The sequence below is a fragment of the Saccharomonospora glauca K62 genome (assembly GCF_000243395.2).
GTDB lineage: Bacteria > Actinomycetota > Actinomycetes > Mycobacteriales > Pseudonocardiaceae > Saccharomonospora > Saccharomonospora glauca.
The window spans coordinates 2970524-3830561 of record NZ_CM001484.1; the positions used below are offsets into that span (position 1 = coordinate 2970524).

General features: G+C 68.6%; 802 protein-coding genes, 9 tRNA genes, 6 pseudogenes, 3 CRISPR repeat arrays and 3 riboswitches. Of the genes and pseudogenes, 334 read left to right on the forward strand and 483 right to left on the reverse strand.

Translation table 11 applies throughout. The features are described 5' to 3' along the window. Positions 1-323: 323 nt before the first annotated feature. The 16 genes from tyrS to infC all read right to left on the reverse strand — a co-directional run bounded on the left by tyrS (position 324) and on the right by infC (position 16961). Entirely contained in the window at positions 324-1595 is a 1272-nt protein-coding gene (gene tyrS / locus SACGLDRAFT_RS13880; RefSeq protein ID WP_040919996.1) for a tyrosine--tRNA ligase, read from the reverse strand. A 105-nt stretch (positions 1596-1700) separates the two neighbouring features. Then, positions 1701-2339 (reverse strand): DNA-3-methyladenine glycosylase, encoded by a 639-nt coding sequence (locus SACGLDRAFT_RS13885; RefSeq protein ID WP_005465443.1) that lies wholly within the window; start codon positions 2337-2339, stop codon positions 1701-1703. A gap of 44 nt (positions 2340-2383) precedes the next feature. Then, positions 2384-3787: an argininosuccinate lyase gene (gene argH, locus SACGLDRAFT_RS13890; RefSeq protein WP_005465444.1), complete on the reverse strand. Its 1404-nt coding sequence runs from the start codon at positions 3785-3787 to the stop codon at positions 2384-2386. Positions 3788-3871: 84 nt separating this feature from the next. Then, positions 3872-5077 (reverse strand): argininosuccinate synthase, encoded by a 1206-nt coding sequence (locus SACGLDRAFT_RS13895; RefSeq protein ID WP_005465445.1) that lies wholly within the window; start codon positions 5075-5077, stop codon positions 3872-3874. Beyond that, positions 5070-5627: an arginine repressor gene (locus tag SACGLDRAFT_RS13900; protein WP_005465446.1), complete on the reverse strand. Its 558-nt coding sequence runs from the start codon at positions 5625-5627 to the stop codon at positions 5070-5072. The genes SACGLDRAFT_RS13895 and SACGLDRAFT_RS13900 overlap by 8 nt, the downstream gene beginning before the upstream one ends. Next, complete coding sequence (gene argF, locus SACGLDRAFT_RS13905) at positions 5624-6550, reverse strand: ornithine carbamoyltransferase (RefSeq protein ID WP_005465447.1); 927 nt, start codon at positions 6548-6550, stop codon at positions 5624-5626. The genes SACGLDRAFT_RS13900 and argF overlap by 4 nt, the downstream gene beginning before the upstream one ends. Before the next feature lie 3 nt (positions 6551-6553). After that, positions 6554-7741: an acetylornithine transaminase gene (locus SACGLDRAFT_RS13910; protein ID WP_005465448.1), complete on the reverse strand. Its 1188-nt coding sequence runs from the start codon at positions 7739-7741 to the stop codon at positions 6554-6556. Continuing rightward, entirely contained in the window at positions 7731-8660 is a 930-nt protein-coding gene (argB, locus tag SACGLDRAFT_RS13915) for an acetylglutamate kinase (protein ID WP_005465449.1), read from the reverse strand. Before argB ends, SACGLDRAFT_RS13910 begins: the two co-directional genes overlap by 11 nt. After that, on the reverse strand, positions 8657-9808 hold the full coding sequence (gene argJ / locus SACGLDRAFT_RS13920) for a bifunctional glutamate N-acetyltransferase/amino-acid acetyltransferase ArgJ (RefSeq protein ID WP_005465451.1): 1152 nt from the start codon (positions 9806-9808) through the stop codon (positions 8657-8659). Before argJ ends, argB begins: the two co-directional genes overlap by 4 nt. A 31-nt stretch (positions 9809-9839) precedes the next feature. Then, positions 9840-10868: an N-acetyl-gamma-glutamyl-phosphate reductase gene (gene argC, locus SACGLDRAFT_RS13925; RefSeq protein ID WP_040919067.1), complete on the reverse strand. Its 1029-nt coding sequence runs from the start codon at positions 10866-10868 to the stop codon at positions 9840-9842. A gap of 217 nt (positions 10869-11085) precedes the next feature. After that, entirely contained in the window at positions 11086-13605 is a 2520-nt protein-coding gene (gene pheT, locus SACGLDRAFT_RS13930) for a phenylalanine--tRNA ligase subunit beta (protein ID WP_005465454.1), read from the reverse strand. Continuing rightward, a complete protein-coding gene (gene pheS, locus SACGLDRAFT_RS13935; protein ID WP_005465455.1) occupies positions 13606-14673 on the reverse strand; it encodes a phenylalanine--tRNA ligase subunit alpha in 1068 nt (355 codons plus the stop codon). A 115-nt stretch (positions 14674-14788) separates the two neighbouring features. After that, complete coding sequence (locus SACGLDRAFT_RS13940) at positions 14789-15595, reverse strand: TrmH family RNA methyltransferase (protein WP_005465456.1); 807 nt, start codon at positions 15593-15595, stop codon at positions 14789-14791. After that, positions 15592-15969 (reverse strand): 50S ribosomal protein L20, encoded by a 378-nt coding sequence (gene rplT, locus SACGLDRAFT_RS13945; protein WP_005465457.1) that lies wholly within the window; start codon positions 15967-15969, stop codon positions 15592-15594. The genes SACGLDRAFT_RS13940 and rplT overlap by 4 nt, the downstream gene beginning before the upstream one ends. 64 nt (positions 15970-16033) lie before the next feature. Next, positions 16034-16228, reverse strand: a complete 195-nt coding sequence (gene rpmI, locus SACGLDRAFT_RS13950; RefSeq protein WP_005457906.1) for a 50S ribosomal protein L35 — start codon at positions 16226-16228, stop codon at positions 16034-16036. Between the two features lie 115 nt (positions 16229-16343). Further along, on the reverse strand, positions 16344-16961 hold the full coding sequence (infC, locus tag SACGLDRAFT_RS13955) for a translation initiation factor IF-3 (protein WP_085978106.1): 618 nt from the start codon (positions 16959-16961) through the stop codon (positions 16344-16346). Positions 16962-17173: 212 nt separating this feature from the next. On the opposite strand from infC, the gene SACGLDRAFT_RS13960 reads away from it, so the two are divergent. Then, positions 17174-17569: a DUF1844 domain-containing protein gene (locus SACGLDRAFT_RS13960; protein ID WP_005465460.1), complete on the forward strand. Its 396-nt coding sequence runs from the start codon at positions 17174-17176 to the stop codon at positions 17567-17569. A 12-nt stretch (positions 17570-17581) separates the two neighbouring features. Here the strand turns inward: SACGLDRAFT_RS13960 and SACGLDRAFT_RS13965 are convergent, their stop codons facing one another. The 3 genes from SACGLDRAFT_RS13965 to SACGLDRAFT_RS13975 are packed head-to-tail and all read right to left on the reverse strand — an operon-like array spanning position 17582 to position 20396. Next, positions 17582-17959: a RidA family protein gene (locus SACGLDRAFT_RS13965; protein ID WP_005465461.1), complete on the reverse strand. Its 378-nt coding sequence runs from the start codon at positions 17957-17959 to the stop codon at positions 17582-17584. 29 nt (positions 17960-17988) lie between these two features. Continuing rightward, positions 17989-18723 carry a response regulator gene (locus SACGLDRAFT_RS13970; protein ID WP_005465462.1) on the reverse strand — a complete coding sequence of 245 codons (735 nt, stop codon included), beginning with the start codon at positions 18721-18723 and terminating at the stop codon, positions 17989-17991. Positions 18724-18740: 17 nt separating this feature from the next. After that, a complete protein-coding gene (locus SACGLDRAFT_RS13975) occupies positions 18741-20396 on the reverse strand; it encodes an ATP-binding protein (protein ID WP_005465463.1) in 1656 nt (551 codons plus the stop codon). A gap of 173 nt (positions 20397-20569) precedes the next feature. Here SACGLDRAFT_RS13975 and SACGLDRAFT_RS13980 point away from each other — a divergent pair, with 173 nt between their 5' ends. Then, entirely contained in the window at positions 20570-21877 is a 1308-nt protein-coding gene (locus tag SACGLDRAFT_RS13980; protein WP_040919072.1) for a cation:dicarboxylate symporter family transporter, read from the forward strand. 105 nt (positions 21878-21982) lie between these two features. Here SACGLDRAFT_RS13980 and uvrA read toward each other — a convergent pair whose 3' ends face one another. From uvrA to SACGLDRAFT_RS23005, 3 genes and pseudogenes are all read right to left on the reverse strand, one after another. Then, complete coding sequence (uvrA, locus tag SACGLDRAFT_RS13985; protein ID WP_005465465.1) at positions 21983-24841, reverse strand: excinuclease ABC subunit UvrA; 2859 nt, start codon at positions 24839-24841, stop codon at positions 21983-21985. Between the two features lie 54 nt (positions 24842-24895). Then, positions 24896-25786 (reverse strand): acyltransferase family protein, encoded by an 891-nt coding sequence (locus tag SACGLDRAFT_RS13990; protein ID WP_232283964.1) that lies wholly within the window; start codon positions 25784-25786, stop codon positions 24896-24898. Between the two features lie 68 nt (positions 25787-25854). Continuing rightward, positions 25855-26127, reverse strand: a pseudogene (locus tag SACGLDRAFT_RS23005) (hypothetical protein); the annotation flags it as partial. A gap of 76 nt (positions 26128-26203) precedes the next feature. Here SACGLDRAFT_RS23005 and SACGLDRAFT_RS13995 point away from each other — a divergent pair. After that, positions 26204-26881, forward strand: coding sequence for an MBL fold metallo-hydrolase (locus SACGLDRAFT_RS13995; protein ID WP_005465466.1), 678 nt, complete (start codon positions 26204-26206; stop codon positions 26879-26881). A gap of 234 nt (positions 26882-27115) precedes the next feature. Here the strand turns inward: SACGLDRAFT_RS13995 and SACGLDRAFT_RS14000 are convergent, their stop codons facing one another. Then, positions 27116-27508, reverse strand: a complete 393-nt coding sequence (locus SACGLDRAFT_RS14000) for an NUDIX hydrolase (protein ID WP_005465467.1) — start codon at positions 27506-27508, stop codon at positions 27116-27118. Between the two features lie 211 nt (positions 27509-27719). Between SACGLDRAFT_RS14000 and SACGLDRAFT_RS14005 the strand changes: the two genes are divergently transcribed. Continuing rightward, positions 27720-28307 carry a MerR family transcriptional regulator gene (locus SACGLDRAFT_RS14005; RefSeq protein ID WP_005465468.1) on the forward strand — a complete coding sequence of 196 codons (588 nt, stop codon included), beginning with the start codon at positions 27720-27722 and terminating at the stop codon, positions 28305-28307. Positions 28308-28338: 31 nt separating this feature from the next. Further along, a complete protein-coding gene (locus SACGLDRAFT_RS14010) occupies positions 28339-28992 on the forward strand; it encodes an RES family NAD+ phosphorylase (protein ID WP_005465469.1) in 654 nt (217 codons plus the stop codon). On the opposite strand, the gene SACGLDRAFT_RS14015 is transcribed toward SACGLDRAFT_RS14010, so the two are convergent. Beyond that, positions 28985-30931 carry a S9 family peptidase gene (locus SACGLDRAFT_RS14015; protein ID WP_005465471.1) on the reverse strand — a complete coding sequence of 649 codons (1947 nt, stop codon included), beginning with the start codon at positions 30929-30931 and terminating at the stop codon, positions 28985-28987. The genes SACGLDRAFT_RS14010 and SACGLDRAFT_RS14015 overlap by 8 nt on opposite strands. 41 nt (positions 30932-30972) lie before the next feature. Then, positions 30973-31989 carry a TerC family protein gene (locus SACGLDRAFT_RS14020; protein ID WP_005465473.1) on the reverse strand — a complete coding sequence of 339 codons (1017 nt, stop codon included), beginning with the start codon at positions 31987-31989 and terminating at the stop codon, positions 30973-30975. Positions 31990-32298: 309 nt separating this feature from the next. On the opposite strand from SACGLDRAFT_RS14020, the gene SACGLDRAFT_RS14025 reads away from it, so the two are divergent. From SACGLDRAFT_RS14025 to SACGLDRAFT_RS14035, 3 genes are all read left to right on the forward strand, one after another. Next, entirely contained in the window at positions 32299-35166 is a 2868-nt protein-coding gene (locus tag SACGLDRAFT_RS14025; protein WP_005465474.1) for an alpha/beta fold hydrolase, read from the forward strand. Further along, on the forward strand, positions 35163-36113 hold the full coding sequence (locus SACGLDRAFT_RS14030) for an ABC transporter permease (RefSeq protein WP_005465475.1): 951 nt from the start codon (positions 35163-35165) through the stop codon (positions 36111-36113). The genes SACGLDRAFT_RS14025 and SACGLDRAFT_RS14030 overlap by 4 nt, the downstream gene beginning before the upstream one ends. A gap of 132 nt (positions 36114-36245) precedes the next feature. Then, positions 36246-36626: a VOC family protein gene (locus SACGLDRAFT_RS14035; protein ID WP_005465476.1), complete on the forward strand. Its 381-nt coding sequence runs from the start codon at positions 36246-36248 to the stop codon at positions 36624-36626. Between the two features lie 10 nt (positions 36627-36636). Here the strand turns inward: SACGLDRAFT_RS14035 and uvrB are convergent, their stop codons facing one another. Continuing rightward, a complete protein-coding gene (gene uvrB, locus SACGLDRAFT_RS14040) occupies positions 36637-38796 on the reverse strand; it encodes an excinuclease ABC subunit UvrB (protein ID WP_040920000.1) in 2160 nt (719 codons plus the stop codon). 95 nt (positions 38797-38891) lie between these two features. Between uvrB and SACGLDRAFT_RS14045 the strand changes: the two genes are divergently transcribed. Then, on the forward strand, positions 38892-39416 hold the full coding sequence (locus SACGLDRAFT_RS14045) for a DUF402 domain-containing protein (RefSeq protein ID WP_005465478.1): 525 nt from the start codon (positions 38892-38894) through the stop codon (positions 39414-39416). A gap of 69 nt (positions 39417-39485) precedes the next feature. Here the strand turns inward: SACGLDRAFT_RS14045 and coaE are convergent, their stop codons facing one another. After that, positions 39486-40685 carry a dephospho-CoA kinase gene (coaE, locus tag SACGLDRAFT_RS14050; protein ID WP_005465480.1) on the reverse strand — a complete coding sequence of 400 codons (1200 nt, stop codon included), beginning with the start codon at positions 40683-40685 and terminating at the stop codon, positions 39486-39488. Between the two features lie 113 nt (positions 40686-40798). Beyond that, positions 40799-42274 carry a 30S ribosomal protein S1 gene (gene rpsA / locus SACGLDRAFT_RS14055; RefSeq protein WP_005465481.1) on the reverse strand — a complete coding sequence of 492 codons (1476 nt, stop codon included), beginning with the start codon at positions 42272-42274 and terminating at the stop codon, positions 40799-40801. 268 nt (positions 42275-42542) lie between these two features. Between rpsA and SACGLDRAFT_RS14060 the strand changes: the two genes are divergently transcribed. The 3 genes from SACGLDRAFT_RS14060 to SACGLDRAFT_RS14070 are packed head-to-tail and all read left to right on the forward strand — an operon-like array spanning position 42543 to position 45164. Next, positions 42543-43391 carry a class I SAM-dependent methyltransferase gene (locus SACGLDRAFT_RS14060; protein ID WP_040919076.1) on the forward strand — a complete coding sequence of 283 codons (849 nt, stop codon included), beginning with the start codon at positions 42543-42545 and terminating at the stop codon, positions 43389-43391. Further along, on the forward strand, positions 43388-44266 hold the full coding sequence (locus SACGLDRAFT_RS14065) for a GNAT family N-acetyltransferase (RefSeq protein WP_005465484.1): 879 nt from the start codon (positions 43388-43390) through the stop codon (positions 44264-44266). The genes SACGLDRAFT_RS14060 and SACGLDRAFT_RS14065 overlap by 4 nt, the downstream gene beginning before the upstream one ends. 19 nt (positions 44267-44285) lie before the next feature. Next, a complete protein-coding gene (locus SACGLDRAFT_RS14070; protein WP_005465485.1) occupies positions 44286-45164 on the forward strand; it encodes a GNAT family N-acetyltransferase in 879 nt (292 codons plus the stop codon). Positions 45165-45203: 39 nt separating this feature from the next. Here SACGLDRAFT_RS14070 and SACGLDRAFT_RS14075 read toward each other — a convergent pair whose 3' ends face one another. Together SACGLDRAFT_RS14075 and polA are read right to left on the reverse strand one after the other, a co-directional pair. Beyond that, complete coding sequence (locus SACGLDRAFT_RS14075) at positions 45204-45806, reverse strand: Rossmann-fold NAD(P)-binding domain-containing protein (RefSeq protein WP_005465487.1); 603 nt, start codon at positions 45804-45806, stop codon at positions 45204-45206. A gap of 84 nt (positions 45807-45890) precedes the next feature. Next, complete coding sequence (polA, locus tag SACGLDRAFT_RS14080) at positions 45891-48596, reverse strand: DNA polymerase I (RefSeq protein WP_005465489.1); 2706 nt, start codon at positions 48594-48596, stop codon at positions 45891-45893. Positions 48597-48680: 84 nt separating this feature from the next. Between polA and SACGLDRAFT_RS14085 the strand changes: the two genes are divergently transcribed. Continuing rightward, entirely contained in the window at positions 48681-49124 is a 444-nt protein-coding gene (locus tag SACGLDRAFT_RS14085; RefSeq protein ID WP_005465490.1) for a PaaI family thioesterase, read from the forward strand. 235 nt (positions 49125-49359) lie between these two features. Further along, the gene (locus SACGLDRAFT_RS14090; protein ID WP_005465491.1) at positions 49360-50742 is read left to right on the forward strand and encodes a hypothetical protein; all 1383 of its coding nucleotides are present in this window, start codon (positions 49360-49362) and stop codon (positions 50740-50742) included. 7 nt (positions 50743-50749) lie between these two features. Here the strand turns inward: SACGLDRAFT_RS14090 and SACGLDRAFT_RS14095 are convergent, their stop codons facing one another. Next, a complete protein-coding gene (locus SACGLDRAFT_RS14095) occupies positions 50750-51364 on the reverse strand; it encodes an ANTAR domain-containing response regulator (RefSeq protein WP_005465492.1) in 615 nt (204 codons plus the stop codon). A gap of 209 nt (positions 51365-51573) precedes the next feature. On the opposite strand from SACGLDRAFT_RS14095, the gene SACGLDRAFT_RS14100 reads away from it, so the two are divergent. Then, positions 51574-51647 (forward strand) — tRNA-Leu (locus tag SACGLDRAFT_RS14100). Between the two features lie 164 nt (positions 51648-51811). On the opposite strand, the gene SACGLDRAFT_RS14105 is transcribed toward SACGLDRAFT_RS14100, so the two are convergent. The 17 genes from SACGLDRAFT_RS14105 to SACGLDRAFT_RS14180 all read right to left on the reverse strand — a co-directional run bounded on the left by SACGLDRAFT_RS14105 (position 51812) and on the right by SACGLDRAFT_RS14180 (position 64382). Next, positions 51812-52801 carry an HNH endonuclease gene (locus SACGLDRAFT_RS14105; RefSeq protein WP_040919078.1) on the reverse strand — a complete coding sequence of 330 codons (990 nt, stop codon included), beginning with the start codon at positions 52799-52801 and terminating at the stop codon, positions 51812-51814. A gap of 40 nt (positions 52802-52841) precedes the next feature. Then, on the reverse strand, positions 52842-54254 hold the full coding sequence (locus tag SACGLDRAFT_RS14110) for a tyrosine-type recombinase/integrase (RefSeq protein ID WP_005465494.1): 1413 nt from the start codon (positions 54252-54254) through the stop codon (positions 52842-52844). Continuing rightward, the gene (locus tag SACGLDRAFT_RS21945; protein ID WP_005465496.1) at positions 54254-54445 is read right to left on the reverse strand and encodes a helix-turn-helix transcriptional regulator; all 192 of its coding nucleotides are present in this window, start codon (positions 54443-54445) and stop codon (positions 54254-54256) included. The genes SACGLDRAFT_RS14110 and SACGLDRAFT_RS21945 overlap by 1 nt, the downstream gene beginning before the upstream one ends. A 122-nt stretch (positions 54446-54567) precedes the next feature. Continuing rightward, on the reverse strand, positions 54568-56013 hold the full coding sequence (locus tag SACGLDRAFT_RS14115) for a DUF3631 domain-containing protein (protein ID WP_005465497.1): 1446 nt from the start codon (positions 56011-56013) through the stop codon (positions 54568-54570). Continuing rightward, positions 56013-56321, reverse strand: coding sequence for a DUF4326 domain-containing protein (locus SACGLDRAFT_RS14120; RefSeq protein ID WP_005465498.1), 309 nt, complete (start codon positions 56319-56321; stop codon positions 56013-56015). Before SACGLDRAFT_RS14120 ends, SACGLDRAFT_RS14115 begins: the two co-directional genes overlap by 1 nt. After that, a complete protein-coding gene (locus SACGLDRAFT_RS14125; protein ID WP_005465499.1) occupies positions 56321-57199 on the reverse strand; it encodes a bifunctional DNA primase/polymerase in 879 nt (292 codons plus the stop codon). Before SACGLDRAFT_RS14125 ends, SACGLDRAFT_RS14120 begins: the two co-directional genes overlap by 1 nt. Positions 57200-57231: 32 nt before the next feature. Then, positions 57232-57654: a hypothetical protein gene (locus SACGLDRAFT_RS14130; protein ID WP_005465500.1), complete on the reverse strand. Its 423-nt coding sequence runs from the start codon at positions 57652-57654 to the stop codon at positions 57232-57234. A 231-nt stretch (positions 57655-57885) separates the two neighbouring features. Then, complete coding sequence (locus SACGLDRAFT_RS14135) at positions 57886-60099, reverse strand: FtsK/SpoIIIE domain-containing protein (RefSeq protein WP_005465501.1); 2214 nt, start codon at positions 60097-60099, stop codon at positions 57886-57888. Then, positions 60096-61265: a hypothetical protein gene (locus SACGLDRAFT_RS14140; protein WP_005465503.1), complete on the reverse strand. Its 1170-nt coding sequence runs from the start codon at positions 61263-61265 to the stop codon at positions 60096-60098. The genes SACGLDRAFT_RS14135 and SACGLDRAFT_RS14140 overlap by 4 nt, the downstream gene beginning before the upstream one ends. Continuing rightward, a complete protein-coding gene (locus SACGLDRAFT_RS14145) occupies positions 61265-61606 on the reverse strand; it encodes a hypothetical protein (protein WP_005465504.1) in 342 nt (113 codons plus the stop codon). The genes SACGLDRAFT_RS14140 and SACGLDRAFT_RS14145 overlap by 1 nt, the downstream gene beginning before the upstream one ends. Continuing rightward, positions 61599-61814 (reverse strand): hypothetical protein, encoded by a 216-nt coding sequence (locus SACGLDRAFT_RS14150; protein ID WP_005465505.1) that lies wholly within the window; start codon positions 61812-61814, stop codon positions 61599-61601. Before SACGLDRAFT_RS14150 ends, SACGLDRAFT_RS14145 begins: the two co-directional genes overlap by 8 nt. A gap of 1 nt (position 61815) precedes the next feature. After that, positions 61816-62070, reverse strand: coding sequence for a hypothetical protein (locus SACGLDRAFT_RS14155; RefSeq protein ID WP_005465506.1), 255 nt, complete (start codon positions 62068-62070; stop codon positions 61816-61818). A 131-nt stretch (positions 62071-62201) separates the two neighbouring features. Further along, the gene (locus SACGLDRAFT_RS14160) at positions 62202-62462 is read right to left on the reverse strand and encodes a nucleotide exchange factor GrpE (RefSeq protein ID WP_005465507.1); all 261 of its coding nucleotides are present in this window, start codon (positions 62460-62462) and stop codon (positions 62202-62204) included. Positions 62463-62478: 16 nt separating this feature from the next. Further along, positions 62479-62733, reverse strand: a complete 255-nt coding sequence (locus tag SACGLDRAFT_RS14165) for a hypothetical protein (protein ID WP_005465508.1) — start codon at positions 62731-62733, stop codon at positions 62479-62481. A gap of 31 nt (positions 62734-62764) precedes the next feature. Then, the gene (locus SACGLDRAFT_RS21580) at positions 62765-63568 is read right to left on the reverse strand and encodes a DUF4097 family beta strand repeat-containing protein (protein WP_005465509.1); all 804 of its coding nucleotides are present in this window, start codon (positions 63566-63568) and stop codon (positions 62765-62767) included. Positions 63569-63621: 53 nt separating this feature from the next. Further along, positions 63622-64086 (reverse strand): DUF3307 domain-containing protein, encoded by a 465-nt coding sequence (locus SACGLDRAFT_RS14175; protein WP_005465510.1) that lies wholly within the window; start codon positions 64084-64086, stop codon positions 63622-63624. After that, positions 64086-64382 (reverse strand): hypothetical protein, encoded by a 297-nt coding sequence (locus SACGLDRAFT_RS14180; RefSeq protein ID WP_005465511.1) that lies wholly within the window; start codon positions 64380-64382, stop codon positions 64086-64088. The genes SACGLDRAFT_RS14175 and SACGLDRAFT_RS14180 overlap by 1 nt, the downstream gene beginning before the upstream one ends. A 114-nt stretch (positions 64383-64496) precedes the next feature. Here SACGLDRAFT_RS14180 and SACGLDRAFT_RS14185 point away from each other — a divergent pair, with 114 nt between their 5' ends. After that, entirely contained in the window at positions 64497-64847 is a 351-nt protein-coding gene (locus SACGLDRAFT_RS14185) for a GntR family transcriptional regulator (protein ID WP_005465512.1), read from the forward strand. Here the strand turns inward: SACGLDRAFT_RS14185 and SACGLDRAFT_RS14190 are convergent. Further along, positions 64828-65031: a hypothetical protein gene (locus SACGLDRAFT_RS14190; RefSeq protein ID WP_005465514.1), complete on the reverse strand. Its 204-nt coding sequence runs from the start codon at positions 65029-65031 to the stop codon at positions 64828-64830. The two genes, SACGLDRAFT_RS14185 and SACGLDRAFT_RS14190, sit on opposite strands and share 20 nt — an antisense overlap. A 164-nt stretch (positions 65032-65195) precedes the next feature. Between SACGLDRAFT_RS14190 and SACGLDRAFT_RS14195 the strand changes: the two genes are divergently transcribed. Continuing rightward, positions 65196-65939 carry a helix-turn-helix domain-containing protein gene (locus tag SACGLDRAFT_RS14195; RefSeq protein ID WP_005465516.1) on the forward strand — a complete coding sequence of 248 codons (744 nt, stop codon included), beginning with the start codon at positions 65196-65198 and terminating at the stop codon, positions 65937-65939. 13 nt (positions 65940-65952) lie between these two features. Continuing rightward, complete coding sequence (locus SACGLDRAFT_RS14200) at positions 65953-66429, forward strand: NUDIX hydrolase (protein WP_005465517.1); 477 nt, start codon at positions 65953-65955, stop codon at positions 66427-66429. On the opposite strand, the gene SACGLDRAFT_RS14205 is transcribed toward SACGLDRAFT_RS14200, so the two are convergent. After that, on the reverse strand, positions 66417-66968 hold the full coding sequence (locus tag SACGLDRAFT_RS14205) for an HD domain-containing protein (RefSeq protein ID WP_040919090.1): 552 nt from the start codon (positions 66966-66968) through the stop codon (positions 66417-66419). The two genes, SACGLDRAFT_RS14200 and SACGLDRAFT_RS14205, sit on opposite strands and share 13 nt — an antisense overlap. Positions 66969-67148: 180 nt before the next feature. Between SACGLDRAFT_RS14205 and SACGLDRAFT_RS22305 the strand changes: the two genes are divergently transcribed. Then, complete coding sequence (locus SACGLDRAFT_RS22305) at positions 67149-67886, forward strand: hypothetical protein (RefSeq protein ID WP_005465518.1); 738 nt, start codon at positions 67149-67151, stop codon at positions 67884-67886. Positions 67887-68189: 303 nt separating this feature from the next. Here SACGLDRAFT_RS22305 and SACGLDRAFT_RS23090 read toward each other — a convergent pair. Both SACGLDRAFT_RS23090 and SACGLDRAFT_RS14210 read right to left on the reverse strand, forming a co-directional pair. Beyond that, positions 68190-68623, reverse strand: a pseudogene (locus SACGLDRAFT_RS23090) (tyrosine-type recombinase/integrase); the annotation flags it as partial. Further along, the gene (locus tag SACGLDRAFT_RS14210; protein ID WP_005465519.1) at positions 68616-69149 is read right to left on the reverse strand and encodes an HD domain-containing protein; all 534 of its coding nucleotides are present in this window, start codon (positions 69147-69149) and stop codon (positions 68616-68618) included. The gene SACGLDRAFT_RS14210 and the pseudogene SACGLDRAFT_RS23090, both read right to left, overlap by 8 nt. Positions 69150-69344: 195 nt before the next feature. Here SACGLDRAFT_RS14210 and SACGLDRAFT_RS14215 point away from each other — a divergent pair, with 195 nt between their 5' ends. Next, complete coding sequence (locus tag SACGLDRAFT_RS14215; RefSeq protein ID WP_157608812.1) at positions 69345-70472, forward strand: pentapeptide repeat-containing protein; 1128 nt, start codon at positions 69345-69347, stop codon at positions 70470-70472. A 123-nt stretch (positions 70473-70595) separates the two neighbouring features. Here SACGLDRAFT_RS14215 and SACGLDRAFT_RS21950 read toward each other — a convergent pair. Next, positions 70596-71410 (reverse strand): IS5 family transposase gene (locus SACGLDRAFT_RS21950; protein WP_005465521.1). Its coding sequence is split into 2 segments (ribosomal slippage): positions 70596-71068 and positions 71068-71410, totalling 816 coding nucleotides; the frame shifts between segments, so codons are not numbered across the junction. 624 nt (positions 71411-72034) lie between these two features. Between SACGLDRAFT_RS21950 and SACGLDRAFT_RS14230 the strand changes: the two genes are divergently transcribed. After that, on the forward strand, positions 72035-72931 hold the full coding sequence (locus SACGLDRAFT_RS14230) for a F510_1955 family glycosylhydrolase (protein ID WP_005465522.1): 897 nt from the start codon (positions 72035-72037) through the stop codon (positions 72929-72931). Positions 72932-72989: 58 nt separating this feature from the next. Here the strand turns inward: SACGLDRAFT_RS14230 and SACGLDRAFT_RS23095 are convergent, their stop codons facing one another. Continuing rightward, on the reverse strand, positions 72990-73430 hold the full coding sequence (locus SACGLDRAFT_RS23095; RefSeq protein WP_083852959.1) for a DUF305 domain-containing protein: 441 nt from the start codon (positions 73428-73430) through the stop codon (positions 72990-72992). Between SACGLDRAFT_RS23095 and SACGLDRAFT_RS22950 the strand changes: the two genes are divergently transcribed. The 6 genes from SACGLDRAFT_RS22950 (at position 73337) to SACGLDRAFT_RS14255 (ending at position 79376) form a co-directional block, all read left to right on the forward strand. Then, a complete protein-coding gene (locus tag SACGLDRAFT_RS22950) occupies positions 73337-73651 on the forward strand; it encodes a dienelactone hydrolase family protein (protein WP_269727359.1) in 315 nt (104 codons plus the stop codon). The genes SACGLDRAFT_RS23095 and SACGLDRAFT_RS22950 overlap by 94 nt on opposite strands. Next, entirely contained in the window at positions 73599-74246 is a 648-nt protein-coding gene (locus tag SACGLDRAFT_RS23100) for a dienelactone hydrolase family protein (protein WP_408640258.1), read from the forward strand. Before SACGLDRAFT_RS22950 ends, SACGLDRAFT_RS23100 begins: the two co-directional genes overlap by 53 nt. Positions 74247-74551: 305 nt before the next feature. After that, complete coding sequence (locus tag SACGLDRAFT_RS14240) at positions 74552-75172, forward strand: TlpA family protein disulfide reductase (protein WP_408640248.1); 621 nt, start codon at positions 74552-74554, stop codon at positions 75170-75172. Between the two features lie 968 nt (positions 75173-76140). Next, positions 76141-76506, forward strand: coding sequence for a BlaI/MecI/CopY family transcriptional regulator (locus SACGLDRAFT_RS14245; protein WP_005438330.1), 366 nt, complete (start codon positions 76141-76143; stop codon positions 76504-76506). Then, the gene (locus SACGLDRAFT_RS21965; protein WP_005465525.1) at positions 76503-77456 is read left to right on the forward strand and encodes a M56 family metallopeptidase; all 954 of its coding nucleotides are present in this window, start codon (positions 76503-76505) and stop codon (positions 77454-77456) included. The genes SACGLDRAFT_RS14245 and SACGLDRAFT_RS21965 overlap by 4 nt, the downstream gene beginning before the upstream one ends. 603 nt (positions 77457-78059) lie before the next feature. After that, positions 78060-79376: a multicopper oxidase family protein gene (locus SACGLDRAFT_RS14255; protein WP_232283965.1), complete on the forward strand. Its 1317-nt coding sequence runs from the start codon at positions 78060-78062 to the stop codon at positions 79374-79376. Positions 79377-79907: 531 nt separating this feature from the next. On the opposite strand, the gene SACGLDRAFT_RS14260 is transcribed toward SACGLDRAFT_RS14255, so the two are convergent. Together SACGLDRAFT_RS14260 and SACGLDRAFT_RS14265 are read right to left on the reverse strand one after the other, a co-directional pair. Then, entirely contained in the window at positions 79908-80444 is a 537-nt protein-coding gene (locus SACGLDRAFT_RS14260) for a DUF2269 domain-containing protein (RefSeq protein WP_232283966.1), read from the reverse strand. Further along, positions 80441-80659 (reverse strand): hypothetical protein, encoded by a 219-nt coding sequence (locus tag SACGLDRAFT_RS14265; protein ID WP_005465527.1) that lies wholly within the window; start codon positions 80657-80659, stop codon positions 80441-80443. The genes SACGLDRAFT_RS14260 and SACGLDRAFT_RS14265 overlap by 4 nt, the downstream gene beginning before the upstream one ends. 76 nt (positions 80660-80735) lie before the next feature. Here SACGLDRAFT_RS14265 and SACGLDRAFT_RS14270 point away from each other — a divergent pair, with 76 nt between their 5' ends. Further along, positions 80736-81371, forward strand: coding sequence for a TetR/AcrR family transcriptional regulator (locus SACGLDRAFT_RS14270; RefSeq protein WP_005465528.1), 636 nt, complete (start codon positions 80736-80738; stop codon positions 81369-81371). Between the two features lie 212 nt (positions 81372-81583). On the opposite strand, the gene SACGLDRAFT_RS14275 is transcribed toward SACGLDRAFT_RS14270, so the two are convergent. Beyond that, a complete protein-coding gene (locus SACGLDRAFT_RS14275; RefSeq protein ID WP_157606919.1) occupies positions 81584-81745 on the reverse strand; it encodes a DUF305 domain-containing protein in 162 nt (53 codons plus the stop codon). 109 nt (positions 81746-81854) lie between these two features. On the opposite strand from SACGLDRAFT_RS14275, the gene SACGLDRAFT_RS14280 reads away from it, so the two are divergent. Then, the gene (locus SACGLDRAFT_RS14280) at positions 81855-82634 is read left to right on the forward strand and encodes a cytochrome c biogenesis CcdA family protein (protein WP_005465529.1); all 780 of its coding nucleotides are present in this window, start codon (positions 81855-81857) and stop codon (positions 82632-82634) included. 346 nt (positions 82635-82980) lie between these two features. Here the strand turns inward: SACGLDRAFT_RS14280 and SACGLDRAFT_RS23105 are convergent, their stop codons facing one another. Continuing rightward, positions 82981-83130, reverse strand: a complete 150-nt coding sequence (locus SACGLDRAFT_RS23105) for an MYXO-CTERM sorting domain-containing protein (RefSeq protein ID WP_408640249.1) — start codon at positions 83128-83130, stop codon at positions 82981-82983. On the opposite strand from SACGLDRAFT_RS23105, the gene SACGLDRAFT_RS14285 reads away from it, so the two are divergent. Beyond that, complete coding sequence (locus SACGLDRAFT_RS14285) at positions 83129-84058, forward strand: C40 family peptidase (RefSeq protein WP_005465530.1); 930 nt, start codon at positions 83129-83131, stop codon at positions 84056-84058. The two genes, SACGLDRAFT_RS23105 and SACGLDRAFT_RS14285, sit on opposite strands and share 2 nt — an antisense overlap. A 530-nt stretch (positions 84059-84588) precedes the next feature. Here SACGLDRAFT_RS14285 and SACGLDRAFT_RS14290 read toward each other — a convergent pair. From SACGLDRAFT_RS14290 to SACGLDRAFT_RS14305, 4 genes are read right to left on the reverse strand one after another with little or no spacing between them, the layout of a single operon-like run. Continuing rightward, a complete protein-coding gene (locus tag SACGLDRAFT_RS14290) occupies positions 84589-86913 on the reverse strand; it encodes a heavy metal translocating P-type ATPase (protein ID WP_005438313.1) in 2325 nt (774 codons plus the stop codon). 23 nt (positions 86914-86936) lie between these two features. Beyond that, complete coding sequence (locus SACGLDRAFT_RS14295) at positions 86937-87890, reverse strand: hypothetical protein (protein WP_005438312.1); 954 nt, start codon at positions 87888-87890, stop codon at positions 86937-86939. 29 nt (positions 87891-87919) lie between these two features. Then, a complete protein-coding gene (locus SACGLDRAFT_RS14300) occupies positions 87920-88126 on the reverse strand; it encodes a heavy-metal-associated domain-containing protein (RefSeq protein WP_005465531.1) in 207 nt (68 codons plus the stop codon). A 34-nt stretch (positions 88127-88160) separates the two neighbouring features. Next, complete coding sequence (locus SACGLDRAFT_RS14305) at positions 88161-88442, reverse strand: metal-sensitive transcriptional regulator (RefSeq protein ID WP_005438300.1); 282 nt, start codon at positions 88440-88442, stop codon at positions 88161-88163. Positions 88443-88573: 131 nt separating this feature from the next. On the opposite strand from SACGLDRAFT_RS14305, the gene SACGLDRAFT_RS14310 reads away from it, so the two are divergent. The 4 genes and pseudogenes from SACGLDRAFT_RS14310 (at position 88574) to SACGLDRAFT_RS14325 (ending at position 90701) form a co-directional block, all read left to right on the forward strand. After that, positions 88574-88774: a ferredoxin gene (locus SACGLDRAFT_RS14310; RefSeq protein ID WP_040919100.1), complete on the forward strand. Its 201-nt coding sequence runs from the start codon at positions 88574-88576 to the stop codon at positions 88772-88774. Positions 88775-88791: 17 nt separating this feature from the next. Beyond that, positions 88792-90129 (forward strand): annotated as a pseudogene (locus tag SACGLDRAFT_RS14315) (NAD(P)/FAD-dependent oxidoreductase). Between the two features lie 120 nt (positions 90130-90249). Beyond that, positions 90250-90456 (forward strand): heavy-metal-associated domain-containing protein, encoded by a 207-nt coding sequence (locus tag SACGLDRAFT_RS14320; RefSeq protein WP_005438294.1) that lies wholly within the window; start codon positions 90250-90252, stop codon positions 90454-90456. A 2-nt stretch (positions 90457-90458) separates the two neighbouring features. Continuing rightward, positions 90459-90701 (forward strand): CDGSH iron-sulfur domain-containing protein, encoded by a 243-nt coding sequence (locus SACGLDRAFT_RS14325; RefSeq protein WP_005438292.1) that lies wholly within the window; start codon positions 90459-90461, stop codon positions 90699-90701. On the opposite strand, the gene SACGLDRAFT_RS23110 is transcribed toward SACGLDRAFT_RS14325, so the two are convergent. From SACGLDRAFT_RS23110 to SACGLDRAFT_RS14370, 9 genes are all read right to left on the reverse strand, one after another. Then, positions 90642-91703, reverse strand: a complete 1062-nt coding sequence (locus SACGLDRAFT_RS23110) for an HAD family hydrolase (RefSeq protein ID WP_082245282.1) — start codon at positions 91701-91703, stop codon at positions 90642-90644. The genes SACGLDRAFT_RS14325 and SACGLDRAFT_RS23110 overlap by 60 nt on opposite strands. 739 nt (positions 91704-92442) lie before the next feature. Then, complete coding sequence (locus SACGLDRAFT_RS14335) at positions 92443-93072, reverse strand: TlpA family protein disulfide reductase (protein ID WP_005465533.1); 630 nt, start codon at positions 93070-93072, stop codon at positions 92443-92445. Beyond that, positions 93069-94361, reverse strand: a complete 1293-nt coding sequence (locus SACGLDRAFT_RS22530) for a cytochrome c-type biogenesis protein CcmH (RefSeq protein WP_232283967.1) — start codon at positions 94359-94361, stop codon at positions 93069-93071. The genes SACGLDRAFT_RS14335 and SACGLDRAFT_RS22530 overlap by 4 nt, the downstream gene beginning before the upstream one ends. A 13-nt stretch (positions 94362-94374) precedes the next feature. Then, a complete protein-coding gene (locus SACGLDRAFT_RS14350) occupies positions 94375-96345 on the reverse strand; it encodes a heme lyase CcmF/NrfE family subunit (RefSeq protein WP_005465535.1) in 1971 nt (656 codons plus the stop codon). Next, positions 96342-96725 (reverse strand): cytochrome c maturation protein CcmE, encoded by a 384-nt coding sequence (locus SACGLDRAFT_RS14355; RefSeq protein ID WP_232283968.1) that lies wholly within the window; start codon positions 96723-96725, stop codon positions 96342-96344. Before SACGLDRAFT_RS14355 ends, SACGLDRAFT_RS14350 begins: the two co-directional genes overlap by 4 nt. A gap of 29 nt (positions 96726-96754) precedes the next feature. Further along, complete coding sequence (locus tag SACGLDRAFT_RS22955) at positions 96755-96877, reverse strand: tumor necrosis factor receptor family protein (RefSeq protein WP_005438282.1); 123 nt, start codon at positions 96875-96877, stop codon at positions 96755-96757. A gap of 4 nt (positions 96878-96881) precedes the next feature. Next, positions 96882-97601: a cytochrome c biogenesis protein CcsA gene (gene ccsA, locus SACGLDRAFT_RS14360; protein ID WP_005438281.1), complete on the reverse strand. Its 720-nt coding sequence runs from the start codon at positions 97599-97601 to the stop codon at positions 96882-96884. Then, the gene (locus tag SACGLDRAFT_RS14365; RefSeq protein WP_232283969.1) at positions 97601-98239 is read right to left on the reverse strand and encodes a heme exporter protein CcmB; all 639 of its coding nucleotides are present in this window, start codon (positions 98237-98239) and stop codon (positions 97601-97603) included. Before SACGLDRAFT_RS14365 ends, ccsA begins: the two co-directional genes overlap by 1 nt. Before the next feature lie 41 nt (positions 98240-98280). Then, a complete protein-coding gene (locus SACGLDRAFT_RS14370; protein WP_005465537.1) occupies positions 98281-98964 on the reverse strand; it encodes an ABC transporter ATP-binding protein in 684 nt (227 codons plus the stop codon). Between the two features lie 143 nt (positions 98965-99107). Here SACGLDRAFT_RS14370 and SACGLDRAFT_RS14375 point away from each other — a divergent pair, with 143 nt between their 5' ends. The 8 genes from SACGLDRAFT_RS14375 to SACGLDRAFT_RS14400 all read left to right on the forward strand — a co-directional run bounded on the left by SACGLDRAFT_RS14375 (position 99108) and on the right by SACGLDRAFT_RS14400 (position 105860). Beyond that, positions 99108-99848, forward strand: a complete 741-nt coding sequence (locus SACGLDRAFT_RS14375; protein ID WP_005465539.1) for a cytochrome c biogenesis CcdA family protein — start codon at positions 99108-99110, stop codon at positions 99846-99848. 533 nt (positions 99849-100381) lie between these two features. Continuing rightward, a complete protein-coding gene (gene lpqS, locus SACGLDRAFT_RS23155; RefSeq protein WP_456300010.1) occupies positions 100382-100759 on the forward strand; it encodes a putative copper homeostasis (lipo)protein LpqS in 378 nt (125 codons plus the stop codon). A gap of 97 nt (positions 100760-100856) precedes the next feature. Further along, positions 100857-101981: a PLP-dependent cysteine synthase family protein gene (locus SACGLDRAFT_RS14380; protein ID WP_005465540.1), complete on the forward strand. Its 1125-nt coding sequence runs from the start codon at positions 100857-100859 to the stop codon at positions 101979-101981. Next, positions 101978-103240, forward strand: a complete 1263-nt coding sequence (locus SACGLDRAFT_RS14385) for an MDR family MFS transporter (RefSeq protein WP_005465541.1) — start codon at positions 101978-101980, stop codon at positions 103238-103240. Before SACGLDRAFT_RS14380 ends, SACGLDRAFT_RS14385 begins: the two co-directional genes overlap by 4 nt. A gap of 531 nt (positions 103241-103771) precedes the next feature. Beyond that, a complete protein-coding gene (locus SACGLDRAFT_RS14395; RefSeq protein WP_005465542.1) occupies positions 103772-104350 on the forward strand; it encodes a DUF305 domain-containing protein in 579 nt (192 codons plus the stop codon). 137 nt (positions 104351-104487) lie between these two features. Continuing rightward, complete coding sequence (locus SACGLDRAFT_RS22320; protein WP_157608818.1) at positions 104488-104631, forward strand: hypothetical protein; 144 nt, start codon at positions 104488-104490, stop codon at positions 104629-104631. Positions 104632-104751: 120 nt separating this feature from the next. Next, positions 104752-104910 (forward strand): hypothetical protein, encoded by a 159-nt coding sequence (locus SACGLDRAFT_RS22535; RefSeq protein WP_005438269.1) that lies wholly within the window; start codon positions 104752-104754, stop codon positions 104908-104910. Continuing rightward, complete coding sequence (locus tag SACGLDRAFT_RS14400) at positions 104907-105860, forward strand: M56 family metallopeptidase (protein WP_005465543.1); 954 nt, start codon at positions 104907-104909, stop codon at positions 105858-105860. Before SACGLDRAFT_RS22535 ends, SACGLDRAFT_RS14400 begins: the two co-directional genes overlap by 4 nt. A gap of 169 nt (positions 105861-106029) precedes the next feature. Here SACGLDRAFT_RS14400 and SACGLDRAFT_RS14405 read toward each other — a convergent pair whose 3' ends face one another. From SACGLDRAFT_RS14405 to SACGLDRAFT_RS14425, 5 genes are all read right to left on the reverse strand, one after another. Further along, positions 106030-107232, reverse strand: a complete 1203-nt coding sequence (locus SACGLDRAFT_RS14405) for an aminotransferase class V-fold PLP-dependent enzyme (protein ID WP_005438263.1) — start codon at positions 107230-107232, stop codon at positions 106030-106032. Then, positions 107229-108041 (reverse strand): amino acid ABC transporter ATP-binding protein, encoded by an 813-nt coding sequence (locus SACGLDRAFT_RS14410; RefSeq protein WP_005438261.1) that lies wholly within the window; start codon positions 108039-108041, stop codon positions 107229-107231. The genes SACGLDRAFT_RS14405 and SACGLDRAFT_RS14410 overlap by 4 nt, the downstream gene beginning before the upstream one ends. Further along, positions 108038-108685, reverse strand: a complete 648-nt coding sequence (locus SACGLDRAFT_RS14415; RefSeq protein ID WP_005465544.1) for an amino acid ABC transporter permease — start codon at positions 108683-108685, stop codon at positions 108038-108040. The genes SACGLDRAFT_RS14410 and SACGLDRAFT_RS14415 overlap by 4 nt, the downstream gene beginning before the upstream one ends. Before the next feature lie 8 nt (positions 108686-108693). Continuing rightward, positions 108694-109521, reverse strand: a complete 828-nt coding sequence (locus SACGLDRAFT_RS14420) for an ABC transporter substrate-binding protein (RefSeq protein WP_005465545.1) — start codon at positions 109519-109521, stop codon at positions 108694-108696. Between the two features lie 368 nt (positions 109522-109889). Then, positions 109890-110372: a hypothetical protein gene (locus tag SACGLDRAFT_RS14425; RefSeq protein ID WP_005438253.1), complete on the reverse strand. Its 483-nt coding sequence runs from the start codon at positions 110370-110372 to the stop codon at positions 109890-109892. Between the two features lie 401 nt (positions 110373-110773). Between SACGLDRAFT_RS14425 and SACGLDRAFT_RS14430 the strand changes: the two genes are divergently transcribed. The 3 genes from SACGLDRAFT_RS14430 to SACGLDRAFT_RS14440 all read left to right on the forward strand — a co-directional run bounded on the left by SACGLDRAFT_RS14430 (position 110774) and on the right by SACGLDRAFT_RS14440 (position 112560). Continuing rightward, the gene (locus SACGLDRAFT_RS14430) at positions 110774-111172 is read left to right on the forward strand and encodes a DUF6153 family protein (RefSeq protein WP_005465546.1); all 399 of its coding nucleotides are present in this window, start codon (positions 110774-110776) and stop codon (positions 111170-111172) included. A gap of 84 nt (positions 111173-111256) precedes the next feature. Then, positions 111257-111862, forward strand: coding sequence for a DUF305 domain-containing protein (locus tag SACGLDRAFT_RS14435; protein ID WP_005465547.1), 606 nt, complete (start codon positions 111257-111259; stop codon positions 111860-111862). Between the two features lie 101 nt (positions 111863-111963). Continuing rightward, the gene (locus tag SACGLDRAFT_RS14440) at positions 111964-112560 is read left to right on the forward strand and encodes a DUF305 domain-containing protein (RefSeq protein ID WP_005465548.1); all 597 of its coding nucleotides are present in this window, start codon (positions 111964-111966) and stop codon (positions 112558-112560) included. A gap of 94 nt (positions 112561-112654) precedes the next feature. Here the strand turns inward: SACGLDRAFT_RS14440 and SACGLDRAFT_RS22790 are convergent, their stop codons facing one another. Beyond that, positions 112655-112945 carry a hypothetical protein gene (locus SACGLDRAFT_RS22790; protein ID WP_040919105.1) on the reverse strand — a complete coding sequence of 97 codons (291 nt, stop codon included), beginning with the start codon at positions 112943-112945 and terminating at the stop codon, positions 112655-112657. Between the two features lies 1 nt (position 112946). On the opposite strand from SACGLDRAFT_RS22790, the gene SACGLDRAFT_RS23010 reads away from it, so the two are divergent. The 11 genes from SACGLDRAFT_RS23010 (at position 112947) to SACGLDRAFT_RS14495 (ending at position 122412) form a co-directional block, all read left to right on the forward strand. Next, the gene (locus SACGLDRAFT_RS23010; protein ID WP_040919107.1) at positions 112947-113213 is read left to right on the forward strand and encodes a hypothetical protein; all 267 of its coding nucleotides are present in this window, start codon (positions 112947-112949) and stop codon (positions 113211-113213) included. A gap of 207 nt (positions 113214-113420) precedes the next feature. Beyond that, positions 113421-113549: a hypothetical protein gene (locus SACGLDRAFT_RS22960; protein WP_269727380.1), complete on the forward strand. Its 129-nt coding sequence runs from the start codon at positions 113421-113423 to the stop codon at positions 113547-113549. A gap of 332 nt (positions 113550-113881) precedes the next feature. After that, positions 113882-114229: an NADH-quinone oxidoreductase subunit A gene (locus SACGLDRAFT_RS14455; RefSeq protein ID WP_005465549.1), complete on the forward strand. Its 348-nt coding sequence runs from the start codon at positions 113882-113884 to the stop codon at positions 114227-114229. Further along, entirely contained in the window at positions 114220-115455 is a 1236-nt protein-coding gene (locus SACGLDRAFT_RS14460; protein WP_005465550.1) for a DUF4779 domain-containing protein, read from the forward strand. Before SACGLDRAFT_RS14455 ends, SACGLDRAFT_RS14460 begins: the two co-directional genes overlap by 10 nt. Further along, positions 115448-116392 (forward strand): NADH-quinone oxidoreductase subunit H, encoded by a 945-nt coding sequence (locus SACGLDRAFT_RS14465; protein WP_005465551.1) that lies wholly within the window; start codon positions 115448-115450, stop codon positions 116390-116392. Before SACGLDRAFT_RS14460 ends, SACGLDRAFT_RS14465 begins: the two co-directional genes overlap by 8 nt. 17 nt (positions 116393-116409) lie before the next feature. Further along, on the forward strand, positions 116410-116973 hold the full coding sequence (locus tag SACGLDRAFT_RS14470) for an NADH-quinone oxidoreductase subunit J (RefSeq protein ID WP_005465553.1): 564 nt from the start codon (positions 116410-116412) through the stop codon (positions 116971-116973). Then, positions 116970-117275 (forward strand): NADH-quinone oxidoreductase subunit NuoK, encoded by a 306-nt coding sequence (locus SACGLDRAFT_RS14475; RefSeq protein WP_005438241.1) that lies wholly within the window; start codon positions 116970-116972, stop codon positions 117273-117275. Before SACGLDRAFT_RS14470 ends, SACGLDRAFT_RS14475 begins: the two co-directional genes overlap by 4 nt. A gap of 5 nt (positions 117276-117280) precedes the next feature. Beyond that, complete coding sequence (locus SACGLDRAFT_RS14480) at positions 117281-119128, forward strand: proton-conducting transporter transmembrane domain-containing protein (protein WP_005465554.1); 1848 nt, start codon at positions 117281-117283, stop codon at positions 119126-119128. A gap of 23 nt (positions 119129-119151) precedes the next feature. After that, on the forward strand, positions 119152-120645 hold the full coding sequence (locus SACGLDRAFT_RS14485; RefSeq protein ID WP_040920017.1) for a complex I subunit 4 family protein: 1494 nt from the start codon (positions 119152-119154) through the stop codon (positions 120643-120645). Position 120646: 1 nt separating this feature from the next. Further along, a complete protein-coding gene (locus SACGLDRAFT_RS14490; protein WP_005465556.1) occupies positions 120647-122065 on the forward strand; it encodes an NADH-quinone oxidoreductase subunit N in 1419 nt (472 codons plus the stop codon). 167 nt (positions 122066-122232) lie between these two features. After that, positions 122233-122412 carry a hypothetical protein gene (locus SACGLDRAFT_RS14495; RefSeq protein ID WP_040919111.1) on the forward strand — a complete coding sequence of 60 codons (180 nt, stop codon included), beginning with the start codon at positions 122233-122235 and terminating at the stop codon, positions 122410-122412. Positions 122413-122675: 263 nt separating this feature from the next. Here SACGLDRAFT_RS14495 and SACGLDRAFT_RS14500 read toward each other — a convergent pair whose 3' ends face one another. Next, the gene (locus tag SACGLDRAFT_RS14500) at positions 122676-123329 is read right to left on the reverse strand and encodes a vitamin K epoxide reductase family protein (protein ID WP_005465557.1); all 654 of its coding nucleotides are present in this window, start codon (positions 123327-123329) and stop codon (positions 122676-122678) included. Continuing rightward, positions 123326-123997, reverse strand: coding sequence for a DsbA family protein (locus SACGLDRAFT_RS14505; protein WP_005465558.1), 672 nt, complete (start codon positions 123995-123997; stop codon positions 123326-123328). Before SACGLDRAFT_RS14505 ends, SACGLDRAFT_RS14500 begins: the two co-directional genes overlap by 4 nt. Before the next feature lie 129 nt (positions 123998-124126). Here SACGLDRAFT_RS14505 and SACGLDRAFT_RS14510 point away from each other — a divergent pair, with 129 nt between their 5' ends. Then, positions 124127-124489, forward strand: coding sequence for an ArsR/SmtB family transcription factor (locus tag SACGLDRAFT_RS14510; protein WP_005465560.1), 363 nt, complete (start codon positions 124127-124129; stop codon positions 124487-124489). A gap of 69 nt (positions 124490-124558) precedes the next feature. Here the strand turns inward: SACGLDRAFT_RS14510 and SACGLDRAFT_RS14515 are convergent, their stop codons facing one another. Continuing rightward, on the reverse strand, positions 124559-125467 hold the full coding sequence (locus tag SACGLDRAFT_RS14515; protein WP_005465562.1) for a sterol desaturase family protein: 909 nt from the start codon (positions 125465-125467) through the stop codon (positions 124559-124561). A 48-nt stretch (positions 125468-125515) separates the two neighbouring features. Then, positions 125516-126286 carry a helix-turn-helix transcriptional regulator gene (locus tag SACGLDRAFT_RS14520; RefSeq protein ID WP_005465563.1) on the reverse strand — a complete coding sequence of 257 codons (771 nt, stop codon included), beginning with the start codon at positions 126284-126286 and terminating at the stop codon, positions 125516-125518. A gap of 183 nt (positions 126287-126469) precedes the next feature. Between SACGLDRAFT_RS14520 and SACGLDRAFT_RS14525 the strand changes: the two genes are divergently transcribed. The 7 genes from SACGLDRAFT_RS14525 (at position 126470) to lnt (ending at position 133983) form a co-directional block, all read left to right on the forward strand. Beyond that, positions 126470-126868, forward strand: a complete 399-nt coding sequence (locus SACGLDRAFT_RS14525) for an ArsR/SmtB family transcription factor (protein ID WP_005438222.1) — start codon at positions 126470-126472, stop codon at positions 126866-126868. After that, complete coding sequence (locus SACGLDRAFT_RS14530; protein ID WP_005438220.1) at positions 126865-128838, forward strand: heavy metal translocating P-type ATPase; 1974 nt, start codon at positions 126865-126867, stop codon at positions 128836-128838. Before SACGLDRAFT_RS14525 ends, SACGLDRAFT_RS14530 begins: the two co-directional genes overlap by 4 nt. Further along, the gene (gene lspA / locus SACGLDRAFT_RS14535) at positions 128835-129338 is read left to right on the forward strand and encodes a signal peptidase II (RefSeq protein WP_005438219.1); all 504 of its coding nucleotides are present in this window, start codon (positions 128835-128837) and stop codon (positions 129336-129338) included. The genes SACGLDRAFT_RS14530 and lspA (SACGLDRAFT_RS14535) overlap by 4 nt, the downstream gene beginning before the upstream one ends. Before the next feature lie 601 nt (positions 129339-129939). Then, on the forward strand, positions 129940-130440 hold the full coding sequence (locus SACGLDRAFT_RS22330) for a hypothetical protein (RefSeq protein WP_157606507.1): 501 nt from the start codon (positions 129940-129942) through the stop codon (positions 130438-130440). 156 nt (positions 130441-130596) lie between these two features. Next, a complete protein-coding gene (locus tag SACGLDRAFT_RS14545) occupies positions 130597-131259 on the forward strand; it encodes a TlpA disulfide reductase family protein (RefSeq protein WP_005438217.1) in 663 nt (220 codons plus the stop codon). Then, positions 131256-132035 carry a cytochrome c biogenesis CcdA family protein gene (locus SACGLDRAFT_RS14550; RefSeq protein ID WP_005438216.1) on the forward strand — a complete coding sequence of 260 codons (780 nt, stop codon included), beginning with the start codon at positions 131256-131258 and terminating at the stop codon, positions 132033-132035. Before SACGLDRAFT_RS14545 ends, SACGLDRAFT_RS14550 begins: the two co-directional genes overlap by 4 nt. Before the next feature lie 316 nt (positions 132036-132351). Next, positions 132352-133983, forward strand: coding sequence for an apolipoprotein N-acyltransferase (lnt, locus tag SACGLDRAFT_RS14555; RefSeq protein WP_005438215.1), 1632 nt, complete (start codon positions 132352-132354; stop codon positions 133981-133983). Positions 133984-134201: 218 nt separating this feature from the next. Here the strand turns inward: lnt and SACGLDRAFT_RS14560 are convergent, their stop codons facing one another. Next, complete coding sequence (locus SACGLDRAFT_RS14560) at positions 134202-134483, reverse strand: DUF4158 domain-containing protein (RefSeq protein WP_005438214.1); 282 nt, start codon at positions 134481-134483, stop codon at positions 134202-134204. Positions 134484-134673: 190 nt separating this feature from the next. Further along, positions 134674-135757 (reverse strand): annotated as a pseudogene (locus SACGLDRAFT_RS14565) (IS110 family RNA-guided transposase). Between the two features lie 375 nt (positions 135758-136132). Here SACGLDRAFT_RS14565 and SACGLDRAFT_RS14570 point away from each other — a divergent pair. From SACGLDRAFT_RS14570 to SACGLDRAFT_RS14595, 6 genes are all read left to right on the forward strand, one after another. Further along, positions 136133-136540: a signal peptidase II gene (locus tag SACGLDRAFT_RS14570; RefSeq protein WP_005438210.1), complete on the forward strand. Its 408-nt coding sequence runs from the start codon at positions 136133-136135 to the stop codon at positions 136538-136540. Positions 136541-136869: 329 nt separating this feature from the next. Then, entirely contained in the window at positions 136870-137217 is a 348-nt protein-coding gene (locus tag SACGLDRAFT_RS21990) for a DUF1707 SHOCT-like domain-containing protein (protein ID WP_157608820.1), read from the forward strand. Between the two features lie 484 nt (positions 137218-137701). Then, positions 137702-137890, forward strand: coding sequence for a hypothetical protein (locus SACGLDRAFT_RS22335; RefSeq protein WP_157608823.1), 189 nt, complete (start codon positions 137702-137704; stop codon positions 137888-137890). A 30-nt stretch (positions 137891-137920) separates the two neighbouring features. Then, on the forward strand, positions 137921-138166 hold the full coding sequence (locus tag SACGLDRAFT_RS14580; RefSeq protein WP_005465566.1) for a hypothetical protein: 246 nt from the start codon (positions 137921-137923) through the stop codon (positions 138164-138166). Next, a protein-coding gene (locus SACGLDRAFT_RS21995) for an IS5 family transposase (protein ID WP_005463988.1) occupies positions 138159-138967 on the forward strand; the annotation gives its coding sequence in 2 pieces (ribosomal slippage) (positions 138159-138501 and positions 138501-138967; 810 coding nt in all). The genes SACGLDRAFT_RS14580 and SACGLDRAFT_RS21995 overlap by 8 nt, the downstream gene beginning before the upstream one ends. An 814-nt stretch (positions 138968-139781) precedes the next feature. After that, on the forward strand, positions 139782-140375 hold the full coding sequence (locus tag SACGLDRAFT_RS14595) for a hypothetical protein (RefSeq protein ID WP_040919115.1): 594 nt from the start codon (positions 139782-139784) through the stop codon (positions 140373-140375). 330 nt (positions 140376-140705) lie between these two features. On the opposite strand, the gene SACGLDRAFT_RS14600 is transcribed toward SACGLDRAFT_RS14595, so the two are convergent. Continuing rightward, on the reverse strand, positions 140706-141050 hold the full coding sequence (locus tag SACGLDRAFT_RS14600) for an ArsR/SmtB family transcription factor (protein WP_005465569.1): 345 nt from the start codon (positions 141048-141050) through the stop codon (positions 140706-140708). A 56-nt stretch (positions 141051-141106) separates the two neighbouring features. Between SACGLDRAFT_RS14600 and SACGLDRAFT_RS14605 the strand changes: the two genes are divergently transcribed. Next, complete coding sequence (locus SACGLDRAFT_RS14605) at positions 141107-142330, forward strand: MFS transporter (protein ID WP_005465570.1); 1224 nt, start codon at positions 141107-141109, stop codon at positions 142328-142330. Between the two features lie 79 nt (positions 142331-142409). Here the strand turns inward: SACGLDRAFT_RS14605 and SACGLDRAFT_RS14610 are convergent, their stop codons facing one another. Next, entirely contained in the window at positions 142410-143600 is a 1191-nt protein-coding gene (locus SACGLDRAFT_RS14610; RefSeq protein WP_005465572.1) for a glycoside hydrolase family 64 protein, read from the reverse strand. Between the two features lie 238 nt (positions 143601-143838). Further along, the gene (locus tag SACGLDRAFT_RS14615; RefSeq protein WP_005465573.1) at positions 143839-144138 is read right to left on the reverse strand and encodes a YrhK family protein; all 300 of its coding nucleotides are present in this window, start codon (positions 144136-144138) and stop codon (positions 143839-143841) included. Between the two features lie 600 nt (positions 144139-144738). On the opposite strand from SACGLDRAFT_RS14615, the gene SACGLDRAFT_RS14620 reads away from it, so the two are divergent. The 4 genes from SACGLDRAFT_RS14620 to SACGLDRAFT_RS14635 all read left to right on the forward strand — a co-directional run bounded on the left by SACGLDRAFT_RS14620 (position 144739) and on the right by SACGLDRAFT_RS14635 (position 151604). Beyond that, positions 144739-145440 carry a WXG100 family type VII secretion target gene (locus SACGLDRAFT_RS14620; protein ID WP_005465574.1) on the forward strand — a complete coding sequence of 234 codons (702 nt, stop codon included), beginning with the start codon at positions 144739-144741 and terminating at the stop codon, positions 145438-145440. 112 nt (positions 145441-145552) lie between these two features. Then, a complete protein-coding gene (locus SACGLDRAFT_RS14625; protein ID WP_051036215.1) occupies positions 145553-149347 on the forward strand; it encodes an RHS repeat-associated core domain-containing protein in 3795 nt (1264 codons plus the stop codon). Continuing rightward, positions 149344-149829, forward strand: coding sequence for a hypothetical protein (locus SACGLDRAFT_RS14630; protein ID WP_005465576.1), 486 nt, complete (start codon positions 149344-149346; stop codon positions 149827-149829). Before SACGLDRAFT_RS14625 ends, SACGLDRAFT_RS14630 begins: the two co-directional genes overlap by 4 nt. A 626-nt stretch (positions 149830-150455) precedes the next feature. Then, positions 150456-151604: a hypothetical protein gene (locus SACGLDRAFT_RS14635; protein WP_005465578.1), complete on the forward strand. Its 1149-nt coding sequence runs from the start codon at positions 150456-150458 to the stop codon at positions 151602-151604. A 330-nt stretch (positions 151605-151934) separates the two neighbouring features. On the opposite strand, the gene SACGLDRAFT_RS22000 is transcribed toward SACGLDRAFT_RS14635, so the two are convergent. The 17 genes from SACGLDRAFT_RS22000 to SACGLDRAFT_RS14700 form a co-directional block, all read right to left on the reverse strand. Next, positions 151935-153794: a hypothetical protein gene (locus tag SACGLDRAFT_RS22000; protein ID WP_232283971.1), complete on the reverse strand. Its 1860-nt coding sequence runs from the start codon at positions 153792-153794 to the stop codon at positions 151935-151937. 92 nt (positions 153795-153886) lie between these two features. Continuing rightward, on the reverse strand, positions 153887-155026 hold the full coding sequence (locus tag SACGLDRAFT_RS22005; protein WP_005465580.1) for a 5'-methylthioadenosine/S-adenosylhomocysteine nucleosidase family protein: 1140 nt from the start codon (positions 155024-155026) through the stop codon (positions 153887-153889). Continuing rightward, a complete protein-coding gene (locus SACGLDRAFT_RS22010; protein WP_005465581.1) occupies positions 155023-155754 on the reverse strand; it encodes an NUDIX hydrolase in 732 nt (243 codons plus the stop codon). The genes SACGLDRAFT_RS22005 and SACGLDRAFT_RS22010 overlap by 4 nt, the downstream gene beginning before the upstream one ends. A 198-nt stretch (positions 155755-155952) precedes the next feature. Next, positions 155953-156753: a tryptophan-rich sensory protein gene (locus tag SACGLDRAFT_RS14640; RefSeq protein ID WP_232283972.1), complete on the reverse strand. Its 801-nt coding sequence runs from the start codon at positions 156751-156753 to the stop codon at positions 155953-155955. 194 nt (positions 156754-156947) lie between these two features. After that, complete coding sequence (locus SACGLDRAFT_RS14645; RefSeq protein WP_005465583.1) at positions 156948-157928, reverse strand: ADP-ribosylglycohydrolase family protein; 981 nt, start codon at positions 157926-157928, stop codon at positions 156948-156950. Between the two features lie 80 nt (positions 157929-158008). After that, positions 158009-158917: a tetratricopeptide repeat protein gene (locus SACGLDRAFT_RS14650; RefSeq protein WP_005465584.1), complete on the reverse strand. Its 909-nt coding sequence runs from the start codon at positions 158915-158917 to the stop codon at positions 158009-158011. Continuing rightward, positions 158917-161238: a WD40 repeat domain-containing protein gene (locus tag SACGLDRAFT_RS14655; protein WP_005465585.1), complete on the reverse strand. Its 2322-nt coding sequence runs from the start codon at positions 161236-161238 to the stop codon at positions 158917-158919. Before SACGLDRAFT_RS14655 ends, SACGLDRAFT_RS14650 begins: the two co-directional genes overlap by 1 nt. Beyond that, positions 161205-162530 carry a serine/threonine-protein kinase gene (locus SACGLDRAFT_RS22805; RefSeq protein ID WP_005465586.1) on the reverse strand — a complete coding sequence of 442 codons (1326 nt, stop codon included), beginning with the start codon at positions 162528-162530 and terminating at the stop codon, positions 161205-161207. The genes SACGLDRAFT_RS14655 and SACGLDRAFT_RS22805 overlap by 34 nt, the downstream gene beginning before the upstream one ends. Position 162531: 1 nt before the next feature. Then, positions 162532-163161: a DUF7019 family protein gene (locus SACGLDRAFT_RS14660; protein ID WP_005465587.1), complete on the reverse strand. Its 630-nt coding sequence runs from the start codon at positions 163159-163161 to the stop codon at positions 162532-162534. A gap of 131 nt (positions 163162-163292) precedes the next feature. Next, entirely contained in the window at positions 163293-164090 is a 798-nt protein-coding gene (locus SACGLDRAFT_RS14665; RefSeq protein WP_040920025.1) for a PIG-L family deacetylase, read from the reverse strand. A gap of 182 nt (positions 164091-164272) precedes the next feature. Continuing rightward, complete coding sequence (paaE, locus tag SACGLDRAFT_RS14670; protein ID WP_005465588.1) at positions 164273-165358, reverse strand: 1,2-phenylacetyl-CoA epoxidase subunit PaaE; 1086 nt, start codon at positions 165356-165358, stop codon at positions 164273-164275. Between the two features lies 1 nt (position 165359). Continuing rightward, entirely contained in the window at positions 165360-165860 is a 501-nt protein-coding gene (gene paaD, locus SACGLDRAFT_RS14675; protein ID WP_005465590.1) for a 1,2-phenylacetyl-CoA epoxidase subunit PaaD, read from the reverse strand. After that, positions 165854-166756: a 1,2-phenylacetyl-CoA epoxidase subunit PaaC gene (gene paaC, locus SACGLDRAFT_RS14680; protein WP_005465591.1), complete on the reverse strand. Its 903-nt coding sequence runs from the start codon at positions 166754-166756 to the stop codon at positions 165854-165856. Before paaC ends, paaD begins: the two co-directional genes overlap by 7 nt. A gap of 14 nt (positions 166757-166770) precedes the next feature. After that, positions 166771-167067: a 1,2-phenylacetyl-CoA epoxidase subunit PaaB gene (paaB, locus tag SACGLDRAFT_RS14685; RefSeq protein ID WP_005465592.1), complete on the reverse strand. Its 297-nt coding sequence runs from the start codon at positions 167065-167067 to the stop codon at positions 166771-166773. Further along, on the reverse strand, positions 167064-167996 hold the full coding sequence (gene paaA, locus SACGLDRAFT_RS14690) for a 1,2-phenylacetyl-CoA epoxidase subunit PaaA (RefSeq protein WP_005465594.1): 933 nt from the start codon (positions 167994-167996) through the stop codon (positions 167064-167066). Before paaA ends, paaB begins: the two co-directional genes overlap by 4 nt. Next, positions 167993-170059 (reverse strand): phenylacetic acid degradation bifunctional protein PaaZ, encoded by a 2067-nt coding sequence (gene paaZ / locus SACGLDRAFT_RS14695; protein ID WP_005465595.1) that lies wholly within the window; start codon positions 170057-170059, stop codon positions 167993-167995. The genes paaA and paaZ overlap by 4 nt, the downstream gene beginning before the upstream one ends. Before the next feature lie 91 nt (positions 170060-170150). Then, complete coding sequence (locus SACGLDRAFT_RS14700; RefSeq protein WP_005465596.1) at positions 170151-171020, reverse strand: 3-hydroxyacyl-CoA dehydrogenase family protein; 870 nt, start codon at positions 171018-171020, stop codon at positions 170151-170153. A gap of 138 nt (positions 171021-171158) precedes the next feature. Here SACGLDRAFT_RS14700 and paaI point away from each other — a divergent pair, with 138 nt between their 5' ends. From paaI to SACGLDRAFT_RS14730, 6 genes are all read left to right on the forward strand, one after another. Further along, positions 171159-171542 carry a hydroxyphenylacetyl-CoA thioesterase PaaI gene (gene paaI, locus SACGLDRAFT_RS14705; RefSeq protein WP_051036262.1) on the forward strand — a complete coding sequence of 128 codons (384 nt, stop codon included), beginning with the start codon at positions 171159-171161 and terminating at the stop codon, positions 171540-171542. Positions 171543-171561: 19 nt separating this feature from the next. Beyond that, the gene (gene paaK / locus SACGLDRAFT_RS14710) at positions 171562-172908 is read left to right on the forward strand and encodes a phenylacetate--CoA ligase PaaK (RefSeq protein WP_005465600.1); all 1347 of its coding nucleotides are present in this window, start codon (positions 171562-171564) and stop codon (positions 172906-172908) included. A gap of 23 nt (positions 172909-172931) precedes the next feature. Continuing rightward, positions 172932-173549: a TetR/AcrR family transcriptional regulator gene (locus tag SACGLDRAFT_RS14715; RefSeq protein ID WP_005465601.1), complete on the forward strand. Its 618-nt coding sequence runs from the start codon at positions 172932-172934 to the stop codon at positions 173547-173549. A 109-nt stretch (positions 173550-173658) separates the two neighbouring features. Further along, positions 173659-173958, forward strand: coding sequence for a hypothetical protein (locus SACGLDRAFT_RS22810; RefSeq protein WP_232283973.1), 300 nt, complete (start codon positions 173659-173661; stop codon positions 173956-173958). Between the two features lie 397 nt (positions 173959-174355). After that, positions 174356-174982 carry an HNH endonuclease family protein gene (locus tag SACGLDRAFT_RS14725; RefSeq protein ID WP_005465602.1) on the forward strand — a complete coding sequence of 209 codons (627 nt, stop codon included), beginning with the start codon at positions 174356-174358 and terminating at the stop codon, positions 174980-174982. Positions 174983-175073: 91 nt separating this feature from the next. Next, a complete protein-coding gene (locus SACGLDRAFT_RS14730; RefSeq protein ID WP_005465603.1) occupies positions 175074-175598 on the forward strand; it encodes a hypothetical protein in 525 nt (174 codons plus the stop codon). A 117-nt stretch (positions 175599-175715) separates the two neighbouring features. On the opposite strand, the gene SACGLDRAFT_RS14735 is transcribed toward SACGLDRAFT_RS14730, so the two are convergent. Next, on the reverse strand, positions 175716-176354 hold the full coding sequence (locus SACGLDRAFT_RS14735; protein WP_005465604.1) for a TetR/AcrR family transcriptional regulator: 639 nt from the start codon (positions 176352-176354) through the stop codon (positions 175716-175718). A gap of 44 nt (positions 176355-176398) precedes the next feature. Between SACGLDRAFT_RS14735 and SACGLDRAFT_RS14740 the strand changes: the two genes are divergently transcribed. Then, positions 176399-176935, forward strand: coding sequence for a GNAT family N-acetyltransferase (locus SACGLDRAFT_RS14740; protein ID WP_005465605.1), 537 nt, complete (start codon positions 176399-176401; stop codon positions 176933-176935). 15 nt (positions 176936-176950) lie between these two features. On the opposite strand, the gene SACGLDRAFT_RS14745 is transcribed toward SACGLDRAFT_RS14740, so the two are convergent. Beyond that, entirely contained in the window at positions 176951-178345 is a 1395-nt protein-coding gene (locus SACGLDRAFT_RS14745; RefSeq protein WP_005465606.1) for a helix-turn-helix domain-containing protein, read from the reverse strand. Positions 178346-178922: 577 nt separating this feature from the next. On the opposite strand from SACGLDRAFT_RS14745, the gene SACGLDRAFT_RS14750 reads away from it, so the two are divergent. The 6 genes from SACGLDRAFT_RS14750 (at position 178923) to SACGLDRAFT_RS14775 (ending at position 184603) form a co-directional block, all read left to right on the forward strand. After that, a complete protein-coding gene (locus SACGLDRAFT_RS14750; RefSeq protein WP_005465607.1) occupies positions 178923-179390 on the forward strand; it encodes a helix-turn-helix transcriptional regulator in 468 nt (155 codons plus the stop codon). A gap of 8 nt (positions 179391-179398) precedes the next feature. Further along, positions 179399-180046 (forward strand): ImmA/IrrE family metallo-endopeptidase, encoded by a 648-nt coding sequence (locus SACGLDRAFT_RS14755; protein ID WP_005465608.1) that lies wholly within the window; start codon positions 179399-179401, stop codon positions 180044-180046. Then, complete coding sequence (locus tag SACGLDRAFT_RS14760) at positions 180046-181200, forward strand: MAB_1171c family putative transporter (RefSeq protein WP_005465609.1); 1155 nt, start codon at positions 180046-180048, stop codon at positions 181198-181200. The genes SACGLDRAFT_RS14755 and SACGLDRAFT_RS14760 overlap by 1 nt, the downstream gene beginning before the upstream one ends. A gap of 9 nt (positions 181201-181209) precedes the next feature. Beyond that, entirely contained in the window at positions 181210-181836 is a 627-nt protein-coding gene (locus SACGLDRAFT_RS14765; protein ID WP_005465610.1) for a phosphatase PAP2 family protein, read from the forward strand. An 84-nt stretch (positions 181837-181920) separates the two neighbouring features. Next, entirely contained in the window at positions 181921-182790 is an 870-nt protein-coding gene (locus SACGLDRAFT_RS14770) for a HalD/BesD family halogenase (RefSeq protein ID WP_005465611.1), read from the forward strand. A gap of 31 nt (positions 182791-182821) precedes the next feature. Continuing rightward, positions 182822-184603 (forward strand): choline/carnitine O-acyltransferase, encoded by a 1782-nt coding sequence (locus SACGLDRAFT_RS14775; protein ID WP_005465614.1) that lies wholly within the window; start codon positions 182822-182824, stop codon positions 184601-184603. A 55-nt stretch (positions 184604-184658) separates the two neighbouring features. Here the strand turns inward: SACGLDRAFT_RS14775 and SACGLDRAFT_RS14780 are convergent, their stop codons facing one another. The 5 genes from SACGLDRAFT_RS14780 to SACGLDRAFT_RS14800 form a co-directional block, all read right to left on the reverse strand. Then, complete coding sequence (locus tag SACGLDRAFT_RS14780) at positions 184659-185804, reverse strand: ABC transporter permease (protein WP_005465615.1); 1146 nt, start codon at positions 185802-185804, stop codon at positions 184659-184661. Beyond that, positions 185804-186685, reverse strand: a complete 882-nt coding sequence (locus tag SACGLDRAFT_RS14785) for an ABC transporter ATP-binding protein (protein ID WP_005465616.1) — start codon at positions 186683-186685, stop codon at positions 185804-185806. Before SACGLDRAFT_RS14785 ends, SACGLDRAFT_RS14780 begins: the two co-directional genes overlap by 1 nt. An 86-nt stretch (positions 186686-186771) precedes the next feature. Beyond that, positions 186772-187476, reverse strand: a complete 705-nt coding sequence (locus SACGLDRAFT_RS14790) for a response regulator (RefSeq protein WP_005465617.1) — start codon at positions 187474-187476, stop codon at positions 186772-186774. A 16-nt stretch (positions 187477-187492) separates the two neighbouring features. Next, a complete protein-coding gene (locus SACGLDRAFT_RS14795) occupies positions 187493-188830 on the reverse strand; it encodes a sensor histidine kinase (protein ID WP_083852963.1) in 1338 nt (445 codons plus the stop codon). Between the two features lie 96 nt (positions 188831-188926). After that, entirely contained in the window at positions 188927-189430 is a 504-nt protein-coding gene (locus SACGLDRAFT_RS14800) for a Pycsar system effector family protein (RefSeq protein WP_005465620.1), read from the reverse strand. 378 nt (positions 189431-189808) lie between these two features. Here SACGLDRAFT_RS14800 and SACGLDRAFT_RS14805 point away from each other — a divergent pair, with 378 nt between their 5' ends. Continuing rightward, positions 189809-190879, forward strand: coding sequence for a hypothetical protein (locus tag SACGLDRAFT_RS14805; protein ID WP_005465621.1), 1071 nt, complete (start codon positions 189809-189811; stop codon positions 190877-190879). Positions 190880-191098: 219 nt separating this feature from the next. Further along, the gene (locus SACGLDRAFT_RS14810; RefSeq protein ID WP_005465622.1) at positions 191099-191869 is read left to right on the forward strand and encodes an endonuclease I family protein; all 771 of its coding nucleotides are present in this window, start codon (positions 191099-191101) and stop codon (positions 191867-191869) included. A 13-nt stretch (positions 191870-191882) separates the two neighbouring features. Here the strand turns inward: SACGLDRAFT_RS14810 and SACGLDRAFT_RS14815 are convergent, their stop codons facing one another. The 5 genes from SACGLDRAFT_RS14815 to SACGLDRAFT_RS14835 form a co-directional block, all read right to left on the reverse strand. Further along, on the reverse strand, positions 191883-195176 hold the full coding sequence (locus SACGLDRAFT_RS14815) for a glycosyltransferase (RefSeq protein WP_005465623.1): 3294 nt from the start codon (positions 195174-195176) through the stop codon (positions 191883-191885). A 9-nt stretch (positions 195177-195185) separates the two neighbouring features. Next, on the reverse strand, positions 195186-196238 hold the full coding sequence (locus SACGLDRAFT_RS14820) for a putative sodium/potassium/calcium exchanger (protein WP_005465624.1): 1053 nt from the start codon (positions 196236-196238) through the stop codon (positions 195186-195188). Then, on the reverse strand, positions 196235-197281 hold the full coding sequence (locus tag SACGLDRAFT_RS14825) for a glycoside hydrolase family 18 protein (RefSeq protein ID WP_005465625.1): 1047 nt from the start codon (positions 197279-197281) through the stop codon (positions 196235-196237). The genes SACGLDRAFT_RS14820 and SACGLDRAFT_RS14825 overlap by 4 nt, the downstream gene beginning before the upstream one ends. 357 nt (positions 197282-197638) lie before the next feature. Next, on the reverse strand, positions 197639-198118 hold the full coding sequence (locus tag SACGLDRAFT_RS14830; RefSeq protein ID WP_005465626.1) for a DUF4383 domain-containing protein: 480 nt from the start codon (positions 198116-198118) through the stop codon (positions 197639-197641). 143 nt (positions 198119-198261) lie between these two features. Continuing rightward, positions 198262-199389, reverse strand: coding sequence for a glutathione-independent formaldehyde dehydrogenase (locus tag SACGLDRAFT_RS14835; protein WP_005465627.1), 1128 nt, complete (start codon positions 199387-199389; stop codon positions 198262-198264). 216 nt (positions 199390-199605) lie between these two features. Between SACGLDRAFT_RS14835 and SACGLDRAFT_RS14840 the strand changes: the two genes are divergently transcribed. Both SACGLDRAFT_RS14840 and SACGLDRAFT_RS14845 read left to right on the forward strand, forming a co-directional pair. Next, positions 199606-200721: a WD40/YVTN/BNR-like repeat-containing protein gene (locus tag SACGLDRAFT_RS14840; protein WP_040920029.1), complete on the forward strand. Its 1116-nt coding sequence runs from the start codon at positions 199606-199608 to the stop codon at positions 200719-200721. Next, the gene (locus SACGLDRAFT_RS14845; protein WP_005465629.1) at positions 200718-201014 is read left to right on the forward strand and encodes a MoaD/ThiS family protein; all 297 of its coding nucleotides are present in this window, start codon (positions 200718-200720) and stop codon (positions 201012-201014) included. The genes SACGLDRAFT_RS14840 and SACGLDRAFT_RS14845 overlap by 4 nt, the downstream gene beginning before the upstream one ends. Before the next feature lie 8 nt (positions 201015-201022). Here SACGLDRAFT_RS14845 and SACGLDRAFT_RS14850 read toward each other — a convergent pair whose 3' ends face one another. The 10 genes from SACGLDRAFT_RS14850 to SACGLDRAFT_RS14895 form a co-directional block, all read right to left on the reverse strand. Further along, the gene (locus tag SACGLDRAFT_RS14850) at positions 201023-202273 is read right to left on the reverse strand and encodes a cytochrome P450 (RefSeq protein ID WP_005465630.1); all 1251 of its coding nucleotides are present in this window, start codon (positions 202271-202273) and stop codon (positions 201023-201025) included. A 248-nt stretch (positions 202274-202521) separates the two neighbouring features. Further along, positions 202522-203706: a tRNA uracil 4-sulfurtransferase ThiI gene (gene thiI, locus SACGLDRAFT_RS14855; RefSeq protein WP_005465631.1), complete on the reverse strand. Its 1185-nt coding sequence runs from the start codon at positions 203704-203706 to the stop codon at positions 202522-202524. A 54-nt stretch (positions 203707-203760) separates the two neighbouring features. Beyond that, the gene (locus SACGLDRAFT_RS14860; RefSeq protein WP_232283975.1) at positions 203761-204729 is read right to left on the reverse strand and encodes a metallopeptidase; all 969 of its coding nucleotides are present in this window, start codon (positions 204727-204729) and stop codon (positions 203761-203763) included. A gap of 487 nt (positions 204730-205216) precedes the next feature. Beyond that, positions 205217-206125 (reverse strand): methylenetetrahydrofolate reductase, encoded by a 909-nt coding sequence (locus SACGLDRAFT_RS14865; protein WP_005465634.1) that lies wholly within the window; start codon positions 206123-206125, stop codon positions 205217-205219. Positions 206126-206201: 76 nt separating this feature from the next. After that, positions 206202-207659 (reverse strand): adenosylhomocysteinase, encoded by a 1458-nt coding sequence (gene ahcY / locus SACGLDRAFT_RS14870; RefSeq protein WP_005465635.1) that lies wholly within the window; start codon positions 207657-207659, stop codon positions 206202-206204. A gap of 36 nt (positions 207660-207695) precedes the next feature. Continuing rightward, positions 207696-211244, reverse strand: a complete 3549-nt coding sequence (gene metH / locus SACGLDRAFT_RS14875; protein ID WP_005465636.1) for a methionine synthase — start codon at positions 211242-211244, stop codon at positions 207696-207698. Positions 211245-211246: 2 nt separating this feature from the next. Continuing rightward, a complete protein-coding gene (locus SACGLDRAFT_RS14880; RefSeq protein ID WP_005465637.1) occupies positions 211247-212224 on the reverse strand; it encodes a carbohydrate kinase family protein in 978 nt (325 codons plus the stop codon). Positions 212225-212360: 136 nt separating this feature from the next. Continuing rightward, the gene (gene metK, locus SACGLDRAFT_RS14885; RefSeq protein ID WP_005465638.1) at positions 212361-213560 is read right to left on the reverse strand and encodes a methionine adenosyltransferase; all 1200 of its coding nucleotides are present in this window, start codon (positions 213558-213560) and stop codon (positions 212361-212363) included. A 60-nt stretch (positions 213561-213620) separates the two neighbouring features. Beyond that, on the reverse strand, positions 213621-215330 hold the full coding sequence (locus SACGLDRAFT_RS14890) for a glycine/sarcosine N-methyltransferase (protein ID WP_005465639.1): 1710 nt from the start codon (positions 215328-215330) through the stop codon (positions 213621-213623). A 1011-nt stretch (positions 215331-216341) separates the two neighbouring features. Then, a complete protein-coding gene (locus tag SACGLDRAFT_RS14895; RefSeq protein WP_005465640.1) occupies positions 216342-217190 on the reverse strand; it encodes a hypothetical protein in 849 nt (282 codons plus the stop codon). 301 nt (positions 217191-217491) lie between these two features. On the opposite strand from SACGLDRAFT_RS14895, the gene SACGLDRAFT_RS14900 reads away from it, so the two are divergent. Further along, positions 217492-218379 carry a helix-turn-helix domain-containing protein gene (locus SACGLDRAFT_RS14900; RefSeq protein ID WP_040919129.1) on the forward strand — a complete coding sequence of 296 codons (888 nt, stop codon included), beginning with the start codon at positions 217492-217494 and terminating at the stop codon, positions 218377-218379. 360 nt (positions 218380-218739) lie between these two features. On the opposite strand, the gene SACGLDRAFT_RS14905 is transcribed toward SACGLDRAFT_RS14900, so the two are convergent. Then, positions 218740-218970 carry a helix-turn-helix domain-containing protein gene (locus SACGLDRAFT_RS14905; RefSeq protein WP_040919132.1) on the reverse strand — a complete coding sequence of 77 codons (231 nt, stop codon included), beginning with the start codon at positions 218968-218970 and terminating at the stop codon, positions 218740-218742. A 571-nt stretch (positions 218971-219541) separates the two neighbouring features. On the opposite strand from SACGLDRAFT_RS14905, the gene SACGLDRAFT_RS14910 reads away from it, so the two are divergent. The 3 genes from SACGLDRAFT_RS14910 (at position 219542) to SACGLDRAFT_RS14920 (ending at position 221566) form a co-directional block, all read left to right on the forward strand. Next, on the forward strand, positions 219542-220351 hold the full coding sequence (locus SACGLDRAFT_RS14910) for an IclR family transcriptional regulator (RefSeq protein WP_005465643.1): 810 nt from the start codon (positions 219542-219544) through the stop codon (positions 220349-220351). An 82-nt stretch (positions 220352-220433) separates the two neighbouring features. Further along, the gene (locus SACGLDRAFT_RS14915; RefSeq protein WP_040920030.1) at positions 220434-220691 is read left to right on the forward strand and encodes a GntR family transcriptional regulator; all 258 of its coding nucleotides are present in this window, start codon (positions 220434-220436) and stop codon (positions 220689-220691) included. A gap of 347 nt (positions 220692-221038) precedes the next feature. After that, a complete protein-coding gene (locus SACGLDRAFT_RS14920) occupies positions 221039-221566 on the forward strand; it encodes a CGNR zinc finger domain-containing protein (protein ID WP_005465645.1) in 528 nt (175 codons plus the stop codon). A 15-nt stretch (positions 221567-221581) separates the two neighbouring features. On the opposite strand, the gene SACGLDRAFT_RS14925 is transcribed toward SACGLDRAFT_RS14920, so the two are convergent. Continuing rightward, complete coding sequence (locus SACGLDRAFT_RS14925; protein ID WP_005465646.1) at positions 221582-221956, reverse strand: STAS domain-containing protein; 375 nt, start codon at positions 221954-221956, stop codon at positions 221582-221584. Positions 221957-222350: 394 nt separating this feature from the next. Between SACGLDRAFT_RS14925 and SACGLDRAFT_RS14930 the strand changes: the two genes are divergently transcribed. The 9 genes from SACGLDRAFT_RS14930 to SACGLDRAFT_RS14970 all read left to right on the forward strand — a co-directional run bounded on the left by SACGLDRAFT_RS14930 (position 222351) and on the right by SACGLDRAFT_RS14970 (position 231960). After that, the gene (locus SACGLDRAFT_RS14930) at positions 222351-223151 is read left to right on the forward strand and encodes a SigB/SigF/SigG family RNA polymerase sigma factor (protein WP_005465647.1); all 801 of its coding nucleotides are present in this window, start codon (positions 222351-222353) and stop codon (positions 223149-223151) included. Positions 223152-223247: 96 nt separating this feature from the next. Beyond that, positions 223248-223802: a (2Fe-2S)-binding protein gene (locus SACGLDRAFT_RS14935; RefSeq protein WP_005465649.1), complete on the forward strand. Its 555-nt coding sequence runs from the start codon at positions 223248-223250 to the stop codon at positions 223800-223802. Further along, positions 223799-224791, forward strand: a complete 993-nt coding sequence (locus SACGLDRAFT_RS14940; protein ID WP_040920031.1) for an FAD binding domain-containing protein — start codon at positions 223799-223801, stop codon at positions 224789-224791. Before SACGLDRAFT_RS14935 ends, SACGLDRAFT_RS14940 begins: the two co-directional genes overlap by 4 nt. Next, positions 224788-226911 carry a xanthine dehydrogenase family protein molybdopterin-binding subunit gene (locus SACGLDRAFT_RS14945; RefSeq protein ID WP_005465651.1) on the forward strand — a complete coding sequence of 708 codons (2124 nt, stop codon included), beginning with the start codon at positions 224788-224790 and terminating at the stop codon, positions 226909-226911. Before SACGLDRAFT_RS14940 ends, SACGLDRAFT_RS14945 begins: the two co-directional genes overlap by 4 nt. A gap of 10 nt (positions 226912-226921) precedes the next feature. Continuing rightward, entirely contained in the window at positions 226922-227767 is an 846-nt protein-coding gene (locus SACGLDRAFT_RS14950) for an SDR family oxidoreductase (RefSeq protein ID WP_005465652.1), read from the forward strand. 35 nt (positions 227768-227802) lie between these two features. After that, positions 227803-228135, forward strand: a complete 333-nt coding sequence (locus SACGLDRAFT_RS14955; protein ID WP_005465653.1) for a DUF3140 domain-containing protein — start codon at positions 227803-227805, stop codon at positions 228133-228135. A 67-nt stretch (positions 228136-228202) separates the two neighbouring features. Then, on the forward strand, positions 228203-228718 hold the full coding sequence (locus SACGLDRAFT_RS14960; protein WP_040919134.1) for a hydrogenase maturation protease: 516 nt from the start codon (positions 228203-228205) through the stop codon (positions 228716-228718). A gap of 78 nt (positions 228719-228796) precedes the next feature. Further along, on the forward strand, positions 228797-229543 hold the full coding sequence (locus SACGLDRAFT_RS14965) for a beta-phosphoglucomutase family hydrolase (protein WP_005465655.1): 747 nt from the start codon (positions 228797-228799) through the stop codon (positions 229541-229543). Then, the gene (locus SACGLDRAFT_RS14970; RefSeq protein WP_005465656.1) at positions 229540-231960 is read left to right on the forward strand and encodes a glycoside hydrolase family 65 protein; all 2421 of its coding nucleotides are present in this window, start codon (positions 229540-229542) and stop codon (positions 231958-231960) included. Before SACGLDRAFT_RS14965 ends, SACGLDRAFT_RS14970 begins: the two co-directional genes overlap by 4 nt. An 8-nt stretch (positions 231961-231968) precedes the next feature. Here SACGLDRAFT_RS14970 and SACGLDRAFT_RS14975 read toward each other — a convergent pair whose 3' ends face one another. Then, positions 231969-232166, reverse strand: coding sequence for a hypothetical protein (locus SACGLDRAFT_RS14975; RefSeq protein WP_005465658.1), 198 nt, complete (start codon positions 232164-232166; stop codon positions 231969-231971). Positions 232167-232194: 28 nt separating this feature from the next. Further along, positions 232195-233163, reverse strand: a complete 969-nt coding sequence (locus tag SACGLDRAFT_RS14980; RefSeq protein WP_040919135.1) for a Ppx/GppA phosphatase family protein — start codon at positions 233161-233163, stop codon at positions 232195-232197. A gap of 220 nt (positions 233164-233383) precedes the next feature. On the opposite strand from SACGLDRAFT_RS14980, the gene SACGLDRAFT_RS14985 reads away from it, so the two are divergent. Next, positions 233384-234052, forward strand: a complete 669-nt coding sequence (locus SACGLDRAFT_RS14985; protein ID WP_005465660.1) for a class F sortase — start codon at positions 233384-233386, stop codon at positions 234050-234052. 10 nt (positions 234053-234062) lie between these two features. Here the strand turns inward: SACGLDRAFT_RS14985 and SACGLDRAFT_RS14990 are convergent, their stop codons facing one another. After that, positions 234063-235730, reverse strand: a complete 1668-nt coding sequence (locus SACGLDRAFT_RS14990) for a DUF885 domain-containing protein (RefSeq protein ID WP_005465661.1) — start codon at positions 235728-235730, stop codon at positions 234063-234065. A gap of 34 nt (positions 235731-235764) precedes the next feature. On the opposite strand from SACGLDRAFT_RS14990, the gene SACGLDRAFT_RS14995 reads away from it, so the two are divergent. Then, entirely contained in the window at positions 235765-236934 is a 1170-nt protein-coding gene (locus SACGLDRAFT_RS14995) for an AsnC family protein (RefSeq protein ID WP_005465662.1), read from the forward strand. Between the two features lie 60 nt (positions 236935-236994). Here SACGLDRAFT_RS14995 and SACGLDRAFT_RS15000 read toward each other — a convergent pair whose 3' ends face one another. The 20 genes from SACGLDRAFT_RS15000 to SACGLDRAFT_RS15095 form a co-directional block, all read right to left on the reverse strand. Further along, a complete protein-coding gene (locus SACGLDRAFT_RS15000; RefSeq protein WP_085978108.1) occupies positions 236995-237921 on the reverse strand; it encodes an RluA family pseudouridine synthase in 927 nt (308 codons plus the stop codon). After that, a complete protein-coding gene (gene lspA / locus SACGLDRAFT_RS15005) occupies positions 237918-238541 on the reverse strand; it encodes a signal peptidase II (RefSeq protein WP_040920033.1) in 624 nt (207 codons plus the stop codon). The genes SACGLDRAFT_RS15000 and lspA (SACGLDRAFT_RS15005) overlap by 4 nt, the downstream gene beginning before the upstream one ends. Positions 238542-238617: 76 nt before the next feature. Then, positions 238618-240096: a potassium/proton antiporter gene (locus SACGLDRAFT_RS15010; RefSeq protein WP_005465665.1), complete on the reverse strand. Its 1479-nt coding sequence runs from the start codon at positions 240094-240096 to the stop codon at positions 238618-238620. A gap of 10 nt (positions 240097-240106) precedes the next feature. Next, complete coding sequence (locus SACGLDRAFT_RS15015; protein WP_005465666.1) at positions 240107-240406, reverse strand: DUF167 domain-containing protein; 300 nt, start codon at positions 240404-240406, stop codon at positions 240107-240109. Between the two features lie 10 nt (positions 240407-240416). Further along, positions 240417-243599, reverse strand: coding sequence for an isoleucine--tRNA ligase (ileS, locus tag SACGLDRAFT_RS15020; protein ID WP_005465668.1), 3183 nt, complete (start codon positions 243597-243599; stop codon positions 240417-240419). 332 nt (positions 243600-243931) lie between these two features. Continuing rightward, on the reverse strand, positions 243932-244768 hold the full coding sequence (locus SACGLDRAFT_RS15025) for a hypothetical protein (protein ID WP_005465669.1): 837 nt from the start codon (positions 244766-244768) through the stop codon (positions 243932-243934). 67 nt (positions 244769-244835) lie between these two features. Further along, the gene (wag31, locus tag SACGLDRAFT_RS15030; protein ID WP_005465670.1) at positions 244836-245681 is read right to left on the reverse strand and encodes a DivIVA-like cell division protein Wag31; all 846 of its coding nucleotides are present in this window, start codon (positions 245679-245681) and stop codon (positions 244836-244838) included. Between the two features lie 49 nt (positions 245682-245730). Beyond that, positions 245731-246000 carry a YggT family protein gene (locus SACGLDRAFT_RS15035; RefSeq protein ID WP_040920035.1) on the reverse strand — a complete coding sequence of 90 codons (270 nt, stop codon included), beginning with the start codon at positions 245998-246000 and terminating at the stop codon, positions 245731-245733. A gap of 47 nt (positions 246001-246047) precedes the next feature. Next, positions 246048-246674, reverse strand: a complete 627-nt coding sequence (locus tag SACGLDRAFT_RS15040) for a cell division protein SepF (protein ID WP_005465672.1) — start codon at positions 246672-246674, stop codon at positions 246048-246050. 83 nt (positions 246675-246757) lie between these two features. Continuing rightward, complete coding sequence (locus SACGLDRAFT_RS15045; RefSeq protein ID WP_005465673.1) at positions 246758-247492, reverse strand: YggS family pyridoxal phosphate-dependent enzyme; 735 nt, start codon at positions 247490-247492, stop codon at positions 246758-246760. Continuing rightward, a complete protein-coding gene (gene pgeF / locus SACGLDRAFT_RS15050; protein WP_005465674.1) occupies positions 247489-248193 on the reverse strand; it encodes a peptidoglycan editing factor PgeF in 705 nt (234 codons plus the stop codon). Before pgeF ends, SACGLDRAFT_RS15045 begins: the two co-directional genes overlap by 4 nt. A gap of 70 nt (positions 248194-248263) precedes the next feature. After that, complete coding sequence (gene ftsZ / locus SACGLDRAFT_RS15055) at positions 248264-249586, reverse strand: cell division protein FtsZ (protein WP_005465675.1); 1323 nt, start codon at positions 249584-249586, stop codon at positions 248264-248266. Positions 249587-249996: 410 nt separating this feature from the next. Further along, the gene (locus tag SACGLDRAFT_RS15060; RefSeq protein WP_005465676.1) at positions 249997-250806 is read right to left on the reverse strand and encodes a cell division protein FtsQ/DivIB; all 810 of its coding nucleotides are present in this window, start codon (positions 250804-250806) and stop codon (positions 249997-249999) included. A 13-nt stretch (positions 250807-250819) separates the two neighbouring features. Then, a complete protein-coding gene (gene murC / locus SACGLDRAFT_RS15065) occupies positions 250820-252244 on the reverse strand; it encodes a UDP-N-acetylmuramate--L-alanine ligase (RefSeq protein WP_005465677.1) in 1425 nt (474 codons plus the stop codon). Between the two features lie 33 nt (positions 252245-252277). After that, positions 252278-253423, reverse strand: coding sequence for an undecaprenyldiphospho-muramoylpentapeptide beta-N-acetylglucosaminyltransferase (gene murG, locus SACGLDRAFT_RS15070; protein ID WP_408640259.1), 1146 nt, complete (start codon positions 253421-253423; stop codon positions 252278-252280). A 156-nt stretch (positions 253424-253579) separates the two neighbouring features. Next, positions 253580-255085, reverse strand: a complete 1506-nt coding sequence (gene ftsW / locus SACGLDRAFT_RS15075; RefSeq protein WP_005465679.1) for a putative lipid II flippase FtsW — start codon at positions 255083-255085, stop codon at positions 253580-253582. Beyond that, positions 255082-256458, reverse strand: coding sequence for a UDP-N-acetylmuramoyl-L-alanine--D-glutamate ligase (gene murD, locus SACGLDRAFT_RS15080; RefSeq protein WP_005465680.1), 1377 nt, complete (start codon positions 256456-256458; stop codon positions 255082-255084). The genes ftsW and murD overlap by 4 nt, the downstream gene beginning before the upstream one ends. Before the next feature lie 8 nt (positions 256459-256466). After that, entirely contained in the window at positions 256467-257552 is a 1086-nt protein-coding gene (gene mraY, locus SACGLDRAFT_RS15085; protein ID WP_005465681.1) for a phospho-N-acetylmuramoyl-pentapeptide-transferase, read from the reverse strand. Between the two features lie 70 nt (positions 257553-257622). Further along, entirely contained in the window at positions 257623-259086 is a 1464-nt protein-coding gene (locus tag SACGLDRAFT_RS15090; protein ID WP_005465682.1) for a UDP-N-acetylmuramoyl-tripeptide--D-alanyl-D-alanine ligase, read from the reverse strand. Beyond that, positions 259083-260678, reverse strand: a complete 1596-nt coding sequence (locus SACGLDRAFT_RS15095; protein WP_005465683.1) for a UDP-N-acetylmuramoyl-L-alanyl-D-glutamate--2,6-diaminopimelate ligase — start codon at positions 260676-260678, stop codon at positions 259083-259085. Before SACGLDRAFT_RS15095 ends, SACGLDRAFT_RS15090 begins: the two co-directional genes overlap by 4 nt. A gap of 228 nt (positions 260679-260906) precedes the next feature. On the opposite strand from SACGLDRAFT_RS15095, the gene SACGLDRAFT_RS15100 reads away from it, so the two are divergent. Next, entirely contained in the window at positions 260907-262082 is a 1176-nt protein-coding gene (locus SACGLDRAFT_RS15100; RefSeq protein WP_005465685.1) for a hypothetical protein, read from the forward strand. On the opposite strand, the gene SACGLDRAFT_RS15105 is transcribed toward SACGLDRAFT_RS15100, so the two are convergent. From SACGLDRAFT_RS15105 to SACGLDRAFT_RS15115, 3 genes are read right to left on the reverse strand one after another with little or no spacing between them, the layout of a single operon-like run. After that, positions 262055-264814, reverse strand: a complete 2760-nt coding sequence (locus SACGLDRAFT_RS15105; RefSeq protein ID WP_005465686.1) for a bifunctional acetate--CoA ligase family protein/GNAT family N-acetyltransferase — start codon at positions 264812-264814, stop codon at positions 262055-262057. The two genes, SACGLDRAFT_RS15100 and SACGLDRAFT_RS15105, sit on opposite strands and share 28 nt — an antisense overlap. Positions 264815-264823: 9 nt before the next feature. Further along, positions 264824-266005, reverse strand: a complete 1182-nt coding sequence (locus SACGLDRAFT_RS15110) for an acetoin utilization protein AcuC (protein WP_040920043.1) — start codon at positions 266003-266005, stop codon at positions 264824-264826. 50 nt (positions 266006-266055) lie between these two features. Then, positions 266056-266907 (reverse strand): sulfurtransferase, encoded by an 852-nt coding sequence (locus SACGLDRAFT_RS15115; RefSeq protein WP_005465689.1) that lies wholly within the window; start codon positions 266905-266907, stop codon positions 266056-266058. 95 nt (positions 266908-267002) lie between these two features. Here SACGLDRAFT_RS15115 and SACGLDRAFT_RS15120 point away from each other — a divergent pair, with 95 nt between their 5' ends. Together SACGLDRAFT_RS15120 and galE are read left to right on the forward strand one after the other, a co-directional pair. Continuing rightward, positions 267003-267701, forward strand: a complete 699-nt coding sequence (locus SACGLDRAFT_RS15120) for a metal-dependent transcriptional regulator (protein ID WP_005465690.1) — start codon at positions 267003-267005, stop codon at positions 267699-267701. A 497-nt stretch (positions 267702-268198) separates the two neighbouring features. After that, complete coding sequence (galE, locus tag SACGLDRAFT_RS15125) at positions 268199-269197, forward strand: UDP-glucose 4-epimerase GalE (protein WP_005465691.1); 999 nt, start codon at positions 268199-268201, stop codon at positions 269195-269197. On the opposite strand, the gene SACGLDRAFT_RS15130 is transcribed toward galE, so the two are convergent. Beyond that, positions 269169-270299, reverse strand: a complete 1131-nt coding sequence (locus SACGLDRAFT_RS15130) for a DUF4192 domain-containing protein (RefSeq protein WP_005465692.1) — start codon at positions 270297-270299, stop codon at positions 269169-269171. The two genes, galE and SACGLDRAFT_RS15130, sit on opposite strands and share 29 nt — an antisense overlap. A 140-nt stretch (positions 270300-270439) precedes the next feature. After that, positions 270440-272188, reverse strand: coding sequence for a Xaa-Pro dipeptidyl-peptidase (locus tag SACGLDRAFT_RS15135; protein WP_005465693.1), 1749 nt, complete (start codon positions 272186-272188; stop codon positions 270440-270442). Positions 272189-272462: 274 nt separating this feature from the next. On the opposite strand from SACGLDRAFT_RS15135, the gene SACGLDRAFT_RS15140 reads away from it, so the two are divergent. Continuing rightward, positions 272463-274496, forward strand: coding sequence for a prolyl oligopeptidase family serine peptidase (locus tag SACGLDRAFT_RS15140; RefSeq protein ID WP_005465694.1), 2034 nt, complete (start codon positions 272463-272465; stop codon positions 274494-274496). Here SACGLDRAFT_RS15140 and SACGLDRAFT_RS15145 read toward each other — a convergent pair. The 4 genes from SACGLDRAFT_RS15145 to SACGLDRAFT_RS15160 form a co-directional block, all read right to left on the reverse strand. Beyond that, entirely contained in the window at positions 274486-275259 is a 774-nt protein-coding gene (locus SACGLDRAFT_RS15145) for an SDR family oxidoreductase (protein WP_005465695.1), read from the reverse strand. The two genes, SACGLDRAFT_RS15140 and SACGLDRAFT_RS15145, sit on opposite strands and share 11 nt — an antisense overlap. A 126-nt stretch (positions 275260-275385) precedes the next feature. Next, entirely contained in the window at positions 275386-277092 is a 1707-nt protein-coding gene (locus tag SACGLDRAFT_RS15150; RefSeq protein ID WP_005465696.1) for an ABC transporter ATP-binding protein, read from the reverse strand. Then, a complete protein-coding gene (locus tag SACGLDRAFT_RS15155) occupies positions 277089-278924 on the reverse strand; it encodes an ABC transporter ATP-binding protein (protein WP_005465697.1) in 1836 nt (611 codons plus the stop codon). The genes SACGLDRAFT_RS15150 and SACGLDRAFT_RS15155 overlap by 4 nt, the downstream gene beginning before the upstream one ends. Continuing rightward, entirely contained in the window at positions 278921-279829 is a 909-nt protein-coding gene (locus SACGLDRAFT_RS15160; RefSeq protein ID WP_005465698.1) for an alpha/beta hydrolase, read from the reverse strand. Before SACGLDRAFT_RS15160 ends, SACGLDRAFT_RS15155 begins: the two co-directional genes overlap by 4 nt. 93 nt (positions 279830-279922) lie before the next feature. Between SACGLDRAFT_RS15160 and SACGLDRAFT_RS15165 the strand changes: the two genes are divergently transcribed. Next, a complete protein-coding gene (locus tag SACGLDRAFT_RS15165) occupies positions 279923-280963 on the forward strand; it encodes a helix-turn-helix domain-containing protein (RefSeq protein ID WP_005465699.1) in 1041 nt (346 codons plus the stop codon). A gap of 66 nt (positions 280964-281029) precedes the next feature. On the opposite strand, the gene SACGLDRAFT_RS15170 is transcribed toward SACGLDRAFT_RS15165, so the two are convergent. Both SACGLDRAFT_RS15170 and nrdR read right to left on the reverse strand, forming a co-directional pair. Then, positions 281030-283891 (reverse strand): vitamin B12-dependent ribonucleotide reductase, encoded by a 2862-nt coding sequence (locus tag SACGLDRAFT_RS15170; protein ID WP_005465700.1) that lies wholly within the window; start codon positions 283889-283891, stop codon positions 281030-281032. Between the two features lie 54 nt (positions 283892-283945). Next, positions 283946-284425, reverse strand: coding sequence for a transcriptional regulator NrdR (nrdR, locus tag SACGLDRAFT_RS15175; protein WP_005465701.1), 480 nt, complete (start codon positions 284423-284425; stop codon positions 283946-283948). Between the two features lie 839 nt (positions 284426-285264). On the opposite strand from nrdR, the gene lexA reads away from it, so the two are divergent. Beyond that, positions 285265-285984 (forward strand): transcriptional repressor LexA, encoded by a 720-nt coding sequence (gene lexA / locus SACGLDRAFT_RS15180; protein ID WP_005465702.1) that lies wholly within the window; start codon positions 285265-285267, stop codon positions 285982-285984. A gap of 100 nt (positions 285985-286084) precedes the next feature. Here the strand turns inward: lexA and SACGLDRAFT_RS15185 are convergent, their stop codons facing one another. The 5 genes from SACGLDRAFT_RS15185 to SACGLDRAFT_RS15205 all read right to left on the reverse strand — a co-directional run bounded on the left by SACGLDRAFT_RS15185 (position 286085) and on the right by SACGLDRAFT_RS15205 (position 291429). Then, positions 286085-287152: an NHL repeat-containing protein gene (locus SACGLDRAFT_RS15185; RefSeq protein ID WP_005465703.1), complete on the reverse strand. Its 1068-nt coding sequence runs from the start codon at positions 287150-287152 to the stop codon at positions 286085-286087. A 15-nt stretch (positions 287153-287167) separates the two neighbouring features. Beyond that, positions 287168-288613: a GTPase HflX gene (hflX, locus tag SACGLDRAFT_RS15190; RefSeq protein ID WP_005465705.1), complete on the reverse strand. Its 1446-nt coding sequence runs from the start codon at positions 288611-288613 to the stop codon at positions 287168-287170. Between the two features lie 365 nt (positions 288614-288978). After that, positions 288979-289815: a diaminopimelate epimerase gene (gene dapF / locus SACGLDRAFT_RS15195; RefSeq protein WP_005465706.1), complete on the reverse strand. Its 837-nt coding sequence runs from the start codon at positions 289813-289815 to the stop codon at positions 288979-288981. 10 nt (positions 289816-289825) lie between these two features. Further along, entirely contained in the window at positions 289826-290728 is a 903-nt protein-coding gene (miaA, locus tag SACGLDRAFT_RS15200; protein ID WP_005465708.1) for a tRNA (adenosine(37)-N6)-dimethylallyltransferase MiaA, read from the reverse strand. Continuing rightward, entirely contained in the window at positions 290725-291429 is a 705-nt protein-coding gene (locus SACGLDRAFT_RS15205; protein WP_040919142.1) for a class III extradiol ring-cleavage dioxygenase family protein, read from the reverse strand. Before SACGLDRAFT_RS15205 ends, miaA begins: the two co-directional genes overlap by 4 nt. Positions 291430-291602: 173 nt before the next feature. On the opposite strand from SACGLDRAFT_RS15205, the gene SACGLDRAFT_RS15210 reads away from it, so the two are divergent. After that, positions 291603-292967, forward strand: a complete 1365-nt coding sequence (locus tag SACGLDRAFT_RS15210; RefSeq protein ID WP_005465713.1) for a DUF349 domain-containing protein — start codon at positions 291603-291605, stop codon at positions 292965-292967. Between the two features lie 45 nt (positions 292968-293012). Here SACGLDRAFT_RS15210 and SACGLDRAFT_RS15215 read toward each other — a convergent pair whose 3' ends face one another. Both SACGLDRAFT_RS15215 and miaB read right to left on the reverse strand, forming a co-directional pair. Beyond that, a complete protein-coding gene (locus SACGLDRAFT_RS15215; protein ID WP_005465714.1) occupies positions 293013-293504 on the reverse strand; it encodes an Rv2732c family membrane protein in 492 nt (163 codons plus the stop codon). Then, positions 293501-294997, reverse strand: a complete 1497-nt coding sequence (miaB, locus tag SACGLDRAFT_RS15220) for a tRNA (N6-isopentenyl adenosine(37)-C2)-methylthiotransferase MiaB (RefSeq protein ID WP_005465715.1) — start codon at positions 294995-294997, stop codon at positions 293501-293503. Before miaB ends, SACGLDRAFT_RS15215 begins: the two co-directional genes overlap by 4 nt. Before the next feature lie 253 nt (positions 294998-295250). On the opposite strand from miaB, the gene SACGLDRAFT_RS15225 reads away from it, so the two are divergent. The 4 genes from SACGLDRAFT_RS15225 to SACGLDRAFT_RS15240 all read left to right on the forward strand — a co-directional run bounded on the left by SACGLDRAFT_RS15225 (position 295251) and on the right by SACGLDRAFT_RS15240 (position 298558). Further along, positions 295251-295979, forward strand: coding sequence for an amino acid ABC transporter ATP-binding protein (locus SACGLDRAFT_RS15225; protein WP_198283572.1), 729 nt, complete (start codon positions 295251-295253; stop codon positions 295977-295979). Positions 295980-296032: 53 nt separating this feature from the next. Further along, positions 296033-296950, forward strand: a complete 918-nt coding sequence (locus SACGLDRAFT_RS15230) for a glutamate ABC transporter substrate-binding protein (protein WP_005465717.1) — start codon at positions 296033-296035, stop codon at positions 296948-296950. A gap of 103 nt (positions 296951-297053) precedes the next feature. Further along, the gene (locus SACGLDRAFT_RS15235) at positions 297054-297701 is read left to right on the forward strand and encodes an amino acid ABC transporter permease (protein WP_005465718.1); all 648 of its coding nucleotides are present in this window, start codon (positions 297054-297056) and stop codon (positions 297699-297701) included. Further along, entirely contained in the window at positions 297698-298558 is an 861-nt protein-coding gene (locus SACGLDRAFT_RS15240) for an amino acid ABC transporter permease (protein ID WP_005465719.1), read from the forward strand. Before SACGLDRAFT_RS15235 ends, SACGLDRAFT_RS15240 begins: the two co-directional genes overlap by 4 nt. Positions 298559-298627: 69 nt before the next feature. Here SACGLDRAFT_RS15240 and SACGLDRAFT_RS15245 read toward each other — a convergent pair whose 3' ends face one another. From SACGLDRAFT_RS15245 to SACGLDRAFT_RS15260, 4 genes are all read right to left on the reverse strand, one after another. Then, positions 298628-299383: a succinate dehydrogenase/fumarate reductase iron-sulfur subunit gene (locus tag SACGLDRAFT_RS15245; RefSeq protein ID WP_005465722.1), complete on the reverse strand. Its 756-nt coding sequence runs from the start codon at positions 299381-299383 to the stop codon at positions 298628-298630. 1 nt (position 299384) lies between these two features. Beyond that, complete coding sequence (locus SACGLDRAFT_RS15250; RefSeq protein WP_005465723.1) at positions 299385-301301, reverse strand: fumarate reductase/succinate dehydrogenase flavoprotein subunit; 1917 nt, start codon at positions 301299-301301, stop codon at positions 299385-299387. A gap of 63 nt (positions 301302-301364) precedes the next feature. After that, positions 301365-302213: a hypothetical protein gene (locus SACGLDRAFT_RS15255; protein ID WP_232283977.1), complete on the reverse strand. Its 849-nt coding sequence runs from the start codon at positions 302211-302213 to the stop codon at positions 301365-301367. Next, positions 302200-302490 (reverse strand): hypothetical protein, encoded by a 291-nt coding sequence (locus SACGLDRAFT_RS15260; protein ID WP_005465726.1) that lies wholly within the window; start codon positions 302488-302490, stop codon positions 302200-302202. Before SACGLDRAFT_RS15260 ends, SACGLDRAFT_RS15255 begins: the two co-directional genes overlap by 14 nt. 274 nt (positions 302491-302764) lie before the next feature. On the opposite strand from SACGLDRAFT_RS15260, the gene edd reads away from it, so the two are divergent. From edd to SACGLDRAFT_RS15275, 3 genes are read left to right on the forward strand one after another with little or no spacing between them, the layout of a single operon-like run. Continuing rightward, positions 302765-304642 (forward strand): phosphogluconate dehydratase, encoded by a 1878-nt coding sequence (edd, locus tag SACGLDRAFT_RS15265; protein ID WP_005465727.1) that lies wholly within the window; start codon positions 302765-302767, stop codon positions 304640-304642. Further along, positions 304639-305283, forward strand: a complete 645-nt coding sequence (gene eda, locus SACGLDRAFT_RS15270; RefSeq protein ID WP_005465728.1) for a bifunctional 4-hydroxy-2-oxoglutarate aldolase/2-dehydro-3-deoxy-phosphogluconate aldolase — start codon at positions 304639-304641, stop codon at positions 305281-305283. Before edd ends, eda begins: the two co-directional genes overlap by 4 nt. 47 nt (positions 305284-305330) lie before the next feature. Further along, positions 305331-306773, forward strand: coding sequence for a lipase maturation factor family protein (locus SACGLDRAFT_RS15275; protein ID WP_005465729.1), 1443 nt, complete (start codon positions 305331-305333; stop codon positions 306771-306773). Positions 306774-306874: 101 nt separating this feature from the next. Here SACGLDRAFT_RS15275 and SACGLDRAFT_RS15280 read toward each other — a convergent pair whose 3' ends face one another. The 3 genes from SACGLDRAFT_RS15280 to SACGLDRAFT_RS15290 form a co-directional block, all read right to left on the reverse strand. After that, the gene (locus SACGLDRAFT_RS15280; RefSeq protein WP_005465730.1) at positions 306875-307393 is read right to left on the reverse strand and encodes a regulatory protein RecX; all 519 of its coding nucleotides are present in this window, start codon (positions 307391-307393) and stop codon (positions 306875-306877) included. A 16-nt stretch (positions 307394-307409) separates the two neighbouring features. Then, a complete protein-coding gene (recA, locus tag SACGLDRAFT_RS15285; RefSeq protein WP_005465732.1) occupies positions 307410-308447 on the reverse strand; it encodes a recombinase RecA in 1038 nt (345 codons plus the stop codon). A gap of 199 nt (positions 308448-308646) precedes the next feature. Next, on the reverse strand, positions 308647-308841 hold the full coding sequence (locus tag SACGLDRAFT_RS15290) for a DUF3046 domain-containing protein (RefSeq protein WP_040919144.1): 195 nt from the start codon (positions 308839-308841) through the stop codon (positions 308647-308649). A gap of 54 nt (positions 308842-308895) precedes the next feature. On the opposite strand from SACGLDRAFT_RS15290, the gene SACGLDRAFT_RS22965 reads away from it, so the two are divergent. Beyond that, positions 308896-309018: a hypothetical protein gene (locus SACGLDRAFT_RS22965; RefSeq protein WP_005465735.1), complete on the forward strand. Its 123-nt coding sequence runs from the start codon at positions 308896-308898 to the stop codon at positions 309016-309018. A 7-nt stretch (positions 309019-309025) separates the two neighbouring features. Here SACGLDRAFT_RS22965 and SACGLDRAFT_RS15295 read toward each other — a convergent pair whose 3' ends face one another. Continuing rightward, positions 309026-310945, reverse strand: coding sequence for an Hsp70 family protein (locus tag SACGLDRAFT_RS15295; protein ID WP_005465736.1), 1920 nt, complete (start codon positions 310943-310945; stop codon positions 309026-309028). Between the two features lie 140 nt (positions 310946-311085). On the opposite strand from SACGLDRAFT_RS15295, the gene SACGLDRAFT_RS15300 reads away from it, so the two are divergent. The 3 genes from SACGLDRAFT_RS15300 to SACGLDRAFT_RS15310 all read left to right on the forward strand — a co-directional run bounded on the left by SACGLDRAFT_RS15300 (position 311086) and on the right by SACGLDRAFT_RS15310 (position 317122). Continuing rightward, the gene (locus SACGLDRAFT_RS15300) at positions 311086-315729 is read left to right on the forward strand and encodes an ATP-dependent helicase (protein WP_005465737.1); all 4644 of its coding nucleotides are present in this window, start codon (positions 311086-311088) and stop codon (positions 315727-315729) included. Positions 315730-315799: 70 nt separating this feature from the next. Continuing rightward, a complete protein-coding gene (gene def, locus SACGLDRAFT_RS15305) occupies positions 315800-316300 on the forward strand; it encodes a peptide deformylase (protein WP_005465738.1) in 501 nt (166 codons plus the stop codon). 126 nt (positions 316301-316426) lie between these two features. Continuing rightward, positions 316427-317122, forward strand: a complete 696-nt coding sequence (locus SACGLDRAFT_RS15310) for a hypothetical protein (RefSeq protein WP_005465739.1) — start codon at positions 316427-316429, stop codon at positions 317120-317122. A gap of 12 nt (positions 317123-317134) precedes the next feature. On the opposite strand, the gene SACGLDRAFT_RS15315 is transcribed toward SACGLDRAFT_RS15310, so the two are convergent. Both SACGLDRAFT_RS15315 and SACGLDRAFT_RS15320 read right to left on the reverse strand, forming a co-directional pair. After that, entirely contained in the window at positions 317135-317899 is a 765-nt protein-coding gene (locus SACGLDRAFT_RS15315) for a maleylpyruvate isomerase family mycothiol-dependent enzyme (protein ID WP_005465741.1), read from the reverse strand. Beyond that, the gene (locus SACGLDRAFT_RS15320) at positions 317896-318363 is read right to left on the reverse strand and encodes an SAV_6107 family HEPN domain-containing protein (protein WP_157608825.1); all 468 of its coding nucleotides are present in this window, start codon (positions 318361-318363) and stop codon (positions 317896-317898) included. Before SACGLDRAFT_RS15320 ends, SACGLDRAFT_RS15315 begins: the two co-directional genes overlap by 4 nt. 363 nt (positions 318364-318726) lie before the next feature. Here SACGLDRAFT_RS15320 and SACGLDRAFT_RS15325 point away from each other — a divergent pair, with 363 nt between their 5' ends. Both SACGLDRAFT_RS15325 and SACGLDRAFT_RS15330 read left to right on the forward strand, forming a co-directional pair. Further along, positions 318727-319293: a YbaK/EbsC family protein gene (locus tag SACGLDRAFT_RS15325; protein WP_040919146.1), complete on the forward strand. Its 567-nt coding sequence runs from the start codon at positions 318727-318729 to the stop codon at positions 319291-319293. After that, the gene (locus tag SACGLDRAFT_RS15330; RefSeq protein WP_005465744.1) at positions 319290-319856 is read left to right on the forward strand and encodes a GNAT family N-acetyltransferase; all 567 of its coding nucleotides are present in this window, start codon (positions 319290-319292) and stop codon (positions 319854-319856) included. Before SACGLDRAFT_RS15325 ends, SACGLDRAFT_RS15330 begins: the two co-directional genes overlap by 4 nt. A gap of 6 nt (positions 319857-319862) precedes the next feature. Here the strand turns inward: SACGLDRAFT_RS15330 and SACGLDRAFT_RS15335 are convergent, their stop codons facing one another. Continuing rightward, positions 319863-320327, reverse strand: a complete 465-nt coding sequence (locus tag SACGLDRAFT_RS15335) for a DUF3237 domain-containing protein (protein ID WP_005465745.1) — start codon at positions 320325-320327, stop codon at positions 319863-319865. A 59-nt stretch (positions 320328-320386) separates the two neighbouring features. Continuing rightward, on the reverse strand, positions 320387-321310 hold the full coding sequence (locus SACGLDRAFT_RS15340; protein ID WP_005465747.1) for a DMT family transporter: 924 nt from the start codon (positions 321308-321310) through the stop codon (positions 320387-320389). 257 nt (positions 321311-321567) lie between these two features. Here SACGLDRAFT_RS15340 and SACGLDRAFT_RS15345 point away from each other — a divergent pair, with 257 nt between their 5' ends. Next, entirely contained in the window at positions 321568-322932 is a 1365-nt protein-coding gene (locus tag SACGLDRAFT_RS15345) for a sodium/hydrogen exchanger (RefSeq protein WP_005465749.1), read from the forward strand. A 23-nt stretch (positions 322933-322955) separates the two neighbouring features. On the opposite strand, the gene SACGLDRAFT_RS15350 is transcribed toward SACGLDRAFT_RS15345, so the two are convergent. Next, entirely contained in the window at positions 322956-324617 is a 1662-nt protein-coding gene (locus SACGLDRAFT_RS15350; protein WP_005465751.1) for a DUF885 domain-containing protein, read from the reverse strand. A gap of 67 nt (positions 324618-324684) precedes the next feature. Here SACGLDRAFT_RS15350 and SACGLDRAFT_RS15355 point away from each other — a divergent pair, with 67 nt between their 5' ends. From SACGLDRAFT_RS15355 to SACGLDRAFT_RS15375, 5 genes are all read left to right on the forward strand, one after another. Beyond that, positions 324685-325770 (forward strand): polyprenyl synthetase family protein, encoded by a 1086-nt coding sequence (locus SACGLDRAFT_RS15355; protein ID WP_005465752.1) that lies wholly within the window; start codon positions 324685-324687, stop codon positions 325768-325770. Positions 325771-325816: 46 nt separating this feature from the next. Further along, entirely contained in the window at positions 325817-327325 is a 1509-nt protein-coding gene (gene crtI / locus SACGLDRAFT_RS15360) for a phytoene desaturase family protein (protein WP_005465753.1), read from the forward strand. Between the two features lie 11 nt (positions 327326-327336). Continuing rightward, positions 327337-328125: an LLM class F420-dependent oxidoreductase gene (locus tag SACGLDRAFT_RS15365; protein ID WP_005465754.1), complete on the forward strand. Its 789-nt coding sequence runs from the start codon at positions 327337-327339 to the stop codon at positions 328123-328125. Between the two features lie 58 nt (positions 328126-328183). Continuing rightward, complete coding sequence (locus tag SACGLDRAFT_RS15370) at positions 328184-330958, forward strand: helix-turn-helix transcriptional regulator (protein ID WP_005465755.1); 2775 nt, start codon at positions 328184-328186, stop codon at positions 330956-330958. Between the two features lie 147 nt (positions 330959-331105). Further along, entirely contained in the window at positions 331106-332023 is a 918-nt protein-coding gene (locus SACGLDRAFT_RS15375) for an alpha/beta hydrolase family protein (protein WP_005465756.1), read from the forward strand. Positions 332024-332033: 10 nt separating this feature from the next. Here the strand turns inward: SACGLDRAFT_RS15375 and SACGLDRAFT_RS22025 are convergent, their stop codons facing one another. Continuing rightward, entirely contained in the window at positions 332034-332291 is a 258-nt protein-coding gene (locus SACGLDRAFT_RS22025) for a CGNR zinc finger domain-containing protein (RefSeq protein WP_332306638.1), read from the reverse strand. On the opposite strand from SACGLDRAFT_RS22025, the gene SACGLDRAFT_RS23020 reads away from it, so the two are divergent. Then, positions 332267-332803, forward strand: coding sequence for a hypothetical protein (locus tag SACGLDRAFT_RS23020; RefSeq protein WP_040919147.1), 537 nt, complete (start codon positions 332267-332269; stop codon positions 332801-332803). The two genes, SACGLDRAFT_RS22025 and SACGLDRAFT_RS23020, sit on opposite strands and share 25 nt — an antisense overlap. On the opposite strand, the gene SACGLDRAFT_RS15385 is transcribed toward SACGLDRAFT_RS23020, so the two are convergent. Continuing rightward, the gene (locus tag SACGLDRAFT_RS15385; protein ID WP_005465757.1) at positions 332772-333140 is read right to left on the reverse strand and encodes an Rv2175c family DNA-binding protein; all 369 of its coding nucleotides are present in this window, start codon (positions 333138-333140) and stop codon (positions 332772-332774) included. The two genes, SACGLDRAFT_RS23020 and SACGLDRAFT_RS15385, sit on opposite strands and share 32 nt — an antisense overlap. A 111-nt stretch (positions 333141-333251) precedes the next feature. Here SACGLDRAFT_RS15385 and pknB point away from each other — a divergent pair, with 111 nt between their 5' ends. Then, positions 333252-335231, forward strand: coding sequence for a Stk1 family PASTA domain-containing Ser/Thr kinase (pknB, locus tag SACGLDRAFT_RS15390; protein WP_005465759.1), 1980 nt, complete (start codon positions 333252-333254; stop codon positions 335229-335231). Between the two features lie 134 nt (positions 335232-335365). Then, complete coding sequence (locus tag SACGLDRAFT_RS15395; RefSeq protein ID WP_005465760.1) at positions 335366-336703, forward strand: wax ester/triacylglycerol synthase family O-acyltransferase; 1338 nt, start codon at positions 335366-335368, stop codon at positions 336701-336703. 8 nt (positions 336704-336711) lie between these two features. Here SACGLDRAFT_RS15395 and SACGLDRAFT_RS15400 read toward each other — a convergent pair whose 3' ends face one another. The 4 genes from SACGLDRAFT_RS15400 to gltB all read right to left on the reverse strand — a co-directional run bounded on the left by SACGLDRAFT_RS15400 (position 336712) and on the right by gltB (position 345488). Further along, positions 336712-338115, reverse strand: a complete 1404-nt coding sequence (locus SACGLDRAFT_RS15400) for a class II 3-deoxy-7-phosphoheptulonate synthase (RefSeq protein WP_005465761.1) — start codon at positions 338113-338115, stop codon at positions 336712-336714. Positions 338116-338227: 112 nt separating this feature from the next. After that, positions 338228-339214, reverse strand: a complete 987-nt coding sequence (locus SACGLDRAFT_RS15405; protein ID WP_005465762.1) for a trypsin-like serine peptidase — start codon at positions 339212-339214, stop codon at positions 338228-338230. 107 nt (positions 339215-339321) lie between these two features. After that, a complete protein-coding gene (locus SACGLDRAFT_RS15410) occupies positions 339322-340827 on the reverse strand; it encodes a glutamate synthase subunit beta (RefSeq protein ID WP_005465763.1) in 1506 nt (501 codons plus the stop codon). A 98-nt stretch (positions 340828-340925) separates the two neighbouring features. After that, positions 340926-345488, reverse strand: coding sequence for a glutamate synthase large subunit (gene gltB, locus SACGLDRAFT_RS15415; protein WP_005465764.1), 4563 nt, complete (start codon positions 345486-345488; stop codon positions 340926-340928). 263 nt (positions 345489-345751) lie between these two features. Continuing rightward, positions 345752-345894, forward strand: a riboswitch (cobalamin riboswitch). Positions 345895-345997: 103 nt separating this feature from the next. Between gltB and SACGLDRAFT_RS15420 the strand changes: the two genes are divergently transcribed. The 3 genes from SACGLDRAFT_RS15420 to SACGLDRAFT_RS15430 are packed head-to-tail and all read left to right on the forward strand — an operon-like array spanning position 345998 to position 348779. Next, a complete protein-coding gene (locus SACGLDRAFT_RS15420) occupies positions 345998-346936 on the forward strand; it encodes an ABC transporter substrate-binding protein (protein WP_005465765.1) in 939 nt (312 codons plus the stop codon). Positions 346937-346938: 2 nt separating this feature from the next. Beyond that, a complete protein-coding gene (locus SACGLDRAFT_RS15425) occupies positions 346939-348006 on the forward strand; it encodes a FecCD family ABC transporter permease (RefSeq protein ID WP_005465766.1) in 1068 nt (355 codons plus the stop codon). Continuing rightward, positions 348003-348779 carry an ABC transporter ATP-binding protein gene (locus SACGLDRAFT_RS15430; protein WP_005465767.1) on the forward strand — a complete coding sequence of 259 codons (777 nt, stop codon included), beginning with the start codon at positions 348003-348005 and terminating at the stop codon, positions 348777-348779. Before SACGLDRAFT_RS15425 ends, SACGLDRAFT_RS15430 begins: the two co-directional genes overlap by 4 nt. 30 nt (positions 348780-348809) lie before the next feature. Here the strand turns inward: SACGLDRAFT_RS15430 and lgt are convergent, their stop codons facing one another. The 6 genes from lgt to SACGLDRAFT_RS15460 form a co-directional block, all read right to left on the reverse strand. After that, entirely contained in the window at positions 348810-349841 is a 1032-nt protein-coding gene (gene lgt / locus SACGLDRAFT_RS15435) for a prolipoprotein diacylglyceryl transferase (RefSeq protein ID WP_051036266.1), read from the reverse strand. An 88-nt stretch (positions 349842-349929) separates the two neighbouring features. After that, the gene (gene trpA / locus SACGLDRAFT_RS15440; RefSeq protein ID WP_005465770.1) at positions 349930-350715 is read right to left on the reverse strand and encodes a tryptophan synthase subunit alpha; all 786 of its coding nucleotides are present in this window, start codon (positions 350713-350715) and stop codon (positions 349930-349932) included. Further along, a complete protein-coding gene (trpB, locus tag SACGLDRAFT_RS15445; RefSeq protein WP_005465771.1) occupies positions 350712-351968 on the reverse strand; it encodes a tryptophan synthase subunit beta in 1257 nt (418 codons plus the stop codon). Before trpB ends, trpA begins: the two co-directional genes overlap by 4 nt. Further along, a complete protein-coding gene (trpC, locus tag SACGLDRAFT_RS15450) occupies positions 351947-352756 on the reverse strand; it encodes an indole-3-glycerol phosphate synthase TrpC (RefSeq protein WP_005465772.1) in 810 nt (269 codons plus the stop codon). The genes trpB and trpC overlap by 22 nt, the downstream gene beginning before the upstream one ends. Positions 352757-352912: 156 nt before the next feature. After that, positions 352913-353458 carry a Trp biosynthesis-associated membrane protein gene (locus SACGLDRAFT_RS15455; RefSeq protein WP_232283978.1) on the reverse strand — a complete coding sequence of 182 codons (546 nt, stop codon included), beginning with the start codon at positions 353456-353458 and terminating at the stop codon, positions 352913-352915. Between the two features lie 28 nt (positions 353459-353486). Continuing rightward, complete coding sequence (locus SACGLDRAFT_RS15460) at positions 353487-355040, reverse strand: anthranilate synthase component I (RefSeq protein WP_005465774.1); 1554 nt, start codon at positions 355038-355040, stop codon at positions 353487-353489. Between the two features lie 85 nt (positions 355041-355125). Between SACGLDRAFT_RS15460 and SACGLDRAFT_RS15465 the strand changes: the two genes are divergently transcribed. After that, a complete protein-coding gene (locus tag SACGLDRAFT_RS15465) occupies positions 355126-355773 on the forward strand; it encodes a TetR/AcrR family transcriptional regulator (RefSeq protein WP_005465775.1) in 648 nt (215 codons plus the stop codon). 6 nt (positions 355774-355779) lie between these two features. Here the strand turns inward: SACGLDRAFT_RS15465 and hisI are convergent, their stop codons facing one another. Together hisI and hisF are read right to left on the reverse strand one after the other, a co-directional pair. After that, complete coding sequence (gene hisI / locus SACGLDRAFT_RS15470) at positions 355780-356139, reverse strand: phosphoribosyl-AMP cyclohydrolase (RefSeq protein WP_005465776.1); 360 nt, start codon at positions 356137-356139, stop codon at positions 355780-355782. Beyond that, positions 356136-356909 carry an imidazole glycerol phosphate synthase subunit HisF gene (gene hisF, locus SACGLDRAFT_RS15475; RefSeq protein ID WP_005465777.1) on the reverse strand — a complete coding sequence of 258 codons (774 nt, stop codon included), beginning with the start codon at positions 356907-356909 and terminating at the stop codon, positions 356136-356138. Before hisF ends, hisI begins: the two co-directional genes overlap by 4 nt. Before the next feature lie 128 nt (positions 356910-357037). Between hisF and SACGLDRAFT_RS15480 the strand changes: the two genes are divergently transcribed. Both SACGLDRAFT_RS15480 and SACGLDRAFT_RS15485 read left to right on the forward strand, forming a co-directional pair. Continuing rightward, a complete protein-coding gene (locus SACGLDRAFT_RS15480) occupies positions 357038-358852 on the forward strand; it encodes a hypothetical protein (RefSeq protein WP_005465778.1) in 1815 nt (604 codons plus the stop codon). Between the two features lie 39 nt (positions 358853-358891). Further along, positions 358892-359293, forward strand: coding sequence for a PPOX class F420-dependent oxidoreductase (locus SACGLDRAFT_RS15485; RefSeq protein WP_005465779.1), 402 nt, complete (start codon positions 358892-358894; stop codon positions 359291-359293). A 24-nt stretch (positions 359294-359317) separates the two neighbouring features. On the opposite strand, the gene priA is transcribed toward SACGLDRAFT_RS15485, so the two are convergent. The 6 genes from priA to SACGLDRAFT_RS15515 all read right to left on the reverse strand — a co-directional run bounded on the left by priA (position 359318) and on the right by SACGLDRAFT_RS15515 (position 363756). Further along, complete coding sequence (gene priA / locus SACGLDRAFT_RS15490) at positions 359318-360049, reverse strand: bifunctional 1-(5-phosphoribosyl)-5-((5-phosphoribosylamino)methylideneamino)imidazole-4-carboxamide isomerase/phosphoribosylanthranilate isomerase PriA (RefSeq protein WP_005465780.1); 732 nt, start codon at positions 360047-360049, stop codon at positions 359318-359320. 35 nt (positions 360050-360084) lie between these two features. Continuing rightward, positions 360085-360714: an imidazole glycerol phosphate synthase subunit HisH gene (gene hisH, locus SACGLDRAFT_RS15495; RefSeq protein WP_005465781.1), complete on the reverse strand. Its 630-nt coding sequence runs from the start codon at positions 360712-360714 to the stop codon at positions 360085-360087. Positions 360715-360723: 9 nt separating this feature from the next. Next, positions 360724-361908, reverse strand: a complete 1185-nt coding sequence (locus SACGLDRAFT_RS15500; protein ID WP_005465782.1) for an MFS transporter — start codon at positions 361906-361908, stop codon at positions 360724-360726. A 68-nt stretch (positions 361909-361976) separates the two neighbouring features. Continuing rightward, a complete protein-coding gene (locus tag SACGLDRAFT_RS15505) occupies positions 361977-362990 on the reverse strand; it encodes a PHP domain-containing protein (RefSeq protein WP_005465783.1) in 1014 nt (337 codons plus the stop codon). After that, entirely contained in the window at positions 362987-363496 is a 510-nt protein-coding gene (locus SACGLDRAFT_RS15510) for a metallophosphoesterase family protein (RefSeq protein ID WP_005465784.1), read from the reverse strand. The genes SACGLDRAFT_RS15505 and SACGLDRAFT_RS15510 overlap by 4 nt, the downstream gene beginning before the upstream one ends. Positions 363497-363504: 8 nt before the next feature. Then, positions 363505-363756, reverse strand: coding sequence for a hypothetical protein (locus tag SACGLDRAFT_RS15515; protein ID WP_005465785.1), 252 nt, complete (start codon positions 363754-363756; stop codon positions 363505-363507). 258 nt (positions 363757-364014) lie between these two features. Here SACGLDRAFT_RS15515 and SACGLDRAFT_RS15520 point away from each other — a divergent pair, with 258 nt between their 5' ends. Next, positions 364015-365928 (forward strand): VanW family protein, encoded by a 1914-nt coding sequence (locus SACGLDRAFT_RS15520; RefSeq protein ID WP_005465786.1) that lies wholly within the window; start codon positions 364015-364017, stop codon positions 365926-365928. An 82-nt stretch (positions 365929-366010) separates the two neighbouring features. Beyond that, positions 366011-366202, forward strand: a complete 192-nt coding sequence (locus SACGLDRAFT_RS15525; protein ID WP_005465787.1) for a DUF5302 domain-containing protein — start codon at positions 366011-366013, stop codon at positions 366200-366202. 117 nt (positions 366203-366319) lie between these two features. Here SACGLDRAFT_RS15525 and SACGLDRAFT_RS15530 read toward each other — a convergent pair whose 3' ends face one another. The 4 genes from SACGLDRAFT_RS15530 to SACGLDRAFT_RS15545 all read right to left on the reverse strand — a co-directional run bounded on the left by SACGLDRAFT_RS15530 (position 366320) and on the right by SACGLDRAFT_RS15545 (position 370225). Continuing rightward, on the reverse strand, positions 366320-367393 hold the full coding sequence (locus SACGLDRAFT_RS15530) for a Glu/Leu/Phe/Val family dehydrogenase (RefSeq protein WP_005465788.1): 1074 nt from the start codon (positions 367391-367393) through the stop codon (positions 366320-366322). Between the two features lie 174 nt (positions 367394-367567). Next, positions 367568-368236: an enoyl-CoA hydratase-related protein gene (locus SACGLDRAFT_RS15535; protein ID WP_005465789.1), complete on the reverse strand. Its 669-nt coding sequence runs from the start codon at positions 368234-368236 to the stop codon at positions 367568-367570. 208 nt (positions 368237-368444) lie between these two features. Continuing rightward, on the reverse strand, positions 368445-369404 hold the full coding sequence (locus SACGLDRAFT_RS15540; protein WP_005465791.1) for an electron transfer flavoprotein subunit alpha/FixB family protein: 960 nt from the start codon (positions 369402-369404) through the stop codon (positions 368445-368447). 35 nt (positions 369405-369439) lie between these two features. Next, on the reverse strand, positions 369440-370225 hold the full coding sequence (locus SACGLDRAFT_RS15545; protein WP_005465792.1) for an electron transfer flavoprotein subunit beta/FixA family protein: 786 nt from the start codon (positions 370223-370225) through the stop codon (positions 369440-369442). Positions 370226-370419: 194 nt separating this feature from the next. Here SACGLDRAFT_RS15545 and SACGLDRAFT_RS15550 point away from each other — a divergent pair, with 194 nt between their 5' ends. The 4 genes from SACGLDRAFT_RS15550 (at position 370420) to SACGLDRAFT_RS15565 (ending at position 374304) form a co-directional block, all read left to right on the forward strand. Next, positions 370420-371289, forward strand: a complete 870-nt coding sequence (locus SACGLDRAFT_RS15550; RefSeq protein WP_005465793.1) for a DegV family protein — start codon at positions 370420-370422, stop codon at positions 371287-371289. Positions 371290-371368: 79 nt separating this feature from the next. After that, positions 371369-371737: a hypothetical protein gene (locus SACGLDRAFT_RS15555; protein WP_157608827.1), complete on the forward strand. Its 369-nt coding sequence runs from the start codon at positions 371369-371371 to the stop codon at positions 371735-371737. Positions 371738-372013: 276 nt separating this feature from the next. Then, positions 372014-372790, forward strand: a complete 777-nt coding sequence (locus SACGLDRAFT_RS15560) for a class I SAM-dependent methyltransferase (protein WP_005465795.1) — start codon at positions 372014-372016, stop codon at positions 372788-372790. Beyond that, positions 372787-374304, forward strand: a complete 1518-nt coding sequence (locus SACGLDRAFT_RS15565) for a 1,4-alpha-glucan branching protein domain-containing protein (RefSeq protein WP_005465796.1) — start codon at positions 372787-372789, stop codon at positions 374302-374304. Before SACGLDRAFT_RS15560 ends, SACGLDRAFT_RS15565 begins: the two co-directional genes overlap by 4 nt. Here the strand turns inward: SACGLDRAFT_RS15565 and SACGLDRAFT_RS15570 are convergent. Further along, positions 374279-376039: a glycoside hydrolase family 2 protein gene (locus tag SACGLDRAFT_RS15570; protein WP_040919153.1), complete on the reverse strand. Its 1761-nt coding sequence runs from the start codon at positions 376037-376039 to the stop codon at positions 374279-374281. The genes SACGLDRAFT_RS15565 and SACGLDRAFT_RS15570 overlap by 26 nt on opposite strands. Before the next feature lie 70 nt (positions 376040-376109). On the opposite strand from SACGLDRAFT_RS15570, the gene SACGLDRAFT_RS15575 reads away from it, so the two are divergent. Further along, a complete protein-coding gene (locus SACGLDRAFT_RS15575; protein WP_005465798.1) occupies positions 376110-377357 on the forward strand; it encodes a glycosyltransferase family 4 protein in 1248 nt (415 codons plus the stop codon). Positions 377358-377539: 182 nt separating this feature from the next. On the opposite strand, the gene aceB is transcribed toward SACGLDRAFT_RS15575, so the two are convergent. After that, positions 377540-379144, reverse strand: coding sequence for a malate synthase A (aceB, locus tag SACGLDRAFT_RS15580; RefSeq protein ID WP_005465799.1), 1605 nt, complete (start codon positions 379142-379144; stop codon positions 377540-377542). Positions 379145-379179: 35 nt separating this feature from the next. Continuing rightward, complete coding sequence (gene aceA / locus SACGLDRAFT_RS15585) at positions 379180-380466, reverse strand: isocitrate lyase (RefSeq protein ID WP_005465800.1); 1287 nt, start codon at positions 380464-380466, stop codon at positions 379180-379182. Positions 380467-380683: 217 nt separating this feature from the next. Here aceA and SACGLDRAFT_RS15590 point away from each other — a divergent pair, with 217 nt between their 5' ends. Next, positions 380684-382111, forward strand: coding sequence for a short-chain fatty acyl-CoA regulator family protein (locus SACGLDRAFT_RS15590; protein ID WP_005465801.1), 1428 nt, complete (start codon positions 380684-380686; stop codon positions 382109-382111). A gap of 196 nt (positions 382112-382307) precedes the next feature. On the opposite strand, the gene SACGLDRAFT_RS15595 is transcribed toward SACGLDRAFT_RS15590, so the two are convergent. Beyond that, positions 382308-383063, reverse strand: coding sequence for an acyltransferase (locus SACGLDRAFT_RS15595; RefSeq protein ID WP_005465802.1), 756 nt, complete (start codon positions 383061-383063; stop codon positions 382308-382310). 50 nt (positions 383064-383113) lie between these two features. On the opposite strand from SACGLDRAFT_RS15595, the gene SACGLDRAFT_RS15600 reads away from it, so the two are divergent. Together SACGLDRAFT_RS15600 and SACGLDRAFT_RS15605 are read left to right on the forward strand one after the other, a co-directional pair. Continuing rightward, entirely contained in the window at positions 383114-384076 is a 963-nt protein-coding gene (locus SACGLDRAFT_RS15600; protein WP_005465803.1) for a nucleoside hydrolase, read from the forward strand. Between the two features lie 90 nt (positions 384077-384166). Further along, positions 384167-385306, forward strand: a complete 1140-nt coding sequence (locus SACGLDRAFT_RS15605) for a C40 family peptidase (RefSeq protein ID WP_040919156.1) — start codon at positions 384167-384169, stop codon at positions 385304-385306. A 128-nt stretch (positions 385307-385434) separates the two neighbouring features. On the opposite strand, the gene SACGLDRAFT_RS15610 is transcribed toward SACGLDRAFT_RS15605, so the two are convergent. Together SACGLDRAFT_RS15610 and SACGLDRAFT_RS15615 are read right to left on the reverse strand one after the other, a co-directional pair. Next, positions 385435-385845, reverse strand: coding sequence for an arsenate reductase ArsC (locus SACGLDRAFT_RS15610; RefSeq protein ID WP_005465805.1), 411 nt, complete (start codon positions 385843-385845; stop codon positions 385435-385437). 55 nt (positions 385846-385900) lie between these two features. Beyond that, on the reverse strand, positions 385901-386254 hold the full coding sequence (locus SACGLDRAFT_RS15615; RefSeq protein WP_005465806.1) for an ArsR/SmtB family transcription factor: 354 nt from the start codon (positions 386252-386254) through the stop codon (positions 385901-385903). 82 nt (positions 386255-386336) lie between these two features. On the opposite strand from SACGLDRAFT_RS15615, the gene SACGLDRAFT_RS15620 reads away from it, so the two are divergent. Next, positions 386337-386762 carry an ArsI/CadI family heavy metal resistance metalloenzyme gene (locus SACGLDRAFT_RS15620; RefSeq protein WP_005465807.1) on the forward strand — a complete coding sequence of 142 codons (426 nt, stop codon included), beginning with the start codon at positions 386337-386339 and terminating at the stop codon, positions 386760-386762. Between the two features lie 404 nt (positions 386763-387166). Here the strand turns inward: SACGLDRAFT_RS15620 and SACGLDRAFT_RS15625 are convergent, their stop codons facing one another. The 7 genes from SACGLDRAFT_RS15625 to glgP form a co-directional block, all read right to left on the reverse strand. Beyond that, on the reverse strand, positions 387167-387586 hold the full coding sequence (locus SACGLDRAFT_RS15625; protein WP_005465809.1) for a VOC family protein: 420 nt from the start codon (positions 387584-387586) through the stop codon (positions 387167-387169). Between the two features lie 10 nt (positions 387587-387596). Then, positions 387597-388100, reverse strand: coding sequence for a helix-turn-helix transcriptional regulator (locus tag SACGLDRAFT_RS15630; RefSeq protein ID WP_005465810.1), 504 nt, complete (start codon positions 388098-388100; stop codon positions 387597-387599). A 172-nt stretch (positions 388101-388272) separates the two neighbouring features. Beyond that, a complete protein-coding gene (locus tag SACGLDRAFT_RS15635) occupies positions 388273-389463 on the reverse strand; it encodes a THUMP-like domain-containing protein (RefSeq protein ID WP_005465811.1) in 1191 nt (396 codons plus the stop codon). Between the two features lie 9 nt (positions 389464-389472). Then, positions 389473-390450, reverse strand: a complete 978-nt coding sequence (locus SACGLDRAFT_RS15640) for a class I SAM-dependent methyltransferase (protein ID WP_005465812.1) — start codon at positions 390448-390450, stop codon at positions 389473-389475. Position 390451: 1 nt separating this feature from the next. Then, positions 390452-391231 (reverse strand): enoyl-CoA hydratase/isomerase family protein, encoded by a 780-nt coding sequence (locus tag SACGLDRAFT_RS15645; RefSeq protein WP_005465813.1) that lies wholly within the window; start codon positions 391229-391231, stop codon positions 390452-390454. Between the two features lie 77 nt (positions 391232-391308). Further along, complete coding sequence (locus SACGLDRAFT_RS15650) at positions 391309-392130, reverse strand: ABC transporter ATP-binding protein (RefSeq protein WP_005465814.1); 822 nt, start codon at positions 392128-392130, stop codon at positions 391309-391311. Between the two features lie 46 nt (positions 392131-392176). Continuing rightward, on the reverse strand, positions 392177-394732 hold the full coding sequence (glgP, locus tag SACGLDRAFT_RS15655; RefSeq protein ID WP_005465815.1) for an alpha-glucan family phosphorylase: 2556 nt from the start codon (positions 394730-394732) through the stop codon (positions 392177-392179). Between the two features lie 133 nt (positions 394733-394865). On the opposite strand from glgP, the gene SACGLDRAFT_RS15660 reads away from it, so the two are divergent. Further along, entirely contained in the window at positions 394866-396311 is a 1446-nt protein-coding gene (locus tag SACGLDRAFT_RS15660) for a neutral zinc metallopeptidase (RefSeq protein ID WP_005465816.1), read from the forward strand. 59 nt (positions 396312-396370) lie between these two features. Here SACGLDRAFT_RS15660 and SACGLDRAFT_RS15665 read toward each other — a convergent pair whose 3' ends face one another. After that, the gene (locus SACGLDRAFT_RS15665) at positions 396371-397333 is read right to left on the reverse strand and encodes a tetratricopeptide repeat protein (RefSeq protein WP_232283979.1); all 963 of its coding nucleotides are present in this window, start codon (positions 397331-397333) and stop codon (positions 396371-396373) included. Positions 397334-397400: 67 nt separating this feature from the next. Continuing rightward, positions 397401-397703 carry an MTH1187 family thiamine-binding protein gene (locus tag SACGLDRAFT_RS15670; RefSeq protein WP_005465818.1) on the reverse strand — a complete coding sequence of 101 codons (303 nt, stop codon included), beginning with the start codon at positions 397701-397703 and terminating at the stop codon, positions 397401-397403. A gap of 99 nt (positions 397704-397802) precedes the next feature. Between SACGLDRAFT_RS15670 and SACGLDRAFT_RS15675 the strand changes: the two genes are divergently transcribed. Next, entirely contained in the window at positions 397803-398303 is a 501-nt protein-coding gene (locus SACGLDRAFT_RS15675) for a MarR family winged helix-turn-helix transcriptional regulator (protein WP_005465819.1), read from the forward strand. Between the two features lie 46 nt (positions 398304-398349). On the opposite strand, the gene SACGLDRAFT_RS15680 is transcribed toward SACGLDRAFT_RS15675, so the two are convergent. The 3 genes from SACGLDRAFT_RS15680 to SACGLDRAFT_RS15690 form a co-directional block, all read right to left on the reverse strand. Continuing rightward, positions 398350-398721 (reverse strand): DUF3817 domain-containing protein, encoded by a 372-nt coding sequence (locus SACGLDRAFT_RS15680; protein WP_005465820.1) that lies wholly within the window; start codon positions 398719-398721, stop codon positions 398350-398352. A 153-nt stretch (positions 398722-398874) separates the two neighbouring features. Continuing rightward, complete coding sequence (locus tag SACGLDRAFT_RS15685) at positions 398875-399966, reverse strand: ABC transporter permease (protein ID WP_005465821.1); 1092 nt, start codon at positions 399964-399966, stop codon at positions 398875-398877. After that, positions 399963-400892: an ABC transporter ATP-binding protein gene (locus SACGLDRAFT_RS15690; protein WP_005465822.1), complete on the reverse strand. Its 930-nt coding sequence runs from the start codon at positions 400890-400892 to the stop codon at positions 399963-399965. The genes SACGLDRAFT_RS15685 and SACGLDRAFT_RS15690 overlap by 4 nt, the downstream gene beginning before the upstream one ends. Positions 400893-400988: 96 nt before the next feature. Between SACGLDRAFT_RS15690 and SACGLDRAFT_RS15695 the strand changes: the two genes are divergently transcribed. Then, positions 400989-402035 (forward strand): class I mannose-6-phosphate isomerase, encoded by a 1047-nt coding sequence (locus SACGLDRAFT_RS15695; protein WP_005465823.1) that lies wholly within the window; start codon positions 400989-400991, stop codon positions 402033-402035. Positions 402036-402479: 444 nt separating this feature from the next. Here the strand turns inward: SACGLDRAFT_RS15695 and SACGLDRAFT_RS15700 are convergent, their stop codons facing one another. Further along, the gene (locus tag SACGLDRAFT_RS15700; RefSeq protein WP_005465825.1) at positions 402480-402968 is read right to left on the reverse strand and encodes a carboxymuconolactone decarboxylase family protein; all 489 of its coding nucleotides are present in this window, start codon (positions 402966-402968) and stop codon (positions 402480-402482) included. A 17-nt stretch (positions 402969-402985) separates the two neighbouring features. Here SACGLDRAFT_RS15700 and pdxR point away from each other — a divergent pair, with 17 nt between their 5' ends. Further along, on the forward strand, positions 402986-404401 hold the full coding sequence (gene pdxR / locus SACGLDRAFT_RS15705) for a MocR-like pyridoxine biosynthesis transcription factor PdxR (RefSeq protein WP_005465826.1): 1416 nt from the start codon (positions 402986-402988) through the stop codon (positions 404399-404401). Here the strand turns inward: pdxR and SACGLDRAFT_RS15710 are convergent. Next, positions 404391-405569, reverse strand: coding sequence for an acetyl-CoA C-acetyltransferase (locus tag SACGLDRAFT_RS15710; protein WP_005465827.1), 1179 nt, complete (start codon positions 405567-405569; stop codon positions 404391-404393). The two genes, pdxR and SACGLDRAFT_RS15710, sit on opposite strands and share 11 nt — an antisense overlap. 149 nt (positions 405570-405718) lie before the next feature. Between SACGLDRAFT_RS15710 and mce the strand changes: the two genes are divergently transcribed. From mce to SACGLDRAFT_RS15725, 3 genes are all read left to right on the forward strand, one after another. Then, the gene (gene mce / locus SACGLDRAFT_RS15715) at positions 405719-406183 is read left to right on the forward strand and encodes a methylmalonyl-CoA epimerase (RefSeq protein ID WP_005465828.1); all 465 of its coding nucleotides are present in this window, start codon (positions 405719-405721) and stop codon (positions 406181-406183) included. Between the two features lie 169 nt (positions 406184-406352). Further along, positions 406353-407489 (forward strand): coiled-coil domain-containing protein, encoded by a 1137-nt coding sequence (locus tag SACGLDRAFT_RS15720; RefSeq protein WP_040920057.1) that lies wholly within the window; start codon positions 406353-406355, stop codon positions 407487-407489. A 75-nt stretch (positions 407490-407564) separates the two neighbouring features. Further along, on the forward strand, positions 407565-408014 hold the full coding sequence (locus SACGLDRAFT_RS15725) for a universal stress protein (RefSeq protein WP_005465831.1): 450 nt from the start codon (positions 407565-407567) through the stop codon (positions 408012-408014). A 72-nt stretch (positions 408015-408086) separates the two neighbouring features. On the opposite strand, the gene SACGLDRAFT_RS15730 is transcribed toward SACGLDRAFT_RS15725, so the two are convergent. The 4 genes from SACGLDRAFT_RS15730 to SACGLDRAFT_RS15745 form a co-directional block, all read right to left on the reverse strand. Beyond that, a complete protein-coding gene (locus tag SACGLDRAFT_RS15730) occupies positions 408087-409820 on the reverse strand; it encodes a DEAD/DEAH box helicase (protein WP_005465832.1) in 1734 nt (577 codons plus the stop codon). A 182-nt stretch (positions 409821-410002) separates the two neighbouring features. Beyond that, a complete protein-coding gene (locus tag SACGLDRAFT_RS15735; protein WP_005465833.1) occupies positions 410003-411244 on the reverse strand; it encodes an aldehyde dehydrogenase family protein in 1242 nt (413 codons plus the stop codon). Between the two features lie 101 nt (positions 411245-411345). Next, positions 411346-412110: a M50 family metallopeptidase gene (locus tag SACGLDRAFT_RS15740; RefSeq protein ID WP_005465834.1), complete on the reverse strand. Its 765-nt coding sequence runs from the start codon at positions 412108-412110 to the stop codon at positions 411346-411348. Between the two features lie 71 nt (positions 412111-412181). Next, entirely contained in the window at positions 412182-413084 is a 903-nt protein-coding gene (locus tag SACGLDRAFT_RS15745) for a DNA-3-methyladenine glycosylase family protein (RefSeq protein ID WP_005465835.1), read from the reverse strand. Between the two features lie 400 nt (positions 413085-413484). Between SACGLDRAFT_RS15745 and SACGLDRAFT_RS15750 the strand changes: the two genes are divergently transcribed. The 5 genes from SACGLDRAFT_RS15750 to SACGLDRAFT_RS15770 all read left to right on the forward strand — a co-directional run bounded on the left by SACGLDRAFT_RS15750 (position 413485) and on the right by SACGLDRAFT_RS15770 (position 417637). Next, positions 413485-414276, forward strand: a complete 792-nt coding sequence (locus tag SACGLDRAFT_RS15750; protein ID WP_005465836.1) for a ribosomal RNA small subunit methyltransferase A — start codon at positions 413485-413487, stop codon at positions 414274-414276. 77 nt (positions 414277-414353) lie between these two features. After that, positions 414354-414962: an oligoribonuclease gene (gene orn, locus SACGLDRAFT_RS15755; protein WP_005465838.1), complete on the forward strand. Its 609-nt coding sequence runs from the start codon at positions 414354-414356 to the stop codon at positions 414960-414962. Positions 414963-415030: 68 nt separating this feature from the next. Beyond that, positions 415031-415106, forward strand: a tRNA-His gene (locus SACGLDRAFT_RS15760). Positions 415107-415622: 516 nt separating this feature from the next. Beyond that, positions 415623-416489, forward strand: a complete 867-nt coding sequence (locus SACGLDRAFT_RS15765; protein ID WP_005465839.1) for a 3-hydroxybutyryl-CoA dehydrogenase — start codon at positions 415623-415625, stop codon at positions 416487-416489. 2 nt (positions 416490-416491) lie between these two features. Then, positions 416492-417637, forward strand: a complete 1146-nt coding sequence (locus tag SACGLDRAFT_RS15770) for an acyl-CoA dehydrogenase family protein (protein ID WP_005465841.1) — start codon at positions 416492-416494, stop codon at positions 417635-417637. 75 nt (positions 417638-417712) lie between these two features. On the opposite strand, the gene SACGLDRAFT_RS15775 is transcribed toward SACGLDRAFT_RS15770, so the two are convergent. Beyond that, positions 417713-418096, reverse strand: a complete 384-nt coding sequence (locus SACGLDRAFT_RS15775; RefSeq protein WP_232283980.1) for a hypothetical protein — start codon at positions 418094-418096, stop codon at positions 417713-417715. Positions 418097-418206: 110 nt separating this feature from the next. Continuing rightward, entirely contained in the window at positions 418207-419406 is a 1200-nt protein-coding gene (locus SACGLDRAFT_RS15780) for a L,D-transpeptidase (RefSeq protein ID WP_005465843.1), read from the reverse strand. A 214-nt stretch (positions 419407-419620) separates the two neighbouring features. Here SACGLDRAFT_RS15780 and SACGLDRAFT_RS15785 point away from each other — a divergent pair. Together SACGLDRAFT_RS15785 and SACGLDRAFT_RS15790 are read left to right on the forward strand one after the other, a co-directional pair. Beyond that, positions 419621-419693 (forward strand) — tRNA-Lys (locus SACGLDRAFT_RS15785). A 158-nt stretch (positions 419694-419851) separates the two neighbouring features. Beyond that, complete coding sequence (locus SACGLDRAFT_RS15790) at positions 419852-420646, forward strand: pentapeptide repeat-containing protein (RefSeq protein ID WP_005465844.1); 795 nt, start codon at positions 419852-419854, stop codon at positions 420644-420646. A gap of 7 nt (positions 420647-420653) precedes the next feature. Here the strand turns inward: SACGLDRAFT_RS15790 and SACGLDRAFT_RS15795 are convergent, their stop codons facing one another. Further along, positions 420654-420842: a PspC domain-containing protein gene (locus SACGLDRAFT_RS15795; protein ID WP_005465845.1), complete on the reverse strand. Its 189-nt coding sequence runs from the start codon at positions 420840-420842 to the stop codon at positions 420654-420656. A gap of 134 nt (positions 420843-420976) precedes the next feature. Between SACGLDRAFT_RS15795 and SACGLDRAFT_RS15800 the strand changes: the two genes are divergently transcribed. Then, positions 420977-421741 (forward strand): SDR family NAD(P)-dependent oxidoreductase, encoded by a 765-nt coding sequence (locus SACGLDRAFT_RS15800; RefSeq protein WP_005465846.1) that lies wholly within the window; start codon positions 420977-420979, stop codon positions 421739-421741. 4 nt (positions 421742-421745) lie between these two features. On the opposite strand, the gene SACGLDRAFT_RS15805 is transcribed toward SACGLDRAFT_RS15800, so the two are convergent. Both SACGLDRAFT_RS15805 and SACGLDRAFT_RS15810 read right to left on the reverse strand, forming a co-directional pair. Then, the gene (locus SACGLDRAFT_RS15805) at positions 421746-422330 is read right to left on the reverse strand and encodes a class I SAM-dependent DNA methyltransferase (RefSeq protein ID WP_005465847.1); all 585 of its coding nucleotides are present in this window, start codon (positions 422328-422330) and stop codon (positions 421746-421748) included. A gap of 4 nt (positions 422331-422334) precedes the next feature. Continuing rightward, complete coding sequence (locus tag SACGLDRAFT_RS15810) at positions 422335-423468, reverse strand: hypothetical protein (protein WP_005465848.1); 1134 nt, start codon at positions 423466-423468, stop codon at positions 422335-422337. Here SACGLDRAFT_RS15810 and SACGLDRAFT_RS23115 point away from each other — a divergent pair. Next, positions 423442-423852, forward strand: a complete 411-nt coding sequence (locus tag SACGLDRAFT_RS23115) for a hypothetical protein (protein WP_408640250.1) — start codon at positions 423442-423444, stop codon at positions 423850-423852. The genes SACGLDRAFT_RS15810 and SACGLDRAFT_RS23115 overlap by 27 nt on opposite strands. Here the strand turns inward: SACGLDRAFT_RS23115 and SACGLDRAFT_RS15820 are convergent. Beyond that, on the reverse strand, positions 423816-424346 hold the full coding sequence (locus SACGLDRAFT_RS15820; RefSeq protein ID WP_198283509.1) for a DUF5336 domain-containing protein: 531 nt from the start codon (positions 424344-424346) through the stop codon (positions 423816-423818). The genes SACGLDRAFT_RS23115 and SACGLDRAFT_RS15820 overlap by 37 nt on opposite strands. A gap of 39 nt (positions 424347-424385) precedes the next feature. After that, positions 424386-425033, reverse strand: a complete 648-nt coding sequence (locus tag SACGLDRAFT_RS15825) for a hypothetical protein (RefSeq protein ID WP_005465850.1) — start codon at positions 425031-425033, stop codon at positions 424386-424388. 122 nt (positions 425034-425155) lie between these two features. On the opposite strand from SACGLDRAFT_RS15825, the gene SACGLDRAFT_RS15830 reads away from it, so the two are divergent. Then, positions 425156-426985 carry an AMP-dependent synthetase/ligase gene (locus SACGLDRAFT_RS15830; protein WP_005465851.1) on the forward strand — a complete coding sequence of 610 codons (1830 nt, stop codon included), beginning with the start codon at positions 425156-425158 and terminating at the stop codon, positions 426983-426985. A gap of 65 nt (positions 426986-427050) precedes the next feature. On the opposite strand, the gene SACGLDRAFT_RS15835 is transcribed toward SACGLDRAFT_RS15830, so the two are convergent. Beyond that, complete coding sequence (locus SACGLDRAFT_RS15835; RefSeq protein WP_005465852.1) at positions 427051-427974, reverse strand: SDR family NAD(P)-dependent oxidoreductase; 924 nt, start codon at positions 427972-427974, stop codon at positions 427051-427053. A gap of 359 nt (positions 427975-428333) precedes the next feature. On the opposite strand from SACGLDRAFT_RS15835, the gene SACGLDRAFT_RS15840 reads away from it, so the two are divergent. From SACGLDRAFT_RS15840 to SACGLDRAFT_RS15860, 5 genes are all read left to right on the forward strand, one after another. Next, entirely contained in the window at positions 428334-429521 is a 1188-nt protein-coding gene (locus SACGLDRAFT_RS15840; RefSeq protein ID WP_005465853.1) for an MFS transporter, read from the forward strand. An 867-nt stretch (positions 429522-430388) separates the two neighbouring features. Then, positions 430389-431576 carry a GGDEF domain-containing protein gene (locus SACGLDRAFT_RS15845; RefSeq protein ID WP_051036268.1) on the forward strand — a complete coding sequence of 396 codons (1188 nt, stop codon included), beginning with the start codon at positions 430389-430391 and terminating at the stop codon, positions 431574-431576. Between the two features lie 100 nt (positions 431577-431676). After that, complete coding sequence (locus SACGLDRAFT_RS15850; RefSeq protein WP_040919171.1) at positions 431677-433854, forward strand: phospholipase A2; 2178 nt, start codon at positions 431677-431679, stop codon at positions 433852-433854. Between the two features lie 407 nt (positions 433855-434261). After that, positions 434262-435734, forward strand: coding sequence for an LCP family protein (locus SACGLDRAFT_RS15855; RefSeq protein WP_005465856.1), 1473 nt, complete (start codon positions 434262-434264; stop codon positions 435732-435734). Positions 435735-435959: 225 nt separating this feature from the next. Beyond that, the gene (locus SACGLDRAFT_RS15860) at positions 435960-436427 is read left to right on the forward strand and encodes a helix-turn-helix domain-containing protein (RefSeq protein WP_005465857.1); all 468 of its coding nucleotides are present in this window, start codon (positions 435960-435962) and stop codon (positions 436425-436427) included. On the opposite strand, the gene SACGLDRAFT_RS15865 is transcribed toward SACGLDRAFT_RS15860, so the two are convergent. Beyond that, entirely contained in the window at positions 436390-437898 is a 1509-nt protein-coding gene (locus tag SACGLDRAFT_RS15865) for a flavin-containing monooxygenase (RefSeq protein WP_005465858.1), read from the reverse strand. The two genes, SACGLDRAFT_RS15860 and SACGLDRAFT_RS15865, sit on opposite strands and share 38 nt — an antisense overlap. Positions 437899-437978: 80 nt before the next feature. On the opposite strand from SACGLDRAFT_RS15865, the gene SACGLDRAFT_RS15870 reads away from it, so the two are divergent. Further along, the gene (locus SACGLDRAFT_RS15870; protein WP_005465859.1) at positions 437979-438593 is read left to right on the forward strand and encodes a TetR/AcrR family transcriptional regulator; all 615 of its coding nucleotides are present in this window, start codon (positions 437979-437981) and stop codon (positions 438591-438593) included. Positions 438594-438792: 199 nt separating this feature from the next. Next, a complete protein-coding gene (locus tag SACGLDRAFT_RS15875) occupies positions 438793-439197 on the forward strand; it encodes a hypothetical protein (protein ID WP_005465860.1) in 405 nt (134 codons plus the stop codon). A gap of 43 nt (positions 439198-439240) precedes the next feature. On the opposite strand, the gene SACGLDRAFT_RS15880 is transcribed toward SACGLDRAFT_RS15875, so the two are convergent. Continuing rightward, entirely contained in the window at positions 439241-439462 is a 222-nt protein-coding gene (locus SACGLDRAFT_RS15880) for a DUF3618 domain-containing protein (RefSeq protein ID WP_005465861.1), read from the reverse strand. Positions 439463-439584: 122 nt separating this feature from the next. Between SACGLDRAFT_RS15880 and SACGLDRAFT_RS15885 the strand changes: the two genes are divergently transcribed. The 5 genes from SACGLDRAFT_RS15885 (at position 439585) to SACGLDRAFT_RS15905 (ending at position 444221) form a co-directional block, all read left to right on the forward strand. Next, positions 439585-439658, forward strand: a tRNA-Leu gene (locus SACGLDRAFT_RS15885). Between the two features lie 340 nt (positions 439659-439998). Beyond that, a CRISPR array of direct repeats spans positions 439999-440393; the repeat unit is 28 nt; unit sequence GTCGGCCCCGCGCACGCGGGGATAGTCC. A 285-nt stretch (positions 440394-440678) separates the two neighbouring features. Then, the gene (locus SACGLDRAFT_RS15890) at positions 440679-441890 is read left to right on the forward strand and encodes a helix-turn-helix domain-containing protein (RefSeq protein WP_005465862.1); all 1212 of its coding nucleotides are present in this window, start codon (positions 440679-440681) and stop codon (positions 441888-441890) included. 192 nt (positions 441891-442082) lie between these two features. Next, positions 442083-442358 carry a hypothetical protein gene (locus tag SACGLDRAFT_RS15895; protein WP_005465863.1) on the forward strand — a complete coding sequence of 92 codons (276 nt, stop codon included), beginning with the start codon at positions 442083-442085 and terminating at the stop codon, positions 442356-442358. 206 nt (positions 442359-442564) lie between these two features. Further along, positions 442565-443791 (forward strand): helix-turn-helix domain-containing protein, encoded by a 1227-nt coding sequence (locus tag SACGLDRAFT_RS15900; protein WP_005465864.1) that lies wholly within the window; start codon positions 442565-442567, stop codon positions 443789-443791. A gap of 217 nt (positions 443792-444008) precedes the next feature. Continuing rightward, a complete protein-coding gene (locus SACGLDRAFT_RS15905; protein ID WP_005465866.1) occupies positions 444009-444221 on the forward strand; it encodes a hypothetical protein in 213 nt (70 codons plus the stop codon). Positions 444222-444632: 411 nt separating this feature from the next. After that, positions 444633-445270: direct repeats of the CRISPR family, unit length 28 nt; unit sequence GTCGGCCCCGCGCACGCGGGGATGGTCC. A 196-nt stretch (positions 445271-445466) separates the two neighbouring features. Here SACGLDRAFT_RS15905 and SACGLDRAFT_RS15910 read toward each other — a convergent pair. Then, positions 445467-445772 (reverse strand): hypothetical protein, encoded by a 306-nt coding sequence (locus SACGLDRAFT_RS15910; RefSeq protein WP_040919177.1) that lies wholly within the window; start codon positions 445770-445772, stop codon positions 445467-445469. Here SACGLDRAFT_RS15910 and SACGLDRAFT_RS15915 point away from each other — a divergent pair. The 3 genes from SACGLDRAFT_RS15915 to SACGLDRAFT_RS22035 all read left to right on the forward strand — a co-directional run bounded on the left by SACGLDRAFT_RS15915 (position 445765) and on the right by SACGLDRAFT_RS22035 (position 447947). Next, on the forward strand, positions 445765-445980 hold the full coding sequence (locus SACGLDRAFT_RS15915; RefSeq protein WP_005465868.1) for a hypothetical protein: 216 nt from the start codon (positions 445765-445767) through the stop codon (positions 445978-445980). The genes SACGLDRAFT_RS15910 and SACGLDRAFT_RS15915 overlap by 8 nt on opposite strands. A 183-nt stretch (positions 445981-446163) precedes the next feature. Further along, on the forward strand, positions 446164-447342 hold the full coding sequence (locus tag SACGLDRAFT_RS15920; protein ID WP_005465869.1) for a helix-turn-helix domain-containing protein: 1179 nt from the start codon (positions 446164-446166) through the stop codon (positions 447340-447342). A 203-nt stretch (positions 447343-447545) separates the two neighbouring features. Beyond that, the gene (locus SACGLDRAFT_RS22035) at positions 447546-447947 is read left to right on the forward strand and encodes an RING finger protein (RefSeq protein WP_005465870.1); all 402 of its coding nucleotides are present in this window, start codon (positions 447546-447548) and stop codon (positions 447945-447947) included. A 317-nt stretch (positions 447948-448264) separates the two neighbouring features. Next, a CRISPR array of direct repeats spans positions 448265-448536; the repeat unit is 28 nt; unit sequence GTCGGCCCCGCACACGCGGGGATAGACC. A gap of 112 nt (positions 448537-448648) precedes the next feature. On the opposite strand, the gene SACGLDRAFT_RS15930 is transcribed toward SACGLDRAFT_RS22035, so the two are convergent. Then, entirely contained in the window at positions 448649-450175 is a 1527-nt protein-coding gene (locus tag SACGLDRAFT_RS15930) for an exo-alpha-sialidase (RefSeq protein ID WP_005465873.1), read from the reverse strand. 356 nt (positions 450176-450531) lie between these two features. On the opposite strand from SACGLDRAFT_RS15930, the gene SACGLDRAFT_RS22540 reads away from it, so the two are divergent. Beyond that, on the forward strand, positions 450532-450705 hold the full coding sequence (locus tag SACGLDRAFT_RS22540) for a hypothetical protein (protein WP_005465874.1): 174 nt from the start codon (positions 450532-450534) through the stop codon (positions 450703-450705). Positions 450706-450717: 12 nt separating this feature from the next. Here SACGLDRAFT_RS22540 and SACGLDRAFT_RS15935 read toward each other — a convergent pair whose 3' ends face one another. Beyond that, positions 450718-452322 (reverse strand): FUSC family protein, encoded by a 1605-nt coding sequence (locus SACGLDRAFT_RS15935; RefSeq protein ID WP_040919181.1) that lies wholly within the window; start codon positions 452320-452322, stop codon positions 450718-450720. Positions 452323-452368: 46 nt separating this feature from the next. Between SACGLDRAFT_RS15935 and SACGLDRAFT_RS15940 the strand changes: the two genes are divergently transcribed. Beyond that, positions 452369-452875: a MarR family winged helix-turn-helix transcriptional regulator gene (locus SACGLDRAFT_RS15940; RefSeq protein WP_005465876.1), complete on the forward strand. Its 507-nt coding sequence runs from the start codon at positions 452369-452371 to the stop codon at positions 452873-452875. 243 nt (positions 452876-453118) lie between these two features. On the opposite strand, the gene SACGLDRAFT_RS15945 is transcribed toward SACGLDRAFT_RS15940, so the two are convergent. The 5 genes from SACGLDRAFT_RS15945 to SACGLDRAFT_RS15965 all read right to left on the reverse strand — a co-directional run bounded on the left by SACGLDRAFT_RS15945 (position 453119) and on the right by SACGLDRAFT_RS15965 (position 458656). Further along, on the reverse strand, positions 453119-454105 hold the full coding sequence (locus SACGLDRAFT_RS15945) for a glycoside hydrolase family 25 protein (RefSeq protein WP_005465877.1): 987 nt from the start codon (positions 454103-454105) through the stop codon (positions 453119-453121). 219 nt (positions 454106-454324) lie between these two features. Continuing rightward, positions 454325-455563, reverse strand: a complete 1239-nt coding sequence (locus SACGLDRAFT_RS22345) for a DUF5685 family protein (protein ID WP_005465878.1) — start codon at positions 455561-455563, stop codon at positions 454325-454327. Positions 455564-455604: 41 nt separating this feature from the next. Further along, the gene (locus SACGLDRAFT_RS15955; protein ID WP_005465880.1) at positions 455605-456456 is read right to left on the reverse strand and encodes a universal stress protein; all 852 of its coding nucleotides are present in this window, start codon (positions 456454-456456) and stop codon (positions 455605-455607) included. 496 nt (positions 456457-456952) lie between these two features. Further along, positions 456953-457156, reverse strand: a complete 204-nt coding sequence (locus tag SACGLDRAFT_RS15960; protein ID WP_005465881.1) for a cold-shock protein — start codon at positions 457154-457156, stop codon at positions 456953-456955. Between the two features lie 246 nt (positions 457157-457402). Further along, positions 457403-458656: an ABC transporter substrate-binding protein gene (locus tag SACGLDRAFT_RS15965; protein ID WP_005465882.1), complete on the reverse strand. Its 1254-nt coding sequence runs from the start codon at positions 458654-458656 to the stop codon at positions 457403-457405. A 230-nt stretch (positions 458657-458886) separates the two neighbouring features. Between SACGLDRAFT_RS15965 and SACGLDRAFT_RS15970 the strand changes: the two genes are divergently transcribed. The 3 genes from SACGLDRAFT_RS15970 to bcp all read left to right on the forward strand — a co-directional run bounded on the left by SACGLDRAFT_RS15970 (position 458887) and on the right by bcp (position 460297). Continuing rightward, the gene (locus SACGLDRAFT_RS15970) at positions 458887-459069 is read left to right on the forward strand and encodes a hypothetical protein (protein ID WP_005465883.1); all 183 of its coding nucleotides are present in this window, start codon (positions 458887-458889) and stop codon (positions 459067-459069) included. Positions 459070-459256: 187 nt separating this feature from the next. Continuing rightward, the gene (locus SACGLDRAFT_RS15975) at positions 459257-459793 is read left to right on the forward strand and encodes a hypothetical protein (protein WP_005465884.1); all 537 of its coding nucleotides are present in this window, start codon (positions 459257-459259) and stop codon (positions 459791-459793) included. A gap of 24 nt (positions 459794-459817) precedes the next feature. Continuing rightward, positions 459818-460297 (forward strand): thioredoxin-dependent thiol peroxidase, encoded by a 480-nt coding sequence (bcp, locus tag SACGLDRAFT_RS15980; protein WP_005465885.1) that lies wholly within the window; start codon positions 459818-459820, stop codon positions 460295-460297. A gap of 84 nt (positions 460298-460381) precedes the next feature. Here the strand turns inward: bcp and rdgB are convergent, their stop codons facing one another. The 13 genes from rdgB to clpS all read right to left on the reverse strand — a co-directional run bounded on the left by rdgB (position 460382) and on the right by clpS (position 468683). Continuing rightward, on the reverse strand, positions 460382-460993 hold the full coding sequence (gene rdgB, locus SACGLDRAFT_RS15985; protein WP_005465886.1) for an RdgB/HAM1 family non-canonical purine NTP pyrophosphatase: 612 nt from the start codon (positions 460991-460993) through the stop codon (positions 460382-460384). After that, positions 460990-461766 carry a ribonuclease PH gene (gene rph, locus SACGLDRAFT_RS15990; RefSeq protein WP_005465887.1) on the reverse strand — a complete coding sequence of 259 codons (777 nt, stop codon included), beginning with the start codon at positions 461764-461766 and terminating at the stop codon, positions 460990-460992. The genes rdgB and rph overlap by 4 nt, the downstream gene beginning before the upstream one ends. A gap of 67 nt (positions 461767-461833) precedes the next feature. After that, positions 461834-462604, reverse strand: coding sequence for an MBL fold metallo-hydrolase (locus SACGLDRAFT_RS15995; protein WP_040920071.1), 771 nt, complete (start codon positions 462602-462604; stop codon positions 461834-461836). A gap of 39 nt (positions 462605-462643) precedes the next feature. Further along, on the reverse strand, positions 462644-463441 hold the full coding sequence (murI, locus tag SACGLDRAFT_RS16000) for a glutamate racemase (RefSeq protein WP_005465891.1): 798 nt from the start codon (positions 463439-463441) through the stop codon (positions 462644-462646). Further along, on the reverse strand, positions 463438-464043 hold the full coding sequence (locus SACGLDRAFT_RS16005; RefSeq protein ID WP_005465892.1) for a rhomboid family intramembrane serine protease: 606 nt from the start codon (positions 464041-464043) through the stop codon (positions 463438-463440). The genes murI and SACGLDRAFT_RS16005 overlap by 4 nt, the downstream gene beginning before the upstream one ends. Positions 464044-464153: 110 nt before the next feature. Further along, positions 464154-465104 (reverse strand): PLP-dependent cysteine synthase family protein, encoded by a 951-nt coding sequence (locus SACGLDRAFT_RS16010; protein WP_005465893.1) that lies wholly within the window; start codon positions 465102-465104, stop codon positions 464154-464156. Between the two features lie 10 nt (positions 465105-465114). Then, on the reverse strand, positions 465115-465393 hold the full coding sequence (locus tag SACGLDRAFT_RS16015) for a MoaD/ThiS family protein (protein WP_005465894.1): 279 nt from the start codon (positions 465391-465393) through the stop codon (positions 465115-465117). 69 nt (positions 465394-465462) lie between these two features. Further along, on the reverse strand, positions 465463-465930 hold the full coding sequence (locus tag SACGLDRAFT_RS16020; protein WP_005465895.1) for a Mov34/MPN/PAD-1 family protein: 468 nt from the start codon (positions 465928-465930) through the stop codon (positions 465463-465465). Positions 465931-465953: 23 nt separating this feature from the next. Next, entirely contained in the window at positions 465954-466517 is a 564-nt protein-coding gene (locus tag SACGLDRAFT_RS16025; RefSeq protein WP_005465898.1) for a DUF2017 family protein, read from the reverse strand. A gap of 36 nt (positions 466518-466553) precedes the next feature. After that, positions 466554-466820, reverse strand: a complete 267-nt coding sequence (locus SACGLDRAFT_RS16030) for an ATP-dependent Clp protease adaptor ClpS (protein ID WP_005465899.1) — start codon at positions 466818-466820, stop codon at positions 466554-466556. Further along, positions 466813-467835, reverse strand: a complete 1023-nt coding sequence (locus SACGLDRAFT_RS16035) for a P1 family peptidase (RefSeq protein ID WP_005465900.1) — start codon at positions 467833-467835, stop codon at positions 466813-466815. Before SACGLDRAFT_RS16035 ends, SACGLDRAFT_RS16030 begins: the two co-directional genes overlap by 8 nt. Positions 467836-467844: 9 nt before the next feature. Next, positions 467845-468402 carry a DUF2017 domain-containing protein gene (locus SACGLDRAFT_RS16040; RefSeq protein ID WP_005465901.1) on the reverse strand — a complete coding sequence of 186 codons (558 nt, stop codon included), beginning with the start codon at positions 468400-468402 and terminating at the stop codon, positions 467845-467847. Then, on the reverse strand, positions 468399-468683 hold the full coding sequence (clpS, locus tag SACGLDRAFT_RS16045; protein ID WP_005465902.1) for an ATP-dependent Clp protease adapter ClpS: 285 nt from the start codon (positions 468681-468683) through the stop codon (positions 468399-468401). Before clpS ends, SACGLDRAFT_RS16040 begins: the two co-directional genes overlap by 4 nt. 133 nt (positions 468684-468816) lie before the next feature. On the opposite strand from clpS, the gene SACGLDRAFT_RS16050 reads away from it, so the two are divergent. The 5 genes from SACGLDRAFT_RS16050 (at position 468817) to SACGLDRAFT_RS16070 (ending at position 474357) form a co-directional block, all read left to right on the forward strand. Beyond that, positions 468817-470112 (forward strand): nicotinate phosphoribosyltransferase, encoded by a 1296-nt coding sequence (locus SACGLDRAFT_RS16050; RefSeq protein ID WP_005465903.1) that lies wholly within the window; start codon positions 468817-468819, stop codon positions 470110-470112. A 34-nt stretch (positions 470113-470146) separates the two neighbouring features. Next, the gene (locus tag SACGLDRAFT_RS16055) at positions 470147-470725 is read left to right on the forward strand and encodes an isochorismatase family protein (protein WP_005465905.1); all 579 of its coding nucleotides are present in this window, start codon (positions 470147-470149) and stop codon (positions 470723-470725) included. Beyond that, positions 470722-471657, forward strand: coding sequence for a sugar kinase (locus SACGLDRAFT_RS16060; RefSeq protein ID WP_005465906.1), 936 nt, complete (start codon positions 470722-470724; stop codon positions 471655-471657). Before SACGLDRAFT_RS16055 ends, SACGLDRAFT_RS16060 begins: the two co-directional genes overlap by 4 nt. Positions 471658-471907: 250 nt before the next feature. After that, positions 471908-473962, forward strand: a complete 2055-nt coding sequence (locus SACGLDRAFT_RS16065) for an ATP-dependent DNA helicase (protein ID WP_005465907.1) — start codon at positions 471908-471910, stop codon at positions 473960-473962. A gap of 23 nt (positions 473963-473985) precedes the next feature. Continuing rightward, positions 473986-474357, forward strand: coding sequence for a hypothetical protein (locus SACGLDRAFT_RS16070; protein ID WP_005465908.1), 372 nt, complete (start codon positions 473986-473988; stop codon positions 474355-474357). Here SACGLDRAFT_RS16070 and SACGLDRAFT_RS16075 read toward each other — a convergent pair. From SACGLDRAFT_RS16075 to SACGLDRAFT_RS16090, 4 genes are all read right to left on the reverse strand, one after another. Next, on the reverse strand, positions 474354-475130 hold the full coding sequence (locus SACGLDRAFT_RS16075; protein WP_005465909.1) for a peptidyl-tRNA hydrolase: 777 nt from the start codon (positions 475128-475130) through the stop codon (positions 474354-474356). The two genes, SACGLDRAFT_RS16070 and SACGLDRAFT_RS16075, sit on opposite strands and share 4 nt — an antisense overlap. Continuing rightward, entirely contained in the window at positions 475127-476356 is a 1230-nt protein-coding gene (serB, locus tag SACGLDRAFT_RS16080; protein ID WP_005465910.1) for a phosphoserine phosphatase SerB, read from the reverse strand. The genes SACGLDRAFT_RS16075 and serB overlap by 4 nt, the downstream gene beginning before the upstream one ends. Before the next feature lie 40 nt (positions 476357-476396). Further along, entirely contained in the window at positions 476397-478181 is a 1785-nt protein-coding gene (ctaD, locus tag SACGLDRAFT_RS16085; RefSeq protein WP_005465911.1) for an aa3-type cytochrome oxidase subunit I, read from the reverse strand. A gap of 255 nt (positions 478182-478436) precedes the next feature. Continuing rightward, positions 478437-479192, reverse strand: a complete 756-nt coding sequence (locus tag SACGLDRAFT_RS16090; RefSeq protein WP_040920072.1) for an alpha/beta fold hydrolase — start codon at positions 479190-479192, stop codon at positions 478437-478439. Positions 479193-479230: 38 nt separating this feature from the next. Between SACGLDRAFT_RS16090 and SACGLDRAFT_RS16095 the strand changes: the two genes are divergently transcribed. Then, positions 479231-479752, forward strand: a complete 522-nt coding sequence (locus tag SACGLDRAFT_RS16095; RefSeq protein ID WP_005465913.1) for a GNAT family N-acetyltransferase — start codon at positions 479231-479233, stop codon at positions 479750-479752. Position 479753: 1 nt separating this feature from the next. On the opposite strand, the gene SACGLDRAFT_RS16100 is transcribed toward SACGLDRAFT_RS16095, so the two are convergent. Both SACGLDRAFT_RS16100 and SACGLDRAFT_RS16105 read right to left on the reverse strand, forming a co-directional pair. Further along, a complete protein-coding gene (locus SACGLDRAFT_RS16100; RefSeq protein WP_005465914.1) occupies positions 479754-480044 on the reverse strand; it encodes a hypothetical protein in 291 nt (96 codons plus the stop codon). Positions 480045-480099: 55 nt separating this feature from the next. Continuing rightward, positions 480100-481236: an alkaline phosphatase family protein gene (locus tag SACGLDRAFT_RS16105; RefSeq protein WP_005465915.1), complete on the reverse strand. Its 1137-nt coding sequence runs from the start codon at positions 481234-481236 to the stop codon at positions 480100-480102. A 46-nt stretch (positions 481237-481282) separates the two neighbouring features. On the opposite strand from SACGLDRAFT_RS16105, the gene SACGLDRAFT_RS16110 reads away from it, so the two are divergent. Next, positions 481283-481492: an FmdB family zinc ribbon protein gene (locus tag SACGLDRAFT_RS16110; protein ID WP_005465916.1), complete on the forward strand. Its 210-nt coding sequence runs from the start codon at positions 481283-481285 to the stop codon at positions 481490-481492. Between the two features lie 99 nt (positions 481493-481591). On the opposite strand, the gene dhaM is transcribed toward SACGLDRAFT_RS16110, so the two are convergent. The 5 genes from dhaM to nucS all read right to left on the reverse strand — a co-directional run bounded on the left by dhaM (position 481592) and on the right by nucS (position 485710). Continuing rightward, positions 481592-482278, reverse strand: a complete 687-nt coding sequence (gene dhaM, locus SACGLDRAFT_RS16115; RefSeq protein ID WP_005465917.1) for a dihydroxyacetone kinase phosphoryl donor subunit DhaM — start codon at positions 482276-482278, stop codon at positions 481592-481594. Continuing rightward, on the reverse strand, positions 482275-482898 hold the full coding sequence (gene dhaL / locus SACGLDRAFT_RS16120; protein WP_005465918.1) for a dihydroxyacetone kinase subunit DhaL: 624 nt from the start codon (positions 482896-482898) through the stop codon (positions 482275-482277). Before dhaL ends, dhaM begins: the two co-directional genes overlap by 4 nt. After that, positions 482898-483896 (reverse strand): dihydroxyacetone kinase subunit DhaK, encoded by a 999-nt coding sequence (gene dhaK, locus SACGLDRAFT_RS16125; protein ID WP_005465919.1) that lies wholly within the window; start codon positions 483894-483896, stop codon positions 482898-482900. Before dhaK ends, dhaL begins: the two co-directional genes overlap by 1 nt. Positions 483897-483957: 61 nt before the next feature. Next, complete coding sequence (locus tag SACGLDRAFT_RS16130) at positions 483958-484971, reverse strand: hypothetical protein (protein ID WP_232283983.1); 1014 nt, start codon at positions 484969-484971, stop codon at positions 483958-483960. Between the two features lie 79 nt (positions 484972-485050). Next, on the reverse strand, positions 485051-485710 hold the full coding sequence (nucS, locus tag SACGLDRAFT_RS16135) for an endonuclease NucS (protein ID WP_005465922.1): 660 nt from the start codon (positions 485708-485710) through the stop codon (positions 485051-485053). 167 nt (positions 485711-485877) lie between these two features. Here nucS and SACGLDRAFT_RS16140 point away from each other — a divergent pair, with 167 nt between their 5' ends. Then, on the forward strand, positions 485878-486417 hold the full coding sequence (locus tag SACGLDRAFT_RS16140) for an NUDIX domain-containing protein (protein ID WP_005465923.1): 540 nt from the start codon (positions 485878-485880) through the stop codon (positions 486415-486417). A gap of 117 nt (positions 486418-486534) precedes the next feature. On the opposite strand, the gene SACGLDRAFT_RS16145 is transcribed toward SACGLDRAFT_RS16140, so the two are convergent. The 5 genes from SACGLDRAFT_RS16145 to ehuB are packed head-to-tail and all read right to left on the reverse strand — an operon-like array spanning position 486535 to position 490408. Further along, positions 486535-487308 carry an enoyl-CoA hydratase-related protein gene (locus tag SACGLDRAFT_RS16145; RefSeq protein ID WP_005465924.1) on the reverse strand — a complete coding sequence of 258 codons (774 nt, stop codon included), beginning with the start codon at positions 487306-487308 and terminating at the stop codon, positions 486535-486537. A gap of 54 nt (positions 487309-487362) precedes the next feature. Beyond that, positions 487363-488127: an ectoine/hydroxyectoine ABC transporter ATP-binding protein EhuA gene (gene ehuA, locus SACGLDRAFT_RS16150; RefSeq protein WP_040920074.1), complete on the reverse strand. Its 765-nt coding sequence runs from the start codon at positions 488125-488127 to the stop codon at positions 487363-487365. Positions 488128-488155: 28 nt separating this feature from the next. Then, positions 488156-488818 carry an ectoine/hydroxyectoine ABC transporter permease subunit EhuD gene (gene ehuD / locus SACGLDRAFT_RS16155; RefSeq protein ID WP_005465927.1) on the reverse strand — a complete coding sequence of 221 codons (663 nt, stop codon included), beginning with the start codon at positions 488816-488818 and terminating at the stop codon, positions 488156-488158. After that, on the reverse strand, positions 488815-489525 hold the full coding sequence (gene ehuC, locus SACGLDRAFT_RS16160; RefSeq protein ID WP_005465928.1) for an ectoine/hydroxyectoine ABC transporter permease subunit EhuC: 711 nt from the start codon (positions 489523-489525) through the stop codon (positions 488815-488817). The genes ehuD and ehuC overlap by 4 nt, the downstream gene beginning before the upstream one ends. A gap of 22 nt (positions 489526-489547) precedes the next feature. Next, entirely contained in the window at positions 489548-490408 is an 861-nt protein-coding gene (gene ehuB, locus SACGLDRAFT_RS16165) for an ectoine/hydroxyectoine ABC transporter substrate-binding protein EhuB (protein WP_005465929.1), read from the reverse strand. Between the two features lie 438 nt (positions 490409-490846). Here ehuB and SACGLDRAFT_RS16170 point away from each other — a divergent pair, with 438 nt between their 5' ends. Beyond that, positions 490847-491470 carry a LysE family translocator gene (locus SACGLDRAFT_RS16170; protein ID WP_040920075.1) on the forward strand — a complete coding sequence of 208 codons (624 nt, stop codon included), beginning with the start codon at positions 490847-490849 and terminating at the stop codon, positions 491468-491470. 16 nt (positions 491471-491486) lie between these two features. Here the strand turns inward: SACGLDRAFT_RS16170 and murA are convergent, their stop codons facing one another. Beyond that, a complete protein-coding gene (gene murA, locus SACGLDRAFT_RS16175; protein WP_005465931.1) occupies positions 491487-492770 on the reverse strand; it encodes a UDP-N-acetylglucosamine 1-carboxyvinyltransferase in 1284 nt (427 codons plus the stop codon). 183 nt (positions 492771-492953) lie between these two features. On the opposite strand from murA, the gene SACGLDRAFT_RS16180 reads away from it, so the two are divergent. Next, positions 492954-493526: a cob(I)yrinic acid a,c-diamide adenosyltransferase gene (locus SACGLDRAFT_RS16180; RefSeq protein WP_005465932.1), complete on the forward strand. Its 573-nt coding sequence runs from the start codon at positions 492954-492956 to the stop codon at positions 493524-493526. Between the two features lie 68 nt (positions 493527-493594). Here the strand turns inward: SACGLDRAFT_RS16180 and SACGLDRAFT_RS16185 are convergent, their stop codons facing one another. The 14 genes from SACGLDRAFT_RS16185 to SACGLDRAFT_RS16250 all read right to left on the reverse strand — a co-directional run bounded on the left by SACGLDRAFT_RS16185 (position 493595) and on the right by SACGLDRAFT_RS16250 (position 505195). Then, positions 493595-494029 carry a DUF2550 domain-containing protein gene (locus SACGLDRAFT_RS16185; RefSeq protein WP_005465933.1) on the reverse strand — a complete coding sequence of 145 codons (435 nt, stop codon included), beginning with the start codon at positions 494027-494029 and terminating at the stop codon, positions 493595-493597. A gap of 24 nt (positions 494030-494053) precedes the next feature. Next, the gene (locus SACGLDRAFT_RS16190; RefSeq protein WP_005465934.1) at positions 494054-494419 is read right to left on the reverse strand and encodes a F0F1 ATP synthase subunit epsilon; all 366 of its coding nucleotides are present in this window, start codon (positions 494417-494419) and stop codon (positions 494054-494056) included. 131 nt (positions 494420-494550) lie between these two features. After that, entirely contained in the window at positions 494551-495984 is a 1434-nt protein-coding gene (gene atpD / locus SACGLDRAFT_RS16195) for a F0F1 ATP synthase subunit beta (RefSeq protein ID WP_005465935.1), read from the reverse strand. A 3-nt stretch (positions 495985-495987) separates the two neighbouring features. Beyond that, positions 495988-496923: a F0F1 ATP synthase subunit gamma gene (locus SACGLDRAFT_RS16200; RefSeq protein ID WP_005465936.1), complete on the reverse strand. Its 936-nt coding sequence runs from the start codon at positions 496921-496923 to the stop codon at positions 495988-495990. Positions 496924-496933: 10 nt separating this feature from the next. Further along, entirely contained in the window at positions 496934-498580 is a 1647-nt protein-coding gene (gene atpA, locus SACGLDRAFT_RS16205; protein WP_005465937.1) for a F0F1 ATP synthase subunit alpha, read from the reverse strand. A gap of 63 nt (positions 498581-498643) precedes the next feature. Beyond that, positions 498644-499465, reverse strand: coding sequence for a F0F1 ATP synthase subunit delta (locus SACGLDRAFT_RS16210; protein WP_005465938.1), 822 nt, complete (start codon positions 499463-499465; stop codon positions 498644-498646). Between the two features lie 7 nt (positions 499466-499472). Continuing rightward, positions 499473-500015: a F0F1 ATP synthase subunit B gene (locus SACGLDRAFT_RS16215; protein ID WP_005465939.1), complete on the reverse strand. Its 543-nt coding sequence runs from the start codon at positions 500013-500015 to the stop codon at positions 499473-499475. Between the two features lie 46 nt (positions 500016-500061). Next, complete coding sequence (locus SACGLDRAFT_RS16220; protein WP_005458740.1) at positions 500062-500301, reverse strand: F0F1 ATP synthase subunit C; 240 nt, start codon at positions 500299-500301, stop codon at positions 500062-500064. Between the two features lie 122 nt (positions 500302-500423). After that, positions 500424-501206 (reverse strand): F0F1 ATP synthase subunit A, encoded by a 783-nt coding sequence (gene atpB / locus SACGLDRAFT_RS16225; protein ID WP_005465940.1) that lies wholly within the window; start codon positions 501204-501206, stop codon positions 500424-500426. 202 nt (positions 501207-501408) lie between these two features. Beyond that, positions 501409-501942: a hypothetical protein gene (locus tag SACGLDRAFT_RS16230; RefSeq protein ID WP_005465941.1), complete on the reverse strand. Its 534-nt coding sequence runs from the start codon at positions 501940-501942 to the stop codon at positions 501409-501411. A gap of 68 nt (positions 501943-502010) precedes the next feature. Then, positions 502011-503174 (reverse strand): glycosyltransferase family 4 protein, encoded by a 1164-nt coding sequence (locus tag SACGLDRAFT_RS16235; protein ID WP_005465942.1) that lies wholly within the window; start codon positions 503172-503174, stop codon positions 502011-502013. A 70-nt stretch (positions 503175-503244) separates the two neighbouring features. Next, positions 503245-503895, reverse strand: a complete 651-nt coding sequence (locus SACGLDRAFT_RS16240; protein WP_005465943.1) for an L-threonylcarbamoyladenylate synthase — start codon at positions 503893-503895, stop codon at positions 503245-503247. Positions 503896-503944: 49 nt separating this feature from the next. After that, positions 503945-504808, reverse strand: coding sequence for a peptide chain release factor N(5)-glutamine methyltransferase (prmC, locus tag SACGLDRAFT_RS16245; RefSeq protein ID WP_005465944.1), 864 nt, complete (start codon positions 504806-504808; stop codon positions 503945-503947). A 36-nt stretch (positions 504809-504844) separates the two neighbouring features. After that, entirely contained in the window at positions 504845-505195 is a 351-nt protein-coding gene (locus tag SACGLDRAFT_RS16250) for a MerR family transcriptional regulator (protein WP_005465945.1), read from the reverse strand. 52 nt (positions 505196-505247) lie between these two features. Between SACGLDRAFT_RS16250 and SACGLDRAFT_RS16255 the strand changes: the two genes are divergently transcribed. After that, positions 505248-506018: an alpha/beta fold hydrolase gene (locus SACGLDRAFT_RS16255; RefSeq protein ID WP_005465946.1), complete on the forward strand. Its 771-nt coding sequence runs from the start codon at positions 505248-505250 to the stop codon at positions 506016-506018. Then, the gene (locus SACGLDRAFT_RS16260; RefSeq protein WP_005465947.1) at positions 506018-506716 is read left to right on the forward strand and encodes a TIGR03619 family F420-dependent LLM class oxidoreductase; all 699 of its coding nucleotides are present in this window, start codon (positions 506018-506020) and stop codon (positions 506714-506716) included. The genes SACGLDRAFT_RS16255 and SACGLDRAFT_RS16260 overlap by 1 nt, the downstream gene beginning before the upstream one ends. 112 nt (positions 506717-506828) lie before the next feature. Here SACGLDRAFT_RS16260 and SACGLDRAFT_RS16265 read toward each other — a convergent pair whose 3' ends face one another. Beyond that, on the reverse strand, positions 506829-507470 hold the full coding sequence (locus SACGLDRAFT_RS16265) for an NAD-dependent epimerase/dehydratase family protein (protein ID WP_005465948.1): 642 nt from the start codon (positions 507468-507470) through the stop codon (positions 506829-506831). Positions 507471-507625: 155 nt separating this feature from the next. Here SACGLDRAFT_RS16265 and SACGLDRAFT_RS16270 point away from each other — a divergent pair, with 155 nt between their 5' ends. Both SACGLDRAFT_RS16270 and SACGLDRAFT_RS16275 read left to right on the forward strand, forming a co-directional pair. Beyond that, a complete protein-coding gene (locus tag SACGLDRAFT_RS16270) occupies positions 507626-508735 on the forward strand; it encodes a DegT/DnrJ/EryC1/StrS family aminotransferase (protein ID WP_005465949.1) in 1110 nt (369 codons plus the stop codon). A gap of 43 nt (positions 508736-508778) precedes the next feature. Then, the gene (locus tag SACGLDRAFT_RS16275) at positions 508779-509429 is read left to right on the forward strand and encodes a class I SAM-dependent DNA methyltransferase (RefSeq protein WP_005465951.1); all 651 of its coding nucleotides are present in this window, start codon (positions 508779-508781) and stop codon (positions 509427-509429) included. A gap of 15 nt (positions 509430-509444) precedes the next feature. Here SACGLDRAFT_RS16275 and SACGLDRAFT_RS16280 read toward each other — a convergent pair whose 3' ends face one another. The 12 genes from SACGLDRAFT_RS16280 to argS form a co-directional block, all read right to left on the reverse strand. Continuing rightward, positions 509445-510881: an NDP-hexose 2,3-dehydratase family protein gene (locus SACGLDRAFT_RS16280; RefSeq protein ID WP_005465953.1), complete on the reverse strand. Its 1437-nt coding sequence runs from the start codon at positions 510879-510881 to the stop codon at positions 509445-509447. Between the two features lie 134 nt (positions 510882-511015). Next, positions 511016-511984, reverse strand: a complete 969-nt coding sequence (locus tag SACGLDRAFT_RS16285; RefSeq protein WP_005465954.1) for an NAD-dependent epimerase/dehydratase family protein — start codon at positions 511982-511984, stop codon at positions 511016-511018. A 2-nt stretch (positions 511985-511986) separates the two neighbouring features. Beyond that, positions 511987-513222, reverse strand: coding sequence for a class I SAM-dependent methyltransferase (locus SACGLDRAFT_RS16290; RefSeq protein WP_005465955.1), 1236 nt, complete (start codon positions 513220-513222; stop codon positions 511987-511989). Positions 513223-513256: 34 nt separating this feature from the next. Further along, the gene (locus SACGLDRAFT_RS16295; RefSeq protein ID WP_005465956.1) at positions 513257-515851 is read right to left on the reverse strand and encodes an AAA family ATPase; all 2595 of its coding nucleotides are present in this window, start codon (positions 515849-515851) and stop codon (positions 513257-513259) included. A 198-nt stretch (positions 515852-516049) separates the two neighbouring features. Then, the gene (gene prfA, locus SACGLDRAFT_RS16300; protein WP_005465959.1) at positions 516050-517126 is read right to left on the reverse strand and encodes a peptide chain release factor 1; all 1077 of its coding nucleotides are present in this window, start codon (positions 517124-517126) and stop codon (positions 516050-516052) included. A 105-nt stretch (positions 517127-517231) separates the two neighbouring features. Continuing rightward, the gene (rpmE, locus tag SACGLDRAFT_RS16305; protein ID WP_005465960.1) at positions 517232-517444 is read right to left on the reverse strand and encodes a 50S ribosomal protein L31; all 213 of its coding nucleotides are present in this window, start codon (positions 517442-517444) and stop codon (positions 517232-517234) included. Positions 517445-517635: 191 nt separating this feature from the next. Continuing rightward, on the reverse strand, positions 517636-519627 hold the full coding sequence (gene rho, locus SACGLDRAFT_RS16310; RefSeq protein ID WP_040919191.1) for a transcription termination factor Rho: 1992 nt from the start codon (positions 519625-519627) through the stop codon (positions 517636-517638). A 364-nt stretch (positions 519628-519991) separates the two neighbouring features. Further along, positions 519992-520876 carry a homoserine kinase gene (gene thrB / locus SACGLDRAFT_RS16315; RefSeq protein ID WP_005465962.1) on the reverse strand — a complete coding sequence of 295 codons (885 nt, stop codon included), beginning with the start codon at positions 520874-520876 and terminating at the stop codon, positions 519992-519994. Positions 520877-520901: 25 nt separating this feature from the next. Next, on the reverse strand, positions 520902-521993 hold the full coding sequence (thrC, locus tag SACGLDRAFT_RS16320; protein WP_005465963.1) for a threonine synthase: 1092 nt from the start codon (positions 521991-521993) through the stop codon (positions 520902-520904). Further along, positions 521990-523297: a homoserine dehydrogenase gene (locus SACGLDRAFT_RS16325; protein WP_005465964.1), complete on the reverse strand. Its 1308-nt coding sequence runs from the start codon at positions 523295-523297 to the stop codon at positions 521990-521992. The genes thrC and SACGLDRAFT_RS16325 overlap by 4 nt, the downstream gene beginning before the upstream one ends. After that, entirely contained in the window at positions 523294-524733 is a 1440-nt protein-coding gene (gene lysA, locus SACGLDRAFT_RS16330) for a diaminopimelate decarboxylase (RefSeq protein ID WP_005465965.1), read from the reverse strand. The genes SACGLDRAFT_RS16325 and lysA overlap by 4 nt, the downstream gene beginning before the upstream one ends. A gap of 105 nt (positions 524734-524838) precedes the next feature. Then, on the reverse strand, positions 524839-526494 hold the full coding sequence (gene argS, locus SACGLDRAFT_RS16335; protein ID WP_005465968.1) for an arginine--tRNA ligase: 1656 nt from the start codon (positions 526492-526494) through the stop codon (positions 524839-524841). A gap of 103 nt (positions 526495-526597) precedes the next feature. On the opposite strand from argS, the gene SACGLDRAFT_RS16340 reads away from it, so the two are divergent. Both SACGLDRAFT_RS16340 and SACGLDRAFT_RS16345 read left to right on the forward strand, forming a co-directional pair. After that, positions 526598-527467 (forward strand): DUF3105 domain-containing protein, encoded by an 870-nt coding sequence (locus SACGLDRAFT_RS16340; protein WP_005465969.1) that lies wholly within the window; start codon positions 526598-526600, stop codon positions 527465-527467. 3 nt (positions 527468-527470) lie between these two features. Next, positions 527471-528202 (forward strand): DUF305 domain-containing protein, encoded by a 732-nt coding sequence (locus SACGLDRAFT_RS16345; protein WP_005465970.1) that lies wholly within the window; start codon positions 527471-527473, stop codon positions 528200-528202. Positions 528203-528205: 3 nt separating this feature from the next. Here the strand turns inward: SACGLDRAFT_RS16345 and SACGLDRAFT_RS16350 are convergent, their stop codons facing one another. Further along, complete coding sequence (locus tag SACGLDRAFT_RS16350) at positions 528206-529129, reverse strand: cation diffusion facilitator family transporter (protein WP_005465971.1); 924 nt, start codon at positions 529127-529129, stop codon at positions 528206-528208. Between the two features lie 210 nt (positions 529130-529339). Here SACGLDRAFT_RS16350 and SACGLDRAFT_RS16355 point away from each other — a divergent pair. From SACGLDRAFT_RS16355 to SACGLDRAFT_RS16365, 3 genes are all read left to right on the forward strand, one after another. Then, positions 529340-529412: transfer RNA gene (locus SACGLDRAFT_RS16355), tRNA-Arg, on the forward strand. A 260-nt stretch (positions 529413-529672) separates the two neighbouring features. Further along, entirely contained in the window at positions 529673-530977 is a 1305-nt protein-coding gene (locus tag SACGLDRAFT_RS16360; protein ID WP_005465972.1) for an amidase domain-containing protein, read from the forward strand. 39 nt (positions 530978-531016) lie between these two features. After that, positions 531017-531343: a hypothetical protein gene (locus SACGLDRAFT_RS16365; RefSeq protein WP_005465973.1), complete on the forward strand. Its 327-nt coding sequence runs from the start codon at positions 531017-531019 to the stop codon at positions 531341-531343. 365 nt (positions 531344-531708) lie between these two features. On the opposite strand, the gene SACGLDRAFT_RS16370 is transcribed toward SACGLDRAFT_RS16365, so the two are convergent. Together SACGLDRAFT_RS16370 and SACGLDRAFT_RS16375 are read right to left on the reverse strand one after the other, a co-directional pair. Beyond that, entirely contained in the window at positions 531709-532449 is a 741-nt protein-coding gene (locus SACGLDRAFT_RS16370) for a M15 family metallopeptidase (RefSeq protein ID WP_005465974.1), read from the reverse strand. A 248-nt stretch (positions 532450-532697) separates the two neighbouring features. Beyond that, on the reverse strand, positions 532698-533060 hold the full coding sequence (locus tag SACGLDRAFT_RS16375; protein ID WP_005465975.1) for a carboxymuconolactone decarboxylase family protein: 363 nt from the start codon (positions 533058-533060) through the stop codon (positions 532698-532700). A 102-nt stretch (positions 533061-533162) separates the two neighbouring features. On the opposite strand from SACGLDRAFT_RS16375, the gene SACGLDRAFT_RS16380 reads away from it, so the two are divergent. Continuing rightward, on the forward strand, positions 533163-534662 hold the full coding sequence (locus tag SACGLDRAFT_RS16380) for an LLM class flavin-dependent oxidoreductase (RefSeq protein ID WP_005465976.1): 1500 nt from the start codon (positions 533163-533165) through the stop codon (positions 534660-534662). A 91-nt stretch (positions 534663-534753) separates the two neighbouring features. Here the strand turns inward: SACGLDRAFT_RS16380 and SACGLDRAFT_RS16385 are convergent, their stop codons facing one another. From SACGLDRAFT_RS16385 to SACGLDRAFT_RS16405, 5 genes are all read right to left on the reverse strand, one after another. Beyond that, positions 534754-535602, reverse strand: a complete 849-nt coding sequence (locus tag SACGLDRAFT_RS16385) for a transglycosylase SLT domain-containing protein (RefSeq protein WP_005465977.1) — start codon at positions 535600-535602, stop codon at positions 534754-534756. 525 nt (positions 535603-536127) lie between these two features. Then, positions 536128-537297, reverse strand: coding sequence for an MFS transporter (locus SACGLDRAFT_RS16390; RefSeq protein ID WP_157608940.1), 1170 nt, complete (start codon positions 537295-537297; stop codon positions 536128-536130). 125 nt (positions 537298-537422) lie between these two features. Next, a complete protein-coding gene (locus SACGLDRAFT_RS16395; protein WP_005465979.1) occupies positions 537423-537854 on the reverse strand; it encodes a CoA-binding protein in 432 nt (143 codons plus the stop codon). A 28-nt stretch (positions 537855-537882) separates the two neighbouring features. Beyond that, positions 537883-539520 (reverse strand): thiamine pyrophosphate-binding protein, encoded by a 1638-nt coding sequence (locus SACGLDRAFT_RS16400; RefSeq protein WP_005465981.1) that lies wholly within the window; start codon positions 539518-539520, stop codon positions 537883-537885. Between the two features lie 21 nt (positions 539521-539541). Next, positions 539542-540543 (reverse strand): glutathione S-transferase family protein, encoded by a 1002-nt coding sequence (locus SACGLDRAFT_RS16405; RefSeq protein WP_005465982.1) that lies wholly within the window; start codon positions 540541-540543, stop codon positions 539542-539544. 77 nt (positions 540544-540620) lie between these two features. On the opposite strand from SACGLDRAFT_RS16405, the gene SACGLDRAFT_RS16410 reads away from it, so the two are divergent. After that, positions 540621-541988 carry a WS/DGAT/MGAT family O-acyltransferase gene (locus SACGLDRAFT_RS16410; RefSeq protein ID WP_005465983.1) on the forward strand — a complete coding sequence of 456 codons (1368 nt, stop codon included), beginning with the start codon at positions 540621-540623 and terminating at the stop codon, positions 541986-541988. Between the two features lie 139 nt (positions 541989-542127). Here SACGLDRAFT_RS16410 and SACGLDRAFT_RS16415 read toward each other — a convergent pair whose 3' ends face one another. Both SACGLDRAFT_RS16415 and SACGLDRAFT_RS16420 read right to left on the reverse strand, forming a co-directional pair. Next, the gene (locus SACGLDRAFT_RS16415) at positions 542128-543507 is read right to left on the reverse strand and encodes an amidase (RefSeq protein ID WP_005465984.1); all 1380 of its coding nucleotides are present in this window, start codon (positions 543505-543507) and stop codon (positions 542128-542130) included. 41 nt (positions 543508-543548) lie between these two features. Beyond that, on the reverse strand, positions 543549-544466 hold the full coding sequence (locus tag SACGLDRAFT_RS16420) for a D-2-hydroxyacid dehydrogenase (protein ID WP_408640260.1): 918 nt from the start codon (positions 544464-544466) through the stop codon (positions 543549-543551). Positions 544467-544620: 154 nt separating this feature from the next. Here SACGLDRAFT_RS16420 and SACGLDRAFT_RS16425 point away from each other — a divergent pair, with 154 nt between their 5' ends. From SACGLDRAFT_RS16425 to SACGLDRAFT_RS16435, 3 genes are read left to right on the forward strand one after another with little or no spacing between them, the layout of a single operon-like run. Beyond that, entirely contained in the window at positions 544621-545370 is a 750-nt protein-coding gene (locus SACGLDRAFT_RS16425) for a maleate cis-trans isomerase family protein (RefSeq protein WP_005465986.1), read from the forward strand. Positions 545371-545414: 44 nt separating this feature from the next. Beyond that, entirely contained in the window at positions 545415-546164 is a 750-nt protein-coding gene (locus SACGLDRAFT_RS16430; protein ID WP_005465987.1) for a maleate cis-trans isomerase family protein, read from the forward strand. 2 nt (positions 546165-546166) lie between these two features. Further along, the gene (locus tag SACGLDRAFT_RS16435; RefSeq protein WP_005465988.1) at positions 546167-546907 is read left to right on the forward strand and encodes a GntR family transcriptional regulator; all 741 of its coding nucleotides are present in this window, start codon (positions 546167-546169) and stop codon (positions 546905-546907) included. A 3-nt stretch (positions 546908-546910) separates the two neighbouring features. On the opposite strand, the gene SACGLDRAFT_RS16440 is transcribed toward SACGLDRAFT_RS16435, so the two are convergent. Genes SACGLDRAFT_RS16440 through SACGLDRAFT_RS16450 form a run of 3 tightly spaced genes read right to left on the reverse strand, consistent with a single transcriptional unit; the run spans position 546911 to position 553773 of the window. Next, positions 546911-551200 (reverse strand): cation-translocating P-type ATPase, encoded by a 4290-nt coding sequence (locus tag SACGLDRAFT_RS16440; protein ID WP_005465989.1) that lies wholly within the window; start codon positions 551198-551200, stop codon positions 546911-546913. Between the two features lie 45 nt (positions 551201-551245). Further along, complete coding sequence (locus SACGLDRAFT_RS16445; RefSeq protein ID WP_005465991.1) at positions 551246-552301, reverse strand: tartrate dehydrogenase; 1056 nt, start codon at positions 552299-552301, stop codon at positions 551246-551248. An 8-nt stretch (positions 552302-552309) separates the two neighbouring features. Next, on the reverse strand, positions 552310-553773 hold the full coding sequence (locus SACGLDRAFT_RS16450; protein ID WP_005465993.1) for an NAD-dependent succinate-semialdehyde dehydrogenase: 1464 nt from the start codon (positions 553771-553773) through the stop codon (positions 552310-552312). Between the two features lie 178 nt (positions 553774-553951). Between SACGLDRAFT_RS16450 and SACGLDRAFT_RS16455 the strand changes: the two genes are divergently transcribed. From SACGLDRAFT_RS16455 to SACGLDRAFT_RS16470, 4 genes are all read left to right on the forward strand, one after another. Further along, a complete protein-coding gene (locus SACGLDRAFT_RS16455) occupies positions 553952-555211 on the forward strand; it encodes an aspartate aminotransferase family protein (protein ID WP_005465994.1) in 1260 nt (419 codons plus the stop codon). Positions 555212-555245: 34 nt separating this feature from the next. Further along, on the forward strand, positions 555246-555743 hold the full coding sequence (locus SACGLDRAFT_RS16460) for a DUF3830 family protein (RefSeq protein ID WP_005465995.1): 498 nt from the start codon (positions 555246-555248) through the stop codon (positions 555741-555743). A 587-nt stretch (positions 555744-556330) separates the two neighbouring features. Further along, a complete protein-coding gene (locus SACGLDRAFT_RS16465) occupies positions 556331-557713 on the forward strand; it encodes an FAD-binding oxidoreductase (RefSeq protein ID WP_005465997.1) in 1383 nt (460 codons plus the stop codon). 2 nt (positions 557714-557715) lie between these two features. Further along, on the forward strand, positions 557716-559275 hold the full coding sequence (locus tag SACGLDRAFT_RS16470) for an acetolactate synthase large subunit (RefSeq protein WP_005465998.1): 1560 nt from the start codon (positions 557716-557718) through the stop codon (positions 559273-559275). Positions 559276-559527: 252 nt separating this feature from the next. Here SACGLDRAFT_RS16470 and SACGLDRAFT_RS16475 read toward each other — a convergent pair whose 3' ends face one another. Both SACGLDRAFT_RS16475 and SACGLDRAFT_RS16480 read right to left on the reverse strand, forming a co-directional pair. Then, positions 559528-561696, reverse strand: a complete 2169-nt coding sequence (locus SACGLDRAFT_RS16475; protein WP_005465999.1) for a 3-hydroxyacyl-CoA dehydrogenase NAD-binding domain-containing protein — start codon at positions 561694-561696, stop codon at positions 559528-559530. A 16-nt stretch (positions 561697-561712) separates the two neighbouring features. Continuing rightward, a complete protein-coding gene (locus SACGLDRAFT_RS16480) occupies positions 561713-562924 on the reverse strand; it encodes an acetyl-CoA C-acetyltransferase (protein ID WP_005466000.1) in 1212 nt (403 codons plus the stop codon). 125 nt (positions 562925-563049) lie between these two features. Here SACGLDRAFT_RS16480 and SACGLDRAFT_RS16485 point away from each other — a divergent pair, with 125 nt between their 5' ends. The 13 genes from SACGLDRAFT_RS16485 to SACGLDRAFT_RS16545 all read left to right on the forward strand — a co-directional run bounded on the left by SACGLDRAFT_RS16485 (position 563050) and on the right by SACGLDRAFT_RS16545 (position 575590). Continuing rightward, the gene (locus tag SACGLDRAFT_RS16485) at positions 563050-564261 is read left to right on the forward strand and encodes a TetR/AcrR family transcriptional regulator (RefSeq protein WP_005466002.1); all 1212 of its coding nucleotides are present in this window, start codon (positions 563050-563052) and stop codon (positions 564259-564261) included. 109 nt (positions 564262-564370) lie between these two features. Beyond that, positions 564371-565675, forward strand: coding sequence for an acyl-CoA dehydrogenase family protein (locus SACGLDRAFT_RS16490; RefSeq protein WP_198283575.1), 1305 nt, complete (start codon positions 564371-564373; stop codon positions 565673-565675). After that, entirely contained in the window at positions 565672-566880 is a 1209-nt protein-coding gene (locus SACGLDRAFT_RS16495) for an acyl-CoA dehydrogenase family protein (protein ID WP_005466004.1), read from the forward strand. Before SACGLDRAFT_RS16490 ends, SACGLDRAFT_RS16495 begins: the two co-directional genes overlap by 4 nt. 601 nt (positions 566881-567481) lie before the next feature. Then, positions 567482-567838 (forward strand): acetate and sugar kinases/Hsc70/actin family protein, encoded by a 357-nt coding sequence (locus SACGLDRAFT_RS16500; RefSeq protein ID WP_005466005.1) that lies wholly within the window; start codon positions 567482-567484, stop codon positions 567836-567838. 10 nt (positions 567839-567848) lie between these two features. After that, on the forward strand, positions 567849-568922 hold the full coding sequence (locus tag SACGLDRAFT_RS16505; protein ID WP_005466006.1) for a hypothetical protein: 1074 nt from the start codon (positions 567849-567851) through the stop codon (positions 568920-568922). 352 nt (positions 568923-569274) lie between these two features. Further along, on the forward strand, positions 569275-571617 hold the full coding sequence (gene mbhE, locus SACGLDRAFT_RS16510) for a hydrogen gas-evolving membrane-bound hydrogenase subunit E (protein ID WP_005466007.1): 2343 nt from the start codon (positions 569275-569277) through the stop codon (positions 571615-571617). Then, complete coding sequence (locus SACGLDRAFT_RS16515; protein ID WP_005466009.1) at positions 571611-572063, forward strand: MnhB domain-containing protein; 453 nt, start codon at positions 571611-571613, stop codon at positions 572061-572063. The genes mbhE and SACGLDRAFT_RS16515 overlap by 7 nt, the downstream gene beginning before the upstream one ends. Continuing rightward, a complete protein-coding gene (locus tag SACGLDRAFT_RS16520; RefSeq protein ID WP_005466010.1) occupies positions 572060-572443 on the forward strand; it encodes a sodium:proton antiporter in 384 nt (127 codons plus the stop codon). Before SACGLDRAFT_RS16515 ends, SACGLDRAFT_RS16520 begins: the two co-directional genes overlap by 4 nt. Continuing rightward, positions 572440-573840 carry a complex I subunit 5 family protein gene (locus tag SACGLDRAFT_RS16525; RefSeq protein ID WP_005466011.1) on the forward strand — a complete coding sequence of 467 codons (1401 nt, stop codon included), beginning with the start codon at positions 572440-572442 and terminating at the stop codon, positions 573838-573840. The genes SACGLDRAFT_RS16520 and SACGLDRAFT_RS16525 overlap by 4 nt, the downstream gene beginning before the upstream one ends. Before the next feature lie 4 nt (positions 573841-573844). Continuing rightward, on the forward strand, positions 573845-574348 hold the full coding sequence (locus SACGLDRAFT_RS16530; protein ID WP_005466012.1) for a Na+/H+ antiporter subunit E: 504 nt from the start codon (positions 573845-573847) through the stop codon (positions 574346-574348). A gap of 5 nt (positions 574349-574353) precedes the next feature. Beyond that, positions 574354-574623, forward strand: coding sequence for a monovalent cation/H+ antiporter complex subunit F (locus tag SACGLDRAFT_RS16535; RefSeq protein ID WP_232283985.1), 270 nt, complete (start codon positions 574354-574356; stop codon positions 574621-574623). After that, a complete protein-coding gene (locus SACGLDRAFT_RS16540) occupies positions 574620-574964 on the forward strand; it encodes a cation:proton antiporter (RefSeq protein WP_005466014.1) in 345 nt (114 codons plus the stop codon). The genes SACGLDRAFT_RS16535 and SACGLDRAFT_RS16540 overlap by 4 nt, the downstream gene beginning before the upstream one ends. Before the next feature lie 110 nt (positions 574965-575074). After that, on the forward strand, positions 575075-575590 hold the full coding sequence (locus tag SACGLDRAFT_RS16545) for a hypothetical protein (protein ID WP_157608832.1): 516 nt from the start codon (positions 575075-575077) through the stop codon (positions 575588-575590). A gap of 55 nt (positions 575591-575645) precedes the next feature. Here SACGLDRAFT_RS16545 and SACGLDRAFT_RS22820 read toward each other — a convergent pair whose 3' ends face one another. From SACGLDRAFT_RS22820 to SACGLDRAFT_RS16565, 5 genes are all read right to left on the reverse strand, one after another. Continuing rightward, the gene (locus SACGLDRAFT_RS22820) at positions 575646-575777 is read right to left on the reverse strand and encodes a putative transporter small subunit (protein WP_005466016.1); all 132 of its coding nucleotides are present in this window, start codon (positions 575775-575777) and stop codon (positions 575646-575648) included. Positions 575778-575798: 21 nt separating this feature from the next. Next, on the reverse strand, positions 575799-577463 hold the full coding sequence (locus SACGLDRAFT_RS16550; RefSeq protein WP_005466017.1) for a sodium:solute symporter family protein: 1665 nt from the start codon (positions 577461-577463) through the stop codon (positions 575799-575801). A 502-nt stretch (positions 577464-577965) separates the two neighbouring features. After that, positions 577966-578739, reverse strand: a complete 774-nt coding sequence (locus SACGLDRAFT_RS16555; protein WP_005466018.1) for a phytanoyl-CoA dioxygenase family protein — start codon at positions 578737-578739, stop codon at positions 577966-577968. 82 nt (positions 578740-578821) lie between these two features. Continuing rightward, on the reverse strand, positions 578822-579745 hold the full coding sequence (locus SACGLDRAFT_RS16560) for an NADP-dependent oxidoreductase (protein WP_005466019.1): 924 nt from the start codon (positions 579743-579745) through the stop codon (positions 578822-578824). A gap of 183 nt (positions 579746-579928) precedes the next feature. Beyond that, on the reverse strand, positions 579929-581122 hold the full coding sequence (locus tag SACGLDRAFT_RS16565; RefSeq protein WP_005466020.1) for a cysteine desulfurase family protein: 1194 nt from the start codon (positions 581120-581122) through the stop codon (positions 579929-579931). Positions 581123-581281: 159 nt separating this feature from the next. Here SACGLDRAFT_RS16565 and SACGLDRAFT_RS16570 point away from each other — a divergent pair, with 159 nt between their 5' ends. Both SACGLDRAFT_RS16570 and SACGLDRAFT_RS16575 read left to right on the forward strand, forming a co-directional pair. Continuing rightward, complete coding sequence (locus SACGLDRAFT_RS16570) at positions 581282-582376, forward strand: LLM class flavin-dependent oxidoreductase (RefSeq protein WP_005466022.1); 1095 nt, start codon at positions 581282-581284, stop codon at positions 582374-582376. Next, the gene (locus tag SACGLDRAFT_RS16575; RefSeq protein ID WP_005466023.1) at positions 582373-582969 is read left to right on the forward strand and encodes an FMN reductase; all 597 of its coding nucleotides are present in this window, start codon (positions 582373-582375) and stop codon (positions 582967-582969) included. The genes SACGLDRAFT_RS16570 and SACGLDRAFT_RS16575 overlap by 4 nt, the downstream gene beginning before the upstream one ends. 202 nt (positions 582970-583171) lie before the next feature. Here SACGLDRAFT_RS16575 and SACGLDRAFT_RS16580 read toward each other — a convergent pair whose 3' ends face one another. The 4 genes from SACGLDRAFT_RS16580 to SACGLDRAFT_RS16595 form a co-directional block, all read right to left on the reverse strand. Then, positions 583172-584329, reverse strand: coding sequence for an acyl-CoA dehydrogenase family protein (locus SACGLDRAFT_RS16580; protein WP_005466024.1), 1158 nt, complete (start codon positions 584327-584329; stop codon positions 583172-583174). After that, positions 584326-586308 carry an ATP-binding protein gene (locus SACGLDRAFT_RS16585; protein ID WP_005466025.1) on the reverse strand — a complete coding sequence of 661 codons (1983 nt, stop codon included), beginning with the start codon at positions 586306-586308 and terminating at the stop codon, positions 584326-584328. Before SACGLDRAFT_RS16585 ends, SACGLDRAFT_RS16580 begins: the two co-directional genes overlap by 4 nt. A 5-nt stretch (positions 586309-586313) precedes the next feature. Next, positions 586314-587927 carry a carboxyl transferase domain-containing protein gene (locus tag SACGLDRAFT_RS16590; protein ID WP_005466026.1) on the reverse strand — a complete coding sequence of 538 codons (1614 nt, stop codon included), beginning with the start codon at positions 587925-587927 and terminating at the stop codon, positions 586314-586316. Positions 587928-588095: 168 nt separating this feature from the next. Beyond that, positions 588096-588893 carry an SGNH/GDSL hydrolase family protein gene (locus SACGLDRAFT_RS16595; RefSeq protein WP_005466027.1) on the reverse strand — a complete coding sequence of 266 codons (798 nt, stop codon included), beginning with the start codon at positions 588891-588893 and terminating at the stop codon, positions 588096-588098. A gap of 153 nt (positions 588894-589046) precedes the next feature. Between SACGLDRAFT_RS16595 and SACGLDRAFT_RS16600 the strand changes: the two genes are divergently transcribed. Both SACGLDRAFT_RS16600 and SACGLDRAFT_RS16605 read left to right on the forward strand, forming a co-directional pair. Further along, positions 589047-589634, forward strand: a complete 588-nt coding sequence (locus SACGLDRAFT_RS16600) for an SACE_7040 family transcriptional regulator (protein WP_040919202.1) — start codon at positions 589047-589049, stop codon at positions 589632-589634. Between the two features lie 46 nt (positions 589635-589680). Further along, entirely contained in the window at positions 589681-590187 is a 507-nt protein-coding gene (locus SACGLDRAFT_RS16605; RefSeq protein WP_005466029.1) for a hypothetical protein, read from the forward strand. 106 nt (positions 590188-590293) lie between these two features. Here SACGLDRAFT_RS16605 and SACGLDRAFT_RS16610 read toward each other — a convergent pair. Then, a pseudogene (locus SACGLDRAFT_RS16610) lies at positions 590294-591265 on the reverse strand (zinc-binding dehydrogenase). Between the two features lie 406 nt (positions 591266-591671). Here SACGLDRAFT_RS16610 and SACGLDRAFT_RS16615 point away from each other — a divergent pair. From SACGLDRAFT_RS16615 to SACGLDRAFT_RS16630, 4 genes are all read left to right on the forward strand, one after another. Beyond that, entirely contained in the window at positions 591672-592793 is a 1122-nt protein-coding gene (locus tag SACGLDRAFT_RS16615) for an ABC transporter ATP-binding protein (protein WP_005466032.1), read from the forward strand. Then, positions 592793-593689, forward strand: a complete 897-nt coding sequence (locus tag SACGLDRAFT_RS16620) for an ABC-2 transporter permease (protein WP_040920085.1) — start codon at positions 592793-592795, stop codon at positions 593687-593689. Before SACGLDRAFT_RS16615 ends, SACGLDRAFT_RS16620 begins: the two co-directional genes overlap by 1 nt. 26 nt (positions 593690-593715) lie before the next feature. Then, a complete protein-coding gene (locus SACGLDRAFT_RS16625; protein ID WP_005466034.1) occupies positions 593716-597450 on the forward strand; it encodes an ABC transporter ATP-binding protein in 3735 nt (1244 codons plus the stop codon). Between the two features lie 364 nt (positions 597451-597814). Further along, positions 597815-601525: a multifunctional oxoglutarate decarboxylase/oxoglutarate dehydrogenase thiamine pyrophosphate-binding subunit/dihydrolipoyllysine-residue succinyltransferase subunit gene (locus SACGLDRAFT_RS16630; protein WP_005466035.1), complete on the forward strand. Its 3711-nt coding sequence runs from the start codon at positions 597815-597817 to the stop codon at positions 601523-601525. 102 nt (positions 601526-601627) lie between these two features. Here the strand turns inward: SACGLDRAFT_RS16630 and SACGLDRAFT_RS16635 are convergent, their stop codons facing one another. From SACGLDRAFT_RS16635 to SACGLDRAFT_RS16655, 5 genes are all read right to left on the reverse strand, one after another. Continuing rightward, on the reverse strand, positions 601628-603892 hold the full coding sequence (locus tag SACGLDRAFT_RS16635; protein WP_408640261.1) for a heavy metal translocating P-type ATPase: 2265 nt from the start codon (positions 603890-603892) through the stop codon (positions 601628-601630). A 94-nt stretch (positions 603893-603986) separates the two neighbouring features. Beyond that, on the reverse strand, positions 603987-604877 hold the full coding sequence (locus tag SACGLDRAFT_RS16640) for a hypothetical protein (protein ID WP_005466038.1): 891 nt from the start codon (positions 604875-604877) through the stop codon (positions 603987-603989). A gap of 25 nt (positions 604878-604902) precedes the next feature. Beyond that, complete coding sequence (locus SACGLDRAFT_RS16645; RefSeq protein WP_005466039.1) at positions 604903-605109, reverse strand: heavy-metal-associated domain-containing protein; 207 nt, start codon at positions 605107-605109, stop codon at positions 604903-604905. Between the two features lie 53 nt (positions 605110-605162). Next, positions 605163-605444, reverse strand: coding sequence for a metal-sensitive transcriptional regulator (locus SACGLDRAFT_RS16650; RefSeq protein WP_005466040.1), 282 nt, complete (start codon positions 605442-605444; stop codon positions 605163-605165). A 216-nt stretch (positions 605445-605660) separates the two neighbouring features. After that, on the reverse strand, positions 605661-607232 hold the full coding sequence (locus tag SACGLDRAFT_RS16655; RefSeq protein WP_005466042.1) for a S8 family peptidase: 1572 nt from the start codon (positions 607230-607232) through the stop codon (positions 605661-605663). Between the two features lie 284 nt (positions 607233-607516). Between SACGLDRAFT_RS16655 and SACGLDRAFT_RS16660 the strand changes: the two genes are divergently transcribed. Next, on the forward strand, positions 607517-608944 hold the full coding sequence (locus SACGLDRAFT_RS16660; protein ID WP_040919205.1) for a bis-aminopropyl spermidine synthase family protein: 1428 nt from the start codon (positions 607517-607519) through the stop codon (positions 608942-608944). 13 nt (positions 608945-608957) lie between these two features. Here the strand turns inward: SACGLDRAFT_RS16660 and SACGLDRAFT_RS16665 are convergent, their stop codons facing one another. Together SACGLDRAFT_RS16665 and SACGLDRAFT_RS16670 are read right to left on the reverse strand one after the other, a co-directional pair. After that, a complete protein-coding gene (locus SACGLDRAFT_RS16665) occupies positions 608958-609473 on the reverse strand; it encodes a hypothetical protein (RefSeq protein ID WP_005466045.1) in 516 nt (171 codons plus the stop codon). Between the two features lie 128 nt (positions 609474-609601). Continuing rightward, on the reverse strand, positions 609602-610780 hold the full coding sequence (locus tag SACGLDRAFT_RS16670) for an NAD(P)-dependent malic enzyme (RefSeq protein ID WP_005466046.1): 1179 nt from the start codon (positions 610778-610780) through the stop codon (positions 609602-609604). A 337-nt stretch (positions 610781-611117) separates the two neighbouring features. Between SACGLDRAFT_RS16670 and SACGLDRAFT_RS16675 the strand changes: the two genes are divergently transcribed. The 3 genes from SACGLDRAFT_RS16675 to SACGLDRAFT_RS16685 are packed head-to-tail and all read left to right on the forward strand — an operon-like array spanning position 611118 to position 612929. Then, positions 611118-611762, forward strand: a complete 645-nt coding sequence (locus SACGLDRAFT_RS16675; RefSeq protein ID WP_005466047.1) for a dTDP-4-dehydrorhamnose 3,5-epimerase family protein — start codon at positions 611118-611120, stop codon at positions 611760-611762. A 60-nt stretch (positions 611763-611822) separates the two neighbouring features. After that, complete coding sequence (locus SACGLDRAFT_RS16680) at positions 611823-612410, forward strand: histidine phosphatase family protein (RefSeq protein WP_005466049.1); 588 nt, start codon at positions 611823-611825, stop codon at positions 612408-612410. 24 nt (positions 612411-612434) lie between these two features. Further along, on the forward strand, positions 612435-612929 hold the full coding sequence (locus tag SACGLDRAFT_RS16685) for a GNAT family N-acetyltransferase (protein WP_005466050.1): 495 nt from the start codon (positions 612435-612437) through the stop codon (positions 612927-612929). A gap of 39 nt (positions 612930-612968) precedes the next feature. On the opposite strand, the gene SACGLDRAFT_RS16690 is transcribed toward SACGLDRAFT_RS16685, so the two are convergent. Continuing rightward, the gene (locus SACGLDRAFT_RS16690; RefSeq protein WP_005466051.1) at positions 612969-613448 is read right to left on the reverse strand and encodes a hypothetical protein; all 480 of its coding nucleotides are present in this window, start codon (positions 613446-613448) and stop codon (positions 612969-612971) included. 331 nt (positions 613449-613779) lie between these two features. Here SACGLDRAFT_RS16690 and SACGLDRAFT_RS16695 point away from each other — a divergent pair, with 331 nt between their 5' ends. Both SACGLDRAFT_RS16695 and SACGLDRAFT_RS16700 read left to right on the forward strand, forming a co-directional pair. Continuing rightward, the gene (locus tag SACGLDRAFT_RS16695) at positions 613780-614706 is read left to right on the forward strand and encodes a diacylglycerol/lipid kinase family protein (RefSeq protein ID WP_005466052.1); all 927 of its coding nucleotides are present in this window, start codon (positions 613780-613782) and stop codon (positions 614704-614706) included. Positions 614707-614994: 288 nt separating this feature from the next. Next, positions 614995-615249 carry a WhiB family transcriptional regulator gene (locus tag SACGLDRAFT_RS16700; protein ID WP_005466053.1) on the forward strand — a complete coding sequence of 85 codons (255 nt, stop codon included), beginning with the start codon at positions 614995-614997 and terminating at the stop codon, positions 615247-615249. A gap of 193 nt (positions 615250-615442) precedes the next feature. Here SACGLDRAFT_RS16700 and SACGLDRAFT_RS16705 read toward each other — a convergent pair whose 3' ends face one another. Further along, positions 615443-616975, reverse strand: a complete 1533-nt coding sequence (locus tag SACGLDRAFT_RS16705) for a sensor histidine kinase (RefSeq protein ID WP_005466054.1) — start codon at positions 616973-616975, stop codon at positions 615443-615445. Positions 616976-617069: 94 nt separating this feature from the next. Between SACGLDRAFT_RS16705 and SACGLDRAFT_RS23120 the strand changes: the two genes are divergently transcribed. Further along, entirely contained in the window at positions 617070-617144 is a 75-nt protein-coding gene (locus SACGLDRAFT_RS23120) for a 50S ribosomal protein bL37 (protein WP_005466056.1), read from the forward strand. Positions 617145-617215: 71 nt separating this feature from the next. Here SACGLDRAFT_RS23120 and ybaK read toward each other — a convergent pair whose 3' ends face one another. Next, positions 617216-617692: a Cys-tRNA(Pro) deacylase gene (ybaK, locus tag SACGLDRAFT_RS16710; RefSeq protein WP_005466058.1), complete on the reverse strand. Its 477-nt coding sequence runs from the start codon at positions 617690-617692 to the stop codon at positions 617216-617218. A gap of 221 nt (positions 617693-617913) precedes the next feature. Between ybaK and SACGLDRAFT_RS16715 the strand changes: the two genes are divergently transcribed. Both SACGLDRAFT_RS16715 and rsrA read left to right on the forward strand, forming a co-directional pair. Beyond that, a complete protein-coding gene (locus SACGLDRAFT_RS16715; protein WP_198283510.1) occupies positions 617914-618531 on the forward strand; it encodes a sigma-70 family RNA polymerase sigma factor in 618 nt (205 codons plus the stop codon). After that, positions 618528-618866, forward strand: a complete 339-nt coding sequence (gene rsrA / locus SACGLDRAFT_RS16720; protein WP_005466060.1) for a mycothiol system anti-sigma-R factor — start codon at positions 618528-618530, stop codon at positions 618864-618866. Before SACGLDRAFT_RS16715 ends, rsrA begins: the two co-directional genes overlap by 4 nt. A gap of 9 nt (positions 618867-618875) precedes the next feature. Here the strand turns inward: rsrA and SACGLDRAFT_RS16725 are convergent, their stop codons facing one another. Both SACGLDRAFT_RS16725 and SACGLDRAFT_RS16730 read right to left on the reverse strand, forming a co-directional pair. Beyond that, positions 618876-619490 (reverse strand): alpha/beta hydrolase family protein, encoded by a 615-nt coding sequence (locus SACGLDRAFT_RS16725; RefSeq protein ID WP_005466061.1) that lies wholly within the window; start codon positions 619488-619490, stop codon positions 618876-618878. Continuing rightward, positions 619487-620281: an SOS response-associated peptidase gene (locus SACGLDRAFT_RS16730; protein ID WP_005466063.1), complete on the reverse strand. Its 795-nt coding sequence runs from the start codon at positions 620279-620281 to the stop codon at positions 619487-619489. Before SACGLDRAFT_RS16730 ends, SACGLDRAFT_RS16725 begins: the two co-directional genes overlap by 4 nt. A gap of 155 nt (positions 620282-620436) precedes the next feature. On the opposite strand from SACGLDRAFT_RS16730, the gene rsgA reads away from it, so the two are divergent. Then, a complete protein-coding gene (gene rsgA / locus SACGLDRAFT_RS16735) occupies positions 620437-621441 on the forward strand; it encodes a ribosome small subunit-dependent GTPase A (RefSeq protein ID WP_005466064.1) in 1005 nt (334 codons plus the stop codon). A gap of 138 nt (positions 621442-621579) precedes the next feature. Then, the gene (locus tag SACGLDRAFT_RS16740; protein ID WP_005466065.1) at positions 621580-622422 is read left to right on the forward strand and encodes a LolA-like protein; all 843 of its coding nucleotides are present in this window, start codon (positions 621580-621582) and stop codon (positions 622420-622422) included. Positions 622423-622488: 66 nt separating this feature from the next. Here the strand turns inward: SACGLDRAFT_RS16740 and pruA are convergent, their stop codons facing one another. Genes pruA through SACGLDRAFT_RS16755 form a run of 3 tightly spaced genes read right to left on the reverse strand, consistent with a single transcriptional unit; the run spans position 622489 to position 626103 of the window. Continuing rightward, positions 622489-624117, reverse strand: coding sequence for an L-glutamate gamma-semialdehyde dehydrogenase (gene pruA / locus SACGLDRAFT_RS16745; protein WP_005466066.1), 1629 nt, complete (start codon positions 624115-624117; stop codon positions 622489-622491). A 55-nt stretch (positions 624118-624172) separates the two neighbouring features. Next, a complete protein-coding gene (locus tag SACGLDRAFT_RS16750) occupies positions 624173-624685 on the reverse strand; it encodes a DUF6912 family protein (protein WP_198283511.1) in 513 nt (170 codons plus the stop codon). After that, complete coding sequence (locus tag SACGLDRAFT_RS16755; protein WP_005466069.1) at positions 624682-626103, reverse strand: WS/DGAT/MGAT family O-acyltransferase; 1422 nt, start codon at positions 626101-626103, stop codon at positions 624682-624684. Before SACGLDRAFT_RS16755 ends, SACGLDRAFT_RS16750 begins: the two co-directional genes overlap by 4 nt. 74 nt (positions 626104-626177) lie before the next feature. On the opposite strand from SACGLDRAFT_RS16755, the gene SACGLDRAFT_RS16760 reads away from it, so the two are divergent. Next, on the forward strand, positions 626178-626948 hold the full coding sequence (locus SACGLDRAFT_RS16760) for a TrmH family RNA methyltransferase (protein WP_005466070.1): 771 nt from the start codon (positions 626178-626180) through the stop codon (positions 626946-626948). Positions 626949-626951: 3 nt separating this feature from the next. On the opposite strand, the gene SACGLDRAFT_RS16765 is transcribed toward SACGLDRAFT_RS16760, so the two are convergent. From SACGLDRAFT_RS16765 to SACGLDRAFT_RS16780, 5 genes are all read right to left on the reverse strand, one after another. Further along, a complete protein-coding gene (locus tag SACGLDRAFT_RS16765) occupies positions 626952-627710 on the reverse strand; it encodes an ESX secretion-associated protein EspG (RefSeq protein ID WP_005466071.1) in 759 nt (252 codons plus the stop codon). After that, positions 627707-628843, reverse strand: coding sequence for a hypothetical protein (locus tag SACGLDRAFT_RS16770; protein WP_232283986.1), 1137 nt, complete (start codon positions 628841-628843; stop codon positions 627707-627709). Before SACGLDRAFT_RS16770 ends, SACGLDRAFT_RS16765 begins: the two co-directional genes overlap by 4 nt. An 86-nt stretch (positions 628844-628929) precedes the next feature. Beyond that, positions 628930-629568, reverse strand: a complete 639-nt coding sequence (locus SACGLDRAFT_RS22045) for a DUF3558 domain-containing protein (RefSeq protein WP_232284176.1) — start codon at positions 629566-629568, stop codon at positions 628930-628932. 9 nt (positions 629569-629577) lie between these two features. Beyond that, positions 629578-630033 carry a hypothetical protein gene (locus tag SACGLDRAFT_RS16775; protein WP_005466073.1) on the reverse strand — a complete coding sequence of 152 codons (456 nt, stop codon included), beginning with the start codon at positions 630031-630033 and terminating at the stop codon, positions 629578-629580. A gap of 60 nt (positions 630034-630093) precedes the next feature. Next, positions 630094-630495: an HAD-IA family hydrolase gene (locus SACGLDRAFT_RS16780; protein WP_005466074.1), complete on the reverse strand. Its 402-nt coding sequence runs from the start codon at positions 630493-630495 to the stop codon at positions 630094-630096. 165 nt (positions 630496-630660) lie between these two features. Here SACGLDRAFT_RS16780 and SACGLDRAFT_RS16785 point away from each other — a divergent pair, with 165 nt between their 5' ends. Further along, positions 630661-631140: an Rv3235 family protein gene (locus SACGLDRAFT_RS16785; protein ID WP_005466076.1), complete on the forward strand. Its 480-nt coding sequence runs from the start codon at positions 630661-630663 to the stop codon at positions 631138-631140. Here the strand turns inward: SACGLDRAFT_RS16785 and secA are convergent. The 6 genes from secA to mtrA all read right to left on the reverse strand — a co-directional run bounded on the left by secA (position 631137) and on the right by mtrA (position 640347). Continuing rightward, positions 631137-634028, reverse strand: coding sequence for a preprotein translocase subunit SecA (gene secA / locus SACGLDRAFT_RS16790; protein ID WP_040920089.1), 2892 nt, complete (start codon positions 634026-634028; stop codon positions 631137-631139). The two genes, SACGLDRAFT_RS16785 and secA, sit on opposite strands and share 4 nt — an antisense overlap. 186 nt (positions 634029-634214) lie before the next feature. Beyond that, positions 634215-634889 (reverse strand): ribosome hibernation-promoting factor, HPF/YfiA family, encoded by a 675-nt coding sequence (gene hpf / locus SACGLDRAFT_RS16795; RefSeq protein WP_005466078.1) that lies wholly within the window; start codon positions 634887-634889, stop codon positions 634215-634217. A 419-nt stretch (positions 634890-635308) separates the two neighbouring features. Further along, positions 635309-636076 (reverse strand): ComF family protein, encoded by a 768-nt coding sequence (locus SACGLDRAFT_RS16800; RefSeq protein ID WP_005466079.1) that lies wholly within the window; start codon positions 636074-636076, stop codon positions 635309-635311. 75 nt (positions 636077-636151) lie between these two features. After that, positions 636152-637900 carry an LpqB family beta-propeller domain-containing protein gene (locus SACGLDRAFT_RS16805; protein ID WP_005466080.1) on the reverse strand — a complete coding sequence of 583 codons (1749 nt, stop codon included), beginning with the start codon at positions 637898-637900 and terminating at the stop codon, positions 636152-636154. Further along, positions 637897-639648: an MtrAB system histidine kinase MtrB gene (mtrB, locus tag SACGLDRAFT_RS16810; RefSeq protein ID WP_005466081.1), complete on the reverse strand. Its 1752-nt coding sequence runs from the start codon at positions 639646-639648 to the stop codon at positions 637897-637899. Before mtrB ends, SACGLDRAFT_RS16805 begins: the two co-directional genes overlap by 4 nt. A gap of 21 nt (positions 639649-639669) precedes the next feature. Continuing rightward, positions 639670-640347, reverse strand: a complete 678-nt coding sequence (gene mtrA / locus SACGLDRAFT_RS16815; protein ID WP_005466082.1) for an MtrAB system response regulator MtrA — start codon at positions 640345-640347, stop codon at positions 639670-639672. Positions 640348-640500: 153 nt separating this feature from the next. Between mtrA and SACGLDRAFT_RS16820 the strand changes: the two genes are divergently transcribed. After that, complete coding sequence (locus SACGLDRAFT_RS16820; protein WP_005466083.1) at positions 640501-641286, forward strand: IclR family transcriptional regulator; 786 nt, start codon at positions 640501-640503, stop codon at positions 641284-641286. Here SACGLDRAFT_RS16820 and SACGLDRAFT_RS16825 read toward each other — a convergent pair. Then, positions 641271-641942 (reverse strand): dTMP kinase, encoded by a 672-nt coding sequence (locus tag SACGLDRAFT_RS16825; protein WP_005466085.1) that lies wholly within the window; start codon positions 641940-641942, stop codon positions 641271-641273. The genes SACGLDRAFT_RS16820 and SACGLDRAFT_RS16825 overlap by 16 nt on opposite strands. Before the next feature lie 166 nt (positions 641943-642108). On the opposite strand from SACGLDRAFT_RS16825, the gene SACGLDRAFT_RS16830 reads away from it, so the two are divergent. Then, on the forward strand, positions 642109-644442 hold the full coding sequence (locus tag SACGLDRAFT_RS16830) for a hypothetical protein (RefSeq protein WP_040920095.1): 2334 nt from the start codon (positions 642109-642111) through the stop codon (positions 644440-644442). Between the two features lie 4 nt (positions 644443-644446). On the opposite strand, the gene SACGLDRAFT_RS16835 is transcribed toward SACGLDRAFT_RS16830, so the two are convergent. From SACGLDRAFT_RS16835 to SACGLDRAFT_RS16865, 7 genes are all read right to left on the reverse strand, one after another. Continuing rightward, positions 644447-645223 (reverse strand): hypothetical protein, encoded by a 777-nt coding sequence (locus tag SACGLDRAFT_RS16835; RefSeq protein WP_005466087.1) that lies wholly within the window; start codon positions 645221-645223, stop codon positions 644447-644449. Between the two features lie 190 nt (positions 645224-645413). After that, complete coding sequence (locus tag SACGLDRAFT_RS16840) at positions 645414-646328, reverse strand: cation diffusion facilitator family transporter (protein WP_040920098.1); 915 nt, start codon at positions 646326-646328, stop codon at positions 645414-645416. A gap of 214 nt (positions 646329-646542) precedes the next feature. Further along, positions 646543-647784 carry a mannose-6-phosphate isomerase, class I gene (gene manA / locus SACGLDRAFT_RS16845; protein WP_005466089.1) on the reverse strand — a complete coding sequence of 414 codons (1242 nt, stop codon included), beginning with the start codon at positions 647782-647784 and terminating at the stop codon, positions 646543-646545. Positions 647785-647831: 47 nt separating this feature from the next. After that, positions 647832-648923 (reverse strand): hypothetical protein, encoded by a 1092-nt coding sequence (locus SACGLDRAFT_RS16850; protein WP_005466090.1) that lies wholly within the window; start codon positions 648921-648923, stop codon positions 647832-647834. Then, positions 648913-649149: a Trm112 family protein gene (locus SACGLDRAFT_RS16855; RefSeq protein WP_005466091.1), complete on the reverse strand. Its 237-nt coding sequence runs from the start codon at positions 649147-649149 to the stop codon at positions 648913-648915. The genes SACGLDRAFT_RS16850 and SACGLDRAFT_RS16855 overlap by 11 nt, the downstream gene beginning before the upstream one ends. 68 nt (positions 649150-649217) lie before the next feature. After that, on the reverse strand, positions 649218-650573 hold the full coding sequence (locus SACGLDRAFT_RS16860; RefSeq protein ID WP_005466093.1) for a phosphomannomutase/phosphoglucomutase: 1356 nt from the start codon (positions 650571-650573) through the stop codon (positions 649218-649220). 80 nt (positions 650574-650653) lie between these two features. Next, positions 650654-651022, reverse strand: a complete 369-nt coding sequence (locus SACGLDRAFT_RS16865; protein WP_005466094.1) for a DUF3499 domain-containing protein — start codon at positions 651020-651022, stop codon at positions 650654-650656. A 92-nt stretch (positions 651023-651114) separates the two neighbouring features. Between SACGLDRAFT_RS16865 and SACGLDRAFT_RS16870 the strand changes: the two genes are divergently transcribed. Next, positions 651115-651576, forward strand: a complete 462-nt coding sequence (locus SACGLDRAFT_RS16870) for a metallopeptidase family protein (protein ID WP_005466095.1) — start codon at positions 651115-651117, stop codon at positions 651574-651576. A gap of 18 nt (positions 651577-651594) precedes the next feature. Here SACGLDRAFT_RS16870 and SACGLDRAFT_RS16875 read toward each other — a convergent pair whose 3' ends face one another. Both SACGLDRAFT_RS16875 and SACGLDRAFT_RS16880 read right to left on the reverse strand, forming a co-directional pair. Then, positions 651595-653541, reverse strand: a complete 1947-nt coding sequence (locus SACGLDRAFT_RS16875; RefSeq protein WP_005466096.1) for a hypothetical protein — start codon at positions 653539-653541, stop codon at positions 651595-651597. Between the two features lie 278 nt (positions 653542-653819). Then, positions 653820-654143 (reverse strand): WhiB family transcriptional regulator, encoded by a 324-nt coding sequence (locus tag SACGLDRAFT_RS16880; protein WP_005466097.1) that lies wholly within the window; start codon positions 654141-654143, stop codon positions 653820-653822. Positions 654144-654394: 251 nt separating this feature from the next. Between SACGLDRAFT_RS16880 and SACGLDRAFT_RS16885 the strand changes: the two genes are divergently transcribed. After that, complete coding sequence (locus SACGLDRAFT_RS16885) at positions 654395-655165, forward strand: site-2 protease family protein (protein ID WP_005466098.1); 771 nt, start codon at positions 654395-654397, stop codon at positions 655163-655165. A 21-nt stretch (positions 655166-655186) separates the two neighbouring features. Here the strand turns inward: SACGLDRAFT_RS16885 and SACGLDRAFT_RS16890 are convergent, their stop codons facing one another. From SACGLDRAFT_RS16890 to mshB, 3 genes are read right to left on the reverse strand one after another with little or no spacing between them, the layout of a single operon-like run. Next, positions 655187-655948 carry a hypothetical protein gene (locus tag SACGLDRAFT_RS16890; RefSeq protein ID WP_005466099.1) on the reverse strand — a complete coding sequence of 254 codons (762 nt, stop codon included), beginning with the start codon at positions 655946-655948 and terminating at the stop codon, positions 655187-655189. Between the two features lie 5 nt (positions 655949-655953). Next, positions 655954-656373, reverse strand: coding sequence for a hypothetical protein (locus SACGLDRAFT_RS16895; protein ID WP_005466100.1), 420 nt, complete (start codon positions 656371-656373; stop codon positions 655954-655956). Further along, on the reverse strand, positions 656367-657206 hold the full coding sequence (gene mshB, locus SACGLDRAFT_RS16900; protein WP_040919213.1) for an N-acetyl-1-D-myo-inositol-2-amino-2-deoxy-alpha-D-glucopyranoside deacetylase: 840 nt from the start codon (positions 657204-657206) through the stop codon (positions 656367-656369). Before mshB ends, SACGLDRAFT_RS16895 begins: the two co-directional genes overlap by 7 nt. 116 nt (positions 657207-657322) lie before the next feature. Between mshB and SACGLDRAFT_RS16905 the strand changes: the two genes are divergently transcribed. Further along, positions 657323-659098: an ABC transporter ATP-binding protein gene (locus SACGLDRAFT_RS16905; protein ID WP_040919215.1), complete on the forward strand. Its 1776-nt coding sequence runs from the start codon at positions 657323-657325 to the stop codon at positions 659096-659098. Positions 659099-659377: 279 nt separating this feature from the next. Here SACGLDRAFT_RS16905 and SACGLDRAFT_RS16910 read toward each other — a convergent pair whose 3' ends face one another. From SACGLDRAFT_RS16910 to SACGLDRAFT_RS16955, 10 genes are all read right to left on the reverse strand, one after another. Then, positions 659378-660310 (reverse strand): ABC transporter permease, encoded by a 933-nt coding sequence (locus SACGLDRAFT_RS16910; protein ID WP_005466105.1) that lies wholly within the window; start codon positions 660308-660310, stop codon positions 659378-659380. 1 nt (position 660311) lies between these two features. Beyond that, positions 660312-661328, reverse strand: a complete 1017-nt coding sequence (locus SACGLDRAFT_RS16915) for an ABC transporter permease (RefSeq protein WP_005466107.1) — start codon at positions 661326-661328, stop codon at positions 660312-660314. Between the two features lie 170 nt (positions 661329-661498). Further along, positions 661499-663262, reverse strand: a complete 1764-nt coding sequence (locus SACGLDRAFT_RS16920) for an ABC transporter family substrate-binding protein (RefSeq protein ID WP_005466109.1) — start codon at positions 663260-663262, stop codon at positions 661499-661501. 301 nt (positions 663263-663563) lie between these two features. Beyond that, positions 663564-665423: an ABC transporter family substrate-binding protein gene (locus SACGLDRAFT_RS16925; protein ID WP_005466110.1), complete on the reverse strand. Its 1860-nt coding sequence runs from the start codon at positions 665421-665423 to the stop codon at positions 663564-663566. A gap of 213 nt (positions 665424-665636) precedes the next feature. Then, positions 665637-667550, reverse strand: a complete 1914-nt coding sequence (typA, locus tag SACGLDRAFT_RS16930) for a translational GTPase TypA (RefSeq protein ID WP_005466111.1) — start codon at positions 667548-667550, stop codon at positions 665637-665639. A gap of 240 nt (positions 667551-667790) precedes the next feature. After that, positions 667791-668090 (reverse strand): YciI family protein, encoded by a 300-nt coding sequence (locus SACGLDRAFT_RS16935; RefSeq protein ID WP_040920102.1) that lies wholly within the window; start codon positions 668088-668090, stop codon positions 667791-667793. 55 nt (positions 668091-668145) lie between these two features. Continuing rightward, entirely contained in the window at positions 668146-668559 is a 414-nt protein-coding gene (locus tag SACGLDRAFT_RS16940) for an NUDIX domain-containing protein (RefSeq protein WP_005466113.1), read from the reverse strand. A 163-nt stretch (positions 668560-668722) separates the two neighbouring features. Further along, on the reverse strand, positions 668723-669769 hold the full coding sequence (locus tag SACGLDRAFT_RS16945) for an ABC transporter ATP-binding protein (RefSeq protein ID WP_005466114.1): 1047 nt from the start codon (positions 669767-669769) through the stop codon (positions 668723-668725). Beyond that, entirely contained in the window at positions 669769-671412 is a 1644-nt protein-coding gene (locus SACGLDRAFT_RS16950) for an ABC transporter permease (protein WP_005466115.1), read from the reverse strand. Before SACGLDRAFT_RS16950 ends, SACGLDRAFT_RS16945 begins: the two co-directional genes overlap by 1 nt. Then, positions 671388-672458: a thiamine ABC transporter substrate-binding protein gene (locus SACGLDRAFT_RS16955; protein ID WP_005466117.1), complete on the reverse strand. Its 1071-nt coding sequence runs from the start codon at positions 672456-672458 to the stop codon at positions 671388-671390. Before SACGLDRAFT_RS16955 ends, SACGLDRAFT_RS16950 begins: the two co-directional genes overlap by 25 nt. A gap of 24 nt (positions 672459-672482) precedes the next feature. Beyond that, positions 672483-672593: riboswitch (TPP riboswitch) on the reverse strand. Between the two features lie 31 nt (positions 672594-672624). Between SACGLDRAFT_RS16955 and SACGLDRAFT_RS16960 the strand changes: the two genes are divergently transcribed. From SACGLDRAFT_RS16960 to SACGLDRAFT_RS16980, 6 genes are all read left to right on the forward strand, one after another. Further along, positions 672625-672915 (forward strand): 4a-hydroxytetrahydrobiopterin dehydratase, encoded by a 291-nt coding sequence (locus tag SACGLDRAFT_RS16960; protein WP_005466118.1) that lies wholly within the window; start codon positions 672625-672627, stop codon positions 672913-672915. 89 nt (positions 672916-673004) lie between these two features. Then, on the forward strand, positions 673005-673259 hold the full coding sequence (locus SACGLDRAFT_RS16965) for a hypothetical protein (protein ID WP_005466119.1): 255 nt from the start codon (positions 673005-673007) through the stop codon (positions 673257-673259). 75 nt (positions 673260-673334) lie between these two features. Further along, positions 673335-674042 carry a hypothetical protein gene (locus SACGLDRAFT_RS16970; RefSeq protein WP_005466120.1) on the forward strand — a complete coding sequence of 236 codons (708 nt, stop codon included), beginning with the start codon at positions 673335-673337 and terminating at the stop codon, positions 674040-674042. Positions 674043-674050: 8 nt separating this feature from the next. Next, positions 674051-674206, forward strand: a complete 156-nt coding sequence (locus SACGLDRAFT_RS22350; protein WP_005466121.1) for a hypothetical protein — start codon at positions 674051-674053, stop codon at positions 674204-674206. A gap of 70 nt (positions 674207-674276) precedes the next feature. After that, complete coding sequence (locus SACGLDRAFT_RS16975; protein ID WP_005466122.1) at positions 674277-675473, forward strand: phosphotransferase family protein; 1197 nt, start codon at positions 674277-674279, stop codon at positions 675471-675473. A gap of 94 nt (positions 675474-675567) precedes the next feature. Next, a complete protein-coding gene (locus SACGLDRAFT_RS16980) occupies positions 675568-675939 on the forward strand; it encodes a hypothetical protein (protein WP_005466123.1) in 372 nt (123 codons plus the stop codon). 50 nt (positions 675940-675989) lie between these two features. On the opposite strand, the gene SACGLDRAFT_RS16985 is transcribed toward SACGLDRAFT_RS16980, so the two are convergent. From SACGLDRAFT_RS16985 to SACGLDRAFT_RS16995, 3 genes are read right to left on the reverse strand one after another with little or no spacing between them, the layout of a single operon-like run. Beyond that, positions 675990-676655 carry a response regulator transcription factor gene (locus SACGLDRAFT_RS16985; protein WP_005466124.1) on the reverse strand — a complete coding sequence of 222 codons (666 nt, stop codon included), beginning with the start codon at positions 676653-676655 and terminating at the stop codon, positions 675990-675992. Beyond that, positions 676652-678151 (reverse strand): sensor histidine kinase, encoded by a 1500-nt coding sequence (locus SACGLDRAFT_RS16990; protein ID WP_005466125.1) that lies wholly within the window; start codon positions 678149-678151, stop codon positions 676652-676654. The genes SACGLDRAFT_RS16985 and SACGLDRAFT_RS16990 overlap by 4 nt, the downstream gene beginning before the upstream one ends. Next, a complete protein-coding gene (locus SACGLDRAFT_RS16995; protein ID WP_005466126.1) occupies positions 678151-678456 on the reverse strand; it encodes a hypothetical protein in 306 nt (101 codons plus the stop codon). Before SACGLDRAFT_RS16995 ends, SACGLDRAFT_RS16990 begins: the two co-directional genes overlap by 1 nt. Positions 678457-678570: 114 nt before the next feature. Between SACGLDRAFT_RS16995 and SACGLDRAFT_RS23025 the strand changes: the two genes are divergently transcribed. Continuing rightward, positions 678571-678774, forward strand: a complete 204-nt coding sequence (locus SACGLDRAFT_RS23025) for a GNAT family N-acetyltransferase (RefSeq protein ID WP_408640251.1) — start codon at positions 678571-678573, stop codon at positions 678772-678774. Here SACGLDRAFT_RS23025 and SACGLDRAFT_RS17000 read toward each other — a convergent pair. From SACGLDRAFT_RS17000 to SACGLDRAFT_RS17020, 6 genes are all read right to left on the reverse strand, one after another. Next, positions 678698-679108 (reverse strand): class I SAM-dependent methyltransferase, encoded by a 411-nt coding sequence (locus SACGLDRAFT_RS17000; protein ID WP_005466127.1) that lies wholly within the window; start codon positions 679106-679108, stop codon positions 678698-678700. The genes SACGLDRAFT_RS23025 and SACGLDRAFT_RS17000 overlap by 77 nt on opposite strands. A 73-nt stretch (positions 679109-679181) precedes the next feature. Then, entirely contained in the window at positions 679182-679850 is a 669-nt protein-coding gene (locus tag SACGLDRAFT_RS17005) for a VOC family protein (protein WP_005466128.1), read from the reverse strand. A gap of 254 nt (positions 679851-680104) precedes the next feature. Next, positions 680105-681079 carry an ABC transporter permease gene (locus SACGLDRAFT_RS17010; RefSeq protein WP_005466129.1) on the reverse strand — a complete coding sequence of 325 codons (975 nt, stop codon included), beginning with the start codon at positions 681077-681079 and terminating at the stop codon, positions 680105-680107. Between the two features lie 300 nt (positions 681080-681379). Continuing rightward, positions 681380-681586: a CopG family transcriptional regulator gene (locus SACGLDRAFT_RS22825; protein ID WP_083852992.1), complete on the reverse strand. Its 207-nt coding sequence runs from the start codon at positions 681584-681586 to the stop codon at positions 681380-681382. A 46-nt stretch (positions 681587-681632) separates the two neighbouring features. Then, entirely contained in the window at positions 681633-682715 is a 1083-nt protein-coding gene (ychF, locus tag SACGLDRAFT_RS17015) for a redox-regulated ATPase YchF (protein ID WP_005466132.1), read from the reverse strand. Between the two features lie 48 nt (positions 682716-682763). Beyond that, positions 682764-682979 carry a hypothetical protein gene (locus SACGLDRAFT_RS17020; protein ID WP_232283988.1) on the reverse strand — a complete coding sequence of 72 codons (216 nt, stop codon included), beginning with the start codon at positions 682977-682979 and terminating at the stop codon, positions 682764-682766. A gap of 96 nt (positions 682980-683075) precedes the next feature. On the opposite strand from SACGLDRAFT_RS17020, the gene SACGLDRAFT_RS17025 reads away from it, so the two are divergent. Next, positions 683076-684620: a DNA-3-methyladenine glycosylase 2 family protein gene (locus SACGLDRAFT_RS17025; RefSeq protein WP_005466134.1), complete on the forward strand. Its 1545-nt coding sequence runs from the start codon at positions 683076-683078 to the stop codon at positions 684618-684620. Then, positions 684617-685129, forward strand: a complete 513-nt coding sequence (locus tag SACGLDRAFT_RS17030; protein WP_005466135.1) for a methylated-DNA--[protein]-cysteine S-methyltransferase — start codon at positions 684617-684619, stop codon at positions 685127-685129. The genes SACGLDRAFT_RS17025 and SACGLDRAFT_RS17030 overlap by 4 nt, the downstream gene beginning before the upstream one ends. On the opposite strand, the gene SACGLDRAFT_RS17035 is transcribed toward SACGLDRAFT_RS17030, so the two are convergent. Beyond that, positions 685106-688072 (reverse strand): AAA family ATPase, encoded by a 2967-nt coding sequence (locus SACGLDRAFT_RS17035; protein ID WP_005466136.1) that lies wholly within the window; start codon positions 688070-688072, stop codon positions 685106-685108. The two genes, SACGLDRAFT_RS17030 and SACGLDRAFT_RS17035, sit on opposite strands and share 24 nt — an antisense overlap. After that, a complete protein-coding gene (locus tag SACGLDRAFT_RS17040; protein WP_005466138.1) occupies positions 688069-689232 on the reverse strand; it encodes an exonuclease SbcCD subunit D in 1164 nt (387 codons plus the stop codon). Before SACGLDRAFT_RS17040 ends, SACGLDRAFT_RS17035 begins: the two co-directional genes overlap by 4 nt. Before the next feature lie 204 nt (positions 689233-689436). On the opposite strand from SACGLDRAFT_RS17040, the gene rmuC reads away from it, so the two are divergent. Beyond that, positions 689437-690354: a DNA recombination protein RmuC gene (rmuC, locus tag SACGLDRAFT_RS17045; protein ID WP_005466139.1), complete on the forward strand. Its 918-nt coding sequence runs from the start codon at positions 689437-689439 to the stop codon at positions 690352-690354. 181 nt (positions 690355-690535) lie between these two features. Continuing rightward, complete coding sequence (locus SACGLDRAFT_RS17050; RefSeq protein ID WP_005466140.1) at positions 690536-691615, forward strand: DUF6542 domain-containing protein; 1080 nt, start codon at positions 690536-690538, stop codon at positions 691613-691615. 21 nt (positions 691616-691636) lie between these two features. On the opposite strand, the gene SACGLDRAFT_RS17055 is transcribed toward SACGLDRAFT_RS17050, so the two are convergent. Further along, entirely contained in the window at positions 691637-692617 is a 981-nt protein-coding gene (locus SACGLDRAFT_RS17055; protein ID WP_232283989.1) for a 4-hydroxy-3-methylbut-2-enyl diphosphate reductase, read from the reverse strand. A 116-nt stretch (positions 692618-692733) separates the two neighbouring features. On the opposite strand from SACGLDRAFT_RS17055, the gene SACGLDRAFT_RS17060 reads away from it, so the two are divergent. From SACGLDRAFT_RS17060 to glpX, 4 genes are all read left to right on the forward strand, one after another. Continuing rightward, positions 692734-693333, forward strand: a complete 600-nt coding sequence (locus SACGLDRAFT_RS17060; RefSeq protein ID WP_005466142.1) for a lipid droplet-associated protein — start codon at positions 692734-692736, stop codon at positions 693331-693333. Beyond that, the gene (xseA, locus tag SACGLDRAFT_RS17065; RefSeq protein ID WP_005466143.1) at positions 693326-694585 is read left to right on the forward strand and encodes an exodeoxyribonuclease VII large subunit; all 1260 of its coding nucleotides are present in this window, start codon (positions 693326-693328) and stop codon (positions 694583-694585) included. The genes SACGLDRAFT_RS17060 and xseA overlap by 8 nt, the downstream gene beginning before the upstream one ends. An 82-nt stretch (positions 694586-694667) precedes the next feature. After that, a complete protein-coding gene (locus SACGLDRAFT_RS17070) occupies positions 694668-694958 on the forward strand; it encodes an exodeoxyribonuclease VII small subunit (protein WP_005466144.1) in 291 nt (96 codons plus the stop codon). Positions 694959-695053: 95 nt separating this feature from the next. Further along, positions 695054-696112, forward strand: coding sequence for a class II fructose-bisphosphatase (gene glpX, locus SACGLDRAFT_RS17075; RefSeq protein ID WP_005466145.1), 1059 nt, complete (start codon positions 695054-695056; stop codon positions 696110-696112). Between the two features lie 30 nt (positions 696113-696142). On the opposite strand, the gene SACGLDRAFT_RS17080 is transcribed toward glpX, so the two are convergent. Beyond that, a complete protein-coding gene (locus tag SACGLDRAFT_RS17080; RefSeq protein ID WP_005466146.1) occupies positions 696143-697138 on the reverse strand; it encodes an NAD(P)/FAD-dependent oxidoreductase in 996 nt (331 codons plus the stop codon). A gap of 104 nt (positions 697139-697242) precedes the next feature. Between SACGLDRAFT_RS17080 and SACGLDRAFT_RS17085 the strand changes: the two genes are divergently transcribed. Both SACGLDRAFT_RS17085 and SACGLDRAFT_RS17090 read left to right on the forward strand, forming a co-directional pair. Beyond that, complete coding sequence (locus tag SACGLDRAFT_RS17085; RefSeq protein WP_005466147.1) at positions 697243-698640, forward strand: class II fumarate hydratase; 1398 nt, start codon at positions 697243-697245, stop codon at positions 698638-698640. A 38-nt stretch (positions 698641-698678) separates the two neighbouring features. Beyond that, on the forward strand, positions 698679-699182 hold the full coding sequence (locus tag SACGLDRAFT_RS17090; protein WP_232283990.1) for a potassium channel family protein: 504 nt from the start codon (positions 698679-698681) through the stop codon (positions 699180-699182). 12 nt (positions 699183-699194) lie between these two features. On the opposite strand, the gene SACGLDRAFT_RS17095 is transcribed toward SACGLDRAFT_RS17090, so the two are convergent. Then, entirely contained in the window at positions 699195-699761 is a 567-nt protein-coding gene (locus tag SACGLDRAFT_RS17095; RefSeq protein ID WP_005466149.1) for a helix-turn-helix domain-containing protein, read from the reverse strand. 60 nt (positions 699762-699821) lie between these two features. Then, complete coding sequence (locus tag SACGLDRAFT_RS17100) at positions 699822-700397, reverse strand: TetR/AcrR family transcriptional regulator (RefSeq protein WP_005466150.1); 576 nt, start codon at positions 700395-700397, stop codon at positions 699822-699824. Between the two features lie 125 nt (positions 700398-700522). On the opposite strand from SACGLDRAFT_RS17100, the gene SACGLDRAFT_RS17105 reads away from it, so the two are divergent. Both SACGLDRAFT_RS17105 and guaB1 read left to right on the forward strand, forming a co-directional pair. Beyond that, positions 700523-702052, forward strand: coding sequence for an ATP-dependent DNA ligase (locus SACGLDRAFT_RS17105; protein WP_005466151.1), 1530 nt, complete (start codon positions 700523-700525; stop codon positions 702050-702052). 34 nt (positions 702053-702086) lie between these two features. After that, complete coding sequence (gene guaB1, locus SACGLDRAFT_RS17110; protein ID WP_005466153.1) at positions 702087-703526, forward strand: GMP reductase; 1440 nt, start codon at positions 702087-702089, stop codon at positions 703524-703526. Between the two features lie 226 nt (positions 703527-703752). Here guaB1 and SACGLDRAFT_RS17115 read toward each other — a convergent pair whose 3' ends face one another. Together SACGLDRAFT_RS17115 and SACGLDRAFT_RS17120 are read right to left on the reverse strand one after the other, a co-directional pair. Next, the gene (locus SACGLDRAFT_RS17115; RefSeq protein ID WP_005466154.1) at positions 703753-705153 is read right to left on the reverse strand and encodes a PhoH family protein; all 1401 of its coding nucleotides are present in this window, start codon (positions 705151-705153) and stop codon (positions 703753-703755) included. A 372-nt stretch (positions 705154-705525) separates the two neighbouring features. Next, positions 705526-706305 carry an isoprenyl transferase gene (locus SACGLDRAFT_RS17120; protein ID WP_005466155.1) on the reverse strand — a complete coding sequence of 260 codons (780 nt, stop codon included), beginning with the start codon at positions 706303-706305 and terminating at the stop codon, positions 705526-705528. A 96-nt stretch (positions 706306-706401) separates the two neighbouring features. Here SACGLDRAFT_RS17120 and trhA point away from each other — a divergent pair, with 96 nt between their 5' ends. Continuing rightward, positions 706402-707091, forward strand: coding sequence for a PAQR family membrane homeostasis protein TrhA (gene trhA / locus SACGLDRAFT_RS17125; RefSeq protein ID WP_005466157.1), 690 nt, complete (start codon positions 706402-706404; stop codon positions 707089-707091). A gap of 82 nt (positions 707092-707173) precedes the next feature. Here trhA and SACGLDRAFT_RS17130 read toward each other — a convergent pair whose 3' ends face one another. The 8 genes from SACGLDRAFT_RS17130 to SACGLDRAFT_RS17165 all read right to left on the reverse strand — a co-directional run bounded on the left by SACGLDRAFT_RS17130 (position 707174) and on the right by SACGLDRAFT_RS17165 (position 716433). Further along, entirely contained in the window at positions 707174-707908 is a 735-nt protein-coding gene (locus SACGLDRAFT_RS17130; RefSeq protein WP_005466158.1) for an ESX secretion-associated protein EspG, read from the reverse strand. A gap of 2 nt (positions 707909-707910) precedes the next feature. Then, positions 707911-709323, reverse strand: a complete 1413-nt coding sequence (locus SACGLDRAFT_RS17135; protein ID WP_005466159.1) for a hypothetical protein — start codon at positions 709321-709323, stop codon at positions 707911-707913. A 2-nt stretch (positions 709324-709325) separates the two neighbouring features. Then, complete coding sequence (locus tag SACGLDRAFT_RS17140) at positions 709326-709979, reverse strand: DUF3558 domain-containing protein (protein ID WP_005466161.1); 654 nt, start codon at positions 709977-709979, stop codon at positions 709326-709328. Between the two features lie 282 nt (positions 709980-710261). Beyond that, positions 710262-710909: a DUF3558 domain-containing protein gene (locus SACGLDRAFT_RS17145; protein WP_005466162.1), complete on the reverse strand. Its 648-nt coding sequence runs from the start codon at positions 710907-710909 to the stop codon at positions 710262-710264. Next, a complete protein-coding gene (locus tag SACGLDRAFT_RS17150) occupies positions 710909-711406 on the reverse strand; it encodes a hypothetical protein (RefSeq protein WP_005466163.1) in 498 nt (165 codons plus the stop codon). The genes SACGLDRAFT_RS17145 and SACGLDRAFT_RS17150 overlap by 1 nt, the downstream gene beginning before the upstream one ends. A 259-nt stretch (positions 711407-711665) precedes the next feature. Continuing rightward, on the reverse strand, positions 711666-713270 hold the full coding sequence (gene betT / locus SACGLDRAFT_RS17155) for a choline BCCT transporter BetT (RefSeq protein WP_005466164.1): 1605 nt from the start codon (positions 713268-713270) through the stop codon (positions 711666-711668). Between the two features lie 6 nt (positions 713271-713276). Further along, a complete protein-coding gene (gene betA, locus SACGLDRAFT_RS17160; RefSeq protein WP_005466166.1) occupies positions 713277-714941 on the reverse strand; it encodes a choline dehydrogenase in 1665 nt (554 codons plus the stop codon). A gap of 4 nt (positions 714942-714945) precedes the next feature. Further along, positions 714946-716433, reverse strand: a complete 1488-nt coding sequence (locus tag SACGLDRAFT_RS17165) for an aldehyde dehydrogenase family protein (protein WP_005466168.1) — start codon at positions 716431-716433, stop codon at positions 714946-714948. A gap of 173 nt (positions 716434-716606) precedes the next feature. On the opposite strand from SACGLDRAFT_RS17165, the gene SACGLDRAFT_RS17170 reads away from it, so the two are divergent. Next, a complete protein-coding gene (locus SACGLDRAFT_RS17170) occupies positions 716607-717176 on the forward strand; it encodes a TetR/AcrR family transcriptional regulator (protein WP_005466169.1) in 570 nt (189 codons plus the stop codon). A gap of 97 nt (positions 717177-717273) precedes the next feature. Here the strand turns inward: SACGLDRAFT_RS17170 and SACGLDRAFT_RS17175 are convergent, their stop codons facing one another. Further along, the gene (locus SACGLDRAFT_RS17175) at positions 717274-718659 is read right to left on the reverse strand and encodes a 3-hydroxybutyrate oligomer hydrolase family protein (protein WP_005466170.1); all 1386 of its coding nucleotides are present in this window, start codon (positions 718657-718659) and stop codon (positions 717274-717276) included. Positions 718660-718836: 177 nt separating this feature from the next. Between SACGLDRAFT_RS17175 and SACGLDRAFT_RS17180 the strand changes: the two genes are divergently transcribed. Next, entirely contained in the window at positions 718837-719856 is a 1020-nt protein-coding gene (locus SACGLDRAFT_RS17180) for an extracellular catalytic domain type 1 short-chain-length polyhydroxyalkanoate depolymerase (RefSeq protein ID WP_005466171.1), read from the forward strand. On the opposite strand, the gene SACGLDRAFT_RS17185 is transcribed toward SACGLDRAFT_RS17180, so the two are convergent. The 5 genes from SACGLDRAFT_RS17185 to mca all read right to left on the reverse strand — a co-directional run bounded on the left by SACGLDRAFT_RS17185 (position 719857) and on the right by mca (position 726321). Continuing rightward, complete coding sequence (locus SACGLDRAFT_RS17185) at positions 719857-720591, reverse strand: endonuclease/exonuclease/phosphatase family protein (protein ID WP_232283991.1); 735 nt, start codon at positions 720589-720591, stop codon at positions 719857-719859. It abuts the gene before it with no gap. 93 nt (positions 720592-720684) lie between these two features. Then, positions 720685-722607, reverse strand: coding sequence for an acyl-CoA dehydrogenase family protein (locus tag SACGLDRAFT_RS17190; RefSeq protein WP_005466173.1), 1923 nt, complete (start codon positions 722605-722607; stop codon positions 720685-720687). Between the two features lie 192 nt (positions 722608-722799). Continuing rightward, a complete protein-coding gene (locus SACGLDRAFT_RS17195) occupies positions 722800-724812 on the reverse strand; it encodes a thioredoxin domain-containing protein (protein WP_005466174.1) in 2013 nt (670 codons plus the stop codon). A gap of 232 nt (positions 724813-725044) precedes the next feature. After that, entirely contained in the window at positions 725045-725407 is a 363-nt protein-coding gene (locus SACGLDRAFT_RS17200; protein ID WP_005466175.1) for a hypothetical protein, read from the reverse strand. Then, positions 725404-726321, reverse strand: a complete 918-nt coding sequence (gene mca / locus SACGLDRAFT_RS17205; protein ID WP_005466176.1) for a mycothiol conjugate amidase Mca — start codon at positions 726319-726321, stop codon at positions 725404-725406. The genes SACGLDRAFT_RS17200 and mca overlap by 4 nt, the downstream gene beginning before the upstream one ends. 141 nt (positions 726322-726462) lie before the next feature. Here mca and SACGLDRAFT_RS17210 point away from each other — a divergent pair, with 141 nt between their 5' ends. Together SACGLDRAFT_RS17210 and greA are read left to right on the forward strand one after the other, a co-directional pair. Then, complete coding sequence (locus tag SACGLDRAFT_RS17210) at positions 726463-726927, forward strand: DUF4307 domain-containing protein (RefSeq protein WP_005466177.1); 465 nt, start codon at positions 726463-726465, stop codon at positions 726925-726927. Between the two features lie 177 nt (positions 726928-727104). Continuing rightward, complete coding sequence (gene greA / locus SACGLDRAFT_RS17215; protein WP_005466179.1) at positions 727105-727599, forward strand: transcription elongation factor GreA; 495 nt, start codon at positions 727105-727107, stop codon at positions 727597-727599. Between the two features lie 99 nt (positions 727600-727698). On the opposite strand, the gene SACGLDRAFT_RS17220 is transcribed toward greA, so the two are convergent. Then, positions 727699-728169 carry an Lrp/AsnC family transcriptional regulator gene (locus SACGLDRAFT_RS17220; protein WP_005466180.1) on the reverse strand — a complete coding sequence of 157 codons (471 nt, stop codon included), beginning with the start codon at positions 728167-728169 and terminating at the stop codon, positions 727699-727701. Positions 728170-728289: 120 nt separating this feature from the next. Here SACGLDRAFT_RS17220 and hppD point away from each other — a divergent pair, with 120 nt between their 5' ends. After that, positions 728290-729474 carry a 4-hydroxyphenylpyruvate dioxygenase gene (hppD, locus tag SACGLDRAFT_RS17225; RefSeq protein WP_005466181.1) on the forward strand — a complete coding sequence of 395 codons (1185 nt, stop codon included), beginning with the start codon at positions 728290-728292 and terminating at the stop codon, positions 729472-729474. A 49-nt stretch (positions 729475-729523) separates the two neighbouring features. Here the strand turns inward: hppD and ilvA are convergent, their stop codons facing one another. Next, a complete protein-coding gene (gene ilvA, locus SACGLDRAFT_RS17230) occupies positions 729524-730729 on the reverse strand; it encodes a threonine ammonia-lyase (protein WP_005466182.1) in 1206 nt (401 codons plus the stop codon). 119 nt (positions 730730-730848) lie between these two features. Between ilvA and SACGLDRAFT_RS17235 the strand changes: the two genes are divergently transcribed. Beyond that, positions 730849-731118: a hypothetical protein gene (locus tag SACGLDRAFT_RS17235; protein WP_005466184.1), complete on the forward strand. Its 270-nt coding sequence runs from the start codon at positions 730849-730851 to the stop codon at positions 731116-731118. An 18-nt stretch (positions 731119-731136) separates the two neighbouring features. Here SACGLDRAFT_RS17235 and SACGLDRAFT_RS17240 read toward each other — a convergent pair whose 3' ends face one another. From SACGLDRAFT_RS17240 to SACGLDRAFT_RS17250, 3 genes are all read right to left on the reverse strand, one after another. After that, entirely contained in the window at positions 731137-732297 is a 1161-nt protein-coding gene (locus tag SACGLDRAFT_RS17240; protein ID WP_005466185.1) for a cystathionine gamma-synthase, read from the reverse strand. Between the two features lie 100 nt (positions 732298-732397). Beyond that, a complete protein-coding gene (locus SACGLDRAFT_RS17245; protein WP_005466186.1) occupies positions 732398-733696 on the reverse strand; it encodes a hypothetical protein in 1299 nt (432 codons plus the stop codon). Between the two features lie 117 nt (positions 733697-733813). After that, positions 733814-735187 (reverse strand): cystathionine beta-synthase, encoded by a 1374-nt coding sequence (locus SACGLDRAFT_RS17250; RefSeq protein WP_005466187.1) that lies wholly within the window; start codon positions 735185-735187, stop codon positions 733814-733816. A gap of 139 nt (positions 735188-735326) precedes the next feature. Between SACGLDRAFT_RS17250 and SACGLDRAFT_RS17255 the strand changes: the two genes are divergently transcribed. Then, a complete protein-coding gene (locus tag SACGLDRAFT_RS17255) occupies positions 735327-737168 on the forward strand; it encodes a bifunctional metallophosphatase/5'-nucleotidase (RefSeq protein WP_005466188.1) in 1842 nt (613 codons plus the stop codon). A 120-nt stretch (positions 737169-737288) separates the two neighbouring features. After that, positions 737289-738509, forward strand: coding sequence for an acetyl-CoA C-acetyltransferase (locus SACGLDRAFT_RS17260; protein WP_005466189.1), 1221 nt, complete (start codon positions 737289-737291; stop codon positions 738507-738509). A 46-nt stretch (positions 738510-738555) separates the two neighbouring features. Here SACGLDRAFT_RS17260 and SACGLDRAFT_RS17265 read toward each other — a convergent pair whose 3' ends face one another. Together SACGLDRAFT_RS17265 and SACGLDRAFT_RS17270 are read right to left on the reverse strand one after the other, a co-directional pair. Next, complete coding sequence (locus SACGLDRAFT_RS17265; protein ID WP_232283992.1) at positions 738556-739116, reverse strand: LppU/SCO3897 family protein; 561 nt, start codon at positions 739114-739116, stop codon at positions 738556-738558. A gap of 307 nt (positions 739117-739423) precedes the next feature. Then, entirely contained in the window at positions 739424-740272 is an 849-nt protein-coding gene (locus SACGLDRAFT_RS17270; protein ID WP_005466191.1) for a Bax inhibitor-1/YccA family protein, read from the reverse strand. A gap of 321 nt (positions 740273-740593) precedes the next feature. Between SACGLDRAFT_RS17270 and SACGLDRAFT_RS17275 the strand changes: the two genes are divergently transcribed. The 3 genes from SACGLDRAFT_RS17275 (at position 740594) to SACGLDRAFT_RS17285 (ending at position 744017) form a co-directional block, all read left to right on the forward strand. Then, complete coding sequence (locus SACGLDRAFT_RS17275) at positions 740594-742270, forward strand: MSCRAMM family protein (protein WP_005466193.1); 1677 nt, start codon at positions 740594-740596, stop codon at positions 742268-742270. Then, entirely contained in the window at positions 742267-743022 is a 756-nt protein-coding gene (locus SACGLDRAFT_RS17280; protein ID WP_005466194.1) for a class F sortase, read from the forward strand. The genes SACGLDRAFT_RS17275 and SACGLDRAFT_RS17280 overlap by 4 nt, the downstream gene beginning before the upstream one ends. 80 nt (positions 743023-743102) lie before the next feature. Beyond that, the gene (locus SACGLDRAFT_RS17285) at positions 743103-744017 is read left to right on the forward strand and encodes a hypothetical protein (RefSeq protein WP_005466195.1); all 915 of its coding nucleotides are present in this window, start codon (positions 743103-743105) and stop codon (positions 744015-744017) included. 48 nt (positions 744018-744065) lie between these two features. Here SACGLDRAFT_RS17285 and SACGLDRAFT_RS17290 read toward each other — a convergent pair whose 3' ends face one another. Beyond that, the gene (locus tag SACGLDRAFT_RS17290; protein WP_005466196.1) at positions 744066-745076 is read right to left on the reverse strand and encodes an ABC transporter substrate-binding protein; all 1011 of its coding nucleotides are present in this window, start codon (positions 745074-745076) and stop codon (positions 744066-744068) included. Positions 745077-745209: 133 nt separating this feature from the next. Here SACGLDRAFT_RS17290 and SACGLDRAFT_RS17295 point away from each other — a divergent pair, with 133 nt between their 5' ends. Beyond that, complete coding sequence (locus SACGLDRAFT_RS17295; protein ID WP_005466197.1) at positions 745210-745593, forward strand: ATP-binding protein; 384 nt, start codon at positions 745210-745212, stop codon at positions 745591-745593. A gap of 13 nt (positions 745594-745606) precedes the next feature. Here SACGLDRAFT_RS17295 and SACGLDRAFT_RS17300 read toward each other — a convergent pair whose 3' ends face one another. The 5 genes from SACGLDRAFT_RS17300 to SACGLDRAFT_RS17320 are packed head-to-tail and all read right to left on the reverse strand — an operon-like array spanning position 745607 to position 749630. Beyond that, positions 745607-746986: a PP2C family protein-serine/threonine phosphatase gene (locus SACGLDRAFT_RS17300; protein ID WP_005466198.1), complete on the reverse strand. Its 1380-nt coding sequence runs from the start codon at positions 746984-746986 to the stop codon at positions 745607-745609. Then, positions 746983-747990, reverse strand: coding sequence for an ATP-binding protein (locus tag SACGLDRAFT_RS17305; RefSeq protein WP_005466200.1), 1008 nt, complete (start codon positions 747988-747990; stop codon positions 746983-746985). Before SACGLDRAFT_RS17305 ends, SACGLDRAFT_RS17300 begins: the two co-directional genes overlap by 4 nt. Then, positions 747987-748409 carry an anti-sigma regulatory factor gene (locus SACGLDRAFT_RS17310; RefSeq protein ID WP_005466201.1) on the reverse strand — a complete coding sequence of 141 codons (423 nt, stop codon included), beginning with the start codon at positions 748407-748409 and terminating at the stop codon, positions 747987-747989. The genes SACGLDRAFT_RS17305 and SACGLDRAFT_RS17310 overlap by 4 nt, the downstream gene beginning before the upstream one ends. Continuing rightward, complete coding sequence (locus SACGLDRAFT_RS17315; RefSeq protein WP_005466202.1) at positions 748406-748768, reverse strand: STAS domain-containing protein; 363 nt, start codon at positions 748766-748768, stop codon at positions 748406-748408. The genes SACGLDRAFT_RS17310 and SACGLDRAFT_RS17315 overlap by 4 nt, the downstream gene beginning before the upstream one ends. Positions 748769-748775: 7 nt before the next feature. Beyond that, complete coding sequence (locus tag SACGLDRAFT_RS17320; RefSeq protein ID WP_005466203.1) at positions 748776-749630, reverse strand: STAS domain-containing protein; 855 nt, start codon at positions 749628-749630, stop codon at positions 748776-748778. 140 nt (positions 749631-749770) lie between these two features. On the opposite strand from SACGLDRAFT_RS17320, the gene SACGLDRAFT_RS17325 reads away from it, so the two are divergent. Then, positions 749771-750139 (forward strand): STAS domain-containing protein, encoded by a 369-nt coding sequence (locus SACGLDRAFT_RS17325; RefSeq protein WP_005466204.1) that lies wholly within the window; start codon positions 749771-749773, stop codon positions 750137-750139. Next, complete coding sequence (locus SACGLDRAFT_RS17330) at positions 750140-750619, forward strand: ATP-binding protein (protein WP_005466205.1); 480 nt, start codon at positions 750140-750142, stop codon at positions 750617-750619. Between the two features lie 13 nt (positions 750620-750632). On the opposite strand, the gene SACGLDRAFT_RS17335 is transcribed toward SACGLDRAFT_RS17330, so the two are convergent. The 3 genes from SACGLDRAFT_RS17335 to SACGLDRAFT_RS17345 all read right to left on the reverse strand — a co-directional run bounded on the left by SACGLDRAFT_RS17335 (position 750633) and on the right by SACGLDRAFT_RS17345 (position 754078). Further along, positions 750633-751463 (reverse strand): nitroreductase/quinone reductase family protein, encoded by an 831-nt coding sequence (locus SACGLDRAFT_RS17335; protein WP_005466206.1) that lies wholly within the window; start codon positions 751461-751463, stop codon positions 750633-750635. 359 nt (positions 751464-751822) lie between these two features. Next, on the reverse strand, positions 751823-753160 hold the full coding sequence (locus SACGLDRAFT_RS17340; protein ID WP_005466207.1) for an MFS transporter: 1338 nt from the start codon (positions 753158-753160) through the stop codon (positions 751823-751825). Positions 753161-753289: 129 nt separating this feature from the next. After that, entirely contained in the window at positions 753290-754078 is a 789-nt protein-coding gene (locus tag SACGLDRAFT_RS17345) for a DeoR/GlpR family DNA-binding transcription regulator (RefSeq protein ID WP_005466208.1), read from the reverse strand. A 186-nt stretch (positions 754079-754264) separates the two neighbouring features. On the opposite strand from SACGLDRAFT_RS17345, the gene SACGLDRAFT_RS17350 reads away from it, so the two are divergent. The 6 genes from SACGLDRAFT_RS17350 to SACGLDRAFT_RS17375 are packed head-to-tail and all read left to right on the forward strand — an operon-like array spanning position 754265 to position 760301. Next, positions 754265-754960, forward strand: a complete 696-nt coding sequence (locus SACGLDRAFT_RS17350; protein ID WP_005466209.1) for an HAD family hydrolase — start codon at positions 754265-754267, stop codon at positions 754958-754960. After that, a complete protein-coding gene (locus SACGLDRAFT_RS17355; RefSeq protein ID WP_005466210.1) occupies positions 754957-756666 on the forward strand; it encodes a dihydroxyacetone kinase family protein in 1710 nt (569 codons plus the stop codon). Before SACGLDRAFT_RS17350 ends, SACGLDRAFT_RS17355 begins: the two co-directional genes overlap by 4 nt. Then, positions 756666-757127 (forward strand): ribose-5-phosphate isomerase, encoded by a 462-nt coding sequence (locus SACGLDRAFT_RS17360; RefSeq protein ID WP_005466211.1) that lies wholly within the window; start codon positions 756666-756668, stop codon positions 757125-757127. Before SACGLDRAFT_RS17355 ends, SACGLDRAFT_RS17360 begins: the two co-directional genes overlap by 1 nt. Positions 757128-757149: 22 nt before the next feature. Continuing rightward, positions 757150-758193, forward strand: coding sequence for a 2-hydroxyacid dehydrogenase (locus SACGLDRAFT_RS17365; protein ID WP_005466212.1), 1044 nt, complete (start codon positions 757150-757152; stop codon positions 758191-758193). A 2-nt stretch (positions 758194-758195) separates the two neighbouring features. Then, positions 758196-759650, forward strand: coding sequence for an FGGY-family carbohydrate kinase (locus SACGLDRAFT_RS17370; protein ID WP_005466213.1), 1455 nt, complete (start codon positions 758196-758198; stop codon positions 759648-759650). Beyond that, positions 759651-760301, forward strand: coding sequence for a class II aldolase/adducin family protein (locus tag SACGLDRAFT_RS17375; RefSeq protein WP_005466214.1), 651 nt, complete (start codon positions 759651-759653; stop codon positions 760299-760301). It begins immediately after the preceding gene. On the opposite strand, the gene SACGLDRAFT_RS17380 is transcribed toward SACGLDRAFT_RS17375, so the two are convergent. Next, positions 760286-760921 carry a TMEM175 family protein gene (locus SACGLDRAFT_RS17380; protein WP_005466215.1) on the reverse strand — a complete coding sequence of 212 codons (636 nt, stop codon included), beginning with the start codon at positions 760919-760921 and terminating at the stop codon, positions 760286-760288. The two genes, SACGLDRAFT_RS17375 and SACGLDRAFT_RS17380, sit on opposite strands and share 16 nt — an antisense overlap. 577 nt (positions 760922-761498) lie before the next feature. Between SACGLDRAFT_RS17380 and SACGLDRAFT_RS17385 the strand changes: the two genes are divergently transcribed. Beyond that, entirely contained in the window at positions 761499-762887 is a 1389-nt protein-coding gene (locus tag SACGLDRAFT_RS17385) for an MFS transporter (RefSeq protein WP_005466216.1), read from the forward strand. Between the two features lie 82 nt (positions 762888-762969). Here the strand turns inward: SACGLDRAFT_RS17385 and SACGLDRAFT_RS17390 are convergent, their stop codons facing one another. Further along, positions 762970-763854 carry a hypothetical protein gene (locus SACGLDRAFT_RS17390; protein WP_005466217.1) on the reverse strand — a complete coding sequence of 295 codons (885 nt, stop codon included), beginning with the start codon at positions 763852-763854 and terminating at the stop codon, positions 762970-762972. Between the two features lie 211 nt (positions 763855-764065). Between SACGLDRAFT_RS17390 and SACGLDRAFT_RS17395 the strand changes: the two genes are divergently transcribed. Continuing rightward, positions 764066-764557, forward strand: coding sequence for a TspO/MBR family protein (locus SACGLDRAFT_RS17395; RefSeq protein WP_005466218.1), 492 nt, complete (start codon positions 764066-764068; stop codon positions 764555-764557). A gap of 298 nt (positions 764558-764855) precedes the next feature. Here the strand turns inward: SACGLDRAFT_RS17395 and SACGLDRAFT_RS17405 are convergent. The 3 genes from SACGLDRAFT_RS17405 to SACGLDRAFT_RS17420 all read right to left on the reverse strand — a co-directional run bounded on the left by SACGLDRAFT_RS17405 (position 764856) and on the right by SACGLDRAFT_RS17420 (position 767390). Further along, a tRNA-Leu gene (locus tag SACGLDRAFT_RS17405) sits at positions 764856-764932 on the reverse strand. A 28-nt stretch (positions 764933-764960) separates the two neighbouring features. After that, positions 764961-766283 (reverse strand): NAD(P)/FAD-dependent oxidoreductase, encoded by a 1323-nt coding sequence (locus SACGLDRAFT_RS17410; RefSeq protein WP_040919227.1) that lies wholly within the window; start codon positions 766281-766283, stop codon positions 764961-764963. 399 nt (positions 766284-766682) lie between these two features. Next, positions 766683-767390 (reverse strand): uracil-DNA glycosylase, encoded by a 708-nt coding sequence (locus tag SACGLDRAFT_RS17420; RefSeq protein ID WP_005466221.1) that lies wholly within the window; start codon positions 767388-767390, stop codon positions 766683-766685. Between the two features lie 32 nt (positions 767391-767422). On the opposite strand from SACGLDRAFT_RS17420, the gene SACGLDRAFT_RS17425 reads away from it, so the two are divergent. Next, positions 767423-768913 (forward strand): S10 family peptidase, encoded by a 1491-nt coding sequence (locus tag SACGLDRAFT_RS17425; RefSeq protein ID WP_005466222.1) that lies wholly within the window; start codon positions 767423-767425, stop codon positions 768911-768913. A 269-nt stretch (positions 768914-769182) separates the two neighbouring features. On the opposite strand, the gene SACGLDRAFT_RS17430 is transcribed toward SACGLDRAFT_RS17425, so the two are convergent. From SACGLDRAFT_RS17430 to SACGLDRAFT_RS17455, 6 genes are all read right to left on the reverse strand, one after another. Then, on the reverse strand, positions 769183-770139 hold the full coding sequence (locus tag SACGLDRAFT_RS17430; protein WP_005466223.1) for a Ppx/GppA phosphatase family protein: 957 nt from the start codon (positions 770137-770139) through the stop codon (positions 769183-769185). Between the two features lie 10 nt (positions 770140-770149). Then, positions 770150-771652, reverse strand: coding sequence for a lytic murein transglycosylase (locus tag SACGLDRAFT_RS17435; RefSeq protein WP_005466225.1), 1503 nt, complete (start codon positions 771650-771652; stop codon positions 770150-770152). Positions 771653-771764: 112 nt separating this feature from the next. After that, positions 771765-772292 carry a DUF501 domain-containing protein gene (locus SACGLDRAFT_RS17440; protein WP_005466227.1) on the reverse strand — a complete coding sequence of 176 codons (528 nt, stop codon included), beginning with the start codon at positions 772290-772292 and terminating at the stop codon, positions 771765-771767. Next, positions 772268-772783: an FtsB family cell division protein gene (locus tag SACGLDRAFT_RS17445; RefSeq protein ID WP_040919232.1), complete on the reverse strand. Its 516-nt coding sequence runs from the start codon at positions 772781-772783 to the stop codon at positions 772268-772270. Before SACGLDRAFT_RS17445 ends, SACGLDRAFT_RS17440 begins: the two co-directional genes overlap by 25 nt. A 6-nt stretch (positions 772784-772789) precedes the next feature. Continuing rightward, positions 772790-774076, reverse strand: coding sequence for a phosphopyruvate hydratase (eno, locus tag SACGLDRAFT_RS17450; RefSeq protein ID WP_005466231.1), 1287 nt, complete (start codon positions 774074-774076; stop codon positions 772790-772792). 132 nt (positions 774077-774208) lie between these two features. Continuing rightward, complete coding sequence (locus tag SACGLDRAFT_RS17455; protein ID WP_005466233.1) at positions 774209-774736, reverse strand: VOC family protein; 528 nt, start codon at positions 774734-774736, stop codon at positions 774209-774211. 174 nt (positions 774737-774910) lie between these two features. Here SACGLDRAFT_RS17455 and SACGLDRAFT_RS17460 point away from each other — a divergent pair, with 174 nt between their 5' ends. Next, positions 774911-775327 (forward strand): tetratricopeptide repeat protein, encoded by a 417-nt coding sequence (locus tag SACGLDRAFT_RS17460; RefSeq protein WP_005466234.1) that lies wholly within the window; start codon positions 774911-774913, stop codon positions 775325-775327. A 10-nt stretch (positions 775328-775337) separates the two neighbouring features. On the opposite strand, the gene SACGLDRAFT_RS17465 is transcribed toward SACGLDRAFT_RS17460, so the two are convergent. From SACGLDRAFT_RS17465 to mfd, 3 genes are all read right to left on the reverse strand, one after another. Beyond that, a complete protein-coding gene (locus SACGLDRAFT_RS17465) occupies positions 775338-776306 on the reverse strand; it encodes a MazG family protein (RefSeq protein ID WP_005466235.1) in 969 nt (322 codons plus the stop codon). Further along, entirely contained in the window at positions 776303-777283 is a 981-nt protein-coding gene (locus SACGLDRAFT_RS17470; RefSeq protein ID WP_005466236.1) for a hypothetical protein, read from the reverse strand. The genes SACGLDRAFT_RS17465 and SACGLDRAFT_RS17470 overlap by 4 nt, the downstream gene beginning before the upstream one ends. Before the next feature lie 66 nt (positions 777284-777349). After that, on the reverse strand, positions 777350-780949 hold the full coding sequence (gene mfd, locus SACGLDRAFT_RS17475; RefSeq protein ID WP_005466237.1) for a transcription-repair coupling factor: 3600 nt from the start codon (positions 780947-780949) through the stop codon (positions 777350-777352). Between the two features lie 129 nt (positions 780950-781078). On the opposite strand from mfd, the gene SACGLDRAFT_RS17480 reads away from it, so the two are divergent. After that, positions 781079-782296: a PQQ-dependent sugar dehydrogenase gene (locus tag SACGLDRAFT_RS17480; RefSeq protein WP_198283512.1), complete on the forward strand. Its 1218-nt coding sequence runs from the start codon at positions 781079-781081 to the stop codon at positions 782294-782296. Between the two features lie 4 nt (positions 782297-782300). On the opposite strand, the gene SACGLDRAFT_RS17485 is transcribed toward SACGLDRAFT_RS17480, so the two are convergent. Both SACGLDRAFT_RS17485 and SACGLDRAFT_RS17490 read right to left on the reverse strand, forming a co-directional pair. Beyond that, positions 782301-782900 (reverse strand): TetR/AcrR family transcriptional regulator, encoded by a 600-nt coding sequence (locus tag SACGLDRAFT_RS17485; RefSeq protein WP_040920127.1) that lies wholly within the window; start codon positions 782898-782900, stop codon positions 782301-782303. Positions 782901-783043: 143 nt separating this feature from the next. After that, positions 783044-783997, reverse strand: a complete 954-nt coding sequence (locus SACGLDRAFT_RS17490) for an acyl-CoA desaturase (protein WP_040919235.1) — start codon at positions 783995-783997, stop codon at positions 783044-783046. A gap of 158 nt (positions 783998-784155) precedes the next feature. Here SACGLDRAFT_RS17490 and SACGLDRAFT_RS17495 point away from each other — a divergent pair. The 8 genes from SACGLDRAFT_RS17495 to SACGLDRAFT_RS17530 all read left to right on the forward strand — a co-directional run bounded on the left by SACGLDRAFT_RS17495 (position 784156) and on the right by SACGLDRAFT_RS17530 (position 790875). Continuing rightward, positions 784156-784227, forward strand: a tRNA-Gln gene (locus tag SACGLDRAFT_RS17495). Positions 784228-784323: 96 nt separating this feature from the next. Continuing rightward, entirely contained in the window at positions 784324-786048 is a 1725-nt protein-coding gene (locus SACGLDRAFT_RS17500) for a GGDEF domain-containing protein (RefSeq protein ID WP_051036270.1), read from the forward strand. A gap of 43 nt (positions 786049-786091) precedes the next feature. Then, complete coding sequence (glmU, locus tag SACGLDRAFT_RS17505) at positions 786092-787564, forward strand: bifunctional UDP-N-acetylglucosamine diphosphorylase/glucosamine-1-phosphate N-acetyltransferase GlmU (protein ID WP_005466245.1); 1473 nt, start codon at positions 786092-786094, stop codon at positions 787562-787564. Continuing rightward, complete coding sequence (locus SACGLDRAFT_RS17510) at positions 787561-788541, forward strand: ribose-phosphate diphosphokinase (RefSeq protein WP_005466246.1); 981 nt, start codon at positions 787561-787563, stop codon at positions 788539-788541. Before glmU ends, SACGLDRAFT_RS17510 begins: the two co-directional genes overlap by 4 nt. Positions 788542-788826: 285 nt before the next feature. Beyond that, complete coding sequence (locus SACGLDRAFT_RS17515; RefSeq protein WP_005466248.1) at positions 788827-789468, forward strand: 50S ribosomal protein L25/general stress protein Ctc; 642 nt, start codon at positions 788827-788829, stop codon at positions 789466-789468. A gap of 16 nt (positions 789469-789484) precedes the next feature. Next, positions 789485-790084, forward strand: coding sequence for an aminoacyl-tRNA hydrolase (gene pth, locus SACGLDRAFT_RS17520; protein WP_005466250.1), 600 nt, complete (start codon positions 789485-789487; stop codon positions 790082-790084). 147 nt (positions 790085-790231) lie between these two features. Further along, positions 790232-790531: a DivIVA domain-containing protein gene (locus SACGLDRAFT_RS17525; RefSeq protein WP_005466252.1), complete on the forward strand. Its 300-nt coding sequence runs from the start codon at positions 790232-790234 to the stop codon at positions 790529-790531. After that, positions 790531-790875, forward strand: coding sequence for a DivIVA domain-containing protein (locus SACGLDRAFT_RS17530; protein ID WP_005466254.1), 345 nt, complete (start codon positions 790531-790533; stop codon positions 790873-790875). Before SACGLDRAFT_RS17525 ends, SACGLDRAFT_RS17530 begins: the two co-directional genes overlap by 1 nt. 5 nt (positions 790876-790880) lie before the next feature. Here the strand turns inward: SACGLDRAFT_RS17530 and SACGLDRAFT_RS17535 are convergent, their stop codons facing one another. From SACGLDRAFT_RS17535 to SACGLDRAFT_RS17575, 9 genes are all read right to left on the reverse strand, one after another. Continuing rightward, on the reverse strand, positions 790881-792563 hold the full coding sequence (locus SACGLDRAFT_RS17535; protein WP_005466256.1) for a fatty acyl-AMP ligase: 1683 nt from the start codon (positions 792561-792563) through the stop codon (positions 790881-790883). Positions 792564-792588: 25 nt separating this feature from the next. Next, on the reverse strand, positions 792589-794370 hold the full coding sequence (locus SACGLDRAFT_RS17540; RefSeq protein WP_005466257.1) for an ABC-F family ATP-binding cassette domain-containing protein: 1782 nt from the start codon (positions 794368-794370) through the stop codon (positions 792589-792591). Positions 794371-794393: 23 nt separating this feature from the next. After that, the gene (locus tag SACGLDRAFT_RS17545) at positions 794394-795320 is read right to left on the reverse strand and encodes a 4-(cytidine 5'-diphospho)-2-C-methyl-D-erythritol kinase (protein ID WP_005466258.1); all 927 of its coding nucleotides are present in this window, start codon (positions 795318-795320) and stop codon (positions 794394-794396) included. A gap of 36 nt (positions 795321-795356) precedes the next feature. Continuing rightward, positions 795357-796361, reverse strand: coding sequence for a methionine ABC transporter ATP-binding protein (locus SACGLDRAFT_RS17550; RefSeq protein ID WP_005466259.1), 1005 nt, complete (start codon positions 796359-796361; stop codon positions 795357-795359). A gap of 195 nt (positions 796362-796556) precedes the next feature. Beyond that, a riboswitch (SAM riboswitch) is annotated at positions 796557-796646 on the reverse strand. 52 nt (positions 796647-796698) lie between these two features. Beyond that, complete coding sequence (rsmA, locus tag SACGLDRAFT_RS17555) at positions 796699-797556, reverse strand: 16S rRNA (adenine(1518)-N(6)/adenine(1519)-N(6))-dimethyltransferase RsmA (RefSeq protein WP_005466260.1); 858 nt, start codon at positions 797554-797556, stop codon at positions 796699-796701. 43 nt (positions 797557-797599) lie between these two features. Further along, positions 797600-799015, reverse strand: a complete 1416-nt coding sequence (locus SACGLDRAFT_RS17560) for a resuscitation-promoting factor (protein WP_198283513.1) — start codon at positions 799013-799015, stop codon at positions 797600-797602. Positions 799016-799232: 217 nt separating this feature from the next. Beyond that, positions 799233-800090, reverse strand: coding sequence for a TatD family hydrolase (locus tag SACGLDRAFT_RS17565; RefSeq protein ID WP_005466262.1), 858 nt, complete (start codon positions 800088-800090; stop codon positions 799233-799235). Next, the gene (metG, locus tag SACGLDRAFT_RS17570; protein WP_005466263.1) at positions 800087-801886 is read right to left on the reverse strand and encodes a methionine--tRNA ligase; all 1800 of its coding nucleotides are present in this window, start codon (positions 801884-801886) and stop codon (positions 800087-800089) included. The genes SACGLDRAFT_RS17565 and metG overlap by 4 nt, the downstream gene beginning before the upstream one ends. 130 nt (positions 801887-802016) lie before the next feature. Continuing rightward, positions 802017-802421, reverse strand: coding sequence for an SdpI family protein (locus SACGLDRAFT_RS17575; protein ID WP_005466265.1), 405 nt, complete (start codon positions 802419-802421; stop codon positions 802017-802019). A 222-nt stretch (positions 802422-802643) separates the two neighbouring features. Between SACGLDRAFT_RS17575 and SACGLDRAFT_RS17580 the strand changes: the two genes are divergently transcribed. Further along, positions 802644-803234 carry a glycoside hydrolase family 25 domain-containing protein gene (locus SACGLDRAFT_RS17580; RefSeq protein ID WP_005466266.1) on the forward strand — a complete coding sequence of 197 codons (591 nt, stop codon included), beginning with the start codon at positions 802644-802646 and terminating at the stop codon, positions 803232-803234. Positions 803235-803243: 9 nt separating this feature from the next. Here SACGLDRAFT_RS17580 and SACGLDRAFT_RS17585 read toward each other — a convergent pair whose 3' ends face one another. From SACGLDRAFT_RS17585 to rsmI, 3 genes are all read right to left on the reverse strand, one after another. After that, positions 803244-804230: a DUF4185 domain-containing protein gene (locus tag SACGLDRAFT_RS17585; protein WP_040919240.1), complete on the reverse strand. Its 987-nt coding sequence runs from the start codon at positions 804228-804230 to the stop codon at positions 803244-803246. 63 nt (positions 804231-804293) lie between these two features. Next, the gene (locus tag SACGLDRAFT_RS17590) at positions 804294-804608 is read right to left on the reverse strand and encodes a DMT family transporter (protein ID WP_005466268.1); all 315 of its coding nucleotides are present in this window, start codon (positions 804606-804608) and stop codon (positions 804294-804296) included. A gap of 5 nt (positions 804609-804613) precedes the next feature. Continuing rightward, positions 804614-805438 carry a 16S rRNA (cytidine(1402)-2'-O)-methyltransferase gene (rsmI, locus tag SACGLDRAFT_RS17595; protein ID WP_005466269.1) on the reverse strand — a complete coding sequence of 275 codons (825 nt, stop codon included), beginning with the start codon at positions 805436-805438 and terminating at the stop codon, positions 804614-804616. 33 nt (positions 805439-805471) lie between these two features. On the opposite strand from rsmI, the gene SACGLDRAFT_RS17600 reads away from it, so the two are divergent. Next, positions 805472-807043 (forward strand): dolichyl-phosphate-mannose--protein mannosyltransferase, encoded by a 1572-nt coding sequence (locus SACGLDRAFT_RS17600; RefSeq protein WP_005466270.1) that lies wholly within the window; start codon positions 805472-805474, stop codon positions 807041-807043. A 56-nt stretch (positions 807044-807099) separates the two neighbouring features. Here the strand turns inward: SACGLDRAFT_RS17600 and SACGLDRAFT_RS17605 are convergent, their stop codons facing one another. Beyond that, on the reverse strand, positions 807100-808845 hold the full coding sequence (locus SACGLDRAFT_RS17605; protein WP_005466272.1) for a serine/threonine-protein kinase: 1746 nt from the start codon (positions 808843-808845) through the stop codon (positions 807100-807102). A 250-nt stretch (positions 808846-809095) separates the two neighbouring features. On the opposite strand from SACGLDRAFT_RS17605, the gene SACGLDRAFT_RS17610 reads away from it, so the two are divergent. Beyond that, the gene (locus SACGLDRAFT_RS17610) at positions 809096-810997 is read left to right on the forward strand and encodes a propionyl-CoA synthetase (RefSeq protein WP_005466273.1); all 1902 of its coding nucleotides are present in this window, start codon (positions 809096-809098) and stop codon (positions 810995-810997) included. Positions 810998-811115: 118 nt separating this feature from the next. After that, the gene (locus SACGLDRAFT_RS17615) at positions 811116-812738 is read left to right on the forward strand and encodes a beta-N-acetylhexosaminidase (RefSeq protein ID WP_005466274.1); all 1623 of its coding nucleotides are present in this window, start codon (positions 811116-811118) and stop codon (positions 812736-812738) included. A gap of 248 nt (positions 812739-812986) precedes the next feature. On the opposite strand, the gene SACGLDRAFT_RS17620 is transcribed toward SACGLDRAFT_RS17615, so the two are convergent. Beyond that, on the reverse strand, positions 812987-814411 hold the full coding sequence (locus SACGLDRAFT_RS17620) for an aminotransferase class V-fold PLP-dependent enzyme (RefSeq protein WP_005466275.1): 1425 nt from the start codon (positions 814409-814411) through the stop codon (positions 812987-812989). 121 nt (positions 814412-814532) lie between these two features. On the opposite strand from SACGLDRAFT_RS17620, the gene SACGLDRAFT_RS17625 reads away from it, so the two are divergent. Genes SACGLDRAFT_RS17625 through SACGLDRAFT_RS17635 form a run of 3 tightly spaced genes read left to right on the forward strand, consistent with a single transcriptional unit; the run spans position 814533 to position 819321 of the window. Continuing rightward, complete coding sequence (locus SACGLDRAFT_RS17625) at positions 814533-815558, forward strand: tryptophan--tRNA ligase (RefSeq protein WP_005466277.1); 1026 nt, start codon at positions 814533-814535, stop codon at positions 815556-815558. 14 nt (positions 815559-815572) lie between these two features. Further along, on the forward strand, positions 815573-817480 hold the full coding sequence (locus tag SACGLDRAFT_RS17630) for a serine/threonine-protein kinase (protein ID WP_005466278.1): 1908 nt from the start codon (positions 815573-815575) through the stop codon (positions 817478-817480). Next, positions 817477-819321, forward strand: coding sequence for a serine/threonine-protein kinase (locus tag SACGLDRAFT_RS17635; RefSeq protein WP_005466279.1), 1845 nt, complete (start codon positions 817477-817479; stop codon positions 819319-819321). Before SACGLDRAFT_RS17630 ends, SACGLDRAFT_RS17635 begins: the two co-directional genes overlap by 4 nt. An 11-nt stretch (positions 819322-819332) precedes the next feature. On the opposite strand, the gene gdhA is transcribed toward SACGLDRAFT_RS17635, so the two are convergent. The 6 genes from gdhA to SACGLDRAFT_RS17665 form a co-directional block, all read right to left on the reverse strand. Continuing rightward, complete coding sequence (gene gdhA / locus SACGLDRAFT_RS17640) at positions 819333-820676, reverse strand: NADP-specific glutamate dehydrogenase (RefSeq protein WP_005466280.1); 1344 nt, start codon at positions 820674-820676, stop codon at positions 819333-819335. A gap of 454 nt (positions 820677-821130) precedes the next feature. Beyond that, positions 821131-821203: transfer RNA gene (locus SACGLDRAFT_RS17645), tRNA-Ala, on the reverse strand. A gap of 59 nt (positions 821204-821262) precedes the next feature. Then, positions 821263-822111, reverse strand: a complete 849-nt coding sequence (gene sepX, locus SACGLDRAFT_RS17650) for a divisome protein SepX/GlpR (RefSeq protein ID WP_005466281.1) — start codon at positions 822109-822111, stop codon at positions 821263-821265. Between the two features lie 179 nt (positions 822112-822290). Beyond that, positions 822291-822968 carry a GNAT family N-acetyltransferase gene (locus SACGLDRAFT_RS17655; RefSeq protein WP_005466282.1) on the reverse strand — a complete coding sequence of 226 codons (678 nt, stop codon included), beginning with the start codon at positions 822966-822968 and terminating at the stop codon, positions 822291-822293. A 12-nt stretch (positions 822969-822980) separates the two neighbouring features. Next, a complete protein-coding gene (glp, locus tag SACGLDRAFT_RS17660) occupies positions 822981-824249 on the reverse strand; it encodes a molybdotransferase-like divisome protein Glp (RefSeq protein WP_005466283.1) in 1269 nt (422 codons plus the stop codon). After that, positions 824249-825151, reverse strand: a complete 903-nt coding sequence (locus tag SACGLDRAFT_RS17665) for a UTP--glucose-1-phosphate uridylyltransferase (protein ID WP_005466284.1) — start codon at positions 825149-825151, stop codon at positions 824249-824251. The genes glp and SACGLDRAFT_RS17665 overlap by 1 nt, the downstream gene beginning before the upstream one ends. Before the next feature lie 24 nt (positions 825152-825175). Between SACGLDRAFT_RS17665 and SACGLDRAFT_RS17670 the strand changes: the two genes are divergently transcribed. The 3 genes from SACGLDRAFT_RS17670 (at position 825176) to SACGLDRAFT_RS17675 (ending at position 827012) form a co-directional block, all read left to right on the forward strand. Further along, a complete protein-coding gene (locus SACGLDRAFT_RS17670) occupies positions 825176-825787 on the forward strand; it encodes a 5-formyltetrahydrofolate cyclo-ligase (RefSeq protein WP_005466285.1) in 612 nt (203 codons plus the stop codon). A gap of 103 nt (positions 825788-825890) precedes the next feature. Further along, the gene (locus SACGLDRAFT_RS22060; RefSeq protein ID WP_005466286.1) at positions 825891-826193 is read left to right on the forward strand and encodes an FmdB family zinc ribbon protein; all 303 of its coding nucleotides are present in this window, start codon (positions 825891-825893) and stop codon (positions 826191-826193) included. Between the two features lie 174 nt (positions 826194-826367). Continuing rightward, positions 826368-827012 carry an SAF domain-containing protein gene (locus SACGLDRAFT_RS17675; protein ID WP_005466288.1) on the forward strand — a complete coding sequence of 215 codons (645 nt, stop codon included), beginning with the start codon at positions 826368-826370 and terminating at the stop codon, positions 827010-827012. 15 nt (positions 827013-827027) lie between these two features. On the opposite strand, the gene SACGLDRAFT_RS17680 is transcribed toward SACGLDRAFT_RS17675, so the two are convergent. From SACGLDRAFT_RS17680 to SACGLDRAFT_RS17715, 8 genes are all read right to left on the reverse strand, one after another. Next, positions 827028-827213, reverse strand: coding sequence for a hypothetical protein (locus SACGLDRAFT_RS17680; RefSeq protein WP_005466289.1), 186 nt, complete (start codon positions 827211-827213; stop codon positions 827028-827030). A gap of 26 nt (positions 827214-827239) precedes the next feature. Next, positions 827240-827740, reverse strand: coding sequence for a MogA/MoaB family molybdenum cofactor biosynthesis protein (locus SACGLDRAFT_RS17685; protein ID WP_005466290.1), 501 nt, complete (start codon positions 827738-827740; stop codon positions 827240-827242). 549 nt (positions 827741-828289) lie between these two features. Then, entirely contained in the window at positions 828290-829615 is a 1326-nt protein-coding gene (locus tag SACGLDRAFT_RS17690) for a S1C family serine protease (protein ID WP_005466291.1), read from the reverse strand. Positions 829616-829681: 66 nt separating this feature from the next. Continuing rightward, on the reverse strand, positions 829682-830710 hold the full coding sequence (galT, locus tag SACGLDRAFT_RS17695; protein ID WP_005466292.1) for a galactose-1-phosphate uridylyltransferase: 1029 nt from the start codon (positions 830708-830710) through the stop codon (positions 829682-829684). After that, on the reverse strand, positions 830707-831489 hold the full coding sequence (locus SACGLDRAFT_RS17700; protein ID WP_005466293.1) for a DeoR/GlpR family DNA-binding transcription regulator: 783 nt from the start codon (positions 831487-831489) through the stop codon (positions 830707-830709). The genes galT and SACGLDRAFT_RS17700 overlap by 4 nt, the downstream gene beginning before the upstream one ends. Before the next feature lie 105 nt (positions 831490-831594). Beyond that, on the reverse strand, positions 831595-832992 hold the full coding sequence (locus SACGLDRAFT_RS17705; protein WP_005466295.1) for a sensor histidine kinase: 1398 nt from the start codon (positions 832990-832992) through the stop codon (positions 831595-831597). Further along, positions 832989-833678 carry a response regulator transcription factor gene (locus tag SACGLDRAFT_RS17710; RefSeq protein WP_005466296.1) on the reverse strand — a complete coding sequence of 230 codons (690 nt, stop codon included), beginning with the start codon at positions 833676-833678 and terminating at the stop codon, positions 832989-832991. The genes SACGLDRAFT_RS17705 and SACGLDRAFT_RS17710 overlap by 4 nt, the downstream gene beginning before the upstream one ends. Before the next feature lie 47 nt (positions 833679-833725). Beyond that, positions 833726-834376 carry a response regulator gene (locus SACGLDRAFT_RS17715; RefSeq protein WP_005466298.1) on the reverse strand — a complete coding sequence of 217 codons (651 nt, stop codon included), beginning with the start codon at positions 834374-834376 and terminating at the stop codon, positions 833726-833728. A 163-nt stretch (positions 834377-834539) separates the two neighbouring features. On the opposite strand from SACGLDRAFT_RS17715, the gene SACGLDRAFT_RS17720 reads away from it, so the two are divergent. From SACGLDRAFT_RS17720 to SACGLDRAFT_RS17755, 9 genes are all read left to right on the forward strand, one after another. Beyond that, positions 834540-834612: transfer RNA gene (locus SACGLDRAFT_RS17720), tRNA-Arg, on the forward strand. 354 nt (positions 834613-834966) lie between these two features. Further along, entirely contained in the window at positions 834967-835734 is a 768-nt protein-coding gene (locus SACGLDRAFT_RS17725) for an NAD-dependent epimerase/dehydratase family protein (RefSeq protein WP_005466299.1), read from the forward strand. A gap of 205 nt (positions 835735-835939) precedes the next feature. After that, a complete protein-coding gene (locus SACGLDRAFT_RS17730) occupies positions 835940-836395 on the forward strand; it encodes a YbaB/EbfC family nucleoid-associated protein (RefSeq protein WP_005466300.1) in 456 nt (151 codons plus the stop codon). Positions 836396-836398: 3 nt separating this feature from the next. Next, complete coding sequence (locus SACGLDRAFT_RS17735; RefSeq protein ID WP_005466301.1) at positions 836399-836713, forward strand: type VII secretion target; 315 nt, start codon at positions 836399-836401, stop codon at positions 836711-836713. Next, complete coding sequence (locus tag SACGLDRAFT_RS17740) at positions 836710-837411, forward strand: WXG100 family type VII secretion target (RefSeq protein ID WP_005465574.1); 702 nt, start codon at positions 836710-836712, stop codon at positions 837409-837411. The genes SACGLDRAFT_RS17735 and SACGLDRAFT_RS17740 overlap by 4 nt, the downstream gene beginning before the upstream one ends. Positions 837412-837523: 112 nt before the next feature. Beyond that, positions 837524-841261 (forward strand): DUF6531 domain-containing protein, encoded by a 3738-nt coding sequence (locus tag SACGLDRAFT_RS22065; protein WP_157608837.1) that lies wholly within the window; start codon positions 837524-837526, stop codon positions 841259-841261. 20 nt (positions 841262-841281) lie between these two features. Then, positions 841282-841596: a hypothetical protein gene (locus SACGLDRAFT_RS22355; protein ID WP_157608839.1), complete on the forward strand. Its 315-nt coding sequence runs from the start codon at positions 841282-841284 to the stop codon at positions 841594-841596. 503 nt (positions 841597-842099) lie between these two features. Then, positions 842100-842876, forward strand: coding sequence for a crotonase/enoyl-CoA hydratase family protein (locus SACGLDRAFT_RS17750; protein ID WP_005466304.1), 777 nt, complete (start codon positions 842100-842102; stop codon positions 842874-842876). 80 nt (positions 842877-842956) lie between these two features. Further along, a complete protein-coding gene (locus SACGLDRAFT_RS17755; RefSeq protein WP_040919246.1) occupies positions 842957-843415 on the forward strand; it encodes a GNAT family N-acetyltransferase in 459 nt (152 codons plus the stop codon). Positions 843416-843647: 232 nt separating this feature from the next. On the opposite strand, the gene SACGLDRAFT_RS22830 is transcribed toward SACGLDRAFT_RS17755, so the two are convergent. The 4 genes from SACGLDRAFT_RS22830 to SACGLDRAFT_RS17775 form a co-directional block, all read right to left on the reverse strand. Continuing rightward, positions 843648-844562 (reverse strand): hypothetical protein, encoded by a 915-nt coding sequence (locus SACGLDRAFT_RS22830; RefSeq protein ID WP_005466306.1) that lies wholly within the window; start codon positions 844560-844562, stop codon positions 843648-843650. Continuing rightward, positions 844559-845920 (reverse strand): hypothetical protein, encoded by a 1362-nt coding sequence (locus SACGLDRAFT_RS17765; RefSeq protein WP_005466307.1) that lies wholly within the window; start codon positions 845918-845920, stop codon positions 844559-844561. Before SACGLDRAFT_RS17765 ends, SACGLDRAFT_RS22830 begins: the two co-directional genes overlap by 4 nt. Then, positions 845913-846224 (reverse strand): DUF6403 family protein, encoded by a 312-nt coding sequence (locus tag SACGLDRAFT_RS17770; protein ID WP_005466308.1) that lies wholly within the window; start codon positions 846222-846224, stop codon positions 845913-845915. The genes SACGLDRAFT_RS17765 and SACGLDRAFT_RS17770 overlap by 8 nt, the downstream gene beginning before the upstream one ends. A gap of 171 nt (positions 846225-846395) precedes the next feature. Then, the gene (locus SACGLDRAFT_RS17775; protein ID WP_005466309.1) at positions 846396-846977 is read right to left on the reverse strand and encodes a dihydrofolate reductase family protein; all 582 of its coding nucleotides are present in this window, start codon (positions 846975-846977) and stop codon (positions 846396-846398) included. A 102-nt stretch (positions 846978-847079) separates the two neighbouring features. On the opposite strand from SACGLDRAFT_RS17775, the gene SACGLDRAFT_RS17780 reads away from it, so the two are divergent. Continuing rightward, a complete protein-coding gene (locus SACGLDRAFT_RS17780) occupies positions 847080-847643 on the forward strand; it encodes a TetR/AcrR family transcriptional regulator (RefSeq protein ID WP_005466310.1) in 564 nt (187 codons plus the stop codon). 49 nt (positions 847644-847692) lie between these two features. Here the strand turns inward: SACGLDRAFT_RS17780 and SACGLDRAFT_RS17785 are convergent, their stop codons facing one another. Together SACGLDRAFT_RS17785 and SACGLDRAFT_RS17790 are read right to left on the reverse strand one after the other, a co-directional pair. Continuing rightward, on the reverse strand, positions 847693-848643 hold the full coding sequence (locus SACGLDRAFT_RS17785) for a PE-PPE domain-containing protein (RefSeq protein ID WP_005466311.1): 951 nt from the start codon (positions 848641-848643) through the stop codon (positions 847693-847695). Positions 848644-848661: 18 nt separating this feature from the next. Then, entirely contained in the window at positions 848662-849306 is a 645-nt protein-coding gene (locus SACGLDRAFT_RS17790) for a C39 family peptidase (protein WP_005466312.1), read from the reverse strand. Between the two features lie 210 nt (positions 849307-849516). Between SACGLDRAFT_RS17790 and SACGLDRAFT_RS17795 the strand changes: the two genes are divergently transcribed. The 3 genes from SACGLDRAFT_RS17795 to SACGLDRAFT_RS17805 all read left to right on the forward strand — a co-directional run bounded on the left by SACGLDRAFT_RS17795 (position 849517) and on the right by SACGLDRAFT_RS17805 (position 853672). Further along, positions 849517-850482, forward strand: a complete 966-nt coding sequence (locus SACGLDRAFT_RS17795; protein ID WP_005466313.1) for a helix-turn-helix transcriptional regulator — start codon at positions 849517-849519, stop codon at positions 850480-850482. Between the two features lie 89 nt (positions 850483-850571). Then, positions 850572-852062, forward strand: coding sequence for an FGGY-family carbohydrate kinase (locus SACGLDRAFT_RS17800; protein ID WP_005466314.1), 1491 nt, complete (start codon positions 850572-850574; stop codon positions 852060-852062). Next, positions 852059-853672 (forward strand): fucose isomerase, encoded by a 1614-nt coding sequence (locus SACGLDRAFT_RS17805; protein ID WP_005466315.1) that lies wholly within the window; start codon positions 852059-852061, stop codon positions 853670-853672. Before SACGLDRAFT_RS17800 ends, SACGLDRAFT_RS17805 begins: the two co-directional genes overlap by 4 nt. A 120-nt stretch (positions 853673-853792) precedes the next feature. Here SACGLDRAFT_RS17805 and SACGLDRAFT_RS22550 read toward each other — a convergent pair whose 3' ends face one another. Together SACGLDRAFT_RS22550 and SACGLDRAFT_RS22075 are read right to left on the reverse strand one after the other, a co-directional pair. After that, on the reverse strand, positions 853793-854266 hold the full coding sequence (locus tag SACGLDRAFT_RS22550) for a hypothetical protein (RefSeq protein WP_332306641.1): 474 nt from the start codon (positions 854264-854266) through the stop codon (positions 853793-853795). A gap of 241 nt (positions 854267-854507) precedes the next feature. Then, positions 854508-854984 (reverse strand): hypothetical protein, encoded by a 477-nt coding sequence (locus SACGLDRAFT_RS22075; protein WP_157608841.1) that lies wholly within the window; start codon positions 854982-854984, stop codon positions 854508-854510. A 75-nt stretch (positions 854985-855059) separates the two neighbouring features. Between SACGLDRAFT_RS22075 and SACGLDRAFT_RS17810 the strand changes: the two are divergent. Further along, positions 855060-855354, forward strand: a pseudogene (locus tag SACGLDRAFT_RS17810) (transposase); the annotation flags it as partial. 222 nt (positions 855355-855576) lie between these two features. Here the strand turns inward: SACGLDRAFT_RS17810 and SACGLDRAFT_RS22555 are convergent. The 6 genes from SACGLDRAFT_RS22555 to SACGLDRAFT_RS22090 form a co-directional block, all read right to left on the reverse strand. After that, entirely contained in the window at positions 855577-856476 is a 900-nt protein-coding gene (locus SACGLDRAFT_RS22555; protein WP_005466317.1) for a Protein of unknown function (DUF1557), read from the reverse strand. 327 nt (positions 856477-856803) lie between these two features. Then, entirely contained in the window at positions 856804-857076 is a 273-nt protein-coding gene (locus tag SACGLDRAFT_RS22375) for a DUF7683 domain-containing protein (protein WP_005466318.1), read from the reverse strand. Beyond that, positions 857073-857537, reverse strand: coding sequence for a colicin E3/pyocin S6 family cytotoxin (locus SACGLDRAFT_RS22835; protein ID WP_005466319.1), 465 nt, complete (start codon positions 857535-857537; stop codon positions 857073-857075). Before SACGLDRAFT_RS22835 ends, SACGLDRAFT_RS22375 begins: the two co-directional genes overlap by 4 nt. Beyond that, positions 857503-858075, reverse strand: coding sequence for a Hint domain-containing protein (locus SACGLDRAFT_RS22970; RefSeq protein ID WP_083852967.1), 573 nt, complete (start codon positions 858073-858075; stop codon positions 857503-857505). Before SACGLDRAFT_RS22970 ends, SACGLDRAFT_RS22835 begins: the two co-directional genes overlap by 35 nt. 79 nt (positions 858076-858154) lie before the next feature. Further along, positions 858155-858775 (reverse strand): DUF6928 family protein, encoded by a 621-nt coding sequence (locus tag SACGLDRAFT_RS23125; protein ID WP_005466321.1) that lies wholly within the window; start codon positions 858773-858775, stop codon positions 858155-858157. 547 nt (positions 858776-859322) lie between these two features. Next, positions 859323-860038: polymorphic toxin-type HINT domain-containing protein (locus SACGLDRAFT_RS22090; protein ID WP_005466322.1), on the reverse strand; the 716-nt coding region annotated here is incomplete at its 5' end.

An 860038-nucleotide genomic window follows, 5' to 3' on the forward strand; every position in this document is an offset into this window, starting at 1 on the left:
GCAACCCACCCCACCACCAAAACCAGCGATGAAGCAGTCACACCCAACCGGGAAGGCCCACTCTACCACAACCGTGGGAGCTTGGTTCGCCATTCCCCACCGAGTAACCCGCCCCGAACCGCTTTCCGGTCCCGGCCGGTCTCCCCGGCGACGAACAAAAGATTACACCCCCCAAAAAACCCCTCGAACAGGGGGGTCCCTTAAACTGCATCATCGCAGGTCAGAGGCCTAATCGAGGCCTCGAACGGCGAAGGCCACCGATCCGCCCGCCTCGCGGGAGATCGGTGGCCTTCGGTTGAATCGGCCGTCGCGGTCGTCGGTCACTACCGCACGCGAACACCGGCCAGGGTCTTCTTGCCTCGGCGCACCACGAGCCAACGACCGTGCAGGGCGTCCGACAGCTCCGGCGCCCAGTCCTCTTGGGTGATCTTGGTGTTGTTCACGTAGGCGCCGCCTTCCTTCACGGTGCGGCGGGCCGCGCCCTTGCTGTCAACCAACCCGCCGGCCACGAGCAGATCGACGATGGTGGGCCCTTCGGAGAGCTTCACCTCGCCCGTGGGCACCTCGGCCATGGCCGCGTCCAAGGTCGCCGCGTCGAGTTCTCGCAACTCACCACGACCGAACAGCGCTTGGCTAGCGGCGACGACCTGCCGGGTCTGCTCGGGGCCGTGCACGAGGTCCGTCAGCTCCTGCGCGAGCCGACGTTGCGCCTGCCGTGCGGCGGGTCGTTCCTTCGTCGCCGTCTCCAGCTCCCCGATCTCGTCAGCGTCGAGGAAGGTCAACAACTTGAGGCAACGCACAACATCGGCGTCGGGCAGGTTGAGGAAGTACTGGTACCACGCGTACGGCGACGTCATCTCCGGGTCGAGCCACACATTGCCGCCGCCGGTCGACTTGCCGAGCTTGCGCCCCTCCGAGTCCGTGATCAACGGCGTGGTCAGCGCGTGCACCTGGGCGCCGTGCACCCGGCGGATGAGGTCCACGCCGGCGACGATGTTGCCCCACTGGTCGGAGCCGCCCAGCTGGAGACGAACGTTGTAGCGCTCGAACAGCTCCCGGTAGTCCGTCGCCTGGAGCAGCATGTAACTGAACTCGGTGTAGGAGATGCCCTCACCCCCGAGCCTGCGTTTGATCGTCTCCCGCGCAAGCATCGTGTTGATCGAGAAGTGCTTGCCGATGTCTCGGAGGAACGTGGGCACGGTCATCGAACCGAGCCAGTCGAGGTTGTTCACCTCGATCGGCTTCACGTCGGGGTGGTCGAAGTCCACGAACCGAGCGAGCTGGCCCCGAAGCCGGTCGGCCCACTCCCGAACCTGCTCCTCGGAGTGGAGCACCCGCTCGCCGACCTCCCTCGGGTCACCGATCAGGCCGGTGCCCCCGCCGGCCAACAACACCGGACGGTGCCCCGCGTTCTGGAACCGTCGCAGCATGAGCATCTGCACGAGGTGACCGGCGTGCAGGCTGGGCGCCGTCGGGTCGAAGCCCGTATAGACGACGAGCGGACCGTTGTCCAGATCTCGCCGCAACGCATCGAGGTCGGTGGACTGCGCGATCAGGCCGCGCCAGGACAGCTCGTCAAGAATGTGCTCGCTCACGGGCCCCATTGTCCCTACCTCGCGGAACACCACGGTCACGGGGACGGGGCCACGCTTCTTCGACTGAAGTTCAGATGCCCGAGACCGGGGACCCGCCCGCCGGGTTCACAACCGGCGCCGGGCGCGCCCGTTGCGGCGGTACGTACTGACGGCCGGTGAGCCGTCGATCCAGAACCGCCACGGCACGTCCTTCGCGGCGGCCACGCCGACGCGCGGGCCCGACCGGATGGCCTCTCGGCTCACCGGCTCGCCGAGCAGCAACCGCACCGGCGAGTCGGGGTCGGTGAGGTCGAGGCCGTTGTGAGCACGGTCGAGCCCCAGGACGGAGGTCAGCACGGCGGGTCCCTTCGCCACGAGCCCGCCGCCACGCGCGGTGGGGCGCCGGGCCCGAGCGAGTTCCCGCCCCTCGACAATCTCCCCCGCGCGCAACAGCACGGCGCCCGGCTCGCCGTCCTTCAAGCCGACGACGTTGGCGCAGAAGTGCATTCCGTAGACGAAATACACGTAGAGGTGCCCTGCGGGGCCCCACATCACCTCGTTCCGGGGCGTCCGTCCGCGATAGCAGTGCGACGCCGGGTCGTCCAAGCCGCGATACGCCTCGACCTCCACGAGACGGACTCGGACCGTGCCCTGATCACTGCGTGACTCGATCTCGCTGCCCAGCAGGTTCAAAGCCAGGTCCAGCGGATCGATCTCCAATTCCTCACGACGGGCCAACCGCCGTGTCACAGTCTCGTCCGTCACCGCACTCCCCTCGCGACTCACCGCGACCCAGGGTAATGGGCGGCCTACGCCTCCCGCGTCGCCCAGGCCCGCAGCTCGGCCAGTCGGGCCACCAGCCGTTCCCGCTGCTCGGCCACCCGGTTCGGGGCCGTCCCTCCTCGGGCGTCGCGGGACGCCACGGAGCCCTGGACCGTGAGCACCGAACGCACCTCCGATGTCAGCGCGGGGTGGATCGCGGCGAACTCCTCGTCGGTCAGCTCCTCCAGCCCCACGCCGCGGCCCTCCGCGACGCGCACGCACTCCCCGGCCGCCTCGTGGGCGCGCCGGAAGGGAACACCCCGACGGACCAGCCATTCGGCGATGTCGGTGGCGAGCGTGAACCCGGCGGGCGCGAGTTCGGCGAGCCGGTCGGTGTGGAACGTCAAGGTCGCGATCATCCCGGCGATCGCGGGCAGGAGCAGTTCGAGTTGCTCCACGGAGTCGAAGACCGGCTCCTTGTCCTCCTGCAGATCGCGGTTGTAGGCCAACGGTTGCGCCTTCAACGTAGCCAGCAGACCCGTGAGGTTACCGATCAATCGGCCGGCCTTGCCCCTGGTGAGTTCGGCCACGTCCGGGTTCTTCTTCTGGGGCATGATCGAGCTGCCGGTGGCCCACGCGTCGTCGAGGGTCACGTACCCGAACTCGGCGGTGTTCCAGATGATGACTTCCTCGGCGATCCGCGAGAGGTTCACGCCGAGCATCGCGACGGCGAAACAGAACTCGGCGGCGAAGTCACGGGACGCCGTGCCGTCGATGGAGTTGTCCACCGAGGTGGGAAAGCCCAGCTCGTGGGCGACGGCCTCCGGGTCGAGGCCCAGCGACGACCCGGCCAACGCGCCCGATCCGTACGGCGATTCGGCCGCGCGCGCGTCCCAGTCGCGAAGCCTGCCGAGGTCCCGGACCAGCGCCTGGGCGTGAGCCAGCAGGTGGTGGGCGAGCAGGACCGGCTGGGCGTGCTGGAGGTGGGTACGGCCGGGGAGCACGGCGTCGGGATGACGTTCGGCCTGCGCGACGAGGGCCTCGATGACGTCGAGGGTGCCGGACGCCACGCGTCGGGCGGCGTCACGAAGCCACATGCGGAAGAGCGTGGCCACCTGGTCGTTGCGCGACCTGCCCGCCCGGAGCTTCCCACCGAGTTCCTCCCCCGCGCGCTCCAGGAGCCCTCGCTCCAGCGCGGTGTGCACGTCCTCGTCGGCCACGGTCGGGGTGAACGCGCCCGACTCCACGTCCTCGGCGAGTCTGTCGAGCGCGGCGAGCATGTCCGCGAGTTCGGTGTCGGTCAGCAGTCCCGCCCGGTGCAGCACTCGGGCGTGGGCGCGAGAGCCCGCAATGTCGTACGGCGCCAGCCGCCAGTCGAAGTGGGTCGACGCGGACAACGCCGCCATCGCCTCGGCCGGTCCCGCGGAGAACCGTCCACCCCACAGCTTCATCGTGTCCCCTTCCGGGTTACGGGTATCGGTGAGGCCACTCGCACCCACCTGTGGCGAGTGGCCTCACCGTGCCGTGACGTCGCGTCAGTTGTTCTTGCTCTGCTGCCGCTTGGCGGCGATCTTGCTGGGCAGGCCCCAAAGCTGCACGAAGCCCTTGGCCAGCGACTGGTCGAACGTGTCGCCCTCGTCGTAGGTGGCGAGGTTGAAGTCGTACAGCGACTCGTCGCTGCGGCGGCCGGTGACCGTCGCGGTGCCGCCGTGCAGGGTCATGCGGATGTCGCCGGAGACGTGTTCCTGGGCCTTGGCGATGAAACCGTCGAGAGCCTCCTTCAGCGGCGAGAACCACAGGCCGTCGTAGACGAGCTCGCCCCACCGCTGTTCGACCTGCCGCTTGAAGCGGGCCAGGTCGCGCTCGACCGTGACGTTCTCCAGCTCCTGGTGCGCCGTGATCAAGGCGATGGCGCCCGGTGCCTCGTAGACCTCGCGGCTCTTGATGCCCACCAGCCGGTCCTCGACCATGTCGAGCCTGCCGATGCCGTGCGCCCCGGCCCGGCGGTTCATCTCCTGGATGGCCTCCAGGACGGTGACCTCCTTGCCGTCGATCGCCACCGGGACTCCCTTGTCGAAGGTGATGACCACCTCGTCGGGAGCCTGGAAGTGGACGGTCGGGTCCTGCGTGTAGGAGTAGACCTCCTTCGGAGGCTCGTTCCAGAGGTCCTCCAGGACGCCGGTCTCCACCGCGCGTCCCCAGACGTTCTGGTCGATGGAGAACGGCGACTTCTTCGTGACGTCGATCGGCAGGTTGCGTTCCTCGGCGTAGGAGATCGCCTTCTCGCGGGTCCACGCGAAGTCACGCACGGGCGCGATCACGTTCAGGTCCGGAGCGAGTGCGCCGATGCCCACCTCGAAGCGCACCTGGTCGTTGCCCTTGCCCGTGCAGCCGTGCGCCACCGTGGTGGCGCCGTGGTACTTGGCCGCCTCGGCGAGGTGCTTGACGATCAGCGGCCGGGACAGCGCGGACACGAGCGGGTAACGGTCCATGTAGAGCGCGTTCGCCTGCAGTGCCGGGAGGCAGTATTCGTTGGCGAACTCCTCACGCGCGTCGGCCACGACCGCCTCGACGGCACCGCAGTCGAGCGCGCGCTTGCGGATGGTCTCCAGGTCCTCACCGCCCTGGCCGAGGTCGACGGCGACGGCGATCACCTCAGCACCGGTTTCCTCGGCGATCCAGCCGATCGCCACGGAGGTGTCGAGCCCGCCCGAGTACGCGAGCACCACCCGCTCAGTCATTGTCCTTCTCCTCATTCACGTTTGCGTCCGTATTGGACGATCGCTGTGCCAGTGCGGTGAATCGTTCGGCCAGTTCCTTACCGGTCAACGGTTCCCTGGCGATCACGGCGATCGTGTCGTCACCGGCGATCGAGCCGACGACCTCGTCCAGCGCTGCCCTGTCGATGGCGCTGGCCAGAAACTGCGCTGCGCCCGGAGGGGTACGCAGCACCATGAGATTGCCCGAGGCGTCCGCCGAGACCATGAACTCGGCGAGCAGGCGAGACAGCCGGGTCGTGCCGCCCTGCACGCCTCTGACCGGGCTCCCGTCCTCGGGAATCACGTAGACGGGGGCGCCCGAGTCCGCGCCCCTGAGCTTCACGGCACCCAGCTCGTCGAGATCCCGTGACAACGTCGCCTGGGTGACCTCGATGCCTTCCGCCGCGAGCAACTTCGCCAGCTCGGTCTGGCTGCGGATGGCCATGCTCGACACCAGCTCGGTGATTCTCGCATGGCGTCGAGCTCGGTTTATCCCGCCCGTAGCGGTGGCTCGGTAAGACTGCGCGGTCATCGTCGCTCCTGTTGCAGCAACCACACCAGAAGTGCTTTTTGTGCGTGCAACCGATTCTCCGCTTCGTCCCACACCGCGCTGGCGGGTCCGTCGATCACCTCGTCGGTGATCTCCATGCCGCGGTGCGCGGGCAGGTCGTGCAGCACGATGGTGTCCTTGCCGGTCCGGGCGAGCAGGTCGGTGTTCACCTGGTAGGGCAGGAACGGCGTCACCCGGTCCTTGCCGTCGCCTTCCTGTCCCATGGAGGTCCATGCGTCCGTGGTCACCACGTCGGCGCCGTCCACCGCCGCGTGGGGGTCGGTGAACACGGTGGCGCTTCCGCCGGTCTCCGCCGCGCGCTTGGCCACCGCGTCGAGCACGTGGGGAAGCGGGTGGAACCCTTCCGGGGCGGCGACCCGAACGTGCATTCCCGCCGTGACACCCCCCAGCAACAGGGAATGAGCCATGTTGTTGGCTCCGTCGCCGAGGTAGGTGAGCGTAAGCCCCGCGAGCGTGCCCTTGCGCTCACGTATGGTGAAGAGGTCGGCGAGGATCTGGCAGGGGTGGAATTCGTCGGTGAGGGCGTTCACGACGGGAACCGTGGCAGCCGCCGCGAACTCGTCGATCCGTTCCTGACCGAACGTGCGCCACACCACCAGGTCGGTGTAGCGGGACAGCACGCGCGCGGTGTCGCCGATGGTCTCCTCGCGCCCCAACTGCATGGTGCGACCGTCGACGACGATGGCGTGACCGCCGAGTTGGCTGATCCCGGCCTCGAAGGAGAAGCGGGTACGCGTCGAGTTCTTCTCGAAGATCACCGCGATCGTCTTCGGCCCGGCGAGCGCGTCGCCGTACGGCTGTTGCTTGAACTTGGCGGTGAGATCGAGGACCTCGGCCTGCTCACCGGGAGTGAGGTCGTCGTCGCGGAGGAAATGGCGTGGCATGTTTCAGTCGTCCTTCGAAGTGGCGGCGTCGAGGGCCTCTGGTAGTGCGGTGAGCAGGGCGTCGGCCTGCTCTCGGCTGACGATCAACGGAGGTGCCAGCCTGATCACGTCGGGCTGGACGGGATTGACGAGGAAACCGGCTCGCTGAGCGGCCGCGGCGACTCCCGCCGAGGCGGCGCCGTTCAGCACCACACCGAGTAACAGGCCCGTTCCGCGGACCGTGCGCACCAGTGGGTGTTCGAGGCGTTCCACGCCGGCCGCGATCTCCTTGCCGAGTGCCGTGGCGTGGTCGAGCAGGCCATTCGCGGCGATGGTGTCGAGGACCGCGAGCCCCGCCGCGCAACAGACCGGGTTGCCGCCGAACGTCGTGCCGTGCTGGCCGGGCTCGAAGAGGGTCGCGGCCTCGCCGAACGCCAGGCAGGCGCCGAGCGGCAGGCCGCCCCCGAGTCCCTTCGCCAAGGTCACCACATCCGGTTGGATTCCCGCTCGCTGGTAGGCGAACCAGCTTCCGAGCCTGCCGATGCCCGTCTGAACTTCGTCGACCACGAGCAGGGCGCCGTGCCTGCGGGTGATCTCCCTGGCGGCTTTCAGGTAGTCCTCGCCGGGGACCACGACGCCGTTCTCGCCCTGGACGGGTTCCACGAAAAAAGCGGCGGTGTCGGAGTCGACGGCCCGTTCCAGCGCCGCGACGTCGCCGTACGGCACGTGCCGCACACCGGGCACCAGCGGCTCGAAGGGCTCTCGCTTGCCGGGTTGGCCGGTCAGGGCCAGGGCGCCCATCGTGCGTCCGTGGAAACCGCCCTCGGTGGCGACGACGGTGGTCCTGCCCGTGCGCCGGGTCAGTTTGAAGGCCGCTTCCACGGCTTCGGCGCCGGAGTTGCAGAACAGCACCTTGCCGTCCGCGATGCCGGACAGTTCCAGCAGCCGCTCCGCCAGTGTCAGCGCGGGCTCGTTGAGGTAGAGGTTCGAGGTGTGCCCGAGCGTCGCGATCTGTCGGGTCACGGCCGACACCACGGCGGGGTGGGCGTGTCCGAGCGCGTTGACCGCGATACCCGTGACGAAGTCGAGGTAGCGGCGGCCGTCGGCGTCCCACACCACGGCACCCTCCCCGCGGACCAGGTTCACCATCGGGGTGCCGTAGTTGTTCATCATCACGGAACGCCACCGTGCTTGTGCGTCCTCATTGGACATGGCTGTCCCCCTTGCTCGGTACGACCATGGTTCCGATGCCCCTCGACGTGAACACTTCCAGCAACACGGAGTGCGCGAGTCGGCCGTCGATCACGTGCGCGCGGCGCACCCCGCCTCGGATGGCACGCAGGCACGCTTCCATCTTCGGGATCATTCCGCTGGCCAGGCTCGGCAGGAGCTCGGCAAGTTCGTCGGCGTCGATGCGGTCGACCAGGGAGGAGCGGTCGGGCCAGTTCGCGTAGAGGCCCTCCACGTCGGTCAGCACCACGAGCTTCTCGGCTCCCAGCGCCGCGGCGAGCGCGCCGGCCGCCGTGTCGGCATTGACGTTGTGGACGACGCCGTCCGCGTCCGGCGCCACCGTGGACACCACCGGGATGCGGCCCGCGTTCACGATGTCGAGCACGGCGTCCGGGTTCACGTCGACGACTTCCCCGACGAGCCCGACGTCGACGGCTTGACCGTCCACAGTGGCCTTCTTGCGCTCCGCCGTGAAGAGGCGGGCGTCCTCGCCCGAGATCCCCACGGCGTAGGGGCCGTGCGCGTTGATCAGTCCGACCAGTTCCCGACTCACCTGGCCGACCAGCACCATTCGCACGACGTCCATCGTCTCGGGCGTCGTCACCCGAAGCCCGCCTTTGAACTCGCCGTCGATTCCCAAACGGTCGAGCATCGCGGTGATCTGCGGGCCACCGCCGTGGACGACGACCGGACGCAGGCCCGCGAGGCGGAGGAACACCATGTCCTGCGCGAAGGCTCGTTTCAGTTCGTCGTCGACCATCGCGTTGCCGCCGTACTTCACGACGACCGTGGCGCCGTGGAAGCGTTGCAACCACGGAAGTGCTTCGATCAGCACGCCCGCCTTCTCCGCGGCGGTCGCGAGCCGTTCGTCGGCCGAGATGGTGGAGCGTTTGCCCGTCATGTCGAATACGCCGAGTTCTCGTGTACGTATGCCTTGGTCAGGTCGTTGGTCCAGATCGTCGCCGACTGCTGCCCCGCCTTGAGGTCTACGGTCACGGTGACCTCACGACCGGACAGGTCCACGGCGTCCCTGGGTTCCCCCGGCGCGCCACCGCGGCAGATCCATACGCCGTTGAAGGCGACGTCCAATTCGGAAGGCTCGAACGCGGCCTCGGTCGTGCCGACGGCGGCGAGGATACGGCCCCAGTTGGGGTCCTTCCCGTACACCGCGGTCTTGAACAGGTTGCTGCGGGCGATGGCCCTGCCGACCGCGAGAGCGTCGTCCTCGGTGGCGGCGTTGACCACCTGGATCGCGATGTCGTGTTCGGACCCCTCCGCGTCGCCGAGCAACTGCTGGGCGAGGTCGTGGCACACCTCGGTCAGCAAGGCCGTGAACTCGTCGGCATCCGGCGTCTTTCCGGACGCGCCGCTGCACATCAGCAACACGGTGTCGTTGGTCGACATGCAGCCGTCGGAGTCCAACCGGTCGAAGGTCACCCTGGTGGCGGCGCGCAACGCCCGATCCGCCGTCTCGGAGTCGATCGCCGCGTCGGTGGTCACCACGACCAGCATCGTGGCGAGCGCGGGCGCGAGCATGCCCGCTCCCTTCGCCATGCCGCCGATCGTGTAGCCGTCGCCTTCGCGCACGGTCTGCTTGCTGCGCGTGTCGGTGGTCATGATCGCTTCGGCCGCGGCGGCCCCACCCCGCGTCGACAGCTCGGTGACGGCCTTCTCGATACCCGCGGTCAGCTTGTCGCGGTCGAGCTCCTCGCCGATCAGGCCGGTGGAGCACACGACGACGTCGATGGCCCCGAATCCCAGCCGTTGGGCGACCAGCTCCGCCGAGGCGTGGGTGGTCTGGAAGCCGGTCGGCCCGGTGTAGCAGTTGGCTCCGCCGGAGTTGAGCACCACGGCCTTCGCGCGACGATCGGCCATCACCTGCTCGCTCCACAGCACCGGGTTCGCCTTGCACCGGTTGGTGGTGAACACGGCCGCCGCCACGTCGGACGGACCGTCGTTGACGACGAGGGCGACGTCCGGCTTGCCGCTGGGCTTCAGTCCCGCGGCGACACCGGAGGCGCGAAATCCTTGGGGCGCGGTGACCGTCACAGTCCGACCTCCGTGGGATGAGGAACGACCATCATGGGGCGACTCCCGTCATCGGCAGCCCGGTGGTCTCGGGGAGATCGAGGGCGATGTTCATCGATTGCACGGCCGCACCCGCCGTGCCCTTGGTGAGGTTGTCGATCGCGGCCACCACGACGAGGCGTCCGGCGTCGGCGTCCACCGCCACCTGGAGCAGCACCATGTTGGATCCGACCGTGGCGGCCGTCGTCGGCCACGTGCCCTCGGGCAGCACCGAGACGAAGGGCTCGTCACCGTAGGCCTTCTCGTAGACACTCCGCACCGCGTGGGGGGTGGCGTCCCCGGCGAGCGGGGCCGTGGCGGTGGTGAGGATGCCGCGCGGCATCGGGGCGAGTACCGGGGTGAAGGACACCGTCACGGGACGTCCCGCGACCGCGCTGAGGTTCTGGGCGAATTCCGGGGTGTGCCGGTGCGCACCGCCGACGCCGTAGGCGCTCGCGGAGCCCATCACCTCGGACCCGAGCAGGTGCGGTTTCAGGCTCTTGCCCGCGCCCGAGGTCCCGGTCACCGAAACAATCGTCGCCTCGGGCCGGACCAGCCCGGCGGCGAACGCGGGGGCCAACGCGAGCGATCCGCCCGTCGGGAAGCAGCCGGGCACCGCGACCCGCTTCGTGCCGCGCAGAGCCTCCCGGCCGCCGGGCAATTCGGGAAGCCCGTAGGGCCACGTGCCGGCGTGCTCGCCGCCGTACCACCGTTCCCAGTCGGCGGCGTTCACCAGCCGGTGGTCGGCGCCGAGATCGATCACGAGCGTGTCGCTTCCCAGCTGGGCGGCGATGTCCGCGGAGTGGCCATGAGGCAGGGCGAGAAATACCACGTCGTGCCCCGCCAACGTCTCGGGTGTGGTCTCCTGGACGAGGCGGTCGGCCAAAGGCCCGAGATGCGGCTGGTGCTGCCCGAGTGAGGTGCCCGCGCTACTCGCGGCCGTGAGTGCACCGATTTCCACGTCCGGGTGCGCGAGCAGGAGTCGCAACAGCTCTCCACCCGCGTAGCCGGTCGCGCCGGCCACCGCTGCCTTGACGGTCATACGAATGATTATGCATGACCATGCAAACCCAATCAAAGCCGGGCGCACCATCACTCGAAAACTCGAACATATGTTCGATGTTATCGGCGTGACAGTCCTCCCACAGTTCCCGAAAAGGGTGATGCTTCCGTTCGTGGAAGGACGACGGGCGGATGAGTTCGGGGAATAGTCGAGTGGCCGCCCACCGGAGAGGTGAGCGGCCACCGAACCCGCGCTGTCAGCCTCGCAGTACCGCGCCGAAACGCTCACCGGCCAGGGCCACGGCGGCGTCTCGCGCCTTCGTGGCCTCCTCGACGGTCAACGTGCGATCGGGCGCGCGGAACCGCAACTTGTAGGCGAGCGACCGCTTCCCCTCACCGATCTGCTCACCCTCGTAGAGGTCGAACAACGACACGTCCTCCACCAACTCGCCCGCGCCCTCACGCAGCACTGCCGCGAGCGATCGGGCCGACACGTCGGTGTCGACGACGAGCGCCACGTCGAGCAGCACCGGCGGAAACGGCGAGATGAACGGGGCGGGCTTCCGGTCCACCACCGGAATCGCGTCGAGGTCGAGTTCCATCACGGCGGTCCGCTTCGGCAGGCCGAGCTTCTCGACCACCTTGGGGTGCAGCTCACCGGCGTACCCGACGGTGCGACCGTCGATCGACAGCCGCGCGCAACGCCCCGGATGCCACGGCATGACCTCCGCCGCCTCGATGTCGAGGTCCACACCGGAGACCTCGCCCACCAGTCGCGCGGCCTGCACGGCATCGGCCCACGTCGCGGCTTCGCCCTTGCCCCACCAACCGGAGCGGCGCCGCTCACCGGCCAGCACGACCGCCACGTGCACCGGCTGGTCGGGCACCGCCCGCTCCAAAGCGGCGAGTTCGTCGTCGGACGGGCACCGGTCCACGCCGGGGTCCGGTGCGGCGGTCTGCTCCGACCCCGGCAACACCACCTGGCCCACGTGGTAGAGGGCGACGTCCCGGAAGCCTCGGGAGATGTTGCGCTGCAACGTCTCCAGCAATCCCGGCAGAAGGGTGGTGGCCAGCTGGTTCTTCTCCGACTCCAGTGGGTTGAGCACCGGGACGGAACGCCTGCGCGGGTCGTCGTCGGCCAGCCCGAAGTCGTCCCATGTGGACGGCGAGACGAACGGGAACGGGAGCACCTCCACGTAACCGGCCTCGGCGAGTGCCCGCGAGACCGACCGACGGCGACGCTGCGTCGGCGTCAACCCACGCCCCGCGGGGGCCGCGGGCAACACCGACGGGATGGTGTCGTAGCCCTCCAGCCGCAGCACCTCCTCGACGAGGTCGGCGGGCTGCGCGAGGTCACCACGCCAGCTCGGCGGCACGGCGGTGACCACGGCGGTGCCGTCGTCCGCCGTTCCCACGGAGACCTTGCAACCGATCTGGGTCAGCCTGCGCACCGTGACACCACGCTCGAACTTCACCCCGGCGACCCGGTCGGGAAGGTTGATGGGCATGGTGATCGGCGCGGCGGGCTCCACGTTCCCCACGTCGGTACGACCGGGGCGGATGCTGCCGTCGCCGTACTGGCGCAGCAGGCGCGCCGCCACCTCGACCGCGACCGCGCACAGCTCGGGGTCGGTGAAACGCTCGAACCGCCGAGCGGCCTCCGAGAACAAGTTGTGCCTGCGCGCCGTCCTGCTGATCGAGGCCGGGTCCCAGTGCGCGGCCTCCAACAACACGTCGACACTGTCGTCGCGAATTTCCGTGCTCGCGCCGCCCATGGTGCCCGCGAGCGAGATGACCCCGCTGTCGTCCGCGATCACCACGTCGTCCGGGTCGAGCGTGCGCTCGACGTCGTCGAGCGTCGTCAACGTCTCGCCCGGCTTCGCGCGTCGCACCACGAGGTCGCCCTTCACGGACGCCGTGTCGAACGCGTGCAACGGGTGGCCCAGCTCCAACATCACGTAGTTCGTGATGTCCACGGCGAGCGAGATCGGACGCATCCCCGCCAGCAACAGGCGGCGCTGGATCCACCACGGGGTCGGCGCTCCCGCATCGAGGTTGGTGACCCTGCGCAGCACGAAACGGCGGCAGCCCTCCGGGTCCTCGATCCGCACCGGCCACGCCTCGCCCTCGGGCTCCGGCACTTCTCGGTGAGCCGGGTCGCCGTAGGGCACGTCGAAAGCGCACGCCAGCTCTCGCGCGAGTCCCCGCACCGACAACGTGTGACCGAGGTCCGGGGTGGGAGTCAGTTCGAAGACCGTGTCAGCGAGGTCCAGCACCTCACGCGCGTCCGCGCCGGGGTCGGCCGTTCCCGGCGGCAGCACCAGGATCCCGGCGTGGTCCTCGCCGATGCCGAGTTCCCGCGCGGAGCAGATCATGCCTTCGCTGACGTGGCCGTACGTCTTGCGCGCGGAGATCTCGAAGTTCCCCGGCAGCACGGTTCCCGGCAGGGCGACCACCACGAGGTCGCCTTCCGCGAAGTTGGTGGCGCCGCAGATGATGCCGTTCGTCGGCGGCTTGGTGGGATCGGGCTCCTCACCACTCTCGGGGTCGGGGGTGGCCCCCACGTCGACCCGGCAGTAGCGGATGGGCTTTTTGAACCCGGTGAGCTCCTCGATCTCGACGACCCGTCCGATGACGAGCGGGCCCGTGATCTCACCGACGGACTCGACCCCTTCGACCTCGATACCCAGGTTCACGAAGGCGGTGGCGATGTCATCGTTGGTGACATCCTCGCTGAGTTCCAGGTGTTCCCTCAGCCAGCTGGCGGGGACCTTCATTCACGCCTCCGTTCCGAAGGGAAGTGAGAACCTCACGTCCCCTTCCACCATGTCGCGCATGTCCGGGATGCCGTTGCGGAACATGAGAGTGCGCTCCAGCCCCATGCCGAAGGCGAAACCCGAGTAGACGTCGGGGTCGACACCGCAGGCGCGCAGCACGTTCGGATTGACCATGCCGCAGCCGCCCCACTCGACCCAGCCGGGACCGCCCTTCTTCTCCGGGAACCACACGTCGACCTCGGCGGAGGGCTCGGTGAACGGGAAAAAGTGCGGACGGAAACGCGTGCCGGACTCCTCGCCGAACATCGCCTTCGCGAAGGCATCGAGGGTCCCGCGGAGATGGGCCATCGTGAGCCCCTTGTCCACGGCGAGGCCCTCGACCTGGTGGAACACGGGCGTGTGGGTGGCGTCCAGCTCGTCGGTGCGGAACGTACGTCCGGGGCACACGATGTACACGGGCAGCTCGCGGTGCAGCAGCGCTCGCGCCTGCACGGGCGAGGTGTGGGTACGCAGCACGAGGTTGGAGCCCTCGGAGCCCGCGTAGAACGTGTCGGCCATCCGGCGCGCCGGGTGGTCCTTGCCGAAGTTCAACGCGTCGAAGTTGAACCACTCGGCTTCGAGTTCCGGTCCCTCGGCGACCTCGTACCCCATGCCGACGAACACGTCGGCGATCCGGTCCGCGAGCGTGCTGATGGGGTGGCGCGCCCCGCGCGGCACGCGGTCCCACGGCAACGTGACGTCGACCGTTTCCTCGCGCAGCACCCGCTCGTCCCGCTCGGCCTGGAGGACGGCCCGGCGTTCCTCGAACGCGGCTTGCACCTCCTGGCGAGCCTGGTTGACCAGTTTGCCCGCTTCCGACTTCCGCTCTTTGGGCAGCTTCCCGATGGCCCGACGGGCGAGCGAAAGCGGTGCCTGATCGCCGAAGTGCGCAGGCTTGACCGCGGCCAAGGCCTCCAGATCCGCGGCGGCCGCGAATTCCTTCTTCGCCGCGTCGACAGCAGCCCGTAACGTCTCGGGCGCAACCCTGTCGGCCGACTCGGGCTCTTGCTTCTCCAAGGCTTCGGACATAGCTCCTCTAACGTCCGCTCCACATGGGAAGGGCTGTACGCGAGCGAGAGCGCACGTCAGCGATTACATGCGGAATTCTAGGTGAGCGGCGTGAACGACCGCCCGTCACCCTCCGTCAGGAACGGTGCCGGACAGCACTGGCGTAGAGGCACACGGCCGCGGCCGTGGCGAGGTTGAGACTCTCCGCCTTGCCGTACAACGGAACGCGCACCGCACTGTCACTTCTGGCCACCACGTCGTCCGGAAGACCGTGTGCCTCGTTGCCGAACAGCCACGCGGTCGGCCGGTCCAGTTGCTCGGCCGTCGTCAGGTCCGCGTCGGCGTAACCGTCGGCGGCGATCGTGGTCAGCCCGGCACGTCCACACGCATCGAGAACTCGGTCCACGTCCGGTTCCACCGCGACCGGGAGGTGGAAAAGACTGCCGGTGGAGGCTCGCACGCACTTGCCGTTGTGCACGTCGACACAGCGTCCGGCGAAGACCACGGCGTCGGCACCGGCGGCGTCGGCCACCCTCAGCACCGTTCCCGCGTTGCCGGGATCGGCGATGTCCACCAGCACGGCCACCAGACGCGGGGAGCCGGACAGTGCGGCGTGGACGTCGACCGTGACCGTGTCGCACACGGCCACGAGGCCCTGCGGCGTCACCGTCTCGGACAGCAACTCCGCCGCGCGGGCGGTGATCGTGGAGACCGTGGGGGCCTCGGCGACCAGTTCGGGATGCCGCCGCGCCGCCTCCTCGGTGACGAAGAGTTCGTGCACGCGGCCGTACCGCAGTGCCTCTCTGACCGCCTGGGCTCCCTCGGCGAGGAAACGGCCCGTCTCCTCACGGGCCGACCGCCGGGTCAGGCGACGTGCCGCAGCGACCCGAGGCGTTCTGTGGGTGAACGGAACGGCCTCGGGTCGCTGATGCCTGGTGCTCAGGCCGACTTCTTCACGTCGGCGGGCAGGTTCTGCTTCGCCACCTCGGCGAGCGAGGCGAACGCGGCGGCGTCGTTCACCGCGAGGTCGGCGAGGATCTTGCGGTCCACCTCGACACCGGCGGCCTTGAGCCCCTGGATGAAGCGGTTGTAGGTCACGCCGTTCTGCCGGGCGGCCGCGTTGATCCGGGTGATCCACAGCTGACGGAAGTCACCCTTGCGGGCGCGGCGGTCCCGGTAGGCGTAGTTCAGCGAGTGGAGCATCTGCTCCTTGGCCTTGCGGTACAGGCGCGAACGCTGGCCGCGGTAGCCACGGGCCATTTCGAGAGTTGCGCGACGCTTCTTCTGGGCGTTGACCGCCCGCTTGACGCGTGCCACGGGTCCATCCTGTCGTGTCGGGGGGCGCCTGAGGCGCCCCGGTGGTTACGGAGAGGAGCTGGTTTCAGCGGCCGAGCAGCCGCTTGACGCGGCGCACGTCCTGGGCCGCGACGTCGGTGGTGCCCTCGAGCCTGCGGGTCACCCTGCTCGACTTCTTCTCCATGAGGTGCCTGCGGCCGGCCTGCTGGCGCCGGATCCTGCCGCTGCCCGTCACGCGGACGCGCTTCGACATCCCGCTGTGGGACTTGTTCTTCGGCATTCTTACCTCTCTCATACGACAGCACACCGATCACCGGTGTGCTGCTGCGTGGTGGCGTACTGCCGGCGACTTTCGAGTCGACCGTTCGCCGCCCGCCGAAGCGGGCGGCAACCCGTCACGACCCGCTGTTGTTCGCGTTCTTCGTCGCCTTCGACTTCGCCTTGGCGTTCTTGTGCGGCGCCAGAACCATGATCATGTTGCGGCCGTCCTGCTTCGGCTTCGACTCCACGAAGCCCAGCTCGGACACGTCGTCTGCGAGTCGCTGCAGCAGGCGGAACCCGAGCTCCGGCCTCGACTGCTCACGCCCGCGGAACATGATCGTCACCTTGACCTTGTTACCCGCCTCGAGGAAGCGGGACACGTGGCCCTTCTTCGTCTCGTAGTCGTGCGGGTCAATCTTGGGACGCAGCTTCTGTTCCTTGATGACGGTGAGCTGCTGGTTGCGGCGGGACTCACGGGCCTTCTGGGCACTTTCGTACTTGAACTTGCCGTAGTCCATGAGCTTCGCCACCGGCGGGCGTGCCTGCGGGGCCACCTCGACGAGGTCGAGGTCGGCCTCCTGGGCGAGCCTCAGCGCGTCCTCGATACGGACGATGCCGACCTGCTCACCGTTCGGTCCCACGAGGCGTACCTCGGGGACGCGGATGCGCTCGTTGATGCGCGTCTCGGAGCTGATGGGGCCTCCTTGGTCCAAGTGCCGGTCATTGCTGCTGTCTCGACCTGGTGCCCACATGCCACAGGCCCCGACACGCGGCTGGTGTGCGGGGCCCTCGATCCGATCAGCACCCGGAGTACCGGATGCTCGCGCGACCACGGCGACGACATCGCCACTCGCAGTCGCGTGACCGGACCCGGCCACCTGAAGCGGCGACTCGGGTGGGAGCGGGGCTCCACTTGCGGCCCCCGATGCCTCGGAGGCTGGTCGCACGTGGAATCGTACCAGACGTGCAAGACGATTCATTCAACACTTCCGAGCCCGGTGCTGATTCCCGGAATTCCCCGGACTCCGCAGATTCCCCGAACGTTCGCGAACTGCACGCCATCCCCAGCGTGGAGATCATCAGCAGGGCGGCCGTGATGCTGATGTCCGCAGCCGCGGAACGGCTGGGGCTCGCCGACGAGGACCCCGACTCCAGCCCCCTGCGGGACCTGGACGAGGCGAGGCGGCTCATCACGGCGCTGGCCGGCCTGGTGACCGCCTCCGGCGAGTACCTGGGCGCCCACGCGGCTCCCCTGCGGGACGGGCTGCAGTCGCTTCAGAAGGCGTTCCGGGAGGCCTCGGCCGTGCCGGACGCGCCGGGACAGGGGCCGGGCGAGAAGTACACGGGCCCGGTGTACTGACGACGAAGTTCGTCAGTCCAGCACCGCCAGCGCGTCGATCTCCACGAGCAACCCGGCGGGCAGGCCCACGTACACCGTGGTCCTGGCCGGGTACGGCTCGGACACCAGCTCGTTGTACACGGCGTTGAACTCGGCGAAGTGCGCCCTGTCAGTGAGGTAGGCGCGCATCATGACGACGTCGTCGAGCCCGGAGCCCGCCGCTTCGAGTACGGCACGCAGGTTGGCGAACACCTGGCGGGTCTGACCCGCGACGTCCTCGGCGACCCGCCCCGTCGCGGGGTCGACCCCGACCTGGCCCGCAACCTGGAGGATGTTCCCCTTTCGCACGGCCTGCGAGTACGCCGCCACCGGCGCCGGGGCCGCGGTCGTGCGCACCGCGTGCTTGCTCATCGCGCCCTCCTCATCACCCGCGTGTGACGCTACGACGTCTCGGGCGAGGCCCCGAGCCCGTCGTCGCCCCGACCACCGGAGGTGTCGGGGTGTCCGACGGGGACGTAGCGAACCTCGGGGCGCCCGACCGTTCCGTAGTGGGGACGACGGCGGGCTACCCCGTGATCGGCAAGGTACTCGAGATAACGGCGAGCGGTGACACGGGCGACGCCGCTGGCCGCCGCGACGGCGGCGGCCGAGACTCCCTCGCGTGCCTCGGCGAGGACCGCGGTGACCGCGTCGAGGGTGGCGGCGCTCATCCCCTTGGGCAGCGGTTCCCGGCCAGGGGTGCGCAGGGTTTCGAGGACGCGGTCGATGTCGGCCTGACCGCTGGCCTTCCCGAGCCGTGCCACGCGGTCGCGGAACCGCGCGTAGCTGTCGAGTTTGCCTCGCAACGCCGCGAAAGTGAACGGCTTCAGCAGATACTGCACCACCCCGGCGGAGACCGCGCCGCGCACGAGCTCCAGGTCCCGCGCCGACGTCACCGCGATCACGTCCACCAAAGCGCCCGTGGCGCGCAGGGTGCGGCACACGTCCAGGCCGTGCGTGTCCGGTAGGTAGAAGTCGAGCAGCATGAGGTCGACCCGATGCCGTGCGCAGAACCGCACGGCCGCCCTGCCCGAGTGCACGACGCCCGCCACCGTGAACCCCGCGACCCGTTCGACATACGCCCGATGGGCGTCCGCCGCCACCGGATCGTCCTCGACCACGAGCACATTGATCATCCGTGATGCCTCCGCTATCACTCTAAAGAGCTAGCGGCGCGGCGGGACGCTGCGGAAAGAGGAATACGTACCGTGAACACGGCGCCGCTGTCCGCAGCGTTGGCGACGGTCACCGTGCCACCGAGACGACGCACTGTCTGCCCCACGAGCGCCAGGCCGAGACCCCGCCCGGTGTCCCCGCCTCCCGACTTGGTGGACCACCCGCGACGGAAGATCCGCGAGCCGACCGCGGGGTCGATGCCGGGCCCGGAATCGGCGACTCGAATGACGAGCACCTCGTTCTCGGTCTTGACCGTGACCCGGATGGTGGGAGCGCGGTCGGCCGCCGTCTCGATCGCCGCGTCCATCGCGTTGTCGACGAGATTGCCGAGCACGGTGATGAGGTCGCGCGAGTCGATCGCGGCGCTCGTGTCGTCGAGGACGGTGTCGTCCGTGATCACCAGTTCGACCCCGCGTTCGGCGGCCTCGCTCAACTTGCCCAGCAGCAGGGCGGCCAGGACGGGCTCCGAGACCGCGCCCAGCACCCTGTCCGTGAGTTCCTGCGCGGTGCGCAACTCCGCCGTGGCCAGTGCCACCGCCTGCTCGGTGCGGCCGAGTTCCACGAGCGAGACCACCGCGTGGAGCCGGTTGGCCGACTCGTGGGCCTGGGCCCGCAGTGATTCGGCGAATCCCCGTACGGTGTCCAACTCCCCCGTCAGGGACTGCAACTCGGTGTGGTCGCGCAGGGTCACCACGTTGCCCATCGCGCGTCCTCGCGAGCGCACCGGGACGGTGTTGACGAGCAGGACCCTGGTCTCGGTCACGTGCAGCTCGTCGCGCACCTGCTCCCGCGCGGTCAACGTGCGGGCCAGCGCGTCCGCGAGCCCGAGTTCGGCCACCGGGAAGCCGCGCACATCCCCCCGGAGATCGAGCAAATCCGCCGCGGCGTCGTTGTACAACCCGACCCGGCCGTCCCGGTCGACCAGCACGAGTCCTTCCCGCACGGAGTGGAGGATGGCCTCGTAGTAGTCGAACATGCGGCTCAGTTCCTCCGGCGCCACCCCGCGAGTCTGCGCGCGCAGGCGGTTGCTCACCGCCACGCTGCCGACCACGCCCACGAACAGCGCTCCCGCGGCGACCCCCAGCACGAGCGACAGCCTCTGAGCGAGTTCCGTCGAGATCGCCTCCACGGTGATTCCGACGGCCACCAGGGCCACCACGTCGCCGTCGACGAACACCGGTGCGACCGCGCGCACCGACGGACCGAGCGTGCCGGTGTAGGTCTCGGTGAACGCGCGTCCCCGCAGCGCGGGGTCGATGGTGCCGATGAACGGCTCGCCGATGCGGTCGGGGTCGGGATGGGTGTAGCGGGTGCGGTCGCGGTCCATGATGGTGATGAAGCCGACCCCGGTGTCGGCACGGACCCGCTCGGCGAACGGCTGCAACCTCACGCTGGGGTCCGGGAGCGTCACCGCCTCGCGCACGTCACGGGAGTCGGCGATGGTGGCCGCGACCGCGACGACCTCCTCGGCGGCCTTCTCCTCCACGGTGCTCTCGGCGTCGAGGTAGGCGAGCACGGCGCCCCCCAGCACCAGCACGCCCACCACGGCCAACTGCAGGACCAGCAACTGTCTGGCGACGCTCCAGCTCCGCCCGCGGGGGCGGGAAGTACCGAAGCGGGACGAACGGCGCATCGGTTCATGAGAACACACCCCCTCGGCGAGTTTTCACGACCGAAATGAACACAATCGTGACTCGCACGGGATCGGTTCCCATAGTCATCCTGATCCCCCGACAGCACTTCGAGGAGGCAATGTTGCCTGGACCGTCGCCCACGGCCGAGAATCCGCCACGGCGTCGCGACCGGATGCACTACCTGTACCTGGCTGTGATCGCCGCGGTGGTGCTGGGTGTCCTCGTCGGTTTCGCCGCCCCCGACGTGGCGAAGGAGCTCAAGCCACTGGGCACCGGCTTCGTCAATCTGATCAAGATGATGATCAGCCCGATCATCTTCTGCACCATCGTGCTCGGCATCGGGTCGGTCGCGAAGGCGGCCAGCGTGGGCAAGGTGGGTCTGCTGGCCGTCGGCTACTTCCTGCTGATGTCCACCTTCGCGCTGGGCATCGGTCTCGTGGTCGGCAACGTCCTGCACCCCGGTGAGGGTATGGAGCTCGACCCCGCGGCCGCCGCGGCGGCGCAGGAGAGCGCGTCGGAGGGCGAGGGAACGGTCGACTTCCTCCTCGGCATCATCCCCGACACCCTGATCTCGGCGTTCACGGCTGACTCGGTGCTGCAGACCCTGCTCGTGGCGCTGCTCGCCGGGTTCGCGCTGCAGAAGATGGGGCAGGCGGGCCAGCCGATCCTGCGCGGCATCGAGCACATCCAGCGGCTCGTGTTCCGCATCCTCTCGATGATCATGTGGGCGGCGCCCGTGGGCGCGTTCGGCGCGATCGCGGCCGTCGTCGGCGAGACCGGGTGGGACGCGCTGCGCAGCCTGGCCGTCATCATGATCGGCTTCTACGTGACCTGTCTGCTGTTCATCTTCGTGGTGCTCGGAGCCGTGCTGTGGCTCGGCGCGCGGGTCAACATCTTCAAGCTGCTGGGCTACCTCGGCCGGGAGTTCCTGCTCATCGTGTCGACGTCGTCGTCGGAGTCGGCGCTGCCGCGGCTCATCGCGAAGATGGAACACGTCGGTGTCAGCAAGCCCGTCGTGGGCATCACGGTGCCCACCGGCTACTCGTTCAACCTGGACGGCACCGCGATCTACCTGACGATGGCCACGCTGTTCATCGCCACCGCGCAGGGCAGCCCGCTCAGCATCGGGGAGCAGATCTCGCTGCTGGTGTTCATGATCATCGCCTCGAAGGGCGCCGCCGGTGTCAGCGGGGCGGGCATCGCGACCCTCGCGGGTGGTCTCCAGTCGCACCGGCCCGAGCTCGTGGACGGGGTGGGCTTCATCCTCGGCATCGACCGGTTCATGTCGGAGGCCCGCGCGCTGACGAACTTCGCGGGCAACGCCGTCGCGACCGTCCTGATCGGGTCGTGGACGAAGCAGCTCGACCGCGAGCGGCTCTCCCGTGTGCTCTCGGGCGAGGAGCCGTTCGACGAGACGACGCTCGTGGACGACCACGCCCCGGCGTCCGACGCCGACGCCAAGCAGCCGGCCCACGCCTGAGCGTTACGGGTCTCGACACGACGAGGCTCCCGTGGTTACGTCCCTCGTAGCGGAGGTGACCACGGGAGCCTCGTGTCGTGAGTACCCGGTCCCGGCGGGCGGAGGTCAGTTCCGCAGCAGTGGCGCGAGGAACTTCCCGGTGTAACTGCCCTCCGTGGCCGCGACCTCCTCCGGCGTGCCTTCGGCGACGATCGTGCCGCCGCCGGAGCCGCCCTCCGGGCCGAGGTCGATGATCCAGTCGGACGTCTTGATGACGTCGAGGTTGTGCTCGATCACGATGACCGTGTTGCCCTTGTCGACCAGCCCGTTGATCACGCCGAGCAACTTACGGATGTCCTCGAAGTGCAGGCCCGTGGTGGGCTCGTCGAGGATGTAGACGGTCTTGCCCGTCGAACGCTTCTGCAGCTCGCTGGCGAGCTTCACCCGCTGGGCCTCACCACCGGAGAGCGTGGGCGCGGGCTGGCCGAGCCGGACGTAGCCCAACCCCACGTCGACCAGCGTCTGCAGGTGCCGGTGGATGGCCTTGATGGGCTCGAAGAACTCGGCGGCCTCCTCGATGGGCATGTCGAGGACCTCGGCCACCGTCTTGCCCTTGTAGTGCACTTCGAGCGTCTCGCGGTTGTAGCGGGCGCCCTTGCAGACCTCGCACGGCACGTAGACGTCCGGCAGGAAGTTCATCTCGATCTTGATGGTGCCGTCGCCCGCGCACGCCTCGCACCGGCCGCCCTTGACGTTGAACGAGAACCGTCCCGGCTGGTAGCCACGAACCTTCGCCTCGGTGGTGGCCGCGAACAGCTTGCGGATGTGGTCCCACACGCCGGTGTAGGTCGCCGGGTTCGACCTCGGGGTCCGGCCGATGGGTGACTGGTCGACGCGGACCAGCTTGTCGACGTGGTCGAGTCCCTTGACGCGCCGGTGACGTCCGGGCACCTGCCGGGCATTGTTCAGCTTGTTCGCCAGCACCGTGGCCAGGATGTCGTTGACCAGCGTCGACTTCCCCGACCCGGACACGCCGGTGACCGACACCAGGCAGCCGAGGGGGAACGACACGTCGATGTTGCGTAGGTTGTTCTCGCGGGCACCCACCACCGTCAGCTGGCGCTTGGGGTCCCTCGGCCTGCGTACGGCGGGCACGTCGATCGAACGGCGGCCCGAGAGGTAGTCACCGGTGAGCGACTTTTTGTTCCGCACCAATTTCTCGTACGGGCCGCTGTGCACGATCAGACCGCCGTGCTCGCCCGCGCCGGGACCGATGTCGACGACCCAGTCGCTCGCGCGGATCGTGTCCTCGTCGTGCTCGACGACGATCAGCGTGTTGCCGAGGTCGCGAAGCCGCGTGAGTGTCTCGATGAGGCGATGGTTGTCCCGCTGGTGCAGTCCGATGGACGGCTCGTCGAGCACGTACAGCACACCCACGAGCCCGGACCCGATCTGCGTGGCCAGGCGGATGCGCTGTGCCTCCCCGCCGGACAGCGTGGCCGCCGCGCGGTCGAGGGAGAGGTAGTCCAGGCCGACGTCGAGCAGGAAGTGCAGGCGCGCCTGGATCTCCTTGAGCACGGCGCCGGCGATCATGGCCTCGCGGGGGCCGAGCCGGAGCCCGTCCAGGAACTTCGACGCCTCCGCCACCGACAGCGCGCACACCTCGGCGATGGAGAGCTCCCCGAGCTCCTCGTGTTCCAGCGTGACGGCGAGGATCTCGGGCTTGAGACGGGTGCCCTGACAGGCCGGACACGGCACCTCGCGCATGTAGCCCTCGTAGCGTTCGCGCGCCCACTCGGACTCGGTCTGCTCGTGCCTGCGCTCCAGGAAGGGGATGACGCCTTCGAAGTTGGCGTAGTAGGAGCGCTTCCGGCCATAGCGGTTGCGGTAGCTGACGTGGACCTGTTCGTCGACGCCGTGCAGGATCGCCTTCTGCACCTTCGCGGGCAGCTTCCGCCACGGGGTGTCCATCCGGAAGCCCATGGTGGTCGCCAGGGATTCCAGCAGTCGCTGGAAGTACTCCGCGCTCTGCCCGCCCGACCACGGGGCGATGGCGCCTTCCGCGAGCGAGAGCTCGTCGTCGGGCACCACCATCTCGGGGTCGACCTCCTTGCGGACCCCGATGCCGGTGCACTCGGGGCAGGCCCCGTAGGGCGCGTTGAAGGAGAACGACCTCGGTTCGAGGTCCTCGATCGTGAGCGGGTGGCCGTTGGGGCAGGCGAGGTTCTCGGAGAAACCGCGCGTGCGGTGGGGGTCGTGCTCGGGGAGGTCCACGAACTCCAGCTCGACGAGGCCGTCGGCGAGCCTCAACGCGGTCTCGATCGAGTCCGTGAGCCGCTGTTTGGCGCTGGGCTTGACGGTGAGCCGGTCGACGACCACGCCGATGTCGTGCTTTTCCTGCTTCTTCAGCTTGGGCGGGTCGGACAACGGGTGGACCGTGCCGTCCACGCGGACCCGCGCGAAGCCCTGCTGCTGCAGGTTGGCGAACAGGTCCACGTACTCGCCCTTACGCCCGCGCACCACCGGAGCGACGACCTGGAAGCGGGTGCCCTGCTCCATGTCCAGGACCTGGTCGACGATCTGCTGCGGGGTCTGTTTGCTGATCGGTTCGCCGCACTGCGGGCAGTGGGGTTTGCCCGCGCGGGCGTACAGCAGCCTGAGGTAGTCGTAGACCTCGGTGATGGTGCCGACCGTGGAACGCGGGTTGCGCGACGTGGATTTCTGGTCGATCGACACGGCGGGCGACAGTCCCTCGATGAACTCCACGTCGGGCTTGTCCATCTGCCCCAGGAACTGGCGCGCGTACGCGGACAGCGACTCCACGTAGCGCCGCTGCCCCTCCGCGAAGATGGTGTCGAACGCGAGGCTGGACTTACCGGACCCCGAAAGGCCCGTGAACACGATCAGGCTGTCTCTGGGAAGGTCGAGGTCGACGCCGCGTAGGTTGTGTTCGCGGGCGCCACGGACTACGAGGCGATCAGCCACCCGAGATCCCTTCAACTGGTGTGTGGAAGACGCCGGAAGTCGGCCGGCACCATGCTAGGGCGGGCCACCGACAAAAGTGCCGCGAGTGCCGTGTGAGCCGACCGATGGGGTGGGGCGCACCACAGCGGGCGCGGTTCGTCGCGGGGCGAGCCGGCGATACGCCGGGCGCTCGACGAGAACGGTCAAGAGCCAGCCCAGTACCAGGGCCACCCCGGCCACCACCGACAAGCGTAACCACCAGGGCGAGACCCCGGCTTCGGACAGCGTCCTGGCCACGACGTAGCCGATCTGCTGGTGGACGAGGTACAGGCCGTAGCTGATCCCGGCCAGCCAGAAGATGGGGCGACGCAACGAGCGCAGCACGCCGACGCCCCAGTCGGGGCCTCGGGCCGCCGCGCACATCGCCCCGAGCATGAGGGCGAACCCGAGCACGGCGTACCACGGGCCGTGGAAGCACTGGATCACCAGGGCGGTCGCCAGCAACGCGCCGAGCTGCGCCGAGGAGAGTCGACGCTGCTGCCACAGCCAGATCGCCACCCCCGCGGCGAACAGGTACGCCCGGAGCATCCCGGTGGCGGCGGGCAGCACCCCGACATAGTCGCGCACCGCGCGCGCCACCGCGGAGATTGCCATCGCCGACCACAGCACCGGGGGAGCCCCCACTCGCCGGTGCATTCCGCTGCGCCACAGCAGCGCGGCCGCCGCGAACGCGGCCACCTGCACCGGCATGGTCCAGTAGGAGCCGTCGATCCGGTGCCAGCCGTCGGGGTTCCACTCGTGCAGCAGGAACAGGTGCAGCAGGAGATCGTTCAGATCCGGCACGTGCCAGGCGGGCAGGGCGTCCGGCGCGGGCTCCGGCGGCATGATCGGGTCGAGAAACAGCAACCCCAGCAGTCCTTGCTGGTGCTCGCCTCCGTTGAATCGCACGACCGCGTATCGCGACACCACGTAGACCCCAGGAGCACGGCCGCCAGGTAGGCGGGCAGCAGCCGGGCCAGGCGCGTCCGGAACCACCGACCCGGTGCCCCGCGTCGGAGGGCGGGTCCGATGAAGTAGCCCGAGAGCACGAGCAGGGTGATCGTGCCGAACCGGAGGTCGATCCGCACGGGGTACGGCTCGATGCCGGGGATGGTGGACGCGAGACCGGTGAAGTGACCGAGCAGCACCAGCAGGATGGCCACGACCCGGATCACGTCCCAGCTGAACCGGCGGGACGTTCGTGGCACCGGTTCCGAACGGGCCACGACGGTCACGACGACACCCCCGCCCTCATTCGGTGGACACACGCGAAGAGCAGACCCTAGCCGGGGCCGCGTCCCGGCCTGTCTCGGGGGTTGGTACTCGATTGACTACCGTAGGACCGTGAACGTCACGGAGGACTACACCGGCCACGTCGAACCCGGTGGTGCCGCTGCCCGGCGCACGCTCGACGCGCTGACCATCACGAAGGTGTCGGTCGGCCCCATGGACAACAACGCCTACCTGTTGGTGTGCCGCGCCACCAACGAGGCCCTGGTCATCGACGCCGCGAACGACTACGAGCGCTTGTCCGACCTCATCGGACACGGCCCCGACCGTCCGGCCCTGCGCACGATCGTCACGACTCACCAGCACGCCGACCACTGGCAGGCGCTGGGTGCGCTGGCCGGTGCCTACGGCGCCGACACCGTGGTCCACCCCGCGGACGCCGATCCGCTGCCCGTCCCCCCGGACATCCTCGTCGAGCACGGTGACACGATCGCCGTCGGCGAGGTCACGTTGGAGGTCATCCACCTGCGGGGTCACACCCCCGGCTCGATCGCGCTGCTCTACCGCGACCCACAGGGGCACCCCCACCTCTTCACCGGTGACTCGCTCTTCCCCGGAGGCGTGGGCAAGACCACGTCGCCGGAGAACTTCACCTCGCTCATCGACGACGTGGAACAGCGGATCTTCGACCAGCTCCCCGACGAGACGTGGTTCTATCCCGGCCACGGCGACGACTCCACGCTCGGGGCGGAGCGGCCGAAGCTGCCCGAATGGCGTGCTCGCGGATGGTGACCGGCGCGACCGCGCGCTCGTGAGCGTGGACGTCGGGGTGGCGGGGCCGAAGCTTCGTCACCCCGAGGTGTCCGTCCGCCGTCCGGCATCGACTCGCGTGGCGTAGGAGCGGTGCGGCTCCTCTCCCTTCCCCGACCACGCCGGCTCGTCCCCGAAGGCCACCGCGCCGAGCGCGGCGGGGCAGCGATGTCGCCCGCCGAAGGTCGCATGAGGACGAGCGGCCGGCCGTCGAGTTCAGTCGATCTCTCCGCGTTCGGCGAGGACACCGAGGACCCGCCGCCCGGCGGGAGGACAGCGATGCCCGTCGGCCGCTCCCAGCCACGCCAGCTCGGCGATCTCGCGCCCCGGCCGCAACTGGCCGTCGTACCGGGCGGTGTAGGCGGTCATGTGCACCCTGCGTCCGTCGGAGTAGCCGTCGGCGAGTTCGTCGAGCACCGCGAACAAACTGAAGCTGCGCGGGTCCAACTCCACCCCCAGCTCCTCGCGAATCTCCCGGCACAGGCACTCGACGTCGCTCTCGCCCGCCTCCCGTTTGCCGCCGGGAAGGTAGAACTTCTCCTTGCCCCGAGTCCGCACGGTCAGCAGTCGCCGGTCCCGAACGAACACCCACGACACGCTGTCGATCACCTTGGTCACGGGTTCCGACGCTAACGGGACACCGGGCGGGTGACGGTGACGGGGCGTGGGAAGCCTGGACAGAGCAGCTTCGCGAGGGCAGACTGAGCGGGCAGCTACGGAAAGTGTTTAATGTTGTGCGTTGTGTGTCGATTCCGGTGAATTCCCGCGCAACAGGGCGGCAAAAGCGCACGAACCCGCACATCCGGGCTACCCTGGGCGCATGACGACCATCGCCCTCAAAAACGTTCTCGCCAAGGCGGGTCTCAAGGCGGACCCCACCGAGTTTCTGGCGCTGGTCGAAGACGCGGCCAGGCGTTTGACTCCCCCGAGCCCGAACCCGTCGCACTACTTCTCGGCCGAGCAGCGGGCGGCCCTTGAGGATGTGGGGCTCGATCTGAGCCCGACGAGTGACGACGAGCAGGACCACCGGGCCCGGATGGTGGCCGCGCACGCGGTGTTGGCCGACTCCTCCCTCACCGTCAGCGAAGCGGCGTCGCTGCTCGGAGTCGACGACAGCCGTATCCGACACAGATTGAAGGAAGGCAGGCTCACCGGCTGGAAGGCACAGGGTGGGTGGCGGCTGCCCGCGTGGCAGTTCACGTCCAGCGGTGTGCTTCCCGGACTCGACGTCGTGCTGCGCGCCGTGCCCGACGACCAGCCCGTCCTGGTGGTCGCGGCGTTCATGAGCACACCCCAGACCGACCTGGTGATCAACGGTAGACCTGCCACCCCGAGACAATGGTTGCTCGCGGGCGGCGACCCCGAGTTCGTGGCCGAACTGGCCGCCGAGCTCGGCACCCCCGTCTGACCCCAAGTCCCGGATCGGTTAGTCACGGTTCATGGCACGACTGCCCCGGCCGCCGGCGCGGGCCGTACTGGTCAACGCGCTGCGCCCAACCGAAGACATCGTCGCCGTCCACCCCAACACCCGGCTCGTGCGAGTGTTCACCGCTCAGGGCAGGCATCCCCAGCAGTGGAACACCTTCCGCTACACCGGCCCGCTGCCGCACGGACGGTTCGACCCGCAGCAACCCCGGCACGGCGAGATGGTCACCGATCCCCGGAACGGGGTGTTGTACTTCGGGTTGTCGGTACGCACGAGCGTGGCCGAGGTGTACCAGACGACCTCGACGGTCGACCGCAAGACGCGAGGCCCGCACCTCGTGATCGTTCGCCCCGCCCGGACGTTGCGGCTGCTCGACCTGTGCGGCCTGTGGCCGACCAGGGTCGGTGCCTCCCAGGAGATCTCCAGCGGCCCGAAGAAGATCACGCAGGCCTGGGCACGGGCGATCCGCTCCGCCTATCCCGATCTCGACGGCGTCTGGTACCGCTCGTCGATGGACGGGGGCGAACCCGCGGTGTGTCTGTGGGACCCGCCGGCGGGCGGCGCGTTGCCGCCCGTGCCCGATGTCCTGCTCCCCCTCGACCACCCCGGACTGGACGTGCCGTTGTCCAGGGTGTGCGAGGAGCTCAACTACGTCCTGGTCAACTGACCGGCAGGTGCCGCTGCCACCACTCCAGCACGGCGTCGAACCGCTGGACACGGTGACGGGGACGTCCCGAGCGGGTCAACTCGTGGCCCTCGCCGGGGAAGAGCAGCATCTCGGTCTCGCACCCGGCCTTCTTGACCGCGACGAACATCCGCTGCGCCTGTTCGATCGGGCAGCGCCAGTCGTGTTCGGAGTGCGCGATCGCGAACGGGATGGTGATGCGGTCGGCGTAGGTGAGGGGACTGCGCTTGCGTTGTTCCTCCGGATCGTCGCCCACGTAGGCGCCGCTGAAGTACCAGCCGATGTCCGAGCTGCCCGTGAACGAGTCCCACGCGTTGACGGCGCGCTCGCTCCACGCCGCCCGGAAGCGATGTCCGTGGTGCGCGGCGAGCCAGCCGGTCATAAAGCCGCCGTAAGAACCCCCCATCACGCCGACTCGGTCGGCGTCGGCGTCCGGCCTCGTCAACGCGGCGTCGAGCAGGGCGAGGACGTCGTCGGCGTCCACCGTGCCGAGCGCTCCCACGACGGCACGCCCGTGCGACTCGCCGTACCCGGCGGAACCGCGCGGGTTGGGCAGCACCACCAAATAGCCCGCGGACGCGTAGACCTGCGCCTCGTCGAACAGACCCCAGTCGTACTGGGCGAAGGGACCACCGTGCACCACCAGCAACACGGGGTGTGGCCCCTCCCCTTCGGGCACGACGACCCAACCGTGGACGGGATAGCCGTCGGGCGCGGTGGCCGTCACCTCCTCGACGGGCCTGATCCCGGCCTCGCGCAGCGAGGCGGAGAAGTCCGTGAGGGTCCGAACGGAGCCGTCCTCGACGAGCAGGACCTCACCCGTGTCCGTGGGACCCGCCTGCACGACCGCGATCCGATCGCCGTCGACGGCGAAAGACCGCACGGCGGCCCGCTCCCCCGTCACGAGTGGCAAGGTGTCGAGAACGGCGCCGTCCGCGTCGCGCGGCACGCCGCGAAGCTCCACGGCCCCGCGGTGGCGGACGGCGACCAGGACGTCGTTCTCCCTGGGGGCGGGCGGGCCGACCGAGGGGTCGCAGTCGACCGTCTCCGCGTCGGTCAGCCTGCGGGGCGACGTCCTCTCGTCCAGCGACGTCACCCAGAGTCCGGTGTTGCGGGCCACCGGGGTGAGACCGTCGAACTCGGTTCCGTAGAAGAAGACCGTGCCGTCGTCGGTCACCACCGGGTGGGCCGCACCGCCCGGACACCGCACGAGCAGCTCGGGTTCCCCACCGGCGACGGGGATCACGTAGAGGTCCTGGTGCAGCGTTTCCCGAGCGTCCCAGTCCCGTGGTGCGACGACCACCACCCCGGTGCCGTCCGGGGTCCAGCCGGGGTCCTTGACCGAGGTCGCGGCGTCGGTCAGCGGCGTGAGTTCCGCTGGCTCGGAGGAGTCGTCGACCGCGTCGATGTCGACGACGAAGAGGCGGCGGGGCCGGTCGCGGGTGAAGCCCTCGTCGTCGAGGCGGTAGTCGAAGCGGGTGATGCGCCGAGGCCGTTCCCGCTCGGGGCTCAGGACTTCTCCTCCCCCATCGACGGCGGTGCCGTACCGGCCGGGTTCGGGGACGCGCGCGGTGAACGCGATGCGCCGGGAGTCCGGGGCCCACACCGGCGCCCCGGCGCCCAGCGGCAGGGTGGTGAGCCGACGCGACTCACCACCCGAGGTCGGCATCACGTGCAACTGCGGGGCGTCCGTGCCGGTCGCCCGGAGGAATGCGACCCACCGACCGTCGGGAGAGATCGTCGGGGAGGTGTCCCGCTCGCCATGGGTCCACGGCACGGTCTCGCCGGAGTCGAGTCGCACGAGGGAACTGCGGTAGAGGTCGGTCTCCGGGTCGGGGCGAGACACCGCGGTCAGCAGCAGCTCGCCCCGCAACGCCGGGCGACCGGGAATGGCCATGAGGCTGAGATCTGTGGGGCGCATGACCTCGAACCTTAACCCAGCTAATTAGCGAAGGTAACGGATCAACCCTCCCGCGAGGGTTCCCGCTCCTCGTCCGCGGTCGTCTCCTCCTGCGGATCGAGCTTGCCGACGGCCTCCGGGTCGCGCTTGGCCTTCACGAGGCTCGCGATCGTGGTGATGGTCAGCACCGCCACGATCACCCCGAGGGAGGTCCAGTTGTTGATGTTCAGCCACTCGGGCGTGACGTGGTACTCGTGCAGGGCGTGCAGGATGAGCTTCACCCCGATGAAGCCGAGGATGACCGCGAGGCCGTACGACAGGTAGACCAGCTTGGACACCAGGCCGCCCAGCAGGAAGTACAACTGGCGCAGCCCCATGAGCGCGAACGCGTTCGCCGTGAAGACGAGGTAGGCGTTCTGCGTGATCCCGAAGATCGCCGGGATGGAGTCGACGGCGAAGAGCAGGTCGGCGCTGCCGATGGCGACGATCACCACGAACATCGGGGTGAGGTGTCGCTTGCCGTCCTGTTTGACGAGCATTTTGTGGCCGACGTAGTCCGGCGTCACCCGGAAGAGCTTGCGGACCAAGCGCGTCAGCGCGTTCTCGGTGTACTCCTCGTCCTCGTCCTTCTCCCTGGCCGTGTTGATCGCGGTCCAGATGAGGAAGGCGCCGAAGATGAAGAAAATCCACACGAATTCTGCGATCAGCGCGGCGCCGACGACGATGAACGCGGCCCGCATCGCCAGCGCCAGGAGGATTCCGATCAACAACACCCGGTGCTGGTGGATCACCGGCACCCGGAACGAGGCCATGATCACCATGAAGATGAACAGGTTGTCGACCGACAACGAGTACTCGGTGATGTAGCCGGTGAAGAACTCGACGCCCGGATCGTGTCCGCCCAGGACCCACACCCCGATGCCGAAGAGCACGGCGCAGGAGACGTAGAAGATCACCCAGCGCGCGGCCTCACCGGTGGTGACCGCGTGGGGTTTGCGGTCGACGATCACCAGGTCCGCCACGATGAGGACGAGTAGCCCCGCCACCGTGGCAATCCACACCCACACGGGCACGCTCATGTATGCCAACCTCCGGTCAGCGCTCAACGGCCAGTACCGGAGGTCTCTCCCACCGGTTTCTCACCGGTCGACGGCGCCGGGTGTCCGAACGTTGACAGCCGTGTTGACGACGCCGCCGCGAAGGAATACTCCCCTCCACAAACGCTCCCCATCTTGGCGGTTGTGACACTCGATGACCAGTGGCCGTCGGCAGGGTCACCGATGTGAGAGGCGTAAGATCCATCACACGGCGTGCCACGATCGATTCGGTAACCCGGATAAAACGCTCGGAAACCTCCCAATAGTGTTGCGACCGTGCCCCGAATCCTGATGCCTCGCGGCAGACGCGGGCGTTGGCTCGCGCTGCTGTCCGCGGTCGCCGTCCTGGTCGCGGGTGTGCTGGTGTGGGTCGGAACCGACGACCGACCACCCGGTTACACGACACGGGAGGCCGTCGTCGACGTGGCCGCCGCGCCGGGCTCCGACGAGCGCGTGCACCTGGACACCACGCTGTACGTACCCGAGCGGACGCCCGCCCCCGCCGTACTGCTGCCCCACGGTTTCGGCGGTGACAAAAACAGCGTCACCCGTGAGGCCACGGAACTGGCCGAGCGCGGTTTCGTCGTGCTGACGTATTCGGCGAGGGGGTTCGGCCGCAGCACGGGGCAAATCGCCCTCAACGACCCGGACCACGAGATCGCCGACGCCTCACGGCTGCTGGACTACCTGGCCGACCGGCCCGAGGTGCTGCTCGACGCGGACGGTGACCCCCGCGTCGGTGTCACCGGGGCGTCCTACGGGGGCGCGGTCGCCCTGCTGCTCGCGGGCACCGACGACAGGGTCGACGCCATCGCCCCCGTGATGACGTACAACGACCTGGAGCAGGCACTCCTGCCCAACGCCGCGACGAGCGAGGAGGTCGACGACCGCACTCCCGCGCCCGGCGCGTTCTCCGCCGACGGAGTCTTCAAGCAGGCGTGGGCGGGCACGTTGTTCTCGGCCGGGCTCGGCCCCGCGCTGCCCGCCGCACCCGGCGCGGAGGCCCCGGAGCCCGGTGACGAGCCCGAGGAGAGCGAGGACACCGGCGTGTCCCCCGGTACGGGGGGAGCGAGTCTTCCCGTGCCCGGACAACGCCTCCCCGACGGCGAGGCCGGGTCGGGCTCGTGCGGCCGCTTCACTGAGCAGGTGTGTGCCGCCTACACCGACGTGGCCACCGACGGGGTCGCCGAGGAGGAGACGCGGGCCCTCCTCCGGCGGGTGTCCCCGGTGTCGGTCACCGACCGCATCACCGTGCCGACGTTGCTGGTGCAGGGCACCGCGGACACCCTGTTCGGGCTCGACCAGGCGGACGCCAACGCCCGGCAGATCACCGAGGCGGGCGGCGACGTGTCCGTGATCTGGTACACGGGCGGCCACGACGGCGGCGTGCCCGGTCCTCAGTTGCGCGGCACCATCGCCGACTTCCTCCACCACCACCTCACCGGGGAGGGCGAGGACCCCGCCGTCCCCTTCGCCTACGAAGTCCAGGGGGCACTGCGCACCAACGGCTCCCCGTCCGTGCGCGCCGTCGAGGCCGCCGCCTATCCGGGGCTGGCCTCCGAGCCGACCGAGCGGCGGCGGATCGCGCTCGCCGGGGGCGAGCAGGTCGCCCGGCGGCCGCCGGGCGCCACCCCCGCCGGTATCAGTGGCCTGCCCGGCCTGAATCGCGTCGTGGCCAACTCGTCACGGCTCTCCGGCCTTTTCACCATCGACCCACCGGGCCAGGCGGCCACGTTCGTCTCGCGACCGATGGACTCCCAGGTGCTGGTCACGGGAGCCCCGACCGTGAAGCTGAACGTCGCCGCCGCGTCGGAGGAGGCACGGGGCCGGGACGCGGTGCTTTTCGTCAAGTTGTACGACGTCAGCCCCAACGGCTCCCGGACTCTGCCCGGCAACGCCGTCGCCCCCGTGCGGATCCCCTCGCTGCCCGACGACGGATCGCCGGTCGAGGTGACGGTCACGCTGCCCGGCGTCGTCCGGCCGGTCGAGGCGGGACACAGCCTGCAGCTCGTCGTGGCCACCACCGACCAGGCCTACGCCACGCCGACGGAACCGGCGGCCTACCGGATCTCCCTGGCCGGCGACCCGGCGGTCTCCGTTCCCCTGGTGCCCGGCACCACGGTGACCTCCGGATGGCCCGTCGCCCAACTGCTCGGCATCGGCGGCGTGCTCGTCGTGGTCGCCCTGGTGGCCGTGGTCGCGGCGCTTCGGCGCCGGAGGTCGCACCAGGTGGACCCCGACCTCGTCGACACTCCGCTGGTGATCCGCAACCTAACCAAGTCCTACCCCGGTGGGTTGACCGCCGTGAAGGGCCTGTCGTTCCGGGTGGAGCGCGGTCAGGTGCTGGGGCTGCTCGGCCCCAACGGCGCGGGCAAGACCACGACGTTGCGCATGTTGATGGGCCTGATCCGGCCCACCGAAGGCGACATCACGGTGTTCGGTCGCCCGGTCTCCCCTGGCGCGCCGGTGCTGTCCCGGATCGGCTCCTTCGTCGAGGGGTCCGGGTTCCTGCCCCACCTGTCGGGCGCGGCGAACCTCGAACTGTACTGGGCTGCCACCGGACGGCCCGCCGAACAGGCCCACTTCGAGGAGGCCCTGGAGATCGCCGGACTCGGTGACGCCGTCCACCGCAAGGTCCGCACCTACAGCCAGGGCATGCGGCAGCGCCTGGCCATCGCCCAGGCCATGCTCGGGCTGCCCGACCTGCTCGTCCTCGACGAACCCACCAACGGGCTGGATCCGCCGCAGATCCACCAGATGCGTGAGGTGCTGCGTCGCTACGCGGCCACGGGGCGCACGGTGCTCGTGTCGAGCCACCTGTTGGCCGAGGTCGAGCAGACGTGTACGCACGTGGTCGTCATGCATCGCGGCACGCTCGTGGCCTCGGGCAAGGTCAGCGACATCGTGTCCGCCGGCGGGGAGGCCACGTTCCGCGTGGACGACCCGGAGGCCGCGGTGAAGGTCCTGCGCGCCACCGACGGTGTGGTGACCGCACGGGTCGACGGCGACGTCGTGCACGCCGACCTCGACGACATGCCGCGGTCCGCGGCCGTGGCCGCCCTGGTGCGGGCGGGCGTGGCGGTCGAACAGGCGGGCCCACGGCGTCGGTTGGAGGACGCGTTCCTCCAGCTGGTCGGAGAAGGGGAGCAGGAGCGATGAGCAAGGCCGACAAGCCCGGTAACCGCACGGACGAGGGCGTGCACACCGATCCCGCCGCGCTGGAGAACCTCAGCGCGGCGGGCTCCCCCAGTACCGAGGTCGGTCCGGACGGCGGTGTGGTGGGTTATCGGCCCGGCCGGACCCTGCGGCTGGGTGTGGAGCTGCGGCGGCAACTGCGTCGGCGCCGCACCCAGCTGGTGCTCGCCCTCGCGGCGTTGCTGCCGTTCATCCTGGTGGCGGCGCTGGAGATCGGGGACGCCAACCCGAATCGTCGGTCCGGTGGGTTCATCGACCTGGCCACGGCCAGCGCGCCCAACTTCGTCGTGGTGGCAATGCTGGTGTCGGGCTCGTTTTTGCTGCCGATGATCGTCGCCTTGTACTTCGGCGACACCGTCGCCAGTGAGGCGTCGTGGTCGAGCATGAAGTACCTGCTCGCCATCCCCGTCCCCCGGCATCGGTTGTTGCGGCAGAAAGCCGTCGCCTCCGCGCTGCTGTCGGCCCTCACCCTCGCGGTGCTTCCGCTGGTGGCGCTGGTCGTCGGCGTCGTGTGGTACGGGGCGGGCGAGGCGATCAGCCCCACGGGCGACTCCGTGTCGTTCGGCGCGAGCGTGGTGGCGATCGCGCTCGGGACGGTCTACATCGTCGTCCAGCTGTCCTGGGTGGCCGCCCTGGGCCTGTTGCTGAGCGTGTCCACGGACGCTCCGCTCGGAGCGGTTGGCGGCACGGTGTTGGTGTCGATCCTGTCCCAGATCCTCGACCAGATCACCGCGCTCGGCGATTTGCGGGACTTCTTGCCCACGCACTTCTCGTTCGCCTGGATGGACCTGATCGCCACCGACGTCGACTGGACGAACATGGCCAACGGTGCTTTGTCGGCGGTGCTGTACGCGGCGGTGTTCGGGCTGCTCGCGGCGCGACGGTTCGCGACGAAGGACATCACGAGCTGACACCGGCGTTCGCCTCACCCCCGGATCAGGGCTTCGCGGATGGCACGTCCGCCGAGCGTGGGAGACAATTTGAGGACGTATCCGTTCTCGTCTCCACTGCTCGTCCCGCACTCACCATTCGAGGGGTTCGGTATGCCTCGACCGGTTCACTTCGAGATTCACGCCACCGACCCGGAGCGCGCGATCACGTTCTACACCGCCGTGTTCGAGTGGTCGTTCGAACGCTCGGGACCGGAACCGTACTGGCTGGTCACGACGGGTGAGGGACCGGGCATCGACGGGGGTCTCGCGCAACGCGAGGGGCCGATGCCCGATCCCGACGCCAGCGTGAACGCCTTTCCGCTCACCATCGAGGTGTCCGATCTCGACATGCTGACCCGAGAGGTGGAGCAGGCCGGAGGGACCGTCGTGTCCGCGAAGCGACCCATCACGGGGCTCGGATGGATCGCCTACTGCCGCGACACCGAAGGAAATCTCTTCGGCGTGCTCCAACCCGATCCGAGCGTGGAGTGACCGCCTCCGGTCACTGCACTCCGGCGGCGTCCATGCCGCGCAGTTCCTTCTTCAACTCGGCGATCTCGTCGCGGAGCCGAGCGGCCAGCTCGAACTGCAGGTCCCGAGCCGCCTGCATCATCTGCTCGGTGAGCTGCTGGATGAGATCGGCGAGTTCCGCCCTGGGCATGTCGGAGACGTCGCGATCGGCCAGCACGCCCGAGCTGCGCACGCGGTCGCCCTGTTCCGGCTTCTTGCCGCGCGAGGCATTGCGGCCGGAGCCGCCCACCTCGATCTCCTGCTCGGAGTCCTCGGCCTCGCTGTAGACGCGGTCGAGGATGTCGGCGATCTTCTTCCGCAGCGGCTTCGGGTCGATGCCGTGTTCCTCGTTGTAGGCGATCTGCTTCGCGCGCCGCCGGTTGGTCTCGTCGATGGCGTACTGCATCGACTCGGTGATCGTGTCGGCGTACATGTGGACCTGTCCCGACACGTTCCGGGCGGCCCGCCCGATCGTCTGGATCAACGACGTGCTGCTGCGCAGGAACCCTTCCTTGTCGGCGTCGAGGATCGCGACCAGCGACACCTCCGGCAGGTCGAGCCCCTCACGCAGGAGGTTGATGCCGACGAGCACGTCGAAGTCGCCCGAGCGTAGTTGCCGGAGCAGCTCCACCCGGCGCAGCGTGTCGACCTCCGAGTGCAGGTACCGGACTCGGATGCCGAGTTCGAGCAGGTAGTCGGTGAGGTCCTCGGCCATCTTCTTGGTCAGGGTGGTGACCAGTACCCGCTCGTCCTTCTCGGCGCGCACCCGGATCTCGTGCACGAGGTCGTCGATCTGCCCCTCGGTGGGCTTGACGATCACCTCGGGGTCGACCAGGCCGGTGGGCCGGATGACCTGCTCGACGAACTCCCCGCCGGTCTGTCCCATCTCGTACGGTCCCGGCGTCGCGGACAGGTAGACGGTCTGCCCGATCCGGTCGGAGAACTCCTCCCACGTCAACGGCCGGTTGTCCAGCGCGCTGGGGAGGCGGAACCCGTGTTCGACCAGCGTCCGCTTCCGCGAAGCGTCGCCTTCGTACATGCCGCCGATCTGGGGCACGGTGACGTGCGACTCGTCAATGACCAGGAGGAAGTCCTCGGGGAAGTAGTCGAGCAGCGTGGCGGGGGCGGAGCCGGGCGGTCGGCCGTCGATGTGGCGCGAGTAGTTCTCGATGCCCGAGCAGAAACCGACCTGCCGCATCATCTCGATGTCGTAGGTGGTGCGCATCCGCAGGCGCTGGGCCTCCAGCAGTTTGCCCTGCTTCTCCAGCTTCGCGAGCTGTTCCTCCAGCTCGGCCTCGATGCCGCGGATGGCCTTCTCCATCCGCTCCGGTCCCGCGACGTAGTGCGTGGCGGGGAAGATGCGGACCTCGTCGACCTCCTTGACGATGTCGCCGGTCAGCGGGTGCAGATAGTACAGCTTGTCGATCTCGTCGCCGAAGAACTCCACGCGCACCGCGAGTTCCTCGTACGCCGGGATGATCTCCACGGTGTCGCCGCGCACGCGGAAGGTGCCGCGCGCGAACGCCAGGTCGTTGCGGGTGTACTGCACATCGACCAGGGCGCGCAGGAAGGTGTCGCGGTCGACCTCCTCCCCCACGGCGAGGCGGGTGGAGCGGTCGAGGTACGACTGGGGCGTGCCCAGACCGTAGATGCAGGAGACGCTCGACACCACGATGACGTCGCGGCGGGACAGCAGGTTCATCGTGGCGGAGTGCCGCAGCCGCTCGACGTCGTCGTTGATCGACGAGTCCTTCTCGATGTAGGTGTCGGTCTGCGGGACGTACGCCTCGGGTTGGTAGTAGTCGTAGTAGCTGACGAAGTACTCCACCGCGTTGTGCGGGAAGAACTCGCGCAGTTCGTTGGCCAGCTGGGCGGCCAGGGTCTTGTTGGGGGCCATCACGAGCGTGGGCCGCTGCAACCGCTCGATCAGCCACGCCGTGGTGGCCGACTTCCCCGTGCCGGTGGCACCGAGCAGCACGACGTCCTTCTCACCCGCCCGAAGCCTGCGTTCCAGTTCGTCGATGGCCGCGGGCTGGTCACCTGCGGGTTCGTAGTCGCTGACCACCTTGAACCGGCCGTCGGCCCTGGGGATCTCGGAGATCGGCCGGAAGTCCGAGTGTGCGAGTACGGGATGTTCGGTCGCGAAAGCCACGTCTCCAGGGTAGGCGCCCGCACCGACGATTCCGCCTCCGGAACACTCCCCCACGCTCTGGTTCCCGGTGCCCGAATCCACCAGGATGTGCGGGCATGGGCGCACATCCGCCGAAGCGCGAGCGCTTCGATCTGTCCGCAGGCGTCAACATCGACCCCAAGGGCGTCAGCAGAGCCGTGGAGGAGTTCCGGCTGGAGGAGTTCGGACTCTACATGGCCCGGCCCGCTCCCGGCCGACCCCAGTTCCACTACCTCGAATCGTGGCTGTTGCCCGAGCTGGGGCTGCGCGTCACCGACTTCTGGTTCAACCCCGGACACGAGCTGGATCAGGATTTCTACATCGACGTCGTGTCGGTGGAGGTCCACGACACCGAGTGGGCCACCACGGACCTGTACCTGGACCTGGCGGTCCGTGCGGGCAAGCGGGTCACGGTGCTGGACACCGACGAGCTGCTGGAGGCGGTGGCGCAGGGGCTGCTCCCCGTGGACACCGCGCGGGAGGCCCTGGAGCGCACCTACCGCACCGTCGAGGCGCTGACCGCGCACGACTACGACCTGCCTCGGTGGCTGGCGAGCATCGGGATGCCCACGACGTGGCGTCGTCACCCGTCGCTCGACTGATCCCCGCGCGGCTCGTCGAGCTCCGTTCCGGCGAGGGCACCGTGCCGATGCGGTGCCCTCGCCACGAGATCACCGTGCCGGCGTGTCGGGCGTCCACCCCGTGCGCGTGGCCCACTCCTCGGCCCTGCCGAACGCCGCGTTGACCCACGGCTGCTTGTCCTCGGCGTAGCCGGCCACCGTTCCCGAGTCGGCGTGCTCGGCCGCGAGCCGCTTCTTCACCTCGGCGTAGGCGGCGAGCTCGTCCGGGTTCGCCCGCATCCAGTCGCGGAACAACAGCGCCCGCCGCCACGCGGGGGTGCTCTGGACCCGTACGTGCACGTTCGCCGGTCGTGCCGGGTCGGCGCCGAAGTGCAGGTGTTTGGTCCATCGCTTCTCGTCACCGAGCGGCTCGTCCCACCACTCCCCGTCGTCGCGGACGTACCCGGCGTCGGACAGCGGCTCGGCGATCGCCTCGGCGTCGGCCGACGTGGGCACGACGATCTGGAAGTCGAGGACGTCCTTGGCGGGCAGGCCGGGAATCGCGGTGGACCCGATGTGGTCCATCCGCAGCGCCACGTGGCCCACCGCCGCGCGCATCCGCGCCAGGGCGCGTTCGGCCTGGACGGGCCAGGTCTCGTCGGGTGGGGCAAGGACGGGAGAGGCCGGGGGCCGAGGCCGTCGCAGTCGAATGTTCGCCTCGTAGGGCACCAGTCGTTCGGTCCACAGCCGGTCCACCCGCGCGAGCACGGTGTCCCGGTCGCCGCTGTTGTCCAGCCACACGTCGGCCACCGCGCGGCGGGCCTCGGTGGTGGCCTGCGCGGCGATTCGGGCGCGTGCGTCGGCTTCCGCCATGCCACGGGACTCGACGAGCCTGCGCACCCGGACGTCCTCGTCGGCGTCCACCACAATCACCAGGTGGTATCCCGCGGCGAGGTTGTTCTCCACCAGCAGGGGCACGTCGTGGACGACGATCGCGTCGGCCGGGGCCTCGGCGAAGTACTCCACGGTTCGCGCGCCGATCCTGGGGTGCAGGATCGCGTTCAGCCGTTGCCGGGACTCGTCGTCGGCGAAGGCCTTGGCCGCGAGGGCGCCGCGGTTCAACGCCCCGGTCTCGTCGAGGACGTCCTCCCCGAAGGCCGCCACGACCTCGGCGAGCCCTTCGGTGCCCGGCTCCACGACCTCTCTGGCGATCGCGTCGGCGTCGACCACCACCGCGCCGTGCTCGGCGAGCCGTGCGGCCACGGTCGACTTTCCGGCTCCGATCCCACCCGTCAGTCCCACACGCAACATGGGCCGTATTCAATCACCGGTGTCCAGTCCGGAAGCGAAAAGCCTTGAGAAAGAATGTGGCCCCAGTCCACCACGGGACCGGGGCCACGAACTTACGACCGTTCAGGTGCTACTCACGCACCGCCGGACAGCTTCTCGCGCAGGGCCGCGAGCTGCTCGTCGCTGGCGAGCGTGCCGCCCGAGCGCTCCTGGTCGGACTGCGAGGAGCCGTAGCTGGTCTCGCCACCGGCGGCCTCGGCGGCAGCGGCGGCGTTGGCCGCCTGCGCCTCGGCGACCTGGCGCATGTGCTTCTCGTAGCGAGCGTGAGCCTCGGCGTACTGCCGCTCCCACTCCTCACGCTGCTTCTCGTAGCCTTCCTGCCACTCCTGCGTGTCGGGGTCGAAGCCCTCGGGGTAGATGTAGTTGCCCTGCTCGTCGTACTCCGCCGCCATGCCGTACTGCGTCGGGTCGAACTCGGCGTCGGGGCTGTAACCCTCGTTGGCCTGCTTCAGCGACAGGGAGATGCGACGGCGCTCCAGGTCGATGTCGATGACCTTGACCATGACCTCGCCGCCGACCTGCACGACCTGCTCGGGGATCTCGACGTGGCGCTCGGCCAGCTCCGAGATGTGCACCAGGCCCTCGATGCCCTCCTCGACGCGGACGAACGCGCCGAACGGGACGAGCTTGGTGACCTTGCCCGGCACGATCTGGCCGATGGCGTGGGTGCGGGCGAACTGACGCCACGGGTCTTCCTGGGTGGCCTTCAGCGACAGGGACACGCGCTCGCGGTCCATGTCGACGTCCAGCACCTCGACCGTGACCTCCTGGCCGACCTCGACGACCTCGCTCGGGTGGTCGATGTGCTTCCAGGACAGCTCCGACACGTGCACCAGACCGTCGACACCGCCGAGGTCGACGAACGCACCGAAGTTGACGATGGAGGAGACGACACCCTTGCGGACCTGGCCCTTGGCGAGCGCGTTGAGGAACTCGCTGCGGACCTCGGACTGGGTCTGCTCCAGGTAGGCGCGGCGGGACAGCACCACATTGTTGCGGTTCTTGTCCAGCTCGATGATCTTGGCTTCGAGCTCGCGGCCCACGTAGGGCTGCAGGTCGCGCACCCGGCGCATCTCGACGAGCGAGGCGGGCAGGAAGCCGCGCAGACCGATGTCGAGGATCAGGCCGCCCTTGACGACCTCGATGACCGTGCCGCGAACCGGCTCGTCCTTCTCCTTGAGCTCCTCGATGGTGCCCCAGGCGCGCTCGTACTGGGCGCGCTTCTTGGAGAGGATCAGACGGCCTTCCTTGTCCTCCTTCTGCAGGACAAGAGCCTCCACCTCATCACCGACGGCGACAACCTCGGCCGGGTCGACATCGTGCTTGATGGAAAGTTCGCGGGACGGGATGACACCCTCGGTCTTGTAACCGATGTCGAGCAGCACTTCGTCGCGATCGACCTTGACGATGGTGCCTTCCACGATGTCGCCATCGTTGAAGTATTTGATTGTCTTGTCGATAGCAGCGAGGAAGTCTTCCTCCGTCCCGATGTCGTTCACGGCGACCTGCTTCGCCTGGGCGTTCGGGGCGGTGGTGGTGTCGATGGTCATTAGGTGGGTTGCTCCGGTTAGCGGCTTGGTCTCGTGGATGTGCAGTTTGCGTGCGCGGGGTGGGAACGACGATGACGGTCTCAGCAGTTCGGGCAGAACGGCCGCGACATCACCGAATGGTGCGCGAACCCGAGATCCAGCATGTGTCAGCTGGGCCGAAGGCAGCGCGAACCCACTGCGCTGATTGTCATCTTACGCGGAGACGTCGCCCCGGCACAATCAGGGGTCTGCCCCCCGCCACGGGCTACGACACACCGACAATGGCGAGGTGGTCGACACGAACTCTCCCGATCGTCACGCCGAGGCCGAGGCGGTGCTCGGCACCACCGGCGTCGCCCATCGCGACGTGGACGCCGCCGAGGCCACGGCGGCCAATCTGGCCTGGTGGGACGCCGACGCCGACGCCTATCACGACACCCACGGCGACTTCCTCGGCGAGGCCGACTTCGTGTGGTGTCCGGAGGGCCTGCGCGAGGAGGACGCCCGGCTGCTCGGCGACGTCTCGGACGCCGACGTGCTGGAAGTGGGGTGCGGTTCGGCACCCTGCGCCCGCTGGCTCGTCTCCCGTGGCGCGCGGGTCGTCGGGTTCGACCTGTCGGGCGGCATGCTCCGCCATGCCCTGGACGGCAATCGGCGTACCGGCCTGCGTCCGGCGCTCGTGCAAGCCGACGCCCAGCACCTGCCGTTCGCCGACGCCGCCTTCGACGTCGCCTGCTCGGCGTTCGGCGCCATCCCGTTCGTACCGGACGTCGAGGTCGTCTTCCGGGAGCTCTTCCGCGTCCTGCGGCCCGGCGGTCGCTGGGTCTTTTCGACCACGCACCCGCTGCGCTGGATCTTTCCCGACGACCCCGGACCGAACGGGCTCACCGTCACGCAGCCGTACTTCGACCGCACGCCGTACGTCGAGGTCAACGCCGAGGGCCGGGCGACGTACGTCGAGTACCACCGCACCCTCGGCGACTACGTCCGCGCGTTGCACGCCTCGGGCTTCCACCTCACCGACCTCGTGGAACCCGAGTGGCCCGACGGGCACATACGGGTCTGGGGTCAGTGGAGCCCCCTGCGCGGCAAGCTGTTTCCCGGCACCGCCGTCTTCTGCTGTGTGAAACGGCCGTGAGCTTCGCCCGGCTCGACCCGCTGCTGCCCGACGCCGTCGATCCCGGCGAGGGGGAACGGCTGACCGCCACCGTCGCGGGCGGGGGCGAGGTGTCGGCGGTGCTCTACCGCGCCCGGCACGACGGCTGGTCGGCCCTGTGGCATCCGCGCCTGGTGTGGGAGCTGGCTCCGGTGTCCCCGGACACCGGAGCGGACGGGATGTCGGCGCTGCTCACCGCGCTGCGGCGGCGGATGCGCCGGGAGAATCCGGGCCCCGACTCGGCGTGCAGCGTGACCTGGCCCAGTCGTGACCTCGCCGCGGCGGAGGCCCTGGTCTGGCACGGTTTCGCCCCGCGCGCGGTGCTCGCCGTCCGGAAGGCCACTCGCGAGTCCGGCGAGGTCCCCGGTGGTCGCGTGGGCGTGGAGATCAGGTCGGTGGCCGACGACGCCCTCGTGGACGACCTGCGCGAGTTGTGGCTCGCCGAGTGGCGCTACGCCGTCTCGGTCGGTGCGGCGGTGCCGAGGGACGACGCCCCGGAGCTGCTGGAGGGGGCGCTGCGACGGGCGGTGTCGGTGGGCGAGCCGATGTGGGTCGCCGAGGCCGACGGCGTCGTCGTGGGGCTAGCGTTGTGCCGTCACCCCGCCCCGCACCCACGGTTGCCGTCGGGGTCCTGGGCACAAGTGCACACCGTGTCGGTGGCGCCCGAGGCCCGTGGTCGGGGCGTCGGACGCGCGCTGACCGCGGTCGCGCACGAGCGGTTCCGCGCGCGGGGAGCGCACGGCACCTACGTGTTCTACAGTCCCCACAACGCGTTGTCCTCGGTGTTCTGGCACCGCCGGGGATACCATCCACTCTGGACCACCTGGGAGGCTCGCCCCGCGACCGCGGTGCGCTGAGCAGGACACACGGTGCGCGATGACCGACCCGAGCGGCCTGGTGGCCGCGCAGACCCAACGACACGCCTCGCTCGACCCGCTGCTTCCCCCCACCACGGTTCCCGACCGGGGCGACATGCTGGTCGCCACGCTCGCGCGCGGCACGCAGGTCGCCGGCCTGCTCGACATACGCACCGAGCGGGGGCGCCGGGTGTGGGCGTTGACCCCGCTGCTGGGCGACCACGGCGGCGAGGGCATGGAGGCCGTGCTACGTGCTCTGCGCGCCCGGCTCGACCGCACTCCCGTGCCCGCCGACTCGGTGTGCACGCTGGCCTGGCCCAGCCTGGATGCCGATTGCACTCGCCCGCTGCTGGATCACGGCTTGGTGCCCGTGCTCGCGCTGGGTGTGCGTGTCGGCGCCACGCCCCGGAATCCGTCCGGGGCGGCGTCGGTGGCGGTCCGGCGGTCGAGCTCCCGTGACGCCGGGGCCGTCGCACGCCTTGTCCGGCGAGCGGAGCCTTCGCAGCGGTGTTCGTCCCTCGTGCCGAAGAGCTTTCTCGACGGGACCTCGCCGGGCAGCGAGTGGATGGCGGAAAGCGGGTCCCGTACCGGGGAACCGCTCGCGGGCATGATGCGCCTCGGGGAGGCGCATCGGCGGACGCCGGGCTTCGCGAGCCTGCTCCCGGAAGGCAACTGGGGGTGGATCGTTCGGCTCCTGGTCGATCCACGAAAGCGGGGGCGCGGGGTCGGCGGTGCGCTCGTCGCCGCCGCGCACGACGTCTTCGCACGTCGGGGGCTGGAGCGCAGCCTCACCTGGTACAGCCCGCTCGACTCCCCGGCCGCGGCGTTCTGGCACCGGCAGGGCTACCGGCCGCTGTGGACGGTCTGGCAGTGCGAGCCCGCGTCGGCGCTGCGCTGAAGGGCGCGGAAGGAAGGGGGCGCCGGGCGCCCTAGCCCCCTAGCCCGTGGCCGAGAACGGGTGCCTGGGCATCGCGCCGACGATGCCGTGCACCCGGGGACGCGGAATCGCGGGGTACGGACGACGGTGGCCGATCTCGTGTCGCGCCGAGGGCGCGCCCGCGAGCGCCTGCTCCACGGCGGCACGCACTCCCGCGACGATCTCTGCCTGGCCGAGGGGGCGGGTGTCGTCGAACGCGGACACGTCGCCGAGGAAGACGTACTGGGTGGGCCTGCCGGACGGCTGGATCGGCACCGGAGCGGCCTCGGTCATCGACTGCACTTCCACCGCGGGGGCCGTGGGCGACAGCAAGGGTTCCACCGCCTCCAGCACCGGCTCCCGGTAGGCCTCGTGCAGCCACGTGACCAGCAGGTCGATGGGCTCGCCGTCCACCGTCTTCGCCACGCGCCGGGCCAGCTCCTCTGGCTGGTCCCAGTGCGCCTCCACCCACACTGCGCGGCCGGTGGGCGGGATATCACCGTCGGCCGGCACCGGCGCGTACCGCCGGGAAGGAACCACCACGCGCCAGCCGTGGCCGACCAGATCGCGTACTACGTCACTCAACATGCCCGCACCGGCGAGGATCAATGCTGTCGGAGCCATATTTGATATGTACCCGGACGAGCGATTTTTCAACCGGTCGGACGATGTGAGCCCGTTCTCGGCCCCGTGGCTCAGTGGGCTGGTTCAGTGGGCGGCGTCGTTCCACGACCGGCCGAAGCCCACCGACACCTCCAACGGCACCGACAGCTCGTAGGCCGAGCCCATCTCGCGCCGCACGAGGCGCTCCACCTCCTGCCGCTCGCCCTCGGCGACCTCCAGCACCAGCTCGTCGTGCACCTGGAGCAACACGCGGCTGCGCAGGCCCGCGTCGGTGAGCGCGCGGTGCACCCCGAGCATGGCGACCTTGATGATGTCCGCCGCGCTGCCCTGGATCGGGGCGTTGAGGGCCATGCGCTCGGCCATCTCGCGGCGCTGCCGGTTGTCGCTGGTGAGGTCGGGCAGGTACCGGCGTCGACCGAAGATGGTCTGCGTGTAGCCGTCCCTGGCCGCGCGGTCAACCACGCTGCGCAGGTAGTCGCGCACCCCGCCGAAGCGCAGGAAGTACTCGTCCATCAGGCCCCGCGCCTCCTCGGCGGAAATGCGGAGCTGCTGCGACAGGCCGTAGGCGGACAGCCCGTAGGCGAGCCCGTAGTTCATCGCCTTGATCTTGGCGCGCTGTTCGCCGGTGACCTCGGTGGGGTCGACGCCGAAGACGCGCGCCGCCGTGGCCGCGTGGAAGTCGAAGCCCGACTGGAACGCCTCGATGAGCGCCTCGTCGTTGGACAGGTGCGCCATGATGCGCATCTCGATCTGGCTGTAGTCGGCGGTCATCAGCTCGGCGTAGCCCTCGCCCACCACGAACGCCTCGCGGATACGGCGCCCTTCCTCGGTGCGCACCGGGATGTTCTGCAGGTTGGGGTCCACCGAGGACAGCCGGCCCGTCGCCGCGATCGTCTGGTGCAGGGTGGTGTGGATACGGCCGTCGTCGGCGATCGACTTGATCAGCCCCTCCACCGTGGTCCGCAGCTTGGTGGCGTCACGGTGTTCGAGCAGGTACTGCAGGAAGGGGTGTTCCGTCTTCTCGTACAGCGTCTGCAGCGCGTCGGCGTCGGTGGTGTAGCCGGTCTTGGTGCGTTTCGTCTTCGGCATTCCCAGCTCGTCGAACAGCACCACCTGGAGCTGTTTCGGCGAGCCCAGGTTGATCTGCTTGCCGATCACGCGATACGCCTGCTCGGTGGCCTGCTTGACCCGGCTCGAGTAGTGGGCTTCGAGCGTGGTGAGCGCGTCGGCGTCCACCGCGATGCCGGCCGCCTCCAGCTCGGTGATCACCGACAGCAGCGGTAGTTCGATGTCGCGCAGCAGCGCGGTGCCGCCCGTGTTGTCGAGTTCGTCGGCCAGCGCCGACGACAGCTCCAGAATCGCGCGCGCCCGCACCAGCTCGTCGTGCACGACCTGGTTGTCGGCGTCGGTGTCGAGCAACGACAGCTGCCCGTCATTCCGGGTGTTCTCCGCGCGCAGCTCCCGCTGCAGGTAGCGCAGCACCAAATCGTCCAGCTTGAACGACCGCTGTCCCGGCCGCACCAGGTAGGCGGCCAGTTCGGTGTCCATCACCAGCCCGGCGAGCCGCCAGCCGCGGGCGCGCAGGGCGTGCAGCGGCGTCTTCAGCGAATGACCGACCTTGCGGATCTCCTCGTCGGCCAGCCAGTCGGCCAGGGCGCGTTCGTCGTCCTCGGTCAGCGCGGTGACGTCGAGATAGGCTCCCTGGGCATCGGAGGTCGCCAGGCTGATCGAGCTGACGTCGGAGGACACCGACGATCCCGTGGTGACGAACGCCAGCCCCACCGTGGTGCCCGCTCCGGCGTGCTTGGACAGCCAGTCGGCGACCGTGCCGGGTTGCAGGGCCGAGCCCGCGACCTCGAAGCCGGAGTCGGCCTCCGGCTCGGCGTTGGACAGCGACGCGAACAGCCGGTCGCGCAGCACGCGGAACTCCAGCTCGTCGAACAACCGGTGCACGGCGTCGCGGTCCCAGGAACGCACCTTGAGGTCCTCGGGCCCCAGCTCCAGCGGCACGTCGCGCACCAGCTCGGTGAGCTGGCGGTTGAGCATCACGGAGTCGAGGTGGGCCCGCAGCGCGTCGCCCACCTTGCCCTTGACCTCGTCGACCCGGTCGATCAGCTCGGCGAGGGAGCCGAATTGGCGCACCCACTTGGCCGCCGTCTTCTCTCCCACGCCGGGGATGCCGGGCAGGTTGTCCGACGGGTCGCCGCGCAGGGCCGCGAAGTCGGGGTACTGCGCGGGCGAGAGCCCGTACTTCTCCTGCACCCCGGCCGGGTCGAACCGGACCAGGTCGGAGACGCCCTTCCGCGGATACAGCACGGTGACGGAGTCGTTGACCAGTTGCAGCGCGTCGCGGTCGCCGGTACAGATCAGGACCTCGTAGTCGTCGCCGGCCCGCGTGGTCAGGGTGGCGATCAGGTCGTCGGCCTCGTAGCCCTCCTTCGCCAGCACCGGGATGGACAACGCCGCGAGGATCTCCTTGATCAGCTCGACCTGGCCCTTGAAGTCGTCGGGCGTCGCCGAGCGGTTCGCCTTGTAGTCGGCGAACGCTTCCGAGCGGAAAGTCTTGCGCGAGACGTCGAACGCCACGGCCACGTGGGTGGGCGCCTCGTCGCGCAGCAAGTTGATCAGCATGGAGGTGAACCCGAACACCGCGTTGGTGACTTGCCCGGTGGAGGTCCGAAACCGGTCGGCGGGCACCGCGAAGAAGGCCCGGTACGCCATCGAGTGGCCGTCGATGAGCAGCAGCCGCGGTGTGTCGTTCGCAACGGAGGTGTTCTGGTTGGGGCTCACGCTCGTGAGTCTAGGGTGAACGTCCGACAGCCTCGCTGCCCCTCGGCAGCGACTCCGATCGACCCGACCCAGGGAGCCACGCCGGTGACCGAGAACCCGTCCGAGGAGCGGTTGCGCGCCCTCCTGTCAGGCATTTCCCCCGAGATCGCCGAGCAGCAGTTGAACGACAAGCTCGGCATCACGTTCGTGGACCTGACCCCGGAACGCGTCAGCGGCACCATGCCGGTCAAGGGCAACCTTCAGCCCTTCGGGTTACTGCACGGAGGCGCCAACGCCGTCCTGGCCGAGTCGCTCGGGTCGGTCCTCGCTGCGTTGCACGCCGGTCCCGACAGGTTGGCGGTGGGGCTGGAGCTGTCGTGCACCCACCACCGTGCGGTGCGTTCGGGGTCGGTGACCGGGGTGGCCACTCCCCTGCACGTCGGCCGCTCGACGGTCACCTCCGAGATCGTCATCACCGACGAGTCGGGACGGCGTACCTGCACCGCGCGCCTCACCTGCATGGTGCGCGGCCGCAAGCCGAGCGCCTGAGAGGCTCGTCCCCCGCCCTCCCGAGTCCGGGATGGACATTCCGCGGACAGCCGCGAGCGGTACCGTTCGCGATGTCCCCCGACACGGTGGAAACCCGCGCCGCGACGCCTCGCCCGGTCTCGGCGAAAAGCCAGTTCAGCCGGGGAAAGTCGGGTGGCAGCGCCATTTCCGCGCCACGGGGTCGTGACCGTTCGGCGTCTGCTTGCCGCGCCTTCCGGCCGTTAGCCTTGCCGCCATGCCCGCCCACCTGCGTCCCGTCGACCTCGACGAGCCCGCCGCTTCCGGCTATCCGCACTACCGCGAGCTGCTGGGGACCGACCGGCTCTCGCCGCTGCGACTGCCGACCGAGGCGGAGCTCGCCGCTGCGGCGCGCCGGAGTCCGTGGCTGTCGGCCACCCGATCTCTGGCGTTGTGGGTCGGCGACGGACGTGTCGTGGACGACGCGACGGGCGGTTTGGCAAGGCGGGACGCGGCGCTGGCGGTGAAGGAGTTGTCGGCCTCCCGAACCGTGCCCGGCGGGCTCGCGCCCACACCGGTCGAGATCGCGCAGTGGTGGGAGCTCGCCGACGATCTCGGGTTTCTCGACTGCGCCGGGCACACCGCCACCGTGGCGTCCGGTGTGGACTCCTGGCCGGACGGTGACGACGCCACCGTGCTCGGTCTGTGGAAGCAGGCGTTCGCCTCGCTGTGCGCGTGGAGTCTTTCCCTCGACACCGAGTTGGCCGGGGAACCTCGGCTGCGGTTACACGGGGCCGGAGCCACCGTGCTGCCCTTGTTCGCGGCCAGGGAGAGCGGTCTCGGCCTGGCGGAGCTGAGCGCGATGGTTCGTGAGGTCGCGATGCTCGACGCCGACGGCGAGTGGTCGGCGGCGGTCTGGGACCGGTGGGTGGCGGAGCGCGGCGATCCCGCCGAGGTGCTGTACCGGCGGCTGGTTCAGCTGGGCGCGGTGGAGATTCACGCCGGGACGGTGCGGCTGACGGCGTTGGGGTTGTTCGCGCTGTGGTCGGAGATCAAGGCGGAGGTGGACATCCCGCTCCTGCCCGCCGTCGAGCACATGAGCGCGGCCGACATGGTGTCGGTGGCGCTGTTGGGCACCGCCGAACAGGTCGACGCGGAGTGGCGGGCGTGGTCGGCGACCCGCACGGCGGCCGAGGCCGCGAGCGAACTCGCCGCCGTCGCGGTGGCGGGCGGTGCGAGCGAGCGTGCCGCGGCGACCGCGTTGCTCCGAAAACTCGGCCCGGAAGCGCACGAGGTCTGGCACGACCTGCTGGAGGTGCCGGCGCTGCGCCCCTATGCCAAACGAGCTCTGGGCGAGGGTGAGTCGGCGGGGATGAGCCTTACCGACCACGACGTTGCGTGGTTGACGGCCGACATGTTCTGCGATGTCGACGTCGAGCATCCCCCGGACCGGATCGGCGAGCTGCTGGCGGCCACGGTCGCCGCGGGCGAGGAAGGAGTGTTCGACGTGTTGCGGCGACTCGACCATCCCGGCGCGGCCGCCGCGCTCCGCGTGTTCGGCCAGTACCACCCCGACGGGAAAGTCGCGAAAGCAGCACGCAGAGCCGCTTTCACGGCGCGGGCGTCGGCCACGCCGGATCGACCTTCCGGGCCGGGGTGAGCGGGCCTTACTTGCCGATGTTCTCGATGACCGCTTCGGCGACCGCCTTCATGGTGGTGCGCCGGTCCATGGCGGTGCGCTGGATCCAGCGGAAGGCGTCGGGCTCGGTGAGTCCCTGGTGGGTCATGAGCAGGCCCTTGGCGCGGTCGATGAGCTTGCGGGTCTCCAGCCGGTCGTTCAGGCTCTTGACCTCGGCCTCCAGGGCCTGGAGTTCGGCGAACCTGCTGACGGCGAGTTCGATGGCGGGCACGAGGTCCCGCTTGGCGAACGGCTTCACCAGGTAGGCCATGGTGCCGGCCTCGCGGGCGCGCTCGATGAGGTCGCGCTGGCTGAACGCGGTGAGGATCACCACGGGGGCGATGCGGTCACCGGCGATCTTCGCGGCCGCCTCGATGCCGTCGAGCTTGGGCATCTTGACGTCGAGGATGACGAGGTCGGGCTTGAGCTCCGAGGCCAGCTTGATGGCTTCTTCCCCGTCGCCCGCTTCACCGATCACCTCGTAGCCCTCTTCGCGAAGCATCTCGACGAGGTCAAGGCGAATCAGCGCCTCGTCTTCGGCGACGAGAACGCGGCGCTGCGGAGCGGGAGCGGCATCGTTGCTTTCGGTAGCCGCTTCGGTCACCGGATTCCTCCTGGGAACGTTCGACGGGTCTGGATTGGGGCGGTAGTCCGCTACCTCGAGATTACCGGTAATCGAGGGCGCGGTCGGGATGGCGTTCACCACGTACTGTGATCATCCCGAACTCTGATACGGCCGTTGTACAGGCATGTTGCCGTTAAGCTAACCCCGCCGCCACCCGGTGGAGCGACGGGCAGTAAACTACGGACTACGCCCCCGTAGCCCAATCGGCAGAGGCAGCGGACTCAAAATCCGTCCAGTGTGCGTTCGAGTCGCACCGGGGGCACTGGCTGTAACCACACGAAACGGCCCCTCACCAGGCACAACGCGGTGAGGGGCCGTTCTCGTACTGTCCGGCCGTGTCCGGCTACGTCCCGTCGTCACCGGCTGGCTGCGGTCTATTCGCGGTCTCGCGCGTAGGGCAGCTCGCCAGAACGGGCGCGTAGCCGCTTACCGGCTCACCAGCTCTCGGAGCTCGTCCGGCGTCAACCAGGGTGATGTGCGGTGGATCATGCGGTGGCAGTTCGAGCACAGCAGCACGAGGTCCTTCAAGCGGGTTGTCGTCTCTCCTGAGGCGTGCAGCGGGACTGCATGGTGGCACTCGATGTAGCCCTCCCCGCGGTCGCCGTAGACCTTGCCGAAGTCGAAGCCACAGACCTCGCACGCCAACCGATCGTGTGTCTTGAGAAACTCTTCGATCTTGCGCCTCCGTAGCTTCGGGTTGCGCTCCCGAGCCAGGTGACGCCTCTCAAGCAATCGCCCCTCAGCCGCCGCGGGCTCATCGCTCTCCTCCTCGGCAGGCGGATATGCGATCTCCTCGAAGAGGCCACGCTTTGCCCCTTCCCTGATCGCCGCGGCAGCAGCGCGCATCTCGTCAGGCCGTTCAAGGAAGTCCCGCAGCACTTCTCGGTCAATCGCGCCGCCTTTGGTGGGCTTACCGGTGTAGTCGGGATGCCAGGTGGCGATGTCGGCGGTCTTTCTCGAAACCCCGTTCGGGTTCCGGAACTTGGGCCCACGTACCTCCGGTGGGTGCAGCGGAAGGAGCTGTAGCAGTTCTGACAGTTCGTGAATGCGCGGGTCGTCCGCCCACAACCGGTACCAGTTGTTCTCGAACACAAGATCACATGCGAGGATGACTTCGTCCCGCACCCACGCTGGGGGTCGGGACGAAGTCACCTGGAATCCGAGCGCCTTTAGCCTCCTCGCGACCGTCTGCTCACCGCCCGAGAACTCTTGCGCTTGCAGTGGTTCCCGTCCTTCGAGATAGCCATGAGCAACACCGAGTATCGCCTTCGAGTCGTAGCTGTTCCCCTCGTGGAGCAGCAAGTACGAGCGTGCTTGCCCGTACCCGTACTTCGCCAAGAAGTCGTCTCGGCCAATTTGGTCGTGTTCAGCGATCGCTGCGAGCACCGCAGGACGTGTGACGTCGGAAATTCCCATGAAAGCAGGCTAGCTGCGCGAGATTAACGACGTGGCTTGTTCAATCGAGTTCCCTCGGCAAGCCGAGCACGCGGTTGATTCGTTCTCGTGCGGCGTCCTCCTGCCCAGCGAGGACCTTGGCGTAAATCTGGTGCAGGACCGCAACGGAATGGCCTGCCCATTCAGCCACCTGAGTCGACGGCACGCCTGCCGCAAGCCACGTCGACACGCATGCGTGGCGCAAGTCGTACGGCCGCTTTCCAAGCACAGAGGTGTACTCGGCTTCGGTGAGTGCCGTCTTCCGCGCCTTGTCCCACACCCTGGCCACGGTCGATTCGGCAATGTCTCCTCCGACGAGGTTGCGGAAGAGGCGACCGTCCCCAGCCGTTCCATGACGCTCGATGTGTGCGTGCAGCAGCTCGGTGAGCGGCGGAGGGCAAGGTACATGCCTGATCTCGCCCTTCCCCCTCTGCTTGAGCTGCCGCCTGTCCCGGCGCTTCCCGGAATCGGTCCATGCGGCCCCTGCGGTCGGGGCTGTTTCCGAGATGAGCAATTCGCCCCATCCAGAGGACGGGAGCTGTAGGTCTTGCTTGCGGAGCATCGCGGCCTCTTCCGGCCGCAGCCCGGAGTAGTACATGGCTCCGAAGAAGGCGACGAGCATCGGGCCAGAGGACCGGCGAGGCTGTCCGTCGACACGCTGTTCACCAACGGCGGCGAGTAGGCGACGGGCCTGCTCCGGATTGATGACCACGCGCTTGTCGATGGCCTTGACTTCCTTGGGCGCAGTCCACTTGATGTCTCGGAGTCCGTTCACCCGAAGCAGCCGCCTCTCGACTGCGTACTCAAGCGCGTTGTAAAGAACAGCCCGCTTCCGAGCGACCGTCTTGGCCCCCGCAGGCTTGCCGTCCATCCGCAACGCCAACTGTTCGAGCACGCGACGTACAACAGCCGGATCCTCCAGCCGGGAGACCGGCAAGGTGTTCCCGTCGAGCCAGCGCAGCGCCTTCTCGACATCCCTTGGCTTGTCACCAGTTCGCCGCTTGGTGTTGAAGGCCCAGCCAGTCATCGCCCGGCGCAAGACCTTGTCTTCGGGCTTGCCTCGCGCCGATGTGAGCATGGCGAGCGTCGCTGTCGCCATCGTGTCAGCGTTACCGGCACGGGACTTCGCCGCCGCCCGTGGCCACTTCATGTCGATGTACTCCTGAGCGAAAGAGAACCACGGCTTGTCGTCGAGGTCACGGCCGACACTCAGCGGAAGACCATCCGACACGCGGAAGGCCTCCCCTGCCTTCTGCGCAGATACAAGCATGGAACGAAAGCTGTCTGCGAGGGAGCGGGTGGCATACGACTTCGACCGTTCCTTGCCGCCCACCGACCAGCGAACGACATACGACTTGCGCCCTGGCTTACCGTTCTGCGAGCGGCCCATCTTCTCCCTGAGCTGCCAGATACGGACCTCGAAAGTCGTCTCCATCAAGCAGCGGCCTCCTCGGTGTGAGCGTCGAGCCACCGATCGAGATCACTCCGGCGGATACGGATCTCTCCGTTCGGCAGCTTGATGCACCTCGGCGCACGTCCCTTGGCGCGCCACTCGTAAAAGGTTGATCGAGCGATGTCGAGTTCTGCGCAGAGCTGCGCGACTGTGAGTTGTTGACGCTGACCCATTCCTGTCCTTTGCTGCGTGGTGATGCTGGGCAGTGAGCCGGAGATGTCCGCTACAAGCGCTACAAGCGCTACGTGCCTGGTCAGAGGCGTAGCGGATGGTGAGCGTGTAGCGGTTGTTGCCGCTACACGCGCGACGATCGCGAAGGTGTAGCGCTTACATCCGCTACACCCGCCGTGTCCGCTACAGCGCTGACCTGCGGTGTAGCGGCAGTAGCGGCAGTAGCGGCTGCGGGCAGGTAGCGGCTCCAGGCGTCGGCGAGGCCGCCGTCACCGTCGCGCCGGTAGCCCTTGGCTACCGCTCCAGTGGGTTGTCGGATGTTGCCGGAGCGGACGCCGTATTTGCCGAGGAGTTTGCCCAGTCCGCGGGCGTCGAGGGGCTTGCCCTGATACTCGGCCCAGGGTGCTTCGTCGAGGTTGTGTAGGGCGGTGAGGATGTCGGCGGTGGTCATGCGGTCGGTGTCGCGGTGGATGTAGAGCTGGCGGAGGTCGGCGAGGAGGCGGATGCCGAGGCTGTCGGGTTGGGTGGCGGCGTTGGCCACGAAGTACTCACACGCCGCCCGGGCGGTTTCGGGCCAGTGGTCGCCTGCCTCGTCGGCGATGGCGATCAGGGGCCGCCAGATTTCGGCGGAGCGGTCCCGCACCGAGGGCGGCATGGTCGGCCGGGCCGCCCCGACCCGCTCCCCCACGGCGGTCATCCACGCGGCCAGCCGCTCGCGCAGGGGGCGGGCTTCGCGTTCGACGTCTTCTTCCCAGAACTCGGCGACGTGTTCGTCGGCGCGGCGGCGTTTCATGTGCACGGTGATGGCGCGGGTGGTGATGGTGGCCGGCATGTGCCCCGCGATCCCGGCCAACGCGGCCGGGGCGTAGACGGGAAAGCGCTCCACCTTCATCGCGCGGGCGTCGCCCACACAGCGGGCGATGGTGGCCGAGCGCTTGTACCCGGCATTCAGCATCGCGCGGAGGTCTTCGTTGTTGCCGCCGTTCTTCGGGTTGAAGATCGCATCGACCTCGTCGAACAGGATCGTCACCGGCCCGTCGGCCACCATGCGGAACAGTGCCGCGGTGGTGGCCGAGATCGTCATCTCCGGGGCACGGACGAGGAACTGGGCGACCTCGAGCACGCGGGTTTTGCCGCTGCCCGGCTCAGCCGAGTCCAGGATCAGCCGCGGGGTGACGTAGAAGTGGTCGGCGGCGTGGGTGTGGGCATACCAGAGGGCGAGCATGGGGGCGCAGTGCTCGCTCGGGAAGGCGTTGTAGCGGGCCACGAACTCCCGCACCGCATCCAGCACGCTCGCCCCGGACTCCTCCCCCGGCGGGGGCGGCCCGAGCCACGACAAGGGCCGTTCCGGAGCGGCCTCGGGTACCTCGGCACTCGGGGTCGCGCCGCCGTCGGCCACGCTGGCGGTGCCGGTGTGGGTGGCGTGCCAGACGGCCTGGCAGTTCTCGGAGCAGAAGTCCGGTGACGGCGACTCCCCGCGCTCTCGGCCGCACTGCACACACGCGGCGGTGGGGTCGGTGTCCTCGGTTAGGGCGTCGATGGCCGACAGTAGGGGATCGGGTGTGGGCATCAGGCACGCTCCTGGGCGGGCGGGTTGGCGATGGTGAGCAGCACGTCGGCGTGGCAGGGGTGGCCATCCAGCGGGCACCAGCACGCCAGGTCCCGTCCGGCCAACTCGGTCCGGGCGGCGGCGAGCAGGTCGGGCCTGCCGGTGATCCAGGCGCGGTAGCGGGCCACAGCCGCAGCACGAGCGGCGGGGGTGGCTGCGCAGCGGAACGGGTTGCCGAACCGGGTGGGGCGACCCACGTAGACCGCGCCCACCGGAAGTGCCCTGCCCCGGCGCCGCTGTATCCGGCGAGGTCGGTGAGGGGAATGCATTACGCCGCCACCTCCGCATCCGAACGCGACGGCAGGCTGCGGGGCTGGGTGCGGCCCTTGGCCAGCCCGGCGGCGATGACCCGCGTGACCTCGGCCGGGGTGCAGCCGCACTCGGCGGACACGAGGGCGTGGGCGGCATGGGTGAGCTCGGCGCGGGCGTGCTCGGCATCAAGCAGCCCGCCGCCGACGAGCCGCCCCACCCGGTACGCCGCCCGCGACAGCACCTCGTTGTGCCGACCGGGCGGAGCGGAACGCACTTCGTCGCACTCCCCGCGCAACGCGCTGGCGGCATACGCGCTCGGCCGCGCCACCGGCCCCACACCCGCCGACGAGGTAGCGGGCGCGGGACGTTCGCAAAGGACTTGCAGCAGCCAGCCGGGCAGCGGGGCCGGGTCGGTGTCGTCGGCCAGCTCGTATCCGCCCTCGGCCAACACCGAGCCGGGCGCGACGACGTAGCCGCCGCCAGAGCGGGTGTCGATGCGCGGCGCGAGCTGCCCAGCCGTGTTCCGCAGCCGCACCCCCGGCGGGAGCGTGAAGTACAGGTGACGGCCACCCGAGGGCGTGGCCACGGTGTAGGTCGCGGGCAGCTCCACGCCACGCTCGTCGGCGAGCCTGGTGAGGGCGGTGGCACCGTCGACCTCACCGGGCTGCTTGGCGGTGTCGCAGTCGACCACCAACAGCCGCGACGGCCCGGTAGCGAGGCCGATGTTGAACGCGCCGCTGCCCCAGCAGCGCGCGATGCGGTCGCGGTCGATGGTGGCGCGGGCCTCCCACCCCCGGACCGCGGGCCGCTTAGAGGCGGATACGAGGGGGAAGACGTGCCAGCCCATCGCGGCGCAGTACAGCGCCCACTCCCGCAACACATCCTGACTGGACATCGGGGCAACTCCTTCCTCACGCGAGGCCGTGGTCAGAGGTGGATGCGGCCCAGACGGACCAGCTCCGCCGCTCGACGCTCGATGTGCGCCCAGCGGCGGGTGACGAGTGCGCGGGCCTTGCCCTCGGACAGTCCGCCGCCGAGTTCCCGGACCGCGTCGCGGAACAGGCGGATGTCGTGGCTGCTGTGGCCGCGGCGAGCGCGCCCCAGCCTGTTCGCACGCAGCCAGCGGTCTTCGGCCTCGAACCCGGCCCAGCAGCCGATCGCGAACGCCCGAAGCTGCCCGGGCTGCGGGTAGTAGCGGACGTGGCAGGCACCGTCGTCGCCGGTGTGCTCGACTCCTCGGACTTCCAGGCCGCCGTCACGCCACGCCCAGGCGTGCCCGAGTTCGTGGACGGCGATCTGCAACTGGCGGGGGTCGTCGGGATCGCGGCGGGTGGAGAACAGCCAACCCATAACGGGACTCCTATCGTCACTCTGTGTGGCTACAGGTGGGTAGGGGGTGCCGTGGCGACGCGGCTTGGGGAAGCACGTCGCCTGGTGTTGCGGATGCTTTTTGAGGGGCAGGGAACGGTGCGGGAGGGCGCCTCCCCAGACTCCCCGAAGCGGCTTCTCTGCAGGTCACTTCGGGGAGAGCGGTCTGGGGAGGCAGTCGGGGAGATCTCCCCGCCTCCCCAGGTGGCTCCCCTACTCGCTGTCGGCGTCCGGGGTGGTCTCGCCATCCGCGCCGTGATCACGTTCGGTGATTGCGGCGCGGACCCGTTCGGCGCTGACGTTCATGACACCGTGGGACTTGTAAGGCGCGGCGTCGTGCTCGCTGAGGTAGGCGCGCAGACGTTCCAACGTCCAGTCGCCGTAGGTACGGGCGTCGAGCTGGGCGAGCCCGTTGATGACTTCCTGCGTGCGCAGGCGGGACTTGTCGCCGAGCACGGTGGCGATGTCGGCCAGCGGATCACGGGCCTGTGTGGGCTCCTGTTCGGCGGGTTCAATCGCGGCTTCCTCGCGCAGAGCGACGGCGCGCTCGACGACGGGGGTGATCTCGTCGACGCCCTTCTCCTTGCGCACGTAGTGGGAGCGGATCAGGCCGGGTTTCTTGGCGAACCCGGCGGCCATGGCGGTGCCGACGTCCTCGCCCGCGACCAACGTGGTGGCGGAGTATCCGGCCTTGTGCATGCCGGTACCGAGGATGGCGTCGTTGCCTTGGTGATCGTTGATGGCGAAGGCCACCCGATGGCTTGCCGTTTTGGAGATCCCGCGCGGGAGGCTGCCTGCGTCGGCGTCCGGAGTGATCCACAGCATCGTGATCGCGGTCTTGCGGGCCTTCTTGGTGACCTTCAGCGCGAGCTCTTTGGCCAGCTCAGCACGCTTCTTCTCTTCCTTGCTGCCGTTGTGTGGGGTGAACAGCTCGTGCACCTCGTCGAACACGACCACGCGAGGCCGCAGGCGCGGGTCACGCTCGGCGAGTTCGCGGGTGACCTTGGCTTCCTCCCCGCCGAGATCCTCCAGGATCTTGCCGCGTTCGCTGACCTCGTCGACGAGCTCGTGCAGCTTGTCCATCGCGGCTTCGATGTGCTCTACCTCGTCGCCCTTGACCAGGGAGCGCAGCCGCGGCTTCATCGGGTCGTAGTCGACGTTGTAGGCCAATACGTGCACGTCGATGTCGACGAGCGGGTCGAGCATCGCGCCCAGCAGCAGGCAGATGACCAGCGACGACTTGCCCGAGCCCATGATTCCGGCGATCAGGTAGTTGCTCGCCATGAGCTTGGCGATGACCTGCTCGCCTCGGGCGTCGACGGCCACGGGCACGCCCTTGAAGTAGTCGGCGGTGCCCTCGTGCAGCAGCGGCCACTCCGGCACCGGACCGGTGAGCATGCCCTGATCTGCCACCCACAGATCGAGCACGCCGGGCTGGTCCTTCGGCTCAGTGGGCCAGACCTCGATCGGCTTGCGCAGCAGGTTGTGCGCCAGCACGTGCTTGCGCTTGGCGATCTCCTCCACCGGCACCTGCCGCGGCAACAGCAACTGTGTGTGCCAACCGTTGCCGACGCGGGTGGTCGGTGACACCCACCGCGGCTGCCAACCTTCCTTGAACGCCCTGGTCAACGGGCCATACCCGAGCTCGCGCAGCGCGGCCAGAATTGCGCCCTCATCCGGCACCATGTCCCGGCCCGCAGCCTCGTCCCCGGCCACGGTGGTCCACTTCGGTTGCCAGTCCGAGTGCTTGCGGCCCTGGTCCCACAGGTAGAGCACGCCGAGCCCAAGGCCGCCGGTAAGCAGAGCGACACCGTAGGCAGTGCCGAACCACCACAGCCAGCGAATGGCGTCGATGGCCGCGCCGAGCGGTTCGAGCACCATGCCGGCATCTCCGTCGGCGACGGCCAGCACGATGCCCAGCGCGAGCAGCAATCCAATGCCGGAGGCGGCGCAGATGGCGATGGCTTTGGCGAGGTGGGCGGGAGCTTTGAGCCAGTCCATGTGCCGCTCGTGCCGCTGCTGCCGCGCTCGCGCCTCGCGCTCCTCCCACTCGCCGAGGCGGTCCCAGTCGCCCTGGGCCTCGGCGGCCCGCAGCAGCCGCTCGTAGCGGCTCGTGCCGCGCGAGTCCCGTACCCGCCTCGCCACCACAGCCGCCCCGGCGGGGATGTAGAGAGCGTGACGGATCGCCGACTTGGTGCCGGTGACCACATACGGGGCGGAGGCGCGCCGCCACTCGACGGCCTGCTCGGCCATCCGCAACCGGGTCTCCTCGCTGATGTGTGGGACCGGCAGGCGGCGGGTGTTGAACGTCGGCCGCGGGGTCTCGGCCACGATCTCGGCATCGATCACATCGTCGGCCGACTGAGCTTCCGGGCGCAGCGGCACCACAGTGGCGTCCTGTGGCTCGGGGTCGCGCTCGTGGGTCATCGGTCCCCCTTCCGGTTCGCGTTGGTGTTGAACTCATCCCGCAGGCGAGCGGCCTTGTCCTTGCCGCAGCGCATCTCGCGTGCGATGCGGCGAGCCGACCAACGGACGGCGTCCGGGTTGGCCTCGATCAGTGCCTTGAACTCGGCGCGCAGCGCTTCCCAGGGACGCGTCGGGCGTCCGCCGCGGTTCCCGGTTTTCGCAGGTCTATTGCCGTGAGGCGGGGTTTCGGGACGGGGTGTCTCCGCCGTGGCCACGCCCCCACCACTCAGCTCCTCCTGTTGCTCGGCGCGTGCGGTTTCGGCGTCGATCAGTGCGGCGATCTCGTCGTCGAGCACGTCGTGCGGACCTGGGCGATCCAGTGGTGAGACCTCCCGGCGCAGCCGTTCGGCACGGTGGCGGCCAAGGCGATAGACGCCGGGCTCGAACACCAGCCGAGCGGTGCCGTCGGTGCCGATCTCCACGGCAGCATCGGCGATCGCAGCCTCGCGTGCCTGCTCGACCTTGCGGGCGGCCATCCGTTCGATACGGGCCTCGGCCCGCTCCCGCTTCGACCGAGGCTGCCCGGCCACGGCCATTTGATGCAGCAGCACACCGGCGATGGAGACCACGCCCATCACCACCGAGGCATCCCATCCGATGGTGATGCCCTTCAGCGCGTTGAGCCCCGCGGCGAGCCCGGTGGCCAAAGCGACGCCGACTTGAAGCCAGAACACCGACGCACCCGGCGCGGTGCGGCGGCGGTGGTGCACCGCGAACGCACACGCCCACATCGACAACTCGGTCACGACGGGCAGCAGCCAGCCGGTGAACGGCCACGCCGACCCCGCGTAGAGGCGTTCGCCGTAGGCGGCCATGGCTGGAGCGCTCATCACGAATGAGACCAGGGCGATGCTGTAGATGGACAGCGCCACCTTGTTCTCAACCATCGTCGCGGCCACGGCCTTGGCCGCTGCCCGACGAGCTACCTTGCGGGCGGCTTTACGGGCCTCGCGCGCCCGCTGGTCCTTGCGCGCCTCGGCCTTGGCTGCTGCTTGGTCCTTGCGACGCTGCTCGGCCTCCAACTCGCGGTCCCGCCGCCGCTGCTCGGCCTCAGCCAACCGGTCAGCGCGGGCCTGCTCCGCCTTCGCCGCCCGATCCTTACGCAACTCCTCCTTGAACGTGCTCATCAGGCGCTCTCCTCCCGCTCGGTGGCGGACCGGTCGTGGGTGGCGCGGCGGGCGGCCAACTCGGCCCGTTGCTTCTGCCAGCGGGCATCGCTGTCCTGCCGCTGGCGGCGGTAGGCGCGCTTCGCAGCGGCGATGCGAGCGGCCAGCAGGAGCCCGGCAATCGGCAGGGCGGCGGGGTGCCACAGCAGCAGCCCTCCGAAGCCGAGACCGGCGGCGGTGAGAGTTTCGGGCGCCCAGTAGCCGACCTCGGAAGCGATGTCGTCGGCGAGGCTGCGGTAGCCGGGGCGGGCGCGCTCCGCCAGCTCCGCGCTGGCCGGTTCAGGACGGGTCATCTCAGACATGGGCGGTCCTCCTCCCGTGCTCAGTGGTCTCAGAGGTGACGGCGGCGGCCAGGCGGGCGTCGAGGCCGGTCTGGGCGGCCAGCAACAGCCGCGCAGCCAGGGCGAGGGGCCAGCGGATGAGGTGCAGCAGCAGGAACACCGCCAGCGCGGCGGCGAATCCGGCCAGCCGCCAGGGGCCGTGCTGCTGCATGACGTCGAACACCGACATCTCAGGCCACCTCCTTGCCGATGGCCTGGGCGAACAGCGTGGCGCAGTCCCCGCAGTCACACTCCGGTGGGCGCGTGACGGTGTCCAGCCAGGTGCCGTCGAGCGTGCCGCGCCACGACGGGATGACTTCCGGCCTGCCGTAGATGGGCTCGGTGCACCGGCACCGGTAGTCGGCGCATGAGCGGGTGCCGGTCAGAGGGTTGGAGGAGTGCCAGCGGTCCAGATGGCCGCACTCGCACCGGTGAACGATCAACATCACCGATCGCCCCCACTCAGCGGGGCCTCGTTGCTTACCATGGGTGCCTTCCCTTCGAGTTGCTGACTGGTTGGGGAGCCCGGCCCGACGGGCAGTTCTTGGCGGAATGAGGCCGTCGGGCCGGGGCGGTGCTAGAGGGTGGTGGCGCGGTGGCGGGCTTCCTGCCCGGCGGTCATCAGCGCCATGAGCGCGGTGGTGAGGTGCTCCACGGTTGCTGCGCTGATCTGGTGTGCGCGGGCCACCTCGGGTGACTGGGAGTCGGCCAGCACGCGGCGCATCCGCTCTCGCAGGGCGTCGAGTTCGCCCTGAGCGCGGTGGAGGAGTTCGCAGACCTCGTCGACGCGGGCGGCTGCACGGTGCAGGGATTCGATGATCAGACCGATGTCGGACACGGTGGTTTCTCCCGGATCAGTGGTGGTCGGTGAGGGTGGCGGAGTACTGGCGCAGCGCTTCGGCGACGGCGGCCATCCCGCCGCGGGCCGGGTCGCACTGGGCCTGGGCGACACCGGCGGCCTCGACGGCCGGGCCGGAGAGGTCGACCAGCAGGCCGATCGTCTCGGCGATGGCCTGCTCGGTCTCGGCCAGCAAGGCGGTGATCGTCTCGGTCTCGCTGATCATCTGCTGGGCCTCGGCGCGGACGTGCGCGAGATCGGGCGTGCTCATCAGGGGCATCTCCAATCGAGGGTTGAGAGGGTCAGCGGATGCGGCCGGAGACGCTGCGGGCCTGCACGAGGTGGACGTGGCCGCGGCGGGTGATCGAGCCGGACACGGTCTCCACCCGCACCGGAGTTGAGCCGGTGACGGCCACGGCCACCGCGCCGGAGACGGTGGCGATCGAGCCGCCGCTCTGAGCGCCGTGGACGGCCACCGCGCCGGAGGTGGTGTTCAGTGACAGCGGCCCGGTGGTGGTGTCGAGGTGGATCGCGCCGGACACGGTTTGGGCGGAGACGGCCCCGGCCTGCCCGCGCTGGGTGATCGAGCCGGAGACAGTGTCTGCCCGCACCGAGGTGCCGCTGGGCACGGCGACGATCACCCGCACCGCCCCGCCACCAGCCGAGCCGATGGACACGCGATGACCTCCGATGAACACGCCACCACCGCCGACGGTGACGTTGCCGTTGCCGGTGACCACCACGCCGACACCACCGAAGTTCATGTCGCCGCCGCTGTGGAAAGCGCCGCTGAAGGTCTGTGTGACGGTGCGCCCGTTGACGATCGTCGTGACGCTGTTTCCGTGCCCTGAGACCGTCTGCACCACGCTGCCGCCGTGGCCACCGCGGTGGCCTCCGTCCTGGGGCAGCCGCACGATCAGCGTGCTGCCGGACTGGCGCACCTCGGCGCGGCGGATGCGATCGGTGGCCTGCTCGTCCCCGTCGACCATCGGCACCAGCGTCACCGTCGCCCGGCCACCCTGGGTGCAGTCGATGGTGAGCGAGTCCGCCACACCCGAGGCGTGCACCGCATCGATACCGCCGCTGAAGTTCTCTGTCCTGCTCATGCGCAAAGCTCCCTGAAAGTCGTGTAGTCCGTTGAAAAGCCGGAGAGGACCGGTCAGACGAGGGCGGTGGTCAGGGCGGCGGCGAACAGCCACGCCCAGTGCCAGGACTGGTCCAGCACATACGCCCCCGTGCCCAGACTCGGGTTGTCGTCACGTCCCGCCCGCGGAGCACCGAGCCGGTAGAAGTCACCACGGCCCAGCAGCTCGGCCAGCCGCGCCAACGTCGTGCGGCGATCCGCCCAGTAGTGCGTCACCGCGCTGACGATCTGCCCGGCCACGAAGCCACCGACGGTGATCGACAACCCCAACACCGTCCACACCAGGCCCACCGCCAACGCGGTCACCACGGTGTAGGTGGCGACGTGCTTGGCGCAGTTCCAGCGCCCCACCCAACCCGCGCGGCCCTTGTTCCCGGCCTGATGACTGCTCTGCCCCCAGTGATCCACCACCTGATGCGCCACCAACAACGACGGCAACACCACCGCGAACGTCATCGCCGCTTCCAGATCGGCCACCATCACGCCGCCTCCCCACCCAACTCCCCGGCATCCCAGCGCGACGGCAACGACCGCAACACCGCCCGCTCACCCCGACGCGCCGCACGCCACGCCCGCTGCGCATCGGTGAACGAGCGATCCACCCGCACCACCGCCGCGTGCGCCTCGGCCGCCAACTCCCGATCCACCTCCGCCAACAGCCACTCGATCTCCGCGCGCTCCCTCCGCGCTGCCTCCTCCTCGCGCTCCACAGCCACCAGCGCGTCGACCTCGAAGGCCGCCCGCGCCGTGCGATCCGTAATCCGTCCCGTCTTCATCTCGCTCCTTCCGGTTGATGACTTCACTTAACTTAAGTCAGCATGAGTCATACTGTCGCTCCGTCATCCGGGTGAACTAGGTCAGTGAAGGTCATCGCCAGCTAAGATCGGCCTGTGTCGACCGAAGAGCTGGGACTTGCGCGCTACGAGCGCGTAGCTGAAGCCATCCGTCGGGCTGTTCGGACTGGCGAACTGAAGCCAGGCGAGCAGCTACCTGCGAGCCGTGAGCTGGCCAAACAGCACGGCGTCGCGCTGAATACGGCGCAGCGGGCTGTGAACGTGCTCCGCGACGAAGGCTGGCTGGTTGTGCGGCCCACCGTCGGAGCGTTCGTGAGCGGTTCGATTCCTGAGCCCGAAGAGGACTTGCGGCAGGCGGTCTCCGACCTGCAGAAGACCGTCGCGAAGCTCGAAGACAGGCTGTCGCAGGTTGAGGCGTCCATCAGGTCTACGCCACCTGCCGAATAAAGCTCGCCAGCCCGTCGACGACCTCGCCCAGCCAGCCGAAAATGTTCGTTGTCCACCCGGCAGCCTCGCTCGGATGCCGCACAACGATCGCGAAGAGCGCCAAGCCCACCAACCCAGCGATCAACTTGGGCACAATGCTGCTGCCACCCGTCGGCATCGGGATCATGCCGGACTTCTTGCTCATGGTCGCCTCCTGTCGAGTCTTTGTGGCGATTGTTCCCGCCCTGTGATGACTCAAGGAGACCGCGAATCGCCGGACGCTTACACCACGTTCCCGGCGACATCTGAAGACGTCTGAATCAGCGAAAGTGTCCCGAAAACGTCCCGGAACGTCCTAAGGTGACGACCATGGCCAATGATCGACTTCGCACAGCGATGATCGCGGCAGGGGTCACGGCCGAAACCCTCGCGACCAAGGTCGGCGTGGACCCGAAAACGGTCGAGCGCTGGATCGGCAACGAGACACGGAAACCGCATCGCAAGACACAGCAACAGGTCGCGAAGGTGCTCGGTACCCGGGACATCGACCTGTGGCCGGCACCGTCCACCGAGCTGCCGACGAACGGACTCGAGAGCGAGCTCGTGTACCTGTACCCGTCACGCTCATCGATCACTGGAGTGACGTGGGAACGACTGATCAACGGCGTCCGGCAACAGATGGACGTCCTCGTGTTCTCCGGCGCGTTCCTCGTCGAGCAGTACAACCTCGTGCCGATCATCCGCGACAAGGCCGCCCAGGGCGTCCGCTTCCGCTTGCTCGTCGGCGACGAGACCTCACCGGCAGTTATCCAGCGGGCCGTTGACGAGGGCACCCCTGGTGGCTTGGAGGGTCGCGTGCAGATGATGCGCCGTTACCTCGCCGACGTCGCCGGACTCGACGGCGTCGAGGTCCGCACCCACGGCACGATCCTGTACAACTCGCTCTACCGCTTCGACGACGACCTGCTCGTCAACGGCCACGCCCACGGCGGCCTCGCCGGACAAAACCCCGTCATGCACCTCCGGCGCCTGCCCACCGGGCAGATGTGGCAGCACTACATGCGCTCCTTCGAGCGAGTATGGGAGCAAGCAACCCCCGAGCCGACCAGCTAGGAGTCGACCGACCATGGCACGCATCGACTACATCGACGACCCGAACGCCCCCGCCATCAACAGCGTTGTGCCCTCGGTGACCGTCGTCGTCCGCGATGACCAGGGCCGCATCCTGCTCATTCACAAGGTCGACAACGACCTCTGGGCGCTCCCCGGCGGTGGCCACGACCCGGGGGAGCGCATCACCGACACCGCCGTCCGCGAGACCAAGGAAGAGACCGGTATCGACATCGAAGTCACCGGCCTCGTCGGCACGTACACGAACCCGAACCATCGCATGGCCTATCCCGATGGCGAAGTGCGCCAGCAGTTCTCGCTGTGCTTCCACGGCCGCTGGATCGGCGGTCAGCCGCGGCAGGACAACACCGAAACCAAGGCGGTCCGCTGGGTCGACCCCAGCGAACTCGACCGCCTCACCATCCACCCGTCCATGCGTATGCGCATCGAACACGCACTCGACACGAGCCGAACGCAGCCCTACCTCGGGTGAACCCGCGCCAAGCGTTCCTCAGTGCGGACCACGCACTCCTTTAGGATCGGAGCGGCCTTGACCCACGTGCGATGCACCGGGTCATCGGGCGGATAACGCTTTAAAATCTCGGCGATCCGCTCGTTGTACGTCAGAGCCTCGCCACCCGGCCCCGTGGTTAGGTCAGCGGTGACCAGTACATCTAAGATTGAATCAGCGGGGAGGGGGAACTCGCTCAACCCAGTGGACAGGCCACGCTCAGCGGCTTCGAACCTAGCCCCCGAGTGATGAGCGACGAGGTTGACGACCTGTTCTGGCCAGCTCCCTGCGCGCAGATAGCGAGCACCGTCGAGCGGGTGAAAATGAGTGTGCCTGAGCTTCGGCGAGTAGCCGATGTCATGCAGCCAAGCAGCAGCTAGCAGCGTGTCCCGGTCTTGCTCTGCAACAGCTTTGTTGAGCAACTCAGCTTTGGCCGCTACAGCTCGCACATGGTGCCACCGCCGCCCAAGCGGCTCCAGGAACTCCTTCGCCAAATCAGCAGCTTCCCTCACGATATCCACCCAGCCACAGTACCCTAGGGACGATGAATCAAGAAGCGCAGCACTATAACCGCGAGCGTACTTGGAAATAGAAGCTGGGAACTTTTACCAACACCAGCAAACACACAAATCAGCACCTCCACAAAACTATACAGCACACCGGACGCACACCATTTATATAAATCAATAAGGGAATCGCGAGTGAAAATCCTAGCATTCGAGGCAGACCAGGTAAGCGCCGTTGCCGATGTAGTGATGGCGCTAGGATCAGTCGGCGCACTTGCAGCCGCTATCTCAGCCGGACGTGCAGCCTGGCGGAGCCATAAACAGCAATACGAGCAGCTCGAACTAACTCGACAGCAAGTCGAAGCAGAGGCAGAATCCCAGAGAGAACAGCAGGCCAGCAAATTTGACATATGGGCGGAATTGGTAGAAACCCAAAGCAAAAAAGTGCGCGCAATGTTGAGGGTCAAATACTACAATGGAAACCCCAATGCGATAAGAAACATTCACATTTGGTTCAATTTCCTAGAGGCGTCAACAAAGACGCCACCCGAGCTAGCTTCGTTTTTCTACGTAAACCTTGCACCGACAACCGAGCCGAAACGGCTCAACACACTGGAAGACGAGCTCGCCGACTCCCTTTTTAAGTTATTGAAGATCGACGAATCGACAATAATGGACGAAAAGAATACCAAACTAGTGACCACCCTCAAGAACATGTCACTTGGAGTTCAATTCACCGATTCCCGCTCTCAAACATGGATTCGCTGGCCGGACGGCACCCTCGAAAGAAAGAAAGTTTTCACTGACAGCAACGCTAAGAGGCTCGGGTCGAGACCGAGTGCACACAACAAGGCCCGCCCCCGCAATAGCACCGCATATCCGCGAATTCCTCGGCGAATTGGACAAGCCAGAAATCCGAATTGGAGACTTTGACCAGGATCCTTCATCTAATCGTGAAACAAAACCTCATCGGTGCACCCGAACTGACAGCGTCCTCAGCGCGTGCCTACACGGAGTTTATGGAACTACGGATGCCAGCGCGGCCCATACACGGTTCCGCCGCCGGACTAGCTGTCATTACACCTGGTCAGCACACGTTTGGTGATTCCCCTCAAAATCCGTCCAGTGTGCGTTCGAGTCGCACCGGGGGCACTCTCCGTAAGCACACGAAACGGCCCCTCACCAGGCACAACGCGGTGAGGGGCCGTTCGTGTGTTGTCCGGCTGTGTCCGGCCGTCAACCGCTGTTACCGGCTGTCTGTGGACCATGTGTGGACCGGAAAGCATCGGCTGTCGGGCCCGGCGCTCTGTCGATGCGTTCCCTGGCGGTGTCCTCTTGCCCTGCGATGACCTTGGCATGGATCCGGTGGAGGACGCCCACGGGGTGGCCGACCCATTCGGCGACCTGGGTCGAGGACACCCCGGCCGCCAGCCAGATGGACGCAGGCGTGGCGGAGATCGTAGGGGCGCCTGCCGAGTACGGCAGGCGTACTCGGCCTCGGTCAGCGGCGGTGGGCACGGTACGTGCCAGCCCTCTCCCCTACCCCGCTCCTTGAGCTAGCGACGAGCCCGCCGGTCACCGGTATCCGTCCAGGCCGCTCCCGCAGTCGGCGCGGTCCGGGACAACAGCAACTCGCCCCACTCCCGTTCCGGAAGCTGCAGATCAGCTTTGCGCTCCTCGGTGCGAACCACGCACTTTCAGGATCGGGGCGGCCTTGATCCACGTGCGGTGCACAGGATCGTCAGCTGAGTAGCGCTCCAAAATCTCGGCAATCCGCTCGTCGTAGGTCAATCGCTCCCCGCTCGGCCCGGTCGTCAGATCAGCAGTCACCAAAGCATCCATCACAGGGGTGTCCTCGAACGGGAAAACCTCCAACTCGGCTGATAAGCCCCGCTCGGCTGTCTCAAAGCACGCACCCGAATGGTGCACCACAAGGTTGACGATGCGAGCAGGCCAACCCTCTGCCCGGAGATAGCGGCCCCCGTCCAGCGGATGGAACCTGGAGTGCCCGATCGTCGGGGCATACCCGATGTCGTGCAGCCATGCTGCGGCCAGAAGCACGGGCCGGTCTTCCTCATCAACTACAGTGCTGACTTCTTCTGCTCTTGCCGCAACGGACTGAACATGCAGCCAGCGGCGACCCAACGGCTCAACAAGATCCTGGGCGAGGGCGGCGGCGTCCGTAACGAGACTCACTCCTCCACGCTCCCCTCGGCAGGGCTTATCGAATGCAAGTTCCACCGCCAAGGGAGTTGATCGAACCACCTGACTACATGTGATCACCGGAAGCGGCATAGTGCTGTCATGGCATGGCTGTGGTGGCGTCGAAAAGACGCTTCAGACCGGAGACACCGGCCGTTGTCGTGGCGGTGGATAGCGTTCTATGCCGCAATGGCTCTGAGCATCGGCGGTGCAGTGATGTGGTCTTTATGGCCACCGCCATTGAAATCACTGGCTGAAGAGATTAAGGCTCGAGCAAATGCAGTCCAGGTCGGGTTGGTGGCTGTCGGTGCGGCGGGGGCGGCGTTCACACTGTGGCTAGCAGTACGACGGCAAAGCACCACCGAAGAGGATTCACGGCAGCAGCGGATGACCGAGCTCTACACTGCTGCTGTCGAGCAGCTCGGTCATGACAGCGCTGCGGTACGTCTCGGCGCATTGTATGCGCTGCAACGGCTGGGCCAGACCTATCCCGAGCAACGGCGGGCGATTGTCAACGTGTGGTGCGCCTACCTGCGAATGCCGTTTCGCGACCCCGACGCAGACGGCTTGGAGGAAGAAGAGCGCGAAAAGCGCCGTCAGGAGCTTGAAGTACGGCTAACAGTGCAGCGGCTGCTGCGCGAACACGCCCACTCCGGCCCGCACAACGGCAAGCCCGCCTCACCTCGCTTCTGGGGTGATGAGCTGGATGTCGACCTCACTGGCGCCACCCTCCACCAACTCGACCTCAGCGGCTGTCGAATCCACCCAAACACGACCTTCACCGAGGCCACGTTCACCGGCGAGACCTCATTCCTCGAGGCTACGTTCACCGGCGAGACCTCATTCCTCGAGGCTACGTTCACCGGCGAGACCTCATTCCTCGAGGCCACGTTCACCGACCGCGTCTTATTCAATAAGGCCACGTTCACCAGCCACGTCTTGTTCTACAAGACCACGTTCACCAGCCACGCCTGGTTCTACAAGACCACGTTCACCAGCCAAACCTCGTTCAACAGTGCCTCGTTCACCAACGGCGCCTCGTTCACCGAGGCCTCGTTCACCGGCGACGCCGCGTTCCACAGTGCCTCGTTCACCGGCGACGCCCAGTTCGAGGGTGTGGTGGCTTCCTGCGCTGGCGAGCACGTTTGGCCGGTGGGGTGGGAGTTGGTGCCAGCGGATGATGTGGACGTCCCTGAAGGTGGTGATCCGGACGCCACCTGGGGGCGGCTGGTGCAGTTGAACGGGGCGGCAAGCGGTGAGGCGCCGGGCGAGCCGGATGAGGACGTCGAGGGCCCACGGAGACCTGACGTGCCCTAGCTCGGCGGGGTGTGGGTGCTGCCGCATAACGCGTATTGTGTCCACCCGTGCCTGCGACAGAGTCCGGCGCGGCCCCACCCAAGCCGCCCGCTAGGGGAAATCGACGCAGCCTTAGAGCGTGTCTCACTTGGCTTGTTTGAGCTTCTTGAAGCAGGTCAGTGCGGCGGCGAGGGCGAGGAAGCCTTTGAAGGCATCGGCGCGGCGTTCGTAGCGGATGGTCAGGCGTCGGTAACCGGCCAGCCAGGCGATGCTGCGTTCGACGACCCAGCGGTGGCGGCCCAGTTTCTGGCTGGTCTCGATGCCGATGCGAGCCAGGCGGGGCACAATTCCCCGTCGCTGCAACCAGACTCGGCGTTCGGCACTGTTGTATGCCTTGTCGCCGTGCAGCTTGCCGGGCTTGCGGCGGCGAGGTCCGCGGCGGGACCGGATCGCGGGGATGGCGTTGACCAAGGGCTTGACAGCGAACCCGTCCGGGGTGTTGGCCGCGGAAATGCCGGTGGCCAGGGGCAGTCCGCCCCGGTCGGTGAGCACATGCAGCTTCGAGCCCGGCTTGCCTCGGTCGACCGGATTCGGTCCGGTCATAGCGCCCCCCTTTTCGCCCGCACCGCGGCGGCATCCACCACGGCCCGGGACCAGTCGATCAGCCCTTGACTGCCCAGCTCGTCGAGCACCCCCCGGTGGATCCGGGCCCACAATCCGGCCTCGGTCCATCGCAGAAACCATCGATGCGCGGTGGGCACTTTCACCCCGAACGACGGCGGTAACCACCGCCAGGCACACCCGCTGGTGAGCACATACACGATCGCGGTGAACACCTTGCGTGCATCCGCCGGTGCCCGCCCACCACCCTGCGGGCGCTCTCCAGCCTGTGGAATCAGCGGCTCGACCAGCTCCCAGAGCTCGTCGGGAACCAACCGCTGTGACAACGCATCAACCACAGACGATGATCTTGCCCTGAACACCGATCAAGATCCAAACGAGACACGCTCTAAACACCCGTAGCTGGTTGTCAGGAAAAATGCCCAGCAACATGCCATATTCACTCGAACGGACGAATGCGGCAACGCCATGTTCGAGAGCTGGCACTCGGTGGAGGGCCTGAGTGGTATTGGTGCGAGATCCTCCGTAGAGACGGTCAATTCTGGTCAAGGCACCTGTCGAGCTACAGGTGTTGACACGGCTTACCGAACTGTTTGTCGACATTGTTTGTCGGCGCGGGTTGTCGACACTGGCGACCAGTACGCCGTCGCTAGCGATTCCTCACGAGCAGTTACGTCGATGAGTCCGCTCGCCACGTCAAGCAGCCGTAGTGCGTCGTCACGCTCACCGAGTTACGCGTACCCGTGCGTCGCCTGGGCTGCCGTGTCGACTCGCGGTCACGTCACAGCTCGCCGGACGGCGGCGATGGCCGGCAACGAGCTCGCCAGCCCGCTAAGCGCCAAGTGGTCACTCGACGCATCCACGCCGCTACAAAGTCACGAGCCCCGAAGGCGCTGCCTCGCCCGATTCCAACGTCCACTACCCTCCTTAGTACAAGCTTCTGAAGCGGCACAGGTGGGTAGGTGCAGGTGACGAAACCACGGTGGCAAGGCACACGGTTGGCAGTGGTTCTCAGATGGCTCGCGGTGGCAGGATCCGCGGCGCTGCTGGCAGCTGGATGCGGAGCAAGCTCGGACTCCGGTTCTCAAGCCGATCAGCAAGCCGGGTCGCCCAATCTGGGGCACGTTCACGGGCTCGGTATCAATCCGGCGGACGGTCAGCTGTACGTGGCGAGCCATCATGGGCTGTTCCTGGTGACCGAGCAGGACCGGCCGGAACAGATCGCCGGCCTCACCCAGGACTTTATGGGATTCACCGTCGCCGGCCCTGATCACTTCCTCGCAAGCGGGCACCCGGGACCGCAGGATCCGGACTTACCACCCCATCTGGGGTTGACCGAGAGCACTGACGCCGGTCAGACCTGGCAATCTGTCTCACTGTCCGGCGAGGTTGACTTCCACGCGCTGGAGGCCGCACACGGAGCCGTCTACGGTTACGACAGCCAGTCGGGCCAGATCATGGTCAGCACGGACCAACACACTTGGGACCGCCGTGCGGCGCTGTCACTGGCCGACATCGCGGTGTCACCCGCCGAGCCCGAGATCGTTCTCGCCACCACCGAACAGGGCCCGATGCAAAGCACCGACGGCGGGAACACGTTCGCTCCGATCAGTGACGCTCCCATACTGGTGTTCGTGGACTGGCTCGCCGCAGACCGGCTCCTGGGTGTCGCCCCCGACGGCACGGTCTATGCCAGCGGCGACGCTGGCACCAGCTGGACCAAGCAGGGCACCGTGTCCGCGAGCCCACAAGCGATCCTGGCCCACGGCGAGTCCGACGTGTACGTCGCCACCGCCGAGGCCATCCACCGATCCAGTGACAACGGCAAGACCTTCCAGGTGTTCCAAACACTCAACTGAGTCTGCGAGTGGAGTTCCCCGCAGGGTGAGCCGATCAGCCCACCCTGCGGAACTCGAATCAGCGCGGAATGTGATCTTCGATGATCTCCGTCAATGTTTCGATCTCCCGGAGCTGGCCCTGGTACATCGTGTCGCACAGGGCCCGGAGCTTTTCGTGAAACGCCACGTCAGTACAGCGATCAGCACGAGGGAGCAGCGTCAAGTGGTGGCGAATGAAGTTTGTGGACATCAAGAGATCGAAGTCCTCTCCCTCCAGCCCTTCAAGGCGGCGCAGCGTCTGCTCGCCGCCGCGCCCCGCACTCCCGCAAGGTTCCCGACCTAGCTTCGGGAGGCACGGCGAGCACGAGCTTGCGCTGGGAGAATGTTGAGGTTGATCTGCAGGGTGGGCAGCAGTGGAGCGCGACCTTGGCGAAGCAACCCCAGGCTGAGCAAAGTCCCGGGGTGATCGTCCTGCACGAGATCTTCGGGCTGACGTCAGAGATTCTCGAAGTTGCAGCATGCTTCGCCGAACGAGGTTACGTGGCCCTGGCCCCCGACCTGTACAGCGGCGGCAACCGGATTGCCTGCCTCACTCGCGCGATGGCCGAATCGAGCCGTGGTCGGCCAGGAGTCTTCACTGACCGGCTCGAGTCCGCCCGCCAATGGCTCGCACAGCGTCCGGAGGTCGATCACGACCGGCTCGCCGTCATCGGCTTCTGCCTCGGGGCGGCTTCGCGTTAACCTTTGCCGCCACCGATGCGCCCGGTCTCCGCGCAGCTTCAGTGAACTACGGGCACGTACCCACACATCGGGTGCTCTGTCCGGCAGTTGCCCGGTTGTCGCCTCCTATGGCCGCCGGGATCTCGTCTACGGACGGCACGCACACCGGTTGGTCAACGAATTGACCGAGCACGACATCGATCACGATGTCAAAGTCTATGGGGAGGCTGGGCACTCGTTCTTGACGAGAGGACATCACCCGCTCGGCCGGCTGGTCTTCCTCCCGCTGCGCCTTGGCTATCACGAAGACTCAGCGGCCGACGCCTGGATCGTATTTTCCGGTTCTTCGATCGGCACGTACAGGCAGGAACGCAGGACGAGAACACAGAGCCAGAAAGCTCTTAGCTCACCACCGTCCGGGAAGGGAAGCCGGGCAGGACCCGTGAAACTGGGAGTCTGCTCCGCCCGGCGAGGAGATGCACGCTTCTCGGTAACCAGCGCTCAGCGCGGCGCTGTTCGTCACTGGCTTCTCGGCGGTGTTCACCCACCTCGTCCGCACTCGAGCTCTTTCAGGCCCAGAATCTGCAGGCGATCAACCTGGCCGGCAGCGCGCTGATCACCGTCATGGGACTCGCCACGATCAGCCTGCCCTTCCTGCCCCTCACCACCAGGCTGTCCCGAGGCAAAGTCCGCCTCGGCTGGCTTCACCGCCACGCCCGTCGCGACCGAGACCGCCGGAGGCCCTCTCTGTCGCGACGGGGCTCGTCATGATGACGGGCGGCTGAACAGTACTCATGAGCCGAATGCTCGCCATCTACGCACGACTCGGATGGCCACCGATTTGCCCTCTGGATATACTACCCAGGTTAGTATTTCAGGAGGTGCGTGTTGACCAGCGCCGGGCGGTGGACCATTGTCGTCATGATCCTGGCCATAGCCGGTATCGTCGCCCTGTGGCCGAGGACCGGCGACGGCGACGCCGCCGACACTGGCATAGCGTCGGACACCGTACGGTCGGTGCCTCGTAAGGAGAGCGACACCAAACTCACCGAACTGCGGCAGCGCGCGAAGACGAGGCCCTGCCCGAGCCCCGCCCCCGATGCCCCCGCACCCGCGGGGCCGCTGGCCGGAGTCACCACCGCGTGCTTGGGTACTCCTGGCCCAGTGGACCTCGGCGCGACGCTTGCCGGCAAGGCAACCCTGGTGAATGTCTGGGCATCCTGGTGTCCACCTTGCCGAGAAGAGATGCCCGTACTGGACGAGTACTCCGAGCGACCCGGCGCCATTCCGGTTCTCGGTGTCAATGTCCAGGAGGCGCCGTCGGACGGCCTCGCCTTCCTGGCCGACGTGGGCGTACGCTACCCCTCGGTACACGACGGAAAGCGTGCCGTACAGGACGCCTTCCGCGTGCCGCCGGTTCTCCCGCTGAACTACCTCGTACGACCAGACGGGTCGGTCACCAGGATCACCAACCCGCTCGTGTTCCGCAGCCCGGATGAGGTCGAGGAGGCTGTGCGGCGCCATCTAGAGCGAGAGGGATAACAAAACCAGGCAAGCGACGCTGTGTTCCCCTGCACCCAGACTCGTGTCAGTTCCTCTTCTGGGGCAGGTTCGCGCATCCAGCTCCGGGAGCGTTCTCGTACCGATCCGTCAGGACCGCGTGGATGATCATCCGCAGGCGTGCCGAGAGCTTCGGATGGCAAGTCGTCAGCGTCAGTGGGGAAGCCCTCGATTCCGGTGTCAAGACATTCGCCGCCCGGTACGGGATTGGCGCCACCGCATCGCAACGGTCCGCATCACGATCACCCAGTCGAAGGTGGCGCCGTACGCGTCCGCCAGCGGTTCACTTGCGTACGGCGGGCTTTGCGTCTCCTGCCGCACGTCCAGCTTGCCAACTCGCCCTCCAGCGGCAGGACTCGGTAGACGAAGAAGCTCTCTCACCCCCGCTGACGACCGCATCGCAGGACTTGAGTAGTGACCGGGTCCGATCTCCAGGGTCGCGGGATGGATCCTTTCCCGAATGGTGTACCCGTAGTCTGTCCGAAAGGCGAGATGTAGGTCCGAGCGAAAGCCTTCCGCTGACCGGCTGGATTCGCACCTGCCAATCCTGCGACCACCGCTCTTCCGGTTATGCGCTGGGCCTAGCGTCGCAATCGCGCCGAGCTTCAGCTCGTCACGCACAGCTCGTACACTACAAAGAGCAACACGACCCGAGGTGATCAGGAACTCTGCGACAGCCTGCGCGAACTTGCAGCCTATTCCTTCTGGCTGCAGCTTCTTCGCTGGCTCGACCGGGAGGGTGCTGGAGCGGGGTGCCAGGTACGGCTCCAGGCTGGCCTGGTAGCGAAAATCGACGAATCTCAACAAGCAGAACCTCCCGCACCTCGAAGCGGAAGCAGGACTTTATCACTATCCGAGATAGTAGGTACCATCTTTGGTACATGAATCCGACAGCAAACACATGCGCAAGCCGACACCTGACGTAGGATGTCCAGCCATGAGGAGACGTGATGCGCGGGCTGGGTGACCTCGAGGCCGCCGTGATGGACGTGCTCTGGCAAGCCGAGGAACCGATCAAGGTCCGAGAGGTGCTGGAGCAGCTGGACACCGGCAAAAAACTTGCCTACACCACCGTTATGACGGTGCTGGACAACCTGTATCGCAAGAAGTGGGTTGATCGGGAACTGCACGGCAAGGCTTACTACTACGAACCGGCGTTCAGCCGCGAGGAGGCCGCCGTACAGGCTCTGCGCGATGTGCTCGGCGCTTCGGCTGACCGGGAAGCCGTCCTGATGCACTTCATCGCCTCGGTCTCCGACGAGGAGACCGACCTACTACGGAGCGCCCTGCGCAAGAAGCGGATCCGCAGGCGATGACAGCAGCCCTCACGCTGCTGGTAGGCGCGCTCGCCGCAGGCTGGCTCGTTCCAGGACTCCTGCACCGCACTGACCTGCGGCGGCACGACCCGGTACTGCTGGTCGTGGTCTGGCTGCTGTCGATGATCGGGGTCCTTGTCAGCGCCGCCGTGGGCGTGGTCTTTCTGCTACTTCCCAGCCACGGCCCCGGCACGGCGGTACTGACGGCCGTCCACGAATGCTGGGCCGCCATCCAGCACGGCACACCACCCGAGACCGAGAAACTAGCAGGCCTGCTCGGGCTCGCCCTGCTCATCGCGTTCGTGGTCCGGCTTGCCGTTGTGTTCGTCCGCGGGCTCCGGCGACGAGCCCGCGCCCGTGAAGCACACCTGTCGGTCCTTCGTCTGGTTGCACGCGCGGACCCGAACTCACCGGACACGCTGTGGCTCGCCCACGACCGACCACTCGCGTTCAGCATGGCGGGGCGTCCCGGCGTTGTCGTCGCCACCGAAGGACTTGTTCGCCATTTGGACCAGAAAGCTGTGGAAGCTGTCTTCGCGCACGAACGTGCCCACCTCGCGGGCCGTCACCACCTGCTGATCGCCGGGGCCGAAGCACTCCGTGTAGCTATTCCTTTCCTCCCTCTCTTCCGGGATGCGCCGCGCGCTTTGCGCGAGTTGGTCGAACTCTCTGCTGACGCCGTTGCCGTACGTCGCTGCGGAACAGCAGCGGTCCGATCCGCCCTGCGGGACGTGTCCGGTCACGACGCTCCCAGCACGTCGCTCGCGATGGCCCGGTGTGCGGTGGACACGCGCATCGCTCGACTACAAGTAGGCGCTACTTCTCCAACCGGAACTCGTCGCTTGGTCTCCTGTGCGATGGCGGGACTGGCTGCCGGCGTGCTGCCGTTCCTCGCAGGAGCCGGACTTCTCGCGGGCATCGCGCTGATCAGTTGCCCCCCGGTCAGCTGAGCCGCTAACGCGGAGGGCGCAACCCGGCCAAGATCGAGCTTCATCAGTTGACGAATCACGGCTCGTGAGCGCGGACCGCCCGCCGCGGCCAGGAGCGCACACGCAAGGAACCCGTCAACCCATCTGGAGCCACGTCGGTACGCAATCATCACGTTCCAGACCCTCACCATCGTTGGTTCCATAAGCTTCGAGGGTCACGGCCGGTCACACTTCCTTGCAGAATGGGAAACGCGAGGCGTAAGTCACCTCGTACTTCGAGAGTCAGACGATCTACTATTGTGTCTAGTAGATAACGACAGTTCTCCGAACGCCTTGCCATGCTCGGCCCCCGCCTGGAGTGAGGTAGGCCTGATCACCACTTCTGAGGGAGTCATGACACCTGCTCGACCCGGCCGCCCGCACACCGTGTCGCACCTGAGCCGCCGCAGCTTTCTCATCCTCAGTACCAGCGCGGCTGTCGCAGGCCTTGCCGCATGTACTTCCAACGCTGCGGCACCGAGTTCACCGGTTCGCGTCGCGCCGAACTCGCCACTAGTGGCGGCCGCCGAGCGCGATCGCCGGAAAGCTGGGGCTCGCACCACTTCCGTTCGCCTCGATGCCACCGTGGGCGAGGTGGATCTCGGCGGTGTCCAGGTCACAACGTGGACCTACGGCGGTGAGCTACCGGGGAAGGAAGTCCGGATCCAGCGCGGCGACGTCCTTCGGGCTCACCTGACCAACAACCTCCCCCAACCGACGACCATCCACTGGCACGGACTCGCCCTGCGCAACGACATGGACGGGGTCCCGGGTCTGACCCAGCCGGAGGTACCGGCAGGCGCCAACTTCACCTACGAGTTCACGGTTCCCGACGCTGGTACCCACTGGTTCCATTCCCACGTTGGTGTGCAGCTGGACCGTGGGTTGTACGCACCTATCATCGTGGAAGACCCGGCGGACGGTGCCGATTATGACACTGAGCTCGTCGTCGTCCTCGACGACTGGCTGGACGGCACCGGACGCACCCCGGACACCGTGCTGGCCGACCTCATAAAAAACGGGATGAACATGGGTGGCATGGATCACGGGGGGATGCCGGGCATGGACCACGGGGGGATGCCGCAGTCAACGCTGCTCGGTGGCGATGCCGGCGACGTCATTTACCCGCACATCCTCGCCAACGGGCGTATCGCCTCCGCACCACGCTCCGTCACCGCGAAGCCCGGGCAACGAATCCGGCTGCGGCTGGTCAACGCCGCCGCGGACACCGCTTTCCGGGTCGGGGTCCCGGGCGTGCCGATGCGGGTTACGCATACGGACGGCTTCCCTGTGCAACCCCGTGAGGCGGATACGGTGCTCCTGGGCATGGGTGAGCGGGTCGATGCCGTCATCACAGTTCCGGATGACACGGTCCCGGTGCTGGCGCTGGCGGAGGGGCGTGACTCCTACGCACAGGTGATCATCCGAAGTGGGCGGGAAAGCAATCCGGCGGCAAGCGACTCCGCCGCCAAGCAGCTCGAACAACTACCCGTACTTGCCATCAACGATCTCAAAGCCACGGAAGAGGTGACTCTGGCTGACCGGGCACCGGATGTCACGCACACATTGGTACTCGACGGACCGGGCGCCAAGTACGACTGGACTATCAACGGCAAGCCGTACAACCCCGATGACGGATTGCCCATCCGGGACGGCCAGCGGGTGCGGGTTCGATTCGAGAACAAGTCGAGCATGTTCCACCCCATGCATATCCACGGCCACACCTTTCAGATCCTGGGGCGGAACGGCCGAGGGCCCCGCAAGGACACCGCGATCGTGCTTCCCGGAGAAGCGCTGGAGGTGGACTTCGACGCCAACAACCCGGGCCAGTGGCTGACCCACTGTCACAACGCGTACCACGGCGAATCTTCGATGATGACGGTGCTGTCCTACGTTCAGTAGCCACGAGCGGGGCCACATTGCTGCCTCGCATCTGGGTCCGGACAAGACCCGGGTACGGGGCAGCACCAGCAACAGCGGACCCTTCCCTATCAATCTTCACAGCTACTACTAGATTGCCTAGTATGCCGCTGGTAACAGCTTGAGCACGCACCGTGGCGGGACGGAGGATCGATGCGCCCACGGCATCTCGTTCTCTTGCTGTGCGTGGTCGGCGCGCGCCAGATTTTCCTCACACTCGCCCTGGCCAACGACTCGCCAGCCACAACGGCCTGGCGCTCGGGGAGCCTTACCGGCGAGAAGGCTCCTTCGTGTTCGACCGGCTCACCAAGTGAGTCTCAATCTCATCACTGTCTCCAGGAGTTGACCCGCACGAAACCATCACCTGCTCGCCGTGCTCTCGGCCGTTTGTCCTGGCCCCGCCCGTTGTCGACCACAAGTGTTCCTGCTGATTCGACAGCGGGAACACTCCACCTCTTCCCGTATTCGTCCCGCGTGGATGCGGCCATCGCTGCGTCCTGGAGTGCCCTACAGCTATGAATTGTGTACGTGCTCGTGTTGTCCCCGGCGTTGCTCGGTTTGCCTGCGTTGTCCGTACGAGGTCATCCCACGCGGCTTGTACACCGCCAGCACCAGAGCCACGACCAGGAGCGCTAGAGCGAGGATCGCATGCAGGGCAGGCGACGGGTTCCGCACAACGTCGAGATCGGCGGTGGGGTCGGCTGCGACGTCAGCGAAGTAACCCACAGACTGCGTGTAGACCAGCAAGAGGACCGTCGCGAGGACGTTCAGCACGAGTTTGAACAGCACCCAATAGTGGCGGAACACACCCCATGGTGTGCCCAGGGCCGAGACAAGTCCGGTCAGCAGTGACGCAAGGGCCAGCGGGACCAGGACGAACCAGGTGATCGGCTCCATCACCAGATAGGCACCACGAACCGTTTGCGCGTCCCCACTGGTCAAGCCGACGATGGCGAGACCCAGGAAAGCGACGACCGCGCCGAGCCAGCCCACCGTGGTTGCGATATGCACCGTGAGGGCGAGTTTCCGCACGCCGGGCCTCATGTTCATCCGAAGACGGTCTCGCTCACCGCATGGTCGGCAGGGTCGCCGAGTGAGAAGTGACGGCTTGGGCCGTGCTCACCGCCGAAGATCAGCAGAACGGCCAGGAGCACGACCACGAGCAGAGCGATGAGCCCGAACACCTTCACCCAGCGCGGAGGGCCGGCGACCGGCTGGTTATCGCCGCTGGTGCGGTCACCGCTGTTTTTACGGAGCTTGTCCATAGCCGCCAGTTTATCGAGACAGTCTGTCTACAACAAATCAAACTGTCTCCATGTCAACACCTCGTATACTGCTGGCGTGCCGAAGTTGTGGAGCGAGACGATCGAGGCCCATCGTCGCGGGGTACGCGAGGCGATCCTGGACACCACCGCGGCGTTGGCTGCTGAGTACGGGCTGCTGTCCGTGACGATGTCGCAGATCGCTGAGCAGACCGGAATCGGGCGCGCGACGCTGTATAAGTACTTTCCCGATGTCGAGTCGATTGTGCGCGCGTGGCACGAACGCCAGGTCGGCCACCACCTCCACCATCTCGCCGAAGTCCGGGACCGAGCGAGGGAGGCCGGAGAGCGCCTGGAAGCAGTGCTGGAGGCCTACGCCCTCATTCATCAACGGCGCGGACAGCACCAAAGGCACCACCGCCATGGCGCCGAGCTCGCGACATTCGTGCACCGGGACGAGCACGTCTCCCAGGCCGAGCAACAGGTGCTCGACATGATCCAAGGCCTTCTGGCCGAAGCTTCCGAGGCCGGCGATGTCCGCGACGATGTGCCTCTGGAGGAGCTCGCACGCTATTGCCTCCATGCACTGGCAGCGGCCAGCGGCCTACTGTCCGAGGCCGCGGCCCGCAGGCTCGTGGAGGTAGTGCTGGCTGGATTGCGTCCTACGGTTGACTCAACCGACCAGCAGGCAGCTCACGATCGCGATCCCCAGTAGCAAACCGGTCCCGGCGAGGAACGGCAACGTCGCCGCTGCCAGCCCAGCCACACCACACGAGACGACTTTCCATGCTGGCCCTGGAGGCGCGGGTTCTGGACATTCATCACTGTTGGCTTCGAACTCACCCAGACCCCCCTTTACGAGCGATATCGCCTGTCAAGGCCAGGGCTGTGGACGAGTAGCTACAGACCGCTCCCCCGCCGCTCTCCTCAGTTCGGTGCGGAAGCACAGGTCTGTATCTTGCAGATCTCCGCTTCCTGAGCATCGACGATTAGCTGGACCAGTGCCTTCGCCTCGACGTTGCTGTCCTTCTCCGACTCTGTCCCAGCCATGGTGATCACACCCAGGTGCTGTTTGTTCATCGTCTGCACGAAGACCTGGTTACCGGGCAGGGGCCTCACTCCCACCGCCGTCCATCAACTACGCTACTACGGCGGTTAGTAAATTCGGCACCATACGAGACAGCGTTGTGGAACCCAGGTGAACAACCTTACCGACTTTGTCATTTCGGGCCCGATCGTGCTCGCCACCCTGCTCGCGGTAGCCGCAGGGGTCGTCTCCTTCGCCTCGCCATGCGCTATCCCTTTGGTGCCAGGCTACTTGGCCTACCTGGCGAGTCTGACAGGCGCCGATGCTCCACCCGTTGATGCGGACGATTCCCGCGCCTGGAAGGGGCGATGGCGGGTCGCTGGAGCTGCGTTGCTGTTCGTGCTCGGCTTCACCGCTGTTTTCCTCGCCGCTGTGGTAGCGGTACTGGGCGCGGCCGATTTCCTACTGGGCAATGAGGCGCTGCTGCAACGCATCGGCGGCGTGATCACGATCGCCATGGGTCTGGCCTTCCTGGGGATGGTGCCGATCCTGCAGCGCAGTGTGCAACTGCACCACGTACCACGAGGCGGTATCGCGAGCGCGCCCCTCATGGGTGCTGTCTACGGCCTCGGCTGGACACCCTGCCTCGGCCCGACGCTAACTGGCGTCATCGCTCTGGCCAGCGGGACACAAGTGGGCTCCACCACGGCCAGAGGGATCCTGTTAGTACTTGCATACTGCCTGGGACTTGGCTTGCCCTTCATCCTGCTCGCAATCGGTGCGCAATGGGCACTCCGCACAGCAGGCTGGTTACGTCGCCACACACGAGCGGTCCAGATCGTTGGCGGCGTGATGCTGTTGATTGTGGGCTTGCTGTTGGTGACGGGACTGTGGGGTGAAATGGTGGCCTGGCTTCGTGGCCCCATCGCAGGGTTCACCACACCGATCTGATTATTGGGCGGGAATGCGGTTATCGAACCTCTGAAGCCCGATGACGTGGACGATAGCTCGAGGCTGGGCGCCATGCCTGCGCTGCCCAATGGATAAAGGCCGTGCTCGATCGGCAACCTGAACGGGCATCTCACTACCGCAGGTCGGACAGGGCACGGACGGGCCTGATTCAGCAAGCTCCCACAAGGCCACTATCTATCAGCCGCGCCAAAGCGTCCCTCGACATGCCGCTCCCCTCTCAGCAACTTGTCACTATTGCCCGGTTTGACCGACTACTAAGACAGATAGTAGACAAGATCGCCAAGATCCCTTAATGTGATTGCGGACCGAACGGGGCGGTTCTCTGTCAACACCCAAAGGGAGACCCAACAATCGTGACAGCGCACTCACGCCGCTTCACTCCTCGCAAGGCGGCCATCGCTGCCATTGCGGCGACACTCATGCTACCTGCAGCGCCTGCCGCTGCGCAGCCGCAAGACGACACGTCAGACGCCATGGAGCGCTATCAGGAACTTGGCGCGAAGGCCGCAGGCACCGAAGAGGACCTGGCAGAAGCCGAACAAGAACTCGCACGAATGCGCGAGAAGGAGAAACAGGCCAAAACTGCGCTCAATAAGGCAAACCGAGAACTCGAAAAAGCGCAGCGTTCGGAAGAGGCCTCCCAAGGCAAAGCAGACACTCTCATCTCCGCGAGTTTCCGTAACGGCCCCGTCACCACATGGTCAGCCGTACTGGTCAGCGATTCGAGCAAAGAGCTTCTACAAAAAGCGTCAGCACTCGAATACATCGCAACCAAGAACACTGAAACCCTCGATGCCCTGAACGACGTACGAGCGAAAGCCGACGCTGCCCGGAAAGAAGCAGCCGAAGCGGAGAAGCAGGCACGGGAATCAACAGCGGCCGCGGAACGCACGGTCCAAAAACTTCAGCAACTCAAGGCCGACCTTGACGAGGAAATCGAAGCGGTTCGAACAGCTCTGAACGAACTGAGCCCGGCCGAGCGAACTGAGCTCCAAACCGTCCAGGACAACGGTAGCTATCTCGGCCCACCGGGTGCCGCCAACGATGCACTGCAAGCCGCGTTGTCCCGCCGCGGTTCTCAGTACGAGTGGGGGGCAACAGGACCGAGCGAGTTCGACTGCTCCGGACTGACCTCGTGGGCCTATAATCAAGCTGGAATCAACATTCCTCGGACGAGCCGACAGCAATGGACGGCAGGCAGGCCCGTGTCACTCGACTCCCTACTTCCTGGCGACCTCCTTTTCTACGACGACGGAACCGGTGACCCCAGCAAGATCCATCACGTCGGTATGTACGTCGGCCAGGGCAAGATGGTGGACGCGCCCACCGAAGGCCAACTGGTCGACGTGCGGTCGATGAAGGGTGACGGACACCTGATCGGCGCGCGCCGCATCGCTGGCTGAGCAAACAAAAGGGCGATCTCAGCAAGATCAGTCGAGGCCGTTGAGGTTATCGAGGGTTGGGTAAAGCCTGTCCTGAAGGTGGATGTGAAGTCCCTGGAGAAGAAGTCTCGCCAAAGATCATCTTCTTCAGGGACTTCATGTGCTTGCCCATCGTGCCTGCGAGGAAGGCGAGCACCGTTGCAGGTTCCTGGCATCGGCCCAGATTCGGCAGTCACACTCTCATTGCTGGCGACACCCCGAAGATCCACCCAACAAGCCCTCCTTCGCCGCCCTGGACGAGATCAGCTGCCCATCCGCTGACCTGATGGGACTCCTGACGGAAGCGAGCTAACCAGCGCAGCATCGTCATCGAGGGTGCTGCGCTGCTGCTGTCTGGTAACGCGGTCTCACCTGGCTCAGAATCCAGCCCGAACCGGTGGAGGGACCGGGATTGACTAGCTGCACACCATGGGACGCGCGACAGCCGACGGTGACCGCATGACTGTGGCGGTCACCGTCGGCTGTGCAGGTTGTGCCAGCTCTAGCGCCGGTCAAGCTGCGACCGGCTCCTTCACTGGCTTGTCCTCCGACTTCACCGACGGTGGGGTGTCCGTGATGCCGCTGCGGAAGCTCTTCAGGCGCAGGCTGTTGCTCACCACGAACACCGAGCTGAACGCCATCGCCGCACCCGCGATCATCGGGTTGAGCAGGCCCGCCGCCGCCAGCGGCAATGCCGCCACGTTGTAGGCGAACGCCCAGAACAGGTTGCCCTTGATCGTGGCCAGCGTGCGGCGCGACAGGCGGATCGCGTCCGCCGCCACCCGCAGGTCACCGCGCACCAGGGTGAGGTCACTCGCCTCGATCGCGACGTCGGTGCCCGTACCCATCGCCAGGCCCAGGTCCGCCTGCGCCAGCGCCGCCGCGTCGTTCACGCCGTCGCCAACCATCGCCACGATCCGGCCTTGGGACTGCAGCCGCTTCACCACGTCGACCTTGTCCTTCGGCAACACCTCGGCGATCACCTCGTCGATGCCGACCTCGGCCGCGACCGTCTTGGCGACCGCCTCGTTGTCACCGGTCAACAACACCGGCGTCAGCCCGAGCCCACGCAGTTGCGTGATCGCCTCGGCAGAGGTCGGTTTCACGGTGTCGGCCACCACCAGCACCCCGCGTGCCTGGCCATCCCAACCGACGGCGACGGCGGTCTTGCCCTGCGCCTCCGCGGCGGCCTTGGCCTCGACCAGCTCAGGTGTGAGGTGCTGGCTCCAGTCGGCCAGCAACGCGGGGCGACCGACCAGAACCGCGTGCCCGTCGACGACGCCCTGCACACCCAAGCCCTCGAGGTTGGTGAAGTCCGTGGCGGCAGGCAACTGCCCGACCTGCTCGGCCGCGCCCTTGGCGATGGCCTGGGCGATCGGGTGCTCGGAGGCGTTCTCCAGCGCCCCCGCCAACCGCAACAGCTCGTCGGGGTCCACCCCGTCGGCCACGTGGACGTCGATCAGCGCCATCTTGCCGGTGGTGACGGTGCCGGTCTTGTCCAGCACCACCGTGTCCACGCGGCGGGTGGACTCCAGCACCTCCGGCCCCTTGATCAGGATGCCGAGCTGCGCACCCCGCCCGGTACCCACCAGCAACGCGGTCGGCGTGGCCAGCCCCAGCGCGCACGGGCACGCGATGATCAACACCGCGACCGCGGCCGTGAACGCCGCCGACACCGAGCCACCGGTACCGAGCCAGAACGCGAGCGTTCCCACGGCCAGCGCGATCACGATCGGCACGAACACGCCCGAGATCCGGTCCGCCAGTCGCTGCACGGCCGCCTTGCCCGTCTGCGCGTCCTCCACCAGTTTGGCCATCTGCGCCAACTGGGTATCCGAACCCACCCGCGTGGCCCGCACCACCAACCGGCCACCCGAGTTGACCGTCGCGCCGACGACCTTGTCGCCCGGGCCGACCTCGACGGGCACCGACTCGCCGGTGAGCATGCTCTCGTCGACAGCGGAACTACCCTCGGACACCACGCCGTCGGTGGCGACCTTCTCACCCGGCCGGACCACGAAGTGGTCACCCACCGCCAGTTGCTCGACGGGAATCCGGACTTCCTTCCCGCCTCGCAGCACCACGACGTCCTTCGCGCCCAGTTCCAGCAGCGCCCGCAGGGCGGCACCGGCCCGTCGCTTGGACCGGGCCTCGAAGTAGCGCCCGGCGAGGATGAACGTGGTCACCCCGGCCGCGACCTCGAGATAGATGTTGCCGTCGCCGCTCATCCGCTCGATGGTCAGTTCGAACGGATGCGTCATCCCCGGCACACCCGCGCTGCCGAACAACAACGCATACACAGACCAGGCGAAAGCCGCCAGGGTGCCCATCGAGACCAGCGTGTCCATCGTCGCCGCGCCATGCTTGAGGTTCGTCCACGCGGCCCGATGGAACGGCCACGCCGCCCACGTCACCACCGGCGCGGCCAACGTCAGCGAAATCCACTGCCAATAGGTGAACTGCAACGCCGGAACCATCGCCAGCACGATCACCGGCACCGACAACACGGCAGCACCGATCAGGCGATCCCGCAGCGACCGCGTCGGATCATCGTCGCTGTCCGTCGCGGCCGCCGGTTCCCCCGACGCCTCCGGCTGCGGCAGAGCCGCCGAGTAACCGGCGGCCTCCACTTGAGCCACGAGCTGGTCCGGCTCCACGCCATCGGCGTAGACGACCTTGGCCTTTTCCGTGGCGTAGTTCACCGTGGCGGTGACCCCGTCGAGCTTGTTGAGCTTGCGTTCGACCCGGTTCGCGCACGCCGCGCACGTCATGCCACCAATCGCCAGCTCGATCTCCCGGCCAGGGGTCGGCTGTGGGTCTTTCACCTCGGATGTCATTGTGCTACTCCTTCCCGTCCGGATCAGCCGTGGCCGCCGTGGCCGTCGTCAGTGGCGGATGTGGGAGCCGAACCAGTTGCCCGGCCGGCCATGTCGGCTCGCAGGGCGAACTCCGCGGTGCGGACCTTTCCTTCGTGCTGGAAGTCGAAGAACAGCCGGTAGGTACCTGCGGAGGGCACTGCGGCGTGGAAGGTGGTGGTCGGTCCGGATTTCGTGTCGCCGTCGCCCGGTTCACCGTCCGGGTGGACGTGGAGATAGGCGAGGTCACCGCCCCGTAGAGCCACAAGGTGGCCGTAGGCGCCGAGGTAGGGCTGCAGGTCAGTGACCTGCTCACCGTCCTTGGTGACCGTTAGTGTCACCGTGGAGGTCCGACCCGGTTCAAGGTCGCCGCCCAGCCGGACCTCGTAGCCGTCGACCGTCGCGACCCGCGATGGTGCGTAAGTGGCGGGCTGGAATTCGCCCGGCACGGCCAGGTCGACACCGAGCGTGGTGGCCTCGCCGCCGGTTGGGACGAAGTCGGCAAAGGCGCGGTAGCTTCCCGGCTGGTCGACATTGAGCGGCACGTTCCACGTACCGTCGGTCTCCATTTCCGGGTGGACGTGCTGAAACGCGGCGGTGTCCCGCCGCACGACGATCAGGTGCATCCGCTTCTCGTGTTCCACCTCAAAGCGGGTCACTGGCTCACCGTCCGGTCCGACGATCCGGAAGGAGAACTCCTCGTTGTCCCCGGGGGTCAGCGTCGTGCTGGTGGGCGTGAGGGTGTAGCCGCCCCTGGACGACGCCAGCCCGCCAGGCTGGTCGGGGTGCGCGGTCTCCGCGACGGTGCCGCTGTGGGCGTCCCCGTGCGCGGCGTCCTCGTCGCCGTGCGCGCCGGCCGAACCGGCGAAGGGACCGACAGCGTTGCCGATCACCCAGCCGCCACCGGCGACCAGGGCGAGCGCCACACCGTAGGCGGAGAGCTTCCCTGCAGTGTTCATTTCGATCCTCAGGTGAAAGGGCCGCCCGCTCAGGCGGTCAGGCTGTATCCGGCTTTTTCCACAGCGGCGCGCACCTCGTCCACGCCCAGGTCGCGCTCGCTGGTGACGGTGACCTTGCCGGTGGGCAGGTCGACCGCCACGTCGGTCACTCCGTTGATCTCGTTGACTTCCTCGGTCACCGAGAGCACGCAGTGCTGGCAGGTCATGCCGGTCACCGTGTACGTCTGCTGAGCCATCTCTTCTCCTCCTTCTTCGGTCAAACTGTGGTTGTCAGGAGCGCACGAGGCGGGCGATGGCGTCGCTGGCCTCGCGCACCTTCTCCTCCGCCGTGTCGCCGCCCTGGCTGATCGCCTCGGCCACGCAATGCCGCAGGTGCTCATCCATCAGCCCGAGGGACACGGCCTGCAACGCCTTCGTGGCCGCGGAGATCTGGGTGAGGATGTCGATGCAGTACTGATCGTCCTCGACCATCCTCTGCAACCCTCGAATCTGCCCCTCGATCCGGCGCAGCCGCTTGAGGTACGCGTCCTTGTCTCCGGTGTATCCCCGCATCCCACTCCTCCTCTGCGTCGTAACGACCAGGCCATATTACCCCTCGGGGGTACCACCGGGTCAGCCCTGGAGGCGGTGTGCAACTAACTTATACCCTACCCCCGTACCGCAATCAAGAGAAGGTGCAAAGGATGCCGATCACGATCGACTACGACCGCTGCGGGGGACACGGCCTGTGCGCACTGACAGCCCCAGAGGTCTTCCAGATGGATGACCAAGGTTTCACCCGGTATGTTGCCGAGCCCGCCGACAGCGAGCGGGACAACGTCATACAGGCCATCCCGGACTGCCCTGTCCAGGCCATCCGGGTTCTGTCGGAGGGCCAGGCGTGAGGCTGCCGACGCAACGCGTGGTCATTGTCGGTGGAGGCGTTGCCGGGCTTCGAACGGCCGAAGCGCTTCGTCGCAACGGATTCTCCGGTGAACTGGTCGGCGTCAGCGCGGAGAAACAATTGCCGTACGCCCGCCCACCTCTGTCCAAGGCCACGCTGTCCAGCTCCGACTGGGAGTGCGTTCCCCTCGAAACCACAGCCGGGCTGCGCTGGCAGCTTGGCGTCACCGCGTCCGGTCTGGACCTCGAGCATCGCCGTGTCGAGCTCGATGACGGGTCCACCATCGCGTTCGACACGGCGGTACTGGCCACTGGTGCCCGAGCCAGGACGCTGCCCGGCTCGGAAGCCGGGCTGACACTGCGAACGGCCGGCGACGCGAAAGCCCTGCGCACGACCCTCCGAGAGAATCGGGGACATCTCGTGATCGTTGGAGCAGGCTTCATCAGCTCGGAGATCGCCGTCGCGGCACACGCCCTGGGATGAGTGGTCACCATCGTGGACGCGGATCCGGCCCCGCTCACGCGGGCACTCGGATCCGGCCCGGCACGCTGGCTGTGGGAACAGCACCTGGTCCGCAGTGTTCGCACCCGCTTCGGCAACGTGGTCCGGTCGCTCCAGCGCTCGGACACGGAATGCCACCTGATACTCGTGGACCACTCCGTCATCGACGCCGATGCTGTCGTGACCGGACTGGGAGCCGTGCCGAACACGGAGTGGTTGGACGGCAGTGGTGTCGACATCACCGACGGCGTACTCACCGATACCGCGGGCAGAGCTATCACCGCGGCGGGCGCGGTGGTCGAGGGCGTGGTCGCTGTCGGGGACGTCGCACGGACACCGTCCCCGACAGCGGGCGGCCGCGCGGTCCGTCACGAACACTGGGTAGCAGCATCCACCAGCGCGCAACGCGCCGCGGCGACGTTGACCGGGCAGCAGCCACCACGTGAGGCGCCGCCCGTGTTCTGGACCGACGTCTACGAGCACCGGGTACAGGTCGTCGGACATCCGGACGGGGTGGAGTCCCAGCCCGAGCCGGGATCGCGTGGCTTCTGCGTCCGATACGAAGGTGGCGACGGCGCACTGATCGGCGCTGTGGTCGTCAACTGGCCACAGCGGCTCCCGGGTTCTGAGTCGGCAGATCGCACAGACGGCGGTGACGGCATGAGCGAGCTGTGGCGAGCGCATCGTGCTGCCCGGGTCCGTGGCTGGCGACTCTCGGTCGATGTGGCGGTGCGGATCTGCTGTCGGCTCCTCGCCCCCACCATGGTCGCCACCGCCCGCCGCAACGGGCGTCTCGGCAGCCTCAAGGCCTCGATGGAGATGACCGCACCACGCCGCTGCCGCCGATCCGATTGAAGCCAACCCCCAGCGAGAAGCAACTCCCCGGTCAGCACTCGCGGTAAAATCGACCTTGCCGGATTATACCCAACGGGGGTACCGTAACTCCGGCAGAACAATCAAGGAAAGGACGAGACAGTGAGCAACAACGTGTACGTCGTGAAGGGAATGACCTGCTCCGGCTGCATGGGCAAGGTGACGAACGCTGTCACATCCGTGGAGGGCGTCGATGACGTCGACATCGACATCGCCACGGGCGAGGTCACCGTCATCAGCGACGCGTCGGTCGACGCCGATCTCGTCCGCACGGCGATCACCAAGGCTGGCTACGAGGTCGCCGGCTGACCATGGCAGAGGATCAGCAACCGGAAGCCGTTGTGGTCATCAAGGTTGTGGACAACGGGCCGTACCAGGTCAAGGGACCGGTCCGAGTGGTCGACCACGACAACAACGTCGTCGATCTCGGGCCTGGCCGCACTCGACTGCTCTGCCGCTGCGGCAAGTCGAACAAAAAACCGTTCTGCGACGGCTCACATGCCAGAACGGGATTCCAGGCGTCCGAACGACCCACGTCGGACACCGGCACCTGATGCGAGCGGCGGGTGTACCGGGTGGAAGCACCGGCTCACCCGCCGCAAACACATAGCCACGTGTGGCGGCGTTCTTTTATCCCGGCCAGTGTTCGGCAAGCCAGGTGGCGATCGCGTCGTCATTCGCAGCACGGTGGACCGGTCGGCTGGGCACTGAAGCCCAGCTGACCGCGCAGGATGGACCACACGTGCCCAGAGTTGATGCCGCACTCCGGTGATACGCCCGATCAATATGCGGCTGCCGGAAGCCGTAGTCGTTTGAGGGCGAGTGCGTTGACGGCGGAGCATGCCCACTTCGATGTCAAGTTCATGCAGTTCGGCGATCGTGGCCTCCGAGTTTCGCGGGGTGCGTCGGCGATGCCGATGACGCCGGCGGCTACCATCCACGGCGGCGAGCACCGCGGTTCGTCCGCCGTCGGCGAGTTCGTCACGGCGTGCGGCTACCGGTCCTAGGTCGATGCCTTCACGTTCCATCAGCCGCCGGTTTCCGACCACGGCGCGTTTGTCCGCCACGGTAGCCATAGCACCATGACCGGGCACGTTCTCGAAGCGCTCGGCGGATGCGGAATCCGCGCCGCGTTCCTTGGCGTGCCAGACGATCGCTTCGGCCAGCGGGTGCTCGGAGTTCCGTTCAACCGCCGAGACCAACGCAGCAACTTGCCGTCGATTCCGTTTGTGAGCACGTCGATGACTTTCGGGTTCGGCTTTGGTCAGTGTGCCCGTCTTGTCCATCACGACGACCTGGATCCGGGCCGAAGTCTCCAGGGCGATGGCGTTCTTGAACAGCACACCGTGCTTGGCACCAGTCCGGAGCCGACCATGATCGCCGTCGGAGTCGCCAATCCGAGGCGTCCGGGGCAGGTGATCGCCACGACTGTGGTGGCGAACAGGATCGCGGTGATGAACGGGTTGCCGGTGAGTAGCCAGACCGCCCACGGACTTCACCCCAGGTTGCCGTTCCAGTCGCGCTGCGACGAAGTTTTGCTCCGAGCCCCTCAGCATCCCCGCCTACAGTGCTGGCCCCTTGGAACCATTCGAGTGGGAATGCATGCTGCTCACCGTGGTGCCTTCCGCGACGAATGTCGGCCTCGCTGCCCGTACAAGGTCCCGTTCAGTTCAGCCCGTCGACTTCTACGTTCCCCTCTCGGGCGGAAGCCACCCAGGGACCTGCGGCCCACAGCACGGGACGGCAGCCACATCCCGGTGTCACAGTGGTATGGAGCCAAGCGTGGCCGGCGGGACCGGACGTCCCCGGCCTCGGCTCGAAAGCGCTGAGCTACGCCAACACATGCAAAACAAGCACATTCAGCCCCGCGCCTGGATCCGCGACCACAGCAAGGACCTCCTGGAGGCACGCGACTGGAGTTGGCCGTACTGGTTAATCACCGCCGCGCATAGGCGGCTTTCGGGGAGGTCGCTACGAACGATCATCTCGCATGGGCCCCTGCGTGACCCGGGATTACGCTCGCACCATCACCGATGGTGGCGTCGGGCAGGTCCCAAGGGGTTGGGCCCCGCCCGACGCACGGAGGAGCGCTGGAGAGGGGGGAGGATCCAGCACTCACTCCCGTAGTAGCGGCCCGTCACGTGACAGCAACACAAGCCTCAGCACTACTAGACGAGATAGTAGTACCCGAACCGGCCCATGTCACGATGATCGTCGTGTTATCACTGACAGAAAGCCGAAGCGACGAACAGCACAGAAGCACAGGGCTGGTCATCCACCCAGATGGCAAGGAACTTATGACGGCGCGGGCTGGACAGAGCCCTCGATGCGTGACTCCGGGGCGCGACCGGACAGCATCTGGTCAAGGGCTGAGGAGAGCAGCCGATAGTCGGATACTCCAGAGATCTTACCAACGATCGTACCAGTGCGATCGATGAAAAACGTCTCCGGGACGCCGAAGACACCGAAGTCGAGGGCGAGCCTGGAATCGGGGTCAGTCACATAGTGGTATACCTGAGAGTCTCCACGGCCCAACTCGTCGAGGAACGCGACCGCCGCACCGCGCTGGTCCTGGAAATTGACACCCACGAAGGCCACGCCCGCATCCTTGTAGTTGTTGGCGGCAGCGACGAGTGCGGGATGTTCCTCCCGGCACGGAACGCACCACGATGCCCAGAAGTTGACGACGACAATCTGGCCGTGGAGGTCGGCGAGCGAGAGCAATCCCTCGCGTTCCAGGTAAGGCAGGGCCGCACTCGGTGCGGGTTCGCCGATCAGGGGGCTGTCGACCAGGGTCGGGTCCTCGCCGAGCCGGCTGCCGAACACCGCACCGATGCCGATCACGACGATCACGGCCGCCAAGGCGATCCAGCGCACTACCCGCCATCGCCCGGGGCTCTCCCGCATATTGTCCTTTATGGTCATCGTTCTGTCTGCTCCCGGGCACGCGTCATCAGCTGGTCGGCCTCCGCAAGGCGCTCGGGTTCCAGGTCGCCGCGTTCGACCAGACCCTGGAGTATCTCCAGTGCGCCTGCCGGATTCCGGCGCCCGTCGAGCAGGATCCTCGCCTTGTACCACAGCGCGTCCGGCGAGCCCGGTGCGCCGAGCAGCGTCTTGTCGAGAAACCGGAGAGCGGCTTCGGTGTTCCCCATCTTGTGCAACAGCCACGCAGCAGAGGATCGGGCCTGCGGGTCGTCCGGGGCCTGTGTGAGGGCCACGCCGTAGTGCTCGGAGGCCTTGTCGTACTGGCCTTTCTCGACGTAGCGCCTGGCGAGGGCCAGGCGCATACCGAGGACGTTCGGGTTGGCGGCGACCACCTGCTCCATCTCGGCCTCGGTCACCGTCGACAGGTCTCTCGGTGGCTGCGCTGATGAGCTCGGCGCTCCTGCGGGTGATTGGATGACCTCGTTGCCACTGATGAACCCACCCTCGGGCCGCTCGGCCACGTACTGCGGAAGCAGCACTAGGGCCGCGAAAACGGCTACAGCCGTGGCACTCACATAGGCAACGAGCCGGCCTCTCCGGCGCCGCGACGAGCGAGGACGCTGCGCGGTGGTGGTTGTTTCCTCCGGCGGCTGCGTTTCCAGCTCCTCCATGGCTCGCGCGGCGGTCGCCTCGTACTGTCGCCGCAGCCTCACGGCGGCGTGGTTCGGGATCTCGTCATCGGCAACCTGCCGCTCGAGATCGACGATGTCGGCCAGTGCCTGGTCGCGCACCTGCTCGAGCCGCTCCCGCTCGACGCTCATGGCAGGCACCTCCTCCCTGTCGGCTTTGGCCCGCGCCTGCTCGACCGCGCGGGCAACGCGCTCAAGCTGGGCCGGGTCTAGTACATCGTCGCCCGGTTCCGGTGACCGCCGGCCACGGAGGAAAATCAGCACCACAGCACCGACCGCCAGCGCGGCGAACGGCAGCAGCCACAGCGGCAGCGTCTGGCCTTTCGCGGGTGGGTCGAGCAGGACCCAGTCGCCGTAGCGGGCGCGGAAGTAGTCGATGATCTGCTGGTCGGTTCGCCCGGCGGCGACCTGCTCGGCCACCACCGTGCGCATGGCCGTCGCGGTATCGGAGGGGGACTCGGCGATGGACACGCTCGCGCACGTCGGGCAACGCAGCCGCTGCTCGAGCTCGGAGGCCTGATCCTCCGTGCCCGACCAGCCGGTCAGCAGTCCTGCCATCGTCACGCCCAGCAGACTCAGCACGGCCAGCACGATGCTCACCTGAGTCACGCGGCTACGCATCGATGGTCACCCGTTCCAGCGAGTCCTGCCGGCTCGTGCGCTGCGCCCGGCCACTCAGTGCCCAGAAACCGCCTGCGGCCATCACAAAGCCGCCGACCCACAGCCATGCCATCAGGGGGTAGTGGTAGAGGTTGAGCGACACGCGCTCCGGGTCAAACTGGGCGAGGGAGATGTAGATGTCGCGCCCTGGGGTGGTCCAGACGTCGGGCTGGCCGATCGACTGGGGTTGGTTGGGGAAGGTGTTCAGCAGCGGCCGACCGATCCAGACCACCTGATCACCGTCACGAAAGACGATGTGCGCGTCAGTGCTCACTCGATCCGGTTGCTGATGCCGCTCCGTACGATCGAACGTCAGCTCGTAGCCGGCGAACTCGACGGTCTCGCCGCGGTCGAGGGTCACCGTGGCCTTGCTGGCCAAGGCCCCGGACACGGCGATGGTGACGGCGACCAGCGCGACGCCGATGTGGGCCAACTGTCCGCCCCAGTACGCACGCTGCCCACGCAGCAGCCGCGGCACGCCCTTCCAGCGGGGCTTCGGCGCGGTGACGATCAGGTGGCGCACGCTCGCCGCGACGATGCCGACCGCGATGGCAACCACGGCGACCACGCCCGGCGAGCGGATTCCGGCGAGCACCAGAGCCGCCGCAGCTGCGCTGGCGAGTAGCAGCGGAACCCGCAGCCGGGTCCACAACACGCGAGGTGAGGCATAACGGTAAGGGGTGAACGGGCCGATGCCCATCGCCAACAGCAGGGCGAACGCCAGCGGCACGGACATCCGGTCGAAGTACGGCCTGCCGACCGAGACCTGTTCCCCGGTCATGAACTCAACGACGATCGGGTACAGGGTGCCGGTGAGCACGACGAACGCGAACACGGTCAGCAACAGGTTGTTGACCAGGAACACACCCTCGCGACTGGCCAATGACTCCGGCCGTGACGGCGAGGCAATGCGCTCACCGCGCAGCGCGAACAAAGTGAACCCGCCGACCAGCACCAACATGAGGAACCCCAGGAACACCGAGCCAACGCCGGACTCGGTGAACGAGTGCACCGAAGCCACGACGCCGGAGCGGGTGAGGAATGTGCCGAGGATCGTCAACGCGAATGTGGCGATCACGAGCACGAAGTTCCACGCTTGCAGCATCCCGCGCTTGACCTGGACGACAGCGGAGTGGATGAAGGCGGTCGCCACGAGCCATGGGATGAGTGCCGCGTTCTCGACCGGATCCCACGCCCAGTAGCCACCCCAACCGAGTACTTCGTAGGACCACCACGCCCCGAGCACGAGCCCACCGGTCAGGAAGCTCCAGGCGACCAAGTTCGCCCGCCGGGTTCGCCGCAGCCATTCCACGCCACCCTTGCGCAGTAGCAACGCCGACATGGCGAACGCGAACGGCACGGTGAACCCGACGAACCCGAGATAAAGCATGGGCGGGTGGAAGGCCACCATGATGTGGTCGGCCAGGATGGGATTGGGCCCGGGGCCATCCGCCGGTGGGTCAGGCAGAATCTTGAACGGGTTGGCCACGGTGGACACTAGGACGAAGAAGAAGATGTTGACCAGGCCGAGCACGCCGAGTGCTCCTGTGCCCAACCGATCGTGGGTGCTGCGCACCTGCCGCATGACCATGGCCGTGTAGCCGGTGAGGACGAGTGTCCAGAGGATGATGCTGCCGCCCAATGCCGACCAGGCGCTGGTGATCGTGAACAGCAGTGGCGTTGCGCGGGAATGGTTCTCGGCCACGTAGGACACGGCGAAGTTGTCCGTCAGCAGGGCCACTTCGAGCGCACCCATCGCCAGGATGGCACCACCGACCATGCAACCGACGGCGAACCGCAACTGGGTTCGGCGGATCGCTTCGGGGCGCTGCTGAGCGCGGAAGCCGAACAGCGCCAACACGATCGAACCGGACAGGCCCAACAGCGTGCCACCCCAGCCCACCGCGGGAGTCACGACGCTCACGATTTCTCACCATCCGGGGCCGGTGGCTGGTAGTTCTCGTCGTGCTTGACCTTCATCGTGTCGGAGACGAAGACGTCGCCACGCCAGGAACCCTCGAGCACGACGCCAATCCCGGATTGGAACAGCTGTGCTGGCGCGCCGTGATGCTCGATGGCCACCGTGTCGGAACCGGGTCCGGTGCCGGACGTGAGCGTGAACCGCAGTCCGTTCGCGGTCTTGACCACGCTGTCCTTCTCGACGAGCCCGCCGAGCTGGAAGCGGCGTCCGTCGGCGAAGTCGGCCCGCTGAGCAACGGCTTCCTGCGGGGTCAGGTAGTACACCAGATTCTGATTGAGGTTGCCGAAGAACAGCAGGCCGGCCAACACCGCGACCAGCCCCACTCCGGACACCGCGAGCATTCGGTAGCGCTTCACCGCTGCTCTCCCATTCGACGCCGTGCCCGTGCCCACCGATAGGTCAGGCTGATCAAGTACGTCGCCATGGCGAGCGCGGTGGCACCGTAACCGAGTGCTACCCAGGCCCATTCAAACATCAGCTCACGAACCCTTCTCCAACCGCGGAGCCAGCACCGCGTTGCCTGCCAGCTCCCGACCCTCGGCCACTTGCCTGGCCTCGAGCTCTTCCTCCAATGCCTCCAGCCGCACACGCGCCCGGACCATGACCAGGTACAACAGCGTGAAAGCCAACACGTTGACCAACAACGCCGCCAGCATGGTGTGGTCGATGCTCGGATCACCCGGTTTCAGCACAGTCGGAGGTTGGTGCAGCGTTCGCCACCACACCACCGACATGTGCACAATCGGTACTTGCACGAACGCCACCACGCCGAACACAGCCGACCGGCGCGCGCGGGCCACCGGATCAAGGGTCGCTCGCCGCAACGCGAGATAGCCCAGGTAGACGAAGAACATCACCGCCGTGGTCACCACTCGCGGGTCCCACGTCCACCACACACCCCAGGTGGGCTTACCCCAGATCGAACCGAGCACGATCGCCAGTCCGGTGAAGAACACGCCCGCCTCGGCGCTCGCTACGGCTATTCGGTCGTAGCGGGGCTGGCGCCGCCACAACCACGCCGCAGCGGCGCCCGCCGTCACCGCGAAGCTGAGGTAGGCCACCCACGCCGCGGGCACGTGCACGTACATCAGCCGTTGCAGGTTGCCCTGCAGCCGGTCGGGCGGAGCGAGCATCGCACCTGCGATCCCGATTGCCACCACCAGCGCGGTGGCAATCGACAAGCGACGTCCGAACAGCATCACGCGGCCTCCTCCAAGTGCCGGGAGACCAGGCCGAGGGCGACCGCCACGGCCAGGTCGACAGTGAGAATGAGCAGGAGCCACGACCATGGCTGGTGGCCGTACCGCGCGGCCTCCAGGACCTGCGTCGCGCCCAGCAACAGGGGTAGTGACACCGGCACCACCAGCAGCGGCCCCAGAGCGGTGCGACTCGCCAGTCCCTGCGCGAGTGCGTTGGCCAGCGTGCCCAAAAGCGCCAGCCCGACGGCGACAAGCGGGAACACCGGCAGCAGCCAGACCCAGCCGGAAAGGTCCGGGTCGTACAAGATGACCGCGACCGGTATGAGCAGGGCCTCGAATATCAACAGCAGCACCGTGTTCGCTGCCGCTCGCCCGGCCAGGCGCACCGCCGGATGCACACCGAATAGCCGCACCATCGCCAGTTGTGCCGGCCCGTCCACCGCGCTCTGCCGCAGGGTCACCAGCACACCGAACAGCAACATGACCACCCAGTACAGGCCCGGGCCAATCTGGCGGAGCAGGGGGACATCGCTGCCGATGGCCAGCGGGACCAGCAGCAGCCCAGCTGCCCCGAACGGTGCCGTCACCAGCAGCGCCTCTCCGGCCCGTAGTTCCTGCCGCAGATCTTTACGTGCCAATTCAAGACATTGCCGCAGCGCGCCAGGCGTGGTATCCGCGCTCATGCGACCACCGGCCCGGGCTGGACCGGAGTCGCCTGTCCGTCTGCGATCTTTACCACGCGATCCGCCACGTCGAGCAGCCGCGGATGATCGTGCGAGACCACGACGGCAGCGCCACCCCGGGCCCGTACCCGCCCGACGACGGCCTCGACCAACCCTGCCGAGGCCGTGTCCAGACCAGCGTGCGCCTCGTCCAGCAGTAGCAACGCAGGCTCGGTGAGTAGCACCCTGGCCAACTCGGCTCGCCGCTGCATGCCCTGCGAGCACACCTCAGCCCATCGGTCGGCGGCCCCGCCCAAGCCCACCAACTCCAAGGCCTCGTCCGCCTCTCCGTCGCGGTGACCAGTGAGCCTGGCCACGAAGTGCAGGTTCTCTCGCAACGACAACTGCGGATACAACGCCGGGGCGTGTCCTACCAACGCGATTCGCGGGCGCACCGCCGCGCAGGCCGGCGAACCGAGCGTGGCACCGAGTACGCGTCCCTTGCCCCTGGTGGGTGGCAGCAATGTGGCCAGGACCCGCAGCAGTGTGGTCTTTCCAGAACCGTTCGCGCCGATGAATCCGACGGACTCACCCCTGCGCACGGTCAGATCGAGCCCGCGCAGGACCGGCACACGATCGACGTCGACGGAGATGTCCACCAACGACACGACGGCCTCGTCTTCGGTCAATAATTTCGGCATCGATCCTGCTTCGCATGAGCGCTGAGACCGCCGGACGCGAGGCTCAGCACGGTACTGTCTACTATCTTTCGTAGGAGGATACGAGGGCATCCTCGTACCCACCCACCGGGGCCCCAACAGGCAGGAAACGGAGGTCGACGTACGTGGAGTTCTTCGCGCTGGCGTCGCTGGCGCTGGTGGCAGGCTTGATCTCGTTCACGTCACCGTGCACCCTCCCGCTACTGCCCGGTTACATCTCCTACGTCGCAGGCCTGTCGAGGGAGCAGACGGACGCCGGGCGCCTGACTGCCGGCGCGCGCCGTCGCGCGTTGCTCGGAGCCTCGCTGTTTGTCGCCGGCTTCTCCGCGGTGTTCACAGCACTCGGCGCGACATCGTCCGCGCTGGGGCTGCTACTGGCCCAGAACCTACGGACGATCAACCTGGTCGGCGGCACGTTGATCGTGATCATGGGGCTCGCCATGACCGGTCTGCTCAGGATTCCGTTCCTGCACCGCGAGTTCCGGTTCGATCTCAGCAGGTTCAGCCGCGGGCCGGGTGGAGCCTTGCCGCTCGGCGCCGCGTTCGCGTTCGGCTGGACGCCGTGCGTTGGACCGGCGCTCGCGTCCATCCTGGCCACGGCTGCCAGCACCGCGACCGTGGCACGAGGCACACTGCTGCTCCTGGCTTACTCCCTCGGCCTGGGGGTGCCGTTCCTACTGGTCGCCGTGGGAGTGGCCCAGGGCAAGGTACGCCTCAACTGGCTTCGGAACCACTCACGCCGGATCGAAGTCGCCGGCGGCCTTGTCCTCGTCGTCATGGGGATCGTGATGATGACGGGTGGCTGGACCGCCCTCATGAGTCGGATGCTCGGCTTCTACGCACGCCTCGGCTGGCCGCCCATCTGACCACCCGCACGGTACGGACTGCGCGTAGACGAATGCCAGGCGTCGGTCCAGCGTTGTCCGTTGTTCTGACTGTCGCCAAAGCTGTCCGTGTTGGCTCCGGGGCAGGACGGCGACGCGGCGGCAACTCTGCCACGCGAAAGCACTGAGCGGCCTGCCCTCCGCGTGCAGGACAACCCCAGACGTCCGCCCACCGTCCACTCGCGATCTGACCTGCGAGGGATCACACAGAGAATGATCACCTCGAGCGGTCTTTCGCGCCGGCACCCGCACAGGCCGAGAGCGGTCGAGGCCACACGGCCATGGTGGGCTCCCGTTCACGAGAGCACCCCAATCAACGATGAAGGATCGTAGTGAAGGCAGGGCACAAACGCTGCTGCAGGGGTACCCCTCCACGGCGATACCAGGGACCGAACGGGCTAATCCGCTAGGCCGTTTACCCCAACAACACCTCGCGGCTGTTAGTTTTCGTTACTGTGAGATTTCGACTGGCCGCACATCGTCACCACTTATTAGTGGTCGCCGCCGCCTTCGCGGTGCTCGTGCCATTCGTCGCTCTGCACCTGATACTGCTGTGCGAACCCCATTCCCATACCGAGAGTGACCACGGACATAACACAGTGCGCGCGGCCGTTGTCGCGCAGCATTCAGCTCACTTTGGACACTCCGCGAACACCGACTGCCACCCGGGTCATCCCGACCAGCAGCACGTCCTCACCGAGACCGGCCATGCGCTGCCCCGCTCCGAGGGCACGCTCGACGGCCTGGCAGCGCTCGGGGCCCTGGCGATCGCAGTGTCGATCGTCACCCAATCCGGTCCCTGCATCCCGCGGGGCTCGCCGTCAGTAGGCCACCGCACGCACCGACGAACCGGGCGCACCCTGCTTCTCGATCTCTGCATCGCACGGTCCTGAGCGCGCCAGCCGTGCCGAGCACGAGCTCGGCACGGCCACCGGCTGCAGTCCTCAGACCGCTGTTTCTCACCGCATTTCGCGAAGGATCGACACAGGGATGAACCACACACTTCTCAGCACACCGCTGGTGACCTCGTCGCCGGCCCAGCTCCTCAGTCCGGCCGCGCGCTGCCACTCGCCCGGGCATGCCATCGGCAACACGCCCGTGCTGTGGATCGGGGAACCGTTCACCGGCTCCCGCCACGGCTTCTGGGCCAAGCTGGAAGGCGCCAACCCCGGCGGCATGAAAGACCGCCCCGCCTTGCATATGGTGGGCAGGGCCAAGGAACGAGGCGAGCTCGCACCCGGTGCGATGATCGTCGAATCGACCAGCGGCACTCTCGGCCTCGGCCTGGCCCTCGCCGGGATCGTCTACGGGCACCCCGTCACGCTGGTCACCGATCCCGGCATGGAACCGATCATGCGCCGCATGCTCGCCGCACACAACGCCCGGGTGGAGCTCGTCACGCAGCCGCACCCGACCGGCGGCTGGCAGGAGGCGCGGCGCGAGCGCGTCCGGCAGCTGCTCGAGAGCACACCCGGGTCATGGTGCCCAGATCAGTACCAGAATCCGGACAATGTGGAGGCCTACGCCTCGCTCGCCACGGAGCTCATCGGCCAGCTCGGCCGCATCGACATCCTGGTCTGCTCGGTCGGTACGGGCGGGCACTCGGCCGGCATCGCCCGGGTGCTGCGGGAGTTCTGCCCGCACCTGCGGCTCATCGGAGTCGACACCGTGGGCTCCACGATCTTCGGTCAGCCGGCCGCCCCACGGCTGATGCGCGGGCTCGGCTCCAGCATCTACCCCCGCAACGTCGACTACCCCGCCTTCGACGAGGTCCACTGGGTTGCCCCCAGAGAAGCCGTGTGGGCGTGCCGGAGGCTGGCCTCCACCCACTACGCGAGCGGCGGCTGGAGCGTGGGAGCAGTCGCGCTCGTCGCCGGCTGGGCCGCCCGCAACAACGATCCCGACACCCGGATCGCGGCGATCTTCCCCGACGCCCCACACCGCTACTTCGACACCATCTACAACGACGACTACTGCGCCGAGCACGAGTTACTCGGCCCGGCACCTGCCTCCGAACCCGACACGATCGGCACCCCGTCAGAACAGGTGGTGCGGCACTGGACGCGATGTAGTCACGTCGTTGACCCCGTGACAGCGCAGGAGGCCCTCGTATGAGCCAGCTCGTGAGCCAGTTCCGCACGTTCGACCGGCCGAGCAAGCTGTTGATGGTCAACCAGTTCGGCATCAACGTCGGGTTCTACATGCTGATGCCCTACCTGGCCGGCTACCTCGCCGGACCGCTCGGCCTTGCCGCGTGGGCGGTCGGGCTAGTGCTCGGCGTGCGGAACTTCTCCCAGCAAGGCATGTTCCTCGTCGGAGGGACACTCGCCGACCGGTTCGGCTACAAGCCCCTGATCATCGCCGGGTGCGTGCTGCGCACCGGCGGTTTCGCACTCCTAGCCATCGTCAGCTCGCTGCCCGCCCTGGTGATCGCCTCCGCGGCCACCGGATTCGCGGGTGCCCTGTTCAACCCCGCGGTGCGCGCCTACCTCGCCGCCGACGCCGGAGACCGCAGGGTGGAGGCCTTCGCCCTGTTCAACACCTTCTACCAGGGCGGCATCCTGCTGGGCCCGCTCGTCGGACTGGCCCTCACCGCGCTCGACTTCAGGATCACCTGCCTCGTGGCGGCCGCGGTGTTCGGCGCGCTGACCGTGCTCCAGGCACGCGCGCTGCCACAGCACCCGGCCGACCGCGGCCCGGACCGCGGCTCTGTCCTCGCCGAATGGCGAACGGTCGTCGCCAACCGCCAGTTCGTCCTGTTCTCCCTGGCGATGATCGGCTCGTACGTACTGTCGTTCCAGGTCTATCTGGCGCTGCCGCTGCAGGCACAGACGATCGTGGGATCCGAGGCAGGCAGCACCGCCCTGGTCACGTCGCTGTTCGTGGTATCCGGCGCGGTCGCGATCGCCGGCCAACTCAGGGTAACCGCGTGGTTCAGCAAGCGGTGGGGCCCCGGCCGCAGCATCGTCGTCGGGATGACGCTGCTGTCCATGGCGTTCGTCCCGCTCCTGCTCGTCCCCGGCGCCGCCACCGTCGGGCCCGTACTGGCCGGAGCAACCGTACTGCTATCGGCGGCCCTGCTCGCGCTCGGCACGATCGCGGTGTTCCCGTTCGAGATGGACACGGTCGTGCGCCTGTCCCGCAACCACCTCGTCGCCACCCACTACGGCTTCTACAACACCGTCATCGGCGTGGGCATCCTGCTGGGCAACCTCTTCACCGGAACCGTGTTCGGCCTGGCCCACCAAGCCGGGTGGCCACAGCTGATCTGGGCCGGGCTGACCCTCATCGGGGCGGGTTGCGTGCTGGCCCTGCACCTACTCCACCGCAGCCGCCAACTGACCGCCGAGCCGGCCGGGCAACCGATGAGGTAGCCGAGCGCATCGGCAGAACAGCATCGAGACGTCGCTATCCTGGCTGGCATGAGGAGGAGTACGCGCAGCAGTGTGCCGCAGTGGTTGCTGTTGTGCGTGCTCGCTCTCGCAGTGCTCGGCATGCACCATGTCGTCTCGACATCCCACCTGCCCGCAGCCGGAGAGGCCCACGTGGCCGACACCACCCACTCCGGCGGCGCAGCGGAAGGGCACAGCCAGTCGCCCACCGACTCGACGCCGAGCGACCCGGCGCACGACGCACTGCATTTCTGCCTCGCCGTGCTGTTCACTGCTGGCCCTCTGCTCCTGCTCTCCTCGCGGCTGAGGTCCGTACTCCGGGATGCGCGCAGTCTGGCAGCGACCCTACTCTGCTGCGCCCAGGTCCCGCGGACTCGCGAGAGATCAGTGCTCGTGGGGAGAACTCTGCTCACATCCGTCTGCGTTCTGCGCATTTAGAGGTCACGGTTCATCACCCTGACCTCACGACGATCGTCCTCCGACAACGCAGCGCAGAAGGAACCAAGACCACCGATGAAGAAATACCTCATCGGGGCGAGCGCGGCTGCCGTCCTCGCCCTCACAACGGCCTGCGGCACCGGCGATACGTCCGCCGTGGACTCGAGCCGGAGCACGCCACCGACAGCGGCCGGCGAGGCTCAGCAGAGCAGTCACAACGACAGCGACATCGCCTTCGCCCAACAGATGATCCCGCATCACGAGCAGGCAGTGGAGATGGCCGACCTGGCATTGGAGCGTTCCACCGACCCGAATGTGGAAAGCCTCGCTGAGCAGATCACAGGCTCGCAGGATCCCGAGATCCAGCAGATGACCGGGTTGCTGAAGAAGTGGGGCGCGCCTGCAGCCCCCGATAAGTCCGACATGCCGGGGATGATGAGCGGAGAGGAGATGCGGCAGCTGGAACAGGCGACCGGCTCCGAGTTCGACGTCATGTGGCTGCAGATGATGATCCAGCATCATCAGGGCGCGATCGAGCTGGCCAAGACAGAACTGAAGGAAGGCAGCGACGCCGACGCCAAGGCACTCGCCCAGCGCATCATCGAGGCGCAGGACGCTGAAATCCGCGAGATGGTGGGGCTCCTCCCGCACTGACCGCCCCACGGCCGGCTTTCCGCGGCAGGCGTCGCCGGGCTCAGCCACACATTGCCTTGACGCGCTCCCTGGAGCAGGTCCAGGTACCCGGCTCGGCAGCTTTCGCCCCGTAGGATGACTCCCTATGAGGAGGCGCCATGCGCGGGCCCGGTGAACTCGAAGCCACGGTAGTGGAGATGCTCTGGCATGCGGCAGAGCCGATTAAGGTTCGCGACCTCCTGAAGCGGCTGCCGACGATGACAGCCATCCTCACCGTGTTGGCTGCCACACTGCCGTCCTGACGGCACAGCTCGGTCGCCACTCCCCAAACCACTAGTATCGATAGTAGGCCGTTTGACAGGGGATCTCGTTAGCAAGATGGCGGGAGGCGCGATGTTCAGGCTCGGCGGGCGGGACACCCGATGATGAACGTGCTGTGGGGCGCAGACGAGCCCGCCGAAGCCGGAGAGACCTGTTCTGGCAGCACTGAGGGAGCGCTGTGGCGCTTCTTTCACACAGCGTCCAAGCACGACACCGTGCACCTGCGCAACGCGCTCTCCTGGAAGGCCAACGGGCAATGACGCTGGCTTTGGCTCTGCTGGTGGGAACCATCACGGCCGGATGGCTCGTGCCCCAGGGCTTACGACGCGTCGATCTCCGCCGCCGAGACCCACGGTCCCTGCTCGTCGCCTGGCTTGCGTCGATCATGGGTGTCGCGGCAGCCGGGACGGCGGGCGTTGTCCTCCTTTTGACGCCTGGCCACGGGCCTGCCGATTCCCTCACGTGGGCGTTGAACCGATGTCTGGCAGCCTTGCAGCACGGCTCCCCACCACGGTTCGAGGACCTGCTGGGTATCGCCAGTGCCGCCCTGCTGGGGGTTGTCGTCGTGCGCTGCGCTGTCGTCACGGCGCGCGAACTGCTGCGGCTACGGCGGGCAAGCCGCGAACGGCTCTCGGTGCTGCGATTGGCCGGGTGGCCGGATGCGGCCACGCCGAACACGTTCTGGCTGGCGCACGACCGGCCGCTGGCGTTCAGCCTTCTCGGCCGGCCTGGCGTGATCATCGCGACGGAAGGCCTGACCCGGCACCTGCCCGCCGACGCGGTTGCCGCTGTGCTGGCGCACGAGCGTGCTCACCTGAGAGGGCATCATCACCTATTGATCGCGGTTATGGACAGCCTGCGGCGCACGCTGCCGTTCGTTCCGCTATTCCGGCAGGCGCCAGCAGCCATCCGCGAGCTCGTGGAACTAGCCGCGGACATGTCGGCAACTCGAGTGTGCGGCCCCGCTGCCGTCCGTGCCGCGCTGCTGGCTGTCTCCGGGCATGACGCGCCCAGCGTGGCCCTGGCCATGGGGCGCGATACGGTCCGCGTGCGGCTCGCTCGCCTGGAGCATGTGGCGCAGGCACCCGGGGGCGCCCGCAGAGCGCTGTCCTGTGGTGCGGCCGGGGCCCTGGCCACCGCCGTCCCGTTCTTGACCGGCCCGTCGCTGCTGTTCGCCCTGGCGGTGCTGGCCTGCCCGGTCGGCGGCTGACACGACCGGACTCGGCCTTGCCTTGCCCATGGCCTCGGCAACCACAACGGCGTAGTCCGCGGAGAGCCGTACTGGCGAGAGGATTCCTTCGGGCTCGACCGACTCACCCCGTAGCGCGAGCCAGCCTGTCCGCGGCCGCACAAGGACCGCGACGTCCGTCACAGCCCGGCTAACGCCGGGGGCCGATGTCGCGTACTACGTCGCAGAGCATCGCGAGCTCCTCGCAGGTGTTGTAGTAGTGCACCGACGCGCGCACGAGCTCCTCGAGCCCGCGATTCTCCATGTCCAGTCTCGTCGAGGGGGTTCTGGACACACTGACGTTGATCCCGTGTGCGCCGAGCGCGGCTTGCACGTCGGCTGGCGCGACGCCGTCGACCGTGAAGGACACGATCCCGCACCGTTCGACGCCCGCGTCGTGAACTGTGACTTGGGGTAACTGAGCCAGGCTCAGCCGGAGCTCGTCGGCCAGCGCGTATACGCGCCCTCGGATGCGGTCCAGTCCCCACCCGAGAGCGTAGTCGATCGCCGCGCCAAGGCCGAGTTTGGCCGCGTAGTTGCACTCCCACGACTCGAAACGCCGGGCATCGGGACGTATCCGGTACTCGTCGCGAGCAACCCATGTCGCGGCGTGCAGATCGAGCATCGGCGGCGCCAGCTCGTCGAGCACTTCCCGCCGGACGTAGAGCAGGCCCGTGCCGCGGGGCCCGCGCAGGTACTTCCGGCCGGTCATGGACACCATGTCGCAGCCGATTTCGTCGACATCGAGCGACATCTGTCCCGCCGACTGACAGGCGTCCAGCAGGTACAGCACACCGGCGTCTCTGGCGACCTTGCCCACCTCGGCGGCGGGGTTCACCAGCCCACCGTTGGTCGGGACATGGGTCAGCGAGATGAGCCGCACCCGCTCATCGATCAGGTCGCGCAGCCTCGGCACCGAGATCTGCCCGGACTCGCCGTTGGGCACGACATCGACCCGCAGGTTGTAGCGCTGCGCCAGCTGGAGGTAGGCGATGAAGTTACTGGCGTACTCGGCCTCGCTCGTCAGGATCCGATCACCAGGACGGAACGGGACGGAGTAGAAGGCCATGTCCCAGGCCCGGGTCGCACTGTCGACCACGGCGATCTCGTCGGTACGGCAGCCGAGCAGGCGTGCCGCCGAACCGTAGACGTCCTCGATCTCCTCGGCGACCAGCGCTGCGGCTTCGTAACCACCGACACGAGCCTCAAGCTTCAGGTGCGTGACGGTACGGTCGAGCACCGGCGTCGGCATCAGGGCGGCACCGGCATTGTTGAGGTGGACGACGTTCTCGCAGCCCGGGGTCTCCCGCCGCGCTCGCTCCACGTCGAAGGTGTGCACCGCGGCCGCCGTCATATGACCTCCTCACCGACCTGCGCGGCCGGAACGTCCGTGGGCAGTGCTGAGTGATCGACAAGCCGGAGGAACGAGCGCACCCGTTCCTTGGCCGGTGTGGTGAAGAAGGTCTCGGGTGCGGCCTCCTCGACCACCACACCACCGTCCATGAACACGATGCGATCGGCGACGTCACGGGCGAAGTGCGTCTCGTGGGTGACGATCACCATCGTCATCCCATCAGCGGCCAACTCCCGGATGACCTGGAGCACCTCGGCATGCAGTTCCGGGTCGAGCGCCGATGTCGGCTCGTCGAAGAGAACCACCTGCGGCTCCATCGCCAGCGCTCTGGCGATGGCAACCCGCTGCTTCTGGCCGCCCGACAGTCGTGAGGGATACACATCGCGCTTGTCAGCCAGCCCGACCCGGTCGAGCAACCGCTCGCCGAGGGACACAGCCTCGGCGCCCGGCAGCCTCCGCACCTGCCGGGGCCCCTCGATCACGTTCTCAAGGGCCGTCATATGCGGGAACAGGTTGAACTGCTGGAACACCATGCCCGTCCGCTGCCGGACCTGCTGCATCAACCTTGCCCGCCCGCGACGGTCGCGCCGCACACCGCACTGGAAAGCGCAACCGCAGATCCGCACGTGGCCGGCATCAGGTTCCTCCAACAGGTTCATGCAGCGCACCAGTGTGGTCTTGCCCGACCCGGACGGGCCCATGAGCACGACGACCTCACCACGCTCCACCGAGAGGTCCACGCCTCGCAGTACCTCCAGATCGCCGAAGGCCTTGCGGATGCCTGTGAGTTCGATCGTGGCCGTGGTCATGCGTATGCCTTTCCCATTCGCCTCTCCAGCATTCCCTGCCCGACGGACAGCAAGGTGTTGATCAGCCAGTAGAGGGCCCCGATCATCAGGAACGCCTCCATGTACCGGAAGTTCGCGTTACCGATGCTCTCCGCCACTCGGGTGAGCTCCACAACGGTCACGACCGAGGCGAGCGACGTGTCCTTCATCAAAGCGATGAACCGCCCACCCACTGCGGGCGTCGCGATCCTGATGGCTTGCGGGAACACGATTCGGCGGAAGGTCCGCCAGTAGGGCATTCCGATCGAGGAAGCGGCCTCCCACTGTCCTTTGTCGACACCGAGGATGCCGCCGCGGAAGTTCTCGCTGAGGTACGCCCCCGCAAACAGGCTCAGCGCGAGAATCGCCGACGGGATCGGTTCGAGTTGCACCCCGAGCTGCGGCAGACCGAGGTATATGATCATGATCTGAATCAGTAGCGGGGTGCCCCGGAACACCGACACGAACATGATCGCAATACCCCTGAACACTCGAAAATCCGAGATGCGGGCCAGAGCGACGAGGGCGCCCAGCACGGAGCCGAGCGCGAACGACACCACCCCGAGCAACAGGGTCACACCCAGACCTTTGATCAACATCGGGAAAGAATCGACCAGCATGTCCATGGCTGCCCTTACCCCTGCTCCGGCGGTAAGGCATTCAGCTCCGGCACCATGTCCAGCCCGAGCCATTGCTGCGAGATACGACTCAGCGTGCCGTCGGCGATCATGCTCGCGATCGCTTTGTCGATCTCCTTCTTGAACGCGGGAGAGCCCTTGCGGAAGGACATCCCGTTGACTTCACTTTCCAGCAGCTTACCCACCGGCTTGACCGCCAGGTCGTTCTGCTTGGCCAGGTAGCTGCCTTGGAAGCGTGAGACCAGCATCGCATCGGCATTGCCTCGGGCGAGATCAGTCAAGCCCAGCGTCGCGTTTTGGTAGGTCTTGACTTGCGCACCCTGAATCTCCTCTCTGGCGAACTGCTCCTGAGTGGTGCCGGCGGACACGGCCACCACCTTGTCCTCCAGATCGGACAGCGAACCGATGCTACGGTCGCCGCTGGGAACAAAGATCGCCACGCCGTTGACTTGGTACGGCCTGGAGAAGGAAACCTGCTGCTTGCGCTCCTCGGTGATCGTCTGACCGGAGATCACGATGTCGAAGCGCTCCGCTCGAACGCCTTCGATGAAGCTCTGGAAATTTGATGCCACGAATTCGACGTTGTCCACTCCGATCCGGCGAGCCACCTCATGCGCGACGTCGACGTCGTAGCCCACAGGCTTGCCGTCGTCCAGGAAGTTCCACGGCGGATTGGCCTGGGTCAGCGCGACTCGCAAAGTGCCGCTGTCCCGCACGTCCGCCAACACATCGGTGGATCCCCCGCCTGAGCAACCCATGAGAACGGCGCTGGCCATGGTGAGCAGGAGCGCGAGCCCCTTTCTCATTCGCCCGACTTGTGACATTCCCTTGACCTCCCTCTCGGCAGCAAAGCCGCGGCGAGACGGTGCGAGCCAAAGGCCGCCCGTTGGTTCGCCGGTTCGGTCGTGCTTTTCGTCACTCGATCGAGTGACGGAACACTATGCGGGGGTGGGGTATGGAGTCAATGGTCCACCCGAGGGCTTTTCAGAACCAGCGGAGTCGCAAGTCAGACAGGAACGGTCGAGAAATCAGCACACTTTCGGCTGTTCGAACGCATTGTCACTACGGAGACTGTCGGCCGACGTAGCCTGCCGTCCACGACAGCGTCACGGACGGCAGGCTACGTTTTCCGACACCCAGAAGGTGTAGCAGCGGTAGACATCTCGGAGCCGGTGAACCCGCGCGCGGCCGTTCAAGAAGGCCGGCAACCCTCGGTGGCGCACATGCGCCCACGCCACCGTACGACCACGGCCACGAGAAGCGCGGACAGCGAGATCACCGCGAGGACCGGCTGGATGGGTGCCCACACTCCCAACGCACCGGAGACCCCGAGCACGCCGATGACGAGCTTGTTGCAGACCGGGCATCCCACGGCGAACGCCGAGAGCAGCGAAGAACCCAGGACCCGCCTCTGGCCACGGGTGTTCGCGACCTGGGGAACGATCGCGAACCATAGCCCGGTCAGCAAAACCGTCAGAGCCAGAGCAGGGTACTCCCACCAGCGCACCGGGGTCATCCTGGTGAACCAGCCGGTGTCGATCACATCGGTCGGCACACCCACGATGAGGGCGCTCAGCAGCGCCACTCCGACTCCCCTACCCCACCGCCACGGCCGTGTGTCGGCTGCCTCCCGCACCTGCTCGCCGGCAGCGTTGTCGACGTGCTGCAACTGCATCACCGTGCCATCTCCCCTTCCACCGTGGCCCCAAAACTACGATGGTCGATAGTACACCGGCGGTCGCCGGGCAGACGTGAGATGCGCCGGCCTGTCGCAACTACACCGCCTTTCACGACCGACTACCGGCCGCATTGGCCGACTGCGCCGGTTGGCTCGCGCGGCGCCAGGCGCCGCGGCGCAGCAGGCGTAGGCCGTTGAGCCCGACGATGACGGTGGAGCCTTCATGCAGGCACAGGCGTGGTGATCATGGAAGTTCCTACAGTGGCCACAACTTCACCGTGCGCTCGCAGTTCCGGTGACCAGGTTCATGCGACCGAGCACGGGCAAAGGTCATCGAGTCGGCGTGCTTGTACGCTTGGTCGAGTGGTGACGAACGATCCTGTCGATGGAGAGTCACGGTGACGGGCCTGGAACGCCGGAGCGCGCTCGCGCGCTGGCTGCTGGTCTGTTCGGTGTTGCTCGGGCTGGTCCTCATGCACCACGTCGCGAATCAGCACATCGAACACGGTGACCCGTCGGCCACTGTCCAGCAGGTCACCACCGAGCACGACATCGCCGAGCACGACGGTTCGTCAGCACCTTCACACGAAGGCTCATCGGTACTGGCCCATCTGTGCTTCGCCGTGCTCGTCGGGTCGATCGTCCTGCTGATTCCCGTCCGGCTCATCCGCCGATTCCGGGACACCGTCACCAGGCTCAGGCCCCTCGCCGCGCGGACCGGTGGTGGGCGTGCTCCCCCCATCCCCTTACCGGTCCCGGCCGGGTTCGCCTACGACCTCTGTGTGCTGCGGCTGTGATGTCACCACGCCGGGCGAGTTCATCGAGCTCGCGCGGCGTCCCGGCAACACAACAGATCTACCTACACAGAGGAAACAAGCACCATGAAGAAGTCCCTGACTTATGCAGCCCTCGCCACGGCGGTCGCCGCGGCGCTCGCCGCCGGATGCACCGGAGGCACCGAGGGCGCAGACACCACTGGTAACGCCGGCTCCCAGCCCAGCACAAGCGCGTCAGCTGAACAGGCCACCCACAACCAGGCGGACGTGACCTTCGTCCAGGGGATGATCCCTCACCACGAGGGCGCCATCGAGATGGCCGACCTCGCGGAGGGCCGCACCGACAACCCCGACATCCTCGATCTCGCCCAGCGCATCAAACAAGCACAGGGACCTGAGATCGACCAGCTGAACGGCTGGCTCGACGCCTGGGGCGTCAACAACGACATGCCCGGGATGGACCACGGCGACATGGGGCATGAGATGCCCGGAATGGGTGCCGAGGACATGAAGAAACTCGAACAGGCCAACGGCGCCGAGTTCGACCGGCTGTTCCTGGAGTTGATGATCGAGCACCACCAGGGCGCCGTTGACATGTCCGAAACAGTGCTGGACGAGGGCAGCAACCCCGAGGTGAAGGAACTCGCCCAGCAGATCATCGACGCTCAGGAAGCAGAGATCAACGAGATGCGATCACTGCTGGAAGGCTGAGCGCGTTCCACAACACATCACTTCCGGGCCTGCGAACCCACCTACTGGGTGAGTCCGCGGGCCCGGTCTTACGACGACATCCCGACGCGAAGGACCCTCCCTTGCCGCGCACACATCGTGTCCTGCCCTCGCTGGCTCTACTCCTCGTCCTCACCGCGGCATGCGGTGGCACAGGCGAGACCGACACCACCACCTCGACTGCCCCACCGAGCACAGCCCCCACCACGGCGATAGCCGACAGCGATCACAATCGCAGCGACATCGAGTTCGCCCAGGACATGATCCCGCACCACGAACAGGCCGTCGTGGTCGCCGAACTCGCGCTGGAACGCGCGTCCAGCCCCGAGGTGAAAGACCTTGCGCAGCGCATCAAGGACGCTCAGAACCCCGAAAAGAACGCACTACTGGCACAACTGAAGTTGTGGGGCGAAACAGTCACACCGGGCGGCGCGAGCGGCGAACACGACCACTCCCACCTCATGCCCGAGGAGACATTCCAGCAACTCCAGCAGAGCACGGGCCCGGCATTCGACACACTGTGGCTGCAAACCATGATCGAACATCACCAAGGCGCCGTCGACCTCGCGCAAGCGCAACTCCGCGACGGCAGCGACACGCTGACGTCGATGTACGCCCAAGACATCGTCGACCGGCAGAGCAAAGAGATCGAGGAGATGACGGCACTACTGGGCCAGTAGAACACCCGGAGAAAGAACCGCGTAGTCATACCAAGCTACTCATCGCGCAAACCGGTCGGGGTCGAGCGGTCTCAAATCAGGTGGCAGCCCGGCGTTACTGCCGCACTGCAATCTTCGGGTCTTCGATTCGCTGCCGTCCGACACCGACGATGGCCTGGATGAGCAGGGAGGGGCGCGTACCCACGGAGTTGACGAAGATAGTGGTGACCGAGGCTGCCATGGCGACCATCGCCCAGACCGGGTACACCAGGCCGGTCGTGGCGAGCGGGACGCCGATGCCGTTGAACAGAAACGCCAGGGCAATGTTGCCGCGGGTGTGCCGATAGGCGCGGTCGCTGATGTCGCGGGCATCCAGCACGGCACCGACCTGGTCGCGCGGCAGCACGATGTCGGCCGATTCGACGGCGATTCGGTGCCGCCAGCGCGATGCCCACGTCGGCCTGCATCAGCGCGAGGGCGTCATTGATGCCATCGCTCACCATGGCCACACAGGTGCCGTCGGCCTGCAATTCCCGCACGGTCTCGGCCTTACCTTCCGAGCGCACCAGCTCCCGGACCTCAGTGCTCCCGAACTGATCGGCGACCCGCCAGCCAGCACGCTCGCTGCCACCGATATCGCGGCGGCGGCCAAAGCCAACACCTCGTCCTCATGACCGGCGACGGGGCACACGGCGCGGACGGTCGGCTTGCCCTCGGTCAGGTTGCCGGCCTTGTCCCACACGATCCGCCGCACCAGCCGGGAGGTCTGGAACGCCTCGCCGGTGCGCATGACAATCCCACGGTCGGCGGCCACCCCGTGCCGCGCACGATGGCCAGCGGCGCGGCGATGTCGACCGCGCAGGGATAGACCATGTCTCGGCATGATTGAGGCCCCAGTCGAAGGCATCCACCCCGAGTTCAGCGGTGTGTGTGCGATCCGGCTGCTGCTCTTGGCGGGGCCGATCCCAAACGGGACGGTCCGCACCAGCCAGGACGGCGGCGCGTTGTGAACCCCGGCCGACCAGGTCAACGGTCCCTCACAAGCTCTCGCAGCGGGGAGCTACCCCCAAGATCTACGTCACCACCGAGACCGGCATCCACCGGTCGGGCGATGGTAGGCGCACGTTCCCACTGCACTCCCGCTTCGCTGAGCATCGCCTGTGTCATAGCGACGGAAACCCTGTCCCTCCTCCCACATACCCGGGACAATTCGCGCAGAAGAACCGTTCGAGTGCCGCCCGCACCGGGGTGCCACGATGCGTAACACACGGATCGTGAATACTTCCGCCACTGACGGGGAATACCCGTGCCTGGTATTGCATGTCGGCCGAGGGAGTAGCGCATGACCGTCACCGGTGCGCTCGTCTTGCTGGCTGTGGCGTTGGTGGGTGTCGCCGGTCTCTACGGCATCGCTTTCGCCGCCCGTTTGGGCGGCACCAGAGCCAACGTCTACCCGTTCCTCTCCGGACACTCACCCGCCGAGCACGCCGTGTCGCGGTACCACGTCCGTTGGTACACCGTCTCGATGATCTATCTCGTCTTCGATATGGAGATGGTGTTTATGTACCCGTGGACGCTGGTCGTCGCGGAGAAGGGCACGTCGGCGGTCGTGGAGATGTTCGTGTTCCTCGCGATCCTCTTCTCGGGTGTCGTATACGCGTGGCGTGAGGGGGCACTGCGATGGGCCTGACCGAGTGGTTGTTGCGCCACACTCCGCCCCATCCGTTGGTGACGGCCACACCGGGTGGCACCGCCGCCCGGCTCGCCGCCGAACGGGTGCTGCGCGAGCGCGGCTGGCGCGAGGCGGCGAGTCCCGCCGAGGCGAATCTCCTGGTCGTCGCGGGCCCACTCGACGACGACCTGCGGCCGTATGTGGAAGCGGTGTGGGCGCAGATCCCTCGGCCGCGCGCGCGGACGCAGATCGACTCCGCGACTGCCGCACCGTCTGCAGTGGACGCGGCGGTCGCCACCCTCCGGGACGCCGACCTCCAGCGCCACCAGGACGACGACGCACCACCCGAGGGCCATGACATCGGCCATGAGCAGCAGGGACACCAGAGGCACGAGAGCCACGACGCCAGCGCACACGGTAGCCACCACGGCAACGAGGGCGGCAACGACTCCGGGCACCAGCACGATGACGACAGCCAGAACAAAGGCGAAGACCACGTCGGCGGGCACCAGCACCACGACATGGGTCACGATATGGGTGGCATGGACATGCCCGGCAACGTCGCGATGGCCGACCGGGGCGAGGACCGGGACGGGCTCACCCTCGACCGGGTACATCTGCCGCTCGGCCCGGTGCTGCCGGACTGGCCCGCCGGGCTCATCGTGCACAGCACCCTGCAGGGTGACATCATCCAGGACGCGACCGTCGAGACCGTGGGCTGTGGGGGTGCCCCGTACCCTCACCCGTTCTGGACCGGCGACGCCCACCGGGTGGCCGCTTGGCGCCTCGACTCGTGCGCCCGCCTCCTATCGGTCGCGGGCTGGGCCGACGCCGCGGCCACCGCCCGCCGGTTTCGCGACGAGGTGCTGCCCGGCGGCCGGTCGACGCGGCCGGAGAACATAGCCCCGTTGCTCTCGGCATGGGCGCGGCGCGTCCGCCGCTCGCGTGTCCTGCGCTGGTCCCTGACGGGGGTCGGCGTCACGCCTGACGTGCCCTCGACCCCACCGGGATTGCGCGGCGACACGCTCACCCGGCTGTATCGGTGGCTCGGCGACGCTGAGCGAGCACTCACCGGCACCGTTACGCCGTCCGATGAGGACGACCGTGCGCGTGAGGCCAGATGGACGCTCGACGCGCTGCCTGACCTCCTCACGGGGACAGAGTTCGCCCTGGCCCGGCTGCTGGTGGCCAGTCTCGACCCCGACCTCGACACCGTGACCACCCCCAAGGTCGCTCATGGTTGAGGCGATCGGGTGGCCCGGCGCGTTCCTCCTGCCCGTAGTGCTGGGTGTGCTGGCGCTGGCGGCCGCCGCATTCGACGCGCACCTTGCCGCCCGCGCGGCCGGGACCTCGGACACGACCGGGTTCAGCACGGCCGTCACCTCGCCACTGCGGGAGACAGCGGGCCTGCTCGTGCAGCAACGACGACGCACCCTGGCAGCTGACACACTGCTGTGGCGGGGCGCGGGCGTCACGCTGTTCGCGGCGGCCCTGCTCGCGTCTCTCGTCACGCCCCTGGGGCATTGGGCTGTCGGGGACAGCGCCGTCGGCATCGTGTGGTTCAACGCGATGGAAGTCGTCGCCTGGGCGGCGGTGTGGCTGGCGGGCTGGGGCGGCAACTCCGCGTACGGGCTCGTCGGCGGGTACCGGTTCCTGGCGCAGGGACTGGCCTACGAACTGCCGCACATGTTCGTGCTCACCACCGCAGCGATCGGCGCCGGTTCGCTCCGGGTGAGCGACATCGTGACGGCACAGCAGAACCTGTGGTTCGCCGTCTGGATGCCGGTCGCGTTCGCCGTGTTCCTCATCTCAGTGCTCATGATGGCGTTCTTCCCGCCGTTCGATGCGCCACTCGGCCGTGACATCGCCGGAGGGGCGGCCGCCGAGATGTCCGGCGCGGACCGGCTGGTGTTCGGCGCCGGTCGCTGGCTGCTGCTCGTGTCCGGCGCGGCGATGTCCGTGCCGCTGTTCCTCGGGGGCGGCCTCGGCCCGGTACTCCCCGGCTGGCTGTGGTCACTCGTGAAGACCGTGGCGGTACTCGCGGTCCTGGTGTGGGTGAGCCGTCGGCTGCCCACCATCCGCATGGAGCGGTTCGAGGAACTGTCGTGGATCGTCCTGATACCGCTCACTCTGCTGCAGGCTCTGGTCGTGGCCGTGGTCGTCCTGGCCCGCACATCGTGACATGAGGAGGTGGACCGATGTGGACACAGATCGCGTTCTGGCTGTGCGCGGCCGGTGCCGTCATCACCGGAATCCTGGTGTTCCGGGTGGATTCCATGGCCAGGGCCACGTTCTCGCTGCTCGCGTCGTTCGTGTTCGCGGGGCTGGCGTTGCTGCTGATCCACCTGACCTATCTGGGTGTGCTCGTCATCCTCATGATGATCATGGAAATGCTCATCATGGTGGTCTTCATGGTGATGTACATGATGAACCCGGCCGGATTGATGCCCATGAGCATGGTGCACAACCCGAAGGGCTCACTGGGGATCGCCGTCGGGACGTTCGCCTTGCTCGTAGCGGGCATCTACCTCATCGACTGGCCCACGTCGCAGGCCTCACCACCGCCCGACACCACGAGGCAGCTGGGTGAGGCGCTCATGGGCTCAAAGATGCTCGTGATGATGGTGCTCGGGCTGGCCTTGTTCGCCGCGATAGTTGTCACCGTCGTGCTCTCGACCCACCGGGGCCGCTACGACCGCTTCGGCGACCGACTGGACCGCACGCGACCGCGTGACCCCGTGCGCGGAGGTGTCGGCCGATGACGCTGCAGGACTACCTGCTGCTGGCAGCGGCGCTGTTCAGCGTCGGGGTGTACGGCGCGCTGTCCCAGCAGTCCATCGTCATGGTGATGATGGGCCTGGAACTGATGATCAACGGCGTGCTCGTCGGCGGTGCCGGGTTCTGGTACTTCACCTCGCCGGTCCGCCCGGACGGCCAGGTGCTCGTGGCGGTCGCGGTGACCGCGATGGCCATCGAGATGGCAGCCGGGTTCGCCGTGGCCACGGCGCTGCTGCGGGCCCGTGACGTGGACATGACCGACATGGCCGCCGACCTGAAGGACTGACGGGCATGCTGTGGTCACTCTTCGGGCTGCCCCTCGTCGTCGGCGTCGCGCTGCTGTTGGCCGGCCATCGGGCCGACCATCATGCTGCGGTGGTGTCGATCACGACGTCCGTGGTGACGCTGGGAATGTCGATCGCGGCCGCGATCATCCGCCCGGCGATGTCGGTTCCCTACCTGCGCGGCATCACGTTCGGGCTGCGGGTGGACGGGCTCTCGGCGGTCCTCGTGGTGACCGTCGCGGTGGTGACGCTCGCCGTGCTCGTGTTCGCGGCGGGCGAGTTCGGCGCGGGCGAGGCGCAGGCGCGCTACCACGGGCTGATGCTCGTGTTCGCGAGCGCGATGCTGCTGACCGTCACGGCCACCACGCTCGTCACGCTGCTCATGGCGTGGGAGGTCATGAGCGCGATGTCGTACGCGCTCATCGGGTTCCACTGGCGCCAGCGCCGGCGCGCCGCATCGGGCACCGTGGCGTTCCTCGTCACCCGGGCGGCCGATCTCGGCCTCTACGTGGCGGCGGGCGCCGCGCTCGCGGGTGGGGCGAGCGGTCTCACGCTAGACGCGCTCGCAGGACTGCCGGACGGCTGGCGGGACGTCGTGGCCGGGGGCGTGATCCTTGCCGCGGCGGGGAAGTCGGCACAACTGCCGTTCAGTTTCTGGCTGGCCCGCGCAATGGACGGTCCAAGCTCTACCTCGGCGCTGCTGCATTCGGCCACGATGGTGGCGGCCGGGTCGTACCTGCTGCTGCGGCTGGAGCCGCTGCTCGCGGCCACCCCCTGGGCGCCCCCGCTCGTCGCGTGGCTGGGCGCGATCACGGCGCTGGCCCTGGGTGCCGTCGCGGTGGTGCAGACCGACCTCAAGCAGTTGCTCGCCGCGTCGACGTGCTCGCAGGTGGGTTTCATGGTGCTGGCAGCCGGAGCGGGTGGCGTGGCGGCCGGCAGCGCGCAACTCGTGGCACATGCGCTCACCAAGAGCTTGCTGTTCCTGACGGCCGGGGCGTGGCTGATGGCACTCGGCACCAAGCACCTGCCGGATCTGACGGGCGTGGCACGGCGCTACCCGGTGGTAGGAACCACGTTCACCGTGGGCGCGGTGACGCTCGCCGGGCTGCCCCCATTGTCGTTGTGGGCGACGAAGGACCAGGTGCTCACGGCCACAGTGCCGTCCGCACCGGCGCTGTATCTCGTCGGTCTCGCCGCTGCCGCGCTGAGTGCCGCCTACGCGATGCGGGCGGTGACGTTGGTGTGGTCGCCGCCCACGGCGGAACCGCGGTTCGACACCGAGCACCCAGGCACGCGCCGCGTCAGCCGGGCGCAGAGCGTGGTGCTGCCGCCGCTGGCGTCCGGGGCCGCGCTGCTCGGCGTGCTCGCGGTGCCCGGCGTGTGGTCGGCGTTCGCCAGGCTGGTGTCCCACGGCCGGGAAGCCACCCCGGAATGGTGGGAGGCCGCCGTCTCCGCCGCCGTGGCGCTGGCCGCCGCCGCTGCCGCCGTCGCCGTGGTCCGCCTCCGTGGTGACGTGCCGGAGCAGGGCGGGCTGCTGCGCTGGCTGGGTCTGGAAGCATTCGCGCGCGAACGGATCGCCCGTCCCGCCGTGACAACGGGGCAGGTACTCGCCCGGTTCGACGACCAGGTGGTGGCCGGTGCCGTGCGCGGGACGGCCACGCTCGGGTTGCGGCTGGCTCGCATGACGACGCTGCGCTGGGAACCGGTGGTGGGTGGCGCCGTGCGCGGAGTCGCCGGTGGTGTTCGGCGGCTCGGCCACCTCGCGCGCCGTCCGCAGACAGGGCAGCTCCACCAGTACTACGCCGAGATCGCCGTCCTGCTCACGGCGCTGGTCGTGTTGCTGATCGTGTTGTGACCAGGGTCGAAGGTGAGGTGAACGTGCTCAGCGTCGTGGTGTTCCTGCCGCTCGCGGTCGCGGTCGGGCTCGTGGCCATGCCACGGGTGAGTGACAGGGTGGTGCGCTCGATCTGGATCGCGGCCACCGCGGCAGATCTCGCGTTGGTGGTGGCGCTGTGGATCGGGTTCGCGCCGGGGCCGTCCGGATTCGCCTACGAGGTGAACCAGCGCTGGATTCCGACCGTGAGCGCGGGATACCACATCGGCCTCGACGGGCTGAGTCTGCCGCTGGTGGCGCTCACGGCGGTACTGTTTCTCGCCTGCGCGCTGTACTCGCTGCGCCAAACCCACCGGATGCGGGCATTCGCGGCGCTGTTCTTGTTCTTGCAGACGGTGTGCCTAGGGGTGTTCGTCTCCCTGGATCTCATCCTGTTCTTCGTCTTCTTCGACCTGTCCATCGTGGGCATGTACTTCGTGATCGCGCTCTGGGGACACCGCGGCGCGGCGCGCGCAGCACTGATGTTCTTCCTCTACACGTTCCTCGGCTCGCTGGCGCTGCTGCTCGGCTTCATCGGCCTGTACGTGGCCTCCGACCCCCACACCTTCGACATCGTGGCCCTGACCGCGCAAAACCCGCTCGCGGGCGGAGGAATCTTCAGCGTGCTGGTGCTGCTGGCGATCCTGGTGGGCCTGGCCGTGAAGACACCGACGGTGCCGTTCCACACCTGGCTGCCTCCCGCGCACACCGAGGCACCCGCTGCGGGCTCGGCCATCCTCGCCGGGGTGCTGCTGAAGCTCGGCACCTACGGGTTCGTGCGGATCGCAATGCCGATCCTGCCGGGCACCTGGCGTGACTACTCACCGGCCATCGTCGCCATCGGTGTAGCTGGCGTGCTGTACGGGGCATTCGTCGCGTTGGGGCAGAACGACCTCAAACGGATGGTCGCCTACACGTCGGTGAACCACATGGGCTACATCCTGCTGGCTTTTGGGGCGGCCGGGCTGGTCGCGACGTCGGACGCGCAGGCCCACGACCTCGCGGTGACCGGTGCCGTCACACAGATGGTGAGCCACGGGCTCATCACCGGAGCGCTGTTCCTGCTCACCGGGGTGCTTTACGAACGCGGCCGCACCTACGACATGGACGCCTACGGGGGCCTCGCGGCGCGCACGCCCTGGTTCGCCCGGGTCACCGCCGTCGCCGCGTTCGCATCACTCGGACTGCCCGGATTCTCCGGGTTCATCGCGGAGTTCCAGATCTTCACGGGCGCGCTAGGCCCCGTCCCGGTCGCCACGGCACTGGCCGTCGTCGGCATCCTTGTCACCGCGGCCCTGTTCCTGCGCGCCCTGCAGCGGGTCTTCCTCGGACCGGCGCGTGCAACCGGTAAAGGTGACATGGCCGACCTCGCGGGCGCCGAGGCGGCCGCCATCGTGCCGCTGCTGGCACTGGCCGTCCTCATCGGAGTATTTCCCCGGTTCCTGCTGGACGTGATCGAGCCCGCCGCCCGGGTCGTCGGAACGCTGGTGAGCCGCTGACATGCCCCGCACGATGCTCGCCGACCTGAGTCTGATCCTGCCGGAGTTGTTCCTCACCGGCGGTGCCGTGTGCGGGCTGCTGCTGGGCTCGTATCTGCCCCGGCGCTCCCAGTGGCTCGTGGACGCGTTGGCGGGTGTGGTGTGCGTCGCCGGTGTCGTCGCCACCGTGGTGGGCTGGCCGAACGGCGGCACGACGGTGTTCGAGGGCGCCTACGCGCTCGATGTGGCCACGGCTGTGGTGCGCATCGTGGTGCTGGTATCGGTGCTGCTGGTACTGGCGATCTCGGGCGAGTTCCGTGGCCACGCACGGAAAAGCGAGTTCGTGGTGTTGCTGCTGCTGTCCGCGCTCGGCACCATCGTGCTCGCCGGCGCGAACGACCTGCTGCTGCTCGTCGCCGCCTTCCTGCTGGCGAGCGTGCCCCTCTACGCGCTCACCGGGTTCGCGAAGGACTCCCCCGGCACCGAGGCGACCATGAAGTACTACCTCCTGAGCGCACTCGCCGGAACGGTGATGCTGTTCGGGGTGATGGCCGTGTTCGGCGTCGGCGGCTCCACCGGCTACGCCCGACTGGCTGAGACCCTGCCCACGACACCCGCCGCAGCCGTCGCCGCCGGTGCCGTCCTGGTGCTGGCCGGGCCGATGTTCAAGGCGGGCGCGGTACCCGTGCACTTCTGGGTACCCGACGTCACGCAGGGCGCCCGTCCCCCGGTGTCGGCGCTCGTCACCACGATTCCCAAGATCGGTGCACTGGTGGCGGTGTACCGCCTCGTCGCGGCCGTGCTCGCGCCGACGGCGCTGAACTGGCCGCTGCTCGTGGCCGTGGTCGCGGCCGCCACGATGACGCTAGGCAACCTCGCCGCCTTCTTCCAGGACAACGTCCGCAGACTGCTCGCATACTCGACGATCAGTCAGGTGGGCTACCTGCTCATGGCGGTCGCCGCAGCTGGCGCGTCCACCCTCGCGTTGCCGAGCCTGCTGCTCTACCTCGCCGCCTACGCCGTGACGAACCTGGGCGCGTTCGCGGTCGTGGCGGCACTGCCCAACGCCGAGACCCTGACCGACTATCGCGGGCTCGTGCGGCACCACCCCTGGTTGGCGATCAGCCTCGTGGTGTGCCTGCTCGGGCTCGTCGGCACCCCACCCACCGGCGTGTTCGCCGGCAAGCTCACCGTGTTCACCGCCGCGTTCGACGCGGGGTTCGGCTGGCTCGTGGCCGTCGCCATCGCCAACACCGTCGCGAGCCTGTTCTACTACCTGCGCTGGATCGCGCCCGCCGTGCGCCTCGAACCCCTCACGCTGCCGACCAACCACGGAGCCGCCGGCGCCGCCGCGGTCGCGGCCGCCGTGTCACTGGCGCTCGGGCCGCTCGCGGGGCTCGTCCTCGCCCCGCTCGGCCACCCGCTCACTCCGCTGCCGTGACGACGCCCCGCGTCTCTGGCCTCCCGGTAGCAGGCGCCGAAAAAGCATCTCTTAGCCGTGCACGCGCTGGTCAGCGGGTGCACGGCGTATCTCGTCGTCAGCGACCTTGTCGACGAGCAGGGTGTAGAAGGAGGGGATCCGAGAGCACCATCCCGGCCTCGGGCCGGATGGTTGCGCTGCTGATCTTGCTCTACGCCCAACCCCTGGTGAAGATCGCACGGCTGACCACCGATGACGTGCTACGCGGCGAGGACCAGGTTCTCATCCACCTTGGCGACCCACCGACACCGGTTCCGCAGCCCTTTGCCGACGTGTTGCTCGACTACCTCGGAAACCGCTCACCATGACCATCGCGACCAATATGCCTGTGGCTGTGCAACCTTGGCCTGCCCAACATCGATGCCCACACCACCACAATCTGTCAGCCACTCCGTGAGGTACCTGCACCGGTCGTCACGGAATGCTCGGCTACCACCCCGTCCCGGTCGAGGCTCTGGTCGCCGAGTCTGGGGCGATCTGGCAGCGGTAGGCAGGCGGCGACCACAGTCGCAAGGTGAGCTGGCTGTTGTGGCCGCGTGGGGTCTACATGCTGCGCATCCTGTGTTACCCATTAGCCGATCAGGCTGGACCAGTAGGGCCAGAATGCTTGACCGACCAGGGCGATGAGGATGAGGTACCACGTGGTGAGGGCTGCACCGTGGTAGCGGGCCAGCCAGCTTGAGAGCGGGCGCAGCGCTGTCGGGAGCGGGAGGTTTCCGGTGGCGAGGTTGTGCAGGGTGGTGTACCAGAAGATCGGGACGGTGACCGCCCAGACGACCATGCAGTACGGGCACAGGGCGCCGATCTCGTACACGCTCTGCACGAACAGCCAGTGCACAAACCCCACCCCGAAGAGGGTGCCCGCCTGCAGGCCGAGCCAGAACCATCGCGGCAGTCGCGCTCCCGTGAGGATCGTCAGCCCGATGGTCGTGACCACGGGGAAGGCGACCACGCCGATGATCGGGTTGGGGAACCCGAACACCTCCGCTTGTGGTGTCGACATCACCGAGCCACACGACAGGATCGGGTTGATGCTGCAGACGGGAATGTAGTTCGGATCGGTCAGCGAGTTGATCTTCTCGATCAACAGTGCCACCGCGGCGAGCGAGCCGACCGCGCCACCCAGCGCCAGCACCCACGCGGTCGCGCGCGCCAAGAATGAGCGTGTTGCCGGAGCCGCGTTCCGGTCCGGCCCGGATGCCAGCTCCTCTGGTGCGGTAGTCACGGTCGGGCCAGCGCGGACTCGACTGCGGTTCGTAGGTCATCCAGGGACTGTGGTGCGATCATTTCGCCGTTGAGGAAGAACGTCGGGGTGCCCTGGACTCCGAGGGCTTGGCCATCGGCCTGGTCTCGCCGCACGCGGTCCTTGGTCGCCGCGCTGTCCCAGTCTTCACGGAACTGCTCGAGGTCGAGCCCGATCTGCCGCGCGTAGTCAAGGAACACCTCCCGTTGTGGTTGCTTACGGTGGCCCCACTCGGCTTGGTTCTCGAACAGCATCTGATACATGGCCTCGAACTCGCCTTGCTCGGCGGCTGCCTGCGCGGTGCGTGCCGCGAGTTCGGCGTTCGGGTGGCTGGGGATCGGGAAGTACCGGACCACGTAGGTGAGCCGGCCCGCGTACTCCTCGCGGAGCTGCTCCACGGCCGGGTAGGCCGCGCCGCAGGCCTCACATTCGAAGTCGAGGAACTCGACCAGGGTGGCCTTGTCGTCGGAAGCCGAGGACAGTCGATGACTGTCGGGACGGACGAGTAGCTCGGCGTTCGCGTGCTTCCCGTCCGCCTTCGCCGGCGGCGCGGTGTCCGGGCGGGTGACGACCAGCAGGATCGCCACGGCCACGGTGGCCACCGCTGCCAGCACGATCGTGACCTTCAGATTGCGCGTCATCACCCTCATCCTCATCCTCGCCTTGCCTTGGCCGGTCGTTTCCTCATCCTCGCCTTGCCTTGGCCGGTCGTTGGCCGCTCGAGCCCGAACCCTATACGTGCTCGCCCGAACATATTGACGCGCGTTAGTTTGAGCCTCATGAGTGTTGACCGGTGTGAGCTGCTGTGTATCGACTTCGACCATGCGGAGAGCTTGCGTGCGGCGCTTCCGGAGGCCGACCCGCTCGACCGGCAGGCGACACGCTTGCGTGCGTTGGGCGACCCGACCCGGCTGCGGATCGCGCATGCCCTGCTGGTCGGAACCGAGCTGTGTGTGTGCGATCTGGCCTGGATCGTCGGCTCATCGCAAGGACTGGTGTCACACCACCTGCGTCAGCTGCGCGCAGCGGGACTGGTGAGCTCGCGCCGGGACGGCAAGCTGGTGATGTATCGGCTCGCGCCCTCGGGGGAGCAGTTGCTGTCGGCGACCACGGCGCCCGAGGTGGAGGCGGATCCGGTATGAGCGTGGACTGCTGCGGCACCGACGCCGCCTCCTGTAACCACGACCAACGATGAGCAGGCTCGACGTCGGTCAGTGAGGTGCTGCGCCGGGCTTTACCTGGGGCAGTGGGTTTGTGTGTGGCTGGTCGGTGGTGCAAGCCCCGCTGGGGCGGAAGGGTTCGGCGAGTTGGGCGAGGTAGCCGTTGGGGTAGTGCGGTTTGGCGGCCATGCCGAGGTCGTCGCTGGTGAAGCGACGTTCGGGGTCGTAGGAGTAGGTGCGGAGTAGGTGGTCCCAGATCAGGGTGAACAGCCCGAAGTTGACGTCGCCGATGCCGGCCCATTTCAGGTGGTGGAAGCGGTGGGCTTGGTTGAGGGCGAGCACGGCGCGCAGGGGGCCGACTCGGTAGTCGACGTTGGAGTGCTGGAGGAGCAGTTGGACCGCGACGCAGAGGGCGAGGGCGTAGGCGACGCTGGTCGGCAGGCCGAGCAGGATCAGGGGGGCGACTCCGGCGGCGGTTTCGATGGTCTGGTGGAGGGGGTGTTTCATCAGTCCGTTGAAGCCGTAGGCGCGTTTGACGCTGTGGTGCACGGCGTGAAACCGCCACAGGGCGGGGATTTTGTGGCTGGCCAGGCGGACCAGGGTGATGCCGAGGTCGGCCACGAGTACCGCGATGAGCACCTGCACGAGGAAAGGCCAGTCATGGGGCCAGACGCCGTCGATCGAGGCGATGGCGGTGAGAATCGGCAGGGCGGCGACGCTACCGAGGGTGACGGTTTCGTTGACCGCGGCGTGGAGGGCGTCGCGTCGGCTGTCGTCGTGTGAGGTGTTCCAGTCTTGCCGATAGGGCAGGACGCGCTCGGCGGCGAAGGAGCTTGCGATGGCCAGCAGCAGGCCGAGAAGCCAGAGTTTGTGGCCGCCGGAGGAGAGGATGGCGATGCCGGTGCCGTTGATGGCCAGGAGCATGAAGGGCACGTAACCGTATCGGATCAGTGTGCGCATGCTGCTGAGCGTGGCGGCTGAGGACCCCGTGTGGCTTGAACAAACTCGCTAACCACTCACAGCGCGCCGCCGGTGCCAGTGCACGGCCCGGGCCAACCCTGACGGGGCCAGGCCGAACATCTCGTGGCAGACCCGGGTGAGGTGGGCGCTGTCGGCGAACCCGGCGGCGTGGGCGGCCTCGGTGAGTGTGCCGCCTAGCCGGGCGTGATCGATCGCGCGCTGCAAGCGCGCCCACCGCACATACGCGCGAAACGGCAAGCCGAGTTCGTCACTGAACAGGTGACCGAGTCGACTGGCCGAGATCCCCACGGCCGCGGCGAGCCGTTCCAGACGGACAGACTGGTCGAGCATGGTGGGTAACACCGCGATCGCCTGCCGCAGCGCGGGGTGCAACGACACTGGGGCAGGCGCGCCCGCCGGAGCCAGCGTGGCGAGAACCTGGTCGACCATCCCGCTGGCGGAGTCACCGACGGCGAGGCTGGTGTCGAGCAGCGGCTGCGCCGCGGATGCCCACGCGGCCACGGAGCCGACCGGCAACCCGGTGCGCCGTACCCGCGCGGTCAACGCCTGGCCCAGCGCCCCATCAGCATCAACCCACGCCAGCACACCCGCCGCGCCACCAGCGATCTCGTGTTCGGCCCCGGAGGGAATCACCGCCGCACGGCCCCGCCATTCGGCACCAGATCCGTCACACAGCCACACGAGTTCCTCGGTGGCCAGCACGAGCTGCACCGCCGCGTGCCGGTGCCGGTGCGCGTCGCCTACCTGACCGGCGTAAACCAACCGACCCGGCCGCAAAGCCACGGTGCCCTGCCACATCGTCAGCTCCGCGGCGTGCGGCCGGCACACGGCGCGGCGGACCACACCGCCCGCTCACCGACGGCGGCCACGGTCGCCCAGTGGCTGGCGGCGTCGGGCCCGAGAGTTCCCCGGCACGGTCTCGACCTGACTGGTTGATCGCCGAACCTCGATTCCATCATTTCTCCCTGCTATCATCGCCGTATGGCGATAAATACTAGGGACGGATGTCTCGCAGCGAGTGCGGTGGGTGCGGGCCTGGATCCCGCGGTCGCGTTGTTTCACAGCCTCTCGGACGCCACCCGGTTGGCGATCGTGCAGCGCCTGAGCGGTGGGGAGGCCCGGGTCGCCGACCTGATCGCTGAACTGGGGCTGGCGCAGTCGACGGTGTCGGCGCATGTGGCGTGCCTGCGGGACTGCGGGCTGGTGGTGGGCCGCCCGCAGGGTCGGCAGGTGTTCTACAGCCTGGCCCGCCCGGAGCTGATGGACCTGCTGGCCTCGGCTGAGACGCTGCTGGCCGCGACCGGCAACGCGGTGGCGCTGTGCCCGACCTACGGCACCGACACCACCGGCGACACCGAGAACGAGGAGGTCGTGCGGTGAGCGACGCCTGCGGCTGCGGCAGCGACGAACCCCGCACCGGCGAGGAAGAAGAGCACGAACCGGAACGGCTCTGGCAGGTCACCGAACTGCGCTTCGCCGCGATCGCCGGGGTGCTGCTGATCGCCGGATACGCGGTGGAGTGGGCCGGAGCGGGCTCAACACTGGCGCTCGCCCTGAAAGCGCTGGCCTTGGTCGCCGGCGCCTACACCTTCGTGCCCTCCACGCTGAAGCGGCTGGTCAAGGGCAAGATCGGGGTCGGCACCCTGATGACCATCGCCGCGGTCGGCGCGGTGATCCTGGGTGAGGTCGGCGAGGCCGCGATGCTGGCCTTCCTGTTCTCCATCAGCGAGGGCCTGGAGGAATACTCCCTGGCCCGCACCCGCCGGGGCTTGCGGGCGCTGCTGTCCCTGGTCCCCGAGGAAGCCACGGTGCTGCGCGACGGCAGCGAGACCGTGGTGGCTCCCTCGGAGCTGCGGGTCGGGGACCGGATGCTGGTCAAACCCGGGGAGCGCATCGCCACCGACGGCGTGATCCGCACCGGCCGCACCGCGCTGGACGTCTCCGCGATCACCGGCGAGTCCGTGCCGGTCGAAGCCAGTCCCGGCAGTGAGGTGTTCGCCGGGTCGATCAACGGCACCGGCGTGCTGGAGGTCGAGGTCACCACCACCGCCGAGGACAACTCCCTGGCCCGGATCGTGCGGATCGTGGAGGCCGAGCAGTCCCGCAAGGGCGCCAGCCAGCGCCTGGCCGACCGCATCGCCAAACCCCTGGTACCCGGCGTCATGATCGCCGCCGCGCTCATCGCGGGCCTGGGCAGCTTGTTTGGCGACCCGGGCACTTGGATCGAACGCGCCCTGGTCGTGCTCGTGGCCGCTTCGCCGTGCGCGCTGGCGATCTCCATCCCCGTCACGGTCGTCGCCGCGATCGGCGCGGCCAGCAAGCACGGTGTGCTGGTCAAGGGCGGCGCCGCCCTAGAGGCCCTCGGCCGCGTGCGGGGGGTGGCGCTGGACAAGACCGGCACCCTGACCCGCAACCAGCCTGCCGTGGTCGACGTCGCCACCACCGACGGGACCCCGCGCGAGCGGGTGCTGGAGCTGGCCGCGGCGCTGGAAGCCCGCAGCGAACACCCCCTGGCCCGCGCGATCCTCGCTGCCGTCGACGGCGAGACGATCACCCCCGCGGCCGAGGTGGAGGCGGTCACCGGCGCCGGGCTGACCGGCCAGCTCGACGGCCGCCCGGTGCGGCTGGGCCGCCCCGGCTGGCTGGAAGCCGGGCCGCTGGCCACCGACGTGCAGCGCATGCAGCAAGCCGGGTCCACCGCCGTGCTTGTTGAGGACGACGGCCGCGTGATCGGCGCGATCGCCGTCCGCGACGAACTGCGCCCCGAAGCCGCCGAGGTCATCACCCGGCTGCACTCCGGCGGCTACCACGTCGCCATGCTCACCGGCGACAACCACGCCACCGCCACCGCCCTGGCCACCGAAGCCGGCATCGACACCGTGCACGCCGAACTCCGCCCGGAGGACAAGGCCCGCATCATCAGCGAACTGGGCAGCCAGCGGTCGATGGCGATGGTCGGTGACGGTGTCAACGACGCCCCCGCCCTGGCCACCGCCGACCTGGGCATCGCCATGGGCGCCATGGGCACCGACGTCGCGATCGAAACCGCCGACGTCGCCCTCATGGGCGAGGACCTGCGGCACCTGCCCCACACCCTCGACCACGCCCGCCGCGCCCGCCGGATCATGCTGCAGAACGTCGGACTCTCCCTCGGGTTGATCATCGCCTTGATGCCGCTGGCGCTGTTCGGGGTGCTCGGCCTGGCGGCGGTGGTGCTGGTGCACGAGGTGGCCGAGGTTGTGGTCATCGCCAACGGGGTGCGCGCCGGCCGCGCCAAGCCCTTGGCGATCACCCCCGGCGACCGGCAGGCGCCGCTGGTCCCCACTGCGGCGGTGGGGGCGTCCTCGTGACCACCGGTCACCCCGCCCCCGCCACACGGGCACCCCGTGCACGACTCGCGCTGATCGGCGCGGTAGTCGTGCTGGCCGCGCTCGACCTGGGCCTGAAAGCCTGGGCCGAGCGCGGCCTGACCGACGGCCAGGCGGTGGATCTCGGGATCATCCAGCTGCGGCTGGCGTTCAACCCCGGTGTCGCGTTCAGCCTTGGCGACACCCTGCCCGCCTGGGTCGTGCTCACCGTGACCGGGTTGATCACCGCCGGGCTGGGCGTGTTCGCCTGGCGCACGACCCGCACCGCCACCCTGGCCCTGTCGGCGGCATTGGCGATGATGCTGGCCGGCGCGCTAGCCAACTTCATCGACCGTGTCGCCGACGGCGTCGTGACCGACTACCTGCACACCGGCTGGTTCCCCACCTTCAACGGCGCCGACGTGCTCATCACCCTCGGCGCGATCGCCCTCGTGCTCGCCACTATGCACGCCGAACGCACGGTCGAGACCGGTTCGGGGTGATCAGCTAGGACACAGCAAGGTGAGACGCGTCTGGTCCGCCGTGGGCTCGCGCGCTGGCTGGCCTGGTTCATCGTGGCTTGGGACGTCATTGTCATCCGCATCCAGCCGCTCCTGCGCACGACCTCGACGAGAGGGTGCTGGCCCGGCCCGACGCCTTGCCCGTGTAGCGACCCGCTGCCTGGGCTGCGGGTCCAAGGTCGCACTGCCGGCACCCTCACCTTCACCACCCCGACAGGCGAGCGGGTCACGATCGCTCCGCTCGTGCTCGGCTCGCTGATCGACCGCATCCCCGGGGGCTGAGATGTTCCTACTCGTGCAGACCACACCGAACAGCTTGCGGTTGCACACGGCGGCCGGCGCCGATGCCGACCCGGGTGTGGCAGGCGGTGAGCAGCCAGTTCAGCCCTTGCCGCCACTTCGACGACGTCACCGTGGAAGGCGTCGAGCAACGGGCGCAGCAGTCACCTGGCGGCGAGTACCGCAGGATCGTCCCGCTCCGGTGAACAACCGCCGCGAGCGTCGGGCGAGCTTGCACGTCGGTGGTGTCCGCAGTGCGGGGGTGTGGGTCAGGCACCGCCGACCAGCCTTTACCCTCATGCTCGTGCCTGACGGAACGAGCGCCCCAAGGGCCGTGCGAGCTGGCCTCGCGCGGCTCGTCGCCGTGCTCGCCGCGCTCACCTTGGTGGCACTGCTGCAAGGCGCCCTGTGCGGCAACGCGACGGCGATGGCAACGCCCTGCACCCCGGTGCTCGTCTCGGATGCTGAGCACAGCAGTGGCAGCACCCCGGTGCACTCCGCACCACAGCCCGCCGCGGACACAACCGGCGACTGCGTGTCGCTCTTGCTGTCGGGCAACCACCTTCCAGCGCCAACGCAGCCTGCCGCATGGGCCGCCCCGGCCGACACCACGGGATCACCAAATGATCTCGGTGGTGTTGTCGGACTGTGCCTGGCCATGCTGGCGGTGCTGTTCCTACTCGTCTGGCTGCTGCGGCCCGGCGCGGTCACCGCGCCACCACCGCCGACAACCCCGACGCGATTCGCGCACCGGACACGTACCGGCGCTCCCCGGCTTTCGCAACTCTGCGTCCTGCGCACGTAGACGACTCCACGCACGTCCCCACCCTGTCCAGGCAGGACATGCGGTGTCTGACGTCGAGTCGTTGGCCACGTTTGGCCTGCCCAGGTCGCCCGGAGGTACCTTCCCGTGAATCCTTTCCGTATAGCCGTCTTGTCACGCCGACGGCGGTCCGCCACCATGCGGTGCGCTCCCAGCCGCACGCCCCGTCGCCACTCTCAGCACTGGCGCACTAAGTTCCGCCGCAGGATTACCGGAGCCACCGCCGCTGTCGTTTTGGTGGTGGCCAGTGGCTGCGGCCCCGCAACCACTGGCAGCAGCTTCGAGTTCGCCTCCCCCGGCGGCCAGACCAAGATCTTCTATGATCCTCCCGAGCAGCGCGGAGCGGTGCAGCTGTCCGGGGAAAGCCTGACCGAGCCGGGCCGCGAGTTGTCCCTATCGCAATACGCGGGCAAGGTTGTGGTGCTCAACGTGTGGGGCTCTTGGTGCGGACCCTGCCGTACCGAGGCCGATGACCTGGAAACGGTCTATGCCAAAACCAAGGACAGCGGGGTGCAGTTCCTCGGCGTCAACGTCCGCGACGACCGCAGCGCCGCCCAGGACTTCATGACCAACTTCAAGGTCAGCTATCCCTCGCTGTACGACCCGGCCGGCCGGTCGCTGCTGGCGTTGAAGGGCTTCCCCCGCAGCGTGGTGCCCGCCACGATCATCCTCGACCGCAAGCACCGGGTGGCGGCGGTGTTCCTGACCGCTCTGCTGGAGTCCGACCTGCTGCCCGTGGTGCAGCGCATCGCCGCCGAACAACCAGCCGCCTCATCACCCACCACAGGGGGTCGGCCGTGACTCTCACCGACCTGGCCATCACGGGACCGCTGCTGCTGGCCGCGTTGGTGGCCTTCGCCGCCGGCGCCGTCTCCTTCGCCTCACCCTGCATCATCCCCCTCGTTCCCGGCTACCTGGCCTACCTGGCCGGACTGGTCGGCGCCGAGGCACCTGCGGTGCACGAGGCCGAAACGGCCGCGCGCCGCCGTGACCGCTGGCGGGTCGCCGGCGCGGCTCTGCTGTTCGTGCTTGGCTTCACCATCGTGTTCGGCGCGGCCGTGCTCACCGTGCTCGGCGTGTCGGATGCGTTGCTGGCCAACGAACCACTCTTGCAACGCATCGGCGGCGTGGTCACCATCGCCATGGGCCTGGCCTTCCTCGGCCTCATCCCCGCCCTGCAGCGCGACATCCGGCTGCGCCACCGTCCCCAGCACGGCCTGTGGGGTGCACCTGTGCTCGGCGCGGTCTTCGGCCTGGGCTGGACCCCCTGCCTGGGACCAACCCTGGCCGGTGTCATCGCACTGGCCAGCGGCACCGAGGCCGGACCACCGATCTGGCGCGGTGTCCTCCTCGTACTGGCCTACTGCCTCGGCCTCGGCCTGCCGTTCGTACTGCTCGCGGTGAGCGCCCGCTGGGCGGTCACCACCGCCGGATGGCTTCGCCGACACACCAGGGCTGTCCAGATCACCGGCGGGGTCCTGCTGCTTTGCGTCGGTGTACTGCTGGTGACCGGCCTGTGGGCCGACCTGGTCGCCGTGCTACGCGGCCCCATCGCCGGATTCACCACCCCGCTCTAACACCCAGCGGCCCGAATTCTTGAAGGAACGGTGTGCCCATGACCCGGAACATGAAAGCTTCGTCGGGCCATCCTCAGCTGTGGCACCATGTGCACTCCACAAGCCGAAATATTCGGATTTCCCAACCCCAACCCGCTGCTCGGAATCGCCGGTTTCGCCGTCGCCACCACCACTGGAGCCGTGCTGTTATGTGCTCGGGCGCGACGGCACCATCCGTCGCGCCCGAGCACCCCACGCCCTTCCACATTGTCGAGCAGTTCACGCAGACCCTGAGCCGCTCCCTTGCCGACGAGGACACCACCGGAACAGGGCAGAAATGAGCCAGGTGCTCCCCGCGCAGGGGTCGGGCGAGACCGGCACGCAGTCGACCGGCCGTGCGCGGGACGAGAGTGTCGGGGCTTCCCAAGTCAAGCGACGGTGGGTGGTCTCCATCACCAGCGTCGCTGCCGGGGGTCTGCTGCTGGCCGTCAGCTTCCCGCCCCGCCCGTGGTGGTGGCTGGCACCGGTGGCCTTCGCGCTGCTCGGCCTCGCCCTGCGCGGACGCCGCGCCCGGGCCGGTGCCGGCTACGGGTTCGTGTTCGGGCTGGCGTTCTTCCTGCCGCACCTTTTCTGGATCCAGGACTTCCTCGGCGCCGAACTCGGCCCCGTGCCCTGGCTGGCGCTGTCCACGGTGATGGCCGCCTTCGTGGCGGCCGCATGCGCACTGCTGCCCCTGGTCGGCCGGCTGCCCGCCGCGCCGCTATGGATGGCGCTGGTGTTCCTGGCCCAGGAAGCAGTCCGCTCCCGGTTTCCGTTCAACGGATTTCCGTGGGGCCGAGTCGCCTTCGGCCAGGTCGACGGCCCGTTCCTGTCCCTGGGGTCGATCGGCGGCGCCCCGCTGGTCGGCTTCGCCGTGCTACTCACCGGATTCGGGCTGGCCGCTCTGATCGCACACGTCCACGAGCACGGGCTTCGACCCAGCCCGGCGTGGTGTACACCAGTCTCGGCAGCCCTGGTGCCCGTCATCGCCGCGCTCCTGGTGTGGCCCACGGTCGGCACCGAACCGCAAGACGGCACCCGCACCGTCGCCGTTGTGCAGGGCAACGCCCCCAACATAGGACTCGGGCTACTCGGGCAACGCTCCACCCTGCGCCGCCACCACCTCCAGGCCAGTCAGGAGCTGGCGACCCGAATCCGTTCCGGCGCGCTGCCCCGACCGGACCTCGTGGTGTGGCCGGAGACCGCCACCGAGATCACCGGCCCCGATCAGGCCATCGACAACATCGTCGCCGACCTCGGCGCACCGACACTGATCGGGGCGCTGTACCAGCCGCCCACCGGGTCCAGCCAGAACGCGGTCATTGCCTGGGACCCTCACACCGGCCAGGGCCAGCGCTACGCCAAGCAGGAACTGGTTCCCTTCGCCGAATACATACCGCTGCGGTCCATCGCCGCCCTCTTCACTCCGTTCGCCGACACCACAGACCTGACCGCAGGCACCAGACCCGGCGTTCTCGACATCGCCGACACCACCGTCGGCATCGCCATCTGCTACGAAGCCGCCTACGACCACGTCTCCCGCGAAGCCACCAACCAGGGCGCCCAGCTCCTGGTCGTCCCGACCAACAACGCCTGGTACGGCCGCGGAGAGATGACCTACCAACAACTGGCCATGTCCCGTCTGCGCGCCGTCGAACACGGCCGAGCCGTGATCGTCGCAGCCACCAGCGGTGTCAGCGCGATCATCCGGCCCGATGGCAGTCTCGCCCAGATCACGGACATGTTCACCACCGCATCCCTGATCGAAGACGTTCCCCTACGCCACACCACAACCCTGGCCGACCGCCTCGGACCCTGGACCGAACGCGGACTGACCATCCTCGCCGTCGTCGGAATCCTGGCCGCAGCACACTCACACCAGCGTCCCCGTCACGTGGGCGAGATCTCCAGCGACGACGCCACCTCCTAGTAGACAAACGTGATGACTTATAGACGGACTGGTGACCCCGCTGCGGCGAGCACACAGTCGGGCGGACTCGTGCGGCACCGGCGATGCTGGCGGCTCGTACTCGAGCACAGGGCACAGGGTTATGGACGAGAAGACTGCCGTGGACCGCGGGTTCCCGCACCTCGAGCGCTGCGAAGGAGGCGATAACACCTCGCGGACACGATTCAGCGCATGAACCCTCAACACACGCTCTCGCCGATACCAGAATGCTTTGGCATCCACGGCGGCGTTGCGCGATGATCAACGCAATAGCAGGGGTACCCCAGCCGGAACAACACGCTCGGCGCGTCGTGCTCGACCACACGCGCGAGCAGGAACTCCTCCAGATCCTTCCACTCCGTCCGGCCCGCACGGGTCTGCTTCTGCGCCCCGTACCCGGCCAGATCCGCGATCGGAACACCCAGCTGCACCGCAACGCGCCCACGCCGTCCGGAACGAAACCCAGCCACGGCAACGTGCATAGCCGCCTGATCTCCTCATCAGAGAAGAACCTCGTGGACACCCCAGACACCACCCCACCCCCGAAACGATCAGTGACGGGCACATCCTCACCAACAACCTCCGCAGGCCAACACCGGGCCACCAGCCAAGCAGATCATCCACCAGCTACCACGACACCCTGACCAGCACCGACACGGCTAATCGATGCCCCTATGCGTCAAGCGGCTCGTAGTTCGGCGGCCTTGATTTGCTTGCTAGAGCGGTGTTATGGCTGGTGAGAGCCTTGAAGACTTCGCGCGCCAGGTAGCGTTTGAGGCACCGGATGATTTCCCGCTTGGACTTGCCCTCTGAGGTGCGTCGAGCGGCGTAGGTGCGGGTCCTGGCGTCGTTGCTCAGACGACCAATCGCGAACAGATGCAGAGCCCGGTTGACGTCCCTGTTTCCGCCACGGTTGAGCCGGTGGCGGTTGGTCTTGCCGGAGGATGCGGGGATCGGTGAGACGCCGCAGAGGTGCGCGAATGCTCCTTCCGATCGCAGGCGTTCGGGGTTTTCTCCGGCGGCCCGAGCAGCGCGGCGGCGATGTCGGTGCCCACGCCTTTGATCGCGACGAGGTCCGGGGCTGCCTGCTTGGCCAGTTCTGCGATCTGGCCGTCGAGAGCGTCGATCTCCGTGCTGAGCTGCTGATACCGAGTAGCCAGCAACTTCAGCGCGAGTTTGCAGGCTGCTTCCGGGCTGGTGATCGCGCCCGGTCGCATCCGCGCGGCGGTGACGACCAGCTGCGCCATGGACAGCTTCCGCAGACGGTCACGCAGCTGTTGAGGGGCGGTGACGAGCACGGCGCGGAGCTGGTTCGCAGTCTGTGTGCGGGCCTTCATCGCAGAACGGCGGGCGATCCGCAGCGTGCGGATCATCTCCACCGAGCCGTCGGCGGTCTTCGGCTCACCCAGCACAGTGCCGGATTGCACCACGCGGGCCGCGATTTCGGCATCAACCGCGTCGGTCTTGCCAGCGCGCCGGCGGGTTTGCCGGTTCGGCCGGACTACCTCGATGACCTCCAGGCTCTGCGTCCGCAGATGGCGGGCCAGACCGACGCCGTAGGAGCCGGTGCCTTCCAAGCCGAAGCAGTGCAGCACGCCGAATCCGGTCGCCCAGGACACGAGCTGGTCATGGCCGGCGGTGGTGGTGGGACCATTGTGGTGCCCAGCAGACGCCCGAACTGGTCCAGTGCTGCCGCAACATGGATCTCGGAATGCGTGTCGACTCCCACCGTCACGACAACGTCGGCATCCTGCACACCAGCGGGCACGTGTCCTCCTCGCAACTCGATGACCTTCCGGCCAGCACAACCGGTTGCGATGGAGGGCAGAACTACAGTGGGATCGCTCGGGCTCCTATCAGGCCACATCCTCGCCACCGGCCGCGCCGGTGGCACCCGCCCGACCGGTCGACGTATCGCTTACAAGGCACGACAGGCCCCTTGTTTTTCGAGTCAGACCGGCGGGCAAGCACCGGAGATCATCTTGCCTGTAGATGCTCCGCTTAGCGCTAATGGCTGTTCCGTTGTTCCCCGAGGCCGTACCCACACTGCCCGGCGGCACGCCTGTGGCGGCACGGCCCGCGCCGGTGGGGGCCTCGGCGTGACCCGCACCGAAACCCCGGTGACCTCGCGGTGAAAACCTGGACCACCCACGCGCTGGCCGACGGCCACTCCATCGACCTCGGACTGCTCCAGCTGCGCCTGGCCTACAACCCCGGCGTCGCCTTCAGCCTCGGCGCCACCCTGCCCAGCTGGATCGTGCTCACTGCCACCGCACTGATCACCGCCGGGCTGGCGGTCTTCGCCTGGCGGACCGCCCCCACCGCCAACCTCGCCACGCGTCTCGGCCTGGCCACCATGCTGGCCGGAGCCGTGGCCAACCTCGCCGACCGCGGCATCGACGGCGTGGTCACCGACTACCTACACACCGGCTGGTGGCCCACCTTCAACCTCGCCGACGCGCTCATCATCGGCGGCGCCGCGCTACTCATCCTCGCCGCGCTGCACACCACACCAGCATCCACACCGAAAAGGAGATGATCCTGATGCTGACCTACTGCTGCGACGACCCGGGCGGCCCGCCCGAGGCCTGCGGCTACAAATGCTGCTGAACCCACGCCCGGCCGCCCTGTGGACGGCCGGGCGCCATCATGGAAGGTCCTGGATGTGGTATGACCCTGGCCTGCTGCTAACACGCCCTTGCGTCCGTCTCCTCGGCTGGCGCTTCACCAGCGGCAGCCGGCAAAGAGCAGGCGGATACTGGTTAGCAGGCACGCTGACCGAGGAAGCCTCGGGCTCAGGGCGTGTTGCCCCAGGTAACGGCATGCAGGTGGAAGGCAGTCGCCGCGATGGGTTGCATGATGGGCGGTATGATGGCCGGGACACTCGTCTGGGCGATCATTGGCCTGGTGGCGCTAGTGGTCCTTGTCGCTGGTGGCATGTGGGCTGCTCGGAGGCTGCTTGCACCCACTGCACAGCATCGTCTCACCCCGCCACCGCGCCCAGCCGAGCCGATTCGCGAGACATCGGTCCCCGACAGTCAACGTGCCGCGGATGTCGATCGGCAACAGGTCATCGAAACGCTGCAGACGCATGTCGCTGCCGGGCGGCTGACACTGGACGAATTCGAGCAGCGCAGCAATGAAGCCACTCAGGCACGCACCATCGGTGAACTGCGTGCCGTACTGGCCGACCTCCCCTATCAGGCTTTCCGGTAGCGGAAGCCAAAAATCAACTCTTGCGCTTTCACAGGTACGGTCAGAGACCATGGGGCTACTTCCGGTCGTGCGCAGGTGACCAGCGCTGACGTTGTTGTCTGTGTGCGCTACCGGAACGCCCAGCAGCATCACTCAATGGCTGGGTTCGCCCCTCATCACTTAACTTGCCATGGCTATGAGCGAGACAACACGGCCCCGTACGCGGATAGTGCACGAGGCGCACGCGCAGCTGCAGTCGCTGCTCGGCGAAGCATGGACGATCTCCTTCGACGAGCCCCGCAGGCTTGAGGAACGCGCCTCGCGCTGCCCTTCGCGTTCTCCAGTAGGCGGACCGTGTTGCCGATACCCCTGGGGTGACTGAATCCCGTCAATTTCGCCGCGCTCGTGAACGCCGTGCAGCCAAAGCGGACCGCGGCTTCCGAAACGCGGAGTGGAGATTGAGCTGTTCCGGACAGTATGCGACGACGATCCCGAGGATAGTTACGTGTCCTGGCACGCGGAGTGGAGCCTGCAAGGCAGCAGCAGCGGCACCGAGGACAACGACGAAGATCTCACCGTCCTGGTCGACGCGATCCTGGCCGATGTGCACCCGATGGCCGACCGATACGTACTACGGCTGGACCGTCGATGGAGACCTGGAGCAGGGTGGGACGGTCATCGACGCTATCGCTGAGCTGGGCGGGCAGTTGCCGACGGTGGTGACATGACCGAGTTACAGGTCTCCACCAGCCCGCGCATGACCTGGCTGTGGGCACCTGACGAACACGCAGCTCAGCGGGTACGAGAGATCACTAGCGGAAGTTCCGCGACGCATCGGGGCGAGGCGCTCGCGCTGGTCACGGACGTCGGCATCGGCGTGGAGGCTCTGGCGGCGTGTGAGGAGCTTGCTAAGAGCGTGTCTCGTTTGGATCTTGGTTGGGTTGCGGGCATGATCTTGGTTCGTGGTTGATGAGTTGTCGCGGCGGTTGGTGCCTGATGAGCTGTGGGCACTGGTCGAACCGCTGGTCCCTGCGCATCAGGTTCGTCCGCAGGGAGGCGGACGGTCGCGCGTGGATGATCGTGCTGTGTTCACCGCGATCGTGTTCGTGCTGACAAGCGGGTGCGCTTGGCGACACCTGCCACCCAGCTTCGGAGTGAAGGTCCCGACCGCGCATCGTCGCTTCACCGAGTGGACGAAAGCCGGATTATGGCGCAGGTTGCATCGCGCGGTACTCGATGAACTCGGCAGCCAGGGAATGATCGACTGGTCCCGCGCGGTCCTGGACGGAGCCTCCGTCAGGGCCAAAAGGGGGGATCTCTGACCGGTCCCAGTCCTGTGGACCGCGGGAAACCCGGCTCGAAGATCCATGCACTGTCCGACCGGGCGGGACTGCCGCTGGCGGTCGCGATCTCGGCCGCGAACACCAACGACGCGCACGCCCTCAAACCGCTGATTCTGGCCATCCCCGCCGTGAAATCCCGGCGGGGGCCCCGCCGGCGCAAGCCGGACAAGCTCCACGCCGACAAAGCCTACGACCAGGCCGAACTCCGAGACTGGGTACGCAAGCAAGGAATCACCGTGCGCATCGCCCGCAAAGGCATCGAATCCAGCCAGAAACTCGGCAAGCACCGCTGGGTCATCGAACGATGTATCGCGTGGCTGTTCGGATACCGACGATTGACCATACGCTACGAGCGCTACGCCAACCACTTCTGCGCCTTCCTCACTCTCGCCGCAGCCCTCACCTGCTTCAAGAAACTCGCGAAATGAGACATGCTCTAAGAAGCGAATGCACTCTTGGTCGATTGATACAGGAGCTTGCCCTCCGCGAGCCCGGAACGAGGCGAACTCCTGCGAATCAAGAAATAGTTCGGCATGTCCAACAAACTACTGACTTGGTACCCGTGCAGATCTCTAGCTTCGCACCTTCCTCTTCCATGAGGTTATTTATGAGTTCGGCGAGTCATGCACCATGAAGCCACAGCTGTCCCACGAAACCCCATTAATGTCCAAGTCGCCACCTACGGCACATTCCAGAACCGACTCAAAATCCGTCCGGTGCGCATTCGAGTCGCACCGGAGCGCTCTTCGTGGCTACACGAAACGCCTCATCAGACGCAACGCGATGGGGGCCGTTCGCGGTTCGGCCGTCAACCACTGTCACCGATTGTCCGTGGCCCCTGTGGACTGGGAAACCTCGGCTGCTAGACTCAACGCATCTGCCGATGCTCTCGTGCGATGGACCCTTGTCCGACGGTAGCTTCGTCGCAAAACTGGTGCAGCACAACCATGAAATGGCCAATCTATTCAAAATCCTAGGTGGATGCCCTAAAAAACACGTGAACACGCAAACGTGACAGAGACCGTAGGTGGCGTTTACCAAGCACAGAAGCATGCTCAGCCTCGGTCAGTGTTTCCTCACGAGCTCTGCCCCACGTCGGCATGACACCGAGCACACCTTTGAACTCGCTCCCGGCGGTACAGAGCACCAGTGCCACCTGCGATGATTCTCCAAACGCCTTTAATTCACGTCTTCCCTTTTGAAAAAGGAGTGGTCACGTCCATCCCGCCATACGATGCAGCAGTGCTCAACAGCGACGACGTGGTGGCGCTTGTCCGGGACCCCGAGGCCGTGCGGCGCGCGGCCGCTGACGACGTCGTGGTTCGTCGGGGCGCGTGGGCCGGGGGCGGGGACGACGTGGAGAAGTTCCTGCGGTGGGTCGTGGCGGACCTCGGCAGGTGTTCCTCGGTTGTCGTCGAGCACGCCGAGTTCGGCATGTACGGCTCCGGCTACGCGTCCTACGTCGACGTCTTCCTGAGTTGGCGCGACGGCTCCGGGCGTGTGATGGAGGGCGAACGAACCGAGATCCGGGGCTTCGCGCTTGCGCTCTGCCGGTTGGCGCCCGTCGCGGCGCTGTTCGGTGACGTCGGGATCTCCAGGTCCGCGAACGGCTCCTCGTCCCGCTACCTACCAACGCTGGAGCTGGTCCGGGACAACCCCGTTCCGGGCTGGGAGAAGGCCTGCCGAGAGGTGACCGGCGTTCTCGACCGGCATGGCATCACGGTGCTGGATTCCACAGTTCTGCACACGCCCGTCGACCCGACCATCAGCGTCGAGACGAACCTGGCGGCCCCTCCCTACACGGTGTTCGACGCGTGGTTCCACTGGATGGACTGAGCACGTTCGTCGAATCAAAGACGCGCAAGGCAACCAGCCCCTACCCGGTGCTCGTCTTGATCCGAGTTTCGGGTTCCGAATGATTGTCGGAGGCGACATAGCGCTGGGATGACGGGGCCGTGGCGTCGCAAAGCCGTTGCGGAGCGGCGGTTTTGGCCGTGGTGGGCGGTGGGTTATGCCGTCGCCGCGTTGGGCATCGGAGCCGGAGTGACGTGGTGGGTATGGCCTGCCCCGGCGAGGCCGGAGACCGGATCACGGCGGTAACCGAGCGGCCCGAGGCCGCCCTCGAAGGCCGTCACCGACGAACGGCCGAATACACGTCCCGAGGCGTCACGACTCGTCCTTCAGGCCTGCCGGGATCACGCCGCGGTCGGAGGCCGAGAGGTGGATGACGCTGTCGAGCAGCCCGGGGAAACGCTTCTCCAACTCGTCACTGCGAAGCCGGACAAAGCACCGCGTGCCTTCCTCACGGGTCCGCGTGATTCCCGAAGAACGCAGCACCTTGAGGTGGTAGCTCAACGTCGACTTGGCCACCGGCACGTCGAGTTGCCCCCACCCCCGTTCCTCGCCGTCGCTGAGCAGCCGCACCAGTCCCAACCGAACCGGATCGGCCAGAGCGTGGAGCACGGTCGGCAAATCCACGTCCGCCAAGTCGGGGTGCGTTGCAGAAGCCATGCCCGAAGACTACATTACGACGCATTATTCGATGTTCGACGAACATAGGAGAACGCGTGTCGGCTCCCACCTCCGCGAGATATCCCGTCTGGTTACTGGCCTTGTTCGTGGGCATGCTCGCCCTCGGCACCGACGAGTTCGTGATCTCGGGGATCCTGCCCGAGGTCGCGGCCGATCTCGGCGTGTCGCTCGGGTCCGCGGGACAGCTCGTCACCGCGTTCGCCCTCGCGTTCGCCCTCGGCGCGCCCGTGCTCGCGTTCCTCACCGACCGACTCGACCGCAAGAAGCTGTTGACCGCGGGGCTGCTCGTCTTCACGCTGGCCAACCTGGTGGTGGCGATCAGTGACGCGTTCGCGCTCACGCTGGGACTGCGCGTCGTCGCGGGCCTCGCGGCGGCCGTCGTGTCGCCGACCTGCATGGCGATCGCGGGCACAGCCGCGCCCGAGGGCCGCAACGGCCGCTACCTCGCGGTGGTGACGGCGGGGCTCACCGTCGCGTTGTTCACCGGTGTGCCGTTCGGCTCGTTTTTCGGCCACGCCCTCTCGTGGCGCGCCACGTTCGGGCTGATCGCCCTGGTCAGCGCGGTGGTCCTGGTACTGTGCCACTTCCTGACCCCGGCCGTTCCGGGAGGCACGACCACCGGCCTCGCCGCCCGGTTGTCCCCGATCCGCGACAGCCGCGTGTTGTTCCTCGTCGGCGCCATGTTCCTGTCGGGTTGCGGCGGGCTGATGTTCTACAACTACCTCGGCGGCATCTTCACGGCCCGGCTCAACGCCTCGGCGGCCAACGTCACCGCGGCCCTGCTGATCGTGGGGCTCGTCGGGGTGCTGGCGGTCCTCTTCGGAGGCATCCTCACCGACAAGACGGGACCGCGACGAGCCGCCACGTTCGTCCTCGGCGGACACTGCCTCGCGCTCGGTGGCCTGGCGCTCTACCTCGGCAACACCACGGGGAGCGTCACGCTCGCGATCTTCGTCCTCGTCGGGGTGTGGTCGATCTTCGCGTGGGCGTTGAGCCCCGTCATGCAGGCCGGCATCATGGCCGCCTCGCCGCAGCGGGCGATGTTGGCGATGTCGCTGGGTATCAGTGGCCTGTACGGCGGGAGCGCCGTCGGTGCCGCGGTCGGTGGCTATCTGCTCGACCAGCACGGCCCGGCGACGATCCCGGTGGTCGGCACCGTGTTCCTCGCCGTCGCCGTGGTGAGCGCCGTGCTGGGCACGCGCCCCGTCGCCGCGGCGACCGTGACCAATCCCGTTGCCACACAGCAGCCGACGGTCTGACCGGATGCTCGGGGAGCCGACGGGGGTTCACATCAGCTCCCCGAGCACCGTGCCCTCCTCTCGACGCTCCGGCGCCGGCTCAGCGGATCTTGCCGAGGGTGACCGTCAACAGCTCGGGATCGCCGTGGTTGACCTTGCCGCTGTGGTCCTCGTCCGGGTTCGCGCTGACGTCGTCGTAGGCGAACGCGTAACCCTTGCCGTCGGGCAGGTTCTCGTGCACGACGCGGGCGTAGTGGTTGGTGACCGGATGCTGGTAGAAGGTCGCCGGGTCCTCGCCGTGTGGCTGGTGGGGGTTGATCAGCAGCGTCGTCCGGTTGAAGGCCGCGGCGAGGCGGGGCACGATCGCCTTCCGTTCCTCGCTGTCGGTGTCCGGGTTGTTGGCGAACGGGCCGCTGTTGCATCCCCAGATGTCGGCCGTGGTCGGCCTGCCGAAACGTTCCGCGCCGAACACCAGGTCGTCGCCCTCCACACGGCCTTCGACAAGACCGATGTCGTCGCGCTGCGAGTCGATGATCAACGGTTCGTTCGCGTACTTCCGCCAGACCTGGTCGACGTAGTCGTCCAGGTATCCGGTGAACTCCTCCGCCCGGTGGTTCGGGTTGAGCACGCGGAGCACGGTCCCGTTCGCCTCCTGGACGCAGGCCGGCCACGCATCGCCCTGCTCCCGCAACGCCGAGGCGATGCGGTCGATCGCGCCGTCGGGCAGGCCGGGGACCTCCTGGGTCCCGCCCGCGTGCGCAAGGTGCAGACCCACCGGGGCGGCGACGAAGTCGACGTAGCTGATGTTGGCGTACAGCTGCTCGGCGTTGAGCGTGAACTCGGCGAAGGTCCAGTTCTTCCCGAAGTTGGGGTCGGCGTCGGAGACGAAGTTCGGATGCACGACCGCGGTTACGCCGTCGGCTCCCCGCACGGTGAAGAATTCGAGCTTGTCGTCGGTCACGAAGTAGACCCGCGCGCCGTACATGCGGGGCACCACGATCTCGGTCGACCCGTCTACCGGGACGGCGGGGTCCTCCCCGAGCGGCTGGGGCACGGAGCCGCTGGCCGTCGGGTAGTACACGCTGCCGTCGGGGCGGACGAACATCGCCCGTCCGTCCGCGTCCGCCTGACCGGTGATGTAGGCGTAGGCGGTTCTTCCGGAGTTGTTGACCAGCCGAAACCGCAGATTGTCCGGCGCGGCCGTCGCGAACGGGGCGGTCAGCGCTCCGGCCCACAGTGGCGAGCTGAGTGCCGCGGCCGAGATTCCGAGAAATTGCCGACGTGTGACCATGGGATTCCTCCACATGCCGCGTGTCGTGCCGACGAATGTGACAAGCCCGCAGTGTCCCGGCCCCTTCGGGGTGACGGTACCGCCGAAAGTCGTTCCACACGGAACGCACGGTCACCACTCCCGCCGGGCGGGGGACCCACCTTCGAGCGGGCCTGTTCGCCTTCTCGGTTGTGCTGTCGGCCGAGCCCGGTCCCGCTCGATGTCTTACGGGAACGCGGGCATCGCCACGACGGGGGCCTCAGAAGTCGCGTGAGGTCTCGGCGCCGGCACCGCCGACACGACGCAGATGGACCCGCCGGGACAGCCGAATACAGGGCCGGATGGCGAGCTGGATGCTTCCGAGCAGGAAGAGCCACGTGCCGATGAGAGTGGTGGAGTCCCAGAAGAACAGCACACTGCCCACCACGAACCACAGCGCGATGAGCAGGTCGTTACAGATACTGGCGATCTCGTAACGCCGACGCAGGATCAGTTCCTCGTGTCCGAACGTCACCGTCAGCGTGCCACTCCCATCGTCGGATTCCCGGATGTTCGGCATGTTCCCACGGTGCCAGCGGTCCCCCGCTGTCGCAGCGCTGCGCGGGTGAACGACCCGCCGGGAGTGCGCCCCTTCCGGTGATCACATCGGTATCGTCACCCGGAAGGGTGGAGCCCCAGCCGGGTGCCACCGCTTTCGTACGCCGAGCCGCACAAGCCCTGCCCGGCCGTGAACCTCCCCGATCTCCGCTTTCGAAATTCAGGTTTCATATTTCCGGAACGGGAGATAGCGGCGCCACGACGAGCACGACGACAAAGCAGCTCGCGTATCCAGCGCCATGCGTCCATTCGAGTTGTTCGATTGGTTGTTTTCCCTTCCGGGGCCCACACAGCTCGCTACCCTCCGAGCACGAGACGTAAAGCCGTGATGGGACATGGGGGGGGTGGCGGACCGCAGCTTTCTCGTTCCGGATAGCACCGAGGAGCGACTCAAGAAGCCAAAGACCTATCACAAGATGCCGGTCGACCGATCCGAACAGATCATCCCGAAGTCCGTGGAACCATCCGCCCAGTGAGCCCGTCCAAAAAACCGGTTCCGCGGAAACCGACAACGAGGACGGCTACGAGAACCGTTCCTTCCCCGGGGGAAAAGGGCTGGACCATGAGTAACGATTCGTTGGTCGCGCCGGTGGAGTCGACTCGTAAGGCGTGGACCGGCGCCAGCTTGGCCGACAGCGTCGAGGGCCTGGTCACCTCGATCCAAAGCGGGGACTGGGTCTCCGGGGCACTGGCCGGGGTGGGGTTGGGGCTGGAGGTCACCTCCACCGTCCTGGATCCGTTCAGCGCGTTGTTGTCCAACGGGCTGGGCTGGGCCATGGAGTACTTCGAGCCGCTGCGGAAGGTCCTCGACGAGCTGACCGGCATGCCCGACGTGGTGGCTTCCCACGCCGCGACGTGGAACAACATGGCCACGGAACTGGCGGCCATGGCCGAGGACCTCTCCTCCAGCCTGGAAAGCGACCTGCCCGACTGGCAGGGCGGGGCGGCCGAGGCCTACCAGACGATGATGTCCAACAACGTCGACGCCATCGGAGGGCTGTCGGCGATCTCGGCCGCGATGGCCTCGGCCACCGAAGGCGCGGGTGGTCTGGTGCAGATGACCCGCGACATCGTGCGCGATCTAATCGCCGACCTGGTGGCGCGGGTGGTCGTGTGGGCGGCCGAGGCGATCTTCGTGGTGACGATCCCGGTGGTCGCGGCCCAGATCGCCTCCGCGGTGGCCAAGTGGGCCGGCCGCATCTTCTCCTTCGTCACCAGTCTGATCGACAGCCTGACCAACCTGAGCAAGCTTTTAAACGGCTGAGGGGGAGCTCGTGGCCAAGCCGAAAGGAAACACCGGGGGCACCACCAAACCACACGGAGACACCACCACCCACGGCGACAACGGAGGACAAAGACACAGACCCTCCCAACGCATGGGCAACATCGACGCCAGCTCCAGCGTCTCCAAAGCCCAAGACGCCACCTACCAAGCCGCCCAAGGCGGCCGCCCCGGCAACAACAAACCCAACACCAACACCACCACCCCCTCCAACACGACAACAACACCGTCGAAAACCACTCCGGCGGAACTCGACCAACCCGAGAACTCGTCTCCACGGAAACCCGGCGACAGCAGCGGTCAGCATCCCGCGAACCAGGACGGCCCCGGCCAGAAGTCCGAAGGGAACGAGAAGACCGAAAAAGGCGACACCGACCCCATCGACGTCGTCTCCGGACAGGTACTCGATTCCGCCGAGGACCTCACACTCCCCGGCCAATTGCCGTTGATCCTGCGACGTGCTTACGCCTCCGGTTACGACGGTGGCCAGTTCTTCGGCCCCGGTTGGTCGTCGACACTGGATCAACGCATCGAGGTGTCCGACGACGCAATCCGGTATTTCGGGGACGACGCGCAAGTTCTTCGCTACCCGAAGCCCACCGAGCCCGGACAACGTGTGTATCCGGCTCACGGGGCGCGATGGCCCTTGCTCTGGGACGCCGACGGCACGGTTCGGATCGAAGACCCCCACGCGGGTTTGACCCGCCACTTCGCCGCCACCGAGGAATCTCGCCGTGTCAGGCCGATCTCGGCGATGACCAACCGGAACGGCCACCGCATCACTTACCTGTACGACGAGTCCGGCGCCCCGGTGGAAGTCCGTCACGCCGGGGGTTACCGAGTCGCGGTTGACACCGTCCAAACCGAGTCCGGCACGCGAATCGCGGGGCTGCGACTGCTCACTCGTGAGCCCGACAGCCCGGGGATCACCATCCTGCGGTACGGCTACGACCCCGGCGGCCGACTGAGCGAGATCGTGGACTCCTCGGGAGTCCCCCATCGCTACGAGTACGACGACGCCTCCCGGATCACCGCATGGATCGACCGCTCGGGCGGACGGTATCGCTATGAGTACGACGACGCCGGACGCGCCATCCGAGGAACGGGCCCCAACGGGTTCCTCTCCACCAGCCTGCACTACGACAACCGGCGTCGAATCACCACGGTCACCAACAGCCTGGGCCATTCCACCGAATACCACTACGACGCCCACCAGCACGTGGTCAAGATCGTCGATCCGCTCGGGCACACCACGACCATGGAGCGCGACCGGTTCGGCAGGGTGCACGCCAGAACGGACGCGTTGGGCAACACCACCCGGTACGAATACGACGATCACGGCAACGTCGTACGCGTCATCCTGGCCGACGGGACCACCGCGACCACCGACTACAACGACCACCATCAGCCGGTCCGCGTCGTCGGCCCCGACGGTGCCGAGTGGCGTTACACCTACGACGAGCGTGGCAACATCACCGCCACCACAGACCCCACCGGCGCGACAACGACGTACACCTACGACCGACGTGGTTTGCTCGCCGGGTTCACCGATGCGCTGGGGAACACCACGCGAGTACAGTCCGACGCACTCGGACTGGTCGAACGCATAGACGATCCCGCGGGCGGGTTCCTGCGATACCAACGAGACGTGTTCGGCCGCATCACCGAGGCGGTCGATGCCACGGGCCGCACGACACGATACGGATGGACCATCGAAGGCCTCCCCGCTTGGCGGGAGGAGCCGGACGGTTCCCGTGAGCGTTGGAGCTACGACGCGTCGGGCAACGCCATCGCGTACCAGTCCACGTCCGGACACTGGACCACCTTCACCTACACGCACTTCCATCTCCCCACCTCACGCACCGGGCGTGACGGCGGGCGCTACGAATTCACCTACGACAGCGAACTACGGCTGGTCTCGGTCACCAACCCACAAGGCCTCGAATGGCGTTACGAATACGACGCCGCGGACCGGTTGATCGCCGAAACCGACTTCAACGGCCGCCGTGTCTCCTACTCCCCCGACGCCAACGGCAACCTCGTCGAACGCGTCAACGGCGCGGGCCAACGCGTGCGGTACCAGCGGGACGCGTTCGGTCGAGTCGTCAAGCGGTGGGTGGGCGACCGGATCACCACCTTGACCTACGACCGGGCGGGACGACTCGTGCACGCCGTGGGCCCGGAAGCCCGCGTCGATCTGGTACGGGACCCGGTCGGACGCACGATCAGCGACAGCGTCAACGGGCACGCGGTCGTCAGCGAATTCGACGCCGTCGGACGGCGCATCGCGCGCACCACACCGAGCGGGACGACCTCGCGCTGGGACTACAACAGCGTGGGACAACCGGTCTCCTTCTCCAACCATGCCGGTTCGCTGCGCTTCACCTACGACTCCTCGGGCCGAGAGATCACACGCGCCATGGGCGACGCCGCGGTGCTGACCCAGTCGTGGGACCTGGCCGGGCGACTCGCCAGCCAGACGATCACGACCACCGCACGTTCCCGATCGCCTATGGCCACGGCCGACGGACGTCGTGTCATCCAGCACCGCGCCTACCAATACCGCCCGGACGGCACCCCCTTACGCATCGACGACCAACTCCGGGGCGAACGCACCTACAGCCTCGACCAGGTCGGTCGCGTCGCCGCCGTACATGCCGCGAGTTGGCGTGAGCAATACGCCTACGACTCCGCCGGAAACCCCACGTCGTGGCACGTCACCGGCTCGCTCGCGAACGACGAGAACGACGGCCGACGCGAATTCACCGGAACGCTCGTGCGGCGCGCCGGACGAACGGTGTACGAGCACGACGGTCAAGGCCGTGTGATTCGCCGGACCCGTCGCACCCTGTCCGGCAAGGAGAAGACCTGGCGCTACGTCTGGGACGCCGACGACCGGCTCACCGACGTCACCACCCCCGACGGCACGCGATGGCACTACTGTTACGACCCACTCGGGCGCCGGATCGCCAAGCAACGCCTGGATGAGGACGGAAACCCGGTCGAGGAGACACTCTTCTTCTGGGACGGCACCGTCCTTGCCGAGCAGTCCACACGGAATCCGGACGGTTCGGATTCGACCCGCACCTGGGATTACGCCCCCGAGACGTTCCGTCCCGTCGCCCAGACCGATCAGTCCCGCGCGGACGATCAGGAAGCGGTCGACACCGCTTTCTACGCCATCGTCACCGACCTGATCGGGACTCCCACGGAGCTGATCGACCGGGATGGACAGATCGCCGCCGCCCCCACGACCGCGTTGTGGGGGCAGGAAGTCCGGGACGACCACGCGCTCGTCGATTGTCCACTCCGGTTCCCCGGCCAGTACTACGACGCCGAGACCGGCTGGCACTACAACTACACCAGATACTACGACGCGAACACCGGGCACTACACGAGCCCGGACCCGCTCGGCTTGGACGCGGGACCCAACCAGCACGCCTACGTCGAGAACCCGTTGGCGTGGTGGGACCCGCTCGGTTTAAAGAAATCCGATGCGGAAATGCTCGCCGATGCCAAGGCGATCCATGAAGCCGTCAAAGTCGGAAAGTCTGAGATCGGCGCGAGAATAGCTTACAACGGAATGACCGTGGCCACCGGCGAATTCGACGGACGCTACGTCTACACCGTCAATCAAAACCTGACCTCCCCGGCCATGCGAGAAGTAGCGGCAAAACTCGGGTACGAACGAATATCCGGCAAGAAGTACACCGGGCCGAATCAGACCGATGCGGAACAGATCATGCTCAACGCCTACGACAAAGGCGATTTGACACTGAACAACGGAACTTCGGGACGTATCGCTCCCTCGCGTCCCGCCTGCGGCCCCAAACGGCAGGACTGTCGGGGCAGGATAGCCGGGTACCCGAACATCACGCTGATAGAATGACCGACATGCTGCTTTGGGATAGGGAAATGGCCTCGGTGCGGCCCCAGCTCGGCCAACTGACGCCCACGCAACGCTACGCGGCCGCCGTGCAAGCGATCGAAAACACGATGGCCTCGTTCGACCCGCCTATTCCCGACAGTCCGGCCGGCCAGCTCCTGCAGCAATGCTTCGATATCGCTCGTTCCGCGGTGAACGGAAATCACGCGGGGTTGGCGCTGCCCGACGGCGCCGAGGAAGAACTGACATCCATCGTGGCCGAAGGAGCGGAGCCGGGGATCGCGCCCCTCGTCCTCGCCGTCGCCAACTGCTTCGGCCTCCCGGAAGACGGCATGGAAGCCGAACACCTGTACACCGTGCTGAACTATTGCTATGCGGCTGTCGTCGACCGCGCAGGCCTGGAAGAAGGAACGCTGGAGGAAGAACTTAACAACCCGCAATGTCGCGCGGCCATCACCATGCAGAAGGAACTGATCACCGGCTGACGGTCTCCAAGGCCCGGTAGGCCATGGAGACCGTATGCGAGTGGCGGCCCCGCATGTACCGGAAGGGTGATCCACGACTTCCGGTCGCCACCGCGGACGCCACTCGCCCAGGGACCTCACCCTTGGCATGAAGTCCCCACTCGTTCGTTACCCGTGTATCCGTGACAGCGTCTCGCACTTTATCTTCCGGTCATAGCAGAGACTGCTACGCCAACTACCATTCACTTCAACAACGCCGTCCGATGAAAACGAAATCCGCAAAGAACAGCTTCTCGACCGAGCGAAAGAACAAACCCGAACCGCAAACGAAGTCACAGAACTCCACCCGAGAATCACAAAACGGATGGCACCGCTTCGAACGAAGTGGTAGTCGGAAGTGAACCAGTCTCCGAGGATACGGATATCCGAAAAGGCGCGAGACCGTGTGCCCCCTCCCCCGCCTCCCCTGGAGACGTCGACTCCGACCAGCCCCATCTCATGGCACACCCGTCGCCGAGCCGGACACGGGAAGCTCTTGAGCTCCCCGCCGCGACAAGCGCTCATCCGGGCGCACTCGTTGTTTTCGAAACGACCACACCGGAGCGTATCGGTCAGTAAACTGCCCCCGCAGATCAAGGAGGCCCCCATTGACGTACGACCGCAGTGTCCGCGCGCGCCCGATCAAGCTGGCCCTGGCCACATTGCTGGTGGCCGGCACGACAGCCGGGTGTTCCCAGACGATCTCGGGTGAGGCGAGTGCCGACTCGGCCGGTGCGCCGCCGTCGTCTCCCATGACCTCCGAAAGCGAGGAGCAAACCACCGAACCGGCACAATCATCCGTGGTCTACCACCCGACCCTGGAGCCGTTGCTCCCGGCGCTGGAGCAGATGCGGCAGTGGGACCCCTGCGCGATCCACGACATCGACGCGGCCGAGAAAATCTTCGGCGGGCCGACGAACTACCTCGTGCCGATCTCACGTATCGACAGCTGCGATCTGTCGATCGACCACAAGGCCGGAAACGAAGCACTGACCGTGGAGATCGCGCTGACCCGCGAACTACTGGAGCTCTACCGGTCGGGAAGGCTGGAGGACGAGTCGCTGGCCGAACCCATCCCGGTGTATCAGAGCAAGCCCCCGGAAGAGGGTGTCGCGACCTTCGGCACTTCCTGCAGCATGTTCTACGAGGTGGCCGATCCGTACGGGATCAAGCTGGACGTCCTGGCCGTCGACGAGACGCCGCGGGATCAGCTCTGCACCTACGCGGAGGAGTACTTCACCGCCGTGGCACCGAAGATCGTCGATCCGCCGTTGGCGACGGACGGCCTCAGCACTCCCCAAAGGACGATGCTGGGCACCGATCCCTGCCTGGGAACGATCCCCGTCCTGGAGAAGTACCCGAAGGACGACGCCGGGTACGAGACCTACGTCGTCAAGGAGTCGCCCTACCACTGCGCCGTCGAGAGCGACGCCGGGTTCGGCTTGAAAGGCTACGAGGTCGCCTACGACATCTTCGTCGGCGTAGCCACGGACGCCAGGGACATCACCTTCGGAGAGGACTTCCCGGCCCACGTGGATGAAGGCATCACGTGCCAGTACCAGGTCTTCGTCGACCCGTCGATCAAGTTCAATGTGGACGATCCCGACTGGCCGGGTGCCTCGCCGGGAATTCTGATCGGGATGAACGAGTGCGACGACGAACTGGCCGAACAAATGTTCCTCAAGCTGATCGACCAGGAGATCCCTCCCGAGATCACCCCCAGCCCCGACGCGATCAAACTGGGCAAGTACCGCTGAGGTGGCCGGGTCGGAGCCAAGAGGAAAATCCATCACTTAACCATTTCGGCCATCAGACAAACCGGCAAGGTCCTCAAATCCACTGAGTCCTCGGACAACAGTCACCCGACTGCTGACCCGAGGACTCATCCAAAGCAAGTAACAGAAGCGCATGCCACTGGCTTGCAGATCTTACCAGTAAGAGTCACAGACGGAAGCCACAACACGAAAATCACATTGATAAATATTTTTCGATGCGGAGCAATCAGATTAGGGGACCGTATCGCGCCTTGGAAGCTACGAAATTCATCTTTATTTCCCACCCTCCCAATAACACTCCGAAGACACGAACTAATTTCTATGAATCCACTGCTTACCTTCTGCAGCAATACCTTCGAGAACATGTAGAGCCTGGTCGAACCCAAAAGACTCGAGCGTTAGATTTGTTAGATCTTCCGGCCTCTCCTGATCCTTGGAATCTGTTTCCAACAGAGCTGGATCCTCGTCCACAACCTTTATTTTTCTCGGCTCTCCGTTGACCAAAGTCAACTCCAAGCTATGAGGAGTATCCCCACTCGTGATAACTCGCACTGAGGCGACCGCATCGAAACGATAATTTGTTCGCTCAAAACCGTTCAACTGAGACCTCTCGAAGTCTAGCTCAGCCCCAACCTCTCGCACTCCGTCAGCGGTTATCAAGAACAAAAGCATGCTGTACCGAGAATAACGCCACGGACCATATGAGACCCTGGCCCTACGATAAGTTTTAGAAGGAGACTGAAGGAACGTGTAAGCAATAATATCCCTCCACGCCAACTTGTATTCCTTTAAGGCGTGGTCAAGGAAGATTGTCTTGTCAGCATTGAGCCAACGTTCCATTTGTTCATCGGTCGGCTTAGCATGCTCCACCTTACCCTTCCAGCGCCTGTACTCTTTCTCCCGGTTGGCAATTTCTTGCGCATAGTTTTCGAGGTCATCGTCATATCGAATTTTCTCTAGATAAATTGACAAAAAAAGCTGCACAGAAATACCGCCAGAGATGATTAACGCCACTGTTGTCAATCCCGAAAGGACAGGTTCCGCTTCAAAAGCAGATTGAACGACAAAAGACATGCCGGCGAGCGCAAAGAAGATTCCTACGCAGCACTGGAACTTTATTTTGAACGGCGTCCAGTACCGTTCGCGATACTGAAACAGCACGCCTTCTTGCCACTTCTTTCGAACATCACGAACCAGATATCGAGCCAACCATTTAACACTTTCTGGACGAACGCTTTCATTCGAATATAGTTCAATTAATTCGTTTTGGAGAGATCTGCGGACCCCCCTGGTGTCTGCAAACCAAGACTTTCGTTCTGCCTCATCACGGGGAGCATACTTGTAAAAATAGTAGTCAAAGAATTGAACTATGCGCCTGGAGAAATTGTCATCATGCGAGGGTGGAAAACTTACAACTCCGGCAAACTCGTGCTCCTTTCTTCGTAGACGACCTGCTCGAAATTCCCATTCAGCAGCATTTCTAATCCCTACATATAAGCCTCCCATTGCCAGCGGAAAGGCAAATAAAGGAAGCAAACTTCCAGCGGAAAACACTCCCCAGGACAAGTACCCAAACGCGGCAGCAAAAGCTATTGTGGAAAATGCTAAATTAATTTTTTCCGAGAAAGAACTGGACACCAACTCCGGGTAAACAGCCAGTGGAGTGGCAGGATCCGGCTCGAAGAACGCCCATACTCGGTCTTTGCGTTCTTTTTCGGCTGCCACACGATGAGCAGCATCACGCATGTCCGCCCACAACGCGTCCTTGAGTGTTCCATTTAAGAACATCCCGAGATGCTCACCAATCAAGACACGTTGACGATCCGGCAATTCACGCAGCGCCTTTAACTCGGCTTCCGGATCTGACTCCGGGTCTTCCATCCTATTCAACAAGGAACAAATAACATCTATCCCCTGTTTCCATTCGTCTTCAGGATAATCGACCAATAACGCTTGCGCGTGACGTAGCTCCTCTTTCTCATCGCGACCAAGTTCACGATACGACCGTTTACCGAGTTTCGCTAGAAACCAATAAAACCTAGATTCACTGTTGTCATACCCCTCAGCTATTGCCTCGCTTATTAATTCGCTTGCCTTGGAGGGAAGTCCTCCTTTCAAATGGTTTACCCCTTTGCGAAACTTTTCATCAGCAGGCATGTCGGGGGAATTCATGTAAACTGTGGAGTTGTGCACCTGCTCCGCTTGTATGCCAACCGTTGAGTTATCAGTAGCCGTGTTGTGCGTCTCTGGTTTCCGAACGGACATCAAATCCCCCGAATAGCCGCGATCGCAGTAGCAACCTTTGCCGCCAGCTCTGCCATATCCCCGATGAGGCCTCGCAAGCGCTTGAGTGCGAGCATGACGGTGCTCTTTCCTTCGGGCGTATCACGTTTCAACGCTTCGCTAGCCAGGTTCAATTCCGCTTGTGCTGCTTCGTACGTGTCATCGTCAAGGTTTCCATTTGAGTGTTCCCTAACAACCAATTGACGAAGCGCAGTGAGTTGTTCAGCCAAACTTCTATTTGTCGAGTGTTCACTGTCGACACTCATCACGACCGTGCTATTAGTAACGTGTCCAGCTTGAATACCTACTGGGCCAGTCGCGTTATTATTGACCGTATTCCTACCTTGCATCCTGCTCCCCGCCCACGTTTCGGAAGTTTCCTCTGCGATCAGTTCCTGCGCAAGCCTGGCAGCGAAAGCCGCCGCGTTTTCCGCAGCACGCGGTTGCCAATCCGCTATATCGGTTTCAGTCTTGCTGCCGTCCGCGCGGTCGCTGATGCCTCTCACCACAGCCACTTGTGAACCATTCAAATGGCCTGCCTGCGCAACTCCGGCTGCCTCCATTTCGATCGCAATCGCGTCATTGTAATGTTGGCGAATCCATTGCGCCTCATAGGAGATACGCGAGTCGTGAACAATTTCTCCTGCGGCGATAGCGCCGAAGTGGACCTTCGGTTCAGTATCTCGTTGAAGATCGCGCCACCAGTCCCCGTTCATGGCTAAGTGATATGAGATCTGAAGCAGACCGTGTGTCATCTCCCAGACTCGGGGACGCGCTTTGAGTCCATCATCTTCGCTCGTACCCCCGTGGTACGCATAGATGTGCGTCGCTACTACCACATCCCCCAATTTTGTTTTTTCCCATAGCCCCCCGGCCACACCAACAAAAATGACAGCGATCGGTGCAAATTCTGTTATCGCACGCTCAGCAAGTACGGCAGCTGCATGATTCCCCTTGCCCACCAGTCCCAGAGCGATTCTGCACCTCGTGCCCTGGAGGGTTCCCACCTCGAACCGAGTTCCTGCTACATGACGGTGTATCTGCGTGTTCGCCATTCGTCGACGAACGGCCGCATATTCCAAGTCCAAGGCGGTGAGAATCACCACCACCTTGTCGTTCATTGCTTTTCCTCCCCAGTTCCCGTGCGTTCGGGACGCACAATCGGCGGATTGAGCACCGTGCACGGACCTGCTCGGAAAACGCGTGCGGGTCGTCCTCTTGCCGTACGCCGCACCGATCCGGTGGCGACGATGAATCCCGGAACTCCTTGGACCTTGCGGTAGAAATTCCGCGGATCGAGCTGGACCCCCCAGACTGCCTCGTACACTCGCTGCAGGTCGGCAATCGTGAACGTGCTTCCGCAGAAAGCTGTCGCCAGGGCGGTACGCTCGAGTTTTTCCCTAGCACGCTCGACGCCATCGACAAGGATGTCGTAATGGTCGAAGGCCAAGGTGCGTCTCCGACACAGCACCTCTTGGACAGGCACCCAGCTAGCTCCCGCGGCATCAGTACCTGGTGCAGGCTCCGGCAATCCCGGCGCGATCGCTAGATAGGCCACCGAAACGATACGGCCTCGAGGATCTCGTCCCGGATCACCGTAAGTTCCGATCTGTTCGAGGTGTAGCTGAGAGCCGTTCAACCCAGCTTCTTCGAGCAACTCGCGGTGGGCTGCTTCCTTCAATCCCTCGTCTGAGTTGTTGAGAAAGCCACCGGGCAGAGCCCAAGCACCCCGGTACGGCTCTACTCCGCGTTCCACGAGCAGTACCTGCAGGAGCGAGTCCCTGAGGGTCAGGATCACCAGGTCGACGGCCAGCAGAACAGAAGGCGGGGTCCACCGATCTTCGGACATGGACCGGGAGGCTACTTTATTGTCTATCTGACAGAAAGTGGCTTGAGTTCACATCACCCGATAAGGCGAATGGCTTCGGGCGGGCACCTGCCGTATTCATCCGAAGTTGGGGGCCGGGCCGACATCCCCTTCAGACCGGCATTCCATCGCGTAACAGCGAGTCCCCAGCCCCAATGACATCCCGAACCGCGGAAGCCCCTACCCCCGCGCCGTCCTCGTCTCGTCGGCATCGCGCCGGAGTGACCAGACCGTCGTGAGGAGAACGGCCACGGCTCCCACGGCCGTCGCCGCGGACACCGCCCCCGACGGGGTCTCGACCGCGATCCATCCCAGGCCCCACGCCACGGCGGCGGCGAAGCCCACCACCGGACGCAGGCGCACCGTGGCGAGTGCCGCGATTGCCGCCGCGCCGAGTGCGACCACCACCGCGAGGATCGTGGCCACGGTCGAGGAGAACGTGACACCGAGCGCGGCACCGGTCGTCGCCGCGCCGGTCACGGTCGCCACCGTGACCCACCCCGCGTAGATGCCCACCGGCGTGTGCAGCAGAAGCCGGTCGGCCCACCCCTCGGCCGGCCGAGCCGCCAGGCGCGCCAACGCGACGCAGAGCACGACGAGCAACGCCACGATGATCACTTGCGCGGGCACGAACCCTCGCTGGGTGAACGCCACGACCCATGCCGCGTTCAACATTCCGGCCGCGACGAGCCACCAGCCGACACTGCGCTGCACGTCCCGTCGTCGCTGGCGCGGGAGAACGGCCCGCACCGCCAACGCGATGCCGAGGACGTAAATGAGGCTCCAGATGGAGAAGGCGGTACCGCCGGGCAGCAGGATGGTGGGATACGCCCTCGCCACCGAACCCACCGGTTCACCCCACGCTCCGCTGCCGCCGATGGCCCCGGCCACCGTCTGCAGGATCATCGCGGCCAGCAGCGCGAAGGCACGCATCGCGTCGCTGACGCCTGCCTTGGCTCGGGTGCTTTCGTCACCACGCACGAACACACCACCCCCATCGCTTGCGGACTCGTCGGCGCGGCCGCACGGTCGCCCTCATGGGAGCGGGTGCTCGCTCGACCATCGAGGTATTGCCGGTGTGGATCCGTGCCGAGACGGCGGATACGGCATGCCCGAAGGATTACCCGCGTGCCTCGGGCCGAAACGGCCTCGACACTCGGTCCCGCACCGGTGTCTCAGATCCGCTCGGCCAGCTTCTCGATGAGGTCGCGGCACTCCAGCGGACCGAGCCACTCGGGTGGGATCGCCTCCGCCCCGTATCGCGCGCCGAGGAGGTTGCCCGTCAGGGAACCGGTCGAGTCCGAGTCGCCGGAGTGGTTCACCGCGACACGCACCCCCTCCCGCAGATCCGGCGCGCACAGCGCCGCGCACACCGCGATGGCCAGCGCCGACTCACCGGTCCATCCACCGCCGAGACGCTGCTCGATCACTTCCGGCTCCGGGACGCCGGTCCGGGCCAGGGACACCGCCGCCCGCACGGCCCGCTCGGTCTCCCCACGGTCGCCCTCGGAAGCGACTTCGCGAAGGGCCGCGAGACCGGCCTCGACCGCCTCCTCGACCGACGCGCTCGCCACCAGGGCACGCACCATGACGGCGAAGGCCCCGGCGGACAAGTAGCCGGAGGGATGCTGGTGGGTCAACCGGGCCAGATTCCCGGCGAGCGTGAAGACCTCCCGGTCGGACGCCTCGGGCTCCGCCACGAGAGCCACCGGGGCGACCCGCATGACGCCGCCGCAGCCCTTGGAGTCGTTGACCTCCTGCTGTCCCGCGGCGATCTTTCCCAGGGCCGAAAGACACGTCAGACCGGGGGCACGGCGAGCATGCAGGCGTTCGTCGTGGACGAGTTCACCGCTGCGCCTCGCCACCCCACCGCCCTGGGTGGCGTACCAGTCGAGGTAGGCGAGCCGCACTTCCTCCACCGGGTCGGTGCCCCGCTCCCGTGCGCGGAGCAGCCCTTCCAGGGTGAACAGCGTCATCTGGGTGTCGTCGGTGATCGCGCCGAGGCCGTAACCGCCGCGGGCGGTGTAGTCGGTGATGCCCCGAGGCCCGAAGTCCCGCTCGATGTGCTGCCAGGAACGGAACTCGACGGGAGCTCCCAGTGCGTCCCCGGCGGCCCCGGCCAGCAGGCAACCCCGCGCGCTGTCAGTGTCGATCATGACGCTTTCACCTCGTTCCCCTGCCCGAACGGACGATACCCCGCTCGGACCGTGTGCCGACGCCCACGACCGCGCACGCCCTACTCCCGGTTCGCCAGGTCCTCGGCCATCCGGCGCGCTTGGGCGGCTTCCTCGTGTCGTCCCAGGGCCTCCAGGGCCAGCGCTCGATCCCGGTAGATCTCCGGGGTTTCCAGGCCTTCGTCCGCGGCCCGGTCCAGACGCTCCAGCGCTTCCTCGGGACGCCCGCAGGCCAGCAACGCCGCTCCCTCGGCCCCCAACGCGTACTGGAGCAGGGATGCTTTCTCGGCGTGTGTCCGGGTCTCGAACAAGCGGACCGCTTCCCGGCACAGTCGCAGCGCTTCGGTCGCCTCTCCCTTGTCCAGCAGGAGTATGGCGAGGTTCACCCTGGCGGAGGCGTAGGCGGGCTCGGTTTCGATGGCAGTGCGATAGGTGGCGATGGCCTCGTCGAGACGGCCCAGCGCCGAAAGCGCGGTGCCCTTGTCGAACATCGCCTGCACGTTGCCGGGATCGACCCGGATCAGTTCATCGAGCACGGACACGGCCTCGTCCGTGCGCCCCAGGTGGCGCAGCGCCGCAGCCCGGTACAGCAGGGCGGCCGGGAAGAGGGGCCGGAGCCGAAGCGCCGTGTCGAGCGATTCGAGCGCCTCGGCCCATTGCCCCCGCTTCCCTCGAAGCATGCCCTCCTCGTAGGCACGCACCTCGGGCGGGTCCGGCCGCTCGAAGAGCCGTTCCCAGCGCCGCCTGCCGTTCACCATCTTTCCGGCACACCGGGGGCAGCGCGGTCTGCGCCATCCGCCCCCTCGGTTGCGACTGCACCGGTCGCACACCGTGGCTTTGCAGTCGAGGCACATCTTGAACTCGACGGCCCACACCTCGGGTTCCGCCAGCGCCGTCGGATTTCCTCCTCGCAGCCTGCTCATGGAGATCATCCGGCGACATCCCCACTCCGCACACGTCCCGACCGCCATCAGAGGACCCTCCGCTCAATCTCCTCGGACCGCAACCATCCCAATCCCGCGTCGGCCAACGCGTCGAGCAGTGTTCCCACTTCGACGTCTCCCAGTTCCCGACGCGCTCGGAACGCCTTCACATGAGGGGTAGCGGCGTCGTGCCACTCCGCCGGTTCGGGGAACTCGTAGTCCCATTCCAGCCGCCACACCACTGTGTGATCAACCCCCACCGACACCGCCGTCCTCGCGTCCGTGCTGAGTCCGAGCCACACGACTTCGTTGGTGTGGCCCGCCAATGTGCGCAGGCAGGTACCGGCGACGAGGTCCCAGATTCGCACCGTGCCGTCGTCGCCGCAGGAGAGCATGAACCGGTCGTCCGCACACGGCGCGAGCATCCGCACCGCGCCCTCGTGTCCGGTGAGCGTGCGTTCGCATTCTCCGGTGGCGGTCTCGAACACCCGGACGGCCCCGTCCGCGCCCGCCGTGCGGACGACGCGGCCGTCCGCGCTCACCGAAAGCCACAGGGCGGACACGGAATTCGTGGTCAACACGTCGCGGAAGTCTCGGGTGCGCGGGTCCACCACCCACAACAAATTTCGGCCGAACCCGGGGGACATCACGGTGGAGCCGTCCACACTCACCAGGTGCGGACCGACGTGTTCCGGATTTCCGGGCAGGATACGCAGGAAATTCCCGGTGGCCACGTCCCAGACGGCCGCCGTTCCCTTCTCGCCGATCGCGAACACCAGCCGGCCGTCGGGGCTGAACGTGACCTCGTCGATCGCGCCGGGAGCTCCTTTGAGCACTCGCAGACACACGCCCCGGTGGAGGTCCCACACCCGGACCTTCCGCCTGCTGCACGCCGAGACGAGCAGAGCGCCGTCCGCGCTCACCGCCACGGCCTCCACCCTGCCCCGATGGCCTTTCAAGATGGTGCGCAGCCGCCCACTTCGGGTGTCCCAGATTCGGATGGCCCGGTCCGCGCAACCGGCGATGACCGACGTCCCGTCCGGGGTCAACGTTCTGCCCAGCAACTCCGTTTCCTCGCCGTCCAGTGTCAGCAAGCGCAGACCGGTGGTCGAATCCCACACCACGTTGTCGGTGAACAGAGTGGTGCCGTTGCGGCTCAGGGCGTATCGGGTGAGCGCGATGTGGAACAACCAACGCTCGGAATCGCCGGAGACCCGGTGGGGGAAGGCGTGCGGTAGTTCGAACATCTGCCACGCGGTAAGCACCCCCGTGCGCCGCCCCGCGCGGCCGAGTCCGCCCCAGCGGTCGAGCAACTCGGGGTTGCGTTCGTATCCCGGCAGGGCGAGGGCCTGGCGCAGGATCCGCGCGGCCTCGCTCAGCGCGCCGTCGGCCATGCGCCGGTCCGCCCTCCGCAGCGCGCGACGCGCCCTCTCGGCCACGGTCGTGTACTCCGTGGCCGAACGGTGTCTCGGGTAGCTCCAGGGGGCCGTGGGGCCGAGCTTCGGCACCGACAGCGCGACGAGGCGCTCGGAACCGATGACGGCTGTCCGCCCGTCCGCGTCGAGGACCGCGTGCAGGCAGGTCTGGGGCAAGGACCGCACGCAGCGGTCCTCGTCGAGATCCCACACCTGGGTCTCGGTGGGGGTGGAGATCAGCGCGATACGGCCGTCACCGCTGATCGCGTGCGCCTGGGTGTCCTTTGTGCTCAGTGGAAGGGTGCGGAGGCGGACGGCCTCGTCGGTGTCCCACAACTCCGTTCCGTCTTCTCCTCTCACCAAGGCGAATCGGCCGCCCGGTGAGAGGAGCGCGGTCGATCGCGGTAGCCGGAGCACCCTCAGCAACCGTCCGGTGGTGAGGTCCCAGACCCGGATTCGCACGTGGCCGGCCTCCCAGCGCACGACCCGGTTCTCCCCCATCGCCACGCTGATGCGGGTGCCGGTGGTGTGCGGTCGTTGAAGGGTGCGGACAAAAGCGCCGCCGGTTAAGTCCCATACCAGTACCGCGCCGTCGTCGGCCGCCGCGGCGAGGTGGGTGCCCTCGGGGTCCACGGCCACCGAGTACACCGTGCCCGCGTGGTAGGGGAGCCGGTGCCGCAGTGTCCCGGTTCCGGTGTCCCAGACGAGGATCTCGTGGTCCTTCCCGCACGAGGCCAGCACACTTCCGTCGGCGCTCAGGGCGAGATCGTGCACCCTGCCGGGGTGCGCGGGCAGGGTGTGCAGCAGCGATCCCGTGTCGAGATCCCACACCCGCACGACACTGCGGCCCCCGGTGCGCGGGACGAGGTCCGGATTCCCCACGCTGCCGGCACAGATCCGCCCGTTCGCGCTCAGTGTGCTCACGGTGCTCCAGTCCGCTCCGGTGTCGAGCACGATCGGCTCGCGGGTCGGCGAAAGCGCCTCGGCCGCCTCGATCGCCGCCGTGAGGGCACGGGCGTCCTCGGGACCGGCCTCTCGTGCCGCCGAGGACAGCAGCGCCAGGGCGTTGTCCCGGTCGCCCCGCTCCAGGTGCACGAGGCCGAGCAGGTAGTCGTCGATCCAGTCGTCGACGTGGTTCTCCCGCACCTCCTCCAGGCGGGCCACGAGTCGGGCGTCGCTGAGCCGTCCCGTCCGCCAGTGGGCAGGCCCCGGTTGTAGACGGTGTGGGGGTGGTGGGGGTCGGCGTTCAACGCGTCGTCCCACAGGCGCTCGGCGCGGTCGATCTGGCCGAGGTCCAGCAGGGACAGCGCCCGGTTCGACAGTCCGTCGGCGAGCAGTTGGGCGGCGGATGGTCGCCGCCGCGGGTACGGCTGCCCCGCCACCTCCTCGTACAGCGCGGCAAGCTCGTCGGCCACCTCCGCCAGGTCGGAGGGCCGCTCGTCAGGGTCGGGTGCGAAGCATCGGGCGAGCAGCTCCGCCACCGGCTCCGGCATGGGAGGGAGCGCCGGATCGAGGTCGGCGTCCTTGCCGAAGCGGGCCAGCGCGTCACCGGCCAGCGCACCGTCGGTCACCGGTGGTCGACCGGTGAACATCTCCAGGACGCTCACGCCCCACGACCACACGTCGGTCGCGCGGGTGAGGCCGACGGACTCGCCGCTCGCGGCCCGCGCCTGTTCCGGGGAGCAGTAGGCCGGGGTCAGGCCACCACAGCTCACGAAGACCGAGTCCGCGGGGCGTTCCCCCGCGGCGGCCCTGGCACGGGCGAGGCCGAAATCGGTGAGTTTGGCCGTCCCGTCGCCGAGGAGCAGGATGTTGGCGGGCTTGACGTCCTGGTGGATCAACCCGCTGGCGTGGGCGTGGGCGAGTCCCCAGGCGCTCTGGATCGCGACGTCGAGCAGCGCGGGCAGTCCACCGCGATGGAGGCGGCGGGTTCCGATCGCCTCGGCGAGGCTGCCTCCGTCGGCCCACTCGGCGAACACGTGAGGCAGTTCGGGGAGCCTGCGCACGTAGACGCAGTCCACGACGTGCGGATGCGGGGCGAGCTCGACCCAGCGTTCCGCTTCGGCTTCGAAGCCCCGCACGGCCTCCGGGGAGGCGACGAGGTCGGGCCGGGGCACCTTGACCGCGAGATCGACTCCCCATCCCCGATGCCGGACGTGGTAGACCACGCCCATACCACCGCTGGTGATGACGTCCCGCACCTCGTAGAGGTCGTGCACCACCTGTCCGGGAAGCCAGACGGCCATCTCAGTCCGCCAGAGCCACGTAGAGCGGACTGCCCAGCACGACGTGACGGCCGTCGACACGTCCGTGGAGCAGCCGCTTGGCGACGAACTCGACGTTCTGCAGCGGGCCGCGCAGGTTCGCGGTGGCGAGCGCGACGGCCCGCAACGCCTCGTCGTCGGACGCGGTGCCCACCCCGAGGAGGTCGCCGATCTCGGGCTCGGCCGCCAGCCCCTCCAGCAGGTTCGGGGTGACCGAGCGCGGCACCCCCTCGGTGTCGTCCGCCGCGGAGGCGCCCAGGACATGTTTGCCCGAACCACCGAGACCGACGACGATGCCGTCGGACTCGCCCCCGAAGTACACCAACGACGTTCCGTGGAACGGCCCCCACCGCATCGGCAGGATGCCTCCGAAGAACTGTCCCGGCTCCTCGATCGACCCCACGTCGCCGAAGTCGTGCACGTACCGCACGACGCGCTCCAGCCGCGCGATGCGGTCGGCCTTCGACGCCGCCTCGACTCCTCGTTTCGCGCCGAGCAGCGGCAGCGTCACGCTGACCTCGGTGGTGCGTTTCCTCAGCAACGCGGGATCGATCTGTGAAAGCAACATGTCGACCTTGTCATCGCTGATGTAGACGTAGTAACGGAACGACACGGCATCACAGTACGCATCCGAGCCGGGCAGTGGGCGACGTTCTTCTCAAAGCCTTTCGGAATGCAAGTTTCATTTTCCGCAACACTTCGGGGAAACGCCCGGAGTCGCCTTTCCCGGACCTCTATGGACGACTACGCCGTCTCCTCCCGCCAGTAGTCCCTGGCCCCCCACCGGCTCCACTCGACATCGCACTCGCGCGGTTTACTTCCCATGATCCGCGTGACCAGGTCGACGTAGCCGTCGTAGAACAGCCTCCACTTGTTCGCCACGGAAGTGCTCGACAGGTTCGCCGGTCGATTCTCGGAGTCGTAGCCCACCCACCAGGCGCGGTGACAGCCGTCCTCGGCGAGGAAGGCTCGGAGGGCGTCGGCGGTCGCGTAGTGGTCCGGGTGGTCGCCGGGATTGCGGTCGCGGTCGTAGTCCGCGGCGTTGACCCAGGGATGCGCGTTCGTGGCGCCACGGCGTTCGGCCGACACGATCGCGCGCAGCGTGCGGACGAGATCGTCCCACGAAGAGTAGTGCTGGGAGGACAGTGTGGCGGTGGGAAGGCTGTCCAGGCCCGCGATGCGGCCGTCCCGCAGTTTCGCCAGACTCTGGAAGCCGGTCGAGGCGAACCCGCCGCCGTCGACGTTGCCGTCCGGGAGCCGCAGGAAGTAGCCCCGCCAGCTCTCGGCGCGGTAGCACATCACCGTGTGCCCGTTGACGGTGACGGCGGTGGGCGTGAAGTCCTCCGGCCGCGCCACCCGGAGGGAGTCCACGAGCCCGTGCTCGCGCGCCCACCACCAGTCGTCGATGCGCCCCGCGTCCCCGGCGGTGGTCACGATGCTGACCACTTTCACGTCCGGCCAGCGCAGGTCGTTGTAGAGAATGTCCCCTTTGAACAACAACACGTCGTCCGGGTGCCCGCTGATGTGGAAGACGACGTCCACACGAATCACTCCCCCGCGCGCTTCGGTACCGGTCCGGCGGCGACGCCACCTGCAACCGACATCGGTCGAGTGCTCGCGGGGTTGCACTCCCGTCGGTGCGCTCCACTCGAACGGACGCGGCCGTTCGAGTGGCCGGTGACGTCCCGCCTACTCCCGAGGTCCCCCGAACGCCGGGATTCCGGTCAGGTGTCGTAATCCACCACGAGGGTGTCCGACACCGGCAGCGACTGGCATGTCAGCACGAAGCCCTCGGCGACCTCGTGGTCCTCCAACGCGAAGTTGCGGCGCATGTCCGCCTTGCCGTCGGTGACCTTGGCGCGGCAGGTGCCGCAGACCCCGCCCTTGCACGCGAACGGCAGGTCGGGCCGGACTCGCTGGGCTCCTTCGAGGAGGGAGACGTCCCGTGGCAGCGTCACCGTCGTGGACCGGCCGTCGAGCACGACGGTGACCTCACTGGTGAGTCCGGCCACGGGCGCGTCTTCGTGCCGCACGGGCGCGGGCGGGGTGTCGACGAAGAACAGCTCCCAGTGGATGCGCTCGGGCGACACCCCGGCGTCCCGCAACCGCTCCCTGGCCGTGGTGACCATGTCGAACGGCCCGCACAACCACCAGTGGTCCACGCCGGAGAAGTCGCCGAGCACCGGTCGCAGGGCCTCCAGCTTCGCCGGGTCCAGCCGGCCGGTGAACAGCTCCGCCTCGCGCGGCTCCCGTGAGAGCACGTGCACGAGTTCGAGCCGGTCGAGGTAGCGGTCCTTCAGGTCGGCGAGTTCGTCGGCGAACATCACGGTGTCGCTACGCCGGTTGCCGTACAGCAGGGTCACCGTGGACGCCGGGTCGCGCAGCACGGTCGCCGCGATGGACAGCACCGGCGTGATCCCCGACCCGGCGGCGATCAACACATGGTGTCCGGAGGTCGTGGGGTCGGGACAGAACGTGCCCGTGGGCGTGCCGACCTCGATCGCATCGCCCGGCCGCACCTGCCGCACGAGCCAGGTGGAGAAGAGCCCGTCGGGCACCTCTCGCACCCCGATGCGCGGTGCCGCGCCCTCCGGGGCGCAGATGGAGTACGACCGTCGTTCGTCGCGGCCGTCGACCATCCGGCGCAGGGTCAGCGACTGCCCGGCCCGGAAGGCGTACGCGTCGGCCAGGTGGTCGGGAACGTCGAAGGTGATGGCCACCGCGTCCTCACAGAGCCGGGTGACGTCGGCGACGGTGAGCGTGTGGAACTCCCCGCGCAACCGGGACTTCTGACTAAGGGTCGACGTCACCTCAGATCTCCTTGACGTACTCGAACGGTTCGTGGCAGGCACGGCACCGACGCAGGGCCTTGCACGCGGTGGCTCCGAAGCGCGACACCTCCTCGGTGTCCGCCGAGCCGCACCGCGGGCACCGCACTCGCGCGGCGGGCGGCGCGAGCGTCAGCGGAACGGGTCCCGACCGCCGGGGCGCGCGCCCCGGCGGGGCGATACCCGCTTCGGCGAGCTTGCGACGCCCCTCCTCGGTGATCCAGTCCGAGGACCACGCCGGTCGCAGGACGGTGCGCACCTCGACGTCGGGGAAACCGGCTTGCCGGAGCGCGTGCACGAGGTCGTCGCGCATGGTGTCCATCGCGGGGCAGCCGGTGTAGGTCGGCGTGATCGACACGACGACCCGGCCGTCCTCCTCCCGTACCTCCCGAAGCACGCCGAGATCGGCGAGCGTGAGCATCGGCAGCTCGGGGTCGGTCACCGTCTCCGCCACCTCGCGGGCGGTCCGTGTCGGGGTCACCATGTCGCGTCCGGATGGGCTCGGGCCACACTCTGCAGCTCGGCGAGCAGGTAGCCGAGGGCCTCGGTGTGCACGCCGTGGCGTCCACTTCGCCCCGAGACCCCGGGAACGCCGGGGAGGTCGGGGAATTCGAGGGTGGCCGCGCGCAACACCTCGGTCAAGACGTCGTCGAACTCGGCTCGCGCCTCGCTCGGGTCGACCCCGACGCCCGCCGCGGCCATGCGGCTTTCGACCTCGTGGGCGGTGAACAACTCGGGGACGTACGGCCAGACGCTCTCCAGCCCCTCGCGCATCCGCTCGTGGGAGAACTCCGTGCCGTCGCCGAGGCGGACGGCCCACTGGGCCGCGTAGTCGCGGTGGTAGGTCAGTTCCTTCACCGCCTTGTCGGCGACGGCCGCGAGCACCGGGTCCCGCGAGGTGCGCAACCGCTGGAACACCGCGAGCCGCCACGTGGAGAACACCAGCAGCCGCGCGACGAACTCCCCGAAGTCACCACGCGGCAGTTCGGCCAGGCGCACGTTGCGGAACTCGTGCTCGGCGCGGAAGAACGCCAGCTCGTCCTCACCGCGCCCGCTGCCCGTCGCGGCTTCCTCCGCCGCGCCCGCGCGGGTGAGCAGCAGGCGGGCCTGGCCGAGCAGGTCCAACGCGATGTTGGCGATGGCGACCTCGTCCTCCAGCTCCGGGGCGTTCGTGCACCACTCCTGCAACCGGTGCGAGAGGATCAGCGCGTCGTCGCCGAGCATGAGGCAGTACTCGGCCAGCTCCGCCGGGTCCACCGCCTCCGGCACCGTGGTGTCCACTCCGGCCAGCGGGTCGGAGAACCCGGTTCCGAACGCCCAGCGCGTGTCGGGGGAGTCGGTGGTCTCGGTGATGGCCTCGTAGGCGTTGTCGAAGGACATGGCGAACACCCCCTTCACATGTGGGGAACGTCGTCGGGGATGTCGTAGAAGGTCGGGTGCCGGTACACCTTGTCGGCCGAGGGCGCGAAGAACGGGTCCTTCTCGTCCGGGCTGGACGCGGTAATGTCGGCGGCCCTGACCACCCAGATGCTGACGCCCTCGTTGCGGCGCGTGTAAAGGTCGCGGGCGTTGCGCAGAGCCATCTCGGGGTCCGCCGCCCGCAGCGAACCGACGTGCACGTGGTTGAGCCCGCGCTTGCCGCGCACGAACACCTCGTACAGGTCCCAACCGCCCGACCGTCCGCCGGTCATGCCGCCACCGTCCTTTCCGCCCGCTTCGCGGCGTGCGCCGCGGCGGCTTCGCGTACCCACGCGCCGTTGTCGTGCGCGGCCCGACGGCGCGCCAGCCGCTGGGCGTTGCACGGGCCGTTGCCCGAGATGACGCGTTTGAACTCGGCCCAGTCGATCTCGCCGAAGTCGTAGTGGCCGCGCTCGGCGTTCCACCGCAGCTGCGGATCGGGCAGCGTCACGCCCAGCGCCTCGGCCTGCGGCACGGTCATGTCGACGAACTTCTGACGCAGCTCGTCGTTGGTGTGGCGCTTGATCTTCCACGCCATCGACCGCTCGGTGTGCGCCGACTCGGCGTCGGGCGGACCGAACATCATCAGCGACGGCCACCACCAGCGGTTGGTGGCGTCCTGCACCATGCGGCGCTGCTCCTCGGTGCCCTTCATCATCGTCATCAGCAGCTCGTAGCCCTGCCGCTGGTGGAACGACTCCTCCTTGCAAATGCGGATCATCGCGCGTGCGTAGGGCCCGTAGCTGCTGCGGCACAACGGCACCTGGTTGCAGATCGCGGCCCCGTCCACCAGCCACCCGATCACACCGACGTCGGCGAAGGTCAACGTGGGGTAGTTGAAGATCGAGGAGTACTTCTGCTTGCCCGCGATGAGCTTCTCCACCAGCTCGTCGCGGTCGGCGCCCAGCGTCTCGGCGGCGGAGTAGAGGTAGAGCCCGTGGCCGGCCTCGTCCTGCACCTTCGCCAGCAGGATCGCCTTGCGCCGCAACGACGGCGCGCGCGTGATCCAGTTGCCCTCGGGCTGCATGCCGATAATCTCGGAGTGCGCGTGCTGCGCGATCATGCGCACGAGGGTGGCGCGGTAGGCGTCGGGCATCCAGTCCCTCGGCTCGATGCGCTGGTCCTTCTCGATCGTCCGGTCGAAGTGTGTTTGCAGGTTCACCGCTCGTTCTCCTTCGCGACCAGCGTGAGCACGTCGTACTTGGCCACCGACTCGCCGGCGGCGTTGGTGACGTCGGCGTCCCACCGCACCTCGCCGTAGTCGGCGTTCTCCCTCGGGGTGATCTGCTTGCAGGTCAACGTCACCGTGAGCTCGTCCCCCGGCTTGACCGGGGTGAGAAAGCGCAGGTTCTCCAGGCCGTAGTTGGCCAGCACCGGGCCCGGCTCCGGTGAGACGAACAGGCCCGCCGCGAACGACACCACCAGATAGCCGTGCGCGACGATGCCGCCGAACAACGGGTTGGCCTCGGCGGCCGCCCGGTCGGTGTGGGCGTAGAAGGTGTCGCCGGTGAACTCCGCGAAGTGCGCGATGTCCTCGTCGGTCACGGTGCGCGGACCGGCCACCACGGAGTCGCCGATCCGCAGTTCGGCCAGCGACTTGCGGAACGGGTGGACCCCTTCCGAGCGCGGCGCGCCCGGCACCCAGGCGTTGCCCACGGCGGTGAGCACCTTCGGGCTGCCCTGCACGGCCGTGCGTTGCATGTGGTGCAGCACCCCGCGGATGCCGCCCATCTCCTCGCCGCCGCCCGCGCGGCCCGGACCGCCGTGCACGAGCATCGGCAGCGGCGAGCCGTGTCCGGTGGACTCCTTGGCGTCGTCGGCGTCGAGCACCAGCATCCTGCCGTGCCACGGCGCCACCCCCAGCACGACGGTGCGCGCGAACTCCGCGTCGCCGGTGACCACCGACCCCACCAGGCTGCCCCGGCCGCGTGCCGCCAGGTCCACCACCTGCTCGACGGAGGTGTAAGGCAGCAGGGTGGAGACCGGGCCGAACGCCTCCACCTCGTGCGGCTCGGCGCGCTGCGGGTCGTCGGCTCGCAGCAGCACCGGGGAGAGGAACGCCCCGCGCTCGGCGTCGGCGTCGGCGACCTCGACGTGGTCGGGGTCGCCGAAGACGATGCGCCCGGCGTCGCTCAGGGCCTTCAGCGACCGGCGGACCTCCTCGCGCTGTTCGAGGCTGGCCAGCGCGCCCATGCGCACCTCGGGGTTCGCGGGGTCGCCCACGCTGATCCGGCTCAGGCGCTCGCAGACCGCCTGCTGGACCTCGTCGAGCAGCTCGGCGGGCACGAACGCGCGGCGGATGGCGGTGCACTTCTGCCCCGCCTTGACCGTCATCTCGGTGACGAGTTGCTTCACGTAGAGGTCGAACTCGGCCGTGCCGGGCGTGGCGTCGGGGCCGAGGATCGAGCAGTTGAGCGAGTCGGCCTCGGCGTTGAACCGCACGGCGTTCCGCACGATCGTCGGGTGCGCCCGCAGCCGCTGGGCCGTGGCCGCCGACCCGGTGAAGGACACGAGGTCCTGGTCGGTGACGTGGTCCAGCAGGTCGCCCACACTGCCGCACACGAGCTGGAGCGTGCCCTCGGGCAGCAGGCCCGAGTCGAGCATCAGCTCCACGAGCTTCTCGGTGAGGTAGGCCGTCTGGCTGGCGGGCTTGATCAGGCTCGGCACCCCGGCGAGGAACGCGGGCGCGAACTTCTCCAGCGGCCCCCACACGGGGAAGTTGAACGCGTTGATCTGGACGGCGACCCCGCGCAGCGGCGTGCAGATGTGGCGGCCGACGAACGTGCCGCCCTTGCCCAGCGGTTCCACCGGCCCGTCGAGGTACACGGTGTCGTTCGGCAGCTCCCGCTTGCCCTTGCTCGCGTAGGAGAACAACACGCCGATGCCGCCGTCGACGTCGACCAGCGAGTCGCTACGCGTGGCACCGGTCCGCGCCGACAGCGCATACAGCTCGTCGCGATGTTCCCTCAGGTACGAGGCCAACGCCTTCAGCAGCGCGGCACGTTGGTGGAAGGTCAGCTCGCGCAACGCGGGACCCCCCACGCGCCTGCCGTACTCCAGCGCGGCGCCCATGTCGATACCGGTGGAGGAGACGCGCGCGATCACCTCGCCCGTCACGGCGTCGCGCAGGGGCACGCCCTCGTCGGTGGCGGTGTGCCAGCCACCGTTGACGTAGCTGCGCAACAGCCGCGTCGACGACATCGTTGGCGTCGCCTGCGTAACCATCGGGCCTCCTCGAATTACCAACCGAACGTTCAGGAAGTCATGGTAGCGCGGAGTCGCCGCCACGGGAAGGAACGACGACGAGCGCTTTCCTTCAGCTCCAGTCGTAGAAACCACGTCCGCTCTTGCGACCGAGCTCGCCCGCGGCGACCTTGTCGCGCAGCAACTGCGGCGGCGCGAACCGCTCACCCAGCGTGGAATGCAGGTGCTCGGCGATCGCGAGCCGCACGTCGAGGCCCACGAGGTCGGTGGAGCGCAGCGGCCCCATCGGGTGCCGATAGCCCAGCTCCATGGCGTCGTCGATGGCCTTGGCGTCGGCGACCCCCTCCTCCAGCATGCGGATGGCCTCCAACCCCAGCAGCACGCCGAGCCGGCTCGTCGCGAATCCCGGCGAGTCACGCACGACGACGTCCGTCTTCCCCAACGCCCGCACCCATTCCCGCACCCGGTCGGTCACGACGTCACGGGTGGCCGGAGCGGTCACCACCTCCACGAGCGCGGAGGCGGGCACCGGGTTGAAGAAGTGCATGCCCAGGAAGCGGCCCGGCTCCCGCAGCGCCGCGCCCAGTTCCGCGATGGACAGCGAACTGGTGTTGCTGGCCAGGACGGTGCCGTCGGAGACCACGGACTCGGCTCGGCTCAAAACGTCCACTTTGATCTCGACCCGCTCCGGCACGGCCTCGACGACGAGGTCCACGTTCGAGGGCAGCCGAGCGAGATCGCCGGAGACGGTCACGCGGTCGAGCACCACGGCGGGCTCCTCGGCCAGTTTTCCGCGCTCGGCGGCCTTGGCCAGCCCGTCGGACACCCGTTTCCGAGCGGCGTCGGCCGCGGACTCGTCGCTTTCCGCGACGAACACCGTCGCGCCCGTGGTCGCGAACACCTGCGCGATGCCCGCGCCCATCCGGCCACCACCGATCACGCCGACCGAACCGGGCACCGTCACCGTCTTGTCGCCGTCCACAGCGTCCTCCCGCCTCTTGACACCCGAACACCCGCTGGTTTTACTGAGGCCACCTTATTTACCGTCCATTCGGTCAGTCAGCAAGGCGGTGGGCACGTGACGGACCAGAAGCCCGCTCTCTCGGACGCGGCGAAAGCCATGCTCGACGCCGACGTCGCGTCGGCCACGCTCGGCATCACCGTCTCGGAGGCGAAGGACGGCAGGGCCGTCGCCCGCATGCGCGTGACCGAACGGATGGTCAACGGGCACGGCATCGCCCACGGCGGGTACGTGTTCCTCTTCGCCGACACCACGTTCGCGGCCGCCTGCAACAGCCACGGCCCGGTGACGGTCGCGGCGGGCGCCGACATCTCCTTCGTCGCCAGCGCCCGGCTCGGCGACGAGCTGGTCGCCACCGCCGAGGAACGCACCCGCTACGGCCGCAACGGAATCTACGACGTCACCGTGCAGCGCGAGACGCCGCGAGGACGCGAGGTGATCGCCGAGTTCCGGGGCCGTAGCCGCACGGTCGGAAAGATCTGACACCCCGAGGAGTTCCGGCATGACCACCACGCACAACGACGTGCCCAGAACCCGCCGACTCGGCCGCGCCCCGGCCGCGGACGACTTGTCCTCCGCCGAGCGGATGGGAACGGACGAACTGCGGGCCCTGCAACTCGAACGTCTCCAGTGGACTCTTCGGCACGCCTACGACAACGTGCCCTTCTACCGCAGGAAGTTCGACGAGGCCGGGGTCCACCCCGACGACTGTCGTCAGTTGAGCGACCTCGCGAAGTTCCCGTTCACCACCAAGCACGACCTCCGCGACAACTACCCGGACGGCATGTTCGCCGTCCCCCGCAGCCGGGTACGACGCATCCACGCCTCCAGCGGCACCACCGGAACCCCCACCGTCGTCGGCTACACGCAGGAGGACCTCGACACGTGGGCCACCGTGGTCGCCCGGTCGATCCGCGCCGCGGGCGGACGTCCGGGGGACACGGTGCACGTCGCCTACGGTTACGGCTTGTTCACCGGCGGTCTCGGCGCCCACTACGGGGCCGAGAAACTCGGCTGCACGGTGATCCCCGCCTCCGGCGGCATGACCGCCCGCCAGGTGCAACTGATCACCGACCTGCGCCCCGAGATCATCATGGTCACCCCGTCGTACATGCTCACGCTGCTCGACGAGTTCGAGCGCCAGGGCATCGACCCTCGGGACACCTCGTTGCGGATCGGCATCTTCGGCGCCGAACCGTGGACCGAACGGATGCGCCGGGAGATCGAGGAACGGGCGGACCTCGACGCGGTGGACATCTACGGACTGTCCGAGGTGATGGGACCGGGAGTGGCGCAGGAGTGCGTCGAGACCAAGGACGGCCTGCACATCTGGGAGGACCACTTCTACCCCGAGGTCATCGATCCCCTCGACGAGAACGTGCTCGGCGACGGCGAGACCGGCGAGCTGGTGTTCACCTCACTCACCAAGCAGGCCATGCCCATCATCCGGTACCGCACCCGCGACCTCACCGCGTTGCGGCCCGGCACCGCGCGCCCGGCCTTCCGGCGCATGGACAAGGTCACCGGACGCAGCGACGACATGATCATCCTGCGGGGCGTCAACGTCTTCCCCACCCAGATCGAGGAGATCGTGCTCGGCACGGACGGACTCTCCCCGCACTTCCAGCTCCGACTGAGCCGCAAGGACCGCATGGACCACCTGACGGTGGTGGTGGAGGCCGCCGTCGACACCCCCGCCGACCGCCGGGACACCGCCGCGGCCGAGATCGCCGCTCGCGTGAAGGACGGCGTCGGGGTCAGCGTCGGCGTGGAGATCGTCGACCCGGAGACGCTCGAACGGTCCGTGGGCAAGCTCAAGCGCGTCATCGACCAACGACCGGCCACCTGAGCCGACCGAGGATAATGAGGGCCATGACCGAGACACCGCCGAGAAGGCCCGGCCGCCGGGGCAGACCCGGCTACGACCTGGAGTCGCTGCTCGCGGTGGCGGTCGACCTGTTCCACGAACGCGGCTACGACGGCACGAGCATGGAGGACCTCTCCCGCAAGCTCGGCATCACCAAGTCGGCCATCTACCACCACGTTCGGAGCAAGGACGAGCTGCTCCGGCTCGCCGTCAACCGTGGTCTGGACGCGTTGTTCGCCGAGGTGGACAAGCTCGACGACGTCGAGGGCCGCGCCATCGACAAGCTGGAACACCTGGTGCGGGCCAGCGTGCGCGTGCTGGTCGAGCAGTTGCCGTTCGTGACCCTGCTGCTGCGGGTGCGTGGCAACAGCCAGGTGGAACGCGACGCGCTCGCTCGGCGGCGGCAGTTCGACCAGATCGTGGCCGATCTGGTGAGCAAGGCCGCCGCCGACGGGGACCTGCGCCCCGACATCGACCCCGCGATCTCGGCCCGACTGCTGTTCGGCATGGTGAACTCGCTGGTCGAGTGGTACCGACCACGCGGCGGGGTCGGCGCCGACGCCCTGGCCAACATCGTGGCGGCCGTGGCGTTCGACGGGCTGCGGGTGCGCCCCACCCACTGACTCGCTCCCGGCCCTCGTCCCGTACGGCACGCTGTGTCCTTCCCGCCGTCGCGCCATCAGGCCGTCCGCACGCAACCGCGTCAGGTGGTAGGGCATCGCGCGTGACGACGTGAGGCTGGTGGTGCCGGCTCGTCTGCACGAGGACCACTTCGGCCGGTCGGGGTCCCGGAGCAGTGCCGTACTTCCCCAACGCGCGGTACGTCGTCCAGCGCACCGCGCGTTGGAGCGGGTGGGCGGCGAGGTGGTGTTGTCCTCTGTGGTGGGACCGCTGCGGCGGTCCGGGCAGCTCGACCCGGTGGACGGCGAGGTGTGTCTCGGCCGTGGCCGGGGCGGCCACCTCGCCGTCCACCGGGTCACCTACCGGGGCACCAGTCGGTGCTGGTGCACGGAACCGATAGCCGCGTCGTGATCACCGGAGGCGTCCTGGTCCCCGCCGTCCAACCGGTGAACCTCGGACGTCTCCTCCCGGTTCGAGGCCGACCAGGACACGGCACGCCGGACGAGACCGACACTGCTCGACGACACCGCATCCCGGCCCACCTGCCTCACCACCGGACCCCCGGCGGGGAGGTGCTTCCAGTGCCCGCGCCCGCGCACAAGGTGCGGACACCCGTGCACGAGGTGCGGACACCCGTGCATGAGGTGCGGACACCCGTGCATGAGGTGCGGACACCCGTGCACGAGGTGCGGACACGGTGTTCGGCACGGTGCCGTAAACCAACTCCCTACTCTCGGCGGTTCCGCGCGCCTCCCACCGACCTTCATGATCGGGAACGCCCGATCGTGAAGCCGAGGAGAGTGCGCCCGTGCGTCGTCTCGCCGTGGCGGTCGTCAGCGCGACCGTCGTCGCCACCGGACTGTTCGCCCAACCACCCGCCGCCGCCTACCCGCCCACCCCGCCGAGCGAGTCCGTCACCCGCCAACACCTCGCCCAGCTCACGGTCGCCCCCGACGGGTCCATGGACGGCTACGACCGGGACCAGTTCCCCCACTGGTCGTCCCAGAACGGCACCTGCGACACGCGAGAGGTCGTGCTCCAGCGCGACGGCACCGACGTCACCGTCGACGACGCCTGTCAACCGACATCCGGACGCTGGTACAGCGTCTACGACGGGGTATGGCTCTCCGACTCCTCCGACGTGCACATCGACCACGTCGTGCCACTGGCCGAGGCCTGGCGCACGGGGGCTCGCAACTGGAGCCAGAGCAAGCGGGAGGCGTTCGCCAACGACCTCGACTCCCAGCAACTGATCGCGGTCTCCGGTTCCAGCAACACGTCCAAGGGAGACAAGGGACCCGAGGAGTGGCGGCCGCAGAACAGCGGCTATCAGTGCATGTACGCGCGGTCGTGGATCAACGTCAAATACACCTACGACCTCACGGTCTCCGCCGACGAGGTGGCGGCGCTGGAGGACATGCTGGACGCCTGCTGAGCAATTCCCTCAACCACGCCCCGAAACGGCGTCCGCTCCCTAGAATGCCGATGACGTACCCGAAAAGGTGCGCACTGATCTGGGGAGGAACGTGGATTTCCACAAATCACGGACACTGACCTGGTTCTCCTTGACGATGGTCGTGGTCGGCGCCCTCGGAGCGGTGTTGTCCGTGGCATGGTTGGCGGACGAGAACCAACAGCAGGCGAACCTCGTCCTCGTCATCAGCTCGGTCATCCTGCTCGCCGGTCTGCTGGGATTGGCACTCACGTTCGCGCCACTGAAATTGCGCATCGACGAGAACGGTGTGCGCATCCGCAACAGGCGGGAACGCGTGGATCTGCCGGACCCGGTCCCGTGGCAGGTGTTCGACGCCGTCACCATCGAACCCAAACCGGGAGAAAGGGACAAAGATCCCTATCTCGTCGTCTGGCCCAAGGGCCGAGTGCCGGGACTTCCCGAGGAAAGGGCGATTCGGCGAGGCGACGCCTCGGGCTTTCCGTTGGTGCGGGTGAGTGAGCTGACCGAACCCGCGGACCAGTTGATCGGCGCCCTGCGCCACTACGCCGGAGAGCTGTTCCGGGAGACGACGGAACAACGAACCAACAACGCGTGACGGCGCGCCGGGGACAGCCGGCACACCGTCACGCCGCACCGGTTCGGTGCGGACATCGGTGACGGAGCAGCCGAGCGGGAGATTCTCGCTCCGGCCTCCACCGCTACCGCGAGCATTTCACCGGGGCGACCGGGACGCCGTCGCCCCCACCAGGGCCGCCACACCACGACGCACCACGTCCGGCCAGTCTCCCGCGAACCCGCTCACGGCCGAGGCAAGGTGGGGCGACGAGGACAACTCCACCGCCTCATAGCCGGGAGCTCGGGCACCACGGGCGTTCTCGTGGGCAATCGCGTGTCCGGCCACCAACGCGGTGATCGAGTAGGACCGTCCGAGCACCTCGCGGGCGGGAACCCCGGCCTTGGCCAGAAGACGGCACAGTTCGTCGGCCAGCGCCAGATACGACGGCCCCAGGGGCGTGCGCTCCAGTACGAGCGGCGCCGCCCACGGATGCCGCGTGAGGTGACCGAACCAGCCGATCGCCAGCTCCACGACGTCGTCACCGGCGTTGGCGAGCAGGCCGTCCAACTCTCGCCCCAGCACGCGGTCGAGCGCGAGGTCACAAAGGTCGTCGCGGCCCCTCACGTGGCCGTAGAGGCTGGACTGCGCCACGCCGAGCAGTTCGGCGATGCGGCGCATGGACAACGCCTCCGGCCCTTCACCGTCGAGGATCTCGACGGCCGCGTCGGCGAGCGCCGTGCCGGTGAGCACGCGCCTGCGCAGCCGCCCCCTCGGTTCCGCCAGCCAGTAGGACATGGCACCATCCTAGTTAAACGAACATCGTTCGCTTAGGAGCTGCCGTGGGACTCACCGACTTCCTGCCCGTCACCCACGACGGAGTGCTGTTGCGTCCGCTGGCCGAGGCCGACGCCGAGGCTTACGCGGCCGGAACGAAGGACCCCGCCGTGCGGCACTACGCCCATCTGCCCCTGCCCGAGTACACGCCCGAGACCGTGCGCGACCTCGCGCGCGGTGAAGTCCTCAAAGGACTGGAAAGTGGCCGTCTCGCGGTTCTGAGCATCCTCGACGCGGCGACCGAGGAGTTCTTCGGGAGCCTGGTGCTGTTCGACATCACGGAACATGAGGCGGAAGTCGGCTTCTGGCTTTCCCCGCACGCCCGAGGCCGCGGCGTGGCGAGGCGAGCGCTCGCCACGGCGACCCGGCTCGCCCGACGGCTCGGGCTCCGTTCCCTCACCGCCCGCACCGACCCGGAGAACACCGCTTCCCGCCGCACGCTCGAAGCCGCCGGTTTCCACCCCGAGGGAGCACCTCGGCGGAGCACGACCCCGTCGGGCGCCCACGTCACCACCCAGCACTACCGCCTGCCCCTGGAGTGACCGCCGCTGGCCCCCTTAGGTCAGCACATGGGTGCGAGCGGCGAGCCGCCGGATGCCGGGCATCGCGGCCTGTCGCGGGTGGTGAAGCAGGTCGGAGACGAGACGACGCACCGTGGCACGGGTGCGCACCTCGCCCGGTGCGGCACGCTCCGCGGCGAGCAACGTCCGGAACGCGCGGTCCGGTTTGTCCCACTGCGCAAGACACAACGCCACGTCGACGAGGAATCGCGCCCGGCGTTCCGTGTCCGGGAACTGGCCGAGCTGCACGCCCTGCGAGTCGTGGAGGGCCGCCCCCGCGTTGCCGAGCACGTAGTGCGCGGACACACGGTGGCTCACCACGTTGGCGGTCAACGCCGTCTGCCGCGCCGGGTGGTCGGCCAGTCGCACGGCGGTGGCGTCGGCCTCGTCGAGGAGTTCGACGGCCCGCTCCCGGTCCCCACCCCGCGCGGCCGCGTACCCGGCCGAACACAACAACACCCCGTGCAACGCGAGGTGTTCGGGATTCGGTTCCGCGCCGCCGAGGTCGAGCTGGTCGGCCGCGCTCAACGTCAGCTCCTGCGCGCGGTCGTAGTGCCCCGCCCGCCGACACACCGACCCGAGCAACCGCGTCGCCTCCGCGAGGACGAGCGGTTCGTCGGCGGCGGACGCCGCCCGCAACGCCCTGTCGGCGGAAATCCATTCCAGTCCGCTGGCTTCGAGCTTGATCAACGCGCGGGTGGCGAGGTTGTAGGCGTCGGCCACCAACCGGGCCGCGCGCACGCCCCCGAACTGCCGTTGCGCCGACTCGGCGGCGGTGATCAGGTCGGGAAGCCGCGTGGCGAGTTTGACGTACCGGCAGGAATGGAAGTCCTCCCACGCGGACGCCAACGCCGCCCGGAGTTTGTCCGGCGGCATCGGTTCGGCCTCCGGGACGGTGGGGCCGAGCAGAACGACTTCCAGTCGGGTGGCCAGAAACGCCGCGGGATCGACCTCGGCTTCCGCCGCCGCGAAAGCCCCCGGTGCGGCTACCGCGGTTCCCGCCAGCCCCGCCGCGAAAAGAAATGCACGTCGTCGCACCTGACCATCCCCTTTGCGGCCGGAGTTGATGTTATTCCGAGAGACGTGCGTTTCATTTCCGCGGGCGACGGGTCGCTCGTGCTTCGCGGTGCTCAGCCCGAATGCCTCGGCGGGAAGGCCGAGAACGTTGGCGAACCTACGCAGCACGGCCACGTCACGCAATCCTCGGCGGCCGTTCTCGAAACGCGAAATGGTAGAGGCCGAGCAACCGAACTTCTCCCCCAAACGCCCCTGTGACCAGCCCAGTTCCTCACGGGCACGGCGCAGCACGGTCGCGTAGTCACCGCGACTCGCGGCATCCCACAACGCGGGCGACGACCAGTTCGGCACAACGCACCCCCGATACTCACGCACGGTTGGTGGCCTCAGATTAGTTACTTCGCCGCGCTGTGAAGGCGGTTTGCCTAAATGGCACAACTTGTGCCTCACTGGCACAAACCCGTTCCCCCCGGAGGCCGAACCTCCTAACGTCGTTCACGCCCGGTCCGGCGGAACCGCCTCCGACCCCCGTCGCACCGGCCGGCTGGCAGGAGTGACCACGCACCGACCGCCACTCCTCGGCATCGGAACTTCTGCCAGCCCATCCACACTCGTCCGAAGACACAGTCGTATCCACCGCCGGACCCGGCGGCCGAAACCGGAAGCCGTCCCCGGACGTCGCGTAATTCGCTCCTCCCGCCCCGTTCGGCGGGATCAGACCCTCACGGACGAAAAGATCCCCGCGGCGCGCGAGACGACCGGCGCCGTCATGGTGATTGCGGAAGGTCGCGCCACATGACCGGACCATGCGGCACGGTCATGTTCCCCCTTCGACACGACCTCCCACACAAGCACTACTGTTAACAGTTGTTGGCAGTGGTCGTCAACAGTTGTTGCTCGGCGACCCATGCCGATAAGGTCTCAGCAACCGCCGCTGACCCTCGGAGCCCCGATGAGTACGACTCCCACGACCTTCGCCGAGAAGCTGGCCTTCCTCATCGAGACCATGCATCCCGCCTCGCGCGGCCCCTACGACGACGAGGAACTCGCCCAAGCCTGGGGAGTCTCACGACAGTACGTATGGCAACTGCGGACCGGAAGGCGCGCGGAGCCTAGACACAGCGTCGCGATGAAGATCGTCCGATTCTTCGGCGTGCCCGAGGACTACTTCGTCGACGACGACGTCACCGTCGCCGTCATGCGGCAGATCCAGGACCTCATCGATCGACGCGACGGCACCCCGGACGCGGACGATCCCGGCGAGAACGTGGAACTTCGCAGACTGGCCCTGCGCATCCTGGGGCTTTCCACCGACGAACGCGAGCTGGTGTCGAACATGGTGGACAAACTGCGCGCCTACGAGAGCACTCCGCGCCACCGGCGCTCCCGCCGCAAACCCTCCCCCGTCGACCAGGGGTGACGGCGCTCATGCGAGACAATGCCCGGCGAGCGTCCCACGGGGGCGCCTCCCCCTGGTGTGTGCGGGGCGCACCGCACCTCGCCAGGCTGATCGGCCGGTTCTTTCGGAAGGGCGACACGGTGACACGCTCCGACGTTCGACGCCGCTGCGAGGCTCTGGTGGACGAGGTTCTCCGGGCGACGGGAGTTCCCCAGCCGTGGAGCCTCAACGAGTGGTTGGACCGCCTCGAACGCGTCCGAGGACGCGACATCGACCTGTGCGCCCTCACCTGGGCCCCCGGTGACCCCACGGGCGCGTGGCAGAGCCGCCCCGACCACGACCTCATCGCCTATCCCCACAACACCGCGAGCTACCACCAGGACCACATCATCCTGCACGAGATCGGACACATGCTGTTCGAGCACACCGGGCAGTGCGTGTTGTCCGACGAGGAAGCGCGCCGACTCGCCCCCAGCCTGCGCGCCAGCGCGTTCGTCCACCTCTTCGGCCGCACCGCCGTCGCCGAGGAGGAGAACGAGGCCGAGCAGTTCGCCCACCTCCTGCGCGCGCGCGTGGCCGCGCTCTCGGTGCCCCGGTCCCGCCACCACCGCACACCGCCGAACCGCGCCACCGCGGCCACGGTCGCCCGGCTCACCACCGCGTTCGACCGGCCGTGATGGGCACTCTCGTGATGATGGTCGCCGGAACCGCGGCCATCGCCGGTGGACTGACCCGACTCGTGCTGGCGCGCCGGAACCTGACCCCGGCGACCGTGCACCTGTGCGTCGCGGTCGTCGCCGTGGGATTCTCCGCCGCGCTGTCGGCCCCCGCCGTGCTCGCGGTCGCGGCCCACGTCGAACCGGTGCCGAACCTGAGCCGAATGCTCGTCAACGAGGCGGGCATGGTGGCCGCCTGGTGCGTTCACAGCTTGCTCATCCACCTGGTCACCGAGGACGAGACGCGGGCCCGCTCCGCAGTCCGGGTCCAGGCCGCGATCCTGCTGGCCACGCTCACGGCCATGACCGCGCTGTTTTTGTTGGCCGACACGACGTACCGGCCGGACTTCCTGGCGGCCTTCGCCCGCCTTCCCGAGATCTTCGGCTACCTGCTGCTGTTCAGCGGATACGTCGCCTGGAGCCTCGCCCGTTTCGTGCTGCTCATGGGCCGGTACGTGGAACTCACCGACCGGCGCTGGCTCCAACGGGGCCTGCGAGTCATGCAGACCGGAGCGGCCTTCGGACTGGCCTGGTCGCTGCACAAGATCGTGGCCGCCACCGCCGTGTTCGTCACGGGCTCGTCCTATCCGGGTGCGGAGTTCCTCGCCTCGGCGCTGCCCGCCGCGTGCGTCACGGCAGTCGCCGTCGGTCTGCTCCTCCCGGTGTGCGCGCCCCCTCTCGCCCGTCGGGTGGTGGAGCTCACCCGGCTATGGCGTTACCGACGACTTCGCGGCCTGTGGGAGACCCTCTCCCCGGTCATCACGAAAATCCGCACCACCGAACCCCCGGCGACCACGACCGCGTACGAGCGACTGAGCACCCGAGTCGTCGACATTCTCGACGCGCTGTTGGTGCTCTCCCCGTACCGCGACGGGACCACCTCCTCCCGCACGGCCGCTGACGCCGCGCGGGAGGCCGAAGCCGTCGTGCACGCGCTCGCGAGATGGTCGGCCGGGACGGAACCGGTGCGGGAGCAACCCACCGGCCCGGCATCGACGACGGACGTGGACGATCTGGATGGCGAGGCCGCGTGGCTGTGCCGGGTCGCGAAGGCGATGCGACAGCTGCCCGCGCCACCCTCGCCCGACACCACGACGAGCAGTACCACGAGCTGAGAGGAACCCGTGACCGTTCGGACGGACACCCCACCCGCCGCCACCACCCCGCCCGCCACCGGGTCGGTGTGGGCGAAAGTACTGAGCGAGGTCTTCGCCCCCTGGGTGATCGTCATCGCGCTATCGGGCGCGGTGGCGTGGCGCGCCACCGGCGAACCGCTCCCGACGCTGGGGTGGGGCCTCCTGATCGCCGTGACCAGCAGTGTCCTGCCGATGGGCGTCATCGTGTGGGGTGCCCGCCGCGGCCGCTGGGACGGACACCACGTGCGCGACCGCACGGGTCGGCTCGTCCCGTTCCTGACGCTCATCGTGCTGAGCGCCCTGTGCCTGGGGCTGCTGCTGTGGTGGGACGCGCCCCGCATGGTGGTGGCCCTCGACCTCGCGATGCTCGCGGCCCTGCTCGTCAGCGGCCTCATCACGGCCTGGTGGAAGGTGTCGATGCACGCGGCGGTCGCCGCGGGAGCGGTGGTGATCCTGGCCGTCGCGTACACGGCGTGGCTGCTGCCTCTGCTGGGGGTGGCCGCGTTGGTGTCGTGGTCGCGAGTCCGACTCGGGGACCACACGGTCGCGCAGGTCACCGTGGGGACGGTGCTCGGTATCGTCGTGGGCGGAGGAGTCTTCGTCCTCGCCCTCTGACGGCCGTTGCCTTCGCCACACTCGGTAACCGATTGGTCTACAGTTCGTTGAGCTGCCCAACGGCATCGGCGTGTGGAGGAACCCATGAACACTTCTGTCGCCCCGTCGATCGAGCAGGTGGTCGACACGGAGCGGTACCCGTTGTTCCGGCCGGGCAGCGAGGCGTGGCACGCCGCGGTGGCGAAGGTGCGCGCAGACCTCGACCGCGACGGCTGCAGCGTGTTGAGCGACTTCGTCCGCCCGGCCCACCACGACCTCCTGCGACGCGAAGGCGCGAGCATGGCGCCACGCGCCCACGACGACGAGGAGGTCGTCAATGCCTACAACATCCCCGTCGACGCGGACCTGCCCGAGGACCACCCGGCCCGCATCCGACTGCACAAGCGCAACGCGTTCGTGGCCTACGACCACATCCCCGCCGACGCGCTCATCCGCCACCTCTACACCGACGAACACTTCAAACGTTTCCTCGCCGCGTGCGTCGGACTCCCCGAGATCCACGAACTCGCCGACCCGTTGGCCGCGTTGGTGCTCAACGTCGTGCGCCCCGGCATGGACCACCCGTGGCACTTCGACACCAACGAGTTCGCCGTCTCGCTGCTGACGCAGGCCCCGGAGTCCGGCGGCGTGTTCGAGTACTGCCCCAACATCCGTTCGGAGACCGACGAGAACTTCGCCGACGTCCGCGCGGTGTTGACGGGGAAGGGACGGCACCTGGTGCGACGGTTGACCCTGCGCACCGGCGACCTGCAACTGTTCCGAGGCCGCTTCGCCCTGCACCGGGTGACTCCCGTGGAGGGCAACACCGAGCGGCACACCGCGATCTTCGCCTACAGCGCGCGACCCGGCGTGGTGGGCAGCACCGCCCGTACGCGGCAGTTGTTCGGTCGGGTCACCGAGGCGCACCTCGCCGCCGAGGGGCGAACCGTGCGGGGCGATTCGCTGCTGGACTGACCGAGAACACCGACCTTTTCGAGGACCACCCGTGACTCACACCGAACCGACATCCACCTTCGCCTACGAGGACCGGCTCCCCCGTGTCCCCCTGCCGACGCTGGAGGAGACCTGTGACCGCTTCCTGGAGTGGTGCGCTCCGCTGCTGACCGACGAGCAGCGGTCGGTCACCGAAGCGGCGGTGGCCGAGTTCCTGCGTCCCGACAGCCCGGCCCGCACGCTGCACGCCGCGCTGGAGGAGTTCGACGCCTCCGACGGCGTGCGCAGCTGGCTGGATCTCTTCTGGCCCTCCCGCTACCTGGGCAGGCGCGACCGCATCGCGCTCAACGCCAACTTCTTCTTCCTGTTCCGCGAGTCCGAGCACGACCAAATCACCGGAGCCGCCCACCTCATTGCGTCCACAGTAGACTACAAACTGCGGCTCGACGCCGAGGAGATCCCTCCGGTGATCCAGCGGGGCAAACCGCTGTCCATGGAGCAGGTCAGGTACCTGTTCTCCACCACGCGCATCCCCGACCCCCGGCAGGACACCGTCCGCGCCCCCTACAGCGACGCGGAGCCCGGCCCCTCCCGTGCCCGACACGTCGCCGTGTTCCACCGAGGCCACCTCTTCCGCATGGACGTCATCGCCGAGGACGGCGAACCGCTGTCGGTGACCGACCTGGAAGCCGGGCTGCGGGCGATCGTCGACGCGAGCGCCACCCGCGCCGAGTTCCCCGTCGGGCACCTCACCACCAAGGCCCGCGCCGAGTGGGCCGAGAGCCGGGACGCCCTCCGCCGGCTCGACGGCAACGCCGAGGCACTCGACGCCCTGGAGACCGCGCTGTTCTGCGTCTGCCTCGACGACCACACCCCGGCCGACGAGAAGGACGCCTGCGACCACCTGCTGCACGGGGACAGCGGCAACCGGTGGTTCGACAAGTCGGTGTCGTTCATCGTGTTCGCTGACGGCACGGCGGGCATCAACATCGAGCACTGCGGGCTCGACGGCACCACCGTGCTGTCGTTCGTCGACACGGTGCTCACCACGCAACCACCCGCCCGCGAATCGAAGGGCACGCCCGCCGTCAGCCCGATCTCCTTCACCCTCGACGACGCACTGCGAGCCGACATTCGCGCCGCGGGCACCGCGTTCGCCGACTACGCCGCCGCCACGGCGACGAGGACGGTGTCATTCGACGACATCGGCTCCACCCGAATGAAACAGCTGGGCATCTCCCCCGACGCGTTCATGCAGCTGGCCTACCAACTGGCACACAAGCGCGCCAAGGGGTTCGTCGGTGCGACCTACGAGTCCATCGCCACCCGCCAGTACCGGGCCGGACGCACCGAGGCCATGCGCGTGGTCACCCCCGAGGTACTGCGGTTCGTCGAGGTCATGGAGGACCCGGACGCCGACGTCGACGAGCGCGTGACCGCGGTGAAGAACGCCGCCGACAAACACGTCGCGCGGGCCAGGGAGTGCCAGGCCGGAAAGGCGCCCGAACAGCACCTGTGGGAGCTCCAGCTCATCGCGACCCGACGCCCGGAACTCGGCGTGGACCCGAAGCTGCCGCTGTACTCCACGCCGGGCTGGACGATCATGCGCGACGACTACCTCAGCACCAGTTCGGCGCCGTCGGAGCACATCCGGTACTTCGGCTTCGGCTCCACGAGCAGCCACTGCATCGGCGTGGCCTATGTGCTGCTGCCCGACCACGTCAACATCTACCTGAGCACACCGGCGGCGGTCGCCGACGAGATGGCCGCCTTCGCCGACCACCTCACCACGGCGGTCTACGAGCTGGAGGACCTGCTGGACCCCGAGATCTGAACGGAACACGACAAAGGCGGAGTGGGCACCCACCCCGCCTTTGTCGTTCCTCGCCTCAGTCCGCGTGCGACCAGGCCTGCGACAAGGCGACCTTGCCACGGGTCTGCAGCAACGCGCCCGAGTACAGCCGCGCACCGAACATGGTCACCAGCGCCGCGAAGACCGCCATCAACCCGAGCGACGCCACGGCCTCCCACACCTGGGCCTCACCGGCGAACATCCGAGCCGGCATCGCCACGGCCGCCGAGAACGGCACGTACGACAGCACGGTCATCACGGTCTCGTTGTCGAAGAAGAACATCACCCCGAAGTACGGGCCCATCACCAGCATCATCGCCAGGCCCATGGTGGTCCCGAGGTCCTCCTGACGGCTCACCAACGACCCCGTCACCGCCCACAGCGCGGCGAGCAGCAGGAACCCGAGCACCATGAACGGCACGAACCACCCGAGCGCGGGCAGCACCACCGTCAACAGGTCACCGTGACCGCCGGCCCGCAGCGCCAAAGGCGCGACGATCGCCACCACCACGACCTGACCGACGGTCAGCAGCGTGTGGCCCACGATCTTGCCCGCGAGCAGCGCCCGCACCGGCACGGTCGACACGAGGATCTCCACGACCCTGGTCTGCTTCTCCGTCACCGTGCTCTGGGCGATGGCGACCCCACCCATGCCGAACACCAGGAACAGCAGGGCCAGCACCAACACCACCAGGCTCTGCTCGCCGTGCGACACGTCGGAGGTCTCCAGCAGGTCCACCGGCGGCACCGCCCCCAGTCCCGCGACAATCTCGGCGGGTGGGTCGGTCAACGCGACGACCCGCACGCCCGTCACCGACTCGCCCGTCGTGTCGGGCACGACGGCCGCGTCCACCTTCTCCGCGCGCACGAGCTCCTGCGCCGCGGCCACGTCCTCCGCCTCGACGATCTCGGCGTCGAGTTGCTCCAGTGCGGCCCGGACCTCGGAGCCGCCGACCACGGCGACACTCGTCTGTCCCCCACCGAACACGGACGGCAGCACGGACATCGCGAACAGCCCGACCACGATGACCACGAGGCCGATCCAGAAACTCTTGAGCTGCAGGAACGACTTCATCTCGCGTTCGGCGACCAGGCGGGTCGCCGACCAGAACGAGGTGCCACCCGCCTTGCCGGAGTCCTCCACCGCGCTCCCCGCAGATCGCGGCACGGTCGTCGTGCTCATCAGATGGCCTCCTTGAAGATCTCTTCCAACGAGGGCAGCACCGGGGTGAAGCTGCGGACGGCGCCCTTACCGAGCGCGGCCTTCAACACGTCCTGGTCACTGGTGCCGCCGGTGAGCTCGAACACCGCGCGGGGACCGTCCAGATCGACCACCCGCACCCCGGCGAGGTCGCGCAGCCACCCGGCGTCGGAGTCCACCACGAGTTCCCACCGCTCCGTACCGTGTTCGCGACGCAGTTGCTCCCGGTCGCCGCTTGCGGCGATCGTGCCCCCGGACAGGATCACGAGATCGTCGCAGAGCTGCTCCACGATGGCGAGCTGGTGGCTGGAGAACAATACGGGCACGCCCTGCGCGGCCCGCTCCCGCAACACCCCGAGCACCACGTCCACGGCGATGGGGTCGAGCCCGGAGAACGGCTCGTCGAGGATCAACAGCACGGGATCGTGCACCAGCGCGGCCGCCACCTGCACCCGCTGCTGATTGCCCAGCGACAGATCCTCCAGCTTGTCGTCGGCCCGCGACGCCAGATCGAGTTGGTCGAGCAGTTCCTCGGTGTTGCGTCGCGCCGTGGCGCGGTCCAGGCCGTGGAGCTGTCCGAGCCACGCGACCTGCTCGGCCACCTTCATCTTCGGGTACAGCCCGCGCTCCTCCGGCATGTAGCCGAAACGTTGCCGTAGTGACCCCGTGACGGGTTCTCCGTTCCACGTCACCGAACCCCCGTGCGGGGCGAGCACACCCAGGATGATGCGCATCGTGGTGGTCTTGCCCGCGCCGTTGGCACCGAGGAAACCCGTCATCCGACCAGGGCGCACCTCGAACGACACGTCGTGGAGCACCCTGTGATCGCCGAAGTGGCGACTGATGCTGGTCACTGTCAACATGCCGGCAAGTCAAGCAGCAGCCGGCACTCCGTGTCGTCGAGCCACGGAACGATCATGACCTCCACCTCGCGACGGATGCCGGGCGCTCACGCTCCGCCGGGAGTGACGATGCCGTTCTCGTACGCGTAGACGACGGCATGGGTGCGGTCGCGCAAACCCAGCTTGGCGAGGATGCGCGAGACATGCGTCTTGACCGTGGTCTCGCCGAGGAAGAGCTGCTCGGCGATCTCGGCGTTGCTCGCTCCCTTGGCCAGCAGGGTGAGCACCTCGAACTCCCGGTCGGTGAGTTCCGGAGGGCGACGGACGGGCGGAGCCACCCTCGGCGAGGAGAACCGCGCGATCACCCTGCGCGTCACCTCGGGGGACAGCAACGCGTCCCCGCGAGCGACCACGTGCACCGACTCGATCAGATCCTCGGGCGAGGCGTTCTTCAACAAAAACCCGCTCGCCCCCGCTTGCAGGGCCTCGAACAGATAGTCCTCGCGATCGAACGTCGTGAGGATGATGACCTTCGTGGGATGGTCGCCCCGAGCGGGGCCGAGCAGGCGGCGCGTGGCCTCCAGGCCGTCGAGTTTCGGCATCTGGACATCCATGAGCACCACGTCGGGTCGCAGTCGCGTCGCGAGCTCGACGGCCTCCTCCCCGTCCCCGGCCTCGCCGACCACCTCGATGCCCTCCCCGGAGGACAGAATCACCCGGAACCCGGCACGCACGAGTGCCTGGTCGTCCGCCAGGAGGACCCGCAGGGGCCCTTCGGTGCGTTCCTTCGCCGCGGTGGTGCCGTCGGTCACGAGTTCACAATCCTCCTCACGGGGTCTCGGCCCCGGTCCCCACCGGCGTCGGGTGGGTTCGGGGGAAGCTGGCGCGGACACGGTACCCGCCGGTGCGCCTCGGGCCCGTCTCCAGCTCCCCGCCGTGCACGGCCACGCGCTCACGCATGCCCACCAGGCCGAGACCGCTTCCCTGCGGGCGCCCCGGCCCCGACGGACCCCGACCGTCGTCGGTGATCTCCACCTCCACGCTCGTGTCGAGGTAACGCAACCTCACGTCCGCGGAATGGGCCGCGGCATGCTTGACGATGTTCGTCAACGCCTCTTGCACGATGCGGTAGATCGACAACGCGACGCCCTCCGACACCGGATACGGTTCGCCGTAGACGGCGAACGACACGTCGAGGGAAGCGGAACGCGTGCGTTCCACCAGGGCGGGAAGGTCGTCCAAGCCGGGAGATGCCGTGTGGGACGACTCGGTCGTGTTCTCCTCGGTGTCTCCGGGAGGCTCCGCACGCAGCACGCCGAGCAGTCCTCGTAGCTCCCCGATCGCCGTGCGCGCGGTCTCCTCCACCGTGTCCAGCGCGGTGCGCGCCAGTTCCCGGTCGGAGTCGATCACCCGGCGGGCGGCGCCGGCCTGGATGCCCATGACCGACACGTGGTGGGCCACGACATCGTGCAGTTCCCGAGCGATCCGGAGCCGCTCGGCCACGATGGCGCCCCTGGTGTTCTCCTCCTGGGACCGCCGCAGTTGCTCCGCGCGGTACTCCAGCTCCGCCTGCCGCCGCGCCGACAGCCATGCCAGCTCGCCGAAGAAGTAGGCCGCCAGGAAGAACACCACGTTGAACGCGAGTTTGTACAGCACGGCGGCCAGCACCGGGTTGAGCGGACCACTCGCGCCCGGAAACTCGGGGGCCGGGTGCAGCAGCAGTTCGACGATGCCCAACCCGAGCCAGGCGAACATCACCACGATGACACCGATGCGCGCCCAGCGCGCCACGGCCCTGTTGCGTCCCCACGCGCCCGTGCTGTAGATGGCGAGGAACAAGGCGACGGACGGCACGAAGTTGTCACCGATCTGGCGCGCCTGGACGACGATGAACAGCAGACCCACCGTGAGGAGCGTCACCAGCGGGTAGCGTCGCCGCACCGCCAACGGCACGGTGACGGCGACTCCCAGCAGAAGCTGTTCGCCCAGCGACGGGGCCCGCCCGAAAGCCAGCACCCCCATGCTGTTGACCACGACGATCGTGAACACCGCCCCGACGATCACGGCCAGGGCCACGAGCACGTCGTTGCGCTGCTGCTTCGGCGTGGGAGGAGGGCGTCGCCACTCCTGCCAGAATGGTTCTTCGTCCGGATTCCGTCTCGCCACGCGCGTCAACGTAACAGGACGAACGACGCGGTTCGCCGTCGCCGGAGCACCGGGGCACCCCGTCGGACACGGGAGTCGGGGGTCACGAAGCCCCGTTCACGCCCGCACGACGCCGGCGACGACGGCCACGAGCAGCCCCACCACGAGACACCAGATCGCCGGGGTCACGCTCCGGAACTTCCGATGGGCCACCACGCTCACCGCCCAGGTCTGTTCCGCCAACGCCCGCAACAGCCGATCCGGGTCGGACAACAAGTCGCGGGAGGCGGTCACGTAGTCGTCGGGATTCGGATAGCGGCGGGCGATGGTGTCGAAGTACAGCAACGCACCCGTCGCCTCGCTCGAAGCCGGAGCCGACAGCCGCGGCGAGAAAACCCGCAACGCCAGCACGATGGCCACACAGATGAACCCCAGCGAGGTCAGCAACAGCGCGACCCGCCAGGGCCAGCGGGCCCACTCCCCGTGCGCGGGCAATGCCGAGAGCACCACGCCCGCGAGCACCCCGCTCGCCGTGATCACCACCCCGGCCTTCGTGTCGGCGACCTTGGTCCAGTCGTTCGCGATCGTCAGTGTCTTCCACCCATCCTCGGTGTCGGTCACACCCGAAGTCTCCCGACCCGCACTCCCACGGCCAACCCCGACGCCACAGACGATCGCGAGATTGCTCTGAACGAGCGGAATTCACGCAAAGTGGTCGCCTTGAAACCCGCCGTACCGGTACGCCACACAGTGTGTGTCGTCGGACCATGCCTCCACGCGGTTTCGCCGCTCTCCTCGGCCCCCGGCACTGGGCAGCACTTCTCGCGTCCGGGCGCCTGAGCATTGGCCCCTCACGCCGCCGGTCCGGCGGCGGATAAACCAGCACCGTCCACCGGAAGCTTCCGAGCACGGCTCAGCCTTCGGTGAACGCCCCGGCTTCCCGGCGCGAGGACGGCTCCCGCCCGTCCCTCCTCCCCCTCCCGAAAAAGGACCTCAGTGATGAACATTTCCGCAGTCCACATCGCAACCGGGGTGGGCGCGGTAGTCTCCGCGCTCGTCGTCGTCCTCGGACTGATCTTCGACTGGGAGACCTGGGTGTGGCTCCCCCTGGCGGCCGTCCTGGGTCCGACGACGATGATCGTGCTGCGGTCGATGCTGCTGGACCGGGACACCGCACCGACACTTCCCGCACAGCATTCCCCCACTCCGGCTCCCCCGGCACCGCCGCAGCCCGTCGCCAAGCGCGCGACCATCTCCCAGCTCCCGCTGCCCACGAGAGAGAAGGACTACCGTTTCCTGTTCTCCGCCACCGTGTCGTGGCTGCACGATCCCCAGGTCCCCGCGATGGGCGCCGATCTGGGTGCCCTCGCCAAACAGAACGTCATCGCGCGAGCCATCGAGCGGACCCGGCAGTACGGGCCCGACGAGTACGCCCTCGCGACCGTCGAGCTCAACGCGGTCCTGTCCGAACGGATCACGCTCGCCAACGGCCACTACGTCTGGGCCTCCGAGGTGACCCTGACGCTGTCCGACGCGGACGCCAAGCGTCTGGAACGCATCAGCGAACTGCGCAAGCAGCAAGCACTCTGGGAACACGAACGCGCGCACGAGATCGGCGTCCGCGACTATCTCGGCAACGAGGTACTCCGCGATCCCGGCTCGGCGGTCACGTGGTGGTTCGCCCGCAACCTCGACAAACCCGACGCGATCACCATCACCGTGCGCGAGATCGACAACCTGCGCAGGCTGACTCGCGCCGCGCACGAGACCGGGGAGCCCGCCCCGGCGACACCGCTCACCCTGCTCTCGCCCGAGCCACCGACCCCCGTGGAATTCAATGGCGGTGTCGATCCGGCGCGACGCCTCGCGACCGCCGTGGACCAGCTCTGTAAGAACACCGAACCCGAGGTCCGCACCACGCTCTACCGCCGGTTGGCGGACCTGTTGCGGGTCCACGGGTTCGCCGAGGCCGCCGAGGCGTTGCGTTCTCCCGGCGATACCACCGAGTCCGAAGAGGCCTCGACGGAACACGGGACCGACGAGCCCGGTTCGGCGCCGGTTCCGTCCTGAACGGACAACGCTTCCCCGGCACAGCGGAAAGACCTGGGTAAGGGACGGTCGCCGGGCTTCGGGCTCGCAAGCGCTCACGGCCCGCTCGGCGTCCGGTACCCACCAAACCGGCGACTACTTTCCGTAGTTACAACGATCGTCGGTGTCGCCGCAGAGTGAACCCATGTCACCGTCCACACGACCCAGTTCGACGCTGCGCACAGAAACGAGGTCGGGGACATGCGTAATCGGACCGCACGCCTGCTCGCGGGCTCATTCGTGGCCCTCGTCGTGGGTGTGGGCGCGCCCGCGGTGGCCGAAACTCCGTACGACGACTACTACTCCGGAACCGAAGGGCTCACCGGAGAGGCCTTGAAAGACGCGCTGCACGACATCATCAGCGACGCCGAACAACTGACCTACGACGAGATCTGGGACGGGATCAAGGCCACCGACGAGGACCCGGCGAACCCGAACAACGTGATCCTGCTCTACAGCGGTGAGTCTCGTTCCAAGAACGACAACGGCGGCAACGTCGGCGACTGGAACCGGGAGCACGTGTGGGCCAAGTCCCACGGCGACTTCGGCACCTCGGGCCCCGGCGCCGACCTGCACCACCTGCGCCCCACCGACGTGCAGGTGAACAGCATCCGGGGCAACAAGGACTTCGACAACGGGGGCAGTCCCGTCGCCGGCGCGCCGGACAACTACACCGACGACGACTCGTTCGAACCACGTGACGAGGTCAAGGGCGACATCGCCCGGATGCTGTTCTACATGGCCGTCCGCTACGAGGGCACGGACTCCTACCCCGACCTGGAGCTCAACGACCAGGTGAACAACGGCTCGGCGCCGTATCACGGCAAGCTGTCCGTGCTGCTGGAATGGCACGAGGCCGACCCCGTGGACGACTTCGAACGCCATCGCAACGAGGTCATCTACAGCCAGTTCCAGCACAACCGCAACCCCTTCATCGACCACCCCGAGTGGGTCGCCGAGATCTGGGGCTGACCGAGGCGGGGGGTCACCGACGAAGGAGCGGCCGGGCGTGCCGGGGTTTTGGCGGCGCGCCGGGGAGGAGGCGGACTCGGCGGCGTGCCGCCAAGTCCTCGGCCCAGCCGAACGCCAGTACCGCCACGGCCGTCAACCCCACGGCGAGGGCGAAGTGCTCCACCTGCGAGTACTCGCCCCACCACCCAATGATCGGCGCGGCCAGATAGATCGCCACGTTGTGCCACAGGTACACGGTCACCGCCCTGGCGTTGAGCACGGCGACGAGCCGTCTCAACGCGGGGACCCGGTCGAGCCAACGCAGCGACGGCGACATCCGCAGTACGACGAGGACGAAGCCCGCGCTGACCAATGCCTGTGCCAGCGGGATCTCGTTGAGGTCGTAGGAACCCCACACCGGATGGGTGGCCGCCCACCACAGCCCCAGGGCCATCGACACCGCTGCCACGGGGCCGAGCACGGCGACACGAGCACGGGCCAACGCCCCGTCCCGATGGGCGAAGCCGAGCACCCAACAGGCGCCGAACGTGCAGAAGTCCACCGCTCCCCGGCCGACGTCTCCCATCTCCGACAGCGGCGATCCCAGCAGCGCATCCGCCGCGACGAGCGCCAACGGCGTCAGGATCGTCAGCAACGGCCGACGGCGATACCACCGCAGCAGCAACGGCGTCAGCAGGACGAACCACAGGTACGCGCGGATGTACCAGAGGACGATGGCGGCGTCCCGGCCGAGTTCCCAGTCACTGTGCGGGGGATCGAGGATCGGGAAGATCCACAACAGGAGTTCGGGCCAGTGCAACGCGTCACTCGCCCAGCTCTCCTCGGTGAACGAACTCCAGCCGAACGCCAGCATCAGCGGCACCATCACCACGGCCAGCACCCACAGCGGTGGCAGCAGCCGCACAATCCGCCTTCCGACGACGTCCACGGGCGGCCGGCGATCCATCGAGCGGGCCATCAGTGACCCGCCGACGGCGAACATGACGCCCATCGCGGGGAACACCATGCTCAGCCAGGGCCAGCCGACGGTGTGGTAGAGCATCACCCGCCCCAGCGCCGCGGCCCTGAGCACGTCCAACCACCGTTCGCGAACGGGGCTCGCCGCGGCGGGTTTCGCCCGAGCCTCACCCTCCTCCGGGGTTCTCGGCGCGGGGACGACGGAGGACACCTCACGCGGTGCCGCGACGGCTCGGTCCTCGCGCGATGCCGTGGCAGCCCGGTCCTCGCGAGGCAGTACGGCGCTTCCCGCCCGGCGCATGTGCTGCCACCGCACCCGCACCCCGGACGCCGCCGCGGCGAGGGACTGCACGAGCACCACGTACATGAGCTGGCGGTAGATGAGTTGTTGGGCGGGAAGCAGCCACAGCACCGTCCTGCGTTCGCCGTCCAGCCCGAACGCGTAGGCCGCCACGGCCGCCTGTACCCCGAGCATGCCCAGCCACAGCAGCACGGTGGTCCACGGATCGAGGAACAACAGCCCGTACACCAGGAAGACGTCGATCACCGGCGCGATGACGGGCAACAGGATCTGGAACAACACCACGTGCAACAGCCCGAAGCGACCGACCCGCCCGGCCGCTCCCCGCTGCACGACCGCACGACGGTGCTTCCACAGCGCCTGCATGGTGCCGAAGGTCCAACGGAATCGCTGTTGCCACAGCTGGCGGACGGTGGTCGGCGCCTCCGTCCACGTCACCGCGTTTTCCTGGAACACCGTGCGCCAGCCCGCTCTCCCGATGCTGATAGTGAGGTCGGTGTCCTCGGCGAGCGTCTGGGAGCTCAGTCCCTTCACCTGGAGCAGCGCCGAACGCCGGAACGCCCCACCCGCGCCCGGCACGGTCGGCATCGACCGCAACACGTCGTGGACCCGGCGGTCGACGTTGAACCCGATGACGTACTCGATGTGCTGGAGGCGCGCCAGCAACGTCTCCCGGTTGGCGATCTTGACGTTGGCGGAGACGGCTCCGACCTCCGGGTCGGCGAACGGCTGGACGAGTTCGTGCACGGTGGTCGGTTCGAACACGGTGTCGCCGTCCACCATGACGACGAAGTCGTACTTCGCGGCGGCGATCCCCGCGTTGAGGGCGGCGGCCTTGCCGCCGTTGGGTCTGCGCAGCACGCGAACCTCCGGCAGACCGAGGCTCTCCACGATGTCCGCCGTGCCGTCGGTCGACCCGTCGTCCACCACGATCACCTCGACGCGGTGGTTGCTCGCGACCGCCGACCGCACCGTGGCCTCGATACCGGCGGCCTCGTTGTAAGCGGGCACGATCACCGACACCGGCTCGGTGACCGGAGGCCCCCACGGTGATCGGGGTCGATCGCGTCGCGCGACGTGCTTGCGCGCCACCAGCACCAGGATCACGAGCCGCAGCACCGTCAGCACGCCCACCGCGACGAGAAGCCACTTCAGGACCGTCATCACGGCCAGCGCCAGGTTGACGAGACCGGTCAACGCGCTTCCCGACGCCTTGTCCACGGCCGAGGCCGGAGCGGCACGGTTGGTCCCCAACACGTCCGTGATCGTGGTGAACCGGTATCCCTGCTCCTTGAGCCGAGGGATGAGGACGTCCAGCGCGGCCACGGTCTGGGACCGGTCGCCCCCGGCGTCGTGGAGCAGGACCACGGCACCGCGCCCGTCGGGTGGCGTGGCGTTACGCACGATGGCCTCGACTCCGGGCCGCTGCCAGTCGGCACTGTCGACGTCGCTGAACACGCTGACGTAGCCGAGTTCCCCCGCGGCCCGCACCACGTCGTACGCCGGGTTGTCGATGGCCTCCACAGTGGACGAGTAGGGCGGCCGGAACAAGTGGGTCGTAACACCGGCCGCCCCCGCGATCACGAGCTGGGTCTGGCTCAGTTCCCGTTCCACACGCCAGGACGAGACCTGGGCGAGTTCGGGGTGCGTGAACGTGTGCACGCCGAGCTCGGAGCCGGATTCGTGGATCCGACGCACGAGGTCGGGGTACTGAGCGGCCATCGAGCCGACCACGAAGAACGTGGCGGGCACGTCGTGCCGTTCGAGCACCTCCAGCACCTTCGGTGTCCACGTCGGATCGGGGCCGTCGTCGAAGGTCAACGCGACGGTGTACGGAGGCAGTTCCGTGGACATCACCGAGTCGCCGTCGGCGTACACGAGGGGCCCGCCCTCGTTCACCGATCTCGGTACCTCCGACTGGCTCTCGAAGTCCCGCTCGGGGTTCGAGTCGTTTCCGATCTCCGACGTAGTCCACCCGGCTACGACCAGCAACAGCACGAACAGCAGGCCGACCACGCCGGCCACGAGCCACGAGCCACGCACACGCACGAGCGCTCCTTACGACTCGGGGGCGTGTGGCAGCGTCGTCCAACGATCCCCGGCCAACGCGAACCACTCGTCGGCGGAGAAGGTGGACACCGGCGGCCACTCGGGCTCGCCCGACGTCTCCTCGGGCTCGACGGCCTCGACCTCCCCGGTCTGCCCGGACTGGCCGGGCCGCTCGCCGTCGTCGGCGCCGTTCGCACCGGTCGAGGACTCGGCCTCGGTGTCGTCGGTGTCCTCGACCCCGTCGACGCCCTCGACGCCGCCGGGCTTCTCCGCGCTGCCGGGCTTCTCGGACTCCTCGGTGGCGTCGGTGCCGTGGACCCCGCCCAAGCCGTACCAGAACTCCCCGGCTTCCTCCTCGCCGTGGTCGGACTCCTCGACCTGGTCGACGTCCTCGGCGTCCTCGGAGTCGTGCGAGGGCTTCTCCTCGGACACCTCGGACTCGGGGCCCGTGCCCTCCTCGACGTACTCGACATCCTCGGAGTGCTCGACGTCCTCGACGTCGCCGTCGGCGACGGACTCGGGGTGGAAGCCGTCGTGGTCGTACTTCATGCCGTGGGGAGCGGTGGCACCGCCGTCAGCGTCTTCCTCCTCGTCCGTCGGCTTCGCGGTGGGTTCCTCACCGGGGTCGGCAGTGTCCTCCGAGACGGTCTCGTACTCCTCGTCGGTCTCGAAGTCCCCGGTCACCGAGGACTGGTCCTGATTCCGTGACGGGGACCCCGGCTCCTGCTCGTCGGGTGCGGAGCCCGTGGCCTCGGCGCGAGCGGCACCGTCCTCGGGACTCGCCTGGGACGCGGGGAGAGGCGCTTTCCCTCCCCCGGAACGGGCCGCCATGTCTCCGAAGAAGCTCGGTGTCACCGAGTGCTGGATCGGCAGCGCGAACGACGTGGTCGTGGACGGGCGGTCGGCCAGGAGCACGCCGCAGGCGGCCAGGGCCATGACACCGCTGCCCGCGGTCACCCCCGCCGTCAGCCGTAACCACATCCGACGGCGGCCGCGGGGGTCGAGGAAGATGGGCTGATCCTGGGCGGCCGAGTGGTTCTCGGCCCCTCCGGACTGGATCACGATGGGTTCCCTCCTGCTTGTTGGTGAGTCGATCGCGGACCCTGTGACAGCGACCGGGTGAAGGCGTGTGGTTGTTGCCGAAAGCCACTACATCGGCTGGACGCGGTCACGAGTCCCGGACAGTCGCCGTTGTCCCGGTTGAGCGACCGGAAGCCGAGAAAGCCGAGGGCGTGAGCGACGGCGAAGGACCGCAACGCGTGCGCGTCCGCGAGCGTCGTGACGGAGCCGGTGTCGTTGCGCCCGGCCATGTACGTGATGCCGAGGCGCGCGTACGCGTCGGCTCGGTCGTCGTACTCCCGGAACCGTTGGATCTGGTCGGTGACCCGCTCGGCGGCGGTGAGCAAGGTGGTGAGCCGGTCACCCCGTACGGGCAGGTTCATCACCATCGCGTTCACCGTCACGTCCACCCCTCGTTCCTCCAGCGCCCGAAGCAGGTCGAGGCTCGGGGAGGTGAGTCCCGTCGTCGTGTCCTCGACCGGGACGGTGACGACGAGCGCGACGGCATACCGCCGCGCGACGAGCGCGAGCGCGTCCGCGACCCGACCCACGGGCACGTCCCGTTCGACATCGACGTCGAGGGTGTCGGCGCCCAGCGCCGTCAACGCGGTGCCGTAGGCCGCGGCGAGTTGGTGGGGCGTGGTACAGGCGGCTTCGAGGTAGTGACCGTGGGCTCCTCCCGAGGCGACCGTCACCGCACCACCACGGGCTCGCAGTCGGGTCACCTCCGCGGTGATCGCCGGATCGGCGACCGGACGGCGGCCGTTCCCCGCGGGCACGCATCGTCCGTTCTCCGCGAGGAGGAACGAGAGCACGAACCGGTCGACCCCCGTGGAGGAAGCGATCCTCGTCAGCGGCGGAGGTTCGGGGCCGACGTAGACGTAGGGAGCGGTGGGCACCCGACGGGCCGGCGGCTCGGCCGCCCAGGCTCCGAGGAACAGCAGAGCGAGTACGGCAGAGCCCGTACGGACCAGGTCACGACCGTCCGCGGTGGGCGCGGTGGCCGAGACAGTGGTGGCGGAGCTTCGGTGAAGCCCGAAGAACACGTCGCCCTTCCTCCCTGGCGGTGGTCGACATCGATCGTCACCGTGTCGACACGCTTCGTGACCGCCCGTGGGCACACGTGCCGTCCACACTCGACCTCGAAGAAGCCGAGCACTGACTGTGAAGGTCCTAGGTGGACGTTCTGAAAACAGCGCGATGCACGAGCATGCGCGACAGTCGTGCCCACGGGCACACCGATATCAACGGTCGAACAAGAGAAATAATTAACGACCTTTCCGAGCGAAAAACCCGATTGCAATATCCAAAATAGACAATTATGTCATAAAAAACGGGCACGACGAGGCCACCCTCGCCCACCGGGCGGGGTGGCCTCGTCCGTTACCGAACGTCGGGAAGCGTCAGCCTGACATCTCGCCCCGGCGACGACCTCCCGCTCCCAACACCAAGCCCAATCCGATCATGCCGATCGCCAGACCCAGGTGAAGCCAGTTGTCGGCGTTGTTGAGAGGCACGAAGTTCGCGGTGGACTCGCTACCCACGACCAGGCCGTAGATCCACAACACCAGGTAGATCGCCCCGCCGCCGATGAGGAACGCGCGGGCGGCGTTCGCCGTGCGCATCATGGCGAGGCCGGCGATCCCGAACAACAGGTGCACGATGTTGTGCAGGATCGACACCTGGAACACCCCGAACAACATGGCTCCGGATTCGTGCCCGGCGAACTGCATGTCGCCGTAGTTGGTCGTGACCCCCGGAATGAACCCCAGAATCCCGACCAGCAGGAACACGGCACCGACCACGCCCGCGGCCGTCTGCAGCGCCGGACGCGATCCCATACCTGCTACGGCACGCCAGGGCTGCGCGGACGAGTAACTCATCGTTCCCTCCCTCCTCGGGTACTGGGGAATTCCCCCTCACGTGGGTTTCACACCTGATTGGCGGCACGATCCACCTGGGCGGACTACGTCCGGTGTCATCAGACGTGGCCCTCGCCCGAGGAAAGTCCCCCACCAGGGGGAGTTCACGGCTTGAGGACCACCTTCGTGTAGCCCTCCTCGCGCCGGTCGAACCGCGCGTAGGCGTCGGGGGCGTCGTCGAGGGGACGACGCTGCGACACCACGAAGCTCGGCTCCGCCCGTCCCGCGATGATGAGGTCGCGAAGCTGCCGGTTGTACGCCTTGACGTTCGCCTGACCGGTACCCATCCTCAGCCCCTTCTCGAAGAAGCGGCCGATGTTGATGAGCAACTTCCCGTTACGGGCCTCCTCCGTCGGTCCTCCGGGGTCCTTCGGCAGGTAGAGCCCCACGACTCCCAGCGACCCCGTCGGCCGTACCGTTTCGATGAGGTCGTTCAGCACCACGGCCGGCTGTTCCTCGCCCTCGGGCACCGTGGCCTGGTAGCCGACCGCGTCGATACCACGGTCGACCCCGCCGTCGGTCTGACTCACGATCTGCTCGGGCGCGCTGGCCTCGGCGAAGTTGACGGGGATCGCGCCGATCTCCTCGGCGACCCGCAGACGGTTGGGCACCCGGTCGACCACGAACACCTTGGAGGCTCCCCGAAGGATCGAGGAGTAGGCGGCCATGAGCCCGACCGGCCCCGCCCCGTACACGGCGACGGTGTCACCGGGGGAGACCCCGGCCATCTCCGTTGCGTGATAGCCGGTGGGGAAGATGTCGGCCAACATGGCGAAGTCGTCCTCGTGCTCCTCCCCGCGCGGCAGCTGCAGGCAGTTGAAGTCCGCGAACGGCACTCGCAGGTACTCGGCCTGACCACCCTTGTACGGCCCCATCCCCACGTAGCCGTACGCGCTTCCCGCGAACCCGGGGTTCGCGGTCAGACAGAACCCCGTCTTGCCCGCGAGGCAGTTACGACAGAAGCCACAGGCGATGTTGAACGGCAGGACGACTCGATCGCCCTTCTTCACGCTCGCCACGCCGGAGCCGACTTCCTCGACCACGCCCATGTTCTCATGACCGAACACGATGCCGGGCTCGGCCACCGTGCGTCCCTCGTACATGTGGAGGTCCGAGCCGCAGATCGCCGTCGTGGTGATTCGGACGATGACGTCGGTCGGCTGTTCGATCCGGGGGTCCTCCACCTGTTCGACCCGCACTTCGTTGGGGCCTTGGTACACCACGGCTTTCATCTCGCCCTCCCCGATCGGATACGTCCTCGCTCTCCGGCTACCCCGGTCGCGCTACCTCATGCAGGAGTCGATGCCCCGAAAATCCCGTTCCGGCTCACCCACACGAGCGGAGTCGAACACTTGATCGATTTCAATTTCGAAGATGAGTTTCTTTATGAAAGTGATGCGAGTTACAGTGACGGTGTCGCCGCCGCGACCACGAAGGGGAAGATCACGATGAGCCGGGTCCGGGTGCTCGTGGGAACACGCAAGGGCGCCTTCGTCCTCACCGCCGACGGGCGGCGCGACGAATGGCACGTCGAGGGCCCCCTCTTCGGAGGCTGGGAGATCTACCACGTCACCGGCTCGCCCGCCGACCCCGACCGGCTGTACGCGTCCCAGTCGGGCGGCTGGTTCGGCCAGCAAATACAACGCTCCGACGACGGCGGCGCCACCTGGCGTCCGGTCGGCAACGAGTTCACCTATCTCGGCGAGCCGGGCACCCACCAGTGGTACGACGGCAGCCAACGACCGTGGGAGTTCACACGGGTCTGGCACCTCGAACCCTCCCCCGCCGACCCCGATCGCGTCTACGCGGGATCGGAGGACGCCGCTCTCTTCCGCAGCGACGACGGCGGTGTCACCTGGCGGGAACTACCGGGGCTTCGCACCCACGAGTCGGGCCCGTCGTGGCAGCCCGGCGCGGGAGGCATGTGCCTGCACACCATCCTGCTCGACCCTCGCGACGAACAGCGCCTCCGCGTGGCCATCTCGGCCGCCGGGGTGTTCGCCAGCGACGACGGCGGTACGAGCTGGACCCCGAGCAACAAGGGACTGATCAGCGAGGGCATCCCCGACCCCGACGCCGAGGTGGGCCACTGCGTGCACAACCTGGCCCGCCATCCCGACCGCCCCGACACGCTCTACATGCAGAAGCACTGGCACGTGATGCGCTCCGACGACGACGGCCGGACGTGGTACAAGATCTCGGGCGACCTCCCCACCGACTTCGGTTTCCCGATCGAGGTCCACGCCCACGACCCCGACACGGTGTACGTCGTGCCCATCACCAGCGACTACCTCCACGTCCCACCCGACGGTCGGCTGCGTGTCTACCGCAGCCGCGGCGGCGGGCACGAGTGGGAACCGCTCACCAACGGGCTTCCGCAGAAGCACTGCTACGTCAACGTGCTGAGGGACGCCATGGCCACCGACTCCCTCGACGACTGCGGCATCTACTTCGGCACCACCGGCGGACAGGTGTACGCCTCTCCCGACGCCGGGGACACCTGGACGCCGATCGTGCGCGACCTTCCGCCCGTGCTCTCCGTGGAGGTGCAGACGCTGCCATGATCCGCGTGACCCTGCCTCCACACCTGCGCGCCCTGGCCCGCGTCGACGGGGAAGTGGCCCTCGACGTCGCCGAGCCCGTGACACTGGGATCCGTGCTCGAGGCCCTCGAAATCGACTATCCGGTACTGCGCGGCGCGATCCGCGATCACCGCACCAAGCGGCGACGCGCCTTCGTCCGGTTCTTCGCGTGTGAGGAGGACCTGTCGCACCAGCCGCCCGACACCCCGCTGCCCACCGCCGTGGCCAGCGGGGCCGAGCCGTTGCTCATCATCGGCGCGATGGCGGGCGGCTGAGTACGCGATCAGTCGACGAGGACGGGCAGCTTCTCCACGCCGTAGACGATCGACGTCTTGCGGAACTCCAGCTCCTCCACGGGAACGGCCAGCCGCAGCTTCGGGAACCGCCGCACGAGAGCCGGATAGGCCGCACGCAGCTCCATGCGAGCCAGTTCGGCGCCGACACACCGGTGCACACCGTGCCCGAACGCGAGGTGGGACATCGGAGGCCTGGTGCCGTCGAAGATCTCAAGGCCGGTGCCCAGCCGCTCGTCCCGGTTGGCGCCGCTCAGCGACACCACCACCATGTCGCCCTTCTCGATGGTCTTGCCACCGATCTCGATGTCCTCCCGCGCGAAGCGGGGGAACGCCACCTGCACCACCGTGAGGTACCGCAGCAGTTCCTCGACGAAGCCGTGGACCACCTCGTCGTCGTCGTGGATGCGCTTGAAGGCCTCCTGGTCGCGCAGCAGCACGAGCGCGCCGAGCGAGAGCATGCTCGCCGTCGTCTCGAAGCCACCCGTCAGCACCCCGTCGGCCAGCCCGGCGAGTTCCCGATCCTCGATCTCGTCGCCGTGCTCCCTGATGATCATGCCGAGGAGCCCGTCGCCGGGGTTCTCGCGTTCCTTGCGCACCACGCCCAGCAGGTACTGGAGCGACTCGGAGATCGCGCCGAGCGAGGCCCCCGCACCCCCGAAGAGGTCGAACCTCTGCACCGCGAGGTGTTGGAACTCGTCCCGGTCCTCGTACGGAACACCGAGCAGCTCACAGATCACCAGCGACGGGATCGGCAGCGCGAACTCCTCCACGAGGTCGACCGGACCCTCGGCGCGGTCCATGGCATCGAGACGCTCCTTGACGATCCGCTCGATGCCGGGCTTCAGGCGAGCCAACCGACGCATCGTGAACTCGGGCGTCAGCAGCCGCCGCAGCCGGGTGTGCACGGGCGGGTCCGCGAACCCGAGGCCACCGGGATTGTCGTCGGCCTTGGCGCTGGTCTTGCCGATAAGGTTGGTGAAGTCGTTGCTGAAGGTCTTGGCGTCCCCCAGGACCGCCTTGGCCTCCTCGTAACCCGACACCAACCACACGTTGAGCCCGAACGGCACGGGCAACTTGCTGACCGGCTCCTCGCTTCGCTTCCGTCCCAGCTCCGCCACCGGATCCAGACCGTTGCGGCGCAGCGGCATCAACACGTCGTCCGGCAGCAGGGACATCTTCGAAAGGTCGAGGCCTTTTTTCTGCACGCGCGCGAAGTAACGGCGCGCGAACCACGACATCACTCGTGACCGGAGATTCCCCACGGCTGCACACAGTATCAACCGGGTGAACCGCGCAGGGGAAAGACCGGGAAGATCTTCCCCACCGAATCCGCGCCGCGGGCCCGACAACGCCTCGCCGGGAGTGCCCGCGCTCCCTCGATCACCTTCGTCCGGACGTTCCACGCCCGTGCGGTAACGGGTGTGACACCGGAGACCGTCCGGCGTCACACCCGCCACTCACGCTCGCAACCGACGTCGAAGCACGCTCACGCCGCGGCGCCGGGGACGTGGACCTGCACGTCCGCGAGCAACTTGGGCACCAGCTCGTCCAGCTCCATGCGACGCTCGACGTTGACCAGTTGCGACGGGGTGGTCCGAGTGGCCACCCGAGGCGGCGCCAACAGACTGCAGCAGTCCTCGTCGGGCAGCTTCGAAATCTCGGCCGTGCCGATACGACGCGCCTCGGCGATGATCTCCTCCTTGTCCCAAGCCAGGAGGGGACGCAGCAGCGGAAGTTCCGCCGCCTCCTCGACCGTCGCCATGTTGGCGAGCGTCTGACTCGCCACCTGTCCCAGGCTGTCGCCGGTGATCAGCGCCTGCGCACCGAGTTCGGCGGCCAGGGCACTCGCGGTACGGACCATCAGCCTGCGCTGCGCCACGATCTGCAGGTTGCCCGCGCCCGCCGTCGCCAGCGCACGCTGCGCGTTGCCGATGGGAATCACGTGCAACCGCGAACCGCCCTGGAACCGGTCGAGCTGCCGCACCAACGCGTACGCCTTGTACGTCGACGACGGCCCCGTCAACGGCGCGCCCGTGAAGTGGACGAAGTCGCACCGAAGGCCACGCCGCATGGCGCGGTAGGCGGCCACCGGCGAGTCGAATCCTCCCGACAGCAGCACCAACGCCCGGCCACTGGCACCGACCGGCAGGCCGCCCTGACCGCGCTGCTTCTCCAGGGAGACGAACACCTCGCGCTGGTCCACCTCGACGGTGATCTCGACCTCGGGATCGGTGAGGTCGACGGGCCAGCCCCACTCCTCGACGACACGGCTGCCCACGTGGGCGGCCACCTGCTCCGAGCCCATCGGGAACCTCTTGTCCCTGCGATGAGCCCGCACCGCGAACCGGCGCCGCCCGGCCTCCTCGGGGCTGCCGAACCGCTCGGTGAGCGCCTGTGACACCGCCGCCACCACGTCGTCCATGGTGCGGCTCGTGCGCAACGCCGGCTGCACGACGCTGACACCTATCACCCTGTGAGCGCATTCGACCAGCTCAGGCACCGGCGCCCCGGAGAGCACCACCACCCCCGGCCGCTGGGAGATCCGGACGGGAGCGGACGCGCTCTCCACCGCGTGCCGAAGGGACTCACGCAGGTGTTCCTCGAACCTGCCCCGATTGCGGCCCTTGAGCATCAGTTCGCCGTACTTCAACAGCACGCACGGCCGAGCCATCCGCTCACCTCCTCGACTTCGTCCTCCGCACAATCACGGTGACGATACCGGCTCTCACCTCGCGCTCGACACGGTCGTTCCCACAACGTGCCGAGCGGGCGGCTCAGCCTTCGCCACGCGCGTGTGCGACGTCACCGACCGCGGTCCGGCACCGGAGCCCGACACGGCCACCGACAGCACGGCCGGCAACGTGGGCAGCCCGGCCCCGGCGAACGCCGGAGACTTCCTCTCCTTGGCGGGGAACGACTCCGGCGACTCCGCAACGGCCTTCGGGCCGGTGCGATCGGCCGAGACCTCGTCGGGGAGCGGCTCCAACAACGGCCACGCGCCGACGAGCGCCTCGCGAGCCGCACGCAGCTCCGAGGCAGCCTTACGACGCGCCTCCTCCAGAGCGCGCACGCGCTCGGTGGCCTCGGCCACGAGCCGCTCGGCCCGCTCGGTGGCCTCCGCGATGATCCGCTCGGCCTCGGCCTTCGCGGCCGCCTCCCGGCGGGCGAGCGCCCGGTTCATCTCCTCCCGGCGCGCGGCGAGGTTCTTCGCGAAGTCACGTTCGAGCTCCTGCCTACGACGCATGGCGCGCTCGTCGGCGTCCCGGCGCTCGCGTTCGGCCCGCTCCGCCTCCGCGGCGGCCTCGGCCTTGATGCGCCGCACGAGTTCCCGGTGCTGCTCTTCCAGCTCCGCCCGACGTTCCTCCAGCTCGTTCTCGCGCTTGTCGAGTTCGGCCCGCCTGCGGTCGGCCTCGGCCCGCGCCTCGGTGAGGATGTCCTCCGCCTCCCGCTGCGCGAGGTCCACCATGTGCCACAACCGCTCGGAAAGGCCGTCGGGCTCCACCGGGGTCCGACACACGCGATCGAGCCGCCGCCGCAATTTGTCGTTCTGGCGGCGCAACGCGGCCAGTTCTTCCGATTGGGAACGAACGTATTGGGCCGCGGCATCCCGGTCGGCGGTCACCGCGTGAAGGGACTCCAGCAGATCTCGCACGTACTTTCTGACCTGGGCGCGGTCGTAACCACGCCACGTCACACGGAATTCACCTGGCTGTTGCGGCCAACCGTTGCGGTCCTGTGCACTCGTCATACCCACCTCGCCCGGCGTCAGTGCGGATCGCCAACCATAGACGCATTGCTACTTCCCAGACTAGTAAGGGTTTGCAAGGCAGCGGGCATGCCCTCCGTTACACCACGGGGAGTCGCGATGGACACAATGGACGCCACCGCGGCGACGGCCCCGCGGCCACGTCCCCGCGCCCCGATCACGACGTCACGACGCATCCGCCGAAAACATTGTTCCGCGCCCTTTTCCGGAGCCGATGGGCGATTTTCGCGATTTCGCTCCCAGAAGCCACACCTCGCCCGCGAACCATTCGCCGTCGCGACGATTCCCACAGCGGCGGGAAACTGAGACATCGGTTCGAAAAACCCGGCCTTCCCACCGCGACCGGCCGGGGCCCGCGGTGAGGCGGCGCTCGGCCGCCGCACCGCGGACGCGAGGTCTTACGCGGGCCCTTCGGTCACGAACCGACGGCCGCGGGCTCGGCGCGCGGCGAACGTAGTCCGAGCCGGTCCACCAGTTCCCTCGTGGCCTTCGACCGGTTGAAGGTGTAGAAGTGCAGCTCCGGCACTCCCTCGGCGAGGAGCCGTTCGCACAGCTCCGTGATGGTGTCGAGACCTTCGGCCCGGAACGCCTTCGGGTCGTCGACAAGCGGTTCGAGGCGCTCGGACAGCCATCGAGGAGGAGTCGCACCGGACAATTCAACGGTCTTGCGCCACGTCCGGGGAGTGGTGAGCGGCATGATGCCGGGCAGGATCAGCGCGTCACTGCCCGCCGCCGCCACCCGATCCCGCAATCTCAGGAAATCCTCGGCCTCGAAGAACAATTGCGCGATCGCGAAATCGGCCCCCGCCTTCAGTTTCCGCACGAGGTACTTGGTGTCCGTCTCCAGGTCGACGGAACGCGGATGACCGTAGGGGAACGCCGAAACCCCCACACAGAAGTCCCCCAGCTCGCGCACGAGTCGGACGAGTTCCTCGGCGTAGGTCAGGCCCTGCGGGTGCGGCACCCACTCCCCCATCGGATCACCCGGCGGGTCGCCGCGTAAGGCGAGAATGTTGCGGACCCCCACCGCGGCGAAGTGTCCGATGACGTTACGCAGTTCCGCGACCGAATGATTGACGGCCGTCAGATGCGCCATCGGCACCAGCGTGGTGTCGGTGGCGACACGGGCGATATTGCGAATGGTTCCCTCACGACTGGACCCACCCGCTCCGTAGGTGATGGATATGTACGCGGGGTCAAGCGGCTCCAGCTCACGGATCGACCGCCACAGCACGGCCTCGTCCGCCTCATCACGCGGCGGGAAGAACTCCACGGAGAACGTGGGACACCGCGCGCTCGCCAGCCGGTCGACAACCCTCCGCACGATCAACTCCCTTCGGGCGACGCGGAACCGCCGCCGAGCCGCCCCGAACGGCGGCGGTTCCGCGAGGCGGGCACCGTCAGTAGCGGTAGTGGTCGGGCTTGTAGGGCCCGTCCACGTCGACACCGATGTACTCGGCCTGCTCCTTGGTGAGCCGGGTGAGCTTGACGCCGAGGGCGTCGAGGTGCAGCCTCGCCACCTTCTCGTCGAGCTTCTTCGGCAGCACGTAGACCTTCTTGTCGTACTCGCCGGGCTTGGTGAACAGCTCGATCTGCGCCATCACCTGGTTGGTGAAGCTGTTCGACATCACGAAGCTGGGGTGCCCCGTGGCGTTGCCCAGGTTGAGCAGCCGCCCCCGGCTGAGCAGGATGATCGAGTGGCCGTCGGGGAAGACGTACTCGTCGACCTGCGGCTTGATCTCGACCCGCTTGATGCCGGGGATCTTCTCCAGACCCGCGACGTCGATCTCGTTGTCGAAGTGACCGATGTTGCCGACGATCGCCTGGTGCTTCATCCGAGACATGTGCTCGGCGGTGATGATGTTGAAGTTACCGGTGGTGGTGACGAAGATGTCGGCGGTCTCGACGACGTCCTCCAGCACCGTCACCTGGTAGCCGTCCATCGCGGCCTGCAGCGCGCAGATGGGGTCGATCTCCGTGACGATCACGCGGGCGCCCTGACCTCGCAGCGACTCGGCACAGCCCTTGCCGACGTCACCGTAACCGCAGACCACGGCGACCTTGCCGCCGATCAGCGTGTCGGTGGCGCGGTTGATCCCGTCGATCAGCGAGTGACGGCAGCCGTACTTGTTGTCGAACTTCGACTTCGTCACCGAGTCGTTGACGTTGATGGCGGGGAAGAGCAGCTCGCCCGACCTGGCGTACTCGTAGAGCCGGTGCACGCCCGTGGTGGTCTCCTCGGTGACGCCGCGGATGTTCTTCGCGATCCGGGTGAAACGACCGGGGTCCTCGGCGAGGCTCTTGCGCAGCGTGTCCAGCACCACCCGGTACTCCTCGGAGTCGTCCTCCGAGGGCTCCGGCACGGCCCCGGCGGCCTCGAACTCGACACCCTTGTGCACGAGTAGCGAGGCGTCACCGCCGTCGTCGAGGATCATGTTCGGGCCGTCGCCGTCGAAGTTGAAGAGGTGGTTGGTGCACCACCAGTAGTCCTCCAGCGTCTCGCCCTTCCACGCGAACACCGGCACGCCCTGCGGTGCCTCCGGAGTCCCGTTCGGGCCGACGACCACCGCAGCGGCCGCCTCGTCCTGGGTGGAGAAGATGTTGCACGACACCCAGCGAACCTCGGCGCCGAGTTCCACGAGGGTCTCGATGAGCACGGCGGTCTGCACGGTCATGTGCAGCGAGCCCGCGATCTTCGCGCCCTTCAGCGGCTTGGAGGCCGCGTACTCCTTGCGAGTCGCCATCAGGCCCGGCATCTCGTGCTCCGCCAGCCGAATCTGGTGCCTACCCGCCTCGGCCAACGACAGATCGGCGACGGCGAATTCGAGGCCGTTCACCTTCTGCAACTTCGCGCTCATGGTGTCCTTTCTTCGTCGTGGGAGTGAGCCCACTGGTCAGGTGTTGAAATACTTGGCCTCGGGGTGGTGGGCCACGATCGCATCCGTTGCCTGCTCCGGATGCAGCTGGAACTCCTCGGACAGCGTCACACCGATGCGTTCGGCGTCCAACAGCTCCATGATCTTCGTTCGGTCTTCGAGGTTCGGACAAGCACCGTAACCGAGGGAGAACCGCGCGCCGCGATAGCCCAGCTTGAAGAACTGCTGCACGTCCTCCGGGTCCTCGGCGGCCACCGGCGTGCCCGACGGGAAGCGCAGCTCCTGCCGGATACGACGGTGCCAGTACTCGGCCAACGCCTCCGTGAGCTGCACGCCGAGTCCGTGGACCTCCAGGTAGTCCCGGTAGGAGTTGCGAGCGAACAACTCGTTCGCGTAGTCGGCGATGGGCTGCCCCATCGTCACGAGCTGCAGAGGCAGCACGTCGACCTGCCCCGTGCTCTCGACCTTCTCCCGTGGCCGGAAGAAGTCCGCCAGACACAACCTGCGGTCACGCCGCTGCCGGGGGAAGCGGAACCGCAGCCGCTCCAGGGCGTCCGGTTCGTCCTTCTCCACCACGACGAGGTCGTTGCCCTCGGAATAACACGGGAAGTAGCCGTACACGACCGCGGCGTGCGCGAGCACCCCGCGAGTGGACAGCTCGTCGATCCAGGCCCGCAACCTCGGCCTGCCCTCGGTCTCCACGAGCTCCTCGTACGAAGGCCCCTCGCCCTTCCGTGCCCCGCGCAGCCCCCACTGCCCGAGGAACGTCGCCCGCTCGTCGAGCAACGCCAGGTAGTCCGCCACGGCGATGCCTTTGACGATCTTGGAGCCCCAGAACGGCGGCGTCGGCACGGGAACATCGGGATCGACGTCCGAACGGGTGGTGTCGTTCGGGTCGGCTTCGGGCCCCTGCTCGGCCCGGCGCTTCTCGGCGATCCGCAGCGACCGCTCACGGCGGGCCTTGCGTTCGGCCTTCTTCGCCCGCTCGGCCTCGTCCTCCTCGGGAGTCTCGCCACGCTTGATGGCCATCACACGGTCCATCAACTTCAGGCCCTCGAAGGCGTCCTTGGCGTAGCGGACGTCGCCTTCGTAGATCTCGTCGAGGTCGTTCTCGACGTACGTGCGGGTCAGCGCGGCTCCGCCGAGCAGCACCGGGTACTTCTTGGCGACCCCGCGGGAGTTCATCTCCTGCAGGTTCTCCTTCATCACCACCGTGGACTTCACCAGCAGACCCGACATGCCGATGACGTCGACCCGGTGTTTCTCCGCCGCCTCCAGGATCGCGTTGATGGGCTGCTTGATGCCGATGTTCACGACGTCGTAGCCGTTGTTCGACACGATGATGTCGACGAGGTTCTTGCCGATGTCGTGGACGTCGCCCTTCACCGTGGCCAGCAGGAGCTTGCCCTTGCCGCCGGCGTCGGTCTTCTCCATGTGCGGTTCGAGGTAGGCCACCGCGGTCTTCATCACCTCGGCCGAGGCGAGCACGAACGGAAGCTGCATCTGACCGGAACCGAACAGGTCACCGACCACCTTCATGCCGGCAAGCAGGTTCTCGTTGATGATGTCGATCGGGCTCTTCTCCCGCATGGCCGCGTCGAGATCGGCCTCAAGACCGTTGACCTCGCCCTCGACGATGCGCTTCTCCAACCGCTCGAACAACGGCAGCTTCGCGAGCTCCTCGGCACGGGAGGCACGCGCCGAGGAGGCGGTCTTGCCCTCGAACAGCTCCATGAGCCGCTGCAGCGGGTCGTAGCCGTCCCGCCGGCGGTCGTAGACGAGGTCGAGCGCCACCTGCCGGGCCTCGTCGTCGATCTTGTTCATCGGCAGGATCTTCGACGAGTTCAGGATCGCGGAGTCGAGCCCCGCCTGCCGACACTCGTGCAGGAACACCGAGTTCAGCACCTGACGCGCCGCCGGGTTCAGCCCGAACGAGACGTTGGACAGCCCCAGGGTGGTCAACACGTCCGGGTGACGCTTCTTCAGCTCGCGGATGGCCTCGATCGTCTCCAGGGCGTCCCTGCGGACCTCCTCCTGACCGGTGGTGATCGGGAAGACCAGGCAGTCGATGATGATCGACGACTTCGCCAGGCCCCAGTTGGTGGTCAGGTCCTCGATGGCGCGCTCGGCGACCCGGAGCTTCCAGTCGGCGGTGCGGGCCTGCCCCTCCTCGTCGATGCAGGTGACGACCACGGCGGCACCGTGCTCGACGGCGAGTTCCATGATCCGCTGGTAGCGGCTCCCCGGCCCGGTGCCGTCCTCGTAGTTCACCGAGTTGATCGCGCACCGCCCGCCGAGGTGTTCGAGACCGGTGCGCACGACCTCGGGCTCGGTGGAGTCGACCATGATCGGCAACGTCGACGCCGTGGCGAGCCGGGAGGCCAGCTCGGCCATGTCACGCGTGCCGTCCCGACCCACGTAGTCGACGCACAGGTCGAGCACGTGCGCGCCCTCGCGGGTCTGGGCCTTGGCGATCTCGACACAGTCGTCGTAGCGCTCGTCGAGCATCGCCTCACGGAACTTCTTCGAGCCGTTCGCGTTGGTGCGCTCCCCCACGTTGAGGATCGACGCGTCCTGCTCGAACGGCACCGGCTGGTAGACCGACGACAACGACGGCTGGTGCCGCGGCCGCCGCTCCTTCCCCGGCAGCGACGACACCGCCTCCACCACGGCGCGCAGGTGCTCCGGCGTCGTACCGCAGCACCCGCCCACCAAGCGGGCCCCGAAGTCCGTGACGAACGTGGCCAGCGCCTCGGCCAGCTCGTCGGGGCGCAACGGATACACCGCGCCGTCGGGGCCGAGCTCGGGCAGCCCGGCGTTCGGCATCACCGAGATCGGCACGCGGGCGTGCTCGGACAGCACCCGCAGGTGCTCACTCATCTCGGTGGGCCCGGTGGCACAGTTCATGCCGATCATGTCGATGCCCAGCGGTTCCAGCGCCGTGAGCGCCGCGCCGATCTCCGAGCCGACGAGCATCGTCCCGGTCTGTTCCACCGTCACCTGAGCGATGATCGGCACCCGGCGGCCGGCTCGCTCCATCGCCCGCTTCGCGCCGACGACCGCCGCCTTGGTCTGCAGCAGGTCCTGCGACGTCTCCACGAGCACGGCGTCCACCCCGCCGTCGAGCATCCCCAGCGCGTTCTCGACGTAGGCGTCCCGCAACACGGCGTAGGGGGCGTGGCCGAGCGTGGGCAGCTTCGTCCCCGGCCCCATCGACCCCAGGACGAACCGCGGCCGTTCGGGCGTCGAGTACTCGTCGGCGCACCGCCGCGCCAGGACCGTGCCCTTCTCGGCCAGTTCCCGGATCCGGTCGAGGATGCCGTACTCACCGAAGTTGCCGTAGTTCGTCCCGAACGTGTTGGTCTCGATGGCGTCGCAGCCGACCTCAAGGAAGCTGCGATGCACCGCCGACACCACGTCGGGGCGGGTGTCGTTGAGGATCTCGTTGCACCCTTCCAACTGGGCGAAGTCGTCGAGCGACAGGTCGAAGCCCTGGAGGGCGGTACCCATACCGCCGTCCGCGACGAGAATCCGCTGGCCCAACTCGGCGAGAAACCGACTGTCCATGTTCACACCCGCAGCTTGGATTCGATCTCGGCCGCGGCGTCATTGCCGTAGGTCGTGGCCACCCTCTTGGAAAACTCAGCCCGATCCAGGGTGTATTCCTGCGTGCCGACGGTCTCCAGAACGATGGCAGCCAGAGTACACCCGACCTGCGCGGACCGCTCCAGGTTGAGTTTCGCGGCCAGGCCCCACAAAAACCCGGCCCGGAAGGCGTCGCCCACCCCCGTGGGGTCCGCCTCGTCGGTCACCCGCACGGCCGGCACGCTCAGGGGCTCGGTGTTCCGCGACTCGACCCTCACCCCGTCGGGTCCGTAGGTCTTCACCCAGTAGCCGACCCGGTCGAGGACCTCGGCCTCGGACCAGCCCGTCTCCTTCAACAGCAGGGACGTCTCGTACTCATTGGTGAACAGGTAGGAGGCGCCGTCCACCAAGGTGCGGATCTCGTCCCCCGCCATGCGCGCGAGCTGCTGGGACGGGTCGGCGGCGAAGGGAATGCCCAAGGTGCGACACTCCTCGGTGTGGCGCACCATCGCCACCGGGTCGTTCGGAGCGATGATCACCAGGTCGAACGCTCCCACGCGGTCGGCCACGGCCCGGAGCTCGATGTTCCTGGCCTCCTCCATCGCCCCGGCGTAGAACGACGCGATCTGCGCCTGGTCCTGATCGGTCGTGCAGAGGAACCGCGACGTGTGCTTGGTCTGCGACACGTGCACCGACCTGGTGTCGACACCGTGCCGTTCCAGCCACGAACGGTAGTCGTCGAAGTCTCGGCCGACCGCGCCCACCAGGATCGGCCTCATCCCGAGGCAGCCCAGACCGAACGCGATATTGGCCGCCACCCCGCCTCTACGGATGTCCAGCGTGTCGACGAGAAACGACAGGGACACCTTGTCGAGCTGATCGGCCACGAACTGGTCGGCGAATTTTCCGGGAAAGACCATCAGGTGGTCGGTGGCGATGGAGCCGGTCACCGCTATGCGCATGCAAACACACTCCTCGTGGGGGTGTCGTGGACCTCGGGAACTGGGGACGACGGGCGGGCGTGGCGGGCGACCGATGCCACCGGCCGTCCGCCACGCGACGGGAACGGTCCGACGAAGGTCGAGCGTCCTTCGACGCTCACGCCCTCGCGGCGTCCTTCAACGCGGACGCCCGGTCGGTCCTCTCCCACGGCAGGTCGAGATCGGTACGACCGAAGTGCCCGTAGGCGGCCGTCGGCGCATAGATCGGCCGCAACAGGTCCAGATCACGAATGATCGCCGCCGGACGCAGGTCGAACACCTCGGTGATCGCCGACTGGATCTTGGCCGGATCCACCTTCTCCGTACCGAAGGTCTCCACGAACAACCCCACCGGCGCCGCCTTGCCGATCGCGTACGCCACCTGAATCTCGGCTCGCTCGGCCAACCCGGCGGCGACGATGTTCTTGGCCACCCACCGCATCGCGTACGCCGCCGACCGGTCCACCTTCGACGGGTCCTTACCCGAGAACGCACCACCACCGTGCCGCGCCATCCCACCGTAGGTGTCCACGATGATCTTGCGACCCGTCAACCCCGCATCCCCCATCGGACCACCCACCACGAACCGACCCGTGGGGTTGATCAGTGTCCTGGGCTCGGTGGCGTCCAGGCCCAGCGACTCGATCTCCGGGGTGATGACGTGCTGGATCAGGTCACGGGCCAGCATCTCGTCGAGGTCGATGCCGTCGGCGTGCTGGCTGGAGATCACCACGGTGTCCAACCGCACCGGGCGATCCCCCTCGTACTCGATGGTCACCTGCGTCTTGCCGTCCGGCCGCAGGTACGGCACCGTGCCGTCCTTGCGCACCGCCGTCAACCGCCGCGACAACCGATGCGCCAACGCGATGGGCAACGGCATCAGCTCCGGCGTGTCCGAGCACGCGTACCCGAACATCAACCCCTGGTCCCCGGCCCCCTGCCGGTCCAACTCGTCGAGCGCGTTTTCCAACCGGCTCTCGTAGGCGGCGTCCACACCCTGGGCGATGTCGGGGGACTGCGAACCGATGGCCACGTTCACCCCGCACGAGGCCCCGTCGAACCCCTTGGCCGACGAGTCGTACCCGATCTCCAGGATCGTGTCCCTCACCAGCGTGGGCACGTCCACGTACGCCTCGGTGGTCACCTCACCGACGACGTGCACCTGGCCGGTGGTGATGAGCGACTCCACCGCGACCCGACTGCTGGGATCGGCGGCCAACAGCGCGTCCAGGATGGTGTCGCTGATGGCGTCACACATCTTGTCGGGGTGGCCCTCCGTGACGGACTCACTGGTGAACAGCCTTCGATTAGCAGTCACTATGCATCCTCGTCTCTCGTCGCTGACAATTCGCCGTTCGCGTCTTCCGGAGTTCCACCTCTAGGCGCGCGCGTGGAATATGCCCCAAGCGAGGTTACCGGCCCGTCCACCGTCGACCCAGTGCTTGAGACCGATCTTCATGCGCGTGAGGTAGGTCTCGCTGACCTTGGAGGAAATCTCCTCGTGCCGCCGCTGTGCCTCCTCCAAAACTCGCTGGTAGTGAACGGCCAGTTGCTCTGTGTGATCCTCGAACTCGACTACGGACAAACCGAGTTTGCTCAGTTCTCTGCGATAGAAACCCGGCGAACCGAGACTGTCCAGGTGCAGTCGGTCGAAGATCGGCTGCAACACCGTCCGGTCGCAGTCGTCCGACGCCATGGGATCGGTGAAGACGAACTCCCCGCCCGGCCGCAGCACCCGCGCGACCTCCTCCAGCACACGGACCCGGTCGCCCCCGTGCAGCATCGCGTCCTGGGACCACACGACGTCGAACGCGTCGTCCTCGAACGGCAGGTCCTCGAAGGAGCCGTTCACCACCTCGACGAGTTCCGACAGCCCCTGCTCCGCGGTGAAGCGACGATTGCGCTCGTTCTCCACCTCGCTGAGGTTGAGGCAGGTGACCCGACAACCGAACGTCTTCGCGAGATACCGGGCCGCGCCGCCGTAACCGGAACCGATGTCGAGCACACGGGTCGAGGGCGTGAACCCCACCTTGGACGCCATGTGCTCGACGGTGCGCCTGCTCGCCGTCGCGATGTCCTCGTGCTCGTCGGCGTAGAGACCGATGTGAATGTCCTCGCCGCCCCAGATGGAGTAGTAGAAGTTGTCGGCGTCGTCGGAGTTGTAGTAGTCGCGCGCGACGGTGACCGCCGCCGAGTCTCGCCTCCGGCCGGTGTTCACGGGGTCGTAGCTCTTCTCCGCCACGTGGATGAGGAAGTCGGGGTCCTGCGCCCGGAACGTCTCCTGGAAGTCACCGTAGGTCTCCACCCGCTGGAACCCCACTTCGCGCAGCAGCCTGCGCAGGTAGTCCCTGCGCAGCGGGAACATGTTGAGGTGGTACTGCGAGTTGTCCGGGAAGCGGTAGCGGAACCGGGCGAGTCCCTCGTCGACGTACTCGGGCTCCGCCGAGACCTCCTCACCGCAGTAGTAGTACGTGTGCCTGCCCGAGAACCCGCCGTCGAGGATGGCGTCGTAGTTGCGTTGGTCGATGACCAGGATGCCGTCGGGCTTCAACACGGCGTAGAACTCGGCGAGCGCCTTGCGACGGTCACGCTCGGAGAACAGGTGCGTGAACGAGTTGCCGAGGCAGACCACCGCGTCGAACTGTCCCGACACGTCCCTGCTGAGCCAGCGCCAGTCGGCGTGCACGACACGCAGGATGTGACCCCCGTGGTTGAGGCCGTTCTCGAACGCCTTGGCCAGCATCTCCGCGCTGCCGTCCACGCTGACGGTGTCGAACCCCTCCTCAAGGAGCCGAACGGAGTGGAACCCCGTACCGGTGGCCACGTCGAGCACCGACTTCACGCCGTAGGACCGAAGCAGGTCGACGAAGAAACCACCCTCACTCTCGTAGCGCTTCTCCCAGTCGATGAGTTCGTCCCACTTCTCGACGAAGCCCCGGACGTACTCACTGGTGTAGTGGTCGGTGTCGCGAACGGTGAGCGGGTCACTCCCGAACCCCTGCGCGGGGTGCGCGTCGGTCTCGGGTCGTCCGCCGTTCCCGGTCTCCGCCCGTCCCACCCGGACGGGGGCGGACCTCGAACCTTTCATCACACATTCCTTCCACGGTCGAGCACGGATTGTTTTTCGCGACGTTCCGTTGGCATTCCTCCTCAGCGTGGACGCACGTGGAAAAAATAATCACCGAATACATCGAGGGAACATATTGAAGGCGAACAACGCCATACCCCCGACACTACTTTTTCCAGGCGCACAACTCGGTCTCCCCGACAGCCGGTTTCCCCGACCCCGAAGCGACCGGGCCTGATTTCAACACATCGTTGATGATCTCCGCAATATGTCGCGGACCCACCTCGGGGCACCCTCGCGACCATGACAATGGGTCTTTTGCGTGACCCGGATTCTCACCCGCCGTACAACCCGCCCCGGCGATGTCCGGAGTCAATTCACCCGGCACCGGCAAATGCGACGGGACGGAAGAGCACCGTCGAATACACTGGACAACCGTGGTCCGAGCCCCGCGCGGAGAACCTGTGTCATCACCACGACACCACCGCGAGGGCGAAACTGGGACCTCGGGAAACGGGGAACCACCGTTCACCCGAGCAGAGCAACGAGCCGAGGGGCAATCCACCGAAAAGACACTCTTCGTAATCGCTTGGAACGAAGGTATGACTTTGATCTTCCGTCGAGTTCGTGTCACATTCGGCAACTCGTTGCATCATGAACAACCCAGGTGTCGAGGCACGGCAATCCCCGCGCCGACGAACCGACACACTCGGACGACATCGACGATCCGTACCGCTACCGAAGCGTCCCGTGATCGACGGGAAATACAGTGTCGAAGACAACACACCGAAACGGCGGAGCCCGCTTCTACGGAGAGCATCACGGGCCCCGAAAGAAACCGAAGCCACTCCCGAATTAAGTGTCCCGGTGCTGCTGGGGGTTCAGCACCGGGACACCCTCGCTGCCGATGCACCCTGGGGAGGGATACAGGCGCTCGGCCGGCCGACAGAAGAACGACAGTTCGTCGGCTTCGCCCCGAAGCATACGCGGGAGCCCAGTACTTGCATAGTTTTCCACCTCCGCGCATTCCGTTCACCGGAACACGGACCGCGCCTCGTCGAGGAACGTCTTCCACACCGCGACGGCGGCCCTCGCGAGCACATCGGCGACCGCCGACGAAGACCCGATGTCGCCCTCGGCCGCGTCGTAGTCGTCCCAGAGCGCCGTCGCGGCAAGAGGAAGGAGCGTCGCGGCCGGATGCACGCGATATCCCTCACCGTCGCGGTATCCGTCATCGGCACGCAGACCCACGACCCTGGCCGCGACCCGGCCCGCGTCGTCGACGATCGTCTCGGCGAGCTCGGCCGCGCGGGCCGGCGCCTCCCCCGGACCGGCGAGACACAGCACTCGATGACGCACCTGCCACAAGCCCAGCTCGGGGTACGGAGAGCCCGGCTTCGGGTCCCCGTTCCCCGGTTCGGAACATCCGGCCACCCGGTTCGACAGCCGAAGCCGGGCCAGGGCGAGCCCCCGGACGTAGGCGGCGACATGCACCCGCTCCAGCTCTCCGAACGGCGCCCGGTCGTGACGACACGCCCGAGCACCGCTCGGATAGGACACCGGACCGCCATCCTCGGCGGTGGTGAGTTCGGGCGTGCCGGTCCACCGAAGTACGGGCACGTCGCCGATGCGATGCAAGGGCCTGCGCACATAGCGGCTCAGGCGAAACGCGGCCTCGACGGCGTCGCACGCCGCGGCCCGGACCTCCAACTCCACCACCCACAGGCGCACATGGCGCCCTCGTCGGCGTGCTTCCCACCGCTCGACGTCGGCGGCTTCACGCTTCGCCCGCTCGGCCGCCGGACCGGACCGGGCGACGTGTTCCAACGCCCGCAGTCGCGTGTCCGCAACGGCCACCGTGAGCGGCGTGTGGTCACCCATCCCACGACGTCCGAACCCTCCGACCTCCTCCCGGAGAGACCCTCCCGAGCCGGCGTCGTCCGACACGCCGCGTTCGCCCACGGACGCCCCCAGTCCTCACCGTTTCCGTCGCACGGGTCCGGCGACGTGACCAGGCGAGGGGGTTCCCCACGGCCGACGTCGCCGGGGGCTAACGTGACAAGCGTCCAACTGTCCGTAGCCACATCGAATGTAGCGGGCTACCCAACTAGCGCGCTACACCGCGGTGTGGCCCATTTGGGTGAAGGCTGTCTTCTTCACCCGCAGCCGAAAGGTGAGGCCTTTGGTCGAGGTGAGCCACGTCGTCGCGGAGTGGGCGTTCACCCAAGGACTGAAGAAGCTGCGTGAGACGAGCAAGAACTCCAACCAGAGCGAGATCGCCCGCAGGATCGGCAAGAGCCGCGCGACCATCGGACATTACGAGATGGGTCGCTACCTGCCCAGTCACGACAGCCTCGACATCATGCTCGACGCCTACGGCCACAGCGACCGCGCCCCGTACTACCGGCAACTGCGCGACCGCGTCGAGATGCACTCGCCCGACTGGTGGGAGGACGAGTTTCCCGACCACTTCCCTCCCCGCTCCCTGAAGCTACTCGCCGGGTTCGAGTACTCGGCCACCGAGCTGCGCGTCTTCGAGCCGCTGCACGTGCCGGAGCCCCTCCAGACCCCCGCCTACGCGGAAGCCCTCCTGCGCGCCGGGCTCACCGGCCACCGAGCCGACCAGTTGACACTGCACCTGCGCATGCTCCGCGGCAGGCAGGCGGTCCTCGATCGAACCGACGCACCTCGCCTGACCTGCGTACTGGGCGAGTCGGCACTGCGAAGCCCCGTCGGGGGCCCGCTCGTGCTCGGCGAGCAGCTCAACGCGCTGGTGTCACAGGCGAACCGGGACAACGTCGAGATCCGAATACTGCCCGACCACAGCGGAAGGCCGGCGGGAGCGACGAGCGGCTTCACCGAGCTGCTATTGCCTACCGAGATCATCCAGGACTTCTCCGAAGTGGTGTACGTCAGCACCCCTGTCGACCGCATCCACTACGAAAGCCCCGAAACTCTGGCCATCTTCCGAGACCTGTGGGAGCAGACGAAGCAGGCGACGCTCTCCCCCGAGGAGTCGACGGAGGTCCTTGCCGACCTCGCCCGCCAACTCACCAAGGACGCTTCCTGAGACCCACCCCGGACGGCGGCGTCGGACATCTGCCGCCCGTGGCAGGACACCACCCGAACGGCGTACCGCAACGCCGGGACACTCCCGGACGGCGGCCCCCTCGCACGGCGCAGTGGTGACGCGACCCGCGCCTCTCCCGGCCTTCTTCTGCCATGCCTTCCCCCTGACGCGATGGCGCCACCCGCGACGCCGACGTGCCGATACGGGTGGCGCGGCCGGGTCGGAAGGGGCAGTCCCGGCCGCGCCACCACGGCCGCCGTCGCACGATGAACGGTCCCGCGGCGACAGCCGCCGAGACTGTAGCACGCTACGTGACTACCGCGCTACACCGCGGTGCTTAGCACATCGCGCGAGGGAGAGTCAGCGTGACGCCCTCCGGAGCCGCCCGTAACGGACGGCCTCGAGCAGTTGCTCGGCGGGCACGTCGAGCGCGACGCTGAGCCACTGTCGCCAGTACGGGCCGGGGACCCGTTTGCCCCGCTCCCACCTGGCCACCTCGTCGCGGCTCACGCTGGAGTTGTTCGACAGCTCCGCCAACCGATCGGCGAGCTGGTACTGCGTCATCCCACGGAGTTTGCGAACCCGACGCATCAGCTCCCAGATCGGTTCGCCTGCTCCCTCCGGATCTGATTGGCGTGACACACCAGGACTCGACACTGTCGGCACGTCACCGGTGGCAGGGTGCCGGGTCGCGGATACATCGGCCCGCGACGCGGTCTCATGAATTGACATTGGCATCGTCTGCGAGGTTCGGGAACGGTTTTCCGCCTCGTCGTGGCAGCGACAGGTCACAGCAGGCGGACACATCCCGCAAACCCCCAGCTGCGCGACCGCACCACGATCGACGCCGCACTAGCTTCTAGCACTGACACGGAGGCTGCTACCACCAAACGGGCTATTTTCCACAAATGCAATTCACCTCACATCCCGCCCATCGTGGATGCCGATACCCCCACTGCGAGCGCCGCAATAAAGCAGGCGCCGCCAGAATCAATATCGCCGACGCGGACGAGTCGTTACCCCGTCCGACGGCACCACGCCCGTCAATACCGGAATACTCGCCGTCGAAATCGCGTCGACTTCATTTCTGGCCCCCTGCTTCCGGAACGACGTAACGGCTAGAGTTCCGCAACACGTCATCCGTAATTCATGGGGAGCAGGCGTGCCAGCACGACGCGGCCAGGGTCACCGCGACTACGCGGACATCGGCAACAGAGGAGAGGAACGCGACTACACCGTTCGCGCCGTCGAGCGGGTCTGTTCGATCCTCAACCTGCTCCAGGAATCGGTGGAGGGCACCTCCCTGATCGAAGTCGCCCAGGAAACCGAATTGCCGAAGTCGTCGGCGTTCCGCTACCTGTGGACCTTGGAGGCCCACCGCTACGTCGAACGCGACAGCGCCACCGGCCTCTACCGGCTGGGGCTCGGGTTCATCGGCATGCAGTCACGCCACCTGGAGGTCCTGAGGGAACGCGCGCGTCCGTGGCTGGAAAAGCTGCGCGACGAATTCGGCGAAACGGTCAATCTGGCCATCCTGGACGGCGACCACGTCGTCTACCTCGACGTCGTCGAGAGCCGAAAGCGAGTCAGGTTCGCCTCGGCCAGGGGCTCCAGGGAGAGCCTGTTCGCCACCGCCCTCGGCAGGGCGATCGCCAGCCGGTTCTCCGACGACCAGGCGCGCGAACTCGTCGAGAACGCGCTCGACGAGGAGGCCGTGGACGAGAAGTTCCTCGCCGAGCTCTCCGAGGCCCGGCGCCAGGGTTACGCGATCAGCGACGACGAGGACAGCCGATGCGTGGCCGCCCCGCTGGCGAGCACTCGCCTTCCCGTGGCGATCGGCGTCACCGCGCCCGCGGTACGGTTCACGGCGGCCGACGCCGAAAAGGCGGCCGCGAGGTTGCTGGAGGTGACCCGCGAGCTCGCCACCGGCCCCATCCCCGAGCAACGCACCGGCGCTCCCACGCCCGCGTGAGCGAGGCGCCACTGCCGCTATGCTCCGCGTCGCGCCGCGGTCCGCACGTGAGCACAGCGTGGCGCAGTTCTATCGTGCTGCCATGAACGGTCCCGAACGGAAGAAGTACAACCCGGAGAACAAGACCGGGTACGAATACGTGCTGCTCGCCGATCACCTCGCCGGCCTCATCGAGAAGGGTGAATGGCCCGTCGGCAGCCGCATTCCCGGTGAACGCGCGCTGTCGGAGGAATACGGCGTCGCCCTGGACCCCGTCCGCAAGGCCACGCGAATCCTGCGGGAACGCGGGCTGGTGCAGACATTGAAGTCCAAGGGAACGTTCGTCTCCCCACGCGACTGAGGTCTCGGCGAACGCACGAGCCCGAGAAAGCGAGCGGTCGCACCACACGCGGCGCCCCGAGCCGGGTCTGCCACGCGTCCGGTGTGTCGACCACAGGCGGCTCGGTCACGCCGTGCCGTTCCTCCCGCCGACGCACCGTCGGTTCACGCCGCGGGCCTCGCCGTGCCCGCGCAGCTCCCACGCCGGTCGGCCATCGTGCTCGCCACATTCCGCCACGCTCGGGACACCAATGACGTACCGTGCGGTAACACCACTGGGCGTCTCGCACGGCTCCGACGCTTTCGACTTCTTGTTCCGCCCCCTTCCCGTGTTACCGGCTTAAGGCCTGAGGCGGTAACATCGCCGACATGCCGTTCCCAAGGACCGAGGCGCCGGGCGAGTTGCACAAGCTGGAGCAGCTCTGCAACTCCGCACGGCTGCTCTACACCGAGGACGCGCTGATCACGGCCGCGAGCGCCTCCGCGTGGTTACGAGCGATCGGCGTGGACGCCGGTGAGCTCAACCGCAAGGAACACGAGCTTTTGGTGAAACTGCGGGAGACTGTTCGGGATCACCTCGACGGTCAGGAACGAACGTCCGAACTCAACAAGCTCGCCAAGCTGCTACTGGCACCACCTCGGTGGTCGTCACGGGGGGAACCGGTCCTGCCCCCCAGGAAGACCGGTCCGCTCGACGTCTATCTCGGCGAGTGCATCGCCTTGGTCTTCACGTCCGGACTGACCGGGGAGTTGGAACGACTCAAGGTCTGCCGCAACCGCGACTGCCGATGGGTGTTCTACGACCGCTCCCCCGCGCAGAACAGCATCTGGTGCAGCATGGACGTCTGCGGCGCGCGGCAGAAGATGCGGACCTACCGCTCCCGCCACGCTCGGTGAACGACGAAGGGCCTCTCACGAGAACGCGGCCGAGGGCGCCGTGGCCGCCAGCACCGCCTCGCCGAAGTCCCGGCACACCGGCAGTTCCCGATCGAGGTTCGTGATCCGCACCAGCCGCAGGATCACGGAGGGACATACCAATGCCCAGCGCACGCGGAACCGTTCGGCGAGGGCGGACGTGTGCACCAGCACCGACAGCCCGGCGGCACCGAAGAACGTGGTGTCGCTCAGGTCTACAACGAGCGCCCGCGCACCGGGCAGGGCGGCTTCCACCCGCCGTCGCAGTATCGGCGCGCCGAGCAGATCGACCTCGCCGATGACCCGCACCACCACCAGCCCGACCACCGGCCGGTCGACTCGCACCTCGACGTCGTCCTTCGTGCACACCATCCGGTCGCCGCCTTCCGTCCGAAAGGATTCCCCCGGCGCGGCTGGGTCACAACCACCGTCTCAGACCGTACGCCCGGCACTGTTGGTGTCGCAAGCACAACGATCTGCGAACACAGCCGGTAACAAGGCTGGACAAACGTCCACAATGGAGGAACAATCACCCACCCGCCCGGTCACTCTCCCTAGCTCGCACGTGCGACGCCCTCGGCGACCCGAAAGATCCCACGCGAGGTCATTCCGTAGAGTGACGACACCGTGAGCTGACCAGCGTCGATCGTCACCGCCCGCGAGCACCGACCGGGGTCCCGAAACGGTGTCGGGCGTGTCAATCCCCCTCGCCCGACCAGCCGTTACGGGGGTGTGGCCCCTTCGGCGACTGGGTAGCCCCGCTGCCGTGACCCCTGACGAGCAATCCCGCCTGGAGGCGCACGAACAAGCGGGAGGCTCAAGCGGATACGAGGATCTCGCCCCCCTCTTCAAGACATTGGCCGCACTGGAGCCGGACGACCCGCGAAGGACGGCCATTCGAGAGGAGATCATCACCCGCTGCCTCCCTCTCGCCGAACACATCGCCCGGCGTTTCGTCGGCCGCGGTGAGCCACGGGACGATCTGGTGCAGGTCGCCAGGCTCGGGCTGCTCAACGCCATCGATCGCTTCGACGCCTCGCGGGGTACGGAGTTCGTCGCCTTCGCCGTACCCACGATCATGGGCGAGGTCAGGCGTCACTTCCGCGACTCCAGTTGGGCGGTCCGTGTCCCCAGAAGACTGAAGGAACTGCACCTGTCGTTGAGTCAGGCGAGCGGCAAACTGGCCCAACGGCTCGGTCGGGCCCCGACACCGAGCGAACTCGCCGCCGAACTCGATCTGTCCCCCGAGGACGTCTGGGACGGACTGCTCGCCGGCAACGCCTACCAGTCGGTCTCGATGGACGCTGCCTACGACGACGAGGGCACGCTGCCGTTGGCGGAGACCGTGGGGGAGGACGACGTGCAACTGGAGAACGTCGAGTTCCACGAGTCGCTCCAACCCCTGCTCGCGAGCCTGCCCGAGCGCGAACGACGGGTCCTCATCCTGCGCTTTTTCGGCAACATGACCCAGACCCAGATCGCCGAGCGCGTGGGCATCTCCCAAATGCACGTGTCCCGGCTCCTGGCGCGCACGTTGGAGTTCCTCCGCAGCAGACTCACCGAGTGAGCCGACGGGGCTCCGCCGTTTGGTGCCACCACCGGTGGGGTAAGCCGCAGCCGAGCCGCGCAAGGCACGTGTTCGCGACGATCGGGACGGGGTGGCATGCACAGCGAGATCACGCTCATCGTCGACGGCGAACGCCACCGGCTGTCGGTCGACACCCGTGTCACACTCCTCGACGCGCTGCGCGACCGGCTCGGAATCACGGCACCGAAGAAGGGCTGTGATCACGGCCAGTGCGGTTCGTGCACCGTCCTCCGGGACGGGCGAAGGGTCACCACCTGCCTGACGCTCGCCGTCGCGGCGGACGGGTCCACGATCACCACGAGCGACGGCCTGCGCGGCGACGACGGCGCTCCTCACCCGCTGCACCGGGCCTTCCTCGACCACGACGCCCTCCAGTGCGGGTACTGCACTCCGGGGCAGATCTGTTCGGCTGCGGGGATGCTGGCCGAGGTGCGGGCCGGGTGGCCGAGTTCGGTGACCCCTCCCACCGCGGTCACTCCCACCCTCGACGCCGACGAGATCCGGGAACGCATGAGTGGGAACCTGTGCCGCTGCGGTGCGTACCAGGGCATCGTCGCGGCCGTCGAGGCGGTGGCCGAGGCGGAGGGCCTGACGGCCACGGACGACGAATGGCGGGGCGCGACGTCGTGATCCCCTTCGACTACGAGCGGGCCACCGACGCCGAGACCGCCGTCGCGGCGGTGACGGGCAACCGCAGGGCCGCCTACCTCGCGGGCGGCACGAACCTCGTCGACCACATGAAGCTCGGCATCGCCGCCCCCGAGGTGCTCGTCGACATCACGGCCCTGCCGCTCGGGGACGTCGAGGAGCTGCCCGACGGCGGGCTACGGCTCGGCGCCGGGGCCCTCAACAGCGAGGTCGCCGCCCACCCACTGGTTCGCCGCCGCTACCCGGTGCTCTCGCAGGCCCTGCTCACCGGGGCGTCCGGACAACTGCGCAACCTCGCCACCGTGGGGGGCAACCTGTTGCAACGCACCCGCTGCGTGTACTTCCAGGACGTCACGACCCCCTGCAACAAACGGTCGCCGGGCGAGGGGTGCTCGGCACTCGACGGCTACACGCGCTACCACGCGGTGCTCGGCGCGTCCCCCCACTGCGTGGCCGTGCATCCGTCGGACATGGCCGTGGCGCTCGCCGCGCTCGACGCCGTCGTACGGGTCCGCACCGCGGACGGCGAGCGCGCGATACCGGTCGCCGAGCTGCACCGCCTGCCCGGCGAACACCCCGAGCGGGACACGGTGCTCGAACACGGCGAGCTGATCACCGCCGTGGACCTGCCCCCGCTGCGGTCCGCGCGGCGTTCCCGGTACGCCAAGGCACGCGACCGCGCGTCGTTCGCCTTCGCCCTGGTGTCCGTGGCGGCGGTCCTCGACATCTCCGGTGGGGTGGTGCGGGACGTCCGCGTCGCGTTCGGGGGCCTGGCGCACAAACCGTGGCGCGCGACGGCGGCCGAACGGGCGTTACGGGGTGCCCGTGCGACGTCCGAGGCCTTCCACGCGGCGGCCGAGGCCGAACTCGCCGACGCGAGACCGTTGCGGGACAACGCGTTCAAGATCACTCTGGCGCGTTCGATGTTCGTCTCCGTGTTGCGGGAACTGGCGCGGGAGGAAAGCCCATGAGCGAGTCACTGCACCCTCGGGCCATGGGGACCGCTCGCGAGCGCGTCGACGGGTGGGCGAAGGTGACGGGTACGGCTCCGTACGCCTACGAACACCGGGTCCCCGACCCCGCGTACCTGCACCCCGTGCAGTCGACGGTCGCGAGGGGACGGGTCACCGAGGTGGACGCGAGAGCCGCCACCGCGCTCGACGGGGTGCTCACGGTGCTCACGCCATTCAACGCTCCCCGGCTGCGGCGCGACGACGACCCGGAGCTCGCGGTGCTGCAGTCCGACGAGGTGTGGTTCCGAGGGCAGCTCGTCGCGGCGGTGGTGGCCGAGACACCGGAGATCGCCCGCCAGGCCGCCGACCTCGTCCGAGTCGCCTACGAGGTCCGGCCGCACGACGTCACGCTGTCCGCCGATCGCGCCGACCTCTACAAACCCGATGTGGTGAACCCGAAACATCCCACCGACACCCTCACCGGCGACCCGGACACGGCCTTCGCGTCCGCCAGCAGGGCGGTGGACGCCACTTACACCACGGCGATGTACCACAACAACCCGATGGAGCCCCACACCACCGTGGCGCTCTGGCACGGCGGGAACGCCTCTCCCGCGCTCACCCTGTACGACTCCACGCAGGGCGTGCACCCCCTACGGGACGCCGTGGCGGCGCTGTTCGAGCTCTCGCCCGACCGAATCCGGGTCGTGTCGCCGTACGTCGGCGGAGGGTTCGGGTCGAAGGGCATGCCGCACGCGCACGTGGCCCTCACGGCGCTGGCCGCCACCCGAGTCGAGGGACGAGCGGTGAAGTTCGCGGTGACCCGACAGCAGATGTTCTCGTTCGTCGGATACCGCACGCCCACCATCCAGCGAATGCGGTTGGCCGCCGACGCCGACGGCAGGCTCACCGGCATCAGCAACGACGTCGTCGAGCTGACCTCGCGCTACAAGGAGTTCGCCGAGCAGACCGGGCTACCGACCCGGACGATGTACGCCGCCCCTCACCGGCGCACCACCCACCGGCTGGCGGCGCTCGACCTCTCGGTGCCGTCGTGGATGCGCGCGCCCGGCGAGTGTCCCGGCATGTTCGCCCCCGAGGTCGCGATGGACGAACTCGCCGAGGCCTGCGGCCTCGACCCCATCGAGTTACGCATCCGCAACGAACCGGAACGGGACCCCGAGAGCGGGATGCCGTACTCGACGCGCAACTTCGTGGCCTGCCTCACCGAGGGGGCGCGGTGGTTCGGTTGGGACTCCCGCCCGCGCCTGCCCCGTTCGACCCTCGACGGCGACTGGTGGGTGGGCACCGGAGTGGCCGGGTCCACCTACCCGGTGCTGCGGAGGCCCGGCTCGGCATGGGCGTCGGTGCGCTACCGGGCCGACGCCGATCGGGGCCGCTACGAGGTGTCGATCGGAGCGGCCGACCTGGGCACCGGAGCGTGGACGGTGCTGACCCAGATCGCGGCCGACGCGCTCGACGTCTCCCCCGACGACATCGAGGTACGCATCGGTGACAGCGATCTCCCGCGCGCCCCCGTGGCGGGCGGGTCGTCGGGCACCACGAACTGGGGTTCGACCGTCGTGGCGGCGGCCCGCCGGTTCCGCGACAAGTACGGGTTCACTCCCACCGACGGTGACGAGTTCGCCGCCACCATGCCCGACGACGGCCATGCCGAGCGGTTCGCCATGGCCGCCTACGGTGCGCAGTTCGCCGAGGTGCGGGTCAACGTCTACACCGGCGAGATCCGCGTGCCGAGACTGCTCGGGGTCTTCGCCGTCGGCCGGGTGATCAACCCGCGTACGGCCCGGTCCCAGCTCGTCGGTGGCATGACGATGGGGCTGTCGATGGCCCTGCACGAGACCAGCGTGCTCGACGAACGCCTCGGTTTCGTGGTCAACCACGACCTCGCGGAGTACCACATCGCGACGTGCGCCGACGTGCCCTCGGTGGAAGCGCGGTGGATCGCCGAGGAGGACCCGTACCCGAATCCCATGGGCAGCAAGGGGATCGGCGAGATCGGCATCGTGGGCACGGCCGCCGCGATCGCCAACGCCGTGTACCACGCCACCGGGATACGGGTCCGCGACCTGCCCATCACGAACGACAAGGTGTTCGAACCCGCCCTGGTTGTGTGAGGAGTGATCGGTGAACCAGCCACGACAGAGCCAACACCCGCCCGGTGACACCGGCAGCATGGCCCCGCGACCGCGCGACGAGATGCGCGACTGGGTGGGCCGCGACCTGCTTCGCGACCGCAAGGCCCTCGTCACGGGCGGTGACTCCGGCATCGGTCGCGCCGTCGCCGTGGCGTTCGCGAAGGAAGGCGCCGACGTCGCCATCGCCTACCTCACCGAGCACGACGACGCCGAACACACCGCGAAACTGGTGCGGGAGCAGGGCCGTCGTTGCCTGCTGCTGCCGGGAGACCTGGCCGACAGGGCCCACTGCGAACGGGTGGTCGCCGACACCGTACGCGAGTTCGGCGGCCTCGACCTGCTGGTGAACAACGTCGCGACCCAGCAGGAGCACGAGTCCTTCGACGAGATCGACGACGAGGAGTGGCTGCGTACCTTCGACGTGAACGTCCACTCCTACTTCCGCGTGACCGCGGCGGCACTGCGGCACATGCCCGAGGGCAGCGCGATCATCAACAGCGGGTCCGTCAACGGCTTGCGCGGCAACAAGAAGCTCATCGACTACTCGGCCACCAAGGGCGCCGTGCACGCGTGGACGTTCGCGATGGCCCAGTCGCTGATACCGAGGGGCATCCGGGTCAACTGCGTCGCTCCGGGGCCCGTGTGGACTCCGCTGATTCCCGCCACGATGTCCGCCGAGCACGTCGAACAGTTCGGGCAGCAGGCGCCCATGGGCCGAGCCGCCGACCCGGACGAACTCGCCCCGTCGTACGTCTTCCTCGCCGCGAACCAGATGTCGTCGTACTACACCGGTGAGGTCCTGGCCGCGCTCGGTGGCGAGACGACTCCGGGCTGAAAACGATGCCCGAGCGACCACCGAGGAGGTGCCACATGGACGCGGGGATCGACCAACTGTGGGAGGAGTTCCACCGGGTCGTCAACATGTCGTCGCGGGAGCTCTCCGAATGGCTGCGGACTCGTTCGGCCACGGCGGAGGACGAGGAGCTGCCCGACCGAGCCGGGCCACAGTTGGGCAGGCGAGTGCTGGAGATCCTCGGCAAACGCAAGAGCGATCTCGGCACCGACGACGTGGAGGTGATGCGGCGGGTCGTCGATCGCGTGCACGGACAGCGGCGGGGCGATCTCGAACCCACCGCCGGGGACGTCCACTGGCGCCACCGGCTGATGACGATTGGTCACGACCCCCTGAAACCCGCCCCGTGAGCCGGGCATCCTCTGCCCGCGGGCCGAAGCGTTGTGCTCGCCCCGGCACGCGCCTACCGTGGCAACCATGAGGCCACGCGTGCTGGTCACGGGTATTGGCACCATCCTGCGTGGGGACGAGGGCTTCGCCCCGGAAGTGGTCCAGCGACTGGCGGAGCAGCAACTACCCGCGTGGGTACAACTCGCCGACCACGGCATCGGTTCGGGTCGGCTCGACTGCGACCTGCTCGGCGGCTACGACACCACCGTGCTGGTGGACGGTTCGCCCCGCGGTGGGGCTCCCGGACAGTTACGGGTCACCGACCTGGATCTCACCGGCACCCCCGAGCCCCTCTCCGCCCCGGGCCCCCACGGCCTCACCCCGGCGACCGCGCTCCCCCTCCTGCGGCTGCTCGGCGGCGACGCCTCCCGGCTGGTCGTCGTCAGTTGCGAACCGCGAACCACCACGGGCGTGGGGCTCAGCCCCGAGGTGAAAAGCGCGGTACCCCGAGCGGTCGGGCTCATCACCGAACTGGTGTGGGGCGGTCCCGCCGAGCCGCCGTCGACACCGGCGGACCACCGGCTCCAACCCGTGAGCGAATGACGCGGTAACCCGATAGCCGTTCGACTACCCGGGTTTCTCGTCATGCCGAGTGGTCGAACGGCTACTAGCGTGAAAGGAATGATCGGGTTACCCGACGCGATCACCGCGTGTCTGTTCGACCTCGACGGCGTACTGACCAGTACCGCCGCCGTGCACATGCGCGCCTGGAAGCGGACCTTCGACGAGTTCTTGCAGGAGCGCGACCCCGACGCGGCTCCGTTCGACGAGCAGGACTACGTCACCTACGTCGACGGTCGCTCCCGACTCGACGGTGTCCGCGCCTTCCTGGCGTCCAGGGGCATCAAGCTTCCGGAGGGCCGGGAGGACGACGACGTCGACGCCGAGACCGTGCACGGCATCGGCAACCGCAAGAACCGCCTGCTGCTGCGGTTGATCTCCGACGGTGTCACCCCGTATCCGGGCTCGGTCCGCTACCTCGACGCCGCCCGCGCGCACGGACTCGCCATCGGCGTGGTCACGTCGTCGGCCAACGGCGCGACGGTGCTGGACGCCGCCGGACTCACCGACTACGTGCGGGCCCGTGTCGACGGAAACACCATCCGCGAGCGGGGCCTGCGTGGGAAGCCCGCTCCCGACTCGTTCCTCGCGTGCGCCGCCGAGCTCGGGGTTCGCCCCTCCGCGGCGGCGGTGTTCGAAGACGCGCAGGCCGGGGTACGTGCCGGTCGGGACGGTGGCTTCGGCTACGTGGTCGGTGTCAATCGCGCCGCCCCCGAAGCGCACGCCGACCAGGAGAAGGCCTTGCGGGAGCAGGGCGCCGACGTCGTCGTCGACGACCTCGCCGATCTGCTGGAGGAGAACGCGTGACGAACAACGGGCCGGTGCCGGAACGCGGATACATCCTCTCGCCGTGGGAGCTGCGGTGGCAGGGGCTCGACGTGGACGAGCTGCAGCGCACCGAATCGACGTTCGCCCTGTCCAACGGACACATCGGGATGCGGGGCACCTTGGAGGAGGCCGAGCCCCGCGGCCTGCCGGGCACCTACCTCAACGGCTTCTACGAGGAACACGGACTGCCCTACGCCGAGGCCGGCTACGGCTACCCGGAAGCGGGGCAGACGGTGGTCAACGTCACCGACGGCAAGGTCATCCGCCTGCTGGTGGAGGACGAGCCGCTCGACATGCGCTACGGCCAGGCCACCAACCACTACCGGGTACTCGACTTCCGGTCGGGCACCCTGCGGCGGGAGACCGAGTGGACCTCGCCCACGGGCCGTCGCGTCCGGGTCCGCACCGAACGACTCGTGTCGTTCACCCAGCGGGCGGTCGCCGCCATCCGTTACGAGGTCGAACCGCTCGACGGGCGGATTCAACTGGTCGCCCAGTCCGATCTGCTCACCAACGAACCGATCGAATCGGAGTCGGGCGACCCTCGGGTGGCCGCCGCGTTGGAGGCTCCCCTGGTGGGCGAGTACGCCAAAGCCGAGGACTTCCGCGCCGTGCTCGTCCACCGGACCAAACGCTCGGGCCTGCGGATGGCCGCCGCCATGGACCACCAGATCGAGCCCTGTCGCGGACTACGCACCCACCTGGAGTGCGAGGAGGACCTGGCTCGGCTGACCATCGCCGTGGACGTGCCGATGGGAAGCACCCTGCGGTTCACCAAGTACCTCGCCTACGGCTGGTCGGCCCAGCGCTCCATCCCGGCGCTGCGGGCCCAGGTGGACGCGGCTCTCGCCGGCGCGCTCCAAACCGGCTGGGAAGGCCTGCTACGGGAACAACGAGAATTCCTCGACAACTTCTGGGCGAGCGCGGACGTGCAGCTCGACGGCGATCCCGAACTGCAACAAGCCATCCGGTTCGCCCTGTTCCACGTGCTTCAGGCCGGGGCCCGTGGTGAGAGCCGTGCGATCCCCGGCAAGGGGCTCACCGGACCGGGCTACGACGGACACGCCTTCTGGGACACCGAGACGTTCGTGCTGCAGTTGTTGACCTACACGCTCCCCGACGCCGCCAGGGACGCGCTCCGATGGAGACACTCCACCTTGGACAAGGCGAAGGAACGAGCGGCGCAGCTCGGGCTCCGAGGGGCCGCGTTCCCCTGGCGGTCGATCAACGGTGCCGAGTGCTCGGCGTACTGGCCCGCGGGTACGGCGGCGTTCCACGTCAACGCCGACATCGCCGACGCCGTGCTGCGCTACCTGAACGCCACCCACGACACCGAGTTCGAACGCGAATGCGGCACCGAACTGCTCACCGAGACCGCGCGACTGTGGATCTCGCTCGGTCACCACGACCCTCACGGCGGCTTCCGCATCGACGGGGTCACCGGTCCCGACGAGTACTCCGCCGTCGTGGACAACAACGTCTACACCAATCTGATGGCGCAGCGGAATCTGCGCGGCGCGGCCGACTCCTGCGAACGGCAACCCGACATCGCCGAGGCCCTCGGCGTCGATCACATCGAGGTCGCGGGATGGCGCGAGGCAGCGCGAAAGATGCGGATTCCCTACGACGAATTGCTGGGGGTGCACCCGCAGTCGGAGAGGTTCACCGAGCATGCCAAATGGGACTTCGCGAACACCCCGCCCGACCGCTATCCGCTGTTGTTGAACTACCCCTACTTCGACCTCTATCGAAAACAGGTCGTCAAACAGGCCGATCTCGTGCTGGCCATGCACCTGCGCGGTGATGCGTTCTCCCTGGAACAGAAACGCCGTAACTTCGCGTACTACGAGGCGTTGACCGTGCGGGACTCCTCGCTGTCGGCCGCCACCCAGGCGGTGATCGCCGCCGAGTGCGGCCATCTGGAGCTGGCCTACGACTACTTCGCCGAAGCCGTCCTCACCGACCTGCACGACCTGCACCACAACGTCCGGAACGGGTTGCACATGGCGGCGCTGGCGGGATCGTGGCTGGCGATCGTGGCCGGTTTCGGCGGCATGCGCGACTACGACGGCGAGTTGAGCTTCAAACCCCGGCTGCCTCCGATACCTCGCCGTATCTCCTTCCGCATGTGTTTCCGCGGCAACCAGTTCTCCGTGGAGATCCAACGGGACTTCGCTCGTTACTGGCTCACGGACGGCACTCCGTTCACCATCACCCACTACGACATCCCGGTGACGGTGTCCACGGAGCCCGTCACGATGCCGATCCCTCCGGCCGAGCCGCAGGAGCGTCCCTCCCAGCCCGCGTGGCGCGCACCGATGAGGCGGGCCGTCCGGTCCGAGCCGGTGGCCCCGGTGGAGTCCCCGAGTCCGGCCGCTACCGCTCCTCCCGCGTAGGCGGGCGGTCAGCCGGGCGGCTCGATCGGACCCGCGTCGGGTGTCACCTCGTCGTCGGGCCGTACCTCGTCCCGGTTCGGGGGCTCGGGAACGTCGCGGGAGGGCACTCCGCCGAGGTCCCGCTTACCCCGCTTCGGGGTGGGCTCGGGGCCGGAGTCCGGCGGCTCCGGTTCGGTCCCACCGGGGACGTGCTCATCCGGTCGCATCGGCCTCACTCTCCCCACCCTTCCTCGCTCAGGCGGCGTTGACCCGCCCTCCGGGTCGTTCCCGGAGGGCGTCCGGGTTCTCCATCAGCGCCAACAACACCCCGTGGGTGGTGGACCAGGGGCAGATCACCGCGGGACCGCCGAACACGGTGAGCAGGGCCTCGGCGACCACGGCGCCCGCCAGCGACTGCCGGGCCCTGGGCCTGGAGATGCCCGGAAGTTCGGCACGCCGCGACGGCGGCAGGGCCGCCAGCCGGGGGATCACCCTCCGAACGTCTTCGAGATGCAGCTCCCTGGTCTTCACAGCGCCCTTGCGACGCCGCCCCGCCAGGACGGCCAGCTGGCGCAGCATCTTCGAGCAGCCCACGGTGCCGAACTCGCGCAGCCGCGCCTCGTCCTCGCCGAGCGCCTCGCGGATCTCCTCGATGGCGTGGTTGCGCAGCGCCTCGATGGTGTCCTCCGAGGGGCGGTCGGTGTCGAGCCGCCAGGCCCGCGTGGTCTCCCGAGCCCCGAGGGGCAGCGACCGGGCGAAGTCGGCGTGCATCCCGCGACCGGCCGCCAGTTCGAGCGTGCCGCCGCCGATGTCGAGGACCGACAGGGGGCCGACACCGACCCCGAACCAGGCACGCGCGGCCCGGTAGGACAGGCGAGCCTCGTCGGTGCCGCTGAGGAACCGCAGGCTCCGTCCGGTGTCGGACTCAACCCGTGAGATCACCTCGTTCGCGTTACGGGCGTCCCGGATCGACGACGTCGCGAGGCAGAACACGTCCTCGATGCCGTGTTGCCGCGCCACCTCACCGGCCACGCGGACGGCGGAGACGACCGCCTCCACCCCTTCGGCGCGCAACCGCCCCGAGGCGTCGAGCGCCCGGTCGAGGCGGAGCCGGGTCTTGTGGCTCACCACGGGTTCCAACAGGGACCCGCCGCGGTCCACCGCCAGCAGCCGCGCACTGAAGCACCCCACGTCGAGCACGGCCACCGTGCCCCTTGTCGTCACAGTCGTCCACCCTTTCGTCGGTCACCGGCCGAACCACCAGAATTCCCATCTCCGGCGAGGGATTACAGGCGTATAACCCGAATAGGTGACATTCAATCCGCGTCGTCGCTTTTCGGTAACAATGTTTCGACGCGAACGATCTCACTTCCGGAGGGATTAATCGCAGAAGGGGGCGATCGGTGATCCGAAATCGCGCGGCGGAACCGGGGAACCACTGTCCATGTTCACGCCCCTGAACGCCCGACCGCCCGAACTGCGCCAGGCCGCGGTGGTGACCGCCGCCGTGATGCTCGTCGCCGCGACCGCGGTCATCACGATCCTGACCCGCCCGGAGACCGACATCGACCCGACGCCGACATTGCCCCTGGGCACGGAGAACTGGGCCTCTCGCACCATCACCGCCGAGAAGGCACCACCCGCCCGAGACGCCCTGCCCGCGTCCTCCCCGATACGGGTCGAGATTCCCTCGCTCGACGTCGATGTCGAGACGGTCGTCAGCCTCGATCGCACCCCGGCGGGAGTGATCGAAATACCCGGACACGCCACCGCCGTGGGCTGGTTGGCCTCCGAACCCACTCCCGGCGAGCCCGGCGCTTCCGTCCTTCTCGGACACGCGTCCTTCGCCTACGAACGCGGCAGCTTCTACTCCCTGCACCTGCTTCGGCCGGGAGACACCGTACGGATCACCCGCACCGACGGCACGGTCGCCGTGTTCACGGTCTACCGCGTGGAGGAGGTGCCCGAGAAGTACGCGCTGGACTACGCCCTCCGCGCCACCGACGAACCCGAACTGCGGCTGCTGACCACCTCAAGCGAGCTCGATCCCCCGGCCGACAGCACGGCGGTGGTCGTGTCGGCTCGACTCACCGCGGCGCTCGACAAGGACTGAACCGGCCCGCTCAGCCTTTCCGGCGACGCACCCACGTCCGCACGACGTCCTCCAGCACGGTCATCGGCAGGGCTCCCCCACCGAGCACGAGATCGTGGAAGTCGCGGATGTCGAACCGCTCCCCCAACGTCTGCTCCGCCTCGGAACGGAGGCGCTGGATCTCCAATCGGCCCACCATGTACGACAACGCCTGTCCCGGATAGGCGATGTAACGGTCGACCTCGGCGACGATCTCCACCTGAGCCATGGGCGTGTTGCGTTCGAGGAAGTCGATCGCCTGCTGCCTGGTCCAGCCCTTCGCGTGCAGCCCGGTGTCGACCACCAGCCGACCGGCACGCATCGAATCCGTGCTGAGCATCCCGAGCCGGGCGATGTCGTCGGAGTAGAGCCCCATCTCGTCCGCCAGCCGCTCGGAGTAGAGCCCCCAGCCCTCGGTGTAGGCGTTGACGTCGCTGATCCTCCGCAGCAACGGCAGGTCGGTGAGGTTCATCGCCGTGCTGAGCTGGAAGTGGTGGCCCGGAATCGCCTCGTGGAACGCAGTCACCTCCGCCGTGTGCCGGAACCGCTCGGTCACCCGGTGCGTGTTCGCGAAGTACGTGCCGGGACGTGTCCCGTCGACGGAGGGCTGGAGGTAGTACGCGGCAGCGGCTCCCGGAGCCTCCGCCGCCGGAACCGGTTCGACCACCCACGGCTGCGGTGGAATGCGGCCGAACCACTTCGGCGCCTCCCGTTCCGCACGAGTGATGGCGGCTCGCGCGGTGTCGAGCAGCTCCTCGGCGCTGTTCCACCGCAGCGCCGGGTCGGTCCGCAACCTCGCGAAGATCTCGCCGAGGTCACCGGTGCCGAAGACCCGCCGACCGACCTCCGCGTACTCCTCCGCCAGCCGGGCGATGCAGTCGAGGCCGGTGGCGTGCAACTCCTCGGGGTCGCGATCCGTCGTCGTGTGGACCCGCGCCAGCGCCGCGTACACGGCATCGCCGTCGGGAAGATGGCACACCCCCGGACGGTCCTGCGGCCTCCCGTGGTCCAGCAGTTCCGACCGCAGCACGTCTCGGTAACGGGCGAACGCGGGCCGCACCACGTCGGCCAGCAGCCGCTGGCGGCGGTCGGCGAACTCCGCGTCCGGCGCTTCCTGCCGACGAAGCGGGTCGTCGTCCGGAGCGGCGAGATACCGATCGAGGTGTTCGGCCGCGGCCCGGACCAGGTGTGCGACGGGCGTGCGTCCCGCGGCGATCCCCTCCCGGTGGCGTTCGGCCACCTGCTCCAGGTACGTCGGAATGGCCGCGAGTCGTTCGAGGTGGGCCCGACCCTGCGCGGAGTCGGCGATCCCCACCATGGGCAGGACCGTGAGCAGGTTCGAGGCGGGGCCCACGAAGAAGTCGGTGATCGTGAACTCGACCAGCCGGCTGTCGAGCCGCTCAAGACGCGACCGGGCCTGACTGATGATCACCTCACGGGTCACCCGATCCGCGTCGGACAGCCCCTCGACGTCGAGGGCCCGCGCGCGGGCCAGAAGACGCTCCAACGCGGCCTTGTGCCGCGCCTCCGCGTCGGCCGTCACGTCCCCCAAGCCCGTCCGAGTCGAGTCGATCCCCGTGACCACGGGCCACAGGGGCTCGATGTCGAAGAACAGGTCGACGCACTCATCGGCGAGGTTGCTCACGGTCGTGGGCGTCATGGACGCAGCTTACCGGCCGACTAGGCTCGTGATCGTGACCTGGACCGACCCTGTCGACGCACGCCTGCTCACCGCTTTGGCGGAAGTGGGCAAGATGGCCGTACACGAGCTCGCCGCGAAAGTGGGGATGGACCCACGCGACGTCGCCTATCGCCTCGTCGGCCTGTCAGCACAGGGCCTTCCGTTGCTCGTCGGGGTGGAAAGCGACCCGGCCGGCCTGCGAGCCGCGCTCGCGGCGGGCTCTCCCCAACCTCACGTGCAGCACCCCGGCACGAACCAGCTCGCCGGACCTCCGAGCGGTCCCTATCCCGCCCAGAGCACCCCCAGCGGCCCCCACCAGGTGCACGGCACGCCCAGCGGGGTCTACCACGTGCAGGGCACGCCCAGTGGACCGCACCACGTGCAGGGCACCCCCAGCGGGGCCTACCAGGTGCCCGGCACGCCGTCGGGCTCGTTCCCCGCGAGCGGAGGACACACCGCGCAGGGCACTCCCAGTGGGGCCTATCAGGTGCAGGGCACTCCCAGCGGAACGTATGCCGTCCACGGCACGCCCAGCGGGGCTCACCAGGTGCACGGCACCCCCAGCGGAACGTATCCGGGGGCACCCGCACCCGGACCGGCACCTCACCCGGCACCGCAACAGCAGGCCCCGCAACAGCAACCGACTCCGCTACCGCCGCCGGACCCGGTCATGAGCACCTGGGGGCCGCCGCAGAGCGCCCTGTGGGCGCGGGGAGACCAACCCCCCACGACGGGCGGCGCGCCGCCCGTGCCCAACACCCCCAAGCAGGGCCGCCCCGGCGACGTGTTGAACACCGTGGGGCTGGAGGGCGAGCAGCTGGCGGTGCAGTTGCTCGAAGTCCAGGACCCGGCCGACTACCTGTTCTCGGCGGCCGGTTACTCCCTGGAGGAGGGCGAGCGCGCGATCGTCGTCCACACCGAGATCACCAACAAGGGCACGATCCCATTCGCCTCCCTGCCGGACAACTACCTCGAACTACTCACCGCCGACGGCACCGCGATCGCCAAGGCACCGGTGTCGCTCACGTCGCGACCACCCCACAAGATCGGTGTCCGGCCGGGTGAGACGAGTGGCGGCCACACGGTGTACGTCGTGAACGAGTCGGTGCGGATCACCGCCGTGCGGTGGAGCCCCCGACCGGAGCCCGACGAACGCAGCCTCACCTGGTCGCTGGAGGACTGACACGGCCTTCGCCGCCCGCGCACCGACCCCGGGACACCGACCACGCCGCGGTGGCCGGGATCAGGACTCGGCGCGCAGGATGTCGAGGGCGCTCGCGAGGTCGGCCGGATACTCACTGGTGAATTCGACCCACCGGCCGTCGGCGGGGTGGGCGAAGCCCAGTGTCCGCGCGTGCAGCCACTGCCGGCTCAGCCCGAGCTTGCGGGCGAGCACGGGATCGGCGCCGTAGGTGAGGTCACCGACACACGGGTGACGCATCGCGGAGAAGTGGACGCGGATCTGGTGGGTGCGCCCCGTCTCCAACCGGACGTCCACCAGGGACGCGGCGCGAAAGGCCTCGGTCACCTCGTAGTGCGTCACCGACGGCCGCCCTCCCGCCACGACCGCGAACTTGTAGTCGTGTCGCGGATGACGGTCGATGGGCGCGTCGATCGTGCCTCGGGTCGGGTCCGGATGCCCCTGCACGAGCGCGTGGTAGCCCTTCTTCACGGTGCGTTCCTTGAACGCCCGCTTCAGCACCGAGTACGCGTGCTCGCTCTTGGCGACCACCATCACGCCCGTCGTGCCCGCGTCGAGCCGGTGCACCACCCCCTGGCGTTCGGCGGCCCCGGAGGTGGAGATCCGCAGTCCCGCCGCGGCCAGACCGCCGACCACGGTCGGCCCCGTCCAGCCGGGGCTGGGGTGAACGGCGACCCCCACGGGCTTGTCCACCACCACGATGTCGTCGTCCTCGTGGAGGATGTGCAGCCCCTCGACGGGTTCGGCGACGACCTCCACCGGCGCGGCCGGCTCGGGCAGGGTCACCTCCAGCAACCCGCCCGCGACGAGCCGATCCGACTTGCCCGCCGGCTTGCCGTCGAGCAGGACCTCGCCCGAAGCCGCGAGCTCGGCGACGACGGTTCGCGACAGCCCCAACAGCTTGGCGAGCCCCGCGTCGACCCGCATCCCGTCCAGCCCGTCCGGCACGGGCAACATGCGACTGCTCACGCCTCCGGCCGCTCCTCGTCCTCGGTGTCCGACTCCTCGTTCTCCTTCGCCCGCCGTCCCCGTGGGATCACGGTCCCGTCGTAGTCCCGCCCCAACAGGGTGAGCAGCACGATGAGGACCGCGCCGATCGTGATGGCCGAATCCGCCGCGTTGAACACGGGAAAGAACTCGCCGTTCGGCCCGAACACCGAGATGAAGTCCACCACGTGTCCCTGGAACACGGCGGGCGCCCGGAAGATTCGGTCGGTGAGGTTACCGAGCGCCCCGGCGAGCACGAGCCCGAGCCCGATCGCCCATCCCGTTGAACGGAGACGACGCGCGAACCACACGATACCGACCACGACGGCCACGGCGATGACCGTGAGGAGCCACGTCCCTCCGATGTCCATGCCGAACGCCGCGTACGGGTTCCGCAGCAGCTGGAGGTACACCGCGCCCCCCAGCAGCCGGACCGGCTCCTCACCCTCCAGGGTCTCCGTGACGACCACCTTGGTCACCACGTCGACGGCGTAGGCGAGCACCGCGACGAGGATCAGCACCCCCACCGTGCGCCGCCGACTCGGGGCGGTCCGCCGCGGCTCCTCGGTATCCGAGGGGTCAGGTTGTTGCTCGGTGTTCACCGGTTCATTGTCCACGTCGCCCGTCGGCTCCGGTCACGCAGCCGTCCCGGACGACGGTCGGCCCTCCGCGACGGCCTCAATCCCCGGTCTCCCCCCTCCACCGCGCGATGGGTCCCGCCCTGCCGACGGCGCGCAGCCTGCGCTCGGTGGCGTTGCGGGCGGCCTCGGTGGTGACGACGAGGAGCTGGTCGTCCTCCTGCAGCCGGGTCGTCGACTCCGGGGTGAAGCCCGTGCCGCGACGCACCACCAGGCTCACGCTCGCCCCTCGTGGCAGCCGCAACTCGGCCAGGTACACGCCGTGCAACCGGGACCCCTTCGGGATCCGCACCTGGAGCAGCACCGCGCCGAGCTCGTCCAGCGGCGCCGCATCGATGCCGACCTCCCGAGGCTCCGCGAGGGAGGCCACCCCGAGTGCCTTGGCCAACGGCGTCATGAACGCCGTCTGCAGCAGCGTGTACACGATGACGATCACGAACACGGCGTCCACCAACAACTGCGCACCCGGAAGGTCCGCGGCGAGCGGAATGGTCGCGAGCACGATCGGCACCGCCCCTCGCAGCCCCGCCCACGACAAGAACACCTGCTCCCGCCAGGGGACCCGGAACGGCGTCGTGGACAGCACCACGGCGAGCGGCCGCGCGACCAGCACGGCCACGAGCCCCGCCACCAGACCGGGAACGACGGCGTCGGGCAGCCTGCTCGGTGAGGAGAACAACCCCAGCAGCACGAACACCCCGATCTGCGCTATCCAGCCCAGCCCCTCCGCGAACGACAGGGTGTTGGACCGGTGGGGCAGCCGGGAGTTTCCCAGGACGAGACCGGCCAGGAAGGTCGCGAGCAGCCCGGAGGCGTTCGCCAACTGCGCGCCCGAGTACGCGAGCACGCACATCGCCACGGTCGCCAGCGGATAGAGCCCGGTGGCCGGCAGCGCGATCCGGCGCAACAGCCATCCGCCCGCCACCCCGAAGGCCAGCCCGACCACCGCTCCGATCCCGAGCTGGTAGAGCAGTCGCAGCGGCAGGTTCCAGTCCACGGAGACGCCGGCGGTCAGCAACACCACCGCGATGTAGCTCGGCGCGTCGTTGAGCCCCGACTCCAACTCCACGACACCGGACAGCCGTCGTCCGATGCCCGAGGAACGCAGCACCGAGAACACGGCCGCCGCGTCGGTGGACGACAACACGGCGCCCCACAGCAGCGCCGTCCGCCATTCGAGGTCCAACAGCCAGTGCAGGGCCGCCCCGGTGACCACGACCGTCACCACGACGGCCACCACCGACAACACGATGCTGGGACCGAGCCCCGGCCGCACGGCCGACCACTGGGTGGTCAGCCCGCCCTCGACCAGAATCATCACCAGCGCCGCGATGCCGAGGCTCTGCATGACGGTGGCGTTCTCGAACTGAACGCCGAGGCCGGCCTCCCCGAGCAGGACACCGATGCCCAAGTAGATCAACAGCGACGGGACACCGAGCCGGATGGAGAACCGAACGGCGAACACCGAGGCGAGCAGAACGATCGCACCCGCGCCGAGCACGACGGGCAGATCGTTCATGGCACCTCGCTCAGCCTGGGCCGTGTGCCTCCACACGGGACTCCAACAGCTCGGCGACCCGCTCCGCGACGCCCTCCACGTCCGGGAACTCCACGAGCTTGTCGCGGGACCGCTGTCCCCTCACGACGGTCACGTCGCGTGCCCGCAGTCCGAACGCGGCGGCCAGCACCCGGCACACCGCGGTGTTCGCCTTGCCGTCGACGGCGGGCGCCCGGACGGAGACCACGAGGGCCTCCCCGAGCGCCCCGTCCCATCGTCCGCCGACACCGTCACGCTTCGCTCCGGCCTTCACCCGGACGGCGACCCGCATGGCGGCGCTGTCAGGCGTTCGTGGTCACCGAGACGGTGACCCGCGCGCCATCGCCGACCGTGCCCGAGAACCCCTCCGCCACGGGGGCGAACCGCACGGCCGTGGCCAGGGTCTCGGAGGCGAGGAACGCCTCGTGTTCCTTCGCGGCGGCCGTGACCTCCTCCGGCGCGTCGACGGTGAGGGTGATCCGGTCGGACACGGCCAGCCCCGCGTCGCGCCGCGCCTGCTGCACCACGCGCACCAGGTCACGGGCCACACCCTCGCGCGCCAGGTCGTCGGTCACCTCGGTGTCGAGCAGCACCAGGCCGGTGCCACCCGGCAGCTCGGCCGCCGCGCCGGAGTCCTTGGCCACGAGACGCCGCTCGTACTCGCCCTCACGGAGCTCGATCCCGGCGGCCACCACGGTGCCGTCGGCGGTGGTGGTCCAATCGCCCGCCTTCACGGCCTTGATGACCTTCTGCACGTCCCGGCCCAGCCTCGGCCCCGCGACCCGCGCGTTGACCGCGACCTCGAACCCGCCGTAGGCGGCCACGTCGGTGGTGAACTCGACCGCCTTGACGTTGACCTCGTCACGGATGATGTCGGCGAACGGCCGCAACGTGTCGGCGTGCTCCGTCGCCACGAGTAGCTTCGCCAGCGGCAACCGGACTCGCAGCTTGTTCGCCTTGCGCAGCGACAACGCCGACGAGCACACCTGCCGCACGTGGTCCATGGCCGTCACCAACGCGGGGTCGGCGGGAAGCTCGTCCACCAGCGGCCAGTCGGTGAGGTGCACCGACCGTCCTCCGGTCAACCCGCGCCACACCACCTCGGTGGTCAACGGCAGCAGCGGAGCGAGCGTGCGGCACACCACCTCCAGCACGGTGTGCAGCGTGTCGATGGCGTCGCGGTCGCCCTCCCAGAACCGGTCCCGCGAACGACGCACGTACCAGTTGGTCAGCACTTCCAGGAAGTCCCGCACCGTGGAGCACGCGCCCGCGATGTCGTAGTCGTCGAGGGCGTTGCCGACGTCGGTGACCAGCTCGTGGGTCTTCGCGAGCAGGTAGCGGTCGAGCACGTGCCGCGAATCCGTTCGCACCGTGCCCGAGACGCCTTCCGCGCCGGCGTACAGCGCCAGGAAGTAGTACGAGTTCCACAGCGGCAGCACGGCCTGGCGCACGGAGTCGCGGATGCCCTTGTCGGTGACGATCAGGTTGCCGCCGCGCAGGATCGGGCTCGACATGAGGTACCAGCGCATGGCGTCGGAGCCGTCACGCTCGAACACCTCGTTGACGTCCGGGTAGTTCCGCAACGACTTCGACATCTTCTGGCCGTCGGAGCCGAGGACGATGCCGTGCGACACGCACGTGCGGAACGCCGGACGGTCGAACAACGCCGTCGCCAACACGTGCAGGGTGTAGAACCAGCCGCGCGTCTGCCCGATGTACTCGACGATGAAGTCGCCGGGGTAGTGGTGCTCGAACCACTCGGCGTTCTCGAACGGGTAGTGCACCTGCGCGTAGGGCATCGACCCGGAGTCGAACCACACGTCCAGCACGTCCGGCACCCGGCGCATGGTCGACTTGCCGGTCGGGTCGTCGGGGTTCGGTCGGGTCAGGGCATCGATGTGCGGCCGGTGCAGGTCGGTGGGCCGCACCCCGAAGTCGCGCTCCAACTCGTCGAGCGAGCCGTAGACGTCCACGCGCGGGTAGTTGGGGTCGTCCGACACCCACACCGGGATCGGCGTCCCCCAGTACCGGTTGCGTGAGATCGACCAGTCGCGGGCGTTCTCCAGCCACTTGCCGAACTGACCGTCCTTGACGTGTTCGGGGTACCACGTGATCTGCTGGTTCAGCTCGACCATGCGGTCCTTGAACTTCGTCACCGCCACGAACCACGACGAGACGGCGCGGTAGATGAGCGGGTTCCGGCACCGCCAGCAGTGCGGGTACGAGTGCTCGTAGGTCTCGTGGCGCAGCAGGATCGCACCCTGCTTGCCCGCCGCGCCCGTGCCGTTCTTCAGGTCCCGGATGATGTTGGCGTTCGCGTCGAAGACGTTCTGGCCCTCGTAGTCCGGCACCTGCGAGTCGAAACGCCCCTTCGAGTCCACCGGCGTGACCGGCGTGATGCCCGCGGCGTCGGTGACGGCCTTGTCCTCCTCACCGTAGGCGGGCGCGATGTGGACGATGCCGGTGCCGTCGTCGGTGGTCACGTAGTCCGCGGCCAGCACGCGGTGCGCGTTCTCATGGCCCACGAAGTACGGGAACGGCGGCGCGTACCGGGTGCCGAGCAGGTCGGTGCCCTTGTACCGGGCCACCACCTCGGGCTCCTCCCCGAGTTCCCTGGCGTAGGCGGCCACCCGCGCCTCGGCCAGCACGAACCGCTTGCCGTCGTCCGTGCGCACCACCACGTAGTCGACCTCGGGGTGGACCGCCGTGGCGAGGTTCGACGGAAGCGTCCACGGGGTCGTGGTCCAGATCAGCAGGTAGGCGCCGTTGAGCTCGGCGAGCGCACCGTCGTTGCCCTCGACCCGGTAGCCGACGGTGACGGCCGGGTCCTGCCTGCGCTTGTAGACATCGTCGTCCATCCGCAGCTCGTGGTTCGACAACGGCGTCTCGTCGCGCCAGCAGTACGGCAGGACTCGGTACCCCTCGTACACCAGGCCCTTGTCCCACAGCCGCTTGAACGCCCAGATCACCGACTCCATGTAGGTGATGTCGAGCGTCTTGTAGTCGTTGTCGAAGTCCACCCAGCGGGCCTGGCGGGTGACGTAGTCCCGCCACTCCTTCGTGTACCGCAGCACCGAGTCCCGGCACGCCTGGTTGAACTCGGCGATGCCCATGTCGTCGATCTGCGACTTGTCGGTGATCCCGAGCTGGCGTTCGGCCTCCAGCTCGGCGGGCAGCCCGTGGGTGTCCCAACCGAATCGGCGCTCGACGCGCTTGCCGCGCATAGTCTGGTAGCGCGGGATGATGTCCTTGACGTAACCCGTGAGCAGGTGACCGTAGTGCGGCAGACCGTTGGCGAAGGGCGGGCCGTCGTAGAAGACGTACTCGTTGCTGCCGTTGGTACCGGCCTCACGAGCCTCGACGGTCGCGGCGAAGGTCCGGTCGGCCTCCCAGTAGGCCAGGACCTCCTTCTCCAACGCGGGAAACGACGGTTGGGCAGGAACCCGGTCGGCGGGCTGGTCGCCGAAGGACGCCTTCGGATACATCTGCGGTGTGCTCCTCCGCGGTCTTCGCTGTCTCGCTCAGGGCCGTGCTGCCATCGGGTTCGACGGCCTGCTCGGGGACGAGACGGCGTCCGGTGACGCACGTACCCGCGGTACCACCCCGCTTGCCCGCGCCGGTCACGAAGCGCGGACCACTCGTTTCGACGGCTGTGACGGGCCGGTCCCGTCCGGTTCTACTGAGACCCCGCGGCGTCGCCGCGGACGTCCGTTCTTCCGGAAGCTCCCCGGTGATGGCCGGATCGACGCCTGTGCCGTATAGCGTAGCCGGGCCCGTCGGGACGTCGGCCGGGGACCCGTCCTCGTGACGAGAGCCCCTAGGCGGTGTTCCGGCGCGGCACGCGACGCCGCCTGTGGGACGCCGCCAGCTTCGCGTCGGGGCCGCAGAGGCCACACGGCGTGAACCCGAGATCCCGTGCCTCCTTCACCGCCAACGGGATCGTGGCCCGCGTACCGAGCCAGGCGCAGTGACCGAGGTGGTAGCGCGGATACTCGTCCACCACCAGGACCTCTGCCTCCAGCTGGGACACGAGCAGCGCGTCGTCGCCCGAGGTCTCCTCCTCGGGCGGGTCGACGTCCGCCCCGGCGAGTTCGCCCGACGACGCCAGCAGCGCCGTGCGGGGCGCGGTGTCCGTGAGAAGGTCGACCCCGTTCGCCGCGACCGGTTCCCTCGCCGGAACCTTCCGCTCCTGGTCCGGCTCCGGGGCGCTCGCCACGAACGTCGGACGACCCGACTCCCGACTCTCCCCGGCTCCCGCCGTCACGTCGTCGGTGGCCCCGGTACCGGACCCACCGGAGGCGGCGTCGGCGAGTCCGTCGGCCGCGGAGTCGGACCCGTCGCCCGCGGCCGCGGGCGGCTCGGACTTCTCCGAGGACGACTTCTCCGAGGACTCGGTGGCGTCGGCGTGCGCGCCCTCGGTCTCACGGTCCCCGGCACCCACGGCGGCCCGGTCCCCGTCGGCGGTGTCCCGAGACTCCACCGACGCTCCCGCCGAGTTGCGCGGCCGCCGCCGAACGCGGTCGACGAGGAGCAACACCCCGGCGAGAGCGGACGTACCGATCGACACCCAGGCCCACAGCGAGCTGGCCGTGACGAGTGCCGCCACCACCAGCCCCAGGGCCACCAGCACCAGAAGGAGGACGATGTAGAGCACGGTGAATTACAGCACATTTCCCGGTGTCACGGCCGGGTGACCTGCCATGACGCCCGCGCGAGTGAACTCAGCCGGCTTCCGCGCGCGGACCGAACGAGTAGCTCTGTCCGCTGCTGCTCGACTGGCTCGAACTGCTGCCGGACGAGGACGCCGAGGCGGGTGCCGCCGAGCCCCTGTCGTCCAACTCGCGCAGTTGAGATTCCAGGAAGCCACGCAGCCGGGTCCGGTACTCGCGCTCTATCGTGCGCAGTTCCTCGATCTTCTTGTTGAGCGCGGTCTTCTCGGTGTTGAGGTTGTTCAGTGTCTCGGTGTACTTGCGCTGAGCCTCGCGATCCAGGTTGGTCGCCTTCTCACGCGCCTGCCGCTCCAGGGTCTCCGCCCTGGTACGCGCCTCGTTCAGCATGGTCTCGGCGCGGGTCCGCGCGTCGTTGACCATCGAGTCGGCCTTCGCCCGCGCGTCCGACAGCAGCTGCTCGGACTTGGCGCGCGCCTCGGCGAGCATGGTGTCCGACTCGGTCTTGGCCTCGGCGGTGAGCCGGTCGGCCATCTCCTGCGCGAGACCGAGCACCTTCGCGGCCTGGACGTTCGGCTCTCCGCTGTCGGCCATCAGGCCCGTGGCCTGCGTCTGCTCCATCGGCGACGCGGGCGGCGGCACGGGAGCCAGCCGGCGCGAGGAGGCGTCGTCGTGGGCTGCGTGAGCCTTGACGGATTCCAGCTCGCTACGAGTTGATTCCAACTCGGCATCGAGCTGTTCGACCTGCTGCCGCAGCTCGTTATTGTCCTCAATCAACCGGGCAAGTTCGGTCTCGACGAGGTCGAGGAAAGCGTCCACCTCGTCCTCGTTGTAGCCCCGCTTGCCGATTGGAGGCTTGCTGAACGCGACGTTATGCACGTCAGCAGGAGTCAACGACATCAGATCACCTCACGCACTCCATGGCCTGCCGTTCCACCCGGGTTCCCCGCTACCCGGGCAGCGCCAGCTGCATCAGTATGAACACAACCAACAGCAGCACCATAATCGATAGGTCTAGTCCCACGCCGCCGATCCGTACGACAGGAATAATCCGCCGCACGAGCCGAACCGGTGGGTCGGTCACTGTGTAGATGGTCTCGAGCGCGACCGCAACCCCTCCGGCGGGACGCCAGTCACGGGCGAAGGCACGCACGAACTCCACCACGATACGCGCCGTGAGCAGAAGCCAGAACGCGAACAGCAGCCAGTACAGAATCATGCGGACAGCGACCACGAGCACCACTCTGCCACACGTCACGTGTGAGATCAGTGGCGGAGGAACAACCCCCCTTCGGCGATTCGCCTGCGGTCTTCCGCCGTCACGTCCACATCCGGCGGTGAGAGCAGGAACACCTTGTTCGTGACCTTGTCCATAGAACCCCGGAGGGCGAAGGCCAGACCGGCCGCGAAGTCCACCAACCGCTTGGCGTCGGCGTTCTCCATCTCCGTCAGGTTCATGATCACGGGAGCACCGTCACGGTACGCCTCACCGATCTCCCGCGCTTCCGCGTAGCTGGTGGGGTGCAACGTGATGATGCGGCTCAACGGGTCACGTGCCGCGGTGCTCGACGGCTCCGCCGAGGCGGAACTCATCGGACGCACCCGCGCGACGGGCTCCGGCTGCCGGTCCATGGCCAGCGACCCGTGCACGGCGGGCTCTCCACGCGACGACGTCCGGCGGGTGCGGGCGGAGGACGCCTCGGCGCTCTCGAACTCGTCCATGACCCGGTAACGTGGCCGCGACCTGCGCGGGGTGTCCTTGTACCCGGACTCGTCGTAGGCCCCGTAGTCGTCCGCTTGATAGTCGCGCCGGTAGTCCTCGTCGAAGTCGTACTCCTCGTCCTCGGCAGGGACCATCCCGAAGTAGGCCTTCAGCTTCTGCAGCGCGCTCATGGCTCTCCCTCACCCTCCACGGTCTACTCGTGCGGTCCAACACACGGGCCGGGCCGTCTTGGATGCCGCTCGGGTGGACCTTGTCAGGGCGAGGCTAAACCTCGTCTCCCGAGCAACGCGGTTCCGACACGCACGCACGTCGAGCCGTACGCGATCGCCGTCTCCAGATCGCCGCTCATGCCCGCCGAGATCTCCGTCGCATCCGGATGATCTTTTCGCAGCATCTCGGCGACGGAGGCTAGCCGCTCGAAGGCCCATTCGGGATCCACTCCGAGCGGCGCCACGGCCATAACCCCGCGTAAGTGGAGATAATCACTCTTTTGGACTATCGCCTCGGCCAGTTCCCTAAGCTGATCAACAGGGCAGCCGCCGCGCGACGGATCGTCGTCCAGGCTGGCCTGGACGAGCACGTCGAGCGGCCGATCCCGCTCCCCGGCCTCCAGTGCCGCCCGCACCCCTTTGGTGAGCGCGTCGGCCAGTCGGAGGGAGTCCACAGACTGCACCTCCGCGGCCCAGCGCGCCACCGAACGCGCCTTGTTGCGCTGCAACCGGCCGACCATGTGCCACCGCACGTCGGCTTCGGGGCGCAGCTTCGCGACCTCGGTGACCTTCGCCGACGCCTCCTGGTCCCGGTTCTCCCCGAGGTGACGTACCCCGAGGTCCACCAACGTGGCGGCATCGGCCGCGGGGAACGTCTTCGTCACGGCGATCATGCGGACCTCGTCGGGCGACCGGTCCGCCCGACGACACGCGGCCGCGATGCGCTCGGTCACCTCCCGAAGCGCCGTCGCGAGTTCCTCGTAACGCTGGTTGTTCACTGCTCCATCCACGTGACGGCCGCGATCCTTCCCGTTGGGGCGCTCCTGCGATGACTGAACAGGGTCTCGTCCTCCATCGTGCACCGCGGGTCCACCCCGATCTTGCCCACTCCGAGGTCCGCCAGCTGCCTCCACAGCCCGGCTCGCAGGTCGAGGGCCGGGGTGCCCTTCCGGCTGCGGCACCTGCTGCCCGGCAGATGGGCCTCCACGTCGTCGGCCATCGCCTGCGGCACCTCGTAGCACTCACCGCACACGGCGGGACCGAGCAGCGCCTCGATACGGTCCGGGCGCGCTCCCCTGGCGACCATGACCTCGACGGCGGCCGGGACCACGCCGACCCGCGCGCCGATCCTTCCCGCGTGCACGGCCGCCACGACACCCGCCTCGGGATCACCGAGCAACACCGGCACGCAGTCGGCGACCAAGACCACGAGCGCCAACCCCGGACGCGTGGTGACGAGCGCGTCGGTGGCCTCCGCGGGCCCCGACTCGGTGCCGTCGACGACCGTGACGGTGCGCCCGTGTACCTGCTCCATCCAGGCGAGCCGGTCCTCGGCGAGCCCCAGTTCGGCGGCCAGCCGACGTCGGTTGGCCGCCACGGCCTCCGGGTCGTCGCCCACGTGATCGCCCAGGTTGAAGGAGTCGTACGGCGGCTTCGACCGTCCTCCCGCCCTGGTGGTCACCACTCGCCGAATGCGCACCGCGTTCAACCCTTTCGCCCGTTTTCTCGCTTAATCGACGTCCGCGAGCTTAGCGACGCGGCGCGGCGACTCAGCGGCGCATGAAGGGGGGAACGTCGACGTCGTCGTCCGACGGGTCGTCGTTGACCGGGAACGACCGCCCGGAGAGGTTGCCCTGGGTGCGGTGCACCGACGGCGACGGGGAGGACGAGGGCACCGAGTAGCCACGCGTGGTCCCCGTCGTGGGCAGCGAACCGGACTGGCTCCCCTGCCCGGCGGGAGGAGGCGTCCGCCTCGCCACCGGCGGGGTGGGGTTGTTGGCCTCGCCGTGCGGGGTGCGAGCGGCCCCGTCACGCTGCTCACGGGCGCCGGCTCCGCTCCCGGACGACGCGCTTCCCTTCTCGGAACCGGTGCCCGACCCGCGCGTGCCGAACGTGTCGGGAGGATCGAGCTTCTTGTGCGTCGGCGCGCCCGCGTCGAACCCGGCGGCGATGACCGTGACCCGCACCTCGTCACCGAGCGAGTCGTCGATGATCGTCCCGAAGATGATGTTGGCGTCGGGGTGAGCGGACTCCTGGACCAACGAGGCGGCCTCGTTGATCTCGAAGAGACCGAGGTCGGAGCCTCCGGCGATGGACAGCAGCGCTCCGTGGGCGCCGTCCATCGACGCCTCCAGCAGCGGGGAGTTGATGGCCTTCTCGGCGGCCTGCACCGCGCGCCCCTCGCCCCTCGCCGAACCGATACCCATGAGGGCGCTGCCCGCGCCCGACATCACGCTCTTGACGTCGGCGAAGTCGAGGTTGATGAGGCCCGGCGTCGTGATGAGGTCGGTGATGCCCTGGACACCGGACAGCAACACCTCGTCGGCCGAGCGGAAAGCGTCCATGAGGGACACACCGATGTCCCCGAGCTGCAGCAGTCGGTCGTTCGGAATGACGATCAAGGTGTCGCACTCGTTGCGCAGAGCCTGGATGCCGTCCTCCGCCTGCCGAGCCCTGCGCTTGCCCTCGAAGGAGAACGGCCGAGTGACGACGCCGATGGTGAGCGCCCCCAGCTTGCGCGCGATCTGCGCGACCACGGGAGCCCCACCGGTGCCGGTCCCACCGCCTTCACCCGCGGTGACGAACACCATGTCGGCGCCCTTGAGAACCTCTTCGATCTCCTCGCGATGGTCCTCCGCGGCCTTCTGTCCGACCTCGGGGGAGGCTCCCGCACCGAGGCCCCGCGTGAGCTCGCGGCCGATGTCCAGCTTGACGTCCGCATCGGACATCAGCAGAGCCTGCGCGTCGGTGTTCACCGCGATGAACTCCACGCCTTTCAGGCCGACCTCGATCATGCGGTTCACGGCGTTCACGCCGCCGCCGCCGATTCCGACGACCTTGATCACCGCGAGGTAATTGTGCGGGGGCGTCATCGGGTTGCCTTCCTGATCGTGGTGGTGCTGTCGTGCGTCGGCGCTGGATCGTCGACGAGTACCGGCTAATCCGCCAAACCCTGAACCTGAACTTGAGGTTTAGAGTTATGTCAACTACCAACGTTGCTGACGGACCGTATGCAGACTGCAGCCAGGAATCCAGCAGCCACGCGGCGTGTCGCGAACGTCTTTCGCCACACTGGGTTTCATTCCGGTCGCTCCTCGGGCGGAACACCGCTCGAGGAGCACGAAATGCCGAGGTAACCGGCGTGCAACACCCGATCCCCTCGATCAGGTGAGCCGGGCCGAAGCGGACGCCCACCGTGGCACGCGAACGGGTGCCTCCGCGTCGCGAACGCGGGCCTCGGCGCGTTCGTGTGCGGGGACTGACCGTGGCGGGCCCGCCACGGTCAGGACACGGTGGGCAGCTCCGGGCTCGACACGTCGTACACGGTGCCCTCGCGCGTCAGGAGCACCTTGAGAACCTCGGCCTTGGCCCTGTTCTGGTGCGCGTCACCCCACCGCACGATGCGGTCGTCGGTGAAGTCGAACTCGACGTCGCCGGGGGTGGTGGCCCTGGCGGCGACGACCTGGTCCGCCAGCTCCGCAGGCAGGGAGGAGAGCACCCTCGTGACGGCTCTCGTCGCCTCGTCGGCGGGGCCGGGGGCGAGCAGTTCCAACCTCGGCAGTCCCTCGGGGGGCTCGCTCACCCGCTTGTACGGCACCCCACCGGAGTCGACGAGCCGTATCCCCTCGCCACCTTCGTGGTAGGCGACGGGCTTGCGCTCTGTCACGGTGATCGTCAGCGTCGACGGCCACGACCGGGTCACCTCCGCCGTCGCGATGTCGGGCAACCCGCTGACACGCGCGGCGACCTCGGCGGTGTCCACACGCAGCAGAGGGTGTTCCTCCGGCACGTCAGCCGCCGCCCGGACCGCGTCGGCGGACACCGTGCGGGTGCCCACCACCTCGATCGCGCGCACCCCGAGGAACGGCGTGAACCACAACAGATAGCCCAGCGCCACGACCGTGACGAGGCTCAGCAGGGCGATACGGCGACGTTGTACCACCCGGCGGTGGGAGGCCCCGCCCTTGCCCCGCCGTGCCTTCGCCCGCCCGCGTCGGGCGGGCGGCCGCCGCGTCCCGGCGCCACGGACGGCCGAGCGCGACGCCCGCCCCGTCCGGGAAGGGCTGGGGGTGCGTTGTCTCGTGGTGGCCACGCCCGTCGCCACCTCAGCGGTCGCGGCGGTCCAGCTCGGCGAGCAGCTCGGGGCCGAGCTGGGTGACGTCCCCGGCTCCCATCGTCACCACGAGGTCACCGGGCTTGGCCAGGTCGGCGACCAGGTTGACGGCCCGGTCGAACGCCGGCTCGTAGTGCACCCCGGCGCCGGTGATGCGCGAGGCCACCAACTCACCGGTGACGCCGGGTTCGGGGTCTTCCCGCGCCCCGTAGACGTCCAGCACCACGACCTCGTCGGCCAGCCCCAGCGCCTCCGCGAACTCCCCCGCGAACGCCTTGGTCCGCGAATACAGGTGCGGCTGGAAGACCACCACGACCTTGCCCGCGCCCGCGGTCTGCCGCACCGCCTTCAACTGCGCGGCGACCTCGGTGGGGTGGTGCGCGTAGTCGTCGTACACCCGGACGTCGGCGGCGCGTCCCTTGAACTCGAACCGCCGTCGCACCCCACCGAAGGCCGCGAGTCCCTCGATCAGAGCGTCGAGATCGGCGCCGAGTTCCAGGCCGGCCAGCAGGGCTCCCACGGCGTTGAACGCCATGTGCTCGCCGGGCACCGCGACCTTCACCTGCAGTTGTTCACCGCCGAGCACGACCTGCACGGTGCCCCCGTCCTCGCCGGGGTGGTACTCCAACACCATGGCGTCGGACTCCCCGGACGCCGAGCGACCGTAGCGCCGTACCCGGACCCCGAGCTCCTCCGCGCGGTCGCCCAACGCGGCCGCCGCCGAATCGTCGGCGCACACGATGAGCACGCCGCCCGGTTCGATCCGGCGCACGAAGTCCGCGAACACCGCGTGGTAGGCGTCGGCCGTCCCGTGGTGGTCGAGGTGGTCCGGCTCGATGTTCGTGACGACGGCCACCGACGGCGAGTACGTCAAAAACGACCCGTCGCTCTCGTCGGCCTCGGCCACGAAGATCCCGCCCTCACCGTGGTGGGCGTTGGCCCCGGACTCGTTGAGATCCCCGCCGATGGCGAACGACGGGTCGAGCCTGCAGTGCTGCAACGCCACGGTGAGCATCGACGTGGTGGAGGTCTTGCCGTGCGTGCCCGCGATGCACGCCACCCGGTGTCCCTCCATCAACGCCGCGAGCGCCTCTGCCCGGTGCAGCACCGGAATGCCGCGTTCCCGCGCCGCGGCGAACTCGGGGTTGGTCTTCCTGATCGCGGTGGAGACGATCACGGCGGACGGCGTGTCGTCGAAGACGTCGAGGTTCTCCGGCTTCTGCCCCACCTCGATGCGCGCGCCCTGAGCACGCAGGGTGAGGAACGCCCTGGAGTCCTTCGCGTCCGAACCCGACACGCGGGCGCCCCTCGCGAGCAGGATGCGGGCGATCCCGCTCATCCCCGCCCCACCGATGCCGATCAGATGCGGGCGTCGCAGGAGCTCGGGCAGGTTGCGTTCCCCGAGTGTCTCAGTCATGGCCCCAGCCTTCCCCCTCATGGAGCGCGCCGCTCACCGGCGCCTCCCCTCAGCCTGTTCCAGCACCATCGCCGCGAGAACTTCGTCGGCCTCCTTGTGACCCAGCCCGACCGCCGCCGCGCTCATGCGCGCCAGCCGTTCCGGGTCGGTCACCAGAGGTACCACGAGTTCGGCCACCTTGTCGCTCGTCAGCTCCTGATCGGGCACCAACAACGCCGCCCCCGCGTCCACCGCGGGCCGGGCGTTGAGCGCCTGCTCGCCGTTGCCGTGGGGCAGCGGCACGAACACCGCGGGGAGGCCGACGGCCGACACCTCGGCCACCGTCATCGCCCCCGAGCGGCAGAGGACGAGGTCGGCCGCCGCGTAGGCGAGGTCCATTCGTTCCAGGTACGGCACCGGGACGTACGGGGGGCGGCCGGGGAACTCCTGCACCGCGAGCGTGTTCTTGGGGCCGTGGGCGTGCAGCACGGACACCCCGGCGTCGGCGAAGTGCTTGGCCGCCTGCGACACGGCGTTGTTGATCGAGCGCGCCCCCTGGGAACCGCCGAACACCAGCAGCGCGGGAGCGTCGGGATCGAGCCCGAAGTGCCGTCGCGCCTCGGCACGCAGGCTCTTGCGGTCCAGCGCCGTGATGGACCGCCGCAACGGGATGCCCACCACCTCCGCGCCGGGCAGCGACGTGCCGGGCACCGCGGCCACGACCCGCGCGGCGAACCGGGCGCCGACCTTGTTCGCCAACCCCGCGTGCTGGTTGGCCTCGTGCACCACGATCGGCACGCGACCGCGCGCGGCGAGATAGGCGGGCAGCGACACGTAGCCGCCGAAGCCCACGACGACGTCGGCGTTGACCCGGTCGAGCACCTGCCGGGTGCGGCGCACGGAGTCGGCCACCTTCACCGGAAGTTTCAACAGGTCCAAGGTGGGTTTGCGCGGCATGGGCACCGGGGGGATCAGCTCCAGCTCGTAGCCCCGCTCGGGCACGAGCCGGGTCTCCAGGCCACGTGCGGTGCCCAACGCGACCACGCGCGCATCCGGCCGCAGCCGCATCACCGCGTCGGCGAGCGCCATCGCGGGCTCGATGTGCCCCGCTGTTCCACCGCCCGCCACCACGACGGTCGGCGCGGGCTTGGCTCGCTCCGGCGAGCCCTCGGCTCGGGAACCTTCCACCGTGTCGCCCACCTGCGACTGTGCACGCGACGCGTCAGCGTCGCCGGGCCTTGCCTCGGTCACGTCCGTCCTTCTCCAGTGTCTCCCGCACGCCGCGCCGCCCGCGGCGCGCTCACGCCTTCCCGCGGAGCACGGCGACCGCCTCGGTCCCGTTCGGCCGGACGCCGCTCACCGGCGCCCCCTCCTCGGTACCGTCGTCCGCCTCACCGTCGCGCGGGAGGTCGTGCGGCGACCGTACTCCGGTGCCGCCCGCCTCCGTTCCCCCGCCACGGCCCGACCGGTCCGGTTCGCGCGTCGGGCCGGGCGGCCCGTCCGGCCCGCGCCCACGCGGTTGCCACCGCGACGCCGCGCGGGTGGCCGGTACGGCTCCGGCGCGGGCAGTCGCATCAGGCGTCCGAACTTACCGGGTCCCTGGGTCCGGAGCGCCGCCACCGCCTCGGGCTCGTGCCGGGCGCAGTTGGCCAGCAACCCGAACAACAGCATGGTGACGACCAGCGACGTTCCGCCGTAGGAGATCATGGGCAGCGTCACGCCGGTGACGGGGAGCAGGCCCACGACGTAACCGATGTTCACCGCGGCCTGTGACACGACCCATGTCGTGAGCGTGCCCGCGACGATCCGGATCCACGGGTCGAGGTTGCGCATGGCGATCCGGAGGCCGACGAAACCCAGTAGGCCGAACAGCGCGAGCACCACCAGGCACCCGACGAAGCCCAGCTCCTCGCCGATCAACGCGAAGATGAAGTCGTGTTGGACATTCGGCAGGTACATCCACTTGGACTGCCCCTGGCCGAGGCCCTTGCCGAACAACCCGCCGTCGGCCAGCGCGTACAGCGCCTGGCTCGCCTGCCATCCCACGCCGAGCGGGTCGGCCTCCGGGTCGAGGAACGCCGTCACTCGTTCGAGCCGATACGGCGCCGCGAGGGCCAGGACCACCGCCCCGGCCACGGCACTGGCCAAAACGATCGCGAACAACCGCTTCGGAGCACCCGCGAACCACAGCAGCGCCAACAGCACCACGGCGAGCGTGATGGTGCCGCCGAGGTCGGGCTGGGCCATGACCAAGGCGAACATCAGCAGCGCCGCGGGCACGACCGGCACCAGCAGGTGCCGCCACTGGTGCAGCACCTCGTACTTCACCACCAGGACGTGCGCGCCCCACAACGCCAGGCCCACCTTGGCGAGTTCGACGGGTTGCAGCGACACCGGGCCCACCACGAACCAGCCCTGGGAGCCGTTGCTGTACGTCCCCAACGGGGTCAGCACGAGCGCCAACAGCCCGAGGCACACCACCATGATCGTGGGCGACAGCGCCCGGATGCGCGGCAGCGGGATCCGCACCCCCAGCCAGAACGCCACGGCACCCACGCCCATGAACATCAGGTGTTTCTGGAACTGCGCGTAGACGCTGCTGTCGCTGCCGGGGCTGTACGAGGTGACGGAGGAGGCGGACAGCACCATCACGACGCCGAGCGCCCCGAGCGTGCCGCACAACGCGAGGATGAGGTGGAAGTCGGCGAGCGGCCGGGAGAGCCATGCCGTCAACGGCGTGTTCGGCACGACGGTGCGCCGGTCGGAACGCGCCCTGGGCGAACGCTCGGGAAAGCGCTGCCGGACCCGCCGGCGGCGGATCGTCGCACGCGGCTCGTTGCGGTCGGCGCCCACCGCCGTCACCGCGACAGCTCGCCGACCGCCGCCGCGAACGCCTCGCCACGCTCGGCGTAGTCGCGGAACATGTCCAGCGACGCCGCAGCGGGCGCGAGAAGCACCGCATCACCCGGACGCGCCATCTCACGCGCCGCCTTCACCGCCGCAGTCATGGGCTCATCGTCGCCCGAACCGACGCGCCTGACGAGGACATCCGGGGCGTGTCGCGCCAGAGCCTCGGCGAAGCTGTCGGCGTCGGCCCCGAGCAGCACCACCCCTCGCAGCCGATCGGCCACGGCCGCGACCAGCTCGTCCACGGACGCGCCCTTGAGAAGCCCGCCCGCGATCCACACCACGCTGCGATGCGCCAGCAACGACCCGGCGGCGGCGTGAGGGTTGGTGGCCTTCGAGTCGTCGACGTAGCGGACGCCGTCGAGTTCGGCGATCTCCACGGACCGGTGCGCGCCGGGCCGGAAGGTGCGCAGCCCCTCGACCACCGCCTCGGAACTCACCCCGATCGAGCGCACCAGCGCGGCCGCCGCCAACGCGTTGGCCACGTTGTGCGGACCACTGGGGCGAACGTCGGCCAGAGTGCCCAGCTCGTCGGCCGTGTGGACGGGATCGGCCACGAACGCGCGGTCGACGAGCAGGTCCTCCACCACGCCGAGCTGTCCGGGACGCGGAGTGTCCAAGGTGAACCCCACGCGCCGCGCGTCGTCGGACGCGTGCGCGTCGGCCAGCGTCTTCGACCACTGGTCGTTCAGGTTCGCCACCACCGTGGCCGAGCCCCGGTGAATGGTGCCCTTGGCCTCGGCGTACTCGGTGAAGCCGCCGTGCCAGTCGAGGTGGTCCTCGGCGACGTTGAGGACCACGGAGGCGGCGGGCGCCACCGTGCTCGACCAGTGCAACTGGAAGCTCGACAACTCCACGGCCAGTGTCGAGTGCCCGGCGAGCACCGCGTCGAGCACCGCGAAGCCGACGTTGCCGCACGCCACGGCGTCGATCCCGGCCGCCCGCAGCATCGACTCGACCATGCCGACCGTGGTCGTCTTGCCGTTGGTTCCCGTCACCGCGAGCCACGTCGGCGGGTTCGGGCGCTCCCGCGCGATCCGCCACGCGAGCTCCACGTCTCCGATGACCTCGATGCCCGACGCGGCCGCCGAGGTCAGCAGCGGCGCCGTGGGCCGCCAGCCGGGGCTGGTGACCACGAGCCGCGTGTCCTCCGGCGGCGCGTCGAGACCGGGTACGAGCCGGACGTCGAGGTCGTCGAGACGCGCGAGCCGCTCGGAGTCGGCATCGGTGACGGTGACCCGCGCTCCCATGTCGGAGAGCGCGGCGGCCACCGAACGTCCGGTCACCCCGGCGCCCGCGACGCACACGGCGACCCCGGCGAGATCCATGACTCGGCTCATCCTCCTCCGAGGCCGAGCTGTTCGCTGTAGAACAACCCGAGCCCGAACATGCAGCACGTCGCCGCCAACAACCAGAACCGGATGATGACGGTCGTCTCGGCCCAGCCTGCCAGTTCGAAGTGGTGGTGGAACGGCGCCATGCGGAACAGCCGCTTCCGAGTGGTACGGAACACGGCGATCTGCAGCACCACCGAGATCATCTCGACGACGAACAGACCACCGATGACGATCGCCAGCAGCTCGGTGCGGGTGGTCATCGACAGACCCGCGACCAGACCACCGAGCGCGAGCGAACCCGTGTCGCCCATGAAGATCTTCGCGGGTGCGGCGTTCCACCAGAGGAAGCCGATGCAGGCGCCCGTGGCGGCCGCCGCCACCACGGCGAGGTCCAGCGGGTCACGCACGTTGTAGCACGCGGGCTGGAACGCCTCGACACAGCTGAGCCGCCCCTGCCAGAACGAGATCACCACGTAGGTGGCGAGCACCATGGCACCCGCCCCGCCCGCGAGGCCGTCGAGGCCGTCGGTGAAGTTCACCGCGTTCGACCACGCCGACACCAGCAGGTAGCAGAACAGGATGAAGATCGGGAGCGGGAAGAAGATCAGCTCGATGTCCCTGGCGTAGGACAGGTGCTGGGACGCCGGGGTGAGCCCGTTGGCGTCGGGGAACTGCAGCACCATGATCGCGAAGGCCACCGCCACCACGAGCTGACCGACGAGCTTGGCCGTCTTGTTCAAGCCCAGGTTGCGCTGCTTGCGAATCTTGATGAAGTCGTCGATGAAACCGACGAGACCGAGCCCCACGGACAAGAACAACACCAGAAGCGCCGACGCGGTGGGACCGTCGCCGCTCACCCCACGCCAGTAGTCCACGAGATGAGCGGCGAAGTAGCCGACCACCATCGCCACGATGATGGCGACACCACCCATCGTGGGCGTACCGCGCTTGGACTTGTGACCTTCCGGGCCCTCCTCCCTGATCTCCTGCCCGAAGCCCTGCTTCGAGAAGAACCGGATGAGATACGGCGTGAGCAGGATGGAAACGCCCAGTCCCACGGAGGCCGCGATCAAGATGCTGATCACGCTTCGGTCCTCCCGGTCCTCGGGCCCCGCTCGGCCGTGTCAGTGCCGCCTTTCGGTGCGTCGTGTCGCCTCACGCGCGACCGTCCTCCTCCAACAGCGCGTCGGCCACCTTCCAGAGCTGGGCGACCTTCGATGCCTTGACAAGAACAACGTCGTCGGGCCGCAGTTCCGCGCGCAGCAGCGCGATCGCGGCGTCGGTGTCCGGTACCAGGACGGACTCCTCTCCCCAAGAACCTTCATGGCTCGCCCCGTGATGCATGGGGGCTGCCTGCTCGCCAACCACGACGAGCCGGTTGATGTTCAACCGAACGGCGAGCCGACCGATCTCGTCGTGCGCGGACACGCTATCGGCCCCCAGTTCGCCCATGACACCGAGGACCGCCCAAGATCGTCTGGCCGAGGTCATGGACGCGAGAGTCTTCAACGCGGCCCGCATCGACTCGGGATTGGCGTTGTAGGAGTCGTTCAGCACGGTGACGCCGTCGGAGCGGGTGGTGACCTCCATGCGACGGCTGGAACGCCGGGTGGCGGCACTGAGCCGGGCGGCGACGTCGGACAGCGGCGTGCCGAGTTCGAGGGCCACGGCCGCCGCGGCGAGGGCGTTGCCGACGTGGTGCTCACCGACGAGCCGCAACGTCACCGGCGCCCGCTCCTCCCCGACGACGAGGTCGAACGAGGCGTGCGCGTGCTCGTCGAGCCGGACGTTCTCGGCCCGGACGTCGGCGTCGGGGGACTCACCGACGCGCACGACCCGCGCTCGGGTACGGGAGGCCATCGCGGCCACCAGCGGGTCGTCGGCGTTGAGGACGGCCACCCCGCCAGGCGGCAACGCCTCCACGAGTTCGCCCTTGGTCCGGGCGATGCCCTCCTGCGAACCGAACTCGCCGACGTGGGCACTACCGACGTTGAGCACCACCCCGATCCGGGGCGGGGCGACCGCCGCGAGTTCGGCGATGTGTCCGGGACCGCGCGCCGAGAGTTCCAGCACGAGATGCTTGGTCTCCTCGTCGGCCCGCAGTGCCGTCCACGGGTGGCCGAGTTCGTTGTTGAACGACCCCGGCGGCGCCACCGTCGGTCCGAGCGGTTCGAGCAGTTGCGCGATGAGGTCCTTGGTGGAGGTCTTGCCGGAGGATCCGGTGACGCCCACAACCGTCAGCCCGGTCTCCGCCAACCGCGTCACCACGTGACGGGCCAACGCGGCGAGCGCGGCGAGCACCGCGGCACCCGACCCGTCGGTGTCCCCGGTGAGTGCCACGGAACGCTCGTGGGCCTTGCCGGGTGGCAGCGGCGGGACCACGACGGCGGGGGCGTCGACCTCGCGTGCCGCGAGCACACCGACCGCGCCGGAGTCCACCGCCGCCGCGGCGAAGTCGTGACCGTCCACCCGCTCACCGGGCAGCGCCACGAACAACCCACCCTTGGTGAGCTTGCGCGAGTCGAACTCGACGGTTCCCGTGACACGCTCCGTGCCGTCGGCCCGGTGCAGTCGTCCCCCGACCGCCTCGGCGATCTCGGCGAGAGTGAGTTCGATCATTGCGTGGCACCCAGCCTTTCGCGGATGGCGGCTTCCAACTCGTCGCGGTCGGAGAACGGGTGGACCACCCCGTCGATCTCCTGACCGCTCTCGTGTCCCTTGCCCGCGATCAACACGACGTCGCCCACCTCGGCCCGTTCCACCGCCGTGGCGATGGCCGTACGCCGGTCACCGATCTCCAGCACCTCGCACCCTTCCGAGGGGCCGACGGCACGGGCGCCCGCCAACATCGCCTCACGGATGGCCGCGGGGTCCTCGCTGCGTGGGTTGTCGTCGGTGACGATCACCAGGTCACTGCCTCGGACGGCGGCCTCGCCCATCACGGGACGCTTGGCCGTGTCCCGGTCACCCCCACAGCCGAGGACCGTGATGATGCGACCTCGTGTCCTGGCCCGCAGCGCCCGCAACGCCTGGGTCACCGCCGCCGGTTTGTGGGCGTAGTCGACCACCGCCGTGAACGGCTGGCCGAGGTAGACCCGCTCCATCCGCCCCGGCACCTCCACGGTCGCGAGCCCGGCGACGACGTGGTCGAGGTCGACCCCGACCACGTCGAGGATCGCGGCGGCAAGCACCGCGTTGGCGACGTTGAACTCGCCCGGCAGCGGCAACGTGGCCTTCGCGGCGCGCCCGTCCGGTGCGTGCAGGGTGAACGACTGTTCTCCCGTCTCGGTGAGGGAGATGTCGGTGGCCCGCCACGCCGCGTCGCTGCCCGGTTCCGTGGACACCGTCACCGTCCGCGGGGTGACCAGCGCCTGGCCCCACGGGCTGTCGACCACCACGACCTCGTGGGTCGACCGTCCGTCGAACAACAGCGACTTGGCCGAGAAGTAGTCCTCCATGTCGCGGTGGAAGTCCAGGTGGTCCTGCGAGAGGTTGGTGAAGGCACCGACCGCGAACCGGGTTCCGTTGACCCGCCCCAACGCCAACGCGTGACTGGAGACCTCCATGGGGACGTGCGTCACCCCGCGCTCCACCATCACGGCGAGCAGCGCCTGGAGGTCGGGGGCCTCCGGGGTGGTGAACGCGCTCGCCAGGCGTTCGGTACCGATGCGGGTCTCGACCGTGCCGATGAGCCCGGTGTGGTATCCGGCCGCGCGAAGCCCGGACTCCACGAGATAGCTGGTGGTGGTCTTGCCCGACGTGCCCGTGATGCCGAGCACCGACAACGTCAACGACGGTTCGCCGTAGATCCACGCCGCCACCGAGCCGAGCACGCCTCGGGGGTCCGGGTGGACCAGGACGGGCAGGCCGGACTCCCGCACGGCGGGCCGCGCCGCGCCCGCCTCGTCGGTCAGGACGGCCACCGCGCCTCCGGCGACGGCGTCGGCGACGAAGTCCGCGCCGTGTGCGCGCGCGCCGGGAAGGGCCGCGAACAGGTCTCCGGGGAGCACGTGCTGCGCCCGCAACGTCGCACCGGTGACGGCCACGGCCTCCGCGACGGCCGGGTCGGCGACGAGCCGCGCGTCGGCCCGCGCCACCAGCGTCGTCAGGGGAACGGGTTCGATCAGGTGCGGGCGGGGCGGTGCCACCACGGCCTTGGCCTGGTTGTCCCGGCGTGCTCGTCCCCGCGCGAGCGCCTCATCGTTGTTCACAGACACGCCGGAAGGTTACCGGCGGGGTTGACGGACCGCTGAGCCGCCCGCACGGCCGTGTGGACGCCTTCACGCGCCCCCTTTCGCCGTTCGAGGTGCCACGCGCGACGACCTCGGTCTCGTCCCGAGCACGGGCGTCTGGTCCGATCGGGGGACCCCATCGGACATCCGTGTCAATTTTTCACCGAATACTGGGTGCCTCGGTGACCCTCCCCCTACCGTGCCCGCATGAAACGTCGTGGAATCGCTGCACGTTCGTTCGCACTGGCCGCGCTCGCCGCGCTCACGATCACCACCGCCGTCGGCGCTCCCGCGGCCTCCGCCGATCCGACCGCCATCCCGGCCGCGCACTTCCGTCTTGAGGAGAGCGCGTACAACCCGACCATCGCCCGCCTCGACGAGCTGCTGCCGAACGCCTCGGTGTCGGACGTGCTGGCCAGCGCCAACCGCACGGCCACCTCCTGCTCCGCCGGCGCCGCGCACGAGGTGGCGGCGTTCTGCTGGAACTCGGGGGACGACGGCACCGCCGACTGGTACCCGCAGGGCATCAGCTCCACGGCCGACGCCTACGGAAACGGCACCTACGAGGGCGAGACGGCCCTCTTCGTGAGCTGGTACTACCGTCACGACAACCCGAACAAGGGCGTCCGCGTCTCCTTCGTGAACGACCCCTCCTCGAAGACGCCGACCTACCGGCACGTGCTGCTGGTCGAGCCGTACACCGACTCGGCGGGCAACCCGAACTTCCGGCCCGTCACCGTCCACGCGGGCGGCATCTTCACCTACGGCCACTTCCTGTACGTGGCCGACACCTGGGGCGGGTTCCGCGCCTTCGACCTCCGTCACATCTGGCGCGTGTCGACCGGCGACAAGAACCGCATCGGCCGCCAGTCCGACGGCACCTACCACGCGTTCGACTACCTCTACGTGCTGCCCCAGGCGCACACGTTCACGGCGTCCACCACGGACGGCACCGCCCGGCTGCGTTTCTCCGCCGCCTCGCTCGACCGGACCAGCACTCCCGACAGCGTCGTCGTCCCCGAGTACAACGCCGACGGCACCGGCACCCGCGTCGTGCGCTTCCCCATCGACTACACCGACCGCAAGTTCAAGGAATCCGACGACGGCTACACCCACGCCACCGAGGCCTACCGCGTGGACATCGCCAGCATGCAGGGAGCCACGGCGATCGACGGGACGTTCCTCGTCTCGGCCAGCGCGGGAGGAAGCTCCAAGGGAGCGATATACACGTTCACCGCGACCAGTGGGCCCACCGAGCACTCCGGCGCCCAGCCCGTCGGCCCCGAGGACCTGTCGTACTGGGGCCCCCGCGAGCAGCTCTGGGGGCTGACCGAGTACCCGGACCGACGCTTCGTCTACGCCGTCGACCCGTCGGGTTTTTGACCCGAGGGCTCGGACTCGGCGGGAGTCACGATCTGTCGCAACCGTCGCGGTCCGGTGTCGGGCCGCGACGGCGGCGGGCCGAGCACGATACGCGCGTTGGTGACGAACGCGCCCTCCGGTGAGGCGAGCACGGGGTCCAACGACAACGACCGCACCTCCGGGTGGTCCTCGGCCAGGGCCGAGACCCGCAGCACCAAATCCTGGAGGGCGGCCAGGTCGGCGGGCTCGTCGCCGCGGTAACCGGTGAGCAGCGGCGCGGTGCGCGGCTCCCGCACCAGCGTCGCGGCGTCCACGTCCGTCAACGGAACCGCCCGGAACGCCTGATCGCCGAGCAGGGTGCTCACCACCCCCGACAACCCGAACGACACCAAGGTGCCGAAGGAGGGGTCGTCCTGGAGCCCGATCGCGCAGGACAACCCCTTGGGCGCCATGCGCTGCACGTACACCTCGTCGCGCCCCGAGACCTCACGCAGATCCCGGTAGGCCACCCGCACCGACTCCGGGGTCGAAAGATCCAACCGCACCCCCGCGAGGTCGGGCCGGTCCCGAAGGCTGTCGTCGAAGGCCTTGAGGGTCACGGGGAAGCCGAGCTCCTCCGCCGCGGCCACTGCTTCATCCACATCGGACACCACTCGGAACGCCACGACGTCGATGCCGTAGCAGTCGAGCAACCGCACCATGTCGTCCACATGCAACACCACGTTGCGGTCCTCGGTCAGCTCCCGCACCAAGGTCTGGGCCCGCTCGACGTGCAGCCCCTCGGGGCGCACCAAGCTGCCCTGCGGACGTCGCCGCCACTCGGCGTAACGCACCACCCTCGCCAACGCGTTCACCGCTCGCTCCGGGCTCGGGTACGACGGGATGGAACCGAACACCACGGTGCCGTCCTCGTCGGTGACCGCCAACTCGTCCGGCACGCCCTCCGCCGCGAGGAACGTGGAGACGATGGGTTTCTCCGGTGTGGTGGGCGTGGCCGTCACCGTCTCCCGCAACGCGCGCGCGTACGCGGTCCCCGGAATCGCGACCGGAGGGACGAACACGACGACGAGGGCATCCACCTCCGGCGACGCGAGCGCCTCCCCCACCGCGGCGGCGAACTTCTCCGGCGACGCCTGCGACCCCACGTCCACCGGCTCGATGCCCAGGCGCAGCCCCTGCGCCCTCGCCGTGTCGGCGGCGAGCAGGGCGATCGCCGAGGAGTTCCCCACGATGCCGATGCGCGGGCCCGCCGGCAGTGGTTGGTTGGCGAACACCAGGGCCGTGTCGAACAACTGCGCCAGCGTGTCCACCCGCACCACGCCGGCCTGTTCGAACAAGGTCTGCACGCTCGACTCGTCGATGTCGGTGGACGTCGCCGCCAACTGCGGGCGCACCGCGTGCCGCCCCGACTTCACCGCCACCACGGGCTTGGTGCGAGCCAGTCTCCGGGCGAGCCGCGCGAACTTCCGCGGGTTGCCGAACGACTCCAGGTACAGCAGCACGACATCGGTGTGCGGGTCGGTCTCCCAGTACTGCAGCAAGTCGTTGCCGGAGACGTCGGCGCGGTTGCCCGCCGAGACGAACGTCGACAGCCCCAGCCCCCGTGCCTCCGCGTCGGCGAGGATCGCGATTCCCAGCGCACCCGACTGGCAGAAGAACCCCGTGCGACCCCGCCGGGGCAGCCGGGGCGCCAGCGTGGCGTTCAACCGCACCTTCGGGTCGGTGTTGAGCACCCCGAGCGCGTTGGGACCCACCACCCGCATGCCGTGGGCCCTGGCCTCCCCCACCAGCCGCAGCTCGGCGTGCAGACCGTGCGGGCCGGACTCGGCGAACCCGGCCGAGACGATCACCAGTGTCTGCACGCCCTTGGCCAGGGCGCCGTCGAGGACCGACTCCACCTGGTCCGCCGGGACCGCCACCACCGCGAGATCGACCGGGTCGGGGATCTCCAACACGGACTTGTACGCCCGCACGCCCCGCACCGACACGTGCTCGGGGTTCACCGGGTACACCGGGCCCGCGAAGTCCGCCGCCAGCAAGTTCGACAACACCGCGTAGCCGATCTTGGTGGGGTCGGTGGAGGCCCCGATCACCGCGACCGAACGAGGATGCAGCAGGTTGTGCACGCTGCGTGCCTCCGCCGCCTGCTCCCTGGCCCGCGCCACCGCAAGCGACTCGTCGGTGGGGTCGATGTCGAACTCCAGGTGCAGCAGCCCTTCTTCGAACTCACGGCTCACCTGGTAGCCCGCGTCGCGGAACACCCGCGTCATCGCCACGTTCTCGGCCAACACCTCGGCCACGAACCGACGCAGCCCGCACTCCGACGCCGCCGCGGCGAGATGTTCGAGCAGGATCGAACCCAGCCCGCGTCCCTGGTGGGCGTCGTCCACCACGAACGCCACCTCCGCCGAGGACTCGCTGACCCGCTCGTAGCGCCCGACCGCCACGATGTCGTCGCCCAGCAACGCCACGAACGCCACTCGGTCGTGGTGGTCCACCGTCGTGAAGCGCTTCAGGTCGCGCGCGGGAATCCTCGGATACGCCCCGAAGTACCGCAGATAGCGAGTGCGTTCGGACAGCCGCGCGTGCAGGGCCACGATGCGGTCGGCGTCCGTGGGCACGATCGGCCTCAGGTGCACGGTGCGGCCGTCCGCCAGCACCACGTCGGCCTCCCAGTGCCGGGGATAGTCGAACGGATCGCGCCCCTTCTCACCACCACTCACGTCAGGGGAGACATCGCCCGTCGAGACCATCGCTCCACCTCAGTCCCTCGGATCGTCGGGATCGAGCCCGTGCAGCGGGAAGACCGCACGGCGCGTGTCGCGGACCGCGATGTCGACGGCGTCGTCCATGCCGTCGCCCCAGCGCGCGAACGTCGGTTCCGCGCCGTCCGGACCATCGGTCATGCGCGCGGGAATCTCCGCGGTCGGCGCCAACGCCAACACGTACTCGGTCCATTCCCTCGGCAGTGGGGTCGTCGGGTCCACATCGCGATCCAACACCGTCGCCAGCAGATGTGTCCATGACCGAGGCACCACTCTGATCAACTGGTAGCCGCCGCCCCCCACGGCCAACCACCGCCCCTCCGCGAAGGTGTCCGCGAGTTCCCGCAACGTCCGATAGATGGCGCGGTGGCCGTCCACGGTCAGCGACAGATCCGCCAACGGGTCCTCCTCATGGGAGTCCACGCCGCACTGCGTCACCAGGATCTGCGGCCGGAACGCGGCGAGCACGGACGGCACCACCGCGTGGAAGGCACGAAACCACCCGGAGTCTTTCGTCGCGGGCGGCAGTGGGAGGTTCACCGCGCAGCCCTCGGCCTCGCCCTCACCCGTCTCGCCCGAGTAGCCGGTGCCGGGGAACAACGTGAACGGGTGCTGGTGCAGCGAGATCGTGAGCACCCGCGGGTCCCCGTAGAAGGCGGCCTGGACGCCGTCGCCGTGATGCACGTCCGTGTCGACGTAGGCGATGCGGTCGAAACCGTGGTCGAGCAACCACGAGATCGCCACCGCGCAGTCGTTGTAGACGCAGAAACCCGAGGCTCGGGCACGCATGGCGTGATGCAGCCCGCCCGCGATGTTCACCGCGCGCCGCGCTCTGCCCTCGGCGATCCGGCGCGCGCCCAGCAGCGTGGACCCGACCACGAGCGACGACGCCTCGTGCATGTCGGTGAACACCGGGTTGTCCGGCGTGCCGAGCCCGTGGCCCACGTCCCAGCCGGCCATGGGTGCCTGTTTGACCGCCTCGACGTACTCCGCGGAGTGCGCCCGGTACAACTCCTCCGCCTCGGCGGGCTCCGGCACGAGGAACGGCACGTCGTCCAGCACCCCGAGCGCGGTGGCGAGCCGAATCGTGAGGTCGAGGCGGACCGGATTGAACGGATGGTCGTTGCCCAGGTTGTAGGCGAGGAGGGCGGGGTCCCAGACAACGGCCGAGCTGGACATGGCACCAGAGCTTAGGGCGTGGACCGGCCGATCGCCCTCCCATTGCTCCATCAGCCGGGCTCGGAGCCGGTCGCGGCCGGCCGCGTCGGGTCGGCCACCCAGTTCGACCACGATCCGGCGTAGAGCGCCGCGGGCCGCTCGGGCCCGGCGAGCCCCGCCAGTTCGAGCGCCAACAGCACCGAACACGCGGTGACGCCCGAGCCGCAGTACGCGCCCACCGGGGTGTCCGCCCTCACGCCGAGCGCGGCGAAGTGCCGGGCCAGTTCCTCCGGCGGCCGCCACCGCCCGGCGTCGTCCACGTGCGCGGAAAAAGGCGCGTTGACCGCGCCCGGAACGTGCCCCGCTCGCGGGTCGACCGGCTCCACCTCACCCCGGTACCGCTCCGGGGCACGCGCGTCGAGCAACACACCGTTCCGGGCCAGTTCCGCGGCGCCGTCCGCGTCGAGCACGGGCAGTGCGCCGGGCCGAACCACGACGTCCCCCGGTGCCGGCCGCGGCGTCTCGCGACTGACCGGACGCCCTTCCGACCGCCAGGCGGCGAACCCACCGTCGAGTACCGCGACCCGGTCGTGGCCCGCCCAACGGAGCAGCCACCACGCCCTCGCGGCCACCGAACCGTCGGCGTCGTCGTAGGCGACCACGAGCCGTGACCCACTGACTCCGGCGGCACGCAAAGTCCGTTGCAACGCCTCGGAATCGGGAAGGGGATGCCGGCCCTCGGGCCCCGGCTCGCCCGCCAGGTCACCGTCGATGTCGAGAAACACCGCGCCGGGCACGTGAGCTTCGTGGTAGGACTCTCGACCGGAGGGGCCACCGAGACGCCAACGCACGTCGAGCACGGTCGGCGGGTGCTCCGAGTTCAGCAGGTCCGCGAGTTCGGAAGTCGAGATGACGGGTCGCATACCCCCATCCTGCCCGCTACGGGCCGACAACGGCGTGTGCTCTCAGCCTCGGTACCAGCCATTACTATGGGGAGGGGCGAACAAAGGGGACAGGCGTGAACGATCTCATCGATACCACCGAGATGTACTTGCGCACCATCTACGAGCTCGAAGAGGAGGGGGTCGTCCCGCTGCGCGCTCGCATCGCGGAGCGGTTGCACCAGAGCGGACCCACCGTGAGCCAGACCGTGGCGCGCATGGAACGCGACGGCCTCGTGGTCGTCGCCGACGACCGGCACCTTCAGCTCACCGACCACGGACGGGAACTGGCGGTCGCGGTCATGCGGAAACACCGGCTCGCCGAACGACTGCTCGTCGACGTCATCGGGCTGGAATGGGAGCACGTGCACAACGAGGCATGCCGCTGGGAGCACGTCATGAGCGAGGCGGTGGAGCGCAAGCTCATCAAGCTGCTCAACCACCCCACCACCTCGCCGTACGGCAATCCGATCCCCGGCCTCGACAAGCTCGACGCCGCCAGCGAACCGGCTCCCCCCGCCGAGGCCGATCTGGTGCGACTGGCCGATGTGGCGAAGGCCGGCGGCGGCAAGGTCGAGATCCGCCGGATCGCCGAGCACGTCCAACTCGACGAGAACCTGATGAGCGAGCTTCGTTCAGTCGGCGTCGTTCCGGGCCGGACCGTCACCGTGGGCGCGCTCGTCAACGGGGCCTCCACCGTCGAGGTGTCCGACGACACCACCACGGCGCAGATCCCGACCTCAGCGCTGCACGCGGTGCTCGCGCAAGCACGATGAGAACGAGCCCGGAAGATCCGGCGCATCGATGAATCACCTCGCTCCGTACGGCATCGAACGATGTCGTACGGAGCGAATCTCGGCCCACGTGGCCGATCCTCACACTCATCCGGCCCGATCGACGAACACCCCGATCACGGGCTTTCTCTCCTCCCGAATTCGGCCTCGCCGCGCGGGGCACCCCTCGACGAGGGCACCCGAGACGAGCCGGATCCGAAATCGACTTCGACGCTTCGGTCTTCGTCCCTCCCACACCGACGTCTCGCTCCATTGCGTCTCACTCCACTGCGTCTCGCTCCATTGCGTCTCACTCCACTCCGGGATCTCACCGGAACATGCTCAACTCCTCACACCTGGTCACGGCGGTGACTGTTTCCGGATGAGAGCCGAATCCACCGTCCCCGTCGACCCCGCTCCCCGGACCGGTCGGCAAAGGGTGCACACTGTCGCCTCGTACCGGTTGGAACGTTCTTCCCTACGAGAAAGGGCCCGCACGAATGCCCACCGACACCACGACGTCGAGCTCGCCTATGAAACTCGTTGTCACGGGCGGCGCAGGCTATATCGGCAGTGTGTGCACGGCTCGGCTACTTGAGGCGGGACACGAGGTGACCGTCGTCGACGACCTGTCCACCGGCCACGCCGACGCGGTGCCCGAGGGAGCGCGGTTCATCCAGGGTGACGCGGCGGAGGTCGCCGGCACCCTGCTGGCCGAAGGCTTCGACGGCGTCCTGCACTTCGCCGCCAAGAGTCTCGTGGGGGAGTCGATGCAGGACCCGAGCACTTACTGGCGTGGCAACGTCCTCACCTCCCTGCGGCTGCTGGACGCGATGCGGACACACGGTGTGCCGCGTCTGGTGTTCTCCTCGACGGCCGCGACCTACGGTGAGCCGGAAGTGACGCCGATTCCGGAGACCGCACCGACTGACCCCACCAACACCTACGGCGCCACCAAGCTCGCCATCGACCACGCCATCACGAGCTACGCCCGAGCTCACGGACTCGCGGCGGTGAGCCTGCGCTACTTCAACGTCGCGGGCGCCTACGGCAACTACGGTGAACGGCACACCACCGAGACCCACCTCATTCCGTTGATCCTTCAGGTCGCCACCGGAGACCGCGCCCAGGTGCAGATCTACGGCGACGACTACCCCACCGAGGACGGCACCGCGATCCGCGACTACATCCACGTGGTCGATCTCGCCGACGCGCATCTGCTCGCGTTGTCCCACGCGAAGCCGGGCGAGCACGCGATCTTCAACCTGGGCAACGGCACCGGTTTCTCGGTGCGTCAGGTGATCGACGCCTGCCGCGAGGTCACCGGTCACGAGATTCCCGCCGTCGTGGCGCAGCGCCGCGCCGGCGACCCCGCCGTGCTCGTGGCCGCCAGCGACAAGGCTCAGGAACAGCTCGGGTGGAAGCCCCAACACACCGACCTCTCCGGCATCGTGGCCGACGCCTGGGAGTTCACCCGGCGTCGTCGGGAGGCCCGGTAGGTCGGGCCGTCGGGTCGGTCGGTGAGGACCGGTTCGGCGACTCGCCGTCCTCGGGAGGCGTCCAGATCGGCCCGCCGTCGCACGACCGCGCGAGCCCGACGAGTTTCTCCGGCGGCAGTCCGTGCTGAAGCGCCTGCCTGAGCAACTGTGACAACACGTGGCCCGGATCGGCCTTCAGGGCCACGTCCAACGCCATCCCCGCGAGCGCGCCCTCTCCGCGTACGTACGCGGAGTACGCCAGCAAGGTCGCCGGCTGGGCGCGCTCCGGCGCGGGCGTGTGTTTCGTCAGCAGGAGCCAAAGCCGCTCGGCCGTCATCGCCCCGGCGCCGCCGACCGGCAACGCCGTGGCCAAGCAGGCATCACGGACCTCCGGGATCGACAGCGCGACGGCGAGTTCGACCACCTCGGTGTCCGACAAAAGCGGTGTCCCCCTCCAGGTCCGCGCCAACACGGTGCGGACAGCCGCCCGGCCTCGACGCAGTGATGCCGCGTCGTCGCGAAGACCGTCTCGCACACGACGCCTGAGCATCGCCGCCCTACGGGCGAGGACCTCGGACGCCACGGGATGGAGCTGCCGTTCCATGGCGGCCCGGCTGCCGTGGGTGACGAGACCGGCATGCGCGCTCACGGCGGCCATCACCGTACTGCTCGGATCGGGCAGATGCCCCGCACAACAGGAGTCCTCGTAGCACCGCCACGGAGCACCGGCCCGGATCTTCGGAACCCACAGTGCGTGCAGCAGGGGCAGCCCCACCGACTCGAAGACCTCACCCACGGCCGCGACGACGTCGGCGGCGGGCGGCCCCACCGCACCCTCCGGACGCCCACCGACGATGGCCACGGTGACGGCGACCGACTGGTGGAGCAACGGCCCGAGGAGTTGCCGCGCCAGGTCGGTTTCCTCTCCGACCGAAGGCAGATCGGCTCTGACGACGTTGCCGATCCGGGTACCGGTGGCACCGCGATGACCGATCACGACCACGGAATCACTCGGTTCGAAGCCCAACAGGTGAGGAGTGGCGGCGAGGAGTTCGCCGGGGTCGCGCAGGTCGATCGGAGCGGGGTCGGTGATGTGGGAACCCGTCGTGGAAGAAGGTGTCATGTGTCCACGATGAACCCGAACCCGAGCGAGGTGGGCGGCGTGGACGGCAACTGTGGACGACTCGGTGCGGTGTGGACAACCGGGGCCGAACGGGCCCCGGCGTCACCGAGATGTCGGTGGAGTGTGGTAGAGGCTCGCCCTCACCCGCGTAGGAACGCTCCTCGCAGTGACTTCTCTCCTCCCACCACGGGCACGGTCACCATCGATCGGCCCACGTCGAGTCCGATCCCCGTCCCCGGTGCCGGGCGCAGGGTGAAGTCGTGGTCGCTCGACAACAGCACGAATTCCAGCCGGTGTCCCTCGGCCAGGACGTAGTCCTGCGGTTGCAGCTCGAAGGACAGCCAGTACGGCACTCCCGGACGCAGTGCCTTCGTCCGGGACAGCCCGTGCCGGTTCTGCGGGTCGGCCCAGCCTCGGGTGATGATGTGCGAGCTGCCGTCCGGCGCCCGGTCCACGAGCACGGCGGTGACGTTGGCGGCGGGACGGTCGAACTCCAACCGCAGCCGCACGGACGGTGTGCCGCTCAACCTGACTGGCATCGTCGCGGCCCCCGTGGCGTAGGACAACCTGTGTTCCGACACCGACGCGTCCACCAGGTCCTCGACCGTCTTCCCGGCGTCGTCGGTGAGCCACTCCACCACCGGCTTGCCCCGGAGCCGATCGAGGCCGAGTTCACCGCGCTCATCCCCGCCCGGACTCAGCCGCAGCGTGGCGTCCTCGGTGCCCGGTGCGGGCCAGTCGGCCTCTCGCATCCACGAGCCGTCCTCCCGCTGGATGGTGGCCCTCGGTTCGTGCTCGACACCGTTGTCGATGTCGTAGAGGTAGTGGCTGAACCAGCGGTTCAGCATGGTGAGCCACTCCTCCTTGCGCAGCGAGTACGGATCGGTGTGGCCCGACTGGTGCAGCCAGATCGCGCGTTCGACGCCGTGTTCGGCCAGCGCGTCCCACCACTCGGCGACCTGGCTGACCGTGACGTTCCAGTCGGACAGACCGTGCACCGCCAGCACGGATGCCTTCACCCGGTGGACGTCGTTGAGGTAGTTGCGCTCGTCCCAGAATTCGCTGTAGTCGCCGGTGAGCCGATCCTGTCGCTCCCGCAACTGGTCGATCACCGGGCGACAGATCTCCCGGTCGGTACGCGTGTAGACGTACTCGGCGAGCACGTCGGCGTCCTCGCCCTGGTATCCGCCCGGCGCCACGACGGCACCGTTCTCGCGGTAGTAGTCGTACCAATTCGAGATCGCCGCGATCGGGACGATCGTCTCGAGGCCCTCGACACCAGTGGTGGCGACCGCGTTGGGCAGGGTGCCGTTGTACGACACGCCCATCATGGCGGTCCGCCCCGTGGTCCAGTCGGCGCTCACCTCGGTGCCGTCGGCGGTCCTGGCCTCGGCCCGACCGTTCAGCCAGTCGATGACCGCGGTCGCCCCGCGAGTCTCGTTCTCCCCACCTGTGGTCGGGCATCCCGTGGACCGCCCGGTGCCGAGCGACTCGGCATACACGACGGCGAAGCCGCGGGCGAGGAAGTAGTCCTGGTACTGCCAGGTGATCTCGGCGAAGGGCTTGCCCGGAACGTACAGCTCGCGGTCCACGTCATGGTTGGCGACCGGGTTGCCGCCCGCGTAGTAGGGGCTGGCCTGGTACACCACCGGGACCCGAAGACCGTCGTCCGTGGCGCGGGGACGCACGACCTGGACGTGCACCACGTCCTCGACACCGTCGTGGTCGCTGTCCACCCCCGCCTCGACCCAGACGTCCTCCCGCACGACGTCGATCGGGTCGTAGACCGGCTGGGCCTGTCCGTCGACGAACACCGGTTGCTGCACCTCGTCGGCCGTCGCGGTCACGGCGACGAGCGGCAATGACACGACCGCGGCGGCCAGGATCATCGACACACGTTTCACGAAGCCCCCAGGAACGGATGGCGGCGACAAGAATGGTGTTGACCATTGCCGGGGACACGGCCGCTGTCAAGCGAGGACCGACACGATGCGACAAACGGCGGGGGCGACTCACCGGAAAGCAGTCACGCAACCCACCACTTCCCCCGCGATTACCCCGGCCGAGTGGCCGTTTCCCGTGCGCCGTCGACTCTCCGTGGTGACATCGGACGAAGGTTGTCGCCGTCCCGGTGCTCCTGACCCGGCTGGCAGACTGGCGGTCATGGACGAGCTTGATGCGAGCGTGGAGCACGATCCGCACCAGTGGCTTGAGGACGTCGCCGGAGAGGACGTGCTCGAGTGGGTACGGGGACACAACGCCGCGACGATCGACCGTTACGCGACGGGGGAACGGTTCGAGCAGCTGCGGGACGAGTTACGGGAGGTCCTCGACTCCGACACCCGGATTCCCTACGTCCGGCGCCGCGGCGACCACCTCTACAACTTCTGGCGCGACGCCGACCACCCACGGGGACTGTGGAGGCGCACCACCCTCGACTCCTATCGCACGGAGTCCCCGGAGTGGGAGGTGCTCCTCGACGTCGACGCGCTCGCCGACCGGGAGTCGGAGAACTGGGTGTGGCAGGGCGCCACCATGCTGCGTCCCGGTTTCCGGAGGTGCCTGGTCGAGCTGTCCCGAGGCGGGGCGGACGCCGCCGTGGTCCGGGAGTTCGACCTCGAACGACGGGAGTTCGTGGAGGACGGATTCTTCCTGCCCGAGGCGAAGAGCCAGGTGAGCTGGATCGACGAGGACCGCATCTTCGTCGGCACCGACTTCGGGGAAGGTTCGCTCACCACGTCCGGTTACCCGAGGCTGGTGAAGGAGTGGAGGCGCGGGACCCCGTTGCGGGACGCCACCCTCGTGTTCGAGGGCAAGCCCGACGACGTGGCCGTCCGCGCGGCCCACGATCCCACCTCGGGCTGGGAGCGGGACGTCGTCCGCAGGGTGATCGACTTCTACCGCACCGAGGTGTACCTGCGGACCGACACCGGTCTCGTCCGTATCGACGTGCCCGACGACGCCGCCGTGTCGATGCATCGGCAATGGCTGCTCGTCCGCCCCCGCAGCCCGTGGACGGTGGAGAACACCGAGTACCCGGCGGGGGCCCTGCTGGGTATCGAGCTGGACGCCTTCCTGGCCGGTGACCGGCGCCTGACGATGCTGTTCGAGCCCGACGCGCACACGTCGCTCGACTACTACGCCTGGACCCGCAACCACCTGTTGCTGGGCACCCTCGTGGACGTCAAGACTCGGCTGCGGGTGCTCACTCCCGGACCGGATGGCTGGCGGGACGAACCGCTGACCGGGTTCGCCGACGTCGGCGCCGTCGAGCTCGTCGCCACCGACCCGCACGACAGTGACGAGTTCTTCGTCGAGGCCACGGGCTACACCGAGCCGCCCGCCCTGATGCGCGGCGAGGTGGGCGGAACGCTGGAGACGGTCAAAAGCTCCCCCGCCTTCTTCGACGCCGAGTCGCTGAGCGTCAGCCAGCACTTCGCCACCTCCGACGACGGCACTCGGATTCCCTACTTCGTCGTCGGACCCCGCGACCGGAACTCGGCCGCGCCGACCCTGCTCACCGGCTACGGCGGGTTCGAGGTGTCGTTGACGCCGTCCTACAGCGGTGTGATCGGGCGTGGTTGGCTCGCGCGCGGCGGCACGTACGTGGTGGCGAATCTGCGTGGCGGGGGCGAGTACGGACCCGACTGGCACAACCAGGTGGTCAAGACCAACCGCCTCAAGGTCTACGAGGACTTCGCCGCGGTGGCCCGCGACCTGGTGGCACGGGGAATAGCGACGCCCGAGACACTCGGTGTCCAGGGCGGCAGCAACGGCGGGCTGCTCACCGGCGTCATGCTCACGCGCTACCCGGAGCTGGTGGGGGCCGTGGTCAGCCAGGTGCCGTTGCTCGACATGCGCCGCTACCACCGACTGCTGGCGGGCGCGTCGTGGATGGCGGAGTACGGCGACCCGGACAACCCGGAGGAGTGGGCCTACCTTCGCCGGTACTCGCCCTACCACAACGTCCACAGTGACCGGACGTACCCACCCACGTTGTTCGTCACGTCCACTCGGGACGATCGCGTCCACCCCGCGCACGCGCGCAAGATGATGGCGAAGATGCACGCCGACGGCCACGACGTGGCCTACTACGAGAACATCGAGGGCGGGCACGGCGCGGCGGCCGACAACGCGCAACTGGCGTTCAAGTGGGCGCTAGTGTTCGAATTCCTGTGGCAGCGGCTCAGCGGCTAGGCCGCACGTGCGCGTCGAGATGGTCTGCGAACGTGATCGTCCCGACGGCGTGCTCGGGTGCCAGGTGATACCCCGCGCGGTACCCCGCGTACACCGAACCGAACAGCCCGATCGGTCTGACCCGGCGGCGTCGGCCGACGGCGGCCAGATAGCGCCGGGCCAGGTCGGGCAGGGTCGCGACCTCGGGGCCGCCCAGGTCGGGCGCCCGTCCCGAGGGAGGCGCGGTGGCCAGCGCGGCCAGCCGCGCGCCCACCTCGGTGGCGGCGACGGGCTGGACGGGCAGGTCGGGGACGAACGCCAGCGGCGGACGCGTCACACCGGACAGGAGCCGGACGACCAGCTCGTGGAACTGCGTGGCCCGCAGGACGGTCCACGGGACGCCGCCGTCCTCGACGAGCCGCTCGGTGGCGTGTTTGCTCCGGTAGTACGGCAGCGGTATACGGTCGACGCCCACGATGGAGATGTACACCAGGTGCCCGCACCCGGCGGTGCGAGCGGCGGTCAGCACGCGTCGCGTCAGCTCCACCTCCCCGCCGTGACGGCCGAGGGCGCTGGTGGCGCAGTGCACGACCGCGTCCACGCCGTCGAACGCGGCGGCGAGACCGGCGGGTGAGCGGTAGTCGACCCGAACCGTGCGCACACCGTTCCGTACCGAGGAGGTCGACCGACTGGTGACGACGACGTCGTGCCCGCCAGCGGCCAACGCACCCACGACCTCGCGGCCGAGCGTGCCGGTTCCTCCCGTGACGGCCACCGTGCTCATCGATACCCCCTGAGGTACGGGTTCAATTCTCACTGTGGCACAGCGGCGGCGACAGTCGCGAGCGGTCCGAGGGCCACGCCGAAAGCCGAACCGCAGCGGCTCGGCTTTCGGCAGCGACTCGAACGATCATCCGGGGACCAGCGACATTCGCCAGAAGTCGGCGTACCGGCCACCGCGCCGCAGCAGCTCGTCGTGCCTGCCTTCCTCCACGATCCGACCGCCGTCGAGGAAGACGACACGATCGGCGTCGCGTACCGTCCGCAGTCGGTGCGCGACCAGCACCACCGTCCGGCCCGCCATCAGACGTTGGATGCCCTCGTGCACGGCCGCCTCGTTGACGGGGTCCAACGCGGAGGTCACCTCGTCCAGCAGCACGATGGGAGCGTCCTTCAGCAGCGCTCGCGCGATCGAGACACGCTGACGTTCACCACCCGACAGCGACTCGCCACCCTCGCCGACGTTCGTGCTCCACCCGGCGGGCAGTCGTTCGATTACCTCGTCCAACCGCGCGGCGGCCGCCGCGGCCCTCACCTCGGCGGCACTGGCGTCCGGGCGCCCCAGTCGCACGTTCTCCTCGATCGTGCCGTCGAAGAGATAGACGTCCTGGAAGACCATGGCGATCCGCGCCGTCAGCTCCTCGAAGCTCGTCGCACGCACGTCCACGCCTCCCACCCGCACGGCACCGGCGTCGACATCGTGGAACCGCGCGATCAACTGCAACAGCGTGCTCTTGCCCGCGCCCGACGGCCCGACGACGGCGAGTCGCTGCCCTTGCGGCACGGTCAGCGACACGTCCTCGAACACCGTGCGACCGGCGTGCGCGAAGGAGACGGAGTCGAACTCCAGGCTGTGGTCCGCCGGTTGGATCGGCGTGTGGGGCTCCGGCAGAGGCTCGGTCCGCAGTATCGCGTCGAGTCGCATCAGCTCGGCACGGGCACTGCGGAGTTTGCCGCCGATGTCCGACAACGCCAGCAGTGGATCGGCGCAGCGAGCGGCGAGTACCAGGATCGTCAGAACCTCCGCCGCGCCGACGCTCCCGTCGAGCGCCAGATAGGCCCCCAGGACCAGCAACGCGGTGAACACCGCCTGCACCGTGAGCGCCAGGCCCACCACCCCCGGCAACGCCGACAGCGCGGTACGGCGGGACGCGCGTTGGACCTCCCGCAACGCACGGTCGAGCAACTGGAAGCGCTGGGTGGTCCGGCCTCCGGCTCTCAGCACGGGCTGAGCTCGGAGGTACTCGAGGACCCGCCCGGTGGCCTCGTGATCTCGCTCGACTCGTTCCGCGTCGGCAGCGGCCATCGACCGCCCGGCCCGATGCTGGATCACCGCCACGAGCGGAACGGCGACCAGAGCAGCCACGCCCAGCTGCCAGTTGAAGGCGAGGATCACGGCAACGATCGTCAACGGGGTCACGCAGGCGAAGACGAACGGAGCCAACAGATGCGCGATCACGCTCATCGCCTGCAGCACACCCTGGCTGGCCAGCACCGACACCGATCCGACACGGGCGGCGCTGTACCACCCCACGGGCAACCGAGCCAGATGCTCGCCGAGCCGGTGATACATGCCACGCAACAACGCGGTCCCGGTCCGGAAGCCGGACAGATCACTGGCGAACCGCAGGGCCGCGTAACCGGCGACGGCCACCCCGAAGGCACCCAACCAGGGCCAGGCACCCTGGGGGGTGTCCCCGAACAGCGCCCGCAGTACGGGAACCAGTAGCGCGTAGGACAACCCCTCCGCCATCGCGGTCGCCGTCATCAAGGCAATGCTGCGGCGCACCGGCCGGGCGTATTCGGATCCCAGCACCCGGAGCAGCGTTCGGATCACGACGACTCCTCTCCACGCAGCGGAACGCCGGGGCTCGGAGGCTCGTCGGCGATCGCGGACCGGCTGCTCCGCCAGAAGTCGGCGAACCTTCCGTTCCGTGCCAGCAGTTCGGAAGGCTCACCTCGTTCGACGATCTCCCCGTTTTCGAGGAAGACCACGGTGTCTGCGTCGGCGACCGTTTCGAGACGATGGGCGATGACCAGGATCGTCCGGTCGCCCGGCAGCGTCTGCAACGCGCGACGCACCGCCTGTTCGGTCTGCGGGTCGGCGAAGGCGGTGGCCTCGTCGAGCACCAGCACCGGAGCCTCGGTGACGAGGGCGCGAGCGAGCGAGATCCGCTGGGCCTCCCCGCCCGAGAGTTCGACCTCGTCGTGGAGCACCGTCTCGTATCCGCGTGGCAGTTCGAGGATCCGGTCGTGGATGTTCGCCAGCTTCGCCGCACGAACCACGTCGTCGAGGTCGGTATGCGGTACCGCCAGCGCGATGTTGTCCGCCACCGACGCCCGCAGCAGGTGGGTGTCCTGGAAGACGAACGCAACCCTCCGGTACAACTCCCGGCTGTCCAGTTCACGCAGGTCGACACCGCCCAGCCGGACGGACCCGTGAGTCGGGTCGAAAAAGCGCGGCAACAACTGGACGAGCGTCGACTTTCCGCTCCCCGACGGTCCGACGACCGCGGTGAGGGTCCCCGGTTCCAGCACGAGGTCGATCCCTCGTAGCACCTCGTGCCCGGCTTCGTAGCCGAACCGGACGTTCCGCAGCTCCACCCGATGTCCTCGCGGTTCGACCGGACGCGTCGGCTCCGGCAGTGCCGGCACCGCGAGGACCTCCCGGATCCGCCCGACAGCACGTCGGGCGGCCTGCAGATCGTCGAAACCGTGACCGAGAGCCGCCACCGGAGCCGTGAGTCCCAGGCCGAGAAGCACGAACGGCAACACGTCGGCCGGGGTCATGCCACCGCTCGTGATCAGGACCGCTCCGCCGATCAGCACGACCAGCAACACGAACGGCGGCGACAACGCCAGCTGCATCGCGGCGGCGGGCCCGGACATGCCGCGCACCCAGCGATTGAAAACATCGACGAAATCGTTGGCGGCCTTCCGGAATCCGCGGTGGGCGCGAACGGCACCGCCGAACGCCTTGACCACGGCGATGCCTCGGACGAACTCGACGGCCGCACTCGTCATACGCCCCATCGCGGCGTCGAACTCCTTCTGCTCGCGCACCCGCGCCGGGACCATCAGCAGGGGGACGAAGGCCACCGCCAGTAACACCGGGACGAGCGTGATCAGCGTGAGTCGCCAGTCGACGGCGAACAGGTAAACCAACGACACCAGGGGCACCACGAACGCCGAGACGAGTTCGGCCGGGGCGTGAGCGATGAACGGGTGCACGGCACTCACGTCGTCGCCCACGACCTTCGCCAGCTCGCCGCTCCTCCGCCGGGCGAACCAACCGATCGGTGCGCGCCCGAGATTCGCGGCGAGCTGGCGCCGAAACGACAGTTGCACCCGATCGTCCAGCAGGTGACCGATGGCGGACGACGCGGCCGTGAACAGCAGCCGTACCAACAACCCGACCACTCCCACGACCACGACCGTCCGAATCTCGTCCGGCCGAATCGGTCCGGGCGACAGCAACGCCCGCCCCAGTTCGATGATCGCCAGCAGCGGCGCCAACCCCGCCACGGCACCGATCACCTGGAGGATCACGACAGCGGCGAAACGTCCGGCGTGGGGACGCAGCAGCCGGGCGACGTTCCCGGCTTCGGGCTCGACGATCGAGGAGGGCGCGGGCCGTTCCCCCGCTTCGGAAAGTTCGACGGCGGTCATCCGTCGCTCCCCCTCGCCAGCGCGCGCCGCAGTGCGTTGGTGAGTTCGGTGATCTGCCGCTGCGACACCTCGGCGGACAGGATGGCCTGCGACCCGTGGAAAGTACCGGCCCACTGGTGCAGCTCGACCGAGACGCCCGACCGAAGCAGCCGTAGTGCGTACTCGATGTTCTCGTCGCGATTCGGACAGAACTCCGCGCTGGCGATGTAGGCGGGCGGCAGGCCGGACAGGTCCGTGGCCCTGGCCGGAGCGGCATACGGCGACGGGCTCGCGGAACCCAGGTACTGCTTCCAGCTCGCGGCGACCATGGCACGGGTCGCCCAGGGCGTGTCGGTGAAGTTCCGCTGGGACCACGTCTCCTGGCGGTCGTCGAGGGACGGTTCGTTGAGCAGCTGGAAACAGATTCGGGGCCCCTGTTGGTCGCGGGCCCGCAGAGCCACCGCCGCCGCGAGGTTCGCGCCCGCGCTGTGCCCGCCGACAGCGATGCGGTCCGGCTCGATGCCCAGCTCGGTGGCGTGCTCGGCCGCCCAGACCAGCACGGCATAGACGTCGTCGAGCGCCGCGGGGAACGGATGCTCGGGAGCGAGCCGGTAGTCCACCGCGATCACCACCGCACCGGAGCCTTCCGCGAGGCGTCCCGCGAACGGAGCGTCGCTGTCGAGATCGCCCATCACCCACCCACCGCCGTGCAGCCAGACGACGGCGCCGTGCGACCGCTGTGGGCGGTAGATCCGCACCGGCACGGCCGGGTCGGCGGGCACCACGAGGTCCTCGATCTCCATCCCCGCGGTGTTCGCGGGCGGCTTCCCCGCGGCCAGTTCGGAGTAGAGCCGACGCGCGGCGGGCGGATCGGTGAGGTCGATCTTGGGGAACAGCGGGACGAACGCTTCGAGTTCGGGATCCATGCCGGCCATGTTTCCGTTCGGCGGGCCCGAATTCGTCCGCCGGCTGTCGCGTATTCGGCTCGATCGCGCACCGATCGTCGCTAGCATGGCCGCATGGAGGCACTGGTCGCACGGCTGTCGCAGCTGGACCCCGAAGCCGAAGGTGTCCTCCGGATCGTGATGTTCTACGACACCCTGATGCGACGACGGGTGGATCTCCCCACCCTCGCCCGCGCCTCGGCGGGGCTGGCCGAGTGCGTGGTCGGCGTCCGGCTCCACAGCACCGGTCGGACGATCCGGGTCTCCCCGGACGGCGGGGAAGTACCCGCGTCGCAGTCCCGAGTGTCCAGCGCCGTGCCGATCACCCTCGACGACGAGGAGATCGGCACGGCGTGGTTGGAACGCCCCGGCCCCCACAAGTCACTCGACGAGGCACTGCTGGAGCGGCTGGCCATCGCCGTCGCGGCGGTCGTCGAAAGGTACGGACCGGCACGCACCACCATGGCCGATCCCGCGCTCGTCGAACTCGCCATCAGTTCCGACGACGACGCGGCCCGAGCCAGGGCGTTACGTCTCCTGGGCTTCGCCGCCGACCTCCCTCCCCGCGTGGTGGCGGTCCGCTCCCGGCTTCCGCTCAACCGGATCAGCGGCCTCATCTGTCCCGACCGTCCCGTGAAGGCCGCGCTGCTCTCCGGGACCGGAGTCATCCTGGCCACCACTGTGGACGCAAAACGGTTCCCGGCCGGGGTACGCTCGGGCATCGGCGTCGCCGAAAGTCCCGACCGGGCCTGGCGGGAGGCCCGCACCGCCCTGCGCTTCACTACTCCGCGCCGTCCGGTCGTGCACTACGAGGAATTGGGGGCTCTGACGCTGCTCTCCCTGGTTCCCCGAGACACCGTGCGTGACAACACCGACGTGGCCGCGATCGCTCGGCTGGCCGACGGTGCGGGAATCCCGGACGCTCTGGACACCTTGGACGCGTACTGCGCCACGGGCTCCCTACGCCGGGCCGCCGAGCTGCTCCACGTGCACCACAGCAGTGTCTCCCGCCGCCTCGAACAGATCGGGAAGGCGCTCGGCATCGACCTCGCCGACCCCACCGGGTTACTTCGGGCGCAACTCGCGTTGACCGCGTGGCGGCTCCTCCCCGGCTGAGCACGCACACGGTGAACGAGGAAGGGGGAGCCGGCTCGTCGGCCGACTCCCCCTTCACGGAATCCGTCAGCTGCAGCCGGAGGTGGCGCCGCAACCCTCACAGGCGTAGCACGACCCGGCGGGACGCATCTTCGTGCCGCAGGTCATGCACAGCGGCGCGTCGGCCGCCTTGCCGAGCTGCAACTCGACCAGTTCGGGAGTGGTCTGGGCCTCCCTGGCCGGCCGCTCCGCCGGCGTCACGGCCTTGGTGTCGGACAACGGGTTCTCACTCGCCTCGACACTGCCGCGCAACTCGTCGAGATCGACGTTCTCCTGCGCCGCACCGCCGTACTCGGCCTCGACCTGCGCCGCCCGCTCCTCGGCGGTGAAGATGCCGAGCTGAGCGCGCTTTTCGTACGGCAGGTAGTCGAGCGCCAGCCTGCGGAACAGGTAGTCCAGCACGCTCGTGGCCATCCGGATGTCCGGGTCGTCGGTCATCCCCGCCGGCTCGAAGCGCAGGTTCTGGAACTTCTGGACGTAGAACTCGAGCGGGATGCCGTACTGGAGGCCCACCGAGATCGACATGGAGAACGCGTCCATGACACCGGCCAGCGTCGACCCCTGCTTGCCGAGCTTGACGAAGATCTCGCCGAGCCCGTCGTCGGGATAGGAACCGGCCGTCAGGTAACCCTCGGCGCCGCCCACGGTGAAGGAGATCGTCTGGCTCGGACGCTTCTTCGGCAGCCGCTTCCGCACCGGCCGGTACTCGACGACCTTGTCCTCGTCGGACTTCTGGCCCGACGCGGTGTCCTTCTTCGCCGACGACAGCGGCTGGCCCACCTTGCAGTTGTCACGGTAAATGGCCAGCGCCTTCAGGCCGAGCTTCCAACCCTGGAAGTAGATCTCCTCGACGTCCTCGACGGTGGCCGACTCGGGCATGTTCACCGTCTTGGAGATCGCCCCCGACAAAAACGGCTGCACGGCGGCCATCATCCGCACGTGGCCCATCGGGGCGATCGAGCGCTCACCGACCGCGCAGTCGAACACCTCGTAGTGCTCGGGACGCAGCCCCGGAGCGTCGACCACGTGACCGTGCTCGGCGATGTAGTCGACGATCGCCTCCACCTGCTCCTCCTGGTAGCCCAGGGAGCGCAGGGCACGCGGCACGGCGTTGTTCACGATCTGCATGGAGCCGCCACCGACGAGCTTTTTGAACTTCACCAGCGAGAAGTCCGGCTCGATACCGGTGGTGTCGCAGTCCATCATGAAGCCGATGGTGCCGGTGGGAGCGAGCACGCTGGCCTGGGCGTTGCGCCAACCGTTGCGCGTGCCGATCTCGATGCCGCGCTTCCACTCCTGCGTCGCCAGCTCCCGGATGGCGGCGTCGTTGTGGTGGTAGGTGCGCACGAGCTCGTTGGCCGCGGCGTGCTTGCGCATCACGCGCTGGTGCGGCTCGGCGTTACGGGCGTAGCCCTCGTAGGGACCCACGATCCCGGCCAGTTCGGCGGAACGCCGGTACGACACCGCCGTCATCAGCGAGGTGATCGCCGCGGCGAGCGCGCGCCCGCCCTCGGAGTCGTACGCGTGGCCCGTCGCCATCAGCAGCGCGCCGAGGTTCGCGTACCCGATGCCGAGCTGGCGGAACTTGCGCGTGGTCTCCGCGATCGGCTCGGTCGGGAAGTCGGCGAAGCAGATCGAGATGTCCATCGCCGTGATGACCAGCTCGACGGCCTTGACGAACAGCTCCGCGTCGAAGGTGCCGTCCTCGCGCAGGAACTTCAGCAGGTTCAGCGAGGCGAGGTTGCAGCTGGAGTTGTCCAGGTGCATGTACTCGGAGCACGGGTTCGAGGCGGTGATACGACCCGACTCGGGGCAGGTGTGCCAGTCGTTGATGGTGTCGTCGTACTGCAGCCCGGGGTCGGCGCACTCCCAGGCCGCCTGCGCCATCTTGCGGAACAACGTCCTGGCGTCGACGGTCTCCAGGACCTCGCCCGTGGTGCGGGCGCGGAGACCGAACGTCCCGCCGTTTTCCACCGCCTGCATGAACTCGTCGGACACGCGCACCGAGTTGTTGGCGTTCTGGTACTGCACCGAGGAGATGTCGGCGCCACCGAGGTCCATGTCGAAACCGGCGTCGCGGAGCACGCGGATCTTGTGCTCCTCCCTCGCCTTGGTCTCGATGAACTCCTCGATGTCGGGGTGGTCCACGTCGAGCACGACCATCTTCGCCGCCCGGCGGGTCGCACCACCCGACTTGATGGTGCCCGCGGACGCGTCGGCGCCCCGCATGAACGACACCGGACCCGACGCCGTGCCGCCCGACGACAGCAGCTCACGCGAGGAACGGATGCGGGAGAGGTTCAGGCCCGCGCCCGAACCACCCTTGAAGATCAGCCCCTCTTCCTTGTACCAGTTGAGGATCGAGTCCATGCTGTCCTCGACCGACAGGATGAAGCATGCGCTGACCTGCTGCTTCGAGCTCGTGCCGACGTTGAACCACACCGGCGAGTTGAAGCTGAACACCTGGTGCAGCAGCATCCACGTGATCTCGTGCTCGAAGATCTCGGCGTCCTCGGGCCCCGCGAAGTAACCGTGTTCGAGGCCGGCCTTGACGTACGTCTTGACGACGCGGTCGATGAGCTGCTTGAGGCTGTTCTCACGGTCGGGGCTGCCCACCGCGCCGCGGAAGTACTTGCTGGTGACGATGTTCGTCGCGTTGACCGACCAGAAGTCGGGGAACTCCACACCGCGCTGCTCGAAGTTCACCGTGCCGTCACGCCAGTTGGTCATGACGACGTCGCGCCGCTCCCACCGCACCTCGTCGTAGGGGTGCACCCCCTCGGTGGTGAAGACGCGTTGGACGCGCAGACCCTTGCGCGAGCCCGAGCCGCCTCGCTTCTTGCTCGGCTTCGGCGAGGATTCCGCGCCGACCCCCACGGTTTCTGTCATGACTCCCACTCCCGCGTTCGAAATTGGCGGCGACGTGACTCGTCGTCCGCGTTCTCACTCGCTGCGGTCCTGCTGGGCCGACGATTCGGCGATCGCCTCACGCAGGTTCTTGATCTCAGCCTCGAAGTCCTCGATCGACGAGAAGGACCGGTAAACACTCGCGAACCTCAGGTAGGCGACGGCGTCGAGCTCCCGAAGCGGCCCCAGGATGGCCAGCCCCACCTCGTGGCTCGGAATCTCCGCGACCCCGGACGCCCGGATGGAGTCTTCGACCTTCTGGGCGAGCTGCTTCAGGGCGTCGTCGTCGACGGGCCGCCCCTGACAGGCACGCCGCACTCCCCGAATCACCTTGTCCCGGCTGAACTGCTCGGTGACTCCCGATCGCTTGACGACAGCGAGTACCACCGTCTCCGACGTGGTGAACCGGCGACCACAGACCGAGCACGACCGACGCCGTCGTATCGCCTGGCCCTCGTCCACCTCTCGCGAATCGACGACTCGGGAGTCCGCGTGCCGACAGAACGGACACCGCACGGCCGAACACCTCCCGAAACTCCCCTGCACAGCAGGAACGTCACCGACAACGCACACCACGGCGCACCACACGCGAGTGTCGTCCACGTCGCGACCGGAGACCACCGGCAGCGTACGTAGAACCGATCCTACCCCAACTTGTGGACCAATTACAGCGATGTAACTACTAGATGTAGGGGTTGACCATAAGACTCGGCCCGGTCCGACGCAACCGCTACCCCCCGCCTCGGTGGCACGGAATCGGGCTTAGGATGCCGCGGTTTCGAACCCGTGCCACTCCGCACGCGAACGCGGCCCGGAACAGCCTACGGTGTGCCGAAAACGGCCGAACCGGGGCCGGGCTCCACGAAGGCCGGGTCCGTGGCGACGAGGCCGAGCCCCACCACCGCCGCCACCACGACGAGCGCCATCACCACGAGCCACGGCCAGGGGACCCCGCCGCGACCCGGTCCCCCTTCACCGAGATCACCACGCGCGGTTCGCCCCCGCCACAGCCCGGGAGCGGCCGGGGGCCTCGTCGGAGGACGGCACCCCCGGCGAGCGCCGGCACCCGGCGGACGGGCCGGAGCCGACCGAACGGCACCCGAGCGCCCCCTCGCCGCCACCATGCCAACCACCTCCAGCGTGTTCGCCCACTCACGCACGGACACGGGCATTCGAACACGAGTTCTATCGAACGCCCGTGCGAATGTGTACCACCGAGTCATGCGAAAATCGAGCCCCCACGGCGTGTCGCTCGAACAAACGTTTGAAATCCCCGGCGAAGCGGACTAGCGTCACCGACGGACGTGTAAAAAGCCCCGCATCGGCTCGGGCTCACGACTGGGAGGCATATCGCGGTGGCACGCAAGACAACGGGCGACGACGTGAGCGGCGGCGAGGTCTCCGACCTTCCGCGCACGGTCGAGAACCCGGACGAAAGCCTGACACCGCGGCAACGGAAAGTCCTCGAGGTGATCAGGACCTGGGTGGACAAGTACGGATATCCCCCGAGCGTCCGGGAAATCGGAGAAGCGGTCGGGCTCACGTCCACCTCGTCCGTCTCCCATCAATTGAAGGCGCTCCAACGCAAGGGGTACCTGCGTCGCGACGCGAATCGTCCGCGCGCGGTGGGGGTGTTGGCGGTAGATCGCGAACGACCGACCACTCCGGCCACCACGCAGACCGGAAACGCGATGCCCCAGCCCGCGTTCGTGCCCCTGGTGGGCCGCATCGCGGCGGGTGGTCCGGTGCTCGCCGAGGAATCGATCGAGGACGTCTTCCCGCTGCCGAAGGACATCGTCGGTGAGGGAGAGGTCTTCCTGCTCAGCGTCACCGGTGACTCGATGATCGGCGCCGCCATCACCGACGGCGACTGGGTCGTGGTACGGCAACAGCCCACCGCCGAAAACGGCGACATCGTGGCGGCGATGATCGACGGCGAGGCCACCGTGAAAACGTTCAAGCGCAAGGACGACGGGCACGTCTGGTTGCTGCCCCACAATGAGGCGTACGACCCGATTCCCGGTGACGACGCCACGATCCTCGGAAAGGTCGTCGCGGTTCTGCGGAGGCTGTGAGAAGCGGCCTCACAATCACGGCACGAGAACCGTCGTACCACACGCCACGGAAGGCCGAACGACGTTTCACGCGCCGTTTCGGACTTTCTCGGGGAATCGCTCACGCGTCGTTCCGCCGACGGCGGCGACTTCCCCACGCGACGAGTACCGCGGCGGTGATCACCGCGATGACGAGTGCGGGAGCCACGCCGAGACCGGATTCGTGCTCGACCGGTTCCTCGGGTGTCTCGGCCGCATGGCTCGCCGGTTCCTCCGCTTCGTCCGCGTCCGCTTCGCCGGAGGAGCGCGTGTCGACCAGCGAGACGGCATTCGGTACGGCCCGCAACGGCTCACCGCGCCCCTCACTGGCGGACAACAGCGTCCCGTCGGGGGTGAAGGCAATGGCCTCGCCCTGTTTTTCGTCGGGCAGCGGAACGCGCACCGGCTCCCGTGTGAACGCCGCCACGATGTCCCCGTCGGTCACCGGGTAGAGATAGGCGTCCGTGTACGTGCGTAGGGCCACCACACTGCCGTCGGCCGACAGCGCGGCTCCCGTGACGAGTACGGACCCGAGCTCGCCCACCGGGCCACCGGGGGTGTCGGTCGTCCGCAACGACACCGTCCCGACGTGTTCGAGCGGGGTCGGTCCCGGACTCACCAGAGGCTGCGCCGGCCGGTAGACGCGGGCGGTACCCAAGACGTTCTTCGTGATGATGTAGGGCGTCCCCGTGTGGTCCACCACGAGCGCCTCGGCGTCCTGCGGGCCGTCCGGATACGTGAGGCGATACAGCACCGACGTGCCGTCCCGCGACAGCGCGTGCACGGCCGCCGTCTCCCGCCTGCGGCGGTTGTCGCCGGTGTCACCGAGCCACAGCGTCCCGTCGGGCCCGAGCGCGAGGTCCTCCACGTCGTAGGGGTCCGTCGGGGCCGTGATCACATCCCGCACTCGGCAGTCGTCGTCCAGGACGGCGACTTCCAGCCGGGTGCCGCCGTCGTTCACGGCGTACACGTGCTCGGCGTCGGCGGCGAGCCCGGACAGCTCCTCCAACCGAGGATCGTCGATCGAACACACCACCTCGGGCACGGCCGAGGTGGTGGTGTCCTCCGTCTGGTCGGCGGCGGAGGCCCCCACGGGCAGCGCCACCGCCACGAGTGTCGCCGTCACCAGCGCGGAGCCGAATCGTCTCACCCCGCTACGGTAGCGTCACACGCGCGAACCGTTCGTGACGTAGTCGGCAAGCGCGGCCGCGAGTTCCGGATACACCCTCGCCTTCAGCCACGTCCCCTCGGGCCGGTGCTCCTCCGCCAGCACCTCGCCGTCCGAGTGCACCCGAGCGACGAGTTCGCCACGCGTGTAGGGCACGAGGACCTCCACGAAGGTCTCCGGCCGGGGAAGTCGGGCCGCGATCTCGGCCAGCAATGTGTCGAGCCCCTCCCTGCTGTGCGCCGAGACGACCACGGCGTCGGGCAGCAGGTTACGCAGCCGGGCGAGTGTCACCTCGTCGGCGACGTCGGCCTTGTTGACGACGATCAACTCGGGAGGCAACGGTTCCGACCGCTTCGCGGCGATCTCGCCGAGCACCGCCCGCACCGCGGCGACCTGGTCCTCGGGCGAGGGGGCAGCACCGTCGACCACGTGGAGCAGCAGGTCCGCGTCCGCGGCCTCGTCGAGCGTCGAGCGGAACGCGTCCACCAACTGGTGGGGCAGGTGCCGCACGAACCCGACGGTGTCGGTGATGGTGTATTCGAGCCCGTCGGGCGTGGTGGCCCGACGGGTGGTGGGGTCGAGCGTGGCGAACAGCGCGTCCTCCGCCAGCACCCCCGCGCCCGTGATGGCGTTGAGCAGGCTGGACTTGCCCGCGTTGGTGTAGCCGACGAGCGCGACGCTGGGCACCTCGTTGGCCACCCGGCGTCCCCGCTTGGTGGCCCGGATGGTGTCCATCGCGGCGATGTCCTTGCGCAGCTTCGCGATGCGCTTGTTGATGCGCCTGCGGTCGGTCTCCAGCTTCGTCTCACCGGGACCACGCAGACCCACACCGCCGTTGGCGCCACCGGCACGACCACCGGCCTGCCGCGACAGTGACTGGCCCCAACCCCGCAGCCGTGGGATGAGGTACTGCAACTGCGCGAGTTCGACCTGCGCCTTGCCCTCCCGCGACCGGGCGTGCTGGGCGAAGATGTCGAGGATCAGCGCCGTGCGGTCGATGACCTTCACGCGCAGCTTCTCCTCCAGTTGCCGCAGCTGGCCGGGGGAGAGCTCACCGTCGCAGATCACCGTGTCGGCGCCGGTGGAGGCGATGATGTCAGCGAGTTCCCTCACCTTGCCCGACCCGATGTAGGTGGCGGGATCGGGCCGCGAACGACGCTGGATGACCCCTTCGAGCACCTCGGAGCCCGCCGTCTCGGCCAGTCGCGCGAGTTCGGCGAGCGACTCCTCGGCCTGTTCCGCCGTTCCCTCGGTCCACACGCCGACGAGCACGACCCGTTCCAGCCGCAGCTGCCGGTATTCGACCTCGGTGACGTCGGTGAGTTCGGTGGACAGCCCCGCGACCCTGCGCAGGGCCGCGCGGTCGGAGAGTTCCAAGTCCCCCTGCGACAGCTCGACCTCGTCGAGCTGCTCGGGAACGACGTTGCGTGTCAGTTCTGTCATCGTCTCCCTATCGTCCCACGGTCGGCGGGAAAGAACGAGCCAATTAGCCACCGGATGCCGCTCTCGGACACGCCAATGGGACCGTGCCCGAGGGCCGGGCCGGCGTCCGCATACCGGGTCCCGGTGGGGAGATCTCACGTCCGGTGAGTCCGGACGTGCTCGTGGCCGATCCAGCCCGATCGGCTCGTTGGTGATAGCTGTCACAGGGGGCAACGGAAGAAGCCGCGGACCTATTCCCGAAGTGTTCCCGCCCGGTCGTCGGCGCGGGCGTGTTCGATCGATTCCCGCGCGACAACACCTCGGCCGGGAAAGGCCCCGTTCAGCCCTCCGGACGGGCCGCGGCGGGGTGTGGTCGCCGTGAGCGATCAGTCGAGGGCGTCCCACCAGGCGGCGTCGAGTTCGCCCCTCGCGACGAACACCGCGGGCCCGGTGAGGGTCGCCGTCCCCCTGCCCACCGTCACGGACACCCGACCCCCTGGAACCTCCACTGTGGACTGCCCGGTGTCGTCACCGCGAAGGTGCAGCGCCGCCGCGACCGCCGCGACCGTGCCGGTGCCGCACGCACGCGTCTCGCCCACCCCGCGTTCGTAGACGCGCATGCGCAGTGACTCGGGCCCGAGGACGTTGACGAACTCCAGATTGACGCCGTCGGGGAAGACCTCGGTGTCGTACCTCGGGGTTCGGCTCAAGTCGAGCGTGCTCACGTCGTCGTCGATCACGGACACGAGGTGCGGGTTGCCCACGTCCACGGCGACCCCGGAGACCTGCTTTCCGGACACGACGGCCACCGAGGTGCCGGTCACGGCGGCCGGTCCCATGTGCACGGTCACGGCGAGATCGCCCGACGAGTCGGTGTGCACCCGAACCGGGCGATCGCCCGCCCTGGTTCCCACGACGAACTCCGGTCCGACCTCCAGCCCCGCGTCGACGAGGTAGCGGGCGAACACGCGAACGCCGTTGCCGCACATCTCGGCCAGCGACCCGTCGGCGTTGCGGTAGTCCATGAACCACTCGCCCGCCGAGTCGACGCCGAGCGCGGCCGAGCGCACGACCCGGAGCACTCCGTCGGCACCGATCCCCTGCTGCCGGTCGCACAGCGCCGCGATCCGCCGCGGAGTCAGCTCCAGCGACGCGTCGGGATCGGGCAGGAGCACGAAGTCGTTCTGGGTGCCGTGCCCCTTGAGGAACTCGATGCCAGCCATGCCCCCAAGGCTACTGGTCGAGGTGTGCCAGCACGGCGTCGACCAGGTTCTCCGCACCGCCGTCCAGCCAGGTGATGCGGTCGTCACGCCGGAACCACGACCGTTGTCTGCGGACGAACCGCCTCGTGGCCACGACCGTGTCCCGCGCGGCGGCTTCCAGATCGCCGTCACCGGCGAGCGCGTCGAGCACCTGACGGTAGCCGAGGGCTCGCGACGCCGTCCTTCCCTGCCGCAGTCCCCGTTGTTCGAGCAACCGCACCTCGTCCACGAGCCCGGCGGCGAACATGTGCTCGACCCTGCGTTCCACCCGCTCGTCGAGCTCGGCCACCTCCCGGTCGATTCCGATCAGGACGGTCCCGTATCGCGGAGGCCCCGGAGTGGGCAGGTTCGCCGAGAACGGCTCTCCCGTGAGCGTGATGACCTCCAACGCGCGTACGACACGTCGCGTGTCGCTGGGCAGGATCGTCGCGGCGGCCTTCGGGTCGAGCATCGCGAGCCTGCGGTGCAGCGCGGCCGTCCCCTCCGCCCGAGCCTGTTCCTCCAGCTTTCGCCGCACGTCGGGATCCGTTCCGGGAAACCGCAGGTCATCCACGATGGCCTGGACGTACAGCCCCGACCCGCCGACGATCACCGGCACCCGGCCCGCCGCGAGCAACTCCTCGATGGTGGCGCGTGCCCGCTTCTGGTACTCGGCCACCGACGCGGTCTCGGTCACGTCCAGGACGTCGAGCAGGTGGTGAGGCACGCCCTTGCGCTCCTCCGGCGTCGCCTTCGCCGTCCCGATGTCCATGCCGCGGTACAACTGCATGGCGTCGGCGTTGACGACCTCCCCACCCAGCGCGAGCGCGAGTTCGACCCCGAGCGCGGTCTTCCCGGTGGCGGTGGGACCGACGACGGCCACGGGCTTGATCATCGCCGGGTCCACCTTGCGACGTGGTAGGCGACACCGAACGGCGCCTCCGAGTACAACAGTTCCCCGCTCCAGCGGCCGGACGACCGGGCGAACCCGGCGAGGACCTGCCACGCCGCCCGGCCCTGCGCCTGAAGCTCCACGGCGAGCGCCGGGTCCAGCGACAGCAAGGCCTCGCAGTCGGCCTCGGCCAACGCCGTACGCACCACGGTGTCGAATCCCTCCGCCCTGGTGTCGGCCCAGCCGGGCGGCGCCGTGTCGTGGCGCGTGGACCCGTCCCCGAGCACGAGCAGACCAGCTTCCTCCGCCCCGGCGATCCGTTCGCCGAGAGCCACGCACTCCGCGACGTCGGTGTCCTCGGCCAGCAGCTCCACCCGCACCGACTCGGCGCCGGCCCGCTCCCGAAGCCAGGCCGCCACCAGGACGGGCAGTGGGAGCCGTTCCGGAGCGGAACCACGGGCGGAATCCGACAGCGAGACCGGGACGTCCACGCCGAAGCCGCGGAAACTGCCGTGTGCCTCGGCGCTCACCGTTCGGCGCTCGGACGCCACCCCCACGGCCACCCAACGTCGGCCGACCTGCGCCAACGCCCGCGCGGCGGCCACCGTCGCGTCCCGCACGGCGGCACTGCGCTCCACCAAACCGGGAACGAGAGCGGGCACGAGCAGCGGTGGGGAGGGCACCACGACGGCACACGAGATCACGCGTCCCGAGGTTACCGGCAGCGCCACGAGAGGTACCTATCGAGGCATGGAGTACCCATCGGCGGTATTACCTGTTTGAATGCGGCCTACAGACCCGTACACGCAGCACCCGGCCCCGCACCCTGCGGGGCGCCCGCGACTCACGCGGGCCGGACAGTGAGAAGGAGCCGGCCATGGCCGAGCAGAACACCCCCCGCGGCAGTGACGTCCCCGACGTCGACAACGCCTCCGCCACGTCGGAGGTGCCGTCGGACGTCCCCACGCCACACCAGGTGCCCCAGTCATCCGGGGGTACCCAGGCGCCCACTGTGCCGGTCGCCGAGACACACCCGTCGCGGTGGGGACGTGTCGCCGACGATGGCACCGTCTACGTCCGCACGGCCGACGGTGAACGCGCCGTGGGCGTATGGCAAGCCGGCTCGGCCGAGGAGGGGTTGAAGCACTACGCCCGCAGGTTCGACGACCTGCGCACCGAGGTCGAGTTGTTGGAGACGAGGCTGGCCTCGGGCGCGGGCGACCCGAAGCAGGCGCTGTCCAGCGCCGTGCACCTGCGGGACGGTCTCGCCGAGGCGGCCGTCGTGGGAGACCTCGACGCCCTTCGCGCCCGACTCGACTACGTCGTCGCACACGCGGAGCAGGCCCTCGAACGCGCCCGCCGGGAGCGGGAGCGGGCTCGGGCCGAGGCGGTGGCGCGCAAGCAGGCCCTCGTGGAGGAGGCCGAGGAGATCGCCGCGTCGTCGACCCAGTGGAAGGCCGCGGGCGACCGGCTCAAGGCCATCTTCGAGGAGTGGAAGACGATCAAGGGCGTCGACCGCAAGACGGACGACGAGCTGTGGAAGCGGTTCTCCAAGGCCAGGGAGTCGTTCAGCAGGCGCCGGGGCTCCCATTTCGCCGAGCTCGACAAGCAGCGAGCCGCCGCGAAGCGCCGCAAGGAGGAACTGATCGCGGAGGCCGAGAGCCTCTCCGACTCCACCGACTGGGGACCGACCACGGCGCGCTACAAGGAACTCATGGCCGAGTGGAAGGCCGCGGGCCGGGCGCCCAAGGACGCCGACGACGCCCTGTGGCAGCGGTTCCGGGCGGCGCAGGACGCGTTCTTCTCCCGGCGGGCCGCGGCGTTCTCCGAGCGGGACGCGGAGTTCGCGGAGAACGCGGCACGCAAGGAGGAGCTGCTGAAGGAGGCCGAGAAGCTCGACCCGTCGACCAACCTGGACGCCGTCAAGGCGCAGTTCCGGCGTATCCAGGAAAGCTGGGACCAGATCGGAAAGGTGCCGAGGGACCGCATCCGCGAACTCGACGGGCGGTTGAAGGCCGTCGCCGACCGCATCCGCGCGGCCGAGGACGCCCGCTGGCGCCGCACCGACCCGGAGGCCGAGGCGAGGGCGGCGCAGTTCCGGGAACGCGTCGAGCAGCTGGAGGCCCAGGTCGCGAAGGCCCGCGCCGCGGGCGACGAGCGACGCGCAAAGCAGGTCGAGGAGCAGGCCGCGCAGTGGCGGGAGTGGTTGCGCACGGCGGAGGAGGCACTCGCCAACCGCTGACGTGGCATCAGCACGGGTGGTGGGGAGCGGTGAGCTCCCCACCACTCAGTGCCGCGACCACGCGAGCTTCATCCACTGGAACGCCAGCACCGCCATCGCCACGGCCGCGATCACCAGCCCGATGCCGGGCCCCGCGCCGGCGACACCGCTGACTCCCGACGACTGCTGGGACCACACGGCGAGAATGCCATCGACGAACGCGAACCAGCCGCCGACCGCGCACACCCACGTCAGCCACCACCGGCGAGTCGCCAGCGCGATCGCCGAGGCGAGCACACCGAATCCGCTGGACGTCGCGGCGAACAACTGCGGGATCGCACCCGCCTCTCCGAGTAGCGCCCGCCAACCCGGATGACCGTCGACCCACGGCAGGACGAACCCGACCAACAGGACGAACACGAACACCGCGATGGTGAAGCCACGCCGTCCGAACTCCACCGTCCGTACGGTCCTGCCGAGCGTGGCGTCGACGTCGGCGACGAGTCGGTCGAGGTCGTCCCCGTTCTCCGGCCGCTTCGAACCGGACTCGTCACTCACAGCGAACAGCCTCCCGCGTCGGCACCCGCGGAGGCGCCGACGGACGCCGTCGGCTTCGGACCGAACGAGGGCAGTCCGAGGCTGACCCCCTTCGTCTTCGGGCGCAGCCCGGCCTCCACGTTGTCCCCGGCCCTGGTGCGGCGGTGCGACACCACGTCGCCGTCGGCGACCAGGTGGTGCGGGGCCGCGTACGTGATCGTGGTCTCCACGATGTCGCCCGGCCGGATCTCCCGGTCGACGGCGCTGCCGGTGGGCGTGAAATGCACGAGCCTGCCGTCACGAGCGCGACCGCTCATCCGGTTGGTCTCGGTGTCCTTGCGTCCCTCACCGGTGGCGACGAGCAACTCGACGGTGCTGCCCACCAACTTCTTGTTCTCCTGCCAGGAGATGTCGTTCTGGAGCTCGACCAACCGGTCGTACCGCTCCTGCACGACCTCCTTGGGCACCTGGTCGGGCATCTCGGCCGCGGGCGTACCGGGACGCGGGGAGTACTGGAACGTGAACGCGCTGGAGAACCGGGCCTCCCGCACGACCTCCAGGGTCTGCTCGAAGTCCTCCTCGGTCTCCCCTGGGAAACCGACGATGATGTCGGTGGTAATGGCCGCGTCGGGCATGGCCTCCCGCACCCGCTCCAGGATCCCGAGGAAGCGCGTGGACCGGTAGGACCGTCGCATCGCCTTCAACACGCGGTCGGAGCCCGACTGCAACGGCATGTGCAACTGGTGGCAGACGTTCGGCGTCTCGGCCATCGCCTCGATCACGTCGTCGGTGAAGGCGGCCGGATGCGGCGAGGTGAAACGCACCCGTTCGAGCCCCTCCACGGAACCGCAGGCCCGGAGCAGCTTTCCGAACGCGTGCCGGTCTCCGAACTCGACGCCGTAGGAGTTGACGTTCTGCCCGAGCAGCGTCACCTCCAGCACTCCTTCGGCCACGAGCGCCTCGACCTCGGCGAGGATCTCGCCGGGACGCCGGTCGCGCTCCTTGCCGCGCAGCGACGGGACGATACAGAAGGTGCACGTGTTGTTACAGCCGACGGAGATCGACACCCAGCCCGAGTAGGCGGACTCCCTGCGCGCGGGCAACGTCGACGGGAAGGTCTCCAGCGCCTCCAGGATCTCCACCTGGGCCTCGGCGTTGTGCCGGGCGCGCTCCAGCAGCACGGGCAGCGACGCGATGTTGTGCGTACCGAAGACGACGTCCACCCACGGCGCCCGCTTCACGATCTCACCGCGGTCCTTCTGGGCGAGACAACCGCCGACGGCGATCTGCATTCCCGGCTTCGCCGTCTTGGCCGCCCGCAGGTGACCGAGGTGTCCGTAGAGCTTGTTGTCGGCGTTCTCACGCACCGCGCAGGTGTTCAGCACGACCACGTCGGGTTCCTCGCCGTCCGCGGCGAGCGCGTAGCCGGCGTCCTCCAACTGACCGGCGAGACGTTCCGAGTCGTGCACGTTCATCTGGCACCCGAAGGTGCGAATCGCGTAGGTGCGGGTCACGTCTGCCAGGGTAGGTCAACGGCATCTCGCCACCTCACCGCGTCCGGACGGCACTCTCCCATTAGGGTTCGGTAACACTCGCGCGGGGGCGCCCCCGGGTAGTCTCCGTGAACACTTAAGGTTGCTTTTTGATTCAAAGAGCGCGTCGGATTGCCCCAAAGGTGTTAAATCCACGTGTTGCCCGTGACAACCCGCGACCCGCGGCTTGCCGTGTGATGGAGGTCAGATGAGCACCGCGACGCCAGCACCGCCGATGATCAAGGCGGCGGCGGTGAACAAGCATTTCGGCGACCTGCACGTGCTCAAGGACATCGACTTCGAGGTGCCCAAGGGCCAGGTCGTCGTGATCCTCGGGCCGTCGGGTTCCGGCAAGTCGACCCTGTGCCGCGCCATCAACCGGCTCGAACCGATCGACTCCGGCGAGATCCGTATCGACGGCAAGCCGTTGCCCGCGGAAGGCAAGGCACTCGCCGCCCTCCGCGCGGACGTGGGCATGGTCTTCCAGCAGTTCAACCTGTTCGCCCACAAGACGATCCTCGAAAACGTCACGCTCGGCCCCACGAAGGTGCGCCGGGTCAGCGCCGAGGAGGCCCGGAAGACCGCGATGGAGCTGCTCGACCGGGTGGGGATCGCCAACCAGGCGCAGAAGTACCCCGCGCAGCTCTCCGGGGGGCAACAACAACGAGCCGCGATCGCACGGGCGCTGGCGATGCGCCCCAAGGTGATGCTGTTCGACGAGCCGACCTCCGCCCTGGACCCCGAGATGGTCCAGGAAGTGCTCGACACGATGACCGAGCTGGCCGACGACGGCATGACGATGCTCGTGGTGACCCACGAGATGGGCTTCGCCCGCAGGGCCGCTCACCGCGTCGTGTTCATGGCCGACGGCGAGATCGTGGAGGACACGACCCCCGACGAGTTCTTCACCGCTCCGAAGTCCGAAAGGGCGAAGGACTTCCTCGGGAAGATCCTCACTCACTGACACATTGTCGTGGCGGCGTGGGCCGCCCTCAACCGGGAACAGGAGAGGTGCACATGAAGATCCGCACCCTGACGGTGGGCCTGTTGGCCGCGAGCCTCGCCCTCACCGCATGCGGCAAGGAAGGGTCGCCGGCAGACGACGGAGGCTCGAACGGCGACGGTGGCAACACCCCGGCCCTGAGCTACGAGGTGGCCGAGAACGTCACCGTGGAGGGCTCCCCCACCTTCGACAAGATGAAGAAGGCCGGCCACGTCGTCGTCGGCGTCAAGGACGACCAGCCGAACCTCGGCTACAAGGACCCGACGACGGGTGAGTACAGCGGCTTCGACATCGAGATCGCCCGGCTCGTTTCGGCCAAGCTCGGCTTCGACCCGAAGACCATCGAGTACAAGGCCGTCCCCTCCGCCGGCCGTGAGCAGGCCATCATCAACGGCGACGTCGACTACTACGTCGGCACCTACACGATCAACGACAAGCGCAAGCAGCAGATCAGCTTCGCGGGTCCGTACTTCGTCGCCGGCCAGGGCCTGCTGGTCGCCAAGGACAACAACGACATCAACGGCAAGGACGACCTCAAGGGCAAGAAGGTCTGCTCGGTGAGCGGGTCCACGCCGATCCAGAACGTGCGGGACCAGGGTCTGCACCAGCCCGGCGGCGAGCTCGTCGAGCTGCAGACCTACTCGCAGTGCGTGTCCGAGCTGCTCAACGGCCAGGTCGACGTCGTCACCACCGACGACGCCATCCTGCTCGGCTACGCCGCCCAGCAGCCCGACGAGCTGAAGGTCGTCGGCGAGACCTTCACCGAGGAGCCCTACGGCATCGGTCTTCCGAAGGAGGACGACGCCCTCCGGGACAAGGTGAACGACATCCTCGAAGAGGCCATGGAAGACGGCACGTGGCAGGAGATCTACGACGCCACGCTCGGCAAGTCGGGCAACAAGGCCGAGATGCCGAAGGTCGACCGCTACTGACGCCGACAGCGGCCCTCGGCGGTGATCCGTCCCCACGACGGAAACGCCGAGGGCCGCTCATGTCGGCAGCCGCCCCATCTGTCCCCGCACCACCGAGGGAAACATGGACGTACTGCTGGACAACCTCGACCTGTACGGGTCGGGTTTTCTCAACACCATCAAACTGTTCGTCTTGTCGGCGATCGGCTCGTTGGTGCTGGGCACGATCCTGGCGATGCTGCGGGTAAGCCCGGTTCCGATCCTGCGCGCCGCCGGTGCCGCGTACGTGACGTTGTTCCGGAACACGCCGCTGACGCTGCTGTTCTTCTTCTTCGTCTTCGCCTATCCGCTTCTCGACATCCTCGACCTGACGTACTTCTGGGCCGCCGTCGTGGCGTTGATCGTGTACACGTCGGCGTTCGTGTGCGAGGTCGTGCGGTCGGGTATCAACACCGTGCCCGTCGGTCAGGCGGAGGCCGCTCGCGCCATCGGCCTCACCTTCGGCCAGACACTGAGCCAGATCATCCTTCCACAGGCGACGCGCTCCGTGGTGCCGCCGATGGTCAGCACGATGATCGCGTTGCTCAAGAACACCACGATCGCGGCCGGGTTCTCGGTCGTCGAGGCGGGAGCGATCCAGAACTACCTGTCCGAGCGCGGCTACAGCGTGCTGATCGGTCTGCTGTGGGTGGCCCTCGGTTTCGTCATCCTGATCACCCCGATGACCCTGTTGCAACGTAGCCTCGAGAAGCGCTGGAGCGTGGCCCGATGAGCGCCGTCCTCTTCGACGTCCCCGGCCCGAAAGCGCGAGTACGGCACCGCGCCTACGCCGTCGTGGGTGTCCTCGCCCTCGTCGCGGTCATCGGATACGTCGTCTACAAGTTCGCCGAAGCAGGCCAGTTCGACGCCGAGATCTGGGAGTGGATCCTCTACGAGCAGATCCAGCTCGAACTCCTCGACGCGCTGCTCAACACGCTGCGCGCGTTCGCGGTCGCGGCGGTACTGGCACTCGCGTTCGGTGCGATCTTCGCCGCGGCCAGGCTCTCCGACCACGCGATCCTGCGCATCCCGGCGACGGCGATCGTGGAATTCTTCCGCGCCGTGCCGCTCGTAGTGATGATCTTCTTCTTCCACTACGGACTCGCGCTGGGTGCGCCGTTCTACTCCGTGGTGCTGGGCCTGACCCTGTACAACGGCTCGGTGCTCGCCGAGGTGTTCCGCGCGGGCATCCTCTCCCTGCCCAAGGGGCAGAGCGAGGCGGCGTACGCGATCGGCATGCGCAAGGCCCAGGTGATGCGCCTGGTGCTGCTGCCGCAGGCCCTGCGCGCGATGCTGCCCGCCATCATCAGCCAGCTCGTGGTGTTGCTGAAGGACACCGCGCTGGGCTTCCTCATCACCTACGAGGAACTGCTGCGCTACGCCCGCTATCTCGGCGGCATCATCCAGTTCGACCGACCGCTCATCCCGATCACCATCGTGGTCGGCGCGATGTACATCCTCATGTGCCTGGCCCTGACCGGTGTGGCGAAGTGGCTGGAGTCCCGGAACCGCCGCAGCAAAAAGGCACTGACGGTGGACGTCACGGCCGAGACCGAGGAAGCCACTCTCACCGACGGCAAGCCCGCCTGATCGGTTCGTCTGCTCGGGACCCGAAGGCCGTCGTCACCCGGAGACGGGGACGACGGCCTTCGGCGTTCCTCACCCCTTGTCGCGGCGGAACAGCTTGTTGCCCAACCACACCACCGGGTCGTAGCGCCGGTCCGCGACCCGCTCCTTCATCGGGATCAACGCGTTGTCGGTGATGTGGATGTTCTCCGGGCACACCTCGGTACAGCACTTGGTGATGTTGCAGTAACCGAGTCCGTGCTGGGTCTGGGCGGCGTCCCTGCGATCGGCCACGTCGAGCGGGTGCATCTCCAGCTCCGCGATGCGCATGAGGAAACGCGGACCGGCGAAGGCGGGCTTGTTCTCCTCGTGATCGCGGATCACGTGGCAGACGTTCTGGCACAGGAAGCACTCGATGCACTTGCGGAACTCCTGCGCACGCTGCACGTCGACCTGCTGCATGCGGTACTCGCCCGGTTCCAGCTCCGGCGGCGGCGTGAACGCCGGGATCTCGCGCGCCTTGACGTAGTTGTAGGACACGTCCGTCACGAGATCCCGGATCACCGGAAACGTCCGCATCGGCGTCACGGTGATGACCTCCTCGGGCCGGAAGGCCGACAACCGCGCCATGCACAACAACCGCGGCCTGCCGTTGATCTCGGCCGAGCAGGACCCGCACTTGCCCGCCTTGCAGTTCCACCGCACGGCCAGGTCGGGGGCCTGCGTGGCCTGCAGCCGGTGGATCAGGTCCAGCACGACCTCGCCCTCGTTGGCCTCCACGGTGTAGTCGCGCAACTCGCCGGAGCCGTCGTCCCCGCGCCAGATCCGCAGCTTCGCCTCGTAACCCATGTCAGGCCGTCCTTTCCGGATGGTCGGCCAATTCCTCGTCGGTGTAGTACTTCTCCAGCTCCGACAGTTCGAACAGTCCGAGTAGGTCGGCCCGCATCGGTTCCTGTTCCTTGACGGTGACCTCGATGTGGGGGACCGGGTCCTCGTCGCCGGTGGCCGAGCACACGAGCAGCCGGTTGCGCCACCGCGGGTCCATCTGCGGGTAGTCGTCGCGGGTGTGGCCGCCCCTGCTCTCGGTGCGCTGCAACGCCGCGCGGGCCACGCACTCGCTGACGAGCAGCATGTTCCGCAGGTCCAGGGCCAGGTGCCAGCCGGGGTTGTACTGGCGGTGTCCCTCCACCGTGACGGCACGGAGCCTGCCCCGAATCTCGTCGAGCTTCTCCAAGGCCTTCTCCATCTCGTCGGCCGTGCGGATGATGCCCACGAGATCGTTCATGCACTGCTGCAGTTCGGCCTGCAGCGTGTAGGGGTTCTCCGGGGTCCGCCCGTCACGTGGTGGGTCGAACGGCGCCAGCGCGGTCCGGGCGGCCACCGCGACGTCGACCTCGGACACCGTGGGGCGTTCGGTGAGCGATTCGACGTAGTCGGCCGCCCCGAGCCCGGCCCGGCGACCGAACACCAGGAGGTCCGACAGCGAATTGCCCCCGAGGCGGTTGGAACCGTGCATTCCACCGGCGCACTCGCCCGCCGCGAACAGGCCGGGCACGCTCGACGCCGCCGTGTCCGGGTCGACCTCGACCCCACCCATCACGTAGTGACAGGTCGGCCCGACCTCCATCGGCTCCGCCGTGATGTCCACGTCGGCGAGTTCGGCGAACTGGTGGTACATCGACGGCAAGCGCCGCTTGATCTCCTCGGCCGACATCCGACTCGCGATGTCGAGGTACACCCCGCCGTGAGGCGAGCCGCGTCCCTCCTTGACCTCGGTGTTGATCGCTCGGGCGACCTCGTCACGCGGCAGCAGGTCCGGCGTCCGCCGGTTGTTGTCGGGGTCGGTGTACCAACGGTCGGCCTCCTCCTCGGTCTCCGCGTACTGGCCCTTGAAGACGTCCGGGATGTAGCGGAACATGAACCGCTCGCCCTCGGAGTTGCGCAGCACACCGCCGTCGCCGCGCACGCCTTCCGTCACGAGGATGCCCTTCACGCTGGGAGGCCAGACCATCCCCGTGGGATGGAACTGGACGAACTCCATGTTGATCAACTTCGCGCCCGCCCGCAGCGCCAGGGCGTGCCCGTCGCCGGTGTACTCCCAGGAGTTCGACGTGACCTTGAACGACTTGCCGATGCCGCCGGTGGCGAGCACGACGGCGGGGGTCTCGAAGAGCACGAAGCGACCCGACTCGCGCCAGTAGCCGAACGCTCCGGCGATGGCGCCGTCGGACGTGAGCAACTCCGTGATGGTGCACTCGCTGAAGACCTTGAGCTTGGCCTCGTAGTCGCCGTAGGTGGCGTGGTCCTCCTGCTGCAGCGACACGATCTTCTGCTGCATCGTGCGGATCAGTTCCAGACCGGTCCGGTCTCCGACGTGCGCCAGCCGGGGATAGGTGTGCCCTCCGAAGTTGCGTTGGCTGATCCGGCCGTCCTCGGTGCGGTCGAACAGCGCGCCGTACGTCTCCAGCTCCCACACGCGGTCGGGAGCCTCTTTGGCGTGCAGCTCCGCCATCCGCCAGTTGTTGAGGAACTTCCCGCCTCGCATGGTGTCGCGGAAGTGCACCTGCCAGGAGTCGTTCGAGTTGACGTTGCCCATCGCCGCGGCACATCCGCCCTCCGCCATGACGGTATGCGCCTTGCCGAACAACGACTTGCACACCACCGCGACGGAGAGTCCCCGCTGCCGCGCCTCGATCACGGCCCGCAGGCCCGCACCGCCGGCACCGATCACCACCACGTCGTAGCTGTGCCGTTCGACCTCGGTCATGGAAAGTTGGCCACCTTCGGTTGTTCGCCGTACCGCGCCGGAGCGCACGGCTGTGTTCGGAATTCAGTTGAACAGGCGCAGGTCGGGGATCGTGTCCGTCGACACCAGCCACACGTAGAGGTCGGTGAGGACGAGCGTGCCCAAGGTGATCCAGGCGAACTGCATGTGCCGGACGTTGAGCTTGCTGACCTGCGTCCAGATCCAGTAGCGGACGGGATGCTTCGAGAAGTGCTTCAGTCTTCCGCCCGTGACGTGTCGACACGAGTGGCACGACAGCGTGTAGCACCAGAGGAAGAACACGTTGACCAGGAGGATGATGTTGCCGAGGCCGATCCCGAAGCCTCGCTGCCCGTCGAACGCCACGACGGCGTCGTACGTGTTGATCACCGTGATGACGAAGGCGACGTAGAAGAAGTACCGGTGCACGTTCTGCACGATGAGCGGCAGCCGGGTCTCACCCGTGTACCGCGCGTGGGGTTCGGCCACCGCACAGGCGGGAGGCGCGAACCACACCGAACGGTAGTAGGCCTTGCGGTAGTAGTAGCAGGTGATCCGGAACAGCAGCAGGAACGGCAAGGACAAAAACGCCAGCGGGATGAAGCTCGGCAGCTCGCCGATCGGTGTGCCGAAGTGGCTCGACCCCGGCACGCAGGACTCGCTCAGGCACGGCGAGTAGAACGGCGTCAGGTAGTGGTACTCGGCGTCCCAGTAGCCCTCGCGCATGAACGAACGAATGGTCGCGTAGACGACGAACGCCGTCAGGCCGAGCGTGGTGAACAGCGGGGAAAGCCACCACCGGTCGGTGCGCAGGGTGCGGCTCGCCAAGGCCGCGCGCGTCCGTACGGGCCCGGCCCCCGCTTCGGCACCGGGGTTCGTGGTCTCGCTCCTGTGCGGATGATCAGTGCTGGTCACGTTGATAACCACCCACGCCCTCGTCGTCGGCTCCCTTCCACAACGCGGGGTCGTACGGGGTGTCGGGAATCTTCACGATGTCGTGCCGAGGTCGGGACGCCTGCGCCGGTACGGGCGGCGCCTGCGCGAGTTCCTCGGCGTCGATGTCCAGCCGGTCGATGTCGTTGGTGATCCGGCGCAGGGCGGGAGACTCGCCGTAGCGGGATCGGAGCCCGCCGACGCACTGCCTGAGCTGGCCGATGACCCGTCGCAGCTCCGTCATCTCGGCACTGGACATGCTCACCCTCCGAATTCGTTGTCCGCGTCCGACACCGGTAGGGCCGACTCTGCACCTCGGTACGTCAATGTGACAAGTAGCACACCCCGACCGTTTGACGTGAGCAAGATCACTCTAAATTGCGGTCTGGATCGATTTTGTGGCCCTGGTGCTGGGCTGTATCGTGCAAGCTGCCACACAGTCGCGACGCCATCGCCGCCGTCTCGTCTCTTCAGTTGCTCACCCTGAGTAACCAGTTCGTGTGCCGCTCGCCCGCCGTAATCGACCGGAGAACATGCCGTTGAGCCTTCATCCCGTCATCGCCGACGTCACCCAGCGCATCGCCGAACGCAGCGCCGAGACACGACGGACCTACCTCGCTCGTGTCGAGAGCGCCGCCGCCGAAGGCCCCGCTCGCGCGGCACTGGGGTGCAGCAACCTCGCACACGGCTTCGCGGCCTGCTCGGGCCCCGATCTCCTCGCCGTCAAGGAAGCCCGCAAGCCCGGCATCGCCATCGTGTCGGCCTACAACGACCTGCTCTCGGCACACCAGCCGTTCCACGAGTTCCCCGCGTGGATCAAGGACGCCGCCAGGGAGGCGGGTGGCGTCGCCCAGTTCGCCGGAGGCGTGCCCGCGATGTGCGACGGCATCACGCAAGGCCGTACGGGCATGGAGCTGTCCCTGTTCAGCCGGGACGTCATCGCGATGGCCACCGGCATCGCGCTCTCCCACGAGATGTTCGACGGCACGCTCCTGCTCGGCGTCTGCGACAAGATCGTGCCGGGGCTGCTCATCGGCGCCCTCGCCTTCGGACACCTTCCCGCCATGCTGGTCCCCGCGGGCCCCATGACCTCGGGCCTGCCGAACAGGGAGAAGGCCCGCATCCGGCAGTTGTACGCCGAGGGCAAGGCCACTCGGGAGGACCTCCTCGACGCCGAAGCCGCCGCGTACCACTCCCCCGGCACCTGCACCTTCTACGGCACCGCCAACTCCAACCAGCTCGTGGTCGAGGTGATGGGGCTCCACCTGCCCGGAGCCACCTTCGTCCACCCCGGCACGCCACTGCGCAAGGCGCTCACCGAGCAGGCCGCCCGCCGCATCGTGGAGATCACGCGCGGCGGGAAGGAGTACACCCCGCTCGCACGCGTCGTCGACGAGCGCAGCATCGTGAACGGGATCGTCGCCCTGCTGGCCACCGGCGGCTCGCAGAACCACACCCTGCACCTGCCCGCCGTCGCCGCCGCGGCGGGGATCAAGCTGACGTGGGACGACTTCGCCGACCTGTCGGCGGTCGTGCCGTTGCTCGCGAACGTCTACCCCAACGGCAGCGCGGACATCAACCACTTCCACGCCGCGGGTGGCGTCCAGGTGCTCGTCGGAACCCTCCTCGACGCGGGTCTGCTGCACCCCGACGTCGAGACCGTCGCCGGGCCGGGACTCCACCGGTACCGCGAGGAGCCGATCCTGGACGACGGCAAGCTGATCTGGCGCGAGGTGCCCACGGCCACGCTCGACGACACCGTGCTCCGCACCGCCGACAACCCCTTCGCCCCCGAGGGCGGCCTGCGCATGGTCTCGGGCAACCTCGGACGCGCCGTCATCAAGGTGTCGGCCGTGGCGCCGGAGAACCGCGTCGTGCAGGCGCCCGCGCGCGTCTTCTCCTCGCAGGCCGACTTCACCCGAGCGTTCCGGGCCGGGGAACTCGACCGCGACGTCGTCGTGGTGATACGCAACCAGGGGCCTCGCGCAAAGGGAATGCCGGAGCTCCACGCGCTGATCCCCGCGCTCGGCGTGCTCATGGACCGCGGTCACCGCGTCGCCCTCGTCACCGACGGCCGCATGTCCGGCGCCTCGGGCAAGGTCCCGGCCGCCATCCACGTGACGCCGGAAGCCGCCGTCGGCGGTCCTCTGTCCAAGGTGGAGGACGGCGACGTCGTGCGCCTCGACGCCGACGCCGGGGAACTGGACGTGCTCGTGGAGGCGAGCACACTGGCACAGCGCCGACCCGCCGAGCCTCCGGCTCCGGAGGAGTGGTGGGGCAACGGACGCGAGCTCTTCACCGCCCTGCGCAGTACCGTGGGACCCGCCGACCTCGGCGGTAGCGTCTTCGGCGACCCCGCCCCCTGGGCCATCACCACCGAGAAGCCGGTCGACGTGAAAGGACACGCATGAACGCCGACACCCTGCTGACCCTTTCCCCCGTCCTGCCCGTGGTGGTGTTGCCCGACGCGGACCAGGCCGTCCCCGTGGCCAGAGCCTTGCACGCGGGCGGTGTCCGCGTGGTGGAGATGACCCTGCGCACCGATGCCGCGCTGGAGGCCATCCGCCGAGTGACCGCCGAGGTTCCCGAGGTGGTGGTCGGCGCCGGCACCGTGATCACCCCGGAACAGGCACGGGCGGCGGCGGACGCGGGCGCGGCGTTCCTCGTGACTCCCGGCACCACCGACGCCCTGCTCGACGCCGTGGTCGCCACCGGACTTCCGGTGCTGCCCGGCGCCTCCACCGTCTCCGAGGCCATGCGGTTGGCCGAGCGCGGCTTCGACCGACTGAAGTTCTTCCCCGCCGAGGCCAGCGGTGGCGTCGCGGCCCTGTCGGCCATCGCAGGGCCCTTGCCGCACTTGCGGTTCTGCCCCACCGGAGGCATCACCGCCGAGAGCGCTCCGCGCTACCTGGCGCTTCCCAACGTGGGATGCGTCGGGGGTTCCTGGCTGACGCCGAAGGACGCGCTCGCGGCGCGGGACTACGCGCGCATTGAGACACTGGCCAAGGAGGCCACCGCTCTCGGAACGGAGGCCGGGACGGCGACGACGTAGCGGGCACGGCGGGCTCCACCCGTCGTGGAGGGAGGTCTGCCGGAAGCATGTCGTGGGACTGGTTCACCTCCGACGAGTACTGGATTTCGCGGCTGGTCTTCCAGAAGATGCTGGCCGCGCTGTACCTGGTGGCGTTCCTCAGCGCCGTGAACCAGTTCCGCCCGCTGCTCGGCGAGCGGGGGCTGCTGCCCGTTCCGGAATTCCTGGCACGCGTGAACTTCCGCCGCGCGCCGAGCCTGTTCCACCTGCACTACTCCGACCGGTTCTTCGCCGCGGTGGCGGTGACCGGCGTCGTCGTGTCGGCCGCGTTGGTGGCCGGGGTGGCGGACCTGCTGCCCGTATGGGGATGTCTGCTGCTGTGGGCAGTGCCGTGGGTGCTGTACTTGTCGATCGTCAACGTCGGACAGACCTGGTACGCGTTCGGCTGGGAATCGTTACTGCTGGAGACGGGTTTCCTGGCGATCTTCCTCGGGCCGGCGCACACGGGTGTGCCCACGCTGGTGCTCTGGCTGCTGCTGTGGTTGCTGTTCCGACTGGAATTCGGCGCCGGGCTGATCAAGATGCGGGGCGATCGGTGCTGGCGTGAGCTGACCTGCCTGTACTACCACCACGAGACCCAGCCGCTGCCCGGCCCGTTGAGTTGGTACTTCCACCATCTGCCGCGGTGGATGCACCGCGTGGAGGCGGCGGCCAACCACGTGGCACAGCTCGTGGTTCCGTTCGTGCTCTTCGCGCCCCAACCCGCGGCGAGTGTCGCGGCGGGCGTCGTGATCGTCACCCAGGGCTGGCTGGTGCTCAGCGGCAACTTCTCCTGGCTGAATGCTCTCACCATCACGCTCGCCGTCCCCGCTCTCGACGGCGAGCTGCTGGGCGTGTCGCCTCCGGAGGAGCTCGCCACGCCGCCGGTGTGGTACGGAGCCCTCGTGATCGCCGTGACGGCCGGGGTCGCGGTGTTGAGCTACTGGCCCGTGAAGAACCTGCTCGGCAAGGGCCAGTTGATGAACTACAGCTTCAACCAGTTCCACCTCGTCAACACCTACGGCGCCTTCGGCAGCGTCACCCGCGACCGGTACGAGGTGATCATCGAGGGTACCGACGAGGAGACCATCGGCCCGGAAACCGTGTGGCGCGAATACGAGTTCAAGGGCAAACCGGGCGATCCGTACCGACGTCCGCGGCAGGTCGCGCCGTACCACCTACGGCTGGACTGGCTGCTGTGGTTCCTCTCGCTGTCGTCGCGATACGGGGGCCGCTGGCTTCCCGCCCTGGTCCGGAAGCTGCTCGACGGCGACCCGCAGATCCGCCGTCTGCTCCGTCACGATCCCTTCGACGGGAAGCCACCCACGCATCTCCGGGCCCGGCTGTTCCACTACCGCTTCACGACCCCGGCCGAACGAGCCGAGACCGGCGCGTGGTGGGTCAGGGAGCCCGTGGGCACGGTGGTCCGCACCTGCCGCCTCAATGCCGACGGCACTCCCGTTCCCGTGTGAGACGGTCCGGCGGGCGAGCGGCGCAATCAATCACACGTGCGGAAAGTACGGACACCCGTGCGTGAAGTGCGGCCACGCGTACCGGAACTGCGGACACGCGGTCAGGGGTCCACGTCATCGAGGAAGGTCGGTTCCGCTCCCACTTCGCGGAGTTCCTCGCGGACGACCCGGTATGACAGGCCCTGCGGGTATCCCTTACGAGCCAACATACCGAGCAGCCGACGCGTGGCCTTCTGCTCGTCGAGGCCGGCCATGGTCCGCAATTTCTTGCGCACCAGTTCCCGAGCCCGCTGTTCCTCGGCATCGGAGTCGATCGCCCCGGCGGCCTCGGCCGCGACCTCCGGGTCGACCCCTTTGCGCTTCAACTCGGCGACCAACGCCTTGCGCGCGAGACCCCGGTGAGTGTGCCGCGAGCGCACCCACATCTCGGCGAACGCGGCATCGTCCACCAGCCCCGCATCGTCGAGCTTGCCGAGCAACCTCTCGCCGATGTCGTCGGCGAAGCCCTTCCGGCGCAACGCCTGACGCAGCTCGTCCTTGGTACGCGGCCGCGCGGCCAGGAGGTCGAAGCAGAACTCCTTGGCCTTGCGCCACGCCTCCTCGGGCGGCAGGTTGTGCATCGACGCGCCGGTTTCGTCAGAAGTCGACCGGAGCGGGAGCGCTGTCCTCACCCTCCTCGGCCCCGATGCCGAGCTTTTCCTTGATCTTCTTCTCGATCTCGTTGGCGACGTCCGGGTTCTCGCGCAGGAACCGCCGGGCGTTCTCCTTGCCCTGACCGAGCTGGTCGCCCTCGTAGGTGTACCAGGCGCCCGACTTACGGACGATGCCCTGGTCGACACCCATGTCGATCAAGGAACCCTCACGCGAGACACCGATTCCGTACAGGATGTCGAACTCGGCCTGCTTGAACGGCGGCGCGACCTTGTTCTTGACGACCTTGACCCTGGTGCGGTTACCGACCGGCTCACCGCCGTCCTTCAACGTCTCGATCCGGCGCACGTCGAGGCGGACGGAGGCGTAGAACTTCAGCGCCTTACCACCGGTGGTGGTCTCGGGGCTGCCGAACATGACGCCGACCTTCTCGCGGAGCTGGTTGATGAAGATCGCCGTGGTGCCCGAGTTGTGGAGGGCACCGGTGATCTTCCGCAGCGCCTGGCTCATCAGGCGTGCCTGAAGACCCACGTGGGAGTCGCCCATCTCACCCTCGATCTCGGCCCTGGGCACGAGAGCGGCCACGGAGTCGATGACCAGGATGTCGAGCGCGCCCGAGCGGATCAGCATGTCGGCGATCTCCAGCGCCTGCTCACCGGTGTCGGGCTGGGACACCAGCAGGGCGTCGGTGTCGACCCCCAGCGCCTTGGCGTACTCGGGGTCGAGCGCGTGCTCGGCGTCGATGAAGGCCGCGATACCTCCCGCCTTCTGCGCGTTGGCCACGGCGTGCAGCGCGACCGTCGTCTTACCCGACGACTCCGGGCCGTAGATCTCCACGATGCGGCCTCGTGGCAGGCCCCCGATACCCAGCGCGATGTCCAGCGCGATGGCTCCCGTCGGGATGACCTCGACCGGCGGCCTGGTGTTCTCACCGAGGCGCATCACCGATCCCTTGCCGAACTGCTTGTCGATCTGGGCAAGGGCCAAATCGAGCGCTTTGCCCTTGTCCGGTGCTGCTGGCATGGAATCCACCTCATTGGCTGTTCATCGGGGCCCGCAGATGCGCTGTCGGGAGTCCGCGGGATGTCTGTTGTTCGAGTCCGACGTTACGGGCCGGGTCTGACAGTTCGCGGCCGCGCCGGGTGGTTGTCCACAGCCGGACCTCGTTGTGGACAACCACGATAGCCGAACACGTGTTCGACGTCGAAACGACACGCCTCCGCTACCGTCGTTCGACGGGGATGTCGAACTCCGCGCACACCGCCCGCCAGATCTCCTTGGCCGGAACGCCGTCGTCGAGAGCCTGGTCGACGGTCCGGCCCCCGAGTCCGCTGAGCACGTGGTCGGAGGCCAGCGTCGCCGCACGCACCTGGCCGAACTCCTCGGCCATGAGTCGCCGGAACACCGTAATTCGCATCGGCTCCAGCGTAGTCATCCCCGCGGTACGCCCGAAGGACCGTAGGGTGGTCCCATGGTGTTGTCGCAGGGCTTCTCCGATCTCCAGTCCACTGCGCTCACGCTGGCGTCGATCGCCGTGGTCGGCAGCTCACTGGTCGTGCTGATCATCAGCGTGCTCCGCAACCGGAGGAAGTGACCCGAGCTCACTCGCCCGGTTGCACGGTGTTCTCGAAGTAGTCCGCCATCGCGTTCGCCGAGGTGGTCTCGCCCTCTCCCGTGAGATTGACCTGGTAGACGAACCCGGCGAGCGGGCGATCGTCCACGGTGAACACCACCACCGACGAGTTGCGTCCCGCCGAGGCCGCGTAGCGGCCGGACAGTCCGTTGCCCTGCCACTCCGCCTGCACCTGCTCGCCCCCACCCGTGCGGGTCAGTAGTCCGTCGAGGTACTGCTCGATGGCGCCTTCCGACGCGGAATGCAGGTAGGTGATCTGCGCTCCGGGCAGGCCGGGAGCCGAGCAGGTCACCGTGACGCCGAGTTCCTCCTCGTTCGCCGCGGCCGCGGGGCCCGTACCGGTGCCCGGCGCGCAGTTGTTGTCCCGAGGCACGGTGCCCGCGAGCTGGCGCATGCACCCGGTGAACCCCTGCTCGTCGGGTGTCCCCGGCTGTCCGCATTCCGACGCCGCGTACGTCTCGGCCGAGGAGGACGGCCAGAACAGCCACGTCGCCACGCCCCCGAGCACGGCCACGGCACCGACGGCCACGGCCGCGATCAGCCCGGTGCGCTTCTTCGTGCCGCCGGTCTTCGGCACCGAGGGGAAGTTGGCGGGCGCGGTCCCCGTGGAGCCGAGAGGCGTCCCCGAGGTCGGCTGCGGCCCGGTGGTCGGATAGGTCGCGGGGTACTGCTGCTGCGGTGCGGGCTGGGCCGGCACCGCCCCGGCGGGAGGCGAGTAGGGACCCGTCAGGTTCGGCGTCGGGGCGGGCGCGACCGTCGCGGGGGCCGACTGTGCCCCCACCACGTCGCCGTCGACCTGCTGCGTCCGCATGCTGAGGCCGTCGGGGCCCACGTGGTGCGCGCCGAACGCCACGGCCGTCTCGGGCTGGTCGAGACTCGACGGCACCACGCCGAGCTTCTCGGCCAACAAGCTGCCCACGAGCGGCAACCTGCTCGACCCCCCGACGAGGTAGATCCCGGCGAGCTGGTCGGGGGTCAGTCCCGCCGAGCGCACCGTGCGCGCGAGCAACTCGACGCTGCGCAGCATCATGGGCCGCACCAGCGCTTCCAGCTCCGCCCTGGTCACCAGCACGTCCGAGAACGGCTCGGGCATGGGCACCTCGGTCTGCGGGAGCCGGGAGAGCGCCTCCTTCGCGGCCTTCACGTCCTCCTGCAAGGCCCTGCGGGCCCGGCGGTCGGCGGTCGACTCCGGACGCAGGAGACGCTGCCACCGCTGCGGGTCGCTGTGGGAGACCTCGCGACCGACGTGCACGAGCAGGGCCTGGTCGACGTCCAGGCCACCGAGGTCGGGAAGACCGTCCTCGGCCAGTACCGTGAAGCCGTTCTGGGTGGCTCCGAGCACCGCGACGTCGAACGTGCCCGCGCCCAAGTCGTAGACGGCGAGCGTCTGCCCCGGCGCGAGTCCCTTGCCGGGGAAGGACGCGAAGTGCGCCGCCGCGGCGACGGGCTCGGGCACCAGCGTGATCGCGTTGCCCATGCCGGCGAGTCGAGCCGCGGACAACAGGACGTTGCGCCGCACGGGGCCCCACTGGGCGGGGTGGGTCAGGCGCACCTCCTCGGGCGGCTCACCCCCGAGCTGCCGCACGGTCTCGTCCAGCACACGGCGCAGCACGGCGGCGAGCGCCTCGTTCACGGGCACCACGTCGGTGCCGAGCAGGAGGGTCTGCTCGTCCACCCTGCGCTTGGGGTTCGGCTCGAAACGGGTGGGATCGAGCCGCGCGCGACGTTCGGCGTCCCTGCCGACCACGAGGCCACCCTCTTCCTCGGCGAACACGGCCGAAGGCATCGTGGCCGAGCCGTCGACGTCGATGACCCTGGGTGGTCGCCCGTGTGCGGAGAGGACGGCCACGGTGTTCGACGTACCGAGATCGACGGACAGAATCCCCACCAGTTCTCCCTTGTCGAGTTCCCGAGAAACCGCGGTGATGCTTTCACGTCGGGCGACGACGCGGGGACGCACCCGGCAGTTCCGGCCGCTCGACGAACGACGCGAGGCCGAACTGTCGGGGTGGCACGCATGATGGAGATGTGCCCGACGACGTCCGCCCAGCCGTACTGGAATTGTTCTCGCCCGCCACCCGGCAGTGGTTCGAGGGCGCGTTCGCCGCGCCCACGGCCGCTCAGGAGGGGGCGTGGCGGGCGGCCGAGGCGGGCGAACACGCGCTGGTGGTCGCACCCACCGGCTCCGGCAAGACGCTGGCCGCGTTCCTGTGGGCACTCGACCGGCTGGTCACGTCGGCACCACCCACGCGGGAGCGACGCTGCCGAGTGCTGTACGTCTCCCCGCTCAAGGCGCTCGCCGTGGACGTCCAGCGCAACCTCCGAGCACCACTGGCCGGTATCTCGCAGGCCTCCCGCAGGCTGGGGCTGGAGGCCCCCGACATCACGGTGGGCACTCGCACGGGCGACACCACGCCCGCCGAACGCCGCGCGTTCGCGCGCACCCCGCCCGACATCCTGGTGACCACGCCGGAATCGCTGTTCCTGCTGTTGACGTCCGCGGCGCGCGAAGCCCTGCGCGGTGTCGAGACCGTGATCGTCGACGAGGTACACGCCGTCGCGGGCAGCAAGCGCGGCGCACACCTCGCGTTGTCCTTGGAACGGCTCGACGACCTGCTCGAACGCCCCGCGCAGCGCATCGGGCTCTCGGCCACGGTGCGTCCCGTCGACGAGGTGGGCACGTTCCTCACCGGTGGCAGGCCCGTCCGTCTCGTCCAGCCCCCGGCGAGCAAGACGATCGAGGTGCGGGTCGAGGTCCCCGTCGAGGACATGGGTGAACTCGACGCCCCACCCACGCGGGAGGAACCGGCCTCGCTGCCCTCGGAGGCGGACCCGGAGGGCGCTCCGGACGTACCCGAGCGGGCCGGACGGGCGTCGATCTGGCCCGCCGTGGAGGCACGAGTGCTCGACCTCGTGCGCGCACACCGTTCCACCATCGTCTTCGCCAACTCGCGCCGCCTCGCCGAACGACTCACCGCGCGGCTCAACGAACTGGCCGCCGAGCAGGCGGAACTGGACACCGAACTCACGAGCGCGGCCACCTCCCGCTTCCCCGCCGAGGCCGCCGGCCAGTCGGGAGTCACCCCGCCCCGTCCGGCGGAGGCCCCGGTGGTGGCGAGGGCGCACCACGGCTCGATGTCGCGGGAGCAGCGCAGAAACGTCGAGGAGGAGCTGAAGTCGGGGCGGCTGCCGTGCGTGGTGGCGACCTCGTCGCTGGAACTGGGCATCGACATGGGCGCGGTGGACCTCGTGATCCAGGTGGAGGCACCGCCCACGGTGGCGTCGGGCCTGCAACGCGTCGGACGGGCGGGCCATCATGTCGGCGCCGTGTCCACGGGCGTGGTGTTCCCCAAGTTCCGCGGCGATCTCGTCTCGTGCGCCGTCGTGGCCGAGCGTATGGCCGAGGGCGCCATCGAGGCCGTGCGGTATCCCCGCAACCCCCTCGACGTGCTGGCCCAGCACGTCGTGGCGATGGTGGCCGTGGAGCCTCGCACGGTGGACGACGTGGCGGCGACCGTGCGCAGGGCGGCGCCGTTCGCGGCCCTGCCCGACGACGCGCTGCACGCCGTGCTGGACATGCTCGCGGGCCGGTACCCGAGTGAGGAGTTCGGCGAACTGCGTGCCCGGATCACGTGGGACCGGGTCACGGGGGTACTGCGAGGCCGACCGGGAGCGCAACGACTGGCCGTCACCTCGGGCGGCACGATCCCCGACCGCGGGTTGTTCACGGTGATGACACCGGGCGACGGCGAACGGCCGGGCTCGCGTGTGGGGGAACTCGACGAGGAGATGGTGTACGAGTCCCGTGTCGGCGACACGGTACTTCTGGGCACGTCGTCCTGGCGGATCACCGACATCACCCACGACCGGGTCGTCGTGGTCCCGGCGCCCGGCGAGCCCGCGCGGATGCCCTTCTGGCGCGGTGACGCGCAGGGCAGGCCGCTCGAACTGGGCCGCGCGCTCGGACGATTCCTCCGCTTTCTCTCCACATCGGACCGGGAAAAGGCGTTGAACCGTGCGAAGCGGGCCGGGCTCGACGACCGCGCCGCCGAGAACCTGTTGTCCTACGTCGCCGAACAACGCGAGGCGACACGCCATGTCCCGAGTGATCGCACGGTGCTGCTGGAGCGGTTCCGCGACGAGCTCGGCGACTGGCGGGTGGTGGTGCACTCCCCGTTCGGCGCGCAGGTGAACGCGCCGTGGGCGCTCGCCGTGGCGGCCCGGCTGAGGGAGCACCGCGGCGTGGACGCCCAGGTGGCCCACTCCGACGACGGCATCGTGCTCCGGTTGCCGGACGCCCTCGACGACGAGGGCCGCGAAGTGGTGATCGGCGCCGAGGACGTGCTGTTCGACCCCGACGAGATATCGGAACTGATCACCGCGGAGGTGAGTGGGTCGGCGTTGTTCGCGGCTCGTTTCCGCGAGTGCGCGGCCCGGTCCCTCCTGCTGCCCCGCCGCGATCCGCGTCGCCGCACCCCGTTGTGGCAACAGCGGCAACGCGCGTCGCAGCTGCTCGGCGTCGCCGCGAAGTACGAACGCTTCCCCGTGGTGCTGGAGGCCATGAGGGAGTGTCTCCGGGACGTCTACGACGTCGACGGGCTGCGCGAGCTGATGGCCGACATCGCGGCGCGGTCCGTGCGCGTCGTCGAGGTCCAGACCCCCTCGGCCTCCCCGTTCGCCCGCAGCCTGTTGTTCGGCTACGTCGGCATGTTCCTCTACGAGACGGACGCGCCGCTGGCGGAACGACGCGCGGCGGCGCTGTCGCTCGACTCCGCCCTGCTGGCGGAGCTGCTCGGCACCGAGACGATCCGCGAACTGTTGGACGCCGAGGTCGTCGCCGAGGTGGAACGATCGCTGCAACGGCTCGCCCCCGATCGGCACGCGCGGGGCCCCGAGGAGGCCGCCGACCTGCTGCGATTCCTCGGCGACCTCACGCGGGAGGAGGCCGAGGCACGGGGAGTCCGGCCGGAGTGGCTCGACCAGCTCGTGGCCGAACGCCGCGCCATCGTGGTGCGCATCGCGGGGCAGGAGCGGCACCTGGCCGTCGAGGACGCTGGCCGGGTCCGGGACGCCCTCGGCGTGGCGCTTCCGGTGGGGGTGCCCGAGGCCTTCACCGAGCCCGTTGCCGACCCGCTGGGAGATCTGTTGCGCCGCTACGCACGGACGCGCGGACCGTTCTCGGCCCACGACGCCGCCGCCCGCTTCGGGCTCGGGCTCGCGGTGGTCACCGGCGTGCTCGACCGGCTGACCGCCGAGGGCACGCTCGTACGGGGCGAGCTGCGCCCGCAAGGCCCCGAGGCGGGCACGGAGTACTGCGACTCCGCCGTCCTCCGCCGGCTGCGCCGCGCCTCGCTGGCACGCCTGCGCGCCGAGGTGGAACCCGTCGAGCGCGCGGCCCTGGGGCGTTTCCTGCCGAGTTGGCACGGCATCGGCGCTCACCGAACCGCTCGGTGGACCCCCGCCGCCGACGACGTGCTCTCGGTGGTCGAACAGCTCGCGGGTGCCCCGCTGCCCGCGAGCGCGCTGGAGTCGTTGATCCTGCCGAGCAGACTGCCCGGCTACCAGCCCGCGCTGCTCGACGAACTCATGGTGGCGGGCGAGGTGACGTGGTGCGGGTGCGGCTCGCTGTCCGGAGGTGACGGCTGGATCGCTCTGGCGCCCACGGACGTGGCGGAGGCGCTGCTACCGGACGTGGAGGACACCTCCGCACACGGGCCCCTGCACGCGGCGGTGGTGTCGGCGTTGGAGGGTGGCGGGCTGTTCTTCCGGCAACTCGTCGACCGGGTGAGTGTCTCGCTGGACGAGCCGTGCACCGACGCCGACGTGATCGCGGCGTTGTGGGATCTCGTCTGGGCGGGAGTCGTGTCGGGCGACACGCTGGCTCCGTTACGCGCGCTGGTGGCGAGCGGGGGCGCGGCACACAAGCCGCGCCGGTCGGCTCCACGGGGACGCTATGCCCGGCTGCGAGCGGCCCGGCCGGCGATGCCGAGTCGCACCGGGCCGCCCACGGTCGCCGGACGCTGGGGCCTGACCCCACCTCGCGAGCCCGACCCGACCCGACGGGCCTACGCACGCACCGAGTCGTTCCTGGAGCGGCACGGCGTGCTCACGCGTGGAGCGCTGGACACCGAGCGGGTGCGCGGCGGCTTCTCCGGCATCTATCGCGTGTTGCGCGGCATGGAGGACTCGGGCCAGGTCGTCCGTGGCTACGTCGTCGAGGGACTGGGAGCGGCGCAGTTCGCCGCCCGCGGCGCGGTCGACCGGCTGCGCGCCGTCGCGGAGGCCGGGGGCTGGCGGGCCGAGCGGAAGGTCGTCGTGCTGGCCGCCACGGACCCCGCCCAGCCGTACGGAGCGGCGCTCCCGTGGCCCGCCGTCGTGGGCGACACGAAACATCGTCCCGCCCGCAAGGCCGGAGCGTTGACCGTGCTCGTCGACGGTGTCCCCGCGCTGTACGTCGAGCGGGGCGGTCGGTCGTTGCTGTCGTTCACCGAGGACACGGTCACGTTGCGTGCCGCCGCCGAAGCACTGTCGGAGGCGGTGCGAGAGGGCTGGCTCGGACAGCTGCGAGTGCAGCGCGCCGACGGGGAACACGTGTTGACCTCGGAAATGGCGGCCGTGCTCCGCGAGGTCGGATTCCGGGCGACTCCGCAGGGGCTGCGCCTACGGGCGTAACGGAGTGCGACCGCCACACGGAGTACGTCGCTAAGCTCAGCTGCGCGAATCTCCAGGAAGGACAACGTTCATGGCTATGCGCGACATCCGCTACTTCGGTGATCCGGTGCTGAAGTCACCCTCGGACCCGGTGACGACGTTCGACGACACGACGCGGGCGCTGGTGAACGACCTGCTCGACACAGTGCAGGCTCCGGGGCGAGCCGGGCTCGCCGCGCCGCAGATCGGTGTGGGCCTGCGCGCGTTCAGCTACAACGTGGACGGCAAGCTGGGGTACGTGCTGAACCCGGAGATCGTGGAACTCTCCGAGGAGAAGCACCAGATCATGGAGGGCTGCCTGTCCCTGCCGGAGCTGGGGTTCCCGACGGTGCGTGCCGTGCGGGCGACGGTCAAGGGTGTGGACCTCCGCAACGAGCCCGTGGTCGTGTCGGGCGAGGGAGTCATGGCGCAGTGCCTGCAGCACGAGGTCGATCACCTCGACGGATTCCTGTACATCGACCGCATCACCCCGGAACTTCGCAAGCAAGCACTCCGCGAGGCCCGCGACAAGGATTGGTTCTGGTCCCGATAGGACAGTCACGGTAACAACACACACGATCACGTGAATCGTTATCGATCTGTGTCCATCCCCACTCTCTCGTGACATTTCCGTTGTCGGTTCTTAATCTGACCGGCGCTGCGATCACGGGAGTGAGGGATGATGACGGGTCGACACCGCGCACCGAGACGCTCGCCGTCCTGGCTCCGCCCCACGGCGCTGGGCATCGTCGCCGCGGGAACACTCGCGTTGACGGTCTACGCCACCGGTGGCCTGCTGCGAAACAACGACGCCACTCCCGCGGCCCTGGCCATGACCCCACCTCCCGTGACCACCACCGTCGAGACTTCGACGAGCACGGTCTCCGCCACGCCCACCACACGGAGCACCACGACGACAACGACGTCGGAGTCGGTCGAAAGCACCGAACCCGAGACCACTGAGCCGACCACCACGACCGAGGAGCCCCCACCGGAGCCCGTCACCCCGGAACCCGAGCCCTGCTCGACGGACCTGCAAGGCACCGAGCCCCACGTGGCCCAGGTCGGCCACCACATCCTCACGCAGTTCGCCGTGGACTCCGTGGGCGGGCGCGCGAGCCGCGCCAACGCCAGCGATCACCCCCTGGGACTGGCCCTCGACTTCATGGTCGGCCCCGAGGTGGGCGACGCACTCGCCGACTACGTCCTCGACAATCAGGCCGCGTTCGGCGTCACCTACGTGATCTGGCAACAACGCATCAACAGCGGAGCGGGCTGGTCGCTGATGGAGGACCGCGGCAGCCCCACGGCGAACCACATGGACCACGTCCACGTGTCGTTCGCCGCGGGCGCGGCCGTGTCGGTCACGTGCTGAGGTGCCCGGCGGTCACCGCGTGGCCAGCCGCAGCAGCGCCCACAACTGCCCGGCCGCGTCGTCGTCTCCCGTGACGGTGACCGCACCGGGCCCCTGCCGACCCCACAACCACAGGAAGACCCGAGCCGGTTCACCCGAGACCACGGCATCCGCCCCCTCGACCTCACCCGCGGTGCTCCGCCACGCGACGGTGGACTCGGGCGTCATCCGCGCGATCCACCGACAGCCGCCCGCAGCGACCGCCACGGAGGCGGGTCGCGTCGCGGTGACGCCGAGCATCGGCAGCCGGTGGCCGAACCACAGCAGCAGGGCCTCGTCGATACCGTCGAGGGCGATGTCATGGGGGATCTCGGAGTTCTCCACCCCCGCGGCTCGTTCGGCGTCGACCCGGTGCACCGTCGTCTCGTGGGCCATGCGGCGACACCAGAACCCGATCGTCGGATCACCGTCCCACCACGTGGCCGCGGGAGCGGACGGCTCTCGCGCGGCGATCACCTCGCACAACGCCTCGGCGCCCTCACGCAGGTAACTCTGCACGGTCTGCCCAGGGTAGGGCTCACGTCGCCACCTCCGCGGAGCCTCACCGCGAAGCAGCCACTGGGACGCCGCCCGATGGACGTCCCCCACGTGTCGAACGACCTCACCCAGTGTCCATCCGGGACACGTCGGCACCACCGCGCCGAGTCCGCCCGCACGGGAGGTCTCCACCAGCAGTTCGGCTTCGTAACCGATGGCGTCGAGCAGCCGACCGTGGTCGACCACGGCGGTTCCGGTCATCGCTCACCTCGCCGCGGCCGGGGCCGGGGCCGGGTACGCGCACCACACCACGAGGCCCGCGCTTCGGACTCTCCGTCGCTTCCGTGGACCACCCGGTGGGCCAGCGCGAGGAACTCCTCCGCCCGGTGTCGCAACTCGTCGACCGCCTCGGCCCCGACGTGCCGGCTGATACCGGCCTGCGCCGCCGCATAACCGGCCGAGTGGGCCGCGAAGTACTCGGCCCACTGGGTCACCTCGGGCGCGACCGAGGTCAGCAACGTCCAGGTGCTCTGCGGCTTCGCCACCTGACGATGGGGACGCCCCTTCGCCACCAGGATCGCGGCTCCCGCCCGCAACGCCGACAGGTAGGAGGCGACGAACCCGCCCACGAGCGTCGTCTCCCGTTCGGCGTCGGCCAGACCGTGTCGCGCCTGCGCGAGCAGGGCCACGGCCTCGGGCGAGGCGGGACGGCGTGGCTCGAACACGGCGACTCGCCCCGTACGCGGGGCCGGTATCCCGTTCCCCTCGGCCCGTTTCGTCGGAGGCGCCGGAACACCTCCGCCGCGCGGGTGCACCGCACGAACATCACCGTGCCGCGGTACGAATCCCACCGACATGGCTCCACCTCCCCATCCGGCGCGTCCTCCGGGCGCCGGTCGGGTCCGGCGCGGGGTGCTTCCCCTCACCACCGCGCCGGACTTCTCGTCGAACCGCACCCATCGACGAACCAACCACCGCTCGAACATGTGTTCGAACAACTACAGATTAGCCCGCCCGCCCTCGTCGTTCAAGACCGAAACCCGGCGAGCGGCGTCGCACCTCGGGACGAGCCGTGATCTCATAGCCTTATGAGCCGGCCATCCGATCGATCCGCCGATCCCATCCGTGACCACCCGGCCGTCGCCAAGGTCGCTGCCGTGCTCGCCGAGGCGGGGCAGGCCGACAGCGCCGCGGGCATCCGGTTCCTCCCCCGCGCCGCCCGCACGGCGGCACAGGCCGCCGAGGCCCTGGGAGTTCCCGTGGGCGCCATCGCCAACAGCCTGGTCTTCCGCATGACGACGCCCGACGGCACGGCACCCCTGCTCGTCCTCACCTCGGGAGCTCACCGGGCCGACACCGACAGGCTCGCCGCTCTCACCGGGGCACGGCGTGTCGAACGAGCGGATCCCGACTTCGTGAGGACGCACACGAGCCACGCGATCGGAGGCGTGGCACCGGTGGGCCACCCCACCCGCATCACCACACTGGTCGACGAGGCACTACGCGCGTACGACACCGTGTGGGCGGCAGCGGGGCACCCCCACACCGTCTTCCCCACCACGTTCGACGGCCTCGTCGCGGCCACCGGGGGCCGTCCCGCCACGGTCGCGGCCGATTCCACCGACTCCCACACCGAAAGGGCGGCACCACGATGACCTCCACCTCGCCCCGCCACCAGCGCATCGTCCGGCTCACCGGCGAGGAGTTCCGCGCTCTGCTGCCCGAGGCCTTGTCGATCTACGTGGCAGCCATGAACTACCCGCCGAACACCGCACAGCAACGAGCGCCCATGTGGCTCACCCACGCCCTTCGCGCGGGCTGGCGCAGTGTCGCGGCGTTCGACCCCGACGACACCCTGGTGGGGGTGGCCTACGGTTATCGGGGCAACCCCGGCCAGTGGTGGTACGAGCAGGTGCACCGCGGAGTCGTCGCTCGGGAAGGGGAAGCCACCGCGCGGGCCTGGTTGTCCGACTACTTCGAACTCACCGAGATCCACGTTCGGCCCGACCACCACGGACGCGGTATCGGTGAGACGCTGCTGCGCACGTTGCTGGACGGCGTCGAGCAACGGCACGTGCTGCTGTCCACTCCGGAAGGCCCCACCCGCGCGTGGAGGCTGTATCGCAGGCTCGGTTTCGTCGACGTGCTGCGCGACTACCGTTTCGCGGGCGACCCCCGCGCGTTCGCCGTGCTGGGACGGACCCTCCCTCTCGACTGAGGTGGTTCAGGCCAGCGCGTACAGGTCGTACACCACGGCATCGGCCAGCCGCGCCGCGGTCGCCACGAACACCGTGCGAGACAGCCACGCGTACCGTTCGTCTCCCGACTCGATCCGAACGCCGAGGCGGAAGTAGTACTCGCGAGGGTCCACCGTCTCCCCCGCGGCCACCCGTCGGATCACGGCGTCCGGGCCGTGCCGCACCCCCGAGGTGGCGAGGTACACCACCGCGCCGTCATCGGTCCGCGCGATGTAGCGCGTGTCGATGGTGGTGCTGCCGTCGTCGTGCACGAGCTGCCAGTCGGCCCCACCGGGCAAGATCTCCCCGTGCAGCCGGTCGCCGTCGACGCGTCCCCCGACGATCGGCACGACGCGTCGTACGCCTCCCGCCGTGGGCCCCACCGAGAGGACGTCGCCGAGTTCCACGTGAACTCTCGCGATCCGTTCCAGCTCCAACCCCGGTAGTTCCACGGCCACCTCCGCCGACGTTTTCCGACGGGGCGGAGGCTAGCGACCGACCGCGGGAAAGATCAACGAGCAACGGGCGGTCTCACGTAACCGGTGGCCACGGCACCGATCAGCAACGCCGCCCCGCACCACCCGACGAGCCCGAGGTCGTCGCCGAGGAAAAGCGCCGCCAGCACCGCCGCCGTGAGCGGCTCCAGCAGCGCGGACAACGCCGCCACGACCGGACGTGATGCCGCAAGCCCGCGGAAGTACGCGCCGTAGGCCAACGCCGTGGGCACCGCGCCCAGGTACACCGCCACGACGAGCACGTCGATCCGCGGCGGCCACAGCGGGTCACCCGACGACACGGATGACAACGCGAGAAGCGGGAGCAGCAGCACCGCCCCCACCAGACAACCGAACGCCGTGGTGGACAGCGGGTCCAGCCCCTCGACGGGGTCACGCGTGACGAGGGTCAGGGCCGCGAAGCCCGCCCCGGAGACCAGCGCGCACGCGAGTCCGAGACCGAGCTTCCCTCCTGCGGGCACGTCACCGGGCGACCAGGTGAGCAGCACGAGGCCCAACACGGCGAACACGACGGACGTCACGGTCACCACATCGGGCACTCGCCGTTCCAGCACGCTGCTCGCGAGGGCCACGAACACCGGAACGCTGCCGATCGTGGTCATCGTGGCGACACTCACCGAGGTCAACGCCACCGCGGCGAAGTAGCACGCCTGGTAGAGGGCCAGCAGGACACCGGCCACGAGCAGGCGTCGCACCACGACACCCGTGCGGGACAGGGACCGTAGCCCGCCCGTACCACCCAGCAGAAGCACGGCGAAGACACCGCCGAGTGCCAACCGGCACACGGCGACGGCGACGGCGGACAGCCCGGCCCGTTCCGACAGGACGGCTCCGGCGAGGCCACCGGTACCCCACAGAACCCCGGCGATGATCAAACTGACGGAAGCCGCGCGCGACGACGCGGCACTGATCGTGGACATGGGAAAACGCGCTCCAACGTCAGAGGGTCGAAAGGCCACCGACGAACGACGCGGGGCGCGACGAGACGGACCGGCACCGGAAGGTGGGGAAAGCCCCTATCGGAACGGACGGCCGGTCGTGGTGATCACCCCGCGTCAGGAGCGTGGGGGTGACAGCGGTGAGAACTCGCGACGCACGGCGGAATCGTATCCGGCCCCTCACCCGCCACGACAGTGGAATCACGCGTGGTTTCGATCATAAGAACGCCGGGAACATAATGCGGGTGCCGGACCGCCGTGATCGCCTCACGCCGCCACTGCCAATCGCGGCCCTGGTGACGTTGCCGGGGCTCTACATCGGAGGCGCCGACTACCTGGGGCTGCCGCACCCCCAGCTCGCCGCGCCGTTCGCCGCGCTCGTGTACGGCATCGCGATCATCGGCGCCGCGTTCATCCTGTCGTGGGCGGCGGAGGCGGCCCAGGTCGACATCAACGGAGGGCTCGCGCTGGCGTTGCTGGCCTTCCTCGCCGTGCTGCCCGAGTACGCGGTCGACTTCGTCTTCACCGTCAACGCGGGCTCGATCAACGCCGAGCACGGGCACTGCATGGCGGGCCCCGACGGGTCGAATCCCTGTTCGCTGGCGCTCGCCAACATGACCGGGGCCAACCGGATCCTCGTCGGTGTCGGATGGCCGCTCGTGGTGCTCGTGGCCACGCTGGCGGTGGTGCGGGCACGCCGCAACGGCGGCGCCCACAGCGCGTCCGCGCACAAGGGCTGGGTCAAGCTCCCCCACCGTATGTCGGTGGAGATCTTCTTCCTCGGCGCGGCCACGGTGTACTCGCTGCATCTGCCGCTGCGAGACTCGCTGACGCTCGTGGACGCGGCGGTGCTCGTGTCCCTGTTCGTGGCCTACGCGTGGCGGCTGGCGAAGGCACCGGTGGAGGAGCCCGAACTCACGGGCACGTCGGCGTGGGTCGGAAACCGCCCCAAGGCGGCTCGCCGCTGGTTGTACGGCGCTATGTTCGGTCTGGCGGCGATCGTCATCCTCGCGACGGCCGAGCACTTCGCGCACAACCTCGTGGAGACGGGCTCCGAGCTGGGCATCGACCAATTCCTGCTCGTGCAGTGGGTGGCACCACTGGCGAGCGAGTCGCCGGAACTGATCGTCGCGTGCCTGTTCGCGTGGAAGCTGCACGCCAGCTCGGCGCTCGGCACGCTGATCTCCAGCAAGGTGAACCAATGGACCCTGCTGGTGGGCACGATCCCGATCGTGTTCGCCATCTCCAGCGGCTCGTTCGACGGACTGCCGATCGACCTGCATCAGCGGTTCGAGTTGCTGATCACCGCCGCGCAGTCGTTCTTCGCCGTGGCGATCCTGGTGTCGCTGACCATGACGGCACGGTGGGCCGCCACGTTGTTGACGTTGTTCCTGATCCAGTTCGTCACCAGCATCGTGCTGCCGGAGGAACTCGACCGAGTCGTGATCGCCGTGCTCAGCGGCGTCTACGTCGTCCTGGGTCTGGTGCTGCTGGGGTACCGGTTCACCGACACCCGGCGCGTCACGCGCGACGGCCTGGCCACGCCGTTCGACGTCCTCCAACGTGCCGATGAGCAGGAGGCCGTCCGACTCAGGCGGGACTGAGCCGGACGGCCTTCCGCACCACGTCAGGCGGAGAGCAGCTCCTTGAGCGTGTCGAGCCCCATGCCGCCCATGCGCAGCGCCCTGGTGTGGAACGCCTTGAGGTCGAACGCCTCACCCTCGCGGCGACGGGCCTCCTCCCGCGCCTCCAACCACAGCCGCTCGCCCAGCTTGTAGGCGGTGGCCTGGCCCGGCCAGCCGAGGTAGCGGTCGATCTCGTCGCGCACGTGGTCGGCGTCGGTGATGGTGCGGGTGAGCATGAACTCCAACCCGAGCTCGGGCGTCCACCGCTCGCCCTCGTGGAAGCCGGTGCCCTTCGGGATCTCCAGCTCCAGGTGCATACCGGTGTCCACGATGACGCGTGCCGCGCGGAAGAGATGCGCGTCGAGCATGCCCAGCAGGTTGCCGTCGTCGGACAGGAATCCGAGGTCCCGCATCAGGCGCTCCGCGTACAGCGCCCAGCCCTCGGCGTGCCCGGAGGTCATGGCGATCATGCGCTGGAAGCGGTTGAGGGAACGCTCGTGGGCCTGCGTCGCGATCTGCAGGTGGTGCCCCGGAACACCCTCGTGGTAGACGGTGGTCACCTCGCGCCAGGTGGAGAACTCCTCCCTGTCGGCGGGCACCGACCACCACATGCGGCCGGGCCGGGTGAAGTCCTCGTCCGGACCCGTGTAGTAGGCGCCCACCGGACCGCCGGGCGGCGCGATGCGGCACTCCAGGTTCATGATCGGATCCGGGATCTCGAAGTGGACGTCGCGCAGCGCGCGCAGCGCGTCGTCGGACAGCCGCTGCATCCACGCCTCGAACTCGGCCTGCCCACGCACGCGGTACCGCGGATCGGCGTCCAGCGTCGCGGCGGCCTCGGCCAGCGTCGCACCCGACTTGATGCGCTCGGCGACCTCGGCGGCCTCACGCTCGACGCGAGCGAACTCCTCCCAGCCCCACTCGTACGACTCCCTCGGGTCGAGGTCGGCCCCGAGGAAGTACCGCGAGTGCACTCGGTAGACCTCCTCGCCGACGGCGTCCTTGGTCGGCGCCTCGGGAGCCAGCTCCGCGCGCAGGAATCCGGCCAGCTCGGCGTACGCCTCCTGCGCCTCGCGCGCGGCCTTGCCGAGTTCCCGTTGCAGGCTCTCCGGCACCCCCTCGGCCTTGCTCACGAGCGTCTCGAAGAACCCCGTGCCGCCGGACAGGCCCGCCCAGACGTCGGCCTGCTCCGCCACCTTGGTCACCTGACGCAGCGCCGGCGCCCTCCCGGCCTCGGAGGCCGCGAGCAGGGAAGCGCGGACCCCGTCGAGTGCCTCGGGCACCCGCGCCATGCGCGCGGCGATGGTCTCCCAGTGCTCGGTGGTCTCCGTGGGCATCAGGTCGAACACCATGCGCAGGTCCTGCGGCGGAGACGCGATGACGTTGAGCGACGCGACGTCGAGCCCGGCCTCGTGAAGGGCCAGTTCGTTGCCGACCCGTTCGGTGAACACGGCCTTCGCGACCCGCTCGCCGTCGTTCGTGGGCTCCGCGGCCTCCATGTCGTGGAGGGCCTTGCGCAGGATCGCTGCTCGCGCGGCGTGCCCCTCGGGGGAGTAGTCGGTGACCTGGTCACCGTGGTCACCGACGCCGAGGCTCACCGCCAGATCCGGGTCAGCGGCGGCGTAGTCGTCGACGAACTGGTCGGAGATCTCGTGGACGTTCATGCCAGCACGCTACCCGTTGGCGGACGCGGGCGGACACCGGTTTCCTCCCGCCTGGGACCATGAGAGCATGCACCACTTCGACGCCGACCTGCCGTCCGAGATCGACCGCGTACTAAGGGATTTTCTGCGCCGCGCGGGCGAACCGATCCGCCGCACCGAGCCGACGTTCGGGCCGGCGGTGGACACCCTGAGCGACTTCGTGCTCGGAGGCGGCAAGAGGCTACGACCGACGTTCGCCTGGTGGGGTTGGCGCGGAGCGGGCGGCGATCCGGGTTCCGCCGAGGCGGAGGGCGTGCTGCGCGCCGTGGCGAGCCTGGAGCTCATCCAGGCCTGCGCGCTCATCCACGACGACGTCATCGACTCCTCCGACTCCCGCCGCGGCTCTCCCACGGTGCACGTGGCGTTCGCGACGCGCCACGCACGGGAACAATGGCTGGGTTCGGCCGAGTCGTTCGGGCGAGCCGCCGCCGTCCTCATCGGAGACCTCGCTCTGGCGTGGGCCGACGACATGTTCTCCGAGTGCGGCCTCCCCGCCTCGATGCTGGCTCCCGCCCGCCCGGCGTGGCGTGCCATGCGCACGGAGGTGCTCGCCGGGCAGTACCTCGACGTCCACACGCAGGCCACCGGAGACTCGTCCGCGGAGGCGGCGTTGCGCGTCGACCGGCTCAAGACCGCGGCCTACACCGTCCAACGTCCCCTGCACCTGGGCGCGGCGCTGGCCGGCGCGGAGCAGCCCCTCATCGACGCGCTGATGGAGTTCGGTGGCGATCTCGGCGTCGCCTTCCAGTTGAGGGACGACCTGCTCGGCGTGTTCGGAGATCCGTCCGTAACGGGTAAACCCGCGGGGGACGACCTGCGCGAGGGCAAGCGGACCCTGCTGCTGGCGCTCGGCCTGTCCTACGCCGAGCAACAGGGTCGTGACGGCGAGCGCAAGGTGATCGCCGACGCGGTGGGCGATTCCCGGCTGACCGACGCCGAGGTGGACGACGTGCGGCAGGCACTCGTTGACGTCGGGGCGGTGGCCGAGGTCGAACGCCGGATCGAGGAGATGACCGGCAACGCGCTGGCCTCACTGAAGCGGGCGGCGCTCGCCGAACCGGCCGCGCAGCGGCTCACAGAACTCGCGGACAGGGCGACCCGAAGGACGTTCTGACGCGTCGTCGGCCCGCCGGCGCGTCCCGACCGAAAGGGAGCGCGGGGTGGAGACCGAGGCCGCGACGACCGACAACGAGACGACCGCCGACGTCGTGGTGGTGGGCGCGGGGCTGGCGGGGCTGTCCGCCACGCTGCACCTGCTGGGCGCTGGGCGCGGGGTCACGGTGCTCGAACGGGCACCGGAGCCGGGTGGCCGGGTGGCCGACCGGGTGTTCGACGGCTATCGCATCGACACGGGCGCGAGCGTGTTCACGATGCCCGAGTTGCTCGACGAGGCGTTCGCCGCCGTCGGGACGAGGACCGACGAATGGCTGACCCTGGTCCGGCTGGACCCGGCCTACCACGCGCGCTTCGCCGACGGCAGCACTTTCGTGGTGCACACCGATCCGGAGGCGATGGAGGAGGAGATCCGTGCCGTCGCGGGCCCGGCGGACGCCACCGGCTACCGCAGGCTCCGACGCTGGCTGACGGAGTTGTACACCACCCAGCGTGACCGGTTCATCGGGGCGAACTTCGACTCCGTGCTGGATCTCGCCACACCGGAACTCGCGCGGCTGATCGCACTGGGTGGTTTCGGCAGGCTCGGGGCCAAGGTCGCGCGGTTCGTGAGCGACGAACGCCTCCGGCGGCTGTTCACGTTCCAGTCGCTCTACGCGGGACTGGACCCCATGCGAGCGCTGGCCGCCTACGGCGTGATCGCCTACATGGACACGGTCGCGGGCGTCCACTACCCGAAGGGCGGCATGGGCCAGGTGGCGAGGGCGATGACGGCGGCCGCCCGCGCGGCGGGCGCGACCGTGCGGTTGGGCACGTCGGTGGAGTCCCTCGAAAGGGCGGCCGACGGCACTGTCCGTGCGGTCCACACCGGTACCGGGGAGCGAATTCGCTGCGAGGCCGTGGTGCTCGCGACCGAACTCGGCACCGCGTACGCGCTGCTGGGCCGTACGCCTCGCAGACCGGTCCGGCTGCGGTACTCGCCATCGGCGGTGGTCCTCTACGGACACACCGAGCGTGCGGGCCTCGAACTGGGCCACCACACGCTGTTCTTCGGCGAGGCGTGGCACGACACGTTCTCCGAGATCGTCCGCGAGGGCAGGCTGATGAGCGATCCCTCCCTGCTCGTCACCCGTCCCACCGCCACCGACCCCACCCTGGCTCCGCCCGGCGAGGACGTGATCACGGTGCTCGCCCCCGCTCCCAACCTGCACACCTCGCGAGTGGACTGGCCGAGGATCACCGACGCCTACCGGGACGAGCTGCTCCACACGCTCGACAAACGAGGACTCCACGGCATCGCGGAGAGCCTCGTCGTGGAACACGTCGCCACCCCCCACACCTGGGCCAGTGAGGGGCTCGGGGCGGGGACGCCGTTCTCGTTGGCGCACACGCTCACCCAGACCGGCCCGTTCCGTCCGGCCAACCGCGTACGCGGGGCCGCCAACGTCGTCCTCGCGGGCTGTGGAACGACACCGGGCGTGGGTATACCACCGGTGCTCGTCTCGGGGCGACTCGCCGCCGAGCGACTCACGTCCCCCGACTCCGTTCGACGTTAGGGTTCGAAAGTATGACGACTCGGCAAGACCGGCCCATCCGTATCGGGTTGCAGCTTCAGCCCCAGCACGCCGACTACGACGCCATCCGCCGCACCGCCGCGGAGGCCGAGGAACTCGGCGTGGACGTGCTCTTCAACTGGGACCACTTCTACCCGCTGAGCGGTGACCCGGAGGGCAAGCACTTCGAGTGCTGGACCATGCTGGGAGCGTGGGCGGAGGCCACCTCCCGCGTGGAGATCGGCGCACTCGTCACGTGCAACAGCTACCGGAACCCGGAGCTGCTCGCCGACATGGCCCGCACCGTGGACCACATCAGCGGGGGCCGACTCATCCTCGGCATCGGCGCCGGTTGGTTCCAGAAGGACTACGACGAGTACGGCTACGAGTTCGGCACGGCGGGCAGCCGACTCGCCGACCTCGCGGACGCCCTGCCGCGTATCGAGAAGCGGCTCACCAAGCTGAACCCGCCGCCCACCCGCAAGATCCCGGTGCTGATCGGTGGTGGTGGGGAGAAGAAGACACTGCGGTTGGTGGCCCGGCACGCCGACATCTGGCACGGTTTCGGCGACGTCGACGTGGCCGCCCGCAAGATCGAGATCCTCGACCGGCACTGCGCCGACGTCGGACGCGACCCGGCGGAGATCGAGCGGTCCGTGGGGGTGTCCGGCTCCCCGGCCGAGACCGGCGACCAGCTCGCGGAACTCGGCATCACGCTGTTCACGGTGGGCGTGAGCGGACCCGACTACGACCTCGGACCGCTTCGGGAATGGCTCGCGTGGCGGGACCGCCGTAACGGCTGATCGGTGATTTTCTGACGAAGATCTTCCCGCGCGGTAACCAAGGCGAGACACTGACGAAATGCTCGCTGTGTGGGACTGCACGCCCGCGCACGCGCGACCGGTGCGCGGGCGTGACCGGGAACTCGCCGCGTTGACCGGACTGCTCACGGCTGCCGGCCGAGGGGACGGCGGCGGAGTGGTCATCGTCGGAGCACCGGGAACGGGGAAGACGACCCTCCTCGACGAACTCGTCCGCCGAGCCGACGATTTCCGCGTGCTCCGAGCCGAGGGAAGCGTGCCGGAGAGCGAGGTCCGCTTCGCGGGTGCCGAACAGCTCCTGCGTCCCCTCGACGGCCTGATCGGGCGGCTCGCGGACGATCGTGCCCATGCCCTGCGCCCGGTGTGGGGCCTTCCCGCCGAGGCGGACCACGACGAACCACTGGCCGTTCCGGCCGCGGTGTCGGCGCTGCTCGACGTCGCCGCCCGCGAACGGCCCACACTGTGCTGCGTCGACTCGGCGCATCTGCTCGACGAGGACTCCCTGGCGGTCCTGACCTTCGCCGCCCGCCGCGTCCGCCACACCCGACTGGCGTTCGTGTTCACCATCGACCACACCGCCGCGTCGGACCCCGACCACGACTCGACGGTGTGGGCGGGACTGCCCCGCCTCCATCTCGACGGGTTGTCCGACGAAGCCGCCCACGACCTGCTGCGCGACCGGCTCGGCGCCTCCCTGCCCCGCGATCTCGCGGACACGATGGTCGACATTGGACACGGCAACCCACTGGCCCTCGTCGAACTCGCCGAGAGCCTGTCCGTCGACCACCTCTGCGGCCGCGCCGCTCCCCCGTCGTCGCCTCCCCCACGGGGCACGCTGTGCCGTGCCGTGGCGCGGAGTGTGTTCGCCCTGTCCGTACCCGCGCGGTCCGTGGTGGCACTGGCCTGCGTGGCCGAGGAACTCGACGGCCCCCTCGCTCGCCGGGCGGCCGCCCGAATCGGCGAGACCGCGCTGTCCGAGGCCGTACGGTCCGGGCTGGTGGCCGGTCCCGACACGATCCGCCTGGCGGCGGACGTCGTGCCCTCGGCCGTGCTCGCCGTGCTCCCACCGCGGGAGATCGAGGCCGCGCACCACCGACTCGCGGAGGCCGCCGAGGAGCTGGGGGAACCCGATCGGGCGGTGTGGCACCGGGCCGCGACCGCCACCGCCCCCGCGCCCGAGATCGTCGAACAACTCGACCGACTCGCCCAGCGCGCCCGCACCGAGGCCGCGCACGGCACGGCCGCCGCCGCGAGCGAGCGGGCGGCGGAGCTGTCACCCGACGCCACCCAGCGCGCTCATCGACTCGTGGCGGCGGCCACGGACCACTGGGCGTCCGGCCGACCGCAACGCGCGCGGACGGCACTGCGGCTCGCCGCCCCACTGGCCACCGGCGACCTCGACATCCGGATCAGCAGACTCGCCGGGGAGATCGAGCTGCGCCGGGGCGACCCGTCGGTGGCGGCGGCCGAACTCATCACCACGGCGCGCCGCCTGGCACCCACTCACCGGGACTTGGCGGCCACCACGCTGCTGCTCGCCGGGGAGGCGAGTTTCGTCGCGGGCGACAACGCGCGCTACTGCCTCACCGCGCGGGACGCCGCGGCGCTGTGCGAGCCCCGCGAGTGGCCGATGACCCTGGTCATCCGTGAACATTTCACCGCGATGTCGGCCACCTTCCGCGGGCGGCACAGCGACGCGGCCGCGCCGTTGCGGCGGCTCGTCCGGCTGGGGGAGTCGATTCCCGACCCCACCGCGAAGACGCTGGCGAGCCAGGCGGCGTTCACGCTCGGCGACGCCGAACGGTCCCGCGACCTGGCGCTGCAGGCCGTCATCTGTTCCCGCGCCCGTGGCGACGAGTCCAACGTGCCGTGGGCCCTGGTGTACGCGGCGATGTCGGCCCTGCTGTCGGGACAACTGGCCGCGGCGACCACCACGGCACTGGAGGGGCTTTCGGTGGCGCGGGCGCTGGGTCAGTCGAATTCGGCGGTCGACCACGTCACGGTGCTCGCCATGCTGGCCGCCTTGCAGGGCGACCGGGACACGGCACGGGCCCGACTCGACGCCGCGAACTCTGAGCTCGCCGAACGCGGCCTCGGCAGACCGAGCGCGCTCGCCACCTGGGCGGCGGCCTGCGTCGATCTCGCGCACGACCGCCCCGCCGAGGCCTTCGACCGGTTCCGTCGCATGTCGGTGGGACGCTCCCGACACTGCGTCCCGCTGAAGGTCATGGCGGTACCGCACTTCGTCGAGGCCGCGGTGCGGTGCGGTGAACGCGACATCGCCAGGCGAGCCCTCACGACGTTCGAGCACTGGGCCGACACCACGGGAGGCCCCGCCCGCGTCGCGTTGGCCCACCGATGTCACGCGCTGCTGGCCGAGGACGCCGGGGAGGCGAGAGCGCACTTCACCGAGGCCATCCGGCTGCACCGCGAGGCCGACGCGCCGTACGACCTCGCGGTCACGGAACTGCTGTACGCCTCCTGGTTGCGTCGTTGCCGACGGCCGGGAGAGGCCAGGGACGTGTTGCGGGAAGCCGTCCACCTGTTCGACGAGATCGGCGCGACCCACTGGGTGCAGCGGGCCTCGGGCGAGCTGCGAGCCTGCGGCCACCGGGCCCCGCGCGGGCCGAGACGGGGACAGACGCTGAGCCCGCAGCAGGAACGGATCGCCCGGTTGGTGGCCGAGGGCGCGACGAACAAGGAGATCGCCGCGCAGCTGTTCATCAGCCATCGCACCGTGGACCACCACCTGCGCAACATCTTCGCGAAACTCGACGTCCGATCCAGGGTCGAACTCGCCGCGCTGTACCGGTAATCGCACCTACCCGCCGGTAGTAACTGGTGGTTTCGCCGATGCCACCGCGCCCGACGCGCCTCCAGAATGATCACGGTTCGTCATCGCGCGAACGCCGGCGGCCAACGACGGCTGCCGTGATTGTTCTCGACGCAAAGGAGCGACGCAGTGCGAATCCGGAGCAAGTCGGTCACTCGCCCCAAAGGCCGAGTGACGCGGACGATCGGCGTACTGACCGCGGCTCTCGCCCTGGCGAGTGGTCTGGCGGGTACCGGCGTGGCGGGCGCGGAGGTCACCACCGCGCAGGAGAACCCCTACGAGCGTGGCCCCGACCCGACGGAGGACAGCATCGAGGCCATCCGCGGGCCCTTCCAGGTGGCCACGGAGCGGGTGTCGTCCTTCGCCAGCGGTTTCGGTGGCGGCACGATCTACTATCCCACCGACACCAGCGAGGGCACCTTCGGAGCCGTCGCCGTCGCCCCCGGCTTCACCGCCGACCAGGGCAGCATGGCGTGGTACGGCGAGCGGGTCGCCTCACAGGGCTTCATCGTGTTCACCATCGACACCAACACCCGGCTCGACCAGCCGGCGCAGCGTGGTCGCCAGCTCCTGGCCGCTCTGGACTACCTCGTCGAGCGCAGTGACAGCGCGGTCCGTGAGCGACTCGACCCCAACCGGCTCGCGGTGATGGGCCACTCGATGGGTGGCGGTGGCTCGTTGGAGGCGGCGGTGAGCAGGCCGTCCCTGAAGGCCGCCATCCCGCTGACCCCGTGGAACCTCGACAAGACGTGGACCACCGTCAGCGTGCCGACCTTCATCATCGGCGCCGAGTACGACACCATCGCCCCGGTGGCCACCCACTCCAAACTGTTCTACGCGAGCCTGCCGTCCTCGCTGGAGAAGGCCTACATGGAACTCGACGGCGCCACGCACTTCGCGCCGAACATCCCGAACACCACGATCGCGAAGTACGTGATCTCGTGGCTCAAGCGGTTCGTCGACGAGGACACCCGCTACAGCCAGTTCCTGTGCCCGAACCCGAGCGACCGCACCATCGAGGAGTACCGGTCGACCTGCCCGTACTGATCCGGCACGACTACCGGACGGCGTCCGCCGACCGGGTGCGGTGCGCGGCCACGCGTTCGCGGGTCGCGCACCGCGGCGTGCAGTACCGGCGTGGACTACCACCGCCGACATGCACGAACGGACGACCACAGGACGGCGAGGCGCACAACCCTCCGGGGGGGGGGGACGCTGGCGGTCGGCCAGGAGCGTGGCCAGCGCCAGGCAGGAGGACGCCACGAACCAGTCGGCCCACGGCGCGTCGTCGTGGGCGTCGACGTGCAGGTGCCACGGGTACCGCCCGCCGTGGGTGGTCAGCCGGGGCGGGTGCGCGTAGCGCTCGAGAAGGTCGTTGAGCCCATGGGCCGCTTCCTCGACCGTGCCGGCGGCGAAGACCTCCCGCAGCCGCTCGGCCCCCTCCCGCATCCGGCGGACGCCCTCCTCCAGCCGAGTGGTTCTCGCTCACCGTGCACGAGCAGGACGCGGGCGCTGCTCGTCCTGGTGGCCGCCGCCGTCGCCGGACTCGGTGAGGGGCCCCAACTGACGGGACTGTTCACGGTGCGCAACCGGGAGGCTCCCGAACACCTGCGGGCCCAGGTGTTCACCACGGGAGCCAGCCTCAAGATCACCGGGTTCGCGCTGGGCACGGCGGCGGCCGGACCACTCGCCACGTGGTCGCTGTCCGGGTGCCTGGTCGCGGCGGCGGGCATCCGGGCGCTGGCCGCGCTCGCCTACCTCACGACCGGCAGGACCGGCAAGCTCCGGAGAAGTCTCAGAACGCCATCGCCTGCGCGCGCCGCTTGACCTCGGTGCCGTGGCTGGTCCGCAGCGCGTTGATGGGCGTCACTCCGGGAAGGGACTCGTCCTCCGAGTACAGCCACCGCAGCATCTCGGTGCGGGAGAACCCGGCGTCCGACAGCACGGTGATCGTGCCCGGCAGTCCCTTGATCACACCTTGGGGTCCGACGAAGTCGGCGGGGATCACGAGCTCGCCGTCCCTGCGAACGGCGATGAGGTGACCGTCCCGCAGCATCTGCCGAACCTTGTTCTCTGACTGACCGATCCTGGCCGCCACCTCGGCGACCGTCAACACGGAGACATCGGGGCCAAGCACATCGTCAGCGACTGGAATCGCACTCACGCTTCCTACCTTGCCATAATCGGAGCCTCCGAGAGCGGGCCTTTTCCCGCCCGTCCCCGACGGCCGCGCTCGTCGGCACCCGTTGTTCCGCCAACCGTAGGATCGACCGCTGTGACACGCACGGAAACCAGCCTCGCAGGCGCCCTCCTCGACCGGCGGTACCGCGTCGGGGACCTCATCGCCCGAGGCGGGATGTCGTCGGTGTACCGCGGGGTCGACACGCGGCTCGACCGTCCGGTCGCCATCAAGGTCATGGACCCGCGGCTGGCGGGCGACCGGTCGTTCGTCGACCGCTTCGAACGAGAGGCGCGCTCGGCGGCCCGACTACACCATCCGAACGTCGTCGCCGTCCACGACCAAGGGTTCGACACCTCAGCCGGCACCGACAACCCCCGCGCGTTCCTGGTGATGGAGTTGGTGGCCGGGGGCACGCTGCGCGACCTGCTGACCGAGCGGGGCCGCCTCGACGTCCCCCTGGCCCTGACGGTCGCCGAACAGGTCCTCTCCGCGCTGGCCGCCGCCCACGAGGCGGGCCTGGTACACCGCGACATCAAGCCGGAGAACGTGCTCATCGGCACGGGCGCGGGCGGCGAGGGCGTGGTGAAGGTCGCCGACTTCGGGCTGGTGCGCGCGGCGGCGAGTACGGGCACCACGAGCTCGAGCCTCATCCTGGGCACCGTCGCCTACCTCTCGCCCGAGCAGGTGGCCACGGGGGCGTCGAGTGCCCGTTCCGACGTGTACTCGACCGGCATCCTGCTGTACGAGATGCTCACCGGCGAGGTCCCCTATCGCGGCGACACGGCGTTGTCGGTGGCCTACCGGCACGTCAACGACGACGTCCCGGCCCCGAGCACGGTGGTCCCCGACCTTCCTCCCGCGCTCGACGAACTCGTGGTGCGGGCCACCCGCCGGGAGGAGACCACCCGCCCCACCGACGCGGGTACCTTCCTCGCCGAGCTCAAGGACGTTCGTGCGCGGCTCGGTCTGCAGCCGACGCCGGTTCCGACCGTGGCACCTCCTCGCGCCCCCGAGCCGGTACCGCCCGAGACCGATTCCGAACTCACCGTCCCGGCCCTGCCCTCCGTTCCCTCCGAGGCCGGCCCGCGCGGCACCCGGGCACTGCCACGAGGTACGCAGGCACTGCCACGACACGTCGCGGAACAGATCGAGCGGCCGACCACCGAGGAAGCCGGCCCGGCCTCCCCGGCCCGACGCCGCACGCCGCTTGCGGTGATCGCGCTCGTGGTGCTGCTCGTGCTCGGTGGGGTCGGCGCCGGGGTGTGGTGGTTCTCCAACGGCCGCTACGTCGACGTCCCCTCGGTCGCGGGAATGAGCCGTGAGGAAGCCGAGGCGGCACTACGGCAGGCGGAACTGACCCCCGTGTTCGCGGAGGAACGCCACAACACCACGCCGGCCGGCACGGTGATCCGCAGCGATCCGGAAAGCGGTGCCAGCGTGTTGCAGGGCGACGAGGTGACCGTCTTCGTCTCCCTGGGCAAACCCGTGGTACCCGACGTTCGGGCGGGCGCGTCGGTGGAGGAGGCCGAACGCGCCATCGAGGCCGTCCAACTGAAACCCCACGTCTCCCCCGAGACCGACGAATACAGCAACGAGGTCCCCGAGGGAGCCGTGATCACCCTCAAACCGCAACCCGGCAGCCAGGCCAATGTCGGGGACACGGTGACGATCGTGCGTTCGAAGGGACCGCCTCCCACACCGGTGCCCGACGTCACGGGGCAGTCGGTGGAGGAGGCGTTCCAGGCACTGCGCGACGCGGGCTTCGAACCCTACGAGGCGGGCAAGGAGTTCTCCGCCGACGTGCCCGCGGGACACGTCGTGCGCACCGAACCCGCCAGGGGCAGCACGGTCGAGCAGGGCAACCGGGTCGGAGTCTTCGTGTCCAACGCGGTGGAGGTGCCCTCCGTCATCGGTCGGCGTACCGAGAAGGCCGTGGAGATCCTGCGAGACGCGGGCCTGGAGGTCTCGGGCGCCGAGGTGCGCGGACCGATCAGCTTCGTGATCGAACAGAGTCCTCGCAGCGGCGAACTCGTCGAACCGGGCACGACAATCAACCTGACGGTGCTCCCCTGATAGCGCGGTCTGCGGCCCGTGTGGCTCGACGGGTGCGGTGACGTGACCGAAGATGGACGTGGTGCGGCCTATCTTCCGCACCTTCCGGCCGACGACGGCGACAGACCACGTCACCCACTTCCGAGAGAGGCGCCATGCCAGCCGACCGGCTCAGCGCTCTGGACACGGCGTTTCTCTGCATCGACCGGCCCACCGCGCCCATGCACATGGGCGCGGTGGGGGTGTTCTCGGCGTCGCGGCCCCACGACCACCGCGACGCCGAGCGGCTCGCCGCTCTCGTGGCCGAACGGGCGGAGAGGTCGCCCCGGTTACGACTGCGACTGCGGGAGGGCCGACCGTGGCTGCCCGACCGCTGGGAGCCCGATCCCCGGTTCGACGCCGCGGCCCACGTCGGCAGCCACCACGTAACGGAGGACGACGCCGACCCACTCGCCGCCCATGCGTCCCGGTGGTTCGAAACTCCGCTCGACCCCCGTGCCCCGCTGTGGAACGCCGAGGTGGTGACCGGACTTCCTCGGGGCCGGTTCGCGCTGCTGCTGAAGTTCCACCACGCCCTGTGCGACGGCGCGGGCGCGGCCGAACTCGCTCTCGGTCTGTTGGATGAAATCCCCTCCGCGCGGTCGGCGCCCGCCACGGCTGTCTCCGCCGACACCCCTGGGGACGAGGACACCGACGTGCTGAGCGCCCTGTGGCGTGACGCGCGGCGGACGGTCGGCGAGACCGTCGAGTCGCTGGGAATCGCCACGGCCATGTTGCGCGCGGCGAGGCCGTTCCCCTTGTCCCCCACGGCGATCGCCCGGTCGACGCACCGACGGCTCGGGTTCGTCCGCCTGGACACGAGCGACGTTCGCCGGGTCCGCAAGGCCTACGGCGGAACCCCCAACGACGTGATGCTCGCCGTGCTGGCCGGGGCGCTGCGCGAGTGGCTACGCGGCCGCAACGACGGAAACCGACTCCGTCCGCTCCGCGCGCTGGTGCCCGTGAGCACCCGGCGACGACGTGGCGACCTCGCGGGCGGCAACGCGCTGTCCGGTTACCTGTGCGACCTGCCCGTGGACGTCGACGATCCGCTCGACCGGCTCCGCGCGGTGACCGCCTCCATGAATCGCCACAAACGGGCGGGGCCGTGGCGCGGCGCGGGCGCGTTTCCCGTCCTCGCCGAACGACTGCCGAGCGTGGTCCACCGCCTGGCCACCCGCACCGTCTCCCACGCGGCCCCCGTGTTGTTCGACACCGTGATCACCACCGTGCCGCTGCCGGGACTACCGCTGTCGCTGGACGGCGCGCCCCTGCGCGAGACGTATCCCGTGGTGCCGCTCGCGCCGCACCAGGCCGTGGGGTTCGCGGTGTCGACCTACCGGGACGGCGTGCACGTCGGCCTCAACACCGGGGGTGACGCCGTCCACCAGGTCGGAGCCCTGGCCGACGCCGTCACCAAGTCGATGGCCACGCTGGCTCAGCACTGCCCCTGAGGAGGCTTTCAGCCCCGCAGCATCTCCGCGACGAGGAACGCCAGCTCCAGCGACTGCTGCGTGTTGAGCCTGGGGTCGCACGCCGTCTCGTAACGACCGGACAGGTCGAGATCGGAGATGTCCTGCGCCCCGCCGAGGCACTCCGTGACGTCCTCCCCGGTGAGCTCGACGTGGATGCCGCCCGGATAGGTCCCGAGCCTGCGGTGCACCTCGAAAAAGCCCTGCACCTCGTCCACGATGCGGTCGAAGTGCCGGGTCTTGTAGCCGTTGGACGACTCGTGCGTGTTGCCGTGCATCGGGTCGCACTGCCAGATGACCTTGTGGCCGGTGGCCTCGACCCTCTCCACGATCGCGGGCAGCACCTCGCGCACCTTGCCGTTGCCCATCCGGGAGATCAGCGTGAGCCTGCCGGGCTCGTTCCTCGGGTCGAGCCGCTCGACGTACTCGACGGCCTGCTCGGGAGTGGTGGTCGGCCCGATCTTGACCCCGATGGGGTTGGCCAGCAGCTCCGCGAAGGCGATGTGGGCGCCGTCGAGCTGGCGGGTACGCTCGCCGATCCACAAGAAGTGCGACGACAGGTTGTACAGCGACGGATTGTCCGAGGTCGGGTCGTCGAGCCTGAGCATGGCGCGCTCGTAGTCGAGCAGCAGCGCCTCGTGGCTGGCGAAGATCTCGGTGGAGTGCAGGGAGTTGTCGCTCACCCCGCAGGCCGCCATGAACCGCAGGCCACGGTCGATCTCGGAGGCCAACGCCTCGTAACGCTCCCCGGCGGGGGAGGTGCGCACGAAGTCCTTGTTCCAGGAGTGCACCTGGGCCAGGTCGGCCATCCCCGCCCCGGTCAACGCCCGCACGAGGTTCATCGCGGCCCCCGCGTTGGCGTAGGCGCGGATCATGCGGCCGGGGTCGGGCACCCGCAGTTCGGGGTCGGGTGCGAGCGAGTTGATGATGTCGCCCCGGTACACCGGCAGGCCGAGCGCGTCGGTGTTGTTGGACCGCGGCTTGGCGTACTGGCCCGCGATCCGCCCCACCTTCACCACCGGCAGGCTCGCACCGTAGGTGAGAACCACGGCCATCTGGAGGAGAGTTCGCAGGTTGGCCCGGATGTGGGGCTCGGTGTTGGACTCGAACGTCTCCGCGCAGTCACCGCCCTGCAGCAGGAACGCCTCACCTCGCGCGACCATGGCCAGGCGCTCCCGCAGGCGGTCCACCTCGGCCGGGACCGTGATCGGCGGCACACTCTCCAACACGGTCCGAACGCGCGAGACCACCTCCGGGTCGGGCCACTCGGGCTGCTGTGCGGCCGGGAGGGACAGCGCGTCGTCCAGGCGCTTACGCAGCTCGACGGGCAGCGGAGGCAGCGAGGGCAGGGCGTCGATGGGGACGTCAACAGTCCAATTCACGACCCCCAGCATACGAATCAACCACCGGGCGATGGCCCATGGGAGGTGAATTCATCGACTTTCCGCCCTCCCGGGGCCACCCCCTTCTCGATCACGGTGAGTGGTCATTTCCTCCCGCGTCGACTCACGCCGTTTGCGCGGCGTCGTAGAGCGCCTCGGCCTCCGACCCGAAATAGGGGCCGAACATGTAGCCCGGCAGGAACGTGTAGCCGAAGCTGTTCACCGACGCCTGCACTCCCGTACCCGTGGCCTCGTCGAAGTCCAGGAACCACGGACCACCGCTCGAACCACCCGTCATGTCGCAGCTCATCGCGTGGTCGTTGGTGAGCAGGAAGTCGGTGAACGTGGGGCCGCTGCAGTGGATCAGCGCACTGCCGTCGTAGGGATCGGCCGCGGGATAGCCGAACGTGTACATGTCCTGGTTGCGCGGCTGGTTGAACGCGATGCCCTGCGCGCCCACCACATCCTCCAGGAGAGCGCCGTCGAGCGTTTCCACCACGGCGGCGCCGATGTCGTAGTTCATGTCCTCGCTCTGTTCCCACTGCGGCGTCGTGAGGGTCAGGCGCGCGGCCCACTCACCGTGCGGCGCCTGCCCGTCGTCGTAGCCGGGGACGAAGATCCAGTTGGTGTGCCAGCTCCCCTGGTACTTCACGCAGTGCCCCGCCGTGATCACCACGCTCTTGTTCTCGCTGGTGACCACGTTGCCGCTGCACGAAGCCGGACTGCCGTCGAAGGTGAAGAACACCCGGCCCGCGGTGTCGACCACCTCGCCGCCCCCGCTCCACGGCTCCCCCGACGTCGGGAAGCTGCGAGGGCTCACGCCCGGCACGGTACGTGCCTCACCCCGTGCGACGTCCCCCAGCGATTCCCACACGGTGGACATGTCGACCGCAGCGAGATCGACGCGCTGTTCCAGCGGGACGGCCTCCCGCATTCGCTCCGGGGTCCAGTAGTCGAGAACCGTCTCCACCGACGCAGTGACCTCGTTGACGGCCACCCCCTCAAGTGAATTATTTTCCGAAATATTCTTCGCGCTCGCTGGAACGGATATCCCCAGAGCCACCACACCAGCAGCCACCAGGGGGAACGACCGCGATATCCCTCGCCTCATCTCGCTGCCTCCACACCGTCGGTGAATTACCAACCAGTGGTAGGAAACGATCCGAGATATCGCACAACTGTGGTACCGCCAGGAGAGGGACCCGGCGGTCCGACGGGTCAGACGGCCAACGGCAACGCCGTGGGGTGGACCGGAGCCGGCAGGTCGGACTCCCCCATCAGGTATTCGTCCACCGCCCTCGCGGCCGAACGCCCCTCCGCGATAGCCCACACCACCAGGGACGCGCCCCGATGAGCGTCACCGCACACGAACACACCGGGCGCCCGCGTCTGCCAGTCGGCGCCGCACGAGAGCGTGCCGCGTCCGTTCAACGACAGGCCCAACTCGTCCAGCAACGGCATGTGCTCCACGCCCTCGAAGCCGATGGCGAGCAACACCAGATCGGCCGGGATGCGCTCGACCTCGTCGTCAACCGGGACGACCTCGCGGTGTCCGGTCTCGGGGTCCTTGCGCACCTCCACCCGACGGAGTTCGAGCTCCCTCACGTGACCGTCGTCGTCCCCGACGAACCGCTGCACACCCACGGCGAAACGCCGCTGCCCCGCCTCCTCGTGAGCGGGATACGTGCGCAGAATGTAGGGCCACGTGGGCCACGGCGAACGGGAGTCGTCCCGAGTGGACGGTGGCTGGGGATAGCGGTCCAACTGCGTCACCGACAACGCGCCCTGGCGAATCGCCGTGCCGTAGCAGTCGGCCCCCGTGTCACCGCCCCCGATGATCACGACGTGCTTGCCCTCGGCGCTCACGGGAGTGGGACCGTCGCCCTCGCACTCGCGATTGGCGGGCACGAGGTGTTCCATCGCCAGGTGGATGCCCTTCAGCTCCCGCCCCGGCGTGGTGGTGTCGTCACGCCCCCGCAGCGCTCCCACCGCGAGCACCACGGCGTCGAAGCGCTCCCGCAGCTGCTCCACGGTGACATCGACACCGACCTCGCAGCTCGTGACGAAGCGAACCCCCTCCTCCCGCAGCTGCGCGAGCCTGCGGTCGAGCACCTTCTTCTCCATCTTGAACTCGGGGATTCCGTAACGAAGCAGTCCGCCCAACCGGTCGTCCCGCTCGAACACCGTCACCTCGTGACCGGCGCGGACGAGTTGCTGTGCTGCCGCCAACCCGGCGGGCCCCGAGCCCACCACCGCCACCGCCTTGCCCGTGGGCACCGCCGCGTGCTCCGCACGCAGGTACCCCTCTTCCCACGCGTGTTCGGCGATCGTCTCCTCGACGCGCTTGATGCTCACCGCTCCACCCGAGTCGGGGGAGATCGACAGCACACACGCCGCCTCGCACGGCGCCGGGCACAACTTGCCCGTGAACTCGGGGAAGTTGTTCGTGGCGTGCAGGCGGTCGACCGCGCGTTCCCAGTCGCCCTGCCGCACGAGGTCGTTCCACTCCGGAATCAGGTTGCCCAACGGGCACCCCGCGCTGCCCGAGTGACAGAACGGGATACCGCAGTCCATGCAGCGCGTCGCCTGGGTACGCACCCGGTGGTCGCGCTCCTCGGGGGCGAGCTCGACATAGACCTCCCGCCAGTCCCCGACTCGCTCCTCACGAGGACGCTTGGGCGGATCGACCCGCTCGTACCGCAGAAACCCCTTGGGATCAGCCACGCGCTGCCTCCTCTGTCTTGCGGGACACCCTCCCCAACTGCGGCCCATGCCGCAGCGGGGGCCCAACCCGGTCGGCACGCGCAGCTGCACCACCATTGTCAGCCACGCGCTGCCTCCATGATCGCTTCGTCGACGTCTCGCCCCTGCGCCTTCGCCGCCTCCATGGCCTCCAGGACACGGCGGTAGTCCGTGGGCATCACCTTCACGAACGTCGCGGACCGTCGTTTCCAGTCACCGAGCAGGGAAGCCGCGACCGGCGATCCGGTGAACCTGTGGTGTCGCTCCACGACGTCACGCAGCCAGGCGAGGTCCTCCTCGTCCGGTGTGTGCAGTTCGACCATCTCGGGGTTCACGTCCCGTTCGTCGAGCCGCAGCACGTACGCGATGCCGCCCGACATCCCGGCGGCCACGTTGCGACCCGTTCCGCCCAGGACGACGGCGTAGCCGCCCGTCATGTACTCGAACGCGTGATCACCCACGCCCTCGGCGACCAGCAGAGCGCCCGAGTTACGAACCCCGAACCGCTCCCCGACCTGGCCCCGCAGGAAGAGCTCGCCCGACGTGGCGCCGTAGGCGAGTGTGTTGCCCGCGATCACCTGGTCCTCGGCGGCGAACGGCGCCTCGGGGTCGGGACGCACGATGATGCGTCCGCCCGACAGACCCTTGCCGACGTAGTCGTTGGCGTCGCCCACCAGGTCGATCGTCACTCCCGGCGGCAGGAACGCCCCGAGTGACTGGCCCGCCGAACCGGTGAGTCGCACGTGGATGGTGTCATCCGGTAACCCCGCGCTGCCGTAGCGGCGGGTGACCTCCGACCCGAGCAGGGTTCCGACGGTACGGTTAACGTTGCGCACCGGGAGCTCCAGTCGCACCGGCCGTGCGTCCTCCAACGCCGCCTCCGCGAGCTGGACGAGCGTACGGTCGAGCGCTCGGTCGAGACCGTGGTCCTGCTCGCGCACCTTTCGACGCGCTCCGCCCCGCGAGGGCACCGCGAAGATCGGCGACAGGTCGAGCCCCTTCGCCTTCCAGTGCTCCACCGCCTCGTCGACGTCGAGCAGATCGGCCCGGCCGACGGCCTCGTCGAGCGAGCGGAAGCCGAGCCGCGCGAGGTACTCCCGTACCTCCTGCGCCACGAACCTGAAGAAGTTCACGATGTGCTCGGCCCGGCCGGTGAAGCGTTCGCGAAGGACGGGGTTCTGGGTCGCGACCCCCACCGGACACGTGTCCAGGTGACACACGCGCATCATCACGCATCCCGCCACCACCAGCGGCGCGGTGGCGAAGCCGTACTCCTCCGCGCCGAGCAACGCCGCGACGACGACGTCACGGCCGGTCTTGAAACCGCCGTCCACCTGCACGGTGATGCGGTCGCGCAGGCCGTTCAGCATCAGGGTCTGCTGGGTCTGCGCCAACCCGATCTCCCACGGCGTGCCCGCGTGCTTGAGGGAATTCATCGGCGAGGCGCCGGTGCCGCCGTCGTGCCCGGAGATGAGCACCACGTCCGCGTGCGCCTTGGCCACTCCCGCGGCCACCGTGCCGACTCCCAGCGAGCTCACCAGCTTGACGTGGATGCGCGCCCGCTCGTTGGCGTTTTTGAGGTCGTGGATGAGCTGGGCCAGGTCCTCGATCGAGTAGATGTCGTGGTGCGGCGGCGGGGAGATCAGCCCCACGCCCGGCGTCGAGTGCCGGGTCTTCGCGATCCACGGATACACCTTGTTCGGCGGCAATTGCCCGCCCTCGCCCGGCTTGGCGCCCTGCGCCATCTTGATCTGGATGTCGTCGGCGCTGACCAGGTACTCGCTGGTGACGCCGAACCGGCCGCTGGCCACCTGCTTCACGGCGCTGCGCCGCAACGGGTCGTGCAACCGGTCCGGCTCCTCCCCGCCCTCACCGGAGTTCGACCGACCGCCGATCGTGTTCATGGCGACGGCGAGCGTCTGGTGTGCCTCCAGCGAAAGCGAGCCGTACGACATGCCGCCGGTGTTGAAACGACGGCAGATCGACTCGACCGACTCGACCTCCTCGATCGACACGGGTTTCCGCACGCCTTCCCGAAGGGCGAACATCCCCCGGAGGACCCCGCCCTCGCGGTTCAGTCGGTTCACCTCGTCGACGTATCGGCGGTACACCTCCCGCCGTCGCGAGGCGCTCGCGTGCTGGAGCAGGAACACGGTCTCGGGGGTGAACAGGTGCAGTTCCCCCTCCCGGCGGTAGGCGTAGTCACCGCCCGGCTCCAGGCCGCGGTGGGCACGCTCGGCGGGATTCTCCGGGTACGCGCGGCGGTGCCGGATGGCCACCTCCTCGGCGAGCACGTCCAGCCCCACCCCACCGAGGGTGGACACGGTGCCGGTGAAGTACTCGTCGAGGATGTCCTGCGACAACCCCAGGGCTTCGAAGACCTGAGCTCCGGTGTAGGCGCCGACGGTCGAGATGCCCATCTTCGACATGATCTTCAAAACGCCCTTGTTCAGCGCCGTGATGTAGTTGCGCACGGCGGTGGGGGCGTCGACCCCGCTGACGGCTCCCTGCGCGACGAGGTCCTCGATCGACTCGAACGCCAGATACGGGTTGACCGCCGCGGCACCGTACCCGAGCAGCAGCGCGATGTGGTGTACCTCGCGCGCGTCGCCCGTCTCCACCACCAGCGCGACCCGCAGGCGCTCCTTGGTCCGAACGAGGTGGTGGTGCACCGCCGACACGAGCAACAGCGAGGGAATCGGTGCCATCCGGTGGTCGGAGTCGCGGTCGGAGAGCACGAGGATGTGGGCGCCGGCCTCCACGGCTCGCGACGCTTCCTTCCGCACCCGCTCGATCGCCTCGGCGAGCGCCTCCCCGCCACCGTCCACCTCGTACAGTCCTGAAAGGACAGTACAGGAGAATCCGGGCAGGTCGCCGTCAGCGTTGACGTGGACGAGCTTGGCGAGCTCGTCGTTGTCAATGACGGGCGAGTCGAGCTGGATCTGCCGACACGAGGCGGGTCCCGGCGCGAGCAGGTTCTGCTCCGGTCCCATCACCCTGCTTAAGGAGGTGACGAGTTCCTCGCGGATGGCGTCGAGCGGCGGGTTGGTGACCTGCGCGAACCCCTGCTTGAAGTACTCGTACAACAGCCGGGACCGCTTGGAGAGCACCGAGGGAGGCGTGTCCGACCCCATCGACCCCACGGGTTCGGCGCCCTTGAGCGCCATCGGCGTCAGCAGGACCTTCAGCTCCTCCTCGGTGTAGCCGAAGGCGAGTTGCCTCCGCAGGACGGAGGCATGGCTCTGGGGCACGTGCTGCCGCTCGGGGAGCTTGTCGAGGGACAGCAGTCCCGCGCGCAGCCACTCGTCGTAGGGAGCCTGCGCGGCGAGGTCGGCCTTGATCTCGTCGTCGTCGACGACCCTGCCCGCCTCGGTGTCCACGCAGAACATGCGGCCCGGCTTGAGCCTGCCCTTGGCGACGACCTCCCCCGCAGGCACGTCCAGCACGCCGCTCTCACTGGCGAACACGACGCGATCGTCCGCGGTACGCCACCAGCGGGCCGGCCGCAGTCCGTTGCGGTCGAGCACCGCGCCGACCAGCGACCCGTCGGTGAAGGTCACGCACGCGGGACCGTCCCACGGTTCCATGAGGCTCGCGTGGAACTGGTAGAACGCCCGGCGCGCGGGGTCCATGGTGCGGTGGTTCTCCCACGCCTCGGGGATCATCATGAGCACCGCGTGCGGCAGGCTCCGACCTCCGAGGTGCAGCAGTTCCAGTACCTCGTCGAACGACGCCGAGTCGGAGCCGTCCGGCGAGCACACGGGGAAGAGCCGACTGAGGTCTCCCGGAATGAGGTCGGAGTCCAACAACGCCTCGCGCGCCCGCATCCGGTTGCGGTTGCCCCGGATGGTGTTGATCTCGCCGTTGTGCGCGACGAACCGGAAAGGATGCGCCAGCGGCCACGACGGGAACGTGTTGGTGGAAAAGCGGCTGTGCACGAGCGCGATGGCGCTGGTCAACCGCTCGTCGCGCAAGTCGGGGAAGAACACCGGGAGCTGGGTCGGCGTGAGCATCCCCTTGTAGACCAGGGTCCGCGCCGACAACGACGGGAAGTACACCCCGCACTCGGCGGCGAGGGTCTCGTGTTCGGCGCGTTTGCGCAGGCAGAACGCGAGCCGATCGAGGTCCACACCTGCCCGACGGCCTCCGTCGGCGTTCGGTGCCTCCGCGACGAACAGCATGGCGAAGTGCGGCATCACCGACCGGGCGGTGGGGCCGACTTCGGCGGCGTCCGGAGCCGTGGGCACCTCTCGCCACCCGAGCACGACCAAGTTCTCCTCGGTCGCGATGCGTTCCACCGTTCTCACGGCCCGTGCCCGTGCCTCGGCCTCCGCGGGCAGGAACACCAGTCCCGCCGCGTAGCGGTGCCGCCCGTGTTCGTCGGGCTCGGGAAGCGCGAAATCCACCTCGGCGCGCAGGAAATCGTCCGGAAGTTGCACCAGAATGCCCGCCCCGTCGCCACTCGTGGGCTCCGCTCCCGCGGCACCACGATGGTCGAGATTCGTGAGCGCGGTCAAACCGTCCGTGACGATCCCATGCGAACGCACGCCCTTGACGTGGGCAATCATGGCCACACCGCATGCGTCCTTTTCCGCCGCAGGATCGTATACGCCCTGCTTCTCTGGGATCGCGGAGAAGATCAAAGGGACCTCCTGCGTCGTCATCGTGCTCTTCGTGCCGGGCACGGGACGACAATGGCCCGTCAATTAGCGCGACTTTAACACCTGAGAAATGCCCTGAAAACGGTTCGAATCAACCATCTTGCCCGGTGGCGTAACAATCTCGCAGCATTGCCGCACCGGTTTTGCCGGCTTTACGTCGGTGCCGTGTCGTGGTGTGTCGACTCGGTCACCGAGCCGACGTCCGGCCGTCGCCATGTGAGCCGAGGGGCCGGATCACCCGAGTGTACTCGACGCCCCGGCCTGGTACTGTCACTGCGACGTGAGCGGTAGCGAAGTCCGGTGAGAATCCGGCGCTGTGCCGCAACTGTGATGGCCCTCCGTCACGGCCGCCGTGCGAGCCGTGGAGTGCCCAGCCAGGTCGCCTCACCGTTCACGCGACGCCATTACCGCCTCCGGCGCAGAGGTGCGGCGTCCGCGACCGCCCGACGGTCTCGGCGCAGCCGACGCGCCGCCCGAGAAGTCGAGGTTCGATGTTGCCTGTCAGACGGTTTCTGCTCCTCCCGCTACTGCTGGTGCTTTCCCTCACAGCCTGCGCCGAGCGCCAGGAGGACACTCCTCGGGACTCGGCCGACAGCAGTGGTTTTCCCGTCGAGCTGAAGCCCGAGGGCGCGCCCGCCGTCACGCTGGAGGAGCGCCCCGAGCGCATCGTGTCGCTGTCACCGTCGGCCACCGAGGTCCTGTACGCCGTCGGAGCCGGTGACCAGGTGGTGGCCGTCGACGAGATGTCGACCATCCCGGAACAGGCCCCGCGTACGGAGATGTCGGGCTTGAACCCCGATCCGCAGCGGATCGCCGCGCACGACCCCGACCTCGTCGTCGTGGAGTCGGACACCGACGGCAAGCTGGCCGACGCGCTCGCCAAGACCGGAACGCCCACGCTGGTGCTGCGAGCCCCGGAGACGCTGGACGCGATGTACGCGCAGTTCGAGCTCGTGGGCAAGGCCACGGGCCACGCGAGCGAGGGCGAGGACCTGGCCCGGCGGACGAAGGAGGAGATCGAGAAGCTGGTCGCCGACGCGGGGAACGCGGGCGAGAACCTGAGCTACTACCACGAACTCGACCCGAGTTACTACAGCGTGACCTCCGAGACCTTCATCGGTCAGATCTACGGCCTGTTCGGCCTCACCAACATCGCCGATCGGGACGACCCCTCCGCGCACGGCGGTTATCCGCAGCTGTCGGCGGAGACGATCCTTTCGGCCGATCCCGACCTCGTCTTCCTCGCCGACACCCAGTGCTGCGGACAGACCGCCGAGACCGTGGCGAAACGCCCCGGTTGGGACACGTTGACCGCCGTGAGAGAACACCGGGTGATCGAGCTGCAGGAAGACTCCGCGTCCCGGTGGACGCCGAGGATCGTCGACTTCGTCCGCACCGTGGCCGACGGCGTGGCGAAGGTCGCCGACTGATCGTGCTGAAGCGCTCGGTACGACGCGCTCGCGTCCGCGGACGCGAGCACACCACCCGGCTGCGACCGGGCACGGTGCTGCTCGCGCTCGTGGGACTGCTGGCCGTCGGTGTGTTCGCCGTGGTGGTCGGGGCCGGGGATCTGGGCTGGCAGCGCGTGCTCGCCGAGATCGTCGCCCAGGTCACGGGGACGATGTCGCCGCTGTCGGAACGCGAAGCGGCCATCGTCTGGGAACTGCGCGTACCTCGGGTGTTGCTCGCCGGCATCGTTGGTGCCGCTCTCGCGAGCGCGGGCGCCACCTTCCAGGGGGTGTTCCGCAACCCCCTGGCCGACCCGTACCTTCTCGGGGCCGCGGCCGGCGCGGGCATGGCCGCCACCCTCGTCATGGTGCTGGCCCCCGCCGTGACGACGTGGCCGGTGGGGCCCGTGCCGCTGGCCGCCTTCGCCGGCGCGCTCGGCGGGGTGGGGCTGAGCTGGATGTTGGGGCGCTCCGCGAGTGGGACGGGTACCGCGACGCTGTTGCTCGCGGGAGTGGCGGTGACCGCGTTCCTGACCGCCGTCCAGACGTTCGTGCAGCAACTCGACACCGACACCCTCCAGCGGGTGTACACGTGGACGCTCGGCGGTCTCAACGTGAGCGGGTGGACCGACGTGTGGCTGGCCCTGCCCTACGTCACCGTCGCCGCGGTGGTGCTGTGCCTGTGCGCCCGGCTGCTGGACGTCCTCACCCTCGGCGACGCGGAGGCCGCTTCCCTGGGAGTACGGCCCGGCCTGCTGCGACTGGTACTACTCGGAGCGGCTTCGCTGGCCACGGCCGCCGCCGTCGCGGTGAGCGGGCTGATCGGGTTCGTCGGCATCGTGGTGCCGCACGTGGTACGTCTGCTCGCCGGAGCGAGTTACCGCGTCATCGTGCCGCTGTCCCTCGTCGGTGGTGCCGCGTTCCTGATCCTCGCCGACTACGTCGCCCACACCGCGATGCCGGGCGAACTTCCCCTCGGCGTGGTGACCGCGTTCGCGGGAGCCCCGTTCTTCGCCGTCGTCCTGCACACGACGAAAGGACGTGCCTCGTGACGGCCCTGCGACTCGACGGCGTCGGCGTCGCCTACGGCGGCAAGGCGGCGGTACGCGACATCTCCCTCGCGCTGGAGCGAGGCGGGTGGCTCGCCGTCGTCGGCCCCAACGGAGCGGGCAAGTCCACCCTGTTGAAGGCCGTCGCCGGGCTCGTTCCCCACGACGGGTCCATCACGGTGTACGGCACGCCCACCGACACCCTGACCCGGCGTCAGCGAGCCACACTCGTCGGCTACGCCGCCCAAAGCCCCGTGCTCCCGGACAAGCTCACGGTCACCGACTACGTGTTGCTCGGGCGTACCCCGCACCTGGGGCCGCTCGCGCGGGAGACGGCCGCCGACCTCGACATCGTGCGGGAGGCACTCGACCGGCTCGACCTCGGAGGCCTGGCCGGACGCAACCTCGACACGCTCTCCGGCGGGGAACGCCAACGCGCGGTCCTGGCGAGGGTGCTCGCCCAGCGGGCCCGGCTGTTGCTGCTGGACGAACCCACCTCGGGGCTCGACATCGGGCACGCCCAGGCCCTGCTGGAACGGCTCGACGGACTCCGCAGGGAGGACGGCATCACCGTGGTGACCACGCTGCACGACCTCACGTTCGCGGCCCAGTACGCCGACACGCTGGTGCTGATGGACCACGGCGAGGTGGTGGTGGCGGGCTCGGGCCACGAGGTGTTGACCGCGGCTCGCCTGCGCACGCACTACGCAGCCGAGGTCGAGGTGCTCACCACCACGGCCGGGCATCCGGTCGTGGCCCCGATCCGTTCGCGGTGAGCCGGGCTCGGTGACCGTCTCGGCGACGACTCACCCGACCTCGGTCCGCGCCGTCGCACCGCCGGCGCCTCCGGAGCCGTCCCGGCCTCCGTCGTCGGCGCGGTCGGTGGTGTCGGTGTCCTCCTCACCGGAGCCGTCGCCGCTGGGCTCGACGCCGTCACCCGCCGCTCCCCCGTCGTCGGGGTCGGTCGCGAGATCCTCCGGCCGTTCCCTCGGGCCGCGACGCTTGGCGAGCACCAGGTACGCCACCGCACCGGCGAAGACCAGGATCGACGTCCACACGTTGACCCGCAGACCGAGGATGTGGTTGGCCTGGTCGGTGCGCATGAGCTCGATCCAGAACCGGCCCGCCGTGTACCCCGCGACGTAGAGCGCGAACGCACGCCCGTGCCCGAGCCGGAATCGCCGGTCGGCCCACAGCACGAGCAGCGCGACCCCGAGGTTCCACAGCAGCTCGTAGAGGAACGTCGGGTGCACGACCGCCAGCGGCACGTCGGTGACGGCCACGCCGTTGAGCGCGTCGGGCAGCCCCGTCTCCGGGTCGATCCGCTGGTAGATCTCCAGGCCCCACGGCAGGTCGGTCGGCCCACCGTAGAGCTCCTGGTTGAAGTAGTTGCCGAGACGCCCGATGGCCTGCGCGATCACGATGCCGGGCGCCACCGCGTCCGCGACGGCCGGGAGCGGGATGCCCTTGCGACGGCACGCGATCCACGCCCCCACCGCGCCCAGGGCGATGGCACCCCAGATGCCGAGACCGCCCTCCCAGATGTAGAGCGCCCGGATCGGGTCCTTGCCCTCCCCGAAGTACAGCTGGTTGTCGGTGATGACGTGGTACAACCGTCCGCCGACCAGCCCGAACGGCACCGCGAACACCGCGATGTCGACGATCGTCCCCTTGGTGCCGCCGCGTTGCACCCATCGACGTTCCCCCAGCCAGATGGCGAGGATGATTCCCGCGATGATGCACAGGGCGTAGGCCCGCAAGGACAGGGGACCGATCTGCCAGACGCCCCGGTCGGGGCTCGGGATGTTCGCGAGGAAGTAAGCCGACGCGGTGTTCACAGGGTCACCGTAGCGCGACGCCGCGCACGCCACTGCGGCCCCCGGCACGATTGACTCTTTACCGTGAATCCGCTGCCCATCGGCAAGCTCACCGCGCGGGGCGGCGAACCCCCTCGGCGAGCTCCGACGTCAGCTCGGCCAGCGGTCCGGTGCCCTCCGCGGCCTTCGAGACCAGGGCTGAGCCCACGATCACCGCGTCGGCGAACGAGGCCACCTCGGCGGCCTGGTCACCGGAGCGCACCCCGAGGCCGACTCCGACGGGCAGATCCGTGTGCTGCCGGGTGCGTCGCACCAGCTCCGAGGCGGCACTGCCCACGGTGTCCCGCGCGCCCGTGACGCCCATGACGGCCGTCGCGTACACGAAGCCCGTGGTGGCCTTCGCCGTCAACGCGATGCGGTCGTCGGACGACGACGGCGCCACCAGGAAGATCCGGTCGAGGCCGTGCTCGGTGGAGGCGGCGATCCACTCCGACGCCTCGTCGGGGGTGAGGTCGGGCGTGATGAGCCCCAGACCGCCCGCCGAGGCCAGGTCGCGGGCGAACGCGTCGACCCCGTAGCGGTGCACGGGGTTGTAGTAGGTCATCACGACGGCCCTGCCGCCCCGCGAGGCGACCGACTCCACGACCTCGAACAGATGCCTCAGCTTGAAGCCGTTGCGCAGTGCCGCGTCGGCGGCCCCCTGGATGGTCGGGCCGTCCATCACCGGGTCCGAGTACGGAACCCCGACCTCGACGAGGTCGGCACCGGCGTCGACGGTGGCCGCGATCAGTTCCTTCGAACCGTCCACGGTCGGGTACCCGGCGGGCAGGTACGCCACCAACGCCGCCCGACGCTGCGCCTTGGTGCTGTCGAACAGCTCGGCCAGCCTGCTCACACGTCCTCCACAAGGTTGAAGTACCGGGCGGCGGTGTCCACGTCCTTGTCACCCCGTCCCGAGAGGCTGACCACGATGTGGGCGTCGGGGCCGAGTTCCCTGCCGAGCTTCAAGGCCCCCGCGAGCGCGTGCGCCGACTCGATCGCGGGAATGATGCCCTCGGTGCGCGACAGCAGCTGGAACGCCTCCATCGCCTCGGCGTCGGTGACGGCCCGGTACTCGGCCCGGCCGGTGTCCTTCAACCAGGAGTGTTCGGGACCGACGCCCGGATAGTCCAACCCGGCCGAGATCGAGTACGCCTCGGTGGTCTGGCCGTCCTCGTCCTGCAACAGGTAGGACAGCGCACCGTGCAGCGTGCCCGGCGTCCCCTGCGTGAGCGTCGCGCCGTGTTCTCCGGTGTCGAGGCCCTTGCCGCCCGGCTCCAACCCCACCAGCCGAACCTCGGGGTCGTCGATGAAGCCGTGGAAGATGCCGATGGCGTTCGAGCCGCCTCCCACGCACGCGGCCACCACGTCGGGGAGCCTGCCCGTGAGCTCCAGGATCTGCCTGCGGGCCTCCTCGCCGATGACCCGGTGGAAGTTACGCACCATGAGCGGGAACGGGTGCGCACCGGCCGCCGTGCCCAGCAGGTAGTGAGTGGTGTCCACATTGGTCACCCAGTCGCGAAGCGCCTCGTTGATGGCGTCCTTCAACGTCCGCGAACCGGTCCGCACCGGCACCACCTCGGCGCCGAGCAGCCGCATGCGGGCCACGTTGAGCGCCTGGCGCTGCGTGTCCACCTCGCCCATGTAGATCACGCAGTCGAGGTCGAGTAACGCGCACGCGGTGGCCGTGGCCACGCCGTGCTGCCCCGCCCCCGTCTCGGCGATCACACGGGTCTTGCCCATGCGCTTGGTGAGCAGGGCCTGACCGAGCACGTTGTTGATCTTGTGCGACCCGGTGTGGTTGAGGTCCTCGCGCTTGAGGAAGATGCGAGCCCCGCCCGCGTGCTCGGCGAACCGCGGGGCCTCCGTGAGCAGCGACGGCCTGCCCGCGTATCCGGTGAGAAGTCGGTCGAACTCCCGTGTGAACTCGGGGTCCGTGCGCGCCTTGTCGTACTCGGCCGCCAGTTCGTCCAGCGCGCCCATCAGCGCCTCGGGCAGGTAACGGCCCCCGTACGGCCCGAAGTGCCCGCGCTCGTCGGGGTCGTGCGGGGTGACCGCGTGGTTCGTGCTCACGGCATCCGCTCCCGTCACCGGCTCGGCCTCGGGCACGCCGGGTGAGAGCCCGCCGTCACGAGCTTCACAAGAGCTCCCTTCGGGTCGTCGGACGCGACCAGCCCCTCCCCGACGAGGACTGCGTCGGCACCGTGCCCCGCGTACGCCATGAGGTCACCGGGCCCTCGCACGCCGGACTCGGCGACCTTGTAGACGTCCATGGGCAGTCCCGGCGCCAACCGGCTGAACACGTCCCGGTCCACCTCCAGCGTGTGGAGGTTGCGCGCGTTGATGCCGATGACGGACGCGCCGGCCTCCAGCGCGCGATCGGCCTCCTCCGCGTTGTGCACCTCCACCAACGCCGTCATCCCGAGGGACTCGACCCGGTCGAGCAGCGACACGAGGGCGTTCTGCTCCAACGCGGCCACGATCAGCAGCACCAGGTCGGCGCCGTGCAACCGGGCCTCGTGCACCTGGTACGGGCTGACGATGAAGTCCTTGCGCAGCAAGGGAACGTCGACCGCGGCCCGGACCGCGTCGAAGTCGGCCAACGACCCACCGAAGCGACGAGACTCGGTGAGCACGCTGATCACCCGCGCGCCCGCGTCCTCGTAGTCCTTCGCGAGCGCCGCCGGGTCGGGGATCGCCGCCAGCTGCCCCTTGGAGGGGCTGCGACGCTTGACCTCGGCGATCACGGCGATACCGGACTCGCGGAGAGCGGCCATGGCATCCCTGGGCTCGGGTGCCGCCGCGGCACGACGCTTGAGTTCCTCGAACGGCAGTGCCGCCTCGCGCTCGGCGAGATCGGCCCGCACGTCGGCGATGATGTCTTCCAGAACGCTCACCGGGCGGCCCCACCGGGAGTCACGAAACCTGTTGATTCACTCGCAAGGTGGCTCACAAAAACCTTCCCCTTCCCGCCGATTCGATGCTAACCCGCGTGGTGCCGCGCACCGGCCCGGGGTCGTGTTCACCTTGCCCGCCAGCCACGAAACCTCAAGTCAATGATCGCGTGTCGTGGGGTCCTCACCCTCCGACAACGCGTTCCACAGGTCCGCGTCGGGATCGCCGGACCGCGAACGGGCCTTCCTGGCCCCCGGCGCGGAGTACTTCGCCCCCATCCGGGGCAGCCGATGGCCCCGCCACACGAGCACGACGCCCGCGACCGCGTACAGCGCCGCCGCCGCCAGCGCCGCGGCGGGCCCCGCCCACGTCTTCGTCGGCTCGCCGGGGATCTCGTCGTAACCGGGTGCTCGAACGAACAGGTCGACGTCGTAGGCCGAACCGCCCAGCACGAGCACCGTCACCCACACGGCCACCGCGACGAGCACGACGCCCAGCACGCGCCGGGCGACACCGCGCAACGCCAGCGTGGCGGCGACGGCGGCCAGGGCCAGAAGCGCCAGCGGGACGGGCCAGGTCACGAGGTCCCCACCCGACAGCTCCTCGCGCAACTCGCCGTCGACGACGGTACCGGGGGGAACGTCGAGCCACGTGAACGACGAGGCCCCCCACAGCGCCGCGGCGGCCAGCGCCAACGCCGCCACGACGCTCCACAGTAGACGCTTGGAGGAGTCAGACACTCGGATCGGCCGCCTTCGCGGGAGCCATCGTGTCGGCCGCGGCCACAGCCGACAGCACGGTCCTCGCCTTGTTGAGCGACTCGTTGTCCTCGTAGTCCGCGTCGGAGTCCGCGACCACGCCCCCGCCCGCTTGCACGTAGGCCACACCGTCCCGCATCAACGCCGTCCGGATGGCGATGGCGGTGTCGGCGTCACCGGCGAAGTCGAGGTAACCGACGATACCCCCGTAGAGGCCCCGGCGCGTGGGTTCCAGCTCCTCGATGAGTTCCATGGCCCGAACCTTGGGCGCCCCCGACAGCGTGCCCGCGGGGAAGCACGCCAGCACCGCATCGAATGCGGTGGCGTCGTCCGCCAGCTCGCCGGTGACCGTCGACACGATGTGCATCACGTGGCTGTAGCGCTCGATGGTGAAGGAGTCCACGACCCGGACCGTGCCCGGACGACACACCTTGCCGAGGTCGTTGCGGCCGAGGTCCACGAGCATCAGGTGCTCGGCACGCTCCTTCTCGTCGGCCAGGAGGTCCTTGGCGAGCTGCATGTCCTCCTCCGGGTCGGCACCCCGCCACCGCGTCCCCGCGATGGGGTGGGTGCTCGCCCGGCCGTCACGCACGGTGACAAGTGACTCGGGGCTGGAGCCCACGATGTCGAATCCGTCCAACCTCAGCAGGTACATGTACGGGCTCGGGTTGGAGGTGCGCAGCACGCGGTACACGTCCAGCGCGTCGGCGTTCGTCCGCATCTCGAACCGCTGCGACGGCACGATCTGGAAGGCCTCACCGGCGTGAATGGCCTCCACGGCCTTGTGCACGGCGGCGTGGAAGTCCTCCTTCGTGCGCCGCCGGGTGAACTCGGGCTCGGGGCGTCGGAACACCGCGTTGGTGGCGGGCGCGGGGCTGGCCAGCCGCTCGGTCATCACGTCCAACCGCCGCAGGGCGTCGTCGTAGGCCGCGTCCACCCGTTCGGGGGAGTCGTCCCAGTTCACTGCGTTGGCGATGAGCGTGACCGTGCCCTCGTGGTGGTCGAACGCGGCGAGGTCGGTGGCGAGCAGCATCGTCAGCTCGGGGATGTCGAGGTCGCGCTCGGCGAGCTCGGGCAGGCGTTCGAGCCACCGCACCGCGTCGTAACCGATGTAGCCCACGAAACCACCCGTCAGCGGGGGCAGGCCGGGAAGCGGCTCGGTGTGCAGCTTTTCGAGGCTTTCCCGCAGGACGGTCAGCGGGTTCCCCTCGGTGGGCAGCCCCGCCACGGGCGTGCCCGTCCAGACCGCCTTCCCGTCGCGGACGGTGAGCGCGGCCCGGCTGTCGACCCCGATGAACGACCAGCGCGACCAGGACTGCCCGTTCTCGGCCGATTCCAGCAGGAACGTACCGGGCCGGTCGTTCGCCAGTTTGCGGTACAGCGCCACGGGCGTGTCCGCGTCGGCGAGCAACCGCCGCACCACCGGGATGACCCGCCGGTCCCGCGCGAGCGCCCGGAAGTCGTCACGACTCGGGCTGACCTCACCCAGTCCGCGGGCCGCGGTGTGGAGATTCTGGGCAGTCACCATGCGTTCATTGTGCCGCCGTCCGCGACCGGACCTTCAGCGGGTGATTTCAACAGCGGTGGAAATACTAGTCCGTTCGTGGGGCATCATGGTCGACATGGCGATCGCGAAGGGGAACACGGCAGCGCGGAAGACCTCCCGTCGGCGGGGACGGCGACCGGCGGGTGAGGACACCAGGGCAGCGTTGCTCGCCGCAGCCCGCGAGATCTTCGCCGAAAGCGGCTACCACCACGCGACCGTCCGGACCATCGCCGCCAGAGCGGGCGTGGACGCGGCGATGGTGAACCACTGGTTCGGCAGCAAGGAAGGACTGTTCGCGCAGGCCGTGCTGCACGTGCCGTTCGACGCCCGCGAGGTCGTGGAGAAGGTGACGGCCGACGGGGTCGACCGCCTCGGCGAGAACATCGTGCGCCTGTTCGTCACGACGTGGGACGGCGCGAGCGGTCAGGGATTCGTCGCGCTGATACGCAACCTCACCACCCACGAGGAAGCGCTGGACGTGCTCAAGGGCCTGCTGCTGAAGAAAGTGTTCCCGGCCGTCACGGCGGCGACGGGCAGCGACCACCCGGAGCTGCGAGCGGCGTTGTGCGCCACACAGGTGCTCGGTCTCGGCATGGCCCGCTACGTGGCCGAGATCGAACCGCTCGCCTCGGCCGACGTCGAGACGATCGTGGCCCTGGTCGCGCCCACCCTCCAGCACTACCTCACGGGTGATCTCGGACCGACGAAGGGCTAACCGGCCTCACGCGGGCCGATCGGCGAGCAGCACCCGTTCGTCACCGTCAAAACACGTGTGGGTGCCGGTGTGGCACGCGGGACCGGTCTGGTCGACCCGCACCAGCAGCGTGTCGGAGTCGCAGTCGAGCCGCACCTCGCGGACGTACTGGGTGTGACCGGACGTCTCCCCCTTGACCCACAACTTGCCCCGGCTGCGGGAGAAGTACGTCGCCCTGCGCGTGGTGAGCGTGCGGTGCAACGCCTCGTCGTTCATCCACGCCACCATCAACACCTGCGAGGTGGAGTGCTCCACCACCACCGCGCACACGAGACCGTCGGCGTTGCGCTTGAGCCGTCGCGAAAGCTCCGGGTCGAGTTCGCTCACCGGACCTCGACGCCTCCCTCCCGCAGTGCGGCCTTCACCTCGCCGATCTTCATCTCCCCGAAGTGGAAGACACTCGCGGCCAGTACCGCGTCCGCCCCCGCTCGCACGGCGGGAAGGAAATGCTCGACCGCACCGGCCCCGCCGCTCGCGATGAGCGGCACCCTGACGGCGGCCCGCACGAGTTCGATCAACTCCAGGTCGAAGCCCTGCTTGGTGCCGTCGGCGTCCATCGAGTTGAGCAGGATCTCGCCGACCCCGAGTTCCTCGGCACGCGCCGCCCACTCCACGGCGTCGATGCCCGTGCCACGCCGCCCACCGTGGGTGGTGACCTCGAACCCGGACTGGGTCGGCGTTCCGCCCTCGGGCACCCGCCGGGCGTCCACCGACAGCACCACGCACTGGGCACCGAACCGGCGCGACGCCTCACGCAGCAACTCGGGCCTCGCGACGGCGGCGGTGTTGATGCTCACCTTGTCGGCCCCGGCCCGCAGCAGTCTGTCCACATCGTCCGTACTGCGCACGCCACCCCCCACGGTGAGGGGGATGAACACCTGCTCCGCGGTCCTGCGCACGACGTCGAACGTGGTCTCGCGGTTGCCCGACGACGCGGTGACATCCAGGAACGTCAACTCGTCGGCGCCCTCGGCGTCGTAGAGACGCGCGAGCTCGACGGGGTCTCCCGCGTCCCGCAGATCGGCGAAGTTGACACCTTTGACCACCCGACCCGCGTCGACGTCGAGACAGGGGATGACTCTCACCGCGACGGACATGGCGTCCAGCCTAACCGGGGCGGAAGAAGCCCGAGCCGAGTGACGCCGCACGCTCGCCGCGTCCCCATCACTACCGTCCGCGCGTGGCCCGAACGTGGGGCGACCGGCCGGATCTCTACAGTGATGCCATGACACTCGCCTCGGTGGGGGACGTGCGGACCGTCCACGACTCACGACCGGGGGACGGCGCGGCCTCGGCTTCGCGACCCAAGCGAGTTCGACGCGCCCGTTTCGCCCCCATCGCCTCAGTGTCCGCGGGCACCGCCCTGATCGGCTTCCACGCCTCGCTCTACGGCAACTGGCTCATCGACGACGCCGCGATCACGTTCGCGTACGCCCGCAGTTTCGCCGAGGGACTCGGCCCCGTCGTACAACCGGGCGCACCGCCGGTGGAGGGCTACTCCAACCCCACCTGGCTGCTGCTGTTGGTCCTCGGCAAGTTCGTCGGCCTGTTCGACAGCGGAGCGCTCTTCGGCATCCCCGACTACGTGTTGTTCCCCAAGGCGCTGGCACTGCTGTGCTGTGCGGGCGTCCTCACGTTGAGCTACATGGCCGCGCGCAGGGTGTTCCCTCGTCTGGCGTGGGTGGTGCCGCTCGCCGCGGGAGCCGCGCTCGCCGCCATTCCGTCCTTCGTGATCTGGACCTTCTCGGGGCTGGAGAACCCGCTGTACGCACTGCTGCTCGTCGGGCAAGCGGTGTTGCTGTTCCGCGCGGTGCTGGACGACCGGCTGCTCACGACGAAGGTGGCGCTGACGGCCGGGGCCCTCGCGGCGCTCGCCGCCCTCACGCGACCCGAGGGTTTGATTTACGCGGGCACCTACCCGCTGGTGCTGCTCATGCGGCTGCGGCGTGCCACGTTCGCGACGAGCGTGCGCCGCTGCGTGGAGTCGACGTTGGCGTTCGCCGTCCCCGTCGGCGCCTACTTCGGCTGGCGGTACGCCACCTTCGGCCAGTGGCTGTCCATGCCGTCCGTGGCGAAGGCCCAGGACCTCCCCACGTTGGTGGACATGACCCGCCCCGGCGAACTCGTGTCCTACCTCGGCGCGCTGGCGGTGTTGTTCCTTGCGGGCGTGATCGGACTGGCTCTCGCGAAGGCCTCGTGGTGGCGGCCGGGGCTGCTGGCCGTGCTCACGCCGCTCGGCCTCGCGGTGATCGCCTACGCGGTGCTGGAGCCCGACTGGATGGAGCAGTACCGGTTCGCCACTCCGGTGTGGGTGCTCGGGACTCTCGCCGCCACGCTGGCGACCGTCGAGGTGCTGCGCTCGGTGAGCGTCCGGGCGCGGGCCTGGCTGGCCACCGGCCTGGTGGCGGCCCTGCTGCCCACCGGCGCCGCCTTCGCCGAAGCGTCCGAGGAGTTCCGGGCCGACCCCAACATCTCCGCCTGCTACGTCGCCGACCGGTTCGGCAGGGTGTTCAACGGCTACGCCGACATCCTCGGTCTCGAACACGCGTCGCTGTTGATCCCCGACCTCGGCGGTTCGGCCATGACCAGCCGGTTGGAACTGATCGACATGGCGGGGCTGACCCACGCGAAGTTCGCCGAGATGGCCAGAGCGGGCGATCGCAAGGCACAGGCCGAGTACGTCTACGAGGTGGCCAAGCCGACGTTCATCCACGTACGAGAGCCGTGGAGCAGCGGCACCAGCATCGGCTGGGACCCAAGGCTCGAACGCGACTACTACCCCCTCCACTACGACATCTACCAGGGCGAACCCCACGGCGACTGGGTGCGCAAGTCGGCGGTGCCCACTCCGGAGCTGCTCGCCGAGCTGCGCGACTACGCCCGCCGGTCCGCGGGCTGGGTGGAGGAGCGAGCCGGGGCGTCCCCGCTGCGGGATTGCGGTCCGACGATGCAGCGCGGACAGACCGGCCTGTCCGAACCCTTCCCCGGCGACGACCGGAGCCCGGAACCCGCCGGTCGTCCGGAGGCGGCGGCGCGCTGACGCCTCCGGACGTTCCCCGTAAGCTCCCGACCCGGCACGATGAGGCAGATGGACATCGAGAGCGAACTGGCACGGCTGGATGCCGAGAAGTACGTCTCCCTGGTCACGTTCCGCAAGACCGGTGTCGGCGTGGCGACGCCGGTCTGGATCGCCAGGGACGGCGACGAACTGCTCGTCTTCAGCGAGCGGAACGCGGGCAAGGTGAAGCGCATCCGCAACGACCCGCGAGTCGAGCTGACCGCCTGCGACATGCTCGGGCGCAGGACCCACGGCGCCACCGTCACCGGCAAGGCCCGCATCCTCGACGACGAGGGCAGCGCCCGCGCGCGTCGGGTGATCGCACGTCGGTACGGTCTCGTCGGCCGCGTCACCATGTTCTTCAGCCGACTGCGTGGCGGCCCACAGCGCACCGTGGGCATCGCCATCACGCTCTCCGACTGACGCCCTCCCTCGCAGGACGGCGCCTCACGCGACGGCCGCGAGGGCCTCGGGCAAGGTGAACGCTCCCGCGTACAGGGCCTTGCCCACGATCGCGCCCTCCACTCCGTCGGGCCGCAGCGCGGCAAGGGCACGCAGGTCGTCGAGGCTGGACACGCCGCCCGACGCGATCACCGCGGCGTCGGTGCGGGCCGTGACCTCCCGCAGCAGCTCCAAGTTCGGGCCGCGCAGGGTGCCGTCCTTGCTCACGTCGGTGACGACGTAGCGCTGGGCGCCGTCCCGGTCGAGCCGCTCCAGCGTCTCCCACAGGTCGCCGCCGTCCTTGGTCCATCCCCGCGCGGCGAGCCGGTGGCCTTCGTCGGTGATACGGACGTCGAGCCCGATGGCGACCCGGTCACCATGCGTGGCGACGACGCGTGCGCTCCACTCCGGGTCCTCCAGGGCGGCCGTCCCGAGGTTCACTCGGCGGGCCCCCGTGGCGAGGGCCGCTTCGAGGGAGGCGTCGTCCCGGATACCGCCGGACAGCTCCACGTTCACGTCGAGCTTGCCGATCACCTCGGCCAGCAGCTCGCGGTTGGAGCCCTTGCCGAACGCGGCGTCGAGATCCACCAGATGGATCCACTCGGCGCCGTCTCGCTGCCAGGCCAGCGCCGCCTCCAACGGCGATCCGTACGAGGTCTCCGTGCCCGCCTCGCCCTGCACGAGACGGACGGCCTGACCGTCGGCCACGTCCACGGCGGGAAGTAGTGTGAAGCTCACTGGGCCACTATAGGAACCGACGGCGCCGCGACGGCTCAGAGGGTCCGCACCCAGTTGCGGAGAATGTGCGCGCCCGCGTCCCCGGACTTCTCCGGGTGGAACTGCGTCGCCCACAGCGGCCCGTTCTCGACGGCGGCCACGAAGTCCTCACCGTGGTGGGCCGTGGTGACCTTCGGCTGCCCGCCCGGCAGCTCCGAGACCAGCTCCCACCGCCGCACGGCGTAGGAGTGCACGAAGTAGAACCGGGTGTCCGGGTCGAGCCCCGCGAACAGTTCCGAGTCCGGGGCCATTCGCACCGTGTTCCATCCCATGTGGGGCAGCACGTCGGCGTTCAGCCGCTCGACCGTGCCCGGCCACTCGCCGACGCCCTTGGCCTCGACGTCGTGCTCGACACCGCGTTCGAACAGGATCTGCATCCCGACGCAGATGCCCAGCACGGGCCTGCCCCCGGCGAGCCGCGTACCGATGATGCGGTCCCCACCGACGGCCAGCAGTCCCTCCATGCACGCCGCGAAGGCGCCCACGCCCGGCACGACGAGACCGTCGGCCTCCAAGGCGGCGCGATGGTCCGAGGTCACTTCGACGTCCGCGCCAGTGCGCCGCAGAGCGCGTTCGGCGGAGCGGAGGTTTCCGGACCCGTAATCGAGGATGACGACTGAAGGCACGCACACAGCCTAACCGCCCGGACCGGTCCGACGGCCCACCCGCCGGACCACGGGCAGGACGGCCGACGCCGCGATCGCCAGCAGCGTGAACGAGACCCCCACCGTGGTTGCCGAGATCAGCGCCCCGACGGCGACGGCGCCGAGGCCCTGCCCGGCGTCGAAGGCGATGTTCCACGCCACGCTCGCCTCGGCGGCCGGGGCGCGGGCGAACATCGCCACGAGCGCGTCGTTCTGCACGACCCCGAACCCGACCCCGAACACGGCCACCGCCACGACGGCGACGACGGTGAGCCCGTCCGCCTCGGAGACGAGCGCGAAGCCGAGCAGTCCCCCGCCCCCGACCGCGAGGGCGGGCAGCAGCATGCGGCCGGGGGCGGCCACCCGGTCGCCGTAGTGTCCGGCGAGCCAGCGGGTGAGCATGGCCGCGCCCGGCACGACGAGCAGCGCGATGGTCGCGACCGTCGGACTCAGCACGATGGGAAGGAACGTCGCGAGCGCGCCGTAGCCGGTGGACAGCGCGAGCATCGGCAACCACGGCCGCCACGTCGCCACCGCGACGTCCTTGACTCCCCGCAGCCCGCCCCGCGTGGTGTCGTCTCCCGGACGCGAACGGGGCACCCCGAAAGCCGGCACGACCGCCGAAAGCGGCAGGGCGGTCGCCAGCGCGAAGACCGGCCCGAACCCCCAGTGCTCCACGACGGCCGTACCCGCGGGCAGCCCGACGAGCTGAGGTAGTCCCACGGCGAGCCCGTAGAGGCCCGATCCACGTGCCACCAGCGCGGCGGGCAGCAGTTCCGCGATCAACGCGCTGCCGCACACGGTCAGCAGCCCGAAACCCAACCCGCGCACAAACGAGATGGCCAGGACGGCGGGCGCGGCGGGAAACGCGGCCAGAAACGGCGCGGGCACGCCGATCAGCAACGCCCCCAGCACCAGACCGGACCGGTAGCCGAACGCGCGCACGAACGCGGGAACGGCGAACTGCGCCAGCACGGTGCTGGCCATGAAGACACCGGTGGCGGCTCCCGCGACGACGGAGTCCGCGCCGTGGCGCACGACCCACAACGGCACCACGGGAAGCAACAGCGAGAAGCCGCTGAACGCCCCGGCCGCGACGCAGAGCATGAACAGGAACGGGCGGTGACGCAGTGGCGAACCGGAGTCGCTGCTCGCCGCGGCCGCGGGGCTGGGCATGGACACGCCCCTCTTCTAGTACGCCCGTACCCGTTTTGTCGAACCCGCCGATCCGCGCTCGATGACGATCACCTCCGTGTCCATTCCAGGAGCCGGGCGGCGGGCAGGGTGTTGACCACGTCGCCCACGGCGACGCCGCAGTCGAGCGCTCGGGCGCAGCCGTAGGGCTGCCAGCCGAGCTGACCCGGTGCGTGGGCGTCGGTGTCGACGGCGAAACGGCACCCCAGCTCGCGAGCCCGGCTCAGCAGCCGTCGGGGAGGGTCGAGCCGTTCCGGACGAGAGTTGATCTCCACGGCGACGTCGTGCTCCCGGCAGGCCTCGAACACGGCGTCGGCGTCGAACTCCGAGGCGGGCCTGCCCCGGCCGGTGACCAGCCGTCCCGTGCAGTGGCCGAGCACGTCGACGTTCGGGTTCGACACGGCGGCGACCATGCGGCCGGTCATCCGGCGCGAGTCCATCCGCAGGTGGGAGTGCACGCTCGCCACCACGAGATCCAGCTCCGCGAGCAACTCCGGCTCCTGGTCGAGCGAGCCGTCGTCGAGGATGTCGACCTCGATGCCGGTGAGGACCCGAAAAGGCGTGCCCTCGCTCGCGTACGCGGCGTTGAGTTCGGCCACGACGTCCAGTTGGCGACGCAGGCGGTCGGCGCTCAACCCCCGTGCCACCGCCAGCCGGGGAGAGTGGTCGGTGAGCACCAGGTACTCGTGGCCGAGTACGCGCGCCGCCTCGGCCATCTCGTCGACGGAGCCGCCGCCGTCCGACCAGTCGGAGTGCGTGTGACAGTCCCCGCGTAACGCGGCGAGCAGTTCCCCGCCCTCGGGGAGGTTCCCCGCGCTTCCCACGACCTCGGTCAGGTAGGCGGGTTCCCGGCCCGCCAGCGCGTCGACGACGACACCGGCCGTGGTCTGGCCGATGCCGCTCAGCTCGGTGAGGGTGCCCTCGGCGGCCCGGCGCTCCAGTTCCTCCCGGCTCAGCCTCTCGATCACCGCGGCGGCCCTGCGGAACGCCCTGACGCGGTAGCTCGACGCTCCCTCGCGTTCGAGGCGCAACGCGACCTGCCGGAGCACGCCGCCGGGGTTCATCGCCTCGCCTCTCGGGGAAGCTCGTGGAATCGGACGTCACGGCACCGAGCCGCCTCGACCGTCATCGTGAGGTAGGTGCACGCCGGTTGCCGACGCCGGTCCGTGGGAGACCCCGGATTGAGCAGGCGAAGGCCGTTCGGGGTAACGCTGTCCCAGGGGATGTGACTGTGTCCGAACACCAGTACGTCGGTGTCGGGGAACCACTCGTCGCAGCGGCTCTCCCGGCCCCCGGCGGGCCCCGTCTCGTGGACCACGGCCACACTCAGCCCGTCCAGGTCGGCCCTCGCCACCTCGGGGAGCCGACGTCGCAACTCGGGGCCGTCGTTGTTGCCGTACACGGCGATCAACCGCCGGGCCGTCGCGGTGAGGTGGTCGAGCAACGGCTCCGTGACCCAGTCGCCCGCGTGGACCACGACGTCGGCCTCCTCGACCTCCCGCCACACCTCGTCCGGCAGCTCACGCGCCCGCCGCGGCACGTGCGTGTCGGAGATCGCCAACACCTTCATGCCGCTCGTCAACCGCCCTGGTTCGAGATCCCGACGTCCAGCCCGGCGGCGATCCGCTCGTACTCCGCCGCGGACGGCTCCCGCTCACCGAACTGGTCGCGCAGGTCGTCCCGTCGGATCACCTCCAGCGCTCCGGCGTAGTCGGGAGCGTCCAACTCCCGCTCCCCCAGCACCCGGAACGCCCCCTCGTGCAACACCAGCCGTGCCGACGGGTCGTCACTGGCGAACAGAGCGCGAACGTCGTCGGCAGTGACACGCATGGAACCTCCCGTTCACTTCTTCCCTTCGATCACTGCCGAGTACCCACAAAAACGGCTATCGCAATGAAATAAAACTGGTACATCGGCCCGGCGATACCGAAACCCGGCGCGACAACGCCGGCGCAATTCCCGTGACACCCACATGACCTGCGTCGATGCCGAAGGGTTCGGGACGGGGGGTTCATGTCGCCCCGGCCACCGTCCCCCGTATCTTGGCCTGCGGAGTTCTGGCCGGAAGCCGGACGTGGAGGGGTTGCCTTGCAGCAAAATAGCCAGTGGCCCGAGTCACACAGCGAAGAAACGGACATACTTCCGCGAATCGACGCGCGACCGCCGCAGCCCGACCAGAACGCCACGGAACGCACCCAGCACATCGCTGCCGTTCCCGACGCGCCGACCCAGCAGATTCCGCCCGCCGGTGGCAGCGGCGGCGGGGAGACGCCACCCCCGAGCCGGCCCGGCGAGGAGGCCTCGAAGCCGGCCTCCGGCCGTCCTCGCTGGCGCAAGCCCGGCATCATCGCCGCCGCCGTGTTCGGCTTCCTCGTGTTGGTGTACGGCCTGGACCTGCTCATCACCAGCGGCGACATTCCTCGCGGGGTGTCCGTGGCCGGCGTCGACGTGGGCGGGATGAGCCCGTCCAAGGCCGAAGCCCTGCTGCGGGAGGAGCTCGAACCGCGGCTCACCCAGCCCGTCGCCTATCGCGCGGGCGAGGTGACGGGTGAGCTGAACCCCAAGGAGTCGGGCCTCACCCTCGACTGGGACGCCACCCTGGAGCAGGCGGGCGACCAGCCCCTCAACCCCTTCACCCGGATCGCGTCCTTCTTCACCACCACCGAGCTCGGCGTGGTGACCCAGGCCGAGCCCAACCAGTTCGCCAACGCCATGAAGGCGCTGCGCAAGGAGGTCGACCGGGAACCCGTCGAGGGGGACATCGTCTTCGAGGGCGCCCAACCGAAGGCGGTGGAACCCCAGCAGGGCCAGAAACTGCAGGAGGAGCAGGCCCGCGAGACCATCCTCGCGCACTGGGCCTCGGGCGAGCAGCTCGACCTGCCCGTGGACGCCACCCCGGTGACCGTGCCGATGGAGGAGGTCCAGAAGGCGCTTCGCGAGGTCGCGCAGCCCGCCATGTCCGGTCCCGTGGTCGTGCGCGGCGACGGCACCGACGGTGTGCTCGAACCGGAGGAGATCGCGGAAGGCCTGTCGTTCGAGGCGAAGAACGGCTCGCTCGTTCCGAAAATCGACCAGAAGAAGATCGTCGCAGGCGTGGAACCGGAACTGGCCTCCACGGAGAAGGAGGGCAAGGACGCCACGATCGTCTTCGAGGGCGGCAAGCCCAAGGTCGAGCCGTCCGAGGACGGCATTCAGATCCAATGGGACGAGACGCTCAAGCCGCTGCTCGACGTGTTGAAGAAGACCGACGGCCGGGAGCTGACCGCCGTCTACGAAAAGCAGCCCGCCGAACTCACCACCGAGGAGGCCGAGGGACTCGGCATCAAGGAGGTCATCGGCGAGTTCACCACCGGCGGCTTCGCTCCCGACTCCGGGGTCAACATCAAGGTGGTGGCCGAGAAGGTCAACGGCGCCATCGTCAAGCCCGGCGAGACCTTCAGCCTCAACGAGTACACGGGCCCGCGCACCGCGGCCCAGGGCTACGTCGAGGCGGGCATCATCCAGAACGGCGCCCCCGGCAAGGCGGTCGGCGGCGGTATCTCGCAGTTCGCCACCACCCTGTACAACGCGTACTACTTCGCGGGGCTCAAGGACGCCGGTCACCAGGAGCACAGCTACTACATCAGCCGGTACCCCAAGGGCCGGGAGGCCACCGTCTTCCAGAACCCCGACGGCTCCAGCGTCATCGACCTGAAGTTCACCAACGACAGCGAACACGGCGTGGCGATCCAGACAATCTGGACCCCGTCGGACATCACAGTGAGGCTGTGGGGCACCAAGCGCTACGACGTGCAGTCGGTCACCGGTGAGGAGACCAACCACGTGCCGCCGCCCACGCAGGACGGCCCGGAGGAGAACTGCCAGCCGAGCCCCGGCGCACCGGGATTCACCGTCACGGACACCCGCATCCTGCGGGACATCAACACCGGGCAGGAAGTGCGCCGGGAGGAACGCACGGTGAAGTACAACCCGCAGCCGAAGATCGTCTGCAAGAAGGACTGAAGCGCTGACTCGGGTGGCCTCCGCGAGTCGGGTCTGTCAGGGTGAAGTGAAGGGCAGGCTTTCCCGACTCGCGGAGGTTCCCATGTCCGACACCACGCCGAGCACCGGTGGGGACGGCCGGGACGACGAGGTCAAGCGACGGTTCCGGGAGGCACTCGCCCGGAAACAGGCGGTTCGCAAGGCCGGTGAGTCCCACGCCGACCACGGCAACACCGGGACCCACCCCCACGGACCGTTGGCGCACAAGCGCGATTTCCGGCGTAAGAGCGGCTGAAGGACCCCCCGCCGGGCTCGTCCGGCGGTTCCCGCGAAGTCCCGGTCTCCCGGCGCGCCGTCATCCGCCGGGAGCGGGGCGTGGCCCTCGTGCGCACACGCCCCGCCGGCAACTCGACTACCTGGTGAGAATCGACCTCAGCCGGGACACCTCGGCCATGCGGCGTTCGGCGAGCCGGTCGGCCGCGGTCGCCGGTGGCACCCCCTCCTCCTCGGCGAGGGCGAACACCTTCTTCGTGGTCTCGTAGAGCGCGCTGACCTTGCGGTGGGCCCGCTCGTACTGGAAGCCGTGGAGCTCGTCGCTGACCATGATCACGCCACCGGAGTTCACGAGGTAGTCGGGCGCGAACAGGATGCCGCGTTCGTCGAGCAGCTTCTCCACACCGGGGTGCGCCAGCTGGTTGTTCGCCGCGCCGCAGACCACCTTGGCGCGCAGGACCTCCACCGTGGCGTCGTTGAGCGCGCCGCCGAGCGCGCAGGGGGCGTAGACGTCGATGTCGGAGGCGACCAGGGTGTCGGTGTCGGCGACGACCTCCACCGACGGATGCGCCGAACGCACCCTGTCGATCGCGGCCTCGGAGACGTCGGTGACCACGACTTCCGCGCCGGCCTCGACCAGGTGCCCCACGAGCAGGTGGCCGACCTTCCCGACACCGGCCACACCGACCCGGCGGCCGCGCAGCTCGGGAGTGCCCCACACGTGCTCGGCGGAGGCCCGCATGCCCTGGAACACGCCGTAGGCGGTGAGCACCGAGGAGTCCCCGGCACCGCCATCGTCGCGGGAACGTCCGGTGACGTACCGGGTCTCCCGCGCGACCACGTCCATGTCGGCCACGTAGGTGCCCACGTCGCAGGCGGTGATGTAACGCCCGCCCAGGGTCTCGACGAACCGGCCGTAGGCCCGAAGCAGTGCTTCCGACTTGACCGTGGCGGGGTCACCGATGATGACGGCCTTACCACCACCGAGGTCGAGGCCCGCGAGGGCGTTCTTGTACGACATGCCCCGCGACAACGCCAGCACGTCGTTCAGCGCGTCCTGCTCCGACGCGTACGGATAGAAGCGGGTTCCGCCCAGAGCTGGTCCGAGTGCGGTGGAGTGCACCGCGATGATCGCCTTGAGCCCGGTCTGCGGGTCCTGGCAGTAGACCACCTGTTCGTGGCCGCCGTCGCGGCCGAATACACCATCGGTCACGGTCGTGACTCCTTTGTCGTCGCCCGGCGCGGCTTGTGGCTCGCGCGCTCCGGTGTTCCGGTGTTCGATCGGGACGGCCCGAACCGGGAAGGTCGTTCCGGGCTCGCACCGTCGCCTGCGAATCTAGCCCACGGAGATCCACCGGAAAACCGGGTGACGACGAAGGAAGACCGGTCAGGACCCCGACATCGGGGAGCGGAGCGCGGTCACGACCGAGGCGAACATCGTCGACTTGATGGCACCGAGCGTGCCCTTGTCCTTGCCCGCCAGAGCGGCGACGCGTTCGCACGCAACGTCGAGCAGCTCGTCCTCGCTCGCGACGGCGTCGACGAGCCCCGTGCGTTCCGCCTCGTGTCCGCCGAACCGGTGCGCGGTGGTCATCGACGCGATCGCCGCGGACGGCGTCAGCTTGCTCTGGATGAGGGCGGCCATGCCCGGCGTGAAGGGGATGTTGATGTCGGCCTCGGGGAAGCAGAAGAAACCCCGGTCGGCTCGCATGACGCGCGTGTCGTGGGCCATCGCCAGCATGGCACCCGCACCGAAGGCGTGGCCGTTGACGGCGGCCACCGTGGGCACCGGCAGGGTGAGCACCTTGGCGAAGAGTTCGTGCACGTCACGCACGTACTCCTGGGTCTGCTCGGCGTGCGCGGAGAGCCATTCCAGGTCGAGGCCGTTGGAGTAGAACTTGCCTTTGCCCACCGTCACGAGCGCCGCCGGTCCGTCGTGCCCGGCCACGGTGTCCAACATGTCGTGGACCGTCTTCAACCACTCCGGCGAGAACCGGTTCTCGTCGGCTCCGAGTTCGAGCACGAACACACGATCACGTTGGTGCAGCGTGGGCACGGCGATCCTTCCTCACAGGTCCGGAAAAACCGGGGAAACACTAACAGAGCGCTTAGTCACTTCCGGAGTGGACGGTTCGGCGGGGCCCGACGCCACCGTGGAACCCCGTCCGTTCCGGACGACCACGAACGTCGGGAACACGAGCGAGGGCCGCCCCACCACGGACGCGGCGAGACGGCCCTCGGGGCGAACACGGGAACGGGCTCACTCAGCCCTTGCGCTTGGTGATCTCCTCCGTCAGCTGCGGGGCGACGTCGAACAGGTCACCCACGACACCGAAGTCGGCGATCTCGAAGATCGGCGCCTCGGGGTCCTTGTTGACCGCGACGATGGTCTTGGAGGTCTGCATACCGGCCCGGTGCTGGATGGCACCGGAGATGCCGAGCGCGATGTAGAGCTGCGGCGACACGGTCTTACCGGTCTGTCCGACCTGGAACTGGGCCGGGTAGTAACCGGAGTCCACCGCGGCGCGGGAGGCACCGACGGCGGCGCCGAGCGAGTCGGCCAGCTTCTCCACGACCTCGAACTTCTCGGCGGAACCGACACCACGGCCACCGGAGACGACGATCGACGCCTCGGTCAGCTCGGGGCGGTCGCCCGCGACGACCGGCTCGACACCGGTGATCTTCGCCGACTTGGCCGGGTCGACGGCGGGCAGCGACACGGTCTCCTCGGCGGCGGCGCCCTCGGCCTGCTCGGCCTCGACGGCACCCGGACGCACGGAGATCACGGGAACCCCGCGGGTGGTTTTCGACTTCACGGAGAAGGCACCACCGAAGATCGACTGTTCGACGCTGCCGTCGGAGTTCACACCCACGGCGTCGGCAATCCAACCGGAACCGAGCCGCACGGCCAGCCGACCGGAGACCTCCTTGCCCTCGGAGGTGGCGGCCACGAGCACGGCGGCGGGCGAGGCCTGCTCCACGACGGCCGCCAGCGCGTCCACCTTCGGCGTCACCAGGTAGGACGTGGCGTCGTCGGACTCGGCCACGTAGACCTTCGCGGCACCGTAGGACGCCAGGGACTCCTTCGCCTTCGCGGCGCTGCCGGGCGCACCGACGACCACGGCCGACGGCTCACCCAGGGCACGGGCCGCGGTCAGCAGCTCGTAGGTGACCTTCTTGACCTCACCGTCGACGTGGTCGACGAGGACGAGTACTTCGCTCATGAGTTCTTTTCCTTGTCTGTCGTCGTTCGATGAAGTCAGATGATCTTCTGGGCCACGAGGAACTCGGCGACCTTGGTGCCGCCGTCACCCTCATCGGTGATCTTCTGGCCCGCGGTCCTCGGCGGCTTCGGCGCCGCCTCGAGGACGGTGGACCCGGCGTTGGCGAGGCCGACCTCGCCCGCGTCGACACCCAGGTCGGCGACCGTGAGGGTCTCCACCGGCTTCTTCTTGGCGGCCATGATGCCCTTGAACGACGGGTAACGCGGCTCGTTGATCTTCTCGGTCACGCTCACCACGGCGGGCAGCGAGGCTTCGAGGTGCGTGATGCCGTCCTCGGTCTCGCGGGCGACCTTGATGCTGTTGCCCTCGACGGTCACCTGGCGGGCGTGGGTGAGCTGCGGCAGGCCGAGCAGCTCGGCGAGCGCGGCGGGCACGGCACCGCCACGACCGTCGGACGCCTCGTTGCCCGCGATGATCAGATCGACGTCCCCGATCTTCCGCACCGCGGCGGCCAGCACCTTGGCGGTCGCGATCAGGTCGGAGCCGCGCAGCGCCTCGTCGGAGACGTGAACCGCCTTGTCGGCACCCATGGACAGGGCCTTGCGGATCGCGTCGGTGGCGCGGTCGGGACCGACGCACAGGACGGTCACCTCGCCCTCGCCGGCCTCCTTGATCTTGAGCGCCTCCTCGACGGCGCGCTCGTTGATCTCGTCGATCACCGCGTCGGCGGACTCACGGTCGAGCGTGTGGTCGTTCTCGTTGAGCTTTCGCTCCGAGTAGGTGTCGGGCACCTGCTTGACCAGGACAACGATGTTGGTCATGGGTCTCCTTCGGCGCGCAAGGCGTTACTGGTCGGTAGATTACGGCGTTCCCCACACGCTACGCCTGCCGAGGTGACAGCGTTCACCCGGAATCGCCGGAAACCGGGACTATCGTCCCACTATCCCCCCACCTGAGACGTCGATCACCCCCCCGAGATGACTCTTGGTCCGAAAGTCGCAACGCGCTGCTTCTAATGGGTGGTCGAAACAGTTACCCTGCCGACGTGCCAGTAGCAGTGATCACAGACTCGACGGCCTGCCTGCCCGAACAACTGGCCGCTCAGTGGGGAATTTCCGTCGTCCAGCTCCTGATCGAGGCCAACGGACGAATCGACGACGAGTCCCGTTTCGACAGGGCGGAACTGGTGGAGACGCTACGTGCGGGCAAGCCGGTCACGACGAGCCCTCCCGACCCCGGGGCGTTCTTCTGGACCTACCAGGACGCGGTGAGCGCGGGCGCCGAGGCCATCGTCAGCGTCCACATCTCCCGCCGCCTCTCCGCCACGGCCGAGGCGGCCAGGGAGGCCGCACAGCAGGTGCGGGTCCCCGTCCACGTGATCGACAGCGCTACCACCAGCATGAGCCTCGGCTTCGCCGCGCTGTCCGCCGCCCGCGCCGCCGCGGCGGGCGCCGGCCCGCAGCGTGTCGTCGAAACGGCCCAGCGACGCTCCAGCGCCAGCAGGGAGTTCATCTACGTGGACACGCTGGAGTACCTGCGTCGCGGTGGCCGCATCGGCCGGGCGGCGGCACTACTGGGCAGCGCGCTCGCCCTCAAACCACTGCTCACCGTGCAAGACGGCGAGGTGACCGCCCTCACGAAGGCCTCCGGATCGCGGCGGGCCCTTTCCAAACTGGCCGACCTCGCCGTCGCCGAGGCCGGGGACCGCGCCGTCGACATCGCCGTGGCGAGCGCGACGCCGTCGGACCGCGAGCTGAGCCTCGTGGAGCAGTTGCGCGGCCGTATCCCCCGGCTGAACGACATCATGCTGGTCAACGCCAGCACCGTGATCACCGCGCACGTCGGCCCCGAAGCCCTCGGCATCACGGTGGCACCCGTACCGTGACCGTCGGGCACGCCGCCGTCCTTCCCGGACCACCCCACGCCGAAGTGGACGGCGCGCGCCGACGTGGCAGCATGACGGCATGTCCACATCCCGTCCCGTGTGCAGCATGGAGGGCTGTGAGCAGCCGATCCTGCTGAATCCCGAGGAACGCACGGTGTGCGCCGCGTGCGAGCTGCGCGGTGGCCCGCCACCTCGACCACAGGCCGTGGAGGAGCAGCCGACCTCGGAGGGCGGTATGCCCGAAGGACTGACCTGCGCCCGCCCGGACTGCGGACGGCCCATCCTGAACCTCGAGGACCCGGATTGGGCCGAACCACCGAAGCTCACCCGCGCCGAGCGGGAGGCCGCGGGACTGCGTACCGAGTGCTGGCTCCACCACATGGAGACCCACGGCCTCACCGGCAAGTACGTCTTCCGTCCCGGCGAGGGCGTCGAGAAGGCCGGGTGACGTTTCCGTCCCGCGAGGGTTCGGGGATCGTCCCTCCCGCAGCGGATTGGTTCGCCCGCCACGGGAGAGGTGGCCGGGTGGCGATCTCGGTCACGTCGGCGGGTCTCCCGACGAGCCGGATGATGAACTGAGACCGTGCCGCGGCCGTCGTGGCCTCGGGCCTCGCCGTCCGTTCCACCGAACGGCGGCGACGCTCACCCGCCGACGGGAACGGCCGCCACGGTAGTTTCCTCCTGAGTCGACCGCCGAACCGAACGCCGCGAGGAGAACGCACGCGTGTCACCCCGAACCACCGCCGGGACGCCCGGCCTGCACCTCACGGGCGAACGGACAGCCCCCGACGTGCCCGAGGAGAACTACTGGTTCCGCAGGCACGAGGCCGCCTACCTGGCACTCGCACCGTTGTGCCGGGACGCGGTGGTGCTGGAGGCCGGGTGCGGCGAGGGGTACGGCGCGGCCCTGCTGGCCGAGTACGCCCGGTCGGTGCTCGCGCTCGACTACGACGAGCCCACCACGACCCACGTGGCGCAACGGTACCCGAAGCTCGGTGTGGTGCGCGGCAACCTCGCGTTCCTGCCCGTGGCCACCGGCTCGATCGACGTGGTGGCCAACCTCCAGGTGATCGAGCATCTGTGGGACCAGGCCGGGTTCCTCGCCGAATGTCGTCGGGTACTACGGCCCGGCGGTCGGCTGCTGGTCACCACCCCCAACCGCCTGACCTTCACCCCGGACTCCGGCACCCCGCTCAATCCCTACCACACCAGGGAACTCTCACCGTCCGAATTGGATGAGCTGTTGCGTGAGGCGGGGTTCGCGGTGGAGCGTCTCGCCGGCGTCCACCACGGACCGGCGCTCACCGAACTCGACCGCCGACACGGCGGGTCGATCATCGACGCCCAACTCGCCGTCGTCATGGGCAGTCTTCCGGGGCAGGCCACGTGGCCACGAGACCTGCTCGCCGACGTCGAGGCGATCACCGCCGACGACTTCGTGCTGCGGGACGACGACCTCGACTCCAGCCTCGACCTCCTCGCCGTGGCGGTGCGCCGATGACCGACACCGAGGGCACGTTCTGTCTCGTCCTCCACAGCCACCTTCCGTGGCTGGCACACCACGGCAACTGGCCCGTCGGTGAGGAATGGCTCTACCAGGCGTGGGCGCACTCCTACGTTCCCGTGGTCGACCTGCTGCGACGGTTCGCCGACGAGGGGCGTCGCGACGTTCTCACCCTGGGCGTCACGCCCGTCCTGGCGGCCCAGCTCGACGACCCCTACACGCTGCGCGCGTTCCACGAGTGGGTGGGCCACTGGACCCTGCGGGCCAATCAGGCGGCGATGCTGTGGCGAGGTGACGAATTGCTGTCCGATCTCGCCGTCGCGGAACACCGCACCGCCCACCACGTCCTGGCCGAGGCCGAGAGCCACTGGCGCCACGGGTTCTCCCCCCTCCTGCGGTCACTCGTGGACGCCGAGGTGATCGAGCTCCTCGGCGGCCCGGCGACCCACCCGTTCCAGCCTCTGCTCGACCGCCGGGTACGAGCGTTCGCGCTGCGCACCGGCCTCACGGACACGGCGCTGCGGATCGGCCATCGCCCCGAGGGCATCTGGGCGCCCGAATGCGGTTACGCGCCCGGCATGGAGCACGACTACGCCGAGGCGGGCGTGCGCCGGTTCCTCGTCGACGGCCCGTCCCTGCACGGCGACACCGCCGCGGCCCGCACCGTCGGCTCCTCCGATGTGGTGTGTTTCGGCCGCGACCTGGAGGTGACCTATCGGGTCTGGTCCCCGAAGGCCGGCTATCCGGGCCACAGCGCCTACCGAGACTTCCACACCTGGGCACACGAGGTCGGCATCAAGCCGGCGCGCGTGACCGGGAAACACATCGCGCCCGAGGACAAGGCCCCCTACGACCCGGCGCTCGCGGCCGACGCGCTGCGCCTGCACGTCAAGGACTTCGTCGAGACCGTGGTGCGCAGGCTGCGCTCGCTGCGCGAGAAACACGGACGTCCGGCGCTCGTCGTGGCCGCCTACGACACCGAGCTGTTCGGCCACTGGTGGCACGAGGGCCCCCAGTGGCTGGAAGCTGTCCTGCGAGCCCTTCCCGAGGCCGGCGTTCGCGTCACCACGCTACGTGGGGCGTTGGAGGCGGGTCATCTCGGCGGACCGGTGGAGCTGCCCGCCTCGTCGTGGGGCTCGGGCAAGGACTGGCGGGTGTGGGACGGGGAACAGGTCGCCGACCTGGTGCAGGCCAACGCCGCCCTCCAGCGACGACTCCTGGCGCTTCCGGCTCCCACCACCGCGCGCGACACCGTGGCCGACCAAGCCGTCACCGAAGCCCTGCTGGCGTTGTCGAGCGACTGGGCGTTCATGGTGACCAAGGACTCCGCGGCCGACTACGCGCGCAGACGGGCCCGCGAGCACACCGAGCGGTTCGACGCGCTCGCGGAGGCCCTGCGCACCGGGCGACCCGAGGGCCGGACACTCGCCGACCGTTATCGGGCCACGGCGCTGCCCTTCGGGCACCTCGACGCCCGAGACCTGCTCACTGCCCCGACCCCGCGGCGATGACGGCGCGATTGCGCTCGGCCACCACGGGGACGGCCACCTTGACCACCCTGCGATCGTAGGTGAGCAGCCCGTTGACCTCGTTCTCCACGTCGGTGAGCTGGGTGTAGACGGCCCCGGAGAGCCGGTCGCGAGCCAACGCCTCCAGTTCGGTGCTCAGCTCCACGTATCGCTCGGTGAGCCGATCCCGGTCGGGCGCCATCTCGTAGGCGAGGGGCTCGCCGGGCCACATGTGGCCCTCCACGACCAACCCGATACCGCCGAACTCCCCGTCGACGATCGCCCTCGGGTCGGTGGCGGCGAGTTCCGGCCGTCCCGGTCCCACGTAGGTGTGGTCGTCGTACACGTCGCCCGCCCCGGAATCGGGGTGCGAGTGGCAACAGTTGACCCCGCTGGCGGCGACGACGAGACGACCGGGGTCGACGGACTTCACCTCCTCGGTGATGCGAGCGGTATCGTACTCGCCCCAGCCCTCGTTGAACACCACCCACACGACGATCGACGGCACGTTGCGGAGCTGGTGCAGCATCGCCCGCAACTCCGTCTCGAACCGTCGTCGTGCCACGGCCACGGGCGGCGCCTGCGGACCGGGCGGGTTGTCGAGCACCACCGGCAGCGACGGCATGTCCTGCCACACCAGCAAGCCCAACCGGTCGGCCCAGTGGTACCAGCGCATCGGCTCCACCTTGACGTGCTTGCGCACGCTGTTGAACCCGAGCGCCTTGATGCGTTCGAGGTCGAACCGGAGCGCCTCGTCGGTGGGCGCGGTGTAGATCCCGTCGGGCCAGTAGCCCTGGTCGAGGGGCGCGTTGAGGAACACCGGCCGGTCGTTGAGCAGCACACGGGGCGGACCGTCGCCGTCGGGGGCCACCCGCACGGTGCGCAACGCCACGTAGCTCGCCACCTCGTCGAGCACGTCCCCGTCGTCGTTCACCACCCGCACGGTCACGTCGTAGAGGTGCGGATGGTCGGGACCCCACAACAAGGGGTCGGGGACATCGAGGCGCAGCCGTTCCCCGGCGGCGCCCCGGACGGACGTCACCTGCTCGTCCCCGAGGGCGACCGACACGTCCACCGTCGGTGGCGAGGACGCCCCCGCCACGTGGGCGACGAGATCGAACCCGCGCAGATCGGGTGTCAGATCGAGGTCGGTGACGTGGATCTCCGGAACCGCTTCCAACCACACGCTCTGCCAGATCCCCGAACAGCCCGTGTAGAGGATGCCGCCCGGTTGGTTCGCCTGCTTGCCCACCGCGAACGTGCCCCGGTTGCCCTCGTCGTCGGCCCGGACCAGCACCTCCTGCTCGGCGTCGGGCCGCAGCACGTCGGTGATGTCCACGGTGAACGCCGTGTATCCGCCCTCGTGGCGGGCGAGCAACTGGTGGTTGACCCACACGGTGGCGATCTGGTCCACCGCCCCGAAATGCAGCAGCACTCGCCCGGTGCGCCATTCGGGCGGGACGTCGAAGGTCCGGCGGTACCACATCCGCTCGTCCCGACGTCCGATACCGGACAGTCGCGACTCGGGCGGATAGGGGACGAGGATGCGCTCACCGCGGTGGACGACGCCGTCGGCGTCACGGCCCACGTACTCCCACAGGCCGTTCAACGTTCGCCAGGTCGGTCTCGTCAGTTGCGGGCGGGGATGCTCGGGATGGGCGTTGTCGGGGGTCACCTGGTAGGTCCACGGCGTGGACATCGCCATCGCCGGACTCGTGGACGTCGCTGCTTCGCTCATCGACTCCGATGCTGGCACAGAAGTGGGACTGGCCGCCGCCGCCGAAGCGACCGGTGAGTAACCTCGGCTTATGCGCGTGTTGATGCTGTCGTGGGAATACCCGCCGGTCGTGGTCGGGGGGCTCGCCCGACACGTCCACGCGCTGGCCAGGCATCTCGTGCGCGGCGGGCACGAGGTGGTGGTGCTGTGCAGGCACGCCGCGGGCACCGACGCCGAGACCCATCCCACGACCGACGAGGTCGTCGACGGGGTGCGCCTGATCCGGGTGGCGGAGGACCCCGTCCACGTGACGTTCGAGCGCGATCTCGTGGCGTGGACGATGTCGATGGGCCACGCCATGATCCGCGCGGGGACGCAGCTGCTGCGCACCTGGCGACCGGAGGTCGTCCACGCCCACGACTGGCTCGTCACGCAGCCCGCGATCGCCCTGGCCGAGGCCGCCGAGGTGCCGTTGGTGGGCACCATTCACGCCACGGAGGCGGGCCGCCACTCTGGTTGGCTGTCCCAGCCCCTCAACCAGCAGATCCACTCCGTGGAGTGGTGGCTGGCCAACCGGGTCGACGCGCTCATCACCTGTTCCGAGGCGATGCGCCGCGAGGTGGCGCACTTGTTCGAGGTGCCGGACGAGGCGATCACAGTGATCCACAACGGCATCGAGGAACGGAACTGGTACGTGAAGGGGGAGCACGTCGCCCGTGTACGTGCCGCCCACAGCCCCGACGGCCCCATGCTGTTGTTCTTCGGGCGCCTGGAGTGGGAGAAGGGAGTGCAGGACCTGCTCGACGCGCTGCCCGAGATTCGGCGCAGGCACCCCGGCACCCGACTCGTGGTGGCGGGTGCGGGCAGGCACCGGGACGAGCTCGTGGCCCAGACGGCGCGGTTGTCGTTGGACGACGCGGTGGAGTTCGTGGGGCATCTCCCCGACGCCGAACTGCGCGCGGTGCTGTCGGCCGCCGACGCGGTCGTGCTGCCGAGCCGCTACGAGCCGTTCGGCATCGTGGCACTCGAAGCCGCCGCGGCCCAGGCGCCTCTGGTGGCCTCCACGGCGGGTGGTCTCGGGGAACTCGTCGTCGACGGCGAGACGGGGCTCGCGTTCGCCCCCGGCGACGTCGACGGGATCGTGCGCGCGGTGGACACCGTGCTGGCCGACGGCGAGGCGGCGTCCCGGCGGGCGCACGCGGCCGCTTCCCGGCTGGCGACGGACTTCGACTGGTCGCGCATCGCCGAGGAGACCATTCGCGTCTACCGTCGGGCGAAAGTGTCCCCGCCGCAGTCCTTCGGCCGCCCCAAGATCGCCACGGGCAACGCGTTCGCGTGACCGTCGGCCCGAAGGACGGGGACGTCATGCCGCCCCGGACGACGAGCAACGTGTCCGATTAGGACGAAAATCACGGACCGCACCGTAGAGTGCGGCCGTGGAGGCCGCCGCCCCGGTGCCTTCGGGACGGTGACCTCCACGGCCTCCACGACGACCTCCGGCCTCGTCCGGCAGCCGGGCGGTCAGCTCGATGTCGTCAGGTACCTCGCGTAGGCGCCCGTCGTGAAAAAGCTCGGCAGTTTCTCCGACAACGCCGTCTCGACGAAGATCTCGCGCGCCTCGGCGAGCCGGTTGTCCTCACCGAGCTCGGCGCGCACGTCGGCGAGTTCGGCGTCCAACCACTCCGTCACCCGCTCCCGCGTGACGACGGTGCCGTCGGCCAGCTTCGTGCCGTTGCGAATCCACTGCCACACCTGGCAGCGGGCGATCTCCGCCGTGGCGGCGTCCTCCATCAGGTTGAAGATGGCGGCGGCCCCGGTGCCCTTCAACCAGGAGTCGATGTAGCGCAGGGCGACGTTGATGTTCGACCGCACGCCCCGCTCGGTGACCTCACCACCCGCGCTCGCCACGTCGAGCAAGTCGTGGGCCGTGACGACGACGTCCTCGCGTAGTTTGCCGAGCTGGTTGGGCCAGCCGCCCAACACCTCGTCGAACACCTCCCGACAGACCGGCACCAGGCCGGGGTGGGCCACCCACGACCCGTCGAAGCCGTCACCGGCCTCGCGTTCCTTGTCCTGCCGGACCTGCTCCAGCGCGACGGCGTTCACCTCGGGGTCACGACTCGGGATGAACGCCGACATCCCGCCGATCGCGTGGGCACCGCGCTTGTGGCACGTGCGCACCAGCAGCTCGGTGTAGGCCCTCATGAACGGCACCGTCATCGTGACCTGCGCCCGATCGGGCAGCACGTAGTCCGCGCCGTGCGAGGCGAAGGTCTTGATGATGCTGAAGATGTAGTCCCAGCGGCCCGCGTTGAGCCCGGCGGCGTGCTCGCGCAGCTCGTAGAGGATCTCGTCCATCTCGAACGCCGCGGTGATCGTCTCGATCAGCACGGTGGCGCGGATCGTCCCCCTCGGAATGCCGAGTTCCTCCTGCGCCATCAGGAACACGTCGTTCCACAGTCGAGCCTCGTGGTGGCTTTCCAGCTTCGGCAGGTAGAAGTACGGTCCGCTGCCCCGTGCGAGGAGCTGCCGTGCGTTGTGGAAGAAGTAGAGCCCGAAGTCGACGAGACTGGCCGACACGGGACGGCCGTCGATCCGGATGTGCTTCTCCACCAGGTGCCAGCCCCTGGGCCTGGCGACGATCGTGGCCGGCTCGTCGCCGATCACGTACCGCTTGCCCCGGTCGGTGAAGTCGATGTCACGCCGGATCGCGTCGTACAGGTTGAGCTGGCCCGACACGATGTTGTGCCACGTCGGCGACGTCGCGTCCTCGAAGTCTGCCAACCACACCTTCGCACCCGAGTTCAGGGCGTTGACCGTCATCTTGCGGTCGGTGGGACCCGTGATCTCCACCCTGCGGTCCTCGAGGCCGGGGGCGGGCTGGGCCACCTGCCAGGACGGGTCGCTGCGAATCCACCGGGTGTCCGGCAGGAAGCCCAGCTTCTCCTCGCCCGCGGCGAGCCGCTCCCTGCGCCGACGCCGAGCGTCGAGCAGGTCCCGGCGACGACCCGCGAAGGTGTTGTCCAACTTCGCGACGAACTCCAGCGCCGCCGGAGTGAGAATCTCGTCGTAGCGCTCGCGCATGGGACCGGCGATGCGCAGCCGGCCGTTCAACGTGTCAGCCATGTCTCGTCCCCTTCGAGCCGGTGACGCAGTTCGGTCTAGAACTGCGCTTCCTCGGTGGAGCCCGTCAGCGCCGTGGTGGAGCTCTCCGGGTTCAGGGCGGTGCTCACCAGGTCGAACCAGCCGGTGCCGACCTCGCGCTGGTGGCGGGTGGCGGTGTAACCGCGCTCCTCGGCGGCGAACTCGCGCTCCTGCAGGTCGACGTAGGCGGTCATGCCCTCATTCGCGTAGCCCTTGGCCAGGTCGAACATCGAGTAGTTGAGCGCGTGGAAGCCGGCCAGCGTGATGAACTGGAACTTGTAGCCCATGTGGCCCAGCTCGCGCTGGAACTTGGCGATGGTGTCGTCGTCCAGGTGCTTCTTCCAGTTGAACGACGGCGAGCAGTTGTACGCCAGCATCTGGTTCGGGTACTTGGCCTTGATCGCCTCGGCGAACTGGCGTGCGACCTCCAGGTCCGGAGTGGACGTCTCCATCCACAGCAGGTCGGCGTACTCGGCGTAGGCCAGACCACGCTCGATGCACGGCTCGATGCCATTGCGCACCTCGTAGAAGCCCTCGGAGGTGCGGTTGCCGGTGAGGAACTTGCGGTCGCGCTCGTCGACGTCGCTGGTGAGCAGCGTCGCGGCCTGGGCGTCGGTGCGGGCGACGATCACCGACGGCACGTTCAGCACGTCGGCGGCCAGGCGAGCTGCGTTCAGGGTGCGCTCGTGCTGCTTGGTGGGGATGAGCACCTTGCCGCCGAGGTGACCGCACTTCTTCTCGGAGGCGAGCTGGTCCTCCCAGTGCACACCCGCGGCACCGGCGGCGATCATGGCCTTCATCAGCTCGAAGGCGTTCAGCGGACCACCGAAGCCGGCCTCGGCGTCCGCCACGATCGGCGCGAACCAGTCGATGTCGGTGTTGCCCTCGGCCCAGGTGATCTGGTCGGCGCGGGTCAGCGCGTTGTTGATGCGACGCACCACGGCGGGGACGGAGTTGGCCGGGTAGAGGCTCTGGTCGGGGTAGGTCTGGCCGGCCAGGTTGGCGTCGGCGGCGACCTGCCAACCCGACAGGTAGATCGCCTTCAGACCGGCACGGACCTGCTGCACGGCCTGGTTACCGGTGAGCGCGCCCAGGGCGTGGATGTAGTCCTCGGTGTGAAGCAGATTCCACAGCTTCTCGGCGCCGCGGCGGGCGAGCGTGTGCTCCTCGACGACGCTACCGCGAAGCTTGACCACGTCCGCGGCGGAGTAGGAGCGCTTCACGTCCTTCCAGCGGGGGTTGGTCTTCCACTCCTGCTCCAGGGCGGCCGCTTCCTGCTCCAAGCGGTTCTGCTTCTCGGTCATCGCTTTCACTCCAACTTTGCGAACGTTGCGATCACTCGCCTGCTGGCGATGACAATGACATGGCCTGCACAAACGGCGCCAGAGATCCAAGTTGCGAAGTTGTGCGAATTTTCCTTAGGATCTTGTGAATGTTGCAAATGACCGTGTTCACAATGCTGTGTAATTCGGGATCTTGACCGTTTCCGGACAGGAATTCCTTCACGAAGGATTCGATTCAGTGGACAAGACTTTCGCCGGAGCACGACTGCGGCACCTCCGTGAGAGCCGCTCGATGAGCCAGGCCGACCTGGCCCGCCTGCTCGAAATCTCCCCCAGCTACCTCAACCAGATCGAGCACAACACCCGACCGTTGACCGTGCCGGTGCTGCTACGCATCACGGAGGCGTTCGGCGTCGACGCCGAGTTCTTCGCCGACAACGACACCTCCCGGCTCGTGGCCGAGGTCAGGGAAGCCCTGCTGGACGAGTCGATCGGGGCCAACGTCTCCCCCGGAGAGATCAACGACCTCGCGAAGAACCTGCCGTCGGTGGCCGAGGCTCTGGTCAAGCTCCACCGGAGCTACCGCAACGCCATCGAGACCACGGCGGCGCTCGTCACCGAGGACGGCCGGGGCGTCCACGGCAGTCCCGCCGCACCCCTGCCCCACGAGGAGGTGCGCGACTTCTTCTACGAACGCGAGAACTACGTGGCCGAACTCGACGAACGCGCCGAGAAGATGTACCACGAGCTGGGACTTCGGCGCGACGAGATCCGTAACGGGCTGCGCGACCGACTGGCCGAGCACTACGGGGTCACCGTCACCACGGAGGGCCTCAACCTCGCCGCGGGCGAGCAACACCGGTACGAACCGGAGACCCGCATCCTCCGGATGGCTCCGACGTTGCGCATCGGCCAGCAGGCCTTCCGCATGGCCTCACAGATCGCGCTGCTGGAGTACGACGACCTCATCACCGAGCTCGCCGACTCGTGGGCGTTCTCCGGCGCCCCCGCCCGCTCCCTGGCGCGCGTGGGCCTGGCGAACTACTTCGCGGGCGCGCTCATCCTGCCCTACCGGGACTTCCACGGCGCCGCCGAACGATTCCGCTACGACATCGAGCTGTTGTCCGAGCACTTCGGGGTCGGGTTCGAGACCGTGTGCCATCGGCTGTCGACGCTGCAGCGTCCCAAACTCCGGGGAATCCCGTTCTCGTTCGTCCGTGTCGACCGCGCGGGCAACATGTCCAAACGACAGTCGGCCGCCGGGTTCCACTTCTCCCGCGTCGGGGGCGCGTGTCCACTGTGGGTCATCTACGAGGCGTTCGCCCGCCCCGGCAAGGTGCTCACCCAGGTCGCGACGTTGCCCGACGGCAAGAGCTACTTCTGGATCGCCCGCACGGTCTCCCGCAACATCGGCGGGTACGGCAGCCCCGGCAAGGTGTTCTCGGTGGGACTCGGCTGCGAGCTGCGACACGCACACCGGCTCGTGTACTCGTCGGGACTGAACCTCGACGACAAGACCGCCGCCACCCCCATCGGCATCGGATGCAAGGTGTGCGAACGCCCCGCCTGCCCTCAGCGGGCCTTCCCCACGATCGGCAAGCAGCTCACGGTGGACGAGAACACCAGCACCTTCGTCCCCTACCCGGCGGTGCCGAAGACCGACTGAGCCCCCGCCGGCGTGTCCGCACTTCCCGCACGCGTGTCCGCAGCTTTCGTACGCGTGTCCGCACTTCCCGTACGTCGCCGCGGTCCGGAAGCGAGACTCCTCGGGCCACCGACGGACGAGGACGGGTACGCAACCTGCGGACACCCGTGCACAACCTGCGGACACGCGTGCACAACCTGCGGACACGCCGGGGGGTTCAGGCCTCGCCGAGGGTCTTCTTCAACGCCTTGTTCGCCTTGCGGGCCATGTCCTTCACCGCTTCCCGGCGTTCGGCGTCGGCCTCGTAGGCCTCCCTGCGGTCACGGACCACACGGGCGGGCGAGCCGACCGCGATGCCGTAGTCGGCGATGTCGCCGCGCACCACGGCGTGTGCCCCCAGCACGCAGCCTCGACCCACACGGGTCCCCCGCAGCACCGACACCTTCGTGCCGATCCAGGTGTCCGGTCCGATCCGCACCGGCGACTTCACGATGCCCTGGTCCTTGATCGGCACCGTGATGTCGGTGGTGATGTGGTCGAAGTCGCAGATGTAGACCCAGTCGGCGATGAGCGTGGCGGCGCCGATCTCGATGTCGAGGTAGCCGTTCACCACGTTCTGCCGACCGAACACGACCTTGTCGCCGATGCGCAGGGACCCCTCGTGGCAGCGGATGGCGTTGCCGTCACCGATGTGGACCCAGCGCCCGATCTCCATGCGGCCGTAGCCGGGGCGGCAGTGGATCTCAACGTTCCGGCCGAGGAACACCATCCCGCGCAACACGATGTGCGGGTTCGCCAGGCGGAACTTCAGCAGTCGCCAGTACCGCACCAGGTACCAGGGGGTGAAGGCCCGGTTGCGCCACACCCAGCGCAGCGACTCGGCCGTCAGGAACCGTGCCTGCCGGGGATCACGTCGGCTCCGGCGCCACGCCCGGAACCGCGACAGCACGGGAGCACCCCACATCGACGTCATGAGGGTGACCGTAACGTGTGCCGCGTAGCCGGGAACGAGGGAGTGCGACTGTGGGGACGAAACTCATCATCGATACCGATCCGGGTGTGGACGACGCCTTCGCGATCGCACTGGCGGCCCTGAGCGAGGACGTCGACCTGCTCGGCGTGACCACGGTCTTCGGCAACGTGGGCATCGAGGCCACCACGCGCAACGCGCAGCGTGTCCTCGCGCTGTGCAAACGCGGTGACGTGCCGGTGGCAAAGGGCGCCGCCCGCCCACTCGTCCACGTCCACCCGCACCAGGCGCGATACGTCCACGGGACGGACGGACTGTCGGGTCGCTCGGCGGCGCTGCCGGAGGCGGAGCGCCCCGTCGAACCCGGCGGTGCCGTGTGGCTGCTGTCGCGGCTGCTGGAGGCCTCCGACGAGCCGGTGACCATCGCACCCATCGGGCCGCTGACGAACATCGCGACGCTGCTGAGCGCCCGCCCCGACCTCCACCACAAGATCGCCAGGATCGTCGTCATGGGCGGCGCGCTGGGGCACGGCAACGCGAGCGCGGCGGCCGAATTCAACATCTGGAGCGACCCCGAGGCGGCACAGCGTGTGCTCGGCGGGGGCGAGGTGCCGTGCGTACTGGTGCCGATGGACCTCACCTACCGCTGCGCGGTCGATCGCGAGTGGTTGGAAACGCTGGCGGCCTCGAATCCCATGGGAGCCGCGCTCACCGCCCTGACGCCCGACTATCTCGCGCACTACCGCAAGGCGCTGGGCTGGGACGGGATGGTGCTCCACGATGCGGTGGCGGTCGCGGAGGCGATCCGACCCGGCATCCTGCGCACCGAGGCGGTCCCCGTGTCCGTGGAGACCTCGTTCGGCCCCGCGCGCGGCGCCACCATCGTGGACCAGCGACGTCCCGAGCTGCGGGAGGAGACGGAAGTGCCCGAGGGAGGGAACACCGTGGACGTGGCGGTGGACACCGACCTGGACGGACTGCGGACGTTCCTCCTGGAACGCCTCACCCTGCGTTGATCTCCACACTCGTCCGGGAGCGAGGTTTGCCTCCCTCTACTTGGGGACAACCTCACGCACCGTGGCCACTGGATGCCTATTCTGTGCTCCATGAGCGCGGGCGAGGAGCCACGGAGCAGAAGGCTGCTGATCGCGGCGGTTTCGGCGGCAGTGGTACTGGTCGGAGTCCTCGTCGTGGGGTTGCCCTTCGCCTCGGACGACGCCGAGGAGCCGGCCGCCGCGCCTTCGCCGACCTCGGCGACGTCGGCGAAGGCACCGGAGCCGACGCCGAGCACCTCTCCGCCCGAGCCCTCCGTCCCCGCGGCCTCGGGACTGAAGTTCGAGGAGTGGGTCGACGACGTGGCCGACTGGCTCGACATCCCCCGCCGCGCGATGTACGCGTACGCGACCGCGACGGTGATCCTCACCGACGAGCAGCCGGAGTGTCACCTGTCGTGGGTCACCCTGGCGGGGATCGGTCGCACCGCCACCGACCACGGCCGGATCGAGGGCGGTGAGGTCACCGAGGACGGCGACATGTCCGAGCCCATCGGGACGATCGAGGTGCGGGACTTCGACGGCAACGTGATCTCCGAACCCGGTGCGGCGGGGCCGCTGCAGCTTTCCCCCGCCGTGTGGGAGGAGTTCAAGGAGAGTCCCACCGGCGAGGAGCCCGACATCCAGAACATCGACGACGCCGCGTTGACGGCGGCGAGGGCCATGTGCGACGGCGGTCGGGATCTCTCCGGTGGGGACAGTTGGCTGGACGGGGTCTCGGTGCTGCTGGACGAACCGTTGTTCCTGCACCGGGTGCTGGCCACGGCCAACGTCTACGGCACCGTGGGCGAGAGTCGCACCAAACCGGACACGGCGGCGTTGAAGGCGGTCACCTTCGCCATCGACAAGATCGGCCTGCCGTACGTGTGGGGCGGCAACGGCACCGAGCACGGCGACGCCGGGTTCGACTGCTCCGGGCTCACCACGGCCGCGTACGCCAGCGCGGGGATCTCCCTCATGCGCACCGCCCACACGCAGTACCACAGCGTGCCGTTGGTCGAGAAGGACGACGAGCTGCGGCTCGGCGACCTGGTCTTCTTCGGCGATCCCGACACCAAGATCCACCACGTGGGCATCTACATCGGCAACGACCAGATGATCGACGCCCCGACGTTCGGCCAGGCCGTGCAGGTGCACAACTACCGCAAGCCCGGAGACGACTACGCGGGTGCGGGCAGGCCCACGGCGGCGTAGGGCGAGTAGTTCCTCGACGCGGGAACTCTGCCGCACATCGTCGACGCCTACTGCGCAACGCGAACGCGGACGCCGAGGACCACGCCGAGGCGACCACACCGCGGAAGGAGTCCGATGACGTCCGGCTCTCAGTCGGGATTCGGCACGAGTTCGGCGAGGAGATCCCGGACCCGGCGGTCGATCTCGTCCCGGATGCGGCGGACGTCGTCGAGCGACTTGTCCGCGGGATCGTCGAGCTGCCAGTCGAGGTAACGCTTGCCGGGGAAGACGGGACAGGCGTCCCCGCAGCCCATAGTGACGACGACGTCCGCGCTCCGAACGTGATCGGTGGTGAGCAGTGTGGGGGACGCCGGGGACAGATCCAGTCCGATCTCACGCATGGCTCGGGCGACAGCGGGGTGGATGGTGTCGGCGGGAGCGGACCCCGCCGAGCGAACGACCACACGACCTCCCGCGTGGTGTTTGAGCAGGGCAGCCGCCATCTGCGACCGCCCGGCGTTGTGGACGCACACGAACAGGATCTCCGGCTTGGCGATCACGACACCTCCGTGTCGAAAGTCGTGCGGTGGCAAGGGGCGGCCGTATCCGCGGTGCTCACGCGGTCTCCCCGGTCGTCAGTACCGCCGACAGCCGAGCGAGAACCTCCGGATGCACTCGGTAGTAGACCCAGGTCCCCCGCCGTTGCCCGGTGATCAACCCGGATTCCCGCAGCACCTTCAGGTGGTGGGAGATCGTGGGTCCGGTGAGGTCGAACGCATCGGTCAGGTCACACACGCACACCTCTCCGCCTACGTGAGAGGCGATCAGTGACAGCAGCCGCAGCCGCACGGGATCGGCCATCGCCTTGAACAGCCGCGACAACTGCACGGCCTGCTCCTCGGTCAGTGGTTCGCGAGCCAAAGGTGCGCAGCAGGCGTCCATCGCCGCCAGCGGCAATTGCTTCGACATGCTTCTATCTTGACATCTTTCTAATCAGAGGTCCAAGCTGAGCATGTCTCTGTTTCGATGAACATCTATTCAAGGAGGAGTCGTGTCTCGTGTTCAGCTCGCGCTGCGAGTCGGTGACCTGCGGGAATCGGTGGAGTTCTACTCGAAACTGTTCGACACCTCGCCCGCGAAGCTTCGCCCCGGTTACGCGAACTTCGCCCTCACTGAGCCGCCCCTGAAGCTCGTCCTGCTCGAAGGAGAGCCCGGCCAGCCGACTGTCATGGACCACCTCGGTGTCGAGGTGGAGTCGACCGAGCAGGTCGAGCAGGCCACTCGGCGCCTGACCGACGAGGGAATGCGGACGCTGGTCGAGAACGGCACCACGTGCTGCTACGCACAGCAGGACAAGGTCTGGGTGCGTGGTCCCGGCGAGGAACCGTGGGAGATCTACACCGTCACGGGTGACTCGGCCACTTTCGGTCCCGACCACGGCACCGCCACGACTCCCCAGTCGAACTGCTGCGCCTGACTCGTGGCGACGGGGTCGTGCCGGGGCATGTCGACGCAAGCACCCGGCACGACCCCGTCACGCGCCGACGTACTCCGCGCGATATTGACCGGTGAGGACGATACGAACGAGGTCGGCAGGGGGCCTTCGAAAGACCACCCGACGCCGTCGTAGCCCGCGCCGGGACCGAGAACGACGGACACCGCACCGACGTCCACGGGGATCGAGGAGTTCACGAGCGAGCCCTCACCGGAGCCGGAGACCCCGGTGAACACCGTCAGACGGCGCTTCGGGATCTCGACACTGATGCCGGCGGGATTGTTCACGCGCGCCCTGGGCGCGCGGATTCGATCACGACTGTCGGCGCCGTGCGCCGCGGGTGACCCTGCTCGGTCGCGACGTGCGTTTCCCGGTCGCGGCCGGGCTCACCGCACCTCGAAGACGCGGATCATGTTGCCCGCCGGGTCGCGGAAGGCGCAGTCGCGAACGCCCCACGGCTGGTCGGTCGGCTCCTGGACGACCTCGGCGTCCCCGGACTGCAGTCGCTCGAAGGTGCGGTCGAGGTCTCTGGTGGCCAGGTTGATACCGGCGTAGGTGCCCTTGGCCATCATCTCGGCGATGGTGCGCCGCTCGTCGTCGGTGATACCGGGGTCCGCGGCGGGCGGGTGCAGCACGATGGACGTCTCGGGCTGCTCCGGAGGCCCCACCGTGATCCAGTGCAGGCCCTGGTACTCGACATCGTTGCGGACTTCGAACCCGAGCGTGTCGCGGTAGAAGGCCAGGGAGGCCTCCGGATCGGTGTGGGGCAGGAAGACCTGGTGAATGGTGAGGTCCGTGTCGCTCATGACCGCCACGCTATTGCGCCCCGGTGCTCGACGCTTCTCGATTCCTGATCGGTCTCATGACCCGCTTGGCCACGCACGGCGGCATCCCTTGCGCCTCCCGCGCCGACTCGCGCCGGTAGACGCTGGGTGGAACACCGACGAGCTCGGTGAAGCGGGTGCTGAAGGTGCCTAACGAGGAGCACCCGACCGCGAAGCAGACCTCGGTGACGCTGAGGTCGCCACGACGCAGCAACGCCATCGCGCGCTCGATGCGCCGCGTCATCAGGTACGAGTACGGCGACTCACCGTAGGCGCGTCGGAACTGACGGCTGAGATGCCCTGCCGACATGTTGACGCCGCGGGCCAGTGCCTCGACGTTCAGCGGCCGCGCGTACTCCCGGTCGATCCGGTCGCGCACACGGCGCAGCAGTGCGAGGTCGCGCAGGTACTGCGGCGAAGGCTCGGCCGCTCGTGGTCGGGCGGCCGAGGAAGCGATGTCGGTCACGTCTGGGAGCGTACGGGGAGCCACCGACATTCGGTGCCGAAGAATTGACGAAGACCGACGGCACGCCGGACTGGCGCGTGGTCCGTGGGGCCGCGGTCCGAGCCGAAGCCCACGGCGAGGACCGGGTCGCCGGAACCCGGAGAGCTTGCGCACGTACCGCAGCGTGGCCGCCCGGACGTCGGCGTCGGTGAGGTCGGCGGCGTCACCCCGTCGGTGTTTCCGGTATCCGTTCGGCACGGCAGAGGAACGCCACGGCGGTCCTGCCGATGCGCGTGATGACCACGCTGGCCTCGGTGGTACCGCGAGGCTTGAGCCGGCGTCGCAGCGCGTCCGGGTCGACGTCCACCCCGCGCACGAGGATCTCCAGCCGTCCGACGTCGTGGCGACGCAGCAGCGCCCGCAACGCCTTCTCGCTGTAGCGGCCGGAGTCCAGCACACGGAAGGCCCGCACGCCGGGAGGCGGGGTGTCGCCGGTCAGATAGGCGATGCGGGGATCGAGCTGCCGAAGTCCGTACCGGGCCGCGTAGTGCCGAACGAGCCCGGCCCGCACCACGGCCCCGTCGGGATCGACAAGCCATTCCCCGGCCTCTCCCACCGGCACGTCGTCGGGGTCGGCGTCGGTGATCGACCACGCGCTGCCGTCCGACCGCAACACCGTCGCCCGGCGCGCGGCCGTGGCGAGCTCCTCGCTCAGCAGGCTCGCTTCCCGCACCCGCCCGTCGAGGGAGATGACCTCGATCTCCCTCGCCCACGGCGCGGCCCGCGGATCGAGCCCCGGAGCGCACTTCACCATCAGCGGCTGCCCCGCGTACGCGGCGGCGAGGTCGTCGAGCGCGGGCACGAAGTCCTCCGGCCGCCAGCGCCGTCTCCCCGCCGCGTCCCGACGCGCGGGGTCGGCCACGACGACGGTCCCGCGGCTCACCGGACGCAGCGCGTCCGCGCGCACGAGTGCGGGAGCGACGTCGGAGACCGCGCAGTTGTGCGCCGCCATCGCCAACCGCACCTCGTCCACATCGGAGCCGATGCAGCGCCGCGCCGTCCGGGCCAGCGCGACGAGGTCGGCGCCCACCGAACACGTCACGTCGTGCACGTCCCGCCCCGCGAGCCGCTCCGCGCGGTAGGCGGCCACGGGCGACGCGCTCGCCTGTTGGAGCGCCTCGTCCGTGAACAACCAACGGCCACCGCCGTCCACTTTGGCCTCGGCTTTACGGCGCAGCAGCAAGGTCTCCAGCACCGCGGCGGCGTGCTCCGGGCCGACCAGCCGACGGGCCGCCGCCACGTCGGCCAGTCGGCTCGCCTCCGTCAGCCCGAGGGCGGAGCACGCCTTGAGAGCCTCTCCGCCCTCCCGCGAACGCAGGAACGCGACGTCGCCGAGTGAGAAGGCGTAGGCCACCCGGACCCCTCAGAGCCGCGACGGCGCGGCCGGTTTGATCCCGGTGATCATCACGTTGTAGAACAACTCCCGAGGCAGCACCTTGGACAGCACCTTGCGGTCCAGTGCCGACAGCCGCAGCCACGCGTGGTAGGCGAACAGCCGCCACCGCAACGTCAGCTTCTCCTGCGGCACCGCCGCCTCGAACGTCCGGATCGGCCAGCCGAGCAACGCAGCGGTGAACTCGTCCGTCACCGCGCGCACGTCCACGGCCCCGGCGCCGAGGGCCATCCGTTCCAGCTCGGACGGGTCGAACGTGTGCAGGTCCACGACGGCCTCCAGTGCCGCGGCCCGCGACGACTCGTCGAGCTCCTGCTGCGGCCTCCGCCACTCCCGCAACGGCGGCAGCTTGGTGATGTTGGTGGTCAACCACCAGGTGAGCCTGCCGAGCCTGCGGGCGTAGAAGTCGCCGATCTTCGTCGGCTCGCCCGCGAACACGAACCGGCCGCCCGGCTTGAGCACCCGCAGTACCTCGCGCAGCGCCGCCCGCACATCGGGAATGTGGTGCAGCACCGCGTGCCCCACCACGAGGTCGAAGCTGTTGTCGTCGTACGGGATGCGCTCCGCGTCGGCGACCCGGCCGTCCACGTCGAGCCCGAGGTTGGCCGCGTTGCGCAACGCCACCTGCACCATGCCGGGCGACAGGTCGGTGACCGAGCCCTTTTTGATCACCCCGCCCTGCATGAGGTTGAGCAGGAAGAACCCGGTGCCGCTGCCCAGCTCCATGGCGTGGCCGTAGGGCTGGCCCTGCGTGCCTGCGACGGCGTTGAACACGTCGGTGGCGTAGGAGATGCAGCGCTCGTCGTAGGAGATCGACCACTTCTCGTCGTACGTGCCCGCCTCCCAGTCGTGGTAGAGCACGTTGGCGAGCTTGGGGTCGCGGTAGGCGGCCTCGACCTCCTCGGCGGTGGCGTGGGGGTTCGGGGCCGGGTCCGACACGTTGGTCACGTCACTTCCCCTCGAAGGTGGCCTTGCCGGGGCCGTTCTCGATGAAGGACTGCATCCCGCGCTTCTGGTCCTCGGTCGCCCACAGCGCCGTGAACAGCTCGGTCTCCAGCTTCAGGCCGTTACGCAGGTCGGTGTCCAACCCTCCGTCGATCGCGGCCTTCGCCGCCCGCAGCGCCACCGCCGGGCCGTTGACGAACTGCGACGCCCACCGACGAGCGGCGGCGTACACGTCGTCGGGAGCGACGACCTCGTCCACGAGCCCGATGGCGAGCGCCTCCTCGGCCCCCACGAAGCGGCCGGTGAACACGAGGTCCTTGGCGCGGCTCGGCCCGATGAGCCTGGCGAGCCGCTGCGTACCACCCGCACCGGGGATGATGCCGAGCTGGATCTCCGGCTGCCCCACCTTGACGTTGTCGCCGACGATCCGCCGGTCGGCGGTCAGGGCCAGTTCGAGTCCCCCGCCGAGCGCGTACCCGGTGACGGCGGCGACCGTGGGCTTGGGCAGCTCGGCGATCACGGTCAGGGAGGCCGACAGCGCCCCGCCGAACCGCTGCATCTCGACGTACGACTTCGCCGCCATCTCCTTGATGTCGGCACCGCCCGCGAACGTCTTCTCACCGCCGTAGAGGATGACCGCCCGCACGTCGTCGCGGTCGCCCGCCTCGATCGCGGCCTCCCGCAGCTCCGCCTGCACCTGGTTGTTCAGGGCGTTCACCGGCGGCCGGTCAAGCCGGATCGTGCCGATGCCCTCGTCGACCTCGAGACGGACGAACTCGCCCACGCCTTCCTCCTTCACACTCCGCGATCGGCGTCGATCGCGTTGACGCCTTCTCGCAGGCTACCCGTCGGTAGTACAAATCAGCGACGTCGGGCGAAGAACCTGTCACCCGACCGCTGCAACAGCAGGTCCTGCCCGAAGGCCTTCGACAGGTTCTCGCTGGTCAGCACGTCGTCGATCAGGCCGGACGTCACTTCCCGTCCCTCCGACAGCAGCAGCGCGTGGGTGAACCCCGGCGGGATCTCCTCCACGTGGTGGGTGACCAGCACCATGGCGGGCGCGTCGGGGTCGAGGGCGAGCTCCGACAGCCTGGCGACGAGGTCCTCCCGGCCGCCGAGGTCCAGTCCGGCGGCGGGCTCGTCCAGCAGCAGCATCTCCGGGTCGGTCATCAACGACCTCGCGATGAGCGTTCGCTTGCGCTCGCCCTCGGAGAGCGTTCCGTAGCTGCGATCGGCGAGGTGGGCGATGCCCAGCGTCGTCAGCAGTTCCTCGGCGCGGTCGGTGTCCAGTTCGTCGTACGACTCGCGCCAGCGTCCGAGCACGGCGTACCCAGCGCTGATCACCACGTCACGCACCTTCTCCTCGGGTGGGATCCGGTTGTTGACCGCGGCCGAGGTGAAGCCGATCCGCGTGCGCAACTCGAACACGTCCACCCGGCCGAGCCGCTCACCCAGCACGTGCACCACGCCGGTGGTGGGATGCATCTCCGCCGCCGCGAGCTTGAGCAGCGTGGTCTTGCCCGCGCCGTTCGGCCCGAGCACCACCCACCGTTCGTCGAGCTCCACCGACCAGTTGATGTCGGCGAGAAGGTTGTTACGCCCCCTCCTGACCCCCACACCGGAGGCGTGGATCACGAGATCGGCAAGGTTCTCCGGGACCGCCACGTCATTCACGGGGCTCATTGTCACCGACCGGCCCACGAAGGCAAGAACGCACCCCGTGGGTCTTTTAGGCCAGCACGACCTTGCCCAGCTCGGCGGGACTCGCCAGCAACGGGTGCCTCGGCAGTACCCGCACCGTGTAACCGAGCGAGCCCGCGAACGGCAGTCGCAGCGTGCCCGCGAACTCCCCTCGGCCGCACGGCGACAGCGGCACGGTGACCACGTCGGCGAGGTCGTCGGTGTCCCCGACCCGGCCCACCACGGCCTGGACCTCCACATCGGACTCGTCCAGTTCGGCCAGGTCGACGCGGGCCGTGACGCGCACCGGCGACCCCACCACGAACGCGTCGCCACTGTCGACCGACAGGTCCGTGGACACCACGCGCACCAGCGGCCAGCACGCGTCCACGCGCGCCCGGTAGGCCGCCAGCGAGCGAGCCCCCGCGTAGCCGTCGGCCGTGGCCGCCGCCACCGTCGTGGCCGCCGGCCCGTAGTAGGACTCCACGTACTCCCGCACCATGCGCGACGCCTGCACCCTCGGCCCCAGCGTGCGAAGTGTGTGCCAGATCATGGAGATCCAGCCACGCGGCACACCCGAGGCGTCCCGGTCGTAGAACAACGGAGCCACCTGTTGGCCCAGCAGGTCGTAGAGCGCCGCCGCCTCCAGGTCGTCGCGCAGCAGCGGGTCCGTCACCCCGTCGGCCGTGGGGATGGCCCAGCCGTTACTACCGTCGTAGTACTCGTCCCACCAGCCGTCGCGGATCGACAGGTTCAGGCACCCGTTGAGCGCCGCCTTCATCCCCGAGGTGCCGCACGCCTCCAACGGCCTCGTGGGGGTGTTGAGCCACACGTCGCAGCCCCGGTAGAGATAGCGGGCCATGGACATGCCGTAGTCGGGCAGAAACACCATCCGCTCCCGCACCGCGGGATCGTCCACGAACTTCACGATCTGCTGGATGAGCGCCTTGCCGCCCTCGTCGGCCGGATGCGACTTGCCCGCCACCACGATCTGGATGGGACGGGAGTCGTCGAGCAGCAGGGCCCGCAACCGATCCGGGTCACGCAGCATCAGGGTGAGCCGCTTGTACGTGGGAACCCGCCGCGCGAACCCGACCGTGAGCACGTCGGGGTCGAAGATGCGCTCGGTCCAGCCGAGTTCCAGCGCCGACGCCCCCCGCTGCAACCACGCCTCGCGTGCCCGTCTCCGGACCTCCTCGACGAGGTTGCCGCGGAGTTCGCGGCGCAACGCCCACAACTGTTCGTCCGTGACGTTCGGGTCGATTCCGGACCCGTCGCCGTCGTGACCCCACTCCTCGTCCCTGCCGCCGAGCAACGCGCTCATCTCCCGCGCCACCCAGGTGGGACCGTGGACGCCGTTGGTCACCGACGAGATCGGCACCTCCTCGGTGTCGAAACCCGGCCACAGCTTGGCGAACATGCGCCGCGACACCTTCCCGTGCAGGGCGGAGACGCCGTTGGCGCGTTGGGCGAGCCGCAAGCCCATGTACGCCACGTTGAACCGGCGGGGGTCGTCCTCGGCGCCGAGCGCGAGCACCCGCTCGACGTCCACCCCCGGAAGCAGCCTGCCGTCACCGAAGTAGTGCCTGACGAGGTCCACCTCGAAGCGGTCGAGCCCGGCCGACACCGGGGTGTGCGTGGTGAACACCGTGCCCGCACGCACGGCCGACAATGCCTCGTCGAACGTCAGCTCGCCCGCCGCCAGGACCTCCCTCACCCGTTCCAACCCGAGGAACCCGGCGTGGCCCTCGTTGGTGTGGAACACCTCCGGCTGCGGATGCCCGGTCAGCTCGCAGTAGCGACGCACCGCGCGCATCCCGCCGATCCCGGCGAGGATCTCCTGCCGGATGCGGTGATCGTCGTCGCCTCCGTAGAGGCGGTCGGTGACCCCGCGAAGGTCCTCGTCGTTCTCCTCGACGTCGGTGTCGAGCAACAACAACGGCACCCGCCCGACACGGGCCTGCCAGACCTGCGCCAGCAGGTCGCGACCACCGGGCATCGCCACGCGCACGTGGACCGGCTCGCCGGACGGCTCCGTGAGCAGTTCCAGCGGCAGTCCACTCGGGTCGATCACCGGGTAGTGCTCGACCTGCCAGCCGTCCAGCGACAACGACTGCCGGAAGTAGCCCGCGCGGTACAGCGGTCCCACACCGATCATCGGGACACCGAGATCGGAGGCGGCCTTCAGATGGTCACCGGCCAGCACACCCAGGCCGCCGGAGTAGTTCGGCAGCGCCTCGTGCACCCCGAACTCCATGGAGAAGTACGCCACCGCGCCGGGGAACCGCTCCCCGTCGCCGGCTTGTTCGACCCGCCGTTGGAACCACCGCGGCTCGGTGAGATAGCGCCGCAGGTCTTCACTGGCCTCTCGGGTCCTGGCGAGGAACTCCGGGTCACGCGCGAGCTCGTCCAACCGGGAGGCGGGTACCTCGGCCAGCATGCGCAGGGGATCCCTGACCCTGCGGAACAACGCGTCGTCCATCGACGCGAACAGATCGCGTGTCGGAGGATGCCACGTCCACCGGAGATTGGTGGCCAGCTCGGTGAGTCCCGTCAACTCGTCGGGCACTCGCGCGTGCACGGTGAACCGGCGGACAGCTTTCATGATGATCGACCATATCGCCGGGCCGGGAACGCCGCGCGTGGCCTCACACGGCCGGACGCGTGGTCGGTGCCCGTTACACCCGAGTTGCCCATAGCGCCTCTCTCGGGTTCCCGCGTCCGCTACTGTGCCCGCCATGAAGCACACAGGGGGACGAGGGACGCGGCGCGCCCTGCTGGCCATCGGCGTCGCCGTGACCACACTGACAGCATCGTGCGCCAACGAGGTCGAAGGCGAGCTCCGCAGCGAGGGAGACATCGCGGGCCTGCCGATCACCCACTTCGAAAGCGGTCTGAAGGCCTCCGCGCCGCAACCCCAGCTGAACGTCGAGAACCTGACGCAGTCGGAGGAGGACCGCCTCGCCGTCGCCTCCATCGCGGACGTCTCCGAGTTCTGGCAGGAGCAGTTCCCCAACCACTTCAACGCCGAGTTCCAGCCGGTATCGAAGCTGATGTCCTACGACCCCAACACCGACAACTTCGAGGTGTGCGGGGCCACCGTCGAGGAAGTGGCCATGAACGCGTTCTACTGCCCTTCCGAGGACCTGGTGGCCTGGGACCGGGGCATACTGCTGCCGCTGCTGCGGGAGCGGTTCGGCCCGATGGCCGTGGTCACCGTGCTCGGCCACGAGTTCGGACACGCCGTGCAGTACCGGCTCGGCGAACAGTCCGGCATCGACGAGCAGACGCCCACGATCGTCAAGGAACAGCAGGCCGACTGCTTCACCGGGGCGTACTTCCGGTGGATCGCCGAGGGCCACAGCGAGTACTTCGAGGTCTCCACCTCCGAGGGTTTGAACCAGGTCCTCGCCTCGCTATTCTTCATCCGGGACGCCCCCGGCCACTCGGCCGCAGCCGACGGCGCGCACGGCACGGCGTTCGACCGGACCTACGCGTTCCAGCTCGGTTTCGAGAACGACGCGACGAAGTGCGCGGCCATCGACCTGGCCGACATCGAGTCGCGCATCACGGAGCGTCCGTTCAGCCCCAACGACACGAACGAGGGCGACCTCTCCATCAACGCCGACACGCTGGGGCTGCTCCAGATGAGCCTCGACGACTCGTTCTCGGAGGCCGGGGTGCCGAGCCCGCAGATCGTCGCCGAGGGCGGTAGCTGCCCGAACGGTGCCGCCACCCCGCCCGTGTCCTACTGCCAGGACACCAACACCGTCACCGTCGACATGACCGCCCTGGCGGAACTGGGGCAACCGATCGACCGGGAAGCCGAACTCACCGGCCAGGAGGGCGGCGGACTCGGTGACTTCGCCGCGTTCGCCGAGGTCGTTTCCCGGTACGTGCAGGGCATCCAGGTGGGTCTCGGGATCCCGGTGGACAACGCCAACGCCGGGCTGCGGACCGCCTGCCTCGTGGGCGCCTGGACCGCCGCCATCGACCAGGAAGGCGCGCTGCTGCGCCCGTCGCCGGGCGACCTGGACGAGGCGATCGCCGAGTTGCTGCTGCCCCGCAGTCTCATCGCCGCCGACATCAACGGCCACCCGGCGGTGAACGGTTTCGCGCGGATCGGGGCGCTGCGGCAGGGCTACTTCAACGGCTCGGGAGCGTGCAGCTCGGAGTATCCGTAATGCACTGAACGCCGGCCGCCTCGGGGCGGCCGGCGTTCGGCATCGTGCGGGCGCGAACGTCAGAACAACGCGCTGGCCAGCTCGCGCCGTGCCTTGGCGACCCGCTCGTCGGCGGGGTCGAACAACTCAAACAAGCCCACGAGGTGTTCGCGCACCCGATTACGGTCGTCGCCCGCCGTGCGGCGGATGACCGCGATCAGCCTGGCGAAGCCGTCCTCGATCTTGCCCGCGGCCACCTCCGCGTCGGAGGCGGCCAGTTGCGCGTCGAGGTCGTCCGGGTTCGCGTCCGCCTTGGCGATGGACGACGGGTCGGTCTTCGCGGCACGGGCGGCGAACCGCACCTGCACGAGCGCGGCCTTGGCCTGCTCGTTGCCGGGCTCGCTGTCGAGGATTCGCTTGTAGGCGGCCTCCGCCGCGGCGAAGTCACCACGTTCGAAGGCGTCCTCGGCCTCGGTGAACCGCGGGTCCTGCGGCGGCTCGGGCTGCCCCTGCATGGCCGCCCGCACACCGGGCAGCTTGTCGCGCAGGGCCTCCAGCAACTGCGTCAACCACTGCCTGATCTGCGGCTCGGGCAGCGCACCCGAGAACGCGTCCACGGGCTGGCCACCCGCGATGGCGACGACCGTGGGAATCGACTGCACCCCGAACACCTGGGAGATGCGCGGGTTGGCGTCCACATCGACCTTGGCCAGTACCCAGGCACCGCCACTCTCGCCCGCGAGCCGCTCCAGCACCGGGCTGAGCTGCTTGCACGGACCGCACCAGTCGGCCCACAGATCCACGACGACCAACTGCTGCAGCGACCGCTCCAGAACCTCGGCCCGGAAAGTGGCCTCGGTCACGTCTATGACGGACGCGCTCGCCGCCCCGTTCGCCAGGCCGTCGGCACCGGCCTGCTTCGCCTGCCGTGCCGCCGCCTCGGCTCGCGCCTTTACCGCCGACAGGTCGACGGCCCCCGAAAGCGCGGCGGACACGGCGGGTGGGTTGTTTCCTGATCCGCGTGGCTGTGTCACGGTCTCCATCCTGGCATGGACCGTCAGCGCCGTCATCGCTGGCGCAGGGCTCGCCCCACGCCCTCGATCGAGTGATTCAGGAATCCGCGAGACGCTCCTCCACCCGCTTCACCTTCGCCGCCAACTGGCCCGTGTGTCCGGGACGGATGTCGGCCTTGAGCACGAGGCTCACCCTCGGCGCCCCTTCACCGGCGGCCTCCACGGCCCGCTTGACCACGTCCATGACCTCGTCCCACTCGCCCTCGATGTTGGTGAACATCGCGTTGGTCTCGTTGGGCAGACCGGACTCGCGCACCACCCGGACCGCGCGGGCCACCGCCTCACTCACGCCGCCGTCGTCGTCCCCACCCGCCGGACTGACACTGAACGCCACGATCATCGTCGCCTCCTCACCGTCGCTCCCGTCGGCACCGACGGGTTCCACACCTTGTCGTACCCGCCCCCAGCCTGGCCGGGATCGCTGCTAACTTCGACCCCCATGAAAGGTCCGTTGCCGTTCGACCCGATCGCCCGCGCGGCGCAGCTGTGGGAGGAGCGCATCGGGCCCTCCACGACGATGGCCGCCGTCACCGGCCTGATGCGTGTCCAGCAGATCATCCAGTCGGCCGTCGACACGGCGCTCAAGCCGCACGGCCTGACGTTCGCGCGTTTCGAGGCGTTGACGCTGCTGAGTTTCTCCCGGCACTCGCGGCTGCCGATGCGGGTCATGGGAGAACGGCTGCAACTGCACCCGACGAGCGTGACGAACATCGTGGATCGTCTGGAGAAGGACGGCCTGGTCAAGCGCCTACCGCACCCGACCGACCGCCGGACCACGCTCGTCGAGATCACCAAGGAGGGCACGGCGCGGCGGGAAAGGGCCACCAAGGCGGTGACCGACATCGATTTCGGCCTCACCGGACTCACTCAACGGCAGACCGAACAACTCACCGAACTGCTGACGAAAGTGCGTAAGGCCGCGGGCGACTTCACGGACTGACGTCCTTCGTCGCCCACGGCCTCCTGAGGAAGAACGCCGAAGCGCTTCAGGCACCGGCCACCGCGTCACCACCGCGGCGCACGTAGAGACCGGTGCCGCCGTAGCGCAGCTGCTCGGGGCTGTCGAGCTTGCCCCGCCGCAGCGCCCACTTCTCGAACAACCAGGTGAACAGGGGCGGGATCGCGGCCAGCAACGCCGTCACCACGGTGCCGAACTTCCATCCGAGCGGGCGAGCCACGCCCAGCGTCGTGACGACGTAGAGAACGAACAGCACACCGTGCACCATGCCCAGCACCGGGACGCCGCCCTCGCCGAGTTCCACGACGTACTTCAGGAACATGCCGATCAGCAATCCCGTCCACGAAAAGGCTTCGGCGATCGCGACGACACGGAACAAGACGGCAGCCTTGTTCGACAAGGTTCCTCCTCGGATAGCGGACCACCACGCACCGGGCGGTCGCACAGCACTCTCCACGCCCGCCAACCACATTGTCGAACGTCGTGACTTCCAGTGTGAGCCGTGACGTCCGTCACCGGCCTACCGGGGCCTCACCCGTCGCCGACGGCCACGTCACGGCTCCCAGCGGAACACCTTCGCGGCGAGCGCACCGATCACGACGGTGAAGCCGATCAGCACCAGCGCGGGCACCAGCAGCGCCTCCACACCGTGTCCGCGCACCATGACGTCGAGCATCCCCTGGTTCAGATGCCGCATCGGCAGTACCCACGAGACCTGCTGCAGCCAGGCGGGAGCACTCTCGACGGGGAAGAACGCACCGGACAGGAAGGCCATGGGCAAGGTGATCAGGTTGGCCACCGTGCTCGCCGACTCCTCGGTGCGGCACCAGGCCCCGACGAGCATGCCGACGGCGAAGAACGCCAGCGTCCCGAGCAGTAGCAGGGGCAACGCCAGCCACCACTGCCCGGTCAGTTTCAGCCCGAACACGGGCAGCATCGCCACGGACACGAAGAGCACGAACTGGGCGGCCGAGATGCCGAGGGTCACGAGCAACCGCGACGTGAGCACGGTGCTCGGCCGCACGGGCGCGAGCCGCAACCTGCGCAGCACCTGGTTACGACGCCAGTTCACGAGCGTGATGGCCGCCCCGAACACCGCGCCCATCGCCACGGCCCACCCGAGGATGCCGGGCGTCATGTACTGGATGGCTTCGAGGGAGGAATCCTCCACCTGTTCGACGTCGAGGGAGTACGTCGGGGGCTGTCCCGTCGCGGCCACGTTGGCGCGGTTCACCACGCCGTCGACGATGCCGAGCACCACGTTCGCCGTGGTCTGGGCGCTGGCCGCGAACCGCACGCGCACGGCGTCGCCGTCCTGCGTCACGTAGGCGGGCAGGTCCCCGTCCCGGACCTGCTGTTCCGCTTCCTCGGTGGTGTCGACGCGTTGGAGGTCGAGGGCCTCCGTTTGTTCCAGCGCGGTGATGACGGGCCCCTCGCCCACCACCGCGACCGTCACCCGGTCGTCCCCTCCCTTGTACAGCAACCCGAAGATCACCAAGAACATCAGCGGGAACAGGAAGGTGAAGAACAGGGTCGTCTTCTCCCGCGTGATGCCCTTGAACATCGCGACCGACAGCGCGCGGAACGGCGTGGGTGCCGTCGTGTCGCGTCGCGGGGTCGTGTTTTCCCCTCCGGTGGTTCTCACGCTCGGTACTCCCTGCCGGTCAGGTGGAGGAAGACGTCCTCCAGCGTCGCCGTACGCACGGTCAGCCCGTCCACGGTGCCGCGCTCGGCCAGGGCGGCGAGCAGTGGAGCGGGGGTGCGCGTCGTGATCGTCACCGTGACGTCGTCGGTGCTGACGCTGCCGACACCGGGCAGCTCCCGTGCGGCGTCCGGGGAGAGAACCGTGGTGTCGAGGGTGACGTGAGTGGGTGCGTCGAGATCACGCACGAGCCGGGCGGGCGCGTCCATCGCGAGGATCTTTCCGCGGTCCATGATCGCCACCCGGTCGCACAGCACCTCGGCCTCGTCGAGGTAGTGCGTGGTGTACACGATGGTGCTCCCCCGAGCCTTGATCTCCCGGAGCACGTCCCACAGGTTGCGGCGGGCCTGGGGGTCCAACGCGGCCGTGGGCTCGTCGAGGAACACGAGCTCGGGGTCGTGCACGAGGGCGCAGGCGATGGACAGCCGCTGCCGCTGCCCACCCGAGAGCTTCTTCTCCGGGGTGTCGGCCTTGTCGGCGAGACCGACGAGTTCGAGCATCTCGTCCGCCCTGGCGGGTCCGACCCCGTAGAGCGCGGCGAAAGTCGTCAGTTGCTCCCGCGCCGTCAGCCGCTCGAAGAACGACGACGCCTGGAGCTGGACACCGATTCGGGGCAACAACGTCTCGTCGCGGGGCCACGGCGACCGTCCGAGCAGACGGACCGTACCGGAGTCGGGAGCGACCAGTCCCTCCGCGATCTCCAGCGTCGTGGTCTTCCCCGCCCCGTTGGGCCCGAGGATGCCGAAGAACTCACCTTCGACGACCTCGAAAGTCACCCCGTCGACCGCGCGCACGTCACCGTAGTGCTTGCGGATGTCGGACACCGCCAGGGCGACGGGTCTCGCGGGAGTCGTGGAGGAAGCAGACATGGCGCAACCCTATTGATCAAGACTGCTACCGAGATCACCACCACGGTGATTTCGATCCCAATCGTTGCCGACCCGTACCCGGTATGTTCTCCGGCCATGAGTGCACCGCTCGCGCCGATCCGGCTTCCCGCGAACCAACCCACCCAGTTCTACCGGGGAGGCGCGGCCATCGCCGCGCTCCGCTCGGCGTCGTCGGGCGACACCACGGACCTCGCCCGCGAGTTCGGCCCGGAGGACTGGGTGGCGTCCACGACCACGTTGTTCGGCCGCGACACCGAGGGCCTCACCCGGCTGCCCGACGGGCGGTGGCTGCGCGACGCGGTGGAGGCCGACCCGGTCGGCTGGCTGGGCCGCGACCACGTCGAGGCGTTCGGCTCCTCCACCGCCCTGTTGGTGAAGCTGCTCGACGCCGGTCAACGGCTGCCCGTCCACTTCCACCCCGACGACGAGTTCGCCCGTCGACACTTCGACTCGCACTTCGGCAAGACGGAGGCGTGGATCGTCGTGGGAACGCAAGGTCCCTCCCCCACCGTGTACGCGGGCTTCCGCGAAGCACTCGACCCACGCACCGTCGCAGACTGGGTGGCCGACCAGGACGCGCCGTCCATGCTGAACGCGTTGAACGCGGTCCCGGTCGAACCCGGCGACACCGTCCACGTCCCGGCGGGGCTGCCGCACGCGATCGGCGAGGGGGTGTTCGTCGTCGAACTCCAGCAGCCCACCGACTTCTCGCTGACGCTGGAGTGGCGCGACTTCCTCGGTGACGAGGCGAAGGGCCATCTCGGACTCGGCTTCGACACGGCCCTGAAGGCGCTCGACACCTCCGCGTGGGACGAGCAGCGCCTGGCGGGCCTCATCCGCCGCACCGCGACCGTGGACACCGCCGTGGTCGACCTGCTCGTCCCCGGTTCGCGCCCGTTCTTCCGGGCCGACCGGCTACGGCCGACGACCCCGCTCGCCCTCGACCCGTCGTTCACCGTCCTCGTCGTGAGCGGAGGTCACGGCCGGTTGAAGACCGCACGCGGGGACAGCTACGACGTGTCCACGGGCGACACCTGGGTGGTGCCCCACGCGGCGGGCGAACTCGAACTCGACGGCGACGTGACCGTCATCCGCTGCCGTCCGCCCGCCGTGCGGGGCTGACCCCGGCCTCACGCCCGGCCGGGTCATCAGGGAACCGTGTGACGGCCTCCCGCGCCACCGCGGGGACCACCGCCCGGCGAACCCCGGCCACCCCCAGTGCGGCCAGTGCGGTGAGGTCCGGCCCGTCCGGCAACAGGGTCACGTTCCCCAAGCGCCGGGGCGAGTTCTGTGGTGATCGTGCGGATCCTCCCGCATTCCGCACGTGGCTGGGACAGGCCATGTCGGCGCCCGCCGCGAGGTGACGCCGTGCGCGGCGAGCACCTCGGCACCAGCGCGCGTTCGTCCACGGCGCCCTCACCGCTTCCGGGGAAGGAGCCGATCCGCGCGTCGATCACCAGCCGGTCTGCCCGAGCGACGCCGGCAACTCCACCTCGTGGCGGGCACCCGCGCGGTGGTCGGCATCCCCCGCGGGCAACACCGGAGGCCCGCCGGGACGGGTGGCGGTCAGGTCCGGGGCAGGGGCTTACGGCTGGTCACCCCGAGGCGGTTGAAGGCGTTGATCACCGCGGCGGCCCACGCCACCGCCGTGTACTGCTCCTCGGTGAACACCTCCAGCGCCTGCCGGTACACGTCGTCCGGGACGTCCCGTGTGGAGGGCAGAGTCGTCATCGCCTCGGTGAGTGCCAGCGCGGCACGTTCGGCGTCGGTGTAGAGGTCGGTCTCCCGCCAGGCGTCGAGCAGATAGATCCGCCGCTCGTCCTCCCCCAGCTTGCGAGCCTCGCGAGCGTGCATGTCCAGGCAGAACGCGCAGCCGTTGAGCTGGGAAGCCCGGATCTTGACCAGTTCGATCAGCCGTGGGTCCAGACCCGCGTCGGCGGCCGCCTTCTCGACCGTGGTGTGCAGGGCGAGGATGTCCCGATATGCCTGGGGCAGTGCGTTGGCGAGCTGAATGCGTTGACTCACACCAACGAACCTAGCGAGCAAGCGGACCACAGGTATGGTCCAGTTTCGTGGCGAAATCGTGGTCCACTTCAGTTGACGACCTTCATCTCGACTGGGACCCGACCAGCGGCCGGGCGGGGCTCGCCGACGCCCTCCGACGTGCGATCCGGTCCGGCAGACTCCCTCGCGGCACGGCGTTGCCTTCCACGAGGGCACTCGCGGCCGACCTCGGGATCGCCAGAGGCACGGTCACCAGGGTCTACACCGATCTCGCCGACGAGGGCTACGTCCGCACCCGGCAAGGAGCCCCCACGGTGGTCACGGCGGGGGAAGGAGCCGACAGCACTCCCCCGGTGGCCCCACCGCCGGTCGAGCGACCACGGTGGAGCCTGTTCCCCGGACGCCCCGACCTCTCGGCGTTTCCCCGGAACGCGTGGGCGTCCGCGACCCGCAAGGTCCCGGCCCGCTCCCCCGTCTCGGCGTTCGACCTGCCCGATCCCCTCGGCGTCCCCGAGCTGCGGGAGGCGTTGGCCCACCACCTGAGCCGCACCCGCGGCGTGGTGGCCGACCCCGACCGGATCGTCGTCTGCGCCGGGTACTCGCACGGCCTGTCGCTGCTCACCACCGCACTGCGCGCGCAGGGGCTGCCTCGGCTAGCGTTCGAGAACCCGTCGTTGTGGGTGCATCGCGACATCGCCACCGCGGCGGGCCTCGCCGTCACCGGGGTGAACGTCGACGACGACGGCCTTCGAGTGTCGGACCTCACCGACCCGGCCGTGGTCGTCACCCCCGCCCACCAGTACCCGACGGGAGTGACACTGGCACCGCACCGCCGCACCGAACTCGCGCGAGCGGCCCAGCAGGGGCTCCTCGTGATCGAGGACGACTACGACGGGGAGTTCCGTTTCGACCGCGCACCCGTCGGCGCGGTGCAGGCTCTCGCTCCCGAACGCATCGTGTACGCGGGCACGACCAGCAAGACCCTCGCCCCCGGACTGCGGCTGGGGTGGCTCGTACTGCCCCGCTTCCTCGTCCACCAGGTGCGGTCGGTGCTGGAGACCGGAACCAGGGGAGTGGTCGGCGTGCTGGAGCAACTCGTGTTCGCCGAACTGCTGAACTCGGGTGCCTACGGCAGGCACCTCCGCCGGTCCCGGACGAAGTACCGGCACCGGCGGGACCGGATCGTGGCGGCCCTGCCCGAGGGCCTCACGCCCCGTGGCATCTCGGCCGGCCCGCACGTTCTCGTGCCGCTCCCCGAGGACGGCCCCGGCGAGGCCGACGTGCTGCGTGCGGCCCGCCGCAACTCCCTCGAACTGCTCCCGCTGGGACCGCACTGGATCACACGGGCCGGGCAAACCCCGCTCCGGGGCGTGGTCGTGGGATACGCCGCCCCGTCCGACCACGCCTTCGAACCCACCGTGCGAGCGCTCACTCGCACCTTCGCGGACGCGAGTGAGCGCTCCGGCCGTCCGATCAGACCTTGAGCAGCAGCGCGTCGCCCTGGCCGCCGCCACCGCACAGCGCGGCCGCGCCGAGCCCGCCGCCCCGACGCCGCAGCTCGTGGACCAGGTGCACGACCAACCGGGCCCCGGAAGCCCCGATGGGGTGGCCGAGCGCGATGGCGCCGCCGTTGACGTTGACCTTCTCCTCGTCGAGGCCCAGCTTGCGGGCCGAGACCAGGCTCACCGCCGCGAACGCCTCGTTGATCTCCACCAGGTCGAGCGCGTCGACGTCCAGCTTCGCCTTGGCGAGCGCCGCCTTGATGGCGTTGGAGGGCTGCTCGTGGAGGCTGGCGTCGGGACCCGCCACGACACCGTGCGCGCCGATCTCGGCCAGCGGCGTGATACCGAGTTCCTCCGCCTTGGCCCGGCTCGCCACGACGACCGCGGCGGCACCGTCGGAGATCTGCGACGACGACCCCGCCGTGATGGTGCCGTCGGCGGCGAAGGCGGGCCGCAGCCGCGCCAGCCCCTCGACGGTCGTGTCGGCACGCACACCCTCGTCCGCGGAGAACACCACCGGGTCGCCCTTGCGCTGAGGGATCTCGACGGGAACGATCTCGTCGTCGAACACCCCGTTGGCGGCGGCCTTGGCGGCCCGCTGGTGCGAGCGCGCGGAGAAGGCGTCCTGCTCCTCGCGGGTCAGGCCGTAGCGGGCGTTGTACCGCTCGGTGGACTCACCCATCGCCACCTGGTCGAACGCGCAGAACAGGCCGTCGTGGGCCATGTGGTCCACCAGCGTGGTGTTGCCGTACTTGACCCCGGTGCGGGACTTCGGCAGCAGGTGCGGCGCCTGCGACATGGACTCCTGACCACCCGCGACCACGAGGTCGAACTCGCCCGCGCGGATCAGCTGGTCGGCCAGCGCGATGGCGTCGAGGCCCGACAGACACACCTTGTTGATGGTCAGCGCGGGAACCTCCATGGGAATCCCCGCGGCCACGGCGGCCTGACGCGCCGGAATCTGACCGGCACCGGCGGTGAGCACCTGACCCATGATCGTGTACTGCACGGCGTCGGCGGGAACACCGGCCCGCTCCAGGGCCGCCTTGATGGCGATACCACCCAACTGCGCACCGGAGAAGTCCTTCAACGAGCCGAGAAGCCGGCCGATGGGGGTACGGGCGGCACCCAGGATCACGGAACCGGACACAACATGCCTCCTGCGAGTCATCGACGTCGACGCTGCACAGCGCATCAGCGTTGAATCGACGATACCGCCTCCGGCACCGCCCACGGTCGATCGCGATCGACATCACTGCCGTACGGCCACACCGGCTCGCGCGGTTTATCCTCCGGACCATGAGCAAGGCCCTGCAGCCGCTGTCGTCCTTCGTCACCGCTGTCGACCACGTCGGCATCGCCGTGCGCGAGCTCGACGCCGCCATCGCGTTCCACACGGAGCACTTCGGGCTCGAGGTCACCCACGTTGAGGTGAACGAGGACCAAGGCGTCCGCGAGGCAATGCTGCGCGCCCCCGGTGACACCACGGGCGCGGCCGTGCAACTGCTGGCTCCGGCCGACAACGACTCCACCATCGCCAAGTTCCTCGACCGCAACGGCCCAGGTCTGCAACAGCTCGCCTACCGCGTCACCGACGTGGAGGCCGCCGCCGAGGCACTGCGATCGGCGGGCCTTCGCGTGCTGTACCCGCGGGCCCGTCGCGGCACCGCCGGAAGCAAGGTCAACTTCGTGCACCCGAAGGACGCGGGCGGCGTTCTGGTGGAGCTCGTCGAGCCCGCCGCGACGAACACCGACACGCACTGACGAACGAGCTTGCGCGCCCCGTTCGTGCCGACGGCGCGGAGGACGACCGGTGCGTTTTCGCTCCGGAACGAACCGTTTGGGCGGTCCGCTTTCCCGAACCACTCCGTCCTCTCGCTCCATCGGACTCTCCGAAGCGTGCTCGCCGAGCACGCCCGCTAGGGTGGAGACCATGAGCCTTGGCGAGGAACGGGAGCTCGTGCCACTGGGAGCCGGTTTCGACTTCGAGAAGCGCGGTTACAACCGCGCGCAGGTCGACGAGCACTTGGAACGGCTCGACGCCGACATCAAGATGCTCATGTCCGACCGCGACGCGGCCATCTCTCAGGCGGACGACCTGGCGAGGCAGCTGGAGTCCGCTCGCATCGAGATCGACGACCTACGCGGACAGGTCGAGCGACTCGCCCAACCTCCCACGACCATCGAGGGGTTGTCCGAACGACTCCAACGGATGTTGCGCCTCGCCCAGGAGGAGGCGAGCGACACCAAGGCCCGCGCCGAGGCCGAGGCGAGCCACATCAGGGCCAAGGCCGAGTCCGACGCGAGCGCCATGCGGGCTCGCTACGAGCAGTTGCTCACCGAACTGGCCGAGCGACGCAAGCAGATGGAGGCCGAGCACGCCAAGGTGCTCGAAGACGCCCGCGCCGAGGCCGCCCGCATCACCTCCGAGGCCGAGCAGGAACGCGACCGACTCGACCGTGAGGCGCAGCAGCGTCGCGCGCAGATCGAGGAGGACTTCGAGATCGCGATGTCCCAGCGGCGCACCGAGGCGATGCGCGTGCTGGCCGAGCAGGAGGCCGCCAGTAAGGCCGAGGCCGAACGTCGCGTGCGGGAGGCCACCGAGGAAGCCGCGGCCATCCGGGCGCAGGTCGCCGACGAGCGCGCGAAGGCCGAGGCGGAGATCGAACGCAGGCGCCGCGAGTCCATCGAGGACGCCAACCGCCGCAAGCAGGACTCGATCAGCGAAGCCAACGCGCGGGTGGCCGAAGCCACCGACGAGGCCAAGCGTCGGGTCCGCGAGGCCACCGAGGAAGCCAACCGTCGCATCGCGGAGGCCACGGCCAGGGTCGAGGAACTGCGTACCCTGCGCGCCCGGATCGCCGAGCAGGTCAAGGCCGCCAGGGCGATGCTCGCCGAGGCGGAGTCGGCCCTCGGCGCCGCGGAGAGCCAGGGCTCCAACGGCCAGTCGGGCAACGGCAAGCAGACCGGGAACGGCGACAAGCGGACCAATGCCGTCCACAACGACGACGCGTCGGCCCCGACCGTCCGGGTCAAGGCGGTCACGGCACCAAAACCGACTCGCGAGTAGGTAATAGCTGCGTGGCGGTCATCAACCCGCTACTGTTCACCCTCCAGACCCGGTACGACCCCACTGGAGGACCGGATGGCCGCTTACACCACCGTCGTCGTCGGTACCGATGGCTCGGACTCGTCCCTGGCCGCCGTCGAGCGCGCGGCGAAGGTCGCAGCCGACTCCGCTGCCACCCTCGTCATAGCGTGCGCGTACTACCCGGCGGGCAAGGAACGGATTGACAAGGCCCAGGACGTACTCGGTGACGAGGCGTACCAAGTGGTCGGCTCCGCTCCCGCCGAGGAGACACTTCGCACCGCGCGGGAGCGGGCGATAGGAGCCGGAGCCACGTCCGTGAAGACCACGGCCGTGGTCGGCGACCCGGTGAGTTCCCTGCGCAAGGTCGTGAAGGACCACGACGCGGACCTGCTCGTGGTCGGCAATCGGGGACTCAACACCCTCGCGGGCCGCATCCTCGGTTCGGTGCCCTCCGAGGTGGCCCGCAAGTCGGGGGTGGACGTGCTCATCGTCCACACCACCTGAGCGACCGGGCGGACGCGACGACCTTCACCGTGGCCACCGGCGAGCCACCCACGACGGCACCTGCCGCGAGGACTATCGGGCGGCTCGCCGTTCGCGTCGCACGATGACCTTGCGGCCCTTGATGCTGCTGTCCCGCAGCGCCGTGATCACGTCGTCCGCGGCGGCGTCGGGCACGTCCACGAGCGAGAACTTATCGGCAATCTCGATGGCACCGACGTCCTTGCCCCGCAACCGCGACTCGCCCGCAATGGCACCGACGAGATCCTGCGGTCGCACTCCGGCCCTCCGGCCGAGGCTCACGAACAGTCGCGTCATCCCACCGTCGGGGCGTTTCCCGCGCCGGGTGTCCCTGGGGCCGCGGTCCTTGGGGCCGCGCCGCGCCCGGCCCTCGCCCCTCGGACGTAGTTCCACGTCCGGGATCTCGTTCTCGTCGGTGCCGCCCGCGGCCTCGTGGGCGAGTTTGACGGCCGCGAGTGCGATCTCCACGACGTCGAACTCCTCGGTCAGCGGTTCCACCACCGCGCGGTAACCGTCGAGGTCCTCGGCCTTCACCAGCGCCTCGCGCAGCGCGGTACGGGTGAGTTCCAGCCGCCTGGCTCGCAGGTCGGCCACGGTGGGCAGCTTGCGCACCGGAATGGTGTGGCCCGTGACCCGCTCGATCGTCTTGATCATGCGATGTTCGCGCGGCTCCACGAGCGTGATCGCGCTGCCTTCCCGTCCGGCGCGTCCGACCCGCCCAATGCGATGCACGTAGACCTCGGGCGCGCTCGGCACGTCGTAGTTCACGACGTGGGTGAGCTGGTCGATGTCGAGTCCACGCGCGGCGACGTCGGTGGCGACCACGAGATCGGCGGTCCCGGCGCGCAGCCGCCCGACCACGCGGTTGCGCTGGTTCTGATCCATGCCACCGTGCAGGGCCTCCGCGCGATACCCGCGACCGTTCATGGTCTCGGTGAGGCGGTCGACCTCCTCGCGGGTCCGGCAGAACACGACCGTGGCCTCGGGAGCCTCGATGTCGAGAATCCGGCCGAGCGCCGCCGGCTTGTGGCCACGGGGCACGAGGTAGGCCGTCTGCGTGATCGAGGCGGAGTGGCCGTTCGTCGACTCGGCTCGCGACAGTTCGATGCGACGCGGTTCGCGCAGGTATCGCCGCACCATGCCCGCGATGCGCGGCGGCATGGTGGCCGAGAACAGCATCGTCTGCCGGTCGTCGGGGGTTCGGTCCAGGATCGCGTCGATGTCCTCGGCGAACCCCATGTCGAGCATCTCGTCGGCCTCGTCCAGGACCACCATGCGCAGTTTCGACAAATCCAGCGAGCCACGCGATAGGTGGTCGAGCGCCCGGCCGGGCGTGGCCACGACCACGTCGACACCGGACTCCAGACTGCGGAGCTGCCTGCCCATCGGCTGCCCGCCGTACACGGGCACCACCCGGACACCGAGGTGATGGCCGTAGCGGTACATCGCCTCGCACACCTGCGCGGCGAGTTCCCGCGTGGGGACCAGCACCAGGGCACTCGGCTCGGTACCCCGGTCGAGATCGGCGATCCGGTGCAGGACCGGCAGCGAGAACGCCGCCGTCTTGCCGGTGCCGGTGGCGGCCTGCCCGACGACGTCGGCCCCCTCCAGCAACGGCGGGATCGCGGCCCGCTGGATGGGGGTCGGTTCCTCGTAACCGAGGTCCGACAGGGCTTTCAGCAACTCCGGCCGTAGCCCCAGGTCGCCGAAGGCGACCGCCGTGCCGAGATCGGCCGTGTCAATGGCGCCCTCGGGGGCGTCGTGTGATTCCGCCGTGATGGCGACCATGGAAAGCTCCTGCTTCTGGGGGTTGGTCTTCTCGGTGACGCCACAGCCGTGGCACCACCCAGGCAGGGGCGGCGACCCACGGTACTCTTCGAACAGGTGATCGATCACCTCGGCGATGCTCGCTTCGCGCCATCACCACACGGGGACGACGTTCGCGGGGCACCGCGCATTCCCGTACGGGCTCATCGCCCCTCGGGGAGCACCGCGTACTGGCGCACGTACAGGTCGGTGTAGGTGACCGGACCTCGGGGGCCGGGCACCTTGTCCAGGTTGATGCCCGTCTCCGGCACACCCAGCAGCTTGAACCCGTCCAGCAGCCGCGTGGGCGCGTTCCAGAACACCCCGGTGCCCTGGTAGCCGTCGAAGAACGCCTCGGCCGCGGCGGCGTCCTCGGTGGCGATCCCCGCGGCCAGACCGGAGGTCTCCTCGTTGGCGATGCGGACCGCCTCGGCCACTCCGCCGACCCGCGCCACCGTCACCGTGGCCTCCCGGTCCGAGTCGAGGGCCCACTCGTAGCCGAGGGGATGGTCGTACGGCGGCAGCGACGGCGACACACCGAGCTCGGCGAGGGCCGAGGACACGACGGGCCAGATCTCGTCGTACACCGCCTCGTGGATTAGCAGCAGGTTCAGGCGGTTGCACACGCCCAACCGGTCGAGGCTGTGCACGACCAACGAGCGCACCGTGTCGACATCCGCCCGCTCGTCGACGTACAGCACTCCCCCGCCGTCGGCATGGGCGAGGGTTCGCACGCCGTGCTGCGCGGCCGTGAGGGCCAGCGAGCGCGTGCTCTCCCCACTGCCCCGCAGAATCACGAGCGGCACGAGATCGGGCAACTTCACCAGCTCGGCGGCGGCTTCCCGCTCCGGGCGAGGCACGAGCTGGACGACGTGCTCGTCGATGCCGGCCTCGGCGAGCGCGGGACGAATCACCACGTCGAGCAGGCGGGTGGCGGAGCCGAGGGCCGCCGAGCCCGTACGCAGCACCCCCGCGTTGCGGGACTTCACCAACTGCGACGCGACGTCCACGGTCACGTTGGGCCGGGCCTCGTAGTTGGCTCCGATCACGCCGACCGGACGACGCCGTTCCACGAGTCGCAGTCCACCGTCGAGCGTGGACACGGGCACGGAGCGTTCGGGATGGGGAGCTTCCGCCAGCAGGCGGAGCTGGTCGGCCATCCCCGTCAACCGCGCCTCGGTGATGGTCAACCGGTCGAGCAGGCCCGCGCTCATCCCGGACGACTTCGCCGCCGTGACGTCCTGCCGGTTGGCCTCCAGGACCTCGTCACGGTGCGCGAGCAACCGCTCGGCCATCCCCCTCAGGGCGGCGTCGACGGCCTCGTCCGTGGCACCGGCCAGCGACGGAGCCGCGCCCTTCGCCGCCCGAGCGCACTCCTTGACAGCCTTCGCCACTTCGTCCGTCACCGCACCGTCCTCCCGACGACAGCACGCCGTTTCCGGCTACTCACATCGATTTCCTGCCTACGTCAAGTGTGCCGCACCGCCGAATCGGCGCCGGTGCCCGGTCAGGTCTCCTCGGAGGCGAAGAGCTCCGGCGTCACGGCCGGGTCGATCAGCAACATGCCACCCACGATCACGCACGTGGCCGCGAGCACACCGAGCACGAACAGCCAGAGGAGCGCGGGCAGGGACGTCAACCTCGCCAACTGGTCGAGGTCCGAGTCGCGGGCCGCGCCCCTGCGACGTTTCGCCTGGAGCTCGAACAACGGCCGAACACCGCCGAAGAGCAAAAACCACGTGATCAGGTAGACGAAGGCCGCCTGCACTCCCGGGCCGGCAAACAGCGCGATTCCTCCGAGCACCAGCGCGGAGAGCACCACCGAGAAGATCCCGTAGGCGTTGCGCACCATCACCAGCACACCCAGCAGCAACACCGCGGCGATACCCAGTACGGCACTGAGCTTCTCGGCCGAGACCAACCACGCGAACACGAGGCCGAGCACGGCAGGGGCCGGATACCCGGCCAAGGTCGTGAGCACCATGCCCGGTCCGGTGGGCTTGCCCCTCGACACCGTGACGCCGGAGGTGTCCGAATGCAGGGTGATGCCCTGCAGTCTGCGGCCCGCGAGCAACGCGCACAACGCGTGCCCCGCCTCGTGCACGATGGTCACCACGTGGCGCGCGAACCACCACGGCCTGTTCACGACGACGATCGCCAACGCGAGCACGCCGGTGACCACGGCGATCACACTCGCCGCGTCGACATCCAGGCCGAAAGACTCCGCGGCGAGATCGATTCCGGCCACCCCATACACGTCCACCCCGTTCACGAGGTCAGCTCACCACAGCCGTCCGGCCGAGCCGCCGGACCCCACCGTGCTCACGCGCGGGACTCGGCGCGCTACTGTTCGTCGATTGGCACCTCCCGGAAGAAGAACGACGCCCACCCGCGGTACGGCCGCCATCGCTCCGCCGCCGCCAGCACTCCCGCGTCGTCGGTGTCGTAGTACCGCCGTAACGCCGCCACGAGGTGGGACTCGGCCTCCGGGAAGAGATCGGGATGTCCCGCGCCGCGGCCCACCACGAGTTCGGCGGAGGACAGCCCGATGCCGGAGAGCTCCCGCACCCGCTCCACTGCCTCGTCGGCGGGCAGCTCCCGCAGCCGACTCGCATCGAGTTCGCCCACAAGGGCCGCTTCGGCGACAGCCTCCAGCCGACGCCGCTTCACGCCGGACAGCCCGTACGAGGAGTCGAGCCCACGCAGATCCCGGGGAGCCGGAAAACACACCACCTCACGGCCGCCGACACGCAGCGTGCGGCCTCGCCGCTCCGCGATACGACGCACCAAGGCGTCGGTCTGCGTCAAGCGCAGCCGGTGACACACGACGGCCCAGCAGGCCGCCTCGTACGGCGAGCAGAACAGCGCCGGCCGCAGACCCGGTCCGGCCCGCACTCGACGGGCGAGCACCGGATCACCGGCCACCACCATGGGGAACCCGCTGCCGTCCACGTCGAGCGACAGGATCCGGCACACCTGGTCGGCCACCGCCCGCACGTCCTTCGAAGCGGCGGTCACCTCGATGCGCAGACGTCCCGGAGCAGGCAGACCGACGAGCGCGGACACGTAGCGCCACGTGCGTTCCTCGGCGAAGGCGAGCGCCACGGTGTCCGGCGCGGTTCCGCTCGCGACGCCACAGCGAAGGGGCGTCCGCGAGAGATGCTCGGCGTAGTCCGCGAGGTCGACCCCGCCGCGCACCTCGACGTCGACGACGGAGTTCCGACACGAGGATTCCAAGGAAGTCATCGAATTTCCTTTCCAGTAAAGGAAAAAGGCTGAACATTGTGGACTCGGAAGAACTTTCGACCCGACGCCTCCGACGTTACGGCCATCCGAACCGCGGCGGAAGCACGACCGGAAGCGAACGGTTCCACCCGCCCACGAAGTTGCCCCGGTGGAGTGACGGCAAAAAAACATTTGCCCCGACGGCTACGGTGGTCGCATGAGTTGCCACGCGATCTACATCCGGCCGCGGCTGTCCTGACGGCAGCGGCTGCGATCGTGTTGTTCCCACGCGGTTTTCCCCACCGCGTCCTTCGCTGATTCCGGCGTCCCTTCACGCTGCCCGTGACGGGGCAGGCAGTCGCTGCGCCATGAAGTCCTCGCGCGCGTTCTCGCGCATTCCCTCCTTCATGACGGAGTCGACATGTCCCGTAACAGGCGTATCCCACGCCACGGCCTTCGGCCCAACCCCTCCGGAGTCCACTTCCTCGTCGCCGAGGACGTGGTACGCACCTTGGTGCGAACCTGCGAACCCGGCCCGCACGAGCTCGTCGTCGACTTCGGCGCCGGCCCCGGTGTGATGACGGCCGCCGTGGCCCGCACGGGCGCCCGCGTCCTCGCGGTCGAACGCGATCCCGAGTTCGTGGCGACCCTGGAAAGACGTTTCCGCCATACCGACCGGGTCCGCGTGATACACGGCGATCTGCGCACCGTCGCCCTGCCACGCAAGGACTTCCTCGTCGTGTCCAACCCGCCCTACTCGACCTCCACGGCGCTGTTACGTCGCCTCCTCGGCCCCCGTCGTCCCTCCCTGACACGGGCGGCCCTGACCGTGGAGTGGGGGTTCGCCCGACGACTCGTCACGGCGACGTCCGCCTCCCGCGAACTCGCGTGGTGGACCGGACGGTTCGACGTCGAACTCATTCGCCGCGTGCGCCCCGACTGCTTCCGACCACAGCCCACTGTGGACTCCGCGGTGATCGCCATCCGACGGCGACGACTGTCACCGGCCGCCGAGAGACTGCTGATCGACCTGCTCGACGCCGCGAGCCGGGAACCCTCCCGCTCGGCCCGAGCACTGGTGCGCCACACCGGCATCCCGGCCGCGCATCGCCTGCTGTCGCGCTGCGGACTCGAACCCGGCTTTCGTGCGGGAGCCGTCACACCTCGTGTCTGGGCGACGTTCGCCGAGGTCGCGACGGCACGTCGGGAATGACCACCGAGTGCGATATGACAGCATGAAGGGCGGAGTGTGCCAAGGGACACGAACACTGCACGCGTTAGGGTTTGCCGGTGACTGACCGTCTTGTCTGGATCGACTGCGAGATGACGGGCCTTGACCTCGCCAAGGACGCCCTCATCGAGATCGCCGTGCTCGTCACGGACGCGGAGCTGAACGTCCTCGGCGAGGGCGTGGACCTCGTCATCCACGCCGACGACGAAGCACTGGCGAACATGCCCGACGTCGTTCGCGACATGCATGCGCGCTCGGGGCTCACCGAGGAGGTCCGGCGTTCGACCATGACGCTGGAGGAGGCCGAGCGGCGAGCCCTCGCCTACATCCGCGAGTACGTCCCCGACCCGCAGACCGCTCCCCTGGCCGGTAACTCAATCGCCACCGACCGTGGGTTCATCGCGAGGGACATGCCGGCCCTGGACGCCCACCTGCATTACCGCATGGTGGACGTGTCCTCGATCAAGGAGCTGGTGCGCCGCTGGTACCCGCGCGTCTACTACGCCAAGCCGGAGAAGGGCCTCGCGCACCGGGCTCTGGCCGACATCAAGGAGTCGATCGGGGAGCTGAAGTACTACCGGCGGACGGCCTTCGTGCCGCTGCCGGGACCGAGCAGCGAGGAGGCCCGTGCCGCCGCCGAGGAGGTGCTCCGTAGCAACGAGGGGTGACCCCGTGTGGCGGCCCGGCGCGGGCACGCTATGATGATCGGGCCGAGGTGCTCAAGGCACCTCACACGGTGGGTGTAGCTCAGCTGGTAGAGCACCTGGTTGTGGTCCAGGGGGCCGCGGGTTCAAGTCCCGTCACTCACCCCAAGAAAACCGCAGGTCAGGGACGCGGAGATCGGGGAACATCCCCTCAAGCCCCGAAAACGGGCTAATCTCCGCGTCCATGACCCGGTGATCCCCCTTTCATTCATCCCCTCCAACGTCAGCATGGCATCTCAGGCGAACATGGGGTTCTGCATCGAGCCCGAATCAGCTCTGCCGTTCCAGTTCGGGAAGAACCAGAAGTACTAGGGGGAAGATCGAAGTCGTCGCGCCCCGAGTCGTCGGGCACGCTGATCCTCGACCACTTAGGTGAACGCCGCTGGGAATGGACCTACCCCACCGAGTGAGCGCGCGTGCCCACTGTTCGCGGCTTGCCCGACCCCAAGTCCGACCCGCCGGGCCCACCCGTTCCCACCTGGCCATTTCGCCCTGCGGGGTGGTTTCGTCGTCGCCATCGCGTACGGCACCGTCGTGAGAGCAGGATCGCATCGGAGGCCGTGGGAAACAGTAGGACGCCCTACTAAACTCGCCGGTAACGCGAGACCAGCAGGAAGGATAGTCATGGGTGACATCACGCGGGTCGGCGTGATCGGTGCGGGCCTGATGGGCTCGGGCATCGCTGAGGTGACGGCAAGAGCGGGTCTCGACGTGGTCGTCGTCGAGGCCGACGCCGCCGCGGCCGAAGCGGGCCGGGGACGAATCGAAAAGTCCCTCGGCCGGGGCGTCGACAAGGGCAAGCTGTCCGCGGAGGAACGGGACGCCGCACTCGCCCGGCTGACGTTCTCCACGGACCTGGAAGCCTGCGCCGACCGGCAACTGGTGATCGAGGCCGTCGCCGAGAACGAGGCCCTCAAGCTCGACGTGTTCGGCAGGCTCGACAAGATCACCGAACCCGAGGCTATCTTGGCGTCCAACACGTCGTCGCTGCCGATCACGCGGCTGGCGATGGCGACCGAACACCCCGAGCGCGTCCTCGGACTGCACTTCTTCAACCCCGTTCCGGTGCAGAAGCTCGTCGAGTTGATCCCGAGCCTGCTCACCGGGGACGACGTCGCCGAGAAGGCGTCCGCGTTCGCCTCCGAGGTGCTGGGCAAGACCGTGGTCAAGGCACCGGACCGCGCCGGCTTCGTGGTCAACGCGCTGCTCATCCCCTATCTGTTGTCGGCTATCCGCATGGTGGAGGCCGGGCACGCGACTCCCGAGGACATCGACAACGGCATGGTGCTCGGATGCGCCCACCCGATGGGTCCGCTGCGTCTGGCCGACCTCGTCGGGCTCGACACCACCAAGGCCGTCGCCGAGTCGATGTACGAGGAGTACAAGGAACCCCTCTACGCCCCGCCGCCGCTGCTGCAACGCATGGTCGAGGCCGGGCTCTACGGCCGGAAATCGGGTCGTGGCTTCTACGACTACACACGGGGAGAGTGAAGATGTACCAGTTGCCGGAGGAACACGAGGAACTCCGCGCCGCCGTCCGGGCTCTGGCGGAGAAGGAGATCGCCCCGTACGCGGCGGAGGTCGACGAGCAGGAGCGCTACCCGGTGGAGGCCGCGCGTGCGTTGACCGAGGCCGGGTTCAACGCCGTGCACATTCCCGAGCAGTACTCGGGCCAGGGCGCGGACGCCGTGGCGGCCTGCATCGTCATCGAGGAGGTCGCGCGGGTCGACGCCTCGGCGTCGCTCATCCCCGCCGTGAACAAGCTCGGTACGCAGCCGATCCTGCTCTCGGCGTCAGAGGAGCTGAAGAAGCTGGTCCTGCCGTCCATCGCCACCGGTGAGGCGTCGGCGTCGTACGCGTTGTCCGAACGCGAGGCGGGCTCCGACACCGCGTCGATGCGCACGCGGGCACACCTCGACGGCGACCACTGGGTGCTCAACGGCACCAAGTGCTGGATCACCAACGCCGGCGAGTCGACCTGGTACACGGTCATGGCCGTCACCGACCCGAACGCGGAGAAGAAGGCCCACGGCATCTCGGCGTTCGTGGTCCACAAGGACGACCCCGGCTTCTCGGTGGGGCCGAAGGAGCGCAAGCTCGGCATCAAGGGCTCTCCCACCCGCGAGATCTACTTCGAGAACTGCACGATCCCGGAGAACCGCATCATCGGTGAGCCGGGCACGGGCCTGAAGACAGCTCTGGCGACGCTCGACCACACCCGCCCCACCATCGGCGCGCAGGCGCTGGGCATCGCCCAGGGTGCTCTCGACGCCGCCGTGGAATACGTCAAGGAGCGCAAGCAGTTCGGGCAGTCCATCAGCCAGTTCCAGGGCGTGCAGTTCATGCTCGCCGACATGGCGATGAAGATCGAGGCGGCCCGGCACCTGGTGTACACGTCGGCGGCGGCCACCGAGCGGGGTGACGCGCGGGCGACCTTCCTCGCCAGCGCGGCCAAGGCCTACGCCTCGGACGTGGCCATGGAGGTCACCACCGACGCCGTGCAGTTGTTCGGCGGCGCGGGCTACACCCGCGACTTCCCCGTGGAACGCATGATGCGTGACGCCAAGATCACGCAGATCTACGAGGGCACCAACCAGATCCAGCGCATGGTGATGGCCCGGCAGCTGCTGAAGAAGTGACCCGTCGGTCGTGGCGGATTTCCGGCTTCGGGAAATCCGCCACGACCAGGTCTCTTCGAAAGCTACCGGCCGCCCCTACCGGATCGGTACGTCCCGCACGCGACGAACCCCGGCGGCCAACAGCCCCGCGATCAGCCCCCACAGCGCGTTCACCCCCAGGACCCCGACGATGGCCGCCGGGTGGGCCAGGGGACCTTGGAGTTCCCCGTCGAGGATCGGGGAGAGAATCGCGCTGACGACGATGGTCAGGACTCCGTAGGTGAGCCCGGCGAACACCAGCGTGAGTACCGGTTCGGGAACACGGGTGAACCCCACCGCCGCGATCCAGATCAGCGTGATCACCACGGTCGCCAGGATCGGCGTCAGCGGTTTACCGAGATCGTCGGCGACACCGGTGATATTCAGGACCGGACGGACGAGCCCGAACGCGCCCAGGCCGACCACGACAGGCCATTTCACACTCCTGACACCACTCATCCGTCGATCGTCGCCGCGCGACCACGGACCACGCATCAGGGCGTGTCCCCGAAACTCCCCGGAGATCGCTCCCGGAGGGGCCCCGACCTCCCCTAGCTCTGCCACTCCTCCCACGACAGCTGCCACACGCTCCAGCCGTCCTCGGGCTCCAGCTTCGGTCCGCCGCTGCGCTTGACCGTGAAGACGTCCCCGCGCTTCGACTTGTCCATCAACCACGCCGCGTTCTCCGTGGAGAGATTGATGCACCCGTGGCTGACGTTGGCGTTGCCCTGGTCGGCGACCGACCACGGAGCGGAGTGGTAGAAGATGCCGCTGTTGGACAGTCGCGCCGCGTACTCGACGTACAGGCGGTAGCCGGCCGCGCTGTCCACCGGGACACCGTAGGTGCTGGAGTCCATGGTGTAGCCGTTGTGCTCACTCATGACGGTGTAGGTGCCCTCCGGCGTCGGGCTGCTCGGCTTGCCCATCGAGATGGGCATGGTCTTCACGGTCTTGTCGTTGACCGACACCGTCATCGTGTGCTTCTGCCCGTCGGCCACCGCCACCAACTTGTCACCCACCGTGAAGTCCACGGCCTTGTCCTCGGCCCCGTAGATGCCGTCGCCGAAATCCCGCCCGTAGATCCTCGCGTCGACCGTGACCTCCGTGCCGGGTTCCCAGTACTCCTTCGGCCGCCAGATCACCCTGGTGTCACCGAACCAGCGGAAGTCGCCCTCCGTCTCCGGCTCGGCCTTGATGTTCAACGCCTTCTCGGCGGCGTCCCGGTCGGGCACCGGGCCGGTGAAGTCGAAGATGATCGGCATACCGACGCCGACGGTCTCGTCGTCCCACACGTTGATCGACACGGCGACGGTGCCGGCCGGAGTGGCGGTGGTGAACGTGGACTCCTCCGTCACCGTCTTGCCGTCCTCCCCCTTCGCCTCGACGGTGAGGGTGTAGGTCTTGCCGTAGCCGAGGGGCTCGGCGGTCGTCCAGAGCGTGCCCTCCTCCCGCAGGTCGTCCTTGACGTGGGTGCCGTGCTTGCCGATCAGCGAGGCTTTCGTGATGGTGCCGTGTTCCGCGCTCACCGTGATGGGTTTGCCGGGTTCGACGCCCTCGTCCCCGTCGGACACCGAGAGCGCGAGCAACACCGGCTTGGGAGCCTCGGTGGAGGTCGCCTCGGGCGGCGTGGGCGATTGCTCGCCCTCCGAGGGCGACGCGCATCCCGCCACGACGGTCGCCGCCAGCAGGAGCGAGATCCACCTGCCGCCCGTCCGTGCCGAGAGACCACGCGTTCGCGTCACACCTACCACCCATTTCCGTTACCGCATAACTCGAACGTGTGGCGAGTGTGCCGCACCCGTCGCGGAGCGTGGGCAGTACTTCACCAACTTGTGTCCAAGTGTCCAAGCGAGAACAAAGGGGGGGTCGTGTGAGAGGCCTTCGCGGGGCGTGCTAATGTTTCTCCCGTCGCCGAGAGGAGCCGGGAAGACCGGAAGCCGAGGGCGGCGGAGAAAAAAAGAACAAGCGCCATTAGCTCAACTGGCAGAGCAGCTGACTCTTAATCAGCGGGTTCGGGGTTCGAGTCCCTGATGGCGCACAGAAACCCCAGGTCGGCAGGCCTGGGGATTTTTGTTTTCCGGCAAGCCAACCGCGACCCCACCGTTTGGACGCCGGCTTCGACCCAGCTTTCCGGAGAGCCCGTCGCGATTTCTCGCGCGACAATGTCCGCGAGACGACCGAGGATGTGGTGAGACCGTGCGGCGGTTACGTGCCGACTGCTCGCGATGCGCGGGTCTGTGTTGTGTGGCGCTGCCGTTCTCGGCGTCGGCCGGGTTTCCCTCCGACAAGCACGCGGGGGAGCCCTGCCGTCACCTCGACCGGTCCTTCCGCTGCCGGGTCCACGCCGAACTCCGCCCGCGGGGGTTCACCGGATGCACCGTGTTCGACTGTTTCGGCGCCGGGCAGCGGATCACTCAAGAGGTGTTCGACGACGGGAACTGGCGGGCCGACCCCGCTCTCGCCGCGCCGATGTTCGCGGCCTTCGCCGTGGCCCGGCACCTGCACGAGGTGCTGTGGTATCTCGCCGAGGCGGCGGAGTTCCCCCTACCCGCGCGGCTCGCCGAGGAGGTACGTCGCGAGTTCGAGCGCGTCGACGCGCTCGTCGGCACCGACCCGGACACCCTCGCCGCCACCGACGTGGACGCGGTGCGTCGGGAGGTCGGTCCTCTGCTGTCGCGGGTCAGCGACACCGTGCGCGCGCTGGTACCGGAACCACGCCCGGACCGTCGCGGGGCCGACCTCGCCGGGCACCGAATGCGCGGAGCCGCGTTGCGGGGCGCTACGTTCAGAGGGGCCGTCCTCATCGCCGCCGACCTGCGGGAAGCCGATCTGCGCACCGTCGACTTCCTCGGCGCCGACCTGCGGGACACGGATCTGCGGGGCGCCGACCTCTCGGGCTGCTTCTTCCTCACCCAGCCACAGGTGAACGCCGCGCGTGGTGACTCGGCGATACGGCTCCCGGACAGGCTCGTGCGCCCAGCTCACTGGTGAGCGTCCCTCACTCCGAGGGAATCACCAGCCACAGCGCCAGATACAGCAGGAACTGCGGTCCCGGAAGCAGGCACGACACGAGGAACGCCAGCCGCACGCGACCGGGCTTCCACCCGTAGTGGCGCGCGAGGCCCGCGCACACCCCGGCGATCATGCGATCGTCGCTGGGGCGGGTCAGAGCGGTAATGGTTGCCATACCCCCAGCCTGGGGCCGCGGGGGCGAGGCCGCATCGGGGATGACCCCGAACCCACCCTGAGCCCCACCCCGAGATCCCCCGAGACCCGCTAGCGTGACGATCGCCTCACCACGGTTGGAGACGGGAGACCATCGTGCACATCGGCAAAGTGGGGAACGACACTCGGGTGGCACTTGTGACCGGCGGCTCGCGGGGACTCGGCGCCGCGATCAGTGCCGCGCTGGCCCGCGAGGGATTCGCCGTGGCCGTCAACTTCGCCCGCGACAAGGCCGCCGCCAACCGACTGCGGGAGCGGATCACCACCTCCGGCGGCCGGGCGGAGATCTTCCGTGCGGACGTGACCGACGAGGGCGAGGTCGACGCGCTGTATCAGGCGGTGCTCGCGCAGTTCGGACGCGTCGACGTCCTGGTGCTCAACGCGACGGGTCCCCAGCCATTGCTGGCCCTGGAGGAGTTGAGCTGGCGCGACATGCTCGACCAGCTGGAGTTCTTCGTGAAGAGCCCGCTGCTGCTGACGCGCAAGGTGGTGCCCGAGATGCGGCGTCGGGGCTGGGGCCGAATCATCAACATCGGCTCCGAGGTGGTGGAACTGGGTGTGCCGTCGTCGAGCGCCTACGTGGCGGCCAAGGGCGCGCAACTGGGTTTGACCCGCTCGTGGGCGCGTGAGCTGGGCCCCCACGGCATCACGGTGAACCTCGTGGCGCCGGGCTGGATTCCGACGGACCGCCACGTCGACTCGACCGACGACGAGAAGGCCGCGTACGCCAGTGGTGTCCCGCTGGGGCGTCTCGGGAGCCCGGAGGACGTCGCTGAAGCGGTCGCCTACCTCGCCTCCGATCGCGCTCGCTTCGTCACCGGACAACGCATTGCCGTGAACGGCGGCAACACGCTGACGTGACGACTCACTCGCGGGCCGCGCGCGCCAGGAGCCGACAGGTCTCGTGCCGTCGCGGCCCGTGATCGTCGCCGTCGTCCTCCCTCAGCACTTCCCAACGCGCACCCAAGGAGGCGGACAGTTCTCCCGGAGAGACCCGGAACCGCCTCGACTCGGCGTCACCGTTCCCGGTAAGTGCCTCCCAGCCCAGCAGTCCGCCCGGTGCCACGGCGTCACGGGCGGCCCGGAACACCGCGGGGTCCCAGAACAACGTCGCCAGCACGAAGCCGAACGCCTCGGGCGGAAGCGCGAAGGTGCGCAGGTCCGCCCGCACACACCACACCCTGTCCGCGAGTCCACGTCGGCGGGCCTCGCCGTGAAGTTGGCGCAACGCCACGTCGGAGACGTCCACCGCGAGAACCCGCCGTCCCCGCTCGGCCAGCGCCAACGCGCTACCCGACCGACCGCACGCCAGCTCCAGCACCGGTCCCTCCGGAAAGCCCGCCGCGAACGCCTCGGCCACGAACGGATGCGGTTCGAACGTCGGGGCCCCCTCCGCGTACCGGGCGTTCCACCGCGCCGCGTCGTCACGCCACGACTCCCGCGTCACCACGCCCTCACTCCTCCTCCTCGCGCGTCTCGCGCGAACGCCGACGCCGCTCCCGCTCGCGCCTGCTGTAGGCGGCGCGATACACCGCGTCCTCACTCTCCAAACTGGACCCCAGCGCGCCCGCGAACGTGCCCATGGAACTGGCCAGCCACGCCAGCGTGAGATAGTCGCCCAGGTCCGCGGGGTGTCCCAGGGAGCTCGCCAGGTACTGACTCTCGATCACCGTGAACGCGCCCGCGAACGTCACCAGGAACAGCAGCAGGTACCACGACGCGACTCCGATGGTCAACGACAGCACCGAGGCGGCGTTGTAGAGGACGGCCCGGAGCCTCCCCGGTCCGGTGGGTTCCCACAGGCGGTTGTAGGCGATCAACCACGTCACCATCGCGGCGACCGCGAGCAGACTGATGAGGAGGAGCCGCCTGTTGCTCAACGCGTCGGCGAGTGTCCAGATGCTGCTGTAGAAGATGCCGAACGCCGCGGCGGCCACCCCGGCCGCCAGCGCGGTGGACAGCTCGGGCACCAGCCGCCACGGCTTGTTGTCCCGCACCATGCCGCCCAGCAGCCGCAGCTTCCCCCGCCATCCCACGAGCGCGAGACTCACCTCGATCTCGGCGTCCGGGTTGTCGAGCCAGGTGACCGGTGTGAACCTCCCGCCCGCGCGCTGGCGTTCCCGACCGGCCCGGCCACCCACCATGCCCCGGCCGAGTTCCCCGGCGAGATAGAGCAGTGTGTCCCGAAGTCGGCGGCGCACCCCCACCACACCGAGCGCGGGCAACGACGCGAGCGCGACGCCGTGGCGGACACTGATGTCGGCCACCACCGGGGTGCCGTCCAGTTGCCGGGGTAGATCGGTGACACACACCACGAGGTCCCACTCGTACCGGGGCCGCACGACTCGCGCGAGGTTCAGCAGGGGCACCCTGCCCTCCTCGTCGAGTCGCAGGAACTCGGTGTGCGTGCGCACCTCCCACACGACCTTGTCGCTGACGTACTTCGTCAGCTCGTCCTCGAACTCGTCGACGAGCGCGTTCACCGCGTCACTCGGGGCGCCCGGATCGCACAGCAGACCGAGCACCACCCTGGGGAACTCCTCGTCGTCCAGTGCCGCGGGATGTGTGTCCTTTCCGGTCTCACTCACCCGCGGGGGCTACCCACGCCGCTCACCGGTTACGCGAGCGAGCGGGGTAGCAGCAGGGCGCAGAACGCGGTGGAGACCGGCAACATCGCCATGATCCGGAAGGCGCGCCCGTACCCGTCGGCGAAAGCCGTGGTCCCCGCCGTCCGGAACGGGACCCACCGCTACGCCGACACACTCGTGGCCATGAAGGACGGCCGGGTGATGGCGCGGGGCCCTTACACCGAACTGCTCACCGAGGAACCGCTGTCCGAGGTATTCGGATTGGATGCCACGATCGGTGGCGGGACCCCGCTCGTGGGGCCGATCAGCGCTTACCCGCGGTCACCGGGCGCTGAGCGCGGCTTCCGTCACCGGTTCCCGGGATCGGACCGCCCGACGAAGTAGGCGATGAGCGCGATGACGGACTGGAGCACGCAGAGCACCATGATCATGATCCAGCCGACCGCGGCTTCCTGTTCCGCGGGCATTGTGAAGGTGCTGAACATCGCCTCCAGGGTCACCCCGACACTGAGGGCGGGCACGATCGGACCGGGCACCGTTCGTTCCCTGCCTCCCGGCAGCGCACCGAGCAGAGCCACGAACCCCGCAGTGAACAACAGTGCCGGGGTCAGCCCCGCACCGCCCTCGTAGATCGACACGGAGTAGACGGCACCGAAGTAGTCCTCACCGAGATCGGCTGCGGCCTCCACCGCCGGAGCGAAACCGAGGAAAAGCGCGACCAGTCCGATGGCGAACGTGGCGAGGTGCAACCAGTGCGTGACCCCGAGCCCGGACCGTGCCGGCACGAGCCGGTATCCGGGCGGCACCGGGTAACCCGGCGGCGTGGACGGTGGTGGCGGTGGTGGTGACGGCGGTGGGAAGTATCCGGAGTCGCTCACAACTAGTGGACGGGGCAAACATCTCCACGGTTCCAGTGGTCAACCGGTGACCTCCTTCGCCAGCGCCGCGTCGAGGCGCACCCGGACGAGTGCCGCCGCGAGCCGAGCGAGCTCGGCGTCCTTCACCAACGCGGCGAGGGCATCGATGTCGGTGGGCAGGCCGACGCGTTCGGCACCTTCACGCGCCTTCCGGTCGAGATACGGGCGCACCCACGGCCACACGGCCTGCACCTCCCGGCAGAAGATGTCGGCGCCCACGGGCCCGATGCCGGGGACCTGACACAGCAGTCTCCGCAGGACGGCGACGTCGCCGTCCGCGCATCTCGCCATGCGACGGAGGTCGGAGCGGTACTCCTCCACGAGGAACTCCGCACCCTTGCCCAGGGTCGTGGCGGTGCTCTCGTCGTAGCGCACGTAGCGTCCCCGCCCCAGCGCCTCCACCCGCTCCCGCCACGACGCGGCGAGCGTGCCCCGAGGTGTTCGGCAGCCCGCCGAGAAGAGCTCACCGGCCGCGGCCACGGCGATGTCGGCCTTGATCCGCGCCGACAACAGCACCGCCAGCACCAGCAGCTGGTAGAGCGGCGACGGGGTGTCGGCGAGCGTGATCCCGGCCTCGTCGGCGTAGGTCCTTCCCGCCACCCGCAAAAGCCGTTTCGCCGTACGAGCCGGGTCCGGCGTTCCGCTCATCCTCCAGCGGTACCCCGCCGATCACCGTTCGTCACCCGCTACTCCGATCCGTCGAGCGGCACTCCCAAAAGTGATCCAAGTTACATAGGGTGTGGAGCCCGCGGAGACCGAGGAGGACAACGGTGACCACTCAGCAATCCGTCGCGGCCCGAGCGGAGGGCCAGACCATCGCCCGGCTTCTTCGTCGCAACGCCACCGAGTTCGGCGACCTTCCCGCTCTGACCTCACTCGACGAACCCGACAGCCCCACCCTGAGCTGGGCACAGGTGCGCGACCACGTCGCCGCCGTGGCCCGAGGCCTGGACGACCTCGGACTCCGTGCCGGCCAACGAATGATGATCATGTCCCCGAATCGGCCGGAACACCTCATCGTCGATCTGGCCGCCGCCAACCTCGGCGCCATCCCGTGCACGGCGTACTTGACGTTGAGCAGCGAGCAAATCCGCTACGTGGTCAACCACAGCTCCGCGCCGATCGCCGTGCTCGCCGGAGCCGACGAACTCGCTCGCTGGCAACCGGTCCTCGACGAGCTTCCGGCGCTGCGGCACATCATCGTGTTCGACGCCGACGCGACACCGGACGACCGGCGCTTCCTCACGTACGCGGACCTCCGGGAGCGCGGCGCGGCCCTCCACGCGGAGTCGCCCCACACGTTCGAACGGCTCACCGACGCCATCGAACCGGACGACCCGTTGGCGATGATCTACACCTCGGGCACCACGGGCACCCCCAAGGGAGTCGTCCTCTCCCACCACAACGCCATCTACGAGTCGGTCGCCGTGGAGGCCCTGCACGGCGCACCCCCACACCTGTCCAACATCTCCTACCTCCCCTTGGCACACATCGCCGAGCGGGTGTTGTCGATCTACCTGCCCATCGTCCGTGCCGGACACGTCCACACGCTCGCCGATCCGTCCGGGGTCGCCGCGGCGCTCCCGCGAGTCCGCCCGGAGATGTTCTTCGGCGTCCCGAGAGTGTGGGAGAAGCTGGCCACCGGGCTGAAGGCCATGCTCGCGGGCATGCCCGAGGAGCGCAGCAAGCCTCTCCTCGACGCGAACGCCCTCCTGCGCAAGGGGTACGAACTCCGCAACGCGGGCAAGGAGGTGCCGCCCGAGCTGGCCGACCGCATCGCCGAGACCGACCGCGCCGTGCTCGCCCCCGTCCGCGAGCTGCTCGGTCTCGACAAACTCGTGATCGCCTCCAGCGGCGCGGCGGCGCTGCCGGGGGAAGTCCTGCACTTCCTCGCCGGCTTCGGAGTGGAGATCCACGAGTTGTGGGGGCTTTCGGAGACCACCGGCGCGGTCACGAGCAACCACGCGGGGGCGTTTCGGGCCGGCAGCGTCGGCAAGCCGATCGCCGGCGTGGAGGTCACGACGGCCGACGACGGCGAACTGCTCGTCCGGGGGCCGGTGGTGTTTCTCGGCTATCTCCGGGAGGACGGCTCGATCGAGTCGGCGACCGACGCCGACGGCTGGTTCGCCACCGGGGACATCGGGTCGATCGACGAGGACGGCTTCGTCACCATCACCGACCGCAAGAAGGAGCTCATCATCACCTCGGGCGGCAAGAACATCGCGCCCACGAGGATCGAGGGGCTGCTCAAGGAACACCCACTCATCGGAGCCGCCGCCGCGATCGGCGACAACCGCCCCTACGTCACCGCCCTGCTCGTGCTCGACGAGGAGATGGCCCCCGCTTGGGCCGCCGCCAGGGGAATCGAGGCCGACGACCTGGCGACGTTGGCCGAGCACCCCGACGTGCGAGCCGAGATCCAACGCGCCGTCGACACGGCCAACGAGCGACTCGCCAGGGTGGAGCAGGTGAAGCGCTACCACGTGCTCGCTCGGGCGTGGACCCCCGAGAGCGGGGAACTGACGCCGACGTTGAAGCTCAAGCGTCGCATCATCACCAGCCGCTACCGCTCGGACATCGAGGCGCTCTACGCCGGCTGACCACCTCGGCGGGACGGCCGACGAGTCGCGTGGCCGTCCCGCCGAGGTGGTCCGGGGCGATTCGCTCAGGCACTGCGCCGGGGCCAGGACGCCGCCCCACCCGCCGGAGCGACGGCGGTCCATTCCCGCAACGTCGGCGGCACCCGCTTCTCCAGACCGTACGGTTCGAGGTGCGCGGCGAACACCTCGGAGAAGGCCCGCCGCACGCTCTGGCTGTCCCACACGTCCCTGCGCAGCACGGGTTCCTTCACGTACGGCTGTCCCATGATGTGCAGGTCCGAACCGTTGCACCGGATCAACTGCCCGGTGATGCCTCGCGAGTCGTCACCGAGGAGGAACAACACCAGCGGCGCGATCCGTGAGGGCGTCCGCTCCGGTGGGCAGTTCCGCAAGGACCGCTCCGAGTTCCACACCATCCGGGTGTGCGCGAGAGGGCACACGGCGTTGACCCGGATACCGACCTCCTCCATGTCCAGCGCCCACGAGTAGGTCAGCGACGCCACCGCCCCCTTGCTCGCCGAGTACGTGGCTAGTTTCCGCTGCCCCAGTGACGCGCCCGACGAGATGTTGACGATGGAACCACCGCGGCCGTCCGCCACCATGGCACGAGCCGCGGCCGTGCCCACGTAGATGACGCCGAGGACGTTGGTCTCGATGAGCCTGCGAACGTCGTCGGGATCGTCCTCCCAGGAAACGGCCTCGTAGTTGAGGCCCGCGTTGTTGACCAACCCGTCGATACCACCGAACTCGGCCACGCACAGTTCGATGAGCGCGGCCGCCTGGGAGGGGTCCGCGACGTCGTGGCCACTGGCCACCGCCCGGCCACCGTGGGTGGTGATGTTCGCGGCCGTCCGTTCCGCCAGGTCCGCGTCGACGTCGTTGACCACCACGTGAGCACCGGCCTGGGCGGCATGTGTCGCGAACGCCTCCCCCAGGCCCCTGCCCGCTCCCGTCACCACCACGGCCTTGCCGTCGAGTTGTCCGTTCATCCGTTTCGTCTCCCCACCGCGAGCGCGGGTTCGTTCTCGGTTCCGGCACGGTTGGCGGCCGGTCACCGTCAGTCTCGACCCGGTTCGCGGGGGCGAGGAGGCGTCCACGACGAACGGTGTTCGCACTGCGCCGAACGAGTGGTGGCCGATCGGCTCCCGGATACGTCCCACAGTTCAGGGGGACTCATCACGAAACCGTGGCCTCCACGACCACCGGCGTTCGCGTTAGTCCGTTCCGGGTAACGTCCCACGATCAGCTCCACACCTGGTAGATCAAAACTAACGTGGGCGCCGACGTCGCAATAAGTAACCGATTCGGCACAGGTGACCAGTTGGTAGCTACCACGACAGCGGCGCGGATGAGTGACGCAGTCCGCAACCGCGAATTCCGGGCCATATGGATCGCGGAGGCGCAGTCGATCCTCGGCGATCACCTGACCACGGTGGCACTGTCCATCGTCGTGTACGGCCGTACGGGCTCGCCCCTCTGGGCCGCCACGGTGTACGCGCTCACCTTCCTCCCGGCGCTCGCGGGTGGTCTGGGACTCTCCCAACTCGCCGACCGATTCCCCCGCAAGACGGTCCTCGTCGTCTCGGCCGTCGTCCAGGCCGTGTTGGTGGGGGCCATGGCCGTGCCGGGAATGCCACTGGCACCGCTGTGCGTCCTCGTCGTCCTCGCCCGACTCGCGGGCGCCCCGGCCAACGCCGCGCAGAACGCCCTGACCCGCGAGGTGTTCACCGACGACGAGCTGTACCTGCGCAGCCAGGACCTCAGGGGCATCACGAGCAACATCGCCATGCTCATCGGGCTCGCCGGGGGCGGGTTCCTGGTCACGTCGTTCGGAGCGTCGTGGGCGCTGGCGATCGACGCCCTGACCTTCCTCGTCGCGGCGCTGCTCGTGCAGCTCTGGGTCCGGCAACGCCCCGCCGCCGGCAACCCGGACGACGGGTGGTTCACCGCGGTGCGTTGGGTGTGGGGACAACGCCGACTGCGGGTGTTGCTCGCGTTGTCCTGGTTGGTGGGACTCGCGGTGATCCCCGAGGGGCTCGCCGCTCCGCTGGCCGACCAGATCGGCGCCCCCGAACAAGCCGTGGGCTGGTTGCTGGCCGCCGACCCGGTGGGCTTCATCCTCGGCACGTTCGTCTTGTCGCGGTTCGTCTCCGCGGAGAACCGCAAGCGTGTGATGGGAGTGCTGGCCACGCTCGCGGCCGCGATCCTCATCGGTTTCGCGGCGACCCCGAACCTGCCCTTCGCGCTGTTGTTGCTGATGCTCGCGGGAGCAGCGGGCTCCTACATCATCACCGTCGGGGCCACGTTCATCACGTGGGTGCCCAACGACAAACGAGGTGGCGCGGGAGGCGTCTACCGCACCGGTCTGCGGGTCGCGCAGGGTATCGGGGTCGCTCTGGGCGGCGTCGTCGCGGACCTCGTGGGGTCCGCGACGACCGCGATCGCACTCGCGGGAGCCGCCGGAGTCGTTCTCACGATCCCGGTCGCGCTCTCCTGGGCGCGTGTGCGGAAGGCCGACTCATCCGAGAAGGACTGAGCACACGGAAAGCGAACGTGACAGCCGGAAGCGTCACGACGACCACCTGATTGTGCTGGGGTCCTCACGGCGTGAAGCCGGCGAAAAAGGTTACTTAACAAGGAGAAACGACAGCCTTCGAAAACGATCTCGCCATCGCGGACAGAACGGAATGCCAGATGCACGGACCATGACTTGCCGGTGAACGGCACTCGGGCGTTCACACCCCGTCACGGTTCACGTTCCTCCGTCGACCGACGACGAGCCGCCGGCTCTCAGAAGTCGCGGTCAGTCATGGTGAACACACCTCCTCGTCGGTGGAACCAATCCCGAGGACGGAACGTCGACAAGAATGAGAATCAGAAGTCACGGTCGGACACGAGAGCCTCCCCAGGGTGTCTAGTCGTGCGATGTGTCAGTTCTAGGTCAGAAGTCGCGGTCAGACAAGAGAGAACACCTCCACTCGCGTCCGAGTTCGTGTGGACGTCGAAAACGGGTACAGAACAACACATCCCCACCACCGACACTACAGTCCGGTGGCCTCGCCTACACGAATTTCCGGTGCAGTGCGATGATACCGATCATCGAGGACGCCTTGTCCCGTAGCGGACGGAATCGGCCCGGCCCCCATTACGGGGACTTCCCGAGACCGACCGTCCACCTGACCGACACACGCGAGAGGATTGGCGAGTGCCGCTCATTCCACAGGATCGGCCGTCGCCAGAAATCGTTACGTTCGACTCGGGCCGAAAGGCCGTGAACCGGCCACCCCTGCCTCGGCAACCCCTCGGCGACCGCGAGGGCACGGGCGACCGCCGCGCGAAGTTGTTGCCGCGCAACTGGGCGCTGTGGACTAGACCACGACGCTTCGTCGTGTTCCTGTTGACCATGGAGGCGTTGTCGGTCGCCGGTTTCGCGGTGGCGTTCGTCCACTCACCGGTGCCCGGCGGGGAGGACTGGCTCAGATTCGTCATCCTCGGGCTGGGCGCCACCGCGCACATCCAGCTCACGCGCCGCCAGGAGGAGCGACGACGCAACCGCACGAAGACCGTGCTCATCGACCTCACGGCGGTGTGGGTCTTCCCCGCGACGCTGGTCCTGCCCGCCACGCTCGCGGTCCTGTTGGTCGCGCTCATCCGGCTCCAACGCTGGTTCACCGCCCGCCGTCCCACGCACAACTTCGTGTACTCGTCCGTCGCCCACGGACTCGCGGCCGCCCTGGCCAACCTCAGCTACCGGGCGATGTCGCCACAGGACTGGAGCACACTGACCGCCACGGGATCGCTTCGCGAGTTCGGACTCGTGCTCGCCACGGCGGCGGTGTACGAGGCGGTGCAGATCGTCTACGTGGGCGGCATCCTGGCCCTGGGCTCGCCCAACCCGACCGTCCGCACCGTCCTCGGCAGCAAGGCCGACAACCTCCTGGAGGCCATCACCACCGGACTCGGGGCCGTCACCGCCGTGCTGCTGGTCACCATGCCTCCGGCGGTGGCGATCATGGCCGTGGTCACCGTCGTCTTCAACCGGCTCGCGGAGATCGACCAGTTGCAGAACGCGGTGGTGACCGACCCCAAGACCGGACTGCTCAACATGCGCGGGTGGACGGAGTCCGCCGACCGCGCGCTCAACCGCGTGCGACGCGCGGGGAGCACGCTGTCCGTCCTGATGGTGGACCTGGACCATTTCAAGTGGGTCAACGACACCTACGGACACCCGGCCGGCGACGACGTGCTGGCGGCGGTGGCGAGCGCGTTATCCAGCGTGACCAGGCCCGCCGACGTCGTGGGCCGCTTCGGCGGCGAGGAGTTCCTCCTGCTGCTGCCCGACGCCGACACCTCGGCCGCGGAGCTCGCGGCCGAACGAATCCGCACGACCATCGCGGGCCTGCGGATCTCCACCACCGACAAACGAGGGGCCAGGGCCACCATCAGCGGCCGCACGGCCTCCATCGGGGTCGCCGTGTTCCCCCGTCACGCCGACGACCTCGACGGGCTGCTCCAGGCCGCCGACACTGCCGTGTACGAGGCGAAGGAAGCGGGCCGCAACCGCGTCCGCTTCGCGCCGGTCCCGACGTGACATGTGACGCCCGATGAACACACCGTGGTCGGGACCAACGAGGAAGCCGTTTTTCGGGGTTCCGCTGACACGGCGACCCTCGTGCTGCCACCCTGTGGACATGCCCGTCCGCCAAACCCCGAACGCGCGTCGACGGACACCGGGCGGTCTCACTCGTCTCCTGCTGCTGGTCCTCCTGGTAGGGGGCTTCGCGTTCGTGGCCTCCCGACCGGAAGCCACCTCGCCCCCCGCGGGCGACGAGCCCGTCGACGAGAGCGTGGCCGACGCCGAACGCGCCGTCGAGGCGTTGCTCGACCCCGAACGCTCCGCTCAGGCGCTGGCCATGCTGCCCGCCGACTTCAAGGCCGTGACCGGAGTCGAGGTCGCCACGCAACGCGCGCTCGACGGCACGGTGAGGGCGATACACGTCGGCGGCGGGTGTTCCGCACCGTGGGGTGACGACAGCACCCGGTGGGACTTCGGGACGCCCTGTCGCTCCCACGATCTCGGCTACGACCTGCTGCGCTACGCGGAGAAGAAGGGCAGCCCCCTCGGGACCGACCTCAGGGAGGCGCTCGACGACCGGCTGTCCGAGGACATGTACGCCACCTGCGACGTCAACCCGAGGGGCACCCCCGAGCTGTGCCGCAGCGTCGCCGGGCTCTACACGGCGGGGCTCGTGGTGAACTCCTGGCACCAGAGGTGGGGACCTCCGGTGAACGAGCCCCTGCCACCACTGCTGGCCGGGGCGGTGGTCATCGGGGTCCTGCTCTGGCACCGATGGCGCGACCGGCTGGGGGGCCTCTCCTCGTCACCGAGCCCGAAGCCTCGACCGCGCCGGGACGCGCGCATCGTGCCCGCCACACCGTGGACGTTGCTCGGCGTCGGCGGGGTGGGACTGCTCATCCTCGGCGAATCGACGGTGGCGCTGGCTCGCTGGGCCGGGCTGGCCACGGAGTGGCTGTGGCCTCTCACCTGGTTGACCCAGACGGCGGTGGTGTTCTTCCTCGCCGCGGGATATAGCAACGCCGTGGCGTGGGAGGCCAGCTCCCGCTCCGGCGGGGTGCGGGCCTACCTGGCGCATCGGGGCAGCTGGCTGTTGCGGTTCGCACTCGTGTTCGCCGTCGTGGCCTTCGCCACCCCCCTCGCCCTGGAGCTGCTGCGCGTACCACCGACGACCGCCGAGGGGATCATGCGAGTGGCGCTGCACCCGCTGTGGTTGATCGGTTTGTACCTGCTCACGGTCATCCTCACGCCACTGATGCAGGCACTGCACCGACGCGCGCCGCGTGCGGTGCCGCTGGGCCTGGCTCTCGCGCTCGCGGGCGCGGAATGGGCCACCACACTCACCACATCGTCGTGGCCCCACCACCTGGGCACGATGACCCTCGCGCTGCTGGCGCAACAGGCCGCCTTCGCCCACCGGGACGGCTTCACCCCCACCCGGCGTCAGTTCCTGCTCGCGGCCGGGGCCGGACTCGCAGCGTTGGCGATCGGCGCCACCACGGGGGCCCTCCCACTCGTGCTGGGAGTCCCCGACGCCCCCTCGACGCTGGCGGGGCCCACGACCGCCGTGCTGCTGATCGGCGTGGTTCAGGTCTCGGTGCTCGGCCTGCTCCGGGACCGCCTCGGCCGCCTGGTGTGCCGACCACCGGTCCTGCGCGCGGCGGGACTGGCCTCACGCGCGCCGATGAGTCTCTACCTGCTCTTCCTCGCCGCGGTGATGCTGTTGGTGAGCGCCGTGTACCTGCCGAGGCGCCTCGGCTCCGAGTTCGACGTGCTGGCCGTGCAATCCCGCACCCTGCTCGCCACCGCTCTCCTGGTGGCCCCCGCGGCGTTCGTTTTCGTCCGGATCGAACGCCACGTGTGGCATCGACCACTTCCCTCTCCGGTGTGGCGTCCCACACGGAGCGGACTGGACCGGTGGCTCTCCTACGGAGCGACGGTCGCGGGCTTCGGTTTCGCCGTCCTCGGCGTGTTCGGGTTCGCGTTGACGACGCTGAACGCCACGCCGGAAGCGCTGTCGGGAGTGCTGCTCGACCCGGTGCAGAGTCTGGTGAAACTGCTGCTGGGGATGTCGCTGTTGCACAGCGTACGCAGCGGAACCACCGGCAACCCCGGAACTTGGCTGCTCATGGCGGCGGCCTGTGTCCCGCCCCTACTGTCGGTGACGGCGACGCCGTTGCCCGACTCCGTCGGCATGGTGGTGCACGTGACGGCCTGCCTGGCCGCCGTCGCCGTGGCGATCATGACGACGGTGAGGGCCCTGGTCTCCCCCGCGCGGGGGTGGCGAACCTGAATGACGGCTTGAGCGGGGTGCTGTCCGTGTCGACGGTTCCCCGTGTGGCACCCTACGACAACCGCAGCCCGTACCCATGCGTCTGAACTCGTGGGGAGGCCGACAGGCCCGACGGAGAAGCAGCGACGGAAAGGAGCCCTGGCGTGAACCGATCGCCGGGAGACGAACCGCGTCGCCCTCGCACCCCGCGCCGCGGGCCGGAGCGAGCCGTCGACGACTCTCCGGGGGGATCGCGACGGGGTGGTGCGGACCGCGATCGTCGACAGGCACGCAGACAACCGCCGCCGGGTCGCGATCCTCGGCGTGCCTCGGCATCGCGTGAGCGCGCCAAGTCCCCCGTCGGATCGGGCGGTGCCAGCGGTCGACGTCCTCCCGCACGGCAGCCGAGCGCACGCACCGCGACCTCGGTGCGCGGTGCCCCGCCACGTCGCCGCGGGAAGAACGTCGGTGCCAAGGTGGCCCTGACCCTGGTGTCCGTGTTGGTACTCACCGTCACCGGCTACGCCTGGGCCGCCATGCAGGGGCTCGTTAACGGTCTGACGACGGCCGACGTCATCGAGGGAGACGAAGGCGAGCTCCCCGCCGACGGGGCCCGCGACATCCTGCTGGTCGGCATGGACAGCCGGGTCGACGCGCAGGGCAATCCGCTGCCGGAGGAGATGCTCGCCAAACTCAACGCCGGGGTGGCCGACGGCGAGCTGAACACCGACACGTTGATCCTCGTCCACATTCCCAACGACGGGAAGAGCGCCGTGGCGCTGTCCCTGCCCAGGGACTCCTACGTGACGATCCCCGGCTTCGGCCAACACAAGATCAACTCCGCGTACGCGCGCGGGAAGATGGCCGCGAAGCGGGAGCTGGAAGCACAGGGCGTCACCGACGAGAAGGAACTGGAGCTGCGCAGCAACCAGGAGGGCGCCAAGACGCTCATCGCCACCGTCGAGGCGTTGACGGGCCAGACCATCGACAACTTCGCCTCGGTGAACCTGCTCGGCTTCTACGAGATCACCAATGCCATCGGCGGCGTGGAGGTGTGTCTGAACCAGGCCACGAAGGACCCGTACTCGGGGGCGAACTTCAAGGCGGGCAAGCAGACCATCTCCGGTACGAAGGCCCTCGCGTTCGTGCGGCAGCGACACGGCCTGCTGCGGGGTGACCTGGACCGGGTCGTGCGGCAGCAGGTGTTCCTCGCCGGGTTGGCGAACAAGGTGCTCTCGGCGGGCACGCTGACGGACCCGGCCAAGCTAAGCGACCTCGTCGACGCGATTCAGAAGTCCGTCGTCGTGAACAGCGGCTGGGACATCCTCTCCTTCGCCCAGCAGATGAAGGGTCTCACCGGCGGGCAGATCAAGTTCCACACCATCCCCGTGAAGAACCCGGAGTACGACACCCCCGACGGGCTGGCCATCCAGATCGACCCGGTGGAGGTCCGTAACTTCGTCGCCAAGCTCTCGGGCAAGAAGCCGAGCGAGCAGTCCGCGCCGGCTCCGGGGGAGATCACCGTCGACGTCTATAACACCTCCAACATCGAAGGGCTCGCGGGCACGGTGTCCGAGACGCTCACGGCCCAGGGATACGTGGCGGGCGAGGTGGCCAACGACACGCCCAGGCAGGCGAGCGTGGTCCAGGCGGCACAGGGAGAACTCGCCTCCGCGCAGGCCGTCGCCGACGCGCTGGGCGGCGGGATCGCCGTGGAGGAGAACGCGGAGGTGACGTCGGGGCACGTGCGCGTGCTGCTGGCCCCGGACTACCAGCAGAACGGCAGTTCGGCGGCGGGTGCGCCGGCCGGCGGTGGGAACGCGCCCGGAACGGCCCCACGGCAGGGCGGCGACGCGGACGAGCAGCCGATCACCGCGGACGGTGTCACCTGCGTCAACTAGGCGTGTCGGGCCCTCGCGTAACGGTCTGCGGCCGGGGCACGGGGGCCACCACGAGGTCTTCACCCTCGGCAAAAACCGCTGACCCGAACAGCGCAGTGGACTCCTCCATTCGAGGGAACCACATCGGATCGGTTGGTTTTCTTCCTGTCGCCGCGTAAGCGAGGAGCCCTTCGCCCATTCACATGGGTAGAACAACCGGCCACATGGCACGAGCAGGGGGCCCCAGTGTTGATCGACACCGACGCTTACCAGCGAGTCCTGGGCGAGGAACTACGCAAGCTACGGACCAAGCTCGGGTGGACCCGCAAGGAACTGGGCGAGCGCCTGCAGAGCGGTATCTCGCTGCAGACGCTCGCCACCTACGAGCTGGGCACGCGGCAGTGTTCCGTGGTGCGGCTCGCCGAACTGTGCATGGCGATGGGCGAACTACCGCAGAACCTGCTCGCGCGCGTCCACGACAGGCTGTTCGCCCACGAAGCCGACCAGATGCGGGTGGATCTGGCCGACGTCATCGCCGACGAACAGCCCGAGCTGCTCCCCTTGCGCCGCTGGGCCCGCGGCAGGCTCGCCTCGGGCGGGTCCACCGACGTGCGCTTCGACCGGGCCACGCTCGAACAGCTCGCGGCGCTGTGCGACCTGCGGGTCGAGGAACTGATCACGCGGCTGAGGAAACTGTCCGCGGCGACGCTGTAGCCCGGCGGGAAAGCCGGAAGTCGGACGGGTCCAGCTTGCGGGTGCGCAGCCAGTACCGCCAGGTGAATCCCGGCCAGATGGTGCGGTTGACCCCCTGCGAGTCCAGGTACCAACTCTTGCACCCGCCACGGGTCCAGATGCCGTTGGCGAGCTTGCGCTGGATGTCGGCGTTGAACTGCGCCTGGGCGTCGGCACGCACCTCGATGGCGTCGGCGCCGTGAGCCTCGACGTAGTTCATGGCCTCGGCGATGTACCGGATCTGCTGCTCGATCATGAACACCACCGAGTTGTGCCCCAACCCGGTGTTGGGCCCGAGCAGGAGGAACAGATTCGGATACCCGTTGGCGGTGATGCCGAGGTGGGTCTGCATGCCGTGTTCGGACCACTGCCTGCCGAGGTTGGTGCCGTTGGCGCCCACGATGTCGAGGTGGTCGTAGCCGTCGGTGACGTGGAAGCCGGTGCCGTAGATGATCGCGTCGACCTCGCGCTCGACCCCCGCCTTGTCGATGACGCTCGTCTCGGTGACCTCGGCGATGCCGTCGGTGACGACCTCAACGTTGTCGCGGGTCAGGGCGGGGTAGTAGTCGTTGGAGATCAGCACGCGCTTACATCCGAGCACGTAGTCCGGGGTGAGCTTCTCCCGCAGCACGGGGTCGGCGACCTGCCTGTCGAGGTGCCGCTTCGCGATCTTCTGCGCGAGTCGCATGATGCGGGGATCGCCGTTGAAGCCGATGGCCCGCAGCTCCAGCGTCCAGTAGAGGAAGTCACGGTAGGCGCGCTGGGCCAGCGGGACGCGGGCGAACAGCCGCTTGACCCACTCCGGCATCGTGTGGTCGGCCTTCGGCATCACCCACGGCGGGGTGCGCTGGAAGAGGTGCAGTTGCCGCACCTGCTCGGCGATCTTCGGCACGAACTGGATGGCGCTGGCCCCCGTACCGACCACGGCCACCCGCTTGCCCCGGAGATCGAAATCGTGGTCCCACCGCGCCGAGTGGAACGCCGCGCCCCGGAACCGCTCGGCGCCGGGAAGGTCGGGAATCTGCGGCAGATGCAGCGCGCCCACCCCGCAGACCAGGTACTGGGCCACGTACTCGTCGCCCGAGGCCGTCGTGACGTGCCAGCGGTGTTCGTCGGCGTCCCACCGGGCCCCGGTCATCTCCCGGCCGAAGTGGATGAACCGGTAGAGTCCGTACTTCCTCGCGACGCCACGCAGGTACTCGTAGATCTCCGGCTGTGGCGAGAAGGCACGGGACCAGTTCGGATTCTGCTCGAATGAGAACGAATACATGTGGGACTGGATGTCGCATGCACAGCCGGGATAGGTGTTGTCGCGCCAGGTGCCGCCGACCTCGTCGGCCTTCTCCAGCACGACGAAGTCGTCTCGACCGTCCTTACGCAGCTGGATCGCCATGCCGAGCCCGGAGAACCCGGCTCCCACCACGACTACCCCGGTCTCCGTGCGATTTCCCATGTCCGCGCCTCCATGCACCGGTTCCTGTTACCCCGAGTTCACCTTACCCAGAGTAAGTTACTGCGAGTAGGATAGCGATTGTGAGCGCGACCGCAAAGCCCCCAGCCCAGCGGCGTAGACGAATGCCGCGAGCCGAACGTGAACGCCAGATGATCGAGGTCGCCGAAAGCGTGTTCGCCGAACGCGGCTACGCCGCCGCGTCGATGGACGAGATCGCCGAACGCGTCGGCGTCTCCAAACCCATGCTCTACGAGTACTTCCAGTCGAAGGAAGGACTGCTCCTCGCCTGCATCCAAGCCGCCCGCTCCTCGCTCCGCGAGGCCACCGAGCAAGCCGTGCTCGGCGCAACGACCGCCGAGGAGGCTCTGCGCAAGGGGCTGCTGGCATTCTTCGAGTTCGTGCGGGACCACAGGCAGGCGTGGTCGCTGCTGCGACACGAGACGAGCTTGGTCGGCACCTCGGCCGCCGACGAGATCGAGGTCACCCGCAGGCAGCAGACCGACCTCATCGCCTCCCTCATGAGCGGCTACCTGAACGTGTCCGACCCCACGCTCACGCACGCGATGGCCGAGTTCGTCGTGGGCGGCTGCGAGCGGCTGGCGATCTGGTGCGAGCAAGACGAGAAGATCACGCCACAGGCGGCCACGGACTACACGATGAACTTGCTCTGGGGAGGACTACGTCACTTAGCGTAACAATGATTGACAATACGAGACGTTAACTTAACTCTGAGTATCGACAAACTGAGAGTGTTATCACTCTGGGTAGCCTTTTCGGTCGTCTCCTGTTGCTGCTACGCCTCTCGCGTTACAGACTTGAATCATCGTCATAAAGACAGGGGAACTTCCCACGGAAGCTCTCGCGCCCTGTCGCGAAGAGGGGATGAACAAGGCGATGCAGACGATCACGGCGAAGTATGTGCAACGAGACGAGGACTGGACCGTCACCGTGTCCGGCCTCGGCAAGACGCTGAAGGGGGAAGCGTCGGGCATCATCGCCGCGAGGGACCGTGCCGACCAGCTCGTGGAGGAACTCGCCGGAGAGGGGGCCAACCCCACGGTGGTTCACCTGCTCAACGGCAGCGCGTACGAGTTCACCTCCACCTACATGACCGCTCGACTCGCGCGGGGCCCCGAGGCTCCCGAGAGCTCGAAGGACGAGGAGGCCTCGGACGAGGCACGGGATGCCTCGGACAAGAGCGAGGAGGAAAGCGGCAAGCCCGTGACCGCGACGGTCCCCCGCAAGGAACTGAGCCGCGAACCGCAGGAAGCGGAACGCCGCTACGCCCACGCGGGCTGAGACGTCGCGGGGACCCGCGACGTCTCCCGGCTCGGCACCCGCTTCAGCGCCACAACTTGCGCAGCAGCAGGAAGCCGACCAACAAGCCCGCGCCGATCAGCGGGTACTTCACCTTCGGCTCGTCGAACTTGGCCTGGACAGTGCTCCGCGCCGAGTCGGCGAGCTGTTTCGGATTCACCTTCTCACCGATGCGGTCCAGGGTGACGGCGAGTGCCTCCCTGGCCTTCTCGATGTCGCGTTCGATCGTCTCGGGGTCGCGCGCCACGTGTCCTCCCTGAAAAGCACTGTTCGCAGTGCTGCCACGGTAGATCACAGCCGAGACCTCCGCCTCATCGGCCACACCGCGTGTCCCTCGGCGCCGAGCCAGGAGTTAGGCTGCTCGGTGTCGGGCCCGTAGCCCAATTGGCAGAGGCACACGGTTTAGGTCCGTGCCAGTGTGGGTTCGAGTCCCACCGGGCCCACCGACACGGATCGACCGGCGGGACACTGCTCCGCTCACCGCCTCGACGGGCAGGCGCAGTAGAAAGACGCGCCCATGCCGAAGCCTTCGCCCCGTTCCGTCTTCGGTGTGACCACCGGTGGCCCCTCTGGCCTGCCGCATATCCCCGCCCTCGCCGCTCCGAGAAGGCAGGCACCGGCCCGCCCTACAGACATCGGGCACGCTAGAAACACACCGCCAGCAACTCTCGAACCATGACAGAGACTGCCCCTCCCGGAAGACAGATGACCAATCCCCACCCACTCTGTGCCAGACTGAATGAAAACCACTCGTTGGCCGAGTAAAAGCCCAGGTCAACAAGTGTCGGCCCCGCGCACGCGGGGATAGTCCGGTCCGGTCCTCTCGCCTAGGCTCCGGCCAGGGGTCGGCCCCGCGCACGCGGGGATAGTCCGCCACCGTTCAGCGGCGCGCGCGTCGCCGTCCACGTCGGCCCCGCGCACGCGGGGATAGTCCGTTTTCTGTAATTACCGTGAAGTAGTCTTTCATGTCGGCCCCGCGCACGCGGGGATAGTCCCAGCTTGTCGATGTTGCCGGTGGGGTTGTCGTCGTCGGCCCCGCGCACGCGGGGATAGTCCCTCCACCGTGCTCACCTCCACTCTGGGCGTCAGGTCGGCCCCGCGCACGCGGGGATAGTCCTGGCACTTCCTTACCGCGGTTGTTCCACAGGTAGTCGGCCCCGCGCACGCGGGGATGGTCCGGACCTCCGACAACGGAAAAGGCCTCGGAAGCTCTGCGGTGGCTGCTGGTGCGACAGTGATCTCCTACTGCCACATCCGGAACGTTCACCGGTGGCTCCGGCACCGCAGGCACTCACGGCGGCCCGCTCATGGTCGACGGTCATGGTCGTGGGCGGATTCGCACTGCTGACGCTCAGCCACAACGCGAAACGCCGGTAACCACCGCTGTGCCGTCGTGGTGGCTACGCTCTGCGGCAGAACCTGGTCGCAAACCGGGGTCCGACCACGCCGAGCGGAGGGTTCCCATGGGCGAGAACGACATAGGTCGTCGTATCCGTGAGGTGAGGGCCTGGCGGGGGCTGAGCTTGCGCGCGACCGCCGAACTGACCGGCATCACCCACGGCTATCTCGGGCAGATCGAGCGCGGCGAGAAACCCGTGAAGAATCGACAGTTGCTCGAGGCATTGGCTCGGACGCTACGGGTCTCTCCCGTGGAGTTCCTAGCCGACGCCTACGGCCCTTCGGTCGAACCCGCCACGGAGGCGTCCACCGCCATGGCCGAGCTTGCCGATCTGCTCGGCGGTTGGTGGGTGGGCGAGGTGCCCGACGCACCGCCCCGGCCGCTCGCCGAGGTACTGGCCGACCTACGACGCTTCTACCGCGCACGAAACAGCCCCGGTCCGACGATGGCGGGCGACTACTCCACACAACTCGGCACGCTGTCGCGGCTGATCCGCGATCTGCTCGCCGCCGCAGCGAACCCGGCACACGAGCGTCGAGTGCTCGCGCCGTTGCTGACGGCGTATCACGTCGCGGGCAGCATCGCCATGCGCCTGCGTATCCCCGGCATGCCCTCTCTGGCCGTCGACCGCATGCAGCAAGTCGCCGACCGGCTCGACGATCCGGTGTGGCAGGCCGTCGCGGCGTGGGCTCGTGCTCAATTCCTTTCCGGCGTCAACCGGGCTCGTCAGTACGAGCTCGCTGTCGCCGCCGCGGACATGGCACCGGCCGACCGACCCGAGACCCGAGGCATGGCCCACTTGACCGCGGCGATGGCCGCAGCGGCGCAGGGGAACGCCGATCTCGCGGAAACACACCTCGCGGAAGCAAGCGCGATCGCCGAGCTCGTGGAACCGGACGTGAGTCCGTGGCCGGCCGGGGTGATGCAGTTCGGGCGGACCAATGTGGGCATCTTCCGCGTCGCGGTGGGTGTCGAGCTCGGTCACGGTGCTCGTGTCGCCGAGGTCGCCAAGGACGTTCGGCTCGAAACGATCTCGCGCGGTCGCCAAGCAGCCTTCTGGCTCGACTACGGGCGCGGATTGCTGACTGAGCGCGCCACACGTGACGAGGGGCTGTCCGCGCTGCTGCGGGCCGAACAACTCGCGCCCCAGCAGGTCCACACCAATGCGTTCGCCCGTGAAGCAGTCGCGGAGCTGCTGCGGTCCTCACGGCGTGATGCCAGCGGGCGAGAGGTTCGCGGCCTGGCATGGCGCATGGGATTGGCCCCGACCGGGTGAAGCCGTCCCGTGTGAACTCGCGGTACACAAACTCCCCGATCAGCTTCCTACCGTTCCGCGCATGAGCTGGAACAGCGGATCATGCCGTGGCGGGGGCCGTGCGACGTGGACGGGGCAGGAACCGACACCGGCCACGACCGAGGACGAGCAGGAGACCACGGCCGCATCGTCGAGCGACGAGGGCGGTGACCGGTGATCGCCCGCGACCGCGAACTACTGACGCGACTGGGACAAGTGAACGCCAGCATCGGTGAGGTCGTGCTCGCGCTCACGGCCGCCCAGGACGGCGGCGAACTGCCCGCCAACGGGCTTCGCGAAGTCGGCCACACCCTGCGCACTCTCGCCGAGGACATGATCGCCCGCGCCGACGAACTCGACACCACCCCACCCGAACTCCCCGGCAGATGCACCCTGTGCGGCACCGAACCCATCGCTGAAAGCCACGTCGCGGCTGTGCCGCTGGGGTGAGACACCGGCCAGCACGAGGTCCGCACCCGCCGGTCCGAACCTTGAGCACGACGCCCTCGGACGCCCGCACGGCTGGGCCGCTTTGTGCTTTCGATCACGCACTTTCCGCTACTCTCGTGAGTGATTCTCTTCGTGGAAGAGCGTGTCTCGGCTTAACCACCGGGTTTCCGTGAAGAGGACATCACTCCGCAAACGAGGTGATCCGCGTGCACGTCGACGAACTCGCCGGGAAACCCGTAGGAGAGCGCATCCAGGCGTACCGCGAACGACGCGGCATGTCCCGCCCCGTCCTCGCTGGTCTGGTTGGCCGTTCTCCCGACTGGCTCAAGAAGGTCGAGCGAGGTCACCTGCTACCGCCGCGGCTGGAGATGTTGGTGAAGTTGGCCGACGCGCTCGGCCTGCACGATGTCACCGCGCTCACCGGAGATCAGGCGGTCACGGTCAGCGCCGTCCGTCGGGAAGGCCACGAGGCTGTGCCCGCGATCCGGGAAGCAATCGAAGAGACCATCTTGGTGGTTGACCGGGAGATGCACCACGACGTGACGGATCTGGTCGACCGGGCCGCCTATGCCTGGCGGGTGTGGCACACCTCGGCCACGCCGCGCGCCGATGTCGGCCGCGTACTGCCGTCGCTGTTGCGGGATGCGCGCCGAGCCGCCCGTGTACTTACCGGCCCCGACCGTCGCACGGCGAATACCGCGCTCGTCGCCGCATACGCGCTGGCGGAGCAGGCGTTGGCGTGGGTGTCGGACTCGGCATTGCTGTGGATGTCCGCTGACCGGTGCATGACGGCCGCCGAGCAGGCCGACGACCCAGTGAGCCTCGCTGCCGCGGCATGGGTCGTGGGCAATGTGTGGAGAGCGACGGGCCGTGAGGAAGACGCGCTGCGGCTCGCGGTCGACGCGGCCGCCGTGCTCGCGCCGTATCTCGACGGCGATGACGACACCATCCGTGCCCTGTGGGGCGCGTGTCGGCTGCACGCGGCGATCACGGCCGCGCGACTCGGCCGGGAGGGGGACGCGTTCCGTTACCTCGACGACGCCGACACGATCGTGACACGACTCCCCGGCAGCTATGCGCACCCGTGGACGTTGTTCGGCCGAGCCAACACCGATCTGACCGGGGTGTCGGTCGCCGTCGACCTCCGCAAGAGCGGAACCGCGCTCGACAAGGCCGACGCCGTCGACCCGGACGTGATCCCGTCTCGGGATCGCCGGGCCCGGCTATGGCTGGAAACCGCCCGCGCGTACGCCCAGCGACGCGACTACACAGGCGCGCTGCACACCCTGCAACGCGCCACGGCGGCGAGCACGGAATCAATGCGCTGCCATCCACTGTCCCGTGGCCTGGCCGCCGAACTGGTCACCTCGGGCGGTCGGCTGATCCAGAAAGAAGCACAAAGCCTCGCGTCACAGCTCGGCGTCCTCACCTGACCGGGCAAGGGGACAAACCGTCCCCCTCAGGGCGGGGTACCGACATGTCCCTCCCGCAACCGCCTGCCCCGCCTACCGTTCCGCGCATGAGCTGGAACAGCGGATCATGCCGTGGCGGGGGCCGTGCGACGTGGACGGGGCAGGAACCGACACCGGCCACGACCGAGGACGAGCAGGAGACCACGGCCGCATCGTCGACTAACGAGGGCGGTGACCGGTGATCGCCCGCGACCGTGAACTACTGACGCGACTGGGACAAGTGAACGCCAGCATCGGTGAGGTCGTGCTCGCGCTCACGGCCGCCCAGGACGGCGGCGAACTGCCCGCCAACGGGCTCCGCGAAGTCGGCCAGGCATTGCGAACTCTCGCCGAGGACATGATCGCTCGCGCCGACGAACTCGACACCACGGCAGTGGTCGGTGCCCAGTGATGCCCCGACCGCTCCGAGGCCGCCGTGGTCGACGACCGTCCGACGCGGCTTCTCGGTGGCCTGTTGCATACGCCAATATCTCGGCCTGCACAACTCGGACTCCCAGTTGGCGGTCTGACTCCGGATGAGGTTGAGACATTGCCTCAGGGCGTCGCTCACTCCGGTACTACGCGCGCTGAGGTTCGCGATACCGTCGGTTGCGTGCGAGTCAGGGAAGAGCTACGGAACGTGTCAGTCCCACGTGGTAGTGATGTCGCTGCACCAAGCCCTTGCCCAGACGTTCGCCCCACCCACATGTCCCGCCATCCAACGACTACCTCCACCGGAGAACAGATGACCAGCCTCTACCCGTCCCGTGACAGACTGAATGAAAATCGCTCCTTGACCGAGTAAACGCCCAGGTCAACAAGTGTCGGCCCCGCGCACGCGGGGATGGTCCCCATCCACGAGATCAGCGGGTGGCCGGGGAAGAGTCGGCCCCGCGCACGCGGGGATGGTCCGCGGTTGCTCGGGTTCGACCACTACATCAGGGCGTCGGCCCCGCGCACGCGGGGATGGTCCGCCCATTCCGTACTGTTCGACCAGGCGCCGCTGGTCGGCCCCGCGCACGCGGGGATGGTCCTCCCGCTGGGTTTTCCCCTCCCCTAGCGGGCTTGTCGGCCCCGCGCACGCGGGGATGGTCCTCGATGGGTAGGCCACAGAGAACGGGTAAGCACGTCGGCCCCGCGCACGCGGGGATGGTCCTCGGACCGTTGGGGTCGGAGTGTTCTCGCTGAGGTCGGCCCCGCGCACGCGGGGATGGTCCGCGTTGAGCTGATGGAGAAGCCGCCGGGAAGCAGTCGGCCCCGCGCACGCGGGGATGGTCCGAACCACAGCCCGTCACGGCCCTGGTGCGGCTCGTCGGCCCCGCGCACGCGGGGATGGTCCGCGCGAGTGTGGGTACGCGCTTCCTCGGGCCTGGTCGGCCCCGCGCACGCGGGGATGGTCCGCACCGGATCAGCACTCCGGTGTGGGTATGGGCGTCGGCCCCGCGCACGCGGGGATGGTCCCGCAGTGCGCTTCGCTCCAAGGGCCAGGCGGTGCCACCGCATGTGGCCGGTCATCCGGGTGCGCGGCTGATGGCCTGGGCCGGGTTCGGCACCGTGATCTCGGTGGCGGCGAACGTACTGCACACGTGGATTCCGCAGCAAGGCGTAGCAGTCCGGCCTAGCTCCGCAGCTCGGCGCGGCGGTGTGGCCGCTGGCGCTACTGCTGTCGGTCGAGGTGCTGTCGCGGGTAGCGTGACTCCGGGTAACAGTGGACGGCAGCGAGATTCGGCGCCGTCACCGTGGTGGCCGAGGCGGCAGTGATCTCTACGGCCATATCCGGGACGTGCTCGTTCACTGAGGCTATGGCACCGCAGGCGCGCACGTCGGCCCGCTGGTGGTCGACGGGTTGGTGATCGTGTGCGGGTTCGCGCTGTTGGCGCTCAGCCGTGATGAGAAACGCCGAGGAGTCGAAGAACGACATGTCAGCGACATCCACCGCTGAGAGGACACCCCACATGGTCACGCCGGAAGAGAAACGTAAGGCGCTATTCAGCATCATCGGAAACGGGCTGTACCTGCTCGTGATCGCCGCTGCCGTCGTGTTCCTGGTTGTCATCGCGATCAACAGCGATGGCGGCTACTCGCTCGGTCTGCTGCTCGGGCGTGTTGCGCTCGTGCTCGCCGTGATCTACCTGCTCGTGCGGTTCGTCAAGTGGGCGGCACGAAGATAGCAACCGCGCTCGCCGAAGCGGCCCCGGCACCGTGTGGTGTCCGGGGCCGCTTGCTGTTCGGGGTGACGTACCGATCGGCTCCTGGCTACGCTGTGCGGCGGACCCTTCGCGTGCTTCGCCCCGCATGAGGAACCCTGGGGCGACGCGGAGGAATCCCGGCCACGCGACGAAGGGGGTACCCCCATGCAGGAGATCGGCGCACGCATCAAGGCCCTACGCGGCAAGCTACTCACCCAAAAGCAACTCGCGGACGCTGCGGGCGTGTCGGTGGACGTGATTCGCAAGCTGGAACAGGGCACCCGTAAGACCGCCGCGATCGGCACGCTCACGAAGATCGCCCGCGCTCTCGACGTGTCCCTGCCCGAGCTTCTCGGACAGCGCACCTCCGTGCCCACCGGTGAAGCGGACGGCGGCGTGGTCGCACTTCGACAGGCCCTCTCTCCCATCGACGACCTCATCGGCGACATCACAGGTGAGCCCATCACGCTCGACGACGCGCGCCGCGCCGTCGACTACGCCTGGTCGGCGTACTGGGGTGGCCAGTACGACCACCTCGCCACCATCCTGCCGTCCACGTTGCCGCAGTTGCGAGCCACCATGCACGCTGCCAGTGCAGACCAGCGATCCGCCGCGGCTGAGTTGCTTGCTCGTGCCTACTGGGTCACCGGCTGCACCCTCGTCCATCTCGGCCAGACCGACATCGCCTGGCAGTCCATCCGTCTCGCCCACGACACCAGCGGTCACGGCTCCGACGAGCTTCTTACCGCTACCATCCGCGGGTCGATCGCGTGGCAGCTCCTCGTACAGGGCCGTTACGACGAGTCCCACCGCGTCGCTGTCCGCACTGCGGAGACGATCGAGCCCCGCGGGGATGTGCCGTTGCCGCACCTGTCCGCGTACGGCAGCCTCATCCTCACCGCGGCCACAGCGTCCGGCCGCGCGCGGCGGGTCGGCGAAGCTCAGCACCTTGTTGGCCAGGCCGCCGCCGTAGCAGGCCGCATGGGTGTGGACCGCCACGACTACGAAACCTACTTCGGCCCGTCTCAGGTTGTGATGCAGACCGTCGATGTCTGCGTGGTCACTGAGGACTACGCGGGCGCACTCGACGCCGCGAAACGGATGCCGCGTGGTACCGCACTGCCGTTGGCGTCCCGGTGTCGACACCTCGCCGACCAGGCATTCGCGCACGCCCGTCTTGGCCATGCCCAACGGGCCGTTGACGCGCTGCTCATCGCAGAATCGATGGGGCCCGACTGGATTCGACACCAGACACTGCCGCGCCGCATTGTTGGCGAGCTGCTGGAGCGTGACCGGCAGTCGCGTCTTCGGAGCCTCGCCCGCCGCCTCTCCGTCACCGGATAGCCCGGTCGGGTAGTAGGACATTCCGTCCTACCTGGACATGCCGAAGCGGCCTACGGTCCGCGCATGAGCTGGAACAGCGGATCATGCCGTGGCGGGGGCCGTGCGACGTGGACGGGGCAGGAACCGACACCGGCGACAACCACGCCTGAGAACGATCGGGAGAACGCGGACGCGACGAAGTCGAGCGACGAGGGCGGTGACCGGTGATCGCCCGCGACCGTGAACTACTGACGCGACTGGGACAAGTGAACGCCAGCATCGGTGAGGTCGTGCTCGCGCTCATGGCCGCCCAGGACGGCGGCGAACTGCCCGCCAACGGGCTTCGCGAAGTCGGCCAGGCATTGCGAACTCTCGCCGAGGACATGATCGCCCGCGCCGCCGAACTCGACACCACCCCACCTCCACGTCCCGGCAGATGCGCCCTGTGCGGCACCGAGCCCGTCGCTTGTCCCCATGCTGAGGCGTGGATGGTCGAAAGCCGCTTCTGTGTCGACTGCATCGACCACTGCCTCAGCGATGCCCGCCACGGCCACTGGTGCCCCGTTGATGCCTTCGCCCACGCTCAGGAGACCTCTTTTCGAGGTAAGGCCCGTCTCGATGCATGACTCACCCGTCGTCGTGGTCACCCCACCACCCGAGACCGAGGCCGAGCGGACCGCACGGCTCTGTCTGCCGGACGTCTGGCAGTGGCCCGACCGTGACCCCGATCCCCCACCCGAGAACGTGATCGCCGAAGCCCACACGGCACTACACCGGTGTGAGGAGCCAACCCTGCCGATCCTGCACGCCGTCCTCGACGGACTCCGGCGACAACTCCCCCACACGGCCCCGGAGACACCGGGGAGTGGAAGGGATTCCCTCCTCCGGTGGCAGACTGAATGAAAACCGCTTGCTGCTCGGGTAAACTCCCAGGTCAGCAAGTGTCGGCCCCGCACACGCGGGGATAGACCGCGGACGTTTGGGCGGCTATCGCGGACGCCGCGGTCGGCCCCGCACACGCGGGGATAGACCGTTCCGCAGGATCGCCCACAGCCACGAGCCCTTGTCGGCCCCGCACACGCGGGGATAGACCCGGCGGCCGCCTCGGCCGCCTCGGCCGACGCTCGTCGGCCCCGCACACGCGGGGATAGACCGTAGCCGTCCTCCTCGTCGAGGTCCCAGCCACCGTCGGCCCCGCACACGCGGGGGTACCCCCAGTGGACGTGTCTGGTCCAGACCAAGACGAACGCTCCGCTCACCCAACGCTTTGCGAGTGCCCCGAGGAAGTCGGACACGTCGCTCACGCCCGCCTCCTCGGGGCCGTGTTCTATGCGTGGATGGTGATGCGTCGGCAGGTGTGCGTGCCGCCCTCGGGGCCGTTGAGGACCACGCCGTGCAGGTGCGCCCGACCGAAGGTGGTCTGGTCGGCGTCGGTGAGGGTGTGGTCGATGACCAGTTCGTCGTCGAGGAAGCAGCGCACCAGCGGGCCCCGGATGTCGACGCGGTAGCGGTGCCACACGTTCGCGGCGGTGTCGCCGTAGACGCCGGCGAGTTTGGTGGCGGTGCCCTTCTGCCGCTTGTACAGGCGCAACACGGTGCCGCCCGACTCCGCGGTGAACCACAGGTAGTTGTCGGGGTCGACGGCCCGCACCACCACGCCGGTTCCGGACATCCCCGTCCACCGCATATCGGCGGTGACGGTAACGTTCGCGGAGCCGGTGGGCAGCACCGCCACGTCCGGAACGCCGTCGGCGGCGGTGGAGGCCAGCAGCCCGTCTCGCACGGTCACGGAGCCCCGCAACGTCCGCCAGCCCGGTGGCGGGCCGTCGGGCCGGTCGAACACCTCGGCGGCCAGGACGTTGTCGTAGTCGGTGAGCACCGCGAGCGCGCCGGTGGGAACCCAGCCCAGCGGGGTGAGGCCACCGGTGGACAGACAAGTCATCCGTAGTTCCGACTCCACGCCGCGCGCGTCCTCGGTAGCCAGTGGGCAGAGCAGCCAACCGTCCACCCACAGCGGGTGGGCGTAGGTCATCATGCCGCCCGGCGCGGCGCGGTGGACGATCCTCGGCGCCGAGATCACGTCGCCGCGTAGCCAGCGCATCGTGGCGTGCCCGTCCTCGCCGCGGTAGACCACGACGAGCCGGTCGTCGTCCCAGCACGCCGATGGTCGGCCGGTGCCGTCGAACATCCGGCTCGGCTGCTCCCACGTGGCACCACCGTCCGGGGACCGGACCATGCCGATGCCGTCGGACTGCCCCCATCGAAACAGCACGGTCACCGTGTTGTCGCGGACCACCGCCCACGGTTCGGGGTAGGCGCGGGTGTCCCCCGCCACCAGCCGAGTCGACGTCCACTGCCGGCCGTCGTCGCTGACGGCGGCCCACGTCGAGTTGACTGTCTCCCCCTGCTGTCGGCCGTAGTAGACGGCCAGCAACCGCCCGTCCGGCAAGGCCACCAGCGGCGCGCAGATCGCGGCCTGGTGCATGTCCGGGTCGATGCGCACCTCGGGGCCCCACGTGGCGCCCCGGTCGTCGCTGCGCCGCACGAACGCCCCATCGGCCGCCGAGGCTGTGGTGCCCTTGAAGTACGTCAACCACACGGTGCCGCCGATGGTCGCGACGCACGGGTCCCGCAGGTCCGCGGTGTCGGTCAGCACGGTGACCGGTGTTGACCATGTGACACCGAGGTCGGTGGACGTGGCGGCCTCGATCACTCCGTCGCGGGCGAGATAGTGGTCGCTGCCACGGCGCCACACCAGCAACAGGCGACCGTCATCCAATCGGCAGATGGACGGAAACGCCAGATGCCCGGCGGGGAAGTCGAAGGGCAAGGTGGGCAGCACGGGTCGGTACATGGGGCCTCTCAGCTGTCGGCACGGACGTTCACGGTGAACATCGGTATGTCGCGGGCGTGTGTTCCCCGTTACCCGCACCTCGCCGGGTCGGAGTGGACACGGAAGCCGAGGTCGCTCGTGCCGGCCGGGTTACGGGCGCGGACCCCGGCCGAATCCCGTCGAGCGAGATCGACTTCGGCACCGCCTCCCATTTGCGGGATGACCTGCGAAAACACCACCGGAGGCCACTCACGGCAACCGCCGCCGGGGACCGCGTATGCTCGGGTCCGTACCAGTGTGGGTTCGAGTCCCACCGTGGGTGTGAGGACCGCGTCGGGCCGCCGCGCGGCACGAACGGTCGAACGGAGAGAAACGGCATGGACGACAACGACTTCGAGCTGAACGCGCTGTGCGGCTCCTGTGAGGGCGAGGGACACGTGTCCGTCTCGAAGGTCGCGGTCATCGCCGGGGTGCCGCAGAGCATGGTCATCTCACGTCCGTGCCAGTGGTGTGGGGACAACGGCCGCCGCAGGCTCCGGCCACCGGTCTGAACCGACCAGCCGTCACCCGCCGAGAGCCGGTTCGCGACCGTCCAACACCCGGTAGGCGTGGTGGGAGACGGTGAGCAGCTCCTCGGTCGGCAGCCGCTCGGCCGGGACCTCTCCCGCCGCGATGTCGTAGGCCTCGTGCAGCTCCAGCAACGCCGCCCGTAATCTTGCCGGGTCGGGCCGTTCGGCCGCGGCGAGTCGGCGGACCTCGGACAGGGCCAGCTCCACCCGTGACAGCCACGCTCGCTTCGGCGCCAGCCGCGCCACGAGCACGGCGACGGCCGCGCCCACCAGCGTCGCCCCCGTCCTGTCGGCCACCAGCTCGTGCGGTGGCGCGCTCGATCCGAGTGCGCTGACCAGCAGGGCCACGGGGGTGGCGAAGAACAGCCCGAACGCGTAGTTGACCGTCACCGTCATCTCGGCGCCCCACTGCAACAGCGCGATCAGGAGCACCACGGCCCAGGCGGCGGGATGCGCGCCGAGCAGGGCAAGTCCCAGCAGTGCCCCGAACACTGTGCCCGCAACCCGCTGCACCATGCGCGGCACGGACGTGGACGTGCTGGTGGCCTGGAGCACCGAGACCGCGGAGACCGCCGCCCAGTAGGCGTGTCCGATGCCCACCAGGTGGGTCAGGACCCCGGCGGCGAAGGCCGCGACACCGACCCTGGCGGCGTAGGGAAGCAACCAGGCGCTCGGGTGACGGCCGGGGCGCAGAGCGGCGACGCCCAGCTCCCGGAGCGTCCGCCCGCGCGACTCGGGAAGCGCTCGCGGAAACGGCTCCGTCGGCTCCCCCTCAGCCGTGGGATGCGGCGGCACGCCACGGCGGACAGCGTGTGCGAAGCGCCGCAGGGAAGCGGGGTCCGGTTCGTGGGGTTCGCCCTCGACGAGCACCGACTCGCACGTGGCCACGGCACGCGTCAGAGCGACCAGTTCGGCACTTGCTCGATGCCGTGTGCCCGCTTCGGCCACGCAATTCATGGCCCGGTCCACGGCCACGGCGGCTCGGTGTCGGGTCTCCAGGCCGGCGGGAGAGTCCAGGTGCGCGGCGGTGGCCTCCAACGCCCGCGCCACGGCCTCCCGCTGGGGCTTCAGTCCTCGGACCCGCGCTCCCGCGTAGGAGACCGTCCACGCCAAGGCCGCGCTGGCCACGGCGATGCCGAGGTGGGCGGGAAGGTCCCCCGCCGACAGCGGCAGGTGGGCGCAGGCGCCGGTGGCGAACGCGAACATGAGCCCACCCGGCGCTCCCGCCCCGACCGCCGTGCAGGCCATGGTCGCCAGGGCTCCCACCAACGCGGTGGCCAGGAGCGCGACGACGACGTGCGCGGCCGAACCGCCCACGGTCACGGCCACGAGGTCCCCGACCGTCACGGCCAGCACCATCCCGACCCCCACCGCCGCGAGCGTGCGCAGCTGCCGCCGATAGGGGTCGTTGCGGGAGTAGACGCTGGTGAGAGCGCCGAACACGGCGGCGGCCACGAGGTCGAGTCGATCGAGTACGAGCAGGACGCCGAGCGGGACGATCATCGCGAGTAGCGCCCGGCAGGCGGGCCACAACAACGGGCCGGTCCGGCGGATACGGAAGGTATGCGGGAGATCGCGGAGCAGCACGCTTCGTGGCACGTCACCCCACGATACAGATTTTGTTTACTAGTGAAATACTAGTGAGATGAACCGAACACCTGACCTCATCGCCGCGGCCAGGCAACAGTGGCGGGACGTCCACCCCGACACGGACACGAGCAGCATGGACATCATCGGCCGCATACTGCGAGCGGCGGCCGTCCTGCGCCGCAGGCTGGACACGGTGCTGGCCGAGGAGGGACTCAACCGGGCCGAGTTCGACCTGTTGTGCGCCCTCCGCCGCAGCGGTGGACCGGTGACGGTGGGCAGGCTGGGCGAGCAGACCGTGTCCTCCGGCGCGGCCACCACCAAGCGCCTGCACAGCCTCTCCGAGCGCGGCCTGCTGCGGCGCACGACTCACGAGCGGGACAAGCGCGTCGCCTACGTCCACCTCACCGACCGGGGGCGCGAAGTGATCGACCGGGCGTTTCACCGCAACCTCGCCGCCGAACGGCGACTGCTGGAGCTCCTGGCCGACGAGCACCGCGAGGAACTCACCCGGGGCCTCGCCGCGCTGTTGGGCACACTCGAAGGCCCACTCCCCGTGGACTGATCCCACGCGTTTTCCGGAAACCGATTTCCCATTTCGCCGCAAGCCGAGAAAAGGAAAGCCCCGGCGAGCGGGAGCCGCAATTCTTGACACGCGACAAATTTCCGCCACCGACCATGCCGAAGCTCGGCGCTCGGAACGGGTTCGCGACGCGCGAGAGAATATCGAACGGAACGGAAACCCGAATCGGGAAGGGCGCCGACGGGGCGGGACGGGCGGGGGCATCCCGTCCCGCCCCGTCGGAGGTCAGAACACGAAGTCCAAGGAACCGGAGTACTCGTAGCGATTGTCGGGTTTGGGGTACTCGTAGTACAGCGCGCCGTTGGTGGCACCCTCCGGAATGTCCACTCGCCACGGACGCAGCCGGTGCACGGTCTTGCCGCCCTCCGGCACGGGATTGCCCCGGAAGTCGAACTTCGGCAGCCCGTCCTCCTCCTTGCCGCTCGGATACCGGTTGCCCACGAAGAACAACGCCCTCACCTTGAGTTCGCCGTGCGGGCAGTTGATGGCGAGTTTTTCGGCTCCCTCGGGGATCTGGAAGCTCTGGGCATGGGTGCCCACGCTCAACTTCACAGGCATGGTGTCCTCCTGTTGCGGGGTCGCCGGGGCTCCCGACGAGCGGAAGAGCGCACGCAGTTGGGCGAGCGTGCCCCGGTAGGCGTTGCCGTCGATGGGCGCACGTCCGGCCACTCTGGCCGAACTGGTGAACTGGAGCACGGCGACCCGCAGACCGCCGTAGCCGTCCCAGAAGTGAGGGGGCACGTCGGCGTACTCGTCGCGGATGTCTCCGATGACGTTGTCGGGATAGCGCGACGACCACAACGGCGGTAGCCCGGCCAGCGACGGCGAGCCGATCTGCTGCCAGTACCACCTCGGCAGGTACAGCAGGGGCACCGAGTACCCCGCGGCACGTAGCCGCGCCACGATGTCGCGCGTGAGCGAGATACTCCCGCTGTTCGCCTCGACGTCGGGGATCACGGGGATCGTCGGCGACACCACCTTGCGGACGTGCGCCACCTGAGCCGCCGCGCTCGCCCCCGACCGCTGGTAGTGGTAGGCGGCGAAGGGTTTTCCGGTCCTGCGCGCCTTCGCCACGTTCTCCGCGAATCGGGGATCGACGAAGCTGCTCCCCTCTGTGGCTTTGAAGATGAAGAAATCGATGCCCTCACGAGCCGCGCGCTCCACATCGAAGCTGCCCTGGTGATGTGAGATATCGATCCCGAATATGGGCACTGGTCACTCCCCACGTTCCCTGGACTTGCCCTGCCGTGCCGCGCACCTCCCCCCGTTTCCCGATCGCTCGTTTCCCTTCTGTGATGTAACCCGCACGCAGAGTACGACCGCAAGACGGCTGTCCGGGTGAAAACCGGAAAATCCGAGAAAAAATATGAATAGTTTTCGACGTCGCGTGACGAACGCGGTCGTTTCGACCGCCCCGATCGCTTCCGGCTTTCAGCAATCGCAGCTGCAGCAGTCACAGCAGTCGCAGCAGTCGCAGCAGGCCGAACCGGGTTCACCGCTCCACGGGCCGGGCCACGGGTCCCGGCAGCAGAACTGGCAGGTGCAGCACATGTAGGACGCGACCAAGCATCCGACGAACCAGTTGCGCCTTCTGGGCGGGACCCGGAACTTCGGTACCCAGCAGCATCCGCCGTCGCCGTCCCGGACGCCCTCCGGAGACTCATTGGGCGGCTGCCCTCCCGGCGGCACCGGCGGCTGCCCTCCGGGAGGCATGGGCGGTTGCCCTCCCGGCGGCACCGGCGGCTGCCCTCCGGGTGGCATCGGCTGCCACCCCGGCGGTTGGTGGGAGTGGGGTGTGTTCGCCTCCGGCGGATGTTCCGCGTGTCCGAACGTCCGGCTCACGGCGTGGTGGAGTTCGTGTACCAACAACGCGTGCACCAGCGCCGGACGCGAGAACTCCACCTCGCGCAGAGCCAACCGCACCCCGCGCACGGCGTCGTCGCACAGGCGGCGCGCCTCCGTCAACGACGTGCCGGTGGCGAGAAGCGGGTTCCAGGCTCCCGACGCCCGGTCGGCGGCGAGGTCCTCCACCGCGTCGAGCAGATGCGCCACGCGACCGAAGAAGCGGCCCGCCTCGCTCAACGGCTCCGCGTTGGCCGGACGCCCCGCGAGCACGGCGGTGTGGGCGAAGGCGGCCGCCGTCGCGATCTCGGTGGGTTCCGTGGCCATCAGCACGGAGCTCCCCGGCCCCAGCGAACGCTCCACCTCGGACTGACCCGCCACCGCGTCCGTCAGGACGGAGGTGTCGAACTCCACGAGGGCGGCCGTCGCGCCGCCCCGCCTCTCCCACCGTTCGGCCGCCGAACGCGCGAGGGACGCGAGCACGGAATGACGTAACGCGCCATCGCCGTCCTCGGCGTGATCACGCAGTTTCGCCGAGGCCAGCACAAGCGACACCGAGGCAGCGAGCCTGCTGCCCGCCCCCTCGGCCACGGACGCGCGCCGCATGCCGCGGAGCGGACACGGCCCCGCCGAACGGCGTGCGGCGGCGTGTTCCGTCTGCGCTTCCACGAGTGCCGAGATGACGATGCCGTCGTAGTTCGTGGCCGCGCGGGCGAGCTGGCCGTGCTGGTCTCGCAGAGTCAGGCACAGCCCGCAGAGATGGGCGACCCAATCGGCGTGCAACTCGGCGGACAACCGATGCCGGCATGGGCGAATGATGCCAAACACGATGTGGAAACCCCCAGCGTCGATCTTGCTGGGGGCGCAGCCTACAACGCGCGGGGTTCGGTACGACGTGCGCTCCCGCGAACGACCAACACATCGGAAGGCGCGTACCGGAGCACGCTCTGCGCGACGCTGCCCAACAGGACCCGTTCGAAGCGTGTGCTCGATCCGCTGCCGGTGACCGCGAGATCGGCGCGGTAGTGCGACACCAACTCCGGCAGAGCTCGCTGCGGTGTTCCCGAGCCGACCACCACGGCGTCGGGTCGCGGGTGCAGTTCGGCGGCGAGAGCCTCGACCCGAGGACGGATCTCCGCGGTACTGGCCTCCCGCAGCCGTTCGAGGTCGCTGTCGCCGAGCCCGCTCAACCGTAGCAGTTGTTCCCCGATCACCACGCTCACGTGCGCCAGCACGTGGACGGCCGACGGGGTCAGATCGATTCCCCACTGCGCCGCACGGCGAGCCGAAGTGGTGTCGTCGACGGCCAGCAGGACAGTTCGGTAGTCGGGGACCGGGGTCCGCACGACCAGTACGGGGCAGTGACTCGCGTGGGCGACGTTCTCCGTCGTGGCGCCGGTGAGACTGCCCGTGAAACCACGCTCACCGTGGGCACCGAGCACAATCAGGTCGACCTCCCGGTCGAGGGCCTCGATGAGAATGGTGTCGGACACCGTCCCGGTGCGAAGCACGACGTCGACCTCGGGCATGGCATGAGCGGCGACATGGTCGGCGAGCGTCTCGGCGGCGAAGGCAGAGACCTCGTCCTCCAACGACGGAGGCACGACCGACAACACCGTCAGCTGGGCGTCGTGCGCGGAAGCGAGCCGGGCCGCCCGGCCCAACGCCAACCTGGCCCCGGCAGACAAGTCGGTCGCCGCCAGCACTCGACGCAGACGCACTCGGGCACCTCTTCCGACTCACGGTGACGTCTCGAAGAAGCCAGGCTAGCCCGAGCGGCGAGGGTGGGGCGAACTTCTCCGTGGCAAGGGTCACCCGACCCGGCGGGTCAGTGGCGACGGGACCTGGAGCGACGGGAACGCGAAGAGCGACGCCGGTTGTTCTTGTGATTCCCCGGCCCCTGCGAGGACGATCGGGAACCCGAACCGGGCGCCGTGGAGGCGAAGGGAGGATTCACCGCGGGAATGGGAGGGGCCTGGAAGAGCGAGGGGCCCCCGACGCCGGTCTCCTGCGGAGCTTCGAGCTCCCGGTAGTCGACCGGCTCCTCGTGGACGGTGTGGCTGAAGTGGATCGTGCCCGCGTCGCCGTGAACGTCGTCGGGCCTGTCCGGTACGGGGTTGGATGACGAGTGCAAGTACTTCTCCCTCTGCGACGCGGTGAGGTGGTCGCGAGCACGGGACGCCGCGACGTGATCCCCGCGACGTCCCGTGGGTGCACTCAGAGTCCACGCACTCCCGTGGCCTGCGGGCCCTTGTTGCCCTGGCCGACGGTGAAGGACACGCGCTGGCCGTCCTCCAGGCTGCGGAATCCTCGGCCGTCGATCTCGCTGTAGTGCACGAAGACGTCGGCGCTCCCGTCATCGGGGGCGATGAAGCCGAAGCCCTTCTCGCTGTTGAACCACTTCACGGTTCCCTCGGTCATGTCGTCTCCTTCGTGAGAGATGCCGGCGGCCACACCGTGCGACCGCCACTGGAGCCGCGGGGTCGAGCCGGCCAGCGTTCCCACGTGTCGTGAGGAGACGTGACACGCCCGCACCGATCTTTCGCGGACGTGCGAAACACGAACACGCAAAACCTGCGACTACTCGGGACAACGTCCCGGCGTGCCGGTTCATTCCCGGCACACGAACCACCCTACCCGACCGGATCACCGCCTCGGGGGACGGCTTCAGTTCGGTGCCGCGCTCTTCTCGGTCCGAACGGTCCGAAGCGCGCCCGACTCGTCGTAGGCGTAGACGTCGAAGAGCGCTTCGCGGGGCTCGCCTCGCTCCTCGAAGTCGAGCGGGCCGCTGACTCCCTCGTAGTCGATGTCGACACCTCGGTCGAGCAAGTCCTTGCAGGCGGCAAACGACGTGCACTTCTCGCCGTTCGTCGTGACCCTGACCATCTCGGGAGCGAACACGGTGGGGTCGTCGGACTGCGCGGCCTCGACGGCCAACGCGATGATCGTCACGCAGTCGAACACCTGCGCCGCGTACTGCAGGTCCTTCACCTCGGGCGCGAAGGCCGTGAGTTGCTTGCCGTACTCCTCGTCCCCGAGGGTCGGGGCCGTGCCCTTCATCCCGGCGAGCGCACCGGGGTCGTCCGGCGACACCGCCGACGCCAGCTCCGTGCGGCGCAGCCCGTCGGCGCCGTAGACGGCGAGGTCCCGAGGCCCGACGCCGGCCTCGATCAGCGCTCGGAGCAGCCGAGTGCCCTCCTCGAAGGAAACCACCACGACGGCGTCGGGGTTCGCTTCGGCGACCTTCCGAGCGATCCCGTCGAAGTTCGTCGTCCCCGTCTCGTAGGTCTCGCCCAGCACCACGGTGACCCCCGCGGCCTCGAGCGCCTTCGTGGTCAGCTCCAGCAGCCCCCGGCCGTAGTCGTCCCCGCGCGCGACGAGGGCGACACGCTCGTTGCCGTCCTCGGCGATCACCTTGCCGAGCACCATCGCCTGCAGGTCGTCGCTGGGCGCGGTGCGGAAGTAGAGCCCGTTGTCGGAATAGTCGCCGAACGTCGCCGCGGTGTTGGACCCCGAGCACTGCACGACGCCCGACCCGGTCACGCTGTCGACGATGGCCGAGGACGCCTCCGACGAGGCCGCGCCCACGATCGCGTCGGCCCCCGTCGACAACACCCGGTCCGCCGAACGCGCGGCCGCGTCGGCTCGCCCGGCCTCGTCGGACGCCACCACCTCGGGGACCGGCAGGCCGAGCACGCCTCCGGCCTCGTTGATCTCCTCGACCGCCAGTTTCACCGACGCGATCTGGGCAGGCCCGAGGTAGGAGAGCGGTCCCGTCTCCGGCAGTACGTAGCCGAGGTTGAGCACACCGTCACCGCCGGCATCGACGTCTCTTCGCTCAGCGGCTCCACCGCACCCGGCGACGACCAGGGCGGCCGCACTCGCCAGGACCGCCGTCCGCCACGCTGCCGACGCTCGCATCACGGGAGCTCCTTCGTCTGGGTTGGCACTTCCGGCTCGATGACGTCGATACCGGTGAGTAGTCACCGAGCGACCACGCTCGACCCCACGGTAAATCGTGCTTCCGGGGTGGTGGCCACCGCCAGCGGGATCGCCGTGACGACTCCTCGTGGGCCCTGTCGAGGGCTTGCCTTCGGCGTCGTCGGCTTGAAATATGTGTTCGACATGCCGCGGGACAGAAGAGGTGACGCATGGGCGGACGGCGCCTGTTGCGCTGGCCGGACGAATGGGCCGACTGGTTCGAGAAACGAGGCGTCTACGTACCCGGTGAGGACAATCGCGTCGTCGACCCGTGGCGCGACTGGGGTTGGTTGATCGTCCTGTGGCTCGCCGGGCTCGCCACCTTCATTCTCGTCTTCGCCATCGCCGTATGAGCCGCCGGTAACCGCCGTCACGTCCGAAAGCGGCCGCATCACGGCCAGGACACGAGCGGGCTCCGACTCTGCCTCAACCACCCGTTCCGACTGGCTTGCCCGTGTGCGCCTCGCCAGAGTGGACACGGGTGCCGCCGGGCCCCCGGACGGAGTAACTCCGCCCTGCGATCGGACCAAGGAGCAGGCTGTGTCTACGGCGAGGGTAGTCGCTGCGGTGTGCGCGGCATTCACACTGGCCGCGTGCGGCACGTCGGCGGGCGACAGTTCCGAAGCGGTCCCGCAGGTGGGAACCTCCGCCGAGCAGTCCCCGCCCCCGGCCACGTCCTCGGGCAGGCTGCTGCAGTTCGGCTCCGAGCACCGTTTCCCCTCCGGCCTGGTGGTCACCGTCTCGTCGCCGAACGTCTTCGTGCCCAGCGAGAGTGCCTACCCGCGCTCGAAGCGGGCCGCGGCCTTCGGCATCGAGCTGTACAACGAGGGGCAGAAGCCGTACCGGATCTCCGACCTCTCGGCGCAGGCCACGATCGACGGCAAGGAGATCAAGCAGGTCCAGGATCTTCCGCGCGGCTACAACGGCATAGTCGACGCCGACCGCGACCTCGCGGCGGGCGACTCGACGAAAGTGACGCTCGCGTTCGCGCTTCCCCCCGAACCGGCGACGATCGAACTCACGCTCCGGCCGGACGCCACCAAGTCGACCAAGGTGGTGTTCGTCGGGTCGGCCTGAGACCTCGCGCGTTACGCTTCGGCCATGACCGACCGCAACCGCCTCTCCCCCGGCGACCCGGCACCCGACTTCACGCTGCCCGACAGCGAGGGCAACCCCGTGTCGCTGTCCGACTTCCGCGGCCAGTCCGTGGTGGTGTACTTCTACCCGGCCGCGGGCACGCCCGGCTGCACCAAGCAGGCGTGCGACTTCCGCGACAACCTCGCCCAGCTCAACGACGCGGGCTACCAGGTACTGGGGATCTCCCCGGACAAACCCGAAAAGCTCGCCAAGTTCGTCGAGAACGAAAAGCTCACCTTCCCGCTGCTGTCCGACCCCGAGAAGAAGGTCCTCACCGAGTGGGGCGCCTTCGGTGAGAAGAAGAACTACGGGCGCATCGTGCAGGGCGTGATCCGCTCGACCTTCGTGGTGGACGCGGACGGCACGATCGCGGTGGCGCAGTACAACGTCCGCGCCACGGGCCACGTCGCCAAGCTGATGCGAGACCTGAAGCTGGCTGCCTGACGCACGACAGCGAACGACCGAGGGTCCCGACCACGACCCCACGAGAGAACGTGGCCGGGACCCTCGGTTCTTCGTGAAGATCCGCTACTTCTGACCCAGCTCCCGCAGGTACGGCACCAGGGCGCGCAGGGCCTGACCCCGGTGGGAGGCGGCGTCCTTCTCCCCCGGCGCCAGCTCCGCCGAGGTTCGCGTCTCACCGTCCGGCACGAAGATCGGGTCGTAGCCGAAGCCGTTGCTGCCCCGTGGTTCCCGCACGAGCGTGCCGCGCCACTCCCGGCGCAGCACCACCGGCTCCGCGCCCGGCACCACGAGGGCCACCGTGCACACGAACGCCGCTCCCCTGCGCTCGTCGGGCACGTCGGCGAGTTGCCCCAGCAGCAGCTTCAGGTTGGCCTCGTCGTCCCCGTGCGAGCCCGCCCAACGCGCCGACAACACGCCGGGCATCCCGTTCAACGCGTCCACGGTCAGCCCCGAGTCGTCGGCCACCACGGCGAGACCGGTGGCTTCGACGGCATCCCGCGCCTTGGCCAGCGCGTTCTCCTCGAACGTGGCCCCCGTCTCGGGAGCCTCGTCGAACGGCTCGACGTCGGCCATCCCGACGATCTCGATGTCGGTCACGCCCGCGTCGGCGAGGATGCGGCGCAGTTCGCCGAGCTTCTTCGCGTTGCGCGTCGCCAGCAGCACCCGCCTGGTCACTTGGAGCCCTTCTTCTTCGCGGGAGGCGGTTCGGGCAGTTCACCGGGATACGGGGCCGCGAGCGCCTCGGCCTGGATACGCGACAGTTCCGCGCACCCCGCCAACGCGAGGTCGAGCATCTTGTCCAGTGTGGACCTCGTGAACGTGGCGCCCTCGCCGGTGCCCTGCACCTCGATCAGGGTGCCCGTGTCGGTGGCGACAACGTTCATGTCCACCTCGGCGCGGGAGTCCTCCTCGTACGGCAGGTCGAGCCGCACCCGACCGTCCACGACTCCCACGCTGACCGCCGACACGGCCGCCGACAGCGGCTGCGGGTCGACCAGTCGTCCGGCCGCGCCGAGCCACGTGATGGCGTCGGCCAGGGCCACGTACCCGCCCGTGATCGCGGCCGTGCGCGTGCCGCCGTCGGCCTGGATCACGTCGCAGTCGATGACGATGGTGTTCTCCCCCAGCGCGGCGAGGTCGATGCACGACCGCAGGGAACGACCGATCAACCTGCTGATCTCGTGGGTCCGGCCCCCGATGCGTCCCTTGACCGACTCGCGGTCCCCACGCGTGTGCGTGGCCGACGGCAACATCGCGTACTCGGCGGTCACCCACCCGAGGCCCGAACCGGCCCGCCATCGGGGCACTCCCTCGGTGACACTCGCGGCGCACAGCACCCTCGTGTTGCCGAATTCGACGAGCACCGAGCCCGCCGGCCACTGCTGATAACCGCGGGTGATCCGAACCTCGCGGAGCTGGTCGTCGTTCCTGCCGTCTTGTCGCACCACGTCTGGCAGCCTAGTGAAGTCGCCCCGACATCGGACGGGAAGGGCGGAACCGGCCGGAAAGATCCGATCAGATCTCGTAGACCGCTCCCTGCCGCACGCGTTCCGTGGGGCCGGAGAACGCCGCCTCGGCCTCGGCCAGGATCGCCTCGCCGTCCGACCACGGCGGCACGTGCGTCAACAGCAACTTGCCGACCTTCGCCCGCTCGGCGAGTTCACCCGCCTGCGTGCCCGACAGGTGCAGATCGGCGGGACGGTCGGGGCCGTGGGTCCAGCTCGCCTCGCACAGCAGGGCGTCGGCACCGTCGGCGAGTTCGTCGAGCGCGGCACACGGCCCGGTGTCACCGGTGTAGGCGAGCGTGGTGCCGCCCCGGGTGAGGCGAATGCCGAACGCCTCGGTGGGATGCACCACGGGCACCGGCGTCACCGTGAACGGACCGATGGTCCTCACCTCGCGGCTCAGCGGGTGGAATTCGAACACGTCCGACAGGTCCGTGTCGCGGCGCTCGGCCTCGTGCGGCGCGTAGGCGTTGGCGAGCCGCGTCGGAGCCTCGTGCGGCGCGTAGACGGGCAGCCTGTTGCGCCTCGGGTCGTAGGGCGGGTTCGGGTGGTAGCGGCGAAACACCGTGAGGGCGCTGAAGTCCGCGCAATGGTCGGGGTGCAGGTGCGACAGCACGAGCGCGTCCAGCTCGAAGGGGTCGCACACCGTCTGGAGGCGCGCCAGGGTGCCGTTGCCGAGGTCCACCCCCAGCCGAAACCCCTCGGCCTCCACGAGATAACCGGAGGCAGCCGCGTCGGGACCGGGAAAACTGCCGCAACAGCCGAGGATCGTCAGTCGCACGATCAACACCATGCCACGGCGACGGGCTTCGCGCCCTCCTCACGTGGCGGCGAGCACTGTGCCGAAACCCAGAAAACGGCGCGCCAGTTTGGCGAACTGCTCGGGCGATCCGGTGGCGATGAACTCGTGTTCCGGCGGCTCGGAGCGCTCGGCCAGCAGGTCGAGCTCGGTGAGCTGCTTCACCACGTCCTTGGCCGTCTCCTCGGCGCTCGACACGAGCGTGACGTCGGGGCCCATCACGGCCTGGAGCACGCCCGTGAGAAGCGGGTAGTGCGTGCAGCCGAGGATCAGGGTGTCGACGTCGGCGCGCGCGAGCGGTTCGAGGTACCCCTGCGCGAGCCCCAGCACCTGCCTGCCGGAGGTGATCCCGCGTTCGACGAACTCGACGAACCGAGGACACGCCACACTGGTGAGCGTGACGTCCGTGGCGGCCAACGCGTCGTCGTAGGCGCGCGACCGCACCGTGCCTTCGGTGCCGATGAGCCCGACGCGGCCGTTGCGGGTCGTCGCCACCGCGCGACGGGCGGCGGGCAGCACCACCTCGAAGACCGGGATGTCGTAGCGTTCCCTCGCGTCCCGCAGGCAGGCGGCCGACGCGGTGTTGCACGCGATCACGAGGGCCTTCACCCCGTCGGCGACGAGTCCGTCGAGCGCCGCCAACGCCAGTTCGCGCACGCGGGCGATGGGCAGCGGACCGTACGGGGCGTTGCGGGTGTCCCCCACGTAGCGGAGACGTTCGGCGGGCAGTTGATCGGCCACGGCACGCGCGACCGTCAACCCACCGACTCCGGAGTCGAAGATGCCGATCGGGGCGGAGGCGGAGCGGGTCGTGGTCACCCGCCGAGACTACCCGGCAGTTCCGGACGCGGCGTCGGCCTCTTCCTCCGATCGGCCCTCGCCACCAACCAGGCCGCTAGCACGCCGCCCACCGCGCCGAACAGGTGTCCTTGCCAGGAGACTCCGGGCGTTCCGGGGAACACGCCCCACAACATCCCGCCCCACAGTGCGAGCAACACCACGGCCACCGCGAGCTGCGCGAGGCTGCGGGAGAACACGCCCCGCACGAGCAGGAAGGCGAGCCAGCCGAACGCCAGCCCGGAGGCGCCGATCGTCACGGTGTGATCGGCCGAGGTCAGCCACACGCCGAGCCCACCGACGATCCAGATCACAGCCGTCACCAGCAGCCACTGCCCCGGGCCGCCCGCCATCGCGAGGAAGGCGAACACGGCGACCGGCCACGTGTTGGCGAACAGGTGCGACCACCCGTCGTGCAGCAGCGGCGCCCACAGCACGCCGTCAAGCCCGTCCAGCGACCGCGCCACGATGCCGTACTGGTCGAGCTCCAGGGGCAGGACGACGTCGACGAGCTCCACCAGGTAGAGCAGGACGACGAACGACACCGACACGACGGCCGCGGTGAGCGGCCGGGGCGGGATCACCCGCTTGGCCGCATCGCGCCGTGGGGTCACTGGAGAAGCGCCGGGAATGTCCACGCCCGCAGGCTAACCCGATGTCGGGCGGGCGTACCTCAGGTGAAAACCCTGAAAACTCACGCCCAGAGCTGGCCGTCGAGCCGCTCGGCGGCCTCGTCGAGCGAACCGCTGTATGCACCGGTGGACAGGTACTTCCACCCCGCGTCGGCCACCACGAAGGCGATGTCCGCGCGGCCACCCTTCCGGAGCACCTTGTTGGCCACCCCCAAGGCGGCGTGCAGCACGGCGCCGGTGGAGATGCCCGCGAAGATGCCTTCCTGCTCCAGCAGCTCGCGAGTGCGGCGCAGCGCGTCATACGCGCCCACGGAGTACCGGCCGCTGAGGACCTCGGGGTCGTACAGTTCCGGCACGAACCCCTCGTCGAGGTTGCGCAGGCCGTACACGAGCTCGCCGTAGCGGGGCTCGGCGGCGATGACCTGCACGTCGGGCTTGTGCTCCCGCAGGTAACGGCCGACTCCCACCAACGTTCCCGTGGTGCCCAACCCACCGACGAAGTGCGTCAGCGTGGGCAGGTCCTTCAACAGCTCGGGCCCGGTGCCGTGGTAGTGGGCGTCGGCGTTGGCCGGGTTGCCGTACTGGTACAGCATGACCCAGTCGGGGTTCGCCTTCGCCAGCTCCTTCGCCCGGCGCACCGCCTCGTTCGAGCCGCCCGCCGCCGGCGAGTACACGATCCGCGCGCCGTACGCCTGAAGGATCTGCCTGCGTTCCTCGGAGGTGTTCTCCGGCATCACGCAGACCATGCCGTAGCCCTTGAGCTTGGCGGCCATCGCCAGCGAGATGCCGGTGTTGCCGGACGTCGGTTCCAGGATCGTGTCCCCCGGCTTGAGGATGCCGTCCCGCTCGGCGGCCTCGATCATCCTCAACGCGGGACGATCCTTGATCGAGCCGGTGGGGTTGCGGTCCTCCAACTTCGCCCACAGGCGAACCTCGGGCGACGGGGACAACCTCGGCAGCCCCACCAGCGGGGTGCCACCGAGGGTGTCGAGCAGGGACTCGTACCTGGCCATGACCGTCGACCTACCGTGCGCCGCCGGCGACGGCGGGAAGGATCGTCATGGTGTCACCGTCGGACACCTCGGCGTCGAGGCCACCGGCGAACCGGACGTCCTCGTCGTTGACGTAGACGTTGACGAAGCGGTGCAGCTTGTCGTCCTTGACCAGGCGCTCCTTGATGCCGCCGTACTTGGCGTCGAGATCGTCGATCACCTCGGCCACGGTCTTGCCGGACGCCTCGACGGACTTCGCGCCGTCGGTGTGCGTGCGCAGGATCGTGGGGATCGAGACGGTCACGGACATGGGTTACCTCCACTCGGGGTTGACGACAGAACTGACGCTCCGGGGAGCGGGGCTATTCCCGCGAGTGACCTAGCGCGCGTCGGCCGCGTCGCGACCACCGGTGTCGGCGGTCGGATAGGCGTCGACGATTTCCACTTCCTCCTCGGTGACCTCACCGTCGACGATGCGGTACGACCGGAACTCGTAGGTGTCCGGCTCCCGAGTCGACACCAGCACGTAGTGCGCGAAGGGTTCCTGCGCCAGCTTGATGTCCGTGCGCGAGGGATACGCCTCGGTCGCGGTGTGCGAGTGGTAGATCACCACGGGTTTCTCGTCTCGGGCGTCCATCTCCCGGTACAGCTTGAGCAGGTCGCCCGAGTCGAACTCGTAGAAGGTCGGCGAGCGCGCCGCGTTCACCATAGGAATGAACCGCTCGGGGCGGTCCGTGCCGTCGTCCGGGCCGGCGATCACCCCGCACGCCTCGTCCGGGTGATCCCGGCGGGCATGCTCGACGATCGCGTCCACGAGGTCACGGCGAATCTGGAGCACGAGGCCCATTCTACGGTTCCGCAACCGGGTGTTCACAGCGTGGGAAACTCCAGCTCAGTGGGCTCTTCGAGCGCCTCATCCGAGCCCGGTGCCGCCAGGGCCGCCTCGGCCAGCGCGGTCTGGCACGTCACCAGCCAGGTCAGTTCCCTCCCGCCCTTGCGGAGGGTGACCGTGGGCCAGTCCACGAGCACGTTCCAACGGGGACGCGAGACGAACAGCGACTGCGCGTGTGCCAGCGCACAGAAGACATCCGGCACGGCGACCTCGGGCACCGCCACCACGGCCGGGTCGTGTCCGGCGTCGTGGGCGTGCACGAAGAGCACGGCGGTGCGACGCACCGCGTCGAGCACCCGGCGTCGCATGTCCTCCCCGTGCCGGGCCCGAAAGGCGTCGCTCGCGTCGCGGTCGAAGTAGGCGTCGGGGAACAGTCGGCGATCGGGCAGCGGGCGCGGGCGTCGACCGAAACGCCTGCGCTGTCCGGTGAGGGAGCACTCCAGGTCGTCGAACACCCTCAGCAAACCTTCCACCACCGTCCGCGACACGGCCAGGCGCACCCCCTGGCCGGCACGCCACGCCCGGACGAACTCCCCCGTCACTCGTCTCCTCGTCTGCTCACCCGGTCCGGTCACACCTCACGAGACCACCAGGCGGGGCTCGGTGCCCTCACTCACGGTGGCCCGCACGCCGAGCAGTTGGATCTCGGCCACCACCCGCTCGGCCTCCTCCCGAGTGGGGTAGGACGCCACGCGCGCGATGCCGTGCCGCTGCGCCTCGTCGGCCAGCGCCACCCCGGTCTGCTTGTCGAGCCCACAGACATGCCGCAGCACGAACGCCACCCCCGGAAAGCGATTCACGTCGTCGTCGTGCAGGTCGACGTGCCAACGAGCGCGCTCAGGCACCGACGAAGACCTCCGGCCACACGTCGGCGTAGGCGGGCAGCCCCGGAACGCCCTTCGCGGACAACAGGCCGTGCACCATCGCGCGGGCGAACACCCGCGCCGCCGCGGTACACAGGCGGTCGAGCGCCGCCGCGCTTCCCGCGTCCCCGAGCGGCCCTTCCACCCGCGGCAGCTCCTTCTCCCCCGTGGCCAACGCGAACACGGTGTCACCGTCGAACATCGTGTGTGCCGGACGGACCGCCCGAGCGATACCGTCCTGCGCCGCGACGGCCAATCGCCGGCACTGCGCCTTCGACAACGCCGCGTCGACGGCCACCACGCCGATCGTGGTGTTCAACCGGGCCCCCGCCGCGGCGGGGAGGTCGCCCGCGCGCCCCGGCCAGCGGGAGACGCCGAACTCCTCCTCCCGCCCACGCTCGGCGGCGTACGGCACCCCGGTTTCGAGGTCCACCGCCTCGCCGGCGGCGTTCACAACTGCCAGCGCACCCACCACGAAGCCGTCGACGTCCTCACTGGCCGTGCCGACCCCGCCCTTCAGGGAACCGACCCGCGCTCCGGCCCCGGCCCCCACCGAGCCCTGCGCGACGGGGCCTTCGGTCGCCGCCTCGCAGGCGGCCCAACCGAATGTCGCATCGGGACGGTTGCCCCACTCACTGCGGGGCAGATCGAAGATCACGGCCGCCGGGACTATGGGTACGACCTGGTTCGGCTCCGGACCGACCGGGAAGCCCCGGTGGCGTTCGGCCAACCAGTTCATCACCCCGTCGGCCGCGGCGAGTCCGAACGCGCTACCGCCCGACAGGCACACGGCGTCCACCGTCCGCACGAGATTCTCCGGCGCGAGCAGATCCGTCTCTCGCGTGCCCGGCGCACCGCCGCGTTGGTCGACCGCGCCGACGGTGCCCTCCGGCGGCAACACGACCGTGGTGCCGCACAACCAGCCCTCGTCGGTGCGCTCGTGATGGCCGACCCGGATCCCGCGCACGTCCGTGATCGCGTCGTGGTGCCCCCTCACCGCATCACCTCAGTCGGTGAGAACCTGCACGAGTGTGTCCTGCACCCATGTCAACCAGTGGTAGACGCCGAGGTGCGGAGCCCGTGGATCGTCCTCTGGCAACTGGTCGGGCATGTCCTCGGTGACGTCGAGCGCCGTGCCCAGCGCGAGCCTGACGTCGTTGAGCGCCGACAGCCAGGCCTCCGCCTGTTCGAACGTCAGGCGTACCTCACCACCACCGGGCGGCAGCGTCTGCAACACCACCCCGGCCACGCCGAGCTTCGCGTCCAACAACGCGGGCTCGTGCAACGACCGCAACGCCGCCGCCGAATCCAGCGCCTCCTTGGACGGGTTGTCGGGATCGAGCCTGTGGAAGTCGGGCAACAGTCGCCCCAGGACGGGGTCCTCGGGGCCCTCCGACGGGCCGATGCGGATACCGGTCAGCTCGGCGAGCTCGTCCCGCGGCGCCTCGTCCGCGCGCGTTCTGAGCATGTCCTCGATCTGGCTGACCAGTCCGCGGACCACGGCCGCTTCCTGCTGCTCGAAACCACCGACCACCTTGCCGCCCTTGCGGCGCCATTCCCTCACGACTGTTCCATCGTTGCCCACAGGCCCGCCGCGTGGAGTTTCGCGACGTCGCCTTCCACCTTCTCCTTCGTTCCCGACGACACGACGGCCCTGCCCTTGTGGTGGACGTCGAGCATGAGTTTCGTGGCGTGGTCCTTGCTGTACCCGAAGATCCTCTGGAATACGTAGGTCACGTAGGACATGAGGTTGACCGGGTCGTTCCACACGATCGTCTGCCACGGTCGGTCCTCGGCGCCGAGATCCGCACCGAGTGTCTCTTCGGCCTCGACGGGCGTGGTCATACCTCCATGGTGTCACGGGGCGCAATACCGGCGTGCCCGAGGTAGGCCACGCGGGTGAGAGCGTGCTCGTTCCCGGCGTGCCGGGCGGCCCACCCCGGCCACGAGGTTCCTCGGTGGCGAATAATCTTGCGGCATGTCCTCCCCGGCGAGCGGGAGCAGCACCGCGCTGTTCACCGACCACTACGAGCTGACCATGCTGGCGAGCGCGCTCCGCGACGGGACCGGCGAACGGAACTGCGTGTTCGAGGTGTTCGCCCGCAGGCTGCCCGCCGGACGTCGCTACGGCGTCGTCGCCGGCACCCAGCGAGTTCTCGACGCGATCGCCGACTTCCGGTTCACCGACGCCGAACTCGCCCAACTGCGGCGGACCGGCGTGGTCGACTCGACCACGCTCGACTGGCTCGCGAACTACCGGTTCACCGGTGACATCGACGGCTACCCCGAGGGGGAGCTGTACTTCCCCGGCTCGCCGATCCTCACCGTGCGCGGCACCTTCGCCGAGAGCGTGCTGCTCGAAACCGTGGTGCTGTCGATCCTCAACCACGACAGCGCGGTCGCCTCCGCCGCGGCACGCATGTCCGCCGCCGCCAACGGCCGTCCCATCATCGAGATGGGTGGCCGTCGCACGCACGAACACGCCGCCGTCGCCGCCGCCCGCGCCGCCTACCTCGCGGGCTTCGCCACCACCTCGAACCTCGAAGCGGGCCGCCGCTACGGCATCCCCACCCGTGGCACCGTCGCCCACGCGTTCATGCTGCTGCACGACACCGAGGAGGCCGCCTTCCGGGCCCAGATCGAGAAGATGGGCACCGACACGACCCTGCTGGTGGACACCTACGACATCACCAAGGGAATCGAGACTGCCGTTCGGGTGGCGGGTCCCGAACTCGGCGCGATCCGCATCGACTCCGGCGACGTCGGCGTGCTCGCGCGCCAGGCCCGTGAACAACTCGACGCGCTGGGGGCCAAGGACACCCGCATCGTCGTCTCCGGGGACCTCGACGAACACGCCATCGCCGCGCTCCGCGCCGAGCCCGTGGACGCCTACGGCGTGGGCACGTCCGTCGTCACCGGCTCCGGCGCCCCCACCGCGGGCATGGTGTACAAACTGGTCGAGGTAGACGGTCGGCCCGTGGCGAAACGCAGTGAGCACAAGGCATCCCGCGGCGGCCGCAAGGCCGCGCTGCGGCGGCACAAGCCCACGGGCACCGCGCTGGAGGAGGTCGTCTACCCCACCGCCAACCCGCCCGAGCTCGGCGAGCACGACAAGGAACTGCACATCCCCCTGCTCCGGGGTGGACAACCCGTGGACGACCTGCCCACCCTTGAAGACGCCAGGGATCGCCTGCGCCGGGCCCTGGTGTCCCTGCCGTGGGAAGGGTTGAAGTTGTCCAGCGGCGACCCCGCCATTCCCACGACCTTCCTGTAGTCGGCACGTGGCCGCGTCGATCCCGGAGGTGAACATGGCTACCGCATTGATCGTGGTGGACGTGCAGAACGACTTCTGCGAGGGAGGTTCGCTCGCGGTCGCCGGAGGAGCCGCCGTGGCCGAGGCCATCTCGGCGTATCTGCGCGGTGACGGCTCCGCGTACGACCACGTCGTCGCCACCCGCGACTACCACATCGACCCCGGCGACCACTTCAGCGACAACCCCGACTTCGTTCGGTCGTGGCCCCGGCACTGCGTGGCGGACACGGCGGGCGCGAGCTTCCACCCTCGGCTCGACATCGCGCCGATCACGGCGGTGTTCTCGAAGGGCCATTACAGCCACGGCTACTCGGGTTTCGAGGGCCGGACCGACACCGACGACGCCCTCGTCGACTGGCTCCGGAGCCGTGAGGTGCGGGCCGTCGACGTGGTCGGCATCGCCACCGACCACTGTGTTCGCGCCACCGCGCTCGACGCCGCCCGGCACGGCTTCGACGTCAGTGTTCTGGCCGAACTCACGGCGGGTGTCTCCAAGTCCACCGTGGACGCGGCACTCACGGAACTACGGGAGGCCGGTGTGACCGTCGTCGGGCAACCGAAGGTCGCTTCGTGACGGGTACGGGGCTGCTGGCATTCGGCGAGGCCCTCGCAATGTTCAGCACGCGGTCGGGAAAACTCCGGCACGCCACGTCGGTGGAGGTGGGTATCGCCGGGTCCGAGGCGATGGTCGCCATCGGCGTGGCCCGGTTGGGTGTCTCCTCCTCGTGGGCGGGTCGGCTCGGGGCCGACGAACCCGGTGCGCTCGTCCTGGCCCGGCTACGCGAGGAGGGGGTGGACACCTCCGCCGTGCGCACCGACCGCCGGGCGCCCACCGGGTTGATGATCAAGGACTTCCGCAACACGGACGCCATGCGCGCCGCGTTCTACCGCAACGGCAGCGCCGGGACCCGGCTGTGTCCCGAGGACGTCCCGGAGGACCACATCCGCGAGGCGGGCGTACTGCACCTCAGCGGCCTCACCCCCGGGCTGTCGGACTCGGCCGCCAAGGCGGTGTTCGCCGCGGCCGAGACCGCCCGTGAGGAAGGGGTCCCCGTCTCCCTCGACGTCGACTACGCCCACGCGCTCTGGTACCCCGAGGACGCGGCCGACGTCCTGTACGACCTCGTGGGGCTGTGCGACATCGTGTTCATCGGGGACGACGCGGCACGGCTGCTCGGCCTGGACGGCGACCCGCAGGAGCTGGCGGCCGCGTTGGCCGAGCTCGGACCCGATCAGGTGATCGTCGAGCTCGGACCTCGCGGGGCGGTGGCGGAACTGCACGGGTCCCGTTACGACGTGCCGAACTACCCCGTGCGGTCGGTGGACACCGAGGGGGCCGACGACGCCTTCGTCGCGGGCTACCTGGCGGAGTTCCTGACGGGCGCCTCGCCGGACAGGCGGCTGCGGACGGCCGCCGCGTGCCGGGCGTTCTCCCTCACCGTCCCCGGTGAGACGACAAGCCTCCCCGACCGCGAAGAACTGAAAGTGCTCACCCGCCCCCGCTGACCGGCGTGTCCGCAGGCTGTGCACCCGTGTCCGCACCTCCTGCACGCGTGTCCGCAGGCTGTGCACCCGTGTCCGCACCTCCTGCACTCGTGTTCGCACCCTGTGGCGCGGACACGGGTACGCAAACTGCAAACACCCGTCCCTAACCTGCGGACACGGGTACGAGAAGTGCGGACACGCGTACCTAGCCTGCGGACACGGGGTTGGGTGGGCGAGGAGGGCGGCGGTCCCGGCGGTAACGTTTCGGGGCGTGACCGGTGCCCGTTCGGACCTCCCCAGCGTCCGCGAACTCCTCAGCCACGCCGTCGAGGCGGTGGGCGGTACCGAACGCGAGGGCCAGGTTCGCATGGCCGAGGCCGTGGACCGCGCCATCCGCACCGGCGAGCACCTCGCCGTGCAGGCGGGGACCGGCACCGGCAAGTCGCTCGCCTACCTCGTGCCCGCCATCCGCCACGCCGTCGCCTCCGACACCACCGTCGTGGTGTCCACGGCCACGATCGCTCTGCAACGCCAGTTGGTCGACCGGGACCTGCCGCGCCTGGCGAAGGCGCTGAAGAAACCCCTCGGCGAGGAACCCACGTTCGCGATCCTCAAGGGTCGGCGCAATTACCTGTGCCTGCACCGCGTCCACGGCGGCGTGGAGGAGGAGCCCGAGGACGCCGCACTGTTCGACCAGTTCGCCGTCTCCCGCCTCGGGCGGGAGGTGAAGCGGCTTCACGAGTGGTCGTCGGACACCGAGACCGGCGACCGCGACGAACTGGTGCCCGGCGTGTCCGACCGGGCGTGGCGGCAGGTGTCGGTGACGGCGAAGGAATGCCTCGGCGCGGGCCGCTGCCCGGTGGGCGACGACTGCTTCGCCGAACTGGCACGGGCCGAGGCGGCGAGAGCGCACGTCGTGGTCACCAACCACGCGCTCCTGGCCATCGACGCCCTCCAGGAACACCAGATCCTGCCCGACCACGACGTCACGATCATCGACGAGGCCCACGAGCTGGTCGACCGCGTCACGTCGGCGGCCACCGCGGACCTGTCCCCCTCCGCGGTGACGACGGCGACCCGGCGCTGCGGCAGGCTCATCGACGCCGCCATCGCGGACCGGCTGCTGGAGGCGGGTGAGGGCCTGGCGCTGATGCTGGAGGACGTGCCACCGGGCCGGCTGGACACGCTCCCCGAAGCGCTGGGCGGCGCGCTCGCCGCCGTACGTGACGCTGCGCATGCCTGCCTCACCGCACTGGGCTCCGACCGCCGCGAGGACCCGGACGAAGCCGCCAAACGCAAACTCGCCCGCTCCGCCCTGGACGAGGTCCACGACACGGCCGTCCGACTGCTCGACGTGTTCGACGACGACCTCGCCGACCGCAAGGACGTGGTGTGGTGCACGGGAGACAGGGCCTCGGCGAACCCGCGCCCACCCGCACTGCACGTCGCACCGCTGGGGGTCGGCGGGCTCCTGCGAGAACGGGTGTTCGGCACGAGCACCACGGTGCTCACGTCCGCGACGCTGGCCCTCGGCGGCTCCTTCGACACCCTCGCCCGCCAGTGGGGCCTGCCCCCGGCTCCGCGCCCCGCGAAGAAGGCGGAAGGCACGGCCACCGAGAAACCCCCGCCGTCGGACGCCGACGACGGTCCCCGGTGGAGCGGGCTCGACGTCGGCTCGCCCTTCGACTACCGCCGCAACGGCATCCTCTACGTCGCCAAGCACCTGCCCCCACCGGGACGCGACGGCCTCGGCAAGGCGACGCTCGACGAGATCGCCGAGCTGATCGACGCGGCGGGCGGCCGCACGCTCGGGCTGTTCTCCTCCATGCGCGCCGCGAGGCAGGCCGCCGACGAACTCGGCGACCGCCTCGACCACCCCATCCTGTGCCAGGGCGACGATTCCACGTCACTGCTGGTCAACAAGTTCGCCGAGGACGCGCGCACGTGCCTGTTCGGCACGCTGTCGCTGTGGCAGGGCGTGGACGTGCCGGGCCCGTCGCTGTCGCTCGTCATCGTGGCCCGGCTGCCGTTTCCCCGCCCCGACGACCCGGTGGCGTCCGCCCGGCAGCGCGCGGTGGAGGCTCGCGGCGGCAACGGCTTCCTCACCGTGGCCGCCACGCACGCGGCCCTGCTGCTCGCCCAGGGCGTCGGCAGACTGCACCGCTCGGTGAACGACCGTGGCGTGGTCGCGGTGCTGGACCCTCGGCTGGCCACCGCCCGTTACGGCGGCTTCCTCCGCGCGTCCCTGCCCCCGCTGTGGCCCACCCACCGGCCCGACGTCGTCCGCGACGCCCTGCGTCGGCTCGACGCCTCCTCCCCCGACTGAGTACGCCACGACGGAGGACTACGGTGGACGCCAACCCGACACCGAGGGAGATGTCGTTGTCGTCCGATTCGTCCAGCGCCCGTTCCCGCTCCGTCAGCGTCGACGACACCGGTGTCCGTCGCTTGCTGGCCGACGGCACGGAGGAGTCGATCTCGTGGGAAGACCTGGCCGCCGTCGTCGTGAGGGTGATCCCCGAGGGGCCGTGGAAGGAGGACGTCTTCCTCATGCTGGCGGCCTCCGACGGCACGGGCACGGCGATCCCCAGCGGTGACCCGGCCGCCGACGCGCTGATCGAACGGCTGCAGACGCTTCCCGGCTTCGACCACGACACGTTCATCGAGGCGATGACCACTGACGCCGACAAGGCGTACGTCGTGTGGAAAAAGGCGAGCTAGGCGCGCCTGGCCACCACCGTCACCGTGCCCGGTTCGACCTCGGTGAACCCGGCGTCGCGCACGGCCACCAGCCCGTGCTCCTCCCACGCCTCGTGCGGCCTCGCGAGCGCGGCGGTCGCGTGCGCCCACTCCTCCCGGTCGGCCACACGCACTGCGCAGCGGTAGTGCCGAGTTCCCCAGGCGGCCAGCTCGATCGGGTCGAGCAGGGCCGCGAGCAGCATGGTCGCGTGCCCCACCTGCGCGGCGGCCTTGCCCGCCGACATCGTCACCTCGGGGTTGAGCAACAACACGGGGCGATCGTCGGGAGCGGGGCCGGGATCGTCGGCGGGGAGGTCGCTGCCGGAGATCTGCAGGCGCGACACCTCGCGCGGAAGATCACCGACCCGGCACGGCACCAACGCACGGGCCTCGGCGCCCTCCACCTCCACCGTCACCCCCGGCAGCTTCTGCACCGCCTCCCAGTGCGCGCCCCTGGCCCGGCGCGCCACCTTGCGGATGTGTCCGGACGTCCACGTGTGCAGCGGTTCGTACCAGGGGCCTCCGGGGCGGGCGTCCTCGTGGAGGCACACGGCGAGGGCCGCCGCGGCCGCGGCTTCCAGCAGAGGCGTCCGCAACGGCGGCGTCGACTTCTCCATCCGGAGCACCACGGGCATCGCCCACACCTGGTCCGGCGGGGCGTCGCGGTCGGCGGTGCGTTCGGCGGGCAACCCGAGCCACCAAGCGTAGCGGGCGGCCACGGGCCCCAGGACGGGCTCCTGTGCTGCTGCGGTCATGGCCGGACGAGAGGAAGGCCGTCGGCGACGTCGGCCGCCTCCACCTCGGCGCGGGTCACGCCGAGCATGAACAGCACCGCGTCGAGGTACGGGTAGGACAGGGCGGCGTCGGCCACCTCGCGTAGCGCGGGCTTGGCGTTGAACGCGATGCCCATACCCGCAGCGGTGAGCATGTCGATGTCGTTCGCGCCGTCGCCCACCGCGACACACTGGCCGAGCGAGATGCCGTACTCGGCGGCGTACCGCTTCAGCGTCTCCGCCTTCGCGGCCCGGTCGACGACGTCACCGACGACCCGGCCGGTGAGCTTGCCGTCGACGATCTCCAGCTCGTTGGCCACGGCGAAGTCGAGTCCCAGCTCGGTGACAAGGCCGTCGATGATGCGCCGGAATCCTCCGGAGACCACGCCGCAGCGGAAACCGAGTCGCTTGAGGGTCCGCACGGTGGTCCGGGCGCCGGGAGTGAGTTCGATCTTCGCGGCCACCTCGTCGAGCACCGTCTCGGGAAGCCCCTCCAACAGCGCCACCCGCCGCCTCAGCGACTCGGTGAAGTTCAGCTCCCCCCGCATGGCCGCCTCGGTGATCTCGCGAACCTCGGGTTCGACACCGGCGTGCGCGGCGAGCATCTCGATCACCTCGCCCTGGATGAGGGTCGAGTCGACGTCGAAGACCACCATTCGCTTGGCCCGGCGCGACAGGCCCGCGCGTTCGATGGAGACGTCCAGCCCGCCGCGAGCTCCCACGTCCGCCAGCACAGTGCGGAGTTCGCTGTCGGCCTCGGGAGTGTCGTCGGCGGCCGAGACGTAGAGCTCCAAGCCGGTGACGGGGTAGTCGGCGATGCTGCGGATGGTGTCGATGTTGACGTTCATCCGCGCGAGCGTGCGGGCGACCTGGGTGAAGGCCCTGGCCGTGACGGGCCTGCCGAGCAACACCAGCACGTGGGTGGAACCCCGGCGGGCCGGTGCGAACGGATCGGCCCCGATGGCCGACCCGATTCGCACGTCCACGTTCATGGACACGGTCGCCATGGCCTGCTCGACCATCTCCTGCAGACCCTCGGGGTCCGACTCGACGGCCACGAGCACGCCGAGCACGAGCTGCCCCCGGATGACGACCTGCTCGACGTCGAGGACCTCGACTCCCTGGCGGGTCAACGCCGCGAACAGAACCGAGGAGACGCCCGGCTTGTCCGGCCCGGTCGCTGTGATCAGGACTGGAGTAGGACTCACTGCGTCTCCCTCGGTTCCCGAGCCGTGGCCCGGCCCGGCGTCACTGTTCGCTTGCGTTGTCCTTGTCGCGATCACCCGGCATCGCGCCGGCGGTGACGAGCTCGGACGGAGCGTCCTTGGCGTCCTTGTGCGGCAACGGCTTACCGGTGAAGCTCACGTGGCCCTCGGTGCGCAGCCGCTCGACCATGTGCGGGTAGTGCAGCTCGAACGCGGGCCGCTCGGAACGAATCCGGGGCAGCTCGGTGAAGTTGTGCCGCGGGGGCGGGCAGCTGGTGGCCCACTCAAGCGAGTTGCCGTAGCCCCACGGGTCGTCCACCGTGACGATCTCGCCGTAGCGATAGCTCTTGAACACGTTCCAGATGAACGGCAGCGTCGAGGCGCCCAGGACGTAGGCACCGATCGTGGAGATCGTGTTCAGCGTGGTGAACCCGTCGCTGGCGAGGTAGTCGACGTACCGACGCGGCATGCCTTCGTTACCCAGCCAGTGCTGCACCAGGAACGTGGTGTGGAAGCCGATGAACGTGAGCCAGAAGTGCAGCTTGGCCAGCGACTCGTCCATCATCCGGCCGGTCATCTTCGGGAACCAGAAGTAGATACCGGCGAACGTGGCGAACACGATCGTGCCGTAGAGCACGTAGTGGAAGTGCGCGACCACGAAGTAGCTGTCGGAGACGTGGAAGTCGATCGACGGCGCGGCCAGCAGAACACCGGTCAGACCACCGAAGAGGAAGGTGACCATGAAGCCGACGGTGAACAGCATCGGCGACTCGAAGGTCATCTGACCCTTCCACATCGTGCCGATCCAGTTGAAGAACTTCACACCGGTCGGAACGGCGATGAGGAAGGTCATGAAGGCGAAGAACGGCAGCAGGACCGCACCGGTCGCGTACATGTGGTGCGCCCACACCGCCACGGACAGCGCGGCGATGGACAGCGTGGCCCAGACCAGACCCTTGTAACCGAAGATCGGCTTACGGGCGAACACCGGGATAATCTCCGACGCGATACCGAAGAACGGCAGCGCCACGATGTAGACCTCGGGGTGCCCGAAGAACCAGAACATGTGCTGCCACAGGATCACGCCGCCGTTGGCCGGGTCGAAGACGTGGCCACCCAGCTTGCGGTCGGCGAGCAGGCCCACGAGCGCGGCGGTGAGGATCGGGAACGCGAGCAGCACCAGGAGGCTGGTGATCAGGATGTTCCACGTGAAGATGGGCATCCGCCACATCGTCATGCCCGGCGCCCGCAGGCAGACCACGGTCGTGATCATGTTGACCGCACCGAGGATGGTGCCCAGACCACTGACGATCAGACCGGCGATCCACAGGTCCGCACCCATGCCGGGCGAGTAGATGGCGTTCGACAGCGGGGTGTAGGCGAACCAGCCGAAGTCGGCGGCACCGCCCGGCGTGATGAAGCCCGCCATGGCGGTGAGACCACCGAAGAGGTACAGCCAGTACGAGAAGGCGTTCAGCCGCGGGAACGCGACGTCGGGCGAACCGATCTGCAGCGGCAGGATGTAGTTCGCGAACCCGAACACGATCGGCGTCGCGTAGAACAGCAGCATCACCGTGCCGTGCATGGTGAACAGCTGGTTGTACTGCTCCTGCGACAGGAACTGCTGCCCCGGGACCGCGAGCTCGGTGCGGATCAGCATCGCCATCGCGCCGCCGACCATGAAGAACGCGAACGCGGTCACCATGTACATGATGCCGAGCTGCTTGTGGTCCGTGGTGCGGAAGAACCGCAACAATGACGATCCCTTCACCGACTCTCGCGTCGGATACGGACGCGTTGCGATCGGCTGGGGCGCTACGGCCGTCACTGAAGCCTCCTGCACTCGAAACCCCGCGAACCTTGCTCGCCACGGGCGGGGACCCACGTTGGCTACGAGGGATCGTAGCCCTCCACCTCTCCGGGTTCGCGCACCGGGAGCACAGATCACTTTCCCGACCGTCCCGGCTCTGACGAGCGGCAACGCCGAGCTCTTCCCAATCATCGCTAAACCGCAGGTGAAGCCGCGTGTTACGACTCACACGACGGGTTCGGGCGGAGATGTTGGCTACGTCACCACCACTTTTCAGCCGAGTACGCGCGCAACGGCGTCGACCACGGCCTCGGAGGCCTCCAACGGGCTCAGGTGGCCGGCCTCCGGGATCAACACGAGTTCGGCGTTCGGCACCGCGGCCGCGAGTTCGCGCGCGGTCTCCGGCGGGGTCGTGACGTCCTCCTCCCCCGTGATCACGACGGTGGGCACGGCCACGGAACGGAGCAGCTCGGTCGCGTCACCACGCGCCGCCATCGCGCGCTGCGCCCACGCCACACCGGAAGGCGGTTGTTGCTCGATGAGTTCGCGTACCCGCTCGACCAGCCCGGGACGGCGCGCTCGCGTGGTCTCGCCCAGCAACTTCGGCACCATCTGGTCGGCGAGCCAGCCCGCGGTGCCCTCGGTCTCGGCCCGCCGCGCCACCTCCAGACGGTTCGCCCTGGCCTCCTCGGCGTCCGCGCCGGCCTTGGTGTCGATCAGGACGAGCCCGGCGATCCGTTCGGGGGCGAGCCTCAGCATCGCGAACGTGACGTATCCACCCATCGAACAGCCGCCGAGCACGACCTTGTCGAGACCGAGCCGGTCGAGCAGCGCCAGGACGTCACGGGCCGCGTGGTCGAGGTTCGGCTCCACACCCGCGTCCTCGCCGTCGGGCATCGGGGAACGACCGAGTCCGCGCTGATCAGGAGTGATCAACCGCGTACGTTCGGCAAGCGGGGCACGCACGGAGTCCCACATGCGCGCGTCCAGCGGGTAGGCGTGCAACAACACCAGTGGCGGAGACGACATGTCCACCATTGTCGACGGAAGCCACTAGATTCGCGGACATGACACGGCTGGGGTCCTTGCGCACGCCACGGCTGCTGCTGCGCCCGTTCACCGACGACGACCTGCCGGTCGTGATCGGACTCCAGTCGGCGCGGGAGACGCATCCGCACGAGAGCACGCCTCCGACGCCGGAGGAGGCGCGAGCCCAGTTCGACTCCTGGCGACGGCACTGGGCCGACCACGGTTTCGGGTACGTGGCGGTGGAACTCGCCGAGGCTCGCACCGTGATCGGGGTCGGCGGGCTCCAGAGCACCGAACTCGACGGGGAATCAGTGCTCAACCTGTACTACCGGTTCCGCCCCGAGGTCTGGGGTCACGGCTACGCGCCGGAGATGGCGACGGCGTTGCTCGACTGGGCGGCGCGGGAACTGCCCGAGAAGCCGGTGGTGATCGTCACGAACGTCCGCAACACCGCGGCGCGCCGGGTGGCGGAAAAACTCGCGTTCTCGGAGTACCGGAGGGACCTCTACCGGGGCGCTCCCGCGGTGTACTACCGCAAGGACCCTCGCGAGGCCGGCTGACTCACCAGCGACGGCGGGTCGGCCCCCGCCGGGTGCGTGCCCGCCAGCAGCCCTGATGCCAGTGCCGCCGGTCGGCGACGGAGCCGTACTCCCCGGCGGGCCAGGCCACAACATGCGCGACCCCGACCCGGATCTCGTGGTCGCAGCCGGGACAACGGTAGGTCTTGGTGGCCTGTGCCCCCGGCACCGAGCGCACCACCCAGTCGCCGTCGGGCCCCGACTCCGGCCGTGCCCAGCCGGCGGACGAGCCCACCCTGGGCTCGACACGGCGTGCGCGATTACGACGGGGCATGACTCAACGGTAACCGCCGCGCCCCGACGGTTCTCACCCCGTGGGCGACGACCCGTCAGTCGGCCTCCGCCAGCACGAACGGCACGAGCTGTTCGGCCGACGACAGCGACCCGTGCTGTCCCACGAGCGCCGACTCGCGGGGTTCGTGGGTCCTCCGCACCACCCCCGCCCCACCGCGGGCGGCCACCACGACGTCACCGATACGGGGCGCCACATGGGGAGCCACCACCGGCCCGAACCACCCCGCTTCCACGGCGTCGTCCCGGTGCAGCACCCACGCCCGGTCCCCGAGCACCTCCCGCCACGTCGCCAGCACGTCGTCGACCGCTCCCCGCTCGGCGTAGACGTGTCGGGCCCTGACCTCACCCGCCACCGCCCGGACCCCGTCCGTCAGCGCGGGTTCGGCGTCCACGTCCACGACGTCCTCGTCGAGGACGACCATGCCGTGGTCGGCCACGACGGCCAGGGCCGTGCCCGCAGGAAGGTTCTCGACCAGCGACTCGACCAGCCGGTCCACCTGCCGTAGCTGCATCCGCCACGGCAACGAGCCGGGGCCGTGGAGATGCCCCATGAAATCCAGGTCGCCGTGGTAGGCGTAGCAGAAACTGCCCGGAGCGCTCAGTGCCTCGGACACGGCCGCCACGAGGTCGCCGAGCGCGTGCACCCCGACGTACGCCCCTCCCGAGAGCACGGCTCGGGTCAACGGGGTGTCGGTGAACCGGACGGAGGACACCACGGTGGCGTTCACACCCGCGGCGGCGGCACGGGCGAAGACCGTGGGCAGCCGCTGCACCTGGGCCGGGGACACGTGGTCGTGCAGGTCCTCCCCGTCGGGGTGCCTGCGCCAGCGCAACGCGTTCAACACCCCCACGCCCGGCAGCTCGAACGAATAGCCCACCAGGCCGTGTTCGCCCGAGGTGACGCCCGTGCCGATCGCGGCGAGTCCGGCAGCGGTGGTGGCCGGGTACCCCACCCGCAGTGGCCGGCGCGCCAGTTCGGTTAGTACCGGAGCGTCGGCGGCGTGAGCGGACAACAGCTCCCAACCGAGGCCGTCGACCAGCAGCACTCCCACGCGCGTACGGGAATCGAAGCCGAGCGTGTCGACGAAACCGGGGACCCCCAGCGCGGCGAGCGCCGACGGGGTCACCTCGGCCAGGAGGGGGGTTTCGGCGTCGAGTACGGGCAGGTCCATTCCGTCAGCCTCCCACGATGCTCCGGAAAGGGCGATAATCGAAGCCATGCCGACTTACGCCTATCGCTGCCGCGTGTGCGAGGAGTCGTTCGAGCTCAACCGCCCCATGAGCGAGTCCGGCGCACCCGCGCCCTGTCCCGAAGGACACGACGACACGGTGAAGCTGTTGACCACGGTGGCGCTGACGGGTTCGGCACAGGCGCCCGCCCCGTCGGGTGGCGGCTGCTGTGGTGGCGCCTGCGGCTGCGGAGGCTGACAACCTTCACCGGCGCTCGCGCCGACAGTGCTCCGGCCCACACACGGCGAGACCTCGGCGACCCGGCCGCCCACACGGCACGTTCCGGAGACTGGGGCGTCAGTCCTCGTCGAAACGACGACGTACCAGCGCCTCGATGCGGTCGACCGCCTCCTGCGCCTGGGGCCCGGTGGCCTCCACGCTGACCCGGTCTCCCTTGCGCGCTCCCAGCGACATGATCGCCAGCACGCTGTGACCGTCGGCCTCACCGTCGCCGAACCGGACCCGGACGTCGGCCTCCACTCCGGCGACGGCCCTGACCAACAGCGCGGCGGGCCGGGCGTGCAGCCCCGCCTCGTTGTCCAACGTGAACTCCGTCCGCACCGCGCCGGTCTCGGCGGCGGGAGCGGCCGGAGTGGTTTCGGCCTCACCGGTGCCCCCGGCCTCGCTCGCGGCCCGCGCGACGCCCGCGCGGTCGGCGCCGCCCTGAGCGGCCACGGCCGCCGCCACCGCGCCTTCCACCAGCGGGGCGTCCACGACCACCGCCTTACCCGGATCGTCGAGCGCCTCCACGACCATCTCGGCCGTCATCTGCGCGCTGCCCAGGTCGTACAGCACCACGGCTCCGGCGCCCGTGTCGGCCCGCTCGACGGCGGCCGACACCGCGTCGTAGTCGGTGCCGATCCCGCCGTCCGCCGCGCCGCCCGCGGGCACCACCGTGACGTCGGGAGCCATCTGACCGGCCACCTCGGCGATGCCCTCGGCGAGCTTGGCGCTGTGCGACACCACCACGAGCCCGACCCTCATTGCGCCACCTCCGCGAACGCCCGCAACAGCAGGGCCGTGGACCGCGCTCCCGGATCGAGGTGCCCGATGCTGCGTTCCCCGAGGTAGGAGGCCCGGCCCTTCCTGGCCACGAGCGGCTTCGTGGAGTTCGCGCCCTCCTCGGCCGCATCCGCGGCGGCGGACAGCACCGCCGCCACCCCGTCGCCCTCGGCGCGCTCGGCGGCCTCGACGGCGGGCTTCAGCGCGTCCACCATCGTGGCGTCGCCGACCTCGGCCTTGCCCCGCACCACCACGCCGTCGAGCCCGGCCCGCAGCGCCGCCACGACCGCCGCCGCGTCCAGCTCGCTCGCCTGGCCCACGGCCGTGGCCGCGCGCAGGAACGCCGTTCCGTACAGGGGGCCGGCCGCGCCGCCCACCTTCGAGATGAGCGTGGTGGCCGCCAGTTTGAGCACGGCACCGGGGGTCTCCGGGACCGCTCCTTCGAGGCCGGCCGTCAACGCGGTGAACCCGCGGTGCAGGTTCTCGCCGTGGTCCGCGTCCCCGATCGGCCGGTCGAGATCGGTGAGCTCCGACCGGTGTTCGGCGACGGTCTCGGCGGCGGCCCGCAGGGCGGCCGCGACGTCGTTCGCGGTACAGGCCATCACATCCCCCAACGCAGTGCGGGTGTCTTCACCGGAGCGTCCCACAGCTCGGTCAACCGCTCGTCCAGCCGCAGGACCGTCAGGCTGATGCCCTGCATTTCCAGGCTCGTGATGTACGGGCCGACGAGTCGGCGTACCACGTTGACCCCTCGGTCGGCGAGCAGTCGCTCTGCGATGCCGTGCGCGAGGTACACCTCTAACAGTGGCGATCCACCCATCGAGTTGGTGAACAGCAGCACGTCGTCACCACGCTGCAACGACAGGTCGTCCGCCACCGCCGCCACCATGCGCTCCACGAGCGCGGAGGCGGGCTCCACCGGAATGCGTTCCCGGCCCGGTTCCCCGTGGATGCCGATACCGAACTCCACCTCGTTCTCACCGAGCTCGAAGCTGGGCTCCCCGACGTGGGGCACGGTCGGCGCCGTCAGCGCCACGCCGATCGAACGCACCTGCTCGACCACGTTGCGAGCCACCGACTCCACGGTGTCCAGGTCGTCGCCCCGTTCGGCCGCCGCCCCGGCGATCTTCTCCAACAGCACCGTGCCACCCACGCCCCGACGGCCCGCGGTGAACGTGGAGTCCGCCACGGCCACGTCGTCGTCGATCACCACGGTGCGCACGTCGAGCCCCTCGGCCGACGCGAGTTCGGCCGCGGTCTCGAAGTTCAGCACGTCCCCGGTGTAGTTCTTCACCACGAGCAGCGCGCCCGCGTCGCCCGTGGTGGCCGAGATCGCCGCTTGCACCGCGTCCGGGGTCGGTGAGGTGAACACCGCACCCGGAACCGCGGCGTGCAGCATCCCCGGCCCCACGAACCCCACGTGCAACGGCTCGTGACCGGAGCCACCACCGGAGATGACCGATGCCCCGCGCGCGGGCGAGTCGGCGCGCACGACGATGTTCGGTTCGTACTCCACTCGCACGAGGTCGGCATGCGCGGCGGCGAGACCCGCCAGCGAGTCCGCGACCACTGTCGCCGGATCGTCGATGATCTTCTTCACTGCTACCTCCGAGCGCGGAATGCGTGGCAGGTCCGGTTCTCAACCTAACCAAATTCCGCTGCTACGGCAGGGTCTTCACCATCGCCTTCGCAAGCTCGGTCACCCGCTCGCACGCGGTGTCGACGTCCGCCTCCGACGCATAGTCGTAGTAGTGCAGGCTGAGGATCTCGGCCTCTTCCTCCCCCAGTTCACGGTGGTTCCACGACACGGAGCACTCGGCCATGTCCGACGCGCCCGGTTCCTGCACGGCGGTCAGCCCGTCCACCAGCTCGATCTCGTTCGTGCCCTCGTACGGCGCCACGGGCCAGCCGACCCTCGCGTAGGCGTGTGCGGTGATGCGGCCCTGCGAGAGCATGCAGAAGTGCAGGCCGCTGGGCATCACATCGGCCTCGTCCCCGTCCTCACCCAGCGCCGCGAGGAACTCCTCGGACTGGAAGGACTCGCAGAGGTCCACCGTCAGCAGCGAGCCCTCCTCCGGCATCAGCTGCGGTGGGTTCGCCCGAAGCTGCTCGACCACCCCTTCGAGTACCAGGTAACTGGTCTGGCACGCGTCACCGCCGCCTTGTTCGTAGTTGGCCATCAGGCTGATGCCGAGCCCCGGATTATGGTTCGTCACCGCGGTCGAGATGCACGACGTGTCGTCGATGCTCAGCTGCACCAGCGGCAATCCGGCGACGTTGCCCGTGGCCTGGTCGGGGAACACCCCGCCCTCGCCCAGTTCGAGTGACACGCGGATGGGCTTGCCTCCCACGTCCACGAACGAGCGCGAACACTCCCCCCAGCCACCGCTACCGAAATCTTCCTGCGGGGTGAAGTTGAAGTTGCCGACGAAGTCGTCACTCAGCAGGCCACAGGCGTCCACCGTCCGCAACGTCGCCAGTTCGAGGGCGGGGTCGTCGATCGGCCCGGACGGCACCGAGCCCTGACCGCCCCCCGACTCGGCCAACTCCGTGGCGGGCACCGTGGTGCGCTCGAAGTTCTTCTTCGTCAGATCCTCGCCCGCACAACCGGTGAGCAACCCCAGCGTGGCAACCCAACAGACGATCATCCGACGCGATACAGCACGACTCAACACGGGTGCACGTTAGCCGTCGCCCGCTTCGGCGCGTGCGGGGTTCCCACGATCACGGTCCGACGAGCGTCCGAGGGAGGCTTCAGAAGAGAGTGAGATCGTTGCTCTCGATGCCGCGCAGCTTGTCGTAGTCCAAGGTCACGCACCGGATTCCGCGGTCCTCGGCGAGCGTGCGCGCCTGCGGTTTGATTTGCTGCGCTGCGAAGACCCCCCGGACGGGCGCCAGCAACGGGTCCCGGTTCAGCAGTTCCAGGTACCGCGTGAGTTGCTCGACGCCGTCGATCTCCCCACGCCGTTTGATCTCCACCGCCACGGTGCCGCCGTCGGCGTCGCGCGCGAGGATGTCCACCGGACCGATGGCGGTCATGTACTCGCGGCGCACGAGCGTGTAGCCCTCGCCGAGCGTGGTGATGTGCTCGGCGAGAAGTTCCTGCAGGTGCGCTTCGACCCCGTCCTTCACCAGGCCCGGTTCGGCGCCGAGGTCGTGCTTCACCTCGTCGATGATCTGCTCGATCGTGATGACGAGTTTCTCGCCCGCCTTGTTCTCGACGATCCACAGGTTGCCGTCCTCGATGAGCCAGCACGGCGGGCTCATCCAGTTCAACGGCTTGTAGGCGCGGTCGTCGGAGTGCACCGACACCGATCCGTCGGCCTTGACGAGCAGCAGACGGGTGGCCATCGGCAGATGGGCGGTCAAGCGGCCGGCGTAGTCCACCTGGCACCGGGCGATCACTAAGCGCACGACGAGAGGGTAGGCGACTGCGGTGAGGGAGTATCCGCCCCCCGCGATGATCCCCCGATCGAGCGGCCTCCCTCCGTATCACCGAGGCCCGGCCGACGGGCAGGGCACCGTCCCCCCGGAGCGACCGCGAGAGGACCCCGCGAGGACGTCGGGGGAGAATGTCCCGGATGGAACGACTCGGCTCACGCCAGGTGTACGCCAACGACTGGATAACGGTCCGTGAGGACAAGATCCGCCGCGCCGACGGCTCGGACGGCATCTACGGGGTCGTCGACAAACCCGACTACGCGCTCGTCATCCCCCTGGCCGGGAACAAGACGATGCTCGTCGAACAGTTCCGGTATCCGCTCGGGCTCCGCCGCTGGGAGTTCCCCCAGGGCACCGCGCCCGGTCGCGCCGAGCTGGCTCCCGCCGAACTCGCGGCCCGCGAACTGCGGGAGGAGACGGGCCTGTCGGCGGGGCGGCTGGTGGAGATCGGGTTGCTCGACGTCGCGCCGGGGCTGTCGAGCCAGCGGGGCCGGGTGTTCGTGGCGACGGACCTCACGGAGGGTCCCCCGGAGCGGGAGCCCGAGGAGCAGGACATGCGAACGGCCTGGTTCGACCGCGACCGGGTGGAACGGATGATCGCCGACGACGAGATCACCGACGCCCAGTCCATCGCCGCCTACGCTCTCCTGCTCCTGTGGGAGCGCCGCAACCGCCGCTGAGGACGAACCTCCCCGACGGGTCTTCCGAGGAGACCGACACCGTGTCCGCACGTCCCGCACCCGTGCCCGCGGGCCCACGACCGGCCCCGGACACACTCGCGGACACGGTGTCGGAGGTCAGTCGGGCCACTCGGGGCGCCGCTTCTCCAGAAACGCCGCCATGCCCTCCTTGGCACCGGGCAGTTGCGACGCCGAGGCCATGACCTCCACGGCGAGGTCGTAGGCGTCCCGCTCCGGTCGGTCGAGCTGCGCGTACAGGGTGCGCTTGCCCAACGCCTTCGACGCCCGGCTGCCTCGGGTGGCCCTGGCCAGCAGCTCGGCGACCGCGTCGTCGAGCTCGGTGTCCGGCACCACCCTGTTGACCAGCCCCCAGTCGAGCGCCGTCGTGGCGTCGATGGGATCGCCCGTGAGCGCAAGCTCCATCAATCGTTTCCGGCCGATCGCCCGCGCCACCGGGACGGCGGGGGTGTGACAGAACCACCCGCCCTTCCCGCCCGGCAGCGCGAACGCCGCCGACTCGGCGGCCACGGCCAAGTCGCACGAGGCCACGAGCTGGCAGCCCGCCGCCGTCGCGAGCCCGTGGACCCGAGCGACGACCACCTGCGGCACGGCTTGGAGGGTGCCCATCAGCTCGGTGCACAACCGCAGCAACTCCCGCACCCCGGACAGGTCTCGGGCAGCGACGTCGGCGAAGTCGTGCCCCGCCGAGAACACGGGCCCCGCACCGGCCAGGACGATGCCGGTCGCGTCCGACTCGCCCGCCTCGGTGAAGGCGGAGAGCAGTTCCCGCAGGTGTGGCTCGGACAGCGAGTTACGCCGCGCGGGCCGATTCATGGTGATCGTGACGGTGCCGTCCTCCCGTTTGACGAGGACGTGTTCGTAGTCACCCATGCTGCGACCGTAACCCGCCCCGGCACTCCCACCAAGACCGCGAACGGCGGTACCTCACGCCCGGTCGAGAACGGCGTGCAGGAACTCCCTGGTCCGCTCGTGGTCCGGGTCGGTGAACAGCTTGTCCGGTTTGGCGTCCTCGATGATCTGGCCCCGGTCGAACATCATGACGCGGTCCGACACGTCCCGCGCGAACTGCATCTCGTGCGTGACGCAGAGGAAGGTGATGTCGGTGGTCTCGGCGATCTCCCTCAGCACCGCGAGCACCCCCGCCACGAGTTCGGGGTCCAGCGCGGAGGTCACCTCGTCGAGCAGGAGGACCTCGGGCTCCATGGCCAACGCGCGTGCGATGGCCACCCGCTGCTGCTGGCCTCCCGAGAGCTGGGACGGGTGCGCGTCGATCTTGTCGCTCAGCCCCACCATCTCCAGCAGCGACCTCGCCTTCTCCTCGGCCTCGTCGCGCGACTGGCCGAGCACCCGGATCGGCGCCTCGGTGATGTTCTGCAGCACCTTCATGTTCGGGAACAGGTTGAACTGCTGGAACACCATTCCGATGCGCCGGCGCACCTTCCGTAGGTGCTTCTCGTCGGCGGGGACGAGTTTACCGTTTTTCTCCATGTGGCTGAGGTACTCCTCACCCACCTGAATAGTGCCGCCGTTGACGCGCTCCAACGTCATCAGCAACCGCAGAATGGTGGTTTTACCCGAGCCGCTCGGCCCGATGAGGGTGACGAACTCGCCGGGCTCGACTTCGAAGCTCAGATCACGAAGCACGACATTGTCGCCGAACTTCTTCACCACCCGGTCGAAGCGAATCATCACGTCGGACACCGGGCGGGTCGACGGATTACTTTGCGAGTCCAAAACGACGCTCCAAGTATCGAACGAGCAGTGAAGCGGGGTAGCTCAGCAGGAGGAAAAGAACACCGGCGATCGTGATCGGCTCCACGTACCGGAAGGCCAGCGACGCCTCCTCCTCGGCCGCGCCCACGATGTCGAGGACACCGATCGCGAGCAACAACGGTGTCTCCTTGAACATCGAAATGGTGTAGTTACCGAGCGCGGGCAGCACCCGTGGAATGGCCTGCGGCAGAACCACCGCGGTCCAGACGCGGCGGGTGGGCAGGCTCAACGCGGTCGCGGCCTCCCACTGACCCCGCGGAACGGCCTCGATCCCCGCACGGTAGACCTCGGCGGTGTAGGTGGCGTAGTGCAGCCCGAGGCCGAGCACACCGGTGACCATCGGCGACAGCGTGACACCCACCAGCGGCAGCACGTAGAACAGGAAGAACAACTGCACCAACAGCGGCGTGCTGCGAACGAACTCCATGAACAGCCACACCACCGTGCTGACCAGCCGGACACGGGAGCGGCGCAGCAGCGCGAACACCAGTCCCAGCACGTAGGCGAGCAGCGAACCGAGGACGGTGGCCTGGAGGGTGACCAGCAGACCCTTGAGGATCGCGGGCAGGACCTCGAAGGTGTAGTCCCAGTCCCAGCTGAAGTTCACGCGACACCACCGCCCCTCGCGATCGCCGCCTCACGCTTCGGCGGGGTCCTGCCGACCTTCCTCGCTGCCCACCGCTCCAGCAACCGCATCAGGAATGTGATCACAATGGACAGTACAAGGTAGAACAACAGCAGGATCGTGAAGATCAGCGCGACCTGGCCCGTGAAGGCGGGCACGAGAATGACCGTGGCCTGGTGCGTCATCTCGGGCACCGTGATGAAGGTCAACAGTGCCGTGCCCTTGAGCAACTGGATGAACAGGTTGTTGAACGGAGGCACCATCTCCACCAACGCCTGGGGGAGGATGACCCGCCTCATCCGCTGGGCCGGGCTGAAGTTGAGCGCCACACAGCCCTCGTGCTGCTCCTTGGGCACCGACTGCACGGCCCCCCTGACGATCTCGGCCCCGTAGGCGCCGAAGTTCAGGCCGAGCACCAGCACACCGGCCCACAACGGCAGCAGCTGGAACCCCGTCAGCACGGGAAGCACGAAGTAGAGCCAGAAAAGCTGGACGACCTCCGAGGTACCGCGCCAGACCTCGACGTAGACCCGAGTGACGGCCCTGACGGCGGTGTGCCGCGACAGCATCGCGAGACCGGCCACAAAGGACAGTATGGTTGCCAGGATGATACCGCCGACGGTCGCCTGGACCGTCACCAACAAGCCGTCGGCGATGACGGAGACGAAGTGAGAAACGTTATCGAACATACTTGGTTACCGAGTCCGGGCATCACTCTCCCGAGCACAGCTGTTCGGTGGTGACGTCCGCCGGTGGCAGGTTGTCCTCCGTGAAGCCGAACGGCCGCACGATCTCCAACCACTGCCCGTTCTCGTGGATCTTCTGCAACTCCTGGTTGAAGGCGTTCACCAGGTCCGTGTCGCCCTTGCGGAACACGAAACCGCCCGCCTGGATCTGCTCCACACCGTCCACGATCGGCACGAAGCCCTCGGTCACCTCAAGTTGCGCGTCGGGGTTTTGGTCCAGCAACGCACGCAACGAGATGTCGGTGAGCGCACCCGCGTAGGCACGACCCGCCTGGATCGCCTGCAACATGTCGGCCTGAGCACCATAGGTCTGCACGTCGGCGATGTCCAGCGCCTGGGCGACCTGTTGTTCGATCGTGCCGGAGAGGACGGCGAGGGTCACGCCCTTGGCCTTGACGTCCTCGAAGTTGTTGACTCCCTCGGGATTTCCTTGCGGCACAAGGAAAGCCGTGTTGGTGACGTAGTCGACGGCGGAGAACTGCGCCTGCTTGCACCGCTGCGGGATGATGGCCATACCGGCGGCGACCATGTCGTACTGACCCGCGTTCAGACCGGGGATCAGCTGGCCGAACTCCACCTGGGTGGCCTCGACGTTGGGGACCCCGATCGCCTTGAACACCGCCTTGGCCACCTCGGGGGACTCCCCGGTCACCTCGCCGTCACGCGTGAATCCGTAAGGAATCTCACCGGCGATACCGACCCTCACGGTGCCGGCGTCACGAAGTCTCTGCAGCGTGTTTCCGCCACCCTGACCACCTGTTTGCGGTGCTTCCGTACACGCCGCCGCGAGCGTTGCGGTGACCCCGACCGCCAGCGCACCTTTCATGGCAGATCGTCGGGACAGAACCCGTCGTGCCCACTCACCCTGAGCCATGATCGCACCCCTTACCGATTGGGCCTGTTCGCCGACTCAGACGAACGATCTTCTCCTACATGGTCACCGAACGTAGGTGTTCAACACGATCGGGTCAAAACAGAAGTGACCCTCCGTTACCAGAACGAGATCAACACCACAAAGCATCGAAACGGTGGGTCAGCTCCCGCCACCACCTACTTCGCGGACGGTGAGTAACCATTTCGACTCAACTTCCGACTGCGCATATTCCCTATACCGACCGTATGTCTGTACCCATGATTTCGCAGCTCAACGGCATGTCGGAGCGAATTCCACCCGCTTCGGCATTCGCCGTGACACGGGACTCGCGCGGAGGCCACTCTCCGCACGACGGCGAGCACGATGCGCTTCCGGCTACGCTGGGGTGACGTGACCTGGAGTACGTACGGCAGTTACCTCGTCCTGGTGGTCCTCGTGGTGCTCGCTCCGGGACCGGACACCGTCGTCACGCTCAAGAACTCCTTCGCCGGAGGCTTCCGCGGCGGTCTGCTGGCCACGGCGGGGATCGCGACGGGCAACGTGGTCCAGGGCACGGCGGTGGCATTCGGGCTCGGCACCCTCATCGTGAGCTCTCAGCCCGTGTTCCACACGCTCCGTTGGCTCGGGGTGGTCTATCTCTGCTACCTGGGCGTGCAGGCCCTGAGATCGGCTTACAGAGGCGAGTACGCGGCCTTCGACACGGCGAGCAACCATTCTGGCGCGCTCCGTCGATTCCGGGAGGGCTTCCTTTCCAACGTGACCAACCCGAAGGTGCTGGCCCTCTACCTCTCGGTGCTGCCGCAGTTCATCGATCCCGCGCACAGCTCGATCGGCGACACACTGCTGCTCGCCTACACGGTCGCGGTGCTGGGCGCGATATGGCTGTTGCTGCTGGTGACCTTCGTCCACACGGTGCGAGGCTGGCTCCAGCGCAGGAAAGTGCGCCGGGGCCTCGACGTGGCCACCGGCACGACGCTCATCGGTTTCGGCGCCGCCCTCGCCCTGGAGGGCTGACGGCGCCGAAACCCGATCACTCCCGTGAGTCGTTCTCCGCCTCGGAGACCACTCGCTCGACCCGCGCGCCGAGCCGATTGAGGTTCTCGACGAAGGCCGGATAACCGCGATCGATGTGGAACACGTCCCACACCTGCGTGACACCCTCCGCGCACAGGCCGGCGAGCACGAGACCCGCCCCGGCCCGGATGTCGGAGGCCCACACCGGCGCGCTCGACAGCCGCTCCACACCACGGACGACGGCGTGGTGCCCGTCGGTGCGCGCGTCCGCCCCGAGGCGAACCATCTCCTCGATGAACCGGAACCGCGCTTCGTAGACGTTCTCCGTGATCATCGAGGTGCCTTCGGACACCGACGACAGGGCCACCGCGAAAGGCTGGAGATCGGTGGCGAAACCCGGATACGGCAGCGTCACGAAATCCACGGCCTTCGGTCGCTCGGCCTGCACGACGCGGAAGCCCTTCCCGTCGAACGTGGTGACGTCGGCTCCGGCCAGCCGCAGCTTGTCCAGCACCAGATCGAGGTGGTGCGGATCGACGCCCGTCACCGTCACGTCCCCACGGGTCATGGCGGCGGCGAACGCCCACGTCGCGCCGACGATACGGTCACCGATGACCCGGTGTTCCGTGGGATGCAGCGAGTCGACCCCCTCGACGGTCAACGTCGACGTGCCCGCCCCCTCGATACGGGCTCCCATCTCGGTGAGCATCGTGCACAGGTCGACGATCTCGGGCTCACGGGCGGCGTTGTCGATCACCGTGGTGCCCTCGGCCAGCACCGCCGCCATCAGGATGTTCTCCGTGGCCCCCACGCTGGGGAAGTCCAGCCAGATCTGCGCGCCGTGCAGGCCGTCCGCCTCGGCGACCACACAGCCGTGCTCGATCGAGCTCGTCGCGCCCAGCTTGCGCAGGCCGTTCTGATGCATGTCCAAAGGCCGCGAACCGATGGCGTCCCCACCGGGGAGTGCCACCACCGCTCGTTTCAACCGCCCGACCAACGGCCCGAGCACGCACACGGACGCACGCAACTTGCCCATCGCGGGCGAGTCGGCTCGGTGCGACAGTTCCGCGGGCGTGGTGATCCGTGTGACGTCGCCGGCCATCTCGACTTCGCAGCCCACGCTGCGCAGCACGTCGGCCATCAACGGGACATCGAGGATCTGAGGGCAGTTGTGGATCGTGGTGGTCCCCTCGGCGAGCAGGGCGGCCGCCATCAACTTCAACACGCTGTTCTTGGCGCCGACAACCTCGACCTCGCCGACCAGACGCGCACCGCCGTACACGTCGAAGTGCTCGCTCATAATCGCCCATCTTGCCCGGTTCGCTCACGGGCTGTGCGCTGGGGCACGTTCTCGATCAAACAGGACACAAGATCGCGCATACTGAAACGTTCGGACACCACAGGACGATAAGGCCGCCCGAAGCATGGTCACACCTCGATGTGGTCGGTGCCTCCACGGTCCGGGTGGCCGTAGACTGCGGCCATGCCCGTACGGATCAACCGCGTCTACACCCGAGCCGGTGACAACGGAACCACGGCGCTCGGCGACGGCACCCGTGTTCCCAAGACGGACCCACGGCTGGGGGCCTACGCCGACGTCGACGAGACCAACTCGGTGATCGGCGTCGCGATCGCACTCGGCTCGCTGCCCGAGGACATCGTGCGGGTACTGCGGAGCGTGCAGAACGACCTGTTCGACGTGGGTGCCGACTTGAGCACCCCGGTGGTCGAGAACCCCGCCCATCCCCCGTTGCGTGTCACGCAGGACTACGTCGATCGTCTCGAAGGCTGGTGCGACGAGTTCAACGAGCGAGTGGGCAAGCTGACGTCGTTCATTCTTCCCGGCGGCACACCGGGCGCGGCGCTGCTGCACCAGGCTCGGACGGTGGCTCGGCGGGCGGAACGATCGGCGTGGGCGTTGGTGGAGGCCGATCGCGAAGGCACGAACCCCCTCGCGGTGACCTACCTCAACCGGCTTTCGGACCTGCTGTTCATTCTCGCCAGGGTCGCCAACCCCGACGGGGACGTGCTCTGGAAGCCCGGCGGCGACCGCTAGGGAACGTTCGAAGCCGGACGGTGACGGAGGACAGCGACCCCGTCACCGACGGTTCAGGAAAAGCACCGTCAACTGGCTCGGGGAAGCCTCCGCCCCGGAGGAGCCGATTCCAACCACGACAGGAAACCCGTCAACGCTCCGGGGCCCATGGCGATCTCGATGGGTTCGTCGTCGCCGGGACGACATCGAAGCACCCGCGATCCCGAGGGCACCGCGTACGACTCGGTGCCCACCGGGTCACGACGACCGACAATTTCCAACGTGTCTCTGTGGAAGACGCGGCTGGGGCCGATCCGCAGGCTCCACACGCGATACCAGACGAACCGCTCGCCGCGGTACTGCCCCACACCGAGATGCCAGCCGGATCGAGCATTGTCCGGCCGCCATCGCAAGGCCACGGTGACTCCGCCGCGACGGCGCATGAACACCCATCGCAGCGCGTAGCACGCCGCCACGACGAGCAGCACGAGCAGGAGCGCCGGGACCAGCATCGCGATGTCCATGGTCGGCTCCCGCTCGCTACCCGGTCAGACCGTGTGACCAGCCGCTCGAAGCCGGGCCGCCGCTTTCGCGCGTTCCGTCGCGTCCTCCTCGGCGAGCGCCCGACGCGCCGCCTCGACGTCGACCTCCTCAGCGAGCTCGGCCGACTCGGCGAGAACGCTGACGGCGGTGCCCGTGACCGACAGGAAACCGCCGTGCACGGCCGCGGTCACAGTCTCGTCGTCCGTGGTGATCACCTTGACGATGCCGCCCTCGACGAGCTGCCCCAGCACCGGCTCGTGGCCGGGCAGGATGCCGATCTCGCCCTCGGTGGTCTGCGCGGCGACGAACTTGGCCGTACCCGACCACAGGCGGCGTTCGACGGCCACCAGCTCGACGGACATCTCAGCCACGTAGCTCTCCTCCATGCCTCACGCGCGTTCCGCCCAGTTTAGCCGGGCCCGCCGGCGTGCAAGCACACCCCGGCGATACGGAAACGACGGGGTCACATCCATAGTGGACGCCACCCCGTCGCTCACGGAACTCACTTGCCGGTGATTTCCTTGTACTTCTTCTCGAGGTCGTCAAGGCCACCGATACCCAGGAACGCCTGCTCCGGGTAGTGGTCGAACTCACCCTTGGTGATCTTGTCGAACGCCTCGATCGTCTCCGACAACGGAACCGTCGAACCGGGGATACCGGTGAAGGTCTCCGCCACCAGCATGTTCTGCGACAGGAACCGCTCGATACGGCGGGCCCTGTTCACCGTCAGCTTGTCCTCTTCCGACAGCTCGTCCATACCGAGGATCGCGATGATGTCCTGCAGCTCCTTGTACTTCTGCAGGATGCGGATGACCTCGGAGGCGACCCGGTAGTGCTCCTCGCCCACGATGGCCGGGTCGAGGATCGTGGAGCTGGAGGCCAGCGGGTCCACGGCCGGGAAGATGCCCTTCTGGAACACCGAACGCGACAGCTCGGTGGTGGCGTCCAGGTGGGCGAACGTTGTGGCCGGAGCGGGGTCGGTGTAGTCGTCGGCGGGCACGTAGATCGCCTGCATCGACGTGATCGACCGGCCTCGGGTCGAGGTGATGCGCTCCTGGAGCACACCCATCTCGTCGGCCAGCGTCGGCTGGTAACCCACGGCCGACGGCATACGACCCAGCAGGGTCGACACCTCGGAACCGGCCTGGGTGAACCGGAAGATGTTGTCGATGAACAGCAGCACGTCCTGGTTCTGGACGTCGCGGAAGTACTCCGCCATCGTCAGAGCGGACAGCGCCACCCGCATACGGGTGCCGGGCGGCTCGTCCATCTGCCCGAAGACGAGCGCGGTGTCGTTGATGACGCCGTCCTCGCTCATCTCCAGGAAGAGGTCCGTGCCCTCACGGGTGCGCTCACCGACACCGGCGAACACCGAGGTACCACCGAAGTTCTTGGCGACACGGGTGATCATCTCCTTGATGAGCACCGTCTTGCCCACACCGGCACCACCGAACAGACCGATCTTGCCACCCTGCACGTACGGGGTGAGCAGGTCGATCACCTTCAGGCCGGTCTCCAGCATCTGGGTCTTGCCCTCGAGCTGGTCGAACGCCGGCGGCTTGCGGTGGATGCTCCACCGTTCGAGGTCCTCGCCGTAGCCGGGCTGGTCGAGGCACTCGCCGAGCGCGTTATAGACGTGCCCCTTGACCTTCTCGCCCACCGGCACCGAGATCGGCGCGCCGGTGTCGATGACCTCGGCACCCCGCACCAGGCCGTCCTGCGGCTGGAGCGAGATGGTGCGGACGAGGTTGTCACCGAGGTGCTGCGCCACCTCCAGGGTGACGGTCTTGCGGAGCTCCTCGAACTCGACCTCGACCTTCAGGGCGTTGTTCAGGTCCGGCACCGCGCCACGAGGGAACTCGACGTCGACGACCGGCCCGGTCACGGAGACGATCCGCCCCTTGGCCGCGGTTGCTGTGTCTTGCACGGCAGTCATGGCTTACACATCACTTCCTGTGGCGGCGAGCGCGTCCGCCCCACCGACGATTTCGCTGATCTCCTGGGTGATCTGGGCCTGGCGGGCCTGGTTCGCCAGTCGGGTGTACGTCTCGACCAGCTCCTGGGCGTTGTCCGACGCCGACTTCATGGCGTTGCGCTGAGCCGCCAGTTCGGATGCCGCCGACTCCAGCAACGCCGCGTAGATCCGCGTGTTGATGTACTTCGGCAGCAACGCCCCCAACAACTGCTCGGCACTCGGCTCGAACTCGTACGCCGGAGGAATGGTCGCAGGGGCCTCCTCGGTGTACTCGACCTCGAGCGGAGCGATGCGGCGCGCGACCGGAGTCTGCGTGAGCATCGAACGGAACTCCGTGTAGACGATGTGCAGCTCGTCCACACCCAGCACGCCGTCCGCACCCGGGTCGGTGCCCGAGTCGTCCGCCCCCGCGAGGAACGCCTTCACCAGCGTCTCGCCCACCTCGGCGGCGTTCTCGTAACGCGGTTGCTGCGAGAACCCGGTCCAGCTGCCCGCGACCTCACGGTTGCGGAACCGGTAGTAGTTCACGCCCTTACTGCCGATCACGTAGAGCTGCGGGCTCTTGCCCTGCTCACGAAGCAGCGCGAGCAGCTCCTCCGTCGCACGCAGCGCGTTGGCGTTGTAACCGCCGACCAGACCTCGGTCACTGGTGACCACCAGCACCGCGGCCCGAGAGGGGTTCGGACGCTCGACCAGCAACGGGTGGTCGAGGCTCGTGCTGGCCCCGGCCAGGGCGGAGAGCACGTTGGTGATCTCCGTGGCGTAGGGGCGCGAAGCCTCGACCCGTGCCTGCGCCTTGCTGATGCGGGAGGTGGCGATGAGCTCCATCGCCTTCGTGATCTTCCCGATCGACTTGGTTGCCCGGACCTTCTGCCGGAGCTCACGAAGCTGAGCGGCCATCGTTCGCGCCCTACTTCTTCACAGCCGCGGGACGGTGCACCTTCACGGACTCCTGGCCGACCTTGTCGGCGTCCATGGGATCCACGGGCTCGTCACCGACCAACGACTTGCCCTCGGAGGTGGTGAAGCTCTTCTTGAACTCGGCGGTGATCGAAACGACCCGCTCGGCGAGTTCATCGCTCCACTTACCGGTCTCCCGGATCTCGGCGAGGATGTCGTCGTGCTTGTGCCGGATGTGCTCGAGCAGCTCGGCGTTGAACCGCGCGGTGTCCTCGATCGGCACGTCGTCGTAGTGGCCCTTCGTGCCGAGGAAGATGGTGAGCACCTGCTGCTCGACCGGCACCGGCGAGTACTGCGGCTGCTTGAGCAGCTCGTAGAGGCGAGCACCACGGTCGAGCTGGGCCTTCGACGCGGCGTCGAGGTCGGAGGCGAAGGCCGCGAACGCCTTCAGTTCCTCGTACTGCGACAGGTCGATACGCAGCGAACCGGAGACCGTCTTCATCGCCTTGATCTGCGCGTCACCACCGACTCGCGACACCGAGGTGGTCACGTCGACGGCGGGCCGCTGACCCGAGTTGAAGAGGTCCGACTGGAAGAAGCACTGCCCGTCGGTGATCGAGATGACGTTGGTGGGGATGTAGGCCGAGATGTCGTTGGCCTTCGTCTCGATGACCGGCAGACCGGTCAGCGAGCCACCACCCAGCTCGTCCGACAGCTTCGCGCAGCGCTCCAGCAGACGCGAGTGCAGGTAGAAGACGTCACCGGGGAACGCCTCGCGGCCCGGCGGACGACGCAGCAGCAGCGAGATCGCACGGTAGGCCTCGGCCTGCTTGGTGAGGTCGTCGAACACGATCAGCACGTGCTTGCCCTGGTACATCCAGTGCTGGCCCAGAGCGGAGCCCGAGTACGGCGCGAGCCACTTGAAGCCCGCCGAGTCGGACGCCGGGGCGGCGACGATGGTCGTGTACTCCATCGCGCCCGCGTCCTCCAGCGACTTGCGCACGGACGCGATCGTGGAGCCCTTCTGGCCGACGGCGACGTAGATGCAGCGGACCTGCTTCTTCGGGTCGCCGCTCTCCCAGTTGGCCTTCTGGTTGATGATCGTGTCGACGCAGACCGCGGTCTTGCCGGTCTTGCGGTCACCGATGATCAGCTGCCGCTGACCACGACCGATGGGCGTCATCGAGTCGATGGCCGTGATACCGGTCTGCAACGGCTCGCTCACCGGCTGCCGCTCCACCACCGAAGCGGCCTGCAGCTCCAGCGCGCGCCGCTCGGTGGCCTCGATCTCGCCGAGACCGTCGATCGGGTTGCCGAGCGGGTCGATGACACGGCCGAGGAAGTTGTCGCCGACCGGGACCGACAGGATCTGGCCGGTGCGCTTGACCTCCTGGCCTTCCTCGATCGCCTCGAAGTTACCGAGGATGACGACACCGATCTGGCGCGGGTCGAGGTTCTGCGCGACGCCGAGGATGCCGCCGGGGAACTCCAGCAGCTCGTTGGCCATCGTGCCCGGCAGGCCTTCGACGTGGGCAACACCGTCGCCGGTGTCGACGACGACGCCGACCTCTTCCCGGCTCACGTCCGGGGAATAACTCGAGACGTAGTTCTCGATCGCGTTGGCGATCTCATCCGAGGAGATCGTCAGCTCCGCCATGTCGTTCCCGCTCTCACTTCGTTCTTGCCAGTGTGCAAAGTATGTGTCATGTCGCCGACTCGCTCACCCGGCCAGTTGCCTGCGCAAGGCTTCCAGCCTGCCGGCGGCACTACCGTCGATCACCTCGTCGCCGACCCGAACCACCACGCCGGCGCCCAACGAGCGGTCGACGACCACGTGCAACGTCACCGGTCGCTCGTAGATCCTCTCAAGCTGGCCGGACAACCGTTCCCGTTGCTCGGCCGTCAGCTCGATCGCGCTGGTGACGTAGGCCACCGCCCGGCCGTTGCGACCGGCGGCCAGCTCCACTAGCTGGTCGACGCCGTGGGCGACGCTGCGACCGCGTGGGCGGAGCACGACCTGCTCGACCAACACCCTGGTGATCGGATCGACCTTGTCCGCGATGAGCTGGCGGATGAGGCCGCGTTTCGCCTCGGCGGGCGCCGTCCTGTCGGACAGCGCCCTCTCCAGCTCGGGCTTGCTTTCCAGGATACGAGCGAACTGGAACAATTCGTCCTCGACGTCGTCCAGTTTGCCCGCTTTTTCCGCACCGGCGAGCAGTGCGGAGAAACCGAGGTGTTCGAGGCCGTCCACCAGCTCACGCGGATTCGACCACCGTTCGCCCACCACGGCTTCCAGCACCGACAGCGCGGGGACCGAAAGCTTGTCCCGCAGCAGGGTCGCGACCAGCTGCTTGCGGGCCTCGGGGTCCGACGAACCGTCCGACACGGCCCGCCGCAACCCGATCTCCCTGGTGAGCAGATCCACCACGGAGAGCAGCTCTTCCCCGACTGCGGACGGGTCGGCGCCCGCGTCGCCGAGCACCTCGTCGAGACGGGTCCCGGCGAAGCTCAGAGCCTCGCGGCTCGCAGCATGCAGCGTCATCTAGGCCCTACTTCCTTGCTCCGGCCGCACCACTGACTTCGAGCTCGTTCAGGAACCGGTCGACGGTGCCACGGCGCCGCGCTTCGTCCTCGAGCGATTCGCCCACGATCCGCCCAGCGAGCAGGACGGCGTTGCGCCCGAGTTCCTCTCGAAGCTCGGCCACCAGCTGGGCCCGCTGGGCCTGCAACTGCGCCTCACCCTGCGCGACGATGCGCCGCGCCTCTTCCTCGGCCTGCGCCCGCAGCTCTTCCTTGATCTGTTCGGCCTCGGCCCGCGCGTCGTCGCGGATCTTGGCCGCCTCGGTCCGAGCCTCGGCGAGCTGGGCCTTGTACTGCGCCAACGCCTGTTCCGCCTCGGCCTGAGCCTTCTCGGCCTTCTCGATGCCACCCTCGATCTTGGCTGCCCGCTCCTCGTACAGCTTTTCGAAGCGCGGTTTGACGAACTTCGTCATGACGAACAGCAGGATGAGGAAAGCGACAAGACCGATGATGATCTCGGAAGCGTGCGGAAGTACGGGATCGTAATCTTCCTGGGCCTGCGCCAAAATCATCGCCGTCTCCACTTCGTCTGGTTACTCAAGCAGTCGGTGGAGGACGTCAGCCCGCGAGGAAGAAGAGCACGAACCCGAGCAGCGCGAGCACCTCAACCAGGGCGAACGTGGTGAAGCCGATGTTCATCAGCTTGCCCTGGGCCTCCGGCTGGCGGGCGGTGCCGCTGATGACCGACGAGAAGATCATGCCCACGCCGATACCACCACCGATGGCACCGAGGCCGTAGCCGATGACGGCGAGACCCGCGTTGATGTCGGTCTCGGCGGCCTGCTGGGCAAGAAGCATGGTGCTGCTCACGTAATTTCCCTTTCCAACTTCGTCCGTGTTCGGTTAACGGAGCCTTTGCCTTGGGGTCGAACGGACGTCACCTTCGCGTAGGCCGTCCGCCGGTCTTTTCTGGGTACGACTCAGTGCTCCTCGGCCAGAGCCGCCCCGATGTAGTTGGCCGACAACAACGCGAAGATGAACGCCTGGATCACCATGACGAGCGCCTCGATGAACGTGATCGCCAAGGCACCCGCGAACGAGAACGCGGAAACTGCCTTCACCAAGCCCTCACCATGCAACAACAGGTACTCGGCGGACATAGCAAACAGCATGATCAGCAGATGACCCGCGAACATGGCCGCGAAAACCCGGATCGCCAGGGTGATCGGGTTCATGAAGAACTTGGTGAAGAACTCAATCGGGCTGAGCAGGATGTACACGAACTTCGGGGCCCCCGGAGGCGCGAGCTGCAGCCTGAGGTACTTACGGAGACCGTGCTTCCTGATTCCCGCGTAGTGGTACACCGGATAGACCACCAGCACCGAAAGGGCGAGCGGGAACCCGATGTGCGACATCGTCGGGAACTGCAGGACCGGCACGAGACCGAAGAGGTTGTTCACCAGGATGAAGGTGAACAGGCTCAGCACCAGCGGCACGAAACGGAGGAAGTCGGCCGCGCCGATCTGCTCACGGGCGATGTTGTTACGCCCGAAGTCGTAGAGCGATTCGACGAGGAACTGCCCCTTGCCCGGAACGACGCTCATCTTCCTGGTGGTCAGCAGGAAGAAAGCCACGATGATGACGACCGAGAGCACGGCAAGCAGCATGGGTTTCGTGACCCAGCCGAAGATTGCCGGCAGATTGAAGGCTTCTGCCGTCGGCGGTGTGAATTCATCACCTGCGGCTAGTACCAGCGCGCCCAACTGGGCTCCTTCCGGTTCTCCCGGCCGGCGTTCACTCCGCCGGGGGAATCGTCACAAACCTGGACTTAACGTACCGGATACAGTTCCGGCACCGTGCAGGGCATCCCCAATGGGGATGAGACCTTGGTGCGGACGATACCAGGGGCGGAGCAGCCAATCCGTACGGGCGTACTCCAACCACCCCCGTTCGAGGACAGTTGGCCTACTCGTCCGTAACCCGCTCGGCCGAACGGGGGACGACGAGAGTAGGGGTTCGAGTCGTCCGGAACGCCACCACCTCGGCTGCCGCCCACGCCACGACGGTCACCAACATGCCGAACGCGAGCGCGGGCCTGCTGAACCCCTCGACATCCCGCAGCAGGAACATGACCAGCAACAACGCCGACATCTTGAGGGCGTAACCGCCCAGCGCGAGGGTCATCAGCGTGCTCGGCGGGCGGGTGGCCGCGATCCGCATCATCGTGATCGTCACGAGCGAGGAACCGAAACCGAGCGTCGCGCCGAACGCGGCTCCCACCAGCCCCGACTGCCCCGCCGAGAGCGTGGCCACCCCGATCGTGACGAGCACGAGCGGTGTCGCAAGGCGCAGCCCCCACCGCAGCATCGCGTCGGCGAGCGCGTACACCGACTTCGCGTGAGCGGCGCGGGCCTCCGCCTGCGCGGCCTCGTGGGCGGCGTCCTCCACCGAGTCGCGGGCGGCCGTCCCGGCCGCCACGTCACCGTCCACCATGTTCATTCGCCTCGCCTCTTCGGTCACCCGCTGCCTCACCACATCGGTCGCACCCGACGCGTCTCGCCGACAGCCTAGGCGGTGCTCTTCTCCTTCTGCCGTCTCAGCCGCGGCACGAACGTGATGAGCGCGGCGATCAACAGGCCGCCGCACGTGCCCCAGAACACCGCCACCGTGTCGAACATCGCCACCGCGACCGCTCCGAACGCGAGCAACGCCGCCCACAGGTAGATGAGGAGCACGGCGCGGCGCTGCGAGTGTCCGATCTCCAGCAGCCGGTGGTGCAGGTGCATCTTGTCGGCGGCGAACGGACTCTCCCCGCGCCGGGTGCGGCGCACCACGGCCAACACCAGGTCGAGCAGGGGAAGGAACAGCACGGCCGCCACCACGAACAACGGCGAGAGCAGAGCCACGACGTCGGTGGCGTCGAACGACGTGTAGACGATCCGACCCGACGCCGACGTGCTCGCCGCCGCCAGCATGAGCCCGATCATCATCGAACCCGAGTCGCCCATGAAGATCTTCGCGGGCTGGAAGTTGTGCGGGAGGAACCCGAGGCAGGCCCCGGCGAGCGTCGCCGCGATGAGCGCGGGCGGATAGGTGCTCACCTCACCGCCGGAGGAGTGCAGCAGCCACAGCGTGAACGTGCAGGTCGCCGCCGCCGCGATGAGCCCGAGACCACTCGCGAGCCCGTCGAGGCCGTCGACGAAGTTCATCGCGTTCACCATGACCACGACCAACAGCACGACCAGCAGACCGCCCTGGTTGCGGTCGAACATGAGCACGTTGCCGAGCGCGTCGGCGTCACCGCCCCACGGCACCCACAACGAGACCCACTGCACCCCGAACAACACGAGGATGCCCGCGCACATGACCTGACCGGCCAGTTTGGTCCAGGCATCGAGTTCGAAGCGGTCGTCGAGCGCGCCGATGAGCACGATGACGCCGCCACCGATGAGGACGGCGAGCGGGTCGTAGGAGTACTCGAACGCCCGTCTCAACACCGGCAACTGGTGGGCCAACGCCATACCGCCGACCACGCCGAGATACATGGCGAGTCCACCCATCCTCGGGATCGGGACGACGTGGACGTCGCGTTTGCGCGGAACGGCGACGGCCTTGACCTTGATGGCGAACCGACGCACGACGGCGGTGAGCAGATAGGTCACCGCGGCGGAGACGAGAGCGACGAGCAGGTACTCGCGGATGGGAAGACCGGTGGGGACAGCGGAGTTCACGACCGCGTCACCCTCCGAAAAGCACGGACGGGTGGTTCACAGTCAGCAACGCTACCGCTACCGTTCACAGTCACTCTTTCGGGCCGATCTCCATGCCCAGGGCCTCCGATACCGCCTCGGCACTCACAGCGCCCTCACGGAGCAAGGACGGGGTGGGGCCGGTGAGGTCGACGATGGTCGACGGCACCGGGTCGCCGCTCGGACCGCCGTCGAGGTAGACCGCGACGGACTCGCCGAGCTGCTCACGAGCCTGTTGCGCCGTGGACGCGGGAGGCTGCCCGGAGACGTTGGCGCTCGACACGGCCATGGGGCCGACCTCGCGCAGCAGTTCGAGCGCCACGGGATGCAAGGGCATCCGCAGCATCACGGTGCCCCTGGTGCTGCCGAGGTTCCACTGCAGGCTCGGCGCGTGCGGCACGACGATCGACAGATCACCGGGCCAGAACGCCTCGATGAGGGTCTTGGCGTGCCGGGACAGCCCGAGCACCAGGCCGTCGACCGTGGACCAGGAGCCGACGAGGACGCCCACCGGCATGTCCGGGCCCCGGTTCTTGGCCCGCAGCAGGGCCCGCACGGCCGTCGCGTCGAAGGCGTCGGCACCGATTCCGTAGACGGTGTCGGTCGGCATCACCACGAGCCTGCCGGAACGCACCGCCGAGGCGGCGGCCTTCAGCCCGTCGGCCCTCGTGTGCTGCTCACCGCAGTCGTACACCGCGCTCATGCGCGCCAAGCTTAGCGCTGCCCTTTCGCCGGTCCTCGGCCCACGGCGGTCACACTCGGCGAGCCGTGACGAAGCGTGGACGCCCCGCCAGATCGGTGTGATCGACCACGTCGGTGAGGACGCGCCGAGCCTCCAACAGGGCGGGCACCGCCTGCCCGTGGGTGTCGTCGTGCTCGATGGCGACACCGCCCCCCGGCCTCAGCAGGCGAGCCGCCATCGTGACGACGTGCCGGATCACGTCGAGCCCCCCTCCGGCCGCGAACACGGCCTGCGGCGGGTCGTAGTCCGCGACCTCCGGCGGGACGGGGGTGCCCTGCGGCACGTACGGCGGATTGCACAGCACGAGGTCCACGAGCCCGTCGAGCTCGGCGAACACGGTGTCGTCCGTCACGTCGCCCGAGTAGAGGCGGATCGGCGTGTCTCCGGCCTCCGCGCGCAGGTCGGCGTTGTGACGGGCCCAGGCGAGCGCATCGGGGTCGTTGTCCACCGCGTAGACGACCGCGTCCGGCCGAGCGTGCGCCACGGCGAGAGCCAGCACACCCGATCCGGTGCACAGGTCCACCACCACCGGGTGTGCCCGGTCCTTGAGCAGCTTCAGCCCCCACTCCAACAACAATTCGGTCTCGGGCCGCGGGACGAACACGCCGGGACCGACCCGGACCCCGATGCCCCCCATCACGGCCTCGCCGAGGAGGTACTGGAGCGGCACCCGTGTGGAACGTTCGGCGACGAGGCGATGGATGGCCTCCACGACCGGCGGGTCGACGAGAGGAACGAGTGGCAACCTCCCCCGCTCGACGCCCAGCACGTGGGCGGCGATGAGTTCGGCCTCGGTACGCGGTGACGCGACGCCGGCCTCCTCCAGGATTCGAGCGGCCTCCAACATCGCCAGTCGTAGGGGCAGTCTCTTCACGGCGTCAAGACTTGCACATCCCCCGGACAACCGCGCTCAACCCCGGACGTCACCCGCCAGATTCGCCAGCCTCGTCCGATTGTGTCGCAATTTCTCGATGTCCTCGTCGAGAGCGCGCAGCTGCCTGGCCAGCAGCTCGCGCAACTGCGGGCACATGTCGAGGTCGGGTTTCTCGCCCCGCGCGCACGGGAGCACCTCTCGGATGCGTTCCGTGGGCAGGCCCGCGTCGAGCAACGCCTTGATCTGCCGCACCCGCGTGACCGCGTCCTCGTCATAGACGCGATACCCGTTGGCTTCCCGCCGCGCGCGAAGCAACCCCTTGGACTCGTAGTACCGCAACAGCCGGGCGCTGGCTCCCGTGCGGGCGGACAACTCACCGATCAGCACACCGCTCTCCGGACTTGACCTTGTCACCGATGTCAACCCTTAACGTCGCATCATGATCGAGAATTTCGCGACGACCACCAAGGGCTCCGGACCCGCGCTGCTGCTGGCTCACGGCGCGGGCGGCGAGGTACGGGCCAACTTCGGTCCGCTGATCGACGAGCTGGCCCGCACCCACACGGTGATCGGCGTCGACTACCCCGGCAGCGGTGCGACGCCGCGCAGCCCCGAGCCCCTGAGTCTCGACGGTCTCGCCGACGCGCTCGTGGCCACGGCCGTGCGCGAGGGGGCGGAGCGGTTCACCGTGTTCGGGTACTCGCTGGGCACCGCGGTCGCCGTCCGGGCGGCCACCCGCCACCCCGAGCGGGTCACGGGCCTCGTCCTCACGGCCGGGTTCGCCCGGCTCGACAACCGCATGCGGCTCGCCGTCGACCTCTGGCGTCACCTGCTCGACGGTGACCGCCGGACCCTGGCGAGGTTCCTCACCTACGCGGCCACGGACCCGGTGCGGCTGGCCGAACTCACTCCCGAGGCTCTGGAGAGCGCGGTCGACGACCTCGCCGCGACGATCCCGCCCGGCAGCCCGGAGCACGTCGACCTGGTCGCCTCCGTGGACACGCGGGCCGAGCTGCCCCGCATCAGCGTGCCGACGCTCGTCGTGACCACCACTCGCGACCAGCTCGTCAGCGCCGACCTGGGACGCGAACTCGCCCGCGGCATCCCCGGCGCGCGGCTCGTGGAGATCGACTGCGGACACATCATCGGCGCCGAGGCCCCGGACGAGTGGTTGAAGGTCGTGACCGACTTCCTGCGGGAGCCGCGCTGATGGAGCTGGAGGTGATTCTGCCGGACGAGGACGCCGGGATGGCCCCCGGCATCCTCCCGGACCTCGCCGTCCACGCGGAAGCTCTCGGCTACCGAGGTGTCTGGCTGCCGGACCACCTACTGCCGCCCGAGCCCTTCGGCCCCGTCTACGGAGGCGTGTACGAGCCGCTGGTCACCCTCGCCTTCCTCGCGGCGCGGACACGACGGCTCCGGCTGGGCACCTCGGTGCTGGTGCTGCCCCTGCGTAACCCGTTCGCGGTGGCCAAACAGGCCGCGACCCTCCACGCGCTGTCCGGCGGCCGGGTGGCGTTGGGTGTCGGCGTGGGGTGGGACCGCACCGAGTTCGAGTCGGTGGGCGCGGAGTTCTCCACTCGGGGCGCACGCACCGACGAGGCCCTCGTGCTGATGCGGGAACTGTTCTCGGGCGCGACCCGCTTCGACGGGCGCTTCCACTCGTTCGAACGGGGCCACTTCACTCCCGTGCCCACGACGCCGTTACCGATCGTCGTGGGCGGGGTCTCCCCCGCCGCACTGCGCCGGGCGGCGTCCCTCGCCGACGAGTGGCAGGGGGTGGGCCTCACCCCGGAGGCGTTCGCCGACGCGGGCGCCGACACGGTGGCGGTCTCGGTGTCGCCCTACGAAGGGGCCGCGGAGAGACTGTCCGAACTTGCCGACGCGTGGAAGTCCCCGACACCGTGACCCCATCCCGGCCGCCCGAAGACCGAGCCCGGCTGCTTCGTACGAACCTCGGGCAGCCGGAGTTCCGGTCGGTGGTGACCTTCGTGGATTCGAGCGGCCGACGCCCGCGCCTTCAGTCCGACGCGGACGTCTCGTCGGTGATCGTGACGATCCCACTCGGGTGGTCCAGCACGGCGACCGTGCGGGCCGCGGCCGTGTCGATGTGGACGCGCGGACCGGTCGGCGGCGACTCGGGGTAGAAGGTGCCGGGACCGTGGAACTGGCCGTAACGCAGCACCACACCGCCGAAGTCGAGGACGGCCTCCTCCAGCGTCCGGACCGCCTCGCCGCCGTGCTCGGGCGGCAACTCCCAGGCGACGCTTTGCGCGAGGAACCTTTCGCAGCCGGCGGCTCGCGCCGCGGCAATGAGATTGCCAGTCCCCTCGACTCGGATACGCGCGTTGCCGGCCCGCCGTTCGGGTAGTTCCTCGGCGGAGTCGGGGAGGTCGGTGAGTTGGTGGAGTAGGAGATCCGGCCGGAAGTCCCGCACGGCGTCGGTCAGGGCCGGCGCGTCGTAGACGTCGCACACGACCGGTTCGGCGCCGAGCTTGCGAACCAGCGGAGCCTTCCCGGCGGTGCGAGTCATCCCCGCCACCGTGTGTCCCGCGCGCGTGAGCAGCGGCAACAAGCGAGAGCCGATCACTCCGGTCGCCCCGGCGACGAAGATGCGAAGCGACGAAACCTCGGACGAGGACGTGGTTCGTTCGTCGTGCATGAGGCCATTCTCTCTTCGGCCACTCGGCTGACAAGCGATTTGCCTTGCCGCCCGGAGGCGCAATCTCCACAGAGGACTCGGGAAATAGGGGTTACCCCTACGACCCCCTCCCTGCCTATGCTGGCGGCAAACCGCGCGAGTCGAGAAGGACGACGATGCCAACGCTGGTCTGGGACTATCTGCACGAATACCACGACGAGCGCGCCGACATCCTCGACGCGGTGGAGACGGTGTTCTCCTCGGGGCGGCTCGTCCTCGGCAAGAGCGTCTCGTCGTTCGAATCGGAGTTCGCCGACTACCACGGCGTCTCCCACTGCGTCGGCGTCGACAACGGCACCAACGCGATCCGGCTCGCGCTCCAGGCCATGGGCATCGGCAAGGGCGACGAAGTGATCACCGTGTCGAACACGGCGGCGCCCACGGTCGTGGCGATCGACGCCGTCGGTGCCACGCCGGTCTTCGTCGACGTCGACCCCGACACCTACCTGATGAACGTCGACCAGGTCGAAGCGGCGATCACCCCCAGGACGCGGTGCCTGCTTCCCGTCCACCTCTACGGGCAGTGCGTCGACATGGCGCCACTGCGCGCGTTGGCCGAGAAGCACGACCTGCTCGTTCTGGAGGACTGCGCGCAGGCCCACGGCGCCCGCCAGCACGGCGAGGTGGCCGGGTCCATGGGCACCGCAGCGGCGTTCTCCTTCTACCCCACGAAGGTGCTCGGCGCCTACGGTGACGGGGGCGCGACGATCACCGACGACCCCACCATCGACGCCAACCTCCGCCGCCACCGCTACTACGGGATGGAGGAGCGGTACTACGTCGTCGAAACACCGGGGCACAACTGCAGGCTCGACGAGGTGCAGGCCGAGATCCTGCGGCGCAAGCTACGGAGGCTCGACGACTACATCAAGGGCAGGCAGGCCGTCGCCGACCGCTACGTCGAGGCGCTGTCCGACACCGAACTCGTCCTGCCCACCACCGCCGAGGGCAACACGCACGTGTACTACGTGTACGTCGTGCGCCATCCCCGCCGGGACGCGATCCTCGAAGCGTTGAAGGCCTACGACATTCAGCTCAACATCAGCTATCCGTGGCCGGTGCACACGATGACGGGCTTTTCCCACCTCGGCTACTCCGAGGGCAGCCTGCCGGTCACCGAAGCACTGGCGAAGGAGATCTTCTCCCTCCCGATGTACCCGTCGTTGCCGCGCGAGACGCAAGACCGCGTGATCGACGCGCTTCGCTCGGTACTGGCCTCGCTCTAGGCTCGCGGGCACACGGCAAGGCCGAACCACTACTGTCCTCCCCGTGACCGAACCCTCCCTCCGCACGACGGCGGAGGCCTACGACGCCGTCGCCACCGTCTACGCCGAGTTCGCTCGCGACTCCCTGGACGCCCTTCCCCTGGACCGCGCCGTGCTCACCGCGTTCGCCGAATTCGCGCGGACCGACTCCGGCCCCGTCGCCGAACTGGGGTGCGGCCCCGGCCAGACCACCGCGTTCCTGCGAAAGCTGGGGCTCGACGTCTTCGGCGTCGACCTCTCCTCGGCGATGATCGAGCTCGCCCGCGAGGCCTACCCCGACATCCGGTTCGAGTGCGGTTCCATGGACGCCCTCGACCTCGCCGACGGCGCGCTCCGCGGCATCGTGTCGTGGTACTCGCTCATCCACACCCCGCCGCGGGACGTGCCGTCGTACTTCGCCGAGTTCCGTCGAGTGCTCGCGCCCGGCGGCCACCTCCTGCTGGCCTTCTTCGAGGCGGAGGGCGGGCCACTCACGACGTTCGACCACAAGGTGACGACGGCCTACCGATGGCCGATCGACGAACTCGCTGCCCTGGCGGGCGAGGCCGGGTTCACCGAGGTCGGCCGCCTGCTACGAGAACCGGGCGAAGGGGAGCGGTATCGCCGGGGCCACCTGCTGATGCGCGTGGCGGACGCGACCGAGGCGGATGAGTAGCGTCGCCGGGACTTCTCACACCACGGCCAGGCTCCGCAGGCACAGCAGCAGGCTGCGCGCCTGGATGTTGACGTAGAAGCTGTGTCGCAGCAGTTCGTCGTACTGGGACAACGTCAACCAACGGTAGTGGGGGTCGTCGACGGCGACGTCGGTGTCGGTCTCCACGATGAGGTACCGGTTCTGCGCCGTCAGGAACCGACCTCCCTCCTCGGACAACACCGTGTCGAAACGCACCCGCGTCGATCGCAGCACCTCGTCGAGGAACCGGGGCCGCGCCGCGTCGGGAAGCAGCTCGTAGTTCTCGGGGGTGCACTGCACGGTGGGGGCGAGTTCCACGACGTCGGCGTAGCCGGGCTCGGTCCTGGCGTGGGTGAGGACGTGCAGCACACCGCCGATCTCCTTGACGACAAAGGCGATCACGCCCGTCCCCACGGGTTCGATCATCGGTTGTGACCACGCGCCCACTTCCCTGCCCTCGGCCTCCACGTGCACGCCGACGACGGAGAAGAAACGGTCGCTGTGGTGGGAGATCACACCGTCCTTCTCGCGCCACCCCGGCAGCCCCCGCAGTGGCGTGCGGTGCACACGCAGATCGGTGCGCGTCCTGGCCTCGGTGATCCAGCTCAGCACCTCGTCGGTGGTGTGCACGGACGGCGCGCTGGGATCGGCGGAACGCGCCAGCGCCGCGCGGAAGTCGTCGCCCGACCGCGAGGCGACGGAGTTCGTCCAGTACCGGCCACCGCCCGGCAGGCAGGCCAGTACCGTCCGCGTGTCCATGTTCACGAGGTCCGGCACGGTGAGCAGTTCGGCGAGCTGTCTCAGGGTCAGCCAACAGAATCCGTCGGCCAGCGGGACGGGCTCGTCGACCTCCACCACCATGTTGCGGTTGCGCTTGCGGTAGAACCAGGCCCCCTGCTCCGACTGCCGGATGTCCACGAGCACCCGATGCCCGGCGGGTTCCCGGAAGTACCTCAGATACGGGATCGATCGTCCCTTATGGACTCCCGTGTAGTTGCTGCGGGTCGCCTGCACCGTCGGTGACAGTTGCAGTCCACCTCCGGGATTGCCCGGTTCCTGCTTGGCCTGGACCAGGCAGTGCAGCACACCGTCGATCTCCTTCACCAGGATTCCGAGAATCCCGATCTCGGGCTGGTTGATGATCGGCTGCCGCCACGACGCCACCACGGCGTCGTCGCGCTCCACCGACACCGCCTCGACGCTGAAGAACCGGCCCGTGTGATGCCGCAGGAACCCCGTGTCGGGTTCCCGGACCCACCCGGTCAGCTCGTCGAGCCCCGCCCGTCGCGTCTTCATCCAGGTGCGTCGCGACAGTCCGGCGAGCCAGTCGTGCACCTCGGCCGTGTCCGGGAAGTGGGACCCCGGCGCGAACAGCGAATCGGTCAGGCGGGCCGCGACCTCGTCGCGTGACAAAGGACGAAGGGGAGCAACCACCGAGCGACTCCTTCGGCAGGACCGGCTTTTCCGCGTCGCCGACGACCGACCGTGAGGGACCTCGGCCGACGTCACCGGCCGACACCGGCAAGCTTCGCCGCCCGCGTTTCCGGTGGTCAACCACCGGGCGACCCCTAACTCCCGGAATAGGGGTCGCCCGTCCGGCCCTCCCGAACCGCCACGGCCGCGACGGTCGCGTCGATTCCGGCGGACAAGTCGACCTCGGCGCGCCATCCGGTGACCTCCGTGAACGCCGCGGGATCGGCGACGAGACTGCGTCCGTCCATCTCGGTGGCCTCCGTCGGCGGGGGCACGGACACCACCGGAACCGGGGGCCGTCCGGTGTGGGCGGACACGGCCGCCGCCACCCGCTCGAACAGCTCACGCACGCTGACACCGCGACCCGAACCCAGAAGCCAGTGGCGTCCCGCCAGCCGAGGGGCGTCGACGACGGCGTGGACGAACGCGTTCGCGACGTCGTCGACGAACACGAGATCCCGCTCCACGGCGCCGTCGCCCCACACCGTCAGCGGTTCGCCCGCCAGCGCCCTGCGCACCATCGCGGTCACCACTCCCCGGTCGAGCGCGCTCGGAGCGGGCCCGTAGACCGTGGGAAGCCGCAGACTGACGCCTCCCCCGTCGAGCACCACGCGTTCGGCCACCAGCTTCTGGCGGTCGTACTCGGTGGTCGGCTCGTCCGGCTCCGTGCCGTCGACGCGATCGCGGGCCCCCGCGCCGACCTGGGACGTCGAACCGGCGAACACCACCACCCGCCCCGCTGCGGACGCGATCGCCGAACGCACGACGGCGACGTTCACCCGCTCCGCCGCCTCGGCCTCGTGGTCCCCGATCCGGTACGTGCTGCCGCCCGTGTACAACACGAGCGGCAGCACCACGTCCGCGTCCGCGATCACCTCGGCCACCCGGCCGGGCTCGGTCAGATCGGCGGCCACCGCCTCCACGTGGGCACAAGGAGCACGACCGCTCGACGACACCGACCTCACGGTCGCCCCCGCCGCCACGAACCGCGCGGCGACGGCCGAACCGATGAATCCCGAGCCTCCGAGCACGACCACCCGGACTCCCGTCAGCGCGGACCCCATCGTCAGACCACGTGCACGTGGGGCACGTACCGGATCCAGCGGCCACCCGCCTCGCGGAACGCCTGCTCCTTGGCCATAATCTCGTCGGCGTGGTTCCAGGCGAACAGCAGCGCGTACGACGGGTAGTTCTCGGCGAACGCCTCCGGCGGCCGAACCGGGATGTGCGCGCCGGGGGTGAGCTTGTACTGCTTCGCGGGCGTGGTGTCGCACACGAACTCCACCAGCTCGGGCCCGATACCGCAGAAGTTGGTCACCGTGGCGCTCTTCGCGGTGGCGCCGTACCCCACGATGCGATGGCCCTCCGCCCGCAGGCGCCTCAAAAGCGCCACCAACTCGTCGCGGACCGCGTACACCCGGTCCGCGAACGCCTTCAGCACGGCGAGTTCCCCGAGCCCCGCCCGGCGTTCGGAGGTGAGCAACTCGTCGACCGCGGCACTGCGCTTGCGTGCTCCGGGGCGAGCGAGCGTGTAGCGGATCTCACCGCCGTGCACGGGAAGGTGCTCCACGTCGACCAGTTCGAGACCGTGCCTGCGGGCCATCTCGTCGACGGAGCTCGCACTGAAGAAAAAGAAGTGCTCGTCGTAGATCTGGTCGAACGACGTGCGCTCGACGATGTCCCCGAGGTAGGGGTCCTCGAACACGAACACCCCGTCGGGCTTCAACAGCGTGGTGACTCCCCGCAGGATCGAGGACATGTAGGGGATGTGGCACAGGGTGTTGGCCGCGTAGATCACGTCCGCCCGGCCCTCGGCCTCCACGATGTCGAGAGCCGTGGCCTCCTCGAAGAAGTCCTTCCGCACCCGCACGCCCTCACCGGCCGCCAGATCGGCCACGGCACCCGAGGGCTCCACTCCCAGGTGCCGCACTCCCGCCTCGGCCACCGTCTTGAGCATGGTGCCGTCGTTGCACCCCAGCTCGACGATGAACGAGTCCTCTCCGGACAGTTCCGTGGCGAGGAACCTCTCCGCCATGCGTCGGAAGTGCTCGCGCATCACCACCGACCCGCGCGACAGGTACGGATAGTCCTCGTGGAACATCGCCTCGCGCGGCACTTCCTCCGTCAACTGCACCATGCCGCACGTCTCGCACAGGCCGACCGCGAGCCGGAAGGTGTACTCCTCCGTCGAGTCCGACGGATCGCGGAAGGCGTCCGACAACGGCTGGGTACCGAAGTCGAGGAACTCGGTGACCGCGTCACCGCAGATCCGACAGTGAGGTGCGGGGGATTCGGGCGCCATTGCGCGTTCTCCTTCTCTTGTCGGGGAACAGGACTCAGGCACCCGTGCCGCAGGCGTCGGCGTGAATGCCCAGTTCTCGCGGGAGTTCGGCACGACCCTTCACTCCCAACTTCCGGTACACCCTGGTGAGGTGCTGTTCGACCGTGCTCACCGTGATGTAGAGCAGAGCGCTGATCTCGCGGTTGGTGTGGCCGAGGGCGGCGAGTTCGGCGACCCGGCGTTCGGAGTCGCTCAACGCCGGGACACCGTGGGCGGCCAACCGGTCGACGTGGGCGGTCCTTCCGTCGAAGAGCCGCTCGAACCGACGTCGCGTCCTCGCGAGTTCCCGACCGTCACCGCAGGCTTTCAGCAGCTCGACCGACTTCCGTAGCAGCTCGGCGCGCTGGCGGGGGCCGTTCAGCTCGGCCAACAGTCGCAACGCGATGCCACGGGTCCGCCGATCCGCGTTCCCGAGCTGCTCAGTGACGAGGTCACGGGCGGCGTCGGGTCTGCCGAGCGCGAGGTTGGCCTCCGCGAGGTCGAGCCGCCACGGCGCCACCAACGGCAGGTCCGAGCCCCGCTGTCTCATCCTCGCGGCGCAGGTCTGGAAGTCGCTGATGGCGGCGAGTGCGCGGCCCTGAGCCAGGTGGGCGTGTCCCCGAGCGTGCAGGTAGAACAAACCGATCACGCCGTCGAACATCGCCTCCGGCACCGGCAGCCGCAGCAGTTCCTCCAGCACGTCCGGCTCCCCCGTCTCGGTCAGGGCGAGGAGTTGCACGGCGACGGGATAGCCGATCAACACCCCCCAGCCCTGGGTCGGCAGCAACCTCATCGCCGAGGCGGCGAGGCGGAAGGCCGTGGCCGAATCCCCCCGCCGCAGGGTCAGGTGAGCTCGCACGACCTCGCACAGCGCTCGCCACGTGTTCGCCCCGCCGTCGGCGGCCCTGGCGATCATTCGCTCGCACCAGCGTGCGGCGCTGTCGGGCTCGCCCGCGAAGACCAGGGCCAAAAGCGCGGTGACGACCACTTCCGGTGCCGTCTCGCCGGGGTGGCTGCTCTTCAGCACGTGCTCCGCGGCGGAGAGGTCCCGGCGGTCGAACTTCGTGGTCCAGAACCGGCCGAGCACGCGTCCGGCCTCGGCCCACGGGTCGGAACTCGGCGGTCCCCCTTCCGGGGCGTCCCCGGACTCCGGGCCCAGTCCGTGGACGTGGCAGATGATCCTCAGCTCCGCCGCCGACCGGACGTCGAGGAGCTCGGGATTCTCGCGGCACGCCGCCAACACGCAGTCGACCGTGTCGTGGTCGCCGGACCAGAAGGCGTGCCACAGCACGAGCACCACGTCCCGGCCCCGCGACCGGCCCGCCCACAACGCCGTGCGCAGTGGTTCGAGGTACGTGGCCGACGCGGCCGGGTTGATCCGCCACAACGCGCGGACGAGCATTCGACCGATCTCGAACCGCTGGGCTCCGACAGCGGCGGTCGACGCGAGTTCCAGGCAGCGGATCGCGTCCTCGACCTCGTCGGCCGACAACGCCTGCTCGGCAGCGATTCGCAACACGTCGACCGCCCAGTTGTCGACCCGGTCGAGCGCGAGCAGGTGAGTCGCCACCGTGGTGGCGTCGTCACCCCGGCGGTGGAGCGCCTCGGCAGCCCGGCCGTGCAACGCGGAGCGTTCGTCGGCGGTCAGACCGCGCAGCACCGCCGCGCGCACCCCGGCGTGCCGGAACCGGGCGCCCATCACCAGCCCCGAGGCCTCCAAGGCCCCCATGAGCCGCTCGGTCACCTCGGTGGTGAGATCCGCGAGACGTGCGACGAGGTCCACCGAACAGTCGTCCGCGAGCACCGCCATCGCCTTGGCGACGGCCGAGAGCGACGGCTCCCACCGATGCAGTGCCGCGAGCACCGTCTCGACGCCGGTGGGCCCCAACGTGCGCTCGTCGACCTCGTGCCCCGCGGCGAGATCGGCGGCCATCGCCCGCACCAACATCACGTTGCCGCCGCTCCAACGACACCACAACGGCGCGAGCCGCGAGGCCCCGGTGGGGCCGAGGCGCTCCGAGAGCAACGCGGTGACCTCCGACTCGCTCAGCGGACCGAGCCGAACCCGCCGGACCGAGCTCGGGTCGAGCTCCGCGTGCAGGCGCATCGCCAGCGAGTGGGAGTGCTCCCGCTCCGCGAGGACCAACAGGAGCCGCGCCGAGGACACCCGCCGGCACAGGCGGAGCAGAAACTCCCGCGACTGCCGGTCCGCGAACTGCACGTCGTCGACGCTGATCACGACCGGTCGCCCGTGGGAAAGCCGCGACAGCTCCGAGCACAACTCGTGGCGCAGCCGCAGGCTCGATCGGTCCGACGACTCCTCCGCGCAGGCCGTGGCGAAAGCGGCGAGTCGGTCGGTGGTCTCGGGTGACACTCCCGCGCCGTGGACGAGCTGGTCCAACACTCCCGCCGGAAGTGACCGCTCGCTCCAGATCCCGCGAGCGCACAGCACCAGTGCCCCGGCTTCGGCGGCACGGTCGGCGAATCGCCGCAGCAGCTCGGTCTTCCCGCTTCCGAGCCCGCCGGTGATCAGCGCGAGCCCGCCCCGGCCCTCCACGCACTCGGCGAGCAGTGAGGTGAGTTCGGCGAGGGCGGCTTCGTGGTCCGCCATCCACACCCCCTGCCCGATGTCACGATCGCCCCTCTCTGATCAATGACAGCAGGGTTATAACACGCGAAACGCCCCGGCGAACGGCTGCTGAAAAAGGTCAAAAGCGGCACCGGGAGAACGCGGATTCGGAACAGACCACTTCGATGCCCGCGTCGGGCGAACCGTTGCCACGGGTCCCGACGTGGCGGGAGCGGCCGTTCAGCCCTCCGCCCGGGCCTGCGCCATCCGCTCCTCCCGGTCGGCGGCGCGCAGCGCGTCCAGCACTCCCGTCAACTCCCCGTCCAGCACCTGGTCCAGGTTGTAGGCCTTGTAGTTGACGCGGTGGTCGGAGATCCGATTCTCGGGGAAGTTGTAGGTGCGCACCCGCTCCGACCGGTCGACCGTCCGCACCTGCGAGCGGCGGGCGTCGGCGGCCTTCGCGGCGGCCTCCTCCTCCGCCAGCGCCTGCAACCGCGCCTGCAACACCTGGATGGCCCGCGCCCGGTTCTGGATCTGCGACTTCTCGTTCTGGCACGACACCACGATGCCGGTGGGGAGGTGCGTGACCCGGACCGCCGAGTCGGTGGTGTTGACGCTCTGGCCGCCGGGGCCCGACGAGCGGAACACGTCGATGCGCAGGTCGTTGGGGTCGATCTCGACCTCGATCTCCTCCGGCTCGGGATAGATCAACACGCCCGCGGCCGAGGTGTGGATGCGGCCCTGCGACTCGGTGGCGGGCACGCGCTGCACGCGGTGAACGCCGCCTTCGAACTTCAGCCGGGCCCACACACCCTCGACGTCCGTGCCCTTGCTCTTGATCGAGACCGTCACGTCCTTGTAGCCGCCGAGGTCCGACGGCGTGGCGTCGAGGATCTCGGTCGTCCAGCCCTGCCGTTCGGCGAACCGCAAATACATCCGCAGCAGGTCGCCGGCGAACAACGCGGACTCCTCACCGCCCTCGCCCGACTTGATCTCCATGACGACGTCCGAGCCGTCGTAGGGGTCGCGAGGCAGCAGCAGCTCCGTCAACCGCGCTTCCAACGCCGGAATCCGCTCGGCCAGCCGCTGGGCCTCCTCGGCGAACGCCTCGTCCTCGGCGGCCAGCTCCTTGGCCGCGGCCAGGTCGGAGCGAGTGGCTTCGAGTTCCCTCACCGTCTTGACCACGGGCGCCAACTCCGCGTAGCGACGCCCCAGCTTGCGGGCACGGGCCTGATCGGCATGCACTGCCGGGTCCGCCAACTGCTCTTCGAGCTCGGCGTACTCGTCGAGCAACCCTCGCAGTGATTCCGACTCCACGGCCTTACCTTCCTCGAACGCCTGCCTTACCAACCACGGGCACTGGGAAACGCGAAACGGCGCTCGCTCCTGCCGCACGAGCAGAAGCGAGCGCCGTCCACCAAGCTACTTCTTGCGCTTGCCGTAGCGAGCCTCGAAGCGCGCCACTCGACCACCGGTGTCGAGGATCTTCTGCTTACCCGTGTAGAACGGGTGGCAGTTCGAGCAGATCTCGACCTGGATGGAGTCGGAGGCGGCGGTGCTGCGGGTGGTGAAGGTGTTGCCACAACCGCAGGTCACGGTGGTGACGTGGTAGTCGGGGTGAATACCGCTCTTCATGGTGTCCTCTCCTCGTGGCCGCCGGATCCCCGTACCCGCGGGGTGAACCGGAGCCGGACGTCAGCGGAACAAGTCTGCCAGAGGGGCAGACGATCTTTTCAACGCACCCTTACGGGCGGATATTTCCCCCACACCGGCTGGTGGGCCCGTCGGTCGACGACACCGCACCAGCCGATGGGGTCCGACAACTCTCAGTCGTCGTCCGCTCCCGGAGCGGTCTTGGAGACCTGCATCAGGAACTCGGCGTTCGTCTTGGTCTTCCGCAACCGGTCCAGCAGCAGGTCGATGGCCTGCTGGGAGTCGAGCGCGTGCAGCACCCGGTGCAGCTTGTGGGTCACCGCCAACTCGTCGGGCGAGAGCAGCAGCTCCTCCTTGCGCGTACCCGACGGGTTGACGTCCACGGCCGGGAACACCCGCCGCTCGGCGATCTTGCGGTCGAGCTTGAGCTCGGCGTTGCCGGTGCCCTTGAACTCCTCGAAGATCACCGTGTCGCCGGTGGAGCCCGTCTCCACCATCGCCGTGGCGAAGATGGTGAGCGAGCCGCCGCCCTCGATGTTGCGGGCCGCGCCCAAAAACCGCTTCGGCGGGAACAGCGCCGTGGAGTCGACACCACCCGACAGAATGCGCCCGGACGCCGGAGCGGCCAGGTTGTAGGCACGACCGAGCCGGGTGATGGAGTCGAGCAGCACCACGACGTCGTGCCCCATCTCGACGAGCCGCTTGGCCCGCTCGATGGACAGCTCCGCCACCGAGGTGTGGTCCGACGGCGGGCGGTCGAAGGTGGAGGCGATGACCTCACCCTTCACCGACCGCTGCATGTCGGTGACCTCTTCCGGCCGCTCGTCCACCAGCACCACCATGAGGTGGCACTCGGGGTTGTTCGTGGTGATCGCGTTCGCGATGTCCTGCATGATCGTCGTCTTGCCCGCCTTGGGCGGGGACACGATCAGCGCGCGCTGTCCCTTGCCGACCGGCATCACCAGGTCGATGACTCGCGTGGTCAGCTTGTTCGGCGTGGTCTCCAGCCGCAGCCGCTCGTTCGGGTACAACGGCGTCAGCTTGTGGAACTCGGGGCGCTTCTTCGCGACCTCGGGGTCGAGCCCGTTGATCGAGTCGACACGCACCAGCGGGTTGAACTTCTGACGCTGCTGCTCACCCTCGCGCGGCTGCTTGACGACACCCGTGATGGCGTCGCCACGACGCAGACCGTACTTGCGGACCAACGACAGCGACACGTAGACGTCGTTGGGGCCGGGCAGATAACCCGAGGTCCGCACGAACGCGTAGTTCTCCAGCACGTCGAGAATGCCCGCGACGGGGAGAAGCACGTCGTCTTCCCTGATCTCGGTGTCGGCACCGCCGCCTTCACCCCGGCCACGGCGACGACGGTCGCGGAAACGCCTGCTGCGACGGCCGCCGCGCTCCTCGTCCTCGCCCTGGTTGCCGTTCTGGCCACCGTTGGCGTTGCCGTTCTGGCCGCGCTGCTGGTTGCCGGCCTGCTTGCCGTCGGACTTGCCGTCCTTGGCCTCGGACTTGCCGGAGTCGGACTTACCGTCCTTGTCCCCGCCGTCACGCTGGCTCGATTCGTCGTCGGAACGTTGCGCGGCACCGGCCTCACCGGAACTCGAACCGCCCCGGCCGGAACCACGCCGACGCCTGTTCGGCCTGCTTCCTCCGTCGTCCTGGGTCTCCCCCGAGGGTTTGGCCTCCTGGGCGGTGTCCTTGCCGCCCTTGGCCTCACCGGTGTCCTTACCGGCGCCCGTGTCGGCGTCGCCCCCGGCAGCGTGCCCGGACGAACCCGCGTCCTCACCGGAGCCGCCGCGCTTGGTGGACCGCTTCTCCTTGCCGTCACCGGCCCGGTCCACCCCGTCGAGGGGCGGGGTCGCCTCCTTGGCGGCCTCGGTAGCGGTGTCCTTGGCCGTCGACCTCGTGCGCTTCGTCTTGCCCTGGCGCTCACGGATGGCCGCGATCAGGTCGCCCTTGCGCATCCCCGTGGTGTCGCTGATGCCCAACTCGGTGGCGAGTGCCCGCAGTTCGGCGATCACCATGCCCGACAGGCCACCGGGTCGCCGTCTGGGAGTCGTTCCCGTGCCGTTGGACTGCGGCGTCCGCTCACCCGAGTCGGACGATGCAGATGGGGCTGCCTGGGTCTCGTCGCCGCTCAACAGATCGGTGTTGCTCACACATGTCCTTCCTGACCGGTCAACGCTCCACGCGTGGACCAGCGGACCACCGCCCGCGTCCGAATTGCGAGACGGCATACTGAATCCCTCCGCGGCCGGTCCATCGCCGAACATGCGAGACACAGCGAGAACCGCCGTCAAGAGATCAATCGATCACCGTGTTTACCCGAAACCCCGTCGAGAACCAACGGAAAAGATCCGATCCGGAAGATTCCGGAACCAGCACCGGGTGCGGAAACCGCACGGTGACCGAACGCCTCCGAGGGTAGACCGCCCGGCCACACGGTGCAACAACCACCCCCCACATGGCGCCTTCCTTTTCGATCGCCGGAAGGAGCCTCACCTCAGGGGTGTCCGGGCGTGGTCACGCGGAGTCAGTGTCGAGTCGGACACCGTTCGGATCGACGGGTAACGGCATGACCTCGAATCCCGTAACGTCCACGCCGTCGGGAAGTATTCCCGTGGTGGTCAACGCGAGCACGGTGGGGCCCGCGCCCGAGATCACGGCGGCCACCCCGCGCGCCCGAAGGGCCCTCATCAACCGCACGGAGGCCGGATACGCGGGCTCGCGGTACTCCTGGTGCAGCCGGTCCTCCGTCGCCGCGAACAGCAGGTCCGGCCGTGAGGTCACGGCGTGCACGGTCAACGCGCTCCGGCTCGCCGTGAACGCGGCGTCGCCGTGCGGCACGTAGTCGGGCAGCAGGCCCCGCGTCTGGTCCGTGGACGACCGTTCCTCGGGCACGGCCACCACCGGCCTGATCGCGGCGTGCGGTTCGAGCCGCTCCGCGTGGAACGTGGTGCCCGACTGCCACGCCACCACGAACCCGCCCAGCAGACTCGCCGCGGCGTTGTCGGCGTGCCCCTCGAACTCGGAGGCGAGCTGCAGCGCGCCCTCGTCAACGTCCTTGCCCGCCAACGCGTATCCCGCCGCGATCCCCGCGACGACCGCCGCGGCCGACGAACCGAGTCCTCGCGCGTGCGGAATGGCGTTGTGACAACGCAGGGCCAGGCCCGGCACGCTCACGTCCAGGTGCCGACAGGCACGGCGAAGCGCGCGCACCACGAGATGCGACTCGTCGGTGGGCACGCCGGACATGTCCCCGGCCCCGGCATCGATCACCTCGACGCTGAGGCCGGAGGCCGTCACCTCGACCTCGACGACGTCGTGCAGCGCCAACGCCAGGCCGAACGTGTCGAACCCCGGACCGAGGTTCGCCGTCGACGCCGGAACGGTGATCGTGTACTTCACGCCAACACTCGTTTCCCGACGGCTACTACAGTTGCAGCGCCGCCGCGACGGCCCGCGGGTCCACCGCGAGCGGCTCGACCTCCACGTTGTCCTCCAGGGCCGTGGCGGGATCCTTGAGACCGTGGCCCGTGACCGTGCACACCACGGTCGAACCCTTCGGCAGTCGCCCGTCGGCCGCCGTCAGCAACAGCCCGGCGACGCTCGTCGCCGAGGCGGGCTCCACGAACACGCCCTCGCGCCGGGCCAGCAGCCGGTAGGCGTCCAGGATGCGCTCGTCGGTCACGGCCTCGAACAGACCGCCGCTGGCCGTCTTCGCCTTCACCGCCGACTCCCACGACGCCGGGCTACCCACCCGGATCGCCGTCGCCACCGTCTCCGGGTCCTTCACCGGCTCGCCCTTCACCAACGGCGCGGCTCCCGCGGCCTGGAAGCCGAACATACGGGGAACGTTGTCGACGACACCGTCGGCGGCGTACTCGGTGTAACCGGCCCAGTAGGCGGTGATGTTGCCCGCGTTGCCCACCGGGAGGCAGTGGATGTCGGGGGCCTGCCCGAGCACGTCACAGATCTCCCACGCCGCGGTCTTCTGCCCCACCAGCCGGACGGGGTTCACCGAGTTGACCAACGTCACCGGGTAGTCGGCCGCCGTCTTGCGCGCCAGCTCCAGGCAGTCGTCGAAGTTGCCGTCGATCTGCAGGATGCGGGCACCGTGCCGCACCGCCTGGGCCATCTTGCCCATCGCGATCTTGCCCTGGGGCACCAGCACCGCCGTGGTGAGTCCCGCGCGGGAGGCGTAGGCGGACGCCGAGGCCGACGTGTTGCCCGTGGACGCACAGATGACGGCCTTCAACCCGCTGGCCTTCGCGTGCGTGATCGCCACCGTCATGCCGCGGTCCTTGAACGAGCCGGTGGGGTTGGCCCCCTCGACCTTCAAGTACACCGTGCAGCCGGTGAGCTCGGACAGGTGCGGCGCGAACAGCAGCGGCGTGTTGCCCTCGCCCAACGTGATGATCTCGGCACCTTCCGGGACCGGAATGCGCGACGCGTACGCCGCGATGACGCCCGGCCAACCAGGGCGCGTGCCCTGCCCCGCCGCCGAAGAACCCTGCGCGTTCACGAGTCCTCGCCTTCCACCCGCATCACACTGACCACTTCCCGCACCACGTCCAGCTTGCTGATCTCACTGACCGTGGCCTGCAGCGCCGCGTCCGGCGCCAGGTGCGTCACCACCACGAGGCTCGCGGTGGAGTGCTTGTCCCGCTGCCGCACCGCCGCGATGCTCACGCCGTGCACGGCGAAGACCTGCGCGATCTGGGCGAGCACACCCGGCTTGTCGGCGACGTCGAGACTGATGTGGTACCGCGTCGGCGTCTGCCCCATCGGCCGCACCGGAAGCGCGGCGTGCGCGGACTCGCGCGGCCCCCGGCCTCCCGCGACCCGATTGCGCGCGGCCGCCACGAAGTCCCCCAGCACGGCGCTGGCCGTGGGAGCGCCCCCGGCACCCTGGCCGTAGAACATGAGCTGGCCCGCGGCCTCCGCCTCGACGTACACCGCGTTGAACGCGCCGCCCACGCCCGCGAGCTGGTGGCTCCTCGGAATCATCACCGGGTGGACCCTCGCCGACACCGACTCGGTGCCGTCCTCCGCGACCACTCGCTCACAGATCGCGAGCAGCTTCACCGTCCGGTTCAGCCGCTTCGCCGCCACGATGTCCGACGCACTGATGCCCCTGATGCCCTCACGGTGCACATCGGACGCCGTCACCCGCGTGTGGAAGGCCAGCGACGCGAGGATCGCGGCCTTCGACGCGGCGTCGTAGCCGTCCACGTCGGCGCTGGGGTCGGCCTCCGCATAGCCGAGCCGGGTCGCCTCGTCGAGCGTCTCGGCGTAACTCGCGCCCGTGGCGTCCATCGCGGACAGGATGAAGTTCGTGGTGCCGTTGACGATGCCCATGACACGGGTGATCCGGTCACCCGCCAGGGACTCCCGCAGCGGCCTCAACAGCGGAATGGCACCCGCCACGGCGGCCTCGTAGTAGAGGTCGGCGCCCGACTCGCTCGCCGCGGCCGCGAGTTCGGCGCCGTGCTCGGCCAGCAGCGCCTTGTTGCCGGTGACCACCGACTTCCCCTTGCGCAGGGCGGTCAGCAACCAGCCGCGCACGGGATCGATGCCGCCGATCAACTCGATCACGACGTCCACGTCGGACTCGACGAGCTCGCCCGCGTCGGCGGTCAGCAGGTGCTGCGGCAGGTCCGGGTGCTTGTCCGGCCTCCGCACCGCGATACCGGCCAGCTCGACGGGCGCACCGATCCTCGCGGCCAACTCGTCGGCGTCGTCCAGTAACCGACGAGTGACCTCGCTGCCGACCGTGCCGCAGCCCAGCAACGCGACCCGCACGGGAGCCTCACGACGCTCGCTCACGACACCTCCAACCGGAACATGTCCTCGTTCGTCTCCCGCCTCAGCAACAGCCTGTGGTTGCCGTTACGCACCGCCACCACAGCGGGTTTCGGTTGCTTGTTGTAGTTGCTCGCCATCGAGTAGCAGTACGCCCCCGTCGCCGCCACGGCGAGCAGGTCACCGGGAGCCAGGGTGTCCGGCAACCAGCAGTCGCGGACCACGATGTCACCGGACTCACAGTGCTTTCCCACGACACGGGACAGCACCGCCCGAACCTCGCCCGGTTGGCCGTCGTCGCTGGCGCGGGACACCAGCCGGCAGTCGTACGCCGCGTCGTACAGGGCGGTGCGGATGTTGTCGCTCATGCCGCCGTCCACGCTCACGTAGCGGCGCGACATGTCCTCACCGAGCGTGACGTCCTTGATCGTGCCCACCTCGTACAGCGTCACGGTCCCCGGCCCGGCGATGGCCCGCCCCGGCTCACCGGCGATCCGCGGCACGGGCAGGTCGGCGAACGCGCACTCCTTGCGCACGATGTCCCGGATCTGCGTGATCATCTGCGCGGGCGGCGGCGGGTTGTCCCGGTCGGTGTAGGAGATGCCGAAACCGCCGCCGAGGTCCACCAGCGACAGCTGTTCGATCAGTTCCTGACCGTGTTCGGCCCGCAGGTCCGCGAGCAGTCCGACGACCCGGCGCGCGGCGACCTCGAAGCCGTCCGTGTCGAAGATCTGCGACCCGATGTGGCTGTGGAGGCCGACGAGCTTCAGCGACGTGGTGTTCAACACCCTGCGTACCGCCTCGGCGGCGTCGCCGGAGGCCAGGGAGAAACCGAACTTCTGGTCCTCGTGGGCCGTGGCGATGAACTCGTGCGTGTGCGCCTCGACCCCCACCGTGACCCTGACCAGGACCGGCTGCACCACGTCGTGGCGCTCGGCGATCTCGGCGAGCCGGGCGATCTCGTGGTAGGAGTCGAGCACCACGGTGCCCACTCCGGCCTCCACGGCCTGTTCCAGCTCGGCGAGCGACTTGTTGTTGCCGTGGAACGTGATGCGCTCGGGCGGGAACTCCGCCCGCAGCGCGATGGCCAGCTCACCGCCGCTGCACACGTCGAGACTGAGCCCCTTCTCGGCCACCCAGCGGGCCACCTCCGTGCACAGGAACGCCTTGGCGGCGTAGTGCACCAGGGCCGGGTCCTCGAACGCCTCGGCGTACTCGGCACACCGCGCCTTGAAGTCCACCTCGTCGATCACGAACAGCGGGGTGCCGTACGTCTTCGCGAGCTCGCGCACGTCCACCCCCGCTATCCGCACGACACCGTCGGGAGCGCGGTAGGTGTTTCGTGGCCAGACCTTCGGGTAGAGCCGGTCGATTTCCTCCGAAGTGGACGGCGGAAAGCCCGCCTGGTCCGCGTGTGGATAGACCTCCGCGTGCCGGGGCCCCGCGGGATGTGCGCACATTGCTTACGTTCCTTTACGGCGTTCCCGCACGGCGATGACGCCGCCGGGGCTTGCAGTTGGCCACCTCCTCGACGCCTGCGCTCGTCGAGGAGGCGCAACGCTCTGCTACATCCGCTCCGGTGCGGACACTCCGAGCAGTGACAGCCCGTTGGCGAGCACCTGACGGGCGGCCTCGCACAGGGCCAGTCGGGCGTACGTGAGCGGGGTGGGCTCCTCGTCACCCTGGGGCAGGACCCGAGCGGCGTCGTAGAACTTGTGGTAGGCCGACGCCAACGACTCCAGATACCGTGCGACGCGGTGCGGTTCCCGCAGCTCGGCCGCCTTCTTCAACACCGAGGGGAACTCACCGATCGTCCTGATCAGGTCGCCCTCCCTCGGGTGGGTCAGCAGGCTGACGTCCGCGTCGGAACGCAGTTCGAGGTTCTGCTCGGCCGCGTTGCGCTGCAGGGACGCCAACCTGGCGTGCGCGTACTGGACGTAGAAGACCGGGTTGTCGTTGGTGCGCTTGCGCAACAGGTCCAGGTCCACGTCCAGGGTGGAGTCGACGGAGTACCGGGACAACTCGTAGCGGGCGGCGTCCACGCCGACGGCCTCGACCAAGTCCTCCATCGTGACGACCGTGCCGGCGCGCTTGCTCATCCGCACCGGCTTGCCACCGCTGACGAGGTTCACGAGCTGCCCGATCATCACCTCGACGGTGTCGGGGCTGTGTCCCATCGCCGCCGCGGCGGCCTTGAGCCGCGCGATGTAGCCGTGGTGGTCGGCGCCCAGCATGTAGATGCACAGGTCGAAACCGCGGTTGATCTTGTCCCGCAGGTAGGCGATGTCACCCGCGATGTAGGCGGGCGCGCCGTCGGACTTGATGACCACCCGGTCCTTGTCGTCACCGTGCTCGGTGGAGCGCAACCACCAGGCGTTGTCGGCGAAGTACAGGCTGCCGTTGGCCTTGAGCTCCTCCACCACCGAGGCCACCGCGCCCGAGGTGTGCAGCGAGTCCTCGTGGAAGAACACGTCGAAGTCGGTACCGAACTCGTGCAGGCTCTTCTTGATCTCCTCGAACATGAGCCCCACGCCGATCCGACGGAACGTCTCGTGGCACTCGTCCTCCGGCAGGGACAGCGCGTTCGGCTCCTCGCGCAGCACCTGCGCGGCGATGTCGTTCACGTACGTGCCCGCGTACCCGTCCTCGGGCACGGGCTCGCCCTTCGCGGCGGCGATCAGCGAACGGACGAACCGGTCGATCTGCGCGCCCGCGTCGTTGAAGTAGTACTCGCGCGTGACCTCGGCCCCCTGCGCGGCCAGCAACCTGCCCAGCGCGTCACCGACGGCGGCCCAGCGCGTGCCACCGAGGTGGATGGGGCCGGTCGGGTTGGCCGACACGAACTCCAGGTTGATCCGACGTCCCTCGTAGGCGGTGCCGCGGCCGTAGTTCTTTCCTTCCCGCAGCACCTGCCACACGATCTCCCCCTGCGCGGAGGCGGCGAGGCGGAAGTTGAGGAAGCCGGGGCCCGCGACCTCGGCCGAGTCGATGCTCGGTGAGTCGGAGATCACATCGGCGAGTTCCTGCGCGAACTCTCGGGGCTGCAACCCGGCCTTCTTCGCCACCTGGAGCGCGAGGTTCGTCGCGTAGTCGCCGTGCTCGGGGTTACGAGGTCGCTCCACTGTCACCCGCTCGGGCAGGATGCTGTGGTCGAGCCCACGATCGGAGAAGATCTGGGCGGCGGACTTACGAACGAGTTCAGCAAGAGCGGCGGGAGTCACGAGGCGAGTGTAAGTCCGACGGCGTCCGAGGTTGACACCGGTCGCCGGTAGTATCACTACACTTCAGAGCGGGTAACCGTCGCCGGACGAATCGACAGGAGCCATGGCCAACGGAAAGCAGAAGAAGGGCCCCTCGAAGAAGAAGGGCCGCGTCGCCGCGGCTCGGAGTTCGGTGGTCGCCGGGAAGCAGACTCCCTGGGGCACCATCGCCGCGGTCGTAGCCATCGTTCTCCTCGCCGCCGGCGTGTTCGGTTACTACTACGTGGCCTCCAGCGACCAGCGCGCCCAGCGCGAACGGGAAGAGGCCGCCGCCAGCTTCGCGCCCGACGAGAACAACCCCGACCCCTCCGAGAAGATCGACGGTGTCGTACGGCAGGGGTACGAGGGTGGCGCCCACGTGCTGCCCGACGAACGCGTCGCCTACGACAAGACCCCGCCGTTCGGCGGCCCGCACGACGGTTACTGGGCCGCGTGCAACGGCGTCGTCTACCCGGAGGCGGTACGGACCGAGAACATGGTCCACTCGCTCGAACACGGTGCGGTGTGGATCACCTACGACCCCGACCGGATCAAGGGCGAGGACCTGGAGCAGCTCAAACTGCGGGTCGAGGGCAAGCCGTTCATGATGATGTCGCCGTATCCCGGCCTCGACTCGCCCATCTCGCTGCAGTCGTGGGGCCACCAGCTCAAACTCGACAGCGTCACGGACGAGCGCATCGACCAGTTCATCGCCGCCCTGCGTCGCAACCCGAACACCTATCCGGAGATCGGCGCCTCCTGTGACGCGTTGGGACCCGGCATGTTCGACCCGGACAACCCGCCGCCGTTCAACCCCGAGCCGCCCGGCCCCGACGCCAAGCCGATGGACTACAAGGGCAGCGCGGGCGCCCCGGACGAGGACATGGGCACCCAGGCGCCGCAGAATCAGGAACAGCAGCAGCAGTCGGAATCCTCGACTCCGAGCGAGGGCTGAGTGATGGCGGCGCAGGAGCAGCCCGAGCCGGACGTAGTACCCGACGAGCCGGAAGCCCGCAGTGCGCCGCCCACCTGGTCCCGTGTGGTGATCTTCGGTGCCGCGGCACTCGCGGCGTTGTTGATCGGCGCCACGATCGGGCTGGTCATCGGGCAGAACCGTTCGGGAGACGACACGCCCGCCGCCTCGCCACGAGCCGGTTCGGTCGATGTCGGATTCGCCCAGGACATGTCGCGGCACCACCTTCAGGCCGTCACGATGGCCAACTGGGCCCGCGACCACAGCGACGACCCCGCGATCAAGCAGCTCGCGTTCGACATCGCGAGTGTGCAGCTCGAACAGGTGGGGCGGATGAAGGGCTGGCTCATGCTGTGGGGGCAGCCCGAGGAGCCGCTGGGTGAGCCGATGCAGTGGATGTCGGGAGGACACGGGCACGGACACGGCTCGAACGCCACCGCGACCTCCGACGGGGGCCTGATGCCCGGCATGGCCAGCGAGGAGGAGTTGGCCAAGTTGCGCTCGCTCTCGGGCGAGGAGCTGGACGTCTACTTCCTCCAGCTCATGCTGCGCCACCACCAGGGCGGTGTCGACATGGCCCAGTACGGCTACGACCACGCGTCCGAGCAGGCGGTACGGACGCTGGCCAGGAGCATGCTCGTCTCGCAGGGCGCCGAGATGGACACGATGCGCGGCATGCTGGCCGAACGCGGCGCGGAGCCGCTGCCGTTCCCGTGAGGGTCACCAACGCAGTTGCTCGCAGCGGCGGGCCGACTCCCTCGGCTCCACCTGGAGCGTGGCGTGCTCGATCGCGTAGCGCGAAGACAGCAGTCGTTGCGCCGAGGAGAGCACCTCGGCCGAGTCGGTGTCGGACTCCACGGTGAGATGCGCCGAGGCGACCTCCATGCCGGAGGTTAGTGTCCAGACGTGCAGGTCGTGGACGTCCTCGACACCCGGCAGTTCGTGCAGGTCACTGTTGAGCGCCTCCACGTCGATGCCACGGGGCGCGTGCTGGAAGAGGATGCGCAACGCGCGGCGGGCGAGCACGACGGTGCGGGGCAGCACGAACACGCCGATGGCCACACCGATGATCGGGTCGGCGTAGCGCCAGCCGGTGGTGAGGGTGAGCGCTCCACTGACGAGAACGCCGATCGAGCCGACGAGATCGGCGAGCACCTCCAGGTAGGCCCCGCGCACGTTGAGGCTCTCGTCGGCCCCCCGACGCAGCAGCAGGAAGGCGATCACGTTCGCCACCAGGCCGAGCGCCGCCACCACCAAGACGGGGAGGCCGGGCACCTCGGGCGGGTCGGTGAGCCGCTGGATCGCCTCGTAGACGACGTATCCGGCGACCCCGAACAACAACACGGCGTTGGCGAGCGCGGCCAACACCTCGGCGCGGTACATGCCGAACGTGCGCGTGAACGTGGGACCGCTGCGGCCGGCGAGGTGGACGGCGACGAGCGCCATACCGACACCGAGCACGTCGGTGAACATGTGGCCGGCATCGGAGATGAGCGCCAACGACGACGTCGCGAAGCCCACACCGGCCTCGACGACCATGACGACCGCGCCGAGCACGAGCGCGACCGTCAGGCTCGTGACATAGCGCCCGGATGCGCTGGCACTCCGCGGAGGCAGGTGCCCGTGTCCGTGTCCGTGTCCCATCGCCTTGCCTTCCTCCAGCCGTGCCGACCTCGAACATATAGTTACATGCGCATGAGTTCAAGAATGGCGCGACGGCTCTCACCAGCGCCTTCCACCGCCGTCGAAGCTTCCCGGCCTCCCCGGCGACGAAACCCGGAGACCCCGGAAACCGACCCACCGACACGGCCTCACGGGGCATGCGCTAAGCTTCACTCGTCGCACACGCGATGGGCCCTCGTAGCTCAGTGGATAGAGCACTGCCCTCCGGAGGCAGGTGTCGCAGGTTCGAATCCTGCCGAGGGCGCCCAGATCACAGCGTCTCTCGCCTCAGCCGAAATCATTCTCAGGACACGTTCGTGTCACATACCGCGGGTCCGTGCGGCCGGAAGCTGAGGACTCGGAGAGAGCGAGTCTCGTGTCATGGCTTTCTCCCCGTGACCTCGCCACCGCCTTCCGTGGCAGCCCGGCCACCAAGAACGTCAGCGGCTCTCCGGCCCGGTGACGGAGCAGGCCACAAGTCGACGTTCTCGCAGGTCAGCACAACCGGCCAGGTTTGGCCTCCACATGACCTTGGCCGATTGGCGACTCGGCCCCACCATCCACTACATGATCACCTACCAGCAGCTCCGGGACGTCAACCCGGACATGTTCGCGACGGCGGCCGACGACTGGCTCGTCGTCGCCAAGGAAGCCGAGACCGCCGCGGACGACATCTACGAAAGCGACGCCGACGGCCTCGAAGACAACTGGACGGACGAACTCGGCGAGCAAGCCCGCGCGGAATGTCAAAAGATCGCTCAGGACTACCACATCGCCGCGCTCGCGAGCCGAGGCGTCCTGACCGTGCTGGACGGGTTCGCCGATGCCGTGCGGATGGTCAAGCGGAACCTCGAATCCGCCGTGGACTTCGCCACCGGAGCCGGGTTGTCCGTCTCCGACGACGGTCACGTCACCGTTCCGCCCGGCAACGACGATCCCCGTGCCGCCGAACAGGCCGCCCGTGCCAACGAACTCGTCATCGACGCGCTCACGGCCGCGACCCGAATCGACGAGGAGGCCCGGACGGCGCTGTACGACCTGGTGCGACAGGCAAGCATCGACACGGTCATGAGTGAGGACGAGATCGCCGAAACGGTGCTCAACGGCCCCGTCAAAGCAGCGGGTCTCGCCACCTTGGAAATGATCAAAGAGAGCATGCCGCTCGACGAGAGCGCCGAAGAACAAACAGCGTGGTGGCACTCCCTGAATCCCGAACAGCAACGCGAGTACATGCGAGCCGCTCCGGTCGAGCTTCACGACATGGCCGGGATTCCGGACACCGTGAAACGGGAACTCATCGGGAACGACGGTATGAACCGGGTCGAGATGGTTCGGTGGGCTCAACAGTACGGGGAGACCGAGTACCGCAACATTCCCGGCATGGCGAACTGCACGAACTTCGTCTCCTACGCCATGCACGAAGGCGGTGGGGTGCCCGAGAACGCCGACGGCATCACCCCGTACGACGAGGACGACTGGTCGCAGGATCACGATCATTGGGGGATACCCGGCCTCAACGAGCTGGACAAACAGCAGCAAAGCGCTTCCTGGGCCGCGGCCCGGAACCACCACGACTACATGTTGAGTCACGGCGGCGAAACCGTGTCCCCGGCCGAGGCGATGCCCGGCGACATCATCTACTTCGAAAACACCGAAGGAATACACCATGCCGCGGTGGTCACGGCCATCACACCGGACGGCGAGATCATGTACACGCAGCACACCGGGGAACACACCAACCTCAGCCTCACCGACCGGCAGGCCTTCAACAACATCTACAGCGGTGAGGACACCCCGATCATCGTCCGGCCGCATCCCGACTGGATCTGAACCGACCGACACGATCAATCGCAACCGAGGAGGCCCCCGTTGGCACCACCGGACATCCGAATGAACCCGCCCGGTGTTCACAACACCGCCGAGCGTCTCGCGGACATCGCGGAAACGGCGAAGACGAACATCAGCTCGCTGTTCGCCTCCAGTGACGCCGCCGCCACCGCACATCCCGGTTGGCGGACCAGCAGCGCGTTGGCCGCTTGTACCGACACCTGGCGGACGGAACTCGTCACGGTAATCGAACGCACCACGGACGTCGCCGGGAAACTGCACACGAGCGCAACCGAAGTGACCGAAGCGGACGCCGAGGCCCGCGAACGACTGACGGCCGCCGTCAGCGGGTTGCAGACGAACGACTGATCACACCGGCGGGATCGCTCGGCCGGCTCGTCCGCCGGTCGCGTTCCCGGCCCCGGCACGGCGCCCACCACGGCGAGGCGCACGACGCGACTCCCCGCGACCAGCCGGTCGGTGGCGAGCCCGGAAGACCGAACGGATCACATCACCCCGCACGGCGAAGGCGTCCACCCCCGCACCGCCCGAGACGGCACTACGCGAACTCACCGACGACAGCGAGTTCTCCCTCGTGGTTCCCCACGACTTCCTCACCGAGACCGAGCGGGACGCGCTCCGGCCCGGTCACGTGCCGCCAACCGGCGGCGAAGACGAGAAACCGTGTGGTCGCCGGCCCACCCTCGCGACCGGCGATCACACGGCGTAGCGACTCAGCAGTTCGGGGCGCTCCAGAATCGGCTCGCCTTGTTACCCACGTGCACGTGGTCGTTGTGGCCCGGATAGCCCGGCCCGAGGAGCTCCTCGAAGCCCGCCGACTTTCCGCCGTTCCACATCTGGCACTGGCTGGGACCACTGCTCAGTCCGAGGTCGGCAGCCTGCCCGTACATGTGCAGGCTGGTGGACGACCCACCCACGGACGCGTTGCACGAGACGCTGCGGAAACCGGAGGTGACCACCAAAGGACGGTCGCCGAGCTTGTGGCGCAGCGCTTCGAGCTGCCACATGACCCGGCGCATGTTCTCCCGCGCCGTGGCCGCGGGAACCTTGCCGCCTTCGTAGTTACGGGCGCCGCAGTTGTAGTTGAACTCCGAGTGGTCGAAGTGGATCGGCGTGCAGTCGGCGTCCTGGAGCTCGTAGATCTTGTTGAAGGTCTGGGTACCGGCCACGCCGTCGGGCGTCAGCCCGTATCCACTTTGGAATCGCTTGACCGCCGCCTCGGTGGCGGGGCCGTACTCGCCGTCGATGGCGAGGTTCTCGCCCGAGGCGACCCAACCGGCCACCCGGATCTGCAGTTCCCTCACGTCACTGCCGCTCATACCGCGCTGAAGCACGCGGTTCCACGTGTAGCACTCGTCGGCCGCCGCGATGCTGGGCGTCATCACGCCCGTCACCACGGCACCTCCGAGGACGAGCGCCACGACAGCGAGCACATACCCGATCCGTCTACGCATTGCGCCTCCGCAGGATGAGTGCGTCGTGCAGGGTTCGTCGCACGCCCGGCATCCTGCAGTGATCTTGTCTCATAGTCAATAAGAGTTTCGAAAATTTTCACCTCACAACGCAAGATCCTCCCAACTCAGCCCCGCCTTCACTCTCGCCGCCGGAGATGGGGACCGACACTCGCGTGTAGACACTCGGGAAAGTCGGTTCGAACCGTTCCCCCGAGGAAAGCCGCGCGGCCACGGGGAATCCGAGCCGTTCACGTGACACGGCGCCCGGTCTTTTCCTCGTGGTACTCGCAGAACGCCGCGTACGCCCTGGCCCCGTGGACCGTGGCGGGCCCGCCCTTCATCAGGAACGTCACGCCGATCGCCTCCGCAGCCTCCCTCGGTGTCGCACCGTGGTGCACGGCCGCCTGGGCATGCGCGGCGATACAGCCGTCGCACTGCTCGCTCACCGCGACGGCCAACGCGATGAGCTCCTTCGTCCGAACGTCGAGGGCGCCCGGCTGCATCGCCGCGGCGTGCAACCGCGCGTAGCCCTCGTACACGTCGGGAATCACGCTCCGTAGGGCTCGGGTGGGTTCCCGTAGCTCGTGCCGCACCTGCCTGCCGTAGGTCATCCCGCCTCCTCCATTCGGATTACAGGGGATGCCCGGCGGAAGAACGGCCGACACCACGGCGTTAGGAAGATATGATTGAGCGCTCAACCAAAAGGAGTCGCTATGCGTGACTACGGACACAACCTCCGATTCGGCACGTTCCTCACTCCGGCCTCCGGGGACCCGGAACGCGTGGTGCGCCTCGCCCAGCTCAGCGAGCGGGAAGGGCTCGACCTCGTCACGTTCCAGGACCACCCGTACCAACCCGCGTTCCTCGACACGTGGACGCTGCTGTCCTTCGTCGCCGCCCGCACCGAGCGGATACTGCTCGCGCCCAACGTGGCGAACCTGCCGTTACGACCTCCCGCCGTGCTCGCTCAAGCAGCCGCGAGCCTCGACCTCCTCAGTGGGGGCCGGCTGGAACTCGGCCTCGGCGCGGGCGGATTCTGGGACGCGATCGAGGCGATGGGAGCCAAACGACTCACTCCCGGAGAGTCCGTGGTCGCGCTGGAGGAGGCCGTCACCGTCATTCGGCAGCTCTGGGACACCTCCCAACGCGGCGGCGTGCGACACCACGGCGAGCACTACCGGATCGTCGGCGCGAAACGCGGCCCCGCCCCGGCCCACCGCGTCCCGATCGTCCTCGGCGCGTACAAACCACGGATGCTGAAGCTCGTGGGGCGCGTCGCCGACGGGTGGCTGCCGTCGCTGTTCCGGCTCTCGAATCCGGAGGATCTCTCCGGGATGAACGACCTCGTCGACGAGGCGGCGATCGAGGCGGGACGGAAGCCGAGCGACATCCGGCGCTGGCTCAACATCGGCCCGGACGATCGCGATCCACGGGCGTTGGCCGAGCTCGCCCTGGAGTACGGCGTGTCCACCTTCATCCTCAGCACCGACGATGCGGACGTCATCACGGAGTTCGGTCGCACGATCGCTCCGGAGGTGCGGGATCTCGTCGGGTCCGGGAACGGGACGGCCACCACCGTGCCGCCCGAGCCTTCTCGCCCCACGGAGTCTCGCGCCGACACCCTCGACGACGGAACCCGGTACGGCGAGAAGATGCCGTGGGACGAAAGCACCCGTCCCACGGCACCGCGTCCCTCGGACGACACCCCGCCCAGTCCTCGGGGTCGCGCGGTCAGTCAGCACCTCGTGGACGTCCACAACGAGCTTCGTACGGAACTACGCCAGCTCCGCGACCTCGTGGACCAGGTCGAGCGGGGCACGATGGAGGTCGGCACGGCGCGGTCACAGCTCAATCAGATGGCTCTGCGCCAGAACAACTGGACCATGGGCGCCTACTGCGAGTCGTACTGCCGGGTCGTCACGCAGCACCACACCATCGAGGACGAGGGCATCTTCCCTCATCTGCGTTCCGTCGACGACGGTCTCGCGCCGGTCCTCGACCGGCTCGAAGCCGAGCACCGGGTCATCCACGACGTACTCGACGGCGTGGACAAGGCTCTGGTGCGCCTCGTGTCGAATCCCGACGACGGTCACGCCGAACTCCGGCGCGCCGTCGATCTGCTCACCGACACGCTGTTGTCCCACTTCGCCTACGAGGAGAGGGAACTGCTGGAACCCATCGCCCGGCACGGGATGTATCCCGGACAGCTTTGAACATCGTCCGCTGAGAACGAACACGCGTCGGGCCCGGCCGATGACTCACCGGCCGGGCCCGACGCATGACCTCGAATGTCTCGCGGTGGGATCAGTAACCGCGGTAGCCGCCACCCGCGGCCATCTGGGCCAGACCGGGGTGCTCGGCGAAGCTGCCGTAACGGCTCAACGTGTACCGGGTACCGGCGATGATGTTGGACACCGGGTCGTAGATGTCCTCGTAGCCGGGCAGCTTGTAGGCGTTGAACGTCGAGTCGATGGTCTGCATCAGACCCTTGGACGGAGTACCGCGCTTGGCGTTGATGTCCCAGAGGTTGATGGCCTTGGGGTCGCCGCTGGACTCCTTCTCGATGACGGTCCGGATGCTGGGGATGTCGGCTTCGGACACCGGCTCGCCGTGCTCCTGCATGACGGAGATCGCCGTCCGGATCCAGCCGTCGAGCTCGTCGACCGGCTCGGTCTGCGCGGCCGGCTGGGCACCGCCGCCACCCTGGTCCTCGGCTGCGGGCTCGGCGGGTTGCTCGGGCTGCTCCTCGGCCGCGGCGTCCTGCTGCTCGGCCTCGGCGGGCGCCTCCTGGGCGACGTTCGGGTCGGCGCTCCTCGGGGCGGGAGCGCCACCGCCGACGGGTGCGGAGTCGTCCTTCTTGTTCTCCGCCTTGCCACCGCCGACGACGTTCTTGGCCGACTCGGCGTTGTACTGCTGGGCGACGGCAGCGGTGTCGGCCGCCACGGTCCTCGTCGCTTCTTCGTCCGTGCCCGCCATCACGGCCGGGCTCGCCACACCGGTGACGAAGAGAGCGAGCACACCAACCGAGGCGTAGCCACGGGCGGCGGCGCGCACGGACCGGCCGAGCGACGTCGCAGGCGCGGAGATGTTTCGGGTCGGGGCCTGAAGCGCGATCAGCTTCTTCACGCGCTCGAACATCTTGTGGTCTGCCACGAGCGTGGATCTCCTTCTCGCTGAGGTACCGCCGGTCCGGTCGGGGGGCTTGACCGACGGCCGCTTCGCGTGACCCCTCGGGGGAAAGATCCGGTCAACGCGAAGACCTGTGCGAGATTACGAAACGACAACACCAAAAATCATTAGCCGGTGACCAGGAACACAGATCAACCGTGTTTGACAAAGCCGGATACGGTTTATCCCACCGGGTTGTGTGTCTCTGACCTGGGAAGACGTCCGAACATGACGTCGTTCACTCTCGGGCACAATTATGATCTTCAAATCCTCCCGGAGCGGCTTTAACTCTATCTCGTTCGCATAGCGAAAAAGTTGACTGACCGTATCCGATTGCGGTCAAAACCGTGGAATCGAATACGACTCCAGACCGTCAGGAAACACAGAGTCGCATTCGATCAACGAAATTCCACGCCGAGAATCGACGAGGTTGCTCCGTGTGACGAGCCTCATCCTCGTCCGTCGAGTCGGTGAGCGCCGCCACGAAGCCGCCGAGATGACGCGGCGAGGTCACTCGGCGCACACGCTCCCTCTCGTTTCCCCCGGTCCACAGTGGTCACCGTGGTGCCCGGAGCGGTGCAATCCGAGCGGTAGGGCCAACGCGATCGCCGCGGACAACACGACGACCGCCCCCACCCGTCCCACCGCCCACGCGAGATAAACCCCCATGGACGCCACTTCCGTACCGAGCCCGACGAGCGACGTGGCGGTGGCACGTGCGTCACCGCGAAAACAGTGCTGCAGCCGGGTGTTGGCCACCACGAGCACGGCCCGGTAGGTGGCGTAGAACACCGCTACGCCCACGAGTCCGGCCGCCCGCCCCAACGCCTCCGTGACGGCGAGCACAGCGGCGGCCGTACCGAGGAACAGCGTCAGTGTGGTCGGGCGCACGCGCGTGAGCCGCCCCGCCCACGCGGAGCCGAGCGCTCCGGCGATCGAGATACCCACCACCGCCTGCGGAACCCACTGCGTGGGCACGCCCCGGTCACGGGCCAGCAGCCCGAAGTACTCCTCCACCGCGTCCAGCGACGCCAGCAACGCCACCACCACCACGGCCCGACGCGACACCGGGTCGCTCAACACCGCGAGGACCCCGGCGCGGAGCACACCGACGCAGCCGTCCGACCGTCCGGATTGCCCGGACCGCTCCGGCGCTCTCGACGGCTCCGGAAGGCACGCGGCCAGCACGGCCGAGGCCGCACAGACACCGACGCTCACCCAGCCGACCAACAGCAAGCCTCCGGTGGCGAACAACGTGGTGGCGGCCACGGCGGCGGGGATGTCGGCGACCAGCCGGAGGGCGTCGAGCTGCCCGTAGCTCCGACCGAACCGCTCGGTCGCGCCCACGGCCGCCAGCCCGTCGTACAACAGCGCCTCCACCGCTCCGGAGAGCAAGGCCCCACCAAACCCCCACAGCACGAACCCGAGGGCGAACGACGGGAACTCGGGCCAGCCGGTCCACAACACGTAGGCGGCGGCCTGCAGCAGCCCACCCGACGCCAGCGCTCCCCGGCGGGAGAACCGATCGGCCAACGCACCGCTGGGCACCTCGGCGAGAAGACCCACCACCGACCAGAGCACGAACAACCGAGAGATCTCGGCGTCCGACAACCCGGCCTCGGCGAACCACAGCGCGTACAGGGGGTAGAACGGAACGCTTTCCGAAAGCAGCGCCCACAGCCGCAGCCGGCGGACGAGTCCACGCTCCGTCCCGGCCGAACGTCGCGGTCGTGTCAGTCAACATCGGGTGTGCATGCCCCGGATGCTACTCCGTGACGTATGTCACGGAGAGCCTTTTCGGGACGTCATCCCGCGTGCTTCACGATGCCGAGCCGCGCCCGGACCACGGCCATGCACTCGTCCTCGACGTAGAGCATGCCGGCTCGGCTCGCCAACTCGCGTGCCTCGGCCGAGGTGATGCCCAGCTGCAGCCACACCGCCTTGGCACCGACCCGAACGGCGTCCCGCGTCACCGCGGCGGCCTCGGGGGAAGGCCGGAAGACGTTGACGACCTCGATCGGCCTGCCCGCCTCCGCGGCCTCGCCGAGGCTGCGGAACACGGTCTGCCCCAAAAGCTCGCTCCCCGGTTCGGCGACCGGGTTCACCGGGATGATCCGAAAGCCCGCGTCACGCATGGCGGCGGGCACCGAGTGCGCTGCTTTCGCGGGATCGCGGCTGAGTCCCACCACGGCAATGGTGTCGAAGTCCCGCAAGATCTTCTCGGCCGTGTTCGTCATGTGTCATCCCTTCCGGGGCACCGCGGGGTCACCCCGTGTTCTCCTGCCGATACCAGCGGGACGAGGTGTTCAGGGGCGGGCGTAGCTCCCCGTTCACCACGAGCACGTTCGGCTCGTCGGAGCGAGTGAACTCACGCAGCAGCCGCCGAAACGCCCTCCCGAAACCGTCGACGCGATCGGCGTAGACGCCGAACGACTTGGCAAGCCCCACGAAGTCGGGCGTCGCGAGCTCGACACCGTGGTGCTCGAAGCCCGCGTGCGCTCGGTCGTAGCTCAGCATGCCGTACCCGCCGTCGTCGACGATCACCACGGTGACGGGAAGCTGCTCCTGAATGGCGGTCGCCAGCTCCGAGCATCCGGGCAGGAACCCACCGTCACCCGTCACACACACCGCGCGCACGGCGCCCGCGGCCGCGACCCCCAACGACGCGGGGAAGCCGAAGCCCGTGGTGCCCCAGCCCATCGGCAGGGCGAGCTGCCGCGGTCCCGACACCCGATGGAACCCGCCGATCCAGCTTCCCGCCGCACACATGTCCGCGACGAGCACGGAGTCCTCGGGCAGCGTCTCCTTGAGCGCGGACAGGAACTCGGCGGCGTGCGGCTCCTCCTTGCGTACTCGCCTGCGAAGCAGTACCTCGATCTCGTCGAGCCTGCGCGTGAGCTCGTCGAGACCGGGTTTCGGTGAGACACCCCGCGACAGCTCCTCGACGACCTCCCGCGCGTCACCGAGCAGCAGCAGGTCGGGCGGACAGTTCTTCTCCGCTTCCTCGGCATCGATGTTCACCGCGATGAGCCCCGGCGGCCGCGGCATGCTGCCGTTCTGCGTCATCGTGTCGTCGAAGTCGGTGCCGATCGCGAGCACGACGTCGGCCTCGTCCCACAGCACGCCCACCTCGGGCGCGTGCAGGGGGTTGGACGCCAGGCACGGGTGGTCGGGCGGCACGATTCCGCGCGCGGCGACCGTGGTGACGATGGGCGCGGCGAGCCGCTCGGCGAGAAGGCCGATCGCCTCACCCGCTCCCGACCGCAGAGCTCCGCCTCCCGCCCAGATCAAGGGGTGCTGAGCCTGTTCCAAGGCTTCCCGCGCTTCTTTCAGAGCCTCCTCCGCCACCGGCGGCGGCCCCGAGCCGACCGAGCCGACGGAGTCCGAGCTTTCCGTGACGGGATCGTCCAGGAAGCCCGCCGGGACCCCGACGTACACGGGACCGCTTCGGGGACGCAGCGCGGTCTCGGCCGCCCGCCGCACCACGGGAGCGATCTCGTCCGGGTGCTCCACCGTGAGGACGGCCTTCGCCCACGGTTCGAGGAACTCCTCCCGGCACTCGCTCTCCCGCGCCGCCCGAGACGCGGAGGACACGTCCGTGGTGATCACCAGCACGGGCGAGGCCGACGCCCTCGCCTCCTCGACCGCACGCACCGTGTTGACCGCGCCCGGTCCCGTCGTCACGAGGGCGACACCGAGCGAGCCCGTCGTCCTGGAGTAGCCGTCGGCGGCGTGGACCGCGGCCTGCTCCTGCCGTACGCCGATGACGCGAAGCCCCTCGGGCCCCCGCTCGGCCAGGGCGTCCCGGATCGGGAAATTGTGCGCACCGGGGAGCCCGAAGACGGTGTCGACTCCGAGTTCGGTCAGGGTCTTCACAAGACTGCGCGCACCGTTCACCGCCACGCCGCGAGGATACGATCTTCGTCACCACTGGGCGGGCAGGGTCTCCTCCCTCGGTGGCGGGCCGGGCGGGGTGCCGTCGCCGAAGGGACGCCCCCCGAGCGCCTCCCGGCCGTGCGGTGTCGCCCACGCCGACAGGTCGGGGCCCTTCGGCACGATCCCGGTCGGGTTGATCTCCTTGTGCACCTGGTAGTAGTGCCGCTTGATGTGGTCGAAGTCGACCGTGTCACCGAAACCGGGCGTCTGGAACAGATCCCGCGCGTACGCCCACAGCACGGGCATCTCCGTGAGCTTGTTGCGGTTGCACTTGAAGTGGCCGTGGTAGACGGCGTCGAACCGGACGAGCGTGGTGAACAGCCGGATGTCCGCCTCCGTGATGGTGTCGCCCACCAGGTAGCGCTGTGTGGCGAGCCGTTCCGACAACGCGTCGAGGCGGGCGAAGAGGCGATCGTAGGCCTCCTCGTAGGCCTTCTGCTTCGTGGCGAACCCCGCCTCGTAGACGGCCGCGTTGACATCGGCGTAGACCACGGCGTTCACCTCGTCGATCTCGTCCCGCAGCGCCTCGGGATAGAGGTCGGGAGCGCCGGGACGGTGGTGAGCGGTCCACTCCGTCGACAGATCGAGCGTGATCTGCGGGTAGTCGTTGGTCACGACCTTTCCGCTGGGTATGTCCACGATCGCGGGCACGCTGATGCCACCCGAGTACTCCGGGTCGGCCTTGGCGTAGGCCTCGCCGAGGAAGCGGATACCGAGCACGGGGTCACGGCCGTCGGGGTCGAGGGTGAACCGCCAACTGCGTTCGTCCTGGATCGGGTCGGCCACGGCGACCGACAGCACGTGCTCCAGCCCGAGCAGTCGGCGCACGATGAGTGCCCGGCTGGCCCACGGGCACGCGCGACTGACGACGAGGCGGTAGCGGCCGGGTTCGACCGGCCATCCGTCGCGGCCGTCGGCGGTGATGCGGGAGGTGAAGCGGTTGGGAGCGCGATGGAATTGCCCGGTCTCCGGGTCCGTCTCGATGCCCATGGCACCGACGCTAGTCCCCCACCGGCGGGCGGGGAACTCACGACAACATACCGGAACGGCGACGGAGTGAAACGCTGATGCAACTGATGCCGGTCACCGACTCCATGTTCCTCGCCCTCGAAACCAGGGAGCACCCCATGCACGTCGGTGGCCTCGCGCTGTTCACACCTCCACCGGACACGGGCCCCGACTACCTGAAGTCGCTGCGGAAGGAGCTGCTCACCGACTCCGACGTCCGGGACGTGTTCCGGCTCCGGCCCGCCACCCCACTGAGCACCCGCGGGTTTTTGTCCTGGGTCGAGGACACCGAGCTGGACCTCGACTACCACTTCCGGCACTCGGCGCTACCCCGGCCGGGACGTGTCCGCGAACTGCTCGAAGTGACGTCACGCTGGCACAGCACGCCGCTCGACCGGCATCGGCCGCTGTGGGAGATCCACCTCGTCGAAGGGCTCGCCGACGGCAGATTCGCCGTCTACACCAAGGTGCACCACGCCCTCATGGACGGCGTGTCGGCGTTGCGCCATCTCCAGAGCGTCCTCACCGACGACCCCGACGCGCGGGACTGCCCTCCCTTCTGGGGCTCCCGCGAGCCACGGCGGAACCGGGAACGCCCCGGTCCGCACCTGTCCACGTGGTTGCGGAACGGCCGTCGCGCGCTGGAGGAGTTGGCCGGCATGGCACCGCTCGCCGCCCGCGTGGCTCGCGAGGCGTTCCGGGAACACCGGCTCACCCTGCCGCTGCGGGCGCCGAGGACGATGTTCAACGTCCCGGTGGGAGGCGCCCGCCGGTTCGCCGCGCAGTCGTGGGAGCTGGAACGGCTCGGCGCCGTCGCCTCGGCCGCGGGAGTGTCCCGCAACGACGTGGCACTGGCGATGTGCTCGGCCGCGTTGCGGGCCTACCTGCTCGACCACGACGCCCTGCCCGACGTGCCGCTGGTGGCGATGGTCCCGGTGTCCCTGCGCCCGCGCGTGAGCGAGGCGACCACGGGCAACCGCACCGGTGCGCTGTTGTGTGACCTCGGCACCCACCTGCCCGATCCCGCCGATCGGCTCGCGGTGATCCGGCGGTCGATGGCGAACGGCAAACGCCTGTTCGGTGACCTGTCGCCGTGGCAGGCGTTGCTGTTGTCGGCGTTGAACGTCGCCCCGTTCGCCGCCGCGCCGCTGCCCGGATACGTCACGCACACCCGGCCGGCGTTCAACATCGTGATCTCGAACGTGCCCGGCCCACGCTCGCACCTGTACTGGAACGGCGCCCGCCTCGACGGCCTCTACCCGGCGTCGGTGCTGCTCGACGGGCTGGCGCTGAACATCACGATGACCACGAGCGGCGACACGCTCGACATCGGCATCACGGGCTGCCGCCGCCGCGTGCCGCACCTCCAACGCCTCCTCGCCCACCTGGAGGACGGCCTGAAGTCCCTGGAACACGCGGTGCTGTAACCGCGTGTCCGCAGATTAGGTACGCGTGTCCGCAGGTTAGGGACGCGTGTTCGCACTTCTCGTACGCGCCGCCGTACGGGAACTGCGAACACGCGTGCGCAGGCTGCGGACACGCGTACGCAGCCTGCGGACACGCCGGTCAGTTCCACGGGTTGACTTCTTCGACGAGTTTCGCCACGGCCAGCACCAGGTCGTCGGAATGCCGGGGGCCGACGATCTGCAGTCCCACGGGCAGTCCCTCGGAGGTGAACCCGGCGGGCACGGAGACGGCCGGCTGCTGCGTCATGTTGAACGGGTAGGTGAACCGCGTCCACTCGGGCCAGCTTCCGTAGCCGCCGCCGGGCGGCACGTCGTGTCCCACCTCGAACGGGACGATCGGCACGGTGGGCGTGAGGAGAACGTCGTAGACCGTGTGGAACTCTCCCATGTGGATGCCCAACGCGGCCCGTTCGGCGGTGGCCTCCAGGTAGTCGCGCGCGGAGTAGGTCCGGCCACGTTCCCACACCTCGCGCAGACCGGGGTCGACCTTCTCCTCCGAACCCGGCGGGAACGAGTCGAGCCACTGCGCGGCCCCCGCCGACCACAGCACGCCGAACGCCTCGATCGGGTCGGTGAAGCCCGGATCGACGTCCTCGACCTCTAGCCCCGCCTCGCTCAGTTTCGCCACCACCGACACGACGACCCTCGCGATCTCCGGATCGACGTCCACGTACCCCAGATCGGCCGAGTAGGCCGCCCGCAGCCCCCGTACGTCACGACGCACGGCCTCGCGGTAGGCACCGGGCGGCGGCGGCAGTGCCGACGGATCGCGGTGGTCGGGCGCGGAGAGCACGTCGAGCAGCAGCGCCACGTCGTCCACGGAGCGAGCGATCGGCCCCGCGTGTGAGAGCGGACCGAACGGGCTCGCCGGATACAGGGGGATACGGCCTCCCGTGGGCTTGAAACCCACCACGCCGCAGAACGCCGCGGGGATGCGCACCGACCCGCCGCCGTCCGTGCCGACGGACACCTCCCCCATCCCGGTGGCCACCGCCACCGCGCTGCCGCCACTCGACCCGCCGGGGGTCAACGCCGGGTTCCACGGGTTGCGGGTGATGCCGTTCAAGGGGCTGTCCGTCACGGCCTTCCACCCCAGCTCCGGCGTGGTGGTCTTGCCGAGCAGCACGAGGCCGTTCTCCCGCATCCGGGCGGTGACGGGGCTGTCGACCTCCCACTCCTGGTCGCGGTCGATGCACAGCGACCCCCGCAGGGTCGGCCAGCCACGGGTGAGGAACATGTCCTTGATCGACGCGGGAACGCCGTCGAGCCACCCGATCGGGTTCCCCTCCCGCCACCGCTCCTCGGAATCGCGGGCCGCGTCGAGTGCCGCCTCCGGGTCGACGAGCGTGAACGCCCGGTAGTCGGGGTCGCGTTCGGTGATCACGTCGAGCGCGGCTCGGGTGGCCTCGACGGGCGACAACTCACCGGACGAGTACGCGGCGACGAGTTCGCTCGCGGTCAGCGGGGACGCTCTCGACATGGCTCTCCTCGTACTCGTCGTCGGTGACGGCCGCTCGCGCCTCACGGCGTCGAGGGTACGTAACCCAGGCGTTTGTCCACGACGTTGCGCAGGGGACGGCCCTCGCGCCACCTGGCGAAGTTGTCGGCGAAGACCTCCACGAGCGCGTTGCGCCAGCCCACGAAGTCACCGGACATGTGCGCCGAGATCAAGACGTTCTCCATCGTCCACAACGGACTCTCCGGGGGAAGCGGCTCCTGCTCGAACACGTCGAGGGCCGCGCCCGCGAGGTGTCCTTCGCGCAGCGCCGCGATCAGGTCCGAGGTCACCACCAACTCGCCCCGACCGACATTGACGAAGCGCGCGCCCGGCCGCATCGCCGCGAACGCGCGGGCGTCGAACATGCCCTTGGTCCGCTCGGTCAGGGGCGCCACGGCGATCACGACGTCGAAGTGGGGCAGGTGCCGGGTGAGCTCCTCCGACGCCACCACCCGCCCGAAGTCGGGGTCGGCCTCCCTGGCACGCCGACCGGCCCCGGTGACGCTCATGCCCACGGCGCGCAGCAGGCGAGCGATCGCCCGGCCGATCGGGCCCGTTCCCACGACGAGGGCGGAGGTACCGGCGACGCGTTCGGTCTCGCGGTGCCGCCACGTACGTCGCTGCTGCAGGCGCAGGGAGCCTGCGAAGTCCTTGGCGAAGGCGATCACCACGCCCAGGACGTACTCCGCGATCGCGGAGTCGAACACCCCTCGGGAGTTGGTGAGGACGACGTCGCTGTGCCGCAGCTCGGGAAACATCACCGGGTCGACACCCGCGCTGGCGATGTGCAGCCACCGCAACCGGTCGGCGGCGTGCCACGCGCCGGGAACGGCGCGGGACAGGAAGTCGTAGACGAACAACACGTCGGCCCCCCGGAGGGCGTCGGGGAGTCCGCCCGCGTCGGCGTACCGAACGGTCGCCACCCGCTCGACGGGGTCCATGTCCGGGGGCCGTCGATCGCCGCACAACACGGCGACGACCGGACTTTCCGTGCCACTCACGTTGACACGGTATGGGGAAGTCGTATGATTGTCAACAATCCGAGGAGTCCCCCCGGAGGCCCCTTCATGCATAAAAGCCGTCGGAGGTCGACCCTTGGATTTCGCAGCCCTTGACATCCCTTCGTTCGACGGCCCTCTCGCTCAGCGCGGCATCGGCGTGATCGCGCCCTTCGACCTCGCCCTCGAACGCGAGCTGTGGCGCTGGGTTCCCATGGAGGTCTCGCTGCACCTCGCCCGCACGCCCTACGAGCCCGTTCCCGTCAGTCTGGAGATGGCCCACCTGGTCAGCAACTCGGCGCACCTCGCCGCGGCCACGCGCGACATCCTCCACGTGGAGCCGGAGGTGGTCGCCTACCTGTGCACGTCGGGAAGCTTCGTGGGCGGGGTCGACACCGAGAAGTCGCTACGCAAGATCATCCGCGACGCGGGCGCGCCCGACGCCGTCACCACGTCGGGGGCGCTCGCCGAGGTGCTGCGACGCCTGGACCTGCACCGGATCTCGGTGCTCACCCCCTACGACGTCGATCTGACCGAACGGCTGCACGACTTCCTCGCCGAGCTGGGCGTCACCACCGTGTCCAGCGACCACCTCGGCCTCGGCGGCGGCATCTGGAAGGTCAGCTACCGCACGATCGCCGAGCGCATCCTCTCCGCCGACCACACCGACGCGCAGGCGATCTTCGTCAGCTGCACGAACCTCCCCACCTACGACCTCATCGAGCCGTTGGAGGAGGCGCTCGGCAAACCGGTGCTCACGGCGAACCAACTCACGATGTGGGCCTGCCTGCGCCGGATGGAACTGCCGATCGTGGGCCCCGGCCAGTGGTTGCGCGAAGTGTCCTGATTTCCCGAGTAGGATTGTCGACAATCTGCCGTAGGAGGTGCCCGGTGTCGCCCACCCCGCAGGACAGCACGGCCGTCTCGGTCGGCTTCATCTACCCGGACCACGCCGCCGAGGACGACTATCCCTACGCCGAGAAGCTGCTGGGTGGCACGGCGCGGCTTCCGGTCGAACACGTCTACGGCATCGATCTCCACGCGATTCCCGAACTGCTCGATCTCGGAAGCCCCGACCGGCTCGCGGAAGGAGCCGCCCGACTCGCCGCGCACGACCCCGCGGCGGTGGTGTGGGCGTGTACGAGCGGCAGCTTCGTCTACGGCTGGGAAGGCGCACACGACCAGGTCGAACGGCTCTCCCGCGCCGCGGGCGGGCTCCCGACCTCCAGCACTTCGTTCGCGTTCGTCCGGGCCGCCGAGGCCCTCGGCGTACGCACGGTGGCCGTCGCCGCCAGCTATCCGGACGACGTGGCCGAGCTGTTCGTCGACTTCCTCCGACGCGGTGGTGTGGACGTCGTGGGCATGTCGAGTGCCGATATCGTCACGGCGGCCGAGGTCGGTCGACTCTCCCCCGACGACGTGGTGAAGCTGATCGCCGACCGCGACCGTCCGGACGCCGACGCGCTGCTCGTGCCCGACACGGCCATGCGCACGCTCGCGCTGATCGAGCTTCTCGAACGGCGGCTCGGCAAACCCGTCCTGACCGCCAACCAGGTGACCGTGTGGGAAGGCCTGCGTCTCGTCGGTGTCACCCCCACCGTGCCCGGACTGGGCACCCTGTTCCGAAGGAAAGGCACGTAGCCATGCTGGCCGACATCGAGCCCGTCAACAGGGAGTCGACGGCGTCGATCATCGCTCGTCAGCTCCGAGACGCGATCATGACCGGTGCCCTCCCGCCGGGCACCCAGCTCGGGGAGGCGGAACTGGCCTCCCGGTTCGAGGTGTCCCGTGGTCCGCTGCGCGAGGCCATGCAGCGGTTGGTGTCCGAGGGGCTGCTTCGCAGCGAACCGCACCGCGGCCTGTTCGTGATCGACCTGGGCGCCGACGACGTGCACGACATCTACTGGGCCCGATCGGCCATTGAACGGGCGGCGGCCCAGCGCGTCGTACGCGGACCCGACCGCGACCGGGTCGCCGACCTGCTCTCCGACGCGGTCACCGCGATGGCCGAGGCCGACGAGCAGGACGATCCCACCGCGCTCAGCGAGGCCGACCTCGCGTTCCACGAGACCCTCATCGCGGCGTCCGGCAGCAGGCGGCTCGTGCGCATGGCCAGCACGCTGCTCATCGAGACCCGGATGTGCCTGTCCGCGCTGCAGAGCACCTACCGGCGGAACTACCAGGGTGTCGACGAGCGGATAGCCGAGCACAACCGCATCATCGAGGCACTGCGCGACGGCGACGAGGAGCTCCTGCTCTCGCTGCTGGAGGCGCACATGGAGGACGCCGTGCGACGCCTGGCTCCGGACAAGAGCCTGGTCACGCCGCCGGCTCCGAAAGCGACCACCCGGCAGGGACGGCGGCGGACCCGCCCCGCCGAGTAACCCCTAACCGAGATCCGCGAGCGCGGCGGCCGCCGTCGCGGCGGTCGCGCTGCCCAAGGCGATACCCCAGCCCACCGGCCCCAGCGGGGTGCAACCGAAGAACTGGCTCAGCCCCGGCGTCTGGATCACCGCGGCCAGCACGGCCGCAGAGCCGAGGCCGCTCGCGACCACCGACGGGTTGCGGCGGCCGACGAGCAACGTCTGCCCGAGCTGGGTGCCCACGAGCGCGGCGAGCGCCACGGTGCCCGCCCTCCGCCGCCGCCCGGTGAGCCTGGCCAGCGTCCACGCGGCCGTCGCCCCGGCCGCGGTCGTGCCCGCGCGCACCCCGATGTCCCGGTAGAGCCGTCTGCCCAGGGAACTCTCCGGACCCTCGCGCAGGGAGTTCTCCACGCTCGTGTCGTCGGGGCGACGCAGCGCGATCGCCATCGACGGCACCAGATCGGTGAGCATGTTCACCAGCAGCAACTGGCGAGCCCCGAGCGGCGAGCGGCCCGTCACGAGCGCGCCCAGGACGGTGAACGCGATCTCCCCGAGATTTCCGCCGAGCAGCACGCCGAGCGCCAGCCGCACCGACGCCCACATCGCGCGCCCCTCCACCAGCGCGGCGATGATCGTTTCGAGTTTGTCGTCGGTGACGACGAGGTCGGCGGCGGCTCGCGCGGCGGGCGTGCCGCGCTCACCCAGGGCGATCCCGACGTCGGCCAGCCGAATGGCGGGCGCGTCGTTGGCCCCGTCCCCCGTCATCGCCACCGTCCTGCCCAGCGCGCGGTACGCCTGGACGATCCGCACCTTGTGCGCGGGCGTGCAGCGCGCGATGACGTCGACGTGGGGCAACAGCTCACGCAGCTCGTCCTCGTCGAGCTCGTCGAGCTCCGCCCCCGTGACGATCTTCAGATCGTTGTGGCCGTTGATCTCCGCGGCGATGGCCCCGCCCGTCACGGGGTGATCGCCGGTCAGCATCACGATCTGCACGCCCGCGTCCCGGAGCCGGGCCGCGGCGGGCGCCGCGCTGTCCCGCACCGGGTCGGCGATCGCGAGGAAACCTCGGAACGTCAGGCCGCGGACCGAATCGGGGTCCCGCAGGTCGATTGGTTCGTTGAGGAACCGCTCGGCCACCGCGAGCACACGGTGACCCGACTCGGCCAGGGATCGCAGTCGGCCCGTGAGCCGTTTCCGGGCCCTCCCGCCGAGGTCGCACCGGGACAGGACCTCCTCGGGAGCTCCCTTAACACTGAGCAGAAGGCCGTCCCGCGTCCGCCCGATGGTCGCGTGGAGACCACGGGAGGACTCGAACGGCATCGCCGCGACCTCCTCCCAGCCGGCCGCGCCGGTGGCGGTGGTCAGTCCCAGCCTCACCCCGGCTTCGGCGACCGCCCTGTCGGTGGCGTGCGGGAGCGTGTCGAGTTCGTCGGCGTGCGGGGTGGCTCGCAACGCCGCCGCGAGCACGGGTCGCAACCTCTCCGGTACGTCCATCGCGGACCGGGTGTGCCCGTCGTCGACCTCGCTGACGGTGAGCCGCCCCTCCGTGAGGGTTCCCGTCTTGTCGAAGCACAGCACGTCGACGCGCCCGAGTGCCTCGATGCTGCGGGGATTGCGTACCAGGGCACGATGCTCGGCCAGCCTCCGGGCCGCGGCCAGTTGCGCCGCGCCCACCATGAAGGGCAGTCCCTCCGGGACCGCCGCGACGGCCAGGTTCACCGCGGTGCTCAGGCTGTCGCGCAACGGCACCCTACGCAGCAGCCCGACTCCCGCCACCGCCGCCGCCGAGCCCGCCGCGAACGGAAGGCTCTTCTCGGTCAGCTCGGTCAGCCGCGACTCCACCCCCGTGGTGGGCGCGCCCTCGCGCGCGATCGCCATGCTGCGTCCCGCCTCGGTGTCGTTGCCGACGGCCACGACCACGGCGGTCGCCCGTCCCGCGGCGACGGTCGTGCCCTCGTACACCATCGAGGAACGCTCCGCGACGTGGGAGGCCACCACGGGAGCGGGGTCCTTGGCCACGGGCAGCGACTCCCCGGTCAACGATGACTCGTCCAGCTCCAGCCCGTGCGAGTCCACGAGCCTGCAGTCCGCGGGCACCACGTCCCCCGCCGTCAACGTCACCAAATCGCCGGGAACGAGTTCCTCGGCGGTGACCACGCGCTCCTCGCCGTCGCGCACGACCGTGGCGCTCACGGCGGAACGGCGCAGCAACTCGGCCAGCTCCTTCTCGGCACGGACCTGTTGCAGACTGCCTATCAACGCCGAGAGCCCGACCACGGCCACCACGAGCGCGGCGTCCGCCGGGGAGCCCACGGCGGCAGCCACCGCCGCTCCCCCGGCCATGACGGGGGTGAGCGGATTGGCCAGCTCGGCCACGAACGCGCTTCCCAGCGTCGTACCCCCCACCCGCCTCGCACTCTTCGCGGCGGCCCTGCGCGCCACTTCCCCGCCGCTCAAACCGCCCTCGCCGCAACCGAGCTGGGCGCGCACCACGGAGACGGGCATCATGTGCCACGGTTCGGCCCTGCCCCCGACTCCGAGCCCCTCCGTCCTGCTCGGTTCCCGCAACCGCATGGCCTGCCGACGCGCGTTGAACAACGCGATGGCGGCGCCCGCGTTGACCGGGCGCAACGCGCGGGTGGTCGGGTTCATGACCCCACCTCTCAGCACGGAGACCGCCCCCACCCCGGACGCCGCCTGGGCGATCCGGATGCTGTGGGCGGTCACCCGCTTCATCGCACCCACCGCCTCGACCAGCACGGACGCGGTGACGAGGTCGGTCCCCACCAGCACGTGGGCTCCCCACGGCGGGCGCTCCCCCTTGACGTACACCCCCACCCCGCAGTCGGCCGCGCTCAGCGCTCGCCGCGAGTTGGAGACCACCAACACCCGGTGTCCGCGCTCCTGCAACTCGCGCACGGTGGCGCGGGGGTCGTCGGTCTCGTACACGGGCAGTCCGCTGCGCCGCGCGGCCACGGTGAGCAGCTCCGTGTTCGGCATCGACTCCGGATGCAACCCGGCCACGGCCCGCAACTTGCGCCCCTGTCCCAAGCCCAGCACCTGGCTGGCCCCCTGACGGCGCACCGTGGCGCTCTCCTTGTCACCGTGCGGACCTTCGAGTTCCCGACCGTCGAGCGGTCCGAGCCACCACTCGCCCTCCTCGGCCGTGCCGTCGGGCCCGGTGGCGGAGAACAGCCGCCACGCCACCTCCGCGACCGTCTTCCTGTCGACGTCCCCCACCGGTACGAGCGCGGAGAGCGCGAGGACCCCCGTGCTCAAGCCCTTCATGTCCACCACGACGGCGTCGATGGTGTCCAGCCTGCGCAGTGCCGTGCGCTCCATGACGATCGCGCCACGCCGCGCGATCGCCGTGCCCAGGGCGGTCCCGAACGCCGACCTGGCCACCTCCACGGGTTTGGGCAACGTCGCCAACCCGAGCGCGAGCGCCTTCCGCGCCCCCAGGAACGGCACCGCCGACACACCCGCCACGGCGCCGAGTCCCAACGCCTTGCGGTGATAACGCTCGGCCACGCCCTCCGGCGCGGGAGCGGGCCTCGCGCTGGGTCTCGCCTTCGCGGCGACGGACTCCGGGCCCGTCACCACCCGGTCCTCGACGGCCAACCACGCGCGTTCGACGGCGCGGGCTTCCTGCCACTCCCCGGCTCGCTGTACGAGGTCCACCAGGATGCCCTCGTTGCCCGCCGCGAGTCCCTGCGCGAGCGCTCCGGCCATCGCCATCCGGGACTCGCCGCGAGTGGGCCCGAGGGAGCGGGGCCGGATCCATTCCTTCAACGCGGGATGGTGGTCGACGGCGGACAGCAACCCGCTCACCTCCGGCGGGAGGGGCGCCCACCTCCCGAGCCGGGTGATGGCGGAGACGACGAGTCCGAGCATGTCGACGGCGAGTGTCGGCAGCACCCCGGTCCCCCTGACCCCTTCTGCCGGGTGGTGCGCCTCGTCCTCGACGGCTTCGTCCTCGGTCGACACCGGCAGGGACTCCGCGCGCCTGACGAGCTCGACGATCTCACGTCGGCGAGGAGGTGGGTCGGCGACAGTGACGACGAGCCGCGACGTCGGCCCGTTGACCCTCGCCCACACCACCTGCGGATGCGCCTCGACGGCCTCCTCGATCCGACGGGCCACCTTGCCCCGGTCCTTGCCCTGTACTCCGTGCACCTCGATGAACAACCGGCCGGGGCTGGTCCTGACGTAGCGCCGCGACGTGGCGGCCAGTGAAGCCACTCCCCGGACGGTGCCGATGGCGGTCCCGACGAGGGACAACGGACCCGGTATCGGAAGCCCGAGCAGGTTCATGGGGCCGGAATGCCCCACCTCCCGCCGTTCTACGCACCGGGGGTGTCAGACCGCCTCGGCGATCGCCGTGCCGAGCTGCTCCGTCGTCGCCTTGCCCCCGAGGTCGGGAGTGGCCACCTTCCCCTCGGCCAACACCTTCTCCACGGCGGCGTCGACCGCCCGCGCCGCGGTGGTCTCGCCGAGGTGGTCGAGCATCATCGCGGCGGCGAGGATCTGGGCCACGGGATTGGCGATGCCCTTGCCCGCGATGTCAGGGGCGCTGCCGTGCACGGCCTCGAACATCGACGGGTGCGTGCGTTCCGGGTTGATGTTGCCGGACGGCGCCATGCCCAGGCCACCGGTCACGGCCGCGGCGAGGTCGCTCAGGATGTCGCCGAACAGGTTGGACGCCACGATCACGTCGAGCCTGTCGGGCTGCTGCACCATCCTGGCGGCGAGCGCGTCGATGTGACACTGCTCGGCCTCCACGTCCGGGTACTCGGCGGCGACGAGCTCGAAAATCTCGTCCCAGAACGGCATCGTGTGGATGATGCCGTTCGACTTCGTGGCCGAGCAAACGCGCCGCGAGCGGGTGCGTGCCAGCTCGAACGCGTACCGGATGATGCGTTCCACCCCGACGCGGGTGAACACCGACTCCTGGAGCACGAACTCGTCGGGCCGGCCCTCGTTGTGCCTGCCCCCGAGCGTGGAGTACTCGCCCTCGGAGTTCTCGCGGACGATCACCATCTCCAGCTCGTCGGCCGTGCGGTCGGCCAGCACCGACGTGGTTCCGGGTAGCAGCCGCACCGGCCGGAGGTTGACGTACTGCGAGAACGCGCGCCGCAGCGGAATCAGCAGCCCCCAAAGCGACACGTGGTCGGGCACGCCGGGGAACCCGACCGCGCCCAGCAGGATCGAGTCGAAGCCGGCCAACGTCGCCACGCCGTCCTCGGGCATCATCTCGCCCGTGGCACTGTAGCGCTCGCAGCTGTAGTCGAACTCCGTCCACCGCAGCTCGAAGCCGTGCTCGGCCGCGGCGACGTCGAGCACCTTGCGGGCCTCGGCGGTGACGTCCACACCGATTCCGTCGCCGGGGATGGCGGCGATCTCGTAGGTCCTCATCGGCGTGCTCACAGGCTCACCGCGATGTACTTGGTCTCCAGGAACTCCTCTATGCCGACGGTTCCGCCCTCCCGGCCGAGCCCGGACTGCTTGACGCCTCCGAACGGCGCGGCGGGATTCGACACGATGCCCTGGTTCAGGCCCACCATGCCGGTCTCCAACCGCTCGCTGACCCGCAGGGCGCGCTTGACGTCGTTGGTGTACACGTACCCGACGAGCCCGTACTCGGTGTCGTTGGCGGCGGCCAGGGCCTCGTCCTCGGTGTCGAACACCGTGATCGGAGCGACGGGGCCGAAGATCTCCTCGCGGCAGATGCGCGCGTCGGCGGGCACACCGGTGAGCACGGTCGGCCGGTAGAAGTTCCCCGGCCCGGCCACGGGCTCGCCGCCGGTGAGCACCTCGGCCCCGCGTTCGGTGGCGTCCGCGACGAGTTCCGCGACCTTGGACACGGCGGCGGAGTCGATCAGGGGACCGACCACGACCCCCTCCTCCGTGCCGCGGCCGATGGACAGCGCGGACATACGCTCGGTGAGCCTGCGGGCGAACTCGTCGGCCACGCCACGCTGCACGTAGAAACGGTTGGCCGCCGTGCACGCCTCCCCGATGTTGCGCATCTTGGCCTGCATGGCGCCTTCCACCGCGGCGTCGAGGTCGGCGTCGTCGAACACCAAAAACGGCGCGTTGCCGCCCAGCTCCATCGACGTGCGCAGGACCTTGTCGGCGCACTGCTCCAGCAAAATCCTGCCGACCGCCGTCGAGCCGGTGAACGACAGCTTGCGAGCCCTGCCGTCGCGAATGAGCGGCTCCATCACGCCACCGGCGTCGGAGGTGGTGATGACGTTGAGGACACCGTCGGGCAGTCCCGCGTCGGCGAGGATCTGCGCCAACGCCAGCATCGACAACGGCGTCTGCTCGGCGGGTTTGATGACCATCGTGCAGCCCGCCGCCACGGCCGGGCCGATCTTGCGCGTGCCCATCGCCATCGGGAAGTTCCACGGCGTGATGAGCAGCGACGGCCCCACGGGCTGCTTGGTGACGAGCAGGCGGCCACTACCGTTCGGCGCGACGGCGTACCCGCCGTCGATGCGCACCGCTTCCTCGGCGAACCAACGGAAGAACTCCGCGGCGTAGGCGATCTCGCCGCGGGACTCCGCCAGCGGCTTGCCCATCTCCAGCGTCATCAGCAGGGCCAGCTCCTCCCTGCGCGCGAGAAGGGCGTCGTAGGCCCTGCGCAGGATCTCCCCGCGCTCCCTCGGGGGGTGCGCCGCCCACTCCTTTTGCGCCGAGACGGCGGCGTCCAGGGCGGCCATGCCGTCCGAGACGGACGCGTCGGCCACCTCGCAGAGCACCTTCCCCGTGGCCGGGTCGTGCACGGGAAACGTCGCGCCACTGGTGGCGGGGGTCCACTTGCCACCGATGAACAACTCCTTGGTGACGGCTTCCACCACACTCGACTCGGTCACCGTGCTCATGAAGACTCCCTGCTCTCGCTGATTGCGCCGCTGCGAGTGCCATGCTACGAATATTGTTGACAATCTACAACCCTGAGGGCGTGGTATCCGCGACACATGCGGTGATCGTCTCCCGAGGACGACTCGACCACACCCTCACACCGATGTCCAACGCCGCGTCGCAAAGGAGCACGCCGACATGGCTCAGCTTTCCCCGATCCTCAAGCAGGCCACCCCGGTCGTCGTCGATCACGGCGAGGGCGCCTACCTCTACGACACGAGCGGACGCCGGCACCTCGACTTCACGGCGGGCATCGGTGTGACCAGCACCGGACACTGCCACCCGCGCGTGGTGGCCGCCGCGCGGGAACAGATCGGCAAACTGATCCACGGGCAGTACACCACCGTGATGCACAAGCCTCTGCTCGAACTGACCGAGCGGCTCGGCGAGGTGTTGCCGAAGGGTCTCGACTCCCTGTTCTTCGCCAACTCCGGCAGCGAGGCCGTCGAGGCCGCCCTCCGCCTGACACGGCAGGCCACCGGACGCCCCAACATCATCGTGTTCCAGGGCGGTTTCCACGGCCGCACGGTGGCCGCGGCGTCGATGACCACGTCCGGCACCCGCTTCAGCGCGGGCTTCTCGCCCCTCATGAGCGGCGTGCACGTGGCGCCCTTCCCGTACGCCTTCCACTACGGCTGGGACGAACGGACGGCCACGGAGTTCGCACTGCGCGAGCTGGACTACCTGTTCGCCACGCAGACCTCGCCGCAGGAGACGGCCGCGTTCTTCGTCGAACCCATGCTGGGCGAGGGCGGCTACGTCCCCGCCAACCCCGAGTTCCTGGCGGGCCTGCGGCGCCGCGCCGACGAGCACGGCATCCTCCTCGTCGTCGACGAGATCCAGACCGGCTTCGGGCGCACCGGCCGGTTCTGGGGTCACGAACACTTCGACGTCCGCCCCGACGTCGTGCTCATCGCGAAGGGACTCGCCAGTGGCTTCCCGCTGTCGGCCATCGCCGCTTCGAAGGACCTCATGGGCAAGGCATGGCCGGGCTCGCAGGGCGGGACCTACGGCGGCAACGCCGTGTCGTGCGCGGCGGCCGTCGCCACCCTCGACGTCATCCGCGACGAGAACCTCGTCGAGAACGCGGCGGCACGCGGCAGGCAACTGCTCGACGGCGCCAAGGCGGTCGGCGAGAAGACGCCGGGCATCGGCGACGTGCGGGGCCTGGGCCTGCTCGTCGGGTCGGAGTTCGTCACCCCCGACGGCAAGCCGGACGGCGCCACCGCCCAGGCCGTGCAGAAGACCGCGGCCGAGAAGGGCCTGCTCCTCCTCACCTGCGGAGCGTTCATGAACGTCGTGCGCATGATCCCGCCGCTGGTCGTGACCTCCGAGCAGGTCGACGAGGCGCTGGAGATCTGGGCCGACACGGTCGCCTCGGTCACCGGCGACGCCTGAGTTCGCGCCGCCCCGTCCCGACAAGGAGCACCGGATGGCTCGCCACATCACCATCAGTCTGGACAAACGCGGGGTGTCCTGCCGCGCTCGCCTGCTCGACGCCGAGGCACCGAGGACGTGCCGAGCGGTGTGGGACGCCCTCCCCCGGAGCGGGGCGGCCTACCACGCGAAGTACGCCCGCAACGAGGTCTACACCCTCCTCCCGCCGTTCGCCGACCCCGAGCCCGGACGCGAGAACCCCACGGTGACGCCCATTCCCGGCGACGTCGTGTACTTCGGGTTCGAGGCTTGGGAGATCGGCAACCCCGCGTACGGCTACGACGAGGCCAGCGCGGCGCACAACGCGCGGGGTGCCACCGATCTCGCCATTTTCTACGGCCGCAACAACCTGTTGCTCAACGGGGACGTGGGCTGGGTTCCGGGGAACGTCTTCGCCACGATCACGGAAGGGCTGGAGGAGATGGCCGAGGCCGCACGAGATCTGTGGTTGCGAGGTGTCGAAGGGGAAACCCTGACGTTCGCCCGCGCCTGACACGGGACCGGTTCACTCGAACGGGTAATGTTGCGATCTTTACGTATCGTACTGATGGGGTAACTCGTTGGTGTGGTCCCAGAGCACGACGTGACCCCATGAGAACTCATCGCAGCAGAATGACCCGGTCGAGCGAACACGAATTGTCACACGCGGATGGAAATTCTGGCCCCTTTGTAAAACCCGAAAGTGGTACGTGTTTAAACTGAGGGGATTCCCTTCGGGCTCCGCTTCCACCACGGCTTCTTTGACAGCGAACGATCTCCGGTGGGAATGTTGATCTCGCTTTCGAAAGCGGTGTGTGCACACAAATTCGCTGTATAGCCAACGAATGCCTTTTTGGTAGAAGGAGCCCCCATGCAGTTCATGGTCATGCACGCCACCTCCGCCGGCGACCTCCTCACCGGACTGCTGGCGCACCTCGCCCACCTCATCGGCTGGCTGGTCTGAGGGGCGACGCCCAGAGCGCACGAGCATGACACGCGGGGCCGACACCAGGCGCGGGTCGGCCCCGCTTTCGTGCGAAAACAAAAACGTGAGAATGATTCATAGCCGACGGATACCGGTCCGTACTAGGCTGCTCGGCCATGAGCGACGTAGCGCAGCGGCTGGCCGAGATCGTCGGCGCCGACAATGTGGTGAGTGGGGACGCCGTCGGCGACGACTACTCCGGAGACGAAGCGCTCGTCGGAGATAAGGTCCGGCCCGCTCACGTGGTGAAACCCGGAACCGCCGAAGAAGTCGCCGCCGTGCTGCGGCTGGCCACCGAGGAATCGGTGCCCGTGACGGCGCGAGGTTCGGGCACCGGGCTTTCCGGCGCGGCACGCCCCCTCGCCGGGGGCATGGTCGTCTCCTTCGAGCGCATGGACGCGATCCTCGACATCGACACGGTCAACCATGTCGCCGTGGTGCAACCCGGCGTCACCTTGTCCGATCTGGACAGTGCCACCGCCGAGGTGGGGCTCGGCTACACCGTCTATCCCGGCGAGATGAGCGCGAGCGTTGGCGGCAACGTCGGCACGAACGCGGGTGGCATGCGCGCCGTGAAGTACGGCGTCGCCCGCAACAACATCCTCGGTCTTCAGGCGGCACTACCGACGGGTGAGCTCATCCGTACCGGAGGACGCACCGTCAAGACCTCCACCGGTTACGACCTCACCCAGCTCATCATCGGTTCGGAGGGCACCCTCGCCCTCGCCACCGAGGTGATCGTCAAGCTGCACCCGCGCCTCCCCCACGGCGCGACGGTGCTCGCGCCCTTCCCCACGCTCGACACGGTGATGAACGCGGTGCCACGCGTCGTGGCCAGTGGTCTCGCGCCACACATCCTCGAATACATCGACGCCCTCACGATGGCGGCCATCACCCACACCTCGCAGTTGTCGCTCGGTGTTCCCGACGACGTCCGCGACGCCTCGCAGGCTTACCTCGTCGTGGGCCTGGAGAACCACGACGCCGACCGACTCTCGGGCGACGTCGAGACCCTCGGGGAACTGCTCACCGAACTCGGCGCCCCGGACAGCTACGTGCTCGAAGGGCCCTCCGCGCGCAAACTCATCGAGGCGCGCGAGAAGGCGTTCTGGACCGCCAAGGCCGCGGGCGCCGACGAGGTGATCGACGTCGTGGTGCCGCGCTCGGCGCTCCCGGCGTTCCTCTCCGAGGCGCAGGCCGCGGCCGCGCGCACGGAATCGGGCGTGGTCGGCTGTGGACACGCGGGGGATGGCAACGTCCACCTCGCCGTGTTCCAGAAGGACCCCGACAAGCGCGCACGGCTGCTGCACGAGATCTTCGCGGCCGGGATGGAACTCGGTGGGGCCATCTCCGGCGAGCACGGCATCGGGCGCGCGAAGAAGGACCACTTCCTCCGGTTGGAGGACCCAGTCAAGATCGAACTGATGAGCCGAGTGAAGCGGGCGTTCGACCCCGCCGGGATCCTGAACCCCGGTGTGCTCTTCGGCCGGGAGGATTGAGCATGGCCATGAACGGTGCCCAGTCGCTGATCCACACACTCGTCGACGCCGACGTGGACGTGTGCTTCGCCAATCCGGGGACGTCCGAGATGCACTTCGTCACCGCGCTCGACGACGTCCCCCAGATCCGGGGTGTGCTCGGGCTGTCCGAAGGGGTGGTCACCGGTGCCGCCGACGGGTACGGCCGCATGGCGGGCAAGCCCGCCGCGACGCTGCTGCACCTCGGCCCCGGACTCGCCAACGGGCTCGCGAACCTGCACAACGCCCGCCGCGCGAACACGCCGATCGTCAACATCATCGGGGACCACGCCACCTACCACAAGAAGTTCGACGCGCCCCTGGAGTCGGACATCGAGGCCCTCGCCGGTTCGTTGAACGGCTGGGTCCGGCGCTCGGCGAGCGCGGCCGACGTCGGCGCCGATGTCGCGGCGGCGGTCGCCGCGGCGCAGGACGCCCCCGGCCGGGTGGCGACGTTGATCCTGTCCGCCGACGTGTCCTGGGGCGAGGGAGGCGTGCCCGCCACCGCGGTGACTCCCCGTGCTCCGCGTCCGGTGGCGTCGGACGTGGTGAAGGCGGTCGCCGAGGTCCTGCGCGGGGACGAACCCGTGGCACTGCTGGTCGGTGGAGCCGCCTGCCGCGAAGCGGGGCTGCGCGCGCTGAGCCGGATCGCGAAGGCCACCGGGGCCAAGCCGTTCGCGGAGACGTTCCCCGCCCGGATCGAACGCGGTGCGGGGCTGCCCAACATCGAGCGGCTCGGCTACCTCGCCGAGCAGGTCACCTACCAGCTCGACGGGGTGCGGCACGTCGTCGTCGCGGGCACTCGGGCGCCCGTGTCGTTCTTCGCCTATCCGGGCAAGGCGAGCGATCTGGTGCCGGAAGGCGCGCGCGTCCACACATTGGCCGAGGCGGGTGACGACGTCGTCGCGGCGCTGGAGGAGCTGGCCGACGAGGTGGCGGCGGACGTCGAACCGGATCTCGCCCCCGCCCAGCGGCCGGAGCTTCCCACCGGGGATCTGACGCCGCAGAACTGGGTCCAGGTAATCGGCGCGCTCCTACCCGAGGGCGCCATCGTCTCCGACGAGGCCAACACGTCCGGGCTGCTGGTGCCGATGGCCACCGCGGGGTCTCCCCGGCACGACGTGTTGACGTTGACCGGTGGCGCGATCGGGCAGGGGATACCGGTGGCCACGGGCGCGGCCATCGCGGCACCCGACCGGCCGGTGATCAACCTCGAGTCCGACGGCAGCGCGCTCTACACCATTCAAGCGCTGTGGACCCAGGCTCGGGAGAACCTCAACGTCACCACGGTGGTGCTCAACAACCGGGCCTACGCCATCCTCCGGCTGGAGTTGCAGCGGGTCGGCGCGGAGTCCTCGGGCCCGAAGGCGCGAGGACTGCTCGATCTGTCCACACCGGACCTGGACTTCGTGAGAATGGCCGAGGGCTTCGGGGTCCCGGCGACTCGCGCGCGGACGGCCGAGGAGCTGGCCGACCAGTTCCGCCGCGCGGTGGCCGAACCCGGCCCGCACCTGATCGAAGCGATGGTCCCGCCCCTGCTCTGACCAACGCGTGTCCGCAGCCTACGTACGCGTGTCCGCACCTTAGGGACTCGTGTCCGCAGTTTGGGGACACGTGTTCGCACTTGCGGTACACCGGGGTCCCCTGCCGTGCGGCCCGAACGGAAACCCGGTGTACACAACCTGCAGACATGCGTACGCAATCTGCGGACACGAGTGCACAACCTGCGGACACGGCAGGGCCACCGGCCCCGCATGCGCGGGGGCGGTGGCCCTCGTCAGCAGCCTCGGGGAGACTTACTCGAAGATCTCGCCCTTCTCGGCCTTCTCCACCAGCGAGGCCGGCGGCTCGAAGTGGCTGCCGTAGCGCTCGGCGAGTTCACGCGCCCGCGCGACGAAGCCCTTCAGCCCGCCCTCGTACTGGTTGATGTACTGGATCACACCACCGGTCCAGGCGGGGAACCCGATACCGAAGATCGACCCGATGTTGGCGTCCTGCACCGAGTTGAGCACGCCCTCGTCGAAGCACTTGACGGTCTCCAGCGCCTCGGCGAACAGCATCCGCTCCTGGAGATCTTTGAACGGCACGTCGCCGCTGCCGCTGTTGAAGGCCTCCCGCAGCCCCGGCCACAACCGGACCCGCTTGCCGTTCTCGTCGTACTCGTAGAACCCGGCCCCGGACGAGCGGCCCTTGCGGTCGAACTCGTCGAGCATCCGGTCGATGACGGCCTCGGACGGGTGCGGCGTCCACGTGCCGCCCGCCGCCTCCACGGCCGCCTTCGTCTCGTTGCGGATCTTGCGCGGCAGCGTCAGCGTCAGCTCGTCCATCAACTGCAGCGGCGGCGCCGGGTACCCGGCCTGCGCACCGGCCTGCTCGATGGTGGCGGGCTCCACGCCCTCGCCGACCGCGGCGACGGCCTCGTTGAGGAACGTGCCGATCACGCGGCTGGTGAAAAAGCCCCGGCTGTCGTTGACGACGATCGGGGTCTTGCGGATCTGCAGCGTGAAGTCGAAGACCTTCGCCAGTGTGGCGTCGGAGGTCTTCTCCCCGCGGATGATCTCCACGAGCGGCATCTTGTCCACCGGCGAGAAGAAGTGGATGCCGATGAAGTCCTCCTGCCGCTCCACGCCCTCGGCGAGCGTGGTGATGGGCAGCGTGGAGGTGTTGGAGCCGAGCACCGCATCGGGTTCGACGATCTTCTCGATCTCGGCGAACACCTTGTGCTTGAGCTCGGTGCTCTCGAAGACGGCCTCGATCACGAAGTCGACGCCGGCGAAGTCGGCCGCGTCACCGGTGGTGACGATGCGGTCGAGCAGCGCCTTGGACTTCTCCTCGGTGGTCTTGCCGCGCTTGAGGGCCTTCTCCTCCAGCTTGCGGGCGTAGTCCTTGCCCTTCTCGGCGTTCTCCTTGGAGACGTCCTTGAGGACGACGTCAATGCCGGCCTTCGCGCACACGTACGCGATGGCGGCACCCATCATGCCTGCACCGAGCACACCGACCTTGCGAGCGGTGTACTTGTCGTAGCCCTCGGGCCGCGAGCCACCGGAGTTGATGTGCTGCAGGTCGAAGAAGAACGCCTTCGTCATGTTCTTCGCGACCTGGCCGGTGACGAGGTTGACGAAGTACCGCGTCTCGATCTTGAACGCGGTGTCGATGTCCACCTGCGCGCTCTCCACCGCGGTGGCGAGGATGGCGCGCGGCGCGGGCATCGGCGCGCCCTTGAGCTGCTTGCGCAGCGTGGCCGGGAACGCGGGCAGGTTCGCGGCGAACTTCGGGTTCGACGGCGAGCCACCGGGAATCTTGTAGCCCTTGGCGTCCCACGGCTGCTGGGCCTCGGGGTTGGCCTTGATCCACTCCTTGGCCTTGGGCAGCAGCTCGTCGACCGAGCCCACGAGCTCGTGCACGAGGCCGAGTTCCAAAGCCTTGGCGGGCCGGTACCGCTGGCCCTGCACCAGCACGTTCAGCACGGCGTTCTGGATGCCGAGCAACCGCACGGTGCGCACGACACCACCGCCACCGGGCAGCAGGCCGAGGGTCACCTCGGGCAGTCCAATCTGGACACCCTTCACGTCGGCGACGATGCGGTGGTGGCAGGCCAGCGCGATCTCCAGGCCGCCGCCCAGGGCCGCGCCGTTGATCGCGGCGACCACGGGCTTGCCCAGGGTCTCCAGCCGACGCAGGTCCTGCTTCATCGCGTTGGTCATCTCGGTGATGGCCTCGGCGTCGGCCGGGGTGGCCTTGATGAGGTCGTTGAGGTCGCCGCCCGCGAAGAACGTCTTCTTCGCCGAGGTCAGCACCACACCGGTGATGGAGTCCTTCTCCTCCTCCAGGCGGTCGACGATCACACGCAGCGACTCCCGGAAGTCGGCGTTCATCGTGTTGGCCGACTGCTTCGGGTCGTCGAGCGTGAGCACGACGATGCCGTCGGAGTCCTTCTCCCAGCGGATGGTCTTGGCTTCAGTCATCGTTTGTTCTCGTCCCTCACACGCGCTCGATGATCGTGGCGAGGCCCATGCCACCGCCAATGCACAGCGTCACGAGCGCGCGCCGGGCCTGGCGGCGCTCCAGTTCGTCCACCATCGTGCCCAGGATCATCGCGCCGGTGGCGCCCAGCGGGTGACCCATGGCGATGGCACCGCCGTTGACGTTGACCTTCTCCTCCGGGAGGTTCAGGTCCTTCATCCACTTGAGGACGACCGCGGCGAACGCCTCGTTCAGCTCGAACAGGTCGATGTCGTCGACCGTGAGGCCGGCCTTGGCGAGCACCTTCTCGGTGGCGGGCGTCGGGCCGGTCAGCATGATCGTCGGGTCGGAACCGGTGACCGCGGTGGCCACGATGCGCGCCCTCGGCTCCATGCCGATGCGCTTGCCGATCTCCTCGCTACCCACCAGCACGAGCGCGGCACCGTCGACGATGCCCGACGAGTTGCCGCCGGTGTGCACGTGGTTGATCTTTTCGATCCAGTGGTACTTCTGCAGCGCCACGGCGTCGAAACCGGCGAAGTCGCCCAGGTCCGCGAACGCGGGGCGCAGCTTGGCCAGCGCCTCCATCGTGGTGCCGGGGCGGCGGTGCTCGTCGTGGTCGAGGATGGTCACGCCGTTGATGTCCTTGACCGGCACCACGGACTTGGCGAAATAGCCACCCGACCACGCGGCCTCGGCCCTCTGCTGCGACCGCACGGCATAGGCGTCGACGTCCTCACGGGAGAAGCCCTCGACCGTGGCGATCAGGTCGGCACCGATGCCCTGCGGCACGAAGTAGGAGTCGTAGTTGGTGGCGGGGTCGGTGAACATCGCGCCGCCGTCGGAGCCCATCGGCACGCGCGACATCGACTCGACACCACCGCCGATCACGAGGTCGTCCCACCCCGCCCGGATCTTCTGCGCGGCCTGGTTGACGGCTTCCAACCCCGAGGCGCAGAAGCGGTTGATCTGCACGCCCGCGACCGTGTCGGGCAGGCCGGCCGCGATGGCGGCCGCGCGGGCGATGTCGGCGCCTTGGTCACCGACCGGCGAGACGACGCCGAGGATGATGTCGTCGATCAGCGCGGGGTCGAGCCCCGGGTGCCGCGCCTTCAGCTCGTTGATCAGGCCGACCACCAGGTCGATCGGCTTGGTTCCGTGGAGGGAACCGCCCTTGTTCTTGCCACGAGGCGTGCGGATCGCCTCGTAGATGAACGCCTCTGTACTCACGCCTGAGGTCCTTCCTGGCGCAGATTGCCGTTCGTGGTGCTAATCGCTATTAACATAATCCCGCATTGTTCGAGGTTGTCAACGAGTTGTCATCCCGGCAACAGACGCTAGAGTGGGCTCACGTTATGAGTGGTGACAGCAGCAGGAACAGGCGTCCACGCGACCGCAAGGCCCAGCTCGCGGCGGTCGCGTCCGAGCTGTTCCGGCAGCGCGGCTATCACGGCGTGGGCATCAACGACATCGCCGCGGCGGCGGGCGTGACCGGCCCCGCCCTCTACCGCCACTTCGCCGACAAGCAGGCGATCCTCGCCCACGTCCTGCTCACGGGTCTGCGGGACATGGAGCGGGCCACCGAAGCCGCGCTCGACGACGAGCGGCAGACCGAGTCGTACGAGAGCATCCGCGAGCTGCTGGCCAACCTCGCGGCTCGCTCCGTGGAGCGCAGGGACGTCGCCGCGTTGTGGCGCTGGGAGGGCCGCCACCTCGACGCCGAGGCCCAACACCAGATCCGGCGGCGCTCCACCGCCATGTTGGCGGCGTGGGCGAAGGTGCTCCTGCGTAAACGCCCGGAGTTGTCCCCCGATGACGCCGAGCTGCTGTGCTGGGCGACGTTGTCGGTGTTCGGCAGCGTGTCCGTTCACCGCACCACACTTCCCAAGCGCCGCTTCACCGAACTGCTCACCACGCTGGCGCTGCGAGTCCTGCACGTGGACCTGCCCGAAGCCACCGAGCCCGAGCCGACGAACCCGAACCCGCCGCCCGCGCTGGCCCTGGGCCCACCGTCGCGGCGCGAACAGGTGCTCACCGCGGCCACTGAGCTGTTCCACAAGCGCGGCTTCACCGACGTCAGCATGGAGGACATCGGCAAGGCCGCCGGCATCGCCGGGCCCAGCGTGTATCGACACTTCCCCAGCAAGGCGGCCCTGCTCGCGGCCATCGGCAGACGCGCGGGAGACCGGCTCATGGTCGCCGCCGACCACGCGTTGCGCCGAAGCGCCCCGCCCGACGAACGGGAGGCGTTGCGCCGGCTCGCCGACTCCTACGTCCGGACCCTGACCGGCCCACCCGAGCTGCTCGTGGCGTTCTCGGTGGACCGCGTGCACATCGACGAGAAGGACAAGCCGGAGCTGCTGCGCATCCAGCGCGACTACGTGGCGCAGTGGGTGCGACTGCTGGAGGCGGTCCACCCCGAACTGGACACACGCGAGGCGAAGATCACCGTTCACGCGGCGTTGACCATCGCCAACGACCTCACGCGCACCCGGCGAGTCGCCTCGCGGCCGAATCTGGTGGTGGAACTGACCACGCTGCTCCACGCGGTGCTCGGTCTCGACTGAAGTCGCCCACCCTACTGGCGGACACCCACCCCCACCCGTTAACCTACTCGCGAGTAGGTACACGGAGGGGAACACTGTGGCCCGACAGAAAGCGACACGACGCGACGCCATGGGCTTCGGTCTCGCGGCGCTCAACCGGCTCGCCGGCAGCCCATTGCTCGACCGCACCGGACTACGCAAACCCGTGGAGAAGATCGTGGCCACGGCCACGCGCGAGGGTTTCCGGGTAGCGGGCGCGGCACAGCGAACGTTCAAGGCGACCACCCGGCTCGTCAAACCCGCACGGCTGGCTTCCGCCCCGGACACGGGGCTGTTCGACCTGACCCCGGACGACGAACAGCAGATGATCGTCGACACGGTCGGGGAGTTCGCCGCCGAGCAGCTCCGCCCCGCGGCGGCCGAGGCCGACGACAAGCTCGCGCCTCCCGACGGACTGCTCGCGCGGGCAGCGGAACTGGGGCTGACGGCGGTCGGCATCCCGGAGGAAGTCGGCGGTTTCGGCACCCAACGGTCGGCCGTCACCAACGTGCTCGTCGCGGAGGCCCTCGCCCACGGTGATCTGGGCCTGGCCGTGGCCGTGCTCGCGCCGTCGGCGGTGAGCAACGTGCTCGTCCGCCACGGCGACGCCCACCAACAGTCCACCTACCTGCCCGCGTTCACCGGCGAGGACGTCCCCACCGCGGCACTGGCGTTGCAGGAGAACGCCCCGCTGTTCGACGTGTTCTCTCCGAAGACCACCGCGCGCCGCACCCCCGGCGGCTACCGCATCGACGGGGTGAAGGCCCTCGTGCCGCGCGCGGCGCAGGCGGAGTTGTTCATCGTGTCGGCGAACCTCGAAGGCCCCAAGGGGTACGGTCCGGCACTGTTCGTCGTCGAGTCGGGCACCAAGGGCGTGTCGATCGAGGCCGAACCCGCGATGGGACTTCGCGGGGCCGCCACCGGCAAGCTCGTGCTGGAGAACGTGTCTCTGCCCGCGAGCGCGCTGATCGGCGGCGGAAACCGCGAGGTGTTCACCGATGTCGTGCGCTCCTCCCGCCTGGCGTGGGCGGCGCTCGCGTGCGGCACCGCGAAGGCCGTGCTCGACTACGTCATCCCGTACGTCAACGAGCGCGAGGCGTTCGGCGAACCCATCAGCCACCGGCAGGGCGTGGCCTTCCAGGTTGCCGACATCGGTATCGAGCTGGAGGGCATGCGGCTGGTGACGCTGCGTGCGGCGTCCCGGATGGACCAGGGCAAGTCCCACGCCCGCGAGGTGGCGCTCGCGCGCAAGCTCGCCACCGACAAGGGCATGCAGATCGGTAGCGCCGGCGTCCAGCTGCTCGGCGGGCACGGCTTCATCAAGGAACACCCGGTGGAGCGCTGGTACCGCGACCTGCGCGCGATCGGCGTCATGGAAGGGGTCGTCACGGCATGATCAATCTTGAGGTCCCGAAGAAGGCCAAGGCCCTGGTCAACCAGGCGCGGCAGGCCGCGACCGAGGTGTTCCGGCCGATCTCCCGCAAGTACGACCGCGCCGAGCACTCCTACCCCACCGAGCTGGACATGCTCGCGGCGCTGCTCGACGGGCTGAACACCTCCGGCGAGGGCGGCGCGGGCGCGGCGGGCGTGCGTCGCAAGGACGACAAGCCGACCTCCGGCAACCGCAACGGCGGCAACCTGCTCACCGTGCTCGGCACCATCGAACTGTGCTGGGGCGACGTGGCGCTGCTGCTGTCGATGCCACGCCAGGGACTCGGTAACGCCGCCATCGCGTCGGTGGCCAACGACGAGCAGCTCGAACGGTTCGGCAAGCTGTGGGCCGCCATGGCCATCACCGAGCCCGGCTGCGGTTCCGACTCGGCCGCCATCACCACCACCGCCACCAAGGACGGCGACCACTACATCCTCAACGGCGAGAAGATCTTCGTCACCTCCGGCGAGCGTGCCGACGCCGTGGTGGTGTGGGCGACGCTGGACAAGAGCAAGGGTCGCGCCGCCATCAAGTCCTTCGTGGTGGAGAAGGGCACCCCCGGCTTCGAGGTGGTGCGGCTGGAGCACAAGCTCGGCATTCGCGCCTCCGACACGGCGGTGCTGCGGTTCGACAACTGCCGCGTGCCCGCCAAGAACCTGCTCGGCTCCCCGGAGATCGACACCAAGAAGGGTTTCGCGGGGGTCATGCAGACCTTCGACAACACCCGCCCGCTCGTGGCCGCGATGGCCGTGGGTGTCGCGCGGGCGGCGTTGGAGGAGACCCGGCGAATCCTGACCGAGGCCGGCATCGAGGTGGACTACGACAAGCCGGCCCTGGCCCAGCACGCCGCCGCGGCGACGTTTTTGCAGTTGGAGGCCGACTACGAGGCGGCGTATCTGACGACGCTGGAAGCCGCCTGGATGGCCGACAACCGCAAGCCCAACTCGCTTCAGGCGTCGATGGCGAAGGCCAAGGCGGGACGCACGGTCGTCGACATCACGCTCAAGTGCGTCGAGCTCGCGGGCACCTTCGGCTACACCGAGGAGTCGCTGTTGGAGAAGTGGGCGCGCGACTCGAAGATCCTCGACATCTTCGAGGGCACGCAGCAGATCCAGCAACTCATCGTCGCCCGCCGTCTGCTGGGCAAGACGAGCAAGGAACTGAAGTAAGGTCACGAGACGCCGGCCGGTGGGGTTGCTCCTCCGTGGAGGCCCCGACCGGCCGGCGTTTTGCTGCCTTCCCAGCCCCTCAAACGGGGTTCCTTCAGCTCGTGCGTGTTCGCAGCTTCCCGTAGGAAGCATGTCAACGCATCACACAGATCACGCTCCGGTCGATAGTGGCCGAAAAGCGAAGTTGTTATAAGACAGGAAATCTCGTAAGTCCACTATGTCTCATCAAGGTGGACGATTCCGTTCTCGCACCTCTAGCTGGCCGACACCTAGATCCTCAACGGCATCCCACAGAGAGTGGGAACATGCAGGCCTCCAGCTCGAGGCGGAACGGTTGAAGCCCCTCTGGCGCACGCCGTGATCAGCAATCTTCGGCGACGAAAGGAAGCCGAGCGAGCTCTGCGACAACCGAACCCCGCACCGGCCGCGGTTCAGGACCCCACAAGACAATTATGTGACACTCGTCACAATCGGAAACGAAGTTGGCCACTCGACGTCAATATCGAAATAAGGGGACGGCCTTCCAACGGAGGGGCCATCACTCCACAGGGGTATCGCAACACAGGGATCATCACAGTCACATAGGGGGAAAGGTCGAAGTATGTCTGGCTTCGGCGTGGATTTGGAGCACCTTTATAACGCCGCGGACTACGTATCGGACGCGGCGATACTCGCGAGCAGGGCACAAACCGGGGTACGAAACAACCAGGTTGACGCCCCGCGACCATTGCCTATCCCGGATCTCCCATGGGAATTCGGTATAGGCCCCAACGACAGCGCCGGGCACGTATTCGGCAGCACTCTCGGATTCGACGCGATCGCGTTCGCCTATTCGCAACACGTCGACGCGATGGTCAACCACCTGGGCGAATTGCAGGAGAGCGCCAGCTCGGGCAGTAGGGCCTTGACCTCGGTGGCGAAGCTCTACGAGCGCATTGACGAAGCCGGGCAGCTCTGAGGGGGCCGCGATGGATATCGAGATCGATATCGACCGCTCGGCGCTGCTCGACGGCATCGACGACGAGCTACGCGATGCGGCCAATAAGGCCATCGACGCGGTGGCGCTGGTGTGGTGTGCCACCTATCTTCCCTGGGACCCTCTTCCCTGGGAGGAACTTGTAATCCCCAAAGTGGAGGAGTATGCCCCGGACGTCCTTCGGCCGTTCCGCCTCATGTCGGGCCATGACATTCAAGGCATGACCGACCTCATCGAGGGGTATGAGACGACGCTGCGGAACTTCACTCCCAACATGCAGGCCGAGGAACCGGAGGAGCTACCCGAACTACGTCGGGCCTACGACCTGTTAAACGACAACTGGTACGGCGAGGGCGCCGAAGCCGCCACGCTCTACGTCGCACAACTGTCCCAAGCCTTCCAAGGCAGCGCCCTGCTGATCAGCGAGGTGGCCGGCGGAGTGATCGCCGCCCGCGAGACCATCGCCACCGCGCGGGATGACCTCGTCAATCTCGCCGACACCTTCTATGCGGCGGCCGAGGAGTACGTCGAGAGTAAACAGAGCAACAAACCGGCACTGGGACGGATGTTGGGATGGACAACGCTCGGTGTCGCCGTCGCCCTTGTCACCGGTGGTGGCATATCGGGTGTCGTGGCGGCTGTCGGCGGTATAGCAGGTTCCTTGATCGCCAACGAGGTCGCGAAGGCTGAAACCGGTTCGGTGTCCGGGGACGGTCCGGAGGAAATCATTGCGTCGTATTTGGAAGAAGCCGACAAGCTAATCTCCAGAACGACGGAAACCGCGGAAGAAATCGCGCGGAAGATCCGGGAACGAACCGAGGCGATCTCGGAGTACCCGGTTCCACCGCCACCGGACGTGAGTCCCGGTGACGCCTTCGATCCCGACGACTTCCGCACCGACACACTGCCGGGTGAAATCGAGCAGAACGTGCGGGACGCCAACGTGGACATCGGCATCGACGGCAACTGGTCGGACAGCACGGAAGGTGGGCAGATCAGCAGCCGGCTCGCGGGTGAGGACGAGACCGAACCGTCCGAGTCCTCGACCCGTACTGCTCCGGTGTGACGGCACCGGAGGATTGGCACGCTTGAAGTGCTAATGGCGCCAATCGGGGCCGGTGGCGTCCGGAAGGGCCCACCGGCCCCGACACTTGAGTCGGCATATCTGGGTTCTCGCTCCTTAACTTCTCGCCGGGACGGCAGTAGGCACCGAAGTGCCAACATCCGTACACAGACTGCGAACACGCGTGCACAACCTGCGGACACGTGTGCACAGGCTGCGGACACGGCGGGGGTTTCTTGCGCCCACACACTCGGGGTGATCGAGTCGCGACGGTGGCAGGCCGTTGTGAGGATTGACATGCGTGACCGATCACCCTGCGAGGTCGCGGCTGCGGGGCCGCTGATGGAGGAGCGAGGTGTCTGCTGCCCATGGCGCCGAGATTCGGGAGCCACGCGACGGCTCCCGTCGCCGCGCCCCGGCGACGGACTGGCTGGGGTGGGTCGCGTGCGCCGTCGCGGCCGTCGGGTTCGGACTGTTCCTGCTCGCATGGTCGGCCGACGGCTTCTCGGTGTCCGCTCCCTGGGCCCCGAGTCTCGGGCTACGGCTGAGCTTCTCCCTCGACGGGCTGGGCGCGCTGTACGCGCTGCTGGCCACCGGCATCGGCGCGCTGGTGTTCGCCTACGGCAGCCGGTACCTGCCCCTGCATCTGGAGCACGAGCATCGCCCCGCCGGGGAACGGTGGCGCTTCTGGCCGTGGATGGTGCTGTTCGCCGCGTCGATGGCGGGACTGGCGCTGGCGCAGGACCTGGTGCTGCTGTTCGTCTTCTTCGACCTCACCGCCATCTGCTCGTACTTCCTCATCGGATTCGACCGCGACCGCCACGAGGCTCGCACCGCAGCGATCGCCTCCCTCATCATCACCGTCGCCAGCGCCGTCGCGATGCTCATCGCCGCGGCCCTGTTCTACGGCCGCTACGGCACCTTCTCGATCCCCGAGCTGGCTCGGATCGCGGAAAGCGAGTCGACCACCACCGCGGCGGCCGCGCTCCTGGCCGTGGCCGCCCTGGCCAAGAGCGCCCAGACCCCCCTCCACTTCTGGCTTCCGCGCGCCATGGCCGCTCCCACCCCGGTGTCGGCCTACCTGCACTCGGCGGCGATGGTCGCGGCCGGGGTACTCGTCCTCGGTCGGGTCCATCCGTTGCTCGCCCTGAGCGACGGCGTCCTCACCGCGTTGTCGGTGGTGGGCACGGTGTCGATCGTCGTCGGCGGGGTGCTCGCGCTGGGCCAGGACCGGCTCAAGCAGGTCCTGGCCTACTCCACGATCTCCCAGTACGGCTACATGGTGCTGCTGTACGGCATCGGAGGGGCGGCCGGTAACGGCGCGGCGGCGTTCTACGTCCTCGTCCACGGTGTGGCCAAGAGCGCGCTGTTCATGACCGCCGGGGCGGTGACGATGGCCACCGGCGAAGACCGGCTGTCCCGATTGAGCGGGCTCCGCCGTCGCATGCCGGTGCTGGCGGTGGCCTCCGGTGTGGCCGCGGCGACCTTGGCGGCTCTGCCGCTCACCTCGGGATTCTTCAAGGACGAGCTCTTCTTCAAGGCCGCTTACGCAGCGGGCCCGTGGCAGACGGCGGTGGCGTTGCTGGCGGCGAGTCTGACCTTCGCCTACATCGGACGCTTCTGGACGAGGCTGTTCCTCGGCCGGGAGCGAGTGGCCGACGCCGTCGGTGGAACCGCCGAGATCACGTCGTCGGCCTTGCTCGTCGCCCCCGTCGTCGTCCTCGCCGTGGTCGCCGTTCTGACGGGGGTGGTGGTTCAACCGTTCGCGGGACTGGCCGAGGCCGCGGGCAACGTCAGCAACGGCGGCGGGGTGGAGTTGTCCCCCGCCTATCACCTGGACGCGCGACCGGAGAACCTCCTCGCGGTGTCGGCCTGGGCCCTGGGAGGCCTGCTGCTCGTGGGACGCCGCCTCTCCATTCGTGCGTCCCGGTGGTTGGCCGCGCTCGGACAGCGCTGGGGCCCCCGCCGGGGTTACGTGGAGTCGTTGCGGGGACTGTCCGCCCTGTCCGGCATCGTCCACGACCGGGAGGTTCGTACCCTGCGGAACAGCATCGCGGTGGTGCTCGTGCCCGCCGCGATCCTGGTCGGCCTGGCCTTCGCCTTCACCCCCGGAAAACGGTCCTACGTCGTCGGCACGGTGTCCGGGAACGACTGGCTGGTCATAGCCCTGCTGGCGCTGGTGATCATCGCCACGGTGGCGGTCACCCGGTCCCGTGCTCGGCTTCCCCTGGTCCTCACCCTGGCGGTGGTGGGGTTCGCGCTGGCCGCCGTCTACGCGTTCTTCAGCGAACCGGACGTGGCGCTGGTGGCCGTGACGGTCGAAACCATGATCACGCTGGTGTTCCTCGTGGCCATGGCTCGGCTTCCCAGACATCGGAGGGAAGGGAGCGGTGTCCCTCCCACGGCTCCCGAACTACCGTACGCCGATCCGGCCAGGGAGAACCCGCGGAACCTGCTCGCCGGACTCGCGGCGGGCGTCGGCATGTTCCTCGCCCTGTGGGGCTCCCTGTCCCACCCCGCCCGTGAACCGTACGTGTCGACCGACCTTCTCACCCTCACGCCCGTGGCCCACGGCAAGGACGCCGTCACCGTGATCGTCACCGACTTCCGCGGCCTGGACACGCTCGGGGAGATCACCGTCCTGGTGATCGCGGGCGTCGGGGTGGCCACTCTGCTGCGAAGGGGGCGATTGTGGTGAGACACCCCGACGTCATCGTTCGAGGAGTGGCTCGGCTGCTGCTCACCCCGAGCATCGCCGTCGCGGCGGCACTGCTCGTGAAGGGCTACGCCGAGGTCGGCGACGGCTTCAGCGCCGGGATGATCATCTCCTTGACGATCTCGTTGCAGTACGTGGCGATGGGAACGTCGGCCACCGAGCGGACCCTGCCGTTGTTGCGCTTCAGCCCGGCCCTGGTGCTCGGCGGCTTGCTGCTGGCGTTGGCCACGGCGTTCTTCCCCCTGGCGTGGGGGGAACCGCCGCTGAGCCACAAACCCGGCCCCGGCGAGTCCGTCCCCACCGTGGGCACGTTGGAACTGTTCACCCCGTTGGCTTTCGACGTGGCGATCCTGCTGCTAGTGGTGGGCGTGCTGACGACGATCCTGCACCAGTTCGCCAACACCGAACCGGAGGAGGAGGTTCGATGAACCTCGCGATCGCGGTCACCTCCTCGCTGTTGTTCGGCAGCGGCGCCTACCTGCTCCTGCAACACGAACTCATCCGGGTGACCGCCGGGATCATGCTGATCTCCCAGAGCGCCGTGTTGATGCTCATCGGCTCCGGGCTGTTCCGGGGCGGGGCTCCGATCGCCCCGACGGACGGGCCGGTCTCCGACCCGGTCCCCCAGGCGTTGGCCCTGACTGCCCTGGTCATCGGCCTGGCTACGGTGGCGCTGCTGCTCGCGCTGGTGAGTCGGGTCACCACGGTGTTTCGCAGTGCCAGCCGTGACGAGCTGACCACGAGCGAGGCGGAGTACGAGCGAGCACTGGCCGACCAACGACGGCTCGACCGCGACGAGGCGACGTGACGGCGGTGACGGTGGCGCTGGCACTGCCCTGGGTCGCGGGGGTCGTGCTGGTCGGGTTCGACGGACGGCGACCGACGGTCGCGTGGCTCGCGGTGGCCGCCCTCCTCGCCGACCTGGTCGCTCTCGTCGTGCTCGCGATCGACGTGTTCACCGACGGCAGCATCCAGGTGGTGACCGGCAGCTGGCCCGTGGGCGTGGGAATCGTGCTGCGCGCCGACGCCCTCGGGCTCACGTTCGCGCTGCTGTCCGTGTTCGTCCTGCTGATCGCGACCACCGCCGAAGCCATCAACGGCGTTCGGCTACGGACGTTTCCGGGGCTGGTGGTGCTGCTGGCCACCGGGTTGAACGGGCTGTTCCTCACCAGGGACGTGTTCAACTTCTACGTCTTCTTCGAGCTGTCGATGATCGTGTCCTACGTGCTGACCGCGTACGGGGGACGCACCCGTCAGCTCCGGGCGGCGTTGGTCTTCACCTCGGTCAACCTGCTGGGTTCCTTTCTCTTCCTGTTGTCCGTGGCCGGCACCTACCGGGTGTCCGGGACGTTGTTGATGAGCGACGTGGCCGACCGCATGACCGAGGTACCCGCCAACGCGGCGCTGCTCATCGCGCTGGGCTTCTTCGTCGCCTTCAGCGTCAAGGTCGGATTGTTTCCGTTCCACTTTTGGCTTCCCACCGTCTACGCGGGTACGCGCCCCGCCGTGGCCGCCATCCTCAGTGGAGCCGTCGCCAACATCGGCGCGTACGGCCTGCTCCGGTTCGGCGTGGAGGTGTTCGAACCGCAACTGGAATCGGCTGCCACCGTGCTGATCGTGCTCGGTGCCGCCTCGATCGTCTACGGCGCCCTGCTGGCGGCGTCCCGTGGTGATCCCGCGGAGATGCTGGCCTACTCCACGATCGGGCAGATCGGTTACGTCCTGGTGGCCATCGGCGTCGGCGGGCCGATAGGGCTCACGGCCGCGGTGCTCTACAGCGTGATCAACGGTTTGAACAAGACCCTGCTGTTCATCAGCGCCGGCCAGCGGGGAAGGCTGGTGGCCACGGCCTTCGCCGTCGGAGCGTTCAGCGTGGCCGGCGTGCCACCCGCGGTGGGTTTCGTCGGCAAGCTGGAGATGTTCCGGACCGCGCTCGCCGCGAACAGCGCCACCCTCGTGGTCCTGCTCTTCGTCGGAAGCGCCCTGTCGCTGATCTACCTGTTCCAGGTGTACCAACACGTCTTCTGGCTGCGCAGCGGCCCGGTCGGGGAATCGGCCATCGGGGAGGCGTGGCACGAGAACAGCCCGCTGCCGCTACGGGCCCTGATGCTCGTCCTGGCGTTCGTGGTCCTGGGTGCCGGGGTGTGGCCGGAACCCTTGCTGGCGCTCAGCGACACCGCCGTCGACGCACTGCTCCGGAGGTGAGTGGATGGTTCGCTCGTTCGCGAAGGTCGTCGCCCTCACGGCGATCTACCTGTTGGCGCTGGGACAGATCCAACCGGGTGACATCCTCGTCGGGGTACTGCTCGCCGTGCTGCTGGTGGCGAGTGCCCGGTTCATCCACTCCATACCGCCGACCGAAGGTGCGAGCCCCATGGGTCCGGCGTTGCGCCGCATCGCCGGCCTTCCCGCCCTGATCGGGGGAACCCTGGTCGACATCGGACGTGGTAGTTGGACGGTGGCCCACTACTGCCTGCGCAAACCTCCGGACGCCGAACCGGGGACGGTCACCATCCCGATCGGACGCAGTTCGCCGAGTTCGGCCACGACGTGGGGAATTCGAGTAGGGGTGTCTCCCGACACCGTCGTCGTCGACGTCGACGAGAGGCGAGGTGAGATGTTGTTGCACGTACTCGACGCAAGAGACCCGGACGCGGTACGAGCCGACCAGCGGGACAGCTACGAGCGGCGGCAACGCCGGGTCTTTCCGTGATCGCCGTGCCCACCGTCGTTCTCATCCCCGCGCTGATCTGGATGACGCTGCTGCTCGTGGGTGGTGGACTCGTGCTGATCCGGGCCCGCGACGCCATCCGGGGTCTCGTCGCCCTGGACATGCTCGCGGTCCTGGTCATCTCACTGCTGGCGTTGCTGTCGTACCTGCGGGGCCAGCCGTACTACTTCGACGCCGCGGTCGCGCTCTCCCTGTTGGCCTTCGTCTCCACCGTCGCGACGGCACGGTACCTCGGTTCCGGAGGGCCCTTCGGATGATCTCGACGCTGCTCGACGTCCTCGGCGCCGCGCTTTTACTGCTCGGCCTGGTCCTGCACACGATCAGCTTGTACGGGGTGTTGCGTCTGCCCACCACCTACCAGCAGCTCCACGCCCAGGGCCTGGCCACCGGCCCCGGCGTGATCGCGATCCTGGCGGCCTCCATCGCCACCGAGAACGCCGGGATCATCACCTTCGCCGTGCTCGCCATCGTCTTCGTCGCGATCACCTCACCCGTCTCCAGCCATGCCATCGCCCGTGCCGAACATCGTCGGTACCGCCGCCGCCAACGCCACGCCGATCGCTTGGAACAGCCTCGGGGCGAAGTCTCGGAGGAATGAGTGACCTCGGCGTGTCCGGCTCCTGCCATGTCCGCCGGAGGACAGCCGAAAGCCCGGTGACGTCGCGGAAATCGCCCCTACGCTGCTTTCACACACTGGGGGTGACGGACATGGCGAACGAAACCTGGCGGCCCGCCACACGGCGGGAACTCATCAAAGCGCTGATCCACGACGTGAAGGTGGCCATACCCATCTATCTCTTCTTCACGTTCGGGCCGGGGCTCGTCCTCGGCGGGCTGAGCGACTGGGGATTCCTAGGCCTGTTGGCGAGCATCGCCGTACTGATCGGGTTCTTCTGGTTGCTGTGCGGATTCGCGGGGTGGTGGATGGGCGACCTCGCCGTCCACAACTTCCGCAGCCACGGCTATCGGCGCTACCACCTGCACCAGGTGTACGGCGACACGGGCAACCACGTCGGGCTGGGCGGCAGGATACTGCGAATCCTCCTATCGCCGATCGATCTCACGTTCCTGTGCTTCAAGACGAACGCCGCACAACTGTTCGTGTGGGCGAGAAGGATTCAGGTCATCTACGTCCCACCGGGCCAGCCGCTGCCCAAGGGGCCGTTGCCGAGGCCCGGCCGGTTCCCGGTGGAGTTCAACCCGGACTACTTCACGGAGGAGTAGCCCGGAATCCGGCGGGGCCACGGAAGTCTCCGCGACCCCGCCGGAACCGCGGGGGTCAGACGACCCTCGTGCCCTTCTTGCGAGCGTCGCGGTAGTCCTTGACGACGCCGTAGGTGAGCGCACTAAGGACGATCAGGGTGAGCAAAGGCCACACCAGGATGTAGGCCGTGATGAGAAACGTCTGCATGTTCGTCTTTCCTCTCGCTTCTCAGCGGGCCGCGACGGCGTCGTCGCCGGGTTCGGTGTTCTGCTTCTCCTCGTCCTGGAACGCGGTGACCCGCTCGTTCAGCAACGCGAAGTCAAACCGCTCGGTGTTGCGCATGGTGACCAGCACACACGCCACCGTGCTGGCGCCGTAGGCGACCAACGCCCCGAGCAACGTGGGGTAGTCGCGCAGGAACCCGATCACGAACGGTGCCAGGGCGACGAGGGAAACCCCGCCGACCCCGAGACCGACGTTCTTGCCGAAGAAGCCGAACGCCATGAGCCCGAACACCACGGCCGCGCCGATCACCGCGGCGATCTCCATCACGAGGCCGACGACACCGGTCAGTTCCAGCAGTTCGAACCGAGCCACGACGAAGAACACCACACCGGCGATCGCGGAGGCGGTGAACGCGAGGTTGTTGATGCGATCCCAGAAACAGCTGACGATGACCGGGAACACCAGCGCGCCCCACAGCCCACCCATGAAGACCAGCAGGTCGAGGATGTCGAACTTCGTCATGGCGATCATGACGCCCAGGGCCGTGGCGCCGACCATCGTCAGTCGGCCGATCAGCAGCATCGTCTCGGGCTTGGCCTTGTTCCGGGCCAGGTTCCTGCCGTAGATGTCGGTCATCACCAACGACGACAGGGCCGCGAGGTCGGAGTCCGCAGTGGACGACAGCGAACCGATCACCATGATGAACAGCAAGGCGATCATCACCGCGGGCAGGTACTCCGACGCCATCTGCGGGATGATGTTGTTCATATCGCCGTTCATCGGCTGCAGACCGACCATCAACGCCACCAGGCCGATCATGCCCAGACCGATCACGGTTCCGGCGTAGCCGAGCGTCGCCGTGACGAACGTGGCCTTGATCTTGTCCTTCCGCACCGCGAAGAGTCGCTGCGCGATGGTCTGGTTACCGACCGCGTAGGCCAGCACCGCCGCCAGGTACGGAGCACCCTGTTCGAGGAACGCGGTGCCGGAGAAGAAGTCCGCCTGCTCGTCGGTGATCTTCAGCATTCCCTCGTCGATCACGTCCGTGCCACCCGCGGCGAAGAACACCATCGGGATGATGAGCGCGGCGGCCAACATCATGGCCACGAGCTGGGCGTAGTCGGTCAGCACCGAGGCCCGGAAACCCGACCACAGCGTGTAGGCGAGCACCCCGATCGCCACCGCCAGCACACCGTGCATGAAGTCGAACGGAGTGAGGACCTCCACCAACGCACCGGCCGCGGTGAAGTTCGCCGTGAGGCTGATGACGCTACCGGCGATGTTGGAGAACGCGAGGATCAACTGGCTGGACTTGCCGTGCCGCGCGCGCATCATCTCGGCCAGCGTGTGCGCGCGGGGCGCCAACTCGCGGAAACGCCGCCCGAAGGGGTAGATGCAGAGGATCATCAGAGCGCCCCAGAGCCCGTAGTGGACAGGCCCCGACAGGCCGTAGCTGTAGCCCGAGGTGGCGCTGGCGTAGAACGAGGCAGCCCACACCCAGGTGGCGGTCATGCTCGCAGCCGAGATCCCGAACCCCACCGCGTTGTTCGAGACCATGAACCCGTCGACGTTCTCCTTCTTCTCCTTGATCGTCCGGGTCATGAGATACGTCAATCCGTAGAACCCGACCAACAAGAGCACGGTGGTCGTCGCACTCAGCTGAAACAACTGAACTCTCCATGACCTCTGTCGCTCGCGTATCCCCCCTTTTTCGGGAGGCGGGCGGGCATCACCACTAGTTGAATGTTGAAAACTTTGGAACCGCTTAGTAACGCGCACCACACACCGAAAAGAGATACACGTCACACATTTTCCCGATTCGCCCTTCGGAACCGACGTGCCGAAACAGCGAGACTTGCCGGGGAATCCCCAGGTAGATCCGCGTGCCGAGAGGGCGTTACAAGAGCCCGCCCCGGATTGCTGTGACATCGGACACCTTTGACCCCTCCCTCGGAGCGAGCCGACAGAGGGGACACGGCCACCCGAGAGGGGGCACGAAAATCCGGGGACACCACCCGCAAAAACGGGAAGGTGCCACCCTTCGCGGGTCGAGAAAAATCATTTCGACAGAGTCGTGAAATACCCGAATAATTGGTAAAACCCATCGAAAGAAAAAGGGCGAGCCCCACCGGAACTCGCCCGAGAAACCCGGATCACCGCGATTGAGCACTCAGGATCGCTCGACACCACGGGAGGCGAGGGCGATGGCTCGCTCCACCGGACTCGGGTCGGCCGCGTAGGGGTCGAGCGCGCCCTTCGGAACGAGCGGTGGCTGAGCCATGAAGCGTGGCGCGCGGCCGTGGTGCGGTTGCCCCGCGTGCACGAGAAACGGATGGCATACATAGACGTCGCCGACCGTGCCCGTCGCCAAGGTCACGGGACGATGCTCGGATGCCGCCACGGCGTCCCGACACAACGCCATCCATTCCCGTCCCGCTTCCCCCGCCGATTCGAGAAGCGGAGGCACGTCAAGGTGGGAACCGACCCGGATACGGGTGGGTGCGTCATCGGGTCCCACCTCGGAGAACAGGAACAGCAGAAGCAGCGCGCGGCCGCGCGAACGGTAGTTGACCCTGCCCTCGCCGTCGGGACCCGCGTAACTGGCCTCGACGTGCCACCCCGTGTCGCCGGGGTCGACCTCGCTGGGGAACCGGACGGGAAAGGTGCCCAGACCACCCAGCCGCTGCCACCGCTCCGGGCCCACGAGGACGTCGAACGCCTCGTGCAGCGCCGGGGTCGTGGCCGCCTCACGGAACGGCGGCGTGGAAAAGCCCCCGAGCCGGATGACGGGTTGGGTCCATGTGGACGGATCGGTACGGGAACAACCCGTGGCCTCCCACAGCTCCCGCACACAGCGTTCGCCGACGTCGGCGGGAAAAGCTCCTTCCAGCTTCACGTAACCATCGCGAACGAACTGCTCCACCTGCTCGGAGCCGAATGACATGAGAAGACCTCCCCGTGGAAGACCACCAGTGTGGTTTCCACGGAGAGGCCCGCACAACTCAATTTGCGCTCGGTGGCGAAGGTCAGCTCACCGACAGGATGATCTTTCCGCGAGTACGTCCTTCACGGCTCAGCCGCCAGGCTTCGGCGGCCTGCTCCAGCGGCAGCACGCGGTCGACGAACACGCGCACCTTGCCCTCGTCGGCGAGCCGGGACAGCTCGGCGAGGTCCGTGGCGTCCGGACGCACCCACATGTTCACCCCGCCGACCTCGTCGGCCCGCGGGTCCACCACCGACACCAGGCGGGAGGGGTCCGACAGCAACTCCCGCGAGGCGTCGACCGATTCCCCTCCCACACAGTCCACGGCGGCGTCGACACCGTCGGACGCAAGTGCGCGCACCCGTTCCACCAGCCCCTCGCCGTAGGTGACGGGCTCGACACCGAGCTCCCGCAGGAAGTCGTGGTTGCGCTCCGACGCCGTGCCGATCACCCGCGCCCCGCGCGCCACGGCGAGCTGGGTGGCGAAGGAACCGACACCACCCGCGGCGGCGTGCACGATCACCGTGTCGCCCTTGTCGACACGCGCCCGGTTGAGCGCCTGGTACGCGGTGAGTCCCGCCAGCGGCAGTCCCGCCGCCTCGTTCCAGTCCAAAGCGGCCGGTTTCCGCGCGATCAGCCGCACGTTCGCGGACACCAGTTCGGCGTACGTTCCGTTGGCAACCCAGTCCTTGCGCACGTAGCCGATGACCTCGTCACCGACCTTGTAGTCGTAGACGTCGAGGCCCACGGCCTCCACGACGCCCGCGACGTCCCAACCCGGAATGATCGGGAACTGGGTCTCCATCATCGCGTCGAGGTAACCGGCCCCGAGTTTCCAATCGACCGGGTTGACCCCCGCGGCCTTCACGCGGATGAGCACCTCGCCCGGCGCCACCTTCGGGTCCGGCCGCTCGGCGAGTTTCAACACGTCCGGCTCGCCGTACTGCTCCTGAATGATCGCTCGCATATCAGGCGCAACGACCACCCCCGTGGCGGCTATTCCTCCCACCCGCCGTGTCCGCAGGTTGTGCACACGTGTCCGCAGACTGTGCACGGTTGTTCGCACTTGGAGCACACGGGGGCGTACACCAAGTGCGAACACGCGTACATCACCTGCGGACACGAGTACGTCACCTGCGGACACGGCGGTTCAGACCCAGTGAACCTCGCGTCGCCTCTCGCTGCGGCCCGAGACGGCTGTCGCCGTGATCAACTCGGCCGCGCGGTCGACCTCCTCCTCGGTGCTCCACCGGCCCAGCGACAGTCGCAGCGCCGACAGGCTCCGCTCGACGGGCAGGCCCATCGCGGTCAGTACCGGGGACGGACCGTGTCGGCCGCTGTGACAGGCCGACCCCGTCGACGCCGCCACCTCGGGGGTCGCGTGAAGCAGTTCCCACCCGCGCACGCCGTCGATGCTGACGTTGAGCGTGTTCGGCAGCCGTGCTTCCAGCGGCCCGTTGAGCCTCACCCGGTCGCCCAGTTCCGCGCGGAGCCGTTCGTGAAGCCGGTCACGCAGCGTACGGACGCGGTCGAGAACGCCGGCTTCGAGGTCGGCCCCGGCGAGTCGCGCGGCGGTCCCGAGCGCCACGGCGAAGGCCACGTTCTCGGTTCCCGCCCGCAGTCCCCGCTCCTGCCCTCCCCCACACACCAACGGCTCCAGCCGCACACCGGGTCGCACGTACAGGGCTCCCACGCCCTTCGGCGCGTACATCTTGTGCCCGACCACGGTCAGCAGGTCCACGTCGAGCGCGGTCACCTCGATCGAAAGCTTCCCCACCGCCTGAGCGGCGTCGCAATGGAACACCGCGTCGTGCTCGTGAGTGATCCGGGCCAGCTCGGCGATCGGCTGCAACGCCCCCGTCTCGTTGTTCGCCGCCATGACGGACACCAACACGGTGCGCGGGGTGAACGCGGCGGCCAACTCGTCGGGGTCGACCGTCCCGTCCCCACGGACCGGCAGCCAGGTGACGTCGACGCCGTACCGGCTCCGCAACATCCGGCACGACTCCAGTACGGAGGGATGCTCGGTGCGTTGGGTGATCACGTGTGGACGGTCGATCCCGGCGGCCAGGGTAACGCCGTGCACCGCGAGTGCGTTCGCCTCGGACCCCGAACCGGTGAACACGATCCGCTCGCCCGACGTCCCGATCAGAGCGGCCACCTGCGCCCGAGCGCGGTCCAACGCCGCCCGCGGTTCGCCGCCGTAGTGGTGTTCGCTCGACGGGTTGCCGAACGCCTCGGACAGGTAGGGCGACACGGCGTCGACGACAGCGGGATCGACCGGGGTGGTGGCGTTGTAGTCGAGGTAGATCGGCCCGGCCACGAGCCCGCTGGGGACGGCCACGTCACACCTTCCTTCCGCGCTCTTCTCGTCGTTATAACGCCGCCGAAGCGGGCACGCGCGTCGAGCGAAGAAAGGCTCCACCTACCGGAACATCTCTGCGAGAACACGCGTTACAGTGCTAGTTGAACGCACAACTACTCCCGCGAGCGTGGTGACATCATGCAGTTCGGCATCTTCACCGTCGGTGACGTGACACCCGACCCGACCACGGGCCGGACGCCCACCGAGCACGAACGCATCAAGGCGATGGTGCGCATCGCGCTCAAGGCCGAGGAGGTCGGCCTCGACGTCTTCGCCACGGGCGAGCACCACAACCCGCCCTTCGTGCCGTCGTCGCCCACAACCATGCTCGGCTACATCGCCGCGCGCACGAAACGGCTGATCCTGTCCACGTCGACGACGCTGATCACCACCAACGACCCGGTGAAGATCGCCGAAGACTTCGCGATGTTGCAGCACCTCGCCGACGGTCGGGTCGACCTGATGCTCGGCCGTGGCAACACCCCGCCCGTGTACCCGTGGTTCGGCCAGGACATCCGCCAGGGCATCCCCCTCGCCGTGGAAAACTACGCCCTGTTGCACGAGCTGTGGCGCAAGGACGTGGTCGACTGGGAAGGCCGCTTCCGCACCCCGCTGCGGGGCTTCACGGCCACCCCCCGGCCGCTCGATGGAGTGCCGCCGTTCGTGTGGCACGGCTCCATCCGCAGTCCTCAGATCGCGGAGCAGGCCGCCTACTACGGCGACGGCTTCTTCCACAACAACATCTTCTGGCCTCCCGAACACACCAAGCGCATGGTCGAGCTGTACCGCGAGCGGTTCGCGCACTACGGCCACGGCGAACCGCATCAGGCGATCGTGGGCCTCGGCGGCCAGGTGTTCATGCGGAAGAACTCCCAGGACGCCGTGCGCGAGTTCCGGCCGTACTTCGACCACGCCCCCGTCTACGGCGGAGGGCCGTCCCTGGAGGAGTTCTCCGCGCAGACACCCCTCACCGTCGGCAGTCCCCAGCAGGTCATCGACCGCACCTTGAGCTTCCGCGAGTACGCGGGCGACTATCAGCGGCAGCTGTTCCTCATGGACCACGCCGGACTGCCGCTCAAGACCGTGCTCGAACAGCTCGACATGCTGGGAGAGATCGTGCCCGTGCTGCGCAAGGAGTTCGCCGCGCTGCGGGCTCCGGGCGTGCCCGACGCGCCCACCCACGAATCTTTGCTGGCGGCGAAGCGGGCCTCGGAAGGCGGGCGGGAGGCATGAGCGCACGCAACCTCGTCGTCGTCACGGCCGGGCTCACCACCCCGTCGTCCACCCGACTGCTCGCCGACCGGCTGACCGAGGCCGTCGCCCGACGCGCTCCCGTGGAACCGCACGTCGTGGAACTGCGGGAACACGCGCGCGACATCGCCGACAACTTCGTCACCGGCTTTCCCCCACCCGCGTTGGGGACAGAGCTCGACGCGGTGGCCAAGGCCGACGGTCTGATCGCCGTCACCCCGATTTTCACCGCGTCCTACAGCGGGTTGTTCAAGTCGTTCTTCGACGTCCTCGACGACACGGCCTTGCGGGGCAAGCCCGTGCTCATCGCCGCGACCGGCGGTACCCCACGGCACTCGCTCGCCCTGGAGCACGCCGTGCGGCCGATGTTCGCCTACCTGCGAGCGCTCGTCATGCCCACGAGCGTGTACGCGGCGTCGCAGGACTGGGGCGGAGAGGGCGCGGAGGAACTCTCGCGGCGTATCGACCGGGCCGCGGGCGAACTCGCCGACGCGTTGGACGGCCGGACCACCGCGGTGGAGCCCGAGGAGGAATTCGTGCCCTTCGACGAGCTCCTCCGGCGGCAGGGGCGGTGAGCCCGGCTCAGCACACCAGCGTGTGGTGCCGAGCCGGGTTCCCTCTCGGCGTCGAGCCGCACGAGGAAATCAAGCCTCTTACGCACTCGTGTCCGCAGTTCTCGTACGCGTGTCCGCACTTCCCGTACACCCGCTCGTACGAGAAGTGCGAACACGTGTGCACAAACTGCGGACACGCGTACGTAGCCTGCGGACACGCCGGTCAGTTGGTTACGCCCAGTTCTCGGGCGATGAGCATGCGCTGGACCTCGCTGGTGCCCTCGCCAACCTCCAGGATCTTGGCGTCGCGGTAGAAACGACCCACCGGGTACTCGTTCATGAACCCGTACCCGCCGAAGATCTGCGTGGCGTCGCGGGCGTTGTCCATGGCGGCGTTGGAGGCCGCGAGCTTGGCGATGGCCGCCTCCTTCTTGAACCGCTCGCCGCGCAGCATCTTGGCCGCCGCCTGGTAGTACGCCAGCCGCGCCGTGTGGGTGCGCATCTCCATGTCGGCGATCTTGAACTGGATCGCCTGGTACTCACCGATCTTGTGGCCGAACGCCTCACGTTCGGCGACGTAACGCAGGCATTCGTCCACACACCCCTGAGCGAGTCCCACCGACAACGCGGCGATCGCCACCCGCCCTTCGTCCAGGATGGACAGGAACTGCGCATACCCGCGACCGCGTTCGCCGAGCAGGTTCTCCTCCGGCACCCGGCAGTCGTCGAACGTGAGCCCGTGCGTGTCCGAGGCGTTCCAGCCGACCTTCGAGTACTTCGGCTGCACCGTGAGGCCCGGCGTCCCCGACGGCACGATGATCGCGGAGATCTCCTTGCGCCCGTCGGGTTTCTGCCCGGTGACCGCCGTCGCCGTGATGATGCTGGTGATGTCGGTGCCGGAGTTGGTGATGAAGGACTTGCTGCCGTTGATCACCCACTCGCCACCGTCGAGTGTGGCCGTGGTGCGCGTCGCCGACGCATCCGAACCACCGCCCGGCTCGGTGAGCCCGAAGGCACCCAACGCCCGGCCCGCGCACAGCTCGGGCAGCCAACGCTGCTTCTGCTCCTCGGTGCCGAACCGGTAGAGCGGCATCGCACCGAGCGAGACCCCGGCTTCCAGGGTGATCGCAACCGACGAGTCGACCCGCGCCAGCTCCTCCAAAGTGAGGCACAGCGCGAAGTAGTCACCGCCCATACCGCCGTAGGCCTCGGGGAACGGCAGGCCGAACAGCCCCATCTCCCCCATACGGCGAACGATCTCGTACGGGAACTCCTCCCGTTCGTAGAACTCCCCGATCACCGGGGCTACCTCGGACGTGGCGAAGTCGCGCACCGTGGCGCGAAGGTCCTCGTACTCCTCGTCCAACCTGTAATCGATCATGACTCGCCTTCTTCCGGGGTGACCAGAGCAAGGGGTTCGTCGAGCGCGACCTGTTGACCCGCCCGGACGTTGAGCTGACTCACGACCCCGTCGACGGGTGCCGTGATCGTGTGTTCCATCTTCATCGCCTCGACGACCAACAGCGGTGTTCCCGCCTTCACCACGTCGCCGACGTCGACCTTGACGACGAGCACCGTGCCCGGCATGGGGCTCGTGACGGGCCCGGCGTCCACCGACTCGGCATGCGAGGCCAGCAGGTTCGGACGCTCGCTCACCGCGACGACCCGGCCTTCCCTCGCGTACCACACGGCTCCGTCGGCGGCCTCGGCGCGGCGATACCGTCGGTGCTCGCCTTCCACGCGCACGACGAGGTCGGACCCGTCACGGGCGGCCGAGGCGGACACCGGTTCGGCGTCGTCCACCACGACACGGGCGTGTGCGGGCTCCCCTTCGACCCGCACGAGGGCTTCGGCGTTCCCCGCCCGCAGGCGCATGGTCGTCCCGGCGTTTCCGCCGAGCCGCCACCCGCTCGGGATGTCCCACGGGTCGACCACCGGTCCCGTCGGCCACAACGACAACACCCGGTCGAGTGCCGCCGCGACGAAGAACTCCATGGGGTCCGACTCGGTGGTGAGCGCCGGCAGTTCCCGTTCCACCAGGCCCGTGTCGAGCCGTCCCACCACGACATCGGGATGCCGCAGCAGCGAGCGCAGGAACGACACGTTCGTCGGAACCCCCAACACCGCGGTGTCGGCCAACGCGCGATCGAGCCGACGCAACGCCGACGTCCGGTCGGGACCCCACGCGATCACCTTCGCCAGCATGGGGTCGTAGTGCGACGCCACGGAGGTGCCCGACCGCAGTCCCGAGTCCACCCGCACGTGCGGCCCGGCGGCCTCGTGCAGGCCGAGCACGGTGCCCCCAGTGGGCACGAAGTCACGCGCCGGATCCTCGGCGTAGACGCGGGCCTCCACGGCGTGACCGTCGAGCCGCACGTCGTCCTGGGCGAACGCCAGCGGCTCGCCCGCCGCGACCCGCAGTTGCCACTCCACGAGGTCGAGCCCGGTCACCATCTCGGTGACGGGGTGCTCGACCTGCAGCCGGGTGTTCATCTCCAGGAAGAAGAACTCGTCGGGCGTCGCCGACGACACGATGAACTCGACCGTGCCCGCGCCGACGTATCCCACCGAGCGCGCCGCCTCGACAGCCGCCTTGCCCATGCGGGCACGGGTGTCGGCGTCGAGCAGCGTCGACGGGGCCTCCTCGACGATCTTCTGGTGCCGCCGCTGCAGGCTGCACTCCCGTTCTCCCAGGTGCACCACCGTGCCGTGACGGTCGGCGAGGACCTGGATCTCGATGTGCCTCGGGTCGGTGACGTACCTCTCCACCAGCAGGCGGTCGTCGCCGAAAGCGCCCCGTGCTTCCCGCTGCGCCGACTCCACGGCCGCGGGCAGTTCCGCGGGCTCCCGCACGAGTCGCATGCCTTTGCCACCACCACCGGCGGAGGGCTTGAGCAGTATCGGGTAACCGGCGCGGTCGGCCGCGGCCGCGACCGAGTCCACGTCGGACACGTCGTTCGCTCCGGGCACGACGGGGACCCCGGCCGCCGACACCGTCTCCTTCGCACGGATCTTGTCGCCCATCGCGTCGATCGCCGACACCGGCGGCCCGACGAAGACGAGGCCCGCCTCCTGACATGCTTTGGCGAACTCGGCGTTCTCGGCGAGGAAGCCGTAGCCGGGATGCACCGCCTGCGCTCCGGTATCCACCGCGGCGGCCACGATGTCGGGAATGGACAGATAGCTGCGGGCCGCGTCCGCCGGACCGACCCGGCGCGCGACGTCGGCCTCGGCGACGTGCCGGGCGTCGGCGTCGGCATCGCTGTACACGGCCACCGACCGGATGCCCAGCCGTCGCAGGGTCGCGATGACCCGCACGGCGATCTCGCCCCGGTTGGCGACCAACACGGTGTCGAACATGCCCCTCACATCCTGAAGACGCCGTAGTTCACCGGTTCCAGCGGCGCGTTGGCCGCGGCGGACAACGCCAACCCCAGCACCGTGCGCGTGTCCTTCGGGTCGATCACGCCGTCGTCCCACAACCGGGCCGTCGAGTAGTACGGGTTGCCCTGACGTTCGTACTGTTCGCGGATGGGGGCCTTGAACGCCTCCTCGTCCTCGGCCGACCACTCCTGACCTCGCGCCTCCAGGCCGTCCCTGCGCACCGTGGCCAGCACCGACGCGGCCTGCTCGCCACCCATCACCGAGATCCGCGCGTTGGGCCACATCCAGAGGAACCGGGGCGAGTACGCCCGCCCGCACATCGAATAGTTCCCCGCGCCGAACGACCCGCCGATGATCACCGTGAACTTCGGGACCCGCGCGCACGCCACGGCGGTGACCATCTTGGCTCCGTGCTTGGCGATGCCCCCGGCCTCGTAATCGCGGCCCACCATGAACCCGGTGATGTTCTGCAGGAACACCAGCGGCACCGAACGGCGGTCGCAGAGCTCGATGAAGTGCGCTCCCTTCATCGCCGACTCCGAGAACAGCACGCCGTTGTTGGCGACGATGCCCACCGGGTGCCCGTGGATGCGCGCGAACCCGGTGACGAGCGTGGCGCCGTACTCCTTCTTGAACTCGGCGAACCGGCTGCCGTCGACGATGCGGGCGATGACCTCGCGCACGTCGTACGGCGTGCGGGGATCGGCGGGCACCACGCCGTAGAGTTCGTCGGGGTCCACGACGGGGTCCTCGGTCGGCGCCACGTCCCACGGACGCGGGGGACGGGGCCCGAGGGTGGAGACGATCGAGCGCACGATGCGCAACGCGTCGGCGTCGTCGGCCGCGAGGTGGTCGGTGACCCCGGACGAACGCGCGTGCACGTCGCCGCCACCGAGCTCCTCGGCCGTGACGACCTCTCCCGTGGCGGCCTTCACCAGCGGCGGCCCGCCCAGGAAGATCGTGCCCTGGTTCCGGACGATCACGGCCTCGTCGCTCATCGCGGGGACGTACGCGCCACCCGCCGTGCACGAACCGAGCACGGCGGCGATCTGCGGGATGCCCCGCGCCGACATCGTCGCCTGGTTGTAGAAGATGCGGCCGAAGTGCTCCCGGTCGGGAAAGACCTCGTCCTGCTTCGGGAGGAACGCGCCGCCCGAGTCGACGAGGTACACACACGGCAGGTTGTTGTGCAGGGCCACTTCCTGCGCGCGCAGGTGCTTCTTCACCGTCATGGGGTAGTAGGTGCCGCCCTTGACGGTGGCGTCGTTGGCGACGATGACGCACTCGCGGCCGGACACGCGGCCCACGCCCGTGATGATGCCCGCGCTGGGGGCCTCGTCGTCGTAGAGCCCGTTGGCCGCCAACGGCGACAGCTCCAGCAGCGGCGAACCGGGGTCGAGCAGCGCGTCCACCCGGTCGCGCGGCAGCAGCTTGCCGCGCTCCACGTGTTTCTTCCGCGCTCTCTCCGGACCACCCTGTCGCACGACGCTCAACCGCTCGCGCAGGTCGGCCACCAGTGCCGTGTGGTGGGCGACGTTGCGGGCGTAGGACTCACTGCGAGTGTCGACAGCACTGACGAGGGCGGGAGTGTCCATCACACCACCAAGTTAGCACCCGTTAACACCACGGCGGAGATGTTAGCGCTGACTAACCGCCGTGTCCAGGGCCGCCGCGAACGACACCGGCTCCACCGGGCGCGAAGACGACGAACGGCCGCCGCCCCGAGGAGGACGACGGCCGTCGGACGAGGAACGCGGAGCGGGTCAGCCCGTGATGCTCTCCAGCGCCGCGAGGTAGCCGTACCGCTGGCCGTTGGCCGTGGGGTGGTACGACTCGACGACCGGCCAGGTGAGGCTGTGCAGCCACCGCTCACCGTCGGCACAGATCTCGTGTCCCTCGAAGAACGGTCGCATGTCGACGAAGGTCACGCCGTGGGCCGCGGCGCGCTCGGCGGTCACCTCGGCCAGCGTGTCCGCACCGGAGTTGATCGCCTCGCGCTTGGTGTCGCTCAGGCCCACACTGCACGAACCACCGATCTTGTAGAAGCGCGGGTATCCGAGGACCACGATCTGCGCGTTCGGCGCCCGGCTCTTCAGAGTGCTGTACACGTTGTCGAGGCGCCCCGGCAGCGTCGTCCTGGCGAACTCCTTGGCCTCCTCCACACGCGCCACGCAACCACTGTCCGAGCTGAGCGTGCAGTCGGTCATCACGTCGGCGAACCCGGCGTCGTTCCCGCCCACCGAGACGGTGATGAGCGTGGTGCTGGAATCCACCGCCGACGCCTGACTGATCACATCGGACGTCACCGCACCGGAGCAGGCGACGAACTTGAAACTCGCCACGTCGTGAGAATTCGCCCACAACTGCGGATACGCGTTGGCGCTTCGCATACAATTCCCGGAGTCACCGTAGTCCTTGGCACCGACGCCGGACGAGTAGGAGTCTCCGAGAGCGACGTAGTTGACGGCCGCGGGCGTGGCAGCCGCCGTGAAGGCCCCTCCCGCGAGCGCAACTACGAATACCGCCAGGGCCGAAAGTAATCGTCGAGCCCGCACCGCCATGACGCACCCTTTCGTCAGTGTTTGACCGCACAGACCTCTACCAGGTGGAGAGGTGACGAAAGAAGTGCACGAACCCGACATAACCCGACCGGACCACATCGGAAGTCGCACCCTTTGGTTAACAACCGCTAACGCAGCCGCTAGAGTGTCGGGGTGCCCTCGGATTCCCCACTCATGCGTGGCGACAAGAAGACCCGTCGCGACCAGATCCTCGCGGCGGCCGCGGAACTGTTCGCGCACCGCGGGTTCCACGGCGTGGGCATAGACGAGATCGGCGCGGCCGTCGGCATCTCGGGACCGGCCCTGTACCGGCACTTCCGAAGCAAGGACGCCATGCTGGGCGAGATGCTGATCTCGATCAGTCGCTATCTGCTCGACGGTGGCACGACCCGAGTCGACGAAGGCGGTTCACCCGAGGAGGTGTTGGCCCGGCTCGTGCGCTTCCACGTCGACTTCGCACTGTCGCAACCCGCGCTCATCACGGTGCAGGAACGCAATCTCGCCAACCTCTCCGAAGCGGACCGGAAAGAGGTCAGGGCACTCCAGCGCAGGTACGTCGAGGTGTGGGTGTCGGCGTTGCGGGCCGCGGTCCCCGATCTGGACGACGCCCGAGCCCGGTCGGCCGCGCACGCCGTGTTCGGTCTGATGAACTCCACCCCGCACAGTCGCCACCTGCCCGACGACGAACTCGCCGACCTGTTGACCTCCCTCGCTCTCGGCGCCTTGTACGCGGCTAAGTGACGATCACCCTGGCGGGCGGCACACAAGACACTCGCCGTCGTGTTGGATGGGACGCGTGCGGGCCGACGACCACGAACACGAGGACGCGCTGGTGCGCAAGGCGCAGCGTGCCTTGACGGCCGCCGCGCTGGCCGACGAGGAGGAGGCCCTCGCCGCCGTCGGTCCCGACGGCAGGCGTGGCGAGCTGCCGGACACGAGGGGGTTGGTTCTCCTGTTGTTCGGCGCGTGCAGCGCCATGATCGCGAGTTTGGGCGACGGCGGTGCCCGTCCCGTGCGGGTGCAGGTGCTGGACGAGACCGGCGAGGAAGTCTCGATCGATCAGGCCACCCCGCCGATGCGCACGGCCGTGCGCACGTTGCTGGCCGAGGTGCACGGCAACCCCCAGGCCGCCGCCGACCAAGTGGAGATCGCGCTGGCGAACGCCGCACCCGACGAGGTGGACAGCGTGGTGCTCGCGGCACTGCACTGGACACTGCGACTGGCCGTCGAGTGCCTCGAACGGGATCTGCCCGTGCCCGACTGGATCGAGTCGATCTTCAACGAGGAGGACTAGGAGGCCGGACGCCTCGCCGACCCGCCGGGGCACGGGCCCGGCCCGACACTCCCGTCCGAAATAGTCGGTACGGTCGTACCACTCAAACGTCCGGTCTCCCGCGTCGTCAGTCCCGCCCCTCGGGCCACACCTCCAGCAGGGCCTTGCCCACGGTACGCCGCGACTCGATCGCCCGGTGCGCGTCCGCCGCCCGCTCCAGTGGGAAGCGTTGGCCGATCACCGGCCGGAGCCTGCCCGCCGCGACTTCCTCCAGCGCCTGCCGCGAGTACTCACGCAGCCGCTCCGGGGACGCCGACCCGGACACCACGATGACATCGCGTTCGGCCGCCAGGTCGGCGGGCACCTCCGTCAGCGCGCCACCGGCCGCACCGAAGGGGACGAAACGTCCACCGGCACCGAGCAGATCGAACGCGGCCCGGCCCACCTCGCCTCCGACGGCGTCGAAGACCACGTCCACGCCACCCACGCGCTCCCGGACCTTCTCGACCCACTTCGGGTCGCGGTAGTCGACGGTCAGCTCGGCACCGAGATCGACGGCGAGCTCCCTCTTACGACCGTCCCCCGCCGCCGCGATCACCGTGGCCCCGGCAGCGCTCGAAAGCTGCACCAGCAGGCTGCCCACGCCACCTCCGGCGGCCTCCACCAGCACCCGCTCGCCCCGGCGCACCCCGGCCGAGTCCGACATGAGCAGAGCGGTACGGCCGTCGGCCAACACTGCCACGGCGTCGGCGAGCGCCACGGCGTCGGGCACGCTCAGCAAGGCCGCGGCGTCGACCCCGACCTGCTCGGCGTAGCCGCCCGAACCACCCAAACCGGCGACGACACGTCGGCCCACGAGTTCCGGGTCCACCCCGGCGCCAACCTCGGTGACGACGCCCCCGACACCATTGCCGGGTACGACCGGCGGCTTGGCCGGAAAGGGGACGAAACCGCTTCGCCGGTACTGGGTCTCGATGAACGTGATGTTGGCGTACGCCACCCGCACCACCGCCTACCCCTCGGCGGGTTTCGGGTCCGGCGCCTCCCCCGGAACCAGTACCTCGGGGTCACCGAACCCCGTCATCCACACAGCTTTCACGGCACTCCTTTCGCCGTGGCCAGCCTGCAAGCTCCACCCGACTGGAGGGCAACGTCGCCGCACGCCGATGTCGATCACATCGTGGGACGGGTCGGCGGGAGGGCCGGGAGTGGATCAGAGTGAAAGGGGCGGCCCGCTCTACCAGCCTGGGGGTCACCGGGAGCGGGCCGCCAACACCAAGCTTAAGCAATAACTTCCGACTTCGCCGCTCGGGGGCGGCGAGTCACACAAGTTTCTTTTCCACCACGGGGAGACGATCTTCGTGAATCGTCCGGTTCGACCGGACCGTGGGAACTTCGGCGCGTCCCGAACTCAACGAAACCGAGCCCCTACCGTGATCGTCCAAAGAGCCGGTACGGCAGGATGACGCGAGCCAACGCACGATCACGAGGAATCGAGGGCTAGCATGCACGACGGCAGTGGCCGCATCGCGGTGCAGAACCTCACCAAGCAGTTCGGCGCCGTCACGGCGGTGCAGAACCTCAGCTTCACGGTCGAGCCCGGCAGTGTGACCGGGTTCCTGGGGCCGAACGGGGCCGGCAAGACGACGACCCTGCGGATGCTTCTCGGTCTGGTCAAGCCGACGGCGGGCACGGCGACGATCAACGGCAGACAGCACCACGAACTGGGCAACCCGGCCCGCGTCGTCGGTTCGGTGCTCGACAACGGCAGCTTCCACCCGAAGCGCACCGCCCGCGACCACCTTCGTGTGTACGCGGCGGCGATCGGGGTGCCCGACCAGCGCGTCGACGAACTCCTCGGGCTCGTGGGTCTCGCTCCCGCCGCCGACCGCAAGGCGGGCGGCTTCTCCCTGGGTATGCGACAGCGGCTGGCGTTGGCCACCGCCCTGCTGGGGGACCCGCAGGTATTGGTGCTCGACGAGCCCGCCAACGGGCTCGACCCGGAAGGCATCGCCTGGCTGCGTAACTTCCTGCGGTCGTTCGCAGCCCAGGGTCGTACGGTGCTGGTCTCCAGTCACCTGCTGTCGGAGGTCGAGCAGACGATCGACCAGGTCGTGATCGTCAGTGCGGGCATGACGCGGTACTACGGACCGCTGGAGAACCTTCGGAAGAGCCAGCGGTCTCGGGTGCTCGTGCAGCCCGCGGACGCCACGGGGCTCGTGTCCGCGTTGCGGGAGGCCGGGTTCAACGAGGTCGAACCCACCCAGGACGGCCGCGTCGCGGTGCCCGGAGCAACGGTGCAGCAGATCGGTGACATCGCCGCGAAGGCCGGTATCGCCGTGTACGGCATGGAGGAACAGCAGGCCGATCTGGAGCAGCTGTTCTTCCAGCTCACCTCGCCCCAGTACAGCGGGGCGCCGATTCCGGGCGTGCCTCAGCAACAGCCCGGCTGGGGCCAGCAGGTTCCCCAGGCGCAGTACCAGCAGCCCGGACCGCAGTCCGGCCCCCAGATGCAGTACCAGCAGCCGGGGCCGCAGTCCGGTCCCCAGGCGCAGTACCAGCAGCCCCATCAGCAACCCGGTCAACAACCACAGCCGAACCAGGGCTGGGGAGGTCAGCAGCAGTGATAGGCAACCTGATCAAGGCGGAGTTCCGTAAGACGCTCAGTCTTGGCCTGTGGTGGGGACTGGCCATCCCCGCGTTCGTCACGGCCCTGGTGTTCGCGCTGAGCTGGGGCGCGTCCGTCAACGACTTCAACGACTTCCTCGGCAGCAGCGACGCCCAGGAACTGGCCATGGTGCTCGGCATCGAAGTCGACAAGATGCCCGTGGGGCTGCTCTCGCTCGGCCGGGCCATCAACATCGGGGTCTTCTTCGCGGTGCTGTTCGGGGTCACGGCGCTGGCGAACGAGTACGCCCGCAAGACGATCAGCACCACGTTCCTCACCGCCCCGAACCGCGCGTCCGTGCTGTCGGCGAAGATGGTCACCTACATCGTCTGGGGCCTCGTCTACGGCCTCATCGCCGTGATCGCGGCCAGCATCGGCACGGTGATCACCGTGGACAGCGACGGGCTGCCCTCCGCGGGACAGTGGTTCGGCATCGCCGGCGCCGGCCTGTTGGCCGGTGTCCTGGGCAGTCTCTTCGGGGTCGGGCTCGGCGCGGTGTGGAACAGCATCGCCGGTCCCACCGTGTTCCTGTGCGTGTGGATGCTGCTCATCGAGAACATCCTCGTTCTGGTGGCGTTCTTCTCCGCCGAGGTGACCTGGCTCGGCGGGGTGCTGCCGAACGGCGCCCTGAACGGCGTCGTCGGCTCCATCGGAGCGGAGGCGTTCGGCGCGATCGGCTCGTCGATGGCCGAGCAGCTCGACCAGATCGACGAGGCGCTGCGGTGGGGTATGCAGTTCTTCGCGGGAGCGCCGGGCGCGTTCTCGTGGTGGGCCTCCGCCCTGATCTTCTTCGCATGGACCATGCTGTTCTTCGGGATCGGTTGGGCGGCCAACCAGAACCGCGACATCACCTGAGGCGGCGTCACGAAGAGGGGTCGTGAGTGGAGAGCACAACATCGGCATCGACACCCACTCACGGCCCCTCTCGTCGTTCCTCCGGATGGATTCGACGGCTGGCCTCCGCGTGCTGGCGGCACCCGGTGCTCGTCGTGCTGGCACTGTCGGCGGCCGTCGTGGGGGTGGGGCTACAGGCCGCCACTCCCCTGCTCGTGCGTGCGGCCGTGGACGACGCGGTCGCGGGTGACACCTCGCACCTCGCCGGGTTGGCCGCGGCACTGGTGGGCCTGCACCTGCTCGCGTTCGGCACCGCGTTCGCCCGGCGTTACCTCGGAGGCAGGCTCGCCCTCGACGTGCAGCACGACCTGCGCCGGGACGTGTTCGCGTCCGTGTCCCGCCTCGACGGCGGCAAACAGGACTCGATGAAGACCGGTCAGATCGTGTCGCGGGCCATCACCGACCTGCAACTGGTCACCGGGTTCCTGATGCAGGTCCCGTTGTCGGCGGGATCGGTGGTCTTCGCCCTGCTCGCCCTCGGCGCGATGCTGTGGATGTCCCCGGTGCTCACCCTCATCGCGCTGGTCGTGGCCCCCGCCGTGGGCGTGGTGGTGGCGGTGAGCCGCAAACGCCTGTTTCCGGCCACGTGGTCGGCGCAGCAACGCGCCGCCGACATCGCCCAGCAGGTCGAGGAGACCGTCACGGGTGTGCGGGTGGTCAAGGGGTTCGGACAGTCCGAGCGGGAGGTCACCACACTGTCCGGCCGAGCCCGCAGGCTCTACGCCGAACGGCTGCGTGCCGCTCGGCTCGCGGCAGTCCCGACGGCGACCACCTCGGCGCTCCCCGCCGCGGGACAGGTGGCCGTACTCGGGGTCGGGGGCGTCCTCGCGCTGCACGGCGAGATCAGTCTCGGCACGTTCCTGGCCTTCGCCACGTACGTCTCGGCACTGGTGGGCCCCGCGCGCATGCTCGCCAGCCTCGTCGTCCAGGCCCAGCTCACCCGCGCCGGGGTCGAGCGCGTGAACGAACTCGTCGACGCCCAGCCCGAGGTCGTCGACCCGCCACATCCGAAACCGGTGCCCGACGGTCCCCTGGAGGTGCGCTTCGAGAACGTGCGGTTCGGATACACCCGCACCGAACCGGTCCTCGACGGGTTGTCCCTGCACGCCCGTCCCGGAGAGACCCTCGCGCTCGTGGGCACCGCCGGCTCGGGGAAGTCGACGATCTCGCTGCTGCTGCCCCGGTTCTACGACCCCCACGTGGGCAGCGTCCGGATCGGCGACGTGGACGTGCGCGAGTTCTCCCTGGCCGACCTGCGGAACACCGTCGGGGTGGTGTTCGAGGAGGCGTTCCTGTTCTCGACGTCGGTGCGCGAGAACATCGCCTACGGCAGGCCGGACGCCACCGACGACGAGATCGTGGCCGCCGCCAAGGCCGCCGAGGCCCACGAGTTCATCCGCGCGCTGCCCGACGGCTACGACACCCTGGTCGGTGAGCGCGGACTCACACTCTCGGGCGGACAGCGCCAACGGCTCGGCCTCGCCCGCGCGCTGCTGACCGACCCGAGGGTGCTCGTGCTCGACGACGCGACGTCGGCCGTGGACACCGTGACCGAGGCCGCGATCCACGACACGCTCCGCAGCGTGACGAAGTCGCGGACCACCATCCTCATCGCGCATCGGCGCTCCACGCTCGCGCTCGCCGACCGGATCGCGGTCCTCGACGGCGGCCGGGTGGTCGACGTGGGCACCCACGACGAGCTGTGGCGGCGGTGCGAACTGTTCCGTGACCTCGTCTCCGGACCCGGCGACGACGTCGAGGAGATCCACCGGCACGACGACCTGGTGCCGGACGAGACCGGCATCACCCCCCGGCTCTGGCCGGAGGTGACCGAGGACGACAGCCCGAGCCCGGTGACCTCGGCGAGCAGGACGACGGCCGGCGGGCCGGGTTCCCGCGCCTCCCTCGATCTCCCGCCCACCCCCGAGCTGCTGGAGCGGGTGCGCCGCCTGCCCGAGGCCACCGGGGAACCTCGGCTGGGCGGCGAGAACCCCACCGCGCCCGACCCGCACTTCCGGCTGCGCGGACTGCTGCGGCCGGTGCGCGCGCTGCTGGCCGCCGTGGTCGCCCTCGTGGCCGTCGACGCGCTCGCCGCCGTCGCCGTCCCCGCGTTGTACGAACGCGGTGTGGACGACGGTGTCCGGCAGGGAGTGGAGTCCGCCGTCTGGTGGGCCGCGATCGCCGGGATCGTGGTGATCGCGGCGGACTGGCTGGCCGTCTACGCACAGACCCGACTCACCGCTCGTACCGGCGAGTCGGTGCTCTACCTGCTTCGGGTACGCAGCTACGCCCACCTGCAACGCCTCGGTCTCGACTACTACGAACGCGAGCTCGCGGGCCGGATCATGACGAGAATGACCACCGACGTCGACGCGCTGTCGACGTTCCTGCAGACCGGCCTCGCGACCGCGGTGGTGAGCGTGCTGACGCTGGTGGGGATCAGCGCGGCACTGGTGGTGACCGACGCGAGCCTGGCGCTGTTCGCGTTCGCCGTGTTGCCGGTGCTCGTGGTGGCGACCGTGTTGTTCCGCCGCCGCGCCTCGGCCGCCTACTCCGAGGCCAGGGAACGGGTGAGCGCGGTCAACGCCGACATGCAGGAGAACGTCTCCGGGCTGCGCGTGGCGCAGGCCTACACCCGCGAGCAGCACTCGGCGAAGCAGTTCGCCTCGCGCAGCGACGCCTACCGGCGGTCCCGGCTGCGCGCGCAGCGCTACGTCGCGACGTACTTCCCGTTCATCACCCTGCTCTCGGGCGTCGCGGAGGCCGTCGTGCTGGTGGCCGGGGCGAACCGCGTGGCCGAGGGAACCCTCGCCGTCGGGGTGCTCATGGCGTTCCTGCTGTACCTGGGGCTGTTCTTCTCGCCCGTGCAGCAGTTGTCGAGCGTGTTCGACGGCTACCAGCAGGCCAAGGTGGGGTTGCGGCGCATCGGCGACCTCCTGCGCACCCCCACGTCGGTGCCCCCTCCGGAGAACCCGGTCCCGGTGCCGCCCCGACTCCGGGGCGAGGTGGAGCTCAAGGACGTCGAGTTCCACTACCCGCACGCGGAGAAGCCCGCGCTACGGGACGTCAACCTCCACGTGCCCGCGGGCACCACGGTGGCGCTCGTGGGCGCGACGGGCGCGGGCAAGTCCACGGTGGTCAAGCTCGTCGCGCGGTTCTACGACGTCACGGACGGCCGGGTGTGTCTCGACGGCGTGGACGTCCGCGACTACGACCCCGAACAGCTTCGCGGGCGGGTCGGCGTGGTGCCGCAGGAGTCGCACCTGTTCTCCGGCACGGTGGCCGACAACGTGCGCTACGGCCGTCCCGACGCGAGCGACGCCGAGGTGGAGGCCGCGGTGAGGGCCGTGGGGGCGCTGCCCGCCATCGCCGCACTGCCGAACGGTTTCCGGCAGCAGGTCGGCGAACGCGGCCGGGCGCTCTCGGCGGGACAGCGGCAGCTCGTGGCCCTGGCCAGGGCGGAGCTGGTGGACCCGGACGTCCTGCTGCTCGACGAGGCCACGGCGGCGCTCGACCCGGCCACCGAGGCGGCCGTGCTCCGGGCCACCGACCGCCTCGCCTCGGCACGTACCACGTTCGTGGTCGCCCACCGACTGGCCACGGCCGCGCGGGCCGACGTGATCGTGGTGCTCGATCACGGCCGCATCGTGGAGCAGGGCACCCACGAGGAGCTGCTCGCGGCGAACGGGTACTACGCGCGGATGTGGCGGCACTCGGAGTAGGAAGGCGGCACCTCCGAAACCGAGCCGTCACCGGGTTCGATTCGCGAGCACGACCATCCGGTGGACCTTCGAGGACTTGCCTCGAAAACGCCCGAGTCGTCGGCCTCCGCGAACCGCCGGGTAACGGCGTTCCGGACAGCGCGAGGCGCGGTCCCGGAGAACGATAGAGTCCTCACTCTGCCGACGGGCGAGAACGACAACAGGTTGTTGTGACAACATTCACCTTATCGATACAGTCCGGTCAGGGCGCTCTTCCCCCTACGTCATGGGCGAGTTCGGTGACGCCCGGCGAAACCAGGGGGTTAGCCTGGTAGGCGCGAATTCACCAAACCAAGATCGAGACGGATAGAGGCGAGTCCTAGCCGTGTCCAGCAGCAGCCCTGCGTCACAGTTCGGCCCCAACGAGTGGCTCGTCGAGGAAATGTACGACCAGTTCCTCGCCGATCCTTCCTCAGTCGACGCCGCCTGGCATGAGTTCTTTGCCGACTTCAAACCCACCCAGAGTGCACAGGCAAAGCCGGACGCCGCAGACGCAGAGCCGAAGTCGTCCGCGAACGGCCAGTCGACAACGCAGACCACTCCCAAGCCGGCGCCGAAGAAGCCCGAGCCGGCTGCCGGAGCCACCTCGGCTCCCAAGGCCCCCGCCCCCAAGGCGGCGCCGAAGCCGGAGCCGAAGCAGTCCTCCGCCGCCACCACGCGGACGGCTCCGCCCAAGACCACCACCGAGCCCGAGCGCAAGCCCCTGCGCGGGGCCGCCGCGGCCATCGCCAAGAACATGGACGCCTCGCTGAGCGTCCCCACCGCCACCAGCGTGCGCGCGGTGCCCGCCAAGCTGATGGCGGACAACCGCATCGTCATCAACAACCACCTGAAGCGCACCCGCGGTGGCAAGGTCTCGTACACGCACCTCATCGGCTACGCGATGATCCGTGCGCTGCGCGACTTCCCGAACATGAACCGGCACTACGCCGTGATCGACGGCAAGCCGCATGTCGTGACGCCGGAGCACGTCAACCTCGGCCTGGCCATCGACATGAAGGGCAAGGACGGGCAGCGCTCCCTCGTCGTGGCCTCCATCAAGAACTGCGAGAACATGACGTTCCTGCAGTTCTGGCAGGCCTACGAGGAGATGGTCAAGAAGGCCCGCAACAACAAGCTCACCGCCGACGACTTCGCGGGCACCACGATCTCGCTGACCAACCCCGGCGGCATCGGCACCAACCACTCGGTGCCCCGCCTGCAGTCCGGCCAGGGTGCCATCATCGGCGTCGGCGCGATGCAGTACCCCGCGCACTTCGAGGGCACCAGCGAGCAGACCCTGGTCAAGCTCGGCGTCAGCAAGATCATGACGCTGACCTCGACCTACGACCACCGCATCATCCAGGGCGCGGAGTCCGGCGAGTTCCTCAAGCGCATCCACGAGCTGCTGCTCGGTGAGGACGGCTTCTACGACGACATCTTCACGTCGCTGCGGCTGCCGTACGAACCGGTGCGCTGGGTCGAGGACATCCCCGAGGGCGAGATCGACAAGACCGCCCGCGTGCTCGAACTCATCGACGCCTACCGGACGCGCGGCCACCTGATGGCCGACACCGACCCGCTCAACTACCGGCAGCGTCGGCACGAGGACCTCGACATCCTGTCGCACGGCCTCACGCTGTGGGACCTCGACCGCGAGTTCGCGGTCGGCGGGTTCGCCGGCAAGGAGCGCATGAAGCTGCGCGACGTGCTCGGCGTGCTGCGCGACTCCTACTGCCGCACGGTGGGCGTGGAGTACACGCACATCCTCGACCCCGACGAGCGCCGCTGGATCCAGGAACGGGTGGAGGTTCCGCACGAGAAGCCGAGCCCCTCGGTCCAGAAGTACATCCTGAGCAAGCTCAACGCCGCCGAGGCGTTCGAGACGTTCCTGCAGACCAAGTACGTCGGGCAGAAGCGGTTCTCGCTGGAGGGCGGCGAGACCGTGATCCCGCTGCTCGACACGGTGCTGGACAAGGCCGCCGAACACCAGCTCGACGAAGTCGTCATCGGCATGCCGCACCGCGGCAGGCTGAACGTGCTGGCCAACATCGTCGGCAAGCCGATCTCGCAGATCTTCCGCGAGTTCGAGGGCAACCTCGACCCCGGTCAGGCGCACGGCTCCGGCGACGTGAAGTACCACCTCGGCGCTGAAGGCAAGTACTTCCGCATGTTCGGCGACGGTGAGACCAAGGTGTCGCTGACCGCGAACCCGTCTCACCTGGAGACCGTCGACCCGGTGCTGGAGGGCATCGTCCGCGCCAAGCAGGACCTGCTCGACAAGGGCGACCGCGAGACGGGCGGCTTCAGCGTGCTGCCGGTGCTGCTGCACGGTGACGCCGCGTTCGCGGGCCAGGGCGTGGTGGCCGAGACGCTGAACCTCGCGCTGCTGCGCGGCTACCGCACCGGCGGCACCGTCCACATCATCATCAACAACCAGGTGGGCTTCACCACCGCGCCCGAGCACGCACGCTCGTCGCAGTACGCCACCGACGTGGCGAAGATGATCGGTGCGCCGATCTTCCACGTCAACGGTGACGACCCCGAGGCTGCGTACTGGGTCGCCCGGCTGGCCGTGGACTACCGCCAGGCGTTCAACAAGGACGTCGTCATCGACATGATCTGCTACCGCAGGCGTGGCCACAACGAGGGCGACGACCCGTCGATGACGCAGCCCGCCATGTACGACATCATCGACGCCAAGCGCAGCGTCCGGAAGACCTACACCGAGGCGCTGATCGGTCGCGGCGACATCTCCATGGAGGAGGCCGAGGCCGCGCTGCGCGACTTCTCCAGCCAGTTGGAACACGTGTTCAACGAGGTCAGGGAGCTGGAGAAGCACCCCATCGCGCCGAGCCCGTCGGTGGAACAGCACCAGCAGATCCCGGCTCAGGTGCCGACCGCGGTGACCCGCGACGTCATCGAGCGCATCGGCGACGCGTTCGTCACGCTGCCCGAGGGCTTCACCCCGCACCCGCGCGTCAAGCCGGTCCTGGAGCGGCGCAAGAAGATGTCCCGCGAGGGCAACATCGACTGGGCGTTCGGCGAGCTGCTCGCGTTCGGGTCGCTGGCGCTGGAAGGTCGGCTCGTCCGCCTGTCCGGCCAGGACTCCCGGCGCGGCACGTTCACCCAGCGGCACTCGGTGCTCATCGACCGCAAGACGGGCGAGGAGTACGCGCCGCTGCAGCACCTGTCCGAGGACCAGGGCCGCGTGATGATCTACGACTCGGCGCTGTCCGAGTACGCGGCCGTCGGCTTCGAGTACGGCTACTCGGTGGCCAACTCCGAGGCGCTGGTGATGTGGGAGGCGCAGTTCGGCGACTTCGTCAACGGCGCCCAGACCGTCATCGACGAGTACATCTCGTCCGGTGAGGCCAAGTGGGGGCAGCTCTCCGACGTCGTGCTGTTGCTGCCGCACGGCCACGAGGGCCAGGGTCCCGACCACACCTCCGGCCGCATCGAGCGGTTCCTCCAGCTCTGCGCGGAGCACTCGATGACGGTGGCGGTGCCGTCGACCCCGGCGAACTACTTCCACCTGCTGCGCAGGCACGCCCTCGACGGCGTGAACCGCCCGCTGATCGTCTTCACCCCGAAGTCGATGCTGCGCAACAAGGCGGCGACCTCGGCGGTGGAGGACTTCATCGGCGACTCGAAGTTCCTGTCGGTCATCGGTGAGCAGGAGGTCGACCCGGCCAAGGCCCGCAAGGTGCTGCTCACCTCCGGCAAGCTCTACTGGGAGCTGGTGGCCGAGCGTCGCAAGCGCGAGGCGAACGACGTCGCCATCGTGCGCGTCGAGCAGTACTACCCGCTGCCGAAGAAGAAGCTCGTCGCCGAGATGGAGCGCTACAACAAGAACGCCAAGATCGTCTGGGTGCAGGAGGAACCGGAGAACCAGGGTGCCTGGCCGTTCTTCGGTCTGAACCTCCCGCGCAAGCTGCCCGAGGTGTTCTCGAACCTCGACGTGGTGGCGCGCAGGCCGATGGCGGCGCCGTCGGCGGGCTCGTCCAAGGTGCACGAGGTCGAGCAGAAGGCCCTCATCGCCAAGGCGTTCGAGTAAACCTCGAAACCACGACTCGATGGCGGCGGTACCTCACGGTGCCGCCGCCATCGGCGTTTCCGGGACTCGGGAGTCGAGGGTTGCCTCCCGCGAGCGGGACGCTCAGGCAGCGACGGGGGTGTTCACCGGCTTCGCGGGGACCTCGCCGGTCGCGACGGGCGTGACGATGCTCCGGAAGCCCCGCAGTCGCAGGCTGTTGCTGACGACGAACACCGAGCTGAATGCCATCGCGGCACCGGCGAGCATCGGGTTGAGCAGGCCCGCAGCCGCCAGCGGCAGCGCCGCGACGTTGTAGGCGAAGGCCCAGAACAGGTTGCCCTTGATGGTGGCCAGGGTGCGGCGGGAGAGCCGGATGGCGTCGGCGGCGACGCGAAGGTCGCCTCGGACGAGGGTGAGGTCGCCGGCCTCGATGGCCACGTCCGTCCCGGTTCCCATGGCCAGCCCGAGATCGGCCTGGGCGAGCGCGGCGGCGTCGTTGACCCCGTCACCGACCATCGCGACCACCCTGCCCTCGGACTGCAGCCGCTTGACGACCTCCAGCTTGTCCTTCGGCAGCACCTCGGCGATCACGTCGTCGATGCCGACCTCCGCGGCGACCGCCTTGGCCACGGCCTCGTTGTCGCCGGTCAGCAGCACGGGCCTCAGGCCGAGGGCCCGCAGCTGAGCGACCGCCTCCGCCGACGTGGGCTTGACCTCGTCGGCCACCACGAGCACCGCCCTGGCCCTGCCGTCCCAACCCACGACGACGGCGGTGCGGCCCGCGCGCTCGGCCTCCGCCTTCGCCGCCTCCAGCTTCGGCGGCAGGGAGTGGCTCCACTCGGCCAGCAGGGCGGCACGCCCGACCAGCACGGCCCGGCCGGCCACGACGCCTCGCACCCCGAGCCCCTCGACGTTGGTGAAACTTTCCGGCGTGGCGAGGGAACCGACGCGCTCGGCCGCTCCCCGAGCGACGGCACGGGCGACGGGGTGTTCGGAGGCGTTCTCCAGGGCACCGGCGAGTCGCAGCACCTCGTCGGCGTCCTCGCCCTCGGCGACGTGGACGTCGACCAGCGTCATCGCGCCGGTGGTGACGGTCCCGGTCTTGTCCAGCACGACCGTGTCGACCCGCCGCGTCGATTCGAGAACCTCGGGGCCCTTGATCAGGATGCCGAGCTGAGCGCCGCGCCCGGTGCCCACGAGCAGAGCGGTGGGCGTGGCCAGCCCCAACGCGCACGGGCAGGCGATGATCAGCACCGCGACGGCCGCGGTGAACGCCGCCGAGGTCGAGGCCCCGGCGCCGAGCCAGAACGCGAGCGTGCCCACGGCCAGCGCGATCACGATCGGCACGAACACCCCGGAGACGCGGTCCGCCAGGCGTTGCACGGCGGCCTTGCCGGTCTGCGCGTCCTCCACCAGCTTGGCCATCTGCGCCAACTGCGTCTCGGAACCCACGCGCGTGGCCCGCACCACCAGGCGGCCCCCGGAGTTCACCGTCGCGCCGACGACGGTGTCGCCGGGCCCGACCTCCACGGGAACCGACTCACCGGTGAGCATGCTCGCGTCGACCGCCGAGGTACCTTCCTCCACCACGCCGTCGGTGGCGATCTTCTCCCCCGGCCGGACGACAAAGCGGTCGCCGACGGCGAGCCGCTCCACCGGAATCCGGTGTTCGGTGCCGTCGCGCAGGACGGCGACCTCCTTGGCGCCCAGTTCCAGCAGTGACCGCAGCGCCGCCCCGGCCCGCCGCTTCGACCGGGCCTCGAAGTAGCGTCCAGCCAGGATGAACGTGGTCACGCCCGCGGCGACCTCGAAGTAGATGTTGCCGTCCCCGCTCGTGCGCTCGACGGTCAGTTCGAACGGATGGGTCATTCCGGGCACGCCCGCGCTGCCGAACAGCAACGCGTACAGCGACCAGGCGAACGCGGCAAGCGTGCCCATCGACACCAGCGTGTCCATCGTGGCCGTGCCGTGACGCAGATTCGTCCACGTGGCCCGATGGAACGGCCACGCCGCCCACGTCACCACGGGAGCGGCCAGGGTCAGCGAGATCCACTGCCAGTACTCGAACTGCAACGCCGGGACCATCGCCAGCAGCACCACCGGCACCGAGAGCACGACGGCGCCGATCAACCGCTGCCGGAGCGACCGGGCGGCCGCCTCGTCCCGGTCGGTCTCGTCACCGTCGGTCTCCTCCCGCGGTGGCTCCGGGGGACGAGGCAGCTCGGCGGTGTATCCCGCGGCCTCGACCGTGCTGATCAGCTCGGCCGGGTCCAGCTCCACGGGAAAGGTGACCTTCGCCTTCTCCGTGGCGTAGTTGACGGTCGCCGTGACGCCGTCGAGTTTGTTGAGCTTGCGTTCGACACGGTTGGCGCACGACGCGCACGTCATGCCCCCGATCGCGAGCTCGATGTCGCGGGTGGCCGTGACATCGCTCGCTGCGACGTCGGAACTCAAAGTCCACTCCTCCAGATCGAACGGCGGCTCAGTGTCCGTGGGGTGCGCCGTGGGTGGTCACCGTGAACTCGGCCGTGTGGACGGTGCCCCCGTGTCGGAAGTCGAGGAACAACCGGTAGGTACCCGCGGAGGGCACCTCGACGGCGAACTTGACGTCCCCCGCTCCCGCCTCCCCGGAACCGTCCGGGTGGACGTGCAGGTACGCGAGGTCCCCCGTCCGCAGCGCGACGAGGTGACCGGCCGCTCCCAGGTACGGTTCGAGGTCGGTGACGGGACGATCGTCCTTGCTGACGCTCACGGTGACCGGTGAGGTTCGTCCGGGCGCCAGGTCGCCGACGAGCCGTACCTCGTAGCCGTCGACGTGCGCGATCCGGGAGGGTTCGTGCCGTACCGGCCGGAAGTCGCCCGGTACGGCCAGGTCCACTCCCAGCGTCATCGGCTCTCCCCCGGCGGGGGTGAAGTCCGCGAACGCGCGGTAGCTGCCCGGCTGGTCGATCGTGATCGGCACGCTCCACGTGCCGTCGTCTCCCATCACCGGATGGACGTGCTGGAAGTGGCTCGCGTCGCGGCGCACCAGCACCAGGTGCATTCGCTTGGTGTGTTCGACGTCGAACCGCGTCACCGCCTCGCCGTCCGGCCCCGTGATCCGGAAGGTGAAGGTGTTCTCCTCCCCGGAGGCGAGCGTCGTGTCGGTGGGTGTGAGGGTGTAACCGCCCCGCGACGACGCCAGTCCCTCGGGCAGCTGCCGAGTCGCCCCCGCGACGGTGCCGCCGTGGACGTCCCCGTGCGCGGCGTCCTCGCCACCGCGCACCCCGGCTTCCTCGGTGAGGGGACCGACAGCCGCGCCGACACCCCAGCCACCCAGGGCGACCAGGGCCAGCGACGCACCGTAGGCGGAGAGCTTGACCGCTGTGTTCATGTCGTGCTCGTCTCCGCGCCCGTGATCAGGCGCTCAACGTGTACCCCGCTTCTTCCACGGCCTTGCGGACGTCCTCGATAGCGAGTTCGCGCTCGCTGGTGACCGTCACCTTGCCCGTGGGCAGGTCCACCGCGACGTCGGTGACACCCGCGATCTCACGTACCTCCTCGCTCACCGAGCTGGCGCAGTGGCCGCAGGTCATGCCGGTCACGGTGTAGGTCTGCTCGACCATGTCGTCGTTCCTTTCGTGGTCGTACTACGGGCAGGGGGAAACGGGTTCGAACGTCAGGAACGCACCAACCGCGCGATGGCGTCGCTGGCTTCCTTCACCTTCGCGTCCGCCACCTCGCCACCCTCGGCGATCGCCTGGGCGACACAGTGCCGCAGGTGCTCGTCCAGCAGCCCGAGGGACACGGCCTGCAACGCCTTGGTCGCCGCCGCGATCTGCGTGAGCACGTCGATGCAGTACTCGTCGTTCTCCACCATGCGTTGCAGCCCACGGATCTGGCCCTCGATCCGGCGCAGCCGCCTGAGGTACGCGTCCTTGTCTTCCGTGTATCCCCGCATTCGGACTCCTCGCCTCGTCGACACCGCCGTTCGAGGTTACCCCGTACCCGTATCCCCGAGTCCGGTTTCGGCGCCGCCGACACCGCCCTTTATACCCTAGGGGGGTAAGTCATCGTCAACGCGGGTCCCGCGACAGTGGACACACGAAAAGCCCGCCCGCACGGTTACGCACCGGTGCGGGCGGGCCGCTTCTCGACGAAGGGTGTCAGTCCCCGATCACGGGGTCAGCGTCCAGCTGTTGAGGTAGCCGGTGTCGCCGTAGTAGACGTCGGTCACCCGAAGCTGCCAGGTGCCGTCGGCCGGGGAGCCCGACGCGTCGACCGTGTAGGTCTCCCTCACGTCGTCCCCGGAGTCCCAGCCGGAATTCTTCAGCCGGTGGGTGGTGCCGTCGGGAGTCACCAGGTCGATCCTCAGGTCACCGCGGAAGGTGTGCCGAATGTCCACCTCCACCGTGGTGGTGGCGGAGGCGGCTCGGTCGCAGCCCGCGACGGTCACGGAGCTGGTCACGGTGCGGCCGTCGAGAATCGCCACGCCGGAGGCGTTCGTGACCGGGGCGCACTCGGTGGGTTCGGGTTCGGGCTCGGGCTCCGGGGTGGTGCCGTCGCTTCCCGTGTACAGCAACACGTTGGGCGAGCCGCTGCCCGGATTGCCGACGGCCCCGCTCGTGCCGTTGGCCACCAAGGCGTCCCGCACCTGCTGCGGGGTGGCCGAGGGGTGGTCGGCCAGGTACAGCGCCGCCGCGCCCGCCACGTGCGGCGTGGCCATCGAGGTCCCGCTGATGGTGTTGTAGTCGGAGTCGCTGCCGATCCACGCGGACGTGATGTTGCTGCCCGGCGCGAAGATGTCGAGGCAGCTACCCACGTTGGAGAAGCTCGACCGCGCGTCCGTGCTCGTGGTGGAACCGACGGTAATGGCCTCCTCCGTCCTCGCGGGCGAGGTGTTGCAGGCGTTGGCGCCGTAGTCGTTGCCCGCCGCCACCGCGTAGGTCACGCCCGCGGCGATCGAGCGGCGCACCGCGTCGTCCACCGCGGTGGACACGCCCCCGCCCAGGCTCATGTTCGCCACGGACGGACCGGAGGCGTTCTCGGTCACCCAGTCGATACCGGCGATCACGCCGTCGTAGGAGCCGGAACCCGAGCAGTTGAGCACCCGCACGCCGATCAGCTCGACACCCTTGGCGACGCCGTAGGAGCGGCCACCGATCGTGCCCGCCACGTGGGTGCCGTGGCCGTTGCAATCGTCGGCGTTGCCGTCGTTGTCGACGAAGTCGTACCCGTGGCGAGCCCTGCCCTCGAAGTCCTCGTGCGAGATCCGAATGCCCGTGTCGATGACGTAGACGTCGACGTTCGACGCCGTGGTGGAGTAGCTGTAGGTGTCGTCGAGCGGCAGACTCCGCTGGTCGATCCGGTCGAGGCCCCACGACGGCGGGTTCTCCTGGTCGGCCGTGGCGTGGAAGACGCGGTTCTGCTCCACGTAGGCGACACGGGGGTCGGCCGCCGCCCGCTTGGCCATGGTTTCGCTCATCGTCGCCGAGAAACCGTTGAGCGCGCTGTCGTAGACGTGTTCCACCTGAGCGCCGTGCCGATCGGCGACGTCGGAGACCGTCGCTCCGTCCTTCAACACGACGATGTAGCTGTCGGCGATGGCGCCTTCTGCGTCGGCTCCCAGGATCGTCCCTTCCTGGGCGGAGACGGGGAGGGCCGCTCCCCACACGGTCAAAGCGGCGACCCCCGCGGTGATTCCGGCACCGGCAAGGGATCTACCGCCGAACTTTCGGTGACCTCGCACGTTTCCTCCTACACGTTCCGGTGAACGTTGGCGGAAAACGTAAGCCCGAAACCTTTCGACGGGTACCTCTTGCCTTACCCGGCCCCAGGGGGTAACCGTCGGGTTCGAGCGGCCGCGAAAAGCGGCAAAACCACCCTGTTGGTCCGACCCGAAAGTAGGACCAATCTCTTACTTCGGACGCGTCCGTGCGCCCCGCACGGCCACTGTCGTGTGACATACCCCACTAAATCCGGCTTTAGCACCTGCCGATGGACTCGCCCGCCCCCGGCTCTAGGCTCGCTGTCGTGGATCTCGGTGTGTTCGCACGACAGCATCGGATGGCCGTCACCCTCCTTGCGGAAGGTTGGACGCGCTTCGAGGATCTCGTGCGCGACACCGGACTGCCCCGACGCTCAGTGGAAGAGCTGCTCACCGAACTCGGCGAGGACGTCGAACGCGACCGCGCCTCGCTACGACTGCGTCCGGGCACCGAACGGAAGTGGCTCGACCACGTCGGACGACCGACGACTCCGCCACGGGACCTCGCGGAGGTGATCGAGGCGCACCTCGCCGACGTGCCACCGCCGCTGCCCGCGCTCGACCACGTCCAGGCGACCGCCGACACCGTGCTGCGCCGGGCCCTGTGGTTGGACGAGCACTACGACCTCGGGCAGGTGAGGATCGTCTTCGTCGGGGACCACGACCTGACCTCGCTGGCGGTCCGGGAGCTGCGCGCCGACGCCGACCTCGCCGTGGTGGACGTCGACGACCGCGTGTTGGAACACATCGACCGCCGCGGTCGGGGCACGATCCGCACCGTCCACGCGGACCTGCGATTCGGGCTGCCCCGCGCCGTGGCGGGCACCGCGGACATCGTGTTCAGCGACCCGCCGTACACCCCGGAGGGCATGGCGTTGTTCGCGTCTCGGGCCGTCGAGTGTCTCGCCGACCCCACGAGCGGCCGCGTCGTGCTGGCCTACGGCTACAGCCGCCGCCATCCCACGCTGGGCCACCAGACTCAGAAGGCACTGCTGAACCTGGGACTGACGTTCGAGGCGATCGTGCCGGACTTCCACCGCTACCACGGTGCGCAGGCCATCGGCAGTACCGCGGATCTCTACGTCTGCCATCCCACTCCGCGAGCCCGGAAGAAGGCCAAAGGCACCCAGGCCATCTACACCCACGGGCCCCGCTCCGTGGAGGCCGAGGGCACCACCACCGCGTCCCGGAAGACCCTTGACGCCCTGGTGACTTTGGCGGGAGAGGGCGGAAGGAAGGTCACCACGGCGGGTCCGGACTGGACGAAACCGATCACCGCCGAGCCGGGAACCGCCGTGGCCCTGGACCTGTCCGGCGATCCCGGTCCGTGGTTGCCGCGGGTGTTGCTGGCCACGAACGCCGAACGCGTGGCGGCCCTGGTCCCCAACTCCCACCCGGACCTCGCCGACGCCGCTTCCCAGGCCGCGTTGATCGAACTCGTGGCGTGCAAGTACCGACTGCGGCTGCTGCGCAGCACCCCGGACAACAAACACGCCGTGGTGATCGCGGAGCGGGTCGAGGCCCCCGAGGGCTCTCCGTCCGCGAGTTCGGTGTGGGCCCGCGCGCACGCCCGCCTCGGCAACGTCTGGCCCGAGGCGCCCGCCGAACTGGCGGACCTGCGGCTCATCGACCTGCCCCGACATCGGATCGTCGAGGTCCTCCGTCGACTGACGGAGGACGGTTCGACGGACTAGAAGATTTGACGGACTAGAACTTGCGGCTCGCGGGGAGAGCCAGCAGGAGCAGGATCACGGCGCTGAGCACGATGCCCAGGGCACCGCCCCTGCCTTCCACGACGATCCACGACACGACGTTGAGCACAATGTCGACGCCGGCCGCGGCGAACAGCACGGGCGTCTTGCACTTCAACGTCATGACGCCGCCCCAGATGCAGGCGCCGCCTACCAGCAGCGACGCCAGCCCCAGGAGCATGATGATGGTTCCGAGGTCCGTACCCAGGTTCCAGGTTTTTTCGAGGTCGTCGACCACCGAACCGCCGAGGACCCAGAGCAGCCCACCCAGGATCTCGAAACCGGACAGCACGAACGCGATCACCGCCGCGGCCGTGAGCGTTCCGGGCCGCTCCCGACCCATCGAGTGGATCTCCCCAGCCGTCGGGCTGGCGGGCAGCGGCGCCGAGGCCATCGGCGCGGGCGGCATCGGCTGCATGCTGGGTTGCTGCGACTCCTGCGGATAGCCGGGACCGGAAGGGCCTACCGACATCGTTCTCCTTCTCTCCAAGCAATGTCCTTGCTTACTGAGAGGACATCGCAACACAACCGGTTCCCGTAACGTGTGACTCCGAACAGGAGGCGGGCATCCGGTGACCTCAGCCGGATGCCCGCCCCTCGTCAACGCGAGATCGCCGAGGCGACGCCGTCCGACTCGGCGGCCTTCGCGACCGCGTCGGCCACCTGGGGAGCGACCCGCTCGTCCAGCGGACTCGGCACGATCCGGTCGACGGCCAGCGAATCCGCGGCCACGGACGCGATCGCGTCGGCCGCCGCGAGCTTCATGTTCTCCGTGATCGCCGTGGCACCCGCGTCGAGCGCCCCCTTGAACACCCCTGGGAACGCCAACACGTTGTTGATCTGGTTGGGGAAGTCGCTGCGGCCCGTGGCGACCACCGCCGCGTAGGAGGCCGCGACGTCCGGGTGCACCTCGGGGTCCGGATTGGACAGCGCGAAGACGATCGGATCGGGTGCCATGGTGGCGAGCAGCTCACCGGGCACTGTGGAACTCGACAGCCCGATGAAGACGTCCGCACCCTTCAACGCCTCGGCGAGCCCACCCCGCAGCTTCAGGGAGTTGGTGAACGTCGCGAGTTCCGCCTTGACGGGGTTGAGGTCGTCCCTGCCGCTGTGCACGATGCCCTTCGAGTCCAGCACCGTGATGTCGCCGACGCCCGCCGCCCGCAGGATCTTGGCACACGCCACCCCGGCCGCACCGGCCCCGGAGATGACCACGCGCTGATTCCTCATCTCACGACCGAGCACCCGGCTGGCGCCACGCAGAGCGGCCAGCACCACGATCGCCGTGCCGTGCTGGTCGTCGTGCATCACCGGGCAGTCGAGCGCCTCGACCAGCTTGGCCTCCAACTCGAAGCAGCGCGGCGCCGAGATGTCCTCCAGGTTCACGGCGCCGAACGACGGCCTCAGTCGCACCAGCGTCTCGACGATCTCGTCGACGTCGGTGGTGTCGAGTACGAGCGGGATGGAGTCGAGTCCGGCGAACGTCTTGAAGAGCACCGCCTTGCCCTCCATGACCGGCAACGACGCCTTCGCCCCGATGTCGCCGAGACCGAGTACCGCCGTGCCGTCGCTCACCACGGCGACGAGGCGGTCGGCCCACGTGTAACGCGCGGCCAGCGCGGCGTCGTCGGCGATGGCACGACTGACCTTCGCCACACCGGGGGTGTAGGCGATGGACAGATCACGCGCCTGGCTGATGGGGCGGGTGGCGGCCACCGAGAGCTTTCCGCGCTCGTGGCCGTTGAAGATGTCTTCGTCGCTCACCTGAGCCTGGGACACGTCAAAACTCCATGACTGGCGAACGGGGACATGACAGGTCGGCCTGACATTCCCCGTGGATGTGGGTTCCTCCACACGGCGGGTCGGCGCGGTAGCGCACCCCTCCGTCGAGGGCGTCCGGCAAGGCCCGTGGTGAGGTGGGTGAAAGGCACCGTGGCCGCGGACGCAGCGGTCCGCTCAGTGTGCCAGTACGGGCCCTCCCTCTGCCGCCGGGGTGCGGTTGAGATCACAGGAGAAGCCACTCTTTTGGCTGGTCAGTGGACTATTAGAAAGACGTCCGTCCGGCTTGCATGGCCTCCGTCGGAACTTCCCACCCCCGCTCTCTAAGCTGGCGCCTATGGACGTGCGCGAACTGGCCGTGCGGGACGCCTACGAATTCATCCCTTCGGTTTTTCCCGACCAGCGAGGCTTTTTCGTGGCCCCGTACCAGGAGCCGGCGTTCGTCGACGCGGTGGGACACCGGCTGACCGTCGCGCAGACCAACAACACCGTCTCGCGGCGCGGCACGATACGCGGCGTCCACTTCAAGGAAACCCCTCCCGGCCAGGGCAAGTACGTGTACTGCGCCCGCGGCTCGCTGCTCGACGTGGTCGTGGACCTCCGTGTCGGCTCCCCCACGTTCGGCCGTTGGGAAGCCGTCCGGCTCGACAGCAGGACACTGCGCAGCGTCTACCTCGCCGAAGGGCTCGGCCACGCGGTCATGGCCCTGGAGGACGACACCGTGATGACGTATTTGTGCTCCACCGGGTACGAGCCGGAGATCGAGCACGGCATCACCCCGCTCGACCCGGAGCTGGGCCTGCCCTGGCCGTCCGACGTCGAACCGATCCTGTCGGAGAAGGACGCCGCGGCTCCCACCCTCGCCCAGGCGCGGGAGGCCGGCCTGCTGCCGCACTACGACGACTGCGTCGCCCACTACGAGCGACTGCGCAAGGCCGAGTCCGAGACGACGTCGCCTTCACCCGAACGAGCCCACGGGTGAAGCGTCGTCCCTTTCGCAGGACGGCCTCTCTTTGCGCAGGAAGACGGCTATATTGCTGACGTGCCCGAGCACCGTCTGTTCCTCCTGCGCCATGCCCTGACCGAGTGGTCCTCGGTCGGCCGGTACGCAGGCAGGGCCGATCCGCCCCTGACCGCCGTTGGGGAGCGACAGGCACACGCCGCCGGGCGCACCTACGCACTCATGTCGGACGACGTTCCCACCCTCGTGCTCAGCAGCCCTCGTCAGGCCACCCTCCGGACCGCCGAACTGGCCGGTCTCTCCGTGTCCGGCACCAGCGACGACCTCGTGGAGTGGGACTACGGCGCGTACGAGGGCAAGACCCCCGCCGAGGTGCACGACGAGACCCCCGGCTGGACGGTGTGGTCACACCCGGTGCCGGGCGGCGAAAGCGTCGAGCACGTGGAACGCAGGGCCGACGCGGTGCTCGACCGGGTGCGGAACGAACTCGTCCGGCATCCCGTCGCGCTCGTGGTGCACGGCGACTTCGGCCGGGTGCTGATCGCGCGGTGGCTCGCCCTCCCGGCCGGGGCGGGCAGGCAGTTCGGCCTCGACCCGGCCAGTCTCACCGTGCTCGACCACGCCGACCACGGTCCTCGCCTGCTCCACCTCAATCTCCCGCCGTCCTGACAACCCTCGCACGAAAGGAAATCCTTGGACAGCAGAATCCGCCGTGTCCGCGAATCGGACGTGGACACCGTCGTGGAACTCGTGCACGACCTCGCCGAGTACGAGAAGGCCCCGCACGAATGCCACCTTACGTCGGAACAGCTGCACACAGCACTGTTCGGCCCCAATCCGGCGCTGTACGGGCACGTCGCCGAGGTCGACGGCCGCGTCGTCGGATTCGCGCTGTGGTTCCTCAACTTCTCGACCTGGCGTGGCGTGCACGGTATCTACCTCGAGGACCTCTACGTCCGCCCGGAGATGCGGGGCCGGGGCCTCGGCAAGGCACTGTTGGCAACGCTCGCCAAGGAATGCGTCGACCGCGGCTACGCCCGGCTGGAGTGGTGGGTACTGAACTGGAACCCGGCCATCGGCTTCTACAAGTCCCTCGGCGCCGAGGCGATGGACGAATGGACCGTCTACCGGCTCACCGACGAACCGCTGACCGCGCTGGCGTCCGAGGCACCCACCGGCGAGAGCTGACCCGGCACGAGCGGGGTGTGTGACGAGATGCCGTGCCCGTCACTCGCCCCGCTTCTCACGTTCGGCGGCCCGGCCCGCCGCCCCGCCGCGACGCGCGGCCTCCTCCTCGGTCTCACCGGCGCGTTGGCCCAGCACCCACGCCCGCGACGGCTCCCGGAACAGCAGCACCACCACGGCGGCCCCCACGATCATCACCGGGACGCCGAAACCCGGCTGGTCGGACGGCCCCGTGGCGTACCATCCGACGCCGATCACGACGAGGTTCACCACCAACGCGGGCGAGCGCGCCCAGGTCTTGCCGAGCAGCAACGCCGCCGCGCACGCGAGCACCCCCGCCGCCAGCACCACGTAGTAGGCGATCTCCGCGGCGACGTTGCCCCCGGCCATGGCGGGCTCGTCACCCGCGTTCACGGCGAGCAACACCCCGAAGACCAGGAGCGCCAGCCCCGGAAGGGCCGTGAGCACTCCGGCGAGGCGTACCTGACGGGGCGCGGGGGAGACAAGGTCGCTGATCGGCACGGTGCTGCCTTTCTGAGCGATGCAGACATGGACGACGCGGTGGAAGTGACACTGCGTGAACGTCTTCGATGGTATGCCACCCGGTCGGACGTTTTATCCGGCCTGCGCAGCGGGCAAAGATTCAGGTGTCGTCGATGAGCGGGCGGTCGTGCCCGGGGTGCACTCGTCACGACGCTGTCGGAGAACTCGCGAGAGGACACGGGAGGCGGCAGGCGGAAGCGAACGAGTGAGCAGGTCCCGCGGTGGCCGTGGGCACGCAGTGACGAGATTCGCAGGAGGAGTTGGGCGCGCGGATGCCGCTGACGGCCTCCCCTCGCCTACTCTGCGCCTGGTGCGCGCTGTTCTCGTCGTCAACCCTCAGGCAACCGCAACCACACCGGCCGGTCGTGACGTGCTCGCACACGCGCTGGCCAGCCAGGTGAAGCTCGACGTGGTCGAGACCGACTACCGAGGGCATGCCACGGTCGTGGCACGTGCCGCCGCGGCCGACGAGGTCGATCTCGTGATCGCCCACGGCGGTGACGGCACCGTCAACGAGGTCGTGAACGGCTTGCTCTCGGTCAAGGGCGGCAGCCCCGGCTCCTACGACTCGGTGCCGATGCTGGGCGTGGTGCCGGGAGGGTCGGCGAACGTGTTCGCCCGTGCCCTCGGAATGCCGCGCGACCCCGTCGAGGCGACCCACCACCTGCTGAACGCGCTCGAACAGGGCCGCAGCAGGCAGGTAGGGCTCGGCCGTGCCAACGACCGGTGGTTCACGTTCAACGCCGGGATGGGCTGGGACGCGGACGTGGTCGCGGCGGTGGACAGGCGACGCGGCAAACGCACGAGTCCCTCGCTCTATCTCCGCACGGCCGTGCGCTGCTATCTGCGTCCCCCGCAGGGGCACCCGGAGCTGACCGTGCAGGTCCCCGGAGAGCAACCCGCCACGGTGCGCACGGCGTTCGTCTCCAACACCGACCCGTGGAGCTATCTGGGCCCGAGGCCGGTGCACCTCAACACCGGCTGCTCGTTCGACACCGGGCTCGGCCTGTTCGCCCTCACCGGGCTCGGCCTGCCGACGGTCCTGCGGCACGTCCGGCAGGCACTGCGGAAACGTGGCGAACATCGCGGTCGACGTCTGATCCGTCACGACGACCTGTCGATAATCGGCATCACCACGTCATCCCCGGTAAACTTGCAGGTCGACGGCGACCTGGTGGGTCAGCGCACTCGCGTGGAGTTCGTCAGTGTGCCTCGGGCGCTCTCGGTTGCGGTGTGAGTCACCGTGGTCGGCGAGCAACAGCAACGTGATCACTCGCGGCAAAGTCCGTGTTGCCACTCGGCGACAGGAACGGTCCGTTCACCGCAGCACTTTTTCGGTGTCTGCGCGACGAATGGGCAAAGTCGCAGGTCAGACACGTCGCTAAGCCGGGTGAGCTGACTCACCGATCGTCGCGAAACACTTGTCGAACCCGAGGGTTCGTGAAACCATTCACAAGCACCCCAAAAACGACCGCCATGACGACTGTGGCGCGGAGCACCGCGCCCGAATAAGGAGCTCAAAGAAATGGACTGGCGCCACCGCGCGGCCTGCCGAGACGAGGACCCCGAGCTGTTCTTCCCCGTGGGCACCAGCGGTCCCGCTCTGTCTCAGATCGCTGCGGCCAAGGCTGTATGCCACCGCTGCACCGTCGCTTCCGACTGCCTGGCCTGGGCTCTGGCCAGCGGCCAGGACGCCGGCGTCTGGGGCGGTATGAGCGAGGACGAGCGGCGTGCGCTCAAGCGTCGTCGCGCACAGATCGGCACGCGTAGCAGCTTCTGAGCGGAGAACCGCGTTTCCTTTTTGCCCGCGATAACGGCAAAAAGGTTTGAAGGCCGGCACCCGTTTCTGGTGCCGGCCTTCAAACGCGTCATATGCCGGTTGTCTCGGCAACAGTTTGTGTCGCATCTCTCGATCGCCGTGAGTGCGATGACCGAAGCCGGAACAAAAGTGACTCGGAAGCGACTCGGAGCCGTCAGGACCGCCGGCTGAGCGGAATTCGTACCGCCGCCTCGGTGCCCGTCGCTTTCGCACCTTCGGAATCCGACGCCCCTTCCGTCTCGGCGTCGTCCTTCCTCGCCCCTCGTAGCGACAGCGAGCCGCGCAACTCCGACTCCACGAGCGTGCGGGCGATCTGAAGCCCGAGACCGTTGGCCCGTTCGAGGGAAAATCCCGGCGGCAACCCCTTGCCGTCGTCCCGGACCAGCACGTCCAACCACCGCGCGGAACGCTCGACCACAATGTCGACCCGGCCGTGCCGGCCGCCGGAGAAGGCGTGTCCCACGGCGTTCTGGACGAGCTCGGCGACCACCATCACGAGCGGCGTGGCGATCTCGGCGGCCACCACGCCGAACGAGCCCGTCCGCGTCAACCGCACCTGCGACTCGGCGGTGGCCACCTCTCCCACCATCGGCAACACCTTGTCGAAGAGGCTGTCCAGGTCGACACGCTCGTCCACCGACATCGACAGGGCCTCGTGCACCATCGCGATGGACGACACCCGGCGGACCGACTCGGTGAGTGCCTGCTTCGCCTCCTCCGAGTGCGTGCGCCTCGACTGCAGCCGCAGCAGCGCGGCGACGGTCTGAAGATTGTTCTTCACCCGATGGTGGATTTCCCGGATGGTGGCGTCCTTCGACAACAACGCCCGGTCACGCCGTTTGACCTCGGTCACATCCCGCACGAGCACGAGCGCACCGGCCGCCCGACCGGCCGGACGCAACGGGAGTGCCCGGAAGAGCACCACCGCGCCGCGCCGGGACTCCACCTCCGTACGCGTACCGGGCTTGCCGTTGATCGCGTCGAGGATGCGGTGGGCGACCTCGGTGGCGTCGAACGGGTCCCGCACCAGGGAGCGGGTCAGCGGAACGAGCCGGGTGCCGATCAGATCGGACTCGTACCCCATGCGGTGGTAGGCGGACTGGCCGTTCGGGCTGGCGAACACCACCGTGCCGCTCTGGTCGACGCGCACCAGACCGTCGCCGACACGCGGGCTGGTGTGGACGTCGTTGCCTCCCTCGGGGCTCGGGAACGTCCCGTCGGCGATCATCTGACAGAGGTCGGCCGCGCTGCCGAGATAGGCGATCTCCAGCGGACTCGGCACCCTCGGCGTCGCCAGGTTCGTCTCCCTGGACAACACCGCGATGACGGAGTCGCCCAGCTTGACCGGGATGGCCTCCCTGCGCATCGGGAGGTCGCGATACCAGTGGGGCTCCTCCTCGCGGCAGATACGGCCCTCCCGCATGGCCCTGGCGAGCTGCGGATGGTCCTCGGTGGTGAACCGGGTGCCGACGACGTCCTCGGGGTGCGCGGTCGGCGCCGTGGTGGGGCGTACCTGGGAGACGCACACGAACTCGTCCGCGCCTTCCTCGACGGGCACCCACATCAGGAAGTCGGCGAACGACAGGTCGGCGAGCAGCTGCCACTCGGCTACCACGAGTTGCAGGTGATCGACGGACTCGCCGGGGAGCCCCGTGTGGTCGGCGAGCAGCTCAGCAAGCGTGGACATGCCTCTCCCGGATCGACGTCGGCGAAGGGGGCTCACAACACCGAAGCGCCCCTCATGACACACTAAACGCGACGTCTTCAGGCAAGGAGTGAGAATGTCGAAGCGAGCCCGCAAGCGGCGCGACCGCAAGAAGAACAGCGCCAACCACGGCAAGAAGCCGAACTCCTGACGAGTGCGTGCCGCCCGGCGCGAGGCCACGAGAGCACGAGGCTCACGGCTCCGGCGCCGGGCGTGCGGGTGTCATCCCGCGATGGGAGCCACGGTCGCGGCCGTGAGGGCCACCAGGTCGTCGGGCGCGAGTTCGATCTCCAGCCCCCGGCGTCCTCCCGAACAGAACACCGTGTCGAACCGCCGTACGGAGACATCCACCACCACGGGAAGGCGAGTACGCTGCCCCAGCGGCGAGATCCCACCCACCACGTAACCGGTCGCTCGCTGAGCGGCCCCGGCATCGGCCATCCTGGCCTTCTTCCCGCCCACCGCGGCGGCGAGCGCCTTGAGGTTGAGCTGGCCGGTGACGGGAACCACACCCACCGTCAACTTGCCGTCGACCTCGGCCACCAACGTTTTGAAGACTCGTTCTTCGGCAACTCCCAAAGCGGCCGCTGCCTCCGCGCCGTACGAGGCCTCCCTCGAGTCGTGCTCGTACGTATGGAGAGTGTGCGCGACCTTGCGCTTGGTCAACAAAGCGGTCGCGGGTGTTCCCTTTCCAGCCACAGCGCTGGATCGTAGTCGGGAATAACCCATGCCGAACGAGCGTTGTACGGCACGTGCCGACAACGCTGACCACGCCGCTTACCACTTCATCGAACCGTCCCAGGGTCATCACCAAGAGGCTGGACGACGCCCGGCCGGTTCGCCACACCACGCGCCGCGCTGTCGGCGCCAATCGGGAAGGGAACGGTTTGCCGAGCACCCAGAGCCCTGTCGACATTCCGATGTCGACCACGGAGCCAGCTACGGACACCGCACGAGAACTGGCCGACCGGTTCGAACGCGAGGCCATGCCGCTGGTCGACCAGCTCTACTCCGCGGCGATGCGTATGACGCGGAACCCGGCCGACGCCGAGGACCTCGTCCAGGAGACCTACCTCAAGGCGTACGCCGCCTTCGCGTCGTTCAAGCAGGGCACGAATCTCAAGGCGTGGATGTACCGCATCCTCACGAACACCTACATCAACGGCTACCGGAAGCGGCAGCGGCAGCCGTTGCAGCAGCCCACTGAGGAGATCACCGACTGGCAGCTCGCGCAGGCGGAGAGCCACACCTCCACGGGCCTGCGGTCGGCGGAGGTCGAGGCGATGGACAAGCTGCCCGACACCGACGTGAAGGCCGCCTTGCAGCAGCTTCCGGAGGATTTCCGGCTCGCCGTGTACCTTGCCGACGTCGAGGGCTTCGCGTACAAAGAGATCGCCGAAATCATGAACACCCCCATCGGCACGGTGATGTCGCGTCTGCACCGTGGCCGTAGCCAGCTACGGAAGCTACTTGCCGACGTCGCCAGGGAACGGGGTTTCATCCGCTCCGGGCAACAGCGGGAGGTGGCGCGTCGATGACCATCCGCGACGAATCGCAGGACCGTGACCAGGTCAGCTGCGAAGACGCCTTGGCGGAAATCTACATGTTGCTCGACAAGGAGTGCACCCCCGAGCGCGACGCGCAGCTACGGCAGCACATCGAGGACTGCCCTCCCTGCTTCGAGGAGTACGGCATCGACGAGCAGATCAAGCAGTTGCTCGCTCGCAAGTGCGGTGGCGACCACGCTCCCGCCGAACTCAAGAACAGGCTCAAGGCGTCGATCCGCAACACGGTCGCCCAGCGGTACGGCTGGACGATGGCCGAGACCGAGCTGCGGATCGAGAAGACGACCGAACCCCCGACGACCGCGTAGACCGCTCGGTCACGACACCAACGGCCGCAGCACGCGCGTGAGCCACTCCGAGACGGCCCGCGACACGGCGTCGAGGTCGGCCCGGAGGCTGTGATCTCCCGGAACGGTGACGATCTCGTGGTGCGGTCCGGGCCCGGGCCTGCCGAAAGGGTCGCGTTCCCCCTGCACCACCAACGTCGGTACCGGCACGGCGTCCAACTCGTGCTGACGACTTTTCTCGGGCCTGCCCGGCGGGTGCTCCGGGAACGCCAGACACAACACGGCCTCGGCGCCTCCGGCCTCCGCGGTACGACACGCCACCCTCGCGCCCGCCGACCGACCGCCGAACACGAGCGGCAATTCGTCGAACGTCGTGGCCGCGAGATGCTCCGCCACGGCGAGCCATGCCGCGTCCAACTGCTTCGCCGGCGCGGGAGCCCGCCGACCGGCGACCCGGTAGGGCTGTTCCACCAACGCGACATGCACGTCGGCGGCACGGGCCGCCCTCGCCACCGCGACGAGGTCGGGCGCGTCGATGCCTCCTCCGGCTCCGTGCCCGAGCAGCAACGCCGCCACACCCTCGTCCGCGGAATGCAGTGACACCCTGGCGGGCCCGTGAGGAGTCTCGATCTCGGTGGTGGTCATCGCGGATTCGGCAGGTCGAAGAGGGCGGCGTCGAGGTCGGTGGGTTCGGGGGCGGCCCGCTCGATGAGCTCCGGACCGTTGTTGCGCACGTTGTTGACCCTGGTGGAGACCGGACGCAGTTCCAGCTCGTCGACCCAGTCGCGGTCGGGCGGCGCGAGCAGGTCGGTGGCGTCGGTACGGCCGGGATCGAGCCAGTCGGCCCAGCGGGATCTCGGCAGCACGAGCGGCATCCGGGGGTGGATGTCGGCAAGCTGTCCGACGGCCTCGGTGGTGATCACCGAGAACGTGATGAGCGGCAGCTCGTCCGGATCGGCCTTCGGATCGCGCCACGTCTCCCACAGCCCGGCGAAAGCCAGCGAGGAAGAGTCCCTCGTCGTCATGTAGTACGGCTCCTTGGACGCCTTGCGCCCGGAGCCGCCGTCGGTGGCCTTCCACTCGAACCAACCGTCGGCGGGCACGAGGCAGCGTCGGCGGGCCAACGCCTTGCGAAACGCCGGCTTCTCCTTCGCCGTCTCCGCCCGAGTGTTGATCATGCGGTTGCCCACGGAGGGGTCCTTCACCCAGAACGGCACCAGTCCCCAGCGCATCACCCGGAGACTGCGGACGGCGGGCTCATCCTCCAGCACCGTGCCGTCGGCGTCCCTCGGGTACCGCTCGACGACGGTGGGCACGTGCTTGGTCGGGGCGACGTTGTAGTCGGCGCGGCCCACCTTGCCCTCGGTGCCGTCCACCGCGTCGAACTCCCGCATCAGGGCGGTGGGGTCCTTGGTGGCGGCGTAACGGCCACACATCGGTATCGGCCTCCCTCACTGTTGCCGGTGCCCGAACGCCATCGTGGCACGGTTGCTCGGTCGTGGCGAACGCCGTGGGGGATCATGGTGAACGGTAAGTGGCGGTAACCGACGACCGGACGAGGCAGACGACACGGAAAGTGGGTGGCGACGGCTTGGCCCGACGCGATTGGCGCAGTCTCGACGAAAGCGATGTCCGAGTGCGGCCCGGAAAGGGCTCGCGGCCACGCACCAAACGTCGCCCCGCGCACGCCGACGCCGTGCCAGCCATGGTCGTGGCCGTCGACCGGGGACGGTGGCGGTGCGCGATCGAGGACGACCCCGATCGGATCGTCACCGCCATGCGGGCCAGGGAGCTCGGCCGCACCCCCATCGTCGTCGGCGACCGGGTGCGTCTGGTCGGTGACGTCAGCGGCAAGCCGGACACGCTCGCGAGGATCGTGCGGGTCGCGGACCGCGACAGCGTGTTGCGTCGCACGGCCGACGACACCGACCCCTACGAGCGGGTGGTGGTGGCCAACGCCGAACAACTGTTGATCGTCACGTCGCTGGCCGATCCGCCCCCGCGGACCGGGTTCATCGACCGCTGCCTCGTCGCCTGTTACACGGGCGGCCTGGAGCCGGTGCTGTGTCTGACCAAGGCCGACCTCGCCGCCCCCGACGAGCTGCTCGCCTCCTACGCCGACCTGAAGGTCCCGTTCGTGGTGACCCGCCGCGACCGGGACGTCTCCGAACTGGTCGAATTGCTGCACAACCGGGTCTCGGCGCTGGTGGGTCACTCGGGAGTCGGCAAGTCCACGCTCGTCAACCGGGTCGTGCCCGAGGCCCGGCTCGCCACGGGGGAGGTCAGCGCGATCGGCAAGGGCAGGCACACGTCCGTCAGCGCGGTCGCTCTCCCGCTACCCGGCGGGGGATGGGTCATCGACACCCCCGGCGTGCGGTCGTTCGGTCTCGCGCACGTGACGCCCGACGAGGTGGTGGAGGCGTTTCCCGAGTTCGCCGAGGCCGCGGAGGAGTGTCCGCCGAACTGCGGCCATCTCGGGGCGCCGGAGGACCCCGGCTGCGTGCTCGACGACGTCGTGGCCTCGGGCAACGCGCGCGCGTCACGGCTGTCGTCGCTGCGCAGGCTCCTGGCCTCCCGCACGGGAGTGGAACTCTGAGACCCCCGTCACCCCCTCTGTGAGGGCCGACAAAAACACCAAGTGGAACCGATCCGAGGTTTGCGGCGTCTGAGGGGTTGACGAAGGGATTTCGGCAGGAGGGGTCTCCTGCGCAAGCTTGCTCTCGGCGCCAGCGGGATGGCGCTGGTCTTGGCGCTCACAGCCTGTGGGAGCGACTCGAACGACGGTGACACCGGGGGTCAGACCAACGGCTTCCCGGTCGCAGGGGAACAGAACAGCGGGTCCTTCGGAAACCTGCAACAGCTCGTCGCGGCCACCGGTGACAAGGTCGAGTCGATTCAATCCGTCAAGACCCATGCCGAGACGACGATCCTCGGCATGACCACGACGTCGGACGGCCAGCTCAAGTTCGACGGCGAGCAGACGGCCATGAGCATGGTCATGCAGGTGGGCGGCCAGCAGCTGGAGATGCGCCTGGTCGACGGGGTCATGTATGTGAAGAACCCGATGACCGGCGAGCCCGGCAAGCCGTGGCAGAAGAGGGACGTGAGCGACCAGCTCGCCGAGGTGGGGCAGGCCGGGAACATGGCCGAGCAGTCCGACCCTCGTAAGGCGCTGGAGCGGCTCCAGGAGATGGGCGGCACCATCACCAGCCAGGAGCAGACGACCGTCGACGGGCAGAACGTCACCCGCTACACCGTTGAGATCGACGCCGCCGCGATGATGAACTCGATGGGCGCCGAGGAAGGCGTCACCCCCGAGGCCATGGCCTCGGCCGAGGCGCTGGGCACGATCCCGGCGACGCTCGACCTCAATGCGGATGGCCTGCCCGTTCGCATCGAGATGACGATGGACATGAGCAAGGCGTTCGAGGAGGAGATAGGGGAAATGCCCCCCGGTTTCGACAAGAGCATGCTGGTCTTCTCCGTCGTCCAGACCTTCAGCGACTGGGGCGCCCCCGTCGACGTGCAGGCTCCTCCGGCCGACCAGGTGAGCAGTCAGCCGCTGAGCGACTTCTGATCCGATCGGGAGACGACGAACGCCCCCGAGCGCCTCGGCACTCGGGGGCGTTTCGCTGTTCGAGGGTCAACCCATGTGCGGGTAGGTGATGTCGACCGGCGCGTCGAAGGTCTCCTTGATGGAACGCGGGCTCGTCCACCGCAGGAGGTTGAACATCGAGCCCGCCTTGTCGTTGGTGCCCGAGGCCCGCGAACCACCGAACGGCTGCTGGCCCACGATGGAGCCGGTCGGCTTGTCGTTGACGTAGAAGTTGCCCGCCGTCTGCCGCAGCGCGCGGTGGGCCTGCTGGATGGCCCGGCGGTCGTCGGCGAACACCGCGCCCGTCAGCGCGTACGGCGCCGTGGTGTCCACGAGTTCCAGCACGTTCTCGTACTCGCCGTCCTCGTACACGTACACCGCCAGGATCGGCCCGAAGTACTCGGTGGAGAACACCTCGTGCTTCGGGTCGTCGCACACCAGCACGGTCGGTTCCACGAACCACCCGACGCTGTCGTCGCAGCCACCGCCCACGAGCGCCTCGAGGTGCGCGTCGCCCGCCACGCTCTCCAACAGGGCGCGGTGCTTGGCGAACGCCTTGGCGTTGATGACCGCTCCGCCGAAGTGGGAGAAGTCCGTGACATCACCGTAGGAGACGGTGCGAGTCAGGTCGGCCAGCTTCTCCCGCAGGCCACCGTTCCACAGCGACTTCGGCACGTAGGCCCGCGACGCGGCCGAACACTTCTGGCCCTGGTACTCGAACGCACCCCGCACCAACGCCGCCACCAGCTTGTCGACGTTCGCCGACGGGTGGGCCACCACGAAGTCCTTGCCGCCGGTCTCCCCGACAATGCGCGGGTAGCAGCCGTAGGTGTCGAGGTTGTCCGCGATCGTGCGCCACAGCAGCTTGAACGTCGCCGTGGAGCCGGTGAAGTGCAGCCCCGCGAAACCGGGGTCGGTCAACGCGACCTCGCTGACGGCCCGGCCGTCACCGGTGACCATGTTGATGACACCGGGCGGAAGCCCCGCCTCCTCGAAGACCTGCATCGTGTAGTGCGCGGCGAGCTGCTGCGACGGCGTGGGCTTCCACACCACCGTGTTGCCCATGAGCGCGGGCGAGGACGGCAGGTTGCCCGCGATGGCCGTGAAGTTGAACGGCGTGATGGCCACGACGAAGCCGTCGAGCGGCCGGTACTCCATGCGGTTCCACGCCCCCGGCACCGAGTTCGGTTGCTCGGCCAGGATGCGGCGCGCGTAGGAGACGTTGAACCGCAGGAAGTCGATGAGCTCGCACGCCGCGTCGATCTCGGCCTGCTGCACCGACTTCGACTGTCCCAGCATCGTGGCGGCGTTCAACGTGTCGCGGTACGGGCCCGAGATCAGATCGGCCGCTCGCAGGAACACCGCCGCGCGCTCGTCGAATGGCGTCTCGCTCCACTCGCGAGCCGCGGCCTTGGCCGCCGCCACCGCGTCCGCCACGTCGTCGTTCGTGGCCTGCGCACTCACCCCCAGGACATGGCCGTGATCGTGTGGCTGCACGACGTCGAACCGTTCACCACCGGCCATGCGGCGGCGGCCCCCGATCGTCTGGGTCAGTTCGTGTTTCTCGTTCTCCAGCTCGGCCAGCTTCGCCCGGAGCGACTCCCGCTCCGCGGTCCCCGGAGCGTACGTGTGGACCGGCTCGTTGGCCGGCACGGGAACGGATGTCACAGCGTCCATGGTGTGTCTCGCTTTCCCTATCGGTCCGCCTTGTGAGCGGTGCGCAGTGACATGCTTACATGAGTTCCAGCAGGAACGGCAGTTCCTGCGGCGCGTACCAGGCGAGTTCGTGGTCCTCCACGTCTCCGAGCGCCAACTCGGCGTCCTCGTCACCGAGGTCGGCGTCGTCGATCACCGCCGCCGCGGCCCGCACGGCGCTCTCCGCCTCGGGGGCGTCCACGTGAATGGCGGCGACCGCGGCCATCGCGATCGGCCCGGACAGCTTCACCGCGGAGTCGTCCAGGTCGGGACGCAACGTCACGTCGTCCACGTCGGCCGACACCACCACCCGCCGAGGCGGTTCCTTGTCCTCGACGTTCTCCCCCTCGGTGTCGACCCCGAGCAACCGCAACGACGCCCGCGCGGCGTCGGTTAGGGCCGCGTATTCCAGTTCCTCCGTGGTGCCGCTGGTGTAGGACTCACGCAACGCCGGAGTCAACGCGAACGCCGTCCCTCCCACGGGCGCCAGTTCCCCGGCATCGAGCAGTTGGCGCAGCATGCCGATGGTGGCAGGCACGTAGATCCTCACCAGTTCGTCCCTTTCAGTTCCTCGATCGCTTCGGTCACCGCGCCCGCGAGCACCGTGACGTCGGACAGCGCCTTACGGTCCCCGTTGAGTCCGAAGTAGACGCCACCGTCGTACGACGTGACGCCCACCGCCAGCGCTTGGTCACGTGACAGCGGCAACACGGGATAGATCCGCTCCAACGGAGCCTCTCCCGCGAACAACCGCCGTTGCGGTCCCGGCGAGTTGGCTACCACCACATTGAACAGCCGTCCCGACAACGAGCTGGCGGCTCTCGCGGCCAACGAGTACATGGTGGCGGGAGCGAATCCGCTCATCCGCACCATCGCCCGCGCCGCGACCGACCTGCGGACCCGCACGTGCTGCGCCATCGCGTGCGCGATGTGTTGGAACCGCAGCACGGGATGCGGCTCCCCCACCGGGAGGTCGACCAGGCACGGATCGACGCGGTTGTCCAGCAGGCCGACCGTCGAGAACCCTACGTCGTCCGGCGCGCGCACGGCCAACGGCGCGAGCGCCCGCACCGTTTCCGTCTGCTCCAAGGACCGCCCCCGAGCCAGCAGCCAGTGGCGAAGAGCGCCCGTGACGACGGCGAAGACCACGTCGTTGATCGTGCCGCCGTACCGGTCGCGGATTCCCCGAAGCTCGGCGAGGTCGGCGGACACGCCCGCGAACACCCGGCCGCCGCTGACGCGTGCGTTCAACGGGTTGCGCGGGGCGGGGCGCGCCAGGGAACGCACCGTGGTCGCCATGTCGCCCGCGGTGTCGAGCATCCGTTCCGCGGTGCTGGTCAGGTCCCTGGCTGCACTGCGCACGTTGTCCACGAGCTCGGCGGGTCTGCGGAGGCTGTCGGTGACCGCGTCGAGCAGCAACCTCGCGCGGCCCGGACGTGACGACGGCGTCCATTCCGGCCACGGCGCCTCGTCGCCCACGTCGTCCCATCCGGTGGGTTCCGCGTCGAGGATGAGCTGCCCGAGGTCGACGGTCGCGGTGCCGTCCACCAACGACTGGTGTGTCTTGGTCACCAGTGCGACCCGGTCGCCCTCCAAGCCCTCCACGACGTACAGCTCCCACAGTGGGCGGTCCCGATCGAGTGGCCGCGCGAGCAGCCGAGCCACCAGCTCGAAGAGCTGCGCGTCGCTGCCCGGCGCCGGCAGGGCGGAGCGGCGCACGTGGTAGCTCACGTCGAAGTCGGCGTCGTCGACCCACACCGGTCTGGCCAGATGGCCCGGCACGAACTCCACGTACTGTCGGTAGCGGGGCAGATACGAGAGCCGACGGGACACCAGCGCGAGCACTCGCGCGTAGTCGAACCCCGAACCGGGCCGCCGCAGGATCGCGACACTGCCCACGTGCATGGGCATGGACGGCTCCTCCACGTAGAGGAAGGACGCATCCAGCGCGGACAGACGGTCGGCCATGACGCGATCCTGACAGAATCCACGCCCGAACGCCTCCGCCCCGCGCTCTCGATCCGCAGTGGGAGACTGACCCGGTGGGTGACAAGCAGGCGACGTCGCCGAAGGACCGCTTCCTGACCGTCTACGGCCGCAAACCCGTGCTGGAGGTCCTGGGTGACGGGACACTCGACGTTGACAAGGTGATCGTGGCCGACACCGCCCGTGGCCCGGCCATCGCCGAGATCCGCCGCGCGGCGCGGGATCGAGGGGTGCCGGTACGGAGCGCGAGTGCGCACCGGGTGAAGGTTCTGGCGGGCAACGGCAAACAGGACCAGGGGGTGCTGGCCGACGTCGTCGCGCCCCGCATGCTGCCGTTGTCGGCGGCCCTCGACCGCGGCGCGCCGCCGTCCCCGCTGCTCGTGCTGGACGGCATCACCACCCCGGCGAACGTGGGGATGATCCTGCGCACGGCCACCGCCGCGGGACTGCCCGGCGTGGTGGTCCCCCGGCGCGGTGTGGCGGCGCTCGACCCCCTCGTCGTCAAGGCGTCGGCGGGCGTGGCGTTCCGCGCGCCCGTGCTGCGGTGCGCCACCGCGGAGGAAGCCGCGGAACTGCTCGTCGAGGCCGGATACACCCTGTACGCGTTGGGCGCCCGACCCGACGTGGCCCCCACGTCACTGTTCGACGTGACCGTGCCGTCGCGGGTGGCGTTCGTGCTCGGTGGGGAGACGAACGGGGTCAGCCCGGCCGTGGCAAACCTCTCTGCGGGCTGGGTGTCGATCCCCATGCCCGGCGACGTGGAGTCGCTGAACGTGTCGGCCGCCGCGGCGGTGGTGTGCTTCGAGCTGGTCCGCCGCGGCGGGTGACCGTCACTGGCGTGGCATGACCACGAGGTTGCCCCGCAACGACTCCAGGGCCGCCATCACCGTGGCGGGGGCGGCGGGCTGCACGCAGAACTCCTCCTCGTCGCCCACCCGCACGCGGTAGTTGAGGTAACGGCCCCAATCGGTGTCGACGACGCGCAGTGGGCTCCGCAGCACGCGATAGGTGCCCGAGGGGTCGCGGTCCGCCAGGTACAGCTCACCACCGCCGAGGACCGGCCGTTCCATGACCTTGGTGATCTCCGCGATCACCCGCGCGATCGACCGGTCGCGGTGCGTCCGTTCGAGGCCCTCCCGCATGTCGGTCATGCGCACCACCCAGCGCGTGCCTCCACCGGGACCGATCTCGGGCAGCACCCCGACGAACGCCGAGGGCAACTCGTTGTGGTCGACGGTGGTGAGCGTGACCCGGTCACCGCGCCGGACGGCCAGGACGCCCAGCATGCCCCGTGACGCGGCCAGCGCGCTCCAGGTGACCTCGTCGTGGTGCAGCCACCCGAAGTACTCCAGGGAGGCGTTGGTGAGCACGGGCAGCAGGTCGAGGAAGTCCGGGTCGAGGCGACCACGCCGGTTGACGAGGCCCGCCTCGGCGAGCTCACCATCCAGCACCGACCGCTGCGAATCGCGTTCCTCCCGCGGGTACCACATCGGCTCGGGCTGCAGGGCCGGATGAAGCGTGCCGAGGCCCTCACGTTCGGCGGCGGCCGCGAGGGCCCCGACGGACAGTTCCAGCGCGGTTCCGTTCACTGACCGATCACCGGCGGAGCCGTCTTGCCGAGGTCACCGATGAACGCGTCATCGGGGTCGTTCTCCTGCAGGTAGGAGGCGCGCTGGTGTTCCTTGTCCTCGTCGCCCCGGCCGCGGCCACCTCCGGCACCCATCGGAGCCATGCCCGCACCACCGCGCGCACCCGCACCACCGGCTGCTCCGGCGGCCGCACCACCCGTGGGAGCCGCGCCCGGAACGGCGCCGGTACCCGTCGCGCGAGGAGCGCCCAGCGATCCGCCCTTGGCCGCCGAGGGAGCCTCACCGAGCCGTCCGGCGGCGCCTCCCGACGTCGGCGACGCGCCCCCACCGCCGGGGCGGGAGGCGTAGAGCCGGGCTCCGGCCCGCTCCCCGACACCACGACCGGTGCCGGTGGTCGAGCGCTGAGGCGTTCGCGGGGTCGTCGAGCGACCCGAGCCACGCCGCGTGTCGCCGGTGTGCGTCCCGAAGGCTCCGCCGGCCACGGGAGTCGGCGCCGGCGTCGTCGGTCCGACCGGCGTGCTGGGAGTGACACTCGCGCCACCGGCCCCCGACCGTCCCGAGTACGGCACGCTGCCCGTGACGGGGGCGGTTCCGGTCGCGACTCCGGGGCCGGACGTGCCCGGCGTGCCGCCCCTCGCCTCGGGCACGGAGGAGGATCCGACGCTGATCACCCCGCTCGCCGAGGAGCCCGTGTCGACGGTGACGATGCCACCGGCCGAGGACAGGGTCGTGTAGCTGCGGGGGAAGTTCTGGTTCGAGTTCGTCTGCGCCTCGTAGGAGCTCATGACTTCGACGTTGTGCTGGGCCGCGGCGAGGTGCTTCGCGGTCTGGAGCATGTAGTTGTCGGAAGCGCCGCCCAAGGTCTTGATGTCCTCCCAGAAGCTGGGCTTCTCCGGCAGGGGTGGGACGGGCTCCACGGAGTTCGCGGCCTTGTGCCAGGCCTGAGCCTGGTTGGTCACCGATTGGAAGGTCTGTTCCATATTGGTGGCCGAGTCGCTGAGCGCGGTGGCGAGCGGCCCGGCACCCGCGGTGGCGGCCGACCCCGCGTCCCCGGTCCACGCGGCCTCCATGCGCTCCTGGATCTTCTTGATCGCCTGCGCGCGTTCGGTATAGCTCCGTCGAAGCTTGACCAAAGCATCGGCGAACGCTTCCAGACCTCCGGTACCAGCTCCCCCCTTGAAATTTTCATATATCGCAGTTCCGGACATCCCACTCATAGCTACAACCCCCCACGCAAAACTTGAAGGATGCTCTCGGTCACAGTTTCTACATCACTGCACGCTCGCTCGGGGGTATCGAAGTGCAGATCAGAGGATACCCCAATAAAAGAATCTTTCGAAATCCTGAAAAGAAGAGAGCAATTTCCTTGATCTCGCTTATCCGAAATACCCCAGTAGACCACCGGATATCCCAAAATTTGGGATTCTTCCCAAAGTTCGAACTGTCCTTGCGAATGCCACCGACGACCAACGTCCATTATGTCTTTACCTTGGGTGAAGTCTCGCCCCAAGAGCGTTACGGTCAACACCCGAGACTGGCTTTTATCTGCCGCACCCCACCCACACGCAGGGCCGGTAAGCCCCGCTATCTGACCGCCGAGATCGCCGTCACCAGGCTTGAACTCGTTCCCCTCCAACTCATACCCCATCGGATCAAGAACTTCCGAAGGGACGATTTCACACGGACGCTCCAGGTAAGAATCCAAACTCAACTCTACGGGAACCTCATTACTGAATCCCGTTGTCGCCGGCACAGACCCTTCCACTTCCGGTGTACCGGAAACAGAATTTGAACATCCCGCCACAACCCCGGACAGCACAAAAAGGTAAAACAGCCGAGCGTCGACAAATTTTTTCATGATCGCCAATCAGGTTTCGGCCCGAAAAGCTTCGGACTCAGTTTCATCCCTTTGCCCGATCGAATTCTTTGCCCTCTCAAGCTTATCGATGAATTCATAAACATAGTTCCCCATGGAGAAATTGAACTCATCTAACCCCCTCACCGAATCGAACAGTGATTTGACAAACTGATTCGTTGGGGGATCCTCCGACGGATTCATGTGCATGAGCGCGAGATTATCGAAAAGCATTCGGTCTTTCTCGAGTTCCTCCGCCAGTGCCTTCCACTCCGCGAGGACGGCGTCGATCTCGTCCGGATCGAAGGACCACGAACCTCCCCCAGCTGCCGCCACGGCCCGAGCGGCCGTGGAGACACCGAACGCCACCATGCCGGCGGGCCCTCCCAGCACCGCACCGACCGCCTCGGTCGCGCTCACACCGTTGACCGCCTCTTCCGCGAGGGCTTTGTACCAATCTTCTGCCATCGTCACTCCCGCGCAACGTCACCAAGACCCCACGAGAGTAACGAACACCCTCACACATGGTCAGGCACTTCCCGAATCCAGAACGGGAAACAACGCAGCCAGCTCCATCAGCGTGTCCTCGACGCTCACATGCCGGATACCGACCATGCCCGCCGCCACCGCACCCGCCACGTTCCTTGACGAATCGTCGACGAACACACAATCCCCCACCTCGACACCGAGTCTGTCGGCCGTCAGGCGATACACGGCGGCATCCGGTTTCGCCACCCCCACCTCGCCCGAGAACACCAGGGTGTCGAACCATGCGGTGAGGCCGCGCCGGGCCTCGGGACCACCTGCCGCGTTCGACAACAATGCCGTCCGGACCCCACTCACCCGCGCCGTCCGCACCGCGGCCAGCAATCGCTCCCCACCGACGTCGGTGAGCACACCCGCGTAGTCCAACACCAACCCTCGTAGCATCCCGCCACCCTACGCCCGCGCTTTAACACACCTTTGCCGAATTGGCGCGCCGAGACAGGGATCGATCACCTCATTAGGTCCTGTTTGGGACCAAACGCGCGCTTCCGCCCTCTGTCTTAATGGGCGGTCAGGGGGGCCGTCCTTTACACAACAGAAAGGACTGTGATGCACGCGTTTCAGTCGGCAAGCGGGTTACTGCCACTCAACCCGTACGAACCGACCGAATTCGAGGCGCATTCTCAGGGGGAGGTCGCCGAGGGACAACTGTCACTCGACGACCTGTTGGCCGAGCTCCACGCAGAAAACGTCACACGTCACGAATACACGCTGCCCGCACCCGGCAGGCGAATGCTGCATCGAGTGCTCACCGCGCTCCTCGAGGTGCAGGCGGGAAGGAGAGCCGCCAGTCAGCTCGACGACTGGCTGTCACCCGTACTGCAACGACGTTTCCGAGCCACGCCACGGCGGGCCGACACACGTTACGTTCTGAGGAACATCCACGTGTGCCGCCCCGCCGATGACGCAGTGGAGGTGTGCGGCACCGCTCACCTGCCCCATCGTGCCTACGCGCTCGTGGCACGATTCGAGCACGACGGAAACCGGTGGCGCTGCACCCTGTTCACCGTGCTCGGGCGACGGCCTTAACGACCGGCCCTGCGCTTGTTTTTCTTCGCCTGTTCGCGGGCGGCGGCTCGCCGTTCCCGACGCGTGCCACCGGCGGCGGGACCACCCTTGGCCCTGTTGGTGGACCCATCACCGCGGGACTGCACCCCGCCGCCCTCGGACGGGCCCGAGAACGTCAAGCCCTGCGGCGTCTGACCACCGAGCCCCTTGCCCTGCAACGCGGCGGGCACCTGCTTGCCACCGATGACCGGCTGAGGCGGAACGGGACGCGCATGCCGCGGACTGCTCGACGACTTCGCGGCCGCCGCGGGCTTACCGTTGCCGGTGGCCTTGGCTGCTGCCGCCTTGCCGTTGCCCGCGGGCTTGGCGGGAGCGGCGGAGGGCTGCTGCTCGGCCTGCTGAGGCTGCTGCTGTTCGGGCTGCTGCACCTGGACGTTGAACACCAGGCCGACAGCTTCTTCCTTCAGCGAGTCGAGCATCGCGTTGAACATGTCGAAGCCCTCGCGCTGGTACTCCACGAGCGGGTTGCGCTGCGCCATCGCCCGCAGCCCGATGCCCTCCTTGAGGTAGTCCATCTCGTAGAGGTGCTCGCGCCACTTGCGGTCGAGCACGGACAGCACGACCCGGCGTTCCAGCTCGCGCATCGCGCCCTCGCCGACCATGGCGTCGATGTCGGCCTCGCGCTTGGCGTACGCCTTCAGGGCGTCCTCGACGAGGATCTCGCGCAGCCGTTCGGCGTCGACGTCCTCGTTCTCCTCGATGATCTCCTCCCAGGTCACGCTGACCGGGTAGAGAGTCTTCAACGCCGTCCACAGCTTGGCGTGATCCCAGTCCTCCGCGTAGCCCTCGGCGGTGGCGCCGTTGACGTAGGCGGTGATGACGTCGGTGATCATGTGCTGGATCTGCTCACGCAGGTTCTCCCCCTCCAGCACCCGGCGGCGCTCGGCGTAGATGACCTTGCGCTGCTGGTTCATCACCTCGTCGTACTTGAGGACGTTCTTGCGGATCTCCATGTTCTGCTGCTCGACCTGCGTCTGAGCACTCTTGATCGCCCTGGAGACGATCTTGTGTTCGATCGGCACGTCGTCGGGCAGCCGCATGGTGGTCATGACCCGCTCCACCATCGCGGCGTTGAAGCGCCGCATCAGCTCGTCACCCAGCGACAGGTAGAAGCGCGACTCGCCGGGGTCGCCCTGACGCCCGGCACGGCCTCGCAGCTGGTTGTCGATACGCCGGGACTCGTGGCGTTCCGTACCGAGGACGTAGAGACCGCCGGCCTTCAGGACCTCCTCGGCCTCCGCCTTGCACTCGGCGGTGACCTCCTCCAGCACCTTCGGCCACGCGGCCTCGTACTCCTCGGAGTTCTCCACCGGGTCGAGGCCGCGTTCCCGCAGCACCTCGTCGGCGATGATGTCCGGGTTGCCGCCCAGCACGATGTCGGTGCCTCGACCGGCCATGTTCGTCGCGACCGTGACGGCGCCCTTGCGCCCCGCCTTCGCGACGATCAGCGCCTCCCGGTGGTGCTGCTTGGCGTTGAGCACCTCGTGGGGAACGCCGCGCTTGAGCAGCAGTTTCGACAGATACTCCGACTTCTCGACGCTCGTGGTGCCGACGAGGACGGGCTGTCCTTTCTCGTGCCGCTCGGCGATGTCGTCGGCGACCGCCTCGAACTTCGCCTCCTCGGTCTTGTAGATCAGGTCGGGTTGGTCGACCCGGATCATCGGCCGGTTCGTCGGGATGGGCACCACGCCGAGCTTGTAGGTCTGGTGGAACTCCGCGGCCTCGGTCTCGGCGGTACCGGTCATGCCCGCGAGCTTGTCGTAGAGCCGGAAGTAGTTCTGCAGCGTGATCGTGGCCAGCGTCTGGTTCTCGGCCTTGATCTCGACGCCTTCTTTGGCCTCGATCGCCTGGTGCATACCCTCGTTGAACCGGCGACCCGCGAGGATGCGGCCCGTGAACTCGTCGACGATGAGCACCTCGCCGTTGCGGACGATGTACTCCTTGTCCTTGCGGTAGAGCTCCTTGGCCTTGAGGGCGTTGTTGAGGAATCCGACCAGCGGCGTGTTCGCGGCCTCGTAGAGGTTGTCGATGCCGAGCTGGTCCTCGACGAACTCGACACCCGCCTCGGTGACACCGATGGCGCGCTTGCGTTCGTCCACCTCGTAGTGGACGTCCCGCTTCATCAGCGGCGCCATGCGCGCGAACTCGACGTACCAGCGGGAGGACTGGTCGGCGGGACCGGAGATGATCAGCGGGGTCCGGGCCTCGTCAATGAGAATGGAGTCGACCTCGTCGACGATGGCGTAGTTGTGCCCGCGCTGCACGCAGTCGTCGAGGCTCCACGCCATGTTGTCGCGCAGGTAGTCGAAGCCGAACTCGTTGTTCGTCCCGTAGGTGACGTCGGCGGCGTACGCGGCCTTGCGCTCGGCGGGCGACATGTCGGAGCGGATGACACCGATCTCCAGGCCGAGGAACCGGTGGACACGTCCCATCCACTCGGAGTCACGCTGTGCGAGGTAGTCGTTGGTGGTGACGACGTGCACGCCCTTGCCGGGCAGCGCGTTCAGATACACCGGCAGGAGGCTGGTGAGCGTCTTGCCCTCACCGGTCTTCATCTCGGCGACCTGCCCCAGATGCAGCGCCGCGCCACCCATGAGCTGGACGTCGTAGTGCCGCTGCCCCAGAACCCGCCTCGCGGCCTCCCGCACGACGGCGAAGGCCTCGGGCAGGAGGTCGTCGAGCGATTCCCCGTCGGCGTGTCGCTTACGGAACTCGTCGGTCTTCGCCTGCAGCTCGGCGTCCGAAAGGACCTTGACGTCGTCTTCGAGGGTGTTGATGTGATCGGCGATGCGGCGGAGCCGCTTCACCATCTTGCCCTCGCCCGCGCGGAGCAGGCGGTTCAGAAGCATCGGGTCGACCTCGCTAGCGGTGTCTGTGTGGACGTCGTAGCACCCCAGCAGGGCGCCGGGCAGCACCCCCATCGTAGGGAAGGTGCAGGCCCACGTGCACGCGGCGGCCCGCGCGTCCACGTCGCGCGGGCCGCCGAAAACGGACTCGGCACGTGGTCGGTCCGCCTGGACGGGCCGACCACGGAGTCAGCCTAGTCGTATCAACCCGTAATCAAACCCCTTCCGGCGGTACACGACGCTCGGTTTTCCGGTCTCCGAGTCATTGAAGAGGTAGAAGTCGTGCCCGACGAGCTCCATCTGGTAAAGGGCATCGTCGACTGTCATCGGTTCGGCCGAGTGTTGCTTCTCCCGAACGATCCGGCCGGGCTGACTGGGAGCCACCCCGTCGTCCCATCGCGGACCCGGTACTTCCAGTTCGTCGGTCGCCGTGTCCTCGTCGACCGCGGTCTCGGCAGGCGCCTCGAGCACAGCGGTCGCCGAGCGGCCGCGGCTCGTTCCGGTGTCCACCGGCCCCGCCGCCGTGGCCTCGGCGAGGGACCGGGGCGCACGCCGTCCGTAATGGTCGCAACGCCGGTCGTGCAGGCGGCGAAGTCGGCTCTCGAGCTTGTTAATCGCAGAGTCGAGCGCCGCGTAGAAGTCGCCCGCCCGCGCCTCGGCGCGGACGATCGGGCCCTTGCCCTTACCGGTGATCTCGACACGCTGACAGTTCTTGGCCTGCCTGCGGTTGGGTTCGTGGAAGAGTTCGACGTCGTAACGGATGACCTTCCTGTCGTAGCGTTCCAGTCGTGCCATCTTGTTCGCGACGTGCTCCCGATAGTGCTCGGGAACCTCCACGTTAAGACCCTTGACGACGATGTCCATTCACGACCTCCTCGCTCACCTACATGCGAGTGTTTGAAATGGGCGACCACGGGCACCGAAGCGACGGCGAGAGACCGGATGCGACGGAAATTTCGGGCATCCGAGCCGAAATCAGAGCTCCGGCACCGGGGACATCGACTCTTCACCTCCCCTACGGCCGGGACGTTCGTTAGCGCTGCACGTTAGCCCGCGAAGCACCGCTACAACACCCCCCGCGCCGGGGGACACCGAGGACAGTCGGGCGGTGACAGTACGCGGCGGAACGTTGGTTGTGACATCTGTGCCACCCCTCGTTCGGAGCAGCGCACCGGCTTTGAACTCATACCGGTGACGCAGTGGGCATACCCCGGCCTGGCTCTGCGTGACCGTGGGCTGCGTCATATCCGGTCAACGTCGGCCCCCCTCGTTCAGTTCCCCAACTACCCATGTGGGTGACAAGGGGCGGGGTTTCCCGGCGCTGGGAACGGCGCAGCGGTCCGGGACGCCACCGTCAACGTCAGCGCCGCGGTCACCACGACCCCGTGTGCGGCCAGGACCCGGCCGCAGGCGTCGATCGTGGCTCCCGTGGTGACCACGTCGTCGAGCAGGACGACGGGTGTTCCCGGCGCGGGGGCTCCGTCGGGGTCCAGGCTGATGCGACCGGCCAGGTTGGCCCTGCGGGCAGCGGGGTCGAGGCCCACGGCGTCACGAGCGCGCGCCGACAACCGCAACGCCGGAGCCACGGCCGCGGCGCCGCCGCGTCCCGCGACATGAGCGGCACACGACCGGGCCAGCGCCAGGACGTGCGAGCCACCACGGGCCCTCGCGGCCGACGGCCGGGACGGGACCGGCACGAACCACCAGGTTCCGTCCGCGTCGGGACTCGCTCGGGACAGTCTCGGCAGGGCGCGGGCGAGGGCCTGCCCGAGTGGAGCCGCGAGATCGCGTCGCCCCCTTTCCTTCTGCGCGAGCACGAGCTCCCGCGCGACTCCCTCGTGGCGGGCCAGCGCGGCCACGCCGGGCGCCACGGCAAGAGGTCCGGCGGCCAACTCGGCCAGGCAGCTCTCGCACGCGGCGGCTCCCAACCGCCCGCAACCCGCGCACACGGACGGCAACAGCAACTCGGCCACGGCGGCCACGGCGGCCCCGGCGGCCCGCGCCAGCGTGCCGGCGGACCGGAGGAGTGAACTCGGCGTTCGCGATGTCATACGCGCACCGTGGCGCACACCCCCGACGATCCCCGGTCCCGAAGGAACCGAATCCTCCGTTGGCGCGCGAACGGATCAGCCGGGGTAGAACGGCTGGGCGTCGGCGGTGGAGTGACCGTGCGGCACCCACACGGCTCCGATCTCGGCCGCCGTCCAGAGCCCGCTGTTGTCGGCCACCACGATGGGACGCCCCGGAGCCGCGGTGACGGCTCGCATCGGCGGCGTCAGGTTGGAGGTGTTGTACTGGTCGAACTGGAAGCCGTCCACCGAGACCCGCGCGACGGGCACCCATTCCGACGATGTGACCGCCACGAGCGTGTCGTGATCGATCCAATCGACGTCGACGACCGAGTACAGCCGGTCCTCCTGCAGCACCCGCGGCGCGCGCAGCGTCGCGCCGGAGGCCGTGCGCACCACCGAGGCGACCACCAGTTTGCCGCCGGCGACGAGGGCCGCCCTGGTGCCGTCGCGGGACAGCCGCAGCGCGGTGATCTCCCCGGCGTCGGCGAGTTCGGACGCGTTGACCGGCACCGTCACCCACTGTCCGTCCGCGTCCTGCTGCACCCGTGTCACCTGTCTGCCGTCGACGACCGTCCACACCTCGGTGGACTTGTCGTCCTTGCTGACCGGCGGTTTCCACGTGGGCCGGGTCATTTGCGCCGCGGACAGCTCCACCACCTGGCCCGGAGTGCCATAGTCGCCGACCCGGAGACGCATCTGGCCGTCGACCGCCTCGACGACCGCCAACTGATGACCGTTGATCGCCTGCGCGGCGCTCACGACGTTGAGCGACCCCGACCCCGCGAGCCCGTCGATGGGGGCGCCGGACCCGAGCGAGCGCACCCGCCCGCCCACGGTCATCAGCCCCGGCAGTTCGGCGCTGGGAGACGACAGCGTGTCGTACGCGGGAAGGTCACTGGGTTGCCACTCGACCCGCCCCGGCACCAAGGGGGTGCCGTCGGACAGCAATTTCACGCGGTTCGTCGTCACGTGTTGCAACGAACGGACGATCTGCGCCGCCATCAGCTCGCGTTCCTGGACGGTCTCGTCACTGAGCCCGGTCAACGGCACGATGAGTGAGCCGTCGTCACCGTTGGTGACGTTGCTGTCGAGCGACGCGTCGCCGAGTGGATTGCGCACGGCACCGGCCAGACCCTCGGACGGCCCCGAGAGCAACAGGTCGACGACACGGGCCGGTAGGCCCGACTGCGGGCGCGCGACCGCATACCGCAGGTCGGAGACGAGCGCCGTCGAGTCGGGGGCGAAGAAGTACACCGGGACCTGGAAGTAGGCCCTGTTGAAGTCGTTCTCCGTGATCACGATGCTGTCGGGCGGGTCGACGATGCGCCACTCCCCGTCGGCCTGCTTTCGCACCCGCACCGGCTTCCGGTAGTCGCTCACCCCCGGGATGAACGAGTGGTCGGGAGCCAGCCTTCCGATCTGCACCGCCCGCAACGCCACCACACGTTCGTTGGGGTCGTCGGGTTGCTCGCTCTCCGGCGCGTAGACGGTGTTGAACTCGTCCTTGATCACTCGAAGGCTCGAGTCCGGCTTCCACGCCTCACGCGTCTTGTCGCTGAGGTAGGCGCGGGAGGCGGCGTGGTCGTTGGCCGGTTGCACGCTGTAACGCACGAACTTCCTGACGACCGTGAGCGGGTCGAGACCGAGCTCGGGCTCGGGGATCTCCTGCGTCGGCTGACCCACGTGGCTCTGTGGAATGGCCTTGGGCTGCGACTCCATGGGAATCGCGGCACACCCCGTCACGGTGAGAACACAAAGGACCAAGGCGAGCGCCGCGCCCGACACGCGTCGATGCCTTCTCACCGCACCTCCTCCCGTCCGGCGACAGTGTCCTCGGCGGCCTCGGCGGCCTCGGCGGCCTTGGCGTCCCCGGCGTCGTGAGCTCGCGCCGATTCCCCGCTCTCGTCGCCGTGACGCCCCGGCTCTCCGGACGGCGGGTCGGGCGGCAGCGGGATGGGGCTGTGTTCCAGGGTGCTGCCCACGACGCGCGGCAGGGTGAGGCGGAAGCACGCCCCTTGCCCCGGCTCACCCCACGCTTCGAGCCAGCCCCCGTGCAGCCGGGCGTCCTCGTGGCTGATCGCGAGCCCGAGGCCGGTGCCCCCGGTGCGCCGGTTCCGCGAGGGATCGGCACGCCAGAAGCGGTTGAACACCAGTTCCGCCTCGCCGGGGCGCAGGCCGACACCGTAGTCGCGCACGCTGATCGCGACAGCGTGCTCGTCGGCCGCCACCCGCAGCCGCACGGGACGCCCCTCGCCGTGGTCGACGGCATTGGCGAGCAGGTTCCGCAGGATGCGTTCCACCCGCCTGGTGTCCAGTTCCGCGGTGATCTCCTCGTCGGGCAGCTCCAGGACGATCTCGCTTCCCGCGCTGCCCGCGATGACCTTGAGCTGCTGGACGACCCTGTGCACGATGGGGCGGACGACGGTGGTCTCCGCGGCCAGCTCCTCCACGCCCGCGTCGAGACGGCTGATCTCCAGCAGGTCGCGAAGCAGGCTTTCGAACCGGTCGAGTTCGTCGACGAGCAGTTCCGACGACCGCGCGAGCCCGGACGGGAACTGGTCGCGCGAGGCATACAGCACGTCCGCGGCCATCCGCACGGTGGTGAGCGGGGTGCGCAGCTCGTGCGAGACGTCCGAGGTGAACCGCCGCTGCAGCTGCCCGAACTCCTCCAGCCTGCGGATCTGCTCCTGGATGCTCGCGGCCATCTCGTTGTACGACATCGCGAGCTTGGCGAGGTCGTCCTCCCCCGACACGTCGAGGCGGCGGTTGAGATCGCCTTCCGCGAACCCCTCCGCAGCGGCCGCCGCTCTCCGCACCGGCAGCACCACCTGTCGCGTCACCATGTTCGTGATCACCGCCAGGAGCACGAGCAGGAACGCGCTGCCCACCAGGAGCGTGTTCTGCACGGTGGCCACCGTGCGCTGCTCCGTGATCATGGGGAACAGCAGGTAGAGCTGGATCGGCCGGGTCGCCGTGGTCACCGGTGCGCCCGCGATGAGGTAGGTCGAGCCCGTCGCGCGATCGGTGTGGTACTGGAGCGCGACCCGGTTGTTCTCGGCGTAGTTGCGCAGCCCGGCGGGGACGACCTCGACGGGGCCGGCGTAGACCAGATCGCTGTCGGCCTCACCCGGATCGCCCGCCACGAGCACGGGCTCGAACGCGCCGGCCGCCGAGGAGTTGTCGATGTCCTGAGTGGCCGCGGAGCTGCTGGTCAACGCCTTGAGCGCGTTGGAGAGGCGATTGCGCAGAGCGTCGCCCTGCCCCGCGTCACCGACCAGTTCGTTCTCCGCGGTGCGCACGGCCACCTGCAACTGCGTGATGGCGGCTCGCTCCTTGGTCTGGACGAGCCGATCGACGATCTGGTTCTGCAGCACGACGCCGAGAACGAACACCACGGCCGACGACAGGGCGAGCGTGGAGGTCGTCACCCGGAATTGCAGGGAACGATTCCACAGCTCGCCGAAAGCGACCGTCTTGCGCCTGCCGAACGCGGCCACACGCCTGGCCACCGACAACGCCGACCGGCTCACCGAAGCCAGTCGTCCGCTCATACGTTCACCTTACGAACCCCATTACGGGGGACCGGCCTTGTAGCCCACACCGCGAACGGTGAGCACGACCTCCGGGTGTTCGGGGTCCTTCTCGACCTTCGACCGCAGGCGTTGCACATGCACGTTCACCAACCGGGTGTCCGCGGCGTGGCGGTACCCCCAGACCTGCTCAAGCAGGACCTCGCGGGTGAACACCTGACGCGGCTTGCGGGCCAGCGCCACGAGCAGGTCGAATTCCAGCGGGGTCAACGCGATCGACTTGCCGTCCCTCGTCACCTCGTGCCCCGGCACGTCGATGTGGAGGTCGCCGATCGTCAGCGTCTCGGCGGGCTCGGACTCGGTGCGCCGCAACCGCGCCCGCACCCGTGCCACCAGTTCCTTCGGCTTGAACGGCTTGACGACGTAGTCGTCGGCGCCCGACTCCAGCCCGAGCACGATGTCCACGGTGTCGCTCTTGGCCGTGAGCATCACGACCGGCACACCCGACTCGGCCCTGATCGCCTTGCAGACGTCGATGCCGTTCATGCCCGGCAACATGAGGTCGAGCAGGACGAGGTCGGGCTTGAGTTCACGCAGCGCAGGCAGAGCACGGGAACCATCGGACACCACGGCGGTATCGAACCCCTCGCCGCGCAGCACGATGGTGAGCATTTCAGCCAGAGCGGGGTCGTCGTCGACGACCAGCACACGCGCCTTCATGGCCACATATTCGCACTTACGCCTTGCGCAATGTGCACGACCCGGTGAAAAAGAGATAGAGAGCCCAACATTCGCACTACCGACGCGCTAGGAGTGCCCGTTCGCGACCCGTGTGTGACCCGGACTCTTGCCTCCACACGTTACCGTTGCGCTATGCGGAACTCCGAGTCTGAGAAGGGCGCCGCCGGGACCATTCAGTCAATCGACCGCGCGATCAGCGTGCTCGAACTGCTCGCCAGGGAAGGCGAGGCCGGCATCACGGAGATCGCCGCCGAACTGGGGGTCCACAAGTCCACGGCCTCCCGGCTCGTGAGTTCGCTGGAGTCGCGTGACCTCGTGGAACAGCTGGGCCAGCGGGGCAAGTACGCCATCGGCTTCGGCATCGTCCGGCTCGCCGGTGCCGCGATGAACAGGCTGGACCTCGCCAGGCTCGGCAACGAGGCCTGCCGGTCGCTGGCCGAGTTGCTCGGGGAGACCGTCAACATCGCCGTCGCCGACGGCGGGGTGGCGATCAACATCAGCCAGGCGTTCGGGTCCGCGGCCGTCGCCACCCGGAACTGGACCGGTCGGCGCACCCCGCTCCATGCCACCTCCAGCGGCAAGGTGCTGCTGGCATACCTGCCGGAGCACTCGCGGGAACGCGTGTTGCGGGAACGGTTGGAGCGCTACACCCCGTGCACCACCGTGGCGCCGGAGGACCTACGGGCGGAACTCGCCCGCGTGCGGCGCGACGGCTACGCCGCGTCGTTCGAGGAACTCGAACTCGGCATGCACGCCGTCGCGGTGCCCATCTTCGGCGCCGACGGCCGGGTGATCGCGGCGATGAGCGCCTCGGGGCCGTCGTACCGGCTCTCGCGCGAACGCGTGCCCCAGCTCGTCGGCCCGCTGACCGAGGCGGCCACGGAGCTGTCGGCTCAGCTCGGTCACTTCCCGAGGTAGATCTTCTTCGCCAGCACGGCCACGGCCTCGGTCGCCTCCGGTCCACCCGTCAAGTCCTCGGTGCCGTCGACGACATGCCACTCCGACAGCCAGTTCGCGGCGGCGAGTTCGTCGTACACGCGCGCGCAGCGGGCCTGGAGTGCGTCGTCGGACTCGAAGGCGTCCATCGCCCGAGTGGCGTCCTGCCGGGCCCGGTTCGCCGCTCGGTCGGCGGCGACCTCCGGGGGCACCCGCAACAGCAAGTGCAGGTCGGGGACGGGCAGCCCGAACCGTTCGACCTCCGTTTCCCGCACCCACCGCACCACGGGACCGTCGATTCCCTGACGCAGCCTGGCGGCCTGGTAGGCGGCGTTCGAGGCGACGTATCGATCGAGCAGCACCACGTCGTGTTCCGCGAGCGCCGCTCGCAGCTCGTCGGCGGCGTCCCTGCGGTCCAGCGCGTACAACAACGCCATGCCGTACACGGACTCGGCGAGATCGCCGTGTTCGCCGTGCAGCGCCTCCCTGACGAGGTCGGCATGCACGTCCCTGCCGTACCTCGGGAAGGCCGCCGTGGTGACCGTCGCGCCGTGCTCACGCAGAGCCGCGGTGAGCGCGTCCGTCAACGTCCGCTTGCCGGCTCCGTCGAGCCCCTCGATGGCCACCAATCGCCCCATGCGCCCATTCTGGCCCAGCCCAGGTTTCCCCCGACCGGGTACCGACTTGCCGACCGCGACGACCAGCGAAGACGTGACGGATTAGTTACCGTGGGTACACGATCGACTTTGGCCGTGAGCAGGCAGGCCAGGAGTCTCGACCCCAGTGAGCGAGGTGTTTGCGCGCGTGCCACTTCCCGGCCCCGACACCCACGTCGTCGAGTTACGCGTTCCGGGACTCATCGGCACCAGCGGGGACAACTTGCTGGACTCGACGGGCACGGTCGACGTCGCGGGCGACGGGATCGGCCGGATCATCCGGCCGTGTGACCGGCTGCGTCGGCCCGCGCCCGGACCGGTGCTGCGGACCCCCGGTCGCTCCGTGCCGAGGACCCTGGAGGGCTACCTGTGGAGCCGCATGACCTCGGGGGGCACGACGAAGGCGGCCTGGGCCCTGCTGTTTCCGTTCTCCCTGGTCAACGTCGCGCAGTGGATGTTGCCGCCGGCCTCGGGGTCCTGGGTCTCGAAACTGCTGTCGGTGCTCTGCCGGGCGTTGCTGCGGGTCGCCGGACTGCTGCTCACCATGCTGTTGGTGGGTCAGCTCGCGGTCGTGACCCTCGATCTCCTGGCGACGCAGTGCCTGAGCCCCACCGCGGCGTGTCTGGAGGACGCGCCGTCGTGGTTGCGCGACACGGCGAGCGTCCGCACCGCCCTGGGGCTCACACCGCTCCTGGCGTTGATCGGCGTCCTGTTCCTCGTGGCGTCCACGTCCTGGCAGGTGCGAGCACCCCGTCTCCGGAAGCCCCTCCCGGATCTTCCCGGCGGGACGATGCTGGACGATGAGCAGGAGACGACCACCTTGCGCTGCCTGCACACGGTGGCAGCGCTCGACGTCGTCGTACTCGTGTTGCTGGGCGGTCCCCTGACCACGCCCACCGGCACTGTGGCGACCGTCGTGTGGGTACTCGCGCTCGTGTCGCTCGGCTTCGGTGTCGGCGCGGCGGCGTTACGGGCGAATCGGCTGCTGGGGCGGGTACTGCGCGCCGGACTTCTCACGCTCGCGCTGGTGCTGGTCGGGATGGCCGCGGTGGTGGTGACGCCGCTGTCGGCGCGGGTGTCCACGGGCGCGAACGCCACCGTGGAACTGGTGGCGGCGGCACTGTTCGCCGTCTGCGTGGTCTTCGCGTTGCTGCTCGTCCCGACAGCGATCATGGCCCGACGTGCGTGGTCGGCGCTTCCCAGAAGACTCCGGCCGTGGGCGGGTGGCTGGGCGGCCGCGCCCACGCTGGCCCTGGCGGCGCTGCTGGGCGGAGGCTTCGGCGCGGGCCTGGCGATCGCGGCTCGCTACGCGCTGGAACCCTCGCTCACCCTGCCCGAGGGCTACACACTGATCACCTTGTTATGGGGCGCGGGGCTCGTGTTCGCCGCGCTCGTGGCCGTGCCCGTGTTCGCCGTCGCCGTGCCGCTCCGCAGGGCCCGACGCGGGGTGCCCGAGGTGCTACGTCTCATGGAGACCCGTGAGGAGGACGTCGACGCCGCCGCCGACGCCTGGGCCAGGGCCGCCTGGGAACGCAAGCACCTGCACCGCATCGTGCTCGCGGTGGTCATGGCGATGGTCGTGGGCGCGGCTGCGCTCGTGGTCGTGCGCGTGAGCCCGCTCGAAGTCCCGGACTGGCTGACACCACTGTCGGCGGTGGGGGTGGTGGCCCTCGGCGGGTTGGCCTTCGCGCTCCTGCGGGCGGTCTTCGTCACCGCGACCGGGGCGCTCCGGGTGCGCCACCTCGCCGCGTTCGTCGACCTGGTGTGCTTCTGGCCCCGCGTCGCACACCCGGTGGTGCCGCCCTCGTACGCGCTGAAAGTCGTGCCCGAACTGGCCGAACGCGCCAAGGAACACCTCCGTGTGCCCGACAACCGGGTCGTTCTCGCCGGGTATCACGTGGGCGGTCTGCTCGCCGTGATCACGGCGAGCAGACTGATCGAGGAACTGTCCGACGCCGAACTCGAACGGCTCGGACTGCTCACGGCGGGCACCCCGCTGCAGTGGGGCTACCAGCGCGTGTTCCCGAGCGTGTTCGGCCACGAGGCGCTCGTCCGGGTCTTCGGTGACCTCGGCGGCCGCTGGCGGGGACTCTGCCGGGGCACCGACACCTTCGGAGGGGGTGCCACCACGTGGCGGCACCAGGTCACGGACGGCAAGCTGATCGGGGTCGGTTATCTGCCCGAAGGCGGAGTGGGGCCGCTCGACGCCGCAGAGCCCGGCCCCCACGGGACGCTGGTGCTCGGCGGCGACCACTGGTTGCCCGACCCGGCGTCCAGTCCCGTCACCGGGCGCCGCTGGGCTCCGGGCGTGCGCAGGCACGCCGACTACGTCGTCGAACCCGAGTGGGACAGGGCCGTGGCGTACGCGGCGGGGCTGATCGGCCCGACACCCGAGTCACCGCAACCGTCGGGCCTCGTGCCGCGCGACGTCCTCGGAACTCCCCGTCCGGAGGGCGACCGGGTCGCGGAGAGACCGAACTGACCGTTCAGGACGTGGCCTTGTCCTTGGTCCTACGCATTCGCGCCACGACGAGCAACGCCCCACCGACGACGAGCAACGCGACACCGACACCGATCAACCAGCCGCCGCTGAACCCGGTGGAGGCCAGATCCTCCTCACCCGCCGCCACCGGGGCGGCTTCGTCCCCGGGGCTCGGCGGGGTGTCGGTGGCGTCCGCGAAGTTCGAAGTGGTGGGACCACTCGGCGAGGTCGGCGTGGGCGCGTCGACGGCCTCACGCACCGGTGGCTGCTCGGCCGCGACCTCACTCGGCTCGGGCCGGGCCACGGTCAGCTCCGAGGGCACCGGCTCGGTGGTCGCGGTCGGGGACGGTGCCTCCTCCCCGCAGGCGAACCAGTGACTGATCTGCGGAAGGTTGCCGCCGGGGTTCAGCGGTGGCCGCAACGACTCCCAGGGGGCGCTCTTCGGAACCCCCGGCTCACCCGGCACGTAGACGTGGTAGCCGGGCCCGCCCTTCACGACGATCGCGGTGACCGCGATGCCCTCGGGAACCTCCGTGATCGTCACGTACTGGTCCTGGCCGGGGACGCCCCCCTCGTACGTCAGCGCGACGTTCTCGACCTTCTCGTTGGGCTCGACGCTCACGAGGATGCCGCCGCCGAGTTCTTCGCAGTCCACGGCGTTTCCCTCGTACGTCTCCGCGCGTGGGTCCTCCGTCTCCGTCGCCGCTGCCGGTGGCACGGCGTTCACCGTGAGGCCCAGGCTCAGCAGGGCGACGGCGAGGTGTCGAAGACGTCGGGGCATCGGGGACTCCGTCGGAGAACACGGGGGACACGGGAGACCTCGAAGTCGGGAGAGGCCAATCGCACTTTATATGCCCAGAGTGAAACCACCATGCCGGATTCGTGACGGTGATCCATTCGATTCCGATCGGTAACGACCGACGACTCAATCGCCATCAAGTCGCAACAAACCGCTTCGACTCGCCAAATCCTCACACCGGGGTGCGGTACAGGTCCGGCTCAAGGTAGATCAGCCGAGCGGCGGGCACCCGCGCACGGACGCGTGCCTCGGCCGCGTCAATCGCGGTGGCGATGGCCGCCATGTCCAGGCTCGCGCGCAGTTCCAACTTGGCCGCCACCAGGAGCTCCTCCGGACCGAGGTACTGGGTGCGAATGTGGATCACGCGCTTGACGTCCTCCGCCTCCAGCTCGCCCACGATCGCTTCCAGTTCCTGGTCGGTCGCGCCCTCGCCGATGAGAAGGCTCTTCATCTCGACGATCAGCGTGATCGCGATGGCTCCGAGCAGCAGACCGATCAGGAGCGTGCCCACGCCGTCCCACATCGGATCACCAGTCGCCACGGAGAGGCCGACGCCGAGCAACGCGAAGACGAGCCCGAACAGGGCACCGGCGTCTTCGAGCAGCACCACGGGCAGCTCGGGGCTCTTCGACTGCCGGATGAAGGCCCACCAGGACTTGTTGCCCTTCAACTGCTTGGACTCGGTGACGGCGGTCCGGAAGCTGTAGCCCTCCAGAAGGATGGCCACCACCAGGATCGCCACGGCCACCAGCGGCGACGACAGCTCCTCGGGGTGCCGAAGCTTGTGGATGCCCTCGTACACGGCGAAGACGGACCCGAGGGTGAACAGCATCAACGCGACGATGAACGAGTAGAAGTAGCGTTCCCGCCCGTATCCGAACGGGTGCGCCTTGGTCGCACGCCGCTTCGAGGTCTTCTGGCCCAGCAGGAGCAGCCCCTGGTTGGAGGTGTCGGCCACGGAGTGCACCGACTCGGCCAGCATCGACGACGAGCCCGTGATCAGAAAGCCCACGAACTTGGAAACGGCGATACCCGCGTTGGCGAGCAACGCCGCGAGGATTGCCTTGGTTCCACCTTCGGCTGCCACGATGTCCCCCTTCGTGTGTGGACCGAGCCACAATCGACCGGAGTGCAGCTTAGAACTCCGGAAGACCCGCCGGGAGGCGGCACCCGGTTCCACGCCGTCGGACAGTACGCGGCGACCCGCCCCGAGCCGCCGCGCGTCCTCCCCGCGAGGGGCCGGACCCCACAGCCACGCCTCGGGGCTCGACACTCACCCCGCGGGCCTCACACCGACGGCCTCAGGCACACGTGCCGGCGGTGGCCCGGAAGACCCTGGCCGGGCCGCTGAGAATGGGCCGGATGCGCACGTCGGGATCGCGCGCGGGCAACCACACCGACTCCCCGCGCCGCAGCTCGATCTTCGTGCCGTCCTCCGAGCAGAGCAGCAGCTCACCCTCGGTGCACAGCAGGATCTGCGGGCCGGACGCGCCGAGCCGGACCTCGCCGTTGTCGTCGTCGGCCCATTCGAGCCGCGCCAGCTCGAACTCCGGCGCGTCGGTGCGGTAGACGGCGACGCGGTCGTCGACGTCACCGCGTTCCCCGCGCAACACGGGCATGTCACCGCACGCGAAGTCGACCACCCGCAGGAGTTCGGGCACGTCCACGTGCTTGGGCGTCAATCCGCCGCGCAGGATGTTGTCGGAGTTCGCGAGGATCTCCACGGCGGTGCCGTGCAGATACAGGTGCAGGTTGCCCGCGGGCAGGTAGAGGGCTTCACCCGCGTGGAGGGTGAGGCGGTTCAGCAACAACGCGGCCAGCACACCGGCGTCGTGCGGGTGCGCCTCCCCCAGTTCGAGCACGGTGCGGCACTCGGTGTCGAACTCGCCGTGCTCCTTGACGTGTCTCACGCACGCGTCGAGCACCTCGGGCAGGAGCTGGTCGAGGGTCGGCTGCGGCATGGTGATCAGCGTGGTGAACAGCGCCCGGAGCCCGTTGGAGTCGGGCTGGGCCGCCAGCAGCTCGGTGTACCTGGTCAGCCCCGGTGTGTCGATGGCCCGCAACAGCCGCACGGTGCGGTGCGGATCGCGAAACCCGGCGAGCGCGTGGAACTCCGTCAGCGCGCACACCAACTCCGGCTTGGCCGTCGGGTCGGGGTAGTTGCGATTCGGTGCGTCCCTCGGGATTCCCGCCGCCTCCTCGCGGGCCCAACCCTCGGCCGCCTGTTCCGCCGACGGGTGAGCCTGCATCGATAGCGGCTCCTCCACCGCGAGGATCTTGAGCAGGAACGGCAGTCGACCGCCCCACCGGCTCGCGCAGTCCTCACCGAGCTGCCCCACCGGGTCGCTTTCCACCAGGTCGAGCAGGCTCCGCTCCGTTCCGTCCTCGCTCACCACGTGGGAAGGATCTCCCGGATGCGCCCCCATCCACAGCTCCGCCTCAGGATGTGGCGCGGGCACCGGACGCCCCAGCAATTCGGGGATCGTGGTCCTGGAGCCCCATGCGTAGGGCCGGACTGCGTTGCGCAGCAGTTCCACGGTCAACTCAACTCCTCGCCGGCCGTTCCCCCGGCCTTTTCTCGTGTGCTGGCCTACGCCGTTGCGGGCGCAACGCGGCCAGCTCCCCCAATCGTTCCCGCCGCGAGACCGAGGTAAAGCGCCGCGAACTCGCAACGCAGCGCGAGAACGGCCGCGCGGGCGGCGTCATCGGCCACGATCTCATCCGCCGGAGCCAGCACGTCCGCCGAGGGCAGTACTTCCTCGGCACGACGACGGCCGCTGTCCGCCGCCTGTCCCGTGAGCACCGCGAGCAGTACCACCCGGACCGGAACGCTCTCCCCCTCCCGGTCCTCGGGATCAGCGAAGATCGTGTTGCTCCCCGACACGTCCGTGGCCGCCCTTCGCAGCGCGGGACGGGACAGCGCCTGACGATAGTGGGCGACGTCCGCGACGACGGCCGCGTGGGCGGCCAGAGCATACGCGGCGTGGTGAGCGGCCCCCACCGCCACCGCGTCCAACCCCCACAGCAGCGGGGTGCGCTCCGCCAGCCGCAAGGCCAACGACTTGGCGGGATTGACGAACGACTCGTGGCCGAGGTAGCACCGTTCGGCCTCGTGGTCCAGGCGGTCGGCGAGGGTGTCGACGTCGGCCACGGACAGGCCGAGGGTGTTGGTCGTGAGCAACCCCGCCGTGAAGGCTCGCGCCAGCCCGAACTCCGGTGGCACCGGAACACGGGGCGCGAGAATCACCCCACGGCCCGCCACGGCCGAGGCCACCGGCCCGTCCGGCGGTGCGGACAGCACCAGGCCCGCGCCGTAGCGCGCGGCCCGTTCCAGGGACAACGCCAGTTCGTGGTCGTACGGGTCGTCAGTGTGCGCGAACACCACGTCGAGCGCCCCGACCCAGTTCGGCACCACGTCGCTCAGCACGACGGGAACGGGACTCGTCGGAGCGACGAGGGCCTCCAGCAACCTCGCCGCGGTGTGCCCCACTCCGGGACGGGACACGATCACCAACGAACGTGGTCTGCCGACGTCGAGGCGCTCACTCAGCTCCAGTTCCGCTGCGGTCCCCACGGTGGCCCGGACCTGGGCGCCCGCCATGGCGGCAGCCCTCAACAGTCCGGCACCGTCGGCGGCGGCCAACCGCGTCGGGTCGTCGAGCAGACTGTCGTCAAGCGCCATCGGAACTGGTCTGGTCATCGGTGTCACGCCCGCCGTCGTCCGGAGGAGTCGCCTCGTCGAGCAGGAGCACGGGGATACCGTCACGTACGGGATAGACCCGCCCGCACGACGTGCAGGTCAGCGCATCCGCGTCGGGATCACCCGGCGTCCCCGGCGTCAACGGAGCGTGGTCCGGCGCGGGGCACGCGAGGATCTCCAACAACTGCGCATCAAGCGTGACGGCCATGCTTCCTCTTTACCACTAGCGAGTTCATACGGGAGGTCGGATCGACGTGACGGATGGCGTTCCGTAACTCAACCACGCACGATGGCGAGAACTTCGTCGGTCAACGCACGTACCGACGCCTCGTCCGGGGCCTCGACGTTCAAGCGAAGCAACGGCTCCGTGTTGGATGCGCGAAGGTTGAACCAACCGCGGTCGCCGAGATCGACCGTGAGCCCGTCGAGCTCGTCGAGTTCGGCTCCGTCCCGGCCTCCGAACGCCTCCTTCACGGCGGCGAGCCGCCCGGCCTGGTCGTCCACCGTCGAGTTGATCTCGCCGGACGCGACGTAGCGGCTGTACTCGGAGGTCAGCGCCGACAGCGGACCGTCCTGCTCGCCCAGCGCCGCGAGCACGTGCAGCGCCGCGAGCATGCCCGTGTCGGCACGCCAGAAGTCGCGGAAGTAGTAGTGGGCCGAGTGCTCACCACCGAAGATGGCGCCCGTCTTGGCCATCTCCTCCTTGATGAACGAGTGCCCGACACGGGTGCGCACCGGCGTTCCCCCGTGCTCGGTGACGATCTCGGGCACCGCCTTGGACGTGATGAGGTTGTGGATGATCGTGGCACCCGGCTCCTTGGCCAGCTCCCGCACCGCCACGAGGGCGGTGATGGCGCTGGGAGACACCGGGTCGCCGTTCTCGTCGACCACGAAGCAGCGGTCGGCGTCGCCGTCGAACGCGAGTCCGACGTCGGCGCCGACCTCCCGGACCTTCGCCTGGAGGTCGACGATGTTGGCGGGGTCCAGCGGATTGGCCTCGTGGTTCGGGAACGTGCCGTCGAGCTCGAAGTACATCGGCACGAGCTCGAAGGGCAGACTCTCGAACACCCGTGGCACGGTGAGACCGCCCATGCCGTTGCCGGCGTCGACGACCACCTTCAGCGGGCGGCTGCCGCTCAGGTCGACCAGGCTGTGCAGGTGGGCCACGTAGTCGCTCAACACGTCACGCTCGGTGATGGTGCCGTGCTGCCCCGCGAACTCGGGGACCCCCTGCTCGACGGTGTCCCTGATCTCGGCGAGCCCGGACTCCTGCCCCACCGGCGCGGCACCCGCCCGGCAGAGCTTGATGCCGTTGTAGCGAGCGGGGTTGTGGCTGGCCGTGAACATCGCGCCCGGCATGTTCAACGAGCCGGAGGCGAAGTACAGCTCGTCGGTGCTGGCCAGACCGATCGACACCACGTCGAGCCCCTGCGACGTCACGCCCTTCGCGAACGCCTTGGCCAGGCTCGGCGACGACTCCCGCATGTCGTGTCCGATCACCACCGAGGGCGAGTCGGGCTTGATGAGCAAGGCGAAGGCCGCACCGAAGTCGGTGACCAGCTCCTCGGTCAGCTCCTCACCAACGACACCGCGGATGTCGTACGCCTTCACGATGGCCGACAGGTCTGACACGCCTCTCCCCGATCCGTACTCCGATACAGGCTTCGCAAGCCTCGATACCCGCGAGGAAGCCTACCGACACGTCCGGACGTTCAGGCGCGGCCGGGCAGTACCCGCAGGTGTCCCCGCCTGCCCTGGCTCGTTCTCGGCTGTTCCCGCTGTTCCGAAGAGGGAGGCGGTGGACGGTCGGACCGCCCGGCCTCACGCACGGCCTCGGCCAGCGCGGTCAACTCGTCACTGGACGGTTCCGGCACAGCGAACTCACCCTCGTGGCGGACGACCTCCCAGCCCTTAGGCGCCGTGAGCCTCAGGGCGTGAGCCTCGCAGAGGTCGTACGAATGGGGCTCCGACGCCGTGGCCAGCGGACCAACCACTGCCGTGGAGTCGCTGTAGGCGTAGGTCAGCGTCGCAACAGCGGGTTCGAGGCAACCCGTCCGCGAACACTTTCGCACGCTCCGCACAGTTGCTCACCATATCCTGTAAGAAGTCCCGCGCGCTGCCGACACACCGAGAATGTCTTGATGACATGGCGCGTAGGCTTCCCCACGTGGCTATGGCGAAAGGCTCGCGACAGCGGCGGCGGTTCCGCCGCGACCGGCACGGTCGCGGTCTGCGAGGGCCGCTGTTCCCGTCCACGCTGCCTGCCGCGTCGAGCCGCGCCGAGAAGTTCGACGCCCTGGTGCTCGACGCCCTGGAGCCGATCGAGGCCCGCTGGCGGCACGACCTCACCGAGCTCGACGTAGCCGTGGACGAAGTACCCGAAGTGCGTATGGAGATTCCCTCCACGCAGATCGACGGTGTGCTGCTGGACGGGCGAGTCCCGTTGTCCCGACTCGTCCCCGCCGGAGTCGATCGTGACGGCCTGCCCACACGGGCGAGGATCGTCCTCTACCGCCGGCCGCTGGAGGCGAGGGCGAAGGACCCGACGGAGCTGTCCGAACTCGTCCACGACGTGCTCGTGGAGCAGGTCGCCAACTACCTCGGCGTGGAGCCCGACATCATCGACGGGGGCTGACCGGTGCGGGCTCGCCGGTCAGCCGTCCCGACGAGCCGAACGCCGCAGCGACGGCAGGGCCGTCAGCACCGTGAACAACACCGCCGCGAGCTGCCCCAGCAGCAGCACGTCGTGCCGGTCGCCGTCGAAACCCACCCGGACCTCCGCGGCTTCCGGCGGCACGGCCACCGCCACCTGGTTTCCCCAGGCCCGGACGATGGGAGCGGGGTCGCCGTCCACCGTGGCGCGCCATCCCGGCTGATAGGCCGCCGCCAGCACCAGCAGCCGTCCCTCGGGCCCCTCCGAGACCCGGACCCCGACCTCGGGCGGGGCGGCGTCCACCGCCACCGCCGCGGGCGGGGTCAACAGCTCGGCGTCGGGCTGCAGGCCGCTGACCGACCTGCGAGCCTGCTCCGAGGCGATCAGCGTCACAGCCCCGACCTCGGGCGTCAGCCTCACCACCGTTCGCCCGTCACTGGTGGGCGGTGCCGGCGCGACGAGCTCACCCGCCGCGTTCCGCAACGCCCCACCGTCCTCTCCCGGCGGCAGCACCACGAACAGCACGCCCGAGGCCGCGGCCGAAGTCACCGCGGAGGTGACCGCCTCGGGCTCGTCGCTCGACAGCTGTCGTTGCCACTCCCACACCCGTGACGTCATCGACTCCACGGGAGCCAGCGCGTCGTCCCCGAAGCGGGGCGGACGTCCGGCGGTGAGACGCGGAACGTCATAGGGGTCTTCCGGATCACCGAGCACCAGGACTCCCCGACCGGTCGAGGCGAGTTCCTCGCTCAGGAGTGCCGTCGGCGCGTTCGACCGCGCCACCAGTGGGCCTTCCCGACCGGCGACGACGTCGAAACCCGCCAGCACCGACACCCCACACACCGCGCCGATCACGATCGCGCGCGTTCGAGCTGTCCGCGCCCGCTCCGGCGCGGGAAGACAGGCGACCAGCACGACGACGAGCAACCCCGCGCCAACCATGAGCAGCGGGGCGCCCGCGAAGGCGGGGGACACCGGGCCACCACGGACCGGCCGCGCGGACACGAGCGCAAGGAGCCCCGCGCCGAGCACTCCTACCAGCACGAGCCCTCCGGCGGGCGCCATGCGGGAGGTGGGCCGCGTGACGACGGCCAGCAACGCCGCCACCACCACGACGGCTCCCACCGGGGAACCACCCGGCCCTCCCGGATCGAGACCGAGCAACTCCAGCGGGGCGGCCGGCCGCACGGCGGGCCCGCTCACACCCTGCAGCACGAGCACGGGATGGGCGACGAGCACCGGCAGCCACGGCAGCAACAGCCCCGGAGGCAGCAGCGCGAGCACCGCGAAGGCCCCGGCTCGTGCCCTCGGTCGGTCCCGACCGGGCGCGGCGACGAAGGCGATCGACGCCACGAGCAGTAACAACGGATACGCCACGGGCAGGAAGGCCGCCGCGGTCGCCACACCCAACGCACACAACGCGCTCGTGCCCAGCCATCGCCGGCGTATCGGCCCGTACGTCACCGCGAACACGCCCGCCAACAGCACCGGCAACAACACATGCCACACGACGACGTCGAGTCGACCCTGTGCGGCGGCCGCGGTGGCCGGAGGCAACAGTCCGTAGGTGGCGGCAGCCAAGGCCCTGATCCACCGGTGGACGGGTATCCGCCGGGTGGCGAGGTACGCGGACAGGCCCGCCAACGGCATGTCGGCCAGCAGCAAGACCGCCACGAGGGCCGCGGGCCCTCCCACCGGTGCGAGGGGAGCCCCGAGCACTCCGAGCACGGCCAAGGCCGGGGGAGCGGCGCCGACGGCTCCTCCGGCGCCGCCGTGCCATGCGGCGAGGTACTCGCTCCACAGCTCGCCGAGGGCGCCGACCGGAAGCAACGCCCCGCCTACGAGGGAGAGCCCGAGCCGCTCCGAATGCGTCCCCAAGGCGACGACGGCGAGGGCCCCAGCCAAAACCGCGGGTGGAGCCCACCTCGAACGCCCCACCCGCGTCACCGGAGCCTCACCGACCACGCGCCCCGCTCACCGGGCCGCTCCGACGGCAACACGCCGCCGACCGAAGCATGCTCGACCTCGGCACGGGTATCGGCCAGAATGCTCGACGCACCCCGCCGGTAACCGACCGAGGGACGGAACAGCCCGTCAGAACGGGAACACGCAGCCGATGCAAGCGCAGTACGAACCTGTGAAGGGACGATCGTGGACGGCAAGTGCCTCTCCGCGTACAGAGACGACCAAGGGCACTCACTCTAACGAGCGATCGACGCCGTGAGTCACACGGCGCGTTTCTTCAGCTTCCTCCGCTCCCTTTCGGAGAGACCGCCCCAGATGCCGAACCGCTCGTCGTGTGCCAGGGCGTACTCCAGGCAGGCGTCCTTCACCTCGCACACCTGGCAAATGCGTTTCGCCTCCCGGGTCGAGCCCCCTTTCTCGGGAAAGAACGCCTCGGGGTCGGTCTGCGCACACAGAGCGCGCTCCTGCCAGTCCTGCTCCCCCGTCACGTCGAAGAGCTCGGTGAGCACACCCTGATCGTCCAGCGGGTGTCCACCCAACTCCATGACGTTCCCCCATTCCATTCCAGTAGTGTCCAACCGCACGTCCGCCTCCTCGCTTCCACGCACTCCCAGGGCCGGCGGTACTGGATGCCCCCAGCTGCCCCCCTTTAAGACAGCGGAATGACATCAATGTGATTACACCTGTGTAGTGCGGCCGGGTCAAGCAGAGTAGCAAGGTTGGGGGATACTTGTGGCCGCGCGCGCAAGCGGACACGCCGAGGAACCCTTGACCGGTTTCGATCGTTTCCACCGGGGGTCCGCCCAGCCGACGAACGAGAGGACACACCGAACTCGTGCCACGCTCAGTCGTTCGCCCAAGCCTGCTGTTCTACGCGATCCTCGCCGTCACCGTCGTCGGCGGTGTGCTCACCACCACGCTGGGGTTCGAGGACATCCTGAACCGGCCGGTCACGGGCACATTGGGAATGTTCCTGCTGGTCATCGGCGGGTGGGCCCTGTCCTTGACGCTGCACGAGTTCGGCCACGCCTTCGTGGCCTACAAAGGCGGCGACCACGAGGTGGCCGCCAAGGGCTACCTGTCGATGGACATCCGGCGCTACACCGACCCGGTCATGTCGCTGGTACTGCCGTTGCTCATCCTTGCCATCGGCGGGATCCCGCTCCCCGGCGGGGCGGTGTGGATCAACCGTTGGGCTCTGCGTTCCCGCGCGGTGTCGTCCTGGGTGTCACTGGCCGGCCCGTTGAGCAACCTCGCCATCGGCGTCGTGCTCACCGCCCTCGTGGCCACCGTCTCCATGCCACCGGGGCTGTTCGCCGGGCTGTCCTACCTCGCCTCGTTGCAGATCCTCGCGTTCGTCATCAACATCCTGCCGGTGCCGGGTCTCGACGGCTTCGGTGCCGTCGAGCCCTACCTGTCGCCGCAGCTCCGCGAGTTCGGCGCGAAGGCCCGGCCGTGGGCACCGCTCGTGTTGTTCGCGCTGATCATCAGCGTTCCCGCAGTCGGGGACGCGCTGTGGAGGCTCACCGACACGGTGTTCGCGGCGGTCGGCGGTGACGCGTTCGCGGCGGCCGTGGGACAGTACGTCTTCATGTTCTGGCGGTGACGGCGCCGGGGACGACCGGCGTCAGCGATGCTTGGCGAACCAGGTGCTCGCCCGCTTGGCCACCTTCTTGAGCGCCGAACGCTCACCGAAATAGTTGCCCACCAGGCCCACCACCGGCAGCGCGCCGAGAGCCTGGTGGTAGAACCTGCCGCTGGGCCGTTTCTCCAGCTCCTCGGTGACCGCGAACAGCGACCGGCCGAGCTTCCACAGGGTGCGCGCCCCCGCCTTGACCCCGAGGCGCTTGCCTCCGGGGAAGTCCCGCGAGAGCTCCTCCGCTCGCGCATCCTCCCCGGCGACGTCGTAGCCCTCGTACTTGCCCGCCGCCAAATCCGGGTCGATGTCGCGCTCGAACAACACCCACCCGATTAGCCGGACGCGCTCCGCCACGTCCGTGACACCGTGTTCACCGGCGATGGCGCACAACAGCAACCCCTGGGACGCCACACCCATCGTGTCCTGGACCGGGAACCGATCGGCGAGCGCACCGAGAAGACCGGGAGCGGCGGTGAGCAACGCGGTGAACCGTCCGACCCGATTGACCCACCAGTCGACCCGGTCGTCAACGTCCATCGCGTTCCACGCGGCCGAGCCGGGGACCTTCACCGACTTCAACGCCTCGGCGAGCCTCGCCCGAACCGTGGACGACTCGGTGTCCTCCCGCGAGTCCTGCGCGGTGCGCCCGAACGGATCGGACTCCCGCAACGCGTCGACCATCGGCCCCGCCGCCCTCACAAACGGCCGCAGCACCTTGACGACGTGTTTGTCGCCGATCGGCTCACCCACGAGCACTACCTCGTTCTCGTCTCCGACAACGCCGTCCGCCCCAACGACCCTCCGAGCGCGATCGCGGCGGGCAGGGCCCCGCCCGCCAACAGCAGCAACGCCCTCCAGTCGATCACGAGCACGGTGTCGCCACCCGGCCCGCCGGCCCCCAGCACGAGTAGCGTCACGAACCACATCAGCAGCGGAATCATGGCCAGCCTGCGCGACACCAACCGTTCGGCCATCGTCACGAGTAGCGGCGTGGTGACGGCGGCCACGAGCACGCTGAGTGGGAACGGCACGTCACCGACCTTCGGCAACACCACACCGTCGAGGCGCAACGGCAGATAGAACAACTCCAACGTGGCGAGCAGCACGGCGTCCACGGAGAGCAGAACGATGATCGGCCATTTGCGGGCCGACGACTGCTCCGGGGGCTTCAGCACCGCGACAGCCCCCCGAAGAGATCGGTCTCCACGTCCTCCGAAGGCCCGTGGACGAGCACGAAAAACTCCGTGTCGGGCACCGGCTGCGCGATACCGTTGGACAGCGCGAAGCAGTCCGGTCCCACGGACACCTGAGTGCGATGGGCCCGCAGCGCCGCGAACTTCGCCTCGCGGTAATCGGCGATGTCGATTCGCGTGGTGATGTCGGCGTCCGGAGTGGTGGGCAGCTCCTCATCAGCGGGGACCCGGAATGGCACTCGTTCGTCCCGCCTCAGCGCGGCGAGCCCCCGCGAGGTCGCCTCCGCCGACGACACCGTGTGGAACAACCGGCGCACGCCCTCGGCCCGCCGCACCGCGGCCGTCGTGATCTCGTGGGCGCGGATGTGGTCCGGATGTCCATACCCGCCGTTCGAGTCGTACGTGACGACGACCTCGGGACGTAGTTCCTCGAACACGGAAAGGAGTTGTTCGACCTGTTCGTCCAGGGAACCCCGGACGAACGCGCGCGGATGCTCGTTCGCCTTCGTCCCGACCATCCCCGAGTCACGCCACCGCCCGGGGCCACCGAGGAAACGATGCTCGGTCCAGCCCAAAGCCTCCCCGGCCCGGCTCAGCTCTCCCATCCGATAACCGCCGAGCTGGTCACCTGCCCAGGCCCCCAACTGGTCGAGTTCATCGGGGATGATTTCGCCCTCCTCGCCAAGCGTGCACGTCACCACTGTGACGTGGGCCCCTTCGGCGGCGTAGCGGGCGATCGTTCCACCTGTCGTGAGGCTCTCGTCGTCGGGGTGTGCGTGAACGAACAGCACCCTGCGGCCATCTACCGAGGTCACAACTTAAGATTAGTTCGTTCGTACCGTCCCCACACCGGCGCGTCTGCACTATCCTCGCGCCGAGTCACAACCACACATCGCCGTGACACCCTAATCTCCCTCACGAAGGGCTTCTGGTGAGCGTAGAAGCAGTATCGCAGCAGTCGGCGGAATCGTCGAAATCCGTGCTGTCCATTTCGGATTTGAAGATCTCCTTCTCGACCGAGGACGGCGTCGTCGAAGCGGTCAAGGGAATCGGATTCGACGTCGCCCCCGGCGAGATTCTCGCGATCGTCGGTGAGTCGGGGTCGGGCAAGTCGGTGACGTCGATGTCGGTGCCCGGTCTCCTTCCGAAGACCGCGAAGATCACCGGCGCTCGACAGCTGAACGGGGTCGACCTCGGCGGGATGTCGCCCAAGCAGCTGCGGAAGTACCGCGGCAACGACGTGGCCATGATCTTCCAGGAGCCGATGACGGCCCTGAACCCCATGTACACGGTGGGTTGGCAGATCCGGGAGTCCCTGCGGGTCCACCAGGACATGTCCAAGCAGGAGGCCAACAAGCGGGCCATCGAACTGCTCGACATGGTGGGCATCCCGGAACCGGAGCGGCGCTTCAAGCAGTACCCGCACCAGCTCTCCGGCGGTCTGCGCCAGCGCGTGGTGATCGCGATGGCGATCTCCTGCGACCCGAAGGTCATCATCGCCGACGAGCCGACGACCGCCCTCGACGTCACGGTGCAGGCCGAGATTCTCGGACTGCTGCGCAAACTGCGGGACACCCTCAACACCGCCATCATCCTCATCACCCACGACATGGGCGTCGTCGCCGACCTGGCCGACCGGGTCGTGGTGATGTACAAGGGCGAAATCGTCGAGCAGGCCCCGGTACGGGAGCTGTTCGCCAACCCGCGGCAGGAGTACACCAAGCGCCTGCTGGCAGCCGTCCCCGTACTCGGTCAGCGTCCCGAGGGCCGCCGCCTGCTGGAGGACGCGCCCCGTGCCACCGTCGCGGAGAGCAGGACCGACGCGGCGCTGCGCAAGATCCACGAGGAGCTCGAAGCGCGACTCGACAGCACGGCGCCCCCGCTGGAGATCAAGAACCTTGTCCTCGAATACCCCGGTAAGGGACGCCAGGGCAAGAACCGCGCCGTCGACGACGTGTCGCTGCACATCGAGCGCGGCGAGATCCTGGGGCTGGTGGGCGAGTCCGGCTCCGGTAAGTCCACGGTCGGCCGGTGCGCCATCCGGCTGCTCAAGCCCACCTCCGGCACGGTGTCCATCGCCGGTACCGACATCACCACGATGTCGCAGAAGGACCTGCGGCCGCTGCGCAAGTACTTCTCCATCGTCTTCCAGGACCCGGCGTCCACTCTGGACCCGAAGATGACGATCGGCGAGTCGATCGCCGAGCCGCTGGTGCTGCACAAGGTGCTCACGGGCAAGGATCTGGACAACCGGGTCACCGACCTGCTCGACAAGGTCCAGTTGTCCGGCCACTACCGCAACCGCTACCCGCACGAGCTCTCCGGCGGTCAGCGGCAGCGAGTCGCCATCGCCCGCGCACTGGCGCTCAACCCCAAGCTGCTCATCGCCGACGAGCCCACGTCGGCGCTGGACGTGTCGGTGCAAGCCAAGGTTTTGGACCTGTTCCTCGATCTCCAGCAGCACCTGCGGTTCGCGTGCTTGTTCATCAGCCACGACCTCGCCGTCGTGGACCTGCTGGCCGACCGGGTCGCCGTGATGCAGCGCGGCAAGCTGGTCGAGGTGGGTACGCGCGAGCAGGTGCTGCACAACCCGCAGCAGGAGTACACCAAGCGGCTGCTGTCCGCGGCGCCCGTGGCCGATCCCGAGCTGCAAGCCGAGCGCAGGCGAGCCTGGGAGGAAGGTCGCGTGGCTCCCGTCAAGGAGTGAGCGAAAGGCCCTCACGAAGCTGCTGAAGGGGCGGTACCGTTCGGTGCCGCCCCTTCGCCGTGTCCGCAGGCTACGTACGCGTGTCCGCAGTTCTCGTACGGGAGTTCGCAGTTTGTGTACGAGGGTCGGCGTCACGGGACGCCCACACCCGTACACAAACTGCGGACACGCGTATGCAGGCTGCGGACACGAGTGCGGGAAGTGCGGACACGGTGAAACGGCACGGGGGAGCGCCGGCCCCGAGAGGGCGGCGGCTCCCCCGTGCCGTGGAAAACCCTTCTAGGCCTTCACCCTCCGCTGACGCGGGTCGAACGCGTCGCGCAGACCGTCACCGATGAAGTTGATCGACAACGAGATCAACACCAGGACGACGAACGGGCCGAAGAACAACCACGGACGTCCCGTCATCTGCGCGTAGTTCTCCGAGATGACGCGACCGAGCGAGGTGTCCGGCGGCTTCACACCGAGGCCGATGAACGACAGAGCCGCCTCGGCGAGCACCGCCTGCGCCACGGCGAGCGTGGCGTTGACGGTGATCGTGCCGACCATGTTCGGCACCAGGTGCTTGAACACGATCCGCCCGGTACCGGCGCCCGACGCTCTCGCGGCTTCGACGAACTCGCGCTGCGCCAACGACATCGCCTCGGCTCGCGTGATACGCACGATCGGCATCCACGCGAACCCGGCGAGCACCACCGCCACGACCCACCAACTACCGCTGAAGATCTTCACCAGGATCGCGGCGGCCGCGATCGAGGGGATGATCAGGAACAGGTCGGTCAGCCGCGAGATGGCCGAGTCGATGAAGCCACCCATGTACCCGGCGAACGCCCCCAGCACCACACCAATGAACGTCGCCACGAGCGAGACCGTGATCGCGATGAGCAGCGAGTACTGCGTGCCCCGCAGGATCTGCGACACCATGTCCTTGCCGACCTGCGTGGTGCCCAGCGGGTGATCGGCACTCGGTTCCGCGAACGACGGGAACGACGAGTCCCAATAGCTGTGCGGCCAGAAGATCGGCATGATCAACGCGATCAGGGTGATCAGCACCAGCATGCCGACACTGGCCATCGCGAGCTTGTGCCGCAGGAATTTGCGGAGAACGAGGGCCCCTTGGCTGCGCGGCTCCGGCAGCGCTTCCGAGCTCAGCTCGCCCTCGGGAATCGGAGGCTTGCCACCGGTTTCCGCACCGGTCACAAGCGAGTTCATGTCAGCCAACGCGAATCCTCGGGTCCAAAATGCCGTACAACAAGTCCGCGATCAGGTTCGCGATGATCACCGAGATGGAGATGACCACGATCCAGCCCATCATCACGTTCGGGTCGTTCTTGTTCACGGCCTCGACGAGCACGGCGCCCATGCCGTTCCAGTTGAACACCCGCTCCGTGATGACGGCACCCGTCACGACGCTCACGAAGTTCACGGAGAACAGCGTGGTCGTCGGGATCAACGCGTTACGGAAGGCGTGCCGCAGGATGACCCGCCGTTCGGTCAGCCCCTTGGCGCGAGCCGTCCGCACGTAGTCCATGTTCAGCGTCTCCAGCATCGAGGAACGCTGGAACCGACTGTACGCGGCGAAGCTGATGAACATGATCGACAGCGTCGGCAGCAGGAACGCGCCCGTGTACTTGACGATGAAGTCCCAGACACCGTCCGCTTCCAACGAGTCCGGACTCGTCGTTCTCAGGAACGGGTTGCCGAAGATGTCGTTCAGACCGAGGTTGTTGATGACGACGTTGAGATCGATCGCGTAGATCTTCAGCACGATGGCGACGCAGAAGATCGGCATCGAGAAGAACAGGAACGCCAACGTGGTCGCGACGTAGTCGATGACGCTGTACTGCTTCACCGCAGCGAGCAGACCCACGGCGACACCGAGGATGAGCGCCAGGATCTCAGCGCCGAGAATCAGTCGGATCGACACCCAGAAGGCGTCCATGATCTTCGGCAGGACCGGCTCCATGGCCGACCCCTGCGCGATCGAGATCCCCCAGTCACCGGTCAGGAATCCGCCGAGCCAGTCGAAGTACCTGGGGATCAGCGGTTTGTCCAGGCCGAGCTCGTGCGCGATCGCGTCGATGGATTCCTGATTGATGTTCGGCTGGGTGCGCAGCTCCGCGAGAGGGTCGCCCGCACCGGCCACCATCACGAAGACGAGAAACGTTCCGATCAGCAGGATCGGAATCGAGATCGCCAGACGGCGAAGGATGTAGAAAACCAGGTTCAACGACTTGCTCCTAGTCCCGGGATCGCCCGGAATTATTTCGTCACCGTCCCGTGCCACGGTAGTGGGGGTCGGGTTCGCGTGAACAGCTACTAACGTCGGCCGTCGGGGACCGGTGTGGTCCGGCCCCCGACGGCGTCAGACGTCAGCCGGTGACAGGTGAGCGGCCCCGATTACTCGGCGGCCTCCCACTCCCCGACGTTCCACAGAGCACCGTTGTACGACTGCATGTACACGCGGTCAATACCACGGAAGGCCCACATCGACGGCGTCTCGAACAGCGGAATGGTGGCGTAGTTCTCGGCGATCGCCTCGTCGGCCGCGATGTAGTGCTCCAAGGCCTCTTCCGGCTTGGTCGCCGAGGTCGCCTTGGCGAACGCCTCGTCGATCTTCGGGTCCTTCAGGCCCTGCCAGTTCTGGTTGCCGTCGCTGATGTAGATGGCCTTGGACTCGGCCTTGAACGGAGCGGACGACCAGCCGAACAGAGCGATGTCGTAGTCACCCTTGTCGACGCGACCCTTCAGGAAGTTCGGGTCGGTGTCGTCCTTGACCTCGATGCCCGCGGCCTTGGCCTGCGACTGGATGATCTCGACCGTCTGGCTACGACGCGCGTTCTCGTTGTGCGAGATCGACACCGAGAAACGGACGCCGTCCTTCTCGTAGATGCCGTCGGCGCCCTTCTTCCAGCCGGCCTCCTCAAGGGTCTTGGCGGCGGCCTCGGCGCCCTTGTTCATCTTGTCGCTGTAGCGGTCCTCGTAGCCTTCCTCACCGGTGAAGAAGACGATGCTGCCCAGCGGCTCGGCGTCGGCCTGGACCGGCTTCAGCAGCTTGTTGACGATCTCCTCACGGTTGACGACCTGGAAGAACGCCTTGCGCGCGGCCTCGTCCTGGAAGACCTTCCGGTTGAGGTTCAGGTCGAGGTGCTCGTAGGTGAGCTGCGGCGCGGAGACGTACGTCACACCCTGCGACGTCAGGCTCTTCAGGGTGTCGGCCGCGGTGGCGTCCGGCTGGGTCGACGCGGCGACGTCAATCTCACCGTTCTGCAGCGCGGTGGCCATGGCCTTGGTGTCCGGGATCGCGCGGATCGTGACTTCCTTCGGCCCGCCCTTGGCGCCGATCCAGTTCGGGTTCTTCTCCAGGACGACCGTGTCGGAGTTCGAGTCGTACGACTTGATCTTGTAGGGGCCGGAGCCGGGCATGATCTCGGGCTTGAAGCCCTTCCACTCGCCCGACCAGAACTTGGCGACCTCCTTGGCCTCCTTCGAGCCCGGCTCGACGTCACGGATGTCGTCGATACCGATTTCCTTCTCGATGACGTGCGCGGGCATGAGACGCACGTCGGCGAACATGCCCTTGTAGTCGAGGTAGGGCTCGCTGAACTCGGCCTTGAAGGTGTAGTCGTCGGTGCACTCCGGTTCCATGAGCTCGTAGCCCGTGGTGGAGGCGGAGTTGAAGCCCTCCGTCGTGCCGGAGCTGGCGAGCCACGCGAGGTAGAACTCACGGCAGTCCCACGGGTCACCGTCCGACCACTTGACGCCCTCCTTCATCTTCCACTCGACGGTGAAGGGGTCTTCGGACGTGACCTCGATGGACTCCATCACGTCGCCGTTGAGCAGGACCTTGTTGTTGCCGTCCAGAACGGTCGGGCCCGTGATGACGCTCGTGAGGATGTAGGTGTTGTACGAGCTGTTGGCATCCGCGGTGTTGTTGTTGTACGCGGAATACCCCTCGTCGATGGCCACCGTGACGGGGTCCATCTCCGGGACGTCGGCAAGCTTGAAGGTGTCGCCTTCCTGCGCCTTGCCCTCCGCCAAGCTCGCAGCGTCGACTGTCGAGCCGTTCTCATCCGCCGCGTTGTCCCCGCCACCGCACGCGCTCAGAACGAGCGCTGACGCGGCGAGCATCGACCACGCGGAGATGACTTTTGATCTCCTCATTACGTGTGCCCTCCTAGCACTGAGTCCCACACCTTCCGCAGCGGGACCCACCTCTCCGATTAGCGCCGGAGCTTATGACACGCCCATCACACTCGATTGGCGTACTGCGGGGGAACGCTAAGAAGGATGGCCACCATCGGTCAGCACTTCTCGGAGGATCGTGACCAAAGGGTGACATCTATCCAGCGAACGCAACATACAGCAGTGACGAATTGTGATCAGTCACTGTACCAACTGGTCGGTCGGTGACGCCACGGTCAGAAGGTGGGACGGCCGTGGTGGCAACGGGTTCGGACCGGCTCTAACGAGGAGCTCGCGTCCAGTTGACGGCGGAGGCGAAAGGTCCGACCAAGGTCGGTCCCGGAGTCACGCCGGAGACCCCGGCTCCCACGGCCAAGGTGTCGGCGAGCTGGAACAACGGGATGGAGACGTTCTGCTTCCACAGCTTGGGCTCCACCTTGGCGAGGCTCTGCTTGAGCGGAACCTCTCCCGTCAACGCGGCGTCGAGCGTCGACTGCAACTCGGGGTCGCAGAACCCCGCGGGGTTAGCGGGCGTCACCAGACCGTCGTCCGCCTCGGAGTCCTCCGACGTGGTCGCGGGAGTCTTCGCCAAGGTGCTCGTCGTCTTCGTCGTCGACGACGACGTGGACTCCGCTTCCTCGTCCTCCTCGGTCTCCTCGCCGCGCGCGTCGGGAGCGCACCCGAACCACGAGGCCGCGGTGGTCGCCGGGTCGGCGCTGATCGCCCGAGGAATCACAGCGATGTCGATGCCGACCTGCCCGTTGGTGGGGGTCGGCTCGCCCGCGGCCCCACCGTCGAGGTCGATGGGCGCGGCCAGCGTCGCGCCGAACAGCTCCCTCGCCGGAGGGTGGACCGTCGTGACGTTGATTCCCTCGGCGATGAGCTGGTCCGCCAGGGCCTGCGCGATGCGCTGGTACGGCTGCTTCTGTCCGGGGGAGGCCACGACCAGGGACAACTCCCGGCCATTCTCGTCGACCCAGCTCCCCGCCTCACGCTTGTAGCCGGCTTCGGTGAGCAGCTTGTGGGCCCGCTTGGCGTTCCGCTCCAGAGGCGGCCCGGCGCCGGGAATGGTGTGGGCGTATTCCGGCGACGACGGCGGCAGCACCTGGGCGCTGGCACGCAGCTCCGCCGAGTCACCTCCCCGCGTGCCCTCGGCGATGAGGGCGTTGCGGTCGAGCAGCGCCGCGACGGCCCGGCGGACCTTGTCGTCGGCCAGGGCAGGGCCGACGGGGCGCAACACCACGTCCACCACGTACGGCTGCGCCACGGCATGCAGCCCCACGTCGTCGCCGAGGTCGGCGAGCAGAGCCCTGGTGTCGCCGTTGACCCCGCCGAGGACGAACTGCGCGCTGCCGCTGCGCAACGCCGAGACCATCCCCGGACCGTCCGCTCGCTGGAGCACGATGCGGTCCACGGCGGCGGGCTTCTCCCAGTAGCGCTCGTTGCGTTCGAGCACGATCTCGCCCCTGGCCGTGTCGATCTTCTTGATCGCGAACGGACCGCCGTACGCGGGGAAGCTCTCCGCCAGCGCCTCCTGCCAGCCTCCCGGAGCGTCCTTGAGGACGTGGGCGGGGAGGAGGTTGGAGAACAGCGTCTTCCATCCCGGATACGGCTCGCTGAAGGTGACCCGGACGAGCTTGCCTCCCTCGCCGGGCTCGATCGAGGAGATCAGCTCGTACCCGGCGGAGTTGGCCACCCCCGGCTGGGACTTCATGGCCTCGGTGAGGTAGGAGAAGTCCTCGACGGCGATGGGCGCTCCGTCGGACCACGACGCCTCGGGCCGGATGCGGTACTCGACGGTGAACGGGTCCTCACTCGTCACTTCCGCGGACGTCATGAGGCGGTCGTCGAGCTCCGGCTCACCCTCGGCGTTGGTCCGGAAGACGGACGGCAGCAGCAACTGCGCCAACGCCGTGGTCACGGTGGAGGCGTCGGCGAGGGTGTGCGGGTTGTAGCCGCCCACGATGTCGTCCACCGCGGCCACGATCTGGGAGGGAGTCTCCGTGGCCGGAGGGGTCGACGGAACGGAGGAACTCACCACGGGCGGCGGCGGGGTGTTCGAGCACGCACTCAACGCACCGACGAGCATCAGCACCAGCACGGCCTTCCACGTCCTGGTCCCGCCCCCATTCGCTCGCACGCCGCAGCCCCTCCTGCTCGTTCGACACTGTCCGCCCCGGCATATCGATGGCGCCGTGACTTAAGCGGCTACCGGCGGAGCAACACAGTCGCCGACCGGTTCGCCTCTCCCCGCTCCCTGTGTGGCTGACGCACGGACCGCCCATGTGGTTCCACAAGTGTCTCAAGCGCGCGTAGACCCCGTGTCAAGGGCGGGTGAGAACGAGGGAGCGCCTCAGGCGTTGCGGTCGCGGCTACGAGCCCTGGAGCGCTCTTTGGCCCGCTGTGTGGCGTCCAGGACCACCTTGCGCACCCGTACCGCCTTCGGGGTCACCTCGACGCACTCGTCGGCCGCACAGAACTCCAGGGCCTCCTCCAGGTTGAGCGTGCGCGGACGGGCGAGACGTTCCAGCTCGTCGGCGGTCGACGAGCGCATGTTGGTGAGCTTCTTCTCCTTCGTCACGTTGATGTCGAGGTCCTCGGCCCTCGGGTTCTCGCCGACGACCATGCCCTCGTAGACCTCGGAACCCGGCTCGACGAAGAATGTGCCCCGGTCGGCGAGCTGCAACAACGCGTAGGTGGTGACGGGGCCCGAGCGGTCGGCCACCAACGAACCGCTGTGGCGCGTGCGGATCTCCCCGGCCCACGGGAAGTACCCCTCGAAGATGTGGTTCGCGATGCCCGTACCCCGCGTCTCGGTGAGGAAGTCGGTGCGGAACCCGATCAGCCCCCGCGACGGGATCACGTACTCCAGCTTGATCCTGCCCGTGCCGTGGCCGTCCATGTTCTCCATCCGGCCCTTGCGGCCCGCCAGCAGCTGGGTGATGGCCCCGAGGTGCTCCTCGGGCGCATCGATGTAGAGGCGTTCGAAGGGCTCGTGCAGCTTGCCGTCGATGGTCCGGGTGACCACTTGTGGCTTGCCGACGGTCAGCTCGAAGCCCTCCCGGCGCATGGTTTCCACGAGGACGGCGAGGGCCAGCTCACCACGCCCCTGCACCTCCCAGGTGTCGGGTCGGTCGGTGGGCAGCACCCGGATGCTGACGTTGCCGACCAGCTCGGCGTCGAGTCGCGCCTTGAGCAGCCGCGCGGTGAGCTTGTCCCCGCCGCCGCGGCCCGCGAGCGGCGAGGTGTTGACACCGAACGTCATCGAGATGGCGGGTTCGTCCACCGTGATGCGCGGCAGGGCCTCCGGGTGCTCCGGGTCGGCCAGCGTGTCGCCGATGGTGATGTCGGGGATACCGGCGATGGCCACCAGGTCGCCCGCGCTCGCCTCCTCCGCGGGCACGCGCGTCAGCGCCTCGGTGACCAGCAGTTCGGAGATGCGCACGTTCTGCGCCGAACCGTCCTCGCGCAACCAGGCCACCGTCTGGCCCTTGCGCAACCGACCGGCGTGGATGCGGATGAGAGCGATACGGCCGAGGAAGCTGGAGGCGTCGAGGTTCGTGACCAGCGCCCGCAGCGGGGCGTCCGGATCGGCCTTCGGAGCCGGGATGCGTTCCAGCAGCACATCGAACAGGGCGTCGAGGTTCTCGGCGTCGGGAAGCTGCCCGTCGGCCGGACGTTCGAGGCTGGCGATGCCCGCCCGCGCGGCGGCGTAGACGACCGGCATCGACAGCACGGCGTCGAGCGCGTCGTCGTTCATGCCCTCGATCTCACCGGCGAGTTCCAGCAGCAGATCGTGGGTCTCCTCCACGACTTCCGCTATGCGGGCGTCGGCGCGGTCGACCTTGTTCACCACGAGGACCACGGGCAGCCGCGCGGCGAGCGCCTTGCGAAGCACGAAACGGGTCTGCGGCAGCGGGCCCTCGCTGGCGTCCACGAGCAGCACCACGCCGTCGACCATGGCCAGGCCGCGCTCGACCTCGCCCCCGAAGTCGGCGTGGCCGGGGGTGTCGATGACGTTGATGGTGACGGGCCCGTTCGGGGTCTGGCGACGGATGGCGGTGTTCTTCGCGAGGATGGTGATCCCCTTCTCCCGCTCCAGCTCGCCGGAGTCCATGACTCGATCGACCGGTTCGGAGCGTTCGGCGAAGGCACCGGACTGCCGCAGCATGGCGTCGACCAAGGTGGTCTTGCCGTGGTCGACGTGCGCGACGATGGCGATGTTGCGGAGATCGGTGCGGACTTTCTGAGCAGCGGCTGTGGGCACGCGAAGGCTCCCTGGTGCAGAAGAATGATGGTCGACCAACGGACTCGGTGCTCCCGGCGTGGTCGGTGACCAGCATAGTCGCCGTTCCGCACGTGATCCGGAACACCGTCGCCCCCCCAAGAATCGGGTGGGCGGAAGAAATGGGGAGGAAAACGCGCCCGGCCGCGGAAAACGCCTGGTGAAAAGTGCGAGACGGCACGGCTCGCCCCGTGTCTCGGGCCGCGAGCCGACCGGAGGGTCTCAGTGGGCCAGGGCCTCGTTGACGGACCGCAGTTCGGGTGCCGTGCGCGTCGCCGAGAACTCGATCACCTCGTGGTGGGCGAGGTGCCGCAGCAGCAACGGATCGCTCGCCAGCGTGGCCTCCAGCTTGCCCGTCGACATCGATCTCGCCAGCAGCACTTCACCGCGGTGGTCGGCTCTGCGTCCCGACGCGACGAAAAGCCCGCGCTCGAACTGCCTCGTGAGCCATTCGGCGTGGTCGGGCAGGGCGTAGTCGATCTCGGGAGGCGGTGCCGTGTAGGTCAGTAGAACGACGTACATACCCCCACGGTAGGCGCCCGAGGCGTAGGTCACAGTCCTCGGCGACTCCCGGCCGTCACAGCAGAGCCAGCAGGTCGGGCACCAGCACGCGATCGGCGGGAAGCCAGTCGATCTCCCGCAGCTCAGCGGCGGGCAGCCAGCGCAGGGCCCGGTGCTCCACCGCCCGAGGCTCCGCCTCGGCGTCGCGCAGGGTCGCGGCGTAGACGCGGAGGACCATGCCGTTCGGCAACGGAACGTCGGCACCCACCCGGTCGCCCACGACGACGTCGACCCCGAGCTCCTCCACGCACTCACGACGCACGGCCTCGGCGTCCGACTCGCCGGGCTCGACCCGTCCACCGGGGAGTTCCCAGAGCCCCGCGGCCTCGGCGGGGAACGCTCGCTGCTGGGCGAGCAACCGTCCGTCACGCACCACGGCCGCGCCCACGACCACGGTCGCCGCCCGGCCCGCCGCCTCGTCTGTCGTCACGGAACACGCAAACTACCCGTAACGACGACCCCGCCGCCCGGCGCCTCCCCACGGCGCCCCGGTTCGGCGACGCACCGGAACCGGTCGAACACCCGAATCCGATTCCGACCTCGTAATCCACTGTGGATGACAGAACCCGCGGCGAGGGACCGAGTCCCGCGCGTCACGACCCCACGGTGGCGACGCCGTCCGAGTCCAAGGTCAACACCACGCGGTCGCCGGGTACCGCCCTGCTGGTCATCGCCGCGACCGCCGCCACCTGCGGGGCGTCGCCCTCCGGGCGCACCGACAACCGCACGTGGTCACGTCGGTGCACGCGGGAAAGCACTTCGGCGCGCAACCCGACGGCCGGGGCGGCGATGTCCGCGTCCCGGTCGAGTTCCACGGCCCGCACCGCGTTGGGACGCAGCCCCACCAGCACGTCACCGGTGCCGACCCAGGGCAGGGTCACCTCGCCCAGAGCGCACCGGAGCCGCCCGTTCTCGGCCCGACCGCGCAGGAAGGTCGTCACCCCGAGGAACCGGGCGACTCGTTCGTCGACGGGCCTGCGCCACACGTCGAGGACGTCGCCGACCTGACGGATCACGCCGTCGTCGAGCACCGCGATCCGATCGGCGAGCGTGAACGCCTCCTCCTGGTCGTGCGTGACGAGAAGCGTCGTCGTCTTCGTACGACGCAGCAGTTCGGTCACCTCGATCGCGAGCTGTTCCCGTAGCTCCGCGTCGAGACCGGACAGTGGTTCGTCGAGCAACAGCAAGCGGGGCTGGGGCGCCAACGCCCTCGCGAGCGCCACCCGCTGGGCCTCCCCACCGGAAAGCTCGGTGATCTTGCGTCGCTCGTACCCGGCGAGACCGACGAGGTCGAGCAGAGCGCGCACCCGCTCCTCCCTCGTCGCCCGATCCACGCCCTGCATTCGCAGGCCGAATGCGATGTTGCCCGCCACGTCACGGTGAGGGAAGAGCTGGCCGTCCTGGAACACCAGCCCAAAGTTGCGACGGTGGACGGCCACCCCGGACAGGTCGTCACCGTCCCAGCACACCTTTCCGGTGGCGGCGGGCTCCAGTCCCGCGATCGTCCGCAGCAGGGTCGACTTGCCCGAGCCCGACGGCCCGAGCAGCGCGAGCACCTCGCCGTCCGCGATCTCGAGGTCGGCGTCCCGCACCGCCTCCACGTCGCCGTAACGAACCGAAACACCGGTGACCGTCAACATCAGAACTCTCCCAGCCGCGCGTGCGGTGCACGCACGCTCTCGATCAGCGCCGCGACGACCACTGTCACCACCATGAGCAGAGCACAGCCCGCGTACGCCATCAGATGGTTCAGCTCTCCGGGCCGGTTGATCAGGTCCGCGACGGCGACCGGCAGGGTGGGCGCGTCGGGCCGCGCGAGGAAGCTCGTCGCCCCGAACTCCCCGAGCGCGACGACGTACCCGAACGCCGCCGCCGCGACCAACGACCGCGCCACGAGGGGAAGATCCACCTCGCGCCACACCCTCAGCGGACTCGCCCCGAGGGTCATCGCCGCCTGCCGCAGTCGCTCGTCCACCGACCGCAGCACCGGCAGGACCAGCCGCACCACCATGGGGATGATCACCAATGCCTGCGCGAACGGCACCAGCAGCGGCGACGTCCGCAGATCCCACGGCAGGTCGCCCAATGTCACCAGGTAGCCGAACCCGACGGTCACCGCCGAGACCCCGAGGGGAAGCATGAGCGCGGCGTCGGTGACCTCCCCGACCGTCCGGGCGGCGCGGCTCGGCGAACGGCGCAGCACCACCACCGTGACGGCCGCCAGCACTCCCACTACGAGCGCGAGCATCGTGGCGTCGGACGCGGTGCGCAGCGAGTTCAACGCCGCGTCCCACCCGGTGACGTTCAAGGCCCCGTCCTGCCCGAACCCGGACAGCGCCCGATAACCGTCGAGGGTCCAGCCCTCCCGCCCCGACAGCGACCGCACGAGCAACGCGACGATGGGCGTCAGCAGGGCACCGAGCACCACCGCCGCGGCCGCCACCACCGCCCACTCCCCGCCCTCGGGCCTGCGAGCCGCGTACCGCGCCGAACGAAGCTGCACCGCCGTCTCGTTACGACGGCGGGCCACCGCGCCGACGGCCAACGCGGCCACGACGGCGGCGAGCTGCACCAGCGAGAGCGCCGCCGCGCCGGAGAGGTCCAACAGATCCACCGTGCGCAGGTAGATCTCGGTCTCCAAGGTGCGGTACCGGTTGCCGCCCAGCATCAGCACCACCCCGAAGCTCGTGGCGCAGAAGAGGAACACCACGGCCGCGGACGCCGACACCGCGGGCAGCAACGCGGGCAACGTCACCGTGCGGAACGCCCGGAACCGCGAGGCACCGAGTGATCGCGCCGCGTCCTCGACCCGCCGGTCCAGGTGTGCCCACAGCCCACCGACGGTGCGAGCGACGACGGCGACGTTGAAGAAGGCGTTGGCGACGACGATGCTGAGCACGCCACCGTCGGGCCACAGCGCCCGAAACGCCAAGCCGACGACCACGGTCGGCAGCACGAACGGCACCAGCACGAGCGTGCGCACCACGGCGATTCCGGGAAGCCGCACCCTGGCGAGCACGAAGGCCAAGGGGAACCCGGCGCCCACGGCGATCGCGGTGGCTCCCAGGGCCTGCGCCACGGTGAAGCCGGCGAGCTGCCACGTCGACGCCTCCACCAGCGCCTCGGCGACCCCGCCGTCGGTGAACCCGAGACGAATGATCGCGACGACGGGCCAGGCGAAGAACAACCCGAGGAACGCGACGGGCAACAGGCCCAGCACACCGGCCGCCGCGGCCCGGCGCATTCCGGGGAGGGACGTCAGCCCTCCAGCAACTCGCGCCATTCCTTGATCCACTGTTCTCGGTTGGCCTGCACCTGCTCGCCGGGCAATGAGAGGGACTCGCGAGGCAGCGGCGCGGCCTGTGCCCAGCCTTCGGGCAGGGCGACGCCCTCCCGCGTCGGGTAGACGTACATGTTGCTCGCGACGGTCGACTGGAACTCGTGCGACAGCAGGAAGTCGATCACCTTGCCCGCCTCGTTGGGATGAGGCGTGCCCTCCAGCACACCGGCGTACTCGACCTGCCGGTAGCAGGTGTCGAGCAGCGCCTTGGTGCGCGGCGTGCCGTCCTCGCCGATCTCGGCGGCGGGGGACGAGGCGTACGACAGCACGATCGGCCGGTCGCCTTCCCCGGAGGAACCCGAGAAGTCCTGGGTGTAGGCCTCGGTCCAACCGCTGACGACCTTGACCCCGTTGTTCTTCAGCTCGCTCCAGTACTCACGCCAGCCGTCCTCCCCGTACGTCGACACGGTGGCGAACAGGAAGGCCAGCCCCGGCGACGAGGTGGCGGGGCTCGGCACCACGAACAGGTCCTTGTACTCCGGCTCGGTCAGGTCGTCGAGGCCGGTCGGCTCGGGAACGTCGTGGGAGGCGAACCATTCGGTGTCGATGTTGACGCACACGTCACCGACGTCCACGGCCGACAACCGCTGCTGGGGGTCGACGGCGTAACGCTGCGGACCCCGGTCGGCCTCGGGCGAGGTGTACGGCTGGAAGACGCCCTCGTCGAGCGCACGGGAGGCGAACGTCGAGTCGACGCCGTACGCGACGTCGGCGATGGGGTTGTCCTTGGTGAGCACGAGTTTGTTGGTGAGCTCCCCGGCGTCGCCTTCCTTGCGGATCTCGATGCGGATGCCGGCACGCTGCTCGAAGGCGTCCACCACGTTTTGCGGAACGGCCCACGACTGGTGCGTCACCAGGGTGACCGTCACCGGTCCCGTCGGCTCGTCCTCGGCGCCGATGACCGTGCACCCGGTCGTCAGTGCGCCGACCGAGAGCAGCGCGATCGCCGCGCGCATCGACGTTGACCACTGGCCCGACCTCTGGCCCATTCAGCCTCCTCGCCGTGGCCGGCGCAGGAAGCCGTGACACCTTCCTGCGTCGGCATGATCCGAATCAGGTGCGGACGGTCGTGGGCCGCGTGCCCACCTCTCAGCCCGGCGCGCCGGACTCCCGTGGCAGCGTGCAGCGTACCCGGCGGCATACCACGATGAGCCCATGACGGAGCTACTGAGTGAGCAAGACGTCGACGAGGCCCTGCGTAGCTTGCCGGAGTGGCGGCGCGTGGACGACGCGATCGAACGCCGTGTCGAGCTGACGAGCTTTCCCGAGGCGATCGAGACGGTGAACAGAGTCGCCGAGCTCGCCGAGGCGGCGAACCATCATCCGGACATCGACATCCGTTGGAGGACGGTGACTTTCCGCCTCAGCACCCACTCCCACGGCGGCGTCACGAACAAGGACATCGCACTCGCGGGTGAGATCGACGGTGTGATCCCGAGCGTGTGATTCCGGCCGTTTCGGGCAACTCTGGTGCGAACGCCGAACGTTAGGCGTGGTGAGTACCGGATCGCCTGGAACACCGAGGGGAGTGCGTGATGATCCGCATCGTCCGGCGTGCGCCGTTCGCGTCGGTGCTGGCTCTGCTGATGGTTCTGCTGGTGGGCGTGATGCACCCCGCGAACGCGGAGTCCGCGGATACGAAGCAGCCTCCCGAGAGTGCGCCGAACGCTCCTTCCGACGAAGTCGTCCAGGCCCTCGTCGTCGGAGGCACGGCGTTCGCCCTGATGATCGCCGCCGGCACGGCCGTGCTGTTCTACACGGCTCGCCGGCGTCAAGATGACTCGCTGTGACATTGCGGTTACTCTCAGGGGCCGAACCGCGGTGTGGAAGGTCCCACCGTGGGCCTTCCACACCGAGGAGGCGCAATGTTTTCGCAGCGTGGCATGGCGATGCTGGCAGGGCCGTTGACGGCGATCGTGCTGGGTCTGACGGGGTGCGCGGGCGGCGCCGACACCTCGCACGGTGAGACGGCCGGCCCGGACTCCTCCCACTCCCGCGCCGCCGACGAGCAGGCGGTGCGAGACACCTTCGAGCGATTTCAGGCCGCGTTCCGCGAGCAGGACGGCGACGCGGTGGTCGAGTTGGTCACGACGGGAACGATCGGCTACTACGACGAGCTCGCCGAGCTGACCGCCACGGGAGGCCCCGAGGAGATCGGCGCCCGAAGCATGACGGACCGCATGAACATCGCCTTGTTGCGACACCGACTCGGCGCGGAGAGAGTCGCACAGATGGACGGCCGGACCCTGCTGAGCTTCGCCGTGCGGGAAGGGTTCATCGACAAGTCGTCGGTGGAGGGCGTGGAACTCGGGGAGATCACGTTCTCCGGCTCCACCGCGGTCGGGACGGGCACGTCGCCCGATCAGCAGGCCGGCCTCGAACTCGCTCCCCGTAACTTCGCGAAGGAGGACGGGCAGTGGCGAGTCGATCTCCTTCCGGCCATCGAGGCCACCGACAAAGCACTCGTCGAGACGGCGAAGAAACACAACATGACCGAGGACGCCGTGATCCTCAAGCTCGTCTCGGTGGCCACGGGAACCCGGATCGACGAGTCGATCTTCGCGCGCCCGTAACGAATCCGGTGATCAACGCGGTGTCCGGGGTGCCGTGGTACAGCGAAGGGACCGCCATGCACCGCAACGCACCCGCCCTCACCCCTAATCAACGCGCCTGGGTCTCGGTGCTCGCCACCGCGCTCACCCTGATGCTGGTCGTCGTGCTCGGAGCGCTCGGGTGATCACCGCTCGATGAGAGAACTCTCATCGGGGCCTCATCGAACCCCCACGGACGTGGTCCAGGCTCGGTGAATGACCGCTATCCCGACTCGTTCCCGTACCCGTGACCTGGACCTTCTGCTCGGTGAGGCCGCGAGGGACCTCGTCGGCACCGTTCTCGACGCCGTCTCGGACATCGGGGAGGTGAACTCGGTACGCCCCACGGCGGTGACCGTGAGGCCGTCCGGTGACGCCCTCGTCCGCTACGCCGTCGAGTTCCGGCGTCGAGACGGGACGGTCGCGCGGGAGACCCTCGTCGCGGCCACCGGGTCGCTCGTCCCCTCGGGCGCCGCCGTGGTGGCGGGAGAAGTCGACGGTGGGCGCGTCGAGGTGGGGCTGTGGCGGTGGCCGCACGACCCCCTTCTGCCCGCGTTGTCCCACGTCGTCGACGGCGAGCGGCTCCGGACCCTGCTGGCGAAGGCAGGCGTGTCACCGACGGCCGCTCCGACCGTTCGGGTGCGGTCGTACCGGCCTCGGCGAAGCGCGGTACTGACGATCACCTGCGGAGCCGACCAGCTGTTCGCCAAGGTCGTTCCTCCCTCGGAGCTTCCGGGACTGCGCAGACGGCACGCCCTGCTCGCGCCTCACCTTCCGGTGCCGCGCCCCCTCGTCACCACCGACGACGGGCTCGTGCTCGTGCCGTCCCTGCCGGGCACTCCCGGCCGCACCGCACTGCGACGGGAAGATCGGCTGCCCGGCCCCTCGGTGTTGGAAGACCTGCTCGACCGGCTTCCGCATGCCCTCACGACCCTGCCGAGCAGGTCGAATCACCGGCGACGCGCCCGTCACTACGCGGAAGTCCTCGCCCTCACCGTGCCCGAGGTGGGCGACGAGGCGACCGCCCTGGCCGACGTGATCGCCGAGACCGACGCCGGGGAGTACCCCGTGGTGCCCGTCCACGGCGACTTCTACGAGCACCAGCTCCTCGTCCACGCGGGGACGGTGACGGGGTTGCTCGACATCGACACGGCCGGTCCGGGGGAACGGCTCGACGACTGGGCGAACTTCCTGGCCCATCTCGCGATCACCGGCACCCCACGGGCTCGCGACTGGGAACGGGACATCCTCCGGCACGTCCGGGACCGTTTCGACCCGGGGCACCTGCGCCCCCGAGTCGCGTCGGCCGTGCTGGGCCTGGCCACGGGCCCGTTCCGGACGCAGAGCCCCGAGTGGACGGTACGGACCCGAGAGCGCGTCGCCCTTGCCGGTCGGTGGCTCTCCCGTTCATGAGAACGCCCTCATCCACGTCTTCGAGTTCTCTCACCCACCCCCGGAATTCTTGATCACGTCGGAAACGAACACGTTCTTCGGAAAGGACACGACAATGGCCGCACGCCCCAGCTGGAAGATCCTCACCGTCGGCGCCGCGCTCGCGGGCCTGGGCCTCGCGGGCACCGGAATCGCTCTGGCGGACGGCAACGGCGACGCCTCGCGCGTCCGGCCGATCGAGGTGACCGCCGCTCAGCCGGCTTCCTCCCCGACCTCGGCCGCCCCGAACACCGACGACGTCGACGACACGGCGGGCAAGGGGGCGACGAACGATCAGGACAGTCCCGACACCACGCCGGACGGCACCCCCGACGACACCACGCCTGACAACGACACCCCGGACAACACGCCCGACAACACGCCCGACGACACGCCCGACGACACGCCCGACAACACGCCCGACGACAACACCCCGGACAACGACTGATCCGACCGCGATCGGCCGGGCTCACCTCCGAGTCCGGCCGGTCTTCCGGTTCAGTCGCGTTCCTCCAACCGATAGCCCATTCCCCGCACCGTGATGATCCGGTCGGCTCCGAGCTTGCGCCGCAGGTACCGGACGTAGACGTCGACGACGTTGGATCCCGGATCGAAGTCGTAACCCCACACCTGACTGAGCAACTGCTCCCGTGACAACACCTGGCCGGGATGCCGCAGGAACGTCTCGGCCAACGCGAACTCCCGAGCCGACAGATCCACCGTCTCGGTGCCCACATGGGCACGTCGCGTTCGGAGATCGAGCTGCAGCCCGCCGTAGGACAGCACGGTCGGTTCGGTGGCCCGGTCGGACACCAGCCGAAGTCGCACGCGCGCCAACAGCTCCTCGAACCGGAACGGCTTGGGCATGTAATCGTCCGCGCCGCCCTCCAGCCCCGCGACCGTGTCCTGCACCGAGTCCCGCGCGGTCAGGATGATCACGGGAATCGGACAGCGCTCAGCGCGGAGTTTGCGCAGGACCGTGAACCCGTCCATGCCCGGCAACCCGATGTCGAGCACCATGAGGTCGAACGAGCCCGTGAGCGCGTACTCGTACGCGGAAGGCCCGTCCTCCACCACCGTGACCGTGAAGCCGTTGGCCGTGAGTCCCTTGTTGACGAACGCGGCGATACGAGACTCGTCCTCCGCGACCAGAATGCGGCTCATCGCCCTCCCTCGTTGTGCCTGCCCGGATGCGGTGGGGCCGCCACGACGGGAACCTCCACCGTGAACACGGCTCCCCGCCCAGGTTCGCTGTCCACCGTCACTCGTCCGCCGTGGGCGACGGCGATGGCCCGCACGATCGACAGGCCCAGTCCCGCGCCCTCGGAACGCCGACCCGAGCTTCCCCTCGCGAATCGTTCGAAGATGCGCTCGCGATCCTCCTCGGCGATTCCGGGACCGGAGTCCGCCACCCGGAATCGGATGACGTCGTCGCCACCGTGGGAGGCGAACGTGATCCGCCCGCCCTCGGACGTGTAGCGGACCGCGTTGTCGGCGAGGGCGACGACGGCCTGCGTGATGCGCTGGGGATCGAGCACCGCCGGGGTGTCGGCGACGTGGTCGAGCACCCAGTCGCGCTCGCCGAGGCCGGTGATCTTGTCGAAGATCGCTTCGGTGAGCGCGGCGACGTCTACGGGTTCGGCGTGCAGGAACTCCGGCTGTTCCGACCTGGCGAGCAGCAGCAGGTCCGACACCATGCGGTTCATGCGCACCAGCTCGTCGTCCACAAGTGCCACGGTGTCCCGGACGTCCTCGGGGTCGGTGGGGTCGAGAACCTCCAGGTGCCCCCTGACGATGGTGATCGGGGTCCGAAGCTCGTGCCCCGCGTCGTCAACGAACCGGCGTTGCACAGCCACGCCGCTCTCCACACGGTCGAGCATCGCGTTCACCGTGTCGACGAGTTCCCCGATCTCGTCGCCGGGACGGTGCGACGGACGCGGGATGCGGCGGGAAAGGTCGGTGTCGGTGATCGACCGCGCCGTCACGGTGATGTCCCGGAGGGGCCGCAGAATACGACCGGCCACGACCCACGCGCCCGCGGCGACGAGCAGGATCGTCCCCGCTCCCGCACCGAGCATGAGCCGCGCGATCTCGTTGACGTTCTGTCGTTCCTGATCGGCGAAGTACGCGGCGACGATCACTCCCCTGCGGGGATCGTCCGCCAGCCGCACGGGAACGGCGAGGTAGCGCACCTCTCCGGCCGCGCTCTCGTAGCTCCCCTCCTCGGGCGCCTCCACCGTCGACACCAACGCGGTGAACTTCGGGTCGTCGGCCAGCAGCACCGGCGCCTGCTGCCTGCTCTGGTAGACGAACGTGCCGTCGACATAGCCGAGGAACTTCTCGTTCGGCCTGGCCAGGTTGTAGGTGATGGCGATTTCGAGGACCTCGTCCACGCCGGTGAACGGTTGACCGGTGGCGGGGTTGAGGCCGCTTTCGGTGAGGGTGCTGAACTCCTCGATCTCACCGCGCAACGCGTCGTCCATGCGGTGGTTGACGTCCTCCACCGAAAGCCGCCACGTCACAAGGGTGAGGACGGCCAGCGCCACCAGCACCAGCAGCAGCATCCAGCCGATGATGCGGGTCCGGGCCGTGGACGGCCCACGGCGGCGGGGCGTGGGGACGGACTCGGACTGCGTTCGGGGCGAAACGGTGTCGGTCATCAGTCGTCGTCCGCGTCGTCATCGTCGTCGAAGTCGTCGAAGTCGTCGCGATCGTCCACGTCGTCGAGCGCGGGCGGCGGCTGCACCATGCCGTCGTCATCGTCGTCATCGTCATCGTCGTCCCCGTCCGGCCGGGGAGTCGGGGTCGGCGAGGACACCCCGCTGCCGGGCGGCACAGAAGGCGTGCTGACGGTGATCGGTTCGGGCAGCGGTGGCGGGGTCTCGGACCGGGTGAGCAACAGCACCGCCGCCAGCATCCCACCGACCACGAGCAGCGCCGACACGATCGCGAGCGGACGTTTCACCGGGCCGAGTCTAGGTAGCGGAGGTGGCACGGCCGTGAGAATTGGATGAGAACACTCTCATGTGAGCCGGAATTCGCTGGCCTCCGCTCATATCCGTGAGCACGATCCGTGGCCGTGCGCGCCCCACCGACCTTCGCCGGGAAACCGACATTGGAAGGTCACCGGATCCGGCTCCGGCCCGTGACCGAGGCCGACGCGCCCGCCCTCCTCGCTTTGCTGGCGGCCCCGGAGGTACGGCGTCTCACCGGTACCCACCGGTCCCCCTGGGGCAAGGAGCCGGAGCAGGCCGAGCGGTGGCATGCCACTCCTCGTCGGTGAGGAACACCTGCGCCACGTTGGCGGTCATCGTCGCGAGGTCGGCCGAGAACGCCGGGACCACCGTGGCATCCCCGTGCAGCCAGCGCACCCGGTCGGCGAACGGCTTGGCCCTCGCGACGTCCAACGACGCGGCCGCTGGCTCGACACCGATCACCTCGAAGCCGCGTTCGGCCAGCAAGCAGGCGAACGTTCCCGTGCCGCACCCGACGTCCAGCACTCGGCGAGCACCGAACTTCTCAGCCATGGCGAGGTAGGGGTCGAGATCACCGCGGTCGGGGTCCAGCGGGTCGTACAGTGGGGCGTGGCGGGAGTCGGCGTAGAGGGCGTCGGGCACGCAAAAGACGCTAACGCGCCCGTGCCACACCGCCGAGGAGTTTTCGACGGCGTTCGCCGGTGACCGCGAGCGACTACGACAGCGGTGCCAGCACGCGGAACTCGTTGCCCGACGGGTCGGTGTACATCGTCCAGGGAAGATCCGGCGCCTCGGGAACGCTCTTGGTCGCACCCCACTCGGCCAGCCGAGCGAGAACGGCCTCGTCCTCGTCACGGTCGGGACGGACGTCGAGGTGGAGGCGGTTCTTTCCGCGCTTCGGCTCCGCCTCCGGGCAGAACTCCAGCAGCGGCCCGAGGCCCGAGGGGTGGCGCAGGGTCGCGGGCGCGACCCCATCGAAGGGAACCCAACCGGTGATCTCGGCCCAGAACTCCGCATCCCGCTGCGGTGAGGCACTGGCCAGGGGGAGAGCCGCGATCGGCTCCGCCCCGACGTAGGCGTCGCGGTGTTCCATGACGCAGAACGCGTTGCCTTCCGGGTCCGCCAGCACGACCCACGGGACGTCGCCCTGACCGATGTCGACGTGCTCGGCGCCGAGGCGGCGGAGGCGAGCCACCACCTCTCCCTGCGCCTCCCCGCCCGCCAGGTCCGGGTGGAGCCGTGCGGGCGACGTCGACGGGTGCGCGACTCGCCGGAAACGGAGATCCAGGAAGAACTCACCGTCGAAGTCGAGGCGGGCAACGTAGTCGTCCGGCTGGTCCGTCAGGCACTCGGCGCCGAGGGCAGCGACCCAGAACGCGCCCAACCGTCGCGGCTCCCCGGCTTCCGGGGACGATGTTCTCCGGACGCATGAGGTTCTTCCTCTTCCCCGGCGGTGAATCGACGAAGCGGATCGGCCCCGTGGGCCGAGAACGACCTCTCGCGTCACGAGTGACACCCGCCGCCACATTACTCAGCGGAAGGGCCTTCGTACGGCCGTTCGTCCACTCGGTTCTTCTCGAACCGTGCCCGCGCCCTCCCCGAGGTCCACCACGGCGGCGCCCCCGCGATCTGTCGGAATCACGCCGTCGCGTTCGGACTCGCTGCCGTCGAGGCGCGTCGGGACAGCGCCGTACCGAGGGCGAGGAGGGCCAGCCCCACCACGGCCCACAACCCCAGGACGAGCCAGTGGGCCGAGGTCGGAGCGTCGGGGAAGAAGTTGATCGAGCGCAACAACTCGGCGACCCTGCCGTTGGGCAGGTACGCGCCGATCGTGCCCATCGGTTCGGCGAGGAACTCCCGTGGTGCGAAAAGCCCACCCCACGGATTGCCGACCAGCACGACGAGAAGCACCCCGAGCGCCATACCGGGTCGTCCCAACAGGGTGCCGAGCCCGGCGATGACACTCCCGATGGCGAGAATTCCCATTCCCAGCGCCGCGGCAAGAAGCCAGTAGTTGCCTTGCGACACGTCGAACCACGGGCCGAGAACCGCGGTCCCGATCAACCCACCCACGACAGCGACCGTGCCCAGGGTCGCGAAGCGGCGGACGGGGGTGCGGACGAGCACCAGTGAGACGACGGCTCCGGCGATACCGCCGATGAGTCCGGGCAACATGGTCAGGGTCCCCGCGGCCCCGGCTCTCCCGCCCGGCACGACGTCGGTGACGGCGACCTCGGGAGCCCGCTGTCCCGGCTGGGGACGGCTCATCGCGTTGCCCATCCGGGTGAGAAGCTGTGCCACCTGAGGACTTCCCGCGCTGGTGGTGAGGATCTCGGTACGTTCACCGACGACGATCGCGCCTTGCACCTCGCGGAGTTCGATGGCCTCGACAGCGGCGTTTCTGTCCGTGACGTCGGTGAAGTCGAACAGCTCGCCGTTCCGAGCGCCGAGTTGCCTCTCCACGGCGACCGTCGCCTGTTCGGGGCCGGCGACGGCGAGCTTGACGTGTTGGGGATTCGCGGTCGTGACCGGCCACAGGAACGCCGCGGCGACCAGACCGATCAACAGCGAGACACCCAAACCCGCACCGACCGCGACCCGCCACGGCGTCACCCCCGTGCCGGGACCGTATTCGCACCCAACATGCCGTCTCCGCTTCCCCTGCAAGAACTCGGTGGGCCCTTGCCGCAATCTATACTCAACACGCGTTGAATTCAACAGGTGTTGTATTTCCGGGGTACACGAGGCGGATGTGTGGGAAACATCCCGGTCGCCAGCGGTCACGGCGTTCGTCCCCGCGAGGAACCGACGCCGCGATCAACCCCGGACGTCGAAGCGGAACTCCGCCGGTTTCCCGGGTCCCGCGATCGCATACCGGAGCAAGCAGATCTTCCGGGGTGAGGTACTCGATCCTCACCGGGCGAGACGATCAAGCAACCCCGCACACCGGGCACGGCCCTTGCGAGACAACGCTCGGACCCGCTCGTCCCGCACTCTCCGCGCTGCCGCCTCGGCGATCGCACGCACGACAACAGCCTCCTGCTTGCTGACACCCTCAGCCCGGGGCGGCAAGGAGAGCGCCCACTCTTGTTCAGCGGTCAAGCGCAGAGTCATCGCCACGCCCACGGGGGCTCCGCGAGACTCCGCGTCCTGCGCGACCGTACCGCTACACGTTGAAGCGGAACTCCACCACGTCGCCGTCCTGCATGACGTAGTCCTTGCCCTCCATGCGGACCTTGCCCGCCGCACGAGCCGCCGCCATCGACCCGGCCTCCACCAGGTCGTCGAAGGACACCACCTCGGCCTTGATGAAGCCGCGCTCGAAGTCCGTGTGGATCACCCCGGCCGCCTGAGGCGCCGTCGCCCCCTGCGGGATCGTCCACGCGCGGGCCTCCTTCGGCCCCGCGGTGAGGTACGTCTGCAGGCCGAGGGTGTGGAACCCGGCCCGCGCCAGCGCGTGCAGCCCCGGCTCCTCCTGCCCCACGGACTCCAGAAGCTCGCGCACGGCCTCCTCATCGTCCAGTTCGAGGAGTTCCGACTCCACCTTCGCGTCGAGGAACACGGAGTCGGCCGGCTCGACCATCTTCGCCAGTTCCGCCCGCCGTGCCTCGTCGGTCAACACGGATTCGTCCGCGTTGAACACGTACAGGAACGGCTTCGCGGTGAGCAGGCTCAGCTCCCGCAGACCGTCGAGGTCCACTTCCTGTTGTGCGGAGAAGAGGGTCCTGCCCGAGTCGAGGATCTCCTTAGCCCGCTGCGCGTTCTCGAAGGCGGGCCGCTTCTCCTTCTTGGTGCGGGCCTCCTTCTCCATCCGAGGCAGGGCCTTCTCCAACGTCTGGAGGTCGGCCAGGATCAGCTCGGTGTTGATCGTCTCGATGTCCGCCATCGGGTCGACCCGGCCTTCGACGTGCGTGACGTCCGGATCGTCGAAGACCCTGATGACCTGGCAGATGGCGTTGGCCTCACGGATGTTGGCGAGGAACTTGTTCCCCAGCCCCGCGCCTTCGGACGCCCCCTTGACGATGCCCGCGATGTCGACGAACGAGACGGTGGCCGGGACCGTCTTCGCCGAGTCGAAGATCTCGGCCAACTTGTCCAACCGCCGGTCGGGCAGGGGCACCACTCCGACGTTGGGCTCGATCGTCGCGAACGGATAGTTCGCCGCGAGCACGTCATTGCGGGTCAGTGCATTGAACAGGGTGGACTTGCCCACGTTGGGCAAGCCGACGATGCCGAGGGTGAGACTCACGACTTGCCAGTGTACGGGTTCGGAGACGGACGCGACTCAGCCGTCGCCTCAGTCGTCGTCACCCTCGACGCCCTGGCCGTCCTCGTCGTCACCGACGTCGTTGCCGGGACCCTGGTCCTCCTGTTGCTGCTCCTGCTGATAACCACCTCCGTCCCGCGTGTCGTCACACGCCGCGGTGACGAACCCGGAGGCGGCCATGGCGGCGGCCAGCGCCGTACCGGCCAGTATCTTGCGGAGCGAACGTCGGCGCGTGCTTTCCGTCATGCCCCGACCGTAGGCGCCCGGCACCGCCTTCGCACTCCGTCCACCATGTCCGATTTCCGCCAGTGACGGCTTCGGCGCGGTGGCACGATCGGCGACATGGCACGCGTGACGACGGAGGTCCGAGGAGCGTACGCGGCGCTCTGGCGGGACACGGAACGCTGCTACCGCGCCGTCCGCTCCCGTGACGCGCGGTTCGACGGCCAGTTCGTGGTGGCCGTGCGCACCACCCGTATCTACTGCCGACCGTCGTGCCCCGCCATGACCCCCAAGCCGCAGAACGTCGAGTTCTTCCCCACCTCCGCCGCCGCGCAGTCACGCGGCTACCGAGCGTGCCGACGCTGCCTGCCCGACGCCGTGCCCGGTTCCCCGGAGTGGGACGTGCGGGCCGACCTCGCCGCCCGCGCCATGCGCCTCATCGCCGAGGGCACGGTGGAGCGGGAAGGCGTGTCGGGGCTGGCGCGCAGGCTCGGTTACTCGGAACGGCAGCTGGGCCGGGTGTTGAACTCCGAACTGGGCGCCGGTCCACTCGCCCTCGCCCGTGCTCACCGGGCCCACTCGGCGAGAGTGCTCATCGAGATGTCGGACCTCCCGATCACCGACGTCGCGTTCGCGTCCGGTTTCTCCAGCGTGCGACAGTTCAACGACACCATTCGCGAGGTGTTCGCCGCGACCCCGTCGCAGCTTCGCGCCGCGGCGGCCCGCCGGGGTCGCAGCGGGCACCCCGCGGGCCCCGCGGCTCCGTCCACCGGTGTCCGGCTGTGTCTGCGGCTGCCGTTCCGAGCGCCTTTCGACGCCGCGGGGGTGCTCGACTTCCTCTCTACCCGCGCCGTCCCCGGTGTGGAAGCCGGGAACGACGACTACCGCCGCACCCTGCGATTGCCTCACGGGCCCGCTGTCGTCCGGATGACGCCCCGAACGACGCACGTCGAGTGCGTGGTGCTGCTCACCGACGTACGTGACCTGTCGGCCGCGGTGTCCCGCGTGCGCAGGCTGTGGGATCTCGACGCCGACCCCCTGGCCGTGTCCGACTGCCTGTCGGACGACCCGACGATCGCCTCTTGGGTGAAGGCGGTACCGGGCATCCGGGTTCCGGGAGCCGTGGACGGCCCGGAACTCGTCCTCCGTGCCATTCTCGGGCAACAGGTGTCCGTGGCCTCGGCACGCGCGGCGGCCGGTCGACTCGTCTCCGAGCTCGGTGACCCCGTGGCGATCGCCTCGGACGGCGACCCGACCCGGCTGTTCCCCTCACCGGCGACGGTGGCCGAGCATGCCGAGGACGTACTCACCGGCCCCCGACACCGCATCACCGCCATCCATGACGTCGCCGCCGCCCTGGCCTCCGGCACCCTCGACGTCCACGTCGGTCGCGACCCCGAGGAACTACGGCGGGACCTGCTCTCGCTGCCCGGCATCGGTCCGTGGACGGCGGACTACGTGCTGATGCGACTGCTGCACCGCACCGACCTGCTGCTTCACACCGACCGTGCGCTGCGGCGAGGAGCGCGGGCACTCGGCATCGGGCCCGCTCGCCTGACCGACCATGCCCGGCGGTGGAGGCCGTGGCGGTCGTACGCGGGCATGTACTTGTGGCGCGCGAGCGGCACCCCACCTTCCGGAACCCCTCGAAAGGACACCCCATGAACGCCTACTGGTCCACAGTGGATACCCCGGTCGGGGCTTTCACCGCAGTGGTTGACGCGGAAGGCGTCGTACTGGCTTCCGGATGGACCGCCGACGTGACGGACTTGGCCAGCCTCGTCGCTTCCGAACTCCGCCCCGACACCCTGGTTCGACAAACCGACCTGGGCGCGGTCACGAAAGCCGTGAGTCGCTACCACGACGGTGAACTCGACGCCGTGGACGGGTTTCCCGTGCGGCAGCGGTCCGGCGCCTTCCTGCGACACGCGTGGGACGTGCTGAGGACCGTGCCGCCGGGGAGCCCGGTGACGTACTCCGAGCTCGCCGCGCTAGCGGGACGTCCGGCAGCCGTCCGCGCGGCGGCGTCGGCATGCGCACGTAACGCTGCTGCGCTGTTCGTGCCCTGCCATCGCGTGGTGCGCACCGGTGGTTCGCTCGGGGGCTTCCGGTGGGGCCTGGACGTGAAGCAGTGGCTGCTCGACCACGAGTCATCCTTCGGACACGAGCACTGACCCCGTGCGGGACTTCCGTACTCGCAACCTGTTCGGGATGCGCTGCCGAAGTTCCTCCACATGCGACACGATTCCGACGACCCGGCCACCGGAGCGCAGCTCGTCGAGTACGCCCATCACCACGTCGAGCGTCTCGCCGTCGAGAGTGCCGAAGCCCTCGTCGACGAAGAGCGTGTCGAGCAGCGCCCCACCGGTCTCCGCGGCGACCACGTCGGCCAGGCCGAGCGCGAGCGCCAGTGATGCGATGAACGACTCGCCGCCGGACAGCGTCTTGGACGACCGGACCATGCCGGAGTAGTCATCGAGCACGTCAAGCCCGAGCCCATGCCCTCCTCGGGTACGAAGCTTGTCCTCCTGATCGGAGTGCACGAACGAGTACCGTCCCTGGCTCATCGACCGCAGTCGGGCCGTGGCCGCCACCGCGACCTCCTCCAGCCGCGCCGCGAGCACGTACGAGCGCAGTGACATACGGCGCGCGTTCTGTCCATGGCCACTCAGCACGTCGGTGAGCGCGTTGAGTTCGGCGAACTCCTGCTCGGCCGGAGCGAGTTCGGCCAGTGCGGCGTCGAACTTCCCCGCCAATTCCTCGATGTCGCGAGCCACCTGCTCACGGGAACGCACCGTCGCGACCGCGGCCTCCGCGCGTTCCCGCGCCGCCCGTTCCGCCTCCTCGGCGGAGCCGGTGTCGACGTCGTCGTCGGGGGAGATCCCCGCGAGCTCGGGATCGGCGAGCACCCCGGCCGCTGCCGCCTTCTCGTCGGCCGCTTTCCTGAGGAGTTCCTCCAGCTCGGCGATGCGCTCCGCGGACCGCGCCGCCTCCAGGGCTTCCTCCACGGTGTCGAACCCGGCCCGTTTCGCGGCGTCCGCCACCGAACGACGTCTCTCGTCCCGCTGCTGCAGAGCGGCGATGACCGCCGTACGGGCGTCGGCGAGCCGGTCCAGCGCCCGCCCCAGCGCCAGCAGGTGGTCCCGCCTGGCCGCGACGTCGGGAAACTCCCCTCGCGCGACGGCGAGGGCTTCCGCGCGCTCCTCGATGCCCTGGGCCACGACGGCGCGTTCGGCCTCGTGCTCGGTCAACGACCGCTCGTGGGAAGCCCGCTCGGCGAGCAGTCGCTGCTCCTCCTCCTTGGCCGACCGAACGGCGGCGGCCAAGGCGTCCGACCGCCCCGCGTGCTCGGTCAACCGTTGTCGTTCGGCTCGTACGTCCGCCAGTTCCTCGGCCAGGTCGGCGGCGCTGCGCCCGGCCAGCCGCTGGGCCGCGGTGTCCCGCCGGTGTTCCGCCTCGTACCTGGCGGCTCGTGCCTCCTCCCGCCGTCGGGCCGCCTCCACCTCACGTTCGGCGGCAACGCGTTCGGTCTCCTCACTCACCGCGTCGGCGGTCGCCACCGCGGGCTCGGGGTGCTCCCCGGAGCCGCACACCGGGCACGGTTTTCCCTCCACCAGGCCGCTCGCGAGTTCGGCCGCCATGCCCGCCAACCGTCGTTCTCGAACGTCGAGCAAAACGCCTCTGGCCTCGTTGTGGGCCGCCTCGGCGGCGAGCTCCGCCTCACGCGCACTTGCCGCGGCACGCTCCAACTCGGGCAGGGACTCGGCATCGGCGAGCAGTGCCGCCAGTTCCTCCTCCCTGGCCCTGATCCCGTCGAGCCGCGCCTCGGCCTCGACGGCCAGCTCGCGTTGCCGGGTCAACTCGCTCAGCCGCTCGGGTAGTCCGTCCAGCTTGGACTGAAGCACCGTGATGCGCTCCGCGTAGTAGGCGATCGACTCGTCGAGGTCCGTCAGTCGGCGCTGCTCGGTGTGCTGTCGCTGTGCCTGCTCCACCAGCCCCGCGAGCCCGCCCGCCTCCTCACGCAGGCTTCCGGCACGTCGGCGGAGCTCCTCGACGTCGAGGCCGACGTCGTCGAAGCCGAGCTCACGACACGCCGCCGCGGCCGTCGCCTCCTCCTCGACCGCGCGACCGTGATGGTCCTCCGCCGCGCGTCCGTCGGCCGCCAGCTCGGCGACCGTGGTGGCCCGCCTGGCGGCCTCCACCTCGGCGGTCCACCGCGACCGCTCCCGTGCGCCGCGCTCCCATTCGGCCAGGCGTTCCCTAGCGGCCCGAACCCGACGCACCCGCTCGGCCGCGTCCTTGCTCTCCCCAAGGTGTTGCCGCGCCCACTCCCAGGCCTCGCGCGCCGCCTTCTCCTCGGCACGGGCCTCGGCGACCTCGACCGCGGCCCGCGTCCTCAACGTGGCCGCCCACTCGCGGTCCGGTTCCTCCGGTGCGTCGACCCCTGCCACCTGCGCCAACCGCGCCACCAACTCGCGCACCCCGGCCCGCTTGGCCTCCACTTCCGCCTTACGTTCTTTTCGCGCGTTGGCGAACCAGGCTTCCACGGCGGTGAACCGCTCGGTGCCGAACAGCCGTTCCAGGAGTTCGGCGCGCTCCTTCGTGTCGGCGCGAAGGAACCGGGCGAACTCCCCCTGCGGCAGCAGCACGACCTGGAAGAACTGCTGGGCGTTCATTCCCAGCAGCCGCTGCACCACCCGCGCGACCTCGTCGTTGCGCGTGACGGCCTCCGCCGTACCGCCGTCGGGAGGTGGGGTGAGCCATGTCAGGGACACCTTGGCCGGCTGCTTGGTGTAGCCCGTACCGCGCCGCTTCGGCCGCTCGTACTCGGGGCTGCGGACAATACGCAACCGGTGCCCTTGGACAGTGAGCTCCAGCACGACCTCGGTGGGCTGGTCGGGGTCCGCGATGTCGCACCGAAGTCGTTTGGCCTCGGCCCGAGCGCCGGGCACGGTACCGAACAAGGCGAACGCCACCGCGTCGAGCAACGTGGTCTTTCCCGCGCCCGTGTCACCGTGCAGCAGGAACAGACCATCGGCTCCGAGCGCGTCGAAATCGACGACCTGACGCGTGGCGTACGGCCCGAACGCGCACACCTCCAACCGGTGCAGCCTCATCGCACGACCTCCCGATGATCGGCGTTCGCCCTGCCGGCGGCCTCCAACGCCGCCACCAGCAACTCACGCTCGCGCTCGCTCGGTTCCGAGCCTCGACAATCGGCCAGGAAGTTCTCGACGATCTCGATGTCCGTCCGCCCTCGAACCGCGAGGGAGTACCGCAGCGCCCCCGAGGCTCCGCCTTCGGGCTCCCAGTCGAGATGGACGGCGTACGGGAAGCGGCCGCGCAGTCTCCTCATGGCATCGACCGGCCGTACCGGGTCGGTGAGGGTGACGGAGAGGTAGTACTCGCGCACCTCCTCGTGAGCCGGGTCCTCCAACAGCTCGTCCAGCCGCCCCCGCAACGTCGCCAGGCGCCGGGGCACTGGCAACTCGACGCGGTCGACGGCGGCCAACCCGTGTTCGTCGAGGTCCACGATCCACACCGACTTGGGGGCGGTCTCGGAGAACGAGTACGCAAGCGGGCTCCCCGAGTAACGGAGGTGCTCGGCCAACCGCTGGGGCCCGTGGAGATGCCCCAGGGCCACGTAGTCCACGCCGTCGAACACCGACCCCGGCACCTGCTCGACCCCGCCGACCGCGATCGTGCGTTCGGATTCGCTACTCACACCACCGGTGACGAAGGCATGCGCCAGGACCACCGACCGGGTTTCGGGACTCCGTTCGGACAGGTCCTTCCGCACTCGCCGCATGGCCTCGCCGAGCACCGCGGTGTGCCCACGCGCGTCCTTCAGCCCGAGCGCGAGCCGCGCCGGATCGGGTTCGAGGTACGGGATCCCGTACAGCGCCACCGGACCGTACTCGTCCCGGAGCAGCACGGGACGGTCGATGGCCTCGATCGTGGTACGCAGGTGCAGACCACCGGCCTCGGCGAAGTCCGCGAAGGCACCGAGCCGCGCCGCCGAGTCGTGGTTGCCGGAAGTGATCACCAATTCGGCTCCCGCCCGCCGGAGCCTGCGCAGAGCCACCGTCGCCACCCGGACGGCCTCGGCGGAGGGCACCGCGCGGTCGTAGACGTCCCCCGCGACGAGGACGACGTCCACGGACAACCGTTCGACGAGCTCGGCGAGGTGGGCGAGCACCGCGTCCTGATCGGCGAGCAGATCGGCACCGTGAAACGTTCGGCCCACGTGCCAGTCGGAGGTATGGAGCAGTCGCACGCCGACAAGCTAAGCCCCGAATCCGTCGCCCTCGCACCCCTATCCCCCACAGATCACTCGAACGTGTGTTCGAATTCCGAGAAGACTGTTCTCATCCTCGGTTTCCGCCATGATGGAGGAACGGCACGGGATGCCGAGTGGTCGAGCGGCGGCCGCGTCAAACGTCATCGCGTCATGCGCCGACTGGGGAAGGACGGACACACGGTGGGCTCGACGATTCTGACCACAGCCGCCATCGTGGCCGCGCTGTTGCTGGCCGCTGCCCTGGCCCTGCTGTGGAGGCTCTACCAGGACAGCATGCGCAGAGTCGACAGGGCGGCCCGCCAGGTGGAGGCCGAACGCGCCAAAGTGGACGCGCAACGGGCGGCCCTGCGCCGGTACGAAGTCGCGTTTGCCTCCATCAGCGGACGCGGCGAGTTGGGTGAACGGGTACTAGTCGAGACCGCCAAGGCGCTCGGTCTACGGGAAGGGCTGCACTTCACGCTGCAGACGGACGTCGCGGGCGGGGGTGCCGCCAAACCGGACCTCCTGCTCACCGTCGGCGGTGGACGCACCGTTCCCGTCGACGCCAAGGCCAGTCTCGCCTGCTGGGCCGAGGCCGTGGAGACCGACGACCCCGAGGAGCGTCTCGACGCCCTGCGAGTCCACGTGCGCAACCTGCGCTCGCGCGCCGCCGAGTTGTCCTCGAAGAACTACCAACGCTGGGCCGACGCCATCTACGGGACCGTGATGTTCGTGCCCTCCGACGCCGCCGTGGTGGCGGCTTTGGACACCGATCCGGACCTACTGCGGTGGCTGTTGGACCGTCGCGTCTTCCTCTGTGGCCCCACCGGCTTCGCCGTCGTGGCCTCCGCGGCGCTGTTCGCCGCGACGGAGCGCACGCTCATCGACGACGTCGAGAAGGTGCGGTCGCAGGCGGCCGCCGCACACAGGGCCGCGGGCAACGCCGTGGAAGCGCTGAACCTGTCGAGCACGCATCTGCAGCGCTTCCTCTCCGCTCGCCGGCGCGAGATCGAAGCCCTCGACAGCTTCCGGGCGCAGGTAGCCCCCCTCACCGAGGCCGCGGCGAGCCCGTCCCCAGTACCCGAGATTCGCCGAAATGATGAGATGTCGGCGACATGAGCCCCCCGGCCAATTTATCGTTATCGATCATGGCGCACGCGTTATCAGTCACGAAGCACCCGCGGAACGAGTGGGCGATTCGTCGCTCTTGCCCCGAGACGTCACACTCGATGCCCTTTCGCGCGGCTTTCCTACCGGCGGGTCACAGGTTTTCACCGCGCACGGGATACGGTGTTGCCCCGTGACCGCCATTCGTGACCGTCGGGGTGACGCGGAAAGCGCCGAGAAGGACACGGCCGCGCTTTCGTGGAACGAACGCTCTGTCATTAACTCCCGCCGGGGTGTGCCCTGGTGGGGCGCCGTACTACTGGCGTTCGGGCTGGCACTGATCGGAGCCTTCGTCGATCAACTCGCCACCGACGGCCTCTCCCTGATCTTCCACGTGTGCTATGTCGTCGGTGCCCTGGGTGCGGTCCTCGCAGTCCAGCGAAAGAGCCTCTTCGGTCCGATGGTGCAGCCGCCGCTGGCGATGGCGCTGGCCGTTCCGCTCATCGTGCTCACCGCGTCGGGGTTGCCCGAGGGCAGCGACATGCTGTCCAAGGCGCTGGCGATCGGGACTCCCCTCATCAACAGCTTCCCGGTCATGGCGGGCACCACGGCCGCGACGGTGCTGGTGGGCATCCTGCGGCTGGTGAAGCAGCGCGATCCGGAGGCCCGGACCAAGTCCGGCCGCGACAAGACCGACTCCGAGAAAGCGGAGTCGGGCAAGGCCGAGCCGGGGAAGAACCGCGCCGGTAAGGAGGCCGCCGCCGTCGCCGGGGAGGACGTGGACGACAGGACACGCCCGACCATGAGCGCGGCCCGGCCCGACTCGGCGGGTGAAGCTCGTCCACGACGCCGCGTGCCCGGCACTGCGGGGGCCAGGAGCAAGGCGGCTCCGCCTCCCGAACGAAGTGCTCGGCCGCGAGGGGGACCCGCCGCTCCGCCGCCCCGACGCCAGCGTCCGGACGCCGACCAACCGCGCAAACCGCGCGAGGGGAATCCGCCACCGCGTCGGCGCGCGACGCCGCCCCCGGCCGACCAGGTCGACAAGCAGCGCCGTGGAGAAGGCCGCCAGGAGCCTCCGGCCAGGCGTGGCCGCCGTGTCCCGCCTCCACCTCGGGGTGAGGAACCGCCACGGGGCGAGCAACCCCCGCGGGGGCGTCAGCCCGGTGCCGGTCCGCGACGTGGGGCGCCGCGTTCCGAGCCGCCTCGCGGCGGCAGGCCTCGTGGTGACCACCCGCCGCGGCGTGGGCGGCCGTGGGACGACGACCGCACCTGATCGCCCGTCACCGCGTGGCGATCACCTCACGCCGCTACGCGCTTTCTCCTCCCGCAACTCGCGGGGCAACGCGAAGGAGATCTTCTCGTTGGCGGTGGTGACTTCCTGGACGTCCTTCCAGCCGCGCTCGGCGAGGTGGTCCAGCAACTCCAGCACCAACACGTCCGGAACGGACGCGCCGCTGGTGACGCCGATCGTCTCGACGTCCTGCAACCACTCCTCGTCGACCTCACGCGCGTAGTCGATCAGGTGCGCGTCCTTGGCACCCGCCTGGAGCGCCACCTCCACGAGCCGCTTCGAGTTGGAGGAGTTCCGCGAGCCCACCACCAGCACGAGATCGCACTCGGCGGCCATGGCCTTGACCGCGCTCTGACGGTTGGAGGTCGCGTAGCAGATGTCGTCGCTCGGCGGGTCGGCCAGCTCGGGGAACCGCTCCTTGAGCTGGCGGACGCGTTCCATGGTCTCGTCGACGCTCAACGTCGTCTGCGACAGCCACACGACCTTGGACGGGTCGCGAACGGTCACCTTGTCCACGTCCTCGGGGGTGTCCACGAGCTGGACGCGATCGGGAGCCTCGCCGGCCGTGCCCTCGACCTCCTCGTGACCTTCGTGACCGATGAGGAGGATGTCGTAGTCGTCGCGAGCGAACCGGTTGACTTCCTTGTGGACCTTCGTCACCAGCGGGCAGGTCGCGTCGATAGTGCGGAGATTACGTGCCGCCGCCTCGGCGTGCACCGCGGGCGACACTCCGTGCGCGGAGAACACCACGAGCGCGCCCTCGGGCACCTCGGAGGTCTCGTCGACGAAGATGACACCGCGCTTGCGCAGCGTCTCGACGACGTGCTTGTTGTGCACGATCTCCTTGCGGACGTAGATGGGAGCACCGTACTTCTCGAGGGCCTTCTCCACCGTGACGACCGCCCTGTCCACGCCGGCACAGTAGCCGCGAGGCTTGGCCAGCAGGACACGCTTGCCGTTCGGGGCGGGGCTCGCTGCACTCATGAAACCCAGGGTACGGGAGGCCACTTCGCGCCTGCTCGGGACGATCACGTGGGACAGCCGACACGCTCGACCGCATCGGGTTGGGCACGGCGCGCCCGGTACGGCAGGCTAGAGGCATGAAACATGTCCCGTTCCCGCTCCGGGTAGCCGCCGGCCTGGCCGTCACGACGGCCGAGCGGGTGCGTGGGTTGCCCAAGCAGCTCGTGGAGCTGCCCGTCACCGTGGCCAGTCAGGCGCTGCAACTGTCCATGCGCGTGCAGCAGCACGTCACCGAACTGGCGATCAAGGGCGACGACGCTCTGTCAGCACTTCGTCGCCCCGAGGAGACGCCGGAATGGGCGACGTTCGACGAGGACCTCGAAGACGAGGACCTCGACGACATCGGTGACGTCGGGCGCAGGACCCCCACCGGAACGACCACCGCACCGGACACCAACGGTGATGATCCATGGGCGGAGGAGGAGCGTGCCCTCGCGTCCCACCACGCCGAGGGCGAGTTCGACAGTCCCGACGGCGCCGCGCCGGGAGGTCTGGAGAACTACGACGACCTGACCCTGCCGCAGGTTCGGGCACGACTGCGTTCCCTATCGCTGCCCCAGCTCGAAGAGCTTCTCGACTACGAGCGCACGCACGAGAACCGCCCGTCGTTCGTCGGAATGCTCACCCGGCGGATCGCCAACGTCCACAAGACCGAGGGTTCGAAGGACGGTGAGTAGCGGCGCCGAGCGGACCCGCGGGGGTTCCGCCCCCTCCACGTCCGAGAATCCCTGGCCGGTTCGCACGGTCGCCCGCAAGATCGCCGACTGGATCCACCGACTCGGTTCGGTGTGGGTGGAGGGCCAGGTCACCCAGATCTCGGCGCGGCCGGGCACGCAGACGGCGTTCGTGACGCTGCGGGACCCGGCTGCCGACGTCTCCATGACGGTGACCTGCTCGGCGAAGCTGTTGCGGGAGTGCGAGCCGCCGTTGCGCGACGGCGCGAGCGTGATCGTGCATGCCAGGCCGACGTTCTACCTGGGGCGGGGAACCCTCAGCCTGCGGGCCGACGAGATCCGCCCGGTGGGTATCGGCGAGTTGCTCGCCCGCATCGAACGCCTGCGCAAACTCCTGGCCGCCGAGGGCCTGTTCGCCCCCGAGCGCAAACGTCCGTTGCCCTTCCTTCCGAAGGGCATCGGACTGATCACGGGAAGGGCGTCGGCGGCCGAACGCGACGTTCTCGTCAACGCGCACGCCCGTTGGCCCGCCGCCAGGTTCCGGGTGATCAACACCGCGGTCCAGGGCGCGCAAGCGGTGCCGCAGATCGTCCGGGCGCTGTCGGCCCTCGACGCCGATCCGGACATCGACGTCATCGTCATCGCCCGCGGCGGGGGCAGCGTCGAGGATCTGCTGCCGTTCTCCGACGAGACCCTGTGCCGGGCGGTGGCCGCCGCCGGGACGCCCGTGGTGAGCGCGATCGGGCACGAACCGGACTCGCCGCTGCTCGACCTCGTCGCCGACCGCCGCTGCTCGACCCCGACGGACGCCGGCAAGACCGTGGTCCCGGACGTGGCCGAGGAGACGGCCCGAGTGCATCAGCTCCGTGACCGGGCGCGGCGGGCTCTCCACGGCTGGGTGGACACGCAGGCCCGCCTGCTGGAGCAGATCCGCAGCAGACCGTCGCTTTCCGACCCGTTCGGCCCGATCGAGCGTCGCGCCGACGAGATCGAGGCTCAGGTGGAGCGGGGCCGGCGGGCGATTCTCACCACGCTCACCCACGAACAGTCCGCGCTCGCGTCGGCGAGGGCCCGCCTGGCGGCCCTCGGTCCCTCGGCGACGCTGGAACGGGGGTACGCGGTGGTGCAGTACACCGACGCCGAAGGCAATCTCAGGGTGTTGCGGTCGGTCTCCGAGGTAAGCGACGGCACTCCGCTGCGGGTGAGGGTCACCGACGGCGCCGTTCGAGCCGTCGTGGACGCGCCCGAGGCGTGAGTGAGGAACGGGCCGGACGACGGGGAGCCCGGTAGTGTGCGGCTCGACCCGCCCGCAACCGCCAACGACGGGAACGAGCACAGTGAACGAACCGAACGATGACGAACTCGACGGCCTCGGCTACGAGGAAGCCCGCGACCAGTTGATCGAGGTCGTGAAGGGACTCGAAGCGGGTGGTCTGTCCCTGGAGGAGTCGCTCGCGCTGTGGGAGCGGGGCGAACGACTCGCCCGGCTGTGCGAACGGCACCTCGAAGGCGCTCGCGAGCGTATCGAGGCGGCGCTAGCTACCGTGGAAGACGCAGAGGACGCGGCCGAGGAGCAGGACCTACCGGACGCGGACGCCGAGATCGCGGGCGACGGCAACGGCTCGTGACGTCGCGTGATCTCCGCGACACAGGCGTGGGCGTAACGCCCGTTGGTCTCTTAGCTAAGGCTAAAGAGCGTCGGACGACATCATCGGGAGGCACCATGACCGCCGCCAGCCAGCCAGCACGTAACCCGCGTCGCGGTGAGGCACCGGACCGCAACCTCGCGATGGAACTTGTCCGCGTCACCGAGGCCGCCGCGATGGCCGCGGGCCGGTGGGTCGGCAAGGGCGACAAGAACGGCGGTGACGGCGCCGCGGTCGACGCCATGCGCCAGCTCATCGGCACCGTGTCGATGCGGGGTGTCGTCGTGATCGGCGAGGGCGAGAAGGACGAGGCGCCCATGCTCTACAACGGCGAGGAGGTCGGCAACGGTGACGGCCCCGAGTGTGATGTGGCCGTCGACCCCATCGACGGGACGACCCTCATGTCGAAGGGCATGCCCAACGCCCTCGCCGTGCTCGCGGTGGCCGAGCGGGGAGCGATGTTCGACCCGTCGGCCGTGTTCTACATGGAAAAGCTCGCCGTGGGCCCCGAGGCCGCGGGCACCGTGGACCTCTCGGCGCCGATCGCGGAGAACATCCGCCGGGTCGCCAAGGCCAAGCACAGCAGCGTGTCCGACGTGACGGTGTGCATCCTGGACCGTCCCCGCCACCAGCACATCGTCGAAGAGGTGCGCAAGACGGGCGCGCGGATCCGGTTCATCAGCGACGGCGACGTGGCGGGCGCGATCGCCGCCGCGCGTCCCACCACGGGTGTCGACATGCTGCTGGGTATCGGCGGCACGCCGGAGGGGATCATCGCCGCGTGTGCCATGAAGTGTCTCGGCGGTGAGTTGCAGGGGCGGCTGTGGCCGAAGGACGACGAGGAGCGGCAGAAGGCGCTGGACGCGGGCCACGACCTGGACCGGGTGCTGACCACGGACGACCTCGTGCGGGGCGACAACGTCTTCTTCTGCGCCACGGGTGTGACCGACGGCGACCTGCTGCGGGGCGTGCACTACCGCGCGGGTGGGGCGACGACTCAGTCCATCGTGATGCGGTCCAAGTCGGGGACCGTCCGGATGATCGACGGATACCACCGGCTCACCAAGCTGAGGGCGTACTCGTCGGTGGACTTCGACGGCACGGGGGAGGACGACGTCGTTCCCCCACTGCCCTGAGCCGCACCGCCACAGCGGCTCCGACGCGGCTCAGGCGTCGCTGGAGTGCCCCGGAAAGAGCTTGGCACTCGGGTCCAGCGCCACGGCGATGTTGTTGACCGCCGTGGCGGCCTCCCCGAACCCGGTGGCGATGAGCTTCACCTTGCCGGGGTACGACGCCACGTCGCCGGCCGCGTAGACGCGTTCGCGGGCCGTGGCCATCGTGGTGTCCACCTTGATGGCCCGCCGCTCGATCCCCAGCCCCCAGCTCTCGATGGGGCCGAGGTCAGCGGTGAAGCCGAGGGCCGCGACGACGGTCTGCGCGGGCAGGCTCATGCGGGTACCGTCCCGGAGTTCGACGTCGACCTCGGCCAACTCGCCGGCGGCGTCGCCTCGCAACGCGGTGACCTCGGCGTCGGTGATCACCCGCACTCCCTCGGCGTACGCCTGCCGCACGATGGAGTCGGCGGCGCGGAAGCGCGCCCTCCGGTGCACGAGCGTGACGCTCGCCGCGACGGGGCGTAAGGCCAGTACCCAGTCGAACGCGGAGTCCCCGCCACCGACCACCACGACGTCCTGGCCCGCATGCGCGTCGAGCGCGGGGACGAAGTGCACCAGGCCGCGTCCCAACCACCCCTCGCCCGCGGGCAACGGGCGAGGGGTGAACTCACCAATGCCCGCGGTCACCAGCACGGCGCCGGCTCTGATCGAGGCTCCGTCCTCCAGGGTGACCCGAAGGTCACCCGTGCCGTCCTCGACGGTGTGCAACTCCTGCGCCCGACGGCCGAGCAGGTAGGTCGGGTTCCACTGGCTCGCCTGCTCGACGAGTCCCTTCACGAGGTCACGACCGCGCACGGCGGGGAACCCCGCCACGTCGTAGATCATCTTCTCCGGGTACATCGCGGTCACCTGTCCCCCGGCCTCGGGAAGGGAGTCGACGATCGCCGTGGACAGACCTCGGAAACCCGCGTAGTACGCGGCGTACAGGCCGGTGGGCCCCGCACCCACCACGAGTAGGTCGACCGACAGTGGCTCGGGCGCGCTCATGGCACACCGCCTTCCTCAACCCGCCAGCCTTTCGCGATGGCAGTGGCGATCCTAGTGCTTCACGCCACGCGGCGGTGGTCGTAAAGCTGCGCCAGACTGGCGACATGGCTGAACAGGAGTACCGGATCGAGCGCGACACCATGGGCGAGGTCGCCGTGCCTGCCGACGCGCTGTACCGCGCGCAGACGCAACGTGCCGTCGAGAACTTCCCGATCTCGGGGCGGGGTCTGGAGCGTTCCCAGATTCGAGCACTGGGGCTGCTCAAGGCCGCCGCGGCACGCGTCAACGCGCGACTGGGGGTGTTGGACGGCGAGACCGCCGCCGCCATCGCAGCCGCGGCCGACGAGGTCGCCGAGGGCAAGCACGACGAGCACTTCCCCATCGACGTGTTCCAGACGGGTTCCGGAACCTCCTCCAACATGAACGCCAACGAGGTCATCGCGACGCTGGCGTCACGCGCGCTGGGCCGGGACGTGCACCCGAACGACCACGTCAACGCCTCCCAGTCCTCGAACGACACGTTCCCCACCACCCTCCGGGTCGCGGCCACCGAGGCCGTGCTCACCGACGTGGTGCCCGCGCTGGACCACTTGGCCACCGTGATCGAGCAGCGGGCCGCCGAGTGGCGGGACGTGGTGAAGTCCGGCCGCACCCATCTGATGGACGCCGTGCCGATCACCTTCGGCCAGGAGGCGGGTGCCTGGGCGGCGCAGGTGCGGTTCGGTATCGAGCGACTGCGCAGCGGGCTGCCGAGGCTCGCCGAGCTGCCGATCGGCGGTACGGCGGTGGGCTCGGGGCTGAACGCGCCTCCGGGGTTCGGTTCCGCGGTGGCCGAGGAACTCGCCAAGGTCACGGGGCTTCCGCTCACCGAAGCGCGGGACCACTTCGAGGCGCAGGCCTCCCAGGACGGGGTGGTCGAGACCTCGGGGCACCTCCGCACGATCGCCGTGTCCCTGAACAAGATCGCCAACGACCTGCGCTGGCTCGGGTCGGGGCCCCGGACGGGTCTGGCCGAGGTGGCGTTGCCGGACCTCCAGCCGGGGTCCTCGATCATGCCGGGCAAGGTGAACCCGGTGATCTGCGAGGCCACGTTGCAGGTGGTGGCGCAGGTGATCGGCAACGACGCGGCCGTGGCGTTCGCGGGCTCGCAGGGGAACTTCCAGCTCAACGTCAACCTGCCCGTGATCGCTCGCAACGTGTTGGAGTCGGCACGACTGCTCGCGGCGGTGTCGCGGCTGCTCGCCGACAAGGTGATCGCGGGGATGACGGTGAATGTGGAGACCGCCCGCGCCTACGCGGAAGGGTCCCCGTCGATCGTCACGCCGCTCAACGCCTATCTCGGCTACGAGGAATCCGCCTCGATCGCCAAGCAGGCGCTGGCGGAGCGTCGGTCGATCCGCGAGGTCGTGATCGAGCGGGGCCACGTGGCGAACGGCAAGCTCACCGAGCAGCAGCTCGACGAGGCGCTCGACGTGCTCAGGATGGCTCGCGGTAACAGGTGATCGTGTCCGACTCGCGAGGCGGCGAGGATGGCCCGCGCGTGGGAGGTCGCGCGGTGGCCGCCTCGCTGTCGCGAGCGGCGCTGTCGGCCGCCGTCCTGGTGGTCGGATACTTCCTCATCCCGCTGGAGGGCGCCCACCCGGCGACGTGGGTGTGGTTCGTGCTCGCGCTCGCGGGGTGGGCCGTGGTGATCACTCGGCAGGTCCTCGCGGTCTCCCGCTCCGCCACCCCACGACTGCGCGCGATCGAGGCCCTCGGGTTGGCGGTGCCGTTGCTGCTGGTGGTCTTCGCCCCGACGTACACCGCGCTGGGACGGGTCGATCCCACCGCGTTCACCGAACCGGTCGACAAGGCCGACGCGCTCTACTACACCGTCTCCGTCTTCGCCACCGTCGGCTTCGGCGACATCGCGCCGGTCAGTCACACCGCCAGGGTGGTGACGACGCTGCAGATGGTGCTGGGACTCATCGCCGTGGGGTTGATCGCCCGAGTGCTCGTGGGAGCCGTCTCCGTCGCCGACCGGCGTCGGGACCGGAAACGCTGACGGCGCCCGCCCTCAACTCCGCCTGGAGCGGGCGCGCACGTGCATGCGCTCGCCCTGGGGACCGAAGAGGCTCAGGATCTCCACGGGCTGCGTGCCCGGGTTGCCGAACCAGTGCGGAAGCCGGGTGTCGAACTCGGCCGCCTCACCGGTCTTGAGCACGATGTCGTGTTCGGCGAGCACCAGCCGCAGGCGGCCGTTGAGCACGTACAGCCACTCGTAGCCCTCGTGGGTCTTCGGCTCGGGCTCCTCCTCACGCGGCTCGATGACGATCTTGAAAGCCTGCAGTCCGCCGGGGTTGCGCGTGAGTGGCACGATCGTCCGGCCGTCCTGCCGCACCGGCCGCATTCGTACGCGCGGATCGTCCACCGGTGGCGCACCGACAAGGTCGTCGAGCGACACGCGGTGGGCTCGCGCGATCGGTAACAGCAGTTCGAGGCTGGGCCTGCGTTGCCCCGACTCCAGCCGGGACAACGTGCTGACGGAGATTCCGGTGCTCTTCGAAAGAGCGGACAACGTGCAGTTGCGTTCCCTGCGCAGCCGGCGCAGCCGCGGCCCGACCGCCCCGAGGACGTCCTCCATGAGAATATTGCAGAATCAGCAAAGCGGTTTGTCAAGACTTAAAAACGGCCGGGCCGCGCGTCAACTCACCCCGATGAGCTGCCGGGCCACGTCCTTGGCATTGCCCACCGCTCCCGGCACGATGCCGAGCGAGGCGGTGACCGCGGCACCCTCCAGCAACGTCAGCAACGAGGTCGCGAGTTTGCGCGGGTTGCGCACCCCCGCGTTCCGCGCGAGTTCCCGCAGGTAGTCGAACATCCACTGCTTGTGCTCACGGATCACCTCACGGGCCGGGTGGGTGGCGTCGGGCAGCTCGGCCTGCGCGTTGACGAACGCACACCCCCTCGGGTTCTCCGTCGCCATCCATTCCTCCAAGGCGTCGAAGAACAGCAGCAATCGCCGCGCGGGTGTGATCCGACCCCGACGTTCGACCACCGCTCGGACGTGCTCCCGGTAACGCTCGTCCATACGCCTGAGGTACTGGGCGACGAGCGCGTCCTTGGAGCCGAACCGGTCGTAGAGGGTCTTCTTCGTGACGTCGGCCTCACTCGCGATCGACTCGACACCGACGGCGTGAATGCCGTTGTCGTAGAACAATCGGCTCGCCACTTCGAGCACCCGTTCGGCGGCCGGGGTCAACGCGAGATCATCGGTCATACACCGGGAGTATACCGACCGGTTTAGTGATCCCGGACCCTATACCGGCTGGTATACGGGAAAGAACCGTGAGCTCCGGTTTCGTCGCCATGCGCGTCGTCGGCTCTCGGCGCGATGATGGGCCCATGCGGCTCCACGACGTCGTCACCGCCTCCGCCGGCCTCACGGCGCGGCGTTCCCGCAAGGCCAAGGTCGACGTCCTCGCCGAACTGTTGACCGGCGCGCCCGCCGACGAGCTCGCCGCCGCCGTGGCCTTCCTGACGGGTACGCCGACGCAGGGCCGCATCGGTGTCGGCTGGCGGACGCTGTCCCAACTGCGAGCGGCCCCGGCCGAGTCACCCCGGCTGACCGTCGGCGAGGTCGACTCGGCACTCGGCGAGTTGGCGGCCACGACCGGGAGCGGGTCGGCCCGTCGCCGCTCGGAGCTGCTGCGTTCGTTGTTGTCGCGAGCCACCGCCGAGGAACGGGACTTCCTCTTCCGGCTGCTCACCGGCGAGCTGCGCCAGGGCGCGCTCGAAGGCGTCATGGTCGAGGCCGTCGCGGCCGCCGCGGACGTGCCAGCCGACGCCGTACGGCGCGCATTCATGCTGTCCGGCCGACTTCCCGCCGCCGCCCACGCGGCCATGTCGGGCGGCACGGCCGCCCTGGAGGCCTTTCGCATCGAGGTCGGCAGACCACTCCGTCCGATGCTCGCCTCACCGGCGGAATCACTCGCCGCCGCCACCGCCGAACTCGGCGCCGTGGCCGTCGAGTACAAACTCGACGGGGCCCGCATCCAGGTCCACCGCCGCGACGACGACGTCCGCGTCTACACCCGGACGTTGCGCGAGATCACCGCGTACGTCACCGAGCTGACCGACCTCGTCCGCGGGCTGCCGTGCCGGTCCGTGGTGCTGGACGGCGAGACGCTGGCGCTCACCGACGACGGCAGGCCGCGCCCGTTCCAGGAGACCATGTCGCGCTTCGGCAGTACCCGTGCAGAACAGGTGCGCGCGCTGCTGCTACGGCCGTACTTCTTCGACTGCCTGCACCTCGACGGCACCGACCTGCTCGACGCTCCCCTCCGGGAACGCCGGGAGGCGCTGCGAGGCGTCGCGGGGGACCACGTCGTCCCCGGCGAGCAGGAACCCGGTGACCCCGCCGCGATCCTCGCGGCATCCCTGGAGGCGGGCCACGAGGGCGTGATGGTCAAAGACCTCGACTCGCCCTACGCCGCCGGCCGCCGCGGCAGGGCGTGGCTGAAGGTGAAACCGGTGCACACCCTCGATCTCGTCGTCCTGGGCGCCGAGTGGGGGCACGGTCGTCGACGCGGCTACCTGTCCAACCTCCACCTCGGCGCGCGAGACCCGGACGGAGGACCACCGATCATGGTGGGCAAGACCTTCAAGGGACTCACCGACGAGTTGCTGGCCTGGCAGACCGCCGAACTGCCCCGGCACGAGAGCCGTCGCGACGACTGGACGGTGTACGTGCGCCCGGCCCTCGTCGTCGAGATCGAACTGGACGGCGTGCAGATCAGCACCCGCTACCCCGGTGGGGTGGCGCTCCGGTTCGCCAGGGTGCTGCGGTACCGGCCGGACAAGGAAGTGGCCGACGCCGACACCATCGACGCCGTTCGCGCCCTCCTGCCGGGGAATGACTCCGGCGAGGCCTGACATCGCGCTCCCACAACCTCTACGCTGGACTCTCGTGCGGTTCCTCGAAGGCCATCGGCCCACTCACGACCTGACCTACGACGACGTCTACCTGATGCCCAACCGCTCGGCGGTGGAGTCCAGGTTCGACGTCGACCTCTCCACCGTCGACGGCACGGGGACCACCATCCCGATCGTCGTCGCCAACATGACCGCAGTCGCCGGCCGCCGCATGGCCGAGACCGTCGCCCGCCGGGGCGGTCTGGTGGTGCTTCCCCAGGACGTCGACCCCGGCGCGGTCGCCGACATCACGGCCTGGGTGAAGAGCCGTCACACCGTGTGGGACACGCCGCTGGTCCTGCGGGCCGAGGACGCGGTCGCCGACGCGCTGAACCTCGTGGGCAAACGCGCCCACGGCGCCGTGGCCGTCGTCGACGACGAGAACCGTCCCGTCGGCATCGTCACCGAGAGCGCGTGCTCGGGAGTCGACCGCTTCGCCCGCCTGTCGGAGGTTCTGGAGGAATCGGTGCTCACGGTGCCGCTCGACACGCCTCCCCGCGAGGTGTACGAGCGGCTGCACGAACGCGGCGAGAACCTGGCGCTCGGGGTCGACGCCGACGGCCGCCTGGTGGGGGTCCTGACCCAGGTGGGGGCGCTGCGGGCCGGCATCTACACCCCCGCTCTCGACACCGACGGCCGGTTGCGTATCGGCGCGGCCATCGGCGTCAACGGCGACGTCGCCGCCAAGGCCGAAGCCGTGTTGAGCGCCGGCGTCGACGTGCTCGTGGTCGACACGGCCCACGGCCACCAGGAGAAGATGCTGGCCGCGCTCAAGGCCGTGCGCTCGGTCTCCCCGTCGGTGCCCGTGGTGGCGGGCAACGTCGTCACGGCGGAAGGCACGCGCGACCTCATCGAGGCCGGAGCGGACGTCGTCAAGGTGGGCGTCGGCCCCGGAGCCATGTGCACCACGCGCATGATGACCGGCGTGGGCAGGCCGCAGTTGTCCGCCGTCATCGACTGCGCGGCCGCCGCCCGCGAGATGGGCAAGCACGTGTGGGCCGACGGCGGCGTGCGGCACCCGCGCGACGTGGCGCTCGCGCTGGCCGCGGGTGCCTCGGCGGCCATGGTGGGCTCGTGGTTCGCGGGCACGTACGAATCGCCCGGCGACCTGCGTTACGACGAGCACGGCAGGCCCTACAAGGAGTCGTTCGGCATGGCCTCCAAGCGCGCCGTGACCGCCCGCACCCGCTCCGACAACGCCTACGAACGCGCGCGCAAGTCGCTGTTCGAGGAAGGCATCTCCTCGTCGCGCATGGCCCTGGACCCCCAGCGTCCCGGCGTCGAGGACCTGCTCGACTCCATCACCGCGGGGGTGCGCTCCGCCTGCACGTACGCCGGCGCGGCGAACCTGGAGCAGTTCCACCAGCGCGCGGTCCTGGGCGTGCAGTCGGCCGCCGGCTTCGCCGAAGGCCGCCCCCTCCCCGCGGGCTGGTAACCCCCTCCCCGGCGTGTCCGCAGTTTGCGTACTCGTGTCCGCAGGTCTCGTACGGGTGTTCGCAGTTCTCGTACACGGCTTCGGAGCACGCGGGGCGGACACCCGTGCACAACCTGCGGACACGCGTCCCTAACCTGCGGACACACGTCCCTAACCTGCGGACACGAGTGCACAGCCTGCGGACACGGGCGTCTCGGCACCGTGTCCGCAGGGTGCGGCATCCGGCTCAGCCGTGGTTCTCCAGCATCTCCGTGACGAGCGCGGCGATCGGCGAGCGCTCGGAGCGGGTCAACGTCACGTGGGCGAACAGCGGATGCCCCTTCAACTTCTCGATCACCGCGGACACGCCGTCGTGCCTGCCCACCCGCAGGTTGTCCCGCTGCGCCACGTCGTGGGTGAGCACCACCCGCGACGCCGTGCCCAGCCGTGACAACACGGTGAGCAGCACGTTGCGCTCCAACGACTGCGCCTCGTCCACGATCACGAAGGCGTCATGCAGCGACCGACCCCGGATGTGCGTCAGCGGGAGCACCTCCAGCATCCCGCGGTCGAACACCTCGTCGATCACCGCCTGACTCACCAGGGCGCCGAGCGTGTCGAACACCGCCTGCGCCCACGGCTGCATCTTCTCGCTCTCGGTTCCGGGTAGATATCCCAGGTCCTGCCCACCTACCGCATACAGCGGACGGAACACGACCACCTTGCGGTGCATCCCGCGTTCCAACACGGCCTCCAGCCCCGCGCACAGCGCGAGAGCCGACTTCCCCGTGCCCGCCCGACCGCCGAGCGACACGATCCCGACCTCCGGGTCCATCAGCAGGTCGAGCGCGATGCGCTGTTCCGCCGACCGACCGTGCAGACCGAACACCTCGCGGTCCCCGCGCACCAACCGCACCCGCTTGTTCGGCGTCACCCGCCCCAGCGCGCTCCTGGTGCCGGCCAACAGCCGCAGACCGGTGTTGCAGGGCAGCTCCGCGGCCTCGGAACTGCCGAAATCGGCCGGGTCCACCTCACCGGAGGCGAACAACTCGTCGATCGCCTCGACCGGGACGTCGAGATCGGCCATCCCCGTCCACCCCGAGGGCACCACTTCCTCGGCGCGGTACTCGTCCGCGGCCAGCCCCACGGCGCCGGCCTTGACCCGCAACGGGACGTCCTTGGTCACCAGGGTCACGGACTCCCGTTCGGTGGCGAGGTTCAACGCGCAGGCGAGGATGCGATGGTCGTTGGAATCGGTACGGAAGCCGGGCGGGAGCACCGTCGGGTCGGAGTGGTTCAACTCGACGTGCACCGTTCCCTCGTGGTCGCCGATCGGCACGGGAGTGTCGAGGCGACCGTGTATGCGCCGCAGGTCGTCCAACAGCCGCAGGGACTCCCTGGCGAACCACCCGAGCTCGGGGTGGTGCCGCTTCCCCTCCAACTCACTGACCACGACGAGAGGCAACACCACGTGGTGCTCGGCGAATCTGGTGATGGCCCACGGGTCCGACAACAACACCGACGTGTCGAGTACGTAGGTGCGGGGCGTTCGGTCGCCGGTTTCGCCGGAATCAGTGCCTGCGTCGGCGCTCGGGGCGCTGACGGTCGAGCGGCTGGAGTCGTTTCGGGGCACACGCTGCGCAGTCACGACGGCATCTCCCTCAGGGGCGTCGGCACCACGCCCCGCACTCGCTGGGGCCGGGCACTGCCCTGGCTGGTCGCCGGCTCCGACACGCTTCACGCGTGGTCAGGGCATGCGACCACGAAGGGCCGGTGCCGGCCCCCTCGTGCGCTTCGGAAGCAACTCCGCGATCCGCAGGACCGCCATTCGCTCCACCACTGTCACGACCAGGGCCTCCCGCGGCGACTCACCTGGGTCCGTGCGCCGCCACTTCGGAAGCTACCTGCGACGCCCGTTTCACGCAGGCAGCCAGCTAGGTGAATCGGGGGTGCACCAATTCACGTTTGGTGAGCGACCTGGGACACAGTCGAGTGATGTCGGCGTGACTTTACCGTGACTTCACGCGCCGTACCGGCGATGGCGAACCGCGTAGTCACGCAGCGCTCGCAGGAAGTCCACGCGCCGGAAGGCGGGCCAGTACGCCTCGGTGAACCAGAACTCCGAATGCGCCGACTGCCACAGCAGGAATCCCGACAGCCGCTGTTCCCCGGAGGTTCGGATGATCAGGTCGGGATCGGGCTGCCCCGACGTGTACAGGTGCTCCGAGATGTGGTCGACGTCCAGGATCTTGGCGAGTTCGTGGATGGTCTTGCCCTCGTCGGCGTACTGCCGCAACAACTTGCGCACGGCGTCGGCGATCTCCTGCCGCCCGCCGTATCCGACGGCGACGTTGACGATCATCCCGGTGCGACCGTCGGTGCGCTGCGCCGCGGCGGTGAGTCGAGCCGCCACGTCGGTGGGCAGCATGTCCAGGGCGCCCACGATCGACAACCGCCACGGGTTGCCCGGTTTGGCGAGTTCGTCCACGACGTCCGGAATGATTTCCAGGAGCGCCGCGACCTCCTCACTGGACCGGTTGCGCACGTTGTCCGTCGACAACAGCCACAACGTGACCACCTCGACGTCGGCCTCCCGGCACCAGCCCAGGAAGTCGGCGATCTTGCGCGCGCCCACCCGGTGACCACCGTTGACGTCGGTGAAGCCCGCCTCACGCGCCCAGCGGCGGTTGCCGTCGAGGATGATGCCGATGTGGCGCGGGTGTCGTCCCGCGGCCTGCTGCTTGAGCCGCCACGAATAGACCGTGTAGACCACGTGGGAGAGGAACGACCGAAGACTCACATCACGGCAGCGTACGCCTGGCGGCAAAGTGAGCTTCGACTACTCCCCGACTGGGGACTGTGCGAGATAACCTACGGTTCCGTAGCCTGCTTCTCTGTGAGCGTAGCGACGCACAAACAGAACGAAGCAACACCGTCCGACGTCGTCGACACCCGTCCGCGGCTTCGTGGGCACATCCACTTCTGGAGTTTCTTCGGCGCGGTCGCGGCGGGTGCCACGCTGATCGCCCTGGCCGCGTCGACCGTGTCGGGGCTCGCCGCCCTGGCGACGTCGATCTACGGGGTCACGGTGCTCGGCGTGTTCGGGGTCAGCGCCTTGTACCACCGGCGGATCTGGAGCCCCAAGGCGTACGCGTGGATGAAACGCGCCGACCACTCGATGATCTTCCTGTTCATCGCGGGCACCTACACGCCGTTCACACTGTTGGCGATGTCCCAGCCGACCGGGTACGTCGTGCTCGGCGTGGTGTGGGGTGGCGCGGTCGCGGGTGTCGCGTTGAAGATGTTGTGGCCGACGGCGCCGCGTTGGCTCGGCGTGCCCATCTACATCGCGCTGGGCTGGGTCGCGATCTTCGTGCTGCCGGAGCTGGCGCACAACGCGGGCGTGGCGGCGCTGGTGTTGCTGCTCGTCGGCGGGGCCCTCTACACGGTGGGGTCGGTTTTCTACGCCACCCGTTGGCCGAACTACTGGCCCAAGACCTTCGGGTACCACGAGTTCTTCCACGCGTGCACGGTGGCGGCGGCCATCACGCACTACATCGCGATCTGGCTGGCCATGTACGCCTGACACACCTCGTCCACGGGCGGGCCGGGATCATCCCGTCTCGACCCCGTTCACCGACTCGTCCTCGTCGGGCCGATCGTCCGGTTCACCAGGCCGCCGTGAGGATCCTGGCCAGATTGGCCGGGGTTCCCGGAAGACAGTGCAGGTTCCGGGACTCGTCGGCGAACACCACGATCCTGCCCCGGTCACGGAGATCGATCACGGAGAACGGCCCGCTGCGCCGATACCGGCCGTCCGAGGTGCCACCGACGTAGACCTGGTGCACCGCCTCGCGTGGGGCTTTCAGTCGCTCCTCGAGCTCTTTTTCCGGACTCAGTCGCGTGGCGAACATGTCGTGGTGCTCGTCGCGGGTGTCGAAGGCGTCCCTGGTGGTGTGCAGCTCCGACACCGGGGCGGGTGGCACCTGGGGCAGTTCGCCGACGAACTCCTCGACCAGGCGACGTTCGTCGATCGACACGATCGCCACCGACTCGTCTTGCACCTGCATAGCCGCCGCCTCGCCACCGGCGGCGGCCACGAGGAACTTCCGGTCGCGGCCGGGGTCGTCGGTGTAGCCACTCCAGCAGTACAGCTCCCGACCCGGCGAGGCGAAGATCCGCAGGATGACGCGGAGCTCGCGGGTGAGCATGTCCCCGTGGGCCAGGCCGAGCTCAGCCAACCGCTGGAAGCATTGATTCGTGAACTCACCCCGCTCGCTTTGCGGGATGTACACGTCGAACGCTCCCAGCAGTGGGTGTGGGTCGCCGAGGCCCTCCAATTCCCACAGGTGCAGCAACACCACTCGCGGCAGCGCGATGGGACTGGTCAACACGGTCGTCATGCCTACCCGCCGATGGTCGGAGGTGTGATGACGTGGCCCGTGTTCGGGTCACGGAGCACTTGGCCGTCTTCGGTGAGCTGGAACGCCTCGTCGGTGGCCTGGACGTACTGGCGCTGGTGTTCTTGGTCGTCACCGCCCTGCCCGCCGCGCCCGGCGCCGCCCATGGCCCCCATGGGCATCGCACCCCGTCCGGCTGCCGCGCTCGATGCACCACCGGCCGGGCCACCGGCGGCCACGGGTCCACCGCCACCGCTCGGTCCGAAGGGGACCGCACCCGTTCCCCTGCCCATACCCGCACCGGGAGCCGCTCCACCGGCCCCACCTCCCGTGGCACCACCGGCGCCGCCTCCCGCGGCACCACCGGCGCCGCCGGGCCCGATCCCGCCGGGAACACCGCCGAGGCCGGGCCCGGGGAGGCGTCCCCTCAAGCCGCCCACTGTGGACGAACCACCACCGGCCGGGCCGAAACCCCCCGTCGTGCCGACGGGGCCGAATCCCGGCGTGTTGGACGTGCCGCCACCACCACTTCCCGGACCGAATCCGGTGGTGGGGTTGAGGTTCGGCGGGGAATAGCCGGGCGTGGGGCGGTTCACGTCCGGAGGCACGTATCCCGACAAGGACGTGCTGCCGTTCGGCTGCGACGACGCCACCGGGGTGGGTGACTGGAGACTCGGTGCCGAACCGCTCGGGACGGCGCCGCCGGAGATCGGTGAGGGGGTCGGCGCCCCACCGGAGACCGGGGCACCGGCGGACACCGATGGGCCGGGTTCGTGGAACGTCTTGACGCCCGTTCCGGAGCTTTCCGCCTGCCGGGATTCGCTTCGTTCGATCGTGCCGAGTTCACGGTCGCCCGTGTCGAACGAATCGAACCGGCCGAAGTCCTGCACCACGCCCTGTTGTGCGGATCGCATGGCCTGTTCGTAGCCGTCGTAGATCTGTCGGGCCCGCTGGACGTCGGCCTTGTACTGGTTGACCTGCTTCTCGTTGTCGGTGTCCCACGGGGTCAGGACGTCGATGAAGTCCCGCTCCGGCGGGGTCTCGGGGATCGGGGGAAGCTGCTGTTTGACGTTATCGAACGTGTATGCGCTGTCGGTGTATCGCCGGGCGTTGGCGGCGTACACGGCGGCGGCCATCTCCGTCGCCTTGGCTCCCGCGCGGATCTTCTCCGCGGCGGCGTCGGCACCCTCGCCCGTCCACGAGCTCTCCAGGACCTGCAACATCTTCATGCTGCGCTCGCTCGCGTCCTGGTGCGCCTCGACCACGCTGTTGGCCTTGGTGGCGGCCTCGTGCCATTTCGACGAATCGCCCTCGTGGATCCGACGCACCAACTCGTGCAGCGGAACCATTCCCCTGCTGGCCATGATGGCGTTCAGGTTCTTTTGGAGAGTCTTCCCGACCCCGTCGAACAGCCCCATCGTCACTCCCCCGCCCGGTCCTTCAGGTTCCCCACAACGGTCGCAGCGATCCTCTCGGCAGGCCCACACGAATCCACCCCGGCGTTCTTTTTCTCCATGCTCAGAGCCACGCCCGTGGATATCGCATACTCATCGGCCAACCCCACCACCACAGTGCAAATAGGGTCGTCTTCACTGTCCTTGTAAGCCACTGCAGGGAAACCTTCAATCGGTCCCACCTCACGAAAGATGGAGCTTTGTGGCTTGGCATAGGCATACGACGCACTCAAGCCTTGCCGGGTGGCAGTATGAAAACTAACTTGAAAACCACCGAGGGTTTCCTGATTCCCCCAGTCACAGCCCGGCCCGAGCCCATCCAAGTCAGCTCGTTTACCCGCTGCCGCTCCTTCGCCCAGTATTTCCTCAACCTGCTGCGGCGTGAGGACCTCACACGGATCACTGGGCAACGCCGACTCCGGCAACGGATCCGCCACAGCCGGCGCACCACTGTGCGGCAGCCCGGAACCACTCCCCTGAGCACTTGTAGATGTCGGACCTACCGATTCGGACACCGACGACTCAGACGTCGGCGCCGCATCCCCGTCCACACCCTCCGAACACCCAGCGACAGCCAACACCGCCAGACCGACACCCACCACCGCGCTCACGCGCCCCATCAGACATAACCTCCGCCGGAACCACTCCCGCCCGGCCCGTTCAGCAGAGCCATGACACACCGGTGTCCACGAGCCCGAGGAAAGTGCCACTCAGCACCGACCTGCCGAATCCCGGCCCAACGCTTGCGCACTGACCTTCGCCACGGCTCCTGCGCCAGGTCCTCAGTCGGCAGAGCGGTGTCGCGGAGCGCACCTACGGCCATCGCCTGCCCCCTCAGCCCAGTGATAGGGACTTCCGCTTCCCGATCCAAACCTTCCGGACCCCGTCGAACGATTCCATCGTCACTCCCCCGCCCGGTCCTTCAGATTCCCCACAACGGTCGCAGCGATCCTCTCGGCAGGCCCACACGAATCCACCCCGGCTTCTTCTTTTTCAAAACTCAGCGTCACCGTGGCCGATATCGCGTAGTCATCAGCCAACCCCACCACCACAGTGCAATAAGGGTCGTCTTCACTGTCCTTATAAGCCACCGCGGGAAAACGATCGACCGGCCCCACCTCACGGAAGATCGCACTCCGTGGCTTGGCATTGGCATACGCCGCACTCAAGCCCTGCCGGGCAACAGTGTCGAAACCGATTTTGAACCCACCGAGGGTGTCCTGGTTCCCCCAGTCACAGCCCGGCCCAAGCTCATCCAAGTCTTTCCGCTTACCCTCCGACGCTCCTTCGCCCAGTATTTCCTCAACCTGCTGCGGCGTGAGCACTTCACACGGATCACTGGGCAGTGCCGACTCCGGCAACGGATCCGCCACAGCCGGCGCACCACTATGCGGCAACTCCGACCCACCCGCCTGAGCACTCGACGAAGGACTCGCCGACACGGACACCGACGACTCAGACGTCGGCGCCGCATCCCCGTCCACACCCTCCGAACACCCAGCAACGGCCAACACCAGACCGACACCCACCACCGCACTCACGCGCCCCATCAGACATAACCTCCGCCGGAATCGTTCTCCCCACCGGCGATGGTGATATCACGTCCGGCCTGCTCGTCCGACTCCTGATACACACCCAACGCCTTGCCCAACGCCCGCGCGAGTCCCCGGTAGAAATCAGCCTCAGCCTGGACGTGCTGAGCACCCGCTTCGAACGCCTGACTCCCGACATCGTTGAAGCTCATACTTGCCGGGTCCTCGGCAGGCGGGTCAGTTTTGCGCAACTGCAGCGCATCACGTACCTGTTCCTGCAGCTCATAAGCAAGCGCTACGGCTTCCCGGTACAGGCCTTCGGCGGTGTCGACGTCGAGTTCGAAGCCTCCGCCCTTACCGGGGGCTGAGGCTCTGCCGTCGACGATGAAGTTGGTGTTGTTCCACAGGGCCGCCATGCTGACGCCGACCCCGTCACCGCCCGGCATCATCGACAGGCCCAACCGGACGGCCTCACCGACCGACAGGTCGCCAGTCCCCCCACCGGCTTCCGACACCGTTCGCTCTCCTCGTCCCGCGTACGAACATCCCGCAGGGCCATAGAGTAACGAACCTTTTACCCTCACGAGTCGGATTCACCGAACTCCCAGGTCAAGCCACTCACCGGGCACAGACCACGAACGAACAACGCGGGTGCGGCACCGGGTCTGGGAACCCGTGCCGCACCCGCGGGCGAGACAACTTTCGAATATCAGGACGCCATGGCCGGTGTGGAACCGGGCGGCGAGAACCGGCGCCCGGTTCCACACTCGGACCTCACCGTTTCGCGGCGACCCTTTCGGACTCGGCGTCGGACTTGCCCTCGGACCCACCCGCCGGCAGGAACTGGTCGGTGCCCTGTCCTTCCTGGCGTAGCGCCTTGTACAAGCCCCACATCACCAGCACCATCACCACCGAGAACGGCAGCCCCATGATGATGGTGGCGTTCTGAAGCGTCCCGACCCCGCCGACGATGAGCATCGCCAAGGTCAGCACACCGATGACGGCGGACCAGAACACCCGGACCCCCGACGTGGCCTCGGCGGTGGACGTCGACAGTTTCGACGTCAGGTTTCCCAACACCAGAGCGCCCGAGTCGGCGGAGGTGACATAAAGCAGCAACCCGACCACCGTGGCCAGGCCCGCGCTGAACGTCACGCCCGGGTACTGCGCCAACAGCGTGTAGAAGCCCTGTTCCGGTGTGTTCGCCGCGACCTGTCCGAACTCCTCGTTCCCCTCTCGCACCAGGCGCAGCGCGCTGTTGCCGAACACCGACAGGAACGTGGCCGTGAACATGAACGGGATGATCAGCGTCGCCGCCACGAACTCCCGGATCGTGCGTCCCCGCGAGATGCGCGCGAGGAACAGGCCGACGAACGGTGCCCATGCGATCCACCAGGCCCAGAAGAACAGCGTCCAGGAGTTGAGCCACTCGGTGGGCCGGTCGTACGCGAAGGTGTTCAGCGTCATGTCGCCGAAGTTGGCGATGTAGTCGCCGATGTTGAGCACCAACGCGTCCAGCAGGTACACTGGGTTGTCGGCGAACAGGACGAACAGCATCAACGCCGCCGCGAGGATCACGTTGAGCTGCGACAGCCGCCGGATCCCCCTGTCGACACCGGACACGGCGGACATCGTGGCCATCAGCACCGCCAGCACGATGAGCCCGATCTGCGCCGCCGTGCCCTGCGGGATGCCGAACATGAAGTTCAACCCGAAGTTCAGCTGCACCACGCCGATACCCAACGAGGTCGCGACGCCGAACACCGTGCCCAGGGCGGCGGCGATGTCCACCGCGTGGCCGGGACGGCCGTGGATGCGCTTACCGATGATCGGGTACAGCGCCGCTCGGACGGCCAACGGCAGGCCGCGCCGGAACGCGAAGTACCCGAGCGTCATTCCCATGAGCGCATACATGGCCCAGCCGGTGATACCGTAGTGGAACAGCGCCCACACCACGGCGTCCCGGGTGGCTTCGAGCGACTCCGGTTCCACCTGCGGGGGCTGCAGATACTGCGTCACCGGCTCGGAGACCGAGAAGAACATGAGGTCGATGCCGATGCCCGCGGCGAACAGCATCGCACCCCAGGTGAAGAGGTTGTAGTCCGGTTTGGACTCCACTGGCCCGAGGGTGATCTTGCCGTACTTGGACACGGCCACGATCACCACGAACACGAGTATCACCGTGGCGAGCAGGATGTAGTACCAGCCGAGTCCTTCCGAAACCCAGTTGACGAGGACACCGATGGTTTCCGCGGCGTTCTCCGGAGCGATGATCCCCCACAGGGCGATCACGAGGATGATCGACGACGCTCCGACGAACGTGACGCGATTGATCTTAGGACTGTCCTTCGCGAGCTTATGTTCGCCGCTATCGGACACTCAAATTCACCTTTCCTTGGAAGTGCGTTCATACCGGTAGTAGGGAACGTCAGCCGGCGGCAGAGGCGTGTTGCCCAGAATGAGGTCGGATGCCTTCTCCGCGAGCATCATCACGGGCGCGTAGATGTTGCCGTTGGTGAGATACGGCATGGCCGAGGCGTCGACCACGCGCAGGTTCTCCGTGCCGTGCACACGCATGCTCTTCGGGTCGACGACGGACATCTCGTCGATGCCCATGCGCGCCGAGCACGAGGGGTGGTAAGCGGTTTCGGCGTCGCGGGCGACCCAGTCGAGGATCTCCTCGTCGGTCTGCACCGTGGGTCCGGGCGAGATCTCGCCGCCGTTGAACTCGTCGAGCGCGGGCTGCTTCAGGATCTCGCGAGCGACGTGGATGGCCTCGACCCACTCCTTGCGGTCGTTCTCCGTGGACAGGTAGTTGAACCGCAGCGCCGGCTTGGCCTTGGGGTCGACCGACTTGATCTTGACACTGCCCCGGACGTCCGAGTACATCGGTCCGATGTGGACTTGGTAGCCGTGCGGGACCTCGACCTGCGTGCCGTCGTAACGCACCGCGACCGGCAGGAAGTGGAACATCAGGTTCGGGTAGTCGACCACGTCGTTACCGCGCACGAACCCACCGGCCTCGAAGTGGTTGGTCGCCGCGGGGCCGGTGCGGGTCAGCAGCCACTGCAGACCGATCTTCGGACGGTTGCGCAGCTTGAGCGCGGGGTTGAAGGTCACCGGCTGCTTGCAGGCGTGCTGCACGTAGACCTCGAGGTGGTCCTGGAGGTTCTCACCGACACCGGGCAGATCCTGCACGATCGGGATGCCGAGCGGCTGCAGGTGACGCGGGTCGCCCACGCCGGAGAGCTGGAGCAGCTGCGGCGTGTTGATCGCCCCACCGCAGAGGATGACCTCACCACCGTAGATGTTCTCCGACTTGCGACGGCCGAATCGAGTGACCGATACGCCGATGGCCTTCTTGCCGTTGAACAGCACTTGGTTGACGTGCGTCAGGCACTGCACCGTGAGGTTGGGCCGGTGCTTGACCGGGTGCAGGTACGCCCGCGAGGCCGACCAGCGCCGACCGTTCTTGATGTTGCGGTCGAACGCCGCGAAACCTTCCTGCTGGTAACCGTTGACATCGCTGGTGAGCGGGTAACCGGCCTGCTTCGCGGCCTCCAGGAACGCGCCGAACAGCGGGTTCTTCATGGGACCGCGTTCCAGCCACAGCGGACCGTTGTCGCCCCGCCACTGGTCACCACCGGCACGGCAGTTCTCCATGCGCTTGAAGTACGGCAGGCAGTGGGCGTAGTCCCAGGTCTCCATGCCCGGGTCGGAGGCCCAGCGCTCCAGGTCCATCGGGTTACCGCGCTGGAAGATCATGCCGTTGATGGAGCTCGACCCACCGAGCACCTTGCCACGGCCGTGGTACACCCGGCGGCCGTTCATGTACGGCTCGGGTTCGGACTCGTAGCGCCAGTCGTACAGCGGGTTGCCGATGACCATGGTCAGCGCCGCGGGCATGTGGATGAGGATGTCCCAGATCCAGTCCGAGCGACCGGCCTCCAGCACGAGAACGCTGGTGGACGGGTCCTCGCTCAGCCGATTGGCGAGCACGCATCCGGCGGACCCACCGCCCACGATGATGTAGTCGTACCTTCTTGCCACTTCTTCATCCCTCCTTGGGACCGCCGGAGAACCAGCGCATCGGTTTCGGGTTGATGTTGTGGTAGATGTGCTTGGCCTCGCGGTACTCGTCGAGGCCGGTCGGTCCGAGCTCGCGTCCGATGCCCGACTTGCCGAACCCGCCCCACTCGGCCTGCGGCAGGTACGGGTGGTAGTCGTTGATCCACACCGTGCCGTGACGGAGCGCGCCCGCCACCCGCTGTGCGACGGAGGCGTCGTTCGTCCACACGGCACCGGCGAGGCCGTAGTCGGTGTCGTTGGCGATGCGGATCGCCTCGGCCTCGTCGCGGAAGCGCTCCACCGTGACGACGGGCCCGAACACCTCCTCCCGCACCGCGGTCATGTCGCGCGTGCAGTCGGCGAACACGGTGGGACGCAGGAAGAACCCGTTCGCCAGCTCCGGTTCGGACGGACGTCTGCCGCCCGCCACGAGCCGAGCACCCTCGGCGATCGTGCGCTCGATGTAACGTTCCACCTTGGCTCGATGCTCGGCCGAAACCAACGGCCCGCACTCGGTGCCTTCGTCGAGACCGTTGCCGAGCCGGATGGCGTCGGCCCTCCGCCCCAGTTCGGCGACGAACTCGTCGTGGATCTCGTCCTGCACGATCAGCCGGGCCCCGGCGGAACACACCTGACCGGAGTGGACGAACGCGGCCGCGAGCGCGTAGTCGACGGCCGTGTCGAAGTCGGCGTCCGCGAAGACGACGTTCGGGTTCTTCCCGCCGAGTTCCAACGCGACGCGCTTCACGCCCTCGGCCGCCATCGCCATGATCTTCTTTCCGGTGGCCAGACCACCCGTGAACGAGACCAGGTCGACGGCGGGGTGCCGCACCATCGCCGCTCCCACGTTCGCCCCGTCGCCGAGTACGAGGTTGACCACGCCACGGGGCAGGCCCGCCTCCTCCAGCAGCCGGACCAACGTGATCGTGGTGAGTGGTGTCAACTCGCTGGGCTTGAGCACCATGGTGTTGCCCGCCGCGAGCGCGGGCGCGACCTTCCAGGAGATCTGCAGCAGCGGGTAGTTCCACGGCGCGATGAGCGCGCACACCCCGACGGGCTCGTAGACGATCCGGCTGACCACTCCGGGATCTCCGGTGTCGACCACCCGGCCGGCCTCGGCGTCGGCGAGGTTCGCGTAGTAACGGAAGACGTTGGTGACGTCGTCGACGTCGATGCCTCCCTCGGCCAGCGTCTTGCCCGTGTCGATGCTCTCCTCACGCGCGATCTCCTCCCGATCGCGCTGCAGCAGATCCGCCACCCGACGCAGCAGTTCTCCGCGTTGCCGGGCGGGGGTCGCGGGCCACGGACCGTCGTCGAAGGCGCGCCGGGCCGCGGCCACGGCGGCGTCCACGTCCTCCGGACCGGCTTCGGACACGGTCGTCACGGTGCTGCCGTCGTAGGGGTTGAGCACGGCACGACCGTCGGTCGACGCCATCGCCTCGACCCAGGCTCCGTCGATGTAGAGGTCTCTCATGAGGCGGGTATCCCACTCCCTCGTATCCGCGACGTGGTGCACACCACACAATTTGTGTACGCTGGTACATGTTATATGTACGTGCGTACACAGTGAAGGGATAGGGCCGTCACACCCCGTCCGACGTGGTGTGATGTCATTTGCCGGGATCGGCTTGGGAGGGGAGCCAGCGCATGACGGCGCAGCAACCGGCGACACGCAGACGCACCCGTGGTCCGAACGACCCGGACCGTCGCAATCGCATTGCTCGTGCGGCCATCACGGTCATCGCCCAGCGTGGCATCAACGCGCTCACCCATCGCGCCGTCGCGGCGGAGGCGGGGGTTCCCCTCGGGTCCACCACCTATCACTTCGCCACGCTCGAAGACCTGATCGCGAGCGCCCTTGACGAAGCGGCACGACGCAACGTGGCCGCGCTTCGGGAATGGGACGCCGCACTACCCGCCGACGCGGACCTCGCCTCGGCCCTGGCGGAACTGGTGCTCGACTCCGTGACCAGGAAACGCGCCGACACGATCGCCGAGTACAACCTCTACGCGCTCGCGCTCCAGCGACCGCACCTGCGAAACGCCGCCGTCGCCTGGGACAACGCGCTCGCCGAGTTGTTCATCGCCCGCACCGACCCGTTGACCGGGCGGATGGTGGCCACACTCACCTGCGGGCTCATGATGCAGGCGGTACTCGGAGAGGCTCCGCCGCGGCGCGAGGACATCGAGGCGCTGTACCGGCGCGCGCTGGGCTGAACACGGCCGGAGCGCCGCCGCGCGGACACGCGTACGTGAACTGCGAACACGCGTGCGCAGGCTGCGGACACGCGTGCACAGCCTGCGGACACGCGGGTCAGGACAGGGAGCAGGTCGTCACCAGTTCCTGCGGGGTGGCATCGGTCGGGCGGGGGATCGTGGCGGACTCCGGCAGCGGTGCGCCCTCGGCCAGGTAAGCCTCCAGGGCCTCGAAGGCCGTACGGTGGCAGGGAGTCAGTCCCCGCAGCTCGTCGGGGTACTGGTCGACGAACGAGTCGGTGTGCGTGCCGTCCTCGACGCGGTAGTAGCGGTGCAGGTGCCCGCGTCCCTGCTCGCGCACCATCTCGGCGTAGACGTCGGAGTCCTTCCCGATCGGCAGCAGGACGTCGAGCGTGCCGTGCAACGTCAGCAGCGGCTTGCCGATCTTCCCCGTCAGCCCGATGCGCTCGACGGCCCTGTGCACGGACCTCGGCCGCTGCCGGTAGTCGTAGTCGGCGTCGCAACGCGGCGTGCCCGGCGAGCAGAACGGGATTCCGGCCGAAAGCTCGCCGTCGAACTCCGGGTCCAACTCCTCGCGGTAGATCCGCTGGGTCAGGTCCCAGTAGATCTCGTAGTGGGACTGCCACAAAAACTCCGAGCCCGCGACGAACCCGGCGGCCACCATCTCGGCGTGCGCCGCGTCGGCGTCGTCACCACCGGCGGCGTAGCGTGGGTAGGCCGACAACGCCTTGGGCAGGTACTCGATCAGATTCGGCCCCTTCTCCGACCACAGTGCACCTTCCCAATCCACGCCGCCGTCGTAGAGCTCGGGGTGGTTCTCCAACTGCCAACGCACCAGGTAACCGCCGTTGGACAGTCCCGTCGCGATGGTCGTGGTCGGGCGCTTGCCGTAGTGCAGCGTGACCGTGACCTTCGCGGCACGGGCGAGCTGGGTCATCCGACGGTTCCACTCGGCGATCGCGTCGCCCGGACGCCTGCCGTCGGTGTAGAACTCCGATCCGGTGTTGCCCTTGTCCGTGGCGGCGAACGCGTATCCCTTCGACAGCACCCAGTCGGAGATGGCGCGGTCGTTGGCGTACTGCTCCCGGTTCCCCGGCGATCCCGACACCACCAGCCCACCGTTCCAGTGCTCCGGAAGGCGGATCACAAACTGCGAGTCGTGGTTCCAGCCGTGGTTGGTGTTGGTGGTGGAGTCGTCGGGGAAGTAGCCGTCGATCTGCACGCCCGGCACCGGGTCGGGAACCGGGAGCGACTCCTGGGTCAGTCCCGCCCAGTCGGCCGGATCGGTGTGTCCCGTACGCGTGGTCCCCGTGGTGGTGAGGTCGGCCAGACACGCCACCTCCTGGTACTGCGCCCCCGGTACCGGAAGGGGTCGCTCGGTGCACGTGTCCGGAAAGGGTTTCGCCGTCGCCACCGTCCCCGCCATGCCCGGCATCGCGACGAACAACGTCGCCAACACCGCCGCGACCTTGCGCCCGCGCATCTTCCGAAACCTCCGACTCCGGTATCCGGTCCCTCGTCACCGTAGGGGCAGGGATCGCCTTGCGGGATGTGGGAACGCCCCACAGTCGGGCGACGCAATGTGGCCGCCGCCGACATGGCAAGAGATCACCACCCCCTCCTACCGTGGCTTGGATCACGACGACGTGAGGAGGGACTCGTGAGCACTTACGTCCACATGCGACAGCGTTTTCTCCCGCTCCTTCTGGCCCCCTTGCTGGCCTTCCTGCTGGCCGTCGCGTTTCCGACCTCTCCCATGTCCGCCCGAGCGATGCCGAGCGATCCGAAAGCACTCGCGGGCTCCATCACGGAGGTTCCCGACTTCGGAAACAACCCCGGAAACCTGCGCATGTTGCAGTACGTGCCCGAGGATCTTCCCGAAGGCAGGCCGGTGGTGGTCGCCCTGCACGGCTGCACACAGAACGGCACCGACTACGGCCTGGCCTCCGGCTGGGTCGAACTGGCCGAGCGCTGGAAGTTCAGCGTCGTCCTTCCCGAGCAACGCGCGGTGAACAACCTCAGCAACTGCTTCCAGTGGTTCGCCTCGGGCGACACCACGCGAGGCCGGGGAGAAGTGGCGTCGATACTCGGCATGGTCGACCACGCGCTGGCCGCCACCGGAGGTGATGCCTCCCGCGTGTACGTGACCGGTCTGTCGGCGGGCGGAGGCATGACATCGGCCCTGCTCGCGACCTATCCCGAACGTTTCGCCGGCGGCGCCGTGATCGCCGGGCTTCCCTACCGCTGCGCCTCGGCGCTGTACGAGTCCTACACCTGCATGTACCTGGGCAAGAACCTCAGCCCCTCGGCGTGGGGCGATCTCGTACGCGCGGCGAGTTCGCACGAAGGTCCCTGGCCGACGGTGAGCATCTGGCACGGGGACGCCGACCGCACGGTGGTCGTCGCCAACCAGCGCGAACTCGTGGAACAGTGGACCGACGTCCACGGCACCGACGCCGTCGCCGATCGTGAGGACACCGTGGGCGGCTACCCGCGCGCGGTGTACGAGGACGGCGCCGGGCGAGCCGTGGTCGAGTCCGTGACGATCACGGGGATGGGGCACGGACAGCCCGTCGACCCCGGCACCGGCGAGGGACAGTGCGGGCGAGCGGGCGCCTACCTGCTCGACGTGAACGTCTGCGCGGCCTACCACCTGGGACAGACGTGGGGTCTATCGTGATTAGTGCTCCGCTCCGTCCGGCGCGGTGATCACCACGTCCACGGCCACCGGAAGATGGTCGGAGGCGTCCGTGTCGATCACCCGCGCCGAGCGAGCACACACCCCGTCTCTCGCGAAGACGTAGTCGATGCGGGCGCGCGGGGCCACGGAGTCGTAGGTGAAGCCGTCGCCGTCTCCCGCCTTCGGCCACGTGTCGTGCAGCTTCGGGGAAAGTCGCTGGATCTCCGGGGCCTCCGGGATGGCGTTCAGATCGCCCACGAGCACGATCGGCCGGTCGGCGGCGGCGATGACCTCGTTGACGGTCTCGACCTGCGCCCACCGCTCCGCCGGCGAGTCGTGTTGCAGGTGCGTGGAGTAGAAGCGCAGTGGTACTCCACGCACCCGCACGACGGCCTCCAACAGGCCGCGTGGTTCCCCGCCCTCGGGCCTCGGCAGGGCGATGTTGCGGCTGGCCGCGATGGGAAAGCGCGACAGGATCGCCGTGCCGTACCGCCGTCGCGGCATCTTCTCATGGGGCGGGGCCTCGTCGAGGTTCGCGCCGAAGGCCACCCGCATGGCGAGCCGATCGGCCAGCCACCGCGCCTGGTCGACGAACTCGCTGCGTTCACCCCAGCACCGATCCACCTCCTGCAGTCCCACGACGTCGAACGCGGTGTCGGCGATGACGGCGGCGACGTGATCCAGGTGGAGCCGATCGTCCGGCCCGGCACCGTGGTGGATGTTGAACGTCCCCACGGTGACGCGGGAACCCTCCGAGGTTTCGCGGTCCTCCCTCGGCTCCGCTCGCCGAAGGTCACGGGACGCCGACCACACGGTGGCCTCCGGAGTTCAGGTCCAGTCGAGCATCGGCACCCGCCACAACGGTTCCGGAAGCGCGAAGGCGTCCACCAGCGTGCGTGCGTGGGGCCGCAGTTCCCCGCACAGCCGGTTCACCCCGGCGATCACGGCCTTGGCCCGTCCGCTGGTGAGCCTGCCGTGTTCCATGAACCACGCGCGGTCGGCCTCGACGACGGACAGCGCGTACAGGTCGCACACCTTGTCCAACAGCGCCCTCGCCTCGGCGTCCTCACAACGCTCGACGGCCGCGACGAAGGAATCCAGCACCAGACGTTCGACGTGGACTCGCGCCGCACGCAACACGTGGTCCTGGGCGGCGTTGAAGACGTCGAACGCGTTGTCCCGTGTCGCGGCTCGCAACCGCCGCGCCAGCCCGTCGAGGACGTGGGTCTCGCGGTCGGTGAACAGCTTGCACTGCCACGCACGGTCGAACACGACGTCGTCGTCGTCCCTAGCCGGTGAGGCATCGACGATACGTTCGACCACCCTCCTCGCCGCCGTCCGTTCGATCACGGCGCCGACGAACTGCTCGGCCACGAATCGAGCCGTCGCAAGTGGACTGAGGTCCTCGAACTGGAGCCGGTAGTTGGTGAGCAGTCCCTTCGCGACGAGTTGCAACAACACCGTGTTGTCGCCCTCGAACGTGGTGAACACGTCGGTGTCCGCCTTGAGCGAGGGCAACACGTTCTCGGCCATGTAGCCGGCGCCGCCACACGCCTCGCGAGCGGCCTGGATCGTGTGTGTCGCGTGCCAGGTGGCGAGCGCCTTCATCCCCGCGGCACGGGACTCCAGCTCTCGCTGGCGGATCTCGTCGGCCTCCGCGACGTCCTCGGGCGTACCGGTCTGGAGGTCGTGCAGCTCCGCGACGAGGTCCTCCTGCGCGAAGTGCAGCGCATACGTCGTGGCGAGCGCGGGCAGCAGGCGCCGCTGGTGTGCGAGGTAGTCGAGGATGGTGGCCTCGGCGCCGTCCCGGCCCTCGAACTGCTTACGGCGGTCGGCGTAGTGCACGGCGATGGTGAGCGCGCGTTTCGTGGCACTGCCCGCGCTGCCCGCGACGCTGACACGCCCGCGCACCAGCGTGCCCAGCATGGTGAAGAACCGCTTGCCGTCGCTGTCGATGGGACTGGTGTAGGTGCCGTCCTCGGCGACGTCGCCGTAGCGGTTGAGCAGCGCCGAGCGGGGCACGCGGACGTGGTCGAACGTGATACTGCCGTTGTCGACGCCGTTGAGCCCGGCCTTCACCCCGCAGTCCTCGACGGTGACTCCGGGCAGTACCGCGCCGTGCTCGTCGCGGATCGGCACGAGCAGGGCATGCACGCCCCGGCTCTCGCCACCGGTGACGAGTTGCGCGAACACCACTGCCATGCGCCCGTCCCGCGCCGCGTTGCCGATGTAGGTCTTCGACGCCGCCGCGTCGGGCGTGTGCACCACGAACTCGGCGGTGCCGGGGTCGTAGGTGGCCGTCGTGCGCAGGTGCTGCACGTCGGAGCCGTGCCCGACCTCCGTCATCGCGAAGCAGCCGAGCAAAGCGCCGGACATGATGTCCGGGAGGTAGCGCTCGTGGTGGTACCGGGTGCCGAGGAGGTGGACCGCTCCGCCGAACAGTCCCCACTGAACGCCGGACTTGACCATCAGGGAGAGGTCGCCGAAGCCGAGCATCTCGAACGACACCACGGCCGCGCCGATGTCCCCGCCGCCCCCGTACTCGGTGGGGAAACCCAGCCGGGGGCGTCCGGTCTCGGCGAGGGCCCGGAGCTGCCGGGCGATCAGCTCGCGGTGTGCGGCGACGTCCAGCCCCGCCGTGTCGAGGGCTCCTCGGACCGCCTGCGCGGCGAGGTGTTCCCGGACGTCGCGGCGCACCGACGCCCATCGCCCGTCGAGCAGGCGGGTCAACGCTTCGGTCAACAACTCCATGTGCTCAAGCCTGCCCCAGAACCGAACCGACCGCAGCCCGAAGATCAACCCGACATCGTGTCCGCAGCTTGTGCACGCGTGTCCGCAGGCTGTGCACACGTGTTCGCAGTTCGCGTACGCATCGCTCGTACGGGAAGTGCAAACACGCGTGCGTAACTTGCGGACACGCGTGCGTAACTTGCGGACACGGCGTCAGAGGGAGCGGGCCAGGGCTTCGGGCGTGGTGACCGGGCGATCACACACATAACCTCGGCAGACGTACGCCGCCGGAGCACCGTCCACAAGCGGACGGTCGGCCAGCAGCGGCACGCCTTCGGCCTCGGGCTCGCCGCCGAGCACCACGCCCCCGCCGTGCACTCCCCTGGCGGCCTCCGCCACCAGCTCGGCACGGTCCTTCGCGCCGGCACCCACGACGGCGACCTGCACCGGGCCGGACAACAACGCCTCCGCCACCGAGAGCCAGTGCCCCGCGAACCGAGGCACCTGCTCCACGAGCACACCCGCCCGGCTCAACGCCTCCTCGCACGCCGCCCGGTACGCTCCCGCGCGCTCGGGCCCCGCCAGCGCGGAAGCGGTGAGCAACGCACCCGCCAACGCCGACGCCCCGGAGGGACTCGCGTTGTCGGTGGGATCGCTCGGCCGGTGCACGAGGGCCTCGGCGTCGGCCGCCGTGTCGTGGAAGGCCCCCGGCGCCCCGTCGACCCCGAAGCGCCGTAACGCCGTGTCGAGCAACGCGGTCGCCTCCGTGAGCCATACCGGCTCGCCGGTGGCCTGGTGCAACGCCAACAACCCGTCCGCGAGACAGCCGTAGTCCTCCAACACCGCGGCGGCATCGCCGACGACCCCGTCGCGGGAACTGCGCCGCAGGCCCTCGGCACCGTCGCCGCCGACGTGGACGTCGAGGACGAACGCCGCCGCAGCGACCGCGGCCTCGACCCACTCCGGCCGTCGCAGGGCCACCCCCGCCTCCGCCAGGGCCGTGATGGCGAGCCCGTTCCACGCAGCGATCACCTTGTCGTCACGAGCGGGCTGGGGCCGTGCGGCACGCGCCCGCGACAGAGCGGAGGTCACCCGCATCCACCGGGCGGGGTCGTCGGGATCGCGGCGCAACTGGAGCGTGGAGGCCCCGCGCTCGAAGGTGCCCTCCTCGGTGACCCCGAACAGCTTCGCGGCCCAGGCGCCGTCCTCGGGACCGAGCACGTCCACGAGCTGCTGTGGCGTCCACACGTAGGTCAGGCCCTCGACCCCTTCGGTGTCGGCGTCGAGCGACGAGGCGAACGCGCCCTGCGGCGTTCGCAGGTCCCGCAGGAGGAATTCCGCCGTCTCCCCCGCGACCCGGTAGGCGAGCGCGGAGCCGGTGCGCCGGGCGAGGTGCGCGTAGAACCGCAACAGCAGCGCGTTGTCGTACAGCATCTTCTCGAAGTGCGGCACGACCCATCCCGCGTCCACGGAGTACCGGGCGAACCCGCCCGCGAGCTGGTCGTAGATGCCGCCGCGCGCCATGCCCTCGGCCGTCGCATCCACAACGGACAGTGCCTCCACCGAGCCCGTGCGCTCGTAGTGGCGGAGCAGGAACTCCAGCACCATCGACGGCGGGAACTTGGGCGCGCCCCCGAATCCGCCGTTGCCCGGATCGGCCTCCCGCCGCAACTTCGACACGGCCGCCGCGACGGTCTCGGCCGTGACCGGACGCAGGCTCAACGGCTTGGTCTGCTCGACAATGTGGTCGACGACGCGTCCGGCGCCCTCCACGAGCTCGTCCCGGCGCTCCCGCCACGCCTGGTCGACCGCCACCAGGACCTGCTTGAACGACGGCATCCCGTGCGCGGGCACGGGCGGGTAGTAGGTACCGCAGTGGAACGGCTTGCCGTCCGGGGTGAGAAAACAGGTCATGGGCCACCCGCCCTGGCCCGTCATGGCCTGGGTGGCGGTCATGTAGACGGCGTCGATGTCCGGGCGTTCCTCCCGGTCGACCTTGATGTTGACGAAGTGGTCGTTCATGAACGCCGCCACCTCGTCGTCGGAGAACGACTCGTGGGCCATCACGTGGCACCAGTGGCAGGCGGCGTACCCGATCGACAGCAGGATCGGCACGTCCCGGCGCCGTGCCTCGGCGAGCGCTTCGGGCCCCCACGGCCACCAGTCCACCGGGTTGTCGGCGTGTTGCAGCAGATACGGCGAGGTGGCGGTGGCGAGACGGTTCATGTCCCCAGCGTGTCACACGTCCGGGCGGCTCACAGCGAAGTGACGTCCGGCCCGGCGGGCGACGTCGACGTGGTGCTCTCCGTCCTCGACCGGTTTGTGGACGGCGGTAACACGGTGTCGCGGTCGAAACGCAACCTTCACGTCGTCGGACGCACCAACCGGGGGATCGCCCGGGCCCCGACGGTGACCACGAGGGCGGCTGCTCGACGCGCTGGGCTCCACACGGCGGCGCTCAGTCGCCGGTGCCGGAGTCACCGCCTCCGGAGCCGGTGTCCGCTCCGGCCGTGGTCGCGCTCTCGTGGTCACGGCCGGCGCCGTCGGTCTTGCCGGCCCCGTCGCCGTCGGTCTTGCCGGCCGACGACGCCTCGTCGTCGTCGAAGCTCGCGGGAACGCGCTTGAGGTGCTTGGTCATCGAGCGGATGAGGAAGGCCACCGCCACGAAGAACACCAGCAACAACAGCAGGCCGACGGGCGAGGACTTGCCGAAGTCCTCGCCCTGACCGCCGCCGTCCCCACCGTCACCACCGGGTGGCTGCTGCGCGAGCCAGACCCCGGCGTTCATGGCGGGCACGACCGCGAAGGCCGGCAGTGTCATGTCGTCACCCTTTCTCGAACCCCCGCGAACAGGTCGTCCTCGGGCAAGGTCGTGTCGACGAGCGAGCGCACCAGCTCGTACTCCTCGGTGGGCCACACTTCCCGCTGCACGTCGAGCGGCACCGCGAACCACCGGCTGTTGGGGTCGATCTGCGTGGCGTGGGCTCGCAACGCGTCGTCACGCACCTCGAAGTAGTCGGCGCACGGCACCCGCGTGGTGACGCGCTCCATGACGTCGGGCCGGTCGGAGGACCAGTTCTTCAGCCACTCCTCGTAGGGAGAGGGCAACCCGCGCGAGGTGAGCGCCTCGTGGAACGCCTCGAACTTCGCCCGTGAGAAGCCGTGGCCGTAGTACAGCTTCAGCGGCTGCCACGGCTCGCCCGCCTCCGGGTACCGCTCGGGATCGGCCACGGCGTCGTAAGCCGCCATCGTGACCTCGTGGCAGCGGATGTGGTCCGGGTGCGGGTAGCCGCCGTTCTCGTCGTAGGTGGTGACGACGTGCGGGCGGAACTCACGCATGACCCGCACGAGCTTCGCGACGGGTTCCTCCAGCGGCACCTTGGCGAAGCAGCCCTCCGGCAACGGGGGCGGCGGGTCTCCCTCCGGCAGCCCGGAGTCGACGAAACCGAGCCAACGGTGCTGAACCCCGAGGATCTTGGCCGCCCTGGCCATCTCCTCCCTGCGCAGCTTCGCCATGTTCTCGTGAACTTCGGGTCGGTCCATGGCCGGGTTCAACACGCTGCCCGCCTCGCCGCCGGTGCACGTCACGACCATGACCTCGTGCCCCTCGGCCACGTAGCGAGCCATCGTGGCGGCACCCTTGCTCGACTCGTCGTCCGGATGGGCGTGCACCGCCATCAGCCGTAACCCCGCGTCCACCCTGTCCGCCCTCTCTTCGTCGTCGGTTGGCGCCATGTTCGGCTCGGTTCCTTTCGATCCCCACGTCGGATGTGGGACCCCCAACCCACGTTCGTATCGCTTTCACGGATACTCAACACGCGAGGTGGGTGTTTTCATTCTCCCGCCGCGACGACAGGACCGTTCGGGAGGCCCTCCTTGAGCAGCTCGGAGCCCGGCCGTGAGCCGGCACACGCTCTGGAGGATCGCTACGGTTCCGCGCGCGGGAACCGTTCCCACCGACGCCTGCGTGGTAGGCGAGCCTGGCTCACGGGACTCGTCGTCGTCGCGGTTCTGGGCATCGGCAGCTACGTCGCGTACTCACAGTGGTTCGCCGCGCCCATCGACGGCCAGCGGGTCGCCTTCGAGGAACGACCGGGCAACTCCATGGAGATCACGGTGGACGTGAACCGCGACGACCCGTCTCGCCCGGCCGTGTGCATCGTCAGGGTCCGTGAGATCAACGGAGCCGAGACCGGAAGGAAGGAGCTCTACGTTCCACCGGGCGTCCATCGCCTGAGCACAGTTGTGCGGAGCATCGAGCGGCCCGTCACCGCGGACGTGTACGGGTGCTCCTATGATGTTCCCGAATACTTGTCAACCCCCGAGCGGCCAACGGAGTGAAATAGGCGCCGGATCGCCCGGCAGTCGAGAACGCGCCAACCTCGGGGGGCGCTTTCGTGCTATCATTTACTCGTTGGCACGGTCCCACGCGGGCCGTGTCTTTCCTTTATCTAGCAGCCACGACGGCGTGGCAGCCGGCTTGTACACCCAGGCTTGGCAGGCCCCGAGGAGGAGATGGTGACCGTGAGCGACAGCAAGGTGACCTGGCTGACCCAGGAAGCCTACGACAGGCTCAAGAGCGAACTCGACGAGCTGATCGCGAATCGTCCGGTCATCGCAGCGAAGATCAACGCCAGCCGAGAAGAAGGCGACCTCAAGGAGAACGGTGGCTACCACGCCGCCCGCGAGGAGCAGGGGCAGCAGGAAGCCCGCATTCGCCACCTGCAGGAGTTGCTGCGCTCGGCCAAGGTCGGTGAGGCTCCGAAGGACGACGGAATCGCCGAGCCCGGCATGGTGCTGACCGTGCGTTACGAAGGTGACGACGAGGAGGAGACGTTCCTGCTCGCCACCCGTGAAGAGGGCGGAACCGGACCGATGGAGGTCTACTCGCCCGACTCGCCGCTCGGCAAGGCCCTGCTCGGGGCGAAGGAAGGTGAGTCGCGGGAGTACCCGCTGCCCAACGGCAAGACCCAGAAGGTGACGCTCGTGAAGGCGGTTCCCTACGGCGGCTGAAGCCGACTCCGGGACGACACGTGAACGGCCGGTGCAGCCGAGGTGGCGCACCGGCCGTTGGTTTGCCCCGGCCCCGTCACGAGCCGGGTTCCGAGACTCTCAACCCCGTCGGTCGGCGATTCGTTCGAGCAATGGCCGCACCCGCGGGACCGGCGTGGACAACGCGATGGACGTCGCGGTCCTGCGCACACCGGGTACTCCCACCACCTCGTCGATGACGCGTTGCAGGTCGTCGTTGGATCGCGCGACCAACCGTACGAAGAGGTCACCCTGCCCCGTGGTGGCGTGGACCTCGCACACCTCGTCGATGGCGGCGAGCGCGGAGGCGACCTCGGCGCGACGCCCCTGGGCGATCTCCAGCACGGCGAACGCGGTGAGGCCATAGCCCATCCCCGCGAGGTCGAGTTCGGGCGGAAACCCCTTGAGCACCCCGGAGGCGGTGAGCCGGTCGAGCCGCGCCTGCACCGTGCCCCGAGCCACCCCGAGTCGGCGGGCGCATTCGAGTACGCCGAGGCGGGGCGCGTCGGTGAGAAGCAACAACAGTCGAGCGTCCAGTGAGTCCAGTGCCATGCCGACCTCCTGCGCAATCTGCGCCAAAGTGATCACCCGAATGCCGATTTGACTGGGCAGATTGTCCACTGTTTCGGGCGACTGTTGCCCAGTCTGCGCGACGCGCGCATTCTTCGTCACATGGCGAACCCAGCACTCGACGACATCGACTACAACCAGCTCCGGCAGCTCGTCGGCCTGGTCGACCACGACGTGGCCAGCGACCCGTTCCCCGTCAAGGCAATGGACGCCGTGGTGTTCGTGGTCGGCAATGCCACCCAGACCGCGCACTTCTACCAATCGGCGTTCGGGATGGACCTCATCGCCTACTCGGGCCCGGAGACGGGCAACTACGAGTACAAGTCGTTCGTCCTGAAGTCGGGCTCGGCGCGATTCGTGATCAACGGTGGGGTGAAGCCCACGTCACCGCTGCTCGACCACCACCGCAAGCACGGCGACGGCATCACCGACCTCGCCCTCGAAGTCGCCGACGTCGACAAGTGCGTCGAACACGCCCGTGCGAACGGCGCGACCGTGCTGGAGGAACCACACGACGTCTCCGACGAGCACGGCACCGTGCGAATGGCCGCCATCGCCGCCTACGGTGACACTCGCCACAGTCTCATCGACCGCTCCCGCTACTCCGGGCCCTACCTGCCGGGTTACGAGGCGCGCGAGCGCTCCGTCCCGAAACCCGAGGGCGCGCCGAAGCGGCTGTTCCAGGCGATCGACCACTGTGTCGGCAACGTCGAGCTCGGCAAGATGGACGAGTGGGTGGCCTTCTACCACCGCGTGATGGGCTTCGTGAACATGGCCGAGTTCATCGGCGACGACATCGCCACCGAGTACTCGGCGCTGATGAGCAAGGTGGTGGCCAACGGCAACCACCGGGTGAAGTTCCCGCTCAACGAGCCCGCCATCGGCAAGAAGAAGTCGCAGATCGACGAGTTCCTGGAGTTCTACGACGGCCCAGGCTGCCAGCACATCGCGCTGGCCACCAACGACATCATCGGCACCGTCAAGGCGATGCGGGACGCGGGTGTGGAGTTCCTCGACACCCCCGACTCCTACTACGACGACCCGGAGCTGCGGGCCCGCATCGGTGAGGTCAGGGTGCCGATCGAGACGCTGAAGGAGCACCGCATCCTCGTCGACCGTGACGAGGACGGCTACCTGCTCCAGATCTTCACCAAGCCGATCGGCGACCGCCCGACCGTGTTCTACGAGTTGATCGAACGGCACGGCTCGCTCGGCTTCGGCAAGGGCAACTTCAAGGCCCTGTTCGAAGCCATCGAGCGCGAACAGGCCCGTCGCGGCAACCTGTGACACCCCGTGGGGCCGCTCCTCCCCCGGCGGCCCCACGGCACCCCCGGTGTCAGACCAACACGCGGTATCCCGCCCGCTGCAATTGCGCGGCGACGTCGGCGCAGTGCTCGGGACCGCGAGTCTCCAACTTCAACGCGATTTCCACCTCGCCCATCGCCAGTCGCCCGGAAATACGCGAGTGCTCGACGTCGAGCACGTTCGCGCCCAGCTCGCCGACCAGTGACAACAGCCCCGCGAGCGAGCCGGGGCGGTCGGCCACCCGCAGCCGCAAGCTGAGGTATCGCCCGGCGGCCGTCATACCGTGCTGGATGATCTGCAACAGCAGCAGCGGGTCGACGTTCCCGCCCGAGAGCACCGCGACGATCGGCGGCTCGAAGACACCGGGGTGTTCGAGCAACGCGGCGACCGCGGCCGCACCCGCCGGTTCCACCACGAGCTTGCGGCGTTCCAGGCACAGCAGCACGGCCCGCGACAGCGATTCCTCGCTCACCGTCACGACGTCGTCCACGAGTGCCCGGACGTGCTCGAACGTGAGAGAACCGGGTTCTCCCACCGCGATGCCGTCGGCCATGGTCTGCGTGCTCTCCAGCCGCATCGGATTACCCGCCGACAGCGAGAGCGGGAAGGCGGCCGCGCCCTCGGCCTGCACTCCCACGATCCGGACGTCCGGTTTGATCGCCTTCACGGCGCTCGCCACACCCCCGACCAGCCCGCCACCGCCGGTGGCCACCAGGATCGTCGCGACGTCCGGCACCTGTTCGAGGATCTCCAGCCCAACCGTGCCCTGGCCCGCGATGATGTCGGGGTGGTCGAACGGGTGGATGAACACCGCACCCGTACGTTCGGCGAAGGCGATCGCCTCGGCCATGGCTTCCTCCAGCGCCTCGCCGTGCAAGCAGACGTCGGCGCCGTAGCCACGGGTGGCGGCCAGTTTCGGCAGCGGAGCTCGCTCCGGCATGTAGACGGTCGCCTTCGTACCGAGGAGAGAGGCGGCGAGCGCCACTCCCTGAGCGTGGTTACCCGCGCTGGCGGCGACGACCCCCCTGGCACGTTCCTCCGCGCTCAACCCGTGAATGCGGGTGTACGCGCCTCTGATCTTGAACGAACCGGTGCGCTGCAGGTTCTCGCACTTGAAGTACACCGACCCGCCCTGCGGGGGTTCGAGGTCACGCGCATGTTCCATCGGCGTTTTCCGCACGACGGACTCCAGCAGCCGCCTCGCCTCGCGGATTGTGTCCACGCTGACAAGTCCCATGACGGGGATGATGTCACTGCACTGAGCGTGACGACGAGGTTACCTGCTTCGCCAGATCACGATTGGGTAAGCTTGAGGCACGCCGGGAGCACCGGAAACCCGAGTCAGGAGAGACGCGTATGGGAAGGGCACGCACGTCGGACGGGGCGCGTTCCGCGGGTGTGATGCCGCTTCTCGCCGGAGTGATCTCGGCTCTCGCCCTCACCGGAGCCGCCGTCTACACCGTCTCGGAAGCTCAGTGCGACCCCGGCCACTACGTCACCGAGGGCAGGAAGACGATCCTCGTCGGCGGTTGCGTCTCCGGCGCGGAGCTGAGAGAGGCCGGCATCGGGCACGACCACGACCGGCCGGGCACCACCGAGACCTCTCCCAGCAACCTCCGTCCCTGACGGCGGCGCCGTCGAACGCTACGAGGCGTCGAGCGCGTACCTGAGGTCGGCCAGCAGGTCGTGGGCGTCCTCGATACCCACCGACAGCCTCACCAGCTCGGGAGGAACCTGAAGCAACGACCCGGCGACGCTCGCGTGCGTCATGCGGCCCGGATGTTCGATCAGCGACTCCACGCCGCCGAGCGACTCGGCGAGGATGAACAACTTCGTCCGGGCGGCCACGTTGAGCGCCGCCTGCTCGCCGTCGACGTGCGTGAACGACACCATTCCACCGAACCGGCGCATTTGCTTGGCCGCCATCGAGTGGCCGGGGTGTTCGGCGAGGCCGGGGTAGTAGACACGCTCGACCTTGGGGTGAACCGACAAAGCCTCGGCGACGAGTTCGGCGTTGCTGCAGTGCCGTTCCATGCGCACGGCCAGCGTTTTGAGACCGCGCAACGTCAACCACGCGTCGAAGGCACCCGGCACGGCGCCCGCCGAGTTGCGCAGGAAGAACAGCCGTTCCCGCAGCTCGTCGGAATCGGTGATCACCGCCCCGCCCACGACGTCCGAGTGTCCGCCGAGGTACTTGGTGGTGGAGTGCACGACGATGTCGGCGCCGAGCTCCAGCGGCGTCTGGAGGTACGGGGTGGCGAAGGTGTTGTCGACGACGAGCTTGGCCCCGCCGACGTGGGCCAGCTCCGCGAGCGCCGCGATGTCGGCGATGCCGAGCAGCGGGTTGGTGGGCGACTCGCACCAGATGAGTTTGGTCTCGGGACGCATGGCTGCCCGGACCTCGTCGAGGTCGGACAGAGCTGCGACACTGTAGTTGACGCCCCACTCGGTGAGGACCTTGTCGATCAGCCGGAAGGTACCGCCGTAGACGTCGTTGCCCAGTAGCAGGTGGTCGCCGGGCCGAAGCGTGGTACGCAGCACCGCGTCGCTGGCCGCCATCCCCGAGGCGAACGCGAGCGCGTGCCGACCCCCCTCGAGTGCGGCGAGCGCCTCCTCCAACGCGGTCCGCGTCGGGTTGGCGGTGCGGGAGTACTCGTAGTCCCCCTCGCGGGTGCCACCGACGCCGTCCTGCGCATAAGTGGAGGTCTGGTAGATCGGCACGATCACCGCACCCGTGCGCGGGTCGGGTTCCTGCCCTGCGTGGATGGCGCGTGTCTCGAATCCGTAACGCGGGTCTGCAACCATGCCCACAGCCTACGTGCGGCCCCCTTGACACGCCGGAGAGACCCGAAGGGGCCGCGGGCGAGAAAGCCCACGGCCCCTTCGAGGAATTCGATTCAGCGGCTCACCACTGCTGCGGCGGCTGACCGGGCTGTCCCGGCTGACCGAAGCCACCCGGCTGGCCGGGCTGCTGGAAGCCCCCGCTCTGCGGGAACTGACCACCGGGCTGACCGAAGCCACCCGGCTGGCCGGGCTGCTGGAAGCCCCCGCTCTGCGGGAACTGACCGCCCGGCTGGCCGAAGCCACCCACCTGGCCGAAACCGCCGGGGGCGCCGGGACCGCCGGAACCACCGCCGACACCCAGCAGCTTGGACGTGGCGGGAAGGACCGCCAGCACACCCGCGACGAGCACCGGAATGCCGAGGAACAAGTAGATGGTCGCGCTAGCGATATCGGGTTCGGTGCCGCCCATCTGCTGGACGAAATCGTCGTCCAGCGAGGTCCCGATCATAAGCAGGAGACCGAAGAGCGCCAGCAGGACACCGCCGCCCAGGACCACGAAAGGCGTGATCTTCCGCAGCGCGCCCTTGATCAGGAAGCTCAGGGCCATCAACACGCCACCGGCGAGCGCCACCACGGAGGCGATGAGGATCATGACCAGGTAGAAGGTCAGGGTCCCCACCGACGCGAAGCCCGCCTCCTCCAACATCCCCTCCAGCGGCGGGTAGGCCTCCACCGCATCGCTCATGTCGCCGACCTCACCGAGGTCGCCGAACGTGAGGATCAGCGAGAGCAGGGAGATGACGGCGACGACGCCACCGACGATCATGCCGACCATGTTCATGCCGCCGCCCTGGCCGCCGAACGCGGGCTGCTGGGGCTGGCCGAAACCGCCGGGAGCGCCGAAGCCTCCCTGCGGAGGCTGCCCGAACTGACCGGGCTGGCCGGGCTGCTGCCCGAACTGGCCCGGCTGCCCGCCGAAGCCCTGCTGCGGCTGCGGCCCGGACGGGGGACCGACCTGGCCCGGCGCACCGAAACCACCGGCCTGGGGCTGCTGCCCGAAGCTGCCCTGCGGGGCGGGGTTGTCCGCCGACGCGCTGGGCGGCGGGGAGTACGGGATCGCAGGTTGCGGCTGCGAGCCCGGAGGCACGAGTTGGGTCGACTCGGCGTTCACGCCCTGCTGCTCTCCCCCGGCCGGGTTCGGAGGTTGCACGACCTGCGTGGGCTCGGGACTGTCACCGAGCGGCTGCTCGCCTTGTGACTGCTGTGACTGCTGCTGTTGCGGCTGCTGTGGCTGCACCACCTGCGTCGGTTCGGGGCTGTCCCCGAACGGACCGTTCTGCTGAGGCTGAGGACCGCTGGACGGCCCCTGGGGCTGCTGCTCGCCACCCCACTGCTGGTTCGGTGGCTGCGGAGCACTCATTGGGTCGTGAACCCCCTTGACGAGGACCTTGATGATTTCGCTCGCGCACACGCTATCGGATCGTGACCCGTGCAGCGCGTAACGCCCCTGGCACTTCGCTCGATGATCTTATTCTGATCAGGCGTGACCCGAGAGGAACGCCAGCAAATCATGGCGAGTCACGACCCCGGCGGGCTTGCCGTCCACGAGGACCAACGCGCCGCTGGCGGACCCGAGGGCCTTCATCGCGGCGCCGATGTGCTCACCTGCACCGATGGTGGGCAACGGCGGCGACATGTGCTGTTCGAGGCGGTCGGTCAGGGCGGCCTTGCCCGTGAAGAGGGCCTCCAGGAGGTCGCGTTCGTTGACCGCTCCCACCACCTCGGCGGCCATCACGGGAGGCTCGGCACTGACGACCGGCATCTGGCTGACACCGAACTCCCGCAGGATGGCGACCGCTTCGGCCACCGTCTCGTTCGGGTGTGTGTGCACGAGGTCGGGCAGGCTGCCGTCCTTACGACGCAGCACGTCGCCCACCGTCACGTCCTGGGACTCGGGTGAGAGGAACCCGTATGACGACATCCACGCGTCGTTGAAGACCTTGCCGAGGTAACCGCGACCGCCGTCGGGCAGCAGCACCACGATGACGTCGTCCGGCCCGCACCGCTTCGCGAGTTCGAGGGCGGCGGCGACGGCCATGCCGCACGAGCCGCCGACGAGCAGCCCCTCCTCGCGGGCCAGCCTGCGCGTGATGGTGAACGAGTCGGCGTCGGAGACCGGGATGATCTCGTCGGCGATCTCGCGGTCGTAGGTCTCCGGCCAGAAGTCCTCGCCGACCCCTTCCACCAGGTAGGGCCTGCCGGTGCCACCCGAGTACACCGATCCCTCCGGGTCGGCGCCGATGACCTTGACGCGCCCCTCGGAGACCTCCTTGAGGTAACGCCCCGTACCCGAGATGGTGCCGCCGGTACCCACACCGGCCACGAAGTGCGTCACCTTGCCCTCGGTCTGCTTCCAGATCTCCGGGCCGGTGGAGTAGTGGTGGCTCTCCGGGTTGTGCGGGTTGGCGTACTGGTTGGGCTTCCAGGCGCCCTCGATCTCACGCGTGAGGCGGTCGGAGACGCTGTAGTAGGACTCGGGGTGCTCCGGCGGCACGGCCGTCGGGCACACCACCACTTCCGCGCCGTACGCCTTGAGCACGTTGCGCTTGTCCTCGCTGACCTTGTCGGGACACACGAACACGCACCGGTACCCCTTCCGCTGCGCGACCATGGCCAGTCCCACCCCGGTGTTGCCGGAGGTGGGCTCCACGATCGTGCCACCCGGCTTGAGCTCGCCCGACGCCTCCGCGGCCTCGATCATGCGCTGGGCGATCCTGTCCTTGACGCTGCCGCCGGGGTTGAAGTACTCGACCTTGGCGAGCACGAGCGGTTCCACGTCCTTCGTGAGGGCGTTCAACTTGACCAGCGGAGTGTTGCCCACCAGGTCGGTCACGTGTTCGGCGTATTCCATGCGACCAGGGTATGCGGCCGGGGGCGGGGACGGGGACACCGACCTTCGTCGGTCACCACACCCAGGCCATTGTCCGAATAGGACTCGTGTGGTTAGCTCTGGCGCGACATCGCGTTCGCGAGCATTTCGAGGAGCCCACGTGAGAACACCTCGCAAGGCCGCGCTGTGTGCGCTGGCCGCGGCGACGCTGCTGGGCACGGCGGCACTCCCCGCATCGGCCACCGACTCTGACCGCGTCGACTTCACCCTGACCGTGCTGTTCAGCAGCGACATGGAGTCCGCCCTGCTCGGCGTGCCGGGCGGCGAACAGGAGGACGGCACCGACGAGGGACCGATCGTCGACGGCGGCACCCACCCCTACGGCAGCCCGTCGCGCATGGCCACGCTGCTGGACAAGCTGCGTGCCGAGGCGACCCGCGGCAAGCCCGGCCCCGGCCAGGCCGGACACCGAGGCGAGATCGCCATCTCCGGCGGCGACAACTTCCTTCCCGGCCCCGAGTACTCGGCGAGCACCGTCGAGGACGCCCCCTTCTACGACGCGCTCGCGCTGAAGCACATCGGTTTCGACGTCAGCACGATCGGTAACCACGACTTCGACTTCGGGCCGGACGAGCTCGCCCGCTTCCTCGACACGGCGGGCGACGAGGTGGCGTTCGTCAGCGCCAACCTCGACGTCTCCGGCGAACCCGCGCTGGCCGCCCACACCGACGACGGCACCCTCGCCACGAGCCGGGTGTTCCGCACGGCGGGTGAGCGCATCGGCGTCATCGGGCTGACGACGCCGGAGTTGCCCACGCTGTCGAGCCCTCGCGACGTCGAGGTGAAGCCGGAGCTGGCCGAGATCACCAACGCGCTGGCCGACGACTTCGCCCGTCGCGGCATCGACAAGGTCCTGCTGGTCAGCCACCTCCAGGACATCGACAACGAACTCGCGCTCGTCCCGCAGCTTCGTGGCGTGGACGCGGTGCTCGGCGCGGGCGGCGGCGAGATCCTCGCCAACGAGGGCGACCGGCTGATCCCCGGCGACGTGCCCGAGCGCGGCTTCCCGCTGGAGGCCGAGGACGCCGACGGGCGCACCGTGCCCGTCGTCGCGGTGCCGGGCGACTACAAGTACATCGGCAGGCTCGTGTTGAACTTCGACCGTTGGGGCAGGGTCCTCGGCGTCGACGAGCAGCAGACCGGGCCGGTGCGGGTGTCCGGGGTCGGACCGGACGCCGTCCACGGCGACCCGATCGTGCGTGCCGAGGTCGAAAAGCCCGTGGCCGAGCACGTGGCCTTGCTGGCCGAGCAGGTCGTGGCCACCAGCGAGGTGCCGCTCAACGGCGTGCGCAACGACGTCCGCAGCCGCGAGACCAACCTCGGCGACCTCGTCGCCGACAGCATCCTGTGGGCGGGCCGGCAGCAGGCCGAGGAGTACGACGTGCCCGTTCCGCAGGTCGCCATCCAAAACGGCGGCGGCATCCGCAACGACTCGGTGCTGCCCGCCGGCGAGGTGACCGCGTTGAACACCTACGAGGTCGCCCCGTTCGCCAACTTTGTCGCCGTGGTCCCGGAGGTCCCGAGGGACGTGCTGCGTCAGCTTCTGGAACGCGGCGTCGCCGCCGCCCCCGACGCCTCCGGCGCGTTCATGCAGGTGGCGGGCCTGAAGTTCACCTACGACCCGACCCGGCAGGCGCAGGAGATCCGGGAGGGCACCAACGAGATCGTGACCCCCGGTGAGCGCGTGCGGGACGTGGTGCTGGACGACGGGACGGTCCTGGTGGCCGACGGGGTCGTCGTGGAGGGGCCGCCGGTGACGGTGGCGACCAACGACTTCTCCGCCCGTGGCGGGGACGGCTACCCGTTCACCGACCTGCCATTCACGAGCGTGGGACTGACCCACCAGCTCGCCGTGCAGGGCTTCCTTTCCGAGGGCCTGGGCGGCACGGTGACCGCGGCCGACTACCCCGAGGGCGGCGTGGGGCGGATCACCTCCCTGTGACACCACGCGCCGGACACCCGCCGCGACGCGGTGTGGTGTCCGGCGCACTTCTTTGCAATCCCGTGCGCGGCGGGCAGGATGGAACTAAGCACGCGCTTAGTCGACCCGAAGGAGTGTTCGATGCCCGAAGCCGTCATCGTGTCCGCCGCCCGCTCCCCCATCGGGCGGGCTCACAAGGGCTCGCTCGTGAACATGCGTCCCGACGACCTCACCGCACAGATAGTACGGGCGGCGCTCGACAAGGTGCCCGAGCTCGACCCGCGCGACATCGACGACCTGATGCTCGGCTGTGGCCTGCCCGGTGGCGAGCAAGGGTTCAACATGGGACGGGTCGTCGCCGTCCAGCTCGGATACGACCACCTGCCGGGCTGCACGATCACCCGGTACTGCTCGTCGAGCCTCCAGACCACGCGCATGGCCCTGCACGCGATCAAGGCCGGCGAGGGGGACGTCTTCATCTCGGCCGGTGTCGAGACCGTGTCGCGGTCGACCAAGGGCACCTCCGACTCGTGGCCCGACACCCACAACCCCTTGTTCGCCGACGCGGAGGCCCGCACGGCCGAGCGCGCCGAGTCCGGGGCCGACGACTGGACCGACCCCAGGGAGACCGGGGAGCTGCCCGACATCTACATCGCCATGGGGCAGACGGCCGAGAACCTCGCGCTGCACAAGGGCATCTCCCGGCGGGAGATGGACGAGTTCGCCGTCCGTTCGCAGAACCTGGCCCAGAAGGCGATCGCCGACGGCTTCTGGGCCAAGGAGATCACCCCGGTGACCCTGCCCGACGGCACCGTCGTGTCGACCGACGACAGCCCTCGGCCGGGCGTGACCATGGAGGGCGTCGAGGCCCTCAAGCCGGTGTTCCGTCCCGACGGCCGGGTCACCGCGGGCAACGCCTGTCCGCTCAACGACGGTGCCGCCGCCCTCGTGATCATGAGCGACACGAAGGCCCGCGAACTCGGCATCACACCGCTCGCCCGCATCGTCTCCACCGGAGTGTCGGGGCTCTCGCCGGAGATCATGGGCCTCGGTCCCGTGGAGGCGTCGAAGCAGGCGCTGGCCAGGGCGGGCATGACCATCGACGACATCGACCTCGTGGAGATCAACGAGGCGTTCGCCGCGCAGGTCATCCCCTCCTACCGGGACCTGGGCATCGACATCGACAAGCTCAACGTCAACGGCGGGGCGATCGCCGTCGGCCACCCATTCGGCATGACCGGCGCGCGGATCACCACGACGCTGATCAACTCGCTGCAGCACCACGACAAGCAGTTCGGACTTGAGACGATGTGCGTGGGCGGCGGCCAGGGCATGGCCATGGTGATCGAACGACTGAGCTGAGCGGAACCGGTGTGCGCGGTCGTCCTCGCGCACACCGGTTCACCGGTCACACACTCTGCGAGTGGCCGAAACAGATCACCCTGGCGGGCTCGGAGTAGTAGACGCCGCTGAACGCCTCCGCGATGGCGCCGCACACTTCGTCGATGTCGGTCGCTCCGTCCTCGACCACGAGGATCTCCAACTCGGCCGCGGCGTCGGTGCAGTCGACCTTGCCGAATTCGGAGAGGTTCACGCCGCCGTGACTCGCCAGACAGTCACCGGTCTCCACGTTGAGCGTGAGGCAGAGCTTGGTGCCGTCGGCGTAGCTGCTGTACTCGTCGTAGTCCCCGTCCGGGCACGAGCTCGCCGAGTCGTCGAGGCTAACGGCCACCTGCCACAGGGCGTCGGGGTCGGAGCAATCCACGGGCCTCGCCAGCGCCGCGTTGTCGGAACCCTCGATGGCGACGCACTCCCCCGCCTCGGGGCTCGCGGGCGTGAGTGCCGCGTCACCCTGGCTCTTCCATACGATGACGGCGACGAGTCCGGCCACCACGGCGATCGCCACCACGGCGGCGGCCACCACGGCCCCGGTCTTCGACTTCTTCGGCGGCGTCGGAGGCACGGGCATCGGAGGCGGCGTACTCGGGAGTTCGCCGTAGCGCGGCTGCTGCGAAGCCCCCTGCTCACCGGGAAGGGGCTGACCGTACGACGAATTCGGGTAGGGAACACCGGGCTGGGAACCGGCGCCGGGGAAGGAGCCCACGCGACCTCACATCCGTTCGGGCGAATTGACAACGACAATGATCACATAGGGTGAAAATCGCCGGAACATCAATATGCCCGCCGAAACGGTCACAATTGGGTCGACACAGACGAAGGGCGCCCGACCTTTTCGGTCGAGCGCCCTTCCGGTCGTCGCGTCGGCGACGCGAGTGTCAGTCTTGTTGCAGGTACGACAGCAGCCGCAGGATCTCCAGGTACAGCCACACCAGAGTGACCAGGAGACCGAAGGCCACGTACCAGGCGAACTTGGCGGGAACGCCCTGACGGATCGCCTCGTCGGCCATGTCGAAGTCGAGCAGGAAGCTGAACGCGGCGATACCGATCACCACGAGGCTGAACACGATGGCCAGCCCACTGCCGTCCCGCAGCCCCGTGTTGATGCCGAACAGGGCCAACACGAGGTTCACCAGCATGACGATCGCCACACCGCCGAGGGCGCCGATCATCCACTTGCGGAACTTGGGCGTCACCTTCACCGCGCCGGTCTTGTAGACCACGAGCATCACGACGAAGACGGCGGCGCTACCGAGGATCGCCTGCAACGCGATGCCCGGATACACCAGCTCGAACACGCCGGTGAGCGCCCCGAGGAAAACGCCCTCGGCCGCGGCGTATGCCAGCGTCATCGGCGCGTTGGCCACCTGTTTGAAGGTGATGATCAGGGACAGCACGAGACCGACGAGCAGACCGCCGATCATGGCACCGGTGATGGCCCCCATCGACCCCGCGGCCACCTGCGCCTGCGCCCAAATCGCCGTGATGACACCCGCGAGCAGGGTCACCCCGAGCGAGGCACCGGTCTTCATGACCACGTCGTCGACCGTCATGGGCCGGGTCGCCGCGTCGGAGGAAGTCCGCGGAGCGCCGTAGCCCATCGGGGCGCCGTAGCCAGCCGGAGCGCCATAGCCGGGCTGGCCGTACGGCTGGTCGAAACCCGCGTACGGGGTGCCCGCCGCAGACCTGGGCAGGTTGCGGAAGGCGGGGTTGCTGGAAGTTCGCACCTGATCCTCCTGGATCTTTCGGCACTTGCATCGGACTCAACGACCGTGCGCGCCGATTGGTTCCCTGCACTGAAGTAAAGACAACTTTACCTGCTCGAACCGGTTCGAAAGTTGAACCGTGTCCGACGCAGGGGGCCGGCGCGAGGACGCTCCCCCGCATCCTTCCCAATTCGGCCCCCACAGGTCCACCGCCTGGCCGATTGCCTTGTGGGGGGTCTCACGCCATTCTCACCACGGCGAACGAACACCGCCGACGCGATCGCCATTTCCCCGCCTCGACGTGATGGGGATCTCACGAAAACACGATGGGGGTTTCGACCCGTGACACGAAGACGCCTCGCTCGGGCATTCCGCCTCGCCCTGGTCGCTGTGCTGGGCACCCTCTCTCTCGTCGTGGTCGCGCCCGCGGCGTCCGCGGAGGTCGAGGAGGGCATCGGCCACCGAACCACTCCCGGACAGTCCTGGGGAGGCCGCAGCCGGGCCTACGACTGGCTCGGCTCCTACGTCGTGAACGGTGAGCACGTGTTCTGCGTGTCGTTCGCCCTCAAGGCCCCCGACAGCAAGGAACGGTACGAGCCCGGCGACGAACTTCTCACCAAGTGGGGCGACCCGTTGCCCGCCGACGTGGCCGCCAACATCTCGTACCTGCTGCTGCGTTACGGCGACACGCGGGACGCCGACGAGGCCGCCGCGCTGGCTCACCTGCTGCACTCCTGGACGGCGGCTCCCCGCACCGCGGCCGACCTCGACCCGAAGAAGCCCTTCACCGAGATCGGCTACGACGTGGACGCCCACTTCGCCAAGCTCCCGAAGTCGGCACAGGAGGCCGTGGAGCGGCTCCGGGCCGACGCCGAGGCGAACCGCGGCCCCTGGAACGTGACGGCGAACGCCCCGGAGGGTGAGCAGATCATCGACGCCCCCGGCGAGTGGTCGGTGACCGTCACCAACGCCGACGGCAAGGGCGTTCCCGGCGTCGAGGTGACGCTGACGCTGACCGACCTGGCGCTCTCCGGCGACGGCGGGGTGGAACAGCGTCCGACCGACGAGGGCGCGGCTGCCGTCGGGGCCTCCACCGAAGCGACCGAACCCACCACGGAGGCCGACGCCGAGGCGACCGCGAAGGACGCGAAGGAGAAACCCGAGACCGCGAAGGCCACGGAGGCCGACGCGAAGACCACGACGGGGACCGAGGACGCCGAGAAGACCGAGACGGCCGAGGGGGCTCGGGAAGCCACCGAAGACGGCACCGAGAGCGGCGCGGAGGACGCCGAGGCTCCCGAGACCCAGCAGGTCACCGTGGTCACCGACGAGAACGGCACCGTGAACGTCAGCGCCGTGCCCACGGGCGAGCAGCCCGGCATCGTGGCCACGTTGAAGGCTCCCGCCGACCGTCCCTACGTCCGCGACCCGGTGACCGCCGACACCCAGCGCGTGGTCTCCACCGGTGGGGAGCAGACGCTGACCGCCGAGGTGGCCACCACCGCCATCCCCGCACCGGGAGTGGTGAAGGTGACCAAGGTGGACGAGGAGACCGGCGAGGGCATCGCCGGAGTGCCGCTGCGACTCACGGCCGAGGACAAGTCCTCCCCCGCCATCTCCTCGGACGGCGAGGAACTCGTGGGCTCCGACGGCGAGCCGCTGGTCGTGACCACGGAGGGCGCCGAGGGCGTCGTCACGATCGAGAACCTGCGCACCCCGCAGAAGGTGTGCGTCATCGAAGTGCGACCGCCGAACGGCTACACCGACGCCTTCGACCCGGAGAACCCGCCGACGGCCTGCGGTGAGCTCCGGCCGGGCGAGACGCTCGAACTCCGCATCGCCAACGTCGCGAACGAAGTGCCTCGCACCATCCCCGCCGGCGCGCAGACGACGACGGCACAGGCGGCGACCACCACGGGAGCCCCGGTCGGTGCGCTGGTGGCACTCGGAGGCCTCGCCCTGGCCGTCTCGGCGCTCGTGGGCTGGCTGGTCAGGAAGAGGGTCCTCCGGCAACGATGACGGCACCGACGTCCGGAACTTTCGGCCCCGACGATCGTCATCGGTGGCGCAGGGCCTACCTGCTCGGGGTGGGCACCGTGCTCGCCGTGGAACTCGTGGTGGGTGCGGGGGTCCTGGCCCTACGTTCCTCGACGGTGGAGGCGGGCATCGCGGTGCCCGCCTCCCCTCCCCCGACGGCGGTGCGGGACACGCCGGAGCCGAGTGCACATCCTGAGACCGAACCCGACGAGCCGGGGAACGACGGGAGGGAGTCCGCCGAACCGGACGAGCCCGCCGAACCGGCGGTGGAGCAACCCGTCGCCGCACCGAGCGGTCAGCGACCGGGCACCGTCGTGCTGCCCAACGGCGGCACGGCGACGTTGGTGCGCAAGGAACTCGGCCCCGACGCGGTGCTGCCGGTGCCCGACGATCTCGGCGAGGCCACCTGGTGGGGCGCCGGGCTCGACGCGCCGAGTGGCGCCAGCGTCTTCGCCGGGCACGTCAACTGGCAGGGGCGCACCGGGCCGTTCGCCGAGCTGTGGGACGTTCACATCGGAGACCGGGTGACCGTCACCGACGACGACGGCACCACGTTCACCTACGCCGTCTCCCAGATCTTCACGCTCGGGAAGGACGAGTTGCCCTCCCGTGCCCCCGAGTTGTTCGGCCAGAGCGGACCCCACCGGTTGGTGCTCGTGACGTGCGGTGGCCGCTGGCTCGGCGGCACCACCGGCTACGCGGAGAACCGCGTGGTGGTCGCCGAGCCGGTGTGAACGTCATGAGCGGTGCACACCACTCACCCAGTTGGCCTGCCTGGCGCCGAGACGCGGGCGCACGCGGGTACGGTCAGAACATGGCTTCCGACCACGATCACCGTCTGCTTCCGCTGAGGCGGGAGTTCGGCCAGGCATGGCATGGTTTCGACCGCAACCAGGTGGTGCAGTACCTCGATCATCTCGAGGCCCAGGTACACCGGCTCATGACCGAGCGGGACGCGGCGCTGGCGAAGGCCAACGAGGCGTCCCGTGAGCTCGACGGCGCCCGCCGGGAGATCGCCAAGCTTCGGGACCGCGTGGAGGAGCTGAAGAAACCGCCGGAGCGTGTCGAGGACCTCGACGAGCGGATGCAGCGCACCGTGCAACTCGCCGAGACCCAGGCCGCCGAGATCCTCTCCCGCGCCGAGGCGGCGGCGGAGAAGAACTGGGCCGAGAGCAGCGAGGTGTCGAAGCGGCTCCACGAGCGCTACCAGCAGCTGCTGAAGACGCTCGACAGCCACGCCGAGGAGCTAAAGCGGGAGCACGAGCAGGCGCTGGCGGCCACGAAGGCCGAGGTGCAGCGGATGACCACCGAGGCAGCCAAGCGTCGGGAACAGCTCGACGCCGAGGCCGAACGCAAGCGCCGCCGGATCGAAAGCGAGTTCGAGGCTCGGATGTCGGCGGAGAAGAGTGCGCTGGAAAAGCACATCGCCGACCAGACGACGGCGAGCAAGAACGCGGCGGAGCGGCGCATCGCCGAAGCGACGGCCGAGGCCAAGAGGCTGGTGGAGGAAGCCACCGCCAAGGCCCACAAGCTGGTCGAGGAAGCCAAGGCCGATGCCGAACGTCGCACCACGGAGGCGAACGACATCGTCAACCGCCTGACCCGGATTCGCGAGGAGGCCCGAGCCAGGTTGGCCGAGGCCGACCAGGTGCTGCGCCGTGGCGAGTCGGCGCTGCAGCCCATCCCCGACGAGGAAGCCACCCTCGCGAAGACGTCCGGCCAGTCGTGAGCACGAACGGCGGGACGGGCGGTCGCGTCGCGCCCGTCCCGCCGCGGCTCACGTCACCTTGCGGGCGCGCTCCAGGTTCTCCGCGAGGTTGTCGATGGTCCGGGCCTGCGCGACGTAGTCCATCGAGCTGAACTCCCACGGGTACACCTGCCCGGCTTTCGCCGCGGGCAACTGCGCGAACGTGGGCTGGTCGAGCATGGCGTCGCCGTCCATGGCCCGCAGCGAGTAGAGCACCACGTCAGTGCGGTAGTCGCTGATGTTCTCCCAGCTCACCGACTGCCAGTAGTACTCGCTCCCGCCGGGGTCCGGATAGGACAGACCGAGTTCGACGTAGCTGCGCAACGCGGGATCGTCCTGGGCCTTGGCGATGTGCACCCCGTCGCTGGGATAGGCGGCCACCGCCATCACCGTGAGGCCCTTCCGCGCCACCTCGCGCAGGCGGTCACGGGCGGCCTCGTACTCCTTCTTCGGCCCGGCGAGGTCGTCGTCGGTCACGCCGAGGGACTTGGCGAGTTCCACGGTGCGGTCGACCACTCCGGTGGCCGACCCCGCCATCGCGATGGCGACGATGGGCGCGATCTCACCGACGAGCTTCTGCTGATCGAGATCGTTGAAGCCGTACAGCGGCTTCTTGGGGTCCAGCTTGCCCGAGGAGTCCACGGGGTAGGCGTGGGTGACGATCACGTCCGGCCGCTGCGCCGCGAGCGCCTCGATGTCGATCTGCCCGTAGGTGGTGCCGACCTCGGTGACCTCGGAGGTGTCCTTGCCCTCGAAGTTCACGTCGTCGGCGAGCGCGGTGTATCCGAAGGAGGCCACCGGCACGATGCCGTAGTTCCACAGCGACGCGATCGCGTCGTTCAGCCCGGCGATGCGAGTGGGTCGCCGGTCGAGGCTGACGGTGTTGCCGGTGTCGTCGGTAAACGACCACGCTCCCGAGCCGCCTTCCCGACCACTCGGCCGGTCATTCGACGTTCCACCGCCGCAAGCGGCGAGCAGGCCCGTCGCACCGAGTGCGAGGCTGCCGCCGAGGAACGCGCGGCGGGACAGTGAACTACGCATGGGGTGAGGTTAGACGAACCTAACTTCCCTCGGAAGTGTGATCTCGTCGGATTGATCCTCGTTCCTTCCGCGTCGTCGGTTCGCCGCCGCACCCCTTCGTCATACGGTTCACCCGTCAGGAAGGGGGCCGAAGGTGTCGAACCGGACCGTAGAGGTGACGGTCGAGGCAGACCCGCTGCTCGTACCGGTGGTGCGAAACGTCGCGGCCGACCTGGCCATCCGGCTCGATCTGCAACTCGACACGATCGCCGACCTCCGACTCGCCGTGGACGAGACCTGTGGGTTGCTTCTGGCCCGCGCCGCGACACCCACCACCCTCCGTACTCGTTTCACCCTCGGAGACGGCACCATCACGGCGCGCACGGAACTCTGCTGTCGCGAGGGCACCGCGCTGCCCGACAACGGACTCGGATGGCACATGCTCACCGCGCTGGTGCGTTCGGTGCGCTGCTACCACACCTGCGGAGCCGGCGGCGAGAAGTTGGCCGTCATCGAGTTCACCACGGGCGACCTCTGACCGCGCAAGGCGATCACCCCTCCCATCGGCACATGAGCAGACAGACGTCGTCGTCGTGGTCGGTGGAACCCAGCATCGTCCGCAACACGTGTTCGGCCCTGTCCTCCAGGGAGTCGCCGTCGCAGGCACGGAACGCCTCCACCAGCCGAGCCATGCCCGCGTCCAGGTCGCTCGTCCTGCGCTCGATCAACCCGTCGGTGAACAACGCCACCGACGACCCCGGGGACAACTCACGTTCGTGCTGGGGAAACTCCAGTTCCGCCGGGATGTGGATGCCCAGCATCGGAGCGTGCTCGACCTCCAGGAAGGAGACGTCGCCGTGGTGGTCCTGCAGCAACGGCGGGGGATGTCCCGCGCTGGTCCAGCGCAGCAGGCCCGTGGCCGGCTCCAGTTCCGCGACCACGGCGGTGGCGTACAGCGGGGTGTCCAGACCTCGCAACAGGTCGTGTACCAACCGCAGCGACGCGGCCGGGCCGTGGCCTTCGAGCGCATAGGCACGCAGGGCGTTCTGGAGCTTTCCCATCACGACGGCGGCGTCCACGCCGTGGCCGGTGACGTCACCGACCATCAGCACCACCGTGCCGTCCGGGCGCGTCACCGCGTCGTACCAGTCACCCCCGACGTGGACGCCGCTGGTGGCGGAGCGGTACCGGGCGACGAGCCCGAGGTCACGCATCGACGCCAGGGTGGGCAGCATCGCCCGCTGCAGACGTTCGGCGAGCTCGTGTTCCCGCTCGTACTCGTTGGCGTTGCGCAGCCCGACGGCGACCCGGTTGGCGATGCCCGTCGCCAGCGTCAGGTCGTCGTCGGTGAACTCGGCGCTCTCCCGATACAGGTCGAAAACCCCCAGCACATGCGGGCCCGCGGTCAACGGCACGCTCACCCTGAGCGAGCCTTCCCGTACCGGTTCCCGAGTCCTCATCGCGCTGCGCGTGGCCTGGTCCGGCTCGCGTTCGGGGGCGTCGGGACAGGACAGCCCGAACTCCGTCAGGGTCCAGACCCGTGTGGCGTCGGCGAAGCCCTGCGACCGCACCAGTTCGGCGACCTCGTCCAGCAGGTGCCCGGCGTCCAGGGACCTCGTGGAGGCCCGCGACACCTCGTCGAGGAACGACGTGCGTTGTCGCTGTCGGTCGATCTCCGCGTGCAGGGCGAGCAGTCCCGCGTTGGTCTGCTCCAGCTCGGACTGATGCCAGCTCAGATCGCGGTCGCGATCGCTCAGCACGTCCGCCAACTCCCGCAACGCCACCCCCAGCACATCCTCCGGAGCGACGTCGTGCAGCCGGGCCAGCACCCGACGCCACACGTCGGGCGGAAGCTCACGACCGTGCAGCGCGTCCCGAAGCGTGGCGCGCACGGCGTCGTGTCGTCCTGCCGCGCGAAGGTCTTCCGTCATGTGGTTCCACTTCCGGACACCACAACGACACCCGAGTCGTCCCGGTGTCTGCCGTACGTTCCCAGCAGCCAGCCTGCCACGGTGGCGGGGTCGTGGGCGAGCACGTCCGTCCGATCCGCCGGGGTCCACCGCTCGGACACACCGTCCGTGTGCATCACGAGGAGGCCCCGACCGTCCCACGGCCGCACCAGGGGCGACGACCGCCTGCCGCTTCGCTGCCTTCTCCCCACGATGCCGGGCGTGGACACGAGGGCCTCGTGAGTGCCGTCACCCCGGACGAGGCGAACGGTGGAATTGCCCACTCCGCAGAACGACACGGTCGACCGTGCGGTGTGGAACTGGGCGATCGCGACCGTCGCACCACGCCTCGGGCCCATGTCGGCATCCATGGCGGCGAGCAGCTCGCTCGGGGACGCCTCGGGACGCGCCCTCACGTGGGCGGTGACGGACCGGCTCGCCTCCGCCGCCGCGGGACCGTGCCCGAGACCGTCGCTCAACACCACGGTCACCACGCCGTCGGCGTGCGCGGCCACCCAGTCGTCGCCACACGTCGTCTCACCCGGCGCGGCCCGCAGGACGGCCCCGATCCTCAGCCCGGAACCCCATGGGGCCTCCTCCACCGCCCCGTGCCAGCGCGCCAGCACCGTCGTGCCCTCGCCGTAGCGCGAGAAGATGTCGAACTCGTCGGCCATGCGCCTGATCCCGCCGAGCCCGACCCCCAAGGTGCCCGTGGTGGAGAATCCGTCCCGCATGCTTCGGGACACGTGCTCGATGCCCGGGCCCCGGTCGGTGGCGACGACGTCCAACCGGCCCTCGGTGGGCATCACCGCGAGCAGCCCGTCCGTGGCGTATTTCACCAGGTTGGTGGCCAGTTCCGTGGTGGCGAGGACCACTCGCTCGACGTCGGGGTCCGGCAATCCGGCGTCCCGTGCCGCGCGGCTCGCGAGCTGGCGCGCCCGCGTCACGTGCCCCGGCGCGGTCACCGCGAGCGCTCCCCCGGTCACCTCCGCGCCGATCTCGTACCGAACGCGACGACCACCGTCGTCCCCTCCCCCGGCGTGGTCCGGAGGTCGAACTCGTCGGCGAGTCGGCGAGCGCCGCTGAGTCCGAGGCCGAGTCCGCCCGCACTGCTGTATCCGTCGGTCAACGCCAGTTCGACGTCCTCGATCCCCGGTCCCTCGTCGCGGAACACCAGCCGGAGCGCCGTGTGCCCCGCCGACCGTTCCAGTTCCACCTCCGCGGTCCCGCCGCCGCCGTGCTTCAAGGTGTTCCGGGCGAGTTCGCTCGCCGCCGTCACCAGTTTGGTCTGCTCCACCAGGGAGAAACCGACAGACACCGCGACTTCCCGCGCAGCCTGCCGGACGTGCACGATGTCGACCTCCTCGCGGATCGGCACCTCGTGCACCGTCGAGACGCTCGTCATCGTGACCCCGTGCCGTTCAACAGGGAAAGGCCGCAGGACACCGTCAACGCGGTCTCCAGGCCCGGCAGCGTCAACCCCAGTTCGACGAGCGTGATGGCCACCTCCGGACGCATCCCCACGACCACGGTTCTCGCGGCCAGCAGGGCGCTCGCGCCCGCGATGTCGTGCAACGTCCTGGCGAGGAAGGAGTCGACGATCTCCAGACCGGAGATGTCGATGAGCACGCCGCGCGCACCGGTGTCCGCCACGCGCGTGGTGAGTTCTTCCTGCAGTCGGAGCGCGTCGTCGTCGCTCAGCTCACCTTGGATGGTGACGAGCAGGACGTCTCCGAGTCCGACGATCGAGGTCGTGGTGCTCATGCCGAGGTCACTTCATCTCGTCGGTCCGGGCGAGGAGGAAACCGGACGTTCGCAACGCGTACGCGAAGGCATCCGCCAGGGTCGCCCGCGTGGCGACCTCACCCAGGTCTATCCCCAACTGCACCATCGTCTGCGCGATCTGCGGGCGGATTCCGCTGATGATGCACTCCGCGCCCATCAACCGGGCCGCCATCGCCGTCTTGAGCAGATGCTGCGCCACGAGCGTGTCGACGGCGGTGACCCCGGTGATGTCGAGAATCGCGACCCTGGCCTGCTGCTTCACGATCTGTTCGAGCAGACTCTCGGTGGCGGCCTGGCTCCGCATGCTGTCGAGCGTGCCGATCAACGGGATGGCGAGGATGCCGTCCCACAGCTTGACCACCGGGGTGGACAGCTCGGCGAGCTGCTCCTGCTGCGCGAGGATCGTGTCGGCGCCCGCGGACAGCTCGATCTCCAGCAGCGTGATCCTCAGGGTGTTCAGGGCCGCGGACAGAATGAGCGCCCCATAGTAGGCATCGTTGCCCGGCACCTCCTGCTGCTCCCACAACCGCAGCAGCGGTTTCTTGAGCACGGTGACGTCGGGTCGCTTGCTGCCCGAGGGACCGCCCGCCGACCGTGCGGCCAGGGACCCGAGCACCGTGCTCACCTCGGCGAACCCGTCGGCGCCGGGGTCCTCCTCCGCCTCGGTCCGGATGACCTCCCTCACCCCGCTCAGCAACGCGGACACCTCTTCCCGCGAGTCCACGCGGTCGCGGGTGCCGAACAACGGGGTCGCCACCCACTCGCGCCGGATGTCCTCCTCGTGTTCCGCCAGGAACTGGAGCACACGGGCCCGGACTGGATGGTGGATTTCGTCGGTCACGTGTCGGCTCCAATGAAGGGGGATTTCTTCGCGCTGAGATATGCGGCTGTTCCTGGCAAACTTAGGGCACGGACATGGCCAACCTCCAGGTTGGGTACTCCCCGGTAGGAGGTGTAGGCGAAATCCAGGAGCGGTCGAACATGACGGACGGCGACAAATCGCCCACCATGCGAATTTCCGACGGACCCGAGGGTTCCACGGTCCACGTCGAACTGGTGAGCAACGACGAAGGGCGAATCACTCTCTGTGGCGAGATCGACCACGATGTGGCGCCTCAACTGGACGATGCGCTGGATCAGCTGCTCGCGGAAGGAGCCGACCGGCTCGTCGTCGACTTCAAAAGGCTGTCCTTCTTCGACTCCGCCTGTATCAGCGCACTGGTTCGAGCACACGCGCGCATCAGTGAACGCGGCGGCACGGTGAAGTTGGTCAACGTCGATCGGTACGCCTATCGAGTACTTCAGATCGCGGGTCTGCTTCCTCTGTTCGAGATCGAGCCGGAAACGTAGATGACTCGGAGGATCAGGGCTCCGCACGCGACCCCGCTGATGGACGTGTGGCTCGACTCGGACAAGAACGTCCCGAGCCGAGCGCGACGCGACGCCGATTCCGTGATCGGCGATGTCGACCCCGAGACCCGGTACAACTTCCTGCTCATCGTCTCCGAGTTGGTCTCCAACGCGGTGTTGCACTCCCGCGGCCCCCTGCGGCTGCGCGTGTGGCGGGAGGAGGCCGTGCTGCGCACCGAGGTCCACGACGGCAGTTCGCTGCCTCCGACCGTGCTCATGCCGTCGACGTGTCGCCCGCACGGCCGCGGAATGTTCCTCGTCGACTCCTTCGCCGACGACTGGGGCTTCGAGGCCACACCGACCGGCAAGGTCGTCTGGGCCGAGGTGAGCACCGCGCCCCGCGCGGACCCGGAAAGCCGCTCCGGTCGCGAGCAGGTGCCCACGGTACCCACCTCCTCCCGTCCCGGTTCCGGTGGCTAGACGACCGCCTCGTTCACCGTGACCTGCCGTTCAGCACGGGCACGAGCTGTTCCTCCTCGCGGCCGAAGTGGGCCTCGACCACCTCGGTGAGGTGATCCACCTTCTCCCGGAGCCCGTCACGGCCGAGGTCGTCGGCGTCGAGCGCCGTCCGCAGCTCACCGAGGAGCCGCTCGACCGCCTCGTGTTCGGCACGCAGTCGCCGCACCACCGGGCCGAGTTCGGGATGTTCCTCGTCGAGGACGGGAAACAGCTCCGCATCCTCCGTCACGTGGTGACGGCTCAGTCCGCGACAGACCATCAGGCAGTTGATTCGTAGTTGAGCTCCCAACCGGGGTCCCGAACCGGAGATCTCGTGACGAACGAGTGCCAGCTCGCGCCGGAACATGTCGTGGACGGCGACGAGTTCGTCGCCTCGCCGGCGGTCGCTCGGCTCGGCCTCCCCGAGTGTCAGTGCCACGACGGGAATGACGCGATCGGTCTTTCGCTGGTACTCCGCCCACTTCGGAATGGCCGCGACGATACGGGCGAACGTCTCGTCGCGCTCCCATCCGGAGAGGATCTCGGTCTCGGCCTCGAACGTGAACGCGCCGATCTCCACGGTGACCCTCGGGTCGGCACGAAGATTGTGATACCAGGCGGGATGGCGCGGCGAGCCCGCCGCCGAGGCGATCACGAGCAGGCGTCCCCGGTCGTCGGGCAGGAATGCGAGCGGCACCGTGTGCGGTCTGCCGCTGCGGGCGCCGGTGGTGGTGAGCAGCAGGAGACGAGCGTTCTCGAACGGCCCGCCGGCCCTTCCCTCATGGGCGCGGAACTCCTCGATCACGGCCTTGTTGAAGTCGCTCATCGCTCCTTTTCGGACATGATTACGAGTGAACACAGTGGACTGATTCGGAATGCACCGCACCCGACACGAGACGATGAACGGCCTCGGAAACGACGACAAGCCGCGACGAAGGAAGAGAGACGATTGAAGGGAGCGGTGCGCGAAAGGTCAGATCAGAACCGCGGTGATCTGTGCGGTCACGGCACCCTCCCCGGTGAATCGGTGTCCCCGACGTCGACACACAGACCTCGTCGTGGACCCGGCATTCAATCGCGGAGAAGCAGCGACGGTCAAGTGGTTAAAAAACGGCTCTCAAGACGACGACGGGTCGCAGGCGACACCGCCCGGTGCCGTCCGCGACCCGTCTCGGGTGAGCGCTGTCAGCTCGTCACGGGTTCGCCTCCCGCGACCTCGGTGAGGCTGACGTCCTTCTCCACGGCCTTCTTCGTGGTCTCGGGAAGGGTGAGGAAGCGCGTGAGCACGGCGGCCACCACGTAGAGCGTCGCGAAGATGACGACCACGCCCGCCGCTCCGACCGGCCCGAGGAACAGACTGACGATGGCGGGACCGACGAACGTGGCCGCACCCGCACCCAGGTTCAGCAGGGCCATAGCACCCCCCTTGTTCTCCGGCGCGAGCGAGGGCAGCAACGCCGAGATCGGCACGAAGCCCGCCAACGTCGCACCGTAGAGCGCGCCGACGAGGAGCGCGACCCAGTAGTAGTCGGCGCCGAGGTTCAACGGCACGAAGTACAGCAGCAGGATCGAGATGGCACAGCCGATGGCACCGAACCAGAAGATCGTGGTCTGCCAACCGATCTTGTCGCTCAGGACGCCGAAGATGAGGTTGAAGAAGATGTTGGTCCCGTAGATGACCGACACGAGCAGCAGCCAGCGGCTCATGCCGAACCCGATCTCGTGCGCGAAGATCGTCGGGAAGAACACCAGCATGCCGAACTCCGGCGCGGTGTTGATGACGCGCACGATCATGCCCACGCCGACCCGCGGGTTCTTCCACGCGATCGACAGGCTCGACAGCAGACTCTGCACGGGCTTGACCTCGGGAGGAGCCAGCCGCTGATAGCCGGTGCGCTCCCGCACGCCGAGCAGACAGATGAGACCGCCGAGGCCCAGGATACCGACCGACAGCCACAGGGTTCCGTACTGGCCGAGGATCGGGTTGGTGAAGCTCGCGACCAGCGAGCCCAGGGTGGGCAGCCCACCGGTGAACGCGAAGTAGAACCACCCGACGGCCGCGCCGAGCCTGGCCACCGGAGCGACGGCGGTGATCCAGACGAGGAAGCCGAAGGCGAACATCGGGTAACCGAATCCGCGCAGGCCGTAGAAGACCAGCATCAGCGGGTAGTTCTCCCCGGCCACGGCGACGGCGAGGAACAGCGCGTCGAACGTCAGCCACACCGTGAGACCGACGAACATCACGCGACGCGGGCCCCACAGCTCGGACAACGCGCCGGAGAGCCAGGACGCGAGCATGACCGCCACGCCGTACACGGTGATGACGTAGGACGCACGGACCTCGGTGCCCGCGCCGTGGTCGGCGATGAACGGTGTGATGAAACCCGACTCGACGCCATCGCCGATCATGAAGAGCAGCAGACCGACGTACCCGAGGAAGAGGGGCGCGGGAAGCCCCCACCGGTCCAGCAGGCGGGCGAGACCGCCGCGCTCCGTCGACCGTGGTGTCGTCGTTGAAACCATGAACGCCTCCGTACTCAGACGGAAAGCATCATGAATGCCGTTAAGTTAACGCGCAAGATGTTACAAGTGGTTTCTCTGCCACTTGACCGTTTCAGCCGACGAGTACGCCACGGCCCGGCACACCGGTGATCACAGCGGGGCGACGTCGACCTCGATGCGCTCCCGCAGGTCCTTCACCAACGTGTCGTCCACTCCGGAGTCCACGATCAACCGGTCGTAGTGATCGACCGGGGCCAACCGGTGCAGCGCGGCGCGGGGCATCTTGCTGGAGTCCATGAGCAGCACCTTCGTCTCGGCCGAGGCGAGCATCGCCCGCTTCACCAGCACGATCTCGGGCTCCTGATGGAACGTCATGTGCGCGTTCATGGCCGACGTCGACAGAAACGCCATGTCCACGGTGATGCGCTCAACCGTCTCCAGGCACGGCATGCCGAGGAACGAGTCGTGCGTACGCGAGTAGTCCCCACCGATGCAGATGAGCCTGAGATCGTCGACGTCCTTCAGCACGTCGACGGCGCGTAGGTAGTTGGTGGCCACGGTCAACGGCGTGAACTCGGGCAGAAGCTTGGCCAGCGCCAACGCGGTCGTGGAGTCGTCCAGCATGATCGACATACCGGGCTCCACCAAGGTCGCGGCCCGGCGCGCGATGGCCGCCTTGGCCTCGACGTGGGCGCCGAGCCGGTACTCCGCGTTGCTCTCGAACACAGTGGACGGCAAGGCCGACACCCCACCGCGGAACTTCCGAAGCACCCCGCGTCGGGCCAGATCGTCGATGTCCCTGTGAACGGTCATGTGGCTGACACCCGTCAGCTCCACCAGGTCGGCGAGCGCGGCCGTCCCGTGCTCGATGACGAAGTCGGCGATGCGTTGTTGACGGGCTTGTCGGCTGCGCGCGGTCCCGGACCTGTCACTGCTCATGGTGAGAGTGTGTCACCTCCGGCAACCGTTCTCCTCCCGCCGGCCGCACAACCCCACCACCGGACTTACGGCTGGCCACGCCCTCTCTCCGTCCCACGAGACGACGGTTCGCACACTCTTGGGAGTTACATTTCCCGAATCACGGTGTTAACTTAACAGCGATCGTGTGAAAGGGGCTGTGATTCGATGGCACTCGCCGCGGTGGTGTTCGACATGGACGGCGTCCTGGTCGACAGCGAACACCTGTGGGAGGAGAACTGGATCGCCTACGCGGCGAGGTACGGCGTCGAGTGGACGGCGGAGGACACGTCCACGGTGCAGGGGATGAGCGCGCCCGAATGGGCCGCCTACCTCGCGAAACGCAGTGGTTCCCCCGAAAGCCCCGAAGCGGTGGAGCGCGCGGTCGTCGACGGCATGATCGCGGCGGTCGATGCCGGCCGGGCACCACTGCTGCCGGACGCGGACACCATGGTCATCGACGTCAGCGCCCGTGTTCCGATCGCGCTCGCGTCGTCGGCGCCGCGTCGACTCATCGACGCCGTTCTCGCGACCTACGGGCTGACCGACAAGTTCACCGCCACGGTGTCCAGCGCGGAAGTACCGCGCGGGAAGCCGAGCCCCGACGTCTACCTGGAGGCGGCGGCACGCCTGGGCCGTAAGGGCGAGGAATGCCTCGGGGTCGAGGACTCCAGCAACGGGATCCGCGCCGCCGCGGCGGCCGGGCTCACCGTCGTCGCGCTGCCCAACAAGACCTACCCACCGAAGCCGGACGCCCTGGCACTCGCCAGCGCGGTGGCCGACAGCAACGACGCCGTGCGCCGCATCCTGCTCGACCGACTTGCGAGCGACACCGACAACGACGCCGTGGGGAGGCCCGCATGACCCAACGGAAGTCCCGGACCCTCGGCCGGGCCGAGACGTTCAAACGCGACTGGCTCGACGGCTTCGCCGGAGCCTACGGGCGCACGATACGTAAGGTGCCGGACGCCTACGGCGTGGTCGCCCGGCACGCTCCCGAACGCGGCAAGGTCGCCGTGATCATCGGAGGCGGCTGCGGCCACTACCCGGCGTTCGCGGGTCTCGTCGGACGCGGACTGGCCACGGGCGCCGTGGTGGGAGACGTCTTCACGAGTCCCAGCGCCGAGCAGGTGTACCGCACCGCGCGCGCCGCCGAGGGTGGCGCGGGCGTGCTCTTCTCTTACGGCAACTACCAGGGCGACGTGCTCCACTTCGGACTCGCCGCGCGGCGGCTGGCGGCCGAGGGCGTCGAGTCCCGCACGGTACTGGTGACCGACGACGTCGCGAGTGGACCCGCCGACGAGCCGGAACGACGCCGTGGCGTGGCCGGTGACTTCATGGTCTTCAAGGTGGCGGGCGCCGCCGCCGAGCGGGGCGACGACCTCGACGCGGTGTACGAACTCGCGACGCGGGCGAATGCGAACACACGCACGTTCGGGGTGGCGTTCGACGGCTGCACGTTGCCCGGCGCCGCCGAACCGCTGTTCACCGTGAACGGGACGGAGATGGAGCTCGGGCTCGGCATCCACGGTGAGCCGGGGGTGCGCACGGTGCCGAGGCTCGACGCCGTGGGCGTGGCCGACGAACTCGTGAACGGCCTGCTGCCCGAGCTGCCGAACGGCGGTGACGGCCGGGTCGCGGTGCTGCTCAACGGCCTCGGGACCACGAAGTACGAGGACATGTTCGTGCTTTACAAGCGCGTGCACGAACGACTCGCGGCCGAGGGGCTCAACCCGTTGCACACCGAGGTGGGCGAGTTCGTCACGTCACTCGACATGGCCGGAGTGTCGCTGACCGTGCTCGCGTTGGACGACGACCTCGCCCCGCTCTACGCCGCGCCGTGCGACACGCCCGCGTACCGCAGCACCGGCGTCTCGCTGGAACCGGTTGCGCCCGTGGCGACGGTCGACGACTCCCTGGCCCGGCCCGACACCGCGAGGACCGCCGGTCCGGTCGATCGCCTCCTCACGGCGGCGATGGTGCGCATCGAGGACAACGAGGACGAACTCGGCAGGCTCGACGCCGTGGCCGCCGACGGCGACCACGGGCTCGGCATGACCCGCGGCATGCGGGCGGCCGTGGCCGCCGCGCGCCGGGCCGAGTCGTCGGGCGCCGAACTGTCCGCGGCACTGCTGGCGGCGGGCACGGCGTTCGCCGACGCCGCGGGCGGGGCGTCCGGCGCGCTGTACGGCGTGTTGCTCGCCGAGACGGGCGCCGGATTGACCGACGGCGTCGACGCCACGACGGTCGCCGACACGGTCGACCGCGCCGTGGCCGCGTTCGTCGAGCTCGGCAAGGCGCGCCCCGGCGACAAGACCATGCTCGACGCCCTCGAACCGTTCCGCGACACGCTGCGCGAGCAGGCGCGAACCGGCGCGAGCGTGGCGCAGGCGTGGAGCGCGGCGGCGAAGCGCGCCACCCAGGCCGCGGCCGACACGGCCGACCTGTTGCCCACCAAGGGCAGGGCGGCACGGCTGGCCCAGCGCAGCAAGGGTTACGCCGACCCCGGCGCGACGTCGTTCGCGCTGCTGGTGTCGGCCATCGGCGACGAGTTGGAGAAGGAGAACTGATGCGCGTCGTGGTGGCGGCGGACAACGCCGGAGTCGAGCTGAAGAACGCCGTGCGCGACCAGTTGGAGGCCGACGACCGGGTCAGCGAGGTCATCGACCTCGGCGCCGAGAGCGCGGACGACGACACCGCCTACCCGCACTTCGGCATCGCCGCGGCCGAGAAGATCGCGAAGGACGAGGCCGACAGGGCCATCCTGGTGTGCGGGACCGGTATCGGCATGGCCATCTCGGCCAACAAGGTGCCCGGCATCCGGGCTACAGTCGCACACGACTCCTACTCGGCCGAAAGGTCGATCAAGTCCAACAACTGCCAGATCATCACCTTCGGAGCCAGGGTCATCGGCCCCGAACTGGCGAAGAAGATCACCGGTGAGTGGGTCGGCTACACCTTCGATCCCCAGTCGGCCAGTGCCGCGAAGGTCGCCTGCATCACCGACTACGAGACCCGGACCGCCTGCTGACGGCGCTTCTAGGAGGAATGGGATGCGAATTCTCAGCGCAGGAGACGAGTTCGTCGGCACCGACCTGTTGCAGGCCGCCGTGCGGGCGGAGCTGGCCGGCACGGGGGTCGACCCCGAGTTCCGGGAGCTCTCGCTCCCCTGGCCGATCGAGCCCTTCGGCCCGGTCGCCGAGGTGAACGAGGCCAGCGGCACCGAGGAGCAGGTGATCGAGGCGCTGGACGGCGCGGAGGTCGCCGTCACGCAGATGGCCCCGTTCACCGGGAAGGTGTTCGAGGCGGCCCCGAACCTGAAGCTGGTGTCGGTGTGCCGGGGCGGTCCCGTGAACGTCGACCTGGCCGCGGCCACGGAGGCGGGCGTGGCCGTCACCTTCGCTCCGGGGCGCAACGCCGCGGCGGCGGCCGAGTTCGCGGTGGGGCTGCTGCTGGCGGCCATGCGTCGGATCTCGACGTCGTCGGCCGAGCTGCTGGCGGGCACGTGGCGCGGTGACTACTACGCCTACCCCAACGCGGGGGTGGAGCTGGAAGGCACCACCGTGGGCCTCGTCGGGTACGGCGCCATCGGCGCGCGGGTGGCGAAGGTGCTGCTCGCCTTCGGCGCGAAGGTGCTGGTCGCCGACCCGTACGCCGACCGTGCCGCCGTGGAGGCGGCCGGCGCCGAGCTGGTGGAGCTGGACGAGCTGATGCGGCGCAGCTTCGCGGTCAGCCTGCACGCCCGGCTCACCGAGGAGACCCGCAACCTCATCGACGCCGAGAAGCTGGCCCTGCTGCCCCACGGGGCGGTACTGGTCAACTCGGCCCGCGGCGGCCTCCTCGACTACTCGCCGCTGCCCGAGATGCTGCGCTCCGGTCGTCTGGGGGCCGTGGCCCTCGACGTCTACGACGTGGAGCCGCCGCCCGCCGACTGGGCGCTGCGGGACGCGCCGAACGTCATCGCGACGCCGCACCTGGCGGGCGCCAGCAAGCAGACGGCCGACCGCGCCGCGGCGATCGTGGCCGCCGAGGTCGGCCGGTACGTCCGCGGCGAGGCGCTGGCCAACGTCGCCAACCCGGACGTGCTGACGAGGTAGTCATGCTGCGGATCATCGGCGTCGACATCGGCACTTCACTGACGAAGGCCGTGGTCTTCGACCACGCCGGCGTCTCCGTCGCGCAGGCGTCCGCACCGTCGCGGGTGCGGCACCTGCCCGGCGGGGCGGTGGAGCAGGACTTCGAGCAGGTACTGGGGACAGTGGCGTCCGTGGTGCGGGAAGTGACCGCCCAGCTCGACGGCCCTGTGGACGCCCTGGCCCTCACGGGTCAGGGCGACGGGGTGTGGTTGCGCGACGCCGACGGGTTCTGCGTCCGGCCCGCGATCTCGTGGCTGGACGGCAGAGCCAACGCCCTGCTCACCGAATGGCAACGCACGGGCGTCACGCGCGCGGTCTTCCGCCGCACGGGCTCGGGCATGTTCCCCGGCTGCGCGGGCCCCATCCTGGCGTACCTCGACGAACACGAGCCGTCCTCGCTCGACCGGGCGGCCGTGGCGGGCTACTGCGTGGACGCGGTGCTGCAACGGCTGACCGGCGAGATCACGGTGGACGTCTCGGACGCCTCCCTGCCCTTCCTCGACCCCCGCACCCGGCAGTACGACGACGAGGCCATCGCCGCGTGCGGACTGCGGCACCGGAAGTCTCTGCTGGCCGAACCCGCCAAGCCCCACGCCGTGTTCCGGCTGAACCGCGCGGGCGCGGAGCTTCTGGGACTGCCGGAAGGCCTCCCGGTCACCGGCGGGCCGTTCGACCTGCCCGCCTGCGCCATCGGCGCGGGGGTCCGCGAACCCGGTGACGGCATCCTCACCGCGGGCACGACCCTCGCCTGCCAGGTGCTGAGCACGAGCCCCGAGTTCGATCCGGAGGGCGAGCCCGCCGGAATGCTGTTGTGCACGCCCGACGAGGGACGTTACCTGCGGGGAATGCCCGCGATGGTCGGTACCGCCGGACTCGACTGGGCGTGCCGCATGCTCGGCATCGACGTGACCACGATCGGTGAGCTGCTGACGGCGAGCACACCGGGGGCGGGCGGCGTGCGGGCGTTGCCGTTCCTGTCGAGTTCGGGGGAACGGGCCCCGTTCGTCGACGCCGCCGCCCGCGCGCAGTTCACCGGCCTGTCCCTGGAGACGAGTCGCGCCGACCTGGTTCGGGCACTGTGCGAGTCGATCGCCTACGCCGCTCGTCACTGTTTCGAGGCGGCGGGACTCACCGGCACGCTGTACGCCAACGGCGGCGGGGTGCGTTCGCCGGAGTGGACCCAGATCTTCGCCGACGTGCTCGGCAAGGACATAGTCGTTCCCGGCGATCCAGGGGTCGGCGCGCGAGGCGCCGTCCTGGTGGCCGCCGAAGCGCTGTCCGAGCCGTTCGACGCGGACCTCTGGGCGGCCAACTCACACACGGTGCACGTACAACCGCAGATCGCCGAGGTCTACGAGCAGGGGTACGCCGACTACCTCGACTCGCTGGCCTCGGCACGTCAACAGTGGAGCCGATAGATGCTGCTTGCCGAACACCGCGAGGCGGTGTGCGACTACGCCCGCAGGATGCTCGACGACGGCCTGGTGGTCGGGACGTCGGGGAACATCTCCGTGCGCGAGGGCGATCTCGTGGCGGTCACCCCGACGGGCGTCGACTACGAGTCCCTGCGCCCGGAGGACATCCCGGTGCTGCGGCTCGACGGCTCGCCCGTGGCGGGCGACCTCAAGCCGACCAGCGAGATGCCCATGCACCTCGCCGTCTACAACCGGGCCGCGGACCCCGACGGGGCGGACATCACCGCGGTGGTCCACACCCACTCCACCCACGCCGTCGCGGTGTCGACGTTGGTCGACGAGGTGCCGGCCGTGCACTACATGGTGGCCACTATCGGCGCCAGCATCCGCGTCGCCCCGTACGCCACCTACGGCACCCAGCAGCTGGCGGACAACATGGTGACCGCGCTGGAAGGACGCCGTGGTTGCCTGCTCGGCAACCACGGCACGGTCACCTACGGCGCCGGACTGGCGGCGGCGTACTCGCGGGCGCAGCAACTGGAGTGGGTGTGTCAGGTATGGCTGACGGCGCGCGCGGTCGGCTCGCCCAAGCTCCTGCCCCGGACCGAGATCGAGCACGTCGTCGACCGGTTGCGCGGCTACGGCCAGAAGTAACGGCCTCTCCGGGACATCCGGTCGATCAAGTGTCCAAAAGGGATCACTAGTAGCCACGACAACTCGGCGAGCGTCGGATCGACGAACGCCAACGGCAACGACGGAACGAATCCGACGACCACCGCGGTCCCGCCCGAGAGGCTACGACGGACCTCCTCCGGATCGGTGTCCTCGTGTGTCAACGGGCGGGCGTCGGCTCGAAGCCGCGCCCGCCCCACCGCCGCGTACCACCACAACGCCGTGGAACTCAGACCGGTGAGGACGATCGTGGTCGCGTACAGCACCACCCCGGCGGCGGTGTCGCCGTGCTCGCCCAGCACCGCGGTGGGAAAGGGCAGCAAGGCGATCCAGAAGAGGAACAGCAGACTCAGCGCCACCAACGTCCCGTCGGCCCGGACGATGCGCGCGAACACGCGGTGGTGAACCCGCCAGTAACGACCGATGACGGCGAAGCTCAGCGCGAACACCAGGAGCTTCGGCGAAAGACCGAGCAAGTCGCCCCACACGTCGTCGGCGTGGATCTCGGCGTCCACGAGCGGCAGGGCGAGCAGCGTGAGGGCAATGGCGAACACACCGTCGGACAAGGCGACGATGCGTTCGACCCCACCCGGCTCGTCCATGTGGCGTCAGCGTTCACCTCGGTCGCGGGCGTGCCTTCCTCGGATCGTACGGGTCGCGCGGCGATGCGTTGGTTCGCGCGTCATGCTGGCCTCCGGAACGTCGTCGTGGTCACCTCACCTCTTCCCTACCCGGCGTGGAGCGCTTCATACGTGCCGTCAGTACCCGGACGTCACCGTACCCGCGGCGAGTTGACCGACCACTTAGGACAGCGCAACCCGCGGGACACACCATTCACCCGATTGGTTGAACATGTTCGATTGCGGCACGCGACTGCCATCGAACACTCTGCGTGAACAATCAATGTCTACAAAGGACCCCAGAGACGGCGGTTTCAACGGCCCCCGGTCGGGAATCTCGGTGACGATACTCACGTCGTCGACCGAACCACTGACCCGAAAACGGCCCCCCGACCCGACTGGTGAGATCGATGTCACTTCAACTGCTCCGTTCGAGGCAGCGGGGCGATCCGGGCGCCGTAAAACGTCCTCAATTCCAGACATTTCACCTCAAGCGGTGGCGAAGGGCTGAACCTTTGCGGAGACTGGCCGGACACAACTGTCTGGTCGGGGAGGTCTCATGGCGGCAGAAAACACACAGACGCCGCACGCTGATACCGTGCCGGAACCGAAGGCCGTTCGTAAGGCCGTTGCCGGGTCGGCGATGGGGAACTGCATCGAGTGGTACGACTTCGGCGTCTTCGGCTTCATGCCGGCGATCCTCGGCCAGACGTTCTTCAACGCGGGCAGCACCTCGGAGGGCGCGCTGGCGACCTTCGCGCTCCTGGCGGTGACCTTCGTGATCCGGCCGTTCGGCAGCTTCGTGCTGGGCCCGCTCGGCGACAAGCTCGGCAGGCAGAAGGTCCTGGCCCTCACCGTGCTGCTCATGTCGGGCTCGACGTTCGTGATCGGACTCCTGCCGACCTGGGACCAGATCGGCATCTGGGCGGCGATCCTCGTCATCCTGCTACGCGGTCTGCAGGGCTTCTCCGCCGGTGGTGAGTACGGGGGTGCGGCCACGTTCATCGCCGAGTACGCCCCACCCAAGCGGCGCGGCTTCTTCGGCAGCTGGCTGGAGTTCGGCACCCTCGTGGGCTTCTTCCTCGGTGCCACCACGGTGACGCTGTGCACGATCGTTCTCGGCGACGCGGCCATGCAGCAGTGGGGCTGGCGGATTCCGTTCCTGATCGCGGGCCCGCTCGGCCTGGTGGGTCTCTGGCTGCGGACGAAGGTCGAGGACACTCCGCTGTTCAAGGACCTCGAAGGTCAGCACAAGGTCGCCAAGTCGCCGCTCAAGGAGTTGCTCACCACCAACTGGAAGTCGATCCTGCACCTGATCGGCCTGGTGATCCTATTGAACGTCGGCGACTGGATCCTCCTCGGCTACATCGAGACGTACCTGAAAGACCAGCTCGGCCTCGAAGGCAACACCCCGCTGCTCATCATCATGGGCGTCATCCTGGCGATGTTGATCGTGATCGTGCCGATCGGCGCGCTGTCCGACCGGATCGGTCGCAAGCCGCTCCTCGTCGCCTGCTGCGCGGGCTTCCTCGCCCTGCCGATCCCGGCGTTCAGCTTGATGGAGGGCAGCAAGACCGAGGACGGCGTCAACAGTCTGATGCTGATCGGCGGCCTGGCCATGCTCGGCGGCTGCTTGGTGCTGTTCCTGGCCGTGGTGGCGTCCACGCTGCCCGCGATGTTCCCCACGCGAGTTCGTTACGGCGCCTTCTCGATCGGCTACAACGTGTCGACCGCGGCCTTCGCGGGCACCGCGCCCTACATCGTCGGCTCGCTGGTCGACGCCACCGGCAACACGATGTGGCCCGCGTTCTACCTGATGGGCGCGGCGGCGATCGCGACCGTCCCGGTACTGCTGTTGCCGGAGACCAACGGCCTCTCGCTGCGCGGCGTGGTGAGCTCGCGTCAGCCCACCACGAAGCCGAGCGTGCCGGCCCCCGTCGCGAGCTGAGATTCCCGGACATCAATGAACATAGGACGAGCCCGGCTCTCACTCCCGAAGACGACGAGGTGAGAGCCGGGCTCGTCGGCGGTCACTTCTCCAAGAATCCGCTCATGACGCAGAACTCCCCGCTGGTGGAACTGATTCCGATGTCCAATGTGGCATCACCACCGACGAAGTCGACATTCGACGCCCCGGGGTCGTGGCTGGGGTCCTTCATCGTCCACTTCTCGCCGAGAGCGATCGCGTCGGCGAGCGGGTCCGACAGCATCCCCAACTGCTCGCCCGAACACTGCATCGAGTGCAGTGCGTCGAGGTCGCCCGCGTTCAAGGCGTCCCGGAAGTCCTCCAGATAGCTCACGATGTCGCGCAGATCCTGCCAACACCATCCGTCAGCCCCCTTGTGGAAAAGGAGGCTGGTGGGTACCTCACCGTCGACGTCGGAGTGGCCCACCGCGCTACCGGACAGTGGCACCACCGCCCTCGTGATGCCCTTCTTCTCGTCCTCGCCGGCGATGCCTCCGTTCACACTGACGTGGGTGAGAGGTTGCGGCTCGCGAAGTCCTTCGGCGAACGTCTTGAGCTCCTCCGTGGCGTCGGGGCACAGCAACGGTGTCACGGCATCCGGCTGGCCCGCTTGCAGCGCGTCCTTGACGCGGCGACCGAAGTCCTGCGCCGTCTCCTCCTGAACGGTGGTGTCCTCGGCGGTGTAAGGCTTCGCGGCGCGCTTGGACTTGGACTCCTCCTCGACGAGAAATCCCGGCACGACGAAAGCCGTGACGGCGAAGGCCGCCAGCGCCACCACGACGATTCCCAGGGTGACCCACAACCCGGTCTTCTTCTTGCGAGGTGGCGGAGGAGGGAAGCCGCCGTATCCCGGTGGTCCCGCGGGCGGTACCTGCCCGCCGTGGTACGGGGTGGCTCCCCCGTGGTACTGCCCCGGAAAATTCGCGCCGGGTTGGGGTGGAAAGGTCATCGCACGTCCTCTGCTCGCACGGTCCGTCGCATCTCCGACACGCAAGGGCACGTGCCGGGCACCGGGGGTATTGTGCCCGCGCCGAAGGGCTCGGAGGCCCGAAACGCGCGAACGGCACGCGGCGAGTGACGGACACAATGCCGGGTGGCGGCCGAGACCGGAGGCCGCCGAACGCGCTGCTCGATCCCCTCGACGGCAGTAGTCTCGAACCATGCGGAGTTCGGGGAACGGACTGGTCTTCGCCGCGGGCTCGGCCCTGGCGGCCGCCGCGCTGGGCTCGCTGGGCTCCGCCAAGGCTCCGAAGGTCTATCGGCAGTTGGACAAACCCCGCTGGGCCCCGCCCGCGGGCGTGTTCGGGCCGGTCTGGAGCGTGCTGTACGCGGCCATCGGCGTCGCCGGGTGGAGGCTGTGGCGGAAACGGGCCGGGCGGACGACGCTGGGCCTGCACCTCGGGCAGCTCGCCCTGAACGCGGCCTGGCCCAGCGCGTTCTTCGTGGCCCGCGACCGCACGCTCTCGCTCGCGGTGGTCGCGGCACTCGACGCCACGATCGCCGCCGAGCTCGCCACCGCCGCGCGCCGCGATCCGGTGGCCGCCGGGCTGCTCGCCCCATATCTCGCGTGGAGCCTGTACGCCACCGCGCTCACCGCGGCGATCCGCGACCCGAAGAGCACGTCGCTGGTCCGGCGATGGCTGCGAAGGTAGACGTCATCGCACTCGGTGTGGTTCTCACACGAGTCTCCGACGGAAAGAACGAGGACCGGCCCGAGCCACCGAAGCAGGCGGGACCGGTCGAGGTCGCTCCAGGGGCGCCCGCGAAGCACATGGCGCCGCCGAGCCGCTCGAACGTGCCTTACCAGCACGCCGACATGAACCGGAACGCCTCGCCACCCGACGCGTCGGCAGTGCCGGGGAACGTCGTGCGTGAGTTACCGATACACGGGGCGTAAGTGGGGACTTCGATCTTGTCCGACCCCGCCGGGGGCTTGTTGACCTGGGCTTTTGGTGCCCCCGACGGGACTCGAACCCGCACTGAGTCGATTTTAAGTCGACCGCCTCTGCCGGTTGGGCTACGGGGGCAAGGCTTACTTTATGCCCCCGCTCCAACCTACGAGCGAGAAGCCCTGGCGAACTCTTCCTTCGGGTTGTTGACCTGGCCGAGCGCGACGGTCTCGCGCTTGAACAGACCACTGAGCGCCCAGCCGAGCAGGATGCGCACCTTGCGGTTGAAGGTCGGCATCGCCTTGACGTGGTAGGCGCGGTGGAACAGCCACGCCGGGAAGCCCTTGATCTTCATCTTCAGGACGTCGGCGACGCCCTTGTGAAGACCGAGACCGGCCACGGCACCGAGGTTCTTGTGGTAGTAGTCCGTCGGCTTTCCGCCCCGGAGGACCCGGATGATGTTCTTGGCCATGTGGCGGGCCTGACGCACCGCGTGCTGGGCGTTGGGCGGGCAGGTCGCCGTGGGGTCGGCCTCGGTGCGCGACAGGTCGGGCACCGCGGCGACGTCACCGGCGGTCCAGACGTCCGGGTGTCCCACCACCTGCAGCGCCGCCGTCGCCTGCAGCCTGCCTCGCTTGTCCGTGGGCAGGTCGGAGCTGGCGACCACCGGGTTCGCCTTCACGCCGGCGGTCCAGATGATCGTGTCGCTGTCGAACTCCGTGCCGTCGGAGAGCACGACGTGGCCGTTCTCAAACGACTTCGCCGCGGTCGACAGGTAGATCTCGATGCCGCGCTTCTCCAGCTGCTCGGCCGTCCAGACACCGAGCGTCTCACGCACCTCGGGGAGGATGCGTCCGGCCGCCTCCACGAGCACCCACCGGATGTCCTCCGGCTTGATGTTCTGGTAGTAGCGGCAGGCGTCGCGAGTCATGTCCTCCAGCTCGGCCAGCGCCTCGATACCCGCGAACCCGCCGCCGACGACGGTGAACGTGAGCAGCCGCTTGCGCAGCTCGGGGTCGAGGGTGCTCGCGGCCTCGTCCAGCTTCGTGAGGACGTGGTTGCGCAGGTAGGTGGCCTCGCCGATGGTCTTGAGGGAGATTCCGTGCTCGGCAAGGCCGGGGATCGGCAGCAGTCGGGCAACGGAACCGAGCGCCACTACGAGGATGTCGTAGTTGAGCTGCTCGATGTGGCCGTCGGGAGCCTCCACCGTGACGGTCTTGTTGGCGTGCTCGATGGAGGTCACGCGCGCGGAGAGGATGTGGCAGCGCCGGAGCACCCTACGCAGCGGCACGACCACGTGGCGTGGCTCGATGGACCCGGCAGCCGCCTCCGGCAGGAAGGGCTGGTAGGTCATGTGCGGCTGCGGGTCGACGACGGTCACGGACGCCTCGTTGGCTCGCAGCTTCTTCTGCAGCCCGAGGGCCGTGTACAAGCCGACGTATCCGCCACCGAGGATCAGGATCCGCGTCGGTTCCGACTTGACTGCCATGTCCTCATAGTCGCACTGCCATATAGCGAGTGTTAGATACCCCTCCTCGGCTGTGACCAGCGTCGCCACGCTACCCAAACGATTCAGTCGACGCCCGAGTGCGACGCCCCCGACGGGCACTTTTGGTCACCGGATTGCCACCGTGAGTGCGAGATTGTCGGCCCCCGGCACTACAACCACACCCATGCACTCGCCGAAACGAACGTTCCCGGACCCGCCGTACTACGCAGTGATCTTCACCTCACGGCTCACCAACGGCACCCACGACTACGGCGACGTGGCCGAGCGGATGACGCGGCTCGCAGCGCAACAGCCCGGTTTCCTCGGTGATACGAGGAGTTCGAGGTCCACGTCGCCGAGGTGAAACGCCATTACGGCTTCCGCCGCTCCCCCGAGGCCTCAGCCGAGCCCGGCCAGTGACGCGGCTTCCGACAGCACCGACCGCAGCATGGCCGGCGTCAACTTGCCGGTGAATGTGTTCTGCTGCGACACGTGGTAGCAGCCGAGCAGGTGCAGCGGCGGCGATCCGTCGAGGGTGACATGAACGCCGTGGCCGAACTTCGGCCTCGGCCGTGGGAGCGTCCACCCGGCTTCGGCGAGCACGGGCAACAAGGCCTGCCAGCCGAACGCCCCCAGCACGACCACCGCCTTCAGCGTCGGACGTAGCAGCGCGAGTTCATCGGCCAACCAGTGGCGGCACGTGTCGCGTTCGGCGGGCGTCGGCTTGTTCGCGGGCGGTGCGCAATGCACGGGCGCCGTGATGCGGGTGCCCCGCAGGGTGAGGCCGTCGTCGCGGTGCGTCGCCGTGGGCTGCGAGGCGAGACCGACGTCGTAGAGCGCGCGGTAGAGGACGTCTCCGGAGCGGTCGCCCGTGAACATGCGGCCCGTACGGTTCCCGCCGTGCGCGGCCGGCGCGAGCCCCACGATGACCAGGGCCGCGTCGTCGGGCCCGAAACCGGGTACGGGACGCCCCCAGTAGGTCTGGTCGGCGAACGCGGCACGCTTCGTTCTCGCCACGTGCTCACGCCACTCCACGAGGCGAGGGCACGCGCGGCACCGGCTGACGGCGGCATCGAGCTGGGCCAACGACTTCCACGAGACACTCACCGAACCATTGTCCCGTGACATACGTTGGTCGCATGCCAGACAAGATCAGCGAGGACGCGCGAACCTCCTCGGACGCCAAGGACTCCAAGCCCGCCGAACCGCGCGACGACGTGGTCACCACCCACCACACCCTGTCGCTCGGCGACCGGGAGCTCTCCTACACCGCCAGCACGGGCCGCATCGTGCTCCGCAAGGAAGTGCTCAAGGACGGCACCTTCGACGGGCACAAGCCCAAGGCCGAGGTGTTCCTCACGTCGTACACGCTCGACGGCGCGGAGCCGAGCTCCCGTCCGGTGACGTTCGCGTTCAACGGCGGCCCCGGCTCGTCCAGCATCTGGCTGCACATGGGCCTGTTCGGGCCGCGTCGCGTGGTCTCGGGCGACGTCGACACCCCCGAGCCGCCGCCGTACCGGCTGGTGGACAACACCGAGACGCTGCTCGCGCACACCGACCTCGTGTTCATCGACCCCGTGTCCACGGGCTACTCGCGCACCGTCGAGGGCGAGAAGCCGAAGGAGTACCACGGTTTCACGCCCGACGTGGAGGCCGTGGGCGAGGTGATCCGCCTGTGGACGTCGCGTAACCAGCGGTGGCTGTCCCCGAAGTTCGTGGCGGGCGAGTCGTACGGCACCGTGCGTGCCGCCGCGCTGGCCTCTCACCTCCAGCAGCGGCACGGGCTCTACCTGAACGGTCTGCTGCTGATCTCGTCCGTGTTGGACATGGGCACGGTGATGTTCAACGAGGGCAATGACCTGCCCTACTCGCTGTACGTGCCGACGTATGCGGCCATCGCGCACTACCACGGCAAGCACGGCGACCGCCCGTTGGACGAGGTGCTGGCCGAGGCGGAGGAGTTCGCCTCGCGTGATCTGCCGTGGGCTCTGGCACGCGGTTCCCGACTGTCGGAGGAGGAACGCGCCGACATTGTCTCACGGCTCGCCCGACTCACCGGACTCTCCGAGTCCTATGTAGACCGAGTTGACCTTCGCATCGAGCACGTGCGCTTCTTCACCGAGCTGCTGCGTGATCGAGGGCTGACCACGGGCCGCATGGACGGCCGGTTCACCACGTGGGAACCCGACGGCGGACGCGAGAACATGAGCGACGACGCGTCGATCTCCCGCATCATCGGCGCGTACTCGGCGGCGTTCAACCACTACGTGCGCGCCGAACTCGGCTACGCCAACGATCTTCCGTACGAGATCCTGTCGCTCGACGTCAACCGGGAATGGTCCTATTCGGACTTCGAGGGGCGGCCGATCTCCGTGGTGGAGGACCTGTCGTCGGCCATGCGGGCCAATCCGCACCTGAAGGTCCACGTCGCGTTCGGCTACTACGACGGCGCCACGCCGCACTACGCCGCCGAACACGTCCTCGCACAGCTCCGGATTCCTCGCGAGCTGCGGAGCAACATCGACACCGCTTACTACCCGGCGGGCCACATGATGTACGTCCACGAGCCTTCGCGGATCCAGCAGTCGCGTGACCTGGCGGAGTTCATCGTGAACAGCTCGAACCGATAGCGGATGCCCCGACGGCGGTCGGTGGTGGTGAAACACACCGATGTGGAGCCCTCACCACCACCGACGCGTCCTCGGCAACCTGTGTGTCGTCCTTGCGGAACGCCGGAGACCTCGCCCGTGAAGTGTGTTTCGGGTGTTCGTCCCTACCAGGGTTCCCCTTTCCGGCACGCCGCCGACCAACGCCTCCCCGGTGTACGGGAAGTGCGGACACCCGTGCGTAGCCTGCGGACACGCGTACGGGAAGTGCGGACACGCGTGCGCAGGCTGCGTCAGGCCAGGGAGAGCGCTATGCCGTCCAGGATGTCGTGTTCGCTCACCACCAGCGAGTCGGCGGGCCCGCCTCGCTGGGCGATCTGCTCGGCGAGCACCCGCACGATCAGGCCACCACCGCCGATGACGTCCACCCTGCCGGGGTGGATGACGGGATTCGCCGCGCGCGTGGCGTGGTCGGAGGCCAGCAGATCGGCCACCACGGTTTCCACATCGGCACGGGAGAGCGTCGACAGGTGCGTGCGCTCCGAGTCGTACTCGGGCAGCTTCTGGGCGATCGCCGACAACGTCGTGACGGTGCCCGCGACGCCGATCCAGCGGTTCGCCTTCGACACGTCCACGGCCTCGAACGCGGGCTCCAACGTGGAAGCGATCAGCTCCTCGGCCTCGGCGATCTGCTCGGCCGTGGGCGGGTCCGACCGCAGTACGCGTTCGGTGAGCCGCACACACCCGATGTCCACCGACTTCGCCGCCCACACGTCGGCCTCGCGGCCGTCCCACGCGCCGAGCACCAGCTCGGTGGAGCCGCCACCGATGTCCACCACCAGGAAGGGACCGTCCTCGTAGTCCTGTTCGCCCACCGCCCCGGCGAACGACAGGCGAGCCTCCTCGTCCCCGGTGATCACCTCGGCCTCGGTGCCGAGCAACTGCTTCGTCATCGAGAAGAACTCGTCGCGATTGCTCGCGTCACGGGTGGCCGAGGTGGCGACCATGCGCAACCGCTCGACTCCCTTGCGCCGCGCCGCGACCGCGTACGCCTTGAGCGCCTCCCGCGTGCGTTCCAGCGCCTCGGGCGCGAGCCGCCCCGTGGCGTCGACGCCCTGGCCGAGCCGCACGATACGCATCTCACGGTGAAGGTCCCGAAGGTCGACGCTTCCGTCGTGCCGGTGCGTCAGCTCGGCGACGAGCAGTCGGATGGAGTTGGTCCCGCAGTCGATGGCAGCTACGCGTGGCATGCCAGCAACCCTAATCCTCGTCCGACTCCTTCGTTCCTTGCGTCGGCTCCGGCGTCGTGGGGGCCTCCTCCGGGTCCTCCTCGTCCTCGCACGAAGGCTCGGTGGGGTCTTCCTCGGTGGAGGAACCGGTGCCGTCGGCACGCGGCTCGGAGGACGAAGACATGCTCGGCTTCGACGTCTCCTCCGGGGTCTCCCCTTCCTCGGGCTTGTTCGAGTCCTCGTCCGGTTCGCAACCGGGGTCGGTCGGCTCCTCCGACTCCGGCGGCTCGGTCGGATCGCCCGTCTCCGGGGGCTCGGTCGGGTCGCCCGTCTCCGGGGGATCAGTGGGGTCACCCGTCTCCGGCGGGTCGGACGGCTCCCCAGTCTCCGGCGGATCAGTGGGGTCACCCGTCTCCGGCGGATCAGTCGGCTCCCCAGTCCCCGGGGGATCGGTCGGCTCCTCCGACTCCGGCGGCTCGGCCGGGTCACTCGACTCCGGCGGCTCGGCCGGGTCACTCGACTCCGGCGGCGACGTGGGGGAGTCGGTGTCGTCCGGCTTCTCGGGCTCGGTCACCTCGCCGGGCAGTGTCGGCGCGGGCGGCGACGGCTGCGTCGGCTCGTCCGGCTTCGGCCCGCCCGACGGCAACTGAGCCCCGGAGGACACGTCGTGTCCCGAGCCCACGCCGTGGGCGAGCAGGGTCTCCGGCACGGCAGCGGGCAGCTCGCTGTCGGGCAGCGTGAGCACACCATTGCGGTACGCCTTGGCCCAACGGATCACCGCGTCCACGTACGCCCACGAGTTGTTGTAGCGGTAGATGGCGGTACGAAGCTGCTGGGAGTCCGACAGGTCGAGGCCGCCGGAGCAGAGGTAACGTCCGGCCGCGAGCGCGGCGTCGTGGATGTTGTTGGGATCGGCGACCCCGTCGCCGTTGCCGTCGGCGGCGTACCGGGCCCAGGTCGACGGGATGAACTGCATGGGGCCGACCGCGCGGTCCCACGTGGTGTCCCCGTCGTACCGGCCCCCGTCGGTGTCGGGGATCGCGGCCACGTCACCCTGACCGTCGAGCACCGGCCCGAGTATGGGTTCGAGCGTGTCACCGGCCGTGTCGACATAGCCGCCACGAGCGTGGTTCGACTCGATGCGCCCGATGCTGGCGAGCAACGCCCAGTCGATGTTGCATCCCGGATACTCGGCGGCGACCCGCGCGGCGGCCTTCTTGTAGGCGGCGAGCACCGACTCCGGGATACCGAACGATCCCGAGGACGGTTCCTCCTCCTCGGGGACTTGCAGTTCCTCGGGAAGCACCGAGTCGGGCAGGCTGCCGTCCACCGACATCGGGCTCAGCTCGGGAGAGCTACCGCCCAGAAGCGGTGCGGCCGTGGTCCGGTCCTCCGCAAGACCGAACAGGCGCGCGGTGCTGTCGCTGACGACGAGAGCGGGAAGTATGGCCAGGGAACCGCTGAGTACCGCGATCGTGGCCTTGCGTCCGATGCCGGATCGTCCGACCGCGCCCGTCCCTCCGCCAGCTCCCAAGATCGAACCCTCCCACCGACCACACGAGTCGTTTCGAGGCACAGCCTGCCGCAAACCCTGTGGACGTTTCACCCTCTTGGGAGGAGATCAAACGCTGATTACCCCGGTTGGACTAGCGTGACTGCGCGCAATCACCGAGCGGCCACCCGTCCTCGCGCAACAAGCGAAGCGTTTCGTCACCGAATGGGTTCACGCCAATACCGCACGCGAGGGTGTGCGCGAGGTGGACGTGCAGGCACTTGACCCGCGTCGGCATCCCACCCGCGGTCACCTGGTGGCCCAGCGACTCGATGGCGTCGCGCTGCGCGAGATACGACTCGTGCGCCTGCCGGTACGCCTCCGCGAGTTCGGGGTCCTCGGCAAGACGCGCGGTCATCTCCCGCATGATCCCGGAGGCCTCCAGCCTGCCCACCATCGACGTCAGCGTGGGGCACGTCAGGTAGTACAAGGTGGGGAACGGGGTGCCGTCCTCGAGGCGAGGGTTGGTCTGCACCACGGAGGGATGGCCGCTGGGGCAGCGAGCCGCGATCGCGCGCAGTGCGCGAGGCGGCCTGCCCAACTGCTGCCTGATGACCTCGCGGTCAGTGTCGGTCACCGGCTCGAACTCGATGGGACTCACCTCTCCGTAACGCTGTTCCACAACATCTCGTACCACGGCTCCGGCTCGACGGAGCGTTCGTCGGTGCCGGAACCCTGCCGCGCCCGGCTGTCGGGGAACTGCACGATGTACGGCGTCTCCCCCGGCATCACGTAGCGCAGCCTGCGGCGTGCCTCCGCCTCCACCTGCGCGGGGTCCTGCAGTTCGGCACGTCGCTTCTCCAGGCGGTCGACCTCGGCCTCCAGCTCCGCGACCTCGCGTTCCTGCGCGGCCACGTTCGCCCGCTGCGCCAGGTACGTGCGCAGCGGGACGGCGATGGTGAAGGCCAACGCGCACACCACGATGGCCACGAGCGCGGCCCGTCGGGTGGTGGACAGGCCGAGTGCCTTGGCGGCGTCGGCCACCCGGCCCGCTCCGAGACGCCGCAGCCGGGCGACCCGGCGTTCCTTGCGTACTCCGCGGGGGCGGCGGGGGACGGAGCGATCTCCCTTTCCCCCACCGCGCCTGCTCCGAGACCTGCCCCGCTCGGCCACGCCCGCTCAGCTCTCCGGGTTGAACCTCGGGAAGGCGAGGTCACCCGCGTACCGCGCGGCGTCGGCGAGCGTCTCCTCGATCCGCAGGAGCTGGTTGTACTTGGCGACGCGCTCGCTTCGGGCGGGAGCACCGGTCTTGATCTGTCCGACGCCGGTCGCGACGGCGAGGTCGGCGATCGTGGTGTCCTCGGTCTCGCCGGAGCGGTGGCTCATCATCGACTTGTAGCCGCAGGAGGTCGCGAGCTGCACCGCGTCGAGCGTCTCGGACAGGGTGCCGATCTGGTTCACCTTCACCAGCAGCGCGTTGGCCGCGCCACGGGAGATGCCCTCCTCGAGCCGGTCGGGGTTGGTGACGAACAGGTCGTCGCCCACGAGCTGCACCCGCTCACCGAGGTCCGAGGTCAGCCGCACCCAGCCGTCCCAGTCGTCCTCCGCCAGCGGGTCCTCGATCGACACCAATGGGTAGGCGTCGAGCAGCTCGGTGTAGTAGGAGGCCATCTCCTCGGCAGTGCGCTTGCTGCCCTCGAAGGAGTAGGTGCCGTCGGAGAAGAACTCCGTCGCGGCGACGTCGAGAGCCAGCGCGATGTCCCGCCCCGGCCGGTACCCGGCCTTCTCGATGGCGGCGAGGATCAGATCCAGCGCCTCGCGGTTGTTGGGCAGGCTGGGGGCGAATCCGCCCTCGTCCCCGAGGCCCGTGGCCAGCCCCTTGCTCTTCAGCACCGACTTCAGCGCGTGGTAGGTCTCGGCGCCCCACCGCAGCGCCTCACGGAACGACTCGGCGCCGATCGGCGCGATCATGAACTCCTGGATGTCCACATCGGTGTCGGCGTGCGCGCCGCCGTTCAGGATGTTCATCATCGGCACGGGCAGCACGTGCGCGTTCGGCCCGCCGAGGTAGCGGAACAGCTCCAGTTCGGCGGAGTCGGCCGCCGCCTTGGCCACGGCCAGCGACACCCCGAGGATCGCGTTCGCGCCGAGCCTGCTCTTGTCGGGAGTGCCGTCGAGGTCGAGCAGCTTCTGGTCGACAATGCGCTGCTCGACGGCCTCCACGCCCGTCAGGGCCGGTCCGATCTCGTCGCACACGGCCGCGACCGCCCGCTCGACGCCCTTGCCGTTGTAACGCTTCGTGTCACCGTCACGCAGCTCCACGGCCTCGTGCTCGCCCGTGGACGCACCCGAGGGCACCGCGGCCCTCGCCAGCGTGCCGTCATCAAGGGCGACCTCGACCTCGACCGTGGGGTTGCCACGCGAGTCCAGAATCTCCCGCGCGCCTACCTGCTCGATAACCGCCACACTCAGCTCCTCATCCGGTTGTCGCCACTGCATGGGCCTCGCGGACACACCACGCCCTCGCGGCGCGGCCGACGGTTTCAGCCTAGCCGTCCGCGGCGCCGGGACGGAGCCAGGCCGACCCCCGCGGGATCGTCAGCCCAGGTCGGAGTCACTTCCCGCCCCGCTCTCCGAGGCGGCGCCGTTCGTGCCGGCCTGCCCGTCGGAGGCGTCGTCGGCGCGGATCTCCTGCCAACCCACCGGCAGGTCGACGGTGTCGGAGATGCGCTGCCAGAACGTCCAGCTGTTGCCGCCGACGTCCTGCACCGTGAACAGCCGCGCACCGTAGGGCTGGTCCTGCGGGGTGGTGAGTTCCACGGACTCGCCCACCGCCTCCCGCACCCGCTCGTACTGGGCGTCGACGTCGTCCACGTACACGACGTTGAGCTGCCCGACCGGCCCGTCGACACCCTTGGCCTCCCAGTAGGTGGAGTCGACGGCGGTCACCTGCACCTCCGCGTCGCCCGCCAGCAGGGTGGCCTGGAACACCTCGCCCGCGGCATCGACGTAACGCACCTTCTCGCGGAAGCCGAACACCCGTGTCAGCCACTCCACGGCCTCGGTGGCGTCGGTGTAGTACAGGTACGGCGCGAGGCCGAGATACCTCGGGACTTCGTCGCTCATGACGTGCAAGTCCACCACATCGGGGTTTCGGGGTTTCACTCCCCCGTCGGATCGCCTCCGTGTCCCCTCGCGGCCGGGTGGGCGGCGAGCAGCACGAAAGAGCCCGAACAACACCGTTTCGAGACGAAAAAGAGGGTCGGCAGACCGCGCTCACGCGGGTACCGTCGATTGACGATGGATGACGAAGCACCCTCGCCTCAGCTTCCCGGAGCGTCCTCCGGGAACGATCGGCTGGCGGCCTTCCGCCGGGCCGAGGAACTGGTGCGTCGGCGCCCACTCGAAGCACTCAAGGTGCTCCAGCCGTTACTCGACTCCGACGCCGACAAGCCGAGCGTGCAGCTGCTCGCGGGTCGGGCGTACTTCCACTCGGCGCAGTTGAGACGTGCCGAACGCGCGTTGAACCGGGTCCTGGAGCTCGACCCGTCCGACCACTACGCGCGATTCGTCCTCGGTCGCACGTTGCAGCGGCTCGGCAGGATGGTGGAAGCCCTGGCCCAGCTCCGCATGGCCACCGCGATGAACCCGGTCCCGGAGTACCAGGACGCGCTCGGGCAGGTGGCGGCGCGAGTGGCGTTGGACCGCAAGGGCTAGGCGGCCGGCGTCAGCCGCGCGGCCAGAACCGGCGCCAACCGTCGGCGTCGAGCGTGGCGGGGTCGACGCCGTGCTCCCGCGCGGCGCGCTCGGCGGCCCGGACCTTCGCCGCGAACTCCTTCGCCGTGGCGCGCAAGGCGCCCTCCGGGTCCACCCCCGCCCGCCGCGCCGCGGCGGCGATGCGGAACAGCTTCGCGCCCTCGTCGGAACCCGACGGAAACAGGTCGAACGGCAGCCCGCGCCGTCCGGTGCGTTGACCGAGTTTGCCCGCCAACGCCGTCGCGGGCTGGCCGAGGGGCACGCCGTCGATGACGGAGTCGCGTCGTTTCTCGACCTGCTTGAGCTGTTCCCAGCGTTGTTGCTGGTGTTCCGGGGTGTGCACCTGCTCGGCGCCGGTGAACACGTGAGGGTGGCGATTGACGAGCTTGGTGACGAGCCCGTCGGCGACCTCGTCGATGTCGAACGGGTCGGTGTCGTGCTCGGCGGCGACACGGGCGTGGAACAGCACCTGGAGCAACACGTCGCCGAGCTCCTCACGCATCGCCGTGCGGTCGCCCTCCTCGATCGCGTCGAGGAGCTCGTAGGTCTCCTCCACGAGGTACTGCAGCAGCGATTCGTGGGTCTGCGCGGCGTCCCAGGGGCAGCCGCCCGGAGAACGCAGCCGGTCCATGACCTCGGCGGCCCGCACGAGTGGAGGCACGGGCGCCTCGACGACCGTCGCTCCCCGCCGAATGAGTTCGGCCGCTCCCGGTTCGTCCGTGCTCGTGGCCACCAGCACGACCCGGGAAAGGCGCGCGAGTTCGTCGGGGTGCGGCGCCGCCTTGGCGTCGAGTGCCACCCGAGTCTCCTCGGGCAGGTCCGCCGCCGCGTAGACCGCCTCGGCCGTTCTCAACGCGGGCCACGCCGCGGCGGGCAGGGTGCCGGGCATGGCGGGCGACACCAGCACGACCGTGGCCGTCGCGGTCCCAAACGAGGTCATGGCTGCACAGTACGGGACTCCCACTGGTAGCCGACCACCTCGTCCTCACTCGGTGCCGGGGCGAGGGCCACGCTGTCCCAGACACCGAAACGCGGATTGACCTCCACGCCGAGTTCGTCGGCGATCGGCTGGAGCTGCCGCAGGCCCACCCAGTACAGCAGCCGGGAGTCGATCGGCTCGGCGGAGGGCTGCCCGGTCCCCTCCTCCACCGTGCGCTCCTTGATGAGGGCCACCAGCCAACCCACCTGCTGCTGGCTGGGCTGAAGCACGACGACGGACCCCTCCCGCGCGCCGAACACGGCGCTGATCGCGAGCTCCGGGTCCTGAGTCAACGCCTCCGACAGCGACAGGCGCTGGTCGATCACCTCGTGGCCGGATTCCCGCACGATCTCCTCGACGTTGCCGGGGTCGGCCGCGATGCGCCTGCCCAGCTCGCGCGCGGCCTCGGAGTCGGTGAGCTCGACGCTCGACTCGGTGATCTTCGCGCCGACGAAGTGGACGGTCACGCGGTCCCGGTACGCCTCGCCGAGTTCCTGGAGCAACACCTGGTCGCGCGCCACCGTGCGCACCCGCGAGGGCTCCACGGCGATGTCCTTGGCCGCGGCCTCCAGACCACCGCTGCGCTCGATGAGCGTGTCCACCTCCGTCTCGTCGACCCGCAGGTTCTCCCGCCGTTCGGCGACCGTGAGCAGCTCGTGCACGATCCTGCCGCGCACGACCTCCCGGCTGATCCGATCGACCCTGCGCTGCTGCTGGGCCTCCTGGGCCAGCGGCGAGTGGTCGAGCAGCCACTGGATCTCGGACTGCACGTCGTCGAGCGCGATCGTGCGCTCGCCGACGACGGCGGCGACGTTCACCGTGCTCGGGCCCGAACCGCACGCGGTGAGCACGAACGCGGTCACGAGGGTCAGGACGAGGCCGAAGGAACGCCGCAACGGGTGGGAGCGGCCGGAGGGGCGACGGATGGTCCGAATCACAGCGCGTACTTTCTCACACACCCCATGCGTCACCGCAAGACCACGTGACACTCGTGTGTCCGCGTATCACGCCCCGACGGCGGTGGGCTGCTTCGTCAGCGACCGGACGAACGTGGTGCACCAGTCGAGCAGGGCCTCGTCGCGCAACACCGGGGCGCCGATGCGACCGCCCGCCGGGCCCTCGGTGGGCCGGGGCACCGACACCGTGTTCGTGACGGCCTTGAACACCGCCTTCGGATACAGCCGCTTCAGCCGCACCTGTTGCGAGTCCGCCAGCTTCATCGGCGCGAACCGGATGTTGTTGCCCTGCACCGTGACCTCGGTGACCCCCGCCTCGCGACACACCTGCCGGAACGCGGCCACCGCGAGCAACCGCTCCACCGGCGCGGGCAGTCGTCCGTAGCGGTCGAGCAGTTCCTCCCGCACCGCGTCGAGCTCGGTGGCGTCCGCCGCCGCCGCGATCTTGCGGTAGGCCTCCAGCCGCAACCGCTCGCCCGGCACGTAGTCGTGGGGGATGTGCGCGTCCACCGGCAGGTCCACCCGCACCTCCGTCGGGGTGGGCTCCTCCTCGACGGCACCCGCGCCCGCGTGCTTGCGGAACACGTCCACCGCCTCGCCCACGAGCCGCACGTAGAGGTCGAACCCGACACCCGCGATGTGGCCGGACTGCTCGGCGCCGAGGATGTTGCCCGCGCCACGGATCTCCAGGTCCTTCATCGCCACCGCCATGCCGGCGCCCAGCTCGGTGTTCTGGGCGATGGTGGCGAGTCGGTCGTGCGCGGTCTCGGTCAACGGCTTGTCCGGCGGGTACAGGAAGTACGCGTAGCCGCGCTCGCGGCCCCGGCCGACCCGGCCCCGCAGCTGGTGCAGCTGCGCAAGCCCCAGCAGGTCGCCCCGCTCCACGATCAACGTGTTCGCGTTCGAGATGTCCAATCCGGTCTCGACGATCGTGGTGCACACGAGGACGTCGTACTCGCGCTCCCAGAAGCCCTGGATGATCTGTTCGAGACGGTGTTCGTTCATCTGGCCGTGCGCGGTCACCACGCGCGCCTCCGGCACGAGCTCCCGGATGTGGCGGGCCGCCTTCTCGATGGACGACACCTTGTTGTGGACGTAGAACACCTGGCCGTCGCGCAGCAGTTCCCTGCGGATGGCCGCCGCCACCTGCTTGTCGTCGTACGCGCCGACGTAGGTGAGGATCGGGTGCCGGTCCTCGGGCGGGGTGAGGATGGTGGACATCTCGCGGATGCCCGCCATGCTCATCTCCAGCGTGCGCGGGATCGGGGTCGCCGACATCGTCAGCACGTCGACGTGGGTGCGCAGCGCCTTGATGTGCTCCTTGTGCTCGACACCGAACCGCTGCTCCTCGTCGACGATCACCAGGCCCAGGTCCTTGTACCGCACCCCGGACTGCAACAGCCGGTGCGTACCGATGACGATGTCCACCTCACCGTCGGCGAGACCGTTCAACACCTGCTCGGCCTCGTTCGGGTCGGTGAACCGCGACAACCCCTTGATGGTCACGGGGAACGATCGCATGCGCTCGGAGAACGTCGCCAGGTGCTGCTGGGCGAGCAGCGTGGTGGGCACGAGCACGACGACCTGTTTGCCGTCCTGCACGGCCTTGAACGCCGCCCGCACGGCGATCTCAGTCTTGCCGTAGCCGACGTCACCGCAGATCACCCGGTCCATGGGCACCGGGCGCTCCATGTCCCGTTTGACCTCTTCGATGGCGGCGAGCTGGTCGGCGGTCTCGGTGAAGGGGAAGGCGTCCTCCAGCTCCCGTTGCCACGGCGTGTCCGGGCCGAACGCGTGGCCGGGCGCGGCCTGCCGGGCCGCGTAGAGCTGCACGAGCTCGGCGGCGATCTCCTTGACCGCCTTGCGGGCCTTGGCCTTGGTCTTCTTCCAGTCGGAGCCACCGAGCTTGTTCAGCGTGGGCAGCTCGCCACCGACGTAGCGCGACACCTCGTCGAGCTGGTCCGTCGGCACGAACAGTCGGTCGCCGGGATGCCCCCGCTTCGACGGCGCGTACTCCAGCACGAGGTACTCGCGGGTGGCTCCGCCCACCGTGCGCCGCACCATCTCGACGAACCGGCCGATGCCGTGCTGCTCGTGCACCACGTAGTCGCCCGCCTTCAGGGCGAGCGGGTCGACGGCGTTGCGCCGCCGCGACGGCATCTTGGTGTTCAGGTCCACTCGCGCCCGCCCGGCCGTGGCGCCCCGGCCGGTGATGTCCGCCTCGCTCAGCACGACGAGCGCGCTGCCCGGAACGACGAACCCGTCGGTGACACCGCCACAGGTCACCGTCACCACGCCCGGCTTCGGCTCGCCGGTCAGGCCGTCGGCCGCCAACGTCGCGGGTACCTCGGCCTCGGAGAGCTGCTCGACGGCGCGTTTCGCCGTGCCCGACCCCGCGACCACCACCACGGCGGCTCCGCCCGAGGCCGTGTGGGCACGCAGGTCGGTGGCCACCCGGTCGAGTTCCCCTCGGTACGCGGGCGCGGCCTCGATGGCCACGTGGTGGGCGTCGTGCTCACTCGTGAGCTGCGACAGCGTCCACCAGCACCGCTTGGTGTCCGTGGCGTGCGACCGGACCTCGTCGAGGTCGCGGTAGGCGGAAGCGCCGAGATCGATCGGCGTCCCGCCGCCGTCGGCCGCGCTCATCCACGACGCCTCCAGGAACTCCTGACCGGTGCGCACGAGATCGGCGGCCCTGGCGCGGATCTTCTCCGGGTCGGCGAGCACGACGTGCGTGCCCTCCGGCATGGCGTCGGTGAGGAGCTGGAGCTCGCCCTCGCACAGCACGGGGATGAGCGCCTCCATGCCCTCGCACGGGACGCCGTCGGCGAGCTTGCCGAGCATCTCGGCGAGCTGGGTGTTCGACGCGTGCTCGCGGGCCAGTTCGGCCGCTCGCGCCTTGACCTGTGGGGTCAGCAGGATCTCCCGACACGGCGGCGCGATCACCTCGGAGACCTCGCCCGGCAGCGACCGCTGGTCGGACACCGCGAAGGCACGAATCTCACTGACCTCGTCACCCCAGAACTCGATGCGGTGGGGATGCTCCGCGGTCGGACCGAACACGTCGAGGATCCCGCCGCGCACGGCGAACTCGCCGCGCTTTTCCACCATGTCGACACGGGTGTAGGCCAACTCGACGAGCCGCTGGAGCACCTCCTCGAAGTCGTTCTCCTCCCCCACCCGGAGTTCGACCGGGTGCAGGTCGCCGAGGCCGGGGGCCATGGGTTGGATCAGGCTGCGCACCGTGGCCACCACCACTCGCAGGCCACCGTGGTCCGGGCTCGCGAGTCGGCGGAGCACCTCCAGCCGCTTGCCCACCGTGTCGGCCCTCGGGGACAGCCGCTCGTGCGGCAACGTCTCCCAAGAGGGAAAGTCGGCGACCGCCTCCGCACCGAGCAGGCTGACGAGCGCGGCGGTCAGCTCGTCGGCCTGCCGCCCGGTCGGGGTGATGGCCAGGACGGGACGGTTCGCGCCCTGCTCGGCGGCCAGCGCGGCCACCACCACCTGATGCACGGCACCGGGGCCGTCGAGATCAAGGAGTGGGGCATCCGCGCGTTCCACGACGCCACGCACGGCGGGGTCGGACAGCAGGGTGGACACCAGCCCGGAGAGCGATCCGGACGACGAGCCTTTGGGCGATTCGGTCACGGACGTGTTCTTCCCCTCGACACGAGACAGACCCCTGCCCGAGGTGATGGGGACATGGGGCTTTCGTCTTTCCAGGGTACGGGTCTCGTTCGGGCGGCGATCGAACGCGCACCGGGGCAGACTGGCTCCATGCGTGTCCCCGTCCTCCGCCTCACCTGCCTCGTTCTGCTCACCGTCGCGGGCACGGCCCTCGCGGCCTGCGGAGTCGACCCCCGAAGCGACGCGTCGGGGGACCACACCACCTCGCGGGCGGCCCCGGACGGAATGACGTTGCGGGTGGAGCCGGTCGCCGAGGGGCTCGAACACCCGTGGGACGTCGGTTTCCTGCCCGACGGCGCCCTGTTGGTCACCGAACGCCCCGGTCGGCTCACGGTGGTCGACGATGCGGGCACCCACGCCGTGGAGGCCGATCTGTCCTCGGTGTACGCGAGGGGCGAGGGCGGGCTGATGGGGCTGGCCGTGCACCCCGATTTCGCCTCGTCCCGGCTGTTCACCACCTGCCAGACCCATCAGCGCGACGGCAAGGCCGTCGACGTGCGCCTGGTCACGTGGCGGCTGTCGGAGGACCGCCGCAGCGCCACCCACGTGCGGGACCTCGTCACCGGCCTGCCGATCAACGACAGCGGCAGGCACTCCGGTTGCCGCCCCACGTTCGGCGCCGACGGCAGTCTGCTGGTCGGCACGGGCGACGCCGCCGACGACCCCACGGTCCCGCAGGACCGCACCAGCCTCGGCGGCAAGGTGCTGCGCGTCGACCCGAGCACCGGCCGGGGGCTGCCCGACAACCCGTTCGCGAACTCCCGTGACGCCGACGAACGCCGCGTCTACACCTACGGCCACCGCAACGTGCAGGGTGTGGCCGTGCGTCCCGGCACGGGGGTGGTCTACACGACGGAGCACGGTCCCACCGGGTTCGATGAGGTCAACCGCATCCGCCCCGGCCACAACTACGGTTGGGACCCCTCGCGTGGCGGCTCCAACACCACGGACTACGACGAGGACGTCCCGATGACCGACCTCCAGCGGTTCCCGGACGCGGTACCCCCTTTGTGGACGTCCGGCGAGTCGGCCACGGAGGCGCCGTCCGGGGCCGCGTTCGTCTCGGGCTCGCAGTGGGGACGGCTGAACGGGGCACTCGCGGTGGTGGCGCTGCGCGGGCAGAAGTTGTTGTTGTTCCTCCTCGACGACGCGGGCGAGCGCGTGACCGAGGTGGTGCTGCCTGCGGAGTTCGACGACCGGTTCGGCCGGCTACGAGGGGTGCGCTCGGCTCCCGACGGCGCCCTGTACGTCACGACGTCGGACGGCGAGAACGACGCCGTGCTGAAGGTGACGCCGCAGCGACACTAGGTCGTCAGGAGCGTTTGAGGCGCAGCTTGGGCTTGTGTTCGAGGTGGGACAGCCCGTTCCAGGCCAGGTTCACCAGGTGCGCCGCCACCTCGTCGCGCTTGGGTTTGCGCGCGTCGAGCCACCACTGTCCCGTGAGTGCCACCATGCCGACCAGCGCCTGCGCGTACAGCGGCGCGAGCTTGTCGTCGTAGCCGCGCCGGTCGAACTCGTGTGCCAGGACGTATTCCACCTGGCTGGCGATGTCGTTGAGCAGGGTGGAGAACGTGCCCGTGGAACTTGCCACCGGCGAGTCGCGCACGAGGATGCGGAACCCGTCGTGGCAGTCCTCGACGTACTCCAGCAGCGCGACCGCGGCCTGCTCCAGCAGCTCCCTGGGATGTCCCCCGTGCAGCGTGCTGATCATGCGGTCCAGCAGCACGCGGGTCTCGCGGTCGACCACGACGGCGTAGATGCCTTCCTTGCCGCCGAAGTGCTCGTACACCACGGGCTTCGACACGTTGGCCCGGTGGGCGATCTCCTCCACCGACGTCCCGTCGAACCCTTTTTCCGCGAAAAGCGACCGTGCCACGTCGAGCAGCTGTTGTCTGCGCTCGGCGCCGGTCATACGAACACGGGTCGCCGGGCGGTTCAACTCCGACCCGGTGACCATTTCCCGTTTCGCTCGTCGTCGCGCGGCCACCGGAGCAGCCTAGCCCGGCGACCGCGAGACGTTCCCACGAGGACGGGCCCCCTCCCCGAAGGAGGGGACTACTTGCCCTCGACCGCGAGCTTCTGGAGCCGAGCGGGGGTCGGCCAGCGCACGTTGTACGCCCAGCCGAACTTCTCGAAGAGCCAGATCAGCCGCGCCGAGATGTCGATCTGACCGCGCTTGACGCCGTGCCTGGCCGAGGTCGGGTCGGCGTGGTGCAGGTTGTGCCACGACTCACCGAAGGAGAAGATCGCGAGCGGCCAGAAGTTGGCCGACCGGTCGCGGGCGGCGAACGGCCGTTCGCCGATCATGTGACAGATCGAGTTCACCGACCAGGTCACGTGGTGCAGCACGCACACTCGCACGAGTCCCGCCCAGAAGAACGCCGTCACGGCGCCCCACCACGACCAGGTGATGAGTCCGCCGAGCAGGGCGGGCAGCGCGAAGGTCAGCAGCGTCCACAGCCAGAACAGCTTGTCGACGCGCACGATGGCCTTGTCCTTGAGCAGGTCGGGCGCGAACCGGTGGGCGTTGCTGCGGTCCCGCTCGAACAACCAGCCCATGTGGGCGTGCCAGAAACCCTTCGCGATGGCCCACGGCGAGGTGCCGAACAGCCACGGCGAGTGCGGGTCGCCCTCCTTGTCGGAAAACGCGTGGTGCCGCCGGTGGTCGGCGACCCACGTGATGACCGGCCCCTGCAGGGCCATGCTGCCCGCGATGGCCATGATCACCCGCAGCCACGGCTTGGCCTTGAAGGAACCGTGGGTGAAGTGGCGGTGGAACGCCACGGTGACCCCCAGTCCCGTGAAGACGTAGAAGAAGACGAACAGTCCGACGTCGACCCACGTCAGGCCCCATCCCCAGGCGAAGGGGACGGCGGCCGCGAGGGCGACCAACGGTGCGATGACACCGAAGTAGACCGCGAACTGCACGCCTGTGGTGCGCTTGCCGTCGAGTAGCGGTTTGGGGCCTCTCGCGGGCTTCGCCGCGGAGTCGTTGAGAGTGGCCGTCATACGCTTCACTTCTTTCCACGAGGTCGGCAAGGTCACCCTTACCTACGTTGCCGTAAGTTACGGTACAGGAGGTTTCCGCGTATAGGGAGAGGTGGAACGATCGCCTAGGCCCCACGGTGAGTACCCGATTTCGCACTGGCTATCCTGACCAGGCGCAATCCGCCGTAGTGTAATTGGCAGCACTTCAGATTTTGGTTCTGACAGTCCAGGTTCGAGTCCTGGCGGCGGAGCGGAGGTACTCCTGACGTGCCAGGAGACGCCTGAACGGGGTGGGGCGGCTGCACGGGGGCAACGTGGACGACGAGCGGCATCCGGCGTTGGGTGACATGTCCGATGCCTGGGTGTTGGGTCGCGCTCGCGAACTCATCGCCGCCGTCCAGCGCACGGACCCCGCCGAACAGCTCCGCGTCACCGCAACCCTCGACGAACTGCTCGAGGAGACCCGTCGCCGCGGAGAACCCACCCTGGTCGCCCACCTGCTCCGAGCGGCGGGGCTCGCCCGCCTCGTGACCCGCGACGCGGACTCGGCGGAGCCGCTGCTCGACGAGATGCTCACGCACACCCGCCGGCACGGACTCTCCCTCCTGCGCGCCGACGCGCACGCCCTGCGGGGCAGACTGCTGGTCCTGAGGGAGCAGGAGGACGCCGCGCTCACCGAGATCGCGCGCGCCCTGGCATTGCTCGACGACATGCCCACGCCCGAGGCGCACTTCGGCAGACGCGCGTGGGACCGGATGCTGGCGTCCGCGCTCAACGACTGCTGGATCGTGTTGAACCAGCTCGGCGTGTACGAGGCGGCGGAGGAGGTCATCACCCGCGCCCACCAGGCCATCCGGGACAGCGCCGGCCCACACGAGATCACGCTGCAGTTGATGAACCGCGTGAAGATGCTGCTGGGCTGGGGGCTGCGTCTGGAACGCGTCGGCCGCACCGAGGAGGCGGGCGAGAAGTTCCGTACGGCGGCGTCCATGACGATGGCCGTGGAGGCGTCGTTCGCCGAGTCGTTGTTCCCGCGCAAGCCCGGCGTGCCCGCGGTGGAACAGGTGGGCATCCTGGCCGCGGCACTGGCGCTGGCGGCCCCGGCCGCGGCACACGTCGACCGCCTCCACAAACTCTCCAACGAGACGGGCTATCCGCACGAGCGGTTACTGGTGACCATCGCCCTCGCCCGCTGCCTGGTGGCCGACGACCGCAAGGCCGAAGCGATGCAGACGTTGCTCCGGGCCCGCGACACCGAGGCCGAGGACACGTCGCAGCCGTCGATGCGACTGAACCTTCTCCGGGAACTCACCACGCTCAGCGACGAGATCGCCGGTGAGAAGGAGCGGCGGGACGAGACCACCGCACCGGACGAGGACCCCATGCGGCTGCTCCGCGACTACGCCACGGCGCTGGAGGACGAGCTGTGGTCCATGCGCGAGTCCCAGATAGCCACGCTCAACACCCGCAGGGAGCACGAGCGCCTGTCGGCGGAACACGGCGCGATCACGCAGCAGGCCATGCAGGACCCGCTCACCGGCCTGCCCAACCGGCGGGCACTCGACGAACGGCTGCGTGCCCTCGCCAGCTCGACCTCCTCCGAGCCGCTGTCGGTGGCACTGGTGGACCTCGACGGATTCAAGGACGTCAACGACCAGCACTCGCACGCCGAGGGCGACGCGGTGCTGCGGATGGTGGCGAGCACCCTGCGTGACGCGTTACGCGCCGACGACATCGTGGCGCGCTACGGCGGCGACGAGTTCGTCATCCTGCTTCCCAAAGCGCCGATGCCCGCGGCGACCCAGGCGTTGACGCGAGCGGTGAAGGCCGTGGCGTCGCTGCCCCGACACCTCTCCCACGGCGTCACGCTGTCGGTGGGACAGGTGTGCCTGCGCGCGCAGGAGAGCGCCGAGGAGGTGTTGTCGCGCGCCGACGCCGCGATGTACCAGGCGAAGCGCCGCGGCGGCAACCAGATCGCGTCGAGCCCGTCGGGCGAGGACGGCCCCTTCCGACGTGGCGTCACCCACTCACAGGGGACCGACCCCACGGCGCACTCGAAGGACCACCCGTAGGATCGTGGGCCGTCGGACATCCCTTTCATTTGCGAGGAGCGCCGTGACCGGCCCGCTGAGCACCGTCATTCTCGCCGCGGGTGAGGGCACCCGCATGAGGTCCAAGCTCCCGAAGGTCCTGCACCCGATCGCGGGCCGGCCGCTGGTCGAGCACGCGGTCCGCGCGGCGACCGGACTCGATCCCGACCGGCTCGTCGTGGTCGTGGGGCACGGCAGGGAGGCGGTCACCGATCACCTCGCCCGGCTGGAAACCGTGCTGGGCAGGCCGGTGACGAGCGTCGTGCAGGAAAGCCGGAAGGGCACCGGACACGCCGTGTCGTGCGCGTTCGACGCGCTGCCGTCCACGACGGCGGGCACCGTCCTGGTCACCTACGGCGACGTTCCCCTGCTGGACACCGACACCCTGGCGGCCCTGCTCGCCGAACACCGGAAGCAGGGCAACGCGGTCACGGTGCTGACCGCGGTCGTGGACGACCCGACCGGTTACGGACGAATCGTGCGGGACGACTCGGGCAAGGTGGTCGGCATCGTGGAGCACAAGGACGCCGCCCCCGAGCAACTGGCGATCACCGAGATCAACTCGGGTGTCTATGCCTTCGACACGGCCGTGCTCGTGGACGCGCTGTCGCGGATCTCCGCGGACAACGCGCAGGGCGAGCTGTACCTCACCGACGTGCTCGGCATCGCGCACGGCGACGGTCGCGACGTCGGCGCGTTCCGGGTGGACGACCCGTGGCTCACCGAGGGGGTCAACGACCGGGTGCAGCTCTCGACGCTCGGCGCGGAGCTGAACCGGCGGATCGTGCGGCGCTGGCAGCGTGCCGGGGTCACGATCGTCGACCCGGCCACCACATGGCTCGACGCGGACGTCGAACTCGCTCCCGACGTGGTGCTGAGGCCCAACGTGCAGCTCCACGGCCGCACCACCGTCGGCGAGGGCGCGGAGATCGGCCCCGACACGACGCTGACCGACGTCACCGTGGGACCCCGCGCCAAGGTCGTACGCACCCACGGCAACGGCGCGATCCTCGGGGAGGGCGCGGAGGTGGGGCCGTTCGCCTACCTGCGCCCCGGCACGAAACTCGGCGAGAGCGGCAAGATCGGCACCTTCGTCGAGACCAAGAAGGCCGACATCGGCCGCGGTACCAAGGTGCCGCACCTCACGTACGTCGGTGACGCGACCATCGGCGAGTACAGCAACATCGGCGCGTCCAGCGTGTTCGTCAACTACGACGGGGTCGAGAAGCACCGCACCGTGGTGGGCTCGTACGTGCGCACCGGCTCGGACACGATGTTCGTCGCGCCGGTCACGGTGGGGGACGGCGCCTACAGTGGTGCTGGAACGGTGATTCGTCGCAACGTTCCGCCCGGTGCGCTCGCGGTGTCGGGGGCACCGCAACGCAACATCGAAGGCTGGGTGGTCAGGCGTAGGCCCGGCACACCCGCGGCGGAGGCAGCGGAGAAGGCGCTCGCCGCACAGCAGGAAACCGAAACCGACGGGAAGTCGCCAGAATGAGCCCGAAATCCGGCACGCCGAAGAAGAACCTGATGCTCTTCGCCGGCCGTTCGCACGTCGAACTCGCCGAAGAGGTCGCGAAGCACCTCAACGTGACGATCACCCCGCAGACACTGCACAGTTTCGCCAACGGCGAGATCTACGTCCGCTTCCAGGAGTCCGTCCGCGGCACGGACGCGTTCGTCCTCCAGAGCTTCTCCCCGCCGATCAACGAGTGGATCATGGAGCAGCTCATCATGGTGGACGCGCTCAAGCGCGGCAGCGCCAAGCGCATCACCGCGATCGTGCCGTTCTACCCGTACTCGCGGCAGGACAAGAAGCACAAGGGACGCGAGCCGATCTCGGCGCGGCTCATCGCCGACCTGTTCAAGACCGCGGGCGCCGACCGCATCCTGACGGTCGACCTGCACACGGCACAGATCCAGGGCTTCTTCGACGGGCCGGTGGATCACCTGCACGGCCAGAACGTGCTCGCGAAGTACATCAACGACAACTACGGCGACGAGGACATCGCCGTCGTCTCGCCGGACTCGGGTCGCGTGCGCCTGGCCGAGAAGTGGGCGCAGCAGCTCGGCGACCGACCGATCGCCTTCATCCACAAGACGCGCGACCCCGACAAGCCCAACCAGGCCGTGGCCAACCGGGTCGTCGGTGACGTCAAGGGCAAGTTGTGCGTGTTGATCGACGACATGATCGACACGGGCGGCACCATCACGAAGGCCGCCGACGCGCTCAAGGACGCGGGTGCCGGGGACGTCGTGATCGCCTCCACGCACGGCATCCTGTCCGACCCGGCCACCGAACGGCTCTCCAAGGCTCCGGTCAGGGAGGTCGTCGTCACCAACACTCTCCCCATCCCCGAGGAGAAGCGCTTCCCGAAGCTCACGGTGTTGTCGATCGCGCCGCTGCTCGCCCGCGCCATCCAGGAGGTCTTCGAGGACGGCTCCGTGACGAGCCTCTTCGACGGCAGCGCGTGAGCCGACCCGACACCGGCGTCACTTTCCCGAAGGCCACCGTCCTCCCGGCGGTGGCCTTCGGGCTTTTCGCCCACGGTCGGTAACCGCCGGGTGCTGTGAATGGGTGGAAAACGGGTGGCCTAAACTGTAGCGGTTGTCTCGGCGAGGTGGGTGCCACGAGACGTCGTCGGCGCCCGACGTGATCGACGCGGCGGCTTCGAGGCCCTCGTACGCGCACGTCTGTGGACTCGCCGCCGGACAGCCGACAAGCAACGATCTCGATTCCACCACAAGGAGTGCATCCCCGTGTCCGAGGTACGTCTGACGGTCGAACCACGCACCGAGTTCGGCAAGGGCGCCGCGCGCCGCACCCGTCGCGCGGGCAAGATTCCCGCGGTGCTCTACGGCCACGGCGTTGACCCGCGGCACCTGGCACTGCCTGCCATCGAGTTCGCCCGCGTGATCCGCGAGAACGGCCAGAACGCGGTCATCACGCTGGACATCAAGGGCTCCGACGGCGCTGAGGCCACGCAGCAGCTCGCGCTCACCAAGACCGTGACCGTGCACCCGCTCAAGAACTACATCGAGCACGTCGACCTCCTCGTCGTCCAGCGCGGCGAGAAGGTGACCGTCGACATCCCGGTCGTTCTCACCGGACAGGCCGGCCCCGGCACCCTGGTGACGCAGGAGCTGGACACCGTCCAGGTCGAGGCCGAGGCGACGCACCTGCCGGAGCAGCTCGAGGTGTCGATCGACGGCGCCGAGGCCGGCACGCAGATCACCGCCTCCCAGGTCTCGCTGCCGAAGGACGCGACCCTGGTGACCGACCCCGAGGCCATCGTCGTCGTCGTGGCCGAGTCTCCGAGCGAGGCCGCCATGGAGGCCACGGTGGACGCCGAGGGTGCCGGCGTGGTCGAGGACAAGCCCGCGGCTTCCGAGGGCGAGTGAGCCTTCCCGCGAGGACATGACCGTGACGCACGATCTGCCGGGGGCCGGCGAGCAGGTGCTGCTCGTCGGCCTCGGCAATCCCGGACCGCGTTACGCGGGCAACCGACACAACGTCGGCTTCCTCGTCCTGGACGAGATCGCCGACCGCATCGGCGGCCGGTTCAAGGCGCACAAGGGTGGCGCCGAGGTGTGCGAAGGTCGGCTCGCGGGTCGCCGGGTCGTGCTCGCCAAGCCCCGGTCGTTCATGAACCTCTCGGGCGGCCCCGTCTCGGGCACGGCGCGCTTCTTCAAGATCGGCCCCGAGGGCATCGTGGTGATCCACGACGAGCTGGACCTGCCGTACGGGGCGATCCGGCTGAAGTTCGGCGGCGGCGCGGGAGGCCATAACGGACTCCGCTCCATCACCAAGTCCCTCGGCACCCAGGACTACTTCCGCGTCCGCTTCGGCATCGACCGGCCGCCGGGCCGCATGGACCCGGCCGATTACGTTCTCAAGGACTTCTCCACCCCCGAGCGGCGGGAACTGGCGTTGAACATCGGCCTTTGCGCCGACGCGGTCGAGACCCTGATCGACAAGGGACTGACCGCCGCGCAGAACGCGTTCCACGGCCGCTGATCAAGAGTCCACAACGGACTTCGCGTCACCCCGTCGGGTGTTCACCACCACCCGACGGGGTCATACTCCGTTCAGTCAGGTTTCCGGGCCTACTCCCCGTGGCTAGGCCGTTGCGCACAGCGACGACTTCGAGCCGAGAGAGGTCCTATGCCGTTCACCGCAGACGACGTTCACGAGATCCAGTTCGACAACGCGCCGTTCGGCCGCCGCGGTTACTCCAAAACGGAGGTCGACTCCTTCGTCCACCGCATCGCGGAGACGCTGGCGGGCCGGGACGACGTCACCGCCGCCGAGGTGCACCACGTCCAGTTCGGACGGCCGCTGTTGGGTCGGCGCGGATACGACGAACAGCAGGTGGACGAGTTCCTCGACGAGGTGGAACGGCAACTTGCCGCCGAGAGCGAGCTGCGGCGATCCACCACCGCGGTGGAGGTTCACGACCGCTGATGAACATCACCGCAGAGGACGTCGACAAAGCCTGGTTCCCGCCCGCGCCGTGGGGCACCCGCGGCTACAACCGCATGCAGGTCGACGCGTTCCTCAGCCGCGTCGCGGCCACTTTGGAGGGCCACGACAACGTGACGGCGGAGGACGTGCACAAGGTCGCCTTCACCCTGTGTCCACTCACCCGTCGCATGGTGGGCTACGACCCCGCCGCGGTCGACTCGTTCTTGCGGCTGGTGGAGGCGACACTCGCGGCTCGGGAATCAGCCGCGATGTCGACCCCCTACCTCGCCACCGCCATCGACCACAGTCACGCCCGAGTGCCCCTGTGGCGCAAGCTGGTGTGAGGACGTCAGGCCCGTGAGTCGATGAGCTCCCGGTACTGCGTCGCGGTGGCCGCGCGCTTCACCTTGCCCGACGGCGTCTTGGGCAGGCTTCCCTTCGGCAGCACCACGACCGAGTAGGGACGCGCGTCCACGGCGTCGCGGACCCGCGCCGCGACCTCCTTCGCCAGCCGGTGCTCGGCGTCGGCATCACCAGCCACAGTGGACTCCAACACGACGGCGAACCGCTCACGGCGCGTTCCCGCGTCGATGCGCACCGCCACGGCGTTGCCCGCCCTGACTCCGTCGACGGAGCCCGCGGCCCGTTCGATGTCGGTGGGGTACACGTTGCGGCCACCGAGGATGATGACGTCCTTCTTCCTGCCGCAGATGACGATCTGACCGTCCACGAGGTACCCGACGTCGCCGGTGGGGAACCAGCCGTCGGCGTCCCGTGTGTCGAGCGGACCGTCCACGGTGAGGTACCCCGGTGACATCGCCTCACCACGGAGCTGGATCTCGCCGACCTCACGTTCGGCGCGTACCTCGCCGTCCTCGCCGACGATCCGGACCTCCAGGCCAGCCAACGGACGACCGAGCACGGCGAACCGCCGCACCTCGTCGGTGTCGTAGCGGGGGTCGTCCGCGGGCACGGCCACGGCCCGGTTCTCGGCCTCCAGCGGCCCCGCCTCGACGACGTCCACGGTGAGACCGGTGAACAGCGGCGCGAACGACACCGCGAGCGTGGCCTCGGCGAGACCGTACGCGGGGAACACACACTCGGCCGGCATGCCGAACCGCTTGCCCGCGTCGGTGAACGTGCGAACGGCGGTGGGATCGATGGGCTCGGCGCCGTTGAGCGCGATGCGCAGCTTCGACAAGTCGTAGGCGTTGTCGTCGTCGACCTTGGCAAGCCTGCGGCCCACGATGGCGTACGCGAAGTTCGGCGCCGCCGTGGTGGTTCCCCCGTACTTGCTGATCAGCTCCGGCCACACGAGCGGACCGCTGAGGAAGTCCATCGGGGTGATCTTGACGAGTTCCACGCCGAACGTCATGGGAACGGTCAGGAACCCGACCATGCCCATGTCGTGGAACAGCGGGAGCCACGACACCATGACGTCGGTGTCGAAGTCGAACTCCGCGCGCTCCACCATCGCGGTGATGTTGGAGAACAGGTTGCCGTGGGTGATCTTCACGGCCTTCGGGTCCGCCGTGGACCCACTGGTGAGCTGCAGGAGCGCCAGCGAGTCCTCCCCCGTGGGGACGGGCTCGGCCAGCGGCTCGGCCTTGAGCAGGTCGCCGATCGAACGGTAGGCGATGCCGTGCTGGTCGAGGACGGCGGCAAGACCGTCGAACGGCTCGCCGAGCGCCACCAGGGACGAGCCGATCATCCGCAGCACACGAAGCGTGTCCTCGGCCCACTTCTCCAGGTCGGTGCGCGCGGTGGGCTGGTGCAGCATCGTGACGCTGCCGCCCGCGAGCCACACCCCCTGCACCGTCGGCGCGATGAGCTCGGGAGCGCCGGCCAACACCGCCACGGCACCGCCGGGTTCGAGTCCCGCACCGACGAGGCCGCCGGCGATACGGCGAGCACGCTGGTGCACCTCGAACCATGTTCTGCGCACGGGCTCTCGGGGTTCTCCGGTGACCATCCCGCGCTCTCGCCCACCCGCGTGCGCGGTGGTGACCATCGTGTCCACGAACCGACTCATGAGTAAACTTTAACCTCGCTCACTTTCACTCCAGCGCCTCGGATGTCTCCAGCCAGCGCTGTTCGAGTTCTTCCTTCTCCGCGAGCACGGCCTTGAGTTCGCCGTTCAACTCCATGAGTCGCTCGGGATCGGTCGCCGCCGCGGCCAGCGCCTCGTGCAACCGCGCCTCGCGCTCCTGTACCGCGTCCAGCTTTCGTTCCAATTTGGCCAGTTCCTTCGTCGCGGCACGCCACTCGGCCGCGCTCAGCTTCGGCTCCGCGGCGGGCTCGGCCTTCGCCGGCTTCCCGGTGTCGCGGGCGTCGCGTTTACGGGCGCGTTCGGCCCTGGTCTCCAGGTACTCGTCGATCCCGCCGGGAAGGTGCGTGACCCGGCCGTCGCCGAACAGGGCCACGACGCTGTCGCACACGCGCTCGACGAGATAACGGTCGTGCGACACCACGACGAGCGTGCCCGGCCACGAGTCGAGCAGGTCCTCCAGTTGCTGAAGGGTGTCGATGTCGAGGTCGTTGGTGGGCTCGTCGAGCAGCAGCACGTTGGGTTCGGCCATGAGCAGTCGCACGAGCTGCAACCGGCGTCGCTCACCACCGGAGAGGTCCTCGACGGGCGTCCACTGTCGGGCCCGACCGAACCCGAGCCGCTCGGCGAGCTGGGAGGCGGACAATTCGTGCTTGCCCAGCGTGACCCTGGAGGCGACCTTCTCGACGGCTTCGAGCACCCTCAGCTCACCCGGCAGGTCGTCGAGCTCCTGCTTCAGGTGGGCCAGGCGCACCGTCTTGCCCTCGATCCGCCTGCCCGCCTCCGGGGCGGCCTGTCCGGCCAGCAACCGCAACAGCGTGGTCTTGCCCGACCCGTTCACGCCGACGACGCCGATCCGGTCGCCGGGGCCGATCCGCCAGGTGACGTTGTCGAGCACCGTGTGCTCCCCCGCCTTGAGCGTGACGTCCTCCAGCTCCAGGACGGTCTTGCCCAGTCGGCGCTTGGCGAACGTCATCAGCTCCACCGAGTCCCTCGGCTCGGGCACCCCCGAGATCAGGGCCTCGGCGGCCTCGATGCGATACCGCGGTTTGGACGTCCGGGCCCTGGCGCCGCGTTGCAGCCACGCGAGTTCCTTGCGGGCGAGGTTGCGGCGCTTCTCCTCGGCCGCCGCGGCGAGACGGGCTCGCTCGGCGCGAGCGAAGACCCAGTCCGCGTACCCGCCCTCGTACTGCTCCACCTTCCCGTCGACGACCTCCCAGGTCCGACCGCAGACGGTGTCCAGGAACCACCGGTCGTGGGTGACGACCACGAGAGCGGTCTTGCGGGCCAGCAGGTGGTCGGCCAGCCAGCGCACCCCCTCGACGTCGAGGTGGTTGGTGGGCTCGTCGAGCACCACGAGGTCGAGTTCGGCCACGAGCGCCGCGGCCAGCGCGACCCGGCGACGTTCCCCACCGGACAGCGAGTCCGTGGGGGTGTCGAGACCGATGGCGGAGATGCCGAGTCCGTCCACGATCGAACGCACCCTGGCGTCGGAGGCCCATTCGTGCTCGGCGGCGTAGTCGGCCAGCACCACCCCACCGACCGTGCTGCCCTCGGCCAGCTCGGTGCGCTGCGTCACGACCCTCATCCGCAGGTCGCGGGCGCGGCTCACCCGGCCCGAGTCGGGCGGGCTGATCCCGGCCAGCACTTCCAGCAGGGTGGTCTTGCCGCCACCGTTGAGCCCGACGACGCCGATTCGCTCCCCCTCCCCGACGCCGAGGGACACGGCGTCGAGCAGCATCCGCTCACCGTAGGACTTGCTGACCGCTTCGAGGTTGACCAGATTGGCCATCCGCCTGTTACGTCCTTCCGTCGTCACTCGTCGCACACACGGGCGCCCGGTACGGGCCCGTGTGCCACGCGCACCGTGCGACACACCCCCGCACCCGCGAGTTCGGCGGCCACCTTCAGCGCCGAGTCGCCGTCGGTGCACAGGAACGCGCACGTCGGCCCGGAGCCGGACACCACGCCCGCGAGCGCGCCCGCGGTGACCCCGGCACGCAACGTCCGGCGCAGCCCCGGCCGCAGCGACACGGCCGCCGCCTGGAGGTCGTTGCCGAGTAGGAGCGCGAGGCGCCGGGGATCCCCGGAGGCCAGCGCCTCCAGCAACGCCTCCGGCGAGCCGATCCTCGGCGGGTCGCCCACCTCGCGAAGCCGGTCGAGCTCCCCGTAGACCTTCGGGGTCGACAGACCGCGCTGGTCGAACGCGAGCACCCAGTGGAAGGTGTGCCGCGACAGCACCGGCACGAGCTGCTCGCCCCGGCCGGTGCCCAGGGCGGTACCGCCGTACAGGGCGAACGGCACGTCGCTGCCGAGGGTGGCGGCCACCTCCGCCAGCTCGTCGCGGTGCAGGTCGAGGTTCCACAGCGTGGAGCACGCGAGCAGCGCGGCGGCGGCGTCGGCACTACCACCAGCCATGCCGCCGGCCACGGGAATGCCCTTGCGGATCACCACGCGCACCCGGTTCGCCTCGTCCGGTTTGCCGACGTGCTCGGCCAGGGCGCGAACCGCGCGCATCGCCAGGTTGCTGTCGTCGGTGGGAACCAGCTTGGCTCCCTCGCCGGAGACCTCGATCCCGGCGTCGGGGGTCGAAAACACCGTGACCTCGTCGGTCAACGACAGCGCGTGGAACACGGTCGTGAGGTCGTGGTAACCGTCGTCGCGCACATCACCGACCGACAGATGCAGATTGATCTTCGAGGGCACCCGTACGGTCACGGGCGGCGGTACGACGGCAAGCACGCCCACCAGCCTACTTGGCCGTTCGGAACCCCCGGTTCAGGCGGCGACGTCGCGCAGGCCGTACATCGGCGTGCTGACGTACGCGCCGCGTTCGGCGATCCACGCCAACGCGGCGTCAATCCGCTGGCCCGCCACTCCCAGGCGGAAGCGGGCCACCGGGGTGTCGCCGAGCCTGGTCAGGCCGCCGCCGATGGTGGTGAAGTCGACCTCGAAGCGGGCCGCGGCCTCGGGCAGCAGAGCGCCCACCGCGGCGAAGCCGACGAGCACGACGTCCACGGCACGGTCGTAGGAGGACAGGTGCGCCCTCGGCGTGTCGACGCTGGGCAGCAGGGCCTCCGCGATCGGGCTTCCGGGCTTGCCGACGAGACTCAGCAGCGCACCGGACTCGACGACCTTGCCGCGGTCGAGCAAGGCGACCTCGTCGCAGACCCGCCGGGCGATGTCGGCGTCGCGGGAGGTGACGACGACGGTGGCGCCCAGTTCGGCCCTGGCGCGGTCGAGGACGGACAGCACCGCGGCGGTCTCCTCCCCGGCGACGCCGTCGGTGGGGTCGTCGGCCAGCAGCACGGACGGCGCCGTGGCCAGGGCCCTCGCGATGGCCACGCGACGCTGCTGCCCCGGCGTGAGCTCCGACGGCAGCCGCGCGCCCGCCCGCGAGAGCCCGATGACGTCGAGCAGCGTGCCGACCCGGTTGCGCCTGCGGTCGGGCGCAACGCCCATCCGCTCCAGCGGGGCGGCGATGTTGCCCGCGACGGTGCGCTCGGGCCGCAGTCCGGAGTCCACGACCGCGACCTGCCGCTGCGCTCCCCACAGCTTGCGGCCCACGAGCCTGCCGGTGTCCATGCCGTCGTAGCGCACGGTGCCCCGGTCGGGCCGCTCCCGCAGCGCCACACAGCGCGCCAGCGTCGTCTTGCCGGCCCGCGCGGGGCCGACGATGCCGAAGAGCGAGCCCGCGCTCACGGCAAGGTTGACATCGCGCAGTGCCACCACGCGGGAGTCGGCGGAGGCGAACGACTTGCTGACGTTCTCGACAGTGATCACCACAGCTCCAGGCAGCTTGAAAGCGGGCGTCCGCGTGGGACGTCCGAAAGTAGACAGACGGCTAGGGAACCGACGTTGGTCGAAAGGGATAAGGCGCTCAGCGGGAAACGGTGTGGCTACAACAAGCACACACCGTGCGGCGGCCTTGATCGACGACTCGACGCTGCGTCAGGAGCGGCGTGCGATACACAGAATCCTCCATCGGTCCTGGCGTTAGCACCTTCCCCGTCGGGGCGGTTGCTGCGACGTCACTGAGCCAGGTCTCTCGGTCGCTCGGGATGGATGCCCTCACAGTACAGCGGACGCCTCACGCGATGACAAGCATGACGGGGAGAGATCACACTGTCGCCGCAGCGCGGGCGAGTTCGGCGAACATCCCGACCGTGAGTCGCTCACCACGGGTGGCCGGGTCGACACCCGCGCGAGTAAGGATCTCGGCGGCCCGGTCGGCCGACCCCGCCCACGGGGCCAGCGCGGCGCGCAGTGTCTTGCGGCGCTGCGCGAAGGCGGCGTCGACGAGTTCGAACACGGTGTCGCGGGAAACGCCTTCCGGCGGCTCCGTCCGCTCGAAGGCGACCAGCGACGAGTCGACGTTCGGCACCGGCCAGAACACCGACCTGGGGACCGCCGCGACCTTACGGGCCCGCCCGTACCACGCGAGTTTCACGCTGGGCACGCCGTAGACGCGGCTACCGGGCCCCGCGGCCATGCGATCGGCCACCTCGGTCTGGACCATGACGAGCGCGCGACGCAACGACGGCAGCTCGGCGAGCAGGTGCAGCACGACGGGGACGGCCACGTTGTACGGCAGATTCGCCACCAACGCCGTGGGCTTGGCGGGCAGCTCGTCCGCCCGCAGCCGCAGGGCGTCGCGTTCGAGCACGGTGAACCGTTCGACGGCCTCGGGCGCGTGCTCGGCGATCGTGGTGGGCAACTTCGCGGCCAGCACGGGATCGATCTCCACCGCCAGCACGCGCGCACCGGCGTGCAACAAGCCGAGGGTGAGGGAGCCCAGACCGGGGCCGACCTCCACCACGGGCTCGCCCGGTTCCACCTCGGCCAGGTGCACGATGCGGCGCACGGTGTTGGCGTCGTGCACGAAGTTCTGGCTGAGCTTCTTCGTCGGCCGCAGTCCCAGCGCGGCGGCCAACCGACGGATCTCGGAAGCTCCCAGCAGGCCCGGTGTCTCGGTCACCGGGCCAGCCTAAAGTCCTCTCCGGACGACGGGACCACGGGCTTTACTTCGGCAGGCCGAGCTGCGACGAGCAGTGCGGCCAGGCGCCGTAGCCACCTCGGGAGTCCCGCACCCGTTCCGCGATGTCGATCTGCTGCTCGCGCGTGGCCTGGTGCGGGTAGGCCGCGTACTCCGTACCGCCGTAGGCGTCCCAGGTCTGCTTGTTGAACTGCAGCCCGCCGTAGTAGCCGTTGCCGGTGTTGGCGGCCCAGTTCCCGCTCGCCTCGCACTGCGCGAGCGCGTCCCACACGGCGGTGTTGCCGATCTCCGGGACGGTCACCTTGGTGCCGACGCGGACGACCCTCTTCTCCGCCTTCTTGACGACCTTGCTGGACAGCTCCTCGCTGTCGATGACCTTGCCGTTCTTCTTCGTCACGCGGTAGGTGACGAGCTTCTCGCCCGGCTTGCCCTCTTCCTCGACGACCTCCTTGCCCTTCTCAAGGGTGTCGTCGTAGACGATCTCGACCTCGGGCTCGATGGTCTCGGTCTTCTCCACCACCGTGACGCCGGTGCGGCTGACGTGCACCTCGGCGCCGTCGGTGAGCTTGAAGTCGGCGCCCTCCTCGATCTTGTCCTGCTTGCCGAGGTCGAGGCCCAACTCGGCGAGCAGTTCCGCGGCGGTCACGGCGTTCGTGGTGATCTCGCGGGGCTTCTCACCGCCGTCGTAGAGCGTGACGGTCTTCTCGGTCTTGATCTCCAGACGCATGCCCTCGAGGGGCACCTCGCCCGACAGCGGGGCGGAGAACCACGTGCCGCCGGTGTTCAGGTGGTCCAGTCCGAGCTGGGTCAGCGCCTCGCGAACCGTGGTGGCCCGGACCCAAGACTCACGGGACTCGCCGTCGACCACGAGGGTGAGCTGGCGGCCGCGTTCGAGCTTGATGACCCCGCCGTCGCCGACCGGCGCCTGCGGGGACGGTGAGAGGGCGTCGTGGGCACCGACGGTGATGCCGGCGTCCTCCAGCACCTCGCCGACGGTGTCGCCGTAGCTGCGAATGGTCTGCTTCTCACCGTCGACGTCGACCGTGACGCTTTTGTTCATCGCGAGCGCCGCGGCACCGCCGCCGGTGAGGGTGATCATGACCGCGAGGACGGTGCCCCGCAGGAACCGCTTCTTCCACGTCTTGACCGCGCCGACGAAACCGTCCTCGCCCTCGGAGTCGGTCGACTCCTGTCCCTGCTGCTCGTTCTCCGACGGCAGCTCGATGGGCGGGAGCATGGTGGTCTCGGCGTTGATGAGCCTGATGAGCTCGTCGACGTCGACGCCGGCCTCCGCCATGAGGGCTTCGGCGTCGGGGCCGAGGGCGGTCAGCACGTCGTGGGGTGTGACTTCCGGCTCGGGCGAGAAGTCGAGGTTCTCGGCTTCGCTCGGCCAGTCGAGCAGGGCCGTGGAGGCAGCCTTATGCCCGTCTCTATCAGTCACAGGGTCGATCCCTTCACGTAAGTACACCGACTCCCGCAGCCAGCGCCGCCTCCTCGCGCCCCGCAGGACGCGTTCCCCGACGTACACCGACGTGACTGTGGGCCCAGCGGAGTGGTGACCCGTAGCTCACGGTCGGTTCACCACCCAGCACGGTCACGGGACCATAACGAGTGCCGGGGGGTTGCGCAAATACCCCCGGCCCAACTCGTGATCTTCCTCACGACACGCTCGGTAAACTCGCAGGTCCATCCGAGTGAGGGACTCGGAGACTGAACACCCTTTCCGCGTTACGTCGCGCAGCGTCGGCCACGGCCTCCACCGGTTGGTTCCGCAACTCGGCGAGCCCCCTCACCGTGTAGGCCGCGCAGTAGGGTTCGTTGGGCCGCCCCCGGAACGGATGCGGTGTCAGGAACGGGGCATCGGTCTCGACCAACAGCTGCTCGTCGGGTACCAGCCGGGCCGCCTCCTGCAGGGCCTTGGCGTTGCGGAAGGTCACCGTGCCCGCGAACGACAACACGTATCCCGCGTCGACACACCGCCTCGCCACGTCGGCGTCCCCCGAGAAACAGTGGAAGACCACCGTCCGGGGAGCTCCCTCGGACTCCAGGATCGCCAGCACGTCGTCGTGAGCCTCGCGGTCGTGGATCATCAACGGCTTGTCCACGCGTTTGGCGAGCTCGATGTGCCAGCGAAACGCCTCCCGCTGCGCCTCGGGCGGCGAGTAGTCCCAGTAGTAGTCCAACCCCGTCTCACCCACGGCGACCACGCGCTCGGCCGCCGCGAGCCGCTCCAGTTCGGCCTTCTGCTCGTCGGTGAAGTCCTTCGTGCGGGTGGGGTGCAGGGCGACGGCGCCGTAGAGCCGGTCGTCCCACGCCACCGCCTCGGCGACCCAGCGCGCCGAGGCGAGGTCGTCGGCGACGGTGACGGCGGCGACGATCCCGGCAGCCGAAGCCCGGTCGAGCGCCGCCCGCACCTGTTCGGGCGTGGTCGCACCGCACGCGTCGAGATGGGTGTGCGAGTCGACCGCCGGCACCGGGAGCCTCTCCGGTACCGGCGGCGGTTCCCGACGACTCATTCGGCCACCTTGATCGGAGCCCACTCCGGCCCCGTCTCGGACAACTTCGGGTCGACCTTGGCGAACAACGGGGTCGGCTTGGCCAACGGCCTGCCCACCTCGATCGGCGTGGACTCCCAGCGGGCCTGCTCGGCGCCGTAGTCACCGGTGAGGATCGGATTCACCCGGTCGGGCAGATCGAGATCGGCGACCTCCTTCAGCTCCGGCTGCGCCGCCCACACGCCGGTGCCGCCCAGCGCCTCGTGCACCTTCTGGGCCGCGTGCGGCAGGAACGGCGTCAGCAGCGTGTTGGCGTCCGACACCACCTGCAGGGCCGTGTGCAACACCGTGTCCCGACGCTCCGGGTCGTCCTTCAGCTTCCACGGCTGCTGCTCGGACAGGTACTTGTTGGCCGCCGACACCACGCGCATGGCCTCCTGGACCGCCTGCCGGAAGCGCGACCGGCTCAGGTGCGCGCCCACCGTGTCGAACGCCGCGCGCGCCTGCGCCTTGAGGTCCTCGTCCGCCCGGGTCGGGGTGTTCGGCCTCGGAATCCCGCCGTTGTTCTTGTGCGCCATCGAGATCGCGCGGTTGACGAGGTTGCCCCATTCGTTGGCGAGCTCGAAGTTGATCCGGCGGGTGAACTCGTCCCACGTGAAGTCGGTGTCCTGCGTCTCCGGGCCCGCGACGGCGATGAAGTACCGCAGCGTGTCGGGACCGAACTCCCGCAGGAAGTCGTGCACGTAGATCACCGTGCCGCGGGAGGTGGAGAACTTCGAGCCGCTCATCGTGAGGAACTCGCTGGAGACGATCTCGTCGGGCAACCGCAGCTTCCCGTACGGGCCCGGCTCACCGCCCTTGTCCCCCTCGCCGTTGTGGCCGAGCAGCAGCGCGGGCCAGATCTGGGCGTGGAACGTGATGTTGTCCTTGCCCATGAAGTAGTAGCTGCGGGCGTCGGGGTTGTTCCACCACTCCTGCCACGCGTCCGGGTTGCCGGACCGGCGGGCCCACTCGACGCTCGCGGAGAAGTAACCGATCACCGCGTCGAACCAGACGTAGAACCGCTTGAGCGGCTGGTCGCGCCAGCCGTCGAGCGGGATGCGCACGCCCCAGTCGAGGTCGCGGGTGATGGGACGGGGCCGCATGTCGTCGACGAGGTTGCGGGTGAAGTTGAGGACATTGGGCCGCCAGTCGGTCTTGGTGGCCAGCCACTTGCCCAGCGTCTCGGTGAACGCGGGCAGGTCCAGGAAGAGGTGTTCGGTCTCGACGAACTTCGGCTTCTCGCCGTTGATGCGCGAGCGCGGGTTGCGCAGCTCGGCGGCGTCGAGCTGGTTGCCGCAGTTGTCGCACTGGTCGCCGCGCGCGCCGTCGTAGCCGCAGATGGGGCACGTGCCCTCGATGTAGCGGTCGGGCAGGGTGCGGCCCGTGGACGGGCTGATGGCGCCCGTCGTGGTCTTGGGGATGACGTAGCCGTTGCGGTGCAGCGCGAGGAAGATCTGCTGCGTGACCTCGGCGTGGTTGCCGGTGCTGGTGCGCGTGAAGAGGTCGTAGGACAACCCGAGGCCGCGCAGGTCCTCGGTGATCTGACGGGTGTACTTGTCGGCGGCCTGCTGCGGGGTCAGCCCCTCCTTGTCGGCCTGCACCTGGATCGGGGTGCCGTGTTCGTCGGTACCCGACACCATGAGCACCTTGTTACCGGCCATTCGCTGGTAGCGGGAGAAGACGTCGGAGGGGACGCCGAAGCCGGACACGTGGCCGATGTGGCGGGGGCCGTTGGCATAGGGCCAGGCCACCGCGGTCAACACTGGGGTGCTCATACCTGATTAGCCTACGGACCGCCTCCGACTTATCGTGCGCGAGGGACACGTAGGAAAGTGGGGTCTCGCCCCGGTTCACCGGTGAAAGACTCGCCCGCGGTGCGGGGTGAGCGGAGAGTCTCCCGCAGGGCTACGACCCATCGTGATCAACGGCCGACCCACCACGTCGTGATGCCGAGACCGTGCCGACCACGAGCAGGGCGACCGCCAACGCCATCGTCACCGGGAGAACCACGACCTGCGGTGTCCCTCGGGGCACGAGAAACACGGCGACGATGCCCCCGATCGAGACCACGACACCGCCGAGCGCCCAGGGCGCCGCCTCACGGTGAATCCGGTACCACTCGGAAGGGTTCTCCTTCGCTCGCTTGGTGCGGATGCCGAACACCTCGTTGGGTTCGATCCTCCCGGCTCGACCCAGAACTCCCAGCAGCCCCATGACGATCGCCGTCACCACGAGGGGGAAGACGAGCACCCACGTCGGCCCGACGCCCACCCCCACCAGGCGTTGCCCCAACTGAGCCGTCAGTTCCATGAACGATCCCCTCCCGTCCTCGGCTCCCCACTCGCCCCCGGTCGGACGGTTCGCGCCCGACTTCCCTCGACTTTCACCGAATGCGGTGTCGGTGACACCGAAAGTACCCGTCCCACGGTGGTCGCGAGCGCCTTCGCAGGAGAACGCGTGAGCCGTCGTCCGGCGTGGTGAACAGCCGATTCGCCCCGCCGGAGCTAGCCTGCCGCCGTGATCGGACGCGGCATGCGGGGCGAGGCGAGCGGAATCAGCCTTGCCTCGCACACCGCGCACCCCGACTGGCGGGAGTTGGGGGAGAACCGCAAGGTGAGGTTCGCGTCGGTCACCGTCACCGACAACTCCAACTGGGTGGATCGGGACGCGGTCGCGCAGTTGACCGAAGCCTTGGACGCCGGCGTCCGCGCGGGAATCCGGCATCTCGGCCGCCCCGGCTCCCCGCAGGACCAGGCCCGACACGTGGCGCGCGTCGGCAAACCCCTCGGCGCGTTCGCCCCCGGCATGCTCGCGCCGACCCTGGACGCCCGCGCCGAGGGAGTCGACGACCGGTTCGTCCGCGCCTGGATCAAGACGCTGCGGCAGGAGGCCGCGATCCTGCGCGTGCTGGTGTACGCCGAGGCGGAGCACTGGCTGCACCGCTTCCATCCCGACAAGTGGGCCGACGATGACGTCGTGCTGTGGTCGGCGTGGCACAACGGCGTACCCCGCCGCGCCGGGTGGTTCCACCCCCGGCTCGGGTTGCACGAACACACCGGGGACGGCCGCGTCGGCCACCACAGGCTGGTCTACCCGTTCACCCTCGCCGACGTGCTCCTGTAGCCGGACCGGTCAGTCGAGCAGCAGTCGGGTGCGGGTGAGATAGACGTTGTACGGCCCCCACTGGGACACCAGGTAGTACAGGTCCGGACCGGTGAGCGACCACGGGTGCAGATAGCCGCCGTAGACGGCCGGGTACTCGTCGCCGGAGACCACCACCTCGCCCACCGTCCACGGCCCGATCAGCCGCGGCGCCGAACGCAGCACGATGCCGCGACGGGTCTCGTCGAGGTGCATGAGCAACCACCGACCGAGGTCCCGGTGGAAACCGAGCGACATCTCCCCCAGCGGACCGTCGACCACCACCGCGGCCGCCCGCGCGCGACGGCTCCACCCCGAACCGGTCCAGTACTCGAATGCCCGCGTGGCGGGCAACGCGGCCGGGGCCGCCCTGGCCAGATAGGCGTCGCCGTAGCGGCCGTTGGTGGTGCCCAGCAGGTACACGTGGCCGTCCGCCGGGGCGAACGCGCCGAGCTGGAACCGGCTGTCGCCCCACCGGTTCGACCAGCGCGCGTCCCGCGGCTTGTCCCACGTCCACCCGCCGTCACGGGAGACGGCGATGCCCGCGTGGTTGGTTCGCCACCTGCCCGGCCGGAGCCACGCCCGTACCGACATGTAGTGCAGGTAGTGCATCCCGGCCACGGCGATACCGCTGTTGGGGATCACCGTGATCTCGCGCCCGGAGCCCGAGGGCAGCACCTGGGCAGCGGTGCCGTCCTCACGCGCCACCACACCGTCGAGTCGCAGTCCCGTGGCGAGGTCCCGGTCGGTGGAGTACGCCAGCACGTTGCGACGCCAGTCGGCGTGTCCCGGTCCGGGCCCGCTGCCGCCCCAACCGCGGCCGTAGGTGTCGCCGAACGCCAACCACACCCGGCCGTCCCCGCCGTCCCAGGGAATGCCGAGGTCGGTGGCGTGAATGCCGAATCGCTCGGCGGTGCGTCCCGGCGAGCCCTCCCCGGTCACGGGCCCGATCCGCGTCGTCTCGCCCACACGCACCACGCCCTCGACGTAGCCGGGAAGGCCACCGGGGAAACACGCGGCGGGACGTTCGGGGCCGCAGCCTCAGCTCGCGAACCTGAGCCCCACGACACCACCGATGATCATTGCCAGGCACAGCAGCCGCAGCACGCTCGCGGGCTCGTGCAACACGACCATGCCGTACAGGGCGGTGCCGACCGCGCCGATACCCACCCACACCGCGTATCCCGTGCCGACCGGGATGGTGCGCAGCGCGTACGCCAACCCGGCCATGCTCGCCCCCAACGCCACCAGGAACAACAGCGACGGCCACAGCCGCGAGAACCCTCGGGACGCCTCCAACGCGGCGGCCCACACGGTCTCCAGCACACCGGACACGACGAGAACGACCCACGCCACGGCTTTCAGCTCCGGTCCCGCAACACGGCGTCGTAGAGCTCCTTCTTCGAGATCCCCGCTGCCCGCGCGACCTCGCCCGCAGCCGACTTCAGCCGCTCACCCGCCTCCACGCGGGTTCGCACCTCCGCCACCAGATCCTCAACAGCGACGGCCCGCGGCGCGGCGCCCTCCAGCACCACGGTGATCTCACCGCGTACGCCGTCGGCCGCCCACGCGGCCAGCTCCCCGAGCCCGCCGCGCCGTACCTCCTCGTACGTCTTGGTCAGCTCCCGGCACACGGCGGCCCTGCGGTCGGCGCCGAGCACGTCGGCGGCCTCGGCCAACGTCGTGGCCAACCGGTGCGGCGACTCGAAGAACACCACGGTGCGGGGCTGCTGCGCCAACTCCCGTAGCCAGCGCGCCCGCTCCCCCGGCTTGCGAGGCGCGAAGCCGTCGAAGCAGAAGCGGTCGGTCGGCAGTCCCGAGACCGCGAGTGCCGTCGTCACCGCGGAGGGGCCCGGCACGCAGGTCACCGGCACACCCTCCTCCACGCACGCGGCGACGAGCCGGTAACCGGGGTCGGAGACGCTCGGCATTCCGGCGTCGGTGACGAGAACCACGGTTCGTCCCTCCCGCAGTGCCTCCAGCAACTTCGGCAGGCGCGCGGACTCGACGTCCTCGTAGAAACTCACCACCCGGCCCCGTGGCGTCACCCCGAGAGCGGTCGCGAGCGCCCTGAAACGCCTGGTGTCCTCGGCTGCCACCACGTCCGCCTCGGCCAGGACCTCGGTCAGGCGGGGCGAGGCGTCACGGGAGTCACCGAGCGGAGTCGCGGCCAGGATGAGAGTCACATCGCCAGAGGCTAGCCCGTAGGATCGGGCCCCGTGACCGCACTCCTCACCCGTTCGTCGGCGGGCGGCGTGGGCCGGGCGCCACAGATCCTCGAGCCTCCGAGCGACCGCGAAGCCGCTCTGCTCGGCAGGCCCATGCCCGGCGACCGAATCCGCGCGCTGATCGTCACGGTCGTGCTGACCGCGATCGGCGCGTTCGTGCGGCTAGTCGATCTCGGCGCTCCCACCGACAAGGGCACGCCGGTGTTCGACGAGAAACACTACGTGCCGCAGGCGTGGCAGATGCTGCGTAACGGCGGCTACGAGGACAACTACGGCTACGAGCTGGTGGTGCACCCACCGCTGGCGAAACAACTCATCGCCATCGGCGAGTGGCTCTTCGGGTACAACGGCTGGGGCTGGCGGTTCAGCGCGGCCGTGGCCGGAGCCCTGATCGTGCTGCTCACCGTTCGGATCGCGCGCAGGCTGACCCGTTCCACGCTGCTCGGCGCGGTGGCCGGTGTCCTGGTGATCTGTGACGGCGTGCTGCATCTGCAGTCGCGGATGGGGATGCTCGACATCTTCATCGCGCTGTTCGTCCTCGCCGCGTTCGCGTGTCTGCTGTGCGACCGCGACCAAGTGCGCGAACGGTTGGCGATCGCCGTGCGCGCGGGTTGGGTCGACGCCTCGCCGTACGGGCCGAGGCTCGGTTTTCGCTGGTGGCGGTTCGGCGCGGGGGTGTTGCTCGGGCTCGCCACGGCCGTGAAGTGGTCGGGCGCCTACTGGGTGGTGGCCTTCGGTCTGCTGATCGTGGTCTTCGACGCCACCGCGCGCAAGACCGCCGGGGTGCGCAGGCCGTGGGTCGGAGCGGTCCGGCAGGACCTGCTCCCCGCCGTCTGGAACATCGGCGTGATCTCGGTGCTGGTGTACCTGGGGAGCTGGTGGGCCTGGTTCGCCAGTGAGACCGCCACCGACCGACACTACGTGGAGATCACCGACGCCGACGCGGGAGCGTTCGCGTTCGTGCCGGAAGCTCTGCGGTCGTTGTTCCTCTACACCACCAACGTCCTCGACTTCCACAGCAACCTTCTCACCCCCGAGGACGATCCCCACCCGTGGGAGTCGAAGCCGTGGACGTGGCCGATGGGGCTGCGTCCGATGCTCTACTTCTACGAGGCGGGTCCGGAGGTCACCGGCTGCGGCGAGTCGGAGTGTGTGAGCGCCACGATGCTGATCGGCACCCCCGCCATGTGGTGGCTTTCGCTTCCCGTTCTGGGCTGGGGCCTGTGGCGGGCGGTGTTCCGTTCCGACTGGCGGTACGGGGCCGTGTTGGTGGGCTACCTCGCCGGTCTGCTGCCGTGGTTTCTCAACATCGACCGGCAGATGTACTTCTTCTACGCCACCCCGCTCGCCCCGTTCCTGGCACTCGGACTGACGCTGGTGCTCGGCCAGATACTCGGCAGCGCTCGCGACGGGTACGAACGGCGGGGCACCGGCCTGCTCGTCCTGTCGCTCTACCTGGGGCTGGTGGTCGCGAACTTCGCGTGGCTGTGGCCCATCCTGGTCGGCGACCCGATCACCTACGACCGTTGGCAGGCGGAGCTGTGGTTGCCCTCGTGGCGGTGACCGGCACCGCCACGGGGCACGAGCCGACCACCGTCCGTGTCAGAGCTTTTCGAACCTCACTGCTGACGTGGCACGAGCTTCGTGACGGGACCGTCGGGCGACGTGCCCGCCCGTGACAGCCAGCCCTCCACCTCGCGATAGACGACGTTGAGAGTGGGCCGGTTGCGGGGCTGCGGGTCCAGTGACGCGGCGAGCAACCGCGCGTGGACGCTCTGCCTCGGCAGGTGGGTGGGGGCCTCGGCTCGGGCTGCCGCCATGAGTGCCGCCATCGGGGTCTCCCGAGTGCCACGCGGAGGCTGTCCCGTCAACGCGTAGCTGACGGTGGCCGCGAGCTGCCAGGCGTCCGAAGCCGGGCTCGCGGGCGCGCCCGCCGCCGTCTCGGGGGCCACGTAGTCGGGGGTGCCCACCATCATGCCGGTGGCCGTCAACTTCGAGTCGCCCCTGCTACGGGCGATGCCGAAGTCGATGAGGTGTGCCACGCCCTGCGGGTCGACGATGATGTTGGAGGGCTTGATGTCGCGGTGCAGGACGCCCTTGCTGTGTGCCGCCGACAACGCGCTGGCCACGGTCGCCCACAGCCGGCCCGCCGCCACGTCGTCCAGCGGGCCACCGTTGTCGACGATCTCGGCCAGCGGCTGTCCTTCGAGGTACTCCATCACGAGGGCGAGCCCGTCGGGCTCCTTCACGAGGTCGTAGACCCGCACGCAGTTGGGGTGGCTGAGGGCCGCCAGCGCACGGGCCTCCCGCTGCATGCGTTCCTCGGTCTCGGGGTCCGGAGCGTGGGCGATCTTGAGCGCCACCGTGCGACCGAGCTGGGTGTCCACGGCCTCCCACACGGTGCCGAACCCGCCGTGGCCCAGTCGGCGCACGCGGCGGAACCGACTGCTGCCCTGCTGCGCGCTGCCGGGCGGGGCGGGAACGGGCATCGGCCCCGGCGTCGCCGCGAGCTCCGTGGGTGGCTCCTGCGCCGGGGCCACCGACGTGGGCGCGTACTGCTTGGCGGGAGGGGGCGGCGGAGGCGGTGGCGGCGCGGCCTCCGGTTCACGCGGATGGACGTGCACCGGCTGTTGCTGCGGCTCCTCCTCCCTCGCGGGCGCCCGCTCGGGACGGCGGTCGGACCGTTCGATCGTCGACCAGCTCGGCGGCCCCACGAGGGCCACCGGGATGACGCCGAGGACGGTGGCCGGCAGGAACCCGAGCCACAAGTGCACAGCGACGTTGGCCTCCACCCCGGCGCACACGAGCAGGAAGACCACGAACGAGCCCCACAGGATCCTGCCCGGCCACTTGGGACCCCGCCGCAGCGCGAGTCGTCCCAACAGCATCACGGCCAACAGGATCAGGACGGGCAGACCGACGAGACCGACGAGGTAGAGGCCGTAGGAGAAGGCGTTGCCGGACGGGTAGAACAGCGTCTCGTAGATGTTCCGGCCTCCGCCCAGGTACTCCACCTGCGGGCCGGCACCGTAGTCCTGCTTGAGTGCGGCGACCTCCGCTCCCGACAGCCCGGCACTGTCCCCACGGAAGTTCGCACGGAACACACTGGACACGCCCGCGGCGAGAAACCACGGGATCAACAACATGCCGATGACGCCGAGCACGGCCAACGCGGCCAGGGCACCACCGTGGTAGCGGTTGCCGGTGAACTTCCGCATCAACGCGACGGCCACGGCCGTTCCCACCGGGAACAACCCGATCAGCGCACCGGCCATGCTCGTCGCCCACGCCCAGTCGCCGGGCCAGAACCCCGGTTGGAACAGCTGATAGGCGAACGAGAGCAACGCGCTCGCGATCGATTCCACCCCTCGCTCCTTCGCCGCGTCGCCCGGCATCGTTCGAAGGCACAGTATGCCTGTCTCCGGCCTTCGAGCTTACGGTGGGCGGGGTCTGGCTCCCACAGTCGACCGGCAGCGAGCGGCTCCGAACGCGACCTCATCACCCGACCGGGGTGCGAAGCCGGGCGACATTCGAGGAAGTCTCACCCTGGTGCGCCGCGATCACCCGCCCTACGGTCTTCTGCCGGGAAGGACCCTCGACGCTCAAGGAGGAGCCATGGTGGGGACGGGCGCGTACCGTGAGCAGTACCGGCGCAGTCTGGACGATCCGGAGGCGTTCTGGCTGGAGGCCGCGCGAGCCATCGAGTGGACCCGACCCCCCACCGTCGCTCTCGACAGCAGCGGAGCACCGCTGTACCGCTGGTTTCCCGACGGGGAGCTCAACACGGCCATCAACGCGCTCGACCGGCACGTCGACTCCGGCCGCGGCGAACAGAACGCCCTCCTCTGGGACTCCCCCGTCACCGGTTCGACCGCGCGCTACACCTACACGGAACTGCGCGACTCGGTGGCGACCCTGGCCGGAGCGCTTCGTTCACTCGGGGTGGGCAAGGGGGATCGCGTCGTCATCTACCTGCCGATGGTGCCCGAGGCCGTGATGGCGATGCTGGCCTGCGCCCGGCTCGGGGCCGTGCACTCCGTAGTGTTCGGCGGCTTCGCCCCCAAGGAACTGGCCGCCCGCATCTCCGACGCCGAGCCGAAGGTCGTGCTCACGGCGTCGTGCGGCGTGGAGCCCTCCCGCGTCGTGGAGTACGTCCCGATCGTGCGCGAGGCGCTGGACCTCGTCCACGACGCGGGCGCGCGGCGACCGGACCACGTCGTGGTGCTCCAACGCGACACCGCCCGCGCCGAGCTGCGAGACGGGGAACTCGACTGGAACGACCTGGTGGCGACGGCCTCCCCCGCCGACCCCGTTCCCGTGGCCGCCACCGACCCGCTCTACGTGCTGTACACCTCGGGTACGACCGGCAAACCAAAGGGCGTGGTGCGTGACAACGGCGGGCACGCGGTGGCGCTGGCCTGGTCGTTGCCGGCCGTGTACGACATCGGCCCCGGCGACGTGTGGTGGACGGCCTCCGACGTGGGCTGGGTGGTCGGCCACTCCTACATCGTGTACGCACCGCTGCTGGTGGGCGCCACCACCGTGTTGTACGAGGGCAAACCCGTCGGAACCCCGGACGCTGGCGCGTTCTGGCGCGTCGCGTCGCAGTACGGTGTGAAGGCACTGTTCACGGCACCCACCGCGCTTCGGGCCGTCAAACGGGTCGACCCGGAGGGCACCCAGATCGCCCGTTACGACCTCGGACGCCTCCGCACGCTGTTCCTCGCCGGTGAGCGACTGGACCCGCAGACGTACCACTGGGCGAGCGAACGGTTGGGGATACCGGTGATCGACCACTGGTGGCAGACCGAGACGGGCTGGCCCGTCGCGGCCAACCCCCGCGGGATTGAACCACTGCCGGTCAAACCCGGCTCGGCGACCGTGCCCATGCCGGGCTGGGACGTCCGGGTACTGGGGCAGTCGGGGCGGGAACAACCCATGGGCAAGGAAGGGGCGCTCGCCGTGAAGCTGCCGCTGCCGCCCGGTTCGCTCCCCACGTTGTGGGGTGACGACGAGCGTTTCGTCGAGTCGTACCTGTCACGGTACGAGGGCTACTACCTCACCGGCGACTCCGGTTACGTCGACGACGACGGCTACCTGTTCGTCATGGGACGCACGGACGACGTGATCAACGTGGCGGGACACCGGCTGTCGACCGGCGCGATGGAGGCCGTGCTGGCCGCGCACCCGGCCGTGGCGGAGTGCGCGGTGATCGGCGTCCACGACGCGCTCAAGGGGCAACTGCCGCGGGGGTTCGTGGTGCTCAAGGCCGGCGCCGACATCCCGGAGGACCAGCTCACCGAAGAACTCGTCGCCGCCGTGCGGGCGGAGATCGGGCCCGTGGCGGCGTTCCGGGACGTCAGCGTGGTGGACGCGCTGCCGAAGACGCGCTCGGGAAAGATCCTGCGAAGCACGATGCGCGGCATCGCCGACGGGCGTGACGTTCCGGTGCCGTCCACCATCGAGGACCCGGACGTGCTCGAACGGCTGCGGACGATCCTGCGGCCTTCTCGCTGAGACACGGGCGAACGCGGTGGCGGCCCGATCCGCCACCGTACTCACTCCAACGGTGGTTGTCTGGACCAATCAATGGTCTGAACCTGTAAAGCATCCCCACACGTATCCGGAGGTGCTCGTGCGCAGACGCAGAACGAGGGCCGTCCTCGGAGCCGCCCTGGCGTTCGCCACCGCGCTGTCGGTGTCGACGGCCACGTCGGCCGCGGCGGCCCCCACCACAGTCACCGACGTCATGGCCACATCGACGGAGTCCACGCTCACCGACCTCATCCCGGCCCCGGTACGGGTGTCGCCCGCCGACGGCGCGGACTACCGGCTCGGGCCGGGGACCCTCATCCGCACGGAACCGCACTCGGCCGAGGTGCGCGACGTCGGCAAGCTGCTCGCCGACTCGCTTCGGCCCGCCACCGGCTACGCCCTGCCGGTGGTGCCCGCGCACGGCCGGAGTGGTGGCATCACGCTGCTGCTCGACGACGTGGGCGCGGAACTCGGCGACGAAGGCTACCGGCTGGAGGTCACCAAACACGGGGTGACGATCCGCGCCAACACTCCCGCCGGCCTGTTCGCGGGCACACAGACGTTGCGGCAACTCCTGCCCGCCGAGATCGACGCGGACTCGCGACGCGACGTGGAATGGACCGTGCCCGGCGGGACGATCGTCGACTACCCACGTTTCGCGTACCGGGGCGCGATGCTGGACATCGCCCGCCACTTCCACACCCCCGACGAGATCAAGTCCTACATCGACGAACTCGCCCGCTACAAGATCAACCACCTGCATCTGCACCTCACCGACGACCAGGGCTGGCGCATCGAGATCGACAGCTGGCCGAAACTCACCACCGTGGGCGGTGGCCCCGGCACGGGTGTCGACGGTGTCGGCGGCGGATTCCTCACCAAGGAGGAGTACAGCGACCTCGTCGCCTACGCCGCGAAGCGCTACATCACCGTGGTGCCGGAGATCGACATGCCCGGCCACACCAACGCGGCGCTGTCGACGTACGCGGAACTGAACTGCGACGGCGTCGCACCTCCGCCTCGCACCGACATCGAGGTCGGGTACAGCTCGCTGTGCATCGACGCAGAACTCACCTACGAGTTCGTCGACGACGTCGTCCGGGAGCTCGCGGAGCTGACCCCCGGCCCGTACCTGCACATCGGCGGGGACGAGGCACACTCGACGCCGATCGAGGACTACCGCACGTTCATGGAGCGCGTGGTGCCGATCGTGGAGAAGTACGGCAAACGACCGTTCGGGTGGAGCGAGCTCGTGCGGGCCGACGTCTCCACCGACGCCGTCGCGCAGTACTGGCACACCGAGACCGAGGACGCCGACCTCGTCGACGCGGTGGCCAGGGGCCACAAGGTGATCATGTCGCCCGCCAACCGGGTGTACCTCGACATGAAGTACGACGAGAACACACCGATCGGCCTTTCCTGGGCCGGTTACGTCGAGGTCCGCGACTCCTACGACTGGGACCCCGGCGCTCACGTCACCGGTGTCGGCGAGGACGCCGTGCTGGGCGTCGAGGCACCGCTGTGGTCGGAGACGCTGCGCTCGCTGGACCACATCGAGTACATGGCGTTTCCGAGGCTCACCGCCGCGGCGGAGATCGCCTGGTCGCCGCAGGAGGCCCGCGACTGGACGTCCTTCAGCGAACGGGTGGCCAAGCAGGCACAGCGCTGGGAGGAACGAGGTCTGGGCTTCTACCGCTCCCCGCAAATCCCCTGGCCGAACTGACCCGGTGCGGGGTGAGGGACCCCCTCCCCCGCACCTCCCACACCTCCCGCACGCGTGTCCGCAGATCCCGCACGCGTGTCCGCAGATCCCGCACGCGTGTCCGCGACCTACGGCGCGGACACGCTCCCCGCCCCACAACTCGCGTACGAAAAGTGCAAACATCCGCACACAACCTGCGGACACAAGCACCCGAAGTGCAAACACCCGTCCCTAACCTGCGGACACGGGTGCACAACCTGCGGACACGGCTAGCGGGGGTTCGCCAGCACGGCTTCGTACTCCTTCACTATCCGGCGCCAGGCCGCCTCGACATGCTTGGCCTCGGTGGCCGGGGAACCGACCGCCAGCCGCAACACCACATGTCCCCGCACCTTGGTATGGCTCAAGAACAACTCACCCGAGTCGTTGAGGCGCTCCATGAGCTCCATCGTGGCGGCATCGGCCTCCGCCGCCGACGCGTCGGGCCACAGTGGCCGGAAACAGACGAGCCCGAACGGATGGTGCGGGTCCAACTCGAACCGGGGATCACCAGCCACCATCTCCGCGAACCCGTCGGCGAGTTCGACGCACCGACGCACGTGGGCGCGTAGTCCCTCGGCGCCGTACCACCGAATCACCGCCCACAACTTCAACGCGCGGAACCGGCGCCCCAACGGCACCTGCCAGTCCCGATAGTCGATCACCTCTCCGGAGCTGGTGGCAGCGTTGCGGAGGTACTCGGGCAGGATCGACAACGCCTCCACCATCGGCGCCCGATCCCCCAGCCACAACACGGAACAGTCGAAGTTGGTGAGCAACCACTTGTGCGGGTTGGTGACGTAGGAGTCCGCGTACTCGGCCACCCCGTCGTTGCACCACCGAAGCTCCGGGCACACGGCCGCCACTCCCGCGTACGCCGCGTCGACGTGCAGCCAGACACCGTGGTCACGACAGACCTCCCCGATCCTGCGAACCGGGTCGACCGCCGTGGTCGACGTCGTGCCGATCGTCGCGCAGACCAACGTGGGCACGCAGCCCGCCGCGCGGTCCTCCCGGATCAACCGGTCGAGGTGCTCGGGGTCCATGGCGAGGGTTTGCGGGTCCACGTCCACCACCCGCACGTTCTCCGCGCCGACGCCGGTCACCCGCGCGGCCTTCTCCAACGACGAGTGCGTCTGCGACGACACGTACATCCGGTGTCTGCCCTCGCCCGCGCGCTGCCGCGCCGCGAGCACCGCGACGACGGCGGCGCTGGACGCCGAGTCCTGGATGACCCCACCCCCGTGCGCGTCGGTGCGGAAACGCTCGGGCAGCCCGAGCAGTTCGGCCAGCCAGTCCACGACGACGGTCTCCAGCTCGGTACAGGCGGGGCTGGTGGCCCACAGCATTCCCTGCACGCCGAGTCCCGACGACAGCAGGTCACCGAGCACGGCCGGGCCGCTGGCGTTCGCCGGGAAGTAGGCGAAGAAACTCGGGTGCTGCCAGTGCGTGATCCCCGGCAGTACGACGCGGTCGAGGTCGGCGAGCACGGCCTCGAACGGCTCTCCCCGCTCGGGAGGGTGTGCGGGCAACGCGGCGCGAACCTCACCGGGCGCCACCGGCGCGCGTACCGGGTACTGCTCCACGGACTCCAGGTAGTCGGCGATCCAGTCGACGACCTGCTTGCCGTAGGTGCGGAACTCCTCGGGCGTCATGTGATCGGCCACCCCGGTGAGCGTAAGCCGCCGAAGTGATCTCGACACGGTCTCGACTCCCCGTGTCCCCGTCGACGGCGGGCTCGAACTGGGGTGGTGGGCAGCTCGCTAGGATGAGCCCATGTCAGAACCCGCAGGCAAGGTCTCCTTGACCGGCATCAAACCGTCCGGAGAAGTCCACCTGGGCAACCTCGTGGGCGCGATCCGTCCGGCGCTGCGGTTGGCCGAGCAGTACGACTCGATGTACTTCATCGCCGACTACCACGCGCTGACGAGCATTCGCGATCCCCAGCTGCTCAGGCACTACTCGCGTTCGGTGGCCGCGTCCTGGCTCGCCGCGGGACTCGACCCGAAGCGGACGACGTTCTACGTCCAGTCCGACGTTCCCGAGATCTTCGAACTGAACTGGGTGCTGTCGTGCGTCACGGGCAAGGGCCTGATGAACCGCGCCCACGCCTACAAGGCGGCCCGAGACCGCAACATCGAGGCGGGTGAGGACCCCGACGTCGGGGTCAACATGGGGCTGTACAACTACCCGATCCTCATGGCCGCCGACATCCTCATCATGGAGACCGACGTCGTGCCCGTCGGCAAGGACCAGGTGCAGCACGTCGAGTACGCGGCCGACATCGCGGGCAGCTTCAACCACCTCTACGGCGACACCTACAGCTTCAAGATCCCCCAGGCGATCATCCCGGACACCGGCGCGGGGGACGTCCTGCCGGGGCTCGACGGCCGCAAGATGAGCAAGTCGTACGACAACACGATTCCGCTCTTCCTGCCGGAGAACAAGCTCAAGAAGCTGGTGCGTCGCATCCCCACCGACAGCACGCCGGTGGAGGCTCCGAAGGACCCCGACAGCTCGGCCGTGTTCCAGATCCTGGAGCAGTTCGCCCCGGAATCGGCCGCGGACGTCGTCGCCGACACCCGCAAGCGCCTCGAAGAAGGCGGCATGGGCTGGGGCGAGCTGAAGAACGTGCTGTTCGAGGTGCTGAACGCCGAGCTCGCCCCCATGCGTGAGCGCTACAACGCCTACATGGAACCGGGCAGCGAGTTGGACGAAGTGCTCGCCCGTGGCGCCGAGCGCGCCAGGGGCCGCGCGAGCCGGGTGCTGTCGGCGGTACGCAAGGCCGTCGGAATCGCCTGACGTCATAACCGGTCGTGAAGCCTCTCGCGCCGCACGACCCCCACCAGGTCGGTCCCTACCGCATCGTCGCCTCACTCGGCGAAGGCGGAATGGGACGCGTACTGCTGGCGGCGGGTTCCGACGGCAAACCGGCCGCCGTCAAGGTCGTGCATGCCTCTCTCGCCCGTGACGCCGTGTTCCGCGAACGGTTCCGGCGGGAGGTCGAGGCGTGCCGTCTGGTGTCCGGCGCCTACACCGCCCCCGTGCTGGCCGCCGATCCCGACGCACCGACCCCGTGGCTCGCGACGCTGTACGTGCCGGGGCCGTCCCTGCGGCAGGTGGTGGCCGAGCACGGCCCGCTACCGACCCCGTCGCTGCGTCGCCTCGCCGTGGGTCTCGTCACGGCCCTGGTCGACATCCATCGGGCCGGGCTCGTGCACCGCGACCTCAAGCCGAGCAACGTGCTGCTCACCCACGACGGTCCGCGCGTCATCGACTTCGGCATCGCTCGTGCGGCGCGGGACGACGTCGAGCTGACGGGTACGGGGGCGGTGATCGGTTCGCCGGAGTTCATGTCGCCGGAGCAGGCTCACGGTCGTCCGTTGACCCCGGCCACCGATGTGTTCTCCCTCGGCTCGGTGCTCCTCTTCGCCGCCGTCGGACGCGGTCCCTTCGCGAGCACGTCGGCGGCTCAGGCGCTGTACAACGTGGTGCATTCCGAACCCGACCTCGCCGGGGTCCCGGAGCCGATGCGCGAGGTCGTCGCCGCGTGTCTGAACAAGGACCCCGAGCGACGGCCGACCCCTCACGAACTGCTCGATCGCCTCGTCGAACTCGACACCACCGCGCCGGGCACGGCCCCGTGGCCGCACTCCGTGCACGAGACGATCAGCGCGCAGGAAGCGCAAGCCACCGGGGTGCTCACCGCCCCGCCCGAGGACAGGTCCGGGCGGCGACGTCGTGTCGTGTTCGCCGGAGCGGCCGCCGGGGTGGCAGTGATGGGCCTCGTCGTCTCCCTCGCACTCGTCGGCGGCGACACCCTCACGGGACGGGCGTCCCCGGCGGGCACGGCTCCCGCGGCGCTGCCCGGCGCCGGGGTCGCCGAGCCTCCCGACCGGGAGGACTCGGACCCGTTGAGTCTCGCCCGACTCCGCACCGTCGATCCCTGTGAGGTCCTCTCGAACGAGCCCGGGCTCACCGCCCAACCGACCGTGCACATGTCGCGGTGCTCGTACGAACACGACGACGGACGCTGGATCGACCTCGTCCTCGACGACACCGTCCCCGTGGGGCCAACTCCCAGCGACGAGGTGGAGGACACCGAGGTGGGCGGGCTCGCGCTCGTGGTGGACGAGACGAGCCAAGGGTGGTGCACGGCCGTCGCCGCTCTTCCCCGACACCCGGAGTTGGGCATCGGCGTCGAGGTCGGTCCCGGTCCGGGAAACGTCGTCGCACGGCCCTGTACCACGGCTCGCGACCTCCTCGCCGCCGCGCTCGACCGAATTCGCGACGACGCCCCGGAGCGCGCTGTCGTTCCCGGCTCGTTCGCGACCGTCGATCCGTGCGAGTTGATCGAGCAGGCCGAGATCTCGGAGATGTTCTCCGTGACCCCGACGGTGGTTCCCGACGCCTTGCACGGGTGTGCATGGGAGGTGGCGGGCACGCTCGACGTCGAGTTGGCCCACGGCACCGACCCGGCGCGGCTCCCGGACGACTGGGAGCGGACGAACCTGGGCGAGCACACCGTCTACCTGCAGCGCGACCCACAGCAAGGCAGCCCGTCGTGCGCGGTCAGCTGGGCGCACCTGCCGCAGGAGGGGACGTTCACCGAAGTCGTGACCGTGCGCTACCGAGCCACCGGGACGGGGATGCCCGTCGAACAAGCCTGTACCGCCACCCGCTCCGCCGCAGAGCACGTCCTCGCGAGGTTGCCGCAACCGTGAAACCGCTCGGCCCCGACGATCCACGCAGCGTGGGGCGTTACCGAACACTGGCCGTCATCGGTGAGGGCGGCATGGGCCGTGCCCTTTTGGCCGTGGCGCCGGACGGCCGATTCGCGGCACTGAAGTTGGTGTCCTCCGCGCTGGCCCACGACCCCGTGTTCCGCGATCGGTTCCGCCGGGAGGTGGCCGCCTCGCGGTCGGTCTCCGGCGCCTACACCGCGCCCGTTCTGGACGCCGACACCGAATCCGACGTTCCCTGGCTCGCCTCCCTGTACGTGCCGGGGCCGTCGCTCGCCGACGTGATCGACGACGCCGGCCCGCTCGACGTCGCCTCCCTGCGCCACCTCACCGTCACCCTGGCGGTGGCGCTGGCGGACATCCACCGGGCGGGACTGGTGCACCGGGACCTCAAGCCCGGCAACGTGCTCCTCACCCACGACGGACCCCGAGTCATCGACTTCGGCATCGCCCGCGCCATCGACGGCTCCGACCTCACGGCCACCAACGCGCTCATCGGTTCACCGGCCTTCATGTCGCCCGAACAAGCGCTCGGCGGAGTCATCACCCCGGCCAGCGACGTGTTCTCGTTGGGCTCGCTGTTGTTCACGGCGGCCACCGGCCGACGCCCCTTCGCGAGCACCTCCACCCCGCAGACCCTGTACAACATCGCCCACACCGAACCCGACCTGAGTCCACTTCCTCCCCAGGTCCGGGAGTTCGTGGAGCCGTGTCTGGCCAAGGACCCGGCTCGCAGACCCACGCCGCAGCAGCTCGTCGACCACCTCGGCCCCGTCTCCTCCCCGACGGCCCCGTGGCCCACCGCGGTGCACGCGCTCATCGCCCGGCGGGAACACCAGCTCCGGACCGTCGCCGCGGCACCTCCGCCGCCACCTCCACCGCCCGCCGCGACGGCGCCGGAGAAGCGACGTCGTGGGCTCGTGGTTCCCCTCGCGGCGTTCGCCGCCGCGCTGGTGGCGGTGCTCGTCGTGGTCCTCGTCAACGTCACGGCCGACGACGCTCCCGCCGAGTCCCCCGAGACGGCCGCCCCGGCCCCGACGTTGAGCGTGGAGGACGCCCTCACGTCCGAACGGTTGCGCCGGGTCGATCCGTGCGCGGTGCTCGCCAAAGTCCGGGTGCCGGGAATGGGCCTGCTCGCCCCCGAGGAAGATCCGATCTATCTCGACAAGTGCCGGTACGAGGGCACCGAATCGGGCAGCGTCACGCTCGCGCTCGGGGAGCCCTTCCAGAACGGGACCACCGAACACGACGCCGAGGGCCGTCCGATCCAGCTCACCCACCTGACGGGCGGCTGCGAGGCCTCCGTGCAATTGACCGACGAACCGCGGTTCACCGTCACCGTCAGCGACTCGGCGTCGAGCTCCTGCGAAGCCCCCAAAGCAGCGCTCGACGAGGCACTGCGACGACTCCGCACGGACGACGTCCTGCTCGACCTGCCCGCACACAGCGCTCTCGGCCTCGACACCTGTCTGCTGTTGGACGACGAGACGATCCGCGACGTGCTCGGCGCCGCGAAACCGGCCGCCGACGGTCTGCACGGATGCGAGTGGGACGGCGTTCGGACCGCGCGGGTGCGCGTCCTGCCGGGAGTTCCCGACCTCCCGCCCGAGAAGGATGCCGTCGAGTTGTCGTTCGACGGCATCACCGCGTACGCGACCACCGACGCCGCGGGCTACTGCGCGATCACCTGGACACAACGCCGTGTCAGCGACAGCCTGACGGAGGAGGTCCAGGTGTTCTTCCTCCAGGACGGCGGGCAGGACCCGTGCGTCCCCGCGCAGCGGCTCGCGAGCGCGGCCGCCGCCAACCTGCCGCGCGGGTGACGCTCGGCAGCTCAGACCAGACCGAGCGCGAGCATCGCGTCCGCGACCCGCGTGTAGGCCGCGATGTTGGCGCCCGCCACGTAGTTGCCGGGCATGCCGTACTCGTCGGCGGTCTCCAGGCACCGCGTGTGGATGTCACGCATGATGTCCTCGAGCCGGTCCTCGGTGTACTCGAACGACCACGAGTCGCGTGAGGCGTTCTGCTGCATCTCCAGCGCCGAGGTGGCCACGCCACCGGCGTTCGCCGCCTTGCCCGGCCCGAACGCGACCCCTGCCTCCTGGAACAGGCGCACTCCTTCGGGCGTGGTCGGCATGTTGGCGCCCTCCGCCACGACGGTGCAGCCGTTGCGGACGAGGGTCTCGGCCTCCTTGCCGGTGATCTCGTTCTGGGTCGCGCACGGCATGGCGACGTCGCACGGCACGGACCACACCTGCTGGCCCTCGACGTAACGAGCATGCGAGACCGCGTCGGCGTACGCGGAGATCCGCTCGCGGCGAACCTCCTTGATCTCCTTGAGCACCTCCAGGTCGATGCCCTTCTCGTCCACCACGTACCCGCTCGAATCGGAGCACGCGACCACCCGCCCGCCGAGCTGGTGGACCTTCTCGATGGCGTAGATGGCGACGTTGCCGGACCCCGACACCACGACGGTCTTGCCCTCGAAGCTGTCGCCCCGCGCGGCGAGCATCTCGTTGACGAAGAACGCGGTGCCGTACCCGGTGGCCTCGGTGCGGACGCGCGCACCGCCGTAGATCAGGCCCTTGCCGGTCAACACCCCCGACTCGTAGCGGTTGGTGATGCGCTTGTACTGGCCGAACAGGTAGCCGATCTCCCGGCTCCCGACGCCGATGTCCCCGGCCGGGACGTCGGTGTACTCGCCGATGTGGCGGTGTAGTTCGGTCATGAAGCTCTGGCAGAAGCGCATGATCTCGCGGTCGGACTTGCCCTTCGGGTCGAAGTCCGAGCCACCCTTACCACCACCGATGGGCAGCCCGGTGAGGGCGTTTTTGAAGACTTGCTCGAAGCCGAGGAACTTCACGATGCCCAGGTACACCGACGGGTGGAAGCGCAGCCCGCCCTTGTAGGGACCGAGGGCACTGTTGAACTCCATCCGGAACCCACGGTTGATGTGGATCTCACCGCGGTCGTCCTCCCACGGGACGCGGAAGATGATCTGCCGTTCCGGTTCACAGATGCGCGAGACGATCTTCGCATCGGCGTACTGCGGGTGCTTGCCCACGGCCGGCCCGATGCTCTCCAGGACCTCACGCACGGCTTGGTGGAACTCCGTCTCACCGGGGTTACGCGCGAGCACTTCGGCGTAGACGCTTTCGAGCCGTTCGTGAATTGGCACACCCGCCTCCTGGGCCATAGGTTGACGACCGATTCGTTAACCACCACGAAACATCTCGACGGTCTCGGGGGCAAGACGGCAAACGTCACCATGGGGGCGGATTCGTCGTGATATCCACCACCCGGTCGGGGGAGAGTGCGAGGGAGACCACAACTGGACGCTTCGAGTGAGTTATCGGTCACACTCGGAGAGTCGCTTCGCTTCACCCGAACCGGGCGCGGCCGGGATCACTTCGAGTCGCCCCGCGGACGAACCCGGAGCTCGTCCGGACCGGAGCGGAACAGGTGGAGACCACCCGCCGCCGGAACCACTGTTTCGACCGAATCGGGAAGGGGCAGGTGACAAAGGACTGTCGTTCGGGAATGACGGGGAATCCGACCGAGCCACGGAAGAACTTTTCGAAAACACCGAGAGGGTCCACCGGGGATTCCGGCGGACCCTCTCGGGATTGTTGTGGAGCTGAGGGGAATCGAACCCCTGACCTTCTCGATGCGAACGAGACGCGCTACCAACTGCGCTACAGCCCCGTGTTTTGTTTGCTCGGTGAGCATAGCAGTTCCGCTACACCCACCGAGCAGGGGGGTCCCTATTCGCCCACGGCGCGACGGTACGAGTACCGCCCCGGGTCTTCGAGCTCGTGGAACGCGGGATCCTCGTCCTCAAGATCGACCACCACCGCCTGCCTACGCACCCTGGTGGTCGGCATGGGCTTGCGCTCGGACCCCACCACGTCACCGGGCTCGTTGGACACCACCTCGATGTCCTCGAGCGGATTCGGCCGCCGAGGCGTACGCCGCGAGGCCGCGCGCAGTCGAGCCAACCTGCGTTGCCGGATCTCCTCCTCGATCCGAACCTGCCGACGCAGGTAGACGAGGTAGGTCACCAAGGTGAGATCGGCGACCCCGTGTGCCCACCACAGCACGGGAAGCACGAAGCCCGCCACGACCGCCGTGGTCACGACGGTCAGTAACAGCACCATCACAACTCGCTGGCGGAACGCGTACTTCGCCTTGGCGGCGAGCGCGGCGGCCTCCGGGTCGAAGCCACCCCGTCCGGGACGGTAACGCCGCAAAGGACGCCCCCCGGTCATCGCGCCACGCCCCGCGAGGAACTCACCGTCCTCACCACTCCGGCGTTTCCCGTCGTACTCGTCCCCGCCCCCGTGCGCCTCGTCATCGCTGACACCCTCGGGGCCGCTGTACGCACCCCTGAGACCGTCGTCCGCGTCTTCCAGGTCCTCACCGACCACCGAGTCGACGTCCCCCCGTCCGTACTCGTCACTCGCGGTGTCGCGCGCACTTCCGCTGCGCACGACCCGTGCGGCCAATGCCGCGTCGTTGGTCTGCGTGATGACCTGCCGCTTGCGCGCGACCATGGGCACGAGGACGGCAAGCCATGCCGCAGCGAGTCCTACAATGATCAACGAGCTGGGCATTTCGTCACCTCCCCCGACCTGTACTGCGCGCCGTCGTGATGGGCACGTTCAGCCTCGCGGCTCTTTACTGCGCACTCACTCCGACTCTCGTCACGCTAGTCACAGGAGTAACAGAAACTGCGGAGACTCGCCGGGCTGTTTTCCGACTCACCCAGTTGCAGGAGATTTGTCCGGTGCCGTCAGCGCTGCTCAGGCACGGTGGCCAAGCCCGACGCGACGAGCCGGGCGACCACTCCGTCACCGGTCTCCTCGGCGGTCAGGGCGTAGCAGAAGTGGTCCCGCCACTCCCCCTGAACCTCCAGGTAGCGACGGAAAAGTCCCTCCCTGCGGTAGCCCGCCTTGCTGAGCACGCGCAGACTCGCCGCGTTCTCGGGACGGACCGTGGCCTCAAGACGATGCAGCCGTCCTTCCGTGAAGGCGTGGTCGGTGGCCAACGCGACAGCCGCCGTGGCCACCCCGCCTCCGGCGAGCCCGGACGACACCCAATAGCCGATCCACGCCGATCGCAGTGAGGCCCGGACGATGTTGCCGATCGTGAGCTGACCGGCGAACGCGTCGTCCACCGTGATCGCGAAGGGGAAGCACTGCCCTCGCTTGGCGAGACGTCGCAGCGTGGCCCACTGAGACGGCCACGCCGCGACGGCGTTCCGCTCGCGCCAGCTACCCGGCTGGGTGGGCTCCCACCGTTCGAGGTAGGCGTGATCGCGGAGTCGGATCCGACTCCACTCGCCTCCGTCCCGCAATCGCAGGGGCCGGAGGCGAACCGTACCGGCGGGCACGATCAGTGGTCCCAACCTCGCGGGCCAACCGGGCCGTTGAGGCTCCGCGACATAGGGCGCGCCGTACCCGGTCGACATGGCCTCGTCCCGCTACGCGCGTGGGGCGAGGAAGGCCACTTTGACCTGCTCCCCCGCGGCGACTTCCGTCAGATCCTCGTCCACATTGATCAGACAGTTGGCCTCGGCCAGCGACGTGAGCAGGTGTGACCCCCCGATCCCCAGTGGTTGGACCAGGTACTCGCCGTTGCTCTCGTCGCGCAGCAGTTGCCCCCGCAGGTAACCGCGCCGCCCCTTCGTCGAGGTGATCGGCGACAGCAACCGGGCCTCCACGGTCCGTCGGTGCGGGTGGCGAGTTCCCCGAGCGGCCCGGATGAGGGGACGCACCATCACCTCGAACACCACGAACGCGCTCATCGGGTTGGCCGGGATGAGGAAGGTGGGCACCGCGTCCGGGCCCAGCTTGCCGAACGCCTGGGTGGAACCGGGATGCATGGCCACCCGCGTGGTGTCGATGTCACCGAGGTCGGACAGCGCGGCCAGGACTTCGTCCCCGGTGCTCCCGCCCGCGCCCCCGGCCACGACGATGACCTCGGACATCAACAACCTGCCCTCGACCGTCTCCCGCAGCCGCTTCGGGTCGAGCGGGACGATGCCGACCCGGCTCACCTCCGCGCCCGCGTCACGCGCGGCCGCCGCGAGGGCGTAGGAGTTGACGTCGTAGACCTGTCCGACGGCGGGGGTGCGGTCGATGTCGACGAGCTCGTCGCCCACGGAGATGATCGACACCCTGGGACGCGGATGCACGAGCACCTTCGACCGGCCCACGGCGGCGAGCAGACCCACCTGCGCCGCTCCGATCGTGTCGCCCTTGCGCACGGCGACATCGCCGACCTGGACGTCCTCCCCCGTCCTCCGCACGTAACCGTGCGAGGGAACGGCACGGCGCACCGTCACCTTCGCGGTGCCTCCGTCGGTGTACGACGTCGGGACGACGGCGTCGGCGAGCGTCGGCAGCGGTGCTCCGGTGGCCACGCGCACGGCCTGGCCGGGTTGGAGTCGCCGCGGCTGCCGGGAGCCGGCCGGGATCTCCCCGACCACCGGCATCTCCACGGGCTCCTCGTTGGCCGTGCGCACGTCGACGCTGCGCACGGCGTAACCGTCCACAGCCGCCTGGTCGAAGCCCGGCAGTGCCTGTTCGGCGACCACCTCCTCGGCACAGAGCAGTCCCTGCGCCTCGGAGATCGCCACCCGCACGGGACGGGGACGCACCGCTGACTTCAACAGCAGAGCGAGATGGTCCTCGACGGACCTCAGTTCGGCTCTGGGGTGCGTGACGACGATCGACTCGGTGTCAGTCATCAGTGAGCGGTACCGATCCGTTCGATCAGCCACTCGCGCAGCGAGGGGCCGTAGTCGGGATTGTCAAGGGCAAAGTCGACGGCCGCGCGCAGGAAGCCGCCGGGATTACCGAGGTCGTGCCGCCCACCATGGTGGACGACGACGTGCACGGGGTGTCCCTCGGAGATCAACAACGCCACGGCGTCGGTCAGCTGCAGTTCCCCGCCGGAACCGGGCTCGATGCGCCCGAGCGCGTCGAAGATCGCCCGATCGAGCAGGTAGCGGCCCGCCGCGGCGTAGGTGGACGGCGCGTCCTCGGGTGCGGGCTTTTCCACCATGCCGTGCACCCGCTTGACGTCGGCGTCGTCCGTGTCGGAGACGTCGAACACACCGTAGGGGGAGATCTGCTCCTTCGGGATGTCGAAAGCGCACAGGACGCTGCCCCCGTACCGCGCGCGCACCTCGGCCATCTTGGACAGCACCCCGGTGGGGAGCACGAGGTCGTCGGGCAGCAGGACGGCCACGGCGGTGTCGTCGTCGTCCAGGTTCGGTTCGGCCTGCGCGACGGCGTGGCCGAGTCCGAGCGCCTCCTCCTGGATCGCCACCTCGACGTCCAGCAGTTCACCGGCCCTGCGAACCTTCTCCAGTTGAGCTGTCTTGCCCTTGCGTTCGAGCGTCGCCTCCAACTCGGGCTTGCTGGAGAAGTAGTCCACGACCGACTTCTTGTCGGGAGACGTGACGATCACCATGCGTCGTGCCCCCGCCTCGGCGGCCTCGCTCGCGACGAGCTCGATCCCCGGCGTGTCGACGACCGGCAGCAACTCCTTGGGCACGGCCTTCGTGGCCGGGAGGAATCTCGTGCCGAGCCCTGCAGCCGGCACGATGGCGGTCCGGAACGTGGTCTCAATCGTGGCGCCCGTCATGGCCGCAAAGCCTAGCCTGAACCCGTGAAACCCACCGACAACGACAATCCCCCTGCGAGTGTCAAGGCGGCCTGGCGCGAGCGGATACGCACCGAACGGGCCGCGGTCCCGAGGGAGGAACGCGACGCCGAGACGGCGGCGCTCGCGCGGGCCTTCGCCGGTCTGGAGGGCACGACCGTGTGTTGTTACGTGCCCTTCGGCACCGAACCGGGCTCGGTGGAGTTGCTCGACGTTCTCCGTGACGCGGGTCGCAGGGTGTTGCTTCCCGTCGTTCCCGCCGCACGGGGGCCACTGGACTGGGCGGAGTACTCTGGGAAATCGTCGCTGGCCACGGGGGTGTTCCCACCGGTGCTGGAGCCGACCGGGCCCCGGCTCGGTCCGCACGCCGTGGCCGAGGCGGACGTCGTGCTCGTTCCCGCGCTGGCGGTCGACCGCGTCGGGGTGCGGCTGGGCAAGGGAGCCGGCTACTACGACCGATCACTCGTGCTCGCTGCCCGAAAGACCCGGTTCGTTGCCGTGATCCGCGACACAGAACTCGTCGACCGGCTGCCCGCCGAACCTCACGACGTACGCATGCACGCGGCGCTCACACCGGGCCGAGGGCTGGTCGAACTCGCCGGACGCCGCGAGGTGTGAGCCGGACCTCGATTGCGCTCGGGGAACACGATCGAGCAAAATTGCGTTAGCACTCTCGGCCATCGAGTGCCAAATGGAGTGCCGTAGCCTCGAAGGAGACCCTGTGCCGACCTATCAATACGCCTGTAAGGAGTGCGACCACCGGTTCGAGGTGGTCCAGTCGTTCTCCGACGCGAGCCTGACGGAGTGCCCCGAGTGCCAGGGGCCGCTGCGCAAGCTCTACGGGTCCGTCGGTGTGATCTTCAAGGGCAGCGGGTTCTATCGCACGGATTCCCGATCGGATTCCAAGACGTCGACGGCCGCCAAGTCCTCGAACTCGTCGAGCTCCTCCAGCAGCTCGTCCAACGGGTCCTCGAAGTCGGACTCCAGCTCCTCCAGCTCCACCTCCACCGCGGCGGCGTCCTGACGGAGTAGCCGCGGCGGCTCCTCGGCACAAGCCGCGGGAGCCGGTTGTCCACAGGAACAGAGTTGTCCACACCCCGGTGCTCGCTCGCTACCGGTGGTGAGGGACCGCTTCTACCGTCGGTTCCGGGTGGGCGCGCGCAGCGCCCACGACCGGCATCGACGAGGGGGAAGCGGTATGGACGACACGCGTTCACGGTCACGGCAGCGCAACGTACGGACCCGGCTCCGCGGACGGCCGCTTGTACTTCTACGGCGCGCGCTCGCCGCCGTCCTGTTCCTCGTCGCCGCGGCGCTGGCCGCCACACCCGGCGCGAGCAGTGAAACGACGGTGCCCGTTCTCGTGACGGCGAAGGATCTGCCGTCGGGCTCCGTCCTGTCGGCCACCGATGTCCGTGTCGTCGACATGAACGCGGCCACGCGCCCCGCCGGTGTGCTCACGACGCCCGCCCAAGCAGTGCGAAGACAGCTCGTGGGCGCCGCACGCGCCGGCGAGCCCCTCACGGACGTGCGGTTGGTCGACGACCACGGCGGACCACCGGGTTTCACCACCGTGCCACTCCGGCTGGCGGACGCCGGCGTCGCCGACCTGTTGCGGCCCGGCACCCGCGTCGACGTCGTCGTCCCCGGTGAGGAAGCGGAGCGGGCCGAGGTACTGGCGAGCGACGCCACGGTGGTCACCGTGGCTCAACGGGAACCGCGGCGGATCGGCGGACCACTCGAACCCGACGAGCCGCTCGTGCTGGTGTCCGTGGCCGACGAGCACGCTCCTCACGTCGCCGCCGCGGGGCTCGGTCGGCCCGTCACGGTGACGCTGCGATGACCGGGTACGGCTTGCTCAGCGATCGTGATGCGGAGGACGGTTCTCCCGGTACCAGTCGTCCGGTAGCCCCGTGGACGAGTAGGTGTCCCGCTCGTCGCGAGTGGTCGTGGGAAGCACGTCGCCGAACACGGCGTCGAGGGTTTTGCGCCGCCTCGAATTCTCGCGGCGGTCCTGCGGGTTCCGTTGCTTCTTCTCGTTCATGGACGCCCAGTGTGGGGATTGGACCGTCAGGTCTGGTCGAGGCCCGAGAGCTGACCGATGACGTGACGCACCAAGGCGGAAAGGGTCGCCATGCCGTCCCGAATGGCGGAGCGGGAACTGGCGAGGTTCACCACCAGCGTACTGCCCGAGATGCCCACGAGGCCGCGCGAGATGACTCCGTCCATGGCCCCGGCCGCCAACGCGGAGGAACGCAGTGCCTCGGCGATACCCGGCACCGGCCGGTCGAGCACTCCCGCCGTGGCGTCGGGGGTGACGTCGCGAGGAGACACGCCCGTGGCGCCGACGGTGATCACCAGGTCGACGCCACCGATCACCGCCGTGTTCAACGCGTTGCGGATCTCCACCGTGTCCGCGCGGACGACCACGACGCCGTCGACGATGAAGTTCGCTTCCTCCAGGAGCTCGGTGACGAGCGGGCCCGTGTTGTCCTCAAGCTCGCCCTGGGCCAACCGGTCATCCACGATCACGACGAGGGCTCGCCCCAACCGCTGTGCATCCCGTTCCATGTGCACTACCGTAGTGCCACTCTGCTTCTCGGGTTGCGCGGCGCTGCTGGAGAAAAGCTGTCTCGCCACACCGCGTCGAGGCAGTCGGCACGGTCTCCCCGTGCACTGCTCGAACAGCTTCTCCACGGGCTTTTCGGGGCCGCAGTCGCCACGTCGGCGACATCCCGGTTTTCGTGGGCCGGGAATCGTTGTCCCGGTCCCCTGACCGCGGAGAGCCGCGATGCGCCGGAAGGACGTTTCACCGAAGACCTCCCTGCGGCCCACTCGATCCCACGCCTTGGAGTGCTCGACGCGCTCGCCGCCGCGTCGAAGGCAGCGTTCGTCGAAAAATCACCCGTTCCGGGACGCGCGGACAAGACACGGACACGCCCGACCGTGCGGGCGTGTCCGCTCCTTACCGAGTTGGCCTTCACTCAAGGCACGCGCCGCGTCTCGCGCGCACCGGCCGTGTGGGAAGCGCTGAGGCAGTCCCCGCCTCGGTGCCGCCGGCACTACCGCGAGCTCCTCCGTCTCGTCGGCTCCCGCGGCGAGGCCCTCGGGAACGTCGTCCTAGTTCACCGGCACCGGCTGGCCTCCCAGGGTCACCTCGACCTGGTTGCCGTCGGCGAGCGTGAAGGTGACCTTCTCACCCGGTGCCCTCGTCCGGATCGCGGCGACCAGCGTGTTCGCATCCTCGATGCGCCGATCCCCCATCTTCACGATCACGTCGTTCGACTTAAGACCCGCCTTCTCGGCGGGGCTGCCCGGCTGCACCTCGCCGATGCGAGCGCCGCCCGACTGCGCGTCGCCGACGGTGGCACCGATGAAGGTCTGGGTCGCGTGGCCGCTTTCGATGATCTCGTCCGCCGTCCTGCGCGCCTGGTCGATGGGGATCGCGAACCCGATGCCCACGTTGCCGCCCTGGGAGGGGCTGTAGATGGCGGAGTTGATCCCGATGACCTGGCCCTGCATGTTCGCGAGCGGACCACCCGAGTTACCGGGGTTGATGGCCGCGTCCGTCTGGATGGCGTCCATGACCGTGGCCTGGTCTCCCTGTCCGCCCGCCGTCACCGGGCGATTCAGGGAACTGACGATGCCCGCGGTCACGGTCCCGGCGAGTTCGTACGGCGACCCGATCGCCACCACGGACTGACCGACCCGAAGATCGTCCGACCGCCCGAGTTCCACCGTGGTGAGGCCACTGACGTCCTCGGCCCGCACCACGGCGATGTCGGTCGTCGGGTCCCGTCCCACGATCTTGGCCTCGGCCTCCTCACCGTCGTGGAACACCACAGAGATGCGCCCGCCCCGCGCGGCGGCTTCGACCACGTGGTTGTTGGTGAGGATGTATCCGTCCTCGCTGATGACGAAGCCCGAGCCTTCGTTGGCCGAGCCGAATCCCTGCACTCGCAGCTGCACGACGCTCGGCTTCAGCTTCGCGGCGACGGCTTCGACGCTGCCCTCGGGGACGTTGCCGGTCTGCTTGGCTGGGAGAGGCTGGTCGAGAGCGTTGGGCGCGGGCGGTGTCGCGGCCGTGTCCGCGGCGAGATAACCACCCGCCGCTCCCGCACCTCCTCCGACGAGCAGAGCCAGCAGCACTACACCCGCGACGAGCTTGCCCGGCATGCCGCGCTGGTCCTGCCGCGGTGGCGGCCCTGCGACCGGGTATCCGCCGTAGCCCGGCTGCTGGTGGGGCGAGGCCCCGTAGCCACCGTGCGGGTATTCCCCCGCGGGCGGGTGCGGGGGGTACTGGAACTCGTGCGTCGCCCGCTCCCCGTCCGTCGGCCGGCCGGAGCTCCCGTGCTCGGGAGACGCATCGTTCTGTGCCGAGTCGGGCTGCTCCGGCGTGTCCGCCGGAGTGTGCCTGTCCTGTGCGGAGGGATCGTTCTCGGTCATGTCTCCATGATGAGGGCAAGTCCTGAGAACAGGCTGAACTCAACCTGTGGGCACGGTGCGAGCGGGTCACCCGACGGCACGCAATCGCTCCGCGATCCGTTCCGGCGTGCTGTCGTTGATCCACACTCCCATTCCGGACTCCGAGCCCGCGAGGTACTTGAGCTTGTCCTCCGCCCGGCGCACCGAGAACAGTTCGAGATGCAGCCACGCCAGGTCCCGGTCGCGGTGGACGGGCGCCTGGTGCCAGCCCGCCACGTACGGCAGCGGCTTGTCATACAACGCATCGCAACGACGCAGCACCGACAGGTAGACCTCGGCGAAGTCCTCACGTTCCGCCGTGCTCAGCTCGACCAGGTCGGGCACTTGGCGGTGCGGCACCACGAGCACCTGCACCGGCCACTTCGCCGCGGGCGGCACGAACGCTGTCCAGTGTCGCCCCTTGGCCACGATGCGTCGTTGCTCGGCCCACTCCGCCTTCAGCACGTCGGCGAGCAAGGGGGTGCCCCGTTCATCCCGGTGGGCACGCGCGGCGGCAAGCATCCGTTCCGTCCGAGGCGGTACGAACGGGTAGGCGTAGATCTGCCCGTGGGGATGGTGCAGCGTCACGCCGATCTCCTCCCCTCGATTCTCGAAGGGGAAGACCAGCTCGACGCCCTCCCGTGCCGACAGCTCAGCCGTGCGGTCGGCCAGCGCCTCCAGCACCGTACGCACTCGCCGCGGGTCGAGTTCGGTGAACGAACTGTGGTGATCGCTAGTGAAGCACACCACGTCGGCGTGCCCGGTGCCGCCCGAGAACGCGGGGAACCGGTTGTCGAAGACCACCACGTCGTAATCGGCTTCGGGCACCTCGGTCGGTCGGCCCGGCGCGCTCGGACACAAGGGACACAGGTCGGCCGCCGGTTTGTAGGTGCGGGTCTGACGGTGGGCGGCCAGCACCACCAGCTCTCCGGTGAGCGGGTCGCGGCGGATCTCGGACATCGCGGTGGTCTCCGGAAGGTCCCTGGTGTCCACCGCTGTCCGCGAGCGCGTTCGTTCGCCCTCGTCGTAGTACGTGATCCGACGGCCGTCGGCCAGGCGACGCACTGTCTTGTTCACGCGCGTTCCCCGTTCTCCACGGGCACGACCACGAGCTCGCCCACGTGGGCGGACAGCACCTCACGCGCGTCCTCGGGGAGCCCTTCGTCACTGATCAGTACCTTCGCCTCGGACAACGAGGCCACCGTCGAGATTCCCACCGTGGCCCACCGAGTGTGGTCGGCGAGCACGACGAGACTCCGGCCCGCCTCCACGAGAGCCCGGTCGGCTTCGCTCTGGGTGAGGTTCGAGACTGTGAAACCGGCTCGCTCGCAGATCCCGTGGACCCCGAGGAACACCATGTCCAGATGCAAACCACGCAGGCTCTGCACCGCGAGCGGGCCCACGAGCACGTCCGATCCGCCGCGCACTCCCCCGGTGAGCACCACCACGCGGTCCGGTTGGGCGGAACCCGCCGCGATGTCGGCCACCGTGAGCGAATTCGTGACCACGGTCAGGTTCGGCACGGGGTCGAGCGCACGAGCGAGAACGGTCGTCACTGCGCTCGACGAGAGCCCGATGGCCTGGCCGGGTCTGACCCGGCGAGCGGCCTCGGCCGCGATGGCCTCGTGCCGCGCCCGCGTCTCGGCACAGGTGTCCGTTCCGCCACCGTCGGAGCGCGTCACCATGGTGGCTCCGCCGTACACCTTCTCGATCAGCCCTCTGCCCGCGAGCACGTCGAGGTCCCGCCGGATGGTCATGTCCGAGACCCCCAGCCTGCTCACGAGATCGCTTACCCGAACCGCACCGGTACGTCGGGTCTCTTCGAGAATGACCGCCTGTCGTTGTCGCGCCAGCACCGTTGACTCCGTCCCGCGACCACGCCCACTAACACAAAATCCTACGCCAATTAGCACACTCTCGGTGGTTATCACCCATACGGGGAGTGATCATGCGTTGCGATCTCAGCCCGGTATGCCTGGCAACCGGATGGCCATCAGGGCACCTCCTTCGGGCTTGTTGTTGGCGTACACCGTGCCGCCGTGGCGCTCCGCCGCCTGTTTGACGATCGCCAGGCCGAGCCCCGATCCGGGCAGGCCGCGGGCCTCCGACGACCGGTAGAAGCGGTCGAACACCCGAGGCAGGTCCTCCGGTGCGATTCCCGGCCCCGAGTCCGAGACCTCCACCACCGCCGTACCGTCTCCGAGCGACCGCAACGTCACGTGGACGGTCGAGCCCTGCGGCGAGAACTTCACGGCGTTGTCCAGCAGGTTCAACACCGCGCGTTCAAGAGCGTGGGAGTCACCGGTGAGCACCCACGGCTGGAGCGTGACGTCGAACTCGATGCTTCCCGCCCGTCGCCGCGCCCGGTCCAGCGCGCGTTCCACCACCTCGACCAAATCGACGCGTTCGGTGGCGTCCGCGGGACTGTCCTCGCGGGAAAGTTCGGTGAGGTCACCGATGAGCTGGGTGACCTCGTCCAGTTGGCCTCGGATGTCGGCCTCGATGTCCCTGCGGTCGCGTTCGGGCAACGACGGTGCGCCCTCCCGGCTGGCGGCGAGGAGCAGTTCGAAGTTCGTCCGCAACGACGTCAACGGGGTGCGCAGTTCGTGTCCGGCGTCGGCGACCAGACGACGTTGCCGGTCCCGCGACTCCGACACCGCGTCCAGCATGGTGTTGAAGCTCTGCGTCAGGCGGGCGAGTTCGTCGTCACCGCTGACGGGAATCGGCCGCAGGTCCATCGTGCGGGCGACCCGCTCGGTGGCGGAGGTCAGCCGCTCCACCGGCCGCAGTCCCGCCCGCGCCACCGCCGTGCCCGCGGCAGCCGCCATCAGAATGCCGGCACCGCCGAAGAACAACAGCACCAGCGCCAACTCACCCAGGGTTCGTTTCGTGGACGCGAGCGACTGCGCGAGCACCATGGCGACCCCGTGGCCCGCCGGAAGTGCGACCACCCGCATGTCGGTGGCCGCGTCGGTCCGGAGGGACGACGGCTTCGAACCGTCCGCCACCGCGAGTTCGCTCTCGCCCCACGGAGGCGGCGTGCCCGCGGTGGGATAGATGAGTTCGCCCCGCGCCGAGAGCAAACCGATGTGGATGTCGCTGCTCACCAAAAAGGCGCCCGGAATGGATTGCAGTCGCGTCTGAACCGACGGACTCTGCACGGCCGCCTGCGCGCGATTGACGAGGTTCTCGTCGAACTCCGCGTACAGGTTGCGGTGCACGGTGACGTAGGCGCCGAGCGACACCAACGCCACCGTGCAGCCCACGCAGACGGCCGCCAGCAGCGACACCCGCGCCCGCAGCGAGACCCGCTTGCGCGTGGGCTCCCGGTTCGTCTCCGGTGTCGGGGAAACCGTCACGGCGAGGTCTCCCGCAACACATAGCCCACACCCCGCACCGTGTGGATCAGTCGTGGCTCGTTGTCGGCCTCGGTCTTGCGCCGCAGATACCCGACGTAGACCTCAAGCGCGTTGCCGGAGGTCGGGAAGTCGTAGCCCCATACCTCTTCGAGGATGCGGCTGCGAGGGAGCACGTGCTTGGGGTGGGTCATGAACAGTTCGAGCAGCGAGAACTCGGTGCGCGTGAGACTGATCTGCCGACCACCCCGAGTCACCTCCCGAGTGTTCGGGTTCAGCGTGAGGTCGGCGAACGTGAGTACGTCGCTTTCCCCTTCCCCACCTTCCTGTCCGGCTCGCCTCAGCAGCGCCCGCAGGCGGGCGAGCAACTCCTCCAGCGCGAACGGCTTCGGCAGGTAGTCGTCGGCTCCGGCGTCGAGCCCGGCCACGCGATCGGACACCGCGTCGCGCGCGGTGAGCACGAGGATGGGCAGGTCGTCCCCGGTTCCGCGCAGCCTTCGCGCGACTTCCAGGCCGTCCAGGCGCGGCATCATGACGTCGAGAACCATGGCGTCGGGGCGGTCGGTGGCCACCTTCTCCAGGGCCTCCGCACCGTCCCCGGCCAGATCCACCTGGTACCCGTTGAACTCCAGCGAGCGCCGCAGCGACTCCCGCACGGCCCGGTCGTCGTCGACAACGAGAATGCGCATAGGCCCAGTCTGGCCCCGACGCCTGAGAAGCTCCTTAACGAGCCCTGTCAGTTCACCAGGCCACCGCGATAGGCGAGCAGGGCGGCCTGCACCCGGTTGGCCGCACCGATCTTGGACAGCACCGCCGAGACGTAGCCCTTCACCGTGGCCTCGGACAGGTGCAGCCGTCCGCCGATCTCGGCGTTGGACAGCCCTTGGCCGATGAGCGTCACGACCTCCCGCTCGCGCTCCGACAAGGAGGCAATCAACTCCCGCGCGGGCGCCGACGCACGTTGGCCGTCGCGATGGGCGTTGACCATGCGCGCCGCCACCCCCGGATCGAGCACCGCCCCACCCCGCGCGAGATCACGGATGGCGCGCACCAGGACGGCGGGCTCGATGTCCTTCAGCAGGAACCCGTTGGCGCCGAACCGCAACGCGAGACTCACGTACTCGTCGATGTCGAACGTCGTCAGCATCGCCACCACGGGCGGATTGGGCAGGGCCTGGATCGCGCGCAACGCCCGGATGCCGTCGTCGGGGGTGCGCATACGAATGTCGAGCAGGGCCACGTCGGGATGGAAGCGTCGTACGGCCTCCACCGCGGTTCTACCGTCCGCTGCCTCGCCCGCGACCTCGATGTCCGAAGCGGGGGCCACCATGGCGCGTAACCCCGACCGGACCAGCTCTTCGTCGTCGGCGAACATCACCTTGATCAACAGTGCCTCCGGCAGCCGACGGAGCGCCTCGCGCGCCCAGTCACGAGCAAGTTACTGATAGGTAGTGGAGGTATTACAGTGAGGCCTCAGCTTCCCGTCAAGGTCCCGTTCACAGACTGAAAACCGCACCCGCTAAGGTATGGGTAGAGTCGATGACTCGTAAGCCCTCGTAGCTCAGGGGATAGAGCACCGCTCTCCTAAAGCGGGTGTCGGAGGTTCGAATCCTCCCGGGGGCGCCCAGGCCAGGGCCGAGCCCCGAAAGCCCCAGGTCAGTCGCGGAGTGGACGACCCTATCCATGCGGTCGGCGATCTTGTTCAAGCGATCCGGAGACAGCTGCCCGTAAAGATCGCGTGTCATCGCCGGAGTTCTACTCCCGAGTATCTGTTGCACGATCTTCACACCAGTTCCGGACGTGATCGCCAACGATGCCGCCGTGTGCCGCAGCTGGCGTGAGTGGCCTCCCGGGGCCCGACCTCGCGGACCACAGCGTCGAGCACACGCCGCCGGAAGTCGCGGCCCCTCCGGTCCCGCCCCTGGGCAACGGGAACATCAACGCATCGTCTGAACAGCACGCAAGTAGGAGACACTGGTGCGGGTTCTGATTACCGGGGCTGGTGGGTTTCTGGGCCGTACGCTGGCCACGCTGCTGCATCGGCAGGGCAGCAAGGTCGCCGCCGTGGTCCGGCCGGGGCGCGTCCCCGACCTGCCCGCGGGCATCGAGATACACGGTGTTGATGTGCGCGACCGGAACGCGCTCACCGCCGTGGTGCGGAAACACTCGCCGGATGTGGTGGTGCACCTGGCGGCGTTGAAGAACATCCGCGACTCCCACACCAACGAGGATGCTTACCGCGCCACCAACGTCGACAGCACCCTCCACCTGATCGACGCCCTCAACCCCCTCGCTTCACCCGTGCACGTGGTCTATGCCTCCACCGTCGCGGTCTACGGACCCCAACCACACCCCGACGAGAACACGCCCGCCGACCCGCGGAATCCTTACGCGCGAACGAAACTCGACGCCGAAACCGCGCTCGAAACCGCAGCTACTACAGGTCGCTGCCGCGCTACGGTGCTGAGGTTCGCCAACATCGCCGGCGGCTACGGCACGATCCACGACCCCAACACCAACGCGATCATCCCCCACGTCCTGGCCAGCGCCCGCACCGGCGAACCCGTCCCAATCCACGGTGCCGGTGACAGCGTCCGCGACTACCTCCACGGCCACGACGCCGCAGACGCCATCATCACCACCCTCACCCCGCGGCACTCATTCCGCCGATACAACGTCGACAGCGGACACGGCGCCAGCATCACCGACGCCTGGCACACCTCCACAACCACACAAGCCCCCTAAAACACCACCACAACACGCGCGTCAAGGGCACCCCTGACCAAAGCAGCTCCAGCGTGGCTGCCTACCCCCTCGACCGAAGAATTGAAACTTGAGTTTCAATTCATTCCCTCCCGGCCGCGCGTTCAGCCAGCCAAGAATTCCCCGCTTCAGTGAGAAAAACTCATTACTCTCTGAACACACATCCACCAGGCGACGGGGGAACGACATGGACCACAGCATCCTCGACCCGGACAGCGCCAAGGAACGGCTCAGGGAGTGGAAGGACCGCATCGACAAGCTCGCCGCCGACACCCGGACGATGAGCGAGCGGCTGCAGGGGGTGCGGGCCACCGCGACCGACCCGAGCGGACTCGTCGAGGTCACCATCGACTCCACGGGTTCGCTGGTCGACCTGAAGTTGACCAGCAAGATGCAGAGCACCAAACCGGACGTGGTCGCGCAGACGATCATGCAGACTCTCGCCGAGGCGAAGAACCAACTGGCCGACCAGTCCCAACAGATCATCGCCGAGACCGTGGGCACCGACTCCCCCGCGGCGCGGGCGATCGCGGAATCCGTGGGGAACCAGCTGCGCAGTGAGCCCGTCCAAAAAACCGATTCCGCGGAAACCGACCACGAGGACGACGACTACGAGAACCGTTCCTTCCTGAAAAAGGACTGAGCCATGGGCGACGGGTACAAGGTTCGCGCGGAACAACTCCGAGCGCATGCGGACAAGGTCGAGCAGATCCAGGCGCGGTTCGACGCGGTCAAGGGGGCCAGTTCCCACATCCAGCAGAACGACCAGGCCTACGGACTGCTCTGTGGGTGGATAGCCGCGGTTCTCGAAGGCCGACACACCCGGCAGGACGAGCTGATCGACTACGTCTCGGAGAACCTCTCGATGGCCGCGCAGTCCCTGCGCTCGGCGGCGGACCTCTACGAAAGTAACGACAAGGAACACGCGGACCTCATCACCTCGGCTGGTGAGTTGCCATGAGTAACGATTCGTTGGTCGCGCCGGTGGAGTCGACTCGTAAGGCGTGGACCGGCGCCAGCTTGGCCGACAGCGTCGAGGGCCTGGTCACCTCGATCCAAAGCGGGGACTGGGTCTCCGGGGCACTGGCCGGGGTGGGGTTGGGGCTGGAGGTCACCTCCACCGTCCTGGATCCGTTCAGCGCGTTGTTGTCCAACGGGCTGGGCTGGGCCATGGAGTACTTCGAGCCGCTGCGGAAGGTCCTCGACGAGCTGACCGGCATGCCCGACGTGGTGGCTTCCCACGCCGCGACGTGGAACAACATGGCCACGGAACTGGCGGCCATGGCCGAGGACCTCTCCTCCAGCCTGGAAAGCGACCTGCCCGACTGGCAGGGCGGGGCGGCCGAGGCCTACCAGACGATGATGTCCAACAACGTCGACGCCATCGGAGGGCTGTCGGCGATCTCGGCCGCGATGGCCTCGGCCACCGAAGGCGCGGGTGGTCTGGTGCAGATGACCCGCGACATCGTGCGCGATCTAATCGCCGACCTGGTGGCGCGGGTGGTCGTGTGGGCGGCCGAGGCGATCTTCGTGGTGACGATCCCGGTGGTCGCGGCCCAGATCGCCTCCGCGGTGGCCAAGTGGGCCGGCCGCATCTTCTCCTTCGTCACCAGTCTGATCGACAGCCTGACCAACCTGAGCAAGCTTTTAAACGGCTGAGGGGGAGCTCGTGGCCAAGCCGAAAGGAAACACCGGGGGCACCACCAAACCACACGGAGACACCACCACCCACGGCGACAACGGAGGACAAAGACGCAAACCCTCCCAACGCATGGGCAACATCGACGCCAGCTCCAGCGTCTCCAAAGCCCAAGACGCCACCTACCAAGCCGCCCAAGGCGGCCGCCCCGGCAACAACAAACCCAACACCAACACCACCACCCCCTCCAACACGACCACCACACCGAAGACCGATACCCAATTCACCAAACCCAACAACGCCGACGACACTCCCCTGAAGGACCGGTCCGAGGACCCACAGAGCCCCACCAGGGACGGGGACAAGCGGAACATCACGGGAGACCCTGTCGACATCGCCACCGGCGAAGTGGTCCTGCAACAGACCGACGTGGAACTGGAGTCGGTCCTTCCCCTGGTATTGAAACGAACACACCTGTCCTCGTACCGCGTCGGAAGATACTTTGGACAGTCTTGGACATCCACACTGGACCAAAGGCTGGAGTTGGGTAGTGCCGGTGTGTCATTCGCAGCGGAGGACGGCAAACTGTTGCTGGCCCCGAACCCTGCAGTCGGTGCCACCGTCAAGTTCGAAAGCTCGCTCCACGAACTGACCCGCGACGACGACGGCGGCTTCACCCTCACCGAACACGGCACCGGGCGGAAACTGCTGTTCGCCCCCGGTGGGAACGTCCTACCGATCACCGCGATCGTGGACCGCAACGGGCATCGGATCGACTTCGAGTACGACGCCGCGGGAATCCCGGTCGAAGTGCGGCATTCCGGCGGCTATCGCATCCGGGTCGAGTCCGACAACGGCCTGGTCACGGCACTGTACCTGCGCGAGGCGGACAACGGCTCCGACGTGCTGTTGATGCGCTACGGCTACGAGGACCGTCGGCTCACCGAGGTGATCAACGCTTCGGGTCTGCCGATGCGCTTCACCTACGACCATGCGGGCCGCATCACCAGCTGGACCGACCGCAACGACAGGTGGTATCGCTACACCTACGACTCCAAGGGCCGCATGGTGTCCGGCGAGGGATCCGGCGGATTCCTCAGCGGCACGATGGAGTACGACGACGAGAACCGAATCACCTACTGGACCAACTCCCTGGGCGCCCGCACGACCTACCACCTCAACGAAGCGGGCCAGACGATCCGTGAAATCGACCCGCTGGGCAACGAAACGCTGTCCGAATGGGATGAATACGACCGCCTGTTGTCCCGCACCGACCCGCTCGGCCGTACCACGCGCTACGAGTACGACGACGAGGGCAACCTGATCGTCCTGACACGCCCGGACGGCAGCCAGGCCCGGTTCGAGTACAACGACCTCGGGCTTCCGGTCACCATCATCGCACCGGACGGCACGGTGACACGGCGCGAATACGACGAACGCGGGAACCTCGTTAGGGTGATCGATCCACTAGGGGCGGTCACCAGCTACTCCTACGACGAACGCGGCCACCTGACAACCATCACGGATGCTTTGGGCAACGTGCAGCGGATCGAAACCAACGCAGCGGGATTGCCGGTCGCGATCACAAATCCACTCGGCCATAAAACCCTTTATGAATTCGATGGATTCGGCCGCCTCATCGCAGTTACAGACCCACTTGGCGGAACAACCCGGTTCGGCTGGAACATAGATGGAAAACTGATATACCGAACACTTCCTGATAGTTCGAAGGAAAATTGGACTTACGACGGAGAAAACAATCTCCGGAAGCGCATCAATGCACTGGGACAGTCCACCGATACTAAAGTAACACACTTCGATCTACCCTCAGAAATTACTCGGGCAGACGGGACTCGCCTCCAATTCAGCTACGACACAGAACTTCGCCTAACCAGCGTCACCAATGAACAAGGATTGGTGTGGCGATATGAGTATGACGCTGCTGGAAATCTGATTCGCGAGATTGACTTCAACGGTCGTGTTATCACCTACCGCTACGATGCAGCCGGACAATTAGTAGAGCGCACCAACGGCGTCGGTGAATCCGTCCAGTTCATTCGAGACCAACTCGGCAACGTAATCAAAAGACAAGGACAAAATTCCGCGTCAACATTCGTTTACGATCCATTAGGTCGACTTCTCGAGGCAACAAATGAAGATTTCCGGGTAACCTATCGTCGGGACGCGCTTGGGCGGGTAATCTCTGAGTCCATAAATGGGCGGACCATTAGTTCAGTTTACGACCCATTAGGTCGTCGAACCCATCGACGCACACCTTCTGGCGCGGAAAGCAGATGGGAGTATGACTCGAACGGTAACCTCGTCGCGCTACACACAGCTAATAAGACACTGCTTTTCGAGCACGACTCCGCAGGTAGAGAAGTTCAGCGTCAGATTGGCGTCGACACTGTTCTGACACAGGCTTGGGATGTCAACCATCGACTTCTCTCACAATCCATTACCAACGCAGCAGGCCGTCGAGTGCAGCAGCGATCTTACACGTATCGCGCTGACGGCTATTTGACCGGAATCAATGATCAGCTCATCGGGCCTCGCACATTTGACTTGGATCCCGCAGGACGAGTCACCGCAGTTAGCGGGCCAGGCTGGAGCGAACACTATGCTTATGGCAAATCTGGAAACCCGATCCATGCCACCTGGCCGACACTTCCGGACTCAACAGATAACGATGAACTCGGTGAACGAGAGTACAACGGCACGCTCATTCGCCGCGTGGGTAACGTTCGGTACGAGCACGACGCCCAAGGGCGCGTGGTGCTACGGCAACGAAAGCGCCTCTCCCGTAAACCCGAAACCTGGCGGTACTATTGGGATGACGAGGACCGCTTGGTCGAAGTCCTTACGCCAGAAGGTTCCCGGTGGCGATACCGCTATGACGCCTTAGGACGACGTGTCGAGAAACAGCGCTTATCTCCCGACGGCTCTCACGTTCTGGAGCGAATTGAATTCACTTGGGACGGCACAGTCCTAGCTGAACAAGCGCATACTGTTGGAGTCGTTGAAGGATTCGTTCCCAGCACTACCCGAGTCACCGTTTGGGAATATCAACCCGGCACCTTCCGTCCACTAACACAAACCGAACGAGCTCCGCTACGCAACGCGCCACAGCAGTGGATCGACGAACAATTCTACTCAATCATCACCGATCTCGTCGGGGCCCCTACCGAACTGATCAATGACCAAGGTGGGATCGCTTGGTTCCAACGCACCACTCTTTGGGGTAAATCCACAGCACAGAGCAGCGCCGGAGGCTATACCCCACTGCGGTTCCCAGGCCAGTACTACGACCAAGAAACGGGGCTCAACTACAACTTCCACCGCTACTACGATCCCAGCTCCAGCTACTATGTGAGTGCGGACCCACTAGGCCTGGTGGCAGGTCCGGACCCACACCGCTATGTCTCGAACCCAACGGAGTTCGTGGACCCACTGGGGCTCGCACCGTACAAGCTCAACCTGGGTTCGGGACAGAACCCGATGGAAGGAGCAATCAACCTCAATCCAAAACCGGATGTGGGCGTTGACGTCGTCGCTAGAGCGGAGCAACTCCCGTTTCGGGATGGCACGTTCAAAGAAGTCCACGCTATCAACCCATATGGCTACCAACCGGTATCAGCGGAAACGGCTAGGGTCTTGGAGAAAGGTGGGATGCTCTACGTTACGGGGAGCCCCAAGAATAAGTGGATCAAACCCCCGAGCGACCCCGAATCGTTTGGTCTCGTTCAACTGACCCCCAAGGAAGGGGTTCCCATGATCCCCGAGCATCAGTTTGGAACGCAGCGCCTAACTAATGGCGAGCCACTACGTACCACCGAGAACCATCGGACACACATCTATCGAAAGCTCTAGGCGACATGTCTATCGAATCCATGCGAATCATCATGAACGGTTTGATCGAGCGGCTGCACCCCCAACTGCCCGGATCAGCCCTTGGTGATGTTCTTGACCAGCTGATCTACCTCGTAGACGACAACGGAAGCGACTTAATACAGGTATGTCGCGAATGGGTTCGGAGTAGTGATTTCCGACGCGTCGATGCAGCGTTGAGCTTGTCCGAGGCGTTCCTCTTCAACACCCGAAATGAATTGGAAACGGAGTTAAGGGCAGTTGCAGAAAAATGGCCAGAGCTGGCTCCCAAAGCCACAAAGATCCTCAGCGACTGGGATCAAGTCAACCCAAGCTGACCTTCATAATAAAGCTTGCAAAGCAAGCATGATAACTACTCCATATAAAACACATCCGGGCTACACAATAAACCCTCCGAAACCGGATGATAGCCACCAGGGACGCCACTTAGGAGAAGTGTCATTTTCAACTGCCCAGGGAACGCATCCGATCATTCAGCTGGACCGGCTTAGAACCACAATTTCAACCATCACGTTGAAGCGGCGATCGACATGGTCTTCGCTGGAAGGTTCACCTATCCGCACACATTCGGGAGCACCCTGCTCGGGCAGACAACTATAGCCATATGCACGGTTGTCGATTCCCCTGATCTCACCGTAAGTGGAGGTGGTGATGGCGTCGATAGCGCCGCATCCCGGTGAGAATGTCGAATCCGAGGGGGCTGCGCGTCTTTATCCGACGGTACCTCACTGACCACCTGGGGCCAGGTCATGACTTCCATCTCACGTTGTCGTCGGGAAGGCTCTACGCCGTAAGCTTCGGATGCCCCGGAAGGACGGACATGACGGAACAGTACGAGTCGATCCGCGTGGAGACCCGTGACCGCGTGACGACCGTCGTTCTCGACCGCCCGGAGCGGCGTAACGCCGTGGACGGGCCGATGGCCGCGGAACTCGCGCACGCGTTCAAGGCCTTCGACCAGGATCCGGACGCCGACGTCGCGGTGCTCTGGGGCAACGGTGGACACTTCTGCGCGGGCGCCGACCTGAAGGCCGTGGGCACTCCGCGCCAGAACACGGTCGCGGTGTCCGGGGACGGCCCGATGGGACCGACGCGACTGCGGTTGAGCAAACCGGTGATCGCCGCGGTGGAGGGCTACGCGGTGGCCGGTGGGTTGGAACTGGCGATCTGGTGCGACCTCAGGGTGGTGGCCTCGGACGCGATATTCGGCGTCTTCTGCCGACGTTGGGGTGTGCCGCTCATCGACGGCGGCACCGTTCGTCTGCCCCGACTCATCGGCACCAGCCGGGCCATGGACATGATCCTCACCGGCCGTCCCGTCGACGCGCGGGAAGCCGCCGAGTTCGGGCTGGCCAACCGGGTCGTCGCTGCCGGAACCGCGCGTGAGGAAGCCGAAAAGCTCGCTCGTCGGCTCACCGAGTTCCCGCAGACATGCTTGCGCAACGACAGGAGGTCGGTCTACGAGCAGGAAGGCCTCACCGAGGAGGAGGCCCTGCGCTTCGAGATCGGCGTCGGCATGGAGTCACTGCGTGCCGACGGAACCTCCGGCGCCGCCCGATTCTCCGCCGGTGCCGGCCGACACGGCTCCTTCTCCTGACGTCGCTCGGCGCGGCGGTCGATCCGGCCGCGAGGCCCATGGTGCTAACACCCGACTCCTCTTTCCGCCACGATGGCGGGATGGACGACGTCACCATTCACCCCGCCGTCCCGGAAGACCTCCCCGCCGTCGCCGCGTTGCGCTGGAACTGGCTTCGGGAGAACGGTGACGCGCCCGCCGTCATCCGCGACGAGTTCGTCAGCCACTTCGTCGACTGGGCGGGCAAGCACGCCGAGACCCACCGGTGTCCGGTGCTCGTCCGCGGCACGACCGTGATCGGCATGGCGTGGTTGGCACTCGTCCCGCGCGTGCCGACCCCTCGGTCGCTCTCGCGCTACTCCGGCGACGTCCAGTGCGTGTACGTGACGCCGGGCGAGCGGAACTCCGGCCTCGGGGGGAAGCTCATCGACGCGGTGGTGGAGCTGGAGCGCAAGCTCGGTCTGGAGCGGGTCACGGTGCACTCCTCCTTCCGCGCCATCTCCGCCTACTGTCGACACGGCTTCACCGCTTCGCCTCGTCTTCTGCAGAAGCATCTTTGAGACCGTCGGACCCACATGACAGCCTCCCGTCATACGCGATCGCCCCATGCCACCTCTGGCCGCCGACGAACGCGCCTCGGCGGAAGAACGACTCGGTCTCTACCGCGTCTCCTGGCCCGGAAACGCCCCGGTCCGGCGGACGGAGCTGCTTCGCACCGCATCGGCGCCACCCGTCGCCGTGGACGTCCGCGAGCGGCCCCGACGGCGCCACGGGGCCCTCGGGGCCGCTCGCTCAGCGCGTCGCCGTGCGCTCCAACTCCCGGCAGCGTCGGCTCAACTCCTCGAACTGCGCGGTGAGCTGATTCGCCTCCCGTTCGTCGAGGTCGGAACGACCGGCCCGCTCCCCCAGCCGCGTGTAGCGGGCCGCGACGGACCGGTAGCGGCTTTCGAACTTCCGTCGCTGCGACGGGAGCATGCCGTCGTAGAGCCGGTCGAGGTCGATGATCTGTTGCGCGAGGTGCGCCGCCGCGGCGCTCAACCGTGACCGGGCGTCGCCGGTCGCCTCGCGTTGCGCGGCCCGACGCGCTGCGGCTCGGCCCGCCCGGCGCGCACCGACGTATGCCGCCGTCGTGCCGACCACCACGGCGAGAAGGGTCGCCCCGGCGATGACGTAACGGCCGATCGGGGCGTTGATCTCGCGCGAGCCGTCGGGCAGGACCCCACTGCCGACCAACAGGTCGTAGTTGACGACCACGACTTTCAACGCGTCCAGTGGCCGATCCACGAACTGGTCGATCCCCCTGGCGATCATGTTCTCGGCGGCGAAGCTCTTGCCCAAGTTCTCGTCGTACGCGCCGGGGAAGTGACTGCAGGCCCAGTTTTCGTACTCGTCGTCGTGCTGGCTCAACACCAACATCAGCGTGTTCGCGGCGGCGTTCCAGTCGCCGTCGCACCGGGCGTCGAGGACGTCCTTGTCGGCTCCCGGTTCGAGCATGATCACGACGAGCTTGCGGTCGCCGATGATTCGCTCGGCCGCCTCCCGGTCCACGTCCACCTCGGGAGCGGCGTAGAAGGAGGAGGCGCGGACGTGGCTTTCGACCTCGTCGTCGAAGAGCCCACCCGTCCACGCCGACCAGCCCAGAACAACCAGGCACAGCAGCGCGATCAGCAGAATCGGCCGCTTCGCGACAAAAGTGCGTCGTGTCATGCGATCCTGCTCCGCAAGTAGACGTCGGGGGCGTAGTCGGGGCGACCGAGCGCGGCGGCCACGGAGGCGAGGTCTCGCTCGACATCGTCCAGAAGGGACTGGATGTATGAGTCGGACAGCTTGGTGTTCTCGGCGGCCTTCCCGACCTCCCGCAAGGTGGTGATGGCCCGCACCAGGGCCGGGTCGGTGTCGCGGCCGGAGAGTCCGGAGACCTCGATCGACAACGCGGTGAGTCCGGCCAGCCTGGCCGAGGAACTCCTCGGGCGGACACCGCCACCGAAGATGGGGCGCAGCGACATGGTGACGAACGCCGCCACGCACAGCAGGAACACCAACGGCAGGGCCAACAACGCCGTCGGCATCGGGTCGAACGGCTCCGGTGGCCTCGGCCTGCCGAACACGCCCGAGAACCTCAGGTCGCTCACGCGGTTCAGGTAGACGTTCAAGACGTTGTCCTGCGGGTAGTCGGTCCGGCTGAGCAGTTGGCCGAACTGCGCGTAGAAGCTCGTGGCGGCCACCTCGGCGAACTCGTCCCGGTGCGGGCCGTAGTACTCGATCCACGACCCGTACATCACGACGATCGGGGTGTCGGGGAAGGCCTCGGTGAGTGCGGGGCCGTACTGCACGAGGGGCTCATCGCGTGGCTGCATCGGCAGCGCGACCACGAGGAGGTCCCGGTCGGGGAACGCGTCGCGGGCGGCGTCCTCCGGTACCCGGCTGAGGGTGGCTCCCTCCGCAACGTGGACCCCGGTGTCACGGAGGTCGTCGACCACCTCGGCCAGTTCGGACTCGGTGGGGTCGCGCCAGGCGAAGTCACTGTCGACGGTTTCTTCCGGCAATCCGCGCTGCTTCCGTATGAGGAAGGTCAACAGACCGGTCACGTCGCCGCGCGCGAACTGGTCGCGCCAAGTCTCCAGGCCCTCGCCGACGACCTCGTAGATTTCGCCGATCACCTGTGTGCCGTACACGGTGATGTCGGCGTTCTCCACCTCGTGGACCCGGTCGCGCTCGGCGGCGTCCAAGCCGGGCGGAACCACGAGGATGCGGTACCCGGCGTCGCCGATCGCGTCCCGCACCTTCTCCTCGTCCCAGACGGCGATCGAACCCGGCAGCCGCACCACGGGCTGTTCGTCGACAAGAGCGGTCATCTCGTCGACCGACGGGACGCCGTAGTCGCTGAGTTCCCCGGCACTGCCCTCGACGGGCTTCGTCGACGACCGCCTGGCGTAGCTGGCGTCGGGAGGGCCCGGCTGTGCCCCGACGAACACGACGAGCGCGACGGCGGCGAGGACGAGCACGCCCCAGCGCCTCCACCCTCGTCGTGCCTTCGCGTTGTCACTCCGCGCGCGGTCAGCCATCGGCGGCCTCCCGCCACAGTCGGTCGGCCTCCGTGGCGCACTCCGTCGCCGCGCGGGCGGCAGCGCTGCCACCGCCCTCGGCCGCCAGGTGCCGGGCTTTCGCGAGCAACCGTTCGGCCTCCGGCACGTCGGCGGTGGTGGCGTCCCGACTCACCTCGGCTCGCGCGATGGCGGTCCGCGCTCTCGACCACTCCACCGCCGCGGCCCGCCGTCGCGCTCGGCGGCGGGGTACGTAGGCGGCGGCGAAACCCGCGCAGAGCAGAACGGCCCCGCCCAGGAACCAGACCAACGACGTCCAGGACATGCACCGCCCGCTTTCTCTCGTGACACAACGGAGGTCGTGGTCCGAGGGAGCCACGAGCGCCACCAGTATCGACCGACGGCCGACTCCAGCGGGAAGGAACGCCGAAAAGTGCTGTGGCTCACAGCCGAATCGAAAAACCCGACCGGGACGGTCCGGGTCACCGAGCCCGGATCAGCGCTTGTCGTAGGTGAGTACGGCGACGCCGCTGCGGTAGTGCTTCACGTCGGTGAGGTCGTAGCGCTCGGGGCGGAAACTCGCGCCGTGGAAGAGGGGAATGCCGTCCCCCGCGACGATCGGCTGCAATTTGACGATCAGGCGATCGATCTCCTCCCTCAGCGTGGCCGCCAACCGCCCGCCTCCACACAGCCAGATGTCCATACCCTCCTGCCGCTTGAGCTCTCGCACCGTGGCGACCGGATCGGTGCGCACGAGTTCCACCGTCGGGTCCGGGCTCTCGGTCATCGTCGTGGAGAACACGAGGTGGCGTAGGTGCCGGTAGGCGTTGGTGATGCCGTGCCGCAGTCCGATCTCGTAGGACCCGCGGCCCTCCAGCACGGTGTCGAAGTGCTTGTTGAGCACGTTCTCCATCCCGAGCATCGGCCTCGCGTGCGAGGGATACATGTCGGGGAATTCCTCCCGCAAGGGTTCCGCGTGGTCGCCTTCCAGTACGAACCAGGGCGACGGGTCGTTGTTGCCCGGATCGGCGATGAAACCATCGATCGTCTGGGCCACAAGATAGGTCAGCCTTCTCATGAGCACGCTCCCCGCCGTCAACCACGACACTTGAAGTACTTCGAATGTAGTACTTTGTATGTAGTGGTTGTCAAGCGGTTCTCGACACCGGAGGTCTTCCCGATGGTCACCAACCCACAACGCCGCCTCACGCTCGTCGACGCGGCGATCGAGGTACTCGCCAGGGACGGCGCGCGCGGCCTGACGTTTCGCGCCGTCGACGCCGAGGCGGGCGTGCCGAAGGGCACCGCGTCCAACTACTTCGCCAACCGCGACGATTTGCTCAACCAGGCGGCCGAACGCATCCACCTGCGGGTCTCCGTGGGAGATGCCGACGACACCGAGACCGACCCGCGGACGCGGCTCACCCACTTCATGCGCCTGTTGCTGCACCGCATCTCCGACGACCGCACGGGGTGGCTCGCGCTCCTGGAGCTGAGGCTGGAAGCCACCCGGCGACCGGAACTGCGCGCGAAGCTGACGAAGACCCTGCGCGAGAATCTCGACGCCAACGTCGAGGGGCGCAGGCAAGGCGGACTGCCGGGCGACGATCTCACGACGGTGTTGCTGTACTACGCGATGACGGGGCTGCTGCTGGAACGTCTCACGCTGCCCGACGTTCTCGCCGGCGTGGACCTCGACGAGTTGGTGGCCGACTTCGTGCGCCGTTGCCTGCCCCACGAATGAAACGGCCGCCCACGGAAGCACCCGTGGGCGGCCCGGAATCCCGAAAGTCCTAAGCGGACTCGATCAACTTGTACCACGGCGAGGTGGCGGACAGCGTGTCGAGGACGTCCCGTCCCACCAACGCGGTGAGACCCTCACGAGCCGTGCGCACCGCGTCCCGCGCCCCGACGAGATCACCGAGCAGCTGCTGGATCTGCCACGGCGTGCCGACCGGGATCGGCAGCGGCGGACCGTGCGGCACCCGCTGCGGCTGCCGATACAGCACCCGGCCCTTGCCGAGGTCGGCGGCGGGGTTCAACACGTAACCGTGATCGCCCGAGGCGTAACCGACGAGACCGTTGGCGAACGCCGCCAGGTTGGTGATCATGTTGGTGGAGTTGCAGATGCCGTCGTTCTCGTTGCAGATGTCGGCCACGGAGAGGTCACCGAAATCGTGCGGCCCCTGCATGGTGACGTCGGGCAGGATCGTCGGCAGGTTCGTCTCGATGCCACCCGCGACTCCGCCCGCACCGCCGTCCCCGAACGGCCTACGCGGATTGCCGTACAGCACCCCGTTGATCAGCCCGTGCGGGATGTCGTTGCTACGCGCCAGCTGCTCCAGCACGTTGCCCGCCACGAGAGCACCTTCGGAATACCCGGCGAGCACCAACCGCGTTCCGGAACAGCGGGCGTGGAAGTCGTGCACTGCCGCGCTGAGCTTGCCCATGCCGTCGGCCACGGCCGCGTCCAACGGGTACGGGTCGACACCGGGGAACACGCCGTCGTGGTAGGGCACCTCGACGATCTCCCACCCCGCGGGCGGATTGGCGTTGAACGCCGTGTTCTTCCAGTTCGTGAGTTCCTCGCCGTGTCCGTAGCCGTCGACCTCGAACACCGCCGTCTCGGGGCAGGCGTCGGTGGTGACGGGTTCGGCCGCCGCCTGGGCGACGGGCATCCCGGCGAGAGTCGTGGCGGCGACCGTCACGAGCAGCGCCGACCGTCCTTTGCTGAGTTTTGCCATTCGTGTCCCTCCGCGCCGTCAGGCGCTGTATCCCTTCGGGGGAATGAGCGAGGCCAGGTGATCGAAGGTCAGCCAGTAGAACTGGTAGCCGCCGAACGACGCGGGGTCCGCGATCAGCACGGTGCGGTCGATGTCGTTGTAACCGATCACCGTGAAGTAGTGGTAGATCGTCTGGTCCGGCGGATAACCGGGCGGCTGGTTACCGGGAGGCGCGACGATGTTCGCCACGATCGGGTAGTTGTTGTTGATGTTGAGCACGATGTCGCGCCACAACAGGTCCTTCTGGGCCTGGGTGGGCGGATCGTTCGGCATCTCCTTGGTCTCGTACCAGCCCACGTAGCTGTTCAGCACTCGCGTGACCTGGCCGATCCAGTCGGTACCGCCGGTGTGCGTGCCGAGTTCGGCCGCGAGGTCGGCCTGGCTGCGGTAGATGCCGCGGGCCGACAACGCGATGCGCACGGCCGCCGGTCCACACCAGTAGCCGGTCTCCTGGACCTGGTAGTCGACGTTGAGGACGACCTCACCCGCTGCCCGTTCCTGCTCGTGAACGACCGGGGTGACGGAGTTCCCCGTGGCGGCCGCGGCGGTGGCCGGTCCCAACAACGGCGCGGCGAGCATGACCGTGAGCGCGGCGGCGGAGGCCACCAGTTTTCGCTGACGCATTCCTACTCCCCTGACTCGAAAGCGGGACTAGATATTGCCAAGGGGCTGAAGGAAACTGCCAGCTTTCGGACTGGCGCACCTGGGACATCGCACAGGTGCGCCAACGCGGGGAAGTGTCCGGAAAAACTTCCGACCTTCGTCTGTTGACCCGACGATTCGCGCACCATAACCTTTCCGCGCCCGCAGTGTGCCGGAAACCGAAAGGGGACCGTGCTCGACGTCCTCGAACCAGACAGCGAGCAGGGCCGGGTCTACCGAGCCCTGACCATGCGGGGTCGGTCGGACCACAAGGCGATCGCCCACCACACCGGCCTGCCCGAACGGACCGTCGACGACGTACTACACGCCCTGGCCGGACTGGACCTGGTGCGCCCGGTCGGTGGTGATCCGATGGAGTGGGAGGCGGCCCCACCGGACCGCGTCATGTCTCTGGCCCTGAAGGAAGAGGAAAACCGCAGGGCACGACTGTGGCAGGTGGGGGCGGAACTCGACCGGCTCTACCACCACGCCCGCGCTGCGAGCCTGCCCTTTCGCTACGTGGAGCCAATCGAGCACCCGGCGACCCTCATCAGGCTCACCACCCGGTTGCAGGAGCGGGCGCGCGAGCAGGTGCGCTGGCTGGACCGCCCGCCGTACTACAGCAAACCGCACCATTTCCGGGCGCAGGAGGAGACCCAGAAGCGCAGAATGGCGACCGGAATTCGCTATCGCACCCTCTACAGCCAGGCCGTCTACGCCGATCAGGAATTGTTCTCCACGATGACGCGAATGGCCGCGCTCGGAGAGCGTGTGCGCGTCCTGGCGGACCTTCCGGTGAAACTCACGATCGGCGATGCCGATTTGGCGCTGCTGGTGCCCGAACCCGACCGCACGGGATTGGAGGGCGCGCTTGTGGTCCGGCCTTCGGGATTACTGCAGGCCCTCATCGGGGTGTTCGAGACACTGTGGACGTTGGGGATCCCGGTGACCGACATCGGCGGCGAGCAGGGCCTGCCCGAACGGGATCGCGCTATCCTCACGCTCATGGCCGCGGGCGCCACGGACGAGGCCATCGCCCGCCGGCTGGACATGTCCCGACGCACGGTGGTGCGCCGGATCGCCTCGCTGCTCGACAAGCTGGGCGCCACGACCCGCTTCCAGGCCGGTGTGCAGGCGGCCAAGCGCGGGTTGCTCTAGCGTCTCGCCACCTTGAAAAGCCCCGAAAGCCACGGGAGGACCACCCCGAGGAGCTTGTGTCAGAAATCGATTTCTGCCAGGCTGCGGCCATGCGACGGCGCGGATACCTCGGAGTCGACATCGGCACCTCCAGCAGCAAGGGCGTGCTGGTGGAGCCCGGAGGACGCATCCTTCGCACGGCCGTGCGGGAGCACACCGTCGACCGCCCCGCTCCGGGCCACGTGGAGATGGACGCCGAGATCTGGTGGCGTGAGTTCACCGAACTCGCCGGAGAACTCACCGCGCCCGGCGACGTCGACGTGGTGGCCGTGGGCGTCAGCGGCATGGGCCCGTGCGTGCTGGTAACCGATGGCGAGGGCACGCCGCTGCGTCCGGCGATCCTGTACGGCATCGACACGCGCGCGGGAGCCCAGATCGCGGCGCTGAACGCCGAGCTCGGCGCCGAGGAGATCTTCGCCCGCTGCGGCTCGACGTTGTCCAGCCAGGCGGTCGGCCCGAAACTACGCTGGATCGCCGAGACCGAGCCCGACGTCCACGCGCGGGCCCGCCGGTTGTTCATGCCGAGTTCCTGGCTCGTCTACCGGCTCACCGGCGAGTACGTGCTCGACTATCACTCCGCCAGCCAGTGCACGCCGCTGTTCGACACGATCGACGGCGTCTGGTACGAACCGTGGGCGCGACACGTCAGTCCGGAATTGGAGCTGCCGCCGTTGCGCTGGCCCGGCGAGGCCGCGGGCGTGACGACGCGCGAGGTGGCGGGCATTCCGGCCGGAGTCCCCGTCATCACGGGCACCATCGACGCGTGGTCGGAGGCCGTGAGCGTCGACGCCCAGAATCCCGGTGACCTCATGGTCATGTACGGCACCACGATGTTTCTCATCAACACCGTGCGGGAGCGGCTGACGACCCCGGCCATGTGGGCAACGATGGGCGCGGTGCCGGGCACCCGCAATCTCGCCGGTGGCATGGCGACGTCCGGCGCGATCACGGCGTGGCTGCGCGATCTCACCGGCGGCCCCGACTACCCGACGATGCTGGCCGAGGCCCGAGACTCCGGCCCCGGCGCGAACGGCCTGCTGGTGCTTCCCTACTTCGCCGGGGAACGCACGCCGATCTTCGATCCGGACGCCCGCGGCGTCGTCGCCGGGCTGACCCTGAGCCACACCCGCGGCGACCTCTATCGCGCGGTGCTGGAGGCCACGGCGTTCGGGGTGCGTCACAACATCGAGGCGTTACGCGAGGTCGGTTCGGAGATCTCGCGCGTCGTCGCCGTCGGTGGCGGAACCCGGGGTGAGCTGTGGACGCAGATCGTCACCGACGTCACCGGAATGGCACAGGTCGTGCCGAGCGTGACCATCGGAGCGAGCTACGGCGCGGCGTTCCTCGCCGCCGGACTCGTCGACGACGTACGCATGGCCGACTGGAACCCGCCCGCCCGCGTGTGCGAGCCGAATCCCGAGGTACGCGCCACCTACGACGCGCTCTACGAGCAGTACCGGGCCCTGTACCCGGCGAGCCGGGACGTGCAACACGCCCTGGCCGCACAACAGCGAATCCTGTCGCGCGGAGGTAAGTCATGACATCGTCCACAACGGAGCGGACCGCGTACCTCGTCGCGAGCGGCGATCTCCGCGAGTCGGCCAACGTCGCGGGCTGGCCCACCCAGGTGAAGCTGGAGCGCATCGTCACCGACGCCCTGGCCGAGCACGGCTGGCGGGTCGTGCGCGCCAACGAGGTCGATCCGAAGACGGGGCACGGCTTCATCTCCAGCCAGCGCATGGGCATCGAGGTGTTCAAGACCGTCCCGAAGGACGTGCCGCTGATCGTGGCGGAGGCCGTGTGGCAGTACAGCCACCACGTGCTGCCGGGGCTGCGCACCCACGAGGGCCCGATCCTCACCGTGGCGAACTTCGCCGGCGACTGGCCCGGCCTCGTGGGGCTGCTGGGCCTGAACGCCGGGCTAACGAAGATGGGCAAGCCGTACTCGACGATCTGGACGGTCGACGGCACCGACGACTTCTTCCGCGACGGCATCCGCTCGTGGCTGGAGACCGGCACGATCATCCACGACGACTCCCACGTGCGTGACCTGCCCGCCGATCTGCCCGACACCCCCGAGATCGAACTCGGCCGGAAGCTCGCCGCCCGCCTGCTGGAGGACAAGGCCATCATCGGCGTGTTCGACGAGGGCTGTATGGGCATGTACAACGCGATCATCGACGACGAGCTGCTCAACCCCATCGGCATCTACAAGGAGCGGCTGTCGCAGAGCGCGTTGTGGGCGGAGATGCAGCGCGTGGACGACGCGGAGGCCGACGCCGTCGGCGAATGGCTGAAGGCGGCGGGCATGACGTTCCGGCTCGGCAGTGACGAGGCCACCGAGCTGACCGAGAACCAATTGCGCTGGCAATACAAGATGTACATCGCGGCGCTGCGGATCAGCGACGACTTCGGCCTCGACGCCGTGGGCATCCAGTACCAGCAGGGGCTCAAGGACCTCGCGCCCGCGTCCGACCTGGTGGAGGGGCTGCTGAACAACGCGGAGCGGCCCCCGGTGACCAGCCGTGACGGCTCGCGTGTGCTGTGGGATGGCAAGCCGCTGCCGCACTTCAACGAGGTCGACGAGGGCGCGGCCGTCGACGCGCTGGTGACCAACCGCGTGTGGACGGCGCTGGGTTTCGACCCGGCCACCACCCTGCACGACGTGCGCTGGGGCGAGGAGTACGACGGCCGGTTCGTGTGGGTGTACGAGATCTCGGGCTCGGTGCCACCGTCGCACTTCGCAGGCGGATACGCCGACGCCGAGGGCTGGCGGCAGGACAACGTGTTCTTCCCCGCCGGTGGCGCCACGATCAACGGGGTGTCGAAGCCGGGCGAGATCGTGTGGTCGCGCGTCTACATCGCCGACGGCGGGCTCCACGTCGACATCGGCAGGGCCAGCGTCGTGGAACTACCCGAGGAGGAGACCCGGCGCCGCAAGGAGGCCACGAATCCGGAATGGCCGATCGCGCACGTCGTGCTGCACGGGGTGACCCGCGACCAGTTCATGGCCCGTCACAAGGCCAACCATGTGCAGATCGCCTACGCCCCCGACGCGGCGGGAGCCGACCGCGCGCTGGCGGCGAAGGCGGCGATGTTCGCCCATCTCGGCGTGACCGTGCACCTGTGCGGCGACGTCTCGATCGGATAAGCGGCAGATCCTGCGCACGGCCCGTCGGGAACGCCCCGGCGCGAGTCCCGGTGGGCCGTCGCACCTCCCCGGTCCGTGCGCCGCCGGTCGAACGAGACCACCGTGTTCATCCACCCAAACTCAACCCCACCAATCAACCGTTCGCAAGAATTTCTCAACCTCCGAAATCTCAGTCTCCCACTCGGAAACACGGTTACCGTCCTCGTCGACACTTTGTCGGGCTTCAATGAATTCCCAAGGCCTACCCGGATCGAACCCCCCTTCGAGTTGATCCAAGAAAATGATGGAATTCTGTACGTACACCTTCTCCTTGCACCGATAGAGCGGCCAGCAAGTTACGAAATTAGCGGTTTCCGGATCTCCGACAGAGGCAATCAAGCATGAATCGATGACGCCTGCCGAGAGCAGCCTTCCCAGCGCCCGCTTCCAACTAGCTCGATAATCGCGAGGGCTCCAGAAATCCAGAGCCACATGGAAGAACTCGGTGAAATCCCCTACAGTGATCCTTCCCAGCAGGCGAGAAGACTGCCCCGAGGGCTCGGGTCCTCCGACCCCGTGCTCAATGTCAACGGAAAACATGTTACTTCTTGACATAGTTTATATTTGCGTCGTACGCCCCTACCTTACACCCTTACGATTGAATATCTTCCACCCGTTTTCAACATTGCGACCATCCACATCCGGCGTAATGTATTTCTTCCCGTTGTAGAACACATCTTGTCCGTGTGAGTTGAACGGAGCCTTTTGTGGAGCAATTCGCGTTGTGTAGCCGAGTGCCGCGGCACGCGCCTTAGGCGAACCAAGATAGTGTGAATTATTTTTCTTGCTACGAGCTTCAACTGTATCCGGATGGTAGGGGTCCCCTTTGAGCGCGGGTGATGATGTATATCCCTTCGGTAGCTCGCAGTTGTCGTTGTGTGAGGACGGCCCGGCCGCCTACCACCACACGGTAGGCATGGATGCCGTTGATGGTGAGGTTGTGGACCGTGGTCGTGGCGGTGTAGGCGCGGACGCCGACAACCCGGACCTTCTCACCCTCGGGGGTACGCAGCCAATCTCCGGCATCGAGGTCGGCGGCGTGATACCACCCCGGCCGCTCTCCCTCCGGTCCGTGCACCGTGGGCCGAACGAGACCACCGCGCTCATCCACCCAGAACGGATGCTCCGCGGTCGCGACGAGCGTGGACACCGCATCCCCGGCCTCACCGTCGACATCGACGGTGACCTCCACCAAATCCTTCTCACCCCGGCCAACGATCGTGGCCACAACCCTTTGGGGCTCGCTCTCACCGGTGTCGGGATCGGTGGCCACCACCCGATCCCCCCAGCTCGACCTCCTCGATCGGCGTGGTCGAACCGTCGGCCAACAACACCCGCGCACCAGGCGCAAAACTCTTGCGCCAAAGACGCCGTCGGCAAGATTACCGTCATCGCAGATGGCGGCTACCGCCGAACCGGCCCCTGGTCATCCCACACCGCCGCGAGTGGGGGCGGCCCGAAATTCAGGCATGGGAAAAGCAGCACGCAACACCTCTCACCGCACAGTCCATGCCCGCGTCGAACACGTCTTCGTCCGGATGAAGGGCTGGAAGATCCTGCGCGATTGCCGCCTGAAAGGCCACGGCGTCCACCACGCCATGCTCGGCATCGCCCGCCTCCACAACCTCGGCCTCACCGGATGACCGAGAAACAACGCTGACCACCAGCCCGCCATCGATCTTTTACGGGACCATGCTCAGGTGCGGACGGGAGCAACTACTTACCAACTCCCACAACTCGTCTCAAACCATCCGCAGCAATTGAACGATCACTCAGAATTATAATCATTCCACACATTAACCACTACGCGAAAAGCTCGCTACGTCGACCTCAATTTCCCCTACCAAGGCGCACCAGTACAGGAATCAACCTACATACTTGTATCCTAGAGCGCGAAGAATGTCAGCGATCCACACATAGCCGTATCCAACAGTCGCATCCCCATCAGAAGTAACTTTTTGCGCCTGGGCCCAGGATTCAGAGACACTACCTATAGTCAATTGAGGCTCCCCGCCCAACTCAAAAGCATCATCATTCGGAACAGTCCAGAACTCATCCACATCTACAGTCACCACCGGCCCCACATTGCGGACTGTATTACCTATCAGAACATCGATAGCAACACGGAGTCTTTCAAGATCTATTTCCATTTCAGTGCCTTCACGAGCAGCCCCCTTGACTTTTTCAATATCACCCCTAAAGGTTGCCATCTCTTTCTCCAGTTGATTTTCCCTTCCGTTGATTATTCTTTGTCTTACTTCCTCGCTCGGCGCGTTTTCAAGAATCCCCTTGTTGTCGTAGGCATCCGGATCCGCAAGATAATCGGCGAGTTTTTTCTCATGCTCCTGAATCAGCTGTTCGTACGATCTGATCTTTTTTTGCTGGTCTGCGGTTAACCCTTCGTCCGCATTATGCGTTAGAACACTCTTTCCGTCAGCTCCCACATAATACGTGTGGATGCCGTTGATGGTGAGGTTGTGGACCGTGGTTGTGGTGGTGTAGGCGCGGACGTCGACGATGCGGGCGTGGTCGCCGGTGGGGGTGCGGAGTTGGTCGCCGGGGTCGAGGTCGGCGGCCTCGTACCAGCCCGGCCGCTCGCCCCACAGGCCGTGGGCGGCCGGCTGGAGGAGGCGGCCGTGGTCGTCGACCCAGAACGGATGCTCCACGGTCGCGATGAGCGTGGACACCGCATCCCCGGCCTCACCGTCGACATCGACGGTGACCTCCACCAGATCCTTGTGGCTGTGGCCGATGATCGTGGCCACCACCTCACGCGGCCCCGCCCCACCGGTGTCGGGATGACCAGCTTGCCGAATTGGCGCGGGTTCAGCCCTATGAACGGAGCTACCCAGGAAGGCTCGAACGCCGTGCTCACACCGGACACAGCAAGATCATCACACCTACCACTAGCAGTTACGGGGCAACTCTTGACAGCAGCAGCCCTTGCCCAAGCAATGCCCCATCAGGGTGAAATACCAACAAGCAAGCACCAAAATGATTCGGAAATCACTACATCCCCGAAGGTGCCCTAAAATGATAAGGCAAGGATTTCTGGACCAGAGTAAATCCCACAGGCGCCCAAACCCTGCCCACTATTTTGCATACGCTGCGATAAAGTAAGAAAATTTGCTTGCATCGAGACGCGGCCATTTGACCCGTTCGCCGCAGTATCGATTAAGCAGATCCTCGACCTGGCCGGTATTCAATTCATAACCTCCCGGCGTAGAGATCTCGATACCTAGGATTCCTTCCAGGGAAACACGGTCCGCCCCAGGAAGAGGGATCGACCAATCGATTAGCTCGTCGTCTTCACGGAAAGCCTCGAGTTCCCATATGACGTTCTCGTCCCACACACCATCACTCAAGGTTCCACCCTCCTGCCCGGAACTGGCCCTTTCTTCATTTCACCCGTCATATGGTCCACCACGCCCAGGTGTTTTCCACGCTTGTTGTATACCTCAAGTTCCGCATGCATGCTATCCCATTCGTAAATCTTTCCCTTTTTATCCTTCCACCTATCACGCAACGAACCTCCACCTTGCACACTCGTCTTCCGCTTTGCTCGCTTAAGATCCGGGATACCCGGAATTTCCTTCGGAGCCGGGTGAAAATGACACCCGCCCGCGTTGTGAGTGAGAACGCCCTCACCTTCGCCGACGTGGTAGGTGTGGGTGCCGTTGATGGTGAGGTTGTGGACCCGGGTGGTGGCGGTGTAGGCGCGGACGGCGGCGACCCGGACTTTGTCGCCGGTGGGGGTGCGGAGTTGGTCGCCGGGGTCGAGGTCGGCGGCGTCATACCAGCCCGGCTCTTCCCCTCCACAGGCCATGCACGGCGGGCTGGAGGAGGCGGCCGTGGTCGTCGACCCAGAACGGGTGCTCCGCGGTCGCGGTGATCGTCTCCACCGCATCCCCGGCATCACCGTCGACATCGACGGTGACCTCCACCAGGTTCTTCTCACCCTGGCCGACGATCGTGGCCACCACCTTCTGCGGCCCCGACTCACCAGTCTCGGGATCGGTGGCCACCACCCGATCCCCCAGCTCGACCTCCTCGATCGGCTTGGTCGAACCGTCAGCCAACAACACCCGCGTGCCCAGCGCGAAACTGTTACACCCCGGACTCCTCCGGAGCTTGTTGATCCCCTTCTCGATCGCCGCGGTCAGCTTGGGAAAACTCCGGCGAGCGGCCTCAACCCGATCCTGCCACCGGAACGCACCCCGCACCGCCCCGACAATCTTGCCCGCATACCGCAACTTCGAAATCGGGATCGCCCCGATGATCGCCGACACACACGAGCCCAAACTCCCCGAAAAACAATCCTGAATATCCGACAAACCCGTCAGATCAGCAGCCAACTCCGGCAACTGCGGTTATCGGACAGTGATCGACCGGCCACGATACTTCCTTCAAACGCAGCCACTTCGCCAGGACCGCAACCCAAAGTCAGGCCTGTGATACAGCACGGAATGCGGGAACCTCAAATTCCTCGAGATCGAAGCACAATTCATCCTCTCGACCTTCAAGAACAAACCCGAAGAACTCCCTCAGCGCTTCGTTTCCGAAGTCGATCGGATGAAAAGGTAAGGCATAGTTAGGTTCATTCCGAACTGAACGCTCACCTTCCCAGAAGGGAAATTCGAATGGAAGATGCTCCCCCATGTCTTCCATGACCCCCGAACTCGGGTTCATGCTCAGAGACCTAACTAGAGCACCATCTGACCAGACCGCAAAAGCAGCCCAATCTTCGGCACTGTGCATGAAAACAGCGTAGGCACCCCTACCGTTCGCCAGCCGTAAGATCCATTCAGTCAACTCGCTGGGCCGGTACCGCGCGAGTTCACGAGAGCAGACAACTTCACACTCAGGAAGACTCGCCGCGCACACAATTCCACTATCCGGCCAAACAGCGAGATCGAGCGTGAGGAGTCCTGTCTCTTGTGCAGTAGCTCCGAGCGTGATCTCCGCAAGACGCTTCGACTTGTCATGATCAGTTAACCCAGCATCACGGAAAGCCCTTCTAGGTTCCGCCTCAGCGAAGACCACCACGGCAGACTTTGATCCCATCAAGTACCTCGCATCTCTAACAGCGCACTGTCTCGATTCGCCACAGGAAAGGTCGCACTCTAAGCATGAGTGCACACGCGAGCCACAGTTACCGAACCAAGGAACGGATACTCGATTACCAATTTATCCTCAGGCGAATATATCCAGAATTCGCGTATTGATTGCACCACCCCTGGCAACTTTTCCATAGCCACCCCCGAAGTCATCCTCACGCTCGGAAGTAGCGCATTAGACCACAGGAAAACTAATATGCTTGCGTTTGACGCATAGCGTTTAATCAGCTCCACTGGGTCAAGGTCGTCGCGATCTCCTTCATAAATAATGAGATCCCTATCGACCGCTTCCCAATCGATAGTCCCGCTAGAATTATGGGAATAGCAGTTTAAACTTTCTCGCTGGTACTTCAGGTCCTCTTCCTGCCCTAGAAGTTGGACACCGGTCTGACCTACCCACATCAGAAGTCGATCACTACCCGGACTCGCGCGCACAACTCTCACCAACGATCGAGGCAAAAGATCAGGCCTACTCCCATAAGCGTTATCCTGCGTCATGTGTTACCACCAAGAAGTCGCGAGAATTCTGATTCAGTCCCCCGCCAAGGGACCGCCCACTTGCGCCCAGAACTCCCCTTTCCGACCTCCACATTGATATGCGGACCTTTCTCTGGATCAAAATCCATACGAAACCTCTTGTAAACCCCACCTACCCGAGTCTCGAAGCCTACAACCTTCCCATAAGTGGACGACGAGGATCCGAGCCTGCCTTTGATCGAACGCCGAGTGGAATGATCAATTTCACCCATCAAATCCAAGGCCTTATTGCGAGCTTTCTCGAAAGTGTCAAAGGAACCAAGAACCACCTCTTTGCTTGCCTGACAGCTTGCGTTATGTACAAGAAATGGGACGGAGTCTGCCGCCACATAATACGTGTGAACACCGTTGATGGTGAGGTTGTGGACCTGGGTCGTGGCAGTGTAGGTGCGGACGTCGACGACCCGGACCTTCTCACCGGTGGGGGTACGCAGCCAATCTCCGGCATCGAGGTCTTCGGCGTGGTACCAGCCCGGGACTTCGCCCCACAGGCCGTGCACGGCTGGGTTGAGGAGACGACCGTGCTCATCCACCCAGAACGGATGCTCCGCGGTCGCGACGAGCGTGGACACCGCATCCCCGGCCTCACCGTCGACATCGACGGTGACCTCCACCAAATCCTTCTCACCATGGCCGACGATCGTGGCCACCACCTTCTGCGAGACGGTCTCCC

What these genes read in the sequence shown, in the direction of transcription:
- SACGLDRAFT_RS17390 (WP_005466217.1), bottom strand. Translation starts at nt 763,854, where the DNA reads ATGACCTTTCCACCCCAACCCGGCGCGAATTTTCCGGGGCAGTACCAC.
- ehuA (WP_040920074.1), bottom strand. Translation starts at nt 488,127, where the DNA reads ATGATTCGCTTCGACCGGGTGGTGAAGAAGTTCGGCGACAATGTCGTG.
- SACGLDRAFT_RS15920 (WP_005465869.1), top strand. Translation starts at nt 446,164, where the DNA reads ATGCAGGAGATCGGCGCACGCATCAAGGCCCTACGCGGCAAGCTACTC.
- SACGLDRAFT_RS14625 (WP_051036215.1), top strand. Translation starts at nt 145,553, where the DNA reads ATGGGCAACATCGACGCCAGCTCCAGCGTCTCCAAAGCCCAAGACGCC.
- SACGLDRAFT_RS21945 (WP_005465496.1), bottom strand. Translation starts at nt 54,445, where the DNA reads ATGGGTCAGCGTCAACAACTCACAGTCGCGCAGCTCTGCGCAGAACTC.
- hpf (WP_005466078.1), bottom strand. Translation starts at nt 634,889, where the DNA reads ATGGACATCGTCGTCAAGGGTCTTAACGTGGAGGTTCCCGAGCACTAT.
- SACGLDRAFT_RS14110 (WP_005465494.1), bottom strand. Translation starts at nt 54,254, where the DNA reads ATGGAGACGACTTTCGAGGTCCGTATCTGGCAGCTCAGGGAGAAGATG.
- SACGLDRAFT_RS15840 (WP_005465853.1), top strand. Translation starts at nt 428,334, where the DNA reads ATGAGTGACGCAGTCCGCAACCGCGAATTCCGGGCCATATGGATCGCG.
- SACGLDRAFT_RS16820 (WP_005466083.1), top strand. Translation starts at nt 640,501, where the DNA reads ATGCGGAACTCCGAGTCTGAGAAGGGCGCCGCCGGGACCATTCAGTCA.
- SACGLDRAFT_RS15105 (WP_005465686.1), bottom strand. Translation starts at nt 264,814, where the DNA reads ATGGTCTCGACGGGCGATGTCTCCCCTGACGTGAGTGGTGGTGAGAAG.
- SACGLDRAFT_RS15235 (WP_005465718.1), top strand. Translation starts at nt 297,054, where the DNA reads ATGGACGTACTGCTGGACAACCTCGACCTGTACGGGTCGGGTTTTCTC.
- SACGLDRAFT_RS15210 (WP_005465713.1), top strand. Translation starts at nt 291,603, where the DNA reads ATGGCCGAGCAGAACACCCCCCGCGGCAGTGACGTCCCCGACGTCGAC.
- SACGLDRAFT_RS22045 (WP_232284176.1), bottom strand. Translation starts at nt 629,568, where the DNA reads ATGAAAAAATTTGTCGACGCTCGGCTGTTTTACCTTTTTGTGCTGTCC.
- ileS (WP_005465668.1), bottom strand. Translation starts at nt 243,599, where the DNA reads ATGTATCCGAAGGCGTCCTTCGGCGACCAGCCCGCCGACCGGGTTCCT.
- SACGLDRAFT_RS15850 (WP_040919171.1), top strand. Translation starts at nt 431,677, where the DNA reads ATGCCCGTCCGCCAAACCCCGAACGCGCGTCGACGGACACCGGGCGGT.
- SACGLDRAFT_RS15675 (WP_005465819.1), top strand. Translation starts at nt 397,803, where the DNA reads ATGAAAGGTCCGTTGCCGTTCGACCCGATCGCCCGCGCGGCGCAGCTG.
- SACGLDRAFT_RS14905 (WP_040919132.1), bottom strand. Translation starts at nt 218,970, where the DNA reads ATGCGTCGGGTTCGCAAACTCCGTGGGATGACGCAGTACCAGCTCGCC.
- SACGLDRAFT_RS21965 (WP_005465525.1), top strand. Translation starts at nt 76,503, where the DNA reads ATGACAGCAGCCCTCACGCTGCTGGTAGGCGCGCTCGCCGCAGGCTGG.
- hisF (WP_005465777.1), bottom strand. Translation starts at nt 356,909, where the DNA reads ATGTCCGTCGCGGTGAGAGTCATCCCCTGTCTCGACGTCGACGCGGGT.
- murD (WP_005465680.1), bottom strand. Translation starts at nt 256,458, where the DNA reads ATGGATCTCGCCGGGGTCGCCGTGTGCGTCGCGGGCGCCGGGGTGACC.
- metH (WP_005465636.1), bottom strand. Translation starts at nt 211,244, where the DNA reads ATGGACAGTCGGTTTCTCGCCGAGTTGGGCCAGCGGATTCTCGTCGCG.
- SACGLDRAFT_RS13895 (WP_005465445.1), bottom strand. Translation starts at nt 5,077, where the DNA reads ATGACTGAGCGGGTGGTGCTCGCGTACTCGGGCGGGCTCGACACCTCC.
- SACGLDRAFT_RS14620 (WP_005465574.1), top strand. Translation starts at nt 144,739, where the DNA reads ATGAGTAACGATTCGTTGGTCGCGCCGGTGGAGTCGACTCGTAAGGCG.
- SACGLDRAFT_RS17530 (WP_005466254.1), top strand. Translation starts at nt 790,531, where the DNA reads ATGAACATCACCGCAGAGGACGTCGACAAAGCCTGGTTCCCGCCCGCG.
- SACGLDRAFT_RS15015 (WP_005465666.1), bottom strand. Translation starts at nt 240,406, where the DNA reads ATGCGGGTCGCCGTCCGGGTGAAGGCCGGAGCGAAGCGTGACGGTGTC.
- SACGLDRAFT_RS14115 (WP_005465497.1), bottom strand. Translation starts at nt 56,013, where the DNA reads ATGCCCACACCCGATCCCCTACTGTCGGCCATCGACGCCCTAACCGAG.
- SACGLDRAFT_RS16020 (WP_005465895.1), bottom strand. Translation starts at nt 465,930, where the DNA reads ATGGGCCTCGTGCTCCAGATTCGCCGTGACCTCGTGGACGCGATCGTC.
- SACGLDRAFT_RS14285 (WP_005465530.1), top strand. Translation starts at nt 83,129, where the DNA reads ATGGAGCGCTATCAGGAACTTGGCGCGAAGGCCGCAGGCACCGAAGAG.
- SACGLDRAFT_RS16960 (WP_005466118.1), top strand. Translation starts at nt 672,625, where the DNA reads ATGACGGAGCTACTGAGTGAGCAAGACGTCGACGAGGCCCTGCGTAGC.
- SACGLDRAFT_RS13965 (WP_005465461.1), bottom strand. Translation starts at nt 17,959, where the DNA reads ATGAGCAAGCACGCGGTGCGCACGACCGCGGCCCCGGCGCCGGTGGCG.
- SACGLDRAFT_RS15370 (WP_005465755.1), top strand. Translation starts at nt 328,184, where the DNA reads ATGCTCGCTGTGTGGGACTGCACGCCCGCGCACGCGCGACCGGTGCGC.
- SACGLDRAFT_RS14935 (WP_005465649.1), top strand. Translation starts at nt 223,248, where the DNA reads ATGCACAGCGAGATCACGCTCATCGTCGACGGCGAACGCCACCGGCTG.
- SACGLDRAFT_RS14615 (WP_005465573.1), bottom strand. Translation starts at nt 144,138, where the DNA reads ATGCCGAACATCCGGGAATCCGACGATGGGAGTGGCACGCTGACGGTG.
- murC (WP_005465677.1), bottom strand. Translation starts at nt 252,244, where the DNA reads ATGACTGAGACACTCGGGGAACGCAACCTGCCCGAGCTCCTGCGACGC.
- argH (WP_005465444.1), bottom strand. Translation starts at nt 3,787, where the DNA reads ATGAAGCTGTGGGGTGGACGGTTCTCCGCGGGACCGGCCGAGGCGATG.
- SACGLDRAFT_RS16870 (WP_005466095.1), top strand. Translation starts at nt 651,115, where the DNA reads ATGGCGAAAGGCTCGCGACAGCGGCGGCGGTTCCGCCGCGACCGGCAC.
- SACGLDRAFT_RS16545 (WP_157608832.1), top strand. Translation starts at nt 575,075, where the DNA reads ATGGCGAACGAAACCTGGCGGCCCGCCACACGGCGGGAACTCATCAAA.
- SACGLDRAFT_RS16375 (WP_005465975.1), bottom strand. Translation starts at nt 533,060, where the DNA reads ATGACCTACGGCAGGCAGGTGCGGCACGAGCTACGGGAACCCACCCGA.
- SACGLDRAFT_RS15930 (WP_005465873.1), bottom strand. Translation starts at nt 450,175, where the DNA reads ATGTACCGACCCGTGCTGCCCACCTTGCCCTTCGACTTCCCCGCCGGG.
- SACGLDRAFT_RS16780 (WP_005466074.1), bottom strand. Translation starts at nt 630,495, where the DNA reads ATGCTACGAGGGTTGGTGTTGGACTACGCGGGTGTGCTCACCGACGTC.
- SACGLDRAFT_RS14545 (WP_005438217.1), top strand. Translation starts at nt 130,597, where the DNA reads ATGCGGTGCGCTCCCAGCCGCACGCCCCGTCGCCACTCTCAGCACTGG.
- SACGLDRAFT_RS14455 (WP_005465549.1), top strand. Translation starts at nt 113,882, where the DNA reads ATGACCGTCACCGGTGCGCTCGTCTTGCTGGCTGTGGCGTTGGTGGGT.
- SACGLDRAFT_RS16485 (WP_005466002.1), top strand. Translation starts at nt 563,050, where the DNA reads ATGAGTGGTGACAGCAGCAGGAACAGGCGTCCACGCGACCGCAAGGCC.
- SACGLDRAFT_RS15115 (WP_005465689.1), bottom strand. Translation starts at nt 266,907, where the DNA reads ATGCGACCCGTCATCTCGACTTCCGAACTCGCGGACCTGCTGAACTCG.
- SACGLDRAFT_RS16420 (WP_408640260.1), bottom strand. Translation starts at nt 544,466, where the DNA reads ATGGACCCCGTCGAGCGGGTGGCGACCGTTCGGTACGCCGACGCGGGC.
- SACGLDRAFT_RS16450 (WP_005465993.1), bottom strand. Translation starts at nt 553,773, where the DNA reads ATGAGCACGGTGACCGAGTCGAGTGTGGTGGAAGCCGTCACCAAGGAG.
- argC (WP_040919067.1), bottom strand. Translation starts at nt 10,868, where the DNA reads ATGACCGTCAAGGCAGCGGTGGCCGGCGCGACCGGCTACGCGGGTGGA.
- SACGLDRAFT_RS14035 (WP_005465476.1), top strand. Translation starts at nt 36,246, where the DNA reads ATGCCTCGACCGGTTCACTTCGAGATTCACGCCACCGACCCGGAGCGC.
- SACGLDRAFT_RS16850 (WP_005466090.1), bottom strand. Translation starts at nt 648,923, where the DNA reads ATGGCGCTTGACGACAGTCTGCTCGACGACCCGACGCGGTTGGCCGCC.
- SACGLDRAFT_RS15565 (WP_005465796.1), top strand. Translation starts at nt 372,787, where the DNA reads ATGACCGACACCGAGGGCACGTTCTGTCTCGTCCTCCACAGCCACCTT.
- SACGLDRAFT_RS17250 (WP_005466187.1), bottom strand. Translation starts at nt 735,187, where the DNA reads ATGGAATACGCCGAACACGTGACCGACCTGGTGGGCAACACTCCGCTG.
- SACGLDRAFT_RS16540 (WP_005466014.1), top strand. Translation starts at nt 574,620, where the DNA reads ATGATCTCGACGCTGCTCGACGTCCTCGGCGCCGCGCTTTTACTGCTC.
- SACGLDRAFT_RS15240 (WP_005465719.1), top strand. Translation starts at nt 297,698, where the DNA reads ATGAGCGCCGTCCTCTTCGACGTCCCCGGCCCGAAAGCGCGAGTACGG.
- SACGLDRAFT_RS17300 (WP_005466198.1), bottom strand. Translation starts at nt 746,986, where the DNA reads ATGACGGAAGACCTTCGCGCGGCAGGACGACACGACGCCGTGCGCGCC.
- SACGLDRAFT_RS14505 (WP_005465558.1), bottom strand. Translation starts at nt 123,997, where the DNA reads ATGAGGGTGATGACGCGCAATCTGAAGGTCACGATCGTGCTGGCAGCG.
- SACGLDRAFT_RS14735 (WP_005465604.1), bottom strand. Translation starts at nt 176,354, where the DNA reads ATGTCCTACTGGCTGGCGGAACCGAGGGGGCGGCTGCGCAGGCGCGTG.
- SACGLDRAFT_RS16855 (WP_005466091.1), bottom strand. Translation starts at nt 649,149, where the DNA reads ATGGCCGTCACGCTTGATGCGCAGTTGTTGGAGATCCTCGCGTGCCCC.
- SACGLDRAFT_RS16935 (WP_040920102.1), bottom strand. Translation starts at nt 668,090, where the DNA reads ATGTACGTCGTTCTACTGACCTACACGGCACCGCCTCCCGAGATCGAC.
- SACGLDRAFT_RS17170 (WP_005466169.1), top strand. Translation starts at nt 716,607, where the DNA reads ATGACGGCGCAGCAACCGGCGACACGCAGACGCACCCGTGGTCCGAAC.
- ilvA (WP_005466182.1), bottom strand. Translation starts at nt 730,729, where the DNA reads ATGGGACTTGTCAGCGTGGACACAATCCGCGAGGCGAGGCGGCTGCTG.
- paaB (WP_005465592.1), bottom strand. Translation starts at nt 167,067, where the DNA reads ATGACCGGCGGACGGTCGGGCGGTTGGGACCTGTACGAGGTGTTCGTG.
- SACGLDRAFT_RS14240 (WP_408640248.1), top strand. Translation starts at nt 74,552, where the DNA reads ATGATCCTGGCCATAGCCGGTATCGTCGCCCTGTGGCCGAGGACCGGC.
- SACGLDRAFT_RS16490 (WP_198283575.1), top strand. Translation starts at nt 564,371, where the DNA reads ATGGGCTTCGGTCTCGCGGCGCTCAACCGGCTCGCCGGCAGCCCATTG.
- SACGLDRAFT_RS16090 (WP_040920072.1), bottom strand. Translation starts at nt 479,192, where the DNA reads ATGTCGTCTCCGCCACTGGTGTTGTTGCACGCCTACCCGCTGGACGCG.
- SACGLDRAFT_RS15135 (WP_005465693.1), bottom strand. Translation starts at nt 272,188, where the DNA reads ATGATCCTGGCCGCCGCGGTCGTGTCATTGCCGCTCGTCGCCGTGACC.
- SACGLDRAFT_RS17175 (WP_005466170.1), bottom strand. Translation starts at nt 718,659, where the DNA reads ATGCGCGGGCGCAAGGTCGCGGCGGTGTTGGCGACGTTGTTCGTCGCG.
- SACGLDRAFT_RS22320 (WP_157608818.1), top strand. Translation starts at nt 104,488, where the DNA reads ATGCGCGGGCCCGGTGAACTCGAAGCCACGGTAGTGGAGATGCTCTGG.
- SACGLDRAFT_RS14265 (WP_005465527.1), bottom strand. Translation starts at nt 80,659, where the DNA reads ATGGACAAGCTCCGTAAAAACAGCGGTGACCGCACCAGCGGCGATAAC.
- SACGLDRAFT_RS16185 (WP_005465933.1), bottom strand. Translation starts at nt 494,029, where the DNA reads ATGGACATCGCGATGCTGGTCCCGGCGCTCCTGCTCGTGCTGCTCGTC.
- SACGLDRAFT_RS15650 (WP_005465814.1), bottom strand. Translation starts at nt 392,130, where the DNA reads ATGAGCCCCGTGAATGACGTGGCGGTCCCGGAGAACCTTGCCGATCTC.
- SACGLDRAFT_RS14580 (WP_005465566.1), top strand. Translation starts at nt 137,921, where the DNA reads ATGACCGAGTTACAGGTCTCCACCAGCCCGCGCATGACCTGGCTGTGG.
- SACGLDRAFT_RS17525 (WP_005466252.1), top strand. Translation starts at nt 790,232, where the DNA reads ATGCCGTTCACCGCAGACGACGTTCACGAGATCCAGTTCGACAACGCG.
- SACGLDRAFT_RS16700 (WP_005466053.1), top strand. Translation starts at nt 614,995, where the DNA reads ATGGACTGGCGCCACCGCGCGGCCTGCCGAGACGAGGACCCCGAGCTG.
- rpmI (WP_005457906.1), bottom strand. Translation starts at nt 16,228, where the DNA reads ATGCCGAAGAACAAGTCCCACAGCGGGATGTCGAAGCGCGTCCGCGTG.
- SACGLDRAFT_RS17105 (WP_005466151.1), top strand. Translation starts at nt 700,523, where the DNA reads ATGCGGCTCCACGACGTCGTCACCGCCTCCGCCGGCCTCACGGCGCGG.
- SACGLDRAFT_RS22830 (WP_005466306.1), bottom strand. Translation starts at nt 844,562, where the DNA reads ATGACACGACGCACTTTTGTCGCGAAGCGGCCGATTCTGCTGATCGCG.
- SACGLDRAFT_RS16140 (WP_005465923.1), top strand. Translation starts at nt 485,878, where the DNA reads ATGGAACGACTCGGCTCACGCCAGGTGTACGCCAACGACTGGATAACG.
- pheS (WP_005465455.1), bottom strand. Translation starts at nt 14,673, where the DNA reads ATGTCCGAAGCCTTGGAGAAGCAAGAGCCCGAGTCGGCCGACAGGGTT.
- paaZ (WP_005465595.1), bottom strand. Translation starts at nt 170,059, where the DNA reads ATGGTTACGCAGGCGACGCCAACGATGTCGTCGACGCGGCTGTTGCGC.
- SACGLDRAFT_RS16395 (WP_005465979.1), bottom strand. Translation starts at nt 537,854, where the DNA reads ATGACGAACACGGCCGAGAAGATCTTGCGGGACTTCGACACCATTGCC.
- SACGLDRAFT_RS14560 (WP_005438214.1), bottom strand. Translation starts at nt 134,483, where the DNA reads ATGCACGTTGCCGTGGCTGGGTTTCGTTCCGGACGGCGTGGGCGCGTT.
- SACGLDRAFT_RS17465 (WP_005466235.1), bottom strand. Translation starts at nt 776,306, where the DNA reads ATGACCTCGTTTGGGACCGCGACGGCCACGGTCGTGCTGGTGTCGCCC.
- SACGLDRAFT_RS17265 (WP_232283992.1), bottom strand. Translation starts at nt 739,116, where the DNA reads ATGCCCGTGCCTCCGACGCCGCCGAAGAAGTCGAAGACCGGGGCCGTG.
- SACGLDRAFT_RS17310 (WP_005466201.1), bottom strand. Translation starts at nt 748,409, where the DNA reads ATGACGAGCGTCTCGACGGTGCACGAGGTGCCGATCCGCGAGGAGGTC.
- metG (WP_005466263.1), bottom strand. Translation starts at nt 801,886, where the DNA reads ATGAGCACCCCAGTGTTGACCGCGGTGGCCTGGCCCTATGCCAACGGC.
- SACGLDRAFT_RS14010 (WP_005465469.1), top strand. Translation starts at nt 28,339, where the DNA reads ATGGCACGACTGCCCCGGCCGCCGGCGCGGGCCGTACTGGTCAACGCG.
- SACGLDRAFT_RS17315 (WP_005466202.1), bottom strand. Translation starts at nt 748,768, where the DNA reads ATGAGCACCACGACCTCGATCGTCGGACTCGGAGACGTCCTGCTCGTC.
- SACGLDRAFT_RS14215 (WP_157608812.1), top strand. Translation starts at nt 69,345, where the DNA reads ATGGCTCTGAGCATCGGCGGTGCAGTGATGTGGTCTTTATGGCCACCG.
- SACGLDRAFT_RS14465 (WP_005465551.1), top strand. Translation starts at nt 115,448, where the DNA reads ATGGTTGAGGCGATCGGGTGGCCCGGCGCGTTCCTCCTGCCCGTAGTG.
- SACGLDRAFT_RS15960 (WP_005465881.1), bottom strand. Translation starts at nt 457,156, where the DNA reads ATGACCGAGGGAACCGTGAAGTGGTTCAACAGCGAGAAGGGCTTCGGC.
- SACGLDRAFT_RS14015 (WP_005465471.1), bottom strand. Translation starts at nt 30,931, where the DNA reads ATGCGCCCCACAGATCTCAGCCTCATGGCCATTCCCGGTCGCCCGGCG.
- SACGLDRAFT_RS14770 (WP_005465611.1), top strand. Translation starts at nt 181,921, where the DNA reads ATGAACACTTCTGTCGCCCCGTCGATCGAGCAGGTGGTCGACACGGAG.
- SACGLDRAFT_RS14835 (WP_005465627.1), bottom strand. Translation starts at nt 199,389, where the DNA reads ATGAAAGCCGTGGTGTACCAAGGCCCCAACGAAGTGCGGGTCGAACAG.
- SACGLDRAFT_RS15575 (WP_005465798.1), top strand. Translation starts at nt 376,110, where the DNA reads ATGCGCGTGTTGATGCTGTCGTGGGAATACCCGCCGGTCGTGGTCGGG.
- SACGLDRAFT_RS17480 (WP_198283512.1), top strand. Translation starts at nt 781,079, where the DNA reads ATGCGTGTCCCCGTCCTCCGCCTCACCTGCCTCGTTCTGCTCACCGTC.
- SACGLDRAFT_RS16255 (WP_005465946.1), top strand. Translation starts at nt 505,248, where the DNA reads ATGATCGAGAATTTCGCGACGACCACCAAGGGCTCCGGACCCGCGCTG.
- SACGLDRAFT_RS22805 (WP_005465586.1), bottom strand. Translation starts at nt 162,530, where the DNA reads ATGGCCGTCTGGCTTCCCGGACAGGTGGTGCACGACCTCTACGAGGTG.
- SACGLDRAFT_RS14810 (WP_005465622.1), top strand. Translation starts at nt 191,099, where the DNA reads ATGCGTAATCGGACCGCACGCCTGCTCGCGGGCTCATTCGTGGCCCTC.
- SACGLDRAFT_RS14925 (WP_005465646.1), bottom strand. Translation starts at nt 221,956, where the DNA reads ATGGTGTGCACGAAGGACGACGTCGAGGTGCGAGTCGACCGGCCGGTG.
- SACGLDRAFT_RS23010 (WP_040919107.1), top strand. Translation starts at nt 112,947, where the DNA reads ATGTCGGCCGATTCGACGGCGATTCGGTGCCGCCAGCGCGATGCCCAC.
- SACGLDRAFT_RS17565 (WP_005466262.1), bottom strand. Translation starts at nt 800,090, where the DNA reads ATGAGTCGTCGGGAACCGCCGCCGGTACCGGAGAGGCTCCCGGTGCCG.
- SACGLDRAFT_RS16785 (WP_005466076.1), top strand. Translation starts at nt 630,661, where the DNA reads ATGCACGCGTTTCAGTCGGCAAGCGGGTTACTGCCACTCAACCCGTAC.
- SACGLDRAFT_RS15750 (WP_005465836.1), top strand. Translation starts at nt 413,485, where the DNA reads ATGTCCCGTAACAGGCGTATCCCACGCCACGGCCTTCGGCCCAACCCC.
- SACGLDRAFT_RS14385 (WP_005465541.1), top strand. Translation starts at nt 101,978, where the DNA reads ATGAGCCAGCTCGTGAGCCAGTTCCGCACGTTCGACCGGCCGAGCAAG.
- SACGLDRAFT_RS15110 (WP_040920043.1), bottom strand. Translation starts at nt 266,005, where the DNA reads ATGTCCAGCTCGGCCGTTGTCTGGGACCCCGCCCTCCTCGCCTACAAC.
- SACGLDRAFT_RS14460 (WP_005465550.1), top strand. Translation starts at nt 114,220, where the DNA reads ATGGGCCTGACCGAGTGGTTGTTGCGCCACACTCCGCCCCATCCGTTG.
- SACGLDRAFT_RS17280 (WP_005466194.1), top strand. Translation starts at nt 742,267, where the DNA reads ATGACGGCACCGACGTCCGGAACTTTCGGCCCCGACGATCGTCATCGG.
- SACGLDRAFT_RS17395 (WP_005466218.1), top strand. Translation starts at nt 764,066, where the DNA reads ATGCGGAGTTCGGGGAACGGACTGGTCTTCGCCGCGGGCTCGGCCCTG.
- SACGLDRAFT_RS16950 (WP_005466115.1), bottom strand. Translation starts at nt 671,412, where the DNA reads ATGGCGCGAGTTGCTGGAGGGCTGACGTCCCTCCCCGGAATGCGCCGG.
- SACGLDRAFT_RS14380 (WP_005465540.1), top strand. Translation starts at nt 100,857, where the DNA reads ATGAACCACACACTTCTCAGCACACCGCTGGTGACCTCGTCGCCGGCC.
- hppD (WP_005466181.1), top strand. Translation starts at nt 728,290, where the DNA reads ATGGCGAACCCAGCACTCGACGACATCGACTACAACCAGCTCCGGCAG.
- SACGLDRAFT_RS14895 (WP_005465640.1), bottom strand. Translation starts at nt 217,190, where the DNA reads ATGGGTGACCACACGCCGCTCACGGTGGCCGTTGCGGACACGCGACTG.
- SACGLDRAFT_RS16265 (WP_005465948.1), bottom strand. Translation starts at nt 507,470, where the DNA reads ATGCACGACGAACGAACCACGTCCTCGTCCGAGGTTTCGTCGCTTCGC.
- SACGLDRAFT_RS16055 (WP_005465905.1), top strand. Translation starts at nt 470,147, where the DNA reads ATGGCTACCGCATTGATCGTGGTGGACGTGCAGAACGACTTCTGCGAG.
- SACGLDRAFT_RS14090 (WP_005465491.1), top strand. Translation starts at nt 49,360, where the DNA reads ATGCCCGCCCACCTGCGTCCCGTCGACCTCGACGAGCCCGCCGCTTCC.
- SACGLDRAFT_RS14630 (WP_005465576.1), top strand. Translation starts at nt 149,344, where the DNA reads ATGACCGACATGCTGCTTTGGGATAGGGAAATGGCCTCGGTGCGGCCC.
- SACGLDRAFT_RS17425 (WP_005466222.1), top strand. Translation starts at nt 767,423, where the DNA reads ATGCCAGACAAGATCAGCGAGGACGCGCGAACCTCCTCGGACGCCAAG.
- SACGLDRAFT_RS16180 (WP_005465932.1), top strand. Translation starts at nt 492,954, where the DNA reads ATGCCCGTACGGATCAACCGCGTCTACACCCGAGCCGGTGACAACGGA.
- SACGLDRAFT_RS17235 (WP_005466184.1), top strand. Translation starts at nt 730,849, where the DNA reads ATGGGAAGGGCACGCACGTCGGACGGGGCGCGTTCCGCGGGTGTGATG.
- SACGLDRAFT_RS17085 (WP_005466147.1), top strand. Translation starts at nt 697,243, where the DNA reads ATGGCTGAACAGGAGTACCGGATCGAGCGCGACACCATGGGCGAGGTC.
- SACGLDRAFT_RS15825 (WP_005465850.1), bottom strand. Translation starts at nt 425,033, where the DNA reads ATGAGCGGAACGCCGGACCCGGCTCGTACGGCGAAACGGCTTTTGCGG.
- SACGLDRAFT_RS14920 (WP_005465645.1), top strand. Translation starts at nt 221,039, where the DNA reads ATGCCGTTCCCAAGGACCGAGGCGCCGGGCGAGTTGCACAAGCTGGAG.
- SACGLDRAFT_RS14480 (WP_005465554.1), top strand. Translation starts at nt 117,281, where the DNA reads ATGCTGTGGTCACTCTTCGGGCTGCCCCTCGTCGTCGGCGTCGCGCTG.
- SACGLDRAFT_RS16825 (WP_005466085.1), bottom strand. Translation starts at nt 641,942, where the DNA reads ATGGGGCGATTGGTGGCCATCGAGGGGCTCGACGGAGCCGGCAAGCGG.
- clpS (WP_005465902.1), bottom strand. Translation starts at nt 468,683, where the DNA reads ATGACCACGCCCGTCGAGGCCGAAGAGACACTCGGTGCGGATCTCGGC.
- SACGLDRAFT_RS22955 (WP_005438282.1), bottom strand. Translation starts at nt 96,877, where the DNA reads ATGTTTGAATGGGCCTGGGTAGCACTCGGTTACGGTGCCACCGCGCTC.
- SACGLDRAFT_RS16570 (WP_005466022.1), top strand. Translation starts at nt 581,282, where the DNA reads ATGCAGTTCGGCATCTTCACCGTCGGTGACGTGACACCCGACCCGACC.
- SACGLDRAFT_RS22965 (WP_005465735.1), top strand. Translation starts at nt 308,896, where the DNA reads ATGGTGTTGTCGCAGGGCTTCTCCGATCTCCAGTCCACTGCGCTCACG.
- SACGLDRAFT_RS14960 (WP_040919134.1), top strand. Translation starts at nt 228,203, where the DNA reads ATGAGGCCACGCGTGCTGGTCACGGGTATTGGCACCATCCTGCGTGGG.
- SACGLDRAFT_RS14105 (WP_040919078.1), bottom strand. Translation starts at nt 52,801, where the DNA reads ATGGGAATTTCCGACGTCACACGTCCTGCGGTGCTCGCAGCGATCGCT.
- SACGLDRAFT_RS17775 (WP_005466309.1), bottom strand. Translation starts at nt 846,977, where the DNA reads ATGAGAAGGCTGACCTATCTTGTGGCCCAGACGATCGATGGTTTCATC.
- SACGLDRAFT_RS16555 (WP_005466018.1), bottom strand. Translation starts at nt 578,739, where the DNA reads ATGTCATTCGGCTCCGAGCAGGTGGAGCAGTTCGTTCGCGATGGTTAC.
- mtrB (WP_005466081.1), bottom strand. Translation starts at nt 639,648, where the DNA reads ATGAGCGGACGACTGGCTTCGGTGAGCCGGTCGGCGTTGTCGGTGGCC.
- SACGLDRAFT_RS16435 (WP_005465988.1), top strand. Translation starts at nt 546,167, where the DNA reads ATGCTGGCCGACATCGAGCCCGTCAACAGGGAGTCGACGGCGTCGATC.
- SACGLDRAFT_RS16705 (WP_005466054.1), bottom strand. Translation starts at nt 616,975, where the DNA reads ATGTCCACGCTTGCTGAGCTGCTCGCCGACCACACGGGGCTCCCCGGC.
- SACGLDRAFT_RS15140 (WP_005465694.1), top strand. Translation starts at nt 272,463, where the DNA reads ATGGACGAGCTTGATGCGAGCGTGGAGCACGATCCGCACCAGTGGCTT.
- SACGLDRAFT_RS16215 (WP_005465939.1), bottom strand. Translation starts at nt 500,015, where the DNA reads ATGATTTTGGCGCAGGCCCAGGAAGATTACGATCCCGTACTTCCGCAC.
- SACGLDRAFT_RS22835 (WP_005466319.1), bottom strand. Translation starts at nt 857,537, where the DNA reads ATGGCCTGTGGAGGGGAAGAGCCGGGCTGGTATGACGCCGCCGACCTC.
- SACGLDRAFT_RS16470 (WP_005465998.1), top strand. Translation starts at nt 557,716, where the DNA reads ATGGCCATGAACGGTGCCCAGTCGCTGATCCACACACTCGTCGACGCC.
- murA (WP_005465931.1), bottom strand. Translation starts at nt 492,770, where the DNA reads ATGAGCGAGCACTTCGACGTGTACGGCGGTGCGCGTCTGGTCGGCGAG.
- SACGLDRAFT_RS14890 (WP_005465639.1), bottom strand. Translation starts at nt 215,330, where the DNA reads ATGAAAGGTTCGAGGTCCGCCCCCGTCCGGGTGGGACGGGCGGAGACC.
- SACGLDRAFT_RS17710 (WP_005466296.1), bottom strand. Translation starts at nt 833,678, where the DNA reads ATGCGCATTCTCGTTGTCGACGACGACCGGGCCGTGCGGGAGTCGCTG.
- SACGLDRAFT_RS15100 (WP_005465685.1), top strand. Translation starts at nt 260,907, where the DNA reads ATGAAACGTCGTGGAATCGCTGCACGTTCGTTCGCACTGGCCGCGCTC.
- SACGLDRAFT_RS14190 (WP_005465514.1), bottom strand. Translation starts at nt 65,031, where the DNA reads ATGAGCAAGAAGTCCGGCATGATCCCGATGCCGACGGGTGGCAGCAGC.
- SACGLDRAFT_RS17765 (WP_005466307.1), bottom strand. Translation starts at nt 845,920, where the DNA reads ATGGCTGACCGCGCGCGGAGTGACAACGCGAAGGCACGACGAGGGTGG.
- SACGLDRAFT_RS17330 (WP_005466205.1), top strand. Translation starts at nt 750,140, where the DNA reads ATGACTCGGAGGATCAGGGCTCCGCACGCGACCCCGCTGATGGACGTG.
- SACGLDRAFT_RS17060 (WP_005466142.1), top strand. Translation starts at nt 692,734, where the DNA reads ATGAAACATGTCCCGTTCCCGCTCCGGGTAGCCGCCGGCCTGGCCGTC.
- SACGLDRAFT_RS14135 (WP_005465501.1), bottom strand. Translation starts at nt 60,099, where the DNA reads ATGACCCACGAGCGCGACCCCGAGCCACAGGACGCCACTGTGGTGCCG.
- SACGLDRAFT_RS15090 (WP_005465682.1), bottom strand. Translation starts at nt 259,086, where the DNA reads ATGATCGAACTCACTCTCGCCGAGATCGCCGAGGCGGTCGGGGGACGA.
- SACGLDRAFT_RS16095 (WP_005465913.1), top strand. Translation starts at nt 479,231, where the DNA reads ATGACACGGCTGGGGTCCTTGCGCACGCCACGGCTGCTGCTGCGCCCG.
- SACGLDRAFT_RS16410 (WP_005465983.1), top strand. Translation starts at nt 540,621, where the DNA reads ATGCAACTGATGCCGGTCACCGACTCCATGTTCCTCGCCCTCGAAACC.
- glgP (WP_005465815.1), bottom strand. Translation starts at nt 394,732, where the DNA reads ATGAAAGCTGTCCGCCGGTTCACCGTGCACGCGCGAGTGCCCGACGAG.
- SACGLDRAFT_RS14785 (WP_005465616.1), bottom strand. Translation starts at nt 186,685, where the DNA reads ATGTTGACAGTGACCAGCATCAGTCGCCACTTCGGCGATCACAGGGTG.
- SACGLDRAFT_RS17135 (WP_005466159.1), bottom strand. Translation starts at nt 709,323, where the DNA reads ATGGGGCTGTTCGACGGGGTCGGGAAGACTCTCCAAAAGAACCTGAAC.
- SACGLDRAFT_RS15245 (WP_005465722.1), bottom strand. Translation starts at nt 299,383, where the DNA reads ATGGGTTACGAGGCGAAGCTGCGGATCTGGCGCGGGGACGACGGCTCC.
- SACGLDRAFT_RS21990 (WP_157608820.1), top strand. Translation starts at nt 136,870, where the DNA reads ATGATGGCCGGGACACTCGTCTGGGCGATCATTGGCCTGGTGGCGCTA.
- SACGLDRAFT_RS15795 (WP_005465845.1), bottom strand. Translation starts at nt 420,842, where the DNA reads ATGGCAACCATTACCGCTCTGACCCGCCCCAGCGACGATCGCATGATC.
- SACGLDRAFT_RS16290 (WP_005465955.1), bottom strand. Translation starts at nt 513,222, where the DNA reads ATGGCGCCCGAATCCCCCGCACCTCACTGTCGGATCTGCGGTGACGCG.
- SACGLDRAFT_RS14245 (WP_005438330.1), top strand. Translation starts at nt 76,141, where the DNA reads ATGCGCGGGCTGGGTGACCTCGAGGCCGCCGTGATGGACGTGCTCTGG.
- SACGLDRAFT_RS16800 (WP_005466079.1), bottom strand. Translation starts at nt 636,076, where the DNA reads ATGACATCGCGAACGCCGAGTTCACTCCTCCGGTCCGCCGGCACGCTG.
- SACGLDRAFT_RS14915 (WP_040920030.1), top strand. Translation starts at nt 220,434, where the DNA reads ATGAACGGTCCCGAACGGAAGAAGTACAACCCGGAGAACAAGACCGGG.
- SACGLDRAFT_RS17055 (WP_232283989.1), bottom strand. Translation starts at nt 692,617, where the DNA reads ATGAGTGCAGCGAGCCCCGCCCCGAACGGCAAGCGTGTCCTGCTGGCC.
- SACGLDRAFT_RS17780 (WP_005466310.1), top strand. Translation starts at nt 847,080, where the DNA reads ATGGTCACCAACCCACAACGCCGCCTCACGCTCGTCGACGCGGCGATC.
- SACGLDRAFT_RS15845 (WP_051036268.1), top strand. Translation starts at nt 430,389, where the DNA reads ATGGAGGCGTTGTCGGTCGCCGGTTTCGCGGTGGCGTTCGTCCACTCA.
- SACGLDRAFT_RS16640 (WP_005466038.1), bottom strand. Translation starts at nt 604,877, where the DNA reads ATGAACACAGCGGTCAAGCTCTCCGCCTACGGTGCGTCGCTGGCCCTG.
- SACGLDRAFT_RS17095 (WP_005466149.1), bottom strand. Translation starts at nt 699,761, where the DNA reads ATGGAGGACGTCCTCGGGGCGGTCGGGCCGCGGCTGCGCCGGCTGCGC.
- SACGLDRAFT_RS14395 (WP_005465542.1), top strand. Translation starts at nt 103,772, where the DNA reads ATGAAGAAATACCTCATCGGGGCGAGCGCGGCTGCCGTCCTCGCCCTC.
- SACGLDRAFT_RS14425 (WP_005438253.1), bottom strand. Translation starts at nt 110,372, where the DNA reads ATGCAGTTGCAGCACGTCGACAACGCTGCCGGCGAGCAGGTGCGGGAG.
- SACGLDRAFT_RS17755 (WP_040919246.1), top strand. Translation starts at nt 842,957, where the DNA reads ATGGACGACGTCACCATTCACCCCGCCGTCCCGGAAGACCTCCCCGCC.
- SACGLDRAFT_RS15405 (WP_005465762.1), bottom strand. Translation starts at nt 339,214, where the DNA reads ATGAGGCGAGGGATATCGCGGTCGTTCCCCCTGGTGGCTGCTGGTGTG.
- lnt (WP_005438215.1), top strand. Translation starts at nt 132,352, where the DNA reads ATGAGCCAGGTGCTCCCCGCGCAGGGGTCGGGCGAGACCGGCACGCAG.
- paaK (WP_005465600.1), top strand. Translation starts at nt 171,562, where the DNA reads ATGACCACCACGCACAACGACGTGCCCAGAACCCGCCGACTCGGCCGC.
- SACGLDRAFT_RS14985 (WP_005465660.1), top strand. Translation starts at nt 233,384, where the DNA reads ATGTTCACGCCCCTGAACGCCCGACCGCCCGAACTGCGCCAGGCCGCG.
- SACGLDRAFT_RS15465 (WP_005465775.1), top strand. Translation starts at nt 355,126, where the DNA reads ATGGTCGACATGGCGATCGCGAAGGGGAACACGGCAGCGCGGAAGACC.
- SACGLDRAFT_RS17200 (WP_005466175.1), bottom strand. Translation starts at nt 725,407, where the DNA reads ATGACACTGCCGGCCTTCGCGGTCGTGCCCGCCATGAACGCCGGGGTC.
- SACGLDRAFT_RS22820 (WP_005466016.1), bottom strand. Translation starts at nt 575,777, where the DNA reads ATGCAGACGTTTCTCATCACGGCCTACATCCTGGTGTGGCCTTTGCTC.
- SACGLDRAFT_RS22010 (WP_005465581.1), bottom strand. Translation starts at nt 155,754, where the DNA reads ATGTCCGAAGATCGGTGGACCCCGCCTTCTGTTCTGCTGGCCGTCGAC.
- SACGLDRAFT_RS17690 (WP_005466291.1), bottom strand. Translation starts at nt 829,615, where the DNA reads ATGACCGAGAACGATCCCTCCGCACAGGACAGGCACACTCCGGCGGAC.
- SACGLDRAFT_RS14420 (WP_005465545.1), bottom strand. Translation starts at nt 109,521, where the DNA reads ATGTCACAAGTCGGGCGAATGAGAAAGGGGCTCGCGCTCCTGCTCACC.
- ftsZ (WP_005465675.1), bottom strand. Translation starts at nt 249,586, where the DNA reads ATGACGCCCCCGCACAATTACCTCGCGGTGATCAAGGTCGTCGGAATC.
- SACGLDRAFT_RS14750 (WP_005465607.1), top strand. Translation starts at nt 178,923, where the DNA reads ATGAGTACGACTCCCACGACCTTCGCCGAGAAGCTGGCCTTCCTCATC.
- SACGLDRAFT_RS16100 (WP_005465914.1), bottom strand. Translation starts at nt 480,044, where the DNA reads ATGCCCCGTCGTAATCGCGCACGCCGTGTCGAGCCCAGGGTGGGCTCG.
- SACGLDRAFT_RS15605 (WP_040919156.1), top strand. Translation starts at nt 384,167, where the DNA reads ATGAGCGCGGGCGAGGAGCCACGGAGCAGAAGGCTGCTGATCGCGGCG.
- def (WP_005465738.1), top strand. Translation starts at nt 315,800, where the DNA reads ATGGCTATGCGCGACATCCGCTACTTCGGTGATCCGGTGCTGAAGTCA.
- SACGLDRAFT_RS14880 (WP_005465637.1), bottom strand. Translation starts at nt 212,224, where the DNA reads ATGCGCATAGCGGTGACCGGCTCCATCGCCACCGACCACCTGATGGTC.
- SACGLDRAFT_RS16345 (WP_005465970.1), top strand. Translation starts at nt 527,471, where the DNA reads ATGGCGGCGCAGGAGCAGCCCGAGCCGGACGTAGTACCCGACGAGCCG.
- SACGLDRAFT_RS16105 (WP_005465915.1), bottom strand. Translation starts at nt 481,236, where the DNA reads ATGGACCTGCCCGTACTCGACGCCGAAACCCCCCTCCTGGCCGAGGTG.
- SACGLDRAFT_RS14490 (WP_005465556.1), top strand. Translation starts at nt 120,647, where the DNA reads ATGCCCCGCACGATGCTCGCCGACCTGAGTCTGATCCTGCCGGAGTTG.
- SACGLDRAFT_RS14075 (WP_005465487.1), bottom strand. Translation starts at nt 45,806, where the DNA reads ATGGCTCCGACAGCATTGATCCTCGCCGGTGCGGGCATGTTGAGTGAC.
- SACGLDRAFT_RS15310 (WP_005465739.1), top strand. Translation starts at nt 316,427, where the DNA reads ATGATGACGGGTCGACACCGCGCACCGAGACGCTCGCCGTCCTGGCTC.
- SACGLDRAFT_RS14145 (WP_005465504.1), bottom strand. Translation starts at nt 61,606, where the DNA reads ATGTCTGAGATGACCCGTCCTGAACCGGCCAGCGCGGAGCTGGCGGAG.
- secA (WP_040920089.1), bottom strand. Translation starts at nt 634,028, where the DNA reads ATGCTTCTGAACCGCCTGCTCCGCGCGGGCGAGGGCAAGATGGTGAAG.
- SACGLDRAFT_RS17380 (WP_005466215.1), bottom strand. Translation starts at nt 760,921, where the DNA reads ATGGACGAGCCGGGTGGGGTCGAACGCATCGTCGCCTTGTCCGACGGT.
- SACGLDRAFT_RS17260 (WP_005466189.1), top strand. Translation starts at nt 737,289, where the DNA reads ATGCCCGAAGCCGTCATCGTGTCCGCCGCCCGCTCCCCCATCGGGCGG.
- SACGLDRAFT_RS14515 (WP_005465562.1), bottom strand. Translation starts at nt 125,467, where the DNA reads ATGCGCACACTGATCCGATACGGTTACGTGCCCTTCATGCTCCTGGCC.
- SACGLDRAFT_RS15340 (WP_005465747.1), bottom strand. Translation starts at nt 321,310, where the DNA reads ATGTCCACGATCAGTGCCGCGTCGTCGCGCGCGGCTTCCGTCAGTTTG.
- SACGLDRAFT_RS15875 (WP_005465860.1), top strand. Translation starts at nt 438,793, where the DNA reads ATGCAGACGATCACGGCGAAGTATGTGCAACGAGACGAGGACTGGACC.
- SACGLDRAFT_RS17245 (WP_005466186.1), bottom strand. Translation starts at nt 733,696, where the DNA reads ATGAGTGCTCCGCAGCCACCGAACCAGCAGTGGGGTGGCGAGCAGCAG.
- atpD (WP_005465935.1), bottom strand. Translation starts at nt 495,984, where the DNA reads ATGACTGCCGTGCAAGACACAGCAACCGCGGCCAAGGGGCGGATCGTC.
- SACGLDRAFT_RS17675 (WP_005466288.1), top strand. Translation starts at nt 826,368, where the DNA reads ATGGACGACACGCGTTCACGGTCACGGCAGCGCAACGTACGGACCCGG.
- SACGLDRAFT_RS15720 (WP_040920057.1), top strand. Translation starts at nt 406,353, where the DNA reads ATGAGCCTTGGCGAGGAACGGGAGCTCGTGCCACTGGGAGCCGGTTTC.
- SACGLDRAFT_RS17365 (WP_005466212.1), top strand. Translation starts at nt 757,150, where the DNA reads ATGCGAATTCTCAGCGCAGGAGACGAGTTCGTCGGCACCGACCTGTTG.
- SACGLDRAFT_RS16295 (WP_005465956.1), bottom strand. Translation starts at nt 515,851, where the DNA reads ATGGCGGACCACGAAGCCGCCCTCGCCGAACTCACCTCACTGCTCGCC.
- SACGLDRAFT_RS15315 (WP_005465741.1), bottom strand. Translation starts at nt 317,899, where the DNA reads ATGACCGGAACCGCCGTGGTCGACCACGGTCGGCTGCTCGACGCCATC.
- SACGLDRAFT_RS16010 (WP_005465893.1), bottom strand. Translation starts at nt 465,104, where the DNA reads ATGGCCAGGTACGAGTCCCTGCTCGACACCCTCGGTGGCACCCCGCTG.
- SACGLDRAFT_RS14410 (WP_005438261.1), bottom strand. Translation starts at nt 108,041, where the DNA reads ATGACCACGGCCACGATCGAACTCACAGGCATCCGCAAGGCCTTCGGC.
- SACGLDRAFT_RS15460 (WP_005465774.1), bottom strand. Translation starts at nt 355,040, where the DNA reads ATGGTGACTGCCCAGAATCTCCACACCGCGGCCCGCGGACTGGGTGAG.
- SACGLDRAFT_RS16835 (WP_005466087.1), bottom strand. Translation starts at nt 645,223, where the DNA reads ATGCCCCGACGTCTTCGACACCTCGCCGTCGCCCTGCTGAGCCTGGGC.
- ahcY (WP_005465635.1), bottom strand. Translation starts at nt 207,659, where the DNA reads ATGAGCGCGAAGTTGCAGAAGGTGAACGGCCTCGAATTCGCCGTCGCC.
- glpX (WP_005466145.1), top strand. Translation starts at nt 695,054, where the DNA reads ATGACCGCCGCCAGCCAGCCAGCACGTAACCCGCGTCGCGGTGAGGCA.
- SACGLDRAFT_RS15915 (WP_005465868.1), top strand. Translation starts at nt 445,765, where the DNA reads ATGGTCACGCCGGAAGAGAAACGTAAGGCGCTATTCAGCATCATCGGA.
- aceB (WP_005465799.1), bottom strand. Translation starts at nt 379,144, where the DNA reads ATGGCTGACACGTTGAACGGCCGGCTGCGCATCGCCGGTCCCATGCGC.
- SACGLDRAFT_RS16440 (WP_005465989.1), bottom strand. Translation starts at nt 551,200, where the DNA reads ATGAACCTGCTCGGGCTTCCGATACCGGGTCCGTTGTCCCTCGTCGGG.
- SACGLDRAFT_RS15485 (WP_005465779.1), top strand. Translation starts at nt 358,892, where the DNA reads ATGAGGCAGATGGACATCGAGAGCGAACTGGCACGGCTGGATGCCGAG.
- mtrA (WP_005466082.1), bottom strand. Translation starts at nt 640,347, where the DNA reads ATGAAGGCGCGTGTGCTGGTCGTCGACGACGACCCCGCTCTGGCTGAA.
- SACGLDRAFT_RS13975 (WP_005465463.1), bottom strand. Translation starts at nt 20,396, where the DNA reads ATGCGCCGTTCGTCCCGCTTCGGTACTTCCCGCCCCCGCGGGCGGAGC.
- SACGLDRAFT_RS22535 (WP_005438269.1), top strand. Translation starts at nt 104,752, where the DNA reads ATGATGAACGTGCTGTGGGGCGCAGACGAGCCCGCCGAAGCCGGAGAG.
- miaA (WP_005465708.1), bottom strand. Translation starts at nt 290,728, where the DNA reads ATGATCAAGCCCGTGGCCGTCGTCGGTCCCACCGCCACCGGGAAGACC.
- SACGLDRAFT_RS17360 (WP_005466211.1), top strand. Translation starts at nt 756,666, where the DNA reads ATGCGCGTCGTGGTGGCGGCGGACAACGCCGGAGTCGAGCTGAAGAAC.
- SACGLDRAFT_RS15395 (WP_005465760.1), top strand. Translation starts at nt 335,366, where the DNA reads ATGCCAGCCGACCGGCTCAGCGCTCTGGACACGGCGTTTCTCTGCATC.
- SACGLDRAFT_RS14495 (WP_040919111.1), top strand. Translation starts at nt 122,233, where the DNA reads ATGGTTGCGCTGCTGATCTTGCTCTACGCCCAACCCCTGGTGAAGATC.
- SACGLDRAFT_RS15010 (WP_005465665.1), bottom strand. Translation starts at nt 240,096, where the DNA reads ATGAACGATCTGCCCGTCGTGCTCGGCGCGGGTGCGATCGTTCTGCTC.
- SACGLDRAFT_RS23110 (WP_082245282.1), bottom strand. Translation starts at nt 91,703, where the DNA reads ATGCTGAGGGGCTCGGAGCAAAACTTCGTCGCAGCGCGACTGGAACGG.
- SACGLDRAFT_RS16230 (WP_005465941.1), bottom strand. Translation starts at nt 501,942, where the DNA reads ATGAACATGGTGGACGGTGACGTGGCGGCCGGGACGGCCGCCCGCGAC.
- SACGLDRAFT_RS13970 (WP_005465462.1), bottom strand. Translation starts at nt 18,723, where the DNA reads ATGATCAATGTGCTCGTGGTCGAGGACGATCCGGTGGCGGCGGACGCC.
- SACGLDRAFT_RS15745 (WP_005465835.1), bottom strand. Translation starts at nt 413,084, where the DNA reads ATGACTTCCTTGGAATCCTCGTGTCGGAACTCCGTCGTCGACGTCGAG.
- SACGLDRAFT_RS15280 (WP_005465730.1), bottom strand. Translation starts at nt 307,393, where the DNA reads ATGCACAACCTGCCGCCCGAGGAGGCGTGGCGCAAGGCCAAGGAGTTC.
- SACGLDRAFT_RS16645 (WP_005466039.1), bottom strand. Translation starts at nt 605,109, where the DNA reads ATGGTCGAGCAGACCTACACCGTGACCGGCATGACCTGCGGCCACTGC.
- SACGLDRAFT_RS16500 (WP_005466005.1), top strand. Translation starts at nt 567,482, where the DNA reads ATGTCTGGCTTCGGCGTGGATTTGGAGCACCTTTATAACGCCGCGGAC.
- SACGLDRAFT_RS14850 (WP_005465630.1), bottom strand. Translation starts at nt 202,273, where the DNA reads ATGTCGTGGTTCGCGCGCCGTTACTTCGCGCGCGTGCAGAAAAAAGGC.
- SACGLDRAFT_RS17290 (WP_005466196.1), bottom strand. Translation starts at nt 745,076, where the DNA reads ATGCGTAGTTCACTGTCCCGCCGCGCGTTCCTCGGCGGCAGCCTCGCA.
- SACGLDRAFT_RS16455 (WP_005465994.1), top strand. Translation starts at nt 553,952, where the DNA reads ATGGCTCAGCTTTCCCCGATCCTCAAGCAGGCCACCCCGGTCGTCGTC.
- SACGLDRAFT_RS17335 (WP_005466206.1), bottom strand. Translation starts at nt 751,463, where the DNA reads ATGAGCGACTTCAACAAGGCCGTGATCGAGGAGTTCCGCGCCCATGAG.
- SACGLDRAFT_RS17145 (WP_005466162.1), bottom strand. Translation starts at nt 710,909, where the DNA reads ATGGGGCGCGTGAGTGCGGTGGTGGGTGTCGGTCTGGTGTTGGCCGTT.
- SACGLDRAFT_RS16715 (WP_198283510.1), top strand. Translation starts at nt 617,914, where the DNA reads ATGTCGACCACGGAGCCAGCTACGGACACCGCACGAGAACTGGCCGAC.
- SACGLDRAFT_RS15865 (WP_005465858.1), bottom strand. Translation starts at nt 437,898, where the DNA reads ATGGGAAATCGCACGGAGACCGGGGTAGTCGTGGTGGGAGCCGGGTTC.
- SACGLDRAFT_RS16415 (WP_005465984.1), bottom strand. Translation starts at nt 543,507, where the DNA reads ATGTCGAGAGCGTCCCCGCTGACCGCGAGCGAACTCGTCGCCGCGTAC.
- SACGLDRAFT_RS17190 (WP_005466173.1), bottom strand. Translation starts at nt 722,607, where the DNA reads ATGGAGTTGTTGACCGAAGCGTTGACCCGCCTGCTCGACGGGCGATGG.
- SACGLDRAFT_RS16740 (WP_005466065.1), top strand. Translation starts at nt 621,580, where the DNA reads ATGGCGCTGGTCTTGGCGCTCACAGCCTGTGGGAGCGACTCGAACGAC.
- SACGLDRAFT_RS14325 (WP_005438292.1), top strand. Translation starts at nt 90,459, where the DNA reads ATGGCAGAGGATCAGCAACCGGAAGCCGTTGTGGTCATCAAGGTTGTG.
- SACGLDRAFT_RS17020 (WP_232283988.1), bottom strand. Translation starts at nt 682,979, where the DNA reads ATGACGGAAAGCACGCGCCGACGTTCGCTCCGCAAGATACTGGCCGGT.
- SACGLDRAFT_RS16260 (WP_005465947.1), top strand. Translation starts at nt 506,018, where the DNA reads ATGGAGCTGGAGGTGATTCTGCCGGACGAGGACGCCGGGATGGCCCCC.
- SACGLDRAFT_RS17285 (WP_005466195.1), top strand. Translation starts at nt 743,103, where the DNA reads ATGGCTTCCGACCACGATCACCGTCTGCTTCCGCTGAGGCGGGAGTTC.
- argB (WP_005465449.1), bottom strand. Translation starts at nt 8,660, where the DNA reads ATGACGGGCAAACGCTCCACCATCTCGGCCGACGAACGGCTCGCGACC.
- SACGLDRAFT_RS15225 (WP_198283572.1), top strand. Translation starts at nt 295,251, where the DNA reads ATGATCAAGGCGGCGGCGGTGAACAAGCATTTCGGCGACCTGCACGTG.
- SACGLDRAFT_RS14760 (WP_005465609.1), top strand. Translation starts at nt 180,046, where the DNA reads ATGGGCACTCTCGTGATGATGGTCGCCGGAACCGCGGCCATCGCCGGT.
- SACGLDRAFT_RS14470 (WP_005465553.1), top strand. Translation starts at nt 116,410, where the DNA reads ATGTGGACACAGATCGCGTTCTGGCTGTGCGCGGCCGGTGCCGTCATC.
- SACGLDRAFT_RS14520 (WP_005465563.1), bottom strand. Translation starts at nt 126,286, where the DNA reads ATGTGGCAGGGCACCGTGGCTTTGCGGCCGGGTCGGTTGGTTTACGCC.
- SACGLDRAFT_RS16145 (WP_005465924.1), bottom strand. Translation starts at nt 487,308, where the DNA reads ATGGGTGACTACGAACACGTCCTCGTCAAACGGGAGGACGGCACCGTC.
- SACGLDRAFT_RS15670 (WP_005465818.1), bottom strand. Translation starts at nt 397,703, where the DNA reads ATGATCGTGGCGTTCAGTGTCAGTCCGGCGGGTGGGGACGACGACGGC.
- SACGLDRAFT_RS17430 (WP_005466223.1), bottom strand. Translation starts at nt 770,139, where the DNA reads ATGCCACGCGTAGCTGCCATCGACTGCGGGACCAACTCCATCCGACTG.
- SACGLDRAFT_RS15155 (WP_005465697.1), bottom strand. Translation starts at nt 278,924, where the DNA reads ATGACCGCCGTCGAACTTTCCGAAGCGGGGGAACGGCCCGCGCCCTCC.
- SACGLDRAFT_RS16990 (WP_005466125.1), bottom strand. Translation starts at nt 678,151, where the DNA reads ATGACCGACACCGTTTCGCCCCGAACGCAGTCCGAGTCCGTCCCCACG.
- SACGLDRAFT_RS17340 (WP_005466207.1), bottom strand. Translation starts at nt 753,160, where the DNA reads ATGGTTTCAACGACGACACCACGGTCGACGGAGCGCGGCGGTCTCGCC.
- SACGLDRAFT_RS14155 (WP_005465506.1), bottom strand. Translation starts at nt 62,070, where the DNA reads ATGTTGATCGTTCACCGGTGCGAGTGCGGCCATCTGGACCGCTGGCAC.
- SACGLDRAFT_RS16285 (WP_005465954.1), bottom strand. Translation starts at nt 511,984, where the DNA reads ATGGGGTCCGCGCTGACGGGAGTCCGGGTGGTCGTGCTCGGAGGCTCG.
- SACGLDRAFT_RS22540 (WP_005465874.1), top strand. Translation starts at nt 450,532, where the DNA reads ATGGACGACAACGACTTCGAGCTGAACGCGCTGTGCGGCTCCTGTGAG.
- SACGLDRAFT_RS14805 (WP_005465621.1), top strand. Translation starts at nt 189,809, where the DNA reads ATGAACATTTCCGCAGTCCACATCGCAACCGGGGTGGGCGCGGTAGTC.
- SACGLDRAFT_RS15525 (WP_005465787.1), top strand. Translation starts at nt 366,011, where the DNA reads ATGTCCGACACCACGCCGAGCACCGGTGGGGACGGCCGGGACGACGAG.
- SACGLDRAFT_RS15355 (WP_005465752.1), top strand. Translation starts at nt 324,685, where the DNA reads ATGCACCACTTCGACGCCGACCTGCCGTCCGAGATCGACCGCGTACTA.
- paaD (WP_005465590.1), bottom strand. Translation starts at nt 165,860, where the DNA reads ATGGTGACCCCGACACGGACCGCCCGCGAGGTGGCGGAGACGGTGACC.
- sepX (WP_005466281.1), bottom strand. Translation starts at nt 822,111, where the DNA reads ATGCCCAGCTCGTTGATCATTGTAGGACTCGCTGCGGCATGGCTTGCC.
- SACGLDRAFT_RS16580 (WP_005466024.1), bottom strand. Translation starts at nt 584,329, where the DNA reads ATGATCGATTACAGGTTGGACGAGGAGTACGAGGACCTTCGCGCCACG.
- SACGLDRAFT_RS17575 (WP_005466265.1), bottom strand. Translation starts at nt 802,421, where the DNA reads ATGGAACTGACGGCTCAGTTGGGGCAACGCCTGGTGGGGGTGGGCGTC.
- SACGLDRAFT_RS14645 (WP_005465583.1), bottom strand. Translation starts at nt 157,928, where the DNA reads ATGATCGACACTGACAGCGCGCGGGGTTGCCTGCTGGCCGGGGCCGCC.
- SACGLDRAFT_RS15615 (WP_005465806.1), bottom strand. Translation starts at nt 386,254, where the DNA reads ATGTCGAAGCAATTGCCGCTGGCGGCGATGGACGCCTGCTGCGCACCT.
- SACGLDRAFT_RS17490 (WP_040919235.1), bottom strand. Translation starts at nt 783,997, where the DNA reads ATGACGGCCACTCTCAACGACTCCGCGGCGAAGCCCGCGAGAGGCCCC.
- SACGLDRAFT_RS17355 (WP_005466210.1), top strand. Translation starts at nt 754,957, where the DNA reads ATGACCCAACGGAAGTCCCGGACCCTCGGCCGGGCCGAGACGTTCAAA.
- coaE (WP_005465480.1), bottom strand. Translation starts at nt 40,685, where the DNA reads ATGTTGCGTGTGGGACTGACGGGTGGGATCGGAGCCGGAAAGTCGACC.
- SACGLDRAFT_RS17375 (WP_005466214.1), top strand. Translation starts at nt 759,651, where the DNA reads ATGCTGCTTGCCGAACACCGCGAGGCGGTGTGCGACTACGCCCGCAGG.
- dhaL (WP_005465918.1), bottom strand. Translation starts at nt 482,898, where the DNA reads ATGGCCTGTACCGCGAACGACGTCGCGGCCGCCCTGCGGGCCGCCGCC.
- SACGLDRAFT_RS14165 (WP_005465508.1), bottom strand. Translation starts at nt 62,733, where the DNA reads ATGAGCACGCCCGATCTCGCGCACGTCCGCGCCGAGGCCCAGCAGATG.
- SACGLDRAFT_RS23125 (WP_005466321.1), bottom strand. Translation starts at nt 858,775, where the DNA reads ATGGGATCAAAGTCTGCCGTGGTGGTCTTCGCTGAGGCGGAACCTAGA.
- SACGLDRAFT_RS22005 (WP_005465580.1), bottom strand. Translation starts at nt 155,026, where the DNA reads ATGAACGACAAGGTGGTGGTGATTCTCACCGCCTTGGACTTGGAATAT.
- SACGLDRAFT_RS17610 (WP_005466273.1), top strand. Translation starts at nt 809,096, where the DNA reads ATGGTGGGGACGGGCGCGTACCGTGAGCAGTACCGGCGCAGTCTGGAC.
- SACGLDRAFT_RS15145 (WP_005465695.1), bottom strand. Translation starts at nt 275,259, where the DNA reads ATGAGCACGGTGGCCGTCACGGGAGGAACCGGCACGCTCGGCCGCGAG.
- SACGLDRAFT_RS14715 (WP_005465601.1), top strand. Translation starts at nt 172,932, where the DNA reads ATGACCGAGACACCGCCGAGAAGGCCCGGCCGCCGGGGCAGACCCGGC.
- SACGLDRAFT_RS17500 (WP_051036270.1), top strand. Translation starts at nt 784,324, where the DNA reads ATGTCCGATGCCTGGGTGTTGGGTCGCGCTCGCGAACTCATCGCCGCC.
- SACGLDRAFT_RS14600 (WP_005465569.1), bottom strand. Translation starts at nt 141,050, where the DNA reads ATGGCTTCTGCAACGCACCCCGACTTGGCGGACGTGGATTTGCCGACC.
- glp (WP_005466283.1), bottom strand. Translation starts at nt 824,249, where the DNA reads ATGACTGACACCGAGTCGATCGTCGTCACGCACCCCAGAGCCGAACTG.
- SACGLDRAFT_RS23105 (WP_408640249.1), bottom strand. Translation starts at nt 83,130, where the DNA reads ATGGCGTCTGACGTGTCGTCTTGCGGCTGCGCAGCGGCAGGCGCTGCA.
- SACGLDRAFT_RS17140 (WP_005466161.1), bottom strand. Translation starts at nt 709,979, where the DNA reads ATGGGGCGCGTGAGCGCGGTGGTGGGTGTCGGTCTGGCGGTGTTGGCT.
- dhaM (WP_005465917.1), bottom strand. Translation starts at nt 482,278, where the DNA reads ATGAGGGTCGGGCTCGTGGTGGTGTCGCACAGCGCCAAGCTCGCCGAG.
- SACGLDRAFT_RS16595 (WP_005466027.1), bottom strand. Translation starts at nt 588,893, where the DNA reads ATGGCGGTGCGGGCTCGACGATTACTTTCGGCCCTGGCGGTATTCGTA.
- SACGLDRAFT_RS16475 (WP_005465999.1), bottom strand. Translation starts at nt 561,696, where the DNA reads ATGACTGAAGCCAAGACCATCCGCTGGGAGAAGGACTCCGACGGCATC.
- SACGLDRAFT_RS17345 (WP_005466208.1), bottom strand. Translation starts at nt 754,078, where the DNA reads ATGAGCAGTGACAGGTCCGGGACCGCGCGCAGCCGACAAGCCCGTCAA.
- pheT (WP_005465454.1), bottom strand. Translation starts at nt 13,605, where the DNA reads ATGAAGGTCCCCGCCAGCTGGCTGAGGGAACACCTGGAACTCAGCGAG.
- SACGLDRAFT_RS14830 (WP_005465626.1), bottom strand. Translation starts at nt 198,118, where the DNA reads ATGAGTTACTCGTCCGCGCAGCCCTGGCGTGCCGTAGCAGGTATGGGA.
- SACGLDRAFT_RS15730 (WP_005465832.1), bottom strand. Translation starts at nt 409,820, where the DNA reads ATGGTCGCCATCACGGCGGAATCACACGACGCCCCCGAGGGCGCCATT.
- SACGLDRAFT_RS16530 (WP_005466012.1), top strand. Translation starts at nt 573,845, where the DNA reads ATGGTTCGCTCGTTCGCGAAGGTCGTCGCCCTCACGGCGATCTACCTG.
- SACGLDRAFT_RS16775 (WP_005466073.1), bottom strand. Translation starts at nt 630,033, where the DNA reads ATGGCAGAAGATTGGTACAAAGCCCTCGCGGAAGAGGCGGTCAACGGT.
- bcp (WP_005465885.1), top strand. Translation starts at nt 459,818, where the DNA reads ATGACCGACCGCAACCGCCTCTCCCCCGGCGACCCGGCACCCGACTTC.
- SACGLDRAFT_RS16650 (WP_005466040.1), bottom strand. Translation starts at nt 605,444, where the DNA reads ATGCGGGGATACACGGAAGACAAGGACGCGTACCTCAGGCGGCTGCGC.
- SACGLDRAFT_RS17240 (WP_005466185.1), bottom strand. Translation starts at nt 732,297, where the DNA reads ATGGTTGCAGACCCGCGTTACGGATTCGAGACACGCGCCATCCACGCA.
- SACGLDRAFT_RS14175 (WP_005465510.1), bottom strand. Translation starts at nt 64,086, where the DNA reads ATGGTGGCCGATCTGGAAGCGGCGATGACGTTCGCGGTGGTGTTGCCG.
- SACGLDRAFT_RS16015 (WP_005465894.1), bottom strand. Translation starts at nt 465,393, where the DNA reads ATGTCCGTGACCGTCTCGATCCCCACGATCCTGCGCACGCACACCGAC.
- SACGLDRAFT_RS15770 (WP_005465841.1), top strand. Translation starts at nt 416,492, where the DNA reads ATGTACCAGTTGCCGGAGGAACACGAGGAACTCCGCGCCGCCGTCCGG.
- SACGLDRAFT_RS15165 (WP_005465699.1), top strand. Translation starts at nt 279,923, where the DNA reads ATGGAGGCACTGGTCGCACGGCTGTCGCAGCTGGACCCCGAAGCCGAA.
- SACGLDRAFT_RS15290 (WP_040919144.1), bottom strand. Translation starts at nt 308,841, where the DNA reads ATGCGAATTACGGTGTTCCGGCGACTCATGGCCGAGGAGTTCGGCCAG.
- SACGLDRAFT_RS17665 (WP_005466284.1), bottom strand. Translation starts at nt 825,151, where the DNA reads ATGACGGGCGCCACGATTGAGACCACGTTCCGGACCGCCATCGTGCCG.
- SACGLDRAFT_RS16970 (WP_005466120.1), top strand. Translation starts at nt 673,335, where the DNA reads ATGTTTTCGCAGCGTGGCATGGCGATGCTGGCAGGGCCGTTGACGGCG.
- SACGLDRAFT_RS16370 (WP_005465974.1), bottom strand. Translation starts at nt 532,449, where the DNA reads ATGCGTAGACGGATCGGGTATGTGCTCGCTGTCGTGGCGCTCGTCCTC.
- SACGLDRAFT_RS14610 (WP_005465572.1), bottom strand. Translation starts at nt 143,600, where the DNA reads ATGGTCACACGTCGGCAATTTCTCGGAATCTCGGCCGCGGCACTCAGC.
- SACGLDRAFT_RS14150 (WP_005465505.1), bottom strand. Translation starts at nt 61,814, where the DNA reads ATGTCGGTGTTCGACGTCATGCAGCAGCACGGCCCCTGGCGGCTGGCC.
- paaC (WP_005465591.1), bottom strand. Translation starts at nt 166,756, where the DNA reads ATGTCCTTCGACAACGCCTACGAGGCCATCACCGAGACCACCGACTCC.
- SACGLDRAFT_RS17785 (WP_005466311.1), bottom strand. Translation starts at nt 848,643, where the DNA reads ATGGCAAAACTCAGCAAAGGACGGTCGGCGCTGCTCGTGACGGTCGCC.
- SACGLDRAFT_RS17195 (WP_005466174.1), bottom strand. Translation starts at nt 724,812, where the DNA reads ATGAACCGTCTCGCCACCGCCACCTCGCCGTATCTGCTGCAACACGCC.
- SACGLDRAFT_RS14020 (WP_005465473.1), bottom strand. Translation starts at nt 31,989, where the DNA reads ATGAGCGTGCCCGTGTGGGTGTGGATTGCCACGGTGGCGGGGCTACTC.
- SACGLDRAFT_RS17370 (WP_005466213.1), top strand. Translation starts at nt 758,196, where the DNA reads ATGCTGCGGATCATCGGCGTCGACATCGGCACTTCACTGACGAAGGCC.
- SACGLDRAFT_RS17035 (WP_005466136.1), bottom strand. Translation starts at nt 688,072, where the DNA reads ATGAGGCTGCACCGGTTGGAGGTGTGCGCGTTCGGGCCGTACGCCACG.
- SACGLDRAFT_RS16980 (WP_005466123.1), top strand. Translation starts at nt 675,568, where the DNA reads ATGGCCGCACGCCCCAGCTGGAAGATCCTCACCGTCGGCGCCGCGCTC.
- SACGLDRAFT_RS16240 (WP_005465943.1), bottom strand. Translation starts at nt 503,895, where the DNA reads ATGAGCGCGGTGTACGACTGCGGTGAGCAGCACACGAGGGCCGACGGG.
- SACGLDRAFT_RS17580 (WP_005466266.1), top strand. Translation starts at nt 802,644, where the DNA reads ATGCGGGGCGAGGCGAGCGGAATCAGCCTTGCCTCGCACACCGCGCAC.
- SACGLDRAFT_RS14140 (WP_005465503.1), bottom strand. Translation starts at nt 61,265, where the DNA reads ATGAGCACGTTCAAGGAGGAGTTGCGTAAGGATCGGGCGGCGAAGGCG.
- SACGLDRAFT_RS15230 (WP_005465717.1), top strand. Translation starts at nt 296,033, where the DNA reads ATGAAGATCCGCACCCTGACGGTGGGCCTGTTGGCCGCGAGCCTCGCC.
- SACGLDRAFT_RS14525 (WP_005438222.1), top strand. Translation starts at nt 126,470, where the DNA reads ATGGCGATAAATACTAGGGACGGATGTCTCGCAGCGAGTGCGGTGGGT.
- SACGLDRAFT_RS16725 (WP_005466061.1), bottom strand. Translation starts at nt 619,490, where the DNA reads ATGACCACCACCGAGATCGAGACTCCTCACGGGCCCGCCAGGGTGTCA.
- SACGLDRAFT_RS16520 (WP_005466010.1), top strand. Translation starts at nt 572,060, where the DNA reads ATGAACCTCGCGATCGCGGTCACCTCCTCGCTGTTGTTCGGCAGCGGC.
- SACGLDRAFT_RS16965 (WP_005466119.1), top strand. Translation starts at nt 673,005, where the DNA reads ATGATCCGCATCGTCCGGCGTGCGCCGTTCGCGTCGGTGCTGGCTCTG.
- SACGLDRAFT_RS15695 (WP_005465823.1), top strand. Translation starts at nt 400,989, where the DNA reads ATGAGTGCACCGCTCGCGCCGATCCGGCTTCCCGCGAACCAACCCACC.
- SACGLDRAFT_RS15595 (WP_005465802.1), bottom strand. Translation starts at nt 383,063, where the DNA reads ATGACGTCGATGTGGGGTGCTCCCGTGCTGTCGCGGTTCCGGGCGTGG.
- SACGLDRAFT_RS14435 (WP_005465547.1), top strand. Translation starts at nt 111,257, where the DNA reads ATGAAGAAGTCCCTGACTTATGCAGCCCTCGCCACGGCGGTCGCCGCG.
- SACGLDRAFT_RS14405 (WP_005438263.1), bottom strand. Translation starts at nt 107,232, where the DNA reads ATGACGGCGGCCGCGGTGCACACCTTCGACGTGGAGCGAGCGCGGCGG.
- SACGLDRAFT_RS14370 (WP_005465537.1), bottom strand. Translation starts at nt 98,964, where the DNA reads ATGCCGAAATTATTGACCGAAGACGAGGCCGTCGTGTCGTTGGTGGAC.
- ehuB (WP_005465929.1), bottom strand. Translation starts at nt 490,408, where the DNA reads ATGAAAGGTGCGCTGGCGGTCGGGGTCACCGCAACGCTCGCGGCGGCG.
- SACGLDRAFT_RS14400 (WP_005465543.1), top strand. Translation starts at nt 104,907, where the DNA reads ATGACGCTGGCTTTGGCTCTGCTGGTGGGAACCATCACGGCCGGATGG.
- SACGLDRAFT_RS14305 (WP_005438300.1), bottom strand. Translation starts at nt 88,442, where the DNA reads ATGCGGGGATACACCGGAGACAAGGACGCGTACCTCAAGCGGCTGCGC.
- SACGLDRAFT_RS15505 (WP_005465783.1), bottom strand. Translation starts at nt 362,990, where the DNA reads ATGAACCCCGGCGGCGTGCTCCGGCAGGTCGCGTTGCGCCTCGAACGC.
- SACGLDRAFT_RS14310 (WP_040919100.1), top strand. Translation starts at nt 88,574, where the DNA reads ATGCCGATCACGATCGACTACGACCGCTGCGGGGGACACGGCCTGTGC.
- SACGLDRAFT_RS16675 (WP_005466047.1), top strand. Translation starts at nt 611,118, where the DNA reads ATGGACGTGCGCGAACTGGCCGTGCGGGACGCCTACGAATTCATCCCT.
- SACGLDRAFT_RS21580 (WP_005465509.1), bottom strand. Translation starts at nt 63,568, where the DNA reads ATGAGCAGGACAGAGAACTTCAGCGGCGGTATCGATGCGGTGCACGCC.
- SACGLDRAFT_RS15515 (WP_005465785.1), bottom strand. Translation starts at nt 363,756, where the DNA reads ATGCGTGTCACTGCCGACGACGTTCGCGCTCTGTTCGCCAGTGACGAC.
- SACGLDRAFT_RS16755 (WP_005466069.1), bottom strand. Translation starts at nt 626,103, where the DNA reads ATGGCCGACCGTCTGTCCGCGCTGGATGCGTCCTTCCTCTACGTGGAG.
- SACGLDRAFT_RS17410 (WP_040919227.1), bottom strand. Translation starts at nt 766,283, where the DNA reads ATGGCAGTCAAGTCGGAACCGACGCGGATCCTGATCCTCGGTGGCGGA.
- SACGLDRAFT_RS15420 (WP_005465765.1), top strand. Translation starts at nt 345,998, where the DNA reads ATGTTGCCTGTCAGACGGTTTCTGCTCCTCCCGCTACTGCTGGTGCTT.
- eda (WP_005465728.1), top strand. Translation starts at nt 304,639, where the DNA reads ATGAACGCCGACACCCTGCTGACCCTTTCCCCCGTCCTGCCCGTGGTG.
- SACGLDRAFT_RS22000 (WP_232283971.1), bottom strand. Translation starts at nt 153,794, where the DNA reads ATGAATTCCCCCGACATGCCTGCTGATGAAAAGTTTCGCAAAGGGGTA.
- SACGLDRAFT_RS15275 (WP_005465729.1), top strand. Translation starts at nt 305,331, where the DNA reads ATGTCGTGGGACTGGTTCACCTCCGACGAGTACTGGATTTCGCGGCTG.
- SACGLDRAFT_RS14030 (WP_005465475.1), top strand. Translation starts at nt 35,163, where the DNA reads ATGAGCAAGGCCGACAAGCCCGGTAACCGCACGGACGAGGGCGTGCAC.
- SACGLDRAFT_RS17080 (WP_005466146.1), bottom strand. Translation starts at nt 697,138, where the DNA reads ATGAGCGCGCCCGAGCCACTGTCGGTCGACCTACTCGTGGTGGGTGCG.
- SACGLDRAFT_RS17030 (WP_005466135.1), top strand. Translation starts at nt 684,617, where the DNA reads ATGAACGCCTACTGGTCCACAGTGGATACCCCGGTCGGGGCTTTCACC.
- dapF (WP_005465706.1), bottom strand. Translation starts at nt 289,815, where the DNA reads ATGGCTGGCATCGAGTTCCTCAAGGGGCACGGCACCCAGAACGACTTC.
- SACGLDRAFT_RS16340 (WP_005465969.1), top strand. Translation starts at nt 526,598, where the DNA reads ATGGCCAACGGAAAGCAGAAGAAGGGCCCCTCGAAGAAGAAGGGCCGC.
- SACGLDRAFT_RS14200 (WP_005465517.1), top strand. Translation starts at nt 65,953, where the DNA reads ATGGCACGCATCGACTACATCGACGACCCGAACGCCCCCGCCATCAAC.
- infC (WP_085978106.1), bottom strand. Translation starts at nt 16,961, where the DNA reads ATGTGGGCACCAGGTCGAGACAGCAGCAATGACCGGCACTTGGACCAA.
- SACGLDRAFT_RS23095 (WP_083852959.1), bottom strand. Translation starts at nt 73,430, where the DNA reads ATGCTGCAACTTCGAGAATCTCTGACGTCAGCCCGAAGATCTCGTGCA.
- SACGLDRAFT_RS17770 (WP_005466308.1), bottom strand. Translation starts at nt 846,224, where the DNA reads ATGTCCTGGACGTCGTTGGTCTGGTTCCTGGGCGGGGCCGTTCTGCTC.
- SACGLDRAFT_RS16360 (WP_005465972.1), top strand. Translation starts at nt 529,673, where the DNA reads ATGACCTTGGCCGATTGGCGACTCGGCCCCACCATCCACTACATGATC.
- SACGLDRAFT_RS16585 (WP_005466025.1), bottom strand. Translation starts at nt 586,308, where the DNA reads ATGTTCGACACCGTGTTGGTCGCCAACCGGGGCGAGATCGCCGTGCGG.
- SACGLDRAFT_RS16665 (WP_005466045.1), bottom strand. Translation starts at nt 609,473, where the DNA reads ATGTCGGTAGGCCCTTCCGGTCCCGGCTATCCGCAGGAGTCGCAGCAA.
- SACGLDRAFT_RS15035 (WP_040920035.1), bottom strand. Translation starts at nt 246,000, where the DNA reads ATGATTCTGTACTGGCTGCTGTTCGCGTTCTGGCTTCTGCTCACGGCG.
- SACGLDRAFT_RS17750 (WP_005466304.1), top strand. Translation starts at nt 842,100, where the DNA reads ATGACGGAACAGTACGAGTCGATCCGCGTGGAGACCCGTGACCGCGTG.
- SACGLDRAFT_RS16270 (WP_005465949.1), top strand. Translation starts at nt 507,626, where the DNA reads ATGCCAACGCTGGTCTGGGACTATCTGCACGAATACCACGACGAGCGC.
- SACGLDRAFT_RS22355 (WP_157608839.1), top strand. Translation starts at nt 841,282, where the DNA reads ATGCGAATCATCATGAACGGTTTGATCGAGCGGCTGCACCCCCAACTG.
- SACGLDRAFT_RS14945 (WP_005465651.1), top strand. Translation starts at nt 224,788, where the DNA reads ATGAGCGAGTCACTGCACCCTCGGGCCATGGGGACCGCTCGCGAGCGC.
- SACGLDRAFT_RS15570 (WP_040919153.1), bottom strand. Translation starts at nt 376,039, where the DNA reads ATGAGCGAAGCAGCGACGTCCACGAGTCCGGCGATGGCGATGTCCACG.
- SACGLDRAFT_RS13980 (WP_040919072.1), top strand. Translation starts at nt 20,570, where the DNA reads ATGCACTACCTGTACCTGGCTGTGATCGCCGCGGTGGTGCTGGGTGTC.
- SACGLDRAFT_RS14755 (WP_005465608.1), top strand. Translation starts at nt 179,399, where the DNA reads ATGCGAGACAATGCCCGGCGAGCGTCCCACGGGGGCGCCTCCCCCTGG.
- SACGLDRAFT_RS14260 (WP_232283966.1), bottom strand. Translation starts at nt 80,444, where the DNA reads ATGAACATGAGGCCCGGCGTGCGGAAACTCGCCCTCACGGTGCATATC.
- SACGLDRAFT_RS16075 (WP_005465909.1), bottom strand. Translation starts at nt 475,130, where the DNA reads ATGACCGCAGCAGCACAGGAGCCCGTCCTGGGGCCCGTGGCCGCCCGC.
- SACGLDRAFT_RS17025 (WP_005466134.1), top strand. Translation starts at nt 683,076, where the DNA reads ATGGCACGCGTGACGACGGAGGTCCGAGGAGCGTACGCGGCGCTCTGG.
- SACGLDRAFT_RS17680 (WP_005466289.1), bottom strand. Translation starts at nt 827,213, where the DNA reads ATGAACGAGAAGAAGCAACGGAACCCGCAGGACCGCCGCGAGAATTCG.
- SACGLDRAFT_RS17620 (WP_005466275.1), bottom strand. Translation starts at nt 814,411, where the DNA reads ATGACGCCCGAGGAGTTCCGCACCTACGGCAAGCAGGTCGTCGACTGG.
- SACGLDRAFT_RS17685 (WP_005466290.1), bottom strand. Translation starts at nt 827,740, where the DNA reads ATGGAACGGGATGCACAGCGGTTGGGGCGAGCCCTCGTCGTGATCGTG.
- SACGLDRAFT_RS13900 (WP_005465446.1), bottom strand. Translation starts at nt 5,627, where the DNA reads ATGACCGCGCAGTCTTACCGAGCCACCGCTACGGGCGGGATAAACCGA.
- SACGLDRAFT_RS16200 (WP_005465936.1), bottom strand. Translation starts at nt 496,923, where the DNA reads ATGGCCGCTCAGCTTCGTGAGCTCCGGCAGAAGGTCCGGGCAACCAAG.
- SACGLDRAFT_RS16635 (WP_408640261.1), bottom strand. Translation starts at nt 603,892, where the DNA reads ATGACGTGCGCGTCGTGCGCCAACCGTGTCGAACGCAAGCTCAACAAA.
- galE (WP_005465691.1), top strand. Translation starts at nt 268,199, where the DNA reads ATGCCCACCGACACCACGACGTCGAGCTCGCCTATGAAACTCGTTGTC.
- SACGLDRAFT_RS14025 (WP_005465474.1), top strand. Translation starts at nt 32,299, where the DNA reads ATGCCTCGCGGCAGACGCGGGCGTTGGCTCGCGCTGCTGTCCGCGGTC.
- SACGLDRAFT_RS17740 (WP_005465574.1), top strand. Translation starts at nt 836,710, where the DNA reads ATGAGTAACGATTCGTTGGTCGCGCCGGTGGAGTCGACTCGTAAGGCG.
- SACGLDRAFT_RS14510 (WP_005465560.1), top strand. Translation starts at nt 124,127, where the DNA reads ATGAGTGTTGACCGGTGTGAGCTGCTGTGTATCGACTTCGACCATGCG.
- SACGLDRAFT_RS17220 (WP_005466180.1), bottom strand. Translation starts at nt 728,169, where the DNA reads ATGGCACTGGACTCACTGGACGCTCGACTGTTGTTGCTTCTCACCGAC.
- SACGLDRAFT_RS17100 (WP_005466150.1), bottom strand. Translation starts at nt 700,397, where the DNA reads ATGACCGATGATCTCGCGTTGACCCCGGCCGCCGAACGGGTGCTCGAA.
- SACGLDRAFT_RS17535 (WP_005466256.1), bottom strand. Translation starts at nt 792,563, where the DNA reads ATGAGTCGGTTCGTGGACACGATGGTCACCACCGCGCACGCGGGTGGG.
- SACGLDRAFT_RS15130 (WP_005465692.1), bottom strand. Translation starts at nt 270,299, where the DNA reads ATGACACCTTCTTCCACGACGGGTTCCCACATCACCGACCCCGCTCCG.
- SACGLDRAFT_RS17790 (WP_005466312.1), bottom strand. Translation starts at nt 849,306, where the DNA reads ATGCGTCAGCGAAAACTGGTGGCCTCCGCCGCCGCGCTCACGGTCATG.
- SACGLDRAFT_RS14650 (WP_005465584.1), bottom strand. Translation starts at nt 158,917, where the DNA reads ATGGCGGTCGGGACGTGTGCGGAGTGGGGATGTCGCCGGATGATCTCC.
- SACGLDRAFT_RS15170 (WP_005465700.1), bottom strand. Translation starts at nt 283,891, where the DNA reads ATGACAGAAACCGTGGGGGTCGGCGCGGAATCCTCGCCGAAGCCGAGC.
- SACGLDRAFT_RS15160 (WP_005465698.1), bottom strand. Translation starts at nt 279,829, where the DNA reads ATGGATCCCGAACTCGAAGCGTTCGTCCCGCTGTTCCCCAAGATCGAC.
- SACGLDRAFT_RS15970 (WP_005465883.1), top strand. Translation starts at nt 458,887, where the DNA reads ATGGGCGGACGGCGCCTGTTGCGCTGGCCGGACGAATGGGCCGACTGG.
- SACGLDRAFT_RS16730 (WP_005466063.1), bottom strand. Translation starts at nt 620,281, where the DNA reads ATGTGTGGCCGTTACGCCGCCACCAAGGACCCCACCGCCCTGATGCGG.
- SACGLDRAFT_RS14300 (WP_005465531.1), bottom strand. Translation starts at nt 88,126, where the DNA reads ATGGCTCAGCAGACGTACACGGTGACCGGCATGACCTGCCAGCACTGC.
- pruA (WP_005466066.1), bottom strand. Translation starts at nt 624,117, where the DNA reads ATGGACGCTGTGACATCCGTTCCCGTGCCGGCCAACGAGCCGGTCCAC.
- SACGLDRAFT_RS14965 (WP_005465655.1), top strand. Translation starts at nt 228,797, where the DNA reads ATGATCGGGTTACCCGACGCGATCACCGCGTGTCTGTTCGACCTCGAC.
- SACGLDRAFT_RS17805 (WP_005466315.1), top strand. Translation starts at nt 852,059, where the DNA reads ATGACATCGTCCACAACGGAGCGGACCGCGTACCTCGTCGCGAGCGGC.
- SACGLDRAFT_RS15965 (WP_005465882.1), bottom strand. Translation starts at nt 458,656, where the DNA reads ATGCGAGCGTCGGCAGCGTGGCGGACGGCGGTCCTGGCGAGTGCGGCC.
- SACGLDRAFT_RS16920 (WP_005466109.1), bottom strand. Translation starts at nt 663,262, where the DNA reads ATGAGGAGATCAAAAGTCATCTCCGCGTGGTCGATGCTCGCCGCGTCA.
- SACGLDRAFT_RS14990 (WP_005465661.1), bottom strand. Translation starts at nt 235,730, where the DNA reads ATGACGCCCACGACCGTGAGCAACCTCGCCGATGAGTGCGTCGACCTG.
- paaI (WP_051036262.1), top strand. Translation starts at nt 171,159, where the DNA reads ATGCTCGACGCCGACGTCGCGTCGGCCACGCTCGGCATCACCGTCTCG.
- argF (WP_005465447.1), bottom strand. Translation starts at nt 6,550, where the DNA reads ATGCCACGCCATTTCCTCCGCGACGACGACCTCACTCCCGGTGAGCAG.
- SACGLDRAFT_RS14415 (WP_005465544.1), bottom strand. Translation starts at nt 108,685, where the DNA reads ATGGACATGCTGGTCGATTCTTTCCCGATGTTGATCAAAGGTCTGGGT.
- recA (WP_005465732.1), bottom strand. Translation starts at nt 308,447, where the DNA reads ATGCCAGCAGCACCGGACAAGGGCAAAGCGCTCGATTTGGCCCTTGCC.
- SACGLDRAFT_RS16560 (WP_005466019.1), bottom strand. Translation starts at nt 579,745, where the DNA reads ATGCGAGCGATCATTCAGGAGCAGTACGGCGAGCCGGACGTGTTGAAA.
- atpA (WP_005465937.1), bottom strand. Translation starts at nt 498,580, where the DNA reads ATGGCGGAGCTGACGATCTCCTCGGATGAGATCGCCAACGCGATCGAG.
- ehuC (WP_005465928.1), bottom strand. Translation starts at nt 489,525, where the DNA reads ATGTTCGATAACGTTTCTCACTTCGTCTCCGTCATCGCCGACGGCTTG.
- SACGLDRAFT_RS16505 (WP_005466006.1), top strand. Translation starts at nt 567,849, where the DNA reads ATGGATATCGAGATCGATATCGACCGCTCGGCGCTGCTCGACGGCATC.
- SACGLDRAFT_RS16210 (WP_005465938.1), bottom strand. Translation starts at nt 499,465, where the DNA reads ATGACGCTGCATGCTGCGAGCCGCGAGGCTCTGAGCTTCGCCGGGACC.
- SACGLDRAFT_RS17730 (WP_005466300.1), top strand. Translation starts at nt 835,940, where the DNA reads ATGGACCACAGCATCCTCGACCCGGACAGCGCCAAGGAACGGCTCAGG.
- SACGLDRAFT_RS16220 (WP_005458740.1), bottom strand. Translation starts at nt 500,301, where the DNA reads ATGCTTCTTGCCCAGCAGGCCGCCGAGACCGACATCAACGCGGGTCTC.
- SACGLDRAFT_RS14125 (WP_005465499.1), bottom strand. Translation starts at nt 57,199, where the DNA reads ATGTCCAGTCAGGATGTGTTGCGGGAGTGGGCGCTGTACTGCGCCGCG.
- SACGLDRAFT_RS17350 (WP_005466209.1), top strand. Translation starts at nt 754,265, where the DNA reads ATGGCACTCGCCGCGGTGGTGTTCGACATGGACGGCGTCCTGGTCGAC.
- SACGLDRAFT_RS15690 (WP_005465822.1), bottom strand. Translation starts at nt 400,892, where the DNA reads ATGTCTGCTTCCTCCACGACTCCCGCGAGACCCGTCGCCCTGGCGGTG.
- ccsA (WP_005438281.1), bottom strand. Translation starts at nt 97,601, where the DNA reads ATGCTGTTCGGACGTCGCTTGTCGATTGCCACCGCGCTGGTGGTGGCA.
- SACGLDRAFT_RS15350 (WP_005465751.1), bottom strand. Translation starts at nt 324,617, where the DNA reads ATGAACGTCCACGAGATCTCCGACCAGTTCGTCGACGACTACGCCGCC.
- rpmE (WP_005465960.1), bottom strand. Translation starts at nt 517,444, where the DNA reads ATGAAGAGCGGTATTCACCCCGACTACCACGTCACCACCGTGACCTGC.
- SACGLDRAFT_RS23115 (WP_408640250.1), top strand. Translation starts at nt 423,442, where the DNA reads ATGTGTGTCCTTTCCGGTCTCACTCACCCGCGGGGGCTACCCACGCCG.
- SACGLDRAFT_RS15890 (WP_005465862.1), top strand. Translation starts at nt 440,679, where the DNA reads ATGGGCGAGAACGACATAGGTCGTCGTATCCGTGAGGTGAGGGCCTGG.
- thiI (WP_005465631.1), bottom strand. Translation starts at nt 203,706, where the DNA reads ATGGCTCGGCCGTGCGTGCTGTTGAAGTACGGCGAACTGATGCTCAAG.
- SACGLDRAFT_RS14295 (WP_005438312.1), bottom strand. Translation starts at nt 87,890, where the DNA reads ATGAACACTGCAGGGAAGCTCTCCGCCTACGGTGTGGCGCTCGCCCTG.
- SACGLDRAFT_RS15260 (WP_005465726.1), bottom strand. Translation starts at nt 302,490, where the DNA reads ATGTCCAGTGCCGAGATGACGGAGCTGCGACGGGTCATCGGCCAGCTC.
- SACGLDRAFT_RS15365 (WP_005465754.1), top strand. Translation starts at nt 327,337, where the DNA reads ATGACGACTCGGCAAGACCGGCCCATCCGTATCGGGTTGCAGCTTCAG.
- SACGLDRAFT_RS16945 (WP_005466114.1), bottom strand. Translation starts at nt 669,769, where the DNA reads ATGTTGACGGTCACCGGTGTTTCGGTTCGTTACGGCGACGTGGAGGCG.
- SACGLDRAFT_RS14335 (WP_005465533.1), bottom strand. Translation starts at nt 93,072, where the DNA reads ATGACCATAAAGGACAATATGCGGGAGAGCCCCGGGCGATGGCGGGTA.
- rsrA (WP_005466060.1), top strand. Translation starts at nt 618,528, where the DNA reads ATGACCATCCGCGACGAATCGCAGGACCGTGACCAGGTCAGCTGCGAA.
- SACGLDRAFT_RS16575 (WP_005466023.1), top strand. Translation starts at nt 582,373, where the DNA reads ATGAGCGCACGCAACCTCGTCGTCGTCACGGCCGGGCTCACCACCCCG.
- SACGLDRAFT_RS14845 (WP_005465629.1), top strand. Translation starts at nt 200,718, where the DNA reads ATGATCCGCGTGACCCTGCCTCCACACCTGCGCGCCCTGGCCCGCGTC.
- SACGLDRAFT_RS16405 (WP_005465982.1), bottom strand. Translation starts at nt 540,543, where the DNA reads ATGGGCATCGAGACGGACCCGGAGACCGGGCAATTCCATCGCGCTCCC.
- SACGLDRAFT_RS17735 (WP_005466301.1), top strand. Translation starts at nt 836,399, where the DNA reads ATGGGCGACGGGTACAAGGTTCGCGCGGAACAACTCCGAGCGCATGCG.
- SACGLDRAFT_RS16465 (WP_005465997.1), top strand. Translation starts at nt 556,331, where the DNA reads ATGAGCGACGTAGCGCAGCGGCTGGCCGAGATCGTCGGCGCCGACAAT.
- SACGLDRAFT_RS17455 (WP_005466233.1), bottom strand. Translation starts at nt 774,736, where the DNA reads ATGAGCGACGAAGTCCCGAGGTATCTCGGCCTCGCGCCGTACCTGTAC.
- SACGLDRAFT_RS15325 (WP_040919146.1), top strand. Translation starts at nt 318,727, where the DNA reads ATGAGCCGGCCATCCGATCGATCCGCCGATCCCATCCGTGACCACCCG.
- SACGLDRAFT_RS15625 (WP_005465809.1), bottom strand. Translation starts at nt 387,586, where the DNA reads ATGAGCGACACGGACCTCACCATTCACCAGGTCTTCCTGCCCCACACC.
- SACGLDRAFT_RS16615 (WP_005466032.1), top strand. Translation starts at nt 591,672, where the DNA reads ATGCACGACGGCAGTGGCCGCATCGCGGTGCAGAACCTCACCAAGCAG.
- SACGLDRAFT_RS14180 (WP_005465511.1), bottom strand. Translation starts at nt 64,382, where the DNA reads ATGAAGACGGGACGGATTACGGATCGCACGGCGCGGGCGGCCTTCGAG.
- SACGLDRAFT_RS16590 (WP_005466026.1), bottom strand. Translation starts at nt 587,927, where the DNA reads ATGGACACTCCCGCCCTCGTCAGTGCTGTCGACACTCGCAGTGAGTCC.
- SACGLDRAFT_RS14780 (WP_005465615.1), bottom strand. Translation starts at nt 185,804, where the DNA reads ATGAGCACGACGACCGTGCCGCGATCTGCGGGGAGCGCGGTGGAGGAC.
- SACGLDRAFT_RS14070 (WP_005465485.1), top strand. Translation starts at nt 44,286, where the DNA reads ATGACCGACCCGAGCGGCCTGGTGGCCGCGCAGACCCAACGACACGCC.
- SACGLDRAFT_RS15250 (WP_005465723.1), bottom strand. Translation starts at nt 301,301, where the DNA reads ATGACCGAGGTCGAACGGCACAGCTACGACGTGGTGGTGATCGGTGCC.
- SACGLDRAFT_RS14955 (WP_005465653.1), top strand. Translation starts at nt 227,803, where the DNA reads ATGGACGCGGGGATCGACCAACTGTGGGAGGAGTTCCACCGGGTCGTC.
- SACGLDRAFT_RS13910 (WP_005465448.1), bottom strand. Translation starts at nt 7,741, where the DNA reads ATGTCCAATGAGGACGCACAAGCACGGTGGCGTTCCGTGATGATGAAC.
- SACGLDRAFT_RS14120 (WP_005465498.1), bottom strand. Translation starts at nt 56,321, where the DNA reads ATGCATTCCCCTCACCGACCTCGCCGGATACAGCGGCGCCGGGGCAGG.
- SACGLDRAFT_RS15330 (WP_005465744.1), top strand. Translation starts at nt 319,290, where the DNA reads ATGACCTCCACCTCGCCCCGCCACCAGCGCATCGTCCGGCTCACCGGC.
- hflX (WP_005465705.1), bottom strand. Translation starts at nt 288,613, where the DNA reads ATGACAGAACTGACACGCAACGTCGTTCCCGAGCAGCTCGACGAGGTC.
- SACGLDRAFT_RS15725 (WP_005465831.1), top strand. Translation starts at nt 407,565, where the DNA reads ATGGCCGCTTACACCACCGTCGTCGTCGGTACCGATGGCTCGGACTCG.
- rpsA (WP_005465481.1), bottom strand. Translation starts at nt 42,274, where the DNA reads ATGACCATCGACACCACCACCGCCCCGAACGCCCAGGCGAAGCAGGTC.
- SACGLDRAFT_RS14130 (WP_005465500.1), bottom strand. Translation starts at nt 57,654, where the DNA reads ATGGGTTGGCTGTTCTCCACCCGCCGCGATCCCGACGACCCCCGCCAG.
- SACGLDRAFT_RS14195 (WP_005465516.1), top strand. Translation starts at nt 65,196, where the DNA reads ATGGCCAATGATCGACTTCGCACAGCGATGATCGCGGCAGGGGTCACG.
- SACGLDRAFT_RS17510 (WP_005466246.1), top strand. Translation starts at nt 787,561, where the DNA reads ATGAGCCCGAAATCCGGCACGCCGAAGAAGAACCTGATGCTCTTCGCC.
- mca (WP_005466176.1), bottom strand. Translation starts at nt 726,321, where the DNA reads ATGGCGCCAACCGACGACGAAGAGAGGGCGGACAGGGTGGACGCGGGG.
- SACGLDRAFT_RS17625 (WP_005466277.1), top strand. Translation starts at nt 814,533, where the DNA reads ATGTCAGAACCCGCAGGCAAGGTCTCCTTGACCGGCATCAAACCGTCC.
- SACGLDRAFT_RS17325 (WP_005466204.1), top strand. Translation starts at nt 749,771, where the DNA reads ATGACGGACGGCGACAAATCGCCCACCATGCGAATTTCCGACGGACCC.
- SACGLDRAFT_RS15665 (WP_232283979.1), bottom strand. Translation starts at nt 397,333, where the DNA reads ATGGAGACCGTGACACAGCCACGCGGATCAGGAAACAACCCACCCGCC.
- SACGLDRAFT_RS22550 (WP_332306641.1), bottom strand. Translation starts at nt 854,266, where the DNA reads ATGTCAAGAAGTAACATGTTTTCCGTTGACATTGAGCACGGGGTCGGA.
- SACGLDRAFT_RS16350 (WP_005465971.1), bottom strand. Translation starts at nt 529,129, where the DNA reads ATGGGACACGGACACGGACACGGGCACCTGCCTCCGCGGAGTGCCAGC.
- SACGLDRAFT_RS15345 (WP_005465749.1), top strand. Translation starts at nt 321,568, where the DNA reads ATGCGGGTGCCGGACCGCCGTGATCGCCTCACGCCGCCACTGCCAATC.
- SACGLDRAFT_RS14475 (WP_005438241.1), top strand. Translation starts at nt 116,970, where the DNA reads ATGACGCTGCAGGACTACCTGCTGCTGGCAGCGGCGCTGTTCAGCGTC.
- pth (WP_005466250.1), top strand. Translation starts at nt 789,485, where the DNA reads ATGACCGTGACGCACGATCTGCCGGGGGCCGGCGAGCAGGTGCTGCTC.
- SACGLDRAFT_RS16955 (WP_005466117.1), bottom strand. Translation starts at nt 672,458, where the DNA reads ATGGGCCAGAGGTCGGGCCAGTGGTCAACGTCGATGCGCGCGGCGATC.
- SACGLDRAFT_RS16985 (WP_005466124.1), bottom strand. Translation starts at nt 676,655, where the DNA reads ATGAGCCGCATTCTGGTCGCGGAGGACGAGTCTCGTATCGCCGCGTTC.
- SACGLDRAFT_RS15480 (WP_005465778.1), top strand. Translation starts at nt 357,038, where the DNA reads ATGACACTCGCCTCGGTGGGGGACGTGCGGACCGTCCACGACTCACGA.
- SACGLDRAFT_RS16050 (WP_005465903.1), top strand. Translation starts at nt 468,817, where the DNA reads ATGTCCTCCCCGGCGAGCGGGAGCAGCACCGCGCTGTTCACCGACCAC.
- SACGLDRAFT_RS14005 (WP_005465468.1), top strand. Translation starts at nt 27,720, where the DNA reads ATGACGACCATCGCCCTCAAAAACGTTCTCGCCAAGGCGGGTCTCAAG.
- SACGLDRAFT_RS17485 (WP_040920127.1), bottom strand. Translation starts at nt 782,900, where the DNA reads ATGACCGGCGCCGAGCGCAGACAACAGCTGCTCGACGTGGCACGGTCG.
- SACGLDRAFT_RS17130 (WP_005466158.1), bottom strand. Translation starts at nt 707,908, where the DNA reads ATGACGACCGTGTTGACCAGTCCCATCGCGCTGCCGCGAGTGGTGTTG.
- SACGLDRAFT_RS15500 (WP_005465782.1), bottom strand. Translation starts at nt 361,908, where the DNA reads ATGCCCAGCCCCGCGGCCGCGGCGAGCAGCGACTCCGGTTCGCCACTG.
- SACGLDRAFT_RS16110 (WP_005465916.1), top strand. Translation starts at nt 481,283, where the DNA reads ATGCCGACTTACGCCTATCGCTGCCGCGTGTGCGAGGAGTCGTTCGAG.
- SACGLDRAFT_RS17460 (WP_005466234.1), top strand. Translation starts at nt 774,911, where the DNA reads ATGGATGACGAAGCACCCTCGCCTCAGCTTCCCGGAGCGTCCTCCGGG.
- SACGLDRAFT_RS17655 (WP_005466282.1), bottom strand. Translation starts at nt 822,968, where the DNA reads ATGTCGACCGGGTACGGCGCGCCCTATGTCGCGGAGCCTCAACGGCCC.
- aceA (WP_005465800.1), bottom strand. Translation starts at nt 380,466, where the DNA reads ATGACCGAGAAGCAGAACCGCTTGGAGCAGGAAGCGGCCGCCCTGGAG.
- SACGLDRAFT_RS17540 (WP_005466257.1), bottom strand. Translation starts at nt 794,370, where the DNA reads ATGGCCAATCTGGTCAACCTCGAAGCGGTCAGCAAGTCCTACGGTGAG.
- SACGLDRAFT_RS14840 (WP_040920029.1), top strand. Translation starts at nt 199,606, where the DNA reads ATGAGCCGGGTCCGGGTGCTCGTGGGAACACGCAAGGGCGCCTTCGTC.
- SACGLDRAFT_RS14045 (WP_005465478.1), top strand. Translation starts at nt 38,892, where the DNA reads ATGGGCGCACATCCGCCGAAGCGCGAGCGCTTCGATCTGTCCGCAGGC.
- SACGLDRAFT_RS14290 (WP_005438313.1), bottom strand. Translation starts at nt 86,913, where the DNA reads ATGACATCCGAGGTGAAAGACCCACAGCCGACCCCTGGCCGGGAGATC.
- SACGLDRAFT_RS15040 (WP_005465672.1), bottom strand. Translation starts at nt 246,674, where the DNA reads ATGAGCGCGCTGCAGAAGCTGAAGGCCTACTTCGGGATGGTCCCTGCC.
- SACGLDRAFT_RS17165 (WP_005466168.1), bottom strand. Translation starts at nt 716,433, where the DNA reads ATGAGAGACCTCTACATCGACGGAGCCTGGGTCGAGGCGATGGCGTCG.
- SACGLDRAFT_RS15940 (WP_005465876.1), top strand. Translation starts at nt 452,369, where the DNA reads ATGAACCGAACACCTGACCTCATCGCCGCGGCCAGGCAACAGTGGCGG.
- SACGLDRAFT_RS16975 (WP_005466122.1), top strand. Translation starts at nt 674,277, where the DNA reads ATGACCGCTATCCCGACTCGTTCCCGTACCCGTGACCTGGACCTTCTG.
- SACGLDRAFT_RS15510 (WP_005465784.1), bottom strand. Translation starts at nt 363,496, where the DNA reads ATGAAGGTGTTGGCGATCTCCGACACGCACGTGCCGCGGCGGGCGCGT.
- edd (WP_005465727.1), top strand. Translation starts at nt 302,765, where the DNA reads ATGCCGTTGAGCCTTCATCCCGTCATCGCCGACGTCACCCAGCGCATC.
- SACGLDRAFT_RS14975 (WP_005465658.1), bottom strand. Translation starts at nt 232,166, where the DNA reads ATGCGACCGGATGAGCACGTCCCCGGTGGGACCGAACCGGAGCCGCCG.
- SACGLDRAFT_RS15835 (WP_005465852.1), bottom strand. Translation starts at nt 427,974, where the DNA reads ATGAACGGACAACTCGACGGCAAGGCCGTGGTGGTGACGGGAGCGGGC.
- SACGLDRAFT_RS17385 (WP_005466216.1), top strand. Translation starts at nt 761,499, where the DNA reads ATGGCGGCAGAAAACACACAGACGCCGCACGCTGATACCGTGCCGGAA.
- SACGLDRAFT_RS16445 (WP_005465991.1), bottom strand. Translation starts at nt 552,301, where the DNA reads ATGAGGACCTACGAGATCGCCGCCATCCCCGGCGACGGAATCGGTGTG.
- wag31 (WP_005465670.1), bottom strand. Translation starts at nt 245,681, where the DNA reads ATGTCGTTGACTCCTGCTGACGTGCATAACGTCGCGTTCAGCAAGCCT.
- SACGLDRAFT_RS16605 (WP_005466029.1), top strand. Translation starts at nt 589,681, where the DNA reads ATGGGACGCGTGCGGGCCGACGACCACGAACACGAGGACGCGCTGGTG.
- mce (WP_005465828.1), top strand. Translation starts at nt 405,719, where the DNA reads ATGAGCAAGGCCCTGCAGCCGCTGTCGTCCTTCGTCACCGCTGTCGAC.
- SACGLDRAFT_RS15660 (WP_005465816.1), top strand. Translation starts at nt 394,866, where the DNA reads ATGAAGCACACAGGGGGACGAGGGACGCGGCGCGCCCTGCTGGCCATC.
- SACGLDRAFT_RS15540 (WP_005465791.1), bottom strand. Translation starts at nt 369,404, where the DNA reads ATGAGCGAAGTACTCGTCCTCGTCGACCACGTCGACGGTGAGGTCAAG.
- SACGLDRAFT_RS16495 (WP_005466004.1), top strand. Translation starts at nt 565,672, where the DNA reads ATGATCAATCTTGAGGTCCCGAAGAAGGCCAAGGCCCTGGTCAACCAG.
- SACGLDRAFT_RS22065 (WP_157608837.1), top strand. Translation starts at nt 837,524, where the DNA reads ATGGGCAACATCGACGCCAGCTCCAGCGTCTCCAAAGCCCAAGACGCC.
- SACGLDRAFT_RS15545 (WP_005465792.1), bottom strand. Translation starts at nt 370,225, where the DNA reads ATGACCAACATCGTTGTCCTGGTCAAGCAGGTGCCCGACACCTACTCG.
- SACGLDRAFT_RS16380 (WP_005465976.1), top strand. Translation starts at nt 533,163, where the DNA reads ATGCGTGACTACGGACACAACCTCCGATTCGGCACGTTCCTCACTCCG.
- SACGLDRAFT_RS15550 (WP_005465793.1), top strand. Translation starts at nt 370,420, where the DNA reads ATGGGTGGTCGAAACAGTTACCCTGCCGACGTGCCAGTAGCAGTGATC.
- SACGLDRAFT_RS15765 (WP_005465839.1), top strand. Translation starts at nt 415,623, where the DNA reads ATGGGTGACATCACGCGGGTCGGCGTGATCGGTGCGGGCCTGATGGGC.
- SACGLDRAFT_RS22960 (WP_269727380.1), top strand. Translation starts at nt 113,421, where the DNA reads ATGATTGAGGCCCCAGTCGAAGGCATCCACCCCGAGTTCAGCGGTGTG.
- SACGLDRAFT_RS16460 (WP_005465995.1), top strand. Translation starts at nt 555,246, where the DNA reads ATGGCTCGCCACATCACCATCAGTCTGGACAAACGCGGGGTGTCCTGC.
- SACGLDRAFT_RS15630 (WP_005465810.1), bottom strand. Translation starts at nt 388,100, where the DNA reads ATGTCGGTGGCTCCCCGTACGCTCCCAGACGTGACCGACATCGCTTCC.
- SACGLDRAFT_RS15400 (WP_005465761.1), bottom strand. Translation starts at nt 338,115, where the DNA reads ATGCTGGGGGTCGTGAATTGGACTGTTGACGTCCCCATCGACGCCCTG.
- SACGLDRAFT_RS17800 (WP_005466314.1), top strand. Translation starts at nt 850,572, where the DNA reads ATGCGACGGCGCGGATACCTCGGAGTCGACATCGGCACCTCCAGCAGC.
- SACGLDRAFT_RS15555 (WP_157608827.1), top strand. Translation starts at nt 371,369, where the DNA reads ATGTCCACATCCCGTCCCGTGTGCAGCATGGAGGGCTGTGAGCAGCCG.
- lysA (WP_005465965.1), bottom strand. Translation starts at nt 524,733, where the DNA reads ATGTGCGCACATCCCGCGGGGCCCCGGCACGCGGAGGTCTATCCACAC.
- SACGLDRAFT_RS16910 (WP_005466105.1), bottom strand. Translation starts at nt 660,310, where the DNA reads ATGAACTCGCTTGTGACCGGTGCGGAAACCGGTGGCAAGCCTCCGATT.